The following is a 922,746-nucleotide window of genomic DNA, read 5'->3' on the forward strand; positions in this document are numbered from 1 at the left end:
ACGAATGATGTCGATCCCAACCGGCATTCGGATTATATATATTCGGAGTGGGATGGGTATGTTCATGAACGACAGGTGGTTACCGGTGATTTCAATGGGGATGGCAAAGTAGAGTTGCTGGCTATATCGAGTTGTTATGATTGGGACAAAAACAGATACCCTTCACGTGCCTTGCTGGTAGATTTGAAGAATCGGAAGGCAATTTATGACGGAACGTGTTTCGACTTTACATTGCATCAGGTAGATAATAGGGCGTTGTATGCCGACCGCCTGATTCCTATGGACTATAACGGTGACGGCAAGACAGATATCTGTCTGATTAATATAAACGGGCTTTATGTATATGAGTTCACCGGCAGCGGGTTCAGGCAACTGGCATACTCTAGTGCAATTAATATCATGCATTTCAATTTTGAAAGCAGAACTGTCAAAGACAGGGAACTGATGGTGACTGATATGAACGGTGACGGAAATATGGATATTATTCTGGGGCCTCGCCGTGTGCATTGCAAGGATGGTTTCAAGCACTTGGGAGACGGAATCTGTCGTGGCGCATGTGTTAGTGAAAGTAACTTGAAAAGTACCAGCGCAAGTGGGTATAAACATTATGTACACCCTTATTCCGGTCAGGAATGTACGGTCGATCCGAGTGTATCCCAGCGTGACCTTGTGGTCTTTGACTGGAATGTGGAGAACGGCAAGCAGTGGACGTTTCTGATTTCTACGGGAAACTCATCTTATAGTACCGGTAATCCCGGATTTAAGGTGCACACGGAAGAATTATTCTATTGTTTTCATGAGACAGTGGGGCTGAATTTCATGTTGGTAGATGTGGATAATGACGGGTTGCCCGACCTGTTGCGCAATGTTCGCGGGAAAATCTATGTTCATCTGAACGAAAACGGAAAGATAAGCCAGGATTATAATTACCGTTCGATTTTGCAGATGGATAACCTGTCGGCACAATTTGCCGTGGCGAATGTGGCGCATTCTTACTATTGGTCGGGAAGCCTGATTTGTGTGGACAATGAGAAACTTTATGTGTATGAATATTCGCACAACGAGTCGAAAGAGCGTATGCTGCGGGAGCTTACAGACAGTTATGGAGTGACCTCAAGCCACTATTATACGGATATCATGAAAGCCTCCGAGGATCGCTATGTGAGCTTGCTGGATGTATCATTGGGAGCTCTTGGTTATCCATATGTGATAATGGCTCCTCATTTATATGTGCCCAACGGGTTGCAAAAGACAAAAGGAGATAAAGAGCTTTTATGGGAATATTACAAGTACACCAATGCTGTGTTTCATCGTACGGGGCTGGGTTTCCGTGGTTTCCGGAAGATTGAGACGAAAGATGTGGTGAATAAACGTACGATGTCTTCTGTGTTCGATCCGGAGCTGCTAAGTACGGAGGTGAAGAAAGAGACTTTTGCTGATACGATTGTGCGCAAATATGTATTGGAGAGGTCGCAGAATAAGACTGTTCTTCTGAAATTAAAGAAAGAGACTGTGCAGAATGCGCTTAATGGTACGGAAAAGGTTACCACGTATGAGTATAATGACTACGGACAGGCGACCGGTATGTTTACTTCGTATGGTGCTCATAATACGGAAGCAAAGTCATTCGGTTATCAGAATGTAGTAAACAACGATTGGTATCTGTTGGGGCTTCCGCTTTTCTCATGGACACAAAGTTCTCGTAATGATTCGATTGTCACTCAGGAAGTGAGAACAGATTATGACAACCGGTATCTTCCTGTCCGTAAGACAAGTTTTTTCAATGGAAATATTGCTTCCCAAGAGCATTATGAATATGACGACAGACAGCAACTTACCAGAAAAGAGCAGTGTTCCTATGATTCGGAAGACTGGCTGGTGAAGACTTTTGAGTATAACCGGGATGGATGCTTGACGAAAGAAACCGACCCTATGGGGCTGTCTGCCGACTATGTGTACGATTTAGAAACCGGCTTGCTGCAAAGCGCTACCGACCATAAGGGGCGTGTTACCCGTTATGCTTATGACATGTGGGGGCGTCTTGTCGAAACCCGCTATCCTGATGGGCGTATGAGACGATTGTCAACTGCGTGGAGTAGCGAAGGAGAACCGGGGCTGTATGTTGTGACTGTTGCTGAAACAGGCAAGCCTGTAACAAAAAAGTATTATGACTACTTAAAGCGGGAAGTTCGCACATCGCAGGTTCGCTTTGACGGACGGGAAATGAAAACGGATAAAGTGTACAACGTGAAAACGGGGCTGCTTGAAAAAGAATCTCTACCCACCACGGATAGTGTCCCTTCGCGTTGGAACAGCTTTACGTATGATAAATTTGACCGCCGTACATCCACCCGCTATGCTTCGGGGAAAATGGATTCTTGTGCTTATGGCGCTTTGACCGATACTATTATTGAAAACGGTATCCGCCATATCCGTACATATGATGAAGTCGGGCTGATGACACAAGCGACGGATGCTGCGGGAAGTATTGCTTATTATTACCGTCCCGACGGGCAGCCGATGGTGGCAATCATGTCAGGAAATATACAAACCCGTTTCTATTATGACAAGTATGGCCGTCGTATTGCCATTAAAGATCCCAGTGCCGGTATCCGGCGGACGGGATATGACAAAGCCGGCAATGTCAGCAAAGAAACTGATGCCGATGGTCGTGAATTAGTGAAAGAATACGACCGCTACGGACGTGTCGTGAAGCAAATAACACCTGACTTGACAACGGTTTATACCTATGACGACACGGAAAACCTGTTGCTTTCCGCGGTGTCAAGCAATGGCAGCGCTCTGTATAATACTTACGATGAGTATGGCAGACTGCAAACGCAGCGTGAAGAAGCTCCGGATGGCAAATGGTTGCAGAAAGCCTACAGTTATACAACCGACGGACTGCCTGAATCGATTGCTTATATCTCTCAAAACGGTGCTTTGACCACAGAAGAGTTGTCTTACCGCAACGGTTTCCTGACAGAAGTCCGTCTTGCAGACGGAACGCTGGTCTACCGTCATGATGAAGAGAATTCGCTGGGACAGTTGACAAAACTTACTGCAGGCGGAATGCAGCGTACCTACGAGTTTAATGAATGGGGACTGCCTGTAAGACGCAGCATCACCCGTGTGGATGGAGGTATAGTGTTCGACCACAGCTACCGTTTCAATGTGGCGAATAACAATCTTGAAAATCGTACGGATGAAACCAGAAACCTGCCGGAGGATTTTGATTATGATGAATTGAATCGTTTGTGTTCTTACGGTAATAATGCCGTTCTTTATGATAATTATGGTAATATTCGTTGGAAGGGTGATGCCGGGGAACTGGTTTATACCAATCCGAACCGCCCTTATGCCGTGACGGGTTTGGCTCCTGTTGAAGACAATCTGGTGAAGTCAGGTATTGACATCACTTATACCGCTGCCCAGCGTCCTTCTGTTATCATGCTGGATACGAAGAAAGTCATGTTGACGTACAACGCCAATCATGAGCGCATACGTATGCAGTATTCTGTGAACAATCAGAATGAGTTGACTCGTTACTATCTGGGTGGTAACTACGAAATAGACGAATCTCTTGGCAGTGTCAAAGAAAAGCTTTATCTTGGCGGCGGATATTATGATGCTCCTGCGGTATTAATAAAAGAAGGTAATCGCTTATCTGTTTTCTTTATTCATCGGGATTACTTAGGCAGCATTTTACAAATAGCCGATGCACAAGGAAACGTAGTGGAAGAGAATAGCTTTGATGCTTGGGGAAGATTGCGCAATCCCGCTACCCAAACCGTTTATGCACCAGGTACGGAGCCTGAGCTGATGCTGGATCGAGGCTTTACAGGACACGAGCATCTTTCGTTCTTTGGATTGATTAACATGAATGCCCGTCTGTATGATCCAGTGCTGGGAAGATTCTTGAGTCCTGACCCATATGTGCAGGTGTTGGACTTTACGCAGTCGTATAATCGGTATATGTATGCGATGAATAATCCGCTGTGCTATGTGGATCGGAATGGAGAGTTTCTTTGGTTTGTTCCTGTAATTATTGGTGCTGCAATTGGTATGTATTCGGGTGGTGTTATAGCTAATAAAGGACAATATAATCCTGTAAAATGGGATTGGAGCTCCGGTAAAACTTGGGGTTATATGCTTGGTGGTGCTGTTGTAGGCGGTGTGTCAGGTTATGTAGGTGGAGCGATAGCGACTTCAGGAATTCCAATGGCGAACACTGCGGCTATAGCTGGTTCTTCGCTTGTCAACTCGGTAGGTACTTGGGCTTATACCGGTGGACAAACGCCGATATCAATCAGTCTTGGTGCAGTCTCTTACGACTTTACGAATGGAGATTTTGGATATCTCGGCGAAAAAGGGAATTCTGTACTGGAGAATATCGGATATGGGCTTGGAGCACTGGCAAATTTGAGTGATGCGTTGATAGGATTTAATCCTCAAAAGGTTGATTTGGTTACTGAAAATTCGGATGCTGTAGGGCATTCTGCATTAGTAAATGAAGGAACTATGACAGGAACTGGTTTGGGCAATGGAAATCCTGCTAATGCTGACCCTAATGGTATTATTTCAGTCGGTCCCAATAGGTATGTCGACGGGAATGGCAGTTGGCATTGGATGAAAGGAACAAACCATTGGGATACTCATACAGGTGCAGGAGAAGTGTTTTGGCGACAAACTCTTAATGTCAATAAGGGTACAATAATGAAATATGGACAATGGCTTAATAAGATGGAGAATTCTGGCAAATTTATCTATAGCTTGGAATTGAGCAGTTGTGTTACACATACTTCTGTTGCATTGAATTTATCGGGATTGTTCAATATAGGAATACATCCATATCTCTTAAATGCACAAATGTATTTGTGGGGAAATGGTATTAGACCGTGGACTTATAGTTATTTTTTTAATAAATAAAAATGAAACATTTACTTTTAATTCTATTCCTGCCTATGATTTTTAACATTTCATTAATGGGGCAAGATAAATCCGAACAAGACAGGCAAAAAGATATTTTAGACTGTCTTGTCAAAATGGGGGAAGATACTATGGTTACCCTGAATATTTGTGAAAGTAAATATCTGAATTTTAATTATCAAACGATAAAAAGCACATTTGATTTTCACGGAAAGAGAGTTGCATTTTTTAAAGGCAATGCAGGGACGATCAAAAGCACAAAAAAAGAATATTTTGATAGGATAAAGTATTTTGTAAACCAAAAAGGTTACTTGCCCTTATGTACCGATCAATTGGTCATTTTTAACGAAGATCAAGTGGCAAAAACAGGGTATGATGCTGCGATTGTTTATCAAAGTAAAAGATTAGTACCCATAAACGAGGTCGTCAGAAAACTGAGAAAGAGCAAATAGAACTTTTATTCATCAAGTAGGAAGGGAACTGGGTTTGTTTTCTTCCTACTTTCTTTTATGGTTTATATTCAAAAAGCCCCGGACGACACTTGGCTACAGAGAATGTACAGTTACATCGCTGATGGATTGTCGTCCGATATGTATCTTACCCTAATATAAGTCGACTAAAAACAGCCAATTTATATCAGGGTATTTTATATTCTCTAAATTGAATGTTTTTTAGGGCTGTATAATATTCTTCGAAATTATGCATTCGAAAGTATGTAATTTGAATTTTGTTAGTAAAGGGAAATAGAAACTATCTAAAATATAATTTAAGATTTTTCTTAAAAAGTCTCATTTCTCTTTTAGTAGAAAGCTCCTTATAGTTGTATTTATATTATGTATATAGTTTTTCTATAAACTTTGATACATGAATAGTTTGTAGTAACCAAAATCTAAATATTTGATGCCTATGAAAGCATTTACTCTCAAAACTTTGCTTAGTTGTGGCTTCTCACAATCTTTGTACATTTCTTTGATGAAAAAAGGAGGTGCGATTCTTTTATTGGCCTTGTTACCTGTTTCTATGATTTATGCGGATCATGAAACTTCTCCAAAGGATACGGTGAAGTTGGCATACAGTCCACAACAGATTGATGGGGCCGATCTGATGAAGGTGAAAGACGCCAATTTCGTAAACTCCCTGATAGGAAGAGTGGCGGGAGCTACTATTAATCCCAGTGCTTCCGGTGTGGGTGGTTCAGTAAGGATGGTGTTGCGTGGTTACCGTTCCATATTAAAATCCAACAATGTGCTTTTTACTTTGGATGGTGTACCTTTGCCACGATTGGAGCCAGAGCAATCTTTTAATGTAAATACCTCTAACTGGCAGACTGGTGATGGTATAGCAGCTTTCTCTCCTGATGATATAAAGAGCATTTCTGTTTTGAGTACCGCAGCAGCTTCTACTTTGTATGGTAGTCGTTCCGCTAGCGGTGTGGTGATGATTAATACAAAGAAAGCACATTCCGGAAAACTAAGAGTAGAGTTGGGGAATAGTACCACTTTCAGTTCGCCACTTGTCATGCCTGAATTCCAGCAGACCTACGTGGCGGGGTGGGGAGAAAAGACGAATCATCCTCAGTCATGGAATCCAGCAGACTTTTTCCGTACCGGACATACTATCAATAATTCCCTTAGCCTTTCTATAGGAAATGAATATAATCAAACCCGAGTATCGGCTGTCACAATGAATGGCACTGGCATCATTCCCAACAACGATGTAGATCGTTACAATTTCTCATTCCGGAATACATCTTCTTTATTAAATCATAGACTGAAACTCGACTTTACTTTGAGATATATTCATACCGCAGAACAGAATATGTTATCGCAAGGTATGTATGGTAATCCATTGGTTCCTGTCTATTTGGTACCTGATGTGTTGCAAGAGCGTATTAGCGTCAATCCCGATTATAACTACAAGAATCATTTTGAAGTTTACGATCCGAAACTTGGGGCTAATGCGCAATATTGGCCTTTAGGAAACATGGGGATGGGTATGCAAAATCCTTATTGGATAATCAACCGGAATCTGTACAATCAGAAAAAGAGACGTTTACTAGGTGGGATAGGAGCAAAATATGATTTGACCTCCTGGCTCAATGTGGCGGGGCGTATTCATTGCGATCGTGATAAAGAAACTGCCACCGAAAAACTTTATGCGTCTTCTCTTCAAGCCAATCCTTTGGGCTCGTATTATGAGTCTGAAGATAAGAATACCCAGTTTTATTCCGATCTCCTGTTCAATGTCAATAAAAAGCTAGGGGACTTTTCGATTAATGCCACTTTAGGTTCTTCTATTTGTGATACGAAGTTTGATAACTCTTACATTGACGGTGCATTGGGAGTAGTGAATCAGTTTAATTTATCAGGGCTGGATAAACATGGGGGCTCTTACTATAGAGATCAAGACTTCAATTATCACGACCGGGCTACATCATTGTTTATGCTTGCGCAATTGGGATATAAAAACCTGTTATTTCTTGATTTGGGCGGACGAATAGAATGGCTGAAATTCTGGGATGATGATTCAAGTTATTCAACAGATGTTATCTATCCTTCGGTAGGGGTATCTGTAGTCCCAACAGGATGGTTGTCTGATAATCCCAACCGATTCCTTTCGTTTCTAAAACTCAATTATACCTATAGTGAAACCGGTAATAGTTTTACTGATTATATCTTTTTGAATAAAAAAAGGGTGGGTTTGAAGCCCAGATTGGAGGATAATATGCTGGATCCCGAGCATACTAAGTCTCACGAAATAGGACTCAATGCAGGTTTTCTTAATGATAAAATCAGTTTGGCGTTTACAATGTACAAGACATCTACTTCCGATTTACCGTTTGGAGGATATCTTTCTATTCCCTCTCAGGGGGATATTTATTTCATGTATAATGGGGCCAAGGTTGATAATAAAGGTTTCGAGCTTATCTTGAGTACAAATATGAATATCGGGCAGGTAAAGTGGGATGGACGTTTCACTTATTCTATCAATAAGAATGAAGTAAAGCAGCTTTTAGAACCTCAGAAAAATCCTATAACGGGTACCGATTTTAATTTAAAAGAAATCCAAATGGGTAAAGGTATCGGTTGGTATACTCCATTGAAGGAAGGTGGCTCTATAGGTGATATATATATTACAGATTTTCAGAGAGATGCACAGGGGGATGTTATTGTTGATAAATCCTCACAGACTGTCAATCCTGCATACGACTATGTGTATGCAGGTAATACTGATCCTAAATATACGATGGGCTTGGCTAACAGTTTTTTATGGAAAGGCTTTGAACTCGATTTTGTGATTCATGCCCGTTTTGGTGGTGTAGGTGTGTCGATGACGCAAGCTGCTATGGATCGATTTGGTGTCTCGCAGGCTACGGCAATAGCCCGTGATAATGGCGGTGTCTGGGTTAGTGATGAAAAGATTCCGGCAGAGAACTACTTTCGGCAGGTAGGACAGGCATGTACGGGAACAGTGTATACCTATGATGCCACTAATATTCGTCTTGCTGAAATGTCGATAGCCTATCATATCCCCGTTAACCGGTGGGTAAAATGGATACAAGATGTTCGGGTGGCATTAGTGGGACGTAATTTGCTTATGTTGTACAATAAAGCTCCGTTTGATCCGGAATCTACGGCAAGCACGGGAACCTGGGGGCAGGGCATAGACAATTTCCGTCAGCCTAGCTACAGAAACATGGGCTTTTCCGTTAATCTGACTTTTTGATCTTCTTGAAAAAAGAGAACTTGTCCCGATAGGAGCTGTCAAAACTACTTCTGCCTCCTATCGGGAACAACTCTTCTATTAAAAGTCCTTAACGAAACCCCAATCCATCACTTTTTATTTGTTTCTTTGCACCAAATTCGGGTATAGTGTTGTCTTGTCATTCGAGGCATCACTTAATTTTGCTTAGATAGTTAATGGAGAAACTCAGTATAAATGCTTGTCCGGTGTGTGGCGGTATGCACTTGAAACGCGTCATGACTTGTACGGATTTTTATGCTTCGGGCGAACAGTTTGAACTGTATTCGTGTGAGGACTGTGGATTTACATTCACACAAGGAGTTCCCGTGGAAGCAGAGATAGGCAAGTATTATGAGACTCCCGACTATATCTCTCACACCGATACGCGCAAAGGCGCGATGAATAATATCTACCATTATGTACGTTCCTATATGCTGGGCCGCAAAGCGCGCCTGGTAGCCAAGGAAGCGCATCGTAAAACAGGGCGCTTGCTCGATATAGGTACGGGAACCGGTTACTTTTCTGATACAATGGTTCGCCGGGGATGGAAGGTAGAGGCAGTGGAGAAAAGCCCGCAGGCACGTGAGTTTGCAAAAACGCATTTCGAACTGGATGTAAAGCCTGAATCGGCTCTGAAAGAGTTTGCTCCTGCTAGTTTTGATGTTATCACTCTCTGGCATGTGATGGAGCATCTCGAATCTTTGAATGAGACTTGGGAAACGCTTCGCGAATTGCTGACAGAAAAAGGAGTATTGATTGTGGCAGTACCCAACTGCTCTTCTTATGATGCCAAGCGCTACGGTGAATATTGGGCGGCTTATGACGTTCCCCGTCATCTTTGGCATTTCACTCCGGGCACTATACAACAGCTGGCTTCCCGTCATGGCTTTATTATGGCGGCACGTCATCCGATGCCGTTCGATGCGTTTTACGTATCTATGTTGAGCGAGAAACATCGTGGCAGTTCATGCAGTTTCCTGAAAGGGATGTTTGCCGGGACGTTGGCCTGGTTCAATGCTTTGGGAAGGAAAGAACGCAGCAGTTCAATGATTTATGTATTCCGAAAAAAGAGATAACGCATGGGAAATCAAAACAAATATAAGTCAGGTTCGATTTTCGACATGCAGTTCATCACGTCGAGTATCAGTACGACATTAGTGTTGCTGTTGCTGGGACTGGTTGTCTTCTTCGTATTGACAGCACACAATCTTTCCGTATATGTCCGCGAGAATATCAGTTTCTCCGTTCTTATCAGTGACGACATGAAAGAAGCGGATATACTGAAACTTCAGAAGAAGCTGAATCAGGAACCTTTCGTGAAACAATCCGAATATATCTCTAAAAAACAAGCACTGAAAGAACAGACGGAAGCAATGGGAACCGATCCGGAAGAATTCCTGGGCTATAACCCCTTTACCGCTTCCATCGAAATCAAGCTTCATTCCGACTATGCCAACTCCGACAGCATCGCGAGGATAGAGAAAATGATTAAAAAGAACACCAATATTCAAGACGTGCTCTATCGAAAGGAACTGATTGACGCTGTGAATGATAATATACGAAATATCAGCCTGGTGCTACTCGCTCTGGCAGTGGTGCTCACTTTTATTTCTTTTGCTCTGATAAACAATACAATAAGGCTGGCCATCTACTCGAAACGCTTCCTCATTCATACAATGAAACTGGTAGGGGCGAGTTGGGGATTCATCCGAGGACCATTCCTCCGAAAGAATGTATGGAGCGGAATACTGGCAGCCATTGTTGCCGATTCCGTATTGATGGGAACCGCCTATTGGGCGGTGACGTACGAGCAGGAATTGCTTCAGGTCATCACTCCCGAAGTCATGCTGATTGTATGTGCAAGTGTATTGGTGTTCGGGATTGTAATAACGTGGCTGTGCGCCTATTTCTCCATGAACAAGTATCTGAGAATGAAAGCGAACAGCCTATACTATATTTAATTCAAAAAGAAGAAATAAACTATGTCTGACAAGCGGAAATTTGCCTTTGATAAAGTGAACTTTATCTTGCTCGCGATAGGAATGGCGATTGTTATTATCGGTTTCCTGTTGATGTCGGGACCCTCGTCGTCCGAAACGGTTTTCGAACCGGATATTTTCAGTGTACGCAGAATAAAGGTGGCGCCTGTCGTTTGCCTGTTTGGTTTTTTGTCTATGATATATGCCGTGCTGCGTAAGCCTAAAATGACTGAAGTGCCTAAAATTAAAAGAGAATAAGCAGAAATTATGAGTTGGTTAGAAGCATTAATCCTTGGACTGATTCAGGGATTGACTGAGTATTTGCCCGTAAGCAGCAGTGGTCATCTGGCCATCGGGTCGGCATTGTTCGGGATACAGGGGGAAGAGAATTTGGCATTCACGATTGTGGTGCATGTGGCTACGGTATGCAGCACGCTGGTGATTTTATGGAAGGAGATAGACTGGATTTTCCGCGGGTTGTTTAAGTTTCAGATGAATGATGAGACGCGATATGTCATCAATATATTGATTTCAATGATACCAATTGGTATCGTAGGAGTGTTCTTTAAGGATTATGTGGAGACGATTTTCGGTTCGGGACTGCTGATTGTGGGCTGTATGTTGTTGTTGACTGCCGCCCTGCTGACTTTCTCTTATTACTATAAGCCGCGTCAGAAAGAAAAAATCTCGATGAAGGATGCTTTGATTATCGGTATCGCACAAGCTTGTGCGGTCATGCCGGGGTTGTCCCGTTCGGGTTCTACCATTGCTACGGGGCTTCTGTTGGGTGACAACAAGGCGAAATTGGCGCAATTTTCTTTCCTGATGGTTATTCCGCCTATCTTGGGAGAAGCGTTGCTCGACGGAATGAAGATGATGAAGGGCGAAGATGTGGTAGGTGATATTCCTGCGTTGTCGCTGATTGTCGGTTTCCTGGCTGCTTTTGTGGCGGGTTGCCTGGCTTGTAAGTGGATGATTAATGTAGTGAAGAAAGGAAAACTGATCTATTTCGCTATCTATTGCGCGATAGCAGGGTTGGTAACGATTATATTGAGCTGATGAATTTTAAAAAAGGAGAAGTACTGTTTTTTAATAAACCTCTTGGCTGGACTTCATTTAAGGTAGTAGGGCACGCCCGTTATCATATTTGCCGGCGGATAGGGGTGAAAAAACTGAAGGTCGGTCATGCCGGCACGTTGGATCCCCTTGCGACAGGGGTAATGATTGTATGCACAGGCAAGGCTACGAAGAGAATAGAGGAGTTTCAATATCATACGAAGGAGTACGTCGCTACGCTCCGGTTGGGTGCTACCACACCGTCGTACGATTTGGAACATGAGATAGATGCCACCTACCCTACTGAGCATATCACGCGGGAGCTGGTGGAAGAAGTGCTGACGCGCTTTATCGGTACGATAGAACAGGTTCCGCCTGCTTTTTCCGCCTGCATGGTAGATGGGAAACGGGCATACGAACTGGCACGGAAAGGCGAGGAAGTCGAACTAAAGGCGAAGCAGCTTGTTATCGACGAGATTGAATTGCTGGAGTGCAGCCTGGATGTTCCCGAGCCGATGATTCGGATTCGTGTCGTATGCAGTAAGGGGACGTATATCCGAGCTTTGGCGCGTGACATTGGCGAAGCGCTCCATAGCGGAGCCCACCTGACAGGACTGATTCGTACCCGTGTGGGCGATGTCCGGTTGGAAGACTGCCTGAACCCCGAACACTTTAAAGAGTGGATTGACGGACAGGAAATAGAAAATGAGGAAGAAAATAATTAACGTAATAAGGAGTAGATATGAAATTATCACAATTCAAATTTAAGTTACCCGAGGATAAGATTGCTCTGCATCCTATGAAATATAGGGATGAGTCTCGTTTGATGGTATTGCATCGTAAAACAGGTAAGATTGAGCACAAGATGTTCAAGGAAGTTCTGGACTACTTTGATGACAAGGATGTGTTTATATTCAACGATACGAAGGTATTCCCTGCGCGTTTGTACGGTAACAAGGAGAAGACGGGTGCCCGTATCGAAGTGTTCTTGTTGCGTGAGTTGAATGAGGAACTTCGCTTGTGGGACGTATTGGTAGATCCTGCCCGTAAGATTCGTATCGGTAACAAGCTGTATTTCGGCCCGGACGATTCAATGGTGGCCGAAGTTATTGATAATACCACTTCCCGTGGACGTACGCTCCGTTTCCTTTATGACGGGCCTCACGACGAATTTAAAAAAGCTTTGTATGAATTGGGTGAAACTCCCCTGCCCCATACTATCATCAACCGTCCTGTAGAGCCGGAAGATGCGGAACGTTTCCAGTCTATCTTTGCGAAGAACGAAGGTGCGGTGACTGCTCCCACTGCCAGCCTGCATTTCAGCCGTGAATTGATGAAGCGTCTGGAAATCAAGGGTGTGGATTTTGCATATATCACTCTGCATGCCGGTCTGGGTAATTTCCGTGACATCGACGTGGAAGACTTGACGAAGCATAAGATGGACTCAGAACAGATGTTTGTAGACGAGATGGCAGTGAAAACCGTTAATCGTGCGAAAGATACAGGCAAGAATGTGTGTGCGGTAGGTACGACAGTGATGCGTGCCATCGAAAGCGCAGTCAGCACCGACGGGCATTTGAAGGAATTTGAAGGATGGACGAACAAGTTTATCTTCCCGCCGTATGAATTTACGGTTGCCAATTCAATGATTTCCAACTTCCATATGCCGCTTTCTACATTGTTGATGATTGTAGCTGCTTTCGGGGGCTATGAGCAGGTGATGGATGCTTATCATGTAGCATTGAAGGAAGGCTACCGTTTCGGTACCTACGGAGATGCAATGCTGATTCTGGACAAATAATGGCAAAAGTATATTTGGGACTCGGTACTAACCTTGGAGATAAAGAACAGAATCTTCGGGATGCCGTGCAAAAGATAGAAGGGCAGATAGGGAAAGTCATTTCCCTGTCTGCTTTTTATGTTACTGCCCCCTGGGGCTTTGCTTCTGAAAACAGTTTCCTGAATGCGGCCGCCTGTGTGGAAACGGAATTATCTCCATTGGAAGTATTGCAAGAGACACAAATGATTGAAAGGGAGCTGGGGCGTACCCAAAAGTCCGTCAACGGAATATATAGCGACCGCCTGATTGATATTGATCTGTTACTTTATGAAGATTTAGTGCTTTCTGTGAACTCTGCTTCCGGAGCAGAGCTGACCCTCCCCCATCCGTTGATGGCAGAACGTGACTTTGTGATGAAACCACTGGCGGAAATTGCTCCGGACATCTTGCACCCTGTGTTGGGAAAGACAATGAAAGGTATTTTGAACGCACTCTAACCCCTGTTCGGTGGGCATATATACTCACCGTATTGGGCATATATGTACAGCGTATTGGATATATATATCCAGTATGGTGAGTATATATACGCACCAAACAGACTATTTATTTCTTTTTCTCCGCAATAAACACCGGCAAATAGGCGATGCATCCTATCAGTGTTGCATACAGCAAATGAATCTCCTGAAACGGCTTGTCGATGAAATGGCAAACAATGGCGTAGATAGCAATCGTGAATCCTACATAGAGCGCCAGCACCAAAAGCGTTTTTAATTTCTTATTTAGAATCATTATAAATCTATTTATGTGTTAAATACGCGCCAAAGATACTCATTATCTCCGAAATCTCTTTATCTTTGCAACCGAAATGAAAGTGTGGACAGATTTGAGTAGCTTGCAACCACGGAAAAAAATGCTAAAACACGTCTTACCGACGCTTTGCGGTTTACTCCTTGCAGCACTCACCTCTCCTACCCTATTATTTTTTAATTCTCAATTCTTAATTTTTAATTTAACAAAGATGGGATACTTATTTACATCCGAATCGGTGTCAGAAGGACACCCCGACAAGGTAGCCGATCAAATATCGGATGCCGTGCTTGACAAACTGTTGGCTTACGACCCCAGTTCGAAAGTAGCTTGCGAAACACTAGTGACTACCGGACAAGTGGTGCTAGCGGGTGAAGTGAAAACAAAAGCGTACGTTGACCTGCAGCTCATCGCACGCGAAGTGATTAAGAAAATCGGCTATACCAAAGGAGAGTACATGTTCGAAAGCAACTCTTGTGGTGTACTTTCCGCCATTCATGAGCAAAGCCCCGATATCAACCGTGGTGTAGAACGTCAGGACCCGATGGAACAGGGCGCAGGCGACCAAGGAATGATGTTCGGTTATGCTACGAATGAAACGGAAAATTACATGCCGCTTTCTCTTGATTTGGCACACCGCATTCTGCAAGTGCTGGCCGATATCCGTCGTGAAGGCAAGGTGATGACTTATCTCCGCCCCGATGCGAAAAGCCAGGTTACTATCGAATATGACGACAACGGAACCCCTGTCCGCATTGATACAATTGTTGTTTCTACGCAACATGATGACTTTATCCAGCCGGAAGATGACTCGCAAGCCGCTCAGTTGAAAGCTGACGAAGAAATGCTGTCTATCATCCGCCGTGATGTGATTGAGATTCTGATGCCTCGTGTGATTGCTTCTATCCATCACGACAAAGTGTTGGCATTGTTCAATGATAAAATCATCTATCATGTCAATCCTACCGGAAAGTTTGTTATCGGTGGCCCTCACGGAGATACCGGTCTGACAGGTCGTAAGATTATCGTTGATACTTACGGTGGCAAGGGTGCTCATGGTGGCGGTGCTTTCTCAGGAAAAGATCCTAGCAAGGTAGACCGCAGCGCAGCATATGCAGCACGCCATATCGCTAAGAACATGGTAGCAGCAGGAGTAGCAGACGAAATGCTTGTACAGGTAAGTTATGCTATTGGTGTGGCTCGCCCGATTAATATCTTCGTGGATACTTACGGCCGTTCTCATGTGAATATGACTGATGGCGAGATTGCCCGTATCATTGACCAGTTGTTCGACCTTCGTCCGAAAGCTATCGAGGAACGCTTAAAGCTCCGTAATCCTATTTATCAGGAAACTGCCGCTTATGGCCACATGGGACGCGAACCGCAGGTGGTTACTAAGAAGTTCTTCTCTCGTTATGAGGGTGACAAGACAGTAGACGTAGAACTCTTTACATGGGAGAAGCTCGACTACGTTGATAAAATTAAAGCAGCTTTCGCTCTGTAATTTAGTTTAGAACTTAGCTTGCTTATATAAAAGAGTCACAATTTTACCTTCTTTTCGTGGGAAGGTGGAGTTGTGACTCTTGTTTTTATAAGTTATATTTAAATAAATGTATTTTGGATACTAAGTAGGTCTTGCGGGAATTTGCTACTTTTGTTTTATGAAATGAACAATTGCTAAATGAAAATAAAACTTTCCTTTTCCGAATACCATTTATTGGTCTTTTTATGCTTATTGATTGGTGTAGGTAGTATTCTGTCGTCTATATCTCTTTCTTCTTGCTCTTCTTCTGTGAAGAATCCATTGTTGTTGCGTGCTGATTCGTTAATGGAAGAATACCCTGATAGTGCCCTGTTTATTTTGGAATCAATTTCTTCTCCGCAGAAACTACCACGTGCCGATAGGGCGCTTTATGCACTGTTGCTTACACAGGGGAAGTATAAGAACTATATTCCTTTAGAAGATGATTCGTTGATAAAAACGGCTGTTGAGTATTATGGAGATAGAAAAAAGAGTGTACGCGCAGCAAAAGCACATTATTATTTAGGAGCTACTTATCGGGATATGGGATATACTTCTTTTGCCGTAGAAGAATATTTAGCGGCGGTTCGGCTGATGCCTGTTAAGGATGAGTTCTTGGCGATGATATATGATAATTTGGCAGAATGTTACGAAGAAGAGGATTTGGATGATATAGCAATGGATGCTTATCGTAAAGCTTATCAAATTCTGAAGGGGAAAAGTGCTCAGGTTTATCCATTGAGAGGAATTGCACGTATGTTTTTGTTACAAAATGAAAAAGATAGTGCATTATACTACTATCAACAGGCTCTTGATTGCGCATCGGTGGTACAAGATTCTGATGTAATAGGGGCAATCTATCATGATTTTGCTATAGTTTATAATGAAGGAAAAGATTATGTTCAGGCAAATAAGTATGTGTCGAGAGCGATTGCGATAATGGATTATGATATGTCACATAACGCTTGTTTGTTAAAAGCAAAAATTATGCTAAACTTGAATATGCTTGATTCTGCTGGTTATTTTTTTAGTAAAGACATAGATCAGCTTGATGTTTATGGAAAGGCTATTTGTTATAATGGTATGTATCAGATAGCAAAGAAAAAGAAAGAGTGGAAAACTGCGACGGAAAATATGGATGTATATAAAGTGCTTTATGATTCAATTCAAGTTATGACTGATAATAAGGAACTTAAACGGCTTATGGATAAACATCAATTGGAAGAGCATAAAAGGGTATTGTCAGAGCACGCTAAAATACTGGTTGTTGGTTTAGCTGTTGCATTTCTTTTTTTAATGATAATATGCGTTTTTTCTTTTATGTGGAATGATAGAAAAAGAAAGAAACGCTATATAACGTTGCAGAATGAATTGACTCAAAAACGGGTTGATAGTATGCTTTTAAAGGAAGAAGAGGCTTCTGAAGCTAATAAGGATGAGATTGATAAGAAACGGTCCGAATTGACAGAAAAGCAGATTCAATTGTGTATATCTATGCTTAAAACTACTGATTATTATAATCAATTAGAAGCGTTAGAGAAAGCGACTCCTAAACAATTATTGATGATGCGTAACTTGAGGAAAGAGATGCGTTCTGCCATTTCCAATTCCTTTGTTGATGTAATGGTAAACTTGCAAGGGCGTTATCCAGCTTTAACTGGTGATGATGTGTATTTTTGTGTTCTTTCATTGCTTTGTTGTTCGAAATCTGTCATGATGGAACTGATGGGTGCCACGTCAGACGCTCTTAAAACACGCAAGAGCCGTATAAAGAATAAAATTGATACACAAATTTTTGAGCGTGTGTTCGGTGCTGATAATCAATAGGATATTGTAGTATTATTGGGGATTATTTCTTTTTTTAATGAAGGGCTGTTACCATTGTTACCACATAAAAATCGTTTTTGTGACTCTATCTGTGTATTTTTGAAGCGAAATTTTAAATATACTTATTATGAAAGCTAAATTTTTACTTCTGTTATTGTTGGTCGTATTATTTCAAGTAAATACATCTTTTGCACGTGAGATGAAATCTGCGCATCGAATTGAATTGAGTGCTACTACTAAAATACAACATCGTTCTATCCCTATTATACCTATTGCTTTTGTTGAAAGCCCGATGGTATCTATCGATTTTCTTGTACCTGTTACTTCTGTAACAATCATCATAAAAGATGCAGAAACAGAAGAAGTCGTTTATACATCTACTGATTTGAATGTAGAAAAACTGAATATTAACCTCACTGGTGAAGAAAAAGGTAAGTATGTTTTGGAAATACAACTTCCGGCTACAAGTTATGCGGGGGAATTTGAATTAGATTAATCTCTGTAGTGGAAATATTTGTAACAATATAATATACCTAAATTATTAACGGTTAAAGGCCTCGCTATTTATATAGTGCATTGCTGAAATGGCGATTAGAGGTTGACCGAAAGGGGAAAGAATTGGTTGATTCTGACTCGTGGGCTTAATATGCCTTGCGAAAGGCATACGATCGTTATTAGGTATATTATCAAAGAATAAAATCACTCATTATGAATTGTCTTGCTGAGTATTGGGTAGGGTGTTTGAACAAACTGATTATTCGAACAATGAAGTTCATTCAGCGACAATTCGGTACATCTGTTTGCAGATGCGATATCTGCAATAGATGTGTTCTCTGTAAGAAAGCTCTTGGGCTTCTGATTTCAGAAGTCCAAGATTCTTTTTGTATCAATGATAGACTAAATACAAGAAAGCAGGTATAACTGTTATCTCTGATTAAGATAAATACGAATAACGGATTTTTTTCGTAATTTTGCGCCTACGATATAATAACTCCATGGATAGTGTAATGAAGATGAACCAAATAAATTCCGTATGCGTATATAGTGCTTCCAGTACCAAAATAGATCCCGTCTACTTTAAAGCAGCCGAAGAACTTGGGCGTTTGCTTGCCGAACATCGTATCCGCTTGATTAACGGAGCCGGAAGTATCGGTCTGATGCGCTCAGTGGCAGATGCTGTCTTGAAGAGTGGTGGTGAGGTGACCGGAGTCATCCCGCATTTTATGGTAGAACAGAACTGGCACCATACAGGATTGACGGAGCTGATAGAAGTGGAATCCATGCACGAGCGCAAGCAGAAAATGGCGAATCTGAGTGACGGTATCATTGCTTTGCCGGGTGGATGTGGCACGCTTGAAGAACTGCTTGAGATTATTACCTGGAAACAATTGGGGTTATACCTCAACCCTATTATAGTTCTTAATGTAAACGGGTTCTTTGACCCGTTGCTGGAAATGCTTGAAAAAGCTATTGAAGAAAATTTTATGCGTCAACAGCATGGAGATATATGGAAAGTGGCTCGGACACCTGAGGAAGCCGTAGAGTTGCTTTATGAGACTCCGGTGTGGGATGTTTCCATTCGTAAATTTGCAGCTATATGATAGGCGATACAATAGGTTCTTCACAAACTGATACCCTGTTGCTTTTCCAACATGGGCAGTTTGCTTCGGCAAAAGCGGATAGTGATAGTTTGCAGTCGGCTGTAACTCATGCCACGCAGGAAGCTGGCTCAGGTTTTGAGGGAACCCCTATCCCCTACTTTCCCCGGACGGATGATGCTATCTCGTTGACATTGTTGGCTTGCTTCTTCCTATCTTCCATCGCTTTGTCGCGCGGAAAGAAATTTCTTTCTCAGCAAGTGAAAGACTTTGTACTGCATCGTGAGCGGGCGAGCATCTTCGATAGCTCTACGGCGGCTGACATGCGTTATCTCCTTGTACTTGTGTTGCAGACCTGCGTGTTGGCAGGAATCACCTTCCTCAATTATTTTCACGATACCTCTCCTGCCTTGATGAGCCATGTATCCCCTCTCCTTTTGCTGGGAATTTATGTAGCTTTCTGCTTGGCTTATTTCTTACTAAAATGGCTGCTTTATATGTTTTTGGGCTGGGTGTTCTTTGATAAAAATAGGACAAATATGTGGCTCGAATCTTATTCTGCGCTTATATATTATGCTGGATTTGCCCTTTTTCCATTCGTACTTTTTTTAGTTTATTTCGACCTAAGTCTCACCAATTTGATTATAATTGGTTCTATAATTCTAATTTTCGCTAAAATATTGATGTTTTATAAGTGGATAAAGCTTTTTTTTCATCAGTTTAGCGAGCTTTTCCTTTTAATTGTGTACTTTTGCGCTCTAGAAATTATACCTTGTCTGCTACTCTATCAGGGTATGATTCAAATGAACAATATTTTGCTAATAAAATTTTAGGACGTTGAAAATTAAAAAAGTACTAGTGTCGCAGCCTAAGCCTGCGTCAGAGAAATCTCCCTATTACGACATCGCTGAGAAGTATGGTGTAAAAATAGATTTCCGGCCGTTTATTAAGGTTGAAAGTCTTTCGGCGAAAGAATTTCGGCAACAGAAAATTTCGATTCTCGACCACACTGCCGTTCTATTCACTTCGCGTCATGCTATCGACCACTTTTTCAATTTGTGTACAGAACTGCGTGTAGCGATTCCCGAGACGATGAAGTATTTCTGCGTGACGGAAGCAGTGGCATTGTATATCCAGAAGTATGTGCAATACCGCAAACGTAAAATCTTCTTTGGGGCTACCGGAAAGATTGAAGACCTGATTCCTTCCATTGTGAAGCACAAAACAGAAAAATACCTCGTCCCGATGTCGGACGTGCACAATGATGATGTGAAAAACCTGCTCGATAAGAACGGTATTCAGCATACGGAAGCTGTGATGTACCGCACAGTGAGCAATGACTTTACATCAGAAGAATTTGATTATGATATGTTGGTGTTCTTCAGCCCGGCAGGAGTGACTTCCTTGAAGAAGAACTTTCCCGATTTCAATCAGAAAGAGATTAAGATCGGAACTTTCGGCTCTACTACCGCACAAGCTGTACGTGATGCCGGACTTCGTCTGGATCTTGAAGCGCCTACAGTGCAGGCTCCGTCAATGACGGCAGCGCTCGACATGTTTATCAAGGAAAACAATAAATAAACAGGGTGGGTATATATACTTTGTGCAAAGCCGAAAGGCTGAATAGTAAAATACAGATCGGAAAGATGTTTGAGGGCGGCGTTTCGAAGTCGTTTTCCATCTTTCCGATACGTGTTGTATATATGCCCGTCGAACAAGGTGAGGTCTCGGCTTCCATACTTATCAGTGTATCGAAACGGCGGTTCAAGCGGGCGGTAAAGCGCAATCGGGTGAAACGTCAGATACGTGAAGCCTATCGGAAAAACAAAGAACTTCTGATAGGTGAGCTGCAACGCCGGGAACAGCATCTGGCTATCGCCTTTATCTATCTGTCGGACGAGCTTGTCGCTACTGCCGAATTGGAAGAGAAAATGAAAATAGCGCTTTCGCGCATCTCCGAAAAACTATCCTTATGAAATCCCGTGGTTCTGGGATATCCGCTATCTGGGTATCTGTGAAAGGATTTTTAAGCAGGATGTTTTCGCTCCTGTTGCTTATCCCCATCTATTTTTACCGGATTTGTATATCTCCGCTGACACCCCCTTCATGCCGGTTTACGCCGACCTGCTCGGCTTATGCAGTCGAAGCGATTAAGAAGCATGGCCCCGTGAAAGGGTTTTATCTGACTGTGCGGCGTATCCTGCGATGTCACCCCTGGGGTGGCTCCGGCTATGACCCTGTGCCTTGAAATAACTAAAATAAAGAATCAGATGTGGAAGGAAAGATGATTGATACTATTCTGGATATTCATACCCATAGACAGGGAGCCGTTTCTAAAAGTAACTCTATCATCAATTACCGGTTATTGGAGGATTCGTCTTTTCAAGAAGACTGTTATTATTCTGTCGGTATCCATCCATGGAAGCTGACAGTGGCTGATTTCGACCGACAACTTGATTTTCTTATCGAGCAATTGCCGAATAAACAGGTGGTGGCTATAGGAGAGACCGGGCTGGATAAACTGACAGAGGCTTCGATGACGCTTCAAACACAGGCATTTGTAATGCAGATACAACTGTCTGAAACATACGGTTTGCCGTTGATAATCCATTGTGTGAAAGCAATGGAACAACTTTTGGCAGCAAAGAAGCAGTTTCAACCCAAGCAACCTTGGATATGGCATGGCTTCCGGGGAAAGCCTGAGCAGGCGACACAGTTGCTGAAACAGGGATTTTATCTTTCTTTGGGAGAATATTATCCCGATGAAACGATGAAGATGATACCCGACGACCGCTTGTTTCTGGAGACGGACGAGAGCTCGTTTGATATTGAAGAAATTTTGTGCCGGGCAGCCGAAGTGCGTGGGGTAGAGGCGGGGTTACTGCGTGAGACTATTCGCAGAAATATTCAAAATGTCTTTTTTAAGGCGTAAGAGTTGTATCTTCCGAGAAAGAGTCGTACTTTTGCCGCATATCGGATTAAGAAGACAATAAAAACCTAATAATAAAAGAGTAATACGATGAATTTTGTAGAAGAATTGAGATGGCGTGGCATGTTGCAGGACATCATGCCGGGAACAGAAGAGTTGCTAATCAAAGAGCAGGTGACTGCCTATTTGGGTATCGACCCGACTGCCGATTCGCTACACATTGGTCACCTTTGTGGAGTGATGATCCTTCGTCATTTCCAACGCTGCGGTCATAAGCCGTTGGCACTGATTGGGGGCGCTACAGGTATGATTGGTGACCCTTCCGGTAAGTCGGCAGAACGTAATCTGCTGGACGAGGAGACATTACGTCACAATCAGACATGTATAAAAAAACAACTTGCCAAGTTCCTCGACTTCGAGTCGGATGTACCCAACCGTGCCGAACTGGTGAACAACTACGACTGGATGAAAGAGTTCAGTTTCCTTGATTTTGCTCGCGAAGTAGGTAAGCACATTACCGTGAACTATATGATGGCAAAAGACTCTGTAAAGCGTCGTCTGAATGGCGAAGCACGTGACGGACTGTCATTTACCGAGTTCACTTACCAATTGCTTCAAGGATACGATTTTCTTCACTTATACGAGACAAAAGGTTGCAAGTTGCAGATGGGTGGTTCCGACCAATGGGGAAACATAACTACCGGTGCCGAATTGATTCGCCGTACCAATGGGGGAGAAGTTTTCGCTCTGACTTGCCCTCTGATTACAAAAGCTGACGGTGGCAAGTTCGGTAAGACAGAATCCGGAAATATTTGGTTGGATCCTCGTTATACTTCTCCATACAAGTTTTACCAGTTTTGGCTGAACGTAAGTGACTCTGATGCTGAACGCTATATCAAGATCTTTACTTCCATCGAAAAAGAAGAAATTGAAGCATTGATTGCCGAACATCAGGCGGCTCCACACTTGCGTATCCTTCAGAAACGTCTTGCCAAGGAAGTGACTGTGATGGTTCACTCGGAAGAAGATTACAACGCAGCGGTAGATGCATCCAACATTCTGTTTGGTAATGCCACTTCCGACGCTTTGCGCAAATTGGACGAAGACACATTGCTGGCTGTATTCGAAGGAGTACCTCAATTTGAGATTTCCCGTGATGCGTTAGTAGAAGGAGTGAAGGCAGTAGACCTGTTTGTCGATAATGCGGCTGTATTTGCTTCGAAAGGTGAAATGCGTAAGTTGGTTCAAGGCGGTGGCGTCTCGTTGAATAAAGAGAAGCTGGCGGCTTTTGACCAGGTAATCACAACTGCTGACCTGCTTGATGAGAAATATCTGCTTGTTCAGCGCGGTAAAAAGAACTATTATCTGCTGATTGCGAAGTAATAATTCACGATTTATCGGGTAGCAAAGTAAAAAAATGAATGAAATATTTGGAGGTTTGCTTGCAAACCTCTATCTTTGCACCGCTTTTTAACAGAAAGCACATAAGTTTGGACTATGGTGTAATGGTAGCACAACAGGTTTTGGTTCTGTTTGTCCAAGTTCGAATCTTGGTAGTCCAACGAAGAAAAGCCCTGGAAGATACATCTTTCAGGGCTTTTCTTTTTCTTCTATTCTTATTGCTGTTTGTAAAGCGGCATAATCTGGGTCAGTCCGAAAATCTCGACATTATCATCTTGATTTCAGTAATAGTTTGTCTGTTGTAAGAAAACCGGGTCAGTCCGAAAACCCTGTGGGTATGTTAAATCTACACTTGCTTTTATATAAACAAAACGGGAGAAAATCAGTGCTGATTTTCTCCCGTCGTAGTTCTTCCATATATGGAAATATATGTTTGATAATGTGCTATTATGTCTTGATTTTTATATAACTCATACTGTTTTTTCTTATTTTGGTTCTTCAAAGATACAAAATAAAAAGGGGAAAGTCAATAGCTAGAGTTATTTAATGGTAAAAGAGGCTTCCTGGCTTGCATTGGAGTCCCCGCCTATCCATAGCTTGTATTCACCTTTTTCCTGTCCCCAAATCATGTCCTTGCGTGTGAAGGAGAGGTCTTCGGGAGAAAGGGTGAAGGAGACTTTACGGCTTTCTCCGGCTTTGATTAGAATCTTGTTAAAGCCTTTTAACTCCCTTACCGGGCGTGTCACGCTGCCTTTCATATCGCGTACATAAAGCTGGACTACCTCTTCACCGTCTACTTTGCCGGTATTGGTGACGGTCACGCTGAATTGGAGTTTGTCACCTTCTTCGGCAATGACAGAAGAGGGCTGAATATCCGAGTACTCGAATGTAGCATAGCTCAAGCCATATCCGAAGGGATAAAGCGGTTCGTTCGGGCAGTCGATATAACGTGATTTGTACTTCTCGCTCGATACGGATTTGAGACCTAGGTAAAAATCCCCTTTTAATCGTATTATAGTTCGTTAAAAAAGTGTGCATTGCACAGATTCTGGACATTTTTGGTGGATAATTGGAACAAAATTGCAAGGTAAACCCGTTTTCTTTTGCTATTTTTGCATCGTGTACGCAAACGGTGTGCACGTAGAAACGTGAACTTATTCAATAACTATAAATAAATAAGGTATGAAAACGAACTATGAAATTCGCTATGCTGCGCATCCTGAGGATGCAAAAAGTTATGATACAACGAGAATCCGCAGAGATTTCTTAATCGAAAAGATATTTGTCCCCAATGAAGTGAATATGGTATATTCCATGTACGACCGTATGGTAGTGGGTGGAGCTCTTCCGGTAGGCGAAGTGCTGACGCTCGAAGCGATTGACCCGCTGAAAGCTCCTTTCTTCCTGACCCGCCGCGAGATGGGTGTTTACAATGTGGGCGGTCCCGGTATCGTAAAGGCAGGCGACGCTGAATTTGAACTTGATTATAAGGAAGCCCTTTACCTGGGTTCGGGCGACCGTGAAGTGACTTTCGAAAGCAAGGACGCTGCACATCCCGCCAAATTCTACTTCAACTCACTGACTGCTCATCGCAACTATCCCGACCGTAAGGTGACGAAAGCCGATGCAGTAGTGGCTGAAATGGGCTCTTTGGAAGGTTCCAACCATCGTAATATCAATAAGATGCTGGTAAATCAGGTATTGCCTACCTGCCAACTCCAGATGGGTATGACCGAACTGGCTCCGGGAAGCGTATGGAACACGATGCCGGCTCACGTACACAGCCGTCGTATGGAAGCTTATTTCTACTTCGAAATCCCCGAAGACCACGCTATCTGCCATTTTATGGGCGAAGTAGGCGAAACACGCCACGTATGGATGAAGGGCGACCAGGCGGTTCTTTCGCCCGAATGGTCTATCCACTCGGCTGCCGCTACTCACAACTACACCTTTATCTGGGGTATGGGCGGCGAGAACCTCGACTACGGCGACCAGGACTTCTCATTAATAACAGATTTGAAATAACAACTACAATAGTTTTCCTAATTTAATAACAAAAAAATTATGAACAAGTTTTTGAATTTTTCTTTGGAAGGTAAAGTAGCTCTCGTTACAGGTGCTTCTTATGGTATCGGTTTTGCTATCGCTTCTGCTTTTGCAGAACAAGGCGCTACTGTTTGTTTTAACGACATCAATCAGGAGTTGGTAGACAAAGGTATGGCTGCTTATGCAGAAAAGGGTATCAAGGCTCACGGTTATGTATGTGACGTGACAGACGAACCGGCTGTACAGGCTATGGTTGCTATTATCGCTAAAGAAGTAGGTACAATTGATATTCTTGTAAATAACGCAGGTATCATCCGTCGTGTTCCTATGCACGAAATGGACGCTGCTGATTTCCGTCGTGTAATCGACATCGACTTGAACGCTCCGTTTATCGTTGCTAAGGCTGTTCTTCCTGCTATGATGGAAAAACGTGCCGGTAAAATCATCAACATCTGCTCTATGATGTCTGAACTGGGTCGTGAAACTGTATCTGCTTACGCTGCCGCTAAGGGTGGTCTGAAGATGCTGACTCGCAACATCTGCTCTGAATATGGTGAATACAACATCCAATGTAATGGTATCGGCCCGGGTTATATCGCTACTCCGCAGACTGCTCCTCTTCGTGAGCCGCAAGAAGACGGAAGCCGTCACCCGTTCGATTCATTCATCTGCGCCAAGACTCCGGCAGGTCGTTGGTTGGATCCGGAAGAACTGACAGGCCCTGCTGTGTTCCTTGCTTCTGAAGCATCTAACGCTGTCAACGGTCACGTTCTTTACGTAGATGGCGGTATCCTTGCTTATATCGGAAAACAACCGAAATAATACAAGATAGTAAGTTAATCCGTAAGGTGATAGAATGGCAAAGAGCATCCTCTTTTCATCTGTCACCTTATTTTTTATTTAATAAGAATCAATCATGAAAAAGATATTTTTTCTGCTTGCTGTTGCTTTGACGGCTTTTGCTTCCTGTGCCGACAGCAAACAGGCAATGACGGTCACTGTGGCTAATCCCTTGGCTTTAGAACGCGCTGGAGAGATGGTTGAAGTACCGATGAGCGATGTGGTTGCGAAGTTGCAACTCGCAGACACAGCACAGATTATAGTACTTGACGCTGATGGTCAACAAGTGCCTTACCAGGTGACATATGACGAAAAAGTTATTTTCCCGGCTACGGTAAAAGCGAATGGTACAGCTACTTACACTATTCAGCCGGGAACCCCGGAACCATTTAATGTAATTGCCTGTGGCAAATATTATCCCGAACGCCTGGATGACGTTGCTTGGGAGAACGACCTCGTAGGTTTCCGTGCCTATGGCCCTGCTTTGCAGGCAAGAAACGAACGTGGCTTTGGCTACGATATCTTCACGAAGTATAATACTACCGAGCCTATCCTAGAAAGTATGTACGCTGAAGAACTGAATAAGGAGAAGCGTGCCAAGATAGCCGAACTGAAAAAGACTGACCCGAAAGCGGCTGCCGAATTGGGACGTGCCATCTCTTATCATATTGACCATGGTTACGGGATGGACTGCTACGCCGTAGGGCCTACATTGGGCGGCGGTACGGCTGCTTTGATGGCAGGGGATACGATTATCTATCCTTACTGCTATCGCACTCAGGAAATCCTTGATAACGGCCCATTACGCTTTACTGTAAAGTTGGAATTCAATCCGCTTGTAGTTCGTGGAGACTCTAACGTAGTGGAAACTCGTGTTATCTCTTTGGATGCAGGCTCATACCTCAACAAAGCTGTTATTTCATATACCAATCTGAAAGAGGCAATACCTGTGGTTACAGGGCTTGTTCTGCGTGAACCGGATGGTGCGGTTGTAGCTGATGCTGCCAACGGTTATATCACTTATGTAGACCCTACAACTGACCGTAAAGGTGGAAACGGCAAGATATTTGTCGGCGCTGCATTCCCCGCGCAAGTAAAAGATGCTAAAGCTGTTCTTTTCTCAGAAACGGAGAAGAAAGAGCGTGGCGGAGCAGACGGTCACGTACTGGCAGTCAGCGAATATGAGCCGGGTTCTGAATATACTTATTACTGGGGTTCTGCCTGGGATAAGGCGGCTATCAAGACGGCTGATGGATGGAATAAATATATGGCTGAGTATGCGCAGAGGTTGCGTGCGCCGCTGGCGGTTGCTTATTAACCTATAAATACGCTGTTTGGTTGGGAGGAAGGGAAGATGGTGGACAATCATTTGAAATTAAGAATACCACTATAGAAAGAAGCAAACCGCTTCAGCTATCCGCAGGGATTGGCTGAAGCGGTTTGTCTTATTGTTTGGTGTGTATTACCAGTCGTTTAGCGTATAGAAAATCCGGTACATCTTTTTGCCGTATTGATTTTCAAGGCAGAGGCTACTGCTGGAATTTCATCATCATGAGTTCTGTATAGGAAAGGCTCTACCATTCCCATTAGTAACCCTAAATGTGTCTCTTTGGATGGGGGAGTGGCAGTGAAGGCATTCAGACAGATGGCATCGGTATGATAATTACCCCACGAACCATTGTCTTTGAAGGATAAGATGGTATATTTTCCGTCCTCATCTTCTTCATATTCAAATGTGCCTGCCATGCTCACTGATGTATCCCATGTCCAGTAACCTGCGTTGGTATCCCAAATTACTGTATGTACTTTGTAATTTTCGTAATCACCTATGTATTTCCCTCCGTTGACTATAAGTTCTCCGGCCTTTTGGTTGTATGTGACAGGGATAGTAAAGTTGAGTCCGTTGAGCAGGATACTGTATGTATTTCCCGACTTGCTTAAAGTGGTGGAGAGGTATTTCAGTTTTCCATCCTCAGAGTCGGTGAAGTATAGATTGTAATCACCTGCCAAGTCTTTGTCAAATTCACATTGTGTCACTTGGATAGCGTCTTGATAGGTGCCGGCAGTATAAGTGATGTTGCCTTTACGGATGTGTCCGGTGTTGTTCTCTTTCAAGGTGATGTTTATCTTTCCGTCTTCAACAGCTACCGAAATCCATTCTTCGGAAGAGTTCAGAGTGAGTTCGGTATTGCAGGTGAGATCGAATGAATAAGTGGCGGCTTTGTCGTCAGCTGTGATTTGTGAACCGGCACTTAATTCAAAGATTACTCCCGACTGATGTACTGCAATGCGGGTGGAATCGGCTCCGCAACGGATGGTAAGCATGGAGGTACGCCCTTCCAGGCCGGGGTTCTGTTCGACATTGACCTGAATGGTAGAACCTGATATGGTAGTGGTGCACCATCCTTGATCAGATGTCTTTACGGTAAATTCGCCCGGTGCTTCCACTTCGATAGTGCCTTGTGAGGCTGCCGCCGGGAAACTTACGTCCCGGCTGACAATCTTGATGGAGGATTCCTGAACATATTCTATACCTTCCTCGTTTGTACAAGCGGTATAGCTTATTGCACAAAGTGCGAATAATAGGAGACTAAATATCTTTTTCATATGTGTACGCGTTTATTTTTTTACAATAGATGTCGGATAGGGGACACGATATTCATCATTAATAAGCCAGGGAGCGGCGGCTCCTCCGAGTGCTGTATTGGAGGACGGCGCACCGTTGAATTCGTAAAGGATAAAGGAATCTGCCGGTGTATCCAGATAAGTATTGGTTACAAACTTATAGGTTCCTTCCTTTGCCGTGTCTTTTATTAGGAACATTCCGCACTCGGTAGACCATGAGAAATAGCCTTCTACATCCAGTCCCCAACCACACAGCCATATTTGTTTGCCACCGCTTTCGCCTACTTTCTGCGAGGTAATGTTCAGATATCCTTTTGACCTCACATAATTGGCTACTATGTTGTAGTTGTCGTTGAGTCCTTGAATCAGATAACGGTTGTTTTCTTTATCCGCTACCAGTGTCACGTCGATAGAACCATATTGGTAATTAAGTTCATACGTGCCGGCAAACTGGTCAAATGGCGTATAATCTGCAGGAAGGTTGCCCGTCAGCGTCACGTCATTGCCTGCCGAATCCTTGCCTGAGAATGTGTAAGTATCCGCATTATAAGCCAATTCCGAGATGCTGGCGCCATTGATTTCTATCGGTTGGTAGAAGCGGATACCCGTTTCGCTCGGGATGAAGCTGTTGCCTGCCACGATGCCTTTGTCGCCTTTCATATAAGTAAACTCCATATAACGACTGTCCAGGTCGATGCTGCATATCAGTTCTTGTGTGCCAGCCGTTCCGGTGGCGGAAGAAAGAATGAGACTCTCGCTGACGGCGGAAATGGCGTTGATGTAGTCGGCAGCAGTTTTCGTCAGGCGGCGCAGGTACATTTCGTTTCCTGTACGTTTGCCGCGCAATGTAATCAGGTCGTCGGTCGCTTCCATAATGATAAATTCAAAGTCGCCGTCATAACCTTCATAATGCGAAGAAGAAGGAGTAGAAAAGAAATGCATCAGTGTGTTGTATGAGTCGAATGACAATACCGGACCGTTGTCGTTGGTCATCTTATAAAGACTTGACTCAAACACTCCCGGGGCAAGCTCCGAACCCACTGTAGCTTCCTGATTGTCAAACTTTACGGTGTAGACAAAGCCGCCATACGACAGATAACGGTCAGGATAATAGTCGAATATCCATCCTTCTTCCGAACTGGTAAGTATCTTCTTGGTATTGTCGAGCATCTCCTGCATACGGATAGAAGAGGGAGCGTCAAAAATATCTTCTTGGTTTTTCAGGCACGATTGCAATAATAATGCCGGAAGCATTGCAAGAATATAGAGTAATGTTCTATTGAGTTTCATAATCATGATGTTTTAGTTATTTAACGGTCAGGGCTTCAAGGTCTACTTTGCCACTGAAAACTTCGTTTTGGCGGCGTTGCAGTGTGTTGCGCAATACATCTAAGTCGATGCCGAAAGAAGTGCTCATGTAGCTTTTTACAATATCCAACTTCTGCTGGATGAGGGCGAGGCTTTCGCTGCTGGCCCCTTCGAGCATATTTTCCCACGATGCTTCGTCGTTGGTGATGTAGATAGACATCATTTCGGCGAAGTCTTCCTGATAGGAGTGCTGTGCATAGGAGGAGATGAACCCACGCGACAGATAAATCTGGTTAAAAGGTTCTTCACTCCAACTGTCTGCTACGTAGCCGTTGCCCGTTACCAACTGGAAATCCGTAGGAATGGGTTTTGTCTGGTTCAGGATATGGGTAAATTCATGGTGTATTGTTTTGAAATAATAGTGGTTGAGCATATTTGCGTTTTGTATGTACCGCTCCAGGTCATTCACACCTGCCAACAGGATTTTACGTCCGCCCTCTGCCGTTCCCAAGATGAAGGTTCCGTTGTTTTTGTACTCCCATTCGCCGATGGTGAAAAACATTTTAGGGAAATACTCGCAAGTGAAATCCACACCTGCTACCTCATTATAAGTCTCTACACACAGGTATTTTACCAAATGAGCTAATTTGATAGCCTTGTTGTAGTCGGCAGGCACTACGTAGTAATCGAAGTCGGATTCAATATCCTCGTAGCGATATTTGAATGCGATGTTATACGGATTGACAAAATTGGCTTCCAGCCAAGAGTCAAATTCAGTGTTTTCCGTGTTTCCCGGCGTGATAACACTTCTGTTGTAGTCAGGTTCGTCCGACGAACACGCAGCAACGGCGATGAGAAGAACCGACAAGAACAATTTATAGATTTGCTTTTTCATAAATTCTGTTTTAATAGATGGTGGAAAAATTAACGTGGATTTGCTTCTAATCCGGCTTCGCGTACTTTGAGTGGTATTTGAAGCGCGCGCCGTTTGTCATCTTTGCTCAAGAAATCACTCTTATACTGCGGAGTTCCTGAAGCATTCATCACGCGGCGCGGGATTTCAATGCCATAACGTTTGATGTCGAACCAGCGCAATCCGGCGTGCATTGTTTCGATACGGCGGAAACCGAGCATACATTGCAGCATATTTTCTTGCGTGCTGCCTTCTTCTTCTATTTGGAAAGCAGGGTTGAGGTGTTTCTTGAGGGTAGACTGCAAGCCCTCTGCGTCCGAATAAGAGTATTCCTGCGCATCGTAGAACTGGGCAATGTTTGCCGGCGTAAGTGTCTTGGTGCTTTTGGTGATGTTTTGCATCCATGTAGTGAGGTCGGCTGCCGCTTCGTCATATTGTTTGAGCAATATGTAGGCTTCTGCCCGGTTCAAAAGACATTCGTCAGTGGTAAATGCCGGATAAACCGTATGGTTATAACCGATACCTGCTACCGGATCGGTATATTCAAACATATATGGCATTTTCCAGAAGATGGTTTTATCCATATTGGTTCCGGTATACACTTTCGGAGTCATGTAGAAGCTGAGTGCACCACCCCAGATATTGGTAGCTCTCATGTCTTCGTTCATGGCAAGATATTGCCCGTGGCTGTAGCGGGAGTAATTCCGATAAGGGCCGAATACGATTCCCAGTGTAGAGTATCCTGTAAGCATCAACAGATTGGCGTTGGAATTGGCGTTCACGTATTCGTTGGTGATTGCATCCGCTTGCTGGGTCATGTTTGCCATACCTTTCCAGTCGCGCAACATGGTTTTGGGTTGCGAGCCCAGACATAGGTTGGCGTATTTGATTGCTTCTTCCCATTTCTCGTAATATAGGTAGAAACGGCAGGCAAATGCATAAGCTGCTTTGGTGTTGAAATGATACTTGGGCACTTTGTAGTGCGAATCTCCTATCAACGGCAAGGCTTCTTGGATGTCGCGGTCTATTTTGCTGTAAAGTTCGGCAAGTGTGCCGCGTTCGTATTGTGGGTTGAGTTCCGTTTCGGGATGTTCGATGTACGGAAGTCCTAAATCATTGGAAGCCGTAGCTGTGTAGGGCTTGCAGAACATACATCCCAGCATGAAATGATTGTAGGCACGGCAGAGCAAGGCTTCTGCTTTGCATTCTTTCAGAGAATTAGTGGCAGTGCCCATCTCTTCGATGGCCTGCAGGGCTTCGTTGGCGGAAGCAATAGCTACAAAGGCAGATTCCCAAAAACTGTTCAGCGACTCGTTGGCGTCTTCCGTTTCGTCTTTCCAAGCAAATGTTTCGTCAAACCAGCGATTGGTATTGGGGTTGTTGGCGCCGTAATCGTCCATATTGTCTGAAACCAATTCTGCTACCAGAACGGGTTCATGGTCGATGTAGGCAGAAGTTAAGATGCTTTGTATTTTCTCTTCACTGTCAAGTTGTGCGCGATTGTCCGGCATAGTGTCAAGGAAATCGTTGCAACTTGCCAAGGTCAATGCCGACAAAGTCAACATGAAGGCATTGTATAATTTATTGTATTTTTTCATATTCAGTTTGTTTTTGCTATTAAATACCTAACTTTAATGTCAGTGTAAATTGTTTGGGAGTAGGAGCAGCTACACCACCGGTGTTGAAGAATTCCGGGTCTTGACCGTTGAGCTTCTTGTCTGCGTAAAGCAGGAACAGGTTGGTGCCTTGAAGTTTCAGTGAAAGACTGGATAGTTTCAATGGTGCAACAAGATGTTTCGGGAAGTCGTAGCCCACTGAGATTTCCTTCATCCTGATAAAGTCTCCTTTGGCAATGCGTGCCGTAGAGTAGTTGTATGCATTGTATGCGTATGACAGGTTGGTGTCATTCTTGTTTTGGCGTTTGGAAGCTATCACAGGAATGTCCGTCTTGTTTTCATCGCCTGGAACTATCCAACGGTTGTTGAACTCTTTGGGGGTAGCAGTCAGGTCATTGTATTCTTTCTTAAATACGGGGTCGAGCCTTACCACATTACCGAAAGAGTAAGTAATGAATACGTTTAATGATAGTCCTTTGTAGCGGAAGATGTTGCCGAAGCTACCAACGTCTGTTGGGTCTACATTGCCGGAGTATTCGAGGAAACCGAGTTTTTCGGGGTCGCTCGTTTGGAAGTAGATACCTGTTGTAGAGATGTTTCCATCTTGGTCAAGGAAAGTAGGAAGTCCTTCCTGGTTCAACCCTTTGAAGGGGATGGAGAAAAGAGAACGTACGGGATATCCTTCTTGCGCGAAACCGTTGCCCGAAACAAGGTCGATAATGCGTTTGCTTGTTTTCAACTTGGTTACTTCGTTTTTAGAGTGTGAGTAGATGATATTGGTAGTCCATGAGAAATCTTTTGTCTTAATGTTGTTGGTAGTAAGGCTAAGCTCCACACCGCTTGATTTCATGGTGGCGATATTTCCGTACTTTTGGATTTGTCCGCCCAATCCTTGCGTGGTGGCCAATCCGATCAAGTCGTAGTTGCGGCGGCTGTACCAATCTACTTCCAAATTGATACGGTTATTGAGGAATCCGGTAGCCAATCCGAAGTTGAACTCGTGCTTTTTCTCATAAGTAAGTTCCTGGTTGGCTACTTCTTTTACATACAGCATACTTTCGTTGACGCTGGCAAACGGACGCCAAGGAGTTTTTGAGCCGATGATGGCGTATGCGTTCGTTACAGAAGGACGTTCGGCGGTTAAAGAGTAAGAACCTTTCAGTGTCAGGTGCGACAGCGCCGGTTCCAATGTTTTGAACCATTCTTCTTCGTGCATATTCCATGAAGCGGCAACGTTCCATGTGGGTAACCACCGTGCTGTGCGGCTTTTTCCAAGTGAGTTGGTTCCTTCGTAACGGATTGTACCATTCAGCGTGTATCTTCCTTTGTAAGAGTATGTGGCGTTGCCAAAGAAGGCTGCGCTGCGTTCGTGGCGGTTGGTGAGAGTATAATATTGTGAGTTTTCTTCTTGGCCTTTTTTAAACGCTTGGTAAGCGTAATTGGCTACTTCGCCCATTGAATATTGCATACCCCATCCGCGGAACCAAGTGGAGTGGCGGTCTACCGAGTTGGTTTCCATACCACCATAGAAATTGACAATGTGTTTTTCATTGAACACATCGTTGTAACTGACAGATGCGCGCATATCCCATTTGAACATATTGCGGTCGGTGCGCTCGTAGATACCACCGTTGGGGAGAATGCTGATAGGCAGTGCATAAATGTTGTCGGGGTCGGTATATAGCAACGGATTTTTGTCGCGTATGGTAGCTGTAGGCATGGCGCGATAGGCTTGTGCTTGGTTGGAGTTGTCTTCGATGAAGTGCTCTTGCGAGGTAGTGGTGCTTTGGATACCGCCCAATAAGGATAATTCGACTTTTGAACAGGGCTTGTAGGTGAAGCGTCCTGTCAGTCGGAAGTCGCCTACGCCCAATTTCATGTAGTTATTTTCCAGTTCATTGAATATATTGAATGGGGCATAATTACGAGTGTAGAACTCATTGGGGTTGAGCGTACGTGAGGTATTCATAGAGTATGAATAGGGGTTGATATCGAAGTCTCGTTTCACTTCTCCTGATACGGGATCGGTTTCGCTGCCCAGTGTTCCCGGTGCTTTTTGTTTACGGTAGGAAGCATTTCCGATCAAGTTGAAATCAAGTTGCTTTGAAAGTTTGAATGTAGAATTCAAGTTGGCTGTGAAACGTTGTACGGAACTTTGTTGGTACCATCCCGGATCTAACATTGCACTGGCTGATACATAATGCTGTGCTTTTTCAGTACCGGAAGATAGGCTGACCGAGTGGTTGTGCATGATGCTGGTAGAAAATAGGCGGTCGAACCAATCGGTGTTGCGGTATTCTGCTGCACGTAAGTATTCTGCTTTGGCGCTTTCGCTATTGATTAATCCGAATTGTCCCGATGTTCTGTCGTACTCGGAGATGAGCTGGTACATTTTCCCGTACACACCGCTGCTGGATGCATTGGCGATTTCCGCATAGTTCAAATAGCCTTTTTGTGCCAATTCCTGGTAAACGGCCATTTGGTCTTGTGAATTCATGATATTGTAAGTGTTGTAGCTTGGCTTCAGACGCATTGTAAATTCGCCCGTGTAGCTGATATGGTTTTGTCCTGCTTTACCTTTTTTGGTGGTTACTACAATTACACCTGCCATAGCGCGTGCACCGTAAATGGAGGTTGCAGAACCGTCTTTCAGGATTTGGAAGCTCTCGATGTCGTCGGCATTCAAACCGGCAATGGCAGAAGAAATCAAGGTTTCTGCATTACCCGATGACAATTCGTCTGCCGATACTTCCACTACGTCTTCCATGATAACGCCGTCTACTACCCATAACGGCTTGGAACTACCATAGATAGATGTAGCGCCACGTACGCGAATTTTAGGGGCTGTACCGAATGTTCCTGATACATTTTGAACAGATACACCGGCAGCGCGACCTTCCAACCCACGGCTGATGTCGGCCATACCGTTTAGCTTTACGTTGTCTGCCGTTAGTTTCGTTGAGGCTCCCGTAAACAATCGTTTGTCCATTTTCTGCATACCTGTTACTACTACTTCTTCCAGAACTTCAGAGTCCGGTTGAAGTATGATTTTTATGGTACCAGCTTTGATGGCAACCTCTTGGGTTTTCATTCCAATATAGCTGACTTTCAAAGTTCTAGCAGTACTTGGTGCATTGTCGATAGTGAACTGACCATCAATATTGGTAACTGTTCCTAACGTTGTACCTTTTATTAAAACGGATGCTCCTACTACAGGCTGGTCGTCTTCTTCCGAAATAACGACTCCTGTCACCTTTCTAGGCGTTTGGGCAATCATCAGGCCTACGCTTGTAAATAAGCAGACCAATAACAACATTACTTTTTTGTTCATAAACACTTCTTTATATATTTAAGAATTACTAAACCTTACTTCAAATATTCAAGCAACTACCGCAAAGATAAGTATAAAATTGTAAAATAGAAATAAGTAATCCTAAATCAAGGGAGTTGCATTGGCTATTTTATTCTATTATTTTAGAGTATAATTCTATAAAATAATTATTATTAATATGACACAATTTAATGCATGTATTGCGTTTTAATGTCTAAATAATGACATTTTGGTATTTATTGCATGTTGTTTATGTGTGTTAATAGCGTAAATTAATGTAAAAATGAATTGCGGGAAAAGCAATTGAAACCTTAGTTTATTTAGATGCTATCTAAATTAATTATGGTTTGTTTTTTCTATGAAATAATAAACGCCAGCATTCATTATCTATATCGCAACATTAATTTATATAAGACGAAATTTACCAAGTACTGCTAGGACTTGGTAAATTAATTACATTGATATGTAGGCTCAAGAGATTGCTGTGACTGGTAGCATTAAATTGTCCTTCTTTATAGAGAGTTAGGGTTAATTGATATCTTCTTTGAATTTGAATATCATGCGCCTTTTTAAATAGATTAAGCAAAAGCTTCTTTGATAAAAAGAAACTTTTGCTTAATTTTTTCTTTCAGAAAAAGAAAGAAAATCAAGAATGTGTCTTTATGGGAAAAAAGAATTGATTGTAGGATTTCAAACCTCACTATCGGTAGAGGTACGTCTTCGTAAACTTACTCCACCTGTTGATAGGGAAGAACACAACAGCGCTTGGTGTGAGAAGATGCGGTAGATCTTCTCTTTTTCTGTTTTCTCGAAGGTTGTTATTATAACACCTTGAACTCATACCCTTCCCCTTTCAGGAATTCAATGGCACGAGGAAGCGCATATTGCAGATTACCATTGTTCCACGACTTCAGTGAATCATGGAAAGTGATGATGGAACCGTTGCGTGCATAGTGCTTCACATTGTTCAATACCTGTTCCGGGCGCATCCTTTTACTATAATCACGAGTCACGAGATCCCACATGATAATGCGGTAATGATGGCGCAAAGTATAATACTGCCGGAATCCCATGTGTCCGTGTGGCGGACGGAAGAGATCAGAATGGATAATTTCGTCTACCTTTTGGGCGTTTGCGAGGTAATCCGGATTGGAATATTCAAATCCACGGATGTGGTTGAAGGTATGGTTACCGATGCGGTGTCCCTGTTCTACCACCATCCGGTATTCATCCGGGTGCTTGCGTATATTGTCGCCTACCATAAAGAAGGTAGCTTTAATATGATGCTTTTCCAATACTTCCAGTACCCAGGGAGTTACTTCAGGAATAGGACCGTCGTCAAAAGTCAGGTAAACTGCCCGTTCGTTTGGGTCCATTCGGAAAATAGCTTGTGGATACAACGCCCGTAAAAGCCAGGGGGGTTGTTCTATAAACATTTTGTGTAGCGGTTAGTGGTTAGTGATTAGTGATTAACAGTATAGTGATTAGTGGTTAACAGTCCGGCTGTTGTTCAGTAGGAAAAATTAATCACTAATCACTATACCATTAACCACTACTTACTCCCTTTCATTCTCGTCACATACTCGTTGTATAGTTGATCGAGCTGTTCGGAGTAGTGTTTTGCGAGTTCTTCTGATTTATATTTCTCCATCAGACGGATTTCGGCGTCAAGCAGGCTGGCGTTATATATGAAATTCTCGCCGGCGATGGAAAGCTGGTTATCACTCAGGCTGAGATACCAAGTCATGTATTCGAGCGACTTGTTGGCAAGTTCGTCGATAATCTTGTTGGCTTTCTCGTTTTCTCCCAGTTGGTAATAAGATTCCGCCATCTGGAAAGCGCCGTTTGCCCAGTCGTACGGTACGTTGTAAGACGGAATCATCTTTTCGGCATAGTCCAGTGCGGCAAGCGCTTTGTCCTTTTTGCCTTCTTTGATGAGCTGGCCTACAAGCTGCGTGAAGATACGGCGGTGCGTGTAGCACATACGCATCACGTTCTCGTCGATGTAGATGCCCGGCTTGTCGATGCCGCCGAACTTGAACTTGTTCATCAGGTTGTCGTACATCTTCTCGCTGTCTATCTTGCTGTCGAGCTTGTCCGTATCAAACGGGGTGAAGCGATAGGCAAGTCCTTCCTGTGTGAAGTGGTTGCCCATGCCGAGATGGTTCTCGCTGCCTACGGTGATTGCCATGTAGATGGGACGTTCCCAGTTGGCGTTGGCAAGCATTTCGAGCATCATCAACTCACTCTTGTAGAGGGCGCGTTTCGGGTTGCCGTTGGCGTCTCTTAGGGTAATGGTCATGTATTCAGGGATGGAGTCGCCCAATGCTTCCGGTATCTTCATGCCAGAGCGGCGTACAGCTTCCTTGTCTATCTTCATTACGATGCTGTCCGTAGGGATAAGCGGTAATTGTATATCCTTGCCGGACTTCTTGAGGAGCTCTTTCAACTGGTCGTTCTTGCCAAGCATCCAGCGGTTGATGATTTCCTTCAGTTCGTAAGGATTCTCGCCGAAGATGGAGTGAACGAGCGATAGAATAGTCGTGTCTCCCTGTGCTGCCAGTTCATTGGCTTGTTTGAAGTAGCTGTCGATGAGGACTTTCATTTCCGGGCGGATAGAGATATACTCATTCTGTCCTTCCACATATTGTACACGATCCCAGGTGATAGGAAGCGACGGAGAATCGTAAGCCGGACGCTTCATCTGGTCGATATACCAGTCGGTTTGCAGGTAACTCAAGTTACAGGTACGGGCATCCGTACGGAAGCCTTCCGTTTCCTGGTTATACCACAAGGGGAAAGTGTCGTTGTCGCCATTGGTGTAGATAATCGGGTTGCCTTCTTCCTGCAAAGTCATCAGGTAGTTCTGACCGAAATCACGTGCTACGAAACGTCCGCTGCGGTCGTGGTCGTCCCACGTTTGTCCCGCCATTTGGATGGGAACAAATAGGCAGAGGACAGATGCCAGGGCGGCTGCCGGAAGTTCCTGCATCTTGCAGTATTCGCGCAGCATGCGGATGATGCCTGCCACTCCCATACCTACCCAGATGGCGAAGGCATAGAACGAGCCGGCATATGCGTAGTCTCGCTCACGCGGCTGTGCAGGGGTCTGGTTGAGGTAGAGCACGATGGCGATACCCGTCATAAAGAACAGGAAGAATACCACCCAGAATTGCTGGATACCCCGCTGGCTGTGGTAAGCCTGCCAGAAGAGCCCTATCAGACCGAGAATCAACGGCAGACAGTAGAACACATTGTGTCCTTTATTATTCTTGAGGTCTTGTGGAAGCAGTTCCTGATTGCCTACCAGCAGATTGTCGATAAACGGAATACCCGTAATCCAGTTGCCATGTTCTATCTCTCCGGTGCTCTGTATGTCGTTCTGTCGTCCGGCAAAGTTCCACATGAAGTAACGCCAATACATGAAATTCAACTGGTAGGAGAAGAAGAACTTGATATTCTCCCATTGGGTAGGCATATTCACCATCACCATTTCCCCGCACTGGTCGTACGGTACGTCATAGCCTTTGATGTCCACCCATTGCTTGTAGAGCGGGGCGTGTGACGAGCTGTACATACGCGGGAAAAGCATATTCTGTGCGTATTCGTATTCGATACGTCCGGGGAGTTCGATATAGGAGTCTTTTTCGTCCGGTGAAGTCTTTTCTTTGCGGACATATTTGGTTCCTGTTTCCGATTGGCGAGGGATACAATAACCGTCTTTTACGTCGAGTGCCACTTTTGATGAGAAGGCGGGACCGTAGAACAGCGGACGGGTTCCGTATTGTTCACGACCGAGGTATTCGCCCAACGTGAATATGTCTTCCGGTGAGTTCTGGTCCATCGGAGTGTTGGCGGTGGAACGGATGACGATGAGCGCATAAGAGGAGTATCCGATAACAATCATCATGGTGCACAGCAACGCCGTATTCATGGTGCGGGCGGAAATGCGCCATTTCTCTTTAATCTTCTCTTGTACGCCCGGAGCAAGATAGAGCGCCAATGCGGCAATCACAAGGATACCGATAATGATACTGCTTGCTCCATGCCCGTAGAATGGGATACCGAGCAGGGCGATTGTCACGATAAAGGAGACAGCCATGCGCATCTTGTTCTTCTCGGTGTAGCTTTCGTACACACCCCAGATAAGGGCGGCTGCAAGCAGAATGATGTAAACCACTACGCCGGAGTTGAACGACATGCCGAGCCCGTTGACAAACAGCAGTTCGAACCAGCCGCCTACTTTCACGATACCCGGCACGATGCCGTAAAGTACGGCAGCTACAAGCACCATTGAGCCGCAGAGGGCGATTAATGAGCCTTTTGCAGTGGCATTCGGAGTTTTCTTATAATAGTAAACCAGCACGATAGCGGGCAGACAAAGCAAGTTCAGCAAGTGCACACCGATACTTAACCCCGTAAGGTAAGCGATGAGGATAATCCAACGGTCGCTGTGAGGCTGGTCGGCCACGTCTTCCCACTTCAGAATCAGCCAGAAAACGACTGCGGTGAACAGGGACGAGAATGCATATACTTCACCCTCTACGGCCGAGAACCAGAATGTGTCACTGAACGTATAGACCAGTGCACCGACCAGTCCGCTACCCATAATGGTGATAAGCTGTCCCTTGGTGATGTTGTTTTCATCGGTGATAATCAGTTTGCGAACCAGGTGGGTGATGCTCCAGAAAAGGAACAGGATACAGGCGCCGCTCATCAGGGCACTCATATAGTTTACCATTTTCGCTACGGTGGTCACATCGGAAGCAAATTGGGTAAACAAGTTCGCCATCAGCATGAAAAAAGGTGCGCCGGGCGGGTGACCGACTTCCAGTTTGTAGCCGGTGGTTATAAACTCAGGGCAATCCCAGAAACTTGCGGTCGGTTCTATCGTGAGACAATAGACTGTCGCCGCAATGATGAATGTAAGCCAACCCATGAGGTTGTTTACGGTTCTGTACTGTTTCATTAGCACTATCGTAGTTTATTCGTTAAAAACAAGTTATGCGGTCGCAAAGATAGTGATTTACCTGTATATAGGAGAAGAAAGTAAGATTTATTAAGTATAAGGAGACGCTTTGGGTGATAATAAATCTAAATCTTCCGACAGGTATTAACCGATAAGGTTGTCAGGTATTGCATCCTTTATGATGGTGATGCTCCCCCAAGATACGGTGCGGCAATGTCCCGTGTCCGAGCAGCTCGATAGGGCAGTTGAAGTTCCTTTCCAACCATTCCGTAGTGACACCGGTGTCCGGATGGTAATCCAGCGTTTCGTTGACACAGGCGATAGATTTCACTTGTTGCAGCACGGTGCCGATGTCATGGCTGACGAGGATAATGGCACACTCTTTATTGATTTCAGCCAGTAACTCATAGAGCCGTGCTTCAAAACGCTTGTCGATATACGTGCTGGGCTCATCAAGGATAAGTACTGAGGGGTCGGAGATTATGGCACGTCCTAAAAGGGCGCGTTGCAATTGTCCGCCGCTCAATTGTCCGATAGCACGGTGTTCAAGCCCTTCGAGCCCCATGCGGGCGATGACTTGTCTGCCTTTCTCTTTCTGTTCGGGTGTGAATCGGGATGCCAGTGATTTTTGTATGCTCAGACCGGAGAGGATTACTTCTTCTACCGAGATGGGAAATTTCCGGTCGATGGTGCTGTATTGGGGCAGATAGCCCAGTGAAGGTTTGCAATTGAAGACAATTTCCCCGCCGGTGGGCTTGAGCAAGCCCAGGATACATTTTATAAGTGTTGTCTTTCCACCGCCGTTCGGACCGATAATACCCAGGAAATCCCGTTCGTAGACAGCAAGGTTGATGTCATGGAGAACGTTGCGGCCGTCGTATCCGGCAGAAAGATTCTTTATTTCGATAATTGGCTTTGTCATTGGGGTTCCTCTGATATTATTTTCTAGTCGTTTATTCTTTTGTTTCGGCAGGAGCGAGAGCTTTGGCTACATTCAGCATCTCTTCTTCCCAGTCATAGCTTAGCGGATTGATGGGGACAACCTTCGTTCCGGTCTGCTGCGCGATTGTTTCCGCATTGCGTTTGTCAAATTCCGGCTGGACGAAAATGACATGTACATCTTCTTCCTTACAGAGGTCTATCAGCTCTTTCAGGTGGGCGGGAGAAGGTTCTTTGCCGCTTTCCTCAATAGAAATCTGATGCAATCCGTAGTCGCGGGCGAAGTAGGAGAGTGCCGGATGGTAAATCATAAAGGCCTTGGCAGCTTCCGGTGCGGAGAGTTGTTGGCGAATCAGGCTGTCGGTATGTTGGATACGCTGACAGAGGGAGTCGTAGCGTGCCATGTAGTATGCATCGTTGGCTTTATCCAGTTGGCTGAGGGCTTTGTAGGTGTTTCCGGCGATGATTAATGCATTGGTGGTAGAATTCCATACATGGGGCTCTACGGCGTGAGTATGTCCGTCATGAGGGCCATGTCCGTGACCGTGGTCATGGTCGCCATTGTTAAGGATAAGGTCGATGCCTTTGGAAGTATCGAATACTTGGATATGGGGCGTATTGTTCATCAGGCGCTCCATCCATGCCTGTTCGAAGCCGATGTATCCGATGCGGAAATAGGCTTTGCTATCTCCGAGGGAAACCAGTTGCTGGGGGATAGGGTCGTATGTCTCCGGGCTGGAACCTTTGGGAACCATGCTGATTACCTTGAACTTGTCTCCTGCGATGGCTTCGGTGAAATAACGCTGGGGTTCGAGTGTGACGGTAATCACCGGCTTTTCTGTTTCGCCGTCGCTACCTTTGGACGCACGTCCTGTGCAGGCTGCCACTAACAGGCAGGTACTGAGGAGAAGGAGCGTTCTTATATCTTTTAGTTGCTTTCTCATGGTTTCTCTTTTATTTCGAGGGTTTCTTTTTATCTTATTCTTGTTTTTTACTCTTGTTTACGGGCGCGTAATATCTCTCGTTTACCGCCCGGAGGTCCCGGAAGACGTTCTACGATGAATCCGGCTGCTTGCAACATCCGGCGGACAACGCCTTTGGCACAGTAAGTGGTCAGGATACCGTCTTTAGCTAATAGAACATAAAGGCAGTTGAATAGTTCTTGCGACCACATTTCCGGCTGTTTTTCCGGTGCGAAAGCATCGAAGTAGACGAGGTTGAATTGAGAGTTGAGAATTGAGAATTGAGAAATGGCTGCGCTGTTATTCGCATTGTTTATTCTCAACTCTCCATGCTCAATTTTCAACTTATTAAAGTCCTCTTGTACTTTCCGTAAGGTAAAGTGTGGGGTTAAGTGTATTTCTTCTTCCCAGGGGGATGTATGTAGCTGTTTGAAAAGTCCGATAGCTGCTTGCTGTTCGCCGTTTACCGTTACTTGTTCATTGTCAGTGACATAGTTCAGTTGCTCTATCATCTGCCATTCCAAAGGATACAGTTCCAAGCCTGTATAGTGTACGTTCCGGCCGCTTCTTTCTGCTTCTTCGAGTGTGAGCCAGGCATTTAGTCCTGTTCCGAAGCCTATCTCAAGGACACGTGGAGAAGTGGCGGCAGATGCTTTCAACCCCATATCAATGAAGATATGTTGCGATTCCGTGCGTGCCCCTTTCGTTGAATGATAATGCTCATTCAATTCCGGTACGAACAGGGTAGCACTCCCGTCTTCGGTTCTCTCAATAATTCTTTCCATCACGCAATCTATAAAATACTTAATACCTGATACTTAATGCTTGATACTTGGGAAATTCCCTATCCTGCCACTGCATCCCAGGCGCTTTCGAGCACATACAGAAGAAGGATATAACGTACCAGCTTGCCGACGAACATGGAACCTACGGTAAGCCATGTATTGCTCCGCATAAATCCCAGTGCAATAGCGATTACTTCTCCAATGGCGGGAAGAAAGGCAAAGAATGCCATCAATGCTCCCTTTCCTTGCAGGAAGTTCACCATTTTATCTACTTTTTCTTTCTTTACTTTGAAGTATTTCTCAATCCAGCTTATTTTGCCCAGACGCCCCATATAGTAACACGTCATTCCGCCGGCTGTATTGCCTAAAGTGGCGGACAGCAGGCAGGCGACAGGGGGCAGGCCGAGTTTCACCAGTGTCACCAGTACCAGTTCGGAACTGAAGGGCACGATGCTTCCCGCCAGTAATGCCGAGATGAATAATCCCGGAAGTCCCCACTCTATGAGGAGTTGTACTATTGAATCTATAAAAGCGTCCATATATTAAATGCGAATAAAAGGATGAGGCCGACCAGCGATACAATGAAAAACACATTCGAGCTTTTACTGTTGGTCAGTACAAAAAAATGTCCGATAAGGATGCTGCAACTTATCATAAGCAGCGGCAGCAAATCGCTGCAATAGTTCGGCTGGATGGCTATCAGCAGGAAGAGGAAGATGGTCAGGTCTATCAGGAATTGAAGATAGGCGCGTGTACGTATCTTGTCCTCAAAGCCGGCGGCAATGCAATGAACGGCGCTGACAATGAACAGCACGAGTAGGTAGCCGAGCACGGCCAGTTCCCAGGTTTGAAGAATCTGCAAGTTAAAGGCTTCGCCGAAAGTTGTCAGTTCGATGAATGGACGGTAGAACAGTTCCATTTCATTGTAGAAAAAGGCGTGCCCGAACAGCATCCAGTAGGGGAGTGTCCATCCTATCAGCGCACCGCAGAAACTGCGTGGCGTGAGTGCTTGGAACCGGTAGGCTTCGAGCAGCCAAAGCACTGTTAAAACAGTGAGTTGGGGGAAAAGGATGCTTCCTGCCCCGATGAAGAAAAAGGAATAGAACAGATAACCTGATGAATGCGATTGCTGATAACTTCTGAATAGGAAATAGATGGAAATGAGGAGAGCCAGGGCAGCAATGTCTCCTGCATATAACAGGTGCATCTCCGGACAGGCGGTGACCAGCAGGAAGTAGATGGCTGTCTGCATGGAAGCCCTCATACGGATGATGCCGAACTGGTTGTTCAGTTCTATCAGGAAATAGCCGATAACGGCGTAGACAAGAAGACTGACGATTCGTTCCGCCCAACCCGGGAGCAGAGAGTCACGGGTAGCTTGCCAAAACGAGGGAAGGCTTTCCTGTGTGGTGGAAGTTATGAGGTCGGGAAATAAAAAATAGGTCGACACCCAGCAGAGGGTGCAGATAAGGATAACGACGGGCAGGGTGAGCCGTCCTGCTGTTATCTGATTTTGTAGTTTTTTATTTCTCATGAATCTATCACTCGTTATCTGTCTACTTTGGATTTCATAGATGCAAATACTTGATATTCAGGGTACTAATAGCTTGCCTGAACGGTATTGGCAACTAATTTCTCAGGTGTTAATACTTGAGTTCCCAACTGTTAATACTTCTCGGCTCAACTGTTAATACTTGACGAGCCAACTATTAATAGCCTGCAAACAGGGTGTTACCACTCTGTTTGGGCAGGCTACAGAATCTGTTTTCTATTACAAGTCGAATCCGATGTCGCGACGGAAGTATTTCTTGTCGAAATCAATCATATCCGCCACTTTGTAGCTCTGTGCAAGCGCTTCCTCTTTCGTTGCGCCGTAAGAGCAGACCGCAATGACACGTCCGCCGTTTGTGACTATCTGTCCGTCTTTCAGAGCCGTTCCGGCATGGAAGATGATGCTGTCCGTAGCGGCAGCCTGTTCCAGTCCTTTGATGGGGAATCCTTTTTCGTAGGCTTCAGGATAACCGCCGCTGACGAGGATTACGCAACCAGCCGCGCGTGGGTCCATCACCAGTGTTTTCTCGTTCAGGTTGCCTGCGGCTGTGGCTTCAAGCAGTTCGACGAGGTCGCTCTGGATGCGGAGCATCACGCTTTCTGTTTCGGGGTCGCCCATGCGGACGTTGTATTCGATAACCATCGGTTCGCCTTTCACTCTGATAAGTCCGAGGAAGATAAAGCCTTTGTAAGTGATGTTTTCTTCTTTCAGACCGTTGATAGTCGGTTCGATGATGCGTGTACGTACCTTTTCCATGTATGTCTCGTCAGCAAACGGGACAGGAGTTACGCTACCCATTCCGCCTGTGTTGAGTCCTTTGTCGCCTTCGCCGATACGTTTGTAGTCTTTGGCTACGGGAAGTACTTTGTAGTTCTCGCCGTCCGTGAGGACGAATACGGAGCATTCGATACCGCTCAGGAATTCTTCAATCACAACAGTTGCAGAGGCAGAGCCGAACATGCCGCCCAGCATTTCTTTCAGTTCTTTCTTTGCTTCGTCCAGCGTAGGAAGGATAAGAACGCCTTTTCCGGCACAAAGACCGTCGGCTTTCAGTACATAGGGAGCTTCCAGTGTCTCAAGGAAAGCGAGCCCTTCTTCGAGGTTATCGGCGGTAATGCTTTTGTAACGGGCTGTCGGGATGTTGTGGCGCATCATAAAGCCTTTTGCAAATTCCTTGCTTCCTTCCAGTTGCGCTCCTTTTGCCGATGGACCGATAACGGCGATGTGTTTCAGCTCGGGACGTTCTTGGAAATAGTCGTAGATGCCTTCTACCAACGGGTCTTCGGGGCCTACCACTACCATTTCGACGTTTTCTTTCAAGGCGAAAGTGCTGATAGCTTCAAAATCAGTTGCTTTGATGTTGACATTCTCGCCTACGGCAGTTGTTCCGGCATTTCCCGGGGCAATGTATAGTTTTTCAACTTTCGGACTTTGGGCAATTTTCCATGCAAGCGCATGTTCGCGGCCGCCCGAGCCTAGTAATAATATCTTCATCTTTGTACTGTTATAAGTTATATTGTAATTTGTTATGCTATGGATGCGGTTACTTTGTTACAGGTTCTGTTCAAAGTAACGGGTGATTTTCTCGTGCAGATGTACACGGTCGCGACCTAATACGTTATGCTTGTGGCACGGGTAAATGAACAGGTCGGGGTAGGTGCGGGCGTCTACACAGGCTTTCATGAACGACAGGGTGTGCTGTGGCACGCAGGTGTCATCGTGGTCGTCATGGATAATCAGCAGATGACCTTTCAGTTGTCCGGCAAGGTTCTTCAGGTCACATTCTTTGTAGCCTTCGGGATTCGTCTCCGGAGTGTCCATATAGCGTTCACCGTACATTATCTCATAATATCCCCAGTCGATTACAGGACCGCCGGCAACGCCTACTTTGAATATTTCCGGGTAGCGGAGTAACAGGGCGGTGGTCATGTGCCCGCCAAAGCTCCATCCGTGCACGCCGATACGTTCGTCGTCTACGTAGGGAAGGGATTTCAGGAATTCGACGCCTTTCACCTGGTCTTTACCCTCTTCGATGCCGAGACGGCGGAAGGTGGCGTTTTCAAATTCCAGTCCGCGGTTGCTGCTGCCACGATTGTCGATGGTGAACATGATATAGCCTTTGTTTGCCATGTAGGTGTCCCATCCGCGTGCACCGTTCTGCCAGCCGCCGGTGACGCATTGTGCGTGAGGACCGCCGTAGACGTAGATAATGGTCGGGTATTTCTTGGACGGGTCGAAATCTGCCGGTTTCATAAGCCGGTAGTGCAGGTCGGTAGTGCCGTCGGCAGCTTTGATGGTCCCGGTTTCGATACTTGGCATCTGGTAGCCTTCGTAGGGGCTTTTGGCTGTCAGCAGGTTGGCGGTTTCTTTGAAACTCTTGGTGTCTACCAAGTTGATGACGCGGGGCTGGTCTTTCGTCGAATAACGGTCGATAAGATAAGTGCCCGATGCGTTAAGAATACCGCTGTGTTCGCTTTCTTGGCAACTGCTGAACGGTTGGCTCATCTTTCCGTTGCTGACATTTACAGCAAAGTGCCCGCTCTTCAAGCCTTCGATGGCGGTGAAGATGATTTCTTTGCGTTTGGCATTGAAGCCGAGGATGTCTTTTACCAGCCAATTGCCTTTGGTCAACTGTTTCAGCAGTTTGCCTTCTGTATTGTACAGATAGAGGTGGTTGTATCCGTCACGTTGGCTTTGGTAGATGAATTTGGTAGCGTCCCACGGTAGGAATACGATAGGATTTTGCGGCTCTACGTATTTCGGATGCGTCTCTTCGAACAGTGTTTGCATCAGATTACCTGTCTCTGCATTGTATTGGCAGAGTTTGGCGTGATTCTGGTCACGGTTCAACTCTATGAGGTAGAGGCTCTTTTCGTCCGGTGCCCAACTGATATTTGTGAAGTAACGGTCGGTAGGGTCGCCTGTATTCAGGTAAATGCTTTTTCCTGTTGCGGGATTGTAGATGCCTACTTTTACCTGGTGACTGGTCATTCCTGCCATCGGGTAACGGATATTGTTTACCTTTCCCACACGTGCGGTAATGTCTACAAGCGGATATTGTGTGACCATGCTTTCATCCATGCGGTAGAAAGCGAGCAGGCTGCCTTTCGGACTCCAGAAAATACCTTTGTTGATGCCGAACTCATTGCGATGTACGGATTGTCCGCAAACGATGCCTTCGGGTTCGTTGGTTACCGCTTGTTCGTTTACGTACAGGTTGTTGCCTATTGTGTAAGCTACGTTGCCGTTGGCTGCGCAATAGTCTTCATAATTAGCCTTTTCCCTTAGTTTGAGGGTGCTGACAATGCGGTTGTTCTTAAAGTCATATGTGATAAACTTTCCTGCTACTGTGAATAGCATTTGCGGTTTGTCCGCCCACGGGAAGCGGATGGAGTACAGGTGTGATAATTTCCCGGCCTCGTTTTCAGCAAGTACTTTATTGATTTGCTCACGGGTGATAACCATCCTCTCCTTACCCGTTTTAGGCTGAACCGAATAGAGTGTATCTACGCCCGGTTTCATGCATTCATCACCCCACCATTGCAGTCCGTACAGGTTTTCTGCATACAGGTAGCTTTCGCCACCCGGAATCAATTCTTCCAGTGTTGGCTTTTTGGTTTCCTGTGCCATAACATTGAATCCGATTGGTAGTGCCATCAACAGCAGGATAGCTCTTTTTCCAATTTTAATCATTGCTCTTTTTAATTATTTGTTTTTATTTGGACTTACCGTAAACTATTGATGTAATTACTCCTCTTCCTTCTTCGGAATTCTCGGATCCCGATTCCCCTTAAATTCTCTCGGAGCTCTTGAATCTCTTCCCCCGCGGAAGTCTCCCCGTGGTTTTCTATCTCTGTCGGCACCTTTAAAGTCACCGCCTTCTCTACGAGGTTTAAAATCTCCCTCTCTGCGAGGCTTGAACTCTCCTTCGCGACGTGGTTTAAATTCTTTTCTTTCTCTGAATCTTGGAGCTTGTTCTACTTCGGAGTCTTTCTTCTCTTCCCCTTCTCCTTCCTGGCTCTTGAACTCCTTGTACTTTCCGTCAAAAATCTCATATTTACGGAACTCGCATTCCAATGGCCCATTGAACAAAGGAACTTTCTGGCTTGCTTTCAAACCGATTTGGTCGAAACACTCTTCACGATAAGACAGCACCCATGCTTCATTGCCTACAAACGCATGCTTCAGACGCTCGCCAATCATTTGGTAAAGTCCCAGCAAGTCATTCGTAGAGATACGTTCGCCATATGGCGGGTTGGTAATGATGATTGATTTCTCTTTCGGCTGTTCGAACTGTTGGAACGGTTGCAGTTTCAGCACTATATCTTTCGATACGCCCGCAGCTTTTATGTTGTGTGTGGCAATCTCATTCGCTTTCGGATTGTTGTCATATCCGTAAATCTTATGTTCAAACTCACGTTCCTGACTGTCATCATTGTAAATCTCATCGAACATATCCGCATCGAAATCCACCCACTTTTCGAAAGCAAATCCTTTACGGAATACTCCCGGAGCAATATTTTTTGCAATTAGTGCAGCTTCGACGGGAATAGTACCCGAACCGCACATAGGGTCAATCAAATCACACTCCCCGCGCCATCCGGTCATCAGAATCATGCCGGCCGCCAACACCTCGTTGAGCGGAGCTTCCACTGCTTCCTGACGATAACCGCGGCGATGCAGTGATTCTCCGGAAGAGTCCAAAGACAGCGTGCAGGTAGTCTGTGCAATGTGAATATTCAGCAATACATCCGGATTGTTGATGCGGACAGACGGACGTTTTCCGGTTTTCTCGCGGAAGTAGTCTACAATTGCATCTTTTACTTTATACGAAACGAATTTCGAATGGCGGAACTCATCGCTGAACACCACTGCGTCAATAGCAAATGTCTTGTTTACATCAAGATAATCTTCCCATCGAATGGCTTGTATCTGGTTATAAACTTCGTCGGCATTCTTGGCGGTGAAGTTTTTGATAGGTTTCAGGATACGGATAGCGGTACGAAGGCAGAAATTCGCCTTATACATCATACGCTTGTCTCCGGAGAATGAAACCATCCGGCGTCCTATTTGAATGTCGTTGGCTCCTAATACTGTAAGTTCTTCTGCAAGTATCTCTTCCAGTCCTTGGAAGGTCTTGGCAATCATCTCGAATTGTTCGTTCATATATAGTTATTTGATTTTATTTTTTTGCTTTGGTTTGTACGATTCTCGCTCCTGCGGGGACATTCTCTGTCACCCATATATTACCGCCCACAGTTGCGTCGCGCCCGATAGTGATTCTGCCCAGGATAGTGGCATTGGAATAGACAATCACGTTGTCTTCCAGAATCGGGTGGCGGGGGATACCCTTGATGGGCTTTCCATCGGCATCCAACGGGAAACTCTTGGCTCCCAAAGTAACGCCCTGATATAGTTTGACATTGTTGCCGATAATACTTGTAGCACCGATAACGACACCCGTACCGTGGTCGATAGTGAAATGACTGCCGATTTTCGCAGCCGGATGGATGTCAATACCCGTTTCGCTATGTGCCATCTCCGTGATAATACGGGGAATCAAGGGAACGCCCAGTTCCAGCAATTCATGCGCGATGCGGTAGTTGCTGATAGCCTTGATAGCCGGATAACAGAAAATTACCTCACCATAGCTTTCGGCAGCAGGGTCGCCGTTGTAGGCAGCTTCCACGTCAGTTGCCAGTATCCTTCTCATGGCAGGCAGTTTGCTGATAAATTTAGCAGCAAGGCGTGCGGCTTCTTCCCGTTTGGAGTCTGAGCAGACATTGCATTTCCCTTCTATGTTGACACTGAAACACAACCCGGCGAGGATTTGCTCGGAGAGCAAACCGAATAACTTCTCAATATTTACACCAATGTGATAATTGATTGTCCGGCTGTTGATGGTTGAATTCCCGTAATATCCGGGGAAGAGAATGGAACGTGAAAGCTCTATAATTTCATACAAGACTTTAGCAGAGGGCAGTGGCTCGCCATCTTTGTGCTGATGAAACAGTCCTTTGTAAGATTCGCTTTCCGATAGCTCATCGACTGCCTGTGTCAAAATGTGGGTGAAGTTCAGTGGACTCATTAGGTCAGTTGCTCATATTTATATGGGCACAAAGGTATTAAAAAAATAATAAAATTCGTTGGGATTCAGGATAAATAATGTATTTTTGTCACATTCGAAATATGACATGAATAAGGGGCAAATGAAACAAGGGACTACTATGAGCCTATTCTGGTTATTGGGGCTGTTGGTGTTATTGAGTTGTGGATATACTGATAAACATCATAGCGGGTCCTTGTGTGGACAAACTTTTGTTGATTCTTTGGAAACCTGCGTGCAGGATTCTCTGTTTTCCAATGTGCTTTATTCCCGCTCGCAGATACGTGACGCGTTGATACAGGCACAGGATTCACAATCTTATTACCGTCTTATCGCCCTGTACGGAAAAACATTCTTCGTTTCTTCCGATTTTGATTCCATTCTTTATTATCACCGTCAGGTGAAAGAATTCTCGCCTAAGGCTGTCAGATGTTCCCGATGGAATAATGTGCTGTCCGAGATTTATAATATGGAAGGGAATGTATGGATGCAGTTGAACCGTCCTGACTCTGCGATAATGGACTATGAACAGGCGTATAAGTACTGTTTGGAAGGGGAGAAGCTACAACGTCTCCCGGATATTTGCATCAATATGGCCGATGCGTACCTACATCGTGGCGACCTGGCACACACCGCTTCTTATTATCGCCGTGCCTTGTTTCTTTGCGATTCGTTAAACTTGTCGGAACATACGAAATTTCCTATCTACTACGGACTGGGGCAGACCTATATGGAATTACGTGATTTTGTTCTGTCAAATTACTACTATGAACTGGCAGGACAATTCTTCGACGGAATGAGTGTTGCAGAGAAATGGACGTATCTCAACAACCGCGGTAACTATTATTATTACAGAAAGGACTATCAGGAAGCCCTGAAATACATGCGTAGGGCGAATGAACTGGTATCTGCCCATTCGCAAATGGTATTCGAACAGAACTTTATCAAGGTGAATCTGGGAGAGTTGTATGTACTGACTGACAATCTCGACTCTGCGCAAATCTGCCTGGACGATAGCTATCGTTTCTTCTCAAAAATACAGCATAATTCAGCCGTGCACTATATCGAGACCCAAATGATTGAGCTTGCCCTGAAGAAAGGAAATTTAAGGCAGGCACAGAAGATGATTGCCCGTACTGCTCCCGTGGGGCATCTCGATGCTAATATGCTGACCATACGCAACCAATACCTCCAGCATTATTTTGAGCGTATCGGTGATTACCGCCACGCTTATGAATATCTGAAACGCGATCGCCATTTGGATGATTCCATCCGCAGCGAACGGGTGCAGATGCGTGTGGCCGAACTGGATATGCGTTATCGGCAGAATACGGTTGTATTGCGTAAAGAGATGCAGATTCAGCAACAGGCGGGTGAAGTGAGAGCTTTAAAATTAAGCGTTTATATTTGGGTGCTTGTCAGTGTGCTGCTTGTGGTAGGTACAATAGTCATTATCTGGTATATGCGCAAGAAACGAGAATTTCTTCGTGAACGTTTCTTTCAGCAGATAAACCGCATCCGCATGGAGAACCTGCGTAGCCGGATTTCTCCTCATTTTACTTTCAATGTGTTGGGACGTGAGATTAATCAGTTCAATGGCTCGGAGGAAGTGAAAAATAATCTGATGGGGCTGGTGAAATATCTTCGCCGGAGTCTCGAACTGACAGAGAAACTGAGCGTGCCCTTGCAGGACGAACTGGACTTCGTGCGCTCCTATATCGACTTGGAGAAAGGGCGTGTCGGTGATGGTTTTACCCCGACAGTCACGATAGAGGACGGGTTGGACGTTACCCGCATCATAGTTCCCTCTATGATTGTGCAGATTCCCGTGGAGAATGCCATTAAGCACGGGTTGGCGGGAAAGGATGGGGCAAAGGAACTGGCTGTATGTGTCTCCCGCCAAGAGAACGGGGTCTGTATTACGGTTACGGATAACGGGCGGGGATATCTCCCGCAGGTGTCTTCTGCGACACGCGGAACCGGTACGGGTCTGAAAGTCCTTTATCAGACCATCCAGCTATTGAATACGAAAAATAAGAGTGATAAGATACGTTTTGATATAACCAACAGGAATGATGGAAAGACCGGTACTCAGGTATCGGTATATATCCCGTTCCGTTTTTCTTATGATTTATGATGGAGACAGAAGAGAAGTATAAAGTGGTCATCATAGACGATGAACGTACAGCGATTGACGCTTTGCGCCGGGAGTTGGGACCCTATCGTGAATTTGAGGTTAAAGGGGTGGCAAGCAACGGTGCAAAAGGGAAAAAGATGATTATGGAGTTGCATCCGGATTTGTTGTTTCTTGACGTGGAGCTTCCGGATATACTTGGGCTTAACTTGCTGAGTGAGATAAGGGATGATGTGCTGTGGGATATGAAAGTGGTGTTCTACACTTCTTATGACAAGTACCTGTTGCAGGCTTTGCGCGAATCGGCTTTCGATTTCCTGTTGAAGCCTTTTGAAAGTGAAGAATTAAAAGTTATTATAGACCGTTACCGGAAGGTTATGTCGGCTTCCGCTTTACTTCCTCCGCCTTCTTTCGCATCCTCTTTCAGTACCTCGATGCCACAGCATGGCACGTTCATGATTAGCACAGTGACAGGATTCAGATTACTTCGTCTTGAAGAAATCGGCTTCTTTGAGTATCTGAAAGATAAGCGTCAATGGCAGGTAGTATTATTCAACCAAACCCGGTTGAACTTGAAGCGGAACACAAAGGCGGAGGACATTATCGGTTATTCGCAGGCTTTTGTGCAGATTAGTCAGTCGGCTATTGTAAATATAAACTTCCTGGCTATGATTGACGGCAAGTGCTGCCAGCTTTATCCGCCTTTTCATGACAGGAATGATTTGATAATCTCTAGAAATTTCCTGAAAGAACTGCAAGAACGTTTTTACGTGTTGTAACTGCCGACTTGATATTATGATAAATGAGAGACGCCACTTCTTCATCAGAAGCGGCGTCTCTTGTTGTTAGAATATTAGAATGAGAGAGAGTTATGTTACATATTTGTATTATCCATCGTAACGGTCATTTCGGGGACCAGTACGTAGGCTTTTTTCTTGGCGTTCCATTTGTAATAGTTGGTAGTGACAGTCTTGCCCTCATAAATATAGTTGATACGCAAGTCCTTTTGCCATTCATCCTTGCTGCTGTTCCATTTCATGGCTTCGCTTTCAATCATACGTTTTTTGTTATCGTACTTATAATTGTACTTCATGTAGTTGGCAAGTGTGCTCCCGTCTATTTTGTAAACGGTTTGTCCTACTGTTACACCATTTTCTTCTATCGGGTTATAAATCAATTGACCGTCGTAGCTACGTGCAGAAGTAGCAAGCGACACAACAAGAAGAACTGCTGATAAAACGAACATTTTTAAAGATACTTTTGCTTTCATGGCTATTTAAGTTTTTGAGTTATACTTTCATATTTCTATTACCGTATCGGTTTTATGCTGCAAATTTACATATAAATTTGGAGTTTGTGTAATTATAGGGGTGGATTGTTGTCAAAATGTCAATGGCGGGTGGCTGGTATCACTTGCTTTTTGCCAAGATTGGTGACAAAAAAATATCCGGCAGTCAGTCTGCCGGATATAGAATGAATCACTTCGTTGGGGAAGTGTTCCTTTTTCTAGCTTTATGGATACCGGGTTAAATAATGTTATTACTCACTCCGACTCCTGTTTTGTTGGTATGCACTATATGAATAGTGCGTACATTACTTGTTTTTAATGTGCTTCAAGCCAATTCTTACCCCATCCGCAATCAGCTTTCAAGGGAACGTGCATGCGGTATGCCTTCTCCATTTCCTCGATAACGATTTCTTCCACGCGCTCTTTCTCGTTGACGGGAACGCTGAAGTTTAATTCGTCATGTACTTGCAAAATCATTTTCGCTTGTATTCCTTCCGCCTGGAACCGTTGGTAAATGCGTGCCATGGCTACCTTGATAATATCTGCCGCACTTCCTTGGATAGGCGCATTAATCGCATTCCGTTCCGCATATCCGCGCACAACGGCATTTCGTGAATTAATGTCTGGCAAGAAACGTTTCCGATGGAAAATCGTTTCTACATAGCCTTTTTCCTGGGCTACCTGGATACTTTTATCCATGTAAGCCTTCACGCCCGGATAGGTTTCGAAATATCCGTCGATAAGTTCTTTGGCTTCTTTCCGGTCTACGTTCATCCGTTCGGCAAGACCGAAGACGGATATACCATATATAATGCCGAAATTGGCGGTCTTAGCTTTACGGCGCATATCGGAGTCTACATCATTCAAGTCAATCTTGTAGATTTTCGCAGCCGTGGCAGCATGGATATCGTGATTGCTGAGGAAAGCGTCAATCATGTTCTTATCCTCGCTGAGATGTGCCATGATACGCAATTCAATCTGCGAGTAGTCCGCAGAGAAGAAAAGGCACCCTTCGTCGGGAATGAATGCTTTGCGGATTTCTTTCCCGTTCTCGTCGCGGATGGGGATATTCTGCAAGTTCGGATTGCTTGAGCTGAGGCGTCCCGTAGCGGTGACCGTCTGGTTGAAAGAAGTATGCACCCGTCCTGTGCGCGGGTTGATAAGTAGGGGAAGTGCGTCTATATACGTTCCCAATAGTTTCTTCAATCCGCGGTGTTCCAATATTTTCTCTACTACCGGATGTTTATGGCGAAGGCTTTCAAGCACTTCTTCCGAAGTGACATACTGTCCCGTCTTGGTCTTTTTCGCTTTCTCTACAATTTTTAGTTTATCGAATAGTACCTCGCCGACTTGCTTGGGTGAGGCGATATTGAACGTTTCGCCTGCCAGCTCATAAATCTCCTTTTCAATTCGTTCCATCTGTGCAGTGAAATGGGCGGACGATTGTTTCAGCGCTTCCGTATCCAGCAGCACGCCGTTCCGTTCTATATTGACCAGTACCGGAACGAGCGGCATCTCTATATCATAGAACAGCCGTTCGGCATCATTTTCTTTCAGTTCTTTTTCCAATACGTTCTTCAACTTCAATGTCACGTCTGCATCTTCGCAAGCATAACGATAGACATCTTTCGGGTCGAGGTCGCGCATATTCTTCTGATTCTTTCCTTTCGGTCCAATTAGTTCGTCGATATGGATTGTCTGATAGTGCAGGTAAATTTCCGCAAGATAATCCATCCCGTGGCGAAGTTCCGGTTGAAGGATATAGTGGGCAATCATTGTATCGAAAAGTGCGCCTTTCACTTCCGCTCCATAATTTTTAAGAACGATCATGTCGTACTTGATATTTTGTCCGACCTTCAACGAATTTTCATTTTCGAATACCGGGCGAAATTCATTGACGATTTTTAACGCTTCCTCTTGTTCCGCGGGAACCGGGACGTAAAATGCTTCATTTTCGGCAATGGAAAAACTCATTCCGACCAATTCTGCGTCCATCGGTTCCGTTCCGGTAGTCTCCGTATCTAACGAGAGAATTTCAGATGTAAGCAACTTTTGAATAATTTCTCTTCTTTTCTCCTCTGTATCAATGAGTTGGTATTTGCAACCGAGCGATTCTAACGTCTCTAGATTTGATTTTTTTGCTTCGTCCGGCTCACTGGTCGTGAAATTTGCAAATAAATCGCCTTGTATGGCTTCCCCTTTTTCGGGAAAAAGTGGGAGAGGGGCGGGAGACTCTTTTTTGAGTACGCGGTCGATGAGAGTCCTGAATTCCAATTCCTCGAAAATACTGCGAAGTGAATTTTCGTCTGCCTCTTCGCGGACGAGTGCGTCCATCTCAAGTTGGATAGGTACGTCAATTTTGATGGTTGCCAGAAACTTCGAGAATGTAATCATTTCCCGGTTCGTTTCCACTTTTGTTTTCAGTGCCCCTTTCAGTTGGTCGGTATGCTCTAATAGATTTTCGATGCTGCCAAATTCGGCAATCAATTTCTGTGCCGTCTTTTCTCCTACACCGGGGCAGCCGGGAATGTTGTCCGAAGCGTCACCCATCAAACCGAGCATGTCAATCACTTGTGCGGGCGACTGGATGTCAAACTTGGCTTTCACCTCTTCAATACCCATTATTTCAAAACCGCCCGTATGTTTGGGACGGTACATGAACACCTTGTCGCTCACCAACTGCCCGTAGTCCTTGTCCGGCGTCATCATATACGTGGTGATGCCCTGCTTGCCGGCTTCGGTGGCAAGAGTTCCTATCACGTCGTCGGCTTCATAGCCTGCCACCTCGAGGATAGGAATACGGTATGCCCTTATAATATCCTTTATAATAGGTACGGAAAGGCGGATTGCTTCGGGAGTCTCTTCGCGTTGCGCTTTATACTGTTCGAAAGCCTCGTGACGGAAGGTGGGACCCGAAGGGTCGAAAGCCACTCCTATATGCGTCGGATTTTCTTTTTTCAGTACTTCCTCTAGGGTGTTGACAAAGCCCAGGATAGCGGAAGTATTGAATCCTTTGGAGTTGATTCTTGGGTTCTTGATAAAGGCGTAATACGCCCGGTATATCAGTGCATAAGCGTCTAAAAGAAATAATTTATTATCTGAATCCATAGATTTAATTAATTTTTCATGGTAAAAGTACAAAAAAATACCGTATTAAGCGTTTTATTATTACTTTTGTGCTCAAATTGTGTATTAAATGGACAGTATCTCACTCATCAGAACTCCGATTGAAGCGGAACTGGCGGACTTTAAGAATCTTTTTGATAGTTCACTTTCCAGTTCGAATGCATTGCTCGACAGTGTCGTATCTCATATACGGCAGAGGAGTGGCAAGATGATGCGTCCTATTCTTCTCCTGTTGGTAGCGCGCCTTTACGGTGCGGTCCGTCCTTCCACGCTTCATGCTGCTGTTTCCCTGGAACTGCTTCATACAGCCAGTCTGGTGCACGATGACGTTGTAGACGAAAGTACCGAACGTCGCGGGCAACTCTCGGTGAATGCTATCTTTAATAATAAGGTAGCTGTGCTGACGGGCGACTATCTGTTGGCTACGAGCCTGGTTCATGCCGAACAGACGCACAGCCATCCTATCATCCAACTAGTGTCTTCATTGGGACAGGACCTTGCTGACGGTGAGTTGCTCCAACTCTCCAATGTAAGCAATCACAGTTTTTCCGAATCAGTATATTTCGATGTCATCCGTAAGAAAACCGCCGCTCTTTTCGCTGCCTGCACAAAAGCTGCTGCTTTCTCGGTAGGAATGGGAGAGGAAGAGGCTGAATTTGCCCGTTTGCTGGGTGAGTATATCGGCATTTGCTTCCAGATTAAAGACGATATCTTCGATTATTTTGATAGCAAGGAAATAGGTAAGCCGACAGGCAATGATATGCTTGAAGGCAAGCTGACCCTGCCTGCCTTGTATGTGCTGAACAAAACGAAGGACAGCGCTGCGCAAGAGATTGCGTTCAAGGTGAAGGAAGGCACGGCTACTCCTGATGAAATAACCCGTTTGATTGAATATGTCAAAGAAAATGGTGGTATCGAATATGCAATACTGACGATGAATGCGTACAAACAGAAAGCATTCGACCTGTTGGCTTCTCTGCCGGATTCGGATGTTTGCGTAGCGCTCCGTGCTTATTTAGAGTATGTGGTAGACCGCGAAAAATGATTACTTCCGGTATTTGTCGAGAAGTGAATAACAAGACAACGCCCTATCCCAATCTTCTATTTTCCCTGATTTCATGGCTTTTCCGAGCAAGTAGCTCTTGTCTATTTCTTCCGGTGTGCGGAGGTCGTTGGCGCATAACCCGTTCGCCTGTTCGATGTACCGCCAGGCTTCCTCTTTTGTAATATATCCGCTGCCCGAAGCGGCACGTACCAACCCTACGAGTAACCCCATGTCCCATCCCGCAATTCCTCTTTCCAGATCATTGATCCATATGATCGGATCCCTTCTTTCCTCTGTGTATTTTACGAAATTATATAAGTTTTTTCCCTGTTGAACGAACCGTTCGACTCCCAAAAAACGTTTGGTGATGATTTCTTCGAACTCGTAGATGTTGCTTGTCGAGAGCAGATAGGGGAGCATGATTTGGTAGGAAACCCTGTCGCCTTCGTTGATGAGGAACTGGAATAATCCGGTGGCAGACTCGGTATCAAAACAATCATAATTTTCGGATAAGAAACTGGTCAGCTTTTGCGGATGTACACCGGTATCTATGGAATTCAAATAAAAACCTTGTAGTGCGGCTTCCATGTAGCCAATGCGAAGCCCCTTCTTTCTCTTATTTCCGAGGAAGAGATTCAGAGGATTAGAATTGAATCGTAAGGTTTTTATGTGTGTCTCCATCCTTCGCACTTCTATTAGATTTTCACTTACAAAGATAAGGAATTTTCTTGATTGCCTGATAACTGCCTTTAGTTTTTCTTAAATAAAAAATACCGCGTCGGCTTCCGTAAGGACGGCAGCCAGCGCGGTGAGGCATATTTGATTGCTAATGTAGTCTTTGGTTCTTAGAAGAACTTGATTTCTTCGCCTTCGATATCCGAAAGCAACAGGTTGGCAAGGCGGCTGGTTCCCAGGCGGAACAGTCGGTTGTCCAGCCATTCTTCACCCAGCACTTCTTTGACAATGGTGTAATAAATAACCGCGTCATTGACTGTGTTGATTCCGCCTGCCGGCTTGAAACCAATCTTGTTTCCTGTCTTCTGGTAGTATTCCCTGATGGCTTCGCACATCACATAAGCGGCTTCGGGAGTAGCGGCGGGCTGTTGCTTTCCTGTGGATGTCTTGATGAAATCCGCGCCCGAATACATGGATAGGATAGAGGCTTTTTTGATGTTGGAAGCACTCTTTAAAGCGCCTGTTTCGAGGATCACTTTGAGGTGGCGTTCCTTGCATACTTCCTTCAGTTCCTGTATCTCTTCGCACATGCCTTCGTAGTCACCGCTCAGGAATTTGCCTATGGAGATTACAATATCTATCTCGTCCGCACCATCTCCGATAGCCAGCGCAGTCTCTGCGACTTTAACTTCGATAAAGGTTTGGGAAGAGGGGAATCCGCCCGATACGCAAGCGATATTGACGCCGTCCACTTCCAGTGTATTCTTGACGATAGCGGCAAAATTAGGATAAACGCAGATAGCTGCAACGTTCTTCAAATCGGGGTATTCATCGTCGAACTTATTGACTTTCTCCGTAAAGCGCATCACGCTTTCATCGCTGTCCGTACTGTTCAAAGTCGTCAGGTCGATGCAATTGAACAGGAATTTCTTAACTTCTTCCGTATTGTTTTCCGGCACTTTTTTCTCAATTAATTCGGCTACGCGCGCCTGAATGTCAGCATCGCTCAGGTTGGTATTGTACTTTGCCAATGCGGCTTCATACTTGTTGGACCGTGGGTTATTCTCTTCCATGCTCTTTCAGTTTTGGGTTATTGATATGTCTTTGATTATCTCGTTTCGTTTTCTTGTCCATGCTCTTTTGCAGGGCAGCGGTGAGGTCTACGCCTGTCTGGTTGGCGATGCAGAGAAGCACCCAGAGTACGTCTGCTATCTCTTCGTCAAGGTTGTCTTTTTCTCCCTCTTTGAAGGACTGGTCGCCATATTTGCGTGCCATCACACGTGCCAGTTCGCCTACTTCTTCCGTCAGGACCGCCATATTTGTCAATTCGCTGAAGTAGCGTACACCGTATGTCTTGACCCATTGGTCTACTTGTTTTTGAGCTTCTTCTAAAGTCATCTTTTACTCCTTGTTTTTAGTATCCATGCATATAGTAACAGGGCCGTCGTTCAAAAGTTCGACTTTCATGTCTGCCCCGAAGATTCCTGTGCCTATTTCTTTTCCCAATGCACTGCTCAAGTCCTTGCAAAATCGCTCGTAGAGTGGGATAGAAACTTCCGGCTTGGCTGCCTTGATATAAGAAGGGCGGTTCCCTTTTTTCGTAGAAGCGTGCAGGGTGAACTGGCTGATGACGAGAATCTCGCCCCCATCTTCTGAGATAGACTTATTCATAACTCCGTTTTCATCGTCGAAAATACGCAGATTTACTATCTTTTTGCAGAGCCAGTCAATGTCTTCCTGCCCGTCGGCTTCCTCGATGCCGACCAATATCAACATTCCTTTTCCGATAGCTGATTTGCAGTTCCCTTCAATGGTCACTGACGCACGACTTACCCGTTGTATAACTATTCGCATTGCTATTTATCTTATTTCGTAATTACGAAAGGCAAATTTACGAAATTCGGAAGAGAAAACGATGTATTGAAGGGAAAATATTATGGAACTGTGCCGGAAGATTCAATGGTAGAAATATAACCGGTTCTATTCTGCCAATTTCTTATTTGATATCCGAGTGGTCTGCAGGCTTCTCCACCTTCCAGAAACAGGAGAGTGGAGTTGCCGGACTTATATCGAATCTGCGTTATTTATTTTCGGCTTGTTCATCGTTCAATCCTGCCTTTACGGTTTTGGCTTTCGCCTCTCCAATGATGGTGCTAATCTCTTCTAAAGAAGCCTCTTTTATCCGTTTTACGCTCTTAAATTCTTTCAAAAGGGCGGTTTTCGTCTTTTCTCCGATTCCCTTGATGTTATCCAGCGCAGAAGCTACCTGCCGTTTGCTGCGTTTATCACGATGGAAGCTGATGGCAAAACGGTGCACCTCATCCTGAATCTGCGTCAGCAGACGGAACAACGGACTATGCTGCTTGATACCGATAGTCTGTGGCGGAAACCCGAAAAGCAGTTCTGATGTGCGGTGGCGATTGTCTTTTGCCAATCCTGCAATAGGAATGTTAAGGTTCAGCTCGTCTTCAATAACCTCTCTGACAACTTCCATTTGCCCTTTCCCGCCATCGGTAATAATAAGGTCGGGCAGCGGGGAGCTTTCTTCAATAGCGCGTTGATAACGCCTTCTGACAACCTCTTTCATAGAAGCGTAATCATCCGGTCCCACAACCGTCTTTATATTGTATTTCCGATAATCTTTCTTCGATGGTTTCGCCTTTTTGAATACAACACATGCCGCTACCGCATCAGACCCCTGTATGTTTGAGTTATCGAAACATTCAATCTGCAAAGGCGGTCTGTCTAAGTGTAGTTCCTGTTGTATCTCTTTCATCAGGCGCATACTTCTCTGCTCAGGATTCAGCTTTTCCGCCTGTTTCAGTCGGTCGGCCTTGTATTGCTTCACGTTTAAGATGGATAGTTCCAGCAACTTCTTCTTATCTCCCCGCTGCGGAACGGTGAAAACGATATTATTCAATTCCAAATCAAGCTCGAAAGGAACAATAATCTCCTTCGACTGGCTTTTGTAGCGCTCCCGCATCTCAATAATACCCAATGTCAAAAGCTCCTCTTTCGATTCATTCAGCTTTTTCTTGTATTCGAAAGTGAATGCCTGGTTGACGGCTCCATTCGTGATATGCAGATAATTGATGAAAGCCGAATTAGCCTCGTCCTCTTCGATAGAGAACACGTCGATATTATGTAATACAGAACTTACCACCTCAGATTTCGAACGGTAATTCTCTACCAGCAGATACTTCTCTTTTATCTTCTGCGCTTCTTCAAACCTCATCTCGCCCGCCAATGCCTGCATCTTCTCTAATAGCATCCGGCTGACCTCTTGCGTGTTTCCTTTCAGGATTTCTTTGATTTCATCGATGTTTTTGAGATAATCTTCCTGTGATTGCAACCCGATACAGGGACCTGCGCAGTTTTTGATATGATATTCCAGACATACGTTGAACTTCCCCGCCCGTATATTCTCCGGACTCAGGTTCAGATTGCAAGTGCGTAAAGGATACAGATGCTTTATCAAATCCAATACCGCGTACATAGACGGGATGTGGCTATACGGTCCATAATAAGAAGACCCGTTTCTGATAATCTTTCTGGTTCGGAAAATCCGGGGAAAATACTCGTTTTGTACACAGATAGAAGGATATGTCTTGTCGTCTTTCAGCAGGACATTGTAACGCGGTTTATACTTCTTTATCAGATTATTCTCCAGCAGCAACGCGTCTTCTTCCGTGTTGACTACGATATAGCGTATATCGGCAATCTTGCTGACAAGCACCCGCGTCTTTCCCGGTTCGTGCTCCTTGCTGAAATAGGAGTAGACTCTTTTCTTTAGATTTTTCGCCTTTCCAACGTATATAATCGTTCCTTCTGCATTCAGGTATTGGTAGATGCCCGGCTTCTCAGGAAGGTTGGCTACGATTCCTTTCAAATATTCACTGGTTCTGCTTTCCATTTCTGCATTCATAATCGTTAGGGCTGAGAGATAGCTAAAATAAAAAAAAGGCGTAGTTCAACTACGCCTTGCAAATATAATCAAATCCTTTATAAAGACAATACAGATTCTACTTCTACATCATCTCCGAATACCGATTTTCCATTCAGGTCTTTCAATTCGATGATGAAGTTCACATATACTTTCTTTGGTTTCAGCTTCCTCACCAGTTCGCAGGCCGCTTTCATGGTGCCGCCTGTTGCCAGTAAGTCATCGTGTAGGAGGACTACGTCGTTTTCATCCAATGCGTCTTTATGAATTTGCACAGTGTCTTTCCCGTATTCCTTGTCATAGCTTTCTTCGAGCGTCTCGGCAGGAAGTTTGCCGGGTTTTCGGATAGGGATGAAACCTGCATTCAGCCGGGTAGCCAGGATAGGTCCCATGATGAAACCTCTTGATTCTATACCTACCACTTTGGTGATGCCTCTATCCTTGTACATTTCATACATGACGTTCGATAATTCCTGTAGGCACCATGGGTCTTTGAATAAAGTGGTAACATCATAGAACAGGATTCCGGGAATAGGAAAATCCGGTATTTCCCGAATGCTTTTAATTAGCGTTTCTTTGCTCATAATCATTGATTTATATCGTTTCTTTAAATGTTTTGTTTCACGTGAAACGTTGCCGATTATCGTCCGGAAAGTACCAGTAACACGTTGATGTCGCTTGGTGATACTCCCGGGATTCTGCTCGCCTGGGCAATCGTTTCCGGGTCTATCTTTATCAGCTTCTGCCGGGCTTCGGTCGATAAAGATTGGATGGAAGCATAATCAAATTTGCCTTTAATCTTGATGCTTTCCAGTCTTGCCAGTTTCTCTGCTATCATTCGTTCCCTGTCGATATATCCTTGATATTTGATTAGAATTTCGGCAGCTTCGAGAATCTCTTCTTTACGCTTTTGGTTGGATTCGGTCGCTTTATCCAGTTCGCGTTGGAATGCCGGCACAAATTTCGAGATATTCTCAATTGTCACTTGCGGGCGATTCAGAATTTCTATCAGTTTGCATCCTTGGCGTAGGGGAGTCGTCCCTATCTTTTCGAGGGCATCATTAATTAATGCCGGTTTCATCGAATAACTGTGTGCGAAAGAAACAATTTGTTCCACTGCTTCCTTTTTCTCTTTCATTAATTGATAGCGGTCTTCCTTAGCCAATCCGAGTTTATAGGCTCGTTCGGTCAGGCGCATATCGGCATCGTCCATACGTAGCAAGATACGATATTCTGCGCGTGAAGTAAACATCCGGTAAGGCTCGTCGACGCCTTTGGTTACCAAGTCGTCGATTAATACGCCGATATATGCTTCATCGCGTGCTAGTGTGAAGGCTTCGCCACCGTGGCAATTGATATGTGCATTGATTCCGGCTATCAATCCTTGTCCGCCTGCTTCTTCGTATCCGGTAGTACCGTTTACTTGTCCGGCAAAGAATAAATTCCCGATAATTTTCGATTCTAACGTATGCTTTAGCTGTGTCGGGTCGAAATAATCATACTCAATCGCATATCCCGGACGATAGATAACCATATCCTTGAAGGCCGGGATTTTCTTTAAAGCGGCAATTTGTATGTCCATCGGAAGCGAGGAAGAGAATCCGTTGAGATATAACTCCTGTGTTGTTTCGCCTTCCGGTTCGAGGAACAATTGATGCTGGGTCTTATCGGGGAAAGTTACAATCTTCGTTTCAATGCTCGGACAATAACGGGGCCCGATGCTTTGAATCTGTCCGTTGAATAGGGGAGAATCCGGCAGTCCGTCACGTAGAATCTGATGTACTTCTTCATTAGTATAGCAGGTCCAGCATTGCAGTTGCTTCAAGTGGCGTACACTGGTATCCATGAAAGAGAACTTGTGAAAGTCACATTCACCGTCCTGCGTTTCCATCTGGTCGAAATGAACGCTGCGCGCGTCGATTCGTACCGGGGTTCCGGTTTTCATTCTTCCGTAAGTGATGCCGTGGCGGGCGATGGATTCGGTTAATTTGTAAGAAGCCGGTTCTGCCATTCTTCCGCCCGGCAACTGGTGGCGTCCTACGTGCATCAGTCCGTTGAGGAAAGTTCCTGCGGTGAGGACAACACATTTTGCCTTGAAGGTGACACCCCACGCGGTAACCAGTCCGGTCACTGCGCCGTCTTCAACAAGAAGTTCGCATACGGTATCCTGCCAGATATGAAGGTTGGGTGTATTTTCCAGTCTCTCCCGCCAGGACCAGATAAACTTGGCGCGGTCGCATTGGGCACGGGGGCTCCACATGGCGGGACCTTTCGAGCGATTCAGTATTCGGAACTGGATCGCTGTTTCGTCTGTCACCAATCCCATCTGTCCGCCTAGTGCATCTATTTCGCGTACTATTTGTCCTTTGGCAATTCCACCTACAGCAGGGTTGCAACTCATCTGCCCGATCTTGTTCATATCCATCGTGATGAGACAAGTCTTGGAACCTAAATTTGCAGCAGCGGCTGCTGCTTCGCAACCAGCATGTCCGGCACCAATTACAATTACGTCGTACTTAAAATCCATTCCTATCTTATTTATTATCAAACGCTGCAAAGTTACGGAAAAGTTGCGAGAAATATATCTCCATGTTCTTTTTGCTTCCGAAAATTCGGGGAGCTGCCCGGCTTCGTTGAAAAAATCGCAATGATTCCGGTTTAGAAATTTGCAGATTGTCCACAGATTGCGGGTAGTTTGGCGCCTGCTAAACTTCATATCCTTTCAGAATGCTTATTTTCTGTTTTGTGATACTGGATTATGCTTACTTTTTGCTAGTTTTAAAACGATCGAAATTCAGATGGAACTAGAGAGGGAAATGTTAATTCCGCCCAATGTCTTGACATAAATCAAAAAAACAGGCTGAGATTTGATTTTTTGTATAGTGGCTCTTGTCATTTCTCAAAACAACTTTACCTTTGCAATGTAGTTGTGAAACTACTAAGATTTTTAGGTATTAGAAAAAGGTAATATACTAAAGGTATTAGTTTATAAAATTAAGGTATTAGATTTTAAGATTAGTTTTTAGGAAAACGATTGTTTTGATTAGGTATTAGTAGAAAGTAGTTTTCAGGTAATTAGTAAATGAAAGATGAAGAAAAGAAGAATCCCATTTATGGGGATTCTTTAAAGGTGGAGCGGAATGATTCGCTCTTTTTTTGTGCCTTGTTCTCGTGAATGATATATATCCGGTTGTTCATTCCCTTCACATTGAGATAAGTCTCAATGTGTCAGTCATTTTGCGTGATTTGTTGAGTGAAAAACACCTCTTTCACACCCTTCACAGCTGTCACCGTGAAGGATGTGCCGCATCTCTCGACACCCCATAATAACCGGGAGCAGGCACATACATCGGCTGGTTACGCAAGCCGATATTTACCAGCTTTCCTTCTCCACGCAGGCGAACTAAATGTGCTTTAGCAGTAGTACGAGCCAAGCCGCAAATCTCTTGAAAGTCACGACGGGTCATCATCTGATGTCCGGCAAAATATTCTTTCAACAGCATATCAATCTCCACCTCCGAAACCTTTTCCGAATGACGGACGTACTTGGACTGACTGGCACGGACGCCAACAAAATGCCCTTTCAGACTAATATCAGGACGGAAGCGTACTGTTTTAAAAGTCACCTTATTGGTTTTGTGAGGAGTGCTGCGGGTCACTTTTCCCGTGGCCGCCAAAGTGGGGAAAAAATAACCGATTCCCTCGATATGCACTTCTTTTCCCTCGCTCAACGACTCGCCGAGAATCTTCGATAAGTTATCGAGCACATTCTTCACATCCCCCACAGTCAACGAACTGTAATCATGAATCTTGTAACAAAGTGTTTCCGTATCCACCTTACCATTCATAAAGATACGCGGATGCAATGCTGCCTCTTCTTCTTCCGAAGATGCATTAGGATTTTCATACCAATCAAATACAATAGCCATTACTTCTTATCAATTAAAATGTGTAACTTCATCATAGGACGACTGTAATCGGCTACTCGGACAACTGGAATCGGCTGTTCAGTCAACTATAGTCAGCCGACCGGACAACTCCAGTCGGCTTTCCTCAAATAAGCACTAAAGATACGACAAAGTAACGACATATCAGCATAAGAAAGCATGTTTTTCGTTTCAGGAGAAAATAAACATTTTCTTAACCAAATACTTGCAAACCCCATATTCCATGTTATACCTTAGCAGCATCAACCGGTCGAGAAAACAACATTTATTCATTTGGCAAAGAAGAAAAATATGAAGACATTAGAATATAACTCCAAACGCCGAACTGGTTATACCGCGTGGGGGTGAAAACACCGTAATCCTCGCAGATGGAACTACGGTTCATTTGAATGCCGGTTCCAAACTGACTTATCCGGTACGTTTTGCCGGTAAACGCAGAATTGTACGTTTGGAAGGCGAAGCCTATTTTGATGTTGTAGCGGATGAGGAACATCCGTTTGTGGTGCAAATTCATCTTGGAGAAATAACCGTGCTTGGGACTGCATTCAATGTAAATGCTTATGCCGATGCCCCTGTCTGCTATACGACTCTGGTACATGGAAAAGTGAAATTCTCCACATTAAATGCGGAAACGATTACCCTTTCACCGGGTGAACAGGCTGTTGTATTTGCCAATAGTTCAACGAAACGCGAGGTGGATTTGGAAGAATATGTTGGTTGGGTAGATGGTATGTACATCTTTAATGACCGTCCCCTGGGCGATATTATGAAGACATTCGAACGCTGGTATGACATACAGGTTTATTACGAAACTCCGAACCTGCGCGACATTACCTATAGTGGCAGCTTGAAGCGTCACGGAACAATAAACTCCTTCCTGGATGCACTAGAACTGACGGGCGACCTGACTTACAAAATCAGTGGGCGGAGCATATTGATATATGACAAAGCGGATGAACAGGCATAAAAGGATAGAATATTAGAATAATTAGAATATTAGGTACACAAAAGTTTAATTATTAATTTAACGTCAGTTCGATATAAGCCTGTATTTTTCGATTCTCCTCCTTCCCGAAGCTACCCTTTATACACAAGTCTTAGCTGATTAACTCATACAATTCAAACTGTGTATAAAATCTATCCAGTCCATTCTTAAAGGTTATATATCCTGGAATGGACTGGCTCTTGTATGCACTCCATGCTCCTAACCTTGCAATAATCCATGCCGCCCATGCCATTGATTCTTTTTTATATGGATTTTGCTGTATTTTTGTATTTCCCTCACTCTTTTTTCCTACTATATGTAATAATTCTATTTCTTTGCTTGTAAAGTAGATTTCTGAAGAGAGGTTTTCATCTTCTTTATCAAAAGAAAGTTTGAGTACCATCACCTGCAGGGCTGCCTGCAAGGAAATTAAGATTAGTTTTTGTAATGCCGAAACTGTTTCCAACTGTGCGTCCTCAATCATGAATCCCTTTCTTTTGAGTACTCTGAACAACTCTTCAATCAGCCATCTACAACGATACCAACCGATACATTCAATTGCTTGTTCTACAGTCTCCACCACATGTGTAGTTAGCAGTCTCCATTCAATAGGACTCTCATTTATCGGTGTACTGGAAGATTTTTCTTTAACATGTATGCAATAAAGACTAACAGGGGGACTGCCCTTTGCCGGACCGTTAACAGGAGCGCACAAAGTGACTCTTTCAAAGCGAAGTTCCATACACGCTATCCGTTTCTTACGTCCGCTTCCCGGGAGCACTTCAAAGCTATACTCTGCCCGTAGAACAGCCTGATCCATTAATGTATTCAGATGGACAGAACAGTCTGGATTATCCAACCGGCAATTCCTTTCATGAACAGAACGGATCAGCAAGTGAACATTATCAGCAGGGATACGGCTGAAAAGCTCGAAAATGTCCGCTTCACGGTCACCGATAATCGTTTTAACTGCATCCCGGGGCATTTGCTCACTGGCAGCCATGCCACTTTCTATCCAACGATATGACTCTTTTTCTTCTATAGGCTGATATCTGTAATTACGTTCTTCACGACTTAAAGCATCCGGTGAGCGATTCCACTGCTTGACCGAAGAAAAGCCTATAGGAATATGGCTGGAGGCATCCACTACCAAGACTGGATGCAAAAAAGTACCACATTGCTTTTGACCGACAATGCCGGGACTGACTGTTTTTTTCTTCATTCGCTCAACATGAGCCTCATAGTTTATCTCCGAGGTATCTTGAATACACAGTAAATGCTTACGACCGGAAGCATTCTTACAGCAAGTTTGTATCAGACCTGATAAGATAGCATCAGAACTGACTGAGGAATTGTTCAAAAATCTATAAGCACCCATCTTTTCTTTATGTTCCTTACTAAATTGATTCACTATAGCACTTTGATGGACAACCATCTGAGAGCAAATTAAGTTTAAACGTCGCAAAAGCCGAGGATCACGAATTTGATCTGTCTCTAATAACATCAAGCAAAGATAAAAAAATAATATATACTTGTGTATAAAGGGTAGCTTCCCGAAGGAGGGGAAGCTATGCGGGCGAGCTTATATCGAACTGACGTTATTTAGGTTCTGTTAGAATTTTTATTAAAATAAAAAAACGTTCTCTTTATCTATCAATAGCATTGTCATAAACAACAGATGCTACAACATCATTGTTCTTTCTTTTAGCTATTAGATAGGCCAAACTCCATATTTGGTATTGTGTAGTTATGTTATTCTTTATATTGATTGATAATTCGTAAGGGGTAGTATCCACATTCCATTGTACGTTGAAATCTTCTATACCTGTAGGTGAAGCCCCTTGAATATACGCTAAATCATATTTATTAAAATCAATTTTAGAAAGCTCATCTGTATATCCTTTGAATCTATTATCGAACTCTGACGAACTCCTTATGACGATCATGCTGTCTGAAGGAATATCGATTCTAATATTTTGAGGCAAATTATAACGAGTCAGCATTTTAATATCATTGTCGGAACAAGAAAGGCATAAAAGCATGCTGCATATAAATAATAAAAAATTATAAAGTGTTGTTTTCATAATATACTCAGTTTAATGTTTGTTGAGCGGCTTGTACTGCTGCAGCTGCATCTACAAGTCCATATCCCATATATTTATTCCAAGATCCATTAAGTCTATTGCTAACTATAGAATAGTTATAATTCCCAATCTTTCTTGCTGTACTTTCTATGATGTTGTTAACTTCAATATTTGTTAGTTCAGGGTTAACTGAAAGAATTAAAGCTGCAATAGCAGCAACATGTGGACAAGCAGCAGATGTTCCTGTAAAATAATCAAAGGTATATGACCCTTTTGGGGTGTTTGTCAAAGTTAATACATTTACCCCTGGTGCTACAACGTCTATTTCATCACCATAACAACTAAAAGATGCTAATTGTCCATTTGAATCTGTAGCTCCAACAACTAATATGTATGGATTATGATTTGCTGGATAAAGAACATCCTTTATGGATGAGTCACTATTTCCAGACGAAAAAACTAAAACAGTTCCTTTATTATTCCTTCCCCATGGACCATAAAAATCTATTGCCTCTTCTATTTCTGAACTTATTAAACTATTACTACCCCAAGAACAACTAACAACGTCATCAGATGTTAATGCTACATATAAGTCAGATGCTAAATTTTGTGAAGTATTAGGTCTTAAAACTAAAGGATCTGAATAGCTGTGTACATGGACATTGGGGCAAATCCCCGTTATTCCTATACTGTTATTTATTTTTGCAGCTATTATTCCTGCACAGTTTGTTCCATGAGAGCCATAAAGACCGTTGACAAACCAATGTTCTCCATCAACAGAAGCATCAAATGCAGGAACAACCAAAGAAGAATTTAAATCTGGGTGTGAAAATGCTACACCTTGATCTATTAGACCAATATTTACATTTTCCCCCTTGGTTACTGTGCTTGCTGCAGGCCAATTAATTGAATAATTTCCGTGTAGATTCCACTGTTGATTATAATAGGGATCATTAGGAACTTGGAAAGAAGTGATAGACATAGACAAATCATCCATAAAATCGGGCTCTACATAAGCAAATAAATTAGTTTTATATAATAAGTCGCATATTTCAAGCGCATTACCCATAGAATAATCATTACAAGAAACAGTATACCATAATGGCATAAATTCATTTTGAGAATAAAATGAAAGCTTATATTTTTCCATTTGGCTCTCAAGAATACTTACATCATCTATTTCTTTTAATCTTATATGTATTAAATTGCTTATACCAAAAGTATTGCCGTTTTTTAAAGAAATAAAAAAAGGACTTTTATAACAAATATCAGTGGTTGACCTACTATTTTTTATAGAATCATAACCTTTAATAATTTGCCATTTCTGCTTATTCGTTTTGGATAATTTGCTTTTAGTACGGCTTGACGATAAGTTTGAATAGATACCTTCATTTATAACATTTGCAGATGAATAAGCATTTGTGTCATTGTAAACAACAAAAAAATTAGTACTATCAGGTATTAAATAATGTTTTTCACCTTTATACCAAAAGAAAAAAGATTTAGAAGAATCTTCTATAGGAAGGGGTGTGGACTCTTCCTCAGTATTACACGAAAGTGTAATGTCATTTTTGCTACAACTAGCAAAAGTTGCTAACAATAGTAGAAAGAACAGTTTTTTCATAATATGTAAAATTTATTTTAATTAGAATTGACTTGAAATATGCAACATAAACTCAGATACGTAATAATCTGAGTTTATGTTACGTCAAATGTAATAAAAAAATATAATATATGAGCTTTTTTATTCAAATTATAATTCTGTATTTACTTTTATTAATAGTTCGTTCAAAATTAGCCAATCCTAAGCGGATCTGGCAGTAAATAAAATGAGTTCTTTGAAAAGTTTGTCAATAACTTGTGGGTCTGGGTTAATCCCAAACACGCAAATAAATCGTTCAAGCATATAAGCATTGTGTATGAATGACTTGCAATTGGATATTGAATATGTTATTCCGAGCCTCTTACATGCCGCTTTTGCCAAGTTGCCAGTAGCGAGTGATGCATTGAAGTGAAAATCCAACTTTCTGAAGTCTGTAGACTGACAGTTGATGATTCCAGTATGCTGCTTGCCATCTCTGAAACAAAATTCGAGTTGGAACCTGGTTCTGTAATAATCCAGGACTTCGCGTCCATCCATCGAATCGTCTGTAGAGAAGTAAAGCTGCCACTTGTCTGATCTTCCATCCATGGGGTACCAGACGGATAAGGAAACGTACCTTTTGAGAGCTTTTGCATATACCCTCAATCCGTATAGCTTTCCCTTATTCACTTCGTATTCCTTGCATCGGGTAAGAACCAGATTGGCAAAGTCAATCCTACCGTCAAACCACTTAGGATGTCCTCGTTTTCCTGTTTTCTTTTCCAATGTCGGATAGTATAGGATTACATCATTCCTGAAGCGGCTGATAACATGGAAGTTATTCTCACACATAGGCGTAATGAAGGCTTCCTTGGAGAAGAATGCGTCTGCAACCACCGTTTCGGATATGCTCTGTATCTTGTCTTTTCTACTGACAAGATAGCTGCTATACCAATCAACGAGGTTTTTGCCTATATTATCCAAGGTCTTACAATCTGGCGTCTGAATGGAGCCTAGAGTCATGCATTCATGATGGTCGATGTCAATGACTCCAATGCCCATGATTTCCAATCCACGCTTATAATCCCCGGCACAACCTGACCAGAAGTAACCAATCCAAGGTGTCTTATGACCGGACTTGGGGATATAGGAAGGGTCAATGGCGATGGCTTTTCTTTTACCTATGAGATGCTTGCTGATGATAGAACCGTTGAACGCCCGCATCGACTGGCGAATGCTTCTTACCAAAATCACCCTTCGCTTCCATGCCATTCTCCAGAAACATCAGGTGGATACCAACGAGCATGACACTTGTGCCATCCTTGATGATACAACCTTTCAGAAAAGTGGCATTCGAATCGAAGGAGTCAGCAAGGTGTTCGACCATGTCACACATAATTTCATTTATGGAATGAAATGCCTGACACTGGCTCTCTCTGACGGGAAAAGCTGCTATCCCATAGACTTCTCCCTTCATCGTGAAAAAGGAAAGAAGAAGGATTACGGCTTGACCTTAAAACAGCGGAAGGAGCAGTTCAAAGAAAAGCGGAACGCAAAAAATCCGGACTATGCACGCAAGGCGGAATGTGATGAGAGCAAGCTCGAAATGGCCAGACGCATGCTTTGTCATGCCGTGGGGCATGGTATCAACTTCAAGTATGTGCTTGCTGACAGTTGGTTTACATGCGAATCGCTCATACAGGCAGTCCGCGAGCTATGCGGTGGTTCAGTGCACTATATTGGTTTGGCCAAGATGAACCCCAAGTTGCGTTATCAGACAAGCAAGTCCAAACGTCCCCAAAACATCCATGAACTGATTGTAAGGTATGAACGCACAGCTTCATGCTATTGCCGAAAGTACAAGTGCAAATACATTCAGCTTCATGCAAAACTGGGCGAACAGCCCATACGCATCTTCATCATCAAATACGGGCGAAGTACCCATTGGAAAGTGTTGCTTACTACAGATACCTCCATGAACTTCGTCAGAGCCTTTGAACTTTACGAAAGACGCTGGGGCATAGAGGTCATATTCAAGGAATGCCGTGGTTATCTTGGACTGGGGAAATGTCAGAGTCGGAACTACAACGCTCAGATTGCAGACACCACCTTGTGTTTCATGATGTATCAGATGCTCTCCTTGGCCAAACGCTTTTCAGAATATGAAACCCTGGGAGCACTATTCCGTTCCGAGCGTGACCGGCTGCAAGTGCTCACCCTGTGGAGCAGGACTTTGGAAGAAGTCAGGCATCTGTTGGAAGTTTTGTCGCGTGAAGCAGGAGTGGATCTGTTGACATGCCTATCAACTGTAGCCGCACGGCAAACGGCAGACTTCTCCACAAAGGTCTGGGCACATTTCTATGCGATTCGGACGATTATGCCATGCCCGATTTGGACTAAACATTTTTTAGGCGTGCGTTAAATCGTTCGGAAAACATTTGATTTTTAGACCACCCACTGAAGGGAACTATTACTCAAATAGCTGATATGAAGGGGTGGGAAACTTCAGTAATTTACTAAAAAACTAACGAATTATGCAATATTTTTTCTGTTTATTATCAGCAGGTTAGCTTCTTTTTCCAGCATATTTTTCATGCTTAACCATTCGTTTTTGACAACATTTCAATGATCTCTTTAGCGTTTTCGAACCAGCTTTTGACGGTTCTATTGTTTGACTTTTAAAATCTCGGTAAAAATTTACTGAAGTATTGTTTATTTTTCCTATTGTTTTCTGTTCATCACGTACCCGGAGGAGTTCCCGGTGTGCTTTTTCTTCAGTTGCCTAGGCAATAAGTTCCGGAGCCGGAAGCTGTTTTGCGGTCCGTTCCCTGACTGCTTGTAGTAGTTGGCGAATGGCTTCTGTTCCCTCATTATTTGTCTGCATGGTAGCTTTTACTTCATTCAATTCTCCGATGATCTTTTCCAAAGGAGAGTAATCAAGTGCATTACTCTTCAGGTTGAACCCTGTGCGCTCAAAGTATTCCAAGGCGAGTGAAACGAAATCTTTACGCAATATCCCGTTTTCCCGGCAGTATATTTCAAGCTGCCGAGAGGTCTCTCCGCTTATCGAAATGGTTGTTTTCTCCGGTTTGCTTTTGGGCTGTATGTTTGAACTTGACAGCCATCTTATAAACTTATATCGAATTCACATTAATTTAGTGTTAATATTAGCATTACGTTGCTAATGAAATCGCCCCGTCGTAGTGGTTACGATGGGGCGATTTTTCAGTATGCTCGGCATGGTATATCCGAATGAACCATCAGCGGAATATGGCTTATGACTGTCGTATCGCCAATGCCTTATTCTCCGCAGCTTCCATAATCTCCCGCTCTCCGGGACCTTTATCGTTGATGCCGCACAAGTGGAGAATTCCGTGAATAATGACACGATGTAGCTCATCGTCATAGGATGCGCCGAATTGTTCCGCATTGGTGCGTATCGTATCCAGACTGATGAATAAGTCACCCGACAGGCGGTCGCCTTCACAATAATCGAAAGTAATAATGTCCGTGTAGTAGTCGTGTTGCAGATACTGACGGTTTACCTCCAGAATCTTTTCGTCGGAGCAGAAGATATAAGCGATTTCACCGAGTCTTTTCCCGTAAGAAGCAGCTACCGCCTTTATCCATTCCGTAGTCTCGCGTTTCTTGATATCAGGCATTTTTACGCCTTCTGTTTGATAAGTTACAGCCATAATTGAATGTTATGATTTAAAAGAAAAATAAATAACTGATTAAGATGGCGGCTATGATACCTGAGAAGTCTGCTATCAGACCGCAAGTCACCGCATTACGAGTTTTGGTAATCCCTACACTGCCGAAATAAACCGCCAGAATGTAGAATGTGGTGTCCGAAGCCCCGCGAACGATACAACTCATACGCCCCACAAACGAATCCGGTCCCAGTTCTTTCATCGTATCGATCATCAATCCGTTCGCACCGCTACCGCTAAGCGATTTCATCAATGCAGTAGGCAGTGCACCTACAAAGCTCGTGTCGACTCCGCATAAGCCTACTATATAGCCGATGCCTCCCACCAGAAAATCCATTGCTCCCGAAGTGCGGAACACTGCAATTCCTACAAGGAAGGCAACCAGATAAGGGATGATGCGTACAGCTGTCGTAAATCCCTCTTTGGCTCCTTCTACAAACGAATCGTATACATTGATTTTCTTTCTGACTCCCGTCAGGATAAACAGGATGATGACACTGAACAGCAGAATATTCGCTATTAATGTAGAATAAGTACCCATGTCCTCTCGCGAAACGCTTAGGAACAGATAAATCAAGCCGGAAAAGAAAAGGCAGATAACGCCCATTAAAAGGAGAATAGGCTTATTGATTAAGTTTATCTTTTGAGCGATGCTGACTGCTATGACTCCTACTAAAGTGGAAATGAAAGTACTTAGCAGGATAGGGATAAATACATCTGTAGGCTGTGCAGCCCCCATTTGTGCGCGATATACCATGATACTGATCGGAATGATGATAAGGCCGGATGTATTAATCACCAAAAACATAATCATCGGATTGGAAGCCGTGTCCTTTTTCGGGTTCAGTTCTTGCAGCTCTTTCATCGCTTTCAGCCCCAGTGGGGTAGCTGCATTGTCGAGGCCAAGCATATTGGCAGACATATTCATGAAGATGGACCCTAACACCGGGTGCCCTTTAGGAATGTCCGGAAACAGCCGGCAAAGCACCGGACTAAGAAAGCGAGCCAGCGCATTAATCAATCCGCTATTTTCTCCGATTTTCATGATGCCCAGCCAAAGAGCCAGTACGCCTGTAAGCCCCAGGGATATCTCGAAAGCTGTTTTTGAAGAATCAAATGTAGCGTTCATGATAGCCGTAAATATCTCCGTATCTCCCAGGAAAATTACTTTTATAAGGGCGATAATAAAGGCGACGACAAAGAATCCTATCCAGATGTAATTTAAAACCATAGTTGATAGCGTGTGTATAGATGGTGCAAAAGTAGTTATTACGTTTCAAATAAACTAAATAACGGAATAAAAGGTTGTGTCCTGATATGCCATAGTTCAGTGTTTCGTTTCATAGATTGTGCCACTTCATTGGCACAGTCTTGCCAATGAAGTGGCACGGTGATGCCAATATAGATGCACAACTGTGCCAATGTATGGTACAAAGTCCGGCAAGCAATCTCTTAAATCTTTATAAATAGCCCTACGGTCATTGCCATTCGGATGCCGATTGGAGTTTTTCTTCGTCTTTCTTATATCGAAAATAAATGTATTTCTCTATCTTTGTCTCCTACTTTCAAGAAATAAATGGAACAGGAAGATTTTAACATACGCGAACATCAGCTGACTTCAAAGGAACGGGATTTTGAGAACGCACTCCGCCCGTTGAGCTTTGAAGACTTCAGCGGACAGGACAAGGTGGTGGAGAACCTTCGCATTTTTGTGAAGGCGGCACGCTTGCGTGGCGAGGCGCTCGACCATGTGCTGTTGCATGGCCCTCCCGGCTTGGGAAAAACAACCCTTTCAAATATCATTGCCAATGAATTGGGCGTCGGCTTTAAAGTCACTTCCGGTCCGGTGCTTGATAAACCGGGTGACCTGGCAGGTGTGCTGACCAGTCTCGAACCTAACGACGTACTGTTTATTGATGAAATCCATCGTTTGTCGCCAGTAGTGGAAGAGTATCTTTACTCTGCCATGGAAGATTACCGCATTGATATTATGATTGATAAGGGACCTTCGGCACGTAGCATTCAGATTGATTTGAATCCTTTTACGCTGGTGGGTGCCACTACGCGTAGCGGTCTGCTGACAGCCCCGCTTCGTGCACGTTTTGGTATAAACCTGCATTTGGAGTATTATGACGATGATATTTTGAGCAATATAATCCGCCGTTCTGCATCCATTCTGGATGTACCCTGCTCGGTACGTGCAGCGTCGGAGATTGCATCCCGCAGTCGTGGGACGCCCCGTATTGCCAATGCTTTGCTTCGCCGTGTGCGTGATTTTGCTCAGGTGAAAGGTTCGGGTTCTATCGATACGGAAATCGCCCAGTTTGCGTTGGAAGCATTGAATATTGACAAATATGGCTTGGACGAGATAGACAACAAGATACTTTGTACCATTATAGACAAGTTTAAAGGCGGTCCTGTCGGTATAACGACCATTGCTACCGCTTTGGGAGAAGATGCGGGAACCATCGAGGAAGTTTACGAACCTTTCCTGATCAAAGAAGGATTCATGAAGCGCACTCCTCGTGGTCGTGAGGTGACAGAACTTGCCTATAAGCATTTGGGGCGTAGCCTTTATAACAGTCAGAAGACACTGTTTAACGACTAACATAAAGTAGTAGTATCTCATTAGGGAATTACCTAAAAGTCAATAGTCGGTAGTATTCTGACTTTTCGACGTTAATCATTAATCACTAAACCGTTAATCATTATCTACATGGCTGGACTAAAAACATTAGCAAAAGATACTGCAATTTACGGGCTGAGTAGCATTGTCGGACGATTCCTTAACTATATGCTGGTGCCGTTGTACACGGCTGTTTTGCCGGCTTCCACAGGTGGGTATGGGGTCGTATCGAATGTTTATGCATTCACAGCCTTGATGCTCGTACTGCTAACGTTCGGTATGGAAACCGGATTCTTCCGTTTTGCCAATAAATCGGGAGAAGAACCGATGAAAGTATATGCCAACTCTTTGCTTTCGGTAGGTGGGGTATCGTTGATTTTCGTTCTTCTCTGCCTGTTGTTCCTACAGCCCATCTCCAATCTGCTGGACTATGGCAATCATCCGGAATTTATAGCGATGATGGCTGTTGTGGTGGCTTTAGACTCTTTTCAGTGCATTCCGTTCGCTTATCTACGCTATAAAAAACGACCGATAAAGTTTGCGGCTATCAAGCTGCTTTCCATTGTTGGCGGAATCGGGCTGAACCTGTTTTTCTTACTGTTATGCCCCTGGCTGAATATACATTATCCGGAAACTGTCTCATGGTTCTATGACCCCGATTATCTGATAGGTTATATCTTTATCAGTAACTTGATAGTCTCTGTTGTCCAGATGTTCTTCTTTATCCCTGAGCTGAGAGGTTTTGCCTACAAACTGGATAGGGCATTGCTGAAACGAATGGTTGTCTATTCTTTCCCGGTACTTATTTTGGGTTTGGTCGGTATTCTGAACCAGACGGTGGATAAGATGATTTATCCGTTCCTTTTCGAAAACCGGCAGGAAGGATTGGTGCAACTGGGTATTTATGCAGCTACCAGTAAAATAGCTATGGTGATGGCTATGTTTACACAAGCCTTCCGCTATGCTTACGAACCGTTTGTATTTGGCAAGGATCGTGAAGGGGACAACCGGAAAATGTATGCGGCGGCGATGAAATATTTCCTCATATTCTCGTTACTGGCTTTCCTTGCTGTGATGTTCTATCTCGATTTGCTGCGCTATCTGGTGGCAAGAGGATATTGGGAAGGGCTGGGAGTAGTGGCTATCGTGATGCTTGCGGAAATCTGTAAAGGTATCTATTTCAATCTCTCTTTCTGGTATAAACTGACGGACGAAACACGATGGGGAGCTTATTTCTCTCTGATAGGTTGTGCCATTATCGTAGTGATGAATATTCTGTTGGTTCCTACTTACGGCTATATTGCTTCTGCCTGGGCTTCCGTAGCCGGATATGGCTCCATCATGCTGTTATCTTACTGGATGGGACAGAAGAAATATCCGATTCAATATGACCTGAAAAGTATCGGGCTTTATGTGCTGTTTGCAGCGGTACTTTATGTGATTGGAGAACAAGTGCCAATCTCCAATCTTGTACTCCGGCTTGCTTTCCGTACCGTACTCTTGTTGTTGTTTGTAAGCTATATTATCAAGCGGGACTTGCCTTTGAGCCAGATTCCTGTTATTAACCGATTTATAAAGAAGAAATAATCATGAAGACAGATGAACGTAATAAATTTGCCATCAGGTCCTTTCTGAACGAATATCTGGACTTGAAAAAAGACAAGGATAACGAACTGGTAACAGTCGATTCTATCCGCAAAGGAGTAGAGTTCAAAGGAGCTAACTTATGGATTCTTATCTTTGCCATTTTTATGGCATCACTCGGTCTGAATGTAAATTCTACCGCCGTTATCATCGGTGCCATGTTGATCTCTCCGTTGATGGGACCTATCATGGGAGTAGGATTATCAGTCGGGCTGAATGACTTCGAATTGATGAAACGCTCTTTGAAGAGTTTCCTTATTACGACCGCTTTCAGTGTGACGACAGCGACTATTTTCTTCCTTCTTGCGCCTATTGCCGGTTCACAGTCCGAGTTGCTGGCACGCACATCGCCTACTATTTATGACGTATTCATCGCATTATTCGGTGGTTTGGCAGGCGTAGTAGCCCTTTCTACCAAAGAAAAAGGAAACGTGATTCCGGGCGTCGCCATTGCTACCGCATTGATGCCTCCGCTCTGTACGGCAGGATACGGATTGGCGTCCGGTAATCTGATTTATTTCTTAGGAGCCTTCTATCTCTATTTCATCAATTCTGTATTTATCAGTCTGGCTACCTTCCTTGGTGTTCGCGTGATGCATTTCCAGCGGAAAGAGTTTGTGGATAAAACCCGTGAGAAGACAGTGCGTAAATATATCATTCTGATTGTGGTTCTGACGATGTGCCCGGCTGTCTATCTGACGTATGGCATCATTAAGGGCACCTTCTACGAGGCGGCTGCCAACCGGTTTATTTCTGAACAGTTAGGATTTGAAAATACACAGGTACTTGACAAAAAGATCAGTTATGAACACAAGGAACTCCGTGTTGTGCTGATTGGGTCTGAAGTGCCGGATGCTTCTATCTCCATAGCCCGTAGTAAACTAAAAGAGTATAAACTTGAAGATACGAAACTGATAGTATTGCAAGGCATGAATAATGAAGCGGTAGATGTCTCTTCTATTCGTGCCATGGTAATGGAAGACTTCTATAAGAACAGCGAACAGCGGCTTCAGGAGCAGAAAGTGAAAATATCCCAACTGGAGACAACGCTTGAACAATATAGGACGTATGACGCACTGAGCCGTACACTAGTGCCCGAATTGAAGGTGCTTTACCCTTCTGTCACTACGCTCTCCATCGCTCATTCCCTTGAAGTACGGGTGGATTCGATGAAAACGGATACGGTGACATTGGCTGTGATGAAGTTTGCCAGACATCCGTCTGCTACCGAGAAAGCCAAGATTAGCGAGTGGCTGAAAGCCCGTGTAGGAGCCAAGCAGTTGCGACTGATTACAGAATAATGAACCTAAAAATAATAGCATGAAATTCAGACTGACCGTCATCGTACTCCTTTCTATCTGTCTTTCGAAGGCTTTTGCCGATGAGGGAATGTGGTTGTTGGGAAATCTCAATAAGAACAAACAGACAGAACAAGTGATGAAACAACTTGGCTTGCAGATGCCTGTAAAAAAACTATATAATCCGAAGAAGCCTTGTCTTGCAGATGCTGTAGTGAGCTTCGGCGGCTTTTGTTCGGGGGTGGTTGTTTCCGAAGACGGTTTGGTGTTTACCAACCATCATTGCGGATTCAGCAGCATCCAGCAACATTCTTCGGTGGAACACGATTATCTGAAAGATGGCTTTGTGGCGCGTAGTCTTGAAGAAGAACTGCCGAATCCGGAGTTGTATGTCCGTTTCCTGCTTCGTACGGAAAATGTGACCAAACGGGTATTGTCTGCCGCCAAACATGCTAAAACGGAATCAGAACGCCGGGTAGCTGTCGATTCAGTCATGAATGTAATCGGCATGGAGATTTCGGAAAAGGACTCTACATTGACCGGGATAGTGGATGCCTATTATGCAGGAAATGAATTCTGGCTTTCCGTTTACCGGGATTATAATGATGTCCGCCTGGTATTTGCTCCCCCTTCTTCTGTTGGAAAGTTCGGGTGGGATACTGATAACTGGATGTGGCCACGCCATACGGGCGATTTTAGCGTCTTTCGCATCTATGCCAATAGCAAGAACGGCCCGGCGGATTATTCTCCTGAAAACGTGCCGTACCGCCCCGAATATGTGGCTCCTATCTCTTTGGACGGATATAAGGAAGGTTCGTTCTGCATGACCCTCGGTTATCCGGGAAGCACAGAGCGTTATCTTTCCTCGTATGGCATTGAGGAAATGATGAATGGCATCAATCAGGCTATGATTGATGTGCGTGGGGTAAAACAGGCTATTTGGAAACGGGAAATGGACCATCGTCCGGATATCCGTATCAAATATGCTTCCAAATATGATGAAAGCTCTAATTACTGGAAGAACAGTATCGGAACAAACAAGGCTATCAAGCATCTCAAAGTCTTGGAAAAGAAACGGGCTGCAGAGACTGCGCTCCGTGAATGGATTCAGTCGCACCCCGAAGAACGGGAAAAATTGCTTCGCCTGTTCTCCTCTCTGGAATTGAGTTATAGTAATCGTCGTGAAGCAAATCGTGCCTTGGCTTATTTCGGTGAAGCATTTATCAATGGTCCCGAGCTGGTTCAGCTTGCGCTTGAGATTCTGAACTTCGACTTTGAGGCGGAAGAGAAGCAGGTGGTAAGCCGCATGAAGAAACTGCTGGAGAAATATGATAACCTGGATACGGCTATTGACAAGGAAGTCTTTGCAGCCATGCTGAAAGAGTTTCAGACGAAAGTGGACAAGAAATATCTTCCTGCCATGTATCAGAAGATAGATACGCTTTACAACGGGAATATACAGGCTTATGTCGATTCATTGTACGCAACGTCCCAGATAACTTCACCGAAAGGCTTGAAACGTTTTCTGGAGCGGGATACAACGTATAATTTGTTTGAAGACCCTGCCGTATCCTTAAGTCTCGACCTGATTGTGAAATATTATGAGATGAACCAAAGCATCTCCGAAGCTTCGGAGCAGATAGAACAGGGAGAACGCTTGTTTAATGCAGCTATGCGCCGCATGTATGCCGATCGTAATTTCTACCCTGATGCCAATTCTACCATGCGTCTGAGTTTTGGAACGGTGGATGGTTATTCGCCTTTTGATGGGGCTACCTATGACTATTATACGACCGTGAAAGGTATTTTCGAAAAGGTGAAAGAACACGCTGGGGATATTGACTTTGCTGTCCAACCGGAATTGTTGGACTTGCTTTCTTCCGGTGACTTCGGCAGGTATGCCAATGAACAAGGTGACATGAGTGTCTGCTTTATCTCCAACAATGATATTACGGGCGGAAACTCCGGCAGTGCAATGTTCAACAGCAAGGGAGAATTGCTCGGTCTGGCTTTTGATGGCAACTGGGAAGCTATGAGCAGTGATATTGTTTTTGAACCGGATTTGCAACGGTGCATCGGAGTGGATGTCCGGTATATACTCTTTATTATAGAGAAATACGGAAAGGCGGGAAATCTTGTACAAGAATTGAAAATAGCCCGATAATATAGCTCATGTAGTCTTACATATGCATTTAGCCCAGGGTTCACATGAGATGAGCCCTGGGCTAAACTTTACTAATCCCCGGGCTGAATGGAAGTCATCCCGGGAGATATATTGGTTGGAATTTTACTTCTTCGGTTTTCTGCGTGCCCATCCTTCTTCGCTGAAGTCAGGTTCCTTATCTTTGAAGAACTCCTGCCAGTTATCTTTCTTTTTCGGTCCACGGGCATCGGAATATCCCCGTTCCGCACGGCTTGGTTTTTCCTTCTTACCGGGTTTCGCGCCTTTGGCAGAAGTATCTTTGGATTTTCTGTCTTTATTCTCATAGCGTGGCGCATGTTCTTCTCCTTTGCCGAATCGTTTACCGCCTTTGCGTTCACCTGAACCGTTTTCACGTCCTTTTCCGCCTTCCTCATTGGACACTTCTACAACAACCTTACGGCTATTCCATTTGGCACGGCTCAAGGCTTTTACGACATTGACAGCCTCCTTTTCAGGAACTTCGAAGAAAGAGAAGTTCTGCATCAAGTCAATGCGTCCCAATTCGATGCGTCCGCGTGTATTACTGTTCAACAAGCCGATAAGGTCGCTAGGGAAGAAATTGTCTGTTTTACCCAAATTGATAAACAGGCGGTTGAAGCCTGGGGCAGCTTTCCGGCTTCTCTTTTCGAAGCCGCCCTCTTTGCGGTCACCTCTTCCGGCACGTTCACCACGGCTTTCAATGGTCGGTTGTTCTATTTCCGGGCGGTGGCGGTAATATTCTGCGAAACGGTTGAATTCGTGCGAAACCATTCGTTTTATCAGGTCTTCCTTGCTCAACCATTCCAGTTTACGATAGATTTCCGGCATGAAGTCCGCGATTTCTTCTTCGTTTACTTTTACTTTTTCAAGGTCGTCAATAACCTTAATCAACTGCTTCTGGCAGATGCCTGCCGCAGTCGGCATCTCTCCGGCAATGAATTTCTTGCCGATGATTCGTTCTATTTCTCTTAACTTTCCTCTTTCGCGGAGATTGATGATGGCGATAGAAGTACCGGTCTTTCCGGCACGTCCCGTACGTCCGCTACGGTGAGTGTAGCTTTCTGTATCATCGGGCAAGCCGTAGTTGATAACGTGAGTCAAATTGTCCACGTCCAGACCGCGGGCAGCTACATCTGTGGCAACGAGCAGTTGCAGGTTGCGAATACGAAATTTCTGCATAACAGTATCCCGCTGTGCTTGTGAAAGTTCGCCATGCAGCGAGTCGGCATTATAGCCTTCCTGCATTAATTTGTCAGCGATTTCCTGAGTTTCCTTACGGGTACGGCAGAAAATGATGCCGTATATTTGCGGGTAGTAATCGACGATACGTTTTAGCGCCTCGTATTTATCTTTAGCCTGTACGGTGTAGACAACGTGTTTTACGTTGTTGGTACTTTCGTTCTTACGGCCGATAGTGATTTCTTTGGCATCACGCAGGTAGTTCTTTGAAATACGCGCAATTTCCGGGCTCATAGTAGCCGAGAAAAGCAATGTATTACGTTCCTGCGGGACATCAGCCAGAATAGCGTTGATGCTATCCGTAAATCCCATGTTCAGCATCTCATCCGCTTCGTCCATCACAACGTTGCGGATGGTAGCCAGGGAAACGGTCTTGCGCTCCATCAAGTCCAGCAAGCGTCCGGGAGTGGCTACGATGATATGCACACCCCGTTTCAGGCTGCGTATCTGGCTGTCAATGGAAGAACCGCCATATACAGGCAATACTTTCAGTCCGTCAATGTATTTGGAATAATCATTCAAATCTCCCGCTATCTGGAGACAAAGCTCACGTGTAGGGCAGAGGATGAGCGATTGTGGAATTCTGTTCTTTACGTCAATCTGTTGGAGCAGAGGCAGACCGAATGCGGCTGTTTTACCTGTTCCTGTCTGTGCAAGAGCTACTACATCATTATTTTCTCCTAAAAGGTACGGAATCACTTCCTCTTGTACCGGCATGGGATTCTCGTATCCCATTTCTTCAATTGCTCTACGTATCTCCGGAGAAACGCCAAGCTCTTCAAATGTCTTCATTAAATCTCTGTATATCTTTTATTTCGGATGCAAAGATAGAGAATAATTACGAATTACGAATTACGATTTGCGATTTATTCCAGCAGGATGCTGCGCAACTGTTCTATTTCTTCTGCGGAAAGTCCGATTCCTTTCTTCAAGTAAGCTTGTACGTTTCCATACTCAGACTCAATCTGTTCCTTTGCGGCATTCAGAAAATCTTCCTTGGCGGAATAGATTGTGGTTATCGCTTCCTGCGAATTTACCGGCAATTCGTAAGCGTATTTTGAAGCCTTGGGGATATTGAAATAGTCATTACTCAGCCGGTAGTCCGACATTATTACGTCTTCATTGACACCTAGCGCCGCAAGCAGCAAGGCGGAAACGATTCCTGTGCGCCCTTTGCCGGATGTACAGTGAATCACAGCCGGATAAGAGTCACGGTTGAGCAGGACGGAGAACAATTCATTGAATTCTTTCCGGTAGTTTGTCACCAGTTCGCGGTTCATCTGCTCCACCAGGCGATAAATGGTATCGCTTTTTATTTTCTCTTCCTGGATTCCTTGCAGGATTTTATCCATATTTCCTGTAGGGATGGGAATGTGCACAATCTTAAATTCACCATCACGGAGCTGTGGATAGTTGTGGCGTTCTCCTTCGGAACGCAAGTCTATGATAGTCCGTATGCCTATATTCTTCAGCTCCTGGCGCGAACAGGATGGAATACTGTCTATCTGCGCAGAGCGGTAGAGCATTCCCCAACTGACAGACTTCCCTGTATCGACGGATTTATATCCGCCTAAATCACGGAAATTCTGGATGCCGGGGATATTAACGTTGCGGGTAGCCACTTTGACCTGGTATTTATTATCGAACACCATCAGATAATAATAGCGTCGGGACGGGTCATCGGTGACGATGGTCATCTTGCCGCTGGATATTTTGCTCATCGCCACGGGAGAGTCTTCGGGAATCAACTTGGGGGAAGTGGATGCATATACTCGTACCTGTCCTTTCAGTACTGGTGCCGTTTCCCATTTAATCACGCAGTTTCCCACGTTGTTTTCTTCGCATACCACCGATATGGTCGGCGGTGTGCCGGAGCAGGACGGGAGCACTAACAAAATGGTAAGCCAGCTAAACAGGTTCTTGTACATAGTTTCTTTGTCTGGGTGAATCATATACGCAAAGATAGGAATTACCGGAAGATATGGTAATTCCTTTGCGATAATTAGCCAAAGTTAATAGTAATTTACGAGCGGAGCCTTATCTGTATTTTTCTGCAAACTCCACCGAAACAGAATTGCTGAAACTACGGCAAACCTCGGCTGCGAAGTCTTTTCCGCACCGGATAATTTTATCCCATACTTCTTCGTTCAAGTTATCCAAGTCGCGGTAGCGGACATCATATTTTAATAGTCCGTAAATCAGTCCCGCGTTAAAATTGTCACCAGCTCCGATGGTGCTGACAGCTTCCAGCGGCTCTATCGGATAATCTTTGTTGACCAGGTTGGTGCGCAGCGACACTTTCTCCCCGCCTGCAGTACAGACAAACCGGGGGCAGTAGAATTTGATTTTGTCCTTGTATATCTTATCCGCGTCCTGTATGCCGTACATATAGAGGAAGTCTTCCAGTGAACCGCGCACAATGTCCGCGTACTCCAGGTTTTCGATGATGGTCGGTGCCAGTTTCATCGCTTCGTTCTTGTGTGAGGAGCGGAAGTTGGGGTCATAGTAGATAATGGCTTTCTTCTCACGTGCCTGGTCGAGCAGTTCGAGAATCTTTTCCCGCAATACCGGATTCAGGGCGTAGTAGGAGCCTACCATGACAATATCGTCCTCTTCCAGTTTGGGGAACAGGACATCGAGACGTTGCTTGGGGTAATCCTTGTAGAAGATGTATTCGGCATCACTTTGCTCATTGAGAAAAGCCAGGGATACCGGTGATTTCCCGTCGGGGAATACATTCACGTGGTCGGTCGGAATATTGTTGTCACGCATGAATTGTAGGATGATGTTCCCTACACGGTCATTACCGGTTTCGCTGATGAAACCGACGTTTATTCCCATCCGTCCTAAGGATACGATGCCGTTGAATACAGAGCCTCCCGGTACGGCTGCGGAAGGCTGGTCACCTCGAAAGATGATATCGAGGATAGTCTCTCCGATTCCGATTACTTTTCGCATAGTGACCTTGATTTTTCGCCCAGGTAACCGCCGTGATGACGTTTTGAGTATTCTTCTATGGTGAATTGGGTTTTCTTCATGGTCTGTACCACCAGTATATCGCCGATAACGGTCATGGCGGTGGTTGAGGTAGTAGGCGTCATTCCTAAAACGCAGACCTCAGTCGGTTTGCCAGTACTCAGGCAGACATCCGATTCATGTGCTAGCGGGCTGTCGGGGTTTCCGGTAATAACGATAAACTTCAAGTCCGGGTCCAGATTATGGGCAAGGCGTGTTAATTCTACGATTTCGCGCGTTTTTCCGGAGTTGGAGATGAGCAGGAGCAAATCGTTTTTCTGCAAGATACCCAAGTCTCCGTGTTGTGCTTCACTGGGATGCAGGAAAACGGACGGGATACCGGTGGAACAGAAAGTGGTAGCGATGTTCATAGCAATTTGTCCGGCTTTTCCCATGCCGGAAGTTACCAGTTTTCCCTTTTTCTGATGTATTTGTTCTACAATCAGTTGTACGGCTTTCTCATAAGCGTCTGTTACAGGGATATTGAGCACGGCTTGTGCTTCCTGTTGCAAGAGTTGTTTGATGGAGTCTATCATATAATCAGTTTATTTTTTCTTTTAATTCTTCCAGAGTGTTTGTTATTTCGTAATAAGTAGAAAAGGGCTGGCGGGCAAACCCTTTGTCCTCTAATGTCTTGAGAGCTTTCAACAGTTCATCGTAGAAACCGTATTCGTTGTAAAATACGACCTTTTTCTGATGGTATCCGATAGAAGCGGCGGCTATCACATGGAATATTTCATCGAATGTGCCTACACCACCCGGCAATGCTACCAGTATATCCGATTTCTCGGTCATGATGTCCTTCCGGTCGCTCAGATTGTGAGTATGAATCACTTCGTCCAGACAAGTGCTTACACTGCCTTTCTCTTCCAGTTTGGCAGGGACTACCCCGATGACCTTTCCGCCGTTTTCTTTCACGGCACGGGCTACGCATTCCATCAGTCCGAGGTTGGCTCCTCCGTAAATCAACGTTTTGCCAGTCTGTCCTATCCATTCGCCGATTCGGCGGGCGCTTTCGAAGTACATTTTGTCAATGTTTTCTGAGGCAGAACAGAATATTCCTATCTTTTTCATATACGTTGTAACTGTTATAGTCCACAAATATCTGCAATTTTCTATAAACCGCAATAAGTTTTATTGTATTTTTGTAGCATAATTCACTAAGGAAGTAGAAAACAATGCAATCTAACGAATATACACTCCCCAATGGTTTGCGTATTATCCATGAACCGACTCTCTCAAAAGTAGCTTATTGTGGTTTTGCCATTGATGCCGGAACGCGTGATGAGGCGGAATCTGAGCAGGGGATGGCTCACTTCGTGGAGCATCTCATTTTTAAAGGGACGGAGAAACGGAAAGCCTGGCATATCCTCAACCGGATGGAGAACGTTGGCGGCGACCTGAATGCTTACACCAATAAGGAAGAGACGGTAGTCTATTCCGCTTTCCTGACCGAACACTTGGAGCGGGCTCTCGAATTATTGGGGGATATTGTATTTCATTCTACCTTTCCCCAGCATGAGATAGAGAAAGAGACGGAAGTCATTATTGATGAAATACAGTCGTATGAAGATACTCCTTCGGAACTGATATTCGACGATTTTGAGGATATGATATTCCGCAATCATCCGTTGGGAAGGAATATCCTGGGCAAACCGGAACTGTTGCGGAGTTTCCGCACCGAAGACGTCCTTTCGTTTACCCGCCGGTTTTATCAGCCGGGGAATATGGTGTTCTTCGTCCAGGGGCAATATGACTTCAAGAAGATAATCCGTCTGGCAGAGAAATATCTGTCGGATATTCCTGCAGTGGAAGTAACCAACCGTCGTGTTCCCCCGCCGCTTTATGTTCCCGAACATTTGACGATAGCCAAGGATACGCATCAGGCACACGTGATGATTGGCAGCCGTGGGTATAATGCCTATGACGACAAGCGTACGGCTCTCTATCTATTGAATAATATCCTCGGTGGCCCTGGCATGAACAGCAAACTGAATGTAGCTCTTCGTGAGCGCAGGGGGCTGGTTTATAATGTCGAATCCAACCTGACTTCTTATACCGATACAGGAGCTTTCTGCATTTACTTCGGAACCGATGTTGAAGATATGGACACTTGCTTGAGGCTGACCTATAAAGAGTTGAAGCGAATGCGCGACACAAAGATGACCTCATCCCAGCTTGCCGCAGCCAAGAAACAACTTATCGGGCAAATAGGGGTGGCATCCGATAATTTTGAAAATAATGCGCTGGGAATGGCAAAGACATACCTGCACTATCACAAGTACGAATCATCCGAATTGGTCTTCAAGCGCATAGAGGCATTGACGGCAGAACAATTGCTGGAAGTTGCCAATGAAATGTTTGCAGAAGAATATTTGTCTACGTTGGTATATAAGTAACCTCTTGAGGCTTATGAACTAACAGATTCACTAATAAACCGCTAATATTTAATTGACCATGAAAAACTTAACACGGAAAGTCCGGATTTGCTTGGGTTTGTTGATGCTTCCCCTTGTCGTGGCCGGACAACAGAAAAACAATTTTACCTATACGCCGACTCAAGAACTCCTGCTGGTAGGTAAGGCAACCTCAGAAGGTGAATATTTCCATCGGGTAGACACCGCGAAGTATCACTCAATGCCGCCCAAAGTGAAGAAACTTTTCACGAACTCTGCCGGACTGGCAATCTCTTTTACTACGAACAGTCCAGTGATAAAAGCCAAATGGACAGTTCCTGATAACCCACAGTTACCCAATCTGACACGCATTTATCGAACTGACGTTATATGTATGTTTTAACTAATGCTTTTGGGCATACTAATGACCATTATCAGGGAAGTACAAAGTGCCGTTTTAAGATACTCATACAAGGGGATATTCTCATAGGTGTGAGAAAAAAATCTCAGACCTACGAGAATTAAGTCTCAATGCGATGAGTATTTTTTCTCATAGGTATAAGAATGTTTGAGAAAATGTAATGCGTGATGATGTTTGTTTTGAATATCAGTAGACAGATTTCAGCCACATACCCAGCAACTCAAGCATCTGTGAATGATACTTAAAGTCTATATTCATCCCCCAGCCATGACCGCCTTCGGGAAATATATACATGGTTGCGGGGACATTGTTTTTCTTCAATGATTCATAATAGAGCACGCTATTGGCAGTAGGTACGGACTTATCGTCATCACTCAATAACAGGATGGCAGGTGGGGTGTTTGCATTGATATGCTTTTCGTTAGAGAAAAACTGGATATCGGCCGGTAGGGGATTGTCACCCAACAGATTGGAACGGGAACCGCCATGCGTAGCCCTCTCCATGGTTATGACAGGATAAAAAAGAATGGAGAAATCCGGTCTTGTATTTGTTCCCTCTGTCGTGTAGTGAGTAGAAGCGGTAGCGGCCAAATGTCCGCCTGCCGAGAAACCGGCGATACCTACTTTATTTACGTCTATACCAAATTCGCTTGCATGATTGCGTACATAACGTATTGCCTGCTGTGCATCATCCAAGGGTACTTCCTTGTGTTTGTTCGGCATCCGGTATTTGAGGACGAAAGCCGTTATTCCCTGTCCGTTCAACCATTTAGCAAACTGTTCCCCTTCGTGCAGAATAGCCAGTCCGGCGTATCCTCCACCTGGACATATCACAACTGCCATTTCTGTGTTTTTTGCTTTATTGGTCTGGTAAATAGCCAGTTCGGGTGAGGAAACATTTGTTACCCAATTGCCGTTTCTCTCGTACTTTTCAGCTTTTGTTATTTCATTACTTGTCGGTGGGTTTGTCTCCCACAGTTTCACAATTTTCTGAGCATTCATAGTTGTACACGTAAATATCAGCAAAGCGCTTAGTGCTACTAATCGATGTTTTTTTATCATATGAATTAAATTTTGGATATTAAAGTCAGATAAGAATCTTCTGACTACAAAGTTATATGTTTTTCTTTGTAATCTAAAGATTTTGTGTGCATATAATTAGATTCTTTTTCTTAAAGGAATTGTAATATAGGCTGTCTTTTATCCGCCTTTCCCCTTTCGGCAGACCATTGGCTTCCTTAATTTATGGGTTATTTATAGTTGGATTATGAAGAATTTTCCTACATTTGTTTCGTTAAACCATGAAATCTCTATTATAATTAAACTCTGTCAACCCGATGAAAAAGAACTGCTTGTCATTCCTTTTACTTCTGTTTTCCTGTTCTTCGGTCTTTGCCGATGAGCGTTTGGACTCGCTGTTGAATGTGCTTGACGCAACCATAAAAGAGGCGGACGCTTATGTGCAGATTAAAGAGAACAGGCTTCGGGAGTTGAAGAAAGAAGCTGGGAAGACACCGCCTGTTTCCATCGAACGTTATAACCTGAACAATACAATTTACTCTGAATATAAAGCGTATAGCTCTGATTCCGCACTCCACTATCTGAATGAGAATATATTACTCGCCCGTCAGTTGAACGACAGGGAGCGCGAGCTTAAAATCCAGTTGGAGTTATCCTACCTGTTGTCTTCCATCGGAATGTATATAGAAGCGGCGGATATACTGGGAGCCATAGACCGACCGTCACTTCCGCAGTCGCTTTTGGGAGATTACTATACGTGTTATGAACATGTATATGCCGAAGCAGGAGCGGCGCAGCCGCGATACAAGATGTTTTCATCGCGTTATTTCAAGTTGAGCCATGCCTATCGGGACTCTATGCAGGTAACCTTGGAACCCTCTTCGGATACTTACCTGTGGTTGCGCGAAACCCAACTGAAAGAAGCCGGGAAATACGATGAGGCTCTTGAATTCAGTGACCGCCGGATTTCGGAATCCTCTTTCGGCACACCTCAATATGCATTGGCGGCCTATCAGCGTTTCCGCCTTTTTGAAAGTATGGGACAGAAAGACGAGCATTTATATTACCTTGTTCTTTCTGCTATTTCCGATGTACGTTCCGCCATCAAGGAACAGTCCTCTTTGATGGTGCTGGCGCAGGAATTGCACAAGAAGGGAGACTTGAAGCGTGCGTATGCCTATATCAACTTCTCATGGGAAATATCACAATTCTATAAGACACGCTTACGCAGTTGGATGAACATTACCCCTCTTTCCATGATTAACGGGAATTATCAGGATATCATCAAACAGCAAAACCGGGAGCTGCTGATTTATATTGTATGTGTGGCGCTGCTGGCATTGTTGCTGATAATAGCGTTAATCTATATTTACCGGCAGATGAAAGCCCTTTCGGTTGCCAAGAAAGGGTTGCAAGAGGTGAACGAGCGGCTTTTCTCCTTGAATGAAGAACTGGAAGAAGTCAACCGGCATCTTCGTTCCACCAATCTGGAGCTTTCCGAGTCCAACCTTATTAAAGAAGCCTATATTGCCCGTTTTTTCAAATTATGCTCCGTTTATGTAGACCGTTTGCAAGCATACAGAAAGCTGGTAAATAAGAAGTTGCAGCGGGGGCAAGTAGCCGAACTGTTGAAAATGACACATCTCAGCAATGATATTGTGACTGTTGAAGTGCAGGAACTATATGCGAACTTCGATTCTGCCTTCCTGCACCTGTTCCCGAACTTTGTGGAATCTCTCAATCAATTATTGCTGCCCGAAGAACAAATAGTCTTAAAACCGGACGAGCTGCTCAATACAGAACTGCGGATTTTTGCCTTGATTCGTCTCGGCATTAAGGACAGTTCGCAGATTGCGGAGCTTCTACATTACTCGGTCAATACTATCTATAATTACCGTTCGAGAGTGAAGACCAAAGCACGCGTTTCACGCGAAGATTTTGAAGATTTGGTAGCTAAAATCCGGTAAATAAGTCTGTATCAAATCTACCTTTTGATACGGGCATAACACAAACTAATATCTTGTTTATCAACTTGTTGGTGTTTTGTGAATATTGTAAATATCCACTTATATCTCATTGGCTGTTTTTTATCGCGGCATTTCCATCTATTTTTGTCATAACCGAACGGGAATAACAGATTCCGTTTTCGGGAATTCCTTTTTTTATTAACCTTTATAGAAATACAAATGAAAAATGAATTACTGCATTTTTTAGTTCTAGGAAAAGGCGGAAGGACAAAAAGCCAGTCTGTAAGCCGGTTATGGTGTTGGGCTGTCCTCTGTGTATGCGGAATAGTTTGCATCGCCTGTTCCGACGATGATTCTGTGAAAAAGAACCCTTACCTGCAAACAAGTACCCGTGCCATGCTGAAAGAGGTGGTAGAGGTCAAGTTTATCAACATTGATGGAAATTCCGATATTACTGTCGATTTTGGTGATGGGACGGTGAAGAATGGCAAAGCTGCCGAAGCTGTCACCCATGTCTATACGCAAAGCGGTGACTATACCATGCACGTCACGGCAGGGCAGTATGAGGTGCAGAAAAGAATCCGCATCTATAACCTGTTGGCACTGTCGGAAGCGATGAAGCAGTTCAGGGAACCGTCTAACAAGAAAGTATGGGTGATGACCCACCGCGCACATACCACGGACAGGACTGTTCCCGAAAACTCGGTGTCTTCCGTAGAAGATGCCATTGACTCGGGAGCCGAAGTGATAGAGTGCGATACGCACGTCACAAGTGACGGTGTGGTAGTGGTATGCCACGACCAGACAATCAATGCCACCACTAACGGTACGGGGGACATCACAAAAATGACCTATGCGGAACTACAACAGTACAACTTGAAAGACCGGAACGGACGGGTGACTGACGAAAAGATGCCTACCCTCGAAGAATTCCTGAAAGCGGGACGCGGCAGAATCTATTTCAATCTCGACTATTCCCCTCGTACGGCTTCTTCGCAGCAGGTGGTAGACATCGTGATGAAACTTGACATGATGGAATCCGTATTCTTCTATTGCAACAGTGCACAGAAAGCGGAAGAAGTGCTGGGCATCACCTCTAAAGCCCACGTTTACACATGGACGGGTAACCACAAGCCGATGATAGGATTGCCGGGCAACTACTTTGTGCAATACAGTTACCTGACAAATGGAAAAAGCACTCCTTTGGGAAGCTCTATCAATGACGGTATGCTGGCTACGGTGAATATGCTTCCCGCAAGTGGCAGCAGTGTTTCCGAATGGACACTGAATGAGGGCTATCTCGACGAATTGTTGCAAATCTATCCGATGGTGTGCATGATACAGACCGATGTGCCCGACTTGTTGATTCCCGCGTTACAGGCGAGAGGACTGCGTTAACTTTATCATCTAATATAAAAATCATCTATTTATGAGAAATATTCATTGCAAGACGTGTGCCTGCCTGTTAGGTATGTTGCTGATACTGTTTTCCGGTATCGAGGCAAGGGGAGCTTCCCTCGAAGTGCAGCAGGAACGTAAAATATCCGGTACAGTAATCGATGAAAAGGGCGAACCTGTCATCGGTGCCTCGGTGGTGGTTGTAGAGACAAAGCAAGGCGCCATTACAAATATAGACGGTAAATTTCAGGTAAATGCCCCGCAAAACGGTCGTCTGAAAGTATCTTATATCGGCTATGAAACACAGGAAATAGCTATCAAAGACCGTCAGTCTTTGCGAATTGTGCTGAAAGAAGAATCTACCGCCTTGAATGAAGTGGTGGTGGTAGGTTACGGCACGATGAAAAGGAAAGAAATGACATCGGCTATCTCCCATGTCGGTGCGAAAGACCTGAATCAGATTTCCAGTCTCGATGCTTCCATGCTTCTGCAGGGAAAGGTGTCCAGCGTATCGGTTTCGAATACGGCTCTGGCCGACCCGAACAGTACGGGAAGTATTCAGATTCGCGGTATCTCTTCCCGTAATGCAGGCTTAGGACCGTTGATTGTGGTAGACGGAGTGCCGGGCGGTGATATGACGAATATCAACCCTGCCGATATTGAATCTATTGACGTGTTGAAAGACGGTGCGGCTTCCGCTATCTACGGTACACGAGGCAGCAACGGTGTTATTCTCGTGAATCTGAAAAAAGGAACGAGGGACGGAGAGGTGCATACTACTTATAGTGCTGCCGTTACTTTCAATAAGGCGAAGAAAGAACTGGATATAATGAACGCGGAAGAATATCGTGCCTACCGCACCGTGTCCAATCCGCTTTCGGATATGGGAGCCAGTACAGACTGGTTTGATGCCGTTACCCGCCTGGGCGTAACGCATATGCATACATTGACCTTCTCCGGCGGAAATGCGAGAACCAATTACCGCGTGACTGCCGACTACCGCAAGGCACAAGGTATCGACCTGCGTTCCGACCGTCGCGAATATGGTGCGCGTGCCACTATCAGCCATACTACAAAAGACGGTTTGTTCACATTCTCCGCCAATATGACTCCGCGTGTAATCGACCGGAACAAATCGGCAAGCGTCTACGGCAGTGTTATCAAGAATAACCCGACTATGCCTGTTTACGATTCCGAGTCCGCCAATGGCTATTATCGTTTCCCTTCCGGCGGAGACAGCTCCAATATCGTCGAGCAACTGAATGAGGAAGAGAACGGAACGGAAATCAAATTGTTGGAGTGGAACGCTACGGCTGCCGTCAACCTGCTTCCCCTGTTTAACCCGAGTAACCCGAATATGGTGTTGAAATCACAGGTGACCCTTTCACAATACCAGGTCGATAAGTTCAACGGATGGTTCACTCCGTCTACGTATGGCCCTAATGTCAATTCGAGCGTTGCCGGGAAAGCGAGCCGCGATTTTGACAAGAGTACCAGCAACAATTTGGAATGGGTGACTAATTTCTCTACACGCATCAAGGAACATCAGATTCGTGCGATGGTAGGTTACAGTTATAATTACGGTGTAAACTCGGGAATGGGAGCGGAGAACTGGGATTTCTCTTCCGACGGTCTGACTTATAACAATCTTGGCTCCGGTCTGGAAGCGGCGAAAGAAGGAAAGACAATGATGAGTTCCTACAAGAACGACCATAAACTAATCAGCTTCTTCGGCCGTGTCAACTACGACTGGAAAGAACGCTATCTGTTCACTTTCTCTTTGCGCCACGAGGGTTCTTCCCGCTTCGGTGAGAATCACAAATGGGGTAATTTTCCTGCGGTATCTGTGGGCTGGCGTATCTCGGACGAGAAGTTTATGAAAGGACTTTCGTGGATTGATGACTTGAAGGTGCGCTATGACTATGGTGTCACCGGTAACCAGGAGATAGGTAACTACCAGTCCTTAGCTACGTATAGAGCCTATGGCTGGTATCAGTATAACGGCAACAACTTCCATGTATGGGGTCCGAGCAAGAATGTCAATTCGGAACTTCGCTGGGAAAAGGGACACAATCAGAATATCGGTCTGGACTTTTCGCTCTTCAAGCACAAAGTGACCGGTTCATTTAACTATTTCCACCGTAAACAAAGCGATTTGCTCGGTAGTTACTCCGTATCCGTGCCGCCCAATCTGTTCACCACTATCTATGCCAATGTGGGTACGCTCCGCAATACAGGTTTCGAGCTGGACGTGACGGTAAATGCCGTCCGGACGAAAGACTTCGCTTATAGTTTCACTTTAGTGGGCGCTACTAATAACAATAAGTTTGTCAGCTTCTCCAACGATGTCTATAAGGGGCAGAAGTATTACTCGACCTGCAACATGGCGAATCCCAACAATCCGGGATACTTGCAACGGATTGAGGAAGGCGAACGTATCGGTAATTACTTCACCTACCGTTATGCAGGCGTAGACAAGAAAGGCAACTGGCTGATTTACGATAAGAAGGGCAATGTGATTCCGATAGCCCAGGGTTCGGAGGAAGACAAGGCGGTGACCGGCAATGGTCTGCCGAAATTTACCGGCTCCATGACGCACAACTTCACTTACAAGAACTTCGACCTGACCGTTGCTTTCCGTGGCGCTGCCGGATTCGATATATTCAACGTACACGATTTCTACTTCGGATTGCAGAGCATGAGTACCAACCAGTTGACGACCGCTTACTCGAAGAACGCGCATATCACGACCGGCAAGAACGTGATAACCGACTATTTCATCGAACCGGGCGATTACCTGAAGATAGACAACATCACTTTGGGATATACGATGAACCTGAATAAGAAGTATATCGAGAAAATACGTTTGTTCGGCACAGCCAACAATCTCTATACGTTTACGAAATTCACGGGTGTAGACCCTTCTACTTACGAAGTCAACGGTCTGACACCGGGTACTTTCGGGGGAGGATACAACTATTATCCGTCTGCTTTCCAGTTTATTTTAGGTTTACAAGTTAGTTTTTAAAAAAGGAACGATTATGAAAATAACAAAATATATCATAGGATTAGGTCTGATGGCGGGCACGGTATTGGGCTTGCCGTCCTGTACCGACTTGTCGGAAACGGTGTACGACCAGGTGATGTCTAAAAACTACTATAACACGAAACAAGATGTCATCAATGCCGTGTTCCGCCCTTTTGAACATATGTACTGCTGTATCTGGATACGTCATGAGAACGAAGAACTGCCGGCAGACCAGTTTATTACTCCTACCCGTGGCACTTGGTGGTACGACGGCGGATTGTGGGAAATGTACCACCGCCACCAATATGATGATATTAACCAGGGTGACTGGTTGATTGAATGGGAGAACTTTTATGTAGGCATTTCCCAGTGCAATATGGTGCTGGATGATTTGAGCCAGTTGAACCCGTCCTCTTTTGGTCTGAGCGATGGTGAGTTTGAGAGTTTCAAGGCACAGTTGCGCTGTATGCGTGCCTGGGGGTATCTCCGTCTGCTGAATACACATCGTAACTGTATCCTGACTACCACTTCAGACCAGGCGGTGAACGAGCAGCCGGAAAACCGGAAGCAGGTTTCTCCGCAAGTAATGTTCGATTTCATCGAGAGCGAATTGAAAGACTACTGTCTGGCTGCCTTGCCATCGAAGAGCGGGCAATCCGGCAATGGTGCCCAACAGGGGCAATTTACGAAAGCTGCCGCCGCATCTTTATTGGTACGCCTTTATCTCAATGCGGAAAAATGGATTGGACAGCCTAAGTGGCAGGAATGTATTGAGATGTGTAACCGCATCACTGGTGGAGAATTCGGATATTATGCGATTGCGGACAACTGGTATGAGCCTTTCGACTGGAACAATGAGATGAGTAATGAGGTGATATTTGGTTTCCCTGGTTCCTATGGGCTGACTAGCTGGCATCTCCAAAATGACCGGAGAACAGTGTACGGACGTGGTTTGCCTTATGGCAGTGCCTATTACCTGAAAATAGAAGGAAATGGCGAACGTAATCCGAAATACGCGCTTTCACCAAGCTATGACAACCAGCAACCCCGCGAACTGTTCGATTACGAACTGGGGATGGTCACCCGAAAATTTGCCAAATATCCGGGAGATGTCCGTTATAAACAATATGTAAATACAGGCAATAACACAAGGGAAGGTATGTTCTTCCTCGAAGGCAAGATTGCGAACTCAGCGGTCAGTGGAGGATATGCCAAGAATCCGGATAATCAATATGTGCTTTACCTGCGCGACCAGGTGGGACGTTTCGAGGGAAATGCCGAATCGGGTTATATCTCCAATCCGGCTTATAAGGAATCAAAGCTGGGCAACGGTGACTTCAACTCAGGTCTTTACTGCGTGAAATATCCGTTCTACCCGTTCACGGGAGGATATTATATTGAATCGGACTATACGGAGATACGTCTGGCGGAGATTGTCTATTCGCAGGCGGAATGTCTTCTCCGTCTCGGACAGGCAGGCGAAGCGGGCAAGTTGCTGAACAGCGTACGCAAGCGGAACTATGAGAACTTTACAGCCAATATAGCTTACCAGCCGGAAGGCAATGTGGTGCTCGACATGAAAGAAATGCTCGATGAATGGGGACGTGAATTCCTGGCGGAGAGCCGCCGGCGTACTGACCTGATTCGTTTCGGCAGGTATCAGGAAGCATGGTGGGATAAACCACGGGATGCGGACAATCATTATGAACTGTTCCCCTTGTCGCAGACGCAACTGGAACAGAACGAATACCTGAAACAGAATCCGGGTTATCCTGATATTACCCGATGAAATCGGTGATTTTGCGATTATTCTTATCTAATGTACAAGTTAAAAAAGAAAGAAAATGAGAAATAGTTTATTCATAATATCGAAGCTGTGTATGCTGGCTTTCATTATCCTGTTGGCACAGGGATGCCAGGAAGACTATGAAATGATAGACCCGCCTATGATGACCGATTACGATGATGATTTGGACGAAGAGGTGATTATGCAGGAAGGGTTGGAGAGTTATTTTGTAACCCAGTTCGGTGAGGGTGATATGGACGGTAGTTCTTGGGAACAGGCGTTGGACGTAGCCGGTTTCCGCAAGTTGTTGAGCGGGTCTGTCGACCTTTCCAAGAGTACGATTTATATGAGCCAGGGAAAGTATGTGATGTCCGAAGAGAGTGGTCTTGGCGTGATTATCCGCAAGAATGTGAAGGCGATTAAAGGCGGATATAGCCAGTTTAGTGAAGGGACGGACGTTTCGGTTCGTGATATAGATGCTTATGTGACAGTTATCAGTGGCGATGTGAACGGGAATAAGCAGGCAGATGCGGGTGACTGTGGTTTGCTGCTGGTCAAGAAAGGGATTATCGCTATTGAGGGAGTTACTTTCCAATACGGGTATGTGTCCGAAGCGGATGCCAGTACTACCGAATGTGGGAGTGGTATTTACGTGAACGGCAGTACGGGGGATACTTCCGTTGAACTGACTGACTGTGTGATAAGGGATTGTAAATCGACAGTGACGACTTCTCTTAAACAAGGGGGAGCGGCTGTCTTCATCCTGTCGGGACAAGTCCGGCTGAATAATGTAAAGCTTCTGGATAATACGTCGGTAGGTCGTGGAGGAGCTGTACGTTGTAATAGTAAGACTGCTGTGGCATTAATGAATAAAAGTTTGCTGAAAGGTAATTCCCATTCGGGTTCATGGGGCAATGGAATCCAGATGTCGGAAGGGCATATCTGCATGAACAATACTACGATTATAGAGAATGAAGGTACGGGTGCTGCCTTGAATGGTGGGGGAAGTTTCCTGCTTGTCAATAGTACGATTGTAGGAAATGCAAGTGATAGCCATGGGGCTGTCCGTTGCGAGACAGGAATTGGTGGGGATACGAAGTTTGTCAATAACCTTTTGATTGCCGAAAATCCTTCTGCTCCGAGTTTCAATCTGAACGGAAGCAATAAAGAAGCTTCATCAAAAGGCTATAACGTCTATCAACGTGTCACAGGTATTACGATGAGCACACTTGATACGGCTTATCCCAATCCTGTGAACGGCATGCTGAATGAGGAAGGCGTTTATGTATGGGACATCAACCAGCTTGGTACAATAAAAGGATATGCCACGAAGCAGGCGGTGATAGAGGTGGCAAAAAGTTTCAATCCGGTAGCTTCGCCCATTGCTAATCTGGGAGAGGTATTTGTAGAGTGGGTTGGTGAGGATGCTTTCGGAGTAGATCAGCGTGGAGTGACCCGTAATGCCAACAAGATGCAGGCTGGCGCTTATGATGCCGTTCTGACGAATTAAACTGTAAAACGACTGTAACATGAAAAAGATATTTTATATACTGGCCTTGGGCATCGGGCTGACCGGATGCTCGAATAATGAGGATGAATTACTACCGGTGGGTGGTTCTTCTGAAGCACGGGTAATCAGTGTTATTACGGAAGTGAATGAGCCGCTGTCGCGTGCAGGGTATGACGCTACGAATCTGGAGCGTTTCGGATTGATGATTCGCAACGGTGAGAATGCCGCTTACAACTATCACAAACAAATGGTCGGTTCCGGCAATGTGTGGAGCACGTCGGACGGTCAGCAAATGCTGTGGGATGCGGAAAGAACGCCTGTGACGATGATTGCATATGCACCTTATGCGAGTGAAGCCACTCCGGATGCTCCGTTGGCGGTTAATGCATTGACCAATCAGGCGACAGAAGCCAATGTGATGTCTTCCGATTTTCTGCTGATGAAAGCGACAGTCGACCCGGAAAAGGATTTGACTGCCGACGGAAAATTGAAAATCTCCTTGAACCATGCCATGAGCAAGCTGATTATTAAAATCACTGTGAACGGAACGGCGGATGCTGAGATGAATAAGTTAGGAGATATGTCTATCAACGGCGCTGTCGTGAACGGTATCTGCGATTTGACGGTAGCAGCTCCGGTGGTTGTTCCTGTGGCTGACGCCGCAGTGGCTACTGTGGTTCCCTATAAAGGAACGGATTATTGTGAATGTATCCTGCCGCCGCAAAGGATAGCGGAGGGTTTCTCTATCAATTTCAGTTATGACGGAAAGCTCTATATCTGGTCTGCGGAGGAAGCCATTGAACTGGAGAAAGGCGTGGAGCATACCTTGACTCTCAATGTAAATACAACTGCGCGGCTGGCTGCCATGCAAGCCAGGAACTGGGCAACCGGTCAGCTTATCGACCGGAATTAAAAGAAGGAGGAGATAAACGATGAAAAAGATAACAAAACTGATAATGGCTGCCTGTTTATTGACGGGCGTGGCGGCTTGTGATACAGACAAAGATGTGGTGGTGTACGGTGAAGATTCCGGTGCTATTCAAGTTGAGGCTACGATAAATACGGCTTTCACCCGCAGTAATCCCGGTGCGACGGGAGAACAGCAGAAACAATTTAATGAGGGAGACGAGCTTCAGTTAAGTTGTGAAGACGGCTATCTGAACTATGTATTCTCCGGTGGCAAATGGTCACCGACTGATAATTACTATCTGAGATGGGGAACGGAACCTGTAACATATTCCGCCTTTTATCCGGTAATTAACGGGGCTAGCACTGCCAACTTTATTCTTCCCACCAACCAGCAACGTTTGGAAAATCTGGCAAATGCGGATTATATGACTTGTACTGTGGAGAATGCTACGGATGACGGTTCCCGTATTCTCCGCCTGGGTATGAACCGGAAAATGGCGAAAGTCATAATGACGTTGGCGGATGTAAGCGGACAAGGTAAAGTGCAGGGAGTGAAAATCGGTTCTTATCAGGGATATACGAATGGGGAAGTGGTAGAAACTACTTCTTTGGTATCACCTTTTATTACTGTTCCCGAAGGTGGCAAGGCGGGGCAGAATGGTTGCAGCTATACTGCAATCGTGACTCCTGGAAAAGCCGGAACAACTGCTACTTTTGTCTCTTTGAACTATTTGGGAGAGGATTTGGTAATGCCCGGCATTCCCGAACTGAAACCCGGAAAATGTTATGAGTTCACTCTAAAGGTGGAAGGTTCGGTGATATCTGTCAGTGAACCGGTTGTTTCTCCGTGGGATGGCGGTACTTTGCCGGGCGGAGATGTGGAAGAACTGCAACTGGCTGCTTACTATGTGAAAGAACAGCCTGCCGGAAATGCCACCGGTATGGACTGGGATAATGCAATGGGCGTGGATGCATTGCGCAACTTGCTGCAAACGAGCAGTAACAGTACGGTTTCCAATGCCAATGCAGTCAAACTTGATGGCAAGAAGATTTATGTGGCTGCGGGCTCTTATGAAATAGCGAAAGAGAATTCCGGTGTGAAGGTAGAGTATAGCGGTTATAGCAAGCAGGTGGAGATAACAGTTGAGGGCGGATATGACCCTTCAAGCACGGGAACCGACCTGACCAGACGTGACGTTAGCAAATATACGACTGCTTTTGTCAGAAGTACAAACAGCAATGCGTCTGCTACATCGGGAGGTATGTTCTGTCTTGGAAATCAGATAAATATAACTTTCGAGGATTGTACTTTCGACGGACAATATAAACAAGGCGATAAAGGAGATGTGAATGGATTCTATGTGGCGGCAGGTCAGTCGGGCAATGCTGTCTTACAGTTGAAGAATTGTGTGGTAAAGAACTTCAACCGCGAAAGTGCTTCTGATGCAGGACCGGCTATCAAGATAGCCAAAGGAAATGTTTTCCTGGAATGTGTAGAATTTGTGAATAACCGGGCAGCCAATCGGGGAGGAGCTATTCTGGTGGGTAATAATAATGCTCCTCTATTGTTTATGAACAATTGCCTATTGCATGGGAATCATGCACCGGCAGCCTGGGGTACTGCTATACATGCCGGAAATGGATATGTTTGTATGAATAATACGACTGTACTTGGTACTACGGGCACAAGTAATAGTAGTGTTACTGTCAACGGAGATGCTCGCTTTATGCTTTCCAATACCACGATTGTTGGTAATTCGGGCAATCCTAACGGAGTATTCCGTGCAGGAAAGGGGGCTTCTCTTGTAGTCAACTCCCTGTTTGCCAAAGGAGCAGGAACCAAGACAATTTATTTGGGTAATATAACTTCCAAAGGATATAACGTATATCAGGCAGCGGATGCCGGTTGGGGAGCGATCGGTACGGATACGGACTATTCATCTCAAACTCTTCCGGCTGCTTCGTTGACTGACGGTGTTTACCAATGGACTGTGGCTAGTATTATTGACGAATTTGCAACCCGACAGTCTGTTATTGACGCGGTGAAGTCTTTCGATGCGACTGTGGGACAGCAATTTGTAGACTGGGTTGGCGAAACCGGCTTTGGAGTAGACCAGCGTGGAGCAACTCGTAATGCAAACAAGATGCAGCCCGGAGCTTATGATGCCGGATTGTAATTGCAGCATAAAAGTAAAAAGGTAGAACGTTGAATATAATTGAGTAAGAAAATTAAATAACTGATGAAAGATATGAGGAAAAGCAAGTTTATAGTGCTTTTGTTACTGTTCTGTTTGCAGCCGGGTTTCCTGGCTGCACAACGGGCGGAGGCGATCCGGAAAGATGTATTGAACCCGCGCCTTGACAAAGTGCTGGTGGTAGCGCATCGTGGAAACTGGAGCATTGCTCCTGAAAATTCCGTGGCAGCTATTGATAGCGCTATTCAGATGAAAGTAGATATTGTGGAGATAGATATCCGTAAGACGAAAGACGAGCAGTTGGTGCTGATGCATGACGATACGGTAGACCGCACTACCAACGGTACAGGCAAGGTAAAAGACAAAACATTGGCTGAAATAAAGCAACTCCGCCTTAAAGATAAAGACGGTCGGTTGACGGAACATACGGTTCCTACTCTGGAAGAAGCGTTGCTGGCTGCCAAAGGTCACATTATGGTCAATCTGGATAAGGCTTACAGCATTTTTGATGATGTATATGCCATATTGGAGAAAACCGGTACAGCCGATTTGGTTATTATGAAAGGCGGACATCCGGTGGAAACGGTAAAACGGGAATTCGGCTCTTATTTGGATAAGGTAATCTATATGCCTGTCGTTACGATTGATGATGAAAAGTCGGTAAAGATTGTCGAGGATTATATGGAACAGTTGCATCCGGTCGCTTTTGAATTGTGCTACCGGAATGTTTCAAGCCCGATACCCGCCAAGATGGAACGCAGGCTGTCGGGGAAAAGCCTGATTTGGTATAATACATTATGGGCTTCCCTGGCAGGAGGGCACGATGATGAACTTGCCCGGAAAGACCCGGACGCAAGTTATGGCTATCTGATAAACAAACTAGGGGCAAGAATCCTTCAAACAGACTCCCCGGCTTATATGCTCGATTATTTGAGAAGCAAAGGGTGGCATGACTAATCATTAAGACGAAATTTATGAACGATATAAGATTTTCTTTTTTAGCGGGATGGCTGTGTGTCTTACTCGTGGCGGGCAGTTGTAAACCTGCGAATGATTCGAAAGCTCCGGTGTCTCTGACTTGGGAAATGGGAAGTTACGACAGCAACGGCAAATATTATGAGAATTCATTTGTATTGAAGAATATCTCAGATACCCCATTAGGCAAGGACTGGGAGATTTTCTATTCGCAGTTTCCCCGTAATATCCGTCAGGATGCTTCATCACCGGTTCGGGTAGAGCAAGTAAATGCCACCTACTTTAAAATGTATCCGGGAGAGGGCTATATTTCACTGGCTCCGGGAGATTCATTGAAAGTGATTTTCCAGTGTAATGGCGAGGTGCCGAAAAACTCTCATGCGCCCGAAGGCTCTTATTGGGTAAACCAGTCGGGTGCATTGAAAGGAAAACCGCTTCCCGTGTCATTGAATACCGTTCCACTGCCTGTTACAAAGTGGCAGAAGTCTGCTGCGCAAAAGACTTATGATACGAATCTGCGTCTGCAAAAAGCAAATTCTTCGGAATTTCAGCAGACGGACATCATACCATCTGTCAAGAAGGTGATTCCCGCCAAGGGGGAAATCTTGTTGGAAAAACAGCTTGCTTTGACTTTTCATGAAGATTTTGCAAACGAAGGGAAACTGTTGAAAGATAAACTGTCGGGGATATACGGACTGGAAATAGTTCCCGAAGCTCCGGTGACTATTGTCCTGGACTATCTCCCTACCGGAAAGAAAGCGGTGAACGAAGAGTATTATGAACTGAATATTACCGATGAAAAGGTGAAAATATGTAGTAATACATCTCACGGTATCTTTAACGGAACGCAAACTTTATTGGGACTGTTGAAAGGACAGGAAGGGGGAAAGGGTCAGAAAGCACCATTACGTCTGCAGGCAATGTCTATCCAGGATTATCCGGATTTGCTTTATAGAGGACAAATGCTGGATATTTCCCGCAACTACACAACGGTGGATAACTTGAAGAAACTGATAGACGTACTCTCTTCCTATAAGATGAATGTGCTTCATTTCCATTTCTCGGATGATGAAGGCTGGCGTCTGGAGATTCCGGGTTTGGAAGAACTGACGACGGTTGGAGCACGGCGCGGATATACCGTTGATGAAAAAGAATGGCTATATCCTGCTTATAACGGAGGGTATGACCCCTTTTCCACAACATCGGGAAACGGTTATTATACCCGTGATGAATTTATAGACTTCTTACGATATGCGGCAGAAAGACACGTGCAGGTCATTCCTGAAATAGAATCCCCCGGCCATGCACGTGCTGCTATCGTAGCGATGAAAGTGCGTTATGACAAATACATAGATACAGACCCGGAGAAGGCTCACGAATACCTTTTGTGCGATTTGCAGGATACTTCCCGCTATGTTTCCGCTCAGGCATATACGGATAACGTGATGAATGTGGCTTTACCGTCAACCTATCGTTTTATGGAGAAGGTGATTCAGGAAATTGTGGCTATGTATAAAGAAGCCGGTGTGCCTCTGACTACTATTCACCTGGGAGGTGACGAAGTGGCAAGAGGTGCTTGGCTAGGTTCACCTTTGTGCGCCGCATTGATGAAAGAACAAGGAATGACAAAAGCGCACGACCTGGCGGAGTATTTCATTACCCGGGTTGTTGATTGTCTGCAACGCTATAATTTATCCTTTAACGGTTGGCAGGAAGTGGCTTTAGGACATACCCCGGAGACTCATACTTATCTGTCCCAACATGCCGCCGGCATCAACTCATGGAAAACGGTTCCTGATTGGAAAGAAGACGAAATCCCTTATCAGATAGCCAACAACGGCTATCCGGTGATTCTCTGCAATGTGAACAACTTCTATCTGGACTTGGCTTATGATGCCCATCCCGACGAACCGGGACATTTCTGGGGAGGATATGTGGATGAGTCCAAAGCCTTCTCCATGCTTCCGTACGATGTCTATCGTTCTTCTCGCACAGATATGGCAGGCAATCCGGTTGATGTAAGTACGGCAGGGAAAGGAAAAACCGTACTAACCGCATCCGGCAGGAAAAATATAAAAGGCGTACAGGCGCAACTGTTTGCCGAAACGATTCGAGGATTTCAATGGGTAGAATATTATATATTCCCGAAAGTGATGGGACTGGTAGAACGCGGTTGGAATGCGCACCCGAATTGGGAAACCCTTTCCGGCACGGCGGAGCAGCAAGCCTTTGACCGGGATTTGTCGTTGTTCTATGAAAAAATCAGTATGAAGGAAATGCCTTACTGGAGCCGGATAGGGGTAAACTTCCGTTTGCCTCATCCCGGACTCTCCGTCAAAGACGGTCTGCTGTATGCAAATACTTCCATTGCAGGCGGACAGATACGCTATACGACGGACGGAACGGAGCCGACGATGGATTCGACGCTTTGGGAAGCTCCGGTAGCTTGCCAGTCTGCTATCGTGAAAGCGAAACTGTTCTATAAGGATAAGCAAAGTGTGACCAGTCTTTATATGCGATAGTTAATGGGATAGTATAGAAACGTACCTTTAATTTCTGTCGGGTTTATGCTTTAGAATACGAAGATGAAATCATAAATATAATAAATATTAATAAAATCGATAATGAGTAGTAGATGATAGTAAATTAAGAGTCTTTATATATAAGTATTAACTTACTTCTTATATCATAAATAAACATGAAACTTAAAGCAATGTTACTTGGCTTGTCTATTATGGCTGCACTGCCTGCCTCAGCGCAGAAACCGGTGTATCTGGATACGAATAAGCCAATCGAAGAGCGAGTAAAAGACGCATTGAGCCGGATGACCCTTGAAGAAAAGGTGAAGATGCTTCATGCACAGTCAAAATTCAGTTCGGCAGGCGTACCCCGTCTCGGAATCCCGGAGGTATGGGCTACCGACGGCCCTCACGGCATTCGCCCGGAAGTATTGTGGGATGAATGGGACCAGGCAGGATGGACAAACGATTCCTGCATCGCTTACCCTGCATTGACTTGCCTTTCCGCCACCTGGAATCCCGAGATGTCTCATCTTTACGGAAAAAGTATCGGTGAAGAGGCGCGTTACCGGAAAAAAGACATCTTGCTAGGCCCCGGTGTGAACATCTACCGTACCCCTTTGAACGGACGTAATTTTGAATATATGGGCGAAGACCCGTATCTGTCCGCCACAATGGTAGTTCCTTATATCAAAGGAGTGCAGGAGAACGGTGTAGCCGCCTGCGTGAAGCACTACGCGCTGAACAATCAGGAATTCAACCGGCATACCACTAATGTGCATCTGAGCGACCGTGCCCTTTATGAAATATACCTGCCTGCTTTCAAGGCTGCCGTTCAGGAAGGTGGAACCTGGTCGATTATGGGCTCTTATAATCTTTATCAGGGGCAGCACGCTTGTCATAACAAACGTCTGCTCAAAGACATTCTCCGTGACGAATGGGGCTTCGACGGTGTGGTAGTGTCCGACTGGGGTGGTGTGCATAATACCGAACAAGCTATCCACAACGGACTGGACTTGGAATTCGGTTCGTGGACAAACGGATTGTCTGCCGGAACCCGTAATGCTTATGATAATTATTACCTGGCTTTCCCTTACCTGAAACTGATTAAAGAGGGTAAAGTCGGAACAAAAGAGCTGGACGAGAAAGTCAGCAATATCCTTCGTCTGATTTTCCGTACTTCGATGAATCCGCATAAGCCGTTCGGCTCTCTAGGTTCTCCCGAACACGGACAAGCCGGTCGTAAGATAGCTGAAGAAGGAATCGTTCTTTTACAGAACAAGAATAACGTATTGCCTATCGACTTGAACAAAGCGAAGAAAATAGCCGTTGTTGGTGAGAATGCAATCAAGATGATGACAGTGGGTGGTGGAAGTTCTTCTTTAAAAGTGAAGTACGAGATTTCTCCGTTAGACGGTTTAAAAGTACGTGCCGGCTCACAGGCAGAGATTGTATATGCCCGTGGATATGTAGGCGACCCGACAGGCGAATATAACGGTGTGAAAACCGGTCAGGACCTAAAAGATGACCGTTCGGAAGATGAACTTCTCGCTGAGGCTTTGCAAGTGGCCAAGGAGGCGGATTACGTTATCTTCTTCGGTGGGCTGAACAAGAGCAATCACCAGGATTGTGAAGACTCTGACCGTGCTTCTTTAGGCTTGCCATACGCACAGGACAGAGTCATAAGTGAACTGGCAAAGGTCAATAAAAACCTTATATTTGTCAATATCTCCGGTAATGCAGTGGCTATGCCTTGGGTGAACGAAGTCCCCGCCATTGTACAAGGCTGGTTCTTGGGTTCGGAAGCCGGAACGGCTCTTGCTTCGGTATTAGTAGGAGATGCGAACCCTTCCGGAAAACTTCCTTTTACTTTCCCTGTAAAACTGGACGATGTAGGTGCTCATAAACTGGGTGAATATCCGGGTAATAAAGAAGAACTCGCAAAATCCAAGCATAGGGGGGATACTATTAACGAAACTTATCACGAAGATATTTTTGTTGGTTACCGTTGGGCAGATAAGGAGAAAATCAAACCGTTGTTCCCATTCGGACATGGATTGAGCTATACAACTTTCGTTTATGGCAAACCTTCCGCAGATAAGAAAACAATGACCGCCGATGACACGATTTCCTTCACTGTCAACGTGAAGAATACAGGAACCCGCGAAGGTCAGGAAGTCGTTCAGCTTTATATCAGTGATAAGAAATCCTCTCTGTCCCGTCCGGTGAAAGAACTGAAAGCCTTCCAAAAAGTGAGACTGGCTCCGGGCGAAGAGAAAGCGGTAACGCTGACGGTTGATAAGAAAGCATTGAGCTTCTTTGATGATGCAAAACACGAGTGGATAGCCGAACCGGGCAAGTTTGAAGCAGTTATCGGAAGTTCATCAAGAGATATTAAGGGGATTGTACCCTTTGAGTTGAAATAGGTTGAAAGTTGGTAAAAATGGATTGTCGGGAGAATGTTACTATCTTGTCAAAATAGGAGTAACATTCTCCTTTTTCATTGAAGCTTTTCAAATTTGTTGTTAGAAGAGATGATTTCTTTTTGGAATTCAGTCGAATAATTGTGTTATTTGCATTAACGCAACCGCTGTTACAGTAACGATTCTGCATTAATTAATATACAACTCTCAAAAGTATAAAAAACGGATATTCACAGTTTTCACCTTCAGATGAATGGTTATTCTGAGGGCGGGTAATTCCGCCCTTTATAAAATGGGTTATTGCTTGTTCAAGATGAGCAGGCTTTCCGGTCCCATATTAAACAACAAGTCTATAATACTCAGATTGGGAAGAAAGCCCAGTTTGGACTCGAACACTTGATAATAAGGCTGTGGAACAAACTCTGTATCCGCTGTCCGGAAATCCTTCTTAGGATGGATAATTTCCCGGAAATCGGTTTCTTCGGCAGTGAACTCCATTTTATATTCGGCAGTACGTTCCATATCGGGATGAATATCTATCAGTTCGCAGACCAATCGGCAAAGCTCTTCGTTGAAATCGACCAAAAACTCATATTTCTTTTCGTAGAAAGGGCGGAAATCATCTTTGTAGTATTCAAAGAAAGGAGTGCTGTTGTAAGCGGATTCAATCGCGTTCCAGTGCAGGTGTCTCCAGTTTCCGTGGTCGGAGATACGGATGTCTTTCATCGGACATTTCAGCGTATCAGGCTTTACGGTCGGAATGGAAAGGGCTAACTCTCCGCCGGGACCGGCAATCGTACAACGGTTGCGGTAGGTCTGCTTGATATAGTGGTCGTGTTGCTCTACAAATATCTTGTCGTAAGCCAGTAATTTGGTATAGTACTCGACGGGAGCGAGGTAAGCCGAAGATAAATAAGCTGTTTTCATTTCTTTCATTTTATACGTTTGGAAGTCTTTTATTTCACCGTCCGGAAGAAACGGTTCCATCGGTATCCGTCAAATAAGCCTGTCCCTTTCTCTTTAGAGAACCAGACGACGGAGGCCTTTCCAATGATATGGTCTTGCGGGACGAATCCGAACAGGCGTGAGTCGGACAGGTTGATAGTATTATTTGACCCCATCCAATAGTAATCCTTGGTGAAATAACAATGCTGTGTGGGTTTCCCGTCCACATATAGGGTGTCGTTTTTAATTTCCGCCTGCCTGCCTTCATGCATTACGAGAGTATTCCGCAACAAAGTAATGTTCCAGGGATATACCCGGATATATTTTCCCTTGCCGGGGACAATCAAAGGTTTCAGTTCAATGTCTTTTTTCAGAGATAAAGGCTGTAGCCAGTTTTGCCCGTACATGGCCTGTTCCAGCAGGTAGTATTCATATCGGCTGAAACTACGTACGTGGGTGGTGTCATTGCTTCCCATCAAACCGTCGTCGGTGATGGAGAGCGTGTGCATAAGTGAGGTAATCAGGTTCTCCTTGGAGACGGGATACGCATAAAGTCTCTTTTTGTCCGGATTATGTTTCGTTTCGGGAGAAGTGGCGGAGAATAGGGAGTCTACCAATAAGGTGTCGCCCGGAACGCCGATGCAGCGGCTGATGTAGATTTCACGTCGGTCGATGACCGGCTGCCGGATGCCGGCAGGATTGTTAAACACAACGATATCCTGTTGCCGTACGGGGCGTTCACCCCAACGGTGATAGGAGAATATCGACATAAGAGGAACACGCAACCCATAGCTCCATTTGTTGACCAGGATGCGTTCGCCTTGGAAAATGGAGTTTTCCATGCCGGTGGACGGGATAAGGCAGGACGTAAAAGCAAATCCCCGGAGCAGAAGCACGACGACTACTGCTCCGGCAAATGCCAGTATCCATTTGAATTTACGAATGTTCATCAATTCTTATCACCTTATCACTCTGTTATGGCAGTATGCACTTATCAGCCTACCCACTTGAACAGGCGGTTCCAACGGATTTTGCCGTCAAACCATCCGCGGTCTTTGTCAAGCGATAGCCATACCACAATAGGTTTGCCTACTACATGGTCTTCGGGAACAAAGCCCCAGTAGCGGGAATCGGCAGAGTTGTGGCGGTTGTCACCCATCATCCAGTAATAATCCATCTTAAAGGTATATTGGTCGGTCTTTTCACCGTTGATGTAGATACCGTCCGGCTTGATTTCCAGTTTGTTGCCTTCGTAAGCTACGATGCAACGTTCGTAGATAGGAAGATTATCCTCTGTCAGCGTAATGGTGGCTCCCTTGGCAGGAATCCAGATAGGGCCGTAGTTGTTGCGATTCCATTTCGTGTAAAGATTCAGTGGGTACATCTGTCCTGCGTAATCTTCCGGTTCCATTACGATTTTGCTGATAAGCTTTTTGTTGCCGGAAAGGGTTTCGTACATCTTCTTAGTCAAGGGAAGATGATAGACAGGGTTCAGTTTGCCTTGTGCGTTTCGGCTGTCTAGTCCTATTTCCAGCAGTCCCATTTCCCAACCGGAATCTTCTATCAGCATTTGGTCGGCTTTGCTGATACCCAGTTCACGGAACATGTCGTCCGGAATATACGGTCCTGTTGTCTGTACGAAATAGTTGAATTGCAGGTTTTCGGGGTTTTCGATGGCTTTGCCGTCAATCATCACCTGACCGTCTACAATTTGAAGAGTATCACCGGGCAGACCTACACAACGTTTTACATAGTTCTCGCGGCGATCTACCGGACGCCAGAGGACTTCTCCATAGCTGCGCGGATTGTTCAGAATCTGCTTCCGTCCGGCGGCATAGTACAAGTCGTAAATGGCACGTTGCTGCGCACGAGTCAGGCTATCCATCTCAACCTGTTTGGGGTAGATGCGTTGTCCCTCGCCGTAAGCCAGTGTATAGAAGTCTGTTGTCTGCTGATAATTGACAGCTACCGTATCACCTGCCGGGAAATTGAACACGACAATATCGTTCAGTTTCACCTTGCCGAATCCCGGCACCCGTTTGTATTTCCATTGCGGCCACTCGATATACGATTTGGTGTTGACGAGCGGCAATGTATGTTGTGCAAGCGGCATGGAAAGCGGAGTGTTCGGCACGCGTGGTCCGTAGCTCATCTTGCTCACGTACAGGAAGTCGCCTACCAGTAGTGATTTCTCCAAAGAAGAAGAAGGAATCTGGTAGTTCTGGAAGATGTAGATATTGACAAAGTAGACAGCAACCAGTGCAAAAACAATGGCGTCTACCCAGCTCATAACGCTACGTACAGCCGGATTCTTCGACTTTTTCCAGAAAGACCAGGGTATTTTCTTGGTAATATAAATATCGAAAATAAAAGGAACAACAATTAATCCCCACCAACTCCGTACCCAGATAAGGAAGATGAGATAGAGTAGAATAGCAATGGCACATTTGATCCATTGTGCATGCTCTACCTTTGTTATTTCTTTTTGTTGATTTAATTGCAAAGTGGGTCCGTATTTATTGTCTTTGTCTTCTCCTTTTCTGAAAATCAGGACAATAGGAAAGCAAGGTATTAATTGCCAAAATCCGTTTATTCCCAAATCATGACATCTTTTAGCACCTTGTGCAACATTAATCCATACTATAGGAATAAAAATAAGCATAACAAGAAGATGAGTAGCGTTTTCTCCTGAGTATGTTATGGGAAGCGTTATCACTCCTGTAAAAAGAGCTGTTAGAAAATATTCTAACCGTCCGATTCTTCCATTGAAAGAAAATAATCTTTTTAGCATATCTTTATTTTGTTGATTTCAAGAACGGGAATAAATCACTCATGCCCAGAAAACCTTCGTGTGTGGCTGTATATTCGGCAGCCAATACGGCTCCCAATACGAATCCGCCACGGCTTTTGGCATCGTGTGTGATGGTGATGCTGTCCACGTTGGATTCATAGCGTACGGTATGAAGTCCGAATACTTCTCCTTCGCGGATAGAACCGATGGGAAATTCGTTGGCGGCACAATCATTGGTTCCGCTGACGGTTCCGTCCGGTGCTGCGAAGGTTCCTTTCACCCATTTGTCCTTACGGTCTATCTCTTCCAGAATGCCTTCTGCCAGTGTAATGGCTGTTCCGCTGGGGGCATCCAGCTTGTGAATATGATGTGTCTCGCTCATGGTGACATCATAAGCAGGAAACTGGTTCATAATTTTAGCCAAATACTTGTTGAGAGCGGAGAAGATGCTGACTCCCAGGCTGAAGTTAGATGACCAGAAGAGTGTTTTGCCCCCTTCCGTACAGAGTCTCTTGATTTCTTCGCCATGTTCGTCCATCCATCCGGTACTGCCTGACACCAGTTTCACTCCGGCTTTGAAAGCTTTTATATAGTTATTGTAAGCTACCATCGGATTGGTAAATTCAATGGCTACATCGGCAGATTTGAACGCTTCCGATTCGAAGTCATCCTGATTATTGATATCAATGATGCAGACGATTTCATGTCCGCGACTACGGGCAACCTTTTCTATCTCCTTGCCCATTTTTCCGTAACCGATTAGTGCTATTTTCATTGTTTTCTGACTTATATTCAAAATAATAGTCGCAAAGATAGTGATTTTTATTACATTTGTAGCGCACATTAACGTCTTGTTAACATGGAACACCTTCTCCACTACGTGTGGAAACATAAATTATTTCCTCTGAAAGTACTGCAAACCACCAAAGGTTTATCGGTAGAAGTGATTGATTCCGGGCTGCAAAACCCGAACGCCGGTCCCGACTTTTTCAATGCCAAACTAAAAATAAACGGTATATTGTGGGTGGGAAACATCGAAATACATGCCCATGCTTCGGACTGGTTCCGCCACGGACATGATAGCGATAAGGTTTACGATTCGGTGATTCTTCATGTAGTGGGGGAGGCTGACGGGGAAATAACCCGTACTAACGGTGAGATTATCCCGCAAATGCAATTGACATGCCCCGAGCATATACGATCTCATTATCACGAACTTTGTGCGGCTGACCAGTATCCGGCTTGCTATCCTATCCTTGCTTCTCTGCCCAAACTTACCGTCCACTCCTGGCTGACAGCTTTGCAGACTGAACGGTTGGAACAAAAAGCGCGGTTAATAACGCAGCGTCTTGAACACTGTAACAACAACTGGGAAGACGCTTTCTTCATCACCCTTGCCCGTAACTTTGGTTTTGGACTGAACGGGGATGCCTTTGAAACGTGGGCGGGTTTGCTTCCGCTCCGTGCCATAGATAAGCACCGGAATGATTTGTTTCAGATAGAAGCTTTCTTCTACGGTTTGGCAGGACTGTTCGAAGATACGTTTCTGAAAAAGGAACAGGAAGACGAGTATAGCCTTCGCCTTTGCAAAGAATTCCGTTATTTGCAACGAAAGTTTGAGTTTACTCGAGTGATGGATGCCACATTGTGGCGTTTTCTCAGGCTTCGACCGGAGAATTTTCCTCATATTCGCCTGGCACAGTTGGCTTATCTTTATCAGAAAGGGGATAAGTTGTTCTCGCGGTTGCTGGAAGCTGAAACATTATCGGAAGTAAGGGAGTTGCTGACTACCCGTACTTCTGCTTATTGGGAAAGTCATTATTTATTCGGACAGACTTCTCCGCACAAAGAGAAAACACTGGGGGAGAGGTCGAAAAACTTGATTATCATAAATACTGTGACGCCTTTTCTATACACCTACGGTTTGCATAAAGCGGACGAGCGGATGTGTGAACGTGCCGGACGTTTCTTGGAAGAGTTGAAAGCGGAAGATAACCATATAACCCGTACGTGGAGCAACGCCGGACTGCCGGTTGCCACTGCAGCAGATAGTCAGGCATTGATACAGTTGCGGAAGGAGTATTGTGATAAGCGGAAATGCCTGTTTTGCCGCTTTGGCTATGAGTATTTGCGACACGAATAATCCGGTCGGGAATACGTAAAGATTTAGCTTCCGAAATAACTAAGATATCAAACTTGTCATTATCTTTGCAGCGTCAATTAAACTCTTAATTTATATAGTGTAATGAGAGCTAAAAAGTTTGTATGCTGTTTGTTGGCCATGGTGCTGTTTGCAGGTGTTTCGTTCATCTCTTGCGGTAATAGTTCGAAAGCAAAAGTTGACAGTGAAGCGGCTACCGGATTCGGTGAGGAGTTCAAGTCGTTTCTGGATAAGTTTACTTCCAGCGCGGCATTCCAATATACCCGTATCAAGTTTCCGTTGAAAACTCCGATAACCTTATTGGAAGATGACGGTGAAACTGAGAAAACATTCCCTTTCACCAAAGAAAAATGGCCGTTGCTGGATAGTGAAACGATGAAGGAAGAACGCATCTCTCAGGAAGAAGGTGGTATTTACGTCTCCAAGTTCACGGTGAACGAACCCAAGCATAAGGTGTTCGAGGCGGGATATGAAGAGTCGGAGATTGACTTGCGTGTCGAATTCGAACTTTCGTCTGACGGGAAGTGGTATGTGGTGGATTGCTATACGGGTTGGTATGGCTATGACTTGCCTGTCGGCGAATTGAAACAGACCATAGAGAATGTAAAGGAAGAGAATGCGGCATTCAAGGAGCTACATCCTTAAAATGGTAATACAATTCCTCAGTCAATACGTTATTTGAGATATTTTGTACAATTTGAACCCCTCTTTTTTCGAAAAGAGGGGTTTCTTTGTAACCGGAAGGATAATCTTTAAACTAATACCGTAATGATGAAGCGATTTTTTATTGGCTACAGCTTGATTACTTTTTTCTTTTTGAATAGTGCGGTGCTCTTTGCACAACACGAAAACTCCTTTGTCAAACAATGGAGAATAGAAGATGAATCTCATGCCTTGCAGATGACGGAACATACGGATACATTGGAACTTATTGTTCCGAATGGCTTGACTATGTGGTATCAGCAACGTCTGACAGGTAATTATGAGATAAATTACCGTATCTGTATGGTAATGAAAGGCGGAAAGTACGACCGTCTGAGCGACCTGAATTGCTTTTGGGCTGCCAATGATCCTAAACATCCTGACGACCTTTTTGTCCGTAGTGAGTGGCGGAACGGTGTTTTTAAAAACTACAATACATTAAACCTTTTCTACGTTGGATACGGGGGAAATGACAATTCTACTACTCGTTTCCGCCGTTACCGGGGAGAATTTTATGGAATAGCAGACGATAAAATAAAACCGCTACTGGGTGAATATACGGATGCGCCGCATCTGCTTACTCCCAATCAATGGTATCAAATACAGATTCGGGTAAAAAAAGGTATAACAACTTATTCGGTGAATGGCGAGGAACTTTTCCGTTATTCTGTAGCAGATGGCTTGGGAGACGGACATTTCGGATTACGTCTTTTACAGAATCATGTGTTGTTTACTGGATTTAAAGTGACTGCTTTCTAAATTTGCATATAAAAAACTAATCAGATATATCTATGATGAAACAATCTTTTATCAGACTTGGAGTACTAACTCTATTTTCCTGTTTATGTTCTGCATTTCTTCATTCGCAAGTAGTAACAGATGAGCGGCTATTTTCTTTTGAAGCCCCCAAAGTTCCGGACTGTATAACGAGTACTCATTCTCAACTTTCCATCTCTGATATTCATTATAAAGATGGAAAACACTCGATGAAATGGGACTTTGAACCTGGCGGTATATTAGAACTTAAGAAAGACTTGAAATTTGAAAAGAAGGATCCGACTGGCAAAGACCTGTATCTTTCAGCTTTCATCGTATGGGTGTATAATGAAGAGCCCCAAAATACAACTATCGAATTTGAATTTTTGAAAGACGGCAGGAAATGTACTTCCTTTCCTTTCGGAATCAACTTTAAAGGTTGGCGTGCCGCATGGGTTTGTTATGAACGGGATATGCAAGGTGTGCCGGAAGAAGGCATGAATGAACTTCGCATTGTTGCTCCAAATTCAAAAGGATGCCTTTTCATCGATCATTTGATTACCGCTACCAAAGTGGATGCACGTCAGCAAACAGCCGATTTGCAAGTGCCTTTTGTAAATGCCGGAACTAATAATCATTGGTTGGTTGTTTACAAACACTCCCTTTTGAAGCCGGATATCGAGTTGACTCCTGTCAGTGACAAGCAAAAGAAAGAAATGCAACTGCTGGAGAAACGTTTCCGGGACATGAATTATACAAAAGGTAAGCTCTCGGATAAAGAAGTGGAAACTATCCGCAAGAAATATGATTTCTATCAGATTACTTATAAAAACGGTCAGGTATCGGGTGTACCTATTTATATGGTGCGCGCTTCAGAAGCTTATGAACGGATTATACCGGACTGGGACAAGGATATGCTGACCAAACTTGGTATAGAAATGCGTGCCTATTTTGATTTGATGAAACGGATTGCTGTTGCGTATAATAATAGTGCTGCGAAACCGGAACTTCAGAAAGAAATGAAGCAAAAATTCTTGGCTATGTATGACCATATAACTGACCAGGGGGTGACTTATGGCAGTTGTTGGGGGAATATCCATCATTACGGATATAGCGTTCGCGGATTGTATCTGGCATATTTCCTAATGAAAGACGTACTTCGTGAAGCCGGTAAGTTGCCAGAAGCTGAGCGTACATTGCTCTGGTATGCCATTACGAATGAAGTATATCCTAAACCGGAAGGCAACGGTATTGATATGGACTCATTTAACACACAGACCACCGGTCGTATCGCGAGTATCCTGATGATGGAAGATACACCGGAAAAGTTACAATATCTAAGGTCTTTCTCTCGTTGGATTGATTACGGTTGTCGCCCTGCTCCGGGATTGGATGGCTCATTCAAGATAGACGGCGGTGCTTTCCATCATCGTAATAATTACCCGGCTTATGCGGTTGGTGGCTTGGATGGAGCTACTAATATGATTTATCTTTTTAGTCAGACTGAGTTTGCAGTCTCAGAGTTGGCGCATGAAACGGTGAGAAATGTATTGTTTGCAATGCGTTTCTACTGCAATAAACTCAATTTCCCGTTATCAATGTCCGGTCGTCATCCCGATGGAAAGGGGAAATTAGTGCCGATGCACTATGCAATGATGGCTATGGCAGGAACTTCTGATGGAAAGTCTAAGTTCGATAAGGAGATGGCGTCTGCTTATCTGCGTCTTGTTTCAGGCACTTCTTCCAAAGGGCATGAGCCTGACTATATGCCAAAAGTATCCAATGCACAGGAACGGAAGATTGCAAAGCTGCTTGTCGATAACGGTTTCCGCCCTGAACCCGACCCGCAAGGAAACTTGGCACTTGGTTATGGCTGCGTGTCTGTGCAGCGCCGTAGTAACTGGTCTGCAGTGGCTCGCGGACATTCCCGCTATCTTTGGGCGGCAGAACATTATTTGGGGCATAATCTCTATGGCCGTTATTTGGCACATGGGAGTCTGCAAATTCTGACAGCAGCACCGGGGCAGATTGTTACTCCTGCCACAAGTGGATGGCAGCAGGAAGGTTTCGACTGGAACCGTATCCCGGGAGTGACTTCCATCCATCTTCCACTGGAACAGTTGAAAGCTAAAGTTTTGAATGTAGATACATTCTCCGGCATGGAAGAAATGCTTTATTCCGATGAAGCTTTTGCCGGCGGACTGTCACAACAGAAAGAAAATGGCAATTTCGGTATCAAATTGCACGAACATGATAAGTACAACGGTTCTCATCGGGCACGCAAATCTTTCCATTTCATCGGTGAAATGATTGTTTGCTTAGGTTCGGACATTGAAAATACCAATACAGAATATCCCACTGAAACTACAATATTCCAGTTGGCGGTAACTGATAAGGCTGGGCATGATTACTGGAAAAACTATCATGGTGATGGTAAAACATGGATTGATCATTTGGGAACCGGATATTATGTACCCGTTACTGCTAAGTTTGAGAAAGCTTTTCCACAATATTCCCGTATGCAGGATACAGGTAAGGAAACAAAAGGGGATTGGGTCTCATTAGTCGTGAATCATGGAAAAGCTCCGAAAGGCGGAAGTTATGAATATGCTGTCCTGCCACAAACAAATGAAACTGCTATGAAGTCATTTAGCAAGAAACCTGCTTATAAGGTACTGAAACAGGATTGTGATGCTCATATCGTGTATTCACCGGCAAAGAATATATACTCTTATGTACTCTTTGAGACTCCGCAAGCCCCTCTTCCTGGTGAATTATTACAGCAAACGGATACGTCTTGCCTGGTGATGGTTCACAAGGAATCTCCGAATAAACTTCTGCTGACTGTGGCACAGCCGGACTTGGCACTGTATCGAGGCGCAAGTGATGAAGCTTTCGATAAAAATGGAAAACGGATAGAACGCAGTATCTATTCCCGCCCATGGATCGGGAATGAAAGCGGTGAGATACCGGTTACTGTTACCTTGAAAGGCCGGTGGAATGTGGAGGAAACTCCTTTCTGTAAAGTCCTTTCGTCTGATAGGAAACAGACGGTACTCCGTTTTACTTGTAAAGACGGTGCTAGTTTCGAAGTGAAGTTACAGAAATAAGGTGAATTTGATATAACGAAATGTGAAGCTTTTTGTTTCAAGCCATGAAACAAACTGTTCCACACCGAGAAACGAAGTGTTTCAAGCAGTGAAACGAAGTGTTTCACACCGAGAAACAAATAGTTTCAAATGGGGTTGAAACTTTTGGGAAGGAAACGGATAAAGTAAAGGTGACAATAGAATGGCGAAGAACATTCTATTGTCACCTTATTGTCATTATCTATGTAGAGATGCGGTCTTAGAACATAAACATAGCTACCGCTACGATACGGTTATTGCAAACAGCATGAGTGTCTATAATTTTTCCGTTAGAATGCTTGAGTGAACCATACCATGCCGAACTTAGAGTATATTCCAGACCAAATTTCCAATGAGGTACATTGTATGTCAATTCAGCCCCTGCTGTAACTAATTGGTCAAGGTTTGTTCCTGTACCATATAGCTTTTCTGATTCCAATGTATCGCTTGTTCCTAAATTCTTTGCATAGCCGACAAAGATTCCCGGTTTCCATTTTTGTCCGTAAACGGCATTCAGCCAAGAACTTGAGAAACGTATTGGAGTGTATTTCTGTTCTCCTGTGCGTTCATTAATAGATTTAATACCGAATCCGCCAAGACCGGAAGCTTGTGTAAGATTGGAGCCTAATACACTTTTTGCGCCGATAAACCAGTTTTTATTCGTGTATTTCACATGAGCTTCATATGAAAGGGTTGTGATGCGTTCGTCTACTTTATATCCTTCTGTGGAGACTGTACGTGGCTTTAATGATAACAACTCAACACCTACACCCGCTAATAAGCCACCTTTCTTATAATCTGCCCCAATATAAATTTCAGGGACACAGCTTTTCTTTATATACTCCTGGCTCTTTCCGGCAGGTCCTTGAGACAAATACTGGGATTGCCATACGGCAGCTCCTGTAAGTTGGAAGTTTTTGTTCTTGTATCGATAGCGAATCTGCGGTGCGCGACTGAACGGTTGAAAAGGTGCTCCCATTGACAGATTAAGAATTTGCGGGGCTACTTCACCATATAGCGGGTGCCATGTTTGCCCGAGCAGCAAGGCCGATTTGTCCCAATCCAAATTGAGATAAGCGTGGCGCAGTCGGACTACTGAAAAAGAATTGCCGGTACCGCGAAAGTCGGCTTCTATCTTGGCGGAAGTCTTGGCTGTTCCCAGTTTAGGTCCGGCGACGTCTACTCCCAAACGTGAATACAGTGTGTAGAAATTACTGTTAGGCGTTGAATTCAAATCGTTTCCGTCCTCATCGCGATTCTTGTCCAAGGGATACATATAGAACAATCCGTCTACAGTTTCTTGATTGGCACGACTGTTGTAATAAAGGTCTGTACGAATCTGTCCATAAAACTTGAACTTGAAGTCCTTCATCTGTGCAAAACTGCCCGAAACTGTTATCAGGCAAAGAAATAATAGAATGTATTTTTTCATAATGTGCTTGTTTATAAACGGGCGCAAAATTACACAAAATTACGGGTAATCAGCCTATCGTTGATTAAAAAAGGCATTGACAGCCTGATTATATTTGTTCAGGCTTGTACTTTTATGAATAGCTTTCATTAGTTTTTTTTCTGTATTTGGCAATAAATATTCCCAAAAAGTCTTCATCTTGTTTAGGAACTGTCCGTCTCCACCTTCAAGCTGCTCTGCGTATGCCGTGTATACGCTTTTGTGCATCAATTGCAATTTTTGTACCATTTCATCGAAGCTAAGAGCGCGTCCTTGTCTATGCTCTAATGCTAACGCCGGATTGGCGAGTAGCCCGCGTCCTATCATGATTCCGGCTAATGAAGGAAATTTGTCCTGGATTTGTTGAATATCTTCCAGACTGTTTATGTCTCCGTTGTAAATAATAGGATGTTTGCAGGCATCTTGAAAATCAGCGAACCCTTTGAGGTCTACTTCACCTTTATATTGTTGTTTTCCTAAACGGGGATGCATCGTGACTTGCCGCAGTGGCAGTTCATTAATAATAGGAGCTAGTTTGAGGCATTCAGCCGGATTCTCCCATCCCAATCTCATTTTTATGGAAAAACTGATTTGCGGATACTTCCGAACCAAGCTGAGCAGTGCTTCCACTTCTTCAGGATAAGGCAAGATGCCGGAACCATTGTGGCGCTTTGCTAAAATTGGAAAGGGGCAGCCCAGATTTATATCCGCTTCTTCATATCCTTTCTCGATGAAAAGGGAGAGAATAGCTTCCGCTTTTTCCGCTGTCGGAGCTATTAGCTGGGGAACGAGGTGAGGTACATGGTTATTTTCCGGTTCGATGCTCCGGACATCCCTGCGGCGGAAATCACCTTTCTCGATTCGGACAAATGGGGTGTAATAAGTGTCTATGCCACCAAAATAAGTAGCGTGGGCATTGCGGTAAAAAGTATCTGTATACCCCTGTAACGGTGCAAAGTGAATAGGAAGGATTTCTTGCATTGTTATTCTTTTTTGCAAAGATACGGAAAAAAGTAAAAGAGAAGAACCTCACGATCCTTCTCTTTCCGGTATTAAGTTGATTAAAGTCTGATTAAATAAACGTTTTCTGTGATTGAAGGTTAGAAAAATTGGGGGATTTATTGATTTATTCTACAACGTTTATTGTCAGTTCACGGACTACTTGTCCACCTTCGTAGACGTAGTTTGCATTGTTGGCTACGAAAGTAGCGGTATATGTACCGGCTTCTTCGTAAGTATAGGTGTATGATGATAGTGATTGGGAAATATTCTTGATGCTAGTTCCGGTGTCAGGATTACAGGAAGCATCAATAGAAATTGGGTCGGATACCAACCAACTATATTTTAAGGTTTTATCTTTAGCCGAGGAGTGGATGGCTATTTGGTTCAGGTCTCCCATTTTCCAGATGCCGGCTATATTATTTGTGACATAGCCGTATTCCTTGTTATTCGCATTTGGTTTATAAACAGCAGCTGCCTGATCATCCAAGTTTTCATTGCAGAGCATATTTACAGGCGTAAAACCAAAATCTTTGGCAACTGTTGTTGTTCCTATGCCATTCTTGAATGCCTTTTTCATCTGTAGTTTTAAGAAGTAGAATTTCGGTTGGGCACTTGTATTGTTCACGCCTCTGTAACAGATAGCAAATGTTACTTTCTTACCCAGATAATCTTGCAGGTTTCTTGTTACCCATTTCACATTCTCTGTTTTCAAAGCATCGGACTCCGTTGACCATACTTTGGAAGGATAAGCTCCTTCTTCTTTATCATTCTTATCTATCAATATGTTCCAGTCATTAAATTCTTCGTCCAATAAGCGTCTGTCCGCTTCGAAGTTGTTCTTTGCAAGACCGGGGAATTTGTCGGAAACGTATAGTGTAATGTCGGCATTATTGATATTACCTGTCATTGCACTGATTCCGAGACTTAATTCACAAACATCGAGGTCCTCAAGCTGCATCATTGTGCGGTCTTTGTACCTGTATTCTTTTAAAGACTCTCCGCTGAAGAATGTGATAAAATCGGGGTCACCGTCTAAGGTGAATACCACCGGAGTTCCTTTTTTTACTGTTACCGTCTTTCCGTCGAAGTTGACATCCTGACTGGTAGCTACGCCTACGTGCAGTTCCGTATCTTCTTTTAGTTCTTTGTCACAAGCAGTCAGTCCTAAGCTGAGAAAGGCTATTGCTGTAAGTAATTTATATGTTTTCATAAATAAATCTCTTTTATGGTTTATACTGGCATTACCATTTCGGGTTGTTCTCAGTAATAAATGGATTCATTGCCATCTCCTGAGCTGGAATCGGGAAATAGTTGTAAGCGGAAGAAATGTTGAAATAGTTATATACATTGGTAGCACCTTGTGTCCACGAACCTCCTGCTTGAGCAACGCTTACCAGCTCGTTCATCTTCTCAATATATTCTCCCCAGCGGATAAGGTCGAAACGACGGGTATATTCGAAACATAGCTCCATAGCCCGTTCGTCTTTCAGTTTGCTCAGAAACTGAGAGTAGTCCAAATCCTTTAGTTCTTCAATGCCGGCACGTCTTCTCACACGATTGATACAATCGTAAGCCAAGGTATTAGGGGCTCCGTTCACTTCGTTCTCTGCTTCGGCAATCATTAGCAGGATGTCGGAGAAGCGCAGAATGGGGAAGTTGATAGAAGTATCATTCTTACTCTTTTTGTCAGCTTCATATTCGCGGCGATATTTGGCACAGGCGCGGTTGCGGTTGTTATCGCTGCTTGTTTTAGTTTTTTCGTAATCACCGTATCTTTTAGTCTCGGTTTTTCCGGTTTCGGGATCGGTAGTAGTGATAGAGCCTTCGGGACCGTAGCTGTAAGAAATATCCCAGTATTGATTTTTCACTTCGTCCATTTTTCCATACTCAAAATAGCGTCCGTCTACCGCACCGCCTTTCTTGGATTGTGTATAAGTGAAAGGTGCGATACTCCAGTTACAGCGGTTTTTGTCATTGTTGGCTTCATACAAATCCAGCAATTTCGGAGTGGAGTAGATAAAGCCATAACCAAATCCGGGGTCTTCTTGCCCTTTGTAAGAAGTAGCGGACAGGTCCGGTCCTACAATTCCGATGATGTTTCCAATACGTCCTTCGGCGCGTACATCGGTTGAGCGGTTTCCGGCAAACTCGACTTCCCAAATACTCTCGTTTTTTCCGGAACTGTTATATTTGTTTGAGCAGAGGTCAATAAACAAATCCCAGTAGTTGTTATCCAAATCGTGCCCTTCCTTTAATACCAGTTGCGCATAGTGGCTGGCCTTCTTGAAATATTCTTTTTCAGTTACCGGGTCGGAGGCTTTGTTGTCGCGGAAGTGTTCACCTGCTCTGAACATATACACTCTCGCCAATATCCCCCAGGCTGCTGATTTTGAAACACGTCCGGGAAGATAGTTCAAATCGGAAGAAGATTTCAAATCGTTGCTGGAACCTGCCATTTCGCGGACAATGAAATCATAAATCTGTTGTTTGTCGGTACGTGGGCGAGCCAAGTTCTCCGGATCGACAGTGGATTCGGTAGTGAACGGAACATCTCCCCAACATTGTACGAGATTGAAATAAAAGAAGGCGCGCAGGAAACGGGCTTCCGCCTTATATTGAAGGCGCAGGTCTTTGTCCATATCGGGTACGGCATCAATATTTTCTAGGAAAACATTGGCACGGTTGATACCTGTATAGAGGGTATACCAAAAACCGAGTACATCGGGATCACTACTAGTGGCATTATTGCAAATCAGTCCGGTCTTGTTGGGCGTACGTCCGACACCGCCGTAATGACCGAGGTCATCTCCACCAACCAGATACAGGTAAGCATTTCCGTAGAACGTACTTTGTTGCAAGGTAGCATAAACACCTGTCAGGAACGAAGATGCTTCTCCCGGAGTTTTGAAATAGTTCCCGGGTGTAATTTGGTTGGGCTCTTTTTCAAGGAAATCGCAGGAAGCGATGCTCATACCGGCAATTAGGGCAAGGATGAATATCTTGATTGTTTTCATAATAGTCTTTGTTTAATCAATTAGAAACCTAAATTAATACCTAAGCTGACAGAGAAAGCTCTCGGATAAGCCGAGAAGTCCAATCCCGGTGTCAAAGCTCCTTCGCGGATAGAAACTTCAGGATCGTAGCCCGAATATCCGGTCATTGTCCATATGTTCTGTGCTGCTACATAAACCCGAGCTTTGTCGATACCCCATTTCTTAGTCAGTAATTGGGGGAGTGAATAGCCTAGTGTCACAGTTTTTAGGCGAAGGAAAGAAGCGTCCTCAATCACACGGGTGGAGAATACACGGTTCGAGCCGGAGTTTGTTGCGCGTGGAATATCGCTTTGCGGATTTTCCGGTGTCCAACGGTTGGCATAACTTGCAAACTGATTCAGGTCGCGTGCCAGGTTATTGGAACTTTCGAACATTAACCGGTTGGCGTTCAGTACGTCGTTGCCATAAGACCATTGAAGGAAGATATTCATGTCGAATCCTTTGTAGGTAAAGTTGTTGGTGAAACCACCTGTATGCTTTGGTAATCCGTTACCAATCATCGTACGGTCATTGTCATCTATAACACCGTCACCATTCAAATCTGCATATTTCGGCATACCCGGTTGTGTGTTGTTCTCAGAGGTATAGTGAGGCACATTACGTTTCAATACATAGTTGTTGCCTACTTTGTCGAAATCATCATATTTATAAGTACCTTCATAGATGAATCCATACATGGTTCCCATTGAATAACCGACTTTTGCGATGTAGCTGGATTGTGAGTTATAATTCTGGTCAAATTTGGCAGAACTCAACATTGCGGTTTGGTTTTCGGCAAGTTCCAATACCTTATTCTTATTAAGGGCGATATTGAAGTTGCTTGTCCATGTGAAGTTTCTGTTTTTGATGTTTGTTGTATTCAATGTGAATTCAAAACCTTGATTACGCACTTTACCAATATTTTTCATGGCACTGAAATAACCGGATGAAGGAGCGAGTGGTGTGTTTAGCAACAAGTCATGAGTCACCTTGTGATACCAGTCCATCGTGATTCCTATACGTTCGTCCAGCAAACCTAAATCTAGTCCGACATTCCATTGTTCAGTCGTTTCCCATTTCAGTTTGCGGTTGCGAAGTGAGAGGGGTACTACACCTACATTGGTCAAGTCGTTCTCAAAAGGATATACACCACTTGCGGTACTACCTAAAGATATGTAGTCTCCTTGTTTCTCTTTCAATCGCTGATAGATGGCATATGTATCATATTCACCTACACGATTGTTACCTGTCAACCCCCAGCTGACACGCAGTTTACCGGAAGAAATGGTGGATTTCAGTGACGACAGGAAGTCTTCTTCCATGAACGACCACGCCAGTGAACCGGAAGGGAAGTAACCGAAACGATTGTCTCCGCGGAACTTCGATGAGCCATCGACACGAAAGGAGGCGGTTGCGTAATATTTGGACTTGAAGTTATAGCTGAAACGCATCGGGAAGGACATCATTGACCATGAAGTTTTGAGCGAAGTGGTGGTCGTAGGTGTACCGTTGCTCATTCCTGCCATACCGATTGATTCATATTCCTGTGGAATTTTTACTGTACGGAAAGAGTAAGTTTCCGAATCAGAGTTTTGGAAACTGATACCAACCAGCATATTCATGTAATGTTTCTTTTTGATATTTGTCTGGTAGGTCAGAATATTTTCGTTCAGCCAGGTGAGCCGCTCGGTACGAGACACTTCCGCATTAACCTTGTCGGCTGAAGTGGGGTTACCGTAACGTGTTTTTGAATTATTGAATATATCGTTTTTACGTGCGTCGTATGTGTATCCGCCGGATACTTTCAGCTTCAGACCTTTGATAAATTCATATTCTACATAACCGTTGAACTGAAGATTGTTGATGTAATTCTTCCGATACGCGTTCATTAAGTCCATGTAAGGATTGAAACGATAGTCAGTGGAAATGTTGACTGATTCGTCAATCAGATTGTCTTTCAAATATGAGAGTGGAGTGTCGGGCGAAGTAACCGGACGGTATCCCCATACACTGTAGAATAAGTTGTTCATACCACTATATGAATTCTGTGAAGGAGAGTTGCCGGTAGTGATGGAGCGTGAATAGTTCACGGTCATGCTTGCTCTCAATTTCTTTTTATTGATAGTGGTATTCATGCGTCCCTGCATACGTTTATAGTTGGAATTGACAACGATACCATTCTGGTCATAATAAGACAAGGAAGCATTGTAGCGTATTCCTTCCGATCCCCCTGTCAGGCTTACATTATGGCTTTGCATCCAAGCAGAGCGGAATATCTCATCCTGCCAGTTGTATTGAGGAATGTTCCGGTAATCGTCCAAAGTCCACTGTTTGCCGTTATAAAGTTGCAGATAAGTACTTTTTTGTACCAAATCCGGTTGGATTTCATATTGCAGTTTCACAAATTCATAGGCATCCATCATCGGTATTGTCTTGGTGATATGCTGGATGCCGAAGCTTCCGTCGTATGAAATCTTAGGTTGTCCTATTTTGCCTTTCTTTGTGGTAATTACAATTACCCCATTGGCTCCACGCGCACCGTAGATGGCTGAAGCAGACGCGTCTTTCAATACATCTATTGATTCAATATCATTTTGGTTGATGGAAGATGCAATCATGGGGTCTTCTACTGGGAAGCCGTCGACTACATAAAGTGGTGAGTTATCTTGAGTCAGGGAGTTGTTACCACGAATGACAATATTCATTTGTCCGCCGGGCATACCTTCAGACGAGCTTACGTTTACTCCGGCAATACGTCCACCCAATGATTGGTCGAACGAAGCGGTAGGAGCACTGAGTAAGTCGGATATATTTGCTTTGGCCACAGAACCAGTCAAGTCACGTTTGCGCACCTCCTGATAACCTACAACTACTACTTCATCCAATGTTTTGGTATCTTCCCTTAAAGTAATAACCATTAGCTTTTGTGTATCTACTTTCTGTTCTACAGTCACATAACCGATGAAAGAAATAACCAATGTTGAGTTCTTATTAGGTACACTGAATGCAAACTTACCGTCAAGGTCGGTAATAGTTCCTTGTGAAGTACCTTTTACCTGAACACTGGCGCCCGGCACTCCTTCTCCTAAATTATCCTTCACCGTACCTTTTACAAGTACCTGTGCAAGTACAAAAGAAACAGAAAATAGGAGCAGTCCGAGTGAGGAGAGAATCCTTTTTCTAGTTTGAGTGGATAAATGTTTTTTCATATATTAAAAATTAAGTGATTTAATTGAATCTACGGTTGCAAAGATAGATGGATTGAATTTTCGCATATGGATAGAATTATTCAAGAATGGTGCAAAATCATACAATTCTTCTGTTCTCATATTTTTATTTCTCTTTTACGGTTTTCAGTAAAGCGGACAATTCTTTTACGATGTCAGTATGTTGTGCGGCTACATTCATTTTCTCCGATGGATCGGATGATAAATCGTAGAGTTGCGGCTGTTTGTCATTGCCCAACTCCATTTTCGTCCAGAACTCGATGGCAGGTCCATCGCTTGGTTCAATGTATTTCCATTGACCTTTCACGATGGCGAGTGTATTGTTCAAGTTCTGCTGGACGATGTAGTCACGGTCTGTATTGCTCTTGCCTAAAAGTACGTTCAGGTGTTCTTGACTGTCGGGTGCCGCTCCTTCGCGCAGAGGTTGGTTCAAGAGAGAGGCGAGTGATGCATATACGTCGATTTGAGAGAAAAGAGCCTGTTGCTTGCTCGGTTTTACTTTGGCGGGCCAGCGTACGATGAACGGAATACGTGTGCCTGCTTCGTAAGCACTGTACTTGCCACCACGATAGATTCCCATCGGGGTATGTCCGTTGAGCAGCTCGTAGGCATGGTCTTGGTAGCCGTCGTCAATAACAGGACCGTTGTCGCTGGTAAAGATAAGGATTGTGTTATCAGCAATGTTGAGGCTGTCCAGAGTGTGCATTATTTCTCCGATGGTCCAGTCCAGTTGCAGGATTACGTCGCCGCGGGTTCCGAGTCCACTCTTTCCGGCGAAACGCGGGTGGGGGATACGGGGGACATGTACGTCTTGCGTACCCATATATAAGAAGAAAGGTTCTTTCTGGTGGGAAGCAATGAAATTCTTGGCTTTATCGGTGATGATGTCGGCAATGTCCTCATCCTTCCAAAGAGCGGACTTTCCGCCGGTCATCCAGCCGATACGGGGGATACCGTTAATGATGGTATTATTATGCCCTTGGCTGGGTTTCAATGTCACAAGTTCCGGATTTTCTTCTCCTGTAGGCCAGTCGCCTACCTTATGGTCGTAGCTGACAGTGATAGGGTCGTTAGGGTCAAGACCTACTACACGGCCGTTTTCTACAAAAACACAGGGCACACGGTCTACGGTTGCGGGAATGATAAATTCATAGTCGAAGCCGATGCTTTGTGCATTCGGACTGATTTGGCTGTTGAAGTCAGTGCCGCCTTTCGGGCCGAGCCCCAAATGCCATTTGCCGACTGCACCGGTAGCGTATCCGGCATCTTTCAACATATCAGCCATTGTGACGCAGGCTGTGTCGATGATAAGCTCCGAGTTTCCGGGAGCAATGCCGGTGTTTTCTTGTCGCCAAGGATACATGCCGGTCAGAAGCCCGAAACGGGAAGGGGTACTGGTGGCTGAGGTAGCGTAAGCATTGGTAAACTGTACTCCCTGTCCTGCCAGCCGGTCGATGTTAGGAGTGCTTACTTTGGTTGCTCCGTAACAGCTTAGGTCGCCGATACCGAGGTCGTCTGCGAATATATAAATAATGTTGGGCTTTTGATTGTTTTGTCTATTGCTCTTTTGGGTAGCGTGGTTGCATCCGGTCAGCATGGCGATGCCGGGCAATAATGGTAGTAGACGTGAAACGTTTCTCATAATGTTATTTTTTAGGAGATGATGTTAGATGCACAAAGATAATTGGTTGGAGAAATATGCATGAGTAGTAACGTACAAGTGAAGTACAAAATAGTACACTGTTGTGCCAAGAGGGTAACATTCCCTTTGGCACAACTGTGTTTTTTTAATGCAGATTTTTCTGATGATAGATGATAATTGAGATTAATCCGTTTCTTCTACTCCTTCTTCTTGCTCCTCACCCTTGCGGTAGGCCAACGGACTGACATGATAAATTTCCTTGAAACATTTACTGAAATAGCGTGAAGAAGAGAATCCGATTCGGTCGGAAATCTCCGTGATATTCAGTTCCGGATTATTCCGTAGCATAACAGCTCCTTTTTTGAGACGTATGCTCAGGATAAAGTCATTCGGTGTCTGTCCTGTGACCGCTTTTAACTTGGTAAACAGGTTTGTACGTGCCATGCCCATTTCGCGGGCGAAGATATTGACGTTGAAGTCCGTATTATCCAGATGCTGTTCGATAATAGCCATCGCACGGTCCAGCATATCTTTATCCATCGGATTGGTAGCCAGCATTTGGGCGAAAGCTTGTGGCTGTTTACTGAATTTCTCTTGTAGCAGCCGACGGGAGTTCACCAGATTATTGCACCGGGAAATCAGAAGATTGGTATTAAACGGTTTGGTGATGTAATCGTCCGCACCGATTTTCAATCCTTCAATATTGTGCTCTATCGCAGTACGTGCTGTTAGCAGTACAACCGGAATATGGCATGTATTGAAATCTGTCTTAATCTGTTTACACAGTTCCGTGCCGGACATACGCGGCATCACGACATCGCTTAAAATAATGCTCGGCATATCTTTCTGTATCATTTCCAACGCTTCTTCTCCGTCGGAAGCCGTGCTGACCTGATAGAATGTCTCGAAAATACCGACTAACATTTGCTTGATAGACTCGTTATCTTCCACAATCAGCATCTTGGCATCTTCAATCCGTTTGTTGTCTTCCTCTTTCCATTCCGATTCCGGTAATATTTCTGCTGAAGGCACAACAGTTTCCGTCTCCTGAATGGCGGTATCCATATCGTTTTGCGCTATCTGTTCCTCGGCAAAGTGTTGTTTGCCTAGTTTGAGAGTGATAATAAAACTGCTCCCTTTGCCCGGTTCGCTTTCCACACGGATGGTGCCGTGGTGAAGCTCGATGATACCTTTTGTCAGAGCCAGCCCGATACCTGTTCCGGCTCCGGTATTCAGTGAGTTCAGCAGTTCGGTTTGATAGAACCGGTCGAAGATTTTGTCAATTTCCGCAGCAGCGATACCTGTACCGGTATCTTTTATTTCGATAATGGCATGGTCTTGCTCCTGCGAAACGTTGATGGAAATGGTATCTTCCGCTTTCGTATGTTTTAATGCATTGGACAATAGATTATTGACAACCTTCTGCATCTGCTTCTGGTCATACCATACTTCAATATCATCTTTCTGCTTGTTGAATTTGAAATTAATCTGCTTGCTGCCGGCGTATTCAAGGAAGAGCAGATAATTCTCGTACAGGAAATCCACCAGGTTGTGCTTGCTTACCTTAATCTTCATGTGCCCTTGCTCCTGTTTGCGGAAATCGAGCAGTTCCGTAATCAGTTCCCGCAACTGGAGACTGTTCTTGTAGATTCCCAATACCTTGTTATATATATTAGGAGTGAACGTCTGTACTTGCAGCAAAGTTTCCACCTGTCCCACGATGAGCGTTAGCGGGGTGCGGAATTCATGTGAGATGTTTGTGAAGAAACGCAGTTTCGACTGGTTCAATGCTTCCAAGTCCTCTATATGCTTCTTCTCATATTTCAAAGACTCGCGGAGCTTGATTCGCGAATTATAATTCTGGATAAGAAACCATAACAGACTGATGGTGACAATGGTATAAATCAAGTAAGCCCACCATGTCTCATACCAAGGTGGAAGTACAATGACGAGAAGTTTGGCTTCTTTAATTCCGTCCCGTTGTGACTTGATGACAAGTGTATATTTCCCCGGATTCAGGTTCGTATAAGTGATGAGTGTCTGTTTCCGGTATGTATGGTTCCATTCGTTCGAGAAACCTTCCAGGCGATAGAGAATCTCGTCCCTGTTGGCTGGAATGAAGTTGGAAGTGGCATATTCAATGGTAAACATCGACTGGTTCGCTTTCAGGCTAATCTCAGGCGTGTGGCAGATAGACCGGCTCAGGATTCCGGTTTCGTCTCCGGGGATAACTTCCTTTCCATTGACCAGCAGGCGGGAAAGGATGATATTATAGGATTTCGGGGTAAAATGCAATTTCTTTTCCCAGAAAGAAATCATTCCCTGAATACCACCCAGAAATACTTCTCCATCGTGCGTGACGAACAGTGCGTTCTCATTGACAGCAGTCAGCGGGAATCCGTTTTCCGTACCGTAATTATAGAACTTCTTGCTTGGGTAGTCGAACTGCGAGAATCCCTGATTGGTAATCAATAGCAAGTCTCCTTTCTGGATGGAGGATTCGAGCACTTCGTAAATACAATCGCTTGACAAACCGTCTTTCTGCACATCGAAGTTTTCGAAATCATTGCTCTCTTTGCGGTAACGGTCCAGTCCGCTACCGGAAGTCGAGAACCATAAGTTCCCGTTGCTATCCTGCATGATATTGTTGATATTGTTGTTGCTGAGACTATTCGGAATTGCCGGGTTATGCGCGTAATTGGTGAGCGTATTGGTATCGAAGCGGTAGGAATAAACCCCTTCTCCGGTAGCTGCAATCCATAACGTGCCGTCTTTGTCGAAACAGAGGCTTGCTACCATGCCGATGTCTCTTCCAGCTTTGGTTTCCTTGAAGAGTTGCCGGCAAGTGCCTGCTGCCGGGTCGAACAGGGTGACACCGTTCTGTGTGGCGATAACCAGTTTGTCCTTGTACGGCACAATGTCACGCACAATATCCGATGGTAACGAAGTAGGGTCGCCCGCTTTCATGCGGTAGACTGTGAAACGGTTCGTCCGTAGGTCGAGCTTATTCAATCCGCCAAGATGTGTGCCAATCCACATGATTTCATTAGCCCGGTCGTAATAGATTGCTTTTACATTGTTGTGCGAAATACTGTTCTTTCCTTCCTCGTGGCGATACCACCGGTATGTGTTGTCTTTGCGGTTGTATACATTTACACCGCCCCCTTCAGTACAAATCCACAGGTTGCCATCTTTGTCTTCCGTCATTCTTCCGACGATGGGGCTGCTCAGACCTTCTTTCTCGGTGTCTCCCACTTTATAGCGGGTATAGATTTCATACTCAGGATTGAAGTAATTGACTCCGCCGAAATAAGTCCCTAGCCAAAGGGTGCCTTGCCCGTCCTTGACAATACACCAAATGGAAGAGTGGGTGAGTCCGTCCGGTTTACCGGCATCGGCCATATAGAGTTGGAAATTACCTGTACTTTTCTCATAGCGGTTCAGTCCGTGGAACGTTCCTATCCATAGATTGCCTGAATTGTCTTCACAAAAACTTCTTACGAAGTTGGAACAGAGACTATTCGCCTTTCCCGGTTCATGGCGGATATTCTCGATGAAACCGTCCGTTTTTATGTGGTAGAGTCCTTCCTCCCAGCTGCCTATCCATAATTCTTTTGAAGAATCCTCATAGATACTGGTGATATTCCCTTTCGTGACAGGTTGTGAAATCGCCTTACTCTCTGAAAGGCAGTAAACGCCATTGCTGGTGGTTCCCATCCAGAGATTCTTCTTTTCATCCAAATGAAGACAGGACAAAGTAATGTCTTTTCCTGCAAGGTGATAGAAAAGGTCGAAGTTGCCTGTACTCTCGTTGTACACAAATATTTCTTCCCTCTTGCCGATATATAATTTCTCGTTGTAGTAAATAGCGTCCACGTTGCCCTGAAGCAATGTCTTGAATCGCTGGGTAGTCAAATCGAACTCTGCCACACCGTCAGTACAGAGCAGATATACTTTCCCGTTTTTGTTTCCGGTGATGCGCAGCACTGTATTGCTGAACAGGCTGTTCGGGTCGTTTTTGTTAAGTTTGAAACTTTTAATGTCGTTACCGTTATACCGGTTTAGTCCCTCGCGCGTTCCAATCCATATAATTCCCCGTTCGTCGATATATAAGCTGTTGACAGAGAATTGTGAAAGTCCGTCATCTGTGGTCAAATGGCTGAAAGTAATGTTTTGACCTTGTGTGTGGACAGTGGTTACGCTTAAAAATAGCAGAAATAAAAGGATAATTTTTCTCACTAATTCGTTCTTTTAAGGTATTACTATTGGCAAATATATCGTTTTTATTTCATTTCCGTGAACCTTATTAGAAGAAAGTAACTATATTTGTATCATTCAAACGAAAGAAATATGAAAGTAAAGAAAATTAGTGCGGCTAACGTGGAAGCTTGCTCGCTTCCTAAATTATTCGATGAAGAGAAAATAGATTTTCAGCCTATTCAGTGTGTCAACTGGGCTGAATATCCTTACAAACCCAAAGTAAATTTTCGCATAGCTCACACGCAGGACTCTATTTTATTGCATTTTAAAGTAAAAGAAGAGAGTGTGCGTGCCCGCTATGGCGAAGATAACGGTTCTGTATGGACAGATTCCTGTGTGGAATTCTTCTCTATACCGACCGGCGATGGAATCTATTATAATATAGAGTGCAACTGTATCGGAACGATTCTGATTGGTGCCGGACCTGTCCGCAACGGTCGTGAGCATGCTCCGAAAGACGTGACAGCTCTTGTACAGCGATGGTCAAGTCTGGGTAATGCGCCTTTTGAAGAGCGTGTTGAAGAGACTGACTGGGAAGTTGCCTTGATTATCCCATACGCTGTATTCTTCAAGCATCAGATTGCTTCGCTCGATGGTAAGGAACTGAAAGCCAATTTTTACAAATGTGGCGATGAATTGCAAACTCCCCATTTCCTTTCATGGAATCCGATAGAAATAGAGAAACCGGACTTCCACCGTCCCGACTTCTTCGGTACACTGGAGTTTGAATAATCATCTGTCTTCAGGTAAGGATATAAACGATTACCCGGATATAAAGGAATATAATGATACGGCGTCATCCATCTGCAAAAAAGAAGGGTGACGCTTTTTTTTGCATCACCCTCACCTTTGTATAAAATCACTTTATTTACTTCACAATACCTTTTTTCGAGCCTTTCACGAAGTTTACGATTGTTTCGATTTCCTCGCTCATCGGCACTTGGTCGATAATCTTCTGCACTGCATCCTGAACGCTGAAGTTACCTTGATAAATCAAGCGGTAAGCATTGGCGATGTGGCGGAGAATTCTTTCCGATGTGTTGCGGTGTTGTGACAGGACTACGGCATTCACTCCGTGGTATGCCACCGGGTTTCCCGACATGATGACATATGGCGGCACATCCTTGGAGATACGGCATCCGCTTTGTACAAGCGTCCAGCTACCGATGTGGCAGTATTGATGCAGGGTGACATTACCGCTCAAGATAACGCAATCGTCTAATGTACATTCTCCTGCGATAGTGGTACCGATACCTACCACGCAGTTGTTATTAATCTGTACGTCATGACAAAGATGTACTTTGTCCATCAGGTAGTTGCCGTTTCCTATTTTGGTAGCATTGCCGGCAAAGGTAGCACGGCTGATAACTACATTTTCACGAATATCATTGTTATCCCCGATAATCAGGCTGCTTTTTTCTCCGGTATAGTGAAAGTCTTGCGGTTCCGCTCCCAGGACAGCATTTTGATGTACTTTGTTTCCTTTTCCCATTTTCGTACCTTGCAGGATACTGGCATAAGACATGATGACACAATCGTCTCCAATTTCCACATTCTTTTCGATGTAGGCAAAAGGCTGGACAGTAACATTCTTGCCTAGTTTTGCTTCGGGGTCTACGTAAGCTAACGGACTAATCATAATAGTATAAGTTTAAAGTTATTCTTCTCTTCCACCACCCAGAGCCTGGTAAAGGCTAACGACGGCCTGCATCTGGTCAAAGCAATCGGAAACCTGAGAAATCTGTGCGCTCAGGTAAGATTGTTGTGCAGACAGTACTTCCAGATAGGTTGAAGTCCCTAAGTTAAACAATTCTTTTGTATCTTCCGAAGCTTTTTTGGCAGATTCTACCTGCATCCGGCGGGATTCTACCTTTTCGCTCGTCTTTTGGTATAAACTTAGCGCATTGCTGACTTCGCTTCCGGCATTCAGCAAGCTCTGCTGGAAGGACAACTTCGCTGTTTCTTCCTGAGCTTTGGCAGCTTTCAAGCGGGCGATATTCTGTCCGCGGTAGAAAAGCGGCTGAGTCAGAGAGCCGATGGCGGAAGCCAATAACTTGCCCGGGTTGATAATTGCACTTCCGGCGCTGTTTGTCCATCCTGCCGAACCGCTGAGCGTGATTTGCGGATAGAAAGCGGCACGTGCCGAGTTGGTATTATAATAGCAGCTTGCCAAAGCCATTTCGGCTGCTTTTACGTCCGGACGGTTGGACAGCAACTGGATAGGTACGCCTGCGGAAAGTTCTGTCGGGAGCACTTGTGCTTCCAGCACGCCGCGTTTGATGGAGTGGGGAGCTTCTCCCAAGAAAGTAGACAGGGCATTTTCAGTTTCACGGATACTTTGTTCGATATCTGGGATACTGGCAAGCACCTGAGCATAAGCAGCCTTACTTTGTTCAACTCCTGCCGAATTAATATTGTACATGGCAGCGTCTTTCATCGCTTCCATCGTTTCGGCATTCTGTTTCAGAATTTCAGCCGTAGCTTTAGTTATTTCCAACTGGCGGTCCAACATCATTAATGTATAATACATGTTGGCAACATTGGAGATAACTTGCGTCTGCACTGCCTGACGATAAGCCTTTACCTGCTTCAGGGTAACTTGTGCATTTCGTTTGGAGTTCAGCAACTGACCGAACAAATCGACTTGCCAACTGGCTGTTACAGGCAGCGAGTAAGTTTTTGTAGCTGCATTCTTGTCAAAGCTGCTGATTGTTCCTTGCGGAGACAGTCCCAGTGACGGAGCATAAGCCAGGCGTGCCGACATCAGGGATGCTTCTGCCGCTTTTATATTTTGGGCAGCGGACAAAAGGTTGGTGTTTTGCTTCAGTCCCGCTTCGATGAGAGACTGTAACTGTGGGTCGGTGAAGACTTCTCTCCACGGCAGGTTACCGAAGTTGGCGGTATCCGAAACCAGTGTATCATTATCCGCCATCGGGTCACGATACAGTCCGGAAGTGGTAATATCTTCGGGTCTGTCATACGACTTATAGATGTGGCAACTACTCAGGAGAGCAGTTGCGCACAACATATATAGAATCTGTTTCTTCATATCGAATTTCATTATTTAGCGTATTGTTCAATCTCAGTTACGGCGTCCGTATTGTCAATATCCTCCCATTCCATCGGTTTCACCTTCTCTTGCAGGTACTGGAAGATTACGAACAGCACAGGAACGATGAAAATCTGACAAATCATGCCGACTAACATACCACCGATAGAAGCAGTACCCAGTGTGCGGTTACCATGAGCACCTACGCCAAAGGCAAACATCAATGGAAGCAGTCCGACTACCATCGCCAATGATGTCATCAAGATAGGACGGAGGCGGGCACCGGCACCCAATACGGCTGCCCATGTGATACTCATACCCATCTTACGACGGTCGAGGGCGAACTCCACAATCAGGATGGCATTCTTCGCCAACAGACCCATCAACATGATTAACGCAATCTGCATGTAGATATTGTTGGACATCGTGCCGAGAATCATCTTCAACATCGAGATATTACCGATGGCACTCACTCCGTTCACAAACAGGAAGCTGCCTAACAGACCGAACGGAACGGACAGCAATACAGCCAACGGAAGTATGTAACTTTCGTACTGTGCGCTCAGCAGCAGGTAAACGAATACGAAGCAGAGGATGAAAATCAATCCGGTGGCGCTTCCACTGCTCTGTGCCTCTTCACGTGCCATACCACCCAGTTCATAGGTATAACCGGCAGGAAGGTTCTGATTGGCTACTTCCGCCAATGCTGTCAACGCCTGGCCTGATGTATAACCGCTGGCAGGAGCCACCATCACTTTCATGGAAGTGTAAAGGTTGAAACGGCTGATGATATCCGGGCCATATACTTTGTCGATAGAGATGAATTGTGAGATAGGGGCCATTTCGCCGGCACTGTTACGAACCTTGATATTCTTCAGGGATTCCAAGTTCTTACGGGACAGCGGGTCGGACTGAATCATTACACGATACATCTTACCGAAACGGTTGAAATTGGACGCATACAGACCACCGTAATATCCCTGCATGGTAGTGAGGATGTCACTCGGACTGATACCTGCTTTCTTACAAGCTGCCGCGTCAATATCAATCATATATTGCGGGAAGTTCGGGTTGAACGTCGTTTTTGCCGAATTAATTTCGGGACGGGCTTCCAGCGCAGCGGTATAGTCGTTGACTACATCGAAGAACTTGTTCAGGTTGCCACCCGTCTTGTCCTGCATATTCACCTCAATATCCGTAGATGCCGAGTAACCCGGAATCATCGGTGGAGCAAAGAACAATACCTGTGCTTCCTTGATGATTTTCTGTGCGCGCATATATAAGGAACCTACAATAACGTCGGAGTTCTGTATCATCGAACGCTCGTCCCAGTCTTTCAGCTTGATGATGAAAGAACCGTAGGATGGTCCTTGTCCACCGATAAAGCTGAAACCGGAAATCAATGTGCGTGAAGCTACGGCAGGGTCAGCAGCAATCAAACTGTCTACACGTGCCAGAATCTTTTCCGAGTGGTCTTGTGATGTGCCCGGCGGCAGGGTTACGGCTCCCATCAGTGTACCGGTATCTTCGTTGGGCACCATACCTGTCGGAGTGGTGTTCATGAAGAACATAAGCAATACGATAGAAGCAACGACCAGTCCCATGGACAACCATTTCTTCTGGATGAAGAACAGTACGCGTTTCTTATAGCGTTTCAAGATAGACTCATAGGTATCGTTGAATTTGTTCTTGAATTTATTCGTGCTCATTCCGATTAGTGCCAATATACTAAGAAGTATGAAGATGGCAGTAATTATCGGATTGATACTGAAAAGACCGAAAATCATGCCGAGAATGGCAACAAGTGTGAACGTAAGTGTGATTCCCGGATGTAGCATCTTTCCGATAGCTTCGGTATATCTTTTTATCATTGTTGTATGAGCAGCCTTATAGGCTGTTTTCATACGTTCTTTCAATGGAGGAACCTCTTCGGAACCTTCACCTTCCTGTTTGTGCGGTTTCAGAAGAACGGCACACAAGGCGGGGCTTAATGTCAAGGCGTTCAAGGCGGACAGACCAATAGAGATGGCCATTGTCATACCGAACTGGCGGTAGAATGTTCCTGCCGTTCCACCCATGAAACTTACCGGAACGAACACGGCCATCATGACCAGTGTAATGGATACGATAGCACCACCCAGCTCATTCATTGCATCGATGGAAGCCAGACGTGCGGAAGTGTAGCCTTGGTCCAGCTTGGCGTGTACACCCTCGACGACCACGATGGCGTCATCGACCACAATCGCAATGGCAAGCACAAGGGCACATAACGTCAGCAAGTTCAAACTGAATCCTACCAGAGACAGGATGAAGAATGTACCGATAAGGGCTACCGGAATGGCAATAGTCGGAATCAATGTAGAACGTAAGTCCTGCAAGAAGATATATACTACAATAAATACCAGGATAAATGCTTCAATCAATGTTTTCAACACTTCATGGATAGAAGCGAACAAGAAGTCGTTGGCATTCATGGAAACGTTTATCTTCAAGCCGGTCGGCAGTGATTTGGACGCTTCATCCAGTAACACTTGAATGTCACTGATAGTTTGTGTCGCATTTGTTCCTGCCATCTGATAAACGATACAGGTTACAGCCTTATGTCCGTTTACCCGGTTGCTAAAGTTATATCCCAAGCGGTCCAGCTGAATTTCTGCTATATCTTTCAGACGGAGCACTTCACCGTCAGGAAGAGATTTGATAACGATATTTTCAAACTCTTCCGGTTGTTGCAGGCGTCCTTTGTAACGGATGGTGTATTGGAAAGTCTGGTTACTGCGTTCACCGAACTGTCCTGGAGCAGCTTCGACATTCTGTTCTGCCAAAGCAACGGAAACGTCACCGGGAACGAGCTTGTATTGTGCCATCACGTCCGGACGCAGCCAGATACGCATGGAGTAGTCCTGTCCCAGTACGGAGGCATCACCTACACCCGGCACACGCTGTACTTGAGGAATCAAGTTGATCTTAGCATAGTTTTCAATAAACGATTCGCTATATGTATCTGTCTCGTCATAGAGAGAGAATACTACCAGCATGGAAGTCTGGCGTTTTTGAGTGGTTACGCCGACTTTGGTTACTTCGGCCGGCAACAGACCTTGTGCCATAGAAACACGGTTTTGCACATTGACAGCGGCCATGTCCGGGTTAGTCCCTTGTTTGAAATATATGGATATCTCACCGGAGCCCGTATTTGACGCAGTCGAGGTCATATACATCATATTTTCCACACCGTTGATTTGTTCCTCGAGCGGGGCAATCACGGAGTTCAATACGGTTGACGCACTGGCACCCGTATATGTAGCCCTTACTGACACAGTAGGGGGCGCGATGTCCGGATACTGGGTGATAGGCAGCGTAGCCAATCCGATGGCACCCAGGATTACTATCAAGATAGAAATAACGGTTGATAGTACCGGACGGTTAATAAAATTATCTAATTTCATACGGTTATCTAAGTTATTAATTGAAAGCAGTAGCTAAATTTCCTTCGCGTTGGTCTTTCAAGTGCTGTTGATAGTTCGCTTCTTTCTGAGCCGGTGTGATAGGCTGTACAGTCTGACCGTCTTTCAAGCTTTGTACGCCTTCGATTACGATTTTGTCTCCTGCGTTCAAGCCGGAAGTAACGAGATATTCTTTTCCGTTATCCAGGTTGAAAATATTGATTTCCGTATATTTCACAGTGTTGTCTGGTTGGAGGACATAAACGAACTTCTTATCTTGGATTTCTACTGTTGCAGATTGCGGTATGCTGATAACGTTGTCCATAGTATAAGGAATCAGTACGTTTGCCGTACCGCCGCTACGCAAGATGTGCTCCTTGTTCGGGAAGATGGCGCGCATGCTTACAGAACCGGTGCTTTGGTCGATAACTCCCGTGATGGCGTCCACTTTACCATCAATGCTGTATTCGGTACCGTCAATCAACTGTAATTTAATAGCCGGTATTTTGCTGATTTCTTCTTTGATAGTGCTTCCTGACTTGGTCATAGCCAACAGTTCTTTTTCTGTCATTGAGAAATATACATATACTTCATCAATTTCGGAAACGGTAGTCATCGGAGTGGCGATAGAAGGGCTGACCAATGCTCCCAAACGATAAGGGATATTATTGATGACACCGTCGGAAGGACTCTTCACCTGTGTGAATGAGAGGTTCTGCCGGGCAGTAGTCAACTGTGCCTTTGCCTGCGCCAACTGTGCCTGAGACTGTGCCAATGTATTTTCAGCCATCGACAGGTCATAATCACTGATGATGTTCTTCTTGTTCAGTTCACGCTTGTTGTCCACCGTTATCTGTTGGGTGCGTACTGCCGCTTCTGCCGTTGCAACGGCTGCTTGGGCTGTGCGTACTGCCGCTTCATACTGTGTAGGGTCAATGATGAACAAGACTTGTCCCTTACGGACACTTGCTCCTTCGTCTACACACAGTTTGGTGATGAAGCCCGATACTTGCGGACGGATTTCTACGTCTTGTTTGCCTTTAATAGTAGCCGGATAAGCTGTCGTTAGATTTGCAGTTGACTTTTGTAACTCCTGTACTGCATACTCGGGGACTTTTCCCGTGTCATTTCCCTTATTGCCGCAACTGGACAGAAGGGCTAAGCAAAATGTAAATAAAACAATTCTACTTTTCATACTTCTCATTTATCTGTTTTTTAAAATTATGCGTTTGTTGCACGTATGTCATTCTCTTGTATAAAAGGGGGGATTTAAGGAATAAAAGCCGGAAACTAATTCAGTTAAATCAGTTTCCGGCTGCAAAAGTACAGTAATTTCGCTATTCTTGTACTCTGATACCGTGTTTTTTAACGATGTTTTTTACTTCATTACTTCAGTTTATGTGATACGGGTGACATGATGAAACTGAATTCATAATCCTGGTAAGGAAGACGATACTTTTCTAATGGTATAGCTCCCCAACTGTTGACGCATGCCAAACCTGTCTGTACCTTGTCAATGCAGAAGTTTGTAAAGTTTACTTTTTCAACTTCCGGTGAGTGGCGTTGGTCTTTTGCATCGCCATCGTCCAATGATTCGATGGTATAGTTCAGTGCAGATGCGGAGAACGGAGCTTCAGAAACGAACTCTAAGCCGTTGCCACCGATATTCAGCAGTCTCCACCAGCGGATGTCGGTCTTCGTTCCGGTTTCCTGCGGACGGATATACGGATAGAATTGTTCTTCTACCGTCTGGCGGTATTTGCCTATCATGGCGCCGTGGTTACGGTCGGAATAGTTTTCTACCGGACCGCGCCCGTAATATTCCACTTCGTTGAAAGCAAGAGGCATACGAAGCTGCATACCGAAGCGGAACATTTCAGACACCTTTTTGCTCTTGTCGGCTACCATTTTCTGAGTAACTTTTACCGCTCCCTTATTATTGATAGTATAAGTGAGGAATAACTTGCCGCCCACCGATTTCATGTCGTATTCTGCACGAACCACAGCCTGGTCATTTTCGATGCCGTGTTTCAGAGACGTAAGTTTCAGTTCCGGGTTCTTCCAAACCGCATATTTGCGTTGCAATCCTGCTCCGAAATCGTTATCGGTCGGCGCACGCCAGAAGTTGGGAGTCAGTTCGCTGCCGTCTTCCATCATCTGCATGCCGTTCACGTCGTAGCGGCAGAGATAGCCGTTTTGCCTGTTGAAATCCATAGAGAAGTTTTCGCCTTTGACAATCAGGTAGTAACGGTCGTTATCCAGGATGCTGGGCACACTGACTGCCAGGTTGGAAGTCTGCACATTTTCCAGTTTGAGTTCCGGTGCTTTGTAATCACGGATGCTTAACTGGTCGTAAGCGACGGTGGTTCCTGCGGGCAACAATGTTTCTGCGGCTTTCAGTTTATAGTTGACGTTGAGCAGCAGTTCCTTGCAGGGGCAGATGTTCTTCGTGTCAATCGGAAGCTGCACTTTTACAGTTTGCTGAGGTGCTGCTTTCAGGTCGGATACGATGCCGGTCTGTACCACTTCCCCGTTTGCCAGTAATTGCCATTCCATATAATATGAAGACAGGTCGCGGAAGAAGTTTTCGTTGAAGATGTTGATTTCACCTTTGGCAAGGTCGGCGGGAGTAGTCCAGATATCCTGGTAGAAATAAGCTACTTCGTAAGCATGCGGATTAGGTACGCGGTCAGGGCTGATTAAACCGTTGTCGTTGAAGTTATTGTCCGAACCGTCATATTTGTTGAAGTCGCCACCGTAGCCGTAAATATCTACTCCATCTTTGTTTTTCCAGTGGCAGGACTGGTCTACAAAGTCCCAGATAAATCCGCCTTGGTATTTCGGATATTTGCGGATGATGTCCCAGTATTCTTTGAATCCGCCTTGTGAGTTACCCATAGCGTGTGCGTATTCACATTGAATCAGCGGTTTTTGAATATCACCTTCGCAGTATTTGATACAGCCTTCGTAACCTAGGTACATCGGGCAATAGATGTCTGTAAATTCACTGGTACGTGCTTGCTCGTATTGTACGGCACGTGTTTTGTCTTCGTTCTTAATCCAGGTGTAGCATTTCTCAAAGTTCGGTCCCATGCCGGCTTCATTACCCAGTGACCAGAAAATGATGGACGGGTGATTGTAGCTGCGTTGTACGTTGCGTTGGTTGCGCTCCATATGGGCTTTGGCGTAACTGGGGTTCTTTGCCAGTGTCTGGTCACCATATCCCATACCGTGGGATTCCACGTTAGCTTCGGCTACAACATAGAGTCCGTATTGGTCGCAAAGGTCATACCAACGGTTGTCGTCCGGGTAGTGGCAGGTACGTACGGCGTTGATATTAAGCTCTTTCATGACTTTGATGTCTTGCAACATACGTTCTAGGGAAACTACATAACCGCCGTCCGGGTCCATTTCGTGGCGGTCGGCTCCCTTGAAGAGTACCGGCTGGCCGTTAACGAGTATCTGTCCGCCTTTCAGTTCAATCTTGCGGAAACCAACTTTCACGGGAATTACCTCTACTGTGCTATTGCCGTTTTTCAGGCTAGCGGTCAGTGTATAAAGATTGGGCGTTTCGGCTGTCCATTTGGCAGGGTTGGAGATATTCAGTGTAGTGTTCAGTTTGCCCGAACCTTTCAGGTCGGCGGTAGCTACACTGTTGCCTTGGGCATCTGTCAGGTCTAAAGCCACTGTGCCGCTTCCTTTCAGGTCGACAGCGATATTCAGCGTGGCATCTTTATATTGGCTGTCCAAATCGGGCGTTACACGAATATCCTGAATATATTTCTTGTCGCGTGCGTAAAGATAGCAGTCGCGTCCTACGCCGGAATAGCGGAAGAAGTCCTGGTCTTCCAGGTAACTGCCGTCGCACCAGCGGAATACCTGGAAAGCAATCACATTCTTACCCGGTTTCAGATAGTTGGTCAGGTTGAATTCAGCTTCCAGTTTGCTGTCTTCGCTATATCCTACATAGCGTCCGTTCACCCAAAGGTACATATTGGAAGTGACCGAACCGAAATGGGCAAAAATCTCTTTCCCTTTCCAGTCGGCAGGAACGGTGATTTCTTTTCGGTAAGAGCCTACATGGTTGTTCTCTGTCGGGACGTACGGCGGGTTGTTTTTGAACTGGCTTCTCCAGGCATATCCTACATTTACATAGATAGGGTCGCCATAGCCGTTCAATTCCCATACACCGGGCACTTGAAGGTCGTCCCAGCCTTTGTCGTTGAAATTAGTCTGGTAGAAGTCGGTCGGACGTGCTTCGGCGTGCCTCACCCAGTTGAATTTCCAAAGACCGTTCAGAGTCATGAAATTCGTGGAGTTTTCTTTGATACCGGCTTTAGCTTCATCAGCCGATGCGTAAGCAAAGTAGTTAGTGTGCATGGCAGAGCGGTTTACGGAATTCACTTCCGGGTCTTTCCACTCGTTGAAGCTTTGCGCTTGAATAGCTGTCAGTCCCAATGCAGCCAAGCAGCAAGAGAGTAGTTGTTTCTTCATGGGTTTTTTGTATTAGGTTTGAATTTCGGGAGTCAAAGATAAGGATTAATTTAAAGAGTGAAGGGCTAATTATCGTTCAATTAAGGCTAGTTTTTAATAAATTAAGCATGTTGTTGGTATTCATCTATGCTTATACAAATAAAAAAATACGTGAGATACTGTTCTGTTTAAAAGTAGAAACAGTATCTCACGTTCAATAAATCCCTAGTTAACCGTTAAGTATATCGGGGGTTATGCTGCGGGATCGGGATCCGGCGTTTCTCCACTGTCACCGCCATCCGGATTTTCCGGATTATTTCCGCCATTGTTTCCCGAAGAAGCATTGCTGCCGTTGCCTTCCGTCTTATAGATACTGACCTTATTCAGCATCTCCTTGAATTTATATCCCGGAGTAAATACAATTTTTACCCGTTGGATGGTGTCGGCATCCACATCTTCTGCCGCATCCTGACTCTTGCAGTTCATTCCCGGACGGAAACAACCGAAATCACCTAACTGCACCGACATTCCTTTGTTCAGGTTTGTATTCAATGCATCAATCAGTGCGTCAATCACGTGCTTCACCGCACCCTCGGGAATCATACCGAACATGGATACTTCCTTGCATAAATCTCTGAAATCTACCGTATTGGTAATAACATTCTGTGCTACATACTTTTCAGCTTTTGTCTTGTCAAAACCGAAAGTTCTTTTCTTTACAACATACTTTAATGCCATAATCTTTCTTTTTTTAAAATAGTTAGTTAATCTGTTTTACTTTTGTTTTGTGATCACGATGCAAAGGTATGTGTTTCGAAATTCATGGGCAAGGAAAAAAAGAAATGTGTCTTAACTAAATTCTTAAATATGATCTGGTACTCAAGTTGTCTACATACGGCTTGCATGGAGGCATAATATCTTTTCATTGCCTCGTAAAGTTCAGTTTGTATTGAAGAAATTTCATATACTGATACTCTACTATATTGAAATTTACATGATAATATCTCATATTGTTCTTGAGCCAACTGATAGGATTGTTTGGATAAGAAGAATTATTATATCGGCTCTGTTTATACATAGTGGGGTGGATTTGTTGTTACTTTACTTTCTTGATTGTTTCATTCACTCCATCAAGTTCTATAATTACTTTTTCGGGAGTTAGTTCTACAATCTTTACCGCATCCTGTTTTAGGAGTTCTTCTTTTAGTTGGGCACTGAACATCTCGGCAAATGGCTCCATTTGTTCGCTTAGCTTGTCGGCAAGGATTCCCTGTTGATTGATTTTTTTTAGATTCATCTTATATGAATCGGGAATAAGACTTTCAAATAGTGTGTCATTCCTTATTTTCCACTCGCTGTTGTATGTCATTTCGTATTCCAGTATGATGGTTCCTATACTTTCAGTCGAAAAAAACAGTTTTAGCATAGCGGAAGAATGAGCACTTCTGTCGATCTTGTAATCTGTATAAGATTCTATTGTACCATAAATCTGTTTTATTCCGATAGTATCGCTTTTTATGGCATAATATTTTCCTACAAAAGCTTTCTCTTGCGGGGTTAATGACGTTGTTTGGTTGCTGCAACCAATCAACATACAGGCTGTGAGTGTGATTAATAAAATTGCTTTCATTTTTTCATGTGTCTTAGTTTTCTCAAATGTTTTAGGTATAAACCTTCTTCATTTGTGGGATGATTAATGAGGTTGCTGTCTTGGGGAGATACGATAAACGTAAGCTCTTGTTTCTCAGGATTAATATACAAAGTGCGGAATTGACGGGCGAAATGCCAGGTTAGTAACCCGATATATCCTTTGTTCACTTTCTTATATATGCTATCTACATCAACCGGCATATAAAAGTCGGAAGGAGGCAAGTTATCAATAGCTATTGAGTCTAACCAAAGAGTAAAATTAGATGGTATCCAATAAGTCAGTGCGTCGTTGCCATACATGTCATATATGTATCGTATAAATCCATTATCATTAATTTGGTCATAATATTCCAACGTTATGGTAGGGGGCATTGTGATGTCTGTTGTATCGGCATTATAAATATGTGTATAAGCATAACCACTGTCAAACAATAAAGGAATTGATATGGTATCATTAATTAATAAATCAACAATAGGAACTTGAACTTCTATGTCGTTAAAGCGATATTGCTTCTCATAAATCATATCAGAAGGACGTTTTTCTATTGAAATCGGCTTTTCCTGTAATCGGAAAGTCTTGTTGGCACGATCGAACATCCAGTGATATTTCTTTATAATATCCATTCCGATAATGTTACGGTTGTCTGTTGTATAATAAAATGAAGTGCTCATTGGAATATTTGCAATGTTAAATTCTAGTTTTTCGGTCTGACTATGATATGAAATCTTTTTGTTTCTTCCTTCAAAGATCAATGTCGAGTCAATTATCTTCAGTTTAAGCTTGTTGGCGAGTTTTGACTCAATATGTGAATTAGAACTTCCTGTGTCAAATACAAAATCGTACGTTTCTTCTCCTATGTGGACAGGGATGAGCCATCCTTCCATATCATATTCTTTGAAATAATATTTAGTTTCTCGTTTGGGGTTACAGGAAACTAATAAACTTAGTAAGATAAATATAGGATAGTATTTTTGCATATTTTTCAGTTTTAGAAAAGTGATAAGGGAGGACAGCAAAACTGCTATCTTCCGAAGTTAGTAATCTATGGCATATCTGTAGATCCACTATTAGAATTTCCTATGGGGTAGGCTTACTGTCAACACCATATATTTTGATTTTTCATGTTGCTTGCTTTGCATAACGCTTCTTTTTTCTTTAGTTCTTTAATTTTCAAATATACTTTCCTTTTAGTTCATAAGGCAGAAAAAGTTCGATGACAGTATACTATCTCCTTAGAAGGCACTTCATAAGGAAACTCAGAGCGATAGATATGTCCCACTATCCAGTCTTTGACTGATAGACATCGTCCTCCTTCGCGCCAAACTTTTAAACTTAGCAGCTCCTCGTCAAGTCCATAATATCGTAATCCTTCGAGTCCACGTAGTTATTTGACAAATCTAAAAACAGAATGCGAGAAAACCAAGAAGTACAAAAACACCTAGGGGACATTGGTAACTTTGGTAACAAGCCCGATATATGCTATTATCAGACAGGCAATACCTTTGTTCGTGTAGCTGATAATATTAAGGTGAGGGGAACATTGGTTTAAAGATATTTAACGCTTATTCTCTCGCAAAAATGAGCCGATGTTATCTTTGCTGCCGATCCGCATCTTATTTTTAATTCTTTGTCTTGCTTTTTTTAGCGCATCATACTTTTTATCCAGCAGACATTCTGTGTGAGATGCAGGGGTATCCAGATATGCTAATAGGCATAATATGATTTCATATGAGGTCAGTTTGAATTCTGGTGCTCTCAAGTAGTTTAATAGGAAGGGGTTGGAAACCTGAAAATAATGTATAAATTTATCATATTCCGTTGCAGGCAGTATGCTGGTATGAAGAAAAGTACAGGTAGGCATGTTCTTTTGCTCTGTCAGAAATATAATTTTCTTGTGTAATGATGAAATTATTTCTGCATTTTCCTCTATAAGTAGTTTTTGTGTTTCCTGTTCTTTATATAGTTTGTTTTTGATAACTGCTATTTCTTGGTCTTTTTGATACAACTCTTGTTTTAAGTTAAGGTAATATTTTCTGTATAGTTTTATTCCGATTATTAGAATGATAAGCAATATTATGCATACAGGTAATAGTATTTGAGTGTATTTGATATGGTCTAAAGATGCTTTTATAGAATCCATAGTACAACTATCTTTCTCAAAAGGAAGGAGGCTGATGCTTAGAAGTATGATTACATATATTGCTTTCATCCGTGTATTTTTCATTAGTTATTTTAAATACACTGGTGATAGCTCCTTGCCCCACAGTGATTAATGTTCTTTAACTCTTTGTGGTGCTAAAAGTCTATTTGATTATTCAATGTGAAGTCATTCTTCTCTTTTCTTTGCATATACCACCTGCTTGCCCGCTCCGTAACGAATCAGTATCCCTTGCTTGATAAAGGCATTTAGTTCGTTAAGTGCACGCTGCTTGTCATGCCCTGTCAACCGGCAATAATCGGCACGAGTCAAACAGGGATACCTCTTAAGATGCTCATTGATTATGGTCAGGCATTCTTCTTCACTGCGCCCTTTTCCATGAGGACGGGTGAAAGATTCTCCACGTTCCGGTCTCATTTGCCAACCCACTTCCTTTTTAAATTGAGTACCTGGTCGGAAATTGATATTCTTTAATTTGATGGATTGTGCATGTACTTCCTCTTTTTTCATGACGGGCGGTCCTTGCAGGGAAGCAGAAAAGTATCCGATGTCTCCCAGTTCTACAATCCATCCGTTGGCAAGCAAATCTCTCAGTTCGTTTTGGAAAGACTGCATGGCACCTGCCAATAAGCTGCGGCTTATTCCGGTGAATTTGTGTACACGATCCAGAAATTCGTCCTGATTGATAGTTCCTTTGAAAACCACGCGGGGATGGAGTGGTTGTTGTTCACCTGTTTGTTGGATATCAGGTGTTTCGTAGAGGTCGTAATGTATACTCATATTCGTTATTGTTTTATATTGCTACATGGATATATCCGTTTGCCTGTCCGGATGTATTTCGTCCGCTGTTTTTATTTCGTTTGACTATAGTCTTCCTTTCGGATGACTATAGTTATGCGCAAAGTAGACTATAGTTATCCTTGCGCATAACTATAGTTATACGAAGAGACATCAGGTAACAAAGGTAATTACTTTAACTGATAAAACTAATTATATTAGTAAGAAAAAGAAATAAAACTCCCATGAAGATTGTTTATTGTCCTGAGCTACTCTTTCGTTTTTTAATAAATTAGCTAGAAAGTGTGGTGTTTATTGGATAAGAACGCTTATTTTTGCAGCATGTTACAGTTTGAGAATCAAAAGATAAAACAAATAGTCCGCAAGGCGCTTCCGGTAGTAACGCTGGTAGCTATGTTATACTCCTGCGCCAGTATCGGGCGACCGGACGGGGGACCTTATGATGAGACTCCACCCCGTTTCATTGGCAGTACTCCTGCTGCCGGTGCGTTAAATAATGAAAGGACGAAAGTCTCTTTGATGTTCGACGAGTTTATAAAGTTGGAGAAAGCGACGGAGAAAGTAGTTGTTTCCCCACCTCAGATACAGCAACCCGAAATCAAGGCTTCCGGAAAACGAATACAGGTGAACTTGCTTGATTCTTTGAAACCGAACACTACCTATACCATTGACTTTTCGGATGCCATTGTTGATAATAATGAAGGTAATCCGTTGGGAAACTTTGCATTAACCTTTTCTACCGGTGCGCAGATTGATACGATGGAAGTGTCGGGAACAGTACTTGATGCCTCTAATTTGGAACCTATCAAAGGCATTCTTGTCGGACTGCATTCCAACCTGAGCGATTCGGCTTTCAACAAGTTGCCTTTCGACCGCGTGGCACGCACGGACAGTCGTGGACGATTCTCTATTCGCGGCATAGCTCCCGGTAAGTACCGTATTTACGGATTGATGGATGCCGACCAGAATTTTACTTTTAATCAGAAAAGTGAGGTGATTGCTTTTCATGATTCGCTGATTATCCCTCGTATGGAAGAACGTATACGTATGGATACAGCCTGGGTGGATTCATTGACCTATGATACGATTGTTGAGAAGAAGTATATGCATTATCTGCCCGACGATGTGATTCTCCGGGCTTTCAAAGAACTGAATTATTCGCAATATCTTATCAAATCCGAAAGGCTTGTGCCGCATAAGTTTACTTTCTATTTTGCAGGTAAGGCAGACACTCTGCCTGTGCTGAAAGGATTGAACTTCGATGAAAAGGATGCTTTTATCATCGAAAAGAATCAGCGGAATGATACGATTCATTATTGGGTCAAAGACTCCTTGCTCTTTAAACAGGATACGCTTTCCATGAGCCTGACTTATCTTTATACGGATACCTTGAATCAGTTGGTACCGCGTACGGATACCTTGAACTTGGTTTCGAAGCAGAAATACAAGAAAGACGAGCCGGAAAAGGAGAAGAAGAAAAAGAAGAAAAAGAAAGATGAGGAGGACGAGCCGGAACCTACGAAGTTCCTGCCGGTGAATGTCAGCGCGCCTTCGTCAATGGATGTATATGGTTATGTTTCTCTGAATTTCGATGAACCGATAGCCAGCTTTGACAGTACCGCTATTCATCTGCGGCAGAAAGTGGATACGCTTTGGAAGGATATACCGTTTGAGTTTGAACAGGACTCTCTGAATCAGAAGAAGTTTAACTTGTATTATGATTGGGAACCGACTTTTGAATACGAGTTTGAGGTAGATTCTACGGCTTTCCATGGTATATACGGATTGTTTACCGATAAGATAAAGCAAGGATTTAAAGTACGTAGTGAAGATGAATACTTCACTCTTCATTTCAGTGTGACGGGGGCTGATTCTTTGGCATTCGTCGAACTGCTTGATGCGCAAGACAAGGTAGTCCGTAAGCGTATGGTGAAAGATGGAATGGCCGATTTCTATTTCTTGAATCCGGGAAAATATGCAGCCAGGCTGATTAATGACACAAATGGAAATGGAGAATGGGATACGGGAGACTTTGCAAAAGGTTTGCAACCGGAAGCCGTTTTCTATTATCCGACAATATTAGAGTATAAGGCGTTGTGGGACGTGACACAACCATGGGATATTCATGCGACCCCTGTGGATAAACAGAAACCGGATGAGCTTAAAAAACAAAAACCAGATGAAGACAAGAAGAAAAAAGATAGAAACAATCAGAACAGGCGCCGCTAGCTTCCGCCGTAGCTTGATTATCGGAACTGTGGCATTGCTGATGGGAATTTTCGCCCTTCCCGCCAGTGCCCAATGTGAGGCGAAGAACGATGCGTTTCAGACGGGCGAACACGTGATGTACGATTTGTACTTCAACTGGAAGTTTGTCTGGGTGAAAGCCGGACTTGCCAGTCTGACAACCAATGCGACTACCTACCATTCGGAACCGGCTTTCCGGATGAACCTGCTTGCTTTGGGCAGCAAACGGGCGGATTTCTTTTTCAAGATGCGTGATACGTTGACTTGCGTGATTGGCGAGAAGCTGGAGCCGCGCTATTTCCGTAAGGGTGCCGAGGAAGGAAAACGTTATACAGTGGATGAGGCTTGGTTCTCGTATAAGGACGGGCTCTGCTTTGTCAATCAGAAACGTACGTACCGGGATGGAACGTTTAATGAATCGGAAGCAAGTGACAGCCGTTGTATATATGATATGTTGAGCATTCTGGCGCAGGCACGCTCTTACGACCCTGCAGATTATAAGGTGGGAGACAAAATCAAGTTTCCGATGGCTACGGGACGTAAGGTGGAAGAGCAGACGCTTATCTATCGCGGGAAGGAAAACGTAAAAGCCGAGAATGGAGTTACTTATCGTTGCTTGATTTTTTCATTAGTCGAATATGATAAGAAAGGGAAAGAAAAGGAAGTTATTACTTTCTTTGTGACGGATGACTTGAACCATCTTCCGGTTCGTCTGGATTTGTTCCTGAACTTTGGTTCGGCTAAGGCGTTCCTGAATGATGTACGGGGGAATCGGCATCCGATGACTTCTATCGTTAAATAAGTAGAGAATATTAGGTACGGACTTCGCGGATTACACGGTTTTTATATAATTGAAACCGGGTAATCCGCGAAATCCTTATCTAAACATATAGCTTCACAATCTGTTTTAACTTCTCTTTATTCTTCTACCTCAAAAGGAACTTTCTGGTCTTTTCTGAATACGCTGGATTCGAAAGTTGCAATCAAATCTCCATTCTGATTAGTAATATCTACTTGATAGCAACCTGTGCTCCGGCCGATATAACGTTCGCGTGCTTCGGCATAAAGAGTATCGCCCGGTCCGCTGGCACGTACGAAGGTAATGGTGGATGAAAGCGAGAAAGCAAGTGTGCCATGTGAATTGGCAGCCGCAGCCAGTGCAAGGTCGGCCAATGTAAAGATGGCTCCGCCTTGTGTACGGGCTCCTGCGTTCAGATGTTCGGGTTTTATTTCCAACTTGGCTTTGCTGTACCCTTTTCTTACTTCCAGTAGGACTATGCCTGCGTTTTCGGCGAATACGTCATTCTTAAAAAACTCTTGTGGGGTCATCATATTTATTCTTTTTCGATTTTTCTTCCGCAAATGTACCAAAATTGTCCCTCATTTGGATTATTTAGGTCGGTCTATTCTCTTGAAATGCACTACTTTTGCAATCAAGAAAATTAATCACTTAACAAATAATCCCTGTATTATGAAAACAATTCTTAGCGCATTAGGACTTTCCCTTTTGATCTTTACGAGTTGCGGTGGACAAAAAAAAGTTGAAGTAGACTTTATTCAGGACAACATCGACAACGCAGTGGCACAGAACACGATTCAAACGGATATTATCGAGAAATCCGGCAAGGTTCTGAATCCGCGAACCATCAACGAAGACGGCAGTATATCTTATATACCTATTGAAGATTGGTGCTCTGGTTTTTACCCTGGTAGCATGTGGCTGACTTATAACCTGACCGGAGATAAGAAATGGTTGCCGCTGGCTGAAAAATATACGGAAGCTCTTGATTCCGTGAAGTATCTGAAATGGCATCATGACGTAGGATTTATGATTGGTTGCAGCTATCTGAACGGATACCGTCTGGCTGACAAGAAAGAATATAAGGATGTGATTGTCGAAGCAGCCAAATCGCTCTCTACACGTTTCCGTCCGAATGCCGGTGTTATCCAATCATGGGATGCTGATAAAGGCTGGCAGGGAACACGTGGATGGAAATGTCCGGTGATTATTGATAATATGATGAACCTTGAACTTTTGTTTGAAGCAACAGCTCTTTCCGGTGATTCTACTTTCTATAATATTGCTGTGAAACATGCAGATACAACTATGGCACACCATTTCCGTCCGGATAACAGTTGTTATCATGTAGTAGACTACGATCCTGAAACCGGTGAAGTGCGCAAGAGACAAACTGCACAGGGATATGCTGATGAATCGGCTTGGGCTCGCGGACAAGCTTGGGCTCTTTACGGATATACTACTTGCTATCGCTATACGAAAGACAAGAAATATCTCGACCAGGCTCAAAAGGTATATAATTTTATCTTTAACAACAAGAATCTGCCGGAAGACCTCGTTCCTTATTGGGACTACGATGCACCGAACATTCCGAATGAACCTCGTGACGCTTCCGCTGCGGCTTGTACAGCTTCTGCCCTCTACGAATTGGACGGTTATCTGCCGAGCAACCAATACAAGGAGACTGCTGATAAGATTATGGTAAGTCTGGGTTCGCCCGCTTATCGTGCAGAGGTGGGTACTAACGGCAACTTTATCCTGATGCACTCGGTGGGCAGTATTCCTCACGGTCAGGAAATTGATGTCCCTCTGAACTATGCCGACTATTACTTCCTGGAAGCGCTGATGCGCAAAAGAGATCTCGAAAAGAAATAAATCTCATTGATATGTACAGTGAACGGTAAATGATGAACATAGGCTTCTGTATATAGCTTGTCCATCGTTCACCGTTCATTTGTTTATTATCTTTATTATAACCCGTTTATCGTTAACTATCATTATCATGAATAAACCTATAAACCTTTTGGTCGGTGGGCTGACTTTGTTTGCAGCACAGGGTTGCAAAGCCCCGAAGCAAGTTGCGGAACAAGCTGAGCATCCGAATATTATCTATGTATTTCCCGACCAATACCGTAACCAGGCAATGGGATTCTGGAGTCAGGACGGATTCCGGGATAAAGTAAATTTTCAGGGTGATCCTGTTCATACCCCCAACCTGGATGCATTTGCCCGCGAATCCATGGTGTTGTCTTCTGCACAGAGCAACTGTCCGCTGAGTAGCCCTCATCGTGGAATGTTATTGACAGGTATGTATCCCAACCGGAGCGGCGTGCCTTTGAACTGTAATTCTACGCGTCCCATCAGTTCGTTGCGCGAGGATGCAGAATGTATCGGCGATGTGTTTAGCAAAGCCGGTTATGACTGTGCTTATTTCGGAAAACTTCATGCCGATTTTCCAACTCCGAACGACCCCGAACACCCAGGACAATATGTAGAATCCAAACGTCCGGCATGGGATGCCTATACTCCGAAAGAACGTCGTCACGGATTTAACTACTGGTATTCTTACGGTACGTTTGATGAGCATAAGAATCCTCACTATTGGGATACGGACGGCAAGAGACACGACCCGAAAGAATGGTCGCCTTTGCATGAATCGGGCAAGGTGGTTTCGTATTTGAAAAATGAGGGTAACGTGCGCGATACAAAGAAACCTTTCTTTATTATGGTAGGCATGAACCCGCCTCATAGTCCGTATCGCTCTTTAGACGACTGTGAAGAGCAGGATTTCAATCTTTACAAGGATAAATCTTTGGATAGCTTGCTGATTCGTCCGAACGTAGACCTGAAGATGAAAAAGGCAGAATCTGCCCGTTATTATTTTGCTTCCGTAACGGGAGTTGACCGTGCTTTCGGTCAGATTCTGGAAACGCTGAAAGACTTGGGACTGGATAAGAATACGGTTGTTATCTTCGCTTCCGACCATGGCGAGACGATGTGCAGCCAAGGTACCGAAGACCCGAAGAACTCGCCTTACTCCGAATCAATGAATATTCCGTTTATCGTGCGTTTCCCGGGCAAGATTCAACCGGGAGTAGATGACTTGCTGCTGTCATCACCGGATATTATGCCTACTGTGCTGGGTTTGTGCGGATTGGGTGATTCTATTCCGGCAGAAGTGCAAGGGCGTAACTTCGCTCCTCTTTTCTTCGATGAAAAGGCGGAAATTGTCCGCCCGACGGGTGCACTGTATATCCAAAATCTGGACGGTGAAAAGGATGAAAACGGATTGGTGCAGACTTATTTCCCTTCTTCGAGAGGTATCAAGACGGCACAATATACATTGGCTTTATACATCGACCGCAATACGAAGCAACTAAAGAAGAGCCTTCTGTTTGATGACTTGAATGATCCTTATCAGTTGCACAACCTGCCTTTGGAAGAAAATAAGGAAGTAGTGGAGCAACTTTATCGTGAAATGGGAATTATGCTAAAGGAAATTAACGATCCTTGGTACACGGAAAAGATTCTGTCGGACAGAATTCCTTATTAACAGGAACCTATGTAATTGAATGAAAATTTAATTTAGACAGAAAAACAAAAGAATATAAAGGCTGTATTTAACGTCAGTTCGATAGATGTCTGTACTTTTCGATTCTCCTCCTTCCCGAAGGACGGGAAGCCATGCGGGCGAACTTATATCGAACTCACGTTATTTAGATAGTTATTTTTGCTGTTTATAAAATTATTGTTCTATCTTTTGTTCTTATGTTCTTCTGTCTAAAAATTAATATGCGATTGAATGAAAAATACTTGTTTCATCATACTATTATTGCTTGGAAGTATCTCTTCCGCTTTTGCCCAATTCATCGGATTTGAAGACGGAGTCCCCGAAGCGTTCAACGTTTCGGGAAAGGGAGAACTGAAAGCATCCTCTCTCTTTTATAAAGAAGGGGAGAGCAGCCTGGAATGGGATTTTCAACCCGGTTCTGCTTTAAATGTTCAAATCTCTCCTTTATCACTCAATGCGAAGAAAGAGAAGCAGTTCGGCATTACTTTGTGGATTTATAATGAGAAACCGCAGCAGGATTCTATCCGCTTCGAGTTCTTGAATAAGGCGGGCGAAGTCTCTTATTGGTTCTCTTATCATTTGCAGGCAGCCGGTTGGCGTGCGTGCTGGATTTCTTTCGAGTATATGAAAGGAGAGAAGAACGACAAGAATATCGTTTCTTACCGGTTGGTTGCTCCTCAACGGAAAGGACGTATTTTCCTTGACCGTCTGACTTTTCCTGAGAAGAAGATGAATCTTCGCACTACTCCCGACCAGCAATTGCCGTCCAATAACGGCTTGTCTAATCGTGACCTCTGGCACTGGTGTCTCGTGTGGAAGTGGGAACAGCAATCATATGATGTCCCGTTAGCATCTAAGTTGACTGGTCAGCAAAAGAAAGAGCTGAAAACCATCGAACAGCGTCTGACTGACTTTCTTGAAGTGAAAAAAGCACCGCAGGGACAGATTAACGCTGCCTATAAGACATTTGAGAAAGCCGCTATCACTCCATCCGTCGCCGGAACAGGTTTTGTAGGGACACCTATTGTGGCGCCCGACGAACAGGATAAGAAAAAAGGGGAAATGTCATGGAATGATATTGAAACCATGCTTTCCGGCTTTGCCTATGATATGTATTACAATCAGAATGAGACGTCGAAGAAGAACTATTTCACTGTATTCGACTATGCCATTGACCAGGGATTTGCGTTCGGTAGTGGTATGGGGACGAATCATCATTATGGTTATCAGATTCGTAAGATATATACGACTGCCTGGTTGATACGTGATGCGATTTATAAACATCCTCATCGGGACGCTTATCTCTCTACATTGCGTTTTTGGGCGGCTTTGCAGGAAACCCGCCAGCCGTGTTCCCCGACGCGCGACGAACTGCTGGACTCCTGGCATACGTTATTGATGGCGAAATTCATCTCTGCTATGATGTTCCCTGATGCTAGAGAACAGGAACAGGCTTTGAACGGCTTATCCCGTTGGCTGTCTTCTTCCTTACGATATACGCCGGGAACGATTGGCGGTATAAAAGTGGACGGCACTACTTTCCATCATGGCGGTTTCTATCCGGGATACACCACCGGTGTATTGGCTACAGTGGGACAATTTATCGCTTTCACTAATGGGACGAGCTTTGAATTGACAAAAGAGGCGCGCCAGCATATGAAGTCCGCTTTTATTGCCATGCGCAACTATTGTAATCTTTATGAATGGGGTATTGGTATCAGCGGACGTCATCCCTTTGGTGGAAAAATGGGAAGTGATGATATTGAAGCATTTGCCAACATTGCTATGTCCGGCGACTTGTCCGGTCAGGGGAATACATTCGACCGTGGCCTGGCTGGCGATTATTTGCGTCTCGTACGCAACGAAGATACTCCGAATGCACGTTTTTTTAAGAAAGAAGGTGTGCAGCCGGCACAGGCTCCGCAAGGCTTTTTTGTCTACAACTACGGCTCGGCAGGTATTTTCCGCCGTGCGGACTGGATGGTAACGCTGAAAGGATATACCACCGATGTATGGGGTTCTGAAATTTATGTGAAGGACAATCGTTACGGACGGTATCAGAGTTATGGTTCGGTACAGATTATGGGCAAAGGAAATCCCGTATCTCGTGCCGGCAGCGGCTTTGTACAGGAAGGATGGGACTGGAATCGTTTGCCGGGTACAACGACCATTCATTTACCTTTTGAACTGTTGGATAGCCCGCTGAAAGGAACTACCATGGCTCATTCTAAAGAAAATTTCTCAGGTAGCAGTTCTTTGGAAGGGAAGAATGGCATGTTTGCCATGAAGCTGATGGAACGTGACTATAAGAACTTTACACCGGATTTCGTTGCCCGTAAATCTGTATTCTGCTTTGATAACCGGATGATTTGTCTGGGAACGGGCATAACAAACAGTAACACGGATTATCCGACGGAAACGACCCTTTTCCAGACCAAATACAATGGAGTGGATTCTAAAGTAGGAGATGATAATTATTGGTTGCATGATGGCTATGATAATTATTATCACGTGGTTGACGGAAATGTTCGTACACAAGTTGCGGAACAGGAATCACGTCATGAAAAGACTCGTACAGTGACTAAGGAAAAGTTCTCCTCGGCCTGGATTGAGCATGGCAAAGCTCCGAAGGATGGAACGTATGAATATATGGTGTTGATACAACCCTCTGCCACTGATTTGGATGAAGTGCGTAAAACTCCGGCATATGAGGTCTTGCAACGCAATCAGACAGCCCATGTGGTTTATGATAAAAAAACAGGGATTACGGCATACGCCGCTTTTGAAACTTACCAACCCGACGGTGACAAACTGATTTCCGCTATTCCCGCAGAAACGATGGTAATGTATATGAGGGAACCGGATAAAGGTATCCGTCTGAGTGTCTGTGACCCTAATCTGAATATAAAAGAGAAGGCTTATACAACGAAGGAACCGAGTCGTCCTATCCGTAAGGAGATACGCCTCAAAGGACACTGGACATTGATGGTTCCGATGGAAAATGTTCAGTTGGAGCAACAGGGAGAGAATACCGTATTGACGGTGACCTGCCAACATGGGCAACCTGTTGAAATGCTCATGCATAAAAAGTGATGAAAAAAGAGAAGACCGGTTCGTGGTGAACCGGTCTTCTTTATTTTTAGTTTGCACTGTGAAATGCTCTGTTTCTTGTTTTATTTATTCAATCTCCACTCGAAACCGTCCTTTGTATCTTTTACCTCGAATCCGAGCGCAGTCAATGTATTACGAATTTCATCGGAAGTAGCCCAGTCTTTATTGGCTTTTGCTTTCATGCGTTGCTCCAGCAACATGTCTACTACCTTGCCGTATGCTGCCTCACGACCATCGGAAGAACCTTTTTCCTCTTTCAGTCCCATGATGTCGAAACTGAACAAGTGGAATGTTTCTTTCAGCTCTTTCAAGTCTTCAGCGGAAATAGTAGCATTTCCGGCGATGATATTGTTAATGATACGGGCACCTTCAAAAAGTTGTGCGATGACAATAGGAGTATTCAGGTCATCGTTCATTGCCTCATAACATTTGGCACGTAGTTCTTTTATGTTAATTCCTTCTGAAGTTGCTGCTGAAGGAGTTATTTTTTCCAATGCAGCAATGGCTTCCATCAGTCGTTGCAACCCCTTTTCTGATGCTTGCAGCGCTTCATTGCTGAAATCAACCGTGCTGCGGTAGTGAGCTTGCAGGATGAAGAAACGGATAGTCATTGGAGTGTAGGCTTGCGTCAATAACTTATGAGTGCCGTTGAAGAACTCGTCCAGCGTGATGAAGTTACCGAGTGATTTGCCCATCTTTGTTCCGTTGATGGTAATCATATTGTTGTGCATCCAGTAATGAACCATATCGTCGCCTTGCGAAGCTACCGATTGTGCGATTTCACATTCGTGGTGAGGGAAAATCAAGTCCATTCCACCACCGTGAATGTCGAAATGCTCGCCAAGATACTTACGTCCCATAGCGGTACATTCGGCATGCCATCCGGGGAAACCGTCGCTCCAGGGAGACGGCCAGCGCATGATATGTTCCGGTTGTGCTTTTTTCCAAAGGGCAAAGTCGGCAGGATTGCGCTTTTCGCTTTGTCCGTCGAGGTCGCGGGTGGTATTCAATACGTCATCCAGATTGCGTCCGGACAATTTACCGTAGTGATGGTCTTTATTGTATTTGGCAACATCGAAGTAGACGGAACCTTCGCTTTCGTAAGCGTATCCGGCATCCAGAATCTTCTGTACCAGTTGGATTTGTTCGATGATGTGGCCCGAAGCATGCGGCTCGATGCTGGGGGAAAGCACGTTGAGTGCTTCCATTGCTTTGTGGTAGCGGTTCAGGTAATACTGAACAACTTCCATCGGCTCCAGTTCTTCCAGGCGGGCTTTCTTGGCGATTTTATCTTCTCCTTCGTCGGCATCATGTTCCAAATGGCCTACGTCGGTAATATTGCGTACATAACGTACCTTATATCCTAGATGAGTGAGATAACGGAAGAGTACGTCGAATGTAATGGACGGACGGGCATGTCCCAAATGAGCGTCACCGTAAACAGTCGGTCCGCACACATACATGCCTACATGAGGTGCGTGGAGCGGTACGAATAACTCTTTCTTTCTATCTAACGTGTTGTAAATGGTAAGTTGATGTTCCATAACATTTTATATTTGTTCTATTGGAATCGCAAAGTTAGTATAAAATCTGAATATGCGTCCTATCTTTAATAAGTTCATTTATAGTTCCAATTTATTTTTCTCTTATTGGAACGATGTGTTTCTCGGTGTGAAACGGTTTGTTTCACTGCTTGAAACGAAGTGTTTCACACCGAGAAACAAAAAGTTTCAAAGCGGGTTGAAACTAAAGCTCCGCAAGTAGAAATTTATTGATTGCTTCGGCTACGCCGTCTTCTTCATTGCTTAAAGTGACATAATCCGCCGCTTTTTTCACTGGTTCCTGTGCATTGCCCATGGCAATGCCTAGTCCGGCAAATTTTATCATTGACAAATCATTGTAACCATCGCCTATTGCTATGATTTCTTCGCGTTCTACTCCTGTCTCTTTTAATAAAACGGCAAGAGACAGAGCTTTGTCAATTCCCTGCGGGACTAGTTCGAGAAAATAAGGCTCAGAACGGAATACATTAATATGTCCTTGCAATCGGAGAGAGAGTTCGGATTCCAAAGGGATTAGCTTGTCGGCATCTCCCACAATCAGGCATTTGGCTACGGGAAGCGTGATGTCCGTCAGGAAGTCGTTTGTTTCCCGAACTGCCATCTTGTTCAGAAAAGCTTCTTTCTGTACATACGGGTCTTCGGAGTTTTCGGTTACAATCTCTGCTCCGTCGTAAGTTAATATGCTTAGATGGTGAGTACGCGCACATTCATAAAGTACAGGAACTACATCATTCGGAAGTACATTCTCGTAAATCATTTCCTGTGTTTTCCAGTTGATGATTTCCCCGCCGTTGTAGGACAGGATGAATCCGCCGAATTCATTCATGCGCAATTCGTTGGCCAGCGGGACGATGCCGTAAGTCGGCCGTCCGGAAGCCAATACCACGTGGACACCTTGTTCTTGTACACGTATCAGTGTTTCCCTGGTGCGGGGAGTGATTACTTTTTTAGAGTTGGTAAGTGTGCCGTCAAGATCGAGCACGATAAGTTTGTATTTCATGCAGGTTGTTTTGGGGACAAAGATAGGGTAAAAAAGTATTTTAGCAAGATTATATAACAGAAAAGGATGTCATATTGACATCCTTTTCTGTTATATAATTGAATGGTTAGTTATTGTGCACCATAATTCTTGTATTCAGCTTTGAGAGTAAAAGTGCCTGATGAAAAGTCTATTGTGGCGAACGGGGTTGTCTCTAAAATAGATATCTTATTACTTCCGGAACCATCTTGAAGTTTAGAACTTCCGTGATAAGTCAACCAACTTCGTGTAGTGCCGCTACCTGTACTTTCATCAAATACAATATTGTCGCTTACTTGAATTAGACCGGTTGCGTTTTCGCCATAATAACTGTAGAAAGAAGACGACTTAGTGTTTGCGTAGTTGGCGTCAGCACCATAAAATACGTTCTTCTGCATCTGAATATCGGCTTTCATATAGAACTTGTTTAAAACATTTGTTCCAATGAAATTCATGAATGTATTGTTGCTTATGTTTACATTGACTATGTTGCTATTTATTGGGGTCGCCGCACCTTTGTCATTCCATGCCCATATTTGCCCTTTAATGGGTAAGTTGCTGTAAACTGTATTGTTTTTGAATACAAATTTTGGATAACCATCCAGATTGCTACTATTATAGAGATTGATTAATGGAAGATTCTGCGCCGGTTCTATATCACATGCAATTTTTGTATTGGTAATCTCTATTTTATCTATTCCTTTATCATAAGTTGCTGCGTTATATATCGGCTTTTGCATGTTTTTGATGGAGCAATCCTCAATTATTAGCCATTCTGCATTTTTTGTTGCATTGGCATTGTTTAGGAAATAAGTTTTATTAGAGGAACCATCCAATGAATTCATGTCCAGTACAATATTTTTTAGAGCAAGACCTCCTGTAGTCAGTTTTGTACAGAATTCAGGGCTGAATACAGGTTGTTCATTTTCCAGTTGACCAATCAGTATGATATTTGTTTTAATAGTTTTGATTCCACCTGCCGTAATAAATTTGTTTGCAGTTCCGGTAAGGAATAAAAGGGTGGGGGTATCTACATTATTAATTTCGTTAGAAAGGTCAACATCTTCAGTGGAAGCGTCAAATGATTTCATTGTGTAACCGGAAGTCTTGTTGATAGTCAGTTCTCCGATGGTGATATCTTTTCCCGCTTCATAATCTGCCTTATAGTCTTTAATGGCAGGGATATCTTCTCCAATCTCTACTTGAATCTTAGTTAATTGTGCATGTACCCCTTTTGATGCCAAGATAGCAATATCCTTGGTATTATCAGCAATAGCGCGTGTCGATGGAGCGGTTGTGGAAGGGGCGGTAACTTTTACTTTAGCTACTTCCTCGACGGCATCGCCTATTTCAACAGTCCATCCGGCCGGAGCTGCAATTACAGATACGTTTTCAGCGCCTTTGATATGTAAGTCAAACTCTTTGGAGTTGCCAGCTGCAATTTTTTGTATGCCTGTGTAACTTTCATCAAAATAACAGAAGAAGTCTTTCACAACGGGGACTGATACGACAGTGCCGTCTTTTAAAGTGATTTCTAATGAAGAACCTGTATTTTCTACTTTTTGGAAGAAAGAATCTTCGGAAGGAGCAGATGAGTCATCGGGAATAGCTTTCACCGGATTACCATTTTCGTCTTTCACTTGGGTATAATTGTTTCCATCTGTGCTTACTTCCCAATATCCATCGTTTACACGGAATTTGGGAGTTATACCATCTTCTCCTTTAGCTTTTACAGGTTGTCCGTTAACCAAAATGGGGGTATAAGTATTGCCATTATCATAGCTAACCTGCCAGTTTCCCTCGTCATTGATTCCTATCAGCGGGAAGAGGGCGGAAGTTGAAGTCTTTTCAACCAATTTCAGTGTACTTCCATCACTAAGTGTAAGTGTATAAACTCCGTCTGTATGATCTATATTGGTGATAGTCTTACCTTCCTTGCAAAGTTCCCGAATCACTTCTATATTATTATTCAGGTCATTGATTTGGGTTTCCAAAGAGGTCACGCGTTTCTTGAGGTCATTGATATCATCCTCTAAATCATCGGTGTTATTACATCCTGCCAGACATACGGCTATTAACATGAATACATACCAAAATTTCTTCATAATCGTATTATTTTAAAAGTTATTATTGCAGTGAGTTTAACCAGGCCGGAACATAATTTAGCCGGTTGCGAAGTTGGGCTTCGTATAAAGAATAGGGAGATACTGGGGCTCCCGGGGCTTCGTTGCGTATCATCTGAGTTTCATCAAAATTGATGGAAGTGCCATGGAAACCGACTACGATAGGTTTAAGGAATTTCCACCATGGCCCGTCTGCCCACCATTTGAATTTTTCTCCCCATGCAGCGTCATATTTTACATTCAATGCATTCATATTCCAGATGGTAAGATCTGCGAGATGATTAGGCATCTGGTTGGAGTCTCCTCCTTGTCTCCAAGGCATGAAACCACCACTACAACAGTCTATCAAGGTAGCACGTGGTTGTGTCGCATGTGATTCGAAACAGGCATCTTTACCCCATTGTACCTTCCATATAACGGCACCCAGGCTTTGTTTGGAAACACCGCAACCATGATATTGACCTGCCCCCTGAATGATGACATTACCGATTGTCTGGTCCTTGATTGCTTCGTATCCATTGCTTTCATCAATGACTTTCCCAATAAACACACGTGAGGAAGCTTGTGAACGAATGGCAGCGTGACCTCGGTTTCCACCGATGTGGACATCATATACTGAGACATTGGCACAGCTAGTAATAGAAGAAGCCTCACTTACACTTACAAAATTTATTCGGCGCATCCAGGAATTTGTAAGACGCACGAAGTCAATAATCTTATAAGCACCGTCATCCGCTCCGTCTACATTGGGACGATGATGCATGAAATCTTCTTTGGCTTCTCCTGCAAAAGTCAGATCCTCTACACCTATATTTTCATAGTGGGGATAGGTATGGAATTCCCATGTTCCAAGTTCAGGATCAACTTCATGCATCAGCGGTTCTACGAATTCTATGGTGTTGCCGGATACAGATTTGACCTGGTGGTAATCATATACTTCCACTCCATCTTTGATGTTTGTCATCCCGGCAGTTGCCGTATATGGGGAGAGCTCTTGTGCTAATAATGTGGCATTGTTACTTTTCATATGCAGATAAACCCAGTCACCGCTTTTAATACCTGTACTGGAAGCTAATGTCACTTTAAATGAACCTTTCGGTGCTTTCTGATTTACTTCTGATAACTGAGTTTCACTCGTTTTTCTTCCATTGTTCTTGAGTTCAAGCATTACCGGTGTGCTCCACATCTTGTCAGGATCGGTCTGTGTATTGGCTTCAGCCATTTTTATGGTTGTTTTGTCTCGTCCGGCTCCTTTTATAATCAAATTGTTCATGGTTAGTCTTAAAGGAGTATTTTTTTCTCCTTCTCCTTGGAGTATATATTCTCCAGGAGGAAAATAAATAATCGCATTGGCACTGTTCATGTGATAACGAATTGCATCTTTGTCGGTACCTCTTGTTGCTCCCATTGCTTCCAATAATTTGATGAATGCTTCGCGGTCTGATTTACCATCGTTGGGAATAGCTCCGTAATCTTTTATGTTATAAACTTTATAACCCAATGTATATACATCGGGTGGGGCTACTTCACCATGCTTGTAACCGGCATAAGAGAAATCGAGTAATACATTATCAGGAGCTCCTGTAATAAATTCGTTCCATGCCAGACAAGCGGTCGCGTCATATTTACTAGTCAATAACTTTACTCGGATAGGAAGGATACGAATATATTTTTGGGGGGAAGTAATGATTATTCGAATTGTTTCTTGTCTCTCCACATCCGTTTTATCGGGAGCGGTAATACTTAGTTCTGTTTCTGATAAAGTAACTTTCCACCCTTGAGGAGCTTGAATTGTGGCTTCTTCTATATCGCTTTGTTCTACCTCATAGTGACGTGTTTCACTAAGTGGGAATACTTGTTCGTTTTCAGTGCCTTTCACGTTTAGGTAGAAGGTGTCTATTACCGGAAATGAAAGTTCTGTATCCGGGGCGGTTTTTAAAGTTACTTTTAATTCCTTTGTTTCAGAATCATATTTTACTGTATTGAAAATGGAATTACTTCCGGTTCCAGGTAGTGCAGGCATTTTTTCTCCGTTGTCCAAAATATAATCATAGCTTTGTCCTCCGTCGTAGCTTACCTGCCAATACCCGTCAGTACTGATTCTTATTAATGGTGAAGAAATGGGATTGCCTTCGCTGTTAGTAGGAAATGCTTTGATAGGATTTCCGTCTGGATCCAACAAATACTGAGATGTTTCTCCGTTCATACTGTACATCCAATATCCGTCCTCACTGATGCTAAGTAGGGGAAGTAAATGTTCTACATCCTCACCGCTTAACACCGTGATGGTTTGCCCATCACTCATCTCAACTTTATATCCTTTATCGATAGGGGTGATACCGACAATTTGTTTGTCGGATAATAAATATTGCAGACTGTTTGCAGAGGCATTTACTTTGGTTATTGCTTCTTCTAATTTAGCTACACGATCTTTAAGTTGGTCAGCATCAGTCTGGAGGTCATCTATTTCATTACAAGAGTGCAATGAGAATAACATATAGCAGATGTAACCAAAGAGAAGATAGGTAATACTCCTGTTTTTCATACGTTTATTGTTTCGGGTTATTTTTTATTTCACAGTGGCAAAGATAACCTGATAAAATAAGAGTATATGGATAAAAAAATTCAGGAATACGATGAAATCATACATTTTACGATTCCATTAGTGGGATTGAGTCATAAAATGTTCTATTTTAGCAGGTCTACCCACTGTTCATTGCTCAACGCCGGCAATGCTTCGCTCTCTGTGACAAACGTTTCCGCTAGTTTCCGTTTTTCGTCTTGCAGATAGAGTATCTTTTCCTTTATGCTGTTATTTTCTCTTTCATTCTATTTAACGTCAGTTCGATATAAGTTTGTACTATTCCTATTCTCCTCCTTCGGGAAGGTTGCTCTCCCCTGATAACGGGGGAGTCGGAGGGGGTGAGTCCCCGTAGGGGGAGGTGGTAGGTAAACACATAAGTCTATCATCTACAATAAAATAGGAAGAACCTTGCTTATCCTACCACCCCGTCCTTCGGACACTCCTTCTCCGAAAGAGGGGAAACCATGCGGACGAAGTTATATCGAACTTACGTTATTTAGGCTTTAACTTACAAAGATGCGGGAAAATCCTTAATTTTGCAGCATGGTAAAAGAAAACAAACGAGTATTGTTAGGTATGAGTGGTGGCACGGATAGTTCCGTTGCTGCCATGCGACTGCTGGAAGCCGGTTATGAGGTAACCGGAATAACTTTCCGTTTTTATGAACTGAATGACTCGAGCGAATATCTGGAAGATGCCCGTAATCTGGCAGAACGTCTGGGTATTCGTCACATAACCTACGATGCCCGTGAAGTTTTCAACAAGCAAATCATCGAGTATTTTGTGCATGAATATTTAGCGGGTCATACCCCTGTGCCTTGCACATTGTGCAATAACCGTCTAAAGTGGCCTCTGCTTGCCGAAATTGCTGATGAAATGGGTATTTTTTACATTGCTACCGGTCACTATGTTCAAAAAGTAAAGCTAGAAGATACTTACTATATTACGCATGCCGTTGATTCGGACAAAGACCAGTCTTTTTTTCTATGGGGCTTGAAACAAGATATACTTCGTAGGATACTGTTGCCAATGGGCGAAATCACGAAAATCGAAGCCCGTGCCTGGGCAGCCGAACACGGCTTTCAAAAAGTTGCCACCAAAAAGGATAGCATAGGCGTCTGTTTTTGCCCGATGGACTATCGAAGCTTCCTGAAGAACTGGTTGGTTAGAAATGGTCAGACATTGGTCAGAGATGGTCAGCCATGGTCCGAAATGGTCAGCCGAGGGAAATTTGTCGATGAAAAGGGCAATTTTATAGCCTGGCATGAAGGATATCCCTTCTACACCATTGGCCAAAGGCGTGGACTGGGCGTTCATCTGAACCGTCCTGTTTTTGTAAAAGAGATAAATACGGAGAAGAATGAAGTGGTATTATCCTCACTTTCTGCCTTGGAAAAAACAGAAATGTGGTTGAACGACTGGAATATAGTGAATGAGGAACTCCTCTTAGGATACTCCGATATAATAGTGAAAATACGATATCGCAAACAAGAAAACCATTGTACAATCACTATTACGCCTGACAACCAGCTTCATGTACAACTTCATGAACCCTTAACTGCCATTGCGCCTGGACAAGCCGCCGCATTCTATAAAGATGGTTTATTACTCGGTGGCGGAATTATAATTGAATCCCGATAACCATTATCATTGATTTAAAAGCAACATCGTCTCAATATACTCCCTCGTATTACTCAATCTAGGCACTTTGTGCTGTCCTCCTAATTTCCCTCTCTGTGCCAACCAGTCATGGAATAGTCCTTGGCGGGCAACGATAACTTCCAACGGCTGCAAAGCAATATCTTTCCATCGTTTCGCCTCATAATCTGAATTAACCTCTTTCAGGGTAGCATCTAATATCGCTGCAAATCTCTCCACTGAATCCGGCATTTTGGCAAACTCAATCAACCACTGATGGCGGCATTTCGCATTTTCATCCATAAATACCGGTGCTGCGGAATACTCACAAATCTGTGCCCCGGTTTCCGCACAAGCCTTAGCCAACCCTTTCTCAGCATTGTCCACAATTAATTCCTCACCGAAAGCGTTGATGAAATGCTTCGTCCTACCCGTGATAACAAACTTATAAGGATTCTTACTTGTAAACTTCACAGTATCACCGATCATGTATCTCCACAAACCGCAGGAAGTAGAAATCACCATCGCATAATTCTTGTTCAACTCTACCTCTTCAAGGCAATATGCCCGCGGATTCTCTTTTTCCACTTCTTCCAGCGGAACAAATTCGTAGAAGATTCCGTAGTCGATCATCAGTAGCATAGCTGGATCAGAAAGATCGTTCTGCGTGCCGAAATACCCTTCGGAAGCGTTGTAAGTTTCTACATAATGCATCTTCGGCGAATGAATCACTTGTTTATATTGTTCACGATAAGGAGTGAAAGCCACTCCTCCATGGAAAAACACTTCCAGATTTGGCCACACCTCCTCTAATGTCCTTTTCCCGGTTTTCTCAAGAATTCGTTTGATAAGCACCAGCATCCAGGACGGTACACCGGACAAACTTGTAACATTCACCGGTATAGTACTGTTAGCGATTGCTTCTATTTTTGTTTCCCATTCGCTCATCAAGGCAATTTTCTTGCTTGGCACACGAACGAAATTAATAAGCGGATTTACATTCTGAATTAAAATGGCCGATAAATCCCCGACCAGACTATGATTGGAATTAAGGTTCGGGCTGTGGCTGCCACCTAGAATCAATCCTTTGCCTGAAAAGAAATGACTATCCGGATTGATACGGAAGTAAAGAGCCGCCGCATCTTTGCCCCCTCTGTAATGAATATCCTCCAAAGCTTCCTTGCTGACAGGAAGAAACTTGCTTTTATCATTGGTCGTACCAGATGATTTGGCGAACCAACGTATCTCCGACGGCCAAAGTAAATTTTGTTCTCCTGCCCGTAAGCGTTCCACATAAGGCTTTATTTCCTCATAAGTCTGAATCGGAAGGCGTTTTCTAAAATCTTCATAGCTGCGGATAGAAGCGTAGTCGTACTTTTTCCCCCATTCGGTCCGGGCAGCCTGCTGCACTAAGCGATTCAACACACGGTGTTGAATCTCACTTGCCTGATTGGCATATAGATCTATTTGTTTTAAACGGGAGTCAAAAGTCTTACTAATAATTTTTGTAATATTCATTTCTGGTTTAACATAATAATGTTTAGTCGTGCAAAAGTAACTTATTTATCTTTTTTTTCTATCTTTACGACGGAAATAATCGTTAAAATTGACGAGTTTACTAGAATCCCCGAGTTTTAGACTAAAAAATGCGACAATGAGAATCGGAATCTTAACCTCAGGCGGGGACTGCCCCGGTATTAATGCCACCATTCGTGGCGTGTGTAAGACAGCCATCAATTATTATGGGATGGAAGTGATAGGAATTCACAGTGGCTTTCAGGGTTTACTGACGAAAGACGTTGAGGCTTTTACGGATAAATCGCTGTCCGGTCTGCTGAATCTTGGCGGAACGATGTTGGGAACCTCCCGTGAGAAGCCTTTTAAAAAAGGTGGTGTTATCTCGGATGTTGACAAACCGGCACTGATTCTTCAGAATATTCAGGAAATGGGGCTGGATTGTGTAGTCTGCATCGGGGGAAACGGTACACAGAAGACCGCTGCCAAGTTTGCTGCAATGGGAGTGAATATAGTATCAGTCCCGAAAACTATTGACAATGACATCTGGGGGACAGATATCTCTTTCGGATTCGATTCGGCTGTAAGCATCGCCACAGATGCTATCGACCGCTTGCATTCCACCGCCAGTTCCCACAAAAGAGTGATGGTGATTGAAGTGATGGGGCATAAAGCTGGTTGGATTGCTCTGTATTCCGGTATGGCAGGTGGGGGAGATGTCATCCTTGTTCCTGAAATCCCTTATAATATAAAGAATATCGGCAACACAATCCTGGAAAGATTGAAAAAAGGTAAACCTTACTCCATAGTGGTGGTAGCCGAAGGAATCCAGACAGACGGGCGCAAGCGTGCTGCAGAATATATCGCTCAGGAGATTGAATATGAAACCGGAATTGAGACTCGTGAGACGGTATTGGGATATATTCAGCGTGGCGGTTCGCCTACTCCTTTCGACCGTAATCTTTCTACCCGTATGGGTGGTCATGCGACGGAACTGATTGCTAACGGAGAGTTTGGACGCATGGTAGCCTTGAGGGGAGATAATATTTCATCTGTCTCTCTCGAAGAAGTCGCAGGAAAACTGAAACTGGTTACTGAAGATCACGATCTTGTGATTCAGGGGCGTCGCATGGGGATTTGCTTTGGATAAACTCAGTGGCAGAGGATAGTTCCATTTCTGGGTCTGTATCCATCATTCCGGTTTCAGGCTCATCTGCTGTTGCTGATTGTGCTGCCTTGGACTCATTGATGGTTGTGATGAATACCGGGTCTTTAACTTTTTTGATAGCCATCTGAGCGGCATTCTGTTGAGATTCTTTTTTAGAATATCCTGTACCGGTTCCGGCCGGAAGTCCTTCGATTCGTACTTCTGTCTGGAATACAGGGTTGCTGTCCTGGTCGAGGAACTGTTCTATTAACTCAAAAGAAACTTCCATTTTGCTTTTTTGGCTCCATTCGATTAACTTGGATTTGAAGTTAACCTCTTTGCGGGATATTTTATCCAAGTCGATATAGTGGTTGATGATTCGTTGCTCCATAAACTGTTTGCAACGTTCGTATCCCTGGTCCAGGTAAATGGCTCCGATGAATGCTTCAAAAGCATTCCCGTACATATAACTGTTATGAGAAGAGGAGCGGGTAGAATACTTTATGAGTTTATCCAAACCAATCTCGACTGCCAACTTATTCAAAGTTTCCCGCTGAACAATCTTGGAACGCGTATTTGTCAAGAAACCTTCCCGTTTCCCTTCAAAACGTTTGTAGACAATATCCCCCACGATGGCGTCAAGGATGGCATCACCGAGAAATTCCAGTCGTTCGTTGTTCAAAGGACGTCCCTTATCCGAGCGGATAGAAGTTGACTTGTGCAGAAGGGCCTGCTCATAAAGCCGGATATTACGCGGATAGAATCCGAGTATCTGATAAAAACAAAGATAAGACTCTCTGTCCTTGTGGAACAAGAGCCTTATCTTATCTATTTGGTTACGTAACACGATATTACTCAGCGTATTTCTTGAAGATAACGCAGGCATTGTGACCGCCGAATCCAAATGTATTGGACAGGGCAACATTAACTTCGCGTTTCTGTGCTTTGTTGAACGTGAAGTTAAGGTTATAGTCGATGTTCTCGTCGTTGTCACCTTCTTCATGGTTGATAGTCGGAGGAACAATACCGTTCTTGATGGCAAGGATACTTGCAATGGATTCTACCGCACCGGCAGCACCCAGCAAATGACCTGTCATTGATTTTGTTGAACTGATGTTCAACTCGAACGCATGATCACCGAATACTTCCTTGATCGCTTTTGCTTCTGAAATATCACCTACCGGAGTAGATGTACCGTGTACATTGATATAATCTACTTCTTTCGGATCCATTTCCGCATCTTCCAGTGCATTTTTCATCACCAATTTAGCTCCAAGACCTTCCGGATGAGAAGCCGTCAAGTGATGTGCATCCGCAGACATACCTACACCGGCAACTTCTGCATAGATTTTTGCACCACGTGCTTTAGCATGTTCCAGTTCTTCCAAAATCAAGCAACCGCCGCCTTCACCCATTATGAAACCGTCACGGCTTGCGCTGAACGGACGTGAAGCTTTGGTAGCTTCGTCGTTGCGGGTTGACAGAGCGTGCATAGCGTTGAAACCACCTACACCAGCAGGGAAGATGGCTGCTTCCGAACCACCGGATACGATTACATTTGCTTTTCCTAAACGAATCAGGTTGAAAGCGTCTGCGATAGCATTGGTAGAAGTAGCACATGCTGAACAAGTCGCATAATTAGGACCATGGAAACCATACATAATAGAAATCTGTCCGGCAGCAATATCCGAGATCATCTTTGGAATGAAGAACGGATTAAACTTCGGTCCCATTTCCATACGAGTGTAGTAGTTGCCCACTTCCTCTTCAAATGTATGGATACCACCAATACCGGCGCCAAAAATAACACCGATTTTGTTCAAGTCTTCTTTTTCTGTGTCAAGACCGGAGTCTTCTACCGCTTCTTTGGCAACGGCGATGGCATACTGAGTGTACAGGTCCATCTTTCTTGCTTCCTTGCGGTCGATGTATTTTGTTGCCTCGAAGTTTTTCACTTCGCATGCGAATTGGGTCTTGAATTGCGACGCATCAAAATGAGTAATAGGCCCTGCTCCACTAACCCCGTTCACAAGGTTTTCCCAAAATTCGGGAACGCTGTTGCCAACGGGAGTAATGGCGCCAAGACCTGTTACTACCACTCTTTTTAATTCCATATTGATGAAATCGAATTACTTAGCGTGTTCTTCGATATAAGATACAGCATCACCTACAGTACCAATCTTTTCTGCTTGGTCATCAGGAATAGAGATACCAAATTCTTTTTCGAATTCCATGATAAGTTCTACAGTGTCAAGAGAATCTGCTCCCAGGTCGTTAGTGAAGCTTGCTTCGGTTGTAACTTCTGATTCTTCAACGCCTAATTTATCAACGATAATAGCTTTTACTCTTGATGCAATTTCAGACATAACTTTAAGTTTTTAATTAATAATTAGTTTTATTTCTTTAAATTTGCGGTGCAAAGGAATGAATATTTATCGTTTTGCGCAAATATTTGACTAAATAAATGCAATGTTTTGCACATTTTTCACTGTTTTGTGCATTGAAATCGAGAGTTATGAAGAAAAACATCGCAATTTTCGCTTCCGGTTCCGGCTCTAATGCCGAGAATATTATCCGGTATTTCCAAAAGAACGATTCCGCTCAGGTTTCGTTGGTACTTTCTAATAAAAGTGATGCCTTTGTTTTAGAACGTGCGCATCGCCTGGGAGTGCCCTGTAACGTGTTTTCAAAGGAAGATTGGATAGCCGGAGATGAAATTCTGGCTGTTTTGCAGGAGTCCCGCATTGATTTTATCGTGCTGGCAGGCTTCTTGGTTCGTGTCCCGGATCTGCTTTTGCATGCTTATCCTCATAAAATTATAAATATACATCCGGCTCTTCTGCCTAAGTATGGTGGAAAGGGAATGTATGGCGACCGTGTTCATCAGGCAGTGGTAGCCGCTGGTGAAAAAGAGAGCGGTATCACTATACATTATATTAACGAGCATTATGATGAAGGGAACACAATATTTCAGGTAACTTGTCCCGTACTTCCGACAGATTCTCCTGATGATGTTGCCAAGAAAGTGCATTCATTGGAATATGAACACTTCCCTTTAGTTATAGAGAAACTGTTGGTCAGGAAATAAAAATGAGGTAATAAAGAATAGGGATCTGCTTATTCCTTATACTTAATAGTATATGCTTTCTCCTCTCTTCTTAACGGATAATCTCCGCGTAAAGTCTCAAACAGTTCCGGTTGGCTTTTCAATCGGCTGCTGTCTTCGGCAGGATTATACATTTGGAGAATTGCCTCTTCATGATTTTTTGCATGGATAACAGGAAAAGCGGGTGCCGGCGCTTTGATTTCGTAGTCTCCATCTATTTGGAAGAAGTTGCAAATAGCGTCTAGCGACATACGTGTAGCATTAGCCTTTCCGTCAGCAGAGTAACCAGCGATATGGGGAGTGCCGATAATAACTTTCTCTAGCAATTCGCGATTAACTTCCGGTTCGTGTTCCCATACATCAATAATGGCGTCCGTAATAATCTGGTTGTTCAGAGCATTTAACAGAGCACCCGTTTCGATAACTTCTCCCCGGGATGTATTTATGATGAGAGGTTTCCGTTTTAGTGAACGAAAGAAGGTTTCGTTTGCCAAATGAAACGTTTTATATTTCCCTTCCTTATATAAAGGTACGTGAAAGGTGATGATGTCACATTCTTCCGCTATCTTATTTAAAGAAGTGAAAGATTCGTTTCCTTCTTTCTCTTCTCGTGGTAAGTCGTTCAGCAAAATGCGCATGCCAAAGTCCTGTGCGATTTTGGCTACCTTGCTTCCTACATTGCCTACCCCTATGATTCCTATGGTCAATTCATCCAACTTCTTATTTCTGATAGACTTCCATACAAGAAGCGATGATTGTAAATATTGGGCAACAGAAGCCGAATTACATCCTGGTGCATTTGTCCATTTTATGCCTGCCTGTTTGCAATAGTCTGTATCAATATGGTCGAAACCTATGGTTGCTGTGGCTATAAACTTCACCTGGCTACCCTCTAATAATTCCCGGTTGCAATGTGTGCGGGTACGGACAATCAGTGCATCTGCGTCCCGTACCAGTTCCGGCGTGAAATCCTTTCCCGGTGCATAGATTACTTCATCGGCTATTTCTTGAACCGCCTCTTTTATATAAGGTATTTTGTTATCTATAATAATTTTCATATACAATTCATCTTTAGTACCCACAAAGGTAACAAATAAAAAAGTAAGAAACGGTTGCTTGTCTGAAAAATATTACATAGATTTGCCCTATTATATACCTATAAGCTAGTTAAGATTATGACATTTAGTAACCTTTGCAACGAGATTTTTTGGAAATCGACCAATGATTACCATATAACGGATAGTGTGGATGCTCAGATGAACAATCCTTACGAGTTGAAGTCAATAGAGTATTATTTGTACTTGAAGAATTGGATTGATGCCGTTCAATGGCATTTTGAAGATATTATCCGTGATCCCCAGATTGATCCTGTAGAAGCATTGGCTTTAAAAAGAAGAATTGATAAATCCAATCAGGACCGTACCGATTTGGTTGAACTGATAGATAGTTACTTTTTGGACAAATACAAAGCTGTAAAACCGCTTCCTGATGCAACCATCAATACGGAGAGTCCTGCTTGGGCAATCGATCGTCTTTCTATTCTTGCGTTGAAAATTTATCACATGCAACAAGAAGTAAAGCGTACGGATACTACCGAGGAACACCGTGCGCAGTGCCAAGTTAAACTGAATATTCTGTTGGAGCAGCAGAAAGACCTTTCTTCTGCTATCGACCAGTTATTGGCTGATATTGAAGTTGGTAGAAAGTATATGAAAGTGTATAAACAGATGAAGATGTATAACGACCCGGCATTAAATCCGGTGCTTTATGCAAAAAAATAACGAATGGCGCGTATTCTCATTATCCGTTTTTCAGCTTTAGGTGATGTTGCAATGACAATACCGGTCATACATTCGCTTGCTGTACAATATCCTCAGCACGAGATTACTGTGTTAAGTCGTGCTGTATGGCAGCCCCTTTTTCAGGAACTGCCCGACAATGTAAATTTCATCGGAGCCGATTTAACGGGTAAACATAAAGGCTTGTGGGGACTGAATAGTCTTTATTCGGAACTGAAAGCAATGAACTTTGACTACGTTGCGGATTTTCATCATGTGCTTCGTGCCAAATATTTGTGCTTGCGCTTCTGGCTTGCCAACATACCGGTTGCCTACATTTGTAAAGGACGTGTGGGTAAGAGGAAGTTGGTTCGTCGGCGTCATAAAGTAATGGAAAGCCAAAAAAGTTCTTTCCGCCGCTATGCTGATGTGCTGGAAAAACTCGGTCTTCCAGTTTTGTTGAACTTCTCTTCCATTTATGGAGAGGGGAAAGGAAATTTTGCGGAAATAGAACCCGTTACCGGTCCGAAAGAAAATCAGAAATGGATTGGTATCGCTCCTTTTGCTAAACATGCCGGTAAAATTTATCCGTTAGAATTACAGGAACAGGTTGTTGCCCATTTCGCGGCTAACCCTGCGGTGAAAGTCTTTCTGTTTGGAGGCGGTAAAAGTGAACAGGAAATTTTTGATGCATGGATTGCGAAATACCCTTCTGTCGTTTCCATGATTGGTAAGTTGAATATGCGTACGGAATTGAATCTGATGAGTCATTTGGATGTGATGCTTTCAATGGATTCCGCCAATATGCATCTGGCATCTTTGGTGAATATCCCGGTTGTCTCCATATGGGGAGCGACCCATCCTTATGCAGGCTTTATGGGGTGGAAACAATTGCCTGTCAATACCGTACAACTTGATTTGTCATGTCGTCCCTGTTCGGTATATGGGCAGAAACCTTGTTGGCGGGGTGATTATGCCTGCTTGAGAGAGATAACGTCCGAACAAGTGATTGCGAAGATTGAAGGAATCATTGGTTGATAATAAAAAAGAATTAAAATGCAGAAGGATTTGTTAGAAGATGAATATAAATTTTCGATTCTCATTCCCACATGGAATAATTTGGATTATCTCAAATTGTGTATTGAGAGTATAAATAAAAATTCAGTATATAAACATCAGATTCTGATTCATGTAAATGAAGGTAGGGATGGTACGCTTGCGTGGATACAGCAGAATGAATATGAGCATACTTATAGTGAGAATAATATCGGGGTTTGTTGGGCATTAAATGGACTACGTCCTTTGGTGAAGACCAATTATATTTTGTATATGAATGATGATATGTATGTATGCCCGGGCTGGGATGCTGCTTTGTGGAACGAAATTCAGGTCTTGCCGGATAATAAATTTTTCTTTTCATCTACTTTAATTCAGCCTCGTCCTTTTTTTTGTAAAAGCGTGATAGCGCCTGCTAATTTTGGAGAAAGTGTGGAGACGTTTAATGAAGAGGAGCTATTGAGCAAGTATCAGCTGTTGCCTCATTTAGACTGGTTTGGAGCTACTTGGCCGCCTAATGTTGTGCATCGGGATATTTGGGATTTGGTAGGTGGGTATAGTGTTGAGTTTTCACCAGGCATGTATAGTGACCCGGATTTCTCTGCGAAACTTTGGATGGCGGGTGTGCGCTTGTTTAAGGGGATATCTGCAAGTCGGGTGTATCATTTTGAGGCCCGTTCAACAGGGCGGGTTAGAAAGAATGATGGCAGCATGCAGTTTTTGTTAAAATGGGGAATTACTTCGGCTTCTTTTATGCGGGATATTCTTAAGCGAGGTGAACGTTTTGATGAGGATGCCATAGGAAAGATAGATAGTCTGACTTTAAATAAAGATATAGTTCGTAGCCGGTTAAAAAGAGCCTTATGCTTATTTAAGAAAAGTCCGCATTCAAAAAATATATGGGAAAAATAAATTATAGTAATTATGCATTTAGGAGTAATATTACCTCATACGAAACTTTATGGTGGAGTGAAGCGTTTTTTGGAATTAGGGAATATTTTTATAGAATTGGGTCATACCTTTACAGTTTATACAGTAGAGGGTAAATCTCCGTCTTGGTATGATTTTAAAGGAGAAACAAAAAATTTTGCAGCTCTGAAGAAAGATGACATTGATGCATTGTTCACAACAGAAGTGAAATTTCTGGAACAGTTGACTACAGCCAATACCAAAAGGAAGATATTTTATCACGTCAGAATGACGGAAAAGATCCGGAAAGCTTTAAAATATTCAGATATTGAAATTTTTGCATGTTCTACTAATATCTATTTATACGATAAGAAGAAATATGGTATTGAAGCCTTCAAAGCGTTGGGTGGGGTAAATGTTTCAAATTATCAAGAAAAAACAGACTATTCTGTTGAGGAGCGCCCTTTTTGTGTCATGGCTTATGGGCGCTTGGCGGAGAGGGTTAAAGGTACAAAGTATGTTGTCAAAGCATGCGAGAAGTTATATAAAAAAGGATATAATATAAAGTTGCTTTTGTTTGATACGGCTATAAGTGAGAAAGCTCAGAAGTTGATAGATAATTTTTCTACTTCTGTTCCTTTTGATTTTGTTCAGAATCATCCTTTTGATAAAAACTCGGAACTGTTCAATCGGGCGGACGTTTTTGTGGCTGCGGAGGGGCATGCCGGATGGTCCAATACAGTGGCAGAGGCAATGGCATGTGCTCTTCCTGTTATTGCGACAACGGCAGGCACACGTGACTTGTTGATAGACGGTGTTACCGGTCTTCATACATGGAGATATGCTTTTATGATACGTCGTCGGCTAAAAACTTTAATAGAGAATAAAAGCCTGAGAGAACAATTGGGAAAAGCCGCACGTAAAAATGTAGAGAACTTTGATTGGCATGTATTGGCCCGAAGTATAGAAAAGTACCTTATGAAGTAAAGAGGCGCTTGATTTTTTTTCGGGTGTTCCGGATGAAACTTTTTCTTTCGGTTATTTTATTGTGCCTGTCTGTTAACTGAATTAGTTTCTTTGTTGTTGCTTCTGTATTGCAGTGAGTTAAAAGAGCATATTCTCTTCCCATTATGGTGAGCATATTGTGGGAAGCCTCTAACTTAGAAAGATTTCTCAATCCTTCCTTTATGGTTACATTAGTAAATTTGGTACGGTTTAAATCTACCAAATAAAAGCTAAAGGTTCCATTCGTATTCTTTTTTATCAAAGTGTTTCCTGCCGAATGATCAATGAAATAAACCCCTTTCTGGTGAAAAGCATAGGTAAATCTGACGAACTCTTGAAGAGCGGTTTCTTGTTCCTGCCGAGGTAAATTACTTATTCCTCTAAAAGTAAAGTCGTAATCCAGCTGGCGGCAAACATAGTAACTTCTTGTTAGTCCAAGTTTGTCTTTATATAATATAAAAGCTATTGGTTCAGGAGTATTAATACCTAAATTGTTGAAGCGGGTTGCGTAAATGAAAGAACGTTCGGCTTTTGATTTCCGGAAATAAGCATAAACTATTTTATTGATGAAGTGTGGTAGTTTAAATGCTTTGACGCACATGGGTACTTCTCCGCATTTAATTACTTTTAGTGTATTTCTTCCTGAATATATAACTTCTCCTTCCTTCTCGAAGCGTTCGGGCAGAGATAGAATACATTCTTTTAAATGTGCATATTGGGGATTAATCTGATAGTCAATCATAAAAAACGATTATAAACGTCCGTCAACCATATTGCTCTTAAGTAGGCCTTTTACATCATAAATAATTCCATCCTGCTTTATCATATTTTTGATGTCAAGTTTCAGAAATTCATTGTGAGCTACCGCAAGGACTATTGCATCAAACTTATCTTTGGGAAGCTCATTGGCTATTTCTAAATTATATTCTCTTTTTACTTCTTCAGGTTTAGCCCAATAGTCGTAGATTGTGATATTGGTATTATAGTCTTTTAATGCTTTTATAATATCAAAGACTTTTGTATTGCGTACATCTGGACAGTTCTCCTTAAATGTAAATCCCAAAACTAGTATGTGCGAGCCTTTCACATAATTTCCTTTCTTGATTAAGCATTTTACGACCTGGCTGGCAATATATTCACCCATACTGTCATTTATTCTTCTTCCGGCGAGTATGACCTCGGGGTGATAGCCGTAGTCTTGGGCCTTTTGGGCCAAATAATAAGGGTCTACTCCAATGCAATGTCCACCAACTAACCCGGGTTTGAAGGGTAGAAAGTTCCATTTTGTGGCAGCGGCATCCAGTACCTCTTGTGTGTCTATTCCCATCAGGTTAAAGATCTTGGATAGTTCGTTGACGAATGCTATATTGATGTCTCTTTGAGAATTCTCAATGACTTTGGCGGCTTCTGCAACCTTTATACAGGAAGCTAGATGTGTACCTGCCGTAATTACAGAGCTATAGAGATGGTCTATTTTTTCTCCGATTTCAGGTGTTGAACCGGAAGTCACTTTTTTGATTTTCTCAACAGTGTGTTGCTTGTCTCCTGGGTTAATGCGCTCAGGGGAATAACCGGCAAAGAAATCGATATTGAATTTCAGGCCGGATATTCTTTCGATAACAGGAATACATTCTTCTTCGGTAACTCCTGGATATACTGTTGATTCATAAATGACAGTGTCTCCTTTGTTGATAACTTTGGCTACAGTTTCACTCGCCTTGTATAGCGGGGCTAAATCCGGATTGTGATGTTTGTCGACCGGGGTTGGTACGCATATTATGTAGTAATTACAACTTCTCAGGTCTTCCAAGCTGTAAGAACAATATAAACCGGTTTCTTCTTTGTCGAGTGTGTTTTTTCTTAAAACAGAACGTAATGTCTCATCATCCACTTCCTGAGTGGAGTCATGTCCGGTCATCAATTCTTCTACTCTGGCCTTTTTAGCATCAAAGCCTATTACTGGATATTTCGTAGCGAACAGGCGTGCTAATGGTAAACCTACATATCCTAATCCGATAATACCTATTTTAATATTTCCCATACTGCTTTTACTTTAGGTTTGTCCAATACCAGTCGATTGCTTCTTTTAATCCCTCTTTCATGCTGAATTTGGGTGAATAATTCAATAACATTTTGGCTTTATCAATGCAGGCAAGGGAATGTGGAATGTCTCCCAATCTGTTCGGTCCATGTTTTATCTCAACAGAAGCAATTTCCGGATCATAAGCACTTAGAAAATCTTTTAGGTAACCAGTCAGTTGGTTAAGGGTCGTACGCTCTCCAAATGCTGTATTATATACAGTGTTAAGAGCATTGGCGTTTTTGGTTGATAATGCTAATACATTCATTTGGATGACATTATCGATATAGGTAAAGTCTCTGGAGTATTCTCCGTCACCATTGATGATGGGAGATTCATGTTGTATAAGCTTCCTTACGAAAAGGGGGATAACGGCAGCGTATGCTCCATTGGGGTCTTGGCGTCGTCCGAATACATTGAAGTAGCGAAGCCCGATGCATTCTATACCATAAGTTTTGGAGAAAACATCAGCATATAGTTCATTGACATATTTAGTTATGGCATAAGGAGATAAAGGCTTGCCTATTACTTCTTCTACTTTAGGCAATGACTGTGAGTCTCCATAAGTAGAAGAACTGGCAGCGTAAACAAAGCGCTTGACTTTTGCATCTCTAGCGGCAACCAGCATATTTAGAAATCCACCTATATTGACTTCGTTTGTGGTAATCGGATCTTTTATAGAACGGGGAACAGAGCCTAATGCAGCCTCATGCAATACATAATCTACTCCTTCTGTTGCCTTTCTGCAATCTTCAAGATTACGTATATCGCCTACTATCAATTTAAAATTGGGATTATTGAACTGGTGTTGTATATTCTCTGGTTTTCCTGTTATGAAGTTATCTAAACATACAACACGATGCCCTTGGCTCAGGAGATGGTCACACAGATTGGAACCAATGAATCCTGCTCCTCCTGTTACTAAAATGGTTGAATCTTTTTCCATTACTTTTGAATATTGTAAGTCCGGGCAAAGATAATACTTTTCTTGACTATTAATTGCTTCTTTTGAAAACTTTATATAGCTTTGTCTCTTCTAAAAAATGTATTTATGCGGCATGCCTTTTTAAAAAACTTAATGATTGGCTCCGGAGTGCTTGGGTTATGGCGGGCATTTAACAAGACTCCAAGGGTCTTGTTTTACCATGGAGTTGACACAATTATAGATTCATCAGTTCAAACATTACATCTGCAGCCGGATGTTTTTGAGGCGGAAATGCAATATTTGCGAAAGCATTATGATGTAATTTCGATGGATGAGTATTATGAAAGGTTTGTCTCTGCGGGATTTAACGGTCAAGAAGTAGTTATTACTTTTGATGATGGGTATCGAAATAACCTGACTGTTGCTGCTCCGATTCTTTCTTCTTTGTCTTTGCCTTTTACTGTATTTGTGTCGGTGAATCATCTGGAAAAGGGGAGACGTTTTCCTACTTTCATAAACAGGGCTGTATTATTAGGTGCTCAATTAACTCACATTCAGGTTGATTGTCTTGATATTGACTGTGATTTGTCAACCGATATTGAACGGTTTACAGTTATGAACAGGATAAATAAAGCTTTAAAACATTCAGATATGGCAAAAGTTGATTTGATTTGCTCGCAGTTGGAAGCTAATCTTTCAAGCAATGTTTTGGATGAACTTTATGAGAAATATTCTTCTGATGCTCCAATGAATTGGGATGAACTTGTGAAACTTAAGCGGGATTATGACTGTATCATAGGTTCTCATTGCTTGGACCATTTTATATGTAATTCGTTTCAGCAGGAAAGGGAAACGCGTAGGCAAATTTTTGAGAGCAGGCATATTCTCCAACAAAGAATAGGGAGTGAATGTGCTTATCTGGCTTTTCCAAATGGAAATCTGAAGCAAGGTGATATTAGTGAATCTGCCCGTGTGGCAGTAAAGGAAGCCGGGTATAAACTTGCTTTTACTACAATGAACGAGCGTTTGCAAAGAAATAGTGACCCTTTCCTTTTGCCTCGTTGTGCTGCGCGTTTTGATTTGCCGGATTTTAAAGTGAAGCTAGCCCTTAAGCCTTAGTGGCAGATAATGTTTTCTGGTATACTTGCATAATATCTTGGGCTATTGTTTCATCGGAAAAGCGTTTGATATATTCTTTCCCTTTTGTCGTCATCTTGTTGACCAGGTCGGGTGAGGTGAGTATTTTGTTGATATTTATAGCAAGCTCTTTTTCGTTATTCGGATTGATGTAAATAGAGTCCGGACCGCCAGCTTCTTCCAGGCACGAGCCAGTAGCGGCAATAACAGGGATGTTGGAGTGTATAGCTTCTATGATTGGAATGCCAAAACCTTCAAAAAAGGAAGGATATACAAATAGCTTTGCCAATTGATAAAAAACGGGGAGTTCCTGAAAAGGAATATTGTGTAATATATGCACTCTGTGGTTAAGCTGGTGTTTGTTAATATACTCTTCAACCTCATTAGTGTATGTTGTTCTTTTCCCAATAGCGACTAACGATATGTCCTCAGGGATATAATGTAGTGCTTTCACAACTAAAAGTAGATTTTTGCGACTTTCTATACTTCCTACGTTTAAAATATACTTGTCTGGAAGCTGATATTTTTGCCGGATTTCTTTTTTCTGTGTGCTGCTTGCCGGTTGTTCAAAAATAGGATGGCAACTTTGGTAGACAACATCGATTTTATGTGCGTCTATTCCAAAAAAAGCAATGATATCGTGTTTAGTCATTTCACTGATAGCAATGATGCGGTTACTGTTTTGACATGCTTTTTTGAATTTGTAAGTATATATATGTCTGTCAATCCATTTGTAGAATTGTGGGTAGCGTATGAAAATTAAGTCATGTATGGTTACTATGCTTTTGGTTTTACTTTTTTTTATAGATAATGGCAGTTCATTGCTGAGTCCATGAAAGAGTGACAGTTGTTCTTCCTTTATCTGTTTGTTTATTCCCCAAATTCTCCATAATGAACGGAATCTTTTCCAAAAATAGGATGTTGGATATGTTATTTGTATGTTTTTTCTTGAAAGAATACAGTCTAGGACTTTGTTCTCTTTTGGTTTTGGGGCGTAGATGATGTATTGATTTTCTTTGTGAAACCGGCTTAATATATCTATGATGAAACGACTGTAGTTTCCTAGCCCAGTTTTATTTTGTACTGCTCGTTTACCGTCAAAACCTATTCTCATGTGTTGAAACCTTTTTTAATGATATGGCAAATGTAATAAAAATAATAAGATACCTTCTGTTTCTAAGGGGATTTTGCATATCTTTGTCAAATTATTATAAGTTGAGGCTATTTATGAAACGGAAATATGACTATTTAATTGTAGGTGCTGGCTTATACGGAGCAGTGTTTGCTTATCAGATGCGTCAGGCGGGGATTTCTTGTTTGGTGATAGATAAGCGCTCTCATAAAGGAGGAAATGTTTACTGTGAAGATATAGATAATATACGAGTTCACAAATATGGCGCTCATATTTTTCATACGGATAATCAGGGTGTTTGGGATTTTGTGAATCGTTTTGCAAAATTTAATCGGTACACAAATTCCCCATTGGCCTATTTTAAGGGCAAATTGTATAATTTGCCTTTTAATATGAATACTTTTTCTCAACTGTGGGGAGTAAAGACTCCTGCGGAGGCACAGGCAAAAATCGCAGAGCAACGTAAAGTTTTTGATTTTATAAAAGAGCCTCGAAATTTGGAAGAACAGGCATTAAAGCTGTGTGGAGAAGATATTTATTCTTGTTTGATAAAGGGATATACGGAGAAGCAATGGGGGCGTTCGGCTAAAGAACTTCCGGCTTTTATCATTAAAAGGATTCCTTTCCGTTTTATATATGATAATAATTATTTTAATGATGCTTATCAGGGTATTCCTATTGGCGGATATAATGTGCTTATAGATGCTTTGTTGGAAGGGATTGATGTGCATTTGAATACAGACTATTTTAAATCTAAAGCCGAACTGGAATGTATTGCGGATAAGATTTTGTTTACTGGTTGTATTGATGAATATTTTGATTGCTGTTTGGGGAACTTGGAGTATCGCAGTTTACGTTTTGAGAATCATAGTTTGAATATCGGCAATTTTCAGGGAAATGCAGTCATTAATTATTGTGAGCGCGAAGTTCCTTATACTAGAGTGATTGAACATAAACATTTCGAATTTGGTACACAACCTACAACAGTAGTTACATATGAATTTCCGGATTCGTTTGAGATAGGAAAAGAACCTTACTATCCTGTGAATGACGAGAAAAACATGGAGTTGTATTATAAATATCAGGAGTTGGCTGTTCGGGATAGTAGTGTTTTATTTGGAGGACGGTTAGGGAAGTATGCATATCTGGATATGGACGATACGGTGGAAGCTGCATTAAGTTTGGCGGAAAAAGAAATAGAATTAAGAAAAAAGTAATATGAATTGTTATTTGTCACGAAATTACAGAGGACTTTCTAGCGCAGGGAATAAAGCAAAGACTGATATTGAACAGATAATGTCTGATATGTCATTTAAGAATGTCGGTTTGAAACAGACTGTTTATTCAAATAAAATGCTGTCGTTTGTCGTGACTCTTCTAGGAGTATTGAAATCTCCTTTCTGTCTGCATAAGGGAGATGTTCTGGTATTGCAGTACCCACTGAAAAAATATTATGAATTTGTCTGCAATATGGCTCATTTCAGAGGAGCTAAGGTTGTAACGATTATCCATGATTTGGGAAGCTTCCGTAGACATAAACTTACTGTTGTACGTGAGATTGAACGTTTGAATCATTCGGACTATATCATAACCCATAATGATAAAATGAAACAATGGCTTGAAGAACAAGGTTGTAAGGCGGAATTGGGAACTCTTGAAATTTTTGATTATCTTTCAACTTCTGCTGCCAGTGTGTCTTCAGATGTGCGAAAACCTTTTAGGATCCTTTACGCGGGAGGTCTGCATCCGCGTAAAAATGCTTTTCTGTATGAAATCGGTACATATGCTGGTCCGTCATTCCGGTTCAATCTTTATGGGGCAGGCTTCGAATTGGATAAAGCGAAAGGAAAAGAACATTTTACTTATATGGGATTTGTGAAGTCCGACGAGCTGATTTCTACTGCGCAGGGAGATTTTGGCTTGGTATGGGACGGCTCTTCTATCTCGACATGTGCAGGTGATTGGGGGGAATATCTTCAATATAATAACCCTCATAAAACATCTTTATACATTCGTTGCGGGTTGCCTGTTATTATTTGGAGTAAGGCTGCTTTAGCATCCTTTGTTCGTGAACATAAAATAGGTATATGTGTTGATTCACTGGAGGAATTGGATGTGGTTTTATCTGATTTAACACTGCGGCAATATGCTGAAATGCAAAAAAATGTCGCAGGAATTAGCAGGAAACTTCAGGATGGAGAATATTTTTCTAGTGCGGTTATCAAAGCTATAGCTGCCTTAAGAAACTAAAAAGGAGGAGATAAAACCTCTTTTTTGCATAAAAGATGTAAAGATGGCGCAGTATTTCGTACCTTTGCGCATTTAATAATAAGTTTTGATGGTTCTATTTGTGGATTTAGAAACGAGGAATAAGGAAAAAAGTGATTATGGAACAGAAAGGAAATAATTTGAAGGAACAGATACTTTCGCTTGTGAAAGAGTATTATGCTGAGACTTTTGGACAGTCTAAAGAATTTGTTCCGGGTAAAACATTTGTAAATTATGGCGGTCGTTATTTTGGCGAGGAAGAATTGGTGAATCTGGTCGACTCTTCTTTGGATTTTTGGTTGACTGCCGGTCCGTGGGCTCACCGTTTTGAAAAAAGACTGGCTGATTGGCTGGGGGTTAAATATTGTTCATTAACCAATTCTGGCTCATCTGCTAATCTGTTGGCATTTATGGCTTTAACCTCTCCCGAGCTTGGGGAGCGTTGTATAAAAAGAGGGGATGAAGTTATAACTGTGGCCTGTGGATTCCCTACTACAGTTACTCCTTGCATTCAATATGGTGCTATCCCTGTTTTTGTGGACATTACTGTTCCGGAATATAACATCGATATAACTCAACTCGAAGCGGCATATTCAGACAAGACAAAAGCGGTAATGATTGCCCACTCTTTGGGGAATGCGTTTAATTTAGAGGCCGTGAAAGAGTTTTGCGATACTCACAATCTATGGCTAGTAGAAGATAATTGTGATGCGTTGGGTACTGAATATACTTTAAAAGGTGAAACCTGTAAAACCGGGACATTCGGGCATATTGGAACTTCCAGCTTTTATCCTCCCCATCATATGACAATGGGAGAGGGGGGGGCTGTTTACACAAACGACCTGTTGTTGCATAAGCTGATAAACTCATTTCGTGATTGGGGACGTGATTGTTGGTGCATGGGTGGAGTAGATAATACTTGTAAATCTCGTTTTAGTAAACAATATGGCGAATTGCCTCTTGGATATGATCATAAATATGTTTATTCTCATTTTGGGTATAATCTGAAAGTGACAGATATGCAGGCTGCTATTGGTTGTGCACAACTGGAGAAATTGGATCAAATAGTATCAGATCGTAGAAGAAACTTTAATTTCCTGAAAGAAAACCTGGCTGGAACAAGAGGATTGATTTTACCTGAGGCAGAAAAGAATTCCAATCCGAGTTGGTTCGGTTTCCTTATTTCTGTGAAAGAAGATGCCGGCTTTACTCGTAATGAATTATCCGAGTATTTGGAAAAGAATAAAATACAGACTCGTAATCTTTTTGCAGGTAACCTGTTGAAACATCCGGCTTTTGATGAAATGAAGAAAGCCGGTGAAGGTTATCGTGTTGTTGGTGAGTTGGTAAATACCGACTTCGTAATGAATAATACTTTTTGGATTGGAGTTTATCCGGGAATGAAACCTGAAATGTTACAATTCATGGTGGATACGATTAAACAGTTTGTGGATTCGCATTAATATTATAACACAAAATAAATTGGATTATGAAAGCTGTCATTTTAGCCGGTGGCTTTGGCTCAAGATTGAGTGAAGCTACAAATTTAATTCCAAAGCCAATGGTGGAAATAGGAGGAAAACCTATTTTATGGCATATAATGAAGACTTATAGTTATTACGGAATTAATGATTTTATTATCTGCTGTGGTTATAAACAGTATGTCATAAAGGAATATTTTGCTAACTATTTTCGGCACAATTGCGACATGACAGTGGATTTATCTAATAATCGTGTTGAGATTTTAGATAATCATTCTGAAAACTGGCGTGTTACGATGGTGGATACCGGACTTAATACAATGACGGGTGGCAGAATAAAACGAGTCGAAAAGTATTTGGAAAATGAACCATTCTTGTTGACTTATGGTGACGGTGTGACAGATTTAAATATTGCAGATACTATAGCCGAACATGAAAAATCCGGTTGTTTGCTTTCTGTGACTGCCTATAAGCCGGGGGGGAAGTTTGGAGCATTAGAAATCGATTTGGGTACCAATAAGGTGAAGTCTTTTATGGAAAAACCGGACGGTGACCGTAATTGGATAAATGCAGGCTATTTTGTTTGTGAATCGGAGGTGCTAAACTTTATAAAAGGTGGTGATACTACTTCTTTTGAGGGAAAACCTTTGGAGGAGATTGCTAAAGCTGGACAAATGCATGCCTATAAACACCGAGGGTTTTGGAAACCAATGGATACCTTGAGGGATAACTCGGAATTGAATGAGATGTGGGAGCAAAATAAAGCTCCTTGGAAGGTTTGGAAATAAAATAGATAAAGATGGTCGATATTTTTCATAATTTTTATCGTGGAAAGAGAGTTCTGGTAACAGGGCATACAGGTTTTAAAGGATCCTGGCTTTCTATATGGTTACATGAGTTGGGCGCTGAGGTTATTGGACTAGCGTTAGAGCCAGCTTCTGAAAAGGATAATTATGTGCTTTCGGGAATTGGTACTATGATAACCGACTTGCGTGGGGATATACGCAATGGAGATTTGCTTAAAGAAATCTTTAAAACCTATCAGCCTGATATCGTCTTTCATTTGGCCGCTCAGCCTCTTGTTAGGCTTTCTTATGAGATGCCTATCGAAACATATGAAACCAATGTGATGGGAACACTTCATATTTTAGAAGCGATTCGTGTTACGGAAAGTGTGAAAGTGGGAGTTATGATAACCACTGATAAATGTTATGAAAATGCAGAGCAGTTATGGGGATATCGCGAAAATGAACCTATGGGGGGATATGATCCTTATTCTTCCTCAAAAGGTTGTGCTGAAATTGCGATATCTTCATGGAGACGCTCTTTCTTTAATCCTGCTGATTACAATATGCATGGTAAAGCAATCGCGAGTGTTCGTGCTGGAAATGTTATTGGAGGTGGGGATTGGGCAAAAGACCGGATAATCCCTGATTGTATAAGAGCTTTGGAGGCTAATAAGACTATTGATATTAGAAGTCCCAGGTCTATTCGTCCATGGCAACATGTTTTAGAACCATTAGGCGGCTATATGTTATTGGCGAAGAAAATGTGGGAAGCTCCTACTGAATATTGTGAAGGATGGAATTTTGGTCCGAAATTGGAATCTGTTGAAAATGTGTGGGGAATTGCCGAGCGTGTCGTAAAATATTACGGTAAGGGTGAACTTTGTGATTGTTCTGCCCCAAATAGCTTGCATGAAGCCAAATTGTTAATGCTTGATATTTCAAAGGTTTACTTTAGGCTAGGATGGCAACCCAGACTTAATTTGGAACAAACTATTCAAATGACAGTAGAGTGGTACAAAAGGTATAATAATGAGACTGTTTATGATTTGTGTGTAGAACAAATCAATAAATATATAAATGAATGAAATATAATTGATGGGAAGTAAAACGATACTTTTAACGGGTGGTAGCGGTTTCATTGGGCGTAATATACATGAGAGCTTTCTGGTTGATAAATATAATCTATTATCTCCTTCAAGTTTGGAATTGAATGTAGCGGACGCAGAGAGTGTTGCTGATTATTTGCATAAACATACAGTTGATATTGTTATACATGCGGCAGTGAAACCAAGTCATAGAAATGCAAAGGATTTTTCAAATATATTTTATGTTAACACCCGTATGTTTTTTAATTTAGAGAGATATAAGGAGTGTTTTGAAAAAATATTAGTAATAGGTTCTGGGGCGATATATGATAATCGTAATTATCAGCCTAAAATGAAAGAGGATTCATGGATGAATCATATACCAGTAGATGAGCATGGGTATTGTAAGTATGTATGTGAGAAAGTTATTGCTCATAGCTCTAATATTTATGATTTACGTGTGTTTGGTATTTTTGGCAAATATGAAGACTATGCTATCCGTTTTATTTCAAATGCTATTTGTAAAGTATTATTTGGTCTGCCAATTTCGATTAAACAGAATCGTAAGTTTGATTATTTATATGTAAATGATTTTATGCCTATATTAGATTGGTTTGTGCAGAATGAACCTAAATATAAAGCTTATAATATTACTCCAGATTCTTCAATCTCATTATATGACTTAGCGGTAATTGTACGTGAGGTAGCGGGAAAACCTTTACATCCAATTGTTGTATCTCAAGAAGGGATGGGGTTAGAATATAGTGGGGATAACTCTCGTTTGAAGAGTGAACTTGCCCTTAACTTAACGCCTTTGGCATTGGCTATTCGTGATTTATATATATGGTATTCAGGTAATAAAGAACAATTAGATAGAAACCTCTTGTTGATTGATAAATAAAAATGATGAAATTTATTTTGCATTCTATTCAGAAACATAAATTTGCATATGCTTTAGTTGTAGTTATATTGTATCAGCTAGCATGTGCAGTACAGGGGTTTGACTTGTCTGACGAAGGTTGGGGAATGTATTTTTATCAACAAATATTTAAAAATCCAGAATATGTAGTAGCACAAATGCCATATTGGGTCACAGGTGTAATTGGTGGAGTATGGAATCTATTGTTGCCAGAAGGCGGATTCTTAGGAACACGGATTTTAGGAATAATAATGGTGACAGGAACATTCTGTATTTCTTATGAGTTTCTGAAAAAAAGTATAAATTCAGGTTGGTTATTAGTTGGTTTGATAGCTCAAATGTTAATAGTTGTCGGTGATCCTAAACCTTATGGTTATAACTCATTAACTGCTTTTATTGTACTTTGGGTTGTTATTGTTTTTTGGCGGGGACTTGAAACCGGTAGGCTTGTTTGGTTCTTTATTGGTGGATTTATGTTAGGTGTTAATATCTTTGTTCGAATACCTAATCTAGCTATTTTACCCATTATATTATTAATTCCGGTTTGCCAATATTGGAAAAACGGTAGTATGCGTTTTTTTAATAGTCAAATGTGGACAGCTGTTTGGGGGACGATTGTGGGGGTGGCAGTAATAATTGCGGCTATGTACTATTGGGGATATTGGACTTTTTTTATGGAGGCCATGACAGGGGTAGCTAGCAGTGCAACCGATGAGACTAATTCTCACCAGTTTGGGAGATTAATTGTAAGATATGCACAGAATTATTGGGGAATAATATCTGTGGGGGGGATTGTTGTGTTATTGGGGGGAGTTTATACTTGGTTGCAGAGTAAACTGATAAATAAATATTCCTCATGGGTATTGAATCTTTTGTTTGTGTTTATTTGGACTTTTTTAGGTCTATGCTTTAATAAGGCTCTTCGGCATAATGATATGTATTTTACTCACTTTATATCTTATGTTGGCGCTATATTAATTCTAAAAAATTATAACCGGAGTGAAGAACTTCGTATGAGATATGTGGCTTTAGCTTCTCTTTTTATGATTGTCTGTATGCCTTTGGGGAGTGATCAAGGTATTAATACAATGTGGACATCAGCTTGGTTGGCTCTGCCATTAGGGACAGCTTATTTGTGTCGTTTATTTGAAGATGGGGTTACGTGGAATGAGAAGCTAGGAAAATATTCTATGTATAAGCGGTATGTACGCTGTTATTTGTGCATTATATTCGTGAGCTATATAGCTTGTGGTATTTATAAAAATGATAATTTGGCTTATTATGATCCGGATAGTCGATTGGAAAAAGTGCATTCTATTGATAATCAGTATTGTCGTTTTATCTATACAGGCTCTTATCGTGCAAATTTAATGAATGACTTGTTGCCTGTTTTAGAAAAATATGTGAAGCCTGGCGATTTTCTTTTAGTTTATAATTTTATGCCAGGACTAAATTATATGACAGATACACGCTCGTATATTTCGAATGCTTGGCTATGGTGTCTTTCGGGTGCCGAATTGGAACGACAGTTGCAATTTGCTATGTCAAAAAATACCCCCCTTCCTGTTGTATTGCGACAGAATTTTAGAGCTACAAATTTATGGGGGGGCTATGATCCTTATTTTATGGATGTTAATCATCTTCCTGAGAACGTTTTATCTCGTCCGGATCAAATAAAAGCTATGAATAATTTTTTAGATATGAATCATTATAAAACAGTTTGGACGAATCGCTATTTTGATATATTATTACCTGATGTTTAATTAGTGAACTAATGAGTATGAAGATATTTTCACATGCTATTGATGTTACATTTATTAGGTTTGTATTAATTGGTCTATTGAATACAGCTTTTGGTGTGGGAGTATATTGTCTTTTTGTTTATTTGGGGATACCTTATCGTGTTGCTGTCTTATTGAGTACTATATTGGGGGTGTTATTTAACTTTAAAACAATCGGAACTTTTGTTTTCAGAAACACAAAGAATCGATTGATTTTTAAATTTGTAGCAGCTTATGTTATTGTTTATTTTATAAATATAGGGCTAATACATTTGTTACTTGAATTGTCCGATTTAAATGAGTATATTGCAGGTATAATTGTTACTCCTATTGTTGCGATTGCATCATTTGTTTTGCAAAAACGATTTGTTTTCAATTAAAAAGAATTGCGGCAGTACTGAAACAATATAGAATCTATTCTATACAACAGACCTTTTGATATTTTAATTATCATATGTAAATGATGGTTAATTGTTTGTGCTTGTAGTTAATTATATAGAATATGAGAGGAAGGGGACTTCTATTTTGATTTATAATAAATATATTTGTTAAATATTGAAAAAATAGATCTAGTACTTCCTGATTAAAAATGAAACAAAAAAACAATAACCAGAATTTTATATATTGCATGTCTTTAATAGCGTGCATGTGGATTATCCTATTGTTTGTAGATCCAACAACACAAATGAATGTTTTCTTTTTGCGAGTTGGAGACTTCTTTGCTGATTTTTTCAATACATTAATTTATATTGCAGATAAGGATCCCTATTTTAATGAACTTAATGGGACTTTGAATAAGAATTATTTGCCATTTGCTTATTTGATCTTATATCCGTTTACTGGAATGATTAATTATTCTGGAATAACTTTATCAGATTGTTGGGCGAATGGGACAGCATTAGTTAGTGGATTTCTTTTCATGTTGTTTTCTCTTTATGTTTTTTTTCATTCTCTTTATTTACTATGTAAAAAAAATGGATGTAATGTAACGCTGGTTCTATTTATTGTTTTTTTTTCTGCAGCTAATTTATACGCATTAGAACGAGGGAATCAGATATTACTTTCAGCTGCATGTGTTAACTATTTTCTTTTGTTTAAGGATAGTAAAAACTGTCGATGGATTGCGGCTGTTTGTTTGGCTATTGCTTCAGTATTGAAAGTGTTCCCTGTTGTTTTTGGTCTGTATTATTTATGTACAAAATCATATAAATTATTATTTTATTATATTTCTATTTGTTGCTTGTTGGCTTTGCTGCCCTTTTGTTTTTTTGAAGGAGGATTTGATAATATTAGGCAATTATACAATAATGTTGTAGCACAAACTGCTGCTTATGGACAAGATTCTTCTGTTTATCGTTATGGGATAATTCCTCTGTTGCTGCAGATTGATGAGAAATTACAGTTGGAACATAAACTTCTGTTTTATTCTATTGGAAAATACATGACCTATTTTTTAGGGGGATACACGCTTCTTTTGAGTGTTAAGGTTAACTCTTCTTTTATTAAAATAGCTTTGCTGTCAATGTTTTGTTGTTTGTTTCCACAACAGGCTTTTGCATATAATGTAATTTATTTATTTCCAATTTTTATAGGATTGCAATTTGTTGTAGAGTTGAAAAAAAATGCACCTAGAACGCTATTTCTAGTTTCTTTTCTGTTTATTATTATATTCTTTCCGATACAAATGCCAAGCTCGATAAATGTTGCCACTCATGTAATCAATAATGTAGGTGCTATATTACTTTGGCTCGTTTTGCTTGTCATGGCAACTCGGGAGTTATTGTTTGAGAAGAAAGTTAATACGAAAATACTTGTTTGACTGGTTGTTTGTTCTTTAAGATAATGTTATATGAGACTTTTTCTGTTGGTTGAGGTTAGGTTTACATGAAACATTTTGGATAATTCGTTAATTCTCTCTACTTTTGTTTCTTACAATTTAGATTCAAGTTGTGTTTGACTTAATAATTGAATATAACCTAACCTAATTTTTAACATATCAACCTTATGGAGGTAAAGAAAAAAATAAGTATTGTAACTCCTTGCTATAACGAGGAAGGGAATGTACGTGAACTCTATAATCAAGTCAAACAGCAGTTTGATGCTTTGACTGATTATACCTATGAACATATTTTTATAGATAATGCTTCTAAAGATGGCACTATTGACATTTTGCGTGAATTGGCGAAGAATGATAAGAATGTTAAATTAATATTGAATATTAAGAATTTTGGACATATACGTTCTCCTTATTATGGGTTGTTGCAGGCAACTGGTGATGCTGCGATATTGATGGTTGCGGATTTGCAAGATCCCCCTTCGTTAATTCCTGATTTTATTAAAAGGTGGGAGGAAGGACACCAAATCGTATTAGGAGTAAAAAGTAAAAGTAAAGAAAATCCGATTATGTTTGCGCTGAGGAAGATGTATTATCAGCTAATGGCAAAGTCTTCTTCTACAGAACATATTAGTAACTTTACAGGTTTTGGTTTATATGCTCAGTCCTTTTTAAATACTCTTCGGAGTATTGAAGACCCATACCCTTATTTTAGAGGAATGGTCGCAGAATTAGGGGCTGATTACTGTATTGTTACATATACTCAACCGGTTCGTCAAAGCGGTAAAACCAAGAATAACTTTTATACCCTTTATGATATGGCAATGTTGGGGTTTGTGAATCACTCAAAACTTCCTCTCCGCATGGCTAGTTTTATTGGATTTATTGTAGCTTTCATTAGTTTATTGGTAGGGTTAGTCTATTTGGTATATAAATTGGTTTATTGGGATAGCTTTAGTGTGGGGATGGCTCCACTGGTAATTGGACTTTTCTTTTTTTCTTCTGTGCAGTTGTTGTTTATAGGCATTATTGGAGAATATATTGGTGCTATTTATACACAAGTAAGAAAACGTCCTTTAGTGATAGAACGCGAAAGAGTAAACTTTTAATAACTAAAAAAATAGGCTGTGGTAAAAGTAAGCGACTTTATTTTTGAGTACTTGTATGCTCAGTATGGTGTAGAACAAGTCTTTTTAGTGACAGGTGGAGGTGCGATGCATCTTAATGATGCAATTGGACGTAATAAACATATTAAGTATGTTTGTAACCACCACGAACAGGCAGCGGCAATTGCAGCGGAAGGCTATTATCGTTCAAGTGGGAAGCTTTGCGTTACTAATGTAACTACGGGACCTGGTGGAACGAATGCCTTGACAGGAGTTCTAGGGCAGTGGTGTGATTCAATCCCGGCATTATATATATCGGGGCAAGTGAAGCAAAGTACTACAATCTGTGCATGTCCTGAATTAAATCTTCGGCAATTAGGTGATCAGGAAGTTGATATAGTCGATATAGTAAAGCCTATCACTAAAATGGCAGTGATGGTGACAGACCCTTTGGATATAAAGTACTATCTTGATAAAGCTGTTTTTTTAGCTTTGAATGGTCGTCCGGGTCCGGTGTGGCTAGATGTGCCATTGGATGTTCAGGGGGCTATTATTGACGAAGAAAAACTGCGTGAATTTTCATCGGAAGAGATAGAAAAAGAAGCTCCTTTGTTAAAAGAAGAATGTGTAGAATTGCTGCTTCAAAAGATTCAGGCAGCGAAAAGTCCGGTTGTTTATGTTGGCAATGGAGTGCGCCTAGCTGGAAGGGTCGATCAGTTTTTGTCGATCGTAGAGAAACTGAATGTACCTGTCGTGACTGCTATTAGCGGTTCGGATATTATTTGGCATGACCATCTTTTATGTTTCGGAAAACCTGGAATATGTGGAGATCGTATTGGTAATATAATGGTACAGAATTCGGACTTGTTGATTGTGTTGGGTACTCGTTTGAGTATTAGGCAGATAAGTTATGCATATGACTTATTGGCTCCCAAAGCTTACAAAGTGATGGTTGATATTGACGAAAATGAATTGAAGAAACCGACTCTTTCTATTGATTTACCAATTCATGCTGATTTACGAGATTTTCTGGATCTCTTTCAGGCTAAATTGTCAGGAACATGCCTTCCGTCTTTTGAACATTGGAGAAATTGGGGACGTGCGATTGAAAAAGAACTGCCGACTTTGTTTGATGATAATCCTTCAGTACCGGAATATATAAGTTCATATGTTTTTGCTGATGAATTGTTTAAGCAGTTGCATGAGGGGGATGTAGTGGTGACAGGAAATGGTACAGCCTATACTTCGACCTATCAGGCTATGAAAGTAAATAGAGGAGTACGTGTATTTGCAAACCAAGGTTGTGCGGCTATGGGGTATGACTTGCCTGCCGCTATTGGTGCGGCAATTGCTAATGACAAAGGTCGTACAATTCTTGTAACGGGAGATGGAAGTGTTCAAATGAATATTCAGGAGCTCCAGACGCTGTTGACTTATCATATTCCGCTGAAAGTATTTATATTGGAGAACCAAGGGTATTTGGCTATTAAGACGACTCAGCAGTCTTTCTTTCAAGGGCATTATATGGGGAGCGATCCTAGTAGTGGAGTGGTTTGCCCCGATATGGAAAAGATAGCAAATGCTTATGGTATTCCTTTTCTCAGGTTAAATCAGGAAGGAGATTCTTTGAAAAGTTCAATAGCTACTGTTCTTCGGTATGAAGGAGCGTATATTTGCGAAATAAAGATGCACCCGCTTCAAACCCTTTATCCAAAGTCCGCTTCTTTTATGGATAAGAATGGGAAAATGTCTTCTGCTCCTTTGGAGAAAATGGCTCCTTTCATGCCTGATGAACTTCAGGAGAAATGTGTATATTGTCATATTTAATCAGGCAGGCTACTTATGAGTAATAATACGATACTACTTTCTCTTTGTATTCCTACTTATAACAGGGTGGGAACTTTGACTGTGATGCTGGAACGGGTTGTACATGATCCGGATTTTGATGAGGAAGTGGAGATTGTAATTTCTGATAATTGTTCTACTGATGATACAGAAGCGCAAATACGCAGAATGGCTTCAGAGTATCCTAATATTAAATATTATCGTAACTCGGAAAATGTTCAAGACCGGAATTTTTATTTAGCTCTTTCTAGAGGAAAGGGGCGCTATCTGAAGTTATTGAATGATTATATATTATTCAGGGCAGGCGGATTAGGAATGATGAAGGATTACATACGGAAATGTGAAGGTGAAGATGTTAATTTGTTTTTTTATTCGAATCTCCGGAAGCCTTATCGCAGATCAAAAGAAGTCCAAATCGAAAATGTGGATTCATTTGTACGTATAATTAATAATAAAATTACTTGGATTACGAATTTTGGTGTCTGGAAGAAGAACTTTGAAGAGCTTCGGGATGATGATGAATTATGGAAGACCCAATTGGCGCAAATGGATTGGACATTGCATGAGGTTTCATTGCGGAGGTCACTTGTTGTGAACTATCACTGTTATGAAACTTTGGTTGTGCCTAATAAAAAGATGTCCTATGCTTTTTTTATTCCTCATGTTGTGAACTATTACGGTATTTATAAAATATATATGGAGAGGGGGCTTATCTCAGAAAAAACTATTGAATATGATAAACGTCGTGTTCTGTCGCATTTTGTAGGTAGCCGGATTATTCAATATCTTTATTTGGAGAAGGAAGTTTCTTTTGATATGTCAACTGCAAGAAACGTTTTGAATGAATATTTCGGAAATGTTCCTTATTACAAGTATTTGAAGATAAAGGGACGTTTTCTGGAAGTATTACAAAGAAGTGGTTTATTGCCGGCTTTAAAATCGTTTCGTAGAAGTGTGTTTAAAAGACGGTAACTATTTCAAGGGAGAAGTTGGATAAGGGTATTCTTTTGCCGACTTCTCTCTGAATTTATATATCATATTACTATCATTGAAGAATGTTGTAGCTTATAAACGGAATTCAACAGTTTATTTCTCATATTCGCCGGAGTTATTTCTCATAGTGTCCTGGCCCCGCTACATAAATAGGCTGTGTAGGTTTCCCGATATTTTGTAACTTGCCTACCGCTTTCAATCTGCGTATTTGTCTGCTGGCCATGCTCTGGGTAAAGCAGCAAAGTGACTGCATATTGCTACGGGTCAGTACAGGATGCGTTGCAAAATATTCCGTGAGTTTCCAGTCAATTTCTTCTTCTGTGAGCGAGGCGGAGTGCGGTTTGTATTTCGAACGTCGCAGGTGTGTAGCCATGCATGAACTTTTCAAATCTCTGTCAGCTTGGAAGCTGATGGATTTCAGTTTTACTTTGTCCGCGCGGGTGGTAAGCGAGTGTATGGGTTCGGTAGCTTGCAGCGTGATTTGAAAATAGCCGATTCCATCCAAGTGTACTCTTTCTCCTTCGCGCAGATGGTTGCTCATGCATCTGCTCAGTTCCATTAGCATTGCTTCTACTTCCGCTTTTCCGAAAGTAGTTGCCATGTGGATTTCTCTTGCCAGTCTTTGGGTAGTGACATGTTGGAAATTAACCACTCTGGGGTGGTAACTTGGTTCTTCCCCTTCTTTTTCCGGTTGGGGATTCTTGTAAAACTCGAATTGTATTGCCATTGCTGTTTTAATTTAATGGTGGTTTATATGTTATGTTACTGATGTTGGCATTTTATCTTGCCTTCATTATTTTATTTTCTTACCGTCATCTCTATCGTTCCACTCCAGTGGATGGAGCCTTGCACTCTAGTAGACATAACTTATTACTATAGTGGACGGCTCTGTGTACTGTAGTGGAACGGTTGGGATGTTCCTTCAAAGATACGACAATATCAGGTGGAAAACAAGTAAATGCTTAATTGTTTTCATGTAAATGATAGCTCGGTTTTATAGAAGATGGGGTTAACTGACGAATGAGAAAGGAAAGATGTCCGACTATGAGAAATGCTTTGAAAAACAATGAGAAATGAATGATTTTGGAGCTCCGCTATAGGGCGCATTATGAGAAATACCACTTCTGAAAAGTATTTCTCATAATCTATCTGTTTGATTGACTATACTTTATCTGAAATCAATGAGAATATGAGAAATGAAAACAAAAAATCTTCTCCTGTAGCGAAGATGGAATAAGTACTTTTGAAATTTGTTTGTATGGAATAATTACAGTATATTCGTGCCATAATAACCGCCCTACACAAAAACATGCAGGACAAACTAAAATAAATAATGAGAATAACACAAATTAGAGACAACGGCAAAGTGAATACTCTGCGGACGTTAAAAATCGAACAGCTCGTAGAGCAGATGAAAGTGGAAACTAAAGCGCAACTCGTTTCAGGAATGAGGGAAGTCCTGCCTTATATACTTCCGGGTGACAAGAATGACTATGTACAGAAAGTGCCGAAGCTGCTTCCTGCAGCCGCCTTTGTCCGCAAAAACGGGATAATGACGATGGATGAGTACAACGGGATTGTGATGCTCCAGGTGAATAATCTGTCCGGGCTTATGGAAGCGGATGCGGTGAAAGAGCGTGTGAAGGAGTTGCCACAGACTTACCTTGCCTTTACCGGTTCTTCCGGAAAGTCGGTGAAGATATGGGTGCGGTTCACTTATTCCGATGACCTTCTGCCGGTTGGCCGCGAACAAGCGGAGCTTTTTCATGCGCATGCTTATCGGCTTGCCGTGAAGTTTTATCAACCTCAGCTTCCTTTCGACATTGAGTTGAAAGAACCTTCATTGGAACAATATTGCCGTTTGACCTATGATCCGGACTTGTATTTCAATCCTGAAGCAATGCCTGTTTATATGAAACAGCCGATGGCTATGCCGACAGAAACGACTTACCGCGAACAGGTGTGGACGGAGGCTTCGCCTTTGCAACGGCTTGCGCCGGGATATGAGAGCCATCATGCGCTTTCCGTGCTTTTTGAGGCTGCTTTTGCACGTGCGTTGGATGAGCAGGATGAGTATTTTCCGGGAAATGATATACATTCTTTGTTGGTTTGTCTGGCCGGGCATTGTTTTCGTGCCGGTATTCCCGAAGAGGATACGGTGCGGTGGACGCGTGCCCATTATCGCTTGCCGGAAGATGATTTCCAGATTCGCGAGACGGTGCAGAATGTGTATCGCACCTGCAAGGGATTTGCGGGTAAGAGCAGCTTGTTGCCGGAGCAGTTGTTCGTGATGCAGATGGATGAGTTTATGAAGCGGCGTTATGAGTTTCGCTTCAACCAGTTGACTTCGCAGGTGGAATGCCGGCAGCGGAACAGTTTCGATTTCTATTTTCGTCCGGTAGACAGGCGGTTGATGTCGAGCATTACCATGAACGCGCAGTATGAGGGGATTAAACTGTGGGACAAGGATGTGGTGCGTTATCTGAATTCTGACCGTGTACCGGTTTATCAGCCTGTTGAGGAGTTTCTTTATGAGCTTCCCCGTTGGAACGGTAAGGATTATATCGGTGACCTGGCTAAGCGGGTTCCCTGTGACAATCCCCATTGGGAGCAGTTATTCCGTCGTTGGTTCCTTGGTATGGTGGCGCATTGGCGCGGGCTTAGTAAAAATCATGCGAACAGCACTTCCCCTATATTGGTTGGTCCGCAGGCTTACAGGAAATCGACATTCTGCCGCCTGATTCTTCCACCGTGTTTGCAGGCATATTATACGGATAGTATCGACTTCAGCCGGAAGCGGGATGCAGAGCTGTATCTGAACCGTTTTCTGCTGATTAATATGGATGAGTTTGACCAGATTGGCATCAATCAGCAGTCTTTCGTTAAACATATCCTGCAAAAGCCGGTCGTTAACACGCGTCGTCCGAATGCTTCGGCAGTAGAGGAGCTTCGCCGCTATGCTTCTTTCATTGGAACAAGTAATCATAAAGATTTGCTGACGGATACTTCCGGCAGCCGTCGGTACATTGGTGTTGAGGTTACGGGAGTAATTGATGTTGTCCGTCCCATTGACTATGAACAGCTTTATGCGCAGGCGATGGCGGCATTGTATCACAATGAACGGTATTGGTTTGATGAAAAGGAAGAAGCCATCCTGACGGAAGCCAATCAGGAGTTTGAGCAGTCACCCGCCATAGAGCAGTTGTTTCTTGTGTATTACCGGGTTGCGGAAGATGAAGAGGAAGGAGAATGGATGCTTGCAGCGGATCTGTTGCAGCGGATACAAAAGGCCAGTAAGATGAAATTCTCCCCGGGACAGGTTAATTACTTCGGGCGTATCCTGCAAAGATTGGGCGTGAAGTCATACAGGAAGACGCATGGGGTGTATTATCATGTGGTGGCTGTATCTCAGACAAAGGCAGAGATTCTTTCCGATAAATCGCGTTAATAATTAAGTGAAACTGCTATCAGTTAATCAGTTTTATTGTATCTTTGCGATCTTAACTCATTTTATCATAAATAATGAAAGAATTCCTACAACTGATGCGACGTTTTGTGTCGCCTTACAAAAAGTATATAGGATGGGCCGTAGTCCTCAATATATTGTCTGCCGTATTCAATATTTTTTCATTTACTTTATTAATTCCGATATTGAATATTTTATTCAAGACAGGAACGGGTGAAAACGTTTATGCCTTTATGGAATGGGGAAGTGCAGATGTAAAGGATGTTGTGGTAAATAATTTCTATTATTATGTTTCGCAGCTCATACAGTCCTATGGAGCGTCAATGGCTTTGTTATTTTTGGGATTATTCCTTGCATTTATGACATTGATGAAAACTTCGTGTTATTTTGCTTCTTCGGCTATAATGATTCCCTTACGTACAGGAGTGGTGCGTGATATTCGAATACAAGTATATACAAAGGTTATGCATCTGCCATTAGGCTTTTTTTCAGAGGAACGAAAAGGAGATATAATAGCCCGTATGAGTGGTGATGTGAGTGAGGTGGAGAATTCTGTTACTAGTTCTTTGGATATGCTGTTGAAGAATCCGATATTAATTCTTTTTTATTTTACCACTTTATTGGTGACTAGCTGGCAATTGACTCTGTTTACTATACTTGTATTACCGGGTATGGGATGGCTGATGGGAAAAGTTGGTAAACGTTTGAAAAGAGATTCGCTTGAAGCACAGGAGAGATGGAGTGATACGATGTCTCAATTAGAGGAAACTTTAGGAGGTTTACGTATTATAAAAGCATTCATAGCCGAGAATAAGATGATTGCACGTTTTGTAAAATGTAGCAATGAATTGCGTGATGCGACCAACAAAGTTGCCATACGGCAATCTTTGGCGCATCCGATGAGTGAGTTTTTAGGAACATTGTTGATTGTGATTGTACTATGGTTTGGAGGTGCATTAATTTTAGGTGAGAGTTCTTCTATTGATGCTTCGACTTTTATTTTTTATATGGTTATTTTGTACAGCATAATCAATCCATTGAAAGACTTTTCCAAGGCTGGGTATAGTATTCCGAAAGGGTTGGCATCAATGGAACGTGTAGATAAGATATTAAAAGCTGAGAATAAGATTAAAGAAATTCCGAACCCGAAACCATTAAAAGGGCTCAATGACAGAATTGAATTTAAAGATATTACTTTTAGCTATGATGGTAAGCGGGAGGTTTTGAAACATGTAAATCTGACAGTTCCTAAGGGACAGACCATTGCCTTGGTAGGACAGTCGGGCTCCGGCAAATCAACATTGGTGGACTTGTTGCCGCGTTATCACGATGTGCAGGAGGGAGATATTACAATTGATGGGATGAGTATCCGCGATGTGCGTATTGCTGATTTACGTAGTTTAATTGGTAATGTAAATCAGGAGGCTATCCTGTTTAATGATACTTTCTTCAATAATATTGCTTTTGGTGTGGAGAACGCAACAATGGAGCAAGTTGTAGAAGCTGCTAAAATAGCTAATGCACATGATTTTATTATGGAAAAGCCTGAAGGATATAATATGAATATCGGTGACCGCGGTGGTAAACTGTCCGGTGGTCAACGCCAACGTATCAGTATTGCCCGCGCTATTTTGAAGAATCCGCCGATCCTGATTCTTGATGAGGCCACTTCGGCTTTGGATACAGAATCGGAACGTTTGGTGCAGGAAGCGCTGGAGCGCTTGATGAAAACACGTACGACAATTGCTATTGCTCATCGCCTTTCTACTATTAAAAATGCAGACGAAATCTGTGTACTATATGAAGGAGAGATTGTAGAGCGCGGTAAGCATGAGGAATTGATAGAACTGAACGGCTATTACAAACGTTTGCATGATATGCAGCAATTATAATGAGGGCTTTTTTAGTTGAGTTTAATATGAAAGAAATCTCTATAAAACGTTTTGGATACTATATTTTATATCTGCTGTCAATACATGTAGTAGCTCTCTTTATCTTTTTTGTTTTTCGATTTACGTTATTCTGTTCCATTGATTATCAATTCCCGGCAGAAATAAAAAATGATATTGTTTTACAGTCCGTTGCTTTCCTTCGTGGACTTTGGTTTGACAATGTGGTAGCCTGTTATATTTTGCTGTTGCCTTTAGTGATATTATGGATAGCTGCTCTCTGTAACTATACTGCTAAATGGTTATTCAAGGTACTCACGGTTTTTTTTATTTGTTTTTATTCGGTATCTTTTATTATCGCTGCTGCCAATATACCATATTTTGAGTACTTCTTCAAGACAATTAACTCTTCTATCTATAATTGGTTCAGTTATGGTGGTACGACGGCAGGAATGGTATTTGGTGAGTCTTCTTACTATTTTCCTATATTTCTTGGTCTTTTGTTTATTGTAGTATTTGGATGGGGAGCTTCTTTTCTTGCATCTTATTTCTATTGCCAGGCAGGGAAGGCTGTATCACGGATAAATTACTCAAGTCGGATAGTTGTACTAGTGGCAGGTGCGATTTGCGTCGGTCTTTGCATGTTCGGTATTCGTGGACGCATGGGATACAATCCAATAAAAGTAAGTCAGGCATATTATTGTGAAGACCCGTTTCTGAATCAGTTGGGTGTCAATCCCGTTTTTAATCTGTTGACAAGCACATTGGATGATAACCGGAAAGAAAACCGGACCTTACATCTGATGTCCGAGAAGGATGCTTTATCAAAAGTGCAAAAATATTTGAAGAGGAAAGGAATTGCCGGACTGTCTCCAATAGCACATAAAATAGAATGTGAAGGTGTTCCTAACCGTAAAAATGTGGTTTTAGTTTTTATGGAGTCTATGTCGGCCAATCTAATGGGGACTTTCGGTTCGGATAAGAAGTTGACTCCTTATTTGGACAGCCTTTATCAGCAGTCTTTGAGTTTCAGGCATTTTTATTCATCTGGCATTCATACTAATCATGGCATTTATTCCACTCTTTATTCTTTCCCAGCTATTATGAAACGGAATGCGATGAAGGGATCGGTTATTCCTGTTTATTCGGGATTGCCTACTGTGTTGCGGGAGAATGGGTATTGTAACTTGTTCTTTATGACTCATGAGTCGCAGTATGACAACATGAACGCTTTTCTTCGTACGAATGGGTTTGATGAGATTTATGCCCAGGAGAATTATCCTTCAGAGAAAGTCGTGAATAGCTTTGGCGTACAGGATGACTTTATGTATCAGTATGCGCTTCCTGTTTTGAATGAAAAAGCTAAGGATGGCAGTCCATTCTTTAGTGTGTTGTTGTCTATCAGTAATCATCCTCCTTATGTGATTCCTCCATATTTCCAACCACATAGTGATGTGTTGGAAGAACAGATTGTAGAATATGCAGATTGGTCTATCAGGCAGTTTATGCAGGCTGCGAAGAAGCAGTCATGGTTCGATAATACGATTTTTGTATTTTTGGGCGATCATGGGAAAATGGTGGGAACTCCTGAATGTGAAATGCCACAGTCTTATAATCATGTTCCTTTGATGATCTACGGGAAAGGTATCAAGGCAGGGGGGTATGATGGGTTCTGCGGTCAAGTAGATGTATCTCCTACATTATTGGGACTATTGAATATAAGTTACCTGCAAAATAATTTTGGTGTTAATTTGTTGGAAGAAGAACGTCCTTGTATGTTCTTTACGGCTGATAATTTGATAGGAGCAAGAGATTCAGCAAATATGTATATTTATTCACCGGATAGTCAGCAGGAATTCAGATATACACTAAAGGATGGTAAGCTTCATGCGGCTGATAATGGAGATTCTTTTCAAGATTTGAAAGACTACTGTTTTTCCATGTTGCAAAGTGCGGAATATCTGGTAAAAGAACATAAGACATTGGATAAAATTCCTGTCAAAAAATAGAAGTTTTATGAATACAAAACCATTGGTTAAGGAAATTATGCGTTTTGGAGTGGTTGGCGTGATAGCTACAGTACTGCATTACGGAATTTATTATTTCCTGAAGGCGATTACCAATGTGAATATAGCTTATGCAGTTGGATATATAATTAGTTTTATCGTGAACTTTTATCTGACTTCGTATTTTACTTTCGGAACAACACCTTCGTGGAAGAAACTGGCAGGAATGGGCGGAGCACATCTGATAAATTTCTTGTTGCATATGACTCTACTGAATATTTTCTTATATTTGGGTATTTCTAAGGTATGGGCTCCTATTCCGGTATTTGCGATAGTGATCCCTGTGAATTTTCTGTTGGTTCGGTTTGTATTTAAACATAATAAGCTATGAATGGCGTGAGACTTGTTATTGTGGTTCCTTGTTATAACGAGGAAGAAGTGTTGAAAGAGGCGACTCGTCAATTATCTGATGTCCTGACCCGGATGGAGAAGGAGGGGAAGATAGCTGAAGGAAAGATATTGTATGTAGATGACGGAAGCAAAGACCTCACCTGGGCATTGATAGAGCAATTATCCGAATCGAATGTATATGTGGCAGGTCTGAAACTTGCACATAATGTCGGTCATCAGCAAGCGCTGTGGGCCGGACTGGAACTTGTGGCAGGCAGTGATTATGATGTTGCCGTGTCGATTGATGCCGATTTGCAGGATGACGTGAACGCAATTGTGGAGATGGTGGATTATTTCTCACAAGGGATCGATGTGGTGTTTGGTGTAAGGCGGGAACGTAAGACGGATACATTTTTCAAGAAACATACGGCGCAGTTGTTTTATAAGCTGATGAGCACAATGGGCGGTGAAATCGTTTATAATCATGCAGATTTCCGTCTGATGAGCAAACGGGCTTTGAAAGCATTGGTTTCTTTCCCGGAACGTAACCTTTTCCTTCGAGGGATGGTGTGCTTGTTGGGTTATACTACTGCGTATGTCTACTATGACCGTAAAGAGCGTTTTGCCGGTGAATCCAAATATCCGTTCACGAAGATGCTGAATTTTGCGTTGGACGGTATCACTTCTTTCTCTGTCAAACCATTGCGTCTGATCACAACTTCGGGGCTTATTTTTATGCTGGTTTCTTTCTTTGCCATCATTTATGCTTTGGTAGAGTTTATCAGCGGAGATGTTATCCGGGGATGGACTTCGTTGCTTATCTCCGTGTGGTTTATTGGTGGGGCTATTCTGACGGCTGTCGGTATTATCGGTGAGTATATCGGTAAAATATATAAGGAAGTAAAACGACGTCCGCGTTATTTGATAGAAAAAGAAGTAAACCTGTAAGGGTTTACTTCTTTCTGATATTCTTCTTTCCTGATTCTATTTTTTCTCTTTGAAACGGTATAGATAGATTATATCGCGAATATCGCATCCTCTTTTCGGACTCTGATATACTTCTTCAAAGGAATATTGTGACTCATATCTAGGCTTGAAACACTCGAAATCGTGTTTTCCTACTAGCAAGTACCCCTCTGACGGCATATCTTTCTCGAACAGTCTTATTTGGTCGTTATGATAGAAATTGATGGTATAAAAACGTAGCATATCTACGGCTATATAAGAATATATCTTACTGCCGGAAGCTATTTTTTGAATTTCTGTAGCCATTCCTTTGTCCGACTTGGTGTTCAGTATGGCAGGCTGATAAACGCCATCTAAAGACATGAAGATCGAGAATGTTACGAAAAGCGTGGCATATACCAGTTTCATGTCCGGTGCTTTCTTCCTGACCGCATGGAAAAAGTAGATGGCCCCGAGTAAAGGTAGGCATATCACGAGGATATGGGCGGCATTGAGGGATATATTCTTCAGGGCATTTAAGAAAGCGATGTTTTCAGCGGCATGTTTGCCGTGGAAGATAGTATCAGGTACTAATCCCAGGCGGATGGCAATGAATGTAGCCAAAAGAAGAATTCCGGTGACAGACAGGAAACTACCATATACTTTGATAGCTTTTGAATGCCTGCTCGCCAAGTACATGATATATTCTGCCAGAAAATAGGCTATAAACGGATAGATGGGCAATAGATAGACGCTGCGTTTACTCTTCGGGATGCAGTAGAATACGAAGATAAGCACGATGCTTAATAAGGAGAAAAGGCGTGTGTTGTCCATTTCACGAATATAGGTCGTGAATTTGTTCCACCATTCGCGAGGTTTAGCTGTTATTTTGCTGTAAGTCAGTGTAAAGAGGGAAAGCAAAACCAATAACGTATAGGGTGCATAGCCTGATACGACAGTGATAATGTTATAGTAAGCCGGATTCTCGTGGGATTCATAACTCATTTTTCCCATGAAACGCCCGAAGTTTTCTTCCATAACCAGCGCGATGAAGTTGTCTCCTCCCTGTTGGTAGGCGGCAATGTACCAGATGGCGGGCAGGATGCATGAGGTGATGGCGACCAATGTCATAGAGAAGAAGGCTTTGAAGAAACGGGTTCCTCGCAGAAGCAAGTAGACTCCGGTCACCAGACAGGGAAGAAGGATTCCGACCGGGCCTTTGGTAAGTGTGGCGCAGCCCATCAATAAGGTGGCTATCCATGGAAAACCTCTTTGACCTTTTTCGCACCATCGGTAAAGCTGGTATAATGCAAGGACTATGAAGGCAGTCAGTACCATGTCTACACGGCAGTTCATTCCGGCACGATGTACTTCGAAGTTGCTGAGAGTGATGAGTCCCATAAGCAGGGCGATACCGGCTCCCCTACGTTTGGCATAGAATAAGAATCCTCCCAAGACCATGGCTATCAGGGCCAGGGCGGACGGCATACGGGAAGTATATTCGCTCACTTTGCCTGTAATAGAAGAAATGGCGGCAATACACCAATGGAAGAATGGTGGCTTATAGGCAATATCTCCACCATTATTGACAGGCAGAATCCAATTGCCACTTTCGAGCATTGAATACGAAACGATGGCTTCGCGTGGTTCTCCTTTTGTATGGAAATCGGTTAGTCCTAAAAAGGGAAGAAGAGTGATGACACAAACAATGGCCAGAAGGATAAATTGCTTATTTTTCATATGTTTATAATATGTGTTAGATATAAAAACTTTCAGTGCTCAAAGATAGGAATATATTTGAGTGAATTTGGTTTGATTTTCTTATTTTCTGCCAAAATCCGCCGGAATCTCTCCCCATTCTTTCGTTTCCCACTTTAGGATACGGGTGGTGTAGGTGTTCTCCCTCAGCCATTTCTCCGCCCGTTCTATCAAGAGAAACAGTTGCTCCGTCTCTTCGGTACGGGGAAGTTTGGTCTTGCATTTTTTCTGGCGTACCCAACTGATGGCATTGACACTGTCACTGTAAATAGGCATGTCGAATCCTTTTTGTTTCAATAGTGCCAGTCCGTGCACGATGGCGAGGAACTCACCTATATTGTTCGTTCCTTTCATCGGTCCGAAGTGGAAGATTTGCTGCCGGCTGGCAACGTGTACTCCGCGATATTCCATCGGTCCGGGATTGCCGCTGCAAGCGGCGTCAACTGCCAGGCTGTTATCAATCACACAGGTCGGTAATGTATCCGAAGGTATTTTTGCTCCGCTTGATTTGGCTTTCGCATTTTTGCCGATATAGGCGTAGGGAGACATGGTGAGTGCCCGTTCGGCTTCCTCACAGGTATCGAATGATTTGTATTTGGCGGCTTCGTATCCTTTGATTTGAAGCTGGCAATCCGTCCAGGAGGTGTAAATCCCGGGCGTGACGCCTTCCCATACTACGTAGAACTTTTGTTTAGCCATTTTTTTGACGATGAATTTGTAAAGTCAATGAATTGACGGTGCGAAGGTACAAATATATTCTCTAACTGAACAAGTTAGGAGAACTACTTGTTATAAAAAAAAGAGAGTTTAAGAATATAAAATAATGAAAGGAACTATTATGGAGAAAACTTTTAGCGAGGCTTTGAAACAACGTCGGACTTACTATTCGATTACTAATCAGTCGCCTATACCGGACCAGGAGATAGAGTGTATCATCAATATGACAGTGCGCTACGTGCCGTCGGCATTCAATTCGCAGTCTACACGCGTAGTATTGCTGTTGGGCAAATCTCACAAGAAATTGTGGCAGATTGTGAAGGATGCATTGGAGAAAATCATGCCGGCTGAGGCTTTCGTAAAGACAGAAGAGAAAATAGATAATTCATTCGCTTGCGGGTATGGAACAGTATTGTTCTTTGAAGACCAGAAGGTGGTCAAGGGACTTCAGGAAGCTTTCCCGTCTTATCAGGCGAATTTCCCGGGTTGGTCGTTGCAGACTTCGGCAATGCATCAGTTTGCTATATGGGTAATGCTCGAAGACGTAGGTTTCGGAGCGTCGCTGCAACATTATAATCCGCTGATTGACGAGGAAGTGCGCCGTGCATGGAATTTGCCGGAACACTGGCATCTGATTGCCGAAATGCCGTTCGGGGTTCCTGTCGCTAAACCGGGAGAAAAAGAATTCCAGCCGTTGGAAGAACGGGTGAAAGTTTTCAAATAATGAATTAAATGACTAATTTTGTGAGCAAAATTAGTCATTTATGGTTCGTATTTTCCTTACCGGCTATATGGGTGCCGGAAAAACGACGTTGGGCAAGGCTTTTGCCCGCAAGATGAATGTGCCGTTCATTGATTTGGACTGGTATATAGAAGAGCGTTTTCACAAGACCGTTGGAGAATTATTCACCGAACGAGGCGAGACTGGATTCAGGGAACTGGAGAAGAACATGCTCCATGAAGTAGCCGAGTTTGAGAATGTGGTAATTTCTACGGGAGGTGGAGCGCCTTGTTTTTTTGATAACATGGAATTTATGAACCGGATGGGAAAGACGGTTTTCCTCGATGTGCATCCTGATGTGTTGTTCAGACGCTTGCGTGTAGCCAAACAACAACGTCCTATTCTTCAGGGAAAAGAGGATGACGAACTGAAAGCGTTCATTGTGCAGGCATTGGAGAAACGCGCTCCTTTCTATACTCAGGCGCAATATATCTTTAATGCAGACCAGTTGGAAGACCGTTGGCAGATAGATGCTTCCGTCCGACGTTTGCAGCAACTTCTCGGATTATAAAATAGATTTTGTTGTCAGGGAATATTTTAGGGTTCTCTTGTTTGTTCATTCGGTCAATATTTGTACCTTGCCGCTCGTTACGAGATTTTTTATTCACTATTAATATAAAAACAAGGTAAGACTATATCATGAAAACATTAAAAGAGAATTTTGAGAGATTATCTGCCAAGATTAAGACTTCGGGAAAACCTGCTGCGGCATGGTTTCCGCAATACACGACGACTTCATTACTAAATGCTGAAAACTGGTGGGAAGCATTGGCTGTGTGCGAATATGCTTTGGACACCCGCGAAGACGAAAAACTGACGGAAGATTTTTTCGAGCTGATATTCTGTGCGTTCGACTGTAATGCTGAGGTCGACCTCAATGAAGAGGAATACGAGTTCTGGTGGGAGAAGGTGATGCAGGTATGCGACCGTGTGGCTGTGTTCAGCGGTGCGGGATGGGCGCAGAAAGGTGCCCAATACTCCGAAGCCCGTTATGGAAAGCGCGATATGAGTTTTTTATTCCCTTACTACGAGAAAGCTGCCGATATGGGGTGGGCGGAAGCGGAAGCAACCGTTGCCTATTGGAAATTCATGGGATTTTATTGTGAACAGGATAAGGAAGAAGGTGAACGTCGTTTTGCGGCTCTATCTTCGCCCGAAGCTTTGCTATGGGGAAAGCATTATCGTGCGTTTGCTGAGGAATTCACAGGAAATAAGGAGAAAGCCTTGCAGATACGTAAGGAGTTGTTGGAAGAACTGCCTGAAGGACATCGTTTGCGTGCCCATACTTATGCTGCGCTGGGAGACGCGCTCGACCGGGAAGAAGGCGGTGTGGCAGAAGAAGCCGCTTATTATGAGAAATCTTTGGAGATAGTTCCGAATCTATATACTCTTAAAAATCTGGCTACGCTTTATTTCCGTTATTCGGAATTGGGCAAACCGAAAGAACTGGGCTTTGAACTTTGGGAAAAAGCTTGGCATGCCGGTGTATGGTCGGCTGCTAATTTCCTGGGATATAATTACCAGGAAGAAGAGTGGCTGGATATGCCTAAGGCGATTGAATGGTTGGAAAAGGGGATGCTCTATTGCGAACTGTATAGTGCGTATGAGTTGGCGTTGATTTACTTATACTGTGATGACTATAAGAATGTGGAGCGCGGATTGATGTGTCTCGACCGTTGTGTGGAAGGTGATTATGTCGCAGGTATCGAAGGATTGGCAACTGTTTACTTCAACGGTGACCTGGTGGAAGAAGACATGAACCGTGCGAAAGAGTTGCTGGAGAAAGCGGTCGAACTGGGTTCGGGAAATGCAGCTTACCGTTTAGGATGGATGTATGAACGCGGTTTCTTATCCGAAAAACCGGATTATGTCAAGGCGATGGAGTGTTATGAGAAAGCGGCTTCGATGGAGAATGCCGATGGGTACTGCCGTGCGGCGCTTTATCTGGCAAACGGGTATAGCGGTGTGACGGATGCCGTGAAATCGAGAGAATATTATGAAAAAGCGGCTGAGTTGGGTTCCTGCTTTGCTTTGATAGAATTGTCGTTCTTGTATGAGAACGGTGACGGGGTAGAGAAGAGTTATGAAAAGGCTTTTGAACTCTGTAGCAAGGCTGCCGGTGAGGAGTATCCTTATGCGATGTTCCGTGTAGGGCTTTATTTGGAAAAAGGTGTCCTCGGTGAAGCGCGACTGGAAGAAGCTTTTGGGTGGTATGTAAAAGCTGCCGAAGCAGGTGATACGGAGGCGATTTTCGCATTGGGACGTTGCTATAAGCATGGACTCGGCACGGAAGAGGATTTCGACAAGGCACTTGAATGGTTCTCCAAAGGTGCGGAAAAGAATGAATCCCGCTGCCTGACTGAGTTGGGACTGGCTTATGAGAACGGCAACGGAGTGGAAGAGAATCCGCAAAAGGCTGTGGAGTATATGACGCAGGCGGCGGAGCAGAATTATGGCTATGCCCAGTTCAAAATGGGAGATTACAACTTCTTCGGTTACGGCTCCTGTCTGGAAGATAACAAGAAAGCTGTGGAATGGTATGAAAAGGCGGTTGCCAATGAGGTTCCTATGGCTATGATACGTATGGGCGAGTATTACTTGTATGATTATGACAGCTTGAATGAGTCGGAGAAGGCTTACTCGTATTTCAAGAAAGCGGCCGATGAATATGAATGGTACAGCGAAGGACTGGGTATCTGCTACGAGATGGGTATCGGAGTGGAAGATAACGAGACGGAAGCCTTTAAATATTACACACTGGCTGCGGATAGCGGAAATGTGACGAGTATGTATCGTACAGGGCTTTGCTATTATAACGGGGTAGGTGTGAAGGAGAATTACGCTGAAGCATACCGCTGGTTTACGGATGCGGCAGGGCACGAGAATGTCGGTGCTACTTATTACCTCGGCAAGATGCTGATGTACGGTGAGGGTTGCACGCCCGACCCGGAAACGGCGATACAATGGTTGATGAAAGCAGCCGAAAAGAATAACGATAAAGCGCAGTTTGAGCTTGGAAACGCCTATCTGATGGGAAATGGCGTTGAGGAAAATGACGAGATTGCTATGGAGTGGTTCGAAAAGGCTGCCGAGAACGGCAACGAGAAAGCTCTTAAAATTACCGGAAGAAGGAGAAAATAGAAAAGAAACATGGAGAAAGAAGGAAATAATTTGTTCCAGGTCAACCTGAAGGGGATGATTGCCCTGTTGTCGGAACATATTTATAGTAATCCGAATACTTTTGTCCGGGAATTATTACAGAATTGCGTAGATGCCATCACGGCACTGCGCAATATTGACGAGAACTATGCCGGGCGCATTGATGTCTTCTTGAATGATGATAAAACAGTGATATTCCGCGATAATGGAATCGGGTTGAAAGAAGAGGAAGTGCACCGCTTCCTCACTATTATCGGAGAAAGCTCGAAACGGGATACGCCCGATGCGGATGACTTTATAGGCAGGTTCGGTATCGGACTGTTATCTTGTTTTGTGGTGACCAATGAGATTAGGGTGGAAAGCCGTTCGGCAATGGGCGGACAGGCTATCCGCTGGTGTGGAAAGGTGGACGGCACGTACGAGCTGACTTTGTCTGACGATGAGCAGCCAATCGGTTCGCAAGTCGTGCTGCATCCTAAAAATGACTGGATGCATCTTTTTGAATATGAGATGTTCAAAAAGATACTGGTCAATTATGGAGAGGTGTTGCCTTATCCCATTTATCTGCATCATCAAGGTGGAGAGGAACTGGTGAATACACCTTCGCCTGTCTGGCTCGATCCGAAAGCGACCCGTAAGGAGTTGCTCGACTATGGGGTGAAGGCTTTCCAGTCGTCTGCCCTTGATGCTTTCAGGATACGTACCGAAAGCGGACGGGTGGAAGGAGTGCTTTACGTCTTGCCTTTCCGTACGCAGTTTTCCGTGCGCAATTCGCACAAGGTATATCTGAAACGTATGCTGCTGAGCGAGGACGATTGCAATCTGTTGCCACCGTGGGCATTCTTTATCCGCTGCCTGGTGAATGCGGACGGACTGTTGTCTACCGCTTCGCGGGAGTCTTTGGTGAGCAATGATTTGCTGAAGGACGCCCGTAAGGAGATTGGAGCGGCTATCAAGGATTATTTGCGGGGACTGGTGCAGAATAACCGTACCATGTTCAATAAGATAATGGATGTTCATCACTTCCATATCAAGGCGATTGCTTCGGAAGACAATGAGTTGCTCCGTTTGTTTATGGATTATCTTCCTTTTGAGACAAATAAGGGGATACGTAGCTTTGGCAGCATCCGTTCGGCGGGCAATGTGATATGCTTTACCCGGAATCTGGAAGATTTCCGGCAAGTGCGACGTATCGCCGGCGCGCAAGGGTGGCTGGTAGTGAATGCAGCCTATACGTTTGATGAAACGTTGTTGAGAAAATATGTTCGCTTGAATCCGGAACTGACGCTGGATGAAATTTCTCCTTCGCGGCTGCTGGAACAGTTTGGAGAAGTGGAATCCAGGATGGAGTTTCAGGCTTTTGAGGCGAAGGTGAATGAACTGTTGAAGCGTTTTGGCTGTGTCTGCCGTTTGAAGCATTTCACGCCGGTGGATATTCCGGTGATATTTGTAGCTGAGGAGAAGGAGAATACAACGAAGAGTGCTAATAATCCGCTGGCTGCCGTGCTGGGTTCGGTGAATGCCGCAAAGCAGATTCCGCCTACGTTGACGTTCAATGCCGACAATGAGATGGTGCAGACTTTGCTACAAATACAAGGTGACAATAAGATGTTTCAGCACGTGGTGCATATATTGTATGTGCAGTCGCTCCTTCAAGGGAAATATCCGGTGAACAGCGAGGAAATGGAACTCTTCAACCATTCGCTCAGCGAACTGATGACATCGAAAATGAATGATTTTATTAACTTCCTGAATTAATTGAAAGAATATGAGATACACACTTGAGATACAAAAACTGCTGTTACAGACTCAAAACGACAGTCTGCGCCCTCGGGAGAAAGCAAACCTGCTAAAAGAAGCGATTCGCATTGCGGACGAGAATGAAGATGTGGAATGGGCTACGGAGATGCGGCTCGACCTTATTTATCAACTGAATTTGCTTTCGGCGGATACGGAAGAGATTGCTGTATTCTCTAAAATTCTGGATGATTATGAGAATCACAAGGACATTATCGAAGAGGATGATTTGCTGTGGAAGTATAAGTGGATATGGGCCTGCACGTTCGATGTGCCGGATATTCCGATGGAACAGGTGAATGCGGTGGGCGAAGATTATAAGACCCGTATTCTGCGGAACGGGTATTCTTTGCGGACTTATTACCATCGCTGGTCGGTAGAATGTGTCTGGATGCGGCAGTATGACAAGGCGAAAGAATATATCGACAAGATGTTGGCTGAGAAGATAGACGACCAGTCGTGTGAAGCCTGTGAGTTGAACTTTATGCTGGATTATTATCTGGAGACGGGGCAGTTTGATGAGGCTTACAGTCGGGCGCAGCCGTTGATTAACAAGCAGGTGACCTGCTATGAAGCAAACTTGCGTGCCTATCTGAAGCTTTCTTACTACGCACAGAAAGCCGGCAAGCCAGAGATTGCCGCCGATATGTGCGCGCGTGCCGAAGAAGGACTGGCGGGAAGAGAAAAGGATGAGTATCTATTGTCATACATGGGATTGTTTATCGCTTATAATATGATGACGAAGCCGGAAAGGGGCTGGGAATATGTAGAACGTTGCACGGACTGGAGTTTGCGCAGCAATTCGCTGAAGAGGTATCGTTTTTCGTGTGACATGGTGGAAACCTTGAAATATGCAGACTGCCAGGAAGTACGGCTCTCTTTGCCGGAAGAATTTCCTCTTTATCGTGCGGACGGAGTTTATGCCGTTTCCGAGCTTCGTGATTATTTCTATCAGCAGGCGATGGAACTGGCACAGAGATATGATGCCCGTAACGGAAATAGCGGATATACAGACCGATTGAAAGAAATTGTGTTCAATTAATTGGCAACATGTAGATTAATCTGTATTTTTGCCGTCCTATTATTTACTAAAAACACCGAATTACAGAAAAATGAGAAAGTGGCGTATTGAAGATTCTGAGGAGCTCTACAACATCACAGGTTGGGGTACCTCGTACTTTAGTATTAATGACAAAGGTCATGTTGTTGTTACACCGCGTAAGAATGGAGTGGCTGTTGACTTGAAAGAATTGGTCGATGAGTTGCAACTGCGGGATGTGGCATCTCCCATGCTATTGCGTTTTCCGGATATTCTGGACAACCGTATCGAAAAAATGTCGTCCTGTTTCAAGCAGGCGGCGGAAGAATATGGTTATAAGGCCCAAAACTTTATTATCTATCCGATTAAGGTCAATCAGATGCGCCCCGTGGTGGAAGAGATTATCAGCCACGGAAAGAAGTTCAACCTCGGACTGGAGGCCGGTTCCAAACCGGAACTTCATGCGGTGATTGCCGTCAATACGGACTCCGACTCATTGATTGTCTGCAACGGTTATAAGGACGAAAGTTATATTGAACTGGCGTTGCTTGCTCAGAAGATGGGCAAGCGTATCTTCCTCGTCGTGGAGAAAATGAACGAGTTGAAGTTGATTGCCAAGATGGCGAAGCAGCTTAATGTACAGCCTAATATCGGTATCCGTATCAAACTGGCTTCTTCCGGTAGTGGCAAATGGGAGGAATCGGGCGGTGACGCCAGCAAATTCGGTCTGACTTCCAGCGAGCTTCTCGAAGCACTCGATTTTCTTGAAAGCAAAGGAATGAAGGAGTGTCTGAAACTGATTCATTTCCATATCGGTAGTCAGGTGACTAAGATTCGCCGTATCAAGACTGCTTTGCGTGAAGCGTCACAATTCTATGTGCAGCTTCATTCGATGGGATTCAATGTCGAATTTGTGGATATTGGCGGCGGACTGGGAGTCGATTATGACGGAACCCGCTCGTCAAACAGTGAGGGCAGCGTGAATTACTCTATCCAGGAGTACGTGAACGACTCTATCTCTACTTTGGTGGACGTGAGTGACAAAAACGGTATCCCGCATCCGAATATTATTACTGAAAGCGGACGTGCGTTGACAGCACACCATTCGGTACTTATCTTTGAAGTGCTCGAAACGGCTACTTTGCCGGAATGGGATGACGAGGAGGAAATAGCTCCCAACGCGCACGAACTGGTGCAGGAATTATACGGTATCTGGGATTCGCTGAATCAGAACAAGATGTTGGAAGCATGGCATGATGCTCAGCAGATTAGGGAAGAAGCATTGGATTTGTTCAGCCATGGAATAGTGGACTTGAAAACCCGTGCGCAAATCGAACGCCTGTATTGGTCTATCACACGTGAGATTAATCAGATTGCCGGCGGATTGAAACATGCGCCTGATGAATTCCGGGGACTGTCCAAACTGTTGGCGGACAAGTATTTCTGCAATTTCTCGCTGTTCCAGTCTCTTCCTGACTCTTGGGCGATTGACCAGATTTTCCCGATTATGCCTATTCAACGGCTGGATGAAAAGCCGGAACGCTCGGCTACCTTGCAGGATATTACGTGCGACTCGGACGGTAAGATTGCAAACTTTATCTCTACACGCAATGTAGCTCATTACCTGCCTGTGCATAGCTTGAAGAAAGCAGAACCTTATTATTTGGCTGTTTTCCTGGTGGGGGCTTATCAGGAAATCTTGGGAGATATGCACAACTTGTTTGGTGACACGAATGCCGTGCATGTTTCTGTGAACGAGAAAGGATATAATATAGAACAGATTATTGACGGAGAAACGGTTGCGGAAGTACTGGACTATGTACAGTATAATCCGAAGAAACTGGTACGTACGCTCGAAACTTGGGTTACGAAATCAGTGAAGGAAGGCAGGATTTCCCTGGAAGAAGGAAAAGAGTTCCTTTCCAATTATCGTTCGGGACTTTACGGATATACTTATTTAGAATAACCGGCAAGGTGCCGGAACCGGATTCTCCATTCGGTGAACTTATTAGAAATTAATAAATGAGAGAAAAACTAACAGTTATTAAGGTGGGTGGCAAAATCGTAGAAGAGGACGCCACCCTTCGTCAGTTGTTAAACGACTTTGCTGCTATCGACGGGCATAAAGTGCTGGTTCACGGTGGCGGTCGTTCGGCAACAAAGATTGCCGCGCAACTGGGGATAGAAAGTAAAATGGTGAATGGACGCCGTATTACTGACGCGGAGACGCTGAAAGTGGTGACGATGGTATATGGCGGTCTGGTGAATAAGAGCATTGTTGCCGGGCTACAGGCTCATGGAGTCAATGCATTGGGACTGACCGGAGCGGATATGAATGTAATCCGTTCGGTGAAACGTCCGGTGAAAGATGTGGATTACGGTTTCGTTGGTGATGTGGAAAAGGTGGACGCTACTTTGTTGTCGGACTTGATACACAAAGGAGTCGTTCCGGTGATGGCGCCGCTGACACATGACGGACAAGGCAATATGCTGAATACCAATGCGGATACCATTGCCGGAGAGACGGCAAAGGCTTTATCGGCTCTGTTTGACGTAACGCTGGTCTATTGCTTCGAGAAGAAAGGCGTGCTGCGTGACGAGAACGATGATGATAGCGTGATTCCTCAGATTACTCGTGCAGAATTCGAACAATACGTAGCTGATGGCGTTATTCAAGGTGGTATGATTCCCAAACTGGAGAACTCTTTTGAAGCAATAAATGCGGGTGTGTCCGAAGTGGTAATAACCTTAGCATCAGCGATTAACGGTAACGGTGGAACAAGAATAAAAAAATAATTCAAAAAAAAAGTAGTGGGCGACTGTAACTTTTCGTATCCTAGCCCGTCATTATTATAGAGATGCAAGAAATCAGCTTCCGAAACGATATTTTGCCGTTGAAGGACAAACTCTTTCGACTGGCGCTCAGAATAACCCTGGATAGGGCAGAAGCCGAGGATGTCGTTCAGGACACCATGATAAGAGTGTGGAACAAGCGTGATGAGTGGTCTCAGTTTGAATCGGTTGAAGCCTATTGCCTGATAGTGGCAAAGAACTTGGCGATAGACCGGAGTCAGAAGAGAGAAGCCCAGAACGTGGAACTCACCCCCGAAATGGAGGAAGAACCTGATGCAAACAGTCCGTATGACCGGATGGTTCATGATGAAAGAATGAGTATCATCAATAGGCTGGTCAACGAACTTCCCGAAAAACAGCGGCTTATCATGCAACTGAGGGACATGGAAGGTGAAAGCTATAAAAAAATTGCAGCCCTGCTGAATCTGACTGAGGAACAGGTTAAAGTGAATCTCTTCAGAGCCAGGCAAAAGGTAAAACAAAGGTATTTAGAAATTGACGAATATGGATTATAAGGATATAGAACAGCTCCTGGAGCGATACTGGCAATGCGAAACTTCCGTTGAGGAGGAAGCGGCATTGCGTAACTTCTTCTCGAAAGAAGACGTACCGGCTCATTTGCTCCGCTATAAGAACTTGTTTGTTTATCAGCAGGTTCAGCAGGAAGTAGGGCTGGGCGAAGACTTTGACGCACGTATTCTGGCAGAAGTGGAGCCTACGGTAGTGAAAGCAAAACGCTTGACACTGACCAGCCGTTTCATCCCTCTGTTCAAAGCCGCTGCCGTAATCGCAATCATCCTTTCGCTGGGGAATGTGGCACAACATTCTTTCTCCGGTGACGACGGAAGTGTATTGGCAACGGATACCATTGGTAAACAAGTAACAGCACCATCGGTCGCTATCTCGAATGATGTGAAAGCCGAGCAGGTTCTCGCTGACAGTCTGGCGAGGATTAATCACAAGGTGCAGGTTATGAACGAATAGACATTTTCATTTGCTTTAAACATATAATATAGTTAGTGTGCTTAATTAAAACAACAACGAAGGCGAAACTGTGAAGTTTTCAATTCTCTCAATTTTTTAGAATAAAACTAACTAAATAAATGGGCTACCGCGTGATGCAGTAGCCCTTTTATGTTTTCGAGATGATTGCTTATTTAATCTGCCGTATATTTTTTCGTGGAGCGTCTATTTCTTGAGGATTTCCCCGATAGGCTATATCTCCGCTTCCTGCCACGCGTACTTTCAGTTTTCCAGTGACGTAGCAACTGATGCTGCCGGAACCGGCTGTACTGGCCGATACATTTTCCGATTTCAGGTTGCCGGCTCCAATATTCCCCGACCCTGCAATCTTATATTCGGCATTGAGAGTTTTACCACTCAGACCGATATCTCCGGAACCGGCAATACTGGCAATGCATTCTTTGCTTTCTATTTGCTGAAGCTTCACGTCTCCCGAGCCATTGATGGAAACAGTCATTCTCCGGCATTTGAACTTTTCGCCTTTAATGTCTCCCGAACCGTTGATGCTGAGAGATATATCTTCTTTGGTCTGTATGCCATTGGCTAAGCGTATGTCTCCTGAACCGTTAATTGTTAATTTATTCAGTTCTGGTGAGAATACTTTAATTTCCAGTTTACCTTTCCAAATAGTGATGTTCTTTTTATACTTTATAATAAGTGTATTGCCGTCGACATAAGTCTCTAAGAGTGGAATGATATTGTCGGAACCATAAATCTCTATGTAATTTTGCGAACCTTGATGATACGTGACATTTGCACTACTCGATAACTTAACCTCGTTGAACTGTCCGACTTCTACTTTTTTAGTGATATAGTTTTTGCTGCCGGTCACGTGTTTTCCCTGTAAGCAGGAGCCTGCGGTTAGTATTAGGAACAATCCTGTTGTAAATAAGACTAATAAACTTGTTTTCATAATTTTGAATTTCTATGGTGTTATATGGGTTAGACGGTTGATGTTTTTAAAAAGTTGCATCTTGGATAAGATTTTCTAGGTACAATCTTCTTTTTTATTACTTTTGTGGTGGTAGTTAGGATATTTAAGATGAAGGAAGCAATCATAGAAGATGAAGAATTAGGACGATTAGTGGTGCGTGTTAATCTGCGTGCTAAAAGCCTTGTTTTTCGTACCAAGAGCGATGCCGTATATGTTTCGGTTCCATCCGGGACAACGATGAAAGAAGTAAAACAGGCTATTGAGAATCTACGTGGTAAATTGCTGGCTGCCCGTCAACGATTGAATCGTCCGTTGATTGATTTGAATTATAAGATTGATGCGGAATATTTTAAATTATCTTTAGTGGCTGGGGAGAAAGACCAATTCCTGGCTAACTCCAGATTGGGCTTTATGCAAATCATCTGCCCGCCTACGGCGGACTTTTCCGATGAAAATCTGCAGAATTGGCTGCGTAAAGTCATTGAAGAGTCATTGAGACGGAATGCAAAGAGTATTCTCCCACCTCGTTTGGGCCGTTTGTCAAGGCAATATGGATTATCCTACGCTAATGTGAAAATAAATTCCAGTCAGGGAAGATGGGGGAGTTGTTCGGCAAAGAAGGATATAAATTTATCTTATTACCTCGTCCTGCTCCCTTCTCATTTAATAGACTATGTACTTTTACACGAATTATGTCATACCCGTGAAATGAATCATAGCGAACGCTTTTGGGCTCTGTTGAATCAATTCACGGAAGGAAAAGCGCTCGCTTTGCGGGGAGAACTGAAAAAATATCGTACGGAAATATAAGCAATATAAGGAGTGACCGGTGCTGCCGGACTTTGCCTGTTACTTCGCCAGTTGCTTAATCCCGTCCGCCTCTTTCTCGAATTGATACGTTCCGCCTCTTTCGCTGAGGTCGAAAGTGGATACTAATTCAGTCTTATTATCCACAATCAGTAAGGCGCTTTGTTCGGCGAAACGGCCTACTTCCACAGTATAAGGCTCTTCCGGCATAACTTTATTAACTATAAGGCTGTCATTAACAAACAAAGAGACAGAATCCCCGGCGAATCCTTTCACCAGACTGATAGTATAAGTTTCGATAAAATGTCGCTCTTCCTGCTTCTCCCGTTGCAGGCGCATACTCATGTATACAAAAATAACCACTACGAATATGACTGCAAAAGCCAGGATTCCATTGCCTAGCATAAACTGTTTATTGGTGTTGAGACGGTGTGCCATAGTGCCTGTTTTTTAAATTGCGGTGTAAAGATACGAAGATAAGACTGTTAATTCATACTTTTTTTCTTTAATGTTTTGTAGTCGAACAGATTATTTATATCTTTGCAACCGGAAACGGATGAAAGGTGGAGGGGCAATTAAGCTCCTTTTTTTGTTCTTATATAGTTAATAAATGATAGAAAAGAAAACTGTTTGTCAGATTGTAGAAGAATGGCTGGAAGGAAAAGACTACTTTTTGGTAGAAGTAACCGTAAGCCCGGATGACAAGATTGTGGTCGAAATAGACCATGCAGAAGGCGTTTGGATTGAAGATTGTGTGGAGCTTAGCCGCTACATAGAATCGAAATTGAACCGTGAAGAGGAAGATTATGAACTGGAAGTGGGTTCGGCCGGTATCGGACAGCCCTTTAAAGTGCTGCAACAGTATTACATTCACATCGGACAAGAAGTGGAAGTGATGACAAGAGAAGGACAGAAACTATCGGGCGTTCTGAAAGATGCCGATGAGGAGAAGTTTACAGTGTCCGTACAAAAGAAAGTGAAACTCGAAGGAGCAAAGCGTCCGAAACTGGTAGAAGAGGACGAAACCTTCACTTATGAGCAAATAAAATATACTAAATACTTAATTAGCTTTAAATAGTTATGGCCAAAAAAGAAGAAACAATCAGCTTGATTGATACATTTTCGGAATTTAAGGAACTGAAGAATATCGATAGAACGACGATGGTCAGCGTACTCGAAGAGTCGTTCCGCAGCGTTATCGCGAAAATGTTTGGCACCGATGAAAATTACGACGTAATCGTGAACCCGGACAAGGGTGACTTCGAGATATGGCGTAACCGTGAAGTTGTGGCCGATGAAGATTTGACGAACCCGAACATGCAGATTTCGTTGAGCGAAGCACAGAAAATCGATGCTTCCTACGAAGAGGGCGAAGAGGTGACTGACGAGGTTATCTTTGCGAAATTCGGTCGTCGCGCTATCCTGAATCTCCGCCAGACACTGGCTTCCAAGATTCTGGAACTCGAAAAAGACAGTATTTATAATAAATATATAGATCAGGTAGGTACCATCATCAATGCGGAAGTTTATCAAATCTGGAAAAAGGAAATGTTGCTTCTCGACGATGAAGGAAACGAACTGCTGTTGCCTAAGACCGAACAAATCCCGAGCGACTTCTATCGTAAAGGTGAAACGGCACGCGCAGTAGTTGCCCGCGTGGACAACAAGAACAATAATCCTAAGATTATCTTGTCACGTACTTCTCCCGTTTTCCTGCAACGTCTGTTTGAGATGGAAGTACCCGAAATCAATGATGGATTGATTACCATCAAGAAGATTGCCCGCATCCCCGGCGAACGTGCCAAGATTGCGGTAGAATCTTATGATGACAGAATCGACCCCGTAGGAGCCTGTGTAGGTGTAAAGGGAAGTCGTATTCATGGCATCGTTCGTGAACTGCGCAATGAGAATATCGACGTAATCAATTATACATCGAACATTTCATTGTTTATACAGCGCGCTTTGAGCCCGGCAAAAATTTCTTCTATCCGTCTGAATGAGGAAGAGAAAAAAGCAGAGGTATTCCTCAAACCGGAAGAAGTATCGTTGGCTATCGGTAAAGGCGGTTTGAATATCAAACTGGCCAGTATGTTAACTGAGTACACTATCGACGTGTTCCGTGAGTTGGATGAGAATTTGGCTGATGAGGATATTTATCTCGACGAATTCAGAGACGAAATCGACGGCTGGGTGATTGATGCAATCAAGGCTATCGGTATCGATACGGCAAAAGCTGTGTTGAATGCTCCTCGTGAGATGTTGATTGAAAAAACGGACCTGGAAGAAGAGACAGTGGACGAAGTAATACGCATTTTGAAATCGGAGTTTGAAGAAGAATTGGAACCGGAACATGATCAAGAACACGATCAAGAACCGGAACAAGGACAAGAGTAATCGGTAATTACAATTGAAATTTTCTTCGCTCCATTTATTCATTAAATTTAAAATATGACGATAAGGTTAAACAAAGTTACAAGAGATTTGAACGTAGGAATCGCGACGGTAGTTGAGTTCCTGCAAAAGAAAGGGCATACCGTTGAGGCTAATCCTAATACCAAAATTAGTGAGGAGCAGTACGCTATACTCGTAAAAGAGTTTAGTACAGACAAGAACCTTAGACTTGAATCGGAGCGTTTCATTCAGGAACGTCAGAATAAGGATCGTAATAAGGCGTCGGTGTCGATTGAAGGCTTCGAAAAGCAGGCTGAAAAACCGAAGTCGGAAGATGTGATCAAGACAGTCGTACCTGAGGATTCACGTCCAAAGTTTAAACCTGTCGGAAAGATTGATTTAAATAACTTGAGCGGTCGTAAAACTGATAAAAAAGTAGAAAAAGAACCGGAACAGAAAAAAGAAACTGTAGTAGAACGTCCGGTAGTGGAACGCCCTGCCGTTGAACAGGAGGTGAAGAAAGAACCGGAGGTAAAGAAAGAACCCGAAATGAAGAAGGAAGAGGTGGCAGCACCTGCTCCGGCTCCAGTTCAGGCTGAACCTGTGGTGAAACAACCGGAACCTGCAGCACAACCCAAACCGGCGGAGGTTGAAAAAGTGGAAGAAGTGATTAAAGAAGAGCCGAAGAAGGTAGAAGCACCTGTGAAGGCCGAAGAACATAAAAAAGAAGAAAAGCCTGTGGAAGCAGTAGCAACGGCAGAAGTAGTTTCGGAAGAAAAAAGCACTCCCAAGGAAGACGAGGTATTTAAGATCCGTCAGCCGGAATTGGGCGCAAAGATTAATGTTATCGGTCAGATTGACCTTGCAGCATTGAATCAGTCTACTCGTCCTAAGAAAAAATCGAAGGAAGAGAAACGTCGCGAACGCGAAGAAAAAGATAAAATCCGTCAGGATCAGAAGAAACAGATGAAAGAAGCCATCATCAAGGAAATCCGCAGGGATGATTCTAAGCAGATGAAGGGTGGAGTAAAAGAGAGTGCGGATGCAGCCGCTAAGAAGAAGCGGAATCGTATCAACAAAGAGAAGGTGGACGTTAATAACGTGGCAACTTCCAACTTTGCGGCTCCGAGACCGAATGTGCAAGGTAAAGGTGGTGGCAACGCTAACGGTGGCCAGGGCGGTAATAATCGTGGTGGCAATAACCAAGGCGGAAACAATAACAATAGAAGAAATAACAACAACAATAACAGAGACCGCTTCAAGAAACCGGTTATCAAACAGGAAGTGAGCGAGGAAGACGTAGCTAAGCAGGTAAAAGAAACTCTTGCACGTCTGACAACCAAGGGTAAGAACAAGGCTTCCAAATATCGTAAGGAAAAACGTGAAATGGTTTCCAGCCGTATGCAGGAACTGGAAGATCAGGAAATGGCAGACAGCAAGGTATTGAAGCTGACCGAATTCGTAACGGCTAATGAGTTGGCTACGATGATGGACGTTTCTGTCAACCAGGTTATCGCTACTTGCATGAGCATCGGTATCATGGTTTCTATCAACCAGCGTCTGGATGCGGAAACAATCAATCTGGTGGCCGAAGAATTCGGGTTCAAGACCGAATATGTAAGTGCGGAAGTGGCACAAGCCATCGTTGAAGAGGAAGATGCTCCGGAAGATTTGCAACCGCGCGCTCCGATTGTTACGGTGATGGGACACGTTGACCACGGTAAGACATCTTTACTCGACTATATCCGTAAGGCGAATGTAATTGCCGGTGAGGCCGGAGGTATTACACAGCATATCGGTGCGTACAATGTGAAGTTGGAAGACGGACGCCGTATCACATTCCTCGATACTCCGGGTCATGAGGCGTTTACAGCCATGCGTGCCCGTGGTGCGAAAGTAACGGATATCGCCATCATTATTGTGGCTGCCGATGACAACGTGATGCCGCAGACGAAGGAAGCAATCAACCATGCGATGGCAGCAGGCGTACCTATTGTATTCGCTATCAATAAGGTAGATAAGCCGACTGCAAATCCGGATAAGATTAAAGAAGAACTGGCTGCGATGAATTACCTTGTTGAAGAATGGGGTGGTAAGTATCAGTCACAAGATATCTCAGCCAAGAAAGGTATGGGTGTAGAAGACCTGTTGGAGAAGGTATTGTTGGAAGCCGAAATGCTTGACTTGAAGGCAAACCCGAATCGTAACGCTTCGGGTTCCATCATCGAATCTTCACTGGACAAGGGACGTGGATATGTAGCTACCGTGCTGGTATCTAACGGTACTTTGAAGGTAGGAGACATCGTCTTGGCGGGAACAAGCTACGGACGTGTGAAGGCTATGTTCAACGAGCGTAACCAACGCATCAAGGAGGCAGGTCCTTCCGAACCGGCATTGATTCTGGGACTGAACGGCGCTCCTGCTGCCGGTGACACGTTCCATGTAGTAGAAACAGACCAGGAGGCTCGTGAAATCACCAACAAACGTGAACAGTTGGCTCGTGAACAGGGCTTGCGTACACAGAAGATTCTTACTTTGGATGAGTTGGGACGTCGTATCGCTTTGGGTAACTTCCAGGAATTGAACATCATCGTTAAGGGTGACGTGGACGGTTCTGTCGAAGCATTGAGCGACTCGTTGATTAAGTTGTCTACGGAACAAATCCAGGTAAATGTTATCCATAAGGGTGTAGGAGCAATTTCCGAATCGGATGTTTCTCTGGCTGCCGCTTCGGATGCGATTATCGTCGGATTCCAGGTACGTCCTTCGGGAGCTGCCGGCAAGATGGCTGATCAGGAAGGTGTCGATATCCGCAAGTACTCTGTCATCTACGATGCAATCGAAGAGGTGAAGGCTGCTATGGAAGGTATGTTGGCTCCGGAGTTGAAGGAACAGATTACCGCAACGATCGAAATCCGCGAGGTGTTCAACATCACGAAGGTGGGTCTTGTAGCCGGTGCAATGGTGAAGACAGGAAAGGTGAAACGCAGCGACAAGGCTCGTTTGATTCGCGATGGTATCGTTATCTTTACCGGAAACATCAATGCATTGAAACGTTTCAAGGACGACGTGAAGGAAGTAGGTACAAACTTCGAGTGCGGTATCAGTCTGGTGAACTGCAATGACATGAAGGTAGGCGACATGATTGAGACATTCGAAGAAATTGAAGTGAAACAGACACTGTAATAAAGCAGTGCTGAATCTATATCAGGCACGGGTTACGCGGATTTCACGGTTCTTAATAAATCCGTGAGTTCCGTGAAATCCGTGCCTGAATTATATAATAGAGCAAAGAAATATGGCAACGATTGATATCATCATCCTTATTATAGTAGGTGCGGGGGCGATAGTAGGCTTTATGAAAGGCTTCATTCGCCAGTTGGCTTCCATTCTGGGGTTGATAGTCGGCCTGATGGCAGCGAAAGCTTTGTATGCTTCTTTGGCAGCGAAACTTTGCCCGACAGTGACCGATTCGATGACAGTTGCGCAGGTACTGGCTTTTATTATGATTTGGATTGCCGTACCGTTGATTTTTGTACTGGTTGCTTCATTGCTGACAAGGGCAATGAAAGCAATTTCGCTGAACTGGCTGAACCGTTGGTTGGGAAGCGGGCTTGGGGCACTCAAATTCCTCTTGTTAACAAGTGTGGTGATTGGTGCGATAGAGTTTATAGATGGCGATAATAAGTTAATTAGTGCAACAAAAAAGGAGGAATCTTTGTTATATTATCCGATGGAAACGTTTTCGGGGATATTTTTCCCTGTGGCGAAGAATATGACGCAACAATATATATTAGAGAATAAAGATGCAACAAGAAGAACCCAATAAATATGTAAAGGAACTGACGCAGGAGAAGTACAAATATGGCTTCACCACAGAGGTACATACAGACGTCATTGAGCGTGGACTCAATGAAGATGTGATTCGTTTGATTTCATCGAAAAAGAACGAACCGGAATGGTTGCTGGAGTTCCGCCTGAAGGCGTACCGCCATTGGCTGACGCTGGAGATGCCTACCTGGGCACATCTCCGTATTCCTGAGATTGATTATCAGGCAATTTCCTACTATGCCGACCCGACAAAGAAAAAAGAAGGGCCGAAGAGCATGGAAGAAGTAGACCCTGAGTTGATAAAAACATTTAATAAGTTGGGAATCCCTTTGGAAGAACAGATGGCTCTTAGCGGAATGGCGGTGGATGCTGTGATGGACTCCGTTTCCGTAAAGACCACTTTCAAGGAGACACTGATGGAGAAGGGGATTATTTTCTGCTCGTTCAGCGAAGCAGTGCGGGAACATCCGGATTTGGTGAAGAAATACATGGGGTCGGTAGTAGGCTACCGCGATAATTTCTTTGCTGCGTTGAACTCAGCTGTGTTCTCGGACGGTTCTTTCGTATATATCCCGAAGGGTGTGCGCTGTCCGATGGAGCTTTCTACCTATTTCCGTATCAATGCCCGCAACACGGGACAGTTTGAACGTACGTTGATTGTGGCGGATGATGACTCTTACGTTTCTTACCTGGAAGGTTGTACGGCACCGATGCGTGATGAAAACCAGTTGCATGCCGCTATTGTGGAGATTGTCGTGCACGACCGTGCCGAGGTGAAATACAGCACTGTCCAGAACTGGTATCCGGGTGATGCCGAGGGCAAGGGCGGTGTATATAACTTCGTGACGAAACGTGGCAACTGTAAAGGGGTAGACAGCAAACTGTCCTGGACGCAGGTGGAAACCGGTTCGGCAATTACTTGGAAATATCCTTCCTGCATCCTGACAGGTGATAATTCGACAGCTGAATTCTATTCCGTAGCTGTGACAAACAACTACCAGCAGGCGGATACTGGTACGAAGATGATTCATTTGGGCAAGAATACCCGCAGTACGATTGTAAGTAAGGGAATCTCTGCCGGACATAGCGAGAACTCCTATCGTGGGCTGGTACGTGTAGCGGAAAAAGCGAATAATGCCCGCAATTACAGCCAGTGTGACTCTTTGTTGTTGGGAGACAAGTGCGGTGCGCACACCTTCCCCTATATGGATATTCACAATGAAACGGCGGTAGTGGAGCATGAAGCTACAACGAGCAAGATCAACGAAGATCAGATTTTCTATTGCAACCAGCGCGGTATTCCCACAGAGGATGCCATCGGACTGATTGTGAACGGATATGCGAAAGAAGTATTGAATAAACTTCCGATGGAATTTGCGGTAGAAGCACAGAAACTGCTTGCCATTTCGTTGGAAGGAAGCGTAGGATAAATTAAAAATTGAGAATTAAAAATTAAAAATGAAGAGGCTTGTTTTTGATTTTTAATTCTCAATTCTCAATTCTCAATTCTCAATTTTTAATTTAATAATTATGTTAGAAATAAAAGACCTGCATGCCAGCATTAATGGCAAAGAGATATTGAAAGGCATCAACCTGACGGTGAAGCCCGGCGAAGTACATGCAATTATGGGGCCGAACGGTTCCGGTAAGAGTACGCTTTCTTCCGTCTTGGTAGGGAATCCTGCTTTTGAGGTAACGAAAGGTTCGGTCACTTTTTATGGAAAGAATCTGTTGGAATTGAGTCCCGAAGACCGTAGCCACGAAGGTATTTTCCTTAGTTTCCAGTATCCGGTAGAGATTCCGGGCGTAAGTATGGTCAACTTTATGCGTGCTGCTGTGAACGAGCAACGCAAATATAAAGGTCTGCCCGCGCTCACTGCCAGCGAATTCCTGAAACTGATGCGTGAGAAACGTGCGGTTGTTGAGCTGGATAACAAATTGGCTAACCGTTCGGTAAACGAAGGATTCTCCGGTGGTGAAAAAAAACGGAACGAGATTTTCCAGATGGCAATGCTCGAACCGCGTCTGAGTATTCTTGACGAAACAGACTCCGGTCTGGATATTGACGCGCTTCGCATCGTGGCGGAAGGGGTGAACAAACTAAAGACTCCCGATACAAGCACGATTGTCATCACTCACTACCAACGTCTGCTCGACTATATCAAACCGGATATCGTACATGTACTTTATAAAGGCCGTATCGTGAAAACTGCGGGTCCTGAACTTGCCCTGGAACTGGAAGAGAAAGGATATGATTGGATTAAGAAAGAAGTAGGAGAATAATCCGTGCCTATAAATAAAAATATAAACTATGATAGTTGAACAACAATATATCGAACTTTTCTCACAGACGGAAGCTATGATTTGCAAGCATAGTGCTGAAGTGCTGAACGCTCCTCGCGCTGCTGCCTTTGCCGATTTTGAGCGAATCGGATTCCCGACCCGTAAGATGGAAAAGTATAAATATACGGATGTGAGCAAGTATTTCGAGCCGGACTTCGGCTTGAACCTGAACCGCCTGCCTATTCCGGTCAACCCGTATGAAGTGTTTAAGTGTGACGTTCCGAATATGAGCACGGCTCTTTATTTTGTGGTCAACGACGCATTTTATAATAAGGCACTTCCTAAAGTCCATTTGCCGGAAGGCGTTATCTTCGGCAGTTTGAAAGAGGTGGCCGAACAGCACCCGGACCTGGTGAAGAAATATTACGGCAAACTAGCGGACACGTCCAAAGATGGCGTGACGGCTTTCAATACGACTTTTGCACAAGATGGCGTTATCTTCTATGTGCCGAAGAATGTAATCGTGGAGAAGCCCGTCCAATTAGTGAATATCCTGCGTGCGGACGTTAACTTTATGGTCAACCGCCGCGTGCTGATTATTCTGGAAGACGGTGCGCAAGCCCGTCTGCTGATTTGCGACCATGCGATGGACAATGTGAATTTCCTTGCCACGCAAGTGATTGAAGTTTTTGCCGGAGAAAATACGGTATTTGATATGTATGAGTTGGAAGAAACACATACAAGCACCGTCCGCATCAGCAACCTGTATGTGAAACAGGAAGCCAACAGCAACGTCCTTCTGAATGGCATGACTTTGCACAATGGTACCACCCGCAATACTACCGAAGTCCTGCTGGCAGGCGAGGGCGCTGAAATAAACCTTTGCGGTATGGCGATTGCTGACAAAAACCAGCATGTTGACAATAATACAAGCATCGACCATGCCGTTCCGAATTGCACCAGCAACGAGCTGTTCAAATACGTGCTCGATGACCAGTCGGTAGGCGCGTTTGCCGGACTAGTATTGGTGCGTCCTGACGCCCAGCATACAAACTCCCAACAGACCAACCGGAATCTTTGTGCTACGCGCGATGCCCGTATGTACACGCAACCCCAGTTGGAAATCTATGCCGATGACGTGAAATGTTCGCACGGGGCAACGGTAGGGCAACTCGACGAGAATGCATTGTTTTATATGCGTTCGCGTGGAATCGACGAGAAAGAAGCACGTCTGCTTCTGATGTTTGCATTTGTCAATGAAGTGATTGATACGATTCGTATGGATGTGTTGAAAGACCGTCTGCACTTATTGGTAGAGAAGCGTTTCCGTGGCGAGTTGAACAGATGCCAGGGATGCGCGATTTGTAAATGATAGTCATTAAACTGCTAATAACTGATAAACGTGGATATTCAAAAGATACGTGAGGATTTTCCGATATTGAGCCGTACGGTTTATGGCAAGCCTTTGGTTTATTTCGACAACGGTGCGACGACGCAGAAACCCCGCCTGGTAGTCGATGCATTGGTAGACGAGTATTATTCCGTGAATGCCAATGTGCATCGTGGTGTACATTACCTCTCCCAGCAGGCAACGGAACTGCATGAGGCTTCCCGCGAAACGGTGCGCCGGTTTATCAATGCCAATAGCACGAGTGAAGTCGTATTCACCCGGGGAACGACGGAGAGCATCAACCTGCTCGTCTCCAGCTTTGGCGACGAGTTTATGGAAGAGGGCGATGAAGTCATCCTCTCGGTGATGGAGCACCACAGTAATATCGTCCCCTGGCAACTGCTGGCAGCCCGCAAAGGAATTGCAATCAAAGTGATTCCGATGAATGACAAAGGCGAACTGTTGTTGGACGAATACGAGAAACTCTTCTCGGAACGCACGAAGATTGTCAGTGTAGTCCAGGTTTCCAATGTCTTGGGTACAGTAAATCCCGTGAAGGAAATGATTGCGACAGCCCACGCCCACGGTGTACCTTGCCTGGTTGATGCCGCCCAGTCCATTCCTCACATGAAAGTGGACGTACAGGACTTGGATGCCGACTTCTTGGTATTCTCGGCTCATAAGGTATATGGACCGACCGGTGTCGGCGTACTTTATGGAAAGGAAGAGTGGCTGGACCGCCTGCCACCTTATCAGGGTGGCGGTGAGATGATTCAACATGTCTCTTTTGAGAAAACGACCTTCAATGAACTGCCTTTCAAGTTTGAAGCCGGTACGCCCGATTATATAGGAACCACCGGATTGGCAAAAGCTCTCGACTACGTGAATGGTATCGGTATCGAGCAAATCGCGAAGCACGAACACGAACTGACCACCTATGCCCTGCAACGCCTGAGGGAAATACCTGATATGCGTATATTCGGTGAAGCCGCCGACAGGGGAGCGGTTATCTCTTTCCTGGTAGGCAATATCCATCATTTCGACTTGGGTACTCTGCTCGACCGTTTAGGAATTGCCGTCCGTACGGGGCATCATTGTGCGCAGCCCTTGATGCAACGGCTAGGCATTGAAGGAACTGTCAGGGCCTCATTCGCCATGTATAATACGAAATCGGAAGTTGATGCATTAGTGTCGGGAATCGAACGCGTCAGCCGTATGTTTTAAGATATAAATCGCTGTTCCTGTGAGGAATGGCGATTTTTTTATTCTTTAACTAAAAAAAGATGCCTTCAAGTGCAGTGATTTGAAGTTTCAAGCGTCTAATAGTAAAAAAAGGAATATTCGGAGGGTCGTGAGACTATGCTTATATTATAAATTCTCTCTCTTTAACATTAATGGCAGCTATATCGTAAAAAGTTACGGTATAGCTGCAACTTTTTAGGGGTGTTCCCCGTCTAATAGATAAGCGATTAAATTAAAAAAGAGAAAAAGACCATGTTAGTAACGACAACTCCCATTATTGAGGGAAAACGAATAGTGAAGTATTATGGAATCGTTTCCGGTGAGACAATCATAGGTGCCAACGTATTCCGTGACTTGTTTGCAAGTATCCGTGACATTGTAGGCGGACGTTCCGGTTCTTATGAAGAAGTGCTGCGTATGGCGAAGGATACCGCTTTGAAAGAAATGCAGGCACAAGCAGCCCAATTGGGAGCTAATGCTGTGATAGGTGTTGATTTGGACTACGAGACAGTAGGAGGTAGTGGCAGTATGTTGATGGTGACTGCCAACGGTACAGCCGTAAAGATTGAGGATTAACTGATTGTTATTGTGTGTGAAAAAGAAAGGGGAAGCGCCAGTAAACGGTGAATCCCCTTTTCTACTTTCGTTTCTTTTATTCTGCAGTCAGCTCAATCACACGGCTGAAAGTCTGGTTGGCAGTGAAAGCATGGATGCCCACCTTCATCAGATAGTCGCCGGAATAAGTTTTTCCGTTGGCGTCCAGATTAGATTTCTGGTTCGGCATCAGATTGATTTCTTTCACCTTATATATCTTCTTCGGGTCCAATCCCTGAAGTTTCACCGGAAGCAGTTTTTCGGCATAACGCGGATGAATGTCATAAGTGTAAAGCACGGCCTTGTTCTTATCCGGTGCGGCATACATCACGGACATATGATTGCCGTCATAAGGAGAAACCAGCCTGTATTGGTCACCATCGAGGATTACTTTCTTCAAGCGTGTCCAGTTGACAACTGCGTCCTGGCAATAAGCCAGTTCGTCCGCATTCAGTTCCTTCAGTCCGAGGTCGAAGCCGAGCTTGCACATACTGGCTACGTCGGTACGGAATTTCACGCTTGTCCTCTTGTTCCAGCTGGTCACGTGTGCCGCCATCGCTTTTACGGGGAAGATTTGCGAGAATCCCCATTGGATAAACAGGCGTTCTACCGGGTCGGTATTATCACTGCACCAGAACTCTGTGAAGTATTTCAAAGCCTCATAGTCGCAACGTGCGCCGCCACCGGAGCAAAGCATCATCGGTGTATTTGGATATTTCTCCTTTACACGTTTCAGCACGTTGTATATGCCGCGTACATGGTTGATGTAAAGCTGTCCCTGTTTGTTTTTCAAGTAGGGCGAGTAGATATTGGTGATGGGTGAGTTACAGTCCCACTTGAAATAGGCGACTTCCGGGTTCTCAGTCAGGATATTATCTACCACACCGAAAACGAAATCCTGCACTTTCGGGTTGCTGAGGTCGAGAACCAACTGATTGCGGTAGTAATAAGTTTCACGGTTCGGCAGGGTGATAGCCCAGTCAGGGTGCTTTTCAAAGAGTTCGCTTCGCGGGTTCACCATTTCCGGTTCAATCCAGATACCGAATTTCACTCCGGCTTCTTTGGCCGAATTTACAAGAGCAGGGATACCGCCGGGCAGTTTGGACTTCATCACTTCCCAATCACCCAGTCCGGCATTGTCACTGTTGCGCGGGTGCTTGTTGCCGAACCAGCCGTCATCGAGCAGGAACATATCTACACCGAGATGTCTGGCTTCCTTCATTAGTTCCGAGAGGAGTTGTTCATCGAATTTGAAGTAAGTGTTTTCCCAGTTGTTCAGCAGGGTGAGGCGGTTGCCTTGTCCGTCTTTCAGTTGGTAGTTGCGAGCCCAGGCATGAAAGTTACGGCTGGCTTCGCCCGTACCGTTATTGCTGAAAGTGAACATAAATTCAGGAGTTGTGAATACTTCGTTCGCTTTCAATTCATAATCGGATGCATAAGGGTTGATGGCGGGGATTACACGAAGATTGCCGACGTTGTCCACTTCAAAAGTAAATTGGAAATTTCCTGTCCATCCGATAGTGCCCAGCATCACACGACCTTGTGTTTCCTGTGCCGGTTGTCCCAATCCGAGTTCGAAGAACGGATGCGTGTGCATGGCGGCACGGCTGCCCAACTTCGTATCAATCATTTTCTTTCCGAACTGCAACTGCTGGTTGCTCATTTGAGCTTCTTTTGCCCAGTCGCTGCTGAATTCTGTGAGGAAATAGTTGGCCTCAGAGAAATAAAGCATTGTGGAAGCATAGCGCCACAGCGTGACGGGCTTCTTTTCGTTATGCTTGATTTCGCTCCATGCCTTGATGACATTTTCTTTCGGATAAGCGATGTAGTGTAGAGTAACTTCTACCGGATACTGGTCGTCTTTGAGGTTGATAACCGTTTCCGTTCCACCTGCCACGGCTTTCTGTTCCGAAGATACATAGCGGAGAATTGTACTCGGATTGCCGTCGCTGTGAGTGATAGCCACAGCCGGCTCAAAATAATCCTCGGCGCCGGAACCCGGATATACTTCCCAGCCGCGTGTGGATACGCTTCCGTCACTGCCGCCCTTTACATAAGGAGAAAAATTATTAATGTCTTGCTTGTTCAGTAGTTTGTCACCCAGGTAAGCTTGGTAAAGCCGTCCGTTCGGGGCTACTTGAAGGATTAAATCCGTGTTATCTGTTGAAATCTGGATAACGTTCTTTTCCTGGGCATTTACTTGCGCCAGTGTAAACAAAGCCATTAGTAGCAGAAATAGTTTCTTCATGGTGTTTTGAGTAATAATTATTGGTATTAGTTAGTGGGCATAAAAATGTCCAAAGATAATGATAATTTATGATGTACAAGTTAGAATTTAATGCCGACGTTAAATTCTACGGTAAATGGGCGTAAATAATTTCCACTCATATAATTTCCGGCATATTGGGTAGCTTCCTCTTTGGTTATCAGTTCCGAGCCGTTGATAGTACCACTTGCTCCTTTTTGATTCAGGAAGTTGATGACCGTTGCGCCCAGGGACAAGTGTTTATTTACATTCCAGTTGATGCCCCCGAATGTTTCCCAGCGACCATTGAAGTAAAGGGCTTCCTGAAGATTGGCGTACGTCTTTCCGAAGTAGCGGAAGCTAAGCCAGAGGCGCAGGTCTTTCGTTATATTATAACTGGGGTCGAGTTCGACAAGTACCTGCGGAATCTCCTTGACAATCATCCCATTGGCATTGACGGACATTTCCGAGCCGTCATTAAACGTCACGCTCGCATTATAATTTTTGTAAACAGGCTTCTGATACGTGAACAATGCGTGCAGGTGGAAACCTTTGAATGGGTCTATTTCGGCAGAAGTAGTCCAGCCCAGCGTTTCGATGTTGTAGATTAACAATACGGTCTTCCCCTCTTTCGTTCCCGGTTTGGTCAGGTTCTGCTGGTCGATGTTGTTCGACTTGGATATATAAGTGACCATTGAAGTCAGGTTTATCCAATTGTTCTTGTAGAACAATCCGCCGCGAATCATCGGAATGGTGACACGTTTGTATTGCTCTTCCGTCGGGCCGGTTCCTGCATATTCGTTGATGCGTGGGAAACGCGTGGCTACTGTTCCATCGGCAGTCAGTCCGAATCGTTTCGTCATGTTGTACGTCATGCGGAGCGTGGCGGCGTAGTTCAACTTATCCTTCACCACTTTGTCGGGATGTATATTCCGTTGGGTGGCGATGATATTTCCGGTTTCTTCATCTTTACTGTAAGTCTTGAAGTCGCCGATGTGGAATCCGGGGAAACGGGAAACTGAAATCTGGTCTGCACTCATCCGGTAGTATTCCAAACGACCGCCATAGTAGATGTTGAACTTCGGAGTCATCTGCCAGTTGTCCGTAAAGTAGAGGGCGAGCTTGTTCTCATAGCCTTTGGTATATTCCGGGCTTAATTCATTATAGCCGTATGTCTGCACATGCTTGTCGGCAAGCGTCTGGTCAAGCGGATTCGTTGCGGCGGAATATAGCAATTGCGGGTAATTCTGTACGCTAGCCATCCACTGCATGGAAGAAGAATGGTAATCCAGATGATAATACCACTCGTTCATCCCCAGCCGTAAATCATGGTTGCCGATATTTTTGCTCAATTCGGAAGTGATAAGGAAATTCTTTACCTTACCCACGTGCAACCAGGTGCGGCGCCCTTCCACCAAACCCTCATACGGGTTGCCGTTTTGCAGCGTATAGCTGTCGGCAGCCGTTGCCTCGCTGATAGTACTCCCGCCGAAGTCTACATAGTTGGCACGCGGAGCATCCATGTATTTCATGTTGAACTTCCACAACAAGTCATTCTTGAAACGATAATCGGCAATCAGAGCCACTTCGTTGGCACGGTTCTCACAGCCGTCACCCAAGTTCCATGTTCTCATCTCTCCGTCCCTGATGTCCATGTAGCGGAGAGAACCGCTTTGCGGAACGTATGAGTTTGTCCCTAGCTTGAAACCTTCGATTTCCTTCACCGAACCGTCGCCTGCATAAATAAAAGGAGCGGCATTGGCAAAGTTTCCTGGATTCTCGCTGCGCGAATGTTTGTAGAGCAATGACACCTTCCCACGCCCGTTGTCGAACAGGTGCGTAAGCCCGGCATGGTAGATTTCCGTACGGTCGGCATAATTGGTGAACTTCAAGTCGAAACTCCCCGGGTCGAAATTTTGATAAATGCTTGCTGTATAGATCCATTTCCCACTGATAGCTCCCGACACATTGAAATCAAAGTTCTGCATGCCGAAATGGTTGGTACGGTAGTTCAGGATACCTTGAAAGTCCTTTTGTCCCAATTTGCTGAAAGCATTCACCGAATAAGCGATATTCCCTGTCGTGATAGCCGATTCCGAAGGAGACAACAGTCCCACTTCTCCCAGACTGCTGTCGCTGCGCCAATGGGCGGCCAGCTTGTGCACAGCGGACGAATATACGGCAGGAAGCCCGTTCTCATATACATTAACGTCTTCACTGGGCAGTCCGATTTGGATTTCACGGGGCTTGTTGGCATCGGAAGCGTTCAGCATCACATTGCGTTCTCCTTCTTCTCCCTCTTTTTTAGAAGCAGAAGCAGGAATAGTGTCCTGTTTCATTTCAGTACGGTTCGTCTTTGCCTTTTGGCTTCGGACGTTCTCCGCATTTCCGTTGACCGGGATTAATTGTAGCATGATGGCTACGGCAAGGCAACTGAGAGTAATTTTTTTCATATCTGGTATTAATTTAAAGATTCTGGGAGTTCGCGTTGATTTGTCACATTGATGGAAGCAAAGGTAGGGGACGGGCGGATAAGCGGCTACATACGCTTTTGTCAAGATGTGCAAGAAATGTTTCAATTGTGCGGAAGGGATGCCGTGGTGCGACATTTGTAGTATCCGTTGCAATAAATGTTGCATCCCAGAGATGCTTTTTCGTGTAAAAAAACTATATTTGTCGTCATCTAATATCTATTTATGAACGAGAAACTGCTGCTTTTCCTTCTGTCCGTTTGTTTCTTCCTTCCGGTTTCTTCCGCGACGGGACAGTATAACTTTATTCACGTGAATGGTGCGGACGGACTTTCAAACAGTCATGTCAAGTCTATTATTCAGGATAGTTACGGCTTTGTCTGGCTGGGCACGCGCAACGGGCTGAACCGTTACGACGGCGTTTCTATGCAGGTATATCCTTGCTGTGATGAGGCTACCGGACGGGGAAACCAGGTTATCTCCGCACTTTTTGAAGATGCTCATCGAAGGCTTTGGGTAGGAACGGACGACGGAGTCTACCTTCAAGACCTCGCGACTGGCAAATTTACTTTCTTTGATGTCCGCACGGCGGCAGGCGAACAAATCACGGGCAACTGGATTCAGGACATCGTCGCAGACCGTTCGGGGAATATATGGGTAAACGTCCCCAACCAGGGAGTTTTTCGTTACCATGAAGCCACAGGAAAGTTGTCCCGCTATACCCCTTGTCCGGGAGAAGACAAAAGCAAGGATTTTCCGCAATCCATATGCGTGGACGGAGAAGGCACAGTCTGGATAGGGACATACGGGGCGGGAATCTACCGCTATAACCCTGCGAAAGATACCTATGACGCGGTTGCGAAGGAAGCATTGAAAGGTGATTTTATCTTCACCCTGTGCGATTATGGCGATGAGTTGATTGTTGGAGTGCACGAAGAAGAACTGAAACGGTTCAATAAAAAGACAGGTGAAGTCAGCATTTTTCCGGCACCGGAGATACATCGCAAGATAATCCGTTACGTAATCTGTTTCGGCGACGAGCTTTGGGTAGGAACACAGAATGGCGTATATGTGATTAATGAAAAGCAGAACAGCCTGCAACATATCTCCGCCGATGCAGAAGGAGCGTATGGGCTGGGTGACGCTATCATTGATAAAATCTACCGCGACCGCGAAGGTGGCACATGGATTTGTACACAGTTTGGTGGTGTGAGTTATCTGCCGGTGCGTACCATCGACTTTTCCATTCATCTTCCGGGAAAACCTGGCGCAGTCTGTGGACGTCGTATCAGCGAACTGGCTGAAGGAAAAGACGGGCTTGTATGGATAGGCACGCAGGATGGCGGTGTCTGCTACTTGAATCCTCAAACCGGATTCTTTACCACCGTCCCCGAATCTCCCGACCGTCGGAATGTATTGAGCCTCTTCGCCTCGGATGATTTGGTGGGAGCCGGCTATTTTAAAGGTGGTATTGACTTTATTACTCCCGGTCTTGTCACTCACGGCCTTACCACTCCCGGTGCATCTGCCGTTTCTCCCCTTCCTTCTTTCAACGGACGCGTACAGACACTTTATCCCCAACAACTCGGCATCAGTGAAGGTTCCGTATTTGCCCTTCACCGCGACCGTCAGGGAGTAATCTGGTTGGGCGACGGCTGGAATATCTTCCGTTCTGTCGACGGCGGGCGTACATTCGGGAAAATGAAGCAGTTCGGTTATGCTTTTATGCGCGACATTCTCGAAGATAGGAACGGTACTATCTGGGTAGCGACCATGGGAAACGGAGTATTCCGCTATAATCCGGCAACCGATGAAACGGTCAATTACAGACATCTGCCGGGAGACACCACCTCTATCGGCACCAACGAAGTGACCGGCATATCCGAAGACAGCAAAGGCTTTCTCTGGTTTTCCACAGACAGAGGCGGGCTTTCCCGCTTCAACCCCGAAACGGCTACTTTCCGCACCTATACCGAAGCGGACGGACTGCCCGACAACGTAACTTACAAGGTTGTAGAAGACCAACAACACCGCATCTGGTTCGGAACAGACCGTGGCTTGGTCTGCCTGTATCCCGAAGCCGACAGTTTGCACGTATTTACCCGTAACGACGGTCTGCCAGACAACCAGTTCAACTATAAATCGGCTCTGGTCGCCACCGACGGCACTATTTGGATGGGTACGATAAATGGGCTCGTCTCTTTCAACCCGCATACCATCCGCCGGAATGCTTTTGTACCGCCTGTTTATATCACCCGTATGCGCGTGCAAGATCGTGAGACTCCTTTTTCTTCCGAAGGCGTACACCTGCCTTATCGTTCCAATATCAGTTTTGATTTCGTAGCATTGAGCTACTCTTCGCCGGAAGCTAACCGTTACGCTTATAAAATGGAAGGCATTGATAACGAATGGATTCATACTTCCGACATACATACGGCTTCGGATGCCCAACTCCCGCCGGGAGACTACGTGTTCCGTGTGCGGGGCAGCAATAACGATGGTGTATGGAATCCCGTAGAAGCCACTTTGTCGATACGTATTCTCCCACCTTGGTGGCGTACTGTCTGGGCGTACCTTATTTATATCATTCTATTATCCGGCAGCTTTGTATTTACTCTCCGTACTTACCGCCGCCGTGAAGTGCAGAAGATTCGCGAACAGCAGTTATTGGCGGAACTGGCGCGCGAACGGGAAGCGCATCGTACCCACGAACTGTTCTTGAACCAAATCACTTACGGAGCCTGTACCCCGCAAGGGGATACCATGACTCGTGCCGACGAACAATTGATGTCGCAACTGATAGCCAAAGTGCGTGAGAACCTTGCAGATACCAATTATAATGTGGAAGCATTGGCGGCTGCCATGAATATGTCCCGTTCCAGCCTGCACCGGAAGATTAAGTCGCTGACCGATCTTTCTTCGCTCGACTTTATCCGTGTCATCCGCTTGAAGCGTGCAGCGGAGTTGTTGCAGGAAGGCGAACTGCGTATCAATGAAATCTGCGACAGGGTAGGATTCCAGTCACCTTCATACTTTGCCAAGATATTCCAGAAGCAGTTCGGCGTGACTCCTACGGAATTTATATCCAGAAACCGACAAAGGACGGAAGATAAATAACTGTCATTGACTATCGAGTCTTATTTTCGTATGATTCTGAATGAATTCATTCTCGTGCGGGGATGAATCAAAGCAGTACTGAATTAAGCCGAGCCATGTACTTGACTTACTCAAGTCTCCTATATCATTTCATTGAGTGTAGTACTTGTTGCAGTCAAGTCTCCTACTTGTTACAGCTAAATCTTCTACCAAATATAAAAAGTGAAAAACCGCCTTCAGCTTTCAGTTCTTCAAAAAAGTCCCTTTTCATCGGTGTTTTTGGCTGAAGTCACTCCTGAATGCAAAAGTGTATAACTTAACCACGTGCCACCCACTTTTGTCCGGGTGATGAATCTATATCCCCCGCATGGTGGGCATATAGATCCAGTACGGTGAGTATATATACCTACCACGGTGAATATATAGCTCTATTGTCAAGTCTGAAAAAGCTGAATGCGCTGAAAGCACTCCCCCCTGGCTACAACCTATTCTCGCAGGGGGTATTTTTTCCGCTTTCAGCCGCTATCCCCTTCTGCCAAGTCGTTTGCGAATAAAACTGAAACGGCTGAAAGCGGATTATAGCATAAAAATTCAGTAAGAGAGTTTTAGCTAGTTTAGATACAGATAATTGGAGATTTGACTCATTTCCGCACAAAAATGAACATTATTCTATCAGAATTTTTCTTTCTTACTTGCTTTTGTCGTTTGATTTCCATAATTTTAGCCACCGTAAACCCTTTAAAAATTAATCCTATGGATAGCATTCTTTTCTGGCTGGTTCCGGTTGCTTCCGTGTTGGCCCTCTGCTTTGCTTATTACTTCCATAAGCAAATGATGAAGGAGAGTGAAGGTACTCCCCAAATGATAAAAATTGCCGCTGCCGTGCGCAAAGGCGCTATGTCTTACCTGAAGCAGCAATACAAGATTGTAGGCTGGGTATTCCTGGGACTGGTAATTTTGTTCTCAATTATGGCTTATGGCTTTCACGTTCAGAATGCATGGGTTCCCATCGCTTTCCTGACAGGTGGTTTCTTCTCCGGTCTTTCCGGTTTCCTTGGGATGAAAACGGCAACTTATGCATCGGCGCGTACCGCCAATGCCGCGCGCAACTCGTTGAACTCAGGATTGAGAATCGCTTTCCGAAGCGGTGCGGTGATGGGCCTTGTCGTAGTTGGCCTTGGTTTGCTCGATATTTCTTTCTGGTACTTGTTGCTGAATGCAGTGATTCCTGCCGACGCGCTCACGCCTACTCATAAACTCTGCGTGATTACCACTACAATGCTTACTTTCGGTATGGGAGCTTCCACACAGGCGCTTTTTGCCCGTGTCGGTGGTGGTATCTATACAAAGGCTGCCGATGTCGGAGCCGACCTGGTGGGTAAGGTGGAAGCCGGAATCCCCGAGGACGACCCGCGCAATCCTGCCACTATTGCCGACAATGTAGGTGATAACGTCGGTGACGTAGCCGGTATGGGAGCCGATTTATATGAATCTTACTGTGGTTCTATCCTGGCAACCGCTGCCTTGGGTGCTGCCGCCTTTATCCATTCTGCCAATACGGTGATGCAGTTCAAAGCTGTTATTGCTCCGATGCTGATTGCGGCAGTGGGCATAATCCTTTCTATTATAGGTATATTCGCTGTCCGTACCAAGGAGAATGCGAAGATGAAAGACTTGTTGGGCTCGTTGGCATTCGGAACGAATCTTAGTTCCGTGCTCATCGTTATAGCTACCTTCCTTATATTGTGGCTCTTGAAACTCGATAACTGGGCGCTGATTTCTTGTGCCGTGGTAGTCGGCCTGCTGGTCGGCATTGTCATCGGACGTTCTACGGAGTATTATACTTCCCAGTCTTATCGCCCCACTCAGAAACTGAGTGAAAGCGGCAAGACCGGCCCTGCCACGGTGATTATCTCCGGTATCGGACTGGGTATGCTTTCTACGGCTATCCCTGTGATTGCCGTAGTCGTAGGTATCATCGCTTCTTATTTGTTGGCTTCCGGCGGCGACTTTGCCAATGTCGGAATGGGATTGTACGGAATCGGTATTGCCGCTGTCGGCATGCTTTCTACATTAGGAATCACATTGGCAACAGATGCCTACGGTCCGATTGCCGATAATGCAGGTGGTAATGCGGAAATGGCAGGCTTGGGGGCTGAAGTCCGCAAACGTACCGACGCGCTCGACTCATTGGGTAATACAACCGCTGCCACAGGAAAAGGTTTTGCAATCGGTTCTGCCGCACTGACCGGTCTGGCTTTGTTGGCATCTTATATTGAGGAAATCCGAATCGGTCTGACCCGTCTCGGAAGCGTGGACTTGACTTACTCGGATGGAAGCCCTTTCAACGTAGCGAATGCGACATTTATCGACTTCATGAACTATTATGAAGTGAACCTGATGAACCCGAAAGTGCTTTCGGGCATGTTCCTCGGTTCGATGATGGCTTTCCTGTTCTGTGGGCTGACAATGAATGCGGTAGGACGTGCCGCAGGACATATGGTGGACGAAGTACGTCGCCAGTTCCGTGAAATAAAAGGCATCCTGACGGGAGAAGCCGAACCGGATTACGAACGCTGTGTCGCCATCTCTACAAAAGGGGCACAAAGGGAAATGGTCGTTCCCTCTCTGGTTGCTATCATTGCTCCTATCCTTACCGGGCTCGTCTTTGGTGTTCCCGGTGTGCTCGGTCTGTTGATTGGTGGTCTGAGCAGTGGTTTCGTATTGGCTATCTTCATGGCTAATGTCGGCGGTGCATGGGATAACGCAAAGAAATATGTGGAAGAAGGCAACTTCGGTGGCAAAGGCAGCGAAGTTCATAAAGCAACCGTGGTAGGCGACACGGTAGGCGACCCGTTCAAAGATACATCCGGCCCCAGCTTGAATATTCTGATAAAACTGATGAGCATGGTAGCCATTGTGATGGCAGGGCTCACTGTTGCCTGGAGCTTGTTCTAAAAAAAAGTAAGAAATAACCAAGAAAAAGGAGACGGAAAACGAGTCTCCTTTTTTTATTTCCTTTACCTTTGTGCTTGAATAAAAATAAGTTGTACTGAATAAAAACGATAAAGATGCTATTACCTTATTTGAATGAGAATCTGATTGAAGCGGGATGTGATGAGGCAGGTCGTGGTTGTCTGGCAGGTGCGGTCTATGCTGCTGCCGTGATTCTTCCGAAGGACTTTAAGAATGAGTTGTTGAATGACTCCAAGCAACTGACGGAAAAACAACGCTATGCATTGCGTGAGGTGATAGAAAAGGAAGCAATAGCCTGGGCGGTTGGTGTCGTTTCGCCGGAAGAGATAGATGAGATAAATATCCTGCGTGCTTCTTTCCTGGCCATGCACCGTGCTGTCGACCAACTGACTACCCGTCCGCAGCATCTGCTAATTGATGGCAATCGTTTCAATAAATACCCCGATATTCCTCATACCACGGTAATAAAGGGAGATGGAAAATATCTTTCAATAGCCGCCGCATCTATTTTGGCCAAAACTTATAGAGACGACTATATGAATCGTCTTCACGAAGAATATCCATCTTACGATTGGAACCGTAATAAAGGCTATCCAACGAAGAAACACCGTGCTGCCATTGCCGAACGTGGGACAACTCCTTATCATCGTTTAACATTTAATCTGTTAGGAGACGGGCAACTTTCTTTAGGTTTCTAGTGCTATTTGTTTTCTTTGAACTTATATTTTCTACATTTTTTTGCAGAATAAGCACGATTTTGTTACATATAACCCTGATTTTGTTCTGTTTGGGATGAAAAAGTGTTGTTTAGTGCTTTTAATTGTTATTAAAATGCTATATATTTGCAAACGATAACAAGGATTAAAAAGTTTAAAATCATGGCAACAAACAAGCTATTATGCTCTTTTAGAATTATTGGGGTATTTTCTATCATGTTGATTTGCGCTCTTTCTGCAAATGCACAGTTTTTACGTACTTCTTATTTTATGGAAGGTACGCATTATCGTCAACAATTGAATCCGGCTTTGACACCGACAAAAGGGTATTTTAACCTTCCGGTAATTGGTGCCGTAAATGCGACTGTTGGGTCTACTTCATTAGGATATCAGGATATCATTGATATTATTGATAATGGGGATGATTTCTATAAAAGTACGGACTTTATGAATCGTCTGAAAGATAATAATAAACTGAATGTGAACTTCAGTACAGAGATTCTTTCTGCCGGATGGTACAAAGGTAAAAACTTCTGGTCATTTAATATTGGTCTCCGTACGGATATTGGTGCGAACTTGACAAAATCTATGTTCACCTTTCTGAATGAGATGGAGACGATCGAAGAAAACTGGAGAAACAGTAGTTATGACATAAGTAACCAACAATTGAATATCAATGCTTATACTGAAGTCGGTTTAGGACTTTCACGTCAAATCAACAGTCGTTTAACGGTGGGGGCTAGAGTGAAAGCTTTATTAGGTATCGGCAATATGGAGTTGAAGCTTAATCAGATTGCCATGAGTGCTAATTTGCCTACTGATAAAGATATTGCAGATTGGCAAAACCCGGATTATTGGACAGGTTTAGGTAGTGGTGCGGCAGCAGAAGCTGAAAAGTTGAAAGCTAAATTTAATAATTATCATGCAAACCTGAATGTTGGTGCAGAACTGAAAAGTTCTTTTAAAGGTTTGGAGTTGAAAGAAGAAGATAAAGACTATGTTACTGATTTTGATTTTGACAGTGGTAAATTAGGTATAGCTGGTTATGGTTTTGGTATTGATTTGGGAGCATCTTATAAAATAATGGATAATTTGACCGTATCTGCTTCTATTCTTGATTTAGGATTTATCTCTTGGTCGAAATCTAGTACAAAGCTTGCATCTGCTAATCCAGATCCTATTGATATACAGGGTAAAAAGTATGCAGATATGATTAACCCCAATGCCCCGCAGACTAGTATTACAAAAGCATTAAATCAATTGAATGCTGATACTGAGGACTATATGGAGCTCGTAACAAAAGGTGATGTACTTAACTATGATATGTTGCAACTTCAAGTAAGTGACGTAAAAGAATCTCGCAAATCTCGCTTGGCTTCTACATTAGTAATAGGTGCAGAATACGGTTTCTTCAATAACAAACTGGCAGTTGGTGCATTGTCCACAACTCGTTTTGTACAACCCGATGCACTTACTGAATTAACATTCTCTGCAAACTATCGTCCGAAAAACTGGTTTAACGTCGCTCTTAGTTACTCAGTAATTCAGTCAGCAGGTAAATCTTTCGGTTTAGGTCTGAAATTAGGCCCGTTATTTGTTGGAACTGACTATATGTTCTTAGGAAAGAACTCTAACTCTGTTAACGGATTCGTTGGAGTCTCTATCCCATTGGGTGGAAAAAAAGTAAACAAACAAGGATAAATAGAATTTAATTTCTCTCTCTAAACATTCTCTTTTAATTAATTCTCTATCGAAGTAAAAACGTATAATTTCAGCCTGTTATCTGTGATTAGATGACAGGCTGTTTTTTTATATCAGAACCATTTAATCTTCCTGAATATCACGAACGCCATTGTAGACAATCCGATGGAGAAGAGTACAATCAGAGAGAAAGCGAAAGGCACCTCTTCCAAATGAATATCCACATTCATGCCATAGAAGCTGGCAATCAATGTCGGAAGCATCAGGACTATCGACAAACTTGTCATGCGTTTCATGATTGTATTCACATTATTCGAGATAATGGAGGCGAAAGCATCCATTGTTCCCGTGAGAATGTCGCTGTAAATATTTACCGTATTAAGCGCCTGTTTCAATTCGATAATAACGTCTTCCACTAATTCCGTATCCAGATAATCCGTATCCTGGAAAATCGTTTTTAGTTTACCTATCATTACTTCGTTTCCACGAATGGAAGTGTTGAAGTAAACCAGTGTTTTTTGTAATCTCATCAGGCGGAGCAAGTCTTCGTTACGGATACTGCGCTCCAGTTCCTTTTCTGCGGCACTGATATCCAGATTGATTTGTTTCAGATATTTCAGGAACCATACGGCGGAAGAGTAGATAAGCCGGAATATCAAATCAAGCTTATTACGGACAACAATTCCCTTTCTGCGGGTATGTTCGATAAAATCCGGCAGTAAGTCAGTGTTGTGATAACATACGGATATGATAATTTCATTATTGGTGATAATACCAATCGGTACAGTTCCGAAAGGCAGACTGCCGTTCTGTTTGTTCTGCACGGGAATACGTAGAATAGTAAGCAGCCAGTTACCTTCTGTATCCGTGCGCGGCCGTTCGTCCGTATCGGCTATGTCATCGAAAAATGATTCGGGAACATTGAGCGTTTTGGTCAGAAATTCAAAGTCATCATCGTTTGGGCATACTACGTTTACCCAACTGTTGGGAAGCCATTGTGTCTTTTCCACAAAGCCTGCCTCACAATAAAGATATGTTCTCATCTTATTGTCTCCTTTCGTTTATTTAGCACGAGCAGAGACATTAAGCTTTCAATGACTCTGTTCGCTTTAATTAATACTAGTTGTGCACGTTCGCGGGTTTGAATCGTCCATATTTCTATGATTTAATTTAAAAGCGGTGCAAAGGTAGGCAAAATCTAACCGATTACTTGCTTTGCGTCATTTTTTTATGCTTTCTTTCAATACAAGCTAGGATTTTTCTGTCATATCTTATAATTCATTCATATCTCACAATTCATTGGATTTCTTGAAGTGTTTCAGGATATACTCCTCAAGTTCCCATGCTGTCGGAGAATTAACAGTCACACTACCATTCTTTTGTATCAATTCATAATGGGGGATACCGTTGAACTTGAATAATTCGCGGAGATATTCGAATTCGCTCTCACTGATCCGGTATGAAACTTCTCCTTTCAGATTCTTTGCTACATATTCATCGTATGTTTTCTTCGGGGATGAACGTTCGTCCGTGATATAGATGAACTGGAATTCGGGATGGTTCTTGTAGTCTTTACGTAATTGCGCGGTAGCTTCGATACCTTGCCGGCATCCGCCGCAACTTGTAGCCCAAAAGTCAATAAACAGCATCTTGCCGGAATGTGCCTTGATGATATTCCGGAAGATTTCAGTGGCTTTCCCTTCCGGCAACTGATAGGTTTTATCAGCTTTCTTTGAAAAGACGGTGTCGAATATACGATTTGTTTCAGCAACCAAGATAGGATAGGTAAGGTATTTATTCAAAATATTTATATGCTTCTTTGCTACGGAGAAGGTATTATATGCCTTTAAATCGAATTGTAAACGGCGTACAAGAGTAGTCTGCCAAAGAAAGCTATTTGCCTGGCCGCTTAACTGTCTGATTACTGAATCTCCTTTCACCAGATATTCTTTGGTTTTGTCGAGTGCTTGTATATCCTGCTTTCTGCCCGAAACATTTACTGTCTCTTTGCTTGTAGAAGGAGAGAGAAACTTCTTTTCATAAGCATCGCTCTGAATTTCTCTTAGAAGCGGCATGAATTCAAACCGATTGATAAACTCTCTATATCCTTTGTCTGCAAGCAGTGATTCGTCGTTCAAAGAAATATCTTTCAGAAAATCATAATAATTATTTCCCACTTTCATCTTCAATGCCTGATTGGCAGTATCCCGTTCTGCAAAAAGACTCCTATATGCCATGAAATTTAAAAGAATCTTGCCTTTTTCCAGCGCTAACTTGTTTTTTATCAAATGGACAGCTTTGGAGGATGTAGCATAGATTTGTGCTAATGAATCGCCAAGCTGGTTGAGCCGGATAGACTCCGTTTGTATTTCCAGCTTAAACAAGTCAGGCGAAAATCCATTTTTTGCCTTTGTGTACACGTCATTATCGTATCTTATTAAATCATTCAGCTTGTCATACATTTGAGAAAGAGCGGCGGAAGGTCCCATCATTTTGATGTTATCATAACTGCCCTCATTGTCAACATATATGGATAATGTCTGTCCGGGTTCTATATAAAATGAAATATAATGGTTCCCTAGCGATAGGAGATTTTCTATCGGGTAATTAAGTATAAGTTTGCATTCAAAGCTGCCGTCAGGATTAATGTTGACTACTGTAGGGTGGCTTTCACTTGTCAGTTCATTGCCCATTAACAGGGTGGTACTGGCTGTTTCGGGATTATATCGGTCTATATAGCCTTGCAGGTAAGCGGTATCTTTGCGTATAAATTCTTTGAAATCCGCTTCAGTTGTTGTTAGAGGTTCGTTGACTGCCTCTTTGGTATATAGCAGTTCGTTACCCTCTTTAAATTTAATCAGATAATCTCCGTTTGCTTGAGGGGTGAACCGTAATGTTTCTATTGCGGTATTTTTCTTGTTTTGTACAGTCAATTCGATGCAATCGTCTTGCTTGCGTATGCTTCTATTAGTAAATATCCGGTTCTGTATGATGGATATGGAATCATAAATGCCATATTCCCATTGGTTAGGATTGTCCGCTCTGAACCAGTTTCCTCTGATTGATTGGAGAGGAGAGGTTTCACTCGTGAGATGGGAATTGGCGGTTTCTTGAACAGGAGAACTATTAATGGTCTGTGCTGTTGAAACGGCAGATAATAGCAATGCAAAACTTACCAGGATTGTTCTCATAATCTTCATGTTTGGAGGTTGTTTTACAAAGAAAGGAAAATGTTTGAGACTTCCTTCGCCCGGCTACTGTAACTTAACATAGATTAAACGTTTACATAACTATCTTTTTCGTACCTTTGCGCCCGAAAATCAGAGTGATAATTTAAATATTGAAATATTATGAGTAAGAAAGCCCTTTTAATGATCCTCGATGGTTGGGGATTAGGCGACCAAAAGAAAGACGACGTAATCTTCAACACTCCCACTCCTTACTGGGATTATCTGACAACTACTTATCCTCATTCTCAGCTTCAGGCAAGCGGTGAAAACGTTGGCTTGCCCGATGGACAGATGGGTAACTCTGAGGTAGGTCACTTGAATATTGGTGCCGGACGCGTGGTTTATCAGGATTTGGTGAAAATCAATCGTGCATGTGCGGACAACAGTATCTTGAAGAATCCTGAAATCGTTTCAGCTTTCTCTTATGCAAAAGAAAACGGAAAGAGCGTTCACTTCATGGGATTGACTTCCAACGGTGGCGTACACAGCTCACTCGTTCACCTCTTCAAACTTTGCGACATCGCTAAAGAATACAATATCGACAATACATTCATCCACTGCTTCATGGATGGTCGTGACACCGACCCGAAGAGTGGTAAAGGCTTTATCGAAGAACTTTCTGCACACTGCGAGAAATCAGCCGGAAAGATTGCTTCTATCATCGGCCGTTACTATGCTATGGACCGTGACAAACGTTGGGAACGTGTGAAAGAAGCATATGACCTGTTGGTAAACGGTGAAGGAAAGAAAGCTGCCGACATGGTTCAGGCAATGCAGGAATCATATGACGAAGGCGTAACAGACGAATTTATCAAGCCGATTGTAAATGCGAACGTTGACGGAACAATCAAGGAAGGCGATGTCGTTATCTTCTTCAATTACCGTAACGACCGTGCGAAAGAGTTGACCGTTGTGCTGACTCAACAAGATATGCCGGAAGCTGGTATGCATACAATTCCGGGGTTGCAATATTACTGCATGACTCCGTACGATGCTTCTTTCAAGGGTGTTCATATCCTGTTCGATAAAGAAAATGTTGCTAATACACTGGGTGAATATCTTTCTGTGAACGGCAAGAGCCAGCTTCATATCGCTGAAACTGAAAAGTATGCTCACGTGACATTCTTCTTCAACGGTGGACGCGAAACTCCGTTTGACAAGGAAGAACGTATCCTCGTTCCTTCTCCGAAAGTGGCTACTTACGATTTGAAACCAGAAATGAGCGCTTATGAAGTAAAAGATAAATTGGTGGCTGCTATCAACGAAAATAAATATGATTTCATTGTAGTGAACTTCGCTAACGGTGATATGGTAGGCCATACCGGTATTTACGAAGCTATCGAGAAAGCAGTTGTTGCTGTAGATGCTTGCGTGAAGGATGTAATCGAAGCTGCCAAAGCACAGGATTACGAAGCAATCATTATTGCCGACCACGGTAACGCTGACCATGCTTTGAACGAAGACGGTACACCGAACACTGCTCACTCTCTGAACCCTGTTCCTTGTGTCTACGTAACAGAAAACAAAACTGCGAAAGTAGAGGATGGTCGTTTGGCTGACGTTGCTCCGACTATCTTGAAGATTATGGGTCTGGAAGTTCCGGCTGAAATGGATGGTAACGTTCTGATAAACTGAAAATTGAGAATTAAAAATTAAAATGATAGCAAAGGATAATGCTATTCATACTAAATCGTATGCGTTTGCTATTCGTATAGTAAACGCATACAAGTTTTTAATGGAATCTGAAAAAGAATTTGTTTTATCAAAACAGTTATTGCGCAGTGGAACTGCTATTGGAGCTTTAGTTGCTGAAGCTCATCATGCACAAAGTAGTGCGGATTTCTTAAACAAAATGAATGTCGCTTTGAAAGAAGCAAATGAAACGTCTTATTGGTTATCTTTATTGAAAGATACTCATTATATGGAAGAAATAGTCTATCAATCTATTTCTTCAGATTGCAATGAATTGATTGCACTTTTAGTTTCTATTGTAAAGTCTATGAAAGATTCACTTAATAGATAACTCAAACATTTATTTCTCAATTTTTAATTCTCAATTTTCAATTTATAAAATGATACAGATTGGTGATGTAGTAGTGTCTCTTGATGTTTTTCAGGAAAAGTTTCTTTGTAACCTGGATGCTTGTAAAGGTGAATGTTGCATTGAGGGTGATGCAGGTGCACCCGTAGAATTGGAAGAGGTGGAGAAACTGGAAGAAGTGTTGCCGGTCATTTGGGATGAACTGGCGCCGGAAGCTCGTGCGATAATAGAAAAGCAAGGAGTGGTATATACAGACGAAGAAGGTGATTTAGTAACCTCGATTGTAAATAATAAGGATTGCGTCTTTACTTGTTATGATGAAAAAGGATGCTGTTACTGTGCTATTGAGAAGGCTTATCGCGAAGGGAAAACAGACTTTTACAAACCGGTTTCCTGTCATCTTTATCCTATCCGGATTGGAGACTACGGACCTTATAAAGCGGTGAATTATCATCGTTGGGACGTATGTAAGGCAGCAGTTTTGTTAGGGAAAAAAGAGAATCTTCCTGTATATCAATTTTTGAAGGAGCCTTTAATCCGTAAGTTCGGTGAAGAATGGTACAAAGAACTTGAAGTCGTTGCCGAAGAACTGAGGAAGCAACATCTCATCTAGGATTTTCGTCTCTTACGGATGCAATATACCTGATATAGCAATATACACAGAGCAATTGCTATTCCGCATGACGGTGCAACCCATGCTTCCGGATGGATAATAATCAGGAAAATACAGGTGGCGATAACGCAGGAAGTCAGAACAATAAGAAACAATCTCATCTTTGCAAGTAAGGGATTAGGAAGCGTAGTTTTCAATTTCATAGTTGCTGTTGTATTTGGCTTTTATGCAAGATAGTCATTTTGCCCGGAAATTGATTCTGTTGTTAGGTTTTATTAAGGGAAGAGTGTATAAATAGGCTCAAAATGCTGTTTAATTCCCGTCAGACAAAAGAAAAACGCCGATCGAAGGATTGTCCTTCGCCATCGGCGTTTCCTCGTTGTAAGATGTGAGGTTGGTTTATAAAAACGTAATATTAAAATTATGCATCGATATTTGCATACGTTGCATTCTCTTCAATAAATTCGCGGCGTGGTCCTACGTCTTCACCCATTAACATGGAGAATACATAGTCGGCCTCTGCTGCGTTGTCGATATTTACCTGTTTCAGCATACGGTTTTCGGGATCCATAGTCGTTTCCCACAATTGCTGGGCATTCATTTCACCCAAACCTTTGTAACGTTGTGTGTGGATTGCGTTTTCCGAACCGCCACCATATGTATCGATAAACTTCTGGCGTTGTGCGTCTGTCCAGCAATACTCTTCTATTTTACCTTTCTTGCAAAGATAGAGTGGCGGAGTAGCGATGTACAGGTAGCCGTTTTGGATAATCTGCGGCATATAGCGGAAGAAGAACGTCATGATCAGCGTGTCGATGTGAGAACCATCGACATCGGCATCGGTCATGATGATAATCTTGTGGTAACGCAATTTCTCGATATTCGCTTCCTTACTGTCCTCATCAGTTCCGATAGTAACGCCTAGAGCTGTGTAGATATTGCGGATTTCATCACTTTCCAAAGCTTTGTGGTACATTGCTTTTTCTACGTTCAGAATCTTACCACGCAGCGGAAGAATAGCCTGGAACATACGGTTACGTCCCTGTTTGGCAGTACCACCTGCCGAATCACCCTCGACAAGAAATAATTCGCATTTAGTCGCGTCCTTATCCGAACAGTCCGCCAATTTGCCCGGCAGACCACCGCCTGACATCGGAGACTTGCGTTGTACCATCTCACGGGCTTTTCTTGCAGCGTGACGTGCGGTAGCAGCCAGAATCACTTTGTCAACGATTGTTTTCGCTTCCTTCGGATGCTCTTCCAGATAATATGCTAAAACTTCACCTACTGCTTGGTCTACAGCACCCATTACTTCGTTGTTGCCCAACTTCGTCTTGGTCTGTCCTTCGAACTGAGGCTCAGCTACTTTTACAGAAATAACGGCGGTCAGACCTTCACGGAAGTCATCTCCCGAGATGTCCACCTTCACCTTTTCCAACATCTTGCTGTCTTCAGCATATTTCTTCAGTGTACGGGTCAGTGCACGACGGAAGCCGGCCAGATGAGTACCACCCTCGATAGTGTTGATATTATTAACGTACGAGTGAACGTTTTCAGAGAACCCAGTATTGTACATGATAGCTACTTCGATAGGAATTCCCTGCTTCTCTGAATTCAAGTAGATAACGTCGTTAATCAAGTGTTCGCGTGAAGACTCAATGAAACGTACGAATTCTCTCAAACCCTCTTCTGAATAGAACTGCTCGCTTTTGAAGCTGCCGTCCTCATTTACTACCCGGCGGTCGGTCAAAGAAATGCGCAGACCAGCGTTCAGATAAGCCAGTTCACGCAGGCGTGAAGCTAAAATCTTGTAATCATATACAGTTTCTGTAAAGATACTGCCGTCCGGCCAGAATTGTTGGCGTGTTCCTGTGATGTCGGATGTACCAACTTCCTTTACAGAATAAAGCGGTTTACCTATCTCGTACTCCTGCTGGTAGATTTTACCGTTACGGAATACTTGCGTTGTCATGTGGGTAGACAGTGCGTTCACACAGGACATACCCACACCGTGCAAACCTCCGGATACTTTGTAAGAACCTTTGTCGAACTTACCTCCGGCGTGTAAAACGGTCATGGCTACTTCCAATGCCGACTTCTTCTCTTTTTCGTGATAGTCAACCGGAATACCACGTCCGTTGTCCTGTACTGTGATTGAATTGTCTTCGTTGATAGTCACTTCGATATGGCTGCAATAGCCGGCCAGTGCTTCGTCGATAGAGTTATCAACGATTTCGTATACCAGGTGGTGAAGTCCCTTTATGCTGATGTCACCGATGTACATCGCAGGGCGTTTTCTTACTGCTTCAAGACCTTCCAATACTTGGATGCTATCCGCAGAATAAGACCCGTTATTGGGAGTGATTTGTTCTTCGCTCATAATTGCCTTTCTAACTTTAATAACAGAGCAAATATAGTGAATTTTGTCGACTTGGCGAAGAATAAACCGTGAAAAATAAAGAATGTAAGCGGATTCTCTGCTTGCTTGGCGGAGTTGATATTCAAGTGTTTATAAACAAAAAAGGCCGAACGTTTAAAGTTCAGCCTGATGCTATGTAGAATCGTTAAATTCTTATTATTAAGCAAGCTTGTTGATGTAAAGAGCCAACTTAGATTTCAGATTATTAGCTTTATTCTTGTGAATCACATTTGTTTTAGCTAACTTATCCAACATCTTTGAAATGCCCGGATACATTGCAACTGCTTCTGTTTTATCAGTAGTTGCGCGAAGCTTTCTAACAGCATTTCTCATGGTCTTACCATAGTATCTGTTGTGAAGTCTTCTTGTCTCTTCTTGTCTGATTCTTTTCAGTGATGATTTATGATTTGCCATCTCGACTAATCTGTTTTTTAGTTCTTTTATTCTTTTTACTTGTAGCCCGTGGGGGAATCGAACCCCCCTTTCAAGAATGAAAATCTTGCGTCCTAACCGATAGACGAACGGGCCATCCTGTTGTTGCATTTCTGCTTTTGCTTTCTCGAATCAGTGTTTGTTTCTCGATTGCGGATGCAAAGGTAGGAACTTTTTTTAAACTGACAAACAATTCTCGAAAAAAAATAGAAGAAAATTTCACTTTTCTTCTATTGATATCTTGCTATGTGTTGATATTCAGCAAAATAAATGAAAAACTCATGGGTGAAAAATTTTCTCTCTTCTGTAAGAAAGCTGGCGGACATGTTTTCATATATACCTTATTATATATAGAGAATGAAAAAGCTTCATGATACTGTTCATACTTCTTCTACTTTTAGCAGTTTCCAGCCTTTAAACACTAATACGATACTTTTCAGTCCTGTGCTCTCTTTATCTTGCAGAATCCATTCACTTGCTGCATACTGTTTTAGTAACCTCTTGGCATCAGCCGCCAATCTTTCTATTTCTGCATCGTCAGCATCACGTTTGGCATATTTTACTTCGATGCAATAACTGTACATCATGTCGGGAAGCTGCAACAAACGAGGTTGCGGAAAGATATCTGTATATCCTTTGTTGCTTTCATATTCGGGGCGGGCGATATAATAGCTGTTCAGTCCCAGATAAGCGAGTATGAAAGCTTTTATGTGTGCTTCTCCTTCGATAAATTCGCATATACTGCTTTGATTGTCCAACCGGTCGGCAATATACTTGAAATAAGGCTCCCAATTGCCTTCGTAGGCCATGTCGTACATAAGGAAGTTCAGCTTATCCACATTCAGGCTGAGCTTCGTTGCTTGCTGATAGATGTCGATCATGTATCCATCTCATTGAATCCTATCATGTTATTGAATGCGGAATTACTACTATAATTATCTGCAATATTGAATCCGCTGGTAAGATCGTCCATGGTTACGGGACTGACTCCGGTAAGGAAAATACGTTCGATTACAGAGTTTGAATAGTCTTTCACTACTTTCAGGAATCCGCGGAAAAATCCGTTTCCGTGCGTGATACTGTGGTAACGTTCGTTCCCATAATCTACCAGAATATTGTTGGCAAAATTGTCATACTCATTAAGAATAAGGTACATTTTGTATCCCTTATTTTGTGCGCTTTGGCATAATGATCCCAACAAGGCGGCTCCCGTATTTAATCCACGTAGTTTCTCGACAGCTTCCTGGCCTAACAGATGAGCGTTTCTTTCTGCAAATCCATCCATTACTATTTTGCAATAGGTGTTGAATGTCTCTTCCAGCCGCTCCATATTGGCGGTTACACTGCTGAAATTGAGTGTCAAGACCAGATGTTTATTACGGTTGGGCGTAGGGTGCTTGCCTATATATAATCCACCGAAGATATCTTCGAATTTATCTTTTTATTGATATCGTAATATAGGCCGAGCATATTCAGAAATAGACTTTTCCCGAAACGGCGGGGACGGACGAAGAAGAAAAAACGACTTGTATTTTCTACCAAGGCAATAAAATATGTTTTGTCTACATCTGTAATAGTTATCACAGATGATAGACTCAAAGTCCGTCATTCCATAAGGTATTTTCTTTATTGCTGTATCCATAACCACTCTATTTTTATAGTTGAAAACAAAAATAGTTTATTTTCTTCGATTCAGCAATTAAAGGGATATTTATTCTTGTTCTTTACGGATTTGGCTCGCTCATAACGGTACGTGAAATGAATATAACCTTACGGAAAGGAGTCAAATACTATTTTTATTTCTTATTTTGCCTAATCAGATTAGCTTCATTACTTATTCTTTTTGCGGAGCACTATAGTGGAACGTAAAGATAACTATAGTTAAACGAAAGGTATACTATAGTGGGACGCAAAATACACTATAGTGGAACGAAATAAAAGTAGCGAATGAAATAAGTCTAAATAGTGAATCAGTTATAAAAGGATGCCTAATAGAGATCAATAAGGGGCAATTGTTTAATTCATAACCAATATCAGTTGAGCAAGTGGCTCACCCTATCAACTGTTGAGCTAATAAATTATCTCATTAGAGTACATTATTGAAATATCAGGATTTTCTTATTTCGTGCCTTGATTTGGCATAGTTTGCTCTCATTTTTGTGCCATTTGTTAAATTGACTAATGAGAGTGTATAAACAAATTATATTGGGATTGATAGACGGCGTTTTTGTTGGTACATATGAGCACCGACAGGTGCTTTTGTTATCTATGCTTTGTGTCTTTCAGCTAGAAGAAATGTGACGAACTATGCAACTAAAAGAACATGGTCATAGGCTCTGAAATCAATGCATACATCAATTTCGAATTTTTCTTGAATTGGCAACTTCATTCGTAATGGAAGCTGGAGGCAGGTGTGGATTTTATTAATTTTTCCAACGGAAATACGCATTATCTAAACAGACTTTTATGGTAACACAAAAGTTATTCTTCATTATAGATAAAGTTGTCCAAAGAGGGGATGGTAAACTTGCTTTTGTTGAATGGATTTATAGGAGAACCAACTATTAATGTGGCTAAAGCATAGCTTTACAATTTGCAAAGCTATGCTTTAGCTCTCATAAAGCTATGCTTTTTGAGATTACTTGTTAAGGGCTGTTTGAAGACTCAAAACTTATAAATTATTAGTGTTTCGTCTATCTGTTAATAAGTATCTGTAAAGCGCACTAATCCAGACGCTTCACCACCTACCGGCCCATTAGCAGAGAAATTCCAGGAATACGATGATTGTTCCCCGTTAGTAATCCACCAATAGCGATTGACATTTCCGTGAGTAATGCTTGAGCTATACATCGTAAATGTGTTGCCATAAGAAGAAGTTCCTGTATAGCAAGTAAATGATGCCTGCCAGTAGCCACTACAGTAATCGACTGAAAATAAGCTCGTAACCTTGTCTGTCGCTTCGAAAGAGACATCGGAAATGCTCCAGTTTCCTCCGTAAAACGACAGTGAAGGATAGCCACGGGTAGTAATGAAACTGTTGTTTGATGCTTTTTCATCCTTAAAAGAAAACTCATTACTATTACCGATAGTATAGGATTTAAACTCCTTTTCTGTAGAAAGCAACAAGGTAGTAATCTCTCCCTTACGAATGCTTTCTTTTATCTTCTTATTTAACTCATCAAGATTTTCAAATATCGGTACGAGATTGTCTTTTGAGATTCCTTCAGCTTGAATAATGCTGTCGGTTATTGTTGCATAATATGAATAGTTGACCGTATCAATTGTCATAAACTTATTCACAATGCGTAAATCTTCTGCAAGTGTGTGAGGGATCACAGATTTGTGTATTTCCACATCCTCATACCTGTCTGTACAACTAAAAGTTGTCATCGCTGCAACAACAAGCAGCAAAAATGAAATTCTTTTCATATTTAATTCTTTTATGTGAAATTAATTTGATTGTTTCGTTTCATGAAAACAGCGCAAAGAATAGATATTAGTAGAATATTTTTCAATGTGCTCTCCTGTAAATATCATTCTCATTATATAAATTACCAGGGTTTTTGTGACATTCCCCCTGTTGACGGCTTATATGCACCATTATTCAAATATCTTTCAAGCTCTTGGATTTCTGAAGGAGTAAGTTGCCTGTTATTTCCATCAAATACGACATCGTCCAATTCTCTGTAAACGTCTGTTCGAGCTTTATATGGTAAATAAAAATAGTTGATGAACATTCGGTCTAAATCAGATAACTCTGTATTAACTGGAAGTTCATTATCGCTTTTATCTGTGATGGTTTTAGCTCCATTGGCACTAAAATCATAAGAACTGGCTAAAGTGATTGAGTTCCAGTCAAATGAACCACGTGCATAATAATTTTGAGTAATCTTGTCGAAATGGAATCTATTAGCTGATTGAATATTATTTGTGTAAATATTAATATAAGTATCTCTGTCATACCTTTGTTGCTCATTATACATACCAGCGGCATTACATAATGCATGTTTGACAAAGCCCACAACACCGTCAATTGTATAATCATTGAAATTGTTTTTCATATCCCAAGATATATTTATATATTGCTCTCCTCCTATACGTCCCACATAAGATGAGCCGAATTGTCCTAGTGGGGCCATTTGTATCCGGACGTTAGGATATGTAAATCCATAGTTTGGATCCGTTACAGGATCGTCAATGGCATTATAAAACCTTATATTTGTTTGTTTTTCAATTTCTGATATAGCTTTGATTACACAAGAACGTAATGGCGCTTCATCATAATCTTCAATATTTCCTATAATTAGTCTTATCATGGTCCAAAAACGATTTTGTTGAGGATTCACGCCGAATCCTCTTGTTTGTGATTCTGGTAATAATGGTTTAAACACTCCGGCTGTAGAAGCAAGTGTGGGGTCAATAAGAGTATTAGAAGAATTGTCTAATTCATTCTCCAAATACGGACTTCCTGTTTTTTCCCAATTAGCCAATTGTTGTTGTGTGTATACAGTTTCATAAATGGCTTTTGGTTCATTGCCAGCATTTTTTTGTTCAGTTGTAGTGTACGTGTCATCACTACAAGAAGAGATTAGCCCGATAACCACAATGGCTTGCAGATAAAATTTGATGTTTTTCATATCTATAAAATTTAAATGTTGATAATATAGAGAATGATATTTGTTAGTGTTCTTTATTATCCTTGTTCATGTTTGAGACAATTTCAACATACTTCTGATACATTTTATCAGATATTGATAATTGCTTTGCTTCTTCAAGTGATAAATCCAAAACATAAATTGAGTTTTTATAGATGATTCTATCTGATATAATCAAATCTGAATTTGTTTGCATCATATATTTTATATTTAAACTATCTTCCGGGAGTTCACCAACGGTTTTAGTTGAATCGACTTCCGCTGCATTGCCATTAAACGGTTTGTCTGGCAAGATATCATTGTCTGCGCATGACGCAATCAATATGATAAACATTAATGTTTGAATTATTTTTTTCATAATAATGAATTTATTGGTGTTTTTCTACTATAACTTGGAAGTTTCCTTCTAAAATTAATGGCTTGCATGCATTATCACCGATGTCTTTTGTTTCAGCTCTTAGTTTGCCGAACATCTCATTCTGCGTTTCATCATAAGAAGATATTATCATATACCCCTCGCCAAAACAGGTGTTCCAAGTTTGCATATTTGTAATTTCTAAATAAGATGTCCTATGTAGGAATATATCTTCTGTTTCTGAAGGAATGGAAAATGTAAGTTTTTTGTTAATCATATCTGGTGTAAAATTCCAGATAGTGCATCTGACATCATATTGGGGCCATTCTTTTGTATCATCTTTAGGTACTAAAGACGAATAAAAAATTAATTGACTGCTCCCATCGTAATTTGAGTAATAATCCATATTGGGCGTATAACTCTGCCACGGCAGAAATACCTCCGGGTTATCGAAATATGGAATATTGTTAATAGTGCATTCAAACTTATGCCAAAATCGCAAAGCTCCATCTTTTTTGCATCCGTATAATAAAATAGAAGCAGATGTAATAATTATTGAGCAGATAATTTTGTTTATGTATTTCATGTCTTTTAATTATTAGGATAGTTAGACTTATACATTATTGTAAAAGGTGTTTGTTGTACGATTTCACCATCGAAGTTAAGAAGCTGCAATTTGTAAATCATAACCTTCCCGTCTGGAGATGAAAGAATGCGTTCTTTTTCAGATGGTGGTATTATGTCACGTATATACCCTTTTCTTTTCCACGGAATTCCTCTCGGCACATTCTCATCATTTATGACAATTGCGGCAACAGGACTCCATTCAGCATTAGAGAACTCATCATAAGTCTCGTCTCTATATTTTAAAGGCATGGTCACAAAATCATAAAATAACTCTATGCCTTTGTCATTAAACAAACGCCCGTCTTTATTAAAGACTAATGTCTTATAAGTTAAATCATAGATATCCTGTCCGGAAATTCTAACAAATAGCGGAGCACTCTCATTACCTTCGGAATCTATGATTTTTAAATAAACAGTTGTGTTGTCATTATCTTCCAGAGTGCTTATATGAAGTTCCGCTGATTCGGATGTAAACCAAACTAACGGTTGGTCGTTTGTTTTAATTCCCCATTTGTACAGCAGAACATTCTTGTATTTATTCAAGAATTCTGCATATTGCGAATCAATACATTTTGATTTTATTTCGTAAAATCCGGGCTTTCTAATTGCATCTTCCAAGACAAATCTCGGAGTACCCACCATGACTTCGATGCTGGATTCTAATGAGTTTCCTCCTTTGGCAGTGATACGTACGATACCATTGCCGGTTACTGTAAGAATCCCGCTTTGATCTATTGTTGCTATGTCCGGATTATTTGTACTCCACTCAATATTATATATATTCTTGCTGTTTACGATATATCGAGAGCCGTTAAAACCCTGTTTAGGTCCTATTATACCAAAGTCTAATTGGGCGTTGAGCCATTCAAGTACTAGTGGAGGTAAATCAATGTGTTTACTTGACAGACCTGCAAACTTGTATATATTTGCGCCAAAAGGGCTGTTGTCGATGTCAGGACTTTGGAGGAACATATTGGGGGTCGGATTCTGCTGTCCATGTCCAACGCATAAAGCACTGGATGTTGGTATAAACGGAATTGAATTCCACATTGATACATTATAGTCATATTTGCCTACAATAGGGATGCCGTCCTCTTGGTTTCCTTCTATCTTTTTTTTTGCTTCTGCTAAATCGTAGTATGAACTAGGATAAGTATCATAAAGCAAATTGCTATTCATGTGGGCTGCATAAGAGAATATGGTATGTCCTACATCGACTAGCCATAAACACTTCTTGATATATCTCAAATGAATATCGGTAACTTTTCCACCTAATGAAGTTCCCGGATTTATTTCTACCAAACCTTTAATTGTAGTTTTTCCGGGAACAAGGTTTAGAAGCCCAACCCATATATCGTTTAATCCCCATGCTAAAACGGGACTAGTCAACCATCTGACTAAGGGAATGAGACCGATTAAGTCAGAAGATGCTGAAAAATCAACTTTTAAATATGATGTTGGTAATGTGTTTACGAAATAGCTTCCGTTAGCTATAGCCAGCATTCTGAATTCACGCCCATTATCACCTCGTGGAAAGCCTAATGTTGCTAATTCGTTTTGCCATATATAATGCTCTGAATTATTTAATTCTCCTCCATAATCAACATAATTAACTAGCAGTTGTTTTGCAGCATGGCTATGAGCTATCTTTTCAATAGCTGTAAGCAATGTTCCACTATCGGCATATTTATCAGCAAAATGTCCTATCGTTTTTTTGTTTTCTAGAAATGAGCTCAGGCCATACAAAGCATAGAGGGCCCCCAGAGGTACATTGGCTCCCAAGTGTGGGGCGTCATGGCTAATATAAAGAGATACTTGATGTTCCATACCAGCATCCTCCATTTTTCTCAAAGCATACCTCGCTATCACTCCTCCCATGCTTTGTCCTAGTATTACATTTGTTGCTATATCTTCTTGGTTATCTTTTTGAGCATTAACCCATTGAATTACCTTTATGAGGGTATTTGCGTTTGCCTGAATATACTCTTCGCTGTAGTCCCAATCTACGTAAACAATATCATAATTAAGATATAAATCAGGGCAATATATGCCTTGATCTCTGATACAGTTGTTATAGAAGCTAGCCATTGTGGTACTTCCTTTATTGATGACTGTACCATCTTTCTTTCTTGTGCGGGGATCAAAACCTTCAACAACAATAAAAGGTTTTTTAATTCGTCCTGTGTGATTGGATGGAGCATAGGCAACAAATACTTCTGCTTTAGTTTTCAAGCCTCTGTACGGTTCACCGGTTATTATTGCTTGAGGATAATTAAGATAGTAGTCGTTTGCCAAAGACCTAGTAAGTGTGTTACCGATAACCTGTATTTTAGTATGTGATAGTAATTGCTTACCGTTTGTTAGGGTTATTCTTAGCTTGATATCTTTAGTTCCATCAGTTGTATAATTTTCTGTGATTGCACTACCTATATTGATTGATCTATAACCACTGCCGGTATCAATTTCTATTGTTCTGCAAGAAAGATTAGTGAACCAACAATTTGGATCTAATTTAAATGATACCGATGATGAAGTCAGGATGCTATCTTGACCGCAAAATCCAACTACATATCGAGTTTCATAAGGGTTTTGCCATGTGCCATTCTTGTAATTATCACTTACTTTTCCATCATTATATTGGATGAGATTATCTGTAAGTGCATTAGCTTTGATTACTGAATATTGATAGGCTAAAGCACTTATCGTTAATGTGCTAGGACTGCTGCTGGCGCTATTCTGTTTAACCAATATGTTTCCAACGTCTTCAAAGGGTTTTATGGTAACAGCAGAGGATCTGATTGTGCGGAGTAACATTTCATAAGTCTGCCTATCTATGCTATTTGTTTCGGTCAAACTGGAACCGTCGAAACGATCCATGTCTACCAGTTCAAAAGCGAAGTCACGTAACAAACCGTGTGGAACTTTCGATTTATCTAAAGTTCCGAACATGTTATCAAGGAAAGTGCGTACTTTTTCATTTTCTTCCACAGCTTGTCCATATGCGCGAGCAACGCTGGTTATAATTAATAGGAGAATAATCCCGTAACGGATAATAATTTTTCTCATAATTCAATTTTGATTAAGGTTGAACTGTATGTGTTAACGTCCTCTGTGCAATATTTGAAATATCAGCTATTCGATATCAAACTCTCCAATGAGAGTCATGTTTTCTTCTATATAAAGAAGTTCATAATGACCGGTTTGGTAGTCTTCTAAATTAATCTTGTAAGTTTCTTGCTCATTAGGAGCCAATAACACATCTTGGAAGATAATATTTCCCTGCTGATCCTTTACTTGGAAAGTGACTTGGCCATTGATGTTTTCAAGGAAACGGACTTCAATAGAGTGCTCGTCTTGGATAGCTTCTATTGGGATAGAATTAGGTGTTTTTTGGCATTTATGCCATCTTATAATTTTAGTTCTTTGTGTTGATAGACTATTGGCTTCTATTATCATGAATGGAATGCCAATTAATAATAGTAAAATGCTTAGTTTTCTCATATCTTTAATTGTTTTTTTGCAAATTTATAGAGAAATGAGAGGGAATGCAAATAAAAGAAATTTTTCAGCGTGGACAAATGGCGCTTGATAATCAGCTGCTTATGGTGTTTTGCGTGGACATCCTTTTATGCTGCTGATTATTTCTTCCTGAAAAGAGGATATTAGTGCATGTTTTCAATTAAATACTCATATAATGTAGCATTATTATCTGGTAATATTATATTCAGTTTTTGTCTAAGTCTGAGTCTTTTTTTTCTTACTGAGTCAACTGTAATGTTTAGTAACTTTGCTTCTGTGTTAGTGTCAAACCCTGATATATATAAACAGCAATATAGAAAATCTTGTTCTGATAAAGCTGGGCATAGACTGTATATATATTTATGAAGATTTGGGTAGATATGTGTTATTTCATCTGCAATAAGTTTCCAATGTTTTTCTGTTATTAATGGCTTGTTATTTCTAGGCTTATTTTGGTTGGCTAGATGTATTAGTTCTTTATGTAAAGGTGAATTCTCTAGAATTTTACTTTGCAATTGTTTATAGTTGGTGGTTAGGATACTTATTTCTTCCTGCATTTTATTATAGTTTTCATTTTTCTCTTTGAATGTATCTAATAATCTTTTTTTCTTTTCCAGTTCTAAGGAAACATAAAGCAAATCTGCCTTTATTCGGTTCAACTCTTCTTGTTGTCTTTGGATTTTCTCTTTTACTTTCTTTCGATATAGTAGATATCCTATTATTATTAGTAGTAGTATTCCAATACATATAACTAAAACTATAATGTAGCTTTGCTGTTTAATCTTTAATCTATCTATTTCTTTGCTGATTTTTAAATGATTATATTTGGACTCTATGTTCAATATCTTAGATTGGTTATCAGCATATATGATTGAATCAGTTATTTCGACGTATTCTTTCAGATTAGTAAGAGCTTCTTTATAATTCTTTTCTTCATTATAGATTTGGTAGTATAAATATTTAATGCTGTATGTATACTTTGGATTATCTTGTGGTATTTTGGATAGTAGCTCTTTTGCTTTGTTAATAGCCCCCGATGCGATATATAAGTCTATCAGTGCCATATAATCGGGCATTGTTTCTCTTCCTGCCAATGCTTTGAGAAAGTATTCTTCAGCTTCATCGTATTTATTCTGCATTGCATAGATGTTTCCTAGAGTATTATTTATTGATGCGGTTACTTCTGTATTTTTAGTATTACGTGCAACAGAATCAGCTATAGTTAGAATTTTTAAAGCGCGTGATAACGAGTCTATGCATGCATATTCACGTCCCACGTCTCTTAAAGCACAGGCATAACTATCAATATTGTTTTCTTTTTTGAAGCATTCGGCGGCAGCCTTATATCTTTTAATGGCTTCTGTAAACATGAATTTTTCCCTATATAAATCGCCTATATAGCTATAGGTATATCCGGTGAGATTATTGAGCTTATGTTTTTCAGCAATATCTAAGGCGTTGGTATAAATAGACATTGCTTTATCATAATCTCCATCAGCAAAATAGGAGCGACCGAGATAAATTAAGATTTGTGCTTGTTCGTTGGGAGTACCATGTGACGAATACCAGTCATAAGCCCTTTCAAACTGATAAGTAGGTAAAAGGTCATTGAAGATTTTATCTGTTACTTTGCCGGACAACATGCACCAGCGTGCAAACGTTCTGTTATCCAGTTCCTCAGGCGATGGTATACCTTTTAGAATATTCGATGCACTGTCAGGATTCGCTTCAATGATTTTCTCAATTTTATCTAGCTGTTTATCAGAATCGGATGGTTGTCTATTGCATCCTGATACCAGAAATGTAGATATGAACAGTAGTATATAGATAAGCTTTCTCATTAGTTTGTATTATTTTATTTGTAAAAGTAGCCTTTTTTCTGTATGATGTTATTGACACAGAGGATTATTCTTGAAAAATTATTTATATTTATCATTTCAGTTATCTATAAATAAGCAGTGCATCCAATTCCTCGCTTGGAATGGATGCACTTAACACAAACAAAACAAACAAACAATAAAACGGCTTCTCAAGGGTTATGCCGTTTTATCGGGCATTTTGCATATAGTGGGAAACATTATATGCGAGAGGGCGAAAGCCCGCTCGGGTACTTCACAGCAGCCTTTTTTTATACATCTCACCTGTATATTGTATATAAACTTATTTATCAGTCTCTTTACGACTCCAGTTCGGAATCATTCAGCCGTATACTCCACCCGTTTACTTTCATTCTCGGACATATCCGCGGGATTCCCGTAGTTGACGACTTGATGAAGAACAGGAGAGTGTAAGAATCCTGTCGGTCAAGATATTCTTGGTCGCCTATATTACCCAAATTATCAGGATAGATTTTCGATAGCAATAAATAGGGGGTGAGTGGCAGACGCAGGATCACCTGTCCGCTGGGGATATGCTTTATTGACAATGTCGTATCATCTCCTTTCATGATGCGCAGTGTATTCAGTCTGGCATGAATGACGGGAATCTGTCGGGACATTACAGACACTTCCTGCCGATACGGCAGATAACAGACCGGAGTCGTGCCGACAGGAGTGTTTGTATAGTCTATTACGCCGTTGGCGGATTCCAAAGTGAAGGCGAAGTCCTCCTGTTGAAGGGGGAGATTGTCTTCATCCTGAAGGATACACGAGAAATAATTCGTGTTTTTCACCAGTTCGGCGGTGACGACCTGATATTCCTCACTGATAGTAATATTTTCAAGGCTACTGTGAAAGAGCGCGTTTAGTTTCCTGTCGGACTGGTTCTTTTCGTCACATGCCAGCGATATGTTTAGGGATTTCCGTTCTGTCCGTTCAGCTTTGAGATTTGGGAGCTGATACGGATAGTCGGATACCCCTCCCCATATGAGCAGGTGATAAGTCCCTGCGGGAAACGGCACTCTTACCATGCAGTAGTCTTGATGTAATGTAATACTGTCTACGTCCAGTCGATCCACATACTTGTCGTTCTTGTCGAAAGCAAGAATGGTGATGTCGCCTACTTGCGTAGACGCGGCGTCTACGTTCATCATATTGTGGGTGTACGAGATTTTCAGCCAAGTTCCTGTCGGGCAATCTGACAAGTCGTCGTTCACCCAGTCACAGGACGAGAACAACGCGACAACGCAAATAATATGTAGTAGAAATGAACGCATTTAAATTGATTTTAGTTCAGACGGCCGGACGCTTATTCAAGTTCTACATCTTGATTACGTACGACCCATGGAAAAACATTGAGATTGATATCTAGCTCGGCCTTGTATTCGTCCGGTTGTTCCGGGTCGATGTAAGGTTCTCCGCTACCGAGTCCTGCCACCTTGCTGACAGACAGGCGGTATATATTATTGCGGACGATACCGAATTCCATTACACCCATTTCTGTAGCGTTGTTGTTATCCTCGTGCTTGATCCAGTAGTTGTAGTAGCATGAGTAATTTTCTGCTTTCGAGAAACGTTTGATTTGGTATCCGGCAAGGATTTCCGTAGATGCATCGTCAGTGATATCATCCGGAAGGTTGTTCAGAGCTTGTTTGCGGATAGCGTCTACACTGGTGTAGAAGTTGTAATTGAAATAGAACATTTTGGCCGGCCAGTTGGACGGATTGTTGATGTTGTTACCGTTTTCATCGAAAACGCGGTCGGTGGCAATTTCCATGTTCGCTTTAAACATCACTCCTGTGCTGTATGCGTTTAATTGTGCATTGACGAACATACAGTTCTCCAGGCAGTAGACATGTGACCATTTGCCTGCTTGTGCCATGCCTGCCCAATTGCTGTCGTTAATATTCAGGTCTACTAATGCTTGTGCGAAGAAGCCGTCGGCATTGGTGAAATCTTTGGCGCCTTCCACTGTTTTCTTGAAGAAATAGGGGTCGATTGCATAACCGTTTTGGTCGTTGATGTTGCCGAAGTTTTCATCTGTGTATGAATCGGGTTCTTGAAGTTCATTCAATACGGCAGTGTGACGGAAAGTATAGAACTGTGTTGCTAAGTTCAACATTCTGAAGTTGTTGATCTTGATGGTACAATAAACATCTCCGTCTGTATCCACCAATGGGAAAGACTCATATTTTTGTGTCAGTTCGATTTTGGCGACAGCGCGTTCCAGACCAATAGATACAGAGGTTACCTTGTTGGCATCTGTCGGCTCCTTTACTTCTATGTTCAGGTTGGCTGCACCGCGGTTTGTCATTACGAATCCTTTTGCGGGTACACTTGGAATCTTTCCTTCCTTGTATGTAATGCCGTCGACTGCATTCAAGAAAGCGTCTTGTGTACTGATATCTCCGGTGATAGCCTTTCCGTTGGCAATGGCGAAGATATTGTAGGTACCCGGTTTCACGGTAATCTTGTCGGCAGTGTACTGTATCTCTTCCGAGTCTGTTGTAATCCGCCGGATTCCCTGCAGATCATATTGACCTTGGAAGGTTTTGGTGGTTGAGTCGAACAGATAGACTGTCAGGCTTTTTACCGCATACTCTTCTTTCGAGCCTGTTTCGGTTATGCCCGATGATTCGGCGCTACGGGTGCCGTTTGCATTAGGGATTTCAAAAAACAGGGCAAAGTTGCCGTTGGAATCAGCGTGAGTCTCGTCAGAAAAGGCTACATCCGCATCATTGATACAACTGTACTGTGTGACTGCTGCAAATAAGAGCAGGGACACTAACTTCTTGAATCTTTTCATTTTTACTAAGAGTTTTAATTAAAAATTATTTGAGTTCTAAAACTTGTTTCAAATTATCATCCGCTTGTGGCAATCCTGCATCCTTAGCTTGCCTGAATAGCTTTTCCGCTTCTTCATAGTTGGTCTGAAGAAAGCATAGGACTCCTTTGGCTAGTGTTGTTTCCGGCACTGGAGGGGCTTTTTCGAGAAACCCTGCCGCAGCCTTGGTGTCTTTTTGCGTCAACGCTATGCAGGCGGCATTCAGGTTGGCCGTCGGATTATCGGGAAATAGTTGTACGGCAGTCATAAATATTCTGTTATATGTCTCGCTTCCCGGTGTATGCGTGAGCGCAAGGCGGAACATCTCTTCCAGGCTCAAGTTCTTGGGATTCGTATCGAATATCTTTTGAGATTCTTCCACCGTAAAGGGGCGTACATAATATTCGATGGTATAATCGGAATGTCTTAGTATGACAAACCAGTGTTTCAATACAAAACGGTAGAATGCCGGAAACTTCGACTTTATCAAACCTTCTTTACGGTCAGGATGAATGTTGCTTGTTACGATTTTCATGATAGCTTCCTTGTCCTGAAAAACTGTGTCGCCCAGAAGGGCTTCAAAGCCTTCCCAGTCTTCGGGCGTATAATTGGTGTATATGTATGTGTTGTCGAAAGTATATAGTCGGGCTACATATTCCTTCAATGCCCGGGTACGTTCGCGGGCCAGCCGCTCATTTATCCGGAAAGGGCCGTCGGGCGACGCATACCCATGAATGTTGATGTGTGTGATGCTTACGTTGCTGTCTCCTTTGATGGTGTTGATCGTTTCGATGATTTTATCCAACTCTGCCGCATTATTGCTGAATTCTTTATGAATAGCGGTCACATTCACCGGAAAGTCAATGAATGCCGACCCTTTTTCCGTCCTGATTTTAGACGTTTCAACTTGCGGAGTCAGGAAGGCAAGTTGCGGAACGGGCGTTGATTGCGGATGCAGGCGGGCAATGCAGGTGAAATCTTCCGTACCGGGAATGCCGCAACCGCAACTCTTCTCTACCAGTGTGAGTGTAGCTTGGTTCATCCATTGCTCGAATGGGACGGATTGCAGATAATGCATCGTTTGCTTATCCCCGTTTTTCCTTTGCAATGCCCGGGCTGCCTTATCTTTCCTGCCTGTCTCCCGCAGGAATATGATGTGTTGTTTCCGGCTGTTGATATATATGGGTGGCAGTTCCAACCGATGTTCCAGACTGTCACAGACAACGGGAACCAGCACCACTGATTCATTGGACGAGAGGTCGCGGGTGATATCCATCGAAATAGAAACCACCAACTCTTTCCCTGCCTTGTACAGACTGGAAGTAGTTGTGCGGACAGTCCCCGCCTCTCCCGTTACAGCAGTTTGGGCTTGTATCGAAAGAGATAGAATGACCGCGATAATAAAAATTCCTCCTGTCTTCATTGTCGTAATAATCTGTATTTCTTCATTTCAGTGTGAGAATAATCACCAGGGATAAATCTGGGAAATTATTCCGCTTTGTTGTAATTCTTCCAATATCTTTATATCCTTCTTGTTCTTACTTACGCCACCATGTCCCAAGTGATATACTCTCCAAGGAGTGGAGTGGTGCTTGCGTGCTATCTGGACGTATATGTTCCTTCTTTTTGAAAACCAAACTTTCCATAAACTTCTCATACCTTTTTCTTCTTAAAATAGATAAACTAAACTTATTGAGGCTTTGGCAGGCCCTATGTAATGATGATGTCCTTTGTTACGTACTCCGGCACATTTCCTGACGCAGTTGTATTGTTTATAATGAATATAATCGTATCCCACTCCTAAGCTCGTTTCCACATTCCAATGATCGTTCAGCATCCAATGGTAGCCGCAGCTAATGCCGCCTCCTATAAGCCACCCTTCATACCGGTACTTCTTCAGGTCAGAGAATATACCAAAAGGCAGCTTTTTCCCACCGACATTGAATTGCGCTCCATTGAGATAGATTCCCCAAGACAGGCCGTTAAACTTCTGGCAAGTCCAATATTTATATTCGGGTTGAATCACCCAATAACGGTTCACGTACATCTCGCTCCGTTTCCATGGTCGCAGGCTTCCTGCCAGTTCGACGGTGCTTTTATTCCCTATGGCATAAGAGATTCCGGCTCCGAAAGCTCCGTCAATGGCGGGAAGTGTGTTGAGTCTGACGGCTACTTTCTGCGAATAACCGTCAAGACAACCAAATAATAGGAACAGGAGTAAAATATATCTCATTGTATCTACCAGTTAATGCCGTTTATTATTTTCAAAAAAAACATTCAGATTGTATGCAGCTTCCTCGGAACCTTCCGCCTTAGCGGCTTTCAGTATGCGGATGCCTTCGTATGTATTTCCGGTCATCAACTCATATACACCCCGGCAACTCTTGTAGGCAAGTCCCTCGTGCAATGCCATGGAAAGAAACTTGCTTGCGGATTTCGTATCTCCCTGCTCAATGGCGGCAGCCGCCGCATTGAGGTTGGCAACGGGGTGTACAGGATACAGTTTCACGCTGATATTGATAATCTGATAAAACTTCGCCTTATTATCCGCATATGATAAGGCTACCGTGTACAGTTCGCGGAGTGATAACATCTGCGGATTGATGTCAGCCATAATCTTGGCTTCCTCAAGATTGAAGTTCAACTCTTTCTGATTGCGGATATCCACATCATCCGATGACGGCGAGACATACGAACCTTTATACCTCGTTTTTTTGCTTGTTGGGACAACAGAAGGAGTTGTGCTGTTGTCTGCTGTTGCCGCAGAGGAGACTTCCTGGATAGCCGTATTGCCCATATTCGGTGGAAGCACTGCATATTGCGGTGCGATGATTAGCGTATCTTTCAGTGTCTGTTCGCCTTCGGGTCTGACAATCGTTCTTCTCAAATAGAGCGTGGCGTCGTTCATCCAGTTTTCTGCCGGCAATGCGGTGCGGTAATTGATGGTGCGTGAATGGCTATCGTCGATACCAGCTACAAGATAGGCAGCGTCGTCTGCCTTACTGCCCTTCTTCTTGCGCAGTATCTGGTTGCGCAAATATAATTTCTGCTTCTGTTTGCCGTTCAGTTGGATGGCCGGTAATTGTATTCTGTGGTCTTGCCCGGTCAGGACAGGTGTCAGTATGACGGCATTCTTCGGGTTCATATCCTCGATTTCTACCGATACGTCCATCGAAAGGAGTAATGAGTCTGCCCGTACTCCCAGGAAATGGGGCTTGATATCCAGCTTGACGTTCTGTGCCGGAAGCAGATTACATATCAATAGACCGAGCAAGATGAGTGTTTTCGTTTTCATTTTATGCGTTTATTAAATTGGATTATTGGATGAAATACACGACTGATATTCCTATTTGCGTAGCTCCCCAATAGTTGCAATTTGACTTTTCTATCAGGGGAGCGCCTGCGGATTGCCCGTAGCGTTTGTAATTGAGATGGGCGTATCCCAATGCGATACCCGCTTCCAGATTCCATTGCGGGCTAATCATCCATTGGTAACCGTAGGAAATGCCGAACCCCGCCAGATTGCCTTGATAGCGGTTGTTGGTGATGTGTCGGTTCTCTACACCCAGCATCTTTCCATCTCCGAATCCCCAGGGAAGCATTCCGCCGAAATTGAATAAGGCATAATGAAGCTGTAGCCCGATAAAGCTTCCTGCGAATGCTTCGTTGAACCATTTACGGTATTCCGGTTGCACGAGGAAATGCTTCATTTTCTTATTGTTGCTGAAACTCCACGGATTGTAATTGACGGAAAGACTGAGGGTATGTGTATCGTCACAGCGTATTTCACCTCCGAGATTGAATGAACTGGTAAGGTCATAGAGCAGATTGCTCTTGACGGCTATGTTCTGTCCACATAGGTTGGATGCAGGCAGGATGAATCCGATAAAGATGAAAAGGACGACCGGCATTTGTTTTATGCTTGTCGCAAACTTCCATCTTCCGCCCGCGAACGGGTGCGAGTATTTAGCTGTATCAGGTTTGTGTGTCATAACTTTTTCTTTATGTGTATCCGTTACTTCTTAGGTAACGGAATTCTATTTGCATGACAAATGTATCTGAAGATAAAACAGGAAAAAGACAGTGGTCTTTTATAAATAAAATATACTTGAATGATTTCGGATGGGAATTAGTCCGACGTTCGGCAATAGATGGTTAGAACATGAAAGAAATCTGCTTCGTGTTCTTGCCTGTTATTTTATTTTTCAAAGAAAAAAAATAAAATAAGATACGATTTATTTGGATGGTGAAGTTCTTTTTATATATCTTTGTGTCGTATTTATATCCGTTACCTAAGAAGTAACAGAGTTGGTAAAGTGCTTGTTCTTAGTTTATTATGGATTAATGGCTCTCTCCGCTGTAAGATGCTATGTAATAACAATTCAATTTGTTGGCATCTGTCCTTTCTTTCAATCCGAAGCCTTTCAGGTAGGTCTGTGTGGTCTTGATTGATTTGTGCCCTAGTGATTCACTAATCATCTCGATGGAGATTCCCTGATACTTTGCGTTTGTTGCCCAGGAGTGGCGGATAGTATATGAAGTGACAGGTGATTTCAGTCGCAATTCTCTCGACAGGCTTTTCAGTTGGTTGTTGAACCGGCGGAGTGCCGATTGGTATTCTTTATAAACTCTCTCGTCTTTCCGCGGCTTGTCGCCTTTCATGATATTGAACAGATAATCGGGATAATTATCTCTCGGCGCAGTGTTGTTGCGTAGTTTGTTCATTTCCTTCTTCGACATATCCAATATTTCAAGGCTTATAGGCGTTCCTGTCTTTATACGGTTGTATCTAAGAACGTTCTGTTCAAGTGCTGATTTCTCCATATGCGCAAAGTCAGAGAACGGCATGCCGCAGAACTGGAACATCAGTCGTGCGATGGCTTGTGTACGGGTCAAGTGTTCGGACTGGGGAGTTTTGTAGAGAAGCGTATGCAATTCGTCGGGTGGCAGTGCTTTCTTCTGTCGTACATCTACTCCTGTGTACACATCACGAAATAACCGGGGGATAAAACGGGCGATACCAGCTTCCACACCGCGGTTGTAAATGCTGCGCAGCATGCGCATATAGGTGGAGACAGTATTCGGCTTCAACCCGTATTCGTGAAGATATTGCCCGTAGCGCCGCAAGCTGTCGCGGGTGATTTGTGCGAATGATACGCCAGGCGTCTCACAGAACTTGGTGAATGAGAGAACTGCGTTCTTGTACACGTGCGCTGTCGAATAGCGCCCTTCTTCCTGTAGCTTCCGTATGTACGCTTTGGCACATACGATAAATCCATTTTTGTTGCTTTTCTGTTTCATAAGCTTGTTCATCTTTATTTTATTACTCAAGGAGTATAACAAAAGTAGTTATCTTTTTTGTTGTTAATGCCTATGAAAACTCTCCGATTGCCATGTAATTTTTTGTAATTTTGTTCCGGATTGACAATAAGGTAGTCTATTATGCTGCAAAAAACAAAAGGAATAGTTCTTCATACGTTAAAATATAATGATACGTCTATCATTGTAGATATGTATACGGAGTTGTCCGGCAGGGCTTCTTTTTTTGTGGCAGTACCCCGTTCGCGAAAGGCTGCGGTGAAATCTGTTCTGTTTCAGCCGTTATCTTTTATCGAATTTGAAGCGGATTACAGACCGAATGCTACACTCTATCGGGTGAAGGAGGCGAAGTCTTTTTATCCTTTTTCGTCCATTCCTTATGACCCGTATAAGTCTTCGATGGCGCTTTTCTTGGCTGAATTTCTTTATCGGGCTGTCCGCGAAGAGGCGGAGAACCGTCCGTTGTTTGCCTATCTGCAACATTCTATTATTTGGCTGGACGAGTGTAGCGAGGGCTTTGCCAATTTCCATCTGGTCTTTCTGATGAGGCTTTCCCGATTTTTGGGGCTTTATCCTAATCTCGACGATTATCATACCGGTGATTATTTCGACTTGCTGAATGCTTGTTTCACTTCGATTCGTCCTCAGTTACATTCATCTTATATTAATCCTGAAGAAGCCGGGCGACTTCGGCAACTGATGCGTATGAATTATGAGACGATGCATCTTTTCGGCATGAGCCGTGCGGAACGCACCCGCTGTCTGACTACTATCAATGATTATTATAGCCTGCATTTGCCGGACTTCCCGGCTTTGAAATCACTGGAAGTACTGAAGGAATTGTTTGATTAAACATTGCCAGAATTGTATTAGATAATTTTAGTTTTGCATCTTGGAATCAAGATTATTGGTTGTTTCCTCATTTTCGGAGAGGGGGATATCGCCTTTCCGGTAAGTTTGTGGGGTGATGTGATATCTTTCCTTGAAGCATTTACTAAAATATTTGGGTACATTGAAACCGACCTGGTCTGATATTTCTGCAATATTCAGTTCCATGTTGTTCTTCAGTAAGAATGCTGCACGTTTCAGGCGGAGGGTCATAATGAAATCAGCAGGTGTCTGTCCTGTGATGGCTTTTAACTTGGAGAAAAGCTTTGTACGCGAAATACTCATTTGCGTTGCCAGCATATCTACATTGAAATCTCCATTCTCCATCTCCTGTTCGATAATTTCCATAACTTTATCCATGAACTTTTTGTCCATCACATTGTTGGTCAGGATTTGTATGTTTTCTTGCGGCAGTTTGCTGAACTTTTCTTGTAGCATGATTCGGTTATTGACCAGATTGTTACAGCGGGACAACAAGATGTTGATGTTAAATGGTTTGGTAATATAATCATCCGCTCCCATTCTTAATCCTTCCAGATTGTGTTCGATGGCAGTTTTGGCTGTGAGTAGAACTACGGGTATATGGCAGGTGTCAAAATCGGCTTTAATGGCTTGGCAAAGTTCCGTACCGGACATCTCCGGCATAATGATGTCGCTGAGCACGATATTGGGATTTTCGGATCGTACTTTCTCCAGTCCTTCCTTGCCGTTGGAGGCGGTAATGACAATATAGAACTCTTCAAATATTTTAGATATCATTTCTTTTAATGAATCATTATCTTCTACAATAAGAATTTTATATTCTTTTTCCTTTAGTCGGCTATCGTTGTTTGAAGCCGTTTGTTCAAATAATAAAGACTGCTGGAACTCTGCATTTAACTCGTTAATTTCATTAAATGCAAATGTATCTTTTGTTTCACAGAACTGTTCGGATGTGAAGTGTTCATTTCCTGTTTTCAGATGTATGCAGAAAGTGGTTCCTTCTCCCAATTCGCTGGAAACTTCAATACTTCCATGATGTAGTTCGACTATACCTTTGGAAAGCGAAAGACCGATACCGGTACCTACATAGAACAGAGAATCCAACTGTTCCGTTTGATAGAAACGAGTAAAGATATTGTTGATGTCTTTGGCTGCTATTCCCGAACCATTGTCTGTTACGTCAATGAGGACTTCCTGATTTCTTTTCCGGACAGATATGGAAATTATTCCTCCCGCGTTTGTGTGTTTAAAGGCGTTGGAGATAAGATTGTTTATCACTTTTTGCATCTGCTTGGCATCGTACCATAAATTGATGGTATCACTACTCTTTTCGAAGTTGAAAGTAATCTGGCGTTGTACTGCATATTCCTGAAAGAGTAGATAATGTTCATATACGAAGTCCACAACATTGTGCTCGCTAACCTTGATAGTCATGTAACCTTGTTCCTGCTTGCGAAAGTCAAGTAATTCGGTGATAAGCTCCCTCAGCTGTAAACAACTCTTGTACACTCCCAGTATTTTGTTATAGACATTGGGAGCGATGGAACGTATCTGTAATAACATTTCCATTTGTCCGATGATGAGTGTAAGAGGGGTGCGGAACTCATGTGAAATGTTTGTGAAGAAGCGTAGTTTGGCTTGGTTGAGTTTTTCGATATCCTCAGCATGCTTTTTTTCATACTTCAGCGATTCTTGTAGCTGGATCCGGTGATGGTAGGCGCGTATAAGGTAATATGCAATACCTACAATACATATGAGATATACTAGGTATGCCCATATCGTACGATAGAAAGGAGGTAAGATCTCTATCTGCAATCTGCTTGGTGGAACTAGACTTTCATTGATGTCTTTGGCTTTGACAACTAATGTATATTTACCAGGGTTTAAGTTGGTGTACGTAATAACGTTTTGTTCCAGACTGTTCCATGCATTAGAGAAACCTTCCAGACGGTATATGATTTTATCTTTATTGAAAGGTATGTAGTCTGTTGTGGTATACTCAATACTGAATATATTTTGATTAGATTTAAGAGTGATTTTTGGAGAATAAGTTATGTCTCTAGTCAATATGCTGTCTTTATCTCCTACATTGATGTCTTTTCCGTTCACGATAAGTCGGAATGGATATATACGGTAAGAACGAGGAGACTCTTCAAGTTCTTTCTCAAAGAACGAAATAATTCCAGTGGTTCCTCCAATGAAAATTTCTCCTTTTTTATTTTTGTAAAGTGCATTCTCGTTAATACAGCTTAATGGGAGTTCTTCATAATTTTTGAATTTTTTTTGTTGATAGTCTAATATGGAGAACCCTTTGTCGGTAGTTATAAGTAGCCTATTGGGGGATAATTCACAAATGTTGTAAATAATATTACTTGCCAGGCCGTTTTTGCTCATATCAAAGTTTTCGAAGTCGTCCGTTTCTCTACGGTATAAATCCAGTCCATTTTCATTAGTGCAAAACCATAACCTGTTTTGACTGTCTTCATAGATGGAATTGACGCTGTTACTGCTGATGCTGTGTTCATTGGCGCTTTTATGTTTGTATATTGACAGCTTTTGAGTATTGAAGTTATAGGCGCAGGCTCCATTGTTATTATTGGTTATCCATAAAATACCTTTGTGGTCGAGGGTTAATCCAAAGGTGGATATAGTATTGTTGAGTGCCACTTCATCGTGGAACAATGGTTTACATGTTCCGGTTGCAGGATTGAATAGACCGATTCCGTTGTTAGTTGCTAAAATTAATTGTTCTTGATAGGGTAAAATATCTTCAATAAGATTGGATGGAATAGATGTTCTATCACCTTTCTTATATTTATAATTGGTAGAATGGCCGGTTTTTAAATCCAATTTGTTAAGTCCTTCCAGATGAATACCAGTCCACACTACTTTTTGTATGGAGTCGTAGTAGATTGCTCTTACATTTCCTGTATAATTGTTGGGAGTGTTTTTATTTGTATACCATTGATAGGTTTGGGTAGTTGGGATGTATTTATTAATTCCCCCTTTCTCTGTACCTATCCATAAATTCCCCTCGTCGTCCTCAGTCATACGTTTAACGATAGGGGAACTTAAACCTTCTTTTTCCTTGGAAGAGGCTTGATACTCACGATAAATTTGCTTCTGTGGATTGAAATAGTTGATTCCACCGGAGTATGTTCCTACCCAGATGGTTCCTTGTAAGTCGCAATATAACCCCCAAATAGAAGAGTTGCTCAAGCTTTTGCTATTTTCTTTTTTCTCGTAACGGGTGAACTTTTTGGTTTGTTTGTCATACTTGTTAAGTCCGTTGAAAGTTCCTATCCATATATTTCCTTGTTTGTCTTCGCAACACCTGTGTGTATAGTTGGAACTGATGGTGGAAGGATCATCCGCTTCATACAAAAAAATGTTTATCTGTTTGCCTTGTATGCAGTACACTCCGTGTCCTGATTTGGTCGTTATCCAATAGTAACCGGAAGAATCTCTGATGATATCGGAGATATTTCCTTCTTTGATAGGTTGGGTTAGTGTCTTTTGTGGGTCGAGTATATAAAGCCCTTTATTGGTTCCTATGAAGACAGAGTCGTTATATACGTATAATCTTTGAATAACGCTATTATTTTGAGTCATCTTATAGAACAAATCGAATTTTATTCCATCGTACTTGAATATTTGGTTTGAAGTGGCAACGTATAGATATTTAGAAAAGAATTCTGCCCGTGTGCTTTTCTTTATGATAGGAGTAAATTGCCCTTTTTCTATGTCATAAGCGGAAATCCCTCTGTTAGTCATGATATAAACGTGGCCGTTATGATCTCCTGTGATGTGATAAATATCATTGTATAAGATACTATTTGAGTTGTTTTTCTCCTTTTGATAAATTTTGAAATATTTTCCATTATATAAACTGACTCCATTTCGTGTACCGAACCACATAAATCCTCGTTCATCCTGATATATAGAAATAATGGAGTTGTGTGATAAACCATTATCGGTAGTCAAATGTCGGAAAGATATGCTTTGTGTACTACATGTAAGTATGTGTACACATAGGAAGTAACAGATTAAAAAGATTTTGTTTCTCATAATCTTTAGGTATAGTAATCATTATATTAAGATTTGCAAATATAGCTTTTTTGTCGTGAGGGGGAAAGTGTGATGTTGTGTTGTTGGGTATTTTATTGTCCAATTTATATGTTATTTTTGTTCATTTTTTCCGATTGGACTTATTTTGTATGTTTAGAATTCCTTTCGTGTATATATACTGCCCTTCTAATATTGTTTTATTCTTTACTTTTGTATGGCGTAGTTAGCAAGTTAATAAAATGTTGATTGATTATGAAAAGTAATATTTTAGTTCGTACGTGTATTGGTCTTTTTCTCTTTTCAGTGTTTGCTTGTGTGGGAGTTAAAGGACAGAAAGATTTTATTTCAACGAACATTGAGCATGCCGCTATTCAATATAGTTTGCAGATGGATGCTCTTGAAAAGAATGATAAAATCTTAATTCCTCGTACCGTGAACGCTAAGGGCAATATGGTGTATGCACGTCGTGGCTGGGATTGGACGCTTGGCTTCTTCCCGGGAAGTCTTTGGTATTTGTATAATCTCACTGGTAATGAATATTGGAAGCAGAAAGCAGAGAAATGTACCGAATACCTATATAAAGAACAATATAATACTTCGCATCATGATATTGGTTTTATTATAGGTTGTAGTTTCCTCAATGGTTTGCGTTTAGGAGGTAAGGAGGAGTATACGTCGGTCGTGGTACAGGCTGCCAAATCTTTGTCTACACGTTTTCGTCCGAATGCGGATGTCATTCAATCTTGGAATGCTGACAAAGGACGCCCGTTAAAGATGGGATGGAAATGTCCAGTGATTATTGATAATTTGATGAATCTGGAACTTTTGTTTGAAGCTACCCGGTTGTCCGGTGACTCTACCTATTATAATATTGCCGTTTCACATGCTGATAAAACCTTGAAGAACCATTTCCGGGAAGATGGAAGTTCGTATCATGTGGTAGATTACAATCCGGAAACAGGAGAAGTGCTTAAACGTTGTACGGCACAGGGATATTCAGATGATTCGGCATGGGCACGAGGGCAGGCTTGGGCTATTTATGGCTATACTATGTGTTATCGGTATACACATCGTCTGGCATATTTAAATCAGGCTAAGAAAGTATATGAGTTTATATTTACCAATTCAAATCTTCCTGAAGATTTGATACCTTACTGGGACTTTGATGCGCTGAATATTCCCAAAGAACCGAGGGATGTGTCAGCGGCCGCTATTACAGCTTCGGCGCTGTATGAGCTAAGTGTCTTCTCAAATAATAAGGAATATAAGGAAACAGCGGATAAGATAATGAAAATTCTGTCTTCTCCCGCTTATCGTGCAGAAATCGGTGAAAATCATTGTTTTCTACTGATGCATTCCGTAGGTAGTTTCCCAGATTGCGCTGAGATAGACGTTCCTCTGAGTTATGCTGACTATTATTATCTGGAGGCTTTAAGACGTAAAAGGGATTGGGGAAAATAGTGAATATATCTAATTATGAAAACACATTTTTAACCTTTCTTCGTAATACTAGAGATGCGCTTTCTTTGTGCAAAACACCAAGAACTAGGATGCAAGTTGTGGATTTACTGCAAAATAGCTATAGCCCTGCATGCTTGATTGTGGAGAATACCTGCTGTAATACGGGGCGTTATTGTTCGTTTATGGGGCGTTTTTGTACATAAATACCTTATTTTCGGTTGTGTATAATATGCTACCTTCTTCTGAATAATAAATGGATTCTAATATCTAAAAACTATTTAATTTTGTGAATTATAGATAGAACCTTTTAATAATATATTTTATCATACTTAAATTTAAAAGAGATGGAAAACTTCTTCTTTCCAATGAAAATACCTCAGAAGCAGGTATGGCTATTGGCGACGTTTTTGTCATTCGGACAAATGGCTTTCCCTATAGGAAATAGTGTGTTGGGAGAGGGTCCTGTTGCAAGCCCTATTGTGCAGCAGAATCGCAGAATGGTTAACGGAACAGTGACTGATAGTCATGGTCCGGTAATTGGTGCCAGTGTAATTGTAAAGGGAACTACCAGCGGGGTTATTACTGATGTGGATGGTAATTTTAAACTGGAAGTTCCGATAGGTGCTACTATCGTTATATCTTATATGGGATATAAGGATAAAGAAATAAAGTATACCGGAGAATCCACCTTAAAGATCGAACTGAATGAAAATGTTCAAGAGTTACAGGAAGTACAGGTGGTGGCTTATGGTGCTACCAAGAAAGTGACAGTGACAGGAGCAATGTCGTCTATTACAACAAACGACGTATTGAAAAGTCCGGTATCAAGTATTGGTAATGCATTGGCTGGTAAAATGCCGGGATTGTCTGCCATCCAGACTTCCGGTCAGCCGGGTAGTGACGATCCCACAGTATATGTACGTGGTGTGGGGTCATTGAACGAATCCATGTCTCAGCCGTTGTTTTTGGTGGATGGAGTAGAACGTAGTTTCTTCCAACTCGATCCTAATGAAGTGGAAGATATTACGGTATTGAAAGATGCTTCTGCAACGGCTGTGTTTGGAGTACGTGGTGCTAATGGTGTTATTTTGGTGACGACCAAACGTGGGCAGGAAGGGAAAGCGAAAGTTAGCTTCTCTACTTCATTTGCTTTACAGGCACCTACTCGCTTACCTGATTTTGCTAATAGTTATGAATATGCCACGGCATATAATAATGCCCAGCTTCACGACGGATATACCGAAGCCCAGCTGGCGTTCAAACCGGAAGCTATTGAAGGGTTTCGCACTCAGAGTAATCCGCTAGCTTATCCGGATATGGACTGGATGGATTATTTGGTACGTAATACAGCCTTGCAAACGCAACATAACTTGACCATTTCGGGCGGTTCGCAGAGAGTGCGCTATTTCGCGTCACTCGGTGTGTTTACTCAGGACGGACTCTTTAATTGTTATCAAAAAGATTATGATGACAATTACAGCTACAATCGCTACAATTATCGTTTGAATTTGGATGTGGATTTGACAAAGACTACACAGCTTCGTGTGAATGTAGGTGGACGTGTCAATGACAAACACACTCCGGGAGTGGATGGAGAATCGGGGCTGTCTAGTATTGAAACTATTTTTCGTGGTATTTATTGGGCTGTTCCGTTTTCCGGTTCAGGTATCGTAGACGGAAAATGGGTGTGGGCCGATGCACGTAATATTTCTAGTTCTTTTGGTGATATGCGCGATGCCATGTACACTTATTATGGACGAGGTTATGATGTGACTTATGGTAATACGCTGAATTTCGATTTCTTATTAGAACAGAAGTTGAACTTTATTACCAAAGGTTTGAAAGCTCATGTGAAAGGGGCTTATAATAGTTCTGTATCTCTCACTAAAAAAAGACGTGGTAAAACTCCTCATTACGAGCCGTTGATACAATCTGACGGATCGGTACTGCTTCGCCGTGTGGATGAAGAAAACATATTAGGGTATGAAGAATCTATCGGTCGTGGTAAGGACTGGTATGTAGAAGCTGCCCTGAACTATAAACGTGACTTCGGTAAACACCATGTTTCGGGACTTGTAATGTATAATCAATCCATTACTTATTATCCTAACGGACCTTCGGCATTTTTGTCAATTCCGAGAAGTTATATAGGTTTGGTGGGACGTGCTACTTACGACTATAATACCCGTTATATGTTTGATGTAAATATGGGATACAACGGTTCGGAGAACTTTGCCCCGGGCAAACGCTTCGGTTTGTTCCCTGCTTTCTCTGTGGGATGGGTAATATCAGAAGAGAATTTCATGAAGCCGCTAAAATCGTTTATGGACTACCTGAAAGTGCGTACATCTTATGGTATCGTAGGTAATGACCGTGTGAGCGATAACTCTCGTTTCCTCTACCTGCCGGACGTATATAACGCTTCCAATGGTGGTTTCTATTTCGGTAGTGGCAGTTCTATTACTACGGGTGCCAACGAGGCAAAGAAAGGAAATCCTAATGTGACTTGGGAAACGGCTGCTAAACAGAATTATGGTGTTGACGCTTATTTCTTTAATAGCAAATTGAAGGTGAATTTTGACTACTTCATCGAACACCGCCGTGACATCCTGACTTCTCGTGGAACTGATCCCGGTTACTTGGCTGTGACGCTTCCTACCGCTAATATTGGTAAGGTAGACAATAAAGGATATGAAATCAATGTGAACTGGAGAGATAAGATTAACAAACTGAGATATCATATCGGCTTTAATATCTCGCGTACCAAAAACAAAATTATTTATATGGACGAGGTGACTTATCCATATGCTTATATGCAACGTACCGGTAAATCTGTCGGTCAGCATTTTGGTCGTAAGTTTGCAGGATACTTTTCAGAGGAGGATGTGGAACGATATGCTACCGAGGGACATGGAGGTATTCCTGATCATGGCATTACTCCCAAACCTGGCGACGTTATGTATATGGACTTGAACGGTGATAAAAAGATAGACCAGAATGATATTACGGCTATCGGTAATACTAATTATCCACAGTTGTCATATGGTATAAACTATGGTATCTCTTACAAGGGATTTGACGTTAGTATGACTTGGGCGGGTGCTGCCAAGACTTCGCGTATGTTGGACGACGTTTTCCGTTATCCTTTCGGGCAGACTAACCAACGTTCATTGATGAGATATTTTGTTACTGATACTTGGACACAAAAGGGGGATGCAGCTAAATATCCTGCAATTTCCTTTGTAAACAGAAGTAATAACTACTATGACTCTGATTTATGGTTGCGTGATGCTTCTTACTTACGCCTGAAAAACGTGGAAGTGGGTTACAGTTTCCCCAAGAAAATTTTGAATAAGATGCATTTAGGTAGTTTGCGTGTATATGCTACCGGTTATAACTTGCTTACATTTGATAAATTGGATGTGATAGACCCGGAGTCGAAATCTGCTGCAAGAGCTAATTATCCATTGGTGATGGTTTTCAACTTTGGTTTGAAAGTAGGTTTTTAATAAAAAAATAGAATAATATGAAATCACTTACAAGATATTTTCAAGGATTGATATTGGGGGCTTTATTGATTACCACAATATCATGTGAGGACTTTGCGCTGGGTGAGAAATTCCTCCAGAAACCGCCTAGTTCGGATATTACCATTGATACCATCTTTTCTACAGCGGTATATGCGCGTCGGGTGCTGTGGAATAGTTACGGTAATTTGCCATACGCATTTTGGGCAAGTAACAGTTATGGTTACTCCACCAATATGTGGTTCGGCATTCAGGAAGACTTGACGGATTTGTGTAATTCTGCTTTGACTTGGGATGGTCCTAATAAAGCTTATTATAGTGGTGCTTACAATGCCGGTTCAGAAGAGGCGTCCGATGGAGACGGAGGTACCAAATACGGCTTTACCCGGCGTAATAGTTGGAAAAGTATCCGCATGGCTTGGGTGTTTATAGAGAATGTGGACCGTGTGCCTGATATGGAAGATGCTGAGAAGTTGCGTTTGAAAGCAGAAGCTAAAATTGTGATTGCTACTCAATATGCCGAAATGCTTCGTCACTTTGGTGGTCTGCCTATTGTAGATCGAGCTATTTCTGCAGAAGATGGTTTGGGATTTCCTGCCCGTGCCACTTTGCAGGAGACTGTGAATTTTATTGTGAGATTGTTGGATGAAGCTATTGATTGTAAAGAACTTCCCTGGAATGTTACTGAAGAAGAATCTGACAACTGGAGTGGTCGCCTGACCCGTGCTTCCGCTATGGGATTGAAAGTACGTGTTCTTTTGTTTGCTGCAAGTCCTTTATTTAATAACGAGATGCCTTATTATGAAGGCGAAGCTTCCGAAAGACTGATGACTTGGTTTGGTGGATATGAACAAAAGCGTTGGGAAGATGCCGCAAAAGCAGGCGAAGACTTTTTTAGGGCATTGAATAAGGAAGGTTTCTACGGTTTGGTAAAAGCTGGAGAGCCGCGTATGGCATTCCGTGACGCTTACTATACACGAGGTACGACCGAATCATTGATTTCGGTACGTCGTCATTATAAGACCAACAATATCGGCGGTATCATGCAAAGTGCACGTTGGGGTGCTTGGGGAGTTACTAAAGAGTACTTCGATATGTTTCCTATGGCAGATGGAAGCGATTTTGACTGGAATAACCAAGAGCATGCTAAAAATCCGTTTATAAATCGTGATCCTCGTTTGTGCGAAACCATTCTGTTGGATGGTGACAAGTTCGGTAGCGGTGTGGCTGCTATATATCGGCAATATTCAAAAGATAAGACAAATTATCCGAAAGGCGAACATTATAATAATAAAAGTGTCAGTTTGGATGATAAAGGATTAACCACTAACGGTCTGACAGCACGCAAGTTTTTACTCGACCGTCAAGGGGAGTGGAGTGGGCGTGTTATTCAGTGGCCGTTACTACGTTTGGCTGAGGTCTATTTGTCGTATGCTGAGGCATTGAATGAATGTAACCGTACCGGGGAGGCTTATTCTTACATCAATGTGGTGAGGAATCGTGTAGGTTTGGGTGATTTGAAGACTGGATTGGGCAAAGAAGAATTCCGTGAAGCGGTACTTCGTGAGCGTGCCTGTGAATTTGGCTTTGAGGAAGTTCGTTTCTATGACCTTATTCGTTGGAAACGTGAGACGGACTTTACTAAGCATTTGCATGGTCTTTATTTCTATAAGCATAAGAAAACAGGAGAATATCTGTTTGAGTTCCCACAATTAAAAGAAAGGGCTTGGCAGAAAGCCGGTGGCTTCTCTCCCAAGTGGTATTTGAGCGCATTCCCTCCCAAAGAGGTGAACAAAGGTTACGGATTGGTTCAAAATCCTGGTTGGGAATAACATAATTTATTATTGAATAAAGTAATCATACTATCCTTATGGAAAAAAGTATAAAGCTAATCATTACAGGGCTGCTGTGTTCTTCCATTGCGGCAGCTCAAGTAGCAGACAGCATACAGCATTATGGACGGGGTATCTCGTTCAGCAAGAAAGAAGCGACTATTTCTGGTGGCATGGCTACGGCTGATGAACTGGGTCACCGTACCAGTACGGTAGCTTCCAACGCTTTGTTTGGACTGATTCCCGGTCTTCAGGTTTTGCAGAATGGAGGGAATGAATGGGAAAACGGTGCTACACTCTATGTACGTGGTGTAGGGACTACCAGTGGTAAGAGTCCGTTGATATTGATTGATGGTTATGAACGTAGTATTGATAATCTTGCTGTGCAAGATATCGAGTCCGTCAGTGTACTGAAAGATGCCGCTTCACTGGCGCTTTATGGTATACGTGGTGCTAACGGTGTGATTCTTATCACTACCAAGCGTGGTTGTGTAGGGAAACCTGTCATTACGTTCGATTACGAGTTTAAGATGGGCACACCACGTCGTTTACCAGAATTTGTGGATGGTTATACTTATGCTCAGTCTATGAATGAAGGCTTGAGAAATGACGGTATCATGACATCTCGTTACAGTCAGCGTGAGTTGGATGCTTTCCGCGACCAAACTTATCCGGAGTTTTATCCTAATGTGGATTGGGTGGACGAAGCGCTTCGAGACCATAGTTTCGGTAATAATGTGAATTTTTCTCTTCGTGGAGGTGGTGATGTTGTACAGTATTTTACTCAGTTGAATTACTTGAATGATAAAGGTATCTTACAACCCACAGAGGAGAATGAAGGATATTCTACGCAGTTTAAGTATTCTAAATTGAACTTCATGACCAATCTCGACATCAAGTTAGGAAATACCACTAAATTGCAGCTTAATATGCGTGGTAACTTTGCGGAGGACAATCGTCCTTATACTACTACTGCTGACATATTTGATATGTTGTACAAAGTTCCATCTGGGGCTATGCCTATCAAGACTTCTGGTGGCCGATGGGGTGCAACTTCAATTTATGGTAGTAACCCGATAGCTATGATTTCTGATACTGGTTATGAACGTGGGCAGACTCGTAATCTCTATGCCGACATAAACTTTGTACAGGACTTGAGTTTCATTACTAAAGGTTTGTCTGCTACTGCTCGTCTAGGTTTTGACAACGAGGCGCGATATTGGGAACGCAACCAGCATAAATATGCAACCGAACAAGCTGCTATGGGTTGGGACGGTGAAGAAAATTCTTATAAGAAGTTGACTGAAGAGACTGCTTTAGACTTTAGTAGCAGTATCAAGGATGTGGTTCGCCGTCTGACTATCAACGCACAGGTGAATTATGATCGTATCTGGAAGGCTGATCATAAGTTGAACGCTACTGTGTTTTATAGTATGGACAAGTTGATGAAGCGTGGGCAGAATGCAGGCAGAGCCTTTATGGATATTGTGGGGCAAATTCATTATACTTATAAGAATCGTTACTTGCTTGATTTCTCTTTGGCAGGTTCTGCGTCCAGTATTCTCGAACCGGATGATCGGTGGGGGATTTTTCCTTCGGTAGGTGCAGGTTGGATTCTTTCAGAAGAGAATGCTTTTAAAGCTGACTGGCTGAATATGTTGAAACTTCGTGCTTCGTATGGTATTGCAGGGCGTGCTGACTATGGTGTACAACTTTTCCGTGGTTCATATAGTGGTGGTGGAAGTTATTATTTTGGTGAAACACCGGCTTCTATCAGCGGTATGAAAGAGGCTCGTCTTGCTGTAGATGGGTTAACTTATGAAAAATCACATAAGTTGAATGCAGGTATTGATTTTATGGCATGGAATCGTCTTTCTTTATCAATAGATGGTTATTATGATCATCGTACAGATATTTTGGTAGATGGAGATGGCGCTCTTTCCTCTGTATTAGGTATTGCAGCTCCTGATATAAACAGTGGTATTGTGAATAGCTACGGTGTGGAAGTTGCAGCTAATTGGAATGATAAAATAGGAAATGTTACTTATCAGTTAGGCGGGCAATTCAGTTTCAATCGTAATAAGATTAAGGAGATGAATGAGGTGTATCGTCCGTATGATTATTTGAAACGTACCGGACATTCTGTAAGCCAATATTTTGGTTATGAAGTGGAAGGGATTTATCAGAGTTGGGATGATATTAAAAATCGTGAAGTGAAACAGATACTGGATGAAGTACGTCCCGGTGACTTAAAATTCAAGGATCAGAACGGTGATAAAGTAATTGATGAATATGATCAAGTAGCTTTAGGATATAATAAAGTCTGTCCTGAGATTTATTACGGTTTCAGTCTTGGTGCCGAATGCAAAGGATTAGGATTTACAGCTTTATTCCAAGGGGTTGCCAATTATAGTCAGATGCTTGATACACGCAGTATCTATCGTCCTCTGGTAAACAATAATACTGTTTCTCAATATTATTATGATAATCGTTGGACGGAAAGTAATCTTGATGGCAAGTATCCGCGTCTCACTTATAATGGTTCCAAGAACAACTATAATACGAATTCTTTGTGGGTGACTGATGCCTCATACCTGAAGTTGCGTACATTGGAAGTGTATTATGATTTACCACAAAAGTGGGTAAATAAGTTACCCGGTGTGAACCATATGAGACTGTTTGCCCGTGGGCATGATTTGTTCAGCATTGATAAAATGGATGGTGTGATAGATCCTGAAATGACAGGTACCGGTCATCCGTTGATGACTCAATATACATTTGGCGTTAATTTACGTTTCTAATAATTTAAGCGAAATGAAACTTATGAAATTAAAACATATAGCATTACTTATATCGGTCTGCATATTGGGCGGATGTGACTTCATGGACTGCGATGAGTCAAACGATTACCAAAAGGAAAACATCTTTACGAGCTTTGAACGTTCCAAGAAGATGGTGACCAATATTTATAGTTATTTGCCTCAAGATTTTTGTAATACGGAAGGTGCTATGCAGGATGCGGCTACAGATGATGCCGTACATGTGTACAAGTCTTCAGCTATTCATTATTTTGTAAACGGTACTTGGTCGGCTAATCGACTCGTAGATGATGTATGGAGTAAATACTACACAGCCATTCGTGCCGCCAACCTTTATCTGAAGGAGGCTGAGGGGCAAATTTTCGAGGACTGGGAAAATGCAGAGAAGTATAAGGATATGATGAAGGAATTTAATAACTTTCCTTATGAAGTACGTTTTCTTCGTGCGTTTTATTATTTTGAATTAATTAAGCGTTATCATGATGTGCCCTTGGTTACTACAGTGCTCACTCAGGACGAGGTGAACAGCTTGGAACGTGAAAGTTGTGATTTGGTAGCGGACTTCATTATAAAAGAGCTTACAGAAATTACAGCTGAAGGTAAATTGCCCATTACTTATACGGAAGGTTTTGCTAGTAAAGATATTGGTCGTATCACTCGGGGGGCAGCCTTGGCATTGAAGTCCAGAGTTACGCTTTATATGGCAAGTCCTCTCTATTCGGAAGATAATGCCGGAAAATGGAAAAAAGCTGCATCCGCTGCTTATGAGATCATTGGTAATGTTTCTGAGTTGGGTTATGAGCTGGTGGATGATCTTACAGCTCAGTTTCGTAAAGTGAATAATACATGTGCCGAAGTGATTTTAGCCCGTGGTGTAGGTGAAACAGGAGATTTTGAGAAAGCCAACTTCCCCATGGGAGTAGAGGGTGGAAAAACTTCTACTTGTCCCACACAGAATTTGGTGGATGCTTTTGAGATGAAAGACGGTTCCAAATTTGACTGGAACGATCCTACTATGGCAGCCAATCCTTACAGTAACCGTGACCCACGTCTGGCAAGAACTGTGGCTTACAATAATATGAATTGGTGTGGTGCTCCTCTTCAGATATGGGAAGGCGGTGCTAATGGGCTTCCTTTGACTAACGCTACTACTACAGGGTATTATCTGTACAAATATCTTAATCCCAATATCAGCTTTGTGTCAGGTTCCACGACTACTAAAGCGCAACATAACTGGGTCTTGTTCCGTTATGCTGAAATTTTGCTGAATTATGCGGAAGCAATGATAAATGCTTTTGGAAATCCTGATTATGCGGATACGGATTATCCTATGACTGCCCGCGAAGCAGTGAATAAAGTGCGTGCGCGTGGTAAGGTAGAAATGCCTCCTTATCCTGCAGGTATGGGAAAAGCTGATTTCATAGAACGTCTGAAGAACGAACGACGGGTGGAATTAGCTTTTGAAGGACATCGTTTTTGGGATGTGCGTCGTTGGAAGGATTTGGATAAGACTGCTGATATTTATGGTGTGAAAGTTATTAAGGACGAGGCTGGAAAGTTTGAATATTCCAAGTTTCTGATGGAAACCAGAAACATGACGGACAACTTGTATTTCTATCCGATTTCTAATACGGAGAAATACAAAAATCCTAATTTGGGGCAGAATCCAGGTTGGTAATGGTTTTTGTATATAACACAGTCCTATGTTGCTTTTATAGGGCATAGGAGCTGTGTTATTAGTTTATAGCTCGTCGAGTTCGCTTTAGTCAGGAGAAGTAATGTATAAATAGTCTTTGTTTAAATTAAAATAGAAATGAAACGAATTTTGCACAAACTTATTTGGGGACTTCCTGCAACTCTTTTTGCAGGAACGTGTACACAGGTTGTTGGACAAGAACAACGACCGAACCTAGTCTATATTTTCCCGGATCAATATCGGTTGAATGCATTGAGCTTATGGAGCGATCCGGCATATCGCAATGTGCTGAATACGGTAGGTGATCCGGTTCATACTCCTAACCTGGACAGGTTGGCAAAACAGAGTGTTGTTTTTAATCGGGCGTGCAGTACTTGTCCGTTGAGTAGTCCTCATCGTGCCATGCTGATGACAGGCGCATTTCCGGAGAAGAATGGAGTGCCGGGTAATTGCCATGTGAATAACCAGAATGGTATTCCCGACAGTTTGGTTTGTTTCACAGATGTACTTGCGACAGTCGGTTATGAAACGGCCTACGTGGGAAAAACGCATTGGCATCGTACAGAAGCTTTGTTTGACAAGGAAAACAATTATGTGGGTACAACCAAGAAGCCCGGCGGACATTGTGTATATCCATACGATACCTATATTCCCGAAGGAAGAGGACGCAAGAGTAATAAATATTGGTTTCAGCAGTTGAAAGACAGTCACTTTAACGCTACAGCCTATTCCAATCGCCCAGAACTGGTGGGTGGACAGAAGGATGGTGAACCGTTTCGTTATCGTCGGTTTACTTCGGAAGTGGAAGCGGATGTAGTGATAGGCTATCTGCGGAATAAACAAGGGGAGCGGGATGCTTCTAAACCTTTCAGTTTATTTTGGAGTATAAATCCGCCTCACACACCTTATCATAGACTTACGGATTGTAAGGAAGAGGTGTTTAACCAATATTACAAAGATTTGAAATCGGAAGAAGTCTTGCTTCGTCCCAATGTGAAGTTTGGTGAGGGTACACAAGTGAAAAACTTGGAACAACTGACATTTCAGGCTAAAGTTTATTTCTCTTTAGTGAAGAGTGTGGACGAAGAAATAGGTCGTGTGTTAAAGGTTTTGGACGAAGAAGGTTTGACGGACAATACTATTTTAATATTTGCCGCTGATCACGGAGAAATGATGGGTAGCCACGGACGTATGGCGAAGAGTGTGATTTACAATGAATCGTTCTCTATTCCGTTCTTTATACGTTATTCTGGTAGGCTGAAACCGGGAGTAAACGATCTGATGTTAGGTGCTACGGACATTATGCCGACTTTGTTGGGTATGATGAATCTTGGAGACAAACTACCCGAAACAGTGAAGGGAAAGGATTATTCGCAAGGCATTCTTACTGGTAAATATAAGAATGTAAAGAAGCCTGTTTCTCAATTCTTTTATCAGCAGAAAGAAAAAGGTGTTCGTACCGACCGTTATTCGTATTTGGTGACAAAAGATGGAAATTATCAGCTTTTTGATAATTTGAAAGATCCCTACCAAATGCATGCCTTGAAGATGGAAGAGATTTCGGTAAAACAAGCTAAGCTATTGAAAAAGGAACTTGGCAACTGGTTGAAGGTGTCGGAGGACAGTTGGGGTAAGGAACAAAAATTCCCTGATAGGATAACTTATTAAAATGATATTATACAGAACTAATATTGCAGGCTTTTGTATTCTTAAACCTTTCAGACTGTTTCGATAAATTGTCATTAACCTGCTTTGAATTATTACTTAACAAAATACTAATGAAAATGAATTTAAAGAAATTATGTACGCTGGGAACTCTTTTAGCGTTTTTTTCCAGTATATATGCTCAATCTTTTATCTGGATTAGCAGTACAGATAATAATATTTGGAAAGAAGCTAAAACCAAATTACAGGCAGATAGTCAAAATATCCCTTTATTGTCAGTAGATGGTACTGAAAATATACAGATATTCAAGAAGTGGGGAACTTGTTTTAATGAATTAGGTTGGGATGCTCTCAATATGTTGCCTCCTAAAGAACAGGACGCTGTTTTAAACAACCTGTTTTCTCCTGATGGAGATTTGCGCTTTTCCATGGGACGTATTCCTATGAATGCTAATGACTATGCCCGTAATTGGTACAGTTGTGATGAGGTGCCGGGTGATTTCCAATTGAAATATTTCAATATTAACCGTGATAAAACAACATTGATACCCTATATAAAGAGAGTTCAACGTATTAACCCCGATATGACTTTTTGGGCTTCTCCCTGGTCACCTCCTTCTTGGATGAAAGTCAATCATTACTATTCTGTGAGGAGCAATGCCGAGGTGAACCAATTGCCGGCTAAGCATGAAATAGCTCTTTATGAAGGTACTGATAATGTAGATAAGACATTTTATCCCAAGCAAGTAGCTGTCAACGACTATTTTATTCAAGATACTCGCTATTTGCAAGCCTATGCCAATTACTTCTGTAAATTCGTATCTGCTTATCAGGAAGAAGGAGTTGCTATTTCTCGTGTAATGTTTCAGAATGAGCCGTGGGCTTATTCCATCTATCCGGCTTGTGCATGGACTCTAGAGGGTATTATTCGTTTCAATGTGGAATATTTTGCGCCGACAATAAAGAAACAGCATCCTGGTGTTCAAGTTTATTTGGGTACGCTCAATACAAACCGTATTGAACTGGTAGAAAAGGTTCTTTCTGATCCCCGCATGAAAGATGCCGTCGAAGGTGTCGGTTTCCAATGGTGGGGTGGACAAATTCTCCCTGAAATCCGTAAAAGGTATCCTGATTATAAATATATGCAGACTGAAAGTGAATGTGGCTCCGGTACATTCGATTGGAAAGCTGCCGAACATACTTTCAACCTAATCAGTCATTATTTAGGAAATGGCTGTGAGGAATATACTTTCTGGAATGCTATCTTGTGTGATGCAGGGACAAGTGGCTGGGGCTGGAAACAGAATGCATTGATTCGTGTAGACTCAAAGACTGCTTCGGTTACTTATACTCCAGAGTATTATGCAGTAAAACATTTCAGCAACAAGGTGGTTTCGGGAACTAAAGTATTACAATATAAAGCAAAAGGTGAAGATAAACTGCCTGTTGTTATATTCCTTACACCGGAGAAAAGATATTTGGTTGTAGCTGCCAATTTTAATGACGAGCCGAAGAATTTAACAGTGAAGTTAGGTGATAAGTTTTTAGATGTAACTTTAAAAGCACACTCCTTCAATACATTTAGTATGAAATAATATTTGAACTTCCGTTTCTCCATATCGGAACAGTTGTTCTCTCGCGTAAGGAAACGATAGTTTTTCTACTGCGAAATGATGTTTTATGTATTGGCTTTTCGGTTTGGAAGTATAGGGAGAACCAACTGTTTCAGACTATAAAAAAAACTGTTGCAGCTATGTTGCAGATAAAAGAATCTGTAACATAGCTGCAATAGGTATCTGCAACGCTATAACTGGCTGATTATAAGTGTATAAAAACGGAAATGTCGCAGATGGCAGATAAAAAACTTTGTGTAGAGAATGAGGATTATCCCAAAAGTTCTTTCACTTTAGCGGAAATAGCACGTCCTTCTGCAAGTCCTGCCAATTTCTTAGAGGCAACTCCCATCACTTTACCCATGTCCTTACCGCTGGTAGCACCTACTTCAGCGATGATTTCCTTCAATGCAGCTTCCAACTCTTCAGCGGACATCTGTTTCGGAAGGTATTTTTCCATAACGGCTACCTGGCCTAATTCTATGTCAGCCAAGTCCTGGCGTCCCTGTCCGATATAGATTTCGGCAGAATCTTTTCCTTGTTTCACTAATTTCTGGATAATCTTGAGGGCTGCGTCATTTGTCAGTGTATCGTTAGCTCCCGGAGCGGTCTTGGCTTCCAGGAAAAACTTCTTTATATTTCTCAAAGTTTCCAAGGCAACCTTGTCTTTTGCCTTCATTGCGTTTTTAATGTCTTCGCTGACTTGGTCGAATAAATCCATATCTTTATATGTTATGATGTTTATATGTTATAAGTTATCAGAAAGTGATGACACCGTTGTCGTCTGTAGCCTCTTCCGTAGCCACTTCCTCTTCGAGGGCAGCTTTCGTGCGGATTTTGGTCAGAGTCGTTTTGTCACGCATATACGTAGGAGAGTCTTCTACCATGGCGATGATGTCGTCGTTGTCCAGGTCTTCCGTGTTGAAGAGATAGATGTGGCGGCGTTTGCGGAGACTCTTGCTTCCGATGTTGCTGGCACTTTCGCCGTATGCTTTGCGGATACGTTCCTTGTTCTTCTCTTTCTCTTCTTCCAGTTGTAACTGGCGTTCTTCCTCTTCCTGGCTGCGTGCTGCATGCAGGCTGTCCATGCCGGGAACGTCTTCTACACCGAATCCGGTTGCCAATACGGTAATTTTCACCTTTGTATCCAGCGAGTTGTCGATAGCAACTCCCCAAATAACTTCTACACCTTCGCGGAATTTGCTCATGAACTCATGTATCTCGTTCATTTCTTCCATCATCAGTTCCGATGACGGGCAGAAAGAGACGTTCAGCATTACTTTCTTGGCATTGAAGATATCGTTGTTATTGAGCAACGGAGAGTGCAGGGCATCGTCGATTGCTTTGGTGACACGGTTTTCACCTTCACCGAATCCGGTACTCATAATGGCTACACCACCGTCCTTCAAGATGGTTTTGACATCGGCAAAGTCAAGGTTGACCGTACCGCGCATGGTGATAATCTCGGCAATGCTCTTGGCGGCAATGGAGAGGGTATCATCAGCTTTGCCGAAAGCGTTCATAAAGGTCAGGTCGGCATATATTTCGCGCAGGCGTTCATTGTTGATGACCAACAGGGCGTCAACATGCTGGGCGATGCGCTCTACACCGTCCAATGCCTGGATGATTTTCTTTTCTCCTTCAAAAATAAATGGGATGGTGACGATGCCGACAGTCAGAATATCCATCTCTTTCGCGATGCGGGCAATGACAGGAGCAGCTCCGGTTCCCGTTCCACCCCCCATTCCGGCTGTGATGAACACCATCTTGGTGCCATCGTTCAGTTGGTTTCTGATATCTTCTATACTCTCTTCAGCGGCGTCGCGTGCCCGTTCGGGACGGTTGCCGGCTCCAAGCCCTTGTGTGATGCTACGGCCCAGTTGCAGTTTCACCGGGACGGGTGATTCGGCTAATGCCTGGTTGTCCGTGTTGCAAAGAACGAACGTTACATCATGGATACCTTCCCGGTACATGTGGTTTACGGCGTTACCGCCGCCACCGCCTACACCAATCACTTTGATGATTTTCGGTGAATCTGTCGGGAAATCGAATTGTACTATCTCGTCCATAATCTTATACTAATTACTAGTTACTATTTACAAATTATAAGCTATGCCTTCAGGAGTTATTTCATATCGTCGTCTGAGAAAATCTCTTTCGTCAGTGAGTCAATCTTGCGCTGAATCCAGCTCGGACCGGCTTCCCGTTTCCGTCTTTCCTTCTCCTCTTTCTCCTTCTGCTTGCGAATCTTTTCCGCTTCTTTAGCTGCTATCTTCGCCTCGCGTTCTTCTTCCTCCTTCTTGAGACGGGCAAGGCGGGCTTGCTCTTTCAGTTCCTGGTCGTCCTCGAACATATCTACTGTTTTGTGGATTTCCGGTTCCGGTTTCGAAGTGGCAGAAGCCGATGCAGGTTGCGGAGCGGTTTCTGTCAGGCAACAGTTCTGGTTCCCTTCGAACAAGAGTCCGAAGAGGGTGTTCTGCGAACCGTCTTTCTTCAGGATATTGCTCGGAGCATGGACGGTGTTACGCGGAAGTTTCGCCATCCGTATTTTCTCTATTTTGCTGCGTTTACGTAGCATTTCGTCGAGGCTTTTCAGGTTGGCGGCTCCTCCTGTCAGGATGATTCCTGCCAGCAGTTTGTCCTCGAAGCCGGATAGCTGTACCTGATTCCATACGTTGGCGATGATTTCTTCGGCACGGGCTTCGATGATGTTATTAAGGTCGGCTACTTTGATGGTACGGCTGTCGTCGTCCAGTTTGCAGGTAGCTTCTTCCTGTTCCGGATCTTCTTCGTAGAGGGCATCACCATAGGCTTTCTTCAGGCGTTCCGCTTCTTCTTCCTCCATTTGCAGGGTGGTGATGTCGCGGGTGATGCTGTTGCCACCCAGCGGTAGTACAGTCAGGAAGCGAAGAATGTTGTTCTTGTAGACGGAGATAGTGGTCGTGTCCGCTCCGAAGTCAATCAGTGCGCAACCCGAACGGCGTTCGCTTTCCGTCAGTACGGTGTTGGCCGTAACGAGCGGGGCAATCAGTTGGTCGGCAATGTCTATTTTAGCTTGTTGGAAGCAGTGCTCCAGGTTCTTGCGTACAGAAGCGCGGGCTACGATATTGAGGAAACGGCCTTCGATATGGCTTCCTACCAGACCTACCGGATTGGCTTGCAGGTTGTTGCCTACCTTATACTCTTGGGGCGCTACATCCAGTATATCCATGTCGACCACCGGGATGGCGATGTTCTCGTCACCGATGGCGCTTACGAGCTCTTCCGATATGATAGCTTCATCTTCCAAATCGCGGCTTACCACGTTGCGGACTGTGCGAAGTGACTGTCCGCCGATACCTACATATACTTTGGCGATTGAGTTTTTCAACTCACCTTCCAGTCTGTTGATGATAGAAGTCAAGCTTTGTGCCGTTTTGTCCAGGTTGAATATCACTCCTTTACGGATAAACGTAGAAGAGTCTTCCTGGGCATATGCCAATATCTGCATGCTTCCGTCACTGTTCTTTTTTCCGGCCACACCGGTTATCTTCGATGAACCAAGTTCAATAGCGGCGATAAATTCTGTTGTTGCCATATCCTTTTTATTTATTATTTTCTCGTTTCGTACAAATAATCTGGTTGCTGAACTCGAGGTTGATGCGTGAATACTTGTTCCAGCCTACCTGGTTGAGTCCTTTCTTATAGAATTCTTTAAGGCGTGCTAGTTTGTTTTCAAAATTGTCCAGTTTGCCAAGATAGATAAGGTGGTCGCCCACACGTGGCACTAATTCGATGTTGCGGTCGGGCAACACGTGAATTTGCTCTATCTGCGCATCCCAGAACTTATTATTATGCAAAAATACACCAAACTTATATAAATCCTTCATTGCAAACGACTTTTCTACGTTTCCGGTGACAATTACCCGGTGGGCGACGCATTTTGCCTCCGGCGGCATGACGGTTCCTTTGTTGTCGAGGTAGTAATTCTCACCGTTGGCGCCCATCACCCGCAGGATAGGGATACGCTGAGTCACTTCCACACAGACTTTGCCGCTGGGGGTCTTGTAACATTCTGCCTCGTCAATCAGCGGATGCTTGCCCAGCTCGCGTTCCAGCGACTTGGTGGAGATGCGTTCCATCTTTTTCCCGATGGGGTAGATGCCTTTTTTCTGAAGGATACCTTTCAGTTCGTCCTTGGTGATGAAGCCGGCGTAAGCGGTATCCTTGATGACTAATTCCAGGTCACGGCAGGTCTGGTCGGCAGGCTTGCGGTTGAAGGCGCTGACAGCTACGACGAGGTAGGCTATGAGCACCAGCATGACAATGGACAGAAGGATTCTCTTTACCATAAGCTTTATCGGTTTTCGAGGATTTTACATATTTCGGGGACATAATTGTCGATGTCTCCGGCTCCCAAAGTTATTAATACTTCAATGTTTTTATCTTTCAGAATGTTCAGTATATCTTCCTTTTTACACATACTTTTTTCGATGCCGGGACGGAGATTGTCATATATCAACTCGCTTGTGACGCCGGGAATCGGTGCTTCGCGTGCCGGATAGATGTCTACAAGGATTACTTCATCGAGCAGCGACAGGCTGTCAGCAAAGTCTTGGTAGAAGTCGCGCGTACGAGTGTAGAGGTGCGGCTGGAAGATGGCTGTAATTTTCTTGTCTTTATAGAGTTCACGCATAGACAGCACGCTCTGTTTGATTTCAGAGGGGTGGTGTGCGTAATCACTTAGGAAGACAACACGCTCGTTCTTGATTTTGAAGTCGAACCGGCGGTCTACTCCGCGGAAGCTTGCCATACCTCTTTTTATCTCTTCGGCAGTCACTCCGTTCAGGTGTGCCAATGCCATGGCGGCTATGCCGTTTTCTATGTTGATGCTTACCGGGACTCCCAGTTGGATGTCATTGATGCGGGTGTCCGGGGCTATAAAGTCGATGAATATCTCTCCGTTGCCGATGCGTATGTTCTCTGCGTGGAAGTCTCCTTCGTCACGTGAGTAGGTGTAGACACGTACGCCGGGCTGCACTTTCGGTTGCAGGGAGATGCCTTTGCGGATTATCAATGCACCGCCCGGTTGGATAAGGGTGGTGTAGTGCTCGAAACTTTCAAGGTAGGCTTCCGCTGTTCCGTAGATGTCGAGGTGGTCGGGGTCTGTCGAGGTGATGACGGACATATAGGGCGACAACCAGTGGAAGGAGCGGTCGAACTCGTCGGCTTCGATGACCGTGTAGGGGCTTTCCTGGGAAAGCAGCAGGTTGGTTCCGTAGTTCTTAGAGATTCCTCCGAGGAAGGCGGTACATTCCACGTGTGACTGATGGAGCAGGTGGGCGGTCATGGTAGAAGTGGTGGTCTTGCCATGAGTGCCGGCTACGCATAGTCCTTTGCTTGAACGGGTAATCGTGCCCAATACTTGTGCACGTTTCTGTATTTCGAATCCGTTGTTGCGGAAATAGACTAATTCTTCGTGTTCCTGCGGAACGGCGGGTGTGAATATGACGAGAGTGCTTTCCTTGTCCTTGCAGGCTTCGGGAATCAGGTCGACATTTTCTTCGTAATGTATTTGCGCGCCTTCAGCAATTAGGGTTTCAGTCAATGGAGTAGGGGTACGGTCATATCCTGCCACTACTTTTCCTTTGAAGAGGAAGTAACGGACTAGCGCACTCATGCCGATGCCGCCGGCACCTACGAAGTAAACTGATTTTATTGTTTCGATATTCATTTCTTTAGTTATTGATTACCTGTTTTTACTTAGATTAATAATCTGCTATTTTATCATCTTTCGCTTCACAAGTCCTGGATGCCGCATGGTTTCCCCTCCCTTCCGGGAAGGAGGGGTGGCTGAAAGCCGGGGTGGTAGGTGCGCCTATCTGTGTTTTGATTGACGCAATATACATATTGGGGTATTCACCTACCACCTCCCCCTACGGGTACTCCTCCTTCCAGAAGGAGGAGAAGCTATGCAGGTTGCTTGTGATGCTCAGTTATTAACTCTTTGCTTCCACTAGTTTTATTACCTCCTGCGCAATGATTTTCGCAGAGTCGGGCAAAGCCAGCTTGGCAATATTCTTGCTTAATTCTTCAAGTTTCTGTTCGTCGTTGACGGTGGACAGGGCTATGTCCATCAGGGCGCTTTCCGCTTCGTTGTCCTTGACGCAGATAGCTGCCTGCTTGTCTACTAGGGCCAGTGCATTCTTGGTCTGGTGGTCTTCTGCCACATTGGGCGAAGGCACTAAGACAACCGGTTTATGCAAAAGGCAGAACTCAGAGATGGAACCGGCTCCTGCACGGGAGATAACGAGGTCGGCGGCTGCATAGGCTGCTGCCATATCCTTGATAAAATCCGTTACATACAGGTTCGGAAGTTCTCCTGCCGCTTTCACGGCTTCGGTCACTTGCGGGTAATAGTATTTTCCTGTTTGCCAGATGAATTGCACGTCGCTGTTGGCTTTGATAGCTGATAGTCCGGCTGTCAATGTATTGTTGATGGTACGTGCTCCCAAGCTGCCGCCTACGATGAGGATTGTTTTCTTGCCCGGTTGCAGGTTGAAGGAACGCAGTGCGTCTTTCTTGTCCGGCATCGCCTTTGTCAGATTCTGCCGTACCGGATTTCCCGTCATGATAATCTTATCAGCAGGGAAGAACTTTTCCATTCCGTCATAGGCAACGCAAATCTTCCGGGCTTTCTGTGCCAGTAGCTTGTTTGTTACTCCGGCATACGAGTTCTGTTCCTGTATCAGGGTCGGGACGCCCATCATTCCGGCAGTCTTTAGGGTAGGACCGCTGGCATAACCGCCTACGCCTACCGCCACCTGCGGGCGGAAGTTCTTGATGATGCTGCGTGCTTTCCACTGGCTGCGCAACAGTTTTATTACTACCGATACATTCTTCCATAAATGCTTGCGGTCGAAACCGGCTATCGGCAGACCGATAATCTGATAGCCTGCATCGGGAACCCGTTGCATCTCCATACGTCCTTCGGCACCTACAAAAAGTATTTTGGCGTCGGGACGCAGTTCCATTATAGCGTTCGCAATAGAGACGGCAGGAAAAATGTGTCCTCCTGTACCTCCACCACTAATAATAATTCTAAGTTCTTTTTCCATTCTAATCCTTTTTTTCTATCCGTTGTTCGCCTTTTCCGGTGCGCTCATCGTTCGTCAACAGTTCTTGTTAATATCATTCTCGTCCTCGAACTTGGCATCGCTGTTCAGAATCTGGGCAGTCGGTTCGGCGGCAGTTTGTGCCTCGGAATTGGCTGCCGCACCTGTTGCTATCTGCAACTGAACCTGTGCGTCATGCTCTTTCAGTTCTTCCAGATGAGCGGTATATCGGCTTACGCTCAATATCATTCCGATATAGGCGCAGTTGATTAATGTACTTGTTCCTCCCTTGCTGACCAAAGGCAACGGTTGTCCCGTGACGGGGAATAGCCCGACGGCAACCATCATATTCAGTATCGCCTGCGATACCAGTAGCAAGGCAATGCCCATGACGAGGAAAGCTGGGAAAGTCCGTTCGCATTTCTGCGCGATTCTTCCGGCGCGCATCAATAACCATAGGTAAAGGAATACGACGAAGACACCTCCTATCAGTCCCATTTCCTCGATGACAATAGCAAAGATAAAGTCGGAGAATGCCTGGCTGAGGAAGTCACGCTGTATGGAGTTGCCCGGTCCCTTGCCGACCACGTTACTGGTGGCGATGGCGATGCGGGCATGCGCAATCTGAGCGTCCTTATCGATATCGAATTTAGCGGCAGGCACTTCTTCTTTCTTGAAGAAACCGGAAACACGGTTCTGCCAAGTCTCGAAGCGGTGAAGACCAGGGGTGTTGTGCAGTGTTTTTGCGGGGATGGCCATCAGTATTCCTACGGCTACTCCGCCTACAAGTGCCAGTATCCCCAGCATGCCAAACAGTTTTTTTGAAGATACCCGTCCAATGAACATCATCATGCATACTACTCCGAACAGCAGCATGGCTGTCGAAAGATTTTCCGGCGCAATGAGCAGAAATACCAGTCCGGTGAGAATCATGATATATTTAAAGGCGTTCGGATTGGCTCCGTATTCGTCCTGCCGTTTGGACAGGATGAAAGAGACGGCGATGATGACAGCCATCTTAGCCAGTTCCGAAGGCTGGAACTGTAGTCCCATAAAGGTCATCCAGCGGGCTGCCCCATTGACGCGGTCACCTGTGATGATACCCATCAATGTGACGAATGCAAGCAGCACCAGGGATATGGGATACAGAAAGACCGGAAATACCTGGAACCATTTATAGGGTACGTTGTGCAGGAATACCACCACTACGGCACCCACCATCAGGATGATGGAGTGTTGCGTAATCGGCCCCCAATGGTCGCCGCTTTTGTAAGTCAGTGTCGATGCTGCCGAGAACACCTCGACAATCGAGATGAGGCAGAGACAGAGGAAGATAATCCAGATTACCTTGTCGCCTTTGAATATGTTCTTTAATAAATCCACTTCACTAAACGTTATTTAAAGTTCTCTTACACATTCTTTGAACTGGTCGCCACGGTCTTCGTAGCTCTTGAAGAGGTCGAAGGAAGCGCAGCAGGGGCTTAATAATACGGTTTCTCCTTTCTTTGCCAGTTTGTAGGCGGCTTCTACGGCATCTTTCATGCCGGTTTGCACGTCTGCTACGGGCAGGCCGAAGCGGTCGAAGAATTCGTGGAGTTTCTCGTTATGCAGTCCCATATATACGAGTGCCGAACACTTCTCGCGTACCAAATCTTCTATTTCCGTATAATCGTTTCCCTTATCTTTGCCGCCGAGAATCAATACCGTTTTGGTGGTCATGCTTTGCAGGGCATACCAGCAGGAGTTGACGTTCGTGGCTTTCGAGTCGTTGATAAAGTCAATACCGCGGACACGCGCCACTTTTTCCAGACGGTGCTCCACTCCCTTGAAGTCGGAGAGGGCTTTGCGGATATTCTCTTTGGCGATACCTGCCAGGTTGGCTGAGATGCCGGCTGCCAGGGAGTTGTATAAGTTATGTTGTCCTGTCAGAGCCAGTTCTTCCTGTTCCATGTTGAAGGCAATCGGTTCGTCGATTTTCACTTCATGGTCTTCAACGTAGGCGATGGCTCCGTCTTCTTTCACTGCAGCGAAAGGATACAGATGGGCTTTCAAGCCATGTTTCGCCAGTTCGCGTTTGATGATAGGGTCGTCGTTCCAGAAGATGAAGGCATCGTCCGGAGTCTGATTCTGGGTGATGCGGAATTTTGCGTCGATGTAATTCTGCATGCAGTGGTCGTAACGGTCGAGGTGGTCCGGGGTGATGTTCATCAATACGGCGATGTTCGCACGGAAATTATACATATTATCCAACTGGAAAGAACTCAGTTCGATGATGTAATAATCATGGTAGTCTTCGGCCACCTGTAAAGCAAGGCTCTTGCCGATGTTGCCTGCCAGACCTACGTTCAGACCTGCGCTTTTGAAGATATGGTAAATCAGGGAAGTCGTGGTCGTCTTCCCGTTCGAGCCGGTGATACAAATCATCTTGGCATTCGTATAGCGTCCGGCAAACTCAATCTCTGATATGACCGGAGTACCTTGAGCTTTCAGCTTCAGGATGAGCGGGGCGTCATTCGGGATACCGGGGCTTTTGATAACCTCGTCGGCATTCAGAATGAGTTCTTCGGTATGGTGTCCTTCTTCCCAGGCGATGTTGTGGCTGTCGAGAAGTTCCTTGTACTTGTCCTTGATAGCGGACATGTCCGAAACAAATGTCTCAAATCCTTTGACTTTTGCGAGTACGGCTGCACCTGCGCCGCTTTCGCCAGCTCCTAAAATTACTATTCTTTTCATTTACAATAATGTGCTCTTGTTTTCAATATGCTGAATTGCTTTATTAGTTGTGCACATTCTTTAAAAGTTAATAATCGGGTTAATATTCTCTATAAAAACTTGGCTTCCGAATGGAAACCCGGCTCCGGCATCTTGTCGGCTATCTTATCTTTAGTGTTATAATTGTTATGGCTGCCAGAACAATCGTTACAATCCAGAAGCGGACGGTAATTTTTGATTCGTGGAACAGTTGGTCGGGTTTGGTGAACTTGACTGTGCAGCCAGGTTCTATCAAGCTCATGGAAGTACGGAAGTGGTCGTGAATCGGTGTCCGTTTGAACAACCGTTGTTTCACTCCTTTCCGCTTGCCTGCTTTATAGTAAGCCCGTTGCAGGATGACCGACAGGTTTTCCACGAGGAATACACCGCAAAGAATCGGTATCAACAGCTCTTTATGGATGATAATGGCGAATACGGCGATGATGCCGCCGATTGTCAGACTGCCGGTGTCGCCCATGAATACTTGTGCCGGATAGGCGTTATACCAAAGGAAACCGATAAGCGCACCGATGAAGGCACAGATATAGATTACCAGTTCTTCCGAGCCGGGGATATACATGATGTTCAGATAACTCGCAAATTCTATGTGCGACGAAACGTAGGCTAATATACCTAGCGTAGCTCCGATGATGGCGGAATTTCCTGCCGCCATTCCGTCCATCCCATCGTTCAGGTTGGCACCATTGGATACGGCGGTAACCACAAAGATGGTAATGATGACGAACAGTACCCATCCGGCTGCCTGTGCGTATTCACCCATGAAAGAGACCAAATCGGCATAGTCAAGGTTGTTGCTCTTGAAGAAAGGAATGGTAGTCTGAGTCGATTTCAAATCATTTGTCCCATGTATCACTTCCATTTCCTGTCCCGGAGTATGTATTTCGATATTTTCGCGGATTACCACATCCGGGCTTAGATATAAAGTAAGCCCGACAATTAGTCCCAGACCTACCTGTCCGACGATTTTGAACTTGCCGTGCAATCCTTCCTTGTCTTTCTTGAAGATTTTTATATAGTCGTCGGCAAATCCGAGTGAGCCCAGCCATATGGTGGTTATCAGCATCAATATCATATAGATGTTTTCCAGCTTGCCCAATAATAGGCAGGGGATAAGAATGGCTATGATAATAATGACACCGCCCATGCTCGGCACACCTACCTTGTTGACACCGAACGGGTCAATTTTCGCGTCACGCTGTGTTTCCGTGATTTGCTTCTTTTTCAGCAGGTTGATAAATTTGTCTCCCCATATACTTGAAATAAGCAATGCGAAGATGACAGCCATCAAAGCACGGAATGAAGTGTAACCAAACATTCCCGCTCCGGGAAAATTGAGCTTTTGCAGCCATTCAAACAGATAATATAGCATTTTTATTACTGGTTAGTGATTAGTAGTTAGTGATAAACAATTGTGCAAAATGATAGCGCAGCTATTAATCACTAGTCGTTAAACATTCTCTTCACCTCTTCTTTGTCATCGAAGTGATGTTTCACTCCTTTTATCTCCTGGTAATTCTCGTGTCCTTTTCCGGCAATGAGTATTACGTCTCCTTTTTCTGCCAGCATACAAGCCGTGCGGATTGCTTCCTTACGGTCGGCAATGCTTAGTGTCTTCTTCATATCCTCAGCATCCAGTCCTGCCAGCATATCATTGATAATATCCTGCGGTTCTTCAAAACGGGGATTGTCTGAAGTGATGATAACTCGGTCACTGGCTTTGGCGGCTTCTTTCGCCATGATGGGGCGTTTACCTTTATCACGGTTGCCGCCCGCACCTACCACGGTGATGACTTTTCCTTTTCCTTCGAGCACTCCGTGGATAGCGTTCAACACATTGATAAGCGCATCCGGAGTGTGGGCATAGTCCACAATCGCCGTAATGCCTTTTGACGAACGGACAGCATCAAAGCGTCCTGCCACCGGATGAAGTGTACTGAGAGCGACAAGCACCTCTTCTTCTTTCTTGCCAAGCAGGACGGCAGCCCCAAACACTGCCAGCAGATTGGAAGCATTGAACTTGCCAATAAACTGGACAGCGAGCTCGTGATTATTGAAATCAAGCAGCATTCCTTCGAAATGGGATTCCAATACCCGACCTTTAAAATCGCTGAGACTTCTCAATGAATAAGTATATACTTTGGCATGTGTGTTCTGTGTCATTACCAGTCCGTTCTTGTCGTCGAGGTTGGTAAGGCAGAACGCATTCTTCGGCATATCGTCGAAGAACTTCTTCTTGGCCTTCAGATAATTCTCTACTGTCTTATGGTAATCGAGATGGTCGCGGGTGAGATTGGTGAAGATACCCCCCGCGAACTTCAGTCCACTGATACGTTTCTGTGCAATCGAATGGGAGCTGACTTCCATGAACACATATTTGCATCCTTCATCCGCCATCCGTCCCAACAAGCGGTTCAGCGTGATAGGGTCGGGCGTAGTATGCTCTGTCGGGATAGCTTCATCGTCGATATAGTTGCAAACGGTAGAGATAAGCCCCACCTTATATCCGAAGTAACGGAATGTATTATATAATAAGGTGGCGATAGTTGTTTTGCCGTTTGTTCCGGTGACACCGACCAGTTCGAGCTTAGAAGTCGGGTCGCCATAGAATGTAGTGGCGATTTTGCCTGTCGCATCTTCGCTGTCTTTTACCTGGACATAAGTAATTCCTGCCACAGGCTCTTCCGGCATATCCTCGCAAAGGATGGCAATAGCTCCTTTTTTGATGGCAGCAGGTATATAGGCATGACCATCGGCTTGCGTGCCGCGTATTGCCATGAATAATTGTCCGGCTTCTACTAAACGGGAATCAATGTTGATTCCGGTGATTTCTATGTCTGAATCTCCGGTTATCTGTACCGGTTGAATTGCTTTCAGTAACTTGTTTAGCAACATAGTCTCTTTTTTAAATACTTGATTTTACTTTTAATGCATGGAAAGGGTAATCGTCTGTCCTTTCTTTACTATCGTTCCGTTGGCTATCGACTGGCTTTTCACCTTGCCGACCCCAACCAAATGTACTTTTAATCCTTTACTCTCCAACAGGTACACGGCATCCTTCGCCCCCATGCCTATAACGCTCGGCACGAAATTCTGCATATTGCTCCGGCTTTCGAGAACTACCGCCTGGGGAGCCGAATGGGTATTCCCCCAAACTTCTTTTCCCGCGTCGGCTATTTTGCCCTGAACCTGAATATTCAGTTCTTCCAGTACCCGTTGTGCTTCCCTCATTTCTCCTGCTTTTACATTAGGAATGACTACGGAATTCGTGTCAATCGCGTTGGTAAGAGGCAAACGCAGGTCTTTGGCGTACACCCTTTCGGCGATTTTACTGAATACACTGCCCGCCATCAAACCACCTGATGCCGGCAAGCCCGGTTTCTGAATGGAAACAATCATACTATATTTAGGCGCTTCTGACGGGAAATAACCGCAGAAACTAACAAGATAGTTTGTTCTTCCTGTCTTGTATCCGGCTGCTCCCTGTGAAATCTGTGCCGTTCCAGTCTTACCCGAAACGTGGAATTGCTTGCTACCCGCGGGTTTGGCAAGTCCTTCGCCTACCACTTTCCGTAGAATCTCACGGATTTGTGTCAATGTCTTGTCCGAACAAATCTTCGGATTGATAATTTCTGTCGGATACTCTTTCACTATTTCCCCGTCTTTCACCGCAGCTTTTACGAATTTCGGACGCACCGTCACCCCATTATTCGCTATTCCATTATAGAATGTAAGAATATTAATCGGCGGGACTTGCGTTTCATAACCGATACTCATCCATGGAAGGGCGGTTTTGGAGAAATAACTTCTCTCTTTCGGACCGCGAATGTTCGGCTTTCCTTCTCCCGCAATTTGCAGGTGAAGAGGCTGGTCGATGCTCATACGTCTCAATCCATCAATGAACTTCTGCGGGTTGCTGCCGTAGAAATGGTCTATAATATAAGATGTACCAACATTGGAAGACACTCCCAAAATCTCGGTAACCGTTAATTTTCCGTATCCTCCGCGATGCCAGTTGTGGTCTTTCATCACACGGCCGTGCATCGGCATTTGCCCGTTGCCGGTATCCACTACATAGTCCGGAGTAATTTTCCCGTCTTCGAGGGCCACCATAATAGAAGCCGTCTTGAAAGTTGACCCCGGTTCGAGCATATCGCTGATGGCATTATTGCGCATCTCGTAATATTCACCGTCTTTGCCCTGCATCATATTAACGATGGCTTTCACTTCTCCGGTAGCCACTTCCATCAATACAACGACCCCCACGCTGGCATTCAACTCTTTTAGTTTGTCTACCAGTGCTTTCTCGCAAATATCCTGCATGCCTACGTCAATGGTAGATATGAGGTCGCAACCGTCAACCGGCGGCACATCTACTATATTCAGGTATTTGTTCATCACTTTCTGTCGGTGCGTCAATCCGTCCCGTCCTTTCAGAATCGTATCGAAGGCAAGCTCGATACCGTTTCTCGCTCCTTTCGCGGTGTCGGCATACACATCGCCTAGCGTACGCGCTGCCAATGAACCGAAAGGCTTCTTCCGTTGGTTGTAAGCCAGTTCCTTGAATCCCCCTTTGTAGCGGTTCAAGCAGAAGACTGGCAATCTCTTTACCTCTTTATATTGTATATAAGAGATGCGTTTTGGATAAATCAGGTAATTGCGGCTCTTCGCCTGGCGTCCTTTCTTCAGATGCGCCTTGAATTGGGCTACGCTCTTATCCGGGAATATTTTGTTCAGTCCGATGCAGATTGAATCCATGTTGGCGGTAAGGATGGAATCCCGTCGTGCCTGGTCCTTCTTTCTGCGTTTTTCGTCCTTTTCACCGGACATAAAGTCCATATATATCCTGTATTCGGGTAGGGAGCTAGCCATCAGTTTGCCGTCGGAAGAGATAATGTTTCCGCGGTTGGGTTTCACCGTCACGTTTTCCTTTACGAAACGGTCGGCCACGTCCTGCCAGTACTGGCGTTCGGCAAACATGGTGATGCCTGCCTTCACGACAATCGCCACGCCTATCAACGCCATCAGGAGGATGACGAAGAAATAACGGGTCATTATATTCTTTTTATTAACTGCCACAGTGCTTGTCTTTTAAAAACTCTCCACTCTCAATTTTCAACTCTCCACTTATTTAATAAGGTAAGGGGGATTGGTCGATGTCTGCAAATCACTTTCCTTACTTGATATATATTCCTCGATGCGCGATTGGCGGCTCTTCTCCATCAGTTCCGAACTGCGTGTCAGTGCGTCATACTTAATATCTATCAATTCCTTTTTCAACCGGTCTATTTCAATCTGCTGCTGCTGGCTGGCATAGCGGTTGTGGATATAGAAGATGATGAATACCATGATAAGTACCAGCAACTTCGTCTGGCGACGGAAAAAGTCGGTAGCCAAAATGTCTCCACCCAGGATGCTTTTCAGCGAAGTGCGTTTTTTCTTCTTGCCCTCTTCTGCTTTCTTGTTTACTACTTCTTCTTCTTCCATTTTCCTCTTATTTCTTTTCTGCAATTCGTAACTTGGCGCTTCTCGACCGCGGGTTCCTTTCTATTTCTGCCTGGCCGGGCACAATCACCTTATTGTTGACTAGGCGGAAAGGTGTTTGTAGGTTGCCGAAGAAGTCTGTCTCTGCCTTACCTTCCACGTTGCCTGTCTTCATGATGTTCTTCACCATACGGTCTTCCAGTGAGTGATAAGTGATAACTACCAGTCTGCCACCCGGCTTTAACGCTTCGGTTGCCGCGAGCAGCATCTCTTTCAGCGCTTCCATCTCTTGATTTACTTCAATCCGCAATGCTTGGAATACCTTCGCAAGCTCTTTCTTCTCCCGTTCACGGCCGAAAAGCGGTTTGATGATTTCCAGAAACTCTCCGATAGTACGGATGGGCTGTCCGTTTCTGGCTTTGACAATGACGGAAGCCAGTTTGCGGCTGTTTTTAAGTTCTCCATACAGGTAGAAAATGTTTGCGAGACGCTCTTCTTCGTAAGTGTTTACGATGTCTGCCGCCGTAACTCCTGCACGCTTGTTCATACGCATATCCAGTTCTCCGTCGAAACGGAAAGAGAAACCGCGTTCGCTGTCATCAAAGTGGTGGGAAGACACACCGAGGTCGGCGAGAATCGCATCCACCTGTTCGATGTCGTGATAGCGCAGGAAATTGTGCAGGTAGCGGAAATTGCTGCGCACAAAGATAAAATGGGGGTCGTTGACAATATTCCGTTCGGCATCCTCGTCCTGGTCGAATCCCAGGAGCCGTCCGCCTTCACCGAGCCGTGAAAGAATCTCGCGCGAATGTCCCGCTCCCCCGAAAGTAACGTCTACATACGTTCCGTCCGGCTGGATATTCATCCCGTCAACGCTTTCCTTTAGTAATACAGGTACATGATATGTCAGTTCATCTTTCTCCATCTTGTCTATTTTCATCGTTCATAATTTCTTCTAATGCCGCACCGAACTCTTCGGGTGACATAAATGGCTGTTCTGCCCGCTCCTTCGACCAAATCTCTATTTTGTTGTCGATGCCGATAAAGCGTATGTCCCCATGTATATTGCAAATCTGCAAATACCGTTTGGGGATGAGTATGCGTCCGTTATTATCGGGTGTCACCACCTCAACGTCGCTCACAAACTGCCTGAAAATGAGTTGGTGTTTGCTGTTCCACTTGTTAAGCCGGGCACGGAGCTCGTTCAACTCCTCGTTCCACACGCTCTCGGGGTACAAGGTCAGGCAGTCTTGAAATACGTCTTTACGCATAATAAGCCTCTCCTCAGAAGCAGCTTGCAGTTGCTTCCTGAAGATGGCGGGGATGAACACCCTTCCTTTGGTGTCCGCCTTGGCTTCAATATTACCTAAAAAACGTATCATTACCTTATTATAAAAAGCGACCGTAAAAGTATGAAATTCCCCACAATTCCCCACAATTTTCCATAGAAAACTTTTAGAGAAGTTTTCAACCGATTGTTAAATGGTTATTTGCTTGAAAATGAATGGGCTTTGGAAAGCCCTTGTGGTGGGGAGTCGGGGATGGCAGTAGTCAAAATAACTTTTATTTGTCTGTAGCCGTTTTGGGCTGTGCCGAATGTCCGTTTGGGCATAAAAAAGGCAGAAGGTAATGGAAACCTTCTGCCTTTGGATTGTTGACACAACTAAAAAATTACATTTAAATATTTAATCTGAAATCACAAATTATATAGTTAAGGACCGGTTCAACGGAAATCTTTCAACTCTTCCTGTAATTTCTGGCGTGTGAAGAATATACGGCTTTTCACTGTGCCTAGCGGGAGATTCAGCTTTTCCGCAATCTCACGGTATTTGAATCCTGAAACGTGCATGGCAAACGGGACCCTGTATTCTTTAGGGAGTTTGTTTACCACCCGGTGCATCTCTTTCAGGTCGTACGCTCTTTCCGTACTCTCCGAACTTGCGTCTTGCGGCAGGTTCAGATGGTATAAGTTGTCGGTCTGGTCAATAAAAGTCTGGTCACGAACCACTTTGCGGTAGTTGTTGATGAATATATTGCGCATGATAGTATACATCCATCCTTTGAAATTAGTATCCGGCATGTATTTATCTTCATTATCCAATGCTTTCAATGAGGTTTCCTGCAACAAGTCATTTGCTTCTTCGCGGTCGGTTGTCAGTTTATAAGCGAAGCGAAGTAGTTCACCCTGTACTTCTACTAAATCTTTTCTGAAGCTTAAACTTTTCATATGCGTTGCTTTTAATTTTAAATTGTGAATATTCGTTCGTTAATTTCGATGGTGCAAGTTTACGGGGTTTTTGAGAACCGGACGGGGGAGAATCCGGCTAAAAAACACCCGAAAACTGTCCGCGGATAGTTTTCGGGTGTTTTTTGATAGCTTTCGGGTGGTATTTTTTTAGCCTTCTGAACTTAAATCCTGCATTTTCTACCGATTTATTGCGATTAATAAAAAAGAACCGTTAATTTTGTGGCATCATTTTTATTTGAAAAGAATGACTGATGACTCTTTATTTTTAATCGATGTCGAAAAGATACTTCGGACGAAAGCACCGAAGCAATATAAGTACATCCCTAAGTTTGCGGTTTCTTATCTGAAGAAAATAGTTCATCAGGATGAGATTAATGTGTTTTTGGATGAGTCGAAAGGTAAGGTTGGGGTGGATTTCTTAGAGGCATGCATGGAATTTCTGGATGCGAAAGTAGATGTGAAAGGTATCGAGAACCTTCCTAAAGATGGTTTGTATACCTTTGTTTCCAATCATCCGCTAGGAGGACAGGATGGTGTCGCGCTGGGTTATGTGCTGGGACGTCATTATGACGGAAAGGTGAAATATCTGGTGAATGATTTGCTGATGAATCTCCGCGGATTGGCTCCGCTTTGTATCCCTATCAATAAGACCGGCAAGCAGGCGAAAGATTTTCCCAAAATGGTGGAGGCCGGATTCAAGTCTGACGACCAGCTTATCATGTTTCCCGCCGGTTTGTGTTCGCGCCGGCAGAATGGGGTAATCCGCGATTTGGAATGGAAGAAAACATTTATAGTAAAGAGCGTACAAGCAAAACGTGACGTGATACCCGTGCATTTTGGAGGTAGAAATTCTGATTTCTTCTACAATCTGGCGAATATATGTAAGGCATTGGGCATTAAGTTTAACATCGCTATGTTGTATCTCGCGGATGAAATGTTTAAGAACCGCCACAAAACTTTTACTGTCACCTTTGGCAAGCCGATACCCTGGCAGACTTTCGATAAATCGAAAACTCCCGCGCAATGGGCGGAATACGTAAAGGATATTGTTTATAAACTGTAACTGATAGAACAACTATAACAAGAAATATGGAAGAGATTATCAAACCGATAAGCAAGGAACTGCTGAAAGCCGAGTTGACGGAAGACAGACGCCTACGCATGACAAATAAGAGTAATAACCAGATTTACATTATTACTCATCAGAATGCTCCCAATGTGATGAAAGAGATAGGCCGTTTGCGTGAAATTGCTTTCCGTGCTGCTGGTGGCGGAACAGGGCTGTCGATGGATATAGACGAATATGATACAATGGAGCATCCATACAAGCAGTTGATTGTATGGAATCCGGAAGCGGAAGAAATCTTGGGCGGCTATCGGTATTTACTTGGAACGGACGTGCGTTTTGATGAAAAAGGCGCTCCGATTCTGGCTACTTCCCATATGTTTCATTTTTCGGAACCTTTTATTAAAGAGTATTTGCCTCAAACGATTGAATTGGGACGTTCGTTTGTCACGCTCGAATATCAATCTACCCGTGCCGGCAGCAAAGGCTTGTTTGCTTTGGACAATCTCTGGGATGGATTGGGCGCACTGACGGTTGTGATGCCGAATGTGAAATATTTCTTTGGAAAGGTGACGATGTATCCCAGCTACCACCGCCGTGGACGTGATATGATTCTTTATTTCCTCAAGAAACATTTCCACGACAAGGAAAGGCTTGTCACGCCGATGGAGCCTTTGGTATTGGAGACTCCGGAAGAGGAATTGCGGGCATTGTTCTGTAAGGACACCTTTAAGGAAGATTACAAAATCCTGAATTGTGAGATTCGTAAACTGGGCTATAACATTCCACCGCTGGTGAACGCTTATATGAGCCTGAGTCCTACGATGCGTATGTTCGGCACAGCCATCAACTATGAATTCGGTGATGTGGAAGAAACCGGAATCCTGATTGCCGTGGATGAAATACTGGAGGATAAGCGAATCCGGCACATCCAGACGTTTATAGAAAGCCATCCGGATGCGCTGAAAATGCCTTGTGAGGATGATGAAGCGTTTGCTCCTAAAGTCGTTACACCGCAGGCAGACTGTTGCCGTTAATCTTGCGGTAGAGGTCGAGGGCAAAGACGTCGGTCATTCCCGAAATATAATCAAGTACCGCCTGTATTCTTTCATAGAGTGCAGGCGCTTTTATATTATACTGGCTGGAAACCCGGTTAATCAGAAGCTCGGAGTAAGCCTTTTCGGGTGAGGTCACGGCGTCTATCATCAGCTCGAGCAGCGTGCTGATGACACGGAATCCGGCCAATTCAATGTCCAGCACGTCCCGCGAACGGTAAATCTTCTTCAAAGAAACTTCGGCGCAGTGCTTGTAAGCTCCTGCCGGACGCTCGGAAATATGCTTGATAAGCGCCCCTTCGAAAGTGCCGGACAATATCTCCTGCTCATGTTCCAAAAACACGCGGGTGCATTCACGAATCAATAATCCGATTACGGAAGAACGCAGATAAGCGATTTGCTCGTTCGTGTCATTGACAATCCGGAAAGTATTTCGGAGATGCTCCTGCCGTTTTTCGTCAAAATATGCCATTAGCAACTCTTTCGTCTCCTCGGTAGTGAGTATTTTCAATTTATGGGCATCTTCGATATCCATCATCTGGTAACAGATATCATCGGCGGCTTCTACCAGATAGACCAACGGATGGCGTGCGTACTTTAACGGGTGCTCGTTCAGCAATGTCAATCCCAGCTCCGTCGCAATCTTATGAAAACTGTCTTCTTCGCTGACAAAGAATCCGAATTTAGACTTTTTGCCGGCAAGGCTCGATGAAAAGGGGTATTTTACAATGGAAGCTAACGTCGTATATGTCAGGACAAAACCGCCTTTCCGACGTCCTTCGAATTGATGGGTCAAGATGCGGAATGCATTCGCATTGCCTTCGAAATGTGTCAAATCTTCCCATTCCATCGCAGAAAGTTGCTCTCCGTCCGGTTGTTTCTCTTTCAGGCGCAGCCCTTTCCCTTCAGAGAAAAAGGTGGATATGGCCCGTTCGCCGGAATGCCCGAAAGGCGGGTTTCCCAAATCATGCGCCAGGCAAGCGGCGGACACGATAGAACCAATCTCCGGCAGGAAAGATTCCTGAAGTTCCGGTTGGCGTTGCAGGATAGCTTTGGCTACATCGTCGCCCAAGGAACGACCTACGCTGGAAACTTCGAGGCTATGCGTGAGCCGGTTGTGCACAAAGATGCTGCCGGGTAAGGGGAATACCTGTGTCTTATTCTGTAATCTGCGGAAAGGAGCGGAGAAGATAAGGCGGTCATAATCCCGTTGAAATTCAGAGCGGTTTTCTTGGCGTTCTTCGTGGAATTCTTCCATCCCGAAGCGTTTAGCTGATATTAATTGGTTCCAATTCATCATTTTATTTACGATTTGACTATTTACGATTTACAATTTGGAGAACGGTACATTATTTAACTGCAAACTTAACTATTTTTCAGTTCAAAATGTGTATTTTCGCCCGTTAAATAGTAAACATGCACTTATGAATATTCAAGTTATCAATAAATCGAAGCATCCGCTTCCGGCTTATGCCACCGAATTGTCCGCAGGAATGGATATCCGCGCTAACCTTTCTGAACCTGTCACACTGGAACCATTGCAACGTTGCCTGGTGCCGACAGGATTATATATCGCTCTTCCGAAAGGGTTTGAAGCACAAATCCGTCCCCGTAGCGGTCTGGCTATCAAGAAAGGAATTTCTGTCCTTAATTCTCCGGGAACGATTGACGCGGATTATCGGGGGGAAATCTGCATTATCCTAATCAATCTCTCTTCCGAAACTTTTGTGATTGAAGATGGCGAACGTATCGCCCAAATGGTGATAGCGAAGCATGAGCAACCGTCATGGCAGGAAGTGGAAGTGCTGGATGAAACAGAACGGGGAGCCGGTGGCTTCGGTCATACCGGAGTATGATGAATGCTTAATTAAAAAAATGAAATGAAGATAAAAATAGGATGGCTGCTGGTCTCGGTATGGGTCTTGACCTCATGCGGGACGGCACGTACAGGGCGTACGGCGAAGTCTGCAAAGGATGAGGGGGCTTCTTCCCCGATAGGAAAGACTTATGTAACGGCAGAGCAACAGCGTAAATATGACTATTTCTTTCTGGAAGCCATGCGGATGAAGGAGAAGAAAGAATATGATGCGGCTTTCGGCTTGTTGCAGCATTGTTTGGATATTAATCCGGGTGCTTCTTCTGCGCTTTACGAAGTTTCACAGTATTACCTGTTCCTTCGCCAGGTTCCGCAAGGTCAGGCGGCTTTGGAGCAAGCGGTAGCCTATGCTCCCGACAATTATTGGTATAGCCAGGGGTTGGTCAATTTGTATCAGCAGCAGAATGAACTGGATAAAGCGGTCGTTTTGCTCGAGAAGATGGTCACCCGTTTTCCAACGAAGCAGGAACCTTTGTTCAGCCTGCTTGATATTTATAGCCGTCAGGAGAAATATAATGATGTGATTTCCACACTGAACCGCTTGGAGAAGCGTTTGGGCAAGAACGAACAGTTGTCTATGGAGAAATTCCGTATTTATCTCCAGATGAAAGATGACAAGAAGGCGTTTCAGGAAATCGAGAGCCTGGTACAGGAATATCCGATGGATATGCGGTATCAGGTGATTTTGGGAGATGTATATCTTCAGAATGGCAAGAAAGAGGAAGCCTACGAGACATATCAGAAAGTGTTGGCGGCAGAACCGGACAACCCGATGGCTCTCTTCTCGATGGCTTCTTATTATGAACAGACCGGGCAAAAAGAATTGTACCAACAGCAATTGGATACCTTACTGCTGAACAAGAAAGTGGCTCCTGATACGAAAATTAACGTCATGCGTCAGATAATCGTAGAAAACGAGCAGTCGGCGACTAAAGACAGTACACAGGTGATTGCCCTGTTCGACCGGGTGATGAAGCAAGACCTCGATGACCCGCAAGTACCGATGCTTTATGCGCAGTATCTACTGTCGAAGAATATGGAACAGGAAGCCGTCCCGGTATTGGAACAAGTGGTTGACTTAGACCCGGCTAACAAGGCTGCCCGCTTGATGCTGGTCAGTGCTGCCGTGAAAAAAGAGGACTACAAGCAAATAATAAAAGTCTGCGAACCGGGTATCGAAGCTACTCCGGATGCTTTGGAATTGTATTATTATCTGGCTATTGCCTATCATCAGGCGGAACAGACTGACAGCGTATTGAATGTTTGCAACAGAGCACTGAAACACGTGACACCCGATACAAGAAAAGAAGTTGTATCGGATTTCTATTCGATAATGGGGGATATTTACCACACAAAGAACCAGATGGCAGAAGCTTATGCTGCCTATGACTCGGCTTTGGTGTACAATCCTTCCAATATCGGCGCGTTGAATAATTACGCTTATTACTTGTCGGTGGAACGCCGTGATTTGGACAAGGCGGAAGAAATGAGTTATAAGACCGTAAAGGCGGAACCCAATAACTCCACTTATCTCGACACGTATGCATGGATTCTTTTTGAAAAGGGGAATTATGCGGAAGCCCGTATCTACATTGACAATGCCATGAAGAGCGACGGCGAGAAAAGCGATGTGATTGTAGAGCATTGCGGGGATATTTATTTTATAACCGGTGATGTGGAAGGTGCGTTGAAATACTGGAAACAAGCGCTCGAAATGGGCAGTGAGTCGAAAACATTGAAACAGAAAATAGAAAAGAAGAAATATATTGCAGAATGAGAAGATTTGTATATCTATTGCTGGTGGTAGTCATATTGGCAGGTTGTAAGAGTTCGAAGCGTCTGGCGACTTCGGAAACAAAGGCTCCCGTATCCAGCTATCTGGCTTCCAAACTTCAACTGACCATTCCCAATAAAAAAGGGGGAAGCATGTCCGTAGGGGGAACGATGAAGATGAAAACCCACGAACGGGTACAAGTCTCTTTGTTGATGCCTATCTTGCGTACGGAAGTGGCGCGTATTGAGATTACCCCTGACGAGGTGTTGCTGGTAGACCGGATGAACAGGAGATTTGTTCGCGCGACGAAAGAAGAACTGAAAGGAATGTTGCCGAAGAACGCAGAGTTCTCCCGTCTGGAAAAGATATTGATGGATGCATCCCTTCCTGGTGGAAAGACGGAACTGACGGGAAAAGATATAGGCATTCCTTCGCTGGAAAAGGCCAAAGTCCAACTTTATGAGTTTTCTACGAAAGAATTCTCCATGACTCCGACCGAACTTACCGCCAAATACAATCAAGTTCCTTTGGAAGTATTAGTAAAAATGTTGATGGCTTTGTTATGATGAAACGTCTCTTTGTTATTCTAATCAGTTGCCTATGGTTGGCAGTTCCACTTTCCGCCCAGTCGAATAAATTGATTCGCGAGTTGGAAAGCAAGCGCGGTGCCCTGCAAAAGCAGATAGCCGAGTCGGAATCTATATTGAAGGATACAAAGAAAGACGTAGGCAGCCAATTGAATAGCCTGGCGGCATTGACAGGGCAGATTGAGGAACGGAAACGTTATATTCTGGCTATCAATAATGACGTGGAAGCCATCGAGCGTGAATTGAACACCTTGGAGCGTCAGTTGCGGGCATTGGAGAAAGACTTGAAAGATAAGAAGAGGAAATACGAAGCTTCCGTCCAATACTTGTACAAGAATAAATCGATAGAGGAGAAATTAATGTTCATCTTCTCTGCCAAGAACTTGGGACAGACTTACCGCCGTATGCGTTACGTGCGTGAGTATGCCACTTACCAACGTTTGCAGGGTGAAGAGATTCTGAAGAAGCAGGAGCAGATACGCAAGAAAAAAGCAGAACGCCAACAGGTGAAAGCCGCCAAAGAGAACCTGCTGAAAGAGCGTGAAGGCGAAAAAACAAAACTGGAAGCCCAAGAGAAGGAAAAACGGACGCTGGTGGCCAACCTGCAAAAGAAGCAGAAAGGCTTGCAGAACGAGATTAATAAGAAACGCAGAGAGGCCAACCAACTGAATGCCCGTATCGACAAGCTCATTGCCGAGGAAATAGAACGCGCCCGTAAGCGTGCCCAGGAAGAAGCCCGCCGTGAAGCGGCTGCACGTAAGAAGGCGGAAGGCAGACAGTCTTCCGGAGCGGGGGCAAAAACGAACTCAAAACCTCTGGAAGTTTACACCATGAGCAAGGCGGACCGGGAACTGTCCGGCAACTTTGCCGCCAACCGTGGGAAACTTCCCATGCCTATATCCGGTGCTTATATCATCACCAGCCATTACGGGCAATATGCAGTAGAAGGGCTGCGTAATGTGAAACTGGATAATAAAGGAATAGACATTCAGGGAAAACCCGGAGCGCAGGCGCGTGCCATCTTCGATGGTAAAGTGGCGGCCGTATTCCAGCTGAACGGATTATTCAATGTGCTTATCCGTCACGGTAACTACATTTCTGTTTATTGCAATCTTTCTTCTGCCTCGGTCAAGAACGGTGATACGGTGAAGACGAAACAATCTATCGGGCAAGTCTTCTCCGACGGGACGGACAATGGAAGGACGGTATTGCATTTCCAGTTACGGCGGGAAAAAGAAAAACTGAATCCGGAACCTTGGCTCAACCGATAAGATAGACGATTAGGACTTACTGCACGTTAGTGGTGTCCTTATAGCTGTATAATATTTAGTAAGATGCTTGCAAGAAAGCGAAATATCTGGATTTGTAGGGATTTTGGTTAGTTTTTGTTGTTTATTGGTTAATAATTAGCTTTTAATTTATTAGATATTTCCCAACTTTGTGGCATTATCCAAATGATTAAAAGTTAACTAACTAAATAACTAAAACGAAAGAACATGAAAAATTTATGTGTATGGGGAGTTGCCGCTTTATTGATGGCAGCTTGTACGCCGAAAGCGGAACAGACTACGGATTCCGGTTTGTTACAGAGTAAGTTCCGGACGGAAGTGAACGGAAAGAAAACCGACTTGTTTACTTTGCGTAATAAGAACAATATGGAAGTTTGTATCACAAACTTTGGTGGACGTATCGTTTCCGTGATGGTTCCCGATAAGGACGGGCAGATGCGTGATGTAGTGCTTGGTTTTGATTCCATTCAGGATTACATCAGTAAGCCTTCCGATTTTGGAGCCAGTATCGGTCGCTATGCGAACCGTATCAATCAAGGTAAATTTACACTGGATGGCGTTGAATATCAATTGCCGTGCAATAACTACGGGCATTGCCTGCACGGTGGTCCTCAGGGGTTCCAGTATCGCGTGTTTGACGCTGTGCAACCGAATCCTCAGGAAGTGGAACTTACCTATGTAGCAAAAGATGGTGAAGAAGGTTTTCCGGGAAATATCACCTGCAAAGTCCTGATGAAACTGACAGATGACAATGCCATTGATATCCGTTATGAAGCGGAAACCGACAAGCCCACTATCGTGAACATGACGAACCATTCTTATTTCAATCTTGACGGAGATGCCGGCAGCAATGCCGACCACCTGTTGACTGTTGATGCTGATTATTACACGCCGGTGGACAGCACATTCATGACTACGGGCGAAATAGCCCCTGTAGAAGGTACTCCAATGGATTTTCGTACACCGGTTCCGGTGGGCGCACGCATCAATGATTATGACTTTGTCCAATTGAAAAATGGTAATGGCTATGACCACAATTGGGTCTTGAACACCAAAGGAGATATCAATCGGAAGGCCGCCTCTTTGAAATCGCCGAAAACGGGCATTGTATTGGATGTATATACCAACGAACCGGGAGTTCAAGTATATGCCGGAAACTTCCTCGACGGCTCTTTGACCGGCAAGAAAGGCATTACCTACAATCAGCGTGCTTCCGTATGTCTCGAAACACAGAAATATCCGGATACCCCGAACAAATCCGAATGGCCTTCAGCAGTGCTTCGTCCGGGCGAAAAGTACATGAGTCAATGTATCTTCAAGTTCTCAGTAGACAAGTAATGTAATACTTGCTTTGACAGCAAATGGATGATTTTCAAAAATAAATATTTCATAGAAGAAAGGTATCGTTTTCACTGTTTTGGTTGGTGAAACCGATACCTTTCTCTTTGATGTTTATTGGCGTCCCCACCTTTTTCTCTTTCTCTTTTTTCTCCTTTTCGGCAGACAGTTCAGTGTCCGTGAGGCTGTCTATGTGTATGTCTCCACAACATTCTGCCGTCTTCGTCCGGGCTTTCTCCGCTTTCTCTGTCGCGTCTTCTTTATTTTTCTTCGTTTGGAACTGTTTCAGTCCTTTCAGTATTTGTTTCCACACCAATGTTATTGCATTCATTATTTTTTTTGTTTTTAAGTGACTAAAATAGATTTGTTTATCAGCGCTGATACTGCAAATCTACAATAGGGGCGATACCGGTTTGCAAGTATTTCTCAATAAAAAAAGATATTTTTTCCTTAACGGAAGATATCTGCTTCTTATCACCTTTTTCACTACTATTTATCGTATCTTTGCCTTAGATTTATCAATGATTTACTAGTGTGGTTTAATTAAATGACTAAAGTTGTTTAATTGAATAACATTAGTAGTTTGAATGAACCACGATAGTGGTTCGTTGGTAATTCTAAAGGTTTTGCATGAAAAGTATTCATTATAAAGACGTTAACTGCTTATGGCTATACTTTACGATTGGTATGAGAATCCCGGTGAATCCGATGATTCGGAAGAGAAAGGCTTGCACCCCCGCATTTTTTTGAATGGAAAGCTGGGGATGGACAAATTGTGCCGGATGATTCACAACCGCAGTTCCCTTTCTGTGGGTGATGTGAAAAATGCGTTCGAGATGCTTGCCCAAATCTGTGGTGAGGAACTGCGCGAAGGACGTGAAGTGCATATCGAAGGGCTCGGCTATTTTGCCCCTATCTTGAGGAGCACGGAGAAAGTGACTCGTAGCACAAAGAACAAATCATCGAAAATGGAATTGAAAACAATCGGTTTCCGTCCCGATGCCCGTCTGAAGGGTGAGCTTAGAGGTGTCAAGGTCAGCCGGAGCAACTATGCGCGCCATTCGGAATCTCTGTCGGAAGTAGAGATAGATATGCGGTTGAAGGAGTATTTTGCCGAGCATGATGTAATGCTCCGTTATGATTTTCAGGAAGTGTGCTGCATGACGCGGACTACGGCGAACCGTCATCTCCGACGATTGCAGGACGAAGGGAAATTGCGGAATATAGGTAAACGCATGCAACCGATTTATGTACCTGCGGCAGGGTATTACGGTGTGTCGCGCGAATTGGTGCGGCGGTAAGTCGAACTGGTTTTAGGGTTGCATTTGCGGTATGAAGGTGAAAGCGGCGAAGTCTGTAATGGGCTTCTGTTAAATCAGAAGCCCGTCCAATAACTCCAGATAGATTCCGATAGCTTCCTCTATCTCTTTCAGCATGATATATTCCTCTGCCATGTGCGAGCGTGAAGAACGTCCCGGTCCTATTTTCACCGATGGAAAGGACATTAATGCCTGGTCGGACAGGGTAGGAGAGCCGAATGGAGCACATCCTATTTTTATAGCCCTTTGAACGAACGGATGCTTCTCGTCAATTCGTGAAGAATTGAGACGATACGAACGAGCCTTGGCATCGCAAGTGATATGTTTCTTGATTTCGGCAAATAGTTCTTCGTTGGAATAAAGCTCATTGCTACGAATATCGACAACGAAAGTGCATTTATCGGGAACTACATTATGTTGCGTACCTGCATTGATTACAGTGACACTCATTTTCACAGCACCCAGCAGTGGGGATTCTTTTTCAAAACGATAATCGCGGAACCAGGCAATATCGTTCAATACCTTATATATAGCATTGTCACCTTCATTGCGTGCCGCATGTCCGGCTTTGCCTGTTGCGGTGACATCCAATACCATCAGCCCTTTTTCGGCAATGGCAGGCTGCATCTCCGTAGGTTCGCCTACGATGGCGAATGAAACGGGCGGAAGCTCCGGCAGTACACTTTCAATTCCGTCTTTTCCCGAAACTTCTTCTTCACAGGAAGCGAGATAAATCAGATTATACTTCTGCGAAGTACGACATAGTTGCAGGAACACCTGTAACAGAGAGACAACGCTGGCACCGGCATCATTGCTTCCCAAACCATACAGTTTACCGTTTTCTTCACGTGGAGTGAACGGGTCTTTCCGCCATCCGTTGACCGGTTTCACCGTGTCTATGTGGGAGTTAAGCAGGATAGTCGGCTTTTTCAGATCGAACATCGGGCTGAGACACCATACATTGTTTCCCTTGCGTCCGGTCTGCATACCTTCCATTTCGATATAATTTTGCAGAAAGTCTGCTGCCTGAGTCTCTTCCCGGCTGATTGAGGGAATGCTAATTAATGATTTAAGCAGGCTTACAGCCTCTGTTGCCATATACGGAATATCATATTTCATAGTTGGATATACTGCTTTAGCGTTGTGATTCAGATGTTATATTGTTACTAATTATTTTTACACAAAGATAGTCATTTTGCGCAATTGTTTCAAATAAAATTAATAAAGAAATACTTATGTGTTGATTATTAGTTGTTTATGCTAAAGAAAGTCTTGAGAACTTTTTTTTTTGAATGTTTTCTTATGAAAAGGTTGTTGATAAATTATATAATAATTAATTTTGTTGGAGGGTTTTATATTTTACTTGTTAATCTTAATGGATAAGCATGATGATTATCACACGAATGGAAGATAAAGTTCTTCGTTTTAAAAAGTTTTTTGATCTGAATTTTCCCAAAGTAAAGACTTTCGCATGGCAATTATTAAAATCAGAAGAAGATGCAGAAGATATAGCTCAAGATATTTTTGTTAAGCTATGGGAGAAACCGGATTTATGGTTAGAACGTGAAAAATTGGATAGTTATTTATATACAGTTGTACGAAACCATATCTATAATTTTTTGAAGCACAAGGCTGTTGAATATGACTATTTGGATGTCGCAGCAGAAAAAATGCGAATGGCGGAACAGGGATTGCCTACGCCGGATGATGAATTTTGTGCTCATGAACTTGAGCTTTTTGTGCAGATGGCTCTTGAACGCATGCCGGAACAGCGTAGGCGTGTTTTTTTAATGAGCAGAGAGGAAGGAATGACTTCACCGGAAATTGCTGAGAAGCTGAATGTTTCGGTTCGTACAGTTGAGCAACATATCTATAAGGCTCTTCAAGATCTAAAAAAAATCGTTTTATTTTTATTTTTTTTCTATTTAGACTAAGTAGGTATGTCTGGCAAGTTGTCTCTTATATGTAACACTTGATTTGGTATAGATGAAAAGTAAATTGGAAAAACAGCTACGCTCTTTTATTGACTTTGATTATTCAAAGCGGACAATCGACAGATTTCACCGTTGGATGATCAGTTCTGATTCTGCAGAAGAGAAAGAAACAGCGCTTCATAATCTATGGTTTGAGACGAAAGGAAAGTCTGGACGTGGTATGGAGCATTCGTTTCAGCAGGTATTGGATAAAATCGGCATTGAATACACTCCAATGGTTACAAACACAAACCGCTGGAATTTGTGGAAATCTGTTGCGGCAGCTGCTGTTATCGTCTTTCTGTCTGTCACGGCTACTTTGTGGGTAAGTTACAATCATTTTGACAGGGACAATACCGTGATGGTGGAACATTATGTGAATAATGGAGCTAAAGAGACAATCAGTCTTCCGGATGGAACTACCGTACATCTGAATTCCGGTTCATATGTATTTTATCCTGAAAATCTGGAGGGCAAGACCCGAACGGTTTATCTGATGGGAGAAGCAGAATTTAAAGTGGCAAAAAATCCGGAGAAACCTTTCATTGTGCGATCCTCAAATATGGCAATTACTGCCTTGGGAACAGAGTTTAATGTGAAAGCTTATCCGGAAGAGGATGTAATAACAGCTTCTTTGATCGAAGGAAAAGTACGTGTGGATTGCAATGATACGACCAGTTATGTCTTAACTCCCGGTTATCAGGTTGTGTATAATAAATGTACGGCTGACTGCCAATTGCTGACTGCCAACATGAAAGATGTAACGGCATGGATGAGGGGCGAACTTGTGTTCGACAAGGTTACTCTCGCCGAAATTGTGCGGACGCTGGAACGTCATTATGGAATCACATTTCATATCTCAACAAAGAAATCTAATCAAGACCGTTATAATTTTGTGTTCAGAAAAGACGCGACTTTGGAAGAGACATTGGAGGTGATGAAAGTGGTCATTGGTCAATTCAATTATCGTTTGGAAGACAGTATCTGCTATATAATTTGGTAGAGAAAAATAATAAATATTTTTTATTAAACTTAAATCTAATATGCTTATGTAAAAAAATATCCGGAAGAGGCTCCACCCTCTCCGGATATGAAATGATTTTTAGCCTTAAAATAAATAAGCAACTTCTTGCTTATTTTGAGAAACGAGAAAAAAATACATGATTTAAAACTAAAAACGTCGTAAAGATATGAATTTATATCTGGAAAACACTAGAAAAAGTATATTAATAACTTTTCTATTATTAATAGGGTCAATACTTTATGCCCAAAGTAATAGTAAAATAACAATAAAAAAGAAGAATATTTCATTGCAAACAGCTTTGGCTGATGTTAGGGAACAGACCAAAATGTCTGTATCTTACAACAGTTCTCAACTCCCTAAAACAAGAATATCTTTAGATATAAACAACCAACCTTTGGAGCAGGCGCTGAAGACTATTCTTGCCGGAACAGGATTCACATATACCGTAAAAGATACTTATATAATGATTATTCCGGAACAGGCTGCTAAAAAATCTAAAAGCAGAAATGTGACGGGTAATGTAGTGGATGGAAAAGGTGAACCGCTCATTGGAGTTACTGTGCTTGAAAAAGGGACTACTAACGGAACTGTAACTAATATAGATGGTAACTATCATATTACCACACAAGGTGACACTCCCGTATTGGTGTTTTCCTATATCGGCTATCAGTCGAAGGAAGTGGATGTAAAAGAAAATGTAATCAATGTGGTGTTGGAAGATGGTTCACAGGCACTGGATGAAGTGGTTGTTACAGCTTTAGGTATCAAACGTGCTGAAAAAGCACTTTCCTATAATGTACAGACTGTAAGTAATTCAGAGCTGACCGCAGCCAAAGACGCTAACTTTATGAACAGCTTGAACGGTAAGGTAGCTGGTGTCAATATCCAAAAGAGTTCTTCTGGTGTGGGCGGTGCTACACGCGTTGTGATGCGTGGTTCCAAATCTATCGTTGGTGACAACAATGCGTTGTATGTGGTGGATGGTATACCTGTTGGAAACCCTTCACGGGGTGTCATCCAGACAGAATATGGTGCAGTGGCTGGTAGTGAAGGTATCTCCGATTTCAACCCTGAGGATATCGAAAGCATCTCTGTACTGACAGGTCCCTCAGCAGCAGCCCTTTACGGTGCGTCGGCTGCTAACGGTGTGATTTTGATTAATACTAAGAAGGGTGTAGAGGGCAAGATGAAGATCAACTTCTCTTCCAATACAGAGTTTTCCAAACCGATGATGTCACCGGAGTTTCAGAACACCTACGGCAACCGTAAGAACTCTTACCGTAGCTGGGGTGATAAATTGGAGACTCCCTCTACATTCGACCCGATGGACTTCTTCAAGACCGGTATGAATACCATCAACTCACTGAACATCTCTTCAGGTACACGCACCAATCAGACTTTTATTTCTTTGGCTTCTACCAACTCTAAGGGTATTATCAAGAACAACGAATATTACCGTTACAATTTCTCTTTCAGAAATACTGCGTTGATGCTGAACGATAAATTGCATGTCGATTTAGGTGCCAGCTACGTCATTCAGGCTGAGCAGAACATGGTTTCGGGCGGACGCTACTTCAATCCTTTGTTTCCACTTTATTTGTTTCCCCGTGGTGAGGATTTCGAGAATGTGAAGATATACGAACGTTACAACGACGAACGTCGTTTTCCTACGCAGCATTGGGAGTATGGCGACCAAGGACTTTCGTTTGAAAATCCCTATTGGATTGTCAACCGCGAAATGTTCCCCTCCAAGAAAAACCGCTATATGCTTCATGCCAGACTGCAATATGACATCTTTGACTGGTTGAATATTGCCGGACGTGTGCGGTTGGACAAGAGCCACGCTACTGAAGAACGCAAGCTTAGCGCCTCTACGCTTGAACTCTATACCGGTTCTTCCAAAGGTAGCTATGAGCTGAAAGAGGAATTCTACACACAGACGTACGCTGATGTGATGGCAAACGTAAACAAACGTTTTGGCAAGGATTTCTCGCTGACTGCCAACGTGGGCGGTAGCTTTGAAGACCATTATACGCGCAGCGTCGATTTGGGCGGTAAGTTGATGACAATACCCAACCTTTTCTCTCTTGCCAACTTGGAACCAGCTTCGGGTAAAAGAGCACAAGGCTACCATCGTACACGTAACCTTGCTGTATTTGCCAGTGCTGAATTGGGATGGAAAAATATGCTTTATTTGTCGGCTACCGGACGTTGTGATTGGGCCTCGCAATTGGTTAGTAACGGTGATGTAGAGGGAATCTTCTACCCCTCTATCGGACTTTCCGGTATTATCAGCGAAATGGTGAAGTTGCCCGACTTTATCTCTTACTTAAAGTTGCGCGCATCTTACACCGAGGTAGGTTCGCCTATCTCACAGGTGGGTATCACTCCAGGTACTATTACTCATGTCATCAATAGCGGTGCGATTGATCCGATAGGTAGTTTCCCGTATCCCGATTTCAAGCCTGAGCGTACGAAGTCCTACGAGTTGGGTCTTAATGCACGTTTCTGGGACGGACGCATCACGTTCGACGGTACCATCTACCAATCCAATACTTACAATCAGACATTCTTCTCGCAGCTGGCTTCTTCCACCGGTTATTCAGGCTTCTATGTGCAGGCTGGTAAGGTGCGCAACCGCGGTGTGGAAATGACGTGGGGGTATAATGACAAGTATGGCAAGGTAGACTACTCTACACACTTGACGTTCACTGCCAACAAGAACAAGATTCAAGAGATGGTGCACAATCAGATTAATCCGATTGATGGTACATCAATTAGCATTACCGAACTTTCGTTGCAGGAAGCCGGTGGCGTTTATCTGCGCGAAGGCTATTCTATGTCTGATATCTTCACCACAGGTATTTTGCAACGTGGTAGAGACGGCAAATTGGTGGAACAGGCAAATGGCTATCAGGTAGACCGCAGCCAGCGTATTCGCCTGGGCTCTTCCGATCCCGACTTCACTATGGGATGGCGCCATGATATCAGTTACAAGAACTTCTCGTTGGGTGTGATGGTTACCGGACGCTTCGGTGGTGTCGTTACGTCTCAGACACAGGCGTTTATGGACGCATTCGGTGTGTCCGAAGTATCTGCCAAGGCGCGCGACAATGGTGGTGTGATGCTTGACGGGTATATGTATGACCCCGAACGCTTTTACAACACTATAGGTGGACAGGGACTGATGGCTTACTATACTTACGATGCTACCAACATCCGTCTTCAAGAACTTTCATTGACCTATTCGTTGCCGAAGAAGTGGCTAGGCAATGTGTTCAGCAACGCTACTGTATCTTTCGTAGGACGTAACCTCTTTATGTTCTACTGCAAAGCTCCGTTCGACCCTGATATGAATGGTTCTACAGGTACTTACAACCGTAGCGATTTCTTTATGCCGCCTAGTTTGAGAAACTTAGGATTCAGTGTTAAGTTCAGCTTGTAACAACTAAATATATTCAGATTTATGAAATTACAAATAAAAAAGATAACAGGGGTACTATTGGCATGCGCGGGACTCATGGCAATTACCTCATGCTCGGAATTTGAAGAAATCAATAAGAACCCGTATTACTCTGACACGGAAATGGAACAGTTGGACGGTGTGCTCAATGGTGCTTATGTGCCTAACTTGGAAAAACACGTCATTCCTGTGCCTTTAAAAACAGACAATACAGCTGAGGTTAATGCATATCAGGTATCCATCAATCTTTGTGGCGACTCATGGGTGGGCTATTTCTCCCCGCGCGACAACAAATGGGAAGAAGGAGCTAACCCCACTACGTTCTTTTTCCATGTAAATCGGACAAATCATATGTTTGATTATGCTACGTCTAAGATCTTTACTCCTTGGATTCAGTTGAAGAAAATCAATCTGAATGGTGATAACCCTAATAGAGAATTGTATGCTATTGTACAGATTGCTAAAATTATGGGGTTGCACCGTTCTGCCGATAAGTATGGCCCTATCCCTTACTCAAAGGCGGGAAGCGGTTCGTTCACTGTGGAATATGATTCGCAGGAAGCGGTGTATCATTCGTTCTTTGAAGAATTGGACGAAGCGGTTCAGATTCTCTACGATTTCTACATGAGAGGCGGTGCTGTTGTTCCTTTGGCTTCGGACATGGTGTACGAAGGCAATGTGGCGAAGTGGATACGTTTTGCCAACTCTTTGATGTTGCGTTTGGCTATCCGCGTGCGCTATGCCGATGAGGAATTGGCTCGCAAATATGCTGAAATGGCTGTTACAAACCCGCTGGGTGTGATGGAAAGCGTAGATGATATGGCGAAAATGCATAAAGGTGCCAATTTTGAAATCAGAAACCCTATGTTCCAGATTGCTAATCCCGGACAGTATAATGACAGCCGCATGGGAGCCACTATTCAATCTTACTTGAAAGGGTATAATGATCCGCGTATTGCCACCTATTTCCAAAATAATGGAGCGTCTGCGGTGCGTGCCGGTATGCCGGTTACTGCAAACACCTATGACGCGGCATCTTTGCCCAACATTCAAGAGGAAGATCCTGTCTATTGGATGAGAGCTTCGGAAGTAGACTTCCTGCGTGCCGAAGGTGTGCTGGCCGGTTTCAATATGGGAGGCGGAAGTGCTAAGTATTTCTATGAATCGGGCATCCAGAAATCGTTTGAGGAGTGTAAGGTAAGCTTGGGCAGTTATTTGAACAGTACCGCTTCTCCGGCAGATTTCAAGGATATGAAGGAGGCTGCCTATAATCATGCAGCTCCCAGCAATATTACCGTGAAGTGGGTGGAAGAAGACGAAATGGAGAAGAAGTTGGAACGCATCATCACGCAGAAGTATCTTGCCCTTTTCCCCGATGGACAAGAGGCGTGGAGCGAATGGAGACGTACGGGATATCCGCGTCAGATTCCTCCGGTGCTCAATCTTACCAATGCCGGTGTGAAGACAACCGACGGATATAAGGATGGAGTGCGTCGTATCCCCTATCCGGAAGATGAATACAAACTCAATAATGAGAATCTGACAAAAGCCATCCAGCAGTATTTGGGTGGTGTAGACAATGCCGCCGTAAATGTATGGTGGGATAAAAAAGTAAAAAATTAACTCTTAAATACATACAGAAATGATGAATAGCATAAAAATATGGCTTGCTTTGTCGCTTATAGCGGGTTGTATGTTTGCCTGCACCGATGTAGAGACCATCGACTTGGAAAAAAAAGCTGTGGAAGATTTGTACAACAAGCGTGATAAGGATAAATGGGCGGAAGAAGATGAGCAGAAGCGACAGAATTATGAGGACTCCGTACGAATAGCCAAGGAGAACGAACGCCTCTATGAACTCTATCTTGCAGATTTGAGGGAGTATAAAAAGACCAAGCATCCGGTGATGTTCGGATGGTTCAACGCATGGGATGAGACCGCTCCGGGTGAATATTTCAATTTGACACTGCTTCCCGACAGTATGGATCTTGTCTCCATTTGGGGAAATTGTTTCCATATTAGCGACAATCGGTTGAAACAGATGAAAGAGGTACAGAAGAAAGGCACCAAGGTGATAGTCGGATGGATTATTGAGGAGGTAGGCAACGGGCTCCAAAACAAACCTGACGGGGGATGGTCTGAAGACCCGTACACCGGAATCCAGCAATATGCCGATGCCATCCTCGATTCCATAGCAAAGTATGGATACGATGGCTTTGATATCGACTATGAACCTTCTTATGCCTCTCCTTGGGGAGGAATGCACTGTGGAAACTGGAATCAGGGAGAACCATGGAGTAAGGAAATGCCCATTATTTCTTGTAGCCAAGATAGCAATAAAGATTATGAGAACTTCTTCTTTCAAGCGTTGCGCGATGGTCTGGACGAACTGGAGGCCAAGGACGGCAAAGAGAGAATCCTGAATATTAATGGTTCAATTCATTGGCTGTCTCCAAGTATGAAAGGTCTTTTCTCTTACTTTGTGGCACAATCTTATAATGGTGGTTACTCTTCTTGGCCGTCTCGGATAACCGGGCGCTTGGGAAACGATGTGAAAGACCGGATTATCTATACGGAGACATTTGAAAATGCCGTCGCAAACCAAGGGAACTTTACTCGCTATGCGGATTTCGTAGTGAAGGACCTTGACGGTGTGGCCGGTGGAATCGGTGCTTATCACATCAATGCGGATGCAGCCGAGAAGAACGAGTATCGTAACGTACGGAAGGCGATTTCTATCATGAATCCTCCTATTAAGTAAATAATCACGTTATAAAATGAAGCATAAAATGAAAAAATATATAGCGTTAGTAGTTCTGTCCTTAGGACTTTTTACCGCTTGCGATATGGTCACCGGTGAAGGAGAAGGTACTGGCAATGCGGTTTATATGGGCAACTCCACCAGCAATGGCGTAATTTCAGTGGTAGTGACCAATGAGGGTGCCAGTACTGTAGTTACTCCCCGATTGGCTAATTTGGCTGACAAACCGGTGGAAGTGACCGTAGAATTGGATGAGGAAATGTTGGCGGCATATAATGCCGAGGCTGGCCTGTCGATGGAAGCTTTGGCGGCAGAAGACTTTGTGTTTGTCACTAAAGATAGCGAGGATGCCAAAAAAACGAAAGAAACGCATGGAAAAGCCGTGGTGACCATTGAGCCGGGAAAGTACAACGCCAGTGTGGAGGTGAGGATTCCGAAATTGGATGAGACCAAATATCCTCCTTTTAAGCGCTTGGCCGTGCCGGTGAGTGTGACTGCTGCTTCCCAATATAAGATATTGAGTTCGCCGAGGTCTACCCTCATCCGTCTGAACCGTGAGATAATCACTTCTGTCGGACAATTCAGACGTGGAGGAAGTATCGCACTGGTACCTAATGCGGAAATCAGAAAAGATCCTATGTTTAATTGGACCATGCAGGTGAGCATGTATTATAGGAACCTGCCTAATAGGGATGGTAACTGGACGGTTATGTCCATCCAAAGCGGTGCGGGCAATTTCTATACCCGTATTGAACGTCAGCGGGGCATCCAGGTTAAGAACGGGCGCGACGGAGAGGAAACTTTCACTCAAAAGTCTCTGCCTAATAATAGATGGTTGCACATTACCTTTGTCCACAGAGATGCTTCCACCGTATCGGTTTATGTGAACGGAGAGTTGCAGAAGACGTTCCCGACTTCACCCATCGCTTTCTCTGACGACCCCAAGTGTTGCTTGTATATCGGTAATACCCAATACTCCGGTGTCTACCTCCGCGAAGCACGTATGTGGAACAGGGCGTTGACTGAAGGCGAAATCATAGATAAGGAGTATCTGCCTCTCGATCCGTCGGCAGAGTCCGGTCTGATTATGTATATGCCTTTCACAAGGGTGGCAGACGATAAAATGGAAGAGTTGACCGGCAATTGGGAATTCTCAGACTTCCGGACGTTGGGTATATGGGACGAAAATCCTCCTGCGATGCAGTATGTAGACAATGTGAAATTCCCATCGGAAGATTTGGTTATTATAGAGCCGGAAAATTCCGAAGAAGAAATCGGATGATAAGTATTCCGTTTGTGTAATCAATTAAAAATCAAGACAAATGAAAAAAATAATTCAATTGTTGTATTTGTTGTCGGTTGTAGCTCTTTTTTCGGCTTGTAACGATGACAATCAGGGAGAAGTGGTAAGCCAGGATTTGGCTTATCAGCTTGATGCAAACTATGTATTTGTGGATATTCCGGAAGAGTTTCCGTTTGATCCTTCCAATATTTTGTATCTGGAGGGTAAGACTGTGATGAAACTGAATGCCAAGAGTGATGGAAGTAAGACTACGATAACCGAAGGGACTGAGTTCACCTTTAATGTAAAATTGAAAAAGGCTTTGGATCAAGATGTCAAGGTACGTCTTAAAAAGGATCTCGATTTGTTGGAAGGACATACTTTGGCAGAGTTTCCGGACGAAGCATTTGAGCTGCATGATGCCATCATAACTGCCGGAAGCAGAGAGGGGGCAATCGCTTTGGATATCACCAAGCCGGATGTATTGAATGCAATGCCGGGATATGTTCTCCCGCTATGTTTGGAATTTGTAGATGCTATCAGTGGAGTGAGAATATCGGAACAGCGCTATAGCGTGTTGATAGAGATGAGCCTCACGTTGGAAAAGGACAATATTGATCCGTCTAATGATGAGATTGAAGGAGAGTATTTCAACAACAATGTTCTTTTTGAGTCAAGCAAAACCACTAATCTGTCATATCTGTATGATGGAAACCGTTCGGGGACTACGTGGTATCCTGGCAGAAATGATTATTTGACGATGACTTTCTCAGAGCCCACCAGAATACTGGGAGTCAGAATGGATGTTGTTACTAATAGCTACAAGCTTGGAAGTATGAACGTGTATGTGGATGAAGGCAGCGGATTCATTTCGTATGGTAGATTTGTTAGAAATAACAATGGCGTTATATATATGAAGTTCAAGGAGCCCGTTAATATGCATGCCCTCAAGTTTGATGGAATGTTGACAGTCAATAATGGTACAGGGCCAGATATCTACGAGATTACCTTTATCAAGTAGTGTGAAGTGATAGAAAGAACACAAATTGCATAGGTCAGGTATTCAGAGAATTCCCCTATTTTCTAATATAACTTGTGTAATCTGTGTTCTTTCCTTTTTATTATTGATTATTTGTTTATACCTGACTATATGCTTAACATGTTATCTAATATTATTTCACGAAGTATTGTCACTGTTGGAGTGTTTGTTATGGCTGTGATATGCTTTTGCACGGCCTGTAGTAGTGGCAACTACGCTGATGTGGAACGTGCAGTCCGCAAGCATCTCGAGCCTTATAAGGAGTTGTATGCTCTTGTTTTGCAGACAGGTAAAGTTACCTTGCCTCTCGGGGGCAAATATCCGCATGTCACCCATCCTCTTCCGGGAGGTACGGAAACTCCCATCAGTAATGTGTGGATTGTAAATGGTAATTATATGGGTAAGATATACGAATGTCACGGATGCGACTCGTGCATGATTCGCTATCGGGACGCCGGTCTGATAACATATAATGTCATTCGTAGAGATAGTGCCTCAGTTAGAGCCACCGTATGGCTCACAGAAAAAGGAAAACAATACTTAATTGAACGACATATATCCGAATTTCATCCCATTATAAATGCTTGGCGCCGAAGAGAACAGTTGGAAGTCGTGTTGGTGGCTAAAGAGAAGTTTGATGTGGAGATACATCCCTCGGACACAACGGCAGTATATCACTGCAAGGCATATCGAAAGCTCGAAATAACCCCTTTCATTGAGGCGTTGGAGCCTGCCGGTGAAGAGGCTAGACCGGATTATATGCGCAGACTTCGTGTGGACTTCAAAAGCAAGGAGTGTCCTGTAGTGACTTGTACAGGAATGGAATCTATCTAAGGTCGTTTGAGATATGCATTTAAAATGAAAACAATGCAAGCGTATATATCCACAGTTAACCCCGAATAATGATGAAAAGGAAGCTTTTCATCATATCTTTAAACGCAATTCTTCCGTTTCTATTTTCCTTTTATTCAAACCATGAAATTAAAACTTCTGACTAATTTTGCGCAATAGTTTCAAATAAAAATACAACCGATTTCAGGAGAGGGTTATAGGAACTATCTGTTGTTAGTTCTTTAGTGGAAAAGGCTTTGTTAAGAACAGAATTTAAGTACCACTTTAAAGAACCGTTTTTAAGAACATGGAAGTATTACAGCAGCATTTTTTCGATTTAAGTTTGAATTACAATTTACGCAATCCCAAGAGTAAAAGACCTACCATTGTATATGCAGTGTTTCGTATTTCAGGGAAACAGTATAAGATTAACATCGGTGCAAAGGTTTATCCCAATCAATGGGATAGCCGTTTGCAGATGCCGATTATACACAATATTTCTAATCTTGATGTTGATAATAACAGAATTGTTCTAGCACAAATTAACCAAACAAGGTTGGCATTTGATAACGTCAGGTCGTATATTTGCAATAATCCGCATGAATTGGAGTATCCGAAGCGGTGTTTAGAGATTATCAAACAGAATTTTAATTTAAAACCTTATACTATGAAGAATAGGGATTCAATAACTCAATGGCTCATGGGGTACATTGAGGCAAATAAACGTGGTAATACATTAGTGAAAGAATTACAGAATGTAAACTTCTTAAGGCGATTTTTCAAAGAACATAGTCAGTACCAAGATGACTTTACCCAAATTAGTTTTGAGATGATAAATGATGCTTTCCGTTATATGGAACAGATGAAGCAGCCTAACGGGAAGCAGTATGCAGTATCAACGATACGTGAGGCGCAAAAGAAACTTAAGGCGGCTTTAAAGGTTGCTGCGGGTAGAGAGTTCCGTAAATTTAATTGGCAGGCAACAGAAATTGATGAGGTGCAAATCACGAAAAACCTTATACCTAAACCTGAACGGGGTGCAAAGAATGCTCCCCTTACTGCTGACGAGGTTGCAAAACTACGGGAATACGAGTGTGGTGGTAGCAGTAAAGTGGCAAGGGATTTATTTTTAATTCAATGTTATACAGGGCAGCGTAAATCAGACTTAATGCAGTTATTGGATAGTAAGAATATAGATTGGAGTAAGGGTATTATTACAGTCAATAAGCAGACTAAAGGCAAATGTGCAGCGTATATTCCGATAAAAGATACATTATTGGTAAATCTAATAAAAAATTATGAGGGACAACTTCAACGATTACCTGTAAAATATAATGATAATTTGCGGAAAGTGGCTAAAAATGCAGGATTGACACGAGTAGTTGAATATACGGAGCAGAGAGGGAAGATTGTCGAAGAACATAAAGGACATATCCATGAATTGATACATAATCATTTAGGGAGACATACTTTTATAAGCCGAATGGCAGAAGCAGGAGCACGTAAAGACGAAATAAAGTCTATTACGGGGCATACTTGCGACAGTACAGTTGATGATATATACACGCACATAGACCAACTGAAAGCAGCCCAAAAGGGGGCAGAACATCAAAGGGGATTGTATGATACTAAAGGAAATGATACGGTTTCTTTCCCACAACAAGCGGCATCTAATAATGGAGTAGTGGATAGTGGCATATTAGATACTGTTGTTGATTTAAAAATTAAATGTCGGGATTTGCAACGAGAAAAGCAGGAACTTGCTTCAATAATTGCTCGCCAAGAATACGAAGATGCCATAGAAGAGATTGCATGGCTTCCCCCCACCGAAGAAGATTTTGTTATACACCCTGTTGGGTAGGTGTATCGTTGCCGAATTTGTGTGAAAATATATAATTGTGAAATTACGGGTAGAAGTACTTGTAGGGGGCTTTTTGTGTTTTGGAACTACTCAAAGTCAGATGAATTTGCGCAAGTATGGTATTTAGTGTATCCCCGCTCTTAGAATTGACGTATGTTTCAACCTATCTACTCCATAGCCGTTAGAAAAACATCTCGGATAATTTTTTTTCTGATTTTTTTTGAGCTAAATATTGAACTTAGCTACTATTCTGACTACTTATATATAAACCAATATTTAGTATGACAGAAGAAACAAAGAAAAAAATCAGTGTGCGTTTAAAAGGACGCAAAAAACTTGCAAATCATTGCAAGCACATATCCCAATCCTTGCAAGGATTGAAAAAGACAAAAGAGCATAAGGAACATTTAAGTGCCTCACTAAAGGCATTCCACAATAATAATAAAACAAAAGAAGAAAGAAATGAGAAAGAATAAGAGTGTAATTAGTGTTGATAAGCTAACACTATGCTATAAAGCCACAAGAGAACTTGTGGACAGATTGAATGAATATAATGAGTTGATAGATGGAGATGATTGTTTCAGATTGGTACGTGTTCCAAGCGATGAAGCACTATTTGCCAACTGTTTCCATGTGATGATAAAGTTTTCTTTCGGCAATGCCGGAGGCATTGTCGAAAAAAAACTTGCTACATTGAAAACAAAATTGCGTAGCATGGATGATAGTAAGGTTAACTATGTGTGGTTGTATCTTGAAAATTGGGTCTTCTATGAAGTTTTTGGTGTCTATGATGGCAGTAAATGTAATTGGTTGAGCAGCGTTGATTACATTGTAGACGAATTGGGTCTGCGCTTCAACAATATAACTGACTTGCATATTTCTTTAGATACAAATATTAATTTTGCAAAGAGGATAAAGCATGCACAATTTAGTGATGATTATAAAGTAATACTGAATGGCACTTTACGCTCCAATAAGAAAGAAATATTGGGTGAGATTTTGCATATACAAACAGGCGACCAATGCCGATTGAGAACTTTGACTATCTATGTTAACCCTAAGAAACAGGATGGATTATCATTAAAAATATACGATAAAAAAAAGGAATTAGAAAAATCACATAAAAGCTATATTCCAAAATGGCATGGATTGAAAGATAAAAATTATCGGGTAGAATTGACGGTTAAGAATGAACATCTGAAAGAGTTTTATCAATGGAAAAACGAAACATTTCCCAATGAATTGCTAATGGCTACATTAGCGTCACAATCACAAAGTCAAGATTTGCTTTTTGATATGCTTTATTATTTTTCCAATAGATTACTACGTTTTTCTTATAATGGAAAAGGCATTTCAATTTTCCAACTCTGATATTAAGGTTGCTTTTAGTGGGGGTATTAGCAAAGCCCCCTGCGAAAGCAGCCTTTCTTGTTTTAATTAATTATAGATTAAAGTTTTATATGGTACAAAATGTGTGGCATAATATCTTTATGTATTCAAAATGGAAGTGTATTCAAATAAATCTATAATGCGATAAAAAGAATACTATGTATTGTGTTCAATTTAGTCTTTGAATAATTTGAATACAATAAAGAAAAGAACTATCTTTGTGGTATAATTAATAAGTAAGAATATGAGAGCAGTAATATACGCACGAGTTAGCAGCATTAATGATAGGCAGTCAACAGACCGCCAAGTTATAGACCTTCAAAAATATGCGGAACAGAATAATTATGAAGTAGCTCAAGTTTTTGAAGAACATATCAGCGGAGCAAAGCGAAATGAAGACCGTCTCATTTTATGTGAGTGCTTAGATTATTGTATCTCTAACAAGATAGATATTCTTCTTATCAGTGAATTAAGCCGTCTAGGTCGTAATGTTGATGAAGTCTTAGCTAATGTGAAGCGTTGTAAGGATAACACCCTTAATATCTACTTTCAAAAAGAAAACCTTTCGATTTTTCAAGCGGATGGTACTAAGAACCCTTTTCTTAATATTTTTATTTCGGTATTAGGCACATGTGCTGAGATGGAAAGAGATAATATCAAGTTTCGTCTAAATAGTGGACGGCAACAATACATTGCTAAAGGTGGGCAGCTTGGACGGAGAGCAGGCAGTACGAAAAGTTTAGACAAAAAGAAAGAAGAGTATAAAGAGGTGATTAAATTGCTTCGACAAAGCTTATCAGTGCGAAAGGTGGCGAAATTGACTGGTGTGTCAGTCTCAACCGTTCAGCGTCTTAAAAAAGAGTTTGGATTATAAAAAAAGTCTCCAAATGGAGACTTTTTGTGTTATACTAATTAATCAGGAATGTATTGTATTGTTCCGTTGATTATTGTTTCAGCTTTTGCCTCATAGTTGGTAAAACTAAAGTTTTTAAGTTCAAGTGTTAAGTTTTTACCATTGATACTCTTTACGATTATGTCTCCGTTGGGCTTTGATGCGCCATAGGTTTCTTCATCACTCATGCTTCCTTCTAAAAAGTAAAATAGACGCTTTGTGGAAACAACTAAGTGAGTACCTGCTTTTAAGTCACTTATGTTTGTAAATTCTTTGATTTGATTACTTTCTGTGTCTTTGTATTGTTCAATGTGAAATTGAAAATAATATCCCGTTAAATCATCTTTATCCTCTGAAAATACGGCTCTAAAAGTAATTTCGTTACTCGGAGCAATTGAACTCGCTGAATAGTCCATGTAATCGGCTCTGATAACATGATAGTTGTTGATTGTACCCGTAGCGGCATGTTTTACAGACACCATGCTGCCATTATTACCTCCCTCTGCGTCATCATCGCTACTACAAGCTGTAAATGTCAGTGCAATAAGGGCTGCAATAGCCATAAATGACATTTGAACCACATCAATAAATTTCTTTTTCATATAAAATAAGATTTTGTGTGTTCGACAGACCCAACCGAACGATTAATATAAAAAGAAAGAGCGCAGGCACTGTTAATATATCGGTATCAAGCATCGCCAAACGCTTCACTGCAATATACAACAATAGCCCACGCTCCATATAGGTGCGTGAGCATTTAGTTGTAATCCTTGCAGTTTTTTAGAAATTGGCGATTTCGATACCAAGGATTATACTAAACGCTCTTACGTTATTTTAAAATGTCGGCACAAAGGTACAAATAAAAGTTTTATTCATTTTATTATTGTTAGGAAAAAGTTCTATATTTGCGATGTTCTTTATGGAGTAATAACCGCTTTTAATAACCCTTTTCTTAAATAATTAATTCTCAACATAGAATTAGTTTCAAATAAAACCAATACCTTTGTGCCATATTTATTAATACAAAGAGTATGACTTATCATCATTTATCTGTCTTAGTCCATCGTCAGGCTGAAAAATATGGCAACAAGGTAGCTCTGAGATATCGCGACTATGAGACAGCACAATGGATTCCGATTACCTGGAATCAGTTCTCCGGAACGGTGAGACAGGCGGCCAACGCACTTGTGGCACTAGGAGTAGAGGAACAAGAAAATATCGGAATCTTTTCGCAGAATAAACCTGAATGGTTTTATGTAGACTTTGGAGCATTTGCTAATCGGGCTGTTACTATTCCGTTCTATGCAACCAGTTCTCCGGCGCAAGCACAATATATTATCAATGATGCACAAATACGTTATCTTTTTGTAGGTGAGCAATTCCAGTATGATGCTGCTTTCAGTATCTTCGGTTTTTGTACTTCCCTGCAACAACTGATTATCTTTGACCGTTCGGTGATGAAGGATCCTCGTGACGTATCCTCTATCTATTTTGACGAATTTATGGCGATGGGAGAGGGACTGCCTCACAATGATACGGTAGAAGAGCGTACCGAACGGGCTTCATACGATGATTTGGCAAACATTCTCTATACATCCGGCACAACGGGTGAACCGAAGGGCGTCATGCTTCATCATTCCTGTTATCTGGAACAGTTTCAAACACACGATGACCGTTTGACAACGATGTCGGATAAGGATGTGTCTATGAATTTCCTCCCCTTGACACACGTGTTTGAGAAAGCATGGTGTTATTTTTGTATTCATAAAGGAGTGCAGATTTGTATCAATCTCCGTCCGGCGGATATTCAGACAACGATTAAGGAAATTCGTCCGACGCTGATGTGTAGTGTTCCCCGTTTCTGGGAGAAAGTGTATGCAGGCGTACAGGAGAAAATAAACGAAACAACAGGGTTGAAGAAAGCACTGATGCTTGATGCTATCCGGGTAGGTAAAATCCATAATCTGGATTATCTGCGTTTGGGTAAGACTCCTCCGGTGATGAATCAACTGAAATATAAATTCTACGAAAAGACCATCTACGCTCTACTGAAGAAAACAATTGGTATTGAGAATGGTAACTTTTTCCCGACTGCCGGTGCTGCCGTACCTGATGAAATCAATGAATTCGTCCATTCGGTAGGAATCAATATGGTGGTAGGATATGGGTTGACAGAATCTACGGCTACTGTATCCTGTACGTTGCCCGTAGGCTATGACATCGGTTCGGTAGGTGTCGTATTACCCGGAATTGAAGTGAAGATAGGTGAGGATAATGAAATCCTGCTTCGCGGTAAGACTATTACAAAAGGATATTATAAGAAAGCGGAAGCTACGGCTGCTGCCATTGATTCCGACGGATGGTTTCACACGGGGGATGCGGGTTACTTCAAGAATGGTCAGCTTTTCCTGACGGAACGTATCAAGGATTTGTTCAAGACTTCGAATGGCAAGTATATTGCTCCGCAGGCTTTGGAAACGAAACTGGTCATCGACCGGTATATCGACCAGATTGCCATTATTGCCGATCAGCGTAAGTTTGTCTCCGCTCTGATTGTTCCTGTATATGGATATGTGAAAGAGTATGCAAAGGAGAAAGGTATCGAATACAAAGATATGGCTGATTTGTTGCAGCATCCTAAGATTGTAGGTTTGTTCCGTGCGCGGATAGAGACCTTGCAACAGCAGTTTGCGCATTACGAGCAAATCAAACGTTTCACTTTGCTTCCTGAACCATTCAGCATGGAACGTGGGGAACTGACTAATACGTTGAAGTTGAAGCGTTCGGTTGTTTCGGAAAATTATAAGGACTTGATTGAAAAGATGTATGAAGAAAACGCATAGTCCGCTGTTTCTTTTTAGTAGCGGAATTTTGCTTATCTTTGTGCCCGATATCTGAAATCTGTAAATAATAAAATTGTAAATCAAATGATTACTATTGAACAACTTAAAGACGTGAAAGAGCGCACTGATGCGCTGAGGAGGTATCTTTGACGTCGACGGGAAGAAAATTCAAGTCGAAGAAGAACAATTAAGGACACAAGCTCCGGGATTCTGGGATGACCAAAAGAGAGCCGAAGCTCAAATGAAACTGGTGAAAGACCTGCAAAAGTGGATTGACGGCTATAATGAAGTCAAGACGCTGGCAGACGAACTCGAACTGTCTTTTGATTTCTATAAGGAAGAATTGGTGACTGAGGAAGATGTGGACGCAGCTTATGCGAAAGCTTACGAAGCTGTAGAAGCACTCGAACTCAAAAATATGCTTCGCGATGAAGCCGACCAGATGGCTTGCGTATTGAAAATCAATTCCGGTGCCGGTGGTACGGAAAGTCAGGACTGGGCTTCCATGCTGATGCGTATGTATTTGCGTTATGCCGAAACAAACGGCTATAAAGCTACCATTGCCAACCTTCAGGAAGGCGATGAGGCGGGAATTAAAACCTGTACAATCAATATCGAAGGAGATTTTGCTTACGGTTATCTGAAGGGGGAAAATGGCGTACACCGCCTGGTTCGCGTTTCTCCATACAATGCACAAGGCAAACGTATGACTTCCTTTGCTTCCGTATTCGTCACTCCATTGGTAGATGATAGCATTGAGGTGAATATCCTGCCTGCCAATATCTCGTGGGATACATTCCGGAGTGGTGGTGCCGGCGGACAGAATGTGAACAAGGTGGAATCCGGTGTCCGTCTGCGTTATCAGTACAAAGACCCTTATACGGGCGAGGAAGAAGAAATCCTGATTGAAAATACCGAAACCCGTGACCAGCCGAAGAACCGTGAGAATGCAATGCGCCAATTGCGCTCTATCTTATATGATAAGGAGTTGCAGCACCGCATGGCAGAACAGGCAAAGGTGGAAGCTGGCAAGAAGAAGATTGAATGGGGCTCACAGATACGAAGCTATGTATTTGATGACCGCCGTGTGAAAGACCATCGTACCAACTATCAGACTTCGGACGTGAACGGAGTGATGGACGGTAAGATAGATGGCTTTGTCAAAGCCTATCTGATGGAATTTTCCTCACAAGAGTCATAAAGTGCAAAATTAGCAAGTGTTATTTTTGGAAAGTTAAAAGATTTGTTCTTACTTTGTTAGCGTTGAACTTTAAAGCTAACTAGTATGGGTAAGGGTAAGAAAAAAACAGCAATAAGCAAAAAGGAAGAAGAGCAAGCCCAAAGAGTTGTCAAAATAGTGTTTGTCTCATTGATTATTTTGGCGCTGATTATGCTTATCGCATATTCCTTTTTTGGCTGATTATTCACCACAGATTACATGGATTATACAGATTTTCTCCCATAATTTGTATAATCTGTGTAATCTGTGGTGAACTCTTTTAATTTGTAACACATCCGTAATCCATGTAATAGGAATGTAACTTTTCTGTAATTTATCCGTATTCAAATTGTCATTTTTGTGTATTCTCGCAGTTGTACTTTTGCCACGAATTAAGTAGCAAACAACTGAAATGAGTAGAATCACAACAACAGTCGTTACGCTTTTGCTAGCGACATCGGTCTTCGGACAGGCCAAGGAAGATGCCGGGGATGGTAAAAAGCAGGAGATGAAAACAATGGAATTTAAAGATTATCTGCCTGAAATTCATGGAACCATCCGAGGAAAATATGAATACCAGACGGAAACGCAGGAAAGCCGTTTCGAGGTACGTAATGCGCGTTTCAGCGTTTCAGGAAATGTGCATCCGTTGGTGGCTTATAAAGCGGAAATCGACCTTTCGGACGAAGGCTCTATTAAAATGCTTGATGCCTATGCGCGTGTCTTTCCGCTGCAAGACTTGAATTTTACGATTGGACAAATGCGTGTTCCTTTCACGATAGACGCACATCGCTCTCCCCATCAACAATATTTCGCAAACCGTTCGTTCATTGCCAAACAAGTCGGGAATGTACGCGATGTTGGTTTTACTACGGCTTATATAAATAAAGGAAGCGTCCCATTTATCCTTGAAGGAGGATTATTCAACGGTTCCGGCTTGACGAATCAGAAAGAATGGCATAAGACGTTGAATTATTCGGTGAAAGCGCAACTGTTGCCTGATAAGAATTGGAATGTAACACTCAGCACCCAAATGATAAAACCGGAAGATGTACGAATCAATGTGTATGATGTTGGTATTTATTATCAGAATAACCGTTTCCATATTGAAGCAGAATACTTATATAAGATGTATGGGCACGAAACGTTCAAGGATGTGCATGCTGTGAATAGTTTCATTAATTACGATTTACCATTGAAAAAGGTATTCAACAAGATTTCATTTCTTGCCCGTTATGACATGATGACGGATCATAGTGACGGCAGGAAAGATGAAAGAACCAAGGCTTTGATAATCAATGATTATGCCCGCCATCGTGTGACAGGCGGAATCACACTAAGTCTTTCTAAAGCCTTTATCGCTGACCTGCGGCTGAATTTCGAAAAATATTTCTATAAGAAGTCCGGTGTACCTAAAGAATCCGAACAGGATAAGATCGTAATTGAATTTATGACGAGATTCTGAAATAATTTGAGAATTAAAAAATGAGAATTAAGCTGTTGCGGTTCTTTTGTGGATAGTGTGAGGGGTACTAAACAATCATTTTTTAATTCTCAATTTTTAATTTATCTTTGCGTCATGGCACAAGAAATAGAACGTAAATTTTTAGTTTCCGGAGAATTCAAACCTTTTGCATTTGCGCAGAGCCGTATTGTGCAAGGGTATATCAGCAGTGCTCGCGGGAGAACTGTCCGGGTCCGTATTCGTGACAACAGAGGTTATCTGACTATTAAGGGAGCGTCTAATGCTTCCGGCACTAGTCGCTACGAGTGGGAAAAGGAACTCCCTCTGTCTGAAGCGGAAGAACTGATGAAACTTTGCGAACCGGGTATCATTGATAAAACCCGTTATCTGGTGCGCAGCGGCGAACATATATTTGAAGTTGACGAGTTTTATGGTGAGAACGACGGTCTTATCGTGGCGGAAGTGGAGCTTGAATCTGAGTATGAGGCTTTTGTAAAACCGGACTTTATCGGTGAAGAGGTGACGGGAGATATACGCTATTACAACTCCCAACTAATGAAAAAACCGTATAAAACGTGGTGAACGTTAACAAATAAACTGTATATTTGTTCTTATCTAAAAAGAGCAATGTATGGATATGGAACAGTTGTACAATTATGTGCCGCGGGAATTGGTTACTTTTGTATTGGTAACCTTGTTCTCTTTATTAATCGGACTCTCGCAACGCCGGATCAGTTTGAAACGTGAGGGAGAAACGACTCTTTTCGGAACCGACCGTACTTTTACTTTCATAGGTATATTGGGATACCTGCTCTATATACTGGATCCTACCGATATGCGTTTGTTTATGGGTGGTGGCGCAGTGCTGGGCTTATTGTTGGGATTAAACTATTATGTGAAGCAATCCCAGTTCCATGTCTTTGGCGTTACAACTATTATCATTGCCTTGATTACGTATTGTATGGCTCCCATTGTGGCTACACAACCTTCCTGGTTCTACGTCATGGTGATAGTGACTGTACTTTTATTGACTGAACTCAAACACACCTTCACCGAGTTTGCCCAACGCATGAAGAATGACGAAATGATAACGTTGGCAAAATTCCTGGCCATCAGTGGCATTATATTGCCTATGCTTCCGAATAAGAATCTGATTCCTGATATAAAACTGACCCCTTATTCTATTTGGCTGGCAACGGTTGTGGTATCCGGTATCTCCTATCTTTCTTATCTGCTGAAGCGGTATGTATTCCATGAATCGGGAACTTTGGTTTCCGGCATTATTGGTGGATTGTATAGCAGTACGGCTACTATCTCGGTGCTGGCCCGTAAGAGCCGGAAAGCCTCGGAACAAGAAGCTACCGAATATGTGGGCGCCATGTTGCTGGCTGTTAGCATGATGTTCTTGCGTTTTATGATACTGATACTTATCTTTAGCAGGGAAATCTTCCTTTCTATTTATCCGTATTTGCTGATTATGTCAGTCGTAGCAGCCGTTGTGGGATGGTTTATCCATTCCCGGCAAAAACGCCCGAAAGGTCGGTCTGCTACCGAAGAAGACGATGATAGCAGCAACCCGTTGGAGTTCAAGGTAGCATTGATTTTTGCCGTACTTTTTGTAGTCTTTACTATTCTGACTCACTATACATTGGTTTATGCCGGTACAGGCGGACTGAATCTTCTTTCTTTTGTATCAGGCTTTAGCGATATCACGCCTTTCATATTAAACCTGTTGCAAAATACAGGCAGTGTTGCTGTGCTGGTTATTACGGCTTGTAGCATGCAGGCTATCATCAGTAATATACTAGTTAATATGCTCTATGCGCTGTTTTTTGCCGGAAAGGGGAGCAGACTCCGCCCTTGGATTTTGGGAGGATTCGGTGTGGTGATTGGCTGTAATCTTGTTTTGTTACTATTCTTCTATCTTTAAAGAAAAGTATTGCTATGTTGTTTTACTGCTAACTTGTTTCTTTTCTTTGTGTTATGACTTTTGGGGACGTAAATAGTATGAAAAAGTAGAAGATTTAGCTTGTATTTTAATTTTCTTTTATTCCTGTCCGCTAAACTTTAGCGGACAGGAATAATTTGGAGTAGAGATTTTGGCAGGTCCGGTACTGGCTTTTGGTTCAGAACCTAATAAGACAACCTTTGGTCTGGAAGGCGGCTTACATTGTTATTATAAATTGATAAAAGGATTCGGAGTTTTTGCAGAACCTCGCTTGCGTATGTTTACTAAAGATATTTTTGCAGGTGGAGATTTGACTCCTGTACATGCTGCATTTTCGGTGGGGACTTCTTATCGATTTTAAATAGCAATATATTAATGCTTTGCATTGATTTCAAATATTGCAATGTAGAAATAGTTTCTCTACGAAAGGAATAGGGGCTTTCCTTACTTTAGTAAGCAAGAATAACAGTTGGTTATTGATGTTTGTGTTTTTTTTCTCTTTCAAAAGGATATGGTCATCTATGATTAACTGTTTTTTTTGTTTGATATTTGTGGGTATTAGTACAGTGTTTGGCTTAATATTTTATAGGTTTAATATCATTTTGACTTCTAGTGTTTGCAACTCTCTATTAAAACTTTTTTGGATTCGATTGCTTATTTAAATATTTGTTTCTATATTTGTTATTCTAAACGAACAAAAGTAGACTGAAGTATATAGAGAGGGAGAGTTTGGAATGTATATTATTATTGTATTGTTCTTGTAATGAGAATGTAATCTACTTATCTTTATTTTGCCCGCTCTAATGGATGACTTAATTTGAGACAGATGGGAAAAAGACATGTGTTGTATGCCATAGTGTTACTATTGGCGTTAGGTTCTTGCACTAAGGAAGCGCAGCAAGAAACAGAGAGTGGGAAACAGCAGTTTGTACGTTTCACCTCGGTGGTTGAAGGTACGTACACAAGAGCGGCCGGAGCTTCGTGGGCTCCAAGTGACGCTATCGGTGTTTATATGAAAAAAAATGGGTCTGAACTAAGTGCAAGTTCCATTGTTGGTGAAGGTGATAATGTCGAATACTTCACAGAGAATGGTGATGGTAATTTCTTGCCAGCATCAACCTATCTTTCTTTTCCGGATGATGGCACTAAAGTCGATTTTATAGCATATTATCCACATCAGGAAACAATTAACAACTTTATTTATCCGGTTGATGTAACGAATCAGGCATCTCCAGAGGCAATTGATTTATTATATGCTGATAAGTTGGAAGGAATTGGTGAACGCTCCAATGCGCTTAATCTTTCTTTTTCACATCAATTAGCCCGTCTAGTATTCAATATCAAGAGTGTAGAAGGTACTTCGTTGAGTGGATTGACAGTGTCTATTTCGGGTGTGAAGACTAAAGGAGAATTTAAGTTGGCAGACGGGACGCTAACGATCAATACGGATTCTGAAGGAGTGGTGGATATGCATATGGTAAGAGGTGAGGGATTGATAGCTGAGGCTATTTTGTTACCCGAAGGTACTCTTGTTGATGTAGAACTGGTGCTCAATCAGGATGGAAAGACTCATAAACAACCTTTGCCTAATCTCATGTTGGAGAAAGGACATACTTATACCTACACCGTAAACTTTAAAAACGGTGAGGGACAAGTCGATCCTGAGGCTAAATATGCTAAATGGAGAGAAACTCCTGTCATTACAGAAAGTCAATTGAAAGATCCTAAAATAATGTACGTCATACATGATATGCCTAACTCAATGGTAGATCCAGTCTCTAAAAAGAAATTGCGCAACTATAGTATGCTTTATGATACGAACTTGAAGTTTGCTTATTGGGTGGCTTATCCTTTGTTTAAGAATGCATTGGGTAACTCAGGTAGAACTGAAGCGTGGCAGTACGACCCTAGTATTTCTTCAAACTTGCAGGCTGATTTGAAGAAAAGTTTTGGGAATGGTTACGACAGAGGACATCAGATTCCTAGTGGTGACCGTACATGTGATAAAGCTACTAATAATACTACTTTTTATTATTCGAATATGACTCCACAAGTCGGATCGAAAATGAATCAAACTATTTGGGCCGCATTGGAAAACAAAGTACGTGAGTGGATTCCTGCTTCAGATACGCTTTTTGTTGTAACTGGCGCAATGCCGCCTAAAAGTAATATTCAATATATGAAGGAGATGGCTGTGCCTGAATATTACTTTAAAGCGCTGGCTCGTAAGGTGAATGGGATATTCTATACAATAGCTTTTAAAATGGGTAATCAAAATTATACGGGCACTAACTATATGAATGAGGCCCGTTCTGTTGAACAGTTGGAACAAGAAACAGGCTTTACTTTCTTCCCGACTTTGGATGCTCAGGCTAAAAAGTTGGATAAATCAAAATGGCAATAAATTTTAGTTCTTTTATTATATCTATGTTTAACTAATCACTAAACGAATTATGAAATTAGGGAAATTCTTATTTATGGGTTCATTATCACTCTTTACTCTTGCTGCATGTGTGAGTAATGATGATAAAAGTGAATGGAACGACGGGAGTCAGCCTATCAGCTTTACTTCTTCAATTCAGGGACTTAACACAAGGGCTGCCAATGCCAAGTGGACTACTGGTGATAAGGTCGGTATTTTTATGAAAGCTGCTAACGGAGACTTATCTACTGCAATTGCTGCGAATAAGTTACATACAACAGACGAAAATGGAAATTTGACTGCTTCTAATGCGGAAAATGCTTTGTATTATCCGACAGATGGTAGCTCTGTCGATTTTGTAGCATACTATCCTTATGTAACTTCTTTGACAGGAACTACATATAAGGTAGATGTTGCCACCCAAACAGATCAGCCGGCTATCGATCTTCTTTATTCAGACAATGCAAAAGGCTTTGCAAAAGGCACATCAAGTACTCCGCAGCTACAGTTTGCTCATATGTTGAGCCAAATTGTATTTAATATTGAAAAAGATGCTACTATTCCCACATTGAACGGGCTTAAAGTAACATTTAAAGGATTGAATACTAAGGCTGATTTTACATTGGCTGATGGTAAATTAAGTAATGCTGGAACTGTGGCTGATATTGCGGCTAATGTAGACGTGAATGGTGCTACTGCTACTACCATAGTATTACCGGCTACGGCGTTGAGCGATATAAAAGTTGTGTTTGATTTGAATGGAAAGTCTTATACAGCTGACTATCCACAGACTGTTCTGGACGCAGGACGTAAATATGTGCATAAAGTAAAACTGAGTGATAGTAATGGTCAGCCTGTGATTGTTATGGATGCTGCTACTATAACTGACTGGATTGAGGTGCCGGGTGGCGATATTGATGTAGACTTTGGTGGTGGTAGTGTAACTCCTGGAGAGGTGATTTTGCTGGATGAATCGTTTAATAAAGGTATGGGTTCATTTACTATTGATAATAAAAATCTTCCTTCTGAGCTAACTTTTGTTTGGAATCATGGCGTTTATAATGAGGTGGGTTATATGAAGGCATCTGGCTATAAAAATCCGAATAAATACGCAACAGAGAGTTGGCTGGTTTCTCCAGTTATTGATTTAAGTAAAGCTACTACTGCTACATTGACTTTTATGCACTGTGATAAAAATAGTGCTGGTACACGAACAGAAGAAATGACTTTGTGGATGACTAACGCTTCGGAAGAAAATTGGGAACAGGTAACAATTCCTAATTATGGAACAGGAACTACTTATGATTATGTTTCATCCGGAGAAATCAGTTTGTCTAAATATGCAGGTAAATCTATGAAATTTGCTTTTAAATATATTAGTACAGCGTCTTCTGCTGTTACTTGGCAAATTCAAAATGTAAAGGTAGTGGCTGATGGTGGTAGTGCAGTTGATCCGGACCCATCAGAACCAGATGATTCAAAACCGGGAGAAGAGGTTGTATTTATAGAAGAAACTTTTGGGGATCCAGTAAAAGAGGGTAATTATTATCCTAATCTAGATAAATATACAGGATGGACTGATACACATAATCTTACTTACACAGATCCATTGCAAACTGCTAGTTATAGCGAAGCCTCTGTAAGAGCAACTAGTCAAATGAATGGTCATGTTTGGTTTCCTGCATCAAAAGATTGTGCATTGAAAATTTCAGGATTTGACACAAGCAAATGCACTAATTTGAAGCTTACATATGACATTACTGCTAATAAGGCTGGTGATCAGAATGTAATAACAGTGAGTACAGATAAGGGAGACGTAGCAGTTCCGAGTAAATCTGTTGCTCAGAACACATATCAATCGGTAGAACTAACTTTGCCGGATGATATAATTTATGTTCAGTTTACAAGTTTGAGCACAAAGAATACTCTTGGTTTCCGTGTCGATAATGTAAAGTTGGTCGGAACAGGTAAATGACGTAGAAATAGAGACGAAACTCTATAAACTTGAAATCATTTCAAGATATACATAGCTTGGAAGAGTGGTAAGCGCAGATAATATATTCTATGAGGAATGTTTATCTGCGTAAGCCACCTCTAAATAATAATATATAACTGATAATTATGAAACAAACTTTTGTGCTTTTACTAACACTCCTTTTCCCGGCTCTCCTCTTTTCTCAGGAGTCAGAGACAGGCATAGAAGGACGTGTGATTGGTTCGGAAAGCAAACAGCCCGTTCCTGGAGTAATTGTGACTCTGAACGGAGAAAACAGGCAGACCAGAACTGATGTGAAAGGAGCTTTCTTCTTTAATAATATATCCCCTGGAAAGGATGTACTTATTTTTAATTCAGTAGGCATTGCTCCAAAGAATATTTTAGTAGACATAGCTAAGGGAGTAGTTACTGATGTCGGCACTATTGAAGTTGTCGAGTTGACTGCTACTGAAGATTTGTCATTGATTGGTGTGGTTGATGAAGCCATGGTAGATGATGATGTAGAAGGCGCTTCGCAAGAGATTAGTTCGAAAGTAATCCTTTCTAACGATGTGTTTCTGAATAAGGCGGCTTATCAGTTATCACCTATGCGCTTCCGTGCCAGAGGGTACGAAAGTCCTTATGAAAAAAAATACATCAACGGAGTCAATTTCAATGACCAATTGAGAGGAGTATTCAATTACTCTTCTATTGGTGCATTAAACGATATGACCCGTAACGGAGACGTAGTAAATTATAATGCACCGTCTGCTTTCACCTACGGTTCTATTGGTGGAGCAGAAAATGTAAATATGCGCGCATCCGGATATACTCCGGGTACTAAAGCTACACTTACTTATACTAACCGCAACTATTATTTGCGTGGAATGGTCACATATTCCACAGGTCTGATGGATAATGGATGGGCATTTTCTGCATCTGTCGGTGGTCGGTATTCGCATGAAGGAGCAATAGACGGTACATTCTACCGTAACTTCTCTTATGCGCTTTCTGCGGAGAAACAATGGCAAGGCGGCAAGCACAGTCTTTCTATTGTAACTTTCGGTTCGCCAGTCGTGCGCGGACAACAAAGTGCTTCTTATCAACAGGTTTACGAATACCTGGACAATTATCTCTATAATCCGAACTGGGGATATCAAGACGGTAAAAAAAGAAATGCGAAAGTAGTGAAAGCTTTCGATCCCACTCTAATTCTTTCACATATATGGAAGATTAATGACGATATGACACTGACTACCGGTTTAGGTACTCATTATGGACGTTATGGGAATACTGCTCTGAATTGGTATAACGCTCCGGATCCACGTCCGGATTATTATCGTCAGCTTCCTTCTTACTTCAAGTATGCCGTTGAAGGGTTTGATAATCAAGAGGGGGCTGATAAGTGTGAACTGCTTTGGAGAAGAAATGATACAAATTATACTCAAATCAATTGGGATAATATGTATCTGACAAATGCCTTAGGTGACGGTTCTGCAGAATATATGGTAGAGGAACGTCGAAGTGACTTATTCGAGACAACTCTAAACTCTACTTTCAACGCTCGTCTGAATGACCATCACACATTGACTGCCGGTATAGAAGCACGTTCTACTCTTTCCCGGCAGTTTAAAACGGTGAACGACCTTTTAGGCGCATCATATGTCTGGGATTATGATAAATATGCCGAACAAGATTTCTACGGGGATAAGTTGAGAAAACAAAATGACTTGAACCGTCCCGATCGTAAAGTATATGAAGGCGGAATTTTTGGTTATAATTTCGATCTGAATATTTTTAAAGCAGGAGGATGGATAGTAGATAAGTATACATCTGCCAAATTGGATGCTTATTATGGTGTGAAAATAGACTATACGAGCTTTTATCGTGACGGAAAGATGAGAAATGGGCGTTACCCTAATGATTCATACGGCAAAGGAAGTACATACACTTTCGTTGATATGGGAGTAAAGACCGGGCTTACTTATAAGATTAATGGCCGGCATTTTCTGACAGCTAATATCAGTTATGGGACAGAGGCTCCTCTGCCTAATTATGTCTATCTTTCTCCTCGTATTTCCGATTATACGACGACCTCTGTATCAAAAGAGGATTTGAAGAGTGGAAGAGTATTTTCTGCTGATATTAATTATATATTCTCTCTACCTTCACTTACTGGACGGGTGTCTTTGTTCCAAACTAATTTCTATGATCAAATGGATCGTAATAGTTATTTCAATGGAACATCGTATTTGAATCATGTGCTGTATAATATGAATAAGGTGCATCGTGGTATTGAGTTGGGTGCAACTTATAAACTGGATAATCACTGGAGTTTTGATTTGGCAGGTACAATATCCGAATATTATTATAGCAATAATCCGATGGGAGTTGAGAATTACGAAGCTGATCCTGAGAACGAGGATAAAAGTAGTACGGTCTACATGAAGAATCTTCATGTAGGAGGTATGCCTCAATTTGCAGGAACTTTTGGCGTTCGCTATTTTATTGATTATTGGTTTTTGGGAGCAAACTTGAATGCCTTTGGACGTAACTATGTAGACGTATCGCCTAGCCGGCGTTTGGCGGAAACTTATGACCAAGTTGATCCTGTGGCCGATCCGGTACAATACCAGTACTATAAGGAAACGGTTGCTCAGGAGCGCTTCGGTAGTGCTTGCACTGTAGATTTGTCTATTGGAAAGATATTCTATTTACCACATAGACAGTCTATCAATGTTAATTTATCGGTGAACAACGTTCTCAATAAAACAGACGTGCGTACTGGCGGTTATGAGCAAGGACGTGTTGTTACGGTAAAGAATGGAAAGAAATCTTTGTTGAACCCAAGACTTCTTCCTAATAAATATTATTATATGCAAGGAATCAACTGCTTCATGAATATCAGCTACCGGTTCTAAGGAAATCAAAATATGTAAATATACTAATTAATAAATAATCAATGATATGAAACTAATTCAGAAAATATATACTTTGCCACTATTGGTTATGGCTGTTTTGATGACCAGTTGTGAACGTGACTATGATGCTCCGCCGTTGAACGAACCGGTTTATACTGGCGCACAGCCCAATACGACTTTGGCGCAATTGAAAGAAAAATACAGTGCGGCTACTGCTGAAACTCCTATAGTGATTACGGAGGATTATGTAGTGAAAGCCTATATTACGGGTAATGATGAATCCGGTAATATCTACAAGCAAATTATTGTGCAAGATGCTACGGCAGCCTTGCCGATACAGTTGGATCAAGGGAATGTGTACACTACCTATCGTCGTGGTCAGGAAGTATTCATCAATCTGAAAGGCATGTGTGTATCCGTATATGGCGGTGAACAGCAATTAGGCTGGCCGGACGCTTATCTTTATCGTATGACGTTTGCTACTTTCCAAGAGTTGGTGAAGAAAAATGGATGGCCATATGCTGATAATGTAAAGCCAGAAGTTATCACGGATATAAGTGTGGTGAATCTTGATGTAAGCAAAATGACCTATCGTCTTGTACAACTCGAAGGGGTACATTTTGTAAATGGAGGGAAAAATACATTTGCTAAAACAGGTGGTTTCGGAGAGGAAACGTTGAAAGATGCTCATGGCAATACTATTACAGTGCGTACAAGTAATTATGCTTCTTTTGCGTATGAGACGTTGCCGGTAGGAACTGGTACAGTTGTTGGTATCTTAGGACGTTTTAATGGAACATGGCAATTGACTATTCCTGCTTATTCAGATGTGTTTGGTTTTGACGGTGTTGAACCGAACGAAGGAGAAGGCGGTGGCGGTGAAACAGGAGAGACAGTACTGTTCAGTGAAACATTTGGTGAACCGCAAAAAGAAGGAAATTATTGGCCTTTCTTGAAAGACTACACTGGATATGATAACCCGAAAGAGCTATTTTCAGGTAGTGTAGATAATCTTTCTGCCCGTATGCAAAGTGGTGATGGTAATGTGTGGTTCCCTGCAGGAGGTGATTATTCACTTTCCATTGGAAGTATAGACTTGAAGGGGGCTACTAAAGTGTCGTTGATTTATAAAATGGGTGTTAATGTATATCAGCCCGCTGATGTGCAGAATATCAATACGCTGAGTGTGAAATGTAACGATACGGATTTGGCAGTACCTAGCAAAGAACTGGCAGGTACAAGTAACCCGTATGTATTGGAAGAGATACGTATAGATGATATTGCCGTATCTGGAACTGCTACGCTGACATTCAGTTGTGCTAGTGCTACCAATGTAAAAGGCATACGTCTGTATGATGTGAAACTAATCGCTCCTGGAACAGGTGAAGGTGATGGTGGTGATGTAATCGCTCCGGTGCCTGACGGCGAATAATAGACACAACAATTCCCTTATAATCGTAATCTGATGATAAAGAGAAATATATTGCTAATCTTACTGTTTGCCCTGTCCATCGGAGTGGTGGGGCAAACACGTTTGGGCGTGTATGTTGCAGGATTCTATAATCTGGAGAATCTGTTTGATACGGAAGACGACCCGAATAATCCCGGTGATGATGAATTCCTGCCGAATGGCCCATATTCTTGGACTCCTGCGAAGTACCGTCAAAAGTTGAGTAATATGGCGAAAGTGATTGCTAAACTTGCGAGGGAGAAGTGTCCGGGTGGTCCAGCTATCCTTGGTGTATCGGAAGTAGAGAACCGTCGGGTATTGGAAGATTTGGTGAAAACAGAACCGCTTGCTTCTATGGGATACGAGATTGTGCATTATGATTCACCGGATCGCCGGGGAGTAGATGTTGCCTGTTTATATAATCCCAAACTGTTTACCCTGCTTTCATCTAAGGCATATCCTTTTTTCATGTCTTCCAAACCGAATTATCGTTCTCGTGACCAGCTGTTAGTAAGTGGGTTGTTGGCGGGAGAGTCCTTTCATATGATTGTAAATCATTGGCCGTCCCGTTACGGTGGTGACCGCTCATCCATTTATAGAGAAGCTGCCGCTGCTATAACTAAGCATATTGCAGACTCCATTCATGCGGCTGACCCGCAGGCCAAAGTCTTGATTGTCGGTGATATGAATGATGATCCTACTGATAAAAGTACGAAAGAAGTATTGAAAGCCCGTCGTAAAGCTGCGGATACAGAACCGGATGGATACTTCAATGCAACGTGGCCATTATTTGACAAGGGAATCGGATCACTTTGCTACCAGGATAAATGGAACCTGTATGACCAGTTGATTATATCAGGAAACTTGTTAGGCAAAGACCGCTCTACCTTGAAATTCTGGAAAGCGGAAATCTTTAACCGTGATTTCCTGACAACACAAGAGGGAAAACGCAAAGGATACCCGTGGCGTACTTTCTCCAGTAATACTTTTATAAATGGATATAGTGACCACTTCCCGGCCTTGATTTATTTTGTGAAAGAAATACGTTAATAGTATTCTTGTATATTGTAAATGCATAGATTTGAATAACTTGATGTTGTTTGAATCTATGCATTTTTTCAATGTGCGGGAATATCTCATTCAGGATTCCACCACCCATTTCTCGATATTACGGGTTTTCTCACTGAAGTTAATCCCTATCTTGAACAGTTTTCGCCCATCTGCTTCGAAAGGCAATGCATATCGTTTGTCGTTAATCTGCTGCAACGCCTCTTTCGCTGTACCATTCAGCTTAAACTCCATTATATAAATGAATTTGTCTGTCTGCAGGATGAGGTCTATGCGTCCGTTATTGGTGTGGTATTCCACTTTGGTATAGAAACCAACCAGTTTGAAAACGATGAAAAGTACATTTTCATAATGTAATTCCTGCTCCCGGATTACTTCGTAAGTCGTATCAGCGAAGAAACTCTGCAGGCGGCGGAAGAAAGAGTTATAGTCTCCGGCCTCTATTTCACGAACGAATTTTTGAATTTCAAACGGAGATTCCACCTTATTCACATTCGCATAAAAAGGAAGTAAGAAACGCATGAAGCCTTCGTCCACTTCACGGTTGGGAAAACCTAGACGATATATGCCAAAACGTTCGTCATATCCCTTAATGGTAAGGTATCCGCTCTGATAAATTACCGGAATCGGGTTGGTTGATTCGGAATCTATGCTATTCAATACCTGTGCATCGGTTTCCTCGTGTGCCATCCGTTCCAGATCATAATGATGCTTTTTCAGTAACTTCACCAGATAGGTAGGTGTTCCCGTTTCAAACCAATAATTGCCGAACTCTTTACGCTTGAACGCGTTGAGCAGGCTGAACGGATTATACATGCCGATGGAATTATGAGTAAAGTGATAACCGTCATAGCACTCCTTTAATTCAGTACAAAGTTTTTCATATGTCGTTCCCCGTGCATCGGCAAATTCATGAAGCTCAGCCTCCAGATTCTCGTGGATTTCCCGTTCGCTGACACCGCAAATTTCGATATATTCGTTCCACATTGATATATCGTCCAGATTATTCAGATCACTGAACACGCTGACTTTGCTAAATTTGGTAACTCCTGTCAGCATGGCGAATTTGATACATCCATCCTGGCTTTTCAATGCACCATAAAAAGCCTTTAAAGTGTTACGAAAATTTTTTTGTAATTCTTCATTGCCGATAGCTTGCAACATTGGTTTGTCGTATTCATCCACAAGAATGGCTACGCGTTGCCCCTCTTGTCGGCAGGTACGTTTGATAATGCCTTCAAAGCGTGTGGCTAAAGATTTTTCCGATGGCTCTGCTCCGTATTTTTTTTCCCATTCCACCAATACTCCATTCAACTTATTCTCCAAACTTTCCGGAGTATCGTATTTTTCGGTGTTAAGGTCGATATGTAACACGGGATATTTTATCCAGTTTTTTTCCAACTTTTCTACTGCCAGTCCCGTGAACAGCTCCTTCTTTCCTTGAAAATAAGCTTCCAGAGTGGAGATGAGCAGGCTCTTTCCGAAGCGGCGCGGGCGGCTTAAGAAATAGTAGCTGCCGGTTTTAACCATTTGATAAATCAATGCCGTTTTATCAATATAGAAATAACCGTCATTACGAATCTTTTCGAAATTCTGTATGCCAATAGGGTAAATTTTACTACTCATATACTCCGGTTTTATAACTCAATTACACAAAGGTAGTAAATTTCCAACTACTTCATTGTTTTTAGAAAGAGAAAAGTATAAGATGATTGCTTTTAACAGAATGAGGTGTAGAAAACAGTATGTACTGTTTGTGGTATCTTTTTTAATCCCTATATTTGTCTGCATTTCATTTTAATAAAGATAGGCATTATGGATACAACTTTCAGAATATATCCGATAGGGATACAGAATTTTGAGCGGTTACGCAATAATAATAACGTATATGTAGATAAGACGGAGTTAATATATCGTTTGGCAAATACTAATAAGGTATATTTCTTGAGTCGTCCCCACCGTTTTGGGAAAAGTTTGCTGGTATCTACTCTTGATGCTTATTTTCGGGGGAAGAAAGATTTGTTCCAAGGATTGGCGATGGAACGTTTGGAGAAAGAATGGAATGTCTATCCGGTGTTGCACATAGATTTCAGTATGACGAAGTACACAGCACTTTCCGACCTGACAGGGCAGTTGAACCTGAATCTGCACGATTGGGAAAAACTTTATGGAAAGGAAGAAGTGGAAGAAACGCCGGCAGAACGTTTCCGGGGAGTGATTCGTCGTGCTTATGAAAAGACGGGCAAACCGGTAGTAGTGCTCGTTGACGAATATGACGCTCCTTTATTAGACAGTAATCATTTGCCGGAACTACAAAACGATCTTCGTGAAGAAATGCGTAAATTCTTCAGTCCTTTGAAAGCACAAGGAGAATATCTACGCTTTCTTTTCCTGACAGGTATCAGTCCGTTTAGTCAAATGAATAGCATTTTTAGCGGATTGAATAATATGCTAAATATTAGTATTCTAGGTAACTATAGCGCTATCTGTGGTATTACCGAGCAGGAATTGCGTACCCAGTTGAAAACTGATATTGAGATGATGGCACAGGCCAATAATGAAACCTATGAGGAGGCTTGTGTACATTTGAAACAGCAGTATGGCGGATACCATTTTAGTGAAAACAGCGAGGAAACTTGTAATCCATTTAGTTTATTCAATGCATTTTCTCAAAAGAACTACGGGAATTTTATGATCGTACCTACTTTTTTAGTTGATATGTTACAACAAAATAAGATGGATATTTGTAAGCTGGAGGGTACTATGGCAACCGTTGCCCAACTTGATATGGCAATTAACCCTGCAGTGGATATTTTACCTGTGCTTTATCAAAATGGTTATTTTACTATTAATGAGTATGACCCTGAATTCCAACTTTATACACTTGCTTGTCCCAATAAAGAAGTACGGGAAGGATTGATTCGACTTTTTAGAACTTCTTTAGTCGTTTGAGTATTTGTGTTTTTTTCGCCTCATAGTGATTTCACCAATTCCTCTTTCAACCTATCACCACCCCTCTGAAACTCCCTGTTCATCGTGCTTACAGAACGGTGATAGATTGTCTCTGACCTATCACCTCATCTATCACCTATCACCGTACCGAGAACTGTATATTTATTCTCTTTTCGGCTTAATCCGAACCACTTTGTAGACATTCCCCCGTTTGGTATGCACGGAAGGCACTTGATTCCTTTGCAATATTCTGCCGAATTGAATAATATTGCAATTTGATACATGAATCCTGCTGTCATGTTGCACCTGTTCCAGTATCTCGATGGCGAGAAGTTGCTCGTATTCTTCCTCGTCTTCTCGGGCAGCCCGGAAATACTGGTGGAATAATTGCTCCGCGATGGGGATAACTTGAAATTCCTGATTGCTTTCAGTCATCAGCTTTTCATCTTCGTGGTCGAACCAGTAACGTTCTCCCCTGTAAATATCATGCATTGCTTGTGCATAAAGTTGTTCATAGTCAATCGGGGAGCAGTCGATGGGGGCGGTTACGTTGATGACGATGTAGCGTCGGCTGCCGGAAGTGTCCGTCAGCAAGTCCTTGTGGTTGCTCGTTCCGATGAATGAAGCGTAGCGGCGCATCTCTTGCGTGGCTGTGCCATGAGGCCGGCGGACATTGACCACCGGCTTTTGGAGAATATGCTTCAGGAAAGCCTGCTGATGCACCCCGTTCTGGTCGAACTCGTCCATGTTGATGAGCGCGAAACGGTTCAGTGACAGTTCGGCATCTCTTTTATTGCTGAAATCAATGTGGTCGGTGTAGTATGTCTGCAACTCGGGCGGTAACAGGTTCCGGCAGAAGGTGGATTTCCGGTAGGCTTGCGGGCCGACAAGCAACGGGACGGTGCAGTTTGAATATTTGCGGTCGGTATGACGCCAGTGCGCTACCATGTTCAGAAACCAGCGGTAGAACAGGTCGGGCCAATGGGCGTTGTTGCAAGGGACACGGGTGGCCAGTTCACGAATCCGGTCGCGGCCGTCCCAACGGACATCCACTCCGAAGAGGAAATCCTCGATAGGGTTGAATATCGGGATGCGGTCGGAATCCAGATAGCGGGCGACGTCCCTGTCCCAAAGGCTGAGCCCTTCCAGGCGGGCGTTCATGGCAATGCTGTTTCGTACCCGGTTGGTGATGGGGCGGAAGCAGAAACAAAATGTGTTCCGTTCGCGATATTCCGTTACGGTCGTCATCGTATTGTAACGGAATTCGTATCGGCGTTGCATGAATTCTTCCGTTCGGAGTTCCAGTTCCTGTTCGGTTGATAAGGGAGATTTTTGTCCGAATCCTTTGGCGTGAGTATATATGTTCTGTACGGTTTGGCGGACAAGAAACTCTTTCTTCTTGGTGTAGAAATGAGCGATGGCCCAACGGGCGGTTTCTTCTTCCGGTATACCCGCCTGGAAGCAATTTTCCGCAAGGCGGACTAACAGTGGCTTGAGGTCTTCGTCCGAATGGAGATGTACGTTGGGCTGGAGTTCGCTTAATGATTGGTAAGCCTTGTTCAGAGCGCTCTCGAAGAGGGCGGACAAGGTTTCGAAACTATCATAACCCGGAATTAGCCGTTTGAATGGCGATGCTTCCGCTTGTACGGATTCTTTATAGGTGATGTCCGACGGCATTTCCAGCGGTTGCCGCATGTAGATGACGGTGGCATCGGAGTTGTAATAAAGTTCCGGGTCGTAGGTCTGCCGGCAGAATTGCTCCAAGGTCGGGTTCTTGAGTTCGATGGAGTAGGAGAGAGCCGGTTGGTACAGGCTGACTGCTTTTCTGTAGGCGTGGGCCTGGAATATTTCCGCTTCTTCCCGGGTTTTGGGTAGTGAACCGTCCGGGCGGGTGAAGCGTAGCCATATTTTCACGGAATGTCCGCCGGAACCCATGAAGGCGGCGAGGGTTTGCGTAAGCTCTGCCGCTTCCTGCTTCACGCGGTTTACTTCCGTCCGGTTTGCGAGGTGGTTGACTTCTATTTGTACAATGCCGTTGTATTCCGTCATTTGTACGCCGTTGGCTGTTTTGCGGAAGTTGGCTGCTGGGATGACTTTGGCCAGTCGCTGGGCTTCTTCCAGTTTGGTGTCCGGTGATGCGTAACGAATGATCGTCCGAAGATTGCTAATCGGGCGGGCTTTCGTTTCATGCTTCATCGCTTCTATTTGTAGGTTTATATCCAGCGTCCGCATGGTTGACGTTTCGCCGTAGTCCCGCATCAAAGTAAGTTTCATGTCAAGTGTATTTACTGTTTATTATTTATTTGCTCCATATCTCTATTCTTTTCTCAATTTCTTTAGATGGTAGTCTTCCGTTTATTTGTCTGAGCAATTGGAGTTTCTCGCAAGCTTTTTGGGGTGTGAGCAACTTCTCTTCTACCAGTTTGTCAAAAATGTATAGAATTCCGCGGACATTCGTGCCTTCTTTGATTGCAGTTTTGCGAAGTTTGCCATCTCCGGTAAGTAAGATATAACCGTTATCTTGTGCATATAACCAAACGGAACAGTCCTGGATGCTAACGTTAGTTTTATCCTGCATTTTTCGTTGAAAACCTACCAGTTCAATCATTTCGCGCATATCAAACTTTTTAATAAAAAGTTTGTCATAACCAAGTATCTTACTTTTTTGCTCCATTACTTTCAGTTCATGGATGATAAAGTCTGTCGTGTGGATATGGATAGTTAATGAAAAGAATTCGTCCAACAGGTCTGTTGTGTATAAGTCGATAAAGATATTTGTATCGCTGACTACTACAATCTCCATTATATAAGATTTAATCGGTTACGTACATCTTCAATCGAAATATTCAAGAGAGAAGCTGCTTTTGAAGTTGTTATTATATCACTGGCAATGGCCCTGAATACAAGGCTTACAAAACGTTTGGGCTTTTTCTCTCGAAATCTGGATGCAGTTACCAATTTTTTAAATCTCTCGTCTTGATTTTTCTTGATGTAGTAAGTGCGGCATCTTGCTTCTGTTATAATGTTGAGTTCTTTGGCTTTCATCATCATGGCGTCAATCGAGATGCCGTACAGAATTTGTAGGTCTGTCAGTTCATTTAATGATATATCTCTTCTGTTTTCTCCGATTATACCACTGAAGACACAGCTTGGAATCAACATTTCGTTAGCGAAAATGGTGCAAAGTCCTTCTTTTTGTCTTGGACTTAATGCCGGGTCAAAACAGGTATTAAACAAAAGATGTCCCAGTTCGTGCAAAGCAGTCATTCTGCGACGTTCGGATTGTTCGATGTTGGAGTTTAAGACAATGATAGGATATTTATCGTTAACCATGCCACTCAAACCGTCGAATCCTTCCGGTGCATCCACGTCTATAACTTTAATGAAATGTGTTTCCAACATTGCCTGGACATTATTGATGGCATCTTTGCCCAATTTCCATTCTTCGCGGAGACGGATAGCCTGCATTTTTATGTCCTGTGTATTGGAAATGATAGCATTGGAATAGGCAGTGGGTTGAAACTTATTCTCCAATCCTAAGATGTTTTCTATTTCCAGGTAACGTTCTACTTTATCACGTATCTTTTCCTTTATAGCATTGGTTTCAAATACTTTAACTTTATTCTTCTTTCTGAAACTGACCTCAAATTCGTCCAGCTCAAATAAGAAAGGACGGAAAAAATAGTCCGGATCTAAGTTTAATGCATTGGAAATAGCTATAAGGACGGAGCTGTCAGGCATCATTTTCCCGTTCTCATATTTAGAAATAGATTGCTTGCTAATCAGATTGCCGATTTTTTCGCAAAGCATATCCATAGACCAGCCTGCCATAATTCGTGCGCTCTTTAAGCGTTTTGCAAAAATCTCTTCTATCTTCATATTGATAACCTTTTATTGGTTTACAAAAATATAAATAATTATTGAAGTGTCAACCAAAATGCGCATCTTTAATCTCTGATGCATATAAGATTAATAATATTTAATGTATTGTATGTGCGGTCATTAGCTTTAATGGGAACTGGGGCATTGGGGCGGATTCGAGTTCTTTGGTACTTATTCTTTATTGTTTTCTATAAGGGTGTTAAGTACAGGCCGTAGTGGAACAAAATGTTTTCAAGGCTTGAAACACTTCGTTTCATGGTGAGAAACACTTGGTTTCAAGCCTTGGAAACTTTAGTTTCAAGGGCTGGAAACTAAAGTGTCAAGTGCTTGAAACTAAAGTTTCCTACCGGGGAAACACTGGTTTCACGGCAGGAAATGGAATGTATCCCCTGTTGGTACTTTTGTTTGCACGTGGGCTTCTGTTTGTATGTCGGTTTGGATTTTGGCGGACGGTGATAGGTGATAGATGAGGTGATAGGTTATTGACAACCTATCACCGTTCTGTAAGTGCGATGAATAGGGCGTTTCAGAATGGTGGTGATAGGTTGAAAGAGGATTTTCACTTTTGTGTATAGTGGAGAGGGGAATCAAAAAAACATATATCTTTGCAATACGCTTTCTGCTCATCAGCGTGGTGAAATCGCAGGGCTTCCCGAAGAGGAGAAGCTTTGTAGGGCATTTGTGATGCTTTAGTAAGAAATTTTATCTATTCGTTTTACTTTCTTAACTCCGAATGTTCCGTAATTGACACGAAACCAACTATTTTTATCCCCACATTTGCAGCATTTCAGAATGTCCTGCGTCTAATAAATAAAAAACTAAATCATTCTAGTCATGAAACACAGACTGTTGCTACTATTACTATTCATGTTTGCTACATGTGCGACGGGGTGGGCGCAAAAAGATGTAGCTCCTTCTTTTACCATCAAAGGCGTTCTTCTGGATTCGTTAACCCAAGAGGGAGAACCGTATGCCACCATCAGGATTACCAAGAAAGGCGTTCCGGACAAAGCTGTAAAAATGGCGGTGACCGGGGCAAACGGTAAGTTCCAGGAGAAATTGAATGTACCGGCAGGCGATTATGTAATCAGCATTTCTTCGATAGGTAAAGCGCCTGTTGTGAAAGACTTCACTTTGAAATCTTCTACGAAAATAACCGACCTTGGGACGTTGTATTCTTCGGAAGCCAATAATGAGTTGAAGGGAGTGGAAGTTGTCGCCCAGAAGCCTTTGGTGAAGGTAGATGTGGACAAGATAGAATATAACATTGAAGACGACCCCGACTCCAAGTCGAACAGTATCCTGGAGATGCTGCGCAAAGTTCCTTTGGTGACGGTGGACGGGGAAGATAATGTGCAGGTGAACGGGAGCAGCAGTTTCAAGATACATGTGAACGGGAAGCCGAACAACATGATGAGCAATAATCCGAAAGAAGTGCTGAAGAGTATGCCGGCAAATACCATTAAATATATTGAGGTGATTACTTCGCCGGGTGCGAAGTACGATGCGGAAGGCGTAGGCGGTATTCTGAATATCGTCACCGTGGGCAGCGGATTTGAGGGATATACGGCTACATTCCGGGGAAATGTCACTAACAACGGAGCCGGAGCCGGTACTTATGCGATGGTGAAACAGGGGAAGATGACTATTTCCGTCAATTATAACTACAATTATAATAATCATCCGCGCAGCTATTCGGACAGTTACCGTGAGAATTACGAGCCGGGGGCGAGGGACGAGAAGTTTCTCGAATCTCAAAGCAGTTCCAAATCGAAAGGAAATTTCCAGTATGGCAACCTGGAAGCGAGTTATGAGATTGATACGTTGAGACTGCTGACGGCGGCTTTCGGAATGTATGGCAGCAGTAATAAGAGCGACAACAACGGAAATACGGTAATGTATAGGACGAACCATGAGGACGTGGCTTATCGTTACCGGACGGATAGCCGTAATAAAAACTCGTGGTATTCCATAAATGGAAATATAGACTATCAGCGTACTTCGCGGAAGAATAAGCAGCGGATGCTGACCTTATCTTATAAGATAAATACGCAACCTCAAACTGATAATTCCAAGAATGTTTATCTGGACATATTCCCCGACGAGCAGAAAGAGGAACTGGCGGAACGGCTGCGGTTGGAAAATTACCATTCGGATGGAAAGACAAATACGATGGAGCAGACTTTCCAGGTGGATTATACGACTCCGATAGGGAAATTGCATACCATTGAGACGGGAGCGAAATACATTTTCCGTCGCAATAGCAGTGATAACGCGCTTTATGAGGCGGCAGGCGGAAGCGATAATTATGCGTATAATGAAGACCGCAGCAGTGAGTACCGCCATCTCAACCATATCCTGTCGGCTTATGTGGGATATACCCTAAAGTATAAGGACTTTTCGTTCAAGCCGGGAGTACGTTATGAGCAGACCATACAACGGGTGAAATATATCGTAGGACCGGGTGAGGACTTCCATACGAATTACAGTGATTTGGTTCCGTCCGTCTCTTTGGGAATGAAAATCGGCAAGACGCAGAATCTGCGTGCCGGTTATAATATGCGCATCTGGCGTCCGGGAATCTGGAGCCTGAATCCTTACTTTAACAATCAAGACCCGATGTCTATCAGTCAGGGAAATCCGGACTTGAAGAGTGAGAAAAGCCATGCTTTTGATATTGCGTACAGTAATTTCAGTGCCAAGTTCAATATAAACGTTTCGTTGCGCCATTCATTCGGGAATAACGGGATAGAGAGGGTGAGCCGCTTGATAACCAATGAGAACGGAGAAATCTTTGATGATAATCCGGAGCACATGGCGCCGGACGGGGCTATGTACAGCACTTATGACAATATCGGCAAGAATCGGGATACCGGTTTGTCCCTTTATCTGAACTGGAACGCTTCTTCTAAAACACGTATTTACGTGAACGGACGCGGAAGTTACAGGGACTTGAAAAGTGAGGCGCAAGGGTTGCACAATTATGGATGGAACGCTTCTTGCCACGGGGGTATCCAGCATACGTTGCCTTTGAAAATCCGTTTGAGCCTGAATGGGGGCGGGGGTACTCCGTATATCAGTTTGCAGGGAAAAGGTTCCGGCTATCAGTATTACGGCATTGGGTTGAACCGTTCATTCCTGAAGGATGACCGTCTCACGCTGAACCTATATTGCAACAATATTTTTGAGAAGTACAGGACGTATAACAGTCATACGAAAGGTGACAATTTTATATCAAAGAGTAGCGGGAAATATCCGAGCCGTTATGTTGGCTTCAGTATCAGCTACCGGATTGGAGAACTGAAAGCCAGCGTGAAGAAAGCTGCCCGGAGCATCAATAATGATGATGTGAAAGGTGGAGAAGGCGGTGGAAACGCCGGTGGCGGAGGTGGTCAGTAAGACCACCACCGCTCAACTTAGCCAGAAGGATGTAACGTGTCTTACGTCATATTTATCCAGTATGGCTAAGAATCTTTTATCTTCGAGACATTCTTTGTAGATATAGAACATTTCGTCATACTTCACCCAGCGCAAGTCGTAGTTGTATTTCAACGCAAGTTCTATATTTCGGAAGAAGTCAAGTTTCTCATTCATACGATATTTGATTTCTGCAAGAGTGATATAGGCCATAGCTGATTCGGAATCAATCTCTAAAGTTTCATAAATGGCTTCAAGCGCACTGGCGTATTTTTTATAGAAATTCCACATTTTAGCCTCCTCATTGCGGTATTTCACATTGTCAGGATGTGCTTTTATTAGCTTTGTGATTGCTTTTATATCGTGTTCTTCATTATGAAACATCATGTGGTCTATCTTGACCTTGAGAAATTCAGTAAACTCATTATCTTTATCATAAATTTTATTCAAGAGGTTTTCGCTTCTCTGATAATTTCCTAATAAAAGGTTTAGATGAATCTCTTTGAGTTGTATTGGGAGCAAGTCGGGGCCAAGGGTGGCAGTAGCTTTTTGTGCATATTCTAATGCCTTCTCAAATTCAAAACGGTCAAAATAATAGTTACTAATGAATGAATATCCATATGAAAATTGCGGGTATGAGTTAACCAGTAACTCTGCTTGTTCCATGAAGTGGCTGTCGTTTCCTCTATAGTAGCGCAATGCTTTGTCTACTTCTAATTGAAGCTGCTTGTATCCGTCAAAAGTGACAAGGTCTTCTTTAGAGAAATAATTCTTTACCAAAGAATCATACAAGGCCATATATTCTTTGACGGAAGAAGTTTTGGAGACTTCGTATATATAAGAAGTGTTGCAAAGCTCGTTCTCTTCCAGGCAGCGGTCTGAATGGATTACATTCGCGCTTTCGAGGGTGGTGCCGTTCTTTGCGAGACATTCTTTGATGATATTTGTCTTTTGCTCTACAATGATGTTATGTTTTACTTTTTCATCGGGACTGTCCGGCAGAGGAATACGGGTCAGGACAAAATGATAGGTCCTCTTGACTCCCAGCAGGTTGTTTTCCGGTGCGGAGAGCGAGTTCAGGACTTTACAGCAGCCTTTGATGTTTTCTTCGTTATTGGCTGCCAAAAAGACAACGTCGTCGGCAAGTAAGGACATCGTGATAGCGGACATTTCCGTGATTCCTGTCCTGGAGTCTATCAGTAAGAAATCGGGAGCCAGTTCCTCTTCTATCTGTTTCTTCAGGCTCAGAAAGAAATCAATGCCATAACTGTTTTCTGCATAGAATAAGTTCCACCAATTGATGCGTGCGAGTTTTTTCCAGTAATCACTTGAGTCAACATCCCCTGCCGCACATAAATGGATGGTATTTATTGCGTTGTTTAAATGAATGTCAACCATATAATCTGATATATGGCGGGGTTGTACATTCTCCACAGCATATGCATAAATATAATCCACCAATCCTTTGTAGATAGGCTGTTGAAGTTCCTTGGCATATTTGCTTTGCAATCCCGGAGCTTCCAAATCAAAGTCGAGGATACACACTTTCTTTCCAAATTCAGCCAAGCGATTGGCTACGTTGACTAACGCCAATGTCCGTCCGACTCCTCCTTTGTAGGAATAAAAAGTAAATGTTTTCATAACTCTTATATGATTAGCATGAGTGAAGCTCTTTCTTTGGCAATACGGGTGGCTCTGGCTGATTCTTCCGTCTGTTTGAATGGAGCCGGCATCTGGCTGGAGTCATTAAACTGAAAGTTCAATTCGCATTTTTTTGCGAGTACCCGTATGATTTGTACGACTCTCTCAAATTTAACTTTACCGTATTCTTGTTGTTCATAACGTTGGATTTGTTGTTCCGGCACTCCTATTTTGTCTGCCAGTTCCTTTTGGGTGTATCCGGAAGCTATACGCAAGGCTATGATAGATTTAGGAAGGTTTTCGTTCGTAAAAGACAGGTGTTGCCGGTTTCTTAACTTCTCGAATTCTTCGATTTCCGAACTCAAGTCTTTCAACCGGCAGCAGTATGCTGCTTTTTGCATACGGTCGGTCAGTTCTTCTCCTTTTATCTGATACAAGGCATCCAGCAACTCTTCCATTTCCTGTTTGGCGCGTGTCAGTTGGCTTTCGTTCTTAATCATATCTTAGTTCAGATTTATTTTTATTATTCCCTTTTTCTTCCTCTTTGCTCCTTTTCTTCCTTGAAAGAAATCCAGATAGGAGATATTCAAGCCTGCATAAAGGCTGTAAAAGAATAGCTCTCCTTTGAATTTTTGTTTTTGCGTTTCCCGCAGTTTATAATCGTCAGTGAGGAGCAGGCAAGGTTCTTGGCTTTTTAGTGTCTTAAGAGATTGTGTGCTTCCTTTGAAACAGGCATCCCAGTCGTCGGGTTCCAATTTGTCGGTGACGAAGCTACCGTCGATATAGATAGCTTCGCAACCACAAATTTTTAGTATATTTATAACTTGGAGTAAGCCTTCCAGCAGTTCTTTACGTTTGGGGCTGAATCCGAAAGTTGTTTCAAATTCTTCCCAACTGAGCGTGTGAATTCCTTCGGGCAAATACCCTTCTTTATTAAATTCCATAATAACACATCATTTCTGTTGTGCAAATATAGAAAAAATACCTGGATATTGAAGGATGGATAGTTTTATTTCCGTCTTACATTTATTTTTGTTTCACATCCTGTTTGTTGGTATTAAAACCCAGCTTCGTCAGTCCCGCCTGTACGTCGGGGTGGCTCATGAAGAGGTTCCATAACAAGCCTGTGCGGTAGTTCTCAATCATGACGGCGATAGGGCCCTGGTCGATGGCGAGGTAGCGTTGCGGATACCAGTTGTCCGTTTCGCTGAAAGCGTCGTAGAATCCGAAGGGGCCGAAAACTTTGTCGCCCATATTATAGAGGTGGCGCATCACTTGCATGGAGTATTCCGGCGTGTAGGCGATGGATGAGAGGGCGGCGGTAGGAGAGATGACACCCTTGTCGTCCTGCTCGTTGGGTGAGTGGGCGGCATATCCGTCTACGGAGTAACTGGCAGTCAGTCCCCAGCAATCGGGGCCGAACCCTTTGTAATGTTTGGGGTTGCGGATGCAATAGGCACGGTTTACTAACGTCAGGTTGCGCATTTCGTAGAAATAACTGGGGCAATATTCATCTTTCAGTCCCACAGGGTCGAGTCCGAGGAAAGAATATTGTGCCCAGAAAAGCGGTCCGGCTTCCGTCCCCTGGTAGCGGAGATGAAGTTCGATTCCTTCTACCTTATGCGGGGAGATGATGGCACCGTTCTGCGCCCATCCGTCATGGTAGACGGCGGCGGGTACTCCGTGCGTTGGCGAAGCGGCGGCAAGGATATACATAATCATGCATTCGTTGTAACCGTGTACGGGAAAATTCATTTCCCAGCCGTAGGTAGGGCTCCAGTGCCAGTAAAGGACGTTTTGTCCGCCTTTCCGGTACCAGTCCCAGTCAACATCGCGCCAGATTTGGTCGATGCGCTGGGCGAGCGCTTTTTCTTTCTCGTTGCCGTTTACGTAATATTGGTGCACGGCGAGAAGTCCCTGGATAAGGAAAGCTGTTTCCACCAGGTCACCGCCGTTGTCTTTCTGTCCGAAAGGTTTCACCTTTCCCGTGTCGCCATACCACCAGTGAGGGTACGCTCCGTGAAAGCGGTCGGCTTTCTCAAGGAAGGATACGATACGCTCCATGCGTGCCAGTCCCTCTTCACGGGTGACATAGCCGCGGTCTATTCCGGCAAGGATAGCCATGATGCCGAAGCCGCTGCCGCCGGAAGTGACGACGTTGGCGTCGTCCTGCGGATATACGCCGTCTACATGATAGCGTTCGGGGGCAAGACCGCTGTTCGGTTCCGCACCTTCCCAAAAGTAGAGGAAGGTCCGTCGCTGGACGGTATCCATCAGGGCATCATCCGACAGTGAGTCGGTGACGGCGGAAAGGTTGTCGCTTTTGCTTTTCCCCTTACAGTTCTGGAAGGTCAGGGCTACAGCGGACAGGAACAGCAGCATGAGAGGGAGTGCGCTCATTTCTGCGAGTCTTTTATATTTATTGTTCATAATCAAGGTGATAATTTATTAGATTAGGCACGGTAATCCGTGCCTAAGAGTTTAGTTCAACGTAAATTTCGCCGTTTTCACATCCCGGCTGTTCGTCCCAATCATCACTTCAAAGTCACCCGGTTCGGCCACCAGTTGAAGGTCATAGTTATAATATCTCAGCATTTCCGGAGCAATCTTGAAGCGGACAATCTTCATTTCTCCCGGTTCAAGGAATATCTTCTGGAAACCTTTCAGCTCTTTCACGGGGCGGGTGCTGCTGCCTACTACGTCACGGATATAGAGTTGCACGACTTCCGAGCCGGGCCATGTGCCGGTATTGGTCACTTCCACTGCTGCGGTCAGTGAACCGTTCATGTCCATGCTGGAGTGGCTGAGGTCAATGTCACTGTAGGAGAAAGTGGTATAAGAAAGCCCGTAGCCGAACGGATAAAGCGGGTCATTGTCCACATCCAGGTAGTTGCTGCGGAACTTCTCGAACCATTTGCCTTCTTTCAACGGGCGTCCGGTATTCTTATGCGCATAGTAAAGAGGTATCTGACCGACGTTCTTCGGGAAAGTCATTGTCAGTTTGCCACCCGGATTGACATAGCCGAAGAGGGCGTCGCCGATGGCATAAGCTGCTTCACTGCCGCCGAACCATACATTCAGGATGGCGGGCACGTGTTCCTGTTCCCAGTTCAGTGTAAGCGGGCGGCCGGTGAACAGTACAAGCACTACCGGTTTCCCTGTCTTTACTAATTCTTTCAGCAGGTTTTGCTGCACGTCAGGGATATTCAAGTCCGTACGGCTGCTGCTTTCACCGCTCATCTCAGAGGATTCTCCAAGGGCTGCGATGATAATGTCCGACCGGCGGGCTACGTTGAGCGCTTCGTCCAGCAATTGCTGGTCGGTGCGATTGTCACGGCTCAGTGAACGGCCGAACATTGTGGCACGTTCTTCGTAGGCGGCATCACTAATCAGGTTGCTGCCTTTGGCGTACATGATATTCGCTTTTCCGGCAGTCATCTCTTTCAGTCCCTCTACTAATGAAGGACAGCGGTCGAGCACAGCAGCTACGCTCCAAGTACCCGGCATATTGCTGCGGCTGTTTGCCAGCGGGCCGATAACGGCGATATTTCCTTTGGGATTGAAAGGCAGTAGCGGATTTCCGTTCGGGTTCCCGTCGGGGCTGTCGTTTTTCAAGAGAACGAAACTTTCGGCGGCTATTCTGCGGGCTGCGTCACGGTGCGCTTTCGTAAATATGTCGCGTGTCGGACGTTTCGGGTCGCAATATTTATAAGGATTGTCAAACAACCCGAGCTTGTATTTCGCTTCCAGGATGCGGCGGCAGGCGGTATTCAGCGTTTCCATAGAAACCTTGCCTTCCTGGACGGATTTCTTCAGCGTGCCTACAAAGCCTTCGCTGACCATATCCATGTCCACTCCGGCATTGATGGCACGGGCGGATACTGTCTGAAGGTCGCCGATGCCATGGTCTATCATTTCGGAGATTCCCGTATAGTCGGTTACAACGAAGCCGTTGAATCCCCATTGTCCGCGCAGGATGTCCGTCATCAGCCATTTGTTGGCGGTGGCAGGTATTCCGTCCACTTCGTTGAACGATGCCATCACGCTGCCTACACCGGCTTCGACGGCTGCTTCATAAGGTAGCATATAGTCGTTGAACATCCGTTGGCGGCTCATATCCACGGTGTTGTAGTCACGTCCCGCTTCGCTTGCCCCGTATAGGGCAAAGTGCTTCACGCACGCCATGATTTCGTCGTTGCGTTGCATGTTCTTTCCCTGATAGCCGCGTACCATTGCTTCGGCAATCATGGCGCCGAGGAACGGGTCTTCACCGTTCCCCTCGGACACACGTCCCCAGCGGGGGTCGCGCGAGATGTCCACCATCGGGCTGAATGTCCATGAGATTCCGTCGGCACTGGCTTCTACGGCTGCGATGCGGGCAGACTCTTCGATGGCTGCCATATCCCAGGTGCACGACAGGCCGAGCGGGATGGGGAACATCGTCTCATATCCGTGGATGACGTCCATGCCAAACAGTAACGGAATACCCAGGCGGGATTGTTCGACCGCCTGTTTCTGTACTTCGCGTATCTTCTCCACTCCTTTCAGGTTGAACAGTCCGCCTACTTCGCCTTTCTTGATTTTGGCGGCAATATCGCTGCTCTTGGCTTGTCCGGTGGTAATCTCTCCGGTGACGGGAAGGTTTAACTGCCCTATCTTTTCTTCCAATGTCATTCTTCTCATCAGGGCATCGATGAAGCGGTTCATGTCCTGTGGCGACTTTTGTGCCGCCACGTTCAGGAATCCTGCCAAAAGTAACAGAATGACGGAACTTAGTTTCTTATTTATCATATTATTATACTTGTTTTATTGATAATCCGGATTTTGTACCAGCACTCCTTTGGACTTGTCTATCTCGGTCTGAGGCAATGGAAGCAAGGCGTTCTTGTCCTGATAATTCTTGCCGGCTGCCTGCAATACTTGTTTGGCAATGCCCCAGCGGACCAGGTCGTAGAAACGGTCGAACTCAAGCCCCAGTTCCACGCGGCGTTCATGGCGGATGGCTTCACGCAGTTCGCCTTGGTCGGTAGTGGTTACTTTGGGCAATATGTTGCTATTCGTACCTCTAGCACGTTCACGTACCTGTTCGAGGTAGTCTACCGCTTCGCCGGGGATGCCTTTTTCATTGGCGGATTCGGCTCCCATCAGCAATACGTCCGCATAGCGGATGAGGCGGATATTTACCCAATAGCCTTTGTTGGTGTATTCCTTACGCAGGGCTGGGTCGGTGTAGGCTTTTTTATTGAAATAGGCTCCCATAGCCGGAGAAACCGGAGATTCGCCGTAAGGCTCGTTGGTATTCTCGGGGGTAATCGGCTCGTCGTCCGAGTGACGGAAGTAGAGCAGGGTGGCGTTTTTACGCGGGTCGCCCTGTTCGTAGGCTTGTGCCATATATTCTGTCGCCATGTGCCATCCCCATCCCAAGTCCCATTGACCTGCTCCGCGCACACCTTGCACTTCGCAGAACTGGCTGCCGATAACATCGCTTTGGGGGAGAGCGGCGGTGGCGGTACATTGCAGTTCGAATACAGAACCGCCGTTGTTTTCGCCTTCGTCCGTAAATATCTCGTTGTACGGGGTTTTCAGGTTATAAAGCCCTTTTTTAATGACGTCGGTAGAGGCTGTGTACATATTGTTCCAGTCGTTGCGCATCATATAGGTACGTGCGTGCAGCGAACGTGCGGCTCCCCAGGTGAGGCGTCCGAGGTATTCGGTGCTCCATGTTTCCGGTAGTGACTCCTCGGCGGTTTTCAGGTCGGTGTCAATCTGCTCGTAGATTTTCTCGACGGTTGTTTTCGGAATATTGGCTTCCGAAGCGTCATTGATTTTGTAGGTCACGAGGGGGACTTCGCCGAAAGCTCTTACCAGATTGAAGTAGCAGTAGGCACGGAAGAAAGAGGCTTCGCCTTTGTTGATGATATCTTCGGCTTCGGTTTGTCCGGCTGTCTCTTTATCTGCGATGGATTCGAGAATGTCATTGCACTGGTAGATGATGGCATAATTCTGTCCCCAGTAGGCACCCAGCAAACCGTTGTTGGCGGTATATAGGAAGTCGTCGTACATTTCCGCTACGTCGGAACCGTCGCTGGCTATACTTCCCTTTTCCGAGTCTTCGGAACGGAAGCAGTGGATGGCAAATGCGGGAGGACCGGCGGTGATGTTGTAATTACGCATCATCGTGTAGACATTGTAAATCTTACCGTTGACGAGCGCATTGGGGTTGTCGTCTTCGGTGAACTGTCCTTGCGGACTGCGGTCGAGAAAGTCGCTGCAACTGCCCAGAAAGAGCGTGGCGGCGGCAATAAGGGCTGAAAATATATATTTATCCAGTTTCATATGAGTATAGTTTTAGAATGTTAAGTTGATTCCGAATGTATAAACTGCCGGTACAGGGTAACTGCCGTTGTCTACTCCGAATGCGGTAGCGGTACCGCCCAGTTCGGGGGTATAGCCGGTGTTATGCTTCCACGTCTTCAGGTTCTGTATGTTGACATATACTTTGAGGGCTTGCAGGCGGATTTTCGCGAGCAGGCTTTTGTCGAATGCATAAGCAAGTTGCACATTGCGGATGCGGAAGAAACGGCCGCTTTCGATGTAATAATCCGAATTCAGCGTGTTGATGGAATGTTTGGAGTTCAGCAATGGCTGGCTGTCGGAAGTCCCTTCGCCGTGCCAGCGTCCCAAGCGTTGCTCCATGTAGTTGAACTGGGCAAAGTTGTAGTTGTCCCACGTGCGGAAAATCTGGTTTCCGCCTTGCCCCATCATGTCGATATCCAACGACCAGTTGCGGTAGTTCACTCCGAGAGAGAAACCGTAAGTTACTTTCGGGGTCGGGTTACCTATCATGGTACGGTCTTCCGGGGTAATCTTGCCGTCACCGTTGACATCTGCGAATTTTAAATCACCGGGGGTGACAGTGGCAAGCGTATTCTCCGGAGATGAGTTGATGTCGGCTTGCGACTGGTAAACACCCGCTACCTTATATCCGTAGAAATAGCCGATAGGATAACCTGCCATTGTATAGCTCTGCTGCTTGTCTCCGGCAATGATGGAATATCCTTCCTGGACAAGGCTTTTCACTTCGTTCTTGATAGTGGTCAGGTTGGCGCTGACGGTATATCCCCATTCGCCTATCTGGTCGCGCCAGGTTACTGCCATTTCCACACCTTTGTTCTGAATCTGTCCTAGGTTGCCGATGCCCGGAACTGTTCCGGAGATACCGGGAACCTCTGCCAACAGGTCTTTTGTGTTTTTCTTGTAATAAACACCTTCGAAATGCAGGCGGTTGCGGAGCAGGTTAGTCTCAAATCCGGCTTCCCAGGCTTCTACCTTTTCCCAACGGAGATTCGGGTTGGGCAGATATGCCAGCTGGTATCCCGGATAGATGATGGAAGGCTTGCCGAATACGGCAGAGTAAGCGTTGCTCAACAACGGTTCGGCAGGATAGGCCCTGTCCAGGTTCTGGTTTCCCAGTGTACCGTAAGATGCCTTAATTTTCAACATGTCCAGCCACTTGATGTCTTTCATGAATTCTTCTTCGCTTATCAGCCAGCCGCCGCCTAATGAGAAGAAGTTCTGCCATTCGTTGCCCGTATAGGAGAATGCTGAAGAACCATCGCGGCGGAATGAACCGTTGAACAGGTATTTGCCTTTATAATTGTAAATGACACGTGCGAGCATGGACAATGTGCTGCGTTCCCATTGCGTACTTCCGTTGGTGGCAGTGGCGGCATCTCCGATGCTGACAAACCACTTGTCGGGGTTGTTCGGTATCATCAGCCCTACTCCCTGCTTGCGTGCTCCGTCGAGCCGGCTCAGTGAGTTGTAATAGGTAGTGAAGCCTGCGGTAGCAGTCAGGTTATGATTGCCGTTGTCGAAGCTGTTGGTATATGTCAGTACGTAGTCGCTCTGTACTTTCGTTTCATTTTCTTTGAATTGGCTGACTTCCGTCTTTCCTGTTCCCAAAGTGGCGATGTCACCATTGACGGTAGAGTCGTATACTTTGACAATAGGGGTGTAGGTACGTCCGTTGTTGGATGCATAGTCCATGGAGAAGGTAGCTCTGAATTTGAAATGTTTCAGGAAATCCACTTCACCGTAGATATTGCCCGATGCGCGGTAGTTTTCGGCTTTGGTAGTGTTCGCCTTCAAATCTACGTCCACCATCGGGTTGTTGATTTGTGCCTTTTGGAATTCGGGCAGGGCGGTGTATAGTCCATATTCATTATTGTATACGGGAGCGATAGGAGTGGCACGAAGTGCGTTCAATACCTGTTTGGAATCGGCAGGAAGCATACGTGCACCGTTGAACTGGAAACCGACTTTCAGGAAATCCGTGATTTTATAATCATTGCTGGCATTGATGGTCACCTTGCTGAATTTCTCATGCTCGATGTTGCCTTGCTCGTAAGAGTAGCCTACGCCCAGGTAGAAACTATGTTTGGGCGAAGCTCCTGTGATGCTGATATTGTTGTTGGTGATAAAAGCGTTTTGGAAAATCTCGTCCTGCCAGTTGGTGTTTGCATCCCATCCGGTGTAATCGAACGGAGCATCTCCCTGGTTGGCGAGTTGTTCGCTATACAGTTCCTTGAATTGCTCGCCATTCACCATTTTCACCTTATCTACTACTTTCTTGAATCCGAAGGACGTGTTTATGTTCACTAATGTCTGTCCTTCTTTCGCTTTTTTGGTGGTGATGATGATAACGCCGTTCGCACCGCGTACACCGAAGATGGCGAGGGATGACGGGTCTTTCAGAATCTCCATGGATTCGATGTCTTCGGGGTTGAGGAAGTTGATGTTGTCGTTGAACAGTCCGTCAACGATGTAGAGGGGTTTGTATCCGTTGATGGAGTTTGTCCCGCGGATACGGATTTCCGGGTCGGCACCGGCACGTCCCGAGTTTACGATTTGCACGCCTGCCACCTTGCCTTGCAGGGAGGAAAGCGGGTTCATCGCCGGCTTGTTGGCCAGTTCTTCCCCTTTGATGTTGGTGATGGAACCCGTCAAGTCTCTTTTCTTCGCACTACCGTATCCGATAACCACTGTTTCGGCAAGTACTTGCGAATCTTCTTTCAGGGTGACGTTGATAACGGTCTGCGTACCGACCTTGACGCTCTGTGAGGTCATTCCCACGTAGGAGAATACCAGTACATCGTCTGGGGTGACAGAGATTGAATACTTACCGTCCATGTCCGTGATGGTTCCGGTGGAAGTTCCTTGTACGAGTATCGATGCGCCGATCAATGGTTCATTGGCAGCGTCCGTCACTGTTCCTGTCACCGTCTTTGTCTGTGCAAAGGCAGATGTGGTGGCCAGTAGCAGGCAAACAAGCGTCATGATGCTCCTTGACCTGATGGCTTTTTTCTGAAGATGTTGTAAAAGTCTAGTCCTCATTGCATTAAATTTTTCCATTTGTTAATATTTAGGTTGAAGTCTTTTTTCTGCCGTCTTTTGACAAGAGTAACAAAGGAAACAAACGAAAGTCGAAAAAGATTAGGAAAAGAGGGAGAAAGGGTAATTTTAACATTGCGGGGGGAATGTGGAAAGTTTTTATTTGTCATTTTGTTGCTTGTTTGTTTTATTTTATATACATTTGTGAAATGGAACAAACTATGAAGTTACTTTTTTCTTGTATTATAGGATTGTCTCTGATATTGTTTCTTTCTACTTGTCATGTTGGAAGCGATGCAGGTATTCTTTTACGTCGGGCTGACTTGCTGCTGCAACAGTTTCCTGATAGTGCCTTGATGCTCCTTGAGTCCATTCCTCATCCTGAAAAGTTGTCCGGTTCTGAAAGAGCTGATTATGCAATATTCTTGGCTCGTGCAAGAACTAAGTTGTATGTTCATGAGCCAAATGATTCATTGATTCGGTTTGCAGTAGATTATTATAAAAGAAGCCGGAATAACGAGCGTAAGATGCAAGCTTATTATTATCGAGGTTGTGTGTATCAAGACATGCGTTGTATGGATTTGGCGGTGAAAGACTTTTTGCAGGCACTAAAAGTAATTCCTAAAGAGAGCGAGTATCTTTATTTGGGGGCTATTTATGAGCATTTGGCTGGATGTTATGAAGAACAGAATCTTTATGAAGATGCTATGTGTGCCCATCATAAGGCATACGAAATTTATCTTGAGCAAAAGAATAGTGGTCAATTATTTTATGCTTTAAGAGGGATTGGGCATATATTTGTTTTACAACATCAATTAGATAGTTCTTTGATATATAACAAGAAGGCGCTTGATATAGCTGAAGCTACAAGGAAAAATTATCATAAATCTTTAATATTGGGTGAAATGGGGATGTTGTTTAATGAAATGGGGGAATATCATAAAGCGAATCAATATATTACTGCATCTATATCTGTTGCGCCGGCAGGTACTAGTTTGTTCACAGAATATCTTTGGAAAGGGAATGTTTTGCGAAACTTACAGCAAATGGACTCTGCACGATACTATTTGAACTTGAGCAAATCTTCTCCTTATATATTCAATCGTGGTGGAAGTTATGGAGAATTATATAAATTGGAGAAAGAAGAGAATAATTTTCCAGCAGCTATAGCGGCGGCTGATTCTCTTATTTATTATCTCGATTTAATTCATGATACAACAAAAGCTACTGAAACGGCTCGTTTGGCTGATAAATATGAAATCGAACTTTATCAGCAGAAACTTGCAGGGAGATATAAAATTGAAGTTTTATTTATTTTGCTGTTCTTCATTATTGTAGGAGCGGTTTATTTTGGGATTGACAAGCGTCGAAAAAAGAAGTATCTTGAGTTACAAAATCAATTGATGAAGAGTCGCACAGATATTCTATCCGGAGACCTTGAGGAGCAGGATAATGCTGAGACAGATTTAATGGGGATGTTGGAGCCGAGTTTAGAACTTTGTCTTCAGTTGTTTCGAAGGACGGAAACCTATGAGAGGCTTCTTTCTTTGGAGAAAAAGATGGGCGTAGCTACCTCTTTGAGTATTCATGAAGGACAGATGATTTGTGAAAGCATTTATGATACTTTTGGCGACATTATGCTTAAATTGAAAATTCAATATGTTGATTTAACTAAAGAAGACTTGCTCCATTGCGTATTTTTCTTATTGGGTTGCTCCAAAGAAACAATCTTATTATGTACACGTGCTTCTGAAGGGGCATTTAAAAGTCGGAAAAGTCGCATGAAAGTTAAGTTAGGAGAAGAATTCTTTGGATGGATGACTACACGACAATGCCTTGTTCCATAGGTGCTTATGTTGGATTGTGACATTTCTGTAACTTGCAGTCGAGATCTATAGTTATCTTGTAACTTTATTGTGACCAGGCATCTAGATTTATTTTAATCTTATTCCTTACATTTGTAACATAACCAATAAAAATAAGTGTTATGAAAGCGTTTGTTGGAAGGCACATTTACCGTGCAATAAAAGAAGTGTCGGTTAATATATTACAACTAAATTCATTTATGTTTAATAATAAATAATACAATATTATGAAAGCAAAGAGTAAAGAAGTTAGAAAGACGACAATTGTATTGACTTCGATTTTTATTTTATTATTCTTAGGTGCCTGCTCTTCTAACGAATTCACTCCAAATGGAGAAGAGAAAGTAAAGGCTGATGCATATACCCAATTGAGTGAAAACCTAGATTTATATAACCAATCTTATTTGAAGGTCAATACTTGCCCACAAACAAGAGGCTGGTGGCATAAGTGGAATTGGTTTAATACTAGAGGAAAATATATTGTAAGTTGTGATGCTTTGGGGGCGAGAGTTGGTGCAAGATGGGGACGTTGGGGAGCTTTAGGAGGAGCGGTAGGAGCTTCTTTAATTGCAGCACTGTTTTCTGATAATCAAGTAGTAACAGTTGATGATAAATTTACATGTAAATTACAAAATGCATCTTTACCGTTGAACTCAAATGAAGATCGAATGATAGATTCTGAATCTTTGGAATTGGATAGTATAGGCTATTATCATAATGAAATAATGTTGTCAATAGAGAGGAAGATTCCAGATGTTTATAATCAAAATTTGGATACTGATGAAGTGATGTCTATTGTTAGTGGAGAAATGAAAGAACTTGATTGTCCAATGCCTGAGGAGCGAATAATAAAAGAAATTTTTAATGAGACTAGTGCCCTTATTCCAAGTAAAGATATTTTTCTTTCAGAGGAAGCTTTTGTGTCACACCTTGAGTCTGTACAACCTGAATATTTGCAAGATTATAAGATTATTAATGATTACTTAATAACTACCCAAAAGATAGCGAAAGAAAATATACAGGATTATACAGAAGGGGTTGTTAGGGTTGTACAAGAATCAGAATTACAGCAGGAAGAGAAACAGGCGCTAGTTGGTTCCATTTTAGTTGGTGGAAATAGTGTGCTTTTATGGACAGAAGTGGATTCGGAAATATCAGACGAAGATTGAAATGATTTAAAATCGTGTTAAATATGAAAAGATGTTATTTGTCACTTTTCTTGTTGTTTTTTGTAATGGTACTATTGGCTCAGAAGAAGTCAGATGAAAAATTTCTGATTTCTGTAGAAGCGGGAAAGGGCTGTTTAATTGGTAAATCTAATGTTTCCCCTGTTGGAGTAAATTATCGGAATCAATATAGCAGTGGCATTTCTATTAATACTAAGGTAATGTATTTTTGGAATAGCTGGATAGGAGTAGGTTTAAAAGGGAACTCCTTTACTACTTCAGGAGACTATCTATTAAACGGAAAAGTAAATTATGCTGATGATATTGTGACTTACTACGTTGCGCCGCAATTAGAAATGAGACGATCCTTCAGAAACAATTTTTTGATAAGTTTTGGAATGGGAATAGGGTATATGTATTATAAGAACGAAAGTGCTAATGAAATAAATATGAAAACAATATCTCATTCAGATGCAGCCAATATGGATTTAATGTTTGAATATAAGATTATGAAAAGATTATCTATTCGAGGAGGTGTATCATGTATTGCAGCTGATAATTTTAAAAAGATGAAGAGGACTATTGAGCAAGAAACAATTATTATTAAACCTCAAAAATGGGATAAAATTCAAATGTTCCGCATAGATTATATATTTGGTATAGTTGGTGCATTCTGATATTCTTATTTTACTTGGTTTATAGCAATCTTTGTATTTCTAAGTAAAAGAATATACTGATTATTCTCATTCGGTACTGTCCCTAATTTTATGTAAATTAGGGACAGTACCAATTAAAACATTTCCTTTGCAGTCGTCATGCAGTGAATGACGTCTTCTTTGCTTCCGCTGAAAGGACCGGATTTCTCAATTTTCAATGTAGACATGGCTGCCGCAAAGCGTCCTGCGTCTTCAATGCTTGCGCCTGATACCCGTTGGTATAAGTAGCCGATGGTATAAGTGTCTCCGCATCCTGTCGCGTCTACTACTTTTTCGGGTTGGTAAGCCGGGATACGGTAAAAATCGGTTCCGTCGAAAATAAGGGAACCCATGCTTCCGAGGGTGACCAGCACTTCTTTTACTCCCCATTCGTGTAACCGGCGGGCGGCTTCGTGCGGGTCGGCAAGCCCGGTCAGTACTTCCATTTCGTGCTCATTAACTTTGAGGAAATGGATATATTGCAGCGCTTCCCGTTTGTCTGTCCAGTCTATCGGATACACGTGTGTGTCGCGTACCTCGCGAAGGTAACCTTGCGAGTCTACCGCTATCAATCCTTTCCGGGAAAGTTCCTTGATTACTTCCAATGAGAAATCGTCTGCCAGCAGGGAGCCGAGATGGTAAATCTCTGCGTCTATTTCTTTGAGTTGGAGGGCGGTGAAAGGGTCTGCTTTGGCCAATACACGTTGGGTACGGTCGTCGGGATTGGCTCCATAGATATTTTCAAAATATACCGAGTACTTGCTGGGCAATGTGGTAACATTAATGCCTGCTTCGCGTAGTTGTTCTACTACGTTCATTTCGGTAGCACCGACTGCTGTCACCAATGCATAGTCAATATCATTAAAATGGCGGATGGCATGCGAACAATAGAAGGCGGTTCCGCCAGGCATATAGACTGTGCTTTGTGGAGTAACCACTTTGTCCAGTGTGATGTGACCGATACAGCAGAGTTGATGTTTATTCATATCCAATCAATTAAAAAGCCTTCAAGACAGTATCTTGAAGGCTTCTAGTTTTATTTCTGTGCGGATGATAGGACTCGAACCTACACGCCTCACGGCACCAGATCCTAAGTCTGGCGCGGCTACCAATTACGCCACATCCGCATGTGTAGCTTTTTTGTTTAGCGGTGCAAAGATAGGAAGATTTTCTGATTTGACAAATTATTCGGTAATAAAGTTATTCACTTAATATCTCGAATGCCTTTTCAATCAGGGTATCTTTCTTTTTAAGTTGGTCTGCTTCAGACATATTGATGGCAATATCCGGTGCGATACCTTCTTCTAGCGGTTGTTCGTTTTTGTCGAAGTGCGGGCTGGCAGAGAAACGGATGCTCCATCCGTTTGGCAATTCCGATGAGAAAGGAAGTCCCGAACCGCCACCGGTCCAATCGCCGACTTGGATAATTTCTGTATCTTCTATGCTGCGCATCGCATTAACAAAATCGTTTGTCGCGCTGTAACAACGACGGTTGGTTAATATAACGACCTTTTTTTGCCAACGGATACTGCTAGATGGTTCCAGATAAATCGGTTCCTTCTTAGAGAAGTCATTATGTCCCGGTCCTGTTTTGTGCTGAATGTATCCGGTCAGCGTCTTTTGGTTGGTAAACCGGGCGGCAATGCGGGTAGAGTTCGTCAGATTTCCACCACCGTTGTCGCGTACATCAATGATTAATCCGTTGCAAGGTGCCAGATAGAGAAGAACCTCGTCCAAGTTGCCGTTTCCGACTCCGGCGCTGAAACTTTCATAACGGATATATCCTATATTATTATCGAATATCTTATATTTTAAGCCGGAAGCTGTGTAATAACCACTGCTGGCACTGCCCAGATAAGTCTGATAAAGAATATCTTCCCGGTAGTTCCAGTCGTATCCCTGATACCAATCATCGTAGAAAGAAGTGCGTTTTGCAGAAGAAAGATTGACATGCCCGTCTTTCAGGATATACAGCATCTGGCTTAGAATGTCGAACAGGTCATCGTTGGACATGGTCGGTATAATCAGTTTTCTGTATTCTTCGTGAACGGCATCCCAGTCAATTCCTTTTGCTTCCAGAAAACAGTACTGTTCGTCAATAATCTTCCATAGTTGCTCGAAGTTGCCTACGGGATCATTAGCGTACTCATCCTCCCTGATGCAGCCGGTCAGCGCCGGCAGGCAGCAGATTAGCAAAAGTAGTTGTATAATCTTATTTTTCATTCTTGTTATCTCTCACGCTTTGAAGTTTCAACATTAAATTTTTGCTCTCTTAGTAGGCTCTTACCGATGATGGTAAGACGCTTGCTCCTTTTTTATTTCGGATACGGTATAGGTCTTTCACAAATCCTACCATGAATACATGGGAGTAGGTGTGTGTCTTGATATTATTTACTTTGTATTGCTGCAAATCGGCCAGATAGCTGAAACGCATTTTGGTATATCCTATCGGCAGGTCGACGGAAAGCATCTGGCGGAGTGAAGGCTGGTTGTGCAGGGAAGTGAATTTTATCACTCCGCTCGAGTTGCCCAAGGAGAATATCTCATAATAGGATTGTCCGTAGTGTGGTGAGAAAAGCATTCCCATTACAGGCAAATTGACCTGATAACGCAACACCATCGGATATCGTTTGATTTTCAGATGCCAGATTGCCATTCCCGAAGCGTCCAGGTTGACGTAAGCTCTTGCGGAAGCGGGATTGTTGGTGTTTCGAAGGTTGTAAACAAAGCCACCGTTAGCGTCTATCAATCCACCTGCCAGTAACTTGAAGTTCTCCGTCAGCCGGAACTGGTAGTGAAGACCGTAATTCCAGTTGACCAGACCGGAGAATGTATTATTGTTGTCGGCACGGTTGTGCGTATAACCGATGTCTGCCTGGAAGAAATTCTGCACGGAAATATTCCCGTCGAACAGTTTGGTCATCCGAATTGTTTCGCGGGAAACACGGAAGTCGATTCCTTTGTATTCCTGAGGCGAAAGATAGGTATCGAATACGTTGGTAAATCCGATACCGTACATGGTGGCACGTGTTACATAGCGATGGGTTTGCAGGCTGTCGGTCTGCGCTTGTAATTTGGTGCAGAGGGCGAACAGGATGCATCCTGTCAGCCCCCAGTATATTAGTTTTTTCTTCATCAGAATAACTTCATCTGCCCGGTGATTTCGTCAATAATATCTCCTTCACTCTTGCCGTTGTCCGGGTCCAGATTCTCCGGTTCTTCTTCCGGTTCGTCCTGCGTTTGCTGTTCGGGTTCGGGGAAACGGGTCGGCTCAAGTTCGTTAATCGTCTCAACCGTGTAGGTGGTGATACGTTTGCCTTTTGCTTTGAACCCTTTGACAGCGATAAATTCATCCGCATCAATTTCCAACGGGTCGCGGAAACTGTCGTGTCCGCCGAATACAACTTCCAGGCGCGGGTAGTATTCGTCGGTCAGTAAGATGAGACGGTTGTTTTTGTTCTCGCCCAAGTAGTTCTGTTTGCGGTTGGAACCTTCAAAACAGAAACGTTTCAGGTACGGATAATTTTGTTGGTCGGCATCATAAAGCGCGGCAGTCCATATCTTGTGGGGGTCGAACTTCTCGACGATGCTTACATTATCTTCATAGTGGTTGCTCAGGTCGAAGTTGCTGTTGTAGAAGTCACCGTTGTTCAGAACGACCAGTATGGTGTCTTCACTCTGGAACTCGCCCAGATATTCGCCCCGGCCGTCATAGTTGAGGCGGAGAATGTCACGGTCGAACCATACCTTACGCCCGCCGAGGGTCGAACCGCCTTTCTGTTTCAGGGTAATTTTGTGTATCGGCAGACGGGTGAGGATGATACCGCGTGCCTGTCGGCCTTTAATGCCCACTTCGCTGAAGTCTTGCTCGAAGATGATGCGGCGTACGCGTGGGTTAGGTTTCAACGTAACCTTGATGATTTCGGCTTCCCCGTTCGGATTGGCACTGAAATAGGTGATACGTGAATCGGGGGTACCTTGGGTGACGTCATATTCACGGTCACGGACTACGGAAGTCACGGCGAAACGTTTGACATAGGTCGTTCCCTCTTTCCCGTCGCGGTATGCTACGTTGTAAATCGTCCGTTTGTCGTTCTTCTTGAATACGTTGACGTAAAGAACGTTCTTGCCGACAAACTTCTTGTCGGCAACAGGCGTAACGAGGTACTTGCCGTCGCGGAAGAAGATGATGACATCATCAATATCCGAACAAGAAGCCACAAATTCGTCCTTCTTCAAGGCTGTTCCGATAAATCCTTCTTCACGGTTGATATAGAGTTTTTCGTTCGCTTCCACTACTTTGGCGGCTTCGATGGTGTCGAAGTTGCGCAGTTCCGTGCGGCGCGGGAAGTTCTTGCCGTATTTGTTCTTCAACATCAGATACCAGTTGACGGTATAATCTACGATATGAGCCAGATGGTCGTCAATTTCGGCGATGTCCTCTTTCATCCGGGCGATGAGTTCGTCCGCTTTGTCCGAGTTGAATTTCAGGATACGTCCCATTTTGATTTCCATCAGTTTGAGAATATCCTCTTTGGTCACTTCGCGGATAAATGTCGGATAATAGGGTGTCAGGCGTTCGTCGATATGTGCGCAGGCTGCGTCCATATCTTTGGATTGCTCGAACTCTTTGTCCTTATAGATACGTTCTTCGATAAATATCTTCTCGAGAGAAGAGAAGTGCAGTGCTTCCAGTATTTCACCTTTCTTGATTTCCAGTTCTTGTTTCAGCAAGTCCATCGTGTTGTCTGCCGACTTTTTCAGGACTTTACTGACAGTGAGGAAGTGCGGTTTGCTATCGTCGATAACACAGCAGTTGGGCGAAATGCTCACTTCGCAGTCAGTGAAAGCATAGAGGGCGTCTATCGTTTTGTCCGATGACGTGCCGGGTGCCAGGTGCACTAATATTTCTACGTTGGCAGCCGTGTTGTCGTCTACCTTGCGAATCTTGATTTTTCCTTTGTCGACAGCTTTCAGGATGGAGTCGATGACGGATGAAGTGGTCTTACCGTAAGGAATCTCCGTGATGGCAAGTGTCTTGTTGTCGAGCTTGTTGATTTTAGCGCGTACTTTCACTGCTCCGCCGCGTTCGCCGTCATTGTATTTGGCTACGTCGATGGAACCGCCCGTCTGGAAGTCGGGATAGAGTTGGAACTCTTCGCCGCGCAGGTAACTGATAGAAGCGTCACAAAGTTCGTTGAAGTTGTGCGGCAGAATCTTGGAAGAAAGTCCTACGGCGATACCTTCCACGCCCTGTGCTAGTAATAATGGGAATTTCACGGGAAGAGTGACCGGTTCCTTGTTTCGTCCGTCATAGGATAGCTTCCATTCGGTAGTTTTGGGATTGAAAACAACATCCAAAGCAAACTTGGAAAGGCGCGCTTCGATATAACGGGGAGCGGCAGCACCGTCTCCGGTAAGGATATTACCCCAGTTACCTTGGCAGTCGATTAACAAATCTTTCTGTCCGAGCTGCACCAGGGCGTCTCCGATTGAAGCGTCACCATGCGGATGGAACTGCATGGTGTGTCCCACAATGTTGGCAACTTTGTTATATCGTCCGTCGTCCAGACGCTTCATGGAATGCAGGATACGTCGCTGGACAGGTTTTAAACCGTCATTAATATGGGGGACGGCACGCTCGAGAATCACATACGAAGCATAGTCCAGAAACCAGTTCTGGTACATGCCTGTCAGTTGATGTTTTACGTTTTCGTCCCGCGCGTCCGCCGGTTTGTAGTCTGAATGTCCTTCTGGTATCTCGTTAATTTCGTCACTCATAAATTCGTATATATACTATAATTTTATGCATACGCAGGCAAAAATACAAAAATAAACGAGATTTAGGAAAAGAAAGAGCGAGATTCCTTGTGTTAAAAGGATGTAATTTCTTGATTTCTTTCAACATACTCTGTTGGGGAGCAGCCATAAATTGCCTTGAAGCAACTACAGAAATAAGAATGACTGTTGAAACCAACTAAAGTCGAGACTTCTGAAATGGTAATTTTCTTTTCTATTAACAGGCGTGCTGCCATTTGTAAACGTGACCGTCGCATGAATTCGGTGGGAGAGAAGTTAGTCAGTTGTTTGATTTTATAGTAGAGGTTGGTCTTGCTCATTCCAATTTCATTACAGAATTTTTCAATGTTCAGTTCTGGATTCGACATATTTTCTTCCATGACGGCATATAGCTTTTGTAAAAAGCGGTCGTCAGCCGAAGTTATATTGGCGCCGATATCATGTGTGTTGAAGTTTTTGCTATATATTTCTTTTAATTTATCTCTGGAAGTGAGCAGGTTTGTAATGCGAACTTTCAGATGCGTCATGTTGAATGGTTTGGTGATATAATCGTCGGCTCCTATTTTTAAGCCTTCTTCTACTTGCAAAACAGTAGTCCGCGCGGTGAGCAAAATGACGGGAATATGCCCGGTACGTAAGTCTCCTTTTATGATACGGCATAACTGAATACCGTCTGTTCTAGGCATCATGATATCACTGACTATCAAATCAGGCATATAGCTGAATGATTTTATTTTGGCTTCTTCACCATCGGCGGCCTCTATGACATTATAGAACTTTGATAAGTTCTGTTTTATGTAGTGACGTAATTCTTTGTTGTCTTCCACGATTAATATCGTATACTTCTTGTTCGTAACTTGTTCCTCTGTTTCATTGAATTGTTCGTTGGAGTAAAATTCATTTAATGATAAATTAATGTAACGTGTGATGTCTTCACTGTCCTTGTAGTTTTCAATAATCTCATCTGTGGACAAATGAGCATTTCCAGTTGGTAATTCAACGAAGAAGGTACTTCCTTTTCCTTGGACGCTTTCTACATAAATACGTCCCTTATGCATTTCTACAATAGCTTTTGTAAGATATAACCCGATACCGGTTCCAGGAGTGGACGAATCTGACTCGTTGACTTGATAGAAAGGGTCAAAGATGGCGTTTAACTTGTTTTGTGGAATGCCGATGCCTGTATCTTTTATAGTCAATAAGATTGATTGTCCGGTTGTTTCATTATAAACGGTTCCTATATCTATTCTTCCACTATCAGGGGTATTCTTTATGGCATTTGACAGTAGATTGAACAAGACTTTTTCCATTAGTCCGCGGTCATACCATAGGTTGATAGGTGCATCCGGTAGATTATAACAAAGAGTAATACCTTTGGAGTGTGTGAGTTCCTGAAAAGCCAGTACAATTTCTTCTATGAACTTGGAGAAGTTGCCTTCTGCCGCTCTTAGACTCATCTTGCCGGCTTCTTTTTTCCTGAAATCCATAAGCTGGTTAATCAGGAATAGGAGACGTTTGGAATTGCTGTACATCAGTTCCAAAGGTTTCTTTACAGTAGAGGATAAATCCGGACGGTTTAATAATTCCTCTAAAGGGGCAATGATTAGAGTCAAAGGTGTGCGTAACTCGTGAGAGAAATTTGTGAATAAGTTGATGCGGTCATTATGCAATTTCTCGGAGTTTTCCTGCTCCATTTGCTTTATATGTACGTCATTCGTTAATTTTATTCTTACTTTTAAATAATGCAGGTATGAAACGATGATGCCTAATAAGATAAGAATATAGATACCTATCGCCCACCAGGTTTTCCAAGGTGGCGGTAATACTTCCAGCCGGACGCTGACTCCTTCTTCATTCCATACGTTATCGTTGTTGCAGGCTTTTACATGAAAAGTATATTTTCCTGCGGGCAGGTTGGTGTAATGCGCCATTGTCCGGTCACTGACATATATCCAGTCCTTATCGAACCCTTCCATGTAGTATGCATATTGGTTCTGGTCGGAACGTATAAAATTCAGGGCGCGATAGTCGAATGTAATATTAGATTCATTATAATCTACTACAATTGCATCTTTGTGAATATTCAACTGCTTTAGTGGAATTCTCTTGTTATTGATTGAGATGTTTTTTATTACAACAGGCGGGATGTTGGTATTTGTGCTCCGGTGGGAAGGATTGAAAGACACGATACCGATATCACCTCCGAAATAGCAGATAGAGTCTGTGCGCAGGCAGGAGCGTAATGCGAATTCATTGACTTGGAATCCTGTGAAGTTACTGATACTTTTTTCTTCCGGAGTAATCTTGGCTACAGAAGAAAAGGTCGAGGCCCAGATATTCCCGTTTGCATCTCCGGTGATGGCACAAATAGTGTTTGATTTTAAGCCATCGTCAATGGTATATTGGTGGGCGACTTTCTTGTCGCTTGTCAGCCCGATAATACCTTGTCTGGCTGTTGCTACCCAAATTTGGTTGTTGATGTCACGATATAACTGGTTGACACAGATATTTAATCCGTTTTTGTCCGTATGTAGAAAAGAAGAACAGTCGCGGGTCTGGAAGTTGTAGCGGTAGATTCCATGTGAATTACTTCCTAATAAGAAATAGCCGTTCTCGTCTTCTAAAATAGAACAAATATTACTGAATGTGATTTCTTTACCGGAAGGCAGATAGAAACAGGTTTGTATCTGTCCGTCTGCGGAAATGTAGACCAGCCCTCTTGTACCGGAAATACCTAATAAGATGTTACCTTTGGAGTCGGGATGAATAGTGATGATAGAAGAGCCGCCGGGTAGTGTAACAGTACGAAGTATTTTTCTTTGTCGAATATCGAAAAGAGAGAGTTTCCCGCTGTTTGTTCCTATGTATAATATGGAACCGTTGTTATATAGACAGGTCACAATATTGGAACGGAAATCAAAATCTCCTTCTTTATTGTTGATATTGTATCTTGTATATTCTTTTCTTGATATATCATAATGAAGGAGACCGCCGCCTTCGAGCCCTATCCATATCCCATTATTATCATTGGCTAGTGGACCTACAATACCGAGTAGTCTTTTTCCTTCAAAGGTAGGAGTGTAGAATTGGAAAAAGTTATTGTTTTGCAGATTGAAGTAGTTGACACCACCTGCCCAGGTACCTAACCAAATCGTATTGTCTTTATCGCAATAAGCGGAGTGTATGGAAAAGTGAGACAGCCCGTTTTGATTATCGGATTTTTGTTGATAGGTTATGAACGTTTTTTTCAGAGGATTGAAGATGTTAATTCCGTTGAATGTTCCGATTATAATATCGCCATCATGGTCTTCGGTAATACATCTGATAGAATTATTACTTATACTGTTAGGATTATAGGTTTGATTTGCATAATGTGCTTTAATATCCAATTGGTGATCTAATACAAACAAACCATTTTCGGCTGTACCGATATATATGGAACTATCTGTACCTTTATACAATATTTTAATTCCGGAGATCATCTGTTTATCGGGTAGTGGGATAAACTTATTTTGTGAAGGATTGAAAAGCAGCAATTCGCTGTCAGTACCGACCAGATAATTGTTGTTGGCATCCAGATCGATAATTGTATTGATTCGGAAGCTTTTTGTTGAGTCCGGAGAATAGTGGGTAAAGTTTCGGTGCTCAGGGTCAAACAGGTTTAACCCGTTATCTGTGCATATCCAGACTTTCTCTTTAGGGTCTATATAGACCCTGCGAATAATACTTGAACTAAGAGATTGTTTATCGTCTTCTTTAGCGTAAAACTGTTCAAATTCTTCGGTTTCTGAAGAGTAGCGGTTGAGCCCGTACAATGTACCAATCCATAATGCTCCTTTTTTGTCTTTTCCTACCGATATTACATAGTTGTTTGATAAGGAAAGGGAATCATTTGCCCGGTTTTGAAAGACATCTATCGAGTATCCGTCGTATCGTGCCATACCGTCTCTGGTGGCAAACCAAATATAACCTTGGTCATCCTGAATAATATCGAGTACGCTCATTTGGGGCAAGCCCTGGCGTGTTGTCAGGGATTCGAATGATACATTCTCAGCGTATACAGCTTTTGTATATGCAATGAGTAATATAATAAGTAGAATATGAAAAGCAGATGAATGATGACGCATAAACAGTTTGCTATTACCGATACAAATAAAAACAATTATTTTATAACCTGCAAAAATAATGCTGCGTTTAAAATGTGTCAAGTGTGTTCTCTAGCATAATTTCCAGTCCGTCGTATTCAAAAAAGTCCATGCCACGGAAACTTGGATGCTGATTACCACGGGCATAAATATCGGATAGGGTTTCAATCAGGTATTTCCAGCCTTTGGGTTGCAAGGAGGTATTCTCGTTTCCCTCATCACCATAAGTATTTACACTCACTTTGACACATACGCTTACTGCATTCTTGTAAAGTTTATTTGCATCCTCAAGTAAGGGAAGACTACGGTTCCATATTACTTCTGCACGATTGTAATAAGCCATGACATGAACGGACTCGCATTGTTGCAAAAACTGTGTTGCACTACCATAAGACAAACGACCTTCATCATATTTGGGCTGATATAAAAAAGATACCGATTCTTTGTGCTTAAGGGGGGATAGCTCAAAAGAAGCGCGTTGAAGTATATTTAGTGTGCGTTTGAGAAGTTGGTCGTTTTCTTTTCCGATGCCATAATGGTTGTTACTGTCCCAATATATGTCTAGTCCTTCCGGAGCCTGTTCGTTTTCCGACTTAAGGGTATGAGGTTCAAGGTCGGCCATAACGCCATCTAGTTTCTCGGAATTATGGACTGTCTGGTTATACAACTCCAGGTTACCAAGATCCTCAAAAAGAAGATCTTGGTTGGTATATAATCGGGGATTGCTTAACAATAAGGCAAACACTTGGATATTGTATGTGTGTAAAAATGAGATGAATGTTCGCATCCACTGAAAGTTAGCACTTTGTATAGTGCATAAGGTCGATTTGGGGGTAGATAAATAAACTTCGCTGAATCCTGATAAAATGATTCGGGCGGCTAACTTTTCGGGTGCATCCAAGTATTTGTCTATTGTTTTAGAATATACATATATACCGTTCCGGCTGGAATTTGTAGGATGAGTAGTGGCTTGGAACTGTTTTACTCTCTCCATTGTCGATGATGTGAAATCAGCTTGTTCAATCAAGATTTGATTGTCTGTAACTGAACTTCCCTTACCGGGCTTTTCCTCTGTTTCTTCATTCGCCCCGCAAGAGGTGACAAACAGTAAAAGGAATAAAAAGAAGTATGTCCCTATATGTTTCATTGATTAATTCTTTTATTTCCATTGTCTTTCCACATTATTTCAAAACCTTGAAACTCAAAAATGTCGATACCTCTGAAAGATACGAACCGAGACGATTCATTCATTAAAAACTGGAGTGCGTTGATCATATAATCCCAACCATGAGTTTGAAAAGAAGTAATAGGCCCTTCGTCACCGACTGTACCTAGACTTGTTTTGACGCATACACTGACCGTTTTTTCTTTGTCTTCGGCAGCGGTTAAGATGGGTTTTGCCATTTCAAATACCCGTTCGGCCTTATAGTTATAAGCCATGATGATTAATTGATTACAATATTGCAAGAATTCTTTGGCACCACCATGTTTCAGTAATCCGTTGTCCACTCTTGGTTGGAAAAAGAATCCCAATGCTTGGCTCAAGGGAAGTGGTTTCAGTTCCTTTTGTGCCATTTTCATTACTTCCACCGTCCGTTTCAATAACAGGTCGTTGTCTTTTCCTATTCCGAAATTGTTTTTAGAATCCCAGTATAGGGTCAATCCTTTGGGATAGTCTATAAAGCCTTTTTTGAGAATATGGGGTTCCAAGTCTGCCGATACACCGTCAAACCGCTGTTTCTTTTTTACAGAATAGTTATAGTCGTTTACTAATTTACAATCTTCCAATACACGCATGTCATCAACATATAAGCGGGCACTGCTCAGTCTGAGGGCATGTACTTTCATTCCATATAGATGGGCTTCTTCAATGAACTTCTTCTGCCATTTTAAGTAATCATCCGATTTTCCTGACAGGGCTTTCTCTGAACCTAAATATACATCTGTAAATCCCAATACTGCCAGGCGGGCTGCCAGTATGTCCGGTGTCGCCAGATAATCGTTGATACTTCGTTTGGTATAAATATATACTCCGCTTCTGTATCCTTCACCGGTCCTTAATACCTTTTTGAATTCAGCGGCCCGTTGCAACTGCTTTTCGGTGAGCTCTGCCTTAGAGGTCGGGTCTTCTGTTGCCAATGACAGGCTGCATTGTTGGCAGATAATAAATAATAGTAGTAACAGTTTGGTTCTCATAACTCTATTTGTATTAATCTTATTTTATTTCAATTTCATCGATAAACAGTAGTCCCAATTCTCCTTCACGTTTTTCGGGAACGGGGAAATCACCCAATTTGTGGGGTAATTTTCCATTCTTGAATCTCAATTTCACATAACGTGCCTTTTGTGATTCAAAATTAAACTTTTGTTCGAACATTTGCCATTTATTTACAATAGTATAGGTGAACTTTTTAGAAGCAATCCGTTTGAAAGAGATTGAATCGTTTGAGATTTCAATATCCACTGATTCGGGGGCAACCGCTTCCTGCCCGTATCCATTCATTACTCCATAACGTATTTTACGGAAAGAGGTTATGGTGTCAAGATCGACAATAATTTCAGTATATTGAGCTGGTTTGAAGGCAACCCAAGGATGTACGTGGTTTAAATAGCCGCGTATACCGTTGGTTAGTCCACAGAAATTAAACTCGCTGTAATCCTTGGCGCCGGGATTATCGGGTTTGAATCTATAGGCTACATTTGAAGAGGTGCTTTTCCCTGTTGCTTTGTTTACGAAAAAAGATTTTTGTGTGACTTTGCCGACTTGCGCTCCGTTCTTAAAAACAACTGCTTTAACCTGAGTATCTTTCGTTACTTTAATGGGCTGGGTGTATATGGCAGCTTTGCTTGTCGGCTCATTCCCGTCTAATGTGTAGTGAATTACCGAGCCGGGCATCATTCCTTTAAGCCGTATTTCGAAAGCACGGGTACGCGGGTTGTATGCCCCATCGATATAGGCATCGAAATAATTGCGGCAAGCATGAATCGACTGGTAATCCAGACGTTTATAGTGCGGGCCGATATTCGCAAGGAACTCTTGATAGCGTTCAGGCTTGTTTGTGCCCCAGGCAACTTCTGCGAATGCATAGAAACGGGGATACATATAATAGTCCACTATTTGGGGATTTTTCATGTATGGTGTCCATAATGCAGCTTCGGTGCCAAGTACATATTGGCTCAATTTGCCTTTTAGTAGCGTGGATAACGGGTTGAAACGATATACTTGTTCCATGGGAAGGAAACTGCCGGAACCTACCGGAGCAAATTCCGGATCTTCCTGATAATAATTCAGGTAGGTATCCGCATTGGGAATCATAATGACCGGATGACCTGCTTGGGCAGCTTCGATACCGCCTTGTTCGCCTCTCCATGACATGACGGTGGAATTAGGTGCCAGACCGCCTTCCAATATTTCGTCCCAACCAATCAGTTGTTTACCTTTGTTGTTTAGTATTTTTTCCACACGGTGGATGAAGTAACTTTGCAGGCTGCTTTCATCTTTTAATTGTAATTCCTTTATTAACAGCTGGCAATGCTTGCATTGTTTCCAGGCTGTTTTAGGACATTCATCTCCGCCGATATGGATATACTTTCCGGGGAAAAGGGCTGCGACTTCAGTGAATACGTCATCCAAGAATTGGAATGTTGTTTCTTTCGGGCAGAAAACATTATCAAAAATCCCGAAGTTCTTTACTACTTCATATTCTTTTTTTATTCCGCATGACAGTTCCGGATAAGCGGCTACCGCAGCCGAACTATGTCCCGGAAGTTCTATTTCGGGAATGATAGTAACATATCGCTTCTCTGCGTATGCTACTATTTCCTTGATGTCTTCCTGGGTATAAAATCCTTGGTGTTCCACTTCATCGGGAATAACCGGTGCATGAAAATGTTTGTATCCTGTTTGGGTATAGGGTCTGTATGCACCTACTGAAGTGAGCCGCGGATATTTTTTGATTTCAATCCGCCATCCTTGGTCTTCTGTCAGATGAAAGTGGAAATAGTTGATTTTTTGTGCGGCTAACCGGTCTATAAAGTCTAATACATATTGCTTGGGCATAAAGTATCTGGCAACATCCAGCATCATTCCCCGATAACTGAAACTTGGCTCATCTATGATATGAGCACAAGGAATTTGCCAGATGACATGATTTCCGATGAAGTCCGGAGAGCAAATCTCCGCAGGCAATAATTGCAGGATACTTTGTACTGCGTAGAAAAAACCGTTGGGAGTTGCCGCCTTGACAACGATTCTTTCCGGCGCTATGTTTAACAGATATGCTTCATTACCTAATGAATTATCTTTTGTGAATATGATATCTGCTTTTGTGTTCTCTTGAGAGATTGACAGATGCAGGCCGGATACTTCCGATAACTTTTTGATGAAATCATCAGCAATCTGATGTACTTTTTTATTCTCGAAAGGTACTGAAATCTGCATATTGTTTTTAAGGATAAAGTATCCTTCCATAGCCCGCAGACTTTTAGGATAAGGAATAATGGGATATTTGCCACAGGCATGGACTTGGCTGATTCCCGATAGAATGACGATTAATAAAAATATAAAGTGTTTCATATAAGTCTATTTAAGCATGAATATGCTGGAACTATCATTGTCGATGTATAATGTGGCATGAGGATGATTTCTTAATATGGATGCCGGACATCGGGGAGATACTGCCCCTGTTAATGTTTCGTTTACAGCCCATGCTTTGGTTTTTCCGGGTACCATGCAGAAAATGTAACCGGTTCTATATAAAGCAGGAATTGTCAGCGTAAGTGCATGAGTCGGTACTTTGGCAATACTGCTGAAACAACCATCGTTTACTTGTTGCTGACGGCATTTTTCATCAAGGTCTACGATTTTTACCAAATATGGATCCTGAAAATCCGCTACATGTGGGTCGTTGAAGGCTATATGCCCGTTTTCACCAATTCCCATAAAGACAATGTCGGCAGGATAATTTAGCAAAAGGTCTGTATATTCCTGACATGCTTCCTGTATGTTATCCGCTTGTCCATTGAGATAAAAAACAGTCCGGAAAGGGACTTTTGAAAAGATATGTTCCCGCAAGAAATTGCCGAACCCTTGTGGAGCATCTTTATCCAGCCCGATATATTCATCCATGTGAAACGCATTTACTCTTCTCCAGTCGATTCCTTCTGTTTTGCTGAGTGCATCCAGCAATTCATTTTGGGATGGTGCGGCTGCGAATATGATGTTGGTTGTTTCTTTCTCTTCTAATAATCGTTTTAAACATGTAGCGGCTTCGGAAGCTGCATGAGTTCCCATTAAAGTACGGTTTTTGCTTATTTTTACAGATAAATTATCTACTTTCAGTTCCATTATTTTTCTTTTTATAGGTTTTCGTATACAATATTTCCCTTGATCATGGTCATTTTTATTTCAATGTTTTCATTGAATAAAAGTAAGTCAGCGTCTTTCCCTTTCTGTAAACTCCCTTTATGTTGCTGGATACCCATAATCCGGGCGGGAGTTGCCGACGTCATTCTGACAGCTTCGCATAGAGGAATCTCGGCTATTTTAGTGGCAGTTCGTACCAGTCTGTCGGTAGTAGCAACACTGCCTGCGAAAGCAGAACGATCCGGTAGTTTGGCAACACCGTCTTCTATGAGTACCTCTTGTCCTTCTTCAATACTGCCGAGAATACTTTTTCCATCCGGCATGCCGGCGGCTCGCATCGAATCCGTAACCAAGGCAATGTTCTCTGCGCCTTTGATTTTATAAGCTAATTGCATCAGACTTTTAGGTACATGTATTCCATCTGCTATAATTTCAATAGTCATTCCATCCATTAAATAACCACTTTCAATGACGCCTGCATAACGGAAGGCATTTCTCCGGGTAATTCCTGACATGGCAGAGTAAAAGTGGGTGATATGCCTGTATCCACAATCGAATGCTTTCTGTACTTCCTCGTAAGTGGCGTCGGTATGGGCAATGGAAGGCAATATTCCCTGTTTGTCAAGATAGCAGCCTAAGTCAAGTGCGCCCGGAAGTTCAGGTGCTATGCTCCATCGAACTATGTGACTTGTATGGGATAATATTTCCTGATAATCCGATGGAACAGGTTTTTTGAGAAATTTAGGATCTTGTGCTCCGCATTGGCTTTGGGCAAAATAGGGCCCTTCTAAATGTATTCCGCCAAAGGCTGCTCCTTGATGATTGCGTGAACAGGCCTCTTCATACTTTGCAAAACTCTTGAAAAGAGCGTCATTGGTGCTTGTCAGAGTGGTCGGAAACAGTAATGTGGTGCCGTGGCATGCATGGGTACGTGCGGCTTCCAAATAGGCTTCTACACTTCCGTCCATGAAGTCGTGGTTGTCGGCACCGTGTGTATGCAAATCTATAAAACCGGGAGAAACATACATTCCGTTTCCGTTAATTTCTTTTGCATCAGTAATTTCTATTCTATTTGTTGTCACCTCTTCTATTACTCCGTCTTTTACGATGACCATTGCATCCGGTAGAATATGAGAAGGCGTTATTGCTTTACAGTTGTATATTTTGATGAGTCTCATTTTATTTTCCATGTTTTTATTTTATGACCGTATACTGCATAAAAGACCAGATATATGAAACAGGGAATCAGTACCCAGTATCCCGTGCGTACATCATATGCATCAGCAATAGCTCCATAGGCCATTGGCAAGAAAGCGTTGCCGCATAATGCCATGACCAGCAGTGAGGAGCCTAAATTAGTGTGACGCCCCAAATCATGGATGGCAAGAGGCCATATTCCGGCATATATTAGCGCATTCGGAAGCCCGAGCAATACAAGAAGACATATGGATATGTCCACTTGCATTCCCATAAAAACAATCTCTTTTGATACTATTACTACTCCCACAGATAACAATAGCCCTAATATAGTGCATATTTGTAAAGCGCGGGTTTGGGAAATAATTTTAGGAATCAGACAGACGCCTATTGTGTATCCGGTTAATGTACAGATTAAAGTGTACGACGGAAAATGTTTTGCGTCAATGAGACTCACGTTCATACTTTCGGCATATCCGATAATTGTATCGATGGCGATGACTTGAGTCCCTACATGAAAAAAGAGAGCCCAAACACCTAATATCAGATAGGGGTAATCCCAAATGCTGCCTTTCTTTTGCAGGGTTACGGTTTCCTCTTTTTCCTGTTTCCGAAGATTCATCTCCGGGAGAGAGGAATAGCGGATAAACAGTCCGAACACAAATAGAATGAATGCAAGGATCGCATAGGGGAGCATAACTCTGCCGATAAGTTCATCAAGTGCGGTGATGCGCTCTTCGTCAATCAGGATGTTTTGATTGAGTTGCCTGAATAGTTCATTGTCGGATGTCTTTAAGACTAGTGCGGCAAAAATTAAAGGAGAGATGATTCCTGCAAACTTGTTACATAGCCCCATAATGCTAATCCGTTTGGCGGCACTCTCAATCGGGCCTATATTGGTGATGTATGGATTGGCGGCAGTTTGGAGAATAGCCAGTCCGGTTCCTAAGATGAATAAGCCTGTCAGGAAAATACTATATGTCCTGGTGTATGCGGCAGGTACAAACAAGAGCGCTCCTAATGCCATTGTCCATAATCCGATAGCCAGTCCTTTTTTTATTCCAGATTTATCCAATAAGAAAGAAGCCGGCACTGACATGATAAAATAAGCTATATAAAAAGCGAATGTTACCAAGTATGATTGGAAATGGTTTAGTTCGCATCCTATCCTGAAATAAGGAATCAGTATGGAATTCACCCAGGAAACAAATCCGAAGATGAAGAACAGAAACCCCATAATGAATATAGGATAGATATACGGCTCTTTTTTTATAGTACGGTTCATATGTATTTATGATAATAGGGGGTTATTTGGTAGCAACTCTGGTCGTAGTTGCTACCAAAATGAATTCTTGTCTGATTATTTTTCAATCTTTACTTTGATCATGAATTTGGAAGCGGCCAAATTTTGTGTAGTACGTTCTACAAAATGATCATAAGTGACGATTACTCGCTTGGCGACTCCGTTAATCGGTGTTTCGTATACTCCGACTGCTTCTGTCGCAGTTTCAAAGTTTCCTTGGGTCAGTGATGCAACCTCTGTGAAACCAGTTGCGAGTCTTTCTGCTTTCATATCGTTGATAGTAGCTTTGTCAAACGAACTTCTCTTTATGTTTGAGGCAGTTCTGAAATAAACGCCTTTCACATTATCCCATTTGTCAAGACCGCATGTTGTGTGTTTGAATTTGGTGATGCTTTGCTTTAAGGAAGCTACTCTTATGACGGTATTGCTACTGTAAGAAGAAAAAGCTATGTCGACTTCCTGCCAGTTGTCTTTTCCGTCGCAATAGTCAAAGGCTCTTGCTGCTGAGGCTGAGAAGAAGCAGCCTGGCGTAGAGTCCTCATGTTTTGGTGCACCGTCCAATGACATAAGCACTGTATGATAGTAGTAGCCTACATGTATGTCGTATGAAGTGCTGCTTTCTTTTCCGTTTATATCGGTTGCTGTTAATTTGAGACCTGCCAGTTCTATATCTGCTGTATAGTTCTGGGCTACTATCACTTCCTTGTCGTTTGTGATGTTTATTTCTTCTGTGCTTTCTTCACCTTTACGAGTTGTTTTGGTTATCACTACTGATGTTATTCCGGCTTCGGAAGTGATTTTTCCAGTCAATGCTATGGGAACATCTATGCTTACTCCGTTAAACTGTTCGGCTGTCTGGTCAATAATAATCGACGGGGCGGGAGCCAGTTCTTTTACTTTCAGCGGTTTTTCTATGGTTGTTGTTTTACCCAACTGGTCGGTTGCTTCTATGACCACTGCTTGTATATCAAATGTTACCCGTTCTAATGTTACGGAGAAATTATACGAACTTTCGTTTGGGTAGACTGTTTCTCCTATTTGTTCTTTACCTTCTGCTGTTTCTTTGTAATAGCTGACAGAGGTTACTTTGGACTGTGAATTGATTTTTCCGGTGACAGTCAGATCGGCAAACTCATTCACCTGAAGGTCTCCTTCTGAGTCAAACAGGATTTCCGGTGCCGGAATCTCTTCAAAATTAACTTTCAATGTTCCTATTTTTATTTTAACCATATCGGAAGAGCCTGCTCCCGCCGCAATCTTGATAGCTGTCGTTCCTACTTTGAACTGGAAGTCGTCATCTTGCAGGTTCAGCACATATTCTTTTTCATTATTGGTGAATTTCAATGTGTCCTGTCCGTTGATAGGTACATTCTTTTCCAGTCTGTTTACTACTTCCGAGAAAGCGACGTATCGCAGGTTTTCTTCACTGCTGATTTTTATTGAGATAGAAGGCATCGGATCCCCCTCTCTATAGTTTATTTCATTAATGCCCTCGTTAAATGAAACAACCGGTGCGTCGCGTAATGGGATGACTTCGAAAGGTAAGGTCAAGGTAGATGTCTGCCCATTTGCGTCAGTTGCGCTAACTTTGAAACCAATCATGTCTTCCGTATACACAGGTGTTTGTGCTAGTGAATAGCTGTTTTTATTGAAGAAACTAGTAACCGGATTGTCTATTTCCACTTCAATGTCACCTTCTTTCACTATCCAGCTTTGTACGGAATTTAGTCCGACTTCCGAGTTGATGACACAGACAATCGATGGATTGTTTGTCTTGTTCAGATCAATAGACATTGATTCTGTCATAAACAATATTTCAGGAGCGGAGCCTGTATGTTTTTCGTCATCATTACATGATAACCAACATAGACTGGCACATATAAATGAGATAATAATATATACTTTCGATTTCATAATATGTCTGTTTAAGATTATGGTTTGTAAATAATTTCCTGCCCTACGACGTGTACGGCACCGTTGGTTGTCAGGATATTGCTGGTCATTGCTGTGACAGGAGTGCTGTTGCCCAGCATATCATTGATAACCAGACGTGAGTAGGATTCGATAGAAGCGGAATTGTTCAGTTTTAATGTCATAAAAGCATTTGGTGATTTCCATAAGGTAATCACGTTGATTGGATCAAAATTGAGCGTACCGAGACCATGGTAGTATCCGTCTATCACATGGTATAACAAAATGTTTGTCAGTGTCTCTTTATCCATATCTTCAATAGATGCTACTCCGTAGTTGGACAGGATACCGTTGGCGCCTTTGAATGAGTCATTATGAAGTAGCAGGTAAGTATATTTCTTTTCAGTCTGAGTGTATATCGACAGGTCTATTCCCGAACATTCTATGGCAGTCTGAAGAGATGAAAACGCATCAGGACGTGACTGGATAAATTCCCACGTATTCATATAGACATTGTTGTCTATATTGGCCGGTTCATAATCATAACTGTCCTGTATGTCCAAGCAACTAAACAAGCATAGGCTTGAGATGCATAGTATGATATAAAGTTTTAAAGTTTTCATAAGTTTGGTAGTTTTAGTTGGTTAATAACCGGAGTTCTGTTTTAAGTTGAGGTTTTGATTAATATGGTCACGATGGATAGGGAATAATACTTTTCTCTCATCATTCATCCCATTGATGGGTTCCATTACTTCTTTCCAACGGTTACAGCGGACAAGGTCGAACCAACGTTTACCCTCACCGACAAACTCTTTCTGCCGTTCTTCAAGTATCGCATCAAGAATTTCGTCACTGCTTACAAAATCACTTGTATAAAAAGGATTTTCTCCGCTACGTGTTCTGGTTCTGTTCAGTTCGGTGATAGCTTCCGGAGTTCTGTCCAGCGCATTTAACGCTTCGGCATACAATAGTACAATATCGGCATATCGGTATAATATTAGGTCATTGTCTGAATATACACGCCCTGTACCGACAAAAATAGTACCGTCCGGCCAAAACTTTTTCTTTAATTGTGTTTTACCTTCGCCTATGTCTTCCCATTGGGTACTGCCAAACCGTTTATCCAGTATCCCATACAAACCTTTTATCTTGTCTGATAGAAAGACTCTTGGTTGGGAACTTGCAAAATAATTGATAGATTGGTTCTCTCCGTTCCCCAATTGGTCATAAGCCAATTTGAATATCACCTCTATTGGTGTTTCGGTCTGATTGTCTTCTACAAAGATAGCTCTCCAATCTTTAGTGAAAGTCTCCGGTGTCAGGGCGGAAAGTCCCCAATTCCGTTTGTTCAATGTCTGCACTTTTTCTTTCATGGTACTCACTACTTTTTCGTAATCATGCAACCAAGCATTTACATCCATTGTAAGTGCGCATATAGTGGCGACATTGATTCGTGTCCGGACGGTTGAAGTTTTATCAATCAGATAATAGGCTTTTTCAAGATCCGGCAAGATTACTTCTTGAAAAATTATATTTTTATCAGTGCGGTCACGGTAGATTCCTTGTGAGATTTCTTCTATGGGTTCTGTGTATAAAGGTACGTCTCCCCATACGCGGACACAGTAAAAGTAAGCCCATGCCCGCAGGGCATATGCTTCTGCTTGCAGGTTGTTCTTTTTCTTGGGTGTCATAGTGATGCGGGGAATGTACTTGATGGCAGCATTGGCTCTACTGATGACACTATACAAATTTGTCCATAATGCGGCTTGATTGTCAATTTGTATATTGTTGTATATCAACTCTTTTTGGTCGAATGCGTCCTTGTCGTGGGGAATGTAATTGTCGGCACGAAGTTCTCCCCAGTCCCACATGCCCGGTGAGATGGCTTTTGAAAAGGCACTGTATATGGAAACGATTCCCACTTCTGCATCTTTGTCTGTTTTCCAGAAGCTTTCTGCTGTCAGGTCACTGATGGGTTCTTCTGTTAGAAAATCACTACACGAAGCACATAGTAGTGATAATGTCAGAATAAAAATATAATATATAGATTTCATGATTGCTTATTATTTAGAATGTAACATTTACGCCTAATCCGTATTCTCTCTTTCTCGGATAACGGTTTTGGTCGATACCTAAAGTTAAAGGATCGCTTGTTCCCAATGAAAATTCGGGGTCATAACCTTTATAATTGGTAAAGGTCAATAAGTTGTTTCCATATACATAGATTGTAGCAGCTTTCATCCAGACTGTGTTTATCCATTTCTTGGGTAATGAATAGCTCAATTTTACATTGCGTAATTTAATATAAGAGGCATCTTCGATATAGAAGCTGGATGGCGGGAGCCTGTTATGTTCCTTGTTGATCGGAGCCGGATATTTAGCTATATCGCCGGGCCCTGTCCACATATTGGCAATAGCATCCGGTGAAGGAGTTGCACCGTCATATGAGAATTTGTTACGTTTGGCTTCTGCATAATTATAGATATCTCCACCTAGAGAATAGTAGAATGATATGTATAAGGAAATACCTTTATATGAGAGATTAGTACTAAGCCCGCCATATACATCAGGTTGGGCACATCCGATTTTTGTTTTATCCAATACGTCTATAATTCCATCTCCGTTTATGTCCACATAGTCTACATCACCGCCTTTTAACGGATTGCCATCCGAACTTTTTTTCTGTAAAATTTCACCTGTGTATTCCTTACCATTTAAAAGGTATTTTCCAGTGAAAGTTCCGTTGGCAAATTCCGGTGTCAGTTGATTCCATTCTTTAGTATAAGCGTTGGATTCATTGTAAGGATAGATGCCTAAATATTTGTATCCGTAGAACTCGCCGAGTTTGGAATTAGGTTGTACGTAAATTGCATCATCCATTCCCTTATAGAAAGGAACTCCGTCTGCAATTTGTTTGATTCTGCTGGTGTTGTGGGCAATATTGAAGTTTAATGACCAATTGAAGTCTTTCAATCGAAGTACATCATAATCAAGTGAAAACTCAAACCCTTCATTCGACATTGAACCTACATTCTTGCGAATGGTGGTGAATCCGGTTTCTTTGGGAACTTCTACCTGGCAAAGTAATTTTTCTGTGTCTTTTTTATAGTAATCTGCTACAATTCGTACTTTACTATTGAATAACTGTAAATCTAATCCGATGTTATATTGGGTCGTTTCTTCCCAGCTCAGACCGTTGTATGCCAGATTACTTGCCGCAATTCCGGAAACACCTTCATAAATATAATTCGGACTGTATAATTGCCATGAGTCATAGTCCCCGATTTCCTGGTTACCTGTGATACCCCAACTGGCTCTTAGTTTTCCATCGCTTAAGAATCGTTTGCTCCATCTCATGAAACGTTCGTCGGAGAAACGCCATCCGATAGAAGCGGAAGGGAAGACGCCCCAACGTTTGGATGAACCAAAACGTGAGGAACCGTCAGTACGGATATTGGCATTTATCAAGTAACGGCTTTTATAATTGTATGCAGCGCGTCCGAAAAATGATGTCATGGAGTGGCGGTACATACGGGTATATGTTCTCTGTGTATCAAAGAGTGATGCTGCATTCAGTGTATAAATCATATCAGTGGTATAATCCAATCCCACTATATTCATATTCTCTCTGGCCCATCCCTGTATACTGTTACCTACCATTACGTTAATGTTGTGGAACTTGAAATTATCAACATAGCTGAAATAATTTTCATTTGCCCAGTCATAATTGAGCTCGGATAAATCTCTGCCGGTAGTACGTTCGGTTACTGCCAGTTGCGGAGAAGGACGGTAGGACTGATTTCGGTCGAGAATAAAATTTCCCTGTACATTTGTATTGAATTTGAATTTACTGTTGAAATTCACTTCCAAATATTCATATATAGATGCTTTGTAATTTTGATTCTTCTGGATGTCGTCCATCATTACTGCATAAGGATTACGTCTGCTGCTGATATTGGGAACATAACTGCCATCCGGATTGAAAATGGCCCAGTAAGAAGGGCGTTCCAGCAATTGGTTCAGTACGCCGTCTTCGGAAATACCTTTCTTATTAACTATGCTGAGGTGTAACTTGCTCCCTAGAGTAATGTATTTATTGGGCTTATATTCACCATTGATACGGGTAGTGATACGTGTATAACTACTATTCTGGATAATACCTTTATCAGAAAGCAATCCGGCACTTACATAATACTTGAATTTATCAGAAGCTCCGCTTGCGCTTAAGTCGAGTTGGTCTCTGGATGCTGTACGGAAAATTAAATCTTGCAGGTCGATGTCCTGGTTGTTAAAGAAAGCCAAAGAGTCCTTGATATTATATCCGTTGAGCCCGTTCGTCAGTTTTTGGCGGACTTTGTCATAGTATCTGCGTTCTGCTCCATTGGCTTTGGGCATTTTTCGAGTTAAAGTGCTGAAACTTTTCAGATAACGTATATCCAGCCGGGGACGACTCTTTTCACCTTGCTTGGTTGATATTAAAATAACACCATTGGCAGAACGTGAACCATAGATGGCTGCGGATGCGGCATCTTTGAGAACTTCGATGGACTCGATATCTGAAGGGTTAATATCGTCAATGCTTTCGAAAGGGACTCCGTCAATAACAAACAGCGGTTTCACTCCACCCTCAAAGGTGGAAGTACCACGAATCCGAATATCTGACCCTTCACCCGGTGCTCCGGAACCGGAAGTGATTTCGATGCCTGCCATTTGCCCTTGTAGCACATCCGTGATTGAGATTGCATTTCTTTCTTCAATAGATTTTGAAGTGATGGAAGCAATAGAACCTGTAATATCCCTCTTTTTCATAGCACCATATCCGACGACTACGATTTCATTTAGTTCTTTGACGGATTCTTTTAGAACGACATTCAATACTCTTTTACCTTTTGCTGCAATTTCTTGTTTGGCAAAACCTGTGTATGAGTATATAAGAGTGCTGTTCGGATTGGGGATAGAAATTACATATTTACCATCCAAGTTGCTGACAACTCCTGTAGAGCTTCCTTTTATGAGAACACTGACTCCTGGCAGAGGATTGTTTTGGGTATCGGTTACTACTCCAATTATCTTTAACTCTTTGTCTTGAGAAAAAGAGAACGAAGTACTCATGATGCATAAGAGAATAAATGAAAATCTAAGCAGGTTTTCTAACCGGTATAGTTTCAATCTGATTATCCTCTTAATGAATAGCAAGAATAAAAGTGAATCTTCTTTTTTCATATAAGTATTGTATTTAAAATTAAGTTCTGTGTTTTATACTATATAGATTAGTAGTACTACAATCATTATGGAAATTAGTACAAAGTATAAGATACTGATATAGTCAAATTTGGAATTAGGTGTTTTCATATTTATTTTTGTTTTTGCAAATGAAGCCAAAAAGTTGAATATCGCTTTTAAATATGATTCAAAAGGCTTGCAATTTTGTTCAAAAGATAATTGTAGGGCAATAGGATATACCATATTGACGGCTTTTAGGTACTGCGCTTACTAATCTTATTATCTTTCTTTATTGCTCTTTTTTCGTTAGACTATAGTTATCCGCAAAGTGTACTATAGTCTAACGAAGTCTGGATAACGAATTAAATACTTCCGGATAGGCAAGCGATTAGATAAAATTACTTGTAAAAAGCATTAATAATGGCGGAACGTTATAGTTGGACTGATAATTATGCAAAGTACAACTTTCTTAGGAATAAGATAAATTAATACCCTACCTGTCTTATTTATGAGATAAATCTCTATCTTTGTGGCACTTTTTACGAAAAAAGGAAAATCAAATTAATAGATATAGAAAAGAAAATGGCACAAGAAGACGTTTTTAAGAAACTTGTATCGCACTGCAAAGAGTACGGTTTCGTATTCCCTTCAAGCGATATCTACGACGGACTGGGCGCTGTATATGACTACGGTCAGATGGGCGTTGAATTGAAAAACAACATTAAGAAATATTGGTGGGACAGCATGGTGCTGTTGCACGAAAACATTGTCGGGATCGACTCTGCCATCTTTATGCATCCTACTATCTGGAAGGCTTCCGGACACGTTGACGCATTCAATGACCCTTTGATTGACAATAAGGATTCTAAAAAACGTTATCGTGCCGATGTGCTGATTGAAGACCAGCTGGCTAAGTATGATGATAAAATCAATAAGGAAGTAGCGAAAGCTGCCAAGAGATTCGGTGAAACGTTCGATGAGGCTCAATTCCGGTCTACTAACGGACGTGTATTGGAGCATCAGGCAAAACGCGACGCTCTTCATGCACGCTTTGCACAAGCTCTGAACGACAATAATCTGGAAGAACTTCGCCAGATTATCGTTGATGAAGAAATCGTATGTCCTATTTCCGGTACTAAGAACTGGACGGAGGTTCGTCAGTTCAATCTGATGTTCTCTACTGAAATGGGTTCTACTTCCGAAGGTGCAATGAAGGTTTATCTTCGTCCGGAAACAGCACAGGGTATTTTCGTAAACTATCTGAATGTACAGAAAACGGGTCGTATGAAAGTTCCTTTCGGTATTGCGCAGATTGGTAAGGCTTTCCGTAACGAGATTGTTGCCCGTCAGTTTATTTTCCGTATGCGTGAGTTCGAACAGATGGAAATGCAGTTCTTCGTAAAGCCGGGAACTGAACTCGACTGGTTCAAGAAATGGAAAGAAATCCGTCTGAAATGGCACAAGGCGCTGGGCTTCGGTGATGCAAGCTATCGTTATCACGACCATGATAAATTGGCGCATTACGCAAATGCTGCGACTGACATCGAATTCCTGATGCCGTTCGGATTCAAGGAAGTGGAAGGTATCCACTCTCGTACTAACTTCGACTTGTCACAACATGAGAAGTTCTCAGGAAAGAGCATTAAATATTTTGATCCTGAACTGAACGAATCATATACTCCGTATGTAATTGAAACTTCTATCGGTGTAGACCGCATGTTCCTCAGCATCATGAGCGCAGCTTATTGCGAAGAACAACTGGAAAATGGTGAAAGCCGCGTAGTGTTGAAATTGCCTGCTGCTTTGGCTCCGGTGAAACTGGCTGTCATGCCGTTGGTGAAGAAGGACGGTCTGCCTGAAAAGGCTCGTGAAATTATCGACGACTTGAAGTTCCACTTCCATTGCCAATATGATGAAAAAGATAGTATCGGTAAGCGTTATCGCCGTCAGGATGCTATTGGTACTCCGTATTGTGTAACAGTCGACCATCAGACATTAGAAGATAACTGCGTAACATTGCGTAACCGCGATACCATGCAGCAAGAGCGTGTCGCTATCTCTGAACTGAATAATATTATTGCAGACAGAGTAAGCATCACTTCTCTATTGAAAACTTTACAATAAACCTTTGACGAATGAGTAAAAAGATCTATTTATTCTCCTTAATATTACTGGCTTTGACGTTCACGGCTTGTAGTGAAACTGAAGAAGTTAGCAAATATGATAATTGGCAGGCACGTAATGAAGCATTTATTGATTCAATAGCTAATAGGCATGCTGATTTGGCTACTCGTGGCAACTTGGATTCTATTCATATGATTACTTATTCTAAAGTTCCTATTTATTTTAAAAAGAAAACTCCTGTGGGAGATGGAAAAATTTATAATGTATCTCCTTGTTCAACTGATGTAGTAACAGTATATTATAAGGGATCATATATTCTTGGAAGTGTTGATGAACAAGATAATTTTGTCGGAGAAGTAGTTGAAGGTGTTTTTACAGAAGCGAATCCTAGTATTGATTTCTCAAAAACAGCAGAATTTGCAGTTAATTCGCGTGTGATAGGTTTGTCGGAAGTTCTGCAACGGATGAAAGTCGGAGAACGTTACGAAATTTATGTCCCATGGAAATATGGTTATGGCTCTAGCGAGTATACACCGACTGGTTCTTCAATTCCTATTAAAGGTTATTCGACTTTAATATTTGATATTCAAATAATAAGTTGTGAGTTTTAATCTTTTGGAGTAGATGTAAATAAAGCTACTGATTCAAAATGGATCAGTAGCTTTATTTAATATGATTAGTATGATTTCTCTAAACTTGTATGCATTTTATATATGCTTTAAAGATTTGCAGTACATTTTTATTGTTAAACTTACATTGTTACAGTTCAAGTCTAATTGAGTTTGTTTTATCATCTAAAGGATCTGGTAATAATGGAATGGGGTTTAAGCTAATACTGGCAAAATCCTTAATTCCTAAGTCAATGTTTGGATATGTAATTTGAAAGGTACAAGATCTTCCTTGACAATTTGTATATTCAAAGAAAGTAGCCTTACATGTTAAAGGACCATCAGTAACGCTTAAACCATTTAGTTTCATCGAAGTTATTTTATTAGCTAAATTATAAACTCCTAAATCATTTATTTGTAAGATAGGTCTTTGTTGGTTAACTGTAAAACTTCCTTTGTCTCCTCTATACTTAGTTCTAGTATACACTGTTAGGGTGGCACTACTAATTCCAGTTGCTCTTGTAGTCGGATTGATTGAATCTTTGTTGGATATTTCTTGATTCAAAAATATGGAATACGAATCAAAATATTCTTGTAACCCATCTGAGTGTATATATACAGAGAGATTGGGATTCTCTTTAAACAAGTTGATTATATTATCAACCTCCTTATTTTGATAAATGATATCATTTCCATTTCTTTCATATTTAGAAACGTATATGTTTCCTTGATATTTAAATTTCACCGTACCTGATTCTGTAATAGGCTTTTTATCGAAAAGTTCTTCTTCAAATGTACTTTGACTACATGCTTGTACCATTCCTAATATAATACAAGCCACCAAATAATGGATAAATGTTTTCATGATACTAAATTTTAATGTTTCTCAATTGATTTTATGTTCATTTGTTTTGAGCTCGTTTCAAATGATTCCACAATATACGAATTTATTTTGGACTATCCTAATATAATATGATTTTATTACCAATATTATTCAAGTATTTTTTCAGTCTGTAGGTTCTAGAAATAATGTTCAGTTTGGCTACATCTCATCTTTAGTTTATTCTATTAGTTTTCTCTCTTTTAATATGATACGAATTCTAGATAGTATGGATGTGTGACTAACTGTTTTATTCCTTTATCGAAAAATTGCTATGTCATCTCTAAGTTGTTTCGTATTCGCAGCTTTTGAAATTATTTGTATTTATAAAAAACTATTTATCTATTTTATTGGAAAAATGAGTTGCAGAATAAAAGTAGCACTTTTACGTAAAAGTGCTACTTTTATTCTGCAATTTCTTTTATGTTTTCCTACAAGATAAAAAAACAATGAGTTATGATATTTAGATTTATATATTAAAGTAAAATGTATGGTTTAATACTACTCTCCCTAATCTGCAAATGTGTCGGAATCATCACTTGTTTGACAGTTTTATCTCCCTTAATCTGTTCAATCAGCAACCGGCAGGTAGCTTCTCCCATTTTATAGGTCTGATGAGACACGGCAGATAATTTGGGCTCCACGTAATTAGCATGCTGTTCATCCGTATATCCGATAATAGCAATATCATCCGGTATGTGGAGACCATGGCTCTTGATAACTTCCATAGCCGCGAAAGCCAATGTATCATTCATCGCAAGAATAGCGTCAGGCGGTTGGGGGAGAGACAGTAATGTCTCAGTCGCAATCTTACCCTCCTCATAATCGATCTTCCGGCAAACAACCAACTCCTTTTTGATAGGAATACGATTCTCACGTAATGCTTCCAGATAGCCATGTTTTCTTCTCTTTACAATATCCAAATGATTCGCTCCACCGATAAAGGCTACCCGTTTACTTCCATTATCCAACAGATGTTGTGTAGCCATTTGCGCTGATTGTGCCCCATCCGCTACGACCGAAGAAAACTGATCCGTCAGGCAAACACGGTCAAACAGGATAAGTGGCATATTGATGTCTTTCAAGGCGGATAAATGAGAATAATTCGTAGTCTCTTGCGACAGACAGGCGATAATACCTTCCACACGCATATTGACCAGATTCTCGATATTCCGCTTTTCATGCTCATAAGACTCGTGTGAGGTAGTGATAATCACAAAGTATCCGTTGGCGATAGCCATGTTCTCTATTCCGTTCAGGATAGAAGCGAAGAAATGGGTAACGATATCCGGAACGACCACACCGATAATGCGTGGAGCATTTTTCCGCAAGCTCATGGCGAAAGGATTGGGACGATAATTCATCTCTTTGGCCAGTTCCTTAGCTTTGGCACAAAGTTCACGACTGATTTCGGGACTGTCTTTCAACGCCCTGGATACAGTAGGAATCGATACACCCAATGCTTGGGCAAGATCTTTGAGTGAAGTATGTTTCCGGTTTTCCATTAAAAGGTCTTCTGCTTTGAATCTTTTACAAAGAAAGCACATTCCCGGATAAATAAGAGCATTTGAAGCTATATTTTTTACGTAAACCGTTACGTTGCTTTTTACGCTCTCCTCTGACTGACGGCAATCATTCCTGACCTATTTTTGTCGCATACAAAACTATTTAAAACCTAAAAGTATGCAATACCATGAAATCGGAAAGACGGGGATGAAAGTTTCCTCTCTTAGTTTCGGAGCTTCTTCCTTAGGGGGAGTTTTCCATGATTTGAAAGAAAAAGAAGGTATCCAGGCGGTAGCTACTGCTGTTGAAGCTGGGATGAATTTTATAGATGTCTCTCCTTATTACGGACACTATAAAGCAGAAACCGTACTGGGGAAAGCACTGAAAGAACTTCCCCGAAACCGCTATTATCTGTCTACAAAGGTGGGACGTTATGGCAAAGACGGTGTGAATTTATGGGATTATTCTGCCAAGCGTGCTACCGAAAGTGTGTATGAGAGTATGGAACGCTTGAACATAGACTTTATCGACTTGATAAATGTGCACGATGTTGAATTTGCCGATTTAAACCAAGTTGTAAATGAGACACTACCAGCTTTGGTGGAATTGCGTGAGAAAGGTGTCGTAGGTCATGTCGGAATCACCGACTTGCAACTGGAGAATCTGAAATGGGTCATCGACCACTCTCCAAGCGGTACGGTTGAATCTGTCCTTAGTTTCTGCCATTATTGCCTGTGCGATGATAAACTGGCTGACTTCCTGGATTACTTTGAATCTAAAGAAATAGGTGTAATCAATGCTTCTCCGCTTTCAATGGGACTATTGAGCGAACGGGGTGTTCCCGCTTGGCATCCGGCTCCAAAGCCTTTAGTAGAGGCTTGTCGCAAAGCAATGGAACATTGCAAAGCGAAAAACTATCCGATTGAGAAACTTGCCATGCAATTCTCTGTCAGCAATCCTCGTATTGCTACCACTTTGTTCAGTACGACTAATCCTGAAAATGTGAAAAAGAATATCGCTTTCATCGAGGAACCGGTTGATTGGGAACTCGTTCGGGAAGTGCAGGATATTATCGGAGAACAGAAACGCGTAAGCTGGGCAAACTCATAAAACAGAACCGTTCGTATGGACTACACAATTATTGATGCGCATGCTCATCTGTGGTTACGGCAGGATACGGTCGTAGATGGACTCCCTATCCGAACGCTTGAAAACGGCCGTTCGTTATTTATGGGAGAAATCCGGCAGATGGTTCCACCTTTTATGATAGACGGAGTGAATAGTGCGGAAGTCTTTCTGTCGAATATGGACTATGCGCAAGTGTCTGCCGCTGTCATTACACAGGAATTTATTGATGGCATACAGAATGAATATTTAGCCGAGGTTGTTGCCCGTTATCCCAATCGTTTCTTTGTATGCGGAATGTGTGAGTTTCGTAAACCGGGATTTCTGGAACAGGCAAAAACACTTATAGCCAAAGGTTTTAAAGCTATCAAGATTCCCGCACATCGTCTGTTGCTGAAAGAGGGCAGGGTGATGCTGAATAGCCAAGAGATGATACAGATGTTCCACTATATGGAAGAGCGGAATGTGATGCTTTCCATCGATTTGGCGGATGGGGCGACACAAGTTTCTGAAATGGAAGAGATAATTCAAGAATGTCCCCGGCTGAAGATAGCTATCGGACATTTCGGGATGGTCACGTTGCCGGATTGGCTCGAACAGATAAAGTTGGCATGCTACCCGAATGTAATGATTGAATCCGGAGGAATCACGTGGCTTTTCAATGATGAGTTCTATCCGTTCAGAGGCGCGGTTAAGGCTATTCGTGAAGCGGCAGAATTGGTAGGAATGGAGAAACTGATGTGGGGTTCGGATTATCCGCGTACTATTACGGCTATCACCTACAAAATGTCCTATGACTTTGTGCTGAAATCACAAGAATTGTCAGAGAAGGAAAAAGCGCTTTTCTTAGGAGAAAATGCCCGGAATTTCTATGGCTTTACAGACCTTCCCGTGCTTCCTTACATCAAGAACATGTCTGAATGATTGAGAAAATAACCACATTGTGAAACAATATTATACCATGAAAAAGAATACATATACAATACCTCTGGCATTGGTCTTCTGCCTTTTCTTCTTGTGGGCGATAAGCAGTAATCTGCTTCCTACGATGATACGGCAGTTAATGAAGACCTGCGAACTGAATACCTTTGAGGCTTCCTTTACCGAAACAGCCTATTGGCTGGCCTATTTTATTTTCCCGATTCCCATAGCTATGTTTATGAAGCGATATAGCTATAAGGCGGGAATCATCTTCGGACTGATATTGGCAGCTATCGGAGGTCTGCTGTTCTTTCCGGCAGCTATCCTGAAGGAGTATTGGGCTTACCTCTGTATCTTCTTCATTATCGCCACCGGCATGTGTTTTCTGGAGACAGCCGCCAATCCGTATGTCACGGTTTTAGGAGTTCCCGAAACGGCTCCGCGACGACTGAACCTGGCACAATCCTTCAATGGTCTGGGAGCTTTCATCGCCGCCATGTTCCTGAGTAAACTCATCCTTAGTGGAACTCACTATACACGCGAGACTCTCCCGGTAGATTATTCGGGTGGCTGGCAAGCCTATATCCAACAGGAAACGGATGCCATGAAACTTCCCTACCTGATATTAGCCTTGCTGCTTGTTGCCATAGCTGTTGTCTTTGTATTCTCCAAACTGCCGAAGATTGGAGATGAGGGTGCCGAAGTTTCTTCTGATAAAGCGACGGCTGACAATAAGAAAGAAAAGCTGATTGATTTTGGAGTACTGAAACATTCGCATTTGCGTTGGGGAGTCATTGCGCAGTTCTTCTATAATGGCGGACAGACGGCTATCAACAGTCTTTTCTTGGTATATTGTTGTACGTATGCCGGACTACCCGAAGATACGGCGACTACTTTCTTCGGATTGTATATGCTCGCTTTTCTTTTAGGACGCTGGATAGGTACGGGACTGATGGTAAAATTCCGTCCGCAGGATATGCTGTTAATCTATGCACTGATGAATATTCTCCTGTGCGGAGTTGTCATGATATGGGGCGGAATGGTTGGATTGTACGCAATGTTGGCTATTTCTTTCTTTATGTCCATCATGTATCCTACGCAGTTTTCGTTGGCATTGAAAGGATTGGTGAATCAGACGAAGAGCGGCTCTGCATTTCTTGTGATGGCGATTGTGGGCAACGCCTGTCTACCGCAGTTGACAGCTTACTTCATGCATGCCAATGAGCACATCTATTATATGGCCTATTGCGTGCCGATGATTTGCTTTGTCTTCTGTGCCTATTACGGTTGGAAAGGTTATAAAGTAATCGATTAATAAATTTATTATCAAACATATCAAATGAAAGCAGTTCAAATTGTCAACCCCTCAGAAATGAAGGTGGTTGAACTGGAAAAACCGACCGTTGGCGCCGGTGAAGTATTAGTAAGAATCAAGTATGTCGGTTTTTGTGGTTCGGACTTAAACACGTTCCTGGGCAAGAATCCGATGGTGAAATTACCCGTGATACCGGGGCATGAAGTAGGGGCGGTAATTGAAGAAATCGGCTCGGGTGTTCCGGCAGGTTTCGAGAAAGGAATGAATGTGACGTTGAATCCGTACACTAATTGCGGTAAATGTGCTTCCTGTCGGAATGGTCGTGTCAATGCCTGCGAACATAACGAAACGCTGGGAGTGCAGCGTAATGGAGTGATGTGCGAATATGCCGTATTGCCTTGGACAAAGATTATTCCGGCAGGCAATATCTCTTCCCGCGATTGTGCGTTGATTGAACCGATGAGTGTCGGATTCCATGCCGTATCACGTGCGCAGGTAATTGATAACGAATTTGTGATGGTGATTGGCTGTGGTATGATCGGTATAGGCGCCATTGTGCGTGCTGCCCTAAGGGGAGCAACGGTCATTGCTGTCGACTTGGATGACGAGAAACTGGAACTGGCGAAGAAAGTCGGTGCATCTTATGTGGTTAACTCTAAGACAGAAAATGTACACGAGCGGATACAGGAAATAACGGAAGGATTCGGTGCTGATGTAGTGATTGAAGCTGTCGGCAGTCCGGTCACTTATGTAATGGCAGTGGATGAAGTCGGATTCACGGGGCGTGTGGTTTGCATCGGCTATGCCAAGAGCGAAGTGGCTTTCCAAACGAAGCTTTTCGTACAGAAAGAATTGGATATCCGTGGTTCCAGAAATGCGTTGCCGGCAGATTTCCGTGCCGTAATCAATTATATGAAAGAAGGGAATTGTCCGATGGAAGAACTGATTTCGAAGATAGCAAAACCGGAAGGGGCTTTGGAAGCTATGCAGGAATGGACGGCTAATCCGGGAAAGGTGTTCCGTATCTTGGTTGAGTTCTGATAAGTTCTTTTGATAAGAATAGTTGTTGATATGATACCCGTTGTTTCGGGTATGCAATAAGTGAGAGGAGGCTGCAAACAGTCTCCTTTCTTTGTGTGAGATGGGGTGATGTAACATGAGTAAATATAGATGTAACATTCTTCATTCGGTATGTAGCATCACAAAGAAATCATGTAGCATACTTTAGTCAATCTGTCTGTTTGCATTTTCTATTTTTGTGATGTGGAAGATAACAAGGAACATTTTAAATAATTCGCTTTCAAATAATAGATAATATAGCCAGTTAACAAAAAACGATGATTATGCTGAAAACAAAAATCAACACTATTCTGCTGTGTACTCTTTTTACATGGTTCTTCCCGCTATCAGCCGGAGCACAATACCGTAATCCTATTCTTTATGCTGACGTGCCCGATATGTCGGTATGTCGCGCAGGCGATTACTTTTATATGGTTTCCACCACTATGCACCTGATGCCGGGAGCGCCAATCATGCGTTCGCCGGACATGAAACATTGGGAAACTATCAGCTACGTATTTCCCCGCATTGACGATGGTCCCCGTTATGATCTGCTCGAAGGCACTGCTTACGGGCAAGGACAATGGGCATCATCTATCCGCTATCATGACGGTAAATTCTATGTATGGTTTACAGCCAATGGCGCGCCCGGACGCGGGTTTGTCTATACTGCGACAGATCCGGCCGGTCCCTGGAAACTTCTTTCCCGTCCCCCGCATTTCCATGACGGTTCGCTTCTGTTTGATGATGACGGGCGGGTGTATCTCTTTCACAGTACGGGACAGCTTACAGAGTTGAAACCCGATTTGACTGATGTGCTTCCCGGTGGCATCAACCAGCAGATCTTTGAACGGGATGCTGACGAACAAGGTCTGTTGGAAGGTAGTTCCGTCATCAAGCATAATGGAAAATATTACTTGCTGATGATTTCTATGGATTGGAGTATTCCCGGCCGTCTGCGTCGTGAAGTATGCTATCGTGCCGATAAGATTACCGGACCTTACGAAAAGCGTGTCATTCTTGAAACAGAGTTCGACGGGCATGGCGGTGTTGGTCAGGGATGCATCGTAGACGGGAAAAACGGTGAATGGTACGGACTGATTTTTCAGGATCGTGGTGGCGTAGGACGTGTGCCGTGCCTCATGCCTTGTACATGGACGGAAGATGGTTGGCCTATGCTGGGAGACAAGGATGGGCGCATCCCGAATGATACTACTTTGTCGTATATGTCAATGGAGGGTATCTGTGGTTCGGATGATTTTTCCGCTTCCGAGCTTTCCCTCTATTGGCAGTGGAATCATAACCCCGTCGATCAGGCATGGAGTCTTACCGACCGTCCCGGATTTTTGCGTTTGAAAACCTCCCGTGTGGTAGATAACCTGTTTGTTGCTCCCAATACGTTGACTCAGCGTATGGTAGGACCGAAATGCATGGGCACTGTCAGTCTCTCTCTGGCGGGGATGAAAGATGGTGACCGTGCGGGATTATCGGCTTTTAATGGTGACAGCGGTGTGCTTGCGGTTGAAAAGAACGGAAATAAACTGTCTCTTGTGATGAGTGAACAGAAAAGTGTGTTTGATAAAACGAAGCATGCCATTAGCCGTGTGGATATGACCGAACAAGCCCGTATACCTCTTAAAAAAGAGCTTATCTATTTGCGTGTGGAAGGTGACTTTACCAATGGACGGGATGAGGCTCGTTTCTCTTATAGTCTTGATGGGAAAGCATGGATACCTGTCGGTCTGCCTATTAAGATGAAATTTGACTACACCCGTATGTTCATGGGCAGTAAGTTTGCCATATTTAACTATGCTACACGTTCCGTGGGCGGTTATGTGGATGTGGATTCCTTTGATTATTCGTTCTGTGATGCGTCAATGTAACACACAAATATGTATTTGTAACCAATGAAACATTGTTTTATTGGAAAATAGGCTATTTTTGTTTCCAAATTAATCATAACTAATAAGTATATAATATTATGAAAAGAGGTTGGATACCGATTATGGGTGTTTGTTTGGTGTTATCGTTTTCGGCATGTAAGCAATTGCTGCCTTACCAGGACACTTCTTTAACGGCGGAACAACGGGCGGAGGATTTGTTGCCCCGGTTGACTTTGGAAGAAAAAGTATCATTAATGCAAAATGCGTCACCTGCTATCCCCCGATTGGGAATTAAAGAATATGAGTGGTGGAATGAAGCGTTGCACGGTGTGGGACGTGCCGGATTGGCTACTGTTTTTCCCCAGTCTATCGGTATGGGAGCTTCTTTTAATGATTCATTATTATATGAAGTGTTCAATGCCACTTCCGATGAGGCTCGCGTAAAATCGCGTGTTTTCGGTGAAAGTGGCGTACTGAAACGCTATCAGGGATTAACATTCTGGACACCGAACGTCAATATATTCCGTGACCCTCGTTGGGGACGTGGTCAGGAAACCTACGGTGAAGACCCTTATCTGACAGGACAAATGGGAATGGCTGTAGTCCGTGGTTTGCAAGGACCGGAAGATGCCGGATATGATAAGCTGCACGCATGTGCCAAGCACTTTGCAGTTCATTCAGGACCGGAGTGGAACCGGCATAGTTTTGATGCGGAGAATATAGCTCCCCGGGATTTATGGGAAACCTATCTGCCTGCTTTTAAAGATTTGGTACAGAAAGCGCATGTAAAGGAAGTGATGTGTGCCTACAATCGTTTTGAGGGAGAGCCTTGTTGTGGCAGCAATCGCCTGTTGATGCAAATATTGCGGGATGAATGGGGATACAAAGGCATTGTAGTCTCTGACTGTGGAGCGATTTCCGATTTCCATAGACCGGGAACGCATGGGACTCACCCGGACAAGGAACACGCCTCGGCAGCTGCTGTGCGGACAGGTACAGACCTTGAATGTGGAAGTGAATATGCTTCACTGGCGGATGCTGTAAAAGCCGGTTTGATTGACGAAAAAGAAATAGATATTTCATTGAAACGTTTGTTGACAGCACGTTTTGAACTGGGAGAAATGGACGAACAACCGGCTTGGTCGGAAATTCCGGCCTCTGTGCTGAATAGTAAGGAACATCAGGCATTGGCTTTGCGTATGGCTCGTGAGTCATTGGTGCTTTTGCAGAATAAAAACAACATCCTGCCTCTGAATACCCATCTGAAAGTAGCCGTTATGGGACCTAATGCCAATGACTCCGTGATGCAGTGGGGAAATTATAACGGTATTCCGGCACATACGGTTACCTTATTGGAAGCTGTCCGTGCCAAACTACCGGAAGGGCAAATCATATACGAACCAGGTTGTGACCGTGTGGACGGAAAGACACTCCAAAGCCTGTTTGATGAATGTAGCATAAACGGTAAACCCGGTTTCTTGGCAGAATACTGGAATAATCGTGATCGTGAAGGGGAAGTCGTTGCTACCGATCAGATTTCCACTCCGTTCCATTTTGCGACAACAGGGGCTACTACATTTGCGCCCGGTGTGGAAATCACTAATTTCTCGGCTCGTTATGAATCAGTCTTTCGTCCTTCGCAGTCGGGTGATGTTGTTTTCCGTTTTCAATTGGACGGTGCGGTGACACTTATTATCGACAGCGAACAAGTGGCGGAAAAAGTATATGTAAAAAATCCGACGAATCTTTATACCTTGCAGGCAAAAGCCGGAAAAGAATATAAGGTCGAAATCCTGTTCACTCAACGGAATGAAGGGGCAACCCTCGATTTTGATATGGGCAAAGAGATGGAAATCAATTTGGATAAGGCTGTAGAGAAAGTAAAAGATGCCGATGTGGTTCTTTTTGCAGGTGGAATTTCTCCAAGTCTGGAAGGAGAGGAAATGCCGGTTGCTGTTCCCGGATTTAAAGGTGGTGACCGTACGGATATTGAACTTCCCGCTGTTCAGCGTAATCTGTTGAAAGCATTGAAGAAGGCAGGAAAGAAGGTGGTCTTTATTAATTATTCCGGTTCGGCTATCGGATTGGTGCCGGAGACAAATACTTGTGAAGCGATTCTGCAGGCATGGTATCCGGGACAGGCGGGTGGTACGGCTATCGTTGATGCTCTTTGGGGAGAGTATAATCCCGGCGGACGCTTGCCGGTCACTTTCTATAAGGATGTGAATCAATTGCCGGACTTTGAAGACTATTCCATGAAGGGGCGTACCTATCGGTATATGCAACAGCAACCACTTTTCCCATTCGGTCATGGGCTGAGTTATACTACGTTTACTTATGGTGAGGCTAATCTAAGTAAGAGTGCGATTGGAAATGGAGAAACGGTTACGCTGACTGTTCCGGTAAGTAATGTAGGGCAGCGTGACGGAGATGAAGTGGTTCAGGTTTATCTGCGATCTCCGGCAGATAAAGACGGCCCTCGTTATACCTTGCGTGCTTTCAAGCGCGTCCACATTCCTGCCGGGCAAACTAAATCAGTAACCATTCCTCTTACACATGAGAGTTTCGAATGGTTTGATGAGGCGACTAATACCATGCATCCGGTGGCTGGTACGTATGAATTGCTGTATGGAGGCTCTTCCGATGAAACTAAGTTGAAAGCGATAGTGATGGATGTGCAATAATCATACTTCCTGATTTTATCCGATTCATTGGAACTATTTACTTTCTACTGCTGATATAAATAAGAGGCTGTCTAAAAAGTCGTTAGTAACTCTAATTCCTTCCTGAAGGAGGAGAATTTAATAGAACCGACTTTTTAGACAGCTTCCTACTAGAAAAGATTTTCTTCTTTTATTTCTCATATTCTCATCATTTTAGATAATACGCAGATTATCAGGCATGTTCCTTATGAGAAATACTTTCCGGAAATTCATTTCTCATACTTTTTCTCCTTATTTTATTCTTATTCTCATCCTATTTGGGGGCATATCAAGGTATTTCTCATAGTCAAATGCCCTCGTTTGCCTCTCTATCCTATGAGATATGTAGAGCTACTTCACGTCTGATTCATTAATAGAAAAATTACTCTTCATTACCGGTAAACTTGTTTTTAGTTACTGGTAAAGTTGTTTTGCACCTATTGCAAACTATAAACGCAAGTTTTGTTTTTATAAATGAAGCTTTCATTTATATAATTGCAAGTTCTGTTTTTATAAACAAAGCTTGCAATTATAGATTATAACGAAGAAAGAATAAGTTTGCATACTGAGTTGCGGAAGTTTTCAATTAATAGGGAGCAAGTTTATTATTAATAGATCAGCTCCTTTCCATTAATACTTATCGTGCAGTCTTCAGATTGAAAAGACAACCAGGGACAGTTGTCTTTTCAATCTAACATACCTCTTATCATTTTATGGATTTAAGGCTGGTGTAACATCGAAAAAGAAGAATGTTACATGTCTGTGATAAATGTAACCTATATATAGATGCCTGTAGCATGATTCTACATATATGATAAAACCGAATCGATACATTTGCAAACACTACTATGGAACAGAAAATTATAGAAAATAAAAAGTGATATTATGAGAACATTAAAATTGATTTTGTCGGGCTGGCAATCCGTGGCGCTTGTCGTATTTTTTATGCTGTTTTTTAATATGGAGGTGAGTGGCAAGGGTAAAATAACGAAAAATGCTCCTGTCTTTACGCAATTTATTTATCAGGGGGAGGATGCTATTTATCAAAACAATCCTTTAAAGCCGGGTGAGTTCTATAATCCTATTTTGCAGGGTTGTTATCCCGATCCGAGTATAACGCGGAAAGGGAATGATTATTATTTAGTGTGCTCATCTTTTGCCATGTTTCCCGGGGTGCCTATTTTCCATTCTAATGATTTGGTCAACTGGAAACAAATCGGTCATGTACTGGACAGAACATCACAATTAAAGGTTGAAGATTGTGGCATTAGTGCTGGTGTATATGCTCCTGCTATAAGATATAATCCCCATAATGATACGTTTTATATGATAACCACTCAATTTTCCGGCGGCTTTGGAAATATGGTGGTAAAGACAAAGAATCCGGAGAATGGCTGGAGTGATCCAATCAAACTTCAATTTGAAGGCATTGATCCTTCTCTTTTCTTTGATGATAATGGCAAGGCATACGTGGTACATAATGATGCTCCTGCTCAGGGAGAAGAACGTTATTCGGGACACCGTGTCATAAAAATATGGGATTATGATGTGGAGAATGATAAAGTGGTTCCAGGAACAGACAGGATCATCGTAAACGGTGGCGTCAATATAGAAGAAAAACCGGTATGGATTGAAGCTCCTCATATCTATAAGAAAGATGGACGTTATTACTTAATGTGTGCCGAAGGAGGAACCGGAGGCTGGCATAGCGAAGTCATTTTTGTAAGTGATCATCCGAAAGGACCTTATCTTCCGGCAAATAATAATCCTATTTTGACTCAACGTTATTTTCCTGCAAACCGGGTGGATAAAGTAGACTGGGCTGGTCATGCAGACTTAGTGGAGGGACCCGACGGAAAATATTATGGTGTATTTTTAGGAATACGCCCCAATGAGAAGAACAGAGTGAATACCGGACGCGAAACTTTTATTCTTCCGGTGGACTGGAGCGGAACATTTCCCGTTTTCGAAAATGGGCTTATCCCTATGAAACCTACATTGAAGATGCCTTCGAGAGTAGAGAACCAGACAGGGAAAAACGGTTATTTGCCTAGTGGCAACTTTGTCTTTAAGGATGATTTCTCCGATAAGACATTAGACCTTAGATGGATCGGTCTTAGAGGACCTCGTGAAGATTTCGTTGAGATGACCGATAAAGGGTTGCGGATCATCCCTTTTACCTCAAATATCAATGAAGTGAAACCTACTTCTACCTTGTTCTACCGTCAGCAGCATAATCAATTTACAGCGGCAGCGACCATGGCGTACAAACCGAAAAATGAGAAAGATTTTGCCGGTATAACATGTTACCAAAATGAAAGATATCACTATGTTTTCGGTATCACTAAAAAGGGAAAAGACCATTACCTGATGCTGCAAAGAACCGAAAAAGGACAAGCGAGTGTCCTGGCTGAGGTGAAAATAGAAATAGAGAAACCTGTGACACTGCAAGTCGCAGCCAATGGAGATGATTATCGTTTTAATTATTCGATTGATGGCAAAAATTTTACAAATGTAGGAGGAACCGTTTCCGGTGATATTCTTTCTACCAATGTGGCTGGTGGTTTTACAGGAGCAATGATCGGCTTGTATGCAACATCTGTTGGTAATTAATTAGAAACCTTATCATTCCATAATTATGAAAATACATCATCTATTTTGGGGTATATGTTTATGCTTCAGCACAAATATTTTATTCGCACAGAACTATCAGAAAACATCGTCCGGCATCAAAACCACTGTAAATGCAGTGGATATAGAAGTACAATTCTTTGCGCCTGCTGTGGCGAGAGTAATAAAATCGCCGGAAGGTGTTGCCTATGAAAAACAGAGTCTTTCTGTAATTGCCAAACCCGAGAAGGTAAGTTTCAAGGCTGATATACAAGATAATAAGATTGTATTGAACACCAGCGAACTAAGTGTCAGTGTGGACACCGGGACGGGAATTGTTTCTTATTTCTCAAAGGATGGCAAATCATTATTGGCAGAGAAATCCGGTATGCAGTTTATCGATTTCGATGATGCCGGGACAAAAACTTATCAGGTTTATCAACCTTTTGTATTAGATAAGGAGGAAGCCATTTATGGTTTGGGACAATTGCAAAATGGAAAGATGATTCAGCGGAACATGACTAAAAATCTGATACAGGGAAATGTGGAAGATGTGTCACCTTTCTTCCAGTCTACTAAAGGATATGGTGTGTTTTGGGATAACTATTCGCCGACTCTTTTTACGGACAACGAAGTTGAAACATCTTTCCGTTCTGAAGTAGGTGACTGTGTAGACTATTATTTCATGTACGGGAAGAATGCCGATGGCGTAATAGCACAGGTACGCAGCTTGACCGGGCAAGCACCGATGTTTCCTTTATGGACTTATGGTTACTGGCAAAGTAAAGAAAGATATAAGAGCCAGGAGGAAGTGGTAGATGTTGTTCGCAAGTATCGTGAGTTGGGGGTTCCTTTGGACGGTATTATTCAGGACTGGCAATATTGGGGGCATAACTATTTGTGGAATGCGATGGATTTTCAGAACCCGACTTTCAATCATCCTCAAAAGATGATTGAGGATGTTCATGCAATGAACGCACACATGGCTATATCTATCTGGTCGTCATTCGGACCGATGACCAAACCTTATAGAGAATTGGACAAAAAAGGGATGTTGTTTAATTTCACTACCTGGCCGCAATCGGGATTGGAGTCATGGCCCCCCAACATGGAATATCCTTCCGGTGTAAGAGTGTATGATGCTTACAATCCCGAGGCCCGTGATATTTATTGGAAATATCTGAATGACGGAATTTTCAAACTGGGAATGGATGCCTGGTGGATGGACTCTACCGAACCCGACCATTTGGACTGGAAGCCGGAGGATATGGATACCAAAACCTATCTGGGCTCGTTCCGTAAGGTGCGCAATGCTTATCCGTTGATGACTGTCGGAGGAGTTTACGACCATCAGCGTGCAGTGACTTCGGACAAACGCGTGTTTATTTTAACCCGTTCCGGATTCTTGGGGCAGCAACGTTATGGTGCAAATGTATGGAGTGGTGATGTCGCTTCCACATGGGAGAGTTTTAGAAATCAGATTCCTGCCGGATTAAACTTTTCTTTGTGTGGTATGCCTCACTGGAATAGTGATATTGGTGGCTTTTTTGCAGGACATTATAATAAAAGCTGGAATGATGATAGTGCTTCAAAAAATCCATTGTATCAGGAACTTTATGTGCGTTGGTTGCAGTTTGGAACGTTCAATCCGATGATGCGTTCGCACGGGACGGATGTTTATAGGGAAATCTATAAGTTCGGAAAGAAGGGCGAGCCTGTATATGATGCTATCGAGAAGATGATAGGTTTGCGTTACTCTCTGTTGCCTTATATTTATTCTACTTCTTGGGAAGTGAGCAATCGCCAATCGAGTTTTATGCGCGCTTTGATGATGGATTTTGTAGACGACAGAAAGGTGTGGGATATCAATGACGAATATATGTTTGGAAAATCGATCCTTGTGGCTCCGATTGCTCATGCACAATATACACCGGAAGCTGTGGTAAAAGTCTCCGAAGAAGAAGGATGGAACAGAGATGGAGCGAAAAAAACAAAAACGGACGTTGCTGTGGATTTCAGGGAAACGAAATCTGCTAACATATACTTACCGGCAGGAACGCTATGGTATGACTTCTGGACGAACGAGAAACACGAAGGCGGAAAGGAAATTGCCAAAGAAACTACACTGGATGTTATTCCATTGTATGTAAAAGCGGGTAGTATTATTCCTGTCGGTCCACAAGTTCAGTATGCAACTGAAAAAACGTGGGATCATCTTGAATTGAAGGTATATGCGGGTGCGAATGGAAACTTCATTTTATATGAAGATGAATTTGATAATTATAATTACGAAAAAGGAGCTTATACGGAAATTCCAATCTCTTGGAATAATGCATCTCGTAAGTTGACGATAGGGGCAAGAAAAGGTGCGTATGAGGGAATGTTGAAGAACCGTAAGTTTACTGTAACCCTTCAGGACGGGACTCAAAAAAGCGTTGATTATAGTGGGAAGGCAGTTTCTGTAAAGTTTTGATTGTAAATAGAAAGTGTGATTATGTCAGTAGAAAAGAATCTGAAAAGTAGAAATAGGATGAAGTCTTTTATAGTAATGGCTATGCTATTGGGGAGTAGCGTTGCAAGTGCAGAAAATAAACAGATAACAAGTCCTGATGGGAAGCTGGTAGTAACAGTCTCAGATATGGACGGAAGACCTTCTTATTCTGTTAGTTATGACAATGTTCTCTTTTTGCAACCATCTCCATTGGGGATGGTTGCAAATATAGGAGATTTCTCATCGGGGATGTCGCTGGAGAAGAATGTTTCAACCAATAAAATAGATGAAACATACGAGTTGGCTTCTATTAAAAAGAGCAAGGTACATTATGTGGCAAATGAAGCTGTATTTTCGTTTACACAACAAGGGAAAACAATTTATGATGTTATATTCCGCATAAGTAATAACGATGTTGCTTTTAAATATAAGATGTATCCGCAAGGTGAGACACTAAGTTGCGTGGTTAAGCAAGAAGTCACAGGATTTGCGTTTCCTGACGGAACCACCACTTTCCTTTGTCCGCAAAGTAAACCGATGGGAGGATTTGCCCGTACTTCTCCAAGTTATGAGACGTCTTATACGGCAGATGATGCCGTAGGGAAAAATGGCTGGGGAGAAGGATACACATTTCCCTGTCTGTTCCGTAATGGAGATAACGGTTGGGTGCTTGTTGCCGAAACGGGAGTAAATGGTGGATATTGTGCGAGCCGTCTGTTGGGACACAAAGAAGGGGTGTATACCATTGGATTTCCGCAAGAAGGTGAAGCAAATGGGAATGGTACGGTTTCTCCGGGGATAGCATTACCGGGCGAGACGCCTTGGCGTACTATTACTGTGGGCAAGACTTTGGCTCCAATAGTGGAGACAACGGTTCCTTTTGATGTTGTAAAACCGCTTTATCAGGCAAAAGGAGAGTTTACGTATGGCAGGGGTTCATGGAGCTGGATTATCGGTATGGATGGAAGTACTAATTATAAAGAGCAACTCCGGTATATTGATTTCTCGGCAGCAATGGGCTATCAGTCTGTGTTGGTGGATGCCTTGTGGGATAAACAAATAGGACGTGATAAAATTGAAGAATTGGCTAAATATGGGAAGAACAAAGGGGTAGCTCTTTATTTGTGGTATAATTCGAATGGGTATTGGAATGATGCTCCGCAAACTCCGAGAGGTATGATGGATAATGCGATAGCCCGACGTAAGGAGATGAAATGGATGCAAAGCATTGGCATCCGTGGAATAAAAGTGGACTTTTTCGGAGGCGACAAGCAAATGACTATGCAGTTGTATGAGGATATCTTGTCGGATGCAAACGAGTACGGACTTTTAGTTATTTTCCATGGATGTACTTTGCCTCGTGGCTGGGAACGTATGTATCCTAACTTCGCAGCGAGTGAGGCAGTATTGGCTAGTGAAAATCTTCATTTCTCTCAAGGCAGCTGTGATAATGAGGCCTTTAATGCTACCTTACATCCGTTTATCCGTAACACGGTAGGTAGCATGGATTTTGGAGGTAGTGCATTGAACAAATATTATAATGCGGATAATGCCCCACGGGGAAGCCGGCGGGTGACATCAGATGTCTACGCACTGGCTACGGCGGTGCTATTTCAGAGTCCGGTACAGCATTTCGCTTTGGCACCGAATAACCTGACCGATGCTCCGTCGTGGGCAATTGATTTTATGAAAGAGGTTCCAACGACTTGGGACGAGGTACGTTTCATTGACGGTTATCCTGGTAAATACGTCATTCTTGCCCGTCGTCATGGCGACAAATGGTATATTGCCGGAGTAAATGCGCAGAAGGAAACACTGAAACTTAAAGTTAATTTACCGATGTTCTCCAATGGAGAAAAGGTGAGACTGTTTAGTGATGATAAGGCATTGCAGGGTAGCGTAAAACAAATAGAAATAGGAAAGAAACAAGAATTGCAATTGACTATTCCTTGCAATGGTGGAGTATTAATAACCAAATAACCTTTTAAAATAAAAGAATATGAGAAACTTAAAATTTTTAGGCGTATCGTTTTTGTTGGCAATCACTGCCGCTACTTCAGGAACTGCACAAAATCCTATTATACAAACAAAATACACTGCCGATCCGGCTCCGATGGTATATAACGATACCGTTTTCCTTTATACAACCCATGATGAGGATGATGCCGAAGGATTCAAAATGTTGGACTGGTTGCTTTATACCTCCACTGATATGGTGAATTGGACCGATCACGGAGCGGTCGCTTCTTTGAAGAGTTTTGATTGGGTGAAACGTGATAACGGTGCCTGGGCAGAACAAGTCATCGAACGTAATGGCAAGTTTTACATGTATTGCCCGATTCACGGTAATGGTATTGGCGTATTGGTATCCGACTCTCCTTACGGTCCTTTTAAAGACCCTTTGAATAAACCATTGGTTTGGCAAAAAGAGCATTGGGATGATATTGACCCTACCGTATTTATTGATGATGACGGACAAGCGTATATGTATTGGGGCAATCCGAATGTTTATTATGTGAAACTGAATGAAGATATGATTTCATATTCGGGGGAAATAGTCAAATTGGCTGATAAACCGGAACATTATCAGGAAGGTCCGTGGGTATATAAACGTAACGGTCATTATTATATGGCTTTTGCTTCTACTTGTTGTCCGGAAGGGATTGGCTATGCTATGAGCGACAAAGCTACCGGACCATGGAGTACAAAAGGATATATTATGCGTCCAACGGAAAGAACCAGAGGAAATCATCCCGGAATTATTGATTATAAAGGCAGCTCTTATGTGTTCGGTCTAAATTATGATTTGCTTCATCTGGAGACTTTCGACCATAAAGAACGCCGTTCGGTATCTGTTGCAAAAATGCATTATAATCCGGATGGAACCATTAAGGAAGTTCCTTATTGGCAGGAAACGAAACTGGAACAGATTGAAAACTTTAATCCTTACCGTAGAGTGGAAGCCGAAACGATGGCTTGGGGATATGGTCTGAAAGCTGAAAATCATAAGAATGGTGGTTTGTATATAACCGATATTGATGATAATGAATATCTGTGTGTGCGTGGTGTCGACTTTGGCAAGAAGGGAGCAAAGAAATTCAGTGTAAGCGCAGCTTGCGTTGAAAAAGGCGGAATGATAGAAATTCGTCTGGACAGCACGGAAGGTCCGGTAATAGGCTGTGTCAGTATATCACCAACAGGAGGACTGGATATATATAAACAGATGTCATGCCGGATAAAGAATGCAAAAGGTGTACATGATCTTTATTTCTGCTTTAAAGGAGAGAAAGGAAACAAACTTTTCAATCTGGATTATTGGGAATTTAAATAGCTTTTATTCAAAAAAATGAGATTGTAATGTGCTTATAATCAGTGTGATTGTTTAGACGTGCTACAAGGGAAAAGATAGATGTAACATTGAAAATGAAGATGTTATTTAGGAAAAGAAGCCCGTAACATAATTATATTTGTAGTTTTGTGAACTGGCTTATCTTTGCAGAAAAGATCAGTAATTCATATTTGATTATAAAAAAAATAAGAAGTATTATGAAGAATACACAGGTAATACGATTAATGTCAATTGTCTGGCTCTCCATATTTATGCTGGGGATGACAATGATGTCATGTAACTCAAAGAAAGAACAACAATTGCCGGCTATTGGAAAGTCTGTGGCTCTCTTTGATTATTTTTCTTATAAAGGAAATGATGATTTTTATATTTCCAATCCTCTGTCAGATGAAGACTATTTCTATAATCCGATTTTGCCGGGATGGTATTCCGATCCAAGTGTTTGCACAAATGGAGAAGGTGATTATTTCCTGGTAACATCTACATTTACCTATTTCCCCGGTGTTCCTATTTTTCACAGTAAAGACTTGGTGAATTGGAAACAGATAGGGCATGTGTTGAACCGTGCTTCACAATTAGTGAATATGGAAGGACAGAAAGTGAGTGGCGGTATTTTTGCTCCGGCTATTTCTTATAATCCGTGTAACAAGACATATTATATGGTAACAACCAATGTAGGAGCCGGGAATTTCTTTGTGAAGACACAAGACCCGTTTGGTGAATGGTCGGAACCTATTATGTTGCCGGAAGTCGGAGGTATTGATCCTTCTTTCTTTTTTGATGAAGATGGCAAGGCATATATTGTTAATAATGATGAGGCTCCGGATAATAAACCTGAATATAGCGGACACCGTACCATACGCATACAAGAGTTTGATGTGAAAACAGATAAAACTGTGGGTCCTCGTAAGATTCTTGTAAATAAAGGAGCCCAACCGGCAGACAAACCAATTTGGATAGAAGGTCCTCATTTATATAAAATAAATGGAAAGTATTTCTTGATGTCCGCCGAAGGTGGAACGGGTGACTGGCATTCGGAAGTGATTTTCCGTGGTGATTCTCCGATGGGTAAATTTCTTCCATGGAAAAACAACCCGATTCTGACGCAAAGACATTTGAATTCTGACCGTCCTAATTCGGTAACCTGTGCTGGTCATGCTGACTTGATTCAAACCAAAGAGGGAGATTGGTGGGCTGTTTTTCTGGCTTGTCGCCCTATTAATAATCAGTTTGAGAATTTGGGACGTGAAACATTTATGATGCCGGTGAAATGGAGTGAAGACGGATTCCCGTACATGACACAAGGCGATGATTTAGTACCTATGATTGTAAAACGTGAAGGTGCGAAACGCGATACGACAGTTACTTATGGTAACTTCGAGTTGGTAGCGAACTTTGATTCTCCTGTACTCGACATGACCTGGATGACTTTGAGAGCTGCTGCTTCCGATTTATATTCATTGACGGAAACACCCGGATATTTGACCTTGAAATGTGCGGATATTAGCGCTACGGAAAAGAAAACTCCGGCATTTGTCTGCCGTCGGTTGCAACATCATAAATTTGAATGTGCTACCCGTATGTTGTTCAATCCTTCTGACGATAAGGAAGCAGCCGGAATGCTGTTGTTTAAAGATGAGACGCATCAATATTTTTTCTGTTTGAATAAAGTGGGTGAGAATAAAAATATTTCTCTGAAACAAATCGGTGAAAAGGAACAGACGTTGGCTTCAGATGAAATAGGCGCAAATATAAATGAAGTATATTTGAAATTAGTATCTCAAGGAATTGGTTACGATTTCTATTATTCTGTTGATGGTGAAAAAAGCTGGAAACTGCTTTGTAAAGATGTAGATCCCAGTTATCTCTCTACTACAACAGCTGGTGGATTTACCGGTACTACAATCGGATTATACGCTACTTGCAAATAATTATTTTTTTTATATAAATCTAATACTAGTAACTATGAGTTGTATTTATAATGACAGCTAATGCAATTAAAAAAAATGATGATTAGAAAACAATGAGTTAATTAACATCTTAAACTAATGGTAATGAAAAATGTAACGAAGAAAATTCAAAAAATTCCTTACTTGTTTCTCCTTATGTTGTTTAGTTTTGTAACAGCATCAGCACAGAAAGGGATAACGGTGAGGGGAACGGTTCTTGACAGTAATGGTGAGACAATCATTGGAGCCTCAGTAACTTTAAAAGGTAATAATTCAGTAGGTACAATTACAGATATTGATGGCAATTTTGTATTGACTGTGCCCGGTGAGAAGTCTGTCCTTATTGTTTCGTATGTAGGAATGAAACCGCAGGAAGTAAAGATCGTTTCTAAAGGTCTTATTAAAGTAACATTGGAAGATGACACCAAGCAACTGGAAGAAGTGGTTGTGGTGGGTTACGGACAACAAAAGAAAGCATCTGTGGTAGGTGCTATTGCACAAACCACTGGTGAGACTTTACAGCGTGCAGGTGGTGTGTCGAATGTGGGTGCAGCATTGACGGGTAATTTGCCGGGTGTGGTGACTTCTGCCTCTACTGGTATGCCGGGTGACGAAGATCCGAAAATTGTAATTCGTAGCGTTAGCTCGTGGAATAATAGCGAACCGCTTATCCTTGTGGACGGTATCGAACGTCCGATGAGCAGTGTGGACATGAGTTCCGTACAGTCTATATCTGTATTGAAGGATGCATCGGCAACTGCTGTTTATGGTGTGAAGGGTGCCAATGGTGTCATCCTTGTAACCACTAAACGCGGTAACGAAGGCCGCGCCAAGATTGACGTAAGTATGAACATGACGGCTAAAGTGGTTTCTGCTCTGCCGGGAAGATTGGAGTCGGCGGATGCGTTGTATGTGCGTAATCAGGCTGCCGAATATGAGTTAGGCTTGAATCCTGCTTCTTGGAATAAAGTATTGCCGATGGAGACGATTGACAAATATCGCCATCCGGCTAATTTGGAAGAGGCCGAACGTTATCCGAACGTTGACTGGCAGAAAGAACTTTTCAAAGATTATGCCATGTCGTACAATCCGAGCATCAATCTGTCGGGTGGTACACGCCACGTCAAATATTTCGCTGCGGTAGACTTTCTGCACGAAGGTGACTTGTTCCGCGAATGGGACAATAACCGTGGTTATCAGGCAGGTTACGGATTCAACCGTATCAACGCACGTAGTAATTTGGACTTCAAGATTACCAAAACTACCGTGTTGAAAGCCAATATTTTCGGTTCTTATGGTGTGAAGAAATCACCGTGGGGAATTGCCGACGATTCATTTGGGGCTTCACAGTTGTGGCAGGCAGCCTACAGTTCTCCGTCAGACGCTTTCTTGCCCCGTTATTCCGACGGTACGTGGGGATATTACAAGCCCAATTCGCAAGGTGCTCCGAACTCTGTATTGAATCTTGCCAATGCAGGCTATGAAATGCTTACTACTACCCGTGTCAATACCGACTTTGTATTGGAACAGGACTTGAGCTTCCTTGTAAAAGGCTTACGTGCAAGTGCCATGATTTCGTGGGACAACGTGTTTGTGGAAGCCGGTCGTGGTGTCAATGACTTGAATCACGGGACGCAGACCAAATGGATAGATCCGGAAACAGGCGAGGTGCATTATAGCAATGCGCAAACCGACTCTAAAACCGGACTCGATTTTCAGGAAGGTATCTTGTGGTCTACAGCAGGTGGTGCTGTGCGGGACTGGGCTACTCAACGCAATCTTTTTTATCAAGGACAGTTGTCATGGAGCGGCAAGTTCGGTGATCACGATGTCAGCGCCATGGGAGTGTTCAACCGTACCGAGCGAAGCACTGGTAGTGAGTTCCCTCACTATCGTGAAGACTGGGCGTTCCGCGCCACTTACAGTTATGGCAACCGTTATTTCTTGGAATACAACGGTGCATACAACGGTTCCGAGAAGTTTAGTTCCGACTATCGTTTCGAGTTGTTTAACTCAGGTGCGTTGGGCTGGATGATAAGCGAAGAAAAATTCTTCAAGCCTCTTCGCAAGTGGGTAGATATGTTGAAAGTACGTTATTCTGTCGGTGAGGTAGGTGACGACAACCTTGGTATTCGTTTCCTCTATGCTACACAGTGGGCTTACGGAGGTAAGTCTTACCACGGTTTGAACAACCGTACCGAATCTCCTTACACTTGGTATAAGGAGGCTACAGTAGGTAATCCCGATGTACATTGGGAAACAGCTTTGAAGCAGAATATCGGTGTCGATTATGCTTTCTTCGATGGTTTGCTTGCCGGTAGTTTGGAATTTTTCTATGACAAGCGTTCGGACATTCTTATAGCTGGCGAAAACCGTGCTACTCCCGGTTATTTAGGAATTTCCGCCCCGGCTGCCAACTTAGGACGTGTGCGTACGAAAGGATACGAATTGGAACTTCGTGTAAACAAAACATTGAACAACGGTCTTCGTTTGTGGGGTAACTTCAATATGACTCATGCTGAAAACAAGATTCTCAAATACGATGACCCTGTGTTGCGTCCCGCATACCAGAAGTCGGAAGGATTTGCCATCGGACAAGATCACGCTCATCTTACGGCAGGATTTGCCAACACGTGGGACGAAGTATTCGCCATGCCTACACACAATACGATGAACGATCAGAAATTGCCCGGACAGTACATCACTATGGACTATAACGGTGATGGTGTGATAGATGCCAACGACAGTGCTCCTTACGGTTATACGGGTACTCCCGAAAATACGTACAACGCCACTATCGGGTTCGATTACAAGGGATTCAGTTGTTTTGTACAGTTCTATGGAGTGACCAACGTCAACCGTTATGTAGGTTTTACTTCCTTGCACAATAACGTGAATACTGTATTTGACGAAGGCGTATTCTGGTCAAAAGACCGTTTTGATGCAGATGCTCCCATGCCTCGTATCAATTCTACTCCGAGCTATTATGAAGGTACTCGCTTCCATTACGACGGTTCGTTTATTCGTCTGAAGAATGCTGAAGTGGCTTACACCTTTACACAACCATGGGTAAAGAAAATCGGATTGAACAGATTTAAAATATTCCTGAACGGAAACAACCTTTGGGTATGGTCGCGTATGCCGGATGATCGCGAATCGAACTTTGCAGGTACGGGATTGGCTTCGCAAGGTGCTTATCCTACTGTACGTCGTTTCAATCTGGGTATTAAATTTGACCTTTAAAACATCATCGAATTATGAAAAAATACATTATAAAATATGCTGTAATGGCTTGTTTGAGTCTCGGATTGGCGGGTACGGCTGCTTCGTGTACCGACTATCTGGACAAAGCACCTGAATCGGATGTCACTCCGGAAAATGCCTTTAAGGACTTCCACAATTTTCAGGGATTTGTAGAAGAGCTTTATGCTTGTATTCCCGACATGGCCAAACAATACTGGTCAAACTCCTGGAACTGGGGTGAAGACGAAGTGATTGGTGTAGACTGCAACTATCACATGGGCTATAAAGTGGACCAAGGCGACTTTTGGGGATGGCAGGCTGAACACGACGGCTGGGGGGCCGGATTTATGGATTGCAAAACTCTGAATCTGGACTTTACTACTCCGAATGACGGATTCAGATGGAATCGCGACTTGTGGCCCGCTTCTTGGTACGGAATCCGTAAATGTAATACGGGACTGGCAAATCTGGACCTGCTTACCGATGCAACGCAGGAACAGAAGAACGCCATTGCCGGACAGCTTTATTTCTTCCGCGGATGGTTCCATTTCATGCTGATACAATATTTCGGCGGATTGCCTTATATAGATAGGGTGTTGCCTCCCAACGAAACATTCAACGAGCCGCGACTCAGCTATCACGAATGTGCAGATAAGGCTGCCGATGATTTCCGGATGGCTGCCGACCTGCTGCCTATTGATTGGGACAAGACATCTATCAGCCCAAGCACGAAAGGACACAACCAACTGCGCATCAACAAAATCATGGCACTGGGCTATTTAGGTAAAAACTACCTGTGGGCAGGAAGTCCGTTGATGAACAAGGTGTCCACAGGAAGCGAATCCTACAATCAGGAATATTGTCGGAAGGCTGCCGAAGCGTTCGGGGAGCTGCTTACGCTGGTAGAGAAAAAACAGACGCAATATAGCCTGGTAGATTTTGAGGACTATTCCGACATTTTCTACACATACGGAAAGAATGCTCAAATGCCGGGTTCTACAGAGGCATTGTTCAGAGGATTGGTGGCAGATGGCTGGCAAAACTCAACTTTTGGTTTAGCTCTTCAGTTTGTACCTGCCAGCTATAAGAAAGATAACAATCCGCAACTTTCGCCCACAGCCAACTATGTGCACTATTACGGTATGGCAAACGGATTGCCGCTTGACGACCAGGAATCCAAGTGGGACAAGACTCATCCTTGGAAAGGACGCGACCCGCGTTTCTATCATGACATTCGCTTCGACGGATCGCCTATGGTATCTGATGATAATAAAAATTCGGCGGAGGTCGGTGACTTAGCCGTTGCATCCCTCTATACAGGCGGAAATGCCCGTGACGACCAGTTCGGAAGCCGTACCGGATTCCTGCTCGGCAAGTTTATTCCGGTGACAGCTAATAAATGGGATGATGGCTGGGGATGGAGCCCGCAGTTGCATATCTATTGTAGCTATATGCGTCTGGCAGACATTTATCTGATGTATGCCGAAGCTGCGGCAAATGCTACCGGCTCGTCTACAGGAAAGTCAACCAACTGCACGCTCACAGCACTAGCCGCAATCAACACCATCCGCGAACGTGCGGGAGTAGAAGGTGTCAATGACAAATATACCGGCTCAATCGATCTGTTCAACAGTGAGATTCGCCGTGAACGTGCGGTAGAACTTGCATACGAAGGACACCGTTTCAATGACTTGCGTCGCTGGCTGCTTATCGACAAGAAACCTTATACCGAAAAGACCGCTGTCGATTTCCAACGCGTAGGCGAACTTGCCGAGAATCCGCAGGAAACAGCCGTAAGCGGCTATACATATCGGGTAATCGTGACGCGTAATTTCACGGAGAAGCATTACTGGTTGCCTCTGAAATTGTCTGACGTGACCTTGTATCCGGAGTTCTATCAGAATCCGGGATGGTAAACAAGTGACTTATTAAACGAAATAGAATATCATGAAACAAATTCATAAAAATATAATTCTTAGCGCCGGACTGTTGTTTGCTTCTGCCGGGCTGATGGCTCAGACGGATGTGGAGAAGACTGATACATTGGCTCAGAAAGTGAATGTGGCTTTCCGCACAGTGGACCGGGCGGATTTGATGGGTGGTGTCTCGTCCGTCAATGTAGAGGAACTGACTAATAAAAGTTATTCGCTGTACAGTCTCGACAATATGCAATCTTTAGTGGGAGGTTACAACGGACAATTATGGAACATGGGCGAAGCGTTGGTATTGGTAGACGGAGTCCCTCGTGAGGCAAACAACATTCGTCCTACCGAAATAGCCCAAATCACATTCCTCAAAGCAGCGCAAGCCGTGGTGCTTTACGGTAGCCGTGGTGCGAAAGGAGTCATCCTTATCACCACGAAGCGCGGATGCGATAAAGACTTGCAGGTGAGTGCACGTGCCAATGTCGGTATCAATGTGCCTAAAAGCTATCCTAAATATCTGGCTTCTGCCGAATACATGACGTTGTATAACGAGGCGTTGCGTAACGACGGGCTGGATCCCGCTTTCTCGGATGAGCAGATTTACAACTATGCAAGCGGAAGTAACCCTTACCGTTATCCGAACATCAACTTCTTTTCCGACGACTATATTCGGAAGACAAGTCAGGACTATAACGGAGTGGCTGAGTTTTCGGGCGGCGGACGCTACGCCAACTTCTATACGAACATCGGTTATGAGAGCTCTAACGACTTGCTCAACTTCGGTGAAAGTAAGAACAACCGCAACTCGCGCCTGAATATCCGCGGTAATGTGGATTTGCGTATGAACGACTGGATCAGCGGTTGGGTAAATGCGAATGCTATCTTCTACGATTCCCGTCACGATAAGGCAGACTACTGGACTAACTCGGCTACGTTACGTCCGACAGCTCCCGGTTCGGCGCCTCTTGTACCTTTCATTCCCATTGAGTTTGTCGATAAAAACGATGCTGCTTCGTGGACGTTGATCAACAATAGCAATTACCTTATCGACGGCAAATATCTATTGGGAGGTACGCAGTTGAACATGACGAATCCTTTTGCTGCCATGTATGCGTCCGGTTATCAGAAAGCTACTTCACGTCGTTTCCAGTTTGATGCGGGAATCAACCTCGATTTGTATAAAGTACTGAAAGGATTATCATTCCGTACACAGTTCTCCGTAGACTACGGAACTTCTTACATCACTTCTATCGACGACGACTATGCAGTGTATGAGGCCTCTTGGAACAATGCTTTCGGAGGCGACCGTATTACTTCATTGACCAAGTACAATATGGACAAGCATACCGGTACGCAAAATGTATCGGGCAGTACGGAGTATCAGACCATTTATTTCTCTGCACAGTTCGGCTATCAGAACACTTTTGCCAACAATCATCATGTGAATGCATTGTTGTTGGCTCAAGGCAGTCAGCAGACTTATTCGGGTACCTACCATCGCACCAGCAATGCCAACTTGGGTTTGCAACTCGATTATAACTATGCCGGTAAGTATTACGCCGATCTCAGCATGGCGGCGGTTCATTCCGCTAAATTGCCCGAAGGCAACCGGGTAGGGCTTTCTCCTTCGTTTACGTTGGGATGGCGTCTTTCCGAAGAGGGTTTCCTCAAAGATGCCGACTGGCTTGATAACCTGAAACTGACGGCAGGCTATAGTGTGCTTAATCAGGATTTGGATATCAGTGATTACTACATGTATGCTACCAAGTTTACACAGGCAGGTACATGGTGGGGATGGAGCGAGGTAAACAACTCGATGCAGACCACCGACTTCCTGCAAGGTGGAAACCCCGACCTCGGCTACATCAAGCGTAAGGAATTTACGGTAGGACTGGACGCTTCTCTTTGGAAGGGATTGGTGAGACTTAATGCCAATTACTTCGTGACCAATACCGAAGGATTGCTGGCGCAGCCCCAAAATTATCCCTCTTATTTCCAGACTTACTATCCGAAGTCCGATATGCGTCCTTATATCAACATGAACAACCAACGTCGTACAGGTGTGGACTTGAGTGTAAACGTGGGCAAAAAGCACGGCGACTTTGAATGGAATGTGGGTCTTGTGGGTATGTACTACACCTCTAAGAACACCAAATGGGACGAGAATGTGAAATATGACTGGCTGAAAGCCGAAGGTGAGGCGATTGATGCTTTGCGCGGATATCAATGCATCGGATTCTTCAAAGATGCTGACGATGTGGAAAGATCGGCAAAGGTGAATGCTAATACCAAACCTGGTGATTTGAAGTATGTAGACCAGAACAACGACGGTGTCATCAACGAGCAAGACCAAGTGGTATTGGGCAAGTGGGGTGCTTCCTGGGTGATGGGTCTGAACCTGACTGCCAAATACAAAGGCTTCACATTGTTTGTGGCAGGTACCGGATCGTTTGGTGGCAAAGGACTGAAGAATAACAGTTATATGCACGTGTATGGCGATCGCAAATATTCTGAAGTGGTTCGCGGACGCTGGACGGAAGAGACGGCAGATATCGCCACATACCCGCGTCTCACCACACAAGGTGGCGACCTGAACTTTGTGGCTTCCGACTTCTGGTTGTACGACACTTCACGTTTCGATTTGAACCGTGTTCAATTGTCTTACGACTTCCCGGCTGCCATGCTGAAAGGCAAACTTGTGAAAGGTTTACAAATCTATGCCAACGGAACAAGCCTGTTGACCTTGGCGAAGGAGCGTAAATATATGGAGATGAATGTAGGGACTTCTCCCCAATGCCGTTCGTACGCACTGGGTGTAAAGGTAGACTTTTGATGGGTCTCTCGTTGTAGAATATAAAAATATAGAATAAATAAGTCATGAAGAAAATTATAACAATATGTGCCTTTGCCGCTTGTCTGACCGGATGCGATGACTTGTTCGAACCGGCTATCGAGAACAACCTCGGACTGGAATATATGTACGAGAATTCGCAATATGCCGAAGGAATACTGGCAAATGCCTATACACGCATACCTTGCGCAGGCTATTCTTTCAACGACGTGGCTACCGATGACGCTGTGAGCAATGATGCGGAAAACAGCTGGCGTAAAATAGCCTCCGGCATGTGGACGGCAAACAACAATCCTGCCGACCGTTGGACTTCCTGCCGTTCCGCCATACAATACATCAATCTTTTCCTTGCCAATGCCGACAAGGTGAAATGGGCGACAGACGAAGTGGTGGCGCAGATGTTCTGCGACCGTGAGAAAGCGGAAGCCTATGGCTTGCGTGCCATGTATATGTATTACCTCCTCGAAGCTCATGCGGGCTATACCGAAGACGGTGTGTTGATGGGAGTACCCATCTTGACCGAACCGGAAGCAGCCGGATCCAACTTCAATGTGCCCCGCAGCACATTTGTAGACTGCATGAAGGCGTTGAAAGAAGATGCCCGGTTGGCACTCGAAGGATTGCCTTGGGAATATGGTGACGCAGCGGAAATGCAACGCTTGTCTGCTAAATATGCAGGAGCAGACCAAGGCAAAGTCACCCGTGTGTTTGGCACAAACTTTATCGGGCGTATGTCCGGAAAGGTGGTGGAAGCGTTTGTGGCAAAAGCGGATTTGCTCGCTGCCAGTCCGGCATATAGCGACCAGTCAGGCATTGATTGGAAAACGGCTGCTGCCAGTGCTGCAAAGGTACTGAATCATATCGGAGGGGTAGACGGTATGGATCCTACCGGATGGACATGGTATTGCAATGCGAACGATATTGAAAACCTTAGTCCAACCGAATCACCTGCTGAAATTCTGTGGCGTGGCGAACGTGCCAAATCCCTCTCACTCGAAGAAGATAACTTCCCGCCCACACTCTACGGTAACGGACGTATCAACCCAACTCAAAATCTGGTGGATGCATTCCCGATGCTGAACGGTTATCCAGTGTCTCTGTCCGACGAATATGATGAAAATCTTCCGTACGCCAACCGTGACCCGCGCTTGGCAGCATACATTCTCTATAATGGTGGCAAGGCAGGCAATACGAATAAGGAAATCTTTACGGCAGCCGACGGAACTACCAATGATGCGCTGAACAAGGTGGTAGGACGTTCTACCCGTACCGGATACTATCTGCGCAAACTGTTGCGTCAGGACATCAGCCTCGACCCGAATGCAAAAGCCGACCAGTATCATTACACACCGCGCATCCGCTATACCGAGATATTCTTGGCGTATGCCGAAGCGGCAAATCAGGCGTATGGTCCGCAAGATAAGGGCGGCAACGGCTATTCTGCTTATGACGTGATGAAAAAGTTGCGCCACCGTGCCGGCATTGGTCGCGACAATGGTGATGCTTACTTGGAATCCATCAAGAACGATCAGGCGAAGATGGCGGAACTTATCCGCAACGAACGTCGCATCGAACTTTGTTTCGAAGGTTTCCGTTTCTGGGATTTGCGCCGTTGGAAGAGCAATCTGACCGAAGCTGCCAAAGGGATGAATATCAGTGGAACCCGTTATACTCCGATGGAGGTAGACAAACGCTCGTTCAGTGAGTATATGTATTACGGTCCTATTCCTTATTCGGAAGTTCTTAAGTATGACGAACTGAAACAGAATAAGGGTTGGTAAACCGATAGTGTAAATTTAATAAAATGCTAAAGCATACTATGATTATGAATAAGACAATAATGAAATGCATGGTCCTTGGCTTGTTGTTTGCCGGCTGTGAAAACGGAGACAAAGAATTCGACGACTACGAATATCAGACCATCAGTTTTGCTACTCAGACTCCTATACGCACCATCACATTGGGCGAAGATATATATCCTACCGAACAAGACAATGAATATCGGATGCAGATCATCGCTACATTGGGCGGTGTGTGGTCAAACCGCCAAGAGCGCACGGCACAGATTGTTATCGATGAAAGTTTGTGTGCCAATGCTTATTTCGATAATGGCGAGCCGATACGTCCAATGCCTAAGGAGTATTATACCTATTCTTCGGAACAAGTGGTATTTCCCAAAGGAGACATTTACGGACGTATGGACATACAGTTGACCGATGCCTTCTTCAACGATCCTCTTGCGCCCGAACTCACCTATGTCATTCCGGTACGGTTAGCACAGGCTTCAGACTCTATCTTGTCGGGCAAACCTAAAGTTGAGTCTCCCAATCGCTTGAATGCGGCAGACTGGGACGTGCTTCCCAAGGACTATGCGCTTTATGGGGTGACTTACAAGAACAAGTATGAGGGCACTTGGTTGAGTCGTGGCACGGACCAGCTCGACATTAATGGCAACACTTCTACGCTTAACCGTAACCCGCAGAATATAGAGAAAGCAGACTTACGTACATTGGGAACTATTGCCCTCAACAAAGTGCGTTATCCTCTTTCGCTTTCGGTGGATGTGGTGAATGACAAAGGCGAAGCTTCCAAGCAAACGTTGACAATGGACTTGGTGATAACGGTTGACGACAACGGCAATTGCTCCATCACTACCGACACGCCGGGGGCTCAGGCAAGCGGTTCGGGCAAGTGGACCTATCATGGTGCCAAGAAAGCGTGGGGCGACAAAGACCGCGACCTGTTCGAACTGACCTATGAAGTGACCTATGCGCCTTATGTGTTGAATGCTGTGACCGGTGAAATGGGTACTGCCAAATGTAGCAGCACGGATGCGCTGGTGTCACGCGACAGACAGAGCAAATTCGAAACTTTTAACGTGAAGTTGAAGTGAACCGCAATCTAAACAATTCAAAAAAAACTACATGAAGATGAATAGAAAAAATAATATGGTATGGGGCACGTTGGTAGCAGCTTTGCTGGCTTCTTGCGTGGATACCGAGATTGCCGATGTCACGGTGGCAAAACCGGAGTCGATAGCGCAATACGAGTATCTGAATGATTATGCCCCGCTGAAATCGTACATAGACCGTGCAGCTAATCCCGATTTTAAATTGGGATTAGCGTTGGCAGCCAACGAATTTATCGAAGGAGGATTGGTATTTCGTTTAGCGGAAGCCAACTTCGACGAAGTGACCGCAGGCAACGCGATGAAATATGCTTCGTGTGTGAACGATAAAGGAGAGATGAATTTCGAAACTGTGGATAAATTTGTCACTGCCGCCCAAGCTGCCGGAATTACTATATATGGACATACGTTGGCTTGGCACGCACAGCAGAATAATAAGTATTTGAATTCTTTGATTAAAGACAAAGAATTGCCGCCCGCTGTAGGAGAAGGAAATTGCTTGCATATCAATACTCCTGAAGCGAAGGCGAATCCATGGGATTGGCAAAATATCTATGATTTGGAATCTCCTCTTTTACAAGGGCAATCTTATGTATTCTCTATGAGAACCAAGGCTTCATCAGCTGTGACATTTCCGCTTTGGATAGAAACACCGAATGCTGGTAATACACATTATGGCATACCACAGATTTCAGCCGGAACTACATGGAGCACAATAAGCATTGAATTTACACCTAATAGCGATTGTTCTCGTTTGTTATTCAGTTTCGGACAGTTTGGAGGAGATCTTTGGTTTGATGACATGGTGCTGGTTGAAAAAGGTTCTGAGCAAAATATGATAAAGAACGGAACTTTTGAAGAAGGAAGTCTGCCTTCTAATTGGTCTAAACCAAGTTGGCATGTGCATTCTTATTCAATTATACCTACACCGGGAGACGCGGCGGTTATGATACTTGTTAGTGTGGCGTCTTATGATTTTTCAAATAATACTCCTTTGGATGGATGGGGAGACGGTATGACGCTAAAAGTTGAAGATGGGGTGTTTGTCATAGAACTTTCTAATCCGGGTAACAGCTGGACAAAACAAATATGTCATGAAACGAAAGTTCCTTTCGAAAACGGACAGACATATAGTGTATCGTTGAAGATAAAAGGAACTGTAGCAGGCAATATTGGGTTAGCTTTTCAGAATCCTGACCCCGATAAGGGGTATCCTAATTGTGGTAATTTCCCGGATATACCGATTACTACGGAATGGAAGGAAATAACTGTTAAAACGACCTGTAATGGCGAGGATGCATTGCACTTATTATGGAGTGTCGGTGCATATGAAGGGACTATTTTTATGGATGATATCGATATATTTTATGAAAAATCAGCCAATTCTATTCCTCTTACTCCCGAAGAGAAAAAAGAAGCGCTTACTTTGGCAATGAACAATTGGATTGAAGGAATGATGAAAACTACTGGTGGTTACGTGACTACTTGGGATGTAGTGAACGAAGCTATTTCAGGTGATGGCAATGACGGTGAAGGTTTCTATGTCTTGCAGTCTGCTTCTAATGCCGGTGCTGACGATGTTAATAATTTTTACTGGCAAGATTACTTGGGTAGTGAAGATTATGTTCGTATTGTTGTAGCTGCCGCCCGTAAATATTATGCAGAAAACGGTGGTGTTAAACCTCTCAAACTTTTCATCAACGATTACAATCTGGAATCCACTTGGGATGACAATAAGAAAGCCAAGAGCTTGGTACACTGGATAGAGAAGTGGGAATCTGACGGTGTGACAAAGATTGACGGTATCGGTACACAGATGCACGTATCTTACAACGCCGATGCTGCTAAACAGCAGAAGCAAGAAGAATGTGTAGTGAATATGTTTGAAATCTTAGCCAAGAGTGGCAAACTCGTGAAAGTATCCGAGCTGGATATGGGATATGTGGATGAAAGCGGCACTGTGGTGTTGACAAAGGATATGACAGAAGAACAACATAAAGCGATGGCTGAATATTATAAGTTTATCGTGAAGAAATACTTCGAGATTATTCCTGTGGCACAGCAATACGGCATCACGCAGTGGTGTGCTACCGATGCTCCCGGTGCCCCCGGTGATTCTAACTGGCGTGGCGGTGAACCTGTAGGTTTATGGGATTCCAACTACAACCGTAAGCATACTTATGCCGGTTTTGCAGACGGATTGGCTGGTAAATAATGGGGTTTTGTGAGAAAAGGCAGCGGGGCGAATTGTATCCGCTGCCTTTATTGTTTTAATGCATATTTTTGCAACAACTATGTAATATCAACATCATATATGAAAAAGATCATTTATTTGCTGGCGTGGATAGGCTTGGCTTTGGCGTCTTGTTCGGACGAAAGCTCTCTTCCTATACAACCGGAGATTCCTGCCGAACCGGAAACACCCAAGGACGAACCGGCTCCGGAGAAAGACTACCATCAGTTGCCGGTGTTGCACGTAGAGGGGCGCTACCTTAAAAACGAAAAGGGCGAGACGGTCAATCTTCATGGATTTACACAGACCTACAGCCCCTTTTTTAACGACAACGCATGGACTAACTATGATGTGCAGTCGTGTCTTAGCTATAACAAACGTATGGTAGACGGGATTGTGGCTGCCGGATGGAAGTTCAACTTCGTGCGGATGCATCTCGACCCTTATTGGAGCGATGATACTTCAAAGCCGTTTGTACGATACGAAGGACACGAACGCTTTTCCGAAACCCGTTTCCGCAAGTATCTCGACGAACTGTTTGTGCCGATGGCGGAGTATTTCGTATCTAAGGGAATGTATGTGGTGATGCGCCCGCCCGGGGTATGCCCCAACGAAGCTCCTTATCAGGGAATAGAGGTGGGCGATAGCTATCAGCAGTTCCTGCTTAACGTGTGGAACATTGTTTCGCAACATCCCAAAGTGAAGAACAATACGGACATCATGTTCGAACTAGCCAATGAGCCGGTCAACATAAAAGGGACCGACGGGGTCTATGGCAGCACCTCCGATGCCTGCTTTGCCAATGCAAAGATTTACTTCCAGTCCATTGTAGACAAGATAAGAAGCCATTGCCGTAATATCATTTGGGTGCCGGGCTTAGCTTACCAGTCGCAGTATGCCGGATATGCCACCCACCGCATCGAGGGCGATAACATCGGCTTTGCGGTGCACTGCTATCCCGGATGGTATGGCAGCGATGCCGAAAAAGACAGTGGCGAGGGAATCGGCTCTTCCACCGGTGGAGGCTACGAGTCCTTCCAGCGCGGATGGGATAAGCAAGTAGGTCCGGTGGCGGCGATTGCCCCCATCATGGTGACGGAAATAGATTGGGCACCTTTGAAATACGATGCTACTTGGGGAAAAAGCATCACAGGCGAAGCCGGTGGCAAGGGTTTCGGCGCCAACTTCAAGTATATAGCCGACAATGCGGGAAATGTGTCGTGGCTCTTTTTCACTACAAGAAGCCACGAACTGGCAGCGTTTAAGGACGTGCCGGGTACAGAGGGCAACTATACGTTCCTCAACGATCCCGAAGCCTGTCCGTGGGCAATGTATCATTGGTTCAAGGAGTATGCCGAGGGAGTGACTGTCAATGGCGAGCCCGAGAGACTGGAACTGATGGGCGAGCAGGCGACACGCTCGTTGCAGATGGGAGGAGTGCACTACCTGAAAGTAAAGGCAGTGTATAAAGACGGCACCTCGCGAATGGTGACTGCCGAGGCGACTATCAATAGCTCGGACGAACAAGTGCTGAAGGTGGAGCCGACTGGCAAACTGGTGGCAGTGGCACCAGGTAATGCTACGGTAACGGTGACTTACCGCACAACAGCGGGAAACAGCATGCAACAAACATTGCAGGTGACGGTGGTTTCGCCTTTTGTGCTGACGGAAGACGTGTTTGACCCTTCGATATGGGAAGAAGGTACCTTTGACGAAACGACCCGCACCTTGGTGACAGGCGCATGGGGCTTTGGCGGATGGAAATACCCCGGCGGACTTGACTTGTCGGGCTATCGGAGGCTGACCGTGGAATTGGGCAACGACAACGAGTGCGGTGTCTCTTTCCGCCTTTTTGACAAGGACAACTATTGGTCGAAGCCTGCCACCTACGATTTCGGACAGGCACGCAGCGTAGTGGTAGATTTGCAGCAGATGAAAGATGCTGATGGCAATAGGGTGGACCCGTCGCACCTCTACATTGTCGGGTTCTGGTCGAATGGTGGCAAGCCGATTGTGATAAGCAGCATAAAGTTGGAATAAATATAATATAGAAAGATAGTAAATGAAGAAGTTTTTATTGTTGAGTTGTTTGTTGTGTGCAAGCCTTTGCGCGGTTGCACAGGATGCAAACTTTTACATTTATCTGTGCCTGGGGCAGTCCAACATGGAAGGCAATGCCCGCTATGAAGCACAAGATACGCTGGTGGATGCACGCTTCCAAGTGTTGGCGGCGGTAGACAATAAAGAGTTGGGACGCGTGAAAGGCGAATGGTATCCCGCCCGCGCTCCGCTGTGTCGTCCGAACACCGGGCTGACACCGGCTGATTATTTCGGACGGACCTTGGTAGAAAACTTGCCCCCGCATGTGCGCATCGGAGTGGTGCACGTGGCGATAGGCGGGTGCCGGATCGAGCTTTTCCAGAAAGACAAATGCGAGGAGTATATCAAAACAGCTCCCGACTGGATGGTGAACACGCTGAAAGAGTATGACAACGACCCGTATACCCGTTTGGTGGAGATGGCACGCATTGCACAGAAAAGCGGTGTGATAAAAGGGATACTTCTGCATCAGGGTGAGTCGAACACCGGTGACAAGGAGTGGCCCCAAAAGGTGAAGAGCGTATATGACAACCTGCTTGCGGACCTCCATCTGCAGGCTGACGAAGTGCCTCTGATTGCCGGTGAAGTGGTGAATGCCGACCACGGTGGTGTTTGTGCAAGCATGAACGAGGTAATTGCTATGCTACCGCAGGTGATAAAGAACTGCGCTATTGTCTCCTCCAAGGGGTTGAGCTGCGCTCCCGACCATCTTCACTTCGATGCTGCCGGTTACCGGGTGCTGGGACGCCGCTATGCGGCACAGGCACTCCACCTGATGGGCATTGAACTTCCTTCGCCCGATGATGTGTGGAAGCACACAGTGGCAGCCCCCACCAATATGCACGGCAGCGACTTCCCTCGTGTCGACAAGGACAACCGTGCTTATTTCCGTTGCTATGCTCCCGATGTGAAACGCTTGCAGGCAGACGTCTGCGGCAGGAAGTATGAGATGGCAATGGACGAGCATGGCTGGTGGAGCGTGAAGACCGACCCGCTGCCGGTGGGATTCCACTATTATTTCTTGTTGGTAGACGGATTCAGGGTGGTAGATCCCTCTTCGTGTACCTTCTTCGGTTGTTGCAGCATGGCGAGCGGCATCGAGATACCCGAAGGGGCGGAGGGCGATTACTACCGCCCGCAGCAAGTGCCGCACGGGCAAGTGCGCTCCTGCACCTACTATTCAGAAGCGAAGAAAGAGTTTCGTCGTTGCATGGTGTACACACCGGCAGAGTATGAGTCTCACCCCAAAAAACGCTATCCGGTGCTTTACTTGCAGCACGGCATGGGAGAAGATGAAACCGGCTGGAGCACCCAGGGATATATGCACTACATCATGGACAACCTGATAGCTGCCGGCAAGTGCGTGCCCATGCTCGTGGTGATGGATAGCGGAGATGTGGAGACTCCCTTCGTGCCGCGTGCGGGGAAAGATGTGAACGAAGAGCGTGCGCTTTACGGTGCTTCTTTCTATGATGTCATTCTGAAAGACCTCATTCCGATGATAGACCGTACATTCCGCACCAAGACCGACCGCGAACACCGTGCGATGGCAGGCTTGTCGTGGGGAGGACACCAGACATTCCAAACAGCGTTGCCGCGTCTCGATATGTTTTCCTACATTGGCGGGTTTAGCGGGGCGATTTTCGGGCTGGATGTGAAAACGTGCTTCGACGGTGTGTTTGCCGATGCAGGTAAGTTCAACAAGAAAGTGCATTATCTCTTCCTCGGCTGCGGAACGGACGAACAGATGGGCACGAAGCAGTTGGTAAAGTCTCTCCGCGAACTGGGCATCAACGTGGCTTATTATGAATCGCAAGGCACCGGACACGAATGGCTCACATGGAGACGCTGTCTGAAAGAGTTTGTTCCACACTTGTTTAAACATTGAAAATGATATGAATCTGAAAGCAAAACTTGTGGCGGCATTATTGCTGCTTGGAGGTGCTCTACCTCATGGGGCAGGAGCGCAAAATCCGTTTGTGCAAACCTGTTATACATCGGATCCCGCCCCTATGGTGCATGATGGCACATTGTATGTCTATACAGGACATGATGAAGATAAGGCTGATTTTTTCTGGATGCAGGAATGGCGCGTGTATTCTACCAAAGATATGGTGAACTGGACTGACCATGGTTCTCCTCTTGCTATTGAATCATTTACTTGGGCGGACGACCGTGCCTGGGCGGCACAATGCATCGAACGTAATGGCAAATTTTATTGGTATGTCTGTTTGCACTCTAAACTTTCCAATACGATGGCAATCGGTGTGGCGGTAGGCGATTCGCCTGTCGGTCCTTTTAAGGATGCCATCGGTAAACCCCTTTATGATGGGAGCTGGGATTATATAGATCCTACCGTATATATAGATGATGACGGCCGTGCTTATCTGTATTGGGGAAATCCGAATATCTATTATGCAGAATTGAATGAAGATATGATTTCTTTGAAAGGTGAAGTGGGCAAACTGGAACAGACTGTTGAGAGCTTTGGTGCACCCAATCCGGAAAAGCGTGTCAAAGATGTGAAGTATAAAGATACTTATACAGAAGGTCCATGGTTTTATAAACGGGAAGGAAAATACTATCTTCTTTATGCTGCCGGAGGTGTACCCGAACATATTGCCTATTCTATGAGCGACGGACCTCTTGGACCGTGGAAGTATATGGGAGAAATCATGCCTTTACAAGATACGGGCTCGTTTACTAACCATTGTGGAGTGATAGACTATAAAGGCAATTCTTATTTCTTCTATCATACGGGTAAGCTGCCGGGTGGTGGAGGCTTCGGGCGAAGTGCGGCGGTGGAGCAATTTAAGTATAACGCTGACGGTACTTTCCCGATTATTAATGCTACCCGGGAAGGGGTGTCACCGGTAGGCACGCTCAATCCTTACGAAAGGGTGGAAGCTGAAACAATCGCTTTTTCTGAAGGTGTGAAGTCCGAACCCAATGCGAAAACCGGTATATATATATCTGAAATTCATAATGGAGATTATATAAAGGTACGTGAAGTGGATTTCGGCAATAAATCTCCCAAACGGTTCACTGCTACCGTTGCCAGTGCCCTTCGTGGCGGGACACTTGAAGTACGTACAGACAGCATAAGCGGACCATTAATTGCGGAACTGACTATTCCTTCAACGGGTGGTTGGGAATGCTGGAAAACATTGCAGGCTGATATTGTAAAACCGGTCACAGGAATACAAGATATTTATTTTGTATTCAAAGGTCGTAAAGGCTGCAAACTGTTTAACTTTGATTGGTACAAGTTTAACAGATAAACATGCCAGAGAGCAGTTGGGTTACTCTTCTTTTTTACTCAACTGCTCTTTCATATACATTGAAGGCGGAACTCCATATAGCTCTTTAAATGTAGTCGAAAAATTATTCGGGTCGTTGAATCCTGTCAGCATAGCAATCTCGGAGATTGTATGCTGCTTTTCAGACAGTAAGCGTGCGGCTTCTTTCAATCGTATGTTGCGTATAAAATCACGGGTTGTCTGGTTGGTGAGTTCTTTGAGTTTGCGGTGCAGGTGCACGCGGCTTATACCTACCTCGTTGGTAATCTGCTCGATGGTCAAGTTCGGATTGCTTATATTATCATTGATCACTTTCATGACACGTTCCATCAACTTTTCATCGGGTGATTTCACTTCTAGTTTCTGAACCTTGTTCTCCAGATTTTGCTTGCCTGCAAATACTTTGCGCAACTGCTGCCGTGTATTAATCAGATTTTCTACCGTCTTTTGCAGAATTTCGATATTGAATGGCTTCATGATATAGGCATCAGCTCCTGTATTCAGACCTTCGAGGGTGTCTTCTTCCCTCGTTTTTGCGGTAAGCAAAATGACTGGGATATGGTTGAGGTTTACATTCTGCTTGATTTTCCGGCATAAGGTAAGTCCGTCCATTTCGGGCATCATGATGTCACTAATGATTAAATCCGGAGCCTTTTTAAATATTTGCTCTAATGCTTCTTTACCGTTACGGCTTTCCATGATGTGAAATTTGTCTCCAAACTCCTGCGCTATATAATTTCGGATTTCCTCGTCGTCTTCTACAATTAATACGTGATATTTAGTTTTTACTCTGACTTTCTTTTCTTCCTCATTTTCTATAATGGGAGAGATGACAGGAACAGTTGGTATGGTTACTGTTACCTTTTGCTCATTGTTGTCAACTTCTTCAGGGCGTAGATGCTTGTTACCCAACGGTAATCGGATAATGAAACGGCAACCCGGTTGTTCTTTATTATTTTCTACATAGATAATTCCATGATGCAATTCCACTAATGAACGAGTCAGATGTAGTCCTATTCCTGTTCCGCCTTTCGGATTCTGTTGGCTGTTACGTATCTGATAGAAACGATCGAAGATACGTTCTTTTTCCTGTTCATCGATGCCTGTTCCGGTATCCGCGATAATTATTTCGGCATATTGTTTCAAGGGATCGGGTAGTGTATTATCTTCCCCCGTACGGATGGTAATATCTATATTTCCTTTTTCGGGAGTAAACTTGAAGGCATTAGACAGAATATTCAGGATAATCTTATCAAAATTACTTGTGTCTACCCATACATTCAGTTCCGGGAGCGTACGGTGAAGTTGTAGCCGGATATTTTTTGTATTTGCCTGTTGACCGAAAGTTGTACATAAATCCTCTATAAAAGGAATAATATTGGTCTCCCGGAACATCAGGAACATTTGTCCTTTATCAATTTTCCGAATATCCATTAGCTGATTGACAAGATTCAGAATACGTTCCGCATTTCTGTAGATAATATGATATATTTTCAGGCGTTCATTATCCTCTTCATTCTTAATCAGTTTTTGTAGAGGGCTGATGATTAGAGACATCGGAGTGCGTATCTCATGAGAGATGTTGATAAAGAACTGCAGTTTTGCTTCATTGATTTGTTCGGCATGGATATGTTGCAGCATTTCCTGATGCATTCTGTACCGATGTCTGATTTGAAGAATAATGATAAATATAATGGTCAGTAATAATAAAGAGTAGATAACTTTAGCCCACCATGAAGCATACCATGCAGGAGATATAAAGATGGTAATTTCCTTTATATTTGAATACACAGTGTTGTCTTTTGCTCTGATTTTAAAGTTATAGGTGCCGGGTTTCAGATTGCTGAATGAGATACGGTTTACACCTTTGGGCAGGCTAATCCATTTTTCATCGTTGATAGAATAAAGGTAGTTGATGTGTTCGGGGGCATTTAATTCCAGAGTGGCAAACTCGATACTGAACACATTGTCTTTATGGGATAGATAAAACTCTTTTGCGTTGAATACGGGGCAGTTGATAATATTGTGAATACCGGATTTCATTCCTTTTCTAACCGGATTGTTATGTAGGAAAAAGTCGGTAATCCGGATATTCCATGTTTTTGCCGGATTGATAATGTCTTGCGGATTGAAATAGGTGATACCATTCATTCCGCCAAACCAGATAATGCCTTGTTTATCTTTGAAGGAGGCATTCTTGTAGAACTCATTTCCCTGTAATCCGTCGCTGACATAATAATTGATAAATTTGTTGTTTTTCTTTTGGAATTGGGAAATTCCGGCATTGGTGCTTATCCAAAGAAAATCTTTTCCGTCTCCTTGTATGGCGTATATTGTATTACTGGGCAATCCGTCGGCAGTCGTATACGTGGTTAGTTCTTTTGTTTTTTTATTCCAACCGGATAATCCTTCGGAACTGCCCAGCCAGACAACTCCGTCGGCATCTTCAAAGATTGAATAAATAACATTTTGTGAGAGTATCTTATGACTTTGAAAATCAGGACTGTCGAGGTCTATGCAGTTGACACCGTCATAAGTTCCGACATACAGTTTGTTATCATCGGAATAGTGCAGGCAACCTATCCATTCGTTGATTAGAGATGTCTGAGATTGTACGGAGGTAAATTCTTTCGTTTTCAGGTCATAGTAGAACAAACCGAATCCCATTGTTGCAATCCAAAGACGCTTGTTTTTATCTTCTGCAAAGTCGTATACACGTTGTATGTAGTTGTTGTTCTTATCTACCAGTTTGTATTGGTAATCGCACAATCCTGTCTGTTTGTTCAGCTTTCCCATGCCGTTGATAAAGGAGCCGACCCAAATGTTGTACTCGGAATCTTCATATAGTTTTATAACTGTTGAAGGCACAGAATGAGGGTGATTAGTATGTGAGAAATGTTTAGCCGGTTCTAACTTTTCTGTCAGGGCATAAATTCCGTCATTGTCTGTTCCTACCCATAACATACCGTTGTTGTCTTTACAGAATGAGGTTATACAACTGGAACCGATCATGTTTTTATCCATGGATTTATGGCCTATATACTTGAAACTGTTTGTTCGGGCAGGTATCTGCATGACTCCTTTCTGATAAACAGCCAACCATAAGTTACCGGAATTGTCTTTTAGGATGGAATGTATTTTTGAATTTTTGGATGGAAAATAGTTGTTGTCAAAATTGTAATCGGAGATTTCATGAGTTTGGTTATTGTAGACACTCATACCTTTACCGTCAGTGCCGATATATAATTCATTTTGTGGTCCGGAGTAGAGGAAACAGATAGGAAGTTCTCTCTTTTCTTTAAAATCAACAGGTATAAAGGAGTCTTGTCTTTTGTTATAGACGAATAGTCCTTTTCTCATACTTCCTACATAAATATTCCCACGTGAATCTTCACATATACTTTTGACATATCCGTTGTCTTTTGATAAATATAAAGTAAGTTGGTTATTAGAATCAAGACGATATACTCCTTCTTCGTCTTTGGCTATCCAGACATTCTGTTTCTTGTCTTCAATCATAAATCCAGTTGATGTGATGGGAATATCAATTTTTTGAACAGTCAACTGGTAATCTTTGATATTCAACCTGCACAACATATTTCCGGATGCCCATATTTCTCCATTTCTCCTTTCGATAAAGGAGACAATATTGCTTTCAAATATTTCTCCGTTGTCTTCCCTTATTGCAGGTGAGGTAAAATTGTCCGTGGCAGGATCATACATTTGAATTCCCATATATGTGCCGATAAACAAATGACCTTTGCTGTCTTCAAAAACAGTACGGACAAAATTGTGGGCTAACGAATGTTCATTATTGGGCTCATGTTTGTATATGGTAAATTTAGCACCGTCATAGCGGTTCAGGCCATCTTCTGTTGCAATCCAAATGAAACCGTTCCGGTCTTGATATATGTGATTAATCAGACTACTGGAGAGTTCTTTGTCAGTAGTGAATAACTTAGGAGATTGCCCGTTGCATAACAAAGAAAACAATAATAATAGAAAAGTCAATACATTTCTCATAGTTGATAGATCGTTGTTGGTAGTACAAAGAAAACTAAAAACCTACATATAACCTAATAAAAGATGAATATTTTCATTAGGCTTCGGGGGTACAATCGGATGTTGTAACATCGTTGGTGAATAATGTAACATGAGAAAAGATTTACCTACCACCCCGTCCTTCGGGAAACCGAAGGACGGGAAGCTATGCGGGCGAACTTATATCGAACTGACGTTACTTACAATATAGGTTTTACCGGGCTTTGTTTCGATGTCATATTCATATACCTTCTGCAGTTTGGGAGATTGCGCATTTATACCTTTGGCTACAAGAGGTTGCTTGATAGGAGTGGTGGCAAATAAACTATTTGAGCACTCTTTTCCGTTTACTTGTTTTAAACCTTTCCCTTTCAGTGGGACATAAGACCGGATGCGGAGCGTACCGCCTATATTCGATCGGATGATCGCTTTATTTAACACCTTGTTTTTCCAGTCCATATCGACGGTGAAGTTTCCACGTGCCACCAGCCCTTTCACACTTCCTTCTTTCCATGCATCAGGCAATGCCGGCAATAAATGTACGGCACCGTCATGGCTTTGGAGCAACATCTCCGCTACTCCGGCTGTATAACCGAAATTACCGTCAATCTGGAAAGGCGGATGGGCATCCAGCATATTGGGATAGGTACGTCCGTTCGGATATTCGTTAGCCAATTGATCGTTGGGCAATAGTTGAATCATATTTTGGATGATTTGGAAGGCATGGTTTCCATCCAGCATACGTGCCCAGAAATTGACTTTCCAGCCGATACTCCAACCGGTAGCCTTATCACCACGTTGCAGCAATGTGTTTCTTGCTGCCTGAAATAACTCGGGATTTGAGTATGGAGAGATTTGATTACTCGGATATAGCCCGTACAAATGTGAAATATGACGGTGCTCGTCCTTGGGATTGTCAACATCTTCCAGCCATTCTTGTAGTTGGTTATGTTTTCCTATTTGCATAGGTGGCAACTTCTCTAGTGTTTGTTTGAGCGAATCTTGGAAAGAGGGAGCTTCACCTGCGATGTATGAAGCCAATAAGGTATTATGCAGCGCATCGAAAGCAATCTGGTTATCCATGGTGCAACCCGCCGTGATGGGACCGTGTTCCGGTGACACGGAAGGAGACACTACCAACCATTTATATACTGGATGTTCCACCAGAAAATCCATATAGAATTGTGCGGTTCCTTTCAGTATCGGGTAATATTCCTTTAGAAATTCTTTATCTCCGGTAAAGAGGTAATGTTGCCAGATATGTTGAGCTAACCATGCACCGCCGCTAGGCCACATTCCGGCTGCGGCAAAATCGACTACACCACAGATTCTCCACAAATCAGTATTGTGATGCGCCATCCATCCCCTGCAATCATACATGGTTCGGGCTGTTTCTGCTCCTGTGACAGATAAATCTTTCAACATGGAGAATAGCGGACTATGTGTTTCACTTAAATTGGTGACTTCTGCCGGCCAATAGTTCATTTCTGTATTAATGTTGATGGTATACTTGCTGTCCCACGGGGCATGTGTGCTGTTATTCCATATTCCTTGGAGATTAGCCGGTTGTCCACCCGGTTGTGAAGATGAAATCAGCAGATAACGTCCATAATGGAAAAGTAGAGCAGCCATTGCCATGTCTTCTCCATTTCCGAAGTTTTCAATTCGTTTGGGAGTCTCCAGTTGGGAAGCTTTGCCTGAAGGTAATGTAAGGCGTACACGGTCAAACTGTTTTTTATAATAAGCGATATGGTTTTTGAAAGCTTTTTCGTAAGGTATTTGCGTCGCTTTTTTCAAATAATCAGTGGTCCGTTGGGAGGCGTTTGCGCTGACATTCCGGTAATTTACGTAGTTGGTTGCCGCCGATATGTAAAGAGTGGCTTCTGTACCTTCATTTATTTGGAGCGTATTTCCTGCCGGGCGGATGATACCATCTGTTTTCACTTGAACCTGACACTCTGCCTGTAGTGCGGCTTTCATGCCTTCCTGTTCTTTTCCCTGACAGGTGATAGTCAGTTTGTCATTTTGGGCATTGATCTCATTTTTCAGCGGACAGTCGTATGACACATTGAAATTTAGTGCATTGGGTTGACTCGCCTTGATGTGCATGATGATGACATGATCTGTGAATGAGGCGAAAGTAGTGCGGGTATAGTTTATGCCATTCACTTGATAGCGGGTGGTAGTTGTTGCATTTTCCAGATTCAAGCCGCGGTAGAATCCGGTGGCATCCTTATGTCCGGGGAACTCCAGGTACAAGTTTCCCAATGTCAGATAGCTCATTCCATGTTGCCGGGTTAGAAAATTGGCATCAATCAGCCTTTGTGCTTCCTTGTTTTTTCCTTCAAATATCAGTTTGCGCACAATGGGGAGGACATGTACTGCATTCGGGTTATTATTGTTATAAGGAGAGCCTGCCCAAAACGTTTCTTCATTCAGTTGAAGTTCTTCACGTTCGGTTCCTCCATATACCATCGCCCCAAGGCGGGAATTGCCGATGGGAAGAGCTTCCGACCAGTTCTGTGCCGGTTGGCTGTACCAAAGTTTCAAATCTTGTCCTGAAACTAAATGACTTGTTAACAGGAGTAACAGGAAGAGTGTGTTTCTATTCATATTATAGTCTTTGTATAAAATTGTCGGATGTATTTGTTGCAAAGGTAGATTATTTATGTGTTACAAAAGATAAAATATGTATCCGATTATTTGTCTGTAGGTTGCTTCTCCCTGTGGTTGTGTTACCAATACTATGATGTATGTTACATATGGCTTATTGAGGGGGATTTTTTTGCTTTTTGTATGAGAACGAAGTGTTAGTTCTTTATAGCTGCATCCATTACTTCATTCTTTTTAGTGTGAGAACAAAAATAATCTATTTTCTCTTTAAGGGCAATAAAATTAACGATTAAACAGAATATACTGTTTAAGTATTGGCAGATATACGATGCCATCTATTAGATTATTGAGCGGAAATCAGTGTTTCCGGTGCTCTCCGGTAAAGGGTAATAGCAATTACTTTATAATTGGGATGTTGAGTTCTATGCGTCAATCGCCTTCTTTACCGAACCATGCATCAACAACAGCTTTTGTGCATGCCTATAGTCCAGTCCCAGTTCTTCCATAATCATCCGTGTTCCTCTTTCCACTAACTTCTGATTACTCAACTGCATATTCACCATCTTATTTCCCTTCACCCGTCCGAGCTGAATCATCACCGAAGTACTAATCATATTCAGAATCATTTTCTGTCCGGTGCCGGATTTCATCCGTGAACTTCCCGTCACATATTCCGGTCCGACAATCATTTCGATGGCGACGTCCGCTTCTGCCGCCATCGGAGAATCGGGATTACTGGTGATACAACCTGTCAGGATACCATGTTTGCGGGCTTCCCGCAAAGCACCGATAACATAAGGTGTAGTGCCGGAAGCGGCGATGCCGATTACGGTATCCTTATCATTAATCTGATGTTCGGTAAGCTCTTCCCATCCCCGGTTCATCTCGTCCTCGGCACCTTCCACCGGATTGCGCAGAGCAGTATCTCCGCCGGCTATCAATCCGATAATCCAGGTAGGCGGCATGCCGAATGTCGGCGGTATCTCCGAAGCATCCAGCACTCCCAGGCGACCGCTTGTTCCAGCACCCATATAAAAGATACGTCCGCCCTGTTTCATACGGGGGACAATCAGACTGACAAGCTGTTCAATCTGCGGGATACTCTTTTGTACGGCTAATGCCACCTTTTGGTCTTCATGATTGATGTCTTCTAGTATTTCTCGTACAGACTTCTTCTCTAAATCGTCGTAGAGGGATGCTTGTTCGGTTATCTGCATAGGGTCGGGATGATTACAATTTACTAATTATAAGCTACTAATTATAAACTAAATTGATTGGGCAGAGCGGTATGGTATCGGATTAATCCTTCCATCGGACTTTGGAGAATCTTACCGATGCCGACTCCCGTTTCCCGTGCGGCTTCCTGCAATATCTCCTTGTAACAATGAGCTACCGAACCAATAAAATGTGCCGGATACTGTGCATAGTCATATTGCATCACATTTCTTCGCAGGAAAGCGATGAAACTATTGAGAACTAATTGACGGATACCCGGTTCTTCCAGATGCTGGGCAATGAAAGGAGAAAGGCTTGCCAGAAAGCGGTTCGGGAAAGGCTGACGGTAAACCCGGTCGATGATTTCGGGAGCTGTCAGGTCGAATTGTTTGAGAAATGCTTCCTTTACGGCAGGTGAGAGCTGATTTTTCAGAATATCACCTACTAACAATTTTCCCAGTACTGCGCCACTTCCCTCGTCGCCTAAGATAAAACCTAGCGGCGAGACGTTATTGACAATCTCTTCTCCATTGTAAAAACAGGAGTTGGAACCGGTTCCCAGGATACAGACAATGCCTGCCTCGTGTCCGCATAGCCCGCGGGCGGCAGCCAACATATCCGAATAGGCTTTGATATTCCCGACAATGGGTAAACTGTCGGCAATCGCCCGGCGGATGACAGGAGCTTTTTCAGGGGTACAACCTGCACCGTAGAAATAGACGGAGTTAATCGTTCCTTCTGGTAGTTGTGGCAGGAGAGAATGTGCCAGTTCCTGTTGAACTTCCTCTTCCGATTGGAAGAAAGGGTTAAGCCCTTTCGTTCCGATTCGTTTGATAGGTGTGTCGTTAAGTACGACACACCAGTCGGTCTTGGTAGAACCGCTATCTGCAATCAGTATCATATCTTAATGTATATTTTCTTTTTATATAGTATGTATCCTATTGCCCAGTTGAGCAGGACGAACAGTATGGCATAAGCTAGTGAGCTCCCTTCGTTTCCAAAAATGGGTTGCAGGATGCCGGCATAAAAGGCTTGCTGCAAGGAAGTGCTTTCTCCCTGATAAGTGACGGTTATGACGCCTAGCAGGATGGCGAGAACATCTGCCAGCACATAGATAAAGAGCGGATTCACTCCGAAAGACTCGAAGAAGCGGCTCCATTTCTTGTACCCTTTTATGTCGATACTCCAGACAAGCAAAGCCAACAGGTTCGAGCCCAGTCCGCAAGTGACCAGGACAAAAGTCGGTGACCATATCTTTTTGTTGAACGGGCATCCGTAGCTGAGCAGGAAACCTGCGAAAGTGAGGATAGTTCCGATAAGGAAGAGCCGTTCGAGTTTTTCGCGAATGTCTTTGACTTCCATCAATAGTTTGCCGACGCAGAAACCTATCAGTACGTGTGCGATGGAAGGGATAGTGCTGAGAAGTCCTTCCGGGTCGATGTGGTTGTCCTGATACATATGCGCGTCTCCCAGGATGCTCCGGTCTACAATGGAAAGAATATTCGTTTCGTTGTAGGTAAAGCCGTTGCCGGTGATAAGAATGATAAAGTAACCTGCTAATAATACAAAAATCAGATAAGGTATATACTTGTGTTTGATAAGCAAAGCGATTAATGCGGATGCTCCGTAGCAAAGGGCAAGTCGTTGCATTACTCCTAAAACCCGGATTTGTGCAAAGGGAAGCGGGTCGTGGTGGTAGCAAAGCAAGGCAAACCAGTTGATGGCTATTCCAATAAGGAAAATGACAATCGTTCTCTTGATAATCTTCAGGGCAGCGGGGGTACTGAGCGTGAAGTTATACTTTCTAAGGGAGATGTAGGTGGAGATTCCCATGATAAACATGAAGAAAGGGAAAACCAGGTCTGTGGGGGTAAGACCGTTCCATTGAGCATGTTTAAGAGGGGGATATACGTATCCCCAAGACCCCGGATTATTCACCAGAATCATTCCAGCGATGGTAATGCCCCGCATTACATCGAGTGCCAGCAGGCGTTTGTTACTTGTTACATTCATGACTGTTACTTGTTAATGTGTTAAGTTATTAAGTAAATTGTTTATTGTTTCTTTCCAAAAGAATCATCCAGTCGGTTGCGAATCATTAATGAGGCGATAATGCCGGGTATGGTACAGATACATACCCAGATAAAGAAGCTGGTGTAGCTGGTATGTTCCTGTATCCAGCCTGCGGGCATTCCCGGAATCATCATGCCCAGTGCCATAAATCCCGTTCCGATAGCATAATGGGCAGTCTTGTGCTCGCCTTCCGCAATATAAATCAGATAAAGCATATAAGCTGTGAAGCCGAAACCATAGCCCAGTTGCTCGATAGCTACGCAGATGGATATAAATAGGGGATTATCCGGAGTGGTGGTAGCCATCCATACATATAAAATATCCGGCAGGTTGATAGCCAGTGCCATGGGGAGTATCCATTTCTTGAATCCGTCGCGTGACACAAGGAAGCCGCTGATAATTCCCCCGACTAACAGGGCTATAACGCCTATCGTACCGTAAATCACTCCGACTGTTGCCGTCGATAATCCCAGCCCGCCTTTATCCGTAGTATCGAGCAGGAAAGGAGAGGCAATTTTGGTTAATTGCGATTCTCCCAACCGGTAGGTGAGCAGAAAAAAGAACATAAGCCCCCAATGCTTCTTCTTGAAGAAAGTGACGAAAGTCAGGAGAAAATCTTCCAATAACTTTCCCGGTGTCAGTCCGGAGCGTTTGACATCAGAACTGGGGCGGGGCAGAATAAAGCGATGGTATAGGGTAAGCGCAAGAAATAATCCTGCCATAAAGTAAAACGTGATGCTCCATGCCAAAGGAATGTTGTTTTGCGATGTCTCCAACCATCCTGCCAGCATCACAAGAATACCTTGACCGAAAATATTGGCGAGCCGGTAGAATGTATTTCGGATACCTACAAAGAAAGATTGCTCTTTGTTGTTGAGCCCGAGCATATAGAAACCGTCAGCTGCGATGTCATGCGTAGCCGAACTGAACGCCAACAGCCAGAAAAAGGCAAGAGTGAACTGCACATAATGAGGCGTAGGGATAAAAAAGGCTATCCCTGCAAATCCGGCAGCAATGAGCCCTTGCATGGCAATAACCCAGGCACGCTTCGTTTTTACCAAATCAACGAAAGGACTCCACAAAGGCTTGATGGTCCAGGGAAGATAAAGCCAGGAAGTATATAAGGCTATTTCTGTATTCGACAATCCCAGGCGCTTGTACATGATGACGGCAATAGTCATTACCGCTACATAGGGCAGCCCTTCTGCAAAGTAGAGGGTTGGAATCCAGCTCCAGGGATTTTTGTTTATGGTTGGCGTTGTCATGGCATCAGTTTGATTTTATTTATATTGTCTCTCAATCGTACTACCGGGGTAGTAGTGAGATAATATCTCTTCGTATTTATAGCCTTGTTCTCCCATTACGGCAGCACCAATCTGGCAAAGCCCCACTCCATGTCCCCATCCGGCACCGGTGAGGATAAAGCGGAAAGGGATTTCTTGCTCGTCTTTGTATTTTCTATCTTCTTCTTTGTATTCCTTATCCACAACGAAAGCAGAACTATAAAGATGAGAAGTCGATAGGGTACGGCGTATCTCCAGTTCTTTTCCGATGGTGAGTGTGCGTAGCGTACCTACTATCTTCAGTCGGACGAGACGACCGGACGTTCCCCTTTCTACAGGAATTAAATCTATAATCTTCCCGAAATCAATACCCGAACGTTTGTGAATCAGTTCGGACAGTTCTTCTTGGGAATAGCTTACTTTCCAACGATAGAAGTCCGTAGTCTCCTGGTCGTAGTTATTTAAAACTTGACTGAGAATCTTCTTGTTCTGTGTGTTGCAGAATGCAACGGGCGAAGTGCGTATCCACTTGTCAGCTTCAGCTTCTACGGTCAGGTCAGGAAGTTTGTTTTCTGTTTGGCTGTCCCGCTGTCCGATAAGATAGGGATGCCTTACATTCTCCCAGCAGTTCTGGAATTCTTCGAAAGCGCCGCCGCAACATTTGGAAAAACGGGCGTCGCAAATCTTTCCTTCATACATAAGCACCTCACCCCGTGTAGCGGAAACAGCCTCAATAGCCCGTGACGTTGAGGCACGAGTGATTCCTTGATAACGCTGGCAATGGTCGTCGGCACATACATCAAAGTTCTTGTGGGCTTCATGGTCATACCATTTGATAAATTGAGAATTGAGAATTGAGAATTGAGAAATGGCTGCGCTGTCCGGTTGCATCTTATTTTTTAATTTTTCATTCTCAATTTTTAATTTATTAAGTAGCCAACTTCGAGAGATAACCGCATGTGCTTTCAACAGCTCTAAAGAGGCCGTTGCACTCATTTCTGATGAAATCACGCTAGTGAGATAATCTTCGATAGAAATTATATTGATGGCGGTCAGCTTGTCGTCTTCAACGATAATCTTCAGTTCACCTTTGAATCTTTGCACTTCTTTACGTTCCCAATGGAAGTTGATGCCGATGGTTACGTCTTGCAGTTCAAAGAAAGAAGAAGTATTCTGTCGGGGAATGAAGGATAATTCATCATATTCTTTTTCCTGCCAATAGATTTTCCCTTTCCGATAAACGGCTTGCTGTATTCCGGAGATTGCTATTCCATCAGAAGAAATGAATTCATCCGGGAAAGAGAATTGAATCTCTTTCCCGGAAAGAATACCAACTGCTATTTGAGGCTCTGTCATAAGGCGGTTTTAATGCGTTCTGCTATTTCTTGTAGTTTTTCTTTAGATATCGATACTTCCTGATAGATATCATATACCTTTTCAGGAGTCAGTTTCTCCATATCCTCTTCACGTACTATAGGGAATATGCCGTTCATTTCAGCAATAGCCGGACTGATGAGAATTTGTTCGTCTCCTTTTGCGAAATAGCAGTCAGGACGATGTTTGCTGCGTAAGAAGATGCAGCATTTGTAAGGGTATTCGGTTGCGGTTTCAAGTTCGTCTTCGTAGTTATCTCCAAAAAAATCTTTGGTGCGTTCTAATCCATACCAGGCAAGAATATTCATCATGGGTTCCTTGCCGTTGCTATCGGCGAATAAAATGTCGTATATCGAATAAAAGGCCGTTACCATTGTTTCCTTACTATCCGCTTGAACATTAATTAAGCTAGCCGGTGCGTATACATAATTTATTTGTAATTTGTCGTCATCTATTAAATCCGTACAATCGTTGGAGAGATCGTAAAAAATTCCAGCCATATGTTCTTCTTTTATACAGGCTTGAAAATGGGCATGATCGGGAGCGGAAGCACCGCATTCCGGTCCGTTATACATGAGGAAGTATTCTCTCATGATGTCGGTGAATTCTATCATGTCATCAAAATATCCTGCTATGGATTGTGGGCGGTGTTCTTTGTCCGCGATGGTGAAGTGGTGTTTAAATACGGGGTAGGGGTTGACCAGTATCTGATAATTCTTATAGCTGAGGAATTCTTGTTCTTGCGGACGGTTTTTCTGGCAGAGGAAACAAGGTCGTGAGTGAACAGAGGCAGTATCTGTTTGTGCCATAGTCGAAAGAATACGTTTCGGGTTAAGGAACGCACCTGCTTCTATGAGGGTCTTGCCTATCCATTTGGAGAGATCTCTTTTTTGCTTTTTATATTGTTCCAATGTCCGATAATTCTCTTTGGCAAGTTCCCATGAAAGGGTCTGCTTTTGGAATAACTGTTCGATTTCCTGCTGAAAATTCTCTAATGTCGTTTTTTGTTGCAGGATGCGCTGTTCCAATTCCCACGTACGGAGCCGGTCTTTGTATAGATTATTCCGATTGACTTTCTCAACAGGCAACGCGGCATCCGAATTACCTTCCCAACGGCGACAGAGGTAGACGACATCGTACACCCGCCCGATGTGATAGTCGTGTGAGATTCTCAGACCGAGTGCATAGTCTTCTCCGTAACTTGTGTTCGGCACATTGATTTCCCGAAGAATAGGAGTATAAAAAGCTCTCGGTGCTCCCAGTCCATTAATGCGCAAGGCGTTATTCCGTCCGTTATCGGGTGTCCATTCTTTATGGTCGATGATGCCGGGAGCTATCTCGTTCATGTTGAAGTCCGTCATCATGTAAGTGCCGATAACCATCGCGCAATTCTGTTCATAGAAAGCATTAACCATAATTTGCAGCGTATGTTCGTCTTTATACACGTCGTCGCTATCCAGTTGGACGGCAAACTTTCCGCATTTCTCGTGATGGATACCTACATTCCAACATCCGCCTATACCGAGATCATCTCTTTCGGGAATGACGTGAATCAGCCGCTTGTCCGAACTAAGTTCACGTAGAGCTTCACAGGTTCCGTCTGTCGAATGGTTGTCGATGACAATGACATTGAACGGAAAGGTCGTTTGCTGGTTCAGTGCCGAGCATACGGCATCTTTGATTGTGCGAATGCGGTTGCGTACAGGTATAATAACAGAAGCTTCATATTCAAAAGTATGGGAAGAGAAGTCTACGGGACAGAAGTTGGGATAAAGATATCCGCCGATCTCCTTCAAATGCCTGGTGCATGCCTGTTCCATTTCAATCTGTACCTGACGGTTTTTAGGGTCTACATAATCGAACTGCTTCTCACCGCTTTTCCGCTTGTCGCTTTCTACTTCGGTATATAGATATTCGTTGATATGTATCAGTCTGCTCTTTTGGGATGTTTTAAGTCTCAAATCATACAAGCCTGCATATTGATATTCCTCTTCCGTATCTTTTATCGCTTCCTTGAATGTGTTGGCATTGAACAGTAATACCGAACCGAAATCGAAGTCGTCACGTAGACTGCCGGGTTGGTAGTCAATGACTGGAGCAGGTTTTTGCACACCGTTCATCTGTTGATAATGGTCTGCATAGACCATACCTGCTTGAGTCATTTCCATGACCTGAACCATTCTTTCAAGAGCGAACATGCCCAGTCGCAGCGCAGTGCGTTTAGTATAAACTAAAGTATATGCTTTATCGGAGTGTTCGGCAATGGCTCGCATCGCTTGTGTAGATTGCATTTTCTCTACGGAGATGAGTTCGCATCCGGGGATGCAGACATTGGTAATCGGTGATGCCAATAAATAAATCGTGTCTACCAGCGCCGATGCGCGTAACTCCTTAACCGTCTGTATCGTTTCTTCCAATCTGCTGAAAGGAAGAAAACAGTTGATTGTTGCTTTCATTATTTTATTTTTTGTTTTGTAGTATGAGTTGTGTGAGATGTTTCTTTGTCTTGTCTTTTGATGAGCAAATAAAGCCCGAGGAATGTGAACAGGGCATTGATAATCAACAACTCGTAACTGATTTGGTAACCGTTGAACCAAGCTTCCGAATTTCTTTGCAGGATATAGCAAAGTGCAGGGGACGCGATAGCTACCAACGGGATATATTTATCATAAACTTGTTTCTTGGTGAAGATGCCGAAAGCAAACAGTCCTAAAATAGGTCCGTACGTATAACTTGCCAATGTGTAAATCGCATCAATCACACTGGTATTGTTCAGCAGATTGAAAACGAAAATAACTGCTCCCATGACGACTGCCATACCGATATGTACATGCTTTCGTATCTTGCTGAGTGCGGCTTCCCCTTTTTTCTGTGCATGTAGAATGTCTACGGTAAAGGAAGTAGTCAGTGCTGTCAAGGCAGAGCCTGCCGCAGAATAGGCGGAAGCTATCAACCCGATAATGAACAATATCCCGACTATACCGGGAAAATAATCTCCGGTAGCGACCATCGGAAATAGCTCGTCGCTTTTTCCCGGATTCTCAATACCCTGCTGCGCTGTAAAAGTATAAAGCAACACTCCCAGCATCAGGAAAAGCAGAATGACAAAGAACTGCGAAATGCCGCTTGTAATCATGTTCTTTTGTGAATCCCGGAAGTTCTTGCAACTGAGATTGCGCTGCATCATATCCTGGTCTAGCCCGTTCATGGCAATGACAGTGAATACCCCTGCCAGAAATTGTTTGAAGAAATACCGTTTGTCATTGACATCATCGAAAAAGAACGTCTTGGAGAAGTCACTGTCTGAAATCGTAGTGACCAGACCACTGAAATTCAGATGCAGGCTGGAAGCAATATAGTAAATACAGAGAACGACCGAAACTACCAGGCAGAATGTTTTCAGGACATCTGTCCATATCAATGACTTCACCCCGCCGCGGAATGTATAGAGCCATACGATAAATACGGTTAGGATGACATTCAGCAAGAACGGGAGATGAAAAGGTTCGAAGATAAGCAGTTGCAGTGTCAGGCATACGAGAAAGAGCCGGACGGCTGCTCCCAACATTTTGGAAATAAAGAAAAACCAGGCTCCTGTCTTATAGGATGAACTTCCGAACCTGTTTTCCAGATATTCGTAAATGGAAACTAAATTCATGCGGTAAAAGAGAGGAACGAGCACAAACGCTATGATAATCTGTCCGACTATAAATCCGAGTACCATCTGCAGATAAGAAAAACAGCTTGCCTGAACCATGCCCGGAACAGAGACAAAAGTAACCCCGGAGATTGTGGAACCGATCATGGCAAAGGCAACAATATACCAAGCTGATTTACGGTTTCCTACAAAGAATCCTTCATTGTCGGCTTTACGTCCTGCTATATAAGAGATAGTGAACAGGATTATAAAGTATGCCACAATAGTAATGGATATAACGGCTGGGCTCATATCTGCTGTTTAAATTCGTTTGGGGATAAAATATCTTGAATTATGTAGCAAATATAGTAGTTTTCGATGATATATTCCAATAAACAGGTTTAATTCTTAGATGCGCCTGCATGGATGCTGTAAAGAAATAGACTAGGGCTGTGGATGATAAAAAATGCCGGCTGTAACATTCCTTACAACCGGCATCCCATTCTGAATAGAACGTTTCTTATTTATTTTTCATCATTCTGTCGGATTTCCACACGGCGAATTTTACCGCTGATAGTCTTCGGGAGTTCTTCCACGAATTCAATCACACGTGGATATTTATAAGGAGCAGTCACTTTCTTCACATGGTTCTGCAATTCCTTAATCAGTTCTTCTCCGGCGCGATTCTTATAGTCTTTGGATAGAACAATCGTAGCTTTTACCACTTGTCCGCGAATCTCGTCGGGTACTCCGGTGATGGCACATTCCACAACAGCCGGGTGAGTCATCAAGGCGCTTTCCACTTCGAACGGGCCGATGCGGTAACCGGAGCTCTTGATAACATCATCCGCACGACCTACGAACCAGAGATAGCCGTCTTCGTCTTTCCAGGCAACGTCTCCCGTATAATAGATGCCGTCATGCCAAGCTTCGTGTGTACGTTCCGCATCGCGATAATACTCTTTGAAAAGTCCGAGGGGTTTGCCTTTGCTGGTATGGATTACGATTTGTCCCTGCTCACCGGCTTCAACCGAGCGGCCTTCGTGGTCAATCAAGTCAACATCGTATTGCGGATTCGGCAGTCCCATGCTTCCCGGTTTCGGTTCCATCCAAGGCATGGTGGCGATAGTCAGGGTAGTTTCCGTCTGTCCGAAACCTTCCATCAGTTTGATACCCGTCAGTTTCTTGAATGTCTCGAATACGGCAGGATTCAGAGCTTCTCCGGCAATCGTACAGTATTTGAGTGAAGACAAGTCGAACTTCGTCAGGTCTTCGTGAATCAAGAAGCGGAAGATAGTAGGCGGCGCACAGAGGGAAGTGACATGATAATTCTGTATCATTTCCAAAATAGCGGCGGGAGTGAATTTCTCGTGGTCATACACGAAGATATTGGCTCCGGCAATCCATTGTCCGTAGAGCTTTCCCCATACGGCTTTTCCCCAGCCCGTATCAGCAATGGTAAGATGAAGGCTGTTCTCGTCCAGATTGTGCCAGAAGCTGCCTGTTACGATATGGCCTAGCGGATAAGTAAAATCATGTGCCACCATTTTAGGTTCGCCGGTAGTGCCGGAAGTGAAATACATCAGCGAAATATCATCGTTGGTATTTGCATGTCTCGGACGTACGAATGGAGCGGCATTCTCTATTCCCTGATGGAAATCTTCGAAGCCTTCGGGGATTTCCGGACCGACGCTGACCAGTTTTTCGACAGTCGGGCAGTCGGGCAGGGCATCTTTGATATGTTGCAGGATGATTCCTTCACCGGCGGCTACAATCATTTTGATGTCGGCAGCGTTGCAACGGTAGATAATATCCTTTTTGGTCAACAGGTGAGTGGCGGGGATGATGGTTGCTCCCAGCTTGTGAAGGGCGATGGTGCTGTACCAGAACTCGTAACGGCGTTTCAGAATCAACATTACCATGTCGCCGCGACCGATGCCCAGACTTTGGAAGTACGAGGCGGTCATGTCCGTATATCGCTTCATGTCGGCGAATGAGAACTGGCGGCTTTCGCCTTTGTCGTTTGTCCAGAGCAAAGCGTTCTTGTCGGGTTGTTCGGCAGCCCAGGCGTCTACTACGTCATAACCGAAGTTGAAGTTCTCCGGGACGTTTATTTTCAAGTTTTTGTTGAAGTCCTCTTGTGAACTGAAAGAGGTCTGTGATAAAAATCTTTCTACCATGATATTATTACATAATTACTGCCAGAAAACGTACCGTTTTGCCATCGAGCGCTTTCATGCCATGTGGGAGTTTGGAATTGAAATAGATACTGTCTCCTTGATTGAGGATGATTTCTTTGCCTTCGATATTGATGAGCATACGTCCTTCAATCACAAGGTTGAATTCTTGCCCGTTGTGTTTGTTATAATGGATAGGTTCGTCGTCCCCTTTCGGTTCAACGGTAACGATGAACGGGTCGGCGGTGCGGTTCATGAAGCCCGATGCCAGTGACTGGTATTTATAGGCTTTCGTACGTTCGATGCTGACGCCTTTACCGGCACGGGTTACGAAATAACTGCTCATCTTAGGTTCTTCGCCGAACATCAGGGCGTCGAGGGCAACATTATACGTACGTGCAATCTTCTGCAGCATGCTGACAGAAATGTCGTATTCTCCTGTTTCTGCAAGTCGGTATTCTTCAGCAGGGATGTCGCTGTCGCGGGCAATGTCCTCAGAAGTCAGTTCCAGTACATCACGCAATCCGCGAAGGCGTTCTGCTATCTGTTTAATTTGGTCATTCATGTTATTAAGTGATTAATTATTTAATGATTAGAGATTGATTTAGTGATTAACGGATTAGTGATTAACACTATGCAGCGCAGCTATTAACCACTACTCCGTTAATCGTTATTTCGATGCTTTCATTGCCTGGATGATAGCGGAGGTGAAGCCGTTGTGTTCCAGTTCATTGATTCCTTTTATGGTGATTCCGCCCGGAGTAGTCACCTTGTCGATTTCTATGCTGGGGTGGGTGTCATTGTTCAGAATCAGTGCGGCGGCTCCTTTCAGTGATTGCGCTACCATAGTCATCGCGTCTTTCGGGCGGATACCCATTTCGATGCCGGCTTGCATGGCTGCTTGCACGTATTTCAGCACGTAGGCGATGCCGCAGGAAGCCAGTGCGGTGGCTGCCGCTATTTTATCTTCGGGGATAAGCATCACTGTTCCCATTTCTTTGAATAGTTGGAGAACGAATTTATCCTGTTCGTCGTTGGTATTTCGTGCGGCAACGAGTGTCATGCTTTCCAGTTCGCTGATAGCGGTGTTGGGGATAAGGCGGAACATCGGCATTTCTGGTGATACCACATAATGCGCCAGTTCCTCGAAACTGATGCCGGCGGCTACCGAGATAAGTATCTGTTTGCTTTTTAGTTTCAACTCGCGCATTACGGGTTGCATGAACCACGGCTTTACGGCAAGGATAACGATGTCTGCTCCCAGCGCCGCTTCGGCATTGCTGTGAGTTGTAGAGATACCCGGAAATTCTTTTTTCAATTGTTCCAGTTTGCCTGCACTGGGGTTGGATACGATGATATCCGAGTCCTCTATCAGACTTCCTTTTGCCAGGCCGCGAGCGATGGAACCGCCCATATTGCCTGCACCGATGATAGCTATTTTCATATTACGCTTGTTTTTAATGAGTTGTCATAGACAAAGGTAACGGTAAATTGCGAAAAAACAAAAAGCAGCCTGAATAAGAAATAAATTTCTGATAGAGACTGCTTTTATTGTTGGCTGTTTATTAATCAAATGAGCGGTTAGAGTACCTTCTTGAAGCGCGCGAGGAACTCGTCTGCTTCTTCCATGCTGAGGCAGAGAGGCGGCAGAAGACGCAGTACGTTCGTACCGCTTGCTCCGGTGAACACGTGCTCGTCATAGATGAGGCGGCTGCGCAATTCCTTGATGGGGTTTTCAAATTCGAGTCCAATCATAAGCCCGCGCCCGCGTACTTCTTTGATTTGCGGGAATTTCTTCAACTCTTCCAGCAAGTAGTTACCTACTTTAGCCGCGTTTTCTACCAGGTTTTCCTGTTCGATAACGTCCATTACGGCGAGGGCTGCCGAGCATGCCAGATGGTTTCCGCCGAAAGTGGTTCCTAGCTGTCCGTACACAGGCTTGAACATCGGACTGATAAGAACACCCGCCATCGGGAATCCGTTTCCGATACCTTTGGCTACGGTGATAATGTCCGGTCTGATGTCATTGTACTGGTGGGCGAAGAACTTTCCGCTACGTCCGTATCCGCTCTGAATCTCGTCGAGAATCAGGATAGTGCCCGTCTCGGTACATGCCTTGCGGAGTTCCTGCATAAATTCGGTAGTCGGTATCTTGATGCCGCCTACACCTTGTATTCCTTCAATGATTACGGCGCATACGTCTCCTTTAGACAATTCCTGCTTCATGGCTTCGGTGTCATTCAGAGGAAGATAGACAACGTGACCGTTGTTGTTGATAGGAGCGATGATGGACGGATTGTTGGTCGCTTCTACTGCCAGTGAAGTACGTCCGTGGAAGGCTTTGGTGAAAGAAACCACTTTGGTACGTCCGTTGTAGAAAGAAGCTAGTTTCAGCGCGTTCTCGTTCGCTTCGGCACCGCTGTTGATAAGGAACAGGCTGTAATCCTCATAGCCGGAAATCTTTCCCAGCCGTTCGGCTACCTGTTGTTGCAGCTTGTTGATTACCGAGTTCGAGTAGAAACCAAGGTTGGCTACCTGGTTGCTAATCATCTCTACATAGTGAGGGTGTGCGTGTCCGATGGAGATGACAGCGTGTCCGCCGTAAAGGTCTAAGTATTCAGTCCCGTTCTCGTCCCAGACTTTGCAGCCTTTTCCCTTGACTATATTGATATTATATAAAGGATATACGTCGAATAAATTCATAATTCTTCTGTTTTTAAAAAGCTGAAGGCTTCAAACGCAGTCCTACCGTCTCTTCGAGGTTGAACATCAGGTTCATGTTGTGAACCGCCTGTCCGCTGGCACCTTTCAGCAGGTTGTCGATACAGGAGATAATCAATAGCTTGTCGCCATGCTTCTCAAGATGTATCAGGCACTTGTTGGTGTTGACTACTTGTTTGAGGTCTATATTCTTGTCTACGATGTGCACAAATGAATCCTTCGCATAATACTCTTCGTACATGCGGACAATTTCTTCCAATGACACTTTAGTTTTCACTACTAACGTAGCGAAGATGCCGCGCGGGAAATCTCCACGGTACGGAATAAAGTCTATGTCGGAATCAAAACTGTTCTGCAACTGTTGCAGCGACTGTTTGATTTCGGGCACGTGCTGGTGGTCGAACGCTTTGTACACACTCATGTTATTGTTTCTCCAACTGAAATGACTGGTAGCTCCCGGTTTCACTCCGGCTCCGGTACTTCCTGTAATGGCATTTACAGAAATATCGTCCGTCAGCATCAGGTTCTTGGCTAGCGGGAGCAGACCCAGCTGGATACAAGTGGCAAAACAACCGGGGTTGGCTACATGCTTTGCCGTACAGGTGGCGCGGCGGTTCAGTTCCGGCAGGCCGTAGATGAAGTCGTGGTCGTCACTCTTGATGCGGTAGTCCATGGAGAGGTCGATAATCTTCAGGTCTTCCGGTATGTTGTGGCTTTCCATGAATTTCTTCGTGTCGCCGTGGGCTGTGCAGAAGAAAAGAACGTCGATTTCGTCCAGAGGTAACTGGTCGGTGAATCTCAAGTCTGTTTCCCCGTACAAGCCTTCGTGTACGTCCGTGATTCTGTTTCCGGCATTACTGCTACTGTTGATAAATACGATTTCAGTCTCCGGATGGTTGAGCAGCAGGCGGATTAATTCGCCTGCCGTATATCCTGCGCCACCAATGATTCCTGCTTTAATCATATCTCTTCGTCTTTATGGTTGTTATAGTAAACACGCAGCGGAGTAGAGGTCACTTTGATAAAGCCTTTCGCGTCTTCGGCTGTCCAGCCTTTCTGCATTTCACCGTATTCTCCGAATTTGGTTTTCACGAGGTCGTCTTCCGATTCCACGCCTACGGTAGAGAAAGAAAGCGGACGAAGTTCGAGGATAGCCGTACCGTTCACGTTACGCTGGCTTTCCTGCAACATGGCTTCGATGTCGCGCATCACAGGTTCCAGATATTGGCTTTCGTGCAGGAACATACCGTACCAGTTGGCTACCTGGTCTTTCCAGTATTGCTGCCATTTGCTCAGTGTATATTTTTCGAGGAAGCGGTGAGCGCCGATAATCAGCATCGGGGCGGCGGCTTCGAAACCTACACGGCCTTTGATACCGATAATCGTATCGCCTACGTGCATATCACGGCCGATGCCGTAAGCGGCACCGATTTCTTCCACTTTCTGGATAGCTTTAATCGGGTCGTCAAACTTCTCGTCGTTGACGGCTTTCAGTTCTCCCTTTTCGAAAGTCAGGCGGAGCTGTTCGCTACCTTCTTTTTCTACATGTTTCAGGTAGGCAGTTTCCGGCAATCCCTGTGCGGAGTCGAGGATTTCGCCACCGCAGATAGAAGTACCCCACAGGCCTACGTTGTACGAGTATTTCAGTTTGGTGAAATCCGCGCTGAAACCATGCTTGTTCAGATAGTCTATTTCTTCCTGGCGGCTCAATGCCATATCACGGGTCAGCGTGATGATTTCTACATTCGGAGCCAACACGAGGAAAGTCATGTCGAAACGGATTTGGTCGTTACCTGCTCCGGTAGACCCGTGGGCAATGGCGTCTGCGCCGATTTCGTTCGCATAACGTGCGATAGCCAGTGCCTGGAAGATACGTTCGGAACTGACCGAAATCGGATAAGTACCGTTGCGCAGCACATTTCCGAAAACCATATATTTCAAGCTTTTCTCGTAGTATTCCCGGGTAACGTCGAGTGTAACGTATTTTACTGCTCCCAGTTTGTAGGCGTTCTCTTCATTTGTTTTCAGTTGTTCTTCACTGAAACCGCCTGTATTGGCACAAGCTGCATATACTTCGTAACCTTTTTCTTTGGCGAGGTACATGACGGTGAACGATGTATCCAGTCCGCCGCTGAATGCCACCACTACTTTTTTCTTCTTTTCTTCCATAGTGCTGTATATTTTTTAAATGTTATTTCTTTCTTGTTCTTTTTTAATGTTCCGCGGTTCTGTCGGGTCGTACAGCATGGCTGTGCAGATACAGAACTTACGGTTCTTGGCAACCAGAATATCATGGTTGATGCATCCTTCGCATCCTTTCCAGAAAGCCTCGTCGTCTGTCAGTTCGTTGAAGGTGACGGGGACGTAGCCCAGTTCCGTATTCATCTTCATCACGGCTGCGCCGGAAGTCAGGCTGAATATTTTCGCTTTCGGCCATCGGAGACGTGCCAGTTGGAAAGAAGCCTGTTTGATACGTTTTGCCAGCCCTAAACCACGGAAATCGGGATGAACAATCAGACCGGAGGTGGCTACATATTGCTTGTTGCCCCATGATTCGATATAAGTGAATCCGGCAAACGTGTCGCCGCAAAGGGCAATGATTGCTTTTCCTTCCTTCATCTTTGTCGCTACGTATTCGTGTGTGCGTTCCGCGATTCCTGTTCCTCGTACGGCGGCAGCATTTCTGATAGTTTCCAAAATAGTGTCAACGTAAACCTCATGTGAGGCGTCGGCTACCATAACATCTATTTGTTGAGTGTCCATTTCTTTATGTATAATATAGGTATAATTATAATTATTCGATATTTGGGATGATGAGTGACAAAAGCTGGCGTATCTTGCTTGCGGCAACTCCTTCACGAAGCACTAACATTATCGTATCGTCTCCGGCAATGGTTCCGAGAATTTCGGTGAACTCATTGTTGTCGATGTCATAAGCCATGCTGCTGGCATAACCGGGACGGGTACGGATAACAGCTATGTTACCGGAGAACTGCAAAGAGATAAATCCGTTATTGCGTAACATGTCGCCGGCACTTTGGTCGGTAGAACGTTTATACATAATGTTATTCGGCAGTACATATACATACTTTCCGTTCATACTGGCAGCCTTGGCTACTTTCAGTTGTTTCAAGTCTCGTGAGAGGGTGGCCTGCGTCAGTTCGAAGCCTTCGCGGTTCAGCTCTTGCAGTAGTTCTTCCTGCGAGCCGACCTCTTTGCTTGAGATAATCATTTTGATGGCGTCTAACCGATTTGCTTTCTTCTTCATTGTATAATTATTCTAATGATGGCGCAAAAATATGCATTATTTCGGAGAAAAGATGCATAATATCCTGTTTTTTTGCATAAAATAGAAAAAAACAGGATATTGTTATTAATTTCCATATTTCCGTTACATCTGTATATAGGACGGGAAAATTTAAGTAGAGCCCCAAACCGATACTTCCGTGTTTTACCCCACAATATTTACAAACTCCACATAAATTTCCTATTGAATAGAAAAGAAAATATTCATCTTTTAATAAGCTTTTAGGATGGCACTGTTAATATGTCTGTTCGTGTTATTGTCGTCTCGTGCGGTTTTCTTTCCGAAATTATGTGTATAAATCACTTTTAGAAAGCCTGTCTGTTGATATATGCGCCCTGTCACATAATTTGTGTAATTGTAAGCATCTAATGTCACTGATTGTTTCCACTGGCGGTGTTTGGTAAAAGGGCTTTCCGCTCCTGCTTCCACCAACCAGTTTCCACAACTCCAGCGTGCCGTTAATCCGTATTTAGCCGGTTCATATCTATGGATCAAATCTGCACTAAAACTTTTCGAACTTGTTTTGCCATAAAGACTACATGATAAATTTTTCCAGTAATAGTCCATTTGAATCAATCCGGAAAGACTGCTCGATTTGTCGGAAATCCCTTTAAAGAGAGAAGTAATTGACCAATATCCGTCCATTTTTAAACGAAAATTTTCCGACACTTTCCATGTGGCGGATAGCATGCCTTCATGATGATGGGCACTTACATCACTACGAAAGGTGTTTATGAGTCTACCGTCTTTAATAAAAAACTCATCAGTATTAACATGTTCAACTCTTTCGTAATGAAGTGCCGCATATAGATTGAGGTTTTTAAACTGGCCGCTATAGTTGAAATTGACATCTCCAAAAATAGTATTATCCAAGTTAGGATTTCCTCTTTTAATGATTAATGAATCAATTTCTTGTACAGCATTACTTAATTGGGAAATTTGAGGTTGTGTGTTACCTAAAACTCCATTGAAAACGATTTGATGTAGGCTGGAGATTCGATAAGTTAAATTTGTTTTCAAGCGTGGTGAGATTTGGCTAATACGCTTCTCGTTATGTAAGCGATATTGTAGTGACGATAATCCGGGGGATACACTGAATGTTAGATTCTTTTTAAACATTCGATTGTATTCTGCATAAAACAAGGTTTGGCCTGTCCATAAATGCTGCCAAGATGAATTGTTTCCATCATAATGGGAAGAACTAATGGTATGATAGTGCCCTATTCGGAGAGATAAAGCATTGCGTTCTTTCCATCGTATTCCATACTTTATATCTGCTCGAACTGTATAGATATCTTCTTTTGTATGAGTTAAAGTGGTATATTTATCTTCCAGGTAATTGTAAGAATAAGAATTATTAGCATAGGTACCTGCCAATGACGACTCAATATACTGATTGTTTTTCAAGTTAAAATATCCATATAAATCTATAGTAGGCATATTGCCGGACTGATTAGTTGTTTTGCTCGATTCTTTATTCATTGTGTGTCCGCCGCCATACTCAAGTAATTCCCGGCTAAAGTTGTCTGGTGCATCATTACGCACGAATGATATTTTCGCCAATAAATTACGTTTTTTATTCTGGTTAGCTATGTTTAACTGTACATATTGGTTGTCGCTCTTAACCTTATTATCCAGTGTATTAGTTTTTCTATCTATAGCATATTTAGGAAAGATAAAATATTCGTGATTATCATTTATATCCCCCTTGTATTTGTTCATGCTATATCCCGCAAAAAGCGTATAATTCATGTTGCCATGTGACAGTTTGCTCACTATGTTATAGTCTCCATTGAGGTATCCCATAGCTTGCCGTCCATCAATTGTCACGTATCCCCCTGACTTGTACTGACGGGTAATATAGTTGATTGCAGCAACATCGTCGGCATACCTCCCTGATGGTGTGTCGAAATACTCTACTTTCTCTATATCTCGTGGTCTTAAACTCTGCACTTCTCGATAATCAGCTTTCCTCCCATCAATATATAAAGTGGCTTCCCCACCAAATGTTTTTACTTTTCCCTTTATCCTGTCCACTTCCATTCCAGGAATCATCAAATTATATAATAAATCATACCCTGTACCTGCTTGTTTTACCTGTTGCTTGTCAGGCAAAATGAGTAGCCTATCCTTTTGCCGGATAACAGAAGCTCCTTTTACCACCACTTCGTTCAACTCTATGTTATCTGTTTCCATTATCACTGGTGGTAGTTCGTTTTTCTTCTCTGTTGTATTGGCGTTAACTATTTGCTTTTTATATCCTATTGAGGAAAAAACTATAAAATAAGGTGAAGGGGAAACCTTTGTAAATTGATAATAGCCTAATGTGTCAGTGGTTGTACCGGTCACAAAACTTGAATCGACACGGAATAGTTGTACTGAAATATACGATAATGATTGGCCTTCCAAATCTGTTACTTTACCAGTAATGCTGCATTGGGCATAAAGAATTTGTGGAAATAGAAAAATGGTCAATAAATAAACAAGAAAAACGACGGTATATTTCATATATCTCAATTTATTGTATCATAGGAATCAAATCAACATAGTGTCAATCCCACTATTGGCAAAACCCGGTAATTGTGTGAATAGCATACTGCATAGTACGAAAATAAGTAGTTCTTTTTTCATGTCTGTAAAATATAAATTCGGTTTTTCATTTTTGATGTTGCAAACATAGGGCTTAGCGTTGATTTGTTTTGTGTAGTATTTTGTTAAAACTTAATTAACAAATACGCATTTATTGAAAATCAATACATTACAATTAAATATCTTCTATTAGAATATCAAATTTTATAGGCGTCTCTATATCCATCCTCTTCATAATAGCATCTCTTCTTTTGTATGCAGCATTGGAAGTACAGCCAAATACATTCGCAATATCCGCATATTTCATGCCAATTTTAACCAAACAGCAGAAATAGACGTCTTCTTTCAATAGTCGTTCATGCTTCCCCGTCAATCGCTTGATAAACCCATGTGTTAATTGGTCTATTTCCGAAATCAATGTTTCCCATATTTCATTCGGTACTTTTGCGTTTGCATCCGGATTTTCATAATTGTGTTGTTTTATGGTTAATAAGGTCTTGTAGGCGACAGACTGACTTGTTAATAAACTATCGAACAAGTAACTTTTTTCTTTTTTTATGTTAGTCAGTTGCTCTCCTAAATGAATATTATGCCTCGTTTCATCTGATAATTGTATTTGTTGCATAAGTTGTTCTATCGCTTTCTCTTTCTCTGCAATAGCTTTTTTAATATCTGTGTATATCTTGTCTTTTTCTTTTAATAACTCATTAAGACAGCTATTCAGTTGATCTAAATGTTGTTTATCTTCATTATATTTACTACATTTTTGTCTCAACGCCGTTATTTCTGCATCTTTATCCTCCATATCTTTTTTCATTTGGATGGATTGTGTGGAGATTGTTTGTAATAGAGATTCCTGTTCCTGTTTTAATTGTTGTGCTTTTTGATGATATTTGATTCGTTTGTATGCAAAAAGAATAATGAGTATTATTATGAAACTACCCCCGGCGTAGATGTAATGCAAGTATAATGATAGGTTACTCTTGTGTTTTTGTTCACTTTGTTGAAGAAGGGTCTCTTTTTCAACTGCTAAAATTTCCTTTGTGCGTTCAATATGTTTTGTGCTATCCATATATGCTTCATAGTTATCTTTGAAATGTAATGCTTCGGCAAAGTCTCCTTTTTTTCGTGCCACATTTTCAAATATAATACAGGCATTAGCTTTCGTGTAAAAACTTGGGGAAAATAGGCATTTATGAGCATAATAAACTGCTGAGTCATTTTGGTTGGTTTTGCAATAAGCATCTCCTAGACTTAGATATATGCCATATAGTTGAGTGGTGTCTTTTTGCAGTATAAGTTCGCGTCTGATATATGAAATAGCCTTTTCCGGCTTTTCCATTTCGTTATAAAGAATCCTTAAAGAACTGAGTACTTGAATTTCTATATATGTATTGTTAAGTCTTTCAGCAATGGGTAGGGCGCGATTTAACAACTCTTCAGCTTTGCTATGAAATGCGGCTCCTTTCATAATACAAATATCCGCTCGTTGTACAAGTAACATTGCTAAATGGGCAGAGTCAGCCTCTTGTTTAAGAAGTTCTTCTTCGCATACATAAAGAGAGTCCGCTTTGTCCAGTAGATCTTGCTGGAAGTATACATACCCAAGGTTTCCATATAGCATACACAATAGTTTATGTTCTTTGGCTTGTTTCACTAATGGCATTGCTTTGAGAAATTCGCGTATGGTGGCAGGATTATTTCCAGATTCCTGATACACTCTTCCGAGATAATAATGGGCTTTTGCCTGCATTGTTATATCATTACCTATCGAATCATAATACTCGGTGGCTATACGAATTAAAGAATCTGTGGTTGGTGTAATGTAGTTTTTGTCTTGTGCTTGGGTTAGTAATAAGGCATATTTGGCATTTTGGGCAGGTGTTTTTATCTCTGACACGCAGATATTCTCCAATAGATACAATGCGCTGTCCGGACGGGTGGACATCAATGAATCTGCAACAGATAAAAGTAAATCTCCACTTCCTTTTTGTTGGCAGGCAAAGGTTACGAATATCAGATTAAATAAACAGAGGTAATATATTAGTCTGCTATGTTCTTTGGTTGGGTGCTTGATGTTTTTCATAATTCGGCTTTATATATATAGTACAATTGTGGATTCTGCATTGCTTATCTTATCGTTGCTAATTTATGTTTATTTAAAACATTTGTTGGGAGAAGTTTCTCGTTTGTTTTGTGCGGTAATGAATATATTTTATTCATTACCAATATTAAGAATCAGCTTTCTTATTATTGATAAACTACCGTCTTATCGTATACTTTATTGTAAGCATTCGGCCTCGTGCGTGTTTGTTTCCCTTCTTTTCCTTCCTACCTTTGTGTCTTCATTACAATCTTAATCCATATATGTGTTCTGTATTAGTATTTTCTAGCGAAAGTGATAAACTACGTAGTCTTTTATCCGAGTCTAACCATTTTGATTCGGTTCTTTTCATATTTGATGGTGGTCGTCGTTATAAAGTTTCGGCTTCCAGCCTTGGTATCCATTCCCCTCAGGACCTACTTCTCCCTTTAGGCCTTGGTCTTTTCCGTAGCAGTCCTTTCTGGGCCTATTACCTTTATCCCCAAGGTTGTAATTTCCATAAAGGCATTGACGGTCTTTGTGGCGAGGTCATCCGGCACACGGGCTCTTGCGTGTCAGAGCAGAGTTGCCATGTTTTTCTTGACCGCTCCCGTAGCAGGTTGCATATCCTTTATCGGTGCGACGACGAATACCGTTTGGAATACCGTCGTCTGAATCGCGGCTCTTTTTTCTTGAAAAAGGACGAACGGAAGAGGGATTTTCTTCAAATTTCCTGGAATCGCCTGAATGAGCTGCTTACTGTTAAAAAGTATCGGAAAACAGTTGAAAAGTAATCTCCCGTCCTACAAGCCGTTCTGCTTTATTTTCATAACTTTGTCACATAATAAAAAAGTGGATATACAGTGAAAGAACCGGTCATTACCCTTACTTTGGAAGAGTACGAAGAGCTGCGCAAGGAACGTGAACGCCTTGAAAAGGAACATGCAGAACTTCAGAGAAAATACGAATCCTCTTTGCGGGAGTATTCCCGCCAGGTCGAAGAAATCTCAGCCTGTACAGCCGTCATTGCCGACCTGAGATGGAAATTGGCTGACTTGACACGCCGTTTATGGGGTAAATCCAGTGAAAAACGCCATCTTCCCGAAGATGCTGGCCAGTTGAGCATCTGTTTTGAGTCTCCGTCCGATGTCAATGACCCGGTAGCGGAAGAACAGAAAACAGCTGAGAAATCTGCCAAATCGGAGAATGGCTACAACCGTTTCCGTAAGAGCTTCACCAAAAAGATTACCCCCCACGCCCGTAAGCCCATCGCCCCGTCCCTTCCCCGTGAAGAGATTATCATTCCCATGCCGGAGGGCCTTTCGTTGGAGGGAGCGGCGAAGCTGGGAGAGGAAGTGAGCGAACAATATGCCGTCAGTCCCGCCCGATTCTATGTGAGACGCATCATCCGCCCTAAATACCGGCTCGCCGACGGTCGTATCATAACTGCTCCCATGCCCGTAATGGCACATCCCCACAGCAATGCGTCGGAAAGTGTACTGTCACACATTGCTACCGCCAAATATTACGACCACCTGCCTCTGTACAGACAACTGGACATCTTTGAGCGTGAAGGCATCCATCTGAGTCCTTCCACTGTAAGTAACTGGATGATGGCTGCCGCACAGCGTCTGGAGCCAATCTATAATGAACTTCGTGAACTGGTCAAGGACAGCTATTACGTCATGGCCGATGAGACGCCCCATCCCGTACTTGAAAGCGACCGGCCCGGTGCTCTTCACCGCGGGTATATGTGGAACTTCTATCTGCCCCGGTTCCATACCCCATTCTTTGAATATCACAAGGGACGTGGCAGCAGCGGAATAGACACGCTGCTGGCAGGACAGGTTCGGGTGGTACAGAGTGACGGCTTTGCAGTATATGACGAGTTCGACACACTACCCGGAAAGTTGCACCTGTGCTGCTGGGCACACGTCAGGCGCAAGTTTGTGGAAGCGGAAGGAAATGACCCTCCCAGAGCAAGGCATGCACTTGAACAAATAGGCAGACTGTATGCTGTGGAGGAGAAAATCAGGATAGGACATCTGGAAGGCGGGGCTGTAGTAAGGCTTCGCCGGGAAGAATCGTACCCTATTATCAAAGGACTGGAAAAATGGTGCAGGCAGGAGTATGAACATACGGTTGAGAAATCGCCTATTGCAAAGGCCATATTCTATATGTACACACGTTTTGAACAACTGTCTGGATATGTCAACGATGCACAGTTCTGCATTGACAATAATCCGGTGGAGCGCTCTATAAGGCCATTGACTTTGAACAGAAAAAACACTCTTTTCTCCGGTTCACATGAAGCGGCACATGCAGCGGCAATATTCTTTTCACTGATGGGATGTTGCAGGGAAAATAAGGTGAACCCAAAACTATGGATGCAGGACGTGTTGATTAGGGTACAGGAGAATGAAAGAGAAAAGAAAAACGACTACGCCGATTTACTGCCATTTAATTGGAAAGGATAAACAAGAAAGATAGATAAAGTCAAAAGCCAGACAAAGCATGTCTGGCTTTTGACTTTATTATAGCTTGGAGAGAAATACGGGCGAGGCCGAATGCTTACACTTTATTTCTATTTATTAATCGCCGACTATAGTTGTCTACCTGGCTGACTATAGTCGGCTGATTGGACAACCCCAGTCGGCTAGATGGACAACTCTAGTCGGCTTCTTTGGTACAAGCTGTTCAATTTGCTAAGATTGACAATCCAGATGCGAAGGTTACGGGCTGTGAAAGTGCAAACTATGGGAATTGTGAAGGCGTGAAGGGCGTGAAGAAAAGACTTTTCTTTATTTGTTCACAGAAAACACCTGTCAAACAAATGATTACCATCCGTGAAGGATGTGAAGGAGGAGAACTAAACTTTATTGAGGCTTTGGTAATTTTCGGCACAATTAGTTCAAAACCGCATCGGTTTTGAGTTATTCTTTGGTTTTGTTATTGTATGGAAACTATACTTGAAGAATCCTTTTTCTGTTTTGTGTCAAAATGTATATCCTTTCAATCAAAATGCGTAAGGAGCACGAGGAGGGAATCGCCTATCTTTGCAATGTAGGTAAATGGATACCTTAAATATATAGACAGAATACCATGAAACAAAACTTTTTTGCAGTCGACCTGGGCGCAACGAGCGGCCGTACAATCTTGGGAACTTTCATTGAAGGCGGATTAAACCTCGAAGAGATTAACCGTTTCCCTAATCATCTGATTGAAGTCGGTGGTCATTTCTATTGGGATATTTATGCATTATACCGTCATATTATTGACGGCTTGAAACTGGTGGCTCACCGTGGTGAATCTATCACTTCTATCGGCATTGATACGTGGGGAGTGGATTTTGTATGTGTCGGAAAAGACGGAAACCTGCTTCGCCAGCCTTATGCGTATCGTGACCCGCATACGGTAGGAGCACCGGAAGCTCTTTTCTCCCGCATCTCGCGTAGCGAAGTATATGGTAAGACGGGTATTCAGATAATGAATTTTAATTCACTTTTCCAGTTGGATACTTTACGTCGTAATAATGACAGTGCGTTGGCAGCAGCAGATAAGATTCTGTTTATGCCGGATGCATTGAGCTATATGCTGACCGGGGAAATGGTGACGGAATATACGATTGCTTCGACAGCCCAACTGGTGAATGCGCAGACCCGTCGTCTCGAACCGGAATTGTTGCAAGCAGTCGGCTTGAGTGAAAAGAACTTCGGCCGTTTTGTATTCCCGGGTGAAAAGGTCGGAGTATTGACAGAAGAAGTGCAGAAGATTACCGGGCTGGGAGCCATTCCCGTGATTGCCGTAGCCGGACATGATACGGGTTCTGCTGTTGCCGCTGTTCCGGCATTGGACCGCAACTTTGCTTATCTGAGTAGTGGCACCTGGTCGCTGATGGGCGTTGAAACGGACGCTCCAGTGATTAATGCTGACACGGAAGCGTTGAACTTTACCAATGAAGGCGGTGTGGAAGGAACTATCCGTCTGCTGAAGAATATCTGCGGAATGTGGTTGCTGGAACGCTGTCGTTTGAATTGGGGGGATACAAGTTATCCCGAACTTATCAGTGAGGCAGATGCTTGTGAACCGTTCCGTAGCTTGATTAATCCCGATGATGACTGCTTCGCGAATCCTGCGGATATGGAAAAAGCCATTGCAGAATATTGCCATGCCACCGGACAGCCTGTTCCCGAACAGCGCGGGCAGGTGGTGCGCTGTATCTTTGAGAGCCTGGCTTTGCGTTATCGTCAGGTATTGGAGAATCTACGTTCACTGTCTCCCCGCCCGATTGAGACCTTACACGTGATTGGCGGTGGCAGCCGTAATGATTTGCTGAACCAGTTTACTGCCAATGCTATCGGTATTCCGGTGGTTGCGGGGCCGTCCGAAGCTACCGCTATCGGTAATGTAATGATTCAGGCAATGGCGGCAGGTGAAGAGACGGATGTGGCAGGGATGCGCCGGTTGATAAACAGTTCCATCCCGTTGAAAACTTATCATCCGCAGGATACGGAAGCGTGGGACGCGGCTTATATACACTTTAAAAACTGTATCCGATAATTAATAAGAATAATCATTTTAAACAATAGAATATCATGAAAAAAGAAGAACTGATTCAGAAAGCGTATGAGGTTGCTGTGGAACGTTATGCAGCAGTAGGTGTGGACACCGAACAAGTATTGAAGACTATGCAGGATTTTCATCTGTCACTCCACTGCTGGCAGGCTGACGATGTAACAGGATTTGAAGTGCAGGCAGGTTCACTGACCGGTGGTATCCAAGCTACCGGCAACTATCCTGGCAAGGCCCGCAACATCGACGAACTGCGTGCCGACATCTTGAAAGCCGCTTCTTATATTCCGGGTACTCACCGTCTGAATCTGCATGAAATCTACGGTGATTTCCAGGGCAAGGTAGTAGACCGTGACCAGGTAGAACCGGAGCATTTCAAGAGCTGGATAGAATGGGGTAAGGAACATAACATGAAACTTGACTTCAACTCCACTTCTTTCTCGCATCCGAAATCGGGCGACTTGTCTCTTTCTAATCCGGACGAAGGTATCCGCCAGTTCTGGATTGAGCATACAAAACGTTGCCGTGCAGTTGCCGAAGAAATGGGTAAGGCACAGGGCGACCCGTGTATCATGAATCTTTGGGTGCACGACGGAAGCAAAGATATCACAGTGAACCGCATGAAATATCGTGCATTGTTGAAAGATTCTCTGGACCAGATTTTCGCTACCGAATATAAGAACATGAAGGACTGTATCGAATCTAAAGTGTTCGGTATCGGTCTGGAAAGCTACACGGTAGGTTCCAATGACTTCTATATCGGTTATGGCGCTTCACGCAACAAGATGATTACGCTGGATACCGGTCACTTCCACCCGACGGAAAGTGTGGCTGACAAAGTATCTTCACTGTTGCTTTATGTTCCCGAACTGATGTTGCACGTAAGCCGTCCGGTCCGTTGGGATTCCGACCACGTCACTATCATGGACGACCCGACTATGGAACTGTTCAGTGAAATCGTTCGTTGTGGCGCATTAGACCGCGTACACTATGGGCTTGACTATTTCGACGCTTCTATCAACCGTATCGGTGCTTACGTAATCGGTAGCCGTGCCGCACAGAAATGTATGACTCGCGCCCTGCTCGAACCGATTGCCAAGTTGCGTGAATACGAAGCCAACGGACAGGGATTCCAACGTCTGGCTCTGCTCGAAGAAGAAAAAGCGCTTCCGTGGAATGCAGTATGGGATATGTTCTGCTTGAGGAACAATGTTCCGGTGGGCGAAGATTTCATTGCGGAAATCGAAAAGTACGAAGCCGAAGTAACTTCTAAACGATAAGTTATGGATATTTTAATCGGCTTGTTGATTATAGCCATCGGTAGCTTTTGCCAGTCCAGTTCCTATGTACCTATTAAAAAGGTAAAGGAATGGAGCTGGGAAAGCTTCTGGTTGATACAAGGTGTGTTTGCCTGGCTGGTGTTCCCGTTTCTGGGTTCACTGCTGGGGGTACCCCAAGGGGGCAGCCTGCTCGACTTGTGGGGAGCGGGAGGTGCTGGAATGAGCATCTTTTATGGTATATTGTGGGGAGTGGGCGGTCTGACGTTCGGACTTTCCATGCGCTATCTGGGGGTTGCATTGGGGCAAAGTATCTCATTGGGTACTTGTGCCGGTTTCGGAACACTTCTTCCGGCTCTTTTTGCAGGAACGAATTTGTTCGCAGGCAACGGACTGATTCTTTTGTTGGGTGTTTGTATTACGTTGGCTGGTATTGCCATCATCGGTTATGCCGGTAGCCTGCGTGCACAAAACATGAGTGAAGAGGAAAAGCGTGCTGCCGTGAAAGATTTTGCTCTGACAAAAGGGTTGTTGGTAGCATTGATGGCGGGTGTGATGAGCGCTTGCTTCGCTTTGGGGCTGGATGCCGGAACGCCTATCAAGGAGGCTGCTTTGGCAGGTGGTGTTGAAGGACTTTATGCGGGGCTTCCTGTTATCTTCCTGGTGACGCTTGGTGGATTCCTGACGAATGCGGTGTACTGTCTGCAACAGAATGTGGCGAATAAGTCTATGGGCGACTATGCTAAAGGAAAAGTATGGGGCAATAATCTGGTGTTCTGTGCATTGGCAGGCGTACTGTGGTATATGCAGTTCTTCGGACTGGAAATGGGAAAGAGTTTCCTTACGGAAAGTCCTGTGTTGCTGGCTTTCTCCTGGTGTATCCTGATGGCATTGAATGTGACATTCAGTAATATTTGGGGAATTATCCTGAAAGAATGGAAGGGAGTATCTGCCAAGACTATCACCGTACTGATTTGCGGATTGGTGGTGTTGATTTTCTCGCTGGTGTTCCCGAATTTGTTTTAAATAATAGATATATATATGAAATCAATTTTAGAGAATCGTCCGGCACTTGCCAAGGAAGTAAACAAGGTAGCGGAAGTTGCCGGATACTTGTGGCAGAAAGGATGGGCTGAACGTAACGGTGGTAATATCACTGTTAATATCACAGAGTTTGTAGACGATGAAATCCGTCAGATGCAGCCGATTAGCGAGGTAAAATCTATCGGCATTACATTGCCTTACCTGAAAGGATGCTACTTTTACTGCAAGGGAACCAACAAACGTATGCGTGATTTAGCTCGCTGGCCGATGGAGAATGGTTCGGTAATCCGTATTCTGGATGACTGTGCCAGCTACGTAATTATTGCTGATGAAGCGGTGGCTCCCACATCGGAGTTGCCGTCTCACTTGAGCGTACACAATGACCTGTTGAGCAAGAACTCTCCTTATAAAGCATCTGTGCACACTCACCCGATTGAGCTGATTGCGATGACACATTGCCCGAAATTTCTGGAAAAAGATGTGGCTACCAATCTATTGTGGAGCATGATTCCCGAAACAAAGGCATTCTGTCCGCGTGGTTTGGGTATCATTCCTTACAAGTTGCCTAGTTCGGTAGAACTGGCGGAAGCTACTATCAAGGAATTGCAGGACTATGATGTCGTGATGTGGGAGAAACACGGTGTGTTCGCAGTAGACTGTGATGCTATGCAGGCATTCGACCAGATTGATGTATTGAACAAGTCCGCTTTAATCTATATCGCAGCCAAGAATATGGGCTTCGAACCGGATGGAATGAGCCAGGAACAGATGAAAGAAATGTCAGTTGCTTTCAATCTTCCTAAATAATATTTGTACTAGTCGTTGAATTTATCTACTTTAGCAACCGCAACATTTTCTGTCATAGGAGATGTTGCGGTTTAACCTTTAAATAAGTAACACAACCATGAATCGCATTATTTTAAATGAGACTTCTTATTTCGGTGCCGGATGCCGGAGTGTAATAGCTGTGGAAGCAGCTAGACGTGGCTTTAAGAAAGCCTTTTTTGTAACGGACAAAGACCTTGTCAAATTTGGTGTGGCTGCCGAAATCATTAAAGTATTTGATGAAAATAAGATTCCTTACGAACTTTACAGTGATGTAAAAGCCAATCCTACTATTGCCAATGTACAAAACGGTGTGGCTGCCTATAAGGCTTCCGGTGCTGATTTTATCGTTGCTTTGGGTGGCGGTTCTTCTATTGATACAGCCAAGGGCATCGGTATCGTCGTGAACAATCCGGATTTTGCGGACGTGAAATCTCTGGAAGGAGTTGCGGATACCAAACACAAAGCCGTACCTACTTTCGCATTGCCTACTACTGCCGGAACGGCTGCCGAGGTGACTATCAATTACGTGATTATTGACGAGGACGCACGTAAAAAGATGGTTTGCGTAGACCCGAACGATATTCCTGCCGTGGCTATCGTAGACCCCGAACTGATGTATTCTATGCCGAAAGGTCTGACTGCCGCTACAGGTATGGACGCTTTGACGCACGCTATCGAAAGTTATATTACTCCGGGTGCCTGGGCTATGAGTGATATGTTCGAACTGAAAGCTATCGAGATGATTGCGCAAAATCTGAAAGCGGCTGTGGATAACGGCAAGGATGTAGCTGCCCGCGAAGCTATGTCGCAAGCACAATATATCGCCGGAATGGGATTCTCTAACGTCGGTTTGGGAATCGTTCATTCGATGGCTCATCCGTTGGGAGCTTTCTATGATACTCCTCACGGTGTGGCAAATGCTTTGCTGTTGCCTTACGTGATGGAATATAACGCTGAATCTCCGGCTGCTCCGAAGTATATCAATATTGCGAAAGCAATGGGAGTGGACACTACCGGAATGAGTGAAGCGGAAGGTGTGAAGGCGGCTATTGAAGCAGTAAAAGCCCTTTCCCTGAGCATCGGCATCCCTCAGAAACTGCATGAAATCAATGTGAAGGAAGAAGACATTCCTGCATTGGCAGTAGCGGCTTTCAATGATGTTTGTACGGGTGGTAATCCTCGTCCTACCTCGGTAGAGGATATCGAAGTTTTGTATCATAAAGCTTTCTAAATTAGAATTATTTTAAATAGACATCCGGGGCAGCCTGAAGGTATGCTCCGGATGTTTTTTGTTTCTTTGCATGTGTTTTCTGAAAATAATTCCTATTTTTGTCCAATCCAATTGCATGAAAACACGTTGATATGACTGAGGAAAATAGCTTAGGACTCGAATTCAAATATCTGATTGTAAATGACATGGACCGTAAGTTCGGTTTATGGGTCAATACTGTCGGCTATCAGTCTATCCCGCCCGATTCGCCTTACCCGTTGAAAGAGCATCCTTCCGGTTACTTCTTTAATGCGGAAAAAGGACGGGTGCTCCGAGAGTACCAGTTGGTTTATATCACCAAGGGACGCGGTTTGTTTTCATCCGATTCCACTTCCGAAAAACAGGTTTGTAAAGGCAGGCTGATGGTCTTGTTTCCCGGCCAGTGGCATACCTATCGTCCGTTGCGGCAGACAGGCTGGACGGAGTATTATATCGGTTTTGAGGGGCCGGCAATAGATGCCATTGTAGATGCTTCTTTTTTATCACCTGAACAGCAGATATTAGAGGTCGGTATCAATGAGGAGCTGGTTTCATTATTTTCCCGTGCCCTTGCAGTAGCCGAGGCGGACAAGATTTCGGCACAGCAATATCTATCCGGCATTGTGCTTCACATGATTGGCATGATTCTCTCTGTCTCTAAAAACAAGGTTTTTGAAATGAGTGACGTCGACCAGAAGATAGAGCAGGCGAAGATTATAATGAACGAGAATATTTCTGGCAATGTAGATCCCGAAGAACTGGCGATGCGGCTTAATATCAGTTATTCGTGGTTTCGCCGTGTCTTTAAGGAATATACGGGTTATGCTCCCGCTAAATATTTCCAGGAATTGAAACTACGCAAGGCCAAACAAATGCTGGTGGGAACTTCTCAATCGGTGAAAGAGATTTCTTTCTTTCTTGGTTTTCAGTCTACCGAATATTTCTTTTCTTTCTTTAAAAAGCGTACAGGATTTACTCCTTTAGAATATCGTTCGTTCGGGCGGGAGGAGTAAAATTATAAATGTTCTTGCTATAAACTTATCAATTTATGACTGTTACTTATTAAGCGTTTATAAAATGCTTAATAAAGCAAACGTAGCTATACCTCTGTTTTTGCTCTATTTCACCTGTGAAGCCTGCAGAATTTTAAAAAATAACCCATATGTTATTGCCTGTTAATATATAATAACTATCTTTGCGGCGTAAAACCTAAAAAATAATACATATGAAAAAAAAGTATTTAATATATCGTTTATTAATGTGTTGAATACCTCCGAAAAATCAGTTCGCATCTTTTTGAAATAACGACTGTAGATATAACTCCCGTTATTTATTAAAACTATTTTAAATTTAATTTATTATTGAATGAAAACAAATCTGAATCGCAAAGGTTTCTGTTTGCTTTTTAGCTTGTTGCTATTAGCAGGTGGAGGCAGCTTGTATGCGTCTGACTCTCATTTCGTCAGTCAGGTGCAAGACAATGTAATCAGTGTTTCCGGTACAGTGAAAGATACCAAAGGAGAACCGCTGATTGGTGTAAGTGTTTTGGTGAAGGGTACTACTAATGGTACTGTAACTGACCTGGACGGAAAATTTACATTGAAAGTTTCTGTCGGTGATGTTCTTGAGTTTTCTTATATCGGTTATTCTAACCAGTCAGTAACCGTAGCAAATGCTGCTCCCTTGAACGTTGTGCTTGGTGAAGATACAGAAGTATTGGAAGAAGTAGTTGTAACTGCTTTGGGTATCAAACGTTCGGAAAAGGCGTTGAGTTATAACGTGCAGAAAGTTGGTGGTGAATCGCTGACTGCCGTGAAAGATGCCAACTTTATGAACGGCCTGAATGGTAAGGTGGCAGGTGTGAACATACAACGCAGTTCTTCGGGAGTAGGTGGAGGAACACGTGTAGTTATGCGTGGTAACAAATCGATTGCAGGCGATAATAACGTATTGTATGTGGTTGACGGTGTGCCTATCGGTAACCAGGCTGACCGTGCCGGCGACGGAACCGGTTTCGGCGGTAAAACATCGGGCGAAGGTATTGCCAATTTCAATCCGGACGATATTGAGAGCCTGTCTGTACTGACAGGACCGTCGGCTGCTGCTTTGTATGGTGCGAGTGCTGCTAATGGTGTGATTTTGATTAATACTAAAAAAGGTGCGGCAGGTGCTTTAAGAGTGAATGTTTCTTCCTCTGTGGAGTTCTCCAATCCTTTTGTTACTCCTGAGTTCCAAGACATTTATGGAAGTGTAGATGGAGCATCGACTTCATGGGGCGACAGACTGGAACAACCTTCAGGATACAATCCGATCGATTTCTTCCAGACCGGTGTTACTTATAACAACTCTTTCAATCTGTCTGTGGGAAATGATAAGAGCCAGACTTACCTGTCCGGTTCGGCTGTCAATTCGGATGGTATGGTGGTGAACAATAAATACCATCGTTACAATGTGACATTGAGAAATACATCCAAATTCCTGAACGACAAGTTGACTTTGGACGTATCGGCCAATTATGTCCGCGAATTCTATAACAATATGGTAGCGTATGGTACTTATTTCAATCCGATTGTAGGTGCTTATCTCTATCCGCGTGGAATGAACTTTGAACAGGAAAAATATTTTGAACGCTTCGATGAAACGGATGGTTTCAGCAAGCAGCATTGGGCTTGCGGTGACTTGGGTATGGAGATTCAGAATCCTTACTGGATAGCTTATCGTAACGTCCGTCCTGAGGTTAAAGACCGTTATATGTTGTTCGGTAGTCTGAAATATGATATCTGCGATTTCTTGAATGTGAGCGGTCGCGTGCGTATTGATAATACTTACACGGAAAAGGAAGACAAGCGTTATGCTTCTACCAGCAGTACGTTTGCAGGCCCGAACGGACGCTATAACTATTTCAACGAAAGCTACAGGCAGAAGTATGCGGATATTATGGTCAACTTCGATAAAGCGTTTGCGACCCACTATCGCGCTACCGTCAATGCCGGTGTTTCGTTCGAGGAATACGATACGAAAGGACGTGGATATGGTGGCGATTTGCTGTTGGTTCCCAATAAATTTACGTATGCCAATGTAGACCCGGGAAAGGCTTCTCCGAGCCAGACGGGAGGTGACAGCCGTACAAGAAACTTTGCTGCCTTTGCATCGGCTGAGTTCTCTTGGAAATCAATGTTGTATCTTACTTTGACTGGACGTATGGACAAGCCTTCGCAGTTGGTCAACACGAAGAGAGAGTGGGTTGCTTATCCTTCAGTGGGTGTATCTGCTCTTATCACAGAGATGTTGGACGAAAATCTGCGTAACAGCATACAGCCTGTATTGGGATATTTGAAGGTACGTGCTTCTTTTACAGAAGTCGGTTCACCTATTTCATTTACGGGATTGACTCCGGGTACTATTACACACGAAATGGCAGGTGGTACTTACAAGCCGTATGAATATTATCCGTTGCCGGACTTCAAGGCCGAAAGAACTCGTTCTTACGAATTGGGTATCGACTCCAGATGGTTGAACAATACTATCACGTTGGGAGTGACATTCTATCATTCAAATACTTACAATCAGTTGTTGAAGGCTGATATGCCGAAGGGTTCCGGTTATAACTATATGTTTGTGCAGGCAGGTAATGTACAGAACAGAGGTGTTGAAATCACTTTGGGCTATGACCAGACTTTCGGTGAGTTCAACTACAACACCACTTTCACAGCCACTACTAACAAAAACAAGATTAAAGAGCTGCCTTCCAGCGTAAAAGACCCTATGGGCAACACACATGATTTGAGCGATATCAAGGTTGGACGCTTCCGTTTGCGCGAAGGCGGTGAGATTGGTGATATGTATGCCGACGAGTGGATTGTCCGCGATGCCGACGGTTATATCAACTACACGCCGGGACAGTCTTTGCTTACTGAGGTGACTACTCCTTATAAATTAGGTTCGGTCAATCCGAAATGGAACTTGGGCTGGAACAATGGTTTCTCTTATAAAGGATTCAACCTCAATTTCTTGTTCAATGCTCGTATAGGTGGTAATGTCATTTCGAAGACTCAGGCGGTTCTCGACCGTTCGGGTGTATCAAAGGCGTCTGCTTTGGCTCGTGAAGCAGGTGGAGTGAAACTTGGTAATGTGACAGTCGACCCGAAAGCATATTATGAAACCGTTACTAACTTGGATGCTTATTACGTTTATTCCGCTACAAACGTTCGTTTGCAGGAAGCTCGTTTGGGATATACTTTCCCCGACAAGTGGTTCAAGAGCGTATTGAAGGGCTTGAACGTATCTGTCTATGGAACCAATTTGTGGATGATTTACAACAAAGCACCTTTCGACCCTGAACTGACTGCTTCTACAGGTACATTCGGACAAGGATACGACTATTTTATGCTTCCAAGTCAGCGTACTTTCGGAGTTAGCCTGAAGTTTGGATTTTAATCAATGAGTAATTAAAAAGAATTTTAGATGTTATGAAAATAAAAAATTGCATACTTATAATTGCATCTCTTCTTGCTGTGTCGGCTTGTGACTACGAAGATATCAATACATCTTCTACCGGTGTGTCTGATGATGAATTGAAGCAGAAGGGACTGATGTATGGTGCTCCATTTATGGCGATGCAGCAAAGGGTTATTCCTATCGGCTCGCCTAGTTTGACTACTGGTCCCGGTAATGATTTGCAGAATACGGATTTGATTTCGTCAGGAAATTATATCGGTTATTTTGGAAACAATAACGATTGGGCAAACAATCCTTTGGAAGCTACCTGGTATTTTACCGAAAAAAGAATGGTTTATGCTTATCAGAATTTCTATTCCACTTTCTTCCAATCGTGGATTGACATTCATGATAAGGTGAAAGATTCGGAACTTCCTTCCGACCATGCAATTGGTGCTCTTGCCGATGTTGTAAAAGTGATAGCATGGAGCCGTGCAACGGATGTTTTCGGTCCGATTGCTTACACAAGAGCGGGACAGGGTGAAATCTCTCCCAAGTTCGACGCTCAGGAAGATGTATATAAAGCGATGTTGGCTGATTTGGCTGCTGCGGTAGAGGTGTTGAATCACGCTCCTGATCAGATTCTTCCTTTATACGATTTGATATACGGAGGAAATACTGCACAATGGATTAAGTTGGCGAATTCTATCATGCTCCGCCTGGCTGTGCGAACACATTTCAAAAATGAAGCATTGGCGAGAGAATATATCGAGAAAGCGCTCAATCCGGCCAATGGCGGTGTGATGGAAGTTGTAGCAGACGAAGCCAAAATAGGGGATGGTCCTTTGATGCCGTTGAAGAATTCTATGATGGCCTCTGTAGAGGAATATGGGGAAACCCGTATGGGAGCTACAATCTGGGCTTATTTGAAAGGATATGCAGATGATCGTATGGCTAAAATGTTTACTCAGGCAGAACAGACATCAGGTAAACTTGATTATAAATGTTTGCCGCCTACTAATAACAATAGTAAAACAGACAGCAGGGCAAAAACTACTTCCAAGCCTATTGTTACCGATGCAAGCCCCTTGTATTGGATGCGTGCTTCGGAAGTCTATTTCCTGCGTGCAGAAGCTGCGCTTTATGGATTGGCTGCAGGAGATGCGAAGAGTTTGTATGAAACTGGAGTCAGAACTTCTTTTGAAGAGTTTGGTGTTGCGGGAGCTGACACTTATTTGCAAAAGACAACATTGCCGGTAGATATTAAGAATGGGAATACTGCAATTTATTACTATTCCAGTGTATTGCAAACGGGAAATACCTCTCCTAAGTGGGATGACTACAAGACAGCTAACCAACAAGAAGAGCAGTTGCAGAAAATCATGACGCAGAAGTACCTTGCTCTTTTCCCGAATGCGGTGGAAGCTTGGACTGAATATCGCAGAACAGGTTATCCTTACGTAGCAAAACCTGCTGACACTCAAGCTTATAGTCGTATTGGCGCAGAAGATCCGAACACAAGAACACCGGAACGTTTCAGATTTGCTCCGTCGGAATATCAGACCAATCCGAATATGGAAGAGATACCTACCTTATTGGGTGGTCCCGACCAGGGAGCGACTCCCTTGTGGTGGGTACGGGACAATCGTCCGAAACAATAGGCTAATTGATTGTTGAATTAAAAAAATATATATATGAAATTAAAAAACATCTTATACATATGTCTCGCCGCATCGCTTTCATTGGGAGCTTGTTCGGATTGGACAGAAGAAGAAAGAGTAATTTACGAGAATCAGGAGGGGTTGGAACGTCTGGTTCCGTTGATTGAAGCGCAAGGAGAGGAAGACTTGACTCCGACACAGCGTGAATATTATGCAAAACTGCGCGAATACCGCAATACTCCTCATGTAAAGGGTTTCGGATGGTTCGGTAACTGGACCGGAAAGGGAACCAACGCGCAGAATTATTTGAAAATGTTGCCCGACAGTGTCGATTTTGTTTCTTTATGGGGTGCCCGTGGAAACTTGTCGGACGAACAGAAAGCCGATTTGAAGTTCTTCCAGGAAGTGAAGGGCGGAAAGGTCTTATTATGTTGGATTATAGATAACTTGGGTGTAGGTATTACGCCGGAGGGAGTGGAAGATAGACGTGGATATTGGTTGGAGAAAGGTGGTGGCGATGAAACAAAAGCCATTGAAGCCTATGCCAATGCGCTTTGTGATACAATAGACAAATATAACCTTGATGGTTTTGATATTGACTATGAACCGACATATGGACATAGTGGTGACTTGGCAAATGCTCAAACAATTGCCGAAAATAGCGGTAATACGAAAATGTGGACGCTTATCAAAACAATGAGCGACCGCCTGCGTCCTCAGGGCAAGATGCTGGTGATGGACGGCGAACCATATCGCTTGTCTGCGGAGGCTTCCGAGATGATCGACCATTATATTTACCAGGCTTATCATGAGAATTCCACAGCGGGAGTAAAGATGAAAATTCAAAAGGGAGAACATTTGAAAGACTGGGAGCGTAGGACGATTATTACGGTAGAGTTTGAACAGTATTGGCGTACCGGAGGAGTTGCGAGATACACCAGTGCTGATCATCCTGAGTTCTCTAATAAAAACGGAGGACAGATTTTTGATTATGCTACTCTCGACTTGCCCAGTGGAAAACGTATCGGAGGTATAGGCTCTTATCATATGGAATATGATTTCAAGAACGAGCCTCCTTATAAATGGTTGCGCACTGCTTTGTATTATGGCAATGTCGTATATCCGGGTGACTATCAACAATAAAATTAGTATTTAGATATGAAGAAATTAATATTTAGTTTGGCAAGTATCTGCCTTTTGACTGCTTGTCAGAATGAACTTTATAAAAATCCGCTTGAGGATTTTCAAAGTGAACAAGGAGCATTTATCGATTCGAAGAGTACGGTTCAGATATTCGTGGAAGAGGATACTGAATTGTCGGTCAAAGATGTAAAGATAGCTTTGGTAAAGCCCACAGGGGCTGCTGTCAAAGTATCTGTTGTTGCGGGCGACAAAGAGCAGCTCGACCGGTTCAATAGTAAAAATAAGACAGACTACACTATGCTTCCGGCTGAAATGTACGCTGTTGGCAAAGAGGTAGAATTTGCATCAATGTCTACTTCGCAGGTATTGGACGTGACGCTGAAAAACGTAAAATTTGAATCAGGAGTGAGCTATGCTTTGCCAATTAAGATTGCCAATGGCGATGTTGCCGGTATCGACGGTGAGAAAGAGACACTGATTGTTTTGGAACAACGTATCAGAACTAAGTGTCTGATGATGAAAAACACCAACGGTGCGGAAGATGCTAATATGTGGCCGGAAGGTCTCTCTGTTCCGCAATGGACATTTGAGGTAATGCTTAATCGTGCGGCTTACAAGCAGAATAACATGGCTATCGGCGGAACCAAGCAGGTGACAGGTTCTACACCGTTGGACGAAATCTATACTCGTTTCGGTGACGTGACCATCGATCCGAACCAGTTGCAGATTAAGACCGGTGCATCACAAATCGATGTAGACAAAGAAAAGTTTGCCGCTCAACCAAATACATGGTATATGATTGCGTTTGTGTACGATGGCAAAAAGACCTATGTTTATGTCAACGGCAATTTGGTAGCCGAACAGGAAATTCGTAGCGGCGAGTATAAACTGGCAGGATTCTGGATTGGAGGAAAGAATGACTACGTTCGCGAATACCGTTTCTGGAGAATAGCCCGTACGCCCAAGCAGTTGAGCGATTATGCATGGAAGATGGTTGACCCGACCGACGATGACTTGGTTGTTTACTATCCGTGTAATGGTAAGAAGCGCAATGATGACGGAACAATTGTTGAAGATGAAACCATGATTTGGGACTGGAGTAAGGGAGCACATCACCTTGCTATGCCCAACAATGCTTATTACGACGACAACAGCGGTAATATGTTTATCTTCCCTGAAGTAAAATAAGAAATGAACCCGACAGAAAGTAATCCGTTATTTTCTGTATCTTAATAATGTAGCATGGGGGTGCGTCAAAACTCACTGTGGTGAAAACCGGTTCTGACACATCCCTGTGCTTTTTACTATTGTCCACAATGTAATTGTATGGAAATGATGATGGATAAGGAGAGTTTTGACCAAAGAGATTTCTTTTCGCGGTTGGTCAAAGCCAATTATTCTAGGATAAAGCAGTTTGCTTACGGCTTGCTGAGAACCGAGTTGGATGCGGAAGATGTTACTCAGGAAGTTTTTACCCGACTTTGGGAAAGGCGTCACATATGGGTGGACAATGAAAGAGAGATTGATTCCTATCTTTTGATTATGACGCGAAACATCGCAATCAATCGCTACAAGCACGAGCAGGTGAGACAGGAGTACGAAGAGCGTTTTACGCTGGAAGCCCCCTCATTTCTGATGGAAGAGGATTTTCTGGAGAGATATTACTGCCGGGAAACGCTTCAGGATGTATATTCCGTACTTGCTACGCTTCCCGAGCGCAGGAGAAGAGCGTTTGAACTGAGCCGTTTTGATGAAAAAAGCTATAAGGAAATAGCCGATATCATGAACGTATCTGTCCGTACGATAGAGCGGCAAATCTATTTGACGTTGGTGGAACTGAGAAAGATTTTTGGGAATTCACATTTTTCCTAAGCTGTTTATAACGTCGGCAGCTATTCCGTTAATGTATTTATTATAAATAAATTAACCTGTTAATAACTTTGTTGATACCCTTGTTGATAATTGCAGCGAAGGGTGTTGATAACACTATTGGAGAGTAAATAGCCATAAACAAAGAAGAACCGCATTTCTGCGATTCTTCTTATCTTAGTTGCGGAGATCCGACTCGAACGAATGACCTTTGGGTTATGAGCCCAACGAGCTACCAACTGCTCCACTCCGCGATGTTTAACGAGTGCAAAGGTACGGCTTTATTTGGAATACACAAATTATTTGCAGAATATTTTTCTAATAAATTCTCATATTTCTCATATATAGCTGAAAATGAGTAGGGTAATAGGATGACTTTTTTTAGTACCTATTAATATACAAACGTTAATATTCTCTCTATTTTCTTGTGTGGTCTAAAGAAAAGAGTTACTTTTGCTCAGAATATTCAGCAATGTGCAATTTGTAACCTATGACCGTATCCAAGACAAAAGCCAAATTAGTAGATGTTGCCCGTCAGCTTTTTGCGAAGATGGGAGTAGAGAACACGACAATGAACGATATCGCTCTTGCTTCTAAAAAAGGTAGAAGGACTCTATATACCTATTTTAAAAGTAAGGATGAAATCTATCTGGCTGTTGTAGAATCAGAACTGGATATCCTGTCGGATATGATGAAGCGGGTGTCGGAAAAGAATATCTCTCCGGATGAAAAACTATTGGAACTGATATATACCCGGCTGGATGCGGTAAAAGAAGTCGTCTACCGGAACGGGACGTTGCGTGCCAACTTCTTCCGTGACATATGGCGGGTAGAGAAGGTGCGTAAGAAATTCGATGCAAAGGAGATGCAGCTCTTTAAGGCGGTTCTTCTGGAAGGACAGGCAAAAGGAGTTTTCCACATTGACGATGTAGAGATGACTGCCGATTTGATACATTATTGCGTGAAGGGAATTGAAGTTCCTTATATCCGCGGTCATATAGGTGCGCATCTGGATGAAGATACGAGAAACAGATATGTGTCCAACATTGTGTTTGGCGCACTGCATAGAACAGAAATTTAATTAAATAATTTTTAGTATGGGATTATTAGACGGAAAAACAGCCATTGTAACCGGTGCTGCCCGAGGTATTGGTAAGGCTATCGCTCTGAAGTTTGCCGCCGAAGGCGCAAACATCGCATTTACTGACCTTGTCATTGACGAAAATGCAGATAATACAGTTAAAGAATTGGAAGCAATGGGCGTGAAAGCCAAAGGTTATGCTTCTAACGCTGCTAACTTTGAAGATACTGCAAAGGTCGTAGAAGAAATCCACAAGGACTTCGGACGTATCGATATATTGGTAAACAATGCCGGTATCACTCGTGACGGCTTGATGATGCGTATGAGCGAACAGCAATGGGATATGGTAATCAACGTGAACCTGAAGTCTGCATTTAACTTCATCCACGCTTGTACACCTATCATGATGCGTCAAAAAGCAGGTAGCATTATCAATATGGCATCCGTAGTAGGTGTTCACGGTAATGCGGGACAAGCTAACTATGCTGCTTCTAAAGCAGGTATGATTGCATTGGCGAAGTCTATCGCACAGGAACTCGGTTCTCGCGGCATCCGTGCCAACGCTATCGCTCCGGGATTCATCCTGACAGACATGACTGCTGCTCTCTCTGACGAAGTAAGAGCTGAATGGGCAAAGAAAATTCCTTTGCGTCGTGGCGGTACTCCTGAAGATGTGGCAAACATCGCTACCTTCTTGGCTTCTGATATGTCTTCTTATGTATCAGGACAGGTGATTCAGGTAGATGGTGGTATGAATATGTAATCGAACAGAATGACTGTTGTATACGAAGACAACCATATCATTGTAGTCAACAAGACCGCTTCCGAGATTGTCCAGGCAGACAAGACGGGGGATACGCCGCTTTCGGAGACTGTGAAACAGTACCTGAAAGAGAAGTACCAGAAACCCGGCAATGTCTTCATCGGTGTGACACACCGGCTGGACCGCCCCGTAAGCGGTCTTGTCATATTTGCCAAAACGAGCAAGGCACTTACGCGTCTCAATGAGATGTTCCGCACCAGTGAGGTGAAGAAGACCTACTGGGCAGTGGTGAAGAACGCTCCCGGAGAACCGGAAGGCGAACTGGTACATTTCCTTGTACGCAATGAGAAGCAGAACAAGAGTTATGCGTACGATAAAGAAGTGCCGAATAGCAAGAAGGCGATTTTGGACTACCGCCTAATCGGCCGTTCGGAGAATTATTATTTGCTCGAAGTTGATTTGAAAACCGGGCGCCATCATCAGATTCGTTGCCAGTTGGCAAAGATGGGATGTCCCATTAAGGGAGACTTGAAATACGGCTCTCCTCGTTCCAATCCCGATGGCAGCATTTGCCTGCATGCCCGGAGGGTACGGTTCGTACACCCCGTCTCGAAAGAGTTGATAGCGCTTGAAGCTCCTCTCCCCGATGGAAACCTATGGAAAGGATTTGAACTGTTCTAAGCAGTACAAATCCTTCTTCTTTTTGCCAAAAGAGTAAACTTGCCTGCCATTCTTCCGGTTAATTCTAGCGACAGCCGGTAAATTCCCCGATACATATTATATTTGCATCATTCGCTAATTACTATATTCAGTTATACTAAAGAAAAATACGAATGAAGGCATTTAAACTACTCGCACTTGCTTCCTGCTTTTTACTTGCGACAGGAAGCGGAGTTGCACAACGGGACTATTCAAAAAGTGAAGGACTGCTTCAGTATGTCGACCCTTATATCGGCTCCGGTTATCACGGGCATGTATTTGTAGGAACGAGCGTTCCTTACGGCATGGTGCAGCTCGGCCCTAGCAATATCCATAAAGGATGGGACTGGTGCTCCGGCTATCATTATTCCGACAGCATCTTGATAGGTTTCTCGCATACTCATCTGAGCGGTACGGGATGTACCGACTTAGGTGATATTCTCATTATGCCGTTGAATGAAATCCGTACTCCTAGAGGAAATCAGGATGATATACGCGACGGCTACGCTTCCCGCTATTCGCACGATAATGAGATAGCCCGTCCCGAATATTACTCCTTACTTCTCGACCGCTATAATATCAGAGCGGAACTGACGGCAACAGACCGGGTAGGCTTCCATCGTTATACATACCCCGAAGGCAAGCCTGCTTCTATATTGATTGACTTGCGCGAAGGGAACGGCTCGAATGCCTATGATAGCTATATCCGTAAAATAGACGACTATACAGTAGAAGGCTATCGCTACGTAAGGGGTTGGAGCCCTTCCCGGAAAGTCTATTTTGTGCTGAAGAGCGACAAGAAGATAGAGCAGTTTACAGCCTACGATGATAATACGCCGAAACCCTGGGACCAACTGAAAGTAGCATCCGTAAAAAGCGTCCTCACCTTCGGCAATGTAAAAGAAGTAAAGATAAAGGTTGCTATTTCTTCCGTTAGCTGTGCCAATGCAGCAATGAACCTGCAAGAAGAACTTTCTCATTGGGACTTTGACAAAACAGTAAAGATGAGTGCCGGACGATGGAATAAAGAACTTGCAAGAATGACAGTAGAGACGGATGATGAGGCTTCCAAACGTACTTTTTATACTGCGCATTATCATACCATGATTGCTCCTACGCTTTATTGTGACGTGAATGGAGAATATAGAGGGATGAATGATATGATTTACACTGACCCGAAGAAGGTCAACTATACCACCCTTTCTTTATGGGATACCTACCGGGCCCTGCATCCTCTGATGACTATCATCCAGCCTGAAATGGTAGACAACGTGGTCAACTCCATGCTTTCCATCTACCGCCAGCAGGACAAGCTTCCTATCTGGCCTTTGATGAGCGGTGAAACTAATCAAATGCCGGGTTATAGCTCCGTCCCTGTCATTGCCGATGCCTACCTGAAAGGATTTACCGGATTCGATGCGGAAGAAGCATTGCAGGCAATGAAAGCGACTGCCACTTATGAGAAACAAAAAGGAGTCCCTTATGTGATAGAGAAAGGATATATCCCTGCCGATAAAATCCATGAAGCTACCTCGATAGCCATGGAATATGCAGTAGATGACTGGGGAATTGCCGCCATGGCACGTAAAATGGGAAAGACCGGAGATGCGGCAACTTACGCGAAACGTGCGCATTACTATAAAAACTACTTCGACTCTTCCATCCACTTCATTCGTCCGAAGTTGGAAGACGGTTCCTGGCGTACTCCTTATGACCCGGCACGATCCATCCATACCGTCGGAGACTTCTGCGAAGGCAACGGCTGGCAATATACATTCTTCGCTCCGCAAGACCCGTATGGGCTAATCGGTCTATTCGGTGGTGACAAACCGTTTGTCGCCAAACTCGATAACTTCTTTACTAATAATGACAGCATGGGCGAAGGCGCATCCAGTGATATTACCGGACTTATCGGGCAATACGCACATGGAAATGAACCGAGCCATCACGTCGCCTACCTGTATGCATATGCCGGCGAGCAATGGAAAACAGCGGAGAAAGTGCGTTTCATTATGGATGAATTCTATACAGACCGACCGGAAGGCATCATCGGTAATGAAGACTGCGGTCAGATGTCCGCCTGGTATCTTCTTTCATCCATGGGGCTTTATCAAGTGAATCCGTCGGACGGTGTATTTGTTTTCGGCAGCCCGTGTTTTAAGAAAGTCGAAATGAAGGTACGTGGTGGCAAGACATTTACAGTTGAAGCTCCCAACAATAACAAAGAGAATATTTATATCCAGAAAGTTTATTTGAACGGTAAGCCTTATAATAAGAGTTATATCATATATGATGATATTATCAACGGCAGCACTTTGAAGTTTGTAATGGGAAAGAAACCGAATAAGAATTTCGGCAAGGCTCCGGCAAACAGACCGGTTGTTTTGAATAAGATAAATGAATAAGAAGAACATAGTTTTCAATAGGTAATAGGATTCAGATAGTTGTTTGAACGTAGTTTTCAGTCCTCTTCCATAAGACTAACAGGTTTTATAGAAGAGGGCTGAATGTTATTAATGGAAACAATGGAATAGCGAATAGCGTTAAATATGTGCAAAGAGTTTGTACATAACTTGCTTGAATGTGATTGGCTGATTTCTCTTTGAGAATCCAAAAATAAATCCTGCTTTCAAACCCTATTCTTTTCAGTGAATAGGGATGAGAGCAGGATTTGTATTTTCTATAACCGGCTGTTTGTTATTTCATTGCTTATGGCAGCGGGTCAGCCTTGGCGGGGTGTTTCGGGTTATAAACGGCTACGCCTACCTTGGAGTCTGCACAGCCATAATACAAATACCATTTGTTTTTGAAGTAAACCATTCCTTCGATAAAAACGGTGCCGTCTACGTATTGGCCGCTTTTCTCAAAGCTGTCCATCGGACGGAAGAACGGTTCGTCAAGACGGGTGATGAAGCGGGTCGGTTCGTTGGCATCGAAAAGAGCTTGTCCGGCAGCATAGACGTTGGCGGTGTAGCGTTTGTCTCCTCTTCCCGCATGGTTCTTTCCGTTGTAGAGAAGGACGATGCCTTTCGGGGTGTAGATAGCCGGAGGTCCACATTCGGTAAGATGGCTGTCGAAATATCCGTCGCGGGGAGAGAATAGTTTCTTTAGGGAGCCGTCTGTGTTGACAACAGGCGTCCAGTTGATTAAATCATCGGAAGTGGCGGCAAATACATGTTCTTCGCCCCAGTACATAAAGTATTGTCCGTTGATTTTCTTGATAAGCTGTTTTCCTTTTACTACTTCCGTCAGGATAGAGCCGGATTTGCATCCCAAGTTGAAGAATTTTCCGTTGTATGCTTTGGCAAAGGCAGGACCGTGCTTTGTCCAGTCTTTCAGATTGCGGGAAGTGGCTACTGCCAGGCGGGGCACATGGCGGTTCCATTGTGTGTACATCATTACATAAAGTCCGTCTTCTGTCACGGCAACTCGCGGGTCTTCACAGCCACCCGGCCATTCCAGTTCTTTTTGCGAATCATTGTCCGGATAGAACACCGGCGACTTTTCCCGTTTGAAACGCGTGCCATCGGTAGAAGTGGCATAGCCGAGACGGGAAGTGCGGTGACCGATGCCGACACCGGACTTATCTTCTGCACGATACAATACGACAATCTCCCCATTGTAGAGCGTGGCTGCCGGATTGAAGGTGTCATTCGATTCCCAGGCAATGGAATCTTTTGCCAACGGGCAATAAAACTTAGTGTTTTCTATGGGAGATATTACAGGATTGACGTTCTTCGGACGTTCGAAACCGCCGAAAGCCCAATCGGGCAATTTGTTCTCTTTGTTATTGTCAGACTGTCCGTAGGCGGTACAGGTCATCATCGTTGTAGCAAGTAGAAATAAAAAAGTTGATTTCATAATCTATTAATTGGTTTATGAGGACAATTACTCCTCTACATATAAATTAAAAAAAATAAGAAAATGCTGTCATCTGTCACATGGTTAGATGCAAGTGCTTGATAATGCATGAGTTATTATGTGACAGCATGATGTGATAGCAGTGTGACGACAACTGTTGCTGTCACATTGTGTATGCTTACGGGAAAAGAATTGTTTCCTTATTTGAAACCATAGTTTCAACGGTGAGAAACCATAGTTTTAGCAGTGGGAAACTGTAGTTTCAAAGGCTTGAAACTTTAGTTTCTATTGCTTGAAACTCTTGTTTCCGAAGCATGAAACTCCCTGTTTCATACGGTGAAACCAAAAGTTTCAAGGCATGGAACCATTGGTTTCGCCGTATGAATCAATTATCTCATAGGCAAGAGCAGGGTAGAAACTACCGGATACTGTTCAATAAGTCCACTTTTCCTTCGTTGACAAGTTTCAGGATTAACTCCCCGAACAGTGTATTCTGCCATGCAAACCAGGAGCGGGTGAAGTTTTTCGGGTCATTTTTATGGAAGGATTCGTGCATGAAACCTGTTCCGGCATCCGTGTCCATCAGCATTTTGATGCAAGTCTTGATTTCCGCATCGTTCTGGCTGGTGAACGCTTTCATCATAATGCTCATCGGCCAAATCATGTCATATCCGATATGCGGGCCACCGATACCCTCTCCGGCAGTACCTTTGAAGAAGTAAGGATTATCCTCACTCCATACGAATTTGCGGGTATTCTGATAAATCGGATCGTTCACTTTTACGTCTCCCAGATAAGGCAAGGCGATAAGGCTCGGCACATTGGCATCATCCATTAACAGTTGATTGCCGAAACCATCCACTTCGAAAGCATAGATTTTACCATACTTCGGGTGATTGTAAATTGCATACTTCTTCAGGGCCTTTTCCACTTCGTCTGCAAGAACTGTGCATTGCTTCGCTAAATCCGGCTTCTTATTGACCGTAGTCAGAATCTCGGCAGCTTTGCGAAGCGAAGTGACAGCGAAGAAGTTGGACGGAACAAGGAACTGGAAAGTTGTGGCATCGTCGGAAGGGCGGAAAGCGGAAGCAATCAGCCCGACAGGCTTCACAGGATTACCCCAGCCGTCGTTTGTCATTGTGTCGAGCGCACGTTCCGTTTTGCGTTGGAAGCGATAAGGACCTTTGGCGTCGTCCTTGCGTTGCTGCTCCTTGAACGTTTTCAGTACGTTGGCGATGGCTGCGAGCCATTCGTCGGAAAATACACTGGCATCTCCCGTCGTTTTCCAGTAATGATAAGCCAGACGGATAGGATAGCAGAGCGAGTCGATTTCCCATTTGCGTTCATGCAGTTCGGGCTTCATGGCGGTGAGGTCGCTCATCCATTCGCCTCCTTCGGAGTTCATATTGAAAGCATTGGCGTACGGGTCGATGTTGATACACTTGAACTGGCGGTTGATGACGCCGGCGAGCATCTTTTTCAGTTCCGGATCTTTGTTGGCAAGTTGCACATAAGGCCATACTTGTGCACCGGAGTCGCGAAGCCACATGGCATGAATATCGCCCGTATAAACAAATGTATCGTCCTTGCCGTCGAAATGGACGGTTGTGTCCAGCGTGTTCGGGAAACAGTTCTCGAACATCCACGCCAGCCGGGCGTTAGTCAGCAGTTGCTTGATGTGCGCAATCTGTTGCTCTACGGCTTGCGAGACGAACAGGCGTTTCGCTGCTTCCGGGCGGTTCGTCCGATAGTTGTTGACTTTGGTATTATCTTGTCGGATGATAAAATTACTGTTCTCCATAGCCTGTATGTTGGCTGCGCCCAAGAGTGCCATGGATAAGCAAAAGGCTTTAGTAATATTCATGGTAATAGTTTTTAATTGATTAAATTTCGGCAAATAATTCGATGAGACAAGCATTGTCGAGCAGCCATTTATACTGCTCTTCGTTGTGTCCCGACCAATCCCGGCCTAATAGTCCGTTTTCGTCCCGGTAGCTTTCCCAGGCATGCACGGCATTGTCTGCCATGGCATCGACATACGTCGGATTCTTGTTGACTTTATACAGGGCTTTCAGTCCTCTGAATAAAATCACGTTGAACCACGCCATGTCTTTATGCACCTTGACTGCCGGGTCTTTCTTGTCGGCTTTTGTACGGAAAAATGCGTCTGTTCCTGCGGCTGTCTGTTGTGCGTCGCGCAAGTACTGTTCGTCCCCTGTTTCCTCGTAAAGCAATACGCCCGCTTGAATCATCTGTCCGCTGTTGTAGGCATATTTGTCTTTGGAGATGCCTCCTTTCAGGTTGATATTGTCCCAGTAAAGGTGGTCGTCAGGGTCGCAGAGATGCTTTTTTGTCCAGGCATAAGTCTCTTTCGCCTTTTCCAGATACCTGGCGTCTTTTGTCAGCCGGTACAGTTTGACACCGAGCACTGTCGACGGGGCGTTGGAACAAGTATGCTTCGCCTCTTTCTGCTGTTCGCACCAGAAGATGCCTCCCCCCATTTCATCGCTCCATCCGCTGTAAATATATTGATACAGTGCGACGGCTTTCTTCAAATAAGCAGGCTTGTGCGTCAATTGGTAGTAGTCGCAGTAATCCAGTGCAATCCAGATGTTGTCGTCATAATAACGTCCGTGCTGCCCATACTTGGCAGGATACGACTGGTAGCAGGCTGGCAGGCGGCTTTCGTCCCAATACTGCTCCATTCCCGGAAGAATCCGCTTTTCGAGTATCTTTTTGTACTTTTTATTTCCCGTAGCTTTGTATAGCGCCACACAGCCCGACATCATCCCGGAGTACGGCCATAGGAAAGACGCTTTCAGCGTTCCGTTCTGTTGCGTACCGCCTGCCAGATAAGTGATTTTCTGGTCGGGATTGACGGGATACGTTTCTGTCAGTAGTCCGTCATTTGTCTGATACAGATTCAAGACATTATATAGAATCGAGTCGGCAATAGAAAGATAGCGGGTATTTCCCGGAGTCTTTCCAGCTGCGGAAGTAAGGCAAAATAGCATACAGGCTGCAAAACATATATTTCTCATAGGAGTATCGGAGTTGGGAATTGAAACTTTCAGGTTATTAGTGAAAAGTGTCAGCCGAATGACGGATAGACGGCACACGGCTGACAAATATTATTTCTGTTGCCGCTCGTCAAACTCCAGTTCCACCTTCACGGGAAAATGGTCGGAAGGCGTGCGTGCCTGGTAAGCCTTGATGTCGATTTCTTCCGGACAGTCGTTCGCCTGCTTCTTCTCGCCGTTTCCTACGATGCTGCGGTATGTATCCGTCAGTACGCCGTATCTTTTCACGTGGAAAGACGGCGACACGAACACATGGTCGATACGGCTTTCCGTAAAGCTGTCCGGGTCGAAGTCATTGAACGTGCCGTTGATGGCATAGCGGAAATCACACTTCTCGTAAGAGTCGCACAATACCCCTTTGCTCACGAAAGCATCATACGACTGGTGAGTCTGGTCGACATTGAAATCCCCCGTCAGGATAGCCGGAAGGTCTTTGCCTTTGCCGAGTTCCTTCATCTTGTCCTGTACGAGGAATGCGCTTTCCACGCGTGCCTTCTTTCCTATGTGATCCATGTGCAGGTTGAAGAAAAGGAATTCGAAACCGGTGTCCTTGCATTTGAAATGTCCCCAACTGCAAATACGCGGCAGTACGGCATCCCAACCTTTGCTCGGCACGTCGGGAGTTTCCGACAACCAGAAATCGCCTTTCTCTATCACGTCGAACTTGTCCGTACGATAGAAAATAGCAGAATGTTCACCTTTCTCCTTGCCGTCGTCGCGGCCTACACCGATATAGTCATAGCCGGGCAATGCCTCTTTCATGTCCTTCAGTTGATGAATGAAGCACTCCTGCGTGCCGAAAATGTCGAAATCGTGGTATTGCACCATTTGGGCAATGACCGGATAACGTTGTCCCCAACCGTTTCCGTTGACGGAGTCGCTGCCGTTGGCGTTTCTCAGATTGTAGGAGGCAACGGTGATGGAAGTAGGCTGATAGTTACTTTGGCAACCGCAAAAGACTATCGCAACAATAGCAATAAATAAAAGGCTTTTAAGTTTCATGTTTTTATAGTTTGTTTGATAGATAATTCTCAGACTTCAAAAGTACGATATTTTATTCAAATGAAAGAGAGTAGGGAGCATCTTTTTCAGTGGTTCCCCGTTGTTTGTCGGGTACAGGGCTCATCCGGAATTGGATATTCGCACCTCGCGTCAACTGGTCGTGTGTAAGATAATTGCGTGAGTACGGCTTTCCGTTCACTTTCATTTCCTTGATGTAGCAGTGGTCGGGCTGGTTGTTATCCGACTTGATAGTGACTGTTTTCCCGTTCTCCAGATGCAGTTTGGCTGATTTGAAGAGAGGAGAGCCTACGACATACTCGTCGGTTCCCGGACAAACAGTGTAGAAGCCTAAGGCGGAGAATACATACCAGGCAGAAGTCTGACCGTTGTCCTCGTCACCGCAATAACCGTCCGGTGCGGCGGTATACAGCTTGTCCATTATTTCGCGTACCCGGTACTGGGTTTTCCAAGGCTCGCCGGAATAGTTGTAAAGATAAACCATGTGCTGAATCGGCTGGTTGCCGTGTGCATATTGTCCCATGTTCATCACCTGCATCTCGCGCATTTCGTGAATCATGCCGCGGCTTTCCATTCCCAGCTTGCCCGGAATTACGAATACGGAATCCATCATGGTATTGAATTCTTTCTTGCCGCCCATCAGGTCGATAAGCCCTTGCGGGTCGTGGAATACACAGAAACTCCAGTGCCAACTGTTACCTTCGCAAAATTCGCCGCTCCAGTCTACCGCGTCGAAGTTGGGGTTGAATACACCTTTATCGTCCTTGCCCACCATCAGTTTGCGTTCCGGGTGATAGACATTCTTGTAGTTCTGTGCGCGCTTTTTATAAATCTCGATTTCGTCGGCCGGTTTACCCAGTTTCTTGCCTAATGCATAGATAGTCCAGTCGTTATAAGCGTATTCGAGGGTGCGGGCTACGTTCTGCCCGATTCCGATGTTGTTGGCTACATAGCCCAGTTGGTTGTAGGACTCATAACCGAGACGGCCGGAAGCAGTCCCGCGGAGATGCGCGTTCGTTCCGTGTTTCAACGCTTCCCAAAGAGTTTCGATGTCATATCCGCGCAAACCTTTGATATAGGCGTCCGCTACAACGGAAGCCGAGTTGTTGCCTACCATGCAGTCGCGGTGTCCCGGTGTCGCCCATTCGGGCAGGAAGCCGCTTTCCTTGTAAGCGTTCACCAGTCCTTCCTGCATCTTCCGGTTCATTGACGGATACATCAGGTTGAGGAAAGGAAACAGAGAGCGGAATGTATCCCAGAATCCGGTGTCGGTAAACATATACCCCGGAAGTACTTTGCCGTTGTAAGGGCTGTAATGCATCACTTGTCCCTTCGCGTCTATTTCGTAGAAACTGCGCGGGAAGAGCATCGAACGGTATAGGCAGGAGTAGAACGTGCGCAGGTTGTCGATGTTGTCGTCTTCTATCTCTACCTTGCCCATTTCACGGTTCCATATGTTTCGTCCGCTGCTCACCAGTTGGTCGAAAGTCTTGTTGCCTAGCTCTTTCAGGTTCAGTTCCGCCTGTTCGGGGCTGATAAAAGAAGAGGCGACACGGGCGTGGACGATTTCTCCTTTTTTCGTGGCGAATCCGATGACAGCTCCCGTATGGTTCCCCTTCGCTTCCGTTTCATTAGGGAGAATCCTGTTTTCCGAAACGGTGGAAGTAAACGTAAACGGCTTGTCGAACTGCACTACAAAGTAGTTCTTGAAGTTTTCGGGCACACCGCCGCTGTTCTTTGTCGAATAGCCGATAATCTTGTTCTCTTCGGGAATCACTTTGATGTAAGAACCTTTGTCGAAGGCATCCAGGATGACATAGGAATTCTTCGTTTCGGGATACGTAAAGCGAAACATGGCTGCACGTTCGGTGGGAACGAGTTCGGTAGTCACGTCATGGTCGGCTAGATACACCTTGTAATAATAAGGCTTGGCGACTTCCGCCTTGTGAGAGAACCAACTGGCGCGCCGGTCCTGGTCGAATACCAGTCCGCCGGTAATGGGCATGATGGCAAACTGGCCGTAGTCGTTCATCCACGGGCTGGGTTGGTGCGTCTGCTTGAATCCCCGGATTTTGTCGGCATTGTACGTATATGCCCAGCCGTCTCCCATTTTACCGGTCTGCGGTGTCCAGAAATTCATTCCCCACGGCAGTGCCGTAGCCGGATACGTATTTCCGGTGGACAGTTCGAACTTGGATTGGGTGCCTACCAGTGTGCTGACATAGTCCACCGGATTCTTTACGGCGGAAGATTGCAGGGTGTACAACACGGCACTTCCAAGAAATAACAAGTGTTTAAATGAAAAATGTGCTTTCATGAACAAATGAATTTATTGATTTGATAATAATTTCTACGACGAAAATAGGGAGAAAAGGAATGTGTTTCCACGAATAGAAAAGCAAAAATGCCTGATGGCGCTAATGTTAACCATTATGGCGTGGAACTTAACTTATATTCCTGCCAGAAAAAAGCGCGAAATATTTTTTTGTTTACCTTTGCCATACATCAAATCTAAGAATGACACGCCATGAATAGACAACCGTTTTTTATCTTTGTTTTAATCCTTAATCTGTTGATACATACGGCTTCCGCCTATAACCTGAAGCAGATTGCAGACAAGGAATATATGTCTAACAGTTCGATTACATCTCTGTGCCAGGACGAACGCGGGCTGATGTGGATAGGTACTTGCGACGGACTGAATATATACGACGGACAGGAAATCGAAGAGTTTAAAACACGTGACAAGGAAGATTACTTATCCGGTAATCTGATTGACAATATTGTATATACCGGTGACGAAATTTACTGGATTCAAACCTACTACGGACTGAACCGGCTGGACAGGCGAACCAACACGATTACGCACTACAATGAGTTTCAGAAACTCTTCTTTATGAACAAGGATACCAATGGCAATCTGTTTATTATCCAGGACAGCAACTGCATCTATTATTATCATAAGAAAGAGGGGGCTTTCAGGAAAATAAATATTACAGGTATTCCCATCTCGGACATCGTAGACTTTTTTATCGACGGCAACAACCGTATGTGGGTAGTGATGAAAGGGTACAACCGTTGTTATGACATACAGCAGGAGTCCGCCTCGGGAGACATCACTTTGCTGCCACAGAAAACCAGCCTGATTTATCAGACTTCACTGATTTACTGCTTCAATGATGAGCAATCTCTTTATTACATCGACAAGGACTATAACTTCTACGCTTTCCATATCCCGACCAAAAAGAATGAGTTTATCGCCAATCTGGGCAAAGAGATACAGGCACGCGGCAAAATCTCTTCCATTGTTCATTATCACGACAGCTTCTTTGTCGGTTTTCTGATGGACGGCATTCTGTTATTGGAGAAGCAGAAGGGAACGAATACCTATCAGATTCAGCCGTTGCCTGTCAACAGTGGCGTGTTTTGTCTCAAGAAAGACCGTTTTCAGGATATTGTGTGGATAGGTACGGACGGACAAGGTGTTTATCTTTATTCCACCCCTCTCTATTCTATCAAATCAACGGTGCTCAGCAATTACAGCGAGAAGATAGAACGCCCCGTACGTGCCCTTTATCTTGATGAAGACCGTACTTTCTGGGTAGGCACAAAGGGAAACGGCATCTTGAAAATCTATGATTACGAGGTTGATAGGAGCATTTCCGACTGTCGTGCGGAGACGCTGACCACTTCCAACAGTGCATTGGGAAGCAACGCCGTCTATTGTTTTGCCAAAAGTCACCGGAATCTTCTTTGGATAGGCGATGAAGAAGGGCTGAGCTATTATTCGTACAAGGAAAAACGTGTCAGGAATATCCCTATCCGGGTAGCTAACGAAGACTTCAAATATATACACGATATTTACGAAACGGCGGACTCCGAACTATGGCTGGCAAGTGTAGGAATGGGAGTCCTGAAAGCCCGTATTGCCGGAACACCGGATAATCCGGTCATCGTAGATGCCCAGCGTTATGTCATCAACGATGGCGAACTGGGCTCGAACTACTTCTTTACTATCTATGCGGAAGACGAATCCCGTCTGCTCTTTGGCAATAAAGGATATGGGGTGTTTCGCTTCAACAAGACAACGAACGGACTGGAGCCTGTATCTACTCATAAATATGAGAACATGACGCTGAACAATATTCTCGCTATCAGCAAGGACAGCAGTAACAATTATCTTTTCGGCACGAGCTACGGGCTGATAAAATATACCTCGGAGACTTCTTACCAACTTTTTAATGCGAAGAATGGCTTCCTGAACAACACGATTCATGCCATTCTCAAAAACTCATCCGATAACTTCTGGTTAAGTACCAACCTGGGACTAATCAACTTCGATACCCGCCGGAATGTATTCCGTTCGTATGGTTTCGGTGACGGGCTGAAAGTGGTGGAGTTCAGTGACGGAGCCGCTTACCGCGATCCTCGGACGGGTACATTGTTCTTCGGCGGCATCAACGGTTTTGTTGCCATCCGTGCGGACGGTCGTCCCGAACAGCTTTATACACCACCCGTCTATTTTGATAAATTATCCATCTTTGGCGAACAATATAACTTGGGCGAATTTCTCACCCGGAAAAAGGATACGGAGGTGCTGAACCTGCAGTACAATCAAAACTTCTTTTCTGTCTCCTTTGCTTCGGTGGATTATCTGAATGGTAACAACTGCACCTATTTCTATAAGCTGAAAGGTTTGAGCGACCAATGGGTGAACAACGGTTCGGAGAGCGGAGTGTCTTTTACGAATATGGCTCCCGGCGAATATACGCTGCTGGTGAAATACTATAATAGTGTCTTTGATAAAGAGAGTGATGTCTACTCTTTGGTCATCCGTATCGGCGACCCGTGGTATGCTTCCTGGTGGGCTTATCTGATTTATGCCTTGTGCCTGCTTTTGCTGGCTGCCTTGCTGGTACGTTCCTTTATCCTGCGCTCCAAACGCAAGAAGCAGGAATTGCTGAACGAAATAGAGAAACGTCATCAAAAGAATGTCTTTGAATCCAAACTCCGCTTCTTTACAAATATCGCTCATGAATTTTGCACGCCGCTGACTTTGATTTACGGCCCTTGCGGACGCATCCTTTCGTCCAACGGACTGAGCAAGTTTGTGGTAGACTACGTACAGATGATTCAGACCAATGCCGAGCGTCTGAATAACCTGATTCATGAACTGATTGAATTCCGCCGTATCGAGACGGGCAACAGGGAAGTGCGTATTGAAACGTTAAATGTATCGTCCATCGTAAAAGGAATAGCCAGAACCTTTGTCGAAATGGCGAAATCGAGAAATATTACTTTCCTGAGCAAGATTCCCGAACAGGTGATGTGGAACTCGGACAAAGGCTTCCTGAATACAATCATTATCAATCTGATTTCGAATGCATTCAAATATACTCCCGACGGGCAAAGCATTAAGATTGAAGTGGATACGGCTGAGGAAGGTGTATTGGTGCTCCGGGTAGCCAATGAAGGAAGTGCCATCAAGGAAAAAGATTTCCAGCATATCTTCAACCGCTATTCTATCCTGGATAACTTTGAAAATCAGGATGAGAAGAACTTCTCCCGTAATGGATTGGGGCTTGCCATCTCCTACAATATGGCGAAGTTGCTGAACGGCACGCTGAAAGTGGAAAATACGCCTGACAGATGGGTGATGTTCACATTGACCTTGCCTGTCATGGAGCCGACTACCGGAGCAACGGCAACAAAGCGGATTACTTCGGAATATATTCCGAAGATAGACACACAGCCTGTTCTGAAACTTCCTCATTATGAGTTTGATAAGATGCGTCCTACCTTGTTGGTGGTTGATGATGAAATAGAAATGCTGTGGTTTATCGGTGAAATCTTCTCCGGTGACTTTAATGTAGTAACCCTGCAGGACCCTGAGCGGGTGGAACAGGTGATGAACGAAGTTTATCCGAATGTGATAATCTGTGATGTCATGATGCCGGGAATCGGTGGCATTGAACTGACCAGGCGGATTAAGGCGGTGAAAGAGACGGCACATATACCTATCATCATAGTTTCCGGACGACATGAGATGGAAGAGCAGATGGCGGCTCTCTCGGCAGGTGCGGAGATGTATATCACGAAACCGTTTAATGCGGAATATCTCCGCATATCGGTGGGGCAGGTGATGGAGCGTAAGGAAGTGCTGAAAAACTATTTCAGTTCGCCCATCAGTTCCTTTGAGAAGTCGGACGGCAAGCTGACACATAAGGAATCGAAGAAATTCCTCCAGTCTGTCTTGAAGATTATCAATGATAATATAACGAATAAGGAACTGACCCCGCATTATATCGCCGACCGGCTGGCAATCAGCCCGCGTAGCCTTTACCGGAAAATGGAAGAAATCGGTGAAGATAGTCCGACGGATCTGATAAAGGAATGTCGTTTGCATATCGCCAAGGATTTGCTGCTGACGACTAAAAAGACTATTGATGAAATAGTATTCGATTCAGGGTTCTCCAATAAGGTAACTTTCTTCAAAGTGTTCCGTGAAAAGTACGAGTGCACGCCAAAAGAATTTCGGATGAAACATTTGGAAGAGGTTCGGCAATAGGCTGTAGCGGGGGATTTTCCGAGAAAAAGAAGAAGTAAATATCCGTGTTAATATGGTAAGTATCCGTGCCAAAAAGTAAAAAAGTAGAGTTTGATTTCTTTTGGTAGAGTTTAGTGATTTTATCTTTGCTTCATCGAAAATTTAAGTAGATAAAATCGAAAGTATTAATTTATTAATCTTTAATCTAATGAAAAGGAAACTTAGTTTTTTATTCCTGTCAGCATTGGCCCTTCCATTTTTTATGGTTTCGTGCAGTGATGATAAAGAAGAACAGGAGGTGAAGCCGGCAACTGACTTGGTGGTCGATAATAATTCGGTGACACTACTGCAAGGAGACGAAATTACGGTAGGTATTACTTCCGGTAATGGAGATTATTATGTGAAACCATTTGATGAAAGTATAGCGACAGCTACGGTCAGTGGTAATAAAGTAACAATTAAAGCTACGGAGAATAGCCGGCTTGAAGAAAATAACCGCATCGAAACAACTGTATTAGTAGTAGACGGACGCAAGAAAGTGGCTAGGATTCAGGTTCAGGTAGCCAAACTCTGGGACTTGACGGCAGATGTACCGGAAGAAGGCTTCGATTTGTTTATCGGTGAAAAAAGAATGGTGAAAATCCTGACTGGTAATGGTAATTATGAGATTTCCATTCCCGAAGGTGCCGACAAGTATATCGAAGTGGGCGAACTCTCCGGTCAGGTATTCCCCGTAACTGCCAAATTTGAAACAGGAGCAGAACCTGTCGAAATTACGATTACTGATAAAAAAGGTAAGACGGTAGTTATTCCTGTGGTAGTAAATATCGTTGACTTGACGCTGAAAGCCAACGAAGCGGTTTTTGCGGAGCCGGATGCCGAGTCTCAGTATATCGAGATTGAAAAAGGGAATGGTGGATATAGCTTTACTTATCAGGTGGGAGACGGCGAACCGACTACGGAGGCTACCGTTGTAGAAGCTACCGAGAAAGAGAATCTGATTACACTGAAGCCGAAAGCAAGAGGGGATGTAAAGGTGATTGTGACTGATCAGAAAGGTTCGTCAAAAGAAATTGCGGTAAAGGTAAATCCGTATGAAATCAAGTTGGAAGATAATGCGACTTCATTAACTATCAACGGATTTGATAATTCAAAAGAGATTGCAATTTCCCGTGGTAACGGTGAATATCAGTTAGCGCCATTGACGGATGATAATAGGAAGTACTTGAAATCAGCGGAAATAGATGAAAACGGTCATCTGAAAATTGAAGCTAACTGGCTGGGAACTACTACGCTTATAATTACGGATGCTGCCGGGAAGAAGTTGGACTTACCGGTTACTGTCATGCCGATGGCAACCTTCCTCGACTCTGACCGTTGCTTTAAGATTGACATCAAGAAATTTGTAGAGGGTAACCAGGCTTTGGATAATATGCAACAACTTACTTTTGAGATGGTATTTTATCCGACATACTCACGTGCTTTGCAGTCGTTTATCGGGTTGGAAGGTGTTTTCCTGCTTCGTTGCGAATCCAATGGGGATACTGATTTGCGCTTTGAAATAGCTACCAAAATCCATAAAGATCCCAATAATTTGAATGGGGATAAATACAATGACCCCCGTTTCCGCAGTCAGCAGAAAATGGGCAATGACCGTCAGGGAAACGGGAAATGGTATCATATCGCTATTGTGTTTGATGGAACACAGGGCAGTACAAAGGAGGCTTACAAGATGTATATCAATGGTGTGCGTGAAACGCTGACTCCTGCAAGCAGTGATTATGAAGATGTACGGCCCGATCCGTATTTGGTTCTTTCTTCCGTATCCGGTGATAACGCCTTGATGATTGGACGTTCGGGTAATAGTGAATTCCGTTTGGGATATTGTGCCGTTGCTCAGGCGCGTATGTGGAAAGTTGCCCGTACTGCAGAGCAGATAAAAGAGGATATGTGTAAATACTACTCTCAGGAAGAAGCTAAGGCGAATACTGATTTATTGGGTTATTGGATACCGTCTAATGGTGTTGGTGATATCAGTGTTTTCAAGAACTATGGTTCTGCAGGCGACGGATTGGATGCAGTGGTTTATAACAACGGTAAGAGTATAAGTCCTGTCACTTTCCCTGACCGCTACAAACGAGTGGAATGTCCTCATTCATACTAAAAACAAGGAATACAATAATATGAGAAACAATATGATTACAAAGAACCTAATCAAATTTGCCCTGCTGTTTTTTCTTATCGGAGTGACGGCTTGTGACAATGAACTGAATCCGGGATTCGACCCGGACGATTATGAAGCGATTGTTCCTCCTGAACCAGTACGTACGATGGACGCTATGGCTAGCGGTGAACGAGTGGTGCTTTCGGGAGCTTCACTGACGGACATCATCCTGAAATGGACGCCTACTGAGAAACACGGTAATACAGTATATCGTTACGAAGTGCTGATTGATACGATTGGCGGGGATTTTACGGAGCCGGTAGAAACTATCTTTTCCGACAATAACGGCTTGGAACCTCAGCTTACTTTGACGCATTATCAGGCAAATACGATTGGCAAACTTGCCAAGTTTCGTTGCAACACAAACGGAACACTACGTTGGAAAGTACGTGCCTACTGTGGATTGGATCAGGCAATCAGTAGCCTGGAAGGTTATTTCGTGATATTTATGATGGACGGCATTGACGATATGCCTTCGGAGAATGAACCGGTTTATATCACAGGTATCGGTACGGAAGATGATGGGGACGAAGCGGAAGCGTTGCAGATGCTCCGGCAGAACGAAGGAATTTATCAGACTTTCGTTCAGTTGAAAGCAGACCAGCCGTTTATCTTTATGTCAACGGTAGAGGGACGCAGATGCTATTACTATGTAGACGACAATGGCGTGTTGCGCGAACGCAATGACGGTGAAGAGTATACGGTGACCGTTCCGAAGTCCGGCATTTACCGTATTACTATCAATATGGGTGAACAAACCATCAGTTATGATGAAATAGGAGCAGTCTATCTCTATAACCATTCGGGCGGATACCGGCAGAACTTCGACTACTTGGGATATGGCAAGTGGGGCGTGAAGAATTATACTGCACGGAAACAGACAGAAAGTTGGGCAGGAAGCGGTGAAACCCGTCATAGCTTTAAGATGGAAATCAACGGGACGACTTATCGTTGGGGACATAAGGAGAAAGATAAGAGTCAGCCCAACTTGGCTACCGATGCCGGCTATTACAACTTGTATCAATTGGCGTTGGGTACCGATCCTTGGGATTACAGTTTCCGTTATTGTGACGAACTGCTTCAGTGGGGCGCAATACAGGGAAATGTGTATTATGCAACGGTAAAAACAGATGTTACCCTTTATTTCAATGCTGAATTTGGAGTCTATACTCATCGTTGGGTGGCTTCGGAAACCAATGAAGATTAAAACTGAATAATAATATGAAGAACTATATAGTATCATTTTCAAAAAAGGCTTTGCTCTTGGGCGGTGTTACGTTAACCATGTTCGCTGCCTGTGACGACGGCGAATTGAGTGACATCTACAAAGGGAGTTCATCCGGCGAATATGTGTCGGATGTAAACTGGACGGATGCTGCCAATACAAGTACCGAAACTTACATCAAATATTTCTTTGAGAATGCCGGCGGACGGGATACTTTCTGCGGAAGCATTTATTGGGAAAAACCGAATACACCGGAAACCGGAGAACCTACAAGTACAGGGGGCAGCGGCGGATGGTCGCAAGGACATGCGCTGGATATAGTCATCGACGCTTATATCCGTCATGCAGACGATCCTGCTTATCAGGCCGATTTGTATGAGAACATAATGAAACCGTTCCTTCCGGCTTTTGACGACTGGAATGAGCATTGCGGTTATGGTGGCAAGGACTTCTGGAATAACTTCTATGATGATATGGAGTGGATGGCATTGGCTTGCCTGCGGGTGTACGAGCTGACGGGCGACGAAGACTATTACAGTGCCTTGATGAAAATGTGGGATCATATCAAGGGAGCCAAGAATGACTATAAAGGAGTAGGCGGCATGGCATGGAAAACGGATGCGCCGGCTTCACGTATGGCTTGTTCAAATGGCCCCGGTTGTCTTTTGGCTATGAAACTGTACAAGCTGACTGTCAAAGAAGCGAAAGAGGGATGGGAGGATAAGGCGGCTTATTATCTCAACTTTGCCAAAGAGGTGTACAACTGGATGACTGCTTATCTGTGTGACACGTCGACCGGACAGGTATATGATAACTTGGGAATCAAGGATGACGGCACTCCGGGTGACCCGGATAAAGTGGCTCTGTCTTACAATCAGGGAACATTCATGGCATCTGCTCTGGCACTCTACAATGCCACCGGTGAGGAGGAATATCTCCGTAACGCTGTTGCTTTCGGTTCTTATCAGGTGAATAAGAAAATGGATTCCAATTATCCGGTATTCAGCGGGGAGGGTAATTCCGGTGATAATCTTTTGTTCCGGGGAATCTTTGTCCGTTATTTCCTGGATATGGTGAAACAACCTGTCAGCAGTGTTTATCCGGAAAAGACCAGGAATAAGTTTATTGCCGCATTACGGAGTTGTTCCGATGTACTTTGGACACTGGCACATCCGGAAGGATATTATGTATGGGAATACGATTGGGCGAAAGCTCCGAAGTTCGGCAATCGCGATAACAGGGAAGACCGCCTGACGATTTCTTTGAACGCAGAGGTTCCCGGAGCGACAATGATCGAGATTCGTGCCCGTTATGAGGACTGGGTACAGGGCAAGGCTTCCGAAGAGGCCAACTGGGTTGGTCCGGAATTCGGGAAGAAAGCAGGGGAATAAGATTGATTCATTACACATAGAAAATCGAAAATAAAAATGATACATATAAAAAGAAATATTTGTCTGATGGCTGTTTCTTGCGCTTTGCTGGCAGGTATCCCTGTACAAAGTATGGCGCAGACAGGCAGAGCCGCAAGGACACAGGCTTCGCAAAACAATAAGATAACGATATCGGGTACGGTATTGGATAAGACGACAAATGACCCGTTGATTGGTGTGTCTGTTGTGGTAAAAGGAGTAGCCAATGCGGGAACGATTACGGATATGGATGGTAAGTTTACGTTGAAGTTGCCATACGCGGAAGCTCCGCTGGTATTTTCTTACTTGGGTTATCAGCCGCAGGAAATTGTTCCCGGTGCCAAGAAAGACTTGACGGTCTTATTACAGGAAGATACGAAAGCCTTGCAGGAAGTTGTGGTGGTAGGTTACACCAAGCAACGCAAGGAAACGATGGTCGGCTCGGTAGCTACCATTACAACGAAAGACTTGACGCAAAGTCCGACCGCCAATATCAACAATGCACTTGCCGGACGTCTGCCGGGATTGGTTGTGAACCAATATGCGGGTGGTGAGCCGGGTGTTGACCAAAGTGAATTGTTCATCCGTGGTAAAGCTACTTACGGCAATCAGAGTGCTATTGTCATTGTTGACGGAATCGAACGCGACATGAGTTATCTGGCACCGGACGAGATTGAAACATTCACTATTCTGAAGGATGCTTCCGCGACTGCCGCTTACGGTATCCGTGGCGCGAACGGTGTAATCGTGATCACAACCAAACGTGGTAAGGCCGCCGAGAAAGCAACTGTAAACCTGAAAGCCTCTGTCGGTATCAACCAACCTATCGGATTCCCCGAATATTTGGGCTCTGCCGATTATGCTACCTTATATAATGAAGCGCGACTGAATGACGCCAAGATGACAGGCGCAGACATTAGCAGCCTGAATCTTTTCTCTCAACAGGCTATCGACAACTTCCGCCGTGCAAAAGGCGACAACTCCGACGGGCTGGGGTATGACTGGGATTATTATGATTTCGCCTTCAAACCGGGTATGCAGGAAGATGTCAGCCTTTCTATCCGTGGAGGTACGGACAAGGTGCGTTACTATGTGCTGGCTAATTATTTTTCACAGGGCGGTAACTACAAATATTCGAATGCCGGTGAATATAATTCGCAGACCAGATTTACCCGTTACAACTTCCGTTCGAATATTGACATTAATATTAACCGCTATCTGAGTACACGTCTCGACCTGGGTGCCCGTATTACCGACCGTAATGCACCGGGTACTACTGCCGGGCGACTGATGACTATCTGTGCTACGCAACCGCCGTATCTGCCTATCTTGGTAGAGGAGAACTCGCATCCGCAGAATGAAGAATATATTCAGCAGAACTCCCGGGGCATGCTGTATGGTGACAACATCTATCGCTATAATATATTAGGTGAGCTGAGCCGTACCGGTTATCTGAATGAGAAGAATACCTATCTGAACGGTAGCTTTGCCATGAACCTGGATATGGGATTCCTGACAAAAGGGCTGAAAGCGGAAGTGATGTTTTCTTATGATGCTTCCGAAGGACGCTGGATCAACCGCAAGCTGGATACTTATAAGGACGGATACCGTGAATATCCGAAATATGCGACGTTTATGCCGATTGAAGGTTCGGATGCCTATATGGCGGGCGGACATTATACCGGTGCTTACAAGACAGGTAATAAATACGACATCGACCAGACTATCGGCAACGGATTCAGCCATAATGCTTCCGACGGACGGACGTATATACAGGCACGTGTGGACTACAACCGTTTGTTCAACGACCGTCACGAACTGACAGCGATGTTGCTGGCAAACCGTGGCAACCGTACTGTTAATAATGAACTGGCTTATCATAGCCAGGGTATCACCGGACGTTTTGCCTATTATTATAATCAGAAGTACCTGATGGAGTTCAACTTCGGTTACAATGGTTCCGAGAACTTCGCTCCGGACAAACGTTACGGATTTTTCCCCGCAGGTTCTATCGGCTGGGTGATTTCGGAAGAGTCTTTTATGAAGAAGGCTTCCTGGATCGACTTCTTGAAGGTAAGGGCTTCTTATGGTTTGGTAGGTAGTGACAACGTGAGCAGCCGTTTCCCTTATTTAGCTTTCTACGGTAGTGGTAGCAGCTATGATTTCGGCAATAATTTCGGAACGAACGTGGGTGGTACTTCCGAAGGAAACCTGGCAAATGAAAGCCTGACTTGGGAGAAAGCCCGCAAGTTGAATGTAGGTATTGACTTTACTACCTTGAACCAGCGTTTGGCATTGACTGTCGATGCTTTCTATGAATATCGGTTCGATATTATTACGGATATGAATAGTGACGGTATCATGGGATATCCGGACATTGTAGGTAAGGATGCGGCTTTACAGAATTTGGGTGAGGTCAGCAACCGTGGTGTGGACATCGAATTGAGCTGGAACGACAAGATAGGAAAGAATTTCCGTTATTATATTCGTCCGAATCTGACCTTCTCCCGCAACCGCCTGGAATATAAGGCGGAAGTAGCCCGTAAGAACTCCTGGCGTAAAGAAACGGGTAAGCGCCTGTATGAGAACTTTGTCTATGTATTCGACCACTTTGTGGCCGATCAGGAAGAGGCCGACCGCTTGAATAAAATCGGTTATCAGCCATGGGGGCAGTTAATTCCGGGAGATGTCGTTTACAAGGATTTGGATCGCAATGGGGTGATTGACGATGAAGACCGTACGGCTATGGGAAATCCGCGTAGCCCGGAGCTTATGTTCGGTATTCCTTTCGGATTCCAGTATAAGAATTTCGACTTTAGTGTATTGTTGCAGGGAGCCACCAAAACATCTATCCTGTTGAATGGGGCTGCTGTATTTGACTTCCCGCAGTTCGAGCAAGATAAGATCGGGCGTGTGAAGAAGATGCATCTCGACCGTTGGACACCGGAAACGGCTGCTACGGCAAAATATCCGGCTTTGCACTACGGAACGCATGATAACAATAAGAATGGAAACAGCAGCCTGTTCTTGTATGACGCTTCCTACCTTCGTCTGAAGAATGTGGAAATCGGTTATAATGTATCGCCTAACTGGTTGCGTAAGTTCCATGTACAGCAGGCACGTATCTATGTGCAGGGCTTGAATCTGTTGACTTTTGATAAACTGGGTGATGTAGACATCGACCCGGAAACGAAGTCCGGTGACGGTGCTTCCTGGTATCCGATTCAAAAGGTATTCAACTTCGGTATTGATATTACATTCTAAAAACAGTATAGAAACATGAAACAGTTATATAGATTTTCAGCAATCGCTTTATCGCTTCTAACGTTGTCTTTCGCTTCGTGCAATGATTACCTCGACCGGGATGATGATGACAACATTACGGAAGCGGATGTGTTTGCCCGTTATGAGAAAGTAAACGGACTGGTATCGGATGTGTATGCCAAGGCGAAGAAAGCCGACCGTCCGCTGGTGTTTTTCGAACACTTCAGTAACAGTGCCATTACGGACGAATGTGAAGGTACTAACGTAGAAGGGAATATTACGAATAACTTCAATAACGGTGCCTGGAACCCGAACTCCTTGCCGGGTAGCTGCGGTCAGTACTGGGAAAGTTTGTATGAAGGAATCCGTAAGGCGAACTTGATTATAGAAAATGTGGCGAAGTATAATACGCCCGATAATCCTCAACAGGACGGTGACTTGCGTAACCGTATCGGGGAAATGTATTTCATGCGCGGTTATTTCCATATGTTGCTGTTGCGTATGTACGGAGAAGCTCCGTATATTGACTATGTAGTTCATGCCGGAGATAATATGGATTTCAAGAAGGAGTCTGTTCATACGATGGTGGAAAAAATTGTTGCGGACGCACAGACTGCGTATGGTATGGTGCCCAATAAATACGTGAAGACCTCTGAAAACTTCGGGCGTGTGGATAAGGGTGCTTGCCTGGGACTGATTTCCTTTGTCCGCTGGATAGTGGCGACTCCGCTGTGGAATGGAGCTTCCCAATATGGATACAACTTGCGTCGTGTGTTCGAGAATGAATATACGTATGACATCAACCGGTGGAGAAGGGCGAAGGAAGCGGCTAAGGCTGTACTGGATTTTGAAGTTGGTGGTACAAAGCGTTATTCTCTTTATATGAAACATGACGCAAATGATTTCAAAGACCCGGCGGACGGCAACTTGAATGATAGCCGTGTGTATGCCCGCCTGTGGGATATGTTCTATGATATGGATGCGTTTGCCAACGAGTATGTGTTCTTTATGACGAAGAGCAAGGACCAGGCCTGGCAGGGAGATATTTATCCGCCCAGCCGAGAGGGAAGTTCCCGTCAGCAGCCTGTACAGGAACAGGTGGACGAGTATGAATATATCGTAGGTGATTACGGTTATCCTGTATATTCGGCGGAAGCGCGCAAAGGCGGTTATGATGATGCGAATCCGTATGTGAAGGGAACTCGTGACCCACGTTTCTATCGGGATATTATCTATCACGGTGCTCCTTACCGCAACAATAAGAATGAATCGAAAACACTGAATACTGCCAGTGGTTCTGATAAGATAGGAGCAACTAATGCGACGACTACCGGATATTACTTGCGCAAATTCCAGCAGGAGTCCTGGAACAAATCCGGTAACTTCAGTATCAATGCGCCTGCTATCTGGCGCCTGCCTGAATTTATCTATATCTATGCGGAGGCTTGCAATGAGCTGGGAGAGGATTTGGATGAGGCTTATAAATTGGTAAATACCGTCCGCGAACGTTCGTTCATGAAACCGATGCCACCGGAAGTTAAGTCCAATCAGCAGTTGATGCGTGAATATATTCAGCGTGAACGTCGTGTGGAGCTCTTCTATGAAGGCAAACGTCCCTGGACTTGCCGTTTGTATCTGGAACCGACGAGCAAAGAAGAATTGGCTAAAGAGAGTCTTTGGAAATCCAGCGGCAGCGACAACTCAAAACGTACGCAGAAATACTGGGCGGCAAACAACGGAGCGTTGCCCCGTTGCCAAAGGATGATTAACGGAATGCGTCCGGTGCAGGATGAGAATGGTGCTATTACTGTAGACGGTGTAAAATATAGAATGGAACGTTTCTGTGTGGAAGAACGTACGTTCTCCATCCAGCATTATCTGTTCCCGATTCGGCAGAGCGAATTGCAGAAGACACCGTCTATTGAGCAGAATCCGGGATGGTAAACCGATAGGAATGTATAACTTTAAAAAGAAAATCAGATGAAACGAATCTATACATATATGTGTCTGTTGCTTTTATCGGTATTGTCGTTTGCCGTTGCCGGTTGTGACGATGATGACGATGACGATATTGCCAAGGACCTGATAGAATTGATAGTGAATAAACCGGTGATACGTATCGGGCAGAATGAAGAGACCAAAGTGAATATAGTGGTTGGAAACGGAAATTACTCAGTGAGGAGTTTCAATACTGCTATCGCAACGGCTACGGTTTCCGGTGAGGTGGTTACGGTGAGAAGCGGCTCGCAGAATGGAGCCACTACGGTGGAAGTGATGGATGGTGAAGGAGTGATTGCCAATATTTCGGTCAATGTAGGGGTCTTTGAACTGGAAGTGAATGAATCTCAAGTTACGTTGGAAGTGGGGGACGAAAAACAGTTGATTGTCAGCATGGGAAACTTCTCCAGTAATGATGAATTGTCTTATACGGTGGGTGATGAAACGATTGTCGGCATGGTCAATACTGATGTGTTCCGTCCTTTCTATACATTGACGGGGTTGAAGAGCGGACATACCACGGTGACTTTCACCGACCATAAGGGAAAGCAGGCTACGATTCAAGTAACAGTGAATCCTATCTCTATTGATGTATCCAACCTGACTCCGAGAGTCGGTGTGAACAACAAGGTGATGATTACTGTAGAAAAAGGAAACGGAGGTTATAGTCTTACAGCGGAAGATGATGAGATAGTCGGTGTTCAGCAGGTGGATGATACCCGTTTCAATCTGATTGGTAAGAAGGCAGGTGTCACCACAGTGGTTGTCAAAGACCAGGCAGACCAGGAATTATCTTTGACTGTAACAGTGGTACTGGCAGATAGAGTGGCGAACTTGGGTAGCAGCAATTATTTCCATGTACCGTTTACGTATAATGGGGTGGCGGACGAATCGCTGAAGAGTGTGAGCACAATCACGTTTGAGGCTCGTTTCAATATTGAGTCGTTGAATGGAAGCGGTGATGCGCGGATTAATACGGTGATGGGAATCGAGAAAAACTTCTTATTGCGTGTGGATGTTCATAAGGACGATAGTGATACGGAATCACGTTATCTTCAGTTGGCAGCAGACGATAAAGGTAAAATCCGATATGAAGGCTCCACTAAGATAGAGACTAATAAGTGGTATGATGTTGCCGTGGTTCTGGATGATAGCAAGAGTGGCAGTGACCGGATTGCCTTGTATGTGAATGGTGTGAAGGAAACGCTCCAATATACAAGTGGCACACCGGATGATTTGAAGAATATTAACCTGACTTCCAACTTCTACATCGGTCAGTCTGACAGCAAACGCCGCTTGAATGGTGCTATCAGTTACGCCCGTATCTGGACGAAAGCATTGACGGAACAGCAGATTGCAGACCAAAGTGGCAAGATACTGAATGAGGAAGCGGAAGGAATGATTGCCAACTGGTTGTTCAATAATGGAAACGGAAATATTAAAACATTTGTTTCTTTAGCGGACAAGAGCTTTGAAGCTGAAGCGGCAAGTGTGGTTTCTACGTGGAAAGCAGACCCGATATTGACAGTGGAATAAGAAACGAATAGAAAGAACAAAAAAGCCATCCCCGGAATAGACGAAGTAGGGATGGCTTTTTTTGTAGTGTGCTTACTATTATTCGGCAGACTATGTCCTGCTTGTTGTTGGCAAGGTTATTCCTTGACAGGCTCAGCCGGTTTGTCTTTGGATGCAGTGTCTTTCACTACTGTATCATTGACAAAAGCGGTTGGTGCACTCAGTTCCGTTTTCACAGGCTCGTCTTTGGTTACAGTATCTTTCACTACTGTATCATTAACGATAAGTGAGGCATTAACTCCTGCCTGGGCTGTCACAGCTTCTGCGGAGTTCTGAGCCTTTACAAGGAATGAACCACCACAAACAAACATAAACATTGCTACTACTAATACTAATTTTTTCATAATCTTTTGCTTTAATGATAATTAGAAATATGTTTTCAATTCTCTACTTTTGTGTTAAGGAATTGGTTATTACTATTACATTGACTTTTAATATAGCTCAAAGTGTGTGCCAAAGAAAAAATATTCATGTAAGTTGTTGATATATAATGTTGTAATGGTCGTTTTGGATAGGGCAGATGTGTAGAAAGCAATGGGGAATATGTGGAAAGTGTGGCGGGGAGTGTGGAATAAATCCACACTCCCCGCCACACTTTATGTTTTAAACACTCCTTTGCTGAATGAACTAATTGATTTCATCCGGCCACGGACATGGCTTGCCGGTTGCTTTGACAGTTGGACGCTGTGCGTCTACTTTTCTCAGGTAGCTACCTAATTCTTTAGATAGTTTTTTCACAATGTCCGGATGCTGTGTGCTGAGGTCATTACTCTCACCTATATCATTCGGGATATTGAATAATTCTTTTTTCCCGCTGCCATAATAATAAATCAATTTCCAGTCTCCGTTACGGACTGCACAGTTGAAGTTAATACCCGGTCCGTCATTTCCCCAGTTGTTGGGCATGTTCCAGAAAAGGCTGCGTCCTTTGGATGGATTACCTGTCTGTTTCAGTAAAGGCAGAAAACTGATTCCGTCTATCGGCTGGACTGTTCTATATTTCTTAATTCCTGCCATTTCGAGGATACTTGGGTAGAAGTCCTCAATCAGCAGATAGTCATCGCATTTACTGCCCGGAGCTACCACTCCCGGCCAACTGACAATCATCGGCTCGCGGATACCACCTTCGTAAGTCGAGCCTTTCCCGCTGTTTAAGGGATAGTTTTGTGTATGCAACTTTCCGTCACGCCATCCGGATTCCGAAGCAAGTCCACCGTTATCGCTCATAAAGATGATGATAGTATTGTCGGCTTCTCCATTCTTCTCCAACCAGTCCATCAGGTCGCCTAAGCTCTTATCCATTCCTTCAATAAGGGTGGCATAAGCGGCTTCGTGGTCGGTCATACCTTTTTTCTTGTATTTATCGTAGAAGCGCATGTCTTTGTTCAGAGGGATATGGATAGCATATTGAGCCATATACAAATAGAAAGGCTGATTGTATTTCTTGGCTTTGTCCAATGCTTTGATAGCTTCCAGCGTTAATGCTTCGGTAACGAACGTTTCCGTACCCCAGTATTTCTCAAGTCCCGGAACAGCCATGAGTGAAACCGGTTTTCCGTCTTTGGTATGTCCGTAATTCTCTTCTCCGAGATAGCTGGCAAGTCCGCCGGCAGCATGTCCGGCTATGTTTACCTCGAATCCTCAATGGTGTGGGTCTTCTCCCGGAGTGTCAATAGAACCGAAATGGGCTTTTCCGCAATGGATGGTATGATAACCGCTGTCCTTTAGGATTTGTACGAAAGAAGTTCCTACAAAGGTATTGTTAGTGCCGGGCACTTGGCTGACACCGTTATAATTCCAGTCGGGAACAGCCAGCAGGTTGTCCTTGCGGTCTGTCATCGTGTTCTTTTGCAGTGTCCAGTTGGTTACACGGTGGCGGGCTGCATTCGTTCCGGTGATGAGGCTGCATCGGGTGGGGGAACTGATACTGCTGGCATACGCTTGGGTGAACATCATTCCCTGGCGAGCCAACCGTTCCATGTTCGGAGTCTCGTACAGTTCGTTGTAATGCGTCTTTTGTGTCCAAAAAGGAAGTGACGTGTCCTGCCATCCCATGTCATCCACCATAAAGAGAATGATATTCGGGCGTTTGTCCGTACGTTCTGTTTGTACGTTGCTTTGTGCTTGCAGGGTGGTTGCTGCAAAGGGTACGAGTGCGAGGGGAAATAGTGTCTTTTTATTCATGGGGGAAAGTTTGGTGTTATTTCTTTATTTTAATAATGCCGGGCTTTTCTGACTATTTTTTACTCTATGGAATATGCACTGAAATTGATAATATCCGGTAGCTTTAGCAGATTCTATCCATTGGTCGGTGTTTAATTCTGTCGGGTTGAAAATATTATAATCTTCAATGGGGTTGATACGGTTGTTACCTTGTCCGTAACGGATGCCGTCGAATACATGCAAATCGTAATGAAATACAGCCCCCATCTCTGCTTCGTGCCATTTCAATTGATGATGTTTTGGGACAGGGATGCCCTGTTCTTGTGCGACTCCGTAGATAGAGCAACAGATAAAAATAAGAATAAAGTAGCTTCTTCTCATTGTATTGATTTAATTAAGGGTATTACATCAGATTGCAAATGTACGCAAATATAGTCTTTTTGAATATATAATTTCTTTCATTTAATAGGTGTGTTTCATTCAAAACCATATAAAAAGCAACTACTCCAAGGTACTCAGTGAGGGCGAGTTTATTCTCGTGAGTTTATTTTCCCCGGTGTCCCGCCAGTAGAATCTTTGGAAGAATTCCAGTTCTTTCTGGTTGAAGAAGGTAATTCCGGTGAAAGCTTTTCGAGGGAGATGCCTTGATGTCTTTTATTGCTAGAGCTATGCATGGATTCAAAATAGCTGCACTTGTCGATAAGCCGTGACTTTTCTTCATTAGTCATTATTGCCAGATAGCTGTCTTCATTAGTCAACTTGGGGAAGTTGGATATTTCTATGATGGTCTCTTTACTAACTTTATGCTTCCTGATGAGCGTAGCGGCAGATTTAGTAAGACATATATAGCCATAAGGGGGAATACTTATTTCCTGAATGCCGTCCGGCTGCTGCAGGATAACTGTCGTCTTGGTCTCTGTAGAATTAGAACCTGTATCGACATATCTTATGAGTTTTAATGATGGAACAGCGACGGTGGAACCGGACGGGTTATAGAGTTCTATGTACTCTGCACCGTCTGTTGCATTATCATACATCACTTCATTGAATGATAGCATGTTTCTGACTTCTTCCGGATAATCGGGCAGAACCGGGTCTGCGGGAGTTTCAGGCTTATCCGGTGTGTCGTCGGGGTTGGGAGTAGTTTCTATATTATTCGTTAGCTGTACATGATGGAATATGAATCCTTTGCTGCGAGTTTTTGTATAAACGCAATATATGCCTGAACAGACAGAGTTTTGTATGCTGGTGTCTTTTACCTGCTTCTCTTTAGTGTACTCGCTCTCCGATTCCAATCGTGTCCAAAAAGTCCAGTAACCGTTGTTGTCACATTCTACTTTTATGTATAGTTTCGGTGAATTATTTCCTTTCATTAGTTCTCTTCCCGAAGCTAATAGTTTCCGTTGCTCACCGTTCTGACGGTAAAGTGCTACATTATCTTTTGCTCCACCTATTTGTACATAATAACCGTTTAAATTGCCGGACAGTATATTGGAAGAGGATGCTAAATAAAACCGTGCGTAATTATTAGCAGATGGATTGAAGGTGAGATGAACTCCAAATTCCCAACGGGTATTTCTTACGGTAGTGGACGGGATTGTAATAAATGCTGTTCCACCGTCTTCCTGTGGAGCGTCCAAGCGCACTCCTTCTTTTGCATTGATAGTGAATTTATCCGTTTCTCCTTCCCAAGGGAGTTCGGCGGTGGCATTATCTTCCTCTTCTAGATAGGTTTCCTTTTCTTCGTCATCGGCAGGGAGTGAACAACTATAAATTAGAGTCATGAAAAGACTTAAGAGGAGAAGCGCTTTGTAAATTCTCATACGGTTAGATTCTTAGATTATTATCAGCATCTTTCACCGTATTTGTTTGTGTATAACGCAGAGGCAATTGCGGCTTGAAGTACTTTCTATGGTTGCAAAGGTATGTATTTCTGTTGAATAACTGAAAAATATTCCTTTTTGTTTTGGGCAAATAGCAAAAAAGAGTGCGCCAAAGATTAGATTACCGACCTTTGATACCCCCGCTTTCTTATATACTATATCAAAATATTATTCGAAGCGCGGCATCACGTATTTATCCGTATAGGAAGTAAAAGTAATTCCCGGCATAGAATGAACATTCGACTTATTTTCTAATGCTTTAATCAGTGAATAATCATTGGCATTCTAAAAAAAAAGAAAACCGGCTTGCATTGCGAATACTATCGCGTTGCAAGCCGGTTCATTAACTAGGCTTATCTTTGTACATGTCCGGATTTTATCTCCGCACTAATCTATTATATATTTTTTACTTTAATCAGATACTCGGCAATCTGAACGGCGTTCAGTGCGGCACCTTTCTTAATCTGGTCACCTACAATCCAGAAAGTCAGTCCGTTCTCGTTCGTCAGGTCTTTGCGGATACGTCCTACGTAAACCGGGTCTTTACCTGCCAGGAACAACGGCATCGGATATTCTTTCTCAGCAGGATTGTCCTGAAGAACTAGTCCTTCGCCATTAGCGAACGCTTCGCGGGCTTCTTCTACGGAAATCGGACGTTCTGTTTCCACCCAAATGCTTTCGGAGTGGGCACGCAATGCAGGAACGCGTACGCAAGTTGCACTGACCTTGATATCGGAATGCATGATTTTGCGTGTCTCGTTGAACATCTTCATCTCTTCCTTGGTGTAACCGTTTTCTGTGAATACGTCAATCTGAGGAATCAGGTTGAAAGCCAACTGATACGCGAACTTCTCTACGGTTACAGGTTCGTTAGCCAATACCTGGCGATATTGTTCGTACAATTCGTCCATAGCGGCGGCACCTGCGCCGCTCGCTGCCTGATAGGTAGACACGTGCACGGTTTTTATATGAGAAAGCTTTTCGATGGCTTTCAGTGCAACTACCATCTGGATAGTTGTACAGTTAGGGTTGGCAATGACGCCGCGAGGACGCTCCAATGCGTCTTCGGCATTTACTTCAGGCACTACCAAAGGCACATCGGCATCCATACGGAATGCGCTGGAGTTGTCAATCATCACAGCACCATACTTGGTGATTGTTTTCTCGAACTCCTTGGATGTTCCTGCTCCGGCAGAAGTGAAAGCAATGTCTACCCCTTTAAAGTCATCGTTGTGTTGTAAGAGTTTCACCTCGATTTGTTTACCGCGGAAAGTATAAGTTGTTCCGGCACTACGTTTAGAACCGAACAAAACTAACTCGTCCAACGGGAAGTTTCTTTCATCGAGCACGCGCAGGAATTCCTGTCCCACGGCTCCGCTTACGCCAACAATAGCTACTTTCATCTTTTTCTTTTGTTAAATTGTGAATATTGAATTTCTCTCTATCCGCTGTCGAATAGAAGATATTTGGCTGCAAAATTATAACAATTTAGCATATAAACATCGCTTTTGAGAGAAATATTTCCGTTTTTCGGCGGATTACTTAAACCTTACGTATAGTCAGGTGTAGTTGCCGGACAGGATAAACGCACCAAAAGTGAACCATTTCCCGTCACGGTACTAATCGGATTGGTTTTGTTGCCTGATTAGACTTTCTTTATTGCCTATTATTACTTCGTTACACTATAGTGTTCCGTAAGGATAACTATAGTCTTCCTTGCGTTACACTATAGTTATCCGCAAGGGAGACTATAGTGTAACGAAATAAAAGTGACTGACGAAATATATCTTGATAGGTAAGCGGTGAAAAAGAAATGCCTGTAGCTTACATTAATACAGTTTGGACATTCATTGTGATTCTGCAAACTTTTTTGTTCCTTTGCATTGAATTCCTAAAGCCACAGCTTATGAACTTGTTTGATTTTAATTTAACCTTACCGATAACCGACCCGACCTGGGTATTCTTTCTGGTATTGATTATTATTCTGTTTGCTCCTATGATTCTGGGGCGTCTCCATATACCTCATATTATAGGCATGATTCTGGCAGGTGTCCTGATTGGCGAACATGGTTTCCATGTGCTCGACCGTGACAGCAGCTTCGAACTCTTCGGCAAAGTGGGATTATACTATATCATGTTCCTTGCCGGACTTGAAATGGATATGGAAGATTTCAAGAAGAACCGGACGAAAAGTATCGTGTTCGGCTGGCTTACCTTTCTTATTCCGATGGGACTGGGAATCTGGAGCAGTATGAGTATGCTGGGCTATGGCTTTCTCACTGCTGTGCTACTGGCGAGTATGTATGCTTCCCATACGTTGATTGCTTATCCTATTATAAGCAGGTACGGATTGTCTCGTCTGCGCAGTGTCAATATAACTATCGGTGGCACAGCAGTGACCGTAACGTTGGCTCTGATTATCCTTGCCGTGATAGGCGGTATGTTCAAAGGAAACGTCGACGGCTGGTTTTGGGGCTTTCTTGTGGCAAAAGTGGCTTTTCTCGGATTCCTGATTGTTTTCTTCTTCCCTCGTATCGGCCGTTGGTTTTTCCGGAAGTACGATGACAGCGTGATGCAGTTTGTATTCGTATTGGCGATGGTCTTTCTCGGTGGCGGATTGATGGAGTTTGTGGGAATGGAAGGCATCCTGGGAGCTTTCCTTGCCGGACTGGTCTTGAACCGTCTGGTGCCTCATGTATCTCCTTTGATGAATCGTCTGGAGTTTGTAGGAAACGCGCTGTTTATTCCTTATTTCCTGATTGGTGTCGGAATGATTATTGATGTAAGAAGCCTGTTTACCGGTGGGGAAGCGCTGAAAGTGGCGGTTGTGATGACGGTGGTGGCTACTTTCAGCAAATGGCTGGCTGCATGGGTTACGCAGAAGATTTATGGCATGCACTCCAATGAGCGGAGTATGATATTCGGTCTGAGTAATGCGCAGGCGGCGGCTACGTTGGCGGCAGTATTGATTGGGCACGAAATTGTTATGGAGAATGGCGAACGGTTATTGAATGATGATGTATTGAACGGTACGGTTGTGATGATTCTCTTTACTTGCGTCATCAGTTCGTTGGTGACGGAGCGTGCGGCACGTCGTTTTGCGCTGGATGAAACTACACAGTCGGAAGAAGGAACAAAGAAAAGCAATGAACAGATATTGATTCCGGTCGCTAACCCGGATACGATTGAAGACCTTATCAACCTTGCGTTGGTGATAAAGGACGCTAAACAGAAAAATGCGTTGATAGCGTTGAATGTCATCAATGATAATAACAGTTCGGAGAAGAAGGAGTTGCAGGGAAAACGTAATCTGGAGAAGGCTGCAATGATTGCTGCCGCTGCCGATGTGCCTGTCACTATGGTGAGCCGTTATGATTTGAATATCGCTTCGGGGATTATCCATACAATCAAGGAATATGAAGCTACGGATGTTGTCATCGGTCTGCACCGGAAAGCCAATATAGTGGATTCTTTCTTCGGGCATCTGGCGGAAAGCCTGTTGAAAGGCACGCACCGCGAAGTGATGATTGCCAAATTCCTGATGCCGGTGAATACTTTGCGGCGAATCAATATTGCCGTTCCGCCGAAAGCCGAATATGAGACGGGTTTTGCGAAATGGGTGGAACACTTCTGCCGGATGGGGAGCATCCTGGGATGCCGCGTGCATTTCTTTGCGAATGAACGGACATTGATGAGGCTTCAGCAACTTGTGAAGAAAAAGTATGCAGGGACGCCGACGGAGTTCTCTACGATGGAAGAATGGGAAGACCTTCTTTTATTAACAGGGCAAGTGAATTACGATCACCTGCTGGTGGTTATTTCCGCCCGTAGCGGTTCTATCTCTTATGATTCTTCTTTCGACCGCCTGCCCGCGCAACTTGGAAAATATTTCTCTAATAATAGTTTGATTATTTTATATCCCGACCAGTTCGGCGAGCCGCAGGAGATTGTTTCTTTCTCTGACCCTCGTGGGCATAATGAGTCGCAGCACTATGAAAAGGTTGGTAAATGGTTCTATAAATGGCTAAAGAAAAACTGATGGAAGAAAATAACTGGCAGCAAAGGACGGAACTCCTTCTCGGTGAGGAAAAGATGAACCGCATCCGGAATTCCCACGTATTGGTAGTAGGTCTGGGCGGGGTAGGGGCTTATGCCGCCGAGATGATTTGCCGTGCGGGAGTGGGACGAATGACGATTGTAGATGCCGATACGGTGCAGCCTACCAATATAAACAGGCAGTTGCCTGCCATGCATTCTACTTTGGGACTGACGAAGGCGGAAGTATTGGCTGCCCGTTATAAGGATATTAATCCGGATATTGAGTTGGCTGTTCTGCCGGTCTATCTCAAAGATGAAAATATACCAGAACTGTTGGATGCCGCCAAGTATGACTTTATAGTAGACGCCATAGATACTATCAGTCCGAAATGCTATCTGATTAGTGAAGCGATGAAGCGGCGCATCAGGATTGTTTCCAGTATGGGGGCAGGAGCGAAGAGTGATATTACCCAAGTACGTTTTGCCGACCTTTGGGATACCTATCATTGCGGGTTAAGCAAAGCGGTGCGGAAACGCTTGCAGAAGATGGGAATGAAGCGGAAACTCCCGGTAGTATTCAGTACCGAACAGGCCGATCCGAAAGCGGTACTGCTGACTGATGATGAGCAGAATAAGAAATCGACCTGTGGAACGGTCAGTTATATGCCGGCAGTGTTCGGGTGCTACTTGGCGGAATATGTCATTAAACGATTATAAAAGGCTGTTATGATAAAACTAGAAGGAATTACGAAGAGTTTCGGTTCGTTGCAGGTGCTGAAAGGGATTGATTTGGAAATCAATAAGAGCGAGATTGTCAGTATTGTAGGCCCGAGTGGGGCAGGTAAAACTACACTGTTGCAGATAATGGGTACTTTGGACGAGCCGGATGCAGGTATGGTCGAGATTGACGGAACCGTGGTCAGCCGGATGAAAGAGAAGGCGTTGTCTGCTTTCCGTAATAAGAATATTGGTTTCGTGTTCCAGTTTCATCAACTTCTGCCGGAATTTACGGCATTGGAGAATGTGATGATTCCTGCGTTTATTGCAGGTGTCTCTTCGAAAGAGGCAAATGACCGTGCGGTGAAGATTCTGGAGTTTATGGGGCTTGCCGACCGGGCTTCTCACAAGCCGAACGAATTGTCGGGCGGAGAGAAACAACGGGTAGCTGTGGCGCGTGCCTTAATCAACGACCCGGCTGTTATTCTGGCAGACGAACCATCCGGTAGTTTGGATACGCATAATAAAGAAGATTTACATCAACTGTTCTTCGATTTGAGGGATAGGTTGGGGCAGACATTTGTCATCGTCACTCATGACGAGGGACTGGCCAAAATCACCGACCGGACGGTGCATATGGTCGATGGCATGATTAAAAAAGATTAATTAGGAACCTTATTTCTAAAAATACATACCAAAAAGGTAGAACTTAGCAGAAGTTCTATCTTTTAGTTATATATTTATAGTCGCTTCTCTACGGAAGTCTGTGAAGATGATAGTAGAGTGTTTGTTTTGTTTGTGTGTGATGCATTCTTGTCTGGTGTGATAGGAATGCATCTTTTTTTATAAATCACAACAAACGTAAGGTTCGAGCCTTTCCAAATCTGCCGGAGTGAACTCTTCATAGAGCGATAGCTGTTTCAGGCTTTTTATACTTCCTTTCTTTTTCCGGTATTCTACGATGATTTTCGCTTGATAGAAGTTGATATACGGATGATACGTCATTCGTTCCAGGCTTGCTTTATTTAAGTTGATACGGTGTATCTGTCCGGCGTCAATGGAAAACCAGGGACGGAGCTTCTCTGCTTTTAGCTGAATCTCCTGCAATTGCTCTATCCGGCAGAAGGCTCCCAGCCGCTTACGGTAATTTACAATCTTACGGGCAATAGCGCTTCCGATTCCGGGAATCTTCTTTAATTCGGTTGTATCGGCAGAATTGAGACTGATGATAGTGCCGGGTTGATACTTGAATATGCTATCCTGCTGTGTGCTTTTTGTTGTTAATAGCTGTATTGTATCTCTTGTTTCTCTTGGCTCGGAACTTTTCGCAATCTGAATATAAGGAAGCAGTGTCTTATATTGTTCTTCTGTCAGTCCGTATATTTTCCGGAAGTCTTCCGGGTGGTGGAATCGTCCCTGTTTGCTACGATAACGCAGGATGTTCTTAGCCATCCATGACGGTAGTCCAAGAGACAGAAAAGTCATGGAGTCGGCCGTATTTGGGTCAAAGACGGTAAGCCTTATTTCTCTTTTGGGAGATGACCGGAAGGAGCTGTCGGTAGATTTTCTGTGTGGTTTTATCTCTTCGAGGGAAGAGATAAATTCATTTAATTCTTTTTCGAATTTCTCTTGTTCCGCGGCATCCATCTCTTTGGGATGGACGAAAAGCGTGAAGAGCTTAGGAATTGCGAATGTTCCTAAAATAAGAACGACAAGGACGATAATTCCTTGTCGTTCGGTTTTAGTGAAATAAAAAAAGTCTTTCCACATCATAGTTTGATGAATCCTAATTCGTTGATAAATATCAGTGTGATGGCAACCGGGGCGATATATTTCAATATGAAGATGATTAGTTTATACACGGGAACTTTCAATGAACCGTCATTCGTAATCTCCGACCATGCTATTTTCTTGTCGAGATACCATCCCGTGAAAAGGGAGATACACAATCCGCCGAGCGGCAACATGATTTTAGCCGTAACAAAGTCGAAGAGGTCGAACGTTCCCAGTCCAAGGACCGTGAATCCTTTTGTGACTCCCAATGACAAGGAACAGAATATTCCCAGGAATATACATCCTCCGGTGACCAGCCTTGCCGCTTTTCCCCGGGAGAGTTTGAACTCTTCGTGCAAATAAGCCGTCACCACTTCGTGCAGTGAAATGGTGGAAGTCAATGCAGCCATTGCCAGTAGGGTATAGAACATCACAGAGAATATGTATGCTAATACGGGTACTCCGCTAAATGCCTGTTGGAATACATTAGGCAGCGTAATGAAGATAAGACTCGGCCCTGAACCGGGTTGGATGCCTACGGAGAAAGCTGCCGGAAAGATGATAAAGCCCGCCAATATGGCTACAAGAGTGTCAATGATGCCTACGCTGAATGCGGTTTTAGTCAGATTGGTTTCTTTACTGAAATAGGAAGCATAAGTACAAAGGCAACCCATTCCCAAGCTAAGGGAGAAGAAGGCTTGTCCCATCGCGCTAAGGAATACATTCCCGTCCACTTTGCTGAAATCCGGTTTCAGCAGAAACTCGATGCCTGCACCGGCTCCCGGCAGAGAGACTGAACAGACTACCAGTATGAGTATAATAATAAATAAGGTAGGCATCATAATCTTGGAAGATTTCTCGATGCCTTTTTCTACTCCTTTTACGATGATAAAATGAGTAACCAGCAAGAAAGCCACCAACCATACCACAGGACGCCAGGGGTTGCTGGAGAAATCTTGGAAAGAAGTAATGAACTCATTGGGCGTTTTACCAGCAAAGCCATTCGTGACGGCTTCAAAAACATATTCAAGCGTCCATCCTGCCACTACTGAATAATAACTGAGTATCAGGAAGCCTGCCAATACCCCCATGCGCCCTACCCAACGCCAATGTGTGCCGGGAGCGAGTTTTTGATAGGCGCCTGCGGTGTTTGCTCTCGAACGGCGTCCTATAAGAAACTCGGCAATCAAAATGGGAAGTCCGAGAAGAAGCACACAGCCTAAATAAATCAAAATAAAAGCCGCACCCCCATGATTTCCTGTCTCATAAGGGAATCTCCATATATTGCCCAATCCTACAGCCGACCCGGCGGAAGCAAGTATTACGCCTAATTTACTGCCGAAGTTCGCTCTATCATTTTTCGTCATAAATCTTGTTTTATCTTACAAATCGTTATAAATATACGTATGAAAGTGCAAATATAGAAAATGATGCTTATATTTGCATCGAACCTGTAATTTTATTTAGATATGCTATCTTATATTAAGAAATATCCCGTTTCGCTTTTTATCATATTGACTGTGATTTACCTATCGTTCTTCAAGCCGCCCAAGACGGATTTGAATGAGATTCCCAACTTGGACAAGTTAGTTCATATTTGCATGTATTTCGGTATGTCGGGAATGTTATGGTTGGAATTTTTGTGGGCGCACCGCAGGGATAATGCTCCTATGTGGCATGCTTGGGTAGGTGCCTTCATTTGCCCTGTGCTTTTCAGTGGTTGTGTGGAGTTGTTGCAGGAATACTGTACCAGTTATCGTGGTGGGGATTGGATGGACTTTGCAGCCAATTCTACGGGAGCGATTTTGGCGAGTTTACTTGCCTATTATGTGGTACGACCAAGAATGAATAAAAAAGAGAATGCACCAAAAAGTTAGTATTTACTTCTTTTTGACGCATTCTCTTTTTATTTTATAGTATTTTGCTTCTAATTATTCCACTGTTTATAAGTGTTCTACTGTCGAACTGAGTTTGATGCCGTTGGAACCTTTGATGAGAATGGTGTATCCTTTCGGTTTATTAGTTTCCAGTTCTTTGATGACTTCCTGCACATTGGCATAAGTCTTGAAGGAATGTTGTGCGGCTGCGAACTGTTCGCCTACAAGCCAGACTTTCTCAAAACCGTTCTCCTTGATGTAATCTACAATCTTCTGGTGTTCGGCTGCACTTTCGGGACCGAGTTCCCTCATATCTCCCAATAGGAGCATCTTATGGGGAACAGTCATATTACGGAAGTTCTGTAAGGCAGCCATCATGCTGGTCGGATTTGCATTGTATGCGTCAATAATCAACGTGTTGTCTTCTGTCTTTTTGAGTTGGGAGCGGTTGTTTTGTGGGGTATATTCTGCCAGGGCTTCGTCAATCTTTTGTGCTTCTACTCCGAAGAAACGCCCGATAGTAATGGCAGCCAGGGCATTTGGGAAATTATATTCTCCGATTAACTGCGTGCGTACTTGGTGAATCTCTCCGTCTTTTCCCGCCTTCCATTCGAAAGTAAGATAAGGGGAATTGTCCGTAATGCGTCCGTTGATATACAATCCGTCTTCCGTACCGTAAGAAACCAGGTTCAGTCCGCCGGCTATATTCATTAAATAGGAATTGTCGTGATGGATGAAAACGGTGGAATCACTTTTGGGACGAAGGAAGTCATAGAGTTCTCCTTTCGTCTTGATAACTCCCTCGAACGAACCGAATCCTTCCAGATGGGCTTTGCCTACATTGGTGATGATGCCGTAATCCGGTTCGGCTATTCCGCAAAGGAACTTGATTTCTCCCTGGTGGTTGGCTCCCATTTCGATGACGGCAAGGTCGTGTTCCGGTTTCAACCGGAGCAGGGTAGCCGGCACGCCGATATGATTATTGAGGTTGCCTAAGGTATAGAGCACATTATGGGCTTTGCAAAGGACGGAGGAAATCAATTCCTTGGTAGTTGTCTTGCCATTCGTACCGGTGATGCCGATAATCCGTGTGCCGAGCTGGCGGCGGTGGTAATTGGCAAGTTGTTGCATGGTTTGCAGGCAGTCGTCTACAAGTATATAGCGTCTGTCGCCTTCTACGGCATATCCGGCCTCATCGACAATGGCATACGCGCACCCGGAATTTAATGCCTTTTCGGCAAATGCATTGCCGTTGAACGACTCGCCTTTCAAGGCGATAAACAAAGAACCGTCCGGGCAGTTCCGGCTGTCAGTTGTGACTGATTGGCACTCCTGAAAAATTTTGTAAAGAGCAGAAAGTTTCATAACCTGAACTTTAATTTAAAACGTTGCAAAGATAGGCTATTCTTTCGGAATTGGCAGGAGTTAGGAGTGTTTTTTACTCAGGCGTAAGCCAAAGGTAAAGTCCAGTTGGGTGGCGATAGCTACTGCCCGCATGCGTGTGTCATGCCGCCCGGCAGCCATATTGAATAATGTGTCAGACATACTGAGCACAACAGGTTCCATCAAGTATTCCTGACAACGCTGATAATATTCGTACGGAGTAGAATCAACGTTGAATGTTTCGGTCTCTTTTATTTATTATTTTTAGTGCAATACTTGCTTTTTTTATCTACATTTGTAGGCAATCTAAAAGGAATAGTATCAATGATAAAACCTATATCTCCTATTTATATAAATGTGAAAGGGCAGTTGCTCGACCTCGCCGTTCCGCAGGTGATGGGTATCTTGAATGTGACTCCCGATTCTTTTTATTCCGGCAGCCGGATGCAGACCGAAGAAGATATTGCAGCCCGTGCCCGGCAAATCATTGACGAAGGTGCTTCCATTATTGATATAGGGGCTTATTCTTCGCGTCCTAATGCCGAACATATTTCTGCCGAAGAGGAAATGCGCAGGCTGCGCACCGGACTGGAAATCCTGAACCGTAACCATCCGGACGCTGTCATCTCTGTGGATACTTTCCGTGCTGATGTGGCGGAACAATGTGTGAAGGAATATGGAGTAGCCATTATCAATGACATAGCTGCCGGTGAGATGGACGACCGTATGTTCCGTACGGTAGCCGAATTGGGCGTGCCATATATCATGATGCATATGCAGGGAACCCCGCAGAGTATGCAGAAAGAACCTCATTACGACAATCTGATAAAAGAGGTGTTCCTGTATTTCGCCCGTAAAGTGCAGCAACTCCGTGATTTGGGAGTAAAAGATATTATCCTCGACCCGGGATTCGGATTCGGTAAGACATTGGAGCATAATTATGAGCTGATGGCGCACTTGGAAGAATTCAGCATTTTCGAACTTCCGCTCTTGGTGGGGGTATCCCGGAAATCCATGATTTATAAATTATTGGGCGGAACCCCGCAGGATTCGCTGAACGGGACAACCGTATTGGATACTGTGGCGTTAATGAAAGGCGCGAATATCCTTCGCGTACATGATGTACGCGAAGCCGTGGAAGCCGTCCGAATCACGGAAAAGATAAAAGAAGAGAGTTCATATAGCAAATAAAAGGAAGATAGCATGTTTTTTGAATTTGGCATAAAAGATTTTATTGATATTCTGCTGGTAGCTTTGCTGTTGTACTATACCTACAAACTGATGAAAGCATCCGGCTCCATCAAGGTTTTCACCGGCATCCTTGTTTTTATCTTGATTTGGCTCGTAGTGACGCAAGTGCTGGAAATGAAACTGTTGGGTTCTATTTTCGACACCTTAATGAATGTGGGTGTGATAGCCTTGATTGTTCTTTTCCAGGATGAGATACGCCGTTTCTTGCTGACCTTGGGTTCTCACCGTCACGTCAGTGCATTGGCACGGCTTTTCAACGGCTCGAAGAAAGAAGCCCTGAAGCATGACGACATTATGCCGGTGGTGATGGCTTGCCTGAGTATGGGCAAACAAAAAGTCGGCGCGTTGATTGTCATTGAACATAATGTCCCCTTAGATGAAATCGTCCGTACAGGCGAAGTGATTGATGCAGCAATCAACCAACGCCTGATTGAAAACATATTCTTCAAGAACAGCCCTCTGCATGACGGCGCAATGGTCATCAGTAAGAAACGTATCAAAGCGGTCGGATGTATCCTTCCTGTATCCCATGACTTGAATATTCCCAAAGAATTAGGATTGCGCCACCGTGCGGCTATGGGAATCTCGCAACAATCGGACGCCCATGCCATCATTGTTTCTGAAGAAACGGGCGCTATTTCCGTAGCTTATCGCGGGCAATTCTATCTCCGATTGAATGCGGAAGAGCTGGAAAGCCTGCTGACAAAAGAAAACTGATTTTAGTTATAGTAATGTAGTAATGGTCAAAAGATGATGGTCATTTTATGACCATCATCTTTTGACCATTACTATAAATTCATTATCTTTGGAGCAGAAACCAATGTAATATAGGTATGAACAATCCTTTTGTAACTAATGGCTATGTTTCAGCAAAGTACTTCTGTGATAGGGAAAAAGAGACAGAGGACGTGATAACAATGCTACTTAACGGAAATAATATAGCTTTGATTTCTCCGCGACGATATGGAAAGACGGATTTAATCAGGCATTGTTTTTCTTGTCCGGAAATAAACAAGCGTTTTTATACGTTTATTGTGGACATTTATGCGACCCGTTCATTGCGTGATTTGGTAAATAAGCTTGGGAAAGCTATTTTGGAAGAGTTGAAACCCCGTGGAAGACAATCCTGGGAATTATTTGTTAATGCTATGTCCTCTTTGAAAGCCGGTATTTCTTATGATATATCGGGGATGCCTTCCTGGTCTATTAGTTTGGGAGATATCACTAATCCGGCAGTTTCCTTGGATGAAATATTTAACTATTTGCAGAAAGCGGACAAGCCCTGTCTGGTGGCGATTGATGAATTTCAACAGATAGGAAAATATGACGAAGATACCGTTGAGGCAACATTACGTACATATGTGCAGTATTGCAGCAATGCTCACTTTATATTTGCCGGTTCGCAGCGGCATTTAATGGGAAGCATCTTTACTTCTCCTTCCCGTCCGTTCTATCAGAGTGTGACTATTATGAATCTTCCCCCTATCTCGAAAGATAAATACCGGGAATTTGCAGTCGGGCATTTTCGTGAGAATCATAAGACTCTATGTCCGGACGTGGTTGATGCTTTGTACGACCGCTTTGAAGGTGGAACCTTTTATTTGCAGAAAGTGATGAATGTGCTTTTTCTCAAGACTCCGGAGAAGGGTGTCTGCGGAATGGATATGATACAGACTGCCGTTGATTATATTGTAAACTTCACAGCGGATACCTATGCCGAACTTTTATATCAATTACCCGAAAAACAAAAAGAAGTTTTTATTGCTATTAATAAAGAAGGAAAAGCTAGGGCCGTCAATTCGGGAGCGTTTTGCAAACGTTATGGGCTAGCATCCCCCAGTTCTGTCAAGTCTGCTGTGAATGGGCTTTTGGATAAGGACTTTATCACAAAAGAACGTGATTATTATGAGGTGTATGATAAGTTTTTTAGTCTCTGGTTAGCAAAACAATAATTCCGGAAATATATAGAAATAAAGCAAAATAGCCCCTGATGGGGCTATTTTGCTTTATTTCCAACCCTTTTTGAATGATAATTATGCCCTCTCATTTAGGTGAATCGCCTACCTTTGCCGTATACTATTAAAATTCTATATTGAATAAACCATGAAAAACAGATTGATAGCTTTACTGGTACTTTTTACAGTCATTATCTTTAGTAGTGCACAGGCACAAACTACTGCCCGTAAATTTGAGGTTGGCAAGAATACATTCTTGCTCGACGGCAAACCATTTGTGGTGAAAGCGGCCGAACTGCATTACACCCGCATCCCGCAGGCATATTGGGACCATCGCATTGAGATGTGCAAAGCGTTGGGGATGAATACGATTTGTATCTATATCTTTTGGAATATCCACGAACAGGAAGAAGGAAAGTTCGACTTCTCCGGTCAGAATGATATTGCCGCTTTTTGCCGTACCGCACAGAAACATGGCATGTATGTCATTGTCCGTCCCGGCCCGTATGTATGTGCGGAATGGGAGATGGGCGGACTTCCCTGGTGGCTGCTGAAGAAAAAAGACGTGGCATTGCGCACGCTCGACCCTTATTATATGGAACGTGTAGGCATCTTTATGAAAGAAATCGGCAAGCAACTGGCATCGCTGCAAGTAAATAAAGGCGGTAATATCATCATGGTGCAGGTGGAAAACGAATATGGCTCTTATGGGACAGACAAGCCCTACGTATCTGCCGTGCGTGATTTAGTCCGCGAATCCGGTTTCACCGATGTGCCTTTGTTCCAATGTGATTGGAGCAGTAACTTTACCAACAACGCGCTTGACGACCTTATTTGGACGGTAAACTTCGGAACAGGAGCCAATATCGACCAGCAATTCAAGAAACTCAAAGAGCTTCGTCCCGAAACTCCGCTGATGTGCAGTGAATTTTGGAGTGGCTGGTTCGACCATTGGGGACGCAAACATGAGACACGCCCTGCCAAAGATATGGTACAAGGTATCAAGGAGATGCTCGACCGCAATATCTCTTTCAGTCTCTATATGACTCACGGTGGAACAACCTTCGGACATTGGGGCGGCGCCAACAACCCGGCTTATTCTGCCATGTGCAGTTCTTATGATTATGATGCGCCAATCAGTGAGCCCGGTTGGACGACAGAGAAATACTTCCTATTGCGTGACTTGTTGAAAAACTATCTCCCGGCTGGCGAGACATTGCCGGAAGCTCCCGCTGCATTGCCTGTAATAGAGATTCCCGAATTTCACTTCACTAAAATAGCTCCGCTTTTCTCTAACCTGCCGGAAGCGAAACACTCGGTGGATATTCAACCGATGGAACAGTTCAATCAGGGTTGGGGAACAATCTTGTATCGCACAACTCTGCTTGAAACTACTGCCGCAGGCACAACCTTGAAGATAACAGAAGTGCACGACTGGGCACAGATATATGCCGACGGCAAGCTCCTGGCTCGTTTAGACCGTCGCAAAGGAGAGTTTACAACGACTCTGCCCGCACTGAAGAAAGGTACGCAACTGGATATTCTTGTTGAAGCGATGGGACGTGTCAATTTTGACAAATCCATCCATGACCGCAAGGGTATCACAGAAAAAGTGGAACTGATTTCGGGCGACCGGACTAAGGAACTGAAAAACTGGACGGTGTATAACTTCCCGGTAGATTACTCTTTTATTAAAAACAAGAACTATCAGGATACTAAGGCACTGCCTACTATGCCTGCTTATTATAAGGCTACCTTTAAACTCGATAAAGTAGGAGATACCTTCCTCGACATGAGCACATGGGGCAAAGGCATGGTTTGGGTGAACGGTCATGCCATGGGACGTTTTTGGGAAATCGGTCCACAGCAAACCCTCTTCATGCCAGGCTGTTGGCTGAAAGAAGGAGAGAATGAAATCCTTGTCCTGGACTTGAAAGGTCCGGCAAAAGCCACCATTAAAGGCTTGAAGAAACCTATCCTCGATGTACTTCGTGAAAAAGCACCGGAAACACATCGTAAGGAAGGCGAAAAACTGAATCTGTCAACTGAGAAAGCCGTATATGAAGGCGCCTTTACCCCGGGCAACGGCTGGCAGGAAGTACGCTTCACCGCTCCGGTGAAAGGACGTTTCTTCTGTCTCGAAGCATTGTCTCCGCAAGCCAACGATAACATTGCCGCCATTGCAGAATTTGACGTATTAGGCGCGGACGGCAAACCGGTATCCCGCGAACATTGGAAGATTCGTTACGCCGACAGCGAAGAAACCCGCAGTGGCAACCGTACCGCCGATAAGATATTCGACTTGCAGGAATCCACTTTCTGGATGACAGTGGATAATGTGGCTTATCCTCATCACTTGGTGATTGACTTGAGCAAAGTGGAAACGGTGACAGGCTTCCGTTATCTTCCCCGTGCCGAAAAGAATTATCCGGGCATGATTCGCGAATATCGTGTATATGTGAAACCTGCGGATTTCAAATATTAAATTATCGTATATCAATAATCATACACCAATTATCACCATACACCAAGCATTGAATGTAAAATGAATATGAAGAAATATATCACCCTCTTGGTACTCCTTTTTATAGGAGTGCTAACCGGCTATTGCCAGCAATCCGCCTACCTGTTTGTTTACTTCATCGGAAATAAGATGAGCGAAGAAGCCATTCGAATGGCTGTCAGCCTTGACGGATATAATTATAAAGCTCTGAATGGCAACCAACCGATACTTGATTCCCGTGTGATAAGCTCTACGGGCGGAGTACGCGACCCTCATATCCTGCGTTGTGAGGATGGCAAGACATTCTATATGGTGGTTACCGACATGGTATCCGGGAACGGATGGAATTCCAACCGTGCCATGGTATTATTAAAATCGAAAGACCTGGTGCACTGGACATCCAATATTATAAATATTCAGAAGAAATATCCTGCTCAGGAAAACCTGAAACGTGTATGGGCTCCCCAAACCGTCTATGACAAGGAAGCCGGAAAGTATATGGTATATTGGTCAATGAAACATGGCAATGGCGCAGATATTATTTATTATGCATATGCCAATAAGGACTTTACCGACCTCGAAGGCGAACCGAAACCCTTGTTTCTGCCGAAGAACGGAAAATCATGTATCGACGGAGACATTATCTACAAAGACGGGCTTTATCACCTGTTCTATAAGACGGAAGGGGATGGCAATGGAATCAAAAAAGCGACTACCACCTCTCTGACTTCCGGACAATGGACGGAATCGGATGATTATAAACAGCAGACGAAAGAAGCTGTGGAAGGTGCAGGCATCTTCCCGCTGATAGGTTCGGACAAATATATTCTGATGTACGATGTATACATGAAAGGCAAGTATCAGTTTACGGAAAGTATCGACCTGGAGAACTTTAAAGTGATAGACCATGCCGTCAGCATGGATTTCCATCCCCGTCACGGCACCGTGACACCTATCACCGGAAAGGAACTGAACTGCCTGTACAAGGCCTATGGAAAACCGGAAGGCCTATAACAAGCCGAAGTAAATCACGGCTTTACTACTGGAAAATCATACATACTACTGGAAAGGTGTACAAATTATTCTTGTTAATTTGCTGCTTGCTATGCTTTTGAATAATAATTGGTAATTTTACACTTAAAAGGTATTCGCTGTAACAGTGAAACTCTTATCTTTGCGATTGATAATCTTAATGATACTTATGCCATGAGAAAATTATTCCTGCTGTCAGTTGTCTTGTTTTTGTCGTTTCAACAGGTCACTTTAGCTGCAATCAAAGAAACGGCGAGCGTACCGGATTCTGTCTCTCTTTTCTCCTATGCCACCCGCAGCGACGACGGGCGGAGCGGACTTCGTTTTGCATGGAGCATGGACGGGAAACACTGGTTCGAAGTAGGTCAGGGAACAGGCTATCTCCGTTGTGATTACAGTCGTTGGGGTTCACAGAAAAAGATGCTCGACCCCTTCTTGAAACAGCTTCCCGGTGGAGAATGGCTCTGTACCTGGAAACTGAATGCCCACGACGGATACGGACAGGCAAAATCAAAAGACCTGGTTTATTGGGAAAGCCAGAGGTATCCCCGGACAACTTCTGATTTTGAAGGCATAAGAACTAAGGCAATTATTGCCGGACAAGAACAGACAGGAAATATCAACCGTGTGTCTTGGGCAATAGTGGACGAACTGACGAAAAGCCATGAAAGGAACCAATATCGAAATGCTTTGCATGCGGAACGTCCCGTACAGGACAAAGAGCGTTTCGCCGGACTGAAACCTGTAAAGGCTACCATCACGGCGCAACCGGAAGAAACAAAGGAAATCAGTGATTTACTGTTGGGTATCTTCTTTGAGGATATTAACTACTCTGCCGATGGTGGCTTATACGCAGAATTGGTTCAAAACAGGGATTTCGAATATGACCCGTCCGACCGTGAGGGGGATAAGAATTGGAATAGTACCCATTCCTGGAATTTGAAAGGGGAGAATGCGGCATTTACAATAAACACAACGAGCCCTATCCATCCGAACAACCCTCATTATGCTGTATTGGATATAAAGCAGCCGGGAGCTGTGTTGATAAATACAGGTTTTGACGGTATAGCTCTTAAAGCTGCCGAAAAGTATAATATCTCTTTGTTTGGCCGTATTCCGGCAGGGTATAAGTCCAATAAACTACTCATACGTCTGGTTGATGCCAATGGCACAGTACAGGGAGAAACCTCAATTACAGTTTCTTCCCGTTCATGGAAGAAATATAAAGCGGTATTGACCGCGAAAGCATCTGCAGATACACATTTGGAACTCCAACCGCAATCAATAGGTGAAGTCGAACTGGATATGATTTCTCTATTCCCGCAGAATACATTCAAAGGCAGAAAGAACGGACTGCGTGCCGATTTGGCTCAGACGCTTGCTGATATGCATCCCCGCTTTGTCCGTTTCCCGGGTGGCTGTGTGGCTCATGGCGATGGTCTGAAGAATATCTATCAATGGAAAAATACGATTGGCTCGCTGGAAGCCCGTAAACCCGCCCGCAACCTTTGGGGATATCATCAGAGTATGGGACTGGGGTATTATGAATATTTCCAGTTCTGTGAAGACATCGGTGCCGAACCGCTGCCGGTACTTGCTGCCGGTGTCCCTTGTCAGAACTCCGCTTGTCACGGTGATTTGAGGGGCGGACAGCAAGGCGGGATTCCGATGAGTGAAATGCCGGCTTATATTCAGGACATTCTGGATTTGATAGAATGGGCGAACGGTGACGCGAAAAAGACAAAATGGGGAAAGGTGCGTGCCGAAGCCGGGCATCCGAAACCTTTCAATCTGAAATATATCGGTATTGGTAACGAAGACCTTATCACTGATATCTTTGAAGAACGTTTCACTATGATTTTCAATGCGATAAAAGAGAAATATCCCGAAATAACCGTTGTAGGTACTGTCGGCCCTTTCAATGAGGGCACGGATTACGTCGAAGGTTGGAAACTGGCGGATAAACTGGGTATTCCTATGGTAGACGAACATTATTATCAGTCTCCGGGCTGGTTCCTTCATAACCAGGACTTCTACGATAAATACGACCGCAGTAAAAAAACAAAAGTTTATCTGGGTGAATATGCCACCCATATCCCCGGACGAAAGGCCAATATGGAAACTGCATTGACCGAAGCCCTTTACCTCACAGCTTTGGAACGCAATGGTGATGTTGTAAGTATGACTTCTTATGCTCCTTTGCTGGCGAAAGAAAAGCATACCCAATGGAGCCCGGATTTGATTTACTTCAATAACCGTGAAGTGAAACCGACCACCGGATATTATGTCCAGAAGCTATATGGACAGAATGCAGGGGACCACTATATCCCTTCACAGATAAGCCTGGATAATCAAGACAACCGTGTGAAACTTCGTGTAGGTTCTTCCATTGTCCGTGACAGCAAGACCGGAGATGTAATTGTGAAGTTGGTGAACTTATTGCCAGTCAGTGTGGAAACAGAAGTGCAATTACCGGGAATTGACGGTATTCAGTCTTCTGCTACAAGAACGGTATTGGCAGGTGCCCCGGAATCAACTCCGCTTCCCGTAGTCGATACAATCGAAATAGGAACAAACTTCCAGCAGCAACTACCTGCTTATTCATTTACGGTGATTCGTTTGAAGACGAGGTAGAAATAGATAGAAATAAAAGAAATGAGAACGTATCAGCACGTAGATAGGTACTTTCTAAAGACAATTAACAACCCTGGTAGATTTAGTCTACTGTTTAGCTAATCTTAATTTTCTGTCTGCCGACTCAGTTTTCGTTTGACTTAAGTCAAACGATAGGTTGACTTAAGTTGAACGAGCGCTTGACTTAAGTCAAACGAAAGCTGAATTGTATAGGATTAAATTAATGGCTGCTAATACATAACTTAAAATTAGTATATATGAAGAAAATTATAAGCATATTGGCTCTGTTTCTCGGTCTGGACACTCTTGCAGCGCAAGATGTAGTGGTAAAAGGCCCGGATGAAAAACTGCAATTAGTCGTATTTGTGCAGAACGAAGAAAGCCCTTGTTATTCCGTTACCTATAACGGAAAGACAATGCTGGAAAAATCCCCTTTGGGAATCAGTACGAATATAGGAGATTTTACAAAGGGGGTGAAACTGACCGGACATGCTGTTGAAGTGATAGATACGGTATATCAACAGACGCGCATTAAAACGTCCCAAATACATTATCGCGCCAACGAACTGACCTGTAATCTCGAGAATGCGCAAGGGCAGAAGGTAGGAGTCATTTTTCGTGTAAGTGATAATGATGTCGCTTTCCGCTATACTTTGCCGAGACAAAGCGGGAAAGGGAGTGTTACCGTCAATAATGAACAGACCGGTTTCCGCTTCCCGCAGCAGACTACTACTTTCCTGTGTCCGCAAAGTGATGCTATGATTGGCTGGAAACGTACGAAGCCGAGCTATGAAGAAGAGTATAAAGCGGATGCGCTGATGGGTGAACGTTCGCAGTACGGGCATGGATACACCTTTCCTTGTCTGTTCCGCATAGGTGATGATGGCTGGGTATTGGTGAGTGAGACGGGAGTGGACAGCCGTTACTGCGGTTCCCGTTTGAGCGACGTAAGTGAAGGAAACCTGTACACTGTCGCCTTCCCGATGGCGGAAGAAAACAATGGGAACGGAACGGTTGCTCCGGCATTTGCCTTACCCGGTGCTACTCCTTGGCGTACTATCACTGTCGGCGAGACGTTGAAGCCGATTGTGGAAACAACCGTTCCCTGGGATGTCGTGAGTCCTCTTTATGAGACGAAACATGATTATCGTTTCGGACGCGGCACATGGAGCTGGATTCTTTGGCAGGATGACAGCATCAATTATGACGACCAGATTCGCTATATAGATTTTGCTGCCGCTATGGGATATGAATATGCACTAATTGATAACTGGTGGGATACACGCATCGGACGCGACCGGATGAAATCTTTGATAGAATATGCCCGCAGCAAAGGTGTGGAACTGTTTTTATGGTATAGTTCTTCCGGCTATTGGAATGATATAGAACAAGGACCTGTCAACCATATGGATAATGCCATCATCCGCAAGCGTGAAATGAAATGGCTGCAAAGTCTGGGTGTGAAAGGAATCAAAGTCGATTTCTTCGGTGGCGACAAACAAGAAACGATGCGTCTGTATGAAGACATCCTCAGTGATGCCGACGACCACGGGCTGATGGTCATCCTCCACGGCTGTACCATTCCTCGCGGCTGGGAACGTATGTACCCCAATTATGTAGGTAGCGAAGCCGTACTGGCATCCGAAAATATGGTGTTTAACCAGCACTTCTGCGATGAAGAAGCATTCAATACTTGCCTGCATCCGTTTATCCGTAATACGGTAGGCAGTATGGAATTTGGCGGCTGCTTCCTGAACAAACGTCTGAACCGTAACAATGACGGCGGTACGACTCGTCGCACTACTGATATATTCCAATTGGCTACCACCGTTTTATTCCAGAACCCTGTTCAGAACTTTGCCCTTGCTCCGAATAACTTGAATGATGTTTCTCCAGTTTGCATGGACTTTATGAAAGCAGTTCCCACCACTTGGGATGAAACACGTTTCATTGACGGGTATCCGGGAAAGTATGTAGTATTGGCTCGCCGTCACGGAAATACTTGGTATGTCGCCGCCGTGAATGCCGGAAAAGAGCTGTTGAAACTGTCACTGGATTTGGAAATGTTTGCCGGAAAAACGATTTCTCTTTATAAAGATGATAAAAAGGGAGAGCAGCAACTTGTTCCGTTAAAGGTGAAGGAGAGTGGTAAAGTACAATTGGAGGTTTATTCTCAGGGAGGGGTTGTGCTCTGTAGCCAATCTCGGGAGTAAAGCATTGCCACTAAAACGTATTTGGTTCTTAATCAAATCCTTTAAGATGCATATAGCTTGGATAATTTATTTGCTATTTCTAATATGCCGATATCCCTTTATCCATCGACCTTTCAATGAGCTTTACTAGCACGGAATTTGATTAAGAACCAAATATTTTCTGGTTGCCCCTGAGCTTAATGGAAGGAATACCTTTTATTGAATGGATTGATAGGTGGAAACCTTATTAATTTCGTATATAAAAGTGTCTCTGTATGAAATTTGGTCTTTTTGTATCCCTTTTTTGACACAAATTTGGACGTTTTTTTTATGAGTATGAACTTTTTTTGTAAACGAAAAACCTAAATAATATCATGAACTTGAATAGACATTGCGTATTACTATTGCTTATGGCAATCTTGATGATTCCGTCACAAGACCTGTCGGCAAAAAAGAAGAAACAAGTGAAAGAACCGACCGACCGTGAGTTATGGGCGGGAGTGATATATCGTATGGCTGCTCCTGTACTTAGTAATATGAGTGAAGGCAAGTTACAGGAAAATATGTTGGTAGAGTTAAGCCCGACATGGGACGGAAGAAATAAAAGGGTTACTTATATGGAATGTTTCGGACGTTTGATGGCAGGACTGGCTCCCTGGATTTCATTGCCGGATGATGATACGGTTGAAGGTGGTCAACGCAAACAACTGCGTGAATGGGCGCTCAAGAGTTATGCGCAGGCTGTCGACCCGGAAAGTCCCGATTATTTGTTGTGGAGAAAGGAAGGTCAAACCCTGGTGGATGCCGCTTATATCGCGGAAAGTTTCATAAGAGGATATGATGCTTTATGGGTTCCGTTGGACAGCGTGACGAAACAACGTTATATTACCGAGTTTACACAGCTTCACCGGGTAGACCCGCCTTATACGAATTGGTTATTGTTCTCTGCTACCGTAGAAGCCTTTCTACGGAAAGCGGGTGCGCCAAGTGATACTTACCGCATAGCTTCGGCGCTGCGCAAAGTGGAAGAATGGTACGTCGGTGACGGCTGGTATTCGGATGGAAAGGATTTTGCTTTCGACTATTACAATAGTTTTGTATTGCATCCCATGTATATAGAACCGCTGGAAGTAATGACCAACGGCGGAAAGAATAAAGTCTGGAATATGCCGGACTGTGATTACAACCGTGCGGTAAAACGGATGCAACGTTTCGGAATGATTTTGGAACGGTTCATCTCTCCCGAAGGGACACTCCCTGTTTTCGGTCGTTCTATTACCTATCGTACAGGAACTTTGCAGCCTTTAGCATTGCTGGCATGGAGAGAATGGTTACCCAAGGAATTGTCGAACGGACAAGTGCGTGCAGCCATGACGGCTGTTATTAAACGAATGTTTGGCGATGACCGTAATTTCAATGAAAAAGGATTCCTGACGTTGGGATTCAATGGCAAGCAACCGGATATATCCGACTGGTACACAAATAATGGTAGCTTATATATGGCATCACTTGCTTTCCTGCCGCTCGGACTTCCGGCTGACCATCCCTTCTGGACATCTCCTGCTGAAGACTGGACAAGTAAAAAAGCCTGGGAAGGGAATGACTTTCCGAAAGACCATGCTTTTCATTGATAATGAATTAACCAACAAATATTGATATATGACTAGACTATTATTACTGTTTGTGGCTTGCGTAGGTTTGCTTCCACTATCCGTACAGGCTCAGAAGAATACGAACTTTATTCCCGGAGAAGTGTGGAAAGATACCGATGGAAATCCGATTAACGCTCATGGCGGCGGACTTCTTTATCACGATGGCACATATTATTGGTATGGTGAATACAAAAAAGGAAAAACCATCTTGCCCGAATGGGCTACCTGGGAATGTTACCGTACGGATGTGACCGGAGTAGGTTGCTACTCTTCCAAAGACTTGCTGAACTGGAAATTTGAAGGCATTGTGCTTCCGGCAGTAAAAGATGACCCGAATCACGACTTGCATCCGTCCAAAGTATTGGAACGTCCGAAAGTGGTTTATAATAAGAAAACGGGCAAGTTCGTAATGTGGGCGCATGTGGAAAGTGCAGATTACAGTAAGGCTTGTGCCGGAGTTGCCGTTGCCGATTCTCCCGCTGGGCCGTTCATTTATCAGGGAAGTTTCCGCCCTAACAATGCAATGAGCCGTGACCAGACCGTTTTTGTGGACGATGATGGTCGTGCCTATCAATTCTATTCTTCCGAGAACAATGAAACCATGTATATCAGCCTGCTGACTGACGACTATCTGAAGCCGAGCGGACGCTTTACACGTAATTTCGTGAAAGAATCCCGTGAAGCTCCGGCTGTATTCAAATATAAGGGTAAGTATTATATGCTCAGTTCCGGTTGTACGGGCTGGGACCCGAATGTGGCTGAGATGGCAGTGGCTGATTCTATTATGGGTACATGGAAAACTATCGGAGACCCATGTACCGGGCCGGATGCGGATAAGACATTTTATGCACAGAGTACTTATGTGCAACCTGTCGTGGGAAAGAAGGATGCATATATCGCCCTTTTCGACCGTTGGAAAAAGAAAGATTTGGAAGACTCCCGCTATGTATGGTTGCCTGTATTGATAAAAGACGGAAAAATTACTATTATGGGCATGAAAACGAAGCGTACAACAGTATGAAGAATGTTTGAATGCGTAAACCTTTGATAATTCGGTAAATAGGTGAGTGTAATAGGGCAGAGGGCTGGAAAACGAAACGCACAAAAGGTTTAAGTTGGTTTAGTTTTGCTTTAAGAACGAGGGCAAAGTGTTTAAGTAGGTGTTTAATGCTGCTTTGCATCGGGTTTAATTTACTTTAATCGCATGGGCGGTCAGATGGCTTTTGGGGGCTTTCTGGCCGCTTTTTTTGTCTGGTGAGTACACCACTGCAAACGAGCAATAACGGCGTAAAATGGGGCTTTTGACAGTGTTGCCTGTTGGTTTTTAGGCGTCGGGTAGGGTAGGGGAGTGGCGAGGCCGCAAGTGCGGAAAAATACCCTTTAGCGGGCGTTTAATTACCAGTTAAATGGACTTTTGGAAATGGTAAGATTGAGGTGTAAATGGTTGGGGAGGATAGGAGGTAAAACGGTACGTTTCGTTTGAAAAATTGGGGTTGGGTATAGTGTTGGGTATAGTGTTGGGTGTAGTTATCGGTAGGAGAATACTCCCCCAAAAGGGCAAAAACGGCTATATAAAAGTGGCTTTTTCGTGAAAATCGACCCCTTTAATTCCTTTTTTGATATTAGAAAAAGAACGGTTATAATCTGTTTAAGTTATTGATTATAACCGTTTAAAGTGTATTTTACTCTCGAAAAAATGAAAAAACAGGATAATCCCTGAAAACACCCATCTAAAGGGAGTAGGTAAGGGGGGATATTAATGGCGTAAAATACGGATTAATGTTACCCGACATTTGCAACGCCAGAAGTCGGGACATCCGATACATTTTTTCCTTTTTCTCGTTCCAACTGAGAAATTCGTTCTCGCAAGCAACCTATTTGTTCCGCTTGTTCTAAAGTTTTTTTATAAAGCATTTCAACAATGGCATTATCCCCAACTAAAGCGTTTGGTGTGTTTTTGTCATCATCAGTATTCTTTGGATGATATTCGCGGTCTAAGTCGTTTTCGTCTTCAATGAAATAGGGCGGAATCTTAACATCAGTATTTCTAAATATGTGATTACCACGCCCCATAAGAAGCCAATAAGGATCAACATCATACCAATCGCAAATTTTAGCAATTATATCGACCCCTGCATTCATACGATAATTCAGAATTTCTGAAAATTTAGCTGGCTTGATACCCATGCGTTCAGCTAAATCAGTCTTGGTTAGCACTAAATTATTAGCGACAATGGCAAGTAGAGCCTCTACTACCCTACTATTGATTTCAGATTTTGACAATATTTGCTCGTATAATTCCATGTTTTCTGAAAAATATTTTTGTGTATTACAGAATTTCTGTATATTTGCAACGTGAAACAAATAACACAGCGGCCAAAGGTAAGAAAAAAAGCCGAGGCGGCAGAATGTTAAACCCTAAAAGTGAAAGGACAATGACACAGAAAGAATTTGAAGACAGGACACGGAGACTGATAACGGTAGAAGATTATCATTTTGTAGAGAATCTCTACATAGCTGCTGGAAATATGGATAAGGACGAGTTCTGTAAAGAAATGAAAGCCATGTGTGCCTATGACGGAGCTAACGATCATATTGAATTACGCCAATGTTTGAAAGAAGTCGGCAGACGTGTTGGTGGAATGGATGCAGAGCTTAGTTTTTTGAAAAAAGCTATAAAGGAAGAGCGGGAGGAACTTGCAGAGTTTCTTATAGGTAAAGCCAGCGTATATAATGACACTGATTTTTATAATAAGGCAGTGAAATTAGTTGGGCAAAAGGAAGTTGTAACCAAAAAAATTAAAATGGGGCTTCCTCTTTGGGAAGAGGATGTACAGTATATCAATGTTAACCTGAAATAAATAGTAATATGGAAAAGTACATAGCAGTAACGAAAGAAAACCGCGAGTTCCTGATTAAGACTTTCAGGACTACTAAAATAGCGGTATGGCGGGCACTGACTTTTGTTGAACGTGGGGGCGACAGCCCACGGGCGCGGAAAATCCGCCATCTGGCACAGCAGCGTGGAGGTATTCTAATGATTACTTCCCCTGCAATAGAAACGATGCACGATGCAGATGGTGGAAAATTTAAAGTCGATTGACCCACTATTATACTCTAAATTGACCCATCAAAAAAATATTAGATTTAAATAAAGAAAAATGCATTTTAACCCGGGTCATTTTCAATTATAATAATCTACAATATATACTATTTCTTTTTAGCATTAATCTTTCTTACAGAATCCCCGGTAAGTTCAATCTTGTGTGCTGTATGTACAATTCTGTCCAGGATTGCGTCAGCTACTGTAGGATCACCAATTGCATCATACCAGCTTTCGACAGGAAGTTGTGATGTTATTATGATTGATTTTAATCCGTGTCTGTCTTCTATTATTTCCATAAGGATTGACCTTTCCCTGGCATCCAGTCCTATAAGAAACAGATCGTCAAGAATCAGCAGTTGACACTTTTCTATTTTTTTCATCTCAGATTCTATAGTGCCCTTGTTTTTGGCAATTTTAAGCTGTCCCATAAGCTTTGACGCATTTGAATACAAAGTCTTTATTCCATTCTTACATGCCTCATATCCTATGGCTGAAGCTATATAGCTTTTACCTGTACCGGAGCTTCCCGTGATGAAAACATTCTGTCCGTCTCTTATAAAATCAAGAGATGCAAGTCTCTCAAGCTGGTTACGGTCAAGGTTACGTTTTATGGTATAGTCTATTTTTTCCATATATGCCTTATATCTGAAGTTTGCAGACTTTATCAGTCTCTCAATGCTTACATTGCGTCTGTAATCATATTCGCTTTCAAGAAGCCATTTAAGAAACTCATCGTTTGTCATACCATCAGAGGATGTGGTCCTGCAGTCATTTCTATATGTTTCAAGCATGCCGTAAAAACGTAACTTGGAGAGTAGTTCCATTATTCTGTCCATATTTTTTCCGACAGTTCTGCTTGTTTTATTATTACTTGTCATTTTTATCCATGTTTTTAGAGTTAAAATAATCCTTGCCTCTGAGATTTCTGTGTTTGGGGGTAAGTTCGGGAGCCTGTCCCTCCATCTGTACATGATACTTCTCATCTTCCCTGTTTACCAGAATACTTTCAAGTTCGTTGTACCCGAACATACCGAATTCCATTGCCACCTGGCATGAAAGAACCACCCTGTCATGTCCGAAACGCTCCACAAGACTTAATATACCATCGGCTGAACGTACGGCCTGGACCGGATATTTCTTGGCAACGGCCACACGCTTTATGTACTCTTCCAATACCGGATCAATTTCACATGCCTTGCGGTATATATCATCCATTCTGATTCTGTATTCATGTAGCACTCCCGAAAGTTTGTGGGACGGTTTTTCTGAATAAGTGAAAGGTGTATCATCCCTGCGATGTGTCGTTATGTGTCTGAACTTATGATATATCTCCACTGTGTCCCCATCATACAGTAATTCTACAGTATCGCCGATATACTCTTTAGGAACACTGTAATAGTGATTGTTAAGCGATACATAACTGTTTCTCATGACAGTTGCCGTTTTCCGGCTTTTTGATATAAATTTTGTTGCCGGCAATGTATGCAGCCTGTCTTTCTCGACTTCGAGGAAACGTTCCCGACGGCTGTAGTTGCGATTGTACATCTTTCGGCTGTTCAACGCATCCGTATGCTTCATTATTTCTATGTTCAAGGCTTCAAGATCATTGAATTTCAATCCCGTCATCTTTGAATACACCTCCCTGTAGAGCAGTCTTACAGCATTCTCAACCAGAGCTTTGTCTTTAGGCTTTCGTACTCTTGCCGGGAAGACAACACATCCATAATGGTCTGCAAATGCAGCAAAGTCGTCATTGATTACAGGTTCAACACCTCCAGGCTTTGTTACGGCTGATTTCAGGTTGTCTGGAACTATGGCATTGGGGACACCTCCAAAATAATGGAAAGCATTTTCACATGCCTGGATAAGGTGTTCTTTCTTTTGTGATGGTACAGCCTCGTAATAAGTAATCTGGCTGCATGGAAGTATAGCGGCAAATACTTCTACGGGAACCTTATTGCCTGTTTTTTCGTATGAGAGATAAAGTTTGTCGCCGGCAAAATCCACATACATCTGATCACCGGCTATATGATCTATGCGTCCAACAGGAATCTTTACTTCCCTTTCTCGTCTGATATATAAACAAAAAGAACAGTAGCTGTAACCTTGTGGACGATTTTTAAGATATTCCTCATACAAAGACCTTCTTGTTGTCCCACGGACCTTAAGTCGTTTCATGTAATCAGGTATACGTTCTTGAAGATACTTATACTCTGCAGAGCCAGACGATTCTTTGTCAGTCTCCGTACCGAAAAGCTCATGCAGATGCTGCTCGTCCATTTTCAACAGACGCTCAAGTTCTATACCCATATCTTCGTATATACGGATATAACGTTTGACTGTATTACGTGAAACAAGGAGAGAAGAACTGATACCGCGGATACTCATTCCTGACTGATAACACCGCAGTATGTGCTTGATTCTTATTTTCATTCTTTAAAATTTTATTCAGTTAATAATACCGGGTTAAAATGCTTTGTAAAGTACGAAAACAAGACTGAAATATGGTAATTATACAGGGGCAATTTTTATTATAATCACAGCGGATCAGTTTCGGTTATAAAGGTGGGTCAGAAGACTTTTATAATAGTGGGTCAATCGACTTTAAATTTTCCAGTGATCCTAACGGGACGCGGTACTGTCTTAAAATAGACGTGCGCAAGTTCTATCCCTCCATCGACCACGGCATACTCAAACAGGTCATTCGGCGCAAGCTGAAAGACCCCGATGTGCTTTGGCTTCTGGACGGCATCATAGATTCAGCCAGCGGCGTGCCTATCGGCAACTACATTTCCCAATATTTCGCCAACCTGTACCTTTCGGAACTCGACCACCTGTTAAAGGAGGACGTCGGGGTGCGGTATTATTACCGTTACGCCGACGACATTGTGCTGCTTTCCGACAGCAAGGAGTATTTAAGCGGCGTTCTGGTATATATCAACCATTACCTGAACGACAGCCGCCTGCTCACGCTGAAAAGCAACTTCCAAATTTATCCCGTGGAAAGTCGGGGTATCGACTTTGTCGGTTACGTGACCTACCACACCCACTGCCTTGCCCGCAAACGTAACAAGCAGGGGTTGTGCAGGGAACTGGCCGCGTTGCGTAAAAAGGGACTGCCTGACGAGGAAATAAGGCTTCGCGTGGCTTCACGCATGGGCTTTATGAAACACTGCGACAGCAATCATTTATTAAAAATACTCGGTATGAAGAAATTTAGCGACATCAAGCCCAAACAGGGCAAACTAACGGGTAGCAAATACCACATCGACGACATCCTGAACCGCGAAATCCATATAACGGCTTTCGACATATCCCCGTCGAAATTCAACAGCGACCAGATGCTGACGCTGCAATATGAGATTTACGAACAAATGGAGGACGAGCAGGGCAAAGTGATAGACGACGAGGGCAACCCTGTCATGGCTTGGATAAAGCACATCACTTTTACAGGGTCAAAAGCCCTTATCCGCCAGCTTGACGGTGTGGAACTGACCGAACCCGTTGCAGCGAAAATAATCAAGCAACCCATCGGGACAGACGGCAAACGCTGCTTTTACAGCATAGTCGATCCCGACCAATAAAAAAGAGTAATGAACACAGTAAGTTACATTGAACGAAAGAAGTATGTAAGGTATGATGCGGACAGCTACCTGCTTTATCTGAACGAAGCCCCCGCCGACGTGGTGGTGGATGAGGACAGCGGCGAAACCGCCCGCGGCTACTCCTACACAGGTGAGGAAACCGACGGTTCTACCCGCATTTCCGTTGATGCACGCACAGTCACCGACGAAAACCGCCGCGGCAAGTTCGTGGCGGGGCTTATCGGCAGGCGTTACAGTATTGACGACCAGATTGCCATCTTGGCAAACAGCGACAACACGGACGAACATGCCGAGGAACTGCGCACGTTTGAAGCCTACCGCGCCGAATGCAAGCGGCAGGTGGACGAACTGCTGAGCCGATAGACACCTGAAGATAGGGGGAAGAAATAGCCCCCAACCTGTTAGTAGGACGCCAATCACATACTAACACAAAGATGCGCCACAACGCACGGTCGGGGGCTAAAATGCCTTTTGACCGCGTTGTGACGCTTTTTTTGTGTGCGGCAATGCCGCATTGTATGTGATTGGCAATGCAAAAGTACGAAAAATAACTCAAACCATATTTATAAACCATTAAAACATTGTTAGTATGCTGAATGATTAAAGTTTATTCAAGTGCGCCACTGCCTTTTCAGGGGCAAAAACGGCGATTTATCAAGGACTTCAAGGAAGTGCTTAAAAAGTTTGACAACATTACCACTGTTGTTGATTTATTCGGTGGGAGCGGATTGCTTTCCCATGTAACCAAACGCGAACGGCCAGACGTTCGGGTTGTATATAACGACTACGATTATTTTTGTGACAGACTGGCCAATGTAGCGACTACAAACGAAATCCTGTTCCAAATAAGGTCTGTTTTGCAGGGAGTTGAACCTGACAAGAAAGTTCCAGCCGAACAACGCGCTCAAATACTTGCCATTATTTCCGAGTATTCCGAAAAGGGATATGTCGATTATATTACGCTGGGTTCTTCGCTTTTATTCAGCGGGAAATGGGCAAAAACGTTTCAGGAATTATCAAAAGAGACGATGTACAATGTTGTAAGAAAGGCGAATTTTGATGTTACAGGGTATTTAGATGGTTTGGAGATCGTCCATAAGGATTACAAGGAACTATTCGCCCAATTCAAAGACGACAAAGATGTTTTGTTCCTGATAGATCCGCCTTATTTAGCAACAGATGTAGTTTCTTATGAAAATTATTGGAAGTTGTCTGATTATCTTGATGTCCTGAAATTGCTGGTAGGCACGAAATACGTTTATTTCACCAGCAACAAGTCACAGATTGTTGAATTGTGCGAGTGGATAAGTACAAATGCTTCGATTGGGAATCCGTTTAAAAATGTAGAAATGCGGACACAACAAACCAGCCTAAATTATCATACCTCTTACACAGATATAATGCTTGTGAGAGAATAAAGCACGGTCAAGATAATACTTTAACCACTATGTAAAGGTAGTAATTTTCTATGAGTTGAGCAACAAAAGTGCATGAAAAATGCGCTCGAAATACAACTTTTTTCCTGCTTTTATAGATGTTCAAAAGGCATTTAATTACCAGTTAAACGGTGATTAAATGCCTTTGTTTTGATGGGGTGAAAAAACAGTGAAAAATGTACGTTTCGTTTTAGAAAGTTGTACGTTTCGTTTTCGCGATTATACTATTCCCTGGCAGGCGAAATGGAATCTTTCCTTCTTTGATAAATAAAAAAGAAAACAAGCATGAAACGGATATTGCTACTGCTTTGCGGGATTATGCTGGTTCCTGTGTTATGTTACTCCCAACATTTGGTGGAAGTGGGGAAGGGGTATAGCTGTACTTCAGTCAACACTGCGGTGTTCCGTAATAATTCCCTGGTTACTCATGGAGATGAGCAGTACATCAGCTATTATGATGCTGACGGTTATCTGACACTGGGAAAACGCAGACTGAACTCCAGACAATGGACGCTGCATCGTACCCAATATCAGGGAAATGTGAAGGACGCCCATAATATCATCAGTATGATGGTGGACGGAGAGGGGTATGTGCACGTTTCTTTTGACCATCATGGTCATAAATTGAATTACTGCCGGAGCATTGCTCCCGGTTCTTTGGAATTGGGAGATAAAATGCCAATGACCGGAGTAGATGAAGGAAATGTCACTTATCCCGAATTTTATCCTTTATCGGGCGGAGATTTATTGTTTGCCTACCGTTCCGGTTCTTCCGGTCGTGGTAATCTGGTAATGAACCGTTACTCATTGAAAGAACAGAAGTGGACTCGTGTGCAGGATGTATTGATTGACGGCGAGAATCAACGAAACGCCTATTGGCAACTATACGTTGATGAACAGGGAACTATCCATCTTTCATGGGTGTGGCGTGAAACCTGGCATGTAGAGACAAACCACGATATTTGTTATGCCCGTTCGTTTGATAATGGTGTAACCTGGTATAAATCGAATGGCGAGCAATATAAACTTCCGATTAAGTTATCGAACGCGGAATATGCTTGTCGCCTGCCTCAAAACTGTGAATTGATAAACCAGACAAGCATGAGTGCCGATGCGGGTGGAAATCCCTATATAGCTACTTATTGGAGAGAACCCGACAGTGACGTACCGCAATATCGCATAGTGTGGAATGACGGGAAAGTATGGCATCACCGGCAGGTGACAGAACGTAAAATGCCTTTTACCCTGAAAGGCGGTGGCACGAAGATGATTCCTATCGCCCGTCCGCGTATTGTCGTAGAGGATGGAGAAGTTTTTTATATCTTCCGCGACGAGGAACGGGGAAGCTGTGTTTCTATAGCTCATGCTGCCGATGCCGGTACCAGCAAATGGACGATAACGGATTTAACCGACTTTCCGGTAGATGCCTGGGAACCGTCACACGACACGGAACTTTGGAAGCAACAACGGAAATTGCATCTCTTTGTACAACATACCCGCCAGGGAGACGGTGAACGTACCGCAGAGATTGAACCTCAGATGGTATATGTGTTGGAAATGAACATGAATACAAATAAATAAAGATATGAAGAATTTATACGTAACTCTTTTCTCCGCTTTCTTTTTAGGAAGCATGGTCTGTGCTGGTTGTACGGATAAGAAAACCGATTCTTCGGAAGAGGTGATAGAGATTATCCATAAGGTGAATGGGTATTGGCAGGCGAACCACCCGGAACATGGCCGTTCCTTTTGGGATAACGCAGCTTATCATACCGGAAATATGGAAGCCTATTTCCTGACAAAGAAGCCGGAATATTTAGAGTTTTCGAAAGGTTGGGCTGAACATAACGAATGGAAAGGTGTTAAATCGGATGATAAAACTTGTTGGAAGTATAGTTATGGAGAAAGTGATGACTATGTGCTTTTCGGGGATTATCAGATTTGTTTCCAGACCTATGCTGATTTATACAATCTGGAACCGGATACACAGAAGATAGCCCGTGCCCGCGAAGTGATGGAATATCAGATGAGTACTCCTAACCATGATTATTGGTGGTGGGCGGATGGTCTGTATATGGTAATGCCTGTTATGACAAAGATGTACAACATCACGAAGAATCCGCTTTACCTGGAGAAACTGCACGAATATCTTGCTTATGCCGACAGTATCATGTATGATGAAGAAGCTGGACTTTACTATCGAGACGGTAAATACGTATATCCCAAGCATAAAAGTATGAACGGTAAAAAAGATTTTTGGGCACGTGGAGACGGCTGGGTATTGGCAGGGTTGGCAAAAGTGCTGAAAGACTTGCCCGAAACAGATAAATACCGTCAGGAATATATAGACCGTTTCTGTACCTTGGCTAAATCCGTAGCTGCCTGCCAGCAATCGGAAGGCTACTGGACACGTAGTATGCTTGACCCGGAACATGCGCCGGGGCCGGAAACCAGTGGAACGGCTTTCTTTACTTACGGTTTACAATGGGGCATAAATAACGGCTTCCTTGATTCCGATGAATATCAGCCGGTAGTTGAAAAAGCATGGAAATACCTGTCGACAGTTGCTTTGCAACCCGATGGAAAGGTTGGCTATGTGCAGCCGATTGGTGAGAAAGCGATACCGGGGCAGGTAGTAGACGCAAATTCTACTTCAAACTTTGGAGTCGGGGCCTTCCTGTTGGCAGCTTGCGAGAGGGTACATTATTTGGATAAATAATCCGTGCCTTAATTCAGCATCAAACTCATAGATGGATTTAGCTTCTTGAGTATTCTCTCTGTTAATTCGCTTATATTCATTTGTATATGTGCACCGGGCAATCGCTCGGTGCTATATCTGCATTTCCCGTCGGATAGATAATAATAACCATTATTCACTGATAACTGCTTGTCTGATACTTCCAGTTGCATTTCATCTTCAGGAAAGGCGGACGCATAAATCTGCAATACTTCTTTAGCATTGATAATACGTGCCATTCCTAGTGAATGTTGAGGCAATTCTTTATCGGGTGGCAGTAATTGGATTATATGGTTACATCCGGTATCTTGTTTAATGGCAAATAATAAACTGTACTCCGTATCTTTATCTTCTGCCAGAAGTTCATTAATAATGATACAGTTTTCTCCTTTATATATAATGGCTACTCCCCGTATTTCATTAGCTTGTCTTGCAACGAATAAATTTCCTCTACTTATAGGTAAGTCTGCCATAATAACCTGGAAATCCTCTGCGGAATGTTGAATGCAACAAGGACGTTCGGACAACTTCTTATTCAAATATGAATAGACTTCATCTTGAGGTTCGGAAACGACATTGACAGTAATCTCTTTGGAAGGGATAAACTCTGGTAAAGTCATCTCCTTGACCGAATATTGAAAGACAGAAGCATATCCCATATGTTTGTAATAATCGAACAGCCAGGGCTCTGCCGGTATCAGTGTGCTGAACTGTACCCCATTCCGCAGCATCCGGGCAAAAGACTGGGATAAGAGTTCGCGCATCACTCCCTTACTTCGAAAATCAGGATGTGTGCAGGCTCCTGAAATATACGAAGTCTGCACCGTTTCTCCGCAGAAAGTCATCGGATAAGGAAGCATCTGAAGCGCAGAGATTACCTCGTCACCACTTTGGATGGCAACGTTCACTTCGTTCTTATAGCGTAGCTTGAAGTACATTTCAACAAACTCTTCGCTATCCTCGAAGCATAATTTCCATAATGCTTTTACTTGTTCCTTTACTATCATATTCGCTCGCCGGGAATTTACCATTTAACCATATCCAACGGATGAATTTTGAGACAAGCCATATACTTTTCAAGAATCGTCACCGGCTGATAAGACAGTTTGGCTTTCCGTAACCCCTCGATTCCTAAATCCTCTTCCCGGTTGATATAAATATACTGTTCGGGAATCCGGTTTGCAAACTCATAGTTAATCATGGCATAAGCACCCTCGATGGAAGTGTCTGCCTTTTCTACATGCACGCCGAATGTCTCGTGATTGATAGGCATGCCAAAAGTGAATGCGACGATTTTTCCGTTCACATGGAGAATGCCACCGGTCAATCCGAGGGCTTCAAAGTTATGAAGGGCATAAATCAAGGCACGGCGTTCATTACCCGTTCCTTCTTGTTGGTCACAATTATTCACTTTGCACCATTCCGCTTCCAAATCCATACATTCCTGGATACGGTCGGGAGTAATCGGGGTATATTCATAATCCGGATATGTATTGCGGAATCGGTTGATATGATTTCTTTTTGCCTGGAATTTCTTTCCTTTTAAAGTCGAAAGGTCGCTTCTCAGATAAATGTAATCAGCATAATCACGGTCTTCCGTGAAAGTAAATTGTCCGGGAAGGATAGCTTCGAGTTCGGCACGCATACAGCTGCATACTCCCAGCATGCAAAAGGGCTGGTTTTCTTGTCCGGCATCTTCTATCAACTCTTTCAATACAGCTTTTAAGTCACCGGCGCCTACAGGCATCATATATGCTAGTTGTTCTCCTGCCCAGAATTTAAATACTAAAAAGTTGTCGATAACAGCGAACTTGGTATCATACAGGAATCTCCAGCTACAAAGATTGGAGAATGACAGGTCACAGTTACGCCGCTCACTTTTCATTGTAAATGAGGTAATCGTGTCTTTATCTGCTAATGTGACATCTTTAAATGAAATCATAAAATTGCGTTTTGCGTTTAACTCTTTATATAACGGAAAATCAAGCAATTTTGTTTTTACAGAATGCCTAACAATCGAAGAATGGTAGGTGTCAGCAGTGCAGTGAATATTCCGTTCAGTGTCAATCCCAGGCTGGCGTATGCTCCGTATTTGCTACTGACATCCATTGCCGTCGAGGTGCCGACTGCATGGGCGGCTGTTCCCATGGAAAGCCCTTGGGCAATCGGACTTCCTACGCGCATAATCTGCATCGTCTTAAACCCGCAGATAGCTCCCAATAACCCGACTGCTACTACAACTGCCGCCGTCAGTGACGGAATGCCGCCGATAGCTTTCGTCACTTCCATCGCAATCGGGGTAGTCACCGATTTGGGAGCCAGAGACAATATTACTTCTTGGGAAGCTCCCATGAATTTCGCAATCAGCACCACCGAAATAACTCCGACGATGCATCCTGCCAACTGAGACAGGAGAATCGGCAATAACTGTTTCTTAATCATTTCCAACTGAAGATATAAAGGTACGCCCAAGGCAACCACGGCCGGACGTAGCCAGAATTCGATAAGATGTCCCCCTTTATTATAAGTCTCATAAGAGATACCGGTCATTTTAAGGAAGATAATAAGAACGGCGATAGTCAGTAATATCGGATTTAGCAATACTAACCCTGTTTTCTTCTGAAGCAACTTGGCAAAGAAGAAAATCCCGAAGGTGATGGCCAGCAGGAAGAAGTTATTTTCTAGGAAACTCATTTGTCTTTATCAGTTAAGTTGTTTTTTTCTTTACGGTGAAGTCTTTCCGGCAGATGGAAATCTGTCAGGTGCAGTTTGCGTGCCAGCTTGATTTGACGCGCCAGTCTGAACTTGCGGACAATCTGGTGAACCCATCCCGTGACAACGAGCACAAGGGCAGTACTTACAATGGTAGCTGTCACTATCGGCCAGAATTCTGCTGCAATAACATCGAAGTATAACATAAGCGCCACTCCAGGCGGGACAAAAAAGAAACCTAAGTTAGCTACCAGAAAGTCGGACAATCCCTGTACCCAATGCAGTTTAATCCAACCTAATTTCAGAAAGAGGGTGAGCAGCAGCATACCGATGATGCTGGAGGGGAGCTTGATACCCGTAAGATAAACTATCAATTCACCCAAAGCCAAACAGCCAAATAAAATGGCGCACTGACGAATCATATACTAATTACCTATTGATTTTGTTTGAAAACGCTGCAAAGGTATGAAAAATAGGAGTACAGTGTTAAATATTATAATATTTTAGACTTGGGAGTAAAAAACGGACGAAATTGTAATGTGGATATTGCAAAATTGAGTACTTTTGCACCGCAATTAACAAATCGTAAGTAGGTTTTATAATATTATTCAATATATCTTATGCTCAATTTAATCAACCAAATCGTTGAACGCGCGAAAGCAAACCGCCAACGTATTGTTCTTCCCGAAGGAACTGAAGAACGCACATTAAAAGCTGCCAATCAGATTTTGACAGACGAAGTTGCCGACCTTATTTTGTTAGGAAATCCGGCCGAAATTAATGAACTTGCTACAAAATGGGGATTGGGAAACATCGGTAAAGCTACTATCATTGACCCTGAAACTTCTCCGAAGCACGAAGAGTATGCACAGTTGCTATGTGAACTTCGCAAGAAGAAAGGAATGACTATCGAAGAAGCCCGCAAACTTACTAATGATCCTTTATTCTTTGGTTGTTTAATGATGAAGAGTGGTGACGCAGACGGTCAGTTGGCGGGTGCCCGTAACACTACCGGCAATGTATTGCGTCCTGCTTTGCAGATTATCAAGACGGCTCCGGGCATCACTTGTGTTTCGGGTGCTATGTTGTTGCTGACCCATGCTCCCGAATACGGAAAGAATGGAATTTTGGTAATGGGAGACGTAGCAGTAACACCAGTTCCTGATGCTAACCAATTGGCTCAGATTGCTGTTTGTACGGCTCAGACTGCAAAGGCTGTGGCCGGAATCGAGAATCCGAAAGTAGCTATGTTGAGTTTCTCAACGAAAGGTTCTGCCAAGCACGAAGTAGTAGACAAAGTGGTAGAAGCAACTAAGATTGCCAAGGAAATGGCTCCGACTCTTGATTTGGACGGTGAAATGCAGGCAGATGCCGCCCTTGTTCCTGAAGTGGGTGCAAGTAAAGCTCCGAATTCTCCTGTAGCCGGACAGGCAAACGTACTGATTGTTCCGAGTCTGGAGGTTGGTAACATCTCTTATAAATTAGTTCAACGCTTGGGACACGCTGACGCTATCGGTCCGATTCTTCAAGGTATCGCTTGTCCGGTAAATGACTTGTCTCGCGGTTGCTCTATCGAAGATGTATATCGCATGATTGCTATCACAGCCAATCAGGCTATTGCTGCAAAAGCAAACAAATAAGTATCAGCTATAAAAGTTTCAAGTATTAAATCGAAAACGATATGAAAATTCTTGTATTGAACTGCGGAAGTTCATCTATTAAATATAAATTGTTCGATATGACCACTAAAGAGGTTATTGCTCAAGGTGGTATCGAAAAAATCGGTCTGAAGGGTTCATTCCTGAAACTGACTTTGCCGAATGGCGAGAAGAAAATTCTGGAAAAAGACATTCCTGAACATACGGTAGGTGTGGAATTTATCCTGAATACATTGATTAGCCCTGAATATGGCGCTATCAAGTCTTTGGACGAAATCAATGCGGTAGGTCATCGTATGGTACATGGCGGTGAACGTTTCAGCGAGTCTGTATTGTTGAGCAAGGAAGTATTGGAAGCTTTTGCTGCTTGTAATGACCTGGCTCCGCTTCACAACCCTGCCAATCTGAAAGGTGTGAATGCTGTTTCTGCTATTCTTCCTAACATTCCGCAGGTAGGTGTATTTGATACGGCTTTCCATCAGACAATGCCGGATTACGCCTATATGTACGCTATTCCTTACGAATTGTACGAGAAATATGGTGTACGCCGTTACGGTTTCCACGGAACTTCTCATCGTTATGTTTCGAAACGTGTATGCGAATTTTTGGGTGTAAATCCTGAAGGAAAGAAAATCATCACTTGCCACATCGGTAATGGTGGCTCTATCGCTGCTATCAAAGACGGCAAGTGTATGGACACTACTATGGGATTGACTCCGTTGGAAGGTTTGATGATGGGTACTCGTAGCGGTGACATTGATGCCGGTGCAGTAACATTCATCATGGAGAAAGAAGGTTTGAATACGACTGGTGTTTCCAACTTGCTGAATAAGAAGAGCGGTGTACTGGGTATTTCCGGTGTTTCAAGCGACATGCGCGAATTGTTGGCTGCTTGTGCTGCCGGCAATGAGAAAGCTATCTTGGCTGAGAAGATGTACTACTATCGTATCAAGAAATATATCGGTGCTTATGCTGCCGCATTAGGTGGTGTGGATATCATCTTGTTTACAGGTGGTGTTGGTGAGAACCAAATGGAATGTCGTCGTGAAGTTTGTAAGGATATGGAATACATGGGCATCGAACTTGATAACGACATAAATGCTAAGGTTCGTGGTGAAGAAGCTATCATTTCTACTCCTGCTTCTAAAGTGAAAGTAGTAGTGATTCCGACAGACGAAGAGTTGTTGATTGCTTCGGATACGATGGACATTTTGAACAAGTAATAAATAGGATTTTATATATGAAAAGGCGGCTCTTTAACGGTGTCGCCTTTTTTGATGTATAGAAATTCATCATTCTTTTATAAGTATCATTTTTTTTCCCTTACTTTGCATATCTAACAGTTACATTCCATTTTTGATATGCGTTACTCCGTCATAATCCCCGTTTACAATCGTCCCGACGAAGTGGACGAGTTATTGCAAAGTCTCACTGTGCAGCACTTTAAAGATTTTGAAGTCGTTGTAGTGGAAGATGGTTCTTCCATTCCCTGTAAAGAAGTAACAGACCGATATACAGACCGGCTGGATATCAAGTACTTTGCTAAACCCAATTCAGGACCGGGACAGACCCGTAATTATGGAGCCGAACGCAGTGAAGGGGAATATCTTATTATACTCGATTCTGATGTGATTCTGCCCGAAGGATATTTCGATGCGGTAGAGAAAGAACTACTCTCATCTCCTGCCGATGCTTTCGGTGGTCCCGACCGCGCGCACGATTCTTTTACGGATATTCAGAAAGCGATTAACTATTCCATGACCTCTTTCTTCACGACGGGCGGTATCCGTGGCGGGAAAAAGAAAATGGATAAATTCTATCCCCGTAGCTTTAATATGGGAGTGCGTCGCAAAGTGTACGAAGCTTTGGGAGGATTTTCCAAGATGCGTTTTGGCGAAGACATTGATTTCAGTATCCGTATTTTCAAAGGCGGGTATACCTGTCGTCTTTTCCCTGACGCATGGGTATATCACAAACGGCGGACTGATTTGAAGAAATTCTTCAAACAGGTGCACAACTCCGGCATTGCCCGTATCAATCTCTACAAGAAATACCCAGATTCGCTGAAACTGGTACATCTGCTTCCGGCAGTCTTTACGTTAGGAGTAGCTGTTTTGTTATTGGGAACACCGTTTTGCATGTTTAGTTTCACCCCCGTTTTTCTTTATGCATTACTGGTCTGTATAGACTCGACGATTCAAAATAAGAGTTTGAGTATTGGCATCTATTCCATTGCTGCCGCATTTATTCAGCTTATCGGCTACGGTACAGGTTTTTGGCGTGCATGGTGGCAACGTTGCGTCAGAGGAAAGGATGAGTTTGAAGCATTTCGAAAGAATTTCTATAAGTAAACTCATATGCTTATGAATTGTGGCTTTACTGTTATAAACTAAAATAACTATATAGTTATAAATTAAATATTTAGAGTTTCCTGTTGTGCCATTATATGGAAACTTCCGTATCTCTACGAGGGAACAACCGTTTCCCTACAGGGATACGGGCGTTTCTCTACGAGGACACTGTCGTTTCCTTATAGGGAAACGAACCTGCCATTTCATTTTCTTTTCCATACCTTCTATCATTAAATAAAATAATCCTACCTTTACACTTTCAAAACATAGAAAATGGAAAATAAACACAAGTTATCCATCAACCAATGGGCACTGGAAGACCGTCCACGGGAGAAAATGATGGAGAAGGGAGCAGCAGCATTAAGCGATGCCGAACTACTCGCTATATTAATAGGCTCCGGAAATACGGAAGAAAGTGCTGTTGAACTGATGCGGCGCTTACTTCTGTCTTGTGATAACAATCTCAATTCTTTGGCGAAATGGGCAGTCTGCGACTATTCCCGTTTTAAAGGAATGGGACCTGCGAAGAGCATTACGGTGATGGCCGCTTTGGAACTGGGAAAGCGGAGAAAGTTGCAAAATACTAAAGAAAGGCTCCGGATTACTTGCTCAAAAGATATCTACGACATTTTCCAACCTCTTATGTGCGACCTTGAGCAGGAGGAATTCTGGGTTTTATTGCTTAATCAGGCTACGAAACTGATAGACAAAGTCCGTATAAGTACCGGCGGAATAGATGGGACATATGCAGATGTACGTACAATTCTTCGGGAAGCACTTTTGCAGCGGGCTACACAGATAGCTGTAGTTCACAATCATCCCTCGGGGAATATTCGTCCCAGTCAACCGGATAAAACATTGACGGAACATATCCGCAAGGCTGCCGATACGATGAATATTCATCTGATAGACCATGTCATTGTTTGTGAAGACGGATTCTTCAGTTTTGCGGACGAGGGGTTACTGTGATCTTCAGTGAATGTGAAAAGAGGAATTGATCGGGATACGCATTCTGTGCCTATTTTTTTGTCTTTCGTATTTTATCTCTATCTTTGCGATACATAACAAATAAGAACGTATGGAAAAGTTTGAAATAGAAGAGAAGATTGTAGCTATGCTAAAGACGGTGTACGACCCGGAGATTCCGGTAAACGTATATGACCTCGGACTGATTTATAAGATTGATGTCTCCGATAATGGGGAAGTGGTGCTTGACATGACTCTGACAGCACCGAATTGTCCGGCTGCTGATTTTATCATGGAAGATATTCGTCAGAAAGTGGAATCAGTGGAAGGAGTGAACTCGGCTACCATTAACCTGGTGTTTGAACCGGAATGGGATAAGGATATGATGAGTGAAGAAGCGAAACTTGAACTCGGATTCCTGTAAATTCATAGCCAAAATATAAAACAGATAATTCTAAACTCAAAACTCATGAAGAACGTTTATTTCCTTTCCGATGCGCATCTTGGTTCACGTGCCATAGAACATGGACGTACGCAGGAACGGCGCTTGGTGAACTTCCTCGATAGTATCAAGCATAAAGCTTCTGCCGTTTACCTGTTGGGAGATATGTTCGATTTCTGGTATGAATTTCGGTTAGTAGTTCCCAAAGGATACACCCGCTTTTTAGGAAAGCTCTCCGAACTGACGGATATGGGAGTGGAGGTACATTTCTTTACTGGCAACCATGATATCTGGTGTGGGGATTATCTTTCTAAAGAATGCGGAGTGATTATCCATCGTGAGCCGTTGACTACCGAAATATACGGAAAAGAGTTTTATTTGGCTCATGGTGACGGACTGGGTGACCCGGACAAGAAGTTTAAATTGCTGCGCTGGATGTTTCATAGTACAACACTTCAGACACTGTTTTCCGCCATCCATCCCCGTTGGAGTGTGGAGCTAGGCTTGACGTGGGCAAAACATAGTCGCGAAAAGCGGGTGGACGGCAAAGAACCGGATTACATGGGGGAGAATAATGAACACTTGGTGCTTTATACAAAAGAATATCTGAAGAGTCATCCTAATATCAATTTCTTCATCTATGGACATCGTCACATTGAACTGGATTTAATGTTGAGCGTTACTTCCCGCGTGCTGATTCTTGGAGACTGGATTAACTATTTCTCCTATGCGGTATTCGATGGGGAGAATCTATTTCTGGAAGAGTATATAGAAGGAGAAACGCAAGTTTGATTCTTATCCATTAAAAGGCGGAAATTCCGCTTGATATAAGGTTGCTTCAAGACGGATAGAAACCGTAGAAAGTCAAGACCACGTCTTCAGATTCATGCTATTTTTTAGATGACGGATGTATGAAGACGTGGTCTTGATGTATTTAGTTGATCAGTTTGAATACTACAGAGGCATATCCTCCCAGTCTCAGGGTGTAACTGTCGCTGTCTGTATTTTGTTGCGCCTCGCCATTCACAAACAATACTTTCTCAATCTTGTCTGTCAGTGGAAGTTGCATGGCCGTTCCGCCGAAATTATGGATGACAAGCAGTTTCTCGTTGTCCTTGGTCATATACCAGGCGGCAATCGGCTTATAGTTTTTCTCTTGCGATTCGTTGTAGACGGAATGTTTGGTCATACTTCCTTCTGCCAGTGCCGGATAGGTGTTGCGCAATCGGGTGAGGGAGAGGTATATGTTCAGAAGTGAATGAGTGTCAGCTTGTTGCTCCGCTACCGTTTTCACGTTTTTCGAAACGGTGGCATCCGTCTTGTCTGTGTAGTTGGTAGTGTAGCTATCTCCCCATAGCATCGGGCTGCGTACGTATTCGTCTCCGTTATCCTTTGTTCCGTAAAGTCCTAGTTCTTCACCGTAATAGATGTAGGGATGTCCGGCAGAGGTGAGCAAAACGGCGGCTGCCAGTTTGCATTTGTCAGCGGATTTGCCCAACTTGGATGATGTACGGTCTTCATCGTGGTTGCTCAGTTTCGTGGCTTCGATGTAGTCGTTTCGATAGTTGGCGTATTTCTGTTGGTAAGAAAGGATATCTTTGGCAAAATAACATCCGGTACTATTATTGATTCCCCATTCCAGACGATACCAGAAAGAAAATTCAAAAAGGGCGGGCAGACCTTTATAATAAGGAGCTACTTTATCGTATTCCGACAACACTTCGCCTACCATATAGAAGTCGTCCGTATGTCCTTTTTGTTTGTAATAGGCGTTCATGTCCTCATAAAACATTTTCAGGAAGCGAGGATTCTCTTCGCTGGTCTCACTGTGGTAGATGTGCTTCACGGCATCGAGGCGGAGACCGTCTACACCACGGGCAATCCATCCTTTGGCAGCATCAGCTATTGCCTGATATGTCGGTGATTTTCCTGCCTGGTCTACAGGACCATAGTTAAGGTCGGCAAACCAGTCGGTGCGGAAATGAGAATGGAAATAGGTGAGCTGCTGGCTGTCGAACAGGATGTTGGCAGGGTTGCCGGCGTTGGTCAGTTTGAAATCCTTGTTCAGTGCGAGTTTCTCGGACGAGGAAGAGGCGCCGTATTTTGTTCCGGATGGCCAGGAAGAAGCATTGCTGGTACGGATTAGAAGCCCCCAAGTGGACTCAAAGTCGACGGTGAGTTCATAGATGTTGTTTCCTTTGTCATAAAACTTTTTGCAGATGCCGTCTCCGTAGTATAAGTATTTGGCGTTGTCGATGCCTGTGTCCGGATTATCCTCGTCTGCTTCGGTTCCTGTAGAAACGACAAGGATGGGAGAAGATGCGTTGCTCCAGTCCAGTGTAAATTTCAGCAGTCCTTTCACGGCAGCGGCCTCGTCAGAAACCTGAAACCATTCTGCGGCATTGTATCCGGCTGCCCCTTCTTGGGTGATCATGGCGATTTTGCCTGCTGCGATATCTGTTTTGGGGGCTTCGGAGAATGAATAATAATTGCGATACGGACTTTCGGATGATGAACAGGCTTGGGTAAACCACGGGTGGTCTATGCCGGTGTGGTTCATTACGTAGTCCAGATAAATCTTGATGCCCCGGTTGTGGGCTTCCGTAACCAGGCGGTCGAAGTCGCTTTCTGTGCCGAGTAGCGGATTGACTTTGGTGTAGTCTGTGACGTCATATCCGTGATAAGACATACAGGGGTGGATGGGAGAGAGCCAGAGGGCTTTCACGCCCAGCTGGTTGAGATAGTCCAGCTTTTGGGTGATGCCATTCAGGTCTCCATATCCGTCTCCGTTGCTGTCGGCGAAGGAATAGACCAGTAACTGGTAGGAGATGTCTGCCCGTTTGGTCTCGTCCCATGTGTCGGGAGAGGCGGTAAGTGCGGTCCATTGTCCTTCGACGGGCGGTTCGGGTTCCGGAGCAGGGTCGGTGATATTTTTGTCATCGCTGCAAGCGGTCATGAATGCCATGAGCATTGATAACCACAAAAGAGATAAAAAGTGGAGATGTTTATTCATAATGATGATGTATTAAAGACAATAAGTGTAGTTTCTTAAAAAACAGTGGCCGCCCCGATTTCATTGTATTCGCGACGACCATTCCCTGTTTCTCTGATTTCTTGTAGTATTATTCGATGCGTCCTGTTCCGTTGCCGAAGTTCAGATAAACCCTTTGTCCGGTCTTGCCTTGTACGGTAGCTTGGTCGCCGCCGTTGCCCCGGTAAGCTATTTCTCCGTCGAAGATGATAAACTCAGTTTTCCACCATTCGCCGGCAGAGACGGCTTTCGGATTTACGCAGATTCGTACTGCTCCGTCTTTCAGCAATGCCGGAGAAACGAATTCGCCGTCGGCCGTTTCGGGCGTGGTAAATAAATCCTGTTCTACCAGTTGTGCGTCCCAACCGTTGTATGAGGTTTCGCCCATCAGATACACATTCGGCTTTTCAAATTCTATCGCTTTGTCATCGCCGATAACGGAGACGTATACTAAGTACCAGCCGGCTATACCGACTTTTATGTTGCCGCCCTCGTCCGACAATCCGGCAAGGTCTTTGGATTCCTGTGAGATAGCATCTACAAAACCGAAGTCATTGCCCCAGTTGGCTTGCGGTGCGAATTTCACTTGGTCGTTGGCTGCGAAGTAGAAGATTCCCCAGAAAGTTCCTTTTGCTCCGTTGACCGGAACAAGTGCTTTCCATGCATCCGGGTCGCCTGCTGGCGATCCCCATCCGTATGCACTGCCGGTCATGTAAAGTTCGGTAGGGGCGCTGTTGTCTTTCACCGTAAAGCGGTAGTTGAAGGCATCGAACGAAATTTTGATTTTACCCTCCATGGCAGTGTTGATGGCTCCCGCATTGGTCCAGGTAACGAAATTATCGCCCGAGGTGTCACCGTCGGTAAGACTTCCCAAAGCTTTGTCCCAGTCTATGTTGTTTCCATCGATGGCCGATGCAGGGAAAATCTTGAAGTTGGAACTGCTTTCTATTTCGGCTTCGAGTGTGTACAGGTTTTCGTTGAGGGCGTCTTTCTTCATTGGTTGGGCATCGGTGCCGTTCCAGCCTGTGAAATCGCCTACAATGTAGTAGCCTTCCGGATCGGGGGCAGGAGTTGCGGCAGGCTGCAAGGTGATGCTTACTTCATTGCCCACCAGTTGAATACCTTCGCCGGAAGGAGTTACGGCAGAAGCATTGATAGAGATTCTCAACTCACGTTCCACGTTTGCACGGCTTTTGTAGGCTTCCTGCGTCACACTGTCCAGTTGTGTCAAGGATACTTTAAACACATGGTCTTCTGTCATGGAGAACGGAAGTGTGTGATTTTCGTTTATGATTAAGGAACTGGCAGCGATTTTGCTGCCCTCTTCGGCTGTGGTCGAATTCAACCTGGCAATTTCCACAGAGTCGGTTGTGGCTGCATCCACAACGATATGGGCATCCTTGCCTGCTGTGAAAGTGGCGGTCAACTGTTCCGCAGCCTCTTCTTGGGGATTGGACTGGGGGGCAGCCCAGTCCTTGAAATCTTCGTTGCAGGCAGAAAATCCGATTGCTGCCAGAAACATTCCTGTGTATATTATATGTTTTTTCATGATGAATCGTTTTTGTTAAAGTTGTCATTACTTTTTTTCTCCCGTACCTGCTGTGAAGTTCAGTTCTATCACGTCGCCGGCTGCCCCCTGTATAGCGTAGCCGTCTCCCTTCTCTGTCCAACTGTTGATGAGGTTGAAATCGCGGTAGAAGATTTCACCGTCGTGGAGTGTGAATTCGGTTCTCCACCAGTCGAGGTCGGTTTTGAAGCACATACGTACTTCTCCGCTTGCAGTCATGGCAGGAGATACGAAGTTGCCGTCTTTGGTAGCGGGAACCGCAAACTTCCATTCGTCGGTGAATGCCCACGAATCGCCGGTTGTGCTTCCGAACAAATATACTTCAGCCGGATAGAAGGTGATGGTAAACTGATAGTCATCTCCTTTGGCAACAGCTTTGACATAGAAGAGGTACCATCCGGCATTTTCGACGACGAAGTTGTCGTTGCCGCTGATTCCCGCTCCGGCTTTGTCGGCCACTGTCACGCGGTTGTCGTTAATACCGATATACTCGTTTTCCTTTGTTCCAAACTTGAACTCGGAGTTGGCATCGAAATAAATCATTGAGTAGAACTGTCCGTCCATGCCGTAGACTCCTGCCATCGGTTTCCATACTTTCCAGGCGGCATCCAGCATAGAGCCTACGATGAACATGGTTTTGGGAGGTGCCAACGAACCGGTGCTTTTGGAAATCAAAACATTGGGCAATCCGATGACATTGGATACGCATTCGCCTTTGTTGCTGCCGCTGATGTTGGCTTTCAGTCGTATATATACGGCTATCGGTTGGGCAGGCAGTTCGGCCTGCTCTCCGTTCACGGCTGTCCACAAATCGAGAAGTGCATTGTTGAGTTCGGAAGCATTTACATTCATTCTTGCGGTAGAGTGGATGGTTTCCAGTTCCGTATAGTTGGCTTTAGCCTCCTCTGTTGCTTCCGTGAATTCTTGGTCGAAGGAAGCGTGCACTTTGTAGGTTGTAGCTGCCGGAAAACCGTAGTCGGGTTGGCAACAGGTTAGCTCCACGCTTTTGGCATTCTTCAGGTCGTATACGTTGTTGGCCGCATAGGCGGGCGTATTGAGTGTAAATGTATCGGGTTCGTTCAAGACAGGATTGCTGTCAGTATCTGTTTCGCACGCCATGAATAAAGGCAATGCAAACGTGGTTGCCAGTAATATATTGAATGGTTTCTTCATAATGGTGTTCTTTTATATAATTGATGAACTACTGGTTAATAATTGGGGTTTTGTGACATATTCGGGTTGTTGTTCAAGTCTGATACCGGAATCGGGAACACGTTGTAGTGCGAAGAAACAGGTGTTCCGTTTATTGCTCCCCCTTTCCAGTCCCAAACGTATTTGTTTGTTGTGAACATACCGAAGCGAATGAGGTCGGAACGACGGCGGCCTTCCAAATAAAACTCACGTGCCCATTCGTCGATAAGTTCCTGTTCTGTCACAGTCTGTACCATTCTTGTGCAGTTGGCGCGCGAACGAAGCACATTAATATCACTTTTCGCGTCTTTGCCTTGGCGGAAGAGAGCTTCGGCACGTGTCAGGTAGGCTTCTGCCAGGCGGAACAGCGGGATGTCGGTGTCGGGATATTCGGTGTGGCTTACGGGTTTGCCGTCCGAGCGGTAATTCTGCCATTTGACAATAGACAATCCGTTGGTGAATCCTGTGATGGCATCTGTCTGAAGCGTACGTCTGCCGCCTCCCACGCCTGAATACAGCATGGCACGGTCGTCGCCCGCAGCTTGGATAATGTCTGCCGTTCTGAGTTTGTATTGAGCATCGAAGGCGTCAATTTGTTCGTCCGTATTCAGTCCTGTGGTCGGAATTTCCACATCGTCGGGCAACATAGGTACTTTGGTCAGATCGGGGAAGAATTTCTGCACCATTGCTGCACGGGCAAAGATACACGACCATCCGTTGGTGGTTCCCATGCGGGGCATACCGGCAATGCGCGTACCGCAAATCAAATAAGTAGCGCCTCCGTAGTTGCGTGTTTTCACGCCGTCCTGGCGGATGGGCAGGATGATTTCTTTCATGGCATTTGCGTTCTCATCATTGTCTGCCATGAATAGTTCGGCATAGTTGTCGCACAATTCATATCCTGAACCGATTACTTTGGCGGCATATTCTTCCGCCTTTGCATAATCGGGCTGTCCGGTATATACACCTGCGTTCAGGTATAGTCGTGCACGGAGTAGCCAGTTGGCTGCTTTGTCGGCGCGACCAAAAGGTGCTTGGCGCGGTTCGTACATATTGTTTTCAATCTCATTCAGCTCGTTTTGAATATAGGCATAGAGTTCGGTACCTTTCTTTTCGACAGGCAACTCGTTGTCGAAATGTTCTTTGAACGGTGCTTTTCCAAACAAATCGAGAAAGTACCAGTAGTGCAAGGCACGCAGAAAACGTATTTCCGCGCGTTGGCGTAACGTCTCTTCGTCTGTTTTCCCTTCCGTTTGGTCCAGGAAGAAGTTATACTGCGTGATATTGTATCCCAAGCGAACATATACCCATTCTGTGCGTTGGCTGGAAGAGTTCCAGTTGATGTTTGTAAACTGTGGAATGTCTTGGTTGTCTTGCCATGCCCAAAGACATTCGTCAGAGGGCAGTTCGTTGCAGTTGAAAGTTGTACGGTAAAAACCGGATTCACCCTCATCCTGTCCGTCAAGGTCGGGAGAGCCGGCAATACCCTTTTGGCCGGTTACTCCCAGCATGGCATATCCCTTTACAAATACTCCTTGTTGGTCGAAGTTACTATCTGCCTGAGGGTCGATAGGGCTGATATCCAAATCGTTGATGCATGACGTTGCTCCTAAGGAGAGGGTGGCAATCAGTGCAGCAGAAAATAGTTGTTTTATATATTTTGTTTTCATGATGATTTGATTGAATGTAATTTAGAATTGCAGGTTTAAACCTAATAAGAAAGTCATGGCTCTTGGATATGGATTGGCGTCGATGCCACTCTTCACCTCAGGATCGAGCCCTTTGTATTTACTGATGATGAACGGATTCTGTACCGTAGCGTATATACGTCCGTTGATTCCTTTATATGCTTGGCTCTTACACAGATTTTGGAAAGAATAGCCCAATGTGATGTTGTCACAACGGACAAATGAAGCATTGCGTATAAAATAATCGCTCATGTAATATTCGCCTTGTCCGGTGAAACCCAGTGCGATGGCTTCGGCAGTAGTGTTGCTGTAAGCATTGTTTTGATACAATCCCGAAGTACTTATGTTGGCTTTGTTGCTCAGGAAATCATAATATACATAGTTGTTGAGGCTGGCGCGCAAGGAGAAACTGAAATCGAAGTTTTTGTACAACATTTTAGAGGTCAGTCCCATCAGTACGTCGGCGGCCGGTTTCTTGTAGATATACTTATCCGAGCTGTTTATGATGCCGTCTCCGTTGCGGTCTACAAACATATTCTCAATAGGTTTGCCGTTTTCGTCGTATACCTGTTGGTAGACATAGAAAGAGCTGGCAGCATATCCTACTTTATGCACTTGCACTTTGTTATTGTTTCCTTTGGAAATCTTGTCTCCTGTTTCTACGTAATAGTCGCTGTCGTCGCCTCCTGTCAGTTTGGTGATTTCATTGTGGTTCCATGTCACGTTATAACTCAAATCCCAGGTAAAGTCTTTGGTTACGATGGGTTTGGCGTTGACCGAGAATTCCATACCGTAGTTTTCCAAAGAACCGATGTTCTGTGTCATTTGGGCGTTGAAGTTGGTGCCTACAGGAATCTTTACGCTATTCAGCAAATCGTTTGTTTGGCGGAAGTAACCGTCGATGGCACCAGTAATTCTTCCATTCAGGAATCCTACATCCAAGCCGGCGTTCCATGTCGTGGTCTTTTCCCATTTCAAATCTTTGTTGAAGGCCTTCGGGCGTGAAGTGGAATGGTAGATGTCGCCAAACGGATATTGGGCATATTCGTTATTGGTGATATACAAGGGCAGGTAGGCAAAGTCTTCGCCGATATTCTGCTGTCCGGTGATACCCCATCCTAAACGCAGCTTCAAATCGGAAAGGACATTTACGTCTCTCAAAAATTTCTCTTCCTTTATTTTCCATCCCAATGCCAATGACGGGAATGTTCCCCAGCGGTTGTTTTCTGAAAAACGTGACGAACCATCCCAGCGCATGGTGAATGTGAATAAATAACGGTTCAACAGTGAGTAGTTCAGACGTCCGAAGTAAGAAACCAATGTGTTTCTGGTGGCGTAAGCGGTTTGGCTGCGCAGGCTTGCATCATGTGCTTCCTGAGTATATGGGTCCCAACCTTGTCCTTCATCAAATCCGTTGCGGTGGAAATGCTGTTCTTCGCCACCGACCATCAGGTCGAAATCGTTTGCACCCACTGATTTGAAATATTGTGCGTATATGTTGTAAGAGAGGTTGTATTTATATTGAGTGGCAGCCCCGTTCCATCCATAATAATTGTTGGAATACGAGTAGGGAGATACATTGGTGGCTTGAGTACCTTCTGCATATTCACCACCTATGCTTGCATGAATATGAAGGTCGGGCAGGAAATGGAATTTGTAGTCTACATCCACGTTTCCTACGAAATCGTTGCTGTTGCTCTTGTCGTTCTTAAGGTTCAGAGCAGCCAGTGGATTCTGAGGAGAGTTCGGGTTTACTGTATATTTCCAGTCCGGGTCGCTAAAGTTGCTTGCCGAATTGGTGTTTTGCCAATAGCCGTCTGTAAACCGATAAGGCTCGTCGGTAGAGTAAACCGGGCGGGTAGGGTCGATGGCCAATGCTCCTCCGATGGCAGCACCGGTGTCGGCATAGCGGTTCTTTCCGTTCATGTATTTGGCGTTGATATTGAACTTCAGATGATCGTTGAAGAAAGAAGGTGCCAAGTTTACGGAAGCCGTAAAGCGTTGGAAGTTGGACGTTTTCACGATACCGTTGTCGTTGGTGTAACCTAAGGACACGCGGTAAGGCAGGTTCTTGAATCCTCCGTTGATAGAGACATGATGGTCGGTGCTGACTGCTGTGCGGAATATTTCATCCTGCCAGTCTGTGCTGTCGGTTCCTAAAGCTGCCGGCAGTTTCTCGCCCCATAATTGAGTAGCATAAGCACGGTACTCGTCACCGCTCAGTACATCATATCGCTTTTGAGTCTTGGAGAAAGATACGGAACCGTTATAGTTTACGCTGGGTGCCTGTCCGTTCTTTCCTTTCTTGGTGGTGATGATGATAACACCGTTGGAAGCACGCGAACCGTAGATGGCAGTTGCAGAGGCATCTTTCAATACGGTAAGTGTTTCGATATCTGCCGGATTGACCATTGACAAACCGTTTGCCATTCCCTTGATACCTTCATTGTCGATAGCCAAACCGTCAATAACAATCAACGGATCGTTGCTCGCATTCAATGAAGAACCGCCGCGGATGCGTATTTGCGCGCCGCCGCCCGGCGTACCGTCGTTAGAGATTACGCTGACACCGGCAATTTTACCCGATAACATGTCCTGGGCATTGGTGGTGATACCTTTACTTAGTTCATCGGGCTTGATAGCCATAACCGAGCCGGTCATATCGTTTTTTTTCACTTGACCGTAGCCGATGACAACCACATCGTTCAGCAATTGGCTGTCATCTTGCAATGTCACAATGACGGAGGCAGCTGCTTTCACCTCCGCAGTTTGGTAACCGACGAATGAGACGGAAAGAATGGCGTCTTTCGGCGCATTCAGTATAAAGTTACCGTCGAAATCGGTTATTGTTCCGTTGGTTGTACCTTTCACCAATACATTGGCACCAATGACAGGTTCGCCCGTTGTGTCTTTCACGTGCCCTTTGACAGCTATCTGCTGTGCAAACGCTCCAATGGAAAGGAAGAGTCCTATCAATAATACGAGCAGGGCTTTTAGTCTTAAGTTCTTTTTCATGTCCCTAATTTAAAGTTATTTTATCAAAATCAAATATATCTCTCTAAAAAATACCTACTGAAAACTATATTCTCCCAATCTTATTCCCTAAAATTTCTTTAGTCCTTTTACTTCCGCTTTATCCTTTACCTCCTTGATGCTGATAGCATAACCGCCACCGTTGGCAGCGCGCAAGTTCAGTTTGCTCTTGCTTGTCAGGATACCTTTGGTAATGGTATACGCTTGTGGGTTTTCTTTCCAGTCAGCATCTTTAGCATCCGCATAAACAGTGGCAATGTATTGTTTTCCCGGTGTGAGGAAGTCAAACGTCAGTTTGGAGGTATGGCCCTTTTCGCCGGCTGTGCAGCCTACATACCAGTCGTTCGTACCTTTAGCTTTACGGGCGATAGTGATATATTCTCCTGGTTCTGCTTCCAGATAGTTTGTTTCGTCCCAGTCGATTGCCACGTCTTTGATAAATTGGAAAGCATCCATGAAACGTTCGTAGTTTTCAGGAATATCGGCTGCCATTTGCAGCGGGCTGTACATGGTCACGTACAAGGCTAACTGGCGGGCGATGGTAGAACGTACCTGTGAATTGTTTGCAGGATTCATCTTGTTGCAATGAGTTTCGAAGATACCCGGAGTGTAATCCATCGGGCCGCCGACCAAACGGGTGAAAGGAAGTATAGTCGTGTGATATACTTTATTTCCACCGAATGACTCGTATTCGGTTCCGCGTGCGGATTCGTTGCCGATTAAGTTAGGATATGTGCGGCAGATACCTGTCGGGCGGGTTGCTTCGTGAGCATTTACCATGATTTTGTAGTCGGCTGCTTTCGTCACTGCATACAGGTAGTGATTGTTCATCCATTGTCCGTAGTGGTGTTCGCCGCGCGGAATGATATTGCCTACATAACCGCTCTTTACAGAATTGTAACCGTTGTCTACCATAAACTGGTAAGCTTTGTCTATATGGCGTTCGTAGTTGCGGACAGATGCGGAAGTTTCGTGGTGCATCATCATCTTGATACCTTTGCTTGCTGCGTAACGATGTACTTCTTTTACATCGAAATCCGGATACGGAGTAACGAAGTCGAATACATAGTCCTTGCTATTGCCGAACCAGTCTTCCCAACCTTCATTCCAGCCTTCTACCAATACAGCGTCGAACCCGTTTGCTGCGGCGAAGTCAATATAGCGTTTCACGTTGGCAGTGTTGGCAGAATGTTTGCCGTTCGGTTTGGTTTGGGGATAATCCGTTTCTCCCAGTTTTACGCTGGTCAGTTCGTCGGTATAAGCCCATGAACCTTTTCCGGTAATCATATCCCACCATACGCCGATATATTTCACAGGCTTCACCCATGAAGCGGCATCTGCGATTTTGCAAGGCTCGTTCAGGTTCAGAGTGATGCGGGATGCAAGAATATTGCGGGCATCATCGCTGACGATAACGGTACGCCACGGAGTATTACAGGGAGTTTGCAGATAACCTTTGTCTCCTTTAGCATCCGGAGTCAGCCAGGATTCGAATATCATATTCTTGTCGTCCAGATTCAGGTGCATACATGAGTAATCGATGAGAGCAGCTTCGTGAAGATTGATATATAAACCGTCATCTGTTTTCATCATCAGTGCAGTCTGTACGCCTGTCTGTGAGAAAGGAGTCTGAGAAGAGTTCGGAGTAATGGCTTCTTTCATCAAACCTCTGATTTCTGACAGGCGGGAGATAGTATAATCATATTCCTGAGTGTCATAGTCGCCCGGTATCCAGTAAGCGATGTGGTCGCCTGCCATTGCAAACTGGGAATGTTCTTCTTTGATGATGAAGTAGTTCAGAGATTTCTGCTGCGGGAATTCGTAGCGGAATCCTAAACCATCGTTGAACAACCGGAAACGGATAAGGATAGAACGGTCGTTCATGGACTGATACAGCGTGGCTGCCAGTTCGTTATAATGATTGCGGATTTCTTTTTCTTCTCCCCATACCGGTTGCCAAGTTTCGTCGAATGTGGAAATCTTAATGTCTTTCAATTCGAATCCGTTATAAAGATTAGTCTTTGAATCAAGTTTTGTCAGATCCCGGCGGTCTACCCAGTCGAAATCTGTGCGGGTATTATCTTCTTTCTTTAATTCCAGTCCCAGGGTACTTGGTTTGATAACCGTTTTGCCTTTATAAATCAAGTCGTACGTTGGAGCACCTTCTTTGTTAACCTGGAAGGTCATTACCAGATTTCCATCCGGTGAAGTCAGTTTCTGTTGTGCATTCGCTATAAACGAGATACAGAGAAATGCGATAAGCAAAAGATTCTTTTTCATTTTATTTTTATGGTATTAAATTGTGAGCTAACCGATGTTTTTATTCCTTTTGTTTCGGATATTGCAAATGTAGCGACCGTCTGAACTGAGTTTTCCAATTAGAATAAAAATACAAGTTAGTATAAACTTTATTATTTTGATTTATAGCTAAATAACTGCTTGGGAACTTCGGATAAATATAAGTCGTAGTGAACTTCTTTAAAAGGATAAAAGGTATATCCCACGGCTCGGAAGTGTTAAATCCTTTCCTAATTCTACTTTTTTATCTTCCAATACATTGTATGCAGAAGTATCAGGCAGTATTTCCTGGTAAGTATCCAAGCTGATAGTCTGTTCCCGGTCTGTTCCATTCAGGAAAACAACGACCGATTTATCACCTTGTTTTCTTTCATACGCATAGATACCTTTATTCGGTGCGAAGTGTTTCAGTTTTCCCTTGGCTATGACTTCGTTTCCTTTTCTCCATTGGAGCAGTTTCTTCAGATAAGAGAAAGCTTCATTTTGTAGCGGAGTGCGGTTTGCCGCATCGAAGTAGTTATGAGCATCATTCTGCCAGCCGCCCGGGAAGTCACAGCGAAGTGCTCCGTCACCGTTGGCTTTATCGGCAGCCATCAGGATTTCTGTCCCATAATATATTTGTGGAATTCCGCGTGTTGTCAGAAGGAACACTAATGCTTGTTTGTATCGGTTCAGGTTTTTAGTATCCGCTTCCGAACGATAAAAACGGGAAGTGTCGTGATTATCCAGGAAAGTCAATAGATTCATCGGGTCGGCAAAGACGATATCTTGCGACAGGTATTCGTAAAGTCGGCACAGTCCGCCGTTCCAGTCGGTTGTTTCCTCATCGAAAGCTTTGTTCATATGTTCCATCAATGGGAAGTCCATAACAGTGGGCAGATAGGTGTTTTTAGGATAGGTCAGTTTGCTGTCTTTCTGCCAATAAGAGATAAGTACATTGCTGCCTAACCAAGTTTCGCCTACAATATTGAATTTGGGATATTCTTCGTTCACAGCCTTGCACCAATGAGCCATCATGTCAAAGTCTGCATAAGGGTGCGTATCCTGGCGGATTCCGTTAATACCGGCATACTCTATCCACCAGATACTGCTCTGAATCAGATAAGTAGCTACATGGCGATTCCGTTGGTTGAAATCCGGCATAACTTGGCTGAACCAACCGTCAACTGCTATTTTCTTCTCATAATCGGAAGCATACGGGTCTAGTTGGGTAGCGGTCTTAAAACTTGTCTGCACATAGTTGCCTTTGAAGTTGAACCAGTCTTTGGATGGCATATCCTTATATAGATAGTTTTCACTACCGCAGTGGTTGAAAATCATATCCATGACTACTTTCATCCCTTTGGCATGTGCCTGGTCTACAAGGTTCCGGAATTCTTCATTATTCCCAAAGCGGCGGTCTACCTGATAATAATCAGTGATGGCATAACCGTGGTAAGAACCTTCCTTCATGTCATTCTCCTGAATCGGATTCAGCCATATGCTCGTCACACCTAAGTCCGCGATATAATCCAGATGCTTTTCTATCCCTTTGAAATCACCGCCATGGCGGGCGAAGGAGTCGTTACGGTCTACTCTGGCTTCCAACATTCCGGAAATTATATCATTAGAAGAATCACCGTTAGCAAAACGATCTGGCATAATGAGATAAAGCACATCGCTGGAGTTGAACCCTTCTATCTGAGAAGAACCCGGCTTTCTTTCTTTGAGTTCATAAGGAATTACAGTTTGTTTTTTACCTTGTTTCAGAATCATGTTGAATGTCTGCGGGGCTGCTTCCGAGATATTCAGATAGACAATCAGATAATTTGGATTTTCTTGCTTGACAACCTCTTGCAAGGTGATGTCTTCGGAAGAGATACTGACTTCAGCAGACGCTATATGTTCTCCATATAGCAAAACCTGCAACTCCGGATTTTTCATGCCTGCCCACCAAAAAGCAGGGGCTACTTTTTTTATGACAGTTGCGGCATATACCGGGCTGTAACCAAATAGTAGTACAAGTAAGATTACAAATAGAAAATTCTTTTTCATGGTAACATAGATTTTAAATGTTTGCTCGGCGAACCGATGTTGCAAATGTAGGGGGATAGGGGAAAGCATTTGGGGACTAGAATATAAATATAAATACTTGTGATGCTCATTTTATTGACAATGAATACATTGCTTGTGAAAAGACTCTGAGAAAATACAAGTAGGAATTAAAATAATTTTGACCGTCTGTTTCATAATCATTACTATATTCATTATATTTGTGACATCTTTAAAAAGTAACCTATGAGAAATGTAGCCTATATCTTAGCTTTTCTTTTAGTTTGTCCGACTTTACTGTTTGCGACACAGACGGATGATAATGCGGCAGTCCTTAAAATATTGGATAATATTATAAATAAGAAAGAGACTTTTCAGGTTCAGAAAGAGAAAGCTATTGATGCGCTGAAAATGCAGCTCGCTCATTCGGTTGCTCCTGCTGATAAATATCGCTTGTATGGTGCTTTGTTCGATGCTTATCTTCATTATCAGGCAGATTCTGCACTTTATTATATAAACAGGAGACAGCAGCTTCTCCCCCAACTGCCCCGTCCGGAATTGGCAGATGAGATAATAATTGACCGTGCAACAGTATTGGGAGTGATGGGAATGTATATTGAAGCTATGGAAGAACTGGAGAAAATAAATCCGGAGAAGCTGGACAAACAAACATTACTATCCTATTATCAGACTTATCGTGCCTGTTATGGTTGGCTTGCAGACTATACCACTAATAAAGAGGAAAAGAAGAAATATCTGACAAAGACAGATTTATACAGGGACTCCATCATTGGTATAATGCTGCCCGAAATAAACCGTACGATTGTACTGGCTGAGAAATGTATCGTTACAGGTAAGGCTGATACAGCTTTGGTGATGCTCAGCGACGCGTTGAAGGACGCGGTTGACGAACGTCAGAAAGTCTATATCTACTATACGCTGTCTGAAGCATATGGCATGAAAGGCGATACGGAAAAAGAAGTATATTATCTGATATTGACAGCTATTGCCGATTTGGAATCTTCGGTCAGGGAATATGCTTCATTGCAGAAGCTGGCACACTTGATGTATGAACTGGGTGATGTAGACCGCGCTTACAAATATCTGAGCTGTTCGATGGAAGACGCCGTAGCTTGCAATGCCCGCCTGCGTTTTATTGAGGTGACGGAATTCTTTCCTATTATCGACAAGGCTTATAAACTGAAGGAAGAAAAAGAACGTGCGGTTTCACAGGCAATGCTTGTCAGCGTTAGTCTGCTGTCTTTCTTTCTCCTTATTGCCGTTTTCTATTTGTATCGTTGGATGAAGAAACTGTCTGCCATGCGGCGTGACTTAAGCTTGGCGAACAAACAAATGCAGGCAGTAAACAAAGAACTGGAACAGACGGGGAAAATTAAAGAAGTGTATATCGCCCGCTATCTGGATAGATGTGTCAACTATCTGGATAAGTTGGAAACTTACCGTCGTTCATTGGCGAAGCTGGCTATGGCGTCACGTATCGAGGACCTGTTCAAAGCCATCAAGTCCGAGCAGTTCATCCGTGACGAGCGGAATGAATTCTATAATGAGTTTGATAAGTCTTTCCTGAAACTGTTCCCGAACTTTATTACCGCCTTTAATGAACTGCTGGTAGAAGAGGGGCGCATATACCCGAAATCCGACGAACTGCTGACAACGGAACTCCGCATTTTTGCCCTTATTCGCCTGGGAGTGGTAGATAGTAACAAGATAGCCCATTTCCTGGGCTACTCTTTGGCGACTATCTATAATTATCGTAGCCGGATGCGTAACAAGGCTGCCGGTGATAAGGACAGGTTTGAGCAAGATGTGATGAATTTGTAATATGGTATCCGGATAATTTCTTCTTTTTTTTCCTACTTTTGTAGACGACTAATCTAATAATAAACTTACTAAAAAATGAAAAAGTTAATCTACACACTGTTCTTTGTCCTTATCTCCGTTGTTGCAAACGGTCAGGCAAAGTACGTATTCTATTTCATCGGGGATGGGATGGGAGTGAACCAAGTGAATGGTACGGAGATGTATCAAGCCGAACTTCAAAACGGACGTATTGGCGTTGAGCCTTTATTATTCACTCAATTCCCGGTCGCTACCATGGCAACTACTTTCTCTGCGACAAATTCAGTAACCGACTCTGCCGCTGCAGGCACTGCGTTGGCTACGGGGCAGAAAACGTATAATCATGCTATTTCTGTAGGAGAAGATAAGAATGCGATTCAGACAGTAGCCGAAAAAGCGAAGAAAGCCGGCAAGAAAGTAGGTGTCACTACTTCTGTCAGTGTAGACCATGCCACTCCAGCCGCATTTTACGCACACCAACCGGATCGTGGTATGAATTATGAAATAGCCCTTGACTTGCCGAAGGCTAATTTTGACTTCTATGCAGGCGGTGGTTTCCTGAAACCGAATACCTCTTTTGACAAGAAGGAGGCTCCGAGTATTTTCCCTATTTTTGAAGAAGCAGGATATACAGTGGCGCGTGGTTACAATGACTATAAAGCGAAAGCCGGCAAAGCTGACAAAATGATTCTTATCCAGGAAGAAGGAGCAAATCCGTCCTGCCTGCCTTATGCCATTGACCGCAAAGAGGGTGATTTGACATTGGCACAGATTACCGAAAGCGCTATCGACTTTCTGACGAAAGGTAAGAATAAAGGTTTCTTCCTGATGGTAGAAGGTGGAAAGATAGACTGGGCTTGCCATGCTAATGACGTCGCTACTGTATTCAATGAAGTGAAAGATATGGACGATGCTGTTAAGGTAGCTTACGAATTCTATAAGAAGCACCCGAAAGAAACTTTAATTGTTGTCACTGCCGACCATGAAACAGGTGGTATCGTACTTGGTACAGGAAAGTATGCGTTGAACCTGAAAGCATTGCAATATCAGAAACATTCTGCTGACGGACTTTCGCAACGTATCAGCGAATTGAGAAAATCAAAAGGCAATAAAGTGACTTGGGAAGACATGAAAACATTCCTTGGTGAGGAAATGGGCTTCTGGAAACAATTTCCTATCTCTTGGGAGCAGGAAAAGAAATTGCGTGATGAGTTTGAAAAGTCATTCGTGAAGAACAAGGTGGTATTTGCTGAAAGCATGTACTCAAAGAGCGAACCAATGGCTGCATGTGCCAAAGAGGTGATGGATGAAATATCTATGGTCGGCTGGGTAAGCGGCGGACACTCTGCAGGTTTTGTTCCGGTATTCGCTATCGGAGCCGGTTCTCACTTGTTCGGTGAAAAGATAGACAATACTGAAATTCCGAAGAGAATTGCCAAAGCGGCAGGATACAAATAAAAATAGAACCGTATGTATATAAAAATAGCCGGAAGTCCAATGACTCCCGGCTATTTTTATATGTTCTTGTAAATTATGCTTTCACGCGTCCTACGTAAGAACCGTCGCGAGTATCAATTTCGATTGTTTCGCCTTCGCTGATGAACAACGGAACACGAACAGTTGCGCCTGATTCTACAGTGGCAGGTTTCAAAGTGTTAGTAGCTGTATCACCTTTCATTCCCGGTTCTGTATAAGTAACTTTCATTTGAACCTTGATTGGCATATCAGCGTAAAGTACAGTTTCGGTAGAAGCATCGGAAACAACGTCCAATACAGCGCCTTCAAGCAAGAAGTCAACACCGTTGATTAAGTCATGAGCGATTGGGTGTTGGTCAAAAGTTTCCTGGTTCATGAAGATATAATCTTCTCCCTCTTTATATAAGAACTGGTAAGGACGACGTTCTACACGTACATCTTCCAGTTTTTCACCGATGTTGAAACGGCGTTCGAGAACGTATCCACTTACTACATCTTTCAGTTTAGTACGCATGAAAGTATTACCTTTACCTGGTTTTACATGCAGGAATTCAATACAGAAATAGAGCTTTCCGTCCATACGGATACAAGTTCCGTTTTTGATGTCTTGAGCATTAATCATACTGCTATTCTTCTTAATATATTATTGTTATTTAATTGTTTTCGTAGGAATTCGGGTGCAAAAGTAATCTAAATCGGTAAAAAACACAAAAACTTTTGAGCAAAAATGAGTTATCTCTTGGTTAATTTAAAAAAAGTGCCTATTTTTGCAGCCCGATTACGTAGAATAATAACATAAAAACAAGATACAGTAATGAAAAGAACATTTCAACCCTCTAACAGAAAGAGAAAGAACAAACACGGTTTCCGTGAAAGAATGGCATCTGCTAATGGTCGTAGAGTATTAGCTGCCCGCCGTGCAAAAGGCAGAAAGAAACTGACTGTTTCTGATGAGTACAACGGACAAAAGTGGTAATCACTTGCCATCAAGGAAATAAAAAAGGCGGAGAATATGCTCTCCGCCTTTTTTATTTCCTTGATTTCTTGAGAAATAGAATGTTAAAAAGCATGGTTGTTGGCTCTTGTTTTCATTTTTTGTCTTTCTTTGTAGCCGGATATAGAAAAACAGAAGCAAACATACACGATGGAAGAATATGTACGGGACCGAAAAAACCGCATAATCATATAAGGTTGTTGAAATCTATAAGAGTGGGGATTATAGTTGCAGCAATTCTGGCGATGATTAGTGTCCTTGCGTCGTAGTTGAGGATATTTTTCATCGCCTACTTTTTAAAAGTTCAACTATTTTGTAGTATCTTTGGCGCATATTAACAGCAATGCGTATGACTATTAAGGAATTCTTTTCTTTTAAAACAAATAAATTTTTCTGGTTGAATATTATCGCCATGATTGTGGTGGTGATAGTGATGGTATTCGGTGTGTTGAAATGGCTCGATATGCATACACATCATGGTGAGACGGTCATGGTGCCCGATGTGAAAGGCATGACAGTGGAAGAAGCTACAAATATGTTCCGTAATCATGGGCTGGTATGTGTGATTTCCGACACCAAATATGTCAAGGATAAAGCCGCTGGTATCGTTCTTGATTTGAAGCCGGGAGTGGGAGAAAAAGTAAAAGAAGGCCGTACTGTATATCTGACAGTCAATACCCAGGATATTCCTTTGCGTGCCATTCCTGATGTGGCAGATAACAGTTCCCTTCGACAAGCAGAAGCGAAGTTGCAGAGTGCCGGCTTCAAACTGACTGAAGTTCAGTTGATAGATGGTGAGAAAGATTGGGTGTATGGTGTGAAATATCAGGGACGCCAGTTGACGGCAGGGGAAAAAATTCCCGTAGGTTCTGCCCTCACGCTAATGGTAGGAAATGGGGCAGGCGATATGCTGGAAGACGATGCTACTGATACCGGTATGGATACGGAAAAACCTGTGGCATCAGACGCGTCACCTGCTCAGGAAGACAGTTGGTTTTAATTGATAAATAACAGAAACAGACTCACATGATAGAGGAAGAACTTCCGGACGGACTGGAAAATGACTTGGATGATATAGAACCTGTCGGTGACGAAGCCCAACTTTACGAACACTTCCGTGTGGTTGTAGACAAAGGTCAGGCGATGGTCAGAGTCGACAAGTATCTGTTTGAGCGTATTGTCAACGCCTCGCGCAACCGTATCCAGAAAGCTGCTGAAGACGGGTTCGTTATGGCCAACGGCAAACCGGTGAAAAGCAGCTATAAAGTGAAGCCGTTGGATGTCATCACGGTGATGATGGACCGTCCGCGCTATGAAAATGAAATTATTCCTGAAGATATTCCCCTTAATATCGTTTATGAAGACCCGTATCTGATGGTCGTGAATAAACCTGCGGGATTGGTAGTGCATCCGGGACACGGAAATTATCACGGTACGCTCGTCAATGCCCTTGCCTGGCACATGAAAGATAACCCCGATTATGATGCGAACGATCCGCACGTCGGACTTGTCCACCGGATTGATAAAGATACTTCGGGCTTGTTGGTGATTGCCAAAACGCCGGACGCTAAAACAAACCTGGGACTTCAATTCTTTAATAAAACGACCAAACGCAGATATCGCGCTTTGGTATGGGGAATTGTGGAACAGAATGAAGGGACTATCATCGGTAATATCGCCCGCAATCCGAAAGACAGGATGCAAATGGCGGTGATGTCCGACCCGACGGTAGGTAAACATGCCGTCACTCATTACCGCGTGTTGGAACGCTTGGGATACGTCACCCTTGTGGAATGTATTTTGGAGACGGGACGCACACATCAGATTCGTGTCCACATGAAACATATCGGTCATGTGCTGTTCAATGACGAACGCTATGGCGGTCATGAGATACTGAAAGGAACTCATTTTAGTAAATACAAACAGTTTGTAAATAATTGCTTTGACACTTGTCCCCGACAGGCTTTGCATGCTATGACGTTGGGGTTTGTGCATCCCGTCACAGGCGAGGAAATGCATTTTACTTCCGAACTTCCGGATGACATGACCCGGCTTATCGAGAAGTGGAGAGGCTATATAAGTAATAGAGAATTAGAATGAAACGCAACATTGCTATCGTGGCAGGGGGAGATACCTCTGAAATCGTAGTTTCCCTGCGTAGTGCACAGGGCATTTATTCCTTTATAGATAAGGAAAAGTATAATTTGTACATTGTGGAGATGGAAGGTCGCCGCTGGGAAGTACAATTGCCGGACGGAAACAGGGTTCCGGTGGACAGAAATGATTTTAGTTTTACGAACGGGACAGAGAAGGTGGTGTTCGATTTTGCTTATATCACCATTCATGGCACACCGGGCGAGGACGGTCGCCTGCAAGGTTATTTCGACATGATGCGTATTCCGTATTCCTGCTGTGGAGTATTGGCTGCTGCCATTACCTATGACAAATTTGCCTGCAACCAGTATCTGAAAGCTTTTGGCGTACGCATTGCCGAATCATTACTGTTGCGTCAGGGGCAATCGATTTCCGATGAGGATGTCATTGAAAAGATTGGTTTGCCTTGCTTCATTAAGCCCAGCCTGGGTGGTTCGAGTTTCGGCGTTACAAAAGTAAAAACGAAAGAACAAATCCAACCCGCCATTGTTAAGGCTTTCGGAGAAGCGGAAGAAGTGCTTGTCGAAGCATTTATGGAAGGAACAGAGCTGACTTGCGGTTGCTATAAGACCAAAGAGAAGTCGGTAGTTTTCCCGCCTACGGAAGTGGTGACGCACAATGAGTTTTTTGATTACGATGCAAAATATAATGGTCAGGTAGATGAAATCACTCCCGCACGCATTTCGGACGAACTGACCGGGCGTGTGCAGATGCTGACTTCGGCTATCTATGACATATTGGGTTGCTCCGGCATTATCCGTGTGGATTATATCGTGACCGCCGGTGAAAAGCTTAACCTTCTCGAAGTGAATACTACTCCGGGAATGACTGCTACCAGCTTTATTCCCCAGCAAGTGCGTGCAGCCGGTCTGGATATAAAGGATGTGATGACTGATATAATAGAAAACAAATTTTAATCACGTTATGGACCTGACAGAATTTAATGAGATTCGCCCTTATAATGATGAGGAACTTCCTCAGATCTTTGAGGAACTGATTGCTGACCCGGCTTTTCAGAAAGCTGCCACCGGAGCTATCCCGAACGTTCCATTCGAACTTCTGGCGCAGAAAATGCGTGCTTGCAAGACTAAACTTGATTTTCAGGAAGCATTCTGTTATGGTATCTTGTGGAAGATAGCGGCGGACCATACTGACGGATTGACATTGGACCATGCCGCTATACCGGATAAAAGCAAAGCCTATACGTACATATCAAATCACAGGGATATCATTCTTGATTCGGGCTTTCTTTCCATTCTGCTGATTGACCAGGGGATGGATACCGTCGAGATTGCGATTGGTGACAACCTGCTGATCTATCCTTGGATAAAGAAACTGGTTCGTGTCAACAAATCCTTTATAGTACAGCGGGCATTGACCATGCGTCAGATGCTTGAATCTTCGGCACGAATGTCCCGTTATATGCATTACACCATTTCGCAGAAAAAACAGTCCATCTGGATTGCGCAGCGTGAAGGACGCGCGAAAGACTCCAACGACCGTACGCAGGACAGTGTCTTGAAAATGTTGGCAATGGGTGGCGAAGGCGATTTGGTAGAGCGTCTGATGGAAATGAATATCGCTCCGCTTGCCATTTCATACGAGTATGACCCTTGCGACTTTTTGAAAGCGCAGGAGTTTCAATTGAAAAGGGATGTAGAGGGATACAAGAAAACCACTCAGGACGATTTGATTAATATGCAGACCGGACTTTTCGGCTATAAAGGCAGAGTGCACTTCCAGCTTGCTCCCTGTATCAATGATGAATTGCAATGTTTGGACCGTTCATTGCCGAAACCGGAGCTGTTTGCCCGCATTTCTTCATGCATCGACCGCAGGATTCATCGTAACTACCGTATGTATCCGGGCAATTATGTTGCATACGACTGGCTGAATGGCACGACGGAATTTGCGTCCAACTATACCGGGGAAGAAAAACAACAGTTTATAAACTATATCGAGCAACAATTGGGCAAGATAAATATTCCGAATAAAGATGAAGAATTTTTGCGTGAGAAATTGTTGTTAATGTATTCCAATCCGTTAGTCAATTATTTAGCTGCTTGCCGATGAGAAGAAAATTACATAGTATCTGGTTGTGGGGATTGCTTTTCCTGATGACTGCTTGTGGGGATGATGATTATTATTATCCTCCGGTAAAACTGGAATTTGTTACGGTAAAGGCTGGGGGAGATGGTTGCATACAGACGCTTATCCCTGATAAGGGGGCGTCGTTGCCCGTATTGGAAGACCGTACAAGGTCTGCTATTTCTCCGAATACTTCCAGACGTGTAATGAGTAATTATGAGGTGTTGGCGGAAGGTGTCTGTATTTATTCTTTGCAGTCGCTTATAACACCGGAGCCCAAGCCGGAAGATGATCCGGTTTATAAAGACGGTATAAAGACAGATCCTGTGGAGATGGTCAGTATTTGGCTGGGACGGAATTATCTGAATATGATTCTGAATCTGAAGGTCAGCACGGGCAAGGGGCATGTTTTCGGCATAGTAGAAGATATATCCGAGCTGGAAACAAAAGGTATTGTCAATATGTTATTATATCATGATGCGAACAGTGATGCGGAGTATTACAACCGACGCGCTTATATTTCTGTTCCTTTGGAGAAATACGTAGATGCGGAGAATCCTGACCGGGTGATAAAGATTAAATTTAAATATTACAAATACGGTGAGGACGGAACTGGCGAAGAATCAGACAAGTATTGTAATCCCGGATTTGATTATATTCCGGAACTGAATTGAATAATAGAGTATATATGGTTAAAATGAATCAACTGGCCGTGGGAATATTTTTATTTCTTTCTTCCCTCTTCTCCTGTCAGCAAAAGGGAGACTTTAAATCAATGAATGTAGAGGACTTTGATACTCTTATTCAAGGCGAGGATATACAGTGTCTGGATGTCCGTACGCTTGCGGAATATTCGGAAGGGCATATCGCTAAAACGATTAATATCAATGTGATGGATGATTCTTTTGCTGCCATGGCAGACTCGTTATTGCAAAAAGACAAACCGGTAGCTGTGTATTGCCGTAGTGGCAAACGGAGTAAGAAGGCGGCTGCGATTCTGAGTGAGAAAGGCTATAAAGTCTTTGACCTTGATAAGGGATTCAATTCCTGGCAGGAAGCTGGCAAAGAGATAGAAAAGTGACAGTAAATCGTAGATTATAAACGATGAACGGTGAACAACAAATGCATCTTGCGATTTATTGTTCACCGTTTTTTTATAGCTTGTCTGCTATTCTGTTATTCCAGTCCTTCCAATAATCTTTTCAGAACTACCGTTGCCGAGATTTCACGGTTGGCAGCTTCCGGGATGACGATTGATTGCGGGCTTTCGATGACCTCATCCGTAACAATCATATTTCTACGAACCGGAAGGCAGTGCATGAAATAAGCATTATTGGTGACAGCCATCTGACGGTCACTGACTGTCCATTCGCGGTCTTTGCTCAATATTTGTCCGTAATTGTCGCCTGAATAAGCAGCCCAGTTTTTGGCATATACAAAGTCGGCGCCTTCAAAGGCCTTCATTTGGTCATACTCAACTTTGGCATTTCCTACAAATTCGGGAGCCAGTTCGTATCCTTCCGGGTGAGTGATGACAAAATCATAATCAGTAGCGTTCATCCATTCTGCAAAAGAATTGGGGACAGCCTGCGGCAATGGACGCGGATGCGGAGCCCAGGTCATAACCACTTTGGGGCGTGCCGTTTTCTTATATTCTTCAATTGTAATCAAGTCTGCAAAACTCTGTAACGGATGGCGTGTTGCCGCTTCCATAGAGAATACCGGACGTCCGGAATATTGGATAAATTGATTCAGAATAGTTTCCTGATAGTCGAAATCACGATTCTCGAAACGTGCAAAAGAACGTACTCCGATGATATCGCAATAACATCCCATCACAGGGATAGCTTCCAGCAGGTGTTCCGGTTTGTCGCCGTCCATGATAACTCCATGTTCAGTTTCCAATTTCCAGGCTCCTTGGTTGATATCCAACACCATAACGTTCATTCCCAGATTCAGCGCCGCTTTCTGTGTGCTGAGGCGGGTGCGCAGACTAGAGTTGAAGAAGATCATCATCAATGTCTTATTCCTACCCAATTCGACATATTTGAAACGATCTTTCTTAATTACGAACGATTCTTCGATGGCTGATTTTAAATCGCCAATGTCCTGTACACAAGTAAATTTCTTCATATCATTTATTTTTTTAATTCTCAATTTCTTCTAGTCTGTCCATCTCCTTCAATAATCCATTTGTAAGAAGTGATTTCTTCCAGTCCCATCGGGCCCCGTGCATGCAGTTTTTGCGTGCTGATGCCTATTTCGGCTCCTAAACCGAATTGTGCTCCGTCGGTGAAGGCGGTGGACGCATTGGCATATACACAAGCTGCATCTACTATTTTTATAAACAACGCCGCACGATCCTTGTTTTCCGTGACGATACATTCACTATGCTTCGAACTATTTTCCTGGATATGTCCCAAAGCATCTTCAAAGCTCTTCACGGTCTTGACAGCCATTTTGTAGTCCAGGAATTCAGTTCCGAAACTTTCTGCTTTTGCATGCTGCAAGAGTTCGGCAGGATAATGTCCTTCTAATGCCTGATAAGCTTGCGGGTCAGCATAAATAATCACATTACTGTCTTTCAACTTCTCACAAAGCACGGGGAGTTCAGCCAGTCTTTTCTCATGTATGATTGTGCAGTCCAACGCATTACATACGCTCACCCTGCGTGTCTTGGCATTATGGATAATGTCTGCCCCCTTACTTACGTCTCCAAACTCGTCAAAGTAAGTATGACAAATGCCAGCCCCCGTCTCAATAACGGGAATCTTTGCATTTTCGCGTACAAAATTGATAAGTCCACTACTTCCCCTGGGAATAATCAAATCAACATAGCCTACTGCATTTAGTAATGCTGCCGTAGCTTCTCTGTCAGCTGGAAGTAGCTCTACAACATGCGGATTGACATTGAATCTTTTCAGTACTTCATGAATCACATTGATGATAGCGCGATTGGAACAGTCTGCGTCACTTCCACCTTTCAAAACGCAAGCGTTCCCGCTCTTCAAGCAAAGAGAGAATACATCGAAACTGACATTAGGACGTGCTTCATAAATAATTCCTATCACTCCAAAAGGAACGCTGACCTTCGTCAATTTCATTCCATTAGGACGAACTGTCTCTTTCAGTACTTTACCTAAAGGAGAGGGGAGTGTAGCTACATTACGTGTGTCCGCTGCGATACCTTTCAAACGTTCTTCCGTCAATTTCAACCGGTCGTACTTCGGATCATTTTTGTCCATTCGTGCGAGATCTTTCTTATTCTCAGCAAGAATGAAAGATGTTTCTGCAACTGCTGCGTCAGCTACTGCATTTAAAATCTGATTGATGATGTCATCACTCAGCAAGGCTAATTCCCGGCTTGCTGCCTGTACGGCAGCAAAGGTTTCGTTTAAATTTGTAGTCATTTTCTCCTTTTTTGCATTAAATGGAAAGATAAACTATGCAAATATAGTGAATGTTGTGAATAAAACCCGTTGAAAAACAAAATAAATGTTGGCTGACTATTTGTAGCACTCTCTTTTAAACCAAAGTTCAAAAATAGGATCGGAGAATACATATCTTGTGCAGGGATGAACCAAAGCAGTACTGAAGTAAGCCGAGCCATGTACTTGACTTACTCAAGTCTCCTATATCACTTCATTGAGTGTAGTACTTGCTACAGTCAAGTCTCCTACTCGTTACAGCTAAATCTCCTACCAAAAATAAAAAGTAAAAAACCGCCTTCAGCTTTCAGCTCTTCAAAAAAGTCCCTTTTCATCGGTTCTTTTGGCTGAAGTCACTCCTGAATGCAAAAGTGTATAACTTTATTTTCTTTTGGTGATGAATCTATATCCCCCGCATGGTGGGCATATAGTTCCAATACGGTGAGTATATATACCTACCACGGTGAATATATAGCTCTACTGTCAAGTCTGAAAAAGCTGAATGCGCTGAAAGCACTCCCCCCTGGCTACAGCCTATTCTCGCAGGGGATGTTTTTTTTCGCCTTCAGCCGCTATCACCTTCTGCCAAGGCGTTTGCGGACAAAACTGAAACCAGATTACGGCATAAAAAATCAGTAAGAGAGTCTTGGCTAGTTTAGACACTGATAATTGGAGATTTGATTCATTTCGTACCGGTTTCATTTAATAGCATGGAGTTATATTGTTTGTTCTAGGGAACAAATATACTGCTATTAATAATTGATTGCAAATAAAGAGTTTTTGTATTTCTATTGGCAGCTTGTTTTATACTGTTCTGTTGATACTGTTTTTATTCGATATACAAATAGTCATAGTGTACCACCGGCCTCTTTCCGTGTTTGCCAATGGCTTCTTGTACCTGTTTCGAATCACAATTTACTTTTCCTACGCCTATCTGGTTCCCTCGGAAATCCATGATGCGTACGATGTCATCTTTTTCAAATTCTCCTTCGATACGGGTGATTCCAATCGGAAGTATGCTGACCGCTTTCTCTGAGTTTAATACTTCTGTAGCGCATTCGTTGATATGAATTTCACCCTTTGCGAACCCTTCACTGTGTGCAATCCATTTTTTGACGCTGGATACCGGTTCTTTTGAAGGGATGAAACGTGTGCAAAGTGTATTTTCGGGATGGTGCAGCAAGTCGACCAGGATATTGTCACGTTTCCCGTTGGCGATGATGACTGTAATTCCTTCGTCGGCTACTTTGCGGGCAATGTTTGTTTTTGTCAACATGCCACCTCGCCCGAAGCTGGACTTGGATGTCTGGATATAGTTGGATAAATCTTTCCCATGACCGATTTCCTGAATGACGGAAGAATTGGGATCGGCAGGAGAGCCATTATAAATACCGTCGATATTGCTTAAAATGATAAGTGCTTGTGCGTCCATCATGGAAGCGATGAGCCCGGACAGCTCGTCGTTGTCCGTGAACATCAGCTCACTGACAGAAATCGTATCGTTCTCGTTGACAATGGGAATGACATTATTTTCAAGCATCACCGTCATGCAGTTTTTTTGATTCAGATAATGGCGGCGAGTGCCAAAATTCTCTTTCGTAGTCAGCACCTGACCGACAGCAATGCCGTGTTCGCGAAAAAGTTCGTAGTAGCGGTTGATTAGCTTTGCCTGGCCGACGGCAGAAAATAACTGACGTTGGTCTACACTGTCGAGTTTTTTTTGAGGATGTATTTCGCTGCGTCCGGAAGCAACGGCTCCCGAAGAAACCATAATGATTTCCACACCGGATTTATGCAATTCCGCTATTTGGTCGACAAGTGCCGACATACGGGTCACGTCCAGCGTTCCGTCGCGACGTGCCAATACATTACTTCCTACTTTTACTGCGATTCGTGTAAATTCTTGTTTCATTTTTACTAACGATTTGAAAGCACAAATATAGAGCTTTTTGTCGATATGTTACTAAAACAGGCTAAAAAGAATTATCTTTGCAGTCGGTTCAAGAAAAGATAGACAATGAAACATACAAATCCACAAGTAGAACAGATGACTTCTTTCATCGTAATGGATGTATTGGAGAATATCAAAGAAGGTTTGGACCGTATCAGTCGTTATCTTTCTCGGCGCAGCTTCTGATAAGTTCCGTGGCGGCTTCGTATTGCTCCTCGGTGACAAGGACAGAAACGGAAGGAGCGATATAGGGAGCGAGTGTGCCCATAATCCCGTCTTTGATTACGCAGAGGATATTATTACTCTCTAATAACCCTTTGATGATTTCGGCTTCCCATGGAGAACCGGAGAATACTTCTATTGACTTGCTAAAATCTTCTTCTTTCATGATCTTATGGCATTAGGGGTTGTTATCTACAGATATAACAAAAAAGAGGGGCAAATGGTTATTCTTCCCGTAATATTTATTCGAGTGTTATGTGTTTTACGCTAATTTGCCGATTAAGAAATGTAGACGCTGATTCAGAGAACTTCTCTTCTGCTTCTGTGGTATAAAATTGGCAGTTTCCGTTCTTCGTGCACTTTGCGTCCATTTCCGGATGCCTTCTTAAATAATCTTTCAAGCTTTCTGCTACATATTCGCCTTGTGAGATAACACTAATGTCATTGGCGATATATTGCCGGATTTTTGGAAGAAGGAGCGGGAAGTGGGTACATCCAAGGATGACGGTGTCTATCTGCGGGTCTTTTGAGAGTAACTGGTCAATATATTTGCGGATGAAGTAGTCGGCTCCGTCGTTTTGCGATTCATTGTTTTCTACCAACGGCACCCACATCGGGCAGGCTACTCCGCTTACTTGAATATTAGGGAACAGCTTATGTATTTCCAGCGGATAAGATTCGGATTTGATGGTGCCTGCCGTTGCCAGTACACCGATATGCTGGTTTTTGCTAATGTCGCCGATGCATTCTACCGTAGGACGAATCACACCGAGTACGCGGCGTGCCGGATCAATATTCGGCAAATCATTCATTTGAATGCTGCGTAAAGCTTTGGCGGAAGCAGTGTTGCAGGCTAATATCACCAGATGGCATCCCATTTCGAATAGTTTGTTGACAGCTTGCCGGGTGAATTCATATACGACTTCAAAAGAACGTGTCCCGTAAGGAGCACGCGCGTTATCTCCCAGATACATATAATCATATTCCGGTAATGTTTCTCTTATCTTGTCCAGGATGGTCAGACCACCGTAACCGGAGTCGAATACTCCAATGGGACCGGGGGTATGTGATAGATGTTGATTCATGACAAACAGGATTTATATACGCAAATGTACGCCAAAAAAAGCGAAAGCGAAAGAAGTTTAAACTTCTTTCGCTTTCGCTTTTAGTCTTTCTTGTTCTTAACGGCTATCTTTATTTGATGCCAAGATGTATTTTAACCTTGTTAGTTAAGTTTATGCTTTGTGCCTCGTTAACATAAGGAATCGGAGTTCTTGCAAGGTCGAAGATGTAGATTACGCCTTCAGCAGCGCCTACAGCTTTGATAGCGTTGTCCAACTTCTGGTAGATAGGAGTCATGGCGTCATTCTGTGCCTTTGCCATCTGTTGTTGGGCATCTTGCTGGAACTGTTCTTGTCTTTGCATCATATCCTGCAGCTCTTTCTGTCTTCTCTCAGCGATGTTAGCCGGAAGAGAATCTTTAGCGATAGCTTGCTGGAATTCCTGATATTTTTTGTTGAACTCTTCCTGAGTTCTTTGAAGTTCGGCTGTGAGTTGTTTTTCCAATGTTTGGATGTCATTTTGTGCCTTAGTAAATTCCGGCATTACAGTGATAATCTCCTGTGCATTAATATGACCGAATTTCAGGTTCTGTGCAAATACACCCATTGGGAGTGCAAGCAACATTACAAGTGCAATTTTTTTTAGCATAGTTCTATAATTTATTTGAATGATTTTTAGTTATTTCCAGTTGCAAATGTATGAAATTAATTTGAATATCCTAATCTTCTTAGTATTTCATCACTAATATCTATACGTGGATTTGCAAAAATTATACCTGCAGCAGAGGCTCTGTCGACTACCATATCATATCCATGTTGCTGTGATATTGCTTTCACTGCTTCATAAATATCGTCTTGGATCGGAGTCAGTAACTTGTCTCTCATCTTGGCTAATTCGCCTTCCGGACCGAAGTATTTACGTTTCAGTTCGGCTGCTTCTTTCTCCTTGGCTACGATTTCGTCCTCTTTCTTTGTTTTTTGCGTGGCAGAGAGTGTGGAAGATTTCGCCTGGTAATCCTGGAACATCTTCTGTGCTGCCTTTGCCAGAACTTCTACTTCGCCCTGGTATTTTTTCGTAGCTTCTTGCATTTGCTCATTAGCGCTTTGAGCTGCCGGAATATTCTTCATAATATATTCCGTATCGATCAGTGCAAATTTCTGTGCGTTTGCCGTCATTCCGACTGCAAACAGCAACATGATTAATAGAACAGACTTTCTCATGACGTTTAGTTTTTTGTGAAACATTAGAATTCTTGTCCTAAGATAAAGTGGAATTGACTTCCGCCATATTGTTTAGAACCAAATACTTTGTCGAAGCCGTAACCCCAGTCGATACCCATCATACCAATCATCGGCAAGAAGATACGAACACCGACACCGGCAGAACGTTTCAACTCGAACGGATTGAATTTCTTGATATCATGCCATGCGTTACCTGCTTCAAGGAAACCTAACACATAAATGTTAGTACTTGTTTCCAGCATCAACGGATATCTTAATTCGATGCCGAGACGTGCATATGCATAACCTTCAGAACCGTACGGGGTCAATGAACTGTTTTCGTAACCACGCAGAGCGATACTTTCCGTTGCATAGGTTGAATAACCTGTCATACCGTCACCACCTACATCGAATGTACCGAACGGTGATTTCTTGTATTGGTTGTAGTGACCCAACAGACCGAATTCCGTACGTGTCATCAACACCAGACATTTCGGATGAGCAATCGGATCCATCAGCGGAGTGTATGTTTTGCCTTTGAATTTCCATTTGTGGTATTCAATCCATTTATGGAGTTTATTCATGTTGTCCTGGGTAATGCTACCGGTTTCAGGATTACTGTAATATCCTTTATAATCTTTGCCGTCTATCAGCGAGTAAGGCGGTGTGAGCTGCACTGACAATGAGAAGTCAGAACCCGAACGCGGGAAGATCGGATTATCAATGGAGTTACGTGCCAAAGTCAATGAGATGCTCAGGTCATTACATTTACCGTTTGTTACCGGGAAATACTGCCAGTCGCTCAGATTGTAGCGTTGATAAGCCAACTCTGCAGAGAGTGTGAAATAGTCATCCGGCCATCTCAAACGTTTACCCCAACCTACGGAAAGTCCCCACATCTTGATAGACTTGTCAGGGTCGTAGTAGTTTTCGTAGTTATTGTAGTTACCGTAGTTGTACATACCATAACCCCCATAACCGCTATACATGCTATTGTAGTAGTTGTTGAAGTAGCTGGAGTTATAGTAACGGCTACTGATATCTGTCTGTACAGAGAAGAAAGCCGAAACGGAGAATGAGTTCGGACGCTTTCCGCCAAACCAGGGGTCGAAGAATGAAATACTGTACGATTGATAGTATTTGGCATTCGTTTGTCCACTGATGGTTAATGTCTGTCCGTCACCTTGCGGCAGGATACCACGGTAGTTTTCACCCGGATGGAGCAAGTTGGCTACAGAGAAGTTGGTGAACTTCAAGCTCAACTTACCGATAATACCGGTTTGTCCCCAACCTGCAGAGAACTCTACCTGGTCATTTGCTTTTGAAGTCAACGGCAAGCCTATGTCAACAGTTCCGTTCATCGGATCCGGTTGAATGTCCGGTTGTAGTTTTTCCGGGTCAAAGTGTCCCATCTGCTGGATTTCACGCAAAGAACGCATCAGGTCGTCCTTGCTGAACAACTGTCCCGGGCGAATACGAAGTTCACGGCGAACTACATTTTCATACAAACGGTCATTACCACTGATGTTAATTTTGTTGACAGTAGCCTGACGACCTTCATAAATTCTCATTTCGAGGTCGATAGAGTCGCCGACAATGTTTACTTCCACCGGATCGAGGTTGTAGAACAGGTAACCGTTGTTATAATATAAGTTACCGATGGCATCATCATCCGTAGAGATACGTTCGTTCAATAACTTTTGGTTGTATACATCTCCTTTCTTCATACGAAGCAGGTAGTTCAACTGTTCGGAAGGATAAAGTGTATTACCTACCCAAGTTACATTACGGAGATAATATTTCTGACCTTCGTCTATGTTTAGATATACATTGACTGTCTTTTCATCATACTGTGAGATGCTATCTTTTGCGATCACAGCGTCACGGTATCCAAGTTCATTATACTTGTCGATGATAAGTTGCTTATCCGCCTCGTAATTTTCCGGCACGAATTTCTTTGTGCGGAAGAGGTTGAGGAGTTTGCCTTTTTCATTGGTCTTCTTCATTACTCGTTTCAGCTTGGAAGCTTTGATAGCGGAGTTTCCAACGATTTCGATAGCATGAACTTTGATTTTTTCTTTCTTGTCAATATCAATGTCGACAATTACCTGGTTTTCGCTGGAAGGATCGTCTTTCTGTGAGATGATAACTTCTGCGTTCTTAAATCCTTTATCATCGAAGTAACGTTTAATCAATGTCTTGGCACGGTCTACGGTATTCGGAGTAATCTGCATACCTTTTACCATACCTAACTTGCCTTCCAAATCGGTGCGCTCGGATTTCTTGACGCCATGATAACGTACTTCTGAGATACGCGGACGCTGTGTCAGACTGATTTTTAACCAGATCTTGTTGCCTTCAATTTTCTCGGCTGTGATTTGTACGTTTGAGAACAAACCATGACGCCAATAACGCTTGATTGCTCCGGTGATTTCGTCACCCGGTACGGTAATTGTTTGTCCTACCGATAGACCGGATAGCCCAATCAACACATAGTCTTCGTAATTCTTCACACCTTCGACTTTGATATCAGCTATCTCATACTTTTTGGGTGTTCCGGAGTATAAGATGACAGGTTTCGAGTCTTCATCAGTGCTGGCATTTTGCGCAATACCTGTTGTCGCAAAGCAGCACAGGCAGATAAACGTTATGAATATAAAGGAAATACGATAATGCATTTATGTTATAATTTGATGTTTCGAGTTATGTTAGCTGATTTGTTCGCTGGTTTTGCCGAAGCGGCGTTCCCGTTGCTGATATTCGCAAATGGCTTTGTAGAATTCTTCCTTATCGAAGTCCGGCCAAAAGGTATCACAAAAATAAAGTTCCGAATAAGCACATTGCCATAGCAGGTAGTTGCTTAGTCGGATTTCTCCTCCCGTACGGATTAGTAAATCCGGGTCGGGCATAAATTTTGTCTCCAAATGGGATGCGATACATTCATTTGTTATTTGTTCGGGGGACAGCTCTCCCTTTTCAACCTGTGTCGCTATTTGCCGGACGGCTTCCGTTATTTCCCAGCGGGAAGAGTAACTGAGGGCTAATACCAGGCACATGCCTGTATTCCCAGCCGTATGTTCTATACATGATGCCAAACTTTTCTGAACTTCGTCCGGCAATTTTTTGAAATCACCGATTACATCGAAGCGAATATTGTTTTTCATCAATGTTTCTTCTTCAATAGAATCTAGCAATAGATTCATCAGAGCCGCTACTTCGTCTTGCGGGCGATTCCAGTTCTCGGTGGAGAAAGTGTATAAAGTCAAATACTTTACTCCCAAGCGGGCTGCGTCTTCGGTAATTTTCTGTACCGTTTCTGCGCCTGCGCGGTGACCGTAAGTACGTTCTTCCCCTCGTTGCTTTGCCCATCGTCCGTTGCCGTCCATGATGATGGCTACGTGTTGGGGTATCCGAGTTTTGTCTATTTGCTCTATATAGGACATCTTCTTATTTTAAACGTATACGTTTTATTATTGACCGGCGTGTTCCGGATCTAAGTCAAACCATAGCTGATTCAGACGGGCACGCCATACTTCTGAATCATGTCGGTATGGACCTCTATCTTTAGGCTCTGTGGCCCGGATGTCTTTTTCTTCTTCTTTTTCTACTTCTTCAGTAAAAGTGATATTTTCCTCTTTACTGAATAAAATATAGATGAATTCATCTTCTGTATCTTGTATTACTGAATATTTCTTTCTACCTCTAAATTCGGGCTTTTCTTCGGTTGATTCAGTGATATTAGATTCGCTCCAATCGTAGTTTGGAAAAGAGAATTTTTTACTCGCTTTTTTCCAGGCAACTCCTTCATTGATTGATACATAAAAAGAATCGAACTTATCTCCGAAAATGTAGAAAAGGTCATTATAGTAAATAATAGTCGGATTGTCGAATGCCGGACAATAAGCTACTGCGGTAGCTGCTCCCAGTTCAACCCAAGTTTTACCATCATATCCCCATGAAATGGTAACAGGAACCTTTTTATTATTGATGTCGATTTCTATTGCAGGTTCATGTTTTCCTACGATGATGTTCTGATTGTTTTTTCCTTTGCTGAAGGTTGTATAAGAGATATTATCTACTGGGAATCTTTCGTCGACCTCTTCGATTAGAGTTTCTGTCGGCTGGTTTAATAATTGTGATTCCAGCATGGAATAGAAATATCGTTTTCCCTCTTCAGTTTTGATATAAGTGATTTTTGTTTCATTTTCTATCTTTAACTTAGAGACGAATGTGTTCACTTCACCTGAAAACTTAGTTGAAATTATCCAATTAATACCATCAGTTGATTCATATACTTTATTATTGGCAGTAGCCAATATAACTCCATCTAAGGGCAGTATGGAATTGGGTAATACATTCAAGTCGCCTTCTGTATTTACTCCTGCCGCTGTCCAACTGGAGACCCCACTGTTTTGATATACTTTCAAGTGGTCACCTACTTTAGAATAAGTGAGGAATTTATTGTCAAATTCAATCGTTTTTTGTTCGTTTACGATTTCATTCTGCATAGCTCCTACATAATTCCACTTCAACGAATCCGGATCATGTTTATGTACTCGTACAGTAATGGTGTATTCCTTGACCTGGTCAGGAGATATACCCGCTAAGGCTTCTGTAGACCATACTTTAATTTTAATTGGACTTCTTAAGTCTATGGAGTCGTTAATATTGATAATAGAATCTTCATTGGCTTTGTCTTTCATTGTAATGACACCCGAAACTGTAGTCAGAGTCTTAATTAGAATCTTATCAATAATCGTATCGGCATGGACAGGAAGAGAATCCACGTTATAGATTTCACCTTTTTGCTGGTCTATAGTGAATTTATAAGTTATTCCATACCCAATTGTGTCAAGGCTAAACGCATGTATAGTCGCATCCGGGCTATATTCGATGTTATTATCGTCATCAAGGCATGACGTTATAACAAATGACACCATGAAAAAACTCGCAATGAATGATAAAAACTTTATTCTCATTTGAAAGATTGTGTTTATTTACAAGTTGCAAAAATAGAAACATTTTTTCCGATAAAGAATAATACCGGCAAGTTTTATATAAAATTATAGATAATAACGCTGTTTTTATCGACGTAAAACTCCCTGAACAGGACTATTTTAGCTAATCTTGATGAATGTAATGCCAAATCTGTCTTTCGAAGTGTTCTTCCGTCGAGTAACTAAATTTATCGCTTATTTCAGGTGCTTTAACACCGGAATATAACCTGCTGGGGCACTTTTCAATATATGCTTCATCCCATAGCCCATTGTCAATGAATGATTGTAGCAATTGGCTTCCGCCTTCTACCAATAATGATTGTATCTTACGCTGATATAGCTCTTCCATAATCTGTATCAGAGGATTATGACTAAAATTAATGGTGATATAAGTAACGTTCTTCTCTTCCAGTTGTTCCTTCTCTGTAAAGATTAATGTCGGAATTTCTCCGTCGAATATTTGTAAATCCTTTGGAAGGGATAAGGTACGGTCTAAAACGATGCGTATCGGATTGCGTCCGTACCAGTTGCGGACAGTCAACGATGGATTGTCCAATAAGGCTGTCCGCCGACCTACCATGATAGCATCGGTTTCTGCTCTTTTCTTGTGTACTAACATGGAAGAAAGCGGAGAGGAGAGTATCACCGGCTTACCGTCAGTACGTTCTATGTCAATGAAATGATCGGCTGATTCAGCCCATTTCAATGTGATGAAGGGGCGATGAAGCGTGTTGAAAGTAATAAAACGGCGAATCAAATTCTTGCATTCTTCTTCTAATATGCCCACTGTTACTTCCCGTCCGGCATCCCGTAATTTTTGAATCCCCCGTCCGGCTACTTTAGAAAAAGGATCCTGGCAACCAATGACAATGCGCGGAATCTGTTTCTCGATAATCAAGTCGGCACAAGGTGGCGTTTTCCCATAGTGGGAACAAGGTTCCAGGCTTACATAAATCGTAGAGCGTTTTAATAAAGATTCATCTTTTACTGAGTGGATGGCATTCACTTCGGCATGTGCCTTTCCACAGCGGATATGATAACCTTCGCCGATTATACGCCCGTCACATACGATGACAGCCCCTACCATCGGGTTGGGAGATGCATTGCATAACCCGTTCCTGGCGAGCTCAATGCAGCGTCTCATGTATTTTTCTTCTTCCATTTTGGTGCTCTTCGCTATATTATTCTTACTTTTGCAGTCCGAAATTGTAAATATATGAATCGTATCACCACTTACATACGTCAATCCTTGCAGAATATCTATCCGCCGGAAGAGGTCAAAGCTCTTACAATGCTGATTTGTTGCGACATGTTATGTTTGGATGCGCTTGATATTTACCTCGGCAAAGATATAATTTTATCCGAATGCAAAGAGCGTGAATTAGAAAACATTATATTCCGTTTGCAGAAAAACGAGCCGATACAGTACATTCGTGGTTTTGCGGAGTTTGATGGAAGGAGATTTAAGGTAGCTCCCGGCGTGTTGATTCCACGTCCTGAAACTGTAGAGTTGGTGGAGCTGGTCGCTCGGGAGAATACGGATGCCTGCCGCTTATTAGATATAGGTACAGGAAGCGGATGCATCGCAATCTCTTTGGATAAAAGACTTCCAAATGCAAAAGTAGAGGCGTGGGATATTTCAGAAGAAGCATTGGCTATTGCATGTACTAATAATAAGGAATTGGAGGCAGAAGTCATGTTTCTACAAAGAGATGTTTTATCCGATGATTGGGAGAAAACACCTTCTTTTGATGTTATCGTCAGTAACCCGCCTTATGTGACTGAGGCGGAAAAAAGCGAAATGGATGCCAATGTGCTTGACTGGGAACCGGAGCTCGCTTTGTTTGTCCCCGATGACGATCCGTTACGGTTCTACCGGCGGATTGCAGATTTAGGTCGTGAATTACTTTTGCCGGGGGGCAGGCTTTATTTTGAAATAAACCAGGCTTTTGGTCTGGAAACAGCACACATGCTTGAAATGAACCAATATCATGATGTTCGTGTTATAAAAGACATATTTGGAAAAGATAGAATAGTTACAGCTAACCGATGAGTGCACAATTAACAGACGAAGAGGCTTTAAATCGTGTGGCCTCTTATTGCTCCACTGCCGAGCATTGCCGGGCAGAAATAAATGAGAAGTTACAACGTTGGGGGATTGCCTATGACACCATTGCGCGTATTCTAGACCAATTGGAATCAGAAAAGTTTATTGATGATGAACGTTTTTGTAGAGCTTTCGTGAACGACAAGTTCCGTTTTGCCAAGTGGGGAAAGATGAAGATAGCGCAAGGGCTTTATATGAAAAAGATTCCTTCCGACGTGGCATGGCGTTATCTGAATGAGATTGATGATGAAGAATATCTATCCATTCTGCGCGATCTGCTGGCTTCCAAACGGAAAAGTATTCATGCGCAAGATGATTATGAACTGAATGGGAAACTGATGCGATTTGCCATGAGCCGTGGATTTGAACTGAAAGATATCAAGCGTTGTATAGACATTCCCGATGAAGAGGAACAAATTGACTGAAAAAATAAACGGATTCTTCTTTTTATTCTCGTTCAATTTCTGTACTTTTGCGGCAAATAATTAATAGTTAGTTTAGTTATGAAAAACTTAGAGAGACTATTTGCGGAGAAACTGTTGAAGATTAAAGCTATTAAACTTCAACCTGCTAACCCTTTCACATGGGCTTCAGGATGGAAATCCCCCTTTTACTGCGATAACCGTAAAACTCTGTCCTATCCTTCTCTTCGTAATTTTGTGAAGATTGAAATTACACGTCTAATATTGGAGCGATTCGGACAGGTGGATGCGATTGCAGGTGTAGCGACTGGTGCTATCCCACAGGGAGCTTTGGTAGCTGATGCGTTGAATTTACCGTTCGTGTATGTTCGTTCTACCCCAAAAGACCATGGATTGGAGAACCTGATTGAGGGTGAGCTTCGTCCGGGTATGAAAGTTGTAGTAGTAGAAGATTTAATCTCTACGGGTGGTAGCAGTTTGAAGGCTGTGGAAGCAATTCGTCGTGATGGTTGCGAAGTGATTGGTATGGTTGCGGCTTATACGTATGGATTTCCTGTTGCTGAAGAGGCATTCAAAAATGCCAAAGTGACTTTGGTGACATTGACCAATTACGAAGCTGTGCTCGATGTAGCTCTTCGTACCGGTTACATTGAAAAAGAAGACATACAGACATTGAATGAATGGCGTAAAGACCCCGCTCATTGGGATGCTGGAAAATAAGAACTTTGTTTTAATCAAACATATTTGTAAGAAAAGAACTATTCGGGCATGATTTGGTCGAATTGTTCTTTTTTTGTTTTATACTAAAAGATAATTATGGGTAATTTTGAGAGTAGTGTTAAGGTGATCCCTTATAGCCAGGAACGTGTGTATAACAAACTTTCGGATTTGAGTAATCTGGAAGCTATCAAAGACCGTTTGCCGCAGGATAAGGTACAGGACTTGAGTTTTGATTCGGATACATTGAGTTTTAGTGTTCCGCCTGTCGGTCAACTGACACTGCAAATTGTGGAACGTGAACCTTGTAAATGTATAAAGTTGGCAACGGCTAATTCGCCGATTCCTTTTAATATGTGGATTCAATTGGTTGCTACGGGAGAGGAAGAATGCAAGGTGAAGGTGACTATCGGAATAGATATAAATCCGTTTATGAAAGCAATGGTGCAGAAGCCACTTCAGGATGGTTTGGAGAAGATGGTGGAAATGTTGGCAGCCATTAATTATTAAATTAGGTATTACTAAGGAAAATTTATGGCACAGAAACTTTGGGAGAAATCCGTACAGGTGAATAAGGATATCGAACGCTTTACGGTTGGGCGTGACCGTGAGATGGATCTTTATCTGGCTAAGCACGACGTGATTGGCTCTATGGCTCACATTACGATGCTCGAGAGCATCGGCTTGCTGACAAAAGAAGAACTGGAACAGTTGCTGGCTGAATTGAAGAATATTTATGCTTCGGCTGAGAGTGGGGAATTTGTTATAGAAGATGGGGTGGAGGATGTACATTCCCAAGTGGAATTGATGTTGACCCGTCGTTTAGGTGACATAGGAAAGAAGATTCATAGCGGTCGTTCGCGAAATGACCAGGTATTGCTGGACTTGAAACTTTTTACCCGTACGCAAATTAAGGAAATAGCCGAAGCCGTAGAACAGCTCTTTCATGTGTTGGCTCGCCAAAGTGAACGGTACAAGAATGTGCTGATGCCGGGATATACGCATTTGCAGATTGCAATGCCCTCTTCTTTCGGATTATGGTTTGGTGCTTATGCTGAGAGTTTGGTAGATGATATGCTGTTTTTGCAAGCCGCATTTAAAATGTGTAACCGCAATCCATTGGGTTCTGCTGCCGGATATGGTTCGTCTTTCCCGTTGAACCGTACAATGACAACCGAACTGCTAGGTTTTGACTCTATGAACTACAATGTGGTGTACGCACAAATGGGACGTGGAAAGCTGGAACGTAATGTTGCTTTTGCATTGGCTACGATTGCCGGTACAATTTCCAAACTGGCTTTTGATGCCTGTATGTTCAATAGTCAGAATTTTGGTTTTGTAAAGTTGCCGGATGATTGTACTACGGGATCCAGTATTATGCCCCATAAGAAAAATCCGGATGTGTTTGAACTCACACGTGCCAAATGTAATAAACTGCAATCGCTTCCCCAGCAGATTATGATGATTGCCAACAATCTGCCTTCCGGTTATTTCCGTGATTTGCAGATTATCAAAGAGGTGTTCTTGCCTGCTTTTCAGGAATTGAAGGACTGTCTGCAGATGACAACCTACATTATGGACGAGATTAAAGTAAACGAACATATTCTTGATGATGATAAGTATCTGCTTATTTTTAGTGTAGAAGAGGTGAATCGTTTGGCACGCGAAGGTATGCCTTTCCGTGATGCATATAAGAAGGTAGGCTTGGATATTGAGGCAGGTAAATTCTCTCATAGCAAAGAAGTACATCATACACATGAAGGCAGCATTGGCAACCTTTGCAATGCAGAGATTTCCGCTCTGATGCAGCAAGTGGTTGACGGATTCAATTTCTGTGGGATGGAGAAGGCAGAGAAAATGCTGCTTGGAAGATAAAATGGGCTTTCGGAGGATAGTTTTTTAAACTTTCCTTCGAAAAGATTTGGCAGAAACAAGTAAACTGCTTATCTTTGCACCCGTTGAAAAAACGCGGAAATAGCTCAGTTGGTAGAGCATAACCTTGCCAAGGTTAGGGTCGCGAGTTCGAGTCTCGTTTTCCGCTCTTTCTTTGAAAGGATGCTCGAATGGTGGAATGGTAGACACGAAGGACTTAAAATCCTTTGGCCATTGCGGCTGTGCGGGTTCAAGTCCCGCTTCGAGTACGAGTATTCTTTAGAGGCTTTATGAATCATTGATTCATGAAGCCTTTTTTATTTTTTTTATGGGTGTACTATATACATTTGATTCCTTTATGGGAATCTATAGTATGGTTGTTTAAGAAAATAAATAAATCAAATTTAAGTGGCATTATTTTTTTATTGTGTTATTAATCTTTTATTTTGCTTTTAGATTATAATTGCAATTTAATATTACACTGGTTGATCCTTTGTACTGGGATGTTTGATTTTATTGTTAACACTGGAAATACTAGAGAGATGGAAAATAACGACAGGCAGATCGAATTAAAATTTCAGAGGTTTTTTACTGCTAACTTTCCTAAAGTAAAAAACTTTGCTCAGATGCTTCTAAAATCAGAAGCGGAGGCAGAAGATGTGGCTCAGGATGTTTTCTGTAAACTCTGGTTGCAACCTGAGATATGGTTGGATACTGACAGGGATTTGGACAATTACATTTTTATAATGACCAGGAATATTGTTTTGAATATTTTCAAACACCAGCAAATAGAACAGGAATATCAAGATGAAGTTATCGAAAAGACTATTCTTTATGAGTTGACAGATAAAGAGGAGGTTTTGAATAATGTATATTATAAAGAAATGCTGATGATTATTCAACTGACCCTGGAGAAAATGCCGAAGCGTAGGAGGCTAATATTCGAACTTAGCCGTTTTAGGGGGCTGAGTCATAAGGAAATTGCTGATAAGCTTGATGTTTCCATTCGTACAATAGAGCATCAGGTCTATCTGGCGTTAATTGAATTGAAGAAGATACTTATCTTATTTATTTTTTTTCTCAAATATTTTTAAGTAGTCTGTGCGGAGTAGTTGTATTTAGTATATAAAGCCCCAAAAAGAAAGAAAAGGTTTATGAAAAACTATATTCAACAACTCGTAGAATTATTCGGAAACAATGATTATTCAGCTGGTACACGAAAGAAAGTACAACGATGGCTGGCTGATGAAGAGCATGTTGACGAAAAGGATGAAGCACTCCGTATGCTTTGGAAGCAGGCAAAGGAACGGGAACTACCCAATGGAATGCAACAATCAATACGCCAAATGCAACAAAATATAGGACTAAAGCCTGTTTCTCATAAGAATTATCAGCTATTTGTATGGAGAGCAGCGGCTATTCTCTTATTGGCTGTATCATCTGTTTCTGTTTATCTGATGTTGGAAAAAGATCGGCCTGTAAAAGATTTGGTGGAGTGTTATATACCAACAGCGGAGATTCACGAACTTACCTTGCCTGACGGCACACATGTCATGTTGAATTCCAAAAGTACCTTATTATATCCGGAGCAGTTCAACGGAAAGACGCGAAGTGTATATTTGATAGGTGAGGCTAATTTTAAAGTGAAACCGGATAAGAAACATCCTTTTATTGTAAAAGCTAACGATTATCAAGTAACTGCTTTAGGTACGGAATTTAATGTGAACGCTTATCCGGAAAGTAATGAGTTGATTGCCACTTTGCTGGAAGGAAGTGTAAAGGTGGAGTTCAATAATCTGATATCTAATGTTATTCTAAAACCTAATGAACAATTAATATATAACAAGCATACAAAAGAACATAACTTGCGATTGCCAGAAATAGATGATGTGACAGCATGGCAGCGTGGGGAATTGGTCTTTAGTAATATGCATCTGGAAGATATTTTCACAAGTCTGGAACGTAAATTCCCTTATGCCTTTGTTTATAGTCTTCATAGTATGAAGAAGAATACCTATAGTTTCCGCTTTCAAAACCAAGCAAATCTGGAAGAGATTATGGGCATTATATCACAGGTAGTGGGAGATGTAAACTATGTTATTAAAGGAAATAAATGCTATATAACCAATAAGAAATAAACCTGTTGTAAAACCTATTTAAATTGAAAATACTATGTGAAAAAGTATCCGGAAGGAATGCCCGTTCCTTCCGGATGTGAAATCAAGTTCTCCTTAATATTAGCGTGTATTGACGCTATTCTGAATGATCCTAGAATAATAACCAAATTAACTAATACTAAAGATGCTACAAATTTACGAAAAAATAGCAGAACAAATAGTTCATAAGCGAGGCTTTCTCACTTTTTTAAGTCTATTGTTACTAACATCTACCCTTGCTTTTGCTCAAAGTGGTAATAAAATTACTATTCAGCAGAAGAATATCACTGTTGTTGATGCTCTGAAAACTGTAGAAAAACAGTCGAAAATGTCTATTAACTACAGTGACTCCGAATTGAAAGGAAAAGAAATAGCAAATCTTAATTTGCAAAATGTTGCTGTATCGGCGGCACTTGATGTAATCCTGAAAGGAACAGGTTTCGCCTATCAAATTCAAGGTAATTATATTATAATCACTGAGAAGAAACCTGCAGTTGCAACACAAACTGTGAAGGATATCAAAGGGAAAGTTGTTGATGAGAGCGGTGAACCACTAATTGGAGTTAACATTTCAGTGGATGGCAATTCGACCGGTACAATTACCGATTTTGATGGAAACTTTGCAATAAAGGCTTCAGACAACTCTACATTGAAAGTATCTTATATAGGATATGCCACTCAAATGGTGCCTGTTTCTAAAAAAGATTTCTATCCGGTTGTAATGAAGCAGGATACAGAAGTGCTCGATGAAGTTGTTGTAACGGCATTGGGTATCAAACGTGCAGAAAAGGCGTTGTCTTACAATGTACAACAAGTCAAGGGAGATGCTTTGACTACGGTAAAAGATGCTAACTTCGTAAACTCGCTGAACGGTAAGATAGCCGGAGTGAGTATTAACAAAAGTGCTAGTGGAGTTGGTGGTGCGACACGTGTTGTAATGCGTGGTGCAAAATCTATCGAAGGTGATAACAATGCTTTGTATGTGGTGGACGGTATTCCTTTGTTCAATACCAATATGGGAAATACCGACAGTGGTATTATGGGTGAAGGTAAGGCCGGAACAGAAGGAATCGCCGACTTCAATCCCGAAGATATTGAAAGTCTTTCTGTTTTGAGTGGTCCTTCGGCTGCTGCGTTGTATGGTAGTAGTGCCGCTAACGGTGTAATTTTGATTACCACTAAAAAAGGAAAAGAAGGAAAACTTTCAGTGCAGTTCTCTTCTTCTTCAGAGTTCAGCAAAGCTTATATGACTCCTGAGTTTCAAAATACGTATGGTAACAAAAAAGATATGTATGAAAGCTGGGGTGAGAAACTGTTGACTCCTACAAGCTATGATCCCAAGAAGGATTTCTTTAATACCGGAACAAACTTTATTAATTCGGTTACGTTGACCACCGGTACGAAATCGAATCAGACTTTTGCTTCTGTTTCTTCTACCAATTCCAAAGGTATTGTGCCTAATAATGAATATGAACGTTTGAATTTAACAATCCGTAATACGGCAACTTTCCTTAATGATAAATTACAACTCGATTTAGGTGCGTCGTATGTGAAACAGAAAGACAAGAATATGGTATCGCAAGGACAATATTGGAATCCGGTGATGGCCGCCTATTTGTTCCCTCGTGGTGAAGACTTTAATGGAATTAAGTCATTCGAACATTTCGATGAAAGCCGCCAACTTCCGGTTCAGTATTGGCCGGTAGCAGATCCGGTATATGCTTCACAGAACCCTTACTGGACTGCTTACCGCAATGTAGCTACGAATAAAAAGAGTCGTTATATGTTCAACGTAGGGTTGACTTATAATATTACCGATTGGTTGAATGCGACAGCCCGTTTCAGAATGGATGATACACATGTATTGTTTGAACGCAAGATTTACGCTTCATCCGACGATAAGTTTGCGGAAGGAAAGAAAGGACTGTATGGATACAATAACTATGAAGACCGCCAGGAATATGCCGACTTTATGTTGAACGTAAATAAACATATTGCTGATTTTAGTATTTCTGCCAATGCGGGTTGGAACTATTCTAACTATTGGGCATTGGAGAGAGGATACAAAGGAACATTATTGGGAGTGCCCAATAAATTTGCGGCTTCTAATATCGATCCGGCTAATGGTCGTATCTCAGAAAAGGGTGGTGATAGTCGTGTGCGTAATCATGCTGTTTTTGCCAATTTGGAACTTGGTTGGAAGAGTATGCTTTATTTGACGCTGACCGGACGTAATGACTGGAATTCACGTTTGGTGAATACCGATGAAGAATCTTTCTTCTATCCCTCAATCGGTCTGTCCGGGATTATTTCCGAGATGGTCAAATTGCCCGAATTTATCTCGTACCTGAAAGTTCGCGGTTCGTATACGGAAGTCGGTGCGCCTGTATCCCGTTCGGGACTGACGCCGGGTACGGTAACTACCCCTATTGTGGGTGGTGCATTAGACCCTACCGGTATCTATCCGTTTACTGATTTCAAGGCAGAGCGTACAAAGTCATACGAATTTGGATTAAGTCTGAAGTTGTGGAATAAATTAAGTGCGGAGGTAACCTACTATCATTCTAATACATACAATCAGACCTTCTTGGGTGATCTTCCGGAATATACTGGATACAAGCAGATTTATTTGCAGGCCGGTAATGTGGAAAATCGTGGTTGGGAGGCTTCATTAAGCTATTCCGATCGGTTTAAGTTCGGATTAGGAATCTCTTCAACATTGACATTCTCTCGTAATATAAACGAGATTAAGGAGATGGTTGAAAACTATCATACGGATTTAATGGATGAACCGATTAATATTCCGGAGGTTTTGAAGGATGGTGGTCGTGTCATCTTGAAAGAAGGCGGAAGTATCCACGATATTTATGCCAACACCTTCTTAAAGAAAGACCACTTGGGATATGTTGAGGTAAAGAGCGACGGAACCTTTGGAATGGAAAAGGGGGACCCCGTTTATTTGGGAAAAACTTCTCCTGATTTCAATATGGGATGGAGTAATATGTTGACATACAAAGGCTTTGGACTCGGATTCCAGATCAACGGACGTTTTGGTGGCGTGGTGACCTCTTCTACAGAGGCATTGCTTGATCGTTTCGGTGTGTCCAAACGTTCGGCTGAGGCTCGTGAAGCGGGAGGCGTATTGTTGAAGGGACAAGGTCTGGTAGATGCGAAGTCTTATTATCAGATGACAGGTGCGGGAAATTATGAAACTTCCGGTTACTATGTATACAGTGCCACCAATATTCGTTTGCAAGAACTTACCTTTAGCTATACTATGCCTAATAAGTGGTTTGGTAACGTGTTGAAAGATGTTACAGTTTCGTTTATAGCCAACAATCCTTGGATGTTGTATTGCGAAGCTCCGTTCGATCCGGAACTGACTCCTTCCACTAGTACTTACGGACAAGGTAATGATTATTTTATGCAACCGAGTGTTCGTAGCTTTGGCTTCGGTATTAAATTTAAATTATAATACACCTTCTTTATTATGAGAAAAATGAATCATTTTAAACTATTAGCGGTGATGTGCGCAATGGCGCTATTTGCCTCATGCAATTTTGAAGAAATCAATACCAACCAATTTGAGATGAGCGACGGAGAAGGTGCGATGGATGGTTTTGAAGTCGGAGGGTTGATTACAGCTATGCAACGGACAGTGATTCCCGTAGGCACACAGGCTGATGATACAGATGTTATCAATGAATATCAAATAGCTTATCATCTATCTGCCGATAATTGGAGTGGATTTTTTGGCGAGAACAACAGTAACGGTTGGAACGCAGGTAGTAACAATACTACTTATTATTTGTTGGACAATTGGATAAAAGCGACCTATACACAGTCTTATACCAATGCTCTTGATCCTTGGAAGAAATTGAAAATAGCGTCCGAGAAAAATGGTACGCCCGAAGTCTTTGCTTTGGCTCAAATTCTGAAGATTTCCGCTTGGCACAAGACACTTGAAAGTTTCGGTCCGATGCCTTATTCTCATGCAGCGGACGCTACAATGAACATTCCGTTCGATTCGGAGAAAGAGGTGTATACGGCGATGTTTGAAGAATTGACCTCAGCCATTGAAGAATTAACAGAAAAGGCGGAAAATGGGGTGAATGTAATGGGTGCTTATGATGCGGTATATGCCGGAGATGCTACCAAATGGGTGAAATACGGCAATTCGCTGATGCTTCGTTTGGCTATGCGTGTCCGCTTCGCTGATGCGGAATTGGCGAAAAAGTATGCTACTCAAGCAGTAAATCATTCTATCGGCGTGATGACGGCTAAGGATGATGCGGCTCAAATGAGTCAAGGAGCAGGTATGATTTTCCGCAACAACATTGAATGGCTGGCAGGCAACTATAATGAAGCTCGTATGGGTTCTTCCATCTTTTCTTATCTGATGGGATATGAAGACCCGCGTTTGAGCGTTTATTTTTTGCCGATGGATGGTAATGCCTCTTATGGTGTTGAGGCTTTCGACGGAAAAAAATATCAAGCAGTGCCGGCAGGGCATGCCAATGCGCAGAATGATATCTACAAATCTTGCTCAAAGCCCAATATTCAAAGTGGAACTCCTACATATTGGCTGCGTGCATCGGAAGTTTATTTTTTGCGTGCGGAAGCAGCTTTAGTGTGGGAAGGTTTCGGCAGTGCGGATTCATGGTATAGACAGGGCATTGATATGTCTTTTCAGGAGAATGGTGTGACCGCTCCTGTAGACGATTATATGAATTCCAATTTGTCACCTCGGGCATATGTTTTTTCCCATTATCAGTATGGGCAAACACTTTCTGCTCCGTGTGAGACTACTGTCAAGTTTGAAGGGACAACTGAACAGAAGTTGGAAAAAATTATGATTCAGAAGTGGATTGCTTTGTTTCCTAACGGACAGGAAGCATGGACGGAATGGAGAAGAACCGGTTATCCGAAGTTGAATGTCATTAAGACTTTGAAAGGAGCAGTGCAAGGCGCAACTCTTGAGGGCGGTATTCGCCGTATGATTTATCCCACCAGTTTTTCTCAGACTAACGAGGGAAGGGCTATTTATGAAGCAGCCTTGAAGTTGTTCAATAACGGTGCAGGTGGCGAAGATAAGTCTTCTACCCGTTTGTGGTGGGATTGTAAGAGATAACCTACATGTATCATTTTTAATACAGATGAAGAATATGAAATCATTAAGAAAATTGTTATATATTATTCCATTGACAGGCATGATGGTAACTTCTTGCATGGATGTGGAGAATATTGAGATAGACCATATAGGCGGGTATGCCACAATGAACAATGCGGAGAGTGAGGCATATTATGCCAATCTGCGCGCCTATAAGGCAACTGCTTGGAATTACAATCGTCCCGTAGCTTTCGGATGGTATTCCAATTGGGCGCCTGCTGGAGCTTATCGAAGAGGATATCTTTCTGCTATGCCCGATAGTATGGATTTTGTTTCTATGTGGAGTGGCGCTCCAGGACGTTATGAAATCACTCCGGAGCAGAAAGCAGATAAAGAGTTTGTGCAAAAGGTGAAAGGAACGAAACTGTTGCAGGTAAGTCTGCTTTCTTATCTTGGTAAGGGTGCGACGCCAAATTCGGTATACCTCGAAGTGGAAAAACAAGCGGAGGAAGAAGGCTGGTCGGCGACTCAATTGGAAACGGCGAAGAAACAAGCCCGTTGGAAATATTGGGGATTTGAAGGTCAGTTTGAAAGTGAAAACCATTATGCATGTCTGGCGAAGTTTGCCAAAGCTTTGTGCGATTCTTTGTATGCAAACGAATGGGACGGTTATGATGTAGACTGGGAAATTGGCAGTGGTGTGTTTGATATGGATGGCACATTGAGTCAGAATAAGCATTTGATTCATTTGGTTAAAGAGATGAACAATTACATTGGCCCGAAAAGCGATCCGGAAGGTAAAGGACATAAAATGATCTGTATTGATGGAAATATTTATGGGCTTACCAGTGAATTGGATGAGTATGTCGATTATTGGATTATACAAAGTTATGGTAGTTCCAAGCCAAATCTTGATGGTTATGGCGTTGATCCTAAGAAAATAATCTGCACAGAGAACTTTGAAAAGTATGCCACTAATGGAGGTCAATTGCTGAAGCAGGCTGCTGCTATGCCGCGAGAAGGTTATAAAGGTGGAATAGGAGCTTATCGCTTCGATAATGATTATGACAATACGCCAAATTATAAATGGATGCGTCAGGCTATTCAAATCAATCAGCGGGTTTTCAATGAATGGAAAGCGATGCAAAACGAAGCGGAAAATAAACCGCAGGAAGAAGTGGACTTATAAAATTCTAAAACAGTAAAAAGATGATGAATAAACATATATTCTATTATTTGATGGTAGGTAGTATGGCATTATTGTTGGGCGCTTGCAACGACAGCATGAATGACCTGCTGGAGCCTAAGGTTTATTTCGAAAGCAAGGAATATAATCTCTCGGTGGAAGATGAAATGGATGTAATGACATTTGATTTGGTTTCAAGACTCTCGTCAGCAACTTCCTCTCAGGTAGACGTATCATATAGTGTAGCCGAACCAAGTGTAGTAGACGAATATAATGCAAAGTATGGTACAAATTATGAGATGCTTGATGTTTCGCAGGTAAAGCTAAGCAGTACGACATCTTCTATTTCGAGTGGAAAATTGTATGCGGATAATGTAGAAGTCGAACTTTCCGGGTTAGAAGCCTTGAAAGCCGGGAACTCATATGTTTTGCCTATACGGGTGCATTCGTCTTCGGTGTCGACTCTTTCCGGAACAAACATTGCATATTTCTTTTTCTCCAAGCCGTTGAAAATTACCAAAGCTGGTAACTTCAGTAATCACTATATTTCTGTGAAGTTCCCTGTCGGTACTTTCTTCTCGTCATTCACTTACGAAGCATTGATTAATGTGGATTATTTCCTTGATAATAATACGGTTATGGGAACCGAAGGTGTGATGATTCTCCGTATCGGTGATGCGGGAGGAGGAATTACTCCTAAAGATTATTTGGAAGTGGCCGGAAGACAGAACTACCGTGTAACGAAACCGTTGTTAACAAATCGTTGGTATCATGTAGCGTTGACTTATGATCAACCGACAGGAAAAACAGGCATTTATGTAAATGGTGAGAAATGGGCTGGTTCAGATTGGGGTATTGACGGTTTTGATCCGAATTCTGATATGGGTTTTTATATTGGTAGAATCTATGGTTTCAAATGGGGTGAACGTCCATTCCATGGTAAAATGAGTGAAGTCCGTGTTTGGAGTGTAGCCCGTACGGAAAATCAACTTAAGCAGAATATGCTGGGTGTTGACCCTGCTTCAGAAGGCTTGGCACTTTATTATAAACTAGACGGATCGGAGACTCAGGAAGGTGGAGTTATCAAAGATGCTACAGGGCGTATAAACGGTACTACAAATGGAATTACTATTAAGACGTTGGATGCTCCGATAACTATCAATTAATGGAACACACAAATTTGTGAGAGTTTTTGCTCTTTGCATTTTTGAATATGAGTGAAAGCCTGCTTACTGAAAAGATAATATTCTTTTGGTAAGCAGGTTTCTTTTATTTATGTTTGTTTTATGCAGAAGTTGCTATTTATTCTGTTTATATCTTTTCCATCTAAATGTTTTTTTCCAGTACCTCAGAAGGAAGATTAATGCTGATGTGCAAATTATAATCAGGGCATTTCTTTTCTTCTTTATAAGAAAAAGGGATTTTAGCCAAATTTAAATTTTCTCTAAAAAGTTTCCATTTTATGAGTAAAATGTATTCCTTTGCAGCGTTTAATACTTATGGATATTCTGGCGAATGGCTCAAATCAACTTCAACTCGATATATACTGCTTATTATAGGAAAGCCTTCCTATTTACCTTATCCTATGTCCATAATGATTTAGTAGCAGAAGATATTGTATCAGAAGCCATTATCCATTTATGGGAACTAAGTAAAGAACGGGAAATCCCAAATGTTGAATCGATTTTAATTACTTATATTCGCAGCAAATCACTCAATTACCTGAAACATATACAAGCACAAGAGAATGTTTTTCAAACTTTGCTTGATAAGGGACAGCGTGAATTGGAAATTCGTATATCAACATTGGAAGCCTGTGACCCGAAGGAAATATTATCAGAAGAATTACGGGCAAAAGTGCATGCATTACTAGAGAGTATGCCGGAAAAAACTCGTACTGCTTTCGTCCGCGATCGCTTAGATGGAAAATCCCATAAAGAAATAGCCGAAGAACTGGGCATTAGTGTAAAAGGAGTAGAATATCATATCAGCAGAGCAGTTAAAATACTGCGTGATAATCTAAAAGATTATGCTCCATTCCTTTTCTTTTTCATCTGAAAAAGAAGGAAAATACCTCCTTGCTTGCTATTTTTTTAAGCAATAACAAAAAAAATCACATTTCTTACTAGGGAATTTCTTTAGTGAGTGGTATTCTTAATGAAAGGGGAATAATACCTCTATTCTCATTACTCATAAATTATTTATTGTATGGATAAGGAATTATTATTGAAATATATTGCAGGCAAGGCATCCCAAAAGGAAAAGGAAGACGTTGCTACATGGATTGATGCAGATACAGCCAATCTTAAAGAATTCATTTCTCTTCGTAAGAGTTATGATGCATTCATCTGGCAAGATACAGGTGTATTCTCAAAGAAGACAAAAAAGACAATTTCATTGCATCCTGTTACACAACGAATCTTGCGGATTGCGGCAGTGTTTGTTGTAGCTTTCGGATTAAGTTATGCAATGATACAGGTTCTCCAAAAAGAGGATATAGAAATGCAGACTGTTTATGTGCCAGCCGGACAACGCACATTGGTGACACTTGCTGACGGAACTACAGTATGGGTAAATGGAAAAAGTACATTGACTTTCCCGAGCCATTTTTCTTCCCGTACACGTACTGTGGAACTTGATGGAGAAGCCTATTTTGATGTCCGGAAAAATCCGGAAAAACAGTTTATAGTTTCTACCGCTCACCAGTCTGCTATAAAAGTTCTGGGTACAAGATTCAATGTAAAGGCATACAAAGAAGCAGATGAGGTAATTACTACTTTAGTTGAAGGGAAAGTTAATTTTGAATTCAACAATGCCAGTCAACAACCTCAGTATATTGTGATGGCTCCGGGACAGAAGCTGGTCTATTATTCCCAGAATGGAAAGACGGAGCTCTATACGACTTCCGGAGAGAGAGAACTTTCATGGAAAGATGGCAAAATCATTTTCCGTCAAACGTCATTACGGGATGCACTGGATATCTTGGCAGATAGATACAATGCCGAATTTGTCATACAGGAGAATGTACCTCATGACGACTCATTCTCCGGAACATTTACCAACCGGAATCTGGAACAGGTACTTAACTTTATCAGTGCCTCTTCAAAAGTTCGTTGGCGTTATCTGAACAATAATGCAGATGCCGGTAAAGAGAAAATAAAGATAGAGATATTTATTTAGTACTAAAAGATAAAAACCTTAATTCCCCAAAACTTATTGCCATGAAAAACAAAGATCCTTAGCAACCCCAAAAAATACGGGATGATATTGGCCGTATCTTCCCGTATGAGCTTCAGTAATTGTGAACCTACTTGTTTCCCGACAAGTATAACTACCAATTTTCTAATTAAACTCGTTACAAATTTATGCAAAATTATTGTATCGTCCAATTTCTTGGAGGATTAAAGTCTCTTAGACGAACCTTAAAGGAAATATCATTGGCTATGAAATTACTATTTATACTCCTAATTTGTTCAGCCGGACTAGCGTATGCATCAGATGGATATGCGCAAAAAACTTCTATCACTTTACGGGTTAACGATTGTACTGTAGAAGAAGTGCTGCACAAGATTGAACGTGAATCTGGATTCAGCTTTTTTATAAATAGCAAGAATCTTAACCTTAATCGCCGGGTATCGGTTTCTGCTTCCGAGAAGAATATTTTTCAGGTGTTGGAACAGGTCTTTGCAGGTACAAATGTCGAATATAAAATATTGGATAATAAGATTGTACTGACGGCTAAAGAAACGAAAGTAACCCAACAAAAAACAAAACCTGTTGCAGGTACGGTAAAAGACAAGAATGGCGAACCGCTGATTGGGGTCTCTATTATGGAGAAAGGAACCACTAACGGAACAGTGACCGATCTTGACGGAAACTATACATTGACTCCACAAACTGCCAGCCCGGTATTATTATTCTCGTATGTGGGTTATCAGAAAAAGGAATTACCTGTCTCCGGTCCGGTATTGAATGTCACCTTGGAAGATGATTCGCAAGTGTTGAATGAAGTGGTGGTTACTGCTCTCGGTATCCGTAAAGAGGCGAAAGCACTGTCTTATAATGTCCAAGAAGTTTCTGCCAGTGAAATTGTCGGTGTCAAAGATGCCAATTTCGTAAATAGCTTGTCCGGTAAGATAGCAGGTGTTGTCATCAATTCCAGCTCATCTGGTATCGGTGGTGGAGCTAAGGTGGTGATGCGTGGTGCGAAATCTCTTTCCGGAAATAATAACGCCCTGTATGTAATCGATGGTATTCCGATGCCTTCGTTGGAAACAACACAACCGGACGACTTTATGACCGGTATGGGCCAATCCGGTGATGGCGCTTCCATGATTAACCCCGAAGATATTGAAACTATGTCTGTGTTGAGTGGCGCTGCCGCTTCCGCACTCTATGGTAGTGATGCCGCCAACGGTGTTATCATGATTACCACAAAGAAAGGAACGAAAGATAAGCTTCGTGTCAACTATGCCAATAATACCTCCTTCTTCAATCCGTTTGTAACTCCGGAATTTCAAAACACTTATGGTGCGACTACGGGAGAAATAAGAAGCTGGGGACAGAAATTGGGACAAGCCAGCAGTTACGATCCGTTGGACTTCTATCAGACTGGATGGAACGAAACCAACTCTTTGACCATCAGTAATGGTAATGAGAAGAACCAGATATTCCTTTCTATGGCTGCTACCAATGCGGCAGGTATTGTTCCGAACAATACGTTGGATCGCTACAACTTCACTATCCGTAATACGACTAGCATGCTCAATGATCGTCTGCGTCTCGACCTAAGCGCAAGCTATATGAATGTGCGTGAACAGAACATGGTGTCACAGGGACAGTATTTCAATCCGATTGTTCCTATCTATCTGATGTCGCCGAGCTATAGTTTGGAAATGCTTCAGCAGTTTGAAATGTACAACGAAGCCCGTAACTTCAAAACACAATACTGGCCTTGGGGTAATCAAGGTATTGCCATGCAGAACCCCTATTGGATTGTCAACCGCGACAATTTTATCAATCACAAGAACCGTTTCCTCATGAGTGGAGGTTTGAGTTTCGAAATCATGAAAGGCATTACATTAGGTGCACGTGCCAAGATGGATTATACATCGGCTCTGTACGAAAAGAAATATGCTGCATCTACCGATAATATTTTCTGCCAGAAATTTGGAGGATATTATAAAGGTGATGCATCCACTCGTCAACTTTATGGCGATGTGATGCTGAATATCGACAAATATTTCGGTGACTTCTCACTGACCGCTACACTAGGTACCAGTATTCAGGATATCAACTACCAGTATTATGATGTGGGAGGTAGCTTGAATTCTGTGGCAGACGGATTTACAATGCTCAACCTGATGCAGTCTGCCGTAAAATTCCAGCAGGATGGCTATCACGATCAGACGCAATCCATCTTCGCTACAGCACAACTGGGCTGGAAGAGCAAACTCTATTTGGACGTAACGGGGCGTGTCGACTGGTCGTCTGCTTTGGCATGGACCGATACGAAGTCAGTCGCTTATCCTTCAGTGGGTGTTTCTGCTATCTTGACGGAGTTACTACCTATCAAGAACAATGTACTTACCTTCTTGAAGGTACGCGGCTCATACAGTGAGGTGGGTAATGCTCCTACACGCTACATCGCTTATCAGACTTATCCATACGAGTCGGCTTCTCCCGTCACGACTACCACATATCCCAATACGGATATCAAACCGGAACGTACCAAAGCTTGGGAAGTCGGACTGCAGTCTCATCTTTGGAATGATAAGTTGGAACTGAACGTTTCTCTCTATAAGACGTCTACCTACAACCAGTTGTTCAATCCGTCAATTTCCGCTTCTTCCGGTTATTCTTCTATTTATATCAATGGCGGACAAGTGGATAACAAAGGTATCGAAGCAAGCCTGACATTAAACCAGCCGCTCGGACCGGTACAGTGGAACTCTACGTTTACTTATACAATCAACCGCAATAAGATTAAAAAACTGTTGAAACCGACTACTTTATCGAGTGGTGAGGTGGTCAGCCAGGATATGATGGATTTGGGTGGATTGGAAATTGTGAATTCACGTCTCTTTGAAGGTGGTTCTATTGGCGATCTGTACGTGACCGCACTTCGTACCGACTCTCATGGATATATCGACGTAGACTATGTGAACAATACAGTAGCTATAGATAACAAGGCTGGCGAACGCAATGACGGATGGATTTATGCCGGTAACTCGCAAGCCAAGTACATGATGGGATGGCGCAACTCATTCTCATGGAAGGGACTGACCTTGAGCTGTCTGATTAATGCACGTATTGGCGGTATCGTTGTTTCACAGACACAAGCGATGATGGATGCTTACGGCGTATCCACAGCTACCGCTGAAGCCCGTGACTTGGGATATGTGTTGATTGATGGTTATAAAGTACCTGCTGTGCAAAAGTATTATAGCACTGTGGGAAGCGGTGTAGGCTCGATGTATGTTTATAATGCTACGAATGTCCGTCTTGCAGAGTTATCTCTCGGTTATAATATCCCTGTTCAGAAGTGGGTTCCTTGGATACAAGGTATGAATGTATCCTTCACGGGACGTAACCTGCTTATGTTCTATTGCAAAGCTCCTTTCGACCCGGAACTGACGGCAAGTACAGGCACGCATTTCAGCGGAATGGACTACTTTATGTTGCCGAGCTTGCGCAATTTAGGTTTCTCTGTTAAACTCAATTTCTAAAGAATCGATAAGATGAAACATATATTAAAATGCATGAAAGTGTTCAATGGTGTGTTGCTTGCCGGAGGCTTGTTGTTTACCGCTTGTACCGACCATTATGAAAGTTGGAATATCAATCCGAATGAAGTGACTCCCGAGCAAATGGAACGTGATAATCTCTTGACAGGAGCCTACTTTACGCAGATGGAAAGAGGGGTGTTCGTAGTAGGTAAAGATAAGGGTGGTTTGTTTGAGGAGACCCAGATGCTGACCGGTGATATTTTTGCCAGTTATTGTGCTCCTATTAAGACATGGAACTATGCCGGAGAGCAAGACAACGATTGTTACAAACTCTATCCGCAGTGGTATAATTCTCCGTTTAGCACCGCTTACACAGAGGTGATGCAGCCATGGCGGAAAGTTGTGGACTGTACCAGTGAAACATCACCCGCACGTGCTATGGCCACTATTGTCAAGGTATTCGGTATGAGTCGTATTACGGACAAGTATGGTCCTATCCCTTATTCAAAATTTGGTACCGGTATTCAAGTGGCCTATGATAGCCAAAAAGATGTGTATTATCGTTTCTTTGAAGAATTGGACAATGCCATTGAGGTGCTCACCGATTACAACAGTCGTACTTCCGAACCTTACTTGGAAGACTATGACTATATTTATAATGGTAATGTGGGGAATTGGATTAAGTTCGCCAATTCTCTCCGCCTTCGCCTGGCAATGCGTATTTCTTATGTGGACCAGACCAAAGCTGAGACGGAAGCTAAAGCTGCAATAGACCATACTATTGGGTTGATGACTTCCGCTGGTGATAATGCAGTTCTGAAACAGTCTGTATCGTTCTCTTTCATCAATGAATGGTGGGAAGCATATGAAAGTTTCAATGATTTTCGTATGAGCGCTACTATGGATTGCTATTTGAAAGGCTTACAGGACCCACGTTTGTCCTCTTACTTCAAAGTTGCTAAGAAAGATGGCGAATATCACGGAGTCCGTAACGGACAAACCAGCCGTAGTCAGGGCACATTATCTGAAGTGGCGTCTAGCATGAACGTAGGACAGGCTACTTCTATCCTGTGGATGGATGCGGCTGAAACATATTTCCTTTTGGCTGAAGCTAAACTGCGTTTGAACCTAGGGGATAAGACTGTGAAGGAATATTACGAAGAAGGTGTGAAGACCTCTTTTTCTTCCAAAGGTGCTTCCGGTGCGGAGAATTATCTTGATAATGATGTAAATGTACCATCAACTTCATTCGTTGATCCGACAAACGGACGTAATACAGATGTGAGTCGTATGGTTTCTAATTTGACAGTGAAATGGGATGAATCGGTTTCTGATGATAAGAAACTCGAGCGCATTATGGTGCAGAAATGGATTGCCCTTTTCCCGGACGGACAGGAAGCATGGAGTGAGATGCGGCGTACCGGCTATCCCGGTATTGTGACTATCAGTACAAACGCTTCCGGTGGAGAAGTTGCCACTGGAGAACTCATCAGTCGTTTGAAGTTCCCTACAAAGGAATATTCAGACAATGGTGAGAACACACAAGCCGCTGTTTCCCTGTTGAAAGGTACGGATATTGCCGGTACACGTCTTTGGTGGGATGTAAAAAGGTAATCAGATATATAATGTAGAACAATCTAACTAAGTAATTAGAATATGAAAACAATGAAATACTTATTGGTCGTGCTAGCCACAGGCAGCCTGATGGCTGCGTGTAACACGGACATCGAATCGTTGACCATTCAGCGACCGTTGACTTACGACGACCAGTACTACCAAAACCTGCGCGATTACAAAGCAAGTGACCATGAAATAGCTTTTGGATGGTTTGCGCAGTATGGAGCTCAAAACTCAGCGGCTGTTCGATTTATGGGATTGCCCGACAGTCTCGATATTTGTTCTATGTGGGGTGGTATCCCTGCAAAGGAAAATACTGAGATATGGGAAGAAATTCGTTTTGTGCAGAAAGTGAAAGGCACCAAAATGCTCTGTGTGGCAATTACACGTATTGATGCGGAAACTGACGAACACGATTTTAAGAAGGCTTACAATGAAGCAAAGGCAATGCCAAATGGTGATGAACGAACCGCAGCGCTTAATCGTTCCTTTGAAATGTATGCTGAATATTTCCTTGACCAGGTGTTCCTGAATGACCTTGACGGCTTCGATGCCGACTATGAACCTGAAGGTGACTTTTTGAGTGGTTCAAATTTTGAACACTTCTACAAGCATATGGCTAAATATATGGGGCCGAATCCGGATATCACTAAAGAAGAACGTCTACAACTTATTGAAGAGCGTTATGGTAAAGAAATAGCTTCGCAAGAAGGCATTTGTGACAAGATGCTGAATATTGACCAGACATCTACCGGCATGGCAAGTCTTGTTCCATATAGTAATTATTGTTTCCTTCAGGCGTATGGTGGTGGAACTGGCGCTGGTGGATGGCCTGATGAAAAGGTGGTATACTGCTGCAATATGGGTGACGGTTGGCAAGGTGATATGCAGTCTATGTACAATCAGGCACGTTATAAACCTGCGAACGGTAAACGCAAAGGAGGTTTTGGAGCATTCTTTATCCACCGTGACTATAATGTGCACGAATACAATCCTGAACCTTACTATCGGTTCCGTCAATGTATCCAAATACAGAATCCGGCTATCCATTAATTAACTTTTTAATGAAAGATGACAATGAAAAATAGAAAAAATCTGTTTTATATAGGTATGTTCGCCATCTGTGTGCTCGGTTTTACTGCTTGTGGCGATGATGAGACTTACGATGTCTATGGAGATCCGTATAATAGAGTGTACATTTTGGATAATTCCAAGGAGTATAAGATAGTACAGACTCCCATCAGTACAGTCAGTAATGTCGATTTCACATGGGAGGCGAGATGTTCAAAGAAAGCGAGTGGAGACATTAGAGTAACGGTAGCGGTTGATAACTCCTTGATTGAGGCTTATAATGAAGAACATGACACCGAGTTTGAAGCTTTGCCTGTTGAAGCTGTTATGCTGGAAAATGCAGAAATGACTATTCCTGCAGGAGAAATGGTGGTGGCAGACGCTGTACATCTAAAATTGACTGATGACGCGAATGTTCTCTCTACTCTTAAGAGTGAAAAAGGATATATTGTTCCTTTGCGTATTGTTTCGGCAGAAGGTGCTAATTCGCAGTTGAGCACTAATATGCTGGCGCCTTCTTTCTTGACTATTACTGTGACCGAGGATAATATGAATCATGAAGCTACTCAATATACTGGTACTGGCACATTAGTGGCAGACCAAACAGGATGGACTGCTACCACCAATGGGACTGTTCAGTCTTGGTATGATCCGATAGAATCGATCTTTGATGGAAATGGTGAGACTTATTGTTATATTTCCAATAGTTCGGGCGACCTTTGGTTGGATGTTGACATGGGGAAACCTTATTCTTTTGATGGTATTCGGATGATGAGCTCCAGTTATTATGGTGATAGTGGTTCGTTTTCTGCCGGTATGACTGTCAGCACAAGTGATAATGGTACGGATTGGAAAGCACAAGGGGAAATTGAAAGTGATGCCGAAGATTGTGTTTTCTATGCTCCGTTGACTGCTCGATATATTCGAATAACTGTTCCGAATGCTGGTGGTTGGTATGGTGCATCTTTGGAATGTGGTGTATTTAATGTTTATGCTAAATAATAATTGAAGTTATGAAGAAATATACGCTCTTATCTTTATTTGCCTTGTTACTTTGTGTGTCAGGTTGCAAGACTGAACCTGATTACAGCGATGCTGTCTATATGACTGGCACGTTGACTTCTTCAAATGTGAAATTTCTCGTTGAGGGGCAGTCTACATTAGGCTTAACCGTAACTTCAACCGATAAGATGGACACTGATGTGAAAGTTGGTGTACAGGTGGCTCCTCAGCTACTTGAGTCTTTTAATGCCTCTACCGGTCGTAACTGCCAAATGCCTCCCGAAGGTAGTTATAGTTTTGAAGGTGGTGAAGTGGTGATTCCAGCAGGGCAAAACCAGTCTACGCAAATCAAGGTGACTGCTGATTCCGAGAAATTACAGGAGGGTGTATCCTATTGCCTTCCTGTATCTATTACTTCTGTGTCAAATAGCGATCTGAAAGTGATGGAAACTTCCCGTACCGCTTATGTTATGTTGACTAAGGTTATCAATATCAAGGCTGCTTACTTGGCACGTCGGGGATACTTTAATATTCCTTCGTTCGGTAATCAGGAGAACAGTCCGGTGAAAGCACTCGGACAGATGACATTGGAGATGAAGGTACTTCCTGTATCCTTCCCGGTTGGTCAGGAAAGGAGTGCCAGTGGGATTAGTTCATTATGTGGATGTGAAGAGAATTTCCTTTTCCGTTTTGGTGATGGTGCCGGTAATCCTGTTAATAAATTGCAGTTCGTGAAAGGGTCAATTGGTGCGGCATCGCATCCTGATAAGAAAGACCATTATGAGTCATGGGTAGAAAAGGAATTTCCTACAGGGCATTGGTTGCACTTTGCTGCCGTATATGACGGTCAGTATTTACGTCTTTATTTGGATGGTGAGCAGATTCACTTTGTGGAAACTAAGAATGGCGGAACCATTAATTTGAGCATGGCTTATGACGGTCATACATGGGAAGACACATTCTCTATTGGTCGTTCTGCAGGTAATGCACGTTTCTTTGATGGTTACATCAGTGAATGTCGTGTATGGAATGTGGCACGTACGGCTGCCCAGATTGAGGATGGCGTTTGCTATGTAGACCCCACAAGTGAAGGACTAATCGCTTATTGGCGTTTTGATGGTGAAACGCAAGATGACGGTACGGTGCTTGATATGACTGGACATGGACATAATGCTGTGCCGGGTGGTACTGTTACTTATGTCGACAATCAGAAATGTCCGTTCTAAAATAGGGTAAAATAGAGGTTGTTTTCACTCAAATAGAACCTGCTGTCAGATAAGCTTTGCCACAAGGCATTGCGGGATGATAGCAGGTTTCTTATTTGAAATGTTTTTTATAATCGAGAAATAAAGTCATTAATATAAATAACGTCAGTTCGATGTAAGTTCGCCCGCATGGCTTCCTGAAGGAGGAGAAGCGAAAAGCACAGACATCTATCGAACTGACGTTAAATAGAGGTTATTTATGCTAAATAGAATATGTGGATTACTATTGTTTTTGGGACTGTTGATGGTGGGAACCTGTGTTTCTGCACAACTGCCGATAGAATCCTATAAAAATCCCCAACTACCGGTCGAACAACGAGTGGCAGACTTACTCTCCCGCATGACCGTCGAAGAGAAAGTCGGTCAGCTTCTCTGCCCCTTAGGTTGGGAAATGTATGAGATAAAAGGAGAAACAGTCACCGTTTCCGACAGGTTCAAGCAACTGATGAAAGAACGTCATGTCGGAATGCTTTGGGCAACTTACCGTGCCGACCCGTGGACAAAGAAAACACTCGAAAATGGTCTGAATCCCGCATTGGCAGCTAAGGCTGGAAATGCCTTGCAGAAATATGTAATGGAGAATACCCGTTTGGGAATCCCCATATTTTTGGCAGAAGAAGCTCCACACGGTCATATGGCAATCGGTGCTACTGTCTTTCCGACGGGAATCGGAATGGCTGCCACTTGGTCACCTCAATTGATAAATGAAGTCGGGAACGCGATAGGAAAAGAAATACGACTTCAGGGCGGGCATATCAGCTATGGTCCCGTGCTCGACCTTACCCGTGATCCGCGTTGGTCGCGTGTAGAAGAAACGTTCGGTGAAGACCCTGTGCTGACTGGGAGGATAGGGAAAGCAATGGTTGAAGGACTGGGTGGTGGAAATCTATCCCAACCATACAGCACACTGGCTACATTGAAGCATTTTCTGGCCTATGGAATCTCGGAGAGCGGACAGAACGGAAATCCCTCTTTTGTAGGGATACGTGAGTTGCACGAGAACTTTCTTCCCCCTTTCCGACAGGCAATTGATGCCGGAGCCTTGTCTGTCATGACTTCCTATAATTCGATGGATGGTATTCCTTGTACTGCCAATCACAGCTTGTTGACCGTGCTTTTAAAGAATGACTGGAAATTTAAGGGATTTGTAGTTTCGGACTTGTATAGTATTGAAGGTATTCATCAGAGCCATTTTGTTGCATCAACCATAGAGGAAGCTGCCATCATGGCTTTATCAGCCGGAGTAGATGTAGACTTGGGAGGTGATGCATATATGAATATAATGAACGCTGTAAACACCGGTCGTATCAGTAATGCAGTGCTTGACGCATCTGTCGCCCGTGTACTCCGGTTAAAGTTTGAGATGGGATTATTTGAGAATCCTTATGTCGTCCCTGAAAAAGCGAAGAAAGAAGTGCGTAATGATGCGCATATTGCTTTGGCACGTAAGGTAGCGCAAGCCTCAATCACTCTGTTGAAAAACGATTGTTCACTGCTTCCGTTAAATAAGAATATTTCCAAGGTAGCATTAATAGGGCCTAATGCTGACAATTGTTACAATATGTTGGGAGACTATACCGCTCCTCAGGAAGAGAAGAATGTTAAGACCGTATTGGATGGAATCAGGAATAAGTTGTCTCGATTTCAGGTAGAATATGCGAAGGGCTGTTCCATACGTGATACTTTGGCTTCTGATATTGAACAGGCTATTGCTGTCGCTCAGCGCTCCGAAGTCATTATTGCCGTAGTCGGTGGTTCCAGTGCCCGTGATTTCAAAACCAGTTATAAGGAGACGGGTGCGGCAATTACCGATGAGAAAGTAGTCAGTGATATGGAATGTGGTGAAGGATTTGACCGTGCAACGCTTTCTTTGTTGGGGAGACAGCAAGAATTGCTCAAAGCATTGAAAGCTACGGGGAAACCGTTGGTTGTTGTATATATTGAAGGACGCCCTTTAGATAAAACTTGGGCTTCTGAAAATGCAGATGCATTGTTGACTGCTTACTATCCGGGACAAGAAGGTGGAAATGCCATAGCTGATGTCCTGTTCGGAGATTATAATCCGGCAGGAAGATTACCGCTGACAGTTCCCCGTTCGGTAGGGCAGATTCCCATTTATTACAACAAGAAAGCACCGCAGAACCACGATTATGTAGAACTGTCCGCTTCCCCGCTTTATCCTTTCGGATATGGTCTGAGTTATACAACTTTTGAATACTCGGATTTGTGTGTATCGGCCATATCCCCTCATTCTTTTGAAGTTTCATTCAAAGTCAAGAATACCGGGAAATATGATGGCGAAGAAGTATCCCAGCTTTATTTGAGAGATGAATACGCTTCGGTAGTGCAGCCGCTGAAACAGTTGAAACACTTCGAACGCTTTTATTTAAAGTGTGGAGAGGTTAAGGAAGTGAAGTTCGTTTTGTCTGAAAGTGATTTTATGATAATAGACCGGAATTTGAGGGAAGTAGTGGAGCCGGGTACTTTTCAGATAATGGTAGGAGCGGCTTCGAACGATATCAGATTACAGGCAAAAGTGGTGGTAGGATATAGGTATTTGGTAGAAAAGACGGTGAAGTCTTGTGGAAAACTTTTTAATAAATAGCAGCATGACGATTAATGGCACAAAAAAGGACGAGGCAAATGCCCCATCCTAAATGTTTTCACAACGGAATAATCCTTATTGTGATTTGCTTCAAATTAGTGATACAAAGATAGTGAATAATTTTTATTATAATGTTTATTTATGGGAAAATATTAATATATTTGGGGAATTGTAATAAAACAGGTCAAATATGAAAAGGATATTAGGATTGGATTTGGGTACTAACAGTATCGGTTGGGCATTGGTAGACGAGGCGGAAAATAAAGACGAAAGGTCGTCAATTGTTAAGCTTGGTGTGAGAGTAAATCCTCTGACGGTAGATGAATTGACCAACTTCGAGAAAGGAAAGAGTATTACGACCAATGCAGACAGAACACTCAAGAGAGGTATGCGGCGTAATTTGCAACGCTACAAACTTCGTCGTGAAACTTTAATGGAAGTGTTGAAAGAACACAAATTGATAACAGAGGACACTATACTTTCGGAAAATGGTAACCGAACAACTTTTGAGACATATCGATTAAGGGCAAAGGCAGCAACAGAGAAAATTTCGTTGGAAGAGTTTGCGCGTGTATTGCTAATGATTAATAAAAAACGTGGTTATAAAAGTAGCAGGAAAGTAAAGGGGGCGGAAGAAGGTACGTTGATTGACGGTATGGATATAGCTCGTGAACTTTATAACAACAACCTTACTCCTGGTGAACTATGCCTGCAACTTCTTGATGAAGGTAAGAAGTTCTTGCCTGATTTTTATCGTTCTGATTTGCAGAATGAATTTGACGGAATTTGGGAAAAACAAAAAGAATATTATCCGGAGATTCTTACTGATGCGTTAAAAGAAGAGTTGAGAGGAAAAAAACGTGATGCTGTCTGGACTATTTGTGAAAAATATTTCATTTGGAAGGAAATCTATACAGAATGGAATGAAGAACAAGGCAAAACAGAACAGCAGGAAAGAGAACATAAGCTGGAAGGAATTTATAGTAAACGGAAAAGGGATGAAGCGAAAAAAGAGAATCTTCAATGGCGGCTAAATGGTTTGAAGGAAAAGTTGTCGTTGGAACAATTGGTTATTGTTTTGCAAGAAATGAATACCCAAATCAATAGCTCAAGCGGTTATCTCGGCGCAATCAGTGATAGGAGTAAGGAGTTGTACTTCAATAAACAAACTGTCGGGCAATATCAAATGGAAATGCTGGATAAGAATCCCCATGTGAGTTTACGAAATATGGTGTTCTATCGTCAGGATTATTTGGATGAGTTTAATACGCTTTGGGAAAAACAAGCTGAATATCATAAAGAACTGACAGAAGAACTAAAAAAAGAAATCCGTGATATTATCATTTTCTATCAGCGCAGATTGAAGAGTCAGAAAGGATTAATCAGTTTTTGCGAGTTTGAAAGTCGGCAGATAGAGGTAGAGATAGATGGTAAGAAAAAGATTAAAACTGTAGGTAATCGGGTGATATCCCGTTCTTCTCCTTTATTTCAAGAGTTTAAAATATGGCAGATACTAAACAATATAGAAGTAACCGTTGTCGGCAAGAAAAGCAAACGAAGAAAACAGATAGACAATTCTCCTAGTCTTTTTGACGAACTTGACGAGGAACTGAATGGTCGGCGTTATTTGTATCAAGAAGAAAAAGAATTGCTTGCCCAAGAACTTTTTGTTCGTGATAAGATGACGAAGTCGGATGTTTTGAATTTGTTGTTTGATAATCCACAAGAATTGGATTTGAATTTTAAAACGATTGATGGCAATAAGACGGGATATGTGTTGTTTCAGGCATACAGTAAAATGATTGAGATGTCCGGGCATGAACCGATCGACTTCAAGAAACCGGTTGAGAAGGTTGTTGAGCATGTAAAAGCGGTTTTTGATCTTCATAATTGGAATACGGACATTCTAGGTTTCAATTCGAATGAAGAGTTAGATAATCAATCTTATTACAAACTTTGGCATTTATTGTATTCTTTTGAGGGAGACAATACGCCAACAGGAAACGGTCGTTTGGTTCAAAAGATTACAGAACTATATGGCTTTGAAAAAGAATACGCCACTATATTGGCAAATGTTACTTTTCAAGATGATTATGGTAGTCTGAGCGCAAAGGCTATTCATAAGATTCTACCGCATTTGAAAGAAGGCAATCGGTATGATATGGCTTGTGCGTATGCCGGATACAGGCATTCAAAATTGTCATTAACCAAGGAAGAACTGATGAACAAGGTGTTGAAAGACAGACTTATGCTTCTTCCTAAGAATAGTTTACGCAATCCTGTGGTAGAAAAAATCTTGAATCAGATGGTGAATGTAGTCAATGCCATCATAGACACTTATGGTAAACCGGATGAAATACGTGTAGAACTTGCTCGTGAGTTGAAGAAAAATGCCAAGGAACGTGAAGAGCTGACTAAATCCATTGCGCGAACTACCAAAGAACATGAGGAGTATAAGACACTTTTGCAAAATGAGTTTGGTTTGACAAATGTAAGCCGTTCTGATATACTGCGTTACAAACTTTACAAGGAGTTGGAGTCGTGTGGGTATAAGACGCTTTATTCCAATACGTATATTTCACGAGAAAAACTGTTTAGTAAAGATTTTGATATTGAACATATCATTCCGCAAGCACGGCTTTTCGATGATAGTTTTTCAAATAAAACACTTGAAGCTCGTAGTGTAAATATTGAAAAAGGAAACAAAACAGCACATGATTTTGTGAAAGAAAAATTTGGTGAAAGCGGGACTAACAATAGTTTAGAACGTTATTTAAATAACATCGAAGACTTGTTTAAATCGGGGAAAATATCGAAAACTAAATACAATAAACTGAAAATGACTGAGCAGGATATTCCTGACGGTTTTATTGAACGCGATCTACGTAATTCGCAATATATTGCCAAAAAGGCTTTGTTCATGTTGAATGAAATTTCTCGTCGTGTGGTTGCTACAAGTGGCTCAGTAACTGACAAGTTACGTGAAGATTGGCAATTGGTTGATGTGATGAAAGAATTGAATTGGGAAAAGTATAAAGCATTAGGACTGGTTGAATATTTTGAAGATAGAGATGGAAGGCAAATAGGTAGAATCAAGGATTGGTCGAAACGGAATGATCATCGTCATCATGCGATGGATGCGTTGACGGTAGCATTTACAAAGGATGTATTCATTCAGTATTTTAATAACAAAAATGCCAGTCTGAACCCTAATACAAATGAGTATGCAATAAAGAACAAATATTTTCAAAATGGCAGGGCGATTGCGCCTATACCATTGAGGGAGTTTCGCACGGAAGCCAAAAAACATTTGGAAAATATTTTAGTTTCAATTAAAGCGAAGAATAAAGTCGCTACGAATAATATTAATGAGACGAAGAAAAGGGGGGGCGTGAACAAGAAGGTGCAACAGACACCACGTGGACAGTTACATGAGGAGACAATTCATGGTAGTTGCAGACGATATTTGACAAAAGAAGAAAAAGTGAATGCATTGTTTGATATGAAAAAAATTGCAACTGTAAGTAAATCCGTTTACAGAGATGCATTGTTAAAACGGTTGCAGGAAAATGATAATGATTCGAAGAAGGCATTTACCGGTAAAAAATCACTGGATAAACAGCCTGTTTGGCTGGATAAGGAACAAACGAGAAAAGTACCTGAGAAAGTGAAAACTGTTACATTTGAAATGTTTTATACTAAACGCAAAGAGATTTCTCCTGATTTGAAGCTTGATAAAATAATAGATGTGGGCATTCGGAAAATACTAACTGACAGATTAAACGAGTATGGTAATGATGCAAAAAAAGCATTCTCCAATCTTGATGAAAATCCTATTTGGTTGAATAAGGAGAAAGGTATATCTATTAAGCGAGTCACAATTTCAGGAATCAGTAATGCGCAGTCATTGCATGTGAAAAAGGATAAGGATGGTAAACCTATATTGGATGAGAATAGTAGATATATTCCTGTGGATTTTGTTAATACAGGCAATAATCATCATGTGGCAGTTTATCGTAGACCGGTTATAGATAAGAGGGGGCAATTGGTGATTGATGAGGCTGGTAATCCCAAGTATGAACTGGAGGAGGTTGTAGTTAGCTTCTTTGAAGCAGTGACAAGGGCAAATCTTGGTCAGCCGATTATTGACAAAGATTATAAAACGAGTGAAGGCTGGCAATTCCTTTTCAGTATGAAACAAAACGAGTATTTTGTTTTTCCAAATGAAAAGACTGGATTTAATCCAAAAGAGATTGATTTGCTTGATGCGGAGAATTATGGGGTGATAAGTCCTAATTTGTTTAGGGTGCAGAAATTCTCTCATAAGAATTATGTCTTTAGACACCATTTAGAAACAACAATCAAGGATACAAGTTCTATTTTGAAAGGTATTACTTGGATAGATTTTCGTAGTTCAAAAGGCTTGGACGCTATTGTTAAAGTTCGTGTTAATCACATCGGTCAGATAGTGTCGGTGGGAGAATATTAATATAATGAATGACTTATGAACAAAGATAATAATACACCAATTCCATCTGATTTCTTCCTCTATAAAGACAGCAATGGAGATGTGAAAGTCGAAATCTATATTTTTAATGAAACGGTTTGGCTGCCGCAAGACAAGATAGCACAGTTGTTTGGAGTGGACAGAAGCGTAGTGACTAAACATCTAAAGAATGTCTATAAAAGCGGAGAATTATCAAAAGAGGTAACTTGTGCAAAAATTGCACAAGTTCAAACCGAAGGTATAAGGCAGGTCACAAGACGGATTGAGTTTTACAATCTCGATGCCATCTTATCTGTAGGCTACCGTGTTAACAGCATTCAAGCCACACAATTTAGAATTTGGGCGAACAGTGTGCTGAAAGAATATCTGATTAAGGGGTTTGCTATGAACGATGAGCGGTTGAAGAATCCGCAAACGTTGTTTGGTAAGGATTATTTCGAAGAACAGTTAGCCCGCATTCGTGACATTCGTAGCAGCGAACGACGCTTTTATCAGAAAATAACCGATATTTATTCACAATGCAGTGCCGACTATGAAGCGGGTAGCGATGTAACCAAGAAATTCTTTGCAACTGTTCAGAATAAGTTGCATTGGGCAATTTCCGGGCAAACGGCAGCTGAAATTATTGTTTCTCGTGTGGATGCTGATAAGCCTAATATGGGACTGACTACGTGGAAGAATGCACCCAACGGAATGATACGCAAACCGGATGTTTCTATTGCAAAGAACTATCTCAATGAGAAAGAAATGGATGACCTAAACCGCATTGTTTCTATGTATTTGGATTATGCGGAGCGTCAAGCGAAAAAAGGACAAGTGATGTACATGAGAGATTGGGCGAAAAAGTTGGATGCATTCTTGCAGTTCAATGAAGAAGCTGTGTTACAACATTGTGGACGGGTGAGTCATGAGATTGCCAAGGCATTGGCAGAACAAGAATATGAGAAGTTCCATGTTAGACAGCTTCAGAATTATGAATCGGACTTTGACAAACTTTTAAAAGGAATAAGTCATGATTAAAAAAACACTTTATTTCGGAAATCCCGTTTATCTATCGTTACGAAATGCACAACTAGTCATCAAATTGCCTGATGTAGAGAAAGCGACAGCTTTGCCGGAAACGTTGAAAAAACAGGCAGAAGTAACGAAACCTATAGAGGACATTGGAATTGTCGTGTTGGATAACAAACAGATTACTATCACTTCCGGTGTGCTGGAGGCTTTGCTTGAGAACAATTGTTCCGTAATCACTTGTGATAGCAAGAGTATGCCAGTCGGACTAATGCTTCCTCTTTATGGAAATACTACGCAAAATGAGCGTTTCCGTAAACAATTGGATGCTTCGCTTCCTTTGAAGAAACAGCTTTGGCAGCAAACTATTCAAACGAAAATCAACAATCAAGCATCGGTACTCAAAGATTGTATGGATGAGGAAGTAAAGTGTATGCGTGTTTGGGCTACCAATGTGCGTAGTGGTGACCCCGACAATTTGGAAGCACGTGCTGCGGCATATTATTGGAAATCCTTATTCGCAGATGTTGATGGTTTCACTCGGGAACGTGAAGGAATTCCCCCAAATAATCTGTTAAACTATGGATATGCCATTCTTCGTGCAGTGGTGGCACGTGGGCTGGTGATAAGTGGATTGCTTCCTACCTTGGGTATCCATCATCATAATCGCTACAACGCTTATTGTTTAGCGGATGATATAATGGAACCTTATCGTCCTTATGTAGATAAATTAGTGTTTAGTTTGACACAAGAATATGGAAAAAATGCGGAGTTGACGAAAGAGGTGAAAGCTCGACTGCTTACTGTTCCGACGTTGGAAGTGATAATTGGAGGCAAGCGCAGTCCGCTGATGGTTGCGGTGGGACAAACGACTGCTTCACTTTATAAATGTTTTAATGGAGAACTTCGGAGAATTGCCTATCCCGAACGATAGATTATGGATCGCTTTAGTGAATATCGTGTTATGTGGGTACTTGTTCTTTTTGATTTGCCGACTGAGACGAAGAAAGAAAAGAAGGCTTATGCAGATTTCAGAAAGAATCTGCAAAAGGATGGTTTTACAATGTTTCAGTTTTCCATTTATGTGCGTCATTGTGCCAGTAGCGAGAACGCAGTAGTACATATAAAAAGAGTTAAATCTTTCCTTCCAGAGTATGGGCATGTTGGAATCATGTGTATTACAGACAAACAATTTGGGGATATAGAGCTTTTTTATGGAAGGAAAGTGCATTGTGTCAATGCAGCGGGACAGCAATTGGAGTTATTCTAGAAAACAAAATCTCGCATTGATGCGAGATTTTGTGCTGGAAACATTCTTTTTTTATTTTTTCTGAATTGTTTTTTAACTCATTGATACACATTTTATTGTCGAAAATGAGATGTTTCCAGTAGGTCAAAGATACTAATTTGAAAGCAAATCACAACCATTTCCAGGAATCTACAGGACGTACCATGATGTTTCCAGTAGGTCAAAGATACTAATTTGAAAGCAAATCACAACAACTCCTTGTTAGTATCAGATTCCGGTTCAGATGTTTCCAGTAGGTCAAAGATACTAATTTGAAAGCAAATCACAACATACGTTGTACACTTTCGTTATTTCTCCAGATGTTTCCAGTAGGTCAAAGATACTAATTTGAAAGCAAATCACAACGCCTGTTGCTCCTCCCATGCCATACATTAAGATGTTTCCAGTAGGTCAAAGATACTAATTTGAAAGCAAATCACAACATGAAGTAAAAGTTTTCTTCTTGTGTGTTTGATGTTTCCAGTAGGTCAAAGATACTAATTTGAAAGCAAATCACAACTGCGTGGCGTTGTTGTTGTTTTTCGCCACGATGTTTCCAGTAGGTCAAAGATACTAATTTGAAAGCAAATCACAACATCTGTTTGATTGATTCTTTCTTCTGCTGGATGTTTCCAGTAGGTCAAAGATACTAATTTGAAAGCAAATCACAACCTGCGGTCTTAGCATTTAAATTTCTTATAGGATGTTTCCAGTAGGTCAAAGATACTAATTTGAAAGCAAATCACAACTGCTATCCGTCAGAGATTACGTGAAGGCGGGATGTTTCCAGTAGGTCAAAGATACTAATTTGAAAGCAAATCACAACCAATGTGTCTTTGAAAACTTCGAGAACCCGATGTTTCCAGTAGGTCAAAGATACTAATTTGAAAGCAAATCACAACAGTAATATCCACAGTGCTCTGCTATATCTAGATGTTTCCAGTAGGTCAAAGATACTAATTTGAAAGCAAATCACAACTAGGCTATTCTCCTTCTCTCGTCCGAGATTGATGTTTCCAGTAGGTCAAAGATACTAATTTGAAAGCAAATCACAACCTGCGGACATCGCAGTCGCTGTCTTCCGAGATGTTTCCAGTAGGTCAAAGATACTAATTTGAAAGCAAATCACAACATTAAGCTTCAGGTAATTTTTTACCAATAAGATGTTTCCAGTAGGTCAAAGATACTAATTTGAAAGCAAATCACAACTATTTCAAACCAAGTGCTGCAAGACAATCAGATGTTTCCAGTAGGTCAAAGATACTAATTTGAAAGCAAATCACAACTGTTGTATACCACTTTTTTTTGGCATCACTGATGTTTCCAGTAGGTCAAAGATACTAATTTGAAAGCAAATCACAACAAATTCTACCTTACGCCAGGCAGTGCAAAAGATGTTTCCAGTAGGTCAAAGATACTAATTTGAAAGCAAATCACAACATTAATGAACCTACTTTCTTAGATGTTGTTGATGTTTCCAATAGAGCAAAGATTAAAAGCAGGTTCATATTGACGCAGAAATGAGCTGAATGATAATTGTACAATTTGAACTCAGGCTCAAATACAACATAATGAAAAAATATCTATCATACTATCATTTAATTTTATATCAAGCTAATTGTCAGTGAAATAAGTATGATAGATGGTTTTCCAAACAAGTATCTATCATACTTTCGTAACAAAAAACGGGTATCTATCATATCCATACTGCATCCGTTTTTGTGTAGTATCAGGGAAAAATACTCATATGAAACTACAAGGATATCCACTTTATAGGATGATAATTTGTATTTGGCAGTTTAATAATCCATTGGAAACGGTAATCTTTTTATAGCCTATATATGTAGGCTGTACAGCCCGCATCTGTAAACCATACAGCCCACGTATGGAGGTTGTTCGTCACACAAATGTGGGCTATAAACTTATCGCCATTCAAGTGGGATTATTAAGCCATGATGGTCGGATTTATACGGATTCATTGCAACAAAAATAAACTATCTTACGCCTGTCCGACCTTTATTCGGCTATTTTATTGATGAGAGATACCTTGTTTTTGATGGTATAGTATGATAGGTGCCTTTTTAGAAATACATCTATCATACTTATTGTTCTGATAATTAGTGTAATATAAAAATGAATGATGGCATGATAGATATTTTTTTCACTATGTAGCATTTAAATTCAAATCAGTATGTAAACGAACTTTTTGAGTATAGGCTGCCTTAAAGCACATTACTCAAACTTTCAAACTGTTCTCTGATCCTTTAGATTGATCCCCAATTTATCCCCACTGATTTGCGGCTGCTTCCTCAACCCCCGTAATGACGAAAGTGCAGGAAAAATCAAATCGCCTCATGGTAACAAGTACATCATAAAGACAATGATTGGCGCATAGGGCGCAAATCGTACAAGAAAATGTTTCTATTCACTATTCAGCTATATACAGACTGTGGTTAGGAAAAAAAACGCGATGAAAGTCAAAGTGGCAATAGCAAGTAAGATGCTGACTGTCATTTGGCATGTGCTGAATGAAGGTCTCCCATACCGTGATTATAAGATACTCCAAGCGGCTTAGGATGCTAGTATAGTTGTGTTACAGTATTAATGTTGCTTTTTAAACTGTCACCTACAAATCAATATTATATAACTTCAACTTATTATATAAAGTCTTCCGGTCAATATCCAATAACTGTGCAGCCTTACTTTTATTATTCCCAGTCTGGCGCAACGCTTCCAAAATATGTTCTTTTTCAGTCTCTTCATTGCGAAGCGCCATGCTTGCGGTGCTCATTGGCGGAACTTCGAACAACTCAGTCCCCAATTCCAATAAAGTAATAAAACTACCTTGCGCCAATAAAGTCGCTCTTTTGACGATATTCTTCATCTGCCGTATATTTCCCGGCCAGTGATAACTTTGCAAAGCCTGTGACGCCTTTGCGTCAAAACCAATCAGATGCTTATCCAGTTCCTTGTTAGCCTGGTCGAGGAAGAAGTTGGCGAAGAGCAGAATATCCTCTTTTCGTTCTTTCAAGTCAGGCATCCGCAACGTAAACTCGTTGATACGGTGATAAAGGTCCTCGCGGAACGTTCCCTTTTCAATCGCTTGCTCCAAATTCTCGTTGGTAGCGGATACCAGACGAATATCCACGGATATTTCCTGAGTAGAGCCGACCGGACGTATCTTTCTCTCTTGCAGGGCACGCAGCAGTTGAATCTGTACCTCATAACTAAGATTCCCAATTTCATCCAAAAAGATAGTGCCGCCGTTGGCTGCGACGAAAGCTCCGGTTTTGTCCGTCAGTGCGCCCGTAAAAGAGCCTTTCACATGACCGAAAAACTCGGAAGCTGCCAGTTCTTTGGGGATAGAGCCACAATCTACGGCAATAAACGGTTTGTCGCTTCTCTTGCTGAGCTGATGGATACGATGTGCTACATATTCTTTTCCCGTTCCGCTGGAACCGTTGATAAGTACAGACATATTGGTCGGGGCCACCAATCCTACATAATTGTATAGCTGCTTGGCAGCATCACTTTCTCCTTCCAGATAAGTATGGTTAGTTTCGGAAGTATCTTGTGAATTAGAACTTCCTTTTTTAGGATTGGAAAAGTTCCGGACTGTAGAATGGGGTACCGCCGGACTACTTTCCGTTTGCAAAGCCTCGGATATTTTCTTCAGCAACTCTTCAGGATTCACGGGTTTGGCAATATAATCCCGTGCTCCGAGTTTCATCGCCAGCACGGCAGATTGAATATCCGCATATCCTGTCATGATAATCAACGGAATATTTATACCCCGGTCATTCATCCATTTCAACAAATCGATACCCTCGTAATCGGGCAACCGTAAATCTGATAATACCAAATCGACAGTCTGACTTTCGATATGCTTCCGGGCACGCGCAATATTACTCACTGACGACACCTCAAACCCTTTTTTGCCTAACCAGGTTTTGAGCATCATTCCAAAAGTTATATCATCTTCGACTATTAATATGGCTTTCATCATGTCAAGTTTTGATTCTTTTAAGTTACAAAGGTAAGATGATTTAGGCGAAAATGGTATATTTGCAAACTTAAATTAAATGAAAGCGTTATGAAAAAGATTGTATTGATATTATTAACTATATCGTTTTGCGGATTAACTTCCTGCAAGACTGGAACAAAAAAAGGAGGAGACATGGATAAAGAGACATTGGTAAAGATTGAGACAACTGCCGGAGATATCAAAGTGAAGTTGTACAATGAGACACCAAAGCATCGTGATAATTTTATCAAACTGGTGAAAGAGGGGATGTATGAAGGAACACTGTTCCATCGTGTCATCAAAGATTTTATGATTCAGGCAGGCGACCCGGATTCAAAGAACGCGCCGAAAGGGAAAATGCTTGGGGCAGGTGATGTCGGCTACACCATTCCGGCAGAATTTGTATATCCGAAGTACTTCCATAAGAAAGGCGCCTTGTCGGCAGCCCGTCAGGGAGATAATGTGAACCCGAAGAAAGAATCTTCCGGTTGTCAGTTCTATATCGTGACAGGTAAGGTGTACAATGATTCTACGTTGCTCGGCATGGAAAGCCAGATGAATGAAAATAAAATCAACGTTATTTTCAACAAACTGGCGCAGAAGCATATGAAGGAAATTTATAAGATGCGTAAGGAGAATGACGAAAACGGTCTTTACGATTTGCAGGAAAAACTGTTTGCGGAAGCACAGGAATTGTCGGCAAAGGAACCGGAATTCCACTTCACTCCCGAACAGATTGAAGCATATACTACCGTAGGCGGGACTCCGCATCTGGACGGTGAATATACCGTATTCGGCGAAGTAGTGGAAGGTATGGATGTTGTGGATAAAATCCAGAAGGTAAAAACAGACCGTAGTGACCGTCCCGAAGAAGATGTGAAGATAATAAAAGCGACAATACTTGACTAAATGATATGAAAATAAACAGGCACATTCTTGACAATGGGTTACGTCTGGTACATTCGCAGGACGAGAGTACGCAGATGGTGGCCCTTAATATATTATATAATGTAGGAGCTCGTGACGAACACCCCGAACATACCGGCTTTGCCCATTTGTTCGAACATTTGATGTTCGGTGGCTCGGTGAATATTCCCGATTATGATATGCCGCTTCAACTGGCGAGTGGCGAGAATAATGCCTGGACGAACAATGATATTACCAATTATTACCTCACTGTACCTCGTCAGAATGTGGAAACTGGCTTTTGGCTCGAATCCGACCGTATGCTGAGTCTTGATTTCAGCGAACGGAGCTTGGAAGTACAGCGGGGAGTAGTAATGGAAGAATTCAAGCAACGCTGTCTGAACCAGCCTTATGGAGACGTAGGACATCTTCTACGTCCCCTGGCTTATCAGGCGCATCCCTATCAATGGCCTACCATCGGCAAAGACCTGTCGCATATTGCCAACGCGACACTGGAAGAAGTAAAAGCTTTTTTCTTCCGTTTTTATGCCCCGAACAATGCGATTCTGTCCGTAACCGGCAATATCACTTTCGAAGAAGCAGTTTCGCTGACAGAAAAATGGTTCGGTCCTATTCCACGTCGGGAAGTACCCCAGCGGAACCTGTCTCAAGAACCGGAACAGACGGAAGAACGCCGGTTGACGGTAGAACGGAATGTTCCCCTCGATGCCTTGTTCATGGCTTTTCATATGTGCGATCACCGTCATCCGGATTATTATGCATTTGATATTTTGTCGGATGTGTTGAGCAATGGGCGCTCCAGTCGATTGAACCAGCGTTTGGTGCAACAGAAACAATTATTTTCGAGCATAGATGCCTATATTTCAGGCAGTGTAGATGCGGGGTTATTCCATATTAGTGGAAAGCCTTCGGCTGGTGTCACTCTGGAACAGGCGGAAGCGGCAGTAAGGGAAGAACTGGAACTGTTGCAGCAAGAACTGGTTGACGAACAGGAACTGGAAAAAGTGAAGAACAAATTTGAGTCCACCCAGATATTCGGCAACATCAATTATTTGAATGTGGCAACCAACCTGGCTTGGTTCGAACTGCTTGGTCGGGCGGAGGACATGGAAAAAGAAGTAGAACGTTATCGTTCTGTCACGGCGGAACAATTGCGGACAGTAGCCCAATCCGCTTTCCGGAAGGAGAATGGAGTTGTGCTCTATTATAAAAGTAGGGCGTAGCGCCCAGCAAGGTTTCCTTGCGGCATGCAAGTATTTATAAGACAAGGACAATGAAGAGACTATTTGATATATATAAGGATCATTATAAAGCATTAATTTATCTCGGATTACCTATTGTCATCGGACAGATAGGTGTTATAGTACTCGGATTTGCCGATACATTAATGATTGGGCATCATAGCACGGTAGAGCTGGGTGCAGCATCTTTCGTGAATAATGTGTTTAATCTTGCCATCATTTTCAGTACCGGATTCTCGTACGGACTGACACCTGTTGTGGGTGGTCTGTATGGCACTCATCAATATGCGCCTGCCGGACAAGCCCTGCGCAACAGTTTGTTGGCAAACCTGATGGTTGCATTGCTGCTGACTATATGTATGACCGTTCTTTATCTGAATATAGAGCATCTCGGACAGCCGGAAGAATTGATTCCTCTGATTAAACCGTATTACCTTGTTTTGCTTGCTTCATTAGTGTTTGTCATGCTTTTCAATGGATTCAAGCAATTCACAGACGGAATAACGGATACCCAAACCGCCATGTGGATATTGCTTGGAGGAAATGTCTTGAATATCATAGGAAACTATATCCTGATTTACGGTAAACTCGGATTGCCCGAACTAGGTTTGTTGGGAGCAGGCGTCAGCACGCTGTTTTCGCGTATTGTGATGGTGATTGTATTTATAATCATCTTTATGCGTAGTCCGCGTTTTGTCCGTTATAAGATCGGCTTTTTCCGTTTGGGATGGTCACGTGCTGTATTTGGACGCTTGAATGGACTTGGATGGCCGATTGCTTTCCAGATGGGAATGGAAACAGCCTCTTTCAGCCTGAGTGCCATTATGATTGGCTGGTTGGGGACGATTGCTTTGGCTTCTCATCAGGTGATGTTGGCAATTTCCCAATTCACCTTTATGATGTATTACGGTATGGGGGCTGCCGTTGCTGTCCGCGTCAGCAACTTCAAAGGCCAGAATGATATAGTCAATGTGCGTCGTTCCGCCTATGCTGGTTTTCATTTGATGATGACATTGGGTGTTGTGCTTTCCTTGATTGTCTTCCTTTGCCGGAATTACTTGGGAAGCTGGTTTACCGACAGCCAGGAAGTGGTTGCTATGGTTACTTCTTTAATTTTTCCTTTCCTTGTCTATCAGTTTGGCGACGGGCTTCAAATCACTTTTGCCAATGCTTTGCGTGGAATTTCAGATGTAAAACTAATGATAGTTATCGCCTTCATTGCTTATTTCATCATTTCGCTTCCTGTAGGATATTTCTGCGGTTTTGTAATGGAATGGGGGATAGTAGGTGTCTGGATGGCATTTCCTTTTGGGCTGACGAGTGCGGGACTAATGCTCTGGTGGCGTTTTCACTACATGACGAAACTCCCCGAACCCACCCCAAAACCTAATACCTAAAACTTAATACTTAAAACTTTTACCCCAATGGCTTCCCTCCGTTTTACAAAGTTGAAAATAACCGCCGGTTATACTTTGTTACTGGCGATCCTCCTTTTCTCGCTGGTGTTTGTACATCGTGAAGTGGAAGCATTGTCGGCTGCCGACGACCAGCAGAATCTGCGGACAGACAGCCTGCTTACTCTGATTCACGAGAAAGACCAGAATACCATCCAGATGCTTCGCGTATTGAGTGAAGCGAATGACAGCCTACTTTCCGCTTCGGAGATTGAAGAGATTATTTCCGAACAGGACTCTGTTATAATTCAGCAACGGGTGCAGCATCGGGTTATCACTAAACGTGACTCTCTGCTGACTACTCACAAGAAGAAAGGCTTTCTCAAGAGACTGGCGGAAGTGTTTGCTCCTTCCAAGGATAGTGCCGTACTCGTTAATACATCCTTGGAAGTTGCTACGGATACCATTTTAGAACCAGTTGCTTCTAAAGATTCCCTCCAGCAAAAGATTCGCATGGCTACCGAAGAAAAACGATTGCAACGACGAAAAACAATCCGGCGCACCAGTACGAAATACCAACGCATGAATTCGCAGTTGACAGCAAGAATGGATAGCCTGATAAAACAATACGAAGAAGAAATGACTTTGCGTGCCCGTCAGGATGCTGAGATGCAACAAGAGGTAAGAATGCACTCCGCACGCACCATTGCCGGAATCGCTATCGGTGCGGTTCTGTTGTCTGCCGTTTTCTTGGTATTGATAGTACGTGACATCTCTCGCAGCAACCGCTACCGTCGGCAGTTGGAAGAAGCGAACAAGCGGGCGGAAGACCTACTCGTTGCCCGTGAAAAACTGATGCTCGCCATAACCCACGACTTCAAAGCACCGCTTGGCTCCATCATGGGTTATACCGAACTACTGTCCCGTCTGACGGAGGACGAACGGCAACGCTTCTACCTGGATAACATGAAAAGTTCCTCGGAACATCTCTTGAAACTAGTCAGCGACTTGCTCGACTTCCATCGCCTTGACCTTAATAAAGCGGAAGTGAATCGTGTCACTTTCAATCCTTCGCAGTTGTTCGAAGAAATCTATGTCAGCTTTGAACCGTTGACGGCTGTTAAAGGATTGGTATTGCAGTGTCACGTCGCTCCGAAGTTGAACGGACGTTACGTCAGTGACCCTCTGAGGCTTCGGCAGATTGTGAACAACCTTCTGTCTAATGCCGTGAAGTTTACTCAACAAGGTGAGATAACGCTGACAGCCCGATATGATTCTTCAAAGCTGACGATAGCTATTGCAGATAGCGGAAAAGGTATGGCAGCCGAAGACCGCGAACGCATTTTCCAAGAATTTACCCGTTTGTCCGGTGCCCAGGGAGAGGAAGGGTTCGGCTTGGGATTATCCATCGTGAAGAAACTGGTTGTTTTGCTTGAAGGCACGATTGATGTACAGAGCAAACTGGGAGAGGGAAGTTGCTTTACAGTAGTTCTGCCCCTGTATCCGGTAGGCGAATCCATCCCGGAAAGTCAATCATCTCCGGAAAACGAAACTGCGGATATTGACGAAGCCGCGACTGCCATTCCTCTGATGAAAGTAATCCGTGTCCTTTTGATTGATGATGATAAAATCCAACTCAGCCTGACGGCAGCTATGTTGAAACAGCACGGCATTGACGCAGTATGTTGCGAGCAACTCGAAGAACTTATCGAACAACTCCGCACTTCTGTTTTTGATGTATTGCTGACAGACATACAAATGCCCGCTATCAATGGCTTCGATTTGGTAAAACTCCTGCGTGCTTCCAACATTCCGCAGGCAAAGACCATTCCTGTGATTGCCGTGACCGCCCGCAGCGAAATGGATAAGGATGCCTTGTGCGAGCACGGCTTTGCCGGATGCCTGCATAAACCGTTTACGGTGAAAGAATTGTTGATGACAGTCAACGAGGGACAACTTTCGGCTGATGAGGCTCACATCACAGAAGATATGGTAAACACCGGAATAAACTTTTCCGCACTCACCGCCTACTCCGGGGATGACCCGGAAGCGGCATATTCTATCATTCAGACCTTTGTTGAGGAAACCAAAAAGAATGTCGAACGAATGCGACAAGCCTTCATTGACAAAGATACGGACGGGATAGCTGCCATGGCACATAAACTGCTCCCTCTCCTCACGTTGATAGGCGCATCGGACGCAATAGCTCCTTTAAAGTTTTTGGAATCCTGCCGTGGAGAGTCTTTCTCTAGTGAAATAAGCGATACGGCATCGGCTGCACTATCAACCGTTTGTATTATAATCAGCGAAGCGGAAAATTACTTAACGTCGATGAAAAGTGTCGATTAGGCGGAAATATCCTACTCCTTGACCGGTCATCGTATCTTTCTTGTCTTTATCCAAACCTTTTCTCAAAATAAATTGTTTACTTTGTATCACTTAATTTACACTGGCACATTTTTACATGAAACGAAAATGGATACGATGGGTAAGCTGGATTCTGCTTACTCCTATATTACTCTTTGTAATACTAATGGTATTGCTTTACGTCCCCCCCGTACAGAATCTTATACGTCGGGAGGTTACTGTATATGCTTCTAAAGCAACCGGCATGCAGATTCAGGTGGAACGAATCGACCTTCGTTTCCCGCTCAATCTGTTGGTTCGTGGCGTGGAAGTAATTCAGCAGCCCGACACACTCTTGTCTTTGGAAAGCCTGAATGTACGCGTGCAGGCGTGGCCGCTGTTCAAAGGGAAAGTGGAGGTGGACGAAGTGACATTGAGCCGCGTTGCTTTCAATTCTGCCAATTTGATAGACGGCATGGAGATAAAAGGTGTATTGGGACGTTTCTTCCTGCAAAGTCACGGTGTCGATTTGTCTAACGAAACAGCCGTTATTAATGCGACGGAACTATCGGACACTCATGTGCAGATGCTGATGAACGACACCACGACTACTCCCAAGGATACCACCGCTTCGGCTCCTGTAAACTGGAAAGTAGACCTTCATCAACTGAAACTGAAAAACGTATCGTTCAGTATGCAGCTTCCCGCTGATTCGATGCGGATGGCTGCGCATATCGGTGAAGCGACCATTGACGATGCCCAAGCCGACTTGAGGAGCCAGTTCTATGGACTGAAACAATTTTTGTTGTCAAGCACTTCCGCCAGCTACGATACTGGTTCGGCTAAACCCGTCGAAGGTTTCGACGCTTCGCATATTGCTGTCCGTGATGTCAGCATCGGGCTGGATTCCTTATTATATAAAGGTAGGGATATGAATGCTGTCATCCGTGAATTCACTATGAACGAACGTTCGGGATTGAGCGTTACTTCACTGACGGGACGGGCATTCTCCAATGATTCAATCATTTGTATACCCGGCTTGAAACTGCAAACTCCTCATTCTGAAATAGATTTATCCGCTCATACTTATTGGGAACTTGTCAACATCCCGACTACGGGGCGTTTGTCTGCCAACCTGAATGCGTATATCGGCAAAGAGGACGTGATGTTATTCACTGGCGGACTGCCGGACAGCTTCAAGGAAGCCTATCCTTTTCGTCCGCTTGTCATCCGTGCCGGTACGGACGGTAACTTGAAAGAAATGCAGATTTCCCGCTTTACGGTAGACTTGCCGGGCGCATTCTCCTTAGAGGGCGGCGGTATCCTCGAAAACCTCGCCGATAGCATTACCCGCTCGGGAACCATCGGCCTGAAGATGAAAACGCAGAACCTGAATTTCCTTACCGGCTTGTCCGGTGAAGTGCCTAACGGTACGATTGTCATCCCCGACAGTATGAATCTCGTTGCGCAGGTAGACATCAAAGGTCCTGAATACAAAGCAAACCTGCATCTGAAAGAAGGGCAGGGGGCTATGAATGTGAACGCGGCATTAAATACTGCCACCGAGGTTTACAAGGCAGACTTGAAAATAGACAACCTGCAACTCCATCATTTCCTTCCGAAAGACTCCATTTATGAGCTTTCCCTTTCTGCAGCCGCTGACGGGCGCGGACTAGATGTGATGTCTTATCGCTCATATGCCAAACTGGATTTGGCTTTAGACCGATTGCATTATGCTCAATACCATCTCTCCAACGTCCATCTGACAGGAGCTTTGAAAGGTGCGTTAGTGACAGCCAACTTGACGAGTGATAATGAACTGTTGAAAATGACGACGGATGCTGAATATAATCTGGCACACAGCTATCCCGATGGAAAAGTGACGGTTGATGTCACCCAGCTCGACTTGCACGAACTGGGACTGATGCCCGAACCGATGAAACGCCCGCTTACTTTCAATCTTTCTGCGGAAGCCCGTCAGAACCGGGTGTTTACGCATTTTATTTCCGGTGACATGAAACTCAACCTGAGTGCACGTTCCGGTGTCAATCCTCTGATTAGCCAGTCTACCCGCTTCGTGGACGTCCTGATGAAGCAGATTGACGAGAAGGAACTGAATCACGCCGAACTGCGTAAAGCATTACCGACAGCTGTCCTGTCTTTCTCCGCAGGAAAAGAGAATCCGTTAGCCTATTTCTTGGCTACCAAGAACATATCCTACCATGACGCTTCCATGAAATTCGGAACGGCTCCCGATTGGGGAATCAATGGCAAGGCGGCGGTTCATGCGCTGAAAGTAGACACGTTGCAACTGGATACTGTCTTCTTCACAGTGAAACAGGACACTACGCTTATGAAGTTGCGTGTTGGAGTGATAAACGGTCCGAAGAATCCGCAATTCTCTTTCTCCACTACCTTGACGGGAGAAATTCGCGACCGCGATGCGGAATTGCTGGTGGATTATAAGAATGGTAAAGGTGAGACTGGTGTATTATTGGGCGTAAATGCCCGCCCTCTTTTCGAAGGACAGGGAAAGGGCAACGGAATAGCTTTCACGCTGATTCCGGAAAAACCGATTGTCGCCTTTCAGCAGTTCCATTTCAACGAGAATCACAACTGGATTTATCTGCATAAGAATATGCGCGTATATGCCAATGTGGATATGTGGGACGAGGAAGGCATGGGTTTCAGAGTTCATTCCATGCAGGGCGATACGGTGTCTTTACAGAATATAGATGTGGAAATACGCAGAATCCGCTTGCAAGAGATTACGAGCGTGTTGCCTTATTTCCCCGAAGTAACCGGATTGTTCTCTTTGGAAGCCCACTATGTACAAACTGAAAAAGACTTGCAGCTCTCTGCCGAAGCGTCTATTGACGAACTGACTTACGAACGCCAGCGTATCGGTGACATTGCTTTGGGGGCTACCTGGTTGCCGGGCGAACAGGGAAAACAATATCTCAACGCTTATCTGAACCACGACCAGGTGGAGGTGCTGGTGGCAGATGGAAAACTGCTTCCTACCCGGACGGGCAAAGACAGCCTGGAAGTGAATACGACACTGGAACATTTCCCGCTCCGGGTGGCGAATGCGTTCATTCCCGACCAGATGGTCACTCTGTCCGGCGACATGGACGGAAACTTGAATATCACGGGCAGCACAGAGCAGCCTTTGATAAACGGCGAATTGGTATTGGATAGTGTTGCTGTTTTTTCCAGTCAATATGGCGCACGTTTTGTGTTCGATAACCGCCCCGTGCAGATAAAGAACAACCGGCTGTTATTTGATAAATTCGCCATTTATACTACATCGAAGAATCCATTTACCATTGACGGTTATGTCGATTTCCGTGATATGAGTCGTCCGATGGCGAATCTGAATATGCTGGCACAGAATTATACATTGCTGGATGCCAAACGCACCCGTGAAAGTTTGGTCTACGGTAAAGTATTTGCCGACTTCCGGGCAACGGTGAAGGGGCCTTTGGACGGACTGAATATGCGTGGGAATGTAAGTCTCTTGGGCAATACCGACGTCTCCTATGTCTTGACAGATTCACCTTTGACAGTGCAGGACCGCTTGGGAAGTCTGGTTACATTTACCTCATTCAGCGATACCACGACTGTCGTCCGGCAGGAAGTGCCGACCGTCTCGTTAGGAGGACTGGATATGGTAATGATGGTGCATATCGACCCGTCTGTCCGCGTGAAAGTCGACTTGGACGCAGGCAATGACAACCGCATCGAACTGGAAGGCGGTGGTGACCTCTCCATGAAATATACTCCGCAAGGTGACTTGACCCTGACGGGACGCTATACTTTGAGTGGCGGCTTGATGAAATATGCCTTACCGGTGATTGCCGCGAAAGAATTTGCTATTGACAATGGCAGCTATGTGGAATGGACGGGAAATCCGATGGATCCGATGCTGAACTTCAAGGCGACCGACCGCATCCGTGCGTCCGTATCCGAAGGGGAGAACGGCGGAAGCCGCATGGTTAATTTCGATGTCTCTGTCGTTGTCAAGAACCGTTTGGATAATCTTTCGTTTGCGTTCGATGTCGCAGCTCCCGAAGATGCGACTGTACAAAATGAGTTGACTGCCATGGGGGCGGAAGAGCGTGGTAAGCAAGCCCTGTATATTATGGTGATGAAAACCTATCTCGGTACCGGCCCGATTGGCGGCGGTGGTGGCGGACTTGGCAAGTTGAACATGGGTTCTGCCCTGACTTCCGTATTGAGTAGCCAGATAAACTCATTGATGGGCAACTTGAAAAATGCGAGCCTATCCGTGGGTGTCGAAGACCACGATGACTCGGAGACAGGAAGCAAACGTACGGATTACAGTTTCCGTTATTCGCAACGTCTGTTCAACAACCGCTTCCAGATTGTAATCGGCGGTAAGGTGTCTCAGGGTGAGAATGCGACGAATGATGCCGAATCCTTTATCGACAACATTTCTTTGGAATATCGTCTGGACAGAACCGGAACCCGCTATATCCGCCTGTTCTATGACAAGAATTATGAGAGTGTGCTCGAAGGCGAGATTACGGAAACCGGAGTAGGTATCGTGCTTCGCAAGAAGTTGGACAAACTAAGTGAACTGTTTATCTTTAAGAAAAAGAAGTGAAGAAACGAGAATAAAGAAATAAGAAGCAAGGATGAAAGCTATACATATAAAAATATTGGCTGTTTGCCTGATAAGTGTAGTAGTATCGGCATGTTCGGTGACGAAACATCTCCCCGAAGGGGAAGTGCTTTATACCGGAAGCAAGACTGTCATATTGAATAAATCGACAACGCCCGTAGGAGTAACGGCTCGGACGGAAATAAATGCAGCCCTTGATAAAACACCCAGTACGAAGATGCTTGGCGGTATGTTGCCTATTCCCTTTAAAATGTGGATGTACAATAACTTCGTGAAATACAAGAAGGGATTCGGCAAATGGATGTTCAATCGTTTTGCCGCAAACCCGCCCGTGTTTATTTCTACGGTCAATCCGGAAGTGCGTGTGAAGGTGACTACCAACTTACTGCGTGATTATGGCTATTTCAATGGCAAGGTAGCCTATGAAACGATTGTTGACAAGCAAGACAGTCTGAAGGCAAGCATTGTCTATACGGTGGATATGAAAAATCCTTATTTTATTGATACGGTGTATTATCAGCGTTTCACTCCCCAGACTCTACGGATTATGGAGCGAGGACGTCGGATGTCTTATATCAGTCCGGGAGAACAGTTCAACGTAGTAGACTTGGACGAAGAACGTACCCGCATCAGCACTTTATTACGTAATCGTGGATATTTTTATTTCCGTCCTGACTATATGACTTATCAGGCGGATACTACTTTGATACCCGGCGGGCATATCAGCCTTCGCCTGATTCCCGTCCCAGGATTGCCTGCCGCGGCACAACGTCCTTATTACTTAGGTGATGTCTCTGTCTATTTGTTTGGAAAGAACGGAGAAGCCCCGGATGACAGCATGATGTACAAGAACCTGAATATTCACTATTACAAGAAATTGCAGGTTCGCCCTAATATGCTTTATCGTTGGCTCAATTATCAGCAGTTTGTACGTAACGCGCAAATGCGTGCTTCCAACCGTACCCGGCTTTACAGCCAGTATCGCCAGGAACAGGTACAGGAAAAACTCAGTCAGTTAGGGATATTCAGCTATATGGATATACAATACGCTCCCAAAGATACGACAGCTGTCTGTGATACGTTGGACATTACAATGCAGGCGACTTTCGCCAAACCTTTGGATGCCGAATTGGAACTGAACGTAGTAACTAAAAGTAATGACCAAACCGGTCCCGGTGCCTCATTCGGTGTCACCCGGAATAATGTGTTCGGTGGCGGTGAAAGCTGGAATGTAAAACTGAAAGGTTCTTACGAATGGCAGACCGGCGGTGGAGAGAAAAGTTCGTTGATGAACAGTTGGGAAATGGGTATATCCACTTCTTTGACTTTTCCGAGAGTCGTTTTCCCGCGTTTCGGTAAAAGAGAATTTGACTTTCCCGCCACGACTACTTTCCGTCTGTATATCGACCAGCTGAACCGGGCTAGATACTATAAGCTGTTATCCTTCGGCGGAAACGCGACCTACGATTTCCAACCGACACGTACCAGCCGTCACAGTATCACGCCTTTTAAACTGACATTCAACGTACTCCAGCACCAGTCGGAAGAGTTTAAAAAGATTGCCGCTGACAATCCTGCGTTATATGTCAGTCTTGACAATCAGTTCATTCCGGCCATGGAGTACACCTATACGTATGATAACGCCTCTGTGCGTAGAGTGAAGAATCCTATCTGGTGGCAATCTACCGTAACTTCTGCCGGAAACGTGACCGCTACCATCTACCGTGCTTTCGGCCGGCCGTACAACGAGGAAGGAAAGAAGCTTCTGGGTGCCCCGTTCTCTCAGTTTATGAAATTCAATACGGAATTTCGCCACCTGTGGAATATAGACAAGAATAATAAGCTTGCCTCTCGTGTAGCATTGGGTGCTCTTTTCGCATACGGCAACGCTACGATTGCCCCATACAGCGAACAATTCTATGTCGGTGGTGCCAACAGTATCCGTGCTTTTACAGTGCGTAGTATCGGTCCCGGCGGCTATCATCCGAAAGACAGCAAATATTCTTATCTTGACCAGACAGGTACATTCCGCTTCGAGGCAAACGTCGAGTATCGTTTCCACATCTTCAAGCGTTTCTGGGGAGCTACCTTCCTCGATGCCGGCAATGTCTGGCTGATGCGCAAGGATGAGGCACGCCCCGACTCGCAGCTCCGTCTGAAAACTTTCCCGAAACAGATTGCTTTAGGAACAGGTATCGGCTTCCGCTACGATATGGATATCCTCGTCTTCCGTCTTGACTTCGGTATTCCTTTGCATCTGCCGTATGATACGGAACGAAGTGGCTATTACAATGTTACCGGAGCCTTCTTTAAGAATCTGGGAATACATTTTGCTATCGGGTATCCCTTTTAATGTTCTTTCTTTGTCTTGAAACAAAGAAAGTTTTTGTACATTTGCAACGAAATCTGATGCCACTGACATCACTAACCTTTTAATATTACATAATTTATGAAACCAACTTTATTCTTATTGGCAGCCGGTATGGGCAGCCGTTATGGAGGCTTGAAACAATTGGACGGTCTGGGTCCTAATGGCGAAACTATTATGGATTATTCTATCTATGATGCCATCAATGCGGGATTTGGTAAGCTTGTATTTGTAATCCGCAAAGATTTTGAACAAGATTTCCGTGATAAAATTATTTCCAAATACGAAGGCCACATTCCTTGCGAATTGGTATTCCAGTCTATTGACGACCTTCCCGAAGGCTTCACTTGCCCGGCAGACCGTACAAAACCATGGGGTACTAACCATGCAGTAATGATGGGTGCCGATGTGATTAAAGAACCGTTTGCGGTAATCAACTGTGATGACTTTTATGGTCGTGACTCATTCCAGGTAATGGGTAAATTCCTTTCCACTCTTCCTGAAAATTCAAAGAACGTTTACTCAATGGTAGGTTTCCGTGTAGGAAATACATTAAGTGAGAGCGGTACAGTATCCCGTGGTATCTGTAGTACAGATGCTAAAGGTCTGTTGACTTCTGTCGTAGAACGTACAAAAATCCAACGTATGGACGGTGAAGTGAAGTACATTGATGACAATGGCGAATGGACAGCTACTCCCGACACTACTCCGGTTAGTATGAATTTCTGGGGCTTTACTCCTGATTATTTTGCTTACAGCCAGGAATTCTTCAAAACTTTCCTAAGCGATCCGAAGAACATGGAAAACTTGAAAAGTGAATTCTTCATCCCGTTGATGGTGGATAAATTGATTAATGACGGAACTGCAACAGTTGAGGTACTCGACACTACCAGCAAGTGGTTTGGCGTTACTTATCCGGAAGACCGTCAGAGTGTAGTAGACAAGATTCAGGCATTGGTTGATGCCGGTGAATATCCTGCTAAGCTCTTCTAAGGAAACATTATTGCTTAATATAGGGAGCAGTCATTCTTGTGGATGACTGCTTTTTTTGTTTTTCATAACGTATCATACTAACCTGTATCCAATAAATATTCACTATCTTTGCAGTCCAAAACCGTATAAATCAGAGACAGAAGTGATTTCAGTAGAAGGATTATCAGTAGAATTTAATGCGACCCCTCTCTTTGAGGATGTCAGCTATGTTATAAATAAAAAAGACCGCATTGCGTTGGTTGGTAAGAATGGTGCGGGTAAATCTACCATGCTTAAAATATTGGCGGGCTTGCAGTCGCCGACACATGGAGTAGTGGCTACTCCGAAAGACGTTACTATAGGATATTTGCCGCAGGTGATGATTCTCTCCGACAGCCGTACGGTGATGGGGGAGGCGGAACTCGCATTTGAACATATATTTGAGCTTCAGGCTAGGCTGGATCGTATGAACCGGGAACTTGCCGAAAGAACAGATTATGATTCGGAAGAATACCACCAGTTGATAGACCGTTTCACTCACGAGAATGACCGTTATCTGATGATGGGCGGCACAAACTATCAGGCGGAAATCGAACGTACGCTGCTCGGATTGGGATTCAGCCGGGAAGACTTTGAACGTTCCACTTCGGAATTCTCCGGTGGATGGCGTATGCGTATCGAATTGGCGAAACTTCTGTTGCGTCGTCCTGATGTACTTCTGCTCGACGAGCCGACCAACCACCTCGATATTGAAAGTATCCAATGGCTGGAGAACTTCCTGGCAACCCGTGCCAATGCAGTTGTATTAGTCAGCCATGACCGTGCGTTCCTTAATAATGTGACTACCCGTACGATTGAGATTACCTGCGGACAGATTTATGACTATAAGGTGAAATATGACGAGTTTGTCGTCTTGCGCAAAGAACGTCGTGAACAACAACTCCGTGCTTACGAAAATCAGCAGAAACAAATCCAGGATACGGAAGATTTTATCGAACGCTTCCGCTATAAGGCTACCAAAGCCGTGCAAGTACAAAGCCGTATCAAACAACTCGAAAAGATAGACCGCATCGAAGTGGACGAGGAAGACAACTCTGCATTGCGTCTGAAATTCCCGCCTGCCAGCCGCAGCGGAAACTATCCGGTAATCTGCGAAGACGTGCGCAAAGCATATGGAAACCACGTCGTTTTCCATGATGTGAACCTGACCATTAACAGGGGGGAGAAAGTCGCATTCGTCGGCAAGAACGGTGAGGGTAAATCTACTTTGGTGAAATGTATCATGGGCGAGATTGACTTCGACGGTAAGCTCACTATCGGTCATAACGTCCAAATCGGCTATTTTGCACAGAACCAGGCGCAGATGTTGGATGATAACCTGACAGTATTTGATACCATCGACCGTGTGGCCACAGGAGACATTCGCTTGAAGATACGGGATATATTGGGAGCTTTCATGTTCGGCGGCGAAGCCTCGGACAAAAAAGTAAAAGTCCTCTCCGGTGGTGAACGTACCCGGTTGGCAATGATTAAGCTGCTTCTCGAACCTGTCAATCTTCTGATTCTCGACGAACCGACCAACCATTTGGATATGCGCTCGAAAGATGTGTTGAAGGAGGCCATTCGCGAATTTGACGGCACAGTGATTCTTGTCAGTCACGACCGTGATTTTTTGGACGGGCTTGCGACTAAAGTATATGAGTTCGGTGGCGGAGTGGTGAAGGAACACCTCAGCGGTATCTATGAATTCCTGCAAAAGAAGAAGATAGACAACCTGAACGAACTTCAGAAAGGCGCAAGTTTATCGGCTTCTCCCACGGCATCCGCCAAGGGGAACAATGAACAGGAAGCTGCGCAACCTTCAGAGAATAAACTCTCTTATGAAGCCCAGAAAGAACTGAATAAGAAAGTGAAGAAACTCGAACGCCAAGTGGCGGATTGCGAAGCCTCGATAGAGGAAACTGAAGCGGCGATAGCCATTGTCGAAGAGAAGATGGCGACTCCCGAAGGGGCTTCGGACATGAAACTGTATGAACAGCATCAGAAACTGAAGCAGCAGTTGGATACCATTGTTGAAGAGTGGGAGCGCGTTTCGATAGAACTGGAAGAAGTGAAAGGCTAGAACTTCCTTTTAGATAGCATGATAATTCTATAATTATTATATTGAATATGAAAGTAACCAAGTATTTACCAATTCTTGCCGTATGCCTTATGACAACAGGATGTAACAGTAAGAAAGAGGCCGTACTGACGTCCGGTATCGACCTTGCTAATCTAGATACCACGGCTATGCCGGGTACAAGTTTTTATCAATACGCTTGTGGAGGTTGGATAAAAGACCATCCGCTGACAGACGAATATTCACGTTTCGGAACATTCGATATGTTGCGCGAAAACAGCCGCGAGCAATTGAAAGCACTGATTGCCGAACTGGCTGCGAAGACAGATAACGCTCCGGGCAGTGCCGCTCAAAAAGTGGGCGACCTTTACAACATCGCAATGGATAGCGTGAAGTTGAATAAGGAGGGTGTGGCTCCGATTAAGGCTGAACTGGAAGCTATCGACGCACTCAAGGATAAGAACGAAATCTATGCATATATTGCTGAAAGCCAGAAGAAAGGAATCCGTCCTTACTTCACTATGTTTGTAAGCGCAGATGATATGAACAGTTCCATGAATATGGTGCAGACCTATCAGGGTGGTATCGGAATGGGACAACGCGACTATTATCTGGAAGACGACGAGCAGACTAAAAATATCCGCAACAAATATCAGGAACACATCGCCAAGATGTTCCAGTTGGCAGGCTATGATGAGGCTACTGCACAAAAAGCGGTAAAAGCCGTAATGAACATCGAAACCCGCCTGGCTAAAGCATCCCGTTCACAAGTCGAGTTGCGTGACCCTCATGCCAACTATAACAAAATGGACATGGAAACGCTGAAAAAGAACTTCCCTACTTTTGATTGGGATACTTATTTCACTCTCTCAGGATTGAAAGACCTGAAAGAAGTAAACATCGGTCAGCCTGACGCCATGAAAGAAGTTGCCGATATTATCAATACCGTATCACTGGACGACCAGAAACTATATCTGCAATGGGGATTGATAGATGCTGCCGCTTCTTACCTGAGCGATGACTTCGAAGCTCAGAACTTTGATTTCTACAGCCGTACCATGTCCGGCAAGAAAGAAATGCAACCTCGTTGGAAACGTTCTGTTAGTACAGTAGACGGAGTTCTTGGCGAAGTAGTGGGACAGATGTATGTAGAAAAATACTTCCCGGCTGCTGCCAAAGAGCGTATGGTTACATTGGTGAAGAATCTGCAGACCTCTTTGGGCGAACGTATCAAAGAACTGGAATGGATGAGCGAACCGACCAAGGAGAAAGCTTTGGAAAAACTGGCTACCTTCCATGTAAAGATAGGTTACCCGGATAAATGGAAAGATTACTCTGCTCTGGAGATTAAAAACGATTCTTACTGGGCAAACATCGAACGTGCCAGCCAATGGGATTACAATGAAATGATTGCCAAAGCCGGCAAGCCGGTCGACAAGGACGAATGGCTGATGACACCGCAAACCGTCAACGCATACTATAACCCGACTACCAACGAAATCTGCTTCCCCGCAGCCATCCTGCAACCGCCATTCTTTGATATGAATGCAGATGACGCGATGAACTACGGTGCTATCGGAGTTGTTATCGGACATGAAATGACGCACGGATTCGACGACCAGGGACGTCAATATGATAAAGACGGAAACTTGAAAGATTGGTGGACGGAAGAAGACGCTAAGAAGTTTGAAGAACGTGCCCAGGTAATGGTGAACTTCTTTGACAGTATTCAGGTTGCTCCGGGCGTACAGGCTAACGGTCAATTGACTTTGGGTGAAAACATTGCCGACCACGGCGGTCTGCAAGTTTCCTACCAGGCATTCAAGAACGCGACAGCTGCCGCTCCTCTCGAAACAGTTGATGGATTTACTCCCGAACAGCGTTTCTTCCTTGCCTACGCTAATGTATGGGCAGGAAATATCCGTCCGGAAGAAATTCTCCGGTTGACCAAACTCGACCCTCACTCATTAGGCAAATGGCGTGTGGACGGTGCACTTCCTCAAATCGGAACATGGTACGAAGCATTTAATATTACCGAGCAAGACCCGATGTTCGTTCCTAAAGACAAACGCGTGTCTATCTGGTAATAGTTCTTGAATAGAAACCTGCTTTGCAAAGAAGCGTTGATTTTTCATATAGAAGAGTCAACGCTTTTTTTTATTAATTCACACCTTATTTATTACGTACGATAAACAATATTTCGTAACTTTGCGCATCAAATACTTAATAAGCAATTCAATGTCAGAGTCTAAAAGAATAAAAACTGCATTGGTATCTGTATACCACAAAGAAGGTTTGGATGAGATTATTACCAAACTTCACGAAGAGGGAGTAGAGTTTCTGTCAACAGGCGGGACTCGTCAGTTTATTGAATCATTGGGATATCCTTGCAAGGCAGTGGAAGATTTGACCACTTATCCTTCTATCCTCGGTGGTCGAGTAAAGACATTACATCCGAAAATCTTCGGAGGTATCCTTTGCCGTCGCGGACTGGAACAGGATATGCAACAGATTGAGAAATATGAAATTCCCGAAATAGATTTGGTAATTGTTGACTTGTACCCGTTTGAAGCTACCGTAGCTTCCGGTGCGTCCGAAGCAGATATTATTGAAAAAATCGATATAGGCGGAATCTCCCTGATTCGTGCCGCAGCCAAGAACTACAATGATGTAATTATCGTAGCTTCCCAGGCACAATACAAACCGTTGCTGGATATGTTGATGGAGCACGGTGCCACTTCTTCACTTGAAGAACGCCGTTGGATGGCAAAAGAAGCGTTTGCCGTTTCTTCCCACTACGATTCGGCTATCTTCAATTATTTCGATGCCGGCGAAGGCTCTGCTTTCCGTTGCTCGGTGAACAACCAGAAGCAACTCCGTTACGGTGAAAACCCGCATCAGAAAGGTTATTTCTACGGAAACCTGGAGGCTATGTTCGACCAGATTCATGGAAAAGAAATCTCCTACAACAACCTGCTTGACATCAACGCTGCCGTTGATTTGATTGACGAATTCGACGACCTCACTTTTGCTATCCTGAAGCACAACAATGCTTGTGGTCTGGCTTCACGCCCTACCGTATTGGAAGCATGGAAAGACGCATTGGCAGGTGACCCTGTTTCTGCTTTCGGCGGCGTGCTGATTACCAACGGTGTGATCGACAAGGAAGCAGCCGAAGAAATCAACAAGATTTTCTTCGAAGTGATTATTGCACCGGATTATGATGTGGATGCACTCGAAATCCTGGGACAGAAAAAGAACCGCATCATCCTCGTCCGCAAGGAAGCTAAATTGCCGAAGAAGCAATTCCGTGCCCTGCTGAACGGCGTGTTGGTGCAGGATAAAGATACTAATATTGAAACGGTAGCCGACCTGAAAACCGTGACAGACAAAGCTCCTACTCCGGAAGAAGTGGAAGATATGTTGTTTGCCAACAAAATTGTGAAGAACAGCAAGTCCAACGCCATCGTATTGGCAAAAGGCAAACAGCTTCTCGCAAGCGGTGTAGGACAGACTTCACGTGTAGACGCATTGAAACAAGCAATTGAAAAAGCTAAATCATTTGGTTTCGACCTGAATGGTGCCGTGATGGCTTCGGATGCCTTCTTCCCGTTCCCCGACTGTGTGGAAATTGCGGATAAGGAAGGTGTTACGGCTGTTATCCAACCGGGAGGTTCGGTAAAAGACGACCAGTCATTTGCTTATTGCAACGAGCACGGTATGGCGATGGTGACTACCGGTATCCGTCATTTTAAACACTAAAAAAATAAGAATTAAGAATGGGATTGTTTTCTTTTACACAAGAAATTGCGATGGACTTGGGTACAGCCAATACCATCATCATCACGAATGGAAAGATCGTGGTGGATGAGCCTTCGGTTGTAGCTCTGGACCGCCGTACTGATAAGATGATTGCCGTTGGGGAAAAGGCGAAGTTGATGCATGAAAAGACCCACGAAAACATACGCACCATCCGTCCGTTGAGAGACGGTGTAATTGCCGACTTCTATGCTTGCGAGCAGATGATGCGCGGTTTGATTAAGCGGGTGAATACCCGCAACCACTTGTTTTCACCCTCTCTCCGTATGGTGATTGGTGTTCCTTCGGGAAGTACGGAAGTCGAACTCCGTGCTGTTCGCGACTCTGCCGAACATGCTGGCGGACGTGACGTCTATCTGATTTTCGAACCGATGGCTGCGGCAATCGGTATCGGTATCGATGTGGAAGCACCGGAAGGAAACATGATCGTTGATATAGGTGGTGGTTCTACGGAAATTGCCGTAATTTCTTTGGGCGGTATCGTATCCAACAACTCCATCCGTGTTGCCGGTGACGACCTGACCGAAGATATTCGCGAATATATGAGCCGTCAGCATAATGTGAAAGTCAGCGAGCGTATGGCGGAACGTATCAAGATAAACGTAGGGGCAGCCTTGACCGAATTGGGCGAAGGTGCTCCCGAAGATTATATTGTTCACGGTCCGAACCGTATCACAGCTCTTCCGATGGAAGTACCCGTATGCTATCAGGAAGTGGCTCACTGTCTGGAGAAATCAATCTCGAAGATTGAAACAGCTATTCTGAGCGCATTGGAGAGCACTCCGCCCGAACTCTACGCGGATATTGTGCACAATGGTATCTACCTTTCCGGTGGCGGCGCATTGCTTCGTGGACTGGACAAGCGGTTGACTGATAAAATCAATATTCCTTTCCACATTGCGGAAGACCCTTTGCACGCTGTTGCCAAAGGTACAGGAGTTGCGTTAAAGAATGTAGACCGTTTCTCCTTCTTAATGAGATAAGTCAGGGATGAGGAATTTAATAAACTTCCTTCTGAAATACAATTACTGGTTCCTCTTTATCATATTAGAGGTAGCCAGTTTTGTTTTGTTATTTCGGTTCAACCGCTATCAGCAGAGTACCTATTTTACTTCTGCCAATACGGTTGTGGGGGCGGTTTATGAAGTATCGGGAGGTATTTCCTCTTATTTTCATCTGAAATCGGTCAATGAAGACTTGCTGGACCGTAACATGCTGCTTGAACAGCAAATCACGAACCTGGAGAAAGCGTTGAAAGAACGTCAGGTCGATTCGGTGACGGTCAGCAGTATCCGCCAAATGCCGCAGAATGATTACCAACTGTTCAAGGCGCATGTGATAAAGAACAGTCTGACACTGCCTGATAACTACATTACCCTTGATAAGGGTTCTTCTTCCGGCATCCGTCCCGAGATGGGAGTGGTAGACGGTAATGGTATTGTAGGTATTGTGTATGAGACTTCTCCTTCTTATTCAGTAGTTATTTCTGTGTTGAACAGCAAGTCCAATATAAGTTGTAAGATAATAGGCAGTGATTACTTCGGTTATCTGAAGTGGGAGCACGGGGATTCGCGCTACGCCTATCTGAAAGACCTGCCCCGCCATGCGGAATTCAATTTGGGAGATACTGTAGTGACCAGTGGTTTCTCAACCGTATTCCCGGAGGGTATCATGGTAGGTACGGTAGATGATATGGCCGACTCCAATGACGGACTATCCTATCTGTTGAAAATCAAGCTGGCTACCGATTTCGGTAAACTCAGCGATGTGCGTGTAGTAGCCCGAAACGGCCAGGAGGAACAGAAGAAACTTGAAAACAAGGCAACGAAACAATGATTATCACCTATATACATAGAATCGGATGGTTTATCGGCTTGGTACTTCTTCAGGTGCTTATCCTGAATAACGTGCATATAGCGGGATACGCTACTCCCTTTCTCTATATTTACTTTATACTGAAGTTCAACTCCGGCACTTTGCGGAATGAACTGATGCTGTGGGCTTTCTTTTTCGGACTTACCATCGACGTATTTGCCGATACTCCGGGGATGAATGCGGCTGCCACCGTGTTGCTTGCTTTTCTGCGCCCTTCTTTGCTGCGTCTGTTTACTCCCCGTGACAACCTGGACAGCTTCATCCCTTCTTTCAAGACAATAGGAATCACTCCTTTCCTGAAATATACTACTGCAAGTGTTTTTGTGCATAGCTTGGCACTACTCTCTATTGAGTTCTTCTCGTTTTCCAGCATTTGGCTGTTGCTGCTGCGGGTGCTGCTCTGCACCATTCTGACTGTAACTTGTATTGTGGCTGTTGAAGGTATAAGGAAGTAAAGATGGCAAAAGATTATAGATTAGAGAAGCGCAAATTTGTTATCGGCGGCATTGCCCTGTCCATTGTTCTGATTTATCTGATACGGCTTTTCGTATTGCAGATTACAACGGATGACTACAAGAAGAATGCCGACAGTAATGCTTTTTTGAATAAGATACAGTATCCCTCGCGCGGAGCTATCTACGACCGTTCCGGCAAACTGCTGGTATTCAACCAGCCTGCCTATGATATTTCGATTGTCCCGAAGGAAGTCGAGAATCTGGATACGCTCGACCTGTGCCAGTCGCTGAATATCACCCGTGCCCAATTCCTGAAGATTATGAGCGACATGAAAGACCGTCGCCGCAATCCGGGGTATTCCCGCTATACCAACCAGTTGTTCATGTCGCAGCTTTCGGCAGAAGAGTGTGGTGTCTTTCAGGAGAAACTATTCAAGTTCCGTGGCTTCTATATCCAGCGGCGTACAATTCGTCAATATTCCTACAATGCCGCCTCACACGCTTTGGGCGACATCGGAGAGGTTTCCGCCAAAGAAATGGAAGCGGATGAAGAAGGATACTACATTCGTGGCGATTATGTCGGCAAGTTGGGTGTGGAGAAATCATATGAAAAGTATCTGCGTGGAGAGAAAGGAATTGAAATCTTGCTCCGTGATGCGCACGGTCGTATCCAAGGACATTATATGGATGGCGAATACGACCGTCCTTCCGTCCCCGGCAAGAACCTGACATTAAGCCTGGATATTGATTTGCAGATTTTGGGCGAACGTTTATTGAAGAATAAAATTGGAAGTATCGTCGCCATCGAACCGGAAACCGGTGAAATCCTCTGTCTGGTATCTTCTCCGAACTACGACCCGCACCTGATGATTGGCCGTCAGCGCGGTAAAAACCATCTGATGTTGCAGCGCGACAAGATGAAGCCTCTGTTGAACCGTGCTTTGATGGGAGTCTATCCGCCGGGGTCTACCTTTAAGACCGCACAGGGCTTGACCTTCCTGCAAGAAGGCATCATCACCGAGCAAAGTCCGACTTTCCCCTGTTCGCGTGGTTTCCATTATGGCAGGCTGACAGTAGGTTGCCATGCTCACGGAGCACCGATTCCGTTGATACCCGCCATCGCTACATCGTGCAACTCCTACTTCTGTTGGGGGCTGTTCCGTATGTTCGGCGACCGTAAATACGGCTCACCGCAAAATGCTATTACCGTTTGGAAAGACCACATGGTTTCGCAGGGATTCGGTTACAAGCTGGGAGTCGACTTGCCGGGGGAGAAACGTGGATTAATCCCGAACGCCCAATTTTATGATAAAGCCTATCGCGGACATTGGAACGGACTGACAGTAATCAGTATCTCTATCGGACAGGGAGAAATCTTGTCTACTCCTCTTCAGATAGCCAACCTGGGAGCGACGATTGCCAACAGGGGATATTTCGTCACACCGCATATCGTGAAGGAAATCCAGGATAACCAGATAGACAGCCTCTACCGTACCCCACGCTATACCACTATTGAGAAGAGACATTACGAATCGGTGGTTGAAGGTATGCGTGCCGCTGCTACGGGCGGTACTTGCCGGATGCTTTCCATGATGGTACCGGATTTGGAAGCCTGTGGAAAAACGGGTACTGCGCAGAACCGCGGACACGACCACTCGGTATTTATGGGCTTTGCGCCGATGAACAAACCGAAGATTGCTATTGCCGTCTATGTAGAGAACGGCGGATGGGGTGCTACATACGGAGTTCCTTTCGGGGCACTGATGATGGAGCAGTATTTGAAAGGCAAGCTCTCGCCGGAGAACGAATTGAGGGCGGAAGAATTTAGTAACAGAGTGATATTATATGGTAACGAGGAACGATAGTTTGTGGAAAACGTTGGACTGGGTAACGATTTGCATTTACCTGCTCCTGATTGTCGGCGGATGGTTTAGCGTCTGCGGAGCGAGCTATGACTATGGCGAACGCGACTTCCTCGACTTCTCTACCCGTGCCGGAAAACAGTTCGTATGGATTATCTGTTCGTTCGGGTTAGGCTTTGTATTGCTGATGTTGGAAGACCGGATGTATGATATGTTCGCGTATATTATATATATAGGGATGATTCTCTTGCTTATCGTCACTATCTTTATTGCGCCGGACACAAAAGGTTCGCGTTCCTGGCTCGTAATGGGGCCTGTCAGCCTTCAACCCGCCGAATTTGCCAAATTCGCTACAGCCTTGGCGTTGGCAAAATACATGAACGCCTACTCATTCAGCATCAAGAAGGAAAAGTGTGCTTTGATTCTTGGATTGATTATTCTTCTTCCGATGATGCTGATTATCGGTCAGCGGGAAACTGGTTCCGCGTTGGTATATCTCGCCTTTTTCCTGGTTCTCTACCGGGAAGGAATGCCGGGTGTGGTACTCTTTGCCGGAGTATGCGCGGTGATTTATTTTGTGGTCGGCATCCGTTTTGACGAAGTGTTTATAGCCGATACTCCCACGCCATTGGGAGAATTCATTGTATTGCTCCTAGTCTTATTATTTGCCGGAGGCATGGTATGGGTATATCGTAAGAGAGCCGTGCCTACCCGCAACATCATTGGCGGAAGCCTGGGAGTATTATTAATCGCCTATCTGATATCCGAATACTGGGTACATTTCAGCTTGGTTTGGGTACAATGGGGGCTTTGTGCGGTTGTGGTAGGTTATTTGATTTATCTGGCATTAAGTGAGCGGCAACGCACCTATTTTTTGATAGCCTTGTTCACCATCGGCTCCATCGGATTCCTGTATTCCAGTAACTATGTCTTTGACAATGTATTGGAACCTCATCAGCAAATCCGTATCAAGGTAGTATTGGGCTTGGAAGAAGATTTGACGGGTGCGGGATATAATGTGAACCAATCCAAGATTGCCATCGGTTCCGGCGGGTTGACTGGAAAAGGTTTCCTGAATGGCACGCAAACCAAATTGAAATATGTGCCCGAACAAGACACCGACTTCATCTTCTGTACGGTAGGAGAGGAGCAAGGCTTTGTCGGTTCGGCTGCCGTCCTGATAGCTTTCCTTATTCTGATTTTGCGGTTGATATTCCTGTCCGAACGACAACCCTCTACTTTCGGGCGAGTCTATGGCTACTCAGTCGTCAGCATTTTTCTCTTTCACCTATTTATTAATGTCGGCATGGTGCTGGGATTGACTCCGGTTATCGGTATCCCGTTACCGTTCTTCAGTTACGGCGGGTCTTCTTTGTGGGGCTTTACGATATTGCTGTTTATTTTCCTGCGTTTGGATGCAGGGCGGGGAAGAAGGCTTTAGGAGAACTTTTAATCCTCTATGTGTTGTTTCTCAATCCGTATTCCTATGTCATTCATTCCTTGCAATTTCTCGTCTTTCATTCCGCTCATTACCTTAATGGTATAATTGCCCGGATGTAAAGGACGTATGGATTTGACGAATGTTTCTGCCTGATAAACGCTTCCCCATCCTTTCCCTGTCCATCTGCCTGTGGAATCGGCAAGGCTGATGGCGATAGTATCGGTACGCCACACCGTAGAATCCGGCATATTCTGAGAAATGAATAAGTGCAAGTCATGATAAGGATAATCTGTCCTGTTACGGACTTCCGCGAATAACCGGAAAGTGGTAGGAATACTATCAGTGACAGGAATATGGAAAGAGAGCGTATCACTCTTTCCCCATCCTTTATTGGGAAGGGATTGGTAAGAGTGATACACTGTATTTTCGTTGTTACAGGCTGCTAAACAGGCTGTGAACAAACAAAATAAACTATTCCTGAGAAGGCTTTTCATTATTATTCTGCGGTTTCTCCTGGTTCGGGTTTCTTTCCGGTCTTTCTCCTCTTTCGGGTCTTTCCGGTCTGGGACGACGTTCCTGCCCTTGTGGACGCTCCGGTCTATCCAGATTCTGCTGTCTATCCTGGTTTCTGGGTCTTTCCTGATTTTGAGAACGTTCTTGGTTCTGCGGACGCTCTTGGCCTTGCGGACGTTCCGGGCGTCTGTTGTCGTTATTCCGTCCTTGATTCTGTCCCCTGTTCCGATTATTGTTATTGTTGTTTCTCGGCCGGTTTTCTCTTTCCCCTCTGTTACCGTTTTCTGATGGTTGCGAGCGGTTATCGTTTTCTCGTTGAGGTTGTTGCGGACGATTTTCCCCCTCTGCTTGTTGTTGCGGGCGGTTATTATTGTTATTATTTCCTTTCTTCTTCTTTTTGTTATTCCGGTTTCCGTTGTTGCCGCCGTCCTTATTATTCCGGCTACGGTCAAAACGGGTGACACTTTCCTGTTCAAGCAAATCCACCGGTTTCTTCGGTTCCGGCTTTCTCTCTTCTTCGATCAGGCTGTCCGGTTTCATCCCTTTCCTGTTCATTGAGATAATCTCGAACGCACGTTTGCCGCTAATCGTCACTAAGTTTGCCGGGAAACTCTTATCCGTAGAATAAGAAATCTGATTGCTCAGAATATCCGCTTTGAAGAAATAGAAGGTGCCGTCCTTCGTTTCCAATTCAATCTCCTTGGAAGGCAGGCGTTTCTGAGCTTCCACATAGCAGTCCACCTCATAGTTCAGACAGCATTTCAATTTCGCACACTGTCCGGCAAGTTTCTGAGGATTCAGCGAAATATCCTGATAACGGGCTGCACTGGTAGATACTGATACGAAACTCGTCATCCACGTAGCGCAGCAAAGCTCGCGTCCGCAAGGGCCGATACCGCCGATACGTCCCGCTTCCTGGCGCGCACCAATCTGCTTCATCTCGATACGTACACGAAACGCCTCTGCCAATACCTTAATCAGTTGACGGAAATCCACACGCTCGTCCGCAATATAATAGAAGATAGCCTTGTTGCCGTCTCCCTGATACTCCACATCTCCGATTTTCATGTTCAGGTTCAGATTCAAAGCAATCTGACGCGCACGAATCATCGTAGCATGCTCCTTACTTTTGGCTTCGTTGAATTTCTCCATATCCACCGGTTTGGCTTTCCGGTAAACACGCTTGATTTCCGTATCCGCCTTGAAGTTTGCTTTCTTCATTTGCAGCGGAACTAGTCTGCCAGTCAGCGTTACTACACCAATATCATGGCCCGGAGTCGCTTCAACGGCAACAATATCCCCCTTTTCCAGTTTGATTTTATTGCTGTTGCGGTAATACCCCTTTCTAGTATTCTTGAATTGTACTTCTACCATGTCACTCTCTTCCGCATTGCCCGGAATGTCCGCCAGCCAATCGTAGGTGTTCAGTTTCTTATCTTGCCGGGAGCACCCTTTGCAGCAAAGGCCGCCGCTCCCATTATGAAGTTTATATTCCATAGTTTATATATTTATTATTGCTTCAACAGTACAATCATCTTCAGCGAGAAGTCGAAGAATACCATCTTGGCATTTACATTCTGTTCTATATGTAGTTGCGCTTCGCTTAATTCGTCCATGATGCCTATCACATTCCGTTCGTTGACAAAGGGCGCAAAGCGGGTTGCAAAATTCTGTTCATTAATCGTCATATACGTCAGGTCGCGTTGGTGCAGGTTGAAGATAAAATTCTCCCGAATCATGCGTTGGCAATATTCCAGGAAGTTCTTCTGACGCTCACGTCCCATGCCCGCCACTTGCTCGCTCCACATTTTCATCTCCCTGATTTTCCGTTGGTAAGACAATCGCATCAGGCTGACAAACAAGTCAAAAAACAACTGGTTCTCTTCATTCAGATGAATCGTTTCGAGTGCCTTGATAAAGTTCCCGTTTGCCAGATGGGCAATGGAAACACTGTCGGCAGGCAAAATGTTATATTTCGTCTGTAATACCCGGTCGATGCTGGCTTCATCAATCTTCCGCACATTCATGCGTTGGGTACGGCTCAGGATAGTGGGCAGAATCATGTCCGGTGCTTCCGATACTAATAAGAAAACCGTTTTTTCGGGCGGTTCCTCAAGCAGCTTCAGCAGTTTGTTGGCGCATACCGGATGCATTTTTTCCGGCAGCCATACAATCGTAATCTTAAATCCCCCTTCACTGGATTTCAGGCTGAGTTTTTTCAGAATCTCGTCACTTTCTTTAGCGTAAATCAATGCTTGTGAGTTTTCCGCATCCATCTCTCCCAACCAGTGATTGAGGTTAAAGTAAGGATGATTGATAACAAACGGTCGCCAGTCGGCTATATAATCATCGCATACTTCCTTCTTCCCCTTTGCGCTTTTCACGATAGGGAATACGAAATGTACGTCGGGATGCACCAGTTTATTGAATTTCACGCAGGACGGACACGTTCCGCAGGCATCAGTCTCCCCCCGATTAGTGCAACTGATGTAACGTGCGTATGCAATAGCCAGCGGCATTTTCCCGACCCCTTCCGGTCCGCAAATAAGCTGGGCATGTGGAATACGCCCCTCATTCACTTCCTGAATAAGCCGTTGCTTGATTTCTTCCTGTCCGATTACGTCTCTGAAAAACATATCAATAAATGATTTTGGCTACTTCTTTGATACTGTCTACTGCTCCGATAGAGTAGAAATGAATACTCGGCACTCCATGAGCCATCAACTCCTTGCATTGGGCTACACACCATTCGATACCTACCTGCTCGGCTTCCGCGTCATTCTTGCATTTCAAAGCCTCTTTCACCAAGTCTTCCGGCAAATCCACTTTGAAAGTCTTTGGAACCATGCTTAGTTGAGACAGCTTCTTGAACGGCTTGATTCCCGGAATGATAGGTATATTGATACCTGCCGCCTTGGCGTGCTCCACAAACTCAAAATATTTCCTGTTATCGTAGAACAACTGTGTCACGGCATATTCCGCCCCGTTCTCCACTTTTTTCTTCAGCCAGTAAAGGTCAGTCTCGATATTAGGCGCTTCTTCGTGCTTCTCCGGATAACAAGCCACCCCGTATGAAAACGGCGTATTGCTGACTTTCATCTCCGAACCGTCCACAAAAATGCCTTTATTGAAATTATTGATTTGTTCCTGCAACTCGATAGCATGATGATAACCGTCGCCTTCCGGTGTAAATGCCGACTCATGTTTCGCTTTGTCACCACGCAATACCAGTAATTCCGTGATATTCAGAAATTGCAGGTCGAGCAATACATACTCGGTCTCTTCACGTGTGAATCCGCTGCACAAAATATGCGGGACTACTGTAATATTGTATTTATTCTGGATGGCGGCAGCCACGGCAACCGTTCCCGGACGCCTTCTCAGGCGGTTTCTCTGAAACAATCCGTTACCGAGGTCTTTATACACGTATTCGCTGCGGTGGGTGGTGATATTGATATATTTCGGGTCAAATTCCCGAAGCGTATCGATTGTCTGATATAACTTTTCTATTCCCGTTCCTTTCAGCGGTGGAAGTATCTCGAAAGAAAAAGCTGTTTTCTTGTTGCTATGTATTAAATCAATTACTTTCATTCTTTTTTGCTAATGTTCGTTATCTACTTGGATTAAACGTGCATATTGGGACAAAAATACGAAAAAAGAAAGATTTCTTCTTGATTTACTCTAAAATAGTTTTGTTTTATCGTTCTATTATAGATAAAAGAGGGAATAACCCCTATAGGATACACCCTCTCTTATCTAATTATTATTATATCAGAATTTATTTTTCGATGCAGAAGTATTTCCTTATTTATGCGAGCGTAAATAAGGTCGAGTCCTCTTTTTGTAAGAACTGAATATAGATAAAACAGATTTTGTAGAGAAAATACGGATAAAATAGTAGCAACTTCCACAAAAGTTTTTCTCTCTTGTTGTTTCAAGATAAAGGGCTTTTCTGTATGCAATATGCCTTGCGTTTGCCCTGCTTGGTCCTGGCTTTGGAAGACTTTCACACTAGAATAAAAAATCAAAAACATTTCTCATATTCTCATAGTAACGCATATTCATCTGATTACTAAATATATAAAGAATGAGAACAAAATTATTTACATGCTTTTCTCATGGTTTTATTAAGAAAACGCGCTTAAAACAATGCATCTCTCATGCCATTACCGGCATTTCTCATACATCACAAACAGTATTCCTATAGTTTGAGCATGAACACTTAATAAACTGTAACCAAACAACCGTTCATTTTTATTATAACTAACTGACAACTAAAGATTATACACTAGTGTCCCGTTAAAATCGGGACGAGTTATTAATTAATCAAATAATCCCGGAATAAGGGGATTAAATTGTTCTTTGACATCATTGAAATTAGTCTTATTAAACAGCTCTTGTAAAGGCGTTTTATCTGTTAATGAGATGCTAAGAATCTGCAAGACCTCATAAGTTGAACGATTCAGTTGCATATCATATTGTACAATAGCTACTAAACAATAGGTGATGATAGCAACACTAATCTGTATTCGAACCGCATTCTCGGTAGTACCCCAGAACCTTTTTATCTTAAGGTGTTGTTTCAGCCATTTGAAGAAAAGTTCCACGAACCATCTTTTCTTATAAAGATTGGCAACATCAAGTGCAGATATGTGTTTGGCATTCGTCAGGAATGTGAATTCACGATCATCCTCTTCATCATAGAAACGGATGACTCTGAATGATTCAGGATACTTCTTTCCAGAAGTGTACCCTATCAGTTTCACTTCCGCATCTGAAAGGATATTTTTCGGCATTCTACGCTTCCATTTACAGAACTTGCATTTCAGATTAGACTTCGCTCTGACTACAAAGAAAGAACCTGTAAGATGAATCCGATAAAGTTCTTTAAACGAGTCATACGCTCTGTCAAATATATAATAAGCATTTGGCTCATAATTAATTGCGGACATTTCTGTTGAATCATGCCTGGATGCTGTAGTTACTGTATAAAAGGCTGGAAGTTGTGCTTCTATGTCATAAAGGACATGAGCCTTAACTCCACCTTTTTTCTTACGGAACTTCGCCCAAGGGAATGTAGCCAAACATAAAGGAATTGTAGTGGAATCAAACGCATACTTCCTTCCTGGAATATCCAAGATGTGAGTCGATCGTTTTTCACATGCTTCCTTCATCATATAGAAAGCAAAATCTTCGAAGATTCTGTAATCCCGATTCTGATTGGCAGATGCAAGCGTAGTTTTGGCAATGGGCTCACGACCCAATCCCAAATGATAACGCTTTCCTTGATGTGCTTCCAAAGCTACAATCAAGTCACGAAGACTTTCACGATTACTGAGTTGACCGAACATCATTGCAAGTAACTGACTCCAGCAAGTGAAATGTTTCACATAACGATTGCCATCATACTTGTCTACAAGTCTTCTGAACTTATCATTGTTCAAGAATTCTACTAACTGAGCGAAAACATATTTATCTTGGTTCATTTGAGGTCACCTTAATTGACCTCAAAGGTATGATTTCAAATCGTCGCGCCTAAAAAGTAGTATCTAATAGACTATATTTCAATTATTTCAAAGAACTATTTATCCACTTTTACGGGACACTAATGAAGATTATACTACTGTAATCAATAGATTTTCAATAAGACATCTCTATCGTTTCACTCCAGTGAACAGATTCGTTCACTAGAGTGCGCAAATCTATCCACTCTAGTGCAATGGTCTGTCCACTGGAGTGGAATGATACGTATGAAGGCAGGAAAATACAATAATGTCTATTGTAAAAGATATGTTATCTACCGATTCAACGTACAAACTACGGTTATATTGCCCTATACATATTAGTATGCTGAAACAAGGACAAGCATAATATACAGTATGAGAAATGCGAAACAAAGTATGAGAAATACCTTCTTTGAAGGGGCACTGTCCACAATTTTGTGTAAATAGAAAACTTCAGGATTCGGGTTTTATACTTGAATCCTGTTTTCAAATATAGTAATAAATTGGTTAAATATCAATGCCCAATTCCAAATAGGTTGGTACCATTTCTTTTCAATTTCGTTAATGGCCAAATAGACAGATTTTTTCAGTGCATCATCATTTGGAAATGATAGCTTATTTTTGGTGTACTTTCTAATTTTCCCATTTAGATTTTCAATAAGATTAGTGGTATAGATAATCTTTCTAATCTCGACGGGGAAATCAAAGAACACGGTCAGTTCTTCCCAATTATTTCTCCATGAGCGTATCGCATATGGATATTTAGCACCCCATTTTTGCTCAAAGTTATCCAACTCCATCTCAGCTGCTTCTTTAGTAGGTGCATTATAGATGTTCTTTAAATCGGCAGTGAATTCCTTTTTTTCTTTCCAGACGACATAGCGACAGGAGTTTCTAATTTGGTGTACCACACATATTTGAGTAGTAGAGGCAGGAAATACACTCTTGATGGTTTCCGTAAATCCATTCAGGTTATCAGTAACTGTAATCAGAATGTCTTCTACACCACGGGCTTTGAGATCCGTTAAAACGCCCATCCAGAAAGCGGCACTCTCATTTTTGCCAATCCACATACCCAATACTTCTTTCAAACCTTCCTTATTCAGACCTACACATAGGTAAACAGTCTTGTTGATCACTTTGCCGTTTTCTCTGACTTTGAATACGATACCATCCATCCAGACAATCATATATAAACTGTCCAAAGGACGATTCTGCCACTCTGTTGCAGCCTGGCTAACTTTATTGGTGATAATGGAGATAGCGGAGGTGGAAAGGTTAATGCCGTATATTTCCTGCATTTCCGACTCAATATCAGCGACGCTCATACCTTTGGCATAAAGAGAGATGACAAGACGCTCGATTGATAAGCCGCGGGATTGATGCTTGGGAACAACAATAGGCTCAAATTCTCCTTTCCGATCACGAGGAACCTGAATAACAGATTTACCCATCTCGGTTTGAATCTGCTTCCTATAACTACCATTGCGGGAGTTGCCACTATGATCGCCTTGATTGGAGTGTTTTTCATAACCTAAATGGTTATCCATCTCTGCTTCCAGCATTTGTTCATAAACACGAGTATGAAGCTCTTTCATGAAAGCAGTCACATCTTCGCCTGTCTTAAACTGGGACAGAAACTCTTTACTTAAAAATTCTTTAGGAATGTCCATAAAATCTGATTTTTACAAAGTTAATACATAAATAAAAAAACTATGAGAAAAATCCCGTAGTTTTCTATTTACACAATTAGATGGATAGTCCCTTTGAAGGCATTTTAGACCCATAAACTATGAGAAATACATGTAAATATTTTAATTCTCATAGTTTATACTTCTAATTATCAGTCGAATACTATTTCCTATGAGAATATGAGAAATGATTTTGCGAAATTGTTCTAGTAGCAGGCTGAAGCTAGATTCAAGTTATAAATGCATTATTTTTTTAAGCCGAAAAGACTAATCGAGGGGGGATTTGAACGTTGTTTGTGTATAACCAAAATAATTTTGTGTCTCATGCTCATTTCTTTGTCAATATTGTTTGCTTGCTAAATATAAATTGCTACTTTTGTCGTAGTTTACTTTCTAGCGAAGAAAGTAAGTTTTAATAATTTTATTGAGAACGGTTATTTATTGCATTCTATATAAAAATCGGCTAATTTTTTACTCCTGAATGACGATAAGTGACGGGTCTCACGCATCTTTTGTATATATAATCTTGTTATATACTCAATTGGGCGTGGGGCTATCACTTGTGTTCAGGAGAGGGTCTTAGCCGATACCTTATATAGGACATGGGTAGATAGTTCCCTCGCTCTCTTTTTTATATATAACCCCTCGCACCACCGGGAACAGATGCGTCAAACAAGACTAAAACGATGAGCATCGATTTTAAAGAGAACATCATCCGCTTGATGCAGCACCCTATCATGCATAAGCCTATAAGTGAACTGACAGGTTCTGAGCAAAGCCAGGCTTATGAACTCCTGGATAGTCTGGTTGAGTCTTCCATGGATAACTCCTGTACCCAGATAGGCTATATCCAAATCTCCCGTCTGTATTATGCCCTTGGTGAGCTGGCTTATGAACAGGGTGATGCTCCTGAACGTATAATTAAATATTTCCTTTCCTCTCTCCATTCCTTGGAGAAGGGTGGAATTGACCTGAGTCTGAACAAATGGGCGGAACTCGTGAATTTGCGGCAATCTTCTGAGTCTTGAATTGCGTAATCGGATAAAATCATCCGTATGCTCCAGATTCATAATTTAGTCGTATGCCATGATAATGGCTCGGTTTCCGTAACCCTGCCCTAATTTATAACGGAGGTTGCAAATCGTTAGACAGCTTGTGAAAGTAGTTTTTCCGGTTTGTCTCCTAGAGAGGATGTCCACTTCCCCATACGGACATCCTCTTGTTTTTTTTCTCAATATCATTTCCTCTAAACATCATTTTATCTATAATAAATCTTCCCGCCATTTGTCTTTCTCACCTGCAATTTCCATTCATTTTCTTCTTTCCGTTCTTTTTTTTCTTCCTTTCTTTATTCATTTCTTCCTTTCTTTATTCATTTCTTTCTTCCTTTTTCATTTTTTCTTCTTTCTCTCTTCGTGCGCGCTTTACGCGCACGTGTGAATATAATAAGGTGTCCTTTCTTTCCCGTCCCCTCACACTCCTGTCCCTTTATTAAAAAACATGTTCTACAACATCATTATCAATCAACGAGTTAGCATAAACATTCAAAAATAATTAGAAAAAAGAGCAGAATATATTTGGAGCATATATGAAAAGGGCGTACTTTTGCACCCGCTTTCCAAGAGAAGAAAGCCTTGATAAAATGACTTAGTGTACAAAGCGCAGGACCGCTTAACGATAAAAACAAAAAAAGTTCCGAAAAAGTTTGGAATAAATAAATAAAAGTTCTTATCTTTGCAGTCCGATTCGCAAAGAAAGCGGTTTTGCTTTTTTTCTTTTATGATTATTCTTTCCCTTTCGCAAGAGAGCCTGAGAAACGAGTTGAAAAGAAAAAACAAAAAAAACTTCCAAAAAAGTTTGGCAGTTAAAATAAAACCTCTTACCTTTGCACCCGCTTTTGAAACGAAAGCGACAAGTTCTTTGAAATATTGATAAACAATACAAGTAGTACAAGTTAAAAAATAGAACCGTCAATACTTGTTTCCCATGTAGCAATACAAGTGAAACACAGGTAATTGAAAAGAGTCAATAAATTGTACGGCATCCTGAACAGAGCAAAAACCTGCCTAACGGCAGATTAACAATACTTTTACAATGAAGAGTTTGATCCTGGCTCAGGATGAACGCTAGCTACAGGCTTAACACATGCAAGTCGAGGGGCAGCATTTTAGTTTGCTTGCAAACTAAAGATGGCGACCGGCGCACGGGTGAGTAACACGTATCCAACCTGCCTCATACTCGGGGATAGCCTTTCGAAAGAAAGATTAATACCCGATGGCATAGTCCTTTCGCATGATCGGATTATTAAAGAATTTCGGTATGAGATGGGGATGCGTTCCATTAGTTAGTTGGCGGGGTAACGGCCCACCAAGACAACGATGGATAGGGGTTCTGAGAGGAAGGTCCCCCACATTGGAACTGAGACACGGTCCAAACTCCTACGGGAGGCAGCAGTGAGGAATATTGGTCAATGGACGAGAGTCTGAACCAGCCAAGTAGCGTGAAGGATGACTGCCCTATGGGTTGTAAACTTCTTTTATATGGGAATAAAGTTTTCCACGTGTGGAATTTTGTATGTACCATATGAATAAGGATCGGCTAACTCCGTGCCAGCAGCCGCGGTAATACGGAGGATCCGAGCGTTATCCGGATTTATTGGGTTTAAAGGGAGCGTAGGTGGATTGTTAAGTCAGTTGTGAAAGTTTGCGGCTCAACCGTAAAATTGCAGTTGAAACTGGCAGTCTTGAGTACAGTAGAGGTGGGCGGAATTCGTGGTGTAGCGGTGAAATGCTTAGATATCACGAAGAACTCCGATTGCGAAGGCAGCTCACTGGACTGCAACTGACACTGAGGCTCGAAAGTGTGGGTATCAAACAGGATTAGATACCCTGGTAGTCCACACAGTAAACGATGAATACTCGCTGTTTGCGATATACAGCAAGCGGCCAAGCGAAAGCATTAAGTATTCCACCTGGGGAGTACGCCGGCAACGGTGAAACTCAAAGGAATTGACGGGGGCCCGCACAAGCGGAGGAACATGTGGTTTAATTCGATGATACGCGAGGAACCTTACCCGGGCTTAAATTGCACCTGAATAACGTGGAAACATGTTAGCCGCAAGGCAGGTGTGAAGGTGCTGCATGGTTGTCGTCAGCTCGTGCCGTGAGGTGTCGGCTTAAGTGCCATAACGAGCGCAACCCTTATCTTTAGTTACTAACAGGTCATGCTGAGGACTCTGGAGAGACTGCCGTCGTAAGATGTGAGGAAGGTGGGGATGACGTCAAATCAGCACGGCCCTTACGTCCGGGGCTACACACGTGTTACAATGGGGGGTACAGAAGGCAGCTACCTGGTGACAGGATGCTAATCCCAAAAACCTCTCTCAGTTCGGATCGAAGTCTGCAACCCGACTTCGTGAAGCTGGATTCGCTAGTAATCGCGCATCAGCCATGGCGCGGTGAATACGTTCCCGGGCCTTGTACACACCGCCCGTCAAGCCATGAAAGCCGGGGGTACCTGAAGTACGTAACCGCGAGGAGCGTCCTAGGGTAAAACTGGTAATTGGGGCTAAGTCGTAACAAGGTAGCCGTACCGGAAGGTGCGGCTGGAACACCTCCTTTCTGGAGCGATGTCGTTCGAAATGACTTTTCAAGGTTCTGTTTTTGTACTACTGGTACTTGTTTATTTATAATATATAGATCGAGCGTCTATAGCAATTATAGATAGAGATAAACAAGAGAAAAAAGAAGCCGAGTCTAACGCAACAGGTAGACAAGGTTGAACTAGTCCTATAGCTCAGTTGGTTAGAGCGCTACACTGATAATGTAGAGGTCGGCAGTTCAACTCTGCCTGGGACTACTCCGAAAACTCTTACGGGGGATTAGCTCAGCTGGCTAGAGCATCTGCCTTGCACGCAGAGGGTCAACGGTTCGAATCCGTTATTCTCCACAGTCTCTGAAAAGAGAAACGATCTTTGACATGATGATAACAAAAAAGTAAAATTTTAGTAAAGAGCTAAAAGTATATATCGAACCGTACGTTCTTAACGTATCAAGATTGCGCAAGCATTCCTCCATACGCTAAGAAGTCAGTTTGAAAGAAAGTAAGCAAGGGCGCATGGCGGATGCCTTGGCTCTCGGAGGCGATGAAGGACGTGATAAGCTGCGATAAGCTTCGGGCAGGTGCAAATAACCTTTGATCCGAAGATTTCCGAATGGGACAACCCGACATTCTGAAGGAATGTCATCCATCCTAGATGGAGGCTAACGCAGGGAACTGAAACATCTTAGTACCTGTAGGAAAAGAAAATAATAATGATTCCCCAAGTAGTGGCGAGCGAACGGGGATTAGCCCAAACCAATGTTGTTACGGCAACATTGGGGTTGTAGGACCACGATGTCGCACGAAATTTGGTGAGAAGAATTCTTTGGAAAATGAAACCATAGACGGTGATAGTCCGGTATTCGAAGCCAAACGAAGCGTAGTGGTATCCTGAGTAGCGCGGGACACGAGAAATCTTGCGTGAATCTGCCGGGACCATCCGGTAAGGCTAAATACTCCCGAGAGACCGATAGCGAACCAGTACTGTGAAGGAAAGGTGAAAAGCACTTCGAACAGAAGAGTGAAATAGTCCCTGAAACCATGCGCCTACAAGCGGTCGGAGCTGCTTAAGCAGTGACGGCGTGCCTTTTGCATAATGAACCTACGAGTTACTTTTTCCGGCAAGGTTAAGAATCTAGAGATTTGTAGCCGAAGCGAAAGCGAGTCTGAACAGGGCGATAAGTCGGAAGGAGTAGACGCGAAACCAAGTGATCTACCCTTGGGCAGGTTGAAGGTTAGGTAACACTAACTGGAGGACCGAACCGATAAGCGTTGAAAAGCTTCCGGATGACCTGAGGGTGGGGGTGAAAGGCTAATCAAACTTGGAGATAGCTCGTACTCCCCGAAATGCATTTAGGTGCAGCCTTGTGAGTTACTAATGTGAGGTAGAGCGACTGATAAGATGCGAGGGCTTCACCGCCTATCAAGTCTTGATAAACTCCGAATGCGCATTAGTCCTATCACAGGAGTGAGGGCATGGGTGCTAAGGTCCATGTCCTAAAGGAGAAGAATCCGGACCATCAGCTAAGGTCCCCAAATAATTGCTAAGTTGAACTAACGAAGTCAGATTGCTAAGACAGCTAGGATGTTGGCTTGGAAGCAGCCATTCATTTAAAGAGTGCGTAACAGCTCACTAGTCGAGGAGTTTGGCGTGGATAATAATCGGGCATCAAGCAATTTACCGAAGCTATGGGATGTGCAAACATCGGTAGGGGAGCATTCCACTCTGCGTTGAAGGTGAAGCGTGAGCTTTGCTGGAGCGTGTGGAAAAGCAAATGTAGGTATAAGTAACGATAAAGGGGGTGAGAAACCCCCTCGCCGAAAGACTAAGGTTTCCTGATCAACGCTAATCGGATCAGGGTTAGTCGGGTCCTAAGGCTCAGCCGAACGGTGAGGCCGATGGCAGAACAGGTTAATATTCCTGTACTACCTCAAGGAGTGACGTGGAGACGGAGCAGTGACAGCGTCGCGGACTGACGGAATAGTCCGTTGAAGGGTGTAGACGTTGATTATCCCAGGCAAATCCAGGATAAGAGTCGAACCTGATAGTATACTAAATTCTTCGGAATGCGGTAATAGTGCGTGTAAACATACTCCCAAGAAAATCCGCTAAACTTAATCTTTGAGGTACCCGTACCGCAAACGGACACACGTAGTCGGGTTGAATATACTAAGGCGCTTGAGTGATTCACGGTTAAGGAACTAGGCAAATTGACCCTGTAACTTCGGGATAAAGGGTCCCTACGGCGACGTAGGGCGCAGAGAATAGGTCCAGGCAACTGTTTAACAAAAACACAGGGCTGTGCCAAATTGAAAGATCACGTATACAGCCTGACACCTGCCCGGTGCTGGAAGGTTAAGAGGAGATGTCATCGCAAGAGAAGCATTGAATTGAAGCCCCAGTAAACGGCGGCCGTAACTATAACGGTCCTAAGGTAGCGAAATTCCTTGTCGGGTAAGTTCCGACCTGCACGAATGGTGTAATGATCTGGACACTGTCTCAACCGTGAGCTCAGTGAAATTGTAGTATCGGTGAAGATGCCGATTACCCGCGATGGGACGAAAAGACCCCGTGAACCTTTACTATAGCTTAACATTGAATTTGGGTAATTGATGTGTAGGATAGGCCGGAGACTTTGAAGCGCAGACGCCAGTTTGTGTGGAGTCGCTGTTGAAATACGGCCCTTTGATTATTTGAGTTCTAACCCGTGGATGCGGGGACACTGTTTGGTGGGTAGTTTGACTGGGGTGGTCGCCTCCAAAAGTGTAACGGAGGCTTCTAAAGGTGCCCTCATGACGATTGGTAACCGTCAGTAGAGTGTAATGGCATAAGGGCGCTTGACTGGGAGACAGACACGTCGATCAGGTAGGAAACTAGAGCATAGTGATCCGGTGTTTCCGCATGGAAGGGACATCGCTCAAAGGATAAAAGGTACTCCGGGGATAACAGGCTGATCCCTCCCAAGAGCTCATATCGACGGAGGGGTTTGGCACCTCGATGTCGGCTCGTCACATCCTGGGGCTGGAGAAGGTCCCAAGGGTTGGGCTGTTCGCCCATTAAAGTGGCACGCGAGCTGGGTTCAGAACGTCGTGAGACAGTTCGGTCTCTATCTATCGTGGGCGTATGAAATTTGCGTGGCTCTGACACTAGTACGAGAGGACCGTGTTGGACTGACCGCTGGTTTACCAGTTGTGCCGCCAGGTGCATCGCTGGGTATCTAAGTCGGGATTGGATAAGTGCTGAAAGCATCTAAGTACGAAGCCAGCCACAAGATTAGATTTCTTAGGGTCGTCAAAGACGATGACGTTGATAGGATGCAGGTGTAAAGGTGGTAACATCATAGCCGAGCATTACTAATTGCCCGTTCACTTTCTTATCAAGCTTGTACGTGTCGCGATATATACGTTTAGCTGTTGCTGATTTTACTTTTTCATCATGTCATAACCTTATTCAGGTGGTTATAGCACGAGGGTTCCACCTCTTCCCATTCCGAACAGAGAAGTTAAGCCTCGTCACGCTGATGGTACTGCGTAACAGTGGGAGAGTAGGTAGCCGCCGTTTTTGAAGAAGCCTCGCTTGTCTATTTGACGAGCGAGGCTTTCTGTTTTTAGTGTCTCGGCATTATACGACTGTTTTTAACACTCGTAAACCTTATAATACCTATTAAAAAAGTGAATATTTACTGATAATTTGTATGTTATGAGGATATTTATTTGTATCTTTGTCGCCCGAATTGTAAGCTAACGATTTAAAAAAGAGAGAAGCTTTGGGAAAATTTGATAAATATAAAATTGACTTGAAAGGTATGCAAACAGACTCTGCTAAGTATGAGTTTGTATTGGATAACCTTTACTTCGCTCACATTGATGGACCTGAAGTTCAGAAAGGAAAGGTGAATGTTACATTGATCGTGAAAAGAACCTCTCGCGCTTTCGAACTGAGTTTTCAGACAGACGGAATGGTGTGGGTACCATGCGACCGTTGCCTGGATGATATGGAACTGACTATCAGTTCTTCTGATAAGTTGATGGTGAAGTTTGGACATGAATATGCGGAAGAAGGTGACAACCTTATCGTGATTCCCGAGGAAGAAGGAGAAATCAACGTTGCATGGTTCATGTATGAGTTTATTGCACTCTCAGTTCCAATGAAGCATGTGCATGCTCCCGGTAAGTGCAATAAGGCAATGACCAGTAAATTGAACAAGCATTTGAAAACAAATGCGAATGATGATAGTGATGATAGTTTCGACACAGGTGGAGAGGACATCATAATAGAGGAAGAAGTTGAGGAACAAATTGATCCTCGCTGGAATGAATTAAAAAAAATATTAGATAATAATTAAAGTTTTAAGAAAATGGCACATCCTAAGAGAAGACAATCAAGTACGAGACAAGCAAAGAGAAGAACTCATGATAAGGCAGTAGCCCCTACTTTGGCTATTTGTCCGAATTGCGGAGAATGGCATGTATACCACACTGTATGTGGCGCTTGCGGTTACTACAGAGGTAAGCTCGCTATTGAGAAAGAAGCAGCTGTATAATTAGTACAGTCATACTGAAACAGCCTGAGGGTAACTCTCTCCGGCTGCTTTAAGTATTATAGTATTGCTAATTTAAAATAGGTTTGATGGAAAAAATAAATGCAGTAATCACAGGAGTCGGTGGATATGTTCCCGATTATATCTTGACTAACGACGAGATATCAAAGATGGTGGATACCAACGATGAATGGATTATGACTCGTATCGGAGTAAAAGAAAGACATATTCTGAATGAGGAAGGATTAGGCAGTTCATACATGGCGCGCAAAGCTGTCAAACAGTTGATGAAAAAGACTGGTGCCAATCCCGACGACATTGATTTGGTTGTTGTCGCTACCACTACTCCTGACTATCACTTCCCTTCTACAGCTTCTATTCTTTGCGATAAACTCGGACTGAAGAATGCGTTTGCTTTCGATTTGCAAGCTGCTTGTAGCGGTTTCCTGTATTTGATGGAGACAGCTGCTAATTTCATCCGTTCGGGAAGATATAAGAAAATTATCATTGTCGGTGCCGATAAGATGTCGTCAATGGTTAACTATACAGATCGTGCTACATGTCCGATCTTTGGTGACGGTGCTGCTGCCTTTATGGTGGAACCGACTACGGAAGATTACGGAATCATGGATTCGATACTGAGAACTGATGGCAAAGGATTACCTTTCCTCCACATGAAAGCTGGTGGTTCGGTTTGTCCTCCCTCTTATTTCACGGTAGACAATAAAATGCACTATTTGCACCAGGAAGGAAGAACAGTGTTTAAATATGCTGTATCCAACATGTCGGATGTATCTGCTGCTATTGCAGAAAAGAATGGTCTGACAAAAGATAATATCAACTGGATTGTTCCGCATCAGGCGAATGTCCGCATTATCGAAGCCGTGGCTCACCGTATGGAACTCCCGATGGACAAAGTACTGGTAAATATAGAACACTATGGTAACACCAGTGCTGCTACACTTCCTTTGTGTATCTGGGATTATGAAGATAAACTCAAGAAAGGTGATAACATCATTTTCACAGCATTCGGTGCCGGATTTACTTGGGGCGCGGTTTACGTGAAGTGGGGTTATGACGGAAAGAAGGAATAAGTAACGTTAGTTACTGAACTATAACACTCAAAAACGCATCCTATTTCGATTCGATGCGTTTTTTTGTCTCAACCAATAAAATGAAGAGAAATGCATAAAGCAGGTTTTGTAAACATCGTAGGAAATCCGAATGTCGGAAAATCGACATTAATGAATGCTTTGGTGGGTGAACGCATCTCGATTGCTACCTTCAAGGCGCAGACTACTCGTCACCGTATTATGGGTATCTACAATACGGATGAAATGCAGATTGTCTTTTCTGATACTCCGGGAGTATTGAAACCCAATTACAAGCTACAGGAGTCTATGTTGAACTTTTCTACTTCGGCACTGACGGATGCGGATGTTTTGCTTTATGTGACTGACGTGGTAGAGACGCCGGACAAGAATAATGAGTTTATGGCAAAGGTGCGTGAGATGACTGTACCTGTGCTTCTGCTCATCAATAAAATTGACCTTACCGACCAGGAGAAACTGATCAAGTTGGTGGAGGAGTGGAAGGAACTGCTTCCGCAGGCTGAGATTATTCCGATTTCCGCTGCTTCGAAATTCAATGTGGACTATGTGATGAAGCGGATCAAGGAATTGCTGCCGGCCTCTCCTCCCTACTTCGGGAAAGACCAGTGGACGGACAAGCCTGCACGTTTCTTTGTGAATGAGATCATCAGGGAAAAGATATTGTTGTACTATGACAAGGAGATTCCCTACTCGGTGGAAGTGGCCGTGGAAGAGTTTAAGGAAGAACCGAAGAAGATTCAGATTCGTGCGATAATTTATGTGGAACGTGATTCGCAGAAGGGAATCATTATCGGTAAGCAGGGAAAGGCGCTGAAGAAGGTTGCTACTGAGGCTCGCCGTGAACTGGAGCGTTTCTTCGGGAAGACCATTTACCTGGAAACGTATGTGAAAGTTGATAAGGATTGGCGCAGCTCGGATAAGGAATTGCGTAATTTCGGTTATCAGTTAGATTAAAGAGTATTCATGCGACTGGGATAGTCGTGAAAAAACAAGGTATTGAACTATGAGTAATTTAGTTGCAATTGTAGGACGCCCCAATGTGGGCAAGTCTACCTTATTTAACCGTCTGACGAAATCTCGTCGGGCTATTGTGAATGAAGAAGCGGGTACGACCCGCGACAGGCAATATGGCAAGTCTGAGTGGCAGGGCCGTGAGTTCTCCGTCGTAGATACCGGCGGATGGGTGGTAAACTCGGACGATATCTTCGAAGAGGAGATTCGTAAGCAGGTATTGCTGGCTGTGGATGAAGCGGACGTGATTCTGTTCGTGGTGGATGTGATGAACGGTGTGACTGATTTGGATATGCAGGTGGCGGCTATTCTGCGCCGTGCCAATAGTCCGGTGATTATGGTTGCCAACAAGACGGATAACCATGATTTGCAATATAACGCTCCTGAATTTTATAAACTGGGCTTGGGCGACCCTTATTGTATTTCTGCTATTACGGGAAGTGGTACAGGGGATTTGATGGACTTGATTGTCAGCAAATTCAAGAAAGAAGCTTCTGAAATTCTGGATGACGAGATTCCTCGTTTTGCCGTTGTAGGACGTCCGAATGCCGGAAAATCTTCTATTGTGAACGCGTTTATCGGTGAAGACCGTAACATCGTGACTGAGATTGCAGGAACAACACGCGACTCTATTTATACCCGTTACAACAAATTCGGATTCGACTTCTATCTGGTAGATACAGCCGGTATCCGTAAGAAGAACAAGGTAAATGAAGACTTGGAATACTATTCTGTGGTTCGTTCGATTCGTGCCATCGAAGGCTCTGATGTCTGCATTCTGATGTTGGATGCTACCAGAGGGGTGGAAAGCCAGGACTTGAATATCTTCTCGTTGATTCAGAAGAATCAGAAAGGGTTGGTAGTCGTTATCAATAAATGGGACTTGGTGGAAGACAAATCCGTGAAAGTGCAGAAGACTTTCGAAGAAGCTGTCCGCTCCCGTTTTGCCCCGTTTGTCGATTTTCCGATTATCTTTGCTTCCGCATTGACGAAACAGCGTATCCTAAAAGTGCTTGAAGAAGCCCGTAACGTATATGAGAACCGGACAACGAAGATTCCGACTGCCCGTTTGAACGAAGAAATGCTTCCGTTGATAGAGGCATATCCGCCCCCTTCAAACAAAGGCAAGTATATCAAGATTAAATATATCACACAGTTGCCGAATACACAGGTGCCTTCATTTGTCTATTTTGCCAACTTGCCGCAATATGTGAAGGAACCCTACAAACGCTTCCTCGAAAATAAGATGCGTGAGAAATGGAATCTGACAGGTACTCCGGTTAATATTTATATTCGACAGAAGTAAAGTTCACCACAGAGAACGCAGAGAAATAATAAATTAAAGACACGGACTGTCTCAACTATATAAATATATATTGGGGCAATCCGTGTCTTCTTATAAAATAAAACTCTGTGTCCTCTGTGGGAACCTATTTCTCTAACTGGAAATCTTTACGACGCAGCACAAAGCTGTTACTCAGATACTTTTCACGTACAATCTGATTCTCGGACAACTCTTCCGGTGTACCTTGGAAAAGAATCTTTCCTTCGAACAGCAGGTAGGCGCGGTCGGTGATACTAAGCGTTTCCTGTACGTTGTGGTCGGTAATCAGGATACCGATATTTTTGTCTTTCAGTTTCCACACGATTTGCTGAATGTCTTCTACGGCAATCGGGTCGACACCGGCAAAAGGTTCGTCGAGCATGATGAATTTCGGGTCGATGGCAAGGCAGCGTGCAATCTCCGTACGGCGGCGCTCACCACCGGACAACTGGTTACCTTTGTTCTTGCGTACCTTTTGCAGGCGGAATTCCGCTATCAGGCTTTCGAGTTTTTCCTTCTGGTATTCTTTGGGCTTGTTAGTCATTTCGAGCACGGCGGCAATATTGTCTTCCACGCTCATTTGGCGGAATACAGAGGCTTCCTGTGCAAGGTAACCGATTCCTGTCTGCGCCCGTTTGTAAACCGGATATTTGGTAATCTCCAGGTCGTCAAGGAAGATTCGCCCTTCATTCGGGGTAATCAATCCTACGGTCATATAGAATGAAGTCGTCTTGCCGGCACCGTTCGGACCCAGCAAACCCACAATCTCACCTTGCTTCACATTGATGGAAACATGGCTTACAACGGTTCGTTTACCGTACTTTTTCACCAAGTCTTCCGTGCGGAGCACCATCTTGCTTTCTTCCATATTCTAGTTATTTTGCGGCAAATGTAGTAAAAATAAGCTGAAATAATGTACATTTGCAGACAAATAGTGTGAGTTATGATAAAAGCATTGAGAACTGTCGGTAGATATTTCATGCTGATGGGGCGGACTTTCTCCCGTCCCGAACGTATGCGCATGTTCTTCCGGCAATACCTTAACGAATTGGAGCAGCTAGGCGTGAACTCCATCGGAATCGTGCTGTTGATTTCGTTTTTCATCGGCGCGGTAATTACCATCCAGATTAAGTTGAATATCGAAAGTCCGTGGATGCCCCGCTGGACAGTGGGGTATGTGACCCGTGAAATTATGTTGCTGGAGTTTTCTTCTTCTATTATGTGCCTGATTCTCGCAGGTAAAGTGGGGTCGAACATTGCTTCGGAATTGGGAACGATGCGGGTGACACAGCAGATTGACGCGCTCGAAATCATGGGAGTCAATTCCGCCAATTATCTGATACTTCCTAAAATCTCGGCTATGGTGACTGTCATTCCCATATTGGTGACATTCAGTATCTTTGCCGGTATAATAGGCGCCTTTTGTACCTGCTGGTTTGCCGGAGTGATGAATGCTGTCGACCTTGAATATGGTTTGCAGTATATGTTTAACGAATGGTTTATATGGGCGGGTATCATCAAGTCCCTCTTCTTCGCCTTTATCATTGCAAGTGTGTCCGCTTTCTTCGGATATACGGTGGAAGGCGGTTCGATTGCCGTGGGAAAGGCTTCTACGGATTCCGTAGTGTCCAGCAGCGTCTTGATTCTGTTTGCGGATTTGGTATTAACTAAACTTTTGATGGGATGATTGAGATTAAAGGACTTTATAAATCGTTTGACGATAAGACGGTATTGAATGATATCAATGCGGACTTTGAGAATGGAAAGACAAACTTGATTATCGGCCAGAGTGGTTCCGGTAAGACGGTATTGATGAAATGTATTGTGGGGCTGCTAACTCCGGAGAAGGGCGAAGTCTTGTATGACGGACGAAATCTGGTGATGATGGGGAAGAAGGAGAAGAAGATGCTTCGCAAGGAAATGGGAATGATTTTCCAAAGTGCCGCCCTTTTCGACTCTTTGTCGGTATTGGACAACGTGATGTTCCCTCTGAATATGTTCAGTAATGACACATTGCGTGAGCGCACCAAGCGGGCGATGTTCTGCCTGGACCGTGTCAATCTGACCGAAGCGAAGGATAAGTATCCCGGAGAAATCAGTGGCGGTATGCAGAAGCGTGTGGCTATCGCACGCGCCATTTCTCTGAATCCGCAATACCTGTTTTGTGACGAACCGAACTCGGGGCTGGATCCGAAAACTTCCTTAGTGATTGACGGCCTGATTCATGATATTACCCAGGAATATAATATGACTACGATTATCAATACGCATGATATGAACTCTGTGTTGGGAATCGGCGAGAAGGTGATTTATATTTATGAAGGACATAAAGAATGGGAAGGAACGAAGGATGATATATTCACCTCTACCAACGAGCGCTTGAATAACTTTATTTTTGCTTCGGACTTGCTCCGCAAGGTGAAAGACCTCGAAGTACAAAACATGGAAGGTTGAAACGCGAAAGGCTGGAATGAAGCAATAAAGAGATAAGGCAATAAAAAAACTTCTGTCATAGGGTGGCAGAAGTTTCTTTTTTTTCTTAGCTATGTAGCGTCGGCAATTAAGCTCTAGGTCTAGCTTCTTTAACTACCATAGTACGTCCCATGTACTCAGCTCCGTTCAATTCTGCGATAGCTTTAGCAGCTGCAGCATCGTCTTCCATTTCGATGAAAGCGAATCCTTTTGATTTACCGGTTTCACGGTCCATAATAACTTTAACTGATGATACTGCTCCATAATCTTCCATCACTTGTTGCAGATCTCCTTCCTTAACACGGTAGTTAAGGTTTCCAACATAAATGTTCATAATGAAAATGATAAAAAATAAATAAATGAATAAAACTCTCTGGACAGATGGTTACTAATAAAAGGATTAAAACGACAGAGAGTTTACAAAAGCGTTTTTGGAACGGAAGTAAAAACCTTGTAATCAAATCGAGAAACTAATGGTCCATCAATCCGGGGCAAAGAAAAGAATAATTTTTGGATTGACCATCTTTTTGCAGATTTAATTTGCAGAAAATGAGAAAAAAGGAAAACGATTGTTACAATGAAGTATTGTTTATCAGCGATTTGTTAGGTATGTATTCTAAATAGATACGAAATAAATCTGCAATGTCTTTTGAAATTTAAAAGATTAGCACTAATTTTGCACCCTCTTTGAGTATAGAACAAAGTATAAATCAAATAAATAATTGTCAGAATGAACGTTTCATTACAAAACATTGACAAAGTAAGCGCAGAGCTTACTGTAAAGCTTGAGAAAGCGGATTATCAAGAGAAAGTAGACAAAGAGTTGAAATCACTTCGTCAGAAGGTGCAGATGCCCGGGTTCCGTAAAGGAATGGTTCCGGCAAGTTTGGTTAAAAAGATGTATGGTAAATCAGTGATTGCAGAAGTAGTGAATAAGACATTGCAAGAAGCTGTTTACAATTATATTAAAGAAAATAAGGTGAATATGTTGGGCGAACCGTTGCCTAACGAAGAAAAGCAACAGAATATTGATTTCGATACAATGGATGAATTCGATTTCGTATTCGACATCGCTCTGGCACCTGAATTCAAGGCTGAAGTAAGTGCTAATGATAAAGTGGATTATTATACGATCGAAGTGTCTGAAGAAATGATCGACAACCAGGTGAAGATGTACACTCAGCGCACCGGCAAGTACGACAAGGTGGATGCTTACGAAGATAACGACATGTTGAAAGGGCTGTTGGCTCAGTTGGACGAAGAAGGTAACACGAAAGAAGGCGGTATTCAGGTAGAAGGTGCGGTTATGATGCCTTCTTATATGAAGAACGACGAGCAGAAAGCTATCTTTGCTAATGCTAAGGTAAACGACGTGTTGGTGTTCAACCCGAACGTTGCTTATGACGGAAATGCTGCGGAACTTGGTTCTTTGTTGAAAATCGACAAGGAAATCGCCAAGGACGTGCAGTCAAACTTCAGCTTTCAGGTAGAGGAAATCACTCGTTTTGTTCCGGGTGAGCTGACTCAGGAAGTGTTCGACCAAGCATTCGGTGAAGGCGTTGTGAAGACTGAAGAAGAATTCCGCGCTAAGATTAAGGAAGAAATCGCAGCAAGATTCGTTGCAGACAGCGATTATAAATTCCTGATCGACGTTCGTAAGATGATGATGGAGAAAGTAGGTAAGTTGGAATTCCCTGACGCGCTGCTGAAACGTATCATGTTGCTGAACAACGAAGAGAAAGGCGAAGAATATGTTGCTGAAAACTATGATAAGAGCATTGAAGAGTTGACTTGGCACCTGATTAAGGAACAGTTGGTAGAATCTAACGACATCAAGGTGGAACAGGAAGATGTTCTGAAGATGGCAAAAGACACAACGAAAGCTCAGTTTGCTCAATACGGCATGTTGTCTGTCCCCGAAGATGTGCTTGACAACTATGCACAGGAGATGTTGAAGAAGAAAGAAACTATCAACAACCTGGTAAGCCGTGTTGTAGAAGTGAAGTTGGCTGCTGCCCTGAAAGCACAGGTAACATTGGAAAATAAGAACGTTTCTATCGAAGAATTCAATAAGATGTTTGAATAATCGTTCGGTTGAACAGCATATAAAGTCACAGAAACACAGAGTTTTTATAAAATTATAACTCTGTGTTTTTTTGTGTCTCTGTATTCTTTTTCGTTTCTTTGTACTTACGTTTATTTTTAATTTTAAGAAAGGAACAATTAACATGGATGATTTTAGAAAATACGCAACCAAGCATTTAGGAATGAATGGCATGGTATTGGATGATGTGATTAAATCGCAGGCCGGGTATTTGAATCCTTATATTCTGGAAGAAAGACAGTTGAACGTGACTCAACTCGATGTTTTCTCACGGTTGATGATGGACCGCATCATTTTCCTCGGTACGCAGGTGGATGACTATACGGCGAATACGCTTCAGGCACAGTTGCTGTATCTGGATTCTGTAGACCCGAGCAAGGACATTTCTATTTATATCAACTCTCCGGGTGGAAGTGTGTATGCCGGACTGGGCATTTACGATACTATGCAGTTTATCTCAAGTGATGTCGCTACTATCTGTACAGGTATGGCAGCTTCAATGGCAGCCGTATTGCTGGTGGCGGGCGCCGAAGGCAAACGTTCCGCTTTGCCCCATTCACGCGTGATGATTCACCAGCCGATGGGAGGTGCTCAGGGACAGGCTTCGGACATTGAAATTACAGCACGTGAGATTCAGAAATTGAAGAAAGAACTTTATACGATTATTGCCGACCACTCGCATACTGACTTTGATAAAGTATGGGCGGACTCAGACCGCGACTACTGGATGACCGCTCAGGAGGCGAAAGAGTATGGTATGGTTGATGAGGTATTGATTAGAAAATAAAAATGGCTGATTCAAGAACAAAGAAAAAGTGTAGCTTCTGCGGCCGGTCGGAGAATGAAGTCGGATTCCTGATTACGGGAATGAACGGCTACATCTGCGACAGTTGCGCCACCCAGGCTTACGAGATTACTCAGGAAGCGTTGGGCGAAGGCAAGAAAAGCGCCGGAGCTACCAAACTCAATTTAAAAGAACTGCCCAAGCCGGTAGAAATAAAGAAATTCCTCGACCAGTATGTTATCGGACAGGATGACGCGAAACGTTTCCTTTCCGTATCGGTCTACAACCATTATAAACGTCTGCTGCAAAAAGACAGTGGCGATGATGTAGAGATTGAAAAGTCCAATATCATTATGGTAGGCAGCACCGGAACCGGAAAAACGCTGCTGGCACGTACCATTGCCAAGTTGCTGCACGTGCCGTTTACGATTGTAGACGCTACGGTATTGACGGAAGCCGGTTATGTGGGCGAAGATATTGAAAGTATTCTTACCCGTCTGCTCCAGGTGGCGGATTATAATGTGCCGGAAGCGGAACAGGGAATTGTGTTTATCGACGAAATCGACAAGATTGCCCGTAAAGGTGATAACCCTTCCATCACTCGCGACGTGAGTGGTGAAGGTGTGCAACAGGGATTGCTGAAATTGCTCGAAGGTTCTGTGGTGAACGTTCCCCCTCAGGGTGGACGTAAACATCCCGACCAGAAGATGATTCCGGTGAATACCAAGAATATCCTCTTTATCTGTGGCGGTGCTTTCGATGGCATCGAGAAAAAAATCGCGCAGCGGTTGAATACGCATGTCGTAGGTTATACGGCATCGCAGAAAACAGCTATGGTGGACAAGAATAACATGATGCAGTACATCGCTCCCCAGGATTTGAAGTCATTCGGGCTGATTCCCGAAATTATCGGACGACTTCCGGTATTGACATATCTCAATCCGCTGGACCGTGACGCGCTTCGTGCTATCCTTACCGAACCGAAAAACTCTATCATCAAGCAGTATATCAAACTGTTTGAAATGGACAACATCAAGCTGACATTCCAAGATACTGTCTTCGAATATATCGTTGATAAGGCTGTAGAATATAAGCTCGGTGCCCGCGGTTTGCGCTCTATTGTGGAGACAATCATGATGGATGTCATGTTTGAAATCCCTTCGGAAAACAAAAAAGAGTATGAAGTGACGCTGGAGTATGCGAAACATCAACTGGAAAAAGCGAATATGGCACGACTACAAACCGCTTAAAATCAAAGCGTAAGGCGACTGAAAATGATTGTTACTGTATTTTCTTGAAAATATTAGTCACATTTTGCTTGGTAATTACGAAGTTGTTTATAACTTTGTTTGACTCTCTTGAAAAAGAGAGCTTACTTAAAGTTAAACCATGAACTGAATAAAACAACCTAAGTTAAGATGGCAGGGAAGATTAATTTAACAGATGAACTGAAGAAGTATTTCGGATTTAATAAGTTCAAGGGGAACCAGGAAGCAATCATTCAAAACTTGCTCGGTGGTAAGGATACCTTTGTGCTGATGCCTACCGGTGGCGGGAAATCTCTATGCTATCAACTACCTTCGCTCTTGATGGAAGGTACGGCTATTGTAGTTTCACCGCTTATTGCGTTGATGAAGAATCAGGTGGATGCCATGCGTAATTTCAGTGAAGAAGACGGGATTGCCCATTTTATCAACTCTTCATTGAATAAGGGCGCGATAGACCAAGTGAAGTCGGACATCCTTGCCGGAAAGACAAAATTGCTATATGTGGCGCCTGAATCATTGACGAAGGAAGAAAATGTAGAGTTTTTGCGTTCAGTGAAGATTTCGTTCTACGCGGTAGATGAAGCTCACTGTATTTCTGAGTGGGGGCATGATTTCCGACCCGAATACCGGCGGATTCGCCCTATTATCAATGAAATAGGAAAAGCTCCGTTGATAGCGCTTACTGCTACGGCAACACCGAAGGTACAGCATGATATCCAGAAGAATCTGGGAATGGTGGATGCCCAGGTCTTCAAATCCTCGTTCAACCGTCCGAACCTATATTATGAGGTACGCGCAAAGACCGCCAATATCGACCGGGATATAATCAAGTTCATCAAGAACAATCCGGAAAAATCAGGTATTATCTATTGTCTGAGCCGGAAAAAAGTGGAAGAACTTGCCGAAATCCTTCAGGCGAACGGCATTAATGCGCGCCCATATCATGCGGGGATGGATTCGGTGGCGAGAACCAAGAATCAGGATGACTTCCTGATGGAAAAGGTGGATGTCATTGTGGCTACTATCGCTTTCGGTATGGGAATAGACAAGCCCGATGTGCGGTTTGTGATTCACTATGATATTCCGAAGAGCTTGGAAGGATATTACCAGGAGACTGGACGCGCCGGCAGAGATGGAGGCGAAGGTCAGTGCATAACCTTTTATACAAACAAAGACTTGCAGAAACTTGAGAAGTTCATGCAAGGAAAACCTGTGGCAGAGCAGGAAATTGGCAAGCAGCTTCTGTTGGAAACCGCTGCTTATGCCGAATCTTCCGTATGCCGGCGCAAGACGTTGCTGCATTATTTCGGCGAAGAATACACGGAGGAGAATTGTGGAAATTGTGACAACTGTTTAAACCCTAAGAAACAAGTGGAGGCTCAAGAATTATTGTGTACCGTGATTGAAGCGATTATCGCGGTGAAAGAAAATTTTAAAGCAGATTATATAATAGACATACTACAAGGTAAAGAAACTTCGGAAGTACAGGCACATTTGCATGAAGACCTTGAGGTTTTCGGTTCCGGTATGGGCGAAGAAGACAAAACATGGAATGCGGTGATTCGCCAGGCTTTGATAGCGGGTTACTTGAGCAAGGATGTGGAGCATTACGGACTCCTGAAAGTGACAGAGGAAGGACATAAGTTCCTGAAAAAGCCGAAATCATTCAAGATTACCGAGGATAATGACTTTGAAGAGGTAGAGGAAGAAGCACCGGCACGTGGCGGGGGCTCTTGTGCGGTAGACCCGGCTCTCTACTCAATGTTGAAAGACCTGCGGAAGAAACTCTCGAAGAAACTGGAAGTTCCGCCTTATGTAATATTCCAGGATCCGTCTTTGGAGGCAATGGCTACTATCTATCCGGTAACACTGGACGAACTGCAAAATATCCCCGGCGTAGGTGCCGGAAAAGCAAAACGCTATGGTGAGGAGTTCTGTAAACTGATTAAGCGCCATTGCGAAGAGAATGAAATAGAGCGTCCTGAGGATTTGCGTGTACGTACCGTTGCCAATAAGTCAAAGATGAAGGTGGCTATTATTCAAGCTATTGACCGCAAAGTGGCGTTGGACGACATTGCTCTTTCCAAAGGAATCGAATTCGGCGAATTGCTGGACGAAGTGGAAGCGATTGTCTATTCGGGAACCAAACTGAATATCGACTACTTCCTGGAAGAAATCATGGACGAAGACCATATGCTCGACATCTACGATTATTTCAAGGAGTCTACCACAGATAAGATTGACGATGCGCTTGATGAATTGGGCGATGACTTCGCGGAAGAAGAAGTCCGTTTAGTACGTATCAAGTTCATTTCGGAAATGGCTAATTAAAAAAGCGAAAAAAAACAGGCGTGCAGGTATGCTGTTTTGAATAAAAACTGTATATTTGCACGCAATAATTTTTAAACGCATAGCCCTATGTCATTTATTGCTGATAAGATTGTAATGGATGGGTTGACTTACGACGACGTATTGTTGATCCCCGCTTATTCTGAAGTTTTACCGCGCACTGTCGACCTCTCGACAAAGTTTTCAAAAAACATTGAGTTAAAAATTCCTTTTGTGACGGCTGCCATGGATACGGTTACCGAAGCGAAAATGGCTATTGCCATTGCTCGTGAAGGTGGTATTGGCGTGATTCACAAAAATATGTCTATCGAAGAACAGGCAAGACAAGTCGCCATCGTGAAGCGTGCCGAAAATGGTATGATTTATGACCCTGTGACGATTAAAAGAGGTTCTACTGTTCAGAATGCATTGGACATCATGGCGGAATACAAAATCGGCGGTATCCCTGTGGTGGATGATGAAGGTTACTTGGTGGGTATTGTCACTAACAGAGATTTGCGTTTTGAAAGAGATATGACAAAACATATCGACCTTGTCATGACGCCGAAAGAAAAATTGGTGACTACAAATCAGTCTACCGACTTGGAATCTGCTGCTCAGATTCTTCAGAAACACAAGATTGAGAAACTTCCGATTGTAGGAATGGACGGAAAGTTGATTGGCCTTGTTACTTATAAGGATATTACAAAGGCTAAAGATAAACCGATGGCTTGTAAAGATGCCAAAGGCCGTTTGCGTGTAGCAGCCGGTGTAGGTGTGACTGCCGATACCCTGGACCGTATGCAGGCTTTGGTGGATGCGGGTGCGGATGCCATTGTTATTGATACGGCTCACGGTCACTCTATGTTTGTGATTGAGAAACTGAAAGAAGCTAAGAAACGTTTCCCGAATATTGATATTGTAGTGGGTAATATTGCTACCGGAGAAGCCGCAAAAGCTTTGGTAGAAGCAGGGGCGGATGCTGTGAAAGTGGGTATCGGTCCGGGTTCTATCTGTACGACTCGCGTTGTTGCTGGTGTGGGTGTTCCACAGTTGTCGGCTGTATATGATGTGGCGAAAGCACTGAAAGGTACAGGCATTCCTTTGATTGCCGATGGTGGTTTGCGCTATTCGGGCGATGTGGTGAAAGCGTTGGCTGCCGGTGGATATTGCGTAATGATTGGCTCATTGGTGGCAGGAACCGAAGAATCTCCGGGTGATACCATTATCTTTAACGGTCGTAAATTCAAGTCCTATCGTGGTATGGGTTCTTTGGAAGCTATGGAAAACGGTTCAAAAGACCGCTACTTCCAGAGTGGAACAGCCGATGTGAAGAAGCTCGTTCCGGAAGGAATTGCAGCGCGTGTACCTTATAAAGGCACACTTTTCGAAGTGGTTTATCAGTTGACAGGCGGTCTGCGTGCAGGTATGGGATACTGCGGTGCTGCTAATATTGAGAAACTTCACGACGCTAAGTTTACCCGTATTACCAATGCAGGTGTAATGGAAAGCCATCCGCACGACGTGACGATTACCAGTGAATCGCCTAATTATAGCCGTCCGGAATAACATATATAAACGGTGAACTGTTAATGCTAACGGTGAACGGTGAACGGTGAACACGCTGTGTCAATCAGCGGATGTTTGCTGCTCACCGTTCGTTGTTTTTCCGCCACTCGCTGGTTTTGATGCTTGTTATTGTTGTTTGGAAAAATAAGAATTGATGATGAAAAGAAGTCTGTTGTCGGGGTGTGTTTGCCTCTTCACAATCTTGGTCTTTGCTCAGGAGGATCCTGTGTTGATGCGTGTCAACGGGAGAGACATATCCCGTTCGGAGTTTGAATATTCCTATCGGCACAATGCGGTTGGCGAGGACGGTAATCTTTCTCCAAAGGAGTATGCGGTGCTTTTTGCTCGAGCCATGCAGAAGGTCGAAGCGGCAAAAGCTGCCGGACTTGATACGACTTCCGCTTTTCGCAAGCAACAGGAAGCTGCGCGTGCCAGACTAACGGAATCTTATTTGATAGATAAGCCGACAATGGATAGTTGTGCCCGTATCCAATATCAGAAAATGGGGCTAAAAGCACGTCCCGGACAAGTACAGGTCATGCAGATTTTTAAATATTTGCCGCAAACGATTACTTCCCGGCATCTGGAAGAACAAAAGACCCGTATGGATTCTATCTACCGGACGATACAGAATCAGCCCGGATTGGATTTTTCCCGTTTGGTGGAAAGATATTCGGATGATAAGCAGTCCCGTTGGATAGAAAGTTTGCAGACCACTACCGAATTTGAGAATGTAGCTTTCGCTCTGTCGAAAGGCGAAATATCCCAGCCGTTCTTTACTCCTGCGGGAATTCATATTTTGAAAGTAATTGATCGGAAAGATATGCCTGCCTATGAAGAAGTTGCCGATAAACTGACAGAACGTATGCGGAGCAGGGAGATATTGGATAAAGCTACCGAAAAAGTGGTGGAACGGTTGAAAAAAGACTGGCGATACACTCCGAACCAGGCAGGTATGGAAGAACTGTTAGCAAAAGGAGAGACAGGACAAACGTTGTTCACCATTGACGGACAGAGCTATACAGGAAATCTGTTTAAGCGATTTGCCGCTTCTCATCCGCAGGCTGTCAAACGTCGGCTCGATGCGTTTATTGCTAAATCCTTATTAGATTATGAAAGCAAAAACATGGATAAAAGACATCCTGAAATCCGTTATGCGCTGCAAAAATCCAATGAAGAGTATCTCGTAAAAGAGGTGACACGGCAAAAAGTAGATTTGCCCGCTATGAATGACCGTGCCGGGCTGGCAACTTATTTTAAGTTTCACTCATCCGATTATCGGTGGGACAGTCCGCGTTATAAAGGAGTGGTCCTTCATTGTACAGATAAAAAGACTGCCAAACAGGCAAAAAAAATGCTGAAGAAACTGCCGGAAAATGAATGGGTGGATAAACTTCGGCAAACATTTAATGCATCCGGTACGGAAAAGATACAGATTGAACAAGGGATTTTTGCCGACGGAGACAATAAATATGTAGATAAACTGGTTTTCAAGAAGGGCGGATATGAACCAGTAATGTCTTATCCTTTTACCATTGTGTACGGCAAAAAACAGAAGGGACCGGATGATTATCGGGAAGTAATAGACCGCGTCCGGAAGGATTATCGAATCTATCTTGACACGTACTGGATGCGGGAATTGAGGGAGTCTGGTAAGGTTGAAATAAACCAAGAGGTTTTAAAAACAGTTAATAATAACTGATGTAACCGATTATTCACTATCTTCGTACCTTAAATAAGTAGATTTCAGTTGCCAATGCGAATATTAGTCCTCTTACTGATTACCCTTCTTACTTGTGGAGCGTGCAAGGAACAGCGCGACCACAAAGGAAAGACTCCTTTGGTAGAGGTGGACGGTAACTTTTTATATAAAGAAGATTTGATGTCCGTACTTCCCGTCGGATTGTCAAAAGATGATAGTATTCTCTTTGCCGAGCATTATATTCGTTGCTGGGCGGAAGAGATTTTGTTGTATGAAAAAGCTGCGAACAATATTCCCGATAATGTGGATGTGGACAAGTTGGTGGAGAATTATCGGAAGGCGTTGATTATGCATACGTATCAGCAGGAACTGATTAATCAGAAGTTGACGAGGGATATTCCCGAACAGGAGATTGCGGAGTATTACGAGAAGAACAAGGAACTGTTTAAATTGGAAAGCCCGTTGATAAAAGGACTGTTTATAAAAGTACCTCTGACTGCTCCACAGTTGAACAATGTCCGCAGATGGTATAAGTCGGATAAGCAGGATGCTGTGGAAAGTCTTGAGAAATATAGTTGGCAGAATGCGGTGAAATACGAATACTTCTACGACAAATGGGTGCCGGTGACGGATGTGCTGGACCTGATTCCGTTGAAAGTGGAAGCGCCGGAAGAATATGTGAACAAGCACCGACAGGTAGAACTGAAAGATACGGCATTTTATTATTTCCTGAATGTGAGCGACTTTCGCGTGGCAGGAGAGGAAAAACCGTATGAGTTTGCCCGGGCGGAAGTGAAAGACCTGCTGGTCAATCAGAAGCGGGTGAGCTTTATGGAACAAGTGAAGAGCGACCTGTATCAGCAAGCGGCAAGCAAGAAGAAGATTATATATAATTATTAAATACAAAGAATGAAGAAGTTTGTGAACTTTAGATTTGTTGTTACCCTTATCCTGGCAGTATTTGCCAATGTGGCAACTTATGCACAGGACAATGTGGTTGATGAAGTAGTTTGGGTAGTAGGTGACGAAGCTATTTTAAAATCAGATGTAGAAGAGGCACGTATGGATGCCCTGTATAACGGACGCAGATTCGACGGCGACCCTTATTGTGTAATTCCCGAAGAAATTGCCGTGCAGAAGCTGTTCTTGCACCAGGCAAAGTTGGATAGTATCGAAGTTTCCGAAGCGGAAATCATACAGCGTGTAGATATGATGACCAATATGTATATCCAGCAGATTGGTTCTAAAGAAAAAATGGAAGAGTATTTCAACAAAACCGCGACACAAATTCGTGAGACATTGCGTGACAATGCACGTGACGGACTGACGGTGCAGAAGATGCAGCAGAAACTGGTAGGGGAAATCAAAGTGACTCCGGCAGAAGTGCGCCGTTACTTCAAAGACCTTCCGCAGGACAGTATCCCCTATATCCCGACACAGGTGGAAGTGCAGATTATCACTCTGCAACCTAAAATACCTATTGCGGAAATTGAAGATGTGAAGAAAAGGCTGCGTGACTATACGGATCGTGTGACAAAGGGAGAAATCGACTTCTCTACATTGGCGCGTCTCTATTCGGAAGATAAAGCGTCTGCCATCAAAGGTGGTGAGTGCGGATTCATGGGCCGTGGCATGATGGACCCGTCTTATGCGAATGTGGCATTCAGCTTGCAGGACCCGAAGAAGGTATCCAAGATTGTAGAGTCGGAATTTGGTTACCACATCATCCAGTTGATTGAAAAACGTGGCGACCGTGTCAATACCCGCCATATCCTGTTGCGTCCGAAAGTGTCAGAAAAAGAACTGACCGAAGCTTGTGCACGTCTCGACTCTATCGCAGATGATATCCGTGCCAGCAAATTCACGTTCGATGAAGCGGCTGCTGTTATCTCACAAGATAAGGATACCCGCAATAACCACGGTATCATGGTGAATATCAACGAGAATTCAGGTGTTACTACTTCCAAGTTCCAGATGCAGGACCTTCCGCAGGACGTAGCTAAGGTGGTAGACAGGATGAACGTAGGCGAGATTTCAAAAGCCTTTACAATGATAAACGAGAAGGACGGAAAAGAAGTATGTGCTATCGTGAAATTGAAAGCGAAAATCAACGGTCATAAGGCTACCATTGCAGAAGACTATCAGGACTTGAAGGAAATCGTGATGGATAAACGTCGTGAAGAGATGCTGCAGAAGTGGATTCTGAACAAGCAGAAGAATACGTATGTACGTATCAATGAAAACTGGCAGAAATGTGACTTCAAATACCCGGGTTGGGTGAAGAAGGATTGATGTTTAACAGCTTGACTTTATATGCTGAGACAAAATAAGAAAGATAAACAACAAGACAGGCATAGATGGCTCCTTATAGGCTTTCTATGCCTGTTTGGTGTATGTCTCGTGGCGCAAAACCCCGAGAAATCATCGGTCAACAAGAAGCAGCCGGAGAATAAAAAAACGAAAGTTTATTTGCTCCACGCTGACGAAGGTCAGGCGGACAAGCTGGCACGTCCTGATGTGCAAGTGCTGATTGGCAACGTGAAGATGCGTCACGACAGTATGTATATGTACTGCGACAGTGCCTTGATTTTCGAGAAAACCAACTCGGTGGAAGCCTTTAGTAACGTACGTATGGAGCAGGGCGACACCTTATTTATATATGGTGATTACCTTTACTATGACGGAATGACGCAGATTGCGCAACTCCGTGAAAACGTGAAGATGATAAACCGCAATACAACTTTGCTGACGGACAGTCTGAACTACGACCGTCTTTACGACCTCGGCTATTACTTTGAAGGAGGAACCCTGATGGACGAAGAGAACGTATTGACTTCCGACTGGGGGGAATACAGTCCTGCGACGAAGCAGTCAGTGTTCAATCACGATGTGAAACTCGTTAATCCCAAGTTTGTGTTGACTTCCGATACTTTGAGGTATAATACGGACAAAAAAATCGCCGTAATCCTTGGTCCTTCAAACATTGTAAGCGATAATAACCACATTTATTCCGAACGTGGATTCTATAACACTCTGACCGAACAAGCCGAACTGCTCGACCGTTCCGTCCTGACCAACCAGGGAAAGAAGCTGGTGGGCGACAGTCTGTTTTATGACCGTATCATCGGCTATGGCGAAGCGTTCGACAATGTGAAGATGACGGACACTATCAACAAGAACATGCTGATGGGCGATTACTGTTTCTATAACGAATTGACGGATTCCGCCTTTGCCACCAAACGGGCGGTTGCCATTGATTATTCGCAGGGCGACAGTCTCTTTATGCATGGAGATACCTTGCAGATGGTATCCTACAATCTGAATACCGACTCTTTGTTCCGCCTGATGAAGGCTTACCATAAAGTACGTATGTACCGCACCGATGTGCAGGGCGTATGCGACTCGCTGGTTTATAACTCGAAAGACTCCTGTATGACCATGTACATCGACCCTATTCTTTGGAATGACGGTCAGCAGCTATTGGGCGAGCAGATTAAGATTTATATGAACGACAGCACCATCGACTGGGCACATATCATCAACCAGGCGCTTACGGTAGAAATGAAAGATTCCATTCATTACAACCAAGTGTCCGGCAAGGAGATGAAAGCCTATTTCGTAGATGGCGATATGCGGCATATCGAGGTGGTTGGCAATGTCCAGACAGCTTTCTATCCGGAGGAGAAGGACAGTACGATGACCGGATTCAATTGTCTGGAAGGCAGTGTGCTCCATCTTTACATGAAAGATAAGAAGATGGAAAAGGGGATGTTTGTCGGCAAGTCCAACGGAACGATGTATCCGATGGACCAGATACCAGCCGACAAACTGCGTCTTCCTACCTTTGCGTGGTTCGACTATGTCCGTCCACTCAATAAAGATGATATTTTCAACTGGCGGAGCAAGCGGGCGGGGGAAACCCTGAAACCAACCACCAACCGGCGACCGAAAACAGAAAAGCGAAACTTAATTAATATGAAGTAGTATGGGAATGTTTAATTCGATGAGGAAACCTCGTGGCTTTAATCATCAATACATTTATGTAGATGAGCGCAAGGAAAAGCTCGCCAAGATGGAAGAGAAGGCAAAGCGGGACTTGGGCATGCTGCCGGAGAAAGAATTTAATCCGGAGGATATTCGTGGCAAGTTTATTGAAGGCACCACTCACCTGAAACGGAGAAAAGCAAGTGGACGCAAACCGGCCTCCTTCGGAATCATATTGATTATCATTGCTTTCCTTTTGTATTTGTGGCATTATTTGGCGACGGGAAGCTGGTCGTTTTAATTTTTTTACTGAACTATGAGCGATATTATTCATTTGTTACCTGATTCGGTAGCTAACCAGATTGCTGCCGGCGAAGTGATACAACGTCCGGCATCTGTTATCAAGGAGTTAGTGGAGAATGCGATTGATGCAGATGCGCGGAATATACATGTATTGGTGACTGATGCGGGTAAGACCAGCATCCAGGTCATCGACGACGGAAAGGGAATGTCCGAAACGGATGCCCGTCTTTCCTTCGAGCGCCATGCTACTTCCAAGATACGTGAAGCAGCCGATTTGTTTGCTTTGCGCACGATGGGCTTTCGCGGAGAAGCCTTAGCTTCCATTGCCGCAGTGGCTCAGGTGGAACTGAAGACACGCCCGGAATCTGAAGAATTGGGTACGAAACTGGTGATAGCAGGCTCTACGGTAGAGAGCCAGGAAGCTGTTTCCTGCTCTAAGGGAAGCAACTTCTCCGTGAAGAACTTATTCTTCAACGTGCCTGCCCGCCGTAAATTCCTGAAAGCGAACTCAACCGAACTGAGTAATATCCTTGCCGAGTTTGAACGTATCGCCCTTGTCCATCCGGAAGTCGCCTTCTCGCTTTATAGCAATGATTCCGAACTTTTCAATCTTCCGGTATCCCCATTGCGCCAGCGCATTATGGCTATCTTCGGTAAAAAACTCAATCAGCAGTTACTCAATATAGAGGTGAATACCACTATGGTGAAAGTCTCCGGATATGTAGCCAAACCGGAAACTGCCCGTAAGAAAGGCGCCCATCAGTATTTCTTCGTCAACGGACGTTATATGCGCCATCCTTACTTCCATAAGGCAGTGATGGAAGCCTATGAACAGTTGATTCCTGCCGGTGAGCAGATTTCCTACTTTATCTATTTTGAAGTAGATCCGGCTAACATTGATGTCAATATCCACCCGACTAAGACTGAGATCAAGTTTGAGAATGAACAAGCCATCTGGCAGATACTCTCAGCGTCGGTAAAAGAGTCATTGGGGAAGTTCAGTGCTATTCCTTCCATTGATTTTGATACAGAAGATATGCCCGATATTCCGGCATTCGAACAGAAGACAACATCCGAGCCGCCCAAGGTACATTATAATTCGGATTATAATCCGTTCAAAGTGTCTGCCGGAGGTAGTGCAGGCGGCGGTTCGTACAGCCGTTCAAAAGTGGAATGGGAAGACTTGTATGGCGGCCTGACGAAAGCCAGCAAGATGAATAACCCGATGCCGGAGCCTGAGATGGAGTGGGAGGATTCTGCCGTCAGTGAAGGAACACCGGTTATGGAAGAAAAGATGGAGACGGTGACCTCTATGGCTTCTCCTACTTTATACTCCAGTGAGCCTGTGATAGAAAAAGGAAACCAGCATTTGCAGTTCAAAGGACGTTTTATTCTGACTTCCGTAAAATCCGGTTTGATGCTTATCGACCAGCACAGGGCACATATTCGGGTGCTTTTCGACCGGTATATGATTCAGATTCAACAGAAACAAGGCGTGTCGCAAGGCGTTCTTTTTCCCGAAATCTTGCAATTGCCGGCTTCGGAAGCGGCTGTGTTGCAAAGCATAATGGAGGATTTATCCGCAGTAGGTTTCGACTTGAGCAATTTGGGTGGCGGAAGCTATGCTATCAATGGCATTCCGTCCGGTATCGAAGGGTTGAATCCGGTCGAATTGGTGCGTAATATGCTACATACGGCGATGGAAAAAGGGAACGATGTCAAGGAGGAAATACAGAATATACTGGCTTTAACGCTAGCGCGTGCGGCGGCAATCGTCTACGGGCAGGTGTTGAGCAACGAAGAAATGATCAGTCTTGTAGATAATCTTTTTGCCTGTCCCTCACCGAATTACACGCCGGATGGGAAGACCGTTCTGACGACAATCAAGGAAGAAGATATCGAACGTTTATTCAAATAAAGCAAATAATTTCATCTTTTCCTAAAACCTTTTAGTTTAGTTCGTGTTATTTAATTAGTTCAACAAAGAAAAAGATTTAAATAACCACTTAACTATTAAGGTATATGAAAAAGATTCTGATGTTGCTGGCTTTTGCCGGCGTTGCGTCTGTCGCTTCTGCGCAGCAGACTATGACGGTAACTGAATACGAAGTGATTCAGGTACAAGATAAATATCAAGTGATAACCAACCCGTTCTGGAGCAACTGGTTCTTCTCTGTAGGAGGTGGTGCCCAGGTGTTGTATGGCAATAATGACCATATTGGCAAGTTCAAAGACCGCGTTGCTCCTACATTCAATGTGTCTGTCGGCAAATGGCTAACTCCGGGCTTCGGATTGCGTATGCAATACAGCGGATTGCAAGCCAAGGGGTTCACTATGAACGAAACGGCTAATTATGTAGTCGGCGGTCCGAGAGAAGACGGTTCTTACAAACAGAGATGGGACTATATGAACCTTCACGGTGATTTGATGATTAACCTGAACGCGCTTTTCGGTGGATATAATCCGAACCGTGTATATGAAATTATCCCTTATATCGGAGCCGGCTGGGCTCATTCTTACTCACGTCCTCACACCGATGCCGCTACTTTCAACGCAGGTATCATCAACCGTTTCCGTCTGTCGAATGCTGTTGACTTGAATATTGAATTGAGTGCAACAGGTTTGGAAGGTAAATTTGACGGCGAACATGGTGGAAAACGTGATTATGACGGTATCCTCGGTGCTACGCTTGGTATAACTTATTATTTCCCGACCCGCGGATTCCAACGTCCCACGCCACAGATTATCTCTGAACTCGAATTGAATCAGATGCGTAGCCAGATGAATGAGATGGCAGCCGCCAATATGCAGTTGCAACAGCAGTTGGCCAATGCACAACAGCCGGTCGAAGTAGAAGAGGCTGAAGCAGTAGTCATCACAGATCCTAACATCGCTCCGCGTACCGTATTCTTTAAGATTGGTTCGGATAAACTGTCTCCGCAAGAAGAGATGAACTTGTCTTACCTTGCCAGCCGGATTAAAGAATTCCCGGGCACTACCTATACTATCAACGGATATGCAGACTCTGCAACAGGCAGTCCGGAATTCAATCAAAAATTGAGCTTGGAACGTGCACAGGCTGTTAAAGACTTGCTGGTTAAGAAGTATGGAATTCCTGCTGATAACTTGAAGGTTGCTGCCGGTGGTGGCGTCGATAAATTCGGTCAGCCGATTCTGAACCGTGTTGTACTGGTAGAAACTGCAAAGTGATAAAGTGATTTCAGCATTCAGCGATTCTCTGTAATCGCTTGCTGGAAAGAGATAGCGGCTGAAAGCGAACCCTGAAATAAAGGGTTTCGCCTTCAGCCGCTTTTTTTATATCGGTAAGCGTCTTCGCGATAGCGTATTGCTTAATTTATATTTGTTGTTTTGATTGTCTTCCTTGATTATTTTATTCCGTTTCAGTTTATCTGACAGGTTGATAATCTCTGGATTTTCCATAAAATCCTGGAGCCGGTACATATATTGGTTGGTTGGCGATACCGATATTCAGCAGCTTGCCTTCCTTGCGGAGCCGGCGGATATGAATCATAGCTGTGGAGCGTACCATCCCTGTGATACCTTGAAAGTCGGAACGTTGCATAATCTGATGGTCGGTGAAATACTCTTTCAGTCGCATATCTATCTCTACTTCCGATAATTTGGCGGAATGTCTGACCCGCTTCATTTGTTTTATTGTTATAGTTCCGACAGATTGTTTCAACCTTTTGTCCGAACGGAATTGTATTGCTTTCAATTTCACTTTCGAATTCTTACGGGGAGTATCGGCGGCTATTTCCTCGGTGGCGGTCAACGTAGGGTAGAAATAACCGATGCCATTCAGATGCACCTGCCTGCCTTCTCCCAACTCTTCTCCCATTACTTGCGAGAGAGCGTCCAATACGGCAGTCACGTCTACTTCGTTCAGTGTGCAGCGCGCTTGGATTTTGCTTCTGAGTTCATCCGTATCTACCTGTCCGTTGGCGATGATGCGCGGATGGAATCTTTTCTTCTTGGGTTTGTCCGGTGATACCGGATTCTCGTACCAGTCAAATAATATAGCCATAGTTCCTTTCTTTTATTGATGTACTTCTGTTCTGTTTTTCCTATAGTTCCTTTGGATTGTTCTTCCTTTAAATGTAAAAGCTAATCTTAATCAGCTTATACGCTAATATTGGTTAGCGTATAAGATAACAATAGCTAGCTTATCAGCTAACCTTAATTAGCTATTGCGATTTCTTATTGCAAAGATACAACACAAAGGCTTGCTAACCTAATAATAAAGGCTTTATTTCATAAATGCAATTAGTTAAGGACAAACTTGCAATCGGCTTGCAAACCGCTATCGGGTGGTTGTATATTTGGCATACGAAAACATTAAAATAATAACGAAATATGATGGAAAAAGTAACAAAATTGTTCTCTATGTTGATGAAGGTGTGGAGAACGGGAATGAAAAAAGAGACTGCTTTTGCAGAAACGGAAACGAACGGGCAGAAAATGAACGGAACGAAAAAAGTAGAGGGAAGACTGCCTGTCCCGGAAGAGATACAGCCGGAAGCAGTGGAACAGCCGGAAGCTTCGGCATTATTGGGGTTGCCGGATTTGCCACTATCTAAACCGGATAGTAAGAAAACCGGCTCTACCTGCCTGACGGAGCAGGTGAATGATTTTTTGCGTACACAGTATGATTTCCGTTATAATCTCCTGACAGAAGAAACGGAATTCCGACCGTTGGATGATACGGGTAAAGCAGTCGGGCTTTTTCAACCGGTGGGCAAACGTGATTTGAACACCTTTTGCATGGAAGCTCATGCAAAGGGAATTAGTTGCTGGGACAAGGACGTGAGTCGCTATATTTACTCTACCCGTATTGCCGAATACCACCCTTTCCGGCTCTATATGGATGAATTGCCCGTTTGGGATGGCATTGATCGCGTCACTCCGTTGGCATTGCGCGTTTCCGACTTGCCTCTGTGGGTGCGCGGCTTTCATACATGGCTTTTGGGAGTTGCCGCCCAATGGTCGGGAAAAACAGGGATTCATGCCAATAGTGTAGCTCCCATTCTCGTAAGTTCGGAACAGGGACGGTTGAAGTCTACTTTCTGCAAGTCGTTGATGCCCGCAGCTTTGCGACATTACTATATGGATAATCTCAAACTGACTTCGGAAGGGAAGGCGGAGCGTCTTATGTCGGAGATGGGATTGATCAATCTTGATGAATTTGACAAATATGCTGCGGGTAAGATGCCCCTATTGAAAAATCTGATGCAAATGTCGAGCCTGCATATTTGTAAGGCGTATCAGAAAAACTATCGTGACTTGCCGCGTGTCGCTTCATTTATAGGCACTTCCAATCGCTATGATTTATTGACTGACCCAACGGGGAGCCGTCGTTATCTTTGCGTGGAAGTAATAAAACCTATTGATTGCGAGGGCATCGAACATGAGCAACTTTTTGCCCAACTGAAAGCTGAACTGGAACAGGGAATTCCTTATTGGTTCACTAAAGAACAGGAACGCGAACTGCAACGGCACAATGTGTCTTTTTATCATGCCTGCCCTGCTGAGGATGTTTTTAACTGCTGTTTTCGCATAGCCTTGCCGGAAGAAGAATGCTTACAGTTGTCTGCTGCGGAGATATATAAGGAATTGAAGAAAATGAATTCAGCCGCATTGCGAGGTTTTAATCCGAATCAGTTTGCACAAGTATTGACGAAGATGGGAGTGGGGCGGAAACATACGGAGTATGGAAATGTATATTCGGTGATACGCCGCTGATGGGTTTGTTTTCATAAGGTAAGCATCTCCATAAAACTGAAACGGCTGAAAGCTATATTTTTTACTTTTGCGGTTCGCTTTCAGCCGGAATGCCGATGAATAAGAGGTTTCAGAGTGCCTGAAGAGGCTGAAAGCGAAATCTTGCACATTGTAAATATCCGATATGACAGTATTTCTAGCCACTGCAAGAAAGAAAATATGATTTGTAATTAAATAAAATTTAAACAGGTTTTAAATGATTTTTTTGAAAAATATCCCTTAATTTGTGTTGTAGTTAAAATATCTATATTTATATTTGCAAAATCAATATTGTTCACGTAAAAATAGTTTTTATTTTAATGTGACGGATATTTGGAGAAGATATAGCTTTATTGTTAGATTAACTACATATTTATAGAATGAATTGTAAAGTTGCATTATACGTGAGTCCAAGAGTGAAGGATTTATTTTATTCACGTTTATTTATTAAAGAGAGAGACTCTTTTTAATAAACTGGTAAATGCGGCTTGGCTCGGAATTCTTACCGAACTTCGATTTTTCCCCTGTTAAAAACTTGATAGCTTTTGGTGTACAACCCAAGTATTGATTAATTATTAAATTTATTTCTTATGCAGAAAAAGAACTACAAAAAGGGCATGAGGTGCTATTCTTTGTTACTGCTTGGAATGATGCTGTTTTTCGTAGGCAGTGTTGCTAATGCGCAAAAACAAGTGGATTATCAGACAACAAGAATCACTGTTAAGGCAACGAATGAAGCTGTGGAGCAAGTGCTTAATAAAGTAGGAAGCCTTGCTAATGTACGCTTCTTTTACAATCATTCGGAATTGGATTTTCTTAAGAATGTGACGATTGATGTGAAAGATATGGAACTGAGGGGGGTGATTTCTGTTATTTTTGCAGAACATCCTGTCAGTGTAGCTTACCAGCCTAACCGCACAATTGTGTTGCGTAAAGCTGTGAAGCAACAGAAGAATATGCAAAAAGTGTCAGGTGTAGTAATCGATGCCCAGACTGGCGAGCCTCTTGCCGGTGCCAGTATTGTGCTGAAAGAGCAGAAGGGCGTGGGGGTGACTACCAATATGGACGGACAGTTCCACATCGAGATGCTTCCGGGCAGTGCCACTGCCTTACTGTTCTCCTATGTGGGTTACCAGCAGGAGGAAGTGCGGCTTGCCAACCGTGACTTGAGCAAACTGAAAGTGAAACTGACACCGATGGCGAACGAGATAGAAGGTGTTGTGGTGACCGGTATGGCTCCCCGTAAGGCGGCAGGATTTACCGGACGTTATGTGACAGTGAAGGCGGAAGATTTGAAACGCATAAATCCCAATAACCTGTTGGAAGCACTTCAGGTCTTCGACCCCAGCTTTCGCATCGTAGACCAAAACCAGTATGGCTCCGACCCGAACCGCTTGCCTGAGTTTAATTTGCGTGGTGACGTGCAGTTGGGCTCCAGCAGCGCCAGTTCTTTCAATATGATGATGGGCGACTATTCCAATCGTCCCAATATGCCGCTTTTTATCCTCGACGGTTTCGAGACTTCGTTGCAACGTATCGTAGACATCGACCCCGAGCGTATCGAATCCATTACGATTCTGAAAGATGCGGCGGGTACTACCCTCTACGGCTCAAAGGCCTCCAACGGCGTTATCGTGTTTGAAACGAAGAAACCCGCTCCTGGAAAACTGAACATCAGCTATAGTGCCAATATCGGTATTTCCGTGCCTGACCTTTCGGACTATGATTTGATGAATGCTTCGGAAAAATTGGAGTATGAACGTGCTGCCGGACTCTTCAATTCGGTGAGCCTGATGAACTATTACAATGAAAAGAAAAAAGAAATTTTGCGCGGAGTAGATACATATTGGTTGTCGCAGCCGCTTCGTACGGCAGTGACACATCGCCACACGCTGCATCTGGAAGGCGGCGATGAAGCGATTCGCTATAGCTTGGGAGTGAACTATGGCAATGAGTTCGGTGTAATGAAGGCCTCCGGCCGCGAGAATATGGGATTGTCGTTCAATCTGCAATACCGCTATAAGAACTTGAATATCAGTAATTCTCTTTCTGTCGAAAACACCGAAGGAAACAACTCTCCTTACGGGGCTTTCTCAGCCTACAGCAAGATGAATCCTTATTATCGCCTGACCGACGAAAACGGTAAATACCAACGCATCATCGAGACGAAGCCTATGCCTTCGGGCAGCGCGCAGCAGGTGATTACGAATCCGCTCTACGATACACAGTTCCCGTACAAGGACATGAACCGTAACTTTAGCGTGATTGACAATTTCTCTTTGGAATATTTCCTGTTGGAGAACCTGCGTGTGCAGGGACAACTCTCCTTTACCCGTTCAAACGGCCGTAACGAGCAGTTCCGTTCTGCCAACCATACCATGTTTGCTAAGGAAGAGGACATCACCAAGCGCGGTTCCTATGAACGTAACCTCGGCGAATCCACCAGTTGGGACGCCAATGCTTCTATCAACTACAACCTCGTTCGCAACAAGCACGGACTGTTTGTCAGTGCGCGCTGGAATGTATCCAACCGTGTGAGCGACGGTGTAGTTCTCTCGGCAAAAGGATTCCCCAACGACAACATGACCGACTTCTTGTATGCGCATAAGATGGAAGACCGCGTATCCGGCAGCGAGAGTACACAGCGTAGTGTGGGCGTACTCGGTTCGCTCAACTATATGTACGACCAGCGTTTCTCCGTAGACGTGAATGTGCACGGCGACCTTTCCTCACAGTTTGGTAACGATACGGGAATGGCACCTTTCTGGTCTACCGGTTTGCGTTGGAATATGCACGAAGAGAAATGGCTGAAAGGCACACCCGTTTCCAACTTGGCACTCTATGTCAATATCGGTACCACCGGTTCGCAAAGCTACTCGCCCTATCAGGCAAAAGAGACTTATTCCTACTCCGACCTGATGTTCCCTTATCCCTCCGGCGATACGTTGGGAGCGCAGCTTATGGGATTGGGCAATCCTTCGTTGGGATGGTCGAAAACCACCAGCAAGACAGCGAGTGCGGAATTGGGCTTGTGGAACGGCAGGCTGAACTTTACAGGTTCTTACTACCATAATTATACGGACGCGATGTTGCTGGAGAACAACGTACAGCCTTCTACCGGTTTTGCTTCCGTTACCCGCAACGTGGGTGCCGTGTTGAATGAAGGTGTAGAGTTTTCTCTGAGCAGTCTGCTGATTAATGATTACAAGCGTCAGATTCAGTGGTCGGTAGGTATCAATGCTGCCCATAACCGCAACGTTATCAAGAAGCTATCCAACGAACTGAAGAAGATGAACGAGAAAAACCTGAGCGAACGCAACGGCACACCGCCCGTCTATGAAGAAGGACAGTCTACTTCCGTGATTAAGTTGGTTCCTTCGTTGGGTATCGACCCTGCCACGGGCAAGGAGTTGTTCCTCACACGCGACGGAGAGAAAACCTTTGTGTGGGATCCCAAAGACAAGATTGCCGTAGGAGATACGGAACCGAAGATTCGCGGTGCCATCAGTTCTTCGCTCACCTGGAAACAACTGACAGCCGGATTGGCTTTCACCTATCAGTTGGGAGCCGACCGCGTGAACGAGACATTGATTAATAAAATCGAGAATGCCGAAATATCCAACAACGTAGACCGCCGTGCGGGTGGACCCGACCGTTGGAGCACGACAAACCGTTATGCCAAGTATAAAGGAATGGGACTGTATAGCCAGAACACCCCGTCCAGCACACGTTTCTTGCAGAAATACAATGAATTTGCGTTGAACTCCATCTCTGTGGGGTATCGTCTGGACCCGAAACAAATCAAATTCCTGAAAACTTGCCGCGTGGCGAGTATGTCGCTCACGGCTTCCATGCAGGATATTTTCCATTTTTCTACAGTGAAACAGGAGCGAGGGCTGGATTACCCCTATGCAAGAAGTTTCAACCTGTCTGTGTCTTTATTGTTTAACTAATCGAGGGAGAAAATATGATAAAGAATATAATTATAGGGATAAGTATGGTACTCTTTGCTGCCGGCTTTGCCGGTTGTGCCGACTGGGTGAATGTGACCCCGAAAGACCAGGTGGAGAGCGATAAACTGTTCAATAGCGAACTTGGTTACAAGAGTGCCCTTATAGGTATCTACGCACGTATGACGCTGGACGAAACATACGGTAAGAGCATGACATACGGTTCGGTGGAATTCTTGGTGCAACGGTACGACAACTACGGAAGCAACATCCCTACCGAAGAACAACGCGCACAGCGCTATGATTATAAGAACAACGAAAGTGCCAAGAATATGGTGAACGGTCTGTGGGTAAACCTCTTCTGTACCATCGGCAACATCAACAACCTGCTGCAAAACCTTGAAAACGGAGGCAGGAACATCGTCACCACCGACGGATACTGGACACTGATGAAAGGGGAAGCCTTAGGACTTCGTGCGTTTCATTACTTCGACCTGCTCCGTCTCTACGGTCCTATCTATAGCGAAGACCCGGAAATGGCGTGTCTGCCCTGGCGTACGGAGTTTAACGACGAAGCAAAGTCGTTGTTGCCTGCCAGCCGCATTGCCCAGAACATTCTGCACGATTTGGAGGAAGCGGAAGAACTGTTGAAAGACGACAACCTCTACTATCAGAACAACCTCGACGATGTATTCTTGGGATACCGCAAGCACCGCATGAACAAGATGGCGGTGAAAGCCTTGATGGCACGTGTCTATTTATGGATTGGCGACAAAGCCAATGCTGCGTTGAAGGCTAAGGAAGTGATTGACGGATGCGGCTTTACGCTTGCAATGGACAATACCAAAGATGTTTCTCTTTACGAAGAGACGATTTTCGGATTGGGACGTGACGATATGGAGACGAAAGTAAAGAACGACTGGGCGGAACTGACCAGATATGCCAACGAACTTTATATATCCAACGAAAACTGCGAACAGGTATTCAACAAGCAGAACATAGGTATTAATGACATCCGTTACAAAAACGGATACGGATTCATACATGGAGAAAACGGAAGAATGTGCCGCAAGTATCTGGGACGCGAAGTGGAATATAAAGAGAAGATTCCTTTGATTCGTTTGTCGGAAATGTATTACATCCTGGCCGAAAGTGTCAGTCTTGAAGAGAGTGTCACTTACATCAATCAGGTGCGCAACGCACGCGGAATCTCGCGTTCCAACAATCTGGTAGCCAATAGCGCCTACAACGAACAGGCCCGCCGGGATGCGTTGAACGAAGAGTATCAGAAAGAATTCTTCGCAGAGGGACAGTGGTTCTATTTCCTGAAACGTAACAACTACCATACCTTTTGGCGTTGTCCCACCACGGTACCGTCTATGACAAAATACTACGTGTTGCCTACGCCGGACGACGAGATAGAATACGGAGTGGGAGCACAGGAATGATTTTGGTTTCATTAAAATGAATAAGCAATGAGAAAAAATATATATCTATTTTTATTGGCAGGACTGCTTACCGCTTGCGGAGAAGACGATTTGATTCGTTACAGTCTGGAAAAGGATGGCCTGCAATTCTACACGGGTGAAGACAGTAAACTGGTTCCGGGTGATGCTTCGGATTTGGAGCGTATTTTCAATTTCGCTACCGCCACCTATCGGGAGAGGAAAAAGGGCGACGAACGCGAAGAAACCTATTACTACGGTGACAATCTGGAGACATACACATACGAGAAAATCTATATGCAGATACAGGGATTCCCTTCTCCCGACGAGCGTCCTTATAAGCTGAAAGCGATAAAACTGGAAGATGAAGAGAGCGACTTTGTTCCCGAAGTAATCTTCGAGCCTTACTATAGCGTGGCTCCCGAACAGGTGAGGGATACCATCAAGTTCACCATTGTGCGCCCGAAGAACGAACGGGGCGAATTTATGCGCGGTACTTATCGCTTCGGTATTACGATTGATACGGAAGATAACCCCTTCTTCCAGGAAGGTGTGACGGAACAAAACGTGCTCGAAGTAACATTGAAAGACGTATATGAGAAACCCGATGACTGGGATGCACGCGAAGAGTGGTTGGGAGTTTTCGATGAGGAGAAGTATGCGTTTATGCTGACCTATTCACAACTTCCGTTTGTGCGTAGCAACGACTATATGTGGAACAAGACCGATAAATACAACCAGGAGTTGGTTGCTTATCTGAAAGAGCATCCGGAAATGGCGGCACGCTTTGCCACTGAAATTCCCGATATGCCTAAGACAGTGTGGTGGACAGGAGATGTCGAAACAAATATATTGGGAGCTTATTCCCGCGAGAAGTTTGACTTCATACGGAGCGTCATGGGCGAGGAAGAGTTGTTGGAAAACGATAAACTTGTCTATTGGAACCTTATTTTCCGCGAAAAAGTGGCGGCGGATGCTGGCTATGAGTTTCCGGTCAATCAAAGTCGTGCCGGATGGTGGAACAATCAGGCTTTGGGCGAATGGGCTATTGATAAGCAGGAGTTTGTGACAAGAACAATTTTTGAAACTTGCAAGTTGAACAATGTGCCCGAAGATGCATGGGAATATGTGCCTTCCGTAATACGTTTGAATATAGATGCTTATAATACGGCTCATCCCGGTGCTCCGTTGGGCTTATCGTTCCCCGAAGATAATTTGGTGCCCGAATGGTGGGAAATGCGTCAGGAATTGTTTGGCGAATTTTCTTCAATCAAAAGAGATGTGATTGTAAAGGCACTGTTTGAATATAACAGAGATACTTCTTGGGAGCCGGTGAAGGGGATTCCTCAGTTAAAGAATCCTCAACTTTCCAATGCAAGTTTCTCTGCATCTTATATGCCAAACATTAAAAATGCGATTGCAGCTTACAACAAAACACATCCGGACACCATGATTGAATTGCCGATAGTACTGCCTGCATGGTGGAATCTGTCGTTTTTGGGTGAATATAACGAGAAAAAAGAAAATTTAGTGAAGAGAGTTATGTCTCAGTATTATGGTACTCCAAATCAATGGACAGTGTGGAATCAATGGAATATCATATTCCGGTATGAAGCGAAACAGGGAGGAGATAAGGATATTGTATTCCCGGTACTGGACGCATCTCTGATTAAGCCTTCTTATTGGGATAAATATAAATATTTGGGTGAGTATTCTGAATCGAAATTAGTGTTTACATGGATGATGCTTTTACCGCAATGTTATGGTAATATGGAGGAAGGCGTCTTGGGAAATGGTTGGCCGTTCTATAACAGAGAAACTGTGTACAATAAATTGGTAGAGGCTTATAACGCAAACTACAGAACATTTATGAATCGTTATGCATCATCTAACCCCGAACCGTTTGAATATCCGGCAACTTTCCCCGGTAACTAATAAACTTGAATGATATGAAAAAAAATATTCAGATATGGCTATTGGCAGCTCTCCTCCTGACGGGAGGGCTTGCCGGATGTTACAATGATAAAGGTAACTACGACTATAAAGAAATTAATGAGGTGGAATGCTCCATCAAGGCAGCCATCAAAGGAGGAAATGAAATTGTGATTAACGAAATGGGAAGCAGCCGTTGTAAGCAATCGCCTATTGATGTAGTAGTTGTCTATACTCCTGTCATTTCGCAGACGATGGCTCAGAATGAGGAGAATCTCGTTTATGAGTGGAAAGTGACCAAAGCAGGCGAAAAGGCTGTTTTTACTACAGACAAAGTATTGGAATTGGAGTTTCCTGCCAATACAGCGACTTCTTACAGCATAGTGTTTAGCGTGACCGATGAACTTACCAATGTAAGCTTCTACAAATCTTTGAGTATCAATACATCGCAACCTTATATCAACAGTTGGTTTGTATTGAATGAAAAAGAAGGCGTACAACAGTTGTCGGTAATAGAAGAACCCGATTCTGTAAATTCCATCATCTCTTTTGACGGATATGGCGATTTGGGTCTTTCCAAGTCGGAAGATATAAAAGTAATCCGCGATGCAACGCATTTGATTTACTCTCCTACGTTAGACCGCAAGAATGCCGTAAATCCGGAAATTCTGCAACTGATGTCAAAAAACGGTGTTTGGCGGACAAAACCCAGTACGCTCTCCATGACCGCTATGAAGTTGCCGAGTGTGGTAGAGGCCAACAAACTTTCGCTGGTGAATGGTATCGACGGAAGCGTGGCGTGTCTTTCTACCGTCATTGTGGATGAACGCGGACAAATGCACTATTGCTATGATGGTGAAATTTATGAGATGATTGAACCTTACAAGACTCCTTATCGCACGGGAGTGCTTGGTCATAATTTAGGCGAACCGGGACAGATTGCCATATGGGACAATGAAGAAATGGCGTTTGGATATGCAGACATCAGAGGTGGCAAGGCTGAAGTGAATTTTATCTATCAGTATGTAGAAGGGCTTAATGACACGGAGATTGTGTGGATGGGACCTGAGTATGGTGATGGAGACGAGAGTAAAAATTCATTGGGTATCGCCATCGCCCGTCAAAAGGCTACGCAGGATTACATCGTTTATCACTTAGGACGGAATGATGATAAAGAGTATGCAGTGACCCGCAGCGATGCTATCGGACAGTTGATGGGCGGCAATGCGGTTTCTCAGTTTGCCACAGCACCGTATGCATTTCTGCAGCAATTCTTCTACATTTCAGGAAGCAAACTTTATCGTTGCAATGTCAGCAATGGAGAGTCGGTGGAGATTTATGATGCGGAAGGTACGATTTCAAAGATGAAATTCAGAATCTTGAATGAGAACATAGGACGCCCTCACGAAATGCGTATGTTGGGTATGGCTGTAGAGAAAGAAGACGGCACATGGGAGTTGCATCAGATTGAACTTACCATTGCCGGAGACTTAAAGGAAGATAGCGTGAAGAAATTTGCAGGGTTCGGAGCCATCAAAGACTTCTGTTTCTCATTCCGTAATACAGCATCTAATTAAAAAGAATAAAATTTAGTGTGATTATGAAACGTACATTATTATATAGCTTACTGTTGCTTGCGTTGACTGCTTGTCAGGATTACATCACTCCAGAAGTGCCCAAAGATGATTTGTCTTCATGGATGAACGAAGAAGGGCTTGTGAAAGGAGAGGTCTATGTGAAGTTCAAGCAACTGGACAAAGATTTGCAGGTAGTGGCTACTCGTAGCGGTGAAGTGGAAACCGGCAACAAAGATTTGGATGCCGCCGCCGCGAATATAAAGATGCGGCAGATGGAACGCCTGTTCCCTGCCGGAAAGTATGAGAAGCGCACCAGAAAAGCAGGATTGCACCTGTGGTATAAAGTGAAGTTTGACGAAGCCGTCAACGTGGGACAGGCTGTGGATGCTTTTTCCGCATTAGACAATGTGGCTTGCGTGGAGCCTGTGGGCAAGGTGGTGCCTGTTGCGGTGAATCCGCCTAAGGATACTTATTTCGGTTCTCAGTGGTATTTGCACAATACAGGTCAGATTGGTATGATGGAAGGTGCGGATATCAAGATTCTGGATGCTTGGGAACTGACTTCGGGAAGCTCGGATGTAATTGTGGCTGTGATTGATCAGATTGTCGATTTTAGACACATGGAATTGAATCAGTGTATGTGGCGAAATGACGAGGAGGATGAAGATGGCTATGTAGACAACGATGGCAACGGCTATGTGGGCGACTACTATGGATTGGGAGTAAACAACAATACCATTCTCAGCGATGATAAAAGTCATGGAACACACGTAGCGGGAATAATTGGTGCATCTACAGTTACCAATAATTATTTCAATCCTAATGGTATTGCAGGTATAGCTGGTGGTGGTTATCCGATGTACAATCAGGGAGTTCGCATCATGACCTGCGACTTTTCTTACGGCCCTGCCGCCATTAAATATGCGGCGGATATGGGAGCGGTGATTTGCAATAACAGCTATCATGTCGGTACAGGGCAAGCAACCATACAGGCTTTTCAGGAAGCTGTCGACTATTTTGTGGAATATGCAGGTTGTGATGAAAACGGCAATCAGGTAGGCCCGATGAAAGGTGGCTTGGTGATTGCGGCTGTTGCCAACGACGGCGTGAAGAAGGATGCGGTAATTCCCGCCTCTTTGAATCATGTGATATCCGTAGCCAGTGTAAATCCCCGTTTTCAGAAAAGTAGTTTCTCCAATTACGGTTCGTGGGTGTCTATCTCGGCTCCCGGCGGTGGTGGTGATGAAGTTCCTGCCGAATACGATTGGAGTACTTGGGCAATCTGGAGTACGGTGAACAATAACGATTTCAAACCTATGGTCGGCACCTCTATGGCTTCGCCCGTAGTGGCGGGAGTAGCAGCGTTGGTGGTCTCTTACTTGAAAGACAAGGAAGGCGGACTCACTGCCGAAGAGGTGAAACATCGCCTGTTGCAGAATGTCACTCCCATTGCAGAATACAATCCCGAATACGAAGGAATGATTGGCGTAGGTTGTGTCAATGCGTACGGTGCTTTGACGGGAGCCATGAACTGGCCGCCTGTTATCAAGCTGGTTTCGGAAGGACTGGATGTAGAGACCGACAAAGTGCTTTACTACGACGAAGAGGTGAACTACGTGTTTGAACTGAGCGACAAGGAAACCGATACAGTCGGCCTCACCTATGAGGTGGACGACCCTGCCGGTATCTTTAAGCAGACTTTCGCAGATGGAAAACTCATTCTTTCCCTGCGCAACAAGGATATTCAGCCCGGTTCATACAAAGTTTCTCTCTCCGTGACCGACCAGGGAGTAGGAGGAGAAGAGCACCTCAACGTACAGACTACCACTACCGCTTTCACCGTTCGCCTGTTGCCCGAAGTACATACGGAAGCAAGCATCGAAAACACGAACACCGAACTGACGATTGGTGCAAGCGCCACCTTCAGTGGCAAGGTGACCGCACGGATATACGACACGCTCGGCAACTTGGTGCTCGAACAAATGACGAATATCTCGCTCAGTTCTCCCGGCAAAGTCGATATCTCCGGATTGAGCGGCGGTATGTATGTCGTGAAACTGACGTGCAACAATAAAACGATTACTAAGAATATCATAAAACTGTAAGAGTATGAAAAATATAAGATATGGCTTGATGATGTTGCTCTTGTGCGGAGCAACCGCTACCTTTGGACAGGGTGATAACGGAGCGGCTTTGTTTCCCGAACTGACGCCCGATGTGCGCGGTGTAGGAATGGGTAACAGTGGGGTGGCTTCTTCGGCAAACGCATTCTCCATTTGGAGAAATGCTGCCAAGAATGTTTTCTCGGACCGGAAGGCGGAAGTGGCCTACAGTTTTACGCCCTGGATGCGCGAATTGGCTTCGGGCAGCAATCTGCACGCTTTGGCAGGCCATTACCAGTTGGACGACAAGCAGGGAATCCAGGCGGGTTTCCGCTACATCAACCGTCCGGAAGTGGAGCGCGCGGGTGCGGTCTATACCCCCAAGGACTGGAGCATTGACTTGGGATATGCACGCAAGCTCACCGAAGGACTGTCCGTAGGTGCAACGGCACGTTTCGTACGTTCCGCTCTTTTTGACAATGCGGTGGCGAACGGGGTGGCTTTCGACCTCGGTGTCTATTACCAACAGGCCTGGCGCAACAACGACGACGCCCGTTGGAGCTTGGGTTTGCAGGCTTCCAACTTCGGTACGAAAATGGATTACGGATACGGTAAGTATAAGCAGCCTGCCAAAGTGAATGCCGGAGGAGGTGTCGACTATGCATTCAACGACAACCACCGTCTGCAAGGCACGCTCGAAGTGGGCTACCGCGTATGGCCCGGCAGTTGCTGGGAGAGTGCCGTCGGAGCGGAATACACGGCGTTCAAGCTGTTTTCCGTACGCGGCGGATACCACTATGGAGAAGAAAACAACCGTATGCAACGCTACGGCACCATCGGCTGCGGCGTGTATTACAGTATGCTACGTGCCGACTTTGCCTTTATTATTCCTGAGAAAAACAGCTTCCTAAAGAATACATGGCAGGTGTCGTTGGGGGTAGCCTTCTGAACTGAGTCTGAACCAAGAAATAACGAATAGATTAATGTATATGATAAGAAGAATTTTAATAGGATGTGTTTGTCTGTTGTGTAGTGTAGCATGGGAGACAGTGCAAGCTAAGAAAACTGTGTTAAGTGCCGAAATCTACGGTTATCGGGCAGAGATGGTCTATTTTGACTGTTTCCAGACCCCGTTGCTCCGGCAGGAGTTCCATACCAATCCCGGTGAGGAGCATATTTACTCGTTTGATACAGACCGGATGGTGACGTTTGCCATCAACGGCAGGACAACTGTTTTGCTGATGCCGGGCGACAGCCTGCACGTCAACCTTCGTTACGAAGGCAAGCAGGTGCAGTCTGTAGAGTTCAGCGGAACAGCAGAAGCGGTGGCGCAAAACCGCCTGCTGCGCGACATCGAACAGTTGAAACGTACCATGCGCTATAAATCGCAGCTTCTTGCCTGCATCGCCGTAGATGTGAAGCCGAAAGAACGTTTCGAAGCATCACGGATGCTGTTGGAGCAGAGCCGCAAGTTGTTGGAAAAAGCCGGCAAGGAGATTCGTCCCGAAGTGAGCAGCTATGTCTTGGCAGACATCGAAGGAAGCGTATATAATTCGTTTATGGAATATCCGGTGATGTATGCTGAAACCCGCCGTTTGCCGATTGAGAAACAGGAAATCGGCGATTACTGGTCGGTGATGGACGGATACAGCCTGCGCACGGACAAGAACGCCTTGCTGTCTCAGGATTATATCGGGATGCTGATGCGCTATATGTTCTTCGTCAACGAGAAGAAGGCGCACGAGTCGGGCGCAACCTATACGCGCCCCGCTTCCTTCGAAGAGGGATACCGCGCGTATGCTGCATTCTATACAGGCGATGTAAGGGATGTGGTGCTTTATACGATTATCTGCAACTTTATCCGTAGCGGAAAGAATCTCGACCGCATAGATGATGTAGTGAAGGAGTATAAGAAGAAATACAACCGGAACAAGGAATATATACGTATTATAGAAACACTTTTGCAATAAATAGAGAATGAAAAATACATTAATGGCAACGTTGCTTTTGGCAAGTTGCGGACATATGTCATATGCACAGAACAATGTGACTGTGAAAGGACAGATTAAAGGAGTGGAATCGGGGCGCCTGTATATGCTGGCTCCGGTTTCCGAAAAACGGGTGGATACGCTGGGCACTGCCCTTTTCCAAGCCCCCGATTTTGTGTTGGAGGGTAAGTGTGACGAACCGGTGGTGGCACATATCGTTGTAGAGAACTATTCGGGAGGATTCCCCTTCATGGCAGAGCCGGGCGGCTCGTACACTGCTTTGCTTACCAATGGGCGGGAGGCCTACATCCGGGGCGGCAAGTTACAGGACGCCTGGACGGGATACTTGAAGTATTCCACCGAGCAGCGCCAGAAGATAAGCGCAATGAAGCAAAGACACCAGACGTTGGTTGCTGAAAATAAATTCAGAAGTGCCAGTGCGCTGAACGATTCGATTCAGCTTTTGGAGCAACAGGCAAGAAAAGAGACTTACGACTTTTTGGGACAGCACGACGACCTGATTACGGCGCATACTTATCTGGAAAATGCACAGATGCGCGATGCGGGCGCCGAGCAGAGCCGTAAGATGTACGAATCGTTGGGCGAAGGTGCCAGGCAGACGCCCAGTGGCCGTATTTTGAAAGAGCGTTATGAACGGATGGAGCAGACGGAGAAGGGGAGACTTGCCCCCGACTTTACGCTGAGTACTCCGGAAGGCAAGGAAGTGACGCTGAGCAAGGTGGCAGGAAAGGTGAAGATTCTTGATTTCTGGGCTTCGTGGTGCGGACCATGCCGCCTGAACAATCCCGCTCTGAAAAAGGCTTACGAGGAGTATCACGACAAGGGGCTGGAGATTATCAGCGTCTCGCTCGACGACAAGCCGGAACGTTGGAAGGATGCCATTGCCAAAGACGGGCTGACGTGGATAAACGTCTCCTCATTGAAAGGATGGAAATGCGATGTGGCACGGCTTTACAGTGTGAGCGCCGTTCCCGCCATCTTTGTTCTCAACGAGGAAAACCGCATTGTCGCCACCAATCTGAGAGGAGAAAAACTGGCTAAATACTTGGAAGATAACTTAAAGTAACCGTTTCTTCGGTTGCTTTTTAATTAAAACAGATAAAGTATTCATTTTTATATGAGAAGAATAATAGTTTCGGTTGCCGTTGGGATGTTGGCAGGTGTCGGTTGCCTGGCACAAGACGGCGGCAAGTATGTCATTACTGGTGAGATGACACGCGATTCGTTGCGCTTCACTCCGCAAGCGGTCCGCATGATTTATCTGGCGTGCCAGTCCGACGGCAAGGAAGTCAGACTGGATTCTGCCGTTGTAAAGAATAAGACCTTCCGCTTCGAGGGCAAGGCTCCCCGCTTTGTGGAGGCCGCCTATCTCTCCGGATTCGATAACGGAAGCGTGCAGTTATTGCTCGAGCCGGGCAACATCACGGTGCAGCCGTTTGATGCCCACTATCCCGTGTCGGCAAAGGTAAGCGGTACGCCTTGCAACGATGTGATGAACGGCTACTATGCGGTGCGTGCAAAAGATGTGCAGGATTCGAAAGTCCGCATGAACAATCTGTTCAATTCGCTGCCCGAAGAGGTGAAGAACAATCTAGAGCAACAGATGGACTATCAGGGTTCCGTGTTCAATATAAACACCGTGATGCAGAAAGTGGTGGCGCTGGAATACCTGCGCAATCACCTCGACAACGAAGCGGCTTTGTTTATCATCAAGCACGACAGCTACCATCTGTTCCAGCCGAAAACGGTCGAACGTATGTTGCTGCGTGCCGTCTCTCCGCGACTGAGACAGCATCCCGTCTATCGTGAACTGGAGAATAAAATCAAGGCAAGCAACCTCAAGGTAGGTTCGCCCGCGCCTGACATCGCAGGAGTGACGCCGGAAGGCAAGGAGATATCCCTTTCCGACTATAAAGGAAAATATGTACTGTTGGATATCTGGGCTTCGTGGTGCGGACCGTGCCGTCGCGAATTTCCTTATTTGAAGCAGGCGATGACAGCTTCGGAAGCAAACGATAAATTTGTGATACTCAGCTACTCTATCGACAGCAAGGAACGGGATTGGGTGAACAGCATCGAAAAGAATGAGTTGAAACACAAGAACTGGATTCACTTTTCTACCTTGAAAGGATGGTCGTCCGATGCTGTGTCGCTGTTCAACGTGCAGGGAGTGCCTCACACGGTTCTGCTGAATCCGAAAGGAGAAGTGGTGGCTTTCAATCTGCGTGGCGAAGAGATGCTCAACAAGGTGAAGCGAATTATTGAGGGAGTGGAGACGTATGAATAAGAAACGAATAAAAAGAAGCAAGAGAATGTTACGCAAGTGTTATATAGCCGCAGCCTGCCTGGTAGCCTGTATGGGCGGGGTGCAGGCACAAGAGAATACGTGTGTCATCAAAGGACGTATGCTGAAAGATTCGCTGCGCCATACGCCGCAACGGATACAGAAGATTTACCTGACGCAGATGGACGAGTACGAACGCATGATTAATGTCGATTCCGTGAAGCCGGTGAACGGTACTTTCACCTTTACACGTTCTCTGAAACAGGGTGAGCCGGAATTGCTTTATTTTCTGACTGGTTTCGACAACGGCAACGTGCAACTGTTTGTGGAGCCGGGCACAGTGGAAGTGCGCATTCCGGATGCCGCTTTTCCCGCAGGAGGAATGGCAAAGGGAACGCCGACCAACGACCTGTACAACCAGTATAAGGAAATCCGTCGGCTTTGTATCAAGGAGCAGACCGACACCTTGAACGTGTGGCAGGAGAAACATGGAGAGTCGTTCAAGCAATGGATGAGCCGTCCCGAAAATCAGGAAGAGTGGATAAGTGTCGGCGCGGCGGCAATGGTTTCCGCTTCTGCAGCGCAACTCCGTTTTCTGCTCGAACACAACGATTCGCCGTTGGTGCCTTTGATGCTGGAGAAAGAGGTTTATCCGACATTGAGCAAGGCCTATGTGCAGCGTATGCTGAAATCCTTGTCGCCTAAGTTGAAGAAGCACCCGTATTACCGCTCGTTCAGCAACGTAGTGCGTGCGCAGGAGTTGAAAGTAGGCGGCGAGTTGCCCGACATCACGCTTCCTCTTGCTGAAGGCGGGCGCAAGACGCTGGAAGATTTCAAAGGAAAATATGTGTTGCTGGACTTTTGGGCTTCGTGGTGCGGCCCCTGCCGCCGGGAGATTCCCTACCTCATACAGTTGTACAATGAAACACAGGCCGACCGAGACCGCTTTGTGATTGTCAGCTTCTCTTTGGACAACAAGGAGAAGGACTGGAAGAACGCCATCCGCACGCATCAGATGGACAAGGAGGAGTGGACGCACGCTTCCGACCTCTTGGGATGGAGTTCGCCCGCCGCCCGTATGCTGGGAGTGACGGCAGTGCCCAAGACCATCCTGATCGACCCCGAAGGAAGAGTCATTTCCTTCTCCCTGCGCGGCGAGGAAATGGTAAGCCGCGTGAAGCAGATTTTAGCAGGTGCCCCCGCTTTCGGCGAAGGTGACGGCAAGGAAGAGGAGAAGAAATAAGCATCTTCGTGCACACCCCAAAAGACAATTTCATGAAGAAAATAATCGCATACATATGTATTTGTTTGGCCTCACTGACCGCTGCACGCGCACAGTCGGCGGTGGTTGGCGGGCAAGAGACGCTGCCTGTCGACTCGGCGGTGCTCATAGGCAGGCTGCCTAACGGGATTACCTATTATATCCGCCACAACGGCGACCAGCCCCGCCGTGCAGGCTTCTACCTGATTCGCAATGCCGGTTCGCTGTTGGAGACGGATGAGCAGAACGGATTGGCGCATTTCCTGGAGCATATGGCTTTTCAGGGAACGAAGCATTTTCCCGGTAAAGGTATTATCTCGGGACTGGAGAAACACGGTGTGGCGTTCGGGAGCAATATCAACGCCTATACGTCGCACAACGAGACAGTTTACCAACTCACTGACGTGCCTACGCAAAGCGAATCTTTGCTGGACACCTGCCTGTTGATACTGCACGACTGGTCTTACTACCTGTCGTTGGAAGAGAAAGAGATTGACGCAGAACGCAAGGTGATTGTCGAAGAGTGGCGCACCCGCCGAACGTCGGCGGTGCGGATGCAGGAAAAGACAAACCAGGTGCTCTATCAAGGCTCACGGTATGCCGACAGGGATGTCATCGGAACGTTGGACGTCATTCAGCACTTTGCTCCACAGTCGTTGCGCGACTTCTATCACCGATGGTATCGCACCGATTTGGAAGCGATTGCCATTGTGGGCGATTTCGATGCGCGCCGGATGGAAGAAAAGGTGAAGACGCTCTTTGCCGCCATTCCCGCTGTGAAGAATCCGGAGCCGCGTCCGTTCTTTTCGATACCCGACAACGATACGCCCCGCTACGTGCTGGCAACGGACAAGGAAGCCGCCCGCTCTTCGTTGGGGCTGTCCATCCGGCTGAACGACACCCCGGCGTGCGAACGCAATCGCGTGGCTTATCTGCGCGAGAGTCTGATTATCTCGTTCTTTAATTCGATGATGCGGACGCGCATTGCGGAATTGGCACGTCGTCCGGACGCTCCGTTCCGTCATGCGGAGATTGCCTACGGAGATTTGGTACGCGGATATTGTGCATACAATGTCAATGTATCTCCCCGTCCCGGACAGGAAGCCGCAGCATGGGAAGCGGCAATGACCGAGAATGAACGGGTGAAACGCTACGGCTTCACGCCCGAAGAACTGGAGCGCGCCAAGAAAGATATGCTCACGGCACTGGAGAACGGTCGCAGGCGGGGTAAGGCAAACAGCCGTTATGCGCAAGAGATACAGGGACATTTTCTGGAAGGACGACCGCTGCTCAGTCCCTCCGACTATTACCGTTGGGTGAAACGCCTTGTTGCCGACATTAGGGTAGAGGAGGTTTCTGACAGGGCGAAGAAGTGGAACAGCCCGATAAACCGGACATTGCTGGTAGTGGGCTCAGCCAAAGAGAAACATTTGTCGCGCGAGGATATGACGGCTATCATGGAGCGCGTGGAGCACTCCAGTCAGATTCGTCCTTATGCGGTGAATACCCCTTCGGGCGTTCAGCGCAAACTGCTGGATGATGCAGAGCTGCAGGGCGGACAGATTGTGAAGGTGCGTCCCCTGGAGCGTTTTGGCGCCGTAGAGTGGACTTTACAGAATGGTGCCCGCGTGGTGTTCCGCCATAGTGCGAGCAATAAAATCCTTGTTTCCTCCTATAGCAACGGCGGAACCTCTGTCTACGAGGATATCGACTTGCTTCCCGCAGCCGAGAATGCCGCAACGATGGTATCTTCGTTCGGCGTGGGCGACTTTACGCCCGACGAACTGCGGACACTGTTGACCGGTAAGCGGGTGGGATGCAAAGTGAACATCACTCCATGGGATGAGGCGATAGGCGGCTCCTCTGTCGCGGAAGATTTCGAGACGCTCATGCAGTTGATTTACCTACGTTTCGAGAAACCCCGGTTCGACGAAGCATTGTTTGCCACGCTGATGCAGCGCAACTATGCAGCGTTGCAGCAGTATGCCGGACAGCCGCAGACGGTGATGCGGGATTCGCTCCAACAGATTTTGCACAATTACAGTCCCCGTTTCCCGGCTTTCAATAAAGCATACTTGGATAAGATTACGTTGGAAAGATTGAAATATGTCTATTCCGACCGTATCAAGGACGCCAGCGATTTCGTATTCTTTATCATGGGTAATCTGAAGGAGGAAAACGCCCGTCAGATGGTGGAGAAATACATCGGTTCTTTGCGCTCCGAGCACCGCAAAGAGAAGCGTACTCTGCACCGCGAATTGCCGGCAAAGGGGAAGGTAGTGAAAAACATCCGGCTCAACTGGGAGACCCCGAAAGCCACTGTTGTCACCAATTTTTCAACGAAGTTGGAAAATACACCTTACCATAACATTTGCCAAAGCCTGTTGCGCGGCATCTTGCAGTTGCGCTATACGGAAAACATCCGCGAGAAGGAGGGAGGCACATATGGAATCAATATCAATGCTACTTCGTCCCGTCTTCCCGAATCGCGTTACTCTTTTACCATGATATTCGACTGTGCGCCTGAGCGGGAAGCCCATTTGAAGTCGTTGGTACACGCCGAAACGGAACGTCTTGCCGAAGAGGCACCTGGGCAGGATGAGTTTGCAAAGGTGGTTGCCAATCTGCGGAAAAACGACGAACAGTCGAGAAACTCTGACGCCTACTGGATGGCTGCTCTTGCCGCTTATTATACGGAAGGCATCGACATCACCGCTCCCGAAAATTTTGACAAGATATTGGAGCGGTTGACGCCTGCCGATATACATAAGTTCGCCAAGAAGATGTTTAAAAAGTCTTATGTGGTAGATTTGACATTCAAGTCAAAGTGAAAGATACAGCGATATGGAAATAATATGAAGATACGAATTTAGGGCAACATTCTAAAAAAAAAGAGGCTGTCTAAAAAGTCGTTAGTAACTCCAACTCCCTTCCGATTCCCCCGTTATCGGAGGAGAGCAACCTTCCTTAAGGAGGAGCATCGAAAAGTACAGGCTTATATCGAACTGACGTTAGTTTAAATTCTAATATGATACAAAATCCTCATTATTAATAAAATATATAGTAGGTTGATAGGTCGAAGTTAGCGCTGAATAAGCGCTAACTTCGACTTGTTTATTTATATATAAAATTATATAAAACCTCGAGATTTCTACACCGACAAAATAAAGAAAATGTTTTTTCTTTAGAGGAAAGATAGAAAGAACTTTTTTATCTATTGATTTTTCCAGTCTTGATTCTTTCTTTACCGAAATAATCGTATCGTTCAGTTATATTTCCTATATTTGTGATATTGAATTAAATACAAAATACTATGGGCGATTTGAATAGTGTATATCCGTTACTCGGTATAGTGATACTTATTGTTTTGCTATGCCGGTTTGATGGTCGGTTTACGAAGGTAGAGAAAGAGCTTGATGTAATAAAAAAGCAGATGGACGCTCTTCTGAAGGGGCAGGCGAAAATGGCTGCTGGTGATGTGGAATCAAGTGAGGAGACGCCTGAAAAAGTAGTAGCAGAAGTCCTGTCAAAAGAAAAATTGGTTGAAGAAGAGTTGGTTGTTCAAGAACCAAGTACAATGGTTGAGGCTGTGGTTGCTGATAAATTGCAAGACGCTCCGGAATCTGTTCAAGAATCTGTTCAGGAAGAAATTATTGAAAGTATCCCAGTTATGGATACCGTTCGGGAAGAGTCTGCAATGTCTCCGGAACCGATTCGTGTGGCACCGGTTACTCCGAAACCACCCAAAAAACAAATTAATTACGAGAAGTTTATCGGCGAAAACCTGTTTGGAAAGATTGGTATTCTCATATTTGTGATAGGGGTGGGCTTCTTTGTGAAGTACGCCATTGACAAGAACTGGATTAATGAGACTTTCCGTACCGTGCTTGGTTTCCTGACCGGGGCGGCATTGCTGATTGTTGCTGAGCGGTTGCAGAAGAAATATCGTACATTCAGTTCGTTGCTTGCTGGTGGGGCTTTCGCCGTGTTCTATCTCACGGTTGCTATCGCATTCCATTATTATCATATCTTCTCGCAGACTGTGGCGTTTATCATTCTGATAGCCACTACTATATTTATGTCTGTTCTTTCTGTGATATATGACAGGCGTGAGCTGGCTATTATTGCACTTGTAGGCGGATTTTTAGCACCTTTCATTGTGAGTAGCGGTGAAGGAAGTTATCAAGTTCTGTTTACTTATGTGAGTATATTGAATTTGGGTATGTTCGGGCTTTCCATCTACAAAAAGTGGAGCGAGCTTCCGATAATCTCTTTTGTCTTTACTTGTTTGATAATGGCTAGTTTCTTATTGTTGAGCTATTCTTCCCGCTCTACGGTCATTTCGGGACATTTGTTGATGTTTGCCACCCTGTTCTATTTTATCTTTTTGCTTCCTGTGTTTTCCATTCTTCGTGGAGAGAAGATACAGGCAATGAGCCGCGGACTGGTATTTGTCATCATCACTAATAATTTTGTCTATCTGCTTTCGGGAATTCTTTTCCTAAAGAACATAGGACTGTCTTTTAAGGCGAGCGGTCTGTTGAGCCTGTTTATCGCACTCGTTAATCTGGGGCTGGTGCTTTGGTTGTGGAAGAATAGGAAAGAATATAAATTCCTCGTGCATACCACATTGGGGCTTGTGCTGACATTTGTCTCCATCACTGTCCCGATTCAACTGGAAGGAAACTATGTTACCTTGCTTTGGGCATCGGAAATGGTATTGCTGTTGTGGCTTTATGTTAAGTCGAAAATCAGGGTATATGAGTATGCGGCTAAAGTCTTGGTAGGACTCACTTTCGTTTCTTACTTGATGGATGTGTATAGTGTGATGTTTGAACATCAATCCTTGGATACAATTTTTCTGAATAGTTCATTTGCCACCTCTTTGTTTGTGGGATTAGCTACAGGAACATTCGCTTTATTAATGGAATATTATCATTCATTCTTCTCTACGGCACGCCGGTTGAAATACAGTTTCTGGAATCCTTTGATGCTTATACTCTCCGTAATCATACTTTATTATACATTTATGATGGAATTCAATCTGTATTTTGAAGGGGCAACGAGAAGCGGAGCGATGTTCTTGTTTACCGCCGTATCCATTTCGGGCATTTGCTATGCTTTCAGAAAACGATTCCCGATAACAAAGCACCTCACTTCCTATACATTGGCTATCGGAATGAATACGCTTGTATATATTCTGAATATATGGTGTGACCAATGGGAGAATATGGCTTTCACTCCTGTCATGTTGCGATGGCTGACGGTCGCCTTCGTGATAGCAAACATATATTACGTGGCACGTCTGTACTATACATCAATCGGCATAAAATCGCGCTTCACCGTATATCTGAATGTTCTTGCCACGCTCCTTTGGCTGACAATGGTACGCTCTTTCCTTTGGCAAGTAGGTGTAGACGATTTCAGTGCCGGGCTATCACTTTCATTAAGTATTGCCGGATTCGTCCAGATGGGGTTAGGGATGCGCCTGCATCAGAAAGCGATGCGTATGGTAAGCCTTGCGATTTTCGGAATAGTCCTGCTCAAACTCGTATTAGACGATTTATGGGCAATGCCGACTATTGGCAAGATTATCGTATTTATCATTCTGGGATTGATATTGCTGATTCTTTCGTTCCTTTATCAGAAACTAAAGGATGTGTTGTTCAAGAATGACGAGGAAGAAACAAACTAAATCTTTGAAAATATCCGATAAGAAAGGCTGCCTGTTCTATAAAAGAAGGGCAGCCTTTACCTTATAATTATGTTTATTTCCAGACGAAATGTATTACTCTTGAGAGAAACGTTTCACCTGCTCTTCGATTAATTCCTTATCATCGAAATAATTAATCTTCATCGCCTTCTTCACATCAGCCAAAGTCTCGGCAGCCGTAGCTCTTGCCACTTCGCAGCCTTGCTGAAGCATCTCGTAGATAGCAGGAATATCCTTGCTGAACTCTTTGCGGCGATTGCGAATCGGCTCCAAAGTTTCTTGCATAATGGAATTCAGGAAACGTTTAACCTTCACGTCACCCAATCCGCCACGTTGATAATGTGCTTTCAATTCAGCCAAGTTCGGATAATCCGGCAGGTAACGTTCAAAATGCTCGGGGCGGCAGAAAGCGTCGAGGTATGTAAATACGGTATTGCCTTCAATCTTTCCCGGATCCTGTACGCGGAGATGTCCCGGGTCGGTGTACATACTCATGATTTTCTTCTGGATTTCTTCCGGTTCTTCAGACAGGTAGATACAGTTGCCGAGTGACTTGCTCATCTTTGCTTTACCGTCAGTTCCCGGCAGACGCAGGCAAGCTGCATTGTCCGGCAACAGGATTTCCGGTTCCACCAATGTCTCACCATATATATAGTTGAAGCGGCGGACGATTTCGCGTGCCTGTTCGAGCATCGGTTCCTGGTCTTCACCGACGGGGACAGTCGTAGCACGGAATGCTGTGATGTCCGCAGCCTGGCTGATAGGATAGGTGAAGAAACCTACGGGGATACTTGCTTCAAAGTTGCGCATCTGGATTTCCGATTTCACGGTCGGGTTGCGTTGCAGGCGGGATACGCTTACAAGATCCATATAATAGAAACTGAGTTCGCATAGTTCCGGTATCTGCGACTGGATGAAGATGGTAGCTTTGGAAGGATCTATTCCGCATGCCAGATAGTCAAGGGCAACCTCAATTACATTCTGGCGTACCTTCTCCGGGTTGTCTATATTGTCTGTCAATGCCTGTGAATCGGCAATGAAGATAAACATCTTACTATAATCACCTGCATCCTGCAAGTCAACTCTGCGTTTCAATGAACCTACATAGTGTCCGATATGGAGTCTTCCGGTAGGACGGTCACCAGTAAGTATGATTTTCTCTTTTCCCATTGTTATTACCTTATTATTATAGATTTAGCGACAAAGATACAGATAAAAACTGAAAGAAGCATTAAAATGAAGTCACTTCACTGTAAAAAAATGAACGTTTCTTTTTGCCATGTGCAAAATATGTCGTTACTTTGCAAAAATTTTGAAATCGACAATGAACCAACAAGAAATCAGAAGTAAGTATTACCTACATTCGGATGTTTTTCACCCGGAAACGGCAGGCTTCTTCTCTTTTCTCCAAAAACGATATTTTAGTTCTTTGGTAATGCGTTAATCCTTTTTTGAGGGTAACGCATTTTTTTTGTGAACGAACTTAGAAATAAAACTTATTATAACAACAAAAGAAATGGAAAAGGAAATCAAGAAAGTTCTCGTTTTGGGCTCTGGAGCACTCAAAATCGGACAAGCCGGAGAATTTGACTACTCAGGCTCACAAGCACTGAAAGCTTTGAAAGAAGAAGGTATCAGCTCAGTATTGGTAAACCCGAACATCGCAACCATTCAGACTTCTGAAGGGATTGCTGATAAAGTGTATTTCCTTCCCGTAAATACTTATTTTGTAGAAGAGATTATCAAGAAAGAAAAACCGGACGGTATCCTGCTGGCTTTCGGTGGACAGACTGCACTGAACTGTGGTGCTGAACTTTACACACAAGGTATTCTTGATAAATACGGAGTGAAGGTACTTGGTACATCGGTAGAAGCTATCATGTACACGGAAGACCGCGACCTGTTTGTGAAGAAACTGGACGAAATCGAAATGAAGACTCCTGTCAGCCAGGCTGTAGAAAGCATGGAAGACGCGATTGCCGCTGCCCGCAAGATTGGTTATCCTGTGATGGTACGCTCGGCTTACGCATTGGGCGGTCTTGGTAGCGGTATCTGCGCAAACGAGGAAGAATTCCTGAAACTGGCTGAAAGCTCTTTCGCATTCTCCAAACAAATCCTGGTAGAAGAGTCTCTGAAGGGTTGGAAAGAAATCGAATTTGAGGTAATCCGCGATGCTAACGACCACTGCTTCACAGTAGCCAGCATGGAAAACTTCGACCCGCTGGGTATTCACACTGGTGAGTCTATTGTTGTTGCTCCTACTTGCTCATTGGACGACAAGGAATTGAAGATGTTGCAGGATTTGTCTACGAAATGTATCCGTCACTTGGGTATCGTGGGTGAATGTAACATTCAGTACGCTTTCAACTCAGAAACGGATGATTACCGTGTGATTGAAGTGAACGCCCGTTTGAGCCGTTCTTCCGCTTTGGCTTCCAAGGCTACCGGTTATCCGTTGGCATTCGTTGCCGCTAAAATCGCTTTGGGTTACTCGCTCGACCAGATTGGTGAGATGGGTACTCCGAATTCGGCTTATCTTGCTCCGCAGTTGGATTATTATATCTGTAAGATTCCCCGTTGGGACTTGACGAAGTTTGCCGGTGTTTCTCGTGAAATCGGTTCAAGCATGAAGTCGGTAGGTGAAATCATGTCTATCGGCCGCTCTTTCGAAGAAATCATCCAGAAGGGCCTTCGTATGATTGGTCAGGGTATGCACGGGTTTGTTGGTAACGACGAGCTTCATTTCGATGACCTTGACAAGGAACTTTCACGTCCGACAGACTTGCGTGTGTTCTCTATCGCACAGGCTTTGGAAGAAGGATATACAATCGACCGTATTCATGAACTGACTAAGATTGACCCTTGGTTCCTTGGCAAACTGAAGAATATCGTTGATTATAAGGCGAAATTATCTACATATAATAAGGTGGAAGATATTCCGGCTGACGTAATGCGCCAAGCTAAAGTTTTAGGTTTCTCTGACTTCCAAATCGCTCGTTTCGTCCTGAATCCGACTGGAAATATGGAGAAAGAAAACCTTGCCGTACGTGCTCACCGTAAATCTATGGGTATCCTTCCGGCTGTGAAACGTATCAATACCGTTGCTTCCGAACATCCGGAACTGACTAACTACCTGTATATGACGTATGCGGTAGAAGGTTATGATGTGAACTATTATAAGAATGAAAAATCAGTAGTTGTACTGGGTTCGGGTGCTTACCGTATCGGTAGCTCCGTGGAATTTGACTGGTGTTCGGTGAACGCGGTTCAGACTGCACGCAAACTGGGTTATAAGTCTATCATGATTAACTACAACCCCGAAACGGTTTCTACTGACTACGATATGTGCGACCGTCTGTACTTCGACGAACTTTCGTTCGAACGTGTGCTTGACGTAATCGACCTTGAACAACCCCGCGGCGTCATTGTCTCTGTAGGCGGACAAATCCCGAACAACCTGGCTATGAAACTTTATCGCCAGTCGGTTCCTGTATTGGGCACTTCTCCGATTTCTATCGACCGTGCCGAAAACCGTAACAAGTTCTCTGCTATGCTCGACCAACTGGGCATCGACCAGCCGGCATGGATGGAACTTACCAGCCTTGAAGAAGTGAAAGGTTTTGTAGAGAAAGTAGGCTATCCGGTATTGGTTCGTCCTTCTTACGTTCTTTCGGGAGCTGCAATGAATGTCTGCTACGATGACGAAGAACTGGAAAACTTCTTGAAGATGGCTGCCGAAGTTTCTAAGGAATATCCGGTGGTTGTTTCTCAATTCCTCGAAAATACAAAAGAAATCGAGTTCGATGCTGTTGCTCAGAACGGTGAGGTGGTAGAATATGCTATCTCCGAACACGTAGAGTTTGCCGGTGTCCACTCCGGTGACGCTACGCTGGTGTTCCCGGCTCAGAAGATTTATTTTGCAACTGCACGCCGTATCAAGAAGATTAGTCGTCAAATTGCTAAAGAACTCAATATTTCCGGTCCGTTCAATATCCAGTTCCTGGCCCGTAATAACGAGGTGAAAGTTATCGAGTGTAACTTGCGTGCTTCACGTAGCTTCCCGTTTGTATCTAAGGTGCTGAAACGTAACTTTATCGAGACAGCTACCCGCATCATGCTCGACGCTCCGTATAGCCGCCCGGACAAGTCGGCATTCGACATCGACTGGATTGGTGTAAAGGCTTCTCAGTTCTCATTCTCGCGTCTGCACAAGGCTGACCCTGTATTGGGCGTAGATATGTCTTCTACCGGTGAAGTGGGATGTATCGGTGATGACTTCTCGGAAGCATTGCTGAACGCAATGATTGCTACAGGCTTCAAGATTCCTGAGAAAGCGGTTATGTTCTCTTCCGGTGCGATGAAATCGAAAGTTGATTTGCTGGATGCCAGCCGTATGCTGTTCGCCAAAGGTTATCAGATCTACGCTACTGCCGGAACTGCTGCTTTCCTGAACGCTCACGGTGTGGATACTACTCCGGTTTATTGGCCAGATGAAAAATCGGGTGCGGAAAACAATGTAATGAAGATGATTGCCGACCACAAGTTCGATTTGATTGTCAACATTCCGAAGAATCATAGCAAACGCGAATTGACAAACGGTTACCGTATCCGTCGTGGCGCAATCGACCATAACATTCCGTTGATTACAAATGCCCGCCTGGCAAGTGCCTTTATCGAAGCATTCTGTGAACTGAAACTGAATGATATTCAGATTAAGAGCTGGCAGGAGTATAAATAAAATGCTTTAACAGTCTGACTTAAGATAAGAAAACTCCCTCTTTGGAATGTCGAAGAGGGAGTTCTTTTTTTATTGCTTTCTTTTTTTATTTGCTATTATCGTTTGCTTACACGATAATTGTACACTTTCAGATTTTCTATCCGGCTATTGAAATCTCCGGCTTTTTCCAGCGGGAAAACTAATGTACGGATATAGTTCATCGAGTCTTTTCCGGCATTGAAGTAAAGTTTCTGCATATTCATTTCTTCGATAACTTTTCCGTTTACTCTAAGTGTAGTGCTGCGGCTGTCACCTTCGATTTGGATTGAGGCTTTCTCTCCCGGATTTACCTTATATGGGAAAGTGTTCAAATAACCGTCGCGTGCAAAACCCATCATGCCGCGAATCGGGTCTGTCAGATAGAATACGGCATTGGGCGAACGGAATAGTTCAGTTCCGCTTTTCTCCTGTGCTCCGGTAATGTCGAAACTGACTGTATAGTCGTAACCGATTTCGGGATAATCGGAAGTGCTGCCGGGGACAATTGTTGGGCGTTCGTAGACTAATGCGGGGCTTTTGCCGATTTTTCCCATCTGGTTTACTCCGGGCGCTTCGCTGATAGCGGCACGCTTTTCATTGTATGCTTCGTAAGGCAGGCTGGTTTCTTTGCCTGTCCACATTTTCACGGCAAGGGTTTGTAGGGCAGGGAATACACGGTGATGAATATCTTTCACGGAAATTCCATTACCTACATGGTCGTTCCAGACGGCAAACATGCCACCAAGAATGGCAGGATGCTTTTCTTCAAATACAGCTTTGCCGATATGTGCCGGTGTCCATTTATTATATAAGAATGATTCGTTGAGGTAATCATAGTAATATCCGGCTATGGGAACTAGGTAAACCATTCCGTCGGGTATGCTGATAAGCTGATAACCGTCTTTTATCATGGTTGCCGGGTCGGCATATCCATTATACCAGGCGTTCATAATGACATCTTTTGACTTGACGGGAGTGTCGCCTTTGGCATGGGTGAGGGCGCCCCATATTACAGCCTGTTTGCCGAAGCTTTCTACCAGGCGGATATAATGGTCGGTGAAAGCCCGGAATTTTTCTACTACGTCTTTCTTTGCATTTGAGTATTCGTCGGTGCCGATATGTACGCGTTTACCTACAAACACGGGATTGTCTCCTTCCAGATATTCCTTGAGCAGCGCGTCTACGAATTCGTAAGTTTCCGGTTTGAACAGGTCAAGGTGGTCCATACCGTATTCTTTGCTGCCGATTTCCGGTTTGTAGTGGGCGAATGCCAGTGAATGTGCGGGGATATCAATCTCTGGTATGATTTCTATAAAGTTGGCTGCTGCTTGTTTTTGGAAATCAATAAATTCTTTTTTTGAATAAGAACCGTCACGGGCAGTCAGTCCCGGATAAGTGTCCGACTCCAGGCGGAAAGCGGCATATGTCTTATCCCAGTTGTGCTCGAAATATTGCTTGAACCCGTTATCGTTCAGATGGACTTGCAAGGTGTTCATCTTATAATAAGCCATGATTTTCACCAAGTCCTGCAGATAAGGCATCGGGATAAATTTCCGACCACAGTCTATCATGAATCCACGGATAGGATAGTCGGGATAATCGCGGATGGTTCCTTGGGGAAGTTGGTGGTCGGCGGTTTGTTCCGCTATTTGCAGAAGGGTGCGTGTGCTCCAGTAAAGCCCGGTAGGAGTGGGGGCGGAGAGCGTCACACGGTCGGCTATTTTGATGGCGTAGCCTTCTTGTCCTAATTTCTTGTCGGTCGAAAGGGAAAGAATGAAATCTCCGGCTTTAGCTTTGCCTTCCGTTACGCTCAATGTTTGTCCGAACATTTGTCGGTAGTCATCTGCAAACATATGGGCTACTCTCAATAGTTCGGAATCAGAGGAAGTGCAGACGATTTTCGCATCCGTTCCGGGGATGAAGCTACCATCCTTTCCCGTCCATTGTTTCAATTCGGGGATAACGAACGGTTTCGGATTAACGGCAGCGTGGGATAAATTCCCTGTTAAAAAAAAGATAGTCAATAAGAATACCACTTTTAGTGGAATCAGTGTGTGTCTCATAAGGGGGCTTTTTTGTTATTAATAAATGATTAAAGTTAATTATGTGGTGAAAGTAAGGATAATTTAGCTATTCATCCGTAAGAGAAGCGATTTATTTTTTATTTTTGTTTTTTGAAAAGAAAAAATCAGATTTAGACATGTTAGTACTTCTATCCTGTGCCAAGACTATGAGCGAGACTTCAAAGGTGAAAACTCCTTTGAATACAATCCCGCGTTTTCAAAAAGAAGCGTCCGAAGTTGCTTTGCAGATGTCGCAGTTTTCTGTGGACGAATTGGAACGTCTGCTGCGTGTGAATGCTAAGATGGCTGTTGAGAATTACAAGCGTTATCAAGTGTTTCATGCGGAAGACACGCCACAACTGCCTGCTTTGCTGGCTTATACCGGCATTGTGTTCAAACGCCTGAATGCAAAGGATTTCTCTAAAAAGGAATTTGAATATGCGCAAGAGCATTTGCGTCTGACTTCCTTCTGTTATGGGCTGTTGAGGCCATTGGATGTCATTCGTCCCTATCGGTTGGAGGGGGATGTCGTATTGCTGGAACTGGGAAATCAGACTGTGTTCTCTTATTGGCGGTCGCGCCTGACGGATACCTTCATAGAAGATATAAAGAATGCAGGCGGAATACTTTGCAATTTAGCCAGTGATGAGATGAAAAGTCTGTTTGACTGGAAGCGGGTAGAGAAAGAGGTGCGTGTCATTACTCCCGAATTTCACGTGTGGAGAAATGGGAAATGGGCTTCGATAGTTATCTATATAAAGATGTCCCGTGGTGAAATGACGCGTTTCATCTTGAAAAATAAAATAGAAAATCCGGAAGAACTGAAAAGTTTCTCTTGGGAAGGATTCGAGTTTAACGAATCTCTTTCGGACGAGAAAAAGTTTGTGTTTACGAATGGTAAAGAGGTATAAAGTATGACGGAAATAAAAAGGTGCACAGTGGTCAGTGACTTTCTAGATTCAGAAAACTGAAAGTTGGACGAAAAAAAACTTTTTTTGTTGTTTGCTGATAATCAGTAGTTTTATCAAATAAGTAAAAACTTTCTTGAAAAATAATGCGGGAAATATTTGCAGGTTTCAAAAAAAGCCGTACCTTTGCATCGCTTTTGAAACGGAAGTGTAAGGGCGTTTAGCTCAGCTGGTTCAGAGCATCTGCCTTACAAGCAGAGGGTCGGCGGTTCGAATCCGTCAACGCCCACACGAAAAACGAAACACTTCCGGCTCATAAACAAGGGCGTTTAGCTCAGCTGGTTCAGAGCATCTGCCTTACAAGCAGAGGGTCGGCGGTTCGAATCCGTCAACGCCCACTACCAAAAGGGAAGTCTTACGAAGAGATTCGTGAGACTTTTTTTATTTCTTACCGCTTTTATACAAACTTTCTCTAACCTTTTGTCTTATAACTCAGGAAAAAGAGTTAATTTTGCAGTCTGATAATTATCTAAGAAAACGTATGGAACTTGATGTATTAACGGCCATATCTCCGATTGATGGTCGATATAGAGGCAAAACTAAAGCTTTGGCAGCTTATTTCTCTGAATTTGCACTGATAAAATACCGTGTACAGGTAGAGGTGGAATACTTTATCACCTTGTGCGAACTTCCCTTGCCGCAACTAAAAGGAGTCGATAGCAGCGTGTTTGAAACTTTACGGAACATCTACCGTAACTTCTCTGAAGCAGACGCACAGCGCATTAAAGATATCGAGAGTGTGACTAACCACGACGTGAAGGCCGTAGAATACTTCCTGAAAGAAGAATTTGACAAGATGGGCGGAATGGATGACTATAAGGAATTCATCCACTTCGGACTGACTTCCCAGGATATTAACAATACGTCTGTTCCTCTTTCTGTCAAGGAAGCATTAGAACAAGTCTACTATCCGCTGATTGAAGAACTGATTGCACAGTTGAAAACGTATGCGACAGACTGGGCTAATATCCCGATGCTTGCCAAAACTCACGGTCAGCCGGCTTCTCCTACCCGTTTGGGCAAAGAAGTGATGGTATTCGTTTACCGCCTGGAACGCCAGTTGGCAATGTTGAAAGCCTGCCCGATTACCGCCAAGTTCGGTGGTGCTACCGGAAATTATAATGCACATCATGTAGCATATCCCCAGTATGACTGGAAACAATTCGGTAACCGCTTTGTAGCGGAAAAACTGGGACTGGAGCGCGAGGAATATACTACGCAGATTTCGAACTATGATAACCTCTCTGCTGTTTTTGATGCAATGAAGCGTATCAATACCATTATGGTAGATATGAACCGTGACTTTTGGCAGTACATCTCTATGGAGTACTTCAAGCAGAAAATCAAAGCCGGAGAAGTGGGCTCAAGCGCCATGCCGCACAAAGTGAACCCGATTGACTTTGAAAATGCGGAAGGTAACCTGGGTATCGCAACCTCTATTCTGGAGCATCTGGCTGTGAAACTTCCGGTTTCCCGTTTGCAGCGTGACTTGACCGACTCTACCGTTCTGCGTAACGTAGGCGTGCCTTTCGGTCATATCGTGATTGCTATCCAGAGTTCTTTGAAGGGACTGCGCAAGCTGTTGCTGAACGAACCGGCCATTTACCGTGATTTGGATAATTGTTGGAGCGTGGTAGCTGAGGCTATTCAGACCATCCTGCGCCGTGAGGCTTATCCGCATCCGTATGAAGCTTTGAAGGCTTTGACCCGGACTAATCAGGCGATTACAGAAAGTTCTATTAAGGAATTTATCGAGGGGCTGAATGTAAGCGAAGATATTAAAAAAGAGTTAAGAGCGATTACTCCGCATACTTATACGGGGCTTTAATTGTTTACTTATACAATAAACGTGTTTTTTAAATAGGCCGTGAGGCCAAAGTCTAATTTTATTCGAATAAAAAAATGAGCACAGAAAACGAAGAATGGCGCGAAAATTCTTTCAATGAAGAGAATTCAGGTGCCGGCCGTGATGGTAACAGGTCTTACAACAGAGAAGGTGGAGAACGTCCGTATCGCCCTTCTTACAACCGTGAAGGCGGGGAGCGTCCGTATCGCCCGCGATTTAATACCAACAATGAAGGTGGAGAACGCCCACAGCGTTCTTATGGCGACCGCTCTTATGGCGACCGTCCTCAACGCCCTTCTTACAATCGTGAAGGTGGCGACCGCCCGTATCGTCCTCGCTTCAATAACAATGAAGGTGGTGAACGTCCGCAACGTCCTTACAACCGCGAAGGTGGTTATGGCGACCGTCCCCAGCGTCCTTCTTACAATCGTGAAGGTGGTTATGGCGACCGTCCTCAACGTCCTCGTTTCAATAGCGAAGGTGGTGACCGTCCTCAGCGTCCTTCTTACAACCGTGAAGGCGGTGACCGTCCATACCGTCCCCGTTTCAATAACGGCGAAGGTAGCGACCGTCCTCAGCGTCCTTCTTACAACCGTGAAGGTGGTGACCGTCCGTATCGTCCCCGTTTCAATAACGGCGAAGGTGGCGGCTATCGCAGCAATAACGGCGGTGGCTATCGTCCGAGATACAACAACGACCGTCAGGGCGGATACCGTCCTCGTCCGCGTACAGGCGATTATGACCCGAATGCGAAGTATAGCCTAAAGAAGCAAATCGAGTACAAGGAGCAGTTTGTTGATCCGAACGAACCGATTCGTCTGAATAAGTTCCTGGCTAACGCCGGTGTTTGTTCACGTCGTGAGGCTGACGAATTTATCACAGCAGGCGTAGTTTCTGTAAACGGTGAGGTAGTTACTGAATTGGGTACAAAAATCAAACGTTCGGATGTGGTTAAGTTCCACGAAGAACCGGTTAGCATCGAACGTAAGGTATACGTACTGTTGAACAAGCCGAAAGATACCGTAACTACATCGGATGACCCACAGGAACGCCGTACGGTAATGGATTTGGTGAAAGGCGCTTGCAACGAACGTATTTATCCGGTAGGACGTCTTGACCGTAACACGACTGGTGTACTGTTACTGACGAATGACGGTGATTTGGCTTCCAAGCTGACACATCCGAAATTCTTGAAGAAGAAAATTTATCATGTTCATCTGGACAAGAACCTGGCTAAAGCGGACATGGAGCAGATTGCGGCCGGTATCCAGTTGGAAGATGGTGAAATCCATGCAGACGCTATCAGCTATACGGATGATTTCAAGAAAGACCAGGTAGGTATCGAAATCCACTCCGGCAAGAACCGTATCGTTCGCCGTATTTTCGAATCACTGGGTTATAAAGTAATAAAACTCGACCGTGTATTCTTTGCCGGACTGACCAAGAAAGGTCTGCGTCGCGGAGACTGGCGTTACCTGTCGGAAGCAGAAGTAAACTACCTCCGCATGGGTTCGTTTGAATAATAAGTTAATAAATAACAACTTGACAGAGGACGGGGAAAGAAAGCAGGAAGAAATGAATCTTGCGTTTTAAGCCTCGTCTTCTTGTATCTAAAAAGAATAAGTTAAATGGAAAAGATTGGTAGAACAAAAATTGTAGACCTGTTGAAGCGCACGGATATCGGCGCTATGGTCAATGTGAAAGGATGGGTTCGCACCCGCAGAGGTAGCAAACAAGTAAACTTTATCGCACTGAATGACGGTTCTACAATAAATAATTTGCAGGTCGTAGTAGATTTGGCTAATTTCGACGAAGAGATGCTGAAACTGATTACCACCGGCGCTTGTATCAGCGTGAATGGTGAAATGGTGGAATCGGTAGGTTCCGGTCAGAAAGTGGAAGTGCAGGCTCGTGAAATCGAAATGCTGGGTACTTGCGATAATACATACCCATTGCAGAAGAAAGGTCACTCTATGGAATTCTTGCGTGAGATAGCCCATTTGCGTCCGCGTACCAATACTTTTGGTGCAGTGTTCCGTATTCGTCACAACATGGCGATTGCCATTCACAAGTTTTTCCATGACAGGGGCTTCTTCTATTTCCATACACCGATTATTACAGCTTCTGACTGTGAAGGTGCCGGACAGATGTTCCAGGTGACTACCATGAACCTGTATGACTTGAAGAAAGACGAAAGAGGTTCCATCTCTTATGAGAACGACTTTTTCGGTAAGCAGGCAAGTCTGACCGTATCCGGTCAGTTGGAAGGTGAGTTGGCTGCTACTGCTTTGGGAGCCATCTACACATTCGGGCCTACGTTCCGTGCCGAGAACTCTAATACTCCCCGCCACTTGGCAGAGTTTTGGATGATTGAGCCGGAAGTTGCTTTCAACGACATTATTGACAATATGGATTTGGCTGAAGAGTTCATCAAATATTGTGTGAAATGGGCGTTGGATAACTGTGCGGACGACGTGAAATTCTTGAACGATATGTTCGACAAGGGATTGATTGAACGTCTGCAAGGTATATTGAAAGATGATTTCGTACGTTTGTCTTATACAGACGGTATCAAGATTCTCGAAGATGCCGTAGCAAAAGGTCACAAGTTCGAGTTCCCGGTTTACTGGGGCGTAGACTTGGCTTCGGAACACGAACGTTATCTGGTAGAAGAACACTTCAAACGTCCGGTTATCCTGACTGATTATCCGAAAGAAATCAAAGCTTTCTATATGAAGCAGAATGAGGACGGCAAGACGGTACGTGCGATGGACGTTCTTTTCCCGAAAATCGGTGAAATTATCGGCGGTTCCGAACGTGAATCTGATTATGACAAACTGATGACCCGTATCGAGGAAATGCATATCCCGATGAAGGATATGTGGTGGTATCTGGATACCCGTAAGTTCGGTACTTGTCCTCACTCCGGTTTCGGACTCGGTTTCGAGCGTTTGTTACTTTTCGTAACGGGCATGTCGAACATCCGTGACGTGATACCGTTCCCGCGTACACCGAGAAATGCTGATTTCTAATATTTCGGTATATTTATGTAAGACTCGCATAATCTTTCGATTATGCGAGTTTTTTTATGCCATTCATTGTTCTATTCTCAAAATAAATCTTTATATTTGGGGATACGCATAGGAGAGTGTTAACTAAAATAATACGACAATGAAAAAGCTCTATTTCTTTACCATGCTTTCAATAATGTTGTTGGCGGTAACAGGTGCGATGGCCCAGAAGAAAACTAAATTCAAAGCGGGCGAGTTGAAAGGTATTTGGCAACTTTGCCATTATGTGTCGGAATTTCCCGATGTCCCGGGAGAGTTGAAACCCAGTAATACATTCAAGGTATTGAGTGACGACGGAAGAATCGTGAACTTCACCGTTATCCCCGGTTCCAGTGCGATTATTACAGGATATGGGACATGGAAACTCTTGACGGACGATTCTTATAAAGAAAGTATAGAAAAGAATATCCATCTTCCGATGTTGGACAATCAGGATAATATTCTGGAATTTGAAATCAAGGACAGTGATTACCTGCATCTGAAATACTTCATCAAGAATGATTTGAATGGAAATGAACTGAATACTTGGTATTATGAAACTTGGAAACGGGTGGAAATGCCGTCTAAGTTTCCGGAAGATATTGTGAGATAAAAATATCGTTTTTTGTCAGGCACGGATTTCACGGAATACTGTACTCTTGTTATACTTGATTACAGTGTCTTTCGTGAAATCCGTGCCTGTCTTTTGTGTAAAAGATAAAAACGAAGCGTTTTTGGACGAATTCAAAGTCGGTTGAAATAGAAACGGAAATGAAAAGGAAGATATATAAACTCCGTTTCTCGGCATTGCTCTAATTTTGCTTACATCAACAATAGTAGAATTATAACAATGAAAAACAAACTTTTAGTGGCGGTAGGAAGTATTGCTTTCCTGACTGCCTGCAATGCTCCGAAAGGAAATGAGATGCAATGGTTCGACCATGCGGTGAAAACATCCGGGCATCAGTTGCTCTATATGGCAGAGCAATTGAAGAACGAACCGGACACGGCTTGCTTCCCCCGTTCCATAAAAGAGGGAAAGTACAGGCTGGAACACCCTACCGACTGGACGAGTGGTTTCTATCCCGGTTCGATGTGGCTGGCATACGAGTTGACCGGGGATGAGGCGTTGGCAAAGGAAGCACGCAAGTACACGAACCGTTTGCAGGATATGCAATATTATACCGGTAACCATGATTTGGGCTTTATGATGTTTTGCAGTTACGGGCAAGGTATTCGTTTGAAACCGGAACCGACCGACAGCCTGATTCTTGTCCACTCTTCCGAAAGCCTATGTTCCCGTTATAGCCCGAAAGTAGGATTGATTCGTTCGTGGGATTTCGGCGACTGGAGTTATCCGGTGATTATTGATAATATGATGAATCTTGAAATGTTGTTCTGGGCTTCGGAACAGACAAATAATCCTACCTATCGTGATATAGCAATTTCCCATGCCGACAAGACATTGAAGAATCATTTCCGGGCGGACATGACTTCCTATCATGTGGTAAGTTATCTGGCGGACAGCGGCGAGGTGGAGTCGAAAGGAACATTCCAGGGATATGCCGATTCTTCCGCTTGGGCGCGTGGCCAGGCGTGGGGAGTATATGGATATACCATGTGCTACCGTTTCACCAAGCAGCAGAGTTATCTGGATGCCGCTCATAAAATAGCCCGGTTTATTATCGACCACCGTCCGTCGGAGAACGATTACATTCCTTACTGGGATTATGATGCTCCCAATATTCCGAATGAACCGAGAGATGCTTCTGCGGCTGCTGTAACAGCTTCCGCATTACTGGAACTAAGCGGATATGGTGATAAAAAACAAGGAGAGGAATATTTCCGTTACGCGGAGAACATTCTGAAGCAATTATCATCCGAAGAATATCTGGCGAAAGAGGGAGAAAATCATGGTTTCATCCTGCTGCACTCTGTCGGCAGCTTCCCGCATGATAGTGAAATTGACACTCCGTTGAATTATGCCGATTATTACTATCTGGAAGCAATGAAGCGTTATAAAGACCTAAAAGAGAAATTGGATAATTAATAGTATTAGTTTTTAGGTAGATGCCGGTTCTTTATATGAGTTAAAAAATAGGGTTCCTTTATAAGATTGAATTGAAAATTCCTATCTTTACAATGAAAACTTCAACGTTTAGCTCATGAAAGACCGGCATTTGCTATTTAAGTACATATTCGGATTATCCGTTTGCTTCCTGTTTTTTCCTTTATATACCGTGTTGGCTGACAACAGCCCTATCCATTTTAAGCGGTTGTCCGTAGACGACGGACTGTCGCAGAACACTGTGCTTGCCTTGACGCAGGACCATAATAACAAAATCTGGGTAGGTACGATAGACGGACTGAACTGGTATGAAGGTTCCCGTTTTGCGTCTTACTATAAAGCGACGGACGATACGACAAGTCTGGCGAATAACCATATTTATTCACTTCACACCGACCCGGAAGGCGCGGTATGGATAGGCACTCAGGTCGGTTTGTCCCGTTATAATATTGTAGGAAACAACTTCACCAACTATTCCTCACCGGACAACCAGCCGATGCAAGTATTTGCTATCGGGGAGCCGGAAGAAAGCGGTCGCCTTTTGCTTGCCACTAATACAGGCTTGATGATTTTCGATAAAAAGACGGGACGGATGAAAGCACAGCCGGAGCTTGCCGGGAAAACAATCTATTCTGTTTGCCGGATGAATGACGGCTTCTTGCTGGGTACTTCGGAAGGTGTCTATTTCTACTATGAACGTAATGAAAACGTGACACGGCTACTGTTGCAACTGAAGGGAGAAGTCATATCCGATATGTTTTATGATGACAGAACCGGAAATTGCTGGCTGGCTTCATTGACTAACGGGGTGTATTGCGTAGATAATAATTTTCAGATAAAACGGCATTATAACAAACAGAATACCCCTGCCTACTTCCTCACAAATTCCGTCAGAACCCTGTGTCAGGATGATAAGGGAAGAGTCTGGATAGGAACGATGGAAGCCCTGCTTATCCTCGAACCGGAAACGGAGTCTTTTCAAATCTGCCGTTTCTCTCCCGAAGACCCTACCTCGTTGGGGCACAATTCCATTCGCTCTATCTTGAAAGATAATCAAGGCGGTATGTGGGTGGGTACGTTTTACGGCGGACTTAATTATTACCATCCTTTAGCTCCGGCTTTCGGACGCTTGCAACATTCGACCTGGTGGAACTCTCTGAGTGACAATAGCGTGAATTGTATAGCCGAGGAGCCGGACAGTGAGAATCTATGGATTGGCACAAACGACGGTGGACTGAATTACTATAACCGGAAAACCGGAGTCTTTTCTTTCTTCCGGGCGGGGACTTCCGCCAATTCTTTGAAGTCTGATAATATAAAATGTATATGGACGGATAAAGACGGCAGTGTCTATATCGGTACTCATGGCGGGGGACTGAGCCGACTGAACCGCCGGAGCGGGAGAATAGAGACATACGATTTCCCACATTCGATTTCTCTGAACAACAGTTGTTATTCTTTATTAGACGGGGCGGACGGAACGCTTTGGGTAGGCGGCATGAACGGGCTTTACCTTTTAGACAAACGAACGGGAGTACTTTCACTGCATCCGTTGGCTAAAAAACATGGGAAGTTGGAGAATGTATTGATATATACATTGTTCCGCGATTCAAAAGGAAGGATATGGATTGGAACAGAAGAGAGTCTGTTCCTGTATGCCGGTGGGAAACTGGAAGAATTACATCTTTCCTCTTCGGCTTATCTGCATGGGCTGATACAAGCCTTTTGTGTGTTGGAAGACAGCCATCACGATATTTGGGTAGGTTCTTCCACGGGGCTATACCGTTATAAGGAAGGTACATCGACCGCTTGGGAACAATATACAATGAAAGACGGTCTGCCGAACGACTTTATTTATAGTATACTGGAAGATGAGCGGGGGCGTTTGTGGCTGACTACCAATAAGGGGCTGGCTTGTTTCAACAGGGAAGAAGGTACTTTCCTTAATTATACGAAGCAGGACGGGCTTCCGCACGACCAGTTCAATTATTACGGAGCTTGCAAGGCGCAGGATGGTACATTCTTCCTGGGTTCTTTGGGCGGTGTTGCCTATTTCAAGCCTTACGAACTGGGGGATAATCCGTATTCTCCGAACGCAGTGGTTACAGGAGCGGTAGTCTTCAATCAAGTGATTACGGACATGAAAAGCGACCGGGTGCGTTATTATCAGGACGAGCAGGGACGAATGTTAGGCATGTCGTTTCCTTCCGACCAAAAACTGTTTAATATCCGTTTCGCTGTTATCAATTATCTGGCGGGTAAACGGAATCAATTCATTTACAAACTGGAAGGATTTGAAACGGAGTGGAACTATTCCCGTCATGTATCGTTTGCGCGGGCGAGTTATTCCAATCTCCCGCCCGGGGAATATGTGTTCAAGGTGAAGGCATGCAACAATAACGGAAAATGGAGCGAAGCGACTACAGAATTCTTTGTGCACATCATCCCGATGTGGTATCAGACTTGGTGGGCAAAGACGCTTTTCGTACTCTTTTCCGTAGGTCTTCTCGTTTTTATTGTATATTTCTTCATCGCCCGTGCCAAGATGAAGATGCAGGTGCGAATCGAACAGATAGAGCGAAGCAAGGTAGAAGAAATCAGCCAGGAGAAAGTACGTTTCTATATGAATATGTCTCATGAACTGCGTACGCCGTTGAGCCTGATACTAGCTCCGTTGGAGGAACTTTTGGGACAGAAAAATCTGTTGGATACTCTTGTGCAGCAGAGGTTGGATTATGTGTATAAGAACGGGCGGAAGTTGTTGCACATTGTCAACCAACTGCTTGATTTCCGTAAAGCCGAGGCGGGCGCGTTGCCTGTTCATGTTGCGCTGACAGATGTAGAAGGGCTGTTGCAGGACGTTCTTGTCATGTTCAATGAGAATGCGCAAAAGCGTAATATAACTGTTAGTATGAAATCAGACCTGGCGGCGGGACGACTGCTTCCGGCAGACAAGACGTACTTGGAGACTATTCTGATGAATCTGCTTTCAAATGCCTTTAAGTTTACACCGGACGGCGGAAGTATTTCGCTTTCTTTAAGTGCGGAAGGGGAAACATATAGCTTCACTGTAAGGGATAGTGGTATCGGCATGTCTGCGGAACAGCTTACCCGTATTTTTGAACGTTTCTATCAAGTAGACGGTCAACGGAAAGGAACGGGTATCGGGTTGTCATTGGTGAAAATGCTGGTGGAGAAACATCACGGGACTATTACCGTGGCAAGTGAGCCTAATCAATATACGGAATTTAAAGTCACTTTACCGGCCAATATAAATGCTTTCACAGAGAAAGAACGGGAAGTACCGGAACATGAAGCCGAAGCGTTGGAACATGAAGCCAAAACTGACGCTTCCTTCCGCGAACTTCCGGTTGTTGATGAATATTTCTCCGGCGACATACCGGCTGCGGTTTCTGAGGAAACGTCCGGGGACGACAGTCAGATAGAGGCTACCGGTGAAGAAGAACGTCCCACTATCTTGCTGGTGGATGATAATAAGGAAATGGTAGATTATCTGAAAGAGAATTTCCGCCGGAACTATGTGACCCTTACTGCCGGAAACGGAGAGGAAGCGTTGGCTATCATGAAAGAGCATCGGGTGGACATCGTTCTTTCCGACGTGATGATGCCGGGAATCGACGGGATTAAACTTTGCCAGCTTATCAAAAGAAACCTGCAAACTTGCCATATACCAGTGCTTCTGCTGTCAGCCAAAGGAAGTGTCGACGCACAGACCGAGGGTATTCAAGCGGGAGCGGACGATTACATGGCAAAGCCATTCTCCATCCAATTGCTGAAAGGCAAAATCGCTAATCAGTTGAAAGCACGTCAACGCCTGAAGCATTATTATTCTAATACGATTGATATTGATACTGCTAAAATGACTTCCAACAACTTGGATGAAGAATTCATGAGCAAAGCGATTCAGGTGGTGGAAGAGAATATCAGTAACGAGGACTTTACATCGGACGAACTGGCAAGCAAGCTTTGTATGAGCCGCTCGTCACTTTATCTCAAGATGAATTCCGTATCCGGTGAACCACCCGCTAACTTTATCCGGCGTATCCGTTTCAATAAAGCCTGCAAACTGTTGCTGGAAGGCCGCTATTCCATTTCTGAAATCAGCGGTATGGTAGGTTTCGGCTCTTCTTCTTATTTCTCTACCAGTTTTAAGAAGTATGTCGGCTGCTTGCCATCGGAATATGTAAAGCAGCACGCTAAATAATAATATCGAACTTGCATAAGACTAATTCTTTAGATACAAAGAGTTAGTCTTCATTATATATGATTTTATTCGTCTGACTACAGTTGAACTTTCGTCTGACTATAGTGATTCTTTCGTCTAACTATAGTCAGACGAAAGAATCACTATAGTCAGACGAATAAAATTATGCATCACCGGAGATAGTTTTATTCGGTTTGTTTTTTAGAGTTTCGGATGTTCTGATTTAATAGTATGTGAATGCTTTTTTATTCTTTTATATCCTCTGTAGCTACCTATAACTCCTGTCTTGGACGATTTTTAAGTTGAAATGCACGAAATCAAAGTCGGATTAGACACTATCAGAGAAGGAAGAACTGAATTGAAAGTCCCGTTTCGGGTGGTTTACCTACATTTGCCTACAGAAAAACCAATCATTTGATATCATGAAAAAAGTATTATTGATTTCATTCGTAATCTTGTCTGCGGCTGCACAGATGACTTATGCGCAAAAACAGGCAGTCATCAAGTTGACGGAGACAACGTTAATGCATGAAATGCGTGCTACTCCTTATCCGCTTGATAAGGCTGTGGTGAATGACCGTGCGGTTTCTTTCCAATGGCCGCTCCGTTCGGATATGAACTCACAGGACAGTCCGTTGGACGGATTCGAACACAAAGTAAAGAAGGTCGATAAAACGAAAGTTACCTATCGCTTACGCTATTCTCAAGACTCCGGTTTTAAATCAGGTGTCACCCAGGTGGATACCCGTTGGCCGTTTTACAATCCGGAGAAACCGCTTGCACCGAGTGTATGGTACTGGCAGTTCGGATATGTAGAAGATGGACAAGTGGTGTGGGGAAGCACGCAACAGGTCACAGTGGAAGACCGTCCGGGAAAATTCTGTCCCCCCTCATTGAAAGCGTTGCTGGCAAAATTGCCTGCCGGTCATCCGCGTGTATGGATGATGAAGGATGAATGGAAGGACTTTATGAACCGCAGCACGGAAAAAGCGGAAAGACAATGGTATCTTGAACGTGCCGACAAAGTGCTTCAGACTCCGATGAAATCGGTGAAAGATATCAATACTTCCCAAGTGAAGAATCTGAAAAATGAAATGCAGATTAATTCCTACCTTACCCGCGAGAGCCGGCGTATCATTGATGCCGAAGAAGGAAATACCGAGGCGCTGATACGTGCGTGGCTGTTGACACAGGATACTAAATATGCTGACGAAGCCATCAAACGGGTACTTATTATGGCGGGTTGGGACAAGGACAAGAATGTGAAAGGTGATTTCAACGCTTCCACTCTGTTGTCACTCTGCTCCATGGCTTATGATTCTTTCTATGACCGGCTGGACGCATCGCAGAAGAAAACTTTGCTTGATAAAATCAAGGTGAAAGGTGGCGAGATGTACGATAACTTCAACAATCGGTTGGAGAATCACATTGCCGACAATCATGTGTGGCAGATGACACTCCGTATCCTGACAATGGCGGCATTCAGTGTATATGGTGATTTGCCCGAAGCTAATACATGGGTGGATTATTGCTACAATGTCTGGCTGGCACGTTTCCCCGGATTGAATAAAGACGGTGGTTGGCACAACGGCGACTCTTACTTCACAGTCAACACCCGTACCTTGATAGAAGTACCTTATTATTATAGCAAACTGAGCGGATATGATTTCTTCTCCGACCCGTGGTATCAGGGAAATATCATGTACACTATCTTCCAGCAACCCCCTTTCTCCAAATCCGGTGGAAACGGAAGTTCGCATCAGAATGTGGGACGTCCTAACAGTATCCGTATCGGGTATCTGGATGCACTGGCACGCCTTACCGGAAATACCTATGCAGCCGACTTTGTACGCCGCACCTTGAAAGTGGAACCGGAATATATGAAAAAAGCCTTGTTGAGCAAACCAGGTGACCTTGCATGGTTCCGTCTTCAATGCGACAAGCCATTGCCCGAAGGCGAGGGATTGACAGCGCTTCCTGCGGGTTACGTATTTCCCGCGACGGGATTGGCTTCCTTCCAAACGAATTGGGACAGAGTAGGCGGCAACGCAATGTGGAGTTTCCGTTCCAGTCCTTATGGTTCTACTTCTCATGCACTAGCCAATCAGAATGCGTTCAATACTTTCTATGGTGGAAAGCCATTGTTTTATAGTAGCGGTCACCATATCGAATTTACGGATGTACACAGTATGTTGTGCCATCGTGCCACACGGGCCCACAATACTATCTTGGTGAATGGCATGGGACAGCGTATAGGAACAGAAGGATATGGCTGGATTCCCCGTTATTACGCCAGTGAAAAAATAGGCTATGTACTGGGAGACGCTTCCAATGCTTATGGAAAAGTAATCTCACCGCTTTGGCTGACACGGGGTGAACAGTCCGAAGTACACTATACACCCGAAAATGGCTGGGATGAGAATCACGTGAAGACTTTCCGTCGTCATATTGTGAACTTGGGTAAGACCGGATTGATTTTCATCTATGATGAACTGGAAGCAGACGAACCGGTGAACTGGAATTACCTGTTGCACACTACGGAGAATCCCATGACAGTGAATAAGGCGGATAACCGTTTTGTACACGTTCAGGCTACTAACCGTGGCGGAGCGTCGGACGCTTATCTCTTCTCAAGCGGAACGTTACAGACTGACACAACCAGCAGTTTCTTCTATCCGGCAGTCAACTGGCTGCGTGCCGATGATAAAGGCAACTTCAAGAAGTATCCGAACCACTGGCATTTTACCGCTACATCGGAGAAAGCACAAGTATATCGCTTTGCCACTATCATCAATACGCATGCGTTGAAATATCCCGCCAAAGACCCGGAAATACTGTCCGACGGACGTATCAAAGTGGGCGGGTGGCTTATCAGTGTGAATCTGAAATCTAACGGTGCGCCTTCTTTCTTCATCCGCAGCACCAAGGAGAAAGTGAATATCACTTACAAGGGAGACGCCACTATTGTCAATGAAGACGGATATGAAACAGTTATGAGGGATACATTGCCCGAACTGGAAATCTGATAAACGAACATGAAAGATACGGAACTATGAGACATTCGAAATTTAATATGAGAACCATGTGCCTGTTGGCTGCATTATCGGGTATGGCTGTTTTGTCAGCTCAGACTCCGGTGAAGCCCCGTGTGCAGACTTCCGCTGCTCCGGAAGAAACGACGGTCTACAAACTGGACGGAAAGAAGCCGGTGACGGTTATTGGCGTTCCTGCCAAAAAGGGAGAGAATAAAAAGGAAGTCTCCGGCAAAGCGGGCACGCGGAAGGCGGCTGCTTTAGACGGCAAACGCTACCTGGCACTGAAAACCAATGTGTTGTATGATGCTTGTGCTCTCTTGAACCTTGCTGTGGAAATGCAGGTGCACAAAAAGATAACCGTGGAACTGCCTTTGACTTGCAGCCTGTGGGACTTGGGAAGTGAACACGGAGTACGCACCGTGGCATTGCAACCGGAAGCTCGTTGGTGGATGGGAAACGAAGCGGGACGAGGACATTTTGTCGGACTGCACGCCCACGTGGCATGGTTCAACGTGAAGTGGAACGACAACCGTTATCAGGACGTTGACCGCCCTTTGCTGGGAGCCGGACTGAGTTATGGCTACAAACTGCCTTTGTCCGAACATTGGGGAGCGGAATTTACTCTGGGATTGGGATATGCCAATATGAAGTATAATACCTATTATAATATAGACAACGGTGCATTGCTGGATACACGTGTCCGCCACTATTGGGGAGTAACCCGCGTAGGAGCGTCACTGGTATATCGCTTCTGAACTCAATAGGAATATACCTGTAAATACGATAACAATATGAGAAAAAGTTTATATATACTGGCACATTGCACTTTTCTGTTATTCTTCGCTTTTTTAGTGAATGGATGCAGCCTGCACGAAGAACCGGAACTGACTCCTGACGGAGAATTGGGAGTAGACCCTACAGCAGTGACGCTGAATCTCAATCTGATAATGAATCTTAGTTTGGCGGAACGCCCGCCGATGGCGGTCAGCCGTGCGACGGAAACCAAATATCTGCGACGTTTTATCGTTGAGGCTTATCTGGATAGGCAGGTAGTGGCACGACAGACGGTGTATGAGGAAGATTTTAACCGTTCTACTCTGCCCGTCAGCATGAAGTTGCATGCCCGCAATTATCGCATCTTGGTGTGGGCTGACTATGTGAATTCGGAAACACCGGAACAGGGGCTTGTCTACGATGCGGAGAATCTGGCTTTCATTCTTCCTGCCGGAAAATATATAGGAAATAGCCGCTACAAAGATGTGTTTGCCGCTTCTACGACAGTAGACCTTACTTCCTACCGTAACGACTGGGGAGCTGAAACCGGACTTGATGTAACATTATACCGCCCCGTGGCACGCTATGAATTGATAGCGAAAGATGTGGAGACGTTTCTCTATAAACTCTCTACGGGCAGTCTGAAAGGTGAGAGCTTTACGACTCTCGTGAAGTACAGCGATTATCTGCCTACGGGATATAACTTATGGGACGATGTGCCCAAGAACTCGCTGATGTACATGGAATATAAGGTCGCCTTTGAACGTCCTGCCGACGGTACGCAAGAACTGAAACTGGGATTTGACTATCTATTGGTCGGTGCCGGAGAAACCGCTTCTATTCCGGTGGAACTGGAAATCCTGAATGAGAAGAATGAAGTACTGGCACGTACGATATTGAGTATTCCTTGTGAACGGAACAAAAACACAACAGTACGCGGTAACTTCCTTACTTCCAACGTAAATGGCGGAATAGGTATCGACCCCGGTTACGATGGTGATTTGGAAGTAGACCTTGGAGAATTATAATTAATAACAAATGAATTAAGAATTGCTTAACCATAAAAATTACAATCATGAAAAAGAACTTATTTTATTCGCTAATGACTTTGTGCGCAGTGCTTTTCACATCATGCGGACAAGAAGAAATCGTTTCGGACAATGGAAATGACATCAAAGCTCCTGTTACTATCGCTGTGCAGGCTCCTGTCAATAATCCTCTCAGCCGTGCGGGTGTCACTATACCTGATGGCTATACGATGCAGTGTATCATGCAATTACTGGATGCGGAAGGCAATACGGTAGGTGCGCAGGATATCAAACAGGTTAATGACGGAAAGGTATCCTTCACAATTTCAGTAGATGAACAGAAGGATGCAGCGAAAGCGTTGTTTTGGGCTGAATATGTTCCGACAGCGGGTGCTGCCGGTAAAGTATATGATACAGCCGATTTGAGAGCCGTAGGATATAACACTGCGTCATTCGATATGACTAATGCTGCGTTAATGGCAGCTTGCGATGCTTTCTGCGGAAAGTTGGAAACTATCGGTAATGCCAGCGTGACATTGAAGCGTCCGTTTGCTAATATTAGTGTGCAGCCGAAGAATCCGGCAGTAGCGGCATCTGCAACCAAATTGGAAGTGAAATACGATGCTTTGAGCGGATATGATATTTTGGAAGGTAAATGCAGTGCTACTGCTCCTGTGACTTATACGAATGCTGGTTTTAATGCGGCAAGTGGTGCTTGGATTTCTAATTTCTTCTTTGCTCCTACGGATGTGACGAAATTTGCCGGAGAGGTTACTATGACATTGAGCGGGGGATATGATAAAGTGATTACAATACCGACTAACACATTGCCTTTGGATGTCAATATGCAGATTATGGCAAAATTTGAAATAGGAGATGGTAAATTTGACATTGAAGTAGGAGTAGACCCTGATTATGAAGCATTGGAAATGAAAGTCGGCAGTTATATCAATGCGGAAGGTAAAGTGGTACGTGATGCAGCGGATGCTGTTGGTATCGTTTTCGCGATGGAAGCTATCGGTAGTGATGTTCCGGCTAATTATCCTGCTGCACTTCAAGGAAAGACGATTGCAGGATATGCGGTAGCGATTGAAAATGCAGCGACTGGTCGCCAAGCTCTTAATAATGATAAATTAGAGACTTTGGTTGAAACAGAAAAAGCGGTAACTAATGGAACTCAGACCACGGATGCTTTGTTTACTGGCATTGGAGATGTTACGTTTAAAACAACTTATGAGAAGTGGGTGGGAGAACATACTTTGAACAGTGAAAATCTTAGTGCATGGTATATCCCTACGTTGGTGCAATTGAGTGCATTTATGAACACATTGTTTACAATGAAAGACATTCCTGCTACCGGTAGTGACGATTTCAGAAGTATGAGTGAGTTTGGATTTGTTAATGGTAAAATGTTTGATAGAGATGTAATTGCTACAGTAAACTATGCTTCTAGTACTATTAATAATCAAGGTAATATTTCGGGTGTACGTATCAATGTTGTTGACGGCGCTGTAACCAATGCGCAAGAAGCTGGTATTGATGTAAAGGGCAAAACTAATCAGCAAGCTCTTTGCCGCCCCATGATTACAATCTTCAAATAGTCATTGAACACTCGACCTTACTCAATAGAAGTGTTAAGAAAGTGGGATACCCCCATTCCACTTTCTTACTTTCTTCTCCATTGATACTTTTGACAATAGAACCCTAATCTTATACCTCGAAAAGAAGATAATATGCACACCTCATTTCGCCTGTCGGTTTACCTTTTGTTAGTTGTACAGTTGTTCATCGGCTGTTCATCCGACCCGTTGCCCGAACCGGACGGTTCGCAGCCCGAGACGCCCGCCGCAACTCCCGATGCTTATCAGGATAAGATAAGGACACAGCCTTATCCTAAAGCAGATAATGAACTGTATCTGAATCCTACTCCTCTTATTGTTCCTCAAACGATGAAGACAGGCGAAAGACTGCAATTCTCTCTCTCGCGTACCGAAGATTTCAGCAGTTCCGAAACATTGGTCACCGAACCGCAGGAATGGTGCATGTATAATCCTCACCGCCGCTTGGATACCGGCACATGGTTCTGGCGTTTCCGCTCTACTAATATTAATGGAAATATGCCCGGTGAATGGAGTCAGGCCTATCGCTTTGAAGTAAAGAATGATACGCCGGAATTTGTAACACCCACTTTTAAGACATTCTTAGAAAACGTTCCCCGTCTGCATCCCCGTATTTACTGTTTTCTCGACGACCGTATCGAAGAAGCTCGTAATCGTGTAGCTTCACACCCTGAATACAAGGAATTGCAAAACCGTGCAACTCTCGCATTGAACGTCGATTATACGACAATGCCCGACTTGTATAGCCGTGCCGAAGAACTTCGGCAACACGCCACTTATCTCTATCAGGCTTATCACCTGACTCAAGAAAAAAAACATGTTGAAAAGTTGCGTCAGCTTCTCGAAGTCTTGATTGCCGCTCCGCCTGCCGACAAACAGCTTTTCGCATCCAACTTTACGGCTAGCAATATCGCCTGGTGTCTCGTAGCAGCTTATGACCTGCTTTATGACAACTTATCAGCTTCCGACCGTACCTCAGCCGAAGAACTGATGATGCGTGTGGCACGCTATTATTATAAGGTGAATTGTGGCTTTCAGGAAAATCATCTCTTTGACAATCATTTTTGGCAGCAGAATATGCGTATCCTTTTTCAAGTAGCTTTGTCGCTCTATGACAAACCTGCTTATTCTTCCGAAGTGCTGCCGATGCTGGAATATTATTATGAACTATGGACAGCCCGTGCCCCTGCTTCCGGCTTCAATCGTGACGGTATGTGGCACAACGGTACAGGCTACTTTAGTGCCAATATCTTGACTTTAGCCTATATGCCTGCTTTATTTTCATACATCACCCGTCAGAATTTCCTGCTGCATCCGTGGTATCGGAATGCAGGACGCTCGATGGTCTATACTTGCCCGCCGGGCTCAAAAACTAACGGCTTTGGTGATAACAGCGAAAAAGGTACTGAACCTAATCGCCTGATTGCCGCTTTTGCCGATTACCTGGCTTGTGAAACTGGCGATTCTTATGCCGCATGGTATGCTGGAGAATGTCGGGATTTGTTGCGCCGGGACTATGAATTACGTCTTTACCGTATGTGTACCGACCAGAACTATAATACTGCTTTCCCTGCGGACGCGGCAAAAATGGTATGGTATAAAGATGCAGGCGAAGTAGCTATGCACAGTCATCCGGAAGATACGGAAAAAGACCTTGCGCTCTCGTTCCGCTCCAGTACATTCGGCTCGGGCAGTCACACCACTGCCAGTCAGAATGCTTTTAACTTGCTGTATAAAGGAGTAGATGTCTATCGTAGCACGGGCTATTATCAAAACTTCAGTGATGCGCATAACTTGATGTCCTACCGCCATACCCGGGCACACAATACCCTGTTGGTGAACGGCATAGGACAACCTTATTCCACCGAAGGCTACGGTAATGTGATGCGTGCTATGACTGGACAGCATATCAGCTATTGTCTGGGTGACGCTTCGCATGCTTACAGGGGGATTAGTAATGACCCCATGTGGATAGGCTACTTCGAGCAGGCAGGTATTACACAAACGCCGGAAAATGGTTTCGGTACCACGCCATTGACTAAATATCGCAGGCATATATTAATGCTTCATCCTTCTACGGTACTGGTGTACGATGAACTGGAAGCCTCGGAAGCTGTTCGTTGGGAATGGTTATTGCATAGTCCTACGGAGTTTGGTATTGACGCTGTGAAAAAAACATTGTCTACCAATAACAAAACTAAAGATTTTGTCGCTGTAACACAACTGTTTGGCGGGCACGTTTTTGCCTTGTCCCAAACAAACCGCTTCGCAGTACCACCCGCGACTACTGGAGCAGACTATCCGAATCAATGGCATCTCACTGCACGGGTGGACGGTAGTCCCGCCACTCGTTTTCTGGCTGTCATTCAGGTAGGTGATACGAAAGAATCTGTGTCTGCCATCCACCGTGATGGGGATACTTTCAGTGTAGGCGACTGGACGATTGAAGCTGTTCTTGATGCTTCCAAATCCTCGAAGCTCACGGTTACTCATCGTACCGAACCGGCTGTATTCAGCTATGGAACAGATAACCCTACATTGAGCGGAACCTCTTACCCCCGTCAGTACACCGGTTCTTCCTTACTTTATGACGAGGTGAACGGCACTTGGCAAGTAACAGAGATGACCGACCGGACACCTGTATCTACCCGGGCGATAACCCGGTGACAAAACAGTGAACTATAATGAATATAAATAAAGAATAGAATATCATGAAAAGTAAGATTATTAGTATTTTATTTCTGCTTGTCGGTATATCCGGCATACACGCCCAAAGTCAGACTGTCACCGGAAAGGTGGTGGACAACGAGGGCTTGGAAGTGATTGGGGGAAATGTAACTGTGAAAGGCAAACAAAACACAGGTACAATCACCGACATCAACGGTAAATACACCATTACCGTCAGCGACCCGTCTAAAGATGTACTGGTCTTTTCTTTTATCGGTCTGGAAAACATGGAAGTGCCCGTGAAAGGAAGGAAACAGATTGATGTGACTATGAAAGCGGCTTCGGTACTGCTGGACGAAGTGGTAGCTATCGGTTATGCCACAGTGAAACGTAAAGACCTGACCGGCTCCGTAGCTTCCGTCAGAAGCGATGATTTGCTCAAAGTCCCTTCGTCCGATGTCACCCAAGCTCTTGCGGGACGTATGGCAGGTGTACAGATTATACAGACAGACGGACAACCGGGAGCTGCCATGTCAGTACGTGTACGTGGGGGTATATCAATAACACAAAGTAACGAACCGCTTTATATTATCGACGGATTCCCTACGGAAGACGGCATGTCCAGTCTCGACCCCGCTGATATTGAGAGCATTGATGTCTTGAAAGACGCTTCGGCAACAGCCATCTATGGTGCCCGCGGAGCGAACGGGGTAGTGGTAATCACTACCAAAAGCGGTGCGAAAAGTGAAGGAAAGGCGACGCTTACTTTCGATTCGTATGTGGGAGTACGTACGCTTGCCAAACGTCTGAATGTACTGAGTGTGGAAGAATTTGTACTGGCGGATTATGAAAGAACATTAGGTGACGCCACCGACCCCGCAGAAAGTATGCGGGCATGGCAAACCCGTTATGGCGGCTTTGTCGATTTGCACGAAAACTATGCCAACCGTGAGGGCATAGATTGGCTGGACCGTACTATGGGACGCACCACCGTCACACAGAACTACCGGGTAGGCGTGAACGGTGGTAATGATAAACTGAACTATAATATGTCTTACGGCTACTTCAAGGATGAAGGTGCTATGGTATATAGCGGAAGCGACAAACACAATATCTCGCTTAGTGTAAGGAGTGAAGTGAACAAGCGTCTCTCCGTCACCGGACGTATCAACTTCGATTACCTGAAAGTATATGGCGCGGGAGTTGCCGGAAACGGAACGAACGAAGGCGGTAGCAATGTGGACGCTAAGTTCAATAAAATGGTGCAGATATTGCAATACCGTCCTACCATCGGTATTCGTGGAAGTGATGATGAACTATTGGCAGGAGAAGACCCCGTATTGAGCGATGCGGACGGTAACGTAATGCAGAATCCGTTGATAGCTGCTGCCGAAGAAAAGGACAACAAGGAAACTCGTACCTTGCAAGCCAATGGCGGCTTGACCTTTAAAATAATGAAAGGACTGACCTTCCGGAATAATACGGGTATGCGTTACCAGCTATACCGACGCGAACTTTTCTATGGCGACCAGTCTATTATGGGAAGACGTAGCGGTATCTACGGCTCTATCCGAAATACGGAAACCGGAAGTTTCCAAACGTCCAACGTCCTGACTTACGACAAGCGCTTTCAGAAGAAACATAAAGTAGTCGTGCAACTGGGACAGGAATTTGTGAAACGTTGGACACGCGTTCTTGAATCCGGTGTGAGCGGACTGCCTACCGACGAATTTATTCTAGGTGATATGAGCCTGGGTACTCCGTCTGTTGCTTCATCCGACGAAAACTTTGACGACAACCTGCTTTCTTTCTTCGCCCGTCTCAACTACGATTTCACCGACAAATATTTGTTCTCCGCCACTTTCCGCGCGGACGGCTCTTCCAAATTCGGCAAGAACAACAAATGGGGATACTTTCCCGCCGTATCAGCCGCCTGGCGTGTGAGCGAAGAGGATTTTATAAAAAGATTGAATCTCTTTTCCGACTTGAAATTCCGTATCGGATACGGTCTGGCAGGTAACAACCGCATCGGTAGCTACAACAGCCTTGCCCTGATGTCTTCAATTGCCACAGCTATGGGGGATAAACTCACCCCCGGTTATGCTTCCAAGCAGATACCGAATCCCGATTTGAAATGGGAAGCGAACAAGACATTTAATATGGGCGTAGATTTGGGCTTTCTGAGCCAACGTATCACTATCTCGCCCGAATTCTATATTAATAGGAGTAGTAATCTGCTGTTGAATGCCCAGTTGCCTTATTCTTCCGGTTATCAGACTATGTTGATTAACGCCGGCGAAACGAAGAATGTGGGAGTGGAACTGACTGTGAATACAGTGAACTTCTCTACAAAGAAATTCAGTTGGAACACTACGCTTACGTTGTCGCACAACAAGAATTCCGTGAGAGCATTGACCGGTGAGGCGGTACAACTCTACGAAGCCAAGTTCGGCTTTAACCAAAACACACACCGTATTGCTGTCGGAGAACCGTTGGGACAATTCTATGGCTACATTACGGATGGCTTGTATCAGGTGGATGATTTCAATTACGACGCTTCCACCCAAACTTATACACTGAAAGACGGTGTGCCTTATCATGGGGATAGAGGTCGGATTCAGCCGGGAATGTGGAAGTTCAGAAACTTGACCGAAGGGGATGATATCATTGATGAAAATGATAAAACGATTATCGGCAACGCCCAACCGAAATTCTACGGCGGTCTGAACAACTCCTTTACTTACAAAGGATTTGACTTGAGCGTATTCCTTACTTTCAGTTATGGCAATGAGGTGTTGAACGCCACCAAACTGGTTACCAGTAAAATAGGCAGCCAGAACTATAATGCATTAGACGTAATGAACAGCTCCAACCGCTGGATGACCATCAACTCCGCAGGGCAGAAAGTAACAGATCCCGGAGAATTGGCTGCTTTGAACGCCGGCAAAACGGTAGCCGCCTATCATGACGCGCAACAAGGAGACAATTATATCCACTCTTGGGCAGTAGAAGACGCTTCCTATTTAAAACTGAGTAATGTGACTGTGGGATATACATTCCCGAAACACCTGATTGCGAGAGTAGGATTGAAGAACCTGCGCCTGTATGCTACGGGCAATAACTTGTTAACGTGGACAAAATATACAGGTTTCGACCCGGAAGTCTCTACAATGAAAAGCGGGCTGACACCCGGTGTTGACTTTGGAGCGTATCCCCTCAGCCGTTCTTTCATTTTTGGTCTAAACGTAGCTTTCTAATTCTTTAAATATATAGCAATCATGAAAAAGATACATCTATTATATATCGCATCCGCTTTATTACTGACAGGACTTACCTCTTGCGAGGACTTGCTGACAGAAGAACCCAATTCAAAGTATGACCGCGACCGCTATTTCGATTCGGAAGAAAAAGCGGAAATGGCAGTCATGGGGATATACGGCTCACTGTCGGATTTTAACCATTACGGTTGGTACGAAATGGCTGCTCCGGCATCTGACGATACCTATTATACCGCCCGTACACAGTCTGACAACCAGGTGCACGACATCGCGCACTACCAGCTCAACTCCACAAACACATGGATTGAAAGCATCTGGAAACTGAAATATGAAGGAATCGACCGTGCCAACCTGACTATCGACGGTATCAGCGGTATGACGGGATATAGTGACAATACCCGTCTGAAAGCACTGGAAGCCGAAGCCCGTTTCCTGCGTGCCTTCCTTGCATTCGACTTGGTGAAAGGCTGGGGAGATGTCCCTTTCAAAACCGCTTATTCCTCATCCTATGAATCCGCCTTCGGCGAACGTGTAGACCGTGAAACGATTTACGATGAAATTATAACCGACCTTACTTTTGCCAAGAACAATCTGGATTGGGCAACCGCTTCTTCCACTCCCGAACGGGTGACGCAGGGAGCAGCCCGTGCATTGCTGATGCGTGTGTATCTGCAACGTGCCGGATATAGCCTTCATTCAAACGGGCAGTTGGAACGTCCGGACGATAGCAAGCGGAAACAATACTTCGATGCAGTGATAAAAGAATGGGAAGCTTTTGAAGATAAAGGATACCATGACTTTTACGATGGTGGCTATGAAGCGCTTTTCAAAAGTTTCTCGCAAGGCGTGTTGAATACGAAAGAGAGCCTTTGGGAGATTGCTTTCTATCATTCACAGGGACGTCGCAACGGTGGAGCATGGGGGATTTATAACGGTCCGCAGGTGGCGGAACCTACCGGAATCTCCGCGTCTGAAGCAAATCAGTATATGGGACGTGCCAATGGTTTCTTTATCGTTGTTCCCGAATGGCGCAACTTCTTTGAAGAGAAAGATAAGCGTCGTGACATAGCGATTTGTACTTATCGCTACACTTGGAATGGCACTAAAAAGGAACATGTAAAAGAAGAAAGAAGTGCCGGAAGCTGGTACGTCGGAAAATGGCGCAGGGAATGGATGCCGAAAGAATCATGGAATAAGAACATCAATTACGCCGATGTGAATTATTGTCCTTTACGCTATGCCGATGTCGTATTAATGGCTGCCGAAGCATACAATGAAACAGGAACCGACCGTCAGAAAGCTTGGAATCTGTTGAATAGCGTTCGTACCCGTGCCGAAGCTACCTCTATCACAGAAGCGAATTATGAAGAAATGATGAGCGCACGGAAAAAAACGCATAACCTGACTTTCATCGACGACTCTACCCCCGAAGGAAAGTTCCGTACGGCTCTCTACTGGGAGCGTGGTCTTGAACTGGCTTTTGAAGGACAACGCAAATACGACCTGATACGTTGGGGCGTGTTGGGCAAGGCGCTGAAACTGTTTGGCGGAGTCAGTTCCGTGAACCAGAAAGAGAACAAACCTTATCCCGCTTACCGTAATTTTATAGAAGGCAAACATGAACTTTTCCCTATCCCTCTGAAGGAAATACAAAGTAATCCGAAACTCAATGGAATGAATAATAACGGGTATTAGCAAGACCTTCAATAGAATAGGCAACCGGAAAAATATACAAAAATAGTTTGCCAATTCAAAGAAAAGCCGTACTTTTGCAAGCCGATTATTATCACAAAATGATAAGAGATTAATTCATAGCAAGTTAGTACTCCTTTGTCCGGGGAAGACTAATGAGTGGTGAAGAAAATTTTTAGTAGTAACATTTAAAAAACAAAATTAGAGTGGATACTTTAAGTTACAAGACCATTTCTGCCAACAAAGCAACTGTAACCAAAGAATGGGTTATTGTTGACGCTACAGACCAGACATTAGGTCGTCTGGGAGCAAAAGTTGCAAAATTGTTGAGAGGAAAGTACAAACCAAACTTTACTCCTCACGTAGACTGCGGTGATAACGTTATCATCATCAATGCAGACAAAGTAAAACTGACTGGTAACAAGTGGAATGACAGAGTCTATTTGTCATATACAGGCTACCCTGGTGGTCAGAGAGAGATGACTCCTGCCCGTTTGATTGCTAAACCGAACGGCGAAGAGAGATTACTGAAAAAAGTAGTGAAGGGCATGCTTCCTAAGAATATCCTGGGAGCTAAATTGCTGAATAACTTGTATGTTTACGCTGGTAGCGAACACAAACATGCTGCTCAGAACCCGAAAATGATTGATATTAATTCATATAAATAAGATATAATGGAAGTAGTAAATGCATTAGGCAGACGTAAACGTGCTATTGCACGCATATTCGTAAGCGAAGGTACAGGAAAGATTACTATTAACAAGAGAGACCTTGCAGAGTACTTTCCATCAACTATTCTTCAGTATGTTGTAAAACAACCATTGAACAAGCTGGGTGCTGCTGAGAAGTATGACATCAAGGTGAACTTGTGTGGTGGTGGTTTCACTGGTCAGTCTCAGGCATTGCGTTTGGCAATCGCTCGTGCACTGGTTAAGATGAACGCTGAAGATAAAGCCGCTCTTCGTGCAGAAGGCTTCATGACTCGTGACCCACGTTCTGTTGAACGTAAGAAACCGGGACAGCCGAAAGCTCGTAGAAGATTCCAGTTCAGCAAGCGTTAATGGGCTGCCTGACCGAGGAATATGTTTAGTATCTAAACTACTGGGACTCTGCTCATAGACTACCCAGCGGTTGGTTTAGAAAAAACAAAAAAGAAAGTAAACGATTTAAAGAAAAAACAAGATGTCAAGAACAAATTTTGATACATTATTGGAGGCTGGTTGCCACTTCGGACACCTTAAGAGAAAGTGGAATCCTGCAATGGCTCCTTATATTTTCATGGAACGCAATGGTATTCACATCATTGACCTCCACAAAACTGTTGCAAAAGTAGACGAAGCTGCTGAAGCTTTGAAACAGATTGCCAAATCTGGCAAGAAAGTTCTTTTTGTTGCTACTAAAAAACAAGCTAAACAAGTTGTAGCTGAGAAAGCTCAATCTGTTAATATGCCTTATGTAATCGAACGCTGGCCGGGTGGTATGTTGACCAACTTCCCGACTATCCGTAAGGCTGTGAAGAAAATGGCTACTATCGACAAGTTGACTAACGATGGTACTTATGCTAACCTTTCTAAGAGAGAAGTTCTTCAGATTTCACGTCAACGTGCAAAATTGGACAAGACTTTGGGCTCTATCGCTGACCTGACTCGTCTGCCGTCTGCATTGTTCGTTATCGACGTAATGAAAGAAAATATCGCAGTTCGTGAAGCTAACCGTTTGGGTATTCCAGTATTCGGTATCGTTGATACTAACTCTGATCCTTCAAACGTTGATTTCGTAATTCCTGCTAACGATGACGCTACTAAATCAGTAGAAGTGATCCTCGATGCTTGCTGCGCTGCAATGATCGAAGGTTTGGAAGAAAGAAAAGCTGAAAAGATTGACATGGAAGCTGCTGGTGAAACTCCTGCTAACAAAGGCAAGAAGAAATCAGTAAAAGCTAGACTCGACAAGTCTGACGAAGAAGCTATCAACGCAGCTAAGGCTGCTGCTTTCATCAAGGAAGACGAAGAGGCTTAATATATTAATGTGCCAATTTGCTAATGTGCAAGGGTGTGATTATACACTTGCATTTTGATTGGCAGATTGGCACATTTTTCGTTTCGAAAATTATTATTCATTAAAATAAAAGGAAATTATTATGGCTGTAAGTATGGCTGATATTACCAAGCTGCGCAAAATGACCGGAGCTGGTATGATGGATTGCAAAAACGCGTTGACTGAAGCAGAAGGCGATTTCGACAAGGCAATGGAAATTATCCGTAAGAAAGGACAAGCTGTTGCTGCTAAGCGTTCGGAACGTGAAGCTTCTGAAGGTTGCGTTTTGGCTAAAACTACCGGTGACCGTGCCGTTATCGTTGCTTTGAAGTGTGAAACTGACTTTGTGGCTCAGAATGCTGATTTCGTGAAACTGACTCAGGATATTCTTGACCTTGCCGTGGCTAACAAATGCGCTACTTTGGACGAAGTGAAAGCATTGCCGATGGGTAACGGTACTGTACAGGATGCAGTGACTGACCGTAGCGGTATCACAGGTGAGAAGATGGAACTTGACGGTTACATGACTGTAGAAGGTGCATGCACTGCTGTTTACAACCACATGAACAGAAATGGTCTTTGCACGATTGTTGCTTTCAACAAGGAAGTTAACGAGCAGTTGGCTAAGCAAGTAGCTATGCAGATTGCCGCCATGAACCCGATTGCAATTGATGAAGATGGCGTTTCTGAAGAAGTAAAACAGAAAGAAATCGAAGTTGCTATTGAGAAGACAAAAGCTGAACAGGTACAGAAAGCTGTAGAAGCTGCTTTAAAGAAAGCTAACATCAACCCGGCTCATGTGGACAGCGAAGAACACATGGAAAGCAACATGGCTAAAGGCTGGATTACAGCTGAAGATGTAGCTAAAGCAAAAGAAATCATTGCTACCGTTTCTGTTGAAAAGGCTGCTCACTTGCCTGAACAAATGATTCAGAACATTGCTAAAGGTCGTCTGGGCAAGTTCTTGAAAGAAGTTTGCTTGCTGAACCAGGAAGATATCATGGACGGTAAGAAGACTGTAAGAGAAGTGTTGGCTGCTGCTGACCCTGAACTGAAGATTGTTGACTTCAAGCGTTTCACTTTGAAAGCTGAATAATCAATCAGTCTGACGACAGAGAATATAGGAGCCGTTTCGAATTTATTTCGAAACGGCTTTTTGTTTTTACAATAGATAAGTTGGATTGTAATTTCTGAAAATATATGCGGAAAAATAAAATAAACGATTATTTTTGCACACGCTGATACAATAAGTAAGTTAAGAATAGGAATCTGACTTGTATTATACTATTTTTCTTTTAGATGAAAATAAAGCTATATAAGTTGATGAATTATCATGTGATATATTATATAGAAAAGATAGTGATAGAATTCAAAGCCAAAATTTTATTTGAATGAACAGATGTGAATATCATAATATGACTGATCCAGTTTTATGGGGTTATTTATCTACAGGTGATGGAATAGCTCTTGAAGTATTGTATCGACGTTATTTCTCATCACTATTCAATTATGGTAAGTCTCTTTGTGCCAATGAAGATTTGGTAAAGGATTGTATTCAGGATCTTTTTGTGAAAATCTATAATAATAAGGCTTCTTCTCCTCATTTTGTGAAGGCATATCTGTTCAGGATATTGAGAAATTGTATCTATGATAAAATACATTCTGTCATAGTTGATCTTTCTATTGAGGACGTTGATTTTGAATTGAGCATAGAGGATGAAGAACTGGAGGACTTATTTGCCAGGGGGGACGAAGACTTGTTAATCGGTAAGCGTTTGCGCAAAGCTTTCTCACGTTTGCCTGCTAATCAGAAGAATGCCGTTTATCTACGTTTTATAAAAGACTTTTCTTGGGCGGAAATAGCAGAAATATTGCATATAACTCCCCATTCGGCAATGAATTTAATAGCTCGTGCTATATCCAAACTATCCTCTTTATTAGAAAAGTAAGATAAAGCTTATTTTTAATAAGAAAAGTGAGGAGTAATTTCTTCTTTTTCAGTCATACTAATAGCAAACTAATCATATGGATAAAAGAAATACACATATCCGTTCTGTTGGCAGTTTATTGCTGCATTATTTGAAAAGACGGGAGGCAACGGCTCCTGCCGGGCTTGAGGATGAATTGTGGCAATGCATTGAACGGAATATTAAAGAGAATAAACGTCGTCGTATAATATATTATCTGAAATGGTCATTTTCTACAGCCGCTGTAATATTGCTATTTGTAGGGCTGGGTTATTATTATTCCAATGAAGAGCCGGATATAAAGGCTCAAGTTGCTTTATTGCCAACAGTAGTATCTGAAGAAAATGAGATAGTATTATCCGGAGGTAATAATGAACGGTTGACGATTGAAAATGGGGCGACTGTATCATATACTTCGCAGGGCACTATTTCTGTAAATAAAACAATAGTGCGGCAGAAAGAGAAGGAAGAAAAAAATGAAGAAAATGTGTATAATCAAATTATAGTTCCCAAAGGCAGGCATAGTAGCCTGTTGTTGGCAGATGGGACTAGGCTTGATATAAATGCCGGTTCCCGGGTAGTGTATCCATCTCATTTTAAAAAAGATAAGCGGGAGATTTATATAGAAGGAGAAGTGTTTTTAGACGTAAAACGTAATGAATCAGCACCTTTTATTGTGAAGACTTCACATTTTGATATTGAAGTGCTTGGTACGGCTTTTAATGTACATGCTTATAAAGATGATGTAAAATCTTCAGTTGTTTTGTTACGCGGAATAGTAAATGTAAAAGGTGAGCATGGGGACAAAATGAATTTGGTTCCTAATGAATTGGCTTCAATTAGAAATGGAGTAATTCTAGGAAAAGAGCGAGTGAATGCAGAAGAATATATTAGTTGGACTAAAGGGGTTTTTATTCTGAAAAATGAATTGTTGGGTGATGTTTTCAAAAAGTTGGAAAGGTACTTTGACCGGGAAATAATACTAACTGGTAAAATGCCCGTTGAACCACTTTGTGGGAAAATAGATTTGAATGAAGGCATTCAGGAAATTATTCGTTTCATATCTCTTACAGCTCCAATTGTAGTGGAGGAGCGAGATAGCATTTTTTACGTTTCCCCTAAATGATGCAATAAAGATGTTTAACCCTTAAAAAGAAAAAGCCTATGGAATAGAAAGTATGAAAAACAAAAAATCCGGATAATACTGCAAATATTATCCGGATGGAGAGTAAAACTCAAACTCGCAAAAATTTGATTTAACCCTTAGTATTACAAAATTATGGAAAACAATAAGATTATGTGCAGTATATTAGTGAAAATACGCAAATATATACTCACAATTACCTTTTTTTTAGTTATTCTGCCCGTATTTGCGGAAAACAGTACTATTGATCAACAAGAACATTTTACTTTTGAATTGAAAGATACTTCTATAAAAGATGTACTTTCTTTGATAGAGAAAAAGAGTCAGTATATATTTCTTTATTACGAAACTGCGATTGATGTATCTAAAAAGGTAACTTTAAAAGTTAGAGATAAATCTATTTCAGAGCTCCTTGATATATTGTTTGCAGGGAGTTCTATACACTATGAGATAAAAAATAGACAGATAATACTTAGCAAGGCTTCGGAAGTTTCTCAACAAGTAATAAAGGAAAAGAAAATAACCGGGCATGTCAGAGACAAAAACGGAGAAGCTATTATAGGTGGAAATATTTTGGTGAAAGGCTCTTCAATAGGTACGATTACGGATATGGACGGAGCGTACTCATTGAAAGTACCGGAAAATGCAATTCTAGTTGTATCGTTTATCGGTTATAAAACTAAGGAAGTGCCCGTTGGCAGACAGAATGTTATCAATATTGTGTTGTCTGATAATCAGGAAGTGTTGGATGAAGTGGTTGTCATTGGATATGGAACACAGAAAAAAGCGGATCTTACCGGTGCTGTTGCTAATATCAGTGCAGACAAATTGAGCAGCCAGAGCAATACGAATATCGGTCAAGCCCTGCAAGGAAAAATAGCCGGCGTAGATATTGTTTCTCAAGGTGGAGCTCCCGGAGCCGGTACACGTATTATGATACGTGGCATCGGTACACTGAATAATGCGACTCCGTTATATATCCTAGATGGTATGTATATGGATAATATTGATCATCTGAATCCGAATGATATTGAGAGCATTGATGTCTTGAAAGATGCTTCTTCGGCGGCAATCTATGGTTCAAGAGCTGCAAATGGGGTTGTCATTGTCACCACTAAATCCGGTTCTAACACAGAAGGGAAACCGATAATTGACCTGTCGGCGAATATAGGTGTGCAAGCGCCTGCTAAATATCTGGATATGCTGAATGCCAGTGAATGGGCCAAGGTAACCGGCAGTGCACGTGCCGCTGCAAATAAAGCGGCTTTGGATATGGCCTTGGATTTAGATTCAAAAGAAGACAATGACTGGCAACGTGTGATGATGAAACCTGCTTTGATGCAGAATTATAATGTCACCATCAAAGGAGGAACCAACTATTTTTCCTATTATACCGGACTTGGATATATGAATCAGGATGGTATAATCAAGGGGACTAACTATAAAAGATACAATGCTACTTTTAAGTCGGAATACAAACGTGATTGGTTTACTTTAGGCAATAACGTGGTGTTAAGTCTTCAACAAAGTGACCCTTTGTATGCTTTCGCGCGCGGTGGGTACTTGGGCATTATTTTAGAATCGATTCCCACATTGTCCCGTTATGATGAAACGAATGAATTCGGTGGCTATGGCAAGAACTATGGTGATGTGACGGATATTCCTAATCCTTTGGGCATTTTGGATCGTAATATAACGCGGCGGAATCAGGATAATTACTCGGCATATATCAATCTGTATGCTGAGGTTAAGCTTCCTTTTGGCTTAAAATACCGTTTTAATGCAACTCCGGATGTAGGTATGATAGACAATTCCGCTTATGAGAATGCGTATGATTTTGGTTTGCGCAGAAATTCAATTTCAAATATGACGAAGAGTAAAAAAACGTCTAATAATCTTTTGATAGAGAACCTGTTATCGTTTGATCATACTTTCGGAAAACATAAAATGAATGCATTTGTAGGCTATTCTTATCAGAAATATCATACCAAATACATTATGGCTGCCGGCAAAGGGCTGCCGGAGAATATCTATGAGGTGGGTTCTGCAACACAAGACCGTGTGAATGATACATGGAACCAAGAAAGTGCATTGACCTCTATCATGGCACGACTTTTCTATTCTTATGATAACCGTTATTTGATTACCGCCACATATCGTAGGGACGGCTCATCTAAATTTGCAAAGAAAAACCGATATGGTCATTTCCCGTCTGTTTCTTTAGGATGGAATATTGCAGAGGAACACTTTATGAAGAATATTTCCTGGCTTGACCAACTAAAGCTGAGAGGTGGTTATGGTGTTTTGGGAAATCAGGAAATAGACAACTATCTATACACAAGTACAATCACCTCAAATATTAATTATCCAGATGGAAATGGCGGATTGTATCAAGGTGCTTTTCCGAAGAAATTTGCCACTCCCGATATTAAATGGGAAGAAACTACAATGACCAATATTGGTATTGACCTTTTGTTATTTAAGAGTCGTCTGTCTTTTAATGGTGATTGGTATTATAAGAAAACAAAAGATATTTTATTAACTGTGCCTATTCCGGCTTCGTCCGGTGGTTCTAATGATCCTATCAGAAATGCAGGTAAGATAAAGAATACCGGTTTTGAATTTAGTTTGACGTGGAACGATCATATTAATAAGGATTTTTACTATGGTGTGACGCTGACAGGAAACGCTATGAAGAATGAGGTGCTTGAGATGGGGGATGTTGACCAAGTGATTAATGGTGGAACAAATTATAAGAATGTGTCCACTACCCGCACATTAGCCGGATATCCAATTGGCGGTTTTTGGTTGATTCCGACGGATGGTTTGTTTCAGTCGGCAGATGAAGTAAAAGCACATAATAAAGACGGTGTATTAATTCAACCGAATGCCAAACCGGGGGATATCCGTTTTAAGGATGTTAATAAGGACGGCAAAATAACAGATGATGATCGTGTATATTGTGGAAGTCCTTTCCCGAATTTTACGATGGGACTGAATTTGAATGCCGGATACAGAAACTTTGATATAATGATAGGTATGCAAGGCGTGTTTGGTAATAAAATATATAATGGAACTCGTTTAGACTTGGAAGGAGTGGATAAAGGTACAAATTTTCTGCGTTCTACTCTGAATTATTGGACGGAAGAGAATAGGAATACTTCTATGCCACGTGTGGACTGGAATGATCCCAATAACAACAACAGGCCCGAATCAAATAGATTTCTGGAGAACGGTTCATTCTTCCGGATTCGTAATGTACAATTGGGATATACGTTCAAAGACCTGTTTAATAGTAAAATCCAGAAATTGAGGTTGTATGTGAATATGGAGAATTTGGCAACAATTACCAGCTATAGCGGATATACTCCTGACGTAGATAACAGCGCAAGCTCTACATCCCGGGGATTTGACAATTTTACTTATCCGGCGAACAGGATATTTATGTTTGGAGTGAATGTTTCATTTTAAAAATAAGACAGTTATGAAAAAAAATATAATATTGGCTATTGGTTTCTTAATGATGTTCCTTTGGGTTGGTTGTGAAGGCAAACTGGAACTTACAAATCCCAATGAAGTGACATCGGAAACATTCTGGAAGACGGAGTCGGATTTCAAGAAAGCTTTGACGACTTGTTATACACCATTGAAGATATGGAATGGAGGATATTATGCTACCCGTGGATTGATGATACGCCTTTGCCGTGCAGATGATCTCACATTTCGCACCGGAGTAGATGATATATATACTGTGCACATGTTTACGAATAGTAACTCCAATTCAGCCGTAACAAATATGTTCTCTTACTTTTATGAAGGTATTTATCGTAGCAATTTAATCCTTGAAAAGTTGGAAGAGAAAGATTTTTCTGAGGATTTCAAAAAAGAGGTCAGAGGCGAGGCTTTTTTTATGAGAGGCTTGTATTATTTCTTTTTAGCTAAAGAGTTTGGAGATGTTCCTATTCGTTTGAAAGCTTCACAGCAGGTAAAAGATTTTCCTGTGGCAAAATCATCGCAGGCGGATGTGTATGCGCAAGCTGAATCGGATTTCAAATTAGCTGCCGGTTCACTGCCGTTAGAGAATAGCAAGGGAAAACCGACAGCAGGAACAGCAAACGCCTTTCTTGGAAAACTTTATGTATATACAGAACAATGGGGAAGTGCCAGAGAAATATTAAAACCATTGACTAAGAGTCCTTATACTTACCGTCTGGTAGATGACTATACGTGGAACTTTGATGAAGAACACGAATATAATTCAGAAAGTATTTTCGAGATAATCTTTGATTCTGCAGGAGGTACTGACTTGTGGGACGACGGTGAATCTGCTAATTCTTCGCAAGGAACCACTCTTCCGGTAGAATATGCGGCAGGAAGTCTTGGCGGATGGTTTATGGCAAATATATATCCTAATATCATGCCGCTATTTTTGCAGGAAAGAACAGTTGATGGTGGTGTTGATTACAGGGTCAAAACATCCATTGCATGGGATTATCCGGGATGTATGTACTATAAACGGCCTATTCAAGAAGTTCTAACTCCGGCAGAATTGGAGTCGTACTGGATGCTTAAATATCAGCATTCTACTATTCGCACCCAGGAAGTTGAAACCGAACCTTCTTATATTAATGAAAGAGCGATGCGTTTTGCTGATGTATTGCTGCTTTTGGCAGAGTGTGAACTGGAATTGCCGGACGGAGATATTGATACGGCAATCGGATATATTGACCAGATAAGAACCCGTGGCGGTAATCTTCCGGCATATAGCGGAGCCAAAGATGTAACTTCTGTTAAAAACGAGTTGATCCGTCAACGTGCTATTGAATTTTTTAGAGAAGGTGAACGCTTTTATGATTTAAGGAGATGGGGACTATTAGAACAGGCATTGCGAAACATTGATGAAACTCGTGCCTCTTTCTTTGATCCGTCTCGTCATTATTATTTGCCGATTCCGGCAAAAGAATTACAGACGAATCCTCTTTGTACCCAGAACGGGACATGGTAGAAATAACATTAAAATAGTAAGTATAAATATAAAAGGCGGATATTTTTCTGTATATTCGCCTTTTTAGAAGATTGTAAACGTATGAAGAGAATCATAAACTTTATCTTCGCTGTTTTATTATCACCTGTCTGCCTGTTTGCACAGGGGCAAGGTGTGACACAATGCGGGACTTCGACGGGGCAATATCCTTTTCCGGTACAGTCTTATATTGAGTTGTCAGATCCTTCAGTTCCCTCTTCTCAACAATGGTCAACAATGAAACAACCGTGTGTTTCTTGGGGAACTACTGATGTACGTTATGCCAAACATAAGCTTCCTGTCCTGAAAGTGCAGAAGAATATAAGTCTTACAGGTTGGCGTGGTGAAAAAATACATGCGCAAGCTGTTGTTTGGACAGGAACAGATATAGATAAACTTAACTATTCCTTTACTGAATTTAAGAATGGAAAAGGGAATATTATTCCGGCTAGTGCCTTTAGTGGTGGGTTTGTGCGCTATGTAATGACGGATGAATTAAATAAAGACGGGCGTGGAGCTTGTGGTTCCCGTCCTGACCATACTATTTATGACTCTTTGCTTGTGGCAGACGGTATAGACCATCTATTGGAATTTATACCAATGGAAAAGATGAGTACACGTGCTGTTTGGGTAAATTGTCGGATACCGCAATCAGCAATACCAGGACTCTATAAGGGGACTGTTGAGGTGAAAGATGGCGATAAGATATTGTCTGTTTTGAATATGGATATTCGCGTTTCTTCGCATACACTTCCGGTTCCTTCCGAATGGACTTATCACTTGGATCTTTGGCAGAATCCGTTTGCTGTGGCACGCTATTATCAAGTTCCTCTCTGGAGTCAGGAACATATAAATGCTATGCGCCCGCTGATGAAGATGTTGGCAGACGCAGGGCAGAAAGTTATCACGGCTGCCATCATACATAAACCTTGGAATGGGCAAACACATGATTATTTCGAAAGCATGGTTACCTGGATAAGGAAAGTGGATGGAACTTGGGCTTTTGATTATGCTGTATTTGATCGATGGGTTGAATTTATGATGAGTATGGGCATTAATAAACAGATAAACTGTTATTCTATGGTCCCATGGGAACTCTCTTTCCAGTATTTTGATCAAGCTTCCAATAGTATGCAATTCGTCCGGACCGCTCCGGGTGAATCGGAATATGAAGAGATATGGGTAGCTATGCTTTCTTCTTTTTCCAGGCATTTGCGTGAGAAAGGTTGGTTTGATATCTGTACAATTGCTATGGACGAACGTCCGATGGAAGTTATGCAGAAAACCTTGAAAGTAATTTATAAAGCCGATTCGGAGTTTAAGGTTTCGCTTGCAGGCAATTTCCACAAAGAGATAGAAAAGGATTTGTATGATTATTGCATCAGTATTGGGCAGTGTTTCCCGGAAGATGTGAAGGTGCGCCGGCATACAGAGGGGAAATGGACTACCTATTATACTTCATGTGCCGAAGCATTTCCCAATACATATACTTTCTCTGCACCTGCTGAAGCTACATGGATGAGCTATTATTCTGCAAAGAATCATTTGGACGGTTATTTGCGTTGGGCGTATAACAGTTGGCCGAAAGAGCCATTATTGGATTCCCGCTACAAAAGTTTTGCGGCAGGAGATACCTATTTTGTATATCCCGGAGCACGTTCTTCTATCCGTTTTGAGAAATTGATCGAGGGTATACAGGATCATGAGAAAATAACGATTCTTCGTCGTGAATTTACAGTTACCGGGAATAAGGACGGATTGAAGAAAATAGAGCGATTATTGTCGCCGTTTAATTTGAGTAGCTTTCCCGAAATACCTGCGGAGAGAACTGTAAATAAGGCAAAGAGGATTTTAAATACATTGTAAAAGTAAATATCTGATAGTTATGTGGTATAGACAGTCATCATCATCATTATTGTTTTTATTTATCCTGATGTTTGAGGGTATGAATTTGTGTGCACAGACCGATTGGCATAATCCGTTGGAAGATACATCGCTGCCGGTTCAAGGAAGAGGATGGAATACAGAGATTGGCAAGACATATTCCCGATTACCTTTGCGGGCTAAAGAAATAGTGCGTAAACCGGTATGGGATTTGTCGCAGGAGAGTGCAGGCTTATACGTGAAGTTCCATACTAATGCAGCCAATATTCAGGTTAAATACAAGGTGAGTGGTGGCTTGTCTATGTCACATATGGCTGCAACCGGGGTTAGCGGAGTAGACCTCTATACAACGGATGCTGATGGCAATCAATATTGGTGTGCAGGACGGTATGGATTCAATGATACAATAAATTATTCGTATGAGAATCTGACTTATAGCAATCCGCATAATAGAGGGAGGGAGTATTGTTTGTATTTTCCTTTATATAATAAGGTAGAGTATTTGCAAATCGGAGTCCCTGCCGGGTGCAGGTTTGAATTTGTTCGTACATCCTTGGAAAAGCCGGTTGTTGTATATGGGACTTCCATTGCTCAGGGAGCTTGTGCTTCGCGTCCCGGTATGGCATGGACTAATATTTTGCAGCGTCAACTGGATACCCCTGTTATCAATTTAGGATTCTCGGGAAACGGGCAGTTGGACGAGGAAGTTCTTGGACTTATTGCTGAACTTGACGCCTCTTTGTTTATTATAGACTGTATGCCTAATATGACAGGTGAACGGGTACAGTTAATCAAGGACAGGGTGGAGAAGGCCGTCCGGCTGATAAGAAGTAAGAGGAAAGCTCCCATTTTATTGGTAGAGCATGACGGATATATGGGGTATAAGGTCTCAGCCCAAAAGGCGGAAGATTTTATAGATACTAATAAACAGTTGCAGGCGGCGTATCATTCATTGAAAGAAAATGTGGAAGGATTATACTACATGACTTTTGAGGAACTGGGATTATGTATGGACAGCCAGGTTGATGGGGTGCACGCTACGGATTTAGGCATGCAACAGTATGCAGATGCATATAGTAAAAAGATAAAGAGTATCCTTTATCCGGCAATAGATTCTCTGATTTTCAAGCCATGCCGGCAATACCGTGATGCAAATACTTACCAGTGGGATGCACGGCATGAGGAAGTTTTGAAATATAATGCAGAACACCAGCCTGAGATTGTAATGATTGGAAACTCCATTACTCATTATTGGGGTGGTCTGCCTTTTGAGAAAAACAGAAAGGCGGATGATGTTTGGCAAAAACTGTTTAAAGGAAAAAGGGTTGTAAATATGGGATTTGGCTGGGACCGGCTTGAAAATATGATGTGGCGTATTATTCACGGTGAATTGGATGGTTTCCGCGCTAAGAAAATTTTCATGCTGATGGGCACAAATAATTTGCAGCAAAATTCAGATATGGAGATAGTGAAAGCTATCAGTCAGATTGTGGAAATTGTTAAAAATAAGCAGCCTGATGCACAATTATATGTTGTGAATATACTACCAAGACGTGGATTCGAATCCCGCCTGAGCAAGTTAAACCGTTTGTTGAATGCCCGATTAACCGGAGAATCCAATGTACGGATATTAGATTTCTCTTCCTTTTTTCTAAATAGTGATGGTGGTCTGAAAGAGGAATTATTTTCAGACGGGCTACATCCTAACCATAAAGGGTATGAGATTATATCCGAGCAACTGGCTAAATGTCTGAAATAGCTAAAGACTGTTACTGTCTATTATTTCAGCGCTTTATCTATTTCCTTCATCAGCTTATCCATTTCCTCTTTCCGGTAACCGACAGTGGCGGATATCACTTTCCCTTCTTTGTCGATCAAGTAACTTCTGGGAATGTACTGGGTGGCAAATTTATTCGTGACTTCCCGTTTCGGATCCGGGTAGATAGGGAATGTAAACCCTTTGCGTTTGTTGTATGCCGTTAATTCTTCGTCAGTGTGCTCACGTCCAATCACTATCATACGAAAATCCTTATTGTCTTTATACTTCGGCCAAAGGGTTTTCTGAACTTCCGCCAGTTCGCTCTGGCAAGGGCCGCACCAAGTGGCGAAGATATTGATTAGTACAACTTTTCCTTTCAGGTCTGCGGAATTCACCGTTCCGTTTACTGCCGAACTAAGCGTGAAAGCAGGCATATTGTCTCCGGTTTTGACAATATCCCCCTTGTCATTCTGTGCAAACGACAATAGTGAGCATAATACTGCTACACAAAATAAAAATCCTTTCCTCATATCTTATATCATTTGAATTAGTTAACCACCTATACCTTTTGTTTTTGTATATCCTTCTTTGACAAGCAGTTCCATAATCTTAGTCTTGAAATCTCCCTGTATGATGATTTCACCGTCTTTAGCTGAACCGCCCACTCCGCATTTGCTTTTCAACAGTTTCCCGAGTTCTTTCAGGTCATTGTCAGTACCAATGAATCCGGTAATTAATGTTACCACTTTTCCGCCACGGTTCTTCTTATCGATGGAAACCCGCAGGTTTTGTTTGGCTTTATCAAGAGTGGTCTGCTCTTCGTCGTTATCCATCTCATAACCGAAGTCAGGATTCGTTGAATACACTACGTTCAGTCTGTCTTTCCAATCATTTTTTTTCATATTCGTCATATTTATTTCTTCTCATTTCTTCTCAAAAGTATCAAACTTATGGAAAAGAGCAAAATTTGTACCACTTTTCATTGTTTTGTTTAATCTCTATTAAGGTTTTCCATTATACGGTTGTCAGTCTCAAAAAATAATGTACTTTTGCAAAATACCAAATTTTGTAAGAAGTATGAGCACTTATATACGAAAAGAGGCGGATAAAGTGCCGGAGCCTACCTTGCGCAGACTTCCCTGGTATCTGTCTAATATAAAGCTAATGAAAGAAAAAGGAGAGCAATATGTCTCTTCTACACAAATCTCTAAGGAAATAAATATTGACGCTTCCCAAATCGCCAAAGATTTGTCGTACGTTAATATTTCGGGGCGTACGAGAGTCGGTTACAACATCGACGCGCTGATTGAGGTGCTGGAGAGCTTTCTTGGATTTACCAATATGCACAAAGCCTTCTTATTTGGTGTAGGTAGTTTGGGTGGAGCCTTACTTCGTGACTCGGGTTTGCAGCATTTCGGATTGGAGATTGTAGCGGCTTTTGATGTCAACCCGGAATTGGTGGGGAAGGACTTGGACGGAATTCCTATTTTCCATTCCGATGATTTTGAAGCGAAGATGAAAGAATACAATGTGAATATCGGTGTGCTGACAGTGCCTATTAATATAGCTCAGGAAATTACAAACAAGATGGTAGACGGTGGCATAAAGGCAGTATGGAACTTTACTCCTTTCCGTATCCGCGTGCCTGAGAATATTGTCGTGCAGAATACTTCCCTATATGCCCACCTGGCTGTAATGTTTAACAGATTGAATTTTAACGAGAAATAATGAAGATTATTGCAGTAGGAATGAACTACGCCCAGCATAACAAGGAGCTGGGACACACACAAGTAAATACGGAACCGGTGATTTTTATGAAACCGGACTCTGCTATTCTCAAAGATGGCAAACCGTTTTTCATTCCCGACTTTTCTAACGAAATACATTATGAGACGGAACTGGTAGTTCGAATCAACCGGTTGGGAAAGAATATCGCTCCCCGTTTTGCGAACCGGTATTATGACGCAGTGACAGTGGGTATTGACTTTACAGCCCGTGACCTTCAACGGAAGTTTCGTGAACAGGGAAATCCTTGGGAGTTGTGTAAAGGTTTCGATTCATCTGCCGCTATCGGAGATTTTGTTTCCGTAGACCGCTATAAGGATATTCAGAATCTGAACTTCAATCTGCTGATTGACGGCAAGGAAGTACAGCAAGGCTGTACGGCGGATATGCTTTTCAAGGTAGACGATATTATAGCCTATGTCAGTCAGTTTGTAACATTGAAAATTGGAGATTTGCTGTTTACGGGTACTCCTGTCGGTGTAGGTCCTGTCAGTATAGGACAACACTTGCAAGGCTATCTGGAAGGAGAGAAACTACTGGATTTCCATATCCGTTGATTGACCTTCGAGCATTCATCATTAACTATTACCACAAATCACTAGTACTCATTATATTAGATAAATTATGAAGATAAGAGTAGGTTTTGGCTTCGACGTACATCAGTTGGTCGAAGGGCGCGAACTGTGGCTCGGCGGTATCCTTTTGGAACATACGAAAGGATTGTTGGGGCACTCGGATGCGGACGTATTGCTACATGCTGTTTGCGATGCTTTGTTAGGAGCGGCAAATATGCGCGACATAGGCTATCACTTCCCGGATACAGCGGGAGAATATAAAAATATCGACAGTAAGATTCTGCTGAAAAAAACAGTGGAATTGCTTGCTGATAAAGGATATACGGTCGGTAATATTGATGCTACCATTTGTGCCGAGCGTCCGAAGCTTAAAGCACATATCCCTTTGATGCAGGAGACAATGGCAAAAGTCATGGGAATTGATGTAGATGATATTTCCATAAAAGCGACTACTACCGAGAAACTCGGGTTTACAGGTCGCGAAGAAGGTATTTCAGCCTATGCCACGGTACTGATAGAGAAGAATAATTAACCCCCTAATATAATTATGATTCGACTTTTGAGATTTCACTTAACACTAATCTTACTGTTGGCAACTACTTTGGGTATAGCTCAAAAAAGTGAACTGAAATTCAGTAAAGATGGTAAATTCAAAATTGTGCAATTTACCGATGTACACTTTAAGTATGGTAATCCGGCTTCTGACGTAGCATTGGAACGTATTAATCAAGTACTTGATGCCGAACGGCCGGATTTGGTTATCTTTACCGGAGATGTTGTCTATGCGGCACCTGCGGATTCCGGTATGCTGAAGGTCTTGGAACAGGTATCCAAGCGCAAGCTCCCTTTTGTTGTGGCTTTTGGTAACCATGATGATGAACAAGGATTGACACGGTCACAACTATATGACATCATCCGTACCGTTCCAGGTAATTTAATGCCTGACCGGGAAACTGCCCTGTCACCGGATTATGTATTGACTGTGAAATCGTCTTCTGATTCTAAAAGAGATGCAGCTCTGCTTTATTGTATGGACTCTCACTCTTATTCACCTTTGAAAGATGTGAAGGGATATAATTGGCTTACGTTCGACCAAATAAACTGGTATCGTCAGCAAAGTGCTGCCTATAAAACTCAGAATGACGGACAACCGTTGCCTGCCCTTGCGTTTTTCCATATTCCTCTGCCCGAATATCACGAAGCTATTCGCGATGAAAACGCAGCTTTTCGCGGAACGCGTATGGAAGAAGCCTGTGCACCTAGAATAAATACAGGAATGTTTGCCGCCATGAAAGAAGCGGGAGATGTGATGGGGGTATTTGTAGGTCACGACCATGACAATGACTATGCTGTCATGTGGAAAAATATCCTTCTGGCTTATGGACGTTACACTGGTGGAAACACTGTGTACAACCATTTGCCGAACGGTGCCCGTATCATTGTATTGGATGAAGGCGCACGCACATTCACTTCCTGGATCCGCCAGAAAGACGGTATTGTGGATAAAGTTTTTTATCCGGCAAGCTTTGTCAAGGATGATTGGACTAAGCGTTGAGGCTTGCAAACTTCACATGGCTAAGGCGCGTATATTTTGAACCGTAGCTTTCGTACCGGCGTGACACTTTCGCCGATGCGACGTAGATAATCTCTCCCAGTCGGTATTCATGCTCTATCCCGGATAAAGTACATGATACCGCACTGGGATTTTTTGATGGAATACTCATAACGACCAGGTTTCCGCTGGCATCCGTCAGCGTGAGCATCTGCTTGACAAAAAATTGCGGAGTTGTGCCATTCACCCTTGTTTTGTACGGATCGTCTTCCAGCCGTACACGGGTCACTTTCAGTTTCAAGTCTGTAAGTTTCTCTCCCAACTCTCCCAAATACCGGCTTGACGAGCGCTTCTCTCTGGACTTTCTCTGCATAATGTCCAGATATATGGAATGGTAAGCCTGCGCTATCTTGACGAAGCGTTCCTGTTTCGGAATCTTTGGAGTAAACTTATAGGCTATCCAGCTTAAATAAGTAGGGTCTATTTTCAGTATTTCATGTAGGAAGTGTCCGCGATATTTTCCGAAGAAGATAAGGTCATCGCCGTTACTCTGCATTCTTTTCTCATTATAATCCATGAGAATAAGGCAACGTCTTGAGTAATAAAACAGCGTACTTGCCATCCGTAGAGACTCGTTAATATCCGATGATAGGTCATGTATGTAAAGAATAGACTGTTTTTCGGGTAGGGGAGAATAGAGCCAAAGGGAATAGTTCAGTTTCCCTGGTCGGGGCGTCACTACCAAGTAAACGCCTGCCTCTTTGAAAGAGGATCTGCCTCGGTTGTATTCATTCAGTTTGGCATACAATAAGGCTTGCTCGTTTTCAGAAATGCCCGGTAATCTAGGGTTAGCCATAATTGTTCTCGCTTTTGTTATATTTCAAATATAGGGAAATTATATGAGAAAAACAACTTTTCTGTTTTGAAAAACACTTATTAAAGGAGTTTGTTGTCTCTTTCGTTTGCAATAAATTTATTATTTCCGGGGAATCTTGTACATTTGTATCCATGTAATTTTTAAAATTCGGATGAAAGAACGAAATAAAAGAGTGTTAGTCGGAATGAGCGGCGGTATTGACAGTACTGCCACTTGTCTGATGTTGCAGGAACAAGGGTACGAAATAGTAGGAGTGACCATGCAGGTATGGGGCGACGAGCCGCAAGATGCTAGGGAATTGGCTGCACGGATGGGAATCGAACATTATGTGGCGGATGAACGTATCCCTTTTAAAGAGACTATCGTAAAAAACTTTATAGACGAGTATAAGCAAGGGCGTACGCCGAATCCGTGTGTAATGTGCAACCCTTTGTTCAAGTTTCGTGTTCTGACGGAATGGGCGGATAAGTTGGATTGTGCCTGGATTGCTACCGGACATTATTCGCGACTGGAAGAACGGAACGGACATATTTATATAGTAGCCGGAGACGATGATAAGAAAGACCAGTCTTATTTCCTTTGGCGGTTGGGACAGGATATACTGAGACGCTGTATCTTTCCTTTAGGGGATTATACGAAGGTGAAGGTTCGAGAATACCTTGCGGAGAAAGGTTACGAAGCCAAATCTAAAGAAGGAGAAAGTATGGAAGTTTGCTTTATAAAAGGTGATTATCGTGACTTTCTTCGTGAGCAATGTCCGGAACTGGACACTGAGATAGGTCCGGGGTGGTTTGTCAATTCCGAAGGTGTGAAACTGGGACAACATAAGGGTGCGCCCTATTATACAATCGGTCAGCGGAAAGGATTGGAGATTGCGTTGGGCAAACCGGCTTATGTCTTGAAAATCAATCCGCAGAAAAATACGGTGATGCTGGGTGATGCCGGGCAGTTGCAAACAGACTATATGCTGATAGAACAAGATAAGATTGTAGATGAACAGGAATTGTTTCAGTGTGAGAATCTGGTTGTGAGGATTCGTTATCGAAGTCGCCCGTTGCCTTGCCGGGTGAAACGGCTGGAGGACGGACGCTTGTTGGTGCATTTTCTTGAGACGGCTTCGGCTATTGCTCCAGGGCAATCGGCTGTGTTCTATGATGGAAAGCGGGTGCTGGGAGGAGCTTTTATCGCTTCGCAGCGAGGCATCGGATTAGTGATTTTAGAGAACGAAGGATTTTGATTGATTAAAATAAAGATAACTTATGAGGAAATTTGTGTTATTGGTTTTTGCTTTGAATATATGCCTGGGAGTTTTTGCTCAATTCACACCGGGAGATACCTTAAAATATCGTATTAGCCTGAAAGATAAGGCAGCTACGGAATACTCTCTGCAGAAACCGGAAAAATACTTGTCCGGGAAATCCATTGAACGGAGAAAAAGACAGGGATTGGCAATAGATTCCACCGACTTGCCGGTATGCAGGAAATACGTAGATGCGATACGGAAGAAAGGTGTCCACGTGCTTGTTACCGGAAAATGGGATAACTTCGTCACCGTCTCCTGTAATGACAGTACGTTGATTGATGAAATCGCCAAGTTACCTTTTGTGTGTTCTACGGAAAGAGTTTGGAAAGGCATTACTCAAAGAAGCTTTGAGAGAGATTCGCTGATTAACAAACCTTTGCGTTCCGATAGTCTTTACGGGCCTGCGGTTGCCCAAATAAGGATGAGCCGTGCGAACCTTCTTCACGAGGCGGGTTTCAAAGGACAGGGAATGACGATTGCTGTAATTGATGCCGGATTCCATAATGTGGATAGGATAGAGGCGATGAAGAACATCAACATTCTTGGCGTGCGTGATTTTGTGAATCCCGAAGCCGATATTTATGCGGAAAGTAGTCACGGTATGTCTGTTCTCTCTTGCATGGCGATGAATCAGCCGAATGTGATGATTGGCACGGCTCCCGAAGCTTCTTATTGGTTGTTGCGCAGCGAGGACGAATATTCGGAGAATCTGGTGGAACAGGATTATTGGGCGGCGGCAATCGAGTTTGCCGACAGTGTAGGAGTAGATTTGGTAAATACATCCCTCGGATATTATTCGTTTGACGATCCGGCAAAGAATTATCGCTATCGTGATTTGAACGGACATTATGCGTTGATGTCCCGTGAAGCAGCGAAAGCTGCGGATAAAGGGATAGTAGTTGTTTGCAGTGCCGGAAATTCCGGTGCCGGCTCCTGGAAGAAAATAACTCCGCCGGGAGATGCGGAGAATGTAATTACTGTAGGGGCTATTAATAAAAGGGGAGAACTGGCTCCATTTTCTTCCGTAGGAAATACGTCGGACGGACGGGTGAAACCGGATGTGGTTGCTGTAGGACAAGGTTCGGACGTAATGGGAACTGACGGCAATCTTCGGCATGCTAACGGCACTTCCTTCTCTTCTCCGATTATGTGTGGAATGGTGGCTTGCTTGTGGCAGGCTTGTCCGAAGCTGACGGCAAAAGAAGTTATTGAACTGGTTCGTCGTTCGGGAGACAGGGCGGATTTTCCGGATAATATATATGGATACGGTATTCCTGACTTGTGGAAGGCGTATTTAACGGTTAACGGAGGAGTGATTAGTGATTAACAACTGGTTACTATTGTACTAATCATTAACCATTATGGATTCCTCTCTTTCTCTTTTAGAACTGAATGCACTTGTCCGCCGTAGCCTGGAGCAATGCCTGCCTGATGAATATTGGATACAGGCAGAACTGAGCGATGTCCGTTCCAATACGACCGGGCATTGTTATCTGGAATTTGTGCAGAAAGATCCCCGCAGCAACAATCTTGTCGCCAAGGCTCGCGGTATGATTTGGAACAATATCTACCGCTTGCTGAAACCTTATTTTGAGGAAACTACCGGACAGATGTTTACTTCCGGCATCAAGGTGCTGGTGAAAGTGACGGTTCAGTTTCACGAACTTTACGGCTACAGTCTGACTGTGCTTGATATCGACCCTGCCTATACATTAGGCGACATGGCTCGCCGTCGTCGGGAAATACTATTGCAGCTGGAAGAAGAAGGCGTACTGACGCTGAATAAGGAGTTGGAAATGCCGATTCTCCCACAACGTATTGCCGTTATTTCCTCTGCTACCGCCGCCGGATATGGTGATTTCTGTCATCAGTTGCAGCATAATCCGGGCGGATTCTTTTTCTATACAGAGCTTTTTCCCGCTTTGATGCAGGGGAATCAAGTCGAAGAATCCATATTGGCAGCTTTAGACCGTATCAATGCCCGTGCGAATGAATTTGATGTGGTCGTTATCATCCGTGGTGGTGGGGCGACTTCCGATTTATCCGGTTTCGATACTTATCTGTTGGCAGCTGCGTGTGCACAATTCCCGTTACCTGTCATTACCGGAATCGGTCATGAGCGGGACGATACAGTCCTTGACTCTGTGGCGCATACCCGGGTAAAAACTCCTACGGCTGCCGCCGAACTCCTGATTTACCGAATCACGGAAATAGCCGACCGCTTGGAAGAATTGTCCGCCCGTATCCAACAAGGAGCTTATGCGGTGCTTGAACAGGAGTGGCGGAGACTGGAAACACTTCAGACTCGTATTCCGAACCTTGTCCATCGGAAGCTTACGGATGCCCGCTTTGCTTTGCTGTCGGCTGAAAAGGACTTGTCGCAAGTGACGAAGGCGTTATTAGCTCGCCAACGCCATCGGCTGGAACTTTTACAACAGCGCATTGCGGATGCTTCTCCCGATAAGTTGCTAAGCCGCGGATACAGTATTACGCTAAAGGACGGGAAGGCGGTAACAAACGCATCCTCACTGAAGCAGGGAGACAAATTAGTCACCCGGTTCTCGAAAGGAGAAGTTCTGTCTGTGGTGGAACGGCAAGTGCCCGAATAGAAGTTATAAAAGAAACATTCATCATTAACCATTAATAATCAATTATCGTGGCAGCAAAAAAGGAAACATATCTTCAGGCGATGGAACGTCTTGAGAAGATTGTCCGTCAGATAGACAATAATGAATTGGATATCGACGTTCTGAGTGAGAAAATCAAAGAAGCTAATGAAATAATTGCTTTTTGTACCCAAAAACTGACGAAAGCTGACCAAGAAGTCGAAAAATTATTGAAAGAAAGGCGGCAATCTGAAGAATAAAAGTTATTTTTGCGAATCAAAGCTTAAGAAAAAATAAACTAATACATTACAATATGAAAGAAATAGATTGGGCAAATTTGTCATTCGGATATATGAAGACAGACTACAATGTGCGAATCAATTTCCGAAACGGAGCGTGGGGAGAATTGGAAGTTAGCAGTGACGAACATCTGAATCTGCATATGGCAGCTACGTGTTTGCACTATGGACAGGAAGCATTCGAAGGACTGAAAGCATTCCGCGGAAAAGACGGCAAGGTGCGTATCTTCCGCTTGGAAGAAAATGCGGCGCGACTGCAATCCACCTGCCAAGGAATACTGATGGCAGAACTTCCGACTGAACGTTTCAAGGAAGCCATCCTGAAAGTTGTGAAACTGAACGAACGTTTTATCCCGCCTTATGAGACAGGTGCTTCTCTTTACATTCGTCCTTTACTCATCGGAACAAGTGCGCAAGTAGGCGTGCATCCGGCGGATGAATATATGTTTGTGGTATTCGTGACTCCGGTAGGCCCGTATTTCAAGGGTGGTTTCTCTACCAATCCGTATGTCATTATTCGTGAGTTCGACCGCGCTGCTCCTCATGGAACAGGTATTTATAAAGTGGGCGGTAATTATGCAGCCAGTCTCCGTGCCAACAAGAAAGCACACGACCTGGGATATTCCTGTGAGTTTTACCTCGATGCCAAAGAAAAGAAATATATCGACGAGTGTGGTGCTGCCAACTTCTTCGGTATTAAAGACAATACGTACATCACTCCGAAATCATCTTCTATCCTGCCTTCTATCACTAATAAGAGCTTGATGCAGTTGGCAGAAGATATGGGTATCAAGGTAGAGCGCCGTCCGATACCGGAAGAAGAGTTGGAAACATTTGAAGAAGCTGGTGCTTGCGGGACTGCCGCGGTAATCAGCCCGATTCAGCGTATTGATGATTTAGAGAACGGGAAATCATACGTTATCTCTAAAGATGGCAAGCCGGGACCTGTTTGTACGAAGTTGTACAATAAGTTGCGCGGCATTCAATATGGCGACGAACCGGATACACATGGGTGGGTGACCATCGTGGAGTAGCCAGAGTCCAAAAATAAACACACATTTATCTAATTTTAATTTATCATGTTAAAAGAAAATTCAGAACTACGTGCTGAGGCACGTCGGGCACTTCAAGGTAAGTGGCCTATGGCAGCTGTTGCTGCGCTTATTTATTCAGTGATTGCCGGTGGACTTTCTGCTATCCCCTTTATCGGCGGATTGTGTTCTTTGTTTGTCGGTCTGCCGGTTGCATACGGTATTGCTGTTGTAATGTTCGGTGTGTTCAAAGGTAAGGATGTTGATTTTGGAGTACTGTTTGAAGGTTTCCAGGATTATAGCCGTATTTTTGTAACTAAGTTGTTGCAAGGAATTTACACAGCTTTATGGTCACTGCTGTTGTTTGTTCCGGGTGTCATCAAGCATTATTCGTATGCAATGACGGACTATATCTTGAAAGAAGAGCCGGAAATGAAAAACAACGCAGCTATCGAAAAGAGTATGGCTATGATGGAAAACAACAAGATGAAATTGTTCCTGCTCGATTTGAGCTTCATCGGTTGGGCGTTCCTTTGTATCTTAACTTTCGGTATCGGTTTCCTTTTCTTGCAGCCATATGTGCAAGTGTCTCATGCTGCTTTCTATGAAGATCTGAAAGCACAACAGGGAGGAAATGTTGAAGCAAAGGTTGAAATGTAATCGACAAATAAATTCAGCTAAATAGAAGAATGGAGTATAGAGAAATCTGTGCTCCATTTCTTTTTGTTGGTTACATCAAAATCTGTACCTTTGCAGCCTAATCAGTATTGATATGGGAAAGAATAAATTAGAAAAGTTTGCCGATATGGCAAGTTATCCGCATGTGTTCGAATATCCTTATTCGGCAGTAGATAACGTGCCTTTTGACATGAAGGGGAAATGGCATGAGGAGTTTTTCAAGAACGACCATCCGATAGTGCTCGAACTGGGCTGCGGACGTGGCGAATATACTGTTGGCTTGGGTAAGATGTTTCCTGAAAAGAACTTTATTGCGGTTGATATAAAAGGCGCCCGTATGTGGACGGGAGCAACGGAATCATTGCAGGCGGGAATGAAGAATGTGGCTTTTCTGCGTACAAATATAGAAATCATCGAACGTTTCTTTGCCGAAGGCGAAGTAAGTGAAATATGGCTTACTTTCTCCGACCCGCAGATGAAGAAAGCGACCAAACGGCTGACTTCTACCTATTTTATGGAGAGATACCGCAAATTCCTGCAACCGAACGGTGTTATTCATCTGAAGACCGACAGTAACTTCATGTTTACTTACACAAAATACATGATAGAAGCTAATCAATTCCCAGTGGAGTTCATGACGGAAGATCTATATCACTCCGGTTTGGTGGATGATATTCTTGGCATCAAGACTTATTATGAACAACAATGGCTTGATCGTGGTTTGGATATTAAGTATATCAAATTCCTGCTTCCGCAAGAAGGTGAATTGCAGGAACCGGATGTTGAAATAGAACTTGATTCTTATCGTAGCTATAATCGTAGCAAGCGTAGTGGGTTGAGCACCAGCAAGTAAGTTTGCAAGGAAGTAAATAGTGATTTAAATCGCAAATAGTAAATCGTCAAATAGTAAATAAAATGACTCTTTATCCTAAATTGATATTGGATGCATTGGCAACGGTGCGTTATCCCGGTTCGGGAAAAAATCTGGTGGAAGCAGAGATGGTTGCCGATAATCTTCGTATTGACGGTATGGCTGTCAGCTTCTCATTGATATTTGAGAAACCGACCGACCCGTTTATGAAGTCAATGTTGAAGGCAGCCGAGACAGCTATTCATACATATGTGTCTCCTGACGTGCAAGTTACCATAGCAACAGAAAGCAAGCAGGCTCCCCGACCGGAAGTTGGTAAAATGCTTCCGCAAGTGAAGAATATTATAGGTATTTCTTCAGGCAAAGGTGGAGTAGGGAAGTCTACTGTATCAGCGAATCTAGCTGTCGCTTTAGCAAAATTGGGCTATAAAGTAGGTCTGCTTGATGCGGATATTTTCGGACCTTCGATGCCAAAGATGTTTCAGGTGGAAGATGCACGCCCGTATGCTGAACGTATAGATGGTCGTGATATGATTATCCCGGTAGAGAAATATGGAGTGAAATTATTGTCTATCGGCTTCTTTGTCGATCCGGATCAGGCTACTTTGTGGCGTGGCGGAATGGCGAGTAATGCATTGAAGCAGTTGATAGGAGATGCGTCTTGGGGGGATTTGGATTATTTTCTGATAGACCTTCCGCCCGGAACCAGCGATATTCATTTGACTGTTGTACAGACATTGGCTATGACAGGGGCAATTGTTGTCAGCACTCCGCAGGCAGTGGCTTTGGCGGATGCCCGTAAAGGAATTAATATGTTCACTAATGATAAGGTGAATGTACCTATTCTTGGTCTGGTTGAGAATATGGCATGGTTTACTCCTGCCGAACTTCCGGAAAACAAATACTATCTCTTCGGTAAAGAAGGAGCCAAGAAGTTGGCGGAAGAGATGAATGTTCCTTTGTTGGGGCAGATTCCTATCGTGCAGAGTATTTGTGAGGGTGGGGATAATGGTACGCCTGTTGCATTGGACGAGGATTCTGTTACTGGACGTGCTTTCTTATCATTGGCTGCGAGTGTTGTCCGCCAGGTAGACCGCCGTAATGTTGAGATGGCTCCGACTCAGATTGTGGAAATGCATAAATAGGTTAAGTCTGGCGTAATTAAAATTAGGCACGGCTAACACGGATTTTACGGTTCCAATTAACTAAAAAACGTGAAATCCGTGTTAGCCGTGCCTAAATAATATAAAGATGATGATCGAATTGTTTTGACGTCTTATATAAATATATTATTTCTTCAACGCTTCCATCAATTTCTTTTTCATTGTATCTGTACCTGGGAATCCTGTTTGTTTGAAGGTTGTATTCCCTTCGGCATCTATTACGAAATAAGTCGGTACTCCTTGGATATTGAATTTGTCCATTAAATATTTCCATTGATCGTTGGTCACACGGAAATGTTCTCCGTGGATATCGGGTATCATATTCTCCCAAGTTCCTTTAGGCGAATTTTCTCCTGCTACGTATAAATAAAGAATATCTTTATCTTTCAATTCTTCTTTCATCGGAATCATAGCTTTGTTAGCCATTCTGCAGGGCCCACACCAAGTTGCCCAAAAGTCCACTAACAATACATGTCCTTTGAATTTGGAAATAATGGTGGAAAATAGCTCCTCGTTGCTTACTTCACCTACTTCATTGATTTGGTATCCGGTTTTCTGTTTGTTCAGTTCCATCTTCTTGAGCAATTTCCTGTTAAAATCTGTCAGCATCTCTTTGTAGGCAGGTGAGGGCAATGCTTCAAGTGCCGCTGTTTGTTCGGCGGTTAGCGGTGTGAAATCTTCAATGGAGCGGTAGTACCTGCATGCTTCTGCCATCTGAAATAGAATTCCCTGATTAGTACCTAGATGTTGCTCCAAAAGATCTTTTCTGGAAGCGAACACACCTATCCCGTATGCATATTCCGGTGCGTATAAATCTGCCGGTGAGTTAAGAACAAGTTCTTTGAATACATCGAAATAATTATCTGGAAGTTCTATTTTGGTATTCATGTAGTATTCTTTTGTCTGCTCCTTGTTTAGCTTCTGGCTGGCGACATGTGCACGCATCAGTATATCCTTGGCCATAAAAATTCCGATGCCTGTGGTTATATCCGTATTGGCTTTTAGAACTTCTTTTGCGGCAAGGCTGAGGGGGGCTTCTTCTATTTGTTTATGAATGTCACGTCGTTTCTCTACAAAATAGTTTTTTACTCCGTCAATGTCTTTTCCGATTACCTCGTTCACAGTTTCTCGCGGGTTGCTAACCAAATTGGTTTGGATGGAATTGTCCATCAGTTCTTGTTGCAATTCAGCCAGATAACCACTGTAATAAGCCTTTTTCCCATACGGTTTGCTGTCTTTTTGCAAGTGTGATTGTTGGCGTGTACATTCGGCTGTATTGATGATAATCGAAATTTCTTTACCGGGAGCCAGGAAACAAGGAATTTGGGCAAACGGGAAAACAAGTGTAGCCGGAGTTACCGTAATCACATCTGTTTGAACTTGAAAAGTTCCATCTTCATTGATGTTCACTTCTTTTGCGAAGTTCAACCATCTGACCGGGTCATTCAGATGCAATTTGCCTGATGCCGGCATATCTGCCTTAAAGTCGAGCACTCTTCCTTTTAATGTGGCTTTGGCATATGTGAGTTCCGGTGTCGGCAATTGAGCTTTCTTGTTGATTTTGTGGATTATCGCATCTTTGGGTAGTGGAGTTTTGCGGAAATTTTTCTCATTGAGTTGTATTCCCCATATCTTGTATGCTCCGTCAAAATCTCCTTCGGAGAAATCCAGGCTGGTCACATTTTCCGGTATTGGCGGAAATAGGAGCTGAAACTCCGCTTCTCCTGATTCCGGCATCCAGAATTCCTTGTCGAGTGTAATTCCAACTCCCTTTCGGATAGGGTAAAGCGTTCCATTATTGTCTTTCAGGAAACTCCCGGTTGCTATTTTTATCCAGTATTTGGGTCGATAGTAAGCTTTCACATATACAGTGGTCACTGTGTCACTCATGACAATTTTGTCAACTTCGATACTGTTGGAACTCCAGGCAAGAAGAGGAGGACGTTCAATAACTCTGTCTTTGGCTTGTACAGTGCATACTGTGCAGAGTACCAAACCGATAATCCATGCGAATCTTTTCATATGAATAGTGTTTTGTTGCTAACAAATATAAGGATATTTTTGTAACTATCCTTACGGAAAGAGAAAAAAATGCTTTTTTTCCGGTATTGATGAAAGAAATGTCCGGCACCGGGGAACGCCCCTTTCCCCACCGATGAGGAAAGGGTACGGCACTGGGGGATAAATTTACTGTAGCCGGAATACAATAGGAAGGGTATATTCTACGGCAACTGCTTGTCCGCGTTGCTGTCCCGGTTCCCATTTTGGCATATTGCCCACTACACGAATGGCTTCTGCATCCAAAGAAGGAGAAACGCTACGTAGTACTTTTATATCTGACAAGCTGCCATCTTTTCCGACAACCATCTTTATGATGACTCTGCCTTGCTCCTTGTTCTTTTGTGCAATAGTCGGATATTTAATGTTTCTGGCAAGATACTTCATCAGCCCGGCTGTTCCGCCAGGGAATTTTGGTATTGTTTCTACTACTTTGAAAGTCGGTTCCGTATCTCCTGTTTTAATACCTACTGCATCAGGAGTTGAATCCTCTTTTAAGCCATAGCCTACTACGACTACTTCTTCCAAATCAGACTGCTTTATTTCTTCTGCTTTAGCGGGTTCGGGACCGGTTAGTCTGAAGGCAACGGGAACTGTGAATCTGACATTTACTGCTTGTCCTCTCTGCTTGCCGGGTTTCCATGCAGGCATAGCGGCGATTACACGTTCGGCCTCCTTATCCAAATAGGGGTCTACACTTCGAACTACTTTTATATCGGATATGCTTCCGTCTTTTTTGACAATGAAACTTACAATCACACGTCCTTGTATACCTTTGGCGTGGGCTTCGGCCGGATATTTGATGTTCTGTGAAAGGTATTCCATCAATGCTTTCATTCCGCCGGGAAAATCAGGCATTTCTTCTACAACTTCAAACACAACAGAATCCGGTACGCTCTTACTATGAGTCTCCATTGTTTCTTTTATCTTCTTATCCTGTGGAAGAGTTATCTTTTGAATCTCTTCTGCAGGAAGTTCTGGAATAGTCGCTATTTCAGGTTCAGGGAAGACTTGCGCCGTTGCCTGTCCCATCACTTCTTTGGCGAATTTCTCTGTAGTACGTGCCACCATTTCGATGTTGCTGACAATCATCAACAGGGCAGCCAAGGGGAGAAACATCAGATATTTAGTTCTCCCTATTTCTTTTGTTCTTCGTTTATTCATCATTTTAATACGATTTTTGAGTGGTAAAACATTGAAACTATTTGATAAATTTGCTGCAGCCTTGTGATGTGCCAGTCCCAACAAATGGTACTGGTATGATTTACTGTCATGTCCCGTCTCCAATACCCGGTGATCTGCCATGTATTCGAGATTACCTCTGACTTCCCGTTTCATCAGCCAGATAAACGGGTTGAACCAGCAGAACGTACACATTAGCTCACTGATTAATACGTCTACCGAATGATATTGGCGGGCGTGTGTTTCCTCATGGGTAATGATTTCGCTGATTTCGGACTCCGTATGCGACTGTGGATAAATGAATATCCATCGGAAGAAAGAGAATGGACCGTTTACTTTCTTTAAAAGATGTACGCGTGTCCCTTGTATAGTGCTTTTTGAACACTGGATGTGCAATCGTATGATACTGCCTAACTGTAGAAGGAAACGTGTTGCCAGGAATAATACCCCGCTCCAATAGATGATTTTCATAAAGAGTATGGTTAATTCTTGCCAATTCATCGTAGGTTCTTGTTGTGGGGTAACAGTTTGCTCCGGAAGTATTATTGTCGCATAAAGATCTGCCATTGCCACCATTGGCTCGTGAGCCTTGATCCATTCTTGAATATTCAATAAAGGATAAAGCAAGGAGATGGCAAAGAAGCTCAGCAAAGCTATCCGACGCCAATGGAAGAAGGTGTCTTTATAGAAAAACAGCCGATAGAATGCGTAGAATAGAGCTATCGCTACATTTATCTTTAGAAAATAGGTTAATTCCGGAGTCATAGTAATAAATATTTTCTATTAATCTTCTTTCCCTTTTTCAATCAAGTCGATGATGTCTTTGAGGTCATCGGTCGAAATCTTTTGGTCTTTGGCAAAGAAAGAAACCATTTCTTTGTAAGAGTTCTCAAAATAGTTGCGAACTACACCGCTCATAAAATGGCGTTTATACTCATTTTCGCGAATTGCGGGAGTGTATTGGTAGGTATTACCCACACGCTTTGATGCGACGTATCCTTTTCGCTCGAGGTTCTTCACGATAGACGCTACTGTAGTATACGGTGGAGTCGGTTGCGTATACTTCGCTACGATGTCCTTAACGAAACAGCTTTGTAACTCCCAAATGTAGATCATTACTTCTTCTTCTTGTATAGTTAACTTTTCCATGGAGATGTTGTTTAATTACGAATACTTCGCAAAACTACGAATAATTCGTAAGTGTGCAATAATTAGTGGGTTAATAAATGTAAATGCATAATTGTTGCAAGAATGTATTGATTGTTTTATTCTGATGAAAATACATAAGCATGAAAAATGCTCGGATAAGCATTATTTTTGCTTTAATAGTCACGTTTTAATAACATTTATGCTAATAATAGTCTATTAGATATTTTTTTATTTAAAATAAATGAAATATATTTGTGGATATGAAACAGACGTTAAATATGGATGGTGTGTTTCGATACGCTGGTAAAGTTCGGAAAATTCCCCGCACCTAGTAACAAAACTATTAACTAACAATGCTGACCGAAGGGAAGAGGGAGGCAAACTAAAAAAATAAATGATATGAAAAAAGGTTTGATTTTTGTGCTATTTGCACTTGTTTCTGTCGTTTCTTATTCTCAGATTTCTTGGAATGCCAAAGTAGGTATGAATATGAGTAACTTTACCGGAGACTCTGATACTGATATGAGAATTGGGTTTAATGTTGGTATTGGTATGGAATACCAATTTACTGATATGTGGTCTATTCAACCTTCTTTGATGTTTACTCAGAAAGGAGCTAAAATGGATGAATTGAAAGCTAATCCAATGTATTTAGAAATTCCAGTAATGGCTGCTGCGAGATTTGAAATTGCTGAAAATCAGAATATTGTGGTGAAAGCAGGTCCTTATTTTGGATTTGGTATTGCTGGTAAATATAAAGCAGGCGGTGAAAAAATTGATTTCTTTAAAGATATTAAAGATGAAGATGGAGATATCTTGATGGAAGGTGCAAAGAAATTTGATGCTGGTCTTGGTGTAGGTGTCGCTTATGAAATTAATAAATTCTTTATTGATTTGACTGGAGAATTTGGTTTGGCTAAAATTTATGATGGCGATGGTGCTCCGAAAAACATGAACTTCTCTATCGGTGTAGGTTATAAATTCTAATAAGATTATACTCTCTTTATAATATCTCTTTAAAAATCCCTCGTCCTATACTCTCTTTGGACGGGGGATTTTTTTATCCTTACTTTCCGATGCAGAAAAAACAGCATTCCTTAATAAATAAGAATATACCGTTCGTTTCTCTCTTTTGTATTATATCTATCAATCACTTACCTGCTTGGATAAGTTTTCTTTCTCTTTTAGTTCCTTATATCTCTCTATGGCATGTTTACGACTCATAAGTATTTGCCAACGATATACCCAGCAGGTAGTCAGAAAATAGAACCCCGCTTGTAACCACAAAGCTTTATATTCAAAAGCTACCTCGCTCAAAGTTGCCCCCATATTATTGATTTTTACAAAGCCATTGATTCCGAAGGTAGACGGGAATATGTAAGATACATACTTCCAGAACGGAGGAATGGCAGCCCCCGGCCAAGAAATTCCTGATATAAATAGCAAAGGGACGGATGTAAATACAAAAATCAGCATACACGTCTCCCGATTGCGAATAGCAATGGAAGTTGTCATGGCAAAGAAAATGCAAGCTGCCAAATAAGGAACAACGAATAATACTAACGAACCGGGCTGTCCGATTTGGTTGAGGCTGAATAGTCGTGGTACGATATGCAGTACGTAGAAAGCGACCAATACATAAACCATGAAGTAACTTAGTCCCTTTCCGAGTACGATTCGTAAAGTTCCGTTATAATGCCGGTTGATAGGTACAAGGTCTTTGAAGCGGTTGTTCTCGCGGGCGGTTCCGGCTGCAAGACCGATGCCGAGCAATAGTGTCTGCTGAATAATCAATACCAGTACAGCAGGAATTAGAAAGGCGGCGAATCCGGCAGTAGGATTGAATATCGAAATCTCCTCATATTCTATCGGGTAAGCAGTTATTTCATCCTGTCGGTCGGTCGTATTGCCACTGCGGGCTATTTTAATATCCTGATTCATATCCAATGAGACGGCAGTATTGGCTATCAACATGGACTTATAATAAAGTAATCCGCTCATGTCGCAATAAATACTGACCTGTGTCTGTTTTCCTTTGGCAATGTTATCGCTAAAGTCAGAAGGGATATAGATGATGCCGTACGCATGTCTGTCCTTCAGCATTTGTTTGGCTTCTTCCATATCAGCGCAATAAGATACGATTTGTATATCAGGTGTAGCGTCTACTTTCCGGAGATATTCACGGCTGAGAGATGAATGGGAATCGTCCACCACAACAGCGGGAACTTCACGCACCACTTCATTGTCGTAGATGAAGCTATACAGCAATGGATAGCCCAACGGGACGAGTATGAAGAATATCAGTACCCCCTGGTCGCGGAAAGTTGTCTGAAACTCCCGCTTCCAGATATAAAACAGGTCATTGATACCTTGGGCTATCTTGTCTTTTAATTTTATATCTTTCATTTAGGGTATGTATTTATAGTAAACCAATGCTTCTTTTAAGCGGTGAACCACAAAGAAAGGAAGCATCATGAATATTAATAATGCCATATAATTGCTCCACGAGTAAGCCATACTGTATCCGTTGAGTGCCTGGTCTACATAAATCAGGAAATAATGGCGCAACGGGAATAGGTTGCTTAAAGCCTGCAAGACAGGGTGCATAGCCATCACCGGAAAAGAAAAACCGGAAATGGAGAACGATATAACTCCCCATAGTGAGGCGAAACTCAGTCCGAGCCGCAGCGTGGGCAGAGTTCCTATCATAACGATACCGCAACATTGCGATGCCAGTACAAGGCATAGCGTGGCGAATATCATAGGAAAGATACCGCTATTGCAAGGAAAATGTAGGAATCCGTATAGATATACATTATAAAATATACCCATAATGAAAAAGACTACAGTATGGGGAAGCAACTTCCCGGCCAATGCAATATAAATGGAGTTGTTACTCATTCGTAACCATTCGCGAGCTGTACGATCTTTGATTTCTACGCCGATTGAATAAACAGTAATCATAAATATTAATAGCATGAGCACTCCCGGTATCAGTGTATTACATAAGTATACCGAATAGTTCAGCCACGGATTATTCAGTGGGTGCGTATCGATAACAATCGGTTGCAGATATGCCATAGCCTGATCCTCTGTTGCACCTTTGGCGTACAACATGGTCCTTGCGGCAGCTCCCGAAGTGAGTTCTCCCATCATTTTCATGTCTCTGAACAATAGAGAGCCTGCAATCAGGTAGGAGTAATTGGTGTAGAAGGAGATTGTCGGTTGTCGTTGGCTCTGTGCCTCTGCCGATAAACCTTTGGGAAGGTAAAAGAATCCATAGATTTTTCCCTCCTGCATGGCAATACGTGCATCTGTCACATTACTGTAATGAGCTACGATCCCTGTCTGCGAAAAAGCATCCAGATTGCGGACAATATTACGGGAAGTAGACGAATCATCCATATCTACTACTCCCGCAGGAAGATCCTTGGGAAGCCCCGAATCCATTAAGGTGGTGAAAAATATATAGCAAAACAGCGGCGCGATGACCATACAGAATAGGTAGAGCGGGCGTGAAACCAACCGCCGGCACTCTCTTTGCATGACCTGCCACAGAGCTATATATTTCTTTTCTCTCTCTTTCATGATTACTTGCCAATGATGACAGACATACCCGGACGGAGGTTTTCCACCTTCTCTGTCGGAGAAGCTTTTACTTCGAATGTTTTCAGATCGAACTGTCCGGTTGTTTTGGTTGCTTTCCAGGCAGCATAAGTGCCTAAGTCTTTCAGATAATATACTTTGAGGTGGATCTTTTTATTGTCCAAAGCAGGAATGACTGCTTCGAATTCCGAACCCATTGTCAGATTTTTGAGCAGATCCTCGCGTACGTTGAATGTTACCCACATGTCGTTGAGTTCGGCGATATTCATGATGGGAGCACCGGTACCCACCAATTCGCCTACCTTCGGGAATATCTCTGAAACTTCTCCCGCAGCCTGTGCTATGAGATAAGTCTCCTTTATGTACGATTCTACTTCGGCAACAGCACCTTTTGCCCGGTTTACCAAAGCTTCCGCAGCCATCTTATCTTCACGTTCCGCTCCGTTCTTTGCCATGGTATATTGTGCTTTAGCTGCTTTCTCTGTAGCAATGCTTGCATCCCGTTGCGCAGTGACTTCATCCAATTTCTGTGCCGGCATTACTCCCTGCTCATAGAGATTCTTTACACGTTGATATGATTTTTCGGCAATGGTGACGCCAGCTTGGGCTTTTTGCCACATTTCGTATGCTGCCTGGATTTGTTCCTGACGTGCGCCTTTGATTGCTTTTGCGTTTTGTGCCTGTGCGGCAGCTTCGGCAGCACGTGCCTGTTCCATTTTTGCCACTACGTCAGGAGCTTCCAAAATGGCCAGCGTATCTCCGGCATTGACGCTTTGCCCTTCTTTCACGCGAAATTCCAATATACGTCCCGGAACTTTGCTCGAAACGCGATACTCGGTAACTTCAGCCTGTCCCTGTATGATTTCAGGACCTTTGCGAAGCATGAAGAAGCCAACGACTGCAACGATTGCAATAACTCCCAGTAGAGTAAGGAATGCAAGCAGCATATTGCTGTTTTGTGATTTTATAGGTGTCATATAATTTATGAATTATGATTTATGTTTTATGATTTATCGATTGTGAGTTGGTTAGGGATTGGGTTGTTTCTGATTGGGCTCTTTACATTATATTCCCGCTTCTTGTTTATTTCAGCGTTCCCAAAGATTTCTTCAAATAGATTTCTGTCAGCTTCACATCTATTTGTGCGTCAATCTTTTCTGAATGAGCGGACAGCCATGCCGTTTGTGCTTCAAGAACATTACTGGTGGCAATCACTCCCTCTTTAAAACCAAGCGTTGCATAGCGCAGATTCTCTTCCGCTTTTTCCATGTTTTTGGAAGACATAACCAGTTTCTTACCTGCTTCCTTTACCTTGAAAGCGGCTTGATTGACCTGCAACTCTATTTTTTCGCGTGCGTCCTGAAGCTGGTATTGTGCAATGCGGGCTTCGGCTTTTGCCGCTTTGGTTTTATAAATACCTTCTCCCCAGTGCCATATAGGTATCTGTACCATCACTCCCACATTCCACATGCCTTTGAATTTGTTTTCAAAGCTATTGAAGACAGAAGGATTGGTTACCATATAATTCCCCATCAATGCGATGGAGGGAAGATGTTCGGCACGGGTTACGTTTACTTTCTGTTTATAAATCTGTGTTGCTAATTCGAGACTACGTATTTCCGGACGATTCTCATAAGCGGTAGACAAATTGAAATGAGGGTCTGTTGTCAGTAATGGAATATCTTCCATATTTTCATCTGCCAGCGTGATGGGGGAGCTAAGATCAATGCCACATAGTTGACACAACAACATTCGGGCAAGGCTCAATCCGTCTTCCACTTTGGTGAGTGTCATTTCCGCTTCATTCACCTTGACGCGTACAGACAGACCGTCTGCTTTGGTGGCTACTCCTTCATGAATCATTTTTTCTACATCACTGTCCAGCTGTTGCAAAAGCTTTAAATAACCTTCCGCCAGCTTCTTCTTATTGACCAGTGAAATAACTTGCCAGTAAGCTTGGTCTGTACTCATGATTACTTCCTGCATACCGCCATGGTGTTGTTGCTGAGCCAATTCTTCGGCATACTTTGTTATTTTGTTGTACGCCCGGATTTTTCCACCCATGTATAAAGGCTGTGTCAATGTAATGGCGCCTGCATAGACATTTCTCGTATCTGTACGGAGCGCATCCACTAAAGAGTTCCCCGCTTGGTCGAGAGCCGGCAGAGCCGCTCCTAGTTTTCCGCTTAGGGAAGCAATAAGTGGTGCCAATTCTGGATGTGCTGTTGCAATCTCGGTTGCAACCTGTTGGATAGGGCCTGCCAGATTAGTTCCTAATCCAGAAAGCGCAGCCTTTTGGTCATTATTTAATAATGAAAACTCTTTCTGGTTTCTCATGTAAGCTCCGGTTGCCGAGAAATTGGGCAGATAATTCGTAAATGCGGCTTTCCGTTGATAATGGGCGGCATTTATTTTCTCATTGCTTATCAACAAATCTTTGTTGTTGGCAAGAGCTAATGCGCGGCAACTATCCAGACTTAGAAAGTTTTGCGCTTTTCCTATGAAAGTGAGGCTTAGCAGAATTGTCAGAAGAAATACTTTTTTCATCGCATCTTGCATATTAATAAGGTGATACTTCTATATTTAATAACCCTGTTTTTATGTAATTTGTTTATTGAAGTAGTCTGTTTTTTTGCACTTGTTTACTTAAACAATAATTGCATAAACAACGATGCAAAAGTAGTGCTTTCTTTGAAAATGCAAAAAGAATTAGCTTTTTTTTTAATGCTTCTGTTTGAAAAATGTGTTATACTTGCATTCGGAAATATGATAAACATACCGTAATGTTATTAAATCTGACAGAAGAACAAATTGCCCAATTGGCGCCGGATGCGGCTTCAGTGAAGGCAGGAAAAGGTTTAGCGAGTCGAGCCAAATGGTTGCTTTTGGAGTATAGTGACCGTGCAATCTGGGGGCATTGTCAAGGAAGTGGACAAACACCTTATCAAACAGTTGTTGATATAAAGGATATTGCATTTAGATGTTCTTGCCCCAGCCGTAAGTTTCCATGTAAACATGCTTTAGGACTTTTATATATGTATGCGTCTTATTCCGAATCTTTCAAGCAGGCAGAGGAACCGGATTGGGTGGAAACATGGCTTTCCAAACGTAAAGAGAAGGAAGAAAAGAAAGAGCGGAAAGAAAAAAAGACGGCAGCTCCGATAGATGAGGCGGCGCAGGCTAAGAGACAGGCTGTGCGTCATCAAAAAGTGTTGGGAGGGATTGAAGACCTTCAGATATGGATGAAAGACTTGTTGCGCAACGGCTTACTCAACGTTCCGGAGAGAGCCTACACCTTGTTTGAAGCTATCTCGCGGAGAATGGTTGACGCACAGGCATCAGGGCTGGCAGGCAGGCTGAGGGGACTTCGGGAGTTGAATTTCTATTCGGAGGACTGGAAATTCAAACTGACAGACAAACTGAGTAAAATATATCTGCTTGCGGAAAGCTATAAACATTTGGACAATCTTCCGGCTGACTGGCAATTCGAAATTCGTACTCAAATAGGATATCCGCAATCAAAGGAAGAGGTGATGGCGGGAGAACCTGTCGAAGATCAGTGGATGGTGCTACATACAAGAAGTAATAAGGTGAACGATTTGCGAACCGATGTTTTTTGGTTGTACGGAAAGGCGAGTCACCGGATGGCGGTGTATGTTTATTTTATGGTTCCGGGAACGCTGCCGGAGTTTACGATTCTGTCCGGTGGTACGTATCAGGGTCCATTGTACTTTTACAAAGGAGTTGCCGCTTTACGTGCATTGCCCAAAGAACTGCAACGGTTGGACGAAAAATTCCAACCTTCTTGTTGGCCCGACTTGGAAACTGCCACACAATATTATAGAACGATCGTCCAGACCAATCCTTTTGTGGAGGAAGTCCCTTTATTGGTAGATAATGTCAGATTGGTGACAGCCGGCAATGCGCAATACCTGCAAGATGCCGAAGGACGTGTCATACCGGTACATGTGGACGAAAACATTCGTATTGATATTCTTGCTACTACCGGTGGAAAGCCTTTTGCTGCTTTCCTGCTGGCGGATGTTACTTTTTGGGAATTGAAAACTATTTGGTATCAATCTGAATATTATTTTTGGAAAGATGAACGTAACTGACCAACTGATTAACATAGCATTATTAGGGACTGCTACTCGTGAACTGATAGCAACGGATTTGCCCGAAGAATTGCAAGACAGCTTGCGTGACATTCAAGAGAAAGCAGAAGATGCGGAGACTGCTTTTTATCAATTGTCGGCTTTAGGTTTCGCTTTCAGACGTGCCGGATTGAAGGCATACTCGTTGAAAGAACCCGTGTCTGTATCGGAAGCTCCTGAAGAGAGTAAAGCCTGCTTCTCCCGCGAAGTGGGAGAACTGTTGACTTCTCTGCATGGTAACCGGAACTCGTATCTCTTATTATATGCATATCGTAAAGCGATAGCTTTCGATAAGTTGTTGCCGCCGGTTTATCTGCCGGCTTTATTGCAAAGGGCTTTTGACCGAAACAATCCTAAACGGCACGAAGAGCAACGTTGGTTGTCGGAATTGTCGGGGCGTAGAGGGCGTTGGCTGCTTTCGGAAATGGGACTTCCCGCATGGGGAGAACCGGGGAATGAAAGTTGGGAGACGGCTTCCCACGAAGAACGGAAACGGATGTTGTGTCGTTTGCGGCAGGAACAGCCCGAACAAGGACTGGCTTTATTGCAGACAGAGTTGAAGAATGAATCAGCCGCTCATCGCGAGGAGTTGATTCGGTGTCTGCGTATAGGATTGACCAAAGCGGACGAGACTTTCTTGCAGGAACTCCTTTTGAAGGACAGAAGTAGCAGTGTCAAAGAGACTGCCCGCCGATTGTTGTGCAGCTTGCCGGATTCGGAACAGGTGAAAACCTATCAGGAGTTGTTGCGTGGGAAATTGCATTTTAATTTTCTTTCAGGGTGGTCGTACGATAAGATTGAATATACGCCGGAAATGAAGAAATTAGGATTTGAAGAGGTCAGTGCCAATAAAAACGAAAAAGATGATCGCTTCTTGTTGAGGCAATTGGCAGAACGGGTGCCACTAAGTTTTTGGAGTGAGTTCTACGACTGTACACCGGAAAAGGCAGCGGGTAAATTGGCGAAGAAACCTCCTTTTCAGAAATTGTTTGATCTTTCAAGTCCGATTCTGAATTTCGGAGATTCCGTATGGGCTTATTACACATTGAAAGAAAATGCGGAAGAAGATATGAGCCTTGCGTTAGCGGGGTTGCTTTCTCCTTCTCAGCGTGAAGAAATAGCATTTCAGATAACCAGAGGCGGACTGATTCCGGATAGTTGGTTTAATGAAGACGGCGGGGAATGGGGAATGAAATTTTCATCCTATGTCTTGCAACGCCTTCTGCGAAATAACTACTATCTTCCTAAAGAAACGGCGGAACAATTGGCTGTGTATTTCCCTGCTGAAATGAGAGGTACGTTGGAGCAGATTGCCACTTCGGTGACAAAGCAGGAGAACAATACGACTTTTTACTTTTGCCGGTTGGTACTGGAGTACATGGATGTAAAACAGAAAATAGATACCTTAATTAAATAACGAACAATAAAAACTGAAAGATATGAGCGCTTTATTGAGAGAACATGCCGAACAGCAATTTGCAGAAGAACTTCATGAGTTGAAAAAGAACGAGACTTATGCCATTCCGGAGAACTGGGAAATGTCTCCGCAGTCTGTGGTCACTTATCTGATGGGTGGCAAGTTGAAGAATGGTTTCGAAGTCTCTCCGAAATATATCGGCCACCGTCGTCTGATGGAAATAGCGGTCGCCACTTTGGCAACCGACCGCGCGTTGTTGCTTTACGGCTTACCCGGAACGGCAAAAAGCTGGGTGAGTGAGCATATTGCGGCTGCCATCTCGGGCAATTCGACGTTGATAGTGCAGGGTACAGCCGGAACAGGTGAAGAGGCCATCCGTTATGGATGGAACTATGCACGTTTACTGGCGGAAGGACCAAGTGAGGGTGCTTTGATACAGACTCCTGTCATGAAAGCGATGCAGGAAGGAAAGATCGGGCGTATTGAAGAGTTGACCCGAATCGGTTCGGATGTACAGGATACTTTGATTACGATTCTCTCAGAAAAGACGCTCCCCGTTCCTGAGTTGAATAAGGAGATACAGGCTGTCCGCGGCTTCAATATCATTGCCACCGCCAACAATCGCGATAAGGGGGTGAATGAACTTTCGAGTGCTTTGAAGCGACGTTTCAATACGGTCATTTTGCCTTTGCCTGACTCTATTGACGAGGAGATTGATATTGTCCGTCGTCGGGTGGAAAGCTTTGAGAAGGTGATGCAACTTCCGGCAGAGAAGCCGGCGTTGTCGGAAATTCGGCGGGTGGTCACCATTTTCCGTGAACTTCGGCAGGGGGCGACTGTCGATGGCAAGACCAAACTGAAAACACCGAGTGGTACGCTTAGCACGGCTGAAGCCATCTCGGTTGTGAATAACGGCTTGGCAATGGCCGGTTATTTCGGCGATGGAGAAATCCATGCGGAAGACTTGGTATCCGGTATCTTGGGAGCAGTGGTAAAAGACCCGGTACAAGATAAAGTCGTTTGGCAGGAATACATGGAAACAGTCGTGAAGAACCGGGAGGGTTGGAAAGACATCTATCGTGCTTCAAGGGATATGATCTAAAAAGAAGAGAAAATGGCGATTCATTTATTAGGTATTAGGCATCATGGTCCCGGCTCATGCCGCAATGTGCTGAATTACCTGCAAGAACTGCAACCGGATTTGATTCTGGTAGAAGGTCCGGCAGAAGCAGAGGCATTGCTTGCTTGTGTGGGAAATCTGCAGATGGTTCCTCCCGTTGCGTTGTTGGCTTATCAGCCCGACGAACCGCAACGGGCAGTATTCTATCCGTTTGCTGAGTTCTCTCCGGAATGGCAGGCGATGCGATATGCCGTACAGAATGGGGTTCCTCTTCGTTTCTTCGATTTGCCTTTGGTTTATTCGATGGCTCTCCGTAAACAGGAAGAGCTGAAGGCTTCGGAAGAATTGACGGAATCCGTTGACGGACAAACAGACCCGACCGAAACAGAAGCGACCGAAACGGAAACGATCGAAATGGAAGCTGCAGAAATGGAAGTGGCGGAAGAAACAGTCACAGCGGCAGAAGAAAAGAAAGAAGAATCAATCGGCGATCCGTTTGATTGGCTGGCTCGTGCCGCCGGATGTACCGATGGAGAATCCTGGTGGGAAATGATGATTGAACACCGAAAGGAATCTGAAGATATATTTCAGGCGGTGAAGGAAGCGGTCACTGCTCTTCGGGAAGAACTTTCCGGACAGACTTCCGCCCGTGATTTGCTTCGTGAAGCCTGGATGCGTAAAATGATACGGGCGGCACAGAAAGAAAACTTTGAGCGCATTGCCGTTGTTTGCGGTGCTTGGCATGTGCCCGCATTGGAGGATATGCCTAAAGTGAAAGAGGATAACGCATTGCTGAAAGGCTTGCCGAAAGTAAAAATAGAATGTACATGGATTCCGTGGACATATAATCGGTTGGCTCTGCGTAGCGGTTATGGCGCGGGAATAGAATCTCCGGGATGGTATCACTATCTTTGGCATCATCCGGAAGATGACGGTACGCTTTGGATAAGCCGGATAGCCTCTTTGTTGCGACAGAAGAATATGGATATTTCGGTGGCTCACGTCATTGAGACTGTCCGACTGGCACAAGCTACGGCCGCACTCCGAAATCTGCCCTATCCTTCACTGAACGAATATAACGAGGCTGTGACTACCGTGATGGGGTTTGGAGATGACATCTTGTTGCAAATCATTCGTGAAGAGCTCATTATCAGCAATCGTTTGGGAAGCGTTCCCGATAATGTGCCCAAAGTGCCGTTGCTGGTAGATGTGGAGAAGACACAGAAAAGTCTGCGTGTTCCGTTCACTGCCGAAATAAAAGAGCTGATACTGGACCTCCGCAAACCCAATGACCTTGAACGGAGTATCTTTTTTCATCGTCTGCAATTGTTGGGAATTGACTGGGCGATTCACGGAGAAATAGACGGTAAAGGTACTTTTAAAGAACAATGGACCTTATATCATAAACCGGAACAGATTATCGATATCATTGAGCGGGCGATATGGGGAAATACGGTGATGGAAGCTACCCAAAAGTATTTGCAGGCAACTATGGAGGAGATTTTTCATATTCCTGAGTTGACCGCATTATTGAACGAGGTGCTTCCGGCAGATCTTCCCGCATTGGTGGAGGCTATGACCGTGCGGCTGGATGCGCTTTCGGCAGCCTCGACCGATATTCTTGAAATGATGGAAGCGATTCCCGGACTGGTGAATATCGTCCGTTACGGAAATGTCCGCAACCTCGACTTCTCGAAGGTAGGTAGTATGCTTGAGGCGATGGTTGCGCGTATTCTTGCAGGCGGTGTGCTGGTATGTATCAATATTGATGAAGAAGCGGCAAGCGGTCTGCTCGACAAATTAGTTGCCACAGACTATGCCCTTTCTATTCTGAATCGGGAAGAACTGAACCGGATGTGGCGTAATTTTATCTGTCAAATACGCTCATCGGCCAATGTCCATCCGTTATTGTCCGGTTACGCCACTCGTTTGCTGAATGATAAAGGTGAGATAACGATGGAAGAAATGCAGGATACGTTAAGTTACTATTCGTCGGTTGGTAATTCTCCGGCAGACATGGCTTATTGGTTTGAAGGATTCCTGCGCTCTTCGGGTTCGGTGTTACTACTGGACGATCGTCTTTGGAATCTGGTAAATACCTGGGTGTGTGCGCAGGAGCAAGAGACGTTTATGGAGTTGTTGCCGATTCTGCGGCGTACTTTCAGTGAATTTACTTCGGCCGAGCGCCGTAAACTGGGAGAAAAGGCACGTCATGCCGGAACTGCCACCGCCCGTCCCCTTGCCGGAACAGAGGATTTGAATCTCGACCGGGAAGAGGCGGCAAGAGTAATTCCGGTGATTCGTCAGTTGTTGGGACTTGAAACAAAGTAAAAGAAAAGAAATGGAAGAAGAATTACTGAAAAGATGGCGTTTGATATTGGGGGGTGATGAGGCCGATGGCACAGGCGTATCGTTGAGCGTGGAAGAACGGCGGATCGACCAATCCTTGGAAGCCGTATATGATAGCGACAGGAGGGGAGGGCTGGGCTCCTCGGCTCCCAAAGTCAGCCGATGGCTGGGGGAGATTCGTGAGTTTTTCCCACAGACAGTGGTGCAGGTGATTCAGCGGGATGCCATCAAGCGGTTGAATCTGACTACGTTGCTTACAGAAAAGGAAATGTTGGAAACGGTGGTTCCCAATGTGCATTTGGTGGCTACCTTGATGTCTTTAAGTCAGGTTATTCCGGAGAAGAATAAAGAGATGGCGCGTCAGATAGTCCGTCAGGTGGCTGATGAATTGCTCCGCAAACTGTCGGCACCTACTCAACAGGCGGTGACCGGTGCGTTGAACCGCTCCGCCCGTCGCCGGAATCCCCGCTATAATGAAATAGACTGGAAAACAACCATTACGAAGAATCTGAAAAATTACCAGCCGGAGTATAAGACGATTATTCCTGAAATACGTATCGGATACGGTCGTAAGAGGAAAGCCATGAAAGATATCATCCTGTGTTTGGACCAAAGTGGTTCTATGGGCACGTCCGTGATTTACTCCGGCATTTTTGGTTCCGTATTGGCGTCTATTCCGGCTGTCTCTACCCGAATGGTCGTGTTTGACACGGCGGTTGTCGACCTTACGGACGATTTGCAAGATCCTGTCGATCTGCTTTTTGGAGTACAACTAGGAGGAGGAACGGATATTGCCCAGGCTTTGACTTATTGTCAAGGCATAGTGACCCGCCCGCAAGATACAGTGCTCGTATTGGTGACCGACCTTTATGAAGGAGGCGACCCGAGAGAGATGCGAAAGAAATTTGTATCTCTTGTCGACAGCGGCGTGCAACTGATTGTGTTGCCGGCATTGAATGATGATGGTGCTCCGTCTTATGACAAGAACCATGCGGAATTTTTAGCTTCTATCGGCGTACCCACTTTTGCCTGCACTCCGGATAAGTTTCCCGACCTGATGGCGGCTGCTCTTAGCAAACAGGATATCGGTATGTGGGTTTCTCAAAACATAAAGATGTCCTGACAATCAAATACCGGATATTCGATGGCAACGAAAAAGGCTGTTCCTCATAACGAAGAACAGCCTTTCTTAATATATAAATGTAAGGGGATTTTGCTTTCTCTTACAGAGCGCCTACTTCTTTCAAAGCAGCGTTCGTTCCGTGAACAGCTTTTGCGCTAGCTGCGAACTTAGCTTTTTCGTCTTCGTTCAGGTTCAGTTCAACGATCTTTTCGATACCGTTCTTGCCAAGGATTACAGGAACGCCGATGCAAAGATCTGATTCGCCGTATTCACCTTCCAATAATACAGAACAAGGAATCATCTTCTTTTGGTCATGAAGGATAGATTCAACTACGAATGCTCCGGCTGCACCCGGTGCATACCATGCAGAAGTACCCAGCAATTTAGTCAGTGTAGCACCACCTACCATTGTAGCAGCGGCAACTTCTTCCAGTTTTTCGGCAGAGATGAAGTTGGATACAGGCATACCTTTGTAAGTAGCGAAACGAGTCAAAGGAATCATAGTAGTATCACCGTGACCGCCGATAACCATACCTTCTACTTCGTTAGCGTTGCAACCGATAGCTTGAGACAAGAAATATTTGAAACGAGAGCTATCCAAAGCACCACCCATACCGATCACACGGTTTTTCGGCAAGCCCAGAGCCTTCAATGCCAAATAAGTCATTGTATCCATCGGGTTAGAGATAACGACGATGATAGCGTTAGGAGAATATTTCAACAAGTTTTCTGCTACCGATTTAACAATACCAGCATTCACGCCGATCAATTCTTCACGAGTCATACCCGGTTTACGAGGAATACCTGAAGTAATCACAACAACGTCAGAGTTAGCAGTCTGAGCATAGTCGTTAGTGCAGCCTACCAATGTAGAGTCGAAACCCAGCAATTGAGCTGTCTGCATCATATCCATTGCTTTACCTTCTGAAACGCCTTCTTTAACGTCCAGCATTACTACTTCGTCTGCTACTTCATTAAAAGCAAGTACATTTGCACATGTAGCACCTACGTTACCTGCGCCTACTACGGTTACTTTTGACATAATACTATATATTTAAAAAGTTGATAATTTGTTTCATCTATTTTGCGCGACAAAATTACAACGATAATCCTGATTAAAGAAATTTTTCCGTAATAATTTTAGTTAAAGGTCGAAGTAATCAGAATCTACAGGCAGTAGTATAAAAGGATAGCCGATAGATTATCAAACGGGTTAATAAATTAAAATTGTACAGATTAGCCGAAGGTTTTTCTAAAACTCTCTGTTTTTCTGCTTGACTTCTGTTACGAAATGATTACTTTTGCGCCCGTTATCAATTAACAACTGAAACTATGAGTAAAAAAAGTCTTCTTATTGCAGCTGTAGCTATTTTGGTGATAGCTATTATTGGTGTTACCTATTTATTGTTTACTGAGAAACAAGCTAACCGTGAGTTAGTGCAGGAGTTTCAATTAGACAAGGAAGATTTGGAAAACGAATATACTCGTTTCGCACAACAATATGATGAGTTGAAGATGACCATATCCAATGATTCTTTATCTCAACTGCTGGAGCAGGAGCAATTGAAAACACAGCGCTTGTTGGAAGAACTTCGTACGGTGAAAAGTTCGAACGCTACGGAAATCCGCCGTTTGAAAAAGGAACTGGCTACTCTACGTAAGGTAATGATTGGTTATATCAATCAGATCGATTCATTGAATAAACTGACTGAACAGCAGAAATTGGTTATTGCTGATGTGACCGAGAAGTATAATAAGGCTTCTCAACAAATCAGTAATCTTTCTGAAGAAAAGAAGAATTTGGATAAGAAGGTGACACTGGCAGCCCAACTTGACGCCACCAATATCCGTATCGAACCCCGCAACAAACGCGGCAAAGTAGCTAAGAAGGTGAAAGATGTGGTGAAACTGGCCATCAGCTTTACTGTAGTAAAGAATATCACTGCTGAGAACGGTGAGCGTACCATTTATATACGTATCACTAAACCGGATAACGATGTGTTGACTAAGAGTGCGTCCAATACTTTCCCTTATGAGAATCGTACACTGGCCTATTCTATCAAAAAGTATATTGAGTACAACGGAGAAGAACAGAACGTTAATGTGTTTTGGGATGTGGAAGAGTTCTTATATGCCGGAAACTACCGGGTTGATATCTTCGAAGGTGGCAATCTGATTGGCTCGCAGTCGTTTACATTGAATTAAAAAGTCGTTCTATCGGATAGTAGTACCTTTTTCTGTGCGTATATATTGAAAAAAAGATTAACTTTGTTAATATTAAAACAGTATATATGAAAAAGCACTATTCATTACTATTATTATCATTGCTGTTTCTGGTGTTTACAGCTATGACTTGCGATGACGATCTACCGGAAGTGGTCAAAGTCACATGTACAATAGATGATGTCACACTTCATCATTGGAATAATGCAGGCGAATCTCCGAAAGAGCCTGCAGAATTTAAAGTACCTAAAGAAGCGTATCTCTTGGAGATTTGTGTATCAATAGAAATTTCGGAAGATGAATCAGTTTCTTTTGATGACGGTCGTTATTTTTCTTATGTATTATCTGATGAAATAAAAAAGATAAGCATTTTCACGGATTCAGCTTTTAATGAAAACTTCCCGGCAGGGTCAGAAGTTACTTCCTGCTTTTATAATTACCCGAAGACAATCAGTGACAATCAACAGTCAGACTATACTGCTAATGGGCAGGCTATATCTTATGTAGAACAAATCAACCAGATGTATAAAGCGTTGCTGACTGTTCCGCAACCAGGAGAATATCGTTTCCGTGTAGTGCTGACTATGGAGAGCGGAGAGACTATTGAGAGAGTCAGTGAACCGATTACTTTGTATTAATAAATCAAGAGCATGAAAAGATTTCATTTGCTTGTACTGTTATTTGGTATTTGTTCGCTTTTGAAAGCGCAGGAAGGTCAGCTGTTATCTCACTCCCGAGAGAGTAACAAACTGCTTCAATTAAATGCAGGTTTGGGAACCAGCTTTGATTTGATGCATAGGGGAGCGGGAAATGCGTTTGCTTCTATAGCAGCTAAGAAATCCCCGTTCCCGATTCTCGATTTCCGTTTGGAGCATTTCTTTTCCAGGAAGTGGGGGTGGTTTGCCAATATAAAAATAGGTATTCCTTCTAAGTATCGAACCGACTATTATTTGGAGTTAGCCCGTGTCTTGGAAAAGGATTATTATATACGGAACCATATATTTGAAAAGCAAACTCTACCGGTAACCCCATGTTTGGCTGTCGGTGTTGTCCATCGTATCGAGAATTCGCATTGGGCTTTCTATCCTCGATTGGGAATTGGTGTCAATAGTCCCGGTTTTCAGGATGTTTGTATCGGACTGAAGAAAAAAGGCGGTAATCAGTTATATGATACCCGTCATGATATCAAATATGGGCTCGGGCAAGATAACAGGGATGTCTTTATCCTTTCAACAGGCTTTAGTCTAAACTATAAGCTAAGCACATATTGTTATCTGTTTTTATCCGTTGACTATATACAACCGATAGGAAGCCACTTAATTATGGAAAGTCTTACGACCGATCTTTATACCAATGAAGTGGTTGACCGGCGAATTTATAAGACAAGTACGCTTGGACGGGACTTAAATGTCTGTGTGGGAGTCGGGATACCCATCCGGTTAGGAAGAAAAGACAGGAAGGGGCAAATAACTTCAAGAAAAGAGAGGATGCGGAAAATCATGGAGCAGAAACGTAAGTCTTTCGGATTGTTCCCTACGACAGTTAAATAAAAACGATTCATATATTATATCTTCCATTGCCTGACGAAAAATCGCCCCACATCTGTTGAATGATAATTCATTAGGCAACGAGAAATTAAATGATTATTTAAGTACGCTTGATGAAATCATTAGTTATCATTTTTCATATCCGGTACGAAATGAATCAAATCTCCAATTATCCGTATCTAAACTAGCCGAAACTCTCATACTGAATTTTTATGCTATAATCCGGTTTCAGCCGTTTCAGCTTTATTCGCAAACGCCTTGGCAGAAGGTGATAGCGGCTGAAGGCGAAAAAAACATCCCTTGCGAGAATAGGCTGTAGCCAGGGGGGAGTGCTTTCAGCGCATTCAGCTTTTTCAGACTTGACAGTAGCTCTATATATTCACCGTGGTAGGTATATATACTCACCGTACTGGATCTATATGCCCACCACGCGGGGGATATAGATTCATCACCCGGGCAAAAGTGAAAAGAAGATAAAGTTATACACTTTTGCATTCAGGGGTGACTTCAGCCAAAAACACCGATGAAAAGGGACATTTTTGAAGAACTGAAAGCTGAAGGCGGTTTTTTACTTTTTATATTTGGTAGGAGATTTAGCTGTAACAAGTAGAAGACTTGACTGCAGCAAGTACTACACTCAATGAAATGATATAGGAGATTTGAGTAACTCAAGTACATGGCTCGGCTTACTTCAGTACTGCTTTGATTCATCTCCGCACAAAAAAACGAACTTTTTGGGGACTAGTCGTCCTAAAATACATTCCTGGAATTTTCAGACTGAGGCTTGGTTACAGTATATGTAGGATATCGCTGTTGGGTGTCTCTGATTTTTATAAGAAAGGACTATCTTCTACCGTCCGCTCCCCACATCATTTTACTGCGAAGCGTATCGAAAAAGATATGATTAAAGCGTTTCACTACTTTTACGCTGTAGTCGGCACGGCGAATAGTGAGTTGCGTCGTTTCCTTGCAGGTTTCACTGCTGCCGTCGATAGCGACCAGGAAGTTATGGCTGCGGCTTTCCACATCCAACGTGATTTCCCAATCATCACGTATGACGATAGGGCGGACATTAAGGCTATGCGGAGCTACGGGAGTAATGACGATAGTGTTGGCATGAGGAACCATAATCGGTCCGCCCACACTTAGAGAATAAGCTGTCGAACCGGTTGGAGTAGCAATTACTAATCCGTCGGCCTGGTAAGTGTTCAAGAATGCACCGTTGATGGCAGTACGGATACTGATCATTGAAGAGCTGTCCCGTTTGAGTACGGCTATTTCATTTAGAGCATACGGAGATGCTTGCAGGTGGGTGTCGTTACAAATAAGTTGAAGTACACTTCGTTCTTCAACACTGTATCTTCCGGCTTGAACCTCGTTGAATGTCTCTTCCATCTCTTCGGGAGAAATATCAGCAAGAAAGCCCAAACGTCCTGTATTGATGCCAAGGATAGGAATCCCCTTTCTGCCTACCCGGCGGGCAGCTTTCAGGAAAGTTCCATCCCCTCCGATGCTGATTACCATGTCGGCTGTGAAATCATCGCCGTCAAACAACTGGTCGGCTTCGATTTCCATATGCTCTGAAATCAGGAATTGGTAGAACTCCCTGCATACGCAGACCTCTGCTCCCCGTTTTTTCAGCAACCGGAACAGATTAGCGGCATGAGAGGACTTTTTAGCCTGATACGTATTTCCGAAAATGGCAAATTTCATAAGCGATGTCATTAGTTTCGGTTGCAAATTTGGCATTTTTTCTTGGATTTCTACTTTAAATAACCAAAAAAGAAACGAGAATGCGTTTCGTATTATTAGGCAACTAATAATAATATTTGTATTTTTGCGGCAAATATTACATAGAACCATGACTAAATTAAGTGTAAACATAAACAAGATTGCTACACTGAGAAATGCTCGCGGCGGAAATGTGCCCGATGTAGTAAAGGTAGCGCTTGATTGTGAATCTTTTGGAGCGGACGGTATTACCGTTCATCCTCGTCCCGACGAGCGCCACATTCGTCGTTCGGATGTATATGATTTGCGTCCTTTGTTGCGGACAGAATTCAATATCGAAGGCTATCCGTCTCCGGAGTTTATAGACCTGGTGCTGAAAGTGAAACCACATCAGGTGACTTTGGTTCCCGATGCCCCTTCGCAGATTACTTCCAATGCCGGGTGGGATACAAAAGCAAACTTGGAATTTCTGACCGAAGTTCTCGACCAGTTCAACAGTGCAGGTATCCGTACTTCTGTCTTCGTGGCTGCCGACACCGAAATGGTGGAATATGCGGCAAAAGCAGGAGCCGACCGTGTGGAACTATACACGGAACCGTATGCAACGAACTATCCGAAGAATCCTGAAGCAGCTATCGCTCCTTTTATCGAAGCTGCCAAGACTGCCCGTAAACTGGGCATCGGCTTGAATGCCGGACACGATTTGAGCCTTGTGAATTTAAACTATTTCTATAAGAACATTCCTTGGGTGGACGAAGTCTCTATCGGTCATGCATTGATTAGCGATGCACTGTACTTGGGACTGGAACGCACCGTTCAGGAATATAAAAACTGTCTACGCTGATGAATGCAATGATTTTGTTAGCCCAAAGGGCTATGAATATGGCCGACTCGCTGGCCACCGCCAATCCTATACTGACAGAGGTGAATGCTCCCGAGATGGACATGCTTGATATGGCTATTAAGGGTGGCTGGATTATGATTGTGCTGGGCGTGCTGTCCGTCGTTTGTTTCTATATCCTTTTCGAACGTAACTATGTGATTCGTAAGGCAGGAAAAGAAGACCCCATGTTTATGGAACGGATAAAAGACTATATCCATAGCGGTGAAATCAAAGCTGCCATTAACTATTGCCATACGATGAACACCCCTTCGGCACGTATGATAGAAAAGGGAATCAGTCGTCTAGGCCGTCCTATCAACGACGTGCAGGCTGCCATTGAGAACGTCGGTAACATCGAAGTGGCGAAACTTGAAAAAGGACTGACGGTGATGGCGACCATCTCCGGCGGCGCCCCGATGCTCGGATTCCTCGGAACGGTGACCGGTATGGTGCGTGCATTCTACGAAATGGCGAACGCGGGAAGTGGGAATATTGATATCACATTGCTTTCCGGCGGTATCTACGAAGCTATGATTACTACAGTCGGCGGTCTGATTGTCGGTATCATTGCTATGTTTGCCTATAACTATCTGGTGATGCTTGTAGACCGTGTGGTGAACAAGATGGAGTCCCGCACGATGGAATTCATGGACTTGCTGAACGAGCCCACATAAAGGCTGAACGAGAACCAGCGTAAAAGTGGAAAAGTAACCGAGAATGTTAATTATTAATCACTAACCACTAATCATTAATAAAGTGGGATTAAAAAGAAGAAATAGAGTATCGCCCAATTTCAGTATGGCTTCCATGACGGACGTCATATTCCTGTTGTTGATATTCTTTATGATAACCTCTACGGTGGTGTCGCCCAATGCTATGAAAGTGCTGTTGCCGCAAGGCAAGCAACAGACCTCGGCGAAACCGCTGACAAGAGTCGTTATTGATAAAGACTTGAACTTCTATGCCGCTTTCGGCAATGAGAAGGAGCAACCGATAGCATTGAATGATTTGACATCGTTCTTGCAGAGTTGTGCAGAGAAGGAACCTGAAATGTATGTGGCATTGTATGCGGATGAATCAGTACCTTATCGAGAGATTATGGGGGTACTGAACATTGCAAACGAGAATCATTTTAAGATGGTGCTGGCTATGCGCCCGCCTGAAAACAAATAAGGAACAATGGACAGAAGAAAAAAGGGTGAATACATAGGAGTGCTGGGTACACTGTTGGTACACGTGGCAGTGATTGCTCTTTTGATTCTGGTGAGCTTTACCGTTCCCCAGCCGGATGAGGATGCTGGTGGGGTGCCTGTGATGATGGGAAATGTGGAATCGGCGCGCGGTTTCGATGACCCTTCGCTGGTAGATGTGGACGTGCTGGACGAAGATGCGGCAACCCCTGCGGAGACTGAACCGGAACTTCCTTCCGAACAGGATTTATTGACGCAGACCGAAGAAGAGACAGTCACCTTAAAGCCGAAAACGGAAGAACCTAAAAAGGAAACGGTGAAACCTAAAGAAGTGACTAAACCGAAGGAACCTGTAAAAAAGCCCGAGAAGACCGAAGCAGAGAAAGCTGCGGAAGCCAAACGGATCGCTGAAGAAAAAGCGGAACGTGAACGGAAGGCTGCGGAAGAGGCTGCACGAAAGAGAGTTGTCGGCGCTTTCGGGAAAGGAGCGCAGATGGAAGGAAACAAAGGGACAGCAGCTAGCGGTACAGGAACCGAAGGCAGCAAGGAAGGAAATTCTTCTACCGGAGCAAAGACCGGAACGGGTGGTTACGGAACATTTGACCTCGGCGGACGTTCTTTAGGTACGGGTAGTTTGCCGAAGCCTGCATACAATGTACAGGAAGAGGGGCGTGTGGTAGTGAATATTACTGTAAACCCTGCGGGACAAGTGATAGCAACCGGCATTAACCCTCAGACAAATACTGTAAGTTCAGCGTTGCGGAAAGCTGCCGAAGATGCGGCAAAGAAAGCTCGCTTTAATACAGTGGAAGGGGTGACGAATCAAACGGGAACAATTACGTATTACTTTAATTTGAGATAGAAGTATCATTAACCAAAAATAGATAGCATTATGGGAACTGTATACGCATTTTTTGCAGATGGTTTTGAAGAAATCGAAGCCTTTACCACTATTGACACACTGAGACGTGCCGGACTGAACGTAGAAATCGTATCTGTCACTCCGGACGAAATTGTAGTCGGCGCACATGACGTGTCCGTTCTTTGTGACATCAATTTTGAGAATTGCGATTTCTTCGATGCTGAACTTTTATTTTTACCGGGTGGGATGCCGGGAGCAGCTACGCTCGACAAGCACGAAGGGTTGCGTAAGCTAATCCTCAACTTTGCCGAAAAAGGCAAACCTATCGCTGCCATTTGTGCGGCTCCGATGGTATTAGGCAAACTGGGACTGCTGAAAGGCAAGAAAGCGACATGTTATCCTAGCTTCGAACAATATCTGGAAGGTGCGGAATGTGTCAATGAACACGCTGTCCGTGACGGAAACATCATTACGGGCATGGGACCGGGTGCTGCCATGGAGTTTGCTTTGACTATCGTTGACCTGTTGGTAGGTAAAGAAAAGGTGGAAGAACTGGTAGAAGCGATGTGCGTAAAACACTAAGCTGCCTGTCCATGAAGAAATTTGTAATTATTGTCGCCGGTGGAAAGGGCTTGCGAATGGGAAGTGAGCTTCCGAAACAATTCCTTCCTATTGGCGGTAAACCTGTGTTGATGCATACGCTGGAAGTGTTCCGGAAGTATGACGCTTCACTTCAGATTATATTAGTGCTTCCCAAAGAGCAGCAGGACTTCTGGAAACAGCTCTGCGAAGAACACGGCTTTGACGTAGAGCATCTGATTGCCGATGGTGGCGGGACGCGCTTCCATTCGGTAAAGAATGGCTTGGCATTGGTGCAGGAACCCGGACTGGTGGGAGTGCATGATGGTGTCCGCCCGTTTGTCTCGGTAGAGGTGATTCAACGCTGCTATGATTTGGCGGGAGAGCAGAAAGCAGTGATTCCGGTGGTTGATGTAGTGGAGACGCTGCGCCATCTGACGGAGGGCGGCAGTGAAACAGTCAGCCGCAATGATTATAAACTGGTGCAGACTCCTCAAGTCTTTGAGATTGAACTGCTGAAACAGGCTTATGCGCAGGAGTTTACCCCGTTCTTTACGGATGATGCCTCAGTGGTAGAGGCAATGGGCATACCTGTATATCTGGCAGAAGGTAATCGTGAAAATATAAAAATAACAACCCCCTTCGATTTGAAAGTGGGGAGTGCTCTGTTGTAAATGTTCGATTTAGTCACACGCGACATAAAATTTATCTCCGGCGTAGGGCCACAGAAGGCTGCCGTATTAAACAAGGAGCTGGAAATATACTCCTTGCATGATTTGATTTATTACTTCCCTTACAAATACGTTGACCGGAGCCGCATCTATTACATTCACGAAATAGATGGCAATATGCCGTATATCCAACTGAAAGGAGAAATCCTCGGCTTCGAAACCATCGGCGAAGGACGGCAACGACGTCTTACCGCTCACTTCTCGGACGGTACGGGCGTAGTGGATTTAGTGTGGTTTCAAGGAATAAAGTATATCCTAGGCAAATATAAACTTCACGAAGAATATATCATCTTCGGCAAACCGACCGTTTTCAACGGGCGTATCAATGTAGCCCACCCCGATGTGGACAAGACGGATGACCTGAAACTTTCTTCCGTAGGTCTGCAACCTTATTATAATACGACGGAGAAAATGAAACGCAGCTTCCTCAACTCTCACGCGATTGAGAAGATGATGGCAGTTGTGATTCAGCAGATACAGGAACCTCTGCCCGAAACGCTTTCTCCCAAACTATTGGCGGAACACCATTTGATGCCGCTCACGGAAGCTCTTCGGAATATCCACTTCCCGACAAATCCCGACTTGCTTCGCAGGGCGCAGTATCGTCTTAAATTCGAGGAACTGTTTTATGTACAGCTCAATATCCTCCGCTATGCCAAAGACAGGCAACGGAGATACCGCGGCTATATCTTTGAAAAAGTAGGCGACATATTCAATACGTTTTATACAAAGAACCTGCCTTTCCAACTTACCGGCGCACAGAAACGGGTATTGAAAGAAATCCGCAACGACGTAGGCGGCGGACGGCAGATGAACCGTCTTTTGCAGGGAGATGTAGGTAGCGGGAAAACGCTCGTTGCCTTGATGAGCATGCTGCTTGCCTTGGATAATGGTTATCAGGCGTGTATGATGGCACCTACCGAAATTCTGGCAAACCAGCATTATGAAACGATAAAGGAACTGCTTTTCGGAATGGATATCCGCGTTGAACTGCTGACCGGCTCCATCAAAGGGAAAAGAAGAGAAGCCATCCTTACCGGTCTGCTGACAGGCGACGTGCATATCCTGATAGGAACCCATGCCGTCATCGAGGATACTGTCAACTTCTCCTCTTTGGGACTTGTCGTCATTGACGAACAGCACCGCTTTGGTGTGGCGCAACGCGCCCGCCTTTGGACCAAGAATAACCAACCGCCGCATGTGCTTGTTATGACTGCGACGCCCATTCCCCGTACACTGGCAATGACCCTGTATGGCGACTTGGATGTTTCCGTTATTGACGAACTTCCCCCCGGCCGGAAACCGATAACCACCGTCCATCAGTTTGACAACCGCCGTGAGAGCATGTACCGTTTCGTACAGAAACAAATTGACGAAGGACGTCAGGTTTATATCGTTTATCCTTTAATAAAGGAGAGCGAAAAGATTGACTTGAAGAATCTTGAAGAAGGTTACCAGTATATTCTTGAAGAATTTCCCAAGTGTACGGTTTGCAAGGTGCATGGCAAAATGAAAGCAGCCGAAAAAGACGAGCAGATGCAACTTTTCATTTCGGGAAAAGCACAGATAATGGTAGCTACGACAGTAATCGAGGTAGGAGTGAACGTGCCCAACGCTTCGGTGATGATTATTGAAAATGCCGAACGTTTCGGACTCTCACAGTTGCACCAGTTGCGCGGTCGGGTAGGGCGTGGCGCCGACCAGTCTTATTGTATCCTGGTGACCAACTACAAACTGACCGAAGACACTCGTAAACGGCTTGAAATCATGGTACGTACCAATGACGGCTTTGAAATAGCGGAGGCTGACCTGAAACTGCGCGGTCCCGGCGACCTCGAAGGAACCCAGCAGAGCGGTGTGGCTTTCGACTTGAAGATTGCCGATATTGCCCGTGACGGGCAACTGCTGCAATACGTACGTGCTATAGCCGAAGAGATTGTCGAGCAAGACCCTGCGGCACAGAATCCGGAGAATGAAATACTATGGCGGCAACTCAAATCCCTGCGGAAAACGAATGTTAACTGGGCTGCCATTAGTTGAAAAACGGTTAAACATGCGGTTTATTTGCGAAAATGTGTTGCATAACATATTTGGCTCTTATCTCTCCTATTTATAGGGGTTTAAAGACTTATTTCTTTTCCCTTTTGTTGCTAATCATCTGAAAAATAGTTAATAACTCCCTTGTTGTTTCGTAGGAAAATACTACCTTTGGGGGAATTTTTTTAGTAAATGTATCGTTTAACCATTTGAAAAGTCGAGTATTATGCTTGAAAAAACGCTGGTCATTTTAAAACCGTGTACCCTACAACGGGGACTGATTGGTGAGATTACTCATCGTTTCGAACGTAAAGGATTGCGGTTGGCCGGCATGAAGATGATGCGACTGACAGATGAATTGCTAAGTGAACATTATGCCCACCTCAGTGGCAAACCGTTCTTTCAGCGTGTGAAAGATTCAATGATGACAGCTCCTGTTATCGTTTGCTGTTTTGAAGGTGTGGATGCTATTCAAACAGTCCGTACGTTGGCGGGACCAACTAATGGACGTCTGGCTGCCCCGGGAACCATTCGTGGGGATTACAGCATGAGTTTTCAAGAGAATATAGTTCATGCTTCCGATTCACCGGAGACTGCAGCTATTGAATTAAAGAGATTTTTTAAACCGGAAGAGATATTCGATTATAAACAGGCGACATTTGACTACCTGTATGCAAACGACGAATATTAAATGAATTGACAAAGAACGAATGAATTTCAATTGCATTATTAAAACAGGATTGGTGGCCGTAGCGGCTATGGTTAGTCTGAGCTCTTTCTCTCAAGACCTGATTGCCCGCCAGGCACCGATAGACAAGAAATTAAAATCTGTAGACTCTTTGGCATTGCAAAAGCAAATCCGCACCGAACAGTCCGAATACCCTGCCCTAAGTCTTTATCCTAACTGGAACAACCAGTATGTACATGCTTATGGAAACGCTATTATCCCTGAAACTTACACTATTGACCTGACAGGCTTCCATATGCCGACTCCGAGCACGAAGATTACTTCGCCTTTCGGACCCCGTTGGAGAAGAATGCACAATGGACTTGATTTGAAAGTGAACATCGGGGATACTATTGTGGCAGCTTTTGACGGTAAAGTGCGTATCGTAAAATACGAGCGTAGAGGATATGGTAAATATGTCGTTATCCGTCATGATAATGGATTGGAAACTGTATATGGTCACTTGTCCAAACAATTGGTTGAAGAAAACCAATTAGTGAAAGCCGGAGAAGTAATTGGTTTGGGTGGTAATACAGGCCGCTCTACCGGTTCGCACCTGCATTTTGAAACCCGTTTCTTGGGAATTGCAATCAATCCGGTTTATATGTTCGACTTCCCGAAACAAGATATCGTTGCCGATACTTATACGTTCAGAAAGACAAAAAGCGTGAAACGTGCAGGCTCACATGATACTCAGGTAGCTGATGGCGCAATCCGCTATCATAAGGTGAAGAGTGGAGATACTTTATCACGCATTGCCAAATTGCGTGGAGTGTCAGTCAGCACACTTTGTAAATTGAACCGTATCAAGCCGACTACAACTTTGCGTATCGGACAGGTTTTGCGTTGTTCATAAACTCGCTTGCTTATAAAACAGTAATACAATAGCTTTGGAAGAGGGCACTTTAATATAATTTAGAGTGCCCTCTTTCTGTTTTTACTTAATTATTGTTACCTTTGCGCACTATTTGGAAGAAGATGAAAGATACCAAGCAACAATTTGAACATGTCATCGCTTTGTGCCGTGACTTATTTTCCAAGAAGCTGCACGATTACGGGTCTGCGTGGCGTATCCTGCGTCCGGCTTCTGTAACTGACCAGATTTTTATCAAAGCCAACCGGATCCGTAGTATCGAAACTAAGGGAGTGACCTTGATTGATGAAGGAATCCGTGCTGAATTTATCGCAATTGTCAACTATGGCATTATCGGACTTATCCAGTTGGAGTTGGGTTATGCCGAATCTGCCGATATCAGTAATGAAGAAGCGATGGCTTTATATGATAAATACACTAAAGAAGCATTAGAACTGATGCTTGCCAAAAATCATGACTATGACGAGGCTTGGCGGAGTATGCGTGTCAGCTCTTACACAGACTTGATTTTGATGAAGATATACCGTACCAAGCAGATTGAAAGCTTGTCCGGCAATACATTGGTGTCCGAGGGAATCGACGCCAATTACATGGATATGATAAATTACTCTGTTTTCGGACTCATAAAGATAGAATTTGAAGGATAAGAACCTACATATCATTCAGGGAGTAGTAGCAAATACCGGTCGCTTTCTTTTAGCGGCTTCGTTTATTTTCTCCGGGTTTGTGAAGGCAGTTGATCCGCTGGGTTTCCAGTACAAGATACAGGATTATCTGACAGCATTCGGCATGGCTTCCTGGTTTCCTTCATTTTTCCCTCTGTTGGGGGGCATTACGCTATCCGCCATTGAGTTTTTTGTCGGCATCTCCCTGTTCTTTGGTACGCGGAGAACACTTGCCTCTTCATTGGCGTTGATGCTGATGATTGTCATGACACCGTTGACTCTGTATCTTGCAATCTTCGATCCGGTTTCAGACTGCGGTTGTTTCGGTGATGCCTGGATATTGACGAATTGGGAAACATTCGGTAAGAACGTCATACTGTTGCTTGCAGCAATCGCAGCATTCCGTTACAGAACGATGCTGATTCGCTTTATCAGTGTGAAAATGGAATGGCTGGTTTCCTCATATACACTCTTCTTTGTATTTTCCCTGTCATTCTATTGCTTGGACCGTTTGCCTGTTTTAGACTTTCGCCCCTACAAGATAGGAAAGAATATTCCGGAGGGAATGACAATGCCCGAAGGGGCAAAACCAAGTGTATATGAAAGTATCTTTATCTTAGAGAAGAATGGGGAAAAGAAAGAGTTTACGCTGGATAACTATCCGGACAGTACGTGGACATTTGTCGACACACGTACCAAACTCAAAGAAAAAGGCTATGAACCGCCTATCCATGATTTCTCTATGATGGACCTGCGTACGGGAGACGATATAACGGAAGAGGTATTGACTGATATGGGATATACTTTCCTGTTGGTTGCTCATCGGATTGAAGAAGCGGACGACAGTAATATCGACTTGATTAACGAAATATATGATTACTCGGTGGAACATGGTTATAAGTTCTATTGCCTGACTTCATCACCTGAGGAACAGATAGAACTGTGGAAGGATAAGACCGGAGCGGAATATCCTTTTTGCCAGATGGATGATATAACGTTGAAGACGATGGTACGCTCCAACCCGGGATTGATGTTGATAAAGAACGGGACGATTCTGAATAAATGGAGTGACGAGGATATACCGGATGAATATGTGCTGACCGACAAACTGGAAAATCTGCCGTTGGGACAGAAGAAGATGGTGAGCGACGTCCACACCGTGGGATATGTATTGTTGTGGTTCATCATTCCATTGCTGTTGGTATCGGGAGTGGATGTCCTGGTCGTTCGTCGCAGAGAACGGAAATCCGTTAAATAGTAAAATCGTAAATAAGAAAATAGTAAATTTATTAACCCTTTAAATAAAGAAAACAAAATGAGAAAGAACATTGTTGCAGGAAACTGGAAAATGAACAAAACCCTTCAAGAGGGTATCGCTTTGGCTAAAGAATTGAACGAAGCATTGGCTAACGAAAAGCCTAACTGTGATGTAATCATCTGTACTCCGTTTATCCACTTGGCTTCTGTTACTCCGTTGGTAGACGCTGCTAAGATCGGTGTAGGTGCTGAAAACTGTGCTGATAAAGTATCAGGCGCATATACAGGTGAAGTTTCTGCAGAGATGGTTGCTTCTACCGGTGCGAAATATGTCATCCTGGGTCACTCTGAACGTCGTGCTTACTACGGCGAAACAGTTGCTATCCTCGAAGAAAAAGTAAAATTGGCTTTGGCTAACGGCCTGACTCCGATTTTCTGTATCGGTGAAGTATTGGAAGAACGCGAAGCTAACAAGCAGAATGAAGTGGTAGCTGCTCAGATGGAATCTGTATTCTCTCTGTCTGCTGAAGACTTCTCTAAGATTGTATTGGCTTACGAGCCGGTTTGGGCTATTGGTACAGGAAAAACTGCTTCTCCTGAACAAGCTCAGGAAATCCACGCTTTCATCCGTTCAATCGTAGCTGACAAGTATGGTAAAGAAATCGCAGACAATACTTCTATCCTTTATGGTGGTAGCTGCAAGCCTTCTAACGCTAAAGAACTGTTTGCTAATCCGGACGTTGACGGTGGTTTGATTGGCGGTGCTGCTCTGAAAGTATCTGATTTCAAAGGTATCATTGATGCATTTAACGCATAATTAAAACTTATTTCAGGCACGGATTTCACGGTCCGTGCCTAATATTATTTATAATGAGAAAACTAGCTTTACTTACTTTATTGTTGGTTTTGGCAGGTGTCGGCGTACAAGCACAGAACATTGTCAAAAGCTTGGAACGTACAGTGCCGGGACAGGGGAAAGTGACTATTCATCAAGACCCCCGTATTGGAGCTCTGATTGGTGTGGAGCGTCCTGCGACAGGTGAACATAAAGTAATAAAGGCTTCCGGATACAGGATACAGGCGTATGCGGGTAATAATACCCGTCAGGCGAAGAATGATGCCTATCATGTGGCTTCACGTATCAAAGAGCATTTTCCGGAATTGCCGATATATACTTCCTTCACTCCGCCCCGTTGGCTTTGCCGTGTGGGTGATTTCCGGAGCATTGAAGAAGCGGACGCAATGATGCGTCGGTTGAAAGCTACCGGTGTGTTTAAAGAGGTTTCTATTGTAAGAGACCAGATAAATATCCCTTTATAAATCTATCATGTTAGGAAAAGAAGAAATTATCTCTCCGAATTTGGAAGAGTTGAAAAGTCATTATCACAGTATTATAACTTTGTTGGGTGAGGATGCCGAACGGGAAGGATTGTTGAAAACCCCCGAACGAGTGGCGAAAGCGATGTTGAGTCTGACAAAGGGTTATCATATGGATCCTCACGAAGTGCTTCGGTCTGCTAAATTTCAGGAAGAATATAGCCAGATGGTGATTGTGAAGGACATTGATTTCTTCTCTCTTTGCGAACATCACATGCTGCCGTTCTACGGAAAGGCGCACGTGGCTTATATCCCTAACGGCTATATCACCGGGTTAAGTAAGATTGCCCGTGTAGTCGATATTTTCTCTCACCGTCTGCAAGTGCAGGAACGCATGACGCTGCAAATCAAAGAATGTATTCAGGAAACATTGAATCCATTAGGAGTAATGGTTGTAGTGGAAGCAAAGCATATGTGCATGCAAATGCGCGGTGTGGAAAAACAAAACTCCATTACTACTACTTCAGACTTTACAGGCGCTTTCAATCAGGCAAAGACACGTGAGGAGTTTATGAATCTGATTCAACACGGAACTTTGTAGAGAGACACTTGGAAACGTGATTTCTGTCCGGCACCGGGGGAAGAGAGTGTCCGGCATCGGGGGAAGGATTATCGCAGTACAACCCTATCCCCTAATCGTTTTGCCATAATGTTTTGTACTGTTCTCAGTTCATTATAGCGTTGCATTAACGAATTGCACTTCTCATTATCATGGGCAAGGGCGGGGTCTTGTAAAGCATAGAGCATATGCTTTAACTCTTCCGTTACGATTGCGTATTTGAAGTTAATCATCAGCGTCGGAACCAGTTCGTAAAGCCGTTCTTCATCTGTCACAATCTTCTGTGACTTGGAATGATATTTGCTAAGTTGATAACGTACATTAATTAAGTCCACGCTCAGTTTGCTGATAATCGGATCGGGATGCGCCAGAAAATAGCGTTCTGCAATGAAATTGGGATCATGCATATGTGCGGCAGCTTCCGACAACATTTGGCGGTGCAACGGGTTATGGAAAGCCAAATCATCTTCCTTCAAGTCATTGATAATATATTCTATGACGGTCACAGGGATTTCATTACCCTCTTCGTCAGTCAAGTTGCACATGACTTTCTCACCATGACGGACTACAGCCTGCAATATCAGTCGTTCGAATTTATAGAACTCTTGTCCCTCTTTTCCTTCCTGTGGAATAAATGAAGCATAGTTATCTTCTTGTGGCGGAAAAGGCGTTTCTGTATATCCGGCATCAGCAACCTCCGGTGGCAATGGAACATCACCATCAGGCATGGGGACATTTCCATTTGCTTCGCCTTGCTGACCTTGTTGGGCCATTGAAGCCGTTCTTTGGGCAATCCGGCGGTCGCGTTCAGTCTGTTCAGCCCGTTTCTCCGCTTGTGTTTCCCGTCTTTTGGCAACTTCCGATACCAGCAATTTGTCTTCTACATGCAATAGTTGGGCACATTCTTTGATATAGACATCCCGTACAATCGCTTCCGGTATGACGGAGATGCTTTGTACCAAGTTGCCGATCAACTCTGCCCGTTTGATAGGATCTTTTCCGGCATCTTCCAGCAGCAAGTTGGTCTTGAAGCGGATAAAGTCCGTCTCATGCTCCGATATGAAGGCTTGGAATTCCGTAGAGTTATGTTTGCGGGCAAAAGAGTCCGGGTCGTCGCCATCGGGCAGCAGACAAACTTTGATATTCATGCCTTCTTCAAGCAGCATATCAATGCCTCGGATAGAAGCTTTTATACCTGCAGCGTCACCGTCATAGAGCACAGTCATATTATTGGTGAACCGGTGAATCATACGGATTTGTCCCGGTGTAAGAGCCGTTCCCGAAGAAGCTACCACGTTTTCTATACCGGATTGATGCATGGAAATAACATCCGTATAGCCCTCGACCAAAAAACAACGGTCTTGTTTCACAATCGCCTGTTTGGCGAAGTAGATACCGTATAATTCGTTACTCTTATGGTAAATCTCCGATTCTGGAGAGTTGACATATTTGACTTTTACGCCTTTGGTGGCACTGGCAAGCACACGTCCGCCAAAAGCCACGACTTTGCCGGAAAGAGTATGCACAGGGAAAATGACACGTCCCCAAAAACGATCCCGCAAACGGTGGTCGTCTGTCTCATAGCAAAGTCCGGTTTTGACTAAATACTCTTTCTTATATCCTTTCTGTAACGCTTCTTTGGAGAAAGCATCATGGCTGTCGGTACAGTATCCTAATTGGAATTTCTCGATAATATCATCCCGGAAACCACGGTTGCGGAAGTAGGCCATACCGATGCTGCGTCCGTCTATATGATTTTTCAGTATGTTCTGAAAGTAGTCGCGTGCGAAGTTATTGACAATAAACAGACTTTCGCGTTCACTCTGCACAAACTTCTCTTCATCGCTCAGCTCTCGTTCCTTGATTTCAATATTGTATTTCTTGGCAAGGTATTTCAGTGCTTCGGGATAAGACATCTGCTCGTGCTCCATGATAAAGTGCACTGCGTTTCCACCTTTGCCGCAGGCGAAGCATTTGCAAAGCCCTTTGGCAGGCGAAACGTAAAAAGAAGGTGTCTTGTCACTATGGAATGGACACAAGCCGACGTAGTTGACACCGCGCTTGCGCAGGGTGACAAAGTCCGAGACGACATCCATAATCTGTGCCGCGTCCAATATCCGGTCGATGGTAACTTGATCTATCATTCTTCTTTTCTCCTGTGAATCCGTTTTTGCGAATGCAAAGGTACACATAAAAAAATCCCCTGCAAAGAACTTTTTGCAGGGGATGGTTAAATCTTACCTATATCGGTTGCGGATTATTTAATCTTCTCCCGAATCTTCGTCAGATACTTTTTCATCCCTTCCGCGTCCTTATTCTCGATGATTTCGAGAAGGTTTTTCAGCTCGGTACGGATATTGGCCACTTGTCCCGGAGTACGTGGATTGAACAGGATTTCCTGAAGCAGGTAGTCGTCCTCACTCAGCAGACCTTTGGCGATAGCCATATGTTTCTTGAACGTAGTTCCCGGAGCTTCCTGATGTTTCATTACGGCAGCGAATACGAAAGTCGAGACGAATGGGATGGAGAGTGAGTAGGCCACTGTCTCGTCGTGTTCGTCAAACGTATATTCGAAGATATTCAGTCTCAGCGTCTGATAGAGGTCTTTGAAGAATATCTTTCCCAAATGGTCGCCTTCACTGATGATGATTGCATTTTCGCTGCTCAGGTTGCTGAGACTGGCGAAAGTAGGGCCAAACATCGGGTGGCTGGAAACATAACGGAAGCCACTTTCTTCATAGAACTTCTTCAGTCCTGTTTTTACAGAGGCAATGTCACTAATGATACAGTCTTTGGGCAGTACGGGCAATACTTTGCGGAAAGCATCCAACGTGTACTTTACTGTAACGGCATTGATAACCAGTTCCGGTTCGAATTCCTTAATCTCCTCTAATGTAGTGAAACGATACGTGTTGTAGACAAAACGCAATTGGTGCGGGTTGACGTCATACACGGCCGTCTCATGTTGAAAGCTCAAAATATCAGTAAAGAAGGAGCCCATTTTTCCGGCTCCAAGGATTAATATTCTCATATTCCTATTTGTTTAGTAGCAAGTAGTCAACTATCTGACTACTTATTGATAATTTCCATCTGCTGACGAACAGATTCTTCGTGGATAGCTTCGAAGATTTTCTTCATAAACTCTGCATCCATACCACATTGCTCTCCCTGCATTCCGCGTTTCTCGAGAATTTCATTGTAGCGTCCGGCTTGTAGTATAGTGATGTTGTGCTCTTTCTTGAATGTTCCGATTTCGCGGGCGACACGCATTCTCTTGGCAAGTTCTTGGATGATGTTGTCGTCACATTCGTCAATCTGTTTACGCAACAGGCTCAGGCTTTCTGTAGATTGAGTTTCGGTACGGATAACCAGCAAATTGAGGATATAGTCGAGTACATCGGGAGTAACCTGTTGCGAAGCATCGCTCCAAGCACAATCCGGGTTGCAGTGGCTTTCTACAATCAGACCGTCGAAGTTCAAGTCCATTGCTTGCTGGCAAAGCGGAGCTACCAGTTCACGTTTGCCACCGATATGGCTCGGGTCACAGAAAATAGGCAGTTCGGGGATACGGCGGCGTAGTTCGATAGGAATATGCCATTGAGGAAGATTACGGTAAATCTTCTTATCGTAGCTGCTGAAACCGCGGTGGATAGCACCCAATCGTTTCAAGCCTGCGTTGTTGATACGTTCCAAAGCTCCAATCCATAGTTCAAGATCCGGATTAACAGGATTCTTAACCAATACAGGGATGTCAACACCTTTCAGTGCGTCAGCTATTTCCTGTACGGCGAAAGGATTGGCTGTGGTACGTGCACCTACCCAAAGAATATCAATTCCGGCCTTCAGACATTCGTAAACGTGCTTGGCTGTTGCCACTTCGGTAGAAACATACATTCCCGTTTCTTTCTTCACCTCTTTCAGCCAGGCAAGACCCTCTACGCCGACTCCTTCGAAACCACCCGGTTTGGTACGCGGTTTCCAGATTCCTGCGCGGAATATCTTTTGTCCTTTAGCTGCCAATTGCTTGGCTGTATCCATCACTTGTTCTTCAGTCTCTGCACTACACGGGCCGGCAATGACAATCGGTCTTTTAGCTTCAATGCCCGGTAATAAAATTGATTCGAGTTCCATATTCTTATTTGTTTTTACTTTTATACTTGTTTATTGTAACGACTCTGGTGGGATATAGTTTGATTATCAGTAATCATCTTTGCTCCCGGGCGGTCAGAGCCTTTTGATTCTTTCCAGTGCTTCTGCTAGTTTTGCATCCTTGCAACAGAGGGAGATACGGATATATCTCGCTCCGTTACTGCCGAAAATAAATCCCGGAGTGATGAACACTCTTGCTTCATGCAGTACTTTTTCCGTCAGTTCCTCTACATCCTTGCAGGATGCGGGAATTTTCCCCCAAAGGAACATTCCTACTTGCTTTTCGTCGTAGGTGCATCCCAATGTTCTCATAATCTCACCAGCGAGGTGACGACGGTTGCGGTAGTTTTCGTTATTGCCTTCATACCAGTCTGCTTCTGCTTCCAGAGCTGTTGCGGCTGCCAGTTGCATGGCACGGAACATTCCGCTGTCGATGTTGCTTTTTACTTTCAGTATCCATTGTACAAATTCAGCGTTCGAAGCTAACATTCCGATACGCCAGCCCGGCATATTGTGGCTCTTGCTCATGGAATTGAATTCGATGCAACATTCTTTGGCTCCCGGCACACTCAGAATACTGATCGGCTTTTCGTTCAGGATAAAGCTGTACGGATTATCATTCACAATCACAATATTCTTCCGGCGGGCAAAGTTAACGAGACGTTCATACAGTTCGGGAGTTGCGTTTGCGCCTGTCGGCATATTCGGATAGTTCGTCCACATCAATTTCACGCGGCTTAAATCCATATTCTCCAGTGCTTCAAAGTCGGGCATCCAGCCGTCTTCCTCTTTCAAATCATAATTGATGACTTCCGCACCGAGTATCTTGCTCAAGGAAGTATAAGTAGGGTACCCCGGATTCGGAACCAATACCTGTTCGCCCGGATTGACAAAAGCCAGTGTGACATGAAGAATACCCTCTTTCGAGCCAATCAACGGCTGTATCTCCGTATTCGGATTCAGTTCCACTCCGTACCAGCGTTGATACCAGGCAGCGAAACCTTTGCGGAGTTCGGGGATACCCACATACGGCTGATAACCGTGTCCGTTTGGGTCGTGGGCATTGTTGCACAATGTTTCGATGGTCTTTTCCGAAGGCGGCATATCGGGACTGCCGATACCCAGACTGATAACGTCTTTTCCTTCCGCATTCATCTGTGCTACCTCTTTCAGCTTCTTTGAGAAGTAGTATTCGCTTACACTTGCCAGTCTGTGGGCAGGAGCGATTTTATACGTTTGATTTTCCTTCTGCATATTCGCCTAATAATTTAAGTTCTTTGGTTAATGGAGTGATTGCTGCAATGGATTGCTTATATCTCAGATAATCGTTGAAAGCTACGTCTACGTAAAACTGGTATTCCCATTCACGTCCGATAATCGGCAGCGATTGTATCTTGGTCAGGTTGATATTATAAAAAGACAGGATAGACAATACTTGTGACAGACTGCCTTCCGTATGCGGTAGAGTGAATACCATACTCGCCTTGTTGGTTGCGTTGGCATGATGCTGGCGAAGCTCGTCCACCTGCCAAGGGTCTGCAACGACTAGAAAACGGGTGAAGTTATGCTTATTTGTTTCGATGCCTTCTTGCAGGACTTTCATTCCATAGCGTTCGGCAGCCGCTTTGGAGCAGATAGCGGCGTGTCCTTTCAGATTTCCGTTCTTGATAGCTTCTGCGCTGCGTGCCGTGTCTTCACCTTCCACCACTTTCAGTTGCGGATGCTGGTTCAGGAAATCACGGCACTGCATCAAAGCGATAGGGTGGGAGTTGACTTCCGTCAGGTCTTCCCAACTTTCATCGGGCAGGCAGACGAAGCTGTGCGAGATACGCAGTTTGTATTCACCGATAATCTGCGTGCCGCTTTGTCTCAGCAACTCATTGTTGTGCAGCAAGCTGCCTGCAATCGTATTCTCGATGGCTAGCATTCCGATAACCTGGCTGTCCTTACGTATCGAAGTAAACACGTCTTCGAAGCTGGCACAACAGATTAACTCTATTTCTTCTCCCTCGAAGTACTTGTGTGCGGCGATATCATGATATGAGCCGAGTGTTCCTTGAATTGCTATCTTTTTCATTGTTCTAAATGGTTTATATAAAAAAAATCCCGCGTCCATATTGGAGCGGGATTCATATGATTGATTTCTCTATTCAGTCCTTAAGCATCACTGTCACTTGATACATACAAACTCCCGCTCTACTTTGTTGCTAAAGTAAAAGTAAAAAAAGAAGTAATATGCATAAGTAAATGATCTCATACGAGTCTTTGTTTTTTGCTTTGGTTTTTAATTCTGGGGACAAAAGTAATACTTTTCTGTTAAACGCAAACAAAAAGCGATACTTTTTTTGTTTTCTTGCCTAAAATATATAAAAAGGACACTTAGAAGATACCCGGCAGTGCTTCCGTTTTCGCTCCAAGGTTCTTGAATTCTCCGTTCAGCCCGGCCTCTTCTTTCGGATTCAGTTCCAGTGACTTCTTCATGTCTTCCACGGAGCCGTCTTTATCTCCATTCAACAGTTTGGCACGTCCGCGCTCCTTGTAGGCTTCCGCGAAATTAGGATTCAGTTCGATAGCCTCATCAAACAGGGCGATGGCTTCCGTCAGTTTCTTTTGGTTGATATAAAGTTGGCCCAGATAAAGATATGCCTGTTCGTTGAAAGGGTTTATTTCCGTAACAAGCTGGTAGTCCGCTTCCGCTTCTTCGGCCTGTCCGTTCGCTTCTTTCACTTTTCCACGCAGGAGTATGGCAGTTTCTTCTTCCGGGTTTTGGGCAAGTACGGCGTCTATGTCTTCCATCATTTCGTTGTACTGTCTCAGCTTTAGGAGAGCTTCTGCACGCAGCAGGCGGGCTTCGATAAAATCATCCTTCAATGTGATGGCTTTCGTGAGATGGGCGATGGTCATCAGGTCGTCATTCTGTCCCTGACGGGCTTTTCCCAACAGATAATGTGCTACAGCATTTCCTTCTTCGATGGCAATCGCCTTATTGGCAGCCTCTTCCATCGCTTGATAATCTTCCAGGACAAAGCATACATTTGCCAATGTCAGGAAAGTGTTGGTGATGTGCGGTTCCATTGCAGCCATTTTCTCCAACAGTTCGCGTGCTTTTTCCGTGTCTCCCATTTGGATGTAGAGTTGGCTGAGATATCCCATTGTTTCGAACTCTTCCTCGATGGCAAGAGCTTCAGTGAAACATTTTACGGCATAATCCGGACGTCCCATGCGTTGTGCACGCAGACCGTCATATTTGAAAATCTCGAATCTTTTCTGGTCGTTTTTTTGCTTTTCGCTTTCCGGAGTTTCAGATTTTCCGGAGAAGAAAGATTTAAAAAAGTTCGGCATGATATGTTGTTTTTGAGTTTATCTGCAAATGTAATAACTTATTTTGAAATATGTATTATTCCGTCCTGCATCTTCAATGCACCTTCTTCCAATAAATGATGGATGACTTCCGCCACTTCCTCTTTCTCCGCCGCTATTTGATTGGCTATCTCTGCTGGAGATAGCGGGTTTTGAGTAAGCAGCTCTGTGATTTGCCGTTTCAATTCCTCGAAAGAATCTTCGGATAGAGAATCTGTTGCATGACGGCTGAGGCAGACATCACACTGTCCGCAGTTATGTTCGTTCTTCTCTCCGAAATAGCGGAGCAACATCCGGCTGCGACATACATTGTCTGAAGTGACATACTCTTCCATTGCCTTGATGCGCGCTTCATAGCGGACTTTGCGCTCTTCATAGACCGAAGGCGGGATATGTACGAAACGGAGTTCCTGCCGTTCGCGCGTATATATAATATAAGGTGTCTTTTTGTGAGGAATATAATCCACGATACGGCGTTTGGTCAGTGTCACCAGTATGTTGTAGATTTGCTCGCGTGTCAACCCGGTACGTATGGACAGGGATGCTTCGCTGATATAAGCATAATCCGTGAACACTCCTGTGTACGAACGGAGAATGGTCTGTATCAGTGCTTCCGTTTCCGGTCCCATTTCGCGCAACTTGTACAACTCATCCCGGCGAAGTGTAAACAGGATACGCGAAGCATTGTCTTGCTCGTCCGTATATTCCAGATAACCGGCTTGAGTCAGTATTTTCAGTGCACTGTCCACCGGCACCGGAAAATATTTGAACTTCCGGCAAAACTCTTCGATATTGAATTCGCGGACACACTGGAATCCGTCTCCCATCGCCATCTGATAGTAATACTGCAAATGTTCGTAGACATTGAGTATGTATTCCTTGTCGGGAAAAGTATCTGCTATCCGCTTATGTAGGGTCGTCTTGTCCGATTTGGAATATAAGATGACAGCGTAAGCCTTTTCCCCGTCTCTTCCCGCACGTCCGGCTTCCTGAAAATAGGCTTCGGGCGAATCGGGAAGATCGAGATGCAGTACAATTCGGACATCCGGCTTGTCAATACCCATTCCGAAGGCGTTTGTCGCCACCATTACGCGAACCTCACCATTTTGCCAACGCTTTTGCCGCAGGTCTTTTACGGCATTATCAAGTCCCGCATGATAGAAATCGGCGGTAATGTCTTCGTTTACCAATAGTTCGGTGATTTCTTTAGTCCGTCGCCTGTTGCGTACATAAATAATGGCACTGCCCGGCATCCTTTGTAAGATATGCAATAATTCTTTAGTCTTGTTATCCGTCTTGCGGACGATATATGCCAGGTTCTTCCGCTCGAAGCTCATGCGGAAAACATTCCCTTCATGGAAATTCAGCCGGGCTTGAATGTCTTTTACTACTTCCGGGGTGGCGGTCGCGGTAAGTGCCAACACCGGAACACCCGGCAAAAGTTCCCGTATTTCCGCTATCTTCAAGTAAGCAGGACGGAAATCATATCCCCATTGTGAGATACAGTGGCTCTCGTCCACTGTAATCATGGAGACTTTCATGGAACGGAGTTTGATGCGGAATATTTCCGTATCCAGACGCTCCGGAGAAATATAGAGGAATTTGTAATTGCCGAAGATGCAGTTCTCAAGTGCGGTAATAATCTCCTGCCGTGTCATACCGGAATATACGGCAAGAGCCTTGATACCGCGTTTGCGCAGGTTATGCACCTGGTCTTTCATCAGGGCGATGAGAGGAGTGATGACGATGCAAAGTCCCTCTTGGGCGAGGGCAGGAACCTGAAATGTGATGGACTTGCCGCCACCGGTCGGCATCAGTCCCAGTGTGTCTTTGCCTTCGCCGATACTAGTAATGATCTCTTCCTGCAAATCGCGGAAAGAGTCATATCCCCAGTATTGTCTTAATATCTCCTGATACTTATTCAATCGGTCTTATATCTTCGATTTGAAGTTGCACTTCACCACGTTTGTGGGTATTCTCTTCAATGGTGTAGCAGATGTCGAACGAACGTTTGGTCTTGATATATCGTACGTGCGAACTTTGCCCGAATGCGATACCATTCATCACATTGTTCGATTTATTGTCAACCAGTTCCAGTTTGATATGTTCCTGGTCGCGTCCCACCACTTTACTTGTCCCATAATCATAGACATGATGCGTACAGAAAATGGGCTTTATGTTATCGGGGCCGTACGGATTAAACTTTTTCAAGTCATTGAAGAACTTGGGAGAAATATCCCTGAAGTCAATCTCGGCGTCAATATCAATAACGGCACTGGTTTGCTCCGGCAGGATGTGCTGCGAGACGTATTCTTCGAACCGTTTGGTGAAAGCTTCCACGTTTTCTACTTTCATGGACAATCCGGCAGCATAGGTATGTCCGCCAAAATTCTCCAGCAGGTCACGGCAATGTTCAATAGCCTTGTATACATCAAAACCGGAAACAGAGCGTGCGGAACCAGTTGCCATATCATCCGTCCGGGTCAGTACTACGGCAGGACGATAGTAAACTTCCGTCAGGCGGGAAGCTACGATACCAATCACCCCTTTGTGCCACTCTTCGTTATAAAGCACGATAGAGCGGCGGTCGGCTAACCCGTCCAGGTTGGCGACGATTTTGTTCGCCTCTTCCGTCATGCTTTTATCGAGGTCTTTCCGTGTCTCGTTATACTGATTGATTTGTCCGGCTTTCTCAAGCGCAGCCGAGAAGTCTTTTTCCGTCAACAAGTCCACCGCTTCTTTTCCGTTCTGGATACGTCCCGACGCATTGATGCGCGGCCCGATTTTGAACACAATGTCGCTGACAGTGATTTCTTTTTCGGAAAGTCCACATACGTCGATAATGGCTTTCATCCCGATACTCGGATTACTGTTCAACTGCTTCAGCCCATGAAAAGCCAGAATACGGTTTTCACCCATAATCGGAACGATGTCCGACGCGATACTTACCGCTACGATGTCGAGCAATGGAATCAGATGATGAAACTCGATACCGTTGCTGATAGCGAATGCCTGCATGAATTTGAAACCTACGCCACAGCCCGAAAGATGCGTGTACGGATACGTATTATCCAGACGCTTGGCATTCAGGATAGCTACGGCAGGCGGCAGGATGTCATCCGGCACATGATGGTCACAGATGATAAAATCAATGCCTTTCTCCTTGGCATACGTGATTTCCTCTACTGCCTTTATTCCGCAGTCGAGTACGATAATCAGTCCTACACCGGTTTCGGCGGCATAGTCTACTCCTTTTTTAGAAATGCCATACCCTTCGTCGTAGCGGTCGGGTATGTAATAATCAAGGTTCGAATAGAACTGTTGAATAAACTTGTAGACCAGTGCTACGGCGGTAGTACCGTCTACGTCATAATCTCCATAAATTAGAATACGTTCTTTCTTTCCCATCGCCTTGTTCAGACGTTCTACTGCAATATCCATATCCTTCATCAGGAACGGGTTGTGCAAGTCGGGCAATTGCGGGCGGAAAAACTTCTTGGCATCCGTTGCCTTCGTTATTCCCCGCTGTACCAAAAGTTGTCCAAGTATCGGGCTAATCCCTAATTCCTGGGCCAATGTCTGGCTTGTCTCTGCCTGTTCGGGTGTAATGGGTCGATAATTCCATTTGTGATTCATTTTATATATTGTTTTTTCTTTTTCTGTTCTCAAGGGTTGCGAAAGGCACTTCTTCCCAACGAGGGGTAAAAGTACGAAAAAAACCGGAAGTGGAAGTAGATATGACGAAAATATTTCATGGACAGTGGAAAACCGGAAGTTTGATATGGGGTATCTTTTAGTTTTTATAGCTGATTTTTGGAAGATAACTTTTTTGGTTTATCTTTGCTCCACCAATAAGAATCTGATAAATGAGAAAGCCGCGCAACGTCACAGACTCCAATATGACATTTGATAATATCTATTCAGAGTATTATCAACGTTGCTTCCTATTTGCCAAATCCTATCTCCATGATGAAATGCTTTCGAAAGATATAGCTTCTGAGGCGATGATTACTTTATGGACTACGATGAAGACGGAAGAAGTGGATAATGTCCGTGCTTTCTTGATGACCGTAGTAAAGAACCAGTCGTTGAATCATCTGCGGAATGAGCACTTGCGGATGGAAGCTCGTGAGAATATCCTGAATGACGAACTTTATGAGCTTGACTTCCGCATCTCTTCTTTGGACGCCTGCAATCCGACGGATATTTTCTCGGAAGAGATTAACCGGATTGTCAACCGGACATTGGATACATTGCCGCTACAAACCCGGAATGTTTTCAGAATGAGCCGCTATGAGAACAAATCTATAAAAGAAATAGCCGATACGTTGAATATCAGCGTCAAAGGTGTCGATTATCATATCGGTAAGGCTCTGAAAGCCTTGCGTGTTAATCTGAAAGATTATCTTTATCTCTTCTTCATTTAATAAAGTACTGCTTTATTCCCAATCTATTAATAGATAACTTCTTTTGTATTAAGTCTAAACTTGTATTTCATTAGTTGCAAACTTCTTTTTGATTACCTTCAAACTATAAACGCAAGTTCTGTTTTTATAAATGCAATCTTTGATTATAAAAATGCAACCTTTGTCTTTATAATCAAAGATTGCATTTATAGTTTGTAATTAGGCAAATGCAACTTTACTCTTAGATAAGAGGAAGTTTATACCTAATAGACAGTGACTTTTCTATTAATAGATAAGGAGTGAAGAAGTACTGTCCTAAGCATTAATAACCTGTTGATTGAAGAAAAACTCACTTTTTCATCTTTTCGACTAGTGAGCTTCTTTTCTGGTGTGTCTATTATGTACAAGGCGGATAAATGCTTTGGATAATAGAACGCTATATGGACATAAAACTACTTAATAAATATATTGCCGGTGACGTACTTCCCGAAGAAAAGAAGGAAGTGATACGCTGGATGAAGGAGAGCGAAGAACATCGTGAACAACTGATGCAGTTACATCGCATTTATAACGCAACTCTTTGGAACGGAAACGTTGACGGACAGAATACGAAGAATACGGAAAAGAAGAAGCTTGTAATGAGATATCTCTGGACGTCAATGAAGATAGCCGCGGTAGTTGCTATGCTCGCTTTTATCATCCATAAGGAATATCAGGACTACCGGTTGGAACATTCTACCGCTGTGCAGACAGTGACCGTTCCGGCGGGACAGCGTGCCAATCTGATATTGGCTGACGGGACAACAGTTTGGTTGAACTCCAACTCCACATTGAAATACCCCGCCAACGGCTTCCACTCTACAAACAGAAAGGTGACTTTGGAAGGAGAAGGATACTTTGAAGTGGCGCACGACGAGAAACACCCTTTCATTGTTGAAACGGAGAAATATGATATCCGGGTATTGGGAACCACCTTCAACGTATCCGCTTATCCGAATTCCGGCATGTTCGAAACGTCTCTGATAGAAGGAAAAGTAACCGTCTACCAGCCGGATACGCAAAACGAAATAGTGCTGAAACCGCATGAGAAAGTAGAAGCGAGAGACGGTAAACTTTATAAAGAGACATTCACTTCGGACAACGACTTCCTCTGGCGGATGGGAATCTATTCCTTTAAGAATGAACCTTTGGCAACGGTATTCAAGAAATTGGAGCAATATTATGAAGTGCAGATTATCAACAATAATCAAGAGATAGCTTCCCGTCCGTGTACAGGTAAGTTCCGGCAGAAAGAAGGTATCGAACACGTGATGAAGGTATTACAGAAGTACGTTAAATTTAACTATATACAGGATGATGAGAAGAATCAGATTATCATCTATTAATAAAGAAGTATGAACCCTAAAATGAAAAACATGAAAACAAGAGCACCTGTCTGTTTAGAACGAAAATATCGGTAAATGCTGCAACATTTACCGATATGTGAGAAGTCAATAAAAAAGACTCGACTTTCATTCCAAATCTTTATGTATTAACTTAATAACTCTAGGCAAAGATATGAAAAATAATCTTTGGTATGGGCGTATTGTCCATAGAAAAACACACTGTACTCAAATTTTAAGAATTATGAGGTTAACTGTCTTTTTCCTGTTATTCATCATTTTTGAGACGTATGCCCTGAACGGCTATTCTCAGAATCAAAAAGTTACGATGAATAAAGGAACCGCAACATTCGCCGAAATCATTAGGCAGATTGAAAAACAAACAGACTATTTGTTTATCTATAATGAACACGAGGTTAGTCTGAAACGGAAAGTGTCTATTTCCACTCAGAATGGGACAGTGGCAAGTCTGCTGGTGGATGCGCTGAAGGGTACGGAGTTCTCCTATACAATGGAAGGAAAACACATCATCCTTACGAAAAAACAAGTTGAAGCACTAAGTCCTGTGCAACACAAGAAAAGAATAACCGGTCTGGTGAAGGAATATTCGGGCGAAGCCATCGTAGGATGCAATGTGTCGGTTAAGGGTACTACCATCGGCACAATCACCGATATAAATGGTAAGTATAGCCTTGAAGTTCCCGATAATGCTACCTTGGTCTTTTCATTCCTCGGATATAAGAGTATGGAATATCCGGTGAAAGCACAGCAGACTATCAATGTGACCTTGGGCGAAGATTCAAAAGCACTTAATGAAGTGGTGGTTGTAGGATATGGTACACAACGCAAGGCGTTGGTGACTAATGCAATCAGTTCTTTTAAGCCCAGCGAATCGAATATGCGTCCGGTGTTGACTCCGAGTGAATTACTACAAGGACGAGTGGCGGGTGTTACGGTATCGACCGGCTCCGGCAATTTGGGAAGTTCCGAACGAATGAGTATCCGCGGTGCGGCCTCTTTGAGTGCCAGCAACGAACCTCTGTACGTGGTGGACGGAATTCCCATCCTTAACAGTAACGCTTCCTTATTCAATATGGGGGAAGATTTGAGTTCGATGGCAGTGTTGAATCTGACGGACATCGAATCTATTGAAGTATTGAAAGATGCCGCTTCGGCAGCTATCTACGGTTCGCGGGCAACGAATGGCGTGGTGGTGATTACAACCAAATCCGGTAAGGAAGGCCGTTCGGATATTCGTTTGAATGTCAGTACGGGAATCTCCAAATTTGCCAATAAAGGACGCATCAAATATGCGGATTCCGACTTGTATGTGGAAACCTACAACGACGGAGTCGAACGTTATAATCGTCAGAATGGCTATACCGTAGGTTCGGCGGGATATGTAGTACCTATCTCCAACCCATTCCAGGGAATGCCCGATACGGATTGGCTGGATTTGATTACTCAAGTGGGACATTCTTACAATGTAGACCTCTCCTTTTCCGGTGGAAGCAAAAAAACTAAATTCTATGTCGGAGCCAATTACAATTATCAGGAAGGTATTATTAAGACTAATGATATAACCAAAATTAATCTGAAAGCGAAGATTAGCCATGAAATGGCTTCGTGGTTGGAAGTCGGTGCTAATGTTAGCGGTAATTATCTGAAAAACAACCGTGTTCCGGGAGCCAATATCGGTTCTACCATCGTAGCCCGTGCCGTTGAACAGCGTCCTTTCGACCGCCCTTACAAGCCGAACGGAGACTATTATTTAGGTGGAACTGATGAACTGGCACGTCATAACCCGCTTCAGATTCTGAATGAAGAAGTATCCTATATTGATACCTACCGTTATTTAGGAACGTTCAATGCCGACTTAAAATATAAGAAGTTCAGTCTGAAGAACTCTGTCAGCACCGACATCGGATATACATATGACTATGTGTACTACAATGAGAATCATCCTTATGGAGCAGGCGGCGGACGTATTGTGGAGTATAACCGCTTGGTGAAGAACTTATTGATAGAGAATGTATTCAACTATAATGATAAGTTCGGTGATTTTGAAGCGGGTTTGATGCTAGGACATTCTTTCCAGAAGATGTCCACCCGTACATCTTCCATCGACGGACGCGGTTTTCCGTCTCCGGTATTCGATACGGTCGGCACGGCTTCCGAAATCTATAACGCTTCGGGCGGCATCTCCGAGTTTGCCATGGAGTCCTACTTCGGACGTATCAACCTGTCTTATTTAGACCGTTACATTCTGAATGTGACCATGCGTTCGGACGGTTCATCCCGTTTTGCCCCTTCCGACCGTTACGGATATTTCCCCTCTGTCTCTTTAGGTTGGAATGTTTCGAAAGAATCTTTCTGGAAATTCCCTCAGACAGACTTGAAGTTCCGCCTGAGTTATGGTAAGACCGGAAATCAAGATGGAATCGGCAATTATGCTTGGCAACCGTTAATGTCCGGCGGTATCAACTACGGCAATAATAGCGGTATGGCTGTCACCAGCATGGGAAACAACAAACTGACATGGGAAACTGCCGACCAGTATGACTTCGGCTTCGACCTGGGCTTCTGGAACGGCAAACTGAATATGATAGCCGATATTTATCTGAAGAATACGAACAACCTGCTTTATTCAATGCCCTTGCATGGAACAAGCGGTTTCACCAGTATCATCAGCAATATCGGCTCGATGCGGAACTATGGTGTGGAGTTTTCCATCAACGGACATCTGAATATAGGGAAAGTCAACTGGACTTCCTCTTTCAACATCTCCCACAACAAAAACAAATTGACTAAACTGCTGGGAGACGACTTACTTCCGATAGGTGCTAACCGCGCCTTGAAAGTAGGTGAGGAACTGGGAGCTTTCTACCTGTTCCAGATGGACGGGCTCTACCAATATGACGGTGAAGTGCCGCAACCGTTGTACGACCTGGGTGTACGTGCCGGTGACGTGAAATATCATGACGCAGATAATAATGGCATTATCAATGACAACGACCGTGTATTGACCGGTTCTTCCAATCCCGATTTCTTCGGCGGATGGAACAATACTTTCAAATACAAAGGTTTCCAGTTGGATGTGTTCTTTACGTATATGTACGGAAATGATGTGTATGCCGAATGGGCGGTGACCGCTACCCGTCCCGGATACCGCATGGCTATTACGGAAGATGTTGCCAAGAATCGTTGGACGGCTCCGGGAAGTTCTGATAAATATCCGCGTGCGGTCAATACGCTGTGTGGGCATAACAGCAAGAACTCCACCCGTTTCCTTGAAGACGGCTCTTTCATCCGCTTGCGTTCTCTTACATTCAGTTATACATTCCCGCAAGTAATGTTACAAAAGATTCGATTGAAAGGTCTGCGTCTCTATGTGCAAGGGGATAACCTGTTGCTGTTCTCCAAATACTCCGGCTGGGACCCTGAAGTGAGTAAGAACATGGACCCGCAGTACTTTGGCGTCGATTTGTATGGAGTCCCGCCTTCCCGTTCGGTCAATTTCGGAATAAACCTTAGTTTCTAATCATAAACGCTCACAATGATGAAAAAGATTATTACTATATTTCTGGGATGCCTGTTGCTGGCTTCATGCAGTGGCATGCTTGATATCGAATCCCACTCCGCCGTATCGCCGGGAAGTGTGACGCCCAAAGACTTATCGGCTTTACGCATGGGAATGTACAATAAGGTACAGAACTCTCCGGCGCGTGAGTCATATATTACATTCGATATATTGGGCGGAGACTTGACTCAAAGTACAGGGAATGCACGGGACTTGATAAACTCTGTACTTTCCTCACTGAATTCAATCGTAGCCAACAGTTGGAACGGCTATTACAATGCTTTATATCAAGTGAATAATGTTATCTCCATCGTAGAAGACCTTCCTGAATCCGACCTGCGGAATCTGATTATCGGAGAAGCGCATTATTTCAGGGCATATATCTATCATTCACTGGTGACACGCTGGGGTGGTGTGCCTATCCAAAGAGTGAATACGATGGACAAGCCTTTCCGTGATTCGGAAGAAGCGGTGTGGGCATTTATTGAGGAAGAACTCGAAACAGCCCTTGCTTTTCTGGGGACTTCTTCCAGTTGTTACTATGTATCCCGCGATGCCGCCCTTGCACTGAAAGCCCGTGTGATGCTCGAACGTGGTAAAAAGACGGAAGCGGCTGCACTGGCGGAAGGTCTGATAAAGGATGGAAAATACAAACTGGATAGCTTCGACAAGATATTCCGTGGAAAGACCAATACGGAAGTTATCTTTTCCTTCCAATGTCTGGCGGAAGAATCGAATATCACCATTTCCACCTTATTCTATACATATGCTCATCCCAATCACGGCAGCTATGTGTATCGTCCCACGAACGACGTGATGAATATGTATGACGACAAGGATAAACGGAAAGAAGTTTCCATTATCAATGTAGGTGCCGAACCTTGTATCAATAAATATCCGAGCGGACAAACCGGTACTGACCCGGTGGTGATGAGCCGTCTGGCTGAAATGTACCTGATAAGTGCGGAAGCGCAAGGACTCTCCAAAGGTCTGGGACGGCTGAACGACTTGCGGAAAGAACGCGGGCTGGATGCCGTAAATCCGAAGGATGAAGACGAATTTATAGAATATATCCTGGACGAACGCCGGAAAGAACTGCTTGCCGAAGGTTTCAGATATTATGACCTCATACGTACGAATAAGGCAAAGACAATGCTCGGACTGAAAGATTATCAGTTGGTATTGCCTATACCGGGCAAGGAAATGATTTCGAATCCGAACCTGGAGCCGAATCCCGGATATTGATAATGATTGTATTTATACTTATTAAAGAGACAAAATGATGAAAAAACTGATATATGATTCCGCTCTTCTTCTTTTGGGTTGTCTGCTATGGACGGGATGCAATAATGATGAAGACCTGACCGTCTATTCCACCGAGGGCGCGAAAACGGAGTTGGGACAGAAGATAATTGCCGGAAGTGACGGATACGTCGGACAATATTTCTCGGACACTACTTACATGTTGGCTCCGGGTGTAAAGGCTTTGGAGATGGAAATCCTTTCTGCCACAGGTATAGCGGTAAAGATGTTTGTCCTGGAAGTCGATTTGAAAGACACGCACCTGACGATGAAGGCTTCGTCTCCCAAAGACGAAGGTAAGCTCAAGACGAAACAACAAATGACGTTGCAGGCATTGGCACACGACAAACAGGGCAGCCGTGTTCTGGCTGCCGTGAATGGTGATTTCTTTGCTACGGACGGAACACCGCAAGGCATTTACTACCGGAACGGGGTATGTCTGAAGAATACGATGACCGATAATGTATGTACTTTCTTTGCCGTCACGAAGGGTAAGAAGGCGGTGATTGGCTCGTATGACGAATATGATACTTATAAGGATGAGATTCAGGAAGCGGTGGGCGGTCGCGTGCGTTTGATGACGAACGGGAATGTGCTTCCTCAGACATCGACGGCGCTGGAACCCCGGACGGCTATCGGCGTGACGGACAATAATGTCGTTTATATTTTGGTTGCCGACGGACGTAACTTTTGGTACTCCAATGGCATGAGGTATGCTGAAATGGGAGTTGTCATGAAAGCATTGGGAGCGAAGGATGCTATCAATCTGGATGGCGGCGGTTCGTCTACGTTCATTATCCGCTCGAAGGCGGGATTTGAAGAGAACCGTTTTGCTATCCGCAATTGGCCTTATGATAATGGCGGTGTCGAAAGAGCGGTTGCCAACGGGCTGTTGGTGGTGACTGATAATTAATAGTTTGAATCTTAATAGTTGAATCATTATGATACGAAATAATAGAATGTATAGTTGCCGGCAAGGTCTATGGGGAATCATCTGTTGCCTGTCCTTGCTGATGGGTATGGCAAGCTGTCAGGACTTTACGGATGATACGGGACGCACAATGCCCGAACCGGATTTGAAGTTTGTGGACGGAACGCTGAATCTTCCGTTGGAAGAAAAGGAATATACGGTGGATATCGAATCCAATCTGCCTTGGCGTGTGAAGACTTCCGCCACTTGGATTGACTTGCTTTCATCGAACGGGATGGGTACGGGAAGTTTCAGAATATCGGTATCCAAGAATGCGAATGTAGCTCCCCGCGAAGCGGAAATTGCAGGCTGGATTATCGAAGGTGCCGAAACAAAGCTGAGAGTGGTACAGGAAGGAGTGGGTATCGCTTTAAAGAAACGTGCGGTGAAAGTAGGAGCGGAAGGTAGTGCGGAAGAGGTGATACCTTTTTCGACAATGGTTACTTACACATACGAACTGTCCGAAGGATGCGACTGGATACACGTTACCGACGGGGCGGCAATTACTCCGGGCGTCATCAATGATTCGGAACTGAAATTGGTGATTGACCCTTATATGGATATAGACGAGGGACGTACCGCCTCATTGTACTTGAAAGGTTCGAATGGGATTACCGACGTACTGACGATAACGCAGGATAAGAAACCCTTGGGGGACATTGATTATCTGCGAATGTTTTACGAAAGTGCGAACGGAGATAATTGGACGAAGAAATGGAACTTTGACGCTCCACTGGAAACTAACCCGACAAACTGGTTCGGATTGAAGTTTGAGAATAAGAGGGTGGTTGAGATTGATATTCAGTCCCCGAATAATATCGAAGGAGATATTATCCCCTTATGCAACTTGTCGGAACTGAGAAGCATAAAGTTCAAACATCAGAAGTTAGCAGGTATTCCCGAGGAAATAGGACAACTGTCCCAGTTGACCACTTTATGGATAATAGAATCTGCTGCAAGCGGAAACTTGCCGGAATCTTTGGGAGAATGTGAATTATTGACTAGCTTTAACATCTCAAATCATCCAACTTCCACTCCGGCCGGATTTAACAACACGTTTACCGGCAATCTGGATATGTTGATAAATATCCCCGGTATGGTGACAATAAAGGCATATTGTAATAATTTGAGCGGGCCGCTTCCGGTTATTCCGTTAGACGGAAACAATAAACCGACCACTTGGAAGAGCCTGAAAGAGTTTATGATTTATACCAACGGATTCAGTGGAAGTATCCCTTACGGATATGGAACGGTAATCGAGAAGAGTGGTTCGAGTGGTATATTCAGAGTGAATGATAATCAGTTGAGTGGACAGATACCTGCGGATATCAAGGCATGGTCGCAATATGCAACCCGGAAAGCTGCGTGGATATTGCAAGGGAATAGTCTTACTGAATAAGATAACTTGATGAATTTATTAACTTAACACATTTATCTGTCTATTTACAATGAGAAAATACTTCGTTATCCTTGTCTTAGCTCTCTGTTCCGTCGGAACATTGAAAGGGCAGACCGCATCAGATTCTTTGGCAATCGTTTCCGTACAATGGGAGATAATACATGCTCAAAAGGGAATTATCCACAAGAGTGCGTCTATACCTCAGCTTTATCAGTGCCCCCAAGTTATCAACCTGATAGAGATTGACCCCGGCAAAGGGATGAAAGCGGGCATTGCCCTATCGGACGGTATGAAAAAGACAAGCCGGATAGCTTCCGAACATCATGCGCTTGCGGCAATCAATGGTTCTTATTTTGATATGAAGCATGGGAATTCTGTCTGTTTCCTGAAAACAGACAGGCAAGTGATTGATACGACAACGATAAACGAGTTTAAACTACGTGTCACGGGAGCCGTTTACGAACGGAAGGGAAAGATGAAGCTGATTCCCTGGAACAGACAGATAGAAAAAAAATATAAGCGAAAGATGGGTACAATATTGGCATCCGGACCGTTATTATTAAAGGACGGTCGGGTATGCGACTGGAGCTTGTGTGGAAGGGACTTTGTCCGGACCAAGCATCCCCGTAGTGCTGTTTGCATGACGAAGGACGGAAAAATACTGCTTGTCACGGTGAACGGACGTTTCCCGGGGCGTGCCGAAGGGGTGAATATCCCCGAACTGGCACACTTGCTTCGGATATTAGGCGGTAAGGATGCGTTGAATCTGGACGGTGGCGGTTCCACAACATTATGGCTGTCGGGAGCACCAGATAATGGCGTTGTCAATTATCCTTGTGATAATAAACGTTTCGACCACGCCGGAGAACGCGGAGTGCCCAACATCATTTATGTTTATGAATAACCTTATTGTTTATCAGCTATCGCACGGCTTGAAGCTGCGAATAAAATGGAAAATGAAATGAAGAAACTTTTAAGATTGTCCCTGTTGGGGCTATTATTATTGTGCAGTGTCGTTGTAAACGGAGCACAAGTCCCCAAATATATCTTCTTGTTTATTGGTGACGGCATGGGATTCAACCATGTGGAAGCAACTCAAATTTATGCGGAGAAAGTAGGAACAGATACGGGCGAACGCTCACTGTTATTCCCCACTTTCCCTGTGATGACTCAGGTATGCACACGCTCGGCTTCTCACCTGATAACTTGTTCATCCGCCGCGGCTACCGCTTTGGCTACCGGAGAAAAAACGACGAACTATGTAATCGGAATGGATGCGGAAAAGAATCACGGGTTAAAATCCCTGGCACGCCAACTGAAAGATAAAGGTTATAAAATAGGAATAATCACTTCTGCCTCTATCGACCACGCTACCCCCGGTGGATTCTATGCTTCACAGCCCGACCGCTCTATGTATTACGAAATAGGAGTGGATGCTGCCAATTCCGGTTTCGATTTTTTCGGTGGGGCGGGATTGCTCGAACCTCGCAGCAAGCGGAACCTTTCGGCGCCTTGCCTTTACGACTTGTTCAATCAGAAAGGCTATACGATGTTTCGTGGAATGGACGCTTATAACCGTGCTACTGCAAAGGATAAAATTCTCCTTTTCCCAACCGACACAGTGAGCAAAAGCCTGAAATATGCGATGGACCGTTCCGCCAAAGACTTGAGTTTGCCTGACTTGACAAAAGCCTGCCTTGCTAATTTTCAGGAAACTGCGAAGAAGGGTTTCTTTATGATGGTAGAAGGCGGAAAAATAGATTGGGCGGCCCATGCCCACGACGGTGGCGCTGTTGTGAAGGAAACCATTGATTTCGACCAATGTATCCGCTTGGCTTATGATTTCTACAAAAAGCATCCGAACGAGACATTGATATTAGTGACTGCCGACCACGAAACGGGCGGTCTTGGACTGGGCAACTCCGATATGAACCTGAATATTGACTTGCTCCAATACCAGAAGTGTTCACAAGAAGTCTTGACTGCTGCTATGCGTGAAATGAAAAGCGGAAAGATGATTCCTTCGTGGGAAGACATGAAAGCGTTTCTGAAAAAGAACCTGGGCTTTTGGGAGCAAATTAAGATTACCCCGCGTGAAGAACTTGAATTATTGGTTTGCTACGAAGAGTCTTTCTTGAAGAAGAAGTCGAAAGATGTGGTCAGCCTTTACGCGAAAGATGAACCTTTAGCGGTGGCTGCTATTGCCTTGTTGGATAAGAAGGCGTCATTGGGATGGACAACTAAAACTCATACGGGAGCGCCTGTGCCATTGTATGCAATAGGAAAGCAAGCTGTTCTTTATTCGGGCAGGAGAGACAATACAGATATGGCTAATGTTTTGCGGAAGTTATTTAACAGTAAGCAGTAGGTTGCTTTATGGCTTTGGCAGAGAATAATTAACCTAATATAAAAAATAGAGCCAGCGATTCCATAGGGAGAGTTGGCTTTATTTTATTCATTATTTCTCTGCTTTCTGCAAATCCCGCCCTTCATACTTACATATCGCCTCTATCCATTCCTTAGTCAGTGGCATGGATTCATGTTTCTCCAGGTCGAAAGTCACCATGATAGACTTGCAGACACATTTAATCTCGTTTGTTTCCGTATCAATTACCCGTTGAATCAGATGAAAACTTTTAGTGCCTATCTTAGAGACAGCCGTCTGCACAGCAATATGGTCTGAAGCAAAAATCTGCTTTACGAAATCCGCTTCGATATGAACGACAACGATGCCAATCTTCTCCCAATCCACTCCCGGACATACTGAAGCGAAGTATTCAGTCTTTCCTAAATCGTAAAAAGAGAAATAAACAGTGTTGTTGACATGACCGAATTTGTCTACGTCATTGAAGCGCAACTGAATAGGCAGCGTGTGGTGAAATACGATTTCTTCCATTGTTTTCACTTAATCTTTTTGAATTCGGCGCAAAAATACTACTTTTGCGTGTTATTCTCAACAGAAATTAATCAAGAAATGATAGAAGATATTAAAAAAGCCTGTCAGGTGATGAATGAAGGAGGAGTGATTCTCTATCCTACCGATACCGTTTGGGGTATAGGCTGCGATGCGACTAACGAAGAGGCTGTACGCCGTGTATATGAGATTAAGAAACGTGCTGATAGCAAGGCTATGCTGGTACTGGTAGATACTTCTGTAAAAGTGGATTTTTATGTACAAGATGTGCCGGATGTGGCATGGGACTTGATTGAAGTTGCCGACAAGCCGTTGACGATAATCTATTCTGGGGCACGTAATTTGGCTCCGAATCTGTTGGCGGAAGACGGAAGCGTGGGCATACGCGTCACAAACGAGGAATTCTCAAGACGTCTTTGCCAGCAATTCCGCAAAGCGATTGTTTCTACATCGGCGAATGTGAGCGGGCAACCCGGTGCTGCCAATTTCAGCGAAATCAGTGATGAAATCAAATCGGCAGTAGATTATATCGTCGGCTTCCGTCAGGATGATATGAGCCGGCCGAAACCATCAAGTATTATTAAGTTGGACAAAGGTGGAGTGATTAAGATAATTCGCGAATAATGAAAGAGGAAAAACAGAGTTTATTACAGCGTTGCATCAAGTGGCGGGAAGCTAATATAAAGGAAAAGCAATTTATCCTGATATTAAGTTTCCTGGTCGGAATCTTCACAGCGTTTGCAGCTTTGATATTGAAGTTCTTTATCCATCAGATACAGAATTTCTTGACTGATAATTTTAATGTAACGGAAGCCAACTACCTGTATTTGGTATATCCGGTTGTCGGAATTTTCCTGGCGGGCTGGTTTGTGCGCAACATCGTTAAAGATGACATCAGTCATGGGGTCACCAAAATCTTGTATGCTATTTCCCGTCGGCAAGGTCGTATCAAGCGGCATAACATTTGGTCATCTACCATCGCCAGTGCGATAACCATCGGTTTTGGTGGTTCGGTAGGAGCAGAGGCACCGATTGTTCTGACGGGTTCGGCTATCGGTTCCAATTTGGGAAGCGTATTCAAGATGGAGCACCGAACGTTGATGTTGCTCGTCGGCTGTGGGGCGGCAGGTGCCATTGCCGGTATCTTTAAAGCACCGATTGCCGGACTGGTCTTTACATTGGAAGTGCTGATGATTGACTTGACCATGTCTTCTCTGCTTCCTTTGCTGATTTCGGCAGTGACAGCGGCTACCGTTTCGTACATTGTTACCGGTACGGAAGCCATGTTCAAGTTCCATCTCGACCAGGCGTTCGAATTGGAGCGTATTCCTTTCGTTATCCTGTTAGGTATCTTCTGCGGACTGATTTCTCTCTACTTCACACGCGCCATGAATTCAGTGGAAGGTGTTTTCGGAAAACTCAAGAACCCCTATAAGAAACTGGCTTTCGGTGGTGTGATGCTGAGCGTATTGATTTTCCTTTTCCCGCCTCTCTACGGTGAAGGATACGATACGATTAATCTTCTGCTGAACGGTACATCTGCCGCGGAGTGGGATACGGTCATGAACAACTCCATGTTCTATGGCTATGGCAACCTGCTGCTGGTATATCTGATGTTGATTATCCTGCTGAAAGTATTTGCGTCCAGCGCAACGAACGGTGGCGGTGGTTGTGGCGGTATCTTTGCTCCTTCGCTTTATCTGGGCTGTATTGCCGGATTTGTATTCTCACATTTCAGCAATGATTTTGCGTTCTCGGCTTATCTGCCCGAAAAGAATTTCGCTTTGATGGGAATGGCGGGAGTCATGAGTGGAGTCATGCATGCCCCATTGACAGGAGTGTTCCTGATTGCCGAACTGACAGGCGGATATGACCTGTTCCTTCCGTTGATGATTGTCTCTGTAAGTTCGTATCTGACGATTATCGCGTTCGAGCCTCATAGTATCTACTCCATGCGTCTGGCAAAGAGGGGACAACTGCTTACTCATCACAAAGATAAAGCAGTGCTGACATTGATGAAAATGGAGAATGTGGTGGAAAAGGACTTTGTTGCCGTGCATCCCGAAATGGACTTGGGCGAATTGGTAAAAGCCATCGCTGCTTCCCACCGAAACGTATTCCCTGTAACAGACAAGAAAACGGGTGAACTGTTGGGAATTGTCCTGCTTGACGATATCCGCAACATCATGTTCCGTCAGGAACTTTACCATCGTTTCACTGTTAACAAGTTAATGGTATCTGCTCCCGCCAAGATATTCAATACAGACGGGATGGAACAGGTAATGCAGACATTTGACGGCACCAAAGCCTGGAATCTTCCCGTAGTTGACGAGGAAGGACGCTATGAAGGCTTTGTCTCTAAATCGAAGATATTTAACTCATACCGGCAAGTACTGGTACATTTCTCGGAAGATTAGCCGACAAGGTGCCGGAGCCAGGTGTTTATGCAGATAATAAGGTGATTATGAAAAAAGAAGACTTAAGAATAGTATATATGGGTACTCCCGATTTTGCGGTGGAGGCCCTGCGACAGTTAGTAGAAGGTGGTTACAACGTTGTGGGTGTGATAACGATGCCCGATAAACCTGCCGGACGTGGACATAAAATACAGTATTCTCCTGTCAAGCAATACGCGCTCGAACAGAATTTGCCATTGCTTCAACCGGAAAAGTTGAAGGATGAGGCTTTTGTGGAAGCATTGCGCGAATGGAAAGCGGATTTGCAGATTGTAGTAGCCTTCCGTATGTTGCCGGAAGTGGTATGGAATATGCCGCGACTGGGCACTTTTAATCTTCATGCGTCTCTGCTTCCCCAATATCGCGGGGCTGCTCCCATCAACTGGGCAGTAATTAACGGTGATACGGAAACGGGTATTACTACTTTCTTCCTGAAACATGAGATAGATACCGGAGAAGTAATCCAGCAAGTCCGTGTGCCTATCGCGGATACGGATAATGTGGAAGTGGTGCATGATAAACTGATGCTGTTAGGCGGTAAATTGGTGGTTGAAACGGTAGATGCCATCTTGAACGATACGGTGAAACCGATACCCCAAGAAGAAATGACTGTTGTCGGTGAGCTTCGTCCCGCTCCGAAAATATTCAAGGATACCTGCCGGATTGACTGGAACCAACCGGTGAAGAAAGTCTATGATTTTATCCGCGGACTATCCCCTTATCCTGCTGCCTGGAGCGAACTCACTACTCCTGAAGGCGAAACTGTAGTCGTGAAAGTCTTTGAAACCGAGAAGATTATCGAATTTCACCAACTGCCCGTCGGAACGATTGTATCGGATGGAAAGAAATACATTAAGGTGGCTGCATCGGATGGATTTGTATCTATCCTTTCATTACAGTTCCCCGGCAAAAAACGTCTGAAAACGGATGAATTGCTTCGCGGATACCGTCTGGCAGATGGGTGTAAGATGAAGTGATAAAATAGAAGATTACTGTTTCTAACCTAAAATAAAAGAATTATGAAACCAATTATCGCTCCTTCCATTCTTTCCGCTGACTTCGGATATTTGGCGAAAGATATTGAAATGGTAAACCGCAGTGAAGCGGAATGGGTGCATATTGATATTATGGACGGAGTATTTGTCCCTAATATATCATTCGGCTTTCCGGTACTGAAATATGTTGCAAAGTTGAGCAAGAAACCGCTGGATGTGCATCTGATGATTGTAAACCCGGAGAAGTTTATTCCGGAAGTGAAAGCACTGGGCGCTCATACGATGAACGTGCATTATGAAGCTTGTCCGCACTTGCACCGCGTGATTCAGCAAATCAAGGAAGCCGGAATGCAACCTGCCGTGACAATCAATCCGGCAACTCCGGTAGCTTTGCTCCAGGATATTATCCAAGATGTATATATGGTGCTTGTCATGAGTGTTAATCCGGGATTCGGCGGACAGAAGTTCATAGAACATTCAGTAGAGAAAGTACGCGAATTGCGTGCCTTGATTGAACGGACAGGTTCGAAAGCCTTGATTGAAGTGGATGGGGGCGTAAATTTGGAAACAGGTGCCCGTCTCGTAGAGGCAGGAGCCGATGTCTTGGTGGCGGGCAATGCAGTCTTTGCAGCCCCGGATCCTGAAGGGATGGTTCGCCAACTGCATAACTTGTAGTTATAACGCGTTGAATACGTTTTATCTTCATAAATATCCATCTATACGCCTGATTATCCCTTGGATAGCAGGCGTTTTTTGTGGTGACCGCTTTTTCGGTTGTTCACCGCAACTCTTCTGGGGAATTCTTGTATTCTGCTTTTTCTTTGGATTGTCCATAGCCTTTTATTTCCTTGAACGTTACGCATTGCGCTGGTGTTTCGGGATTATTGCCTTTGCTCTTTGTTTTACAGGCGGATGGATGGGGATGACTTGGCAACTGCAACAAACAACGGATTATACTTTTCCGAAAGAGGAGACTGTTTATCGGGTTTTGATAACGGACGTGCCTCAAGCTAAAGAACATACTTATCTCTGCCAAGTATTATTAAAGGAACATTGTGACTCTATCGACAGCTACCCGATAGAACGAAAATCCATCCTTTATTTGCAACGGGATTCGGCAAGTTCCCGATTAAAGAGCGGAGATGAACTGTTAGTATACACCCGCATATCTCCACCTGTCAACAATAAGAACTTCGATGAATTTGATTATGCCCGCTATCTGACGAGGAAGGGGATTAGTGGAACAGGCTACGTCCCATCCGGAAAGTGGATTCTGTTATCTTCAAACTCATCCCTTAATCTTAGGAATATAGCCAACTCTTGTCGGGGGAAAGTAATCTCTCTTTATCGTGAGTTAGGATTTGATGGTGATGAGCTGGCTGTGCTTTCTGCATTGACCATAGGAGATAAGACAGACCTGAGTGAATCAGTTCGTGAGAGCTATTCTATAGCCGGCGCAAGTCATATTCTTGCTCTATCCGGTCTGCATATCGGGCTTTTATGTGCCTTGCTTCTCTTTATCTTGAAACCACTAGCCAAAAGAGGGAAAACAGGCCGATGTGTACGTGCTGTTTTGCTCTTTCTTTTATTATGGGCTTTTGCCTTTCTTACAGGACTTTCGCCATCGGTAGTCCGTTCGGTCACTATGTTTTCTCTTTTGGCTGTTGCGGATATATTCGGCCGCCAACCTTTTTCTTTGAATACATTGGCAGCTACTGCCTGGATAATGTTGCTTTGTAATCCGGTATGGCTGTTTGATGTGGGCTTTCAACTTTCTTTTGTTGCAGTAATTTCGATTTTACTTCTTCAGCCATCTGTCTACCGTCTGTTTACAATGAAGAATAAAATAGGTAAATATGTTTGGGGAATACTGAGTGTATCCATTGCTGCACAAGTGGGGACGGCTCCACTGATAATGTTTTACTTTTCCCGCTTCTCCACACACTTTCTGCTGACTAATTTAGTTGTTATTCCTTTGGTAACCATTATCTTGTATGTTGCTATTCTTATGTTGTTCCTCACTCCGATTTCGTGGCTTCAGGTATGGGTAGCAGAAGGACTAAGAAGACTATTGGAAGTTCTGAATCTATTTGTAAGGTGGGTAGAACAACTACCTTATTCATCTATTGATGGAATATGGCTTTATCAATTGGAAGTATTCGGTATTTATGTCTTTCTGTCTCTGTTGTTCTATTATTTCAAGGTTCGACGATGCAGGAATCTGATAATCTGTCTTTGTTCCATCCTGTTATTAAGTGTTTGCCATGTTATGATGTATTGGATTGACCGTCCGCAGTCCAGCCTGGTCTTTTATAATGTGCGCGGTTGTCCGGCCGTCCATTGCATTGAGAGTGACGGGCATTCCTGGATAAATTATGCCGATACACTCCCGGACAAGAAACTTCTGAAACGGGTGGCAACTAACTATTGGAATCACCATCACCTTCTATTGCCGGAAGAAATAACTGCCGATTGTCAGACCGGCGCATTTTCCCGCCGGCAACAAATAATATCCTATTACGGATGCCGTGTCTGTATGGTGACCGACAACCGTTGGCGGAACAAATCGGCTGTTTCTGCGTTATATACTATTGATTATCTTTACTTATGCAAAGGCTATGACGGTCATCTGGAAGAACTAACCAAACTCTTTGCTCCCGGCTGTATCCTGTTGGATGCCTCTCTTTCAGAACATCGCAGAAACCGTCTTGAAGAGGAGTGCAGGCAATCCGGTTTGCGTTTTATCTCTTTATCCGAAGAAGGTTCTGTTTGCTTTTTGCTCTAAGTACAAAGAATTATCGTACATTTGCACCCTGATAAAATAGATGAGTATGTTAACAAAAGTAATAGAACAAGCCAAAATAGACCATTTCACAAAATGGTTCGAACGAGCTGACAAAATAGTAATTGTATCTCATGTATCTCCTGATGGCGATGCCATTGGTTCCTCACTGGGATTATATCATTTTCTGGACTCACAGGAAAAGACAGTAAACGTAATCGTACCTAACGCCTTTCCCGACTTCCTGCGATGGATGCCGGGGAGCAAGGATATTCTTCTGTACGACCGTTACAAGGATTTTGCGGACAAACTGATAGCTGAAGCAGATGTAATCTGTTGCCTGGATTTCAATGCATTGAAGCGTATTGACGATATGGCGGATGCCGTAGCGGCTTCTCCTGCCCGTAAGATAATGATAGACCATCATTTGTATCCCGAAGAATTCTGTAAGATAACCATGTCTTATCCCAAGATTTCTTCTACTTCCGAACTGATATTCCGCCTGATTTGCCGGATGGGTTATTTCAGCGATATATCCAAGGAAGGTGCCGAATGCATCTACACAGGTATGATGACAGATACCGGTGGCTTTACCTACAACTCGAACAACCGGGAGATTTACTTCATCATCAGCGAACTCCTTTCCAAAGGAATTGACAAGGATGATATCTACCGTAAAGTGTACAATACCTACTCTGAGAGCCGTTTGCGCCTGATGGGATACGTATTGTCGAACATGACTGTTTACTCGGATTATAACGCTGCCTTGATAACGCTGACAAAAGCCGAGCAAAGTAAGTTTAATTATATAAAAGGCGATAGTGAAGGCTTTGTCAATATCCCTCTTACCATCAAGAATGTTTGTTTCTCTTGTTTCCTGCGGGAAGATACCGAGAAGCCGATGATTAAGATTTCCCTTCGTTCGGTAGGGACTTTCCCATGCAATCAGCTAGCTGCCGAATTCTTTCACGGCGGCGGGCATCTGAACGCGTCCGGCGGTGAATTTTTCGGAACGATGGAAGAAGCAAAAGCGGTTTTCGAGAAAGCATTGGAGAAGTATAAACCATTACTAACAGCCAAAAGCTAAAGATGGAAGGTTAAAAGTGAATATGGAAAGGTTAAAAGATACGAACTTTCAACTTTCCCCTTTCAACTTTTGATGATTTTAAGATACATTTGTACGGAATATAGCTAAATAACAGATAATGAAGAAACTTGTATTTTTATTTCTCTCCTTGTTAACCGCCGGAAGTCTGTTCCAGGCATGCGACGATTCAAAGACCTATGCAGAAATGCTGGAAGATGAGAAAAATGCTGTAGAGAGGTTTATCAAAGATAGTGCGATTCATGTGATTTCTGTAGATGAATTCGAGCGGAATGATACCGTGACGAAAGCGAAAGCGAATGGAGATGCTTATGATGAATTCGTCTTCTTTTCCAGTGAGGGGGTATATATGCAGATTATAGACCGTGGTTGTGGTGATTATGATCCGAATAAAGATGAAGAAAATAAAGGGTATACAGATGAGGAAAAGGAAAAAGACAAGTTTGTAGACGGCAACATCATCTGCACCCGTTATGCGGAAACAAACGTTGATACCCGTGAACTCGCAGCCTTCAATATTCCTTTGGAAGAATACATGGATGCCGGACAATTATATGCTTATCCTGCCGTATTCCGTTATGTGAAAGCAGAAACTTACTCAGCCGGTACATTCATAGAGATGGACTATGTATGGGGACAATATTATGCAAGTACTGCCGTGCCTCAAGGATGGCTTTTAGCATTGCCTTATCTGCGTGACAATGCTCACGTACGTCTTATCGTTCCTTCAAAAATGGGACACCAGTCAGCGCAACAATACGTGACTCCTTACTTCTATGATATCACGGAATTCCGTAAAAGACGAAGCTAAGACACTAACATTTAAATAAATCTTTTAGTAAGAAACCTATGACTCTAATCAAATCTATCTCTGGCATCCGCGGAACAATCGGCGGAGGCGCGGGTGAAGGACTGAATCCGCTTGACATTGTTAAATTCACCTCAGCTTATGCTACTTTGATTCGCAAAACTTGCAAAGTACAGAGCAACAAAATTGTAGTGGGACGTGATGCCCGCATCTCAGGTGAAATGGTAAAAAACGTAGTAGTCGGCACCTTGATGGGAATGGGCTGGGATGTTGTAGACATCGACCTGGCTTCTACTCCGACCACAGAACTGGCTGTAACAATGGAAGGTGCTTGTGGCGGTATTATCCTGACAGCTTCTCATAACCCGAAACAGTGGAATGCACTGAAATTGCTGAATGAACATGGCGAATTCCTCAATGCAGCCGAAGGTAACGAAGTACTTCGTATCGCCGAAGCTGAAGAATTCGACTATGCAGATGTAGACCACCTGGGTTCTTATCGCAAAGACCTTACCTACAATCAAAAACATATCGACAGCGTATTGGCTCTTGACCTGGTAGATGTTGAAGCTATCAAAAAAGCTGATTTCCGTGTAGCTATCGACTGTGTAAACTCTGTAGGTGGTATCATTCTTCCCGAACTCTTGGAACGCCTGGGTGTGAAACACGTAGAAAAACTCTACTGCGAACCTACCGGAAACTTCCAACACAATCCGGAACCGCTTGAAAAGAATCTCGGTGACATCATGAACTTGATGAAAGGTGGAAAAGCAGATGTAGCATTTGTTGTAGACCCCGACGTTGACCGCCTGGCAATGATTTGCGAAAACGGTGTAATGTACGGTGAGGAATATACACTGGTTACTGTTGCCGACTATGTACTGAAGCATACTCCGGGCAACACGGTATCAAACCTGAGTTCTACCCGTGCCCTGCGTGATGTAACCCGCAAATATGGTATGGAATACAATGCTTCTGCCGTAGGCGAAGTGAACGTAGTAACGAAGATGAAAGCAACCAATGCCGTTATCGGTGGTGAAGGAAACGGTGGAGTAATCTATCCCGCCAGTCACTACGGTCGTGACGCATTGGTAGGTATCGCTTTGTTCCTCAGCCATCTTGCTCACGAAGGAAAGAAAGTCAGCGAACTCCGCGCTACTTATCCGCCTTACTTCATCGCCAAGAACCGTGTAGACTTGACTCCGGAAATTGACGTAGACGCTATTCTTGCTAAGGTAAAGGAAATCTATAAAGACGAAGAAATCAATGACATCGACGGTGTGAAGATTGACTTTGCAGACAAATGGGTGCACTTGCGCAAGAGTAATACGGAACCCATTATCCGTATATATAGCGAAGCATCTACAATGGAAGCTGCCGAAGAAATCGGTCAGAAGATTATGAATGTGATTAATGAACTGGCGAAGAAATAACAGTCTCATTTATATCGAAATAAAAGAAAGGAGAGCTTGAGGACCAAGCTCTCCTTTCTTTTATTTTAATTTATTAGATAGAAGACCATGTGTTCCTATACGAGCTTTATTGCTAACCTATTTCTTTTGTTTTTCTGTCGGTAAATAGTTCATATTCGTACGGAGATGAATCAAAACAGTACTGAAGTAAGCCGAGCCATGTACTTGAGTTACTCAAGTCTCCTATATCATTTCATTGAGTGTAGTACTTACCACAGTCAAGTCTCCTACTTATTACAGCTAAATCTCCTACCAAATATAAAAAGTAAAAAACCGCCTTCAGCTTTCAGTTCTTCAAAAAAGTCCCTTTTCATCGGTGTTTTTGGCTGAAGTCACTCCTGAATGCAAAAGTGTATAACTTAACCACGTGCCACCCACTTTTGCCCGGGTGATGAATCTATATACCCCGCATGGTGGGCATATAGATCCAGTACGGTGAGTATATATACCTACCACGGTGAATATATAGAGCTACTGTCAAGTCTGAAAATGAAAAAACTGAATGCGCTGAAAGCACTCACCCCTGGCTACAACCTATTCTCGCAGGGGGTATTTTTTTTCGCCTTCAGCCGCTATCACCTTCTGACAAGGCGTTTGCGAATAAAACTGAAACGGCTGAAACCGGATTATAGCATAAAAATTCAGTAAGAGAGTTTTAGCTAGTTTAGATACTGTTAATTAGAGATTTCATTCATTTCCGTACTGTGATGAGTTGAAACTCAATAGAGTAAACTGAAGCTTTGTGACAGAACTGAAATTGGTATTGTTGAATTTAATTCCTGGGGTTAGCTTTTGGTTTATTGTTTCTTAGAGAACCACTCTTTGAACTCCGCCACCCGTGCCTTGCTGACCAGAATCTTTTCCTTGATTCCGGGATATCGCACATTGATGGATAACCGGCTGTTGAACCATAAATCAATGTCTTTGATAGCTTCCCGTGAAACCAGATATTGGCGGTTGGCACGGAAGAAAAGGTGGGGATTGAGACAGTCGGCGAGTTCGTCCAGTGTTTGGGCGAAGTTGTATTCTGTGCCGTTGGTTAATACTGCTTTAACTTGGCAATCTTTTATATAAAATAATTGTATCATATCTACGGAGACAGGCAAGAGCTTGTCTCCTTTCATTGGGATAAGAAAGTGCGTCTTATAGTTCTCCTGCTTTTTGAGCGAATGGAAAAGTTGTAACAGCTCTTCTTCCTGGTGTGGGTTGTGGCGCGGTTGAGAGTCGGGGGTGTCGGTATGTTGTAAGTTTCCAAGTTTGGTGAGGGCACGTTCGATGTCCTCCTTGCCGATAGGTTTCAGTAAATAGTCGATGCTGTTCACTTTGAAAGCCCGCAGAGCATACTCGTCATAGGCGGTGGTGAAGATAATCGGGCAAGTGATACTGACATGATTGAATATCTCAAAAGCCGAGCCGTCCGCCAGATGAATGTCCATGAATACCAAGTCCGGCATCGGATGAGAGCCGAACCATTCGATAGTGGAACCGATACTGTCCAGTACGGCGGCAATTTCCGCGTCCGGCTTTACTTCGTTGAGCAGTGAGGAAAGGTTGCGTACCGCTGCCTTTTCATCTTCTATAATGACAGTCTTCATGGTGTCTTTTTATCTGTAAATCACTGTTTTTTTTATTGTGCTTCGTCAATCAGAGGAATAGAAACGGTAAATTCTTTATCCTCTGTGATTTGTATCTCTTGCTTGAATAAAAGGTGGTATCTCTTGGCAAGATTAACCAGCCCGATACCCGTTCCGGGGGGGGCAGTCCATTTGGGCTGAATGTCGTTGCTGACGGACAAGAAGCCATTCCCGTCTGTGGTGATATGGATAGCCAGCGGTTTCCGGTTACTTATTTCATTGTGTTTAACGGCATTCTCAATCAATACCTGCACAGCCATTGGTGGAAGCCGGAAATCTTCGTATGCTTTGTCTATCTGTATGTCGAACTGCAAGTTGTTCTCAAAGCGCATCTTTAGCAGGAAGATATAAGCGGAAGCGAATTCCATTTCTTCCCGAAGGCTGACGCTCTGCGATTCGTTGCCTTGCAGCGTATATCTCAGTACCCGGGAAAGTTCCTGGATATAATCCTGGGCTTTGTCCTGATTCTCACGTACCAGTGAGCGCAAGGTATTCAACGAATTGAATAACATATGCGGGTTGAGCTGGTTTTTCAACACCTCATACTGGTTGCGGATATTTTCCGCTTGGAGTTGCTCGTTCTCAATGAGTACCTGCTGCTGGCGGTATATCAGATGGATGATATAACAACTGCTGGTGACAAGACACGCCATGATGAAATCCCTCAATGGATGCAGATAATGGTGTACCATCGCGTCGATAGCTGGAATATCGAACGTTTTGTGCAGGAAGACAAAGACTTGCCCCAACAGATTACTCAATATCCACGTCAGGATGAAAGAGAGCAGAATCTTTGTTCCCGTAATCTTGATAGACGACTGGTTGAAATGGAACAGCCGTGTATTGACAGCGAAAAGCAGGAGCAGAGACAGAAAAGTAAAGAGTATCTCATTAGCCACATCCATAAACTTCATTCCGGGAAATAACGAATGGCTCTCGAACCGGTCGAAAAGGGATACGGACTCCGGGAAATGGATTAGCACCGCTACAGCCATCGAGATAATGACTGTGGAAAGCACATATTTGTCTTTTTTTATTGCCTTTACTATCATACTGCAAAGATAGGAGAATTTTTTAGTGATTAATCGTTTTTCTGAATATGTGCCGTGACATACATGCCCGGTCGGAATTGTGCGTTTGTCTCTTTGATAGAAGAATAAACTTCGAGCGAACGGTTGGTTTCGTCTACTTTTTGTCCGATGGAGACTACTGTTCCGTTGAAAGTCTGCGTTCCCATCCCGTTGACGCGGAACTGCACGGGACTGCCCACTTGTATGTCTGCAAGGTCTTTTTCGTAAGTAGTCAGGCAAAGCATCGGGGAACTTTTGTCAATAATCTCACAAAGAGCTTCTCCCGGATTGATATATTTGCCTATATTCATTGCCACATTGGCTGCATATCCACTGATGGGGGCTTTCACTTCCAGCAATGGCTGGATGCCGTTCTTTAGCAATGTCTCCGGGGCGACACCCAGCAGTGAGAGTTGTGCGGCAGCGGCATCCTGGCGGCTTTTCATGGAGAGATAATCCGCTTTGCTCTGCTGAAACTTCTTTTGCGAAGCCGCCTGTTCGGCGGAAAGTGCCTTTTGACGCTCGTATTCCGCCAGAAGATATTCCGCTTGCGCATGACTGTCAAGATAAGTTTGTTGCAGGGTAATGAATTCCGGATTTTCCAAGGTGGCGATAACTGCGTTCTTAGCTATATGTTGTCCGGGCAACAGAGAAGTGTTCTTGACTACCCCACCCATCGTTAACGCTATGGTCGCCTGTCGTTGGGGTGGAAGGACAATGCGCCCGTTGAATGAAACCTGATTAGGTTTCGAAGTCGCGGAAGTGACGGCATCCACTTCGGTTTGTTTCGCCACGGTGTCTGCCGCAACTTCAGTTGCGGAAACCATACCAGTTTCGTTATCCGTAATCTGTTGGTTGCCCATACAAGCTGTCAAAGCAAGTAAAAGGACAGAATAAAATATCTTCTTCATCTTCATATACTGTATTTTATAATAAAATGTATTATCAAAACTCTCAATTCTCAACTCTCCACTTATCTAAAGAGTTCATACTCTAATGCGGCAATGTTATATTGGTAGACAGTCTCGATATAGCCGCGACGAATATCCCGGGCGGTTGTTATGGACTGTATGTATTCCGCTATACCCGTTTCGCTTTGTTGCAACTGGAGATTGGCAGCCTTGGTCAACTCGTCCGCTTCTTTCAAGGCGGAAGAAGTGTAGTAGCGTAAGCTCTCGTTGTATCTGCGGAGTGAAGCTTCCAGTTCAAGCACTTTGTTTCTCAATTCGCGAATATTCGCGTCTGCCTGAATCTGTGCTGAGGTAGCAGATAACCGTGCTTGCTTCACCTTGCTCTTTTGGGGCAGGAAGTAGATAGGGAAGGAGGCACTCACCATCCATGCATTCAGATTCTTCAACGGAAGAATATCCTGGCGGGTATATCCCACGCTGATTTCCGGAAAGAAATGGCTCCGCTCTACATGAAGCATTGCTTTCGCTTCGTCCGCCTGACTTTGAAAGTAAGCAGTGTGCGCTCCCGATAGCGTCCCGTCTGAAAGGCTGGTATAAAACAGCGATAAGGTAGAATCTGCCGGAACAATCGGCTGGTCTGAATAACAACTCCAGCGGAAGCGTGCCAAAGCCATTTTCTCTTCTTCCTGTGCCTGGAACCAACGGTTGTGCAGTTCGGCGGCGACGGTTGTCATCATATTCTTTTCGAGCAAGGTGATTTCCCCCTGTTGATAACGCAGTTCACCGATATGCTGTAACTTTTCCGCCATCTTATCCTGGTCGCGGTACATGGCACAGAGGTTGGCGGCATATTGGTAGTATGCCCATGCCCGCTTCACTTCTGCCGTGACTTCCTTCTCCACCATCTGACGATAGAATGTGGTTGTTTTCACTTGTCGGTTGACTAATGCATTCTTGTAGAACGGAGTCAGCAGAGAACCCAGGCTTTGCTCGAAAGCCAGTTCCTTGTCTTTCTTGTTCTCTCCGTTGAGTTGTCCCCAGGAATAGCTGAATGAGGTAGGGGACGCTTCTACAATCTCTCCACGGGTAGCCTTGGCTTGTTGGATGGCGTTTGTTGCCATTTTCAGACGGGGGTGATTCTGTTTCGCTATCTCGATGGCCTGTTCCAAAGTAACGGTCGATGCTTGTTGCGCAGAAACGAAAGAAGGAATCAGCAGGAACAGGGGAAGAAGGACGAAGAACGGCAGGTGAAACTTGGCTCCCGGACGTTTCCAGGTAGCCAATGAATTCACAATTTTGTAGAACACCGGAATGATAAGCAACGTCAACACAGTGGAGATAATCAATCCGCCAATAACGACAGTTGCCAGCGGGCGTTGCACCTCGGCACCGGCGGAAGTGGCGATAGCCATCGGGACAAATCCCAATGATGCCACCAAGCCTGTCAGGAATACGGGACGGAGCAGATGCGGAGTTCCCTTGGCGATGATTCGGTTTGTAGTCATGGAGTAAGCGTTTTGTTTACGAAGTTCGTTGAAGTGATTCACCATGAGGATACCGTTCAGCACCGCCACACCGAATAATGCGATGAAGCCTACACCCGCCGATATGCTGAACGGAAGCCCGCGCAGCCAAAGGGCGATGATACCGCCGATAAGCGACAACGGAACGGTGGAGAATACCATCAGTGTATAGGTGATATTCTTGAAAGCAAAGAACAGAATCAACAGGATGAGCATCAATGCTACCGGAATGACAATAAGCAGTGTGTGAATGGCGTTCTGCAAGTTCTCGAACTGACCGCCGTATTCGAAGTAATATCCCGGTTTCAGCTTGACGTTCCTGTCCAATGTCTTTTGTATGTCCGCCACCACTTGCTGTATATCTGCGTCACGCACATTGACACCGATGACGATACGGCGTTTCGTAGCGTCGCGGTTGATTTGGAGAGGTCCGCTGACGAGGTCTATGCTCGCTACTTCTCCGACCGGAATCTGGATTCCTTCGGAAGTGCGCACAAACAATTGGTCGAGATTCAAATCCGCTACTTTCTCCTGGTCGAGACGGACGACGAGGTCGAACCTCCGTTCGTTTTCAAACACTACGCCGCTGGATTCTCCGGCATAGGCGGTTCGGATAATCGTGTTGAGTTCTTCTATGTTGATGCCGTAGCGGGCTATCTTGCTGCGGTTGTATTTCACTACGAGCTGGGGCAATCCCATCGTCTGCTCTACGATGACGTCCGACGCTCCGGGCACTTTTTCTACATAGGCGGCGGCTTCTTTTGCTTTTTCGTAGAGTTCGTGAGTGTCTTCTCCGTACAGTTTGACGGCAATGTCCGCTTTGGCTCCTGTCATCAGCTCATTAAAACGGAGCTGTATCGGTTGCGAGAAGTTGAATTCGGCACGCTCGGACAGCGGTTCGAGTGCTTCCTTCATCTTATCCACCATTTCCGCACGGTTTTCTGCGCTGGTCCATTCTTTGAAAGGTTTCATGATAATCATCACGTCGGCGTCTTCTACTGCCATCGGGTCGGTGGGGACTTCCGCCGTTCCGATTTTGGCAACCACATGCTTGATTTCCGGGAATTTGTCCATCAGCGTCTTTTCTGCCAGACGGGATACTTCGATACTTTCTGATAGCGAACTTCCGGCAGGCAATGTCATTTGCATGGCAAAGTCGCCTTCGTCCAGGGTCGGGATAAATTCGGCACCCAGCCGGGTGAAGAGGAAGAGCGAACCGATTAGCGCGGCAAAGGCTACGATGACGGTACGCCACTTGTGATGCAGGCAGGAACGAAGGCAGCGTTGATATACGCTGTTCAGTTTCTCGAAGAAACGGTCGGCAAGTGTCGGTTTCACCACGATGGTATGTTTCAGGAAGAGCGATGCCATCATCGGGACATAGGTGAGTGAAAGAATCAAGGCTCCGATGATGCAGAATACAAGTGTTTTTGCCATCGGGGTGAAGTATTTCCCTTCAATTCCGTTGAGGGTGAGGATGGGGAAGAATACTATCAGGATAATCAATACGGCGAAAGTTGCCGAGCGGACTACAGCGGATGCTCCTTTTTCCACTTCTTTGTCCATCTCTTCACGGGTGAATGTCCGTCCCCGGAACTGCTTGCCGTAGATATGGGCGAGGATGCCTTCCAGTATGACGATAGAGCCGTCCACAACGATACCGAAGTCGATGGCGCCAAGGCTCATCAGGTTGGCGGTGACATCGAAAAGGCGCATCATGATAAAGGCAAAGAGCATCGCCAGCGGAATGACTGACGCGACAATCAGTCCGGCACGTACATTGCCGAGGAAGATGATAAGTACGAGGAATACGATAATTGCACCTTCAATCAGGTTGTTGACAACGGTTGAGATATTCCGGTTCACCAGTTCCGAGCGGCTCAGATAAGGTTCGATGCTGACACCTTCGGGCAGCAGGTGCTGTATCTTCTCTACTCTTTTTTCAAGTTCCTGGGTGACGACGTTGGCATTGGCTCCTTTCAGCATCATCGCGATTCCGCCTACACACTCGCCTTCGCCGTCCATTGTCATGGCGCCGAAACGTTTGGGAGAGCCGAAACGGACTACGCCTACATCGCTGATATGTACCGGAATCCCGTTCCGGTTGGCTACAACGATGCGCTCGATGTCCTTCGTCCGGGTAATCATACCTTCCGACCGGATATAATAGGCATTCTTCGCTTTTTCTATATAGCTTCCGCCTGTGTTCTGGTTGTTGCTGCTGAGGGCTTCGAATACTTCTCCGATGGTGATGTTCAGTGAGAAGAGCGCGTCCGGGTCGACGGCGACTTCATACTGTTTCAGGTAGCCGCCGAAACTGTTGATTTCTACGATACCCGGTATGCCGGACAACTGGCGTTTCACCATCCAGTCCTGAATGGTGCGGAGTTCCATGGCATCGTATTTCTCTTCGTAACCGGGGGCTACTTTCAGTATGTACTGGTAGATTTCTCCGAGTCCGGTGGTGATGGGCATCATTTCCGGTGCTCCTAGTTCGGGGGGAATCTCTCCGGCAACGGTTTGTATCTGTTCGTTGATAAGTTGCCGGGCATCGAGGGTAGGGACGTTTTCTTTGAACACGACGGTCACCACCGATAGCCCGAAGCGGCTGACGGAACGGATATCTTCTACATTCATGATGTTGCTCATCGCTAGTTCGATAGGCATGGTGATGAGCTGTTCTACCTCTTGCGGTGCGAGGGTGGGCGACACGGTCACAATCTGTACCTGATTGTTGGTGATATCGGGCACGGCGTCGATGGGCAATGTCAACATCGCGTAGATACCGCCGATAAGCAGGAAGAGGGTAGTGAACCCTACAAACAACTTCTTCTTGATTGAAAAACGTACAATAGCTGTAAACATGATTTTCTTTGTGTTATTATTTCATGCTACAAAACTACGGACTATCTGTGTTCGTGATAGCCGGAAACGTTTGAAGCGGAAAGATTGCAGGGCGAAGTGACGAAATGACGGTTTGGAATGTTTATTGTATATAGCGCGGCGATGGGGAAACCTTGTCAATATCGGATGAAATATCGAGAATAATGCGATGTGGAGCAAACATTTTGTCAGACCGGTTCGTTTAATATGAAACGAACTAAATACGTGTTGAGTATGAAATCATTTATTTTAATGGTGGTAGCTATGGTGTGTGCAATATCTTTGGAAGCGCAGAACAAGTCTTTCTACGACTTCACTGTGCAAACGATTGACGGTAAGGAATTTCCTCTTTCGTCCTTGAAAGGAAAGAAAGTGCTGGTGGTGAATGTGGCTTCAAAGTGTGGATTGACACCACAATATGCCAAGTTGCAGGAATTGTACGAGAAGTATAAGGATAAGAACTTCGTTATTATCGGCTTTCCCGCCAATAACTTTATGGGGCAGGAACCGGGAAGCAATGAGGAGATTGCCAAGTTCTGTTCATTGAAGTATGATGTCACTTTCCCGATGATGGCTAAGATTTCCGTCAAAGGCAAGGAGATGGCTCCACTTTATCAATGGCTGACGGAGAAGAAACTGAATGGAAAAGAAGATGCACCCGTTCAGTGGAACTTCCAGAAGTTTATGATTGACGAGAACGGAAACTGGATTGGGGTCGTTGCTCCCAAAGAGAGCCCGTTCTCGGAGAAAATCATTACTTGGATAGAGAAGGAATAAGGGATACTTTCTTCAGTTCTCCTTCAAAGTTGGGAGTGAAAATGCCTTTTCCCAGGTTCTCTTCTATTTCTTCGATGGTCCAGAATCGTCCGCTGTCCAGTTCGTCGCTGGGGTGGATTTCACCATCGTAGACGGTCTTATGAACGAATACGAGTTCTTTCTCGCGGTCGGACTCGAAAACATAATGAGTCAGAAGCTCGGGAGTAAAGTCCGTGATGCCCAGCTCTTCACGGACTTCCCGTTTAAGGGCTATCTCTACGCTTTCGCCTAAATCGATATGTCCGCCTACGGCTGTGTCCCATTTCCCAGGTTGGATGTCTTTCCATTCGGGACGTTTTTGCAGATACAAATCCCCTTTCGTGTTGAAGACGTGCAGATGGACGACCGGATGAAGCAATTTGCTGCCGCCGTGGCATTCTCCGCGGGTGGCGGCTCCGGTGATATTTCCCTGTTCATCGACGACGGGAAACATTTCTTGGTTATTATCGCTTGACATCATTGTTTCTATTGTTTTTATAGGAAGGGTTATCGCAATTTACGATACCCTCATGGTATTTGTAATATCCTTACGGCATTAATAAGGAAGAATCTCCGTAACTCAGGAACCGGAAATCGTGGCTCAGGGCATAATCATAAATCGTGCGCCAGTCTCCTTTTACAAAAGCGGAGACCAAAAGTAATAAAGTGCTTTGCGGCTGATGGAAATTAGTAACCATTGCTTTTACTATTTTATACTGGTAGCCGGGGGCAATAATTATCTGTGTACTGGTATGAAGTGCTTCAAGCCCGTTTCTGTCGAGATAGCCCAATATTTTTTGTAACGCAACTATTGGGGGAATCTGGTCATACTTTTCATAAGGCTGCCACTGTCTGACGTGTAGTTCCTCTTCCGTAGCATCCGGATTATCAGCCAGTGTGACTCCGATATGATACAGGCTTTCGAGTGTGCGTACCGAAGTAGTCCCTACGGCAACAGCGCAACCGTCATGGTCGATAAGTTTCTTGATAGTGCTCCGATTGACAGATATATACTCCGTATGCATTTCGTGACCTTCAATCTCTTCACTTTTCACAGGCTTGAAAGTTCCTGCGCCTACGTGCAGAGTCAGTTCTTCAAGCTCTATTCCTTTCTCTTGCAGTGCATCCAATACTCGGGGAGTGAAATGCAGTCCGGCGGTAGGTGCGGCTACCGAACCTTTAATTTTTGAATAAACCGTCTGATAAGTTTCTTTATCGCTTTCTTCCGTCTCCCGGTTTAGATAAGGAGGGATAGGAAGCTCCCCGAATACTTCGAGAATATCTGTGAAAGTCACTTCCGGATTATCCCATGAGAAGTCTACCCAATGGCTGGTTCCTCTGCTTTCTCCTCTCTTTGCGGTCAGCGTGATTGGCAATCCTTTTACTGTCATTTCCCGTTTCAGCGTTCCGTCTTTCCATTTCTTCAGGTTGCCAATCATGCAAAGCCATGCGGCATGTTCTGTTTGCTGGAAGTTCAGTACATAATCATTGGGCTGAATGGGCTCGAGGCAGAACACTTCAATCAACGCCCCCGTTTCCTTGCGGAAATGTAGCCTTGCCTGAATTACTTTTGTATTGTTGAATACCATCAAAGCACCTTTAGGCAGATACTCGGGCAAAGAGGTGAAAGTATCTTCGCTTACTTCACCGCGGCGGTACACTAACAATTTCGATTGGTCTCGGACAGCTAACGGGAATTTGGCAATGCGTTCATCCGGCAATGGATAATTGTATTCGCTGATATGGATATGCTTCGGGTCTTCTTTCATTGTTGTCTGGTATATTTCTAGGTAAATATGTTCCAAATGTGTTCCACTAAAAAATGAATCAGCCACTTACTAAATTGTAAATGGCTGATTTCCAGTAGTCGGGATGACAAGATTCGAACTTGCGACCACACGCCCCCCAGACGCGTACTCTACCGGGCTGAGCTACATCCCGAATTGCGGTTGCAAAAGTACGGATTAATTTTGAAATAGCAAATAATTTCTGTGAATTTTGTAGTATACTTCCGCAGTTTCTGGTTATTTTTTTGATGATAAGTAGAATAAAGTACGGAATATTTTCTAAGTTTGCGTTATAAATGGTGGTTATGATTATAGGGACTTTGGCAATATTGTTTTGGATATCTTTGTTAATAGGTTGAACTTCTGTTTTATTTGAATTAGTAAACAAACTCATCTTTTTCATTAAGTAGTTCGAAAAGACAATGTTTGCATAAAAACACTATTATATACTGGATAGTATATAATAAGAACTAAATGAGAAATTACGAAACGAACTATCAATCAGTGAGTTTGTTTATGAATTAATGCAAATAAAGGGTGTATGACTTCTTTAGTGTGATACTGTATTTCCTTTTAGGGCGCGCAGTATTTTAGGAAGTTATACATTTGTAGTATAAGACTTAGTTTAGAATAGAAAGGTGTTAAATGTTAGACATTAAAAATAGAGAGACATTAGAGATATACGTCATGGGTGACGATTTTAAATTTTACCAGAATCTGAAATATCTTCCTCTAACTTCTTATCCTTCTAATATCCAGTCAGCTTTGATTGTATATTGTTTGAGTGGAAGGGCGAAACTTACAGTACACGAAGATGTGCACTGGATACAGCCGGAGGAACTTATTATATTATTACCCGGACAATTTGTTTCATTCTGTGAGCCTAGTGAAGATTTCTCAACCGTTTCGATGGTGATCTCGTCTTCCTTGTTTAGTGATGCGTTGAGTGGAGTTCCACGATTCTCTCCGCATTTCTTTTTCTATATGCGAACCCATTATTGGTATCCGCAAATGGAACGTGATATTCCCCGGATATACAATTTCTTGGGAATGGTAAAAGAAAAAGTGAAGTCTCAGGATGTATATAGACGCGAGTTAATAACCCATTTACTGAGATACCTCTATCTAGAGTTGTTCAACGCTTATCAAAAGGAATCCGCTTTGATGACCGTACGTAAAGATACGCGTAAAGAAGAACTGGCTAATAGATTCTTCGGGCTAATCATGAAACATTTTAAAGAAAATAAAGATGTGGCTTTCTATGCGGATAAATTATGTATTACTTCCAAGTACCTGACTATGGTTATCAAGGAGACAAGCGGAAAGTCTGCTAAAGACTGGATTGTGGAATATATCATATTGGAGATTAAGGCTTTGCTGAAAAATACCAGTTTGAATATTCAGGAGATAGCAATTAAAACCAACTTTGCCAATCAGTCCTCTCTCGGACGTTTTTTCAGAAAGCATACCGGAATGTCACTGTCTCAGTACCGGATGAGTAGTTTGGACTAAGACAGCGCACATATGATATTTGCCAATAAGTATGGGGGTTAAATCCCCATACATTCGCGATAGAAGTCCAGCATTTCAAAAATGGTGTCTTTGTCGGCAGTCTGATTAATGCAAATATCTCCGATGTCTTTCAGTAAAGTGAAATTAATCGTTCCCGAAGTATTCTTTTTATCATGTGTCATGTATGCATAGAGCTGTTCATACTTCTTGCAGTCGAATGCAAACACACCGTAATTGTCTTTAATAAATTGGATGGTTTGTCTCATTTTCTCTTTCGGGAAACCTACTTTGGTGTGAGACAGATACAATTCGCATACAATTCCCCAGGCTACTGCATATCCGTGCAAAACTGGACGGTTTTCTGCCAATGCCATGCTTTCAAATGCGTGTCCTACGGTATGTCCCAGGTTTAGCGCTTTACGGATGCCATGTTCAAAGGGGTCTTGCTCCACAATATCCTTTTTTACTTGCACTGATTCGCCGACCAGTCGTTTGAGGGCGCTATAATCGATATCGGATGTGTTGAAACTTAGTAATTCCGCCCAATGTGCAACATTACTTATCAAACCGTGCTTGAGCATCTCCGCATATCCGGAAAAGAAATTGTACGCGTCCAGCGTACGCAGGAATTCCGTTTCAATCAGCACGCTGCTTGCCGGAGCGAATGCACCGATTTCATTTTTCAGTCCGTTGAAGTTGATACCTGTCTTGCCGCCGACGGAAGCGTCCACCATAGCCAGCAGGGTGGTTGGTATGTTGATATAAGAGATGCCACGTTTGAATGTAGCTGCGGCAAAACCGCCCAAATCTGTCACCATCCCCCCACCAAGGTTGATAAGTAAAGAGTGGCGCGTAGCTCCTTGGGTACTCAATGCCATCCATACGGAAGCAAGTGTTTCCACCGTTTTATGTACATCCTCAGCTCCGATACAGATTTCAACGGCGTCTTTCAGTAAGGTGGTTTCCTTCAGCGAAGGCAGGCAGAGATGCCGGGTATGCTCGTCTGTGAGGATGAATAATTTGTCGTGCGGACACTGTTCAATGGCACGACTTAGGCTTGTTTCCAAGCTTTCACAGAGAATGACTTCTTGTTTACTCATGATTCTTTTGCTTTTTTACCCTGCAAATGTATGTAAAATATCTTTTTTATACTTACTTTTGTCCCATTAAAACGTTCAATCATTCAATCATGAAAGCATTATTACCTGTATATTGTCGTCCTTTGGGATATGTGATCCTGTTGATAGCCCTGTTTATACCTTTTATCCTGGTGATGCTGGGGATGGTGACCGATAATAATCTGTTATTTTATAAGGAATGCACAAAGTTGCTGATGATGGCGGGATGCTTGTTGATAATCTTTGCGTTGAGCAAAGATGAGAGCCGTGAAACGGAACGAATCCGTAATTCGGCTGTTCGTAATGCCATTTTCCTGACTTTTCTTTTTGTCTTCGGGGGAATGTTATGGCGTGTCATACAAGGAGATGTGATTAATGTGGATACTTCTTCTTTTCTTACTTTCTTGATCTTTAATGTGCTTTGTGTGGAGTTTGGTCTGAAAAAAGCGCTTGTAGAACGATTCTTTAAAAGATAATTTTCTTTCCAATTAAACCTTTTGCGATTCTATTTGTCAAACAGACATTGTTATTGCTACTAATATAATCGTAAATTAGGTAAATGAAGAGATTTTTTGCAGGGGTGGTGTTGATGCTATGCACCCTCTCAATTTTCGCACAGAATAAGGTGATTACCGTTTCGGGACGTGTTGTGGAATCCGACTCAAAGGAACCCGCGGCACAGGCTACTGTCCAATTGTTGTCATTGCCCGATAGTGCTTATGCTGCTGGTATAGCCAGTAGTAATCAAGGTTGGTTTACTCTCCCTAAAGTGAAAGCCGGGAAATATGTGTTGAAGGTTTCCTATATCGGCTTCCGTACTAAACTTGTACCGGTTCAACTGGCTGCCAATGCACCCGACAAGAAGTTGGGAACGATCACGTTGGAACCGGATGCTGTTATGCTGAAAGAAGCAGTGATTACTGCCGAGGCTCCCCAAGTGACGGTAAAGGAAGATACATTAGAATATAACTCGGCTGCTTATCGTACTCCTGAAGGTGCCATGCTCGAAGAATTGGTGAAGAAGCTTCCGGGAGCCGAGATTGATGATGACGGTAATGTCAAAATCAATGGTAAGGAAGTGAAGAAGATTATGGTGGACGGTAAAGAATTCTTTGGCGGTGACGTGAAAACAGGATTGAAGAATCTACCGGTGAACATGATTGACAAACTGAAAACGTATGATAAAAAATCGGACTTGGCGCGCGTCACTGGAATAGACGACGGGGAAGAAGAAACAGTCCTCGACTTGAAAGTGAAAAAAGGAATGAATCAAGGTTGGTTTGGTAATGCAAGTGTTGCTGGTGGTACGGAAGACCGCTATGGAAGCAACTTGATGCTGAACCGATTTGTCGATAATAGTCAGTTCTCTTTGATTGGTTCGGCAAATAACGTGAACGACCAGGGGTTTTCCGGTGGTGGCGGACCGCGTTTCAGGAATAGTAATGGTCTGACTGCTACCAAGATGATTGGAGCTAACTTTGCCACTCAGACGGAGAAGTTAGAGTTAGGTGGTAGTGCCCGCTATAATTATAGCGACCGCGATGCAATATCTACAAACTATTCGGAACTTTTTTTGCAGGATGGAAACTCTTCTTATTCTAATTCCACTAATAAGAACCGTAATAAGAATATGAACTTTAATGCTGATTTCCGCTTGGAATGGAAACCGGATACATTGACTAATATCATTTTCCGACCAAATGTTTCCTATGGGAAATCTAAAGGGTATTCTATTTCTGAATCGGGTACTTTCGATGAAGATCCGTTCAACTTGGTGGCTGATCCTAATAAGTTTTTGAATAAAGATGTATGGGGAAGTAGTAAGGACCCATTAGAAAGTAGTAATGACCCATTAGATCGAATTCGTGTTAATGCCAGCAACAGCGAGTCTGCGTCTGAAAGTAATAGCTTGTCTGCCAACGCCTCTTTGCAGGTGAATAGGAGGTTGAATAGTATGGGGCGAAATATAACTTTTCGTGGGACGTTTGGTTATGGAGATAATGATAGTGAGTCATTTAGTGAGTCTTTGACTCACTATTTCAAAACAGGGAATAGTGATGTACGTAAACAATACATAACTTCTCCAACCAAGAATTACGATTATACAACTGAATTAACTTATAATGAACCGATTGCGAAAGCTACTTTCTTGCAGTTCCGTTATAAGTTCCAATATAGATATAGTGAGAGTGACAGAAGTACATACAGCTTGATTCCAGAAACAGAAAAAAATCAAGATTGGTTTTGGAATTTCGGTGACGGGCTACCTGAAGGCTACGAAGCTAATAAAGATATGAATTTGAGTAAATATGCTCAGTATAAATATTATAACCATGATATTAATGCAGGGATGAATATTATCCGAGAGAAATACAGATTTAACTTTGGAATGTCCTTACAACCACAAAATACTAGACTAGATTACAAAAAAGCAGAAATAGATACAGTAGTAAAAAGAAATGTGTTCAATTTCGCTCCTAATGTTGATTTCCGTTATCGGTTCTCTAAAGTGAGCCAGTTACGTTTTACGTATCGGGGACGTGCGAGTCAGCCGAGTATGGAAAACCTGTTGGATGTAACCGATGATTCGAATCCGCTGAGAATCACTAAAGGTAATCCGGGGTTGAAACCGTCTTTCACTCACTCTATGCGTTTGTTCTATAATACTTATAATGCAGACAAGCAGCGTGGAATGATGGCACATGCTAATTTTAATATGACTCAAAACAAAATCACTAATGCTACCATTTATAATCAGACGACTGGTGGAACAATCTCACAGCCAGAAAATATTAATGGTTATTGGACTGCCATGGGTATGTTTGGGTTCAATACAGCTTTGAAAGACAAGCGTTTCACAATCAATTCTTTTTCACGTGCAAACTATACGAACGATGTATCTTTCCTTTATAATGAAGGTACCAAGGTGAATGATAAGAATACAAGTACATCACTGACTTTAGCAGAGAATCTGAATGGAACATTCCGTAATGATTGGTTTGAGTTTACTATCAATGGTTCAATCAACTATAATTTTGAACGTAATAAGTTGAACCCGGACACTAATCAGGAACCTTATACTTTTGGATATGGTGCCAGTACCAATGTCTCTTTGCCTTGGAATATGACGTTGTCTACCAATATAACCAACAATTCACGTCGTGGCTATCGTGATGCCAGTATGAATAGAAACGAACTTATCTGGAATGCTCAGATTGCCCAGAACTTCTTGAAGGGAAATGCTGCGACCATCAGCTTTGAAGTCTATGATATTTTGAAACAGCAATCAAATATCAGCCGTTCATTGACTGCTGATATGCGTTCTGTTTCTGAATATAACGGAGTCAACAGCTATTGTATGCTTCGCTTCTCTTACCGTCTGAATGTTTTCGGTAATAAGGAAGCGCGTGGAAATATGCGTCAAGGTGGTTTTGACGGTGGAGGTCATCGCGGTCCGCGTGGACCTCACGGTGGCGGTCCAACTCGGATGATGCGTTTTTAAAAGTAAACAAGATATTGTAAGATAAGAAATCCCGATGCAACGGTGAATAGTTGTTGTCGGGATTTTTTGTTTATCCGATAATTTACTCTATATTTGTTGTTCAGTATCCGTTTAAAAGGAGATTCCTATGATTGATTGGAACTATATACTCAGCCAAATAGCAACAGTGGCTTTTGATATTCTTTATTTCGGAGCCATTATTGGTACGATTGTCATTATCATTCTTGACAACCGTAATCCTGTTAAGACTATGGCATGGATACTGATATTACTTTTCCTTCCTATCGTAGGTCTTGTCTTCTATTTTTTCTTTGGTCGAAGCCAACGTCGCGAACGCATTATCGGTCAGAAGAGTTACGACCGTTTACTAAAGAAGCCGATGGCGGAATATCTGGCTCAGGATTGTTCGGAAGTCCAATATGAATATTCCCGTCTTATCCAACTGTTTCAGCATACCAACCAAGCATTCCCTTTTGAAGGCAATCGCGTAGCTGTCTATACCGAAGGTTATACGAAACTGCAATCATTATTGCGTGAACTCCAGAAAGCGAAGCAGCATATCCATATGGAATATTACATCTTTGAGGATGACGCTATCGGACGTTTGGTCAGGGATGTATTGATTGAAAAGGCTTCTCAAGGAGTTGAAGTACGAGTGATTTACGACGATGTAGGATGCTGGCATGTCCCCAATCGTTTTTTTGAAGAAATGCGTAATGCGGGTATTGAGGTACGTAGCTTCTTGAAGGTACGTTTTCCCTTATTTACCAGTAGAGTGAATTACCGAAACCATAGAAAAATTGTTGTTATTGACGGGTGTGTAGGCTTTGTGGGTGGAATGAATCTCGCAGAACGTTATATGCGTGGTTTCTCTTGGGGGATTTGGCGTGATACACATATCATGCTGGAAGGCAAAGCAGTACATGGCTTACAAACAGCCTTCCTGCTCGATTGGTACTTTGTAGACCGTACGCTGATAACAGCATCCCGTTATTTCCCGAAGATTGACTCTTGTGGTAGCTCATTGGTGCAGATTGTCACCAGTGAACCTATCGGACCTTGGAAGGAAATCATGCAGGGACTGACCGTAGCAATAACCAATGCCAAGAAGTATTTCTATATGCAGACACCCTATTTCTTGCCGACAGAGCAAATACTGGCTGCTATGCAGACAGCAGCTTTGTCTGGAGTGGATATACGTCTCATGTTGCCTGAACGTGCCGACAACAGGATTACCCATCTTGGTTCCCGTTCCTATCTGGCGGACGTGATGCAGGCAGGTGTGAAAGTTTATTTCTATAAGAAAGGATTTTTGCATTCCAAACTTATGGTTTCGGATGATCTGCTTTCTACGGTCGGTTCTACCAATGTAGACTTCCGCAGTTTTGAGCATAACTTTGAAGTGAATGCTTTTATGTATGATGTGAATACAGCACTCGAAATGAAAGAAATATTCCTTCAAGACCAGCGTGAGAGCACACAGATATTTTTGAAGAACTGGGTTAAACGTTCGTGGAGACAAAAGGCAGCGGAGTCTATCATACGTTTATTAGCTCCGCTACTCTAATTCTTAATAGGGATTTAACCGGGCTTATCGGAAAAGGGAGAAGTTTACACTTCCATACACTCTTCTTTCGATGAAGTGCGGATTCTCTTCGAAGTTATTATCTTTTCCGTGTTCCAGTACAAACAATCCTCCTTCTTTGAGAAGGTTGTTTTGAAAGATAAGCTCGGGTATTGTTTCCAGTTCCTTTAACGCATAAGGCGGATCAGCAAAGATAAAATCGAACTGTTCATGGCTGCTCTTGATAAACTTGAATACATCTCCCCGTATCGGCAGGCATTTGTCTGTCTGCACCTCTTTCATGATTTTTGTGATGAATGAGTGGTGAGCAGGCTCTTTCTCAATACTGATAACGCGGTCGCATCCCCGGGAAACGAGTTCGATACTTATACTTCCGGTTCCGGCAAACAAGTCAAGTGCAGTTATTCCTTCTTCAAAATCAATATAGTTATTGAGTACGTTAAACAGATTCTCTTTGGCGAAATCTGTTGTGGGGCGTGCTTTAAATGTTCGTGGCACGTCAAATCTTCTTCGTTTGTATATACCGCTGATTACTCGCATGTTAATAAGGCTTGCATGTCAATATTAGTAGCAGGATTCATAATGAATACCTGCAAGATAAACTTTTTCAGTTCGTTCATCAGGATTTCTTTGTCCGGGAGCGTTCCGGTGAGGTGCAGTTCATCCCGTTCCTGATTGAATTCCAGTTGCTTCCAAGCATACAGCAGATAGTAGATACGGTCTTCTGTATGCGTACATTCAAAGGAGTTGGCAAGAAGGAGATGTCCTCGTTCGAAACAATAGATGTCGATTCCTTCTTGACGTACGGAAGCGTACATCTTTTTGCTGTTTCCCAATCTACTTTTGACAGAGAAATAGTCAATGAGCGGGGTGGATTGGGAGTAAAAACGAGCTTCGGGATACTGCTCCTTTAGAAAAGTGCAGGCACTTTTGTCTATACTAAAGATGACCGCCACATTATTCTTCTGTAGAATATTGTAAGCCACCGTTTCGTTCTCCCGTTTCTGGTGATTGTGATAAAATAAAAGCTCCGCCTGTTCCTCTTCAAACAAATCTAATGGGACAATCGTAAAACGTTTGCCTGCCATCATGATATTCACTCGTTTGTAGGGATGGCTTAAGAAGTCCGATTCGTGGAAAACTGTTTTCAGGTTGGCAGTGAGGGATAGAGAAGATTCTATCTCTTTCTCTATGATTGACAGAGAGTCGTCGTGAATCGGGTTATAGATAGAAAAAGAAAATCCATCCGTACTAAGACGGATGGATAAAGTATATTGTTTTGATTTAGTAAAATCAATCATTATTCCCAGTTACCAGCACCATTGTTCGGAGTGTCGATAGAACCTACCATCAAACCGCAGTATCTACCCAATTTGTTCTGAACATCTTTTAAGTTAATGATTTCTTGTTTGTCAAGTCCGCCCAAATAAGTTTCGTACGGAGCTTTTACTTCGAACAGGAATACAGGAGCACCAGACTTAGCAGTATCGTTCTTAACATTCATTTCGAACTGTGCACCGCCTCCGTAAGGAATGTATCTCATAGAGTCTGCATTGAATCCTTTCGGGAAAATAGTATCCATAACGGCTACCCACATGGTGTCGCGTTTGAAGTTTTCAAGTCCCCATTTCTTAACTTCGTCATATTTGCCTGTCTTCTTCGCTTTGTTGATGATAGACATAGCTTTCTTTTCTGTCAAACCCTCTTCCAGTTGCTTGTCTGTCAACTGTCCCATTTTCATAACGAACGGCAACTTTTGATTTTTAACGAAATCAATCAGTGAGTCAAATTTGTCTGTGTACATTCCGTGGTGAAGCGTGCGGTATTCCTGCTGTGCTTTACGGATGTCAATCAAACGGGCAATGACTGCTTTTTCTCTGTCTTTTTTTGCGTTTTCAAAATTGATAGGACCCATAATGCTGTTGTAGCAGATATAAACCAATGCGGCAGCACAGAGCACTAATACAATATTAAATACTGTTTTCATGATAAATTATGTTTTTAGTTGTTATATTCGCATCGCAAAAATAGAATAAATAAATTTAAATACGATAGTTCAGGGAACTTTTTTCTCGTACAAAAATGATAAATAACTATTTAGAAAGGCAAATTAAGGAAAATTTTCCTTACCAACCAACTTTAGAGCAGGAAATTGCTGTAAAATCTCTTTCAGAGTTTCTTTTGTCCACTTCGGTGGACGAAGTTTTTATCCTCAGAGGTTACGCCGGTACAGGTAAAACATCTCTTGTAGGTGCCTTGGTGAAAACGATGGACCAGTTGCAGCAAAAATCAGTTTTGTTGGCTCCGACAGGTCGTGCGGCGAAAGTTTTTTCGGCATATGCGGGACATTCGGCTTTTACTATCCATAAGAAAATATACAGACAACAGTCCTTCTCCAATGAGTTGAGTAATTTTTCAATCAATGACAATCTGTCTACAAATACATTGTTCATTGTTGATGAAGCTTCCATGATTTCAAATGAGGGGCTGTCCGGTAGTGTATTCGGCACAGGACGTTTGTTGGATGACTTGGTACAATTCGTATATTCGGGGCAAGGATGCCGTCTTCTGTTGATGGGAGATACGGCACAGCTTCCCCCTGTAGGAGAGGAGTTGAGTCCGGCGCTTTTTACCGATGCGTTGAAAGGTTATGGGCTTGAAGTACGTGAGGTCGATTTGACTCAGGTAGTCCGCCAAGTACAAGAGTCCGGTATTTTGTGGAATGCTACACAGTTGAGGCAATTGATTGTGGAAGATGAATGTTACTCTTTGCCTAAGATAAAGGTGACAGGTTTTCCCGACATAAAGGTAGTGCCGGGCACGGAATTGATTGACGAACTGAACAATTGCTATGACCATGACGGAATGGACGAAACGATTGTTATTTGCCGTTCTAATAAACGCGCGAACCTATATAATAACGGAATACGTGCTCAGATTCTTTGGCGGGAAGATGAATTGAATACAGGAGATATGTTGATGGTTGCCAAGAACAACTATTACTGGACAGAGAAATATAAAGAAATGGACTTCATTGCCAATGGTGAAATTGCTATTGTCCGTCGTGTCCGTCGTACCTGCGAAATGTACGGCTTCCGTTTTGCAGAAGTCACCCTCCGGTTTCCCGACCAGAATGATTTTGAGCTGGATGCTAATTTGTTGTTGGATACTTTGCATTCAGACTCTCCTGCATTGCCGAAAGCGGATAATGACCGATTGTTCTATACGGTACTGGAAGACTATATAGATATTCCCAATAAGCGTGACCGGATGAAGAAGATGAAAGCTGACCCGTATTATAATGCGTTACAAGTAAAGTATGCCTATGCGGTGACTTGCCATAAAGCACAGGGCGGACAGTGGCAGAATGTATTCTTGGACCAGGGATATATGACGGACGAGTATCTGACTCCCGATTATTTCCGTTGGTTGTATACGGCGTTCACACGTGCGACGAAGACTTTGTATTTGGTGAATTATCCGAAGGAGCAGGTGGAATAGTTGCCTTGGATAAATAAGTATAATATGGAAATTCTTTTTTTATGGTCGCATAGTCTTCTATAGAAGTGTTGGATAAATATAAACTGGGGACATCTGCCAATATCAAAAAATTGCGTAAGGCAACATTGGAGAAAGATTTAATTGATATACTTCTGGGAATGTAATTGAAATTCAGGACCCGGCATTTGAGTATTGGTTGTAGTATGTGTATAAATATCATAGTAATTGAAATATGAAAACAGCAATAATCAAGTTTCGGACTTTACTATTGCTGTTTTCTTTTCTATTCATAAAGACTTTTATAATGTCTCTCTTGGCGATATTTTAATCACTTATTAATGACTCATACCTATTGAAAACTGTTCGTTACATCATTTACGTTCAATTTTGTATTCGGTAGCAAGTTCCAAGTTTGGGATAGTTTGGTCAGGTTTTAAGTAAAGAGTCTCTACATATTCTCCATTAAATTTGAAAGTGTGCAATACCGGACATTGAGTCAGGTCAATGCGTTCGACATAATCGCTACCTGGACGTTGTACTTTCATGTTGATTGCTTGGAGATTGTCACTGATAAACACTAAATCCTCACAACCGGAACCGAAATATCTGGCGGATAATAAATCAAATGAAGTGATCGGATTATCTCCAAAATTGAATTCTTTCATATAAATAGTGGCAGTATTTGTAATTGTCAGTAACGTTACTTTATGCAACTTGGATATGTCTACTTTTTCTAAATCACTGCTACCTTTTATCTGTATGGTAGTCAGGTTGGGGAAATATTCCAATCCGTTGAGGTCATTTACCGTTTTTGTACAGGTAAATTCGGTTGCCTTCATTCCGTCTTCTGTAATGATGTATTCATTGTCGGCTAATCTCACTAGCCATCCGTTTGTTTCGGCATATTCTGCGATAACCCAGTTTGAAATAGATGCAACTGGTGTATTCGGATCTGCTTGGATGATGCTGATTTCTGCATTTTTCAAACTGTTTTCCACACGGACAGAACCGACTCTAGCATTTGAAGCAGCCAAAAGTTTGTAGGATAATGTGCTGGTTGTTATACCTCTGTCATCTGTTTGCTGCTTGGAAATCGTTTGATTAGTAATCCATTCTGCGCCGCTTACAACTGAAGGCGTATACTCAAGATTACTTTCTACCGTGAAGGAAATAGTTTGTTCCGATAAATCATATTTCTGCGATGTCTCTGACGGGGTGATTGTAAAGTAAGGTACACAGGCTTGTGTGATATTTACTACTATCGGTTCGTCAAGAAGCGGACTTTCCAAAGTAACGTCGGCTGAACGGATTTTGTATGTCTCGTTTTCGGCAACGGAGAACAATAGTGTTGTTTTACCGATAAATTCGCTTTGTTTTTCTAATGTCAGCCACTCCTTGCTGTCATCGCTGTAAGTAATGGTAAAATCGGAAACATTACTTTCAAACTTGATAGACACATCACTTTTCTTTCGGGGCAAATCGATTTTTTGGTCGGTTAGTAAGTCTACAGCATATACTGGGGGACATTCCACTTGCAGGGGGACTACTGTAGAACCAACGAAGAATTTGAAAGTTGCAGTGCGGATTTCATCCAACGAGTTGGGATCAATGGTGAATGTAACTTCGTCTCCACTTTTTCCTGATGTAGCTGATGGATGTGCCCAGTCGTATGTGCCTGCTAATCTCCAGTCGTCCGAACTTGTGACGGTTACGGCAACTTCGCCTCCTAAACCGTTTATTTTTATTTCATTTGTTGATAATGAAAGCGAGTCATTCATTTCATTTACCGGTTCGTCGCTATCAGAGCAACCCCACAGAAAGAGGGTTGCTGACAATACTATCGATATTCTTTTTAATAGATTCATTTTATGTATTTTATTTAAGCGTTAAAAGAGTTATATATTAGCGTTCCGTACGAACAGTACTGTTTTTGGGATAATAATAACTTGGACGTATAAGGCTCTCGTCATACAATCCTAAGCAAACATTTTCGCAATATTTTAGCTGGTCTTTTCCCTCTTCGTCCGAAATATATTTGGGAGGAGTGGGAGAGAAAAACATATAGTAACCATATCCTTTATTCTTTTTGGAACGTGCAGTGCTGGTACTTGTATCTCCTCTATCCCGAAAGAGCTCAATAGACATACCTGCACATTGTTTCAATGTCATGCCTATGCCCGGATCTTCTGATCTTCCATAATCTGCTACGGAATAGTCGCAATATTGTCCGGGTTCTACTCCATCGATAATTTTTAGTTCATCGGCATATAAACTTCCCAAACTATATAGTGATACAATCTTTTCCGGCATAGCTTTCTTACATTCATACATTAAGCGGGAACCAGCTTCTACAGACTGTTCCGCCAGCCAAGGATTGGAAAGCACCGGATCATTCGAATATTCATCGTCAAAGGCTACACCGTCCAAGTTATATCCACGACAATAAGCGGCTATTTCACGGGCAAACTCTTTGGCTCCCATTTCAGAAAGTTGGGCTACGCCTGCTTGATCATGATTTCCCAGGATGCTGATGATAACCCTCATGCCAGCTTTGCGGAGTGGTTGGAGATACTCATCATTGTGGTCGAGTAGGAATTGTACATTATCGTTGTTAGATATATATACTCGTTGTTTTTTGGCATCCCAGTTTATATTGGCTGCAAAAAGAACTACGTCATCAAAGAAATATTTGCCACTGGCTGTTTTGAATTCTAATGCATTAAGAGGATTTGCCTCATTCACTTCAAAGTAAATTACGGTTTTTACAGCATCTTCTCCTTTGTCATGATTGGCTTTATGACGACAATCCTGTACTAACAATACCATATGTTTGGACATTTCGGAAAATGAGATACTTTTGGTCGGTGAAGTTGCAGACAATGGGACGATGTACGTTTTATCTTCTTCCATGCCTTCAAAAGCAGTAAGTGTTACTTTCAGACCGGGAGTTGTCGTGTCATCCGGTGCGAGCAGACAAGCACCGTTGTTGGTGATTGTTACATTTTCTGCAGGAAACATTTCGAAATCCGTATTGTGGATGGCATTGTAGGTGGTTACATAGGATTCGTCTACGGTAATCGTTACATCTACTCCCGTTTTCGGTTGTTTAGAAAGACGGAATACAATATCAGTTGATTGTTCGTCATTGCGCAGTTCCACTATTGAGTTATTCTTGTTAGTGGCTGCATCAAGCAACATACCGTTGATTTGTGTGGCAGAAAGAAAAGCGCTTTCATCTGCTGTAAATTCAAGTTCTTCATCACAGGATGTAAAAAGCCCTGCGGTAAATACTGCCAATGGCAAAAAAGCATATTTAATGTGGTTTATCATATTCATATTCTGTTAAAAGATTATTTGTAAAGAGGTAACAGGTTATTTTTCGGGTAAGGTAACGAATTCCCATTTTGGAAGATTCTCGATGGTCAAGTTATACCCGCTTGCGCTGTGGTCTTTCACTGTTTGTTCTTCGCCTTCATCAAATTTCCAGTATGCTATCAAGCCTTCCGAGGCAGGATCTGCTGTATAGAAATGGTTGACAGCTTGAATTTCTTCGGCTGTAAGAGCACGGTTCCAAATACGCACTTCAGCTACTGAACCGTTGAAGAAACGTTGTTCATTGTAAGAATATCCAATCCAGAAACAGCGTGCTTGTCCACCGCTTTCGTCCGAATGTTTGGTTCCTAAGCTGACTGTCTTCAATCTTGAGAAATTTTTTGAGGCTTTTTCTATTCCGTCAATATATATCTTTGCCTCTCCTTCCTTGAAGGTGACAGCCACGTGATACCATTTGTTGCCGTCAAACTGTAAGTCGGAATTGGTAAGATTGCCGTTAGAGGTAGCGAGTTGAAGCTGGTTGGAAGGTACGCCTGCGTCGCCGATACGAAGTAGATACTCGCCTTCGATGCCCATCAGTGTGCTTATCTCATTTTTGAGTTGAGAGGCTTTAAAGAGTAGCTCCAGTGTATTTTCTTTCATATTATTGAATCTTGTATCATTGTTGAAGTCCGGATAGGCACGATTTTCGTTTAGGTTGCACACTACGTTGATAAGTGAGGCTCCATGAAACACATAGTAATAATTCTTAGCGCTTTGCAGTACTTCGATTCCTTCGACAGAGTGGATGGTGACGGGCAATACATAAGTAAGGTCTGCGTCCAGTTCTCCTGTATTGATAAATTGAATAGGTAGTATGTTGCTGGAAACAGCACCGGCTTTAATGGTCACTTTGTTCTCTTCCATTACATAATGTGTTTCGGGAAGTAGTATGGCTGCGTCGTCGTAATATGCACTCCGGTAGGTATCCAGTAATTCCGGTGCCGGTGCCATTGTTACTTTGATATCATGTGCTTCCGGTTTGGCTATTTTCACCGAAAGCTCTTTTACTATATTGGTGTCTCCTGCTTTGAACAGGATTTCCTGAGTGAAGGCTGTTGTGGAAAGGAAAAGTTTGTTGTCGTAATGCTGTTCGTCTTCATTACTCTGACATCCGGTCAAGGTGATGGAGAAAGCGATGAACATCATCATTATTAATTTATTCAGTTTCATAACTTGTTTTTTATTTAGCGGTTGGACTAAGGATATTAATTGCTTCTCTGACGTTGGGGTATACTTTTGCAGGATTGAAATAAAAATAATCCTGCTCTACTCCATCCACAGAGATTCCGGCTTTTATATAATCGGTTACTTCTTGCAGCGTCCATTCGGCAGCGGCAACGATGGCAGATTTCCCATTCACCATACCATATTGGTCACCCATGTTGCTGAGATATGGAGTGGTTACTCCCATAATAAAGCGGTCGGTCGGTACGCCTTTGGCAGATGCCATCAGTACGAGATAAGACATTTCGTAGAGATTTTTGGCACTGTGGGCGTTGACAATGATATACTTGCTTTCTACCAATATCTCTTTACCGATGACGTTCTGCGGACTTCCTTTGAAGATGAGTTCTTTGTCCGCATGAGCGACTTTCCACTCTGCCAGCAGATTGAAGAATGCACCTTGGCGTGCTGTTTCGGCAGCTGTCTTTTCTTCATCTTGCAACAGGGAGTTGAGGTCGAAGCCGGTGAAGTTAATCACTATACCGTCTGTTCCCAGTGCATTGATGGCATCCAATTGCCTGGCTGTTTCTTTTTTGCAGTATTCGATGAAACGTCGTGCATCGGCAATAGCTGGATCTTCATCTGGTGTTTCATCTTCGCTCTCTAGTTCGTTTTCTTTCTCTGAAGTTTCCGTGTTGGAGGCATCTTCTGCCTCTTTTTCAAGAATGGCTTGCCAAGTGCTTTCGATGGCGTCAAAGTTGATCAGCCCTAATACTTTTGTTCCTTTTTTGCGGACTTTATCCATTTCAGTGATATGCATCTTATTCACGTCGAAGATGTTATTCAGGCAGATATAATCTACGCTATCGGGTAGTGCCGTGAGGTGTTGGCTCTGATTGGCAGGGGGCGTGCTAAGGTTGTTCATGGAAACTATGACAATGGAATGTTCACTGGTCTTGAAGTTGTTGAGTGATTTCAGGTATTGAGCGTATAGTTCCGGATTCTGCTCTTCGATGGAAGGGTAACGGAGAGTAATGCTTTCCGATTCCGTCCATTCCGAACATGCTGCCAGCATCATCGGGCAGGCGATGAGTACAGGAAGTGTATATTTGAATATCTTTTTCATATTATTATAGTATAAAATAGTTTTTTGTTTATAGGGGTTGACTTACTACTAAGTTCTCCAAGTACTTGGTAGAATCTAATAGCAAGATATTCAGGAAGGTATTAGATTATTTTCATTTTTCTCAGAAAAAAAGAGAAACTAGACTAAGTGTTTATTATATTAGCGTTGTTTTATTAGCAAAAGGGAGGAGAAAGTCGACATTCTCCTTTTTAGAGTTTAATAAAAGTATAACCGCTAAATTAAAAGTATGGAAAGCAAACATTCGCTTCGAAAGTCGAATCTATTTCGAGCTTTACTGATTCTTTTGTTCATGGTAGTTCCCTTGCAGTGGGCTACAGCACAGTTGACCCTATCAACTCACCGTACAACTTTAGGGAGTGTAATAAAACAAATTCAGTCCCAATCAAAGTATCAATTCTTTTATAACGACAAACTATCGACAATCACAGTTGATCCTTTAAATGTAAAAGATGCTTCATTGGAACAAATACTGAGTACGCTTCTAAAGAATAAAAATATTTCTTATAAGATAGAAGATAATATTATTTATCTATCAGAAAAAGAAGCATCAAGTGGTAACCAACAGCAAGTTGGTAAAGAACAGACTATAACAGGACAAGTTATAGATTCCAAAGGCGAACCTTTAATCGGAGTCAGTATTCTAGTAAAAGGAACAACTGATGGAGCTATAACAGATTTAGATGGTAACTATAAAATAGTAACCAAGAGTGCTAATCCTGTGATTGTGTATTCTTATATTGGATATAAGACACAAGAAGTTCCCTTGAAAGGTCAGTCTTCTATAAATATAACATTAATGGATGATACACAAGTTATTGATGAAGTAGTTGTCACTGCCCTAGGTATCAAAAGAGCGACAAAAGCTCTGAGTTATAACGTTCAGGAAGTAAAAAGTGATGACCTTCTAACTAACAAGGACGCTAACTTCATTAACGCACTTTCCGGTAAAGTTGCCGGAGTTACGATCAATTCCAGTTCATCAGGCGTAGGTGGTGCCAGCAAAGTGGTGATGCGTGGTGCAAAAAGTATAGAGCAATCCAGTAATGCACTTTATGTAATAGATGGTATTCCAATGTACAATTTAAGTGGAGAAGGCGGACAAGTATTCGACTCAAAAGGTTCCACAGAAGCTATTGCTGATATAAATCCAGAAGATATTGAATCCATGTCCGTATTGACTGGTGCAGCAGCGGCAGCTTTGTATGGTAGCCAGGCAGCTAATGGTGCTATCGTTATTACCACAAAGAAAGGTAAAGAAGGACGTGTTAGTTTGACTGTTACACAAAATACGGAATTTATCCGTCCGTTCAGAATGCCGGAATTCCAAAACCGCTATGGTACAGGTAATTTGTCAACAGGAGCAACAACTGGTGACCTTAGCTGGGGACATCTATTAAACAACAGCAATTACATGGGGTATGATCCGGCAAGTGACTTCCTCAGAACAGGTGTTGTTACGACCGAAAGTGTTGCACTTTCAGCTGGTACAGATAAAAATCAGACTTATTTTTCTTCCAGTGTTGTGAATTCAAAAGGCATGGTCCCCAACAATGACTATAACCGCTATAATTTCACATTCCGCAATACTACTTCTTTCTTGAAAGATAAAATGATATTGGATGTGAGTGCTAGTTATATCAAGCAGAATGATAAGAATATGGTCAACCAAGGTACTTATTCAAACCCATTGGTTACTGCTTATCTGTTTCCACGTGGAAATGACTGGGAAGAATATAAGATGTACGAGCGTTATGACACAAATCGCAAAATCTATACTCAATATTGGCCCAATGAAATGCTTTCCAGCTATACAGGGCAAAACCCTTATTGGATTGCATATCGAAATTTACGTGAGAACGATAAAGAACGTTATATGTTAAGTGCTAATCTGAGTTATCAGATTCTTGACTGGCTGAGTGTTTCCGGTCGTGTGCGTGTAGATAATGCAAATACAGATTATACAAAAAAGTTATATGCAACCAGCCATAATGTACTGACAGAAGGTTCAAAAAATGGTTTCTTTGGTTTAGCAAGAACTCTTGATAAACAGACATACGCTGACGTAATGGTAAACGTCAATAAGACATTTAAAGAAATTATTTCTTTGCAAGCCAACATTGGTGCGTCTTACTCTGATATGAAACAAGATGTTATGTCTAATGAAGGCCCAATCCGTAGTGATGGAATTGCCAATATGTTCAATATCATTCAACTGGATGATGTCAAGACAAAACGTAATCAAAGTGGCTACAGAGAACAAACCAAGTCCCTTTTTGCAAGTGTTGAACTGGGTTATAAGAGCACATATTATTTAACTTTAACCGGACGTAGCGATTGGCCTTCTCAATTAGCTGGACCTAATTCTGCAAAAAGTGCATTCTTTTATCCCTCAATAGGTGGTTCCGTCATTCTATCTGAATTATTACCGATGCCCAAACAGATCCAGTATTTAAAATTAAGAGGCTCATTCGCATCAGTAGGTTTACCTTTCCCACGTTTCTTGGCAAGCCCCACTTACGAATGGGATAATGCAACCAAACAATGGATCACTAAGACTCATTATCCATTGTATGAGTTGAAACCGGAAAAAACTAACTCTTGGGAAATTGGTATTACAGCAAGATTCTTGGAACATTTTAATTTTGACTTAGGATTATATACAACAAAGACTTATAATCAAACATTCAATCCTCAGGTTTCTGTATCTTCAAAATATTCAACGATGTATGTACAAACAGGTAGTGTACGAAATAAAGGTATAGAACTATCACTCGGATATCAGAATGAATGGAACAAGAAAATCAGTTGGTCGTCTAACTTTACTTTTAGTGCCAACAAAAATGAAATACTTAATTTATTAGAGAACTATATTCATCCGGAAACAGGTGAGTTAATCACAAAAGAACGTTTGGATGTCGGTGGACTTGCACAAGCCAGATTCGTACTGAAGAAAGGCGGAACATTAGGAGATATGTATTCTACCGCTGATTTACTACGTGACAACCAAGGTAATATTTATGTTGACGCAGAAGGAAATGTAAAAGCCAATTTTAAATCTGAAGATATTAAATTAGGCAGTGTTTTCCCGAAATGCAATATGGCGTGGAGAAATGATTTCCGTTGGAAGAATCTGAATTTTGGATTTATGTTATCCGCACGTATTGGTGGCATTGTCTATTCTGCTACACAAGCTACTCTTGATCTTTATGGAGTATCAGAAGCCAGTGCAGCAGCACGTGACTGTGGTGGCGTACTTGTTAATGGCGGTGATATAATTGATGCACAAAAATGGTATTCTGTGATAGGTTCGGAAAGTGGTATCCCTCAATATTATACTTATAGTGCAACAAACTTACGTTTACAAGAAGCTAGCATCGGTTATACAATACCTAAAAACAAGTTATGGGGTGTAGCGGATATTACAGTTTCATTGGTAGGGCGTAACTTATGGATGATCTACTGCAAGGCTCCATTCGATCCGGAAGCGGTGGCTACAACCGGTAACTATTATCAAGGTATTGATAATTTCATGATGCCAAGTTCACGTAACTTAGGATTCAATGTTAGACTTAAATTTTAATAGTAGTAGCTATGATAAAGAAATCAACCATAAAATTAATTCTTGTCGGCGGTGCAATAGGCATTTCCGCATGTACAAATAATTATATAGATTATAACACTAATCCATACGAAGCAACCAAAGACCAAATGAATGCAGATGGCTATATTTGGCGGTCGGCTTTAGTAAATATGCAAGGTTATGTTGTTCCGGCAGAACCTAACACTCTTCAATATACTGACTGTTTGTTGGGCGGTACATACGGTGGTTATTTGGGAGAATCGAAAGCAAATGACTGGAATAATCGTTTTTCTACATACAATCCTTCACAAGCATGGATTGGAGTGCTTTACAATGATATAGTTCCCAAAGTATTACCCAGCTTAAGCCAAATAGAAGTCAATACAACAGATGAAGTTCCTTTGGCGGTAGCACAAGTTGTAAAAGTTGCAGCTTTGCATAGGATCACTGATACATACGGTCCCATTCCTTATTCTCAATTAGGTGCTGATGGTAAATTAGCTGCTCCGTTTGATTCGCAGCAAGATGTTTACACCAATATGATTAAAGATTTGGATAATGCTATTAACATTCTTACAGCCAAACAAACAAATACTTTTAATCCTGATGCGGATAAAGTATATGGCGGTAATGTGGTGAAATGGGTAAAGTTTGCTAATTCTCTGAAATTACGTTTGGCAATGCGTATGGTATATACCAATTATAACGTGGATGGAAAAACGCCCCAAACAATAGCTGAAGAAGCCGTAAAACATGAAATAGGAGTTATGACTTCAAACGATGATAATGCAATGTTTACACCTAACGAGAATCCTTTTTATAAAACAAATTATGAATACAGTGATTATCGGGTTGCTGCCGATATAATGTCTTATATGAAAGGTTATCAAGATCCCCGTATGGAGAAATATTTCACTAAATCCACTTTTGCTGATAAAGATTATCATGGTATTCGTATTGGTACTGGTGTCTTGACTGATTCAGAAATGAGTCACTCGTATTCTAATATGCTAACAACTCTGAACTCTAAACTAATGTGGATGAATGCTGCCGAAGTTGCATTTCTGGAAGCAGAAGGAGCTTTGAGAGGTTGGGACATGAAAGGCGGAGATGCTAAATCATACTATCAGAAAGGCATCACGTTATCTTTTGAACAATGGGGCGTTAATATTACAGATAGTTATCTTACTTCGCAAAGAGTGCCACAGATATACAAAGATCCTGCCGAAACGTTCAGTTATACTGGTTCTGTTTCAGATATTACAGTAAAATGGAAAGAAATCGGTGGATTTGATGAAGAAAATCTAGAACGTATTATTACTCAGAAATGGATTGCCAACTTCCCGTTAGGTATAGAGTCGTGGGCCGAGTTTCGCCGTACAGGATACCCAAAGTTAATGGAAGTAGACAAAAACCTAGGAACTGATATAGTCAAAGGAAAGTTTGCACGTCGTTTGTCTTATCCACAGGATGAGTATAGAAATAATGGGGATAACATGCCGAAAGCATTGGAATATCTAAAGGGAGCAGACAAAATGTCTACTCATGTATGGTGGGATTGTAATCCAAGATTAACTCAAGAATAAAAATCTAGTGAATTATGAATAATAAAACAAATATAATAGTAACATTGCTTTTTGCAGCAAGTTGTGCTTTTGTTTCATGTGATGACTGGACGGATGTAGAAAGTATCGGCATCAAACAACCCGGTATTGAGGAACAAAATCCTGAACTATATGCTAAGTACTTGGAGAACTTATGTCAATACAAAGCCGATGCGGAACACAAAAAAGTGTATGTGTGGTTTGATAATAGCGAAAAGAAACCATTTAGCCAGGCGCAACATCTGGTAGCTCTTCCGGATAGCATTGATGCGGTTGCATTGGAGTGTCCCGATAACTTGGCGGATTGGGAAAGGAACGAAATGTCGGAGATGCAGACTAAAAAAGGAACAAAAGTTATTTATGATATAAACTTTGATTCTATAAAAGTAGCTTACAACAGACAGCAAGAGGTTGTTCAGGAGGCCGAACCCGTAGCACAGGAGTTTGAAACATTTTTAATGGATTCTTTATCAACTGCTCTCAAACTGTCGCAAAAGTACGACTATGATGGCATCTGTGTAAGTTATACAGGCAAGGTGAGCACTCATATGACTGAGGAAGAGAAGAATGAATACATTCAGAATGAGACATTTTTTATGGGCATTATTAACGACTGGCATTTGAGAAACTCTGATAAAATAATAGCCTTTAAAGGAAAACCTCAGAACCTGTATGCAAAAACGTATCTGAAAGAGTACGATATTATTTTCGCATTGGGCACGGAGGCCACCAATAGAGATATGCTTACTTATGAATATTCTCTGGCAACAGGTCAGGAAGTGCCCGAAAATCGTGTAGGAATTATAATCTCGACTCCTTCATTGGATTCCTCGGATAAAACGACAGGATATTTGGGTGCTGACTTGGCTATTGATAAAGTGGCCGAATGGGCTGCGCTTCCGCAAAGTGGAAAACAAGTAGCGGGTGTGGGCATTTACAATGTTTCCAACGATTATTTCTACACAGATAAAAATTATAAATACACTCGGAAAGTGATTTCTTCACTTAATCCGCCGATAAAATAAAAGGAGGTCTTAATATGAAAAATTATAGTTCGTTTTTTAGTTTTCTTATATTGTCTCTGTCGTTTGGCTTGACAGCCTGTCAGGAAGACAGTGAAAACTTCGGCAGTAAGGTCATTGCAGGAAATGCAACAAAGAAAGTGGATACATATTTATTAAAGCCCGGAATGAATGAAATGAGTCGAACTTTCCAGGCAACCATTCCACGGCCTGAAGAAACGGAAATACATATTACGTATAAAGCTGACCCTACGCTGGTGGAACAATATAACAGCGCCTATTATAATGAGGCTATTGCATTGCCTGAAATATGTTATGAACTGACCGAACCAACAGCTGTCATCTATGCGGGAAGCATTACTTCTACGGATGTTACCATACATTTCAAGGAGTTGACCTCTTTGGACAATAATCTCATTTATGTGCTGCCTATCACTGTGGCAGAATCTAATTGGTCGCTTCTTGAAAGTACGCGCACTAGTTATTATGTATTTAAAGGAGCAGCTTTGATTAACGTTGTAGCTGATATCAAAGAAAGAAGGCTACAGCCCTCCTTTACCGATGCCTCCGTCTTGAACAACTTGCGTACCATCACCGTAGAAGCATTGATACGTGCCAATGAATTATACGACAAAATCAGTACCTTGATGGGGGTGGAAGGCAAGTTTCTGCTTCGCTTTAGTGATCAGGGATTGCCGGGAAATCAGCTTCAGATTGCAACGAGCGCTGGAAACACGACCAATCCTAACTGGACGATAGAGACCGGAAAGTGGGTACACGTTGCTGTTACTTACAACGGTGTTACGGGACAGGCGGAAATGTTTGTAGACGGAGAATCGAAAGGTGTGGGAAACCAAAGGCCTCGCGTAACGGTCAACTGGGGCGTCTCTTATCCAAGAGAAGAAGAGAATGATAATAAACGTGGCTTCTGGATTGGCTATTCATATGACACTCCACGTTATTTGGATGGCGATATAAGCGAGTGTCGCGTATGGAACCGTATCTTGACACCGGAAGAGATTCGCGAAAAAGATCATTTTTATTATGTAGATCCGGCATCTGACGGATTGGTTGCTTACTGGAAATTTGATGACGGACAAGGAGGAAATATCACTGATCATGCAAATGGAAATAATCTCATAGCCAATAACGAACTGACGTGGAAAGCGGTTGAGTTACCAAACAAAAAAAAATAATCCATAGCCTTAAAAATGAAAACAATGAAACGTATAAATAAAATTAAGATGTATTGCACAACTGCTGCAATAATGATATTAGGGTGTTCGCTGCTTTCTTCTTGCGCAGAAGAGGTCGTAATAGCCGATGTCAACGAAAGCCAATATGAGTCGACCGATGAACTGTTAGGTTATTTGACCGATAGTCAAGGTAAACATCTTAAATCCGAAGTAGAGTTTCACTCCTCCGGTGAACTAGCACTGTATCTCAATCTGACGAAAAAGTCATCTTCGGATTGCATGGTATCTGTCGCATATGATGAAAGTGTGCTCGAAGAATACAATGCGAAAAATTCGTCCTCATATGCACTGTTTCCCAAAGAACAGACTTTACTGCCCCAAGAGCCAACAATGAAGGTAGAAGTTGGAAAACAAAAGTCGTCTCCACTGTTGATGTCTTTCACATCCGATGGAACACTTGATGCCGATAGCCGATACGTTGTTCCGTTGAGAATAAGCATAACTTCGGGTGACATGAATTTGGCGCAGGAAGAAAATACCCGTCTCATTTTCGTTACAGATCGCACCGGTATTCCCGATTGCAATAAAGAAAGCGGTGTGAAAATTCTCAGTTGCATGGAAGTGAATGATACGAATCCGTTGAACAATCTCAGCTTTACATTGAAGAAAAGCGGCAAACTGCTTACGGATTTCCTCATTATATTTTCCGGTAATATGAAGTACGACCGGGAAAAGGGTGCAGTCATGATGAAATACAATAACAATGTGCAAGCATTGCTCGATGGATACGACCATTATCTGAAACCTCTAAAGGACCGTGGAATGAAAATAATTATGGGGATAATGCCCGACCACGACGGCTCCGGATTATGTAATCTTGCACCAGAAACTTGCAAGGAGTTTGCATTGGAAATCAAGGCGATGTGTGATGCTTATAATCTAGACGGCATTTTCTTGGATGAAGAGTATGCTGATTACAATAATTATAACTTGCATTTGACAGTTCCCGGGTTCGTCAGACCGGTCGCTTCGGCCTGTTCACGCTTAGCGTATGAGGTACATAAACTTCAGCCCGAAAAAGACATCATAGTATATGCATATAGTACTATTTACAGTCTACCGGCGATTGAAGTGGACGGGCGTACGATACAGTCGGGCGAATACGTGACTTATGCGGTACGTGACTATGGCGTAAGCAGTGATTTGGGGGCTTCCTTTCCCGGTTTGCCGAAAAGTAATATGGGAGTGTACTCGCAAGAATATACCGGAAGATTCATTGCTAGCAAGACACACTTACAATGGATGGTTAATAACGGATATAAAACTCACATGATCTTTGCTATGGACCCTTATCGAAGTAATTTTGAATATCAACAACTTCCTTCCATGCAAGATATTGCAGAAGTGTTCTTTGATGACGAACTTGTGTTTGATGGAGTGAAGTATCCCAAAGACTGGGAATAATAAAAGTATAGAACATTAAAATTAAGATAGATATGAAGATGATAAATAAAATCATATTTCCGGTAGCTATGATACTCTGTTTTGTAGGATGCAGCAGTGACAACAAGCTGGAAGTATCACTTCCCGCATCTCCGGAGTTAGTGATTGGTGAGGAGGTTCTCATGGTTAAAATCGGTGAAGAAAATAAGGCGGAACTCAAGGTCTTGCAAGGAGGAGGAGACTACAACGCTTTTTCTGCTAATGAGAATATAGCAAAAGCAGAAATCATAAATGAAAAGATTATGATAGAAGGCGTCGGTATGGGCAAAACTTACATCATTGTCTCCGATAAAAACAGTTATTATGTAAAACAGCCTGTATCGGTATATTTTACCGATGTACTCGAATTGGATAAAACTGAAGTGGAGGCTAAATCTCCTGTTGGAAGGCCGGTTACTATAACCGTAGAAGTCACCAATGGAAATGGTGGTTACAGAGCAGTATCCGACAATGACAAGGTTTCTGTTTCCATTACGCAAGCGGGAACAATTACTGTAACAGGGCAACCGGATGATGCAGAGACTGAAACTACGGCAACGATAACAGTTACAGATAATTTGGATTTAACAGCGACTTTAAAAGTCCGTATCACTCCAACAACCAATCCTTATACCGATGTAGAGTTGGAGAAAATACTGTCCGATAGTTCGCGTCGTTATTATTTGGATGAAAAGAACCAAGTCAATCCGGACTGGTCGGTGAATTTCCGAAATACAGAGGAGAACGAACGAATTACTTATGGATGGGATTATTATTCCTATAATTTCCTGCTTACTTTTACCGGTGGCAAAACTGAAGGGAAAAAGACAGATGCTTCTCTTTCATGTTATAACTATGTAGGATGGGATTTTGTAACTTATGAAAACCAGGTCATAAATTTAGAAATCATTAAGAATGATGGCACACATATATGGGGTGTATATTCATTTACAAAAGATGGCACATTGTATCGGGGATATTTCTGTGATACTACTAACCCTTAAAAATAAAATAGCGTGAATGTGTGACTTTAAAAGGGGATATTCAGTAAATGTTCCTCTTTCTAATAAATCAAGAGAAAAGTTTTACTTTACGTGAGTTTTTCTCTTGATTTTTTCGTTCAACTCCTTAGTCTTCTATCTTTTTTATGGGATATTGTCTACATATTCTTGTTTTTCCTTCCTCCCCATGCATTATGTACATGTCTTTTTTAGGGGAAGTTAAAACCTTTCCTCTTTTCCTCTTTTAGTTAGTTTGATATAGTTTTAACTGAATTTATATCAGACTCACTTCTTTAAGGGTGATCTTTTTTCAGAAAAAACTTTGCTTAGAATATAAATCTCATTCCACCTTTCTTCTCCGCCTGCTTGTATTTACAATCAACAGGCGGCTTTCTTCTTCGGTGAGTGAAGAGCCTTTTATTGCTGTGGAGTGATGAGAAACGAAGATTCCGGGCATTAGTTCGAAATTCACAGCCTTTTTCAGTTTTAATTCCTTAAATTGCTCTAGTAATGGTTGTATGGACATATTGTTGATTAGCTTTGCAAATATAAACAAATGATTGAGGAATATCCAATTATCCGGATATGATTGACTCAAATCTCTCTTATTGAATATTTACACTATTATCCGGTTTCAGCCGTTTCAGTTTTGTCTGCAAACGCCTTGATAGAAGGAGATAGCGGCTGAATGCGGAAAATGTCATCCCCTGCAGGAATATGCTGTGAACAAGGGGTAGTGCATTCAGTTGCTTTCAGTCTTGTTGGTAAATCTATATATTCAGCGTGGTAGGCATATAGATTCACCACGTGGGCAAAAGTGGGTAGCATATGGGGTTAGGGTTGTTTATCTGTGGGGTGAAACTCGCCGACACGTGGGCTGGATGAAACAAAGCCTCTATCTTGATGAAACAGAACCTCTGTTACAATGAAATACAGGCTCCGTTTCGTTAAAATAGAGTCTACATTTCAAGAAGATATAGTATCAAGGAAGTAAATTATACACTTTGGCATTCAGGTTCGCTTTCAGCCAAAAACTTCGATGAAAAGGGGCTTTATTGAAGAACTGAAAGCGTTTTTTTATTTTTATTAATCAGTAGTAGAATTGACTGGAACAAGTACTACACTCAATGGAATGATGTAGGAGACTTGAGTGAGTCTAGTACATGGTTGGCCTTGCTTCAGTACTGGTTTTGACAAGTTCATCTACACATAATTTTGTTTTGTACTGTATAGTCTTGAAACAAACTTTAGGTGGGGCTGTCCTGGTTTATCGAGCGAAAGCAGAGAAAGAAAATCAAAAACAATAGCCTGAAAGCAGATTTCTTTGCTTTCAGGCTATCGCTTTCAGCCAGAATCCCGATGATTAGCTACTTTCAGCCGGAAACTGAAGGCTGAAACCGGGATGGCGACAATTTTATAGAGAAAGGATTATTGCTCTTTAGAAAAAGAATAAGGCATATCCTCTTCTTGCGTTCCTCTGTTCTTATTCGGTTGGTTGCTCATATCTACCTTGATAGTGCCACCTTTGAATAAGTCTTCGTGACGGAGATAATTCTTGGTGTAATCAGTACCATTGATATTCAGTGAATTGACATAGAAATTCTTTTTGCTGTTGTTCGGAGCATCAATCACTAAACTATTGCCATTTTCAAAATGAAGAGTAGCTTTCTTGAATAACGGGGAACCTATAATATATTCGTCCGTTCCCGGGCAAACAGGGTAGAATCCCAGTGCCGAAAATACATACCAAGCAGAAGTCTGTCCGTTGTCTTCGTCGCCGCAATAACCATCCGGTCCCGGAGTGTACATTTTGTCCATAACCTGACGCAGCCAGTATTGGGCTTTCCAGGGCTGACCGGCATAGTCATACAAGTAAATCATGTGCTGGATAGGCTGGTTGCCATGTGCATAGTTCCCCATGTTCATAACAGTCATTTCACGTATTTCGTGAATCACTTGTCCGTAGTAGCTGTCGTCAAAGACAGGCGGTACGGCAAATACGGAGTCCATCATTGTGATAAACATATCCTTTCCACCCATCAGGTCGATAAGTCCCTGAGGGTCGTGGAATACAGACCAAGTGTAGTGCCAGCTATTTCCTTCCGTGAAAGCATCCCCCCATTTCAGCGGAGAGAATGGAGACTGGAATGTACCGTCTTCGTTGCGTCCGCGCATCAGTTTGGATTCCTTGTCGAAAAGATTCTTATAGTTCATGGCACGTTTGGCGAAGAGGTTAATCTCTTTCTTCGGACGTTTCAGTTCTTTGGCGAGTTTGTAGATGCACCAGTCGTTGTATGCATATTCCAATGTACGGGCAGCGTTCTCGTTGATTTTCACATCGTAAGGGACATAACCCAGTTTGTTATAGTACTCATATCCCAATCGTCCTGTGGAAGAGACTTCGGGATGCACGCTTTCCGTTCCGTGAATCAATCCTTCGTACAATGTCTTTATGTCGTCCACTTTCACGCCTTTCATATAGGCGTCTACTAGAATTGAAGCGGAATTATTACCGATCATGCAACCTCTGTGACCTGGACTTGCCCATTCGGGGAAGAATCCGCTTTCTTTATACGTGTTGATTAGCCCTTCCTGCATTTCCTTGTTGACCGACGGATACATCAAGTTCAACAACGGGAACAAGCAACGGAAAGTATCCCAGAAACCGGTGTCGGTGTACATATATCCCGGCAGAACCTGACCGTTGTACGGGCTGTAGTGAACCGGTTGTCCGGCAGCATCCAGTTCGTAGAACTTGCGGGGGAAAAGCAGCGAACGATACAGGCAGGAGTAGAATGTACGGTATTGGTCGAGATTGCCACCCTCTACTTCTATCTTGCCTAATTCCTGATTCCAGGCTTCTTTTCCTTTCTTGGCCAGTTGCTCGATATTATCTTTGCCCAGCTCCTTCATGTTGACAGCCGCTTGCTCGAAGCTGATGAAAGAAGAAGCGATTCGGGCATGTACCTGTTCGCCTTTGTGTGTCCGGAAACCGATGATAGCTCCCGCATGGTCGGTTGTCTGTTCGGCAACGTTTTCTTGCAGATTGCCGTTGGCTACCGTAGCTTTGTAAGTGAAAGGCTTGTCGAATTCAATGATGAAGTAATTCTTGAAGTTTTTGGGAACTCCGCCGCTGTTGCGTGTGGTATAGCCGATAATCTTGTTTTCTTCCGGGATTACTTTAATATAAGAACCTTTGTCGAAAGCATCCACCACGACATAAGAATGGTCGTTTTCGGGGAAAGTGAAACGGAAAAGAACGGCACGTTCCGTCGGAACCATTTCTGTCACTACATCATGCTCGGCAAGATATACTTTATAATAATAAGGAGTGGCAGTCTCGCCTTTATGAGCAAACCAACTGGCACGCTTTTCTTCATCAAACACAGGCTTGCCTACTATCGGCATGATAGAAAACTGCCCGTAGTCGTTAATCCACGGACTGGGCTGATGGGTCTGCTTGAATCCGCGAATCTTATTGGCGGTATAGGTATATTGCCATCCGTCTCCCATTTTTCCGGTCTGCGGAGTCCAGAAGTTCATTCCCCAGGGGCGGGCGATGGCGGGATACGTATTCCCTGTTGATAACTCGAAAGTAGATTGGGAACCCATCAGCGGGTTGACATACTGTGTCCAGTCTTTGGCTTTTGCAAAGAGCGTGCAACTGAGTACACAAGCTATTAGTAATAGTCTTTTCATGGCATAATGTGTTTTAATAGTTAGCAATCAAACGTATTATTTTACTCCCCATTCCGTGGGCTGGGCGGTCATCTTGATTTCTATCGTTCCGCCGCTCACGATGTCCTGATGGTTGAAGAATGGAGTATCCAGCGGTTTGCCGTTCAGCGTTATGCTTTCGATGTATTTATTCTTTTTCGTATTGTTCTTCACTACAATGCTGAATTTCTTTCCGTCGGGCAGATTGACTACTGCTTTATCGAAAGCAGGGCGACCGATGGAATATACCGGTTTGCCCGGACATACCTGATAGAATCCCATAGAGTTAAGAACGTACCATGCAGACATCTGACCGCAGTCTTCATTGCCCGACAACCCGTCTATGCTGTTGGCGTACTGGCTCCGGTAGACACTGTCTACCAACTCCTGAGTTCTCCACGGGCGGTTTACGTAGTTATACAAATGGATAACATGATGGCTCGGCTCGTTGCCATGCGCATATTGTCCGATAAGACCACTGATGTCCGATGAGGTCGTTTCGCCTTCGAGCGATGAATCAACAGTGAACAGAGAATCGAGTTTCTGTACAAATGCTTCCTCGCCACCCATCAGATTGACCAATCCCTCTACGTCATGCGGCACAAACCAAGTCCACTGCCACGCTGTTCCTTCGCAATAATCATCGTTGCGGTGGGTCGAAGCACGCGGGTTGAACGGTGTGCGCCATTCGCCTTTCGAGTCGAGCCCGCGCATGAAGCGGGTTGACTTGTCGAAGTAGAATTCGTATGCTTTGGCAAAACGTTCGTATTTGGCTTTGGATTCAAAATCGTTCATAGCTTCCGCGAAGATAGAGATGCACCAGTCGTCGTACGCATATTCCAGCGCTTTGGCTACCGATTCGTTTTCGCGGTCGCAGGGGATATAGCCGATGGCGTTCTTGTAATATTTGGCTTTCGGCATGAGATGCGGTAATACCAAATCCGGACATTTGATGCCGGTAGTATCATATTCGGCTGCACGCAGGCAGGCTCTGTACGCCTCTTTCGCGTCAAAATTGCGGTAGCCTTTCATATACGCATCCACGATGACGGGCACGGCATGATAACCAATCATCGTACCGGTATAGTTGGAAGCCAAATCCCACATCGGGTATATTCCGCCTTCCTGATGTTTCTTTATCAGCGAGTTGATGAATTGATTGTTCAAATCGGGGTCGATGATTGTCATTAACGGGTGCAGTGCACGGAAGGTGTCCCACAATGAGAATACAGTATATACAGGGTTGACCGTATCTCCCTGATGCACTTCGAGGTCCATCCCTAAATAACGTCCGTCTGCGTCGGTGAACAGGTTCGGACTGATGCCCGTATGGTAGAGGGCGGAGTAGAAGATGGTCTTATCTTCCTTGTCGGAAGTAGTGATGTCAATTTTCGACAAATATTGGTTCCAGGCAGTACGTGCGTCTTTGCGTACCTTATCGAAGTCCCATGCGGGGATTTCCGATTCCACATTCTTGCGTGCCCCCGCTACATCGACAGCGGAAACACCGACTTTCACGAGTACCTGTTCATCTTTCTTCGTGTTGAAATGCAGTAACGCTTTGCAGGCAGGAAGCCGCTTGCCGTCGTTCATAGTGACAGAATCGGTGACGAGCGTGTAAGAGAACGGTTTGGAGAACTTGGCGTAGAAATTAATGTACTGGTCGAACGCCCAATAAGTAGTTTTCTTGTGTCCGCAGATTTCCGTGTCGCTAATCACTTCGATTTCCATTTCCGAGTTGGTCTGACGTTGTAGGCTGTAATCGAGGTCGATGATAAAGCCGGATTCGGTGCTTTCGGGGAAAGTGTAGCGGTGGATAGCGCCGCGGCTGGTGGCTGATATTTCGGCTTTTACCTGATAAGTATCCAGAAATACGGAATAATAACCCGGTTCTGCCGTTTCATTCTCGTGTGAGAAGACAGAGGCATAGGCTAGTGTCTGGCTTTGAGGGTCGGTAGTCAGATATTGCTGCTTGCCGACGGTGGGCATGAGCAGCACGTCTCCGTAGTCGCAACAGCCTGTACCGCTGACGTGCGTATGAGAGAAACCATTGATGGTGGAGTCCGCATGATAATATCCCGAACAAGCATCCCATCCGTCAATCCGTGTGTCCGGACTGGGTTGAATCATGCCGTGTGGAACTACTGCTCCGGGGAAAGTGTGTCCATGTCCGCCTGTCCCGATGAAGGGGTTGACATAAGCACTGTAGTCTTTTACGCTAGTGGGGGCTGTGCAGGAGCTAAGTGTGAATATTCCTCCTAAACATCCTACTATTAGGAATGTTTTCAATTTCATGGTGTTAATAGATTTTTAGTTCCGCCGGACTCATCTCTCTTATTTGGGAGAAATAAAGATGTTGCTTCCGACAATTTTATAATCAATAGGGATAGAGTTCTGCAATGATTTCAATACAGATTCGATATCCGCTTTCCGTTTCAGTACACCGGAGTAGGTCTTGTTCGACTGAATGTCGGGAGACAAGATAATCTTCACGTCGTAGAAACGTTCCAAAGCCTTGGTGATGGTGAAGATATCCGCTTTCTGGAATGGAATCAGGTTGTCGTGCCATACGGCGTCCATCTTGGCATCCACTTGCTTCACGGTCAGTCGTCCGTTGTTCTTGTTCAGTTCCGCACGCTGTCCGGGGGCGAGGATGATTTGTCCTTCTTCCTTGTTGCCTTTCACTTCAATTTCGCCCTCAATCAGTGTCGCTTCCGCTATCCGGCAACGTTTGTCGCACTTGAAGTTGAACCTTGTCCCCAGTACACGTATACGCATGGCGTCGCTCTGTATGGTGAACGGCTTGTGGCGGTTCTTGGTCACTTCGAAATAGGCTTCTCCTTCCAGATGTACGTTGCGCTCTTTCTCGGAAAACTCGCGTGGATATTTTAATATTGCCGAGTTGTTCAACCAGACTTTGGTGCCGTCCGGCAGGACAACTTCCTTCACAATGCCTTCATTGGCAACGGCAACCATCATTTGCTGGTCGGTTCCGCTCTGATAGAACCAGTATCCGGCTCCGCCACCGATGACCAATATGGCAGCAATGGCAGCCGCGTATCTCATCCAGCGATGCATACGCAGTATTTTGTTCTGTTTTCCTTTTTCGTCGTCCAGCTTCTTGTAGAGCTGTTTTTCCGCACGCACCATCCGTTGCCCGTCGGCATATTGATTGAATTTACCCAAATGATAAATCTCTTCCATGCGAAATAACTGACGGGCATTCTCTTCCGATTCTTTCATCCAAGTATTTACTTCGATGAGTTCCTCTTCCGTGCATTGTCCTGTCAGATATTTGTTGATTATATCTTCACTTAGATTACTCATTTTCTTTTCCTTCATATTAATAATACAATTCAGAACACAAAAACACTTATCAATCTTGCCATAAAAATAAGAAAAGGATTATCCAAAGTGGATTGAGGCGACTGCGCAAGTACTTCAAAGCCTTGTACATATGCGCTTCTACCGTGCGGAGCGAAACTCCGAGAGCGTCGGCTATCTCCTTGTTTTTCATGTCGTGAAGATAGCTGAGTTTGAAAACTTCCTTGCATTTGTCCGGCAGTTCGTTAATCGCGTCGTAGATTTCTTTGCGAAGCTCCCTGTCTTCAATCCGCTGAATCACTTCGTTGTTGTCCGGCTGATAAAACTGTGCACGTCTCTGGTTGATTTCTTCCATGGCGGCACAGTAACCGTCTTCCACGTTCCGGTGTTTCAGAACGTTGAGGGCACGGGTATAGACGGCACGATAGAGAAAGGCTTGAATCTGGTCGCCTATTTCTATGCTGTCTTTCCGTCTCCATAGCTCCACAAACACATCCTGTACCACATCTTCCGCATCTTCCTCGCCCACCAGGCGGGTGGCGTAGAAGATGAGGCTGGGGTAGTACCTGCGAAATAACGTCTGATAGGTTACATCGAAGTTTTCATTCATTCTCTCGATAGTTTAGTTCGGTTTAATTTATGGATTCTTTTCTTCGAAGATGACTCCTATTGCCTTGGGAGTCTCACCCATTTCGAACTCGACGGTAGTTCCGCCCATGATTTGCTCGTGGGTGAGGTAGGTCTTGTCGTAGGGGTGTCCGTTCATTTTGATGGACTGAATATAGATATTCTTTTTGTTTACGTTGGGGGCAAGTACGGTGAAAGTCTTGCCGTTCGCCAGGTGCAACTGCATTTCCGGGAAAAGGGGAGTACCTATTTCATACTTTCCGCTGACGGGGTTTACGGGGTAGAATCCCATGGCGCTGAAAACGTACCATGCCGACATCTGTCCGCAGTCTTCGTTGCCGCAAAGTCCGGCAGGCTCGTTTTTATAAAGCTCGTTCATTACTTTTGCTACGTAATATTGAGTCCGGTCGCTGAAGCCTATCGAGTTGAACAGGTAGATGACGTGATGGCTCGGTTCGTTGCCGTGCGCGTACTGGCCTATCATTCCCGTGCTGAAAAGCGGAAGTTCGGCATCCGCTGCCGGATGGTAGGTGAACATACTGTCCAGTTTTTCGGCAAATCTGTTTTTACCGCCTACAAGGTCTATCAGTCCGTCAACGTCGTGTTGTACCGACCAGAAATATTGCCATCCGTTGCTTTCGCAGATGTGCGGGGTGTAGTCGTCGGCTTTGAAGTCTTTGATAAAGGCTCCCTTGTCGTCACGTGGCTGCATGAAAGAGGTGGCGGGGTTGTAGACGTTCTTGTAGTTCTGCGAACGTTTGTAGAACGTCTCGGCGATGTCCTGCTTGCCCATCTTCTTTGCCATTTCGGCGATGCAATAATCATCGTAGGCGTATTCCAGTGTCTTGGATAACGACCAGTTTTCGGCGTTGTAGTGGTCTGTCACGTTGTAGGGGATGTATCCCAGTTCCTTGTAGAGTCCGATGCCGCGGTAGTTGTCGAGGTTGGCGGTTGCTACACAGGCGTTCAATGCTTTTTCTGCGTCAAAGTCGCCGATGCCTTTCAGGTAGGCGTCTACGATGACGGGTACGGCATGATAGCCAATCATCATGTCTGTCTCGCTTCCGTAGAAGTTCCACACGGGCAGGCGTCCGTTCTGTTCGTAGAAGGCGATGAAGGATTTCACCATGTCGTTGACGCGTTCCGGTTCGGTGTAGGTGAAGAGTGGATGGGCGGCACGGTAGGTATCCCACAGGGAGAAGGTGCTGTAATTCACCCAGCCGTCGGATTGGTGTACTTTTTTGTCGGGGCCGTAGTAGGCTCCGTCTACGTCGCTGTAAATGGTGGGGGCAATCATTGAATGATAGAGGGCGGTGTAGAAATTGACTTTGTCATCCTCGTTGTCGCCTTTTATTTCAATCTTTCCGAGTTGCCGGTTCCAGTTTGCTTTCGTTTCGGCGAGGTATTTGTCGAAGTCGTTTTCGGGCACTTCGGCTTGCAGGTTTTTGGCTGCGCCTTCCATGCTTGTGCCGGAAATAGCTGTGTTTACGAGAATCTGTTCGCCTTCCTTGGTGTTGAAGTCGAAGCGGGCGATGACGGCTGTGCCGATGCGCTTGTTTTCCTTGATGATGGCTGTCGTGTCCAACTCCATTTTCTCAAAAGGACGGGAGAAGCGGGTGCGGAAGTAGATGTGTTGGTCGCGTGCCCAACCGTCGGAGAAACGGTAGCCCTGGATGGTGACAGAGTCTACTACTTCGATATGTGAGTCGTTGGTGAAATCCCAGTTCATGGCTTTCTTCAGGTTCAGGAAGATGGCGGATTGGGCTTCGGGAAAGGTGTAGCGCTGGATGCCGCAGCGTTCGGTTGCGGTCAGTTCGACATTGATATTGTAGTCTTTAAGGCGCACTTGGTAGTAGCCGGCGTAGGCACTCTCGTCTTCATGGGAGAATTTGGAGTGGATGCCCAGTGGGGCTTCGGCTTCTTTATAAGGCAGGGTGACGGGCATGAAGGAGATATCGTACAAATCTCCTGCTCCGGTGCCGGAGAGGTGTGTGTGGCTGAATCCGGCGATTGTGCTGTCCGGATAGAAATAGCCGGAGATGCGATCCCATCCGGGGAGTCCGTTGTCGGGGCTGAGTTGCACCATGCCGAAAGGGGCTTGGGCACCTGGGTAGGTGTTTCCGGTAAAGTCGGTTCCGATAAATGGATTTACATAAGACGTGTAATCTGTTTCGTGTTTTTCTTGCGTAGGGGTACAAGAAATGAGCATGCAGGTCAACAGCAGGCATAGATAAGTAAATGTTCTCATCATTCTTTAGGTATTAGTGATTACTTATTTTATTTATTTGAAGGATAAGAAAAATAATTAATCTGTTTGCAAAGGTAGAAAAAAACTGTAACAAGCCTACTGTATGGACTTAATATTTTTTTAATGAGGGAGATGGGACGCTGTTGTTGTGTTTTTGTTCCCAGGTGTCGGACATGTCATTCCCCGGTGCCGGACGGTGTGTTCCCCGGTGGCGGAATCCGTGCCTAAAAAAAAGGAGCTGTTGAGAAAAACAGCTCCTTTTTATTTTTATCTTACTCTTAGATTCCTGCGAGTTCCAGTACCTTTTCGACTGCCGCATTCAATCCGTCGGTATTCTTACCGCCGGCAGTTGCGAAATGGGGCTGACCGCCGCCACCACCTTGAATCAGTTTGGCAGCTTCTTTCACCAGATTACCTGCTTTCAGACCGGTTGCTACCAGATTGTCGCTCAGCATCACTGTCAGCATCGGCTTGCCGTTGTCCGTGCTTCCGGCTACGAAGAACAAGTTCTCTGTAATCTCACCACGAAGTTGGAAAGCGATGTTCTTCACTACTTCTGCCGGCAACGGAGAACAGAACTTGATAACTTTGACACCGTTAACTTCCTGTATGTTCTTCAACAGTCTTTCTTTCAGGGCAGCTTCTTTTTCTTTCATGAAGTCTTCTACCTGTTTCTTCAATCCTGCGTTTTCATCCAGGTATTTGCGGATAGCGATTCTCAAGTCGGGAGCATTGTTGAAGAGTGCCTTCAAATCGCTGAGTGTATCCTGGATAGTATCCATCAATTCCTCTACGCGTGCTCCGGTATAAGCTTCGATACGGCGGACACCGGCAGCAACGGAGCTTTCCGACATGATTTTCACCATACCGATGTTTCCGGTTGCGGCTACGTGCGTACCACCACAGAATTCGATAGAAGAACCGAACTGGATAACACGTACTTTGTCACCATACTTTTCACCGAAGAGGGCGATAGCTCCCAATTCCTTAGCTTCTTCGATAGGAATATTGCGATATTCCTTCAAAGGTATGTTGACACGGATTCTTTCGTTGACGATGTGTTCCACTTTGCGGATTTCTTCGTCGGTCACTTTTTGGAAGTGTGAGAAGTCGAAACGCAATGAGTCTGGAGTCACCAGCGAACCTTTCTGTTCGATATGCTCGCCCAAAACTTCGCGCAGGGCAGCGTCCAGCAAGTGGGTAGCCGAGTGGTTGGCTGCACAGGCAGCGCGTTTGTCGGTGTCTACACAAGCCATCATCGGAGCTTCCGGATGTTCGGGCAACTTTTTGGTAATATGTATCGGAAGGTTGTTTTCTTTCTTGGTGTCTACCACTTCAATCGTCTCGAACTCGCTTACCAATACACCGGTATCACCTACCTGACCACCGCTTTCTGCATAGAACGGAGTACGGTCAAGCACAATCTGATACAATGTCTGGTTCTTCTGTTTGATTTGACGATAGCGAAGGATAGATGCTTCGTATTCGGTATAGTCGTAACCTACAAATTCGGTCGTTCCCTCTTTCAGCGTAATCCAGTCACCGGTTTCGATGGCAGCGGCGTTGCGGGCACGCTGTTTCTGCTGCTGCATCTCTTCGTTGAATTCTTCGATATTGACAGTCATTCCGTTTTCGCGGAGAATCAGTTCTGTCAGGTCGAGCGGGAAACCGAACGTATCATATAAGGTAAAGGCGTCTTTACCGCTGATTTCTGTTTTTCCTGCTGCTTTCGTATCTTCCATGGTCTTGTCGAGCAAGCGGATACCTGTCTCCAATGTGCGCAGGAATGATTCTTCTTCTTCCTTGATTACTTTTTCAATCAGTGTCTTTTGTGCAATCAGTTCGGGATAAGCGTCTCCCATGTTGTCGATAAGCACGGGCAGCAGTTTGTACATGAATGCCTGCTTCTGTCCCAGGAATGTGTATCCGTAACGAACAGCACGACGAAGGATACGACGGATTACGTAACCTGCTTTAGCGTTGGACGGCAACTGACCGTCTGTGATGGAGAAAGCAATCGTACGGATATGGTCGGCAATCACGCGCATAGCGATGTCCTGCTGCTTGTCTTTTCCGTATTCTGTGTTGGACATGGCTGCGATGGCTTTCAACATCGGCTGGAATACGTCTGTATCGTAGTTGGAAATCTTGCCTTGCAATGCCATGCACAAGCGTTCGAATCCCATACCGGTGTCGATAACTTTAGCCGGAAGCGGTTCGAGACTGCCGTCTGCCTTGCGGTTATATTGCATGAACACGAGGTTCCAGATTTCAATCACTTGCGGATGGTCGTGGTTGACGAGGTCGCGACCGCAGATTTTGGCACGTTCTTCTGCCGGACGAAGGTCGATATGGATTTCGGAGCAAGGTCCGCAAGGTCCTGTATCACCCATTTCCCAGAAATTGTCGTGCTTGTTGCCGTTGATGATATGGTCTTTCGGCAGGAATTGTTCCCAGTAAGAAGCGGCTTCGTCGTCGCGGCCCAGTCCTTCTTCAGGGCTTCCTTCGAATACGGTGGCGTAGAGATGTTCCGGATTCAGTTTCAGTACGTCTACCAGATACTCCCATGCCCAACTGATGGCTTCTTTCTTGAAGTAGTCACCGAATGACCAGTTGCCGAGCATCTCGAACATGGTATGATGGTATGTGTCGTGTCCTACTTCTTCCAGGTCATTGTGCTTTCCGCTTACGCGCAAGCATTTCTGAGAGTCCGCGACTCTTTGGTATTTCGCCGGGTGGTTGCCCAAAATAATATCTTTAAACTGGTTCATACCCGCGTTGGTAAACATCAGGGTAGGGTCGTCTTTTATCACCATGGGAGCCGACGGAACGATGTGGTGTCCTTTCGACTCAAAGAAATTCTTGAATGAATCTCTGATTTCTTTTGCAGTCAACATATCTTCTATATATCTATCGTTGAGGTTAATATTCTCAAAAAACTGTGCAAAGATAGCGTGTTTTTATTACTTTTGCCGTATTAACAAGCGAAATATTTCCAAAAAGATGCGCAAAGTATATTACATCTATAATCCACAGACCCAGACTTACGACCGAATCTACCCTACTGTGCGGCAGCGTGCACTCAGCATTTTGCGTCGGCTTTTTTATGGAATGGGACTGGGAGCGGGGTGTTTCATCGTGTTGCTTCTAATCTTCGGCTCTCCGTCGGAGAAGGAGTTAAGAATCGAAAACAGCCGCCTTCTGGCACAGTATAACGTGCTTTCCCGTCGTCTGGACGACGCAATGGGAGTGCTTCAGGATATTCAGCAACGTGACGACAACCTCTATCGGGTTATTCTTCAGGCAGACCCGGTTTCGCCGGCTATCCGCCAGGCGGGGTACGGTGGCACGAACCGTTACGAGGAATTGATGGATTTGGCGAATTCCAAGTTGGTTGTGAATACGACTCAGAAATTGGATGTGCTCTCCAAACGGTTGTATATCCAATCCAAGTCTTTTGACGACGTGATAGATATGTGCAAGAATCACGATGAGATGTTGAAATGTATTCCTGCCATCCAGCCTATTTCAAACAAGGACCTTCGGCAGACGGCATCCGGTTACGGTACGCGTGTTGATCCGATTTATGGTACGACGAAGTTCCATGCGGGGATGGATTTCTCCGCTCATTCGGGGACGGACGTATATGCTACCGGTAATGGAACGGTGGTGAAAGTCGGATGGGAAACCGGATATGGCAACACGATTGAAATCGACCACGGCTTTGGTTATATGACCCGTTATGCACACTTGCAGGGATTTAATACGAAAGTAGGAAAGAAGGTGGTGCGTGGTGAGATTATCGGAAAGGTAGGCAGTACTGGAAAGAGTACCGGTCCGCATCTTCATTATGAAGTGCATGTGAAAGGGCAGGTTGTGAATCCGGTGAATTACTATTTCATGGATTTGAGTGCGGATGATTACGAAAAGATGATTCAGTTGGCTGCCAACCACGGTAAGGTGTTCGATTAATCTTCTAAAAAAGGAATGTTATGCTTAATACGGATAAAGAACTGAAACTATATTATTCAATAGGAGAGGTGGCAGATATGTTCGGTGTCAATCAATCCCTGCTTCGTTTTTGGGAAAAGGAGTTTCCGCAAATCTCGCCCAGGACAATAGGAAGAGGAATACGCCAGTACCGCAAGGAAGATGTGGAGACAATCGGGCTTATTTATCATTTGGTGAAAGAGAAAGGTATGACTCTTCCGGGAGCCCGGCAACGTCTGAAAGATAATAAGGAAGCTGCGATTCGTAATTATGAGATTGTGAATCGGTTGAAGGCGATAAAGGATGAACTTCTGGCAATTAAACAGGAGTTGGACGGACGTGAGTAGAGTTATGATTTTTTTAGGCACGTATTACACGGATTTCACGTTTTAAAAGCTTGATTAACTGAAACCGTGTATTCCGTACGTGCCTACTGTTTTACTCTTCTACGCGGCTCACCTGCTTGATATTCTGAATCTTCTTCAAGTTGTTGCAGATTGTTTTCACATCTTCCACATCATGGACCCATAGTTGTATTTTACCTTCAAAGATGCCATCCTCGGTTTCTATGGTTAGTTTGCGGATGTTTACGTTGAGCTGTCTTGAGATGACTTGGGTTACTTCGTTCAGAAGTCCCATACTGTCTATACCTTTTATATATATAGAGACAAGGAAAGAAAGCTCTTTATGTGTATCCCACTCAGTTGCCAATATACGATTTCCATAACTGCTTTTCAGTTTGGCGGCAACGGGGCACTGGCGTTTATGAATAATAATCCGGTCGTTTTCGTCCACATAACCTAACACGTCATCACCTGGAATAGGGTGGCAACATTCTGCCATGATATATTTCTTTTGGAGGCTTTCTTCTGTCAGTTTGAGTATCTGTTTCGGATTGATTTTTTCTTTTTCTTGTGCCTCTTTCTCTTCCTGTTGTTTCTCTTTGCTGTTGCCGAAAGAGAAAGTAAGGTATTTCTTCCAGTTGCTGGTTTGTTTTTCCTTCAGTTCATTCTTGTCCGCTTCTCCCAAGATGATAGCTTTACTGCCGATAGCCGCCAGCAATTCTTCTTCATTCTTGGCGTTGTGCAGTTTGCGTAGCTTTTCGATAACGGTTTCTTCCGGGCGGATTTCTTCTTTCTTCAGAAACTCGCTGAGAATTTCTTCACCGATTTTCTGGTTTGCCTTCCGTTCTTTGCGGAGAATTGCCGCTATCTTGGCACGTGCGCGGGCAGTGGTCGCAAATACTTCCCATTGCGGTTGCACACGTTGGGATTTGGAAGTCAGGATTTCCACTTGGTCGCCACTTTGCAACTTGTGGCTTAAAGGCACTAATTTATGATTCACTTTGGCGCCGATACAATGGCTGCCAATATCCGTGTGCAGAGAAAAAGCGAAGTCGAGTGCCGTTGAGTTCTGCGGCATGGTCTTCAGTTCCCCTTTCGGTGTGAATACAAATATTTCGGAAGCAAATAAGTTCAGCTTGATGGTATCCAGGAAGTCGATGGCATCCGGTTGCGGGTCATCCAATATTTCCTTGATGGTTTTCAGCCATTTCTCCAATTCGCCTTCATCTTCGCTGCCGCCCCCTTCTTTGTATTTCCAATGGGCGGCAAAACCTTGTTCGGCAACATCATTCATTCGTTCACTACGAATCTGGACTTCAATCCACTGACCATTGTTGCCCATCAAAGTGACGTGCAATGCTTGATAGCCATTTGCTTTGGGGTGGCTCACCCAGTCGCGCAAACGGTCGGGATGCGGTTTGTATATCTTGGAGATAGAAACGTAAATGTCGAAACAATCGTTGAGTTCCTCTTCTACATTGCGTGGTTCAAAGATGATTCGGACAGCCAGCAAGTCATAGATTTCTTCGAAAGGAACATGCTTGGTCTGCATCTTGTTCCAGATAGAGTAGATTGATTTAACGCGGGCAAGTATCCGGTATTTCAATCCCATCTTGTCAAGTTGGGTACGGATAGGAGCGGTGAAGTCTCTGAATACTTTGTCGCGTTCGGCGGCAGTGGCGTTCAATTTCTCTTCTATCTCAGCATATTCTTCCGGATGTTCATATTTGAAACTCAAGTTCTCGAGTTCGGTCTTTATCTTGTAAAGTCCCAATCGATTGGCTAATGGGGCATAGATATAAAGAGTTTCGCCTGCAATTTTGTATTGCTTGTTGGGCAACATGGAGCCGAGGGTACGCATATTGTGCAAGCGGTCGGCTATCTTGATAAGGATTACCCGGATATCATTCGACATCGTGAGCAGTAACTTCTTGAAGTTCTCTGCCTGTGCCGAAGCACGGTCGCCAAAGATTCCACCGGATATCTTGGTCAGCCCATCCACAATTTGGGCAATCTTCGGACCAAAGATATTCTCGATATCTTCCACCGTATAATCCGTGTCTTCGACTACGTCATGCAGCAAAGCGGCACAGATAGAAGTGGAACCAAGCCCTATTTCATTGCATACGATACTTGCCACAGCAATCGGGTGCATGATATATGGTTCGCCAGAACGGCGTTTAATGCCTTTATGCGCTTGATTGGCGAAGTTGAAAGCTTTCGTAATGATTTCAACTTTCTTGCGATGTTTAGTACTGAGGTAATCATTCAGTAGTTCGTGGAACGCCTGATTGATCATCTCTTCATCAGCTATTTCTTTGGGGGTCAGATTATCCATAATTGTTATCCTTTCACTTGCTTAGTTTTGCAAAAATAAGCAAATTTCCGAACGATGCAAGCGGGATGCCGCTTATTTGTATATTTTCAATCGTTTTCCTGCTGCAATTTTCGTGCTGGACAGTCCGTTCCACCGCTGTATATCCTTGACACTAACGCCATATCTTCCCGCAATTGATGACAAAGTGTCTCCACTTTTTATTGTATGATAGGATAATTTTCCCTTGCCGGCAACGGCTGTTGCCGCTTTACGCGTTGCAGGTGTAATATCTTTCACTGCCACTGTCTTACGGTTGCGGAACAACTCGTCGGCGCGGTGTGCATAGATGGTATCTTGTTTGTCGATAAAGTTGCTGATTGCTTCGATGGGCAATCGAAGTGTATAAGGTTTGCTAGCTCCCGGAATCATCATCTTCTTATATTGAGGATTCAAACTCTTAACTTGATCTAACGGCACATTGCAAAGATCGGCAATCTGTTCGAAATGCAGGTTCTTGTTGACTTGCACCGTGTCCGTGCTTGCCGGGATGTTTGTTTCCATCGGGCAGATGTTATGGTCGCAATAGTAAGTCATCACGTAGTTGGCTGCGATAAAGGCTGGTACATATCCGCGCGTCTCTTTCGGCAGATAATTATAGATTTTCCAATAATCCGTTTCGCCATTAGCACGCCGGATGGCTTTATTGATAGTGCCGGGACCGCAGTTATAAGCAGCTATCACAAGGTTCCAGTCTCCGTAGATGGCATACATCTCCTTGAGGTAGCGGGCGGCAGCCCACGTTGCTTTTATCGGGTCGCGACGGTCGTCTACCAGGCTGTTGGATTCCAAACCATAGATTTTGCCTGTACCAATCATAAATTGCCATAGACCGGAAGCTCCCGCACGGGATATGGCCGATGGATTCAATGCTGATTCGATGATCGGAAGGTATCTCAGTTCCAGCGGAAGTCCGTATGCGTCCAGTGCTTCTTCGAAAATCGGCATATAGAAGTTGCAGGCACTCAGCATGAACGAAACCTGATTGCGCAAGCGTCCTGCATACATATCGATGAATTTGCGTACAATATCGTTGTAGGGCATTTCCATGACAGCCGGGATACGTGACAAGCGGTCGATGTAAACAGAGTCGCTGAACAGGGGATTGATTTCCGCTGTACTGCAATCTTTGCCTAGGTCGATGTAATTTTTAGCTTTCCAGTCGTTCAGCAGACTGTCGAGAGGGTATGTCATACTTTTAGGCAGGTCGATGCTTTCTTTGCGTTCAGTTCCATTTTCACGAATTACTACATCTACACTTTGCGCTTTTACCTGAGACGTTGCTACCAGTAAAAGGAAAATAATCGAACAATAGTTTACTAATTTCTTCATGCTTCAATAATAAGATCAATCTAAATTGTGTTTTTAAAATCGTAATACGCATTGCAAACCAACCGACTTACTTTTTAAACTACTTGAGCGGAATTGATTGTTATTGTCAATAACGGCCGGTTCCACTTTCATGCTTAAGTCAGGAGTTATATCGAAGTTGGACAACTCTGCATCTACATAAGCGTCGATGATAGAGATAAGGTAAACTCCGATAAATGCAAATATACTAAGATCCCGGTAACGCCGGAACATATCTTTTCTTCGTTTTAATGTATTTTTCAATTGCTCCTCATTGTAAGTAGCGTTGGGGGGCAGCAAATCTTCGTAACTTTTAGTATTCGGATTGCTGTCCATGATGTCCAGATAGGCTTGTGAATAGTCTTTGTACATCTTTCCGTTCCAGCTCAAAGCATAGGCGCAACCTGCGAACCCACCATATATAATAGGTAGCTTCCAGTATTTGCGATTGTAAATCTGTCCGCCACCGGGGAATACGACGGCAAGCCAGGTCGCTTTGGTGGGATTCGGGATAAATATCTTCTTGTTGATATCCTGTGCAGGTGGAACACTGTCTGCCTTGACAACGATAGATGCCGGCTGTTCTATCTTTTTCAGTTCTTTCTTGTTGACCGCATCCAGACTGTCTGCTATCTGTATCTTGGCTGCCGACAAGCTATCAACGGACGGAAGTTCCTTGGAGGGTATGATCCGGATGGAATCTTTCTTGAGCGAATCCTGTGCCGCCGGTTCACGATGCCTTCGTGCACGGGCTTTCGGTGCTTCCCGTTGCATGATAGTTGTGTCTTTTTGCACTGGAGTTACAGTGGATTGTGCATACACATCAATCCCTGCCACCTGGAAAAAACAGAGAAGCAGGGTGATGACGAGTGACTGATATTTCTTACTTTTTCTAGTCATTTATTTCTTTAGCGTGTCGAAGATTTCCATGATACGTTCCAATTCCTCTTCGTTGCTGAAAGGAATGCTGATTTTTCCTTTTCCTTTTTCGGAGCAGGTGAGTTGTACCTTGGTATTGAAAAAGCCTGTGAGTTGTTGCTTCAGCAAGTTGAACTCTTCCGGAAGTTTGGCACGTTTCGGGGTTATTTTCCGCGTACCGCTTTTCACAGCTTCTCCTTCGCTTAATGATTTAACAATTTCTTCTACTTTGCGGACTGAATATCCGTGTTCTTGTATCTCTTCAAATATTTTAACTTGTAGTTTGGGATCGCCCAGTGAAATAAGTGCACGTGCATGTCCCATGTCTAACTGTTTGTTTTGTAAAGCCATCTGTATGGGAGCCGGCAATTTCAGCAGGCGCAGGTAGTTGGCGATTGTTGTCCGGTTTTTGCCGATACGTTCGCTCAGGCGTTCCTGTGTCAGTTCGTACTGGTCGAGCAGGTGCTGGTAGGCAAGTGCGATTTCTACGGCATTCAAGTCTTCGCGCTGGATATTTTCAATCAGCGCCATTTCCATCATGTTTTCGTCGTCGGCTGTACGGATATATGCGGGAATTGTTTTCAGCCCTGCTTTTTGCGAAGCACGATAGCGACGCTCTCCGGCGATGATTTGATATTCGTCGTCCGACACTTTACGTAAAGTAATAGGTTGGATAATTCCGATTTCAGCAATCGAATCAGCCAGTTCCTGCAATGCCGTTTCGTCAAACTCACGGCGGGGCTGGTTGGGATTGACGGCAATCTTCGCCAACTCTATTTCATTAATGGAAGAAGAACCTTCGGTTTTCACATCATCCATTGAGAGCAAGGCGTCAAGTCCGCGTCCTAATGCATTTCTTCTTTGTGTTGCCATATCTTCTTCTTTTATTTATTTCGGTTGATAATCTCTTTAGCAAGAGCCAGGTGATTCTTGGCACCGGTAGAGTCCGCATCGTAAAGGATAGTCGGGATACCGTAGCTGGGAGCCTCGCTCAGTTTGACATTCCGTTGAACAACGGTGTTGAACACCAGTTCTTGAAAGTGTCTTTTCACTTCGTCGTAGATTTGATTCGCCTGACGCAGGCGTGAATCGTACATCGTGAGTAGGAAACCTTCGATTTCCAAGGCTGGATTCAGTTTCGATTTGATGATTTTAATGGTGTTCAGCAACTTGCTGATACCCTCGAGAGCAAAATATTCGGCTTGTACGGGGATAATCACAGAGTCGGCTGCTGTCAGGGCATTGATAGTAATGAGTCCCAATGAAGGCGAACAGTCTATCAGTATATAGTCATATTCTTTCTTCAAAGGTGTGAGCACTTCTTTCAGAATCTTTTCGCGGTTTGGGAGGTTCAACATTTCAATCTCTGCTCCTACAAGATTGATGTGCGAAGAGATTACTTTTAAAGAATCAATTTCAGTGTCGAGGATAGCGTCCTGTACGTTGGCTCTTTCAATAATGCATTCATAGATAGTGC

At 43.6% G+C, this 922,746-nt stretch carries 658 protein-coding genes, 11 tRNA genes, 3 rRNA genes, 10 pseudogenes and 1 CRISPR repeat array (2 of these 683 only partly in view); of the genes and pseudogenes, 405 read left to right on the forward strand and 277 right to left on the reverse strand.

Going from position 1 to position 922,746, the window contains the following annotated elements:
- The 10 genes from CLIN57ABFB40_RS13470 to folK form a co-directional block, all read left to right on the forward strand.
- Positions 1-4,929, forward strand: the 3' portion of a protein-coding gene (locus CLIN57ABFB40_RS13470) for an RHS repeat-associated core domain-containing protein (protein WP_175630574.1). 1,218 nt of this gene lie to the left of the window's left edge; only the last 4,929 of its 6,147 coding nucleotides appear in the window; the start codon falls outside the window, past its left edge; the stop codon is at positions 4,927-4,929.
- Between the two features lie 2 nt (positions 4,930-4,931).
- Positions 4,932-5,381, forward strand: coding sequence for a hypothetical protein (locus CLIN57ABFB40_RS13475; RefSeq protein ID WP_049701495.1), 450 nt, complete (start codon positions 4,932-4,934; stop codon positions 5,379-5,381).
- A gap of 454 nt (positions 5,382-5,835) precedes the next feature.
- Entirely contained in the window at positions 5,836-8,655 is a 2,820-nt protein-coding gene (locus tag CLIN57ABFB40_RS13480; protein WP_175630575.1) for a TonB-dependent receptor plug domain-containing protein, read from the forward strand.
- Between the two features lie 194 nt (positions 8,656-8,849).
- Positions 8,850-9,749 carry a methyltransferase domain-containing protein gene (locus CLIN57ABFB40_RS13485; RefSeq protein ID WP_175630576.1) on the forward strand — a complete coding sequence of 300 codons (900 nt, stop codon included), beginning with the start codon at positions 8,850-8,852 and terminating at the stop codon, positions 9,747-9,749.
- A 3-nt stretch (positions 9,750-9,752) separates the two neighbouring features.
- A complete protein-coding gene (locus CLIN57ABFB40_RS13490; RefSeq protein WP_128858627.1) occupies positions 9,753-10,634 on the forward strand; it encodes a cell division protein FtsX in 882 nt (293 codons plus the stop codon).
- Between the two features lie 21 nt (positions 10,635-10,655).
- Entirely contained in the window at positions 10,656-10,910 is a 255-nt protein-coding gene (locus CLIN57ABFB40_RS13495; protein WP_024988530.1) for a DUF3098 domain-containing protein, read from the forward strand.
- A gap of 9 nt (positions 10,911-10,919) precedes the next feature.
- On the forward strand, positions 10,920-11,711 hold the full coding sequence (locus tag CLIN57ABFB40_RS13500) for an undecaprenyl-diphosphate phosphatase (protein ID WP_044653531.1): 792 nt from the start codon (positions 10,920-10,922) through the stop codon (positions 11,709-11,711).
- On the forward strand, positions 11,711-12,433 hold the full coding sequence (truB, locus tag CLIN57ABFB40_RS13505; protein WP_175630577.1) for a tRNA pseudouridine(55) synthase TruB: 723 nt from the start codon (positions 11,711-11,713) through the stop codon (positions 12,431-12,433). The genes CLIN57ABFB40_RS13500 and truB overlap by 1 nt, the downstream gene beginning before the upstream one ends.
- Positions 12,434-12,450: 17 nt before the next feature.
- Positions 12,451-13,509 (forward strand): tRNA preQ1(34) S-adenosylmethionine ribosyltransferase-isomerase QueA, encoded by a 1,059-nt coding sequence (gene queA, locus CLIN57ABFB40_RS13510; RefSeq protein ID WP_175630578.1) that lies wholly within the window; start codon positions 12,451-12,453, stop codon positions 13,507-13,509.
- On the forward strand, positions 13,509-13,985 hold the full coding sequence (folK, locus tag CLIN57ABFB40_RS13515; protein ID WP_175630579.1) for a 2-amino-4-hydroxy-6-hydroxymethyldihydropteridine diphosphokinase: 477 nt from the start codon (positions 13,509-13,511) through the stop codon (positions 13,983-13,985). Before queA ends, folK begins: the two co-directional genes overlap by 1 nt.
- A gap of 106 nt (positions 13,986-14,091) precedes the next feature.
- Here folK and CLIN57ABFB40_RS13520 read toward each other — a convergent pair whose 3' ends face one another.
- Positions 14,092-14,277: a hypothetical protein gene (locus CLIN57ABFB40_RS13520; protein ID WP_024988534.1), complete on the reverse strand. Its 186-nt coding sequence runs from the start codon at positions 14,275-14,277 to the stop codon at positions 14,092-14,094.
- Between the two features lie 229 nt (positions 14,278-14,506).
- Between CLIN57ABFB40_RS13520 and metK the strand changes: the two genes are divergently transcribed.
- The 11 genes from metK (at position 14,507) to CLIN57ABFB40_RS13575 (ending at position 23,733) form a co-directional block, all read left to right on the forward strand.
- Entirely contained in the window at positions 14,507-15,799 is a 1,293-nt protein-coding gene (gene metK, locus CLIN57ABFB40_RS13525) for a methionine adenosyltransferase (RefSeq protein ID WP_175630580.1), read from the forward strand.
- Positions 15,800-16,123: 324 nt separating this feature from the next.
- Positions 16,124-17,644 (forward strand): hypothetical protein, encoded by a 1,521-nt coding sequence (locus CLIN57ABFB40_RS13530; RefSeq protein ID WP_410489614.1) that lies wholly within the window; start codon positions 16,124-16,126, stop codon positions 17,642-17,644.
- A gap of 127 nt (positions 17,645-17,771) precedes the next feature.
- Positions 17,772-18,140: a DUF3244 domain-containing protein gene (locus CLIN57ABFB40_RS13535; protein WP_175630582.1), complete on the forward strand. Its 369-nt coding sequence runs from the start codon at positions 17,772-17,774 to the stop codon at positions 18,138-18,140.
- Positions 18,141-18,657: 517 nt separating this feature from the next.
- Positions 18,658-19,245, forward strand: a complete 588-nt coding sequence (locus tag CLIN57ABFB40_RS13540) for a TIGR00730 family Rossman fold protein (RefSeq protein WP_175630583.1) — start codon at positions 18,658-18,660, stop codon at positions 19,243-19,245.
- Positions 19,242-20,075 carry a DUF4271 domain-containing protein gene (locus CLIN57ABFB40_RS13545; RefSeq protein WP_175630584.1) on the forward strand — a complete coding sequence of 278 codons (834 nt, stop codon included), beginning with the start codon at positions 19,242-19,244 and terminating at the stop codon, positions 20,073-20,075. Before CLIN57ABFB40_RS13540 ends, CLIN57ABFB40_RS13545 begins: the two co-directional genes overlap by 4 nt.
- Before the next feature lie 4 nt (positions 20,076-20,079).
- Positions 20,080-20,823: a uroporphyrinogen-III synthase gene (locus tag CLIN57ABFB40_RS13550; RefSeq protein WP_175630585.1), complete on the forward strand. Its 744-nt coding sequence runs from the start codon at positions 20,080-20,082 to the stop codon at positions 20,821-20,823.
- A gap of 5 nt (positions 20,824-20,828) precedes the next feature.
- Positions 20,829-21,218 carry a ribonuclease P protein component gene (gene rnpA / locus CLIN57ABFB40_RS13555; protein WP_175630586.1) on the forward strand — a complete coding sequence of 130 codons (390 nt, stop codon included), beginning with the start codon at positions 20,829-20,831 and terminating at the stop codon, positions 21,216-21,218.
- 59 nt (positions 21,219-21,277) lie between these two features.
- Positions 21,278-21,490 carry a membrane protein insertion efficiency factor YidD gene (gene yidD, locus CLIN57ABFB40_RS13560; protein WP_410489607.1) on the forward strand — a complete coding sequence of 71 codons (213 nt, stop codon included), beginning with the start codon at positions 21,278-21,280 and terminating at the stop codon, positions 21,488-21,490.
- 36 nt (positions 21,491-21,526) lie between these two features.
- Positions 21,527-22,174: a TatD family hydrolase gene (locus tag CLIN57ABFB40_RS13565; protein WP_175631225.1), complete on the forward strand. Its 648-nt coding sequence runs from the start codon at positions 21,527-21,529 to the stop codon at positions 22,172-22,174.
- Positions 22,175-22,261: 87 nt separating this feature from the next.
- On the forward strand, positions 22,262-23,554 hold the full coding sequence (gene tyrS / locus CLIN57ABFB40_RS13570) for a tyrosine--tRNA ligase (protein WP_175630588.1): 1,293 nt from the start codon (positions 22,262-22,264) through the stop codon (positions 23,552-23,554).
- A gap of 108 nt (positions 23,555-23,662) precedes the next feature.
- A tRNA-Gln gene (locus tag CLIN57ABFB40_RS13575) sits at positions 23,663-23,733 on the forward strand.
- Between the two features lie 378 nt (positions 23,734-24,111).
- Here the strand turns inward: CLIN57ABFB40_RS13575 and CLIN57ABFB40_RS13580 are convergent.
- Entirely contained in the window at positions 24,112-24,474 is a 363-nt protein-coding gene (locus CLIN57ABFB40_RS13580) for a fibronectin type III-like domain-contianing protein (RefSeq protein WP_254871783.1), read from the reverse strand.
- 280 nt (positions 24,475-24,754) lie between these two features.
- On the opposite strand from CLIN57ABFB40_RS13580, the gene kduI reads away from it, so the two are divergent.
- The 3 genes from kduI to CLIN57ABFB40_RS13595 all read left to right on the forward strand — a co-directional run bounded on the left by kduI (position 24,755) and on the right by CLIN57ABFB40_RS13595 (position 27,776).
- The gene (kduI, locus tag CLIN57ABFB40_RS13585; protein ID WP_175630589.1) at positions 24,755-25,597 is read left to right on the forward strand and encodes a 5-dehydro-4-deoxy-D-glucuronate isomerase; all 843 of its coding nucleotides are present in this window, start codon (positions 24,755-24,757) and stop codon (positions 25,595-25,597) included.
- Positions 25,598-25,636: 39 nt separating this feature from the next.
- Complete coding sequence (locus CLIN57ABFB40_RS13590) at positions 25,637-26,440, forward strand: gluconate 5-dehydrogenase (RefSeq protein ID WP_175630590.1); 804 nt, start codon at positions 25,637-25,639, stop codon at positions 26,438-26,440.
- Positions 26,441-26,534: 94 nt separating this feature from the next.
- The gene (locus CLIN57ABFB40_RS13595; RefSeq protein WP_175630591.1) at positions 26,535-27,776 is read left to right on the forward strand and encodes a DUF4861 domain-containing protein; all 1,242 of its coding nucleotides are present in this window, start codon (positions 26,535-26,537) and stop codon (positions 27,774-27,776) included.
- 155 nt (positions 27,777-27,931) lie between these two features.
- Here CLIN57ABFB40_RS13595 and CLIN57ABFB40_RS13600 read toward each other — a convergent pair whose 3' ends face one another.
- The 16 genes from CLIN57ABFB40_RS13600 to CLIN57ABFB40_RS13675 all read right to left on the reverse strand — a co-directional run bounded on the left by CLIN57ABFB40_RS13600 (position 27,932) and on the right by CLIN57ABFB40_RS13675 (position 51,546).
- Positions 27,932-29,065: a BACON domain-containing protein gene (locus CLIN57ABFB40_RS13600; RefSeq protein WP_175630592.1), complete on the reverse strand. Its 1,134-nt coding sequence runs from the start codon at positions 29,063-29,065 to the stop codon at positions 27,932-27,934.
- A gap of 12 nt (positions 29,066-29,077) precedes the next feature.
- Complete coding sequence (locus tag CLIN57ABFB40_RS13605; RefSeq protein WP_175630593.1) at positions 29,078-30,373, reverse strand: DUF4302 domain-containing protein; 1,296 nt, start codon at positions 30,371-30,373, stop codon at positions 29,078-29,080.
- Positions 30,374-30,389: 16 nt separating this feature from the next.
- Entirely contained in the window at positions 30,390-31,286 is an 897-nt protein-coding gene (locus CLIN57ABFB40_RS13610) for a putative zinc-binding metallopeptidase (RefSeq protein WP_175630594.1), read from the reverse strand.
- 29 nt (positions 31,287-31,315) lie between these two features.
- Positions 31,316-32,902: a RagB/SusD family nutrient uptake outer membrane protein gene (locus CLIN57ABFB40_RS13615; protein WP_175630595.1), complete on the reverse strand. Its 1,587-nt coding sequence runs from the start codon at positions 32,900-32,902 to the stop codon at positions 31,316-31,318.
- 19 nt (positions 32,903-32,921) lie between these two features.
- Positions 32,922-36,251, reverse strand: a complete 3,330-nt coding sequence (locus CLIN57ABFB40_RS13620) for a SusC/RagA family TonB-linked outer membrane protein (RefSeq protein ID WP_175630596.1) — start codon at positions 36,249-36,251, stop codon at positions 32,922-32,924.
- Positions 36,252-37,072: 821 nt separating this feature from the next.
- Complete coding sequence (locus tag CLIN57ABFB40_RS13625; RefSeq protein WP_175630597.1) at positions 37,073-37,687, reverse strand: polysaccharide deacetylase family protein; 615 nt, start codon at positions 37,685-37,687, stop codon at positions 37,073-37,075.
- A gap of 116 nt (positions 37,688-37,803) precedes the next feature.
- Positions 37,804-41,220 carry a DUF2723 domain-containing protein gene (locus CLIN57ABFB40_RS13630; protein ID WP_175630598.1) on the reverse strand — a complete coding sequence of 1,139 codons (3,417 nt, stop codon included), beginning with the start codon at positions 41,218-41,220 and terminating at the stop codon, positions 37,804-37,806.
- Between the two features lie 160 nt (positions 41,221-41,380).
- Positions 41,381-42,142, reverse strand: a complete 762-nt coding sequence (locus tag CLIN57ABFB40_RS13635; RefSeq protein WP_175630599.1) for a metal ABC transporter ATP-binding protein — start codon at positions 42,140-42,142, stop codon at positions 41,381-41,383.
- A gap of 31 nt (positions 42,143-42,173) precedes the next feature.
- Entirely contained in the window at positions 42,174-43,103 is a 930-nt protein-coding gene (locus tag CLIN57ABFB40_RS13640) for a metal ABC transporter solute-binding protein, Zn/Mn family (RefSeq protein ID WP_175630600.1), read from the reverse strand.
- A gap of 47 nt (positions 43,104-43,150) precedes the next feature.
- Positions 43,151-43,906 carry a tRNA (5-methylaminomethyl-2-thiouridine)(34)-methyltransferase MnmD gene (mnmD, locus tag CLIN57ABFB40_RS13645; protein WP_175630601.1) on the reverse strand — a complete coding sequence of 252 codons (756 nt, stop codon included), beginning with the start codon at positions 43,904-43,906 and terminating at the stop codon, positions 43,151-43,153.
- Positions 43,907-43,965: 59 nt separating this feature from the next.
- Positions 43,966-44,445, reverse strand: coding sequence for a YqaA family protein (locus tag CLIN57ABFB40_RS13650; RefSeq protein ID WP_175630602.1), 480 nt, complete (start codon positions 44,443-44,445; stop codon positions 43,966-43,968).
- Positions 44,430-45,440, reverse strand: coding sequence for a hypothetical protein (locus CLIN57ABFB40_RS13655; RefSeq protein WP_175630603.1), 1,011 nt, complete (start codon positions 45,438-45,440; stop codon positions 44,430-44,432). Before CLIN57ABFB40_RS13655 ends, CLIN57ABFB40_RS13650 begins: the two co-directional genes overlap by 16 nt.
- Positions 45,441-45,677: 237 nt before the next feature.
- On the reverse strand, positions 45,678-46,952 hold the full coding sequence (gene purD, locus CLIN57ABFB40_RS13660) for a phosphoribosylamine--glycine ligase (protein WP_175630604.1): 1,275 nt from the start codon (positions 46,950-46,952) through the stop codon (positions 45,678-45,680).
- Between the two features lie 57 nt (positions 46,953-47,009).
- Positions 47,010-49,151 carry a S9 family peptidase gene (locus CLIN57ABFB40_RS13665; protein ID WP_175630605.1) on the reverse strand — a complete coding sequence of 714 codons (2,142 nt, stop codon included), beginning with the start codon at positions 49,149-49,151 and terminating at the stop codon, positions 47,010-47,012.
- Between the two features lie 54 nt (positions 49,152-49,205).
- Positions 49,206-50,624: a class I SAM-dependent RNA methyltransferase gene (locus CLIN57ABFB40_RS13670; RefSeq protein WP_175630606.1), complete on the reverse strand. Its 1,419-nt coding sequence runs from the start codon at positions 50,622-50,624 to the stop codon at positions 49,206-49,208.
- Between the two features lie 16 nt (positions 50,625-50,640).
- Complete coding sequence (locus CLIN57ABFB40_RS13675) at positions 50,641-51,546, reverse strand: serine O-acetyltransferase (protein ID WP_175630607.1); 906 nt, start codon at positions 51,544-51,546, stop codon at positions 50,641-50,643.
- 121 nt (positions 51,547-51,667) lie between these two features.
- Between CLIN57ABFB40_RS13675 and CLIN57ABFB40_RS13680 the strand changes: the two genes are divergently transcribed.
- Both CLIN57ABFB40_RS13680 and CLIN57ABFB40_RS13685 read left to right on the forward strand, forming a co-directional pair.
- Positions 51,668-53,701 carry a histidine kinase gene (locus CLIN57ABFB40_RS13680; protein WP_175630608.1) on the forward strand — a complete coding sequence of 678 codons (2,034 nt, stop codon included), beginning with the start codon at positions 51,668-51,670 and terminating at the stop codon, positions 53,699-53,701.
- Positions 53,698-54,477 carry a LytR/AlgR family response regulator transcription factor gene (locus CLIN57ABFB40_RS13685; protein ID WP_175630609.1) on the forward strand — a complete coding sequence of 260 codons (780 nt, stop codon included), beginning with the start codon at positions 53,698-53,700 and terminating at the stop codon, positions 54,475-54,477. Before CLIN57ABFB40_RS13680 ends, CLIN57ABFB40_RS13685 begins: the two co-directional genes overlap by 4 nt.
- 95 nt (positions 54,478-54,572) lie before the next feature.
- On the opposite strand, the gene CLIN57ABFB40_RS13690 is transcribed toward CLIN57ABFB40_RS13685, so the two are convergent.
- Positions 54,573-54,968, reverse strand: a complete 396-nt coding sequence (locus CLIN57ABFB40_RS13690; protein WP_175630610.1) for a DUF3836 domain-containing protein — start codon at positions 54,966-54,968, stop codon at positions 54,573-54,575.
- A gap of 333 nt (positions 54,969-55,301) precedes the next feature.
- Positions 55,302-58,094 (reverse strand): DNA polymerase I, encoded by a 2,793-nt coding sequence (gene polA / locus CLIN57ABFB40_RS13695; RefSeq protein WP_175630611.1) that lies wholly within the window; start codon positions 58,092-58,094, stop codon positions 55,302-55,304.
- An 88-nt stretch (positions 58,095-58,182) separates the two neighbouring features.
- Here polA and CLIN57ABFB40_RS13700 point away from each other — a divergent pair, with 88 nt between their 5' ends.
- Positions 58,183-59,157: a polyprenyl synthetase family protein gene (locus CLIN57ABFB40_RS13700; RefSeq protein ID WP_175630612.1), complete on the forward strand. Its 975-nt coding sequence runs from the start codon at positions 58,183-58,185 to the stop codon at positions 59,155-59,157.
- Here the strand turns inward: CLIN57ABFB40_RS13700 and CLIN57ABFB40_RS13705 are convergent, their stop codons facing one another.
- The 8 genes from CLIN57ABFB40_RS13705 to CLIN57ABFB40_RS13740 form a co-directional block, all read right to left on the reverse strand.
- On the reverse strand, positions 59,158-59,838 hold the full coding sequence (locus CLIN57ABFB40_RS13705) for a DUF1266 domain-containing protein (RefSeq protein ID WP_175630613.1): 681 nt from the start codon (positions 59,836-59,838) through the stop codon (positions 59,158-59,160).
- A gap of 164 nt (positions 59,839-60,002) precedes the next feature.
- Entirely contained in the window at positions 60,003-60,905 is a 903-nt protein-coding gene (gene deoC / locus CLIN57ABFB40_RS13710; protein WP_175630614.1) for a deoxyribose-phosphate aldolase, read from the reverse strand.
- Positions 60,892-61,230 carry a nucleotide pyrophosphohydrolase gene (locus CLIN57ABFB40_RS13715; protein ID WP_024988591.1) on the reverse strand — a complete coding sequence of 113 codons (339 nt, stop codon included), beginning with the start codon at positions 61,228-61,230 and terminating at the stop codon, positions 60,892-60,894. The genes deoC and CLIN57ABFB40_RS13715 overlap by 14 nt, the downstream gene beginning before the upstream one ends.
- A gap of 3 nt (positions 61,231-61,233) precedes the next feature.
- Positions 61,234-61,686 (reverse strand): D-aminoacyl-tRNA deacylase, encoded by a 453-nt coding sequence (gene dtd / locus CLIN57ABFB40_RS13720; protein ID WP_175630615.1) that lies wholly within the window; start codon positions 61,684-61,686, stop codon positions 61,234-61,236.
- 226 nt (positions 61,687-61,912) lie between these two features.
- Positions 61,913-63,757 (reverse strand): excinuclease ABC subunit UvrC, encoded by a 1,845-nt coding sequence (gene uvrC / locus CLIN57ABFB40_RS13725; RefSeq protein ID WP_175630616.1) that lies wholly within the window; start codon positions 63,755-63,757, stop codon positions 61,913-61,915.
- 77 nt (positions 63,758-63,834) lie between these two features.
- Positions 63,835-64,365: an adenine phosphoribosyltransferase gene (locus tag CLIN57ABFB40_RS13730; RefSeq protein WP_175630617.1), complete on the reverse strand. Its 531-nt coding sequence runs from the start codon at positions 64,363-64,365 to the stop codon at positions 63,835-63,837.
- Between the two features lie 50 nt (positions 64,366-64,415).
- Complete coding sequence (gene mnmG, locus CLIN57ABFB40_RS13735; RefSeq protein ID WP_175631227.1) at positions 64,416-66,302, reverse strand: tRNA uridine-5-carboxymethylaminomethyl(34) synthesis enzyme MnmG; 1,887 nt, start codon at positions 66,300-66,302, stop codon at positions 64,416-64,418.
- 760 nt (positions 66,303-67,062) lie between these two features.
- The gene (locus CLIN57ABFB40_RS13740) at positions 67,063-67,704 is read right to left on the reverse strand and encodes an HU family DNA-binding protein (RefSeq protein WP_175630618.1); all 642 of its coding nucleotides are present in this window, start codon (positions 67,702-67,704) and stop codon (positions 67,063-67,065) included.
- Positions 67,705-68,044: 340 nt separating this feature from the next.
- Here CLIN57ABFB40_RS13740 and CLIN57ABFB40_RS13745 point away from each other — a divergent pair.
- Positions 68,045-68,689: pseudogene (locus CLIN57ABFB40_RS13745) on the forward strand (FecR family protein); the annotation flags it as partial.
- Positions 68,690-68,819: 130 nt separating this feature from the next.
- On the opposite strand, the gene CLIN57ABFB40_RS13750 reads toward CLIN57ABFB40_RS13745, so the two are convergent.
- The 4 genes from CLIN57ABFB40_RS13750 to CLIN57ABFB40_RS13765 all read right to left on the reverse strand — a co-directional run bounded on the left by CLIN57ABFB40_RS13750 (position 68,820) and on the right by CLIN57ABFB40_RS13765 (position 73,597).
- Entirely contained in the window at positions 68,820-70,211 is a 1,392-nt protein-coding gene (locus CLIN57ABFB40_RS13750; RefSeq protein WP_262886940.1) for an IS4 family transposase, read from the reverse strand.
- Between the two features lie 142 nt (positions 70,212-70,353).
- Positions 70,354-70,791: a hypothetical protein gene (locus tag CLIN57ABFB40_RS13755; protein ID WP_175630619.1), complete on the reverse strand. Its 438-nt coding sequence runs from the start codon at positions 70,789-70,791 to the stop codon at positions 70,354-70,356.
- A 7-nt stretch (positions 70,792-70,798) separates the two neighbouring features.
- Positions 70,799-72,415 (reverse strand): S8 family peptidase, encoded by a 1,617-nt coding sequence (locus CLIN57ABFB40_RS13760; protein WP_175630620.1) that lies wholly within the window; start codon positions 72,413-72,415, stop codon positions 70,799-70,801.
- A gap of 180 nt (positions 72,416-72,595) precedes the next feature.
- Complete coding sequence (locus CLIN57ABFB40_RS13765) at positions 72,596-73,597, reverse strand: transposase (protein WP_254871800.1); 1,002 nt, start codon at positions 73,595-73,597, stop codon at positions 72,596-72,598.
- On the opposite strand from CLIN57ABFB40_RS13765, the gene CLIN57ABFB40_RS13770 reads away from it, so the two are divergent.
- On the forward strand, positions 73,572-74,795 hold the full coding sequence (locus CLIN57ABFB40_RS13770) for a transposase (RefSeq protein ID WP_175630621.1): 1,224 nt from the start codon (positions 73,572-73,574) through the stop codon (positions 74,793-74,795). The two genes, CLIN57ABFB40_RS13765 and CLIN57ABFB40_RS13770, sit on opposite strands and share 26 nt — an antisense overlap.
- A 291-nt stretch (positions 74,796-75,086) precedes the next feature.
- On the opposite strand, the pseudogene CLIN57ABFB40_RS13775 reads toward CLIN57ABFB40_RS13770, so the two are convergent.
- The 3 genes and pseudogenes from CLIN57ABFB40_RS13775 to CLIN57ABFB40_RS13785 form a co-directional block, all read right to left on the reverse strand.
- A pseudogene (locus CLIN57ABFB40_RS13775) lies at positions 75,087-75,494 on the reverse strand (BfmA/BtgA family mobilization protein); the annotation flags it as partial.
- A gap of 154 nt (positions 75,495-75,648) precedes the next feature.
- A complete protein-coding gene (gene ybeY, locus CLIN57ABFB40_RS13780) occupies positions 75,649-76,068 on the reverse strand; it encodes an rRNA maturation RNase YbeY (RefSeq protein WP_135037950.1) in 420 nt (139 codons plus the stop codon).
- 16 nt (positions 76,069-76,084) lie between these two features.
- On the reverse strand, positions 76,085-77,317 hold the full coding sequence (locus CLIN57ABFB40_RS13785) for a nucleoside recognition domain-containing protein (protein WP_175630622.1): 1,233 nt from the start codon (positions 77,315-77,317) through the stop codon (positions 76,085-76,087).
- Between the two features lie 345 nt (positions 77,318-77,662).
- On the opposite strand from CLIN57ABFB40_RS13785, the gene ruvB reads away from it, so the two are divergent.
- From ruvB to CLIN57ABFB40_RS13805, 4 genes are all read left to right on the forward strand, one after another.
- Positions 77,663-78,694: a Holliday junction branch migration DNA helicase RuvB gene (ruvB, locus tag CLIN57ABFB40_RS13790; RefSeq protein WP_004298040.1), complete on the forward strand. Its 1,032-nt coding sequence runs from the start codon at positions 77,663-77,665 to the stop codon at positions 78,692-78,694.
- 108 nt (positions 78,695-78,802) lie between these two features.
- On the forward strand, positions 78,803-80,299 hold the full coding sequence (locus CLIN57ABFB40_RS13795; RefSeq protein ID WP_175630623.1) for a polysaccharide biosynthesis C-terminal domain-containing protein: 1,497 nt from the start codon (positions 78,803-78,805) through the stop codon (positions 80,297-80,299).
- A 2-nt stretch (positions 80,300-80,301) separates the two neighbouring features.
- Positions 80,302-81,657, forward strand: coding sequence for a TIGR00341 family protein (locus tag CLIN57ABFB40_RS13800; RefSeq protein ID WP_175630624.1), 1,356 nt, complete (start codon positions 80,302-80,304; stop codon positions 81,655-81,657).
- Positions 81,658-81,676: 19 nt separating this feature from the next.
- On the forward strand, positions 81,677-83,818 hold the full coding sequence (locus CLIN57ABFB40_RS13805; protein WP_175630625.1) for a S46 family peptidase: 2,142 nt from the start codon (positions 81,677-81,679) through the stop codon (positions 83,816-83,818).
- A gap of 123 nt (positions 83,819-83,941) precedes the next feature.
- Here CLIN57ABFB40_RS13805 and CLIN57ABFB40_RS13810 read toward each other — a convergent pair whose 3' ends face one another.
- The 5 genes from CLIN57ABFB40_RS13810 to CLIN57ABFB40_RS13830 form a co-directional block, all read right to left on the reverse strand.
- Positions 83,942-85,867 carry a DEAD/DEAH box helicase gene (locus CLIN57ABFB40_RS13810; RefSeq protein WP_175630626.1) on the reverse strand — a complete coding sequence of 642 codons (1,926 nt, stop codon included), beginning with the start codon at positions 85,865-85,867 and terminating at the stop codon, positions 83,942-83,944.
- Positions 85,868-85,941: 74 nt separating this feature from the next.
- On the reverse strand, positions 85,942-87,003 hold the full coding sequence (locus CLIN57ABFB40_RS13815; protein WP_175630627.1) for a tyrosine-protein phosphatase: 1,062 nt from the start codon (positions 87,001-87,003) through the stop codon (positions 85,942-85,944).
- A gap of 109 nt (positions 87,004-87,112) precedes the next feature.
- Positions 87,113-88,033: a carbohydrate kinase family protein gene (locus CLIN57ABFB40_RS13820; protein ID WP_175630628.1), complete on the reverse strand. Its 921-nt coding sequence runs from the start codon at positions 88,031-88,033 to the stop codon at positions 87,113-87,115.
- A complete protein-coding gene (locus tag CLIN57ABFB40_RS13825; RefSeq protein WP_175630629.1) occupies positions 88,021-88,626 on the reverse strand; it encodes an SIS domain-containing protein in 606 nt (201 codons plus the stop codon). The genes CLIN57ABFB40_RS13820 and CLIN57ABFB40_RS13825 overlap by 13 nt, the downstream gene beginning before the upstream one ends.
- Positions 88,627-88,630: 4 nt before the next feature.
- Positions 88,631-89,164, reverse strand: a complete 534-nt coding sequence (locus tag CLIN57ABFB40_RS13830; protein WP_175630630.1) for a TIGR00730 family Rossman fold protein — start codon at positions 89,162-89,164, stop codon at positions 88,631-88,633.
- 104 nt (positions 89,165-89,268) lie between these two features.
- Between CLIN57ABFB40_RS13830 and CLIN57ABFB40_RS13835 the strand changes: the two genes are divergently transcribed.
- Both CLIN57ABFB40_RS13835 and CLIN57ABFB40_RS13840 read left to right on the forward strand, forming a co-directional pair.
- Positions 89,269-90,489 carry a M16 family metallopeptidase gene (locus tag CLIN57ABFB40_RS13835; protein WP_175630631.1) on the forward strand — a complete coding sequence of 407 codons (1,221 nt, stop codon included), beginning with the start codon at positions 89,269-89,271 and terminating at the stop codon, positions 90,487-90,489.
- Between the two features lie 58 nt (positions 90,490-90,547).
- Positions 90,548-90,859 (forward strand): annotated as a pseudogene (locus CLIN57ABFB40_RS13840) (SGNH/GDSL hydrolase N-terminal domain-containing protein); the annotation flags it as partial.
- 234 nt (positions 90,860-91,093) lie between these two features.
- Here the strand turns inward: CLIN57ABFB40_RS13840 and CLIN57ABFB40_RS13845 are convergent.
- The gene (locus CLIN57ABFB40_RS13845; RefSeq protein WP_254871784.1) at positions 91,094-91,909 is read right to left on the reverse strand and encodes an alpha/beta hydrolase; all 816 of its coding nucleotides are present in this window, start codon (positions 91,907-91,909) and stop codon (positions 91,094-91,096) included.
- Between the two features lie 335 nt (positions 91,910-92,244).
- Here CLIN57ABFB40_RS13845 and CLIN57ABFB40_RS13850 point away from each other — a divergent pair, with 335 nt between their 5' ends.
- The 10 genes from CLIN57ABFB40_RS13850 to CLIN57ABFB40_RS13895 all read left to right on the forward strand — a co-directional run bounded on the left by CLIN57ABFB40_RS13850 (position 92,245) and on the right by CLIN57ABFB40_RS13895 (position 110,640).
- Positions 92,245-93,894, forward strand: coding sequence for a DUF6377 domain-containing protein (locus tag CLIN57ABFB40_RS13850; RefSeq protein WP_175630633.1), 1,650 nt, complete (start codon positions 92,245-92,247; stop codon positions 93,892-93,894).
- Positions 93,895-94,113: 219 nt separating this feature from the next.
- Entirely contained in the window at positions 94,114-95,292 is a 1,179-nt protein-coding gene (locus CLIN57ABFB40_RS13855) for a glycerophosphodiester phosphodiesterase family protein (protein WP_175630634.1), read from the forward strand.
- Between the two features lie 31 nt (positions 95,293-95,323).
- Entirely contained in the window at positions 95,324-98,320 is a 2,997-nt protein-coding gene (locus tag CLIN57ABFB40_RS13860; protein WP_175630635.1) for a SusC/RagA family TonB-linked outer membrane protein, read from the forward strand.
- A gap of 13 nt (positions 98,321-98,333) precedes the next feature.
- Positions 98,334-100,109 (forward strand): RagB/SusD family nutrient uptake outer membrane protein, encoded by a 1,776-nt coding sequence (locus CLIN57ABFB40_RS13865; RefSeq protein WP_175630636.1) that lies wholly within the window; start codon positions 98,334-98,336, stop codon positions 100,107-100,109.
- A gap of 55 nt (positions 100,110-100,164) precedes the next feature.
- Positions 100,165-101,616 (forward strand): right-handed parallel beta-helix repeat-containing protein, encoded by a 1,452-nt coding sequence (locus CLIN57ABFB40_RS13870; protein ID WP_175630637.1) that lies wholly within the window; start codon positions 100,165-100,167, stop codon positions 101,614-101,616.
- 19 nt (positions 101,617-101,635) lie between these two features.
- Complete coding sequence (locus CLIN57ABFB40_RS13875; protein WP_175630638.1) at positions 101,636-102,529, forward strand: fimbrillin family protein; 894 nt, start codon at positions 101,636-101,638, stop codon at positions 102,527-102,529.
- Positions 102,530-102,548: 19 nt separating this feature from the next.
- Entirely contained in the window at positions 102,549-104,702 is a 2,154-nt protein-coding gene (locus CLIN57ABFB40_RS13880) for a fimbrillin family protein (RefSeq protein WP_175630639.1), read from the forward strand.
- 72 nt (positions 104,703-104,774) lie between these two features.
- Positions 104,775-105,677, forward strand: coding sequence for a glycerophosphodiester phosphodiesterase family protein (locus tag CLIN57ABFB40_RS13885; RefSeq protein WP_175631228.1), 903 nt, complete (start codon positions 104,775-104,777; stop codon positions 105,675-105,677).
- Positions 105,678-105,694: 17 nt separating this feature from the next.
- Positions 105,695-108,217, forward strand: a complete 2,523-nt coding sequence (locus CLIN57ABFB40_RS13890) for a family 20 glycosylhydrolase (RefSeq protein WP_175630640.1) — start codon at positions 105,695-105,697, stop codon at positions 108,215-108,217.
- 176 nt (positions 108,218-108,393) lie between these two features.
- Entirely contained in the window at positions 108,394-110,640 is a 2,247-nt protein-coding gene (locus CLIN57ABFB40_RS13895; RefSeq protein ID WP_175630641.1) for a glycoside hydrolase family 3 C-terminal domain-containing protein, read from the forward strand.
- 294 nt (positions 110,641-110,934) lie between these two features.
- On the opposite strand, the gene CLIN57ABFB40_RS13900 is transcribed toward CLIN57ABFB40_RS13895, so the two are convergent.
- Genes CLIN57ABFB40_RS13900 through dapB form a run of 4 tightly spaced genes read right to left on the reverse strand, consistent with a single transcriptional unit; the run spans position 110,935 to position 115,148 of the window.
- On the reverse strand, positions 110,935-111,573 hold the full coding sequence (locus CLIN57ABFB40_RS13900; RefSeq protein WP_175631229.1) for a WbqC family protein: 639 nt from the start codon (positions 111,571-111,573) through the stop codon (positions 110,935-110,937).
- Positions 111,574-111,593: 20 nt separating this feature from the next.
- Positions 111,594-112,532, reverse strand: coding sequence for a signal peptidase I (gene lepB / locus CLIN57ABFB40_RS13905; protein WP_175630642.1), 939 nt, complete (start codon positions 112,530-112,532; stop codon positions 111,594-111,596).
- Positions 112,533-112,576: 44 nt separating this feature from the next.
- Positions 112,577-114,373 carry a signal peptidase I gene (gene lepB / locus CLIN57ABFB40_RS13910; protein WP_175630643.1) on the reverse strand — a complete coding sequence of 599 codons (1,797 nt, stop codon included), beginning with the start codon at positions 114,371-114,373 and terminating at the stop codon, positions 112,577-112,579.
- Positions 114,374-114,377: 4 nt separating this feature from the next.
- Positions 114,378-115,148, reverse strand: coding sequence for a 4-hydroxy-tetrahydrodipicolinate reductase (gene dapB / locus CLIN57ABFB40_RS13915; RefSeq protein WP_175630644.1), 771 nt, complete (start codon positions 115,146-115,148; stop codon positions 114,378-114,380).
- Positions 115,149-115,232: 84 nt separating this feature from the next.
- On the opposite strand from dapB, the gene CLIN57ABFB40_RS13920 reads away from it, so the two are divergent.
- The 4 genes from CLIN57ABFB40_RS13920 (at position 115,233) to CLIN57ABFB40_RS13935 (ending at position 121,102) form a co-directional block, all read left to right on the forward strand.
- Positions 115,233-116,516: a DUF2851 family protein gene (locus CLIN57ABFB40_RS13920; RefSeq protein ID WP_175630645.1), complete on the forward strand. Its 1,284-nt coding sequence runs from the start codon at positions 115,233-115,235 to the stop codon at positions 116,514-116,516.
- Between the two features lie 102 nt (positions 116,517-116,618).
- Positions 116,619-117,179 (forward strand): DUF4348 domain-containing protein, encoded by a 561-nt coding sequence (locus CLIN57ABFB40_RS13925; RefSeq protein ID WP_175630646.1) that lies wholly within the window; start codon positions 116,619-116,621, stop codon positions 117,177-117,179.
- A gap of 123 nt (positions 117,180-117,302) precedes the next feature.
- Positions 117,303-117,995: a DUF6250 domain-containing protein gene (locus CLIN57ABFB40_RS13930; protein WP_175630647.1), complete on the forward strand. Its 693-nt coding sequence runs from the start codon at positions 117,303-117,305 to the stop codon at positions 117,993-117,995.
- Positions 117,996-118,027: 32 nt separating this feature from the next.
- On the forward strand, positions 118,028-121,102 hold the full coding sequence (locus tag CLIN57ABFB40_RS13935; RefSeq protein WP_175630648.1) for a chondroitinase family polysaccharide lyase: 3,075 nt from the start codon (positions 118,028-118,030) through the stop codon (positions 121,100-121,102).
- Positions 121,103-121,340: 238 nt separating this feature from the next.
- On the opposite strand, the gene CLIN57ABFB40_RS13940 is transcribed toward CLIN57ABFB40_RS13935, so the two are convergent.
- The 7 genes from CLIN57ABFB40_RS13940 to CLIN57ABFB40_RS13970 form a co-directional block, all read right to left on the reverse strand.
- Positions 121,341-122,552 (reverse strand): DcaP family trimeric outer membrane transporter, encoded by a 1,212-nt coding sequence (locus CLIN57ABFB40_RS13940; RefSeq protein WP_175630649.1) that lies wholly within the window; start codon positions 122,550-122,552, stop codon positions 121,341-121,343.
- A 54-nt stretch (positions 122,553-122,606) separates the two neighbouring features.
- On the reverse strand, positions 122,607-123,551 hold the full coding sequence (locus CLIN57ABFB40_RS13945) for a tRNA-dihydrouridine synthase family protein (protein ID WP_175630650.1): 945 nt from the start codon (positions 123,549-123,551) through the stop codon (positions 122,607-122,609).
- 145 nt (positions 123,552-123,696) lie between these two features.
- Positions 123,697-124,782, reverse strand: coding sequence for a DUF5017 domain-containing protein (locus tag CLIN57ABFB40_RS13950; protein WP_175630651.1), 1,086 nt, complete (start codon positions 124,780-124,782; stop codon positions 123,697-123,699).
- Positions 124,783-124,813: 31 nt separating this feature from the next.
- Complete coding sequence (locus CLIN57ABFB40_RS13955) at positions 124,814-126,586, reverse strand: RagB/SusD family nutrient uptake outer membrane protein (protein WP_175630652.1); 1,773 nt, start codon at positions 126,584-126,586, stop codon at positions 124,814-124,816.
- Between the two features lie 20 nt (positions 126,587-126,606).
- Positions 126,607-129,777 (reverse strand): SusC/RagA family TonB-linked outer membrane protein, encoded by a 3,171-nt coding sequence (locus CLIN57ABFB40_RS13960; RefSeq protein ID WP_175631230.1) that lies wholly within the window; start codon positions 129,775-129,777, stop codon positions 126,607-126,609.
- Positions 129,778-129,937: 160 nt separating this feature from the next.
- On the reverse strand, positions 129,938-131,473 hold the full coding sequence (locus CLIN57ABFB40_RS13965) for a sulfatase-like hydrolase/transferase (protein ID WP_175630653.1): 1,536 nt from the start codon (positions 131,471-131,473) through the stop codon (positions 129,938-129,940).
- A gap of 183 nt (positions 131,474-131,656) precedes the next feature.
- Entirely contained in the window at positions 131,657-135,712 is a 4,056-nt protein-coding gene (locus CLIN57ABFB40_RS13970) for a two-component regulator propeller domain-containing protein (protein WP_175630654.1), read from the reverse strand.
- 111 nt (positions 135,713-135,823) lie between these two features.
- Here CLIN57ABFB40_RS13970 and CLIN57ABFB40_RS13975 point away from each other — a divergent pair, with 111 nt between their 5' ends.
- A complete protein-coding gene (locus tag CLIN57ABFB40_RS13975; protein WP_175630655.1) occupies positions 135,824-136,465 on the forward strand; it encodes a carbohydrate-binding family 9-like protein in 642 nt (213 codons plus the stop codon).
- A 136-nt stretch (positions 136,466-136,601) separates the two neighbouring features.
- On the opposite strand, the gene lpxA is transcribed toward CLIN57ABFB40_RS13975, so the two are convergent.
- The 10 genes from lpxA to CLIN57ABFB40_RS14025 form a co-directional block, all read right to left on the reverse strand.
- Positions 136,602-137,372: an acyl-ACP--UDP-N-acetylglucosamine O-acyltransferase gene (lpxA, locus tag CLIN57ABFB40_RS13980; RefSeq protein WP_175630656.1), complete on the reverse strand. Its 771-nt coding sequence runs from the start codon at positions 137,370-137,372 to the stop codon at positions 136,602-136,604.
- Positions 137,373-137,390: 18 nt separating this feature from the next.
- Positions 137,391-138,782: an efflux transporter outer membrane subunit gene (locus CLIN57ABFB40_RS13985; RefSeq protein WP_175630657.1), complete on the reverse strand. Its 1,392-nt coding sequence runs from the start codon at positions 138,780-138,782 to the stop codon at positions 137,391-137,393.
- 11 nt (positions 138,783-138,793) lie between these two features.
- Positions 138,794-142,228 carry an efflux RND transporter permease subunit gene (locus CLIN57ABFB40_RS13990; protein ID WP_175630658.1) on the reverse strand — a complete coding sequence of 1,145 codons (3,435 nt, stop codon included), beginning with the start codon at positions 142,226-142,228 and terminating at the stop codon, positions 138,794-138,796.
- A gap of 16 nt (positions 142,229-142,244) precedes the next feature.
- The gene (locus CLIN57ABFB40_RS13995; RefSeq protein ID WP_175630659.1) at positions 142,245-143,420 is read right to left on the reverse strand and encodes an efflux RND transporter periplasmic adaptor subunit; all 1,176 of its coding nucleotides are present in this window, start codon (positions 143,418-143,420) and stop codon (positions 142,245-142,247) included.
- A 191-nt stretch (positions 143,421-143,611) separates the two neighbouring features.
- Entirely contained in the window at positions 143,612-146,719 is a 3,108-nt protein-coding gene (locus tag CLIN57ABFB40_RS14000) for a glycoside hydrolase family 2 TIM barrel-domain containing protein (protein ID WP_175630660.1), read from the reverse strand.
- A 231-nt stretch (positions 146,720-146,950) separates the two neighbouring features.
- Positions 146,951-147,436, reverse strand: a complete 486-nt coding sequence (locus CLIN57ABFB40_RS14005; RefSeq protein WP_175630661.1) for an HU family DNA-binding protein — start codon at positions 147,434-147,436, stop codon at positions 146,951-146,953.
- Between the two features lie 358 nt (positions 147,437-147,794).
- On the reverse strand, positions 147,795-148,328 hold the full coding sequence (locus CLIN57ABFB40_RS14010; RefSeq protein ID WP_175630662.1) for a hypothetical protein: 534 nt from the start codon (positions 148,326-148,328) through the stop codon (positions 147,795-147,797).
- Entirely contained in the window at positions 148,325-149,326 is a 1,002-nt protein-coding gene (locus CLIN57ABFB40_RS14015; RefSeq protein WP_175630663.1) for an aspartyl protease family protein, read from the reverse strand. Before CLIN57ABFB40_RS14015 ends, CLIN57ABFB40_RS14010 begins: the two co-directional genes overlap by 4 nt.
- A 578-nt stretch (positions 149,327-149,904) precedes the next feature.
- Positions 149,905-150,558 (reverse strand): hypothetical protein, encoded by a 654-nt coding sequence (locus CLIN57ABFB40_RS14020; protein ID WP_175630664.1) that lies wholly within the window; start codon positions 150,556-150,558, stop codon positions 149,905-149,907.
- 117 nt (positions 150,559-150,675) lie between these two features.
- On the reverse strand, positions 150,676-151,287 hold the full coding sequence (locus tag CLIN57ABFB40_RS14025; RefSeq protein ID WP_175630665.1) for a DNA-binding protein: 612 nt from the start codon (positions 151,285-151,287) through the stop codon (positions 150,676-150,678).
- A gap of 339 nt (positions 151,288-151,626) precedes the next feature.
- Between CLIN57ABFB40_RS14025 and CLIN57ABFB40_RS14030 the strand changes: the two genes are divergently transcribed.
- The gene (locus CLIN57ABFB40_RS14030; protein WP_175630666.1) at positions 151,627-153,534 is read left to right on the forward strand and encodes an Ig-like domain-containing protein; all 1,908 of its coding nucleotides are present in this window, start codon (positions 151,627-151,629) and stop codon (positions 153,532-153,534) included.
- On the forward strand, positions 153,485-154,354 hold the full coding sequence (locus CLIN57ABFB40_RS14035) for a DUF3108 domain-containing protein (RefSeq protein ID WP_175630667.1): 870 nt from the start codon (positions 153,485-153,487) through the stop codon (positions 154,352-154,354). Before CLIN57ABFB40_RS14030 ends, CLIN57ABFB40_RS14035 begins: the two co-directional genes overlap by 50 nt.
- Before the next feature lie 116 nt (positions 154,355-154,470).
- Here the strand turns inward: CLIN57ABFB40_RS14035 and CLIN57ABFB40_RS14040 are convergent, their stop codons facing one another.
- Positions 154,471-154,881 carry a PaaI family thioesterase gene (locus tag CLIN57ABFB40_RS14040; protein WP_175631231.1) on the reverse strand — a complete coding sequence of 137 codons (411 nt, stop codon included), beginning with the start codon at positions 154,879-154,881 and terminating at the stop codon, positions 154,471-154,473.
- A gap of 142 nt (positions 154,882-155,023) precedes the next feature.
- Here CLIN57ABFB40_RS14040 and CLIN57ABFB40_RS14045 point away from each other — a divergent pair, with 142 nt between their 5' ends.
- The 3 genes from CLIN57ABFB40_RS14045 to CLIN57ABFB40_RS14055 all read left to right on the forward strand — a co-directional run bounded on the left by CLIN57ABFB40_RS14045 (position 155,024) and on the right by CLIN57ABFB40_RS14055 (position 161,015).
- Positions 155,024-156,226, forward strand: a complete 1,203-nt coding sequence (locus CLIN57ABFB40_RS14045) for a glycoside hydrolase family 88 protein (RefSeq protein ID WP_175630668.1) — start codon at positions 155,024-155,026, stop codon at positions 156,224-156,226.
- A 127-nt stretch (positions 156,227-156,353) separates the two neighbouring features.
- Positions 156,354-157,904, forward strand: a complete 1,551-nt coding sequence (locus tag CLIN57ABFB40_RS14050; RefSeq protein ID WP_175630669.1) for a sulfatase — start codon at positions 156,354-156,356, stop codon at positions 157,902-157,904.
- 249 nt (positions 157,905-158,153) lie between these two features.
- Positions 158,154-161,015: a chondroitinase family polysaccharide lyase gene (locus tag CLIN57ABFB40_RS14055; RefSeq protein ID WP_175630670.1), complete on the forward strand. Its 2,862-nt coding sequence runs from the start codon at positions 158,154-158,156 to the stop codon at positions 161,013-161,015.
- Positions 161,016-161,095: 80 nt separating this feature from the next.
- On the opposite strand, the gene cysS is transcribed toward CLIN57ABFB40_RS14055, so the two are convergent.
- The 4 genes from cysS to CLIN57ABFB40_RS14075 all read right to left on the reverse strand — a co-directional run bounded on the left by cysS (position 161,096) and on the right by CLIN57ABFB40_RS14075 (position 168,281).
- Complete coding sequence (cysS, locus tag CLIN57ABFB40_RS14060; RefSeq protein WP_175630671.1) at positions 161,096-162,577, reverse strand: cysteine--tRNA ligase; 1,482 nt, start codon at positions 162,575-162,577, stop codon at positions 161,096-161,098.
- A gap of 202 nt (positions 162,578-162,779) precedes the next feature.
- Positions 162,780-163,595: a Cof-type HAD-IIB family hydrolase gene (locus tag CLIN57ABFB40_RS14065; RefSeq protein ID WP_175630672.1), complete on the reverse strand. Its 816-nt coding sequence runs from the start codon at positions 163,593-163,595 to the stop codon at positions 162,780-162,782.
- Positions 163,596-163,705: 110 nt separating this feature from the next.
- Complete coding sequence (locus CLIN57ABFB40_RS14070; RefSeq protein ID WP_175630673.1) at positions 163,706-165,718, reverse strand: PL29 family lyase N-terminal domain-containing protein; 2,013 nt, start codon at positions 165,716-165,718, stop codon at positions 163,706-163,708.
- Between the two features lie 22 nt (positions 165,719-165,740).
- Positions 165,741-168,281 carry a DUF4955 domain-containing protein gene (locus CLIN57ABFB40_RS14075; protein WP_175630674.1) on the reverse strand — a complete coding sequence of 847 codons (2,541 nt, stop codon included), beginning with the start codon at positions 168,279-168,281 and terminating at the stop codon, positions 165,741-165,743.
- Positions 168,282-168,347: 66 nt separating this feature from the next.
- Between CLIN57ABFB40_RS14075 and CLIN57ABFB40_RS14080 the strand changes: the two genes are divergently transcribed.
- Together CLIN57ABFB40_RS14080 and mnmA (CLIN57ABFB40_RS14085) are read left to right on the forward strand one after the other, a co-directional pair.
- Positions 168,348-168,527, forward strand: a complete 180-nt coding sequence (locus CLIN57ABFB40_RS14080; RefSeq protein ID WP_175630675.1) for a hypothetical protein — start codon at positions 168,348-168,350, stop codon at positions 168,525-168,527.
- Positions 168,528-168,863: 336 nt separating this feature from the next.
- Positions 168,864-169,961, forward strand: a complete 1,098-nt coding sequence (gene mnmA, locus CLIN57ABFB40_RS14085; protein WP_175630676.1) for a tRNA 2-thiouridine(34) synthase MnmA — start codon at positions 168,864-168,866, stop codon at positions 169,959-169,961.
- A gap of 6 nt (positions 169,962-169,967) precedes the next feature.
- Here the strand turns inward: mnmA (CLIN57ABFB40_RS14085) and CLIN57ABFB40_RS14090 are convergent, their stop codons facing one another.
- Positions 169,968-171,476 carry a GH3 auxin-responsive promoter family protein gene (locus CLIN57ABFB40_RS14090; RefSeq protein ID WP_175630677.1) on the reverse strand — a complete coding sequence of 503 codons (1,509 nt, stop codon included), beginning with the start codon at positions 171,474-171,476 and terminating at the stop codon, positions 169,968-169,970.
- A 136-nt stretch (positions 171,477-171,612) separates the two neighbouring features.
- Between CLIN57ABFB40_RS14090 and CLIN57ABFB40_RS14095 the strand changes: the two genes are divergently transcribed.
- On the forward strand, positions 171,613-172,623 hold the full coding sequence (locus CLIN57ABFB40_RS14095) for an ATP-dependent 6-phosphofructokinase (protein WP_175630678.1): 1,011 nt from the start codon (positions 171,613-171,615) through the stop codon (positions 172,621-172,623).
- On the opposite strand, the gene rnc is transcribed toward CLIN57ABFB40_RS14095, so the two are convergent.
- Genes rnc through CLIN57ABFB40_RS14110 form a run of 3 tightly spaced genes read right to left on the reverse strand, consistent with a single transcriptional unit; the run spans position 172,565 to position 174,986 of the window.
- A complete protein-coding gene (gene rnc, locus CLIN57ABFB40_RS14100) occupies positions 172,565-173,506 on the reverse strand; it encodes a ribonuclease III (protein WP_175630679.1) in 942 nt (313 codons plus the stop codon). The genes CLIN57ABFB40_RS14095 and rnc overlap by 59 nt on opposite strands.
- Positions 173,472-174,734 (reverse strand): beta-ketoacyl-ACP synthase II, encoded by a 1,263-nt coding sequence (gene fabF / locus CLIN57ABFB40_RS14105; RefSeq protein ID WP_175630680.1) that lies wholly within the window; start codon positions 174,732-174,734, stop codon positions 173,472-173,474. Before fabF ends, rnc begins: the two co-directional genes overlap by 35 nt.
- A 15-nt stretch (positions 174,735-174,749) precedes the next feature.
- A complete protein-coding gene (locus CLIN57ABFB40_RS14110) occupies positions 174,750-174,986 on the reverse strand; it encodes an acyl carrier protein (RefSeq protein WP_002558672.1) in 237 nt (78 codons plus the stop codon).
- A gap of 98 nt (positions 174,987-175,084) precedes the next feature.
- Between CLIN57ABFB40_RS14110 and purN the strand changes: the two genes are divergently transcribed.
- Complete coding sequence (gene purN, locus CLIN57ABFB40_RS14115) at positions 175,085-175,708, forward strand: phosphoribosylglycinamide formyltransferase (RefSeq protein WP_175630681.1); 624 nt, start codon at positions 175,085-175,087, stop codon at positions 175,706-175,708.
- A gap of 29 nt (positions 175,709-175,737) precedes the next feature.
- On the opposite strand, the gene pdxB is transcribed toward purN, so the two are convergent.
- A complete protein-coding gene (pdxB, locus tag CLIN57ABFB40_RS14120) occupies positions 175,738-176,784 on the reverse strand; it encodes a 4-phosphoerythronate dehydrogenase PdxB (protein ID WP_175630682.1) in 1,047 nt (348 codons plus the stop codon).
- A gap of 117 nt (positions 176,785-176,901) precedes the next feature.
- Here pdxB and CLIN57ABFB40_RS14125 point away from each other — a divergent pair, with 117 nt between their 5' ends.
- Genes CLIN57ABFB40_RS14125 through CLIN57ABFB40_RS14140 form a run of 4 tightly spaced genes read left to right on the forward strand, consistent with a single transcriptional unit; the run spans position 176,902 to position 180,456 of the window.
- Positions 176,902-177,507, forward strand: a complete 606-nt coding sequence (locus CLIN57ABFB40_RS14125) for a DUF4254 domain-containing protein (RefSeq protein WP_175630683.1) — start codon at positions 176,902-176,904, stop codon at positions 177,505-177,507.
- A gap of 3 nt (positions 177,508-177,510) precedes the next feature.
- Positions 177,511-178,542 (forward strand): glycosyltransferase family 9 protein, encoded by a 1,032-nt coding sequence (locus CLIN57ABFB40_RS14130; protein ID WP_175630684.1) that lies wholly within the window; start codon positions 177,511-177,513, stop codon positions 178,540-178,542.
- A gap of 18 nt (positions 178,543-178,560) precedes the next feature.
- Positions 178,561-179,472, forward strand: coding sequence for a glycosyltransferase family 2 protein (locus CLIN57ABFB40_RS14135; protein ID WP_175630685.1), 912 nt, complete (start codon positions 178,561-178,563; stop codon positions 179,470-179,472).
- A 12-nt stretch (positions 179,473-179,484) separates the two neighbouring features.
- On the forward strand, positions 179,485-180,456 hold the full coding sequence (locus CLIN57ABFB40_RS14140) for a glycosyltransferase family 4 protein (protein ID WP_175630686.1): 972 nt from the start codon (positions 179,485-179,487) through the stop codon (positions 180,454-180,456).
- Here CLIN57ABFB40_RS14140 and CLIN57ABFB40_RS14145 read toward each other — a convergent pair.
- From CLIN57ABFB40_RS14145 to CLIN57ABFB40_RS14155, 3 genes are read right to left on the reverse strand one after another with little or no spacing between them, the layout of a single operon-like run.
- Positions 180,446-181,216, reverse strand: a complete 771-nt coding sequence (locus CLIN57ABFB40_RS14145; RefSeq protein ID WP_175630687.1) for a lipopolysaccharide kinase InaA family protein — start codon at positions 181,214-181,216, stop codon at positions 180,446-180,448. The genes CLIN57ABFB40_RS14140 and CLIN57ABFB40_RS14145 overlap by 11 nt on opposite strands.
- Positions 181,217-181,225: 9 nt before the next feature.
- Positions 181,226-182,515 carry a nucleotide sugar dehydrogenase gene (locus tag CLIN57ABFB40_RS14150; RefSeq protein ID WP_175630688.1) on the reverse strand — a complete coding sequence of 430 codons (1,290 nt, stop codon included), beginning with the start codon at positions 182,513-182,515 and terminating at the stop codon, positions 181,226-181,228.
- Between the two features lie 7 nt (positions 182,516-182,522).
- Positions 182,523-183,500 carry an SDR family oxidoreductase gene (locus tag CLIN57ABFB40_RS14155; protein ID WP_175630689.1) on the reverse strand — a complete coding sequence of 326 codons (978 nt, stop codon included), beginning with the start codon at positions 183,498-183,500 and terminating at the stop codon, positions 182,523-182,525.
- Between the two features lie 105 nt (positions 183,501-183,605).
- Between CLIN57ABFB40_RS14155 and CLIN57ABFB40_RS14160 the strand changes: the two genes are divergently transcribed.
- Positions 183,606-184,598: a polysaccharide deacetylase family protein gene (locus tag CLIN57ABFB40_RS14160; protein ID WP_175630690.1), complete on the forward strand. Its 993-nt coding sequence runs from the start codon at positions 183,606-183,608 to the stop codon at positions 184,596-184,598.
- On the opposite strand, the gene CLIN57ABFB40_RS14165 is transcribed toward CLIN57ABFB40_RS14160, so the two are convergent.
- On the reverse strand, positions 184,588-185,730 hold the full coding sequence (locus tag CLIN57ABFB40_RS14165) for a glycosyltransferase family 4 protein (protein ID WP_175630691.1): 1,143 nt from the start codon (positions 185,728-185,730) through the stop codon (positions 184,588-184,590). The two genes, CLIN57ABFB40_RS14160 and CLIN57ABFB40_RS14165, sit on opposite strands and share 11 nt — an antisense overlap.
- Positions 185,731-185,843: 113 nt before the next feature.
- Between CLIN57ABFB40_RS14165 and glf the strand changes: the two genes are divergently transcribed.
- The 12 genes from glf to CLIN57ABFB40_RS14225 all read left to right on the forward strand — a co-directional run bounded on the left by glf (position 185,844) and on the right by CLIN57ABFB40_RS14225 (position 199,827).
- Positions 185,844-186,965 carry a UDP-galactopyranose mutase gene (glf, locus tag CLIN57ABFB40_RS14170; protein WP_175630692.1) on the forward strand — a complete coding sequence of 374 codons (1,122 nt, stop codon included), beginning with the start codon at positions 185,844-185,846 and terminating at the stop codon, positions 186,963-186,965.
- A gap of 1 nt (position 186,966) precedes the next feature.
- Entirely contained in the window at positions 186,967-187,998 is a 1,032-nt protein-coding gene (locus CLIN57ABFB40_RS14175) for a galactofuranosyltransferase (RefSeq protein WP_175630693.1), read from the forward strand.
- A 137-nt stretch (positions 187,999-188,135) separates the two neighbouring features.
- On the forward strand, positions 188,136-189,479 hold the full coding sequence (gene rfbH / locus CLIN57ABFB40_RS14180) for a lipopolysaccharide biosynthesis protein RfbH (protein ID WP_175630694.1): 1,344 nt from the start codon (positions 188,136-188,138) through the stop codon (positions 189,477-189,479).
- 26 nt (positions 189,480-189,505) lie between these two features.
- Complete coding sequence (gene rfbF, locus CLIN57ABFB40_RS14185) at positions 189,506-190,285, forward strand: glucose-1-phosphate cytidylyltransferase (protein ID WP_175630695.1); 780 nt, start codon at positions 189,506-189,508, stop codon at positions 190,283-190,285.
- Positions 190,286-190,296: 11 nt separating this feature from the next.
- Complete coding sequence (rfbG, locus tag CLIN57ABFB40_RS14190; RefSeq protein WP_175630696.1) at positions 190,297-191,370, forward strand: CDP-glucose 4,6-dehydratase; 1,074 nt, start codon at positions 190,297-190,299, stop codon at positions 191,368-191,370.
- A gap of 10 nt (positions 191,371-191,380) precedes the next feature.
- Entirely contained in the window at positions 191,381-192,271 is an 891-nt protein-coding gene (locus CLIN57ABFB40_RS14195; protein WP_175630697.1) for an NAD-dependent epimerase/dehydratase family protein, read from the forward strand.
- A gap of 2 nt (positions 192,272-192,273) precedes the next feature.
- Positions 192,274-194,052, forward strand: coding sequence for a hypothetical protein (locus CLIN57ABFB40_RS14200; protein ID WP_175630698.1), 1,779 nt, complete (start codon positions 192,274-192,276; stop codon positions 194,050-194,052).
- A 17-nt stretch (positions 194,053-194,069) separates the two neighbouring features.
- A complete protein-coding gene (locus CLIN57ABFB40_RS14205; RefSeq protein ID WP_175630699.1) occupies positions 194,070-194,450 on the forward strand; it encodes a GtrA family protein in 381 nt (126 codons plus the stop codon).
- Positions 194,451-194,716: 266 nt separating this feature from the next.
- Positions 194,717-195,889, forward strand: coding sequence for a glycosyltransferase family 87 protein (locus tag CLIN57ABFB40_RS14210; protein WP_175630700.1), 1,173 nt, complete (start codon positions 194,717-194,719; stop codon positions 195,887-195,889).
- Positions 195,890-196,074: 185 nt separating this feature from the next.
- On the forward strand, positions 196,075-197,013 hold the full coding sequence (locus tag CLIN57ABFB40_RS14215) for a glycosyltransferase family 2 protein (protein WP_175630701.1): 939 nt from the start codon (positions 196,075-196,077) through the stop codon (positions 197,011-197,013).
- Positions 197,014-197,031: 18 nt separating this feature from the next.
- Positions 197,032-198,837, forward strand: coding sequence for a thiamine pyrophosphate-binding protein (locus CLIN57ABFB40_RS14220; protein ID WP_175630702.1), 1,806 nt, complete (start codon positions 197,032-197,034; stop codon positions 198,835-198,837).
- A 15-nt stretch (positions 198,838-198,852) separates the two neighbouring features.
- A complete protein-coding gene (locus CLIN57ABFB40_RS14225; RefSeq protein ID WP_175630703.1) occupies positions 198,853-199,827 on the forward strand; it encodes a glycosyltransferase family 2 protein in 975 nt (324 codons plus the stop codon).
- A 136-nt stretch (positions 199,828-199,963) separates the two neighbouring features.
- Here the strand turns inward: CLIN57ABFB40_RS14225 and CLIN57ABFB40_RS14230 are convergent, their stop codons facing one another.
- Positions 199,964-200,575, reverse strand: a complete 612-nt coding sequence (locus tag CLIN57ABFB40_RS14230) for an HU family DNA-binding protein (RefSeq protein ID WP_175630704.1) — start codon at positions 200,573-200,575, stop codon at positions 199,964-199,966.
- 606 nt (positions 200,576-201,181) lie between these two features.
- Here CLIN57ABFB40_RS14230 and CLIN57ABFB40_RS14235 point away from each other — a divergent pair.
- The 5 genes from CLIN57ABFB40_RS14235 (at position 201,182) to CLIN57ABFB40_RS14255 (ending at position 208,547) form a co-directional block, all read left to right on the forward strand.
- The gene (locus CLIN57ABFB40_RS14235; protein ID WP_175630705.1) at positions 201,182-203,296 is read left to right on the forward strand and encodes a BT4734/BF3469 family protein; all 2,115 of its coding nucleotides are present in this window, start codon (positions 201,182-201,184) and stop codon (positions 203,294-203,296) included.
- Positions 203,297-203,370: 74 nt separating this feature from the next.
- A complete protein-coding gene (locus CLIN57ABFB40_RS14240) occupies positions 203,371-205,206 on the forward strand; it encodes an ABC transporter ATP-binding protein (protein WP_175630706.1) in 1,836 nt (611 codons plus the stop codon).
- A gap of 26 nt (positions 205,207-205,232) precedes the next feature.
- Positions 205,233-207,212 carry an LTA synthase family protein gene (locus CLIN57ABFB40_RS14245; RefSeq protein ID WP_175630707.1) on the forward strand — a complete coding sequence of 660 codons (1,980 nt, stop codon included), beginning with the start codon at positions 205,233-205,235 and terminating at the stop codon, positions 207,210-207,212.
- Between the two features lie 7 nt (positions 207,213-207,219).
- Positions 207,220-207,600 carry a GtrA family protein gene (locus CLIN57ABFB40_RS14250; protein WP_175630708.1) on the forward strand — a complete coding sequence of 127 codons (381 nt, stop codon included), beginning with the start codon at positions 207,220-207,222 and terminating at the stop codon, positions 207,598-207,600.
- Complete coding sequence (locus CLIN57ABFB40_RS14255) at positions 207,597-208,547, forward strand: glycosyltransferase family 2 protein (RefSeq protein ID WP_175630709.1); 951 nt, start codon at positions 207,597-207,599, stop codon at positions 208,545-208,547. Before CLIN57ABFB40_RS14250 ends, CLIN57ABFB40_RS14255 begins: the two co-directional genes overlap by 4 nt.
- Before the next feature lie 36 nt (positions 208,548-208,583).
- Here CLIN57ABFB40_RS14255 and CLIN57ABFB40_RS14260 read toward each other — a convergent pair whose 3' ends face one another.
- Together CLIN57ABFB40_RS14260 and CLIN57ABFB40_RS14265 are read right to left on the reverse strand one after the other, a co-directional pair.
- Complete coding sequence (locus CLIN57ABFB40_RS14260; RefSeq protein ID WP_175630710.1) at positions 208,584-210,284, reverse strand: ArnT family glycosyltransferase; 1,701 nt, start codon at positions 210,282-210,284, stop codon at positions 208,584-208,586.
- A gap of 81 nt (positions 210,285-210,365) precedes the next feature.
- Positions 210,366-211,001 (reverse strand): viroplasmin family protein, encoded by a 636-nt coding sequence (locus CLIN57ABFB40_RS14265; protein ID WP_175630711.1) that lies wholly within the window; start codon positions 210,999-211,001, stop codon positions 210,366-210,368.
- A gap of 139 nt (positions 211,002-211,140) precedes the next feature.
- Between CLIN57ABFB40_RS14265 and CLIN57ABFB40_RS14270 the strand changes: the two genes are divergently transcribed.
- The 9 genes from CLIN57ABFB40_RS14270 to CLIN57ABFB40_RS14310 all read left to right on the forward strand — a co-directional run bounded on the left by CLIN57ABFB40_RS14270 (position 211,141) and on the right by CLIN57ABFB40_RS14310 (position 221,632).
- Complete coding sequence (locus CLIN57ABFB40_RS14270) at positions 211,141-211,743, forward strand: nitroreductase family protein (protein ID WP_175630712.1); 603 nt, start codon at positions 211,141-211,143, stop codon at positions 211,741-211,743.
- Positions 211,744-211,783: 40 nt separating this feature from the next.
- Positions 211,784-212,311, forward strand: coding sequence for a shikimate kinase (locus tag CLIN57ABFB40_RS14275; RefSeq protein WP_175630713.1), 528 nt, complete (start codon positions 211,784-211,786; stop codon positions 212,309-212,311).
- A 128-nt stretch (positions 212,312-212,439) separates the two neighbouring features.
- Positions 212,440-214,941, forward strand: a complete 2,502-nt coding sequence (locus tag CLIN57ABFB40_RS14280; RefSeq protein WP_175630714.1) for a tetratricopeptide repeat protein — start codon at positions 212,440-212,442, stop codon at positions 214,939-214,941.
- Between the two features lie 9 nt (positions 214,942-214,950).
- Positions 214,951-216,717, forward strand: a complete 1,767-nt coding sequence (locus tag CLIN57ABFB40_RS14285; RefSeq protein WP_175630715.1) for an HSP90 family protein — start codon at positions 214,951-214,953, stop codon at positions 216,715-216,717.
- 10 nt (positions 216,718-216,727) lie between these two features.
- A complete protein-coding gene (locus tag CLIN57ABFB40_RS14290) occupies positions 216,728-217,798 on the forward strand; it encodes a hypothetical protein (protein WP_175630716.1) in 1,071 nt (356 codons plus the stop codon).
- Positions 217,799-217,868: 70 nt separating this feature from the next.
- Complete coding sequence (gene speA, locus CLIN57ABFB40_RS14295; RefSeq protein WP_175630717.1) at positions 217,869-219,761, forward strand: biosynthetic arginine decarboxylase; 1,893 nt, start codon at positions 217,869-217,871, stop codon at positions 219,759-219,761.
- A 56-nt stretch (positions 219,762-219,817) separates the two neighbouring features.
- Positions 219,818-220,591, forward strand: coding sequence for an acetylglutamate kinase (gene argB / locus CLIN57ABFB40_RS14300; RefSeq protein ID WP_175630718.1), 774 nt, complete (start codon positions 219,818-219,820; stop codon positions 220,589-220,591).
- Positions 220,592-220,653: 62 nt separating this feature from the next.
- Positions 220,654-221,163 (forward strand): RNA polymerase sigma factor, encoded by a 510-nt coding sequence (locus tag CLIN57ABFB40_RS14305; RefSeq protein WP_175630719.1) that lies wholly within the window; start codon positions 220,654-220,656, stop codon positions 221,161-221,163.
- Positions 221,153-221,632 (forward strand): hypothetical protein, encoded by a 480-nt coding sequence (locus CLIN57ABFB40_RS14310; RefSeq protein WP_175630720.1) that lies wholly within the window; start codon positions 221,153-221,155, stop codon positions 221,630-221,632. The genes CLIN57ABFB40_RS14305 and CLIN57ABFB40_RS14310 overlap by 11 nt, the downstream gene beginning before the upstream one ends.
- 169 nt (positions 221,633-221,801) lie before the next feature.
- Here the strand turns inward: CLIN57ABFB40_RS14310 and CLIN57ABFB40_RS14315 are convergent, their stop codons facing one another.
- Complete coding sequence (locus CLIN57ABFB40_RS14315; protein WP_175630721.1) at positions 221,802-222,584, reverse strand: head GIN domain-containing protein; 783 nt, start codon at positions 222,582-222,584, stop codon at positions 221,802-221,804.
- 129 nt (positions 222,585-222,713) lie between these two features.
- On the opposite strand from CLIN57ABFB40_RS14315, the gene CLIN57ABFB40_RS14320 reads away from it, so the two are divergent.
- Complete coding sequence (locus CLIN57ABFB40_RS14320; protein WP_175630722.1) at positions 222,714-223,415, forward strand: SprT family zinc-dependent metalloprotease; 702 nt, start codon at positions 222,714-222,716, stop codon at positions 223,413-223,415.
- Between the two features lie 39 nt (positions 223,416-223,454).
- Here CLIN57ABFB40_RS14320 and CLIN57ABFB40_RS14325 read toward each other — a convergent pair whose 3' ends face one another.
- Positions 223,455-223,850, reverse strand: a complete 396-nt coding sequence (locus CLIN57ABFB40_RS14325; RefSeq protein ID WP_175630723.1) for a hypothetical protein — start codon at positions 223,848-223,850, stop codon at positions 223,455-223,457.
- Positions 223,851-224,022: 172 nt separating this feature from the next.
- On the opposite strand from CLIN57ABFB40_RS14325, the gene rimP reads away from it, so the two are divergent.
- The 9 genes from rimP to CLIN57ABFB40_RS14370 all read left to right on the forward strand — a co-directional run bounded on the left by rimP (position 224,023) and on the right by CLIN57ABFB40_RS14370 (position 235,125).
- Positions 224,023-224,490: a ribosome assembly cofactor RimP gene (rimP, locus tag CLIN57ABFB40_RS14330; RefSeq protein WP_175630724.1), complete on the forward strand. Its 468-nt coding sequence runs from the start codon at positions 224,023-224,025 to the stop codon at positions 224,488-224,490.
- Between the two features lie 2 nt (positions 224,491-224,492).
- Positions 224,493-225,806 carry a transcription termination factor NusA gene (gene nusA / locus CLIN57ABFB40_RS14335; RefSeq protein WP_175630725.1) on the forward strand — a complete coding sequence of 438 codons (1,314 nt, stop codon included), beginning with the start codon at positions 224,493-224,495 and terminating at the stop codon, positions 225,804-225,806.
- Between the two features lie 54 nt (positions 225,807-225,860).
- Entirely contained in the window at positions 225,861-228,989 is a 3,129-nt protein-coding gene (gene infB / locus CLIN57ABFB40_RS14340; protein ID WP_175630726.1) for a translation initiation factor IF-2, read from the forward strand.
- A gap of 112 nt (positions 228,990-229,101) precedes the next feature.
- Entirely contained in the window at positions 229,102-229,632 is a 531-nt protein-coding gene (locus CLIN57ABFB40_RS14345) for a CvpA family protein (RefSeq protein WP_175630727.1), read from the forward strand.
- The gene (sufB, locus tag CLIN57ABFB40_RS14350; RefSeq protein WP_175630728.1) at positions 229,610-231,064 is read left to right on the forward strand and encodes a Fe-S cluster assembly protein SufB; all 1,455 of its coding nucleotides are present in this window, start codon (positions 229,610-229,612) and stop codon (positions 231,062-231,064) included. Before CLIN57ABFB40_RS14345 ends, sufB begins: the two co-directional genes overlap by 23 nt.
- A 100-nt stretch (positions 231,065-231,164) precedes the next feature.
- A complete protein-coding gene (gene sufC, locus CLIN57ABFB40_RS14355) occupies positions 231,165-231,917 on the forward strand; it encodes a Fe-S cluster assembly ATPase SufC (protein ID WP_024986010.1) in 753 nt (250 codons plus the stop codon).
- A gap of 28 nt (positions 231,918-231,945) precedes the next feature.
- Positions 231,946-233,289, forward strand: a complete 1,344-nt coding sequence (gene sufD / locus CLIN57ABFB40_RS14360; RefSeq protein WP_175630729.1) for a Fe-S cluster assembly protein SufD — start codon at positions 231,946-231,948, stop codon at positions 233,287-233,289.
- Between the two features lie 30 nt (positions 233,290-233,319).
- Positions 233,320-234,531: an aminotransferase class V-fold PLP-dependent enzyme gene (locus tag CLIN57ABFB40_RS14365; RefSeq protein WP_175630730.1), complete on the forward strand. Its 1,212-nt coding sequence runs from the start codon at positions 233,320-233,322 to the stop codon at positions 234,529-234,531.
- A gap of 270 nt (positions 234,532-234,801) precedes the next feature.
- Complete coding sequence (locus CLIN57ABFB40_RS14370) at positions 234,802-235,125, forward strand: heavy metal-binding domain-containing protein (protein ID WP_175630731.1); 324 nt, start codon at positions 234,802-234,804, stop codon at positions 235,123-235,125.
- 76 nt (positions 235,126-235,201) lie between these two features.
- Here CLIN57ABFB40_RS14370 and CLIN57ABFB40_RS14375 read toward each other — a convergent pair whose 3' ends face one another.
- A complete protein-coding gene (locus CLIN57ABFB40_RS14375) occupies positions 235,202-237,391 on the reverse strand; it encodes an alpha-galactosidase (protein WP_175630732.1) in 2,190 nt (729 codons plus the stop codon).
- Between the two features lie 80 nt (positions 237,392-237,471).
- Complete coding sequence (locus tag CLIN57ABFB40_RS14380) at positions 237,472-239,841, reverse strand: TonB-dependent receptor (RefSeq protein ID WP_175630733.1); 2,370 nt, start codon at positions 239,839-239,841, stop codon at positions 237,472-237,474.
- 243 nt (positions 239,842-240,084) lie between these two features.
- Here CLIN57ABFB40_RS14380 and CLIN57ABFB40_RS14385 point away from each other — a divergent pair, with 243 nt between their 5' ends.
- The 4 genes from CLIN57ABFB40_RS14385 to CLIN57ABFB40_RS14400 all read left to right on the forward strand — a co-directional run bounded on the left by CLIN57ABFB40_RS14385 (position 240,085) and on the right by CLIN57ABFB40_RS14400 (position 248,348).
- On the forward strand, positions 240,085-242,976 hold the full coding sequence (locus CLIN57ABFB40_RS14385) for a two-component regulator propeller domain-containing protein (RefSeq protein WP_175630734.1): 2,892 nt from the start codon (positions 240,085-240,087) through the stop codon (positions 242,974-242,976).
- A 732-nt stretch (positions 242,977-243,708) separates the two neighbouring features.
- Complete coding sequence (locus CLIN57ABFB40_RS14390) at positions 243,709-245,913, forward strand: sodium-translocating pyrophosphatase (protein WP_175630735.1); 2,205 nt, start codon at positions 243,709-243,711, stop codon at positions 245,911-245,913.
- A gap of 113 nt (positions 245,914-246,026) precedes the next feature.
- Positions 246,027-246,629: a ribonuclease HII gene (locus CLIN57ABFB40_RS14395; protein ID WP_175630736.1), complete on the forward strand. Its 603-nt coding sequence runs from the start codon at positions 246,027-246,029 to the stop codon at positions 246,627-246,629.
- A gap of 180 nt (positions 246,630-246,809) precedes the next feature.
- The gene (locus tag CLIN57ABFB40_RS14400; RefSeq protein ID WP_175630737.1) at positions 246,810-248,348 is read left to right on the forward strand and encodes a DUF5723 family protein; all 1,539 of its coding nucleotides are present in this window, start codon (positions 246,810-246,812) and stop codon (positions 248,346-248,348) included.
- 113 nt (positions 248,349-248,461) lie between these two features.
- Here the strand turns inward: CLIN57ABFB40_RS14400 and CLIN57ABFB40_RS14405 are convergent, their stop codons facing one another.
- Positions 248,462-249,391, reverse strand: coding sequence for a magnesium transporter CorA family protein (locus CLIN57ABFB40_RS14405; RefSeq protein WP_175630738.1), 930 nt, complete (start codon positions 249,389-249,391; stop codon positions 248,462-248,464).
- Between the two features lie 246 nt (positions 249,392-249,637).
- On the reverse strand, positions 249,638-251,539 hold the full coding sequence (locus CLIN57ABFB40_RS14410) for a TlpA family protein disulfide reductase (RefSeq protein ID WP_175630739.1): 1,902 nt from the start codon (positions 251,537-251,539) through the stop codon (positions 249,638-249,640).
- Between the two features lie 159 nt (positions 251,540-251,698).
- Between CLIN57ABFB40_RS14410 and gpmI the strand changes: the two genes are divergently transcribed.
- Genes gpmI through CLIN57ABFB40_RS14425 form a run of 3 tightly spaced genes read left to right on the forward strand, consistent with a single transcriptional unit; the run spans position 251,699 to position 254,232 of the window.
- Positions 251,699-253,213: a 2,3-bisphosphoglycerate-independent phosphoglycerate mutase gene (gene gpmI, locus CLIN57ABFB40_RS14415; RefSeq protein WP_175630740.1), complete on the forward strand. Its 1,515-nt coding sequence runs from the start codon at positions 251,699-251,701 to the stop codon at positions 253,211-253,213.
- A gap of 22 nt (positions 253,214-253,235) precedes the next feature.
- Positions 253,236-253,601 carry a four helix bundle protein gene (locus tag CLIN57ABFB40_RS14420; protein ID WP_175630741.1) on the forward strand — a complete coding sequence of 122 codons (366 nt, stop codon included), beginning with the start codon at positions 253,236-253,238 and terminating at the stop codon, positions 253,599-253,601.
- A gap of 49 nt (positions 253,602-253,650) precedes the next feature.
- Positions 253,651-254,232 carry a DUF3109 family protein gene (locus CLIN57ABFB40_RS14425; protein ID WP_175630742.1) on the forward strand — a complete coding sequence of 194 codons (582 nt, stop codon included), beginning with the start codon at positions 253,651-253,653 and terminating at the stop codon, positions 254,230-254,232.
- A gap of 421 nt (positions 254,233-254,653) precedes the next feature.
- Here CLIN57ABFB40_RS14425 and gyrB read toward each other — a convergent pair whose 3' ends face one another.
- The 6 genes from gyrB to CLIN57ABFB40_RS20355 all read right to left on the reverse strand — a co-directional run bounded on the left by gyrB (position 254,654) and on the right by CLIN57ABFB40_RS20355 (position 258,667).
- Entirely contained in the window at positions 254,654-256,612 is a 1,959-nt protein-coding gene (gyrB, locus tag CLIN57ABFB40_RS14430) for a DNA topoisomerase (ATP-hydrolyzing) subunit B (protein ID WP_175630743.1), read from the reverse strand.
- Between the two features lie 198 nt (positions 256,613-256,810).
- Positions 256,811-257,065, reverse strand: coding sequence for a 30S ribosomal protein S20 (gene rpsT, locus CLIN57ABFB40_RS14435; RefSeq protein WP_175630744.1), 255 nt, complete (start codon positions 257,063-257,065; stop codon positions 256,811-256,813).
- Between the two features lie 42 nt (positions 257,066-257,107).
- Positions 257,108-257,179: transfer RNA gene (locus CLIN57ABFB40_RS14440), tRNA-Glu, on the reverse strand.
- A 284-nt stretch (positions 257,180-257,463) separates the two neighbouring features.
- Positions 257,464-257,964 carry a PD-(D/E)XK nuclease domain-containing protein gene (locus tag CLIN57ABFB40_RS20345; RefSeq protein WP_254871786.1) on the reverse strand — a complete coding sequence of 167 codons (501 nt, stop codon included), beginning with the start codon at positions 257,962-257,964 and terminating at the stop codon, positions 257,464-257,466.
- On the reverse strand, positions 257,961-258,446 hold the full coding sequence (locus CLIN57ABFB40_RS20350; RefSeq protein WP_410489609.1) for an AAA family ATPase: 486 nt from the start codon (positions 258,444-258,446) through the stop codon (positions 257,961-257,963). The genes CLIN57ABFB40_RS20345 and CLIN57ABFB40_RS20350 overlap by 4 nt, the downstream gene beginning before the upstream one ends.
- A gap of 38 nt (positions 258,447-258,484) precedes the next feature.
- A complete protein-coding gene (locus CLIN57ABFB40_RS20355; protein ID WP_254871787.1) occupies positions 258,485-258,667 on the reverse strand; it encodes an AAA family ATPase in 183 nt (60 codons plus the stop codon).
- Positions 258,668-259,403: 736 nt separating this feature from the next.
- On the opposite strand from CLIN57ABFB40_RS20355, the pseudogene CLIN57ABFB40_RS20360 reads away from it, so the two are divergent.
- Positions 259,404-259,541: pseudogene (locus CLIN57ABFB40_RS20360) on the forward strand (acyloxyacyl hydrolase); the annotation flags it as partial.
- 242 nt (positions 259,542-259,783) lie between these two features.
- Here CLIN57ABFB40_RS20360 and CLIN57ABFB40_RS14450 read toward each other — a convergent pair.
- From CLIN57ABFB40_RS14450 to CLIN57ABFB40_RS14520, 15 genes are all read right to left on the reverse strand, one after another.
- Positions 259,784-260,512, reverse strand: coding sequence for a hypothetical protein (locus tag CLIN57ABFB40_RS14450; RefSeq protein ID WP_175630745.1), 729 nt, complete (start codon positions 260,510-260,512; stop codon positions 259,784-259,786).
- A gap of 122 nt (positions 260,513-260,634) precedes the next feature.
- A complete protein-coding gene (locus CLIN57ABFB40_RS14455; protein WP_175630746.1) occupies positions 260,635-261,720 on the reverse strand; it encodes a M12 family metallopeptidase in 1,086 nt (361 codons plus the stop codon).
- Positions 261,721-261,763: 43 nt separating this feature from the next.
- A complete protein-coding gene (locus CLIN57ABFB40_RS14460) occupies positions 261,764-262,096 on the reverse strand; it encodes a hypothetical protein (RefSeq protein WP_147403124.1) in 333 nt (110 codons plus the stop codon).
- Between the two features lie 10 nt (positions 262,097-262,106).
- Entirely contained in the window at positions 262,107-262,679 is a 573-nt protein-coding gene (locus CLIN57ABFB40_RS14465) for a hypothetical protein (RefSeq protein ID WP_175630747.1), read from the reverse strand.
- A 5-nt stretch (positions 262,680-262,684) separates the two neighbouring features.
- Complete coding sequence (locus CLIN57ABFB40_RS14470) at positions 262,685-265,786, reverse strand: hypothetical protein (protein WP_175630748.1); 3,102 nt, start codon at positions 265,784-265,786, stop codon at positions 262,685-262,687.
- 66 nt (positions 265,787-265,852) lie between these two features.
- On the reverse strand, positions 265,853-266,221 hold the full coding sequence (locus CLIN57ABFB40_RS14475) for a DUF3244 domain-containing protein (RefSeq protein WP_175630749.1): 369 nt from the start codon (positions 266,219-266,221) through the stop codon (positions 265,853-265,855).
- 161 nt (positions 266,222-266,382) lie between these two features.
- Positions 266,383-268,080, reverse strand: coding sequence for a tetratricopeptide repeat protein (locus CLIN57ABFB40_RS14480; protein WP_175630750.1), 1,698 nt, complete (start codon positions 268,078-268,080; stop codon positions 266,383-266,385).
- A gap of 335 nt (positions 268,081-268,415) precedes the next feature.
- Positions 268,416-269,393, reverse strand: a complete 978-nt coding sequence (locus CLIN57ABFB40_RS14485; protein ID WP_175630751.1) for a FimB/Mfa2 family fimbrial subunit — start codon at positions 269,391-269,393, stop codon at positions 268,416-268,418.
- A 32-nt stretch (positions 269,394-269,425) separates the two neighbouring features.
- Entirely contained in the window at positions 269,426-270,922 is a 1,497-nt protein-coding gene (locus tag CLIN57ABFB40_RS14490; RefSeq protein WP_175630752.1) for an Mfa1 family fimbria major subunit, read from the reverse strand.
- Between the two features lie 25 nt (positions 270,923-270,947).
- On the reverse strand, positions 270,948-272,363 hold the full coding sequence (locus CLIN57ABFB40_RS14495; protein WP_175630753.1) for a tetratricopeptide repeat protein: 1,416 nt from the start codon (positions 272,361-272,363) through the stop codon (positions 270,948-270,950).
- Positions 272,364-272,405: 42 nt separating this feature from the next.
- Positions 272,406-272,597 (reverse strand): hypothetical protein, encoded by a 192-nt coding sequence (locus CLIN57ABFB40_RS14500; protein WP_175630754.1) that lies wholly within the window; start codon positions 272,595-272,597, stop codon positions 272,406-272,408.
- Between the two features lie 12 nt (positions 272,598-272,609).
- The gene (locus CLIN57ABFB40_RS14505; protein WP_175630755.1) at positions 272,610-273,173 is read right to left on the reverse strand and encodes a DUF3575 domain-containing protein; all 564 of its coding nucleotides are present in this window, start codon (positions 273,171-273,173) and stop codon (positions 272,610-272,612) included.
- 12 nt (positions 273,174-273,185) lie between these two features.
- A complete protein-coding gene (locus CLIN57ABFB40_RS14510) occupies positions 273,186-274,235 on the reverse strand; it encodes a DUF3868 domain-containing protein (RefSeq protein WP_175630756.1) in 1,050 nt (349 codons plus the stop codon).
- A 22-nt stretch (positions 274,236-274,257) separates the two neighbouring features.
- Positions 274,258-274,932, reverse strand: a complete 675-nt coding sequence (locus CLIN57ABFB40_RS14515; RefSeq protein ID WP_175630757.1) for a DUF3575 domain-containing protein — start codon at positions 274,930-274,932, stop codon at positions 274,258-274,260.
- Between the two features lie 349 nt (positions 274,933-275,281).
- Positions 275,282-276,241, reverse strand: a complete 960-nt coding sequence (locus CLIN57ABFB40_RS14520; protein ID WP_175630758.1) for a tyrosine-type DNA invertase cluster 3b — start codon at positions 276,239-276,241, stop codon at positions 275,282-275,284.
- A gap of 141 nt (positions 276,242-276,382) precedes the next feature.
- Here CLIN57ABFB40_RS14520 and recO point away from each other — a divergent pair, with 141 nt between their 5' ends.
- Positions 276,383-277,111: a DNA repair protein RecO gene (recO, locus tag CLIN57ABFB40_RS14525; RefSeq protein WP_175630759.1), complete on the forward strand. Its 729-nt coding sequence runs from the start codon at positions 276,383-276,385 to the stop codon at positions 277,109-277,111.
- Between the two features lie 27 nt (positions 277,112-277,138).
- On the opposite strand, the gene CLIN57ABFB40_RS14530 is transcribed toward recO, so the two are convergent.
- Entirely contained in the window at positions 277,139-281,197 is a 4,059-nt protein-coding gene (locus CLIN57ABFB40_RS14530; RefSeq protein ID WP_175630760.1) for a two-component regulator propeller domain-containing protein, read from the reverse strand.
- 252 nt (positions 281,198-281,449) lie between these two features.
- On the opposite strand from CLIN57ABFB40_RS14530, the gene CLIN57ABFB40_RS14535 reads away from it, so the two are divergent.
- The 7 genes from CLIN57ABFB40_RS14535 (at position 281,450) to CLIN57ABFB40_RS14565 (ending at position 295,792) form a co-directional block, all read left to right on the forward strand.
- Positions 281,450-282,658, forward strand: a complete 1,209-nt coding sequence (locus CLIN57ABFB40_RS14535; RefSeq protein WP_175630761.1) for a glycoside hydrolase family 88 protein — start codon at positions 281,450-281,452, stop codon at positions 282,656-282,658.
- A gap of 365 nt (positions 282,659-283,023) precedes the next feature.
- The gene (locus tag CLIN57ABFB40_RS14540; RefSeq protein ID WP_175630762.1) at positions 283,024-286,167 is read left to right on the forward strand and encodes a SusC/RagA family TonB-linked outer membrane protein; all 3,144 of its coding nucleotides are present in this window, start codon (positions 283,024-283,026) and stop codon (positions 286,165-286,167) included.
- A 17-nt stretch (positions 286,168-286,184) separates the two neighbouring features.
- Positions 286,185-288,017, forward strand: coding sequence for a RagB/SusD family nutrient uptake outer membrane protein (locus CLIN57ABFB40_RS14545; RefSeq protein ID WP_175630763.1), 1,833 nt, complete (start codon positions 286,185-286,187; stop codon positions 288,015-288,017).
- A gap of 38 nt (positions 288,018-288,055) precedes the next feature.
- Complete coding sequence (locus tag CLIN57ABFB40_RS14550; protein WP_175630764.1) at positions 288,056-290,818, forward strand: SusC/RagA family TonB-linked outer membrane protein; 2,763 nt, start codon at positions 288,056-288,058, stop codon at positions 290,816-290,818.
- Positions 290,819-290,840: 22 nt separating this feature from the next.
- Complete coding sequence (locus CLIN57ABFB40_RS14555) at positions 290,841-292,514, forward strand: RagB/SusD family nutrient uptake outer membrane protein (RefSeq protein ID WP_317167737.1); 1,674 nt, start codon at positions 290,841-290,843, stop codon at positions 292,512-292,514.
- Positions 292,515-292,649: 135 nt separating this feature from the next.
- Positions 292,650-294,200 (forward strand): sulfatase, encoded by a 1,551-nt coding sequence (locus CLIN57ABFB40_RS14560; protein WP_175630766.1) that lies wholly within the window; start codon positions 292,650-292,652, stop codon positions 294,198-294,200.
- Between the two features lie 110 nt (positions 294,201-294,310).
- Entirely contained in the window at positions 294,311-295,792 is a 1,482-nt protein-coding gene (locus CLIN57ABFB40_RS14565; protein WP_175630767.1) for a glycoside hydrolase family 30 protein, read from the forward strand.
- Between the two features lie 289 nt (positions 295,793-296,081).
- On the opposite strand, the gene CLIN57ABFB40_RS14570 is transcribed toward CLIN57ABFB40_RS14565, so the two are convergent.
- From CLIN57ABFB40_RS14570 to CLIN57ABFB40_RS14640, 15 genes are all read right to left on the reverse strand, one after another.
- Complete coding sequence (locus tag CLIN57ABFB40_RS14570) at positions 296,082-296,531, reverse strand: GatB/YqeY domain-containing protein (RefSeq protein WP_175630768.1); 450 nt, start codon at positions 296,529-296,531, stop codon at positions 296,082-296,084.
- 37 nt (positions 296,532-296,568) lie between these two features.
- Complete coding sequence (gene ftsZ / locus CLIN57ABFB40_RS14575; protein WP_175630769.1) at positions 296,569-297,879, reverse strand: cell division protein FtsZ; 1,311 nt, start codon at positions 297,877-297,879, stop codon at positions 296,569-296,571.
- Positions 297,880-297,935: 56 nt separating this feature from the next.
- A complete protein-coding gene (gene ftsA / locus CLIN57ABFB40_RS14580) occupies positions 297,936-299,387 on the reverse strand; it encodes a cell division protein FtsA (RefSeq protein ID WP_175630770.1) in 1,452 nt (483 codons plus the stop codon).
- A 7-nt stretch (positions 299,388-299,394) separates the two neighbouring features.
- A complete protein-coding gene (locus CLIN57ABFB40_RS14585) occupies positions 299,395-300,141 on the reverse strand; it encodes a cell division protein FtsQ/DivIB (protein ID WP_175630771.1) in 747 nt (248 codons plus the stop codon).
- 5 nt (positions 300,142-300,146) lie between these two features.
- Complete coding sequence (gene murC, locus CLIN57ABFB40_RS14590) at positions 300,147-301,523, reverse strand: UDP-N-acetylmuramate--L-alanine ligase (protein WP_175630772.1); 1,377 nt, start codon at positions 301,521-301,523, stop codon at positions 300,147-300,149.
- A gap of 265 nt (positions 301,524-301,788) precedes the next feature.
- Entirely contained in the window at positions 301,789-302,907 is a 1,119-nt protein-coding gene (gene murG, locus CLIN57ABFB40_RS14595; RefSeq protein WP_175630773.1) for an undecaprenyldiphospho-muramoylpentapeptide beta-N-acetylglucosaminyltransferase, read from the reverse strand.
- A gap of 54 nt (positions 302,908-302,961) precedes the next feature.
- On the reverse strand, positions 302,962-304,287 hold the full coding sequence (locus CLIN57ABFB40_RS14600) for an FtsW/RodA/SpoVE family cell cycle protein (RefSeq protein ID WP_175630774.1): 1,326 nt from the start codon (positions 304,285-304,287) through the stop codon (positions 302,962-302,964).
- A 15-nt stretch (positions 304,288-304,302) separates the two neighbouring features.
- Positions 304,303-305,637 carry a UDP-N-acetylmuramoyl-L-alanine--D-glutamate ligase gene (murD, locus tag CLIN57ABFB40_RS14605; protein WP_175630775.1) on the reverse strand — a complete coding sequence of 445 codons (1,335 nt, stop codon included), beginning with the start codon at positions 305,635-305,637 and terminating at the stop codon, positions 304,303-304,305.
- A gap of 139 nt (positions 305,638-305,776) precedes the next feature.
- Complete coding sequence (gene mraY / locus CLIN57ABFB40_RS14610; RefSeq protein ID WP_175630776.1) at positions 305,777-307,045, reverse strand: phospho-N-acetylmuramoyl-pentapeptide-transferase; 1,269 nt, start codon at positions 307,043-307,045, stop codon at positions 305,777-305,779.
- Between the two features lie 71 nt (positions 307,046-307,116).
- Positions 307,117-308,568: a UDP-N-acetylmuramoyl-L-alanyl-D-glutamate--2,6-diaminopimelate ligase gene (locus tag CLIN57ABFB40_RS14615; RefSeq protein WP_175630777.1), complete on the reverse strand. Its 1,452-nt coding sequence runs from the start codon at positions 308,566-308,568 to the stop codon at positions 307,117-307,119.
- Positions 308,569-308,598: 30 nt separating this feature from the next.
- The gene (locus tag CLIN57ABFB40_RS14620) at positions 308,599-310,728 is read right to left on the reverse strand and encodes a penicillin-binding protein (RefSeq protein ID WP_175631232.1); all 2,130 of its coding nucleotides are present in this window, start codon (positions 310,726-310,728) and stop codon (positions 308,599-308,601) included.
- A gap of 72 nt (positions 310,729-310,800) precedes the next feature.
- Positions 310,801-311,160 carry an FtsL-like putative cell division protein gene (locus CLIN57ABFB40_RS14625; protein ID WP_175630778.1) on the reverse strand — a complete coding sequence of 120 codons (360 nt, stop codon included), beginning with the start codon at positions 311,158-311,160 and terminating at the stop codon, positions 310,801-310,803.
- A gap of 7 nt (positions 311,161-311,167) precedes the next feature.
- Positions 311,168-312,082, reverse strand: coding sequence for a 16S rRNA (cytosine(1402)-N(4))-methyltransferase RsmH (gene rsmH, locus CLIN57ABFB40_RS14630; protein ID WP_175631233.1), 915 nt, complete (start codon positions 312,080-312,082; stop codon positions 311,168-311,170).
- Positions 312,069-312,539, reverse strand: coding sequence for a division/cell wall cluster transcriptional repressor MraZ (mraZ, locus tag CLIN57ABFB40_RS14635; protein WP_175630779.1), 471 nt, complete (start codon positions 312,537-312,539; stop codon positions 312,069-312,071). The genes rsmH and mraZ overlap by 14 nt, the downstream gene beginning before the upstream one ends.
- A 341-nt stretch (positions 312,540-312,880) precedes the next feature.
- Positions 312,881-313,384 (reverse strand): RNA polymerase sigma factor, encoded by a 504-nt coding sequence (locus tag CLIN57ABFB40_RS14640; protein ID WP_175630780.1) that lies wholly within the window; start codon positions 313,382-313,384, stop codon positions 312,881-312,883.
- Positions 313,385-313,649: 265 nt separating this feature from the next.
- On the opposite strand from CLIN57ABFB40_RS14640, the gene CLIN57ABFB40_RS14645 reads away from it, so the two are divergent.
- Together CLIN57ABFB40_RS14645 and CLIN57ABFB40_RS14650 are read left to right on the forward strand one after the other, a co-directional pair.
- On the forward strand, positions 313,650-314,468 hold the full coding sequence (locus CLIN57ABFB40_RS14645) for a 1-acyl-sn-glycerol-3-phosphate acyltransferase (RefSeq protein ID WP_175630781.1): 819 nt from the start codon (positions 313,650-313,652) through the stop codon (positions 314,466-314,468).
- A gap of 26 nt (positions 314,469-314,494) precedes the next feature.
- Positions 314,495-315,508 carry a GNAT family N-acetyltransferase gene (locus tag CLIN57ABFB40_RS14650; protein WP_175630782.1) on the forward strand — a complete coding sequence of 338 codons (1,014 nt, stop codon included), beginning with the start codon at positions 314,495-314,497 and terminating at the stop codon, positions 315,506-315,508.
- Here the strand turns inward: CLIN57ABFB40_RS14650 and CLIN57ABFB40_RS14655 are convergent.
- A complete protein-coding gene (locus tag CLIN57ABFB40_RS14655) occupies positions 315,480-316,826 on the reverse strand; it encodes a deoxyguanosinetriphosphate triphosphohydrolase (RefSeq protein WP_175630783.1) in 1,347 nt (448 codons plus the stop codon). The genes CLIN57ABFB40_RS14650 and CLIN57ABFB40_RS14655 overlap by 29 nt on opposite strands.
- Before the next feature lie 124 nt (positions 316,827-316,950).
- Between CLIN57ABFB40_RS14655 and dut the strand changes: the two genes are divergently transcribed.
- The 5 genes from dut (at position 316,951) to CLIN57ABFB40_RS14680 (ending at position 322,390) form a co-directional block, all read left to right on the forward strand.
- Positions 316,951-317,382, forward strand: a complete 432-nt coding sequence (gene dut, locus CLIN57ABFB40_RS14660; RefSeq protein ID WP_175630784.1) for a dUTP diphosphatase — start codon at positions 316,951-316,953, stop codon at positions 317,380-317,382.
- Between the two features lie 24 nt (positions 317,383-317,406).
- On the forward strand, positions 317,407-319,179 hold the full coding sequence (locus tag CLIN57ABFB40_RS14665; RefSeq protein WP_175630785.1) for a tetratricopeptide repeat protein: 1,773 nt from the start codon (positions 317,407-317,409) through the stop codon (positions 319,177-319,179).
- A complete protein-coding gene (locus CLIN57ABFB40_RS14670; protein ID WP_175630786.1) occupies positions 319,176-319,742 on the forward strand; it encodes a DUF4292 domain-containing protein in 567 nt (188 codons plus the stop codon). The genes CLIN57ABFB40_RS14665 and CLIN57ABFB40_RS14670 overlap by 4 nt, the downstream gene beginning before the upstream one ends.
- Positions 319,739-321,034 carry a murein hydrolase activator EnvC family protein gene (locus CLIN57ABFB40_RS14675; RefSeq protein WP_175630787.1) on the forward strand — a complete coding sequence of 432 codons (1,296 nt, stop codon included), beginning with the start codon at positions 319,739-319,741 and terminating at the stop codon, positions 321,032-321,034. Before CLIN57ABFB40_RS14670 ends, CLIN57ABFB40_RS14675 begins: the two co-directional genes overlap by 4 nt.
- A gap of 225 nt (positions 321,035-321,259) precedes the next feature.
- Positions 321,260-322,390, forward strand: a complete 1,131-nt coding sequence (locus CLIN57ABFB40_RS14680) for an aldose epimerase family protein (protein WP_175630788.1) — start codon at positions 321,260-321,262, stop codon at positions 322,388-322,390.
- A gap of 49 nt (positions 322,391-322,439) precedes the next feature.
- Here CLIN57ABFB40_RS14680 and CLIN57ABFB40_RS14685 read toward each other — a convergent pair whose 3' ends face one another.
- Entirely contained in the window at positions 322,440-322,721 is a 282-nt protein-coding gene (locus tag CLIN57ABFB40_RS14685; RefSeq protein WP_175630789.1) for a hypothetical protein, read from the reverse strand.
- A gap of 334 nt (positions 322,722-323,055) precedes the next feature.
- Here CLIN57ABFB40_RS14685 and CLIN57ABFB40_RS14690 point away from each other — a divergent pair, with 334 nt between their 5' ends.
- Positions 323,056-323,691, forward strand: a complete 636-nt coding sequence (locus CLIN57ABFB40_RS14690; RefSeq protein ID WP_024986132.1) for an HU family DNA-binding protein — start codon at positions 323,056-323,058, stop codon at positions 323,689-323,691.
- A 69-nt stretch (positions 323,692-323,760) separates the two neighbouring features.
- Here CLIN57ABFB40_RS14690 and CLIN57ABFB40_RS14695 read toward each other — a convergent pair whose 3' ends face one another.
- Positions 323,761-324,828, reverse strand: coding sequence for a M20 family metallo-hydrolase (locus CLIN57ABFB40_RS14695; protein WP_175630790.1), 1,068 nt, complete (start codon positions 324,826-324,828; stop codon positions 323,761-323,763).
- A 269-nt stretch (positions 324,829-325,097) separates the two neighbouring features.
- On the opposite strand from CLIN57ABFB40_RS14695, the gene CLIN57ABFB40_RS14700 reads away from it, so the two are divergent.
- From CLIN57ABFB40_RS14700 to CLIN57ABFB40_RS14755, 12 genes are all read left to right on the forward strand, one after another.
- Positions 325,098-325,643, forward strand: coding sequence for an RNA polymerase sigma-70 factor (locus CLIN57ABFB40_RS14700; protein ID WP_073346807.1), 546 nt, complete (start codon positions 325,098-325,100; stop codon positions 325,641-325,643).
- A gap of 52 nt (positions 325,644-325,695) precedes the next feature.
- Entirely contained in the window at positions 325,696-326,685 is a 990-nt protein-coding gene (locus CLIN57ABFB40_RS14705) for a FecR family protein (RefSeq protein ID WP_175630791.1), read from the forward strand.
- 187 nt (positions 326,686-326,872) lie between these two features.
- On the forward strand, positions 326,873-330,151 hold the full coding sequence (locus tag CLIN57ABFB40_RS14710; protein ID WP_175630792.1) for a SusC/RagA family TonB-linked outer membrane protein: 3,279 nt from the start codon (positions 326,873-326,875) through the stop codon (positions 330,149-330,151).
- A 21-nt stretch (positions 330,152-330,172) separates the two neighbouring features.
- On the forward strand, positions 330,173-331,792 hold the full coding sequence (locus CLIN57ABFB40_RS14715) for a SusD/RagB family nutrient-binding outer membrane lipoprotein (RefSeq protein ID WP_175630793.1): 1,620 nt from the start codon (positions 330,173-330,175) through the stop codon (positions 331,790-331,792).
- A gap of 19 nt (positions 331,793-331,811) precedes the next feature.
- On the forward strand, positions 331,812-332,930 hold the full coding sequence (locus tag CLIN57ABFB40_RS14720; protein ID WP_175630794.1) for a glycoside hydrolase family 18: 1,119 nt from the start codon (positions 331,812-331,814) through the stop codon (positions 332,928-332,930).
- A 28-nt stretch (positions 332,931-332,958) separates the two neighbouring features.
- A complete protein-coding gene (locus CLIN57ABFB40_RS14725; RefSeq protein ID WP_175630795.1) occupies positions 332,959-334,212 on the forward strand; it encodes a DUF1735 and LamG domain-containing protein in 1,254 nt (417 codons plus the stop codon).
- Between the two features lie 40 nt (positions 334,213-334,252).
- Positions 334,253-335,233 (forward strand): BT_3987 domain-containing protein, encoded by a 981-nt coding sequence (locus CLIN57ABFB40_RS14730; protein WP_175630796.1) that lies wholly within the window; start codon positions 334,253-334,255, stop codon positions 335,231-335,233.
- Between the two features lie 138 nt (positions 335,234-335,371).
- Positions 335,372-336,085, forward strand: a complete 714-nt coding sequence (locus tag CLIN57ABFB40_RS14735; protein WP_254871788.1) for a hypothetical protein — start codon at positions 335,372-335,374, stop codon at positions 336,083-336,085.
- Between the two features lie 304 nt (positions 336,086-336,389).
- Complete coding sequence (locus CLIN57ABFB40_RS14740) at positions 336,390-337,943, forward strand: tyrosine-type recombinase/integrase (protein WP_175630798.1); 1,554 nt, start codon at positions 336,390-336,392, stop codon at positions 337,941-337,943.
- A gap of 281 nt (positions 337,944-338,224) precedes the next feature.
- A complete protein-coding gene (locus CLIN57ABFB40_RS14745; protein WP_175630799.1) occupies positions 338,225-338,419 on the forward strand; it encodes a hypothetical protein in 195 nt (64 codons plus the stop codon).
- The gene (locus tag CLIN57ABFB40_RS14750; RefSeq protein ID WP_175630800.1) at positions 338,406-339,314 is read left to right on the forward strand and encodes a hypothetical protein; all 909 of its coding nucleotides are present in this window, start codon (positions 338,406-338,408) and stop codon (positions 339,312-339,314) included. Before CLIN57ABFB40_RS14745 ends, CLIN57ABFB40_RS14750 begins: the two co-directional genes overlap by 14 nt.
- A gap of 262 nt (positions 339,315-339,576) precedes the next feature.
- Positions 339,577-340,206, forward strand: coding sequence for a recombinase family protein (locus CLIN57ABFB40_RS14755; protein ID WP_175630801.1), 630 nt, complete (start codon positions 339,577-339,579; stop codon positions 340,204-340,206).
- A gap of 38 nt (positions 340,207-340,244) precedes the next feature.
- Here the strand turns inward: CLIN57ABFB40_RS14755 and CLIN57ABFB40_RS14760 are convergent, their stop codons facing one another.
- A complete protein-coding gene (locus tag CLIN57ABFB40_RS14760; protein ID WP_175630802.1) occupies positions 340,245-340,826 on the reverse strand; it encodes a hypothetical protein in 582 nt (193 codons plus the stop codon).
- A 429-nt stretch (positions 340,827-341,255) separates the two neighbouring features.
- On the opposite strand from CLIN57ABFB40_RS14760, the gene CLIN57ABFB40_RS14765 reads away from it, so the two are divergent.
- The 12 genes from CLIN57ABFB40_RS14765 to CLIN57ABFB40_RS14815 all read left to right on the forward strand — a co-directional run bounded on the left by CLIN57ABFB40_RS14765 (position 341,256) and on the right by CLIN57ABFB40_RS14815 (position 357,517).
- Positions 341,256-343,067, forward strand: coding sequence for an AMP-dependent synthetase/ligase (locus CLIN57ABFB40_RS14765; RefSeq protein WP_175630803.1), 1,812 nt, complete (start codon positions 341,256-341,258; stop codon positions 343,065-343,067).
- Positions 343,068-343,151: 84 nt separating this feature from the next.
- A protein-coding gene (prfB, locus tag CLIN57ABFB40_RS14770) for a peptide chain release factor 2 (protein ID WP_175630804.1) occupies positions 343,152-344,268 on the forward strand; the annotation gives its coding sequence in 2 pieces (ribosomal slippage) (positions 343,152-343,214 and positions 343,216-344,268; 1,116 coding nt in all).
- A gap of 84 nt (positions 344,269-344,352) precedes the next feature.
- On the forward strand, positions 344,353-344,487 hold the full coding sequence (locus tag CLIN57ABFB40_RS20470) for a hypothetical protein (RefSeq protein WP_262886967.1): 135 nt from the start codon (positions 344,353-344,355) through the stop codon (positions 344,485-344,487).
- Positions 344,488-344,698: 211 nt separating this feature from the next.
- On the forward strand, positions 344,699-345,751 hold the full coding sequence (locus CLIN57ABFB40_RS14775) for a porin (RefSeq protein WP_175630805.1): 1,053 nt from the start codon (positions 344,699-344,701) through the stop codon (positions 345,749-345,751).
- Between the two features lie 114 nt (positions 345,752-345,865).
- A complete protein-coding gene (locus CLIN57ABFB40_RS14780) occupies positions 345,866-346,333 on the forward strand; it encodes a CYTH domain-containing protein (protein ID WP_175630806.1) in 468 nt (155 codons plus the stop codon).
- Positions 346,334-346,388: 55 nt separating this feature from the next.
- Complete coding sequence (locus tag CLIN57ABFB40_RS14785) at positions 346,389-347,681, forward strand: MgtC/SapB family protein (protein ID WP_175631234.1); 1,293 nt, start codon at positions 346,389-346,391, stop codon at positions 347,679-347,681.
- Between the two features lie 169 nt (positions 347,682-347,850).
- A complete protein-coding gene (locus CLIN57ABFB40_RS14790) occupies positions 347,851-348,060 on the forward strand; it encodes a hypothetical protein (protein WP_254871789.1) in 210 nt (69 codons plus the stop codon).
- 465 nt (positions 348,061-348,525) lie between these two features.
- Positions 348,526-350,103 (forward strand): fimbrillin family protein, encoded by a 1,578-nt coding sequence (locus tag CLIN57ABFB40_RS14795; RefSeq protein WP_175630807.1) that lies wholly within the window; start codon positions 348,526-348,528, stop codon positions 350,101-350,103.
- Positions 350,104-350,152: 49 nt separating this feature from the next.
- Positions 350,153-352,096, forward strand: a complete 1,944-nt coding sequence (locus CLIN57ABFB40_RS14800) for a fimbrillin family protein (protein ID WP_175630808.1) — start codon at positions 350,153-350,155, stop codon at positions 352,094-352,096.
- A gap of 146 nt (positions 352,097-352,242) precedes the next feature.
- The gene (locus tag CLIN57ABFB40_RS14805) at positions 352,243-355,017 is read left to right on the forward strand and encodes a TonB-dependent receptor (RefSeq protein ID WP_175630809.1); all 2,775 of its coding nucleotides are present in this window, start codon (positions 352,243-352,245) and stop codon (positions 355,015-355,017) included.
- 46 nt (positions 355,018-355,063) lie between these two features.
- Positions 355,064-356,449 (forward strand): DUF5689 domain-containing protein, encoded by a 1,386-nt coding sequence (locus CLIN57ABFB40_RS14810; protein ID WP_175630810.1) that lies wholly within the window; start codon positions 355,064-355,066, stop codon positions 356,447-356,449.
- Positions 356,450-356,482: 33 nt separating this feature from the next.
- The gene (locus CLIN57ABFB40_RS14815; RefSeq protein WP_175630811.1) at positions 356,483-357,517 is read left to right on the forward strand and encodes an endonuclease/exonuclease/phosphatase family protein; all 1,035 of its coding nucleotides are present in this window, start codon (positions 356,483-356,485) and stop codon (positions 357,515-357,517) included.
- Positions 357,518-357,607: 90 nt separating this feature from the next.
- On the opposite strand, the gene CLIN57ABFB40_RS14820 is transcribed toward CLIN57ABFB40_RS14815, so the two are convergent.
- Positions 357,608-359,161, reverse strand: coding sequence for an ATP-binding protein (locus CLIN57ABFB40_RS14820; RefSeq protein ID WP_175630812.1), 1,554 nt, complete (start codon positions 359,159-359,161; stop codon positions 357,608-357,610).
- Between the two features lie 189 nt (positions 359,162-359,350).
- On the opposite strand from CLIN57ABFB40_RS14820, the pseudogene CLIN57ABFB40_RS14825 reads away from it, so the two are divergent.
- A pseudogene (locus tag CLIN57ABFB40_RS14825) lies at positions 359,351-360,457 on the forward strand (AAA family ATPase); the annotation flags it as partial.
- A gap of 192 nt (positions 360,458-360,649) precedes the next feature.
- On the opposite strand, the gene CLIN57ABFB40_RS14830 reads toward CLIN57ABFB40_RS14825, so the two are convergent.
- From CLIN57ABFB40_RS14830 to CLIN57ABFB40_RS14840, 3 genes are read right to left on the reverse strand one after another with little or no spacing between them, the layout of a single operon-like run.
- Entirely contained in the window at positions 360,650-362,761 is a 2,112-nt protein-coding gene (locus CLIN57ABFB40_RS14830; RefSeq protein WP_175630813.1) for a BT4734/BF3469 family protein, read from the reverse strand.
- 25 nt (positions 362,762-362,786) lie between these two features.
- A complete protein-coding gene (locus CLIN57ABFB40_RS14835; protein WP_175630814.1) occupies positions 362,787-363,290 on the reverse strand; it encodes a hypothetical protein in 504 nt (167 codons plus the stop codon).
- Positions 363,290-364,366 carry a helix-turn-helix domain-containing protein gene (locus CLIN57ABFB40_RS14840; RefSeq protein ID WP_175630815.1) on the reverse strand — a complete coding sequence of 359 codons (1,077 nt, stop codon included), beginning with the start codon at positions 364,364-364,366 and terminating at the stop codon, positions 363,290-363,292. Before CLIN57ABFB40_RS14840 ends, CLIN57ABFB40_RS14835 begins: the two co-directional genes overlap by 1 nt.
- Before the next feature lie 837 nt (positions 364,367-365,203).
- Here CLIN57ABFB40_RS14840 and CLIN57ABFB40_RS14845 point away from each other — a divergent pair.
- A complete protein-coding gene (locus tag CLIN57ABFB40_RS14845) occupies positions 365,204-367,768 on the forward strand; it encodes an outer membrane beta-barrel family protein (protein ID WP_175630816.1) in 2,565 nt (854 codons plus the stop codon).
- 12 nt (positions 367,769-367,780) lie between these two features.
- Here the strand turns inward: CLIN57ABFB40_RS14845 and CLIN57ABFB40_RS14850 are convergent, their stop codons facing one another.
- The 7 genes from CLIN57ABFB40_RS14850 to CLIN57ABFB40_RS14880 form a co-directional block, all read right to left on the reverse strand.
- Complete coding sequence (locus tag CLIN57ABFB40_RS14850) at positions 367,781-369,427, reverse strand: KGGVGR-motif variant AAA ATPase (RefSeq protein ID WP_175630817.1); 1,647 nt, start codon at positions 369,425-369,427, stop codon at positions 367,781-367,783.
- Between the two features lie 5 nt (positions 369,428-369,432).
- Positions 369,433-369,927 carry a helix-turn-helix transcriptional regulator gene (locus CLIN57ABFB40_RS14855; RefSeq protein ID WP_175630818.1) on the reverse strand — a complete coding sequence of 165 codons (495 nt, stop codon included), beginning with the start codon at positions 369,925-369,927 and terminating at the stop codon, positions 369,433-369,435.
- Positions 369,928-369,930: 3 nt separating this feature from the next.
- Positions 369,931-370,371 carry a DUF6932 family protein gene (locus CLIN57ABFB40_RS14860; protein WP_175630819.1) on the reverse strand — a complete coding sequence of 147 codons (441 nt, stop codon included), beginning with the start codon at positions 370,369-370,371 and terminating at the stop codon, positions 369,931-369,933.
- Positions 370,372-370,453: 82 nt separating this feature from the next.
- On the reverse strand, positions 370,454-371,857 hold the full coding sequence (locus CLIN57ABFB40_RS14865) for a glucoamylase family protein (protein ID WP_175630820.1): 1,404 nt from the start codon (positions 371,855-371,857) through the stop codon (positions 370,454-370,456).
- 51 nt (positions 371,858-371,908) lie between these two features.
- On the reverse strand, positions 371,909-374,218 hold the full coding sequence (bglX, locus tag CLIN57ABFB40_RS14870; protein WP_175630821.1) for a beta-glucosidase BglX: 2,310 nt from the start codon (positions 374,216-374,218) through the stop codon (positions 371,909-371,911).
- Between the two features lie 15 nt (positions 374,219-374,233).
- On the reverse strand, positions 374,234-375,763 hold the full coding sequence (locus CLIN57ABFB40_RS14875) for a RagB/SusD family nutrient uptake outer membrane protein (RefSeq protein WP_175630822.1): 1,530 nt from the start codon (positions 375,761-375,763) through the stop codon (positions 374,234-374,236).
- A 12-nt stretch (positions 375,764-375,775) separates the two neighbouring features.
- On the reverse strand, positions 375,776-378,841 hold the full coding sequence (locus CLIN57ABFB40_RS14880; RefSeq protein ID WP_175630823.1) for a SusC/RagA family TonB-linked outer membrane protein: 3,066 nt from the start codon (positions 378,839-378,841) through the stop codon (positions 375,776-375,778).
- Between the two features lie 200 nt (positions 378,842-379,041).
- On the opposite strand from CLIN57ABFB40_RS14880, the gene CLIN57ABFB40_RS14885 reads away from it, so the two are divergent.
- The 3 genes from CLIN57ABFB40_RS14885 (at position 379,042) to CLIN57ABFB40_RS14895 (ending at position 382,528) form a co-directional block, all read left to right on the forward strand.
- On the forward strand, positions 379,042-380,667 hold the full coding sequence (locus tag CLIN57ABFB40_RS14885) for a tetratricopeptide repeat protein (protein ID WP_175630824.1): 1,626 nt from the start codon (positions 379,042-379,044) through the stop codon (positions 380,665-380,667).
- Between the two features lie 245 nt (positions 380,668-380,912).
- Positions 380,913-381,854: a hypothetical protein gene (locus CLIN57ABFB40_RS14890; protein ID WP_175630825.1), complete on the forward strand. Its 942-nt coding sequence runs from the start codon at positions 380,913-380,915 to the stop codon at positions 381,852-381,854.
- Positions 381,855-381,877: 23 nt separating this feature from the next.
- Positions 381,878-382,528, forward strand: coding sequence for a hypothetical protein (locus tag CLIN57ABFB40_RS14895; protein WP_175630826.1), 651 nt, complete (start codon positions 381,878-381,880; stop codon positions 382,526-382,528).
- Positions 382,529-382,641: 113 nt separating this feature from the next.
- Here CLIN57ABFB40_RS14895 and CLIN57ABFB40_RS14900 read toward each other — a convergent pair whose 3' ends face one another.
- The 16 genes from CLIN57ABFB40_RS14900 to CLIN57ABFB40_RS14975 all read right to left on the reverse strand — a co-directional run bounded on the left by CLIN57ABFB40_RS14900 (position 382,642) and on the right by CLIN57ABFB40_RS14975 (position 407,378).
- Positions 382,642-383,532, reverse strand: coding sequence for a carbohydrate kinase family protein (locus CLIN57ABFB40_RS14900; RefSeq protein ID WP_175630827.1), 891 nt, complete (start codon positions 383,530-383,532; stop codon positions 382,642-382,644).
- 59 nt (positions 383,533-383,591) lie between these two features.
- Positions 383,592-383,673 (reverse strand) — tRNA-Leu (locus CLIN57ABFB40_RS14905).
- A gap of 73 nt (positions 383,674-383,746) precedes the next feature.
- Positions 383,747-384,769, reverse strand: coding sequence for a S41 family peptidase (locus CLIN57ABFB40_RS14910; RefSeq protein WP_175630828.1), 1,023 nt, complete (start codon positions 384,767-384,769; stop codon positions 383,747-383,749).
- A gap of 49 nt (positions 384,770-384,818) precedes the next feature.
- On the reverse strand, positions 384,819-385,682 hold the full coding sequence (locus tag CLIN57ABFB40_RS14915) for a DUF3316 domain-containing protein (protein ID WP_175630829.1): 864 nt from the start codon (positions 385,680-385,682) through the stop codon (positions 384,819-384,821).
- Complete coding sequence (locus tag CLIN57ABFB40_RS14920) at positions 385,682-388,327, reverse strand: DNA gyrase/topoisomerase IV subunit A (RefSeq protein WP_175630830.1); 2,646 nt, start codon at positions 388,325-388,327, stop codon at positions 385,682-385,684. Before CLIN57ABFB40_RS14920 ends, CLIN57ABFB40_RS14915 begins: the two co-directional genes overlap by 1 nt.
- Positions 388,328-388,419: 92 nt before the next feature.
- Positions 388,420-392,472: a hybrid sensor histidine kinase/response regulator transcription factor gene (locus tag CLIN57ABFB40_RS14925; RefSeq protein WP_175630831.1), complete on the reverse strand. Its 4,053-nt coding sequence runs from the start codon at positions 392,470-392,472 to the stop codon at positions 388,420-388,422.
- 67 nt (positions 392,473-392,539) lie between these two features.
- Positions 392,540-393,637 carry a hypothetical protein gene (locus tag CLIN57ABFB40_RS14930; protein WP_175630832.1) on the reverse strand — a complete coding sequence of 366 codons (1,098 nt, stop codon included), beginning with the start codon at positions 393,635-393,637 and terminating at the stop codon, positions 392,540-392,542.
- Positions 393,634-394,686: a hypothetical protein gene (locus CLIN57ABFB40_RS14935; protein WP_175630833.1), complete on the reverse strand. Its 1,053-nt coding sequence runs from the start codon at positions 394,684-394,686 to the stop codon at positions 393,634-393,636. The genes CLIN57ABFB40_RS14930 and CLIN57ABFB40_RS14935 overlap by 4 nt, the downstream gene beginning before the upstream one ends.
- 19 nt (positions 394,687-394,705) lie before the next feature.
- Positions 394,706-397,066: a glycoside hydrolase family 20 protein gene (locus tag CLIN57ABFB40_RS14940; protein ID WP_175630834.1), complete on the reverse strand. Its 2,361-nt coding sequence runs from the start codon at positions 397,064-397,066 to the stop codon at positions 394,706-394,708.
- Positions 397,067-397,072: 6 nt separating this feature from the next.
- A complete protein-coding gene (locus CLIN57ABFB40_RS14945) occupies positions 397,073-397,837 on the reverse strand; it encodes a glucosamine-6-phosphate deaminase (protein WP_175630835.1) in 765 nt (254 codons plus the stop codon).
- An 11-nt stretch (positions 397,838-397,848) separates the two neighbouring features.
- Positions 397,849-399,033, reverse strand: a complete 1,185-nt coding sequence (gene nagA, locus CLIN57ABFB40_RS14950; protein ID WP_175631235.1) for an N-acetylglucosamine-6-phosphate deacetylase — start codon at positions 399,031-399,033, stop codon at positions 397,849-397,851.
- The gene (locus CLIN57ABFB40_RS14955; protein WP_175630836.1) at positions 399,030-400,337 is read right to left on the reverse strand and encodes a sugar MFS transporter; all 1,308 of its coding nucleotides are present in this window, start codon (positions 400,335-400,337) and stop codon (positions 399,030-399,032) included. The genes nagA and CLIN57ABFB40_RS14955 overlap by 4 nt, the downstream gene beginning before the upstream one ends.
- Positions 400,338-400,412: 75 nt before the next feature.
- Positions 400,413-402,269, reverse strand: a complete 1,857-nt coding sequence (locus tag CLIN57ABFB40_RS14960; RefSeq protein WP_175630837.1) for a hypothetical protein — start codon at positions 402,267-402,269, stop codon at positions 400,413-400,415.
- Positions 402,270-402,286: 17 nt separating this feature from the next.
- The gene (locus tag CLIN57ABFB40_RS14965) at positions 402,287-402,889 is read right to left on the reverse strand and encodes a fasciclin domain-containing protein (RefSeq protein WP_175630838.1); all 603 of its coding nucleotides are present in this window, start codon (positions 402,887-402,889) and stop codon (positions 402,287-402,289) included.
- A 21-nt stretch (positions 402,890-402,910) separates the two neighbouring features.
- Positions 402,911-404,320: a RagB/SusD family nutrient uptake outer membrane protein gene (locus CLIN57ABFB40_RS14970; protein ID WP_175630839.1), complete on the reverse strand. Its 1,410-nt coding sequence runs from the start codon at positions 404,318-404,320 to the stop codon at positions 402,911-402,913.
- A 13-nt stretch (positions 404,321-404,333) separates the two neighbouring features.
- A complete protein-coding gene (locus CLIN57ABFB40_RS14975; protein WP_175630840.1) occupies positions 404,334-407,378 on the reverse strand; it encodes a SusC/RagA family TonB-linked outer membrane protein in 3,045 nt (1,014 codons plus the stop codon).
- A 693-nt stretch (positions 407,379-408,071) separates the two neighbouring features.
- On the opposite strand from CLIN57ABFB40_RS14975, the gene CLIN57ABFB40_RS14980 reads away from it, so the two are divergent.
- Together CLIN57ABFB40_RS14980 and CLIN57ABFB40_RS14985 are read left to right on the forward strand one after the other, a co-directional pair.
- The gene (locus tag CLIN57ABFB40_RS14980; RefSeq protein WP_175630841.1) at positions 408,072-409,613 is read left to right on the forward strand and encodes a glycine--tRNA ligase; all 1,542 of its coding nucleotides are present in this window, start codon (positions 408,072-408,074) and stop codon (positions 409,611-409,613) included.
- Positions 409,614-409,624: 11 nt separating this feature from the next.
- Complete coding sequence (locus tag CLIN57ABFB40_RS14985; RefSeq protein ID WP_175630842.1) at positions 409,625-410,224, forward strand: FKBP-type peptidyl-prolyl cis-trans isomerase; 600 nt, start codon at positions 409,625-409,627, stop codon at positions 410,222-410,224.
- A gap of 148 nt (positions 410,225-410,372) precedes the next feature.
- Here the strand turns inward: CLIN57ABFB40_RS14985 and CLIN57ABFB40_RS14990 are convergent, their stop codons facing one another.
- Together CLIN57ABFB40_RS14990 and CLIN57ABFB40_RS14995 are read right to left on the reverse strand one after the other, a co-directional pair.
- Entirely contained in the window at positions 410,373-411,086 is a 714-nt protein-coding gene (locus CLIN57ABFB40_RS14990) for a hypothetical protein (RefSeq protein WP_175630843.1), read from the reverse strand.
- A 491-nt stretch (positions 411,087-411,577) separates the two neighbouring features.
- Positions 411,578-412,606, reverse strand: coding sequence for a LacI family DNA-binding transcriptional regulator (locus tag CLIN57ABFB40_RS14995; protein WP_175630844.1), 1,029 nt, complete (start codon positions 412,604-412,606; stop codon positions 411,578-411,580).
- Positions 412,607-412,784: 178 nt separating this feature from the next.
- Here CLIN57ABFB40_RS14995 and CLIN57ABFB40_RS15000 point away from each other — a divergent pair, with 178 nt between their 5' ends.
- The 20 genes from CLIN57ABFB40_RS15000 to CLIN57ABFB40_RS15095 all read left to right on the forward strand — a co-directional run bounded on the left by CLIN57ABFB40_RS15000 (position 412,785) and on the right by CLIN57ABFB40_RS15095 (position 450,552).
- Entirely contained in the window at positions 412,785-413,717 is a 933-nt protein-coding gene (locus tag CLIN57ABFB40_RS15000) for an aldo/keto reductase (RefSeq protein ID WP_073346764.1), read from the forward strand.
- 15 nt (positions 413,718-413,732) lie between these two features.
- Complete coding sequence (locus tag CLIN57ABFB40_RS15005) at positions 413,733-414,656, forward strand: amidohydrolase family protein (RefSeq protein ID WP_175630845.1); 924 nt, start codon at positions 413,733-413,735, stop codon at positions 414,654-414,656.
- A gap of 37 nt (positions 414,657-414,693) precedes the next feature.
- Positions 414,694-415,968, forward strand: coding sequence for an L-fucose:H+ symporter permease (fucP, locus tag CLIN57ABFB40_RS15010; protein ID WP_175630846.1), 1,275 nt, complete (start codon positions 414,694-414,696; stop codon positions 415,966-415,968).
- A 24-nt stretch (positions 415,969-415,992) separates the two neighbouring features.
- The gene (locus CLIN57ABFB40_RS15015) at positions 415,993-417,009 is read left to right on the forward strand and encodes a zinc-binding alcohol dehydrogenase family protein (RefSeq protein ID WP_175630847.1); all 1,017 of its coding nucleotides are present in this window, start codon (positions 415,993-415,995) and stop codon (positions 417,007-417,009) included.
- Between the two features lie 302 nt (positions 417,010-417,311).
- Positions 417,312-418,910, forward strand: a complete 1,599-nt coding sequence (locus tag CLIN57ABFB40_RS15020) for a glycoside hydrolase 43 family protein (RefSeq protein WP_175630848.1) — start codon at positions 417,312-417,314, stop codon at positions 418,908-418,910.
- 98 nt (positions 418,911-419,008) lie between these two features.
- Positions 419,009-421,594 carry a xylan 1,4-beta-xylosidase gene (gene xyl3A / locus CLIN57ABFB40_RS15025; RefSeq protein WP_175630849.1) on the forward strand — a complete coding sequence of 862 codons (2,586 nt, stop codon included), beginning with the start codon at positions 419,009-419,011 and terminating at the stop codon, positions 421,592-421,594.
- Between the two features lie 903 nt (positions 421,595-422,497).
- Complete coding sequence (locus CLIN57ABFB40_RS15030) at positions 422,498-424,225, forward strand: glycoside hydrolase family 43 protein (protein WP_175630850.1); 1,728 nt, start codon at positions 422,498-422,500, stop codon at positions 424,223-424,225.
- A 25-nt stretch (positions 424,226-424,250) separates the two neighbouring features.
- On the forward strand, positions 424,251-426,695 hold the full coding sequence (locus CLIN57ABFB40_RS15035) for a TIM-barrel domain-containing protein (protein ID WP_175630851.1): 2,445 nt from the start codon (positions 424,251-424,253) through the stop codon (positions 426,693-426,695).
- Positions 426,696-426,716: 21 nt separating this feature from the next.
- A complete protein-coding gene (locus tag CLIN57ABFB40_RS15040) occupies positions 426,717-428,693 on the forward strand; it encodes a glycoside hydrolase family 97 protein (RefSeq protein WP_175630852.1) in 1,977 nt (658 codons plus the stop codon).
- Positions 428,694-428,712: 19 nt separating this feature from the next.
- Positions 428,713-430,044 carry a glycoside hydrolase family 43 protein gene (locus tag CLIN57ABFB40_RS15045; RefSeq protein ID WP_175630853.1) on the forward strand — a complete coding sequence of 444 codons (1,332 nt, stop codon included), beginning with the start codon at positions 428,713-428,715 and terminating at the stop codon, positions 430,042-430,044.
- Positions 430,045-430,259: 215 nt separating this feature from the next.
- A complete protein-coding gene (locus CLIN57ABFB40_RS15050; RefSeq protein ID WP_175630854.1) occupies positions 430,260-431,993 on the forward strand; it encodes a glycoside hydrolase family 43 protein in 1,734 nt (577 codons plus the stop codon).
- 117 nt (positions 431,994-432,110) lie between these two features.
- Positions 432,111-435,254: a SusC/RagA family TonB-linked outer membrane protein gene (locus tag CLIN57ABFB40_RS15055; protein WP_175630855.1), complete on the forward strand. Its 3,144-nt coding sequence runs from the start codon at positions 432,111-432,113 to the stop codon at positions 435,252-435,254.
- Positions 435,255-435,268: 14 nt separating this feature from the next.
- Complete coding sequence (locus CLIN57ABFB40_RS15060) at positions 435,269-437,170, forward strand: RagB/SusD family nutrient uptake outer membrane protein (RefSeq protein WP_175630856.1); 1,902 nt, start codon at positions 435,269-435,271, stop codon at positions 437,168-437,170.
- 31 nt (positions 437,171-437,201) lie between these two features.
- Complete coding sequence (locus CLIN57ABFB40_RS15065; RefSeq protein WP_175630857.1) at positions 437,202-440,012, forward strand: SusC/RagA family TonB-linked outer membrane protein; 2,811 nt, start codon at positions 437,202-437,204, stop codon at positions 440,010-440,012.
- A 44-nt stretch (positions 440,013-440,056) separates the two neighbouring features.
- On the forward strand, positions 440,057-441,811 hold the full coding sequence (locus CLIN57ABFB40_RS15070; RefSeq protein ID WP_175630858.1) for a RagB/SusD family nutrient uptake outer membrane protein: 1,755 nt from the start codon (positions 440,057-440,059) through the stop codon (positions 441,809-441,811).
- A gap of 44 nt (positions 441,812-441,855) precedes the next feature.
- The gene (locus CLIN57ABFB40_RS15075; protein ID WP_254871790.1) at positions 441,856-442,923 is read left to right on the forward strand and encodes a DUF5627 domain-containing protein; all 1,068 of its coding nucleotides are present in this window, start codon (positions 441,856-441,858) and stop codon (positions 442,921-442,923) included.
- A gap of 37 nt (positions 442,924-442,960) precedes the next feature.
- On the forward strand, positions 442,961-445,153 hold the full coding sequence (locus tag CLIN57ABFB40_RS15080; protein ID WP_254871791.1) for an endo-1,4-beta-xylanase: 2,193 nt from the start codon (positions 442,961-442,963) through the stop codon (positions 445,151-445,153).
- A gap of 99 nt (positions 445,154-445,252) precedes the next feature.
- A complete protein-coding gene (locus tag CLIN57ABFB40_RS15085) occupies positions 445,253-447,211 on the forward strand; it encodes a cellulase family glycosylhydrolase (protein WP_175630859.1) in 1,959 nt (652 codons plus the stop codon).
- Positions 447,212-447,233: 22 nt separating this feature from the next.
- Positions 447,234-449,159, forward strand: coding sequence for a sialate O-acetylesterase (locus CLIN57ABFB40_RS15090; RefSeq protein ID WP_175630860.1), 1,926 nt, complete (start codon positions 447,234-447,236; stop codon positions 449,157-449,159).
- 7 nt (positions 449,160-449,166) lie between these two features.
- Complete coding sequence (locus tag CLIN57ABFB40_RS15095; RefSeq protein ID WP_175630861.1) at positions 449,167-450,552, forward strand: glycoside hydrolase family 43 protein; 1,386 nt, start codon at positions 449,167-449,169, stop codon at positions 450,550-450,552.
- Between the two features lie 21 nt (positions 450,553-450,573).
- Here the strand turns inward: CLIN57ABFB40_RS15095 and CLIN57ABFB40_RS15100 are convergent, their stop codons facing one another.
- The 19 genes from CLIN57ABFB40_RS15100 to CLIN57ABFB40_RS15190 all read right to left on the reverse strand — a co-directional run bounded on the left by CLIN57ABFB40_RS15100 (position 450,574) and on the right by CLIN57ABFB40_RS15190 (position 479,686).
- Positions 450,574-454,593 (reverse strand): two-component regulator propeller domain-containing protein, encoded by a 4,020-nt coding sequence (locus CLIN57ABFB40_RS15100; RefSeq protein ID WP_175630862.1) that lies wholly within the window; start codon positions 454,591-454,593, stop codon positions 450,574-450,576.
- Positions 454,594-454,791: 198 nt separating this feature from the next.
- Positions 454,792-457,224 (reverse strand): glycosyl hydrolase family 95 catalytic domain-containing protein, encoded by a 2,433-nt coding sequence (locus CLIN57ABFB40_RS15105; protein ID WP_175630863.1) that lies wholly within the window; start codon positions 457,222-457,224, stop codon positions 454,792-454,794.
- Positions 457,225-457,646: 422 nt separating this feature from the next.
- Positions 457,647-458,441 (reverse strand): N-acetylmuramic acid 6-phosphate etherase, encoded by a 795-nt coding sequence (murQ, locus tag CLIN57ABFB40_RS15110; protein WP_175630864.1) that lies wholly within the window; start codon positions 458,439-458,441, stop codon positions 457,647-457,649.
- Between the two features lie 41 nt (positions 458,442-458,482).
- Entirely contained in the window at positions 458,483-459,340 is an 858-nt protein-coding gene (locus CLIN57ABFB40_RS15115) for an ATPase (RefSeq protein ID WP_175630865.1), read from the reverse strand.
- Positions 459,337-460,452 (reverse strand): acyltransferase family protein, encoded by a 1,116-nt coding sequence (locus tag CLIN57ABFB40_RS15120; RefSeq protein WP_175630866.1) that lies wholly within the window; start codon positions 460,450-460,452, stop codon positions 459,337-459,339. The genes CLIN57ABFB40_RS15115 and CLIN57ABFB40_RS15120 overlap by 4 nt, the downstream gene beginning before the upstream one ends.
- A 41-nt stretch (positions 460,453-460,493) precedes the next feature.
- Positions 460,494-461,777 (reverse strand): MFS transporter, encoded by a 1,284-nt coding sequence (locus tag CLIN57ABFB40_RS15125; RefSeq protein WP_175630867.1) that lies wholly within the window; start codon positions 461,775-461,777, stop codon positions 460,494-460,496.
- Positions 461,778-461,792: 15 nt separating this feature from the next.
- The gene (locus tag CLIN57ABFB40_RS15130) at positions 461,793-463,151 is read right to left on the reverse strand and encodes a SpoIID/LytB domain-containing protein (protein WP_175630868.1); all 1,359 of its coding nucleotides are present in this window, start codon (positions 463,149-463,151) and stop codon (positions 461,793-461,795) included.
- Positions 463,148-465,625 carry a DUF4922 domain-containing protein gene (locus tag CLIN57ABFB40_RS15135; RefSeq protein ID WP_175630869.1) on the reverse strand — a complete coding sequence of 826 codons (2,478 nt, stop codon included), beginning with the start codon at positions 465,623-465,625 and terminating at the stop codon, positions 463,148-463,150. The genes CLIN57ABFB40_RS15130 and CLIN57ABFB40_RS15135 overlap by 4 nt, the downstream gene beginning before the upstream one ends.
- The gene (locus CLIN57ABFB40_RS15140; protein WP_175630870.1) at positions 465,625-467,118 is read right to left on the reverse strand and encodes a sodium:solute symporter; all 1,494 of its coding nucleotides are present in this window, start codon (positions 467,116-467,118) and stop codon (positions 465,625-465,627) included. The genes CLIN57ABFB40_RS15135 and CLIN57ABFB40_RS15140 overlap by 1 nt, the downstream gene beginning before the upstream one ends.
- Before the next feature lie 212 nt (positions 467,119-467,330).
- Complete coding sequence (locus CLIN57ABFB40_RS15145; RefSeq protein ID WP_172503579.1) at positions 467,331-468,986, reverse strand: AMP-binding protein; 1,656 nt, start codon at positions 468,984-468,986, stop codon at positions 467,331-467,333.
- A gap of 7 nt (positions 468,987-468,993) precedes the next feature.
- Positions 468,994-469,548 (reverse strand): helix-turn-helix domain-containing protein, encoded by a 555-nt coding sequence (locus CLIN57ABFB40_RS15150; protein ID WP_172503578.1) that lies wholly within the window; start codon positions 469,546-469,548, stop codon positions 468,994-468,996.
- Between the two features lie 105 nt (positions 469,549-469,653).
- On the reverse strand, positions 469,654-470,427 hold the full coding sequence (proC, locus tag CLIN57ABFB40_RS15155; RefSeq protein ID WP_172503577.1) for a pyrroline-5-carboxylate reductase: 774 nt from the start codon (positions 470,425-470,427) through the stop codon (positions 469,654-469,656).
- Between the two features lie 137 nt (positions 470,428-470,564).
- The gene (locus tag CLIN57ABFB40_RS15160) at positions 470,565-471,686 is read right to left on the reverse strand and encodes an aspartate aminotransferase family protein (protein ID WP_175630871.1); all 1,122 of its coding nucleotides are present in this window, start codon (positions 471,684-471,686) and stop codon (positions 470,565-470,567) included.
- 13 nt (positions 471,687-471,699) lie between these two features.
- Positions 471,700-472,668, reverse strand: coding sequence for an N-acetyl-gamma-glutamyl-phosphate reductase (gene argC, locus CLIN57ABFB40_RS15165; protein WP_073346751.1), 969 nt, complete (start codon positions 472,666-472,668; stop codon positions 471,700-471,702).
- Positions 472,665-473,873, reverse strand: coding sequence for an argininosuccinate synthase (locus CLIN57ABFB40_RS15170; RefSeq protein WP_024987829.1), 1,209 nt, complete (start codon positions 473,871-473,873; stop codon positions 472,665-472,667). The genes argC and CLIN57ABFB40_RS15170 overlap by 4 nt, the downstream gene beginning before the upstream one ends.
- Positions 473,874-473,888: 15 nt before the next feature.
- Positions 473,889-474,467: a GNAT family N-acetyltransferase gene (locus CLIN57ABFB40_RS15175; protein WP_004299851.1), complete on the reverse strand. Its 579-nt coding sequence runs from the start codon at positions 474,465-474,467 to the stop codon at positions 473,889-473,891.
- Positions 474,468-474,498: 31 nt separating this feature from the next.
- Positions 474,499-474,972, reverse strand: a complete 474-nt coding sequence (gene argR / locus CLIN57ABFB40_RS15180) for an arginine repressor (RefSeq protein WP_024987830.1) — start codon at positions 474,970-474,972, stop codon at positions 474,499-474,501.
- Positions 474,973-475,221: 249 nt separating this feature from the next.
- Complete coding sequence (locus CLIN57ABFB40_RS15185; protein WP_175630872.1) at positions 475,222-477,519, reverse strand: TonB-dependent receptor; 2,298 nt, start codon at positions 477,517-477,519, stop codon at positions 475,222-475,224.
- A gap of 256 nt (positions 477,520-477,775) precedes the next feature.
- A complete protein-coding gene (locus CLIN57ABFB40_RS15190) occupies positions 477,776-479,686 on the reverse strand; it encodes a tetratricopeptide repeat protein (RefSeq protein WP_175630873.1) in 1,911 nt (636 codons plus the stop codon).
- A 281-nt stretch (positions 479,687-479,967) separates the two neighbouring features.
- Between CLIN57ABFB40_RS15190 and tnpB the strand changes: the two genes are divergently transcribed.
- The 13 genes from tnpB (at position 479,968) to CLIN57ABFB40_RS15255 (ending at position 497,766) form a co-directional block, all read left to right on the forward strand.
- Positions 479,968-480,477: an IS66 family insertion sequence element accessory protein TnpB gene (tnpB, locus tag CLIN57ABFB40_RS15195; protein ID WP_175628388.1), complete on the forward strand. Its 510-nt coding sequence runs from the start codon at positions 479,968-479,970 to the stop codon at positions 480,475-480,477.
- A 69-nt stretch (positions 480,478-480,546) separates the two neighbouring features.
- Positions 480,547-482,160: an IS66 family transposase gene (gene tnpC / locus CLIN57ABFB40_RS15200; RefSeq protein WP_175628387.1), complete on the forward strand. Its 1,614-nt coding sequence runs from the start codon at positions 480,547-480,549 to the stop codon at positions 482,158-482,160.
- 625 nt (positions 482,161-482,785) lie between these two features.
- Positions 482,786-484,243 carry a rhamnulokinase gene (rhaB, locus tag CLIN57ABFB40_RS15205; RefSeq protein WP_175630874.1) on the forward strand — a complete coding sequence of 486 codons (1,458 nt, stop codon included), beginning with the start codon at positions 482,786-482,788 and terminating at the stop codon, positions 484,241-484,243.
- A 35-nt stretch (positions 484,244-484,278) separates the two neighbouring features.
- Complete coding sequence (locus CLIN57ABFB40_RS15210) at positions 484,279-485,535, forward strand: L-rhamnose isomerase (protein ID WP_024987939.1); 1,257 nt, start codon at positions 484,279-484,281, stop codon at positions 485,533-485,535.
- A 3-nt stretch (positions 485,536-485,538) separates the two neighbouring features.
- Entirely contained in the window at positions 485,539-486,558 is a 1,020-nt protein-coding gene (rhaT, locus tag CLIN57ABFB40_RS15215; protein ID WP_175630875.1) for an L-rhamnose/proton symporter RhaT, read from the forward strand.
- Between the two features lie 15 nt (positions 486,559-486,573).
- Positions 486,574-487,383 carry a rhamnulose-1-phosphate aldolase gene (gene rhaD / locus CLIN57ABFB40_RS15220; protein ID WP_175630876.1) on the forward strand — a complete coding sequence of 270 codons (810 nt, stop codon included), beginning with the start codon at positions 486,574-486,576 and terminating at the stop codon, positions 487,381-487,383.
- Positions 487,384-487,480: 97 nt separating this feature from the next.
- A complete protein-coding gene (fucO, locus tag CLIN57ABFB40_RS15225; protein ID WP_175630877.1) occupies positions 487,481-488,635 on the forward strand; it encodes a lactaldehyde reductase in 1,155 nt (384 codons plus the stop codon).
- 131 nt (positions 488,636-488,766) lie between these two features.
- The gene (locus CLIN57ABFB40_RS15230; RefSeq protein WP_175630878.1) at positions 488,767-489,666 is read left to right on the forward strand and encodes an AraC family transcriptional regulator; all 900 of its coding nucleotides are present in this window, start codon (positions 488,767-488,769) and stop codon (positions 489,664-489,666) included.
- Between the two features lie 352 nt (positions 489,667-490,018).
- Positions 490,019-493,090 carry a SusC/RagA family TonB-linked outer membrane protein gene (locus CLIN57ABFB40_RS15235; RefSeq protein WP_175630879.1) on the forward strand — a complete coding sequence of 1,024 codons (3,072 nt, stop codon included), beginning with the start codon at positions 490,019-490,021 and terminating at the stop codon, positions 493,088-493,090.
- Between the two features lie 32 nt (positions 493,091-493,122).
- Complete coding sequence (locus CLIN57ABFB40_RS15240; RefSeq protein WP_175630880.1) at positions 493,123-494,751, forward strand: SusD/RagB family nutrient-binding outer membrane lipoprotein; 1,629 nt, start codon at positions 493,123-493,125, stop codon at positions 494,749-494,751.
- 33 nt (positions 494,752-494,784) lie between these two features.
- Entirely contained in the window at positions 494,785-495,894 is a 1,110-nt protein-coding gene (locus CLIN57ABFB40_RS15245) for an endo-beta-N-acetylglucosaminidase family protein (RefSeq protein WP_175630881.1), read from the forward strand.
- A gap of 15 nt (positions 495,895-495,909) precedes the next feature.
- A complete protein-coding gene (locus CLIN57ABFB40_RS15250) occupies positions 495,910-497,082 on the forward strand; it encodes a BT_3987 domain-containing protein (RefSeq protein WP_175630882.1) in 1,173 nt (390 codons plus the stop codon).
- Between the two features lie 138 nt (positions 497,083-497,220).
- Positions 497,221-497,766, forward strand: coding sequence for an RNA polymerase sigma-70 factor (locus tag CLIN57ABFB40_RS15255; RefSeq protein ID WP_254871792.1), 546 nt, complete (start codon positions 497,221-497,223; stop codon positions 497,764-497,766).
- Positions 497,767-497,944: 178 nt separating this feature from the next.
- On the opposite strand, the gene CLIN57ABFB40_RS15260 is transcribed toward CLIN57ABFB40_RS15255, so the two are convergent.
- Positions 497,945-498,017, reverse strand: a tRNA-Met gene (locus tag CLIN57ABFB40_RS15260).
- Between the two features lie 236 nt (positions 498,018-498,253).
- Here CLIN57ABFB40_RS15260 and CLIN57ABFB40_RS15265 point away from each other — a divergent pair.
- The 4 genes from CLIN57ABFB40_RS15265 to CLIN57ABFB40_RS15280 all read left to right on the forward strand — a co-directional run bounded on the left by CLIN57ABFB40_RS15265 (position 498,254) and on the right by CLIN57ABFB40_RS15280 (position 502,711).
- Positions 498,254-498,844: a TetR/AcrR family transcriptional regulator gene (locus CLIN57ABFB40_RS15265; RefSeq protein WP_167961680.1), complete on the forward strand. Its 591-nt coding sequence runs from the start codon at positions 498,254-498,256 to the stop codon at positions 498,842-498,844.
- A 16-nt stretch (positions 498,845-498,860) separates the two neighbouring features.
- Positions 498,861-499,607, forward strand: a complete 747-nt coding sequence (fabG, locus tag CLIN57ABFB40_RS15270) for a 3-oxoacyl-[acyl-carrier-protein] reductase (protein WP_009040273.1) — start codon at positions 498,861-498,863, stop codon at positions 499,605-499,607.
- Between the two features lie 9 nt (positions 499,608-499,616).
- Positions 499,617-500,288, forward strand: coding sequence for an RluA family pseudouridine synthase (locus CLIN57ABFB40_RS15275; RefSeq protein WP_175630883.1), 672 nt, complete (start codon positions 499,617-499,619; stop codon positions 500,286-500,288).
- 152 nt (positions 500,289-500,440) lie between these two features.
- Positions 500,441-502,711 carry a GH92 family glycosyl hydrolase gene (locus tag CLIN57ABFB40_RS15280; protein ID WP_175630884.1) on the forward strand — a complete coding sequence of 757 codons (2,271 nt, stop codon included), beginning with the start codon at positions 500,441-500,443 and terminating at the stop codon, positions 502,709-502,711.
- Positions 502,712-503,015: 304 nt separating this feature from the next.
- On the opposite strand, the gene CLIN57ABFB40_RS15285 is transcribed toward CLIN57ABFB40_RS15280, so the two are convergent.
- From CLIN57ABFB40_RS15285 to CLIN57ABFB40_RS15305, 5 genes are all read right to left on the reverse strand, one after another.
- Complete coding sequence (locus tag CLIN57ABFB40_RS15285; protein ID WP_175630885.1) at positions 503,016-504,167, reverse strand: glycoside hydrolase family 130 protein; 1,152 nt, start codon at positions 504,165-504,167, stop codon at positions 503,016-503,018.
- Between the two features lie 418 nt (positions 504,168-504,585).
- Positions 504,586-506,031: a glycoside hydrolase family 125 protein gene (locus CLIN57ABFB40_RS15290; RefSeq protein WP_175630886.1), complete on the reverse strand. Its 1,446-nt coding sequence runs from the start codon at positions 506,029-506,031 to the stop codon at positions 504,586-504,588.
- Between the two features lie 19 nt (positions 506,032-506,050).
- Complete coding sequence (locus CLIN57ABFB40_RS15295; RefSeq protein ID WP_175630887.1) at positions 506,051-507,208, reverse strand: glycoside hydrolase family 76 protein; 1,158 nt, start codon at positions 507,206-507,208, stop codon at positions 506,051-506,053.
- Positions 507,209-507,298: 90 nt separating this feature from the next.
- Positions 507,299-508,249 (reverse strand): endonuclease/exonuclease/phosphatase family protein, encoded by a 951-nt coding sequence (locus CLIN57ABFB40_RS15300; protein WP_148332227.1) that lies wholly within the window; start codon positions 508,247-508,249, stop codon positions 507,299-507,301.
- Between the two features lie 52 nt (positions 508,250-508,301).
- Complete coding sequence (locus CLIN57ABFB40_RS15305; protein ID WP_175630888.1) at positions 508,302-510,584, reverse strand: GH92 family glycosyl hydrolase; 2,283 nt, start codon at positions 510,582-510,584, stop codon at positions 508,302-508,304.
- A gap of 210 nt (positions 510,585-510,794) precedes the next feature.
- On the opposite strand from CLIN57ABFB40_RS15305, the gene CLIN57ABFB40_RS15310 reads away from it, so the two are divergent.
- The 7 genes from CLIN57ABFB40_RS15310 to CLIN57ABFB40_RS15340 all read left to right on the forward strand — a co-directional run bounded on the left by CLIN57ABFB40_RS15310 (position 510,795) and on the right by CLIN57ABFB40_RS15340 (position 526,470).
- A complete protein-coding gene (locus CLIN57ABFB40_RS15310; protein ID WP_175630889.1) occupies positions 510,795-514,835 on the forward strand; it encodes a response regulator in 4,041 nt (1,346 codons plus the stop codon).
- Between the two features lie 187 nt (positions 514,836-515,022).
- Positions 515,023-516,978 carry a LamG-like jellyroll fold domain-containing protein gene (locus tag CLIN57ABFB40_RS15315; protein ID WP_172503572.1) on the forward strand — a complete coding sequence of 652 codons (1,956 nt, stop codon included), beginning with the start codon at positions 515,023-515,025 and terminating at the stop codon, positions 516,976-516,978.
- A gap of 19 nt (positions 516,979-516,997) precedes the next feature.
- Positions 516,998-518,245: a SusE domain-containing protein gene (locus tag CLIN57ABFB40_RS15320; RefSeq protein WP_175630890.1), complete on the forward strand. Its 1,248-nt coding sequence runs from the start codon at positions 516,998-517,000 to the stop codon at positions 518,243-518,245.
- 14 nt (positions 518,246-518,259) lie between these two features.
- Positions 518,260-519,654 (forward strand): glycoside hydrolase family 76 protein, encoded by a 1,395-nt coding sequence (locus CLIN57ABFB40_RS15325; protein WP_175630891.1) that lies wholly within the window; start codon positions 518,260-518,262, stop codon positions 519,652-519,654.
- A 36-nt stretch (positions 519,655-519,690) separates the two neighbouring features.
- Positions 519,691-522,936, forward strand: coding sequence for a SusC/RagA family TonB-linked outer membrane protein (locus CLIN57ABFB40_RS15330; RefSeq protein WP_121766504.1), 3,246 nt, complete (start codon positions 519,691-519,693; stop codon positions 522,934-522,936).
- Positions 522,937-522,951: 15 nt separating this feature from the next.
- Positions 522,952-524,880, forward strand: coding sequence for a RagB/SusD family nutrient uptake outer membrane protein (locus CLIN57ABFB40_RS15335; RefSeq protein WP_024987613.1), 1,929 nt, complete (start codon positions 522,952-522,954; stop codon positions 524,878-524,880).
- Between the two features lie 36 nt (positions 524,881-524,916).
- On the forward strand, positions 524,917-526,470 hold the full coding sequence (locus tag CLIN57ABFB40_RS15340) for a LamG domain-containing protein (protein WP_175630892.1): 1,554 nt from the start codon (positions 524,917-524,919) through the stop codon (positions 526,468-526,470).
- Between the two features lie 116 nt (positions 526,471-526,586).
- Here CLIN57ABFB40_RS15340 and CLIN57ABFB40_RS15345 read toward each other — a convergent pair whose 3' ends face one another.
- The 6 genes and pseudogenes from CLIN57ABFB40_RS15345 to CLIN57ABFB40_RS15365 form a co-directional block, all read right to left on the reverse strand.
- Complete coding sequence (locus tag CLIN57ABFB40_RS15345; protein WP_167961733.1) at positions 526,587-526,853, reverse strand: hypothetical protein; 267 nt, start codon at positions 526,851-526,853, stop codon at positions 526,587-526,589.
- Positions 526,854-527,136: 283 nt separating this feature from the next.
- A pseudogene (locus CLIN57ABFB40_RS15350) lies at positions 527,137-528,693 on the reverse strand (sulfatase).
- Positions 528,694-528,786: 93 nt separating this feature from the next.
- Positions 528,787-529,053 (reverse strand): annotated as a pseudogene (locus tag CLIN57ABFB40_RS15355) (glycoside hydrolase family 29); the annotation flags it as partial.
- 149 nt (positions 529,054-529,202) lie between these two features.
- Positions 529,203-530,495 carry a lamin tail domain-containing protein gene (locus CLIN57ABFB40_RS15360; protein ID WP_175630893.1) on the reverse strand — a complete coding sequence of 431 codons (1,293 nt, stop codon included), beginning with the start codon at positions 530,493-530,495 and terminating at the stop codon, positions 529,203-529,205.
- Between the two features lie 228 nt (positions 530,496-530,723).
- A pseudogene (locus tag CLIN57ABFB40_RS20365) lies at positions 530,724-530,840 on the reverse strand (DUF4857 domain-containing protein); the annotation flags it as partial.
- Positions 530,841-530,950: 110 nt separating this feature from the next.
- The gene (locus tag CLIN57ABFB40_RS15365) at positions 530,951-531,958 is read right to left on the reverse strand and encodes an aspartate-semialdehyde dehydrogenase (protein ID WP_175630894.1); all 1,008 of its coding nucleotides are present in this window, start codon (positions 531,956-531,958) and stop codon (positions 530,951-530,953) included.
- 503 nt (positions 531,959-532,461) lie between these two features.
- Here CLIN57ABFB40_RS15365 and CLIN57ABFB40_RS15370 point away from each other — a divergent pair.
- Genes CLIN57ABFB40_RS15370 through CLIN57ABFB40_RS15380 form a run of 3 tightly spaced genes read left to right on the forward strand, consistent with a single transcriptional unit; the run spans position 532,462 to position 535,976 of the window.
- Positions 532,462-534,594: a cation:proton antiporter gene (locus CLIN57ABFB40_RS15370; RefSeq protein WP_175630895.1), complete on the forward strand. Its 2,133-nt coding sequence runs from the start codon at positions 532,462-532,464 to the stop codon at positions 534,592-534,594.
- The gene (locus tag CLIN57ABFB40_RS15375) at positions 534,576-535,310 is read left to right on the forward strand and encodes a ThiF family adenylyltransferase (protein ID WP_175630896.1); all 735 of its coding nucleotides are present in this window, start codon (positions 534,576-534,578) and stop codon (positions 535,308-535,310) included. Before CLIN57ABFB40_RS15370 ends, CLIN57ABFB40_RS15375 begins: the two co-directional genes overlap by 19 nt.
- 9 nt (positions 535,311-535,319) lie before the next feature.
- The gene (locus CLIN57ABFB40_RS15380) at positions 535,320-535,976 is read left to right on the forward strand and encodes an ABC transporter ATP-binding protein (protein WP_175630897.1); all 657 of its coding nucleotides are present in this window, start codon (positions 535,320-535,322) and stop codon (positions 535,974-535,976) included.
- 177 nt (positions 535,977-536,153) lie between these two features.
- Here CLIN57ABFB40_RS15380 and CLIN57ABFB40_RS15385 read toward each other — a convergent pair whose 3' ends face one another.
- Both CLIN57ABFB40_RS15385 and CLIN57ABFB40_RS15390 read right to left on the reverse strand, forming a co-directional pair.
- Complete coding sequence (locus CLIN57ABFB40_RS15385; RefSeq protein ID WP_175631239.1) at positions 536,154-537,080, reverse strand: helix-hairpin-helix domain-containing protein; 927 nt, start codon at positions 537,078-537,080, stop codon at positions 536,154-536,156.
- Positions 537,080-538,450, reverse strand: a complete 1,371-nt coding sequence (locus CLIN57ABFB40_RS15390) for a sodium-dependent transporter (RefSeq protein WP_175630898.1) — start codon at positions 538,448-538,450, stop codon at positions 537,080-537,082. The genes CLIN57ABFB40_RS15385 and CLIN57ABFB40_RS15390 overlap by 1 nt, the downstream gene beginning before the upstream one ends.
- Positions 538,451-538,552: 102 nt before the next feature.
- On the opposite strand from CLIN57ABFB40_RS15390, the gene CLIN57ABFB40_RS15395 reads away from it, so the two are divergent.
- The gene (locus CLIN57ABFB40_RS15395) at positions 538,553-538,960 is read left to right on the forward strand and encodes a VanZ family protein (RefSeq protein ID WP_175630899.1); all 408 of its coding nucleotides are present in this window, start codon (positions 538,553-538,555) and stop codon (positions 538,958-538,960) included.
- Positions 538,961-539,026: 66 nt separating this feature from the next.
- On the opposite strand, the gene CLIN57ABFB40_RS15400 is transcribed toward CLIN57ABFB40_RS15395, so the two are convergent.
- Both CLIN57ABFB40_RS15400 and CLIN57ABFB40_RS20525 read right to left on the reverse strand, forming a co-directional pair.
- The gene (locus CLIN57ABFB40_RS15400; RefSeq protein WP_175630900.1) at positions 539,027-540,325 is read right to left on the reverse strand and encodes a UDP-N-acetylmuramoyl-tripeptide--D-alanyl-D-alanine ligase; all 1,299 of its coding nucleotides are present in this window, start codon (positions 540,323-540,325) and stop codon (positions 539,027-539,029) included.
- 90 nt (positions 540,326-540,415) lie between these two features.
- Positions 540,416-540,598: pseudogene (locus CLIN57ABFB40_RS20525) on the reverse strand (hypothetical protein); the annotation flags it as partial.
- 69 nt (positions 540,599-540,667) lie between these two features.
- On the opposite strand from CLIN57ABFB40_RS20525, the gene folP reads away from it, so the two are divergent.
- From folP to CLIN57ABFB40_RS15450, 9 genes are all read left to right on the forward strand, one after another.
- Positions 540,668-541,534, forward strand: coding sequence for a dihydropteroate synthase (gene folP / locus CLIN57ABFB40_RS15410; protein WP_175630901.1), 867 nt, complete (start codon positions 540,668-540,670; stop codon positions 541,532-541,534).
- 12 nt (positions 541,535-541,546) lie between these two features.
- Positions 541,547-542,311: a diadenylate cyclase CdaA gene (cdaA, locus tag CLIN57ABFB40_RS15415; protein WP_175630902.1), complete on the forward strand. Its 765-nt coding sequence runs from the start codon at positions 541,547-541,549 to the stop codon at positions 542,309-542,311.
- A gap of 116 nt (positions 542,312-542,427) precedes the next feature.
- Positions 542,428-543,546, forward strand: a complete 1,119-nt coding sequence (locus tag CLIN57ABFB40_RS15420) for an AAA family ATPase (protein WP_175630903.1) — start codon at positions 542,428-542,430, stop codon at positions 543,544-543,546.
- Between the two features lie 151 nt (positions 543,547-543,697).
- Positions 543,698-546,034: a beta-galactosidase gene (locus CLIN57ABFB40_RS15425; protein WP_175630904.1), complete on the forward strand. Its 2,337-nt coding sequence runs from the start codon at positions 543,698-543,700 to the stop codon at positions 546,032-546,034.
- Positions 546,035-546,094: 60 nt separating this feature from the next.
- Positions 546,095-547,066 (forward strand): glycoside hydrolase family 43 protein, encoded by a 972-nt coding sequence (locus CLIN57ABFB40_RS15430; protein WP_175630905.1) that lies wholly within the window; start codon positions 546,095-546,097, stop codon positions 547,064-547,066.
- 192 nt (positions 547,067-547,258) lie between these two features.
- The gene (locus CLIN57ABFB40_RS15435; RefSeq protein ID WP_175630906.1) at positions 547,259-549,718 is read left to right on the forward strand and encodes an alpha-L-arabinofuranosidase C-terminal domain-containing protein; all 2,460 of its coding nucleotides are present in this window, start codon (positions 547,259-547,261) and stop codon (positions 549,716-549,718) included.
- Between the two features lie 257 nt (positions 549,719-549,975).
- Positions 549,976-551,931 carry a glycoside hydrolase family 97 protein gene (locus CLIN57ABFB40_RS15440; protein WP_175630907.1) on the forward strand — a complete coding sequence of 652 codons (1,956 nt, stop codon included), beginning with the start codon at positions 549,976-549,978 and terminating at the stop codon, positions 551,929-551,931.
- A gap of 353 nt (positions 551,932-552,284) precedes the next feature.
- Entirely contained in the window at positions 552,285-553,541 is a 1,257-nt protein-coding gene (locus CLIN57ABFB40_RS15445) for a DUF2264 domain-containing protein (protein WP_175630908.1), read from the forward strand.
- 28 nt (positions 553,542-553,569) lie between these two features.
- On the forward strand, positions 553,570-554,583 hold the full coding sequence (locus tag CLIN57ABFB40_RS15450; RefSeq protein WP_175630909.1) for a glycoside hydrolase family 43 protein: 1,014 nt from the start codon (positions 553,570-553,572) through the stop codon (positions 554,581-554,583).
- A gap of 761 nt (positions 554,584-555,344) precedes the next feature.
- On the opposite strand, the gene CLIN57ABFB40_RS15455 is transcribed toward CLIN57ABFB40_RS15450, so the two are convergent.
- Entirely contained in the window at positions 555,345-555,866 is a 522-nt protein-coding gene (locus CLIN57ABFB40_RS15455) for a helix-turn-helix domain-containing protein (protein WP_175630910.1), read from the reverse strand.
- A gap of 131 nt (positions 555,867-555,997) precedes the next feature.
- On the opposite strand from CLIN57ABFB40_RS15455, the gene CLIN57ABFB40_RS15460 reads away from it, so the two are divergent.
- The gene (locus tag CLIN57ABFB40_RS15460) at positions 555,998-556,423 is read left to right on the forward strand and encodes a hypothetical protein (RefSeq protein ID WP_175630911.1); all 426 of its coding nucleotides are present in this window, start codon (positions 555,998-556,000) and stop codon (positions 556,421-556,423) included.
- A gap of 8 nt (positions 556,424-556,431) precedes the next feature.
- Complete coding sequence (locus CLIN57ABFB40_RS15465) at positions 556,432-556,665, forward strand: hypothetical protein (protein ID WP_175630912.1); 234 nt, start codon at positions 556,432-556,434, stop codon at positions 556,663-556,665.
- Between the two features lie 107 nt (positions 556,666-556,772).
- Here the strand turns inward: CLIN57ABFB40_RS15465 and istB are convergent, their stop codons facing one another.
- The gene (gene istB / locus CLIN57ABFB40_RS15470) at positions 556,773-557,546 is read right to left on the reverse strand and encodes an IS21-like element helper ATPase IstB (RefSeq protein ID WP_065539093.1); all 774 of its coding nucleotides are present in this window, start codon (positions 557,544-557,546) and stop codon (positions 556,773-556,775) included.
- Entirely contained in the window at positions 557,536-559,101 is a 1,566-nt protein-coding gene (gene istA / locus CLIN57ABFB40_RS15475) for an IS21 family transposase (protein WP_175628403.1), read from the reverse strand. The genes istB and istA overlap by 11 nt, the downstream gene beginning before the upstream one ends.
- A gap of 164 nt (positions 559,102-559,265) precedes the next feature.
- On the opposite strand from istA, the gene CLIN57ABFB40_RS15480 reads away from it, so the two are divergent.
- From CLIN57ABFB40_RS15480 to CLIN57ABFB40_RS15500, 5 genes are all read left to right on the forward strand, one after another.
- Positions 559,266-560,252: an RNA-directed DNA polymerase gene (locus CLIN57ABFB40_RS15480; RefSeq protein WP_262886971.1), complete on the forward strand. Its 987-nt coding sequence runs from the start codon at positions 559,266-559,268 to the stop codon at positions 560,250-560,252.
- Positions 560,253-560,261: 9 nt separating this feature from the next.
- Complete coding sequence (locus tag CLIN57ABFB40_RS15485; RefSeq protein ID WP_175630913.1) at positions 560,262-560,636, forward strand: hypothetical protein; 375 nt, start codon at positions 560,262-560,264, stop codon at positions 560,634-560,636.
- Between the two features lie 233 nt (positions 560,637-560,869).
- The gene (locus CLIN57ABFB40_RS15490) at positions 560,870-561,691 is read left to right on the forward strand and encodes a DNA adenine methylase (protein ID WP_175630914.1); all 822 of its coding nucleotides are present in this window, start codon (positions 560,870-560,872) and stop codon (positions 561,689-561,691) included.
- Between the two features lie 303 nt (positions 561,692-561,994).
- Positions 561,995-563,290 (forward strand): BNR repeat-containing protein, encoded by a 1,296-nt coding sequence (locus CLIN57ABFB40_RS15495; protein ID WP_175630915.1) that lies wholly within the window; start codon positions 561,995-561,997, stop codon positions 563,288-563,290.
- 4 nt (positions 563,291-563,294) lie between these two features.
- Positions 563,295-564,428 (forward strand): glycoside hydrolase family 88 protein, encoded by a 1,134-nt coding sequence (locus tag CLIN57ABFB40_RS15500; RefSeq protein ID WP_175630916.1) that lies wholly within the window; start codon positions 563,295-563,297, stop codon positions 564,426-564,428.
- A gap of 8 nt (positions 564,429-564,436) precedes the next feature.
- Here the strand turns inward: CLIN57ABFB40_RS15500 and CLIN57ABFB40_RS15505 are convergent, their stop codons facing one another.
- Genes CLIN57ABFB40_RS15505 through CLIN57ABFB40_RS15520 form a run of 4 tightly spaced genes read right to left on the reverse strand, consistent with a single transcriptional unit; the run spans position 564,437 to position 567,580 of the window.
- Positions 564,437-565,453: a GNAT family N-acetyltransferase gene (locus tag CLIN57ABFB40_RS15505; protein WP_175630917.1), complete on the reverse strand. Its 1,017-nt coding sequence runs from the start codon at positions 565,451-565,453 to the stop codon at positions 564,437-564,439.
- Positions 565,454-565,470: 17 nt separating this feature from the next.
- Positions 565,471-566,388 (reverse strand): DUF2156 domain-containing protein, encoded by a 918-nt coding sequence (locus tag CLIN57ABFB40_RS15510; RefSeq protein WP_175630918.1) that lies wholly within the window; start codon positions 566,386-566,388, stop codon positions 565,471-565,473.
- 56 nt (positions 566,389-566,444) lie between these two features.
- Positions 566,445-567,140 (reverse strand): LrgB family protein, encoded by a 696-nt coding sequence (locus tag CLIN57ABFB40_RS15515; protein ID WP_175630919.1) that lies wholly within the window; start codon positions 567,138-567,140, stop codon positions 566,445-566,447.
- Positions 567,137-567,580 (reverse strand): CidA/LrgA family protein, encoded by a 444-nt coding sequence (locus tag CLIN57ABFB40_RS15520; protein WP_175630920.1) that lies wholly within the window; start codon positions 567,578-567,580, stop codon positions 567,137-567,139. Before CLIN57ABFB40_RS15520 ends, CLIN57ABFB40_RS15515 begins: the two co-directional genes overlap by 4 nt.
- A gap of 198 nt (positions 567,581-567,778) precedes the next feature.
- Here CLIN57ABFB40_RS15520 and pta point away from each other — a divergent pair, with 198 nt between their 5' ends.
- From pta to CLIN57ABFB40_RS15550, 6 genes are all read left to right on the forward strand, one after another.
- Positions 567,779-568,798, forward strand: a complete 1,020-nt coding sequence (pta, locus tag CLIN57ABFB40_RS15525; RefSeq protein WP_175630921.1) for a phosphate acetyltransferase — start codon at positions 567,779-567,781, stop codon at positions 568,796-568,798.
- Between the two features lie 41 nt (positions 568,799-568,839).
- A complete protein-coding gene (locus CLIN57ABFB40_RS15530; protein ID WP_175630922.1) occupies positions 568,840-570,039 on the forward strand; it encodes an acetate kinase in 1,200 nt (399 codons plus the stop codon).
- Positions 570,040-570,177: 138 nt separating this feature from the next.
- Entirely contained in the window at positions 570,178-571,167 is a 990-nt protein-coding gene (locus CLIN57ABFB40_RS15535; RefSeq protein ID WP_175630923.1) for a glycosyltransferase, read from the forward strand.
- A gap of 273 nt (positions 571,168-571,440) precedes the next feature.
- Positions 571,441-572,136 (forward strand): RadC family protein, encoded by a 696-nt coding sequence (radC, locus tag CLIN57ABFB40_RS15540; protein ID WP_175630924.1) that lies wholly within the window; start codon positions 571,441-571,443, stop codon positions 572,134-572,136.
- Positions 572,137-572,245: 109 nt separating this feature from the next.
- On the forward strand, positions 572,246-572,557 hold the full coding sequence (locus tag CLIN57ABFB40_RS15545) for a metal-sulfur cluster assembly factor (RefSeq protein WP_022139307.1): 312 nt from the start codon (positions 572,246-572,248) through the stop codon (positions 572,555-572,557).
- A gap of 45 nt (positions 572,558-572,602) precedes the next feature.
- Entirely contained in the window at positions 572,603-573,367 is a 765-nt protein-coding gene (locus tag CLIN57ABFB40_RS15550) for a UDP-2,3-diacylglucosamine diphosphatase (RefSeq protein WP_148332246.1), read from the forward strand.
- 142 nt (positions 573,368-573,509) lie between these two features.
- On the opposite strand, the gene susG is transcribed toward CLIN57ABFB40_RS15550, so the two are convergent.
- The 7 genes from susG to CLIN57ABFB40_RS15585 all read right to left on the reverse strand — a co-directional run bounded on the left by susG (position 573,510) and on the right by CLIN57ABFB40_RS15585 (position 587,417).
- Positions 573,510-575,588, reverse strand: coding sequence for an alpha-amylase SusG (gene susG, locus CLIN57ABFB40_RS15555; protein ID WP_175630925.1), 2,079 nt, complete (start codon positions 575,586-575,588; stop codon positions 573,510-573,512).
- Between the two features lie 109 nt (positions 575,589-575,697).
- Entirely contained in the window at positions 575,698-577,155 is a 1,458-nt protein-coding gene (locus CLIN57ABFB40_RS15560; RefSeq protein ID WP_175630926.1) for a DUF5115 domain-containing protein, read from the reverse strand.
- A gap of 27 nt (positions 577,156-577,182) precedes the next feature.
- Positions 577,183-578,346 carry a SusF/SusE family outer membrane protein gene (locus CLIN57ABFB40_RS15565; RefSeq protein WP_175630927.1) on the reverse strand — a complete coding sequence of 388 codons (1,164 nt, stop codon included), beginning with the start codon at positions 578,344-578,346 and terminating at the stop codon, positions 577,183-577,185.
- Positions 578,347-578,381: 35 nt separating this feature from the next.
- Entirely contained in the window at positions 578,382-580,034 is a 1,653-nt protein-coding gene (gene susD, locus CLIN57ABFB40_RS15570; protein ID WP_175630928.1) for a starch-binding outer membrane lipoprotein SusD, read from the reverse strand.
- Positions 580,035-580,055: 21 nt separating this feature from the next.
- Complete coding sequence (locus CLIN57ABFB40_RS15575) at positions 580,056-583,067, reverse strand: SusC/RagA family TonB-linked outer membrane protein (protein ID WP_175630929.1); 3,012 nt, start codon at positions 583,065-583,067, stop codon at positions 580,056-580,058.
- An 87-nt stretch (positions 583,068-583,154) separates the two neighbouring features.
- A complete protein-coding gene (locus CLIN57ABFB40_RS15580) occupies positions 583,155-585,365 on the reverse strand; it encodes a glycoside hydrolase family 97 protein (RefSeq protein ID WP_175630930.1) in 2,211 nt (736 codons plus the stop codon).
- 198 nt (positions 585,366-585,563) lie between these two features.
- Positions 585,564-587,417, reverse strand: coding sequence for a glycoside hydrolase family 13 protein (locus tag CLIN57ABFB40_RS15585; RefSeq protein WP_175630931.1), 1,854 nt, complete (start codon positions 587,415-587,417; stop codon positions 585,564-585,566).
- A gap of 243 nt (positions 587,418-587,660) precedes the next feature.
- Between CLIN57ABFB40_RS15585 and CLIN57ABFB40_RS15590 the strand changes: the two genes are divergently transcribed.
- Together CLIN57ABFB40_RS15590 and CLIN57ABFB40_RS15595 are read left to right on the forward strand one after the other, a co-directional pair.
- A complete protein-coding gene (locus CLIN57ABFB40_RS15590; protein ID WP_175630932.1) occupies positions 587,661-589,256 on the forward strand; it encodes a DUF6377 domain-containing protein in 1,596 nt (531 codons plus the stop codon).
- Between the two features lie 75 nt (positions 589,257-589,331).
- Positions 589,332-590,732, forward strand: coding sequence for an alkaline phosphatase (locus CLIN57ABFB40_RS15595; RefSeq protein WP_175630933.1), 1,401 nt, complete (start codon positions 589,332-589,334; stop codon positions 590,730-590,732).
- Positions 590,733-590,805: 73 nt separating this feature from the next.
- Here the strand turns inward: CLIN57ABFB40_RS15595 and efp are convergent, their stop codons facing one another.
- Positions 590,806-591,372: an elongation factor P gene (gene efp, locus CLIN57ABFB40_RS15600; protein WP_008766998.1), complete on the reverse strand. Its 567-nt coding sequence runs from the start codon at positions 591,370-591,372 to the stop codon at positions 590,806-590,808.
- Positions 591,373-591,564: 192 nt separating this feature from the next.
- On the opposite strand from efp, the gene rpmH reads away from it, so the two are divergent.
- From rpmH to CLIN57ABFB40_RS15635, 7 genes are all read left to right on the forward strand, one after another.
- The gene (gene rpmH, locus CLIN57ABFB40_RS15605; protein ID WP_005678985.1) at positions 591,565-591,726 is read left to right on the forward strand and encodes a 50S ribosomal protein L34; all 162 of its coding nucleotides are present in this window, start codon (positions 591,565-591,567) and stop codon (positions 591,724-591,726) included.
- A gap of 367 nt (positions 591,727-592,093) precedes the next feature.
- Positions 592,094-592,744, forward strand: a complete 651-nt coding sequence (locus CLIN57ABFB40_RS15610; protein ID WP_175630934.1) for a PASTA domain-containing protein — start codon at positions 592,094-592,096, stop codon at positions 592,742-592,744.
- 26 nt (positions 592,745-592,770) lie between these two features.
- Complete coding sequence (locus tag CLIN57ABFB40_RS15615; RefSeq protein ID WP_175630935.1) at positions 592,771-593,844, forward strand: RluA family pseudouridine synthase; 1,074 nt, start codon at positions 592,771-592,773, stop codon at positions 593,842-593,844.
- The gene (locus CLIN57ABFB40_RS15620; protein ID WP_175630936.1) at positions 593,841-594,815 is read left to right on the forward strand and encodes a D-alanine--D-alanine ligase; all 975 of its coding nucleotides are present in this window, start codon (positions 593,841-593,843) and stop codon (positions 594,813-594,815) included. The genes CLIN57ABFB40_RS15615 and CLIN57ABFB40_RS15620 overlap by 4 nt, the downstream gene beginning before the upstream one ends.
- A 7-nt stretch (positions 594,816-594,822) precedes the next feature.
- Positions 594,823-595,971 (forward strand): 1-acyl-sn-glycerol-3-phosphate acyltransferase, encoded by a 1,149-nt coding sequence (locus tag CLIN57ABFB40_RS15625; RefSeq protein ID WP_175630937.1) that lies wholly within the window; start codon positions 594,823-594,825, stop codon positions 595,969-595,971.
- A complete protein-coding gene (locus CLIN57ABFB40_RS15630; RefSeq protein WP_175630938.1) occupies positions 595,968-596,660 on the forward strand; it encodes a NigD-like protein in 693 nt (230 codons plus the stop codon). The genes CLIN57ABFB40_RS15625 and CLIN57ABFB40_RS15630 overlap by 4 nt, the downstream gene beginning before the upstream one ends.
- A gap of 14 nt (positions 596,661-596,674) precedes the next feature.
- Entirely contained in the window at positions 596,675-597,067 is a 393-nt protein-coding gene (locus tag CLIN57ABFB40_RS15635; RefSeq protein ID WP_175630939.1) for a rhodanese-like domain-containing protein, read from the forward strand.
- Between the two features lie 95 nt (positions 597,068-597,162).
- On the opposite strand, the gene CLIN57ABFB40_RS15640 is transcribed toward CLIN57ABFB40_RS15635, so the two are convergent.
- The 11 genes from CLIN57ABFB40_RS15640 to ribD all read right to left on the reverse strand — a co-directional run bounded on the left by CLIN57ABFB40_RS15640 (position 597,163) and on the right by ribD (position 610,028).
- A complete protein-coding gene (locus CLIN57ABFB40_RS15640) occupies positions 597,163-598,119 on the reverse strand; it encodes an acetylornithine carbamoyltransferase (protein WP_175630940.1) in 957 nt (318 codons plus the stop codon).
- 20 nt (positions 598,120-598,139) lie between these two features.
- Positions 598,140-599,396, reverse strand: a complete 1,257-nt coding sequence (locus tag CLIN57ABFB40_RS15645) for a glutamate-5-semialdehyde dehydrogenase (RefSeq protein ID WP_175630941.1) — start codon at positions 599,394-599,396, stop codon at positions 598,140-598,142.
- A gap of 847 nt (positions 599,397-600,243) precedes the next feature.
- The gene (gene proB / locus CLIN57ABFB40_RS15650; RefSeq protein ID WP_175630942.1) at positions 600,244-601,326 is read right to left on the reverse strand and encodes a glutamate 5-kinase; all 1,083 of its coding nucleotides are present in this window, start codon (positions 601,324-601,326) and stop codon (positions 600,244-600,246) included.
- 193 nt (positions 601,327-601,519) lie between these two features.
- On the reverse strand, positions 601,520-601,753 hold the full coding sequence (locus CLIN57ABFB40_RS15655) for a DUF2007-related protein (protein ID WP_175630943.1): 234 nt from the start codon (positions 601,751-601,753) through the stop codon (positions 601,520-601,522).
- 76 nt (positions 601,754-601,829) lie between these two features.
- Positions 601,830-602,672, reverse strand: coding sequence for a glutamate racemase (murI, locus tag CLIN57ABFB40_RS15660; RefSeq protein ID WP_175630944.1), 843 nt, complete (start codon positions 602,670-602,672; stop codon positions 601,830-601,832).
- Between the two features lie 109 nt (positions 602,673-602,781).
- The gene (locus CLIN57ABFB40_RS15665) at positions 602,782-603,297 is read right to left on the reverse strand and encodes an OmpH family outer membrane protein (RefSeq protein WP_175630945.1); all 516 of its coding nucleotides are present in this window, start codon (positions 603,295-603,297) and stop codon (positions 602,782-602,784) included.
- Positions 603,298-603,353: 56 nt separating this feature from the next.
- Positions 603,354-603,869, reverse strand: coding sequence for an OmpH family outer membrane protein (locus CLIN57ABFB40_RS15670; RefSeq protein WP_175630946.1), 516 nt, complete (start codon positions 603,867-603,869; stop codon positions 603,354-603,356).
- Between the two features lie 23 nt (positions 603,870-603,892).
- Positions 603,893-606,547, reverse strand: a complete 2,655-nt coding sequence (gene bamA / locus CLIN57ABFB40_RS15675; RefSeq protein WP_175630947.1) for an outer membrane protein assembly factor BamA — start codon at positions 606,545-606,547, stop codon at positions 603,893-603,895.
- Positions 606,548-606,577: 30 nt separating this feature from the next.
- Entirely contained in the window at positions 606,578-607,312 is a 735-nt protein-coding gene (locus CLIN57ABFB40_RS15680; RefSeq protein ID WP_175630948.1) for an isoprenyl transferase, read from the reverse strand.
- 27 nt (positions 607,313-607,339) lie between these two features.
- Entirely contained in the window at positions 607,340-608,848 is a 1,509-nt protein-coding gene (locus tag CLIN57ABFB40_RS15685) for a DUF6242 domain-containing protein (RefSeq protein ID WP_175630949.1), read from the reverse strand.
- 142 nt (positions 608,849-608,990) lie between these two features.
- Positions 608,991-610,028 (reverse strand): bifunctional diaminohydroxyphosphoribosylaminopyrimidine deaminase/5-amino-6-(5-phosphoribosylamino)uracil reductase RibD, encoded by a 1,038-nt coding sequence (gene ribD / locus CLIN57ABFB40_RS15690; RefSeq protein ID WP_175630950.1) that lies wholly within the window; start codon positions 610,026-610,028, stop codon positions 608,991-608,993.
- Between the two features lie 54 nt (positions 610,029-610,082).
- Between ribD and prmC the strand changes: the two genes are divergently transcribed.
- The 25 genes from prmC (at position 610,083) to cas2 (ending at position 643,512) form a co-directional block, all read left to right on the forward strand.
- A complete protein-coding gene (prmC, locus tag CLIN57ABFB40_RS15695; RefSeq protein WP_175630951.1) occupies positions 610,083-610,919 on the forward strand; it encodes a peptide chain release factor N(5)-glutamine methyltransferase in 837 nt (278 codons plus the stop codon).
- A complete protein-coding gene (locus CLIN57ABFB40_RS15700; RefSeq protein WP_175630952.1) occupies positions 610,916-611,398 on the forward strand; it encodes a regulatory protein RecX in 483 nt (160 codons plus the stop codon). Before prmC ends, CLIN57ABFB40_RS15700 begins: the two co-directional genes overlap by 4 nt.
- 78 nt (positions 611,399-611,476) lie before the next feature.
- Entirely contained in the window at positions 611,477-612,115 is a 639-nt protein-coding gene (gene pyrE, locus CLIN57ABFB40_RS15705) for an orotate phosphoribosyltransferase (RefSeq protein ID WP_004313008.1), read from the forward strand.
- Between the two features lie 96 nt (positions 612,116-612,211).
- On the forward strand, positions 612,212-612,622 hold the full coding sequence (locus CLIN57ABFB40_RS15710; RefSeq protein ID WP_175630953.1) for an SRPBCC family protein: 411 nt from the start codon (positions 612,212-612,214) through the stop codon (positions 612,620-612,622).
- Between the two features lie 24 nt (positions 612,623-612,646).
- Positions 612,647-613,987: an argininosuccinate lyase gene (gene argH, locus CLIN57ABFB40_RS15715; protein WP_175630954.1), complete on the forward strand. Its 1,341-nt coding sequence runs from the start codon at positions 612,647-612,649 to the stop codon at positions 613,985-613,987.
- Positions 613,988-614,080: 93 nt separating this feature from the next.
- Positions 614,081-614,153, forward strand: a tRNA-Gly gene (locus tag CLIN57ABFB40_RS15720).
- 16 nt (positions 614,154-614,169) lie between these two features.
- Positions 614,170-614,253, forward strand: a tRNA-Leu gene (locus CLIN57ABFB40_RS15725).
- A gap of 273 nt (positions 614,254-614,526) precedes the next feature.
- On the forward strand, positions 614,527-615,078 hold the full coding sequence (locus tag CLIN57ABFB40_RS15730; RefSeq protein ID WP_175630955.1) for an RNA polymerase sigma-70 factor: 552 nt from the start codon (positions 614,527-614,529) through the stop codon (positions 615,076-615,078).
- Positions 615,079-615,138: 60 nt separating this feature from the next.
- Positions 615,139-616,122 carry a FecR family protein gene (locus CLIN57ABFB40_RS15735; protein ID WP_175630956.1) on the forward strand — a complete coding sequence of 328 codons (984 nt, stop codon included), beginning with the start codon at positions 615,139-615,141 and terminating at the stop codon, positions 616,120-616,122.
- Between the two features lie 163 nt (positions 616,123-616,285).
- A complete protein-coding gene (locus CLIN57ABFB40_RS15740) occupies positions 616,286-619,615 on the forward strand; it encodes a TonB-dependent receptor (protein WP_175630957.1) in 3,330 nt (1,109 codons plus the stop codon).
- Between the two features lie 15 nt (positions 619,616-619,630).
- The gene (locus CLIN57ABFB40_RS15745; protein ID WP_175630958.1) at positions 619,631-621,271 is read left to right on the forward strand and encodes a SusD/RagB family nutrient-binding outer membrane lipoprotein; all 1,641 of its coding nucleotides are present in this window, start codon (positions 619,631-619,633) and stop codon (positions 621,269-621,271) included.
- A gap of 34 nt (positions 621,272-621,305) precedes the next feature.
- Positions 621,306-622,439 (forward strand): glycoside hydrolase family 18, encoded by a 1,134-nt coding sequence (locus CLIN57ABFB40_RS15750; RefSeq protein ID WP_175630959.1) that lies wholly within the window; start codon positions 621,306-621,308, stop codon positions 622,437-622,439.
- A 20-nt stretch (positions 622,440-622,459) separates the two neighbouring features.
- Positions 622,460-623,602 carry a DUF1735 and LamG domain-containing protein gene (locus CLIN57ABFB40_RS15755; RefSeq protein ID WP_175630960.1) on the forward strand — a complete coding sequence of 381 codons (1,143 nt, stop codon included), beginning with the start codon at positions 622,460-622,462 and terminating at the stop codon, positions 623,600-623,602.
- A 349-nt stretch (positions 623,603-623,951) separates the two neighbouring features.
- Positions 623,952-624,494 carry an RNA polymerase sigma-70 factor gene (locus CLIN57ABFB40_RS15760; RefSeq protein ID WP_175630961.1) on the forward strand — a complete coding sequence of 181 codons (543 nt, stop codon included), beginning with the start codon at positions 623,952-623,954 and terminating at the stop codon, positions 624,492-624,494.
- 150 nt (positions 624,495-624,644) lie between these two features.
- Entirely contained in the window at positions 624,645-625,616 is a 972-nt protein-coding gene (locus CLIN57ABFB40_RS15765; RefSeq protein ID WP_175630962.1) for a FecR family protein, read from the forward strand.
- A gap of 185 nt (positions 625,617-625,801) precedes the next feature.
- Positions 625,802-629,164 (forward strand): SusC/RagA family TonB-linked outer membrane protein, encoded by a 3,363-nt coding sequence (locus CLIN57ABFB40_RS15770; RefSeq protein ID WP_175630963.1) that lies wholly within the window; start codon positions 625,802-625,804, stop codon positions 629,162-629,164.
- A gap of 12 nt (positions 629,165-629,176) precedes the next feature.
- Positions 629,177-630,778: a SusD/RagB family nutrient-binding outer membrane lipoprotein gene (locus CLIN57ABFB40_RS15775; RefSeq protein ID WP_175630964.1), complete on the forward strand. Its 1,602-nt coding sequence runs from the start codon at positions 629,177-629,179 to the stop codon at positions 630,776-630,778.
- A gap of 42 nt (positions 630,779-630,820) precedes the next feature.
- A complete protein-coding gene (locus tag CLIN57ABFB40_RS15780; protein ID WP_175630965.1) occupies positions 630,821-631,834 on the forward strand; it encodes a glycoside hydrolase family 18 in 1,014 nt (337 codons plus the stop codon).
- 24 nt (positions 631,835-631,858) lie between these two features.
- Positions 631,859-632,854 (forward strand): BT_3987 domain-containing protein, encoded by a 996-nt coding sequence (locus CLIN57ABFB40_RS15785; protein ID WP_175630966.1) that lies wholly within the window; start codon positions 631,859-631,861, stop codon positions 632,852-632,854.
- Between the two features lie 11 nt (positions 632,855-632,865).
- A complete protein-coding gene (locus tag CLIN57ABFB40_RS15790) occupies positions 632,866-634,080 on the forward strand; it encodes a DUF1735 and LamG domain-containing protein (RefSeq protein WP_175630967.1) in 1,215 nt (404 codons plus the stop codon).
- Positions 634,081-634,318: 238 nt separating this feature from the next.
- Positions 634,319-636,724, forward strand: a complete 2,406-nt coding sequence (locus CLIN57ABFB40_RS15795) for a glycoside hydrolase family 3 N-terminal domain-containing protein (protein ID WP_175630968.1) — start codon at positions 634,319-634,321, stop codon at positions 636,722-636,724.
- A gap of 190 nt (positions 636,725-636,914) precedes the next feature.
- Positions 636,915-641,213, forward strand: coding sequence for a type II CRISPR RNA-guided endonuclease Cas9 (gene cas9 / locus CLIN57ABFB40_RS15800; RefSeq protein ID WP_175630969.1), 4,299 nt, complete (start codon positions 636,915-636,917; stop codon positions 641,211-641,213).
- 15 nt (positions 641,214-641,228) lie between these two features.
- The gene (locus CLIN57ABFB40_RS15805; protein WP_175630970.1) at positions 641,229-642,251 is read left to right on the forward strand and encodes a virulence RhuM family protein; all 1,023 of its coding nucleotides are present in this window, start codon (positions 641,229-641,231) and stop codon (positions 642,249-642,251) included.
- Complete coding sequence (gene cas1, locus CLIN57ABFB40_RS15810; RefSeq protein ID WP_175630971.1) at positions 642,244-643,176, forward strand: type II CRISPR-associated endonuclease Cas1; 933 nt, start codon at positions 642,244-642,246, stop codon at positions 643,174-643,176. The genes CLIN57ABFB40_RS15805 and cas1 overlap by 8 nt, the downstream gene beginning before the upstream one ends.
- A 3-nt stretch (positions 643,177-643,179) precedes the next feature.
- A complete protein-coding gene (cas2, locus tag CLIN57ABFB40_RS15815; protein ID WP_175630972.1) occupies positions 643,180-643,512 on the forward strand; it encodes a CRISPR-associated endonuclease Cas2 in 333 nt (110 codons plus the stop codon).
- A 108-nt stretch (positions 643,513-643,620) separates the two neighbouring features.
- Positions 643,621-644,970: a CRISPR direct-repeat array (repeat unit 47 nt; unit sequence GATGTTTCCAGTAGGTCAAAGATACTAATTTGAAAGCAAATCACAAC).
- A 1,186-nt stretch (positions 644,971-646,156) separates the two neighbouring features.
- On the opposite strand, the gene CLIN57ABFB40_RS15820 is transcribed toward cas2, so the two are convergent.
- The gene (locus CLIN57ABFB40_RS15820; RefSeq protein WP_175630973.1) at positions 646,157-647,536 is read right to left on the reverse strand and encodes a sigma-54-dependent transcriptional regulator; all 1,380 of its coding nucleotides are present in this window, start codon (positions 647,534-647,536) and stop codon (positions 646,157-646,159) included.
- Between the two features lie 87 nt (positions 647,537-647,623).
- Between CLIN57ABFB40_RS15820 and CLIN57ABFB40_RS15825 the strand changes: the two genes are divergently transcribed.
- From CLIN57ABFB40_RS15825 to rodA, 15 genes are all read left to right on the forward strand, one after another.
- Complete coding sequence (locus CLIN57ABFB40_RS15825; protein WP_175630974.1) at positions 647,624-648,463, forward strand: peptidylprolyl isomerase; 840 nt, start codon at positions 647,624-647,626, stop codon at positions 648,461-648,463.
- A gap of 5 nt (positions 648,464-648,468) precedes the next feature.
- Entirely contained in the window at positions 648,469-649,704 is a 1,236-nt protein-coding gene (locus CLIN57ABFB40_RS15830) for a M16 family metallopeptidase (protein ID WP_175630975.1), read from the forward strand.
- Between the two features lie 50 nt (positions 649,705-649,754).
- Positions 649,755-651,119, forward strand: coding sequence for an MATE family efflux transporter (locus CLIN57ABFB40_RS15835; RefSeq protein ID WP_175630976.1), 1,365 nt, complete (start codon positions 649,755-649,757; stop codon positions 651,117-651,119).
- Positions 651,120-651,146: 27 nt separating this feature from the next.
- Positions 651,147-653,465: an ATP-binding protein gene (locus CLIN57ABFB40_RS15840; RefSeq protein WP_175630977.1), complete on the forward strand. Its 2,319-nt coding sequence runs from the start codon at positions 651,147-651,149 to the stop codon at positions 653,463-653,465.
- Between the two features lie 115 nt (positions 653,466-653,580).
- A complete protein-coding gene (locus tag CLIN57ABFB40_RS15845) occupies positions 653,581-658,092 on the forward strand; it encodes a translocation/assembly module TamB domain-containing protein (RefSeq protein ID WP_175630978.1) in 4,512 nt (1,503 codons plus the stop codon).
- 31 nt (positions 658,093-658,123) lie between these two features.
- Entirely contained in the window at positions 658,124-660,463 is a 2,340-nt protein-coding gene (locus CLIN57ABFB40_RS15850; protein ID WP_175630979.1) for a BamA/TamA family outer membrane protein, read from the forward strand.
- 96 nt (positions 660,464-660,559) lie between these two features.
- On the forward strand, positions 660,560-661,471 hold the full coding sequence (locus tag CLIN57ABFB40_RS15855; RefSeq protein ID WP_175630980.1) for an NDP-sugar synthase: 912 nt from the start codon (positions 660,560-660,562) through the stop codon (positions 661,469-661,471).
- Between the two features lie 142 nt (positions 661,472-661,613).
- Positions 661,614-663,572, forward strand: a complete 1,959-nt coding sequence (locus tag CLIN57ABFB40_RS15860) for an ABC-F family ATP-binding cassette domain-containing protein (protein WP_175630981.1) — start codon at positions 661,614-661,616, stop codon at positions 663,570-663,572.
- A gap of 47 nt (positions 663,573-663,619) precedes the next feature.
- Positions 663,620-665,656 (forward strand): M13 family metallopeptidase, encoded by a 2,037-nt coding sequence (locus CLIN57ABFB40_RS15865; RefSeq protein ID WP_175630982.1) that lies wholly within the window; start codon positions 663,620-663,622, stop codon positions 665,654-665,656.
- Positions 665,657-665,807: 151 nt separating this feature from the next.
- On the forward strand, positions 665,808-667,331 hold the full coding sequence (gene purH / locus CLIN57ABFB40_RS15870) for a bifunctional phosphoribosylaminoimidazolecarboxamide formyltransferase/IMP cyclohydrolase (RefSeq protein WP_175630983.1): 1,524 nt from the start codon (positions 665,808-665,810) through the stop codon (positions 667,329-667,331).
- A 17-nt stretch (positions 667,332-667,348) separates the two neighbouring features.
- Entirely contained in the window at positions 667,349-668,371 is a 1,023-nt protein-coding gene (locus CLIN57ABFB40_RS15875; protein ID WP_007755856.1) for a rod shape-determining protein, read from the forward strand.
- 7 nt (positions 668,372-668,378) lie between these two features.
- Positions 668,379-669,224 (forward strand): rod shape-determining protein MreC, encoded by an 846-nt coding sequence (gene mreC, locus CLIN57ABFB40_RS15880; RefSeq protein ID WP_175630984.1) that lies wholly within the window; start codon positions 668,379-668,381, stop codon positions 669,222-669,224.
- Positions 669,221-669,718, forward strand: a complete 498-nt coding sequence (gene mreD / locus CLIN57ABFB40_RS15885; RefSeq protein WP_175630985.1) for a rod shape-determining protein MreD — start codon at positions 669,221-669,223, stop codon at positions 669,716-669,718. Before mreC ends, mreD begins: the two co-directional genes overlap by 4 nt.
- A 2-nt stretch (positions 669,719-669,720) precedes the next feature.
- Positions 669,721-671,583 carry a penicillin-binding protein 2 gene (gene mrdA, locus CLIN57ABFB40_RS15890; protein WP_175630986.1) on the forward strand — a complete coding sequence of 621 codons (1,863 nt, stop codon included), beginning with the start codon at positions 669,721-669,723 and terminating at the stop codon, positions 671,581-671,583.
- Positions 671,564-673,021, forward strand: a complete 1,458-nt coding sequence (gene rodA, locus CLIN57ABFB40_RS15895) for a rod shape-determining protein RodA (protein ID WP_175630987.1) — start codon at positions 671,564-671,566, stop codon at positions 673,019-673,021. The genes mrdA and rodA overlap by 20 nt, the downstream gene beginning before the upstream one ends.
- A gap of 8 nt (positions 673,022-673,029) precedes the next feature.
- Here rodA and gldH read toward each other — a convergent pair whose 3' ends face one another.
- The 6 genes from gldH to CLIN57ABFB40_RS15925 all read right to left on the reverse strand — a co-directional run bounded on the left by gldH (position 673,030) and on the right by CLIN57ABFB40_RS15925 (position 680,711).
- The gene (gene gldH / locus CLIN57ABFB40_RS15900) at positions 673,030-673,515 is read right to left on the reverse strand and encodes a gliding motility lipoprotein GldH (RefSeq protein ID WP_175630988.1); all 486 of its coding nucleotides are present in this window, start codon (positions 673,513-673,515) and stop codon (positions 673,030-673,032) included.
- A complete protein-coding gene (gene ricT, locus CLIN57ABFB40_RS15905; RefSeq protein WP_175630989.1) occupies positions 673,493-675,031 on the reverse strand; it encodes a stage 0 sporulation family protein in 1,539 nt (512 codons plus the stop codon). Before ricT ends, gldH begins: the two co-directional genes overlap by 23 nt.
- A 14-nt stretch (positions 675,032-675,045) precedes the next feature.
- Entirely contained in the window at positions 675,046-676,170 is a 1,125-nt protein-coding gene (locus CLIN57ABFB40_RS15910) for an ATP-binding protein (protein ID WP_175630990.1), read from the reverse strand.
- Between the two features lies 1 nt (position 676,171).
- Positions 676,172-677,125 (reverse strand): methylenetetrahydrofolate reductase [NAD(P)H], encoded by a 954-nt coding sequence (metF, locus tag CLIN57ABFB40_RS15915; RefSeq protein WP_175630991.1) that lies wholly within the window; start codon positions 677,123-677,125, stop codon positions 676,172-676,174.
- A 731-nt stretch (positions 677,126-677,856) separates the two neighbouring features.
- Positions 677,857-679,020 carry an IS4 family transposase gene (locus CLIN57ABFB40_RS15920; RefSeq protein WP_175628393.1) on the reverse strand — a complete coding sequence of 388 codons (1,164 nt, stop codon included), beginning with the start codon at positions 679,018-679,020 and terminating at the stop codon, positions 677,857-677,859.
- A 485-nt stretch (positions 679,021-679,505) separates the two neighbouring features.
- A complete protein-coding gene (locus tag CLIN57ABFB40_RS15925; RefSeq protein WP_175628958.1) occupies positions 679,506-680,711 on the reverse strand; it encodes an IS256 family transposase in 1,206 nt (401 codons plus the stop codon).
- A 704-nt stretch (positions 680,712-681,415) separates the two neighbouring features.
- Between CLIN57ABFB40_RS15925 and CLIN57ABFB40_RS15930 the strand changes: the two genes are divergently transcribed.
- The 11 genes from CLIN57ABFB40_RS15930 (at position 681,416) to der (ending at position 692,299) form a co-directional block, all read left to right on the forward strand.
- A complete protein-coding gene (locus tag CLIN57ABFB40_RS15930) occupies positions 681,416-681,757 on the forward strand; it encodes a hypothetical protein (protein WP_175630992.1) in 342 nt (113 codons plus the stop codon).
- A 1,063-nt stretch (positions 681,758-682,820) separates the two neighbouring features.
- Positions 682,821-684,349: ribosomal RNA gene (locus CLIN57ABFB40_RS15935) — 16S ribosomal RNA — on the forward strand.
- 164 nt (positions 684,350-684,513) lie between these two features.
- Positions 684,514-684,587: transfer RNA gene (locus CLIN57ABFB40_RS15940), tRNA-Ile, on the forward strand.
- A gap of 16 nt (positions 684,588-684,603) precedes the next feature.
- A tRNA-Ala gene (locus CLIN57ABFB40_RS15945) sits at positions 684,604-684,677 on the forward strand.
- Between the two features lie 148 nt (positions 684,678-684,825).
- A 23S ribosomal RNA gene (locus CLIN57ABFB40_RS15950) occupies positions 684,826-687,707 on the forward strand.
- 73 nt (positions 687,708-687,780) lie between these two features.
- Positions 687,781-687,891, forward strand: a 5S ribosomal RNA gene (rrf, locus tag CLIN57ABFB40_RS15955).
- Together the 16S, 23S and 5S rRNA genes with 2 tRNA genes alongside form the textbook arrangement of a ribosomal RNA operon.
- Before the next feature lie 205 nt (positions 687,892-688,096).
- A complete protein-coding gene (locus CLIN57ABFB40_RS15960) occupies positions 688,097-688,675 on the forward strand; it encodes a YceD family protein (RefSeq protein ID WP_175630993.1) in 579 nt (192 codons plus the stop codon).
- Between the two features lie 12 nt (positions 688,676-688,687).
- A complete protein-coding gene (gene rpmF, locus CLIN57ABFB40_RS15965) occupies positions 688,688-688,873 on the forward strand; it encodes a 50S ribosomal protein L32 (RefSeq protein ID WP_004296852.1) in 186 nt (61 codons plus the stop codon).
- A gap of 86 nt (positions 688,874-688,959) precedes the next feature.
- Positions 688,960-689,964 (forward strand): beta-ketoacyl-ACP synthase III, encoded by a 1,005-nt coding sequence (locus tag CLIN57ABFB40_RS15970; RefSeq protein ID WP_175630994.1) that lies wholly within the window; start codon positions 688,960-688,962, stop codon positions 689,962-689,964.
- A 90-nt stretch (positions 689,965-690,054) separates the two neighbouring features.
- The gene (gene era, locus CLIN57ABFB40_RS15975; protein WP_175630995.1) at positions 690,055-690,936 is read left to right on the forward strand and encodes a GTPase Era; all 882 of its coding nucleotides are present in this window, start codon (positions 690,055-690,057) and stop codon (positions 690,934-690,936) included.
- 49 nt (positions 690,937-690,985) lie between these two features.
- A complete protein-coding gene (gene der, locus CLIN57ABFB40_RS15980; protein WP_175630996.1) occupies positions 690,986-692,299 on the forward strand; it encodes a ribosome biogenesis GTPase Der in 1,314 nt (437 codons plus the stop codon).
- Positions 692,300-692,423: 124 nt separating this feature from the next.
- On the opposite strand, the gene lptB is transcribed toward der, so the two are convergent.
- Positions 692,424-693,185, reverse strand: a complete 762-nt coding sequence (lptB, locus tag CLIN57ABFB40_RS15985; protein WP_004308626.1) for an LPS export ABC transporter ATP-binding protein — start codon at positions 693,183-693,185, stop codon at positions 692,424-692,426.
- A gap of 75 nt (positions 693,186-693,260) precedes the next feature.
- Between lptB and CLIN57ABFB40_RS15990 the strand changes: the two genes are divergently transcribed.
- On the forward strand, positions 693,261-694,004 hold the full coding sequence (locus CLIN57ABFB40_RS15990; protein ID WP_044654980.1) for an MlaE family ABC transporter permease: 744 nt from the start codon (positions 693,261-693,263) through the stop codon (positions 694,002-694,004).
- Positions 694,001-694,771: an ABC transporter ATP-binding protein gene (locus CLIN57ABFB40_RS15995; protein ID WP_175630997.1), complete on the forward strand. Its 771-nt coding sequence runs from the start codon at positions 694,001-694,003 to the stop codon at positions 694,769-694,771. The genes CLIN57ABFB40_RS15990 and CLIN57ABFB40_RS15995 overlap by 4 nt, the downstream gene beginning before the upstream one ends.
- 106 nt (positions 694,772-694,877) lie before the next feature.
- On the opposite strand, the gene CLIN57ABFB40_RS16000 is transcribed toward CLIN57ABFB40_RS15995, so the two are convergent.
- The gene (locus CLIN57ABFB40_RS16000; RefSeq protein WP_175630998.1) at positions 694,878-695,123 is read right to left on the reverse strand and encodes an RNA recognition motif domain-containing protein; all 246 of its coding nucleotides are present in this window, start codon (positions 695,121-695,123) and stop codon (positions 694,878-694,880) included.
- A 396-nt stretch (positions 695,124-695,519) separates the two neighbouring features.
- Here CLIN57ABFB40_RS16000 and tig point away from each other — a divergent pair, with 396 nt between their 5' ends.
- The 12 genes from tig (at position 695,520) to CLIN57ABFB40_RS16060 (ending at position 712,041) form a co-directional block, all read left to right on the forward strand.
- The gene (tig, locus tag CLIN57ABFB40_RS16005; protein ID WP_175630999.1) at positions 695,520-696,875 is read left to right on the forward strand and encodes a trigger factor; all 1,356 of its coding nucleotides are present in this window, start codon (positions 695,520-695,522) and stop codon (positions 696,873-696,875) included.
- A gap of 142 nt (positions 696,876-697,017) precedes the next feature.
- The gene (gene clpP, locus CLIN57ABFB40_RS16010) at positions 697,018-697,680 is read left to right on the forward strand and encodes an ATP-dependent Clp endopeptidase proteolytic subunit ClpP (RefSeq protein ID WP_175631000.1); all 663 of its coding nucleotides are present in this window, start codon (positions 697,018-697,020) and stop codon (positions 697,678-697,680) included.
- Positions 697,681-697,682: 2 nt separating this feature from the next.
- Positions 697,683-698,927, forward strand: coding sequence for an ATP-dependent Clp protease ATP-binding subunit ClpX (gene clpX / locus CLIN57ABFB40_RS16015; protein ID WP_175631001.1), 1,245 nt, complete (start codon positions 697,683-697,685; stop codon positions 698,925-698,927).
- 168 nt (positions 698,928-699,095) lie between these two features.
- Positions 699,096-701,276 carry a DNA helicase RecQ gene (recQ, locus tag CLIN57ABFB40_RS16020; protein ID WP_175631002.1) on the forward strand — a complete coding sequence of 727 codons (2,181 nt, stop codon included), beginning with the start codon at positions 699,096-699,098 and terminating at the stop codon, positions 701,274-701,276.
- A gap of 87 nt (positions 701,277-701,363) precedes the next feature.
- Positions 701,364-702,842, forward strand: a complete 1,479-nt coding sequence (gene guaB / locus CLIN57ABFB40_RS16025; RefSeq protein ID WP_175631003.1) for an IMP dehydrogenase — start codon at positions 701,364-701,366, stop codon at positions 702,840-702,842.
- Between the two features lie 157 nt (positions 702,843-702,999).
- Positions 703,000-704,544, forward strand: coding sequence for a peptidylprolyl isomerase (locus tag CLIN57ABFB40_RS16030; RefSeq protein WP_175631240.1), 1,545 nt, complete (start codon positions 703,000-703,002; stop codon positions 704,542-704,544).
- Between the two features lie 54 nt (positions 704,545-704,598).
- On the forward strand, positions 704,599-705,444 hold the full coding sequence (locus CLIN57ABFB40_RS16035; protein WP_175631004.1) for a peptidylprolyl isomerase: 846 nt from the start codon (positions 704,599-704,601) through the stop codon (positions 705,442-705,444).
- Positions 705,445-705,453: 9 nt separating this feature from the next.
- Positions 705,454-706,836 carry a peptidylprolyl isomerase gene (locus CLIN57ABFB40_RS16040; RefSeq protein ID WP_175631005.1) on the forward strand — a complete coding sequence of 461 codons (1,383 nt, stop codon included), beginning with the start codon at positions 705,454-705,456 and terminating at the stop codon, positions 706,834-706,836.
- A gap of 21 nt (positions 706,837-706,857) precedes the next feature.
- Positions 706,858-708,528, forward strand: coding sequence for an OstA-like protein (locus CLIN57ABFB40_RS16045; RefSeq protein WP_175631006.1), 1,671 nt, complete (start codon positions 706,858-706,860; stop codon positions 708,526-708,528).
- 1 nt (position 708,529) lies between these two features.
- Positions 708,530-708,829, forward strand: a complete 300-nt coding sequence (locus tag CLIN57ABFB40_RS16050; RefSeq protein WP_121766914.1) for a hypothetical protein — start codon at positions 708,530-708,532, stop codon at positions 708,827-708,829.
- 15 nt (positions 708,830-708,844) lie between these two features.
- A complete protein-coding gene (mutL, locus tag CLIN57ABFB40_RS16055; protein WP_175631007.1) occupies positions 708,845-710,749 on the forward strand; it encodes a DNA mismatch repair endonuclease MutL in 1,905 nt (634 codons plus the stop codon).
- 104 nt (positions 710,750-710,853) lie between these two features.
- Positions 710,854-712,041, forward strand: coding sequence for an OmpA family protein (locus CLIN57ABFB40_RS16060; RefSeq protein ID WP_175631008.1), 1,188 nt, complete (start codon positions 710,854-710,856; stop codon positions 712,039-712,041).
- A gap of 196 nt (positions 712,042-712,237) precedes the next feature.
- Here the strand turns inward: CLIN57ABFB40_RS16060 and CLIN57ABFB40_RS16065 are convergent, their stop codons facing one another.
- Entirely contained in the window at positions 712,238-712,876 is a 639-nt protein-coding gene (locus CLIN57ABFB40_RS16065; RefSeq protein WP_175631009.1) for an HU family DNA-binding protein, read from the reverse strand.
- Positions 712,877-713,205: 329 nt separating this feature from the next.
- Between CLIN57ABFB40_RS16065 and CLIN57ABFB40_RS16070 the strand changes: the two genes are divergently transcribed.
- The 13 genes from CLIN57ABFB40_RS16070 to CLIN57ABFB40_RS16130 all read left to right on the forward strand — a co-directional run bounded on the left by CLIN57ABFB40_RS16070 (position 713,206) and on the right by CLIN57ABFB40_RS16130 (position 736,864).
- On the forward strand, positions 713,206-714,591 hold the full coding sequence (locus CLIN57ABFB40_RS16070) for a DUF3874 domain-containing protein (RefSeq protein ID WP_175631010.1): 1,386 nt from the start codon (positions 713,206-713,208) through the stop codon (positions 714,589-714,591).
- 608 nt (positions 714,592-715,199) lie between these two features.
- Positions 715,200-718,562 (forward strand): SusC/RagA family TonB-linked outer membrane protein, encoded by a 3,363-nt coding sequence (locus CLIN57ABFB40_RS16075; protein WP_175631011.1) that lies wholly within the window; start codon positions 715,200-715,202, stop codon positions 718,560-718,562.
- 14 nt (positions 718,563-718,576) lie between these two features.
- Entirely contained in the window at positions 718,577-720,007 is a 1,431-nt protein-coding gene (locus CLIN57ABFB40_RS16080) for a RagB/SusD family nutrient uptake outer membrane protein (protein WP_254871795.1), read from the forward strand.
- A 27-nt stretch (positions 720,008-720,034) separates the two neighbouring features.
- Entirely contained in the window at positions 720,035-721,939 is a 1,905-nt protein-coding gene (locus CLIN57ABFB40_RS16085; protein WP_175631012.1) for a hypothetical protein, read from the forward strand.
- 14 nt (positions 721,940-721,953) lie between these two features.
- Entirely contained in the window at positions 721,954-723,513 is a 1,560-nt protein-coding gene (locus CLIN57ABFB40_RS16090) for a PKD-like family lipoprotein (RefSeq protein WP_175631013.1), read from the forward strand.
- 23 nt (positions 723,514-723,536) lie between these two features.
- A complete protein-coding gene (locus tag CLIN57ABFB40_RS16095; protein ID WP_175631014.1) occupies positions 723,537-725,618 on the forward strand; it encodes a S8 family serine peptidase in 2,082 nt (693 codons plus the stop codon).
- Positions 725,619-725,622: 4 nt separating this feature from the next.
- Positions 725,623-726,564 (forward strand): PorV/PorQ family protein, encoded by a 942-nt coding sequence (locus tag CLIN57ABFB40_RS16100; protein ID WP_175631015.1) that lies wholly within the window; start codon positions 725,623-725,625, stop codon positions 726,562-726,564.
- A gap of 40 nt (positions 726,565-726,604) precedes the next feature.
- Positions 726,605-727,585, forward strand: a complete 981-nt coding sequence (locus CLIN57ABFB40_RS16105) for a hypothetical protein (RefSeq protein ID WP_254871796.1) — start codon at positions 726,605-726,607, stop codon at positions 727,583-727,585.
- A gap of 7 nt (positions 727,586-727,592) precedes the next feature.
- Positions 727,593-728,690: a TlpA disulfide reductase family protein gene (locus tag CLIN57ABFB40_RS16110; protein ID WP_175631017.1), complete on the forward strand. Its 1,098-nt coding sequence runs from the start codon at positions 727,593-727,595 to the stop codon at positions 728,688-728,690.
- A gap of 51 nt (positions 728,691-728,741) precedes the next feature.
- Positions 728,742-729,911 carry a TlpA disulfide reductase family protein gene (locus tag CLIN57ABFB40_RS16115; protein WP_175631018.1) on the forward strand — a complete coding sequence of 390 codons (1,170 nt, stop codon included), beginning with the start codon at positions 728,742-728,744 and terminating at the stop codon, positions 729,909-729,911.
- Positions 729,912-729,936: 25 nt separating this feature from the next.
- On the forward strand, positions 729,937-731,151 hold the full coding sequence (locus CLIN57ABFB40_RS16120) for a TlpA disulfide reductase family protein (RefSeq protein ID WP_175631019.1): 1,215 nt from the start codon (positions 729,937-729,939) through the stop codon (positions 731,149-731,151).
- A gap of 32 nt (positions 731,152-731,183) precedes the next feature.
- The gene (locus CLIN57ABFB40_RS16125; protein ID WP_175631020.1) at positions 731,184-734,000 is read left to right on the forward strand and encodes a M16 family metallopeptidase; all 2,817 of its coding nucleotides are present in this window, start codon (positions 731,184-731,186) and stop codon (positions 733,998-734,000) included.
- Between the two features lie 482 nt (positions 734,001-734,482).
- Entirely contained in the window at positions 734,483-736,864 is a 2,382-nt protein-coding gene (locus tag CLIN57ABFB40_RS16130) for a DUF2339 domain-containing protein (RefSeq protein WP_175631021.1), read from the forward strand.
- Between the two features lie 93 nt (positions 736,865-736,957).
- Here the strand turns inward: CLIN57ABFB40_RS16130 and trpS are convergent, their stop codons facing one another.
- Positions 736,958-738,052: a tryptophan--tRNA ligase gene (trpS, locus tag CLIN57ABFB40_RS16135; protein WP_175631022.1), complete on the reverse strand. Its 1,095-nt coding sequence runs from the start codon at positions 738,050-738,052 to the stop codon at positions 736,958-736,960.
- A gap of 346 nt (positions 738,053-738,398) precedes the next feature.
- On the opposite strand from trpS, the gene carB reads away from it, so the two are divergent.
- Positions 738,399-741,620, forward strand: a complete 3,222-nt coding sequence (carB, locus tag CLIN57ABFB40_RS16140) for a carbamoyl-phosphate synthase (glutamine-hydrolyzing) large subunit (protein WP_175631023.1) — start codon at positions 738,399-738,401, stop codon at positions 741,618-741,620.
- 95 nt (positions 741,621-741,715) lie between these two features.
- Here the strand turns inward: carB and CLIN57ABFB40_RS16145 are convergent, their stop codons facing one another.
- Positions 741,716-743,701 carry a family 20 glycosylhydrolase gene (locus CLIN57ABFB40_RS16145; protein ID WP_175631024.1) on the reverse strand — a complete coding sequence of 662 codons (1,986 nt, stop codon included), beginning with the start codon at positions 743,699-743,701 and terminating at the stop codon, positions 741,716-741,718.
- A gap of 137 nt (positions 743,702-743,838) precedes the next feature.
- On the opposite strand from CLIN57ABFB40_RS16145, the gene yaaA reads away from it, so the two are divergent.
- From yaaA to CLIN57ABFB40_RS16275, 26 genes are all read left to right on the forward strand, one after another.
- Positions 743,839-744,612: a peroxide stress protein YaaA gene (gene yaaA, locus CLIN57ABFB40_RS16150; RefSeq protein WP_175631025.1), complete on the forward strand. Its 774-nt coding sequence runs from the start codon at positions 743,839-743,841 to the stop codon at positions 744,610-744,612.
- A 211-nt stretch (positions 744,613-744,823) separates the two neighbouring features.
- Positions 744,824-744,898: transfer RNA gene (locus CLIN57ABFB40_RS16155), tRNA-Val, on the forward strand.
- Between the two features lie 34 nt (positions 744,899-744,932).
- Positions 744,933-745,007: transfer RNA gene (locus CLIN57ABFB40_RS16160), tRNA-Val, on the forward strand.
- A 143-nt stretch (positions 745,008-745,150) separates the two neighbouring features.
- Complete coding sequence (purB, locus tag CLIN57ABFB40_RS16165; protein ID WP_175631026.1) at positions 745,151-746,497, forward strand: adenylosuccinate lyase; 1,347 nt, start codon at positions 745,151-745,153, stop codon at positions 746,495-746,497.
- A gap of 74 nt (positions 746,498-746,571) precedes the next feature.
- The gene (locus CLIN57ABFB40_RS16170; RefSeq protein WP_175631027.1) at positions 746,572-748,038 is read left to right on the forward strand and encodes a pseudouridine synthase; all 1,467 of its coding nucleotides are present in this window, start codon (positions 746,572-746,574) and stop codon (positions 748,036-748,038) included.
- A 105-nt stretch (positions 748,039-748,143) separates the two neighbouring features.
- A complete protein-coding gene (gene asnS / locus CLIN57ABFB40_RS16175) occupies positions 748,144-749,547 on the forward strand; it encodes an asparagine--tRNA ligase (RefSeq protein WP_175631028.1) in 1,404 nt (467 codons plus the stop codon).
- A 139-nt stretch (positions 749,548-749,686) separates the two neighbouring features.
- Positions 749,687-750,178 carry a DUF4488 domain-containing protein gene (locus tag CLIN57ABFB40_RS16180; RefSeq protein ID WP_175631029.1) on the forward strand — a complete coding sequence of 164 codons (492 nt, stop codon included), beginning with the start codon at positions 749,687-749,689 and terminating at the stop codon, positions 750,176-750,178.
- Positions 750,179-750,415: 237 nt separating this feature from the next.
- Positions 750,416-751,615: a glycoside hydrolase family 88 protein gene (locus CLIN57ABFB40_RS16185; RefSeq protein ID WP_175631030.1), complete on the forward strand. Its 1,200-nt coding sequence runs from the start codon at positions 750,416-750,418 to the stop codon at positions 751,613-751,615.
- A 115-nt stretch (positions 751,616-751,730) separates the two neighbouring features.
- Positions 751,731-755,858 carry a hybrid sensor histidine kinase/response regulator transcription factor gene (locus CLIN57ABFB40_RS16190; protein ID WP_175631031.1) on the forward strand — a complete coding sequence of 1,376 codons (4,128 nt, stop codon included), beginning with the start codon at positions 751,731-751,733 and terminating at the stop codon, positions 755,856-755,858.
- Between the two features lie 422 nt (positions 755,859-756,280).
- Complete coding sequence (locus CLIN57ABFB40_RS16195) at positions 756,281-758,884, forward strand: DUF4962 domain-containing protein (RefSeq protein WP_175631032.1); 2,604 nt, start codon at positions 756,281-756,283, stop codon at positions 758,882-758,884.
- 26 nt (positions 758,885-758,910) lie between these two features.
- Positions 758,911-759,648: a DUF3575 domain-containing protein gene (locus CLIN57ABFB40_RS16200; RefSeq protein WP_175631033.1), complete on the forward strand. Its 738-nt coding sequence runs from the start codon at positions 758,911-758,913 to the stop codon at positions 759,646-759,648.
- A 36-nt stretch (positions 759,649-759,684) separates the two neighbouring features.
- Entirely contained in the window at positions 759,685-760,695 is a 1,011-nt protein-coding gene (locus CLIN57ABFB40_RS16205) for a DUF6562 domain-containing protein (protein ID WP_175631034.1), read from the forward strand.
- A 47-nt stretch (positions 760,696-760,742) separates the two neighbouring features.
- The gene (locus CLIN57ABFB40_RS16210; protein ID WP_175631035.1) at positions 760,743-762,296 is read left to right on the forward strand and encodes a hypothetical protein; all 1,554 of its coding nucleotides are present in this window, start codon (positions 760,743-760,745) and stop codon (positions 762,294-762,296) included.
- Between the two features lie 132 nt (positions 762,297-762,428).
- The gene (locus tag CLIN57ABFB40_RS16215) at positions 762,429-764,981 is read left to right on the forward strand and encodes a DUF4962 domain-containing protein (RefSeq protein ID WP_175631036.1); all 2,553 of its coding nucleotides are present in this window, start codon (positions 762,429-762,431) and stop codon (positions 764,979-764,981) included.
- Between the two features lie 44 nt (positions 764,982-765,025).
- Positions 765,026-768,238, forward strand: a complete 3,213-nt coding sequence (locus CLIN57ABFB40_RS16220; RefSeq protein ID WP_175631037.1) for a SusC/RagA family TonB-linked outer membrane protein — start codon at positions 765,026-765,028, stop codon at positions 768,236-768,238.
- Between the two features lie 21 nt (positions 768,239-768,259).
- Complete coding sequence (locus tag CLIN57ABFB40_RS16225) at positions 768,260-769,954, forward strand: RagB/SusD family nutrient uptake outer membrane protein (protein WP_175631038.1); 1,695 nt, start codon at positions 768,260-768,262, stop codon at positions 769,952-769,954.
- Positions 769,955-770,157: 203 nt separating this feature from the next.
- Positions 770,158-770,619: a 50S ribosomal protein L13 gene (gene rplM / locus CLIN57ABFB40_RS16230; RefSeq protein ID WP_024987602.1), complete on the forward strand. Its 462-nt coding sequence runs from the start codon at positions 770,158-770,160 to the stop codon at positions 770,617-770,619.
- Between the two features lie 6 nt (positions 770,620-770,625).
- Entirely contained in the window at positions 770,626-771,012 is a 387-nt protein-coding gene (gene rpsI / locus CLIN57ABFB40_RS16235; protein WP_004297203.1) for a 30S ribosomal protein S9, read from the forward strand.
- 121 nt (positions 771,013-771,133) lie between these two features.
- Positions 771,134-771,970: a 30S ribosomal protein S2 gene (gene rpsB / locus CLIN57ABFB40_RS16240; protein WP_167962004.1), complete on the forward strand. Its 837-nt coding sequence runs from the start codon at positions 771,134-771,136 to the stop codon at positions 771,968-771,970.
- A gap of 121 nt (positions 771,971-772,091) precedes the next feature.
- The gene (gene tsf / locus CLIN57ABFB40_RS16245) at positions 772,092-773,084 is read left to right on the forward strand and encodes a translation elongation factor Ts (RefSeq protein WP_175631039.1); all 993 of its coding nucleotides are present in this window, start codon (positions 772,092-772,094) and stop codon (positions 773,082-773,084) included.
- Between the two features lie 295 nt (positions 773,085-773,379).
- Positions 773,380-773,937 (forward strand): RNA polymerase sigma factor, encoded by a 558-nt coding sequence (locus CLIN57ABFB40_RS16250; protein WP_175631040.1) that lies wholly within the window; start codon positions 773,380-773,382, stop codon positions 773,935-773,937.
- Positions 773,938-774,013: 76 nt separating this feature from the next.
- Positions 774,014-775,081, forward strand: coding sequence for a FecR family protein (locus tag CLIN57ABFB40_RS16255; RefSeq protein WP_167962010.1), 1,068 nt, complete (start codon positions 774,014-774,016; stop codon positions 775,079-775,081).
- Between the two features lie 153 nt (positions 775,082-775,234).
- Positions 775,235-778,570, forward strand: a complete 3,336-nt coding sequence (locus CLIN57ABFB40_RS16260) for a TonB-dependent receptor (RefSeq protein WP_410489611.1) — start codon at positions 775,235-775,237, stop codon at positions 778,568-778,570.
- 13 nt (positions 778,571-778,583) lie between these two features.
- The gene (locus CLIN57ABFB40_RS16265) at positions 778,584-780,104 is read left to right on the forward strand and encodes a RagB/SusD family nutrient uptake outer membrane protein (RefSeq protein WP_175631042.1); all 1,521 of its coding nucleotides are present in this window, start codon (positions 778,584-778,586) and stop codon (positions 780,102-780,104) included.
- A gap of 81 nt (positions 780,105-780,185) precedes the next feature.
- On the forward strand, positions 780,186-781,988 hold the full coding sequence (locus CLIN57ABFB40_RS16270) for a DUF4091 domain-containing protein (RefSeq protein ID WP_175631043.1): 1,803 nt from the start codon (positions 780,186-780,188) through the stop codon (positions 781,986-781,988).
- Positions 781,989-782,007: 19 nt separating this feature from the next.
- Positions 782,008-783,765, forward strand: coding sequence for an SGNH/GDSL hydrolase family protein (locus CLIN57ABFB40_RS16275; protein ID WP_175631044.1), 1,758 nt, complete (start codon positions 782,008-782,010; stop codon positions 783,763-783,765).
- 20 nt (positions 783,766-783,785) lie between these two features.
- Here CLIN57ABFB40_RS16275 and CLIN57ABFB40_RS16280 read toward each other — a convergent pair whose 3' ends face one another.
- Both CLIN57ABFB40_RS16280 and CLIN57ABFB40_RS16285 read right to left on the reverse strand, forming a co-directional pair.
- Complete coding sequence (locus CLIN57ABFB40_RS16280; RefSeq protein ID WP_175631045.1) at positions 783,786-784,295, reverse strand: TlpA family protein disulfide reductase; 510 nt, start codon at positions 784,293-784,295, stop codon at positions 783,786-783,788.
- A gap of 21 nt (positions 784,296-784,316) precedes the next feature.
- Complete coding sequence (locus CLIN57ABFB40_RS16285; protein ID WP_175631046.1) at positions 784,317-784,667, reverse strand: translation initiation factor; 351 nt, start codon at positions 784,665-784,667, stop codon at positions 784,317-784,319.
- Between the two features lie 175 nt (positions 784,668-784,842).
- Here CLIN57ABFB40_RS16285 and CLIN57ABFB40_RS16290 point away from each other — a divergent pair, with 175 nt between their 5' ends.
- From CLIN57ABFB40_RS16290 to CLIN57ABFB40_RS16305, 4 genes are all read left to right on the forward strand, one after another.
- A complete protein-coding gene (locus CLIN57ABFB40_RS16290) occupies positions 784,843-785,493 on the forward strand; it encodes a redox-sensing transcriptional repressor Rex (RefSeq protein WP_175631047.1) in 651 nt (216 codons plus the stop codon).
- Positions 785,493-786,107, forward strand: coding sequence for a fumarylacetoacetate hydrolase family protein (locus tag CLIN57ABFB40_RS16295; RefSeq protein WP_167962024.1), 615 nt, complete (start codon positions 785,493-785,495; stop codon positions 786,105-786,107). The genes CLIN57ABFB40_RS16290 and CLIN57ABFB40_RS16295 overlap by 1 nt, the downstream gene beginning before the upstream one ends.
- 67 nt (positions 786,108-786,174) lie before the next feature.
- Positions 786,175-786,657 (forward strand): 2-C-methyl-D-erythritol 2,4-cyclodiphosphate synthase, encoded by a 483-nt coding sequence (gene ispF / locus CLIN57ABFB40_RS16300; RefSeq protein ID WP_167962026.1) that lies wholly within the window; start codon positions 786,175-786,177, stop codon positions 786,655-786,657.
- A gap of 15 nt (positions 786,658-786,672) precedes the next feature.
- Positions 786,673-787,680 (forward strand): metallophosphoesterase family protein, encoded by a 1,008-nt coding sequence (locus CLIN57ABFB40_RS16305; RefSeq protein ID WP_175631048.1) that lies wholly within the window; start codon positions 786,673-786,675, stop codon positions 787,678-787,680.
- On the opposite strand, the gene CLIN57ABFB40_RS16310 is transcribed toward CLIN57ABFB40_RS16305, so the two are convergent.
- A complete protein-coding gene (locus CLIN57ABFB40_RS16310) occupies positions 787,670-788,533 on the reverse strand; it encodes a hypothetical protein (protein ID WP_175631049.1) in 864 nt (287 codons plus the stop codon). The genes CLIN57ABFB40_RS16305 and CLIN57ABFB40_RS16310 overlap by 11 nt on opposite strands.
- A 172-nt stretch (positions 788,534-788,705) precedes the next feature.
- On the opposite strand from CLIN57ABFB40_RS16310, the gene mnmA (CLIN57ABFB40_RS16315) reads away from it, so the two are divergent.
- The 8 genes from mnmA (CLIN57ABFB40_RS16315) to CLIN57ABFB40_RS16350 all read left to right on the forward strand — a co-directional run bounded on the left by mnmA (CLIN57ABFB40_RS16315) (position 788,706) and on the right by CLIN57ABFB40_RS16350 (position 796,487).
- Positions 788,706-789,791, forward strand: coding sequence for a tRNA 2-thiouridine(34) synthase MnmA (gene mnmA, locus CLIN57ABFB40_RS16315; RefSeq protein WP_175631050.1), 1,086 nt, complete (start codon positions 788,706-788,708; stop codon positions 789,789-789,791).
- Between the two features lie 22 nt (positions 789,792-789,813).
- A complete protein-coding gene (locus tag CLIN57ABFB40_RS16320; protein ID WP_175631051.1) occupies positions 789,814-791,184 on the forward strand; it encodes a S8 family peptidase in 1,371 nt (456 codons plus the stop codon).
- 34 nt (positions 791,185-791,218) lie between these two features.
- Positions 791,219-792,466, forward strand: a complete 1,248-nt coding sequence (gene xseA / locus CLIN57ABFB40_RS16325; protein ID WP_175631052.1) for an exodeoxyribonuclease VII large subunit — start codon at positions 791,219-791,221, stop codon at positions 792,464-792,466.
- A gap of 47 nt (positions 792,467-792,513) precedes the next feature.
- Positions 792,514-792,723 (forward strand): exodeoxyribonuclease VII small subunit, encoded by a 210-nt coding sequence (gene xseB, locus CLIN57ABFB40_RS16330; protein ID WP_024987327.1) that lies wholly within the window; start codon positions 792,514-792,516, stop codon positions 792,721-792,723.
- A 41-nt stretch (positions 792,724-792,764) separates the two neighbouring features.
- On the forward strand, positions 792,765-793,796 hold the full coding sequence (locus tag CLIN57ABFB40_RS16335) for a branched-chain amino acid aminotransferase (protein WP_262886972.1): 1,032 nt from the start codon (positions 792,765-792,767) through the stop codon (positions 793,794-793,796).
- A gap of 45 nt (positions 793,797-793,841) precedes the next feature.
- Positions 793,842-794,453 carry a DUF975 family protein gene (locus CLIN57ABFB40_RS16340; protein WP_175631054.1) on the forward strand — a complete coding sequence of 204 codons (612 nt, stop codon included), beginning with the start codon at positions 793,842-793,844 and terminating at the stop codon, positions 794,451-794,453.
- A gap of 112 nt (positions 794,454-794,565) precedes the next feature.
- Positions 794,566-795,324, forward strand: coding sequence for a tRNA (guanosine(46)-N7)-methyltransferase TrmB (trmB, locus tag CLIN57ABFB40_RS16345; protein WP_175631055.1), 759 nt, complete (start codon positions 794,566-794,568; stop codon positions 795,322-795,324).
- Between the two features lie 62 nt (positions 795,325-795,386).
- The gene (locus tag CLIN57ABFB40_RS16350) at positions 795,387-796,487 is read left to right on the forward strand and encodes an Mrp/NBP35 family ATP-binding protein (protein ID WP_175631056.1); all 1,101 of its coding nucleotides are present in this window, start codon (positions 795,387-795,389) and stop codon (positions 796,485-796,487) included.
- A 144-nt stretch (positions 796,488-796,631) separates the two neighbouring features.
- Here the strand turns inward: CLIN57ABFB40_RS16350 and CLIN57ABFB40_RS16355 are convergent, their stop codons facing one another.
- From CLIN57ABFB40_RS16355 to CLIN57ABFB40_RS16365, 3 genes are all read right to left on the reverse strand, one after another.
- Entirely contained in the window at positions 796,632-798,527 is a 1,896-nt protein-coding gene (locus tag CLIN57ABFB40_RS16355; protein WP_175631057.1) for a TlpA family protein disulfide reductase, read from the reverse strand.
- Positions 798,528-798,692: 165 nt separating this feature from the next.
- Complete coding sequence (locus CLIN57ABFB40_RS16360; RefSeq protein ID WP_175631058.1) at positions 798,693-800,510, reverse strand: M56 family metallopeptidase; 1,818 nt, start codon at positions 800,508-800,510, stop codon at positions 798,693-798,695.
- Between the two features lie 18 nt (positions 800,511-800,528).
- Complete coding sequence (locus CLIN57ABFB40_RS16365) at positions 800,529-800,894, reverse strand: BlaI/MecI/CopY family transcriptional regulator (RefSeq protein ID WP_175631059.1); 366 nt, start codon at positions 800,892-800,894, stop codon at positions 800,529-800,531.
- A gap of 399 nt (positions 800,895-801,293) precedes the next feature.
- Here CLIN57ABFB40_RS16365 and CLIN57ABFB40_RS16370 point away from each other — a divergent pair, with 399 nt between their 5' ends.
- Positions 801,294-801,881: a porin family protein gene (locus tag CLIN57ABFB40_RS16370; protein WP_175631060.1), complete on the forward strand. Its 588-nt coding sequence runs from the start codon at positions 801,294-801,296 to the stop codon at positions 801,879-801,881.
- Between the two features lie 159 nt (positions 801,882-802,040).
- Here the strand turns inward: CLIN57ABFB40_RS16370 and CLIN57ABFB40_RS16375 are convergent, their stop codons facing one another.
- The 4 genes from CLIN57ABFB40_RS16375 to CLIN57ABFB40_RS16390 all read right to left on the reverse strand — a co-directional run bounded on the left by CLIN57ABFB40_RS16375 (position 802,041) and on the right by CLIN57ABFB40_RS16390 (position 807,047).
- Positions 802,041-803,300, reverse strand: a complete 1,260-nt coding sequence (locus CLIN57ABFB40_RS16375; RefSeq protein ID WP_175631061.1) for an ABC transporter permease — start codon at positions 803,298-803,300, stop codon at positions 802,041-802,043.
- The gene (locus CLIN57ABFB40_RS16380; RefSeq protein WP_175631062.1) at positions 803,301-804,482 is read right to left on the reverse strand and encodes an ABC transporter permease; all 1,182 of its coding nucleotides are present in this window, start codon (positions 804,480-804,482) and stop codon (positions 803,301-803,303) included.
- A 2-nt stretch (positions 804,483-804,484) separates the two neighbouring features.
- Positions 804,485-805,477, reverse strand: coding sequence for an HlyD family secretion protein (locus CLIN57ABFB40_RS16385; protein WP_175631063.1), 993 nt, complete (start codon positions 805,475-805,477; stop codon positions 804,485-804,487).
- A gap of 106 nt (positions 805,478-805,583) precedes the next feature.
- A complete protein-coding gene (locus CLIN57ABFB40_RS16390; protein ID WP_175631064.1) occupies positions 805,584-807,047 on the reverse strand; it encodes a TolC family protein in 1,464 nt (487 codons plus the stop codon).
- A gap of 236 nt (positions 807,048-807,283) precedes the next feature.
- On the opposite strand from CLIN57ABFB40_RS16390, the gene CLIN57ABFB40_RS16395 reads away from it, so the two are divergent.
- Genes CLIN57ABFB40_RS16395 through CLIN57ABFB40_RS16415 form a run of 5 tightly spaced genes read left to right on the forward strand, consistent with a single transcriptional unit; the run spans position 807,284 to position 814,663 of the window.
- Positions 807,284-808,615, forward strand: coding sequence for an SWIM zinc finger domain-containing protein (locus CLIN57ABFB40_RS16395; protein ID WP_175631065.1), 1,332 nt, complete (start codon positions 807,284-807,286; stop codon positions 808,613-808,615).
- Positions 808,602-810,071, forward strand: coding sequence for a DUF5691 domain-containing protein (locus tag CLIN57ABFB40_RS16400; RefSeq protein ID WP_175631066.1), 1,470 nt, complete (start codon positions 808,602-808,604; stop codon positions 810,069-810,071). The genes CLIN57ABFB40_RS16395 and CLIN57ABFB40_RS16400 overlap by 14 nt, the downstream gene beginning before the upstream one ends.
- A gap of 22 nt (positions 810,072-810,093) precedes the next feature.
- The gene (locus CLIN57ABFB40_RS16405; protein ID WP_120466075.1) at positions 810,094-811,173 is read left to right on the forward strand and encodes an ATP-binding protein; all 1,080 of its coding nucleotides are present in this window, start codon (positions 810,094-810,096) and stop codon (positions 811,171-811,173) included.
- Between the two features lie 12 nt (positions 811,174-811,185).
- Positions 811,186-813,522 carry a DUF5682 family protein gene (locus CLIN57ABFB40_RS16410; protein ID WP_175631067.1) on the forward strand — a complete coding sequence of 779 codons (2,337 nt, stop codon included), beginning with the start codon at positions 811,186-811,188 and terminating at the stop codon, positions 813,520-813,522.
- 10 nt (positions 813,523-813,532) lie between these two features.
- A complete protein-coding gene (locus tag CLIN57ABFB40_RS16415; RefSeq protein ID WP_175631068.1) occupies positions 813,533-814,663 on the forward strand; it encodes a vWA domain-containing protein in 1,131 nt (376 codons plus the stop codon).
- 100 nt (positions 814,664-814,763) lie between these two features.
- On the opposite strand, the gene mdh is transcribed toward CLIN57ABFB40_RS16415, so the two are convergent.
- Positions 814,764-815,705, reverse strand: coding sequence for a malate dehydrogenase (mdh, locus tag CLIN57ABFB40_RS16420; RefSeq protein ID WP_175631069.1), 942 nt, complete (start codon positions 815,703-815,705; stop codon positions 814,764-814,766).
- 290 nt (positions 815,706-815,995) lie between these two features.
- On the opposite strand from mdh, the gene CLIN57ABFB40_RS16425 reads away from it, so the two are divergent.
- From CLIN57ABFB40_RS16425 to CLIN57ABFB40_RS16435, 3 genes are all read left to right on the forward strand, one after another.
- Positions 815,996-816,868, forward strand: coding sequence for a hypothetical protein (locus CLIN57ABFB40_RS16425; protein WP_175631070.1), 873 nt, complete (start codon positions 815,996-815,998; stop codon positions 816,866-816,868).
- 86 nt (positions 816,869-816,954) lie between these two features.
- Positions 816,955-817,524, forward strand: coding sequence for a DUF5034 domain-containing protein (locus CLIN57ABFB40_RS16430; RefSeq protein WP_175631071.1), 570 nt, complete (start codon positions 816,955-816,957; stop codon positions 817,522-817,524).
- Between the two features lie 12 nt (positions 817,525-817,536).
- The gene (locus CLIN57ABFB40_RS16435) at positions 817,537-818,436 is read left to right on the forward strand and encodes a hypothetical protein (RefSeq protein WP_175631072.1); all 900 of its coding nucleotides are present in this window, start codon (positions 817,537-817,539) and stop codon (positions 818,434-818,436) included.
- 840 nt (positions 818,437-819,276) lie between these two features.
- Here the strand turns inward: CLIN57ABFB40_RS16435 and CLIN57ABFB40_RS16440 are convergent.
- On the reverse strand, positions 819,277-820,146 hold the full coding sequence (locus CLIN57ABFB40_RS16440; protein WP_175631073.1) for an NAD kinase: 870 nt from the start codon (positions 820,144-820,146) through the stop codon (positions 819,277-819,279).
- Positions 820,147-820,294: 148 nt separating this feature from the next.
- On the opposite strand from CLIN57ABFB40_RS16440, the gene CLIN57ABFB40_RS16445 reads away from it, so the two are divergent.
- The 14 genes from CLIN57ABFB40_RS16445 (at position 820,295) to folE (ending at position 831,887) form a co-directional block, all read left to right on the forward strand.
- Positions 820,295-821,008, forward strand: coding sequence for a pyridoxine 5'-phosphate synthase (locus CLIN57ABFB40_RS16445; RefSeq protein WP_175631074.1), 714 nt, complete (start codon positions 820,295-820,297; stop codon positions 821,006-821,008).
- Positions 821,008-821,721, forward strand: a complete 714-nt coding sequence (locus CLIN57ABFB40_RS16450) for a MotA/TolQ/ExbB proton channel family protein (RefSeq protein ID WP_175631075.1) — start codon at positions 821,008-821,010, stop codon at positions 821,719-821,721. Before CLIN57ABFB40_RS16445 ends, CLIN57ABFB40_RS16450 begins: the two co-directional genes overlap by 1 nt.
- 82 nt (positions 821,722-821,803) lie before the next feature.
- Positions 821,804-822,220, forward strand: a complete 417-nt coding sequence (locus tag CLIN57ABFB40_RS16455) for an ExbD/TolR family protein (RefSeq protein ID WP_175631076.1) — start codon at positions 821,804-821,806, stop codon at positions 822,218-822,220.
- Between the two features lie 6 nt (positions 822,221-822,226).
- Complete coding sequence (locus CLIN57ABFB40_RS16460; protein WP_175631077.1) at positions 822,227-823,099, forward strand: cell envelope integrity protein TolA; 873 nt, start codon at positions 822,227-822,229, stop codon at positions 823,097-823,099.
- A gap of 30 nt (positions 823,100-823,129) precedes the next feature.
- The gene (locus CLIN57ABFB40_RS16465; RefSeq protein ID WP_175631078.1) at positions 823,130-823,681 is read left to right on the forward strand and encodes a DJ-1 family glyoxalase III; all 552 of its coding nucleotides are present in this window, start codon (positions 823,130-823,132) and stop codon (positions 823,679-823,681) included.
- A gap of 11 nt (positions 823,682-823,692) precedes the next feature.
- Positions 823,693-824,352 (forward strand): 2-C-methyl-D-erythritol 4-phosphate cytidylyltransferase, encoded by a 660-nt coding sequence (locus CLIN57ABFB40_RS16470; RefSeq protein ID WP_175631079.1) that lies wholly within the window; start codon positions 823,693-823,695, stop codon positions 824,350-824,352.
- On the forward strand, positions 824,353-826,449 hold the full coding sequence (gene recG, locus CLIN57ABFB40_RS16475; protein WP_175631080.1) for an ATP-dependent DNA helicase RecG: 2,097 nt from the start codon (positions 824,353-824,355) through the stop codon (positions 826,447-826,449).
- A 223-nt stretch (positions 826,450-826,672) separates the two neighbouring features.
- The gene (ndk, locus tag CLIN57ABFB40_RS16480) at positions 826,673-827,137 is read left to right on the forward strand and encodes a nucleoside-diphosphate kinase (RefSeq protein WP_175631081.1); all 465 of its coding nucleotides are present in this window, start codon (positions 826,673-826,675) and stop codon (positions 827,135-827,137) included.
- A 19-nt stretch (positions 827,138-827,156) separates the two neighbouring features.
- Entirely contained in the window at positions 827,157-828,029 is an 873-nt protein-coding gene (locus tag CLIN57ABFB40_RS16485) for a peptidoglycan DD-metalloendopeptidase family protein (RefSeq protein ID WP_175631082.1), read from the forward strand.
- A 122-nt stretch (positions 828,030-828,151) separates the two neighbouring features.
- Complete coding sequence (locus tag CLIN57ABFB40_RS16490; protein ID WP_175631083.1) at positions 828,152-828,694, forward strand: DUF1599 domain-containing protein; 543 nt, start codon at positions 828,152-828,154, stop codon at positions 828,692-828,694.
- Positions 828,684-829,970, forward strand: coding sequence for a BT_3928 family protein (locus tag CLIN57ABFB40_RS16495; protein ID WP_175631084.1), 1,287 nt, complete (start codon positions 828,684-828,686; stop codon positions 829,968-829,970). Before CLIN57ABFB40_RS16490 ends, CLIN57ABFB40_RS16495 begins: the two co-directional genes overlap by 11 nt.
- A 57-nt stretch (positions 829,971-830,027) precedes the next feature.
- Positions 830,028-830,786 carry a triose-phosphate isomerase gene (gene tpiA, locus CLIN57ABFB40_RS16500; RefSeq protein WP_024987416.1) on the forward strand — a complete coding sequence of 253 codons (759 nt, stop codon included), beginning with the start codon at positions 830,028-830,030 and terminating at the stop codon, positions 830,784-830,786.
- 53 nt (positions 830,787-830,839) lie between these two features.
- A complete protein-coding gene (locus tag CLIN57ABFB40_RS16505) occupies positions 830,840-831,289 on the forward strand; it encodes an SPOR domain-containing protein (RefSeq protein ID WP_175631085.1) in 450 nt (149 codons plus the stop codon).
- Between the two features lie 7 nt (positions 831,290-831,296).
- On the forward strand, positions 831,297-831,887 hold the full coding sequence (folE, locus tag CLIN57ABFB40_RS16510; RefSeq protein ID WP_175631086.1) for a GTP cyclohydrolase I FolE: 591 nt from the start codon (positions 831,297-831,299) through the stop codon (positions 831,885-831,887).
- A gap of 68 nt (positions 831,888-831,955) precedes the next feature.
- Here folE and dnaG read toward each other — a convergent pair whose 3' ends face one another.
- The 8 genes from dnaG to recJ form a co-directional block, all read right to left on the reverse strand.
- Positions 831,956-834,049, reverse strand: a complete 2,094-nt coding sequence (dnaG, locus tag CLIN57ABFB40_RS16515; RefSeq protein ID WP_175631087.1) for a DNA primase — start codon at positions 834,047-834,049, stop codon at positions 831,956-831,958.
- A 113-nt stretch (positions 834,050-834,162) separates the two neighbouring features.
- A complete protein-coding gene (locus tag CLIN57ABFB40_RS16520; RefSeq protein ID WP_175631088.1) occupies positions 834,163-834,936 on the reverse strand; it encodes a prephenate dehydrogenase in 774 nt (257 codons plus the stop codon).
- A 38-nt stretch (positions 834,937-834,974) separates the two neighbouring features.
- Positions 834,975-836,036 (reverse strand): bifunctional 3-deoxy-7-phosphoheptulonate synthase/chorismate mutase type II, encoded by a 1,062-nt coding sequence (locus tag CLIN57ABFB40_RS16525; protein ID WP_175631089.1) that lies wholly within the window; start codon positions 836,034-836,036, stop codon positions 834,975-834,977.
- 93 nt (positions 836,037-836,129) lie between these two features.
- Positions 836,130-837,308, reverse strand: coding sequence for a pyridoxal phosphate-dependent aminotransferase (locus CLIN57ABFB40_RS16530; protein WP_175631090.1), 1,179 nt, complete (start codon positions 837,306-837,308; stop codon positions 836,130-836,132).
- Entirely contained in the window at positions 837,283-838,131 is an 849-nt protein-coding gene (locus tag CLIN57ABFB40_RS16535) for a prephenate dehydratase (protein ID WP_167962197.1), read from the reverse strand. The genes CLIN57ABFB40_RS16530 and CLIN57ABFB40_RS16535 overlap by 26 nt, the downstream gene beginning before the upstream one ends.
- Positions 838,132-838,433: 302 nt before the next feature.
- Positions 838,434-839,396, reverse strand: a complete 963-nt coding sequence (locus CLIN57ABFB40_RS16540) for a tetratricopeptide repeat protein (protein WP_175631091.1) — start codon at positions 839,394-839,396, stop codon at positions 838,434-838,436.
- 38 nt (positions 839,397-839,434) lie between these two features.
- The gene (locus tag CLIN57ABFB40_RS16545) at positions 839,435-841,339 is read right to left on the reverse strand and encodes an ATP-dependent DNA helicase RecQ (RefSeq protein WP_175631092.1); all 1,905 of its coding nucleotides are present in this window, start codon (positions 841,337-841,339) and stop codon (positions 839,435-839,437) included.
- On the reverse strand, positions 841,332-843,050 hold the full coding sequence (gene recJ, locus CLIN57ABFB40_RS16550) for a single-stranded-DNA-specific exonuclease RecJ (RefSeq protein ID WP_175631093.1): 1,719 nt from the start codon (positions 843,048-843,050) through the stop codon (positions 841,332-841,334). The genes CLIN57ABFB40_RS16545 and recJ overlap by 8 nt, the downstream gene beginning before the upstream one ends.
- Positions 843,051-843,313: 263 nt before the next feature.
- On the opposite strand from recJ, the gene CLIN57ABFB40_RS16555 reads away from it, so the two are divergent.
- From CLIN57ABFB40_RS16555 to CLIN57ABFB40_RS16590, 8 genes are all read left to right on the forward strand, one after another.
- Positions 843,314-843,841, forward strand: coding sequence for an RNA polymerase sigma-70 factor (locus CLIN57ABFB40_RS16555; protein ID WP_175631242.1), 528 nt, complete (start codon positions 843,314-843,316; stop codon positions 843,839-843,841).
- A gap of 419 nt (positions 843,842-844,260) precedes the next feature.
- Positions 844,261-845,205, forward strand: a complete 945-nt coding sequence (locus tag CLIN57ABFB40_RS16560) for a FecR family protein (protein WP_175631094.1) — start codon at positions 844,261-844,263, stop codon at positions 845,203-845,205.
- A 325-nt stretch (positions 845,206-845,530) separates the two neighbouring features.
- On the forward strand, positions 845,531-848,743 hold the full coding sequence (locus CLIN57ABFB40_RS16565) for a TonB-dependent receptor (RefSeq protein ID WP_175631243.1): 3,213 nt from the start codon (positions 845,531-845,533) through the stop codon (positions 848,741-848,743).
- A gap of 15 nt (positions 848,744-848,758) precedes the next feature.
- Positions 848,759-850,027, forward strand: coding sequence for a RagB/SusD family nutrient uptake outer membrane protein (locus CLIN57ABFB40_RS16570; RefSeq protein WP_004314613.1), 1,269 nt, complete (start codon positions 848,759-848,761; stop codon positions 850,025-850,027).
- A gap of 37 nt (positions 850,028-850,064) precedes the next feature.
- Positions 850,065-850,997 (forward strand): phosphodiester glycosidase family protein, encoded by a 933-nt coding sequence (locus CLIN57ABFB40_RS16575; protein WP_254871797.1) that lies wholly within the window; start codon positions 850,065-850,067, stop codon positions 850,995-850,997.
- A gap of 28 nt (positions 850,998-851,025) precedes the next feature.
- Positions 851,026-852,453 carry a BACON domain-containing protein gene (locus CLIN57ABFB40_RS16580; RefSeq protein WP_175631096.1) on the forward strand — a complete coding sequence of 476 codons (1,428 nt, stop codon included), beginning with the start codon at positions 851,026-851,028 and terminating at the stop codon, positions 852,451-852,453.
- A 49-nt stretch (positions 852,454-852,502) separates the two neighbouring features.
- A complete protein-coding gene (locus CLIN57ABFB40_RS16585; protein ID WP_175631097.1) occupies positions 852,503-853,357 on the forward strand; it encodes a phosphodiester glycosidase family protein in 855 nt (284 codons plus the stop codon).
- Between the two features lie 57 nt (positions 853,358-853,414).
- Positions 853,415-854,821 carry an alkaline phosphatase gene (locus CLIN57ABFB40_RS16590; RefSeq protein ID WP_175631098.1) on the forward strand — a complete coding sequence of 469 codons (1,407 nt, stop codon included), beginning with the start codon at positions 853,415-853,417 and terminating at the stop codon, positions 854,819-854,821.
- Between the two features lie 90 nt (positions 854,822-854,911).
- Here the strand turns inward: CLIN57ABFB40_RS16590 and CLIN57ABFB40_RS16595 are convergent, their stop codons facing one another.
- On the reverse strand, positions 854,912-855,349 hold the full coding sequence (locus CLIN57ABFB40_RS16595) for an acyl-CoA thioesterase (protein WP_175631099.1): 438 nt from the start codon (positions 855,347-855,349) through the stop codon (positions 854,912-854,914).
- A gap of 78 nt (positions 855,350-855,427) precedes the next feature.
- Here CLIN57ABFB40_RS16595 and CLIN57ABFB40_RS16600 point away from each other — a divergent pair, with 78 nt between their 5' ends.
- The 8 genes from CLIN57ABFB40_RS16600 (at position 855,428) to glmM (ending at position 864,946) form a co-directional block, all read left to right on the forward strand.
- Positions 855,428-855,991: an L-threonylcarbamoyladenylate synthase gene (locus CLIN57ABFB40_RS16600; RefSeq protein ID WP_175631100.1), complete on the forward strand. Its 564-nt coding sequence runs from the start codon at positions 855,428-855,430 to the stop codon at positions 855,989-855,991.
- Complete coding sequence (locus CLIN57ABFB40_RS16605) at positions 855,991-857,784, forward strand: chloride channel protein (protein ID WP_175631101.1); 1,794 nt, start codon at positions 855,991-855,993, stop codon at positions 857,782-857,784. Before CLIN57ABFB40_RS16600 ends, CLIN57ABFB40_RS16605 begins: the two co-directional genes overlap by 1 nt.
- A gap of 47 nt (positions 857,785-857,831) precedes the next feature.
- Complete coding sequence (fmt, locus tag CLIN57ABFB40_RS16610) at positions 857,832-858,800, forward strand: methionyl-tRNA formyltransferase (RefSeq protein ID WP_175631102.1); 969 nt, start codon at positions 857,832-857,834, stop codon at positions 858,798-858,800.
- Positions 858,801-858,842: 42 nt separating this feature from the next.
- Positions 858,843-859,493, forward strand: a complete 651-nt coding sequence (rpe, locus tag CLIN57ABFB40_RS16615; protein ID WP_175631103.1) for a ribulose-phosphate 3-epimerase — start codon at positions 858,843-858,845, stop codon at positions 859,491-859,493.
- A gap of 10 nt (positions 859,494-859,503) precedes the next feature.
- Positions 859,504-861,603: a ComEC/Rec2 family competence protein gene (locus CLIN57ABFB40_RS16620; RefSeq protein ID WP_175631104.1), complete on the forward strand. Its 2,100-nt coding sequence runs from the start codon at positions 859,504-859,506 to the stop codon at positions 861,601-861,603.
- Positions 861,604-861,649: 46 nt separating this feature from the next.
- Positions 861,650-862,687, forward strand: a complete 1,038-nt coding sequence (locus CLIN57ABFB40_RS16625) for a DHH family phosphoesterase (protein WP_175631105.1) — start codon at positions 861,650-861,652, stop codon at positions 862,685-862,687.
- A gap of 118 nt (positions 862,688-862,805) precedes the next feature.
- Positions 862,806-863,516: a DUF4827 domain-containing protein gene (locus tag CLIN57ABFB40_RS16630; protein ID WP_175631106.1), complete on the forward strand. Its 711-nt coding sequence runs from the start codon at positions 862,806-862,808 to the stop codon at positions 863,514-863,516.
- A gap of 38 nt (positions 863,517-863,554) precedes the next feature.
- Entirely contained in the window at positions 863,555-864,946 is a 1,392-nt protein-coding gene (gene glmM / locus CLIN57ABFB40_RS16635) for a phosphoglucosamine mutase (protein WP_175631107.1), read from the forward strand.
- An 836-nt stretch (positions 864,947-865,782) separates the two neighbouring features.
- On the opposite strand, the gene CLIN57ABFB40_RS16640 is transcribed toward glmM, so the two are convergent.
- The 4 genes from CLIN57ABFB40_RS16640 to CLIN57ABFB40_RS16655 form a co-directional block, all read right to left on the reverse strand.
- Positions 865,783-866,580: a LytR/AlgR family response regulator transcription factor gene (locus CLIN57ABFB40_RS16640; RefSeq protein ID WP_175631108.1), complete on the reverse strand. Its 798-nt coding sequence runs from the start codon at positions 866,578-866,580 to the stop codon at positions 865,783-865,785.
- Between the two features lie 32 nt (positions 866,581-866,612).
- Positions 866,613-867,671 (reverse strand): sensor histidine kinase, encoded by a 1,059-nt coding sequence (locus tag CLIN57ABFB40_RS16645; RefSeq protein WP_175631109.1) that lies wholly within the window; start codon positions 867,669-867,671, stop codon positions 866,613-866,615.
- A gap of 29 nt (positions 867,672-867,700) precedes the next feature.
- Complete coding sequence (locus CLIN57ABFB40_RS16650) at positions 867,701-868,600, reverse strand: efflux RND transporter periplasmic adaptor subunit (protein ID WP_175631110.1); 900 nt, start codon at positions 868,598-868,600, stop codon at positions 867,701-867,703.
- A gap of 62 nt (positions 868,601-868,662) precedes the next feature.
- A complete protein-coding gene (locus CLIN57ABFB40_RS16655) occupies positions 868,663-872,988 on the reverse strand; it encodes a CusA/CzcA family heavy metal efflux RND transporter (protein WP_175631111.1) in 4,326 nt (1,441 codons plus the stop codon).
- Positions 872,989-873,240: 252 nt separating this feature from the next.
- Here CLIN57ABFB40_RS16655 and CLIN57ABFB40_RS16660 point away from each other — a divergent pair, with 252 nt between their 5' ends.
- On the forward strand, positions 873,241-873,783 hold the full coding sequence (locus tag CLIN57ABFB40_RS16660) for a glutathione peroxidase (protein ID WP_175631112.1): 543 nt from the start codon (positions 873,241-873,243) through the stop codon (positions 873,781-873,783).
- Here CLIN57ABFB40_RS16660 and CLIN57ABFB40_RS16665 read toward each other — a convergent pair.
- The 3 genes from CLIN57ABFB40_RS16665 to CLIN57ABFB40_RS16675 all read right to left on the reverse strand — a co-directional run bounded on the left by CLIN57ABFB40_RS16665 (position 873,761) and on the right by CLIN57ABFB40_RS16675 (position 875,742).
- Positions 873,761-874,279, reverse strand: coding sequence for an NUDIX hydrolase (locus CLIN57ABFB40_RS16665; RefSeq protein ID WP_175631244.1), 519 nt, complete (start codon positions 874,277-874,279; stop codon positions 873,761-873,763). The genes CLIN57ABFB40_RS16660 and CLIN57ABFB40_RS16665 overlap by 23 nt on opposite strands.
- A gap of 70 nt (positions 874,280-874,349) precedes the next feature.
- Positions 874,350-875,570 carry an S-adenosylmethionine:tRNA ribosyltransferase-isomerase gene (locus CLIN57ABFB40_RS16670; protein ID WP_175631113.1) on the reverse strand — a complete coding sequence of 407 codons (1,221 nt, stop codon included), beginning with the start codon at positions 875,568-875,570 and terminating at the stop codon, positions 874,350-874,352.
- A gap of 98 nt (positions 875,571-875,668) precedes the next feature.
- Positions 875,669-875,742: transfer RNA gene (locus CLIN57ABFB40_RS16675), tRNA-Pro, on the reverse strand.
- Between the two features lie 491 nt (positions 875,743-876,233).
- Here CLIN57ABFB40_RS16675 and CLIN57ABFB40_RS16680 point away from each other — a divergent pair.
- Positions 876,234-877,100: a helix-turn-helix domain-containing protein gene (locus tag CLIN57ABFB40_RS16680; RefSeq protein ID WP_175631114.1), complete on the forward strand. Its 867-nt coding sequence runs from the start codon at positions 876,234-876,236 to the stop codon at positions 877,098-877,100.
- Between the two features lie 38 nt (positions 877,101-877,138).
- On the opposite strand, the gene aroB is transcribed toward CLIN57ABFB40_RS16680, so the two are convergent.
- On the reverse strand, positions 877,139-878,200 hold the full coding sequence (aroB, locus tag CLIN57ABFB40_RS16685) for a 3-dehydroquinate synthase (protein WP_175631115.1): 1,062 nt from the start codon (positions 878,198-878,200) through the stop codon (positions 877,139-877,141).
- A gap of 89 nt (positions 878,201-878,289) precedes the next feature.
- On the opposite strand from aroB, the gene CLIN57ABFB40_RS16690 reads away from it, so the two are divergent.
- The 3 genes from CLIN57ABFB40_RS16690 (at position 878,290) to cls (ending at position 883,287) form a co-directional block, all read left to right on the forward strand.
- On the forward strand, positions 878,290-878,694 hold the full coding sequence (locus CLIN57ABFB40_RS16690; protein ID WP_175631116.1) for a hypothetical protein: 405 nt from the start codon (positions 878,290-878,292) through the stop codon (positions 878,692-878,694).
- 83 nt (positions 878,695-878,777) lie between these two features.
- Positions 878,778-881,720 carry a TonB-dependent receptor gene (locus tag CLIN57ABFB40_RS16695; protein ID WP_175631117.1) on the forward strand — a complete coding sequence of 981 codons (2,943 nt, stop codon included), beginning with the start codon at positions 878,778-878,780 and terminating at the stop codon, positions 881,718-881,720.
- Between the two features lie 127 nt (positions 881,721-881,847).
- On the forward strand, positions 881,848-883,287 hold the full coding sequence (gene cls / locus CLIN57ABFB40_RS16700) for a cardiolipin synthase (protein WP_175631118.1): 1,440 nt from the start codon (positions 881,848-881,850) through the stop codon (positions 883,285-883,287).
- Positions 883,288-883,311: 24 nt separating this feature from the next.
- Here cls and CLIN57ABFB40_RS16705 read toward each other — a convergent pair whose 3' ends face one another.
- The 3 genes from CLIN57ABFB40_RS16705 to CLIN57ABFB40_RS16715 are packed head-to-tail and all read right to left on the reverse strand — an operon-like array spanning position 883,312 to position 885,292.
- Entirely contained in the window at positions 883,312-883,845 is a 534-nt protein-coding gene (locus CLIN57ABFB40_RS16705) for an RsmD family RNA methyltransferase (RefSeq protein ID WP_175631119.1), read from the reverse strand.
- Positions 883,836-884,606, reverse strand: coding sequence for a DUF3822 family protein (locus CLIN57ABFB40_RS16710; RefSeq protein WP_175631120.1), 771 nt, complete (start codon positions 884,604-884,606; stop codon positions 883,836-883,838). The genes CLIN57ABFB40_RS16705 and CLIN57ABFB40_RS16710 overlap by 10 nt, the downstream gene beginning before the upstream one ends.
- Complete coding sequence (locus CLIN57ABFB40_RS16715; protein WP_175631121.1) at positions 884,606-885,292, reverse strand: hypothetical protein; 687 nt, start codon at positions 885,290-885,292, stop codon at positions 884,606-884,608. Before CLIN57ABFB40_RS16715 ends, CLIN57ABFB40_RS16710 begins: the two co-directional genes overlap by 1 nt.
- Before the next feature lie 95 nt (positions 885,293-885,387).
- Here CLIN57ABFB40_RS16715 and CLIN57ABFB40_RS16720 point away from each other — a divergent pair, with 95 nt between their 5' ends.
- Together CLIN57ABFB40_RS16720 and CLIN57ABFB40_RS20370 are read left to right on the forward strand one after the other, a co-directional pair.
- The gene (locus tag CLIN57ABFB40_RS16720; RefSeq protein WP_175631122.1) at positions 885,388-886,806 is read left to right on the forward strand and encodes an ATP-dependent RecD-like DNA helicase; all 1,419 of its coding nucleotides are present in this window, start codon (positions 885,388-885,390) and stop codon (positions 886,804-886,806) included.
- A 53-nt stretch (positions 886,807-886,859) separates the two neighbouring features.
- Positions 886,860-887,008: pseudogene (locus tag CLIN57ABFB40_RS20370) on the forward strand (ATPase); the annotation flags it as partial.
- A gap of 169 nt (positions 887,009-887,177) precedes the next feature.
- On the opposite strand, the gene CLIN57ABFB40_RS16725 reads toward CLIN57ABFB40_RS20370, so the two are convergent.
- Genes CLIN57ABFB40_RS16725 through CLIN57ABFB40_RS16740 form a run of 4 tightly spaced genes read right to left on the reverse strand, consistent with a single transcriptional unit; the run spans position 887,178 to position 892,471 of the window.
- Positions 887,178-888,671 (reverse strand): BACON domain-containing protein, encoded by a 1,494-nt coding sequence (locus CLIN57ABFB40_RS16725; protein WP_175631123.1) that lies wholly within the window; start codon positions 888,669-888,671, stop codon positions 887,178-887,180.
- Between the two features lie 37 nt (positions 888,672-888,708).
- Positions 888,709-890,136, reverse strand: coding sequence for a BT_3987 domain-containing protein (locus CLIN57ABFB40_RS16730; protein ID WP_175631124.1), 1,428 nt, complete (start codon positions 890,134-890,136; stop codon positions 888,709-888,711).
- 42 nt (positions 890,137-890,178) lie between these two features.
- Positions 890,179-891,351 (reverse strand): DUF1735 and LamG domain-containing protein, encoded by a 1,173-nt coding sequence (locus tag CLIN57ABFB40_RS16735; protein WP_175631125.1) that lies wholly within the window; start codon positions 891,349-891,351, stop codon positions 890,179-890,181.
- 10 nt (positions 891,352-891,361) lie between these two features.
- Positions 891,362-892,471: a glycoside hydrolase family 18 gene (locus CLIN57ABFB40_RS16740; protein WP_175631126.1), complete on the reverse strand. Its 1,110-nt coding sequence runs from the start codon at positions 892,469-892,471 to the stop codon at positions 891,362-891,364.
- 247 nt (positions 892,472-892,718) lie between these two features.
- On the opposite strand from CLIN57ABFB40_RS16740, the gene CLIN57ABFB40_RS16745 reads away from it, so the two are divergent.
- From CLIN57ABFB40_RS16745 to CLIN57ABFB40_RS16770, 6 genes are read left to right on the forward strand one after another with little or no spacing between them, the layout of a single operon-like run.
- Positions 892,719-896,072: a SusC/RagA family TonB-linked outer membrane protein gene (locus CLIN57ABFB40_RS16745; RefSeq protein ID WP_175631127.1), complete on the forward strand. Its 3,354-nt coding sequence runs from the start codon at positions 892,719-892,721 to the stop codon at positions 896,070-896,072.
- An 11-nt stretch (positions 896,073-896,083) separates the two neighbouring features.
- Entirely contained in the window at positions 896,084-897,658 is a 1,575-nt protein-coding gene (locus CLIN57ABFB40_RS16750) for a SusD/RagB family nutrient-binding outer membrane lipoprotein (RefSeq protein WP_175631128.1), read from the forward strand.
- A 14-nt stretch (positions 897,659-897,672) separates the two neighbouring features.
- A complete protein-coding gene (locus CLIN57ABFB40_RS16755) occupies positions 897,673-898,701 on the forward strand; it encodes a glycoside hydrolase family 18 (protein ID WP_175631129.1) in 1,029 nt (342 codons plus the stop codon).
- A 14-nt stretch (positions 898,702-898,715) separates the two neighbouring features.
- A complete protein-coding gene (locus CLIN57ABFB40_RS16760; protein ID WP_175631130.1) occupies positions 898,716-899,894 on the forward strand; it encodes a DUF1735 and LamG domain-containing protein in 1,179 nt (392 codons plus the stop codon).
- 24 nt (positions 899,895-899,918) lie between these two features.
- A complete protein-coding gene (locus tag CLIN57ABFB40_RS16765; protein ID WP_254871798.1) occupies positions 899,919-901,358 on the forward strand; it encodes a BT_3987 domain-containing protein in 1,440 nt (479 codons plus the stop codon).
- Positions 901,359-901,390: 32 nt separating this feature from the next.
- The gene (locus CLIN57ABFB40_RS16770) at positions 901,391-902,380 is read left to right on the forward strand and encodes a hypothetical protein (RefSeq protein ID WP_175631132.1); all 990 of its coding nucleotides are present in this window, start codon (positions 901,391-901,393) and stop codon (positions 902,378-902,380) included.
- A gap of 337 nt (positions 902,381-902,717) precedes the next feature.
- Here the strand turns inward: CLIN57ABFB40_RS16770 and CLIN57ABFB40_RS20475 are convergent, their stop codons facing one another.
- The 8 genes from CLIN57ABFB40_RS20475 to alaS form a co-directional block, all read right to left on the reverse strand.
- Positions 902,718-902,849: a hypothetical protein gene (locus CLIN57ABFB40_RS20475; protein ID WP_262886969.1), complete on the reverse strand. Its 132-nt coding sequence runs from the start codon at positions 902,847-902,849 to the stop codon at positions 902,718-902,720.
- A 152-nt stretch (positions 902,850-903,001) separates the two neighbouring features.
- Positions 903,002-903,205 carry a hypothetical protein gene (locus tag CLIN57ABFB40_RS16775; RefSeq protein ID WP_175631133.1) on the reverse strand — a complete coding sequence of 68 codons (204 nt, stop codon included), beginning with the start codon at positions 903,203-903,205 and terminating at the stop codon, positions 903,002-903,004.
- Between the two features lie 600 nt (positions 903,206-903,805).
- Positions 903,806-906,076, reverse strand: a complete 2,271-nt coding sequence (locus tag CLIN57ABFB40_RS16780; RefSeq protein WP_175631134.1) for a GH92 family glycosyl hydrolase — start codon at positions 906,074-906,076, stop codon at positions 903,806-903,808.
- Positions 906,077-906,112: 36 nt separating this feature from the next.
- The gene (locus tag CLIN57ABFB40_RS16785) at positions 906,113-908,389 is read right to left on the reverse strand and encodes a GH92 family glycosyl hydrolase (protein ID WP_175631135.1); all 2,277 of its coding nucleotides are present in this window, start codon (positions 908,387-908,389) and stop codon (positions 906,113-906,115) included.
- A 39-nt stretch (positions 908,390-908,428) separates the two neighbouring features.
- Positions 908,429-909,436, reverse strand: coding sequence for a FecR family protein (locus tag CLIN57ABFB40_RS16790; protein WP_175631136.1), 1,008 nt, complete (start codon positions 909,434-909,436; stop codon positions 908,429-908,431).
- Positions 909,437-909,470: 34 nt separating this feature from the next.
- On the reverse strand, positions 909,471-910,028 hold the full coding sequence (locus CLIN57ABFB40_RS16795) for an RNA polymerase sigma-70 factor (protein WP_175631137.1): 558 nt from the start codon (positions 910,026-910,028) through the stop codon (positions 909,471-909,473).
- A gap of 27 nt (positions 910,029-910,055) precedes the next feature.
- Positions 910,056-912,293, reverse strand: a complete 2,238-nt coding sequence (locus tag CLIN57ABFB40_RS16800) for a GH92 family glycosyl hydrolase (protein ID WP_175631245.1) — start codon at positions 912,291-912,293, stop codon at positions 910,056-910,058.
- A gap of 278 nt (positions 912,294-912,571) precedes the next feature.
- Positions 912,572-915,190 (reverse strand): alanine--tRNA ligase, encoded by a 2,619-nt coding sequence (gene alaS / locus CLIN57ABFB40_RS16805; RefSeq protein WP_175631138.1) that lies wholly within the window; start codon positions 915,188-915,190, stop codon positions 912,572-912,574.
- A 106-nt stretch (positions 915,191-915,296) separates the two neighbouring features.
- On the opposite strand from alaS, the gene CLIN57ABFB40_RS16810 reads away from it, so the two are divergent.
- The gene (locus tag CLIN57ABFB40_RS16810; protein WP_175631139.1) at positions 915,297-916,265 is read left to right on the forward strand and encodes a M23 family metallopeptidase; all 969 of its coding nucleotides are present in this window, start codon (positions 915,297-915,299) and stop codon (positions 916,263-916,265) included.
- A 20-nt stretch (positions 916,266-916,285) separates the two neighbouring features.
- Complete coding sequence (locus CLIN57ABFB40_RS16815; RefSeq protein WP_175631140.1) at positions 916,286-916,630, forward strand: MerR family transcriptional regulator; 345 nt, start codon at positions 916,286-916,288, stop codon at positions 916,628-916,630.
- A gap of 91 nt (positions 916,631-916,721) precedes the next feature.
- On the opposite strand, the gene CLIN57ABFB40_RS16820 is transcribed toward CLIN57ABFB40_RS16815, so the two are convergent.
- The 5 genes from CLIN57ABFB40_RS16820 to CLIN57ABFB40_RS16840 all read right to left on the reverse strand — a co-directional run.
- Positions 916,722-918,965: a RelA/SpoT family protein gene (locus CLIN57ABFB40_RS16820; RefSeq protein ID WP_175631141.1), complete on the reverse strand. Its 2,244-nt coding sequence runs from the start codon at positions 918,963-918,965 to the stop codon at positions 916,722-916,724.
- Between the two features lie 72 nt (positions 918,966-919,037).
- Complete coding sequence (locus CLIN57ABFB40_RS16825; protein ID WP_175631142.1) at positions 919,038-920,333, reverse strand: lytic transglycosylase domain-containing protein; 1,296 nt, start codon at positions 920,331-920,333, stop codon at positions 919,038-919,040.
- 33 nt (positions 920,334-920,366) lie between these two features.
- Complete coding sequence (locus CLIN57ABFB40_RS16830; protein WP_175631143.1) at positions 920,367-921,251, reverse strand: DUF5683 domain-containing protein; 885 nt, start codon at positions 921,249-921,251, stop codon at positions 920,367-920,369.
- Positions 921,252-922,142 carry a ParB/RepB/Spo0J family partition protein gene (locus CLIN57ABFB40_RS16835; protein ID WP_175631144.1) on the reverse strand — a complete coding sequence of 297 codons (891 nt, stop codon included), beginning with the start codon at positions 922,140-922,142 and terminating at the stop codon, positions 921,252-921,254.
- Positions 922,143-922,153: 11 nt separating this feature from the next.
- Positions 922,154-922,746, reverse strand: partial view of a ParA family protein gene (locus CLIN57ABFB40_RS16840; protein WP_175631145.1) — the 3' portion only. Its footprint extends 172 nt past the window's final position; 593 of the gene's 765 nt are visible here — the last part of the coding sequence; its start codon lies off the right edge, out of view; it ends in the stop codon at positions 922,154-922,156.

It is taken from the genome of Bacteroides acidifaciens (genome assembly GCF_903181435.1).
Classification (GTDB): domain Bacteria; phylum Bacteroidota; class Bacteroidia; order Bacteroidales; family Bacteroidaceae; genus Bacteroides.

Bases quoted from the DNA above. Each gene is read 5' to 3' on its own strand.
- CLIN57ABFB40_RS13475 (WP_049701495.1), top strand. From the start codon at position 4,932: ATGAAACATTTACTTTTAATTCTATTCCTGCCTATGATTTTTAACATT.
- CLIN57ABFB40_RS13480 (WP_175630575.1), top strand. From the start codon at position 5,836: ATGAAAGCATTTACTCTCAAAACTTTGCTTAGTTGTGGCTTCTCACAA.
- CLIN57ABFB40_RS13485 (WP_175630576.1), top strand. From the start codon at position 8,850: ATGGAGAAACTCAGTATAAATGCTTGTCCGGTGTGTGGCGGTATGCAC.
- CLIN57ABFB40_RS13490 (WP_128858627.1), top strand. From the start codon at position 9,753: ATGGGAAATCAAAACAAATATAAGTCAGGTTCGATTTTCGACATGCAG.
- CLIN57ABFB40_RS13495 (WP_024988530.1), top strand. From the start codon at position 10,656: ATGTCTGACAAGCGGAAATTTGCCTTTGATAAAGTGAACTTTATCTTG.
- CLIN57ABFB40_RS13500 (WP_044653531.1), top strand. From the start codon at position 10,920: ATGAGTTGGTTAGAAGCATTAATCCTTGGACTGATTCAGGGATTGACT.
- truB (WP_175630577.1), top strand. From the start codon at position 11,711: ATGAATTTTAAAAAAGGAGAAGTACTGTTTTTTAATAAACCTCTTGGC.
- queA (WP_175630578.1), top strand. From the start codon at position 12,451: ATGAAATTATCACAATTCAAATTTAAGTTACCCGAGGATAAGATTGCT.
- folK (WP_175630579.1), top strand. From the start codon at position 13,509: ATGGCAAAAGTATATTTGGGACTCGGTACTAACCTTGGAGATAAAGAA.
- CLIN57ABFB40_RS13520 (WP_024988534.1), bottom strand. From the start codon at position 14,277: ATGATTCTAAATAAGAAATTAAAAACGCTTTTGGTGCTGGCGCTCTAT.
- metK (WP_175630580.1), top strand. From the start codon at position 14,507: ATGGGATACTTATTTACATCCGAATCGGTGTCAGAAGGACACCCCGAC.
- CLIN57ABFB40_RS13530 (WP_410489614.1), top strand. From the start codon at position 16,124: ATGGAAGAATACCCTGATAGTGCCCTGTTTATTTTGGAATCAATTTCT.
- CLIN57ABFB40_RS13535 (WP_175630582.1), top strand. From the start codon at position 17,772: ATGAAAGCTAAATTTTTACTTCTGTTATTGTTGGTCGTATTATTTCAA.
- CLIN57ABFB40_RS13540 (WP_175630583.1), top strand. From the start codon at position 18,658: ATGAACCAAATAAATTCCGTATGCGTATATAGTGCTTCCAGTACCAAA.
- CLIN57ABFB40_RS13545 (WP_175630584.1), top strand. From the start codon at position 19,242: ATGATAGGCGATACAATAGGTTCTTCACAAACTGATACCCTGTTGCTT.
- yidD (WP_410489607.1), top strand. From the start codon at position 21,278: ATGTTTTCGCTCCTGTTGCTTATCCCCATCTATTTTTACCGGATTTGT.
- CLIN57ABFB40_RS13565 (WP_175631225.1), top strand. From the start codon at position 21,527: ATGATTGATACTATTCTGGATATTCATACCCATAGACAGGGAGCCGTT.
- tyrS (WP_175630588.1), top strand. From the start codon at position 22,262: ATGAATTTTGTAGAAGAATTGAGATGGCGTGGCATGTTGCAGGACATC.
- kduI (WP_175630589.1), top strand. From the start codon at position 24,755: ATGAAAACGAACTATGAAATTCGCTATGCTGCGCATCCTGAGGATGCA.
- CLIN57ABFB40_RS13590 (WP_175630590.1), top strand. From the start codon at position 25,637: ATGAACAAGTTTTTGAATTTTTCTTTGGAAGGTAAAGTAGCTCTCGTT.
- CLIN57ABFB40_RS13595 (WP_175630591.1), top strand. From the start codon at position 26,535: ATGAAAAAGATATTTTTTCTGCTTGCTGTTGCTTTGACGGCTTTTGCT.
- CLIN57ABFB40_RS13600 (WP_175630592.1), bottom strand. From the start codon at position 29,065: ATGAAAAAGATATTTAGTCTCCTATTATTCGCACTTTGTGCAATAAGC.
- CLIN57ABFB40_RS13605 (WP_175630593.1), bottom strand. From the start codon at position 30,373: ATGAAACTCAATAGAACATTACTCTATATTCTTGCAATGCTTCCGGCA.
- CLIN57ABFB40_RS13610 (WP_175630594.1), bottom strand. From the start codon at position 31,286: ATGAAAAAGCAAATCTATAAATTGTTCTTGTCGGTTCTTCTCATCGCC.
- CLIN57ABFB40_RS13615 (WP_175630595.1), bottom strand. From the start codon at position 32,902: ATGAAAAAATACAATAAATTATACAATGCCTTCATGTTGACTTTGTCG.
- CLIN57ABFB40_RS13620 (WP_175630596.1), bottom strand. From the start codon at position 36,251: ATGAACAAAAAAGTAATGTTGTTATTGGTCTGCTTATTTACAAGCGTA.
- CLIN57ABFB40_RS13625 (WP_175630597.1), bottom strand. From the start codon at position 37,687: ATGTTTATAGAACAACCCCCCTGGCTTTTACGGGCGTTGTATCCACAA.
- CLIN57ABFB40_RS13630 (WP_175630598.1), bottom strand. From the start codon at position 41,220: ATGAAACAGTACAGAACCGTAAACAACCTCATGGGTTGGCTTACATTC.
- CLIN57ABFB40_RS13635 (WP_175630599.1), bottom strand. From the start codon at position 42,142: ATGACAAAGCCAATTATCGAAATAAAGAATCTTTCTGCCGGATACGAC.
- CLIN57ABFB40_RS13640 (WP_175630600.1), bottom strand. From the start codon at position 43,103: ATGAGAAAGCAACTAAAAGATATAAGAACGCTCCTTCTCCTCAGTACC.
- mnmD (WP_175630601.1), bottom strand. From the start codon at position 43,906: ATGGAAAGAATTATTGAGAGAACCGAAGACGGGAGTGCTACCCTGTTC.
- CLIN57ABFB40_RS13650 (WP_175630602.1), bottom strand. From the start codon at position 44,445: ATGGACGCTTTTATAGATTCAATAGTACAACTCCTCATAGAGTGGGGA.
- CLIN57ABFB40_RS13655 (WP_175630603.1), bottom strand. From the start codon at position 45,440: ATGAGAAATAAAAAACTACAAAATCAGATAACAGCAGGACGGCTCACC.
- purD (WP_175630604.1), bottom strand. From the start codon at position 46,952: ATGAAGATATTATTACTAGGCTCGGGCGGCCGCGAACATGCGCTTGCA.
- CLIN57ABFB40_RS13665 (WP_175630605.1), bottom strand. From the start codon at position 49,151: ATGATTAAAATTGGAAAAAGAGCTATCCTGCTGTTGATGGCACTACCA.
- CLIN57ABFB40_RS13670 (WP_175630606.1), bottom strand. From the start codon at position 50,624: ATGAACGAACAATTCGAGATGATTGCCAAGACCTTCCAAGGACTGGAA.
- CLIN57ABFB40_RS13675 (WP_175630607.1), bottom strand. From the start codon at position 51,546: ATGAGTCCACTGAACTTCACCCACATTTTGACACAGGCAGTCGATGAG.
- CLIN57ABFB40_RS13680 (WP_175630608.1), top strand. From the start codon at position 51,668: ATGAAACAAGGGACTACTATGAGCCTATTCTGGTTATTGGGGCTGTTG.
- CLIN57ABFB40_RS13685 (WP_175630609.1), top strand. From the start codon at position 53,698: ATGATGGAGACAGAAGAGAAGTATAAAGTGGTCATCATAGACGATGAA.
- CLIN57ABFB40_RS13690 (WP_175630610.1), bottom strand. From the start codon at position 54,968: ATGAAAGCAAAAGTATCTTTAAAAATGTTCGTTTTATCAGCAGTTCTT.
- polA (WP_175630611.1), bottom strand. From the start codon at position 58,094: ATGGATTCAGATAATAAATTATTTCTTTTAGACGCTTATGCACTGATA.
- CLIN57ABFB40_RS13700 (WP_175630612.1), top strand. From the start codon at position 58,183: ATGGACAGTATCTCACTCATCAGAACTCCGATTGAAGCGGAACTGGCG.
- CLIN57ABFB40_RS13705 (WP_175630613.1), bottom strand. From the start codon at position 59,838: ATGGAGACACACATAAAAACCTTACGATTCAATTCTAATCCTCTGAAT.
- deoC (WP_175630614.1), bottom strand. From the start codon at position 60,905: ATGGAAGAGAATAACCCACGGTCCAACAAGTATGAAGCCGCATTGGCA.
- CLIN57ABFB40_RS13715 (WP_024988591.1), bottom strand. From the start codon at position 61,230: ATGACTTTAGAAGAAGCTCAAAAACAAGTAGACCAATGGGTCAAGACA.
- dtd (WP_175630615.1), bottom strand. From the start codon at position 61,686: ATGCGAATAGTTATACAACGGGTAAGTCGTGCGTCAGTGACCATTGAA.
- uvrC (WP_175630616.1), bottom strand. From the start codon at position 63,757: ATGAATGCAGAAATGGAAAGCAGAACCAGTGAATATTTGAAAGGAATC.
- CLIN57ABFB40_RS13730 (WP_175630617.1), bottom strand. From the start codon at position 64,365: ATGATTATGAGCAAAGAAACGCTAATTAAAAGCATTCGGGAAATACCG.
- mnmG (WP_175631227.1), bottom strand. From the start codon at position 66,302: ATGGATTTTAAGTACGACGTAATTGTAATTGGTGCCGGACATGCTGGT.
- CLIN57ABFB40_RS13740 (WP_175630618.1), bottom strand. From the start codon at position 67,704: ATGGCTATTGTATTTGATTGGTATGAAAATCCTAATGCATCTTCGGAA.
- CLIN57ABFB40_RS13750 (WP_262886940.1), bottom strand. From the start codon at position 70,211: ATGTTATTAGAGACAGATCAAATTCGTGATCCTCGGCTTTTGCGACGT.
- CLIN57ABFB40_RS13755 (WP_175630619.1), bottom strand. From the start codon at position 70,791: ATGAAAACAACACTTTATAATTTTTTATTATTTATATGCAGCATGCTT.
- CLIN57ABFB40_RS13760 (WP_175630620.1), bottom strand. From the start codon at position 72,415: ATGAAAAAACTGTTCTTTCTACTATTGTTAGCAACTTTTGCTAGTTGT.
- CLIN57ABFB40_RS13770 (WP_175630621.1), top strand. From the start codon at position 73,572: ATGATAGAACCGTTGAACGCCCGCATCGACTGGCGAATGCTTCTTACC.
- CLIN57ABFB40_RS13765 (WP_254871800.1), bottom strand. From the start codon at position 73,597: ATGCGGGCGTTCAACGGTTCTATCATCAGCAAGCATCTCATAGGTAAA.
- ybeY (WP_135037950.1), bottom strand. From the start codon at position 76,068: ATGGCTGTAACTTATCAAACAGAAGGCGTAAAAATGCCTGATATCAAG.
- CLIN57ABFB40_RS13785 (WP_175630622.1), bottom strand. From the start codon at position 77,317: ATGGTTTTAAATTACATCTGGATAGGATTCTTTGTCGTCGCCTTTATT.
- ruvB (WP_004298040.1), top strand. From the start codon at position 77,663: ATGGAACAGGAAGATTTTAACATACGCGAACATCAGCTGACTTCAAAG.
- CLIN57ABFB40_RS13795 (WP_175630623.1), top strand. From the start codon at position 78,803: ATGGCTGGACTAAAAACATTAGCAAAAGATACTGCAATTTACGGGCTG.
- CLIN57ABFB40_RS13800 (WP_175630624.1), top strand. From the start codon at position 80,302: ATGAAGACAGATGAACGTAATAAATTTGCCATCAGGTCCTTTCTGAAC.
- CLIN57ABFB40_RS13805 (WP_175630625.1), top strand. From the start codon at position 81,677: ATGAAATTCAGACTGACCGTCATCGTACTCCTTTCTATCTGTCTTTCG.
- CLIN57ABFB40_RS13810 (WP_175630626.1), bottom strand. From the start codon at position 85,867: ATGAAGACATTTGAAGAGCTTGGCGTTTCTCCGGAGATACGTAGAGCA.
- CLIN57ABFB40_RS13815 (WP_175630627.1), bottom strand. From the start codon at position 87,003: ATGTACAAGAACCTGTTTAGCTGGCTTACCATTTTGTTAGTGCTCCCG.
- CLIN57ABFB40_RS13820 (WP_175630628.1), bottom strand. From the start codon at position 88,033: ATGCGAAAAGTAATCGGAATCGGAGAGACTATCCTCGATATCATCTTT.
- CLIN57ABFB40_RS13825 (WP_175630629.1), bottom strand. From the start codon at position 88,626: ATGATAGACTCCATCAAACAACTCTTGCAACAGGAAGCACAAGCCGTG.
- CLIN57ABFB40_RS13830 (WP_175630630.1), bottom strand. From the start codon at position 89,164: ATGAAAAAGATAGGAATATTCTGTTCTGCCTCAGAAAACATTGACAAA.
- CLIN57ABFB40_RS13835 (WP_175630631.1), top strand. From the start codon at position 89,269: ATGCAATCTAACGAATATACACTCCCCAATGGTTTGCGTATTATCCAT.
- CLIN57ABFB40_RS13845 (WP_254871784.1), bottom strand. From the start codon at position 91,909: ATGAATGCTCAGAAAATTGTGAAACTGTGGGAGACAAACCCACCGACA.
- CLIN57ABFB40_RS13850 (WP_175630633.1), top strand. From the start codon at position 92,245: ATGAAAAAGAACTGCTTGTCATTCCTTTTACTTCTGTTTTCCTGTTCT.
- CLIN57ABFB40_RS13855 (WP_175630634.1), top strand. From the start codon at position 94,114: ATGAAAAATGAATTACTGCATTTTTTAGTTCTAGGAAAAGGCGGAAGG.
- CLIN57ABFB40_RS13860 (WP_175630635.1), top strand. From the start codon at position 95,324: ATGAGAAATATTCATTGCAAGACGTGTGCCTGCCTGTTAGGTATGTTG.
- CLIN57ABFB40_RS13865 (WP_175630636.1), top strand. From the start codon at position 98,334: ATGAAAATAACAAAATATATCATAGGATTAGGTCTGATGGCGGGCACG.
- CLIN57ABFB40_RS13870 (WP_175630637.1), top strand. From the start codon at position 100,165: ATGAGAAATAGTTTATTCATAATATCGAAGCTGTGTATGCTGGCTTTC.
- CLIN57ABFB40_RS13875 (WP_175630638.1), top strand. From the start codon at position 101,636: ATGAAAAAGATATTTTATATACTGGCCTTGGGCATCGGGCTGACCGGA.
- CLIN57ABFB40_RS13880 (WP_175630639.1), top strand. From the start codon at position 102,549: ATGAAAAAGATAACAAAACTGATAATGGCTGCCTGTTTATTGACGGGC.
- CLIN57ABFB40_RS13885 (WP_175631228.1), top strand. From the start codon at position 104,775: ATGAGGAAAAGCAAGTTTATAGTGCTTTTGTTACTGTTCTGTTTGCAG.
- CLIN57ABFB40_RS13890 (WP_175630640.1), top strand. From the start codon at position 105,695: ATGAACGATATAAGATTTTCTTTTTTAGCGGGATGGCTGTGTGTCTTA.
- CLIN57ABFB40_RS13895 (WP_175630641.1), top strand. From the start codon at position 108,394: ATGAAACTTAAAGCAATGTTACTTGGCTTGTCTATTATGGCTGCACTG.
- CLIN57ABFB40_RS13900 (WP_175631229.1), bottom strand. From the start codon at position 111,573: ATGAAAGAAATGAAAACAGCTTATTTATCTTCGGCTTACCTCGCTCCC.
- lepB (WP_175630642.1), bottom strand. From the start codon at position 112,532: ATGAACATTCGTAAATTCAAATGGATACTGGCATTTGCCGGAGCAGTA.
- lepB (WP_175630643.1), bottom strand. From the start codon at position 114,373: ATGCTAAAAAGATTATTTTCTTTCAATGGAAGAATCGGACGGTTAGAA.
- dapB (WP_175630644.1), bottom strand. From the start codon at position 115,148: ATGAAAATAGCACTAATCGGTTACGGAAAAATGGGCAAGGAGATAGAA.
- CLIN57ABFB40_RS13920 (WP_175630645.1), top strand. From the start codon at position 115,233: ATGGAACACCTTCTCCACTACGTGTGGAAACATAAATTATTTCCTCTG.
- CLIN57ABFB40_RS13925 (WP_175630646.1), top strand. From the start codon at position 116,619: ATGAGAGCTAAAAAGTTTGTATGCTGTTTGTTGGCCATGGTGCTGTTT.
- CLIN57ABFB40_RS13930 (WP_175630647.1), top strand. From the start codon at position 117,303: ATGATGAAGCGATTTTTTATTGGCTACAGCTTGATTACTTTTTTCTTT.
- CLIN57ABFB40_RS13935 (WP_175630648.1), top strand. From the start codon at position 118,028: ATGATGAAACAATCTTTTATCAGACTTGGAGTACTAACTCTATTTTCC.
- CLIN57ABFB40_RS13940 (WP_175630649.1), bottom strand. From the start codon at position 122,552: ATGAAAAAATACATTCTATTATTTCTTTGCCTGATAACAGTTTCGGGC.
- CLIN57ABFB40_RS13945 (WP_175630650.1), bottom strand. From the start codon at position 123,551: ATGCAAGAAATCCTTCCTATTCACTTTGCACCGTTACAGGGGTATACA.
- CLIN57ABFB40_RS13950 (WP_175630651.1), bottom strand. From the start codon at position 124,782: ATGAAAACATATAAATTACTTACAGCAATAGCCTTTCTCAGCTTAGGA.
- CLIN57ABFB40_RS13955 (WP_175630652.1), bottom strand. From the start codon at position 126,586: ATGAAAACAATCAAGATATTCATCCTTGCCCTAATTGCCGGTATGAGC.
- CLIN57ABFB40_RS13965 (WP_175630653.1), bottom strand. From the start codon at position 131,473: ATGAGAAACGTTTCACGTCTACTACCATTATTGCCCGGCATCGCCATG.
- CLIN57ABFB40_RS13975 (WP_175630655.1), top strand. From the start codon at position 135,824: ATGAAAGTAAAGAAAATTAGTGCGGCTAACGTGGAAGCTTGCTCGCTT.
- lpxA (WP_175630656.1), bottom strand. From the start codon at position 137,372: ATGATTAGTCCGTTAGCTTACGTAGACCCCGAAGCAAAACTAGGCAAG.
- CLIN57ABFB40_RS13985 (WP_175630657.1), bottom strand. From the start codon at position 138,782: ATGAAGAAACAGATTCTATATATGTTGTGCGCAACTGCTCTCCTGAGT.
- CLIN57ABFB40_RS13990 (WP_175630658.1), bottom strand. From the start codon at position 142,228: ATGAAATTAGATAATTTTATTAACCGTCCGGTACTATCAACCGTTATT.
- CLIN57ABFB40_RS13995 (WP_175630659.1), bottom strand. From the start codon at position 143,420: ATGAAAAGTAGAATTGTTTTATTTACATTTTGCTTAGCCCTTCTGTCC.
- CLIN57ABFB40_RS14000 (WP_175630660.1), bottom strand. From the start codon at position 146,719: ATGAAGAAACAACTACTCTCTTGCTGCTTGGCTGCATTGGGACTGACA.
- CLIN57ABFB40_RS14005 (WP_175630661.1), bottom strand. From the start codon at position 147,436: ATGGCATTAAAGTATGTTGTAAAGAAAAGAACTTTCGGTTTTGACAAG.
- CLIN57ABFB40_RS14010 (WP_175630662.1), bottom strand. From the start codon at position 148,328: ATGAAAGCAATTTTATTAATCACACTCACAGCCTGTATGTTGATTGGT.
- CLIN57ABFB40_RS14015 (WP_175630663.1), bottom strand. From the start codon at position 149,326: ATGCAAAAATACTATCCTATATTTATCTTACTAAGTTTATTAGTTTCC.
- CLIN57ABFB40_RS14020 (WP_175630664.1), bottom strand. From the start codon at position 150,558: ATGAAAGCAATATATGTAATCATACTTCTAAGCATCAGCCTCCTTCCT.
- CLIN57ABFB40_RS14025 (WP_175630665.1), bottom strand. From the start codon at position 151,287: ATGAGTATACATTACGACCTCTACGAAACACCTGATATCCAACAAACA.
- CLIN57ABFB40_RS14030 (WP_175630666.1), top strand. From the start codon at position 151,627: ATGTTACAGTTTGAGAATCAAAAGATAAAACAAATAGTCCGCAAGGCG.
- CLIN57ABFB40_RS14035 (WP_175630667.1), top strand. From the start codon at position 153,485: ATGAAGACAAGAAGAAAAAAGATAGAAACAATCAGAACAGGCGCCGCT.
- CLIN57ABFB40_RS14040 (WP_175631231.1), bottom strand. From the start codon at position 154,881: ATGACCCCACAAGAGTTTTTTAAGAATGACGTATTCGCCGAAAACGCA.
- CLIN57ABFB40_RS14045 (WP_175630668.1), top strand. From the start codon at position 155,024: ATGAAAACAATTCTTAGCGCATTAGGACTTTCCCTTTTGATCTTTACG.
- CLIN57ABFB40_RS14050 (WP_175630669.1), top strand. From the start codon at position 156,354: ATGAATAAACCTATAAACCTTTTGGTCGGTGGGCTGACTTTGTTTGCA.
- CLIN57ABFB40_RS14055 (WP_175630670.1), top strand. From the start codon at position 158,154: ATGAAAAATACTTGTTTCATCATACTATTATTGCTTGGAAGTATCTCT.
- cysS (WP_175630671.1), bottom strand. From the start codon at position 162,577: ATGGAACATCAACTTACCATTTACAACACGTTAGATAGAAAGAAAGAG.
- CLIN57ABFB40_RS14065 (WP_175630672.1), bottom strand. From the start codon at position 163,595: ATGAAATACAAACTTATCGTGCTCGATCTTGACGGCACACTTACCAAC.
- CLIN57ABFB40_RS14070 (WP_175630673.1), bottom strand. From the start codon at position 165,718: ATGAAGAAATTTTGGTATGTATTCATGTTAATAGCCGTATGTCTGGCA.
- CLIN57ABFB40_RS14075 (WP_175630674.1), bottom strand. From the start codon at position 168,281: ATGAAAAACAGGAGTATTACCTATCTTCTCTTTGGTTACATCTGCTAT.
- CLIN57ABFB40_RS14080 (WP_175630675.1), top strand. From the start codon at position 168,348: ATGGATAAAAAAATTCAGGAATACGATGAAATCATACATTTTACGATT.
- mnmA (WP_175630676.1), top strand. From the start codon at position 168,864: ATGGTAAAAGAAAACAAACGAGTATTGTTAGGTATGAGTGGTGGCACG.
- CLIN57ABFB40_RS14090 (WP_175630677.1), bottom strand. From the start codon at position 171,476: ATGAATATTACAAAAATTATTAGTAAGACTTTTGACTCCCGTTTAAAA.
- CLIN57ABFB40_RS14095 (WP_175630678.1), top strand. From the start codon at position 171,613: ATGAGAATCGGAATCTTAACCTCAGGCGGGGACTGCCCCGGTATTAAT.
- rnc (WP_175630679.1), bottom strand. From the start codon at position 173,506: ATGCCTGCGTTATCTTCAAGAAATACGCTGAGTAATATCGTGTTACGT.
- fabF (WP_175630680.1), bottom strand. From the start codon at position 174,734: ATGGAATTAAAAAGAGTGGTAGTAACAGGTCTTGGCGCCATTACTCCC.
- CLIN57ABFB40_RS14110 (WP_002558672.1), bottom strand. From the start codon at position 174,986: ATGTCTGAAATTGCATCAAGAGTAAAAGCTATTATCGTTGATAAATTA.
- purN (WP_175630681.1), top strand. From the start codon at position 175,085: ATGCAATGTTTTGCACATTTTTCACTGTTTTGTGCATTGAAATCGAGA.
- pdxB (WP_175630682.1), bottom strand. From the start codon at position 176,784: ATGAAAATTATTATAGATAACAAAATACCTTATATAAAAGAGGCGGTT.
- CLIN57ABFB40_RS14125 (WP_175630683.1), top strand. From the start codon at position 176,902: ATGACATTTAGTAACCTTTGCAACGAGATTTTTTGGAAATCGACCAAT.
- CLIN57ABFB40_RS14130 (WP_175630684.1), top strand. From the start codon at position 177,511: ATGGCGCGTATTCTCATTATCCGTTTTTCAGCTTTAGGTGATGTTGCA.
- CLIN57ABFB40_RS14135 (WP_175630685.1), top strand. From the start codon at position 178,561: ATGCAGAAGGATTTGTTAGAAGATGAATATAAATTTTCGATTCTCATT.
- CLIN57ABFB40_RS14140 (WP_175630686.1), top strand. From the start codon at position 179,485: ATGCATTTAGGAGTAATATTACCTCATACGAAACTTTATGGTGGAGTG.
- CLIN57ABFB40_RS14145 (WP_175630687.1), bottom strand. From the start codon at position 181,216: ATGATTGACTATCAGATTAATCCCCAATATGCACATTTAAAAGAATGT.
- CLIN57ABFB40_RS14150 (WP_175630688.1), bottom strand. From the start codon at position 182,515: ATGGGAAATATTAAAATAGGTATTATCGGATTAGGATATGTAGGTTTA.
- CLIN57ABFB40_RS14155 (WP_175630689.1), bottom strand. From the start codon at position 183,500: ATGGAAAAAGATTCAACCATTTTAGTAACAGGAGGAGCAGGATTCATT.
- CLIN57ABFB40_RS14160 (WP_175630690.1), top strand. From the start codon at position 183,606: ATGCGGCATGCCTTTTTAAAAAACTTAATGATTGGCTCCGGAGTGCTT.
- CLIN57ABFB40_RS14165 (WP_175630691.1), bottom strand. From the start codon at position 185,730: ATGAGAATAGGTTTTGACGGTAAACGAGCAGTACAAAATAAAACTGGG.
- glf (WP_175630692.1), top strand. From the start codon at position 185,844: ATGAAACGGAAATATGACTATTTAATTGTAGGTGCTGGCTTATACGGA.
- CLIN57ABFB40_RS14175 (WP_175630693.1), top strand. From the start codon at position 186,967: ATGAATTGTTATTTGTCACGAAATTACAGAGGACTTTCTAGCGCAGGG.
- rfbH (WP_175630694.1), top strand. From the start codon at position 188,136: ATGGAACAGAAAGGAAATAATTTGAAGGAACAGATACTTTCGCTTGTG.
- rfbF (WP_175630695.1), top strand. From the start codon at position 189,506: ATGAAAGCTGTCATTTTAGCCGGTGGCTTTGGCTCAAGATTGAGTGAA.
- rfbG (WP_175630696.1), top strand. From the start codon at position 190,297: ATGGTCGATATTTTTCATAATTTTTATCGTGGAAAGAGAGTTCTGGTA.
- CLIN57ABFB40_RS14195 (WP_175630697.1), top strand. From the start codon at position 191,381: ATGGGAAGTAAAACGATACTTTTAACGGGTGGTAGCGGTTTCATTGGG.
- CLIN57ABFB40_RS14200 (WP_175630698.1), top strand. From the start codon at position 192,274: ATGATGAAATTTATTTTGCATTCTATTCAGAAACATAAATTTGCATAT.
- CLIN57ABFB40_RS14205 (WP_175630699.1), top strand. From the start codon at position 194,070: ATGAAGATATTTTCACATGCTATTGATGTTACATTTATTAGGTTTGTA.
- CLIN57ABFB40_RS14210 (WP_175630700.1), top strand. From the start codon at position 194,717: ATGTGGATTATCCTATTGTTTGTAGATCCAACAACACAAATGAATGTT.
- CLIN57ABFB40_RS14215 (WP_175630701.1), top strand. From the start codon at position 196,075: ATGGAGGTAAAGAAAAAAATAAGTATTGTAACTCCTTGCTATAACGAG.
- CLIN57ABFB40_RS14225 (WP_175630703.1), top strand. From the start codon at position 198,853: ATGAGTAATAATACGATACTACTTTCTCTTTGTATTCCTACTTATAAC.
- CLIN57ABFB40_RS14230 (WP_175630704.1), bottom strand. From the start codon at position 200,575: ATGGCAATACAATTCGAGTTTTACAAGAATCCCCAACCGGAAAAAGAA.
- CLIN57ABFB40_RS14235 (WP_175630705.1), top strand. From the start codon at position 201,182: ATGAGAATAACACAAATTAGAGACAACGGCAAAGTGAATACTCTGCGG.
- CLIN57ABFB40_RS14240 (WP_175630706.1), top strand. From the start codon at position 203,371: ATGAAAGAATTCCTACAACTGATGCGACGTTTTGTGTCGCCTTACAAA.
- CLIN57ABFB40_RS14245 (WP_175630707.1), top strand. From the start codon at position 205,233: ATGAAAGAAATCTCTATAAAACGTTTTGGATACTATATTTTATATCTG.
- CLIN57ABFB40_RS14250 (WP_175630708.1), top strand. From the start codon at position 207,220: ATGAATACAAAACCATTGGTTAAGGAAATTATGCGTTTTGGAGTGGTT.
- CLIN57ABFB40_RS14255 (WP_175630709.1), top strand. From the start codon at position 207,597: ATGAATGGCGTGAGACTTGTTATTGTGGTTCCTTGTTATAACGAGGAA.
- CLIN57ABFB40_RS14260 (WP_175630710.1), bottom strand. From the start codon at position 210,284: ATGAAAAATAAGCAATTTATCCTTCTGGCCATTGTTTGTGTCATCACT.
- CLIN57ABFB40_RS14265 (WP_175630711.1), bottom strand. From the start codon at position 211,001: ATGGCTAAACAAAAGTTCTACGTAGTATGGGAAGGCGTCACGCCCGGG.
- CLIN57ABFB40_RS14270 (WP_175630712.1), top strand. From the start codon at position 211,141: ATGGAGAAAACTTTTAGCGAGGCTTTGAAACAACGTCGGACTTACTAT.
- CLIN57ABFB40_RS14275 (WP_175630713.1), top strand. From the start codon at position 211,784: ATGGTTCGTATTTTCCTTACCGGCTATATGGGTGCCGGAAAAACGACG.
- CLIN57ABFB40_RS14280 (WP_175630714.1), top strand. From the start codon at position 212,440: ATGAAAACATTAAAAGAGAATTTTGAGAGATTATCTGCCAAGATTAAG.
- CLIN57ABFB40_RS14285 (WP_175630715.1), top strand. From the start codon at position 214,951: ATGGAGAAAGAAGGAAATAATTTGTTCCAGGTCAACCTGAAGGGGATG.
- CLIN57ABFB40_RS14290 (WP_175630716.1), top strand. From the start codon at position 216,728: ATGAGATACACACTTGAGATACAAAAACTGCTGTTACAGACTCAAAAC.
- speA (WP_175630717.1), top strand. From the start codon at position 217,869: ATGAGAAAGTGGCGTATTGAAGATTCTGAGGAGCTCTACAACATCACA.
- argB (WP_175630718.1), top strand. From the start codon at position 219,818: ATGAGAGAAAAACTAACAGTTATTAAGGTGGGTGGCAAAATCGTAGAA.
- CLIN57ABFB40_RS14305 (WP_175630719.1), top strand. From the start codon at position 220,654: ATGCAAGAAATCAGCTTCCGAAACGATATTTTGCCGTTGAAGGACAAA.
- CLIN57ABFB40_RS14310 (WP_175630720.1), top strand. From the start codon at position 221,153: ATGGATTATAAGGATATAGAACAGCTCCTGGAGCGATACTGGCAATGC.
- CLIN57ABFB40_RS14315 (WP_175630721.1), bottom strand. From the start codon at position 222,584: ATGAAAACAAGTTTATTAGTCTTATTTACAACAGGATTGTTCCTAATA.
- CLIN57ABFB40_RS14320 (WP_175630722.1), top strand. From the start codon at position 222,714: ATGAAGGAAGCAATCATAGAAGATGAAGAATTAGGACGATTAGTGGTG.
- CLIN57ABFB40_RS14325 (WP_175630723.1), bottom strand. From the start codon at position 223,850: ATGGCACACCGTCTCAACACCAATAAACAGTTTATGCTAGGCAATGGA.
- rimP (WP_175630724.1), top strand. From the start codon at position 224,023: ATGATAGAAAAGAAAACTGTTTGTCAGATTGTAGAAGAATGGCTGGAA.
- nusA (WP_175630725.1), top strand. From the start codon at position 224,493: ATGGCCAAAAAAGAAGAAACAATCAGCTTGATTGATACATTTTCGGAA.
- infB (WP_175630726.1), top strand. From the start codon at position 225,861: ATGACGATAAGGTTAAACAAAGTTACAAGAGATTTGAACGTAGGAATC.
- CLIN57ABFB40_RS14345 (WP_175630727.1), top strand. From the start codon at position 229,102: ATGGCAACGATTGATATCATCATCCTTATTATAGTAGGTGCGGGGGCG.
- sufB (WP_175630728.1), top strand. From the start codon at position 229,610: ATGCAACAAGAAGAACCCAATAAATATGTAAAGGAACTGACGCAGGAG.
- sufC (WP_024986010.1), top strand. From the start codon at position 231,165: ATGTTAGAAATAAAAGACCTGCATGCCAGCATTAATGGCAAAGAGATA.
- sufD (WP_175630729.1), top strand. From the start codon at position 231,946: ATGATAGTTGAACAACAATATATCGAACTTTTCTCACAGACGGAAGCT.
- CLIN57ABFB40_RS14370 (WP_175630731.1), top strand. From the start codon at position 234,802: ATGTTAGTAACGACAACTCCCATTATTGAGGGAAAACGAATAGTGAAG.
- CLIN57ABFB40_RS14375 (WP_175630732.1), bottom strand. From the start codon at position 237,391: ATGAAGAAACTATTTCTGCTACTAATGGCTTTGTTTACACTGGCGCAA.
- CLIN57ABFB40_RS14380 (WP_175630733.1), bottom strand. From the start codon at position 239,841: ATGAAAAAAATTACTCTCAGTTGCCTTGCCGTAGCCATCATGCTACAA.
- CLIN57ABFB40_RS14385 (WP_175630734.1), top strand. From the start codon at position 240,085: ATGAACGAGAAACTGCTGCTTTTCCTTCTGTCCGTTTGTTTCTTCCTT.
- CLIN57ABFB40_RS14390 (WP_175630735.1), top strand. From the start codon at position 243,709: ATGGATAGCATTCTTTTCTGGCTGGTTCCGGTTGCTTCCGTGTTGGCC.
- CLIN57ABFB40_RS14395 (WP_175630736.1), top strand. From the start codon at position 246,027: ATGCTATTACCTTATTTGAATGAGAATCTGATTGAAGCGGGATGTGAT.
- CLIN57ABFB40_RS14400 (WP_175630737.1), top strand. From the start codon at position 246,810: ATGGCAACAAACAAGCTATTATGCTCTTTTAGAATTATTGGGGTATTT.
- CLIN57ABFB40_RS14405 (WP_175630738.1), bottom strand. From the start codon at position 249,391: ATGAGAACATATCTTTATTGTGAGGCAGGCTTTGTGGAAAAGACACAA.
- CLIN57ABFB40_RS14410 (WP_175630739.1), bottom strand. From the start codon at position 251,539: ATGAGAACAATCCTGGTAAGTTTTGCATTGCTATTATCTGCCGTTTCA.
- gpmI (WP_175630740.1), top strand. From the start codon at position 251,699: ATGAGTAAGAAAGCCCTTTTAATGATCCTCGATGGTTGGGGATTAGGC.
- CLIN57ABFB40_RS14420 (WP_175630741.1), top strand. From the start codon at position 253,236: ATGATAGCAAAGGATAATGCTATTCATACTAAATCGTATGCGTTTGCT.
- CLIN57ABFB40_RS14425 (WP_175630742.1), top strand. From the start codon at position 253,651: ATGATACAGATTGGTGATGTAGTAGTGTCTCTTGATGTTTTTCAGGAA.
- gyrB (WP_175630743.1), bottom strand. From the start codon at position 256,612: ATGAGCGAAGAACAAATCACTCCCAATAACGGGTCTTATTCTGCGGAT.
- rpsT (WP_175630744.1), bottom strand. From the start codon at position 257,065: ATGGCAAATCATAAATCATCACTGAAAAGAATCAGACAAGAAGAGACA.
- CLIN57ABFB40_RS20345 (WP_254871786.1), bottom strand. From the start codon at position 257,964: ATGATCGACATCTATCAGCAAGCAACGAAGCTCAGCCTGAATGTGGAT.
- CLIN57ABFB40_RS14450 (WP_175630745.1), bottom strand. From the start codon at position 260,512: ATGAAAAGAATTTCATTTTTGCTGCTTGTTGTTGCAGCGATGACAACT.
- CLIN57ABFB40_RS14455 (WP_175630746.1), bottom strand. From the start codon at position 261,720: ATGAAAAACATCAAATTTTATCTGCAAGCCATTGTGGTTATCGGGCTA.
- CLIN57ABFB40_RS14460 (WP_147403124.1), bottom strand. From the start codon at position 262,096: ATGAAAAAAATAATTCAAACATTAATGTTTATCATATTGATTGCGTCA.
- CLIN57ABFB40_RS14465 (WP_175630747.1), bottom strand. From the start codon at position 262,679: ATGAAATACATAAACAAAATTATCTGCTCAATAATTATTACATCTGCT.
- CLIN57ABFB40_RS14470 (WP_175630748.1), bottom strand. From the start codon at position 265,786: ATGAGAAAAATTATTATCCGTTACGGGATTATTCTCCTATTAATTATA.
- CLIN57ABFB40_RS14475 (WP_175630749.1), bottom strand. From the start codon at position 266,221: ATGAGAAAACTAAGCATTTTACTATTATTAATTGGCATTCCATTCATG.
- CLIN57ABFB40_RS14480 (WP_175630750.1), bottom strand. From the start codon at position 268,080: ATGAGAAAGCTTATCTATATACTACTGTTCATATCTACATTTCTGGTA.
- CLIN57ABFB40_RS14485 (WP_175630751.1), bottom strand. From the start codon at position 269,393: ATGCGTTCATTTCTACTACATATTATTTGCGTTGTCGCGTTGTTCTCG.
- CLIN57ABFB40_RS14490 (WP_175630752.1), bottom strand. From the start codon at position 270,922: ATGAAAAGATTCAAGAAGTTAGTGTCCCTGCTCTTATTTGCAGCAGTC.
- CLIN57ABFB40_RS14495 (WP_175630753.1), bottom strand. From the start codon at position 272,363: ATGAAGACAGGAGGAATTTTTATTATCGCGGTCATTCTATCTCTTTCG.
- CLIN57ABFB40_RS14500 (WP_175630754.1), bottom strand. From the start codon at position 272,597: ATGAGAAGTTTATGGAAAGTTTGGTTTTCAAAAAGAAGGAACATATAC.
- CLIN57ABFB40_RS14505 (WP_175630755.1), bottom strand. From the start codon at position 273,173: ATGAGATATATTTTACTCCTGTTCCTATTATTTGGTTGTCTTGACGGT.
- CLIN57ABFB40_RS14510 (WP_175630756.1), bottom strand. From the start codon at position 274,235: ATGAAAACGAAAACACTCATCTTGCTCGGTCTATTGATATGTAATCTG.
- CLIN57ABFB40_RS14515 (WP_175630757.1), bottom strand. From the start codon at position 274,932: ATGACACACAAACCTGATACAGCTAAATACTCGCACCCGTTCGCGGGC.
- CLIN57ABFB40_RS14520 (WP_175630758.1), bottom strand. From the start codon at position 276,241: ATGAAACAGAAAAGCAACAAAAATGGATTTATCGTATGTGCCAAAGCG.
- recO (WP_175630759.1), top strand. From the start codon at position 276,383: ATGCTGCAAAAAACAAAAGGAATAGTTCTTCATACGTTAAAATATAAT.
- CLIN57ABFB40_RS14530 (WP_175630760.1), bottom strand. From the start codon at position 281,197: ATGAGAAACAAAATCTTTTTAATCTGTTACTTCCTATGTGTACACATA.
- CLIN57ABFB40_RS14535 (WP_175630761.1), top strand. From the start codon at position 281,450: ATGAAAAGTAATATTTTAGTTCGTACGTGTATTGGTCTTTTTCTCTTT.
- CLIN57ABFB40_RS14540 (WP_175630762.1), top strand. From the start codon at position 283,024: ATGAAAATACCTCAGAAGCAGGTATGGCTATTGGCGACGTTTTTGTCA.
- CLIN57ABFB40_RS14545 (WP_175630763.1), top strand. From the start codon at position 286,185: ATGAAATCACTTACAAGATATTTTCAAGGATTGATATTGGGGGCTTTA.
- CLIN57ABFB40_RS14550 (WP_175630764.1), top strand. From the start codon at position 288,056: ATGGAAAAAAGTATAAAGCTAATCATTACAGGGCTGCTGTGTTCTTCC.
- CLIN57ABFB40_RS14555 (WP_317167737.1), top strand. From the start codon at position 290,841: ATGAAATTAAAACATATAGCATTACTTATATCGGTCTGCATATTGGGC.
- CLIN57ABFB40_RS14560 (WP_175630766.1), top strand. From the start codon at position 292,650: ATGAAACGAATTTTGCACAAACTTATTTGGGGACTTCCTGCAACTCTT.
- CLIN57ABFB40_RS14565 (WP_175630767.1), top strand. From the start codon at position 294,311: ATGAAAATGAATTTAAAGAAATTATGTACGCTGGGAACTCTTTTAGCG.
- CLIN57ABFB40_RS14570 (WP_175630768.1), bottom strand. From the start codon at position 296,531: ATGGATTTATTCGACCAAGTCAGCGAAGACATTAAAAACGCAATGAAG.
- ftsZ (WP_175630769.1), bottom strand. From the start codon at position 297,879: ATGGACGAGATAGTACAATTCGATTTCCCGACAGATTCACCGAAAATC.
- ftsA (WP_175630770.1), bottom strand. From the start codon at position 299,387: ATGGCAACAACAGAATTTATCGCCGCTATTGAACTTGGTTCATCGAAG.
- CLIN57ABFB40_RS14585 (WP_175630771.1), bottom strand. From the start codon at position 300,141: ATGGTAAAGAGAATCCTTCTGTCCATTGTCATGCTGGTGCTCATAGCC.
- murC (WP_175630772.1), bottom strand. From the start codon at position 301,523: ATGAATATCGAAACAATAAAATCAGTTTACTTCGTAGGTGCCGGCGGC.
- murG (WP_175630773.1), bottom strand. From the start codon at position 302,907: ATGGAAAAAGAACTTAGAATTATTATTAGTGGTGGAGGTACAGGAGGA.
- murD (WP_175630775.1), bottom strand. From the start codon at position 305,637: ATGAAAAGAATAGTAATTTTAGGAGCTGGCGAAAGCGGCGCAGGTGCA.
- mraY (WP_175630776.1), bottom strand. From the start codon at position 307,045: ATGCTATATTATCTGTTTGAATGGCTGCAAAAGCTCAATTTTCCCGGA.
- CLIN57ABFB40_RS14615 (WP_175630777.1), bottom strand. From the start codon at position 308,568: ATGTTGCTAAACAAGTTACTGAAAGCAATTCAACCGGTACAGATAACC.
- CLIN57ABFB40_RS14620 (WP_175631232.1), bottom strand. From the start codon at position 310,728: ATGACCCGTTATTTCTTCGTCATCCTCCTGATGGCGTTGATAGGCGTG.
- CLIN57ABFB40_RS14625 (WP_175630778.1), bottom strand. From the start codon at position 311,160: ATGGAAGAAGAAGAAGTAGTAAACAAGAAAGCAGAAGAGGGCAAGAAG.
- rsmH (WP_175631233.1), bottom strand. From the start codon at position 312,082: ATGGAGAAAGATGAACTGACATATCATGTACCTGTATTACTAAAGGAA.
- mraZ (WP_175630779.1), bottom strand. From the start codon at position 312,539: ATGATACGTTTTTTAGGTAATATTGAAGCCAAGGCGGACACCAAAGGA.
- CLIN57ABFB40_RS14640 (WP_175630780.1), bottom strand. From the start codon at position 313,384: ATGAAAAGTTTAAGCTTCAGAAAAGATTTAGTAGAAGTACAGGGTGAA.
- CLIN57ABFB40_RS14645 (WP_175630781.1), top strand. From the start codon at position 313,650: ATGACTGATGACTCTTTATTTTTAATCGATGTCGAAAAGATACTTCGG.
- CLIN57ABFB40_RS14650 (WP_175630782.1), top strand. From the start codon at position 314,495: ATGGAAGAGATTATCAAACCGATAAGCAAGGAACTGCTGAAAGCCGAG.
- CLIN57ABFB40_RS14655 (WP_175630783.1), bottom strand. From the start codon at position 316,826: ATGATGAATTGGAACCAATTAATATCAGCTAAACGCTTCGGGATGGAA.
- dut (WP_175630784.1), top strand. From the start codon at position 316,951: ATGAATATTCAAGTTATCAATAAATCGAAGCATCCGCTTCCGGCTTAT.
- CLIN57ABFB40_RS14665 (WP_175630785.1), top strand. From the start codon at position 317,407: ATGAAGATAAAAATAGGATGGCTGCTGGTCTCGGTATGGGTCTTGACC.
- CLIN57ABFB40_RS14670 (WP_175630786.1), top strand. From the start codon at position 319,176: ATGAGAAGATTTGTATATCTATTGCTGGTGGTAGTCATATTGGCAGGT.
- CLIN57ABFB40_RS14675 (WP_175630787.1), top strand. From the start codon at position 319,739: ATGATGAAACGTCTCTTTGTTATTCTAATCAGTTGCCTATGGTTGGCA.
- CLIN57ABFB40_RS14680 (WP_175630788.1), top strand. From the start codon at position 321,260: ATGAAAAATTTATGTGTATGGGGAGTTGCCGCTTTATTGATGGCAGCT.
- CLIN57ABFB40_RS14685 (WP_175630789.1), bottom strand. From the start codon at position 322,721: ATGAATGCAATAACATTGGTGTGGAAACAAATACTGAAAGGACTGAAA.
- CLIN57ABFB40_RS14690 (WP_024986132.1), top strand. From the start codon at position 323,056: ATGGCTATACTTTACGATTGGTATGAGAATCCCGGTGAATCCGATGAT.
- CLIN57ABFB40_RS14695 (WP_175630790.1), bottom strand. From the start codon at position 324,828: ATGAAATATGATATTCCGTATATGGCAACAGAGGCTGTAAGCCTGCTT.
- CLIN57ABFB40_RS14700 (WP_073346807.1), top strand. From the start codon at position 325,098: ATGATTATCACACGAATGGAAGATAAAGTTCTTCGTTTTAAAAAGTTT.
- CLIN57ABFB40_RS14705 (WP_175630791.1), top strand. From the start codon at position 325,696: ATGAAAAGTAAATTGGAAAAACAGCTACGCTCTTTTATTGACTTTGAT.
- CLIN57ABFB40_RS14710 (WP_175630792.1), top strand. From the start codon at position 326,873: ATGAATTTATATCTGGAAAACACTAGAAAAAGTATATTAATAACTTTT.
- CLIN57ABFB40_RS14715 (WP_175630793.1), top strand. From the start codon at position 330,173: ATGAAATTACAAATAAAAAAGATAACAGGGGTACTATTGGCATGCGCG.
- CLIN57ABFB40_RS14720 (WP_175630794.1), top strand. From the start codon at position 331,812: ATGATGAATAGCATAAAAATATGGCTTGCTTTGTCGCTTATAGCGGGT.
- CLIN57ABFB40_RS14725 (WP_175630795.1), top strand. From the start codon at position 332,959: ATGAAAAAATATATAGCGTTAGTAGTTCTGTCCTTAGGACTTTTTACC.
- CLIN57ABFB40_RS14730 (WP_175630796.1), top strand. From the start codon at position 334,253: ATGAAAAAAATAATTCAATTGTTGTATTTGTTGTCGGTTGTAGCTCTT.
- CLIN57ABFB40_RS14735 (WP_254871788.1), top strand. From the start codon at position 335,372: ATGTTATCTAATATTATTTCACGAAGTATTGTCACTGTTGGAGTGTTT.
- CLIN57ABFB40_RS14740 (WP_175630798.1), top strand. From the start codon at position 336,390: ATGGAAGTATTACAGCAGCATTTTTTCGATTTAAGTTTGAATTACAAT.
- CLIN57ABFB40_RS14745 (WP_175630799.1), top strand. From the start codon at position 338,225: ATGACAGAAGAAACAAAGAAAAAAATCAGTGTGCGTTTAAAAGGACGC.
- CLIN57ABFB40_RS14750 (WP_175630800.1), top strand. From the start codon at position 338,406: ATGAGAAAGAATAAGAGTGTAATTAGTGTTGATAAGCTAACACTATGC.
- CLIN57ABFB40_RS14755 (WP_175630801.1), top strand. From the start codon at position 339,577: ATGAGAGCAGTAATATACGCACGAGTTAGCAGCATTAATGATAGGCAG.
- CLIN57ABFB40_RS14760 (WP_175630802.1), bottom strand. From the start codon at position 340,826: ATGAAAAAGAAATTTATTGATGTGGTTCAAATGTCATTTATGGCTATT.
- CLIN57ABFB40_RS14765 (WP_175630803.1), top strand. From the start codon at position 341,256: ATGACTTATCATCATTTATCTGTCTTAGTCCATCGTCAGGCTGAAAAA.
- CLIN57ABFB40_RS20470 (WP_262886967.1), top strand. From the start codon at position 344,353: ATGGGTAAGGGTAAGAAAAAAACAGCAATAAGCAAAAAGGAAGAAGAG.
- CLIN57ABFB40_RS14775 (WP_175630805.1), top strand. From the start codon at position 344,699: ATGAGTAGAATCACAACAACAGTCGTTACGCTTTTGCTAGCGACATCG.
- CLIN57ABFB40_RS14780 (WP_175630806.1), top strand. From the start codon at position 345,866: ATGGCACAAGAAATAGAACGTAAATTTTTAGTTTCCGGAGAATTCAAA.
- CLIN57ABFB40_RS14785 (WP_175631234.1), top strand. From the start codon at position 346,389: ATGGAACAGTTGTACAATTATGTGCCGCGGGAATTGGTTACTTTTGTA.
- CLIN57ABFB40_RS14795 (WP_175630807.1), top strand. From the start codon at position 348,526: ATGGGAAAAAGACATGTGTTGTATGCCATAGTGTTACTATTGGCGTTA.
- CLIN57ABFB40_RS14800 (WP_175630808.1), top strand. From the start codon at position 350,153: ATGAAATTAGGGAAATTCTTATTTATGGGTTCATTATCACTCTTTACT.
- CLIN57ABFB40_RS14805 (WP_175630809.1), top strand. From the start codon at position 352,243: ATGAAACAAACTTTTGTGCTTTTACTAACACTCCTTTTCCCGGCTCTC.
- CLIN57ABFB40_RS14810 (WP_175630810.1), top strand. From the start codon at position 355,064: ATGAAACTAATTCAGAAAATATATACTTTGCCACTATTGGTTATGGCT.
- CLIN57ABFB40_RS14815 (WP_175630811.1), top strand. From the start codon at position 356,483: ATGATAAAGAGAAATATATTGCTAATCTTACTGTTTGCCCTGTCCATC.
- CLIN57ABFB40_RS14820 (WP_175630812.1), bottom strand. From the start codon at position 359,161: ATGAGTAGTAAAATTTACCCTATTGGCATACAGAATTTCGAAAAGATT.
- CLIN57ABFB40_RS14830 (WP_175630813.1), bottom strand. From the start codon at position 362,761: ATGAAACTTACTTTGATGCGGGACTACGGCGAAACGTCAACCATGCGG.
- CLIN57ABFB40_RS14835 (WP_175630814.1), bottom strand. From the start codon at position 363,290: ATGGAGATTGTAGTAGTCAGCGATACAAATATCTTTATCGACTTATAC.
- CLIN57ABFB40_RS14840 (WP_175630815.1), bottom strand. From the start codon at position 364,366: ATGAAGATAGAAGAGATTTTTGCAAAACGCTTAAAGAGCGCACGAATT.
- CLIN57ABFB40_RS14845 (WP_175630816.1), top strand. From the start codon at position 365,204: ATGAAACACAGACTGTTGCTACTATTACTATTCATGTTTGCTACATGT.
- CLIN57ABFB40_RS14850 (WP_175630817.1), bottom strand. From the start codon at position 369,427: ATGAAAACATTTACTTTTTATTCCTACAAAGGAGGAGTCGGACGGACA.
- CLIN57ABFB40_RS14855 (WP_175630818.1), bottom strand. From the start codon at position 369,927: ATGATTAAGAACGAAAGCCAACTGACACGCGCCAAACAGGAAATGGAA.
- CLIN57ABFB40_RS14860 (WP_175630819.1), bottom strand. From the start codon at position 370,371: ATGGAATTTAATAAAGAAGGGTATTTGCCCGAAGGAATTCACACGCTC.
- CLIN57ABFB40_RS14865 (WP_175630820.1), bottom strand. From the start codon at position 371,857: ATGAACAATAAATATAAAAGACTCGCAGAAATGAGCGCACTCCCTCTC.
- bglX (WP_175630821.1), bottom strand. From the start codon at position 374,218: ATGATAAATAAGAAACTAAGTTCCGTCATTCTGTTACTTTTGGCAGGA.
- CLIN57ABFB40_RS14875 (WP_175630822.1), bottom strand. From the start codon at position 375,763: ATGAAACTGGATAAATATATATTTTCAGCCCTTATTGCCGCCGCCACG.
- CLIN57ABFB40_RS14880 (WP_175630823.1), bottom strand. From the start codon at position 378,841: ATGGAAAAATTTAATGCAATGAGGACTAGACTTTTACAACATCTTCAG.
- CLIN57ABFB40_RS14885 (WP_175630824.1), top strand. From the start codon at position 379,042: ATGAAGTTACTTTTTTCTTGTATTATAGGATTGTCTCTGATATTGTTT.
- CLIN57ABFB40_RS14890 (WP_175630825.1), top strand. From the start codon at position 380,913: ATGAAAGCAAAGAGTAAAGAAGTTAGAAAGACGACAATTGTATTGACT.
- CLIN57ABFB40_RS14895 (WP_175630826.1), top strand. From the start codon at position 381,878: ATGAAAAGATGTTATTTGTCACTTTTCTTGTTGTTTTTTGTAATGGTA.
- CLIN57ABFB40_RS14900 (WP_175630827.1), bottom strand. From the start codon at position 383,532: ATGAATAAACATCAACTCTGCTGTATCGGTCACATCACACTGGACAAA.
- CLIN57ABFB40_RS14910 (WP_175630828.1), bottom strand. From the start codon at position 384,769: ATGAAAAATAAGATTATACAACTACTTTTGCTAATCTGCTGCCTGCCG.
- CLIN57ABFB40_RS14915 (WP_175630829.1), bottom strand. From the start codon at position 385,682: ATGAAGAAAAAACTAATATACTGGGGGCTGACAGGATGCATCCTGTTC.
- CLIN57ABFB40_RS14920 (WP_175630830.1), bottom strand. From the start codon at position 388,327: ATGAGTGACGAAATTAACGAGATACCAGAAGGACATTCAGACTACAAA.
- CLIN57ABFB40_RS14925 (WP_175630831.1), bottom strand. From the start codon at position 392,472: ATGCGTCATCATTCATCTGCTTTTCATATTCTACTTATTATATTACTC.
- CLIN57ABFB40_RS14930 (WP_175630832.1), bottom strand. From the start codon at position 393,637: ATGAAACATATAGGGACATACTTCTTTTTATTCCTTTTACTGTTTGTC.
- CLIN57ABFB40_RS14935 (WP_175630833.1), bottom strand. From the start codon at position 394,686: ATGAGAACCAAACTGTTACTACTATTATTTATTATCTGCCAACAATGC.
- CLIN57ABFB40_RS14940 (WP_175630834.1), bottom strand. From the start codon at position 397,066: ATGAAACACTTTATATTTTTATTAATCGTCATTCTATCGGGAATCAGC.
- CLIN57ABFB40_RS14945 (WP_175630835.1), bottom strand. From the start codon at position 397,837: ATGGAACTGAAAGTAGATAATTTATCTGTAAAAATAAGCAAAAACCGT.
- nagA (WP_175631235.1), bottom strand. From the start codon at position 399,033: ATGAGACTCATCAAAATATACAACTGTAAAGCAATAACGCCTTCTCAT.
- CLIN57ABFB40_RS14955 (WP_175630836.1), bottom strand. From the start codon at position 400,337: ATGAACCGTACTATAAAAAAAGAGCCGTATATCTATCCTATATTCATT.
- CLIN57ABFB40_RS14960 (WP_175630837.1), bottom strand. From the start codon at position 402,269: ATGAAATCGAAAGTATATATTATTATCTCATTTATATGTGCCAGTCTA.
- CLIN57ABFB40_RS14965 (WP_175630838.1), bottom strand. From the start codon at position 402,889: ATGAAAACTTTAAAACTTTATATCATACTATGCATCTCAAGCCTATGC.
- CLIN57ABFB40_RS14970 (WP_175630839.1), bottom strand. From the start codon at position 404,320: ATGAAATCTATATATTATATTTTTATTCTGACATTATCACTACTATGT.
- CLIN57ABFB40_RS14975 (WP_175630840.1), bottom strand. From the start codon at position 407,378: ATGAGTACTTCGTTCTCTTTTTCTCAAGACAAAGAGTTAAAGATAATT.
- CLIN57ABFB40_RS14980 (WP_175630841.1), top strand. From the start codon at position 408,072: ATGGCACAAGAAGACGTTTTTAAGAAACTTGTATCGCACTGCAAAGAG.
- CLIN57ABFB40_RS14985 (WP_175630842.1), top strand. From the start codon at position 409,625: ATGAGTAAAAAGATCTATTTATTCTCCTTAATATTACTGGCTTTGACG.
- CLIN57ABFB40_RS14990 (WP_175630843.1), bottom strand. From the start codon at position 411,086: ATGAAAACATTTATCCATTATTTGGTGGCTTGTATTATATTAGGAATG.
- CLIN57ABFB40_RS14995 (WP_175630844.1), bottom strand. From the start codon at position 412,606: ATGGAAAACCGGAAACATACTTCACTCAAAGATCTTGCCCAAGCATTG.
- CLIN57ABFB40_RS15000 (WP_073346764.1), top strand. From the start codon at position 412,785: ATGCAATACCATGAAATCGGAAAGACGGGGATGAAAGTTTCCTCTCTT.
- CLIN57ABFB40_RS15005 (WP_175630845.1), top strand. From the start codon at position 413,733: ATGGACTACACAATTATTGATGCGCATGCTCATCTGTGGTTACGGCAG.
- fucP (WP_175630846.1), top strand. From the start codon at position 414,694: ATGAAAAAGAATACATATACAATACCTCTGGCATTGGTCTTCTGCCTT.
- CLIN57ABFB40_RS15015 (WP_175630847.1), top strand. From the start codon at position 415,993: ATGAAAGCAGTTCAAATTGTCAACCCCTCAGAAATGAAGGTGGTTGAA.
- CLIN57ABFB40_RS15020 (WP_175630848.1), top strand. From the start codon at position 417,312: ATGCTGAAAACAAAAATCAACACTATTCTGCTGTGTACTCTTTTTACA.
- xyl3A (WP_175630849.1), top strand. From the start codon at position 419,009: ATGAAAAGAGGTTGGATACCGATTATGGGTGTTTGTTTGGTGTTATCG.
- CLIN57ABFB40_RS15030 (WP_175630850.1), top strand. From the start codon at position 422,498: ATGAGAACATTAAAATTGATTTTGTCGGGCTGGCAATCCGTGGCGCTT.
- CLIN57ABFB40_RS15035 (WP_175630851.1), top strand. From the start codon at position 424,251: ATGAAAATACATCATCTATTTTGGGGTATATGTTTATGCTTCAGCACA.
- CLIN57ABFB40_RS15040 (WP_175630852.1), top strand. From the start codon at position 426,717: ATGTCAGTAGAAAAGAATCTGAAAAGTAGAAATAGGATGAAGTCTTTT.
- CLIN57ABFB40_RS15045 (WP_175630853.1), top strand. From the start codon at position 428,713: ATGAGAAACTTAAAATTTTTAGGCGTATCGTTTTTGTTGGCAATCACT.
- CLIN57ABFB40_RS15050 (WP_175630854.1), top strand. From the start codon at position 430,260: ATGAAGAATACACAGGTAATACGATTAATGTCAATTGTCTGGCTCTCC.
- CLIN57ABFB40_RS15055 (WP_175630855.1), top strand. From the start codon at position 432,111: ATGGTAATGAAAAATGTAACGAAGAAAATTCAAAAAATTCCTTACTTG.
- CLIN57ABFB40_RS15060 (WP_175630856.1), top strand. From the start codon at position 435,269: ATGAAAAAATACATTATAAAATATGCTGTAATGGCTTGTTTGAGTCTC.
- CLIN57ABFB40_RS15065 (WP_175630857.1), top strand. From the start codon at position 437,202: ATGAAACAAATTCATAAAAATATAATTCTTAGCGCCGGACTGTTGTTT.
- CLIN57ABFB40_RS15070 (WP_175630858.1), top strand. From the start codon at position 440,057: ATGAAGAAAATTATAACAATATGTGCCTTTGCCGCTTGTCTGACCGGA.
- CLIN57ABFB40_RS15075 (WP_254871790.1), top strand. From the start codon at position 441,856: ATGAATAAGACAATAATGAAATGCATGGTCCTTGGCTTGTTGTTTGCC.
- CLIN57ABFB40_RS15080 (WP_254871791.1), top strand. From the start codon at position 442,961: ATGAATAGAAAAAATAATATGGTATGGGGCACGTTGGTAGCAGCTTTG.
- CLIN57ABFB40_RS15085 (WP_175630859.1), top strand. From the start codon at position 445,253: ATGAAAAAGATCATTTATTTGCTGGCGTGGATAGGCTTGGCTTTGGCG.
- CLIN57ABFB40_RS15090 (WP_175630860.1), top strand. From the start codon at position 447,234: ATGAAGAAGTTTTTATTGTTGAGTTGTTTGTTGTGTGCAAGCCTTTGC.
- CLIN57ABFB40_RS15095 (WP_175630861.1), top strand. From the start codon at position 449,167: ATGAATCTGAAAGCAAAACTTGTGGCGGCATTATTGCTGCTTGGAGGT.
- CLIN57ABFB40_RS15100 (WP_175630862.1), bottom strand. From the start codon at position 454,593: ATGAGAAATGTATTGACTTTTCTATTATTATTGTTTTCTTTGTTATGC.
- CLIN57ABFB40_RS15105 (WP_175630863.1), bottom strand. From the start codon at position 457,224: ATGAATAGAAACACACTCTTCCTGTTACTCCTGTTAACAAGTCATTTA.
- murQ (WP_175630864.1), bottom strand. From the start codon at position 458,441: ATGCAGATAACCGAACAAGCATCCCTCTACGACGATTTAGAGAAGAAG.
- CLIN57ABFB40_RS15115 (WP_175630865.1), bottom strand. From the start codon at position 459,340: ATGATACTGATTGCAGATAGCGGTTCTACCAAGACCGACTGGTGTGTC.
- CLIN57ABFB40_RS15120 (WP_175630866.1), bottom strand. From the start codon at position 460,452: ATGAATGTAACAAGTAACAAACGCCTGCTGGCACTCGATGTAATGCGG.
- CLIN57ABFB40_RS15125 (WP_175630867.1), bottom strand. From the start codon at position 461,777: ATGACAACGCCAACCATAAACAAAAATCCCTGGAGCTGGATTCCAACC.
- CLIN57ABFB40_RS15130 (WP_175630868.1), bottom strand. From the start codon at position 463,151: ATGACAGAGCCTCAAATAGCAGTTGGTATTCTTTCCGGGAAAGAGATT.
- CLIN57ABFB40_RS15135 (WP_175630869.1), bottom strand. From the start codon at position 465,625: ATGAAAGCAACAATCAACTGTTTTCTTCCTTTCAGCAGATTGGAAGAA.
- CLIN57ABFB40_RS15140 (WP_175630870.1), bottom strand. From the start codon at position 467,118: ATGAGCCCAGCCGTTATATCCATTACTATTGTGGCATACTTTATAATC.
- CLIN57ABFB40_RS15145 (WP_172503579.1), bottom strand. From the start codon at position 468,986: ATGGTAGAAAGATTTTTATCACAGACCTCTTTCAGTTCACAAGAGGAC.
- CLIN57ABFB40_RS15150 (WP_172503578.1), bottom strand. From the start codon at position 469,548: ATGAATGACCAAATTAAACAGATAGCAGAACGCCTTCGCGGATTGCGT.
- proC (WP_172503577.1), bottom strand. From the start codon at position 470,427: ATGAAAATAGCTATCATCGGTGCAGGCAATATGGGCGGTTCCATCGCT.
- CLIN57ABFB40_RS15160 (WP_175630871.1), bottom strand. From the start codon at position 471,686: ATGAATTTATTCGACGTATATCCTTTATATAATATCAATATAGTCAAG.
- argC (WP_073346751.1), bottom strand. From the start codon at position 472,668: ATGATTAAAGCAGGAATCATTGGTGGCGCAGGATATACGGCAGGCGAA.
- CLIN57ABFB40_RS15170 (WP_024987829.1), bottom strand. From the start codon at position 473,873: ATGGAAGAAAAGAAGAAAAAAGTAGTGGTGGCATTCAGCGGCGGACTG.
- CLIN57ABFB40_RS15175 (WP_004299851.1), bottom strand. From the start codon at position 474,467: ATGGACACTCAACAAATAGATGTTATGGTAGCCGACGCCTCACATGAG.
- argR (WP_024987830.1), bottom strand. From the start codon at position 474,972: ATGAAGAAGAAAGCAAATCGGTTAGACGCCATCAAAATGATTATCTCA.
- CLIN57ABFB40_RS15185 (WP_175630872.1), bottom strand. From the start codon at position 477,519: ATGAAATATACCGTCGTTTTTCTTGTTTATTTATTGACCATTTTTCTA.
- CLIN57ABFB40_RS15190 (WP_175630873.1), bottom strand. From the start codon at position 479,686: ATGAAAAACATCAAGCACCCAACCAAAGAACATAGCAGACTAATATAT.
- tnpB (WP_175628388.1), top strand. From the start codon at position 479,968: ATGTGTTCTGTATTAGTATTTTCTAGCGAAAGTGATAAACTACGTAGT.
- rhaB (WP_175630874.1), top strand. From the start codon at position 482,786: ATGAAACAAAACTTTTTTGCAGTCGACCTGGGCGCAACGAGCGGCCGT.
- CLIN57ABFB40_RS15210 (WP_024987939.1), top strand. From the start codon at position 484,279: ATGAAAAAAGAAGAACTGATTCAGAAAGCGTATGAGGTTGCTGTGGAA.
- rhaT (WP_175630875.1), top strand. From the start codon at position 485,539: ATGGATATTTTAATCGGCTTGTTGATTATAGCCATCGGTAGCTTTTGC.
- rhaD (WP_175630876.1), top strand. From the start codon at position 486,574: ATGAAATCAATTTTAGAGAATCGTCCGGCACTTGCCAAGGAAGTAAAC.
- fucO (WP_175630877.1), top strand. From the start codon at position 487,481: ATGAATCGCATTATTTTAAATGAGACTTCTTATTTCGGTGCCGGATGC.
- CLIN57ABFB40_RS15230 (WP_175630878.1), top strand. From the start codon at position 488,767: ATGACTGAGGAAAATAGCTTAGGACTCGAATTCAAATATCTGATTGTA.
- CLIN57ABFB40_RS15235 (WP_175630879.1), top strand. From the start codon at position 490,019: ATGAAAACAAATCTGAATCGCAAAGGTTTCTGTTTGCTTTTTAGCTTG.
- CLIN57ABFB40_RS15240 (WP_175630880.1), top strand. From the start codon at position 493,123: ATGAAAATAAAAAATTGCATACTTATAATTGCATCTCTTCTTGCTGTG.
- CLIN57ABFB40_RS15245 (WP_175630881.1), top strand. From the start codon at position 494,785: ATGAAATTAAAAAACATCTTATACATATGTCTCGCCGCATCGCTTTCA.
- CLIN57ABFB40_RS15250 (WP_175630882.1), top strand. From the start codon at position 495,910: ATGAAGAAATTAATATTTAGTTTGGCAAGTATCTGCCTTTTGACTGCT.
- CLIN57ABFB40_RS15255 (WP_254871792.1), top strand. From the start codon at position 497,221: ATGGAAATGATGATGGATAAGGAGAGTTTTGACCAAAGAGATTTCTTT.
- CLIN57ABFB40_RS15265 (WP_167961680.1), top strand. From the start codon at position 498,254: ATGACCGTATCCAAGACAAAAGCCAAATTAGTAGATGTTGCCCGTCAG.
- fabG (WP_009040273.1), top strand. From the start codon at position 498,861: ATGGGATTATTAGACGGAAAAACAGCCATTGTAACCGGTGCTGCCCGA.
- CLIN57ABFB40_RS15275 (WP_175630883.1), top strand. From the start codon at position 499,617: ATGACTGTTGTATACGAAGACAACCATATCATTGTAGTCAACAAGACC.
- CLIN57ABFB40_RS15280 (WP_175630884.1), top strand. From the start codon at position 500,441: ATGAAGGCATTTAAACTACTCGCACTTGCTTCCTGCTTTTTACTTGCG.
- CLIN57ABFB40_RS15285 (WP_175630885.1), bottom strand. From the start codon at position 504,167: ATGAAATCAACTTTTTTATTTCTACTTGCTACAACGATGATGACCTGT.
- CLIN57ABFB40_RS15290 (WP_175630886.1), bottom strand. From the start codon at position 506,031: ATGAATATTACTAAAGCCTTTTGCTTATCCATGGCACTCTTGGGCGCA.
- CLIN57ABFB40_RS15295 (WP_175630887.1), bottom strand. From the start codon at position 507,208: ATGAGAAATATATGTTTTGCAGCCTGTATGCTATTTTGCCTTACTTCC.
- CLIN57ABFB40_RS15300 (WP_148332227.1), bottom strand. From the start codon at position 508,249: ATGAAACTTAAAAGCCTTTTATTTATTGCTATTGTTGCGATAGTCTTT.
- CLIN57ABFB40_RS15305 (WP_175630888.1), bottom strand. From the start codon at position 510,584: ATGAAAGCACATTTTTCATTTAAACACTTGTTATTTCTTGGAAGTGCC.
- CLIN57ABFB40_RS15310 (WP_175630889.1), top strand. From the start codon at position 510,795: ATGAATAGACAACCGTTTTTTATCTTTGTTTTAATCCTTAATCTGTTG.
- CLIN57ABFB40_RS15315 (WP_172503572.1), top strand. From the start codon at position 515,023: ATGAAAAGGAAACTTAGTTTTTTATTCCTGTCAGCATTGGCCCTTCCA.
- CLIN57ABFB40_RS15320 (WP_175630890.1), top strand. From the start codon at position 516,998: ATGAGAAACAATATGATTACAAAGAACCTAATCAAATTTGCCCTGCTG.
- CLIN57ABFB40_RS15325 (WP_175630891.1), top strand. From the start codon at position 518,260: ATGAAGAACTATATAGTATCATTTTCAAAAAAGGCTTTGCTCTTGGGC.
- CLIN57ABFB40_RS15330 (WP_121766504.1), top strand. From the start codon at position 519,691: ATGATACATATAAAAAGAAATATTTGTCTGATGGCTGTTTCTTGCGCT.
- CLIN57ABFB40_RS15335 (WP_024987613.1), top strand. From the start codon at position 522,952: ATGAAACAGTTATATAGATTTTCAGCAATCGCTTTATCGCTTCTAACG.
- CLIN57ABFB40_RS15340 (WP_175630892.1), top strand. From the start codon at position 524,917: ATGAAACGAATCTATACATATATGTGTCTGTTGCTTTTATCGGTATTG.
- CLIN57ABFB40_RS15345 (WP_167961733.1), bottom strand. From the start codon at position 526,853: ATGAAAAAATTAGTATTAGTAGTAGCAATGTTTATGTTTGTTTGTGGT.
- CLIN57ABFB40_RS15360 (WP_175630893.1), bottom strand. From the start codon at position 530,495: ATGAGAATTTACAAAGCGCTTCTCCTCTTAAGTCTTTTCATGACTCTA.
- CLIN57ABFB40_RS15365 (WP_175630894.1), bottom strand. From the start codon at position 531,958: ATGAAAGTAGCTATTGTTGGCGTAAGCGGAGCCGTGGGACAGGAATTC.
- CLIN57ABFB40_RS15370 (WP_175630895.1), top strand. From the start codon at position 532,462: ATGAACTTGTTTGATTTTAATTTAACCTTACCGATAACCGACCCGACC.
- CLIN57ABFB40_RS15375 (WP_175630896.1), top strand. From the start codon at position 534,576: ATGGCTAAAGAAAAACTGATGGAAGAAAATAACTGGCAGCAAAGGACG.
- CLIN57ABFB40_RS15380 (WP_175630897.1), top strand. From the start codon at position 535,320: ATGATAAAACTAGAAGGAATTACGAAGAGTTTCGGTTCGTTGCAGGTG.
- CLIN57ABFB40_RS15385 (WP_175631239.1), bottom strand. From the start codon at position 537,080: ATGTGGAAAGACTTTTTTTATTTCACTAAAACCGAACGACAAGGAATT.
- CLIN57ABFB40_RS15390 (WP_175630898.1), bottom strand. From the start codon at position 538,450: ATGACGAAAAATGATAGAGCGAACTTCGGCAGTAAATTAGGCGTAATA.
- CLIN57ABFB40_RS15395 (WP_175630899.1), top strand. From the start codon at position 538,553: ATGCTATCTTATATTAAGAAATATCCCGTTTCGCTTTTTATCATATTG.
- CLIN57ABFB40_RS15400 (WP_175630900.1), bottom strand. From the start codon at position 540,325: ATGAAACTTTCTGCTCTTTACAAAATTTTTCAGGAGTGCCAATCAGTC.
- folP (WP_175630901.1), top strand. From the start codon at position 540,668: ATGATAAAACCTATATCTCCTATTTATATAAATGTGAAAGGGCAGTTG.
- cdaA (WP_175630902.1), top strand. From the start codon at position 541,547: ATGTTTTTTGAATTTGGCATAAAAGATTTTATTGATATTCTGCTGGTA.
- CLIN57ABFB40_RS15420 (WP_175630903.1), top strand. From the start codon at position 542,428: ATGAACAATCCTTTTGTAACTAATGGCTATGTTTCAGCAAAGTACTTC.
- CLIN57ABFB40_RS15425 (WP_175630904.1), top strand. From the start codon at position 543,698: ATGAAAAACAGATTGATAGCTTTACTGGTACTTTTTACAGTCATTATC.
- CLIN57ABFB40_RS15430 (WP_175630905.1), top strand. From the start codon at position 546,095: ATGAATATGAAGAAATATATCACCCTCTTGGTACTCCTTTTTATAGGA.
- CLIN57ABFB40_RS15435 (WP_175630906.1), top strand. From the start codon at position 547,259: ATGAGAAAATTATTCCTGCTGTCAGTTGTCTTGTTTTTGTCGTTTCAA.
- CLIN57ABFB40_RS15440 (WP_175630907.1), top strand. From the start codon at position 549,976: ATGAAGAAAATTATAAGCATATTGGCTCTGTTTCTCGGTCTGGACACT.
- CLIN57ABFB40_RS15445 (WP_175630908.1), top strand. From the start codon at position 552,285: ATGAACTTGAATAGACATTGCGTATTACTATTGCTTATGGCAATCTTG.
- CLIN57ABFB40_RS15450 (WP_175630909.1), top strand. From the start codon at position 553,570: ATGACTAGACTATTATTACTGTTTGTGGCTTGCGTAGGTTTGCTTCCA.
- CLIN57ABFB40_RS15455 (WP_175630910.1), bottom strand. From the start codon at position 555,866: ATGGAATTATACGAGCAAATATTGTCAAAATCTGAAATCAATAGTAGG.
- CLIN57ABFB40_RS15460 (WP_175630911.1), top strand. From the start codon at position 555,998: ATGACACAGAAAGAATTTGAAGACAGGACACGGAGACTGATAACGGTA.
- CLIN57ABFB40_RS15465 (WP_175630912.1), top strand. From the start codon at position 556,432: ATGGAAAAGTACATAGCAGTAACGAAAGAAAACCGCGAGTTCCTGATT.
- istB (WP_065539093.1), bottom strand. From the start codon at position 557,546: ATGACAAGTAATAATAAAACAAGCAGAACTGTCGGAAAAAATATGGAC.
- istA (WP_175628403.1), bottom strand. From the start codon at position 559,101: ATGAAAATAAGAATCAAGCACATACTGCGGTGTTATCAGTCAGGAATG.
- CLIN57ABFB40_RS15485 (WP_175630913.1), top strand. From the start codon at position 560,262: ATGAACACAGTAAGTTACATTGAACGAAAGAAGTATGTAAGGTATGAT.
- CLIN57ABFB40_RS15490 (WP_175630914.1), top strand. From the start codon at position 560,870: ATGATTAAAGTTTATTCAAGTGCGCCACTGCCTTTTCAGGGGCAAAAA.
- CLIN57ABFB40_RS15495 (WP_175630915.1), top strand. From the start codon at position 561,995: ATGAAACGGATATTGCTACTGCTTTGCGGGATTATGCTGGTTCCTGTG.
- CLIN57ABFB40_RS15500 (WP_175630916.1), top strand. From the start codon at position 563,295: ATGAAGAATTTATACGTAACTCTTTTCTCCGCTTTCTTTTTAGGAAGC.
- CLIN57ABFB40_RS15505 (WP_175630917.1), bottom strand. From the start codon at position 565,453: ATGATAGTAAAGGAACAAGTAAAAGCATTATGGAAATTATGCTTCGAG.
- CLIN57ABFB40_RS15510 (WP_175630918.1), bottom strand. From the start codon at position 566,388: ATGATTTCATTTAAAGATGTCACATTAGCAGATAAAGACACGATTACC.
- CLIN57ABFB40_RS15515 (WP_175630919.1), bottom strand. From the start codon at position 567,140: ATGAGTTTCCTAGAAAATAACTTCTTCCTGCTGGCCATCACCTTCGGG.
- CLIN57ABFB40_RS15520 (WP_175630920.1), bottom strand. From the start codon at position 567,580: ATGATTCGTCAGTGCGCCATTTTATTTGGCTGTTTGGCTTTGGGTGAA.
- pta (WP_175630921.1), top strand. From the start codon at position 567,779: ATGCTCAATTTAATCAACCAAATCGTTGAACGCGCGAAAGCAAACCGC.
- CLIN57ABFB40_RS15530 (WP_175630922.1), top strand. From the start codon at position 568,840: ATGAAAATTCTTGTATTGAACTGCGGAAGTTCATCTATTAAATATAAA.
- CLIN57ABFB40_RS15535 (WP_175630923.1), top strand. From the start codon at position 570,178: ATGCGTTACTCCGTCATAATCCCCGTTTACAATCGTCCCGACGAAGTG.
- radC (WP_175630924.1), top strand. From the start codon at position 571,441: ATGGAAAATAAACACAAGTTATCCATCAACCAATGGGCACTGGAAGAC.
- CLIN57ABFB40_RS15545 (WP_022139307.1), top strand. From the start codon at position 572,246: ATGGAAAAGTTTGAAATAGAAGAGAAGATTGTAGCTATGCTAAAGACG.
- CLIN57ABFB40_RS15550 (WP_148332246.1), top strand. From the start codon at position 572,603: ATGAAGAACGTTTATTTCCTTTCCGATGCGCATCTTGGTTCACGTGCC.
- susG (WP_175630925.1), bottom strand. From the start codon at position 575,588: ATGAATAAACATCTCCACTTTTTATCTCTTTTGTGGTTATCAATGCTC.
- CLIN57ABFB40_RS15560 (WP_175630926.1), bottom strand. From the start codon at position 577,155: ATGAAAAAACATATAATATACACAGGAATGTTTCTGGCAGCAATCGGA.
- CLIN57ABFB40_RS15565 (WP_175630927.1), bottom strand. From the start codon at position 578,346: ATGAAGAAACCATTCAATATATTACTGGCAACCACGTTTGCATTGCCT.
- susD (WP_175630928.1), bottom strand. From the start codon at position 580,034: ATGAAAACAAAATATATAAAACAACTATTTTCTGCTGCACTGATTGCC.
- CLIN57ABFB40_RS15575 (WP_175630929.1), bottom strand. From the start codon at position 583,067: ATGAAAAAGAACTTAAGACTAAAAGCCCTGCTCGTATTATTGATAGGA.
- CLIN57ABFB40_RS15580 (WP_175630930.1), bottom strand. From the start codon at position 585,365: ATGAAAAAGAATCTTTTGCTTATCGCATTTCTCTGTATCTCGTTTATA.
- CLIN57ABFB40_RS15585 (WP_175630931.1), bottom strand. From the start codon at position 587,417: ATGAAAAAGAATTTTCTATTTGTAATCTTACTTGTACTACTATTTGGT.
- CLIN57ABFB40_RS15590 (WP_175630932.1), top strand. From the start codon at position 587,661: ATGAGAAATGTAGCCTATATCTTAGCTTTTCTTTTAGTTTGTCCGACT.
- CLIN57ABFB40_RS15595 (WP_175630933.1), top strand. From the start codon at position 589,332: ATGAAAAAGTTAATCTACACACTGTTCTTTGTCCTTATCTCCGTTGTT.
- efp (WP_008766998.1), bottom strand. From the start codon at position 591,372: ATGATTAATGCTCAAGACATCAAAAACGGAACTTGTATCCGTATGGAC.
- rpmH (WP_005678985.1), top strand. From the start codon at position 591,565: ATGAAAAGAACATTTCAACCCTCTAACAGAAAGAGAAAGAACAAACAC.
- CLIN57ABFB40_RS15610 (WP_175630934.1), top strand. From the start codon at position 592,094: ATGACTATTAAGGAATTCTTTTCTTTTAAAACAAATAAATTTTTCTGG.
- CLIN57ABFB40_RS15615 (WP_175630935.1), top strand. From the start codon at position 592,771: ATGATAGAGGAAGAACTTCCGGACGGACTGGAAAATGACTTGGATGAT.
- CLIN57ABFB40_RS15620 (WP_175630936.1), top strand. From the start codon at position 593,841: ATGAAACGCAACATTGCTATCGTGGCAGGGGGAGATACCTCTGAAATC.
- CLIN57ABFB40_RS15625 (WP_175630937.1), top strand. From the start codon at position 594,823: ATGGACCTGACAGAATTTAATGAGATTCGCCCTTATAATGATGAGGAA.
- CLIN57ABFB40_RS15630 (WP_175630938.1), top strand. From the start codon at position 595,968: ATGAGAAGAAAATTACATAGTATCTGGTTGTGGGGATTGCTTTTCCTG.
- CLIN57ABFB40_RS15635 (WP_175630939.1), top strand. From the start codon at position 596,675: ATGGTTAAAATGAATCAACTGGCCGTGGGAATATTTTTATTTCTTTCT.
- CLIN57ABFB40_RS15640 (WP_175630940.1), bottom strand. From the start codon at position 598,119: ATGAAGAAATTTACTTGTGTACAGGACATTGGCGATTTAAAATCAGCC.
- CLIN57ABFB40_RS15645 (WP_175630941.1), bottom strand. From the start codon at position 599,396: ATGACTACAAATTTAAACGAAACCTTTGCTGCCGTACAGGCAGCAAGC.
- proB (WP_175630942.1), bottom strand. From the start codon at position 601,326: ATGAAACAAGAATTTACACGAATCGCAGTAAAAGTAGGAAGTAATGTA.
- CLIN57ABFB40_RS15655 (WP_175630943.1), bottom strand. From the start codon at position 601,753: ATGAAAGAAGAAGATTTTAGCAAGTCAATAGAAGTATTCTCCGGTTCT.
- murI (WP_175630944.1), bottom strand. From the start codon at position 602,672: ATGAATCAACATCTATCACATACCCCCGGTCCCATTGGAGTATTCGAC.
- CLIN57ABFB40_RS15665 (WP_175630945.1), bottom strand. From the start codon at position 603,297: ATGCTAAAAAAAATTGCACTTGTAATGTTGCTTGCACTCCCAATGGGT.
- CLIN57ABFB40_RS15670 (WP_175630946.1), bottom strand. From the start codon at position 603,869: ATGAGAAAGTCTGTTCTATTAATCATGTTGCTGTTTGCAGTCGGAATG.
- bamA (WP_175630947.1), bottom strand. From the start codon at position 606,547: ATGCATTATCGTATTTCCTTTATATTCATAACGTTTATCTGCCTGTGC.
- CLIN57ABFB40_RS15680 (WP_175630948.1), bottom strand. From the start codon at position 607,312: ATGTCCTATATAGAGCAAATAGACAAAACTCGGATACCCCAACACGTA.
- CLIN57ABFB40_RS15685 (WP_175630949.1), bottom strand. From the start codon at position 608,848: ATGAGAATAAAGTTTTTATCATTCATTGCGAGTTTTTTCATGGTGTCA.
- ribD (WP_175630950.1), bottom strand. From the start codon at position 610,028: ATGGAAGAAGAAAAATACATGAGACGCTGCATTGAGCTCGCCAGGAAC.
- prmC (WP_175630951.1), top strand. From the start codon at position 610,083: ATGAATCGTATCACCACTTACATACGTCAATCCTTGCAGAATATCTAT.
- CLIN57ABFB40_RS15700 (WP_175630952.1), top strand. From the start codon at position 610,916: ATGAGTGCACAATTAACAGACGAAGAGGCTTTAAATCGTGTGGCCTCT.
- pyrE (WP_004313008.1), top strand. From the start codon at position 611,477: ATGAAAAACTTAGAGAGACTATTTGCGGAGAAACTGTTGAAGATTAAA.
- CLIN57ABFB40_RS15710 (WP_175630953.1), top strand. From the start codon at position 612,212: ATGGGTAATTTTGAGAGTAGTGTTAAGGTGATCCCTTATAGCCAGGAA.
- argH (WP_175630954.1), top strand. From the start codon at position 612,647: ATGGCACAGAAACTTTGGGAGAAATCCGTACAGGTGAATAAGGATATC.
- CLIN57ABFB40_RS15730 (WP_175630955.1), top strand. From the start codon at position 614,527: ATGGAAAATAACGACAGGCAGATCGAATTAAAATTTCAGAGGTTTTTT.
- CLIN57ABFB40_RS15735 (WP_175630956.1), top strand. From the start codon at position 615,139: ATGAAAAACTATATTCAACAACTCGTAGAATTATTCGGAAACAATGAT.
- CLIN57ABFB40_RS15740 (WP_175630957.1), top strand. From the start codon at position 616,286: ATGCTACAAATTTACGAAAAAATAGCAGAACAAATAGTTCATAAGCGA.
- CLIN57ABFB40_RS15745 (WP_175630958.1), top strand. From the start codon at position 619,631: ATGAGAAAAATGAATCATTTTAAACTATTAGCGGTGATGTGCGCAATG.
- CLIN57ABFB40_RS15750 (WP_175630959.1), top strand. From the start codon at position 621,306: ATGAAATCATTAAGAAAATTGTTATATATTATTCCATTGACAGGCATG.
- CLIN57ABFB40_RS15755 (WP_175630960.1), top strand. From the start codon at position 622,460: ATGATGAATAAACATATATTCTATTATTTGATGGTAGGTAGTATGGCA.
- CLIN57ABFB40_RS15760 (WP_175630961.1), top strand. From the start codon at position 623,952: ATGGCTCAAATCAACTTCAACTCGATATATACTGCTTATTATAGGAAA.
- CLIN57ABFB40_RS15765 (WP_175630962.1), top strand. From the start codon at position 624,645: ATGGATAAGGAATTATTATTGAAATATATTGCAGGCAAGGCATCCCAA.
- CLIN57ABFB40_RS15770 (WP_175630963.1), top strand. From the start codon at position 625,802: ATGCAAAATTATTGTATCGTCCAATTTCTTGGAGGATTAAAGTCTCTT.
- CLIN57ABFB40_RS15775 (WP_175630964.1), top strand. From the start codon at position 629,177: ATGAAACATATATTAAAATGCATGAAAGTGTTCAATGGTGTGTTGCTT.
- CLIN57ABFB40_RS15780 (WP_175630965.1), top strand. From the start codon at position 630,821: ATGAAAACAATGAAATACTTATTGGTCGTGCTAGCCACAGGCAGCCTG.
- CLIN57ABFB40_RS15785 (WP_175630966.1), top strand. From the start codon at position 631,859: ATGAAAAATAGAAAAAATCTGTTTTATATAGGTATGTTCGCCATCTGT.
- CLIN57ABFB40_RS15790 (WP_175630967.1), top strand. From the start codon at position 632,866: ATGAAGAAATATACGCTCTTATCTTTATTTGCCTTGTTACTTTGTGTG.
- CLIN57ABFB40_RS15795 (WP_175630968.1), top strand. From the start codon at position 634,319: ATGCTAAATAGAATATGTGGATTACTATTGTTTTTGGGACTGTTGATG.
- cas9 (WP_175630969.1), top strand. From the start codon at position 636,915: ATGAAAAGGATATTAGGATTGGATTTGGGTACTAACAGTATCGGTTGG.
- CLIN57ABFB40_RS15805 (WP_175630970.1), top strand. From the start codon at position 641,229: ATGAACAAAGATAATAATACACCAATTCCATCTGATTTCTTCCTCTAT.
- cas1 (WP_175630971.1), top strand. From the start codon at position 642,244: ATGATTAAAAAAACACTTTATTTCGGAAATCCCGTTTATCTATCGTTA.
- cas2 (WP_175630972.1), top strand. From the start codon at position 643,180: ATGGATCGCTTTAGTGAATATCGTGTTATGTGGGTACTTGTTCTTTTT.
- CLIN57ABFB40_RS15820 (WP_175630973.1), bottom strand. From the start codon at position 647,536: ATGATGAAAGCCATATTAATAGTCGAAGATGATATAACTTTTGGAATG.
- CLIN57ABFB40_RS15825 (WP_175630974.1), top strand. From the start codon at position 647,624: ATGAAAAAGATTGTATTGATATTATTAACTATATCGTTTTGCGGATTA.
- CLIN57ABFB40_RS15830 (WP_175630975.1), top strand. From the start codon at position 648,469: ATGAAAATAAACAGGCACATTCTTGACAATGGGTTACGTCTGGTACAT.
- CLIN57ABFB40_RS15835 (WP_175630976.1), top strand. From the start codon at position 649,755: ATGAAGAGACTATTTGATATATATAAGGATCATTATAAAGCATTAATT.
- CLIN57ABFB40_RS15840 (WP_175630977.1), top strand. From the start codon at position 651,147: ATGGCTTCCCTCCGTTTTACAAAGTTGAAAATAACCGCCGGTTATACT.
- CLIN57ABFB40_RS15845 (WP_175630978.1), top strand. From the start codon at position 653,581: ATGAAACGAAAATGGATACGATGGGTAAGCTGGATTCTGCTTACTCCT.
- CLIN57ABFB40_RS15850 (WP_175630979.1), top strand. From the start codon at position 658,124: ATGAAAGCTATACATATAAAAATATTGGCTGTTTGCCTGATAAGTGTA.
- CLIN57ABFB40_RS15855 (WP_175630980.1), top strand. From the start codon at position 660,560: ATGAAACCAACTTTATTCTTATTGGCAGCCGGTATGGGCAGCCGTTAT.
- CLIN57ABFB40_RS15865 (WP_175630982.1), top strand. From the start codon at position 663,620: ATGAAAGTAACCAAGTATTTACCAATTCTTGCCGTATGCCTTATGACA.
- purH (WP_175630983.1), top strand. From the start codon at position 665,808: ATGTCAGAGTCTAAAAGAATAAAAACTGCATTGGTATCTGTATACCAC.
- CLIN57ABFB40_RS15875 (WP_007755856.1), top strand. From the start codon at position 667,349: ATGGGATTGTTTTCTTTTACACAAGAAATTGCGATGGACTTGGGTACA.
- mreC (WP_175630984.1), top strand. From the start codon at position 668,379: ATGAGGAATTTAATAAACTTCCTTCTGAAATACAATTACTGGTTCCTC.
- mreD (WP_175630985.1), top strand. From the start codon at position 669,221: ATGATTATCACCTATATACATAGAATCGGATGGTTTATCGGCTTGGTA.
- mrdA (WP_175630986.1), top strand. From the start codon at position 669,721: ATGGCAAAAGATTATAGATTAGAGAAGCGCAAATTTGTTATCGGCGGC.
- rodA (WP_175630987.1), top strand. From the start codon at position 671,564: ATGGTAACGAGGAACGATAGTTTGTGGAAAACGTTGGACTGGGTAACG.
- gldH (WP_175630988.1), bottom strand. From the start codon at position 673,515: ATGAAAAGCCTTCTCAGGAATAGTTTATTTTGTTTGTTCACAGCCTGT.
- ricT (WP_175630989.1), bottom strand. From the start codon at position 675,031: ATGGAATATAAACTTCATAATGGGAGCGGCGGCCTTTGCTGCAAAGGG.
- CLIN57ABFB40_RS15910 (WP_175630990.1), bottom strand. From the start codon at position 676,170: ATGTTTTTCAGAGACGTAATCGGACAGGAAGAAATCAAGCAACGGCTT.
- metF (WP_175630991.1), bottom strand. From the start codon at position 677,125: ATGAAAGTAATTGATTTAATACATAGCAACAAGAAAACAGCTTTTTCT.
- CLIN57ABFB40_RS15920 (WP_175628393.1), bottom strand. From the start codon at position 679,020: ATGAACCAAGATAAATATGTTTTCGCTCAGTTAGTAGAATTCTTGAAC.
- CLIN57ABFB40_RS15925 (WP_175628958.1), bottom strand. From the start codon at position 680,711: ATGGACATTCCTAAAGAATTTTTAAGTAAAGAGTTTCTGTCCCAGTTT.
- CLIN57ABFB40_RS15930 (WP_175630992.1), top strand. From the start codon at position 681,416: ATGAGCATCGATTTTAAAGAGAACATCATCCGCTTGATGCAGCACCCT.
- rpmF (WP_004296852.1), top strand. From the start codon at position 688,688: ATGGCACATCCTAAGAGAAGACAATCAAGTACGAGACAAGCAAAGAGA.
- CLIN57ABFB40_RS15970 (WP_175630994.1), top strand. From the start codon at position 688,960: ATGGAAAAAATAAATGCAGTAATCACAGGAGTCGGTGGATATGTTCCC.
- era (WP_175630995.1), top strand. From the start codon at position 690,055: ATGCATAAAGCAGGTTTTGTAAACATCGTAGGAAATCCGAATGTCGGA.
- der (WP_175630996.1), top strand. From the start codon at position 690,986: ATGAGTAATTTAGTTGCAATTGTAGGACGCCCCAATGTGGGCAAGTCT.
- lptB (WP_004308626.1), bottom strand. From the start codon at position 693,185: ATGGAAGAAAGCAAGATGGTGCTCCGCACGGAAGACTTGGTGAAAAAG.
- CLIN57ABFB40_RS15990 (WP_044654980.1), top strand. From the start codon at position 693,261: ATGATAAAAGCATTGAGAACTGTCGGTAGATATTTCATGCTGATGGGG.
- CLIN57ABFB40_RS15995 (WP_175630997.1), top strand. From the start codon at position 694,001: ATGATTGAGATTAAAGGACTTTATAAATCGTTTGACGATAAGACGGTA.
- CLIN57ABFB40_RS16000 (WP_175630998.1), bottom strand. From the start codon at position 695,123: ATGAACATTTATGTTGGAAACCTTAACTACCGTGTTAAGGAAGGAGAT.
- tig (WP_175630999.1), top strand. From the start codon at position 695,520: ATGAACGTTTCATTACAAAACATTGACAAAGTAAGCGCAGAGCTTACT.
- clpP (WP_175631000.1), top strand. From the start codon at position 697,018: ATGGATGATTTTAGAAAATACGCAACCAAGCATTTAGGAATGAATGGC.
- clpX (WP_175631001.1), top strand. From the start codon at position 697,683: ATGGCTGATTCAAGAACAAAGAAAAAGTGTAGCTTCTGCGGCCGGTCG.
- recQ (WP_175631002.1), top strand. From the start codon at position 699,096: ATGGCAGGGAAGATTAATTTAACAGATGAACTGAAGAAGTATTTCGGA.
- guaB (WP_175631003.1), top strand. From the start codon at position 701,364: ATGTCATTTATTGCTGATAAGATTGTAATGGATGGGTTGACTTACGAC.
- CLIN57ABFB40_RS16030 (WP_175631240.1), top strand. From the start codon at position 703,000: ATGAAAAGAAGTCTGTTGTCGGGGTGTGTTTGCCTCTTCACAATCTTG.
- CLIN57ABFB40_RS16035 (WP_175631004.1), top strand. From the start codon at position 704,599: ATGCGAATATTAGTCCTCTTACTGATTACCCTTCTTACTTGTGGAGCG.
- CLIN57ABFB40_RS16040 (WP_175631005.1), top strand. From the start codon at position 705,454: ATGAAGAAGTTTGTGAACTTTAGATTTGTTGTTACCCTTATCCTGGCA.
- CLIN57ABFB40_RS16045 (WP_175631006.1), top strand. From the start codon at position 706,858: ATGCTGAGACAAAATAAGAAAGATAAACAACAAGACAGGCATAGATGG.
- CLIN57ABFB40_RS16050 (WP_121766914.1), top strand. From the start codon at position 708,530: ATGGGAATGTTTAATTCGATGAGGAAACCTCGTGGCTTTAATCATCAA.
- mutL (WP_175631007.1), top strand. From the start codon at position 708,845: ATGAGCGATATTATTCATTTGTTACCTGATTCGGTAGCTAACCAGATT.
- CLIN57ABFB40_RS16060 (WP_175631008.1), top strand. From the start codon at position 710,854: ATGAAAAAGATTCTGATGTTGCTGGCTTTTGCCGGCGTTGCGTCTGTC.
- CLIN57ABFB40_RS16065 (WP_175631009.1), bottom strand. From the start codon at position 712,876: ATGGCTATATTATTTGACTGGTACGAGAATCCGGTATCACCGGACAAA.
- CLIN57ABFB40_RS16070 (WP_175631010.1), top strand. From the start codon at position 713,206: ATGATGGAAAAAGTAACAAAATTGTTCTCTATGTTGATGAAGGTGTGG.
- CLIN57ABFB40_RS16075 (WP_175631011.1), top strand. From the start codon at position 715,200: ATGCAGAAAAAGAACTACAAAAAGGGCATGAGGTGCTATTCTTTGTTA.
- CLIN57ABFB40_RS16080 (WP_254871795.1), top strand. From the start codon at position 718,577: ATGATAAAGAATATAATTATAGGGATAAGTATGGTACTCTTTGCTGCC.
- CLIN57ABFB40_RS16085 (WP_175631012.1), top strand. From the start codon at position 720,035: ATGAGAAAAAATATATATCTATTTTTATTGGCAGGACTGCTTACCGCT.
- CLIN57ABFB40_RS16090 (WP_175631013.1), top strand. From the start codon at position 721,954: ATGAAAAAAAATATTCAGATATGGCTATTGGCAGCTCTCCTCCTGACG.
- CLIN57ABFB40_RS16095 (WP_175631014.1), top strand. From the start codon at position 723,537: ATGAAACGTACATTATTATATAGCTTACTGTTGCTTGCGTTGACTGCT.
- CLIN57ABFB40_RS16100 (WP_175631015.1), top strand. From the start codon at position 725,623: ATGAAAAATATAAGATATGGCTTGATGATGTTGCTCTTGTGCGGAGCA.
- CLIN57ABFB40_RS16105 (WP_254871796.1), top strand. From the start codon at position 726,605: ATGATAAGAAGAATTTTAATAGGATGTGTTTGTCTGTTGTGTAGTGTA.
- CLIN57ABFB40_RS16110 (WP_175631017.1), top strand. From the start codon at position 727,593: ATGAAAAATACATTAATGGCAACGTTGCTTTTGGCAAGTTGCGGACAT.
- CLIN57ABFB40_RS16115 (WP_175631018.1), top strand. From the start codon at position 728,742: ATGAGAAGAATAATAGTTTCGGTTGCCGTTGGGATGTTGGCAGGTGTC.
- CLIN57ABFB40_RS16120 (WP_175631019.1), top strand. From the start codon at position 729,937: ATGTTACGCAAGTGTTATATAGCCGCAGCCTGCCTGGTAGCCTGTATG.
- CLIN57ABFB40_RS16125 (WP_175631020.1), top strand. From the start codon at position 731,184: ATGAAGAAAATAATCGCATACATATGTATTTGTTTGGCCTCACTGACC.
- CLIN57ABFB40_RS16130 (WP_175631021.1), top strand. From the start codon at position 734,483: ATGGGCGATTTGAATAGTGTATATCCGTTACTCGGTATAGTGATACTT.
- trpS (WP_175631022.1), bottom strand. From the start codon at position 738,052: ATGGGAAAAGAGAAAATCATACTTACTGGTGACCGTCCTACCGGAAGA.
- carB (WP_175631023.1), top strand. From the start codon at position 738,399: ATGGAAAAGGAAATCAAGAAAGTTCTCGTTTTGGGCTCTGGAGCACTC.
- CLIN57ABFB40_RS16145 (WP_175631024.1), bottom strand. From the start codon at position 743,701: ATGAGACACACACTGATTCCACTAAAAGTGGTATTCTTATTGACTATC.
- yaaA (WP_175631025.1), top strand. From the start codon at position 743,839: ATGTTAGTACTTCTATCCTGTGCCAAGACTATGAGCGAGACTTCAAAG.
- purB (WP_175631026.1), top strand. From the start codon at position 745,151: ATGGAACTTGATGTATTAACGGCCATATCTCCGATTGATGGTCGATAT.
- CLIN57ABFB40_RS16170 (WP_175631027.1), top strand. From the start codon at position 746,572: ATGAGCACAGAAAACGAAGAATGGCGCGAAAATTCTTTCAATGAAGAG.
- asnS (WP_175631028.1), top strand. From the start codon at position 748,144: ATGGAAAAGATTGGTAGAACAAAAATTGTAGACCTGTTGAAGCGCACG.
- CLIN57ABFB40_RS16180 (WP_175631029.1), top strand. From the start codon at position 749,687: ATGAAAAAGCTCTATTTCTTTACCATGCTTTCAATAATGTTGTTGGCG.
- CLIN57ABFB40_RS16185 (WP_175631030.1), top strand. From the start codon at position 750,416: ATGAAAAACAAACTTTTAGTGGCGGTAGGAAGTATTGCTTTCCTGACT.
- CLIN57ABFB40_RS16190 (WP_175631031.1), top strand. From the start codon at position 751,731: ATGAAAGACCGGCATTTGCTATTTAAGTACATATTCGGATTATCCGTT.
- CLIN57ABFB40_RS16195 (WP_175631032.1), top strand. From the start codon at position 756,281: ATGAAAAAAGTATTATTGATTTCATTCGTAATCTTGTCTGCGGCTGCA.
- CLIN57ABFB40_RS16200 (WP_175631033.1), top strand. From the start codon at position 758,911: ATGAGACATTCGAAATTTAATATGAGAACCATGTGCCTGTTGGCTGCA.
- CLIN57ABFB40_RS16205 (WP_175631034.1), top strand. From the start codon at position 759,685: ATGAGAAAAAGTTTATATATACTGGCACATTGCACTTTTCTGTTATTC.
- CLIN57ABFB40_RS16210 (WP_175631035.1), top strand. From the start codon at position 760,743: ATGAAAAAGAACTTATTTTATTCGCTAATGACTTTGTGCGCAGTGCTT.
- CLIN57ABFB40_RS16215 (WP_175631036.1), top strand. From the start codon at position 762,429: ATGCACACCTCATTTCGCCTGTCGGTTTACCTTTTGTTAGTTGTACAG.
- CLIN57ABFB40_RS16220 (WP_175631037.1), top strand. From the start codon at position 765,026: ATGAAAAGTAAGATTATTAGTATTTTATTTCTGCTTGTCGGTATATCC.
- CLIN57ABFB40_RS16225 (WP_175631038.1), top strand. From the start codon at position 768,260: ATGAAAAAGATACATCTATTATATATCGCATCCGCTTTATTACTGACA.
- rpsI (WP_004297203.1), top strand. From the start codon at position 770,626: ATGGAAGTAGTAAATGCATTAGGCAGACGTAAACGTGCTATTGCACGC.
- rpsB (WP_167962004.1), top strand. From the start codon at position 771,134: ATGTCAAGAACAAATTTTGATACATTATTGGAGGCTGGTTGCCACTTC.
- tsf (WP_175631039.1), top strand. From the start codon at position 772,092: ATGGCTGTAAGTATGGCTGATATTACCAAGCTGCGCAAAATGACCGGA.
- CLIN57ABFB40_RS16250 (WP_175631040.1), top strand. From the start codon at position 773,380: ATGAACAGATGTGAATATCATAATATGACTGATCCAGTTTTATGGGGT.
- CLIN57ABFB40_RS16255 (WP_167962010.1), top strand. From the start codon at position 774,014: ATGGATAAAAGAAATACACATATCCGTTCTGTTGGCAGTTTATTGCTG.
- CLIN57ABFB40_RS16260 (WP_410489611.1), top strand. From the start codon at position 775,235: ATGGAAAACAATAAGATTATGTGCAGTATATTAGTGAAAATACGCAAA.
- CLIN57ABFB40_RS16265 (WP_175631042.1), top strand. From the start codon at position 778,584: ATGAAAAAAAATATAATATTGGCTATTGGTTTCTTAATGATGTTCCTT.
- CLIN57ABFB40_RS16270 (WP_175631043.1), top strand. From the start codon at position 780,186: ATGAAGAGAATCATAAACTTTATCTTCGCTGTTTTATTATCACCTGTC.
- CLIN57ABFB40_RS16275 (WP_175631044.1), top strand. From the start codon at position 782,008: ATGTGGTATAGACAGTCATCATCATCATTATTGTTTTTATTTATCCTG.
- CLIN57ABFB40_RS16280 (WP_175631045.1), bottom strand. From the start codon at position 784,295: ATGAGGAAAGGATTTTTATTTTGTGTAGCAGTATTATGCTCACTATTG.
- CLIN57ABFB40_RS16285 (WP_175631046.1), bottom strand. From the start codon at position 784,667: ATGAAAAAAAATGATTGGAAAGACAGACTGAACGTAGTGTATTCAACG.
- CLIN57ABFB40_RS16290 (WP_175631047.1), top strand. From the start codon at position 784,843: ATGAGCACTTATATACGAAAAGAGGCGGATAAAGTGCCGGAGCCTACC.
- CLIN57ABFB40_RS16295 (WP_167962024.1), top strand. From the start codon at position 785,493: ATGAAGATTATTGCAGTAGGAATGAACTACGCCCAGCATAACAAGGAG.
- ispF (WP_167962026.1), top strand. From the start codon at position 786,175: ATGAAGATAAGAGTAGGTTTTGGCTTCGACGTACATCAGTTGGTCGAA.
- CLIN57ABFB40_RS16305 (WP_175631048.1), top strand. From the start codon at position 786,673: ATGATTCGACTTTTGAGATTTCACTTAACACTAATCTTACTGTTGGCA.
- CLIN57ABFB40_RS16310 (WP_175631049.1), bottom strand. From the start codon at position 788,533: ATGGCTAACCCTAGATTACCGGGCATTTCTGAAAACGAGCAAGCCTTA.
- mnmA (WP_175631050.1), top strand. From the start codon at position 788,706: ATGAAAGAACGAAATAAAAGAGTGTTAGTCGGAATGAGCGGCGGTATT.
- CLIN57ABFB40_RS16320 (WP_175631051.1), top strand. From the start codon at position 789,814: ATGAGGAAATTTGTGTTATTGGTTTTTGCTTTGAATATATGCCTGGGA.
- xseA (WP_175631052.1), top strand. From the start codon at position 791,219: ATGGATTCCTCTCTTTCTCTTTTAGAACTGAATGCACTTGTCCGCCGT.
- CLIN57ABFB40_RS16340 (WP_175631054.1), top strand. From the start codon at position 793,842: ATGTTAAAAGAAAATTCAGAACTACGTGCTGAGGCACGTCGGGCACTT.
- trmB (WP_175631055.1), top strand. From the start codon at position 794,566: ATGGGAAAGAATAAATTAGAAAAGTTTGCCGATATGGCAAGTTATCCG.
- CLIN57ABFB40_RS16350 (WP_175631056.1), top strand. From the start codon at position 795,387: ATGACTCTTTATCCTAAATTGATATTGGATGCATTGGCAACGGTGCGT.
- CLIN57ABFB40_RS16355 (WP_175631057.1), bottom strand. From the start codon at position 798,527: ATGAAAAGATTCGCATGGATTATCGGTTTGGTACTCTGCACAGTATGC.
- CLIN57ABFB40_RS16360 (WP_175631058.1), bottom strand. From the start codon at position 800,510: ATGACTCCGGAATTAACCTATTTTCTAAAGATAAATGTAGCGATAGCT.
- CLIN57ABFB40_RS16365 (WP_175631059.1), bottom strand. From the start codon at position 800,894: ATGGAAAAGTTAACTATACAAGAAGAAGAAGTAATGATCTACATTTGG.
- CLIN57ABFB40_RS16370 (WP_175631060.1), top strand. From the start codon at position 801,294: ATGAAAAAAGGTTTGATTTTTGTGCTATTTGCACTTGTTTCTGTCGTT.
- CLIN57ABFB40_RS16375 (WP_175631061.1), bottom strand. From the start codon at position 803,300: ATGAAAGATATAAAATTAAAAGACAAGATAGCCCAAGGTATCAATGAC.
- CLIN57ABFB40_RS16380 (WP_175631062.1), bottom strand. From the start codon at position 804,482: ATGAAAGAGAGAGAAAAGAAATATATAGCTCTGTGGCAGGTCATGCAA.
- CLIN57ABFB40_RS16385 (WP_175631063.1), bottom strand. From the start codon at position 805,477: ATGACACCTATAAAATCACAAAACAGCAATATGCTGCTTGCATTCCTT.
- CLIN57ABFB40_RS16390 (WP_175631064.1), bottom strand. From the start codon at position 807,047: ATGAAAAAAGTATTTCTTCTGACAATTCTGCTAAGCCTCACTTTCATA.
- CLIN57ABFB40_RS16395 (WP_175631065.1), top strand. From the start codon at position 807,284: ATGTTATTAAATCTGACAGAAGAACAAATTGCCCAATTGGCGCCGGAT.
- CLIN57ABFB40_RS16400 (WP_175631066.1), top strand. From the start codon at position 808,602: ATGAACGTAACTGACCAACTGATTAACATAGCATTATTAGGGACTGCT.
- CLIN57ABFB40_RS16405 (WP_120466075.1), top strand. From the start codon at position 810,094: ATGAGCGCTTTATTGAGAGAACATGCCGAACAGCAATTTGCAGAAGAA.
- CLIN57ABFB40_RS16410 (WP_175631067.1), top strand. From the start codon at position 811,186: ATGGCGATTCATTTATTAGGTATTAGGCATCATGGTCCCGGCTCATGC.
- CLIN57ABFB40_RS16415 (WP_175631068.1), top strand. From the start codon at position 813,533: ATGGAAGAAGAATTACTGAAAAGATGGCGTTTGATATTGGGGGGTGAT.
- mdh (WP_175631069.1), bottom strand. From the start codon at position 815,705: ATGTCAAAAGTAACCGTAGTAGGCGCAGGTAACGTAGGTGCTACATGT.
- CLIN57ABFB40_RS16425 (WP_175631070.1), top strand. From the start codon at position 815,996: ATGAGTAAAAAAAGTCTTCTTATTGCAGCTGTAGCTATTTTGGTGATA.
- CLIN57ABFB40_RS16430 (WP_175631071.1), top strand. From the start codon at position 816,955: ATGAAAAAGCACTATTCATTACTATTATTATCATTGCTGTTTCTGGTG.
- CLIN57ABFB40_RS16435 (WP_175631072.1), top strand. From the start codon at position 817,537: ATGAAAAGATTTCATTTGCTTGTACTGTTATTTGGTATTTGTTCGCTT.
- CLIN57ABFB40_RS16440 (WP_175631073.1), bottom strand. From the start codon at position 820,146: ATGAAATTTGCCATTTTCGGAAATACGTATCAGGCTAAAAAGTCCTCT.
- CLIN57ABFB40_RS16445 (WP_175631074.1), top strand. From the start codon at position 820,295: ATGACTAAATTAAGTGTAAACATAAACAAGATTGCTACACTGAGAAAT.
- CLIN57ABFB40_RS16450 (WP_175631075.1), top strand. From the start codon at position 821,008: ATGAATGCAATGATTTTGTTAGCCCAAAGGGCTATGAATATGGCCGAC.
- CLIN57ABFB40_RS16460 (WP_175631077.1), top strand. From the start codon at position 822,227: ATGGACAGAAGAAAAAAGGGTGAATACATAGGAGTGCTGGGTACACTG.
- CLIN57ABFB40_RS16465 (WP_175631078.1), top strand. From the start codon at position 823,130: ATGGGAACTGTATACGCATTTTTTGCAGATGGTTTTGAAGAAATCGAA.
- CLIN57ABFB40_RS16470 (WP_175631079.1), top strand. From the start codon at position 823,693: ATGAAGAAATTTGTAATTATTGTCGCCGGTGGAAAGGGCTTGCGAATG.
- recG (WP_175631080.1), top strand. From the start codon at position 824,353: ATGTTCGATTTAGTCACACGCGACATAAAATTTATCTCCGGCGTAGGG.
- ndk (WP_175631081.1), top strand. From the start codon at position 826,673: ATGCTTGAAAAAACGCTGGTCATTTTAAAACCGTGTACCCTACAACGG.
- CLIN57ABFB40_RS16485 (WP_175631082.1), top strand. From the start codon at position 827,157: ATGAATTTCAATTGCATTATTAAAACAGGATTGGTGGCCGTAGCGGCT.
- CLIN57ABFB40_RS16490 (WP_175631083.1), top strand. From the start codon at position 828,152: ATGAAAGATACCAAGCAACAATTTGAACATGTCATCGCTTTGTGCCGT.
- tpiA (WP_024987416.1), top strand. From the start codon at position 830,028: ATGAGAAAGAACATTGTTGCAGGAAACTGGAAAATGAACAAAACCCTT.
- CLIN57ABFB40_RS16505 (WP_175631085.1), top strand. From the start codon at position 830,840: ATGAGAAAACTAGCTTTACTTACTTTATTGTTGGTTTTGGCAGGTGTC.
- folE (WP_175631086.1), top strand. From the start codon at position 831,297: ATGTTAGGAAAAGAAGAAATTATCTCTCCGAATTTGGAAGAGTTGAAA.
- dnaG (WP_175631087.1), bottom strand. From the start codon at position 834,049: ATGATAGATCAAGTTACCATCGACCGGATATTGGACGCGGCACAGATT.
- CLIN57ABFB40_RS16520 (WP_175631088.1), bottom strand. From the start codon at position 834,936: ATGAGAATATTAATCCTTGGAGCCGGAAAAATGGGCTCCTTCTTTACT.
- CLIN57ABFB40_RS16525 (WP_175631089.1), bottom strand. From the start codon at position 836,036: ATGGAACTCGAATCAATTTTATTACCGGGCATTGAAGCTAAAAGACCG.
- CLIN57ABFB40_RS16530 (WP_175631090.1), bottom strand. From the start codon at position 837,308: ATGCAGAAGGAAAATCAAACGTATAAAATCGCTCCTGCCCACAGACTG.
- CLIN57ABFB40_RS16535 (WP_167962197.1), bottom strand. From the start codon at position 838,131: ATGAAAAAGATAGCAATTCAAGGAACACTCGGCTCATATCATGATATC.
- CLIN57ABFB40_RS16540 (WP_175631091.1), bottom strand. From the start codon at position 839,396: ATGCCGAACTTTTTTAAATCTTTCTTCTCCGGAAAATCTGAAACTCCG.
- recJ (WP_175631093.1), bottom strand. From the start codon at position 843,050: ATGAATCACAAATGGAATTATCGACCCATTACACCCGAACAGGCAGAG.
- CLIN57ABFB40_RS16555 (WP_175631242.1), top strand. From the start codon at position 843,314: ATGACATTTGATAATATCTATTCAGAGTATTATCAACGTTGCTTCCTA.
- CLIN57ABFB40_RS16560 (WP_175631094.1), top strand. From the start codon at position 844,261: ATGGACATAAAACTACTTAATAAATATATTGCCGGTGACGTACTTCCC.
- CLIN57ABFB40_RS16565 (WP_175631243.1), top strand. From the start codon at position 845,531: ATGAATAAAGGAACCGCAACATTCGCCGAAATCATTAGGCAGATTGAA.
- CLIN57ABFB40_RS16570 (WP_004314613.1), top strand. From the start codon at position 848,759: ATGATGAAAAAGATTATTACTATATTTCTGGGATGCCTGTTGCTGGCT.
- CLIN57ABFB40_RS16575 (WP_254871797.1), top strand. From the start codon at position 850,065: ATGAAAAAACTGATATATGATTCCGCTCTTCTTCTTTTGGGTTGTCTG.
- CLIN57ABFB40_RS16580 (WP_175631096.1), top strand. From the start codon at position 851,026: ATGATACGAAATAATAGAATGTATAGTTGCCGGCAAGGTCTATGGGGA.
- CLIN57ABFB40_RS16585 (WP_175631097.1), top strand. From the start codon at position 852,503: ATGAGAAAATACTTCGTTATCCTTGTCTTAGCTCTCTGTTCCGTCGGA.
- CLIN57ABFB40_RS16590 (WP_175631098.1), top strand. From the start codon at position 853,415: ATGAAGAAACTTTTAAGATTGTCCCTGTTGGGGCTATTATTATTGTGC.
- CLIN57ABFB40_RS16595 (WP_175631099.1), bottom strand. From the start codon at position 855,349: ATGGAAGAAATCGTATTTCACCACACGCTGCCTATTCAGTTGCGCTTC.
- CLIN57ABFB40_RS16600 (WP_175631100.1), top strand. From the start codon at position 855,428: ATGATAGAAGATATTAAAAAAGCCTGTCAGGTGATGAATGAAGGAGGA.
- CLIN57ABFB40_RS16605 (WP_175631101.1), top strand. From the start codon at position 855,991: ATGAAAGAGGAAAAACAGAGTTTATTACAGCGTTGCATCAAGTGGCGG.
- fmt (WP_175631102.1), top strand. From the start codon at position 857,832: ATGAAAAAAGAAGACTTAAGAATAGTATATATGGGTACTCCCGATTTT.
- rpe (WP_175631103.1), top strand. From the start codon at position 858,843: ATGAAACCAATTATCGCTCCTTCCATTCTTTCCGCTGACTTCGGATAT.
- CLIN57ABFB40_RS16625 (WP_175631105.1), top strand. From the start codon at position 861,650: ATGTTAACAAAAGTAATAGAACAAGCCAAAATAGACCATTTCACAAAA.
- CLIN57ABFB40_RS16630 (WP_175631106.1), top strand. From the start codon at position 862,806: ATGAAGAAACTTGTATTTTTATTTCTCTCCTTGTTAACCGCCGGAAGT.
- glmM (WP_175631107.1), top strand. From the start codon at position 863,555: ATGACTCTAATCAAATCTATCTCTGGCATCCGCGGAACAATCGGCGGA.
- CLIN57ABFB40_RS16640 (WP_175631108.1), bottom strand. From the start codon at position 866,580: ATGAAGACTGTCATTATAGAAGATGAAAAGGCAGCGGTACGCAACCTT.
- CLIN57ABFB40_RS16645 (WP_175631109.1), bottom strand. From the start codon at position 867,671: ATGATAGTAAAGGCAATAAAAAAAGACAAATATGTGCTTTCCACAGTC.
- CLIN57ABFB40_RS16650 (WP_175631110.1), bottom strand. From the start codon at position 868,600: ATGAAGAAGATATTTTATTCTGTCCTTTTACTTGCTTTGACAGCTTGT.
- CLIN57ABFB40_RS16655 (WP_175631111.1), bottom strand. From the start codon at position 872,988: ATGTTTACAGCTATTGTACGTTTTTCAATCAAGAAGAAGTTGTTTGTA.
- CLIN57ABFB40_RS16660 (WP_175631112.1), top strand. From the start codon at position 873,241: ATGAAATCATTTATTTTAATGGTGGTAGCTATGGTGTGTGCAATATCT.
- CLIN57ABFB40_RS16665 (WP_175631244.1), bottom strand. From the start codon at position 874,279: ATGTCAAGCGATAATAACCAAGAAATGTTTCCCGTCGTCGATGAACAG.
- CLIN57ABFB40_RS16670 (WP_175631113.1), bottom strand. From the start codon at position 875,570: ATGAAAGAAGACCCGAAGCATATCCATATCAGCGAATACAATTATCCA.
- CLIN57ABFB40_RS16680 (WP_175631114.1), top strand. From the start codon at position 876,234: ATGTTAGACATTAAAAATAGAGAGACATTAGAGATATACGTCATGGGT.
- aroB (WP_175631115.1), bottom strand. From the start codon at position 878,200: ATGAGTAAACAAGAAGTCATTCTCTGTGAAAGCTTGGAAACAAGCCTA.
- CLIN57ABFB40_RS16690 (WP_175631116.1), top strand. From the start codon at position 878,290: ATGAAAGCATTATTACCTGTATATTGTCGTCCTTTGGGATATGTGATC.
- CLIN57ABFB40_RS16695 (WP_175631117.1), top strand. From the start codon at position 878,778: ATGAAGAGATTTTTTGCAGGGGTGGTGTTGATGCTATGCACCCTCTCA.
- cls (WP_175631118.1), top strand. From the start codon at position 881,848: ATGATTGATTGGAACTATATACTCAGCCAAATAGCAACAGTGGCTTTT.
- CLIN57ABFB40_RS16705 (WP_175631119.1), bottom strand. From the start codon at position 883,845: ATGCGAGTAATCAGCGGTATATACAAACGAAGAAGATTTGACGTGCCA.
- CLIN57ABFB40_RS16710 (WP_175631120.1), bottom strand. From the start codon at position 884,606: ATGATTGATTTTACTAAATCAAAACAATATACTTTATCCATCCGTCTT.
- CLIN57ABFB40_RS16715 (WP_175631121.1), bottom strand. From the start codon at position 885,292: ATGAAAACAGTATTTAATATTGTATTAGTGCTCTGTGCTGCCGCATTG.
- CLIN57ABFB40_RS16720 (WP_175631122.1), top strand. From the start codon at position 885,388: ATGATAAATAACTATTTAGAAAGGCAAATTAAGGAAAATTTTCCTTAC.
- CLIN57ABFB40_RS16725 (WP_175631123.1), bottom strand. From the start codon at position 888,671: ATGAATCTATTAAAAAGAATATCGATAGTATTGTCAGCAACCCTCTTT.
- CLIN57ABFB40_RS16730 (WP_175631124.1), bottom strand. From the start codon at position 890,136: ATGATAAACCACATTAAATATGCTTTTTTGCCATTGGCAGTATTTACC.
- CLIN57ABFB40_RS16735 (WP_175631125.1), bottom strand. From the start codon at position 891,351: ATGAAACTGAATAAATTAATAATGATGATGTTCATCGCTTTCTCCATC.
- CLIN57ABFB40_RS16740 (WP_175631126.1), bottom strand. From the start codon at position 892,471: ATGAAAAAGATATTCAAATATACACTTCCTGTACTCATCGCCTGCCCG.
- CLIN57ABFB40_RS16745 (WP_175631127.1), top strand. From the start codon at position 892,719: ATGGAAAGCAAACATTCGCTTCGAAAGTCGAATCTATTTCGAGCTTTA.
- CLIN57ABFB40_RS16750 (WP_175631128.1), top strand. From the start codon at position 896,084: ATGATAAAGAAATCAACCATAAAATTAATTCTTGTCGGCGGTGCAATA.
- CLIN57ABFB40_RS16755 (WP_175631129.1), top strand. From the start codon at position 897,673: ATGAATAATAAAACAAATATAATAGTAACATTGCTTTTTGCAGCAAGT.
- CLIN57ABFB40_RS16760 (WP_175631130.1), top strand. From the start codon at position 898,716: ATGAAAAATTATAGTTCGTTTTTTAGTTTTCTTATATTGTCTCTGTCG.
- CLIN57ABFB40_RS16765 (WP_254871798.1), top strand. From the start codon at position 899,919: ATGAAACGTATAAATAAAATTAAGATGTATTGCACAACTGCTGCAATA.
- CLIN57ABFB40_RS16770 (WP_175631132.1), top strand. From the start codon at position 901,391: ATGAAGATGATAAATAAAATCATATTTCCGGTAGCTATGATACTCTGT.
- CLIN57ABFB40_RS16775 (WP_175631133.1), bottom strand. From the start codon at position 903,205: ATGCTACCCACTTTTGCCCACGTGGTGAATCTATATGCCTACCACGCT.
- CLIN57ABFB40_RS16780 (WP_175631134.1), bottom strand. From the start codon at position 906,076: ATGAAAAGACTATTACTAATAGCTTGTGTACTCAGTTGCACGCTCTTT.
- CLIN57ABFB40_RS16785 (WP_175631135.1), bottom strand. From the start codon at position 908,389: ATGAAATTGAAAACATTCCTAATAGTAGGATGTTTAGGAGGAATATTC.
- CLIN57ABFB40_RS16790 (WP_175631136.1), bottom strand. From the start codon at position 909,436: ATGAAGGAAAAGAAAATGAGTAATCTAAGTGAAGATATAATCAACAAA.
- CLIN57ABFB40_RS16795 (WP_175631137.1), bottom strand. From the start codon at position 910,028: ATGAATGAAAACTTCGATGTAACCTATCAGACGTTATTTCGCAGGTAC.
- CLIN57ABFB40_RS16800 (WP_175631245.1), bottom strand. From the start codon at position 912,293: ATGAGAACATTTACTTATCTATGCCTGCTGTTGACCTGCATGCTCATT.
- alaS (WP_175631138.1), bottom strand. From the start codon at position 915,190: ATGTTGACTGCAAAAGAAATCAGAGATTCATTCAAGAATTTCTTTGAG.
- CLIN57ABFB40_RS16810 (WP_175631139.1), top strand. From the start codon at position 915,297: ATGCGCAAAGTATATTACATCTATAATCCACAGACCCAGACTTACGAC.
- CLIN57ABFB40_RS16815 (WP_175631140.1), top strand. From the start codon at position 916,286: ATGCTTAATACGGATAAAGAACTGAAACTATATTATTCAATAGGAGAG.
- CLIN57ABFB40_RS16820 (WP_175631141.1), bottom strand. From the start codon at position 918,965: ATGGATAATCTGACCCCCAAAGAAATAGCTGATGAAGAGATGATCAAT.
- CLIN57ABFB40_RS16825 (WP_175631142.1), bottom strand. From the start codon at position 920,333: ATGAAGAAATTAGTAAACTATTGTTCGATTATTTTCCTTTTACTGGTA.
- CLIN57ABFB40_RS16830 (WP_175631143.1), bottom strand. From the start codon at position 921,251: ATGACTAGAAAAAGTAAGAAATATCAGTCACTCGTCATCACCCTGCTT.
- CLIN57ABFB40_RS16835 (WP_175631144.1), bottom strand. From the start codon at position 922,142: ATGGCAACACAAAGAAGAAATGCATTAGGACGCGGACTTGACGCCTTG.